The sequence below is a fragment of the Streptomyces sp. B21-105 genome (assembly GCF_036898465.1).
In the GTDB taxonomy this organism is placed as follows: domain Bacteria; phylum Actinomycetota; class Actinomycetes; order Streptomycetales; family Streptomycetaceae; genus Streptomyces.
Window position 1 is genome coordinate 860,765 of the sequence record NZ_JARUMJ010000001.1, and the last position, 922,746, is coordinate 1,783,510.

The window sequence follows — 922,746 nt, forward strand, 5'->3', positions numbered from 1 at the left end:
CCGACGTGGAGAAGGCGGGCCTCCGGCTGGACGGCGTCGCCGCGTTGGTCAACGGCAGCGAACCGGTGCGGCCCGGCACCGCCGACCGCTTCCACGCCGCGTTCGCCGCCCAGGGGCTCGCCGCCGACGTGCACTGTCCGTCGTACGGGCTCGCCGAGGCCACCGTCTTCGTCAGCGCGTCCGCCCCCGGCGAGCCGCTGCGCCGGTTCGCCCTCGACCGGGACGCCCTCGCCGCCGGAAAGGCCCTGCCCGCCCGGCCGGACGACGCCGACGCCGTGCTGCTGACCGGCTGCGGCGCTCCGGTGGACCAGCAGGTGCGCATCGTCGATCCCGTCTCCCGCACCGCCCTGTCCGAAGGGGAGGTCGGGGAGATCTGGGTGCAGGGCCCCAACGTGGGGCGCGGCTACTGGGGCAAGGAGCCGCAGAGCCGGCGGGTGTTCGGCGCCGAGCTCGCCGGCGTCCCGGGCGGCTGGCTGCGCACCGGCGACCTGGGGACGCTTCTGGAAGGCCAGTTGACAGTCACCGGACGGCTGAAGGACCTCATCGTCGTGGACGGCCGCAACCACTACCCGCAGGACGTGGAGGGCACCGCCCAGGACGCGCATCCGGCCGTGCGGCGCGACCGGCTCGCCGCCTTCGGCGTCCCCAGCGCCCGGCGCGGCGAGGGCGAGCGGGTGGTGCTCGTCGCCGAGCACGCGCGGACCTCACGCCTCGACGACATCGACGTGCCGGCTCTGGCGCGGGCCGTGCGTGCGGCCGTCTCCGCCCGGCACGGGCTGCGGCTCGCCGACGTCGTCCTCGTCGCCCCGGGCGCCGTGCCCCGCACCTCCAGCGGCAAGGTGTCGCGGGCGCTGACCCGCACCCGCTATCTCGAGGGCGCATACACGGCGCGGAGCGCGGGATGAGGGCCGCCGACGAGGAGGCGCTGCGCCGCCTGATCACGGACCGGGTGACAGCATGGCAGGACGGGCTCACGAACGCCGTGCCTGCGGACGGGCATGCGGATGCGCCGACGGACCTGCCCATGGACGTACCCATGGACCTGCCGCTGGCCGACCTCGGGATGTCCTCGCGGGACGCGGTCGTGCTGGCCGGGGAGCTGTCCCGGCTGACGGGCCGTGAGCTGCCCGCGACGCTGCTCTGGGAGGCGCCCACCGTGGAGGCGCTCGTGGCGCACCTGTGCGCCACGGCGTCGCAGCACACCACAGCGCACCTCACCGCAGCACGGCACACCGCCGCGGAGCATGCTTCCGTGGCGCTCGCGGCCCCTGTCCCGGCGGGGCTCGGCGAGCCCGTCGCGGTCATCGGGGTGGGGTGCCGGCTGCCGGGCGGGGTGCGCGGGCCGGCCGGCTACTGGCGGCTGCTGTGCGAGGGCGTCGACGCGATCGGGCGGGTCCCCGCGGACCGCTGGCGCGACTTCGCCGCGTTCCCGCCGGACGACGCTCCGACGCACGGCGGCTACCTGGACGACGTGGCCGGATTCGACGCCGACTTCTTCCGCGTCACCCCGCGCGAGGCCGCGGTGATGGACCCGCAGCAGCGGATCCTGCTGGAGGTGGTCCGCGAGACGCTCGACCACGCCGCGGTGCCGGCCGCCGCCCTCGCCGGCACGGCCACCGGTGTCTTCGTCGGCGTCAGCGCCGCCGAGTACGGACAGCTCACCGGAGCCGAAGCGGCGGACGTCGATCCCTGGGCGCCGGCCGGCGCGGCGCTCAGTGTGACGGCGGGACGGCTGGCCTACGCGCTGGACACACGCGGGCCGAGCATGGCCGTCGACACGGCATGCTCGTCCTCCCTGGTCGCCCTGCACCACGCGTGCGTCAGCCTGCGCACCGGCGAGAGCGACACGGCGATCGCCGCCGGGGTCAACCTGCTGCTGTCGCCCGTCGTCGGCGTCGCGTTCGGACAGGCGGGCGCCCTCGCGCCGGACGGGCGCTGCAAGCCGTTCTCGGCGGCGGCCGACGGCATCGGCCGCGGCGAAGGCTGCGCGGCCGTGCTCCTGAAGCGGCTCTCCGACGCCGAGCGGGACGGCGACCGCGTCCTCGCCGTCGTGCGGGCCACCGCCGTCAACTCCGACGGCCGCTCCAACGGGCTGCTGGCCCCCAATCCCGCAGCACAGCAAGCCCTGTTGGCGACCGCGTACGGGAAGGCGGGGCTGGTCGCGGCGCACGTCGACTACGTCGAGGCGCACGGCACGGGCACTCCGCTCGGCGACCCGATCGAGGCGGGCGCGCTGGACGCTGTGCTGGGGGCGGGCCGCGACCCCGAACAGCCGCTGCTGCTCGGCTCGGTCAAGGGCAATCTCGGCCATCTGGAGGCCGCGGCGGGCCTCGCCGGGCTGGTGAAGACGGTCCTCGCCCTCCACCACGACCTCATCCCGCCCTCCCTGCACTGCGCGCATGGAAGCGCCGTGGGCGAGGCGCGGCTGCGGGTGGTGACCGAGCCCGAGCCCTGGCCCCGCTACGGCGGCACGGCCACCGCCGGCGTCTCGGGATTCGGCTTCAGCGGCGCCAACGCCCATGCGGTGCTGGAGGAATGGCGGCCCGACGTCCTCCCGCGGCCGGTCGAGGAGCCGGCCGCCCGGCTGCATCTGCTGTCCGACGTCGACGCCGAGCGGGTCAGGGACACCGCGGGCCGGCTGGCCGCGTGGCTCCGCGCACCCGAGGGGAGGGCGGCCCGCCCGGCGGACGTGGCGCGCACGCTCGCCGGACGCACCGGCCGCGGACCCGTGCGCGCCGCTGTCGTCGCCCACGACGGGGACGAACTGGCCGACGCCATGGACGCGTTGGCGCAAGGCCGCCCGCATCCGCGCGCGGTGACCGGTGACCGTGATCTCGTGGGACGCGGCCCGGTGTGGGTGTTCTCCGGATACGGCAGCCAGTGGCCCGGCATGGGACGCCGGCTGCTGGCCGAGGAACCGGTGTTCGCCGCCGCCGTGGAGAAACTCGACGCGCAACTCGCCGGCGAATGCGGGTTCTCCCTGCACGACCGGCTGACCTGCGAAGACCCCCTGGACTGCCTGGAAATCGCCCAGCCCGTGCTGTTCGGGGTGCAGGTGGCGCTCGCCGAGGCGTGGCGCGCGTACGGGGTGGAACCGGCGGCCGTGATCGGCCACTCGATGGGCGAGGTGGCCGCCGCCGTCTGCGCGGGCGCGCTGGAAGTGCCGGAGGCCGCCAGGGTGATCGCCGTACGGGCCCGGCTGCTGAGCGGGCTGCGGGGCGGCGCGATGGCCGTGGTCGAGGTGGACGACGGCGAACTCACCGCTCTGCGACGGGACTTCCCCGGCGTCCAGGTCGCCGTCCACTCCTCGCCCCGGCAGAAGGTCGTCACCGGGGACGAGTCGGCGGTCGCCGGGCTGGTACGCCGGCTGGAGGCGGAGGGACGCGCCGCGCGGGCCATGCGAGTGGCCGGCGCCGGGCACTCGCCCCAGGTCGAGCCGCTGCTGCCGGAGCTGACGGGCGCCCTGGCCGAGGTCCGGGGGCGGCGTCCGCAGGTGCCGGTCTACTCCACCGTCCTCGACGACCCGCGCGGCGACTGCGCGTTCGACGCCGCCCACTGGTCCGCCAACCTGCGCCGACCGGTGCGTCTGGACCGGGCCCTCGCGGCTGCGGCGGCCGACGGCCACACCGCGTTCGTCGAGATCTCACCGCATCCGGTCCTGACGGTGCCCATCGCCGACACCGTGCCCGGCGCCCTCGCCGTGGGCTCCCTGCGCCGCGACGCGGACGGCGGTGCCGCGTTCCTCACGCAGGTGGGCGCCCTGTACGCCGCGGGACTGCCGCTGCCGGCGTCGGCCGGCCGCGTCGTGGACGTGCCCGCGCCGCGCTGGCGGCACACCCGGCACTGGTGGACGGACGGCCGTCCGCGCAGCCCGGGACAGGCTGGGAGCGGCCTGGCGGGGCACGCCCCTTTCGTCGCGTGGGCCGGCCCACAGGCACGGGCTGCCGCTTCCGAGGCCGGGGAGGCGGACCCGGTCGGGCACGCGGACCGGGTCGGGCGGGCAGCAGCCGTCACGGAGTCCGACGGGGCCGCCTCCGTCGCCGCCCGTCTCGGCCGTCACATCGCGGACGTCACAGGTCATCCGCCGGCCCGGATCACGCCCGCCACCGCGCTGGCCGACCTCGGGTTGGACTCGCTGATGGCCGTCCGCATCCGCACCGCCGTGGAGCGCGAGTTCGGGATCGCGCTGCCGCTGCGCGACCTGCTCGGCGCGGCCACGGTCGCCGAAGCGGCCGAACGCGTCCGACAGGCCCTGCCCACCTCGGAGGACGGCCCTTCACAGGACGGCCTCTCGGAGGACAGGCCCTCGCAGGACGGCCTCTCAAAGGACGGTCCCTCGCCGCAGCACCTCCTGCGCCTCCTGCGCCCCGGCGGCGCGCGTCCGCCGCTGTTCCTCTTCCACGCGGCCGGGGGCGCCTCCGACGTCTACCGCACCCTCGCCGAACGGCTGGGGGACGTCCGCCCCGTGCTGGGTGTGGAACGGCTGGAGGAGGCCGGCACCGTGCCGGAGAAGGCGCGCCGCTATGCCGAAGCAATCACCGTCGCCCGTCCCGACGGCCCCCTGCTGCTGGGCGGCTGGTCCTTCGGCGGCTTCCTCGCCCAGGAGACGGCGCGGCTGCTCACGGACGCCGGACGGGCCGTGGAACTGGTCGTGCTCATCGACTCGGTGCGCCCGCTGCTCCCCCCGCCGGGTCCTGCCCGGGCCGACCGCGTCCGCGCGCACTTCGCGGGGTTCGCCCAGCACGTCGCGGACGTCTACGGGGTCCGTCTGCGGCTGCCCTACGACGAGCTCGCGGCGACGGACGACGACCGTGAGCGCATCGACCTCGTCCTGCGGTCCCTTCGCGCCGCCGCCGACGTACCGGCCGCCGCGCTGGAGCACCAGCGGGCCTCCTATCTGGACCTGCGGATCGGCGAGGCCCACCGCCCCGGCCGGTACGACGGTCGCGTGGTCCTGTACCGGGCCGGCGAACCGGCTCCGCACACCGTGCGCGACCCGGCCTACGAACGCGACGACGAAGCCCTCGGCTGGGACGCCGTGTGCCCGGATCTGACAGTGGTGCCGGTCCCGGGGCACCACCTGTCGCTGCTCGACCCCCCGCACGTCGACGAGATCGCCGCCCACCTGCGGCAGCTGCTCGACGCGTCGGGCGGAACCGCCGAACCGCACTGAGGAGCCGCCATGCCGCACCGCACCTCCGCACTGTCCCGACGCGCCGTCACCAAGGCCGCCGCCGCCACGGGGCTGGCCGCCCTGTTCGGCGCCCACACCACGACGACGGCCCACGCCACGACCACGTCCCACGCCACTGCGACTGCTCGAGCCACGGCGACTGGCCGGGCCGCCGCGACGGCCCGGGCCGCGGTCCGGCTGGGACCGCGCACCGTCGACATCTCCGTCTCCTCTCCGGCTCTGGGCCGCCGTGCGCCGCTGCGGCTGATCCTGCCCACCGGCTTCGACTCCCGGCCCGAGCGGACCTACCCCGTGCTGTATCTGCTGCACGGGGCCCACGACGACTACACGTCCTGGACCCGGGAGACGGACATCGAGGCCTTCACCGAGGGCCGCGACCTGATCGTCGCCATGCCCGACGCGGGCCCCACCGGCATCCCGTCCGCGTGGCGGGGCGGCCCCGACTACGAGACCTTCCAGGTGCGGGAGGTCCCGGCACTGCTCGCCCGCGACTACCGCGCCTCCGGCGTGCGGGCCGTCGCCGGCGTCTCCACCGGCGGCTACGGGGCGATGGCGCACGCCGCACGGCACCCGGGCGCGTTCGCCGCCGCGGCCTCCTACAGCGGCATCCTCGACACCACGGCCCCCGGGGTGCCGCCGCTCGTGGACGCCATCGTGGCCCGGGAGAACCTGCTCCCCCCGTCGCTGTGGGGCAACCCGATCCTCAACGCCCCGACCTGGCGCGACTTCAATCCGCGGGCCCGTGCGGCCGGACTGCGGGGCACTCCCCTGTACGTGTCGAGCGGCAGCGGGGTGGTCGGCGGCGCCGGCGACTGGCTGCCCGAGGCGCTGGAGAGCACGCTGTGGCCCTCCGCGCACGGCTTCACCGGCGCGCTCACGCTCCTCGGCATCGCCGTCACCACCCACTTCTACGCGGGAGGAGGACACAGCTGGACCTACTGGCGGCGCGAGTTCACCGCCTCCTGGCCGATGCTCGCCGGTGCGCTGGGGGCGAGGTGATGTCGGTGCAGCCGGGGTACGGAACGGAGCGCAGGGGTCGTTCGTCCTACCCAGGACGTCCCCCTCGCCCCACGGCCACCGGTGCCTGGGCGAGCCGTCTCCGGGTGAAAGGAGTGTCCGCCGTGGCCGTCCCCGCTCCGCGCGGCGAACCCGTCGATGCCCGAACCGCTCCGGTGCCACCGGACCTGGCCGAGCTGCTGCGCTCCGACCTCGAAGGCGTGGCCGACGAAGTGGAGGAAGAGGTCCGCAGACAGGTCCCCGAATACGGGGGGCCGGCCGCCGCAGTCCAGGGCCGCCACATCAGGTCCGGCGTGGTCCAGGCGCTCACCCTGTTCGTCGACCACATCGCCGACCCCCGCGGCCAGGACGCCGCCATCGCCGCGACGTACTACGAACTCGGCCGCGGTGAAGCCCTCGAAGGGCGCAGCCTGGACGCGCTGCAGTCCGCGTTGCGCGTGGGCGGGCTGCACGCCTGGCGGCGGCTGAGCCGCACGGCTGAGGAGGTCGGGCTGGACTCGACGGCTGTGGCGGCCCTCGGCGAACTGGCGTTCCGGACCGTGCACGAGGTCGCGGAGGCGGCCGCCGCCGGATACGCCGAGGCCCGGTCCCGCAGCGCCGACGAGTTGGAGCGGCGTCGCGGGCGCCTGCTCGACCTGCTGCTGGGCGACGGGCCGGTGTCCCCCGAGGCGGTACAGGAGCTGGCGCACGCCGCACGCTGGCGGGTGCCCGCGCAGGTCGCGGTCGTCGTGCTCGCCGCCGGCGCCGACCAGTACGCGCAGGACCCGCCGCCGGCGACGCCCGGGGCGCTGGCCGACATGGAGTCACGGCCGCCGCGGGTGCTGGTCCCGGACCCGGAGGGCGCCGGCCGGTTCGGCGGCCGGTCCTTCGTCCTCGGTCTGCGGGGACGTCCGGCGGCGATCGGTCCGACGGTCCCGGTCGCCGAGGCCGCGCACTCGCTGCACTGGGCGACGCGCGCGCTGGGCCTGATGGGCCGCGGGATCCTGCCCCGGCAGGGCGTGGTGCGCTGTACCGATCACCTGTCGACGCTGCTCCTGCACAGTGACGAGCCGCTGCTCGGCCACCTGGCGGCGCGCGCCCTCGCGCCCCTCGACGCCGTCTCCGAGGGGCAGCGGGCCAGACTGGCCGAAACGCTGCTGGCCTGGCTGCTGAGCGGCAGCAACGTGCCCGACGTGGCCGCCCGGCTGCACATCCACCCGCAGACGGTCCGCTACCGGCTGCGTCAACTGGAGAAGCTGTTCGGCGACGCCCTGCACGATCCCGGCGCCCGACTGGACCTGATCCTCGCCCTGCGCTCCACGGCTGAGCGCGACGGAGACTAACTTCGCCACAATAAAACGCGGGTTTTCTGAATTCCCGTCCATAACACCCGTCCAGGATACGCGAATACCTTCGGGACTGTCCTTTTCCATTGGCGCCCAACGCGCCGCACCCTCAAAGGATCCCCATGCGTATTCGCTTGTGCCTCGCCGCGCTCTCCCTCGCCGGCGGGGTCGGACTGACCGCTGCCCCGGCCTCCGCGGCCTCCGCCGCCGCCTGTTCGGACATCGACGTCGTAGCAGCTCGCGGTACCTTCGAACCGGGCACGCTCGGACTGATCGTCGGCGACCCGGTGTATTCCGCCCTGCAGAAGAAACTGACAGGAAAGAAACTGTCCAGCTACCGGGTGAACTATCCCGCCGACCTTTCTCTTACATCGGCCGCACAGGGAAACGCCGATCTGGTGAACCACGTCAAGGCGCAGGCCGCGGCCTGTCCCGCTCAGCGCTTCGTACTGGTCGGCTATTCGCAGGGGGCGAACGTCGTGGACAACTCCCTGGGCATCAGCAGCGCCGGCGCGGTGGTGGGCAGTCCCATCGTGGCGACCCTTCCCGCGGCCGTCGAACCGAAGGTCGCCGCGGTCCTGCTGTTCGGCAACCCGATCCGGGCGCTGGGCAAGAGCGTCACCGGGGTCTACCAGAGCCGCACCGTCGACTTCTGCGCCGACGGCGACCCCATCTGTGAGAACGGCGGGGACGACGTGCTGGCGCACCTCGGCTACACCTCCGACGCCGGCGCGGCGGCCACATTCGCCGCGAGCAGGATCTGAGCGTCGGAACACGCGCACGCGACGGGCCCGGGAGGTTCTCCTCCCGGGCCCGTCGCGTGCGCGGTGGGTGCTAGGGGTGGATGTGCGTGCGGGGGGGGTGCTCGGGGTGTGCGGGGCACGGTGGCCGACGCCATGGTCTGACCGGCGTCGGCCACCTGCACCGCACCGCCCGCTATCGCGGAGCGCGGGCGAACGCGGCAAGGCCGGCGGACACCGGCTCGGGCCGGCCGTCGTTCTGCACCGGCGCCGCGGTCAGCACGTCGAGATGCTGGTAGCCGGACGCCACCAAGGGATGCAGGTCGGCCGGGATGCGGCCGGCGAGCAGTCCGTCGCCCGCGAGCACTGTGAGCGTCGGATTGGCCGTCAGCCCGCCGGGATGGACGACGAGCCTCTTCACCTGAGGCGACGTGCCCAACTGGATGTCGGTGATGAGCTTGGTGGGGAAGTACTGCTCGGTGAAGTCCAGCGGCTGCTCCGCCAGACTGCGGGCCAGTTCCCGGATGTCGGTGACCTCCTTGCCCGCCCCGGTGAACGGCGTGCCGTCGGCCGACCGGTACCCGGGGTCGTCGGCGTCACCGACGCGGTCGTAGTTCCGCCAGGTGTACAGCGGCCCGTGAGATTGCCCGGGGATGGCCTTGTACTCGACGCCGAACAGCTGCGTCGGCTGCGCACTGCCGTTGGCGGCGGGGAACTCCTTGTCCACGACCGGCCCGCCGTCGAAGAAGCCCACACTGCTCTGCAGGAACGCCAGCGGCACGGACTGATCGTCCATCAGCGCCCCGAGCACGGCGGCGTTGGTGAGCCGGAAGTCCTTCACCGCGGGTGAGCCGGTGAGGAACGCCGCGGCGTCCTTCGAGAACAGGAACCGGTTGGTGGCCTCGATGTTGAGGCCAGAGGGCAGGTAGGCGGGCAGGTCCGCCTCGGCGTCCGGGTCGTGCACGGCCCCCAGGCCGGCGATGGCGAGCAGGGTCATGGTCTCCGGGTTGAGCAGGACCGGCGCGGACAGCGAGCGCGGGAGCACTCCGGTGTCGAGGCCCGCCTGCACCGCCGCGTAGCCGAGTCCGACGTCCGGCAGGCCGGTGTCGTCGGGGATGCTGCCGCTCAGATCGTCCAGGGAGGTGGAGACCGTGGTGTCCAGGGCGAAGTAGCCGGCGCACTGGTTCTGGCCGGCGTCCGCCGTGGTGGCGGGGTCGCCGTCGAAGTCGGCGGCGGCGAAGTACCCGGTGATCACGCCGCCCAGCGAGTGCCCGCCGCACAGCAGCTTGCTCCTGCGCACGCTGCGGTCGGGCAATTCGGCGACGAGCAGGTCGTACTGGTCCCGCACGGTCTGTTCGATGCCGAGCTTCGCCATCCACCCGAGCCGGGCGTTGCCCGCGAACCCGTCGAAGGTCCGGCCGCCGACCTGCCGACCGCGGTAGTAGTAGTCGACGGCCGCGTGCTGGTCGCCGGAGGCGATGCCGGTGCGGTCCTCCAGACAGTTGGAGCGCCGGTCCAGCGCCCAGAACTCGATGTGCCGGCCCTGCGCGGCGGCCTTGGCGACGGTGCCGCGGGCGACGCTGTCGAAGGCTCCGGCGCCCTCCAGGATGCCCGGCTGGGCCACGAGGATCCGGTCGGCGTCGGCCGACGCGCCCGGCCCGTCCGCAGACCGGTAGCGCAGATACGACAGCCAGTCGCACGCCGCCGGACGGCTGCCGAACGACGACGGCAACGGCGCCTTCACCCGCACCATCGACTCGGTCACACCGTCGGCCGGGTGCGTCGACGCCACGGGCGTCTCGGTGCGCGTACCGGCCCCCTGGGCATTCGGGACGGCTCCGGTGAGGGCCCCCGCGGTCAGCAGCGCCGCCAGCGCGGCGCCTCGCCATGTCCTGCCTCTGCGGGGACTCGTACGCGTCTTCACGGGCTTCAGCGACGTCATGGACGTCGCGGGCTTCAAGGACGTCATGGGCTTCAGGGACGTCTTGGACTCCATGGACTTCATGGGCGGACCGTAGGGCGGCGGGGCGCGCCTTGTCGGGGAGTGCTCACAACAACGCAGCGCCCGACGTCGTCCTTGTCACCGGCCCGCAGTCACCGGCCCGCAGTCACCCGCCCGCAGTCGCCGTTCGGCCGCCAGGACGGCAGCCGCACCCCCGCCGTGGCCGGTGACGCCGACCGGTGATTGGCTGGTTCCGTTCCGGCATCCAGTCCATCCGCAGGAAGGCCCCGCCATGAGCAGCCCGCACGCACTCGAGTACAAGGTCGTCACCTTCCGGGAGTCGCTGATCGGCGACGCCCTGGACAGCGACAAGCTGGAGAAGGTCCTCAACAAGCACGCCGAGGACGGCTGGGCCCTGAAGGCGATCACCTCCGCCGACGTCAAGGGCCGCATCGGTCCCGGCGCGGTCGAGGGCCTGCTGCTCACCCTGGAGCGTCCGCGCCGCTGACGACCGCGGCCCGGCCCGTCGTGCTGCACGGCGGGTCGGGCCGGTCTCTCACGACGGCCGAGAACCGGCCGCGACCCGGCCCGTACCGGTCTGCACGGCCTACGCGCCGCGACGGATCCGGGCCGCCTTGCGGGCCTCGGCGATCTGGCGTGCCTCGGTGGCCTTGCGGGATTCGCCGCCGGCCCGGCCGGGGCGGGCGCCCATGCCGCGGAAGGGAGCCCCGCCGCGCTTCGGACGCTCGGTGGCCGATCCGCTGCCGGGGAGCGGGACACCGGAGGGAGTCCGGGCGCCGGTGATGCGGCTCAGCTCGGCCTCGCCGGAACGGACCTGCGTGATCTGCGGCCGGATGCCCGCGTCGGACAGCAGGCGGGCCATGTCCCGGCGCTGGTTGGGCAGCACCAGAGTGACGACGCTGCCCGACTCTCCGGCGCGGGCGGTACGGCCGCCGCGGTGCAGGTAGTCCTTGTGGTCGGCGGGCGGGTCGACGTTGACGACGAGGTCGAGGTCGTCGATGTGGATGCCGCGGGCCGCGACGTTGGTGGCCACCAGCACCGTCACATGGCCGGTCTTGAACTGGGCCAGGGTGCGGGTGCGCTGGGGCTGCGACTTGCCGCCGTGCAGTGCCGCGGCCTGCACGCCGCTGCCCAGCAGGTGCTTGGTGAACTGGTCCACCGCGTGCTTGGTGTCCAGGAACATCAGCACGCGTCCGTCGCGCGCGGCGATCTCGGTGGCGGCGGCGTACTTGTCGGTGCCGTGCACCTGCAGCACGTGGTGCTCCATCGTGGTGACCGTGCCCGCCGAGGGGTCGACCGAGTGCACCACCGGATCATGGAGGTACCGGCGGACCAGCAGGTCGATGTTGCGGTCCAGGGTGGCCGAGAACAGCATGCGCTGGCCGTCGGGTCGTACCAGGTCCAGGAGTTCGGTGACCTGGGGCATGAAGCCCATGTCGGCCATTTGGTCGGCCTCGTCGAGGACCGTGATCTTCACCCGGTCCAGACGGCAGTCCTTGCGCTCGACGAGGTCCGCGAGGCGGCCCGGCGTCGCGACGACGACCTCGGCCCCGCCGCGCAGTGCACCCGCCTGCCGGCCGATCGACATGCCGCCGACCACCGTGGCGAGGCGCAGCTTCAGCAACCTGGCGTACGGGGTGAGCGCGTCGGTGACCTGCTGGGCCAGTTCGCGCGTGGGGACGAGGACCAGGGCCAGCGGCTTGCGCGGCTCGGCACGCTGTCCCGCCGTCCGCACCAGGAGCGCCAGACCGAAGGCGAGGGTCTTGCCCGATCCCGTCCGCCCGCGGCCCAGGACGTCGCGCCCCGCGAGGGAGTTCGGCAAGGTGGCGGCCTGGATCGGGAACGGCTCGTGCACACCGAGCTCGGTGAGCGTGCTCAGCAGCTCGGCGGGCAGGTCCAGTTCGCCGAAGTTCGCGACCGCCGGGAGCGCGGGGGTGAGGGTGTCCGGCGGCGCGAACTCCCCCTGCGGTGCGGCGGGGCGACGTCCGCCGCCGGCCGGGGCGACGCCGGCGCGGGCCCGGCCCTGCGGTCGGAAACGGTCGTTCGTGCGAGCTGAACGGCTCACGGAGAACCTTCCTCGAGGGGCACGCATCGAGGAATTCCCGACAGGCATGAGCCGGATGAATTGCAAGTACGAGCCGAATACAAGAATGACAGCGTTCCAACGGAACGCAGAAAGCAGGAAGCTGGGGCCCCACCGAACGGTGGGACCCCAGCTATCGCGCGCGCTTCGGCATCAGGCGGGAGTGATGTTCTCCGCCTGCGGGCCCTTCTGGCCCTGCGTGACGTCGAAGTTCACCTTCTGGCCCTCCTGGAGCTCGCGGAAGCCCTGGGTGGCGATGTTCGAGTAGTGGGCGAAGACGTCGGGGCCGCCGCCGTCCTGCTCGATGAAGCCGAAGCCCTTTTCCGAGTTGAACCACTTGACGGTGCCAGTAGCCATGTCACATCTCCTTCGGGGCAGTGCCCAGAGGCTCACACCGTGTGAACCTCTTGTGTTGCCACAAATGAACCCCGTCCGGATAAGCACCGGAGATACAAAAAACGCCCCACGGCTACGGCCGTAGAGGCACTTGAAGATTCGGGAACCACAACTGCAACTAGGTCCAGACTACCACGGCATGCACAAGCGCACTACCTTTCACCGCGCAGGCCACACCGGCCGCGCGGCGCCGCGTGTGCCGCGTCGGCCGCCGTGGCGCCCATTCCGCCCGGTGGTTTTCCGCGCCGGCTCAGTGCCCCAGGAAGCTCAGACGGACCCGGCGCTCCGCGTTGTCGCGGTTCGTGTCCACCAGGCACACGGACTGCCAGGTTCCGAGTTCCAGCCTCCCTTCCACGACCGGCAGGGTGGCGTGGGGCGGAACCAGGGCCGGCAACACGTGGTCTCGGCCGTGGCCGGGGCTTCCGTGCCGGTGCTGCCAGCGGTCGTCGGCCGGCAGGAGCGTGTGCAGGGCGGTCAGCAGGTCGTCGTCGCTGCCGGCGCCCGTTTCCATGATCGCGACGCCTGCCGTGGCGTGCGGCACGAAGACGTTCAGGAGGCCGTCGCGGCCGTCGGCCGCCTCCCGCAGGAACGCCTCGCAGTCACCGGTGAGGTCGACGACCCTCTCCCGGGAGCCGGAGGACACATGGAGGACTCGGGTGGTGAACGCGTCTGACATGCCGTCCATCCTGACGCATGGGGCGCGGGCGCACGCACTCGGCGCAGGCCACCGGCGCTCCGGGAAGATCCCCGCCTGGCGCACCGTTGGTAGAAGCGTGAACAATGTGCGTGAGGTCGAGGTGGTCGTCATCGGGGCGGGTCAGGCCGGTCTGGCCGGGGCCTATCACCTGCGGCGCAGCGGTTTCGAGCCGGAGCGCGACTTCGTGGTGCTCGACCACGCCCCCGCGCCGGGCGGCGCCTGGCAGTTCCGGTGGCGGTCGCTGACCTACGGCAAGGTGCACGGAATGCACGCGCTGCCCGGCATGGAGCTGACGGGCCCGGACCCGTCCCGGCCGTCCTCCGAGGTGGTCGCCGAGCACTTCGGCGCCTACGAGCGCGCCTTCGACCTGCGCGTACGGCGGCCCGTCGACGTGAAGGCCGTGCGGGAGGGCGTCGGCGGGCGACTGCTGGTCGAGACCTCCGACGACACCTGGTCGACGCGGGCGCTGATCAACGCGACCGGCACCTGGGACCGTCCGTTCTGGCCGCGGTATCCGGGGCAGGAGACCTTCCGCGGACGGCAGCTGCACACCGCGCGGTACGCGGGCCCCGAGGCGTTCGCCGGGCAGCGGGTGGTCGTGGTGGGCGGCGGCGCGTCCGGTACGCAGCACCTGCTGGAGCTCGCGCCGTACGCCGCCGCCACGACATGGGTGACGCGGCGGCCCCCGGTCTTCCGCGAGGGGCCCTTCGACGAGGACGCGGGCCGTGCCGCCGTCGCGCGCGTGGAGGAGCGGGTACGGCAGGGACTGCCGCCCGAGAGCGTGGTCTCGGTGACCGGGCTGCCCCTCAACGACGCGATCCGGCAGGGGCTGGCCGACGGGGTACTGGACCGGCTGCCCATGTTCGACCGGATCACCCCGGACGGCGTGGCGTGGGACGACGGCCGGCAGGTCGCCACGGACGTGATCCTGTGGGCGACCGGATTCCGGGCCGCCGTCGACCATCTTGCCCCTTGCGGCTGCGGGAGCCGGGCGGCGGGATCCGCGTCGAGGGCACGCGGGCGGTCGCCGATCCACGCGTCCACCTGGTGGGCTACGGACCGTCGGCCAGCACCATCGGCGCCAACCGGGCCGGGCGTGCCGCCGTACGGGACATCCGGCGGCTGCCGACGCGGGATCCGGTCGCCGCCTGATCTCCCGCAGGCCCTCCAGGCCGCGATTCCGGTCGGCGGCTCACCCGGCCGCCGCCGATGTGCTCGTCGGGGTCTGCGGAGCGCTTGTCGGGGTCTGCAGACCGCCCGTCGGGCTCTGCGGAGGGCTTTGCAGAGGGGCCGTCGGAGGGGTCTGACGGCTGCCGTTGAACTCGGCGACGTTGCGCTGGTGCTCCGCGAAGCTCGACGTGAAGCGCGTGTCGCCGGGCCCGACCGTGACGAAGTACAGCCAGTCGCCCGGGGTCGGGGCGATGGCGGCGCGCATCGCCTCCTCGCCGGGGTTGTCGATCGGCGTCGGCGGCAGACCCATGCGCTGGTAGGAGTTGTAGGGGCTCTCGATGCGGGTGTCGCTCTCGGTCGTCTTCAGGGTGGAGCGGTTCAGGGCGTAGTTGATGGTCGAGTCCATCTGCAACGGCATCCCGCGCTCGAGGCGGTTGTACACGACGCGGGCCACCTTGCCCATGTCCGTCTTGGTGGCGGCCTCGGCCTGCACGAGGCTGGCGACGGTGACCGCCTGATAGACGTTCAGGGCGTTGCGCTGGGCGCCGGCCGTGACGGGCGCTCCGGTGAACTTCCTGTTCGCGGTGTCGACCATGTACGTGAGCAGCGTCTGCGGCGTCGACTTCTTGTCAAGCGGGTACGTCGCCGGGAAGAGATAGCCCTCCGGGTTGCCCGCGGCCTCGTTCGGCAGCTTCAGACCGGCCTGCGGAAGCGCCCTTCTGGTGGTGCCGGGGGCCAGGGCGAGGGCCTTGTCCACAGCCTCGTAGACCTGACTCGCCCGCCAGCCTTCGGGGACCACCAGGGTCGGCGGCGCCTTGGCCGCCTTCTCCTTCGGCGCCTGGACGCTCAGCAGCGGCACCGCCACGGCGGTGCCGGCCACGACGGCTCCGGTCGCGATGAGAACGAGACGGCCCCGGCGCGTCAGTCGAATCGTGCTCCGTGGCGGAGTGTTCATCTGCATGCGGGCACGGTAACCCCGATAGCGTCACAAACCCGGCATAACCGGGCATATTTTCATCTTGTCGGCTCCAGTCGGGCATCTCGTCGCACCAGGGCCGCGTACCGGCCGTCCTGCTCCAACAGCTCCTCGTGCGTGCCCCGTTCGGCCACCTGGCCCGAGTCGAGGACGACGATCTGGTCGGCGCCTCGAATGGTGGACAGGCGGTGGGCGATGGTGAGCGTGGTGCGGTTGGCCGAGAGAGCGTCGATGGCCTCTTGAACCGCCTGCTCCGTGCGGGTGTCCAGAGCACTGGTGGCCTCGTCGAGGATCAGCACCGGCGGGTCGCGCAGGACGGTGCGGGCGATCGCCAGCCGCTGCTTCTCTCCGCCGGAGAACCGGTGACCGCGTTCGCCGACGACCGTGTCGTACCCGTCGGGCAGTGCCGCGATGTGGTCGTGGATCTGTGCCGCGCGCGCCGCCGCGTACAGCTCCTCGTCGGTGGCGTCCGGCTTGGCGAAGCGCAGGTTGTCGCCGACCGTGGCATGGAAGAGGTACGTCTCCTGCGAGACGACGCCGACCGCGCGGGCGAGCGTGTCGAAGTCGAGGTCGCGCACGTCGACGCCGTCGAGGGTGACCCGGCCTCCACTCACGTCGTACAGACGCGGCACCAGGTAGCCGAGCGTGGACTTGCCGGCGCCGGTCGGACCGACGACGGCGAGACTGCCGCCGGCCGGGACGGTGACGTCGATGCCGTCGAGGACGGGCTCGCCCTTGTCGTCGTACCGGAAGGTGACGCCCTCGAAGCGGATCTCGCCCTTGATGTGGTCGAGGCGGACCGGCTCCTCGTGCTCGGTGATGTCTATGGGCAGGTCGAGGTACTCGAAGATGCGCTGGAAGAGCGCCAGGGAGGTCTGGATCTGCACGCCGGTCGACAGCAGGCTGACGGCGGGCCGGAACAGGCCCTGCTGGAGCGAGACGAAGGCGACGATGGTGCCCAGCGAGACGTCGGGGCCGCCGACCTGGAGCGTCATGCCCGCCGTCCAGTAGATGACGGCCGGCATGGCGGACATGACGATCCCGATCACGGCCATGCGCCAGCGGCCGGCCATGTTCGACCGCACCTCGAGGTCGACGAGCTGCTCCGACTCCGCCGCGAAGGACCGGGTGAGCGAGTCGGCGCGGCCCATGGTGCGGCCCAGCAGGATGCCGCTGACCGACAGCGACTCGGTGACCGTGGCTGCCATGGCGGCCATCTGCTTCTGACGCTGGGTGGTGATCTTCTTGCGTTCGTTGCCGACCCGGCGGCTGATCCACACGAAGACGGGCAGCAGGACCAGCGAGACGGCCGTCAGCCGCCAGTCGAGCGCGACCATCGCGATGATCGTGGCGACCACACTGGTGAAGTTGGAGACCAGGGACGTGGCCGTGGAGGTGACGGTGGCCTGCATGCCGCCGATGTCGTTGGCGATGCGGGACTGTACCTCGCCGGTACGCGTACGCGTGAAGAAGGCGAGGGACATGCGCTGCAGACGCCCGTAGACGGCGGTGCGCAGGTCGTGCATGACGCGCTGGCCGACCGTCGTGGAGATCAGCGTCTGCAGGACGCCGAAGACCCCGCCGAGGAGCGCGCTGAAGATCATGCCGAGGGCGAGCAGGCTCAGCAGGCCGGTGCGCCCCTCGGGGATGGCGACGTCCAGCGTCTCCTTCAGCAGGAACGGGGTGGCCACGGCGACCAGCGACGAGGCGGCGACCAGGAGGCCGACCACCGCGAGGCGGGCGCGATAGGGCTTGAAGAGTCTGAGGATGCGGCGCACCTGCCGGGGCTGGTCGGGCGCGGCGCCGGGCGAGGGGGTCCAGTCGATGTGGTCGCGGGGCATGGCTCCTACGGAGGGTGAGACGGTGAGGGCAGACGGAGCGTAGCTCATTGTTACCTATACTCACAATGAACGGCATCCTGATATTGTTCCCTCATGACCACCCCCGATTCCGACGGCCTGCTCGCCGAGCAGCTGCTGCGGCTCACGCGTCGGGTGCACCGCATCCAGAAGCGCCATCTGCAGCAGAGCGGGCTCGGCGTCACCCCGGCCCAGGCCCGGCTGCTGCGCACGCTGGCCCACTGCCCCGCACCGCCGCGCATGGCCGACCTCGCCGCGCGGCTGGAGGTGGTGCCGCGGGCCGTCACGACACTGGTCGACGGACTGGAGGCGAGCGGCAAGGTGCGGCGGGCGCCCGATCCCACCAACCGCCGGGTCGTGCGCATCGAGCTCACCGAGGACGGCCGTGCGGCGCTGCGGGAGTTGCAGGGTGCGAAGAGGTCCGCCGCGGAGGAGATCCTGGATCCGCTGACGGACCTCGAGCGCCAGGTCCTGAGCGGGCTGCTGGACGCCCTGGTGGGCGCGGACGACACGGCGGAACCTGGACACAAGGCGCCCCACCCGGGACGGACCCCGGGTCAGACCTGCTGAACGAGCGCGAACGGGTCGCAGCCGCTCCCCCGGCAGTACCAGGGAAAAAGCGGCCGCGACCCAGGTCGGACCCGCCGTGCATCAGCTGTTCTCGGAGGCGGCTTCCTTGCCGAGCCGCGGGGGAACGACCACGACCGGGGCGCCGCCGGCCGGCTCCGGGCTCCCGGAATCCGCCGGGCCCACCGGACCTGACGGCGCACCGGACGGACCCGCGGCGCTCTCCGACGCCGGGGCGCCGGACGGACCCGCGGCGCTCTCCGGCTGCCCCGACTCCTCTCCGGTTTCCGCGACGGCCTCGCCGTCGAGGACCTTCTTCGCCCGCTCCACGTCCAGCGCGCCCTCCCAGCGGGAGACGGCGAAGACCGCCACGCAGTTGCCGAGGAGGTTGGTGACCACGCGCATCGAGTCCATGATGCGGTCGACGCCCAGCAACAGGGCCACGGCGCCGGCGGGGATGGCTCCCAGCGAGGAGGCGGTCGCGGACAGGGCGAGGAAGGCCGACCCGGGGATGCCGGCCATACCCTTGCTGGTGAGCATCAGGACCAGAACCACGGTGATCTGCTGGCTCAGGCTGAGGTCCACGCCGACGGCCTGGGCGATGAACAGGGTACCGATGGACAGGTAGAGCGACGCGCCGTCGAGGTTGAAGGAGTACCCCGTCGGCAGCACCAGGCCCACGGCGTCCTCGCGGGCGCCCGCCCTGCGCAGTTTCTGCATCACGCGCGGCATGACGGACTCGGTGGAGGCCGTACCGAGCGCGAGCAGCAGTTCCTCGCGGATGTAGCGCAGGAACTTCCACAGGCTCAGCCCCGTGACCAGGCGCAGGGCGACCGCCAGCAGCGTGACGAACAGGGCCGCGGCCGCGTAGCACAGGATGATCAGCTTGCCGTAGGTCTCGATCACTCCGAGGCCGTAGTTGCCGATCAGGACGGCCATCGCACCGAACACGGCGATCGGCGCCAGCCGCATGACGAAGCCGACGATCGCGAAGATGATCTCCTGGGCCTGCTCGACGGCCGGCAGCACCTTCGGCACCTTGGTGTGGCCGAGGTGCAGGAGCGCGGCGCCCACCAGACAGGCCAGGATGAGCACTTGGAGCAGGGAGTTCTCCGCGAAGGCGCCGACGAAGCTGGTGGGCAGCGAGTGCACGATGAACTCGGTGGTCGAGGGCAGCGAGCCGCCGCCCGTCTTGGCGTCCACCGCCGAGGTGTCGAGCGTGGCCGGGTCGACGTTCATTCCCGCACCGGGCCGGACGATGCCCGCGGCCAGCAGCCCGATCAGCAGGGCGAGCGTGCTCGCGACCTCGAACCAGATCAGGGCCTTGAGGCCGATACGGCCGAACGCCTTCAGGTCACCGGCCTTGGCGATGCCGACGACGACCACGCAGAACACCAGGGGCGAGATGATCGTCTTGATCAGCCGTGTGAAGCCGTCGCCGAGCGGCTGCAGGTCCGTGGCCACGTCGGGCCAGAGTTTCCCGACGGCGACGCCGAGCACGAGTGCGCAGGCGACCTGCGCGAAGAGTGAGGTACGCAGTATGCGTGCGACGCGTCGCGACAGGGACGGGACGGACGGCGGCACGGGCACTCCTAGGGGCGACGGGGCACACAGAAGCAGGGACGGGGACTTCTGCGATACGGAAAGCAGATTCCGTAGCGATCACTTTGGAGGCCATGCCGACCGCGCACAAGACCCCCGTGTTGCCAATCTGTAAATCCCGTCACCCGCGACGCCACACACGCTCCACCGTCCGGCGGCCCCGGCGATTCCCCGTCGACGCCCTCGGCCCCGCCGTCGGCCCCGCCGTCGGCCGGGGATCGTGGCAGCTCTCGGAGCCGTACGGCCGCTCCGCCACCGCAAGAGCTACCCCTGCAACGCGGCCCTGTCCCCCATGACCACCACGGGATGCCGATCCGGGTCGAGCGTGCGCAGCAGGTACTCCATCGCGGCCCTGGACAGGCTGACGCAGGCCGACGTCCCGCTTCCGTGGTCCATGTGCAGCCAGATGCCGCCACCCTTCTCCTCACCCTCGGGCCGCGTCGGATCGTCGGGCGGGGCGCCCTTGACGCGGTTGTAGTCGATGGCGATGACGTAGTCGAAGTCGTGCCAGTGCGAACGCGCCCACCAACGCGGCGCAGCGAAGGCAGGGGACCGCGTGTACGGGAGCCTGCTGCCGGGGTCGGCCAGCACCCCGCCCGCGTCGGTGAGGGTGAACACGCCGACCGGGCTGCGGTTGTCGCCGGCCCGGTGTCCGAGGGTCCACCCCTTCTTGCCGTTGTGCCCCGGCCAGCCTCGGACGCGCACCCAGTTCGGGCCACGCCGGGCGTAGAGGACGACCTTGGAGTCGGCGGAGTCCCTGCCGTCGCCGTAGACCACCACGACCTGACGCGTATGCGCGGGCATCCGCCGCCGCAGCCGGTTCCCGACGCCCGGGATCCTGGGCGCGGCGGTCGCCTTCGGCGGGTCGTCACCGCCGGCGCCGCTCCCCACGCCACTCCCTTCACGCCCGATGCCGCCTGCCATGTCGCCATCGGCCGCGGCACCACCGGTCGTGCCGCCGCAGGCGGCCAGTGCCGCGAGCAGGAGAGCGCAGACCGCCAAGGCGGTTCCCGTTCGCCGCACTTCACCATGTCGCATCGGGCCATGCTCGCATCACTTTCCGGACTTTCGGGGAAGCTTACGGACATCATGACCTCGTCGAACGGTTACCGGATCCTGCCGGCGCCACAGAAAACCGGTTGATTCTGAACACCCTGCGCCGTCAACCTTGCACGGTTTGTTGCCGCTTCCCGCGAACCCGCCCGATGCCCCCTTGCCCCCCTCCCCCCTCCCCGCCCTCCCCCATCCCCCCTCTGACTCGAGCCACTGGGACGTCATGCAGATCCAAGACCTTCCGTATCCCGACCCAGGTGTGCCGGATGTGCGCTCGGGCCCCCGCTTCCTGTGGTGGCTCGGCCAAAACCAGCTGGGCGGTCAGCTCAAGGCCCTGGCCTGGGGCCTGCTGCACTTCGTCGCCGTCTCCGCTCAGCCGTTCTGCGTCGGGTTCGCGATCGAGGCCGTCGTCGACCGCTCCGGAACCCGACTGGCTCTCACCGGCGGGGTGATGGCGCTGTGCGGGGCCGCCACCGCGGTCGGCGACACCTTCCTGCACCGCGCCGCCGTCACCAACTGGATCACCGCCGCCGCACGGGTCCAGCAGTTGCTCTCCCACAAGGCCTCGCACCTCGGCTCCGCGCTGACCCGGCGCGTCGCGGCGGGCGAGGTCGTGGCGGTCTCCACGGGCGACGTCGAGAAGATCGGCTGGTTCGTGGAGGCCGTGTCCCGTTTCACCGCCGCCGCGATCACGGTGCTGCTGGTCTGCGTCGGTCTGGTCGTCTACCAGCCCGCACTCGGCATCGTGGTCGCCGTGGGCCTGCCCGCTCTGGCCCTGGCGGTCCTGCCCCTGCTGCCCAGAGCGACGCAACGGGCCGACTTCCAGCGCGAGAAGGCCGGACGGGCCACCGAACTCGCCTCGGACACCGTGGCCGGCCTGCGGGTGCTGCGTGGCATCGGCGGCGAGGAGCTGTTCCTCGACCGCTATCGCAGCGCCTCCCAGGAGGTCCGGCACGCGGCTGTGCGCAGCGCCCGGATGTGGTCGCTGATCAGCGCCATCCAGGTGCTGATGCCGGGCCTGCTGTTGATCGCGGTCGTCTGCTACGGCGTCCACCTGGCCCGCGAGGGCCGCATCTCGGTCGGCGAACTCGTCACGGTCTACAGCTCCGTGATGGTCCTCACCTACCCGCTCAGGCACTTCGAAGAGATCGCGATGGCCTACTCCTTCTCCCGCCCGTCTGCGACCCGGGCCGCGCGCGTGCTGTCCCTGGAGCGGGCCACGGACGTCGGCGGATCGCGCCCGGCCGACGCCCCTACGGGCGACCTGTACGACCCGGTCACCGGTCTGCTCGCCCCGGCCTCACAGCTGACCGCCGTGGTGTGCGGCGACCCGGACGCGGCCGGACGTCTGGCGGAACGGCTCGGCGGACACCCCCCGCAGGACGGGCCGTCGGTCCTGCTCGGCGGCGTTCCACTGGACGAACTGCCGCTCGACTCCGCGCGATCGGCCGTCCTCGTGCAGGACAAGGACCCTGTGCTGCTGTCCGGTTCGCTGCGTGACCTGCTCGACGTGCCCGCCTCCGGCGCGGTCGACGCCCGGGCCGCGCTGGCCGCCGCCCAGTGCGGCGACGTCCTCGACGCGCTCGTCCAGGGCTCGTTCGACGCCGACGAACCGATGGACGCCCGCATCACCGAACGGGGCCGGTCCCTGTCCGGCGGGCAGCGCCAACGCCTCGCGCTGGCCCGCTCGTTGTACACGGACCCCGAGGTCCTCGTCCTGGACGAACCGACCTCCGCCGTCGACTCGCACACCGAGGCCCGGATCGCCGAAAGCATGCGCGACCTGCGGGAAGGGCGCACGACTGTCGTGTTCACCTCCTCTCCGCTGCTGCTGGACCGCGCCGACCGGGTCGTGCTCGTGCACGAGGGCGAGGCCGTCGCGATCGGCGCGCACCGCGAACTGCTGCACTCCGAGCCCCGGTACCGGGCCGTGGTGACCAGGGAGACCGACGAGGAGGCCGCCGGGGGAACGGTGCCCGCGCCGGCGGCAGGCGAGGTTCCGAAGTCCGGGAAAGCTCCCCTGAACGACGTGTTGAAGGACCTGGAAGCCGACGAGCTCGCATGCGACGAGCTCGAAGAGATCGAGGAGACGGCATGATCGGCGTGGCGCCGCCCGCCTACGACCCGGCGGCACCGACGACGGCGAACACCCTGCCCGTCGGAGCCCCCGCGACCGTACGCGCCTACGTGGCCGAACTCCTGCGCCGACACCGGCGTGCCTTCCTGCTCCTCCTGCTCGTCAACACGGTCGCCACGGTCGCCTCCATGGTGGGCCCCTGGCTGGTCGGCGACACGGTGGAACGGCTGTCGGAGGGGGCACCGGAACTGCACCTCGGGCTCACCGCGACGCTGTTCGTGCTCGCCCTGGCCGTCCAGGCCGCCTTCGTACGGCAGGTCCGGCTGCGCGGCGCGATGCTCGGCGAACAGATGCTGGCCGACCTGCGCGAGGACTTCCTCGTCCGGTCGGTCCGGCTGCCGCCCGGCGTGTTGGAGCGGGCCGGGACGGGCGACCTGCTGTCCCGCATCACCACGGACGTCGACCGGCTGGCCAACGCGATGCGGGAGGCTGTGCCCCAGCTCACGATCGGCGTGATGTGGGCCCTGCTGCTGCTCGGCGGACTCGTGATCACCTCGCCGCCGCTGGCGCCCGCGGTGCTCGTCGCGGTGCCGCTGCTGGTGGTCGGATGCCGCTGGTACTACAAGCGGGCGCCGGCCGGGTACCGCTCCGAGGCCGCTGGCTACGCGGCTGTGGCCGCCGCCCTCGCCGAGACCGTGGACGCGGGCCGCACCGTCGAGGCCCACCGTCTCGGCGAGCGCCGCATCGCGCTTTCGGAGCAGCGCATCCGGCAGTGGACGGCGTGGGAGCGCTACACCCTGTGGCTGCGGTCCGTGCTCTTCCCGGTGATCAACATGGTGCACGTCACCGTGCTCGGCTCGGTCCTCATGCTCGGCGGGGCGTTCGTGCTGCAGGGCTGGATCGACGTCGGTCAGCTCACGACCGGCGCGCTGCTGGCGCAGATGCTCGTCGACCCGGTGAACCTCATCCTGCGCTGGTACGACGAGCTTCAGGTGGCCCAGGTGTCGCTGGCGCGTCTCGTCGGCGTGCGCGACATCGAGCCTGAGGGCGGGGACACCACGGTGGCGCCGGACGGGCGCGACGTGCTCGCGGACCAGGTCCACTTCGGCTACCGGGAGGGCGTCGACGTGCTGCGCAAGGTGTCCCTCGAGGTCTCCCCCGGCACCCGGCTGGCCCTGGTGGGCCCGTCCGGCGCGGGCAAGTCCACCCTGGGCCGGCTGCTCGCCGGGATCTACGCGCCGCGCGACGGCCGGATCACCCTGGGCGGCGCCGAACTGTCGCAGATGACCGCCGAACGCGTCCGCTCGCATGTGGCGCTCGTCAACCAGGAGCACCACGTCTTCGTCGGCGCCCTGCGTGACAACCTCCGGCTCGCCCGCACCGACGCCGAGGACGCCGAACTGTGGGCGGCCCTCGACGCCGTCGACGCGGACGGCTGGGCGCGAGCCCTGGACGACGGTCTCGACACCGAGGTCGGCTCCGGCGGGGTGCTGCTCACACCGGCACAGGCCCAGCAGATCGCACTGGCGCGACTGGTCCTGGCCGACCCGCACACACTGGTCCTGGACGAGGCGACCTCGCTGCTCGACCCTCGCGCGGCACGCCACCTCGAGCGGTCCCTGGCCCGCGTGCTGGAGGGCCGCACCGTGGTCGCCATCGCCCACCGTCTGCACACCGCGCACGACGCCGACGTCATCGCCGTCGTCGAGAACGGCCGGATCAGCGAGCTCGGCAGCCACACGGAGCTGGTCGCGGCGGACGGGGCGTACGCGGCCCTGTGGCGTTCGTGGCACGGGTGAGGAGGCACCCACCACACCCGGGAGTCCGCCGCCGCGGTACGTGAACCGGCAGGCGCCCGTCGTACCCCGGAGACGGGTGCCACCGGCGCCGGTTCCGCCCTCACCGAGCGAGCGGGGCTCCGCGCGAGCACGCGCTGGTCGTGGCCCCGACGCCGCCGCCGGGTCGCCGAGGCGGCGGTGCCGCGGCGAGCGCTCTGGCGTTGCGGGGAACCGATCAGGGGTGGAACGCTGGATATCGGCACCCGTGCGGGCGACCGTCGGGATCCATCCGGAAAGACACGACGAGACCGGCCGGTGCCCCGTGCGGCGGCAGCTCGTCGCCGACCGCGGTGAGAACGGGCCAGTCACCCCCTGGAGGTAGCCGTGACCAGCGCCGACGGATGGGGAGACGATGTGTACCAGCCCGACTCCGCCGACATCCAGGACGACGCGGGGCTGCTCGACGCGGAAGACACCCTGGAGGACGACGGTGTCGACGACCCGCTCGACCGCGGCTGGTCCCCTCCGGACCGCCCCTGGGCCGTGGAGCGCGCCGGGGTGACCGCCGCGGAGCGCCGCCGGGGGGAAACCCTGGACCAGCGGCTCGCGGAGGAGCGCCCCGACCTCGGCGTGCCGGACGGAGACGGTTTGGGCGACTGCGACGGCACCGACGGGGAACTCCTCGACAACGAGGTCGGAGCCGCACGCTCCGGCCGGCTCGTGGCACCGGACGAAGGAGCACACGAGGACGAGGAGAGCGCGCTGGTCGCCACGGACGTGGGCATCGACGGGGCGGCCGCTTCGGCGGAGGAGGCCGCCATGCACATCGTCGACGAGGACGCCCTGTCCGGTTGACCCCCGCCTGCCGGCCCACCCGTCGGCCCTCCCGTCACCGGCCGTTCCCGGCCGGTCGCCGCCACCTCCACCGCCATCGCGACCGCACGAGGAGCATTCATGCAGCAGGACCAGCAGCCCGACTACCACCCGGTCGTCTTCCGCGACCGCACCGCCGGGTACGCCTTCCTGACCCGGTCCACGGCGACCAGCGAACAGACGATCGAATGGGACGACGGCGAGACCTACCCGGTGGTGGACGTGGAGATCTCCTCGGAGAGCCACCCCTTCTACACCGGCAAGTCGCGCACCGTGGACACCGAGGGGCGTGTCGCCCGATTCGAGCGCCGCTACGGCGACGGCGGAGCGATGACCTGAGCGGACACGGCCGCCGCCGGGAGCATGACAGGCGCCGCGGCCGGCCGTCCCGGTCGCGCTCCGGGTCAGATGTAGTTGAGGGCGGCTGCCCCGCCCACTCCCCCGAGCACCATGAACACGGGCATCAGCACCTTCAGCTCGATCCAGCTGCCCGCCCGGAACCGCATCGCCTTGGGCGGGCCGATCGGATACCAGCGCTTGCGCCCGATCGGGATGGGCCACAGCACCGGACAGCCCGAGACGGTCAAGGCGTCCCCGATGTCGTGGACCAGGGCGCCGAGCACGATGGGCAGCCCCAGCCACAGGTACTCCTGGCCGGGCTGGGTGAACAGCCAGTCCGAGCCGTTTCCTGGCTTGTCCAGAACACCGGCCAGGATCCACGCGCTGGTCGCGGCGAGCAGCCACACCAGGACGTCGCTGCTGGAGCCCCGGGCGGCCCGCCACAGCAGGCCCTCGATCGCCAGCACCATGTGCACGAAGAGGAGCCCCAGCACCGCCCAGCGGCCACCGGCGATCGCCAGCGCCGAGGCGCCCGCGCCGATCATGACCGCCCACAGCCAGGTGTGCGTGAGAGTGCGGTGCCCGCCGGAGCGGCGCGGGTCGCCCTGCTTCCTCGTGGACTTGTAGACGGCGTAGGAGAGCTTGTCGACGATCTCGCACAGCCAGCGCGAGACGGGGCCGAAGGATCGGGAGATGGTGGCGGCCTTGTGGTCGAGATCCGGCGCGAGCGCGGCGCCGGCACAGATCAGCGCACCGGCGAGCAGGACCGGCCAGGGCATGGTGTGTCCTGCGGCGGCCGCGGCCGCACCGACGCCGAGCCAGGCGGCGGCGCCCGACAGTGAGTGTGCTGGTCCCATCATGGCCCTTGCCCGCCCTATCCCTCATGTACCGCTGTCCAGTTGACCGGGTGCGATGACGCTCCGTCGGCGACACAGCGTAGCTGCCGTGATCTTCGGGTCGGCATCCGATTCCCCTCTGCGGACCGGGGGCAGGCAAGATGGGGTCGTGACCCTCATCGATCAGCTGCCGCCGACCGCAGATCCCGACGCCCTGTACGAAGCCTTCGAGTCCTGGGCGCAGGAGCGCGGTCTGACGCTCTACCCCCATCAGGAGGAGGCGCTGATCGAGGTGGTCTCCGGGGCGAACGTGATCGTTTCGACGCCCACCGGCTCCGGCAAGAGCATGATCGCCGCTGCCGCGCACTTCGCGGCCCTCGCCCGCGACGAGGTCACCTTCTACACGGCTCCGATCAAGGCGCTGGTGTCGGAGAAGTTCTTCGAGCTGTGCAAGATCTTCGGCACCGAGAACGTCGGCATGCTGACCGGCGACGCGTCCGTGAACTCCGACGCGCCGGTCATCTGCTGCACCGCCGAGGTGCTCGCCTCGATCGCGCTGCGCGACGGCAAGCAGGCCGACGTCGGCCAGGTCGTCATGGACGAGTTCCACTTCTACGCCGAGGGCGACCGCGGCTGGGCCTGGCAGATCCCCGTCCTGGAGCTGCCGCAGGCGCAGTTCGTGCTCATGTCGGCGACCCTGGGCGACGTGTCCTTCTTCGAGAAGGACCTGACCCGGCGCACCGGCCGCCCCACGGCGGTGGTCCGCTCGGCGACCCGGCCCGTGCCGCTGTCCTACGAGTACCGGTACACCCCGATGACGGAGACCCTCACCGATCTGCTGGACACCCGGCAGGCGCCCGTCTACATCGTGCACTTCACCCAGGCGCAGGCGGTGGAACGGGCGCAGGCGCTGATGAGCATCAACATGTGCTCGCGTGAGGAGAAGGAACGGATCGCCGACCTGATCGGCAACTTCCGCTTCAGCACCAAGTTCGGCCAGAACCTCTCGCGTTACGTGCGGCACGGCATCGGCGTCCACCACGCCGGCATGCTGCCGAAGTACCGGCGGCTGGTGGAGAAGCTCGCCCAGGCCGGTCTGCTGAAGGTCATCTGCGGCACGGACACGCTCGGCGTCGGCGTCAACGTGCCCATCCGGACAGTGCTGTTCACCGCACTCACCAAATACGACGGCAACCGGGTGCGCACACTGCGGGCCCGTGAGTTCCACCAGATCGCGGGCCGGGCCGGCCGGGCCGGTTTCGACACGGCGGGCCTGGTGGTCGCGCAGGCGCCCGAGCACGTCATCGAGAACGAGAAGGCCCTCAGCAAGGCGGGCGACGACCCGAAGAAGCGTCGCAAGGTGGTGCGCAAGAAGGCGCCGGAAGGATTCGTGGGCTGGACGGAGAGCACCTTCGACAAGCTCATCGAGTCCGATCCGGAGCCGCTGACGTCCCGTTTCCGGGTCACCCACACGATGCTGCTGTCCGTGATCGCCCGCCCCGGAGACGCCTTCGCGGCGATGCGGCACCTGCTGGAGGACAACCACGAGCCGCGCAAGCAGCAACTGCGGCACATCCGGCGCGCCATCGCGATCTACCGGTCGTTGCTGGACGGCGGCGTCGTGGAGAAGCTCGACGAGCCGGACGCCTCCGGCCGTGTCGTCCGCCTCACCGTGGATCTGCAGCAGGACTTCGCGCTGAACCAGCCGCTGTCCACGTTCGCGCTGGCCGCGTTCGAACTGCTGGACCCCGAGTCGCCCTCCTACGCCCTCGACATGGTCTCCGTCGTGGAGTCCACGCTGGACGACCCGCGCCAGATCCTGGCCGCCCAGCAGAACAAGGCGCGCGGCGAGGCGGTGGCCGCGATGAAGGCGGACGGCGTCGAGTACGAGGAGCGCATGGAACGTCTCCAGGACGTGTCGTACCCGAAGCCGCTGGAGGAGCTGCTCTTCCACGCGTACGACACCTACCGCAAGAGCCACCCGTGGGTGGGCGACCATCCGCTGTCGCCGAAGTCCGTCATCCGCGACATGTACGAGCGTGCGATGTCGTTCACCGAGCTGGTCTCCCACTACGAGCTGGCCCGCACCGAGGGCATCGTGCTGCGGTACCTGGCCGGCGCCTACAAGGCGCTCGACCACACCGTCCCGGACGATCTGAAGTCCGAGGACCTGCAGGACCTGATCGCGTGGCTGGGCGAGATGGTGCGCCAGGTGGACTCGAGCCTGCTGGACGAGTGGGAGCAGCTCGCCAACCCGGAGGAGATGACCGCCGAGGAGGCCCAGGAGAAGGCCGACGAGGTCAAGCCGGTCACGGCGAACGCGCGTGCCTTCCGTGTCCTGGTCCGCAACGCGATGTTCCGCCGTGTCGAGCTCGCCGCACTCGATCACGTCGCCGAACTCGGCGAGCTGGACGCGGACGCCGGTTGGGACGCCGACGCCTGGGGCGAGGCGATGGACAAGTACTGGGACGAGTACGACGACCTCGGCACCGGCCCCGACGCGCGGGGCCCGAAGCTGCTCGTCATCCAGGAGGAGCCGCAGAACGCGCTGTGGCGCGTCCGTCAGATCTTCGACGACCCGAACGACGACCACGACTGGGGCATCAGCGCGGAGGTCGACCTCACGGCGTCCGACGCCGAGGGCCGCGCGGTCGTCCGCGTCACGTCCGTCGGCCAGTTGTGAGCACAGCGGCGACCACGGCCGCGGCAACAACCGGACCAGGTACAGCACAGGGCACAGCAGAGGGCACAGGAGAAGCGCACCGATGACGAATCCGGCCGAGAGACTCGTCGACCTGCTCGACCTGGAGCAGATCGAGGTCAACATCTTCCGGGGCCGCAGCCCGCACGAGTCCCTGCAGCGGGTCTTCGGCGGCCAGGTGGCCGGCCAGGTGCTGGTCGCGGCCGGCCGGACCACCGAGGGCGACCGGCCCGTGCACTCGCTGCACGCGTACTTCCTGCGCCCGGGCCGACCGGGCGTCCCCATCGTGTACCAGGTGGAACGGGTGCGTGACGGCCGGTCGTTCACGACCCGCCGGGTCACCGCCGTGCAGCAAGGGCGGACGATCTTCAATCTCACCGCCTCCTTTCATCAGCCTGAGGAAGGTCCTTTCGAGCACCAGCTGCCGCCGGCCCGTGAGGTGCCGGACCCGGAGACCCTGCCGACCGTCACGGACGAGATCCGGGCGCATCTGGGGTCACTGCCGGAGCAGTTGGAGCGGATGGCGCGCCGTCAGCCCTTCGACATCCGGTACGCGGACCGGCTGCGCTGGACCGCCGAGGACGTGAAGGATGCCGAGCCGCGCAGCGCGGTGTGGATGCGTGCCGTCGGGCCGCTCGGCGACGACCCGCTCGTCCACACCTGCGCGCTCACCTACGCCAGCGACATGACGCTTCTGGACGCGGTCCGCCTCCCGGTGGAGCCGCTGTGGGGGCCGCGGAACTTCGACATGGCGTCGCTGGACCACGCGATGTGGTTCCATCGGCCGTTCCGCGCGGACGAGTGGTTCCTGTACGACCAGGAGTCGCCGATCGCCACGGGCGGGCGCGGCCTGGCCCGGGGCCGCATCTACGACCTGGATGGGCGGCTGTTGGTGTCCGTCGTCCAGGAGGGTCTCTTCCGCGCGCTGTAGGCCGTGCGTCAGCCGCTGCGTCGGCGCAGCCAGCCGAACAGGGCGCGGGTCGACGGGTTCGGCTCGTCCGACTCGTCCAGCACCTGCGGCGCGTCCAGCTCGTCCTGGAGTTCGCATCGCGGTGAGGGGCGCTGCCGGGCGGGTTTCGGGAAGGGGCGCGGCGCGGGCTGCCCGGCCCGTGCCTCGGCCAGGGTGTTCGCCAGGTCGGAGCTCAGCCAGTCGATCTCGTCGTGGTCCTGCGCGGTAATGATCCTCTCGATGAGCTGAGCGGCGGGGGAACCTGGGGCCCCGTACGCCGGCGGCCCCGGCCGGAACCTGTTCAGGTGGGAGCGCTCGTAGGGGTCGCCGACGATCTCCGCGACGAGCGACGGGTCGAGGAAGGCCGCCAGCACGCCGGCACGCTGCCAGGGGTCGTCCGTCTGCCGCAGCAGGAAGCCCATGTGGCGTCCCCGCCAGTTACGCGACCTCAGGTCGACCCCTGCGGCCAGCTGGCTGCGCAACACCTCGGGCGTCCGCCCCGTGAGCAGGAACGCATTCGTCCGGTCGGCCGCGAACTGGCGAAGTTCTTCGGCGAGATACAGCCATACGACTGCCCTGTACCGGTTGAGGTAGAACTTGACGGGCACCACCATTCCCACCCGTGCAAGACGGGTGAAGCGGGTGGGCGGCACCTCCAGGATCGCGGCGCCCTCGCCGGTGCCCACGGCGTGCACCCGTCGGCGCATCGTCTCGGGAAATCCCGGTTCCGCGCGCAGGCGGTCGATCTCCGCGTGGGCCACCCGACGGCCTCCTCCCCCTTCGTCGGGTGTCGTCCTGATGCGACCGAGATGCACGCCGAGATCGAACTCGCTGCGTTTCAGGCTCAGTTCGCGCGCCGCCCGACCGGGCGCGAAGGATGCGGGGTGCAGGCGTGTGGCGGTGTTCTTGGACATGGTCGATCTCCCCGTGGAGCGAGCCAGTGGAGTGAAGCAGGACCGCATCGTCCGCGGTGGCCTCGGAAAAAACCGTACCCGCGGTCGCCGATTTCGTGGCGGCCTGTGGATAACTCCGAAAGGGAGGGTGAAAGCGCAGGTCAGCCGACTGAGTCGAGCAGCCGGGCGGTGTGCATCCGCCCCGCGTACTCGACCAGCCGGATCAGCACCTCCTTCCCCGAGTTTCGGTCGCGGGCGTCGCACAGCACGACCGGGGTGCCGGCGTCGAGGTCGAGGGCGCGCGACACGTCCCGGGCGCCGTACGTCCGCGTGCCCGTGAAGCAGTTGACGGCCACCACGAACGGAATGTTCCGGTGCTCGAAGTAGTCGACCGCGGGAAAGCAGTCCTCGAGCCGTCGAGTGTCGGCCAGAACCACCGCACCCAGCGCTCCCTGGGACAGCTCGTCCCACAGGAACCAGAAGCGGTCCTGCCCCGGAGTACCGAACAGGTAGAGGGAGAGACCGGAACGGATGGTGATGCGGCCGAAGTCCATGGCGACGGTGGTCGTGACCTTCTGGTCCACGCCGTCGGTGTCGTCCACCGACTGCCCGGCCTGACTGAGCAGTTCCTCGGTGCGCAGCGGTTTGATCTCGCTGACCGCGCCCACCATGGTGGTCTTGCCCACGCCGAACCCGCCGGCGACCAGAATCTTCAACGCCATGGGGGCCGACTCGCCGTCGGCGGCGTCTGAGTGCTCGGAGACCATGGATCACTTCTCTCGGGATCGGGTCGGGATGGGGACCGGGGTCGGGTTCGAGGGCCGGCTCGGGGGCGGGTTCGGGGGGCGGGTTCGGGGCGTCGGAAACGGTCGGCGCGGCACGGGGAGGCGCGGCACGAACGAGGCGTCGTGGGTTCCGTGCGTCTCCGAGTCGGTCGGAAAGGTCCGTCTACAGGGCTCGCAGCCCCGCGATCACCTCACGCAGGATCCGTTCGTCGGGCAACTGCGCGGGCGGGACCGGACGGCTGACGGTGACGCAGCCCAGTTCCAGCAGATCGCCGAGGAGCACCCGGACCACACCCACCGGCAGGTCCGCGCCCGCCGCGAGTTCCGCGACGGACTGTGTCTCCTCGCGGCAGAGACCGAGGAGGGTGCGGTGCTCCGGTCCGATCGCCATGCCGTCCGTACCGGGCGCGCCCGGATCCAGGGTGACCAGGGCGATCAGGTCGAAGCGCACTCCCGTGGGGCCGGGTTTCGTGCGTCCGCCCGTCATGGCGTACGGGCGGACGAGTGGGCCGGCCTCGGTGTCGAACCATTGGCTGCCCGGTTCGTGCGGGGCGCCGATCATGTCCTCGGTCATCTGCGCGGCTCTCGCCTCATCCGGCGGCGGGCGGCCGCGCGGCGAGGCGCGGGGGCGTGTAGAGATGCTCGCCGACGCGCTTGACCAACCGTGCCATCTCGTACGCCACCAAGCCGATGTCGGCGGTCACGGCGGTGAGCACGGCCAGGCAGGAGCCTTGGCCCGCGGCGGCCACGAAGAGGAAGCCGTCGTCCATCTCCACCATGGTCTGGCGTACCCCGCCGGCGCCGAAGTGGCGGCCCGCGCCCTTGGCGAGGCTGTGGAAGCCGGAGGCGACGGCGGCGAGGTGTTCGGCGTCCTCGCGTCTGAGGTCGCTGGAGGCGCCGACTGCGAGGCCGTCGTTGGACAGCACCACCGCGTGCCGTACCTCGCTCACACGCATCACCAAGTCGTCCAGCAGCCAGTCGAGTTCGCCGGACCGCTGGGCCGACCTCATGCTCGGTTCCTGGATCATGCGTGGTCTCCTTCACTGCTGTCGCTGCCCGGTGCGCAATCCGGGGCCGCGCCGCGCCCGGGTCGCCTTCCGCCGCCCCGTGCCCAGCCCTCCCGGTACGCGGCCATGCGGTCCCGTACAACCTCGGGTGTGCGTCCTTCGTCACCGCGCGGGGCGGGCGTCGGGGCCGGTTCCTCCGGGCGCGCACGGCGCAGTTGCGGGGCGAGACTGGCCTGCCGGACCCGTCGTGGTAGGTCGTCCGTGTCGTCGGCGTATCCGACGTGTTCGGCGTGCCCGATTCTCTCGGCGTGCCCGACGATTTCGGCGTCTTCGCCGTCGTCTTGGGGACGGTGCAGGCGCAAAGCGGTCACTCCGGGAGGCGGTGGGCCGACCTCGGCCGGTTCGGAGGTGCCCTGCACGGGGGACGCGAGCGCGGGGCGTTCGACGGGCGCGGCAACGGACTCGCGGCGTCGGCCGGAGGGGCTCGGGTCAACGGCGTGCCGGTGGTCGAGCGGTCGCTCGGCCATGTCGTGCGGTCCGAAGGCGTGCACATCGGCAGTACGGCCGTCGGACGCTTGCCCTTCGGACGCCTGCCGGTCGCCTGCGGGCACGCGCGCGTAGGCGCGTTCCGTCGGCTGCCCTGCCGCCACCTCTCGGGCGCCCTCCGGCGTGCCGCGGTGCAGCAGAGCCGTCGGCAGCAGGACGACCGCCGTGGTGCCGCCGTAGGGCGAGGTCCTCAGATGCACCTTGACGCCGTGCCGGGCGGCGAGCCTGCTGACCACGAACAGGCCGAGCCGGTCGCTGTCGAACAGGTCGAGGGCCTCGGACTGCGTGATGCGCCGGTTGGCCTCGTCGAGGGTTTCCCTGCCCATGCCCAGACCCCGGTCCTCGACCTCCACGGCGTAGCCGTTGCCGACGGGCTCGCCGGTGACGCGCACGCGCGTGTGCGGGGGCGAGAACTGCGCCGCGTTCTCGACGAGTTCGGCGAGCAGGTGGGTGAGGTCGGCCACGGCGGTGCCGATGACGGCGGCCTCCGGGAGTTGCCGTACCTCCACGCGCGCATAGTCCTCGACCTCGGAGACGGCGGCACGGATGACGTTGGTGAGCGAGACCGGCATGCGCCAGGCCCGGCCGGGCGCCGCGCCGGAGAGGATGATCAGGCTTTCCGCGTGGCGTCGCATGCGGGTGGTGAGGTGGTCGAGCCGGAAGAGGTCGCTGAGCTCGTTCGGGTCGTCGGAGCGTCGTTCCATGCTGTCCAGGAGGCTCAACTGGCGGTGGACGAGGACCTGGCTGCGGCGAGCCAGGTTGACGAAGACCCCGGAGATGCCGCTGGCGAGTTCGGCGCGCTCCACGGCGGCGCGCAGAGCGGCCCGGTGCACGGTGTTCAGGGCCTCGGCGACCTGACCGGTCTCGTCCTCGGAAGGAGGACCGGGCGGAGCCTCCGCGTGGACGTCGATCTCCTCCCCGGCACGCAGTTTCCCCATCGCCTCCGGGAGTTTGCGCCGGGCGATCTCCAGGGCACTGTTACGGAGGCTGACCAGCTCGACGACGAGCCCGCGACCGATGCGCACGGAGATGACGAGCGAGGCCACGACGGCGGCGAGGCCCAGCAGCACCGCTGCTCCGGGTGCGGTGAGCAGACCACGGGTGAGCGGGTCCGCGCGGCCGGCGACGTCGCCCTCGATGCTCCGCATCCCGTTCTGCACGCGCGCGTGTGCCGGGTCCCAGGTACTCGCGGGAGCGGCCGCGAGCGCCTTCGCTCCCGGCCGTCCGGCGAGCACCCTGTCCTCGAAGGCCCGCAGGGCCGCGTAGGCGCTGCCGGCGGCGAGACGGCGCCAGGCGGTCTGCTCGGGTCCGCGCAGGTCCGCGGTGGCCGACCCGGTGAGGGCGCGCCGTGTGTCGACGGCGCGGGTGAACAGCCGCAGCCGCGTTGTGTCGAGTCGCCCGTGCAGCCGCGCACCGGCGAGCACGGCGTCCTCCTGGGCCAGTGCCTCTCCCGCGCGGGAGAACTCGAGCAGCACACGCGCGTCGGAGCCGAGTTCGGCGTCCTGGATGCCCGATAGGGCGCCGCCGACCGCGAACGCCGAGGAGATGGCGCCGGTGTACCGGCTGTACGCCACCTCCCAGCCGGCGCTGCCGTCGAGCACGGCGGTCCGCAGCGAGGACAGCGCTTCGGCGCCGGAGACGAACGTCTCGAGACGCCGGGCCACGCCCGTGGGCAGGTCCTGGCCGTCGGCGACGGTGCTGTCGTCGCCGAGCCGCAGGCCGGACACCGCCCGGTCGGTGCGTTCGGCGAGCGCCCTCAGGTCGGCTTCCTGCCCGGGTGCGGGACGGGTCGCGTACCGTACGGCAGCCGTCCGTTCGGTCTGGAGGGCGGCCACGGCGGCCGCGACGGGGGCTCGGACCTGGGAGTCCACCCGCTGCAACTGGCGCAGCCGGGCGACGTCCTGTGCGGTGCCGACCGTGGCGTAGGCCCACAGGGCGAGCAGGGAGACGACCGGCACCATCAACAGGCAGACGATCTTGGCTCGTACGGTGCGCGGCCGAAGGCGCCAGCGTTCCGCGCGCGGGACCGGCGCGTCCACGGACGGGTCCGTCGACGGGTCCGTCCGTTCGTCCGGCCCTTCGTCGGCCGGGGGTCCGGCGTGGGCGCGCCGCCCGCGCGCGGGGGGCGGCGCCTCGGCGCCGGCCGTCGGGGTCCTGCGGGGTGTGCGCATGGCCTCCTCGCTCGGATGGGGGACTGGGGGCGGGTGTTCCGGCCGGTCAGACGGACCGTGCCTGTTGTCGTTCCGGACCGCCCTGGGCGCTCTCCACCGCCTGCTGTGCCGAGGCGGAGGCCGTGCGCTCCCCCGTGGTGGGCGACAGCGCGACGAAGGCCGAGGTCAGGAAGAGGTAGGACCCGAGGCCGACGGCGAGGGGGAAGATGAACTGCATCGCCGTGGCCCCGGGCAGCGGCTCGCCCGAGGGCATGACGTGCACCCGCACCGCGAACATCCCCGTGTAGTGCATGCTGCTCACCGCCACGCCCATGACGAGGGAGGCGAGGGTGACGGCGATCGGCGACTTGATGTTGAGCGCCGCCCAGAGGGCCGCGGTGGCCGCGACGACGGCGATCAGGACGGAGAGTCCCACCCGTACCGCGTTGTAGGTGATGTCACCGTGCAGCCGGACCGCCGCCATGCCCAGGTAGTGCATGCTCGCCACGCCGAGACCGGTGGTGAGCCCGCCGATCAGCAACGCGCGCGTGCGGTCGCCGCTGTAGCCGACGGCGAAGACGCCGGCGCAGACCACGACCACGGCCACGAGCAGGCTGAGCACCGTCAGGGGAACGTCGTAGCGGATGTCGGTGCCGGTGACGCCGAATCCGAGCATGGCCACGAAGTGCATGGTCCAGATGCCGGTGCCGATCGCCGACGCCGCGGTGATCAGCCAGTTGCGGCGTGAGCGCCCAAAGGCGCCGAGCGCGCGCATGGTGCAGCGCAGCCCGAGGGCGGCGCCGATGCAGGCCATCGCGTACGACAGCACGGGGGTCAGCCAGCCGAAGGCGGCGTGGTCCAGGTGTCCCATGGCCACGGGACGCTAGCCGGGGCACGGGAGCACAAAGGCGGCGCATTTCGAAAGCTGTTGGAATATGACCCAGAGATGCGCCGGAACGATCGGGTCACGCTCGAACATGTGCGCCGAGGCATCCTCCGGGCCGGTGAGGGATCATGCGGAGGATGAGCGACCTTCACACACACGTTCAGGAGTTCTTCGGCGCCCGTGCTGCCGGCTGGGACGACCGTTTCCCCGACGACGGTCCCGCCTACGCGGCCGCGATCGGCGCCCTCGGGCTGCGCGAGGGGGACCGCGTGCTGGACGCCGGCTGCGGCACCGGGCGGGCCCTGACGCCGCTGCGTGCCGCCGTGGGGCCTTCGGGAGTGGTCGCCGGGGTGGATCTGACCCCGGCCATGCTGAAGGCCGCCGTACGGGCAGGACGCGACCGCGACGGGCGGCTGGTGCTCGCCGACGTCACCGCGCTCCCTCTGCGCTCCGGGGCCCTGGACGCCGTATTCGGTGCGGGTCTCGTCGCCCATCTGCCCCGGCCGGAGGAGAACCTGCGCGAGTTGGCGCGTGTGGTGCGCCCCGGCGGCACACTGGCGCTGTTCCACCCCATCGGCCGGGCGGCGCTCGCGGCCCGCCAGGGCCGGCAGATCACGCCGGAGGATCTGCGGGCGGAACCCCGCCTTCGTCCGCTGCTGGCGGGCGCCGGATGGCGCATGACGTCGTACGTCGACGAGGACGCGCGGTTCCTGGCAGTGGCCGTGCGCGGGGACTGAGGGGGTCAGGCGCCGCCGGCGACCGCCCGCACGAACGCGTCGGGGTTGTCGAACATGACGTTGTGGCCGGCGCCCGGCACCGTGACCACGCGCACCCCGGCGGCCTCCAGCGCGTCCGCTCCGTCGAGCGGGCCGGTGAGCTCACCCTGCAGGTAGACGCGCTCCACCGAGTGGAGCCCGGTCAGGATGTCGCGCATGACCGGATCGGATCCGCGCCGCAGACCGACGGCGCTGCGGTGCAACGCGCGCGGGTCGGCGAGCCGCATCGTCGCGGCCCACACGGGCCCGACCTCGTCGAGCACGCGCGCGTACCCGCCGACGACGAACTCGTCCTCCGCGTACGAGGCGATGCCGCTGCTGCCCGCCGCGGGCGGCGGGAAGGCGTCGAGGTTGGCCTCCGTCAGCACCAGCCGGGCGACCAGATCAGGCCGGCGGTGGGCCAGGACGACGGCCACGGAGCCGCCCATGCTGTGCCCGACCAGTTCGGCGCCGGTCACCTCTGCCGCGTCCAGCGCGGCCGCCAGCGCGTCGGCGTGCTCCTCGAGCGTGTAGCCGAAGTCCGCGGGACGGTCGCTGATGCCGTGGCCCGGCAGGTCGACGAACATGCTCCGACGACCGGCCAGCTCAGGCCGCGCCGCCACGTGCGCGTGGTAGACGGTCGAGGCCGCGCCCAGTCCGTGCACGTACACCCGCATGGGTCCGCCGCCCCGGGTCTCCGTCCAGCGCACTCGGCTGCCCCTGCCGTCGAACTCGGTCTGCTGCATCGCTCCCCCTCGTATCACCGTCGTCGTCCGTCCGGATCCGTCTGGCCGTCTGGCCGTCTGGATCGATCGCCATAAGGATCGCGACGATAATACCTCGGCAACGATGTACAACGTCATCATGGTATCCGTTTCGCGTGGTACCCAGCCGGCGAGGTACAGCGGTTCTGGGGCAGAATGCGGGCATGTTGGAGCTCGCCGTCCTCGGCTTCCTGTTCGACGCCCCGCTGCACGGCTACGAGCTGCGCAAGCGCATCACCGCACTCACCGGGCACGTACGCCCGGTGGCCGAGAGCACCCTGTACCCGGCGATCAAGCGGCTGGAGAAGGCGGGCCTCCTGGTGCGCACCAAGGAGCCCGGCGCCGTAGCCGCTCCCCGGCACGTCCTGAGTCTCACCTCCGACGGCCGGGACGAACTGCGCAGGCGGCTCGCCGAACCCGACCGGCGCGACATCACCGACGAGAACCGATGGTTCACGCTGCTCGCCTTCCTGCGGCACCTGGACGACTCCGCCGCCCAGGCCGCGGTGCTGCGCCGCCGACTGGCCTTCCTCGAGGAGCCGGCGAGCTTCTTCTACGACGGCGCCCGGCCGCTGCGGGCCGAGGAACTGACGGACCCGTTCCGGCGCGGTGTCCTGACCATCGCCCGGGCCACCTCGCGGGCCGAACTCACCTGGCTGCGCGACACGCTCGACTCGCTCGACCCGCAAGACCCGCAGGATCACTGAGCCGCTACCGCAGCCTCGTCCGCCGACCCGGTTCCCCCAAGCCCGTTCCCTCCCGCCTCCGAGCGGGCAACTCCAGGGTGAGCAGCGGGAGATGTACGGCCCGTCGACGCATTGCGGCACTGGGAAGGCGGTCTGCATGTTGAGTGCGATACACAAGGCCTACGGAAGACTCCTCGACGCGAGACGCGCGCGCTCCGGCCCGGGTGGCGCGGGAAGTCCGGGCGGGACGGCGCGCACGGGCGGAAAGCGCACGCACAACCTGTTCGAGGCGGCAGCCGCGTATGTCTCGGCCTGCGCGGAGGACGATCAGGACAGAATCGACGAGACGGTGGACTGGGTGTCGCCGGAGGCGTTGTCCTTCGGCGTCAACGAACTGGCCTGTCGCGCCGTCATCGCCCTCGCACGGGAACGCGGCGAATCGCCGCGGACCGTGGCTCGCGAACTCCTCGGACTGCCGACAGCGTGACGCATCCGACGGGTCACACGTGGTCGATTCGCCCCGTCCGGCCGGAAACCTGCAGCTCCGGGTATGTCGGCCAGTCGTGACAAGCGCCTTCTCGCCGCACTAGGGTGCGCGCGGTTGGACGAACCGATGGGGAGGCTGAGATGGCCGGGACGGACGAGGACACCGTCGCCGCCGCGGACGACGCGCTCTATGTGCTCACGGCGGTGCTGTTGACGCCGGCGAAGTTCCCGAGCGCGCTGGGCGACGACTATCCGGAGGCCTGCGCGGCGCTCGGCATGCCGCCGCTCGCCGACGGGTATGGCCTGGTGCTGGGCCAGGACGGCGGAGGGGCACGGTGGACCGTCGTCATCGACGACGTGTCCTTGGTGGCCGTCGCCATCGCGTCGTGGGACTGCGGCATGGAGTACGACCTGTCGCCCGACGAGCGGACGGTCGTCGCCGCACTGCCCGGCTGGCCGCTGGCGGTCGCCGTCGCGGCTCCGGGCGTGCCCGCGCCGCACGACCCGGCCCCGGACGTCGCGGACGGTTCCGCGCTTACGCCTCCGGACACCAGTACCTGGGGTCCGGCGCAGCGTCGGCTCGGCGCCGACGAGATCGCGCTCCAGTGGGCCCTGTGGCGGGAGCAGATCGACGACGCGGAGTTCACGGCGTCGCGGGAGCGCGCCGAGGCGGCCGCAGGGGCCGCCGGCGGTGCCGGCCACGACGGCGAGTCCGCTGCGGCCGACGCGCCCGGGTCGCGCGGGTCCGTCGCCGCGGCGGAGCACTCGGGACGGCAGACCGAGAAGACGGACTCGGTCGACGACGCCGGGTCCGACGCGGCCGGCAAGGCATCGCCGGGCGGCCACAGCGGGATCCGACGAGTGCTGGCCGAGGTGCGCGCCTACGTCGACAGCCCGCCTCCGCTGGGTCGGGTGCGGTCCTCCTTCGCTCCCGGTGACGCACGAACTCTGCGCGCCGACGGCCCCGGCTGGTCGCTCGTCGCCAGAACCGACGACATCGCGTTCGTGCTGCTCGACGAGGAGCCGGGCGAGGTGCTGCCGGTCGGCCGCGGCCCCGAGCTGCCCGGACTTCTGGAAGCGCTCGACAAGATGGCCGTACGACCCCTCTGAGGCCGGTCGGGCCTTCCCGAGCGGACGACGGGGACCGCCCCCGCGGTCCCCGTCGCTCAGCGGCCGATTTCCTTGCGCGTGACCCGGCGCAGCCTGCGCCGTTGTGACGGATCCAGCGTGAGGTAGGCCGCCGCGGGAACCCCCACCACGATCAGCAGGGCGGCCCACCAGGGCAGCCAGATCAGCAGGAGGAGCCCTACCGCCACGCCCCCTGCGGCGATCTTCGCGTTCTTCGACATCTGTGCGTCGCCTCCTTCGCGGCCGTTGCCGCTCTCTGCCATGAAAACGGGTCCGCGCCGCCCGCGGTTCCGGAAGCGACCCTGAGACGTCCCTGAACTACGCCCCCGAGACGCCCCCGAGACGGCCGAGTACCCGCAGCCGGACATGCAGCCGGACATGCAGCCGAACCGACCCCGACCGGCCCGCCAAGAACACCGTGTGCTCTCCCCTCCCCAGTGCTGTACCCTCGGCGACTCCGCCCTGGTAGTCAAACTTGAGGAGCAAGCTCATCACCGTGCACAGGGTTCCCACGGAAGTATCAACCGAGACCTCCGAACTGGTCCGCTGCTGCGCCCTGTTCGTGCCCGGCGCCCCGGCTCGCACGGGCAGCGTCGCCTTCTGGCGAACCGACGGTGCCGTCCCTCCCGTCACACGGCCGCGGAGCGCGCAGTATCCGCCCTCGAGTCTGTCCGTCGTCCGGCCGACCGACGCGGGCGTGGCTCTCACCCGCGTGCCCGTGCTGCAGATGCCAGTGCTGGACGCTCTTGCCGTGCTCGTCCACGCACGCACCGACCCGGACGCCCACCGCGCCACCGCGTTCTGGGGTGCGGCCGCCCTGCTGTCCCTGCGCTTCACGGCGCGCGGCCTGTTGCTGCCCGGCCTGTCCGCACAGGACCACGACGCCTGGCGGGCCGGACCGCTGGGCCCGGACGACGTCGAGGAGGTGCGTCGACTGGCCGCATCCATGCCGCCCGAGGCACACGCCGTGCCGGTGGACGACACCTCACCGCTGCGACTCCCCGCCCCCGAGCGGCTGCTGCGCGCCTTTCTGGACGCCGTCGCGGACGCTCTGCCCCGCACGTCCGCCGCGGAACTCGTGACCGGCGGGCCCGCCTACGCGGCGCGAGAGCCGCGAACGGCGCCGGAGCTCCGCGGATGGGCGGCCGACGTCGCCGCGGGCCACGACGCCGGCGTACGGATCTCGCTGCGGATCGAGGTGTCGGGCATCGGGGTACCGGAGCTCGCCGGTCACGAATCGCCGGGGGGCGTACCGGCCGTCGACGAGAGCGACGCCGCCGAATTCCGGACATTCGTCCACGGATCCGGTGCGTCCGCGTCCGCCTTGCCCGGCCCCGGCGGAGCGGGACCCGGCTTCCGGGCCGTGCCGCAGGTGCACAGTGTCAGCGATCCCGGGCTCGTCGCCGACGCCGCCGAGGTCTGGGGCGGCCCGAAGGTGACGCGCGAGGCGTTCGGGCCCCGCGCGCGGACGGACGCCCTGCTCGCCCTGCGCCGGGCCGCGCGAGCCTGGCCCGCGCTCGATCCGCTGCTGTCGGCGACGGTCCCCGAGGCCGTCGACCTCGTCGACGAGGAGATCATCGAGCTCCTGGGGGACGGTTCTCGGGCGCTGGCGAACACAGGCGTCGAGGTGCACTGGCCCAGAGAGCTCGCCCGCACCCTGACCGCCCGCGCGGTCGTAGGCCCTCCGGAGCCGGTCCCGCGCTCGGGAGAGGCGGACTCGGGAGGCAACGATTCTGGAAGCAGTGGCCCGGGAGGCACGGGCTCCGGAGGCCGGGGGTCGGACACGCCGTCGTTCCTGTCGGCGGACGCTCTCCTGACGTTCACCTGGCGGTTCGGGCTCGGCGACCGGCAGCTCACGCGTGAGGAGCTCGACCGTCTGGCCGAGGCGAAGCGGCCGCTGGTGCGGCTGCGTGATCGGTGGGTCCTGATCGATCCCGGGGAACTGCGTCGGGCCGGTGCCCGGCAAGACCGCAAGCTGACGCCCGTGGACGCCCTGAGCGCCGCTCTGACGGGCTCCGCAGAGGTGGACGGCCTCCAGGTCGACGTGGAGCCCACGGGATGGCTGGCGGCCCTGCGGGAGCGGCTGACGCGTCCCGAGGGGCGGGAGCCGGTGGCACAGCCCGCCGCACTCCACGCCACCCTGCGCGACTACCAGCGGCGCGGGCTGGACTGGCTGGCCCGGAACACAGCCCTCGGCCTGGGCTGCTGCCTGGCGGACGACATGGGGCTGGGCAAGACCGTCACACTGATCGCCCTGCACCTGCACCGCCAGACGGACGCCTCGGCCGCAGGCCCCACCCTCGTGGTCTGTCCGACGTCCTTGATGGGCAACTGGCAGCGGGAGATCGAGAGGTTCGCCCCGGGCACGCCGGTGCGCCGCTTCCACGGCCCGCGTCGTGACCTCGCGGCGACGGCCGACGGGGAATTCGTGCTCACGACCTACGGCACCCTGAGGCTGGACGCGAAACGACTCGGCACGGTGCCATGGGGTCTGGTCGTCGCGGACGAGGCACAGCACGTGAAGAACCCGTACTCGGCCACCGCGCGGGCGCTGCGAACCATCGGCGCACGCGCGCGGGTGGCCCTCACGGGCACTCCGGTGGAGAACAATCTGTCGGAGCTGTGGGCGATCCTGGACTGGACGACGCCAGGCCTTCTGGGCCGCCTCGGCCACTTCCGCGCGCGCTATGCGCGAGCGGTCGAAGGCGGCGGGGAGCCGGCGGCGGCAGAGCGGCTCGCCCGGCTGGTCGGACCGTTCCTGCTGCGCCGGCGCAAGGCGGACCCGGGGATCGCGCCGGAGCTGCCGCCCAAGACCGAGACCGACCGGCCCGTCTCCCTCACCGATGAGCAGGCGGGCCTGTACGAGGCCGTGGTGCGCGAGACCCTTGCGGCGATCGCCGACGCCGACGACATGGCGCGGCGCGGCCTGATCATGAAGTTGCTGACCGCTCTCAAGCAGATCTGCAACCATCCCGCGCAGTACCTCAAGGAGGACCGGCCGAAGACCGTCGGACGCTCCGGGAAGCTGGAGCTCCTGGACGAACTCCTCGACGTTCTCCTCGCCGAGGGAGCGAGCGTGCTGGTCTTCACGCAGTACGTGCGCCTGGCGCGGCTGCTGGAACAGCACCTTGCCGCACGGGGCGTCCCCACCCTGTTCCTGCACGGCGGCACGCCGGTCGCCGAGCGCGAGGCCATGGTCCGGCGCTTCCAGGACGGGCAGGCCCCCGTGTTCCTGCTGTCCCTGCGGGCCGCGGGCACCGGGCTCAACCTCACGCGCGCGGAGCACGTCGTGCATTACGACCGCTGGTGGAATCCGGCCGTCGAGGCACAGGCCACCGACCGCGCGTACCGCATCGGCCAGACCCGGCCCGTTCAGGTGCACCGGCTGATCGCCGAAGGGACCATCGAGGATCGCATCGCCGACATGCTGCGACGTAAACGGGCTGTCGCGGACGCCGTCCTCGAGGCCGGAGAGGGGGCGCTCACCGAACTGACGGACGCCGAGCTGGCCGATCTGGTGGAACTGCGAGGGAGCACGCGTTGAACGGGCACGACAGCGCCGGGCGGCGAGGCGAGGGACGCGTCGAGGGAATCGAGGAACGCACGTTCACGGCGCTGCCTCCCTCGCACGGGACGGGATTCGCGCAGACCTGGTGGGGCAGGGCGTGGCTCACGGCGCTGGAGGACGGCGCCATGGACGGGGAGCAGGTGAAGGCGGGCCGGCGACTGGCGCGCGCGGGCTCCGTGGGCGCGGTGACCGTGCGGCCGGGCCGCGTCACGGCCGTCGTCCGCGGCCGTGACCGCACGCCGCACCGGGCCGACGTGCTGCTCGACACGCTGTCGGACGCACAGTGGGACCGCTTCCTGGATCTGACGGTCGAACGCGCCGCCCACATGGCTGCGCTGCTCGACCGGGAGATGCCGCCCCATCTCGTCGAGGATGCCGACTCGGCGGGTGTCCATCTGCTGCCGGGGCTCGGCGACCTGGAGGCCGAGTGCGACTGCGGCGCCTGGGACCACTGCGGTCACACGGCGGCCGTCTGCTACCAGGTGGCGAGGCTGCTCGACCAGGATCCGTTCGTCCTGCTCCTGCTTCGAGGCCGCGCCGAACGGGTCCTGCTGGACAACCTCCAGGCACGCAGCGCCGCCGCTCCGGCGGCATCGGCGGCGGTGGACCGGGCCGAAGGGGTGGACGCGGCGGAGGCGTACGCCGCCGGGGACATCCTGCCCGCCTTGCCCGCCGCCCCCGTGCTCCCGCCGGAGCCGGGCGTGCCGCCCGCGTTGGACACGGACACGCCGCCCCCGCCCGGAGTGGAGCCCGCTGCCCTGGAGTTCCTGGCCGCCCAGGCGGCCGCCGGGGCGTACCGGTTGCTCGCGCAGGCGCTGCGCGGGCAGCCGGGACGGGGCGCGGAGACGGAGCCGTCGTCGATCGGCCAGGACGCCGTGCGGCTGGCGGCCGGTGTCGGCGACGGCCGTCCGGACGCGCAGCAGCTCGCTGCCGTGACCGTGCGGCTGGCCTCCGGCTCCGGGCGCAGCCGTGAGCAGCTGGCCTCGGCCGTACGGGCCTGGCGGCACGGCGGACCGGCTGCCCTGGCGGTGTTCGAGGAGGAACGGGCCGTCGAGGGCGATGACCTCGCCCGCGCGCGGGCCGCACTGGCTGCCGCCTGGGAGGACGACGAGCGGCCGGTGCTGCGGGCGCGGGCCAACCGGTGGACGGTCGTCGGTGAGGCCTGCCAACTGAGGCTGGGACCGGACGGTCGCTGGTGGCCGTACCGCAAGGAGAGCGGTCGCTGGATGCCGGCCGGGGACTCCGCCCACGATCCGGCGACGGCCCTGGCAACGGCGCGCGCCGACGGCGAGTGAGCGCCGGCCCCGACAGAGACGCCTTCCGCTGTCGTACGACAGGCGCGCGGCGGCGAGGCCTCACACGCGTGGGCCGCGGGGCCGGTGACGTCGGCTACCGCACAAGGTCCTCCAACGAGGGCAGCAGCGACTCCAGTTCGCTGGGCAGCCCGGTCGGCAGCGTGCTGGGCAGATCCGTCGGCAATGTGCTCGGCAGTGCCGTGGGCAGCTCGGTCGGCAGAGCACTGGGGAAGCCGCTGGGGAAGCCGCTCGGCAGGTCCGAGGGAAGGCTGGGGGACGGCTTGGGGGAGCTCGTGGCGCTGCCCCCGGTCGTCGGCCCGTCGTCCGGCGAGTCGCCGCTTCCCGAGGCCATCAGCACGACGGCGACGACGGCCGCGGCCAGAACCAGCAGTGCGAACACCACGAAGAGCGGGTGCCTGCGTCGCCGGCCGGGGCCGCCGGGATCACCGGTTGCGAAGGGGGCGGTGGGCGGTCCGAAGCCGCCGGGAGGCGGCAGGTCACCCGGCGGTCCGGGCGGTTGCGGTGGTACGGGGGGCGTGGCCATACCGTCCAGCGTGACCGTGCGCCCGTGCGAGGGGCGCCCTCCGCACGCGACTTGATACCGATTCATGTCATGGAGCGCATGATTCCGGCGTATCGCGCGCGGAGGTCGACCAGGCGAGGAAAGTCCGGCGGCACGCGCGTGTGTGGCTGCTCGACGCACACACGCGCGTACGCGGTTCAGCCCCGGGCGCCCAGCAAGTGGTCCATGGCGAGCTGGTCGAGCTGCTCGAAGGCCATGCCGCGGGCGGCGGCCGCCTCGGGGTCGAAGTCCTCGAAGGCGGTGCGGTCGGCGAGCAGGCTCTCCAGGCCGTCGGCGGCGGTGGCCTGGGCCAGCTCGTCGAGGCGCGAGGCACGCAGGGCCTCCTGGACCTCCGGGTCGCCACGGAAGGCGGCCGCGCGCTCCTTGAGGATCAGGTAGTTGCGCATGCAGCCCGCCGCCGACGCCCACACGCCGTCGAGGTCCTCGGTGCGCGGCGGCTTGAAGTCGAAGTGCTTCGGGCCCGCGTAACCGGCGCTCTCCAGCAGGTCGACCAGCCAGAACGCGGAACGCAGGTCGCCGGCGCCGAATCGCAGGTCCTGGTCGTACTTGATGCCGGACTGGCCGTTGAGGTCGATGTGGAAGAGCTTGCCCGCCCACAGCGCCTGCGCGATGCCGTGCGGAAAGTTCAGCCCGGCCATCTGCTCGTGGCCGACCTCCGGGTTGACGCCGTACAACTCCGGACGCTCCAGGCGCTCGATGAACGCCAGGGCGTGGCCGACGGTGGGCAGCAGGATGTCGCCGCGCGGCTCGTTCGGCTTGGGCTCGATGGCGAACTTCAGGTCGTAACCCTGCGCGGTCACGTACTCGCCGAGGAGGTCGAAGGCCTCCTTCATGCGGTCGAGCGCCACACGGACGTCCTTGGCGGCCCCGGACTCCGCACCCTCACGGCCGCCCCAGGCGACGTAGATCTTCGCGCCGAGCTCGGCGGCCAGGTCGATGTTGCGGATCGTCTTGCGCAGGGCGTACCGGCGCACGTCGCGGTCGTTCGCGGTGAACGCGCCGTCCTTGAAGACGGGGTGCGTGAAGAGGTTGGTGGTGGCCATCGGCACGGTCATGCCGGTGGTGTCCAGGGCCTGACGGAAGCGCTTGATGTGCTCCTCGCGCTCACTGTCGGAAGATCCGAACGGGATGAGGTCGTCGTCGTGGAACGTCACGCCGTAGGCGCCCAGGTCGGCCAGGCGCGTCACCGTCTCGACCGGGTCGAGGGCACGCCGCGTGGCGTCGCCGAAGGGGTCCCTTCCCTGCCAGCCGACGGTCCACAGGCCGAAGGTGAACCTGTCGTCGGGGGTGGGCTGGTAGCTCATGCCGGGCTCCTTGCTTGAAGTCTGTCGTGCGGGGGTGGTGGCGAACTATTTCGTCATGGCCGTTTACAAATTAGTATGCGGACGCATCTCTGGGAAGACAGATCCCGCGGAGCCGCGGAAAAACTTGAGGGAGAACCCGATGTCAGCAGCCGAGGGTCCGCTCGTCGTCGGCGTGGACACGTCCACCCAGTCCACGAAGGTCCTGGTCGTCGACGCCGCCACCGGAGCCGTTGTCTCAAGCGGCCAGGCGCCGCACACCGTGTCCTCGGGGGCGGGCCGCGAAAGCGACCCGCGCCAGTGGTGGGACGCCCTGCGCGAGGCGCTGCACCAGTGCGGCGACGCGGCGCGCGAGGCCGCTGCCGTGTCGATCGGCGGCCAGCAGCACGGACTCGTCACGCTGGACGAGCTCGGGGAGCCGGTGCGCCCGGCGCTGCTGTGGAACGACGTCCGTTCGGCTCCGCAGGCCCGCCGCCTGACCGAGGAGCTGGGCGGCGCGAAGTTCTGGGCGGAGCGCACCGGATCCGTGCCGGCGGCCTCCTTCACGGTGACGAAGTGGGCGTGGCTGGCGGAGAACGAGCCGGAGGCGCTGCGTGCGACCCGGTCCGTACGTCTCCCCCACGACTACCTCACCGAGCGCCTGACGGGCGAGGGGACCACCGACCGCGGCGACGCCTCGGGCACCGGCTGGTGGGCTTCGGGGACCGAGGCGTACGACGAGGAGATCCTCGCCCATGTGGGACTCGACCCGGCCCTGCTGCCCCGCGTGGTACGGCCCGGGGAGGTCGCGGGCACCGTGCGCGACAGCCACGACCTGCCGTTCGCCAAGGGAACGCTGGTCGCCGCGGGCACCGGGGACAACGCGGCGGCGGCGCTCGGCCTCGGGCTGCGGCCCGGCACGCCCGTGCTGAGCCTCGGCACCTCGGGCACGGTGTACGCGGTGGCCAAGCGCCGCCCCACCGACCCCACGGGCACCGTGGCGGGCTTCGCCGACGCCCACGGCGACTGGCTGCCCCTGGCCTGCACCCTGAACTGCACCCTCGCCGTAGACCGCGTCGCCGCTCTGTTGGGCCTGGACCGCGAGGCGGTGGAGCCCACCGCGCACCTCACGCTCCTGCCCTACCTGGACGGGGAGCGCACCCCGAACCTGCCGAACGCCTCGGGCGTGCTGCACGGCCTGCGTCACGACACGACCGCCGGCGAGCTGCTCCAGGCCGCCTACGACGGCGCCGTGCACTCCCTGCTCGGCGCGCTCGACCTCGTCCTCGACGAGGACGCGGACCGCTCGGCGCCCCTGCTGCTGATCGGCGGGGGCGCCCGGGGCACGGCCTGGCAGCAGACCGTGCGCCGGCTGTCGGGGCGGCCGGTCCAGGTTCCCGAGGCGAAGGAACTCGTCGCGCTGGGGGCCGCGGCGCAGGCGGCGGGCCTGCTGACCGGCGAGGACCCGGCCGCCGTCGCCCGTCGCTGGAACACCGCCCGGGGTCCGGTCCTCGACGCCGTCGAGCGGGACGAGGCGGCGCTGACGAGAATCGCCGGGGTACTCTCCGACGCGTCCCCGCTGCTGGAGCGGAGCGCACCCGCCCACTGACCGTCGAGGAACCGACCCGGGTCCGACAACCCGGCGACCCGGCGTCCGCAATTCGACCAGCCAGCCCATCGACGAATCGACGACGAATCGACGGAGGCATGACCGCACCGCTGCACGAGGCCCGGCCGGCAGGCCCGGGGCGCGCGACTCCCGACACCCAGCAGGGCATGCGTCGCCGCAACCTGGCCCGGGTGATGCACGCCGTCCGTGCCGAGGGTTCGCTCTCGCGGGCCGCGGTCGCCTCACGGATCGGTCTGACCAGGGCGGCGGTGTCGACCCTCGTCGACGAACTCATACGCACCGGACTCCTCGAGGAACTCGGTCCCGAACGCCCCGGCCGGGTGGGCCGACCCGGTTCGGCGCTCGCGGTCAGCGGGCGCGGTCCCGCGGGCATAGGCGCCGAGATCGGCGTCGACCACCTGGCGGTCTGCGCCGTCGACCTGCGCGGCGAGGTACGGGCGCGGGCCGTGCGACACGGCACGAACCGCGGCCGCTCCCCCGAGCCGGTCGTCGAGGAGCTGACCGACCTGCTGCACCAGGTCGTCACGGCCGCGGAACGCGAGGGGTTGTGGCCTGCCGGGCTTTCCGTCGCCGTCCCGGGCCTCGTGGCCCGGGACGCCCGTACGATCGTGCGCGCGCCGAACCTCGACTGGCAGGACGTCGACCTCGGCGCGCTGCTGCCCGGGGCGTACCCGTTGACCGTGGACAACGAGGCCAATTTCGGCGGCCTGGCCGAGCTCTGGCTCGGCACGGACACACCGAGGGACTTCCTGCACGTGTCGGCCGAGATCGGCATCGGCGCCGCACTCGTCGTGGACGGCGCCCTTCTGCGCGGCACCCGCGGTTTCGCGGGTGAGCTCGGCCATGTACCGGTGCACCCCGACGGGCCGGCATGCGTGTGCGGCGGGCGCGGATGTCTGGAGCAGTACGCCGGCGAGGAGGCGGTGCTGCGCGCTGCCGGGTTGGAACCGGGCGAGGACCGCGTAGGTCTCCTCGCCGGGCGGGCCGCGGACGGCGATCCTGACGTGCGGCGTGCTCTGCGGGAGGCCGGGACGTCGCTGGGAATCGCCCTGACCGGGGCCATCAACCTGCTGGACCCCGATGGCGTCGTGCTCGGCGGCGCCCTGGCCGGCCTCGCGCCCTGGCTTCTCCCGTCGCTCGAGTCCGAGCTCTCCCGGCGCACCGCGGGCCCTGCCCGCCCGGTGTCCGTCTCGCGGCTGGGCCCCGAAGGACCGCTGCTGGGGGCCGCGCACTCGGTGGTGCGGGCGGTGCTGGACGATCCGGCGGCGGTGGCGGAGCGGGCCTGAACGCTGAACGGACCGGGCCCTCACCGACTCCGGCCGACCTGTCTGCCGGTCACGTTCCCCGCCCGAAAGGCCTTGTGAACACCGGATACGCCGGGCACGCCGCACCTGCCGGACCGACCGTGCCTGCCGTGCCTGCCGTGCCTGCCGTCCTGCCCCCTCCTGCCGCTCCGGCCGCTCCCGCTGGGCATGCGGAACTCCTCGTTCGCGTGAGGGAGTTGTCCACAACCACCGGCGCGTCCACTGATTCCGTGCGCTGCCCGCACGGCTGCACGGCATCGGACACCATGGGTTCCGGGCGACGGGTCCGGATCGGACTGGACGGATCGCCTTCGGTGAGGGCCGTCCGGACGGTTGTCGGCCCGCGCACCGGGAGTGACGATGTCTCCAGCCGTATCGCCTTCCAGGAGGAAGAGTTGACCGATCCCTGGGTGGCCCTCGAACCGGGGGCCGACCCTGCCGAGCGGGTACGGATTCTGCGCCGGGCCCATGAGACGTTCACCGAGGCGGGCACCGTGCCGCTGCCGGTGCGGGCCGTCGTGGCCGATTCGTGGCGGCGTTCGGCGCGGGCCGGCGTCGGCCCCGACGGCACCGCGGACGTGGAACTGACCGACGGCGACCTCGGAACGTACCGGTCGGAACATCCGCTGGCGCGGGTGATGCCGCTGTTCCGCGAGCTGATGGGCACGTTCGCCGCGGACGGTGAGCATCTCCTGGCGGTGTGCGACGCGCACGGCAGGCTGCTGTGGGTCGAGGGTCACGCGGTGACACGGCGGCACGCGGGGCGGATGAACTTCGTGCCCGGGGCGCGGTGGTCGGAGAACGCGGTCGGGACGAACGCGCCGGGCACGGCGGTCGCCCTGGACCGGCCGGTGCAGGTGTTCGCGGCCGAGCACTTCAAACGACGGGTGCAGCCGTGGACGTGCGCGGCCGCCCCGGTGCACGACCCTCGAACGGGTCGGGTGCTGGGTGCCGTGGACATCACGGGCGGCAACAGGCTGGCGCATCCGCACAGCCTGGGTTTCGTCCAGGCCGTCGCCCGGGCCGCGGAGGCTCATCTGGCCCTGCTCGCCCCGGAGCGGCCCGGCACCGACACCGGGCGACTGAGCGTGCTGGGCCGGGACGAGGCGCGACTGGTCACCGGCGACCGGGAGTTGCGGCTGAGCCGACGGCACAGCGAGATCCTGCTGCTGCTCGCCCGGCACCCCGAAGGCCTGACCGGCGACGGGCTGCTGTGCGCGCTCTACGAGGACGAGTCGGTGACCCCGGTGACCCTGCGGGCCGAACTCGCCCGGCTGCGCGCCGTGCTCGGCCCCGGTCTGCTGGCCTCGCGCCCCTACCGGCTCACGGTCGCCTGTGAGTCGGACCTGGCCGTCGTCGAGAGACGGCTGGCGGCCGGCGCGGTGACGGCGGCGGTGACGGCGTACGCCGGACCGCCGCTGCCGGGGTCGCAGGCCCCGGCGGTGGTCCGGCTCAGACGCCGCCTCACCGAGGGTCTGCGCGCCGCTCTGATCACCTGCGGCGACCCCGATCTGCAGGCGGACTGGGCACACGCGCCGTGGGGCGAGGAGGACGTCGACGTGTGGCGGGCCCTTACGACGGCCCGTCCGACTGCGGCGACACGGGCGCGCCTCGCATCGCTGGACACGGAGCTGACGGCCCCACCGGGATGGCCGCGCCTCTAGGCCGTGTCCGCAGGCGTCCACCGACGGGCACGCGGGCCGTCGCCCCTCTGCGGTGCGGTGTGGGCTCGGCCTGCACGCCGCTGCCGCACGCAACGTGGTTGCAACGTCCGTGTCCCTAGCTTCGCGCGGAGAGCTGTCCAACGACGGGCAGCGCTGCTGAAGGAGGCAGAGCAGGATGACTCGTTACGCGGCGCCCGGCACCGAAGGCGCGATCGTCTCCTACGAGACGCGTTACGACCACTTCATCGGCGGCGAGTACGTCCCCCCGGCTCTCGGGCGGTACTTCGACAACCCGTCGCCGGTGAACGGGGAGAGCTTCACGGAGGTGGCACGCGGCACGGCGGAGGACGTGGAACGGGCGCTGGACGCGGCGCACGCCGCCGCGCCGGGCTGGGGGCGCACCTCGGCAACCGAGCGCTCCGACATCCTGCTGAAGATCGCCGACAGGATGGAGGCCTACCTGGAGCCCCTCGCCGTCGCGGAGAGCTGGGAGAACGGCAAGCCGGTCCGGGAGACACTCGCGGCGGACATCCCCCTGGCCATCGATCACTTCCGCTACTTCGCCGGTGCGATCCGCGCTCAGGAGGGCTCGCTCAGCGAGGTGGACGACGACACCGTGGCGTATCACTTCCACGAGCCGCTCGGCGTCGTCGCGCAGATCATCCCGTGGAACTTCCCCATCCTGATGGCCACATGGAAGCTCGCGCCCGCCCTCGCCGCGGGCAACGCGGTGGTCATCAAACCCGCCGAGCAGACCCCGGTGTCGCTGCACTACTGGATGAGTCTGGTCGCGGACCTGCTGCCGCCCGGCGTGGTCAACATCGTCAACGGGTTCGGACCGGAGGCGGGCAAACCGCTCGCGTCCAGCCCTCGGGTGGCGAAGGTCGCCTTCACGGGCGAGACGTCCACGGGCCGGCTGATCATGCAGTACGCGGCGGAGCACCTCAAGCCGGTCACCCTGGAACTCGGCGGCAAGTCGCCGAACATCTTCTTCGACGACGTCTGGGAGAAGGACGACGACCTCCGGGACAAGGCCCTCGAGGGGTTCACCATGTTCGCGCTGAACCAGGGCGAAGTCTGCACCTGCCCGTCGCGCGGCCTCATACAGCGCGGCAATTACGGCGACTTCCTCCAGGCGGCGGTCGCCCGCACCGAGCTCATCAAGCCCGGCCACCCGCTCGACACGGAAACGATGATCGGCGCGCAGGCCTCCGGTGATCAGCTGGCGAAGATCCTCTCCTATATCGACATCGGCCGGAACGAGGGCGCCAGAATCCTCACCGGCGGCGAACGCACAGAGTACGACGGGGAGTTGAAGGGCGGTTACTACGTCCAGCCGACGATCTTCGAGGGCGACAACCGGATGCGGATCTTCCAGGAGGAGATCTTCGGCCCGGTCCTCTCGGTTGCCTCGTTCGACGACTTCGACGACGCCATCAAGATCGCCAACGACACGTCGTACGGCCTCGGCGCCGGGGTGTGGACACGGGACATCAACACGGCGTACCGCGCGGGCCGGGCGATCCAGGCGGGGCGCGTGTGGACCAACTGCTACCACGCGTACCCCGCGCACGCCGCCTTCGGCGGCTACAAGCAGTCCGGGATCGGCCGGGAGACCCACAAGATGATGCTGGAGCACTACCAGCAGACGAAGAACCTCCTCGTGTCGTACTCGCCGAAGAAACTGGGCTTCTTCTAGACGTCAAAAAAGGGCGCCTGACCAGGCACTTCACCTGTCAGGCGCCCTTCCCAGCGTGCATCTAAGTCACGGGGTGAAGTGCAGAGTAACTCCCGATATGTCCCACTGCTGTCCCATCTCTGACCAGCTGTTCCGGGGCATTTCCGGGCCAAGGCCCGGCTCACGCGTCCTCTGCGCTGCCGTCCTGCCCCTCCCACCTTCGCATCGACTCCTCGATCAGGCTGTTGGCATGGTTCCGCGCCTCGGCCAGAAACTTGGCGTAGTAGCGGAAGAGAACCTGGATGCTTTGTCCGGCGCGGCGCGCACACTCTGCCGGGTCGACACCGGAGGCAAGCCAGAATGAGATTCCTGCGTGGCGCAGGTCGTAGGGGCGTTTCGCAAGCTCAAGGGCGTGTTCATCGAGAGTCAGTGCGGCCTCACGCGCACGTCCCCATGTGATGCCGTACGCGGAAGGATCGACGTAGTTTCCCGCTGCATTGCGGAACAGACGTCCATCGGGCGCGACACCGAAACTCTCTATGTGCTCGCGCAGCATGCGCACCAGCACAGGCGGGATGGGCACGGGCCTCGTCGCCTTGGCCGCCCGTCGCTTCAGTGAGTGGACCTCGTGAACGGCACCGTCATTCGTCCACTCCTTCCCCGCCATGACCACCCCGCCCTTCAGGTTGAGGAGCCCCCATCCGCTCGCTGGCAGTCGGCACTGAGACTTCTGCAAGTGAATAACCTCAGCAGGACGCATCGCGGCGTAGTACATACACCCGAAAAAGGCGTACAGGTGTGGGCCTCGACCGGGCAGCGCCCTGACCGCAGCAAGCAGGCGGCCCACCTGCGCCGGATTGGGCACGCAGTCCGGATCGACTTCGTCGGCAACTTCCGGCGCAGACCACCGCAAGCCGCTCAGCGGGTTCTGGGTGAAGTACCCACGTTCCACTGCGACTCCGAACACCTCGTTGACGGCAGCTTTCTTGCGCTTCACGGTCTTCGCTGCAGCGGCTGCCCCATCAACCTTGCGGCACAGAGCATCGAGTCCCCGGCGCAGAACATCGGGCTCCGCCAACTCGCCCACGGGCAGCGAATGGCGCTGCAGCCAATCCAGTGCTGCCTGCCACTCCTCGGGTGGATCCTCCCTCCAGGCTTTTTTGTTGAAAGCCCATGAATACAGTGCCCTCCGCAGTTCACGAGGTGCCCGGGACATGTGTTCTGGCTCGACGAAGGCTGGAGTGATGGTCGCGAGAGCATCGGCAAGCGTTCGACGTGTATTTCCCGGCGTACGGTCCCAACGCTGCTCAATGTACTCCTGCGCCAGGACATACCAGGTGGTGCGCTGCTTCAGTGCCCGGAGCTCGGAGGCCGGCAGGCCCGTCCTTGTGTCGAACGGCTCGCCGTCGCGCGCGGCAGTCACGAGTTTGGAACGTCGGCTCTCCGCAAGCCCCTTCGTGAGAAAGGACTCGGATTTCTCCCGCCCATTGACCGTCCATCGAACCTCAAACCCCTTGCGACGGTCGGGCCGCTCACGTGTGTCCCAAAATCGAACTCTGTAACTCATCGCCATTCAGGCGTATCCCTCTCACACGCTTCCCACCACGCGTCTAGATCGACGCGGCGGCAGCGGAGTTCACCATTCGGAAGTTTGATCATTCGGGGCGCTTGACCACGAGCGCGCAAGCGGTAGAACGCTGACGGGCTCATTCGGATTTCCGCCAGGACCTCGGCGAGTTTGAGCGCAGGAGGGCGAGCCATTTTTCCCCTGAAGATTTGAACGAGTCGCCAGACGCTGGGCGGTACAACAGAGCTAACTCAGTTGAGCGTTGGCATGGAAGTTCACCGCATCCGCACAGCTCCACCGCCAAGCGCAGCCGCCGCGAACTCCTCAATGGTCGCGACGATCGCCGGTTTGGCTAACCGGCGATCGTGGTCTATGTTGCGTGCCGCATCGCCAGAGTCCGGTTGCTCCCGCGCTGGCTTCAGCTAGGAAGCCAACCGGTATGAGCGCAGCGCAGGGGTCGCGCCGTCCGTGACGATTACCAGCAGACCCTCATCAGTGAGTCTGTCAAGATTTCGCGCTACGACACGCTCAGGAGCCCTAATGGCCGGGGCCACGTGCCAAGTTGCAGATCCGGGGTGCACTGCTCGGTCGCGGCGATGGCTGCGTTGCAGTAGATCCTCGCCGAACCGTCCGGCCGCAAAGGCGCAAACGCCCAGCCCAGTAGACACGGTGCCGTGGTCACCGGCCGTGGCCGGACCAAGCGCTCAGTGCGCCTAGCGCGAAGAGAACAGGGGAAGGGAAGCGAGCGGAGCAAATAGCGAAATCCGACAGACCAACCTCCTAGCAAGGGACGACGCCAGAAGGAGCCCGGTGTGGGCGGTACTTCTGACCTGGTGTTTTCCGGGACGTTGTACGTTGACATGCTCCCGGCGGAGGTTTCCAGTCCTTTGGAGTTCTTTCTTGTCTGCGGTCGGCGAATGCATGCCGACAGCTGCGTGGAGCCCTTCTGTCACGGGGGGTTGAGGCGCAAGACATGCCGCCGCCTTCGTCATGAAGTCGCTGCCCGTGTCTCGTCGACAAGAGGACCTTCACCGTGCTGCCGAAAACGTCGCGCCACCCTGGAAGACAGGCTGCCGACTGACTGACCGGGGCCGGTGGGTGAGTCCCGCCCATCTTGACCGGTAGCGACCGACTGTCTCGGCGTGTGCTGAACGGCTGGGTAGGGTCGCGGTATCCGAGCTGGAGAGGTAGATGCATGGCCCACGAGATTGTGATCGCGCAGACGACCAGCGACAACGAGGATCAGGCGAAGGCGCTGGCCCGAGGCGCGGTCGAGAGCAAGCTGGCAGCGGGCGTTCACATCGATGCGCCAATCACCGCCTTCTATTGGTGGAAGGGGGAGGTCGAGACGGCGCAAGAGTGGCGGATCTCGTACATGACGACGACGGACCGTCTACCGGCACTGGAGGCGTGGCTGCACGAGAAGCACCCATACGACGTCCCCCAGTGGATCACACTGCCCGTGACCGGCGGTTCGGAGGCGTACCTGTCCTGGGTTGTCGCGGAGACGGCATAGGTCTGCGGAGCGACGGACCGGCCGTACGACCGCGTTCGCGTCCTGGGCTTGTCCGCGTGCCGCGCAGGGACTCAGGATGCGAACTGCTTCAGATGGCGGCTGAGTTCCTGCTCGCTGTCGGGGAGCGACGCTGCGATTGTCGATGCGCGCTCCTTGCCCATCGTGTTGGGCTTGGCCTGTGCCGCGGCGGCGAACTGTCGTGACACGTAGACCCCTTGGTCGACGTCGCCTCCACGCAGCAGGGCCGAAGCGAGATCACCGAGGACCACGACGCCTCCGTCCGGGAGTTCGTCTCCGAGTCGGTCGACTGCGGTGTCTGCTGTAGCGGTGAGTTCGGGACGCCTCAACTGCCCGTATACAGAGAGGGCCAGCGAGTCCATGCGGTACGGGGTCACGAACCGGACCCACGCCTGCTCGTTGGTGTGATCCGCGAAGTCGTAGGCGAAGCGCGCTCGCTCCAACGCCCGGAGCGCCCCCATCTCGTCGCCGGCCGCCGCAGCCTCCTCCGCGTGCCTGCCGAGGACCCAGGCGGCAGCAGTAGCGTTGCCGTGGCCTCGCACATCGCTGGCCGCTTGGGAAAGGAACTCCAACTTCGCCTTCGGCGTCGAGGCGCCGTAGCTGCTGTAGGTCAGGGCCAGGGCTCGGAGCGGAGGGTGCCCGGCGGTCGTCGCGCACTGCGACGTGACCTTGTAGTAGGCGTCGGCTTTGTCGTGCTCACCTAGGTCCCAGGCAACCCAACCGGCCAGGGCAGCGGTTTCTCCGGCGGCGATGGTGAGAGCCCGCTCGTGTTCGCCGGCACGGGGCAGAGCCGCAGTGATCGCGTCAAGATGCGACTCGACCGTGCTTTGTAGCCGCCGGGCGCTGAGATTGAGTTCCTGGACGTGTAGTTCAGCGGCCCGGTCGATGAGCGCGACAGCGGAGGGCGAATCGATCTTGGACCCCTTGCTGAGGGCGAAGGCGAGGCGCCCCCAGGGCTCGGCAGCCGCGCTCACGCCGACAGCGGCGCCACCCAGCAGCGTGCGACGCTTCACGGCGTCCTGGTCCTCCCCTGCATTGGCATGCCCCTTTCTCTTCCGAGCGCGGGCAGCCTTGGCCTCCCGCTGTAGCTCCTCGAAGGGGACACCGCAGGCCGCCGCGATGTGGCCGATTGTGTGATTGGTAGGGATGTTTTCGAAGTTCTCATAGCGGCTGATCTCTCGGCGGGTCATGGTGTCCCGGCCGGAGACAGCGTTGATCGCGTCTGCCTGCTCCTCCTGCGTCCTGCCTGCGTCCTGCCGAAGCCGGAGAAGCAGGTCGGCGAAGGGATCTGGCATGAGTGTGACCTCTGTCGGTGGGCGGAATCCAATCATGGCCCTAATTCCCCCTCCAGCTTTCCCCCTTGACAGATTTTTCCCCCTCTGGATTCCCCTGGTCGACGGCGTCGCCACGCGGTGCGATAGCCCCTATGACCAGGCTCCAAGAGGAGACCCCGCCCGGCGGGGGCATCCGTAGCTTTGCCGCCACAGCATGCGTGTCATGCGCGAGGTCGGTTCACGAAGACCGGCACAGCACATCGGCAAGGGCAGGCATACCGGCGGCATCCCATGGCTGTCAGGCGGCCTTTCTCCCTGATCTCGCGAGAGTTGGGGAGATGCGGCAGACAGCCGGGGCGTTCCTGCGGCGGTGCCGTGTTTCGCAGCCGGTGGTGGGGGTCGTCGTACTGGCCGTCTCGGAGCTGGTCACCAACGCCGTGGTTCACGGAGAGGGAGAAGTCGTGCTCCGGATCACGGTGGCCGTCGACGTGGTGCGCGTCTCGGTCACCGATCACCATCCGGCCCCAGCTGTACTCAAGGAAGCCGGACCCGACGGTGAATCCGGTCGAGGGATCCGGCTTGTCGATGCGATCTCAGACGCCTGGGAGAGCAGCGGCAAAGAGACGTGGTGTGAGTTCCGGTACGCGAGGGCTGCGGGTTGAGCCAGACCTCCAACTGGTTCCCGGCCATGCGGTTGTCGATTCGGGCAGCTCAGTCACCTCCCCTACAAGGGACGCTCCGAGGGGCGTTCGCTTGCCTTCGCCCAGTAGTTCGGTTCGAGCATCTCGCCAGGCCATGCGGGCTGACGGACCGGGCCCTGAGGCCCCATCTGTTCGAAGTACGGTGCCAGGTCGATCACGGGCGTCCCGTCGACGGCGTCGAGATCGGTGACCAGCAGGTCCCTGCCTTCGACCTTGAGCAACCGCGGGTAGCTGACCGCCAGTTGGTTGGGGCGCCGGTGGTTGCGGTGGACGAACGTACCGGTCGCCGGCCAGTTCTGGTTTCCCCTTGGACTGCGTGCGTGGAGCTGGACGTCTTCGGGTCGGGCCAGATGGAAGCGCCAGGTCACGGTCAGGTGGGAGAACTCCTCGATTCCTTGCAGCGTTTCGAGGGGATAGGCATCGTCGAGCCGGATGATCGATTCGACCCCGCCTTGGTAGTCGTCCTGTACGCGGGTGTGGCCGCCGACGACCATTGCGATCGACTTGACCTCGTAGGTCGGCATCAGCGCTCGTTCCTCTCCCTGGGCGTAGCGTGCGCGGCGGCCTCCGGTCGGCGCCGCGAAACCGTTCTGTGGTCAGCCTATGGCGCGCAACATGCCTCGCGCGCGACGGTCCAGTTCGGCGACGTGGAGACCACCGCGCTGCCGGACGGGCGAGATGTCGCTCTGCATGCGGACGATGACGTCGCGGGCTCGCCCGGACTGGATACCGGCCATGGCGTCGAGTGCTTCGTTCCAGGTCGCGCATGCCTCGTCGAGGCGTCCCTGCTGGACTTGGACTGCGCCGAGGTAGCCGAGGGTCACGCTGTGGGTACGGGCGAACTGCTGGCGTCGGCGCGTGGCCACGCTGCGCTTGAAGTGGATCTCCGCGTCGCGAGGCTGGCCCATGTCGCGCAGAGCGCAGGCCGTCTCGTGGGCGAGGGAGGCTTCCTGGAAAAAGCCGACGCGGGCCGGTGCCTCGGTGGCGTCGGCGCGGGCGAGGTCCCGCTCCGCGCGGCTAATGGCCGCGAGGGTGCCGGCCCGGTCGCCATCGGACGCGAGGGCGCGTGCATGGACGATCGCCAGCAGCGCCTTTTCACGATGGCTGGCCTGGCCGTAGCGGTCGCGGGACATCGAGGCGTCGGCCAGGGCCAGCGCCCGGCGTGGATGCCCGAGGTCCACGGCCTGGTGGGCGAGGGCGCGCAGGACATGACCACCGAGCGGTCCGTCTCCCGCTTCCGCCGCGATGCGGGCGGCAATGGTGAGGTAGCGCTGAGCAGTGCGGTGTTCACTGGCGTCGAAGGCCATCCAACCGGCGAGGTAAGTCATCTCCGCCACGGCGGAGTACGTGTCGCGGCGAAGCTGATCTGTACGGAATCGGCCGCCAAGCAGCGGTACCGCACCGTCGAGCAGGTGGCTGGCGAGGGCCTTGCGGCCGGATGCGCCGCCTCGCTGCTGGTCGCGCGCGGAGTAGTAGACCGTGAGGTCGCGGACGTCGTCGACGTCGGCCTGAGTCACCGGGCGCGAGGAGGCCGGTCGGCGGTTCGTCGCTGCAGCGGGGGCGGCTGCCCACCACGAGGTTGTGGGCAGGGCAAGGCCGACCGCGGAGTAGGCGGCGGTGGCCAGCAGCTTGCGTCGGTGCATGTCGAGATCGTCGCTTCCCAGCTCGGCCAGTGCGGTCAGAGGGTCGACGCTCCAGTCGGATCCGGTGTCGGTCGTGCCTGTCGGCGCTTCTTCCAGCCCGAGGTCGGCCAGGGAGAGGCGGCGGCCGAGTCTGCGGGACAGCGTCTCGCGCAGGATATGCGGCGCTCTGCCACTCGGCTTCGTGCCGAGCACCCACATGGAGATGTGCGAGCGGGAGATCGCCTCCAGCTCGCGCACTCCGCACTCCGCGGCCACGCGGGCAACAGCGGCGGCTGCTTGCGGCTGGGACCAGCCTGCTTCGCGCAGGAGTGCGGCGAGGGCGACGTTTCGTTCACGGGCCATGGACTGCCCCTCAGTTCCGAAATGATCTTTGGCGCCTTTGGCGGCCTTCCCGTCCGCGCAGGCATACCCCTCGGACGGGATTCACGGTTCGCTCAACGTAGCTGCCAGGTCACTCACTTCGCACGCCAGCCGTCGGCTCCGACCGACGATCTCGGCTCACTTTGGCTTGATCCGAACAGGAGTTGCGTCATGCGCCTTTCGCTGGACCCTCACCGAGACGGCAGCCAGCCCGTGGGAGAGCGCGGGCGGCGAGCGCCCGTCACTGAGGCGCCGGCGCCGACGCGCGATCACGTGGTGGCCACGTTGGAGACGGTGACGCTGGTGCTGGGCGAGGATTCGCCACTGCCCGACAGCGCTGCCGATGTGGAGGACCTCGTTCGCCTTCTGCGCGGCCACGTTGCCCAGTTGGGCGCACAGACCGCTCCCGGGATTCCCGCCCTGCTGCGCGCGCAGCGGCTCTGCTCCGACAGCGTCCCCGAGGGCTACATGCCGAGCCGGGTGTACCTGGTCAGGCTCGCCGAGGCCACCCAGGAGCTGATGGCACACGTGGAACGCGGCGGTCCCGGGCCGATCAGCGTGCAGGGCGGGCGGCGTTGGCGGAAGCCCACGGTCAACGTGCTGCGCGGGGCCGTCTTCGCCCTCGCCCTGGCCTGCCTGGTCTTCGCCGCTTCGGTGCCGCGGACATGACGGTGACCGGCGCCGTCGTCATCGCTTTGATCCTCGGGCCGACGGCCTGGCTGGTGCTTCGCGGCGAGCGGGCGGCCGGCCCTGCACGAGCCGTCGAGGACCTGCCGCCGCCCGGCAACGGTCCCCCTCACCCCGGTGACCACCGACCTGCCTTCTACCCACCGTTCCCGGCCGCTGCGGCGGCCCCGAAACCACCCCGGACCCGCGGGGCTCACGGAGATCCACACGATGAAACGGCTTCCGCGCATCGAGCAGTACGGCCTGATCGGCGACATGCAGACCAGCGCCCACGTCTGCGATGACGGTTCGATCGACTGGCTGTGCCTGCCCCGCTTCGACTCGTCGGCCCCGTTCGCGGCCCTGCTCGGTTCGGAGAAGCACGGGGCATGGCGCGTAGCCCCCGCCGCCGCCTGCCAGGAGGGCGCCGCGGTGAGCGCCGAGCGGCGCTATGTCGGCGAGTCCCTCGTGTTGGAGACGGTGTGGACGACCTCCTCCGGCAGCGTGACGGTCACCGACTTCATGCCGCCGCGCAACGGAGCGCCGCAGGTGATCCGGATCGTGGAAGGCACGGCCGGTCAGGTCTCCATGGTGTCCGCGCTGCGCGCCCGCCCGGGGTACGGCCGCATCAGTCCGTGGGTCCATGAGGTGGGCGGACGCATGGTGGCCGAGGGCGGCGAGGACGCGCTGTGGCTGGACACGGCCACCGAGCAGCGGGAGAAGGACGGGGCGATCGTGGGTTCCTTCACGGTCGCCGTCGGCGACAGCGTGGCCTTCGTGCTGAGCTGGAGTCCGTCCCACGGCTGCGCGCCCGAGATCCCTGAGCCCGAGGCGGCGCTGGAGGCGACCCTGGCGTTCTGGGAAGACTGGGCGAGCCAGTGCACCTACACCGGGCCCTACCGCGACGCTGTCCTCCGCTCGCTCATCACCTTGAAGGCGATGACGTACGCGCCCAGCGGGGGTATCGTCGCCGCGCCGACCACGTCGCTGCCCGAGGAACTCGGCGGCGAACGGAACTGGGACTACCGCTACACCTGGCTGCGCGACGCCTCCACCACCCTGGCCGCACTGCTCGGGTCCGGCTTCCGCCAGGAGGCCGACTCCTTCCGCCGGTGGCTCCTGCGGGCGGCGGCCGGCGATCCGGAGAACCTGCAGATCATGTACGGCATCACCGGCCAGCGGGACCTGTCGGAGCGGGAGTTGGGATGGCTGCCCGGATACGAGAACTCGTCACCGGTCCGGATCGGCAACGGCGCGGCCGACCAGGTGCAGCTCGACGTCTACGGCTACGTGATCGAGACCCTCTACCTCGCGCACGCGAGCGGCGTCGCACCGTGCGGGGACACCGCGGTCCTCCACCAGCGGCTCGTTGAACACCTGGCCGAGCGGTGGCAGATGCCCGACGAGGGGATCTGGGAAGTCCGCGGAGAGCGGCGGCACTTCGTCCACTCCAAGATCATGACCTGGGTGGCCGTCGACCGCACCATCCGCCTGGTCGAGGCCGGCGCCATGGAAGCCGACCTGTTCGCGCTGATCGAGCTGCGCGAGGCCATCCACCACGACGTGTGCACCCGCGGGTTCGACGCCGAGCGCAACACGTTCACCCAGTCCTACGGATCGCAGGAGGTTGATGCCGCCCTGCTGCTGATCCCCCGGGTGGGCTTCCTACCGCCGGACGACCCGCGCGTGGTCGGAACGGTGGAAGCGGTGCGCCGGGATCTGTCCACCCCCGAGGGCTTCGTGCACCGGTACCGGACCGCCGGGAAGCGCACCGGGATCGACGGCCTGACCGGTAACGAGGGGACCTTCCTCCTCTGCTCGTTCATGATGGTCGACGCGCTCGCCCTGACCGGCCGCCTGGACGAAGCCCACGCCCTGTTCAGCCGACTGCTGGCCCTGCGCACCGACCTCGGCCTGCTCGCCGAGGAGTACGACCCCACCACCGGGCGGCAGCTGGGCAACTTCCCGCAGGCGTACAGCCACATCGGGGTCATCGGATCCGCGCTCCTGCTGCAGCAGTTCGGCGCGGGTGCGCCTGCGGCGGAGGCGGACGTCCTCGTGGCGGCGAGTGCCTGATGAACACGCTCGCCATCACCACACTCGTCCTGCTCACCCTCGCGGCCGTCGTCGCCGTGGCAGCGGTCTGGGTCACCCGTCGCCGCTGGCTCGCGGCACGGCAGCAGGCACTTCTCCTGGCCCGCGAGCAGCAGGCCACCGAGCAGGCTCTGGACCGGCTGGTCCACGAGGTGCTGCCGCAGATCCACAAGGTCGGCGGCCGGGCTGCTCCGCCTGTTCTGTCGCCGGAGCTGACCGGCACCGCGGTCGGCGAGCGGCTGGAGCTCGCGGTCAAGGCCACCGCCGGCCTCGCCCAGGCCATCGTCCGTGACATCCAGTACGCCGCGCACCAGGAGATCGAACAGGTCAAAACGCGCGGAGCGGAGGAGCTGCGCCGTGCGCACACCGACGCGCAAGCGCAGATCGCCCGCGTGCAGGCGAACGCCGTGCGGTCGACCGAGGCCGCGGTGCGCAGCGTGTCTTCGGCGCTGGTGGGAATGGCCGCCCGGACCAGCCGCAGGGTCAGCGAGGGGGTCCGGGCGCACCAGGACGACGCCGCCTTCGAGACGCTGACCGGGATCGACCGCACCGTCCAGCAGACGCTGCTGGTCGCGCAGGGCTGGACGGTCCTGGCCGGCGGCAAGCTGACCCGGCACTGGACCACCACGACCCTGACCGATGTGGTGCGGGCCGCGATGGGCTACGTCGAGGACTACCAGCGCGTGGCACCGCAGGAGCTGCCCCTCGCGGTGAAGACCCGTGTCGTCGGGCCCGTAGTGCACACCCTCGCCCTCCTGCTGGACAACGCGCTGCGGTTCTCCCCGCCGCAGTCCCGCGTCCACGTCTCCTTCGAGCAGGGCCACCACGGGGTCACCGTCATCGTGGACGACAGCGGCCTGCAGATGACGCCGGAGCAGCTCGACGAGGCACGGGACGTCCTCACCGGCCAGCGCACCGACGACATCACGCAGCTCGGCGCCCTGCCCAAAACCGGTTTCCGGGTCGCCGCCGCTCTCGCTCGCGCCTACGGCTTCCGGGTCGACGTCCAGGCCCCCAACGCGCTGCTGGGCACCCGCGCGCTCCTCACCCTGCCCCAGGACCTCCTCACCACCGTGGCCGAGGCCGCACCCGCACCCGCGCTGTCGGCGGACAGCGTCCCGCAAGGCGCGCTCGCCCCCGTCCCGGAGAGCCGCCTGGCACTGGCCCCGCCCGCGCGAGGACCGCAGCCCGTCGCCGTACCGGCACACCCGCCGGCAGAGGAGCGCCTCGATGCGCCGGCCGCTGCCGGGACGACGGCCAGCGGGCTGACGCGGCGCAACCGGCGCGGCACCCCGGCACCTGCTCCAGCCCGCCGCCCGGCCAATGCGGAGCCGGGACGCGCGAGCGTGATCGCCTCCTGGGCCCGCGGCACCCAGGCGGCACGCGCCGAACTTGACGCCGCCCCCTCCCTGACCCCTGACGAGCAAGGACACGAGGCATGAGCGAGAAGAACATCGGCTGGTTCCTGGAGCGCCTGGAGGAGACCGACGGCGTGGAGTACGCCGTGCTCGTCGCGGCCGACGGCATGAGCCCGGACTACACGCCCCGCCTCCCGCAGGAGCAGGCGGAGAAGATCGCCGCCATCACCTCGACGCTGTGGGCGGCGTCACGGGCCTACGACCACGAGACCGGCGGCGGGGGCGTGCGCCAGTTCGTCATGGAGTCGGTCGACCACATCTCCCTGCTCGTCCCGGCCGGGGAGAACACGATGCTCGCCGTCCGCACCAGCAGCCCCAACGTCGACGTCGGCGTGATCAGCGAGGCCGCCCTGCGGCTGGCGGGAAGCGTCGGCGATCATCTGGGCGTCAAGACCCGGGTGACCAGCGGCGTGGAAGCACCGCCGGCATGAGCAGGCCGCGGCAGGATCCCGACCTGGTCAGGCCCTACGTCCGCACGGGCGGACGTACCCGCCCCAGCACGGACGTGCGTCTGGAGAGCGTGGTCTTCGCCGCGACCGGCACACACCCCGGACTTAATGCCGACGGACGCCGCCTGCTGGCTCTGTTCGCCGGCTCCCGCGGCGGCGGTCTGGCCGTCGCCGAGATCGCCTCCGAACTCGCTCTGCCGCCCTCGACCACCCGCATCCTCGTCGCCGACCTCATCGGACTCGGGCTGATGACCCTCGCCCAGGCCCACGACGCCGAACGCCCTCCCGCCTCACTGATCGAAAGGGTCCTTCATGGCCTCCGCGCTCACGCCTGACCGGTTCGTCGCGCCGACGGTGACGGCGACCGCGAAGATCGTGGTCGCCGGAGCCTTCGGCGTGGGCAAGACCACGTTCGTCGGCAGCGTCTCCGAAGTGCCGCCCGTGCACATGGAAGAGACCATCACCCGGGCCAGCGCTCTGGTCGACGACCTGGCCCGCACGCCGGAGAAGTCCACCACCACCGTCGGCGTCGACTTCGGGCGCAAGCACCTCGGCGACGACCTGGTGCTGTACCTGTTCGGCACCCCGGGCCAGGCCCGGTTCCGGTTCCTGTGGGAGGAGCTGATCGTCGGCGCCCTCGGCGCCCTGGTCCTGGTCGACCCCCGCGACCTCGATGCCTCCCACGAGATCCTCACCCTCCTCGAAGAGGCCGAAGTGGCGTACGCGGTCGCGGTCAACCAGTTCGACGGCGCACCCCTCTACCCGCTCGCCGAGATCCACGAGGCGCTCGTCCTGGAGGGAAACACCCCGCTGAGCGTGTGCGACGCCCGCGAGCGGGCGTCGTGCATGCAGGCCCTGATCCAGCTCACCGAATACCTCGCACGTCTGGAGCCCCGACCGTGAGCACCGCGCCCCTTCGCATCTCCCTGTACGAGCCGGACTTCGCCCAAGACCCGCACGCCTTCTACCGGCGTATGCGCGAGCAGTTCGGTCCCCTGGTCCCGGTGGACCTGGCGCCCGGCGTGCCCGCCACGCTGGTCGTCGGCTATGAGGCGGCCCGCCGTATCCTCGGCGACCCGCAGCGCTTCCCTGCCGACCCGCGCCGGTGGCAGACCACCGTCCCGGACGCCTGCCCCATCCGGCCGATGATGGAGTACCGGCCCAACGCGCTGCGCTCCGCCGGCGCCGAGCACGCCCGCTACCGGGCCGCGAACACCGCCGCGTTGCAGGCCGTCGACCAGCACGCGCTGCGCGATCACGTCGAGGAGGTCGCTGCCCAGACCATCAGCGTCTTCGCTGCCGAGGGGAAGGCCGACCTGCTGGCCCAGTACGCCTGGCCGCTCGCCTTCAACACGCTCAGCCACCTGCTCGGCTGCCCCGACGAGGTCGGGCGACGGATCGCGGACGGCATGTCCAAGATCTTCGACGGGGTCAACGCCTCCATCGGCAACCAGATCCTCGCCCAAGCCGTCACCGACCTCGTCTCCCGGCGCCGGGCGCATCCCGGCGACGACGTGACCAGCAGGCTCCTCGTCCACGTCGCGCGGCTGAACGACATGGAGATGGGCCAGCAGCTCATCACCCTCTACGGCGCGGGCATCGAACCGCTGACCAACCTGATCACCAACACCCTCCTGGAGATGCTCACCAACCCGGATTTCTCCGGGGACCTGCACGCCGGCGACGCCTCCGTCCGCGAAGCCCTGGACACGGTGCTGTACCGCGACCCCCCGCTCGCGAACTTCTCCATGAGCTACCCGCCCCGGCCTGCCGACGTCGGCGGCTACCTGCTCCCGGCCGACGAGCCGGTGGTCATCAGCTACGCCGCCTGCAACAACGACCCCGATCTCGGCGGGCGCACGCCGCTGGGCAACCGCGCCCACCTCGCCTGGGGCGCTGGCCCGCACAGCTGCCCGGCCAGCTCTCACGCCTACCTCATCGCCGAGGCCGCCATCCTCCACATCCTCGACGCCCTGCCCGAAATGGACCTCGCCACCCGCCGCGAGGACCTCACCTGGCGCCCCGGCCCCTTCCACCGGTCCCTGGTGACCCTCCCGGTCACCTTCCCCACCAGCTGAAAGAGACCCCGACGTGCCCGAACAGCAGATACTCGTCCTCGACCCCACCGGCAGCGACCCGGACGCCGAACACCAGGCCCTGCGCGAGCGCGGCCCCGCCACCCTCGTGGACATCCTCGGCGTGCGCGCCTGGTCCGTCTCCGACCCGGCTCTCCTGAAGGAACTGCTCACCAGTAAGGACGTCTCCAAGGACGGCCGCGCCCACTGGCCGGCCTTCGCCGAGACCGTCCCCACCTGGCCGCTGGCCCTGTGGGTCGCGGTGGAGAACATGTTCACCGCCTACGGCGCCAACCACAGCCGCCTGCGCCGCATGGTCGCCCCCGCCCTCTCCGCCCGCCGCACCGCCGCCCTCCAGACGGGCATCGAGACCCTGGTCACCGGGCTGCTCGACGACCTCGACGCCCTCCCGGCCGGGGAAAGTTCCGACCTGCGCGAGCACCTCGCCTACCCGCTGCCGATCGCCGTCATCGGACAGCTCATGGGCGTCCCCGCCGACCAGCGCGCCGAGTTCCGCACCGTGGTCGACAACGTCTTCGCCACCCACCTCACCGCCGAGGAACAGGCGGCCAACACCGCCGCCCTCTACGGCCTGCTGGACGCCCTCATCGCCACCAAGCGGACCAGGCCCGACGAGGACACGACCTCGCTGCTGATCGCCACCCGCGACGAGGAAGGCGACGGTTCCGCCCTCAGCGACGCCGAACTGCGCGACACGCTCCTGCTGATGATCAGCGCCGGGTACGAGACCACTGTCAACGTCATCGACCAGGCCCTCACCACCCTGCTGTCCGACCCGGAGCAGCTCGCCCACGTCCGGGACGGACGGTGCACCTGGCAGGACATCGTCGAGGAGACCCTGCGGCACGAGCCCGCGGTCAAGCACCTGCCCCTGCGCTACGCCCTCACCGACATCCCGCTCCCCGACGGGCAGACCATCCGGTCCGGCGACGCCGTCCTCGCCTCCTACGCCGCCGCCAACCGACACCCCGGCCTGCACCAGGACGCCGACCAGTTCGACGCCACCCGGATCAGCAAGGAGCACCTCGCCTTCGGGCACGGCGTCCACTTCTGCCTCGGTGCCCCGCTGGCCCGCCTCGAAGTCGCCACGGCACTGCGCCTGTTCTTCGAGCGCTTCCCCGACGCCCAGCTCGCCACCAAGCGCGAAGACCTGCAGCGCCTACCGAGCCTCATCAGCAACGGACACACCAGCGTCCCCGTCCTGCTGCGCCCCACGACGACCGACTGACCGGCCCTCAACGAGGAATCCTTGCCATGACCGCCCTCGCCCCAACACAGCCCCTCACCCCGTCCGAACAGCGCATCGCCCAGCACGTGATCAAGGGCCTGGACGCTCGCGAGATCGCAGCCGCCACCCAGCTCAAGCCGAACACCGTGCACTCCACGCTGCGCACCGTGCGATGGAAGCTGGCCTGTCCCGAACGCTGCTCCCTCGCCGTCGTCGCCCACCGTCTTCTCGACTCCGGCCAGGTCACCGCCCCGACACCGCCACGCCCCGCTCCGGATCTCAGCCCCGAGCAGATCAGCCTGCTCAAGGCCGCCGCCGAACACACCCTGCCCCGCGACATCGCCCTCGCCGCCGGCCTCGCCCCGGCCGACCTACGCGACGCACTCGACCAACTCCACGCCGCCACAGGAGCACAGGACACCACCGAACTGGTGGTCCTGGCGCACAGCTGGCAGCTGCTACCGGCCGAGCAAGCCGCCCACGCGACGCGAAGCGGGGCAACCCAGTGACCCGCCCCACGACCCCCACGGCCAGCGAGGACCGGTCCGTCCCCGTCTCGTTCACGCAGACGCCGCCGGCCGCCATCTACGAGATGCGCATGCTGAGCACCGCGGCCGAGCGCGAGGAAGCCGCCGCCCTCGTCCAGGACCGCCAGCGCTGGCTCACCCTGCACAGCCTGCCCGTACCCGCCCGGGCCGACATCCCCGCGCAGTTCCGCGAGGCGCAGACCATGCCCGCCGGACTGTTCGAGGACGGGAGGCTGCTGGCCTGCATGATCCCCGAGCACGACCCCGACCTCGGATGGGCTCAGGGGCCGTGCCTCTTCCTCCACAGCGTCCACACCCTGCCCGGCCAGTCCGACGACATCACCCGCCTGATCACCCTGTGGGCGTCCGACTTCGCCGCCCGACTCGACCTCCCTGTCGTACGGGCCGAGACCCTGGCCCGCCACGCCCTCGAAGCCGAACCCCTCGCTGCCCTCCTGCGTCGGCTCACCGACACCGGCTGGGACGTGTGCGGATCCGGCTCCGGACGCGACGGTGATCGAGTTGCCCGCCTCGAACTCCCCGCCGAGCCCCGTCCCGGGCTCAGCGCGCTGATCAGCTGCCAGGTCCACGCGCCTCAGCAGGCCCCGGATGCTCGGAGCAACGCGTGACAACCGACGAACCGCAGCGGCCCGACCTCGCCCGCGAGCTGATCGCCCGCGCCACGGAATCGGCCGCACACCGGGCCAAGCGCGTGCGCGACCAGCTCGACGCCGTCCAACTCGGACAAGGCCGGCACACCGACCACGCCAACACCAAGGTGCTGCGCCGCATCCTGGCCGACCACGACTGGCCCGGCCACCGCCTCGTCGGCCCCGACGCGGCCCGCGCCGCCTGGAGTATCGCCCTGCACAGCGACGACGAACCCGACTTCCAGCGCGCCGCCGCCACCCTGCTGGGACGTGCGGTCCAGGCCGGCGACGCACTGGTCCAACACTGGGCGCACCTGCACGACCGCACCCTCATCACCAGCGGGCGAGACCAGGAGTACGGCACCCAGCTCCTGCTGCGCGCCGACGGCATCGAACTGTGCCCGCTGCGCGCGCCGGAGTCAGTCGACGCACGCAGGGCCACCGTCGGTCTGCCGCCGATCGCCGTCGCGCTGAAGACAGTGCGCCGCCGGTACACCCCCTACGGCTCTGCCGATGAGGCCCCGACCGTCGTCCTCGCGGGGGCCGCGTGAAGAAGCGGAACCCCAAGTTCTCGACCAGTCGGTCTCACGGCCGCAACTCCGCTCTTCGAAAGGATCGTTGACGCATGAAGCTCACCACCGCCGTTCTCGCTGCCGGTGTTGCAGTCTCCCTCACCACCGCCATGGTCGGAGCGGCCCGGCTCCGGCAGGACGCACGACACCAGGCCGAGCGAAACGAGGCGCTGCTCGCGGGCAACCAGATCGACTGGCTGGCGCAGATGTCCACCAATCCCGATCTCGCCAAGCTCTGGAAGCCGGAGGACATGGAGGCCGAGGAGTACATGCAGCTCATGTCGGCCAACCGGCTCATCTGCGCGCTCAGTCTGCGCGACCGCCTCGGCTTCGTCCCGAAGGGGCACCTGCCCTTCTTCGCGGCCTGGATCATGAAGAGCGACGTCAGCCGACGGTACTGGAAGCGGTTCGGTGACCTCCGCGCCCAGGAGGCCGAGGGAGACGAGCGCGCCGAGCGGTTCACGAACGCTCTGGACCGGGCCGCTCAAGCCCGTTCGCACGAACACACCGCAGCCGCCTGAAGAAGAGGCTGCCTCGCCCTCAACTCGTGAAGGAACTCCGTGGACTTCAGTGCTGTTCCACTACCGCCCGGCGACTTCACCATCGGGAAGACGTTCAACTTCGAGGCTGGCCACCGGCTTCCCGGGCTGCCGGACGAGCACAAGTGCTCGCGCCAGCACGGGCACAGCTACGAGGTCGAGGTCATCCTCACCGCACCCTCGCTGGAGGAGCCCGGCTTCGTCGCCGACTTCGGGGCGCTCGCTCCGTTCAAAGAGTTCCTGAACACCGAACTCGACCATTACAACCTGCACGAGATTCTTCCCTTCGAGCCGACCTCGGAGCGCCTGGCCCAGTTCCTGGCCGGGTGGTTCCTCCAGAACCTTCAGCCCGCCATCCCCGGCCGCCTGGTCGCCGTCCTGGTCCGCGAGACCCAGAGCAGCTGGGCCCGCTTCGATGTGGAGGGACGGTGACCGCATTCGAGCCGATCACCGACGAACCGACGGCTGACGAAGGCGAATCCCGCCTGATCGTCGCGGAGTGCTTCGGCGTCGAGGTACCGACCTTCCAGGGCGAGGGACCGAGCTGCGGACACCCGGCGCTGTTCATCCGCCTGTCCCGGTGCAACCTCACCTGCGCGAAATGCGACACGAAGTACACCTGGGACTGGTCCCAGTTCGATCCGCGCAAGGAGTCGGCGAAGCAGTCGGTGGCGGACCTGGTGGCCTGGGCCGCGTCCTCGCCGGTCGAGCTCGTCGTGATCACCGGCGGCGAGCCGTTGATCCAGCAGGCGCGACTGGTGCCTCTCGTCCGGGGACTGACAGCAGCCGACAAGCGGATCGAGTTCGAGACGAACGGCACCATCGCGCCCGCTCCCGAGCTGGTGGCCGACGGGGTCCGGTTCAACGTCTCGCCCAAGCTCGCCAGCTTCGGCGTGAAGGAGACCAAGAGCATCGTGCCCGCCGCGCTGGAGTCGTTCGTGTCGTCCGGGCGGGCGGCGTTCAAGTTCGTCGCTTCCACGGTGGCCGACCTCGACCGGATCGCCGAGCTGACCGACACCTACCGGCTCGCGCCGGTGTGGGTGATGCCGGAGGGCACCATCCCCGAGGTGATCACCGCGACCACCCGGGTCCTCGCGGACGCGGTCGCGGCCCGGCACTGGCACTTCACCACCCGCCTTCACGTGTTGGCCTTCGCGGACGCCCGAGGCCGCTGACCGCAGGGGCCACCACGCCCCATCCGTTCCCCCAGTCCCCGGAAACGAGAGACGCCCATGACGACCTCTATCGCCAGCCCTGCGGCGGCGCCGACCGCCGCCGTCCCCGGGCCCGCTGCGGTCATCGACACCGGCCGGGTCGCCGGCCTGATCCACCAACTCTTGGCCGAGCTGGGCGAGGACCCCGCCCGCGAGGGGCTGACCGGCACCCCGGACCGCGTCGCGGCCTGGTGGAAAGCCTTCCTGTCCCCGGACGGCGCCGCAACGGCCACCTGCTTCACCGAGTCCCAGCTGGGTGGTCAGCTGGTCATCGTGGGCGGCATGAGCGTGTGGTCGCTCTGCGAGCACCACATGCTGCCCATGAACTTGCAGGTCACGGCCGGATACGTGCCGGATGGCGAGGTGGTGGGCCTGTCGAAGTTCGGGCGGATCGCCCAGCACTTTGCCGGCCGACTGCAGGTCCAGGAACGCTTCACCCGCCAGGTCGCCGAATACCTCAACGGCGTGATCGGACACGAGGACGTCGCCGTCGCCGTGCGCGGCGTGCACCTGTGCATGAGCATGCGGGGCGTACGGATGGAGGAGGCCCGCACCACCACAGTGCACTCGGGCGGGCGCTTCGGCACCGACCCCGTCCTTTCCCAGCAGTTCCTCACCCTCACCACCGGCCTGTGGGGGGCGCCGTGATCACCACTGCGGGAATCGACTTCTCCGTCATCGCTCCGCCTGCCTACCTGGAGCACTTCGTCGCCCAGGAGCCGGCCCGCGTCCACCACGTGGCCGCCCAGCACGTGCTGTCCGACGAGATCTACCGGGCCTTCTTCGCTCGCGAGGCCGAGCGAGGCGCCGAGATCATCGTCGACAACGGGCTCTTCGACCTCGGCTACGCCCTGCCGGCGGAGCGCCTCGTCGAAGCCGCGCTGGCGGTGTCCGCGAGGGAGATCATCCTGCCGGACGTCATGCGGGACGGGGCCGCGACCTTGAAGGCTAGCGAGAAGGCCGCGCGCGAGATCCGGGAGCTGTCCGGCGATGCATTCCGGCTGTGCGCGGTGCTGCACGCCGCGGACGATGACGAGTGGCTGCGCACCTACGACGCCTTCGTGACCAGCGACTGGGCCGGGGCCATCGCTCTGCCGGCCTCGCGTCGACCGGATCCCGACGAGCAGCTGTGCCGGACCCGCTGGGTGGCGACGGCCTACCTGCAGGACCACGGCCTGCTCGACGATCTGCTCGTCTACCGGCTGCTCGGTCTGGGCCGGACCGGGCACCTGGAGCTGATCGAGCAGCGCGAGCACGAGTGGATCTCCTCCGTGGACAGCGCGGCCCCGGTCATCCTCGGCGCGATGGGCGTCGCCCTGCTGCCCGAAGGGCCCTACGAGAAGCCCTCCACGCCCCGCATCGAGAAGCTCGGCCCGATCCCCGAAGACCGGTTCGACCTCATCCGGGAGAACATCTGCGTCGTCCGCGCGGCGGCCGGCAGCACCGTGACGATCGCCGAGGAGCACCGATGACCCCCTTACTGGCCGACCCCGCCCCCGGACTCCTGCGCGCCGCCCCGATCGAACCAGCCGGGCACACCATGACCCACGCGAGGCTGCTGCGCTACCTGGAGATCAAGGTTCACCACCTCATCCAGGACCATGACTGGGACAGCATCCGCGTCATCGGCGGCTACGACCGCACGGCGGTGGTCTCCCGGTACGAGAAGACCGGGAAGCTGTTCAACATCGAACGGCCCACCGCAGAGGTCCACGGCCGTGACCTCGTCGTCAAGGCGTTCCCCGGAGCCGACTACGTCCAGCACTACGCCCTGATCATCGCCACGTACCTGGCCATGACCGGCCGCCCCGTCGGCACCGTCACCTATCAGCCGCCCGAGCAGGAGGAGTGCCGAACGGCGCTCGACGCGCTTGGCCTGGAACTGGACGGCGACCTGGTGATCGTCGGCTGGGGCCTTCAGTACCTCGCTCCCGAGAACGGAGTGTGGACCCGCGGGCCCGGCTACGCGTGGCAGCGCACCGAGGTCGCCGGCCGTCGCGTGGTCTACCTCGGGTTCCTCCACAGCATCTGGGGAGACGTGGCCGGACGGGTCGTCGCGCGCCTTGCCGAACTCGGCGCAGGCGATGTCGTCTACGTCGGCAAGGTCGGCTCGCTGACCCCTGGTGTCGAACCGAACGCCTGGCTGGCGACCGGCAACACCAGCCTGATACGCGGGGCGATGGTGAGCTGGGACGACTTCTTCGGCGACTACGCCGCCGCCCACGAAGGGGTGCGCAGCGGCCTGCACGTCTCCTCCCCGTCGATCCTGCTGGAGAACCGCGACTGGCTTCTCCAGCACACCGCCTCGTACGCCTTCGTCGACCCGGAGATCGGCCCCATGGGGGCGGCGGCGCGCCAGGCGGGGATCAGATTCGGTTACCTCCACGTCATTTCCAACAACCTCGCCACCCACTATCCCGCCGACCTGTCCAATGAGCGGCACGGCGACGTCCTGCGCCAGCGGGCCGTCCTGGTGGACCGCATCCGCACCATCATCACCGGCCGCCTGACCTCCAGCCCGACCCACACCCTGGGAGAGTCCCGATGACGGCGAACGCGCCGACCACCCCCGCAGCCGGGAAGCTGATCACCTTCGTCGGCGGTGACGGGGCCGGCAAGTCGACCCTCGCCGCCCGCCTCTACCAGGCCCTGAACGACGCCGGCCACACGGCAGTCCTCATCGGCAAGCACAGCAGCGACGTCCCCCAGGACCCGGAGCTGTCCGCCTACCTCGACCGCCTCAACGAGCTGGTCTACCGGCGCGACGCCCGCGTCGCTCAGGCATGCGGCGACCACTACTGGCTGCTGGCCCTGGCCTCCTGGTACACCCTGCAGGACCGGCTCGTCATCCAGCTGGCCCTCGCCGCGGGCACCCACGTGATCCTCGACAACGCGCACCACAAGATTCTCGCCCGGTACGCGGTCAACCCTGAAATCTCCTCCCGCCTGTGCGAGCAGGTCTTCGCGCATCTGACGAAGCCGGACCTGGTGTTCCTCCTGAACATCGGTGCCCGCGAGGCTCTCGTCCGCAAGGGCTCGTTCACTTCCCTGGAGGCCGGCCACGCCGGCGGCGGTGACGAGGACTTCATCCGCTACCAGGACACCGTGCTGGACCAGATGCGCGAACAGGCGCAGCGCGGCGCCTGGCTGACGCTGGACGTCGCCCAGTTGGACCGCGACCAGGTCTTCAAGGCCGCCGCCGCCGCTCTGGCCGACCGTCTGCACCTGACCGTCTGACCCAGCCCTCTCTCCCCGATCGACAAGGAACGCACCATGGACCAGGACCTGCCCGCCAGTGGGACATACGTCTGCCACGGCATCACCTGGGCAAGCGGAGACCCCCGTCTTCTACTCGCCCCCGTGCCCGGCGGACCGCTTGTCTACGCCCCGGTCACGGGCAGGCGCCTGGGTTACCAGGTGAGCGGTACCGGCCGGTGGTGCACCGGCCGGTACCGGTTCGCCGACCGCGTCCGCGTCGAGGCGGTCGCCTGCCCTGACCGGGCCCCGGCCGAGGCCGGCGGCCAGTGCGCGGCCTGCGCCGGGCGGGACGACTTCCGCTTCGCCCACCGGTTCCACTCCGGCGGGCACGTTCCCGACGCCCTGGCGGCGTACATGGCCCAGCCGCACTGGCTGTACCTGGCGACGTTCGCCGACGGCACCACCAAGATCGGCACCGCGGCCGATCCCCGTAAGCGCTCCCGCCTCGACGAGCAGGGCGCGCTGATCGCCACCTACCTCGCCCAGAGTGCTGACGGCCGCGCCGTGCGGTTCCTGGAGGATGCCCTCACCCGCCGCCTCGGCCTGACGCAGACCGTGCGAGCCGCGGCCAAGCTGACGGCCCTGGCCGAGCTGCGCGACCTCGCCCCGGCCGGCGCCGCCCACCAGCAGCACCTCGACCGCGCCACCGAGGCCCTGAGCGGCCTGAACGTCCCGGCCACGCCGGAGCCGTGGACGCCACCCGGCGAGGGCGACCTACTACGGACGCCGGAGGCCAGGTGCGCCTTGTACCCGCACGATCCACGGGCGGGTGAGCACGGGCTGACGGTGCTCTCCTGCCTCGGCTCCCAGGTCCTCGCCACCCTCGACGGCGACGGTGAACAACTGCCCTACCTACTCGACCTCGGCGCCCTCAAGGGCCGCCGCATCGTCCTCGGCGCCCAGTTCTCCTCACCGCCCGCCGTCGTACAGTCCGTGCTCTTTTGACCTGTCCGAACGCCCGGCCTGCACTGCCGGGCCGCCCTGAGAAGCGAGGCCACAGCAACATGGCACCCCAGGACGCCATCCTCGGCTGGGACGCGGACACCAACGCCGAGGCGTACAACACCTTCACCCGCGACCACCCCATGTACGACGCGACCAGCCGCGACCTCGCCCGCCGAGGCCATCTGGCCGACGCCAGCCTGGTGGTCGACCTGTGCGGCGGCGCCGGCGCGACCGCCCGCGCGATCCTCGACCTGATCCCGGACCACGCCAGGGTCGTCTCCATCGACAACGCCGCCGCGATGCAGCGTGTCGGCCGCCGCACCCTGACCGACGCCCGCCTGACCTGGATCACCGCCCCGGCCGAACGGCTCGCCGACCACCTCCACGCCAGCAGCGCCGATGCCGTGGTGTGCAACTCCGCGATCTGGAAGACCGATACCGCCGCGGTGTTCGCGGCCGTCGCCCACCTCCTGCGCCCAGGCGGACACTTCGTCTTCAACATCGGTGGCGGCTTCGCCGGCGTCCGGCACCCCGATGAACTGTCCGCCCGCACCGGGCCTTCCCTGAACGCCCTCATCCGTCAAGTCGCCGCTGAGTGCCACGGATACACCCCGCCGCCGAAGGACGCGGACGGGCCGCCGAAGCTGCCGCTGGAGACGGTTACCGAGCAGCTGTCAGCAGCCGGACTGACGGTCGTCGGCACCGAGGTCACCGCCCAGCACAGCACCATGGCCGAGAAGAAGGCGTGGCTGTCCATCCCCGTCTTCGCGATGCCCGAGGGCGACTTCACCCACGCCCAGCGGATGCAGATCCTCGACACCGCCTACGCCATGACCACCCCCGATGCCCCGGCCGTGACGAGCTGGCTCGTCGTCGTCGCCCAACGGCCACAGGCCGCCGCATGACTCCGTCCGCCCCGGCTCCCGGCGGCGGGGCCCGCCTCTGTGACCACGCAAGCGTCGGGGTACTGATCTCCTCCCCGAGCGGCCTGCTGGTGTTCGAGCGGGCGACCCCTCCAGCCGGAATCGCCCCGGTCGCCGGTCACGTCGACGAGCACGGCGGCCCCGAGCAGGCCGCCCGCGACGAAGTCACCGAAGAGGTCGGCCTCAACGTCACCCACCTGCACCTGCTGCTGGACCAGTGGCGGCCCAACCACTGCCACCGCACGCCCAGCGGTCCGGTCGGCCACCACTGGTGGATCTTCCAGGCCGAGGTCTCCGGGGCGCTGTGCCCCTCGCCCCGGGAGATCCGCGCCCCTCGGTGGATCCACCCCGACCAGCTGCAGCAGCACGCGCTGCGCACCGCCGCGTACGCCAACGGATACCTGGACCGTGAGGAGTTCAAGCGCGAACCCGGCCTGGAGCCGGTGTGGTGCCGCTTCCTGCACGACCTTGAGCTCGTCACCCTGCCCTCGGCCGACCTCGACCGGATCGAGGCCGTCCTGTGAACGGCGGCCAGGGGCCTACCTCAGCGGGAGCCGACCGCCCGGCCGGCTGCCAGACGGCGAGCGTGCGCACGGATCCGCTCGCGGTCCTCGGGGAAGACGCTGTCCCAGCTCGTGTCCAGACGGAACCATGCCGCCGGCTGGTTCTCCTCCCCGGCGAGCGGTACGTCGCGTCCGACGACCGCGGCGTAGGACAGGCCCAGCGTCGGAGACCAGTCGGCCCGGTAGGAACGCACCGCCACGGCTGCGGGCTCGGGCAGCAGCACGCTGCGCAGGCCGGTCTCCTCCAGCAGCTCTCGTGCCGCCGCCGCACGCGGTGCCTCGCCCGGCTCCACCTTGCCACCGGGCGGCACCCATCCGCGCACGCGGTGCTTGACCAGCAGGACGTGCTCGAAAGCAGGGTCGGTGACCCACACCTCGGCCGCCAACGGCTCCATCAGATGCCGACGGGCTTCCTCCAGCCAGGCCCGTGCACCGTCGAACTCCCATGCGGCGAGGCGGGCATCCGCAACAGCCTCGTCCAAGATCACCTGACCGACTTCACCATGATTCACCCGTCCCACCCTAGGCCGACGAACTGGCCGGACGTCGCAGCGACGAGCAGGCAGCCATCCGGGGGTGTGCGGCCGACCCGGTGGCCCCTTCGGGCTGCAGGGCGATCACCCGTGGCGCCCGCTTCACACGAAGGAGTCCAGCGTGCACGATGAGCAGCCCTTGGACCGGGGAGCCTGGGTCGTCCTCGGCGGCGTCCACCTCCTCAACCGCACCGCGCCACGGCGCCCAGACGAGCCGATCGTCCTCGTACGGGTGCCACCGCAGGAGGTGTGCAGGCCGACCACCACCGTGGTCGTCCGCTGGAACGCGCTGGGGCCCTGCCCGGCCAAAGCGCTGCACCCCGGCGGGACCCGGCTCGGGGCGGCCAGGATCGACGGCGGCGAACTGTTCCCCGACGCCATCGCCGGCCCCGCCCTGCGCACCCTGGTCGGCACCGAGGCCGCCCCCAGCCTGGTGCCGCTGTGCTACCTGGCCGAACACCCTGGCGGCGGCTACCACGCGTACGCGCAGATCCGCTTCCACCCCGAGGACGCCTGCTTCGTCCGCACCACCCGAGAACCAGTCGGCCATGGCCCGGTCGAGGAGCTGCGCTGGCTCGGGCCCGTGCTGACGGCGCACGCCGAGTCGGGCACGGCGCTCAACAACCACCTGCGGTACTTCCGCAAGCACTTCTCCGGCACCGAGCTGGAGTTCAAGTACACCCTCGACCCGGCACCGGACATCTGGGCCGCGTCCATGGAACTGCTCAAGGCACTGCGCGACGGCAAGCTGGAAGGCTGCCGTCCGGAGTACCGGGAAGAGTTCCAGATCCACCACACCGAGAACCATCTGTTCGACGTCACCGGCCCCGAGCCCGAGATCGGCTACGCCTCCTTCATTCCCACCGTCACCGCCGGGCACGTGCTCAAGCGGAAGTGGTTCGCCGAGGACGCCTTCGCCCGCCGCGAGGAACTCACCTACGGCCTCGACATCGCCCCCGACCGCTTCGGGACGTTCCTGCGCGAGGACCTGGGCCTCCAGGTCCGGGCCATGCCGCCCTTCCAGCGCGTCCGTTACGACATCCAGTGCGAGTCGCTGCGTACCGGACACGTCTACGGCATCTTCTTCGACCGCTGCGCCCTCCTCGCGGCGCCCGACGTGGTGCTCTCCCAGTGCGAGCTGGAGTACCTCCGCTCGCGCAGCATCCTCGACCACGACGACGACGAGGTCCTCGTCGAGATGAAGCGGATCGACAGCTGGCTCTGCGAGTACCTCGCCAGTCACGGCTGGGCGGCCGAGCACACCTTCTACTCCAAGCGCAGCTTCCTTCGCGACGCCGTCGCCTTCTGCCCGGACCTCGCCGTGCCATGACCGGCCAGGCGGTCTCCGGCAATCCCCCGCAGGAGGTACCGCAACCCACATGAGTGATCGAACACAGCATCACAGCCCACCCTGCCCGGCCACAGAAGGAGAGGGCCCGGTATTCGAAATCAGGTTCTAGATTTCGCCCGCCTCCACCCGTTACGGCGACAGCAGACCCGCCGTTACCCGATCACCTGTCCGCATCTCACCCCGAGGAGCCCTCATGCATCCCGTACGCCGCACTGTGCTCGTTCGTCCTGCGTTCGAAAACACCGCTACCTCCTCGGGCGCCAGCCTTCTCGCCTCCGACCGCGCCGCCCTGCTCTCCGACGGATCACGACCGGATACGAGGTACCTGGCATGACGGACTCCACTCGCCTTCCCTCCCCGCTCCACGCCTGGGTGGGGAGCGTGCTGGGCCCCCTGGACGATGTGCGGGACGCCTCGCATGCCCGCGACAACTCACAGGTATGGAGGGTGACCGGACCCGCTGGCGACCACTACGTGAAAGTGGCGCCCAAGCCGATCCTCTACACGCGCGAGACCCGTGCCTACCGGCAGGCCGTTTCTCACCTCGGTCACGGCAATGCCCCGGTGCTGCGAGACAGTTCCGCGGAGCTGCTCGCCCTGATCCTGACCGCCGTGGACGGCGAGCCGTTGAAGGAAGAGGAGTCACCCGCGCGCCGCCGCTCGGCCCACCGGCAGGCCGGCCAGCTCCTGCGCCGCTTCCACGACGCGATGACCGGCACCCTCGACCAGCCGGAAGCCGGCGCAGTCGTCGAGAACACGGTGGCCGGCCTGGACAAGCACCTCGCCGAGGCCGGCGACCACCTGGCCGCTACGGAAGCCGACCTGCTGCGGCGCCTGGTGAGCGCGCTGCCCGGCTGCGGACCGCTACCGGCCGGGTGGCGGCACGGGGACTTCTGGGAGCGCAATCTGCTCTGGAACGGCCAACGCTGCGCATTGATCGACTTCGAGCGCAGCGAACCGGGTCCCTGTGTCGCCGACTTCGTCAAACTCGCCACCTCGCTGTGGCCTGATCGTCCTGAGCTGCGGACCGCCCTGTTCGAGGGGTACGGCCGGCCTCTGTCCGAGGCAGAGGAATACGCGCTGACAGCGTTCGCAGCAGCTGACGCCGCCAGCGCTCTCGCCTACGGTCCCCGGCACGGCGACCCGCTCGTGACCGCGCGCGGCCAGCGCACCGTCGAACGCCTGATGCAGGAGGGCCGTCTGTGAGCGACGCGCCTCACCTGCTGATCGCTGACGTGGCCCAGGTCCTGCTCCGTGCGAGCGGCGCCGCCCTGCGCGTATGTCGCAGACCGGACACGGCCATCGCACCAGGACAACTCACCGTCGTGGGTGGCCATCTGGAAACTGGCGAAACCCACGTACCCGGCGACGGCCCAGATCGGACACCGCCGTGTTCGTCGCCCAGTCGTGGGCGGGCGAGCCGCACAACGCCGAGCCGGACAAGTACGAAGGGCTGTTCTGGGTGTCGATGGAAAAACCCTCGCCGGACTGCCACTCCTACACCACCGCCATCTTCCACATGCTCACCCACGGCCCGTCATACCGGGCTCTCAACTGGCCGACGCAGGGAGGCACCGAGTGAAGCGATTCTTCGGCAAGGTCCGCATGGCGGAGCCCCAGGTCTCCGAGGCAGAACGCGAGCTCTTCGGCGGGCCGTTGCGCTACGACATGGGCTGGTCCCAACACGAGCACGCGGGCCTGGACTTGACCATGCGATCGGCGCTGCGACAGATGCCCAGACTCGTCGGCGCTGCCCTGCGGATGGCCTGGAGCGCGGATCGCCGCGCGCTCGTGGCGGTGGCGATCAGCGAACTCGGCCAGGGCATCGCCGCCGCGGTCGGCCTGCTTGCCATCAACGCGGTCATGCACGCGCTGTTAGGGGGCGGAGACGCTGTCGAGAGGCTGCACGCCTTGCTGCCGGGCCTGCTCGCCGCCGCAGGCGCCGCCGTCGTGAACTCCGCCCTGGCCGGCTGGTCGACCTCGCGGGCCGGCCGCCTTGAGCCGAAGGTCGAGCGGATCGCCACCACGCAATACCTGGCCGCGGCCACCACCGTTGAACTCGAAGCCATCGACGACCCGGAGTTCCGGCGTCTGATCGACATCGCCCAGTACGGGCCCGCCTCCGCGCGCCGCATGATCGGCGCCTGTGTCTCCGCGCTGAACAGCAGCATCTCGCTGATCGCTACGGCCGGTGTGCTCACCGTCCTGCATCCAGCGCTGCTGCCCATGCTGCTGGTCATCGCCGCGCCCCGCGGTTGGGGCGCCATGCGGGTGGCGCAGGAGCGCTACGTGTCGATGATGAGCTGGATCGAGCATCTGCGGGCCAGCCGCCTCATCGGCAACCTCCTCACCGAACGCACCGCCTCACAAGAAGTGCGCATCCACGCCGTCGGTCCCTTCCTCCTCGACCGGTACCGGCGCATGGCCGCCAGCGCAGAGGCGGAGCAGGAACGTCTGGCCTCCAGCAAGGCCGTCACCGAATGGGTCGCCTCCGCGCTGTCCGGGCTGGCGATGGCCGCCACCTACGGAACGATGATCTGGCTGGTCATGGCCGGTCACATGAGCCTCGCCGTCGCCGGCACCGCAGTGATCGCGGTGCGGACCGGGTCGGCGAGCCTGGGCGCACTGGTGATGAACATCAACCAGCTGCACGAAGAGTCGCTCTACGTGCGGGACCACGGACAGTTCCTGGTCGAAGCTGCCCAACGCGCCATCCCCCAGACCGGCAACCCCGTCCCTGACCAGGTCAAGCAGGTCTCCCTGGAACACGTCACCTACCGGTATCCCGACCGCGACGCACCGGCCTTGGACGACGTCACGCTCACCTTCCCCATGGGGTCGGTCACCGCCGTCGTGGGCGAGAACGGCTCCGGCAAAAGCACCCTGATGAAGATCCTGTCCGGTCTGCTGCTGCCTCACGACGGCACGGTGAAGTGGGGCGAGGCCGACATCTCCCAGCTGGAACGGGCTCAGGTCTTCCACCGCGTCTCCCTGCTCACCCAGGACTTCCAGCGCTGGCCCGTCACGGCCGCGATGAACATCCGCATCGGCCGCCCCGACCACGACGCCTCGGCCCACGACCTGCAGCAGTCCGTCGACTACGCCGGAGCCGGGCCCGTCACCGCCAAACTCCCCAACGGGCTGGACAGCATGCTCGGCCGCATGTTCCGCGGAGCCATCGAACTCTCCGGCGGGGAATGGCAGAAAGTGGGTCTGGCCCGCACCCACTGGCGTAGCTCAACATCGCAACTGGACAGCGTCCTCATCGTCGACGAGCCCACCTCCGCCCTCGACCCCGAAGCCGAGATCGCTGCCTTCGACCGCATCCGGCGCCTCGCCGCCCCGCACCGGGCCGTCGTCCTGGTCACCCACCGCATGTCCGGCGTCCGCCACGCCGACCACATCTACGTCCTCAACCAAGGGCGCCTCGTCGAGCACGGCATCCACGACAACCTCATGGCCGCAGGCGGGCGGTACGCCGCCATGTTCGCCACCCAGGCCGCCCAGTACGCCCCGACCCCGAACGTCCCGAAGCCTGCTTCGCCCAGCGTCTTAGACCAGGCATGACCCGCTCGACCGAAAGGCAGAGCATGTCCTCCTCTCTCCCTCCGTCAGCACGAGTTGCATCGCAGTCCGCCTTGTCGGCAGCGCAGCACGCCGCAACCCGGCACGCGGTGTGGCTCGGGGCCGCCGCGATCATCACCGACCAGGTCGGCCGCGTCCTGCTGGTCCACCCGACCTACCGCGAGGACGACCGGTGGCTGCTGCCCGGCGGAGTCGTCGAACCCGGCGAACACCCGCACGCCGCCTGCCAGCGCGAAATCACCGAGGAACTGGGCCTGGCGGACCTGACCCTGTCGGGCGTGCTTGCCGTCCACTCCCTCTCACAGCACCACCCAGACATCAGGCCCGCCGCGCCCTGCCCCGGAGAGATCCGATACGTCTTCGACGGCGGAACCCTCACCCTCGACCAAGCGAAGGTGATCCGCCTGCCTCGCGAGGAGCTGTCCGAGTACGCCTTCCTCGAAACCCGGGACGCGGTGCAGCAGCTGCGTCCCGTGGACGGGCAGATCATGCTCGCCGCCTACCGTGCCCGACTCGGGAACACCGCCACCGCTCACCTCGCCGACGGCCGGCACATCCTCGACGTCCCGGCGCTGGATCGCCATGACGTCCACGTCCGCTACCGGCCCATGTGGGACAGTCCCCTCAACCGTGGCCCTGTGCCCGAGCGGCTCCCCGTGCAGCAAGCCTGGGCGTGGTGCTTCGTTCCCGACGGCCGGGTCGCCCTCGTTGCCGACCCCGCCCCCCGGGGCGCCCTGCCCATGCTGCCAGGCGGCACCGTGGAGAAGGCCGATACGACGCCCGAGGCAGCCCTCCACCGCGAAGCCGCCGAGGAAGCCCAGCTCACCCTGACCGACCCGGTGCGACTGGGCTGGGTGCTCGACGAGACTGGCGAGGTCTACGGCGGGGTGGGGCCCAATGCCAGGCTCCGACTGGCCGCCCGTGTCACCGGCATCGGGCCGGCAGCCGACGACCCCGCCACCGGCCGCCCCTTCGCACGCCTGCTCGCCACCCCCGCCCAGGCAGCCGCCCTGCTCGGATGGGGCCCGCCGGGGGCGCGGCAAGCCCGCCTCGCCACTGAAACGGCCAGGGAGCGCTGGGGCCTGCCCACCGCTGGCCCCACCGCCATCGAGGAAGTCCCGGCGGAGGGGATGCAGCTGAGCTGAAGCAAACGCCCCCGCCTTGACTCATTCCGCATCGCGCCCCTCTGAGGTACCCCCATGCCGCTGTCGCACCACCACATCCGCACCACCGTCGAGACCTACCTCGCTCGCCACCCTCACGAGCGACCACAGCTCGCCGGTCTCCTGGAAGCCCTCCACCGGCCCACCGACATCGCCAGCCGCTCCACCTTCTCCGGACACGTCACCTGCGGCGCCATCGTCGTCGACCCCCTCGGCCGCGTCCTGCACGTGCTGCACCTGGCGAGCGGGAAGGTACTCGCTCCAGGCGGACACGCCGAATCCGACGACCAGTCCCTGGCAGAGGCGACCCTGCGGGAGCTGCACGAGGAGACCGGGATCCCACCCCAGGCCGTGGCACCGTGGCCCGGCTACGAGGCCATGCCGTTCGATATCGACATCCACAACATCGACGCCCACCCAGGCAAAGGCGAACCCAGCCACCAGCACTTCGACTTCCGCTTCCTCTTCCGCCTACGCACCGCCACAGAGGTGCCCGTGGTGCTGCAGGAAGAAGAAGTCGGCGGCATCGAGTGGCGGTCCCTAGACAAGGTGGCCTCCCCCTCCCTGCGCGACAAGCTGCTCAAGCTCACGCCCGCCGTCGAACCGGAGACGGCCAACGCCTCCGCCCTGATCTACAACGACCGCGGTGAATACCTGCTCCACCTGCGCGACTACTTCCCCGGCCAGATCTGGGAGCCGGGCATGTGGTCGCTCCTCGGCGGCGGCCGAGAACCCCAGGACACCACCCTGGAACACACCGTGCGACGCGAACTCGACGAAGAAGCCGGACTGCACATCCCCGACCTGACCCCGTTCGGCACCGAGGAAGCGGTCGACGCCGCCGGCGCGACCCTGCCCATCGCCATCTACGCCGGCACCTGGAACGGCGACCCCCGCGAACTCCGCCTGACGGAAGGAGTGATGCTTGCCTGGTTCACTCCCGATGACCTCCACCGGCTGCGCATCACACCATCCACCAGCGACCTCGTGCGACGCCACGCCGCCACCTCCCCAGCCATCGCGTCCACTCTCACCTCGCACGTCGCCCACTCATCGGTAGCCGAGCGTCGACCGGCCTCTCCCAGCGGCACCGTCCCCAACGTGATCGGCGTCCACCTCTATCTGGAGCGCCCCGACGGAACAGTGCTGCTCGGGCTTCGCCACCCCGATTCCGCGTTCGCACCCTCCACCTGGCACACCCTGGCAGGCCACTGCGAGCAGGAAAGCGCCATCACGTGCCTGATCAGGGAGGCACGCGAAGAGGCCGGCCTACTGATCGAGCCGCAGGACGTCGAACTCGTCCACGTTGTCCACCTCGTCGACCGGGTCGGGGACCAGCCTCGCCTGGGGCTCTTCTTCCGCGCTCGGGCCTGGAGGGGCGAGCCGCAACCATGCGAGCCGGCCAAGTGCACCGAGTGGAGATTCTGGGACCCGACCGCACTCCCGGCAGCCCTCGTCCCTTACACCCGGGGCGTCATCGAAGCCATCCGCGCCGGTCACCTCTACTCGGAGACAGGATGGGCATGAGCCACCGCCGCAAGCTCGTCGAGGCCCTCCGTCGCTGCATCCTCGCCTTGCGCCCGTGGGAACTGGCCGTCTAAGCCGGCACCCCGCCTGATCTCTATCCGTGTACCCACCCCTGGCCTCGCCGTAAGGATGCGCCGTTGTTCACCACGCAAGATGAATGGAATCGCGGCTACGCCGAAGGCCGCCGTTACCGGCCCCTGGACGACGACGAGCGATCGTTGCTCGCCCAGCACGTGTCTGCTCCCGACGGCGGCCGAGCACTCGACGTGGGATGCGGGCTGGGTTGTTTCAGCAAACACCGTGTCCCACGCAGGCCGTGTCGCTTTGCACGAGGGCGGAGTGACCTCGCCGTGTCACGTTGACGCGATCCATCATGTCTCTTTCCTAGCAATGGTGAGTGCCTGAGATCACACCTGCGGAGCCATGTACGAGAGCAGGAGCGGCGAGGGGGGATGTAGGGGGACGGACTATGGAGAGGTCCTTCCATGAGTTGTACGGACGCGGTGGTTGGACCGGTTTCGCTGGCCGGGGAGCATCTGAAGAGTCCACGTGCAGCCTAGTCACTAGCATCGGCGTCGCGCTCGGCGACGAGATGCGCAGGCCAGCCAGCTGGGTGCCGCAGCGTTCGATGCGGTAGCGGGGATCGCGAGCGAACAGGCCGCATCGAAGCTGGCCGAGCCGAGCAGCCAGGTGACAGGTGGGATGTCGGACGTATGCCAAGTGAGGACGAGGCCCAGCCATGTCTCTCCCCACGCGCCCACGACAGCCGGAATCACGGCTCTCAATTGACGTTGCTCGCCCCGTTGACCACATGATGCACATGCCTTAGCGTACTGAAAGCGCTTTCGAACCTCGTCCGATATCTCGAACATCTGGTTAGGGGTGCAGAAGAGTCTCGATGTGCACATTCTCCGCTCACCGCTCCGCCATTGGCTGGCCGGCTCGAATCAAGGGCCTCGGGAAAGCGAAACGGTCGAGATCGACGAGTTACTTCACATGATCGACTCCGCGTCCGCAGGGAAAGTGATGGGGCGTCGCCAGCCTGCCCGCATAGCCGCCTTTCCTACTGTAATCGAGAAAATATCCTGCAGTTCACGCAACGGTTTCTCTCGTGCTCGCCAAATTTATGGATCCGTAGCCATGGATGGCTACGCGGGCGAATGTGTTCGCGAAGAGAGGGGACTCGATGAAATTACGACGTGCCGTTGTCACGGGCGGCGCCGGATTCTTAGGTTCACATCTCTGCGAACGGCTCATTCAAGAAGGCGTGGAGGTGGTGTGCCTGGACGACTTGAGTTCCGGGAGCTTAGAAAATCTGAAGTTATGCGAGGTATCCGGCAGGCTGCACGTCCAGCAGGCGGATATATCAAACGGATGCGCCGTCAAGGGCCCAGTGGACGCCGTGCTCCACTTCGCGTCTCCCGCTTCCCCAGTCGACTACCTGAGGATGCCGGTGCACACCATGCGCACGGGGTCGATGGGCACATTCCATGCGTTGAACCTAGCCAAAATGTCGGGCGCCCGGTTCCTGCTCGCCTCGACCAGTGAGACGTACGGTAACCCGCAGGTTCACCCTCAGACCGAGGCTTACTGGGGAAATGTCAACCCCGTGGGCCCGCGCGCTGTTTATGACGAAGCGAAACGCTTCGCAGAGGCTCTGACCGTCACCTACCGTCGAACGTACGGGGTCAATGCAGCGATCGTCCGCATTTTTAACACCTTCGGTCCGCGAATGCGGAAAGAAGACGGGCGGGCCATTCCCACCTTCATCGGTCAGGCGCTCTCCGGACAGAACATCACCATCGCTGGGGACGGTTCGCAGACCAGATCCTTTTGCTATGTCGACGACTTGCTGGACGGTGTCGTTCGCATGCTTCATTCTGACCACCCAGGTCCGGTGAACCTGGGGAACCCAGAAGAGGTATCGGTCCGGCAGATCGCCGAGCGCATCAGGAAACTGACTGGGTCACGGTCGCTCTTTGAGTTCGCGCCCCGTCCGGAGGATGACCCGGAGCTTCGGTGCCCGGACATCACCATGGCCAGAAAGCTTCTTGGATGGACGCCCCAGGTCTCTCTGGACGAGGGGCTGAAGCTGACAATCGACTGGTTTCAGGAGCAGCTTCTCACCGCTTGAGCGCCAGCCATCCGATCGCGCACTGCGAGCTGAACCTCGGGGAGACGGAATATGGCAACGTATGTTCTCGGGACGGGACTTTCGCACGATGGATCATCCTGCTTGTTAAAAGACGGTGTGATCGTCACTGCCATAGAAAAGGAGCGCCTCACCAGGCGCAAGCACGACGGCTTCAACGACGATCTGACCCTACAGTATTGCCTGGACGCAGCGGGCATCTCATGGTCCTCGATCGACCTACTGGTCGAGAACAACACAATCAACTCGTACGATCACGCCGATGAGGTTCGCCGCGGGAAACGGATAATTCCTGACAGCGTTCCTCGCGTTAATATCTCGCATCATCTGGCGCATGCCTACAGCGCCGCCGGGACGAGCCCCTTTCCGCGCATGGCCATCGCGGTGCTGGACGGCCGAGGAAGCTCGCTCAACAACTGCATCGACGTCCCGGAAGGTGTTCTGCCCGCCGACGTCGCCGGGATCGACGGCGACGAGCGCAGCGGCTACTGGGAGAAGGAAAGCCTGTACCTGTTCGACGGCAAGACCGTGACTCCGGTGTTCAAGGACTTCTCCCCGTTGCGGAGAACCGTCACCGATGTGCACCACCCCCTGTTCCCCCGCTCCCTGGCGCACGGCATCGGGGCGGTGTACGGCGCGGTCAGCCGTTACGTCTTCGGCAACAACTTTACCGACGGCAAGCTGATGGGCCTGGCACCGTACGGAACGCCTGGCCGCTTCGACTTCCCCGTCTTCGACCTGCGCGACGGCCGGGTCTTCCTGCGCTACGACTGGCAGACCCGGTTCCCCGCCGAACTGGCCGGGGACGGAACGAATCTCGCGGAGAATTTCCAGTACTACGCCGACCTGGCTCACCATATGCAGAGCGAGGCAGAGCGGGCGATCCTGTACTTGTTCCGCGAGTACCACCGTAAGTCCGGTGAGCCCGTGGCAGGTTATGCCGGCGGTGTGGCACTCAACGCGGTGTGCAACGGAAAGATCCCCTCCCAAACCCCCTTCGAGGACCTGTACATACAGCCCGCCGCCGGTGACAACGGCGTGGCCCTCGGATGCGCCTACTACGGCTGGCTGGAGACGCTGGGACGTCCCCTCGTACAGCACCAGGGCTCAAGTGCCTTCGCCCGTCCCTACAGTGAGGACGAGATCCGGACCGCTCTGGGCGAATTCAGCGAGCGCTGCAGCTTCGAAGGGCCTTTCCCCGTAGAAGAACGGGGCCGGATCGCCGCGACGCTGATCGCTGACGGCAAGGTGGTGGGCTGGTTCCAAGGACCCTCCGAATTCGGTCCCGGGCCCTGGGGCATCGCAGCATCCTCGCGGATCCGAGGCGGGAGCACCTGCGTGACCACATCAACGCCAACATCAAGTTCCGAGAGGACTTCCGTCCGTTCGCGCCGGCGGTGCTGGCCGCCGACGCCGACGAGTACTTCGAGGGCGTCACGCACAGCCCCTACATGATCTCCGTCGCGACGGTCCCGGAGGCGCTGCGCAAAGTGATACCGGCCGTCGTGCACCGAGACGGTTCGGCCCGGCTGCAGACCGTGTCGCAGACGGACAACAAACCCTTCTGGCTGCTGCTGAACCACCTCAAGTCGCTCACGGGCGTGCCGATCGCGCTGAACACGTCGCTGAACCGCCGCGGTATGCCGATCGTGGAAACACCGGCCCAGGCGCTGTCACTGCTGTGTGAGACAGCACTCGACGCCCTGGTACTGGACGGCTTCGTCGTCCGTCGTGTCCAGCCCGAGCGCCAGGTCCAGCCGCCGGCCGCTCAGTGACGTCACCGGGAGCCCGAATCCGGGAGGAAAAGTGACTTCCTTCGAAGTTCATTTCACCGGCTGCGCCACTCGATCCGGTGGGATCACCTGGGCACAGCAGGACATTTACGGGTTCGTCTACGGAGGACACGGCCAGGCAGGCCAGGACAGTCCTGATCTGCGGGGTGTGGTCGATCCGGAATGCGAACCGTCGACCGATGACTGTAGGTCGGCGATCCGGATTCTGGTCAGTCGTCACGAGGCCCTGCGGACCACGTTCACAGCGGGCGACGGAGATTTCCTCGCACAGCACGTCTCGGACGAGGGAACGATTCCGGTACTCGTCGATGATGTGGACGGTGTGGGAGCCGGCCAGGAAGAGCGGGCGGTCTCCAGGCTGACCGATCTGCTCACCAACCGACAGATAGACGTCACCGCCGAGTTACCGCTCCGAATAGGGCTCGTGACGGCCTCGCGTACGGTCCGCCGGATCGTCGTGGTGATATCCCGGATGGTGGTCGACGGGTGGGGCTTCGAGAACCTGCTGCAGGATCTCGTACGAGAAGTGGTCATGGTTCGTAGAGCCGGTGGTGCTCCGCCCCGAGCGTTCCAGCAACTCGACCAGTGGGAGTGGGAGCGCTCCGAACACGGCGCGATGCGTGCGAAGGCCGCCCTCGCCTACCGCAGCGAGCTGCTTGAGAAGAGCGCGGCGAGTCCTGACCCACGGTCGGTGCCAGGTGCTCCTATGGGGCGCATGCGACGTGGTGGGCTGTCACTCGGGGCGGAGTTCACCGCGTCCTTGAGACAAGCGTCGAGTTCCCTGTCGATGAGTACGTCCGCGCTGCTGCTGACTTCCTGCGCACTGGCCGCGTCGGACACCCTGGGAGCGGCCGACCTCCTGCTCCATCTGCATTGCGCAAACAGATTCGATCCGCCCCGGATCCGCTCCGTGACCCGGCTGAAGAGCATGTCCTTGATGCCGTACCGGCGGGAATCACAGGTCCTTTCGGCGGAGGCGAAGCGGGTCTGGAGGGCGGCCCTGGTGGCGTACCAGCACGCTCAGGTCCCCCAGGCGAGGCGGCGGAGATCATCCGGCGGGCGAAGAACCGCTTCCTAGTGGAATTCAATGACCGTCGCACACTGGCCGACGAGGTCGAAGGGGACCCCCTGGGCGGTGCCGATCTGACCGAGTACTCCACTTCGGAGGTCGATGTCGTCGACAGCGTCCGTCAGGCAGGCGGCCCGCACATGGGTTTCTCGATCGATCCGCGGGGCGGCCGCCTGGGACTGTCGGTGAAGTTGGAGTCGAATGTTCTCCGCGACGAGGAGATCGTCTCCACCCTCACCCGTATCAGAGAGAGCCTTCAGAAAGGGCCTATCGATGGTGAGCCATGAGACGACCGGTTCGGATCCCAGCGGTCCGCGGATGTCCATCGTCATTCCGACTCACTCCGGTCGCGGCACCTACGTGGCCGAGTTACTCCAGGAGTTGCGTAAACCGGCACATGAGGAAACCGTGGAAGTCCTCGTCGTGGACAGCTCGGACGGGGCGGAGGCCACGGAACTCGAACAGAGATGTGCCGCAGTGGGCGGCTGCAGGTATCTGCGCGGACCGCTGGACGCGGCGACGAAGCGCAACATCGGCGCACAAGCCGCCCGCGGAGAGCTCCTGCTGTTCGTCGACTCGGACTGCGTCATCACCGACGAGTCGATCCAAGCGCACATCGACTTCATGTCCCAGGCACCGGAAGGCGTCGGAGCAGCCATCGGACCCACCCGGATGATCGACAGGAACGACGTTCATCCATGGCCCATCGTGCGACATTCCCGCATGTACAACCAGTGCTACGACTGGCCGGACCGGTTCAACCGGGTCCTGTGGGGCACTACGTCGAACCTGGTGGTACGGGCCGCCGCCTTCCGCGAGGTCGGCGGCTTTCGGGCCATGTTCCCCGCCCCCGTCGGCGGCGAGGACGTCGACTTCGGAGTCCGTCTCACGGAGGCCGGGTACGAGATCGCCACCAACCCGATGGCCGAAGTGAGCCACCGGCGCGCGCACATAGGCGGTCTGCGCCCGATCGCGCGGAGCCTGTTCCACTACGGTGCCGCCGACGCCGCCCTGGTCGATCTCCACAACCAGCGCACCCAGCTGCACGTACCCACCCATGTGGCCGGGGCGATGTTGGCCGGCGCTGTCCTCGCCGCCGGCGGACGCCGCACGAAGGCCGTCGTCGGCCTTGCAGCCCTCGCCTCGATCGCGGTCGGCACCACGCGTGCCCGGAAGTCGATGTACGAAGTCTCCGGGAACGAGAGCACGACCAGCAGGTCCTGGGTCGAGATACCCAGACAACTCGCGGCCCGCGGGCTGGACGGTGTCTTCACCCTCGGCGTGATCGTCGGGGCGGCACGCCGCAACAGGCCGGGGCTGGCCCTGAAACGGTTCGTGTACGTGGACCGGGCGGGATTCGAACTGAGGAGTGAGGCGTGATCACACTCGGTATCACGGGAAGCTTCTCCGACCTGAGCGGAAAGTTCCTGCCTGCACTGCCCGACTGGTTCTACCACGACTCCGCCGCCGGTCTGGTGGTCGACGGCACGGCGGTGGCGGCCGTAGAGGAGGAGCGGCTCAACCGGATCAAACACACCAACAAGTTTCCGCACGAGGCGGTTCGAGCCTGTCTTGAGATCGCCGGCATACGCCCCGGCGACATCGACAACGTGGCGTTCTTCTTCGGTGAGGAGTACTCGGACCTGGAACTGGGCTACCAGTACCTCGAAAACCCCGATGAACTGGTCAGGTCCGCACGTGACCTGGTCGAAGAGCGACTCCACGAATGTCTGCCCACCGGCTTCTCGGCCGACCGGATAACCTTCGTGCCGCACCATCTATCCCACGCCTTCGGGACGTTCGCTGATTCCGGGTTCGACAGCGGCCTGGCCCTGGTCATGGACGGCAATGGCGAGGCAGAGAGCATCTCGGTCTACCGGGGCGCCAGCGGCAAGCTGGATCTGCTGAAGACCTACGACATCTCCCGCTCCCTCGGCCACTTCTACCTGTCGGCCCTTCCACTCATCGGTTTCAAACGCTTCGACGAGTACAAGGCCATGGGCTTGGCACCCTACGGTGACCCGGAGGTGTATCGCGAGGAGTTCGCGCGGTGCACCGCCGTCCTGCCCGGCGGCGAGTTCGAGATGGACGGAGCCGCTCTCGTGGAGCGCTTCCTGCGGAAGGGGTACCGGCCGCGGCGTCGAGGAGAGGTGCCCCGGGCCGAGGACGCCCACCTGGCCGCCGCACTCCAAGAGGTGCTGGAGCGGGTCGTCCTGCACATCGCTCGCCACTGGCGCGACGAGACAGGAGAACGCAGGCTCTGCCTCGCCGGCGGCGTGGCCCACAACTCCTCCGCGAACGGCCGGTTGCTCTCCTCCGGGCTCTTCGACGACCTGTTCGTCCACCCGGCCTCGCACGACGCTGGCTCGGCCCTGGGCGCCGCCCAGTCCCTCCAGTCGGAGGCCGGCGTCTTCCACAGCAAACGGCTCCGGCATGTCTTTCTCGGGCCCAATCTGGGCGCGCGACTGGACGTGTCCGCCGCGGTCCACAGGTGGGCCCCGTTCGTCGAGTGGGAAGCGGTGGACCCGGGTGACGAACACGACCTCGCCGCGCGTCTGATCGACGAGGGCGCGATCGTCGGCTGGGCGCGCGGCCGCTCGGAGTTCGGCCCCCGGGCGCTGGGGCACCGCAGCATACTCGCCGACCCCCGGCACGCCGGGAACCGCGACCGGGTCAACGCGGTGGTCAAGAAGCGCGAGGAGTTCCGCCCGTTCGCGCCGGCGGTGCTGGCCGAGCACCTGGAGACCGTGTTCGAGGCCGTGCCGACCCGGGCGCCGCTCGACTTTATGTCGTACGTCGTGCAGGTGAAGGACGAATGGCGCGAGCGGTTGCCGGCCGTGGTGCACGTCGATGGCAGCGCACGGGTGCAGACGGTCGACAAGGACAGCAATCCGGCGTTCTGGCAACTCATTCAGAGCTTCTACAAGCGGTCCGGCGTGCCAGTCGTCCTCAACACCTCGTTCAACAATTTCGCGGAGCCGATCGTGCAGACCACGGACGACGCGCTGCGCTGTCTGGTCACGACAGCACTCGACTGCCTGGTCCTGCCGGGGTTCGTGATCCGCCGCCGTTCCGACCTCGTGGAAGCGATCCTGACCAGCGTGCCGTCCCTGCATCCTGCCGCGGAGCTGAGGAAGATCGTGCGGCCGGGGAAGCCGGGATCGTCACGTACCGTCGCCACCTTCCATTACGCCGGTGCGCGCGAGATCGACGTCTCGCCAGCGCTGTGGGACCTGCTCGCCACAGGGACGACGTCCCCCGCTGACCTGGGTCTTTCGTCAGCGGGGGACGACGGCGCCCGCGTGGCCGACGAGCTCATGCGGCTGTGGGAACTCCGCATCGTCGACCTGGCACCCCGTGGCCGCACACCGGCATGACGCGCGGGACGGCACGACAGCGCGACCGGCGAGCGGCTCCAAGGCACGGCCGAGCACTTCAGTGAGGGACTCGATGCATCTGTTCCAGGCACTCCGCGCCCGAGCACGGGAACGCCCCCGGGCGGTGGCACATGTCGTAGCGGGAGGGCAGACGCTCACGTTCGACGCATGGCATCGCCGAGCCTGCGCCCAGGCCGAGCGCCTCTCCGCCCGAGGAGTGGGGCCCGGGACACCGGTCGGCCTCCGCTTCACCGCGGAAGAGGTGATCGACGCGGCGTCGGCCATGGTCGCCGTGCAGTTGCTGGCAGCCGTACCAGTGTTCCTGCCGCAGGTGTCGGACCCCGCGACCGTGGCGCGCGGCCGGTCCCGGACGGGGGTCGATCTTGTGTTGCCGAACGACTGGCCCGTCGGCGAGATCGGTGGTGAGCCATGCTCGGGGCACTGCCGTCTGGAGCGCTGGGCGGAACGGTCGGACATCGGGGCCGAGATCGCGGCGGTGGTGCAGACATCGGGCGCCACCGGGAATCCCAGGGGCGTGGCCATCACCCACCAGGACGCCGCCTATCAGACGCGCGGGGGATGGACGCAGGACGTGCTGTTGGCCGCTTCAGCCGTGCACACCGTCGACGGCGCGATGCACCTGGTGGCGCCGCTGCTCGACGGGCGCAAGGTGATCACGCTGCCCCGGTTCTCGGCGGGCGCCTTCTGGCAGACCCTGCGGAAGCAGAAGCCCACCTACCTCAAGCTGGTGCCCGCCATGATCCGGCTGCTCGACGCGGAGGAGACGGACCTGCCGCCACAGCGCACGGACGTCCGGAAGGTCCGGATCGGCTCCGCCGCGGTGAGCGAGGACGACCGGGATGCCTTGGCCCGGTTGTTCCCCCGCGCGGAGATCTGGATGGACTATTCGAGCACGGAGTCCGGCAAGGCGGCCGTCCAGATCCGGCTCGACCGGACAGATCACCGCCGGTCTCCGTGGCGCGGCGAACTCGGAGTGCCCGACTCCGACACCCTGGTCAGGGTGGTCGACGCGAGCGGCGTGACCGTCCCGCCGGGAACAGCGGGAGAGATCCAGCTCCGGCACGCCGTCCTGCCCCGACGGCGGTACTTCCCGGACCATCGGGCCGAAGCCGACTCCACCGACGGTCCTTGGGTGTCCACGGGCGACATCGGCGTGCTCGACGATACCGGCCGGCTTTGGTACAGCGGTCGGCTTGCCGAGACGGCCAACTGTGGTGGGGAGAACGTCTCACTTGTCGAAGTGGAACAGGCTTTCCTGGAATGCGAGTTCATTGCTGCTGCGGCTGCTGCGGCCCTCCCGCACCCGTTGATGGGGCAAACGGTGGGCCTGCTGCTGGTGCCCGTCGGCGACCGGTCCGTGACGGACGCCGAACTGCACGCTTTCGCACGTCGGCGCCTCCGCCCCGTCCAACGACCTACCCGGATGCTGTGCGTATCCGAGGTGCCGGTCGCCGAACACGGCAAGATCGCCCGTGGCAAGGTCCGCGACATCCTGCTCGACGCTGGGGCACCCGCCGCCGTCCCGGAGAGTGCCGATCGGATTCTGGCACTCGTCCGGGAGTTGGGCTTCACCGAAGCCGAGGCCGACGACGACCTGTTCGCGCTGGGCTTGACCTCGCTCGACTTCGTGCGGTTCGCCATGGCGATCGAGACAGCGTTCGGCGTCATGGTCGACCTGGGCGAGCTGATGAGCCTCGCCACCATCGCCGACCTACAGCGCCACCTTCTGCCGGACGACGGGGGGCACTGACATGGCTGCCTCCGGCTTCCCGGTCGCCGCGCCCATCGGTCTGGTGCGCAGCGCTGCGGAGGATCCCGCACTGAGCGCTTGGCTGGGCCGGGTCGACCAACTCGTGGACGCGGCCTGCCGCCGCTGGGACCTCGACAAGGTCGCAGCCTTGCCCGCCCAGTACAGCGTCGTGCTGGAAGTCAGGCAGCCGGACGGCGCACCCGCGGTGCTCAAGGTGATCCCGCCCGACGACTTCGCGGCACTCGAGGTCCCCGCCCTGCGTGCCTACGACGGAGAGTCCTCGCCCCGGTTGCTAGCCTACGACGAGACTCTGGACGCCGCGCTGCTCGAAAGGGTCGGGCCGGCACGCCCGTTGTCACATCTGCCCGATGATGAGGCCACCAGGGTCCTCGCCACGGTGATGCGACGACTGTGGACGGTGCCGGCCTCGCGGCTGCAACCGCCCAACCGCCTGTCCGACTGGGCGACACAACGACCGGCGATCATGCGTTCACGCGCCGGAGGACGTCCGGGCCTGGTGCCGCCAGACCTTTTGGACCAGGCCACCGAAATTCTGCGGTGTTGGGACAGCTCGGTCGACGACGTGATCCTGCACGGCGATCTGCACCACGCCAACGTGCTCTCCTCCGACCGGTGCGGCTGGGTCGCCATCGACCCCTGCGGTCGAATCGGACACCGCGAGGCGGACGTTGCGGCGATGCTCAGGAACCCCTGGGGTGCCGAACTCGACGTGGAACGGCTGCGTGCCAGGAACGAGCGTCGCCTCGACATCCTGCGGGCGATGCTGGACCTGGACCTGGACCGGTGTCGGCAGTGGGCCTTCGCCAACTCTCTCGACCTGGCCATCTGGAGTGCCGTCTCCGGTCGGCCCGACGACTTCGACCATCTCTTCGCGGTCGCGCTCAGCCTCAGGGAATGACAGCCGAAGAATCCGAGCCGACCCACGGTTCCAGCGACGGACCGCGGTACCGCGCCGGTACGACAAGGAGAAATGAATGGCCGTCCAAGGGCAGTCCCTTGCACTCTTCGACCACGCTCCCACGCTTCGGCACGATCCCGATGACGTGCTGTTCCGATGGCCGATCCTGGAGCCGGAGGACGAGAAGGCCGTCCTCGACGTGCTCCGGCTGCACAACTTCGAGGGATCCGGAAACGTAGCGGCGTTCGAGGCGGAGTTCGCCGACTTCTGCGGTGTCGGATACGCGATCGCCCAGGTCAACGGTACGTCGGCGGTGCTGGCCGCGCTGTACGCCGCCGGTGTCCGCCCGGGCGACGAGGTGATCGTCCCCAGCGCGACGTACTGGGCCACCGCGCTGCCGGTCTACTCGCTCGGGGCGACGATCGTCTTCGCCGACGTGCAGCCGACAACCATGAACCTCGACCCGGAAGACGTCGAACGCCGGATCACGGACCGCACCCGGGCGATCGTCGTGGTGCACATGTTGGGTTATCCGGCAGACATGGCCAGATTCCGGGAGATCGGAGACCGGCACGGGGTGAGGATCATCGAGGATGCCTCGCATGCGCACGGTTCGCTGTATCGCAAACAACGCGCCGGCGCGCTGGCCGACATCGCGGCGTTCTCCTTCTCCGGGAAGCCGATCGCGGTGGGGGAAGGCGGGATCGTCGTCACCGAGGACCGGCAGATGCACGATCGTGTCATCGCCTGGGGACAGAACTTCCGATTCCACGAGAACTACGTCGAGGACGCGGAGCTGCTTCGCTTCAAGGGCCTTCCGCTCGGAGGAGTCACCTCCCGCATGCACCCGGTCAGCGCCGCCCTCGCCCGTCAGCAGTTGCGTCGCCTCGACAGTCGTATGGAAGAGGTGGACGCCGCCATGACCTACTTCTGGGACTGTCTCGACGGCGTTCCCGGAATCGTCCCGCACCGGCCGCCCGCTGGGGACGACCGCACCATGGGTGCCTGGTACCAGCCGCACGGGATATACGACTCGAACGCCCTGTCCGGCCTCTCCGCCCACGGCTTCATGAAGGCGGTGCGAGCCGAGGGGTTCCCCTCCTACACCCGCAACATCATCCGGGAACCGCTTCACCTGCATCCTGTGCTCAACGAGGTGGATGTCTACGGCGTCGGCCGTCCGACCAGGATCCAGAACAGCCCCCGTGACGTGCGCCAGCCCCTGGGCAGCCTGCCGGTGACCGAGGGACTGCGCGCCTTCAGCGTGCCGCCGTTCAAGAGGTTTGACGCCCCCCGCATCCGCCGCTATGCCGACCTGTTCGCGAAGGTCGCCGAACATCACCGTGAGTTGCTCTCCACCGACCCCGGTGACGACGCGGTGGTGGTGGACGAACGGGGCAACGGGTAGTGCGAGCGGAGCACGTCTGGATGGCGGTCGAGGAACTGCGTCGGCTGAGCGCCGACGTACTGGGCGAGATCGGTGTGCGCGAGGAAGTGGCCGAGGCGGTCGCCCAGCATCTCGTCGAGGCGGAGGCCACCGGTCACGCCACGCACGGCGTGCTGCAACTGCCCTCCCTGGTACGGGACATCCGGGCAGGCGTCCTGGACCCGAATGCCGATCCCGTCATCGAGACGCGTGGTGCACAGATGCTGGTGGACGCCAGGAGGGCCGTTTCCCACTGGGCGCTCCCGGGGATCGTGGACTGTGCGGTGGAGGCGGCCCGGCGGGACGGCGCGTGCACAGCGTATATCCGGAACATCGGCAGCACCGGTCGGCTGGGCGCCTACGTTGCCAGAGCGGCGAGGCGCGGAATGGCCGCGCTGTTCGTGACGGGCTCCCTGGGACAGCCCCATGAGGCACTCGTCGCGGCGTTCGGCGGGCGGGAACGCCTGCTGGGCTCCAACCCCATCGCCTTCGCCGCACCCACCTCCGGCGCCCCGCTCGTCGTCGACCTCTCCACGGCGGCCACCACCATGGGGGAACTCCGGCGCAGTCGGCTGCTGGGCGTCCCCCTGGAGTCGCCCGCGGTCATCGACAGCTCCGGCGAACTCTCGAGGGAGCCAGCCGCTTTCTACGCAGGCGGCGCGATCGTTCCCGCAGCCGGGCACAAGGGCTACGCCCTCGCGCTGATGGCCGCCGCTCTCGGGGCGCTCTCCGGAGGCCATACCGCAGACGGCCGCCTCGCCGGATCGTTCCTGCTCGTCATCCGCCCGGCTTCGGAGACCTACGCGACGGAACTGAGAGTGGCCCTGGACAGGGTCAGAAGTACGGACGGCGTGCGTGTCCCCGGTGACCGCCCTGGCCGTACCGGACATCAGGAGGAGCAGTTCAAGGTGGCTGTCCCGGTCGTAGTACTGCAGGAGATCAATCGGATCCGGGAAGGGAGGAACCGGTGACGAACGACAGGGCGGTGGTGCTCGTCGGATGCGGTTACGCCGCGGACTTCTATGTCGCCTGCCTCACCAGTTACCCGCACCTCAAGCTGGTCGGTGCCTACGACATCGACCAGGAACGGGCGACGACGTTCTGCGGCTTCCATGGGATAACCCGCTTCGGCAGCCTGACGGAGGCACTCGATCAGGACGCGATCGTCGCGAACCTGACGACGATCGAGAGCCACCACGAGGTCACCAAGGCGGCGCTGCTCAGGGGGCGGCACGTCTTCAGCGAGAAGCCGCTGGCGCTAGCGCAGGCCGAGACGGACGAGCTCCGGCACCTCGCCGAAACCCGCGGGCTTCTGCTGGCGTCGGCGCCGAGCACCTCGCTCGGCCCCTGCTATGGCGCCGTACGGGAGGCATTGCACGGTGGCCTCATCGGCCGACCCCTCGTCGTGCATGCCAATCTTGAGGACGGTGCCGTTCACAGGATGGACTACCGGAACTGGATCAGTCCCTCCGGTCAGCCCTGGCCGGCCCGCCACGAGTTCGCCGCTGGCCCCATTCTGGAGCACGCTGGCTACCAACTCACCTGGCTGGTCCGACTGTTCGGCGGGGTGAAGCAGATGACGGGGATGACGACGACCGTGGAGCCCGCGCCCCGGCCGAAGGAGGCGACCGACTGGAGATTCGGCCCGAACCTGGCCCTGTGGAGTCTCACCCATGACAGCGGCGTCGTGACGCGGCTGAGTGCCGGAGGAGTGGCCCCCCGTGACTACTCCATGCGGATCTTTGGCGAGGAGGGCGTACTTGAGGTGGAGGACGTGATGCGTCTGAACTCACCCGTCGCGTATCGGCGTTCGGCCTCGGTGACGGAACACAGCCGGATCGGCTATCTCGGACCCACTGAGCGCCTGCGCTACGACACGCCCCCACCTCCCTACGACGACACCCACTACATCGACTTCGCGGCCGGCCTGGCAGAGATGGCGGACTGCCTGGACGGTCCCGGTGCACCCCGGCTCGGCCTTCCGCTGTCGGCACACGTCCTTGAGCTGACGCTGGAACTCATCACATCAGGGGCCCGGACCGTACGCCCCACGACACGATACGGCGAACCGCGAGAGACGAGGACGCCCCGATGACCGCCCTGTCGTCGCCTCCCTCGCCGGACGAGGTGAGCCACTTCCAGTCAATGCTTGCCGAATTCCGGCGACTCAGCGTCGAGCCTCGCGGGGAGGCCGACCGCTTCCAGTTCCTCTGCGACCAGATGTTCACGGTATTCAGCGCATCCGGCATTTGGGAAGCCGACCGCGAGCACGATCGGCTCCTCCCCGGGGACGACAACCTCGACACCGGCAATCCGGCCTTCCATCCGCCGGACGTGTTCATGAACACGATGGTGAAACTGGCCAGCGATCCTGAGAACCTTCGCGGCTACTACGGGGGCTTCGCCCGCGACGATCTCCGGAGCGCGGTGCAAGAGTTCCTGCGGCGCACCGGGCTGCTGAGCGCCGACCAGACGGTGGACGTCGTGGCGGGCGCCGGCACAGTCCACCTCTATGACCTGCTGTGTCGGCACCTTGTGCGCCGCCCCAACGACGTCGTTCTCAGCGCGCATCCCTTCTACGGCTTCTTCCTCCCGCACGCCGAGCGCTCCGGAGGACAGACTCGGCTCGTGCGGCCCGACGACGGCTACCGGTGCTCAGGCAGTCTGGTCGCGTCCTCCATCTCGGCCGTCAACGACGAACTGCACCAGGGCTGGGCCACGACGGTCGGGCACAGGTTCCGGGCGTTCCTTACCGATGCCGCCCCTCACCTGGGTCTCTGCGTCCCGCCCCTATGGGTCGAGGAGGTCGGCAGAGCGCTCGATCGCGTTCGTACCTGGCCGGACTTCCCGGAGCAGTGCGACGGGGAGGTCTTGGATCTCCTCGGTCCGCTCCTGGCCGAAGTCGGGCTCCCCTGGCCTGCGCTCGCCCGCGTCGGCAAGCTGCCGACCGTGCCGCGCGTGGTGGCATGGATGCACATCAACCCGAGCCAAGGCGGCGACGTCTACGGCCAGGAACACGTCAGCGCCTTGGCCGAGGTGCTGCGTTACGCCCAAGTACCGCCGATTGAGGACCTGGCCTATCACTCGGTGCGGATCCAACTAGGGGAGCTGGGCTCCTTCTTCCGCACCGGAGTGCCGACGTATCAGCTCCTGGGGCTCTCGAAGCCGTTCGGACTCGCCAACTGCCGGGTCGGCCTGCTGGTCACCGACACCGACGACGGCTACCAACTCGGCCGTCTGGTCGAGACCTCCGCCGGATGGATGCCGACGTTCCATCAGATCGCCCTTCGGGATCTGCTGGCGGACAAGGAAGTCGAACGGTATTTGCGTGAGAACTCGTCCGCGTCGCAGGACAGCTATGCCGCCAAATGCACCGTTGCCCTGGCTGTACTGCGCGGCCGACGCCACGACCCCACACTTTCCGAGGATGGGTTCGCCCACGTGAGCCGCATCGCGGACGAGACCGCCGAGGAGCTGTTCGGACCATTCGGCTCATACCCGCACGCCGCCGGGGTGCCCATCCGTAGCCTGGTCGACGACTTCCTGGCAGATGGACTCAGTGCCTGGCTGTCGGTGCCCCGGCCACCGGAGGCCGGCTTCTTCGTCATGGCGGACTGCACCTCTCTCATCACGTCGGAACTCGGCAGGGCACTGGATCTGCGCAGCGCATTCGATGTCTTCGCTCTGTTCACCCACTTCGCAGGGGTCCGCACCATTCCGGAGGAGGCCATGACGGTGGCGTCCCTGTCGACGGACACGAAACTGCTGCGCCTGAGCTTCTCCGTGCCGTCCCGGACCTGGGTGCACGCCTGTTTCCTGATCTTTCTGCTCCTGCGCCGACTGACTGAGCAAACCTCACACATCGATCGATGACCGACCCCGGTCAGCACAACTCACCACGGAGGGCGTCATGACCGACCTGCAAGGCGAAACAGCGGTTGTCGCCAGCGACGTCGTCAAGACCTTCTTCACCCTCGACCGACAGCAAGGGTTCCTCGGTGGCCTGCGCACACTGGTGATGCCCAGGCGCCGGGCCAAGACCGCGGTGGACCGGATGTCCTTGACCGTCCGCTACGGCGAGCTCGTGGCACTGCTGGGTCCGAACGGTGCGGGCAAGTCCACCACCATCAAACTGCTGACCGGAATCCTGGCGCCGACGGCTGGTTCCGTGCAGGTAGGCGGTATCGATCCGCACCGTCACAGGGAACAGAACGCCAGAGGCATCGGAGCGGTCTTCGGGCAACGTACCCAGCTGTGGTGGGACTTGCCTGCCCGTGAGTCACTGGCGATCCTCCGGGACATCTTCGAGGTCGACGAGTCGGACTATCGAAAGCGCCTCACCGAATACGACGACCTTCTACAGTTGTCCGAGTTCTGGGACACGCGAGTGCGTCATCTGTCCCTGGGACAACGTGTCCGGTGCGACCTGGCCGCAGCGCTGCTGCACGACCCGATGATCGTGTTCCTGGACGAGCCCACCATCGGGATGGACGTCGTCGTGAAGGAGCAGGTCCGCGAGTTCCTGCGGCACCAGGTCGAACGCCGGGGCCGCGCGGTTCTGCTGACCACCCACGACATGACGGAGGTGGACCGGCTCGCCGAGCGAGTGGTCCTCATCAATCAAGGCCGGCTCGCCTTCGACGGCTCCTTGGAGGAGCTGCGCCATCGATACGGCGAGACATGGCAGGTGCACATCACCTTCGCCGAGCCGCAAGACCGTCCGACCGTGGAGGGACTCACGCTCGTTCGCTGGGACGGCGCGCGAGCGGTGTACGGGCCCGGACCTGTCGGCGGCGCAGGCCCCGAGGACAATCCACAAAACGCGCTGAAGCGCGTCATTGAGCAGTACGCGATAACGGATGTCGCCATTACCAAGAGCGATCTTGAGGACGTCATGCGGGCGGCGTATCTGCGCGCACCATCGTCCGGCGGGAATGCTGACGAGAACAGGACGGAAGTGGTGGCCGGATGACACGTGCGAGTCACGGGGACCTTTCACGGCAACGCGCCTCGACCGTCCAGTGGAAGGTCGCACGAGTCACGGCCCTGGGGGAAGTTTTCCAGTCCGGTCGGCTGGTGGGTACGGCGGTCAGGCTGACCATACAGGTCCTGCTGACGACCAGCCTGTGGCGAGCGCTCTACGCAGAGACGGAGTCGAGCGCCGGACTTGACCGCGACCAGGCCGTCACCTTTGCGGTGCTGGCGGCTCTGTCCCTGCAAATACGGGGCATGGACCGGTCCGCTGCGCGCGACACGCTCATTCAGCACATGTACGACGGCACCGTGCTTTATTGGTATCTGCGGCCGCTGCCGGCACGGCACTACTACTGCATCCGAGCAGTCGGAGATCAATTGTACGGCGCACTCTGGACACTGATCGGATATACCGCCTGCTTGGTATCAGGAATCGTCGCCCCCCCGGTTTCCGGATCAGTAGCAGCACTTTTTGCCGTCAGTCTGCTGTTCGGGCAGATCACCGTCTACTACCTGTTCCTCCTGGCTGACCTGATCTGCTTTTGGACCATGCTGAATAATTCCGCAGTCCTCATTCTTCGCTTCATCCAGAACCTACTTTCGGGCGTTTTCGCCCCCTTGTGGTTCTTCCCGGGGTGGTTCATCGATGTCAGCTCATTTCTTCCGTTTCAGGGAACTCTCAATACGCCTCTTTCGATATATGTGGGCCGCATCCCCGTGGGCACCGCCCTGCGTGAGATCGCCACCCAGTTGGTGTGGTGTCTTCTGCTTGCTGGAATTTCACGGAAAATATGGAGCCAAGCTTCCAAGCGCGTAACGGTGCAGGGAGGATGATGTGACAAGGACCGTCGGCGCCATCCGGACACTACGCATCATTCTCCGTCTCACTGCCCTCAATCTGAGGGCCAGGATGGACTATCGAACTGAATTTCTGCTCAGTGTCACGGTGGGCGCCATGTGGCAGATCGCCGTCCTGGTCTTCGCCACGGTCCTCCTCGTGAGGTTTCCCGGAATGGGAGGCTGGTCAAGCGGAGCAGTTCTGCTGATCGCGGGTACACGCCTGCTGAGTCATGGACTCTACGTCCTGATTTTCGGTAGGGTGGCCGGGTTGACGTCACTTGTGCAGAGCGGCCAGATTGACGTCTTTCTGCTGCGGCCGATACCGGTCTACCGGCAGGTGCAGCTCGCATTCTTCAATGTCAATGCGATCGGTGACTTACTGGTGGCCTCTGCGCTTTTCGCCTGGGCGGTGGAACGTGTCGACGTGGATTGGAGCCTGCTCAGCAGCAGTTATCTGATCGGCGCAGTGATCGGCGGAATGTTTATGGAGGCCGCGATAGTGACGACTATTTCCTGTGCGGCGTTGCACGCTCCAGCCACCGCCTATTGGTCACAGTGGGTAGAAGAGATCATCGGAACATTCGGAAACTATCCGCTGCATATCCTTCCGCACCTTGTCCGTGACGCGTTGACATTCGGTCTCCCCGTCGCCTTTATCGCCTACTTCCCGATTGCCGTCGTCTCAGGTAACCGGGATTCCGTAGGCGCGCCAGCTCTGCTGGTGATTTCGGCCCCTCTGATCGGCCTGCTCGCATACGCGGCGTCTCGCCGACTCTGGTTGGCGAGTCTCCACCACTACAAAGGATTCGGAAACTGACGCGACGAGTTGTTCGAAGGTAGGCATGGTGGACTACGCGCAGACCCGCACCAGGTGGGCCAGCATGCCCTCCGGATCGTGTAGAGGCACAGCGCCGTCAGAGACGACCCGACGCGTACCGGGATCCACGGGATTGGTCGTCGCCCAGTCATGCGAGCCGATGTTGATCTCGACCTCAAGTCCGGAAGGAGTGACGAAGCGACGCTCGGTGACCACTCCCCAGCGCTGGATTCGCACCAGGTCACCCAGCTCCAGCTGGTCGGCCCAGGAGTCGTCGGCGTACTGGGCGATGTCCCGGGTGAGCATGACAAGGTCGACGTCAGAGTCGGGCCGGGCGGCGCTGCGCGCGAACGAGCCAACCAGAAGCAGGCCGACGACGTCGGTGTGCCCGGCGGCCCAGCGGGTGACACGGTCGATGATGCCCTGCACTTCCGCTACACGGTCGGATGACAGTCCTGCCGACGGGCGGACGGACGGTTCTTCGCGATGGACCATGCCAACTCCTCTTAGATATGGGGGTGTTGGACACACACCTTAACGGCTTGTCCTCGCCTGGCGGCGCCGACGCCGTGCACCTGTACTGGAGCGATTTTGACGGACTGACAGCCAGCGAAGAATTTCGATGTCGCATGGAAGGACGGTACCGTGGTGAGCGCGGCAACCTGTTTCGTAATAATCAGCAATACGGTGGATGACGCGTTCGAGGATCTGGTTCTCGGCCTGCGAGCGTTCTGCCCGGAAGCCGACATCGCATGGTACAACTCAGGAACTCGGCGTGATACCCCCTTCGGACTTCGCCGCGTTTCGTGCGATCGACCACTGAAATACATGAAGATAACTCCCTGCTTTTTCGACATCTTCGAATGGTCGATCAGCCAGAACTACGACCAGGTCATCAATCTTGAAACAGACATGGTTTTCATCCGGCCCGGCTTTCTGGAGTTCATCGCACAGCAAATGAAGGAGGTCGATTATGTTGCTCCAGGATTGCGGCGTAATATCCCGCCCGTATCCCTATGGCCTGCGTACCGAACTCTGTCCAGTGAACGCGCGGAGCTTTCCGCGATCCTTGGAACCGACCATCTGAATCGCTGCTTCAGCCCCTCGCAAATCTTCGGACGCGGGTACGTTTCAGCGTTACTCTCAAGCGGCAATTATGCGCGGATAAGGTCTTTCGTGGAACGAAATCAACAACCTGGACGGTCGTGGACGCTGCAAGAACTAATCCTTCCGTCGCTTGCCGACAGTGTAGGCGCCACTTCCCGCCCCTATCCTCTTCGCATGGCCACGTTTAACCGCTATCGACCGTTTCAGGCGCCGATCGATCTCGAGATTGCGCAAACCGTCTCTGATGCCTTTTTCCTTCACCCGGTCCGCCGCGCGGGTGACGACCCGGTGCGGCGCCACGCGAGGAATCTTGCGCATCGCGCTTTAACGGAATCAGGTCAACCTGCGGAGACGAATTAACGATAGGAGTAAAGGGAATGGCGTCTGCTAGCAATAGTGAAGCATCCAACAGAGTCGGCGACGGAACGTTGACGCAGTCCAGTGCAATTCAAGCGGCGCAACTTGGAGAGTCACTCAGGGGCGCTGATCTTAGCGGTATGGATCTCAGCGGAGCGAGCTTCGCTGAATCCATGCTACGCGGAGCGAGTATGGTCGAGGCGGCGCTCATCGGTACGAATCTGCGCAGCGCCAATCTATCCGGAGCCTTCCTTGCTGCCACCGATCTGCGCAATGCAGATCTGAGCATGTCTTTTCTGGGCGGCGCCTTTCTGGGTTGGACACTGCTCCGGGAGGCAGACCTGAGTGGCGCATACCTGCGCGGAGCGGACCTGCGCGAGGCGAATCTGAGCGGAGCCTTCCTCAATGGTGCCGATATGGCGGGCGTATTTCTCGGTGACGCCACCTTAGAGAACGCCGATCTGCGGCGCGCGAACCTGGACGGTGCCGACCTGCGAGAGGCGGACCTGAGCGGCGCCGTCCTTCAAGGGGCCAGCATGCGGGGCACGATGCTGGCAGAGGCGAGGTGGACCTCGGAAACCCGATGGCCGGACGGCGAAGATGATGCGATACGGAGGATGTCTCGGGAAGAGTCTCCCGGCAAGTTCGTCATCAATACGGACGCCTCCTCGCGTGACACCATACGGATTCAGCATCCGCCGTCCTAACGACCTTGTGCCTGGAGGGCTCCCGGCTCCTTCTCCACGCCAGCCTCGCTCGTCCTGCAGGTGCGGACCGAGGCCGAGCTCGCCGACGGGCCCAGTGCTGGAGATTGGCACTGGCTCCTACACTCAACTCGCCTGCGAGTACCTCGGCTCCGCCAACCTCACCTCAATCGCGGCCGCCCGCCCAGGCCGGGAAGCCTTGGGCCCGTGTGCGTACGGCGGTGGGCTCGGCGGGCGACATCTGCCGCACCCGTGTCCGGTCTGCCGCTTCCCTGCCCTTCACTTCAGCGTCAGCTGCACGACCCGTACGGCGCCGTACCCGGTCGTGCTGCAGGAAGTCGGCGGACGTTGCTGACGGCTGTGGCTTGTTCCCGTAGACGCTCGATCTCCAGGTGCTGGGCGGCAATCTGAGAGAGGGCACGTCGCTTGAATTCCTTGAGCGCCTCCAACTCGGCATCCCGTTGATCCAGGCGGGACTTGAGAGCGGTGTTGGCCTCCTTGAGCCTCTCGATCTGCGAAGCCCGGGGATCAGGGATCGTCCCGGCATCCCGTAGGGCGGTCAGGCGTCGTTCGAACTCCTGGGCCAAGTGCTGATACGGCCCTGGCCGGGCGGAGCCGTCGCGGTTCTTCTTGGCGTAGAAGGCGGTGCGGGGTACCCCGGCCTCGCTCGCCAGCGTCCGCAGGTCGCACTTGCCGCCGGGTGGCAGGTCGCCACGCAGCAGACGATCCATCGCCGCTCGGATCGCCTCCTCGTTGCGGGTTCGGGTGTCCTCACTGATGCGTCCCATGTCATGCTGCCGTTCCGGTCGCGGCGTCGATCTCGGCCAACACCCGCAGGTCGCGGTCGAGTTCCTTCTGCAGGCGGGCTTTCTCGTCCTTCTGCCCGCGTCCGATCTTGCCGATGAACACCTTCTTGTTCTCCGCGCTGGAGGCCCATACCGGCCGGTGTGAGCTGTGGTGGGTGGCCTGCGGGCAGCGGGCCGAGTCGCACATGCCGACCAGCGGCTTGTCCGCTTTCGGTGTGCCGGCCAGGAGCAGGCACAGCGCTCTGGAGGGGTCTGCGAACCAGCAGTAGTTCGCGATTCCCAGGTGCAGGGTCTTCGCCCGGCGGGCCAGGAGTTGGATCACCTCCTCGTCCCCGGGACGGGTACCGGGTGACGAAGCCTGCATCGCGAGGATCTCCTCATCGACGGATTTGAAGTGGTCAACCAGATCGCGGGCACCAGGCCCGGCAGGACGGATCCCGTTCTGGTAGTCGCGAAACGCCGCCAGGGTAAGGTTCTTGTTGCGGGCCTGCTCCTCCGCGCTGACCTCCGCCATGAACTTGGCCTGGGAGCCGCCAGGGCTGGCGGCGTAGCCCTCGGTCGTGACGATCGAGACGTGCTTGAGGTGGATCTTGGCGGCCAGCAGGCCGCCGGGCCGGTGTGCGAGTGCCACGGCCAGGGTGCGGCGGGTGATGCGCATATTGATCTTATCCTCAGGAATCTGCTCCAGGCCCAGGCGCTGCCCCTCGGGGCCGTTGACCCACCGGCGCAGCTTGGCGCAGCGGTTGGCCATCGCGGTGCGGCCGAAGACATGCTTGGTGGGCCGGCGGGGGTCAACCAGTTGCACGGCGAGGGCAACTGCGTCATAGGCGGGGGCCACGGTGACCCACTCTTCCCACACTCCGCCCAGTTTCTCCTGGCCCTTGATCAGCTTGGTCCGCAGGCGGTAGCGCAGGCGTCCGGCGCCGAGGTCCTGCGGGGGCACGCACGCGTCGAGCGGCATCGCCGCCAGCTCGCTGTTGCGTATGCCGGTGAGCAGGGCGACGACGACCTGGCAGGCGGTGCGGACCCGCTCCACCATGTGGCCCGCTTCTTCGGCCGTGGCGAAGCCCTCGGTCCACGGGACTGTTCCAGTGCCGTCGGCGCGGTCCACCTGGGCGGCGTTCCACGCCCATCTCGGCCGCAGTCCCACCGCTGCCAGGGTCTGTTCCAGCAGGGGCCGCAGCGGGGGCAGGTACTGGTAGGCGAAGGACGTTATCCCCGCTTCCCGGGCGATGGAAAGCACGTTCACCGCGAGCAGGGGGTCTTCGGCGGACCAGCCCTCGTCGGTCCGCGCGGCGTACTCCTTGGCGCCGACCGGCTCCAGGGGGACGCCCTGGTCGAGGTGGGTGCGTATGGCCGCTTCCAGGCGCTCCAGTTGGGTGCCTTCGCTCTTCCATGGCGCCCCGTCGTCGTACTGCCGCACGGTATGGATCAGTTTGAGCATGTGGGGACCGAGTGTCTGCACGATGTACAGGGCGGCGGCCAGCCAGGGCCGCAGTGCTTCGTCACGCAGCGGCTGGGCGATGTTCTCTCCGGCCCGCTTGCAGCCCGCGACCTCGTAGGGGCTTCGGCCGGCCCATGGGACGAACCCTTCGGCGAAGCGGTCCGTGGTGAACAGGTCGCTGTAGAAGGCAGGTTCCTGCACGACCTGGGCCGCGGCCATGCGTGTGCTCTGTCCGGACGGGCGCAACGGCCCTCGGTGCCTGCCCCGGGTATGCCTACGGGACTCGTAGAAACCCCCGCAGTGCTGCTGTGTCACGTCCTCCAGGGAAGTGACGCCGCGCTCGGTGAGCCAGTGGAACCACCGCATGAGCTCGGCAAGGCGGTTCCTGCATGTATCGAAGTGGAGCGGGATGCGGAACGCGCTGGGCAGGTGCCGCACCGCCTCGTGCCCGGGGGCCATGCGCGCGAACATGTACTCCTGGGCAAGGGTCCGCCACTTCGGGCTGTGGATACTGGTGAAGTCCAGTCGGGCCTGGGCTGGCTGCAGGTGGGCGGGCAAGTCCTCCAGATCGGCGAAGTCCCAGATCAACTGGCCGACCAGCGGCCGGATCCCGCCCGGACGAACCGCCAGACCCACGGCCTGGCAGATGTCGACGTCCGCCAGCGGACTGGCGTGATGGCGCCCCTGGGCCAGGGCGGTGGTTGTGATGCGGCTCATCATCGCGTCGTCTCTTCCGGTCGCAGGGGCAACTCATCGTCGGTATCAGTCACTTGAGCTGCGGCCTCCAGTAGCGTCGCGGAGGGGAAGTGGACGTCGGGGGCGAGAATCTCGGCTACCCGCTGGTCGTACGGGCCGAAATTCCGCATGAACTCCACGGCAGTCCTCTGGTCCCACTGGCGGGCGAAGAACGCTCGCAGGCGCATCAGGTTCGGCAGGTGCCGGGGAGTGAACAGCGCCAGCGGGCAGAGCAGGCAGACCCAAGGACGGGCGGGACACGGCTTGCCCTTGGGCCCGTGCAGTCCCGACAGGTGGTCGCCGCAGGCGGCGCTGAAGACATCCCGTTCCCCGTGGACCAGCTCGGCGAGCGCCGTGTCGTCCAGTCCGAGAGCGGCGACCTGCTCGGGGTAATCCCGCACCAGGGTTGCGGCGTCCTCGGTGGCAAGCACCATCGGCGGCTCGGCCTTGCGCAGCATGTCGTTCTGCGCCTCGACGATGATCTCCTCGACCAGGGCCTGCTGTTCGGGTGTGCCGGCGCCGAGGTAGTGGTCGGCTTCGACCTGCGGGCTGCGGTTGGGATCCAGCGTCGCGCGTCGGCTGCCCGCCCATGCGCGGCGGTCCCGCATCGAGTCATAGGTCGTCCGGATCCGGTGCAGGTGCAGTTGCAGCGGGCCGCCGCCGTCGGCCAGGAGCCCTTGCGAAAGGATCCATTTCTGGCTCGTCTCGTTGCTGGTCGCCGTGGTCACCCAGTGGTGCACGCCGCGGGGTACGTAGCGCACCCACAAGGCGTCGCGCATGTGCGCCGGAGCGAACTTCCGGGTCAGAGAGGAGTGGTCCAGCCACTGCTCGAGCAGCCGGCTGGCCCGCTTCGTCAGAGTCCGGCTCTCCTCCGCCGTGCGGCCCTTGATGTAGGAGAGCAGGACGGTCGACTCGCCGGCCCAGTCCACATCACCCAGCCCGAGGTCGTCCAAGCCGTCGGGCACGATGCCGGTATAGATGCCCAACAACAGCCGGTAGGCCAGCACAGTGGAGGCGTCAGGGAACAGCAGCGCCGAGACGGCGACCTTGCGGTACGGGAACCGCCTCTCCGGCAGGCCGGAGAAGTGGCCCGGCGACCAGTCGGCGTACGGCGTCGCCTCCACCGGTCCAAACTGCGCATAGGCCCAGTACACGTTGGCCTCGCTCCATCCGCCCTTGAGCGGATCCTGTCCGTCTTCAGCGGCTCTCCTTGCTCTGCGGAAGGCGGAGTACGAATCCGTGACGACCATCTCGCATGCCTTGGCGAGCCGGGCCCACTCGCTCTCGGTGTACGGAGCGAGCGTGTTCTCGGACTGGCGCTGGACCTGGAAATGGCGGCCGTCCACCATTTCCCGAACATCCGCTTTCAGTAGTCCTTTGAGATCGTCGGCGCGGGCGAGCATCCGTCGGCTGAGAGACTCCAGTGCGGCACGGTGGGCACCTCGCAGCCAGTGTTGGGCCAGGTGAGCACGCGTCAACTCGGCTGCGCCGCCGGTAAAGCCCTGGTCGGCCAGATCGTTGGTCAGTGCGCGGATCGCCGCGGTGTAGTCGTTGAGTGTGCGCTTCGCGTCGATGTCGCCGTGCGGGTGTACGAGATCGGCGAGCCCCAGCAGCATGTCCTGAGCGAGGGCAGGGTTCCGCGTGGCGTAGGTCTTGCCGCCCGCCGTGACGTTCACCATCATTGACACGCTCGTCCCGTCGCTGAAGACGGCGGCGACGCCCAGTGGGTCCTCGAGTACGGTGGCAGGCATCAGATGTCCTCGCTGTCGTCGTCTTCGTCGTCGAACTCCGCTTCGGCCTCGCGGACGGCCGACGCTGGCAAGAGCCCGGTGGTCTCGCCGACCCGCCGGTGCAGTTCGGCGAAGATTCGGGTCGTATCCAGGCGATTGAGATAGACTTCCGTGGTCAGGACACTGGAGTGTCCGAGAAGGTCGCGCAGGACCAGCAGCGGCTCGGTGGTCTTGAGATACAACGCCAGTCCGGCGTCGTCATCACCGTCCTTGACCAGGCGTGCGGCCCGCTCGTAGTAGCCGCGTACCAGCTTGGCCATGGTCTGCATGGCGAAGGTGTGGCGCCCGCGGTGGGGTGTGACATGAGGGAATCGCGGTTCGTAGCGTTCACGGATCCGGTCCGATGCGCGCTCGAACACGGTGTTCCAGTCGGTGAACGGGCGCCCCGGGCCGCACACGGAGAGCAGCATCGACCCACCGCCGGGCGCGACAAGCCGACGGCGTTCAGGCGGGCCCAGCGTTTCCCAGGTGGTCCAGGTGCCGTTGACCCTGCCGCCCAGGGCCGTCGCCTCGGTCACAACGAGCGGTTCGCCCCAGCGCCGCGGCGGCATCCAGGTCGACCCCTGAACTGCTGCGGCCCGCTCGAACTCCAGGTAGTTGTGCAGCTCAGCCAGCGCGTCGTAGTTGATCCATGCGTTTCGGAACTTGCTGCCCTTGGTGATGCCCTCTGGCAGCGGGATAAGCACTGGCACCTCGCTGCGGCGGCTGGGCAACTTCGGTACCTCGCAGGCCAGAAGGTAGGAGAATTCTTGCTTGCGCGGCCCAGAGGCGAAGACGAACCGGCCAACCGCCGCGTTGCGGGCCATCTCGCGGCCGCGGTAGCCGCGTTCCACCGATCCATCGGGCTGCAGCCGGGCCAGGCCCTTGTGGAACAGGTCGGCGAACTCGTCTTCCAGATACTTGATGGTCACGTGGGGCTTCGGCTGGCGGCGCCGCGCGGAGTTCCGGCGGACCTCCCGCCGCTGCCCGGAGAAGACGGCCGTGGCCTGCCGGTAGGTGAACGGCAGGGACGTGGTGTAGCCGTTCTCGATCGCCCAGGCGTAGAAGATGCTGAGCATGGTCATGTGCTGGTTCCAGGTGGTGACCCTGAACCTCTGCCTGCCGCTGATGGGGCCTTGCGAGCGGTAGACCGCGTAGGCGCTCAGCAGGGCCTTGAGCCGCTCACGACTGTCGAAGAGGCCGACCCCGTGTTCTTCTCCGAACTCCGACCACTGGCGTACGGCGCCGACATACGATGTCCAGGAGTTCGCTGCGGGGCATCCGTTGGTCGGAAGCTCGCAGGCCCACCGGTTCACGATCGCTGAGGTACGCAAGCCGTGCTCGTCTTCAAACCGAAGGTCGTCATCGAAGACGAGCACCATCCCCTCAGGAATGACCGGCTTGAACTCCAAGCCCCAACTTTCCCAGCCCTCTGATGAGTAGAACGCCTGTTCCATGCCGGGGATGCTAGCCAAAGAGACACCCTCTGGGCTCCCTCACAGCTGCTGGCCAGCGGGAGGCTCGGTCATCAAAGAGACACTGCACTTAAGTCGAAACAAGACCGGAGAACTCGCCCTGCACCTGGCCTCCATGGGCTACGCCGTCGATGCCGTGGACTGGGCCAACGGCGCCTTCCCCAGTACCGACGCGCACCTCGACGATCCCTCCTACGGATCCGTCCGCTGGCAGCACCTGGACATCGAGCGTGCCAACCTCTCGAAACTGCAGGCGGACGGCTACGACCTGATCGTCCTGCGGATGGTGTACGCGTTCCTGCGCGACCGCACGCGCCTGACCCGCACTCTGGGCCGGCGGCTGCGCAAGAATGCTGCCCTCGTCGTCATCACACCGCTCGTCGCGACCACCCCAGCCAAACGACGGGCCATCGCCCTCGACGAGGACGAGGTCGCCCACCTGATGAGCATGTGGGACCAGGCACAACGCTTCGACGCGAACGGCATGGCCGTCCTGGTCCTGCGCGGGCTGAAGAAGCCCGCCGTGCAGATCACGAACACACCGTCCCTGCAGCCGACTTCGGTGGCCGAGGTGCACGCCGTGGTCACCGACGCCCAGGGCCGCGTCCTTCTGGGCCGCTCGCAACAGGGATGGGAACTGCCCGGCGCGTTGGCCCAGCCAGGAGAAGGATTTGAGCACACGGCGGTGCGCGCACTGGCCGAGCAGACCGGCGTGACGGCCGAACCGGCCGACGCGCACGTCCTCGGAGTGCACTTCGATGCCCCGGAGGGCCTGGCGCGGACGAGCGTCGTGGTCCGCATCTCGGCTCACAGCGAGCAGGTCCAGCCGCTGAAGCCGGAGGAGTTCGGGCACGTGGACTGGCGACCGCTGCACACCCTGCGCCGTCTGGACCGCCTGTCCGCCACCTCCGCACGGGCTCTGGACCTCATCTGGCCGGGGGTCCTGCCGTACGTGCCCTCCGCGCACATGTATCCGATCGACAACACCTGCCCGCCCGTGCCCGGCGAATCGCCAGAGGCGGTCGAGCGGCGCGAGCGCATGGCTGACCGGGTCATCGCCGGTGGCTGGGCCCCCTCCCTGCCGGTCCAGCAGGCGTTGCGTGCGGTGCCGCGCCACCGCTACACCCCCGAGAGCCCGCTGCGGACCGCCTACCACAGCGACTTGGCCGTGGTCACCGAGCACAACGACCTCGCCCAGGCGACCAGTTCCGTGTCCGCGGCCTGGCTCCAGGCCGACATGGCCGAGCACCTGCGTCTGGCTGAGGGGATGACAGTTTTTGAGGGCGGCTCGGGCGGCTACAACGCCGAGCTGATTGCGCACATTGTCGGCCCGGCCGGGCGCGTAATCACCGTCGACCTCGCCCCGTATGTCGTGCGCCGCACGCGGCGGCTGACCGCCGAGGCCGGCAGCGGTCGCGTCACCGCAGTGCTCGGCTCTGCCAGCGACGGCGCAGCCGAGCACATGCCCCGCGGCGGCTTCGACGCCTCGGTGATCACCTACAACTGCTGGGACATCGCCCCCGCTTGGCGCGACCAGCTCGCCGACGGCCGCTATCTCGTGCTCCCGCTGGAAGTCCACGGCTACACCCGCGCCATCGCCTTCCAAAAGCACGGCCCGGTGCTACGTGCCACGGACTTCCAATTCTGCGGGTTCGTCCGCGACCGCGGGCCCGCCGCCCGCACGGTCCCCACCGTCGACCTCGCCGAGGGCGAACCGCAACTGCAGTTTCCCGACGGCGTACCCGCCGAGACCACCGGTCTGGACGATGCCCTGGCGGGCCCGCGCAACGAAGTGGCCACGGGCGTGAGCGTGGCCGGCAACGAGTCGTTCGAAACTCTGCAGCTCTTCCTCGCCACCACGCTGCCCGGCTTCTGCCGCCTCGCCCGCAACCGTGAAAGGGACAGCGGCATCACCGCACTGCCCAAGGGCTCGGACGCAGCCGCGATCACAGCCGACGGCTCCCTCGCCTACCTGACCCACATCCTCGTCCAGGACGGCCCCACACCCGATCAGCGCCGCTCGGAGTTCCTGGCCCACGGCTTCGGTCCATCCGGGCCCGCTCTTGCCGAACAGCTCGCGGCCGCCGTACGCCGCTGGGACATCCGAGAACGAGCGCACGGATACCCCGAGTTGGAAGTGCATCCTGCCGGAACCCCGGACGCCGAGCTGCCCGCAGGCCACGTGCTGGGCAAGACCCACAGCCGGCTCGTGTGGACGTGGCGCTCCGACGCCGCCGACACCCCGGCCCTGAACCGGAGAAGGTGAGCGCCCATGAGTGATCCGGTACCCGACCCGGTCGAGCCGCAGCACCGGCTGGGCCTGTACGAGCGTTACTACGCCCAGGTGGAATCCGGCCGCAAGACCATCGAAGTCCGGGTGCGCACGCCCCGGATAACAGGCGTCGCGGTCGGCGACGTGCTTGTGTTCCACGGCGAAGAGTCGGGGCGCGAACTCGACGTGAGGGCCTCCCGGATCACGCCGTACGCCTCGTTCGCCGAGCTGCTCGCCGCCGAGGACGTCGCCCGCATCGACCCTGACAGCACTCGCGCGGAGCAGCTCGTCAACCTGCGCCGTATCTACCCGCCGGAGAGGGAGGCGCTGGGGCCGCTCGCGATCGAGTTCGACCACCGGCCGGCACTCGCGGGGCAGCCCATGTCCCTGTCTGCCGAGGCGTACGTCCAGACCGTTCCGCACCACACGGTGTACGGCTGCTTCTACGTACGCGACGACCACGATCGGCCCGTCCAGTTGCGTTCGGTGTACGGCGGTCGACCCTGGCAGTTTCCCGGCGGGAACACGGATGCCGGCGAGGATCCCCTGGAGACCGCGCGCCGCGAGACGGCCGAGGAAACCGGGCTCCACCTCGGCCAGGGCCAGCTCCGTCTGCTGCTGACGCACTACCTCCACCCCGGGCCCCGCTGGCCCATGGGCAAGATCGGCTTCATCTTCGACGGCGGCACCCTCACCGCTGAACAGCTGCGGCAGATTCGCCTCGATCCGGCCGAGCACGACCCCTGGGCGATCCACGGCCTCGACGAGTGGCGACGCCTGATGGGCAAGGAGGCGTTCGCCCGCCTGGAGGCCGTCGAACGGGCTCGCGCCGGTAGCGGCCCGCAGTACCTCGTCACCGGTCCCGCCTGACCCCACCCCTCCCCTTTGGAGTTTCCATGTCCGTCGAGGCGTCCCCCAACCCCGAGACCTGGACTGCCTACGGCCAGTTTCAGCTCGACCGGTCCTACATGCCGCCCCTACCCGAACAGCTGCGCTGGGGCTTCTGGGACGGTGTCGGCCCCGGAGACGACGTGCTCGGCCCACTGGCCGGAAAGCGAGTCCTGGACATCGGATCCGGAGCCGGCCACTACGCCGTCCACCTCGCCCAGGCCCACGGCGCAGTCGTCGATGCGGTCGAACTCTCGCCCACCCAACATCAACGCGCCACCGGACACTTCGGCGACGTACCCGGCGTCCGTTTCCTGAACGCGGACGTGATCGAGCACCTTCAGCAGGCGCAGCCGTACGACGCGGCGTACGGCATCTGCACGCTCGCCGGAATCGACCCGCACATCGCACTGCCCGCTCTGCGCGACGGATTGCTCCCCGGCGCCCCACTCGTCTTCTCCACGCTGCACACCAACTGGCACGGCCACGGTCCCTCCGCCACCGTGGCCCCGCGCGAGGAGACGGTCGGCCTCAAGGGAATGGAGCCGCTACCGCTGCAGACCTGGGTACTGACCGCACAGGTGTGGGAAGACCTCCTGACGGACTACGGATTCACGGTGGAGGCCATCACTCAGCTCCGTGCGCCCGAGCCGGACAACCCCGTGATCTGCCAGCTCATCCAAGCCCGGCGCAGAACCCTCCTCCCCACGCAGATCACCAGCCGCCCCCGCACGCATCGCCCGCCCGCCCCGCACGCGGCGATCGGCGTGGGCGCCATTGTCCTCAGCGACCGCGGTCTGCTCCTGGGCCGCCACCAACGCGGCACCCTTGAGCTAACTGGAGTACGGGCGGGTTCCCTGAGGGGCTGATCGACGCGTCGTTCCATTTCAGCTGGCAGGAGGCTCGATGGGCTCCTGCATCAGCCTCTCAGGATGTTGGGCCGTTCTCCTGAATTTCAGGACTCTCTGCTGTAATTTCAACGTCCATGGCAGATCCCGGGACTCGCGTGCTCTCCCTCGTACCGCCTCCCAGCGAACCATCGCCCGCAGAGGCGGGGTTGCTGGGAGGCGAGCCGGGGCTGAGCGACGTGCTGTTGCTGCAGCGCCGGTACGCAGGCGGGGCGAACGAGGAAGACGAGCAGTTGTTCTTCATGGACGCTCTGGTCGAGTACCAGTGGGCGCGAGATGTGGCGGGCCTGGCGTCCTCCACCCTGGACGGGCTGACGAAGCCAGTGATCGAGGTGTGCGACCACTACGGTGTCGTGCCATGGCGGCTGACGCCCCGGCACGTCGACGGGTACTTCGCCGGAGTCGGCAAACGCCAGGCACCGACCGTGCGATCGAAGCTGAACCGGATCGACCACTTCTTCGCATTCCTGGAGCAACGCTACGCGCACGAGATCTTCCAGCGTTTCGGGGCAGCGGTCGAGTCGCCGATCGATCCATTCAACCGACACGCACACCGCGGTGACTTCGGCCTTCGGGTGCCACCGTCGGCCCGGGCGGTCAACGAGTTCTTCGCCGGTTGGCGGCGGGAGCTGGCGCACGCCCGCAAGGAGGCGGTGGCGTGTAGGGACTATGTGATGGCGAAGTTGATCTACATCTCCGGGGTGCGGGCTTCGGAGCTGTGTCAGATGCGCATGAAGGACCTGCACTGGGAGTCCGGCGACTTCGGGAGGTTTCTCGTTCAGGGCAAGGGCGCCCGAGGGTCGGGGCCGCGACAGCGAGAGGCGTTTCTGTTCGCCGAGGGACGTGAGTTGCTGTGGTGGTACGTGGAGGAAGTCCGCGGGTTGTTCTCAGACGACCCGGAGCACCCTGAGTCGCCGGTCTGGCCCTCGGAGCGCTTGGCGCGGGATCTTGGCGGCATGCCGAACCCTGTCGGCCCGGCGGTGACAACGTCGACGCTACGGAAAGCCCTGGCGAGAGCCTCGGAGGCCCACCTGGCAGGTCCGGTCGAGCGGATCTTTCCTCATCTGCTTCGGCATGCTTGTGCCACACACCGTTACGAGGCGGGGATGTCCCTGTGGGAGGTGCAGAAGTTGCTCGGCCATGACTGGACGACGACCACGGTTCGGTACATTTTGTCCGCTCAGGGCGATCCAGAGATGGCCAGCCGACGTTCGTCGGCTCGGGCCGCACAGCGACTACGCGTGGACACGGGGGGTCTGTCGTGAAGTGGAACCTGCGGTGGGCGGCGGCCAGCCGAGGCATCTGGCGGCCCAGTGACCTGATGCCCGTGTTCAAAGAAGTCGGCTTCACTCCGTCGATGTCGAAGGTCTCCGCGCTCTGGTCGGGCACACCGGTAACGGTGCGGTTGGACGACCTGGACCTGATCTGTGCTGCTCTTCAGTGCACGGTCGCGGACCTGCTCGTCGCCGAACCTGTAGCCGGGAAGACGCCGCTGGCCCAGGACGAGGGGCTCGCGACGGCTGCGGGCGAGTCGCCCAGGCCGGTTCCGCGCCGGTCCACCGGGGCGGGGCGGCCCCGGTCGCTCCCACCGAACTGAGGTGGCCCCAAGACGAAAGCGCCCCAAACGTCTGCCCTCGCTGGGGCAGTGCGCCGGCTGCCTCGGCTGGGGGCTGCGGGTCCAGTCACCGTTCTGCTCCCCCTGCCACCAGTGGCGCTCCAAACGGAACCGCCCGGAGGGCGAGTGCAGACGGTGCAAGCGGCTGTGGCGCATCAATGATGAAGGTTTCTGCCGGGCGTGTGTCGTGGCTGTCACCGAGTACGACGCGGCCTGGTACTTCGACCCCGCACAGGCCGCAGAGCAGCCGGCATGGACCCAGCTCGCGTTCTGTCTGCCCGCTTCCGTCCGTCGACCTGCCCTGCCCACCGGTATCTACCGCCTGCAGACTGACGGCCGCTACCACGCACCTGGCTGGGCACGCGCTCAGCGCCCCGCCCTCGTCGTGGACGACGAGCGGATCTGTCCGCCGGCAGTGCGGGGACAGGTGGCCCTGTTCCCTGCGCCGTACCGGCTGCTGGAGCGCCATGCCGTCGCGATTCGCAGCCGATTCCAAGACGATCTGATCCAACTCAAACCGCTGGTCGGTCAGGTGCAGTCCGAGCACTGCCTCGGGCGTGCCTGGCGCGTCAGTGCCATGAACATGTTGGCCCTTGCGCTGGCGGCGCGCGACGCGGCCGGCCAGGACGTGGTCGACGCCGCGATCCTTGACGCCCTGCCTCACCGGCCCGTCGGAGTCACCCGGGTCCTGAACAAGGCTGGCTGGCTCGCCCCTGACCTGGACCGCGAGGTCGTCCTGCTGCCGCACGCCCAACGGGCCCGCCCCCAATCTCAACCACGAAGTTGTGATCACTGCCTTTCGTGGGGCCGAAACCAAGTGTGCGACGCCTGTAGAGGCTGGCGTCGTGTCTACGCTGACCAGCGAGGATGCTGTGGTCGGTGTGGCGCCGGGCCGCTTCCTCTTCGGAACGGTCGATGCCGCGACTGCACTCGACAGCGCCTTCGACTGGGTCCTGACACCGACGCCTCTACCTGGCGACAACTACGATTCGCCGGACCGTCCTTGGCGAACGGCAGCGCGGCCCGTCGCGAGCTCCGCGCGAATCGCCCAGAGCTCAGTCCGCCAGCCGTACTTGTAGGTCAGGCGACGATCTTCGAGATCGAGCGGGACTGGCGCCCGCTGGCCGGAGCCCTGCTGCCGGCCCCGCTACCGCCGGTGAAGGCCCTGCTGGCGGACTTCGCCCAATACACCTCCGAGAACCACTGGCACCAGAAAGTCCACGAGCCGATGGCTCGGGTCCTACGAGTGGCCGCCACCTGGTTGGGCGCCGACACCGTCTTCCGCGAGGATGAGCTCCGGGCAATGCACCGCGTGTTCGGTGGCACGGGGCGCATTCGCGGGCTTCTCGCCTTCCTGGACCAACGCGAACAGCTCGTCACCTCGCCGCCGCGGCGCAACCGCCACGAGGCTTTCGTCCAGCGCACCATCGCCGCCTTCCCTCCACGAATCAGCGACGAACTCGGCACGTGGGTCGGGGTCTTGCGTGGCACCAGCAGGCCCCACCACCGCGTCACCGACTACGCCACTATGCGCCGCTACCTCATCTACCTGGCCGCGCCACTCGCTGACTGGACCACCCGCTACACCACCTTGCGCCAGGTGACGGAGGCTGACGTCACAGCCGCTGTCACCGCGGTCAAAGGCCCACGCGCCCACGAGCGCGCTGTGGCGATCCGGTCGCTCTTTCGAGCCCTGAAACACACCAAGCTCGTCTTCGCCGACCCCACCCGCGGCGTTCGCATAACCCGTCAGGAACTGTTGCCCACAACTCTGGCCCCTGACCGGCTGGCCGGGCTCTTGGAGACCAGCTCCAACCCGGCTACCCGTCTGGTTCTCGCCTTGGTCGCCCTCCACGCAACCAGCGGCACCGACCTGCGCAACCTCGTCCTCTCCGACGTGCTGCTCACCCGCCGGCAACTTCTGATCCGCCGCCCCCACGGCCGTCACGTCGTCCACCTCGACAACACCACAGCTGACCTACTGCACGCTTGGCTCCGCTACCGCCATCAGCGCTGGCCACGCACCGTCAACGCGCACCTTCTGGTCACTCAACAGACCGCCAACGCGACCGATCCTGTCTCCGCGGACTACGTCTACAGGCGCTTCGATCCCGCCGGTCTGACTCTGCGCGCAGTTCGCGCCGACAGAATCCTTGATGAGGCCCGCGAGACCGAAGATCCCGTCCATCTCGTCCGTGTCTTCGGAATCTCCATCACCACCGCCATGAAGTACATCCACGCTGCCCACCCCCACCGCGCCGGCCCTGTTCCTCACTGAGCCCCAGTGGGGCCAGATCAAACCGCCCTGCGGGACCACCACAACGCCCGGCTGGATAGCACGGTCGGTCTCCCCCGCCCACACCCCCGAAATCAAACAAATATCCCAGTCGGGCGTGGGCATGACATAGGGTCAGACGCGTGTGCGGGCCTGCACTAGCGGCCCGCACTAGCCGTGCACGAACTAGAGAAAAGGATCCATGTGAAATCCACCCGACACCCCGCGCCGCGGGCAAGACGCCGATTAACCCGGCCGCTCGGCGCCCTGCTCGCCTTCGGCGCATCCCTGATGCTGGTGTTCACCACCGCCACCGCCGCCCAGGCGCACTACGTGTACCAGTCCGACGAGGTCTGGTCCAACAGCGACTCCTCCAAGTGCGAGTACACCTACTCGGAGGTCTCCCACGGCAGCGGAGGCGGCTACGCCAGGGCCTACGGGCTGGCCTCCTCCGGCATTCCCTTCTCCCAGGCGTGCATCCTGGTCTGGAACCGGCCCCCGGGCAACCTTAAGGCCGCTTTTCAGTACTTCTACTGGGACGGCACCCAGTGGGGCGTGTGCCGGCAGCTCATGGGCACCCAGAACCCCGATGGCACCTGGAGCGGCTACGCCAACACCACCGAGACCTCCAGGATGGAACTCAACTACGACTTCGGGGTCGTGTCGCCCTGCGGTTGGGGCTACTACGCGACCAAGGCCGGGAGCAACGTCTACTACGGCGGCACCTGGTACGGGGGCAACGTCCCCATCTGGTCCGGACAGCACATCATCGAGAACTAACCTGCAAGAAGCTGGAGACACCGCACATGAAGAAGACCCGTGTATCCCTCGCTGTGACAGCGGCGGCCGGCGTGCTGCTGCTGGGCACCCTGGCAGTGAACGCCTCCGCCGACGAGTCGCCCCGCTCCGCCGACAGCGGGCAGAGCGAGAAGGCCGCGGTGCCGCCGGCTCCGCCGACCCCGGAGTGGGTCAACCCTGACGGCACGGTGGACGAGTCCAAGATGCCCGAAGAGATGCCGCTGATGGGGCCGGACGGCAAGGTCGTCAAGGACGAAAACGGCAACCCCCTCATGGTCGAGACGCGCGTCAAGTTAGCGGAGCCCGGAGCGCCCCAGGCGCCCCTGGCTGGCCCCCGGGCCGGGGAGAAGCGGTCCACGAGCACGGACGCAGAAGGCCGCAAGACGGAGACCATCGAGGTCGAGCCGTCCGTTCCGCCCGCGCAGTGACCTGAGGGACATTCCGGAGAAGAAGGGCCGCATGAGCAGGCTGCTGGAAGCGGTGTGTGCGCTGACCGTGGGCGTCCTCGTTGCGCTCCTTGTATGGGGCGCTGACCCGGACGCCGTGCGGGTGGCGTGGAGGGAGGGCGAGCTGAGCGGTGTCACGGTCGTGTTCGTAGCGGCGTGTGCGCTGTGGCTGGTGCTATGGCGCAGGCGTACCGGGCGCGGCCGACTGGCATGGCCGCTTGCGGTGCTGCTGTGCGGTGCGGCTATTGCGCTGGTCATGGCGGCCATGGCCGGTTGACCGGCGCAGACAGGTGGGGCTCCCCGTTCTTGTGGGCGGGGAGCCCCACTGGCGTTTCGGGGTGGAGCGGCTGTTAAGGATCTTGACAGGAGGGGCAAGATATCTCTGAGTCACGGCTGCTGTGTCAGCGACCTGGTCCGATTCCGGGACATCACGCCTGCGATTACAAGCCCGCCGGATCGGCCCCTGACGCGAGGCCAGAAGCTCCCCAACACGGCACTGGCGGCCGTCCGCGATCTGACGTCCCGATCGCCGGTCGATTCAGACACATCGCAGCAACGGCCGAAAACCCGCCGTACTCATAGCTGTCGGTGAACCACTCACGCGTCGGTTCCTGCGACTCACCGGCCAGAAATCAACGAACCCGCCTGCTTCGCCGGGCGGATCCGTTGAGGCAGGCGAATCCCTGGAGGAGACGGTCATGCGTGAGCTGGCCGAGGAGGCCGGCCTGTCCGCGCGTCCCGAGGACGTCGCCCTCCTGGGCACCCTCGTCGATCGCGTCGGAGACGTCGTACGCGTCACCGTGGGCGCCCTCGTCACCGCCTGGCAGGGTGAACCCGATACCCAGCCGGACGAGAGCATCGGCGACTGGGCCTGGTGGCCGCTCGACGAACTGCCCGACGGACTGTTCGAGTGCAGCGCCCAGATCCTCGCCGCCTGGCGCCCCGACCTGCCCATCGACCATCCCCCGGCGCACTTCACCCCCTACGTCCGCCATACGACACCCTCGTCCGACTCGGGACGCGCAGGTACATGAACCCGCCCCCGCGTACGAGCCTGTGGCGGCACCGCGACTTCCGCCTCTACTGGACGGGCCAGGCCAGCGACGTGCTCGGCTCCTCGCTCAGCTCTGTGGCCATCCCACTGGTCGCAGTCATCACGCTGCACGCCACGACGTGGCAAGCCGCCATCCTCGCAGCCGTACAGAAGACGCCGCCCCTGCTGTTCTCACTGCCGGCCGGAGCCTGGTGCGACCGCGTCCGCAAGCGCCCCCTGATGGTCGCCACCAGCCTGGTCTGCGCAGTGGTGATGGGATCCATTCCCCTGGCAGCCGCCTGCGACAGGCTGACGCTCGCCCAGCTGTGGGGGGCAGCCTTCGTGGTCGGCTCCTGCCATGTGGTGGGCATGTCGGCGAGCCTGTCCTACATCCCCCAGCTCCTGCCGACGGACCGGCTTCTGGAAGCCAACGCCAAACTGGCCAGCGCCAACACTCTGGCCGACATCGGCGGCCCGGCCCTCGCAGGAGCACTGACCGGAGTGATCGGCGCCGCCCGCTCGGTCGTCGCGGACTCCGCCTCCTACCTCGTCACCGCCTGGTGCACCCTGCGCATCCGCACCCCCGAGGCCGCCCCGCACCCGCGCGCAGAAACCCCGTCACTGCGCCGGGAGATCCGGGCCGGCCTCGCCTACACCTGGCGCCACCCCGTGATCGGCCCGCTCGTGACCACGAACGCGATCACCTCCACCGTCCTGGCCGGAACCAACGCGATCTGGATTGTGTTCCTGGTCCGCCAACTCCACTGGTCACCGCAGGTGTTCGCCCTCGTCATGAGCATCGGGGCGAGCGGAGGGTTCCTCGCCTCGCTGACCACACCCCGCCTCACGGATCGCTACGGAGCGGGCCCCGTCATGATCAGCGCGCTGACCTTGGCCCCGGTCAGCCAACTGCCGCTCCTGCTGGCCCACCCGGGGGCCGCCGGACAGCTCGCCATCGGTTGCGGACTCTTCGCGCAGCTCTTCGGCGCGGTCACCCACGGACTGACCCAGCGCACCGTGCGCCAACGCGCTTGCTCACCCGACATGCAAGGCCGCATGCAAGCAACCGGCCAATGGACCGCGTTCGGGCTCCGCCCCTTCGCCGCCCTCCTCGCCGGCTACGCCGGCACCGCCCTGGGCCTGCGCACCACCCTGGCCATCGGCGCATGCCTGCTCCTCCTGCCACCAATACGCCTCGCCCTCACACCAATTCGCGCCCTGCGCCTCGCCCCTACCGCCTGACCAAGCCCACCCGGACCCGGGCCGCACACCACAAGGAGATACCCATGGAACGCGCACACCTGGCCACCGCGGATGACGCCGCCGAGATAGCCCGCCTGCGCTCCGACCTCATCCTGTCCGAGCCTCTCGACGATCACTGGCTAGCCCCCTTGCGCCACGATGCTGGCCGAGCGGCTGGCGCCCGGCGGCGATGCCCGCGCCTACGTCATCGACGCCCCGACCAGCGGACTCGCATCCTGCTCGCTCGGCCTCATCCACCCTGTACTGCCCGCCCCGAACTACGCCAAGGGCCGCGCGGCACACATACACGCCGTCGCCACCGAACCGGCCTTCGACGCCGCGGATGCGGCAAAGCCACCCTCGCCGCCCTCCTCGACCGATTGGAACGAGACGGCGTCACCCTCTGCGAGCTCTACGCCAGTGAAGGCTCCGCACCGCTGTACGCCGGCCTCGGCTTCGCGAGCAACCCCGCACTGATGCGCATGACCCACTTCCCAGCACCGTCCTCACCCGGGACATCCTGACCCGCTCCCCATCCGAGAGCACCTCCGGGCGCGCGACAGCATCGTGCCACCGCTATCCACCGTCCGACACACCCACTCCAGGGAGCAGCAGTTGAGCATCGTCCTGATGTCCGACCCCCGCGTCGCGGCCATCCCCGTCCAGGACTGCGGCGAAGACCTCGTCGATATCCGTGTATCCGGCGCATTCCTCGTCGATGAGCGCAAGCACGACCCGAACGGCCACTACGCGCACCTGCGCCAGGGGGCTCTCGACCGCCTCCAGCACGCCCAGCAGCTCTTGCCGTCAGGGCTCCGGCTGCTGATCGTCGAGGGCTACCGGCCCCCCACGCTCCAGCGCGCCTACTTCCAGGAGTACGCGACCGAGCTGCGTCACGCGAACCCGGGCTGGAGCGACAGTCTCATCCACGAGGCCGCGAGCCGCTACGTCTCTCCGCCGCAGATCGCGCCGCACAGTGCCGGAGCGGCTGTCGACCTCACCCTCGCCGATCAGGACGGCCAGGAAGTGGACATGGGCACGAGGATGAACGCCTCCCCGGAGGAGAGCGGCGGCGACTGCTACACCCACGCGGAACCGATCAACCCAAGGGCTCGCGCTCACCGCGAGACGCTCTGCCGCGCCATGTCGGAAGCCGGTTTCGTGAACTATCCGACGGAATGGTGGCACTTCAGCTACGGAGACCGGTACTGGGCGCTCCACTCCAGTCAGCAGACAGCCCTCTACGGCCCACGCGACCCCGCCTGAGCCGCAGGCGCCACGGTTGCCGGACAGTAACGATCCGGGAAGGAAGCCCGAGATGACGGGTGCCGTATTCACCGCCCCAGCCCAGCGCATCGACCACGAGCGCATGGTGCGCGCCCACGCCGCGGCGGCCCGCGCACTGAACGTCACGGCCTCCGGCTCCTTCGTGTGGGGCTGGCAGGGACGCACACTCAGCAGACGGGCCGACCGGTACTGGCTCCGCCTGCTCTGCTCGCCCCTGGAGAAGGAGGGCGGGCATCTGTTGGAGGGGACCGCGACCGCGCAGGCGGCACTGCCCCGCGGCGTCCCCCGCCCAGCCCTGCACCACGTGCTGGACTGGACAGCCGGCGAGCACGCCTACCGGGCGGAACTCACCGAGTACGTTCCCACCCGGCCCCTGGAGGCCGGCGGCCCCGTGCTGACACGCGAGGTGGATCTTCCGGACGCGTGGTGGCACGACCTCAAGAAGGCGCTCGCTCACACATCGACGACGCCCACCTCACGGATCGCCGTCCGGCAGGGATGGGTCGACAAGAGCTTCAGGCGGTTCCTCGGGATCCCGCCGGTCCAGATCACCGCCACGCAGACCGGGCATGGCGACCTGCACTGGGCGAACATCACCGGGCCACCGCTGGTGCTCCTCGACTGGGAGGGCTGGGGGCGCATGCCGGTCGGCTTCGACGCCGGCCTCCTGCACGCCTACAGCCTCACCTGCCCTGCCACCGCGCGCCGGATCCGCCAGGAGTTCCACAGCACGCTGAACTCGCCCGAGGGCCGGGTCGGCGAACTCGTCGCCGTGGGCCAACTCCTGCAAGTCGTGCATCGCGGCGGTCACCCGGAACTGGCTACTCCGCTCAGGCTCCATGCCAAATCACTCACCGGCGTGCCCGTTCCCCGGGAGTGAGCCGCCCAGAGTGCCGACTTCTTCCTCGGTTCGAACCGCCTACCGACGCTGAAGGCGCAGTCACCTACAACGGTGACGCAGAGGTCATCCGCTCCATGGTGCGATGACACCCTCGACCGTCCCTCCGAGCAGGGGCGCCAGGTGCTCGGCCATCACGAGCAAGGTCCGGTCCGAATAGGCCGGTCCTACGAGCTGCACCCCGATCGGGAGGCCGTCGGCGCCGTGCGCAATAGGCATGACCAGGCTGGGCAGACCGACGTGGCTGGTGAGGTTGGCCCAGCCGGTCTGCTCGAAGAAGCTCCGTTCGACGCCGTCGACCGTGAGAGAACGGCTCCCGGCCGGGATTGCCGCAGTAGGAGCGGCGGGCGTAATGAGGACGTCGTACTGGCCGTCAGCGAAGAACCGGTGCCACGTCTGCTGGAGCCGGAGGCGCTCCTCGTTGGCGCGGAGCCAGGTGCGGTGTGTCTGCGTGCGGTGGCGGAGGATGGCGGCCCGTGGGCTCGCGTCGTCGGTGTGCAGGTCACGGGCGGCGGCGAGTTCGGCCGCTCCGGCGTCATCGTCGGTGGTGGCCGTCGTAGTGGCGTGGAGGAGCTGTTCGAAGAGGCGGAGGGACTCGGCGAAGCCCACCGGCCCCGCGGTCCGGTGGACACTGACGCCGGAGGAGGCGAGTGTCCCTTCGAGGGCGGCGAGAGCGTCGGCCGTGTTGCGGTCGACGGGGCCGCTTGCGTCGTCGGCCCACACCGCTACACGGAGTTGGCCGAGCGGGCGCTGCGCCGTGGACAGCGTGACGCTCCAGGGGGTGTTCTCGTCGGGTGACGGTGTCGTCAGCGCGGCGAGGAGCAGATCGAGGTCGCGGGGGTGGCGGGCGAGGGGGCCGGGGGTGACCATGTCGCTGCTGGTGATCCATCCCGGCGGTCGGGGGATGTGGCCGCGGGCTGGGACGAGTCCGTGGGTGGGGCGCAGGCCGTAGACGCCGCAGTAGTGAGCGGGGAGCCGCAGGGAGCCGGCGAGGTCGCTTCCAAGGTCGGCGGGGGTCAGGTATGCGGCGACTGCTGCGGCGGGGCCGCCGGAGGAGCCGCCGGTCGTGCGCTTGGGGTCGTGCGGATTGAGCGTGGGGCCGAACAGGGCGTTGTCGGTGTGAAGGTCCTGGCAGTACGCCGGGGTGTTGGTCTTGCCCATGATGACGGCACCCTGGTAGCGGAGCCGGGCGACCGCGTCAGCGTCGCGTGCGGGAACGTGGTCGGCGAGGTCTTCGGCGCCGCTGGTAGTACGCAGGCCGACCGTCTCGAAGCTGTCCTTGATCGTGAGGGGAAGCCCGTCGAGGATGCCGGTGCTCTCGTTGCGGGCGCGGCGTTCGTCGGCCGCGTGCGCGGCGGCTCGGGACACGCTGTCGTCGCGGGTGACGACAGCGTTGATCTGGCTGGCGTCTATCTGGGCAAGGTGGATGTCGAGCAGTTCGCGGCTGGAGATCTTGCCGCGGTCCAGGGCCTGGAGCTGGACGTGGGCGGGCTGATGGGTGAGGTCGTTCGTCATGCGGAGACTCGCTCAAGGTGGGGGGCTCGTGCGGGCTGGCGGGGCAGGTGGCGCGCGACGTCGAGGAGAGCGTCGATGTCGTCCATGGGCCTGGTGGTCTGGCGTTCAGAGTCGGCGAACTCGGTGAGCTGGTCAGGCTCTGGGCGGGCGCCTGCGGCCCGGGCGGCGATTCCGGCGAGGATCTGGTCCGCCGTGACGGCAGCGGAAAGCTCCTGTCCGTGAAGCCCCCGGGCTCGGTGACGGGCTTCGCTGGCCTCGCGGACGGAGGCGTCGAGGTACCGGCGGATCACGAAGCGGCCGTCCCGGATCTCGACGGCTCGGCGGTAGAGCCGGATCGAGATGCGCCGGAAGCGGCGTCTCTGGGCCGGGTCGACCCTGTCGATCGGCAGCTCGATCTCCGGGGCCTCGCTGTAGAAGGCCAGCCACAGGGGGCGCAGGCCGTAGTAGCTGCGGTACTGCTTGATCCGGTACCGGACGCTCTGGGCCTGGTCGCTGATCGTGGGCACAAGCCAGCCGATCAGCGTGAGCATGGCGCCGACATCGCCGCAGGTCCAGGCGAAGCCCTCCCATTCCGCGAGGGAGGTATCGAAGGCACCGGCGATCACGTTGCCGATGCGGACGGCGCTGTATCCGAGGGTGACGGTCGCGCCGAGGGCGACGATGCGCAGGCCGACGCGGACGGACCCGCGAGTGCTGCGGCGGGCCAGGCGCCAGCAGGCGCGGGCGAGGAAGACTTCGCCGATGGTGTAGGCCGTGACGTACAGGGTGAGGTACGCGGCGTACCAGTCGTCGTGCGCGTAGTAGAGCGTGAAGTCGATCGGGTGCGGCGCGCTGGGCGTCAGCAGGGCGAACAGCACCAGTAGCCCGGCGATCACCGCGAAGCCTGCCCAGAGCCAGCGGCGACTGCGCCGGCGGGCTGCCTCAGGCGGGGATCCCCAGTAGGTGAGGACCACCTGCTGGCAGGCCAGGAGCGCGACCACGCAGCCCTGCGCGAGGGGCACGGAGATGTTGACCGTGCCAAGCACACGGTCGAGGTAGTTCCACATCGGCGTGATGGAGAACAGGAACGAGAGCCCTGACAGCAGGAAGACGGCGGCCAGCGCGGCCGAGGCGGGGTCACGGCGCCGGGTGGGCACGTCCCGCAGGAGGCAGAGGAAGCCGAGAGTCGCGACGACGAGGCTGATCGGGTGGAGCAGGTCCTTCACGGCCGGGCCTCCCGTCGGCGCAGCAGCGTGTGTGTGACCCGGTCCTGCACTTCATCCCCGGAGGACTCGTCGCTGCGCAGCCACCGGTCAATGATCTGACGCTGAAGCAGCGAGGCGAGCTGTTCGGTGTCCCGCTCCTCGTCCTCGTCGTACTTGGTGCGGCCCAGCATCATCTGCACGGTGGCTGAGCCGACGCTGGTGAAGACCGTTGAGGAGAGCGCGGACGCCGGGCGGTTCTCGTGATGGCCGAGCAGCAGATGGCTGAACTCGTGGGCGATGATGTGGTCTTGGTGCAGGACGCTGGTCCGTGGGTCGTAGAACACATGGACGGCACTCTCCGTGACGGCGCAGGCCCCGCACACCGAGGGCGCCTGCTCTCGGGGCACTAGGACCACCGTTCTTCCCGTGCGGCGAGAGACCTCGTCGCTGAGATCGCGGATATTGGTGACGTGCGGGAGCTGCAGCTCGGCCAAGAGGTCGGGCCGGCGCAGCCTACGTGCGGACCACATTGCTTTTCCTTGATCACTTACTGAACTATGGCCGTTCTACACGCCAGTTGAGGGTGGCAGCCCCTCGGATTTTCGTACGCTCTCGACGATTCCCAGGACGGCATCCTTTCCGTCCGCCGAGACGTCGGATAGGCGAAGAAGAACGTTCTTGATCTTTGCGTCGCGAAGCAGTGCGAGCAACTCAAGCTCCTGCACTGTCTTTTCGGCGACGGCGTCATCGAACCAGTAAGCGGGATCCACACCGAAAAACCCTGCGAGCGCTTCGAGATGACGCTTCGTCGGGTTATCGCGCTGCCCGGTCCGCAAAAGCCACAGGTACTGCGCCGACAGCTTGCCCAGCCCACGCTTCTCCATGAGTTCGGCCACTTCAGCGTTGCTGAAGGGGCCGCGGTCGGGCGGGTGCACCGTGTCGAACAGGCGGTTAAGGCGATCCATGAGCCCCTTGGGGTTCACCTGACCTTCGGTCGACTCTTTCATGATCCTTTCCTGGGTGGACTTCGTCATCACTTCAGCCACCCTACCTCGCCATAAACATGAGTTGACGGCGTGATCCCGCGTATGGAAAGTTCTTCCTCACCAGCACGTTTCCGCGTGGCACGTACCGCCCGTTTCAGGTCGGCCTGTCCGTTTCTACCGGCAGGAGTACGCGGGGCGACGTGGCGCAAGCCACATTCGTCCAGCGACATACGTCGCGTCTGGCAGGCCGTATTTGATCTTCGATCGGAAAGCGCGGAGGCGACCGTGGAAACACCTCATCCACATCGCATTTCTGCTGCGGGGAATGCCAGACTCCTGCTCCAATTCGGACACAATGGCACGCTCTCGGCGTACGGGGCAACCGCCGCAACGGTGTGCTTCAACGCAAGGAAGCACCCCGGCAGGCCCTGTGCGGACAGCTGCGGCACCCGATCATTCGGTGACTCTCTGCAACCAGTACAGAGTTTAAGGACCAAGTCTGGATCTTGACGCGGGTCCGTGCGTATGTTCGTCGTCCCCGGGCAGCCCGCCTGCGGCGACGAACGTGAGGAGACCGCGAGCACGGACCGGACCGCGAAGGTCCGCAAACAGCGACGGCGCCCGGGAGCGGTAACTCACGGACGCCGAACGCTAAGCGGCATACCCGCCCCGGCAAGGGCGGCGATTGCCCACCATCACCACGCTGAGTCCTTCCGACGGGCGCACCAGCGTGGCAACACTGCAAATGGGAGTATCGCATGCCTCCTGCCCTGCGCAAAAGGCCCTTCCGCCTGGCCTGCGCGGCAGCCACCTCCACCTCGGCGCCTCAGCGCCCCGAGCCGGACCGCACCATCCTGGCCCCGGCGAGCCGCCTGACCCGCCCGCTCCTCGGGAGCGGCCGATGAGCAGCGAAGCCCGCGAGTGGGTGTGGGAGCACAGCTCCAGCCGAGGGGCCGCGCGCCTGGTCCTGTTGTCGATCGCCGACCGGGTGGCCGACGAGCAGTGCATCTCCTGGGCCTCGCTGTCCAGCCTGGCCAAGCGCACCCGCGCCTCGGTCTCCACGGTGCGCGAAGCCGTCGAGCGCCTGCTCCTGGCCGGCGAGCTGGAACAGCTCGACGACCTCGTCGGCCCGCAGCGCAGCACGGTCTACCGCATGCCTCTCGCCGCCGAAGCCGTCGCCCAGACCCAGTGCCAGCAGGAGGGCAGCGACATGGCGGTGGCAGAGGAGCCCGCCGGCCCCGCGAAGCTCCGGCTCTCGGCTCTGCGGCGGTACGGAATCCGCCCGCGTGAGGTGCCGGAATCCCCCGCGAGGGTCCGGAAACCGGCAGTACCGGAAACCGGCAGGTCGAGGCGGAATCCGGCACAGCGACGTACCGGCCACCGGCACGGCGATGTACCGGCTACCGGCACACAGAACCGTAGTGAACCTGATTTGAACCGGAGGTACAGCAGTAGTGGTGCTGCCGTCCTCTCGGCTGCCGAGTGGCAGGTCGACCCCGCCACCCACACCTGGGCCCGCCAGCAGGGACACCTCGACCGCCTCGGCGAGCAGGGTCTGCGAGCCGCCGACGCGAAGTGGCGTGCCCACCGGGCGGGCCACACCCCGAGGGCGGCGGAAGCCTGGGCTGCCGACTGGCGCTCCTGGGTCGCCCGGGAGCACGCCCCCAGCCGACCGAACCTCTACGCCGTGCCCGGCAAGAACACCGCCGCACCGGGGGGCATGACGCGGACGCAGGCCCACACCGCCGCCCTGCTGGCCGCCCTGGACGAGCCGACCGGAACGGAGGGCTGACCGTGGACCGCCGCGAAATCGCCGCTCTGCTGGCCTACATCGGCCGACTCGACCCCCGCACCATCCGCACCGACCAAGGCGAGGCGCGGGACCAGCTCGCCCAGTGGCACGAACTGCTCGGCGACGTGCCGATGGCCACCCCGCACGGCTGGGACGTCCGCGTTGCAGCCCGCCAGCACATCCGCACCTCGCCGTACCAGATCCTGCCCGCGGACCTGGCCCGTCCCTGGGAGAGCTACCGTCGCGACCGCCTGGCGAGGCACTCCGACCCGACACCGTCCGTCGACCCGGACGACCAGGCCGCCTGGACCGCCGAGCTGGCCGGCACCCGCCGCGCCGTCGCCGCCGGTACCGCCCAGCCCGCGCAGGCCCGAGCGATCACCAGCGGTCGCGACGGAGTCGACCCGAAGCTGGAGGCGCGGTTGCGGGAGATCGGCTCCTGCATACCTCCCGCCACCCGAGCGGCCCTCGCGCCCTACCGTCCCGCCCGCGCAGCCCGAGAGGCCGCTGTCGCGCAGGGGCAGCCCGACGCCCTGAGCGTGCGGTGCGAGTGGTGCCTGGCCCAGCCCGGCGAGCCGTGCCGTCGGCGGAGGATCGGTCCCGACAGCGGAGCTCGTGGAACCGCCCCGCGCGCGACCCCGCACCCCGGCCGCCTCGACCTCGCCGCCGCCCTGCAGGCCCAGCGCCCCGAGCAGGCCCAGCAGGCCGCCCTGACCTGACCGGCGTACCCGGCGCGTGCACCCCGTCCGCTGCACCGCCACCCGACGCCACCGTCCCGCACCGGCTGCGGCGCACGCGCCGCAGCCGGCACCCGACGCCGCACCCGCCGAGCACGCGCCCGTCGGTCGGCGCGGCAGCACATCGGAGACCCGCCTTGCGCCACATCACCACCCACGACGCCCCGGCCACGGGCCTGCGCGGCATCGGAGACACCAGCTGGCACACCCGCGGAGCGTGCCACGGCATGGACGTCGAGGACGCCGAAACCGTCTTTTTCCCCGGGCCTCGGGACCACGAGGAGATCGCGGAGGCGAAGGAGCTGTGCGGCTGGTGCCCCGTACGCCGCGAGTGCCTGGACTTCGCCCTGGAGAACGTCCTCAAGGAAGGCATCTGGGGCGGCCTGACCGAAGCCGAGCGGCGCCCGCTGCACGACAACCTGCACCAGCGCCTGGACTACCGGCGCGTGACCGCCTTCTTCCAGGGACGCGATGTGCACCTGACCGAGGCCGAGCGGCAGGTCGCCATCGACCACGCCTACGTCCGGGGCTGGCGGCCCGACCGGCTCGCCGCCGCCCTGCAGATCAGCCCCAAGCACGCCCGTGACCTGCTCCGGCAGGCCGCCAACAAGGTCTTCGACCGCGACCGCAACTACGGCGTGCCCCGCCCCAAGAAGAAGCGGAAGAAGGCCCCCAAGCCCCAGGGCACCCCCGCGCCCGCAGCTCCCGTCACTCAGCAGCCGACAGGCCGCCCGGCAGCGTCGAACCCGGCGCCCGCCCCTCTCGGAAAGGCAGCATGACCCACCCCGTCCTCGCCTTCGGTGCCACTTCGGACCTACCTCTCCTCCTGGCCGCCGTCGTGCCCGCCGCCCTCGCGCTCGTGCTGACCGCCTGGACCATCCGGCGCTGGGGATCTCGCTCGCAGAAGCGTCTCGGCGGCCCCGCGGTCAAGGTCGCCGCCGTCGCCGCCCTGGGCTGCACCGCGTACAGCGCCGACACCTCGTGGCGGTTCGCGGCCGACTACCTCGACATGGCCGGCACCGCCGAGCGAGCCGGCATGTTCGCCGCCGCCGAACTCGCCCTGTTCGCCACCGCGCTGATGGCCCGGCAGAACCTCGCCGTCCAGGGCGCCCCTGGACTGCCGGGCACGCTGGTCTGGGTGATCACCACGGTGCAGGTGATCCCCGCCTACGCCGAGAGCGGCCCCATCGGCGGTACCGTCCGGGCCTTCGTCGGACCTGTCATGGCGGCGATGCTGTGGCACCTGGCCATGGGCATCGAACTGCGGCTGCGCACCCCCGGCGCCGCCTCGAACGGACTGATCGCCGTCCTGGGCCGGGAGGCACGCGAGCGGCTGCTGTCCCGCCTGGGCATCGCCGCGCGAGACCGCGACGCCGCGCAGATCACCCGAGACCGGGCTACCGCCCGTGCGGTCACCCTCGCCGCCCGCCTCGCCGAGCGCACACCCGAGCAGCAGCGAAACCGTCGCGGCCGGCGGCTGACCCGACGCCTGTCGAAGGCGGTCGGCAGGGCCTCGGTCGGCACCGACCCCCTCCAGCGGGCACAGCTGCTCGACCAGCTCGCCGCCCGGCGACACGCGCTCGCGCTCGCCACGGTCCCGCTCCCTTCTCCCTGGTCCCCTGCGCACAGCAGCGCATCGGCGGCCACGGTCCCCGCACAGCCGACATCGAATATGCCGGTCCCCGTCCCCGGTTCCGACGAGCCGGTCCCGGACCGGGGACCGAGGACTCCTCGGGGACCGATCCCCGAGGAGGCAGACCCGGAAGCCAAGGTCGGCGCGGGGACCGAGGGCGACGAAACGGGAGCGACCGCGGGGACCAATTCCCCTGAAGACGGCGCGGTCCCGGGGACCGGTCCCGCCGATCCAGAAGCCGCAGCGCGGGACACAGCGGCCACGAGGACCGACCGCAACGCGCGAGAAGTAGCAGCTCAGGACCCAGATTTTCATTGGGGACCGAGCCTCGCGAAGTCGGGGACCGAGAGCACCGAGGACCGAGGACCGACCGCCACCGAGACCGGGACCGGGACCGGGACCGGGACCACCCAGAACCGAGGACACAAGGTCCCACTCCGTCGGAAGCCGGCCAGGAAGTCCCGGACGAAGAACAAGGACAAGCGTGCCCGGTCCCGCTCTCCGCAGACGGAGCGCCCGGCACGCGAGCTGGGCGAGTCCGAACGCCGGCTTGTCCACGAGGTACGCCCCCACGTTCCCGCCCTGCTCGAGCGGGACGGCAACGGAGCGATCACCCGGGTGCAGCTGCGCGAAATCATCCGCCGCCAGGGCCTGACAGGTGTCGGGAACGACCGACTCGGCCTCGTCCTCCAGGAGCTGCGGAACGAGGACATCACGACGACGAGGAGCACCGCCCGATGAAGACCTGCCACCAGTTCGACACCGTCCGCGCTGAGTACGAGCGAGAGATCGGATTCATGCTCGCTCACTCCGAGCGGCACGCGGGCAGGCCGGCAGCGAAGTCCAGCGCGAAGCAAGCTGCCTCCGCGAAACAGCGGATGGCCCGCGCGCTCAACAGCCACGTCGGGCGCTGCCCCGAGTGCGGCTGAACCGGCAAAACCCCAGCTCAAAGCACGTATCCGCAAACGTGGCCCGGCTCCGTGCCGGGCCACCGTCCCGCTTAGGAGGTACGCCGTGATTCCGCGTCCCCCTCGTTCTTCCGAGCCCACCGTCACCGAGGCCGATGCCTGGGCGGACGTCCTGGTCCGCCAGCAACTCCTACACGCCGTCGTCCTCACGCCGACCGGGCAGTGGCTCGTCCAGGACCGCCCCGACGGACCGGTCGGCGTCCTTGCCGGCCCGGCCGATGTCCTCGCGCTGGCCGCAACCATCCAGCAGCGCACCCGCTCCACGAGGCCCGAATCCCGATGACGAACGCACGCAAGAACGGCACCGCCCCGGAACCTGATCCCGACTCCAACTCGGTCTCGGGGCGAGCAGGTTGGGGCGGAAGCGTAGCTTCCGCCAACCCCGCCCCCAAGTGGGACGGGGAGGACCTGCACCGGGGGGCGCAGGTCCAGGAGGCTTCGACCGAGGGCGGATCGAAGCCGGGACAGGAGAAGAGGCCGACCGAGAGCCGCAGCCACCGCGAGCGCGCTGTGCGCGCTCGTCAGCGTCCGCGTCAGCCTCGCGCCACGAAGCGCCTGCACCAGCCCAACACTCGTTTCAACGAAGAAGAGTTCGCGCTGATCAAGTCCGCCGCCGCCCGATGCAACCTGTCCGTCGCCGGGTTCCTCGCCCGCGCCGCGCTCGCCGCAGCCCGCGACCTCGACCGAACCAGCGCCGAGATAGCCGACGAACGCGAAGTGATCACAGCCCTGTTCGACAGCCGGCGTCGGCTCGGCTGGGCCGGCAGCAACCTCAACCAGGCCGTCAAGGCACTCAACTCCGGCGCGGACGCTCCCCAGCTCGATGCGGCCGTCGCCGCCGTACGGCGGGCCGCCGACACCGCGCATGCAGCCGCCACACGCCTGATCGAACGCCACGGCGCATGATCCCCAGCGTCAACAACCTCGGATCACGGACCTTCGGCCTCCTCAAGTACCTCTACGACACGGGCAAGTACGAGGACCACACCGACCCCCACCTCGTGGCCTCCTTCGACGGCATGGCCCCCGACCCCGGCCGCGACCCGAACGCCACCCTCGAAGACCTGCAGCAGCTCCTGGACCAGCCCGTGATGGCCCTGCCGAAGCATGCCCGCCCGGCCAAGCACGTCTGGCACACCTCCGTGCGCGCGACGGCGGACGACCGGATCCTGTCCGACGAGGAATGGGGTGAGATCGCCCGGCGGATCGTGGCCGCCACCGGCATCGACCCCGGCGACGGGCAGCCCGGCTGCCGCTGGGCCGCCGTACGCCACGCCGACGACCACATCCACATCGTCGCCACCCTGGTGTGCGAGGACGGCAGCCGCCCCGACGACTTCCGCTCCGGCAAACGCGCCCAGGCCGAGTGCCGCCTCATCGAGAAGGAACTCGGCCTCCACCAGGTCGCCTCCGGCGACGGCACCGCCGCCCAGCGGCCCACCAGCGCCGAACGCCACAAGGCCGAACGCCAGGGTCGCGAGCGCACCGCCCGCGAGGAGCTGCGCGAGACGGTACGGCGCGCGGTGTCCGGTGCGAGGAGTGACGAGGAGTTCTTCGACCGGCTCGCCGCCGCCGGTCTCCTGATCCGTAAGCGCGCCGCGCCCTCCGGAGACCTCCTCGGATACAAGGTCGCTCTGCCCGACGACCTGAACAAGGACGGCGAGCCGGTGTTCTACCCCGGCGCGCGCCTGGCCCCCGACCTGTCGCTGCCCCGGATCCGGGAGCGCTGGTCCGGCGGCACCGGGGCCGAGCCGACTCCACGGAAGGAGGACATGGTCCGTACGGGGCCCGGTGCACCGGCCTCCGCCCGCCGCGGGACGGCATCGGCCGCGTGGCAGGCCGTGCTCATCGTCGAGCACGGCGACGACGCGGTCGCCGCCGCCCACATCGCCGCCGCCGGCGAGGTCTTGGACGCGCTCGCGAAGACCTCCGCCGCACACACCCGCCGCGAACTGCGAGACGCCGCAACAGCGTTCGAGCGGGCCTCCCGCTCCCACGTGCGCGCCGTACGCGGGCACGACCGCGCGATGCGGCAGGCCGCCCGCGACCTCGTCCACGGCGGGCCCGCCCTCGGCCGTGGTGAGGACGGTGCCACCACCGCGATGGCGATCGACATGCTGTTCTTCCTCATCACCGCCGCCGCCCACTGGCACGCGAGAAAGGGCCATGCCCAGCAGGCCGAAGCCGCCGCCCAGGCGGCCGGGCATCTGCGCACCGCCTACCGGGCCGCCGCCGCTCAGCCGCTCGGCGTGCTCTACCAGCGGGGCCGACGTCTGAGCCGGCCGGTGCTCCAGCGGCGGACCGTGCTGCTGCGCGAAGCGCTGCCGGGGCTCGCGGAGCGGATCCTCGCCGAGCCCGGCTGGTACGCCCTGGCCGCGACCATCGCGGAAGCCGAAGCCGCCGGCCACGATCCCGCCGCTCTTCTGTCCGCTGCGGTCGGGCGTCGTGAACTCGGCACCGCGGAGTCGGTGAGCGACGTGCTGGTGTGGCGGATGCGGCGGACGGCCGATCTGCCCGCCGACGCCTCGCCCCTGTCCGAGAGCGGCGCCGCTGGGGTCCAGTCCGCAACGCGCAGGACGGCCACCCAGACTTCCGCGCCCGGCCGCCGCCGCAGCGGGGAGGAGACATCGGGCAAAGCCCGGTGAGCCCTGCCAGCCGGGGTGCAGCCTCAGCGCACGACCAGGAGCAGGCGTACCGCCACCGCCCCGCTCGCGACCCAGCATGGCCATACGCCACAGCGGACCCCGGCGGCGTTCAGGCCCGCGTTGTGGGTCACGGGCGCTGCGCACACTCAGGAGGAACGCAAGGGCGCAGGTGCGGCGACTCGAGCCAGTTGGCGACGCGAAGTTGGGCGGTCGAAGCCGACGTGGCGTGTTCGGGCACGCCGAGGGGACAGCACTCATCCGCTCGGAGACACGCGCCGTGCCCACTCGTCATCCGCGCCCCCAGGAGGCGGAAAACGCCTGATGACCTGCTCGAAGGCGACTGTGGACTTTGTGAATTGAAACCGCCAGGGGCGTACGGCACGATCATGAAGCGAGCAGGACGAGGCACAGGAGGACGCCAGGGTGTTTCAGCGAATACGCCGCCGGGCCAAGGAGCCCAGCGAGGAACAGCGACGGTTCTTCGAGCTGTCGGCGCGGCTGCAGAACGAGGTCCCGCCCGGGATCGGGGTGCCGCCGGCCGAGCCGGAACACATCGAGCCGACCGCGGTGGTGGACGACTTCCTTCCGCCGGAGTTGCGGGTACCCAGCCACGACCAGGTCGACGGCACCATGATGCCGTGGAAGCAGCCGCTCGTCCTCGACGGCGAGATGGTCGCCTGCGCCGAGTGCGGCGCGTACCGGGACTGGCTCATCCTCTCCACCCGCGACCAGATCTGGCTGCGGTGCCGGGTCGGCCACCAGCAGCAGGAAACCCGCCTCGACACCGCCTGGTTCAACCGGAACCGCGGACCGGCGGACGCGACGCACGCCACGTTCGAGGAATGCCTGCGCCACCTCGGGCACTGACCTCCACTCCTACGACCCCACCGGGCCCCCGGGCCCGCACTGACCACCCATCGTCCAGCACCAAGGGGTCAGTTCCGTCATGCGCGTTCGCGTCGCCACCACCGTCCTCGGCATCACCGCCGCCCTCCTCACCGTGTCCGCCTGCTCCACCGACACCACCGGCGCCAAGCACGCCACCGCCCGTACCGGGTCGCCGGCCGACACAACCCAGGCTGCTCCGCTGACGTCGGCCGCGCTGGAGACGCGCCTGCTCGACCAGCGCGACCTCGGCAGCGGCTACCTGCGCAATCCGGAGCGCCCCGCCCACCACGACGACGTCACCGTCATCGGCTGCCCAGCCCTGAGCGAACTGGGCGGCGACGCGGCCACCGGCGCCACGCTCACCTTCCCCCGCAAAGCGAAGACGGCCTTCACCTACGGCGGCAGCTCCTCGGAGTTCTCGGAGGAGCTGTACAGCGACGGCGCGACCAAGCTGTCCGACGGCATCGGCCGGATCTTCGACGCCATGACCGGATGCCCTACCTACCAGGTCGTCGCGGGCGGCACCCCGATCGACATCGCTTCGCAGAAGCTGCCCGCGCCCCACGGCCTCGGTGACGAGCAGTGGAGCCAGCTCCTGACGTTCTCCGCCGGAGGACGGAGCACCGTGGTCAAGCAGACCGCGATCCGCGACGGCAGCCTGCTGCTGATCGTCTCCGGCTCCCCGGCCCTCGTCGACCACCACCTCGACAAGGCCCTCACCAAGGCCACGGCAGCCAGCTGACAGGCCCCGACACCACTGCTGCCCCCGACCAGGACGGTCGCGGGCAGCAGTGCTGTGCTTGTTCCGCTTTGACGGACACCAGTGCGATGGTCAGGCTGCGGTTCCGTACATCCACCGGCGAACCACGGTGTAACCGTCAGGAAGCTCGTTCCCCGTCAACTCCCTATACCTCGCCTTGGCCTCTTCGCTGGCGTGCTGCCCGGGAGGGAGCCTTCGGAGGAAGGGGTCGCGGTCAGGGGCAGGCGAGGACTGGCGAGGCTGCTCCGTAGCTTCATCGTCGGAGGCCGGTTCGTAATCCGCGATGTCCTCGACCTCATGCCTTGTGGAGCCCTGCCTTGCGAGGTAAGCGACCACGGCCAGACTTACGCTCAGAGTCACGCCGCCCATGACGCGGATCTTCGGCTTGTGCTTCGCGTACCAGCTCTTCGACTTCTCGTCAGAGGGCGCGGGCTCGCCATCTGCGGGAGTGCGTTCACCAGGCGTGGAGTCGTCCATGTGCACACATCTATCGGACCCAGCCGCTACCTGTCAGGCAATCAACCGACATCACCCGATCCGCTTCAATACACCGAGCAGACCCCCGCTTCACCGCACTTCCCCGCCTTGGGGCCGGAGACGATCACCGGTGCCGGGCAGGCCCGACACCCTGTACTCGTCGCCCCGGTCGCCGTCCTCCGACTCGATGGCTCGCCCGAGCCCCGGAGGGAAATACCAGAAGCCCGGCCCCTGTTCGGGGACCGGGTTTCTTCCGTCTGGTTAGGTGCGCCGTCGATGGCTAGGCCGACGCCCGCAGCAGTCGCTCCCGGGTGGCCTCGGGCAGCACCCGGCGCAGGACCGGTGCGGTCGAGCTGAGGGAAGTGGCGAAAGCTGCCACGAGGTCGTGCGGGGCGCTGGCTCCGAAGGAGGCCGCCCACAGGCAGGGGGCGCCGAGCGCGGGCTCGGCCCATGCCTGCCATCCGACTGGTCCTGGCTCGTCGGCCTCGGTCGTCAGGGCGCGCGGGTCGGCGTCCTGGATGAGGGGCGGTACCTCGCCGAGGCTGATGTGCGAGGTGAACGTCGGGTCTGTCGCTGCCGCGTCGGGCTGGTCGATGTCGCGGAGCCAGCCGTGTGCGGCTACGGCGTCGAGGACCAGTTCGGGTCCGGCGAACGGCACGGCGGGCTGGTCTCGGGCGTCGAGCGCGACGAGGAAGTCGGCCACAGCCTCGCCTGGGACGTCGGTGGTGAAGTAGCACGACCACGACGCGAGCGGGCTGCTGGTGTCCGCGCGGGCGGAGATCTGCCAGGCGATCGGCAGGTCTCCCAGGTGGAACGGCTCGTCCGCCAGGCTCCACTGCGCCCATCGGAGGGTGTCGGAGCTGATGTGCAGAACGGTGCTGCGCAGGACCTGGCGGTCCTGGGGTTCCTCGTCCGGCTCATGACGTCCGCGGACAATCGTCAGGCTCGTCCAGCCCAGACCGGAGAGCGTGTCGGCAACGCCGTCGTAAAGGCACCCGTCGTCACCGGCCAGATGCCGGGGGCCGACCCAGAACGCGGGCTGGCCGCCGGGCGGAATGGACGGGTCGGGCGGGAAGTCGGGGTACAGGGGCGCCTCCAAGGGGTCGGTGCGGGTCTAGTTGCCGCCGGCACGGCGGCGGGGGCGGCGCGGGGGTGCCTGGACGGGGCCCTGCCAGGTCAGGGCGATGGCGACCTCGGGCGGCAGATGTCCGAGCTGTGCGTCCTCGTCCCGCCCCTCGGCGAGGTAGACGACGGTCCGGCCGGTCTCATCCACGGACTGCACGACCTGCGCCAGGCGGTGCGCCATCGGAAAGAAGGGGTTCATGGCCTGTCGGACCGGAGTATCCCGGTCGCAGGCGGACAGCAGGTCGATGAGATCACCGACGGTCATCTCCGGGGTCGTCACGAACAGCCTCCTGGGGTGAGCGGAAACAGTGAGCGGCGAAAAGGGCGGGGCCCGACATCTGACCGGCCGCCCGGGCGAGAATTACTCGTGGGCGCGCTGTCGTACACGACGTGAGGTCTCCAGCACACGCGCCACGGCGGCGGCGACGATGTCGGCCGGCGTCTCGATGTCGAACGACAGGTGGTAACCACGCACCTTGGCCGTGCCGGACACAGCGATCTTCCATCCCTCACCGTCCGTACCGGGACGGCCGAGCGGGAACCAGCCGAGGTAGAACCGGCCGTCCTTCGAGCTGACGTGCACGTCCGCACGGTCGTCCACAATCAGGTGGAAGTCCTCTGCGGAGAACTGGTCCATCACCAGCGTGGGCTGGCCGGGTCCGAGCTGCCACTCACGCAGCCGCAGGGCTTCAACGGTGGTAGCGAAACCGGAGCCCACGGGCGCTACGGTCACGGGCAATCACCTCTCTGACCTGGGGTTTTTTGCAAGGTCGTCTAGGTTGACATGCCCTCACGCACGTTGGCCAGTCATTCCGCGATCTTTCCTGTCTGCCCCCGGCGAACTGCTGTCCTTGGACAGCGAATCCAGTCGTCCGCCCCGCGCTGACCTGCGGCGACTAACTTGATTGACAAGGGCGTCGGTGAGGCCGTCCCCGCTCACCACCGCTATGACCTGCGACGACTACGTTGGATGGCAAGGAACTCCACGGACCTGGTTCGATGTCGGCGGACAACTGCTTCCCCTGTGGCTATGTTCACCGGTCGGCACGATCGAGGTTGAGGGGATAGCCGACCGCCGCGGGTGCCAGCGCCGACTGCGGCTGGCCCGCCCCGACGCTGGCGGGCATCCTCCATGCATGTCCACTTCACCCATGGAGCGCCCCGTCGTTTACGTCGACGAGTCCGCCAACTCGGGCCAGAACCTCCTCGACCCGCACCAACCTGTCTTCACGGTGGCCGGGGTTCACCTCCCTGACTACCTCGCCGCCTCCATCGTCGACGAGGTCCGTGGGCAGCTCCCGCGCAATCTGCGCGAGCCGAAGTACACGTCGTTGGCGGGTTCCAGCGGCGGACGGAAGGCGCTGATGAACGCCTTCGCGCGCCTGCCCGAGGGGAGCGTGCGGACGTACCTGGTCCACAAGCGATTCATGGTGATGACCAAGATGGTCGACGTCATCGTGGAACCCATGGCGCACCGGGACGGCTACAACCTGTACGAGGGGAAGGAAACCCTCGCCCTGGCGAACATGCTGCACCTGGCCGGCCCGGTCATGGGGGATGCGGACGCCTACGACCGGATGCTCCAGGCGTTCGTGAACTGGGTCCGGCAGAAGGCCACGACCGACGAGCTGTACGCGGCCATAGCCGCCCTCAAGACCTCCGTGCAAAGCCAGCAGTTCGCCGAGTACGTGGAGGTCCTGGAATACGGCCGGCCCGTCGCTGACGAGACCGCAGCGGAGATCGCATCCCAGGGGCATCGGGACGAGCTGGATCCGGCTATCCCAAGCTTGTACTGCCTCGCCACCACGTTCGGTCAGACCCTGGGCAAGTTCCGCCTGGTGCACGACGCATCGAAAGTAGTCGACCGCAACACCACCCGCCTGCACACCGTGCACTTCCTCCCCGATCCCGCGCGGCCGGGCGAGTTCATGAACCCCTTCATGGGCGGCATCGAGTTCGCGGACAGCAAGGACCACCCGCAGCTCCAGGTGGCGGACTGGGCTGCGGGCGCGACGCGCCAGTGGGCGCAGTGGATGGCAGGTGGCGGCGGGGACCAGTTCTCCCGCGGCCTGGAGCCGGTTGTCCGACCCTGGCTCATCGACGGCATATGGCCGGCTCCCGTGGAGGGCTCAGAGACATGATGGCGACGAGGGGTGCCTGCAGGATCTGAACAGGCTCCCCTGAAGTCGGAGTCGCCCTTGGACCACACCACCAGGAGGAACCAGTGTCATACCCGCAACTGCTCACCCCCGAGGAGAAGCTCGCCGACGCGAAGGAGCTGTTGAGCCTCCCGCGTATCGTCGCGATCTGCGGCTCCACCCGCTTCATGACCGAGATGAACGAGGCCGATCTGCGGGAGACCAAAGCCGGAAAGATTGTCGTCAAACCGGGCTGTGACATGAAGTCGCCGCACGAACTTTGGTCCGATCCTGTCGAGGCCGAGGCGCTGAAGGTTCGACTCGACGATCTGCACCGGGCGAAGATCCGGCTCGCTGATGAGGTGCTCGTAGTCGGCGACTACATCGGAGACAGCACCCGAGCCGAAATCGCCTACGCCCGGTCGCTGGGCAAGCCCGTGCGGTTCACGCACCCCGAAGTCAACTTTGACGCCTGACCGCCCGCTGCCACCTCGACCACCAGGGCCGGCAGCCCGCCGCCTGACCGTCTCGCGGTGACTTCGGCCGCCACCCACCCCACACCCTCCGCAGGCATCCCCTGGCACTGTGGCAGCGGCGGTGGGGGCCGGACCGTCACAGGGCTCCGAAAATCAAAGTGATCACTTCCTGGTCTCCCCTACCCTGCCGGACACCGACAGCCCCTCCTGACAAGGACGGTCCGATGACGAGCAACCCCGCTGTGCGCCCGGAGATCATCGACTTCTACAGCCGGTCCGACGAAGCCGCACGGCTGCAGACCACCGCCACAGGCACCCTGGAGTTCGCGCGCACCCGCGAGTTACTGCGCCGCCACCTCCCACCGGCACCGGCCCGCGTGCTCGATGTCGGCGGTGGTCCCGGAACGCACGCCCGATGGTTGGCCGACAACGGCTACACGGTGCACGTCGTGGACCCCGTCCCCAAGCACGTCACCCAGGCAGCCGCCATCGACGGCGTGACGGCCGAGCTGGGCGACGCCCGCTGCCTCACCGCCGCGGACAGGACGTACGACGTCGTTCTGCTTCTCGGCCCGCTCTACCACCTCCACGACAAGACCGACCGGATCTCCGCGCTGACGGAGGCGGCCCGCGTGGCCCGGCCTCGCGGACTCATCGCCGCGGCGGCGATCTCCCGCTATTCGCCCCTCCTCGACTACATCGCGACCACCGGTATCACCGAGTCCGCGATCCAGGACGGGGTCCGTGACACCCTGGCCCAGGGCCGCTACGCCGGACAGCGCGGCTTCACCGTCGCCTACTTCCAGACCTCCACCGAGCTGCGCGCGGAGGTCACGGAGGCCGGACTTACCGACCCCAGCCTCTACGGAATCGAAGGACCCGGCTGGGTGGCGGTCAAGGCCATCGAGAAGTACACCAGCGCCAACCTCATGGGCACGGACATGTACGAAGCGGCCCTCGCCGCGGCCCGCATCGCGGAACCGCACGCGGCCCTCACCGATGCCTCTGCCCACATTCTCGCCATCACCGGGCCCTGACCGATCTAGGGTGTCGCCTCATGACGCTGCTGATCGTAGGTGGGTCCGGGTTCCTGGGCACCGAGCTGGTCCGGCAAGCTGTATTGGCGGGGCGCCCGACAGCCGCGACCTATACGACCAGGCCCGGCAGTGCTCCGGGGATTACCTGGCGCAGTCTCGACCTGCGGGATCCCGGGAGCGTGGAAGCGGTCGTGGCCGAGGTGAACCCTCGCGTCATCGTCAATGCGTCGAGCGGCGGGGCCGACTGGGCAGTCACAGCCGAGGGACCCGTCCGCCTCGCGATCGCCGCGGCGAAGGCCGGAAGCAGAATGATCCAGGTCTCCACCGACGCCGTCTTCTCCGGCAAGAGCCACGTTCCCTACGACGAACACTGCAGGCCCGACCCCATCACCCCGTACGGAGCGGCGAAGGCCGCCGCGGAAACGGTGCTGCTGCTTCATCCGGACGCCGTCGTGGCCCGCACCTCGCTGATCATCGGCGACGGCCAGTCCGAGCACGAACGCACCGTCCACGCACTGGCCACCGGCACCCGCGATGGCGTCCTCTTCACAGACGACTTCCGATGCCCGGTCCACGCGAGCGATCTGGCCGCAGCGCTCCTCGAACTCGCGTCGGGCGACACGACCGGCGTCCACCACCTCGGCGGGAACCAGGCTCTCAGCCGGCACGAGCTGGGCGTGCTCATCGCCCGACGCGACGGACTCGACGCATCGCGACTGCCCGCCGGCCTACGGGCCGACAGCCCCCTGCCCGGGCCCCTCGACATCCGCCTGGACAGCCGCTCGACACAGCGCAAGTTGCGCACCACGCTGCGCGGCGCGCACCAGTTCCTCGCCCTGGGACGGCCTCACCAACACCGTTGCCAATCAAGTTAGTCGCCGCAGGTCAGCGCGCAGGGCTTCGGCGAAGTCCGCTGACGTCTGTTTCGTGATCATGTGAGCCCGGGGAGCTGAAGGGGTCGGCTCGGGTTTCGATCGTCGTGGCGGAGGCCAGCGGCGATGTTGGTGACTCCGTCCCCCTACCGCCTACGCCGAAGCCCTGGGTACATGACGGCTGCGTGCAGGGCGGCCCGACCGAGCTTGCGCTCATTCCCTACAACTGGAAGCTCTACCGCGATCACGAACGACTCTCGGCTCCTCGGTCGACGCTGGCCCTGTCGGGAGCTGCGTGGCATTCGCTGCGCAAGTCGCGGATCTAGTGTCCTGCGCCGCAAGTTCGTCGAAGAAGTCCAGCGCGGTTCGGCGGAGAAGTCCCCTGCTGAGAGATGTGTTCGCTGTGGTGCCCGCCACGGGGCGCTCCGGAGTTCTTCGCCGGATCTCTGGCGCGGCATGCTAGAAGTCGTACAGCGCGAAGTCAGTAATCGGGCGGTACCCAATCCGCTGATAGAGGCCGTTGCTGGTGGGGTTGGCCAGGTCCGCAAACAGCAGGACCTCCGCCGCGCCTGCGGCTAGAGCGGCCCGGCTCACCTCGACTGTCGCGGCGCTGGCGTAACCGCGACCGCGCAGGTGTGCCGGGGTATAGACGGGGGCCACCCGGATCTGGCCCGCGACCATGGGCGTCCTGCCCGCCATGGAGACGGGGGTGCCGTCCGGGGTTTCCCAGAGCGTGACGCGTTCGTGGGCGATGCGCGTGTCCGCCCACGAGCTGTTGTCCGCAGAGGGGGCTCCTCCGATGTCGGTGACGAACTCGCGGTGCCAAAGCATGAGTTGCTCGCGGTCCTGCTCGCCCGCGACTCGCCCCCGGCCCTCAGGGAACGGTTCTGGTGGCGTGAGCGTGCCCAAGCGGTACAGGCGCTCCCGCTCGTGCAGCGTCGGTATCGCGCCCGTGCGCCGCTGCCAAGCCTCTGCGAAGAAGCTGGCGGTGTCGTGGTCCGCGTTGACGCCGGGGAGGGGATGGCCGAGGCCGGCTAGTTGAGCGGCGAGGCTGTCGGCCTCTTCGGGGGTGAGGGGGGTGAGGGTCAGGCGGCGGGGCGGGGTACGGAAGAAGGTCGCACGGACCTCGCCCGCCCGTTCCAGCAGGCCGAAGATGGGGGCGTCCGCGCCGTACGCGTCCGCCCCGCGCGTACGCAGTGCCTCGGTCACCGTCAGCGGGACGGTGTGCAGGGCGGGACGCGACTGCAGGAAGTCTCCGGCGCGAGCGAGAAAGTCGTCGAGGTCTTCGGTGAGGTGCCAGTCATCCGGACTCATGTCTCATGATCCCGCGTGCCGTCGGCGTGCGCCCGTGGTTTTCCGCTGGGAGGGGCGCGAACACGTCCGCCGTCGAGGGGGCTTCGGCGCCGACACCTCGCTGGACTTCTTCAACGCACTTGTGGGGCGGGACATTAGCTTGATCTTTGATCACGGGCATCGGACCAGGACAAGGGAAGGCTTTGGCCATGCCTGGCCACGTCGTCCAGCGCGTTCCTAGCCATGCCGAGGAACGCGTTGCGCACCGCTATGAATTCCATACCGGCCTCGTGCACGGTGTCACCCCCGTCGGCAGGGCCTGGTAACTCGCGTGCAAGTGTCCAGAGGTTTCGCTTCAAGGCGTCCGACCCCTCAATCTCCCCTTCGAGACATCACTGCACGTCAGCGGGTGCTTTATTAGTGGACGGATACAAGCGGATTCCTCAGTCCCTTTCACCCAAGACACCACGCACCGCGCGGAGTTCCTCGCCACTCGCTTTGCGAGAGAGGCGCCTCGACCCCCGTGCCGCTGGCGCCCGCTGGTGCTCCTCAGTCATGCTGCGGGAGCTGAGCCCCATGATCGGACGGAGTCACGCGTGATCGTCTTTGAAGTCTCCGGTGAGCTAGTCGACGGGTTGAGCCGCCAGGCCGCCGAGGCCGGCATCACCGATGCGGCAATCGTCTCTTTGATCGGGGCCGCCGACTCCTTCACCGTCTCGACCATGCCCGAAGGCGACGCCCTCAAGGACAACATCACGAAGTACGACCTGCCCGGCGAAATGACCGGCACCGGCGAGATCCGCAACGGCTTTGTCCACCTCCACGTCGTCATGGGCGTCGAAGGCGACCGCGCCATCGCCGGACACCTCCACGAAGCCGTCGTCGGCACCCACTTCGCCCGCGCCTACGCCATCCCCATCGCCTAATGCCTGTACCGCCCACCAGCGGCCGGCTGCAATGGATTGACGTCCCCCCGCCGCTGCGCGCTCGCCTCGAAACCGCCCTCGGCGCACCCGTCACCGACGCGGTCACCCCGGGCGGCGGCTTCGGCCACCAGCTCGCCGCCACCCTCCGCCTGGACAGCGGCCGACGGGTCTTCGTCAAGGCCGCCCCCGACGACGACCCGCTCACTGCCGCCAACCTCCACGAGGCGGCCGTCCTCGACACTCTGCCGCGTGGCGCTCCGGCCCCGGACCTGCTGGGCATCCACCGCGCCGCCGACTGGACCGCCGTCGTCATCGCCCACCTCGACGGACCCCACCCGGACCTCTCTGCGGCCTCCGGCGACGCCGAACAGACTTGGGACCTGCTGGCCAAGCTCACCTCCAGCCCCGCCCCCGCGCCGTACACCGCGGCGGTGAGCGCCGTGCCCTCCACGGCGGCGGCCCTGCACGGCTGGGACGAGCTTGCCGCCGATCCGCCGGACGACCTCGCCCCCGCCGCCCGCGTCCACCTGCCGCAGCTCGCCGAACTGGAAGCGACTTGGCCCGCCCTGGCCTGCGGCACCCGCATCGTCCACGGCGACCTGCGGGCCGACAACATGGTCCGCGACCACGACCAAGGTGTGACCTTCGTGGACTGGGCGCACGCCACCACCGGCCCGGCCTGCATCGACGCCGCTTCCCTCGCGCCGCAGCTCGTCCTCGCCGGACACGCGCCCGCAGACATCGCCCGTCTGCTCCGTGACCACCCCGCCACCGCCAGCAGTCCCGACACCACCACGGCGTTCCTCGCTGCGCTCACCGGCCACTGGCACCGCAACGCCCGCAGGCCCTCGCCCCCCGGCGCCCCCGGACTGCGCGCCTACCAACGCCGCGCGGCAGCCGCCCGCCTCGCCCTCCTCGGCTACCGCCTGCGTTGACACCTCACTCGTCACCGAGTTGCCCCCGTTGGACCTAATGGGGCTGACCGGTCGTGACGTGCGATGGCGCTCACCCCTCCTGCTTTGAGTGAGCGCCGTTCTCTAGTCCCTTTCACCCGAGTCACCAGTGCGCGTCGGCCGCCTCAATCGCAGAGCCGCGACAAGTGGTTCCCAGAGACCGTGGACCAGGTGGGGAACAACGCGGTGTGTCCGTTCCTGGCGCGGGTCAAGACGACGTACAGCAGCTCGGAGCCGGTCGGGTACGGCTCCCCTTCGGAGCCCTGGAACTCGTTGCTTCCGAGGAACAAGATCGTGGTGTCGGCTTCCCGGCCCTTGGTCTGATGGAGATTCATGACCTGGATCCGGGCCTGCCAGGCTGTCCCTGCCCCGACCAGCGCTTCGTCGCGTGCGCGGAGAAGCTCCTGCCCGGCCGCAGCAGCGTCGACGCTGCTGCGGCCGCTGGAGTGACGGAGGGCGACGCGCGTGCGGCGGGCCCACTGAATCCAGGTCTCCTGGCCGCGGGGCGGCCCCGACCGCGTTATGGGCGTTTGACCGCCTCCGCGAGCCTCGCGACGTCGGGCCGGACCTGCGGCCTGTCTACTCCAGCAACTCTGATTGGATCCGGTCCCAGCTCGGCCGCGGGCTGTCGACCGGATGCACGATGGTGAGGAGGCGGCCTTCGAGGAACGCGTCGAGCCGGTCAGCCGTTGGAGAGTCCAGCCGGCGGCGCTGGGCCCTGTGGTCCAGGGGCAGGCGCTCTCCCAGGACGCCGAGCAGCACCTCTTGGCGTGCCGGGCCGACAGCATCGCCGCGGATCCACCGGCCGCGGACCTCGACGCCGGAGAACGTGCCGAGTGTGTCCTCACGGCCGAAGGACCGGTTCATGGCTGCTTCGACCAGCGGTTCGGCCCGCCTGATCGCCCCCTCGGGGTAGGCGCCGGCTCCATCGGCCGGACCCTCACCGCTGGACTCGGGTATGTCATCAGGCCAGTTCAGGAGGGGTTCCTCCGGTTCCAGGTTCGGGCGTCGGCGGGGATCGGGCCGGGGAACACGGAATCGCCAGGGAGTTGCGCCGCCCGGGGTGTCGATCCACCCAGTGCTGAGCCCGGCCGTGGCCGGGGAGTCGTCGGGGAGGAAGATGTCGACGTAGACGCCGCCCGTGCCGAGCCAGACCCAGCTCATGAAGTAGGCGTGATCGTCGTGGTCGACGGACCACTGCGCGAGCTTCTCCAAGCGGGTCTTCTGCGGCTGGGTGCCTTTGCCGGCAGGGAACATCTGCTGGTGGTCGCGGCGGCGGCCCCGCGCCTCTCCGGCGAGCGGACCGGCGGCAAGGTTGTACAGCAGGTCCGGCCGCACACCCTTCTTCGCGTAGGTGCCGACTAGTTTCCCGGGCAGGACGTCGAAGCTGCTGAGCCCGTTGGCCCCCGGCTCCCAGTCGAAAAGGGCCTCGCTGACAGCGGTCATCACCCCAAGGCCGGTGCACTCGCTGACGAAGCGCCGGATGTGGAGGGAGCTGGAGTCGAGGGCGGGGCAGTCGACCCCGAGCGGGCCAGTACCCGGGCTGCCGGCGATATAGCTGAGCAGGAGGCTGATCTCGTGGTCGCGCACACGCTGATCGACCGTCTTGCGCAGGTCGCAGGCAAGGGCGTTGATGTTGACCACAGCAGCCAACGACACCGGCAGAGAGCCCTGCCCGATCTCGACGGCCTGGACAGCGTCAGCGCCAGCCATGCCCTTCTCAACCGTGAAACGCCACACCCGGGCACGCACCGTACTCATGGGGGAAGCCTATGGCCGCCATCCGCCGGTGCGGACCTCTGGTTCCGTAGGACCCTGCAACGCGCTGGTCTACGCGGCATCCCCGATCGACACCGGGTGCCGGACAGCCTTCTTCACGTCCATCTCGACCGAGACCCGGTCCTTGCCCCCCGCCTTTGCGTACGCCGTCACCTTCATCTGGAACTCCGCGGAGGCGTCGAACCAGGGCTTCCACGACTCCGCGCTGTAGGGCAGGTCCTTGACCGCGTCGTTCGCCTCGACGGCAGCGCGCTCCAGGTCGATCAGGTCATCGAACGAAATAGCGGTCACGTCGAAGGATCCTACGTCCGGCCACGGCAAGGCCGGTCCCTCCCGTCCGTGGTCGGCGAGCCGAACCAATCGGGTTGCGCGGTCCCCTTTCCCTGCCCGATCCTTCTAGGTTCGCCACATTCACATCTGAAGGGCCGCACCGGTGACCTCGACGACCAACGACCCCCTCGCCGCGCTCCAGGCCGTGGACCCGCGCGTCCTGCATTTCACGCCGTTCGGCCTCGGCGGACCCATGCGGCCCCAGGACGCCGCGGACTATCAGAAGCGCCTGATCAGCAACCTGGTCCTCGCCGACGACGTGGCACAGACGACCCGCCAGAAGTTCGAGCAGCTGTGCGCCGGCTACGCCCACGGCCTGTTGTGCTACGACCTGTTCACGCTGGTCTCGGACGCCGCCAAACTGACGCTGGAGCAGGCGCTGCGGGACCGGTTCGCCGCCCACTACAACGGCACCATCACCGCCCGGAACCAGGCAGGCAGCGAGCGCCAGATCGCCTACACCAGCTATGCAGACTTCCACGATCAGTACAAGAGGCTCCGCAAGCCCGAGATACGGATGGGCAGTTCGAACACCTGGACCCCGTTCAACGGAATGCTCGACGGACTGCTGAAGTGGGCGCGGCGAGAGGGCCTGCTGCGTGGCCAGCGAAACCGCGGGATCGAGAGGGCGAAGAAGAACCTGCGGAACGTCACCGCCCACGGCATGTTCCACCTCCTCACTCCCGTCGACGTATACAGGGATCTGTCCGACCTCGCGGAGATCATCAACCATTTGTGGGGCCACGCGACACCGGGAGGCCGGCTCTACCCGGCACCGATCCCGCGCGACGTGGTCGCCATCCGGTGGAACACCACCACCGGCTCCGTGAGGGCCGGGCACGCAGCCCAGCTCGCCGACCAGCAGGAGCAAGAGGAGGAGGACGGATTCACCTTCGTACTCGTGCGCGCGGTCTTCTGGCCCGGGGAGCGAGAGGATCCCAATCTGATGGAGTACGACGCCCGGAACGCCACCACGCACTTTCCGGCGGAGTACCTGTGGGGCCCCGGCAGCCGCACGCAGGCCATCGCCTGGCTTGAGCAGGAAGCGCCCGAGCCGGACAGCTGCGACAGCCTGGACCAGGTCTTCGTGATCCGCGTCCACGACGACCGCATCCACCTTCCGATGTACCCAGGCGTCGCCGCGGCGCTCCTGCCCGCGGAGCAGCAGGGATCCTGGTACGCGGTCCGCGCCGACGGCCCGGCCGAGGTGTTCGCACACGCGCGCGCCGCGTCGACTGCCGCAAACGGGCATGACCAGACCGGAGAGTGCGAGCGGTGCCCTGTGGAAACCATCGCCAGCGGAGACCTCGTCACGGTCCTCCGAGCCGCGCGGGATGCCGGCGCCGACATTAGTCCGCTGACGACGCCCGACGTGCGCACCCCGTTCGCCGACCTGATGGCTCCCCGGTCGGTCGCCGCCTCGCCCTGACGTGAGAAGTCCCGCCCGGGTCTATCGCCGTCGGGGACGGGGGCGGGATGCCGTCGCTACCGCCATGGCCTCGGCCTGGTGGACGATGACGTTGACCGCGCCGTACGACCGCTCCACGTGCCCGTCCAGGAAGACGACGGAGGCTTCCAGCAGGATGCGGCGGAAGCGTTCCCGCACGGGTGGGGGAGAAGACGAGGCTAACCATGCCGCTCGCGTCCTCCAGTGCGCCGAAGGCGACACTGTTCGCGGTGGGCGGGCGCTGGAGGTATTTGGCAAATCCGCCGAGTTTGCCTCACAGCCGAATACGGCCGCCAGGCCGTGCCCACGCCATGGTGGATCCAAGGTCACCCGGTCCACGACGAGCAGCCCGGAGCCGACGTACTCAAGCAGCTCGCTGACTTCGCTGGTGAAGGAGCCCGTCTCGGGATCGAGGAGGACCTGGGCGGTCTAATACAGCTCCTCCGACTCTTGCTCCATAGCCCGGAACGCATTCCGGCCGCGGTCGAGGTGGACCCGGTAGAACGTCATCGACCCCACGGTGGCGTCCTCGACCGTGCACGCGGGGCACCCTACGGTGACGCAGTTGCCCGTGGCCGCCGGCCCCTGGCCTCCGTCGTGCATACGCCGACGATGGAGGACGGACACACTCCACCGCTCCAGCGTGTCGGCCTGCGGGGTATCCCAGAGCTCGTCGTCGTAGGAGATGCGCAGGTACAGGTCGGAGGGATCCCCTGGAAGCTGAGGCCGCTTACTCACCCGGCAAGGTCCTGCACGATGGCTTCAAGGACAGCACCCGAACCCTCGATGGGCGTGGGCATCACGGCACCGATCACCGTTCTGTGCACGGCACCGCCCGACAGCAGCGACGGCTCGGGGTTCTTGGTCACGATCCGCAGGAGCCCGTGTCCGGGAGCCCCCTCGATCCGGTAGCCGGGTTGGAGGCGAGAGAGCCATCCGTGGTCCACTGCCACCGCGGCGCCGCGCAGCGCGCCGATACGCAGGCCGCGGGTCACCCAGGCCGACCAGGCGACCTCCCTCCAGTCCGCGCCGTCGGCCTGGTCAGGAATGACGTCTGAGAGGTCGGGGTGCTGCTCAGCCACCCAGCGCGAGGGCTGCGCTTTGCGGAGGACCCACTGCCCGTCCCTGTCGACCTCGGCAGGGTCGAGCCCTGGCGTGAGGCGCATGTCGAGAGCGACGTGGCCGTCGGTGATCCGGTCGCCGTGCACCCAGACCTTGTCCTTATTGACGACCCAGTCGCAGAGTCGCTCCATTGACGCTGTCACTCGTTGTGCTCCCAGGAGAGATCGTTGCCCTTCCACAGTAGGGCGGGGAGCACGGAAAGCCTCTCTCAGACGACCTTTCCGCCTGCGGCCGACGCGAAAGCCACGCTCCGGGCGAACAGCCCCGCGTGACCATCGCACGCGTAGAAGCGGCGGCCGTCATCGGAACCGGCGCAGGGCTCGAACCACAACACGGCGGTATGCCTTCGTGAGTGGTGGTCACAGTCGTGGGGGTCGGTTATCAGATCCGCCAATCCCATGAGCGCGTGAGTCAAGCGTGGAGGCTAGCCGCCGACCGTCACGTGCTGCGTTGCGGGTCGGGCGCGAGTGTGATGGTCATCCAGGGCGCCGCCGCCTCGCGGTAGCTGTGTCCGACCGGGACCAGTTCGGCGCTGCGGGTGAGGCTGAAGATCGTCACCATGATCATGTCCGAGCCGTCCGCGACAGAGGTGAGCTGGGTGCGGCAGCGCTGGCAGGATCCTCGGTGGAGAGTCGGCCAAGTGGAGAAGTAGGCCGGTTCTCCTGCCGGGCCCGTCCACTTCAGGGCGTCCCTGTGGAATCCGACCCAGGCCATCGCGGGAGAACCGGACAGGCGCGTGCAGTGCTCGCACGAGCACAATTCCCTGTCAAGTCCTTGTGTTCACGTCTTGTGCCTCCTCGGCATGTTGGCCTGCGGTGTTGGCTGCGGAGGGGACGAGACGGTCACCCAACGGTCCAGATGAGCAGTTCCTGTCAGGTCGACTATGCCTTGTTCACCGGCGTGATGTAGGCCGCTTCGATGAAGTTGATGAGCCTGTTCGCGGGCCCGTCGCCGAGCATGTTCCCGATGCGGAGGACCATGTGGCGGGCGGCTCTCAATTCATCGCTGATGGCCCGGTGTTCCACTCACCCAGATTCTTCGTAGCCGCCCGGAATTCTCAACGTCCTGGGATGTGGTCTCATGCTTTCGTCTCGGCAGGCGTCGACGGCCAGAATTCGTCTAGGAAATAGCCCAGCGCCTTTATGGAGTCGCTCCGGTTGAGAATCCCCTGGCCTGTCTTGGACTGCCGCAGGGGCGTTCGCAGCGTTGTCCGTCGTCCTGGCCGACCATGTCCTGCTGCGGGCCCCAGACCGGGAGTTGGCGCCCTACTCGCGGGCGAGATCGGGATGCTGGCCGGGGCCATGAGGAAGCAGGTGACGTTGCCGACCAGTGGAAGGGCGGTCAACCAGCCGCGTTGTGCTCGGTCTCCGGCACCGGGGGCAGCCAGTGCACGGCGTTGTCGCGGAAGGAGGCGTGGATGGGCACGAGGTCTGGGCCGCTGGTGTCGTCGAGGGCGGTGACGTTGATGCCGATCTCCGGGATGTCGCTGTCGATCGCCGCGACGCGGCTGCCACAGGTCGGGCAGAAGCCGCGCTTCGCCTCGCCTTCGAAGGTCTCGTACCAGGTCGGCTCGCTCTCGCCGGTCCAGGTGACCGTCTCGAATCCCACCCACCACATCACTGGTGTGCCGCCGAGCTTCTGGCAATGTCCACAGGCGCAGGTGTGGGCAAAGACTGCTGGCCCCCGGGTGGTGAAGCGGATGCGGCCGCACAAGCAGCCGCCGGAACGCTCCGCGGCTTCTGCGGCTCCCTGGGCGTCGGCGGTGGGAGTGGCGTTCATCAGGTCATCTCCGATGCGCTATGGGCAAGTTGGGCGCATTAGTGTGCCATCCCTTCCATGATCGCCAGGAAGCTGTTGGCTGCTCTGGCGGGTCCCCGGCAGCGTGCGCCGATTGCGGAGGCGTCACGGGCCGGGCGACCAAGCTCCGGCTCAGGAGCGGCCGGGCACGGACGGTTCACCCAGCCTCGCGCCAGGTGTCGGCATTCAGGGTGCCGCGGCCGTTCCGCGGGGGCGGCCAGGCCATCTCGGCGTCGGGGTGCCGGGCGTGCAGGGCCTGGGTGTACGAGGTCAGCGTTTCAGGGCGATCCGGGTCGGCGTTCGCTGCTCAGATGCGTCTCGTCGGGCGCGTCGACGAGACGGCGTCGATTCCTGTGGTGACGCGGCGGTAGGCGGCGCGGGCGTAGTGGAGGCGGGCCAGTGCCGTGCCCAAGAGGACGGCGGTGAACAGGCAGGTGAGCCAGAACGTGTCACGCTCTCCGGCCCAGGTGACGGTGCCGGCGGGTGGGATGGCGAATCCGTTGAGGAAGAACCAGCACAGGACGGCCGTGCCCGGGGCCGCGGTGAAGCGGGCGCGCAGTCCCAGCAGGGCTGCGAGCAGGGACAGAGCGGCCAGGGCGAGTGAGGGCCGGTTCTGACCCACGAGCGCGTTGAGGAGTGCCACCAGCAGCACTGCACCGCCCGATGCCGCAGCCCACACCAGCGGCGTGGCCACGGGCCTGGGAACGGGCTTGGCCCCGGTGCTGATTGACACCCACTCAGTCATCTTTACGTTTCCTTCCGGTGCTCCCCGTCCCAGCAGAGGTACACACCAGCCGTCTTGGAGCTTCGGTGCCGGCAACCGGACACGGTCCGTCTCCCCAGTCGGCTCGGGACGGAGCTGGCGAAGGCCGGGTTCCGGGCGCTCGCTAGGGTGTCATTAAAGATTGGCCAAAGAAACACCCGAATCAGACAGGGGGACAGCCGTGGGCGCTGCGCGCATGAGCAGTACGCCGTTGCCAGGGATCGGTGTCCGTTACGACCTCACCACGCGGGAGCAGCGTCCGCTGTCGGTGGTCGCGCACCGGGACGGGTCGCGGACGTTGAGCGCGTACCGCAAGGACGATCCGGACGCGTGCGCGTTGTCGGTGCGGCTGGCCGCCGGGGAGGCGGAGGCGCTCATCGACGCGCTGATGCCCGCGCATCACAGCCCGAGTCTGCTGTCGACGACCGAGCTCGGGCTGGTGGCCGAGCGGGTCGAGCTGTCCGCCACGTCGCACTGGAACGGGCGGGTGCTGGGCGAGACCCGGATGCGCACGGAGACCGGCGTGTCGATCGTGGCCGTGCTGCGCCGGGCAGAGGCGATCCCCTCGCCGGGGCCGGACTTCCGACTGGCCGGCGGCGACACCCTGATCGTGATCGGGACCCGCGAGGGCGTGGAGGCTGCCGCCGCGATACTCGGGCGGGAGTGACCACCCGTGCACTCGTCTGCCATCTTCTTGATCGAGTTCGGGGCGATCATCCTCGGTCTGGGGCTGCTGGGCCGGTTCGCCGGGCGCTTCCAGTTCTCGCCCATCCCCTTGTATCTGCTGGCCGGGCTGGCCTTCGGCCAGGGCGGGCTGCTGCCGCTGGGCGCCAGCGAGGAGTTCGTGGCGATCGGCGCCGAGATCGGCGTGATCCTGCTGCTGCTCATGCTGGGCCTGGAGTACACCGCCAGCGACCTGGTCTCGAACCTCAAGACCCAGTACCCGGCCGGTCTCGTCGACGCGGCGCTCAACGCCCTGCCCGGGGCTGCCATGGCGTTCCTGCTGGGCTGGGGGCCGGTGGCAGCGGTCGTGCTGGCCGGCGTCACGTGGATCTCCTCGTCCGGCGTCATCGCCAAGGTCCTCGGTGACCTGGGGCGGCTCGGCAACCGGGAGACCCCGGTGATCCTGAGCATCCTGGTGCTGGAAGACCTCTCCATGGCGGTCTACCTTCCGATCATCACCGCTCTGCTGGCCGGGACGAGTCTGGCGGCGGGCAGCATCACGCTGGGCATCGCCCTCGGGGCTGCCGGACTGGTGTTGCTGCTGGCGGTGCGGTACGGGCGGCACATCTCGCGCTTTGTCTCCAGCGACGACCCGGAGAAGCTGCTGCTGGTGGTGCTGGGGCTGACTCTGCTGGTCGCCGGCATCGCGCAGGAGCTGCAGGTCTCCGCCGCCGTGGGCGCCTTCCTGGTCGGCATCGCCCTGTCCGGTGAGGTCGCCGAGGGCGCGCACAACCTGCTCGCTCCGTTGCGGGATCTGTTCGCCGCGGTGTTCTTCGTCTTCTTCGGTCTGCACACCGATCCCTCCAGCATTCCGCCGGTGCTGCTGCCCGCGCTCGTGCTGGCCATCGTCACCGCCGGCACGAAGATCGCCACCGGGTACTGGGCGGCCAAGCGTGCCGGTGTCTCGGTCAAGGGCCGGTGGCGGGCGGGCGGCACGTTGGTCGCGCGGGGTGAGTTCTCCATCGTGATCGCCGGGCTCGCGGTGACCGCCGGGATCGAGCCTTCGCTGGGTCCGCTGGCCACGGCGTATGTGCTGATTCTGGTCATCCTCGGCCCGCTCGCCGCCCGCTACACCGAGCCCGTGGCCCTGCGCCTGACCGCCCGGCTGGGCAAGACCCAGCCGGCGGGCGGCACACCGGCAGGGGGCGAGGCTCCGCTCGCGGAGCCGAAGGAAACGATGGACGACCAGGACACGGTCGGCCGGTCATGAGTGAGGACGGCTGGGCGGCGCTGACGGACCGGGACACGGTCCTGGTACTCGCCGCTCTGGCCGTCTATGCCGGCGGCGTCGTCGGGTTCGCTCGGAACCTGCCCACAGTGCTGCGGCGCAGCGCAGAGTGGCGCCGGGATACGGAACTCCACGCCGTCTCCAGCGCCCTCACCCTGACGATGCTGATCGTGTTGTGGCCGGTGAGCATCGTCTACCTGGCGTGGCGCATAGCGGCCAGACGGCGCAGCCGGACCGACTGATGAGGGCCGTCGCAGGGCCGAGAGGTGGTCGCCGCGTCGCCGATAGTGGGACGGAACACCGCGTCCGCAGCGGACGGCCCGCCTCATTCCTGCGTGAGGAAGTGTTCCATCAGCCGGGCTGCCGTGATCGCGCCCACCGTCCGTGTTGCGTGGCCGTCGCTCTCGATGACCGCTACCAGTGGCGTGTGCGTACGGATCATCAGCGCGGCGATCTGTGCGACACCCGTATCCGGCCCGACGACGGTCGGAAGGGTGCGGCGGCGGGGCAGCCACTGCGCGACGGTGAGTCCCTCCAGCTTCTCCGCCAGCCGCTCCAGTTCGGAGTCGTGCAGGGCAAGGGCCTGCGCGGAATCCTCCAGCGCGTAGTCCGGGACGACGATGCGCAGCAGCTGTGATCCCGGCACGATCGCGTACGGCCGCTGATCGGCGTCGAGGACCAGCAAGGCCGGGAGCCGCCGCTCGACGAACAAGCGGGCCGCCATCACCGCGTCGTCGTCGGCGGAGACCGCCGGATACGGCTCGGCCAGGTCACGTGCTCGCATGCGCGGTCCCCTCTTCTCAGCCGACCCGAAGGAGCAGAGCCGCGAACACGGCGGTGTGGGCTACACCTGCCGCATGCCCGGGACTTGCCAGGGTCGGCGCGTAGTCAAGATCTCGTGAACTGCCGACCAGACTTCCCGGCGCACCACTACCGACTGTACCGACGTCGCCTCCCCCAGTCATCGGATGCGGCGTGGGGGAAAGAGCCGACGGGGATTCGGATTCCCCTCGGCGGACCGGTCTGTGGATCACAGGGGGTCTGGTCGGCCAGTCGAGCAGGCGGGCGCGATGACCGCGGTCTGCAGGGTGTACCGGTCCCCTGGCGACAGCCCGAGGGTGGGCTCAATCCCCGGATGTCTGCCCCCGGCGCGGCACCCGGGGCGACATCGCGGCTGCGGCCTCCGCCTTGGCGTCGCTCACTGCGGCGGCGGCCTGCTTCTCGGCCTCATCAGCAGCCCTCGCTGCGTCGAGCGATACCGCCGAGCCAGCATCGAGCTCCGGAACCCGGCTTTCGTGCGATGTGTCGTCAGCGTCGGCGGTGGCTGTTTGCTCAGGTTGCGCAGTTGTGGGAGGGCCCGCCGTTGGCTGATCACCGAACGCACGGGTGACGGTCCGAACTGCCTCGGTCAGCTCCCCCGGGATCACCCAGAACGTGTTGTTGTCGCTGCTTGCCAAGTGCGGGAGCGTCTCGAGGTACTTGTAGGCCAGGATCTTCGGGTCGGCATTGTTGCGATGGACGGCCTGGAAGACGCGCTCCACCGCCTTCGCCTCGCCGTCCGCCCGCAAGATCATGGCTTGCTGCGTGCCCTGTGCCTCCAGGATGTCCTTCTGCTTCGTGCCTTCCGCGGTGAGGATCTTGGCTTGCCGCTCCCCTTCGGCGTGCAGGATGGCCGCGCGTTTGTCGCGCTCGGCCCGCATCTGCTTCTCCATCGCTTCCTTGATGGTGTGTGGTGGATCGATGGCCTTGATCTCCACGCGGTTGACCCGGATGCCCCATTTGCCGGTGGCGTCGTCGAGGACGGCGCGGAGCCGGGAGTTGATCTCCTCGCGCGAGGTGAGCGTCTCCTCGAGGTCCATGCTGCCGATGACGTTGCGCAGCGTGGTCACGGTGAGCTGATCGATGGCCTGCAGGTAGTCGGCGACCTCGTAGGCCGCCGCCCGTGGATCCGTGATCTGGTAGTAGAGGACGGTGTCGATGTTCACCACGAGGTTGTCCTCGGTGATCACTGGCCTGGGGTCGGAGGAATAGACCTGCTCGCGCACGTCGAGTTTGGTGTTGACGCGGTCCGCCACCGGCAGCACCAGGTTCAGGCCGGGTTGCAGCGTCCGGCGATACCGGCCGAACCGCTCGATGTTGTAGCGGCGCGCCTGCGGGACGATCCGCACCGTGGAGGCCACGAGGAAGACGACGATGATGGCCGCCACAAGAATGGGGATGACGACGGGATCCACAGTGCCTCCGTTGCTGTGTGTTCAGCCGTTCACGGAAGGAGTTCGCGGGGGTAGACGATGGCCGTGGCGCCTTCGATCTCCATGACATCCACCGACGCTCCCACCGGTATCACCAAATTCTCGTCGAGGGCGCGGGCGGACCACTCCTCGCCGGAGAGTTTGATCAGGCCGTGGGTGGCGGTGACCTCCTGCATGACCTCGGCCCGCTTGCCGATCAGCGCATCACTGCCCTCGCGGGTGAGGGGTCGCTGTGCCATGTGCCGCAGCGCGACAGGACGGACGAGGACGAGACCCGCTGCCGCTGCTACCCCGAAGGCAACGAGCTGGCCGACAACGCCGATGCCCACACCAGCGACCACTGCGGCCACCAGCGCGGCGCCCGCCAGCAACCCGAAGACCAGTGTCAGGGTGAAGAACTCCGCGGCACCCAGCACCCCGGCGGCGAGCAGCCATACGAACCACGGCATCAGATCGCCCTCCTTACAGAGGTCCTCTCCCACGAGCCACCTTCGGCTCGTCCTCCCGCGCGACCGACGGATAGGGTCCATGTCACCCTCACACGCGGCCTTGCGGCATCGCTATCGGGGCCAGCACCCATTTCCGCCGGTAGCCGACACCCACTGCCAGCCGGCGCCTGGGCGCCGACGAGTCCCTCCAGCTTCTGCGCGCGCCATCCGCCGCGTTCGCTGACCAAACCCTCACCACTCAAGCGTGGGCGTGTGCGGACTCGGCCTGCTCGGCGTCAGCAGGTGCCTCGTCCGGTGCCGCCGCGGTGGGCCGACGGGTGATGCGTCGGGCCAGCGGCTCGGTGTAGCGGGCGGTGAGCGGGCCGACGATGACGAGGATCAGGACGTAGGCGGTGGCCAGGGGGCCGATGCGGGGCTCGACGCCGACGGCGAGTCCGGCGATGACGATGGAGAACTCGCCGCGAGCGACCAGGGTGCCGCCGGCTCGCCAGCGGCCCGCGCCCTGGATTCCGGCGCGGCGTGCGGCGTACCAGCCGGTGGCGATCTTCGTGAGGGCGGTGACGATGGCGAGGAGGAGGGCGGGTACGAGGACGGGCGGGATGTCGGCGGGGTCGGTGGACAGGCCGAAGAAGACGAAGAAGACGGCGGCGAACAGGTCCCGCAGCGGTGTGAGGAGGTTGCTGGCGCCTTCGGCGACCTCGCCGGACAGGGCGATGCCGACGAGGAAGGCGCCGACGGCCGCGGAGACCTGGAGTTCCTGCGCGATGCCGGCGACGAGGAGGGTCAGGCCGAGCACGACCAGCAGGAGCATTTCCGCGCTGTCGGAGGAGACCGCGCGGCTGATCAGCCGTCCGTGGCGCAGTGCGACGTAGAGGACAGCGCCCACGGTGCCCAGGGAGATCAGCAGGGTGACGGTGCCGCCGGCCAGGCTGACTCCTGCGAGCAGGGCGGTGAGGATCGGCAGGTAGAGGGCCATCGCGAGGTCCTCGATGACGAGGACGCCGAGCACGACGGGGGTTTCGCGGTTGCCGAGCCGGCGCAGGTCACCGAGAACCTTGGCGATGACGCCGGAGGAGGAGATCCAGGTGACACCGGCCAGCGCCACGGCGGCCACCGGACCCCATCCCAGGAGCAGTGCCGCGACGGCGCCGGGTATGGCGTTGAGGACGAAGTCGACTACGCCGGAGGGGTATTGGGTCTTGAGGTTGGTGACGAGTTCGGAAGCGCTGTATTCAAGGCCGAGCAGGAGCAGCAGGAGGATGACGCCGATCTCGGCGCCCGTGGCGGTGAACTCCTCGCTGGCCTGCAGCGGAAGGATGCCGCCGTGTCCGAAGGCGAGCCCGGCCAGGAGATAGAGGGGTATGGGTGAGAAGCCCACGCGTCCGGCGAGGCGTCCCAGCAGGCCCAGGGCGAGGATGATGGCCCCGAGTTCGATGAGCATGGCGGTGGTGTTGTGCACGGGCGTCGGTCCTCCGGTTCGGTGACGGCGTCTGTGCCTTCGTGGCGACAAGCAGCGAGCGGCGCTGCCTGTGAGGTGGGCGATGCGGCCGGGCGTACGGGGGCAGGCGTCAGTCAGCGTCTGGCCAAGCCTCGCCGGGCGTCAGTGCCGCCGCTGGTCTTGGGCCGCCTACCCGTAGGACCGACTGGCATCTGTCCGTCAGTGGGGATGTGGATTCGGGCAGAGGAAGCCTGATGGTGCGTCGGACCAAGAGGTCAGACGCTTGCGCGGCCCGGTTTCGGCACGCTGTCACGGGCGGTGTTGTCGATGCGCGCGGCCCTGACGGCAGGGACGGGCCAGCGCCAGGAGGGCCCGGTAGCGGGCAGAACAATGGCGTGGACAACACGACACATGTCACGTCCCCCCATCGCAGCGATCCAGCTCCGCCGGAAAAGCAATCCCCCAAAGAAATGAGCAATGACTCGCTCAATGGAGCGTCATGACTCGGTAAAGAACTTTAGCGTACGACTAATTGCGCATAAGTGATATCCCATTACATGTCGCCAGTAAACGGGAGGTCGAGTTGCGGCAATTGACCGAACGGACGTCCGTTCAGTGCTGCGCGCCCCAAGGCGTTACTCGGTGCCGGCCGGTGTGGCGGTCTCCGGCTCGGGGGCGCCGTGTTCGCCGAGCCAGCGGGCGAGTTTGCCGCGTCGGCCGATGGCCCGCAGCCGGCGTTCCGTGGCCTCCCTGGTGCCGGGGGTGGTGATGAGCAGGAGTTCGTCGCCGGCACGCAGCACGGTGTCGCGGTCGGGGACGAGGGTGGTGCCGTCGCGGATGATCAGGGTGACGACGGTTGGGTGCGGCAGCCGCAGTTCGAATACGGCGACGCCGTGCAGCCGGGAGCCCGGTGGGATGGTGACGGTGAGCAGGTCGGCGTCCAGGACGTCGAGGGGGGCGGTCTCGACCTGGACATCGCGCAGCGCTCCGGCGCGGGTCAGACCCAGGCGCCGGGCGACGGCGGGCAAGGTGGGGCCCTGGACGAGGGTGAACAGGACCACGAGGACGAACACGATGTTGAGTACGTCGCGGGCTCCGGTCACCCCGGCGACGATGGGGAAGGTGGCGAGCACGATGGGGACCGCGCCGCGCAGGCCGGCCCAGGAGATGAACGCCTGCTCGCGCCAGGGGATGCGGAACGGCAGCAGGCAGACCAGAACGGAGACGGGGCGGGCGGCCAGCAGCAGGACCAGGCCGACGACGAGGGCCGGGAGGATCGCGGAGGGCAGTTCGCTGGGGTCGACGAGCAGGCCGAGCATGACGAAGAGGCCGATCTGCGCCAGCCAGCCCGCACCCTCGGCGAATGAACGGGTGGCGGCGCGGTGGGGCAGCTTGGCGTTGCCCAGCACCAGGCCGGACAGATAGGCGGCGATGATGCCGCTGGCGTTCACCGCTCCCGCGGCGGCGAAGGCGACAATGCCGAAACCGACCGTGGCCAGCGGGTACAGGCCGGTGGCGGGCAGCGCGATGTGCCGCAGCGCCGCGGCGCCCAGGCGGCCGATCAGCACACCGAGCATGCCGCCGACCGCGAGCTGATAGAGCAGGTTGCCCAGGAGGGGAGCGGGGCCGGGCAGGTCGGTGGTGGCGGTGGAGAAGACCAGGACCAGGATGATGGTCGGGGCGTCGTTGAAGCCGGACTCGGCCTCCAGCAGCCCGGTCACCTTCTGCGGCAGCGGCAGCGCGCGCAGGACGGCGAAGACGGCGGCGGCGTCGGTGGAGGAGACGATCGCCCCCAGCAGCAGCGCCAGGTGCCAGTCCATGCCCAGCAGCCAGTGCGCGCCGGCGGCGGTCACCACGACGGAGACGGCCACGCCTGCCGTGGCGAGCACCCCGGCCGGGGCCAGGAGACGCCGGACGTCGCTCCACTGGGTGGTCAGGCCGCCTTCGACGAGGATGACGGCCAGGGCGGCGGTGCCCAGCGCCTGTGCCAGCTGGGCGTCGTCGAACTCCAGGCCGAGCCCGTCCTCGCCGGCGATGACGCCGACCGCGAGGAACAGCAGCAGGCTGGGCAGGCCGATGCGGTGGGCGGCGCGGGCGGCGGCGATGCTGGCCAGCAGTACGGCGCCGCCGATCAGCAGCGTCAAGTACAGCTCGGACAAAGTCATCGACGGGTCCTCGTGCCATCCGCAACCGCCTGCCGATCGCCGAGGTCAGGACCGGGGCGGAGGGATGCGGTGTCTGCGCGCGTCCCGCTCGGGGTCCAACAGTTCCCGGCCATACCGGCCAGGACCAGGCCGGCGGCGATGAGCAGCCCGTGCGCCAGGGCGATGCCGGTTCCCAGCACGGCCATGGCGGCAGCGAGGAGCAGCCAGGCCCGGGCGGGCCGGTACTCACGCGGCCGGCAGGGGCGGCCGGCCCCGAGAGCGCGGGCGAACCGGGGATCCTCGTGGTCGAGGAGGGCCTCGATCTCACTGAGCCGCCTGTCATCGGGTCCGGGCATGATGCCCACCTCCGGGCACGGGACTGCGGGCAGGCGTCGCGGTGGGTGGTGCGGGCCATCTGCTCTCCTTGCGAGGTCGGGGCATCACGATCACACCAGGACGAAGGAGTGCAGCCGCACATACGCGGCCGACGCGGCGACGGTGAGGGCGGTGACGACCAGTCCGTGGCGAGTGACGTGCCAGAACGAGATCCGGCGGCCGAAGCGGTCGGCGACACCGAGGACGACGATGCCGGTCGGCACAGGCGCCGATCCCTGTGGCGCTGCCGCCCGGAATCGCGCCGAGCGCGAGCGCCCACCGCGGCACGGGCTCTGGTCCTCCCTTCGGGGTGAGCCGATCACCGCCGATCGGGCAGACGGCGGCACCGAAGGGCACGGTGTGGACGGTCGCCGCCGACCATTCCGTAACGCTCACGGCCGCCCCTCCCCCACGCCAGGCCGGCCTGTTCCGGCCGTGCTGACGCCCGCCATGCGACGGACCCACCCAGCCGCCGTGCGACGCAACCGCAGCACCAGCAGAACCGGGCCGGGAACCGCCTCGGTGTGACCTGCTGGCTGTGGCGCTGCGTACATCGGTGCCGGGCTCCTCTCGTGATCCGACAGACCTGCGGCTTTCCCGCCCACCAAGAGGAGCCGCACCCCGCCTCTCTGCCCGTGGAAGCGGCGACGACAGGTCAACACACCATGGGGCCGTCGAAAGCTGGGTTCGCGTCTGCCGAAGCCGCAAGCGGTCGCCTCCGCACGACGGCCACTGGGCCGACAGGGAGGATTGACTCCACCCTCACTCGCCACCGGCGGCGACGGCCATCGGGTCCGGCACCCAATTGCGGGCGTGCCAGACCTGCAGAGGTGACACGGAATGGGTGCCAGACCCGATGGACACTCGCCCGGCCCGGCGCACAATCTGGAGCAGAGCGCCTCGGGGGGAGCAAGCAGCCTTCAGTAACCGGCCGACCCACCGTCCACTGCCGGGGAGGCGATAGTGGAAGCAAGGACCAGCTCGAGGAGGCAGTATCCGGTGCCCTTGTTCTGGAGGATCTTCCTGCTCAACGCCGTGGTACTGGTCGCCGCCACCGCGCTGCTGCTGGGCCCGGTCACCGTGTCGACCCCCGTCCTGCTCACCGAGGCCGCGATCCTCACCGTCGGACTGGCCGCGATGCTGATCGCCAACGCGCTCCTGCTGCGCATCGGCCTGGCCCCGCTGCAACGCCTCGCCCGCGCCATGACCACCACCGACCTGCTACGCCCCGGCGCCCGCCCGGCCGTCGGCGGTCACGGCGAGGTCGCCGAACTGATCACCACGTTCAACACCATGCTCGACCGGCTGGAAGCCGAACGCGCCACCAGCGCCGCCCGCGCCCTGACCGCGCAGGAGGCCGAACGCCACCGCATCGCCCAGGAACTCCACGACGAGATCGGCCAGACCCTCACGGCCGTCCTGCTCGACCTCAAGCGCGTCGCCGGCCAGGCACCCGACCCGGTACGCGAGCAACTGCACCAGGTCCAGGAGACCACCCGCGCCAGCCTCGACGAGATCCGCCGCATCGCCCGCCGCCTGCGCCCCGGCGTACTCGAAGAACTCGGCCTGACCAGCGCGCTGAAATCCCTCGCCGCCGAGTTCACCCGCCCCTCCCTGTCCGTACGCCACCACATCGCCCCCGACCTGCCGCCTCTGGGCGAGAACGCCGAGCTCGTCCTCTACCGCGTCGCCCAGGAAAGCCTGACCAACACCGCCCGCCACGCCGACGCCACACGCGTCGGCCTCACCCTGGAGCGGACACCGGACGCCGTGGAACTGCGCGTACGCGACAACGGCCGAGGCATCGACGGCGCCGCCGAAGGCGCCGGCATCCGCGGCATGCGCGAACGCGCCCTGCTCATCGGCGCCGACCTCACCCTCGGCCCCGCACCCGAGAGCGGCACCGAAGTACGCCTGACCATCCCCACCCCCCACCGGAGTCAGTGACCATGACCGAGGCGACGCCCACCCGCATCCTGCTCGCCGACGACCACCACCTGGTCCGCCGCGGAGTCCGCCTCATCCTCGACAGCGAACCCGACCTCACCGTGGTGGCCGAAGCAGGCGACGGAGCCGAAGCCATCCAGGCCGCCCGCACCCACCAGCCGGACCTGGCCATCCTCGACATCGCCATGCCCCGCCTGACCGGCCTGCAGGCCGCCCGCGAACTCTCCCGCACCCAGCCCGAGCTGCGCATCCTCATCCTGACGATGTACGACAACGAGCAGTACTTCTTCGAAGCCCTGGCCGCCGGAGCCTCCGGCTACGTCCTCAAGTCCGTCGCCGACCGCGACCTCGTCGAAGCCTGCCGCGCCACCATGCGCGGCGAACCCTTCCTCTACCCCGGCGCCGTCAACGCCCTCATCCGCAACTACCTCGACCGCGTCCACGAAGGCCAGTCCCCGCCCGCCAGGGCCATCACCGACCGCGAGGAGGAGATCCTCAAACTCGTCGCCGAAGGCCACACCTCACAGGAGATCGCCGACATCCTCGTCATCAGCGTCAAGACCGTCGAACGCCACCGAGCGAACCTGCTGCAGAAACTCGGCCTCAAAGACCGCCTCGAACTCACCCGCTATGCCATCCGCGTCGGCCTGATCGAGCCCTGACTCCACACCCGACGCCCCCGGCACAGGACATGAGACAGACACGCCCCGTCCCGGGCCGGAAGGCTCACCTCGTACCGGCGCGAGCAGTACCCCGTGCCAGTTCCGCGGGCACTTCACCCCGCCCTCTCCCGTTCCACGCGGACCTCACGGTCGACTGAAGTGGCCTTCTACAGACACCATTCGCCCATGCTGATCGCAATCGCCGCCCTGGGCATCACGGTCTTCTGCCTCACCCTCTGGTCCTCGGTCACCGTTGCCCGGATACATGGCATACCCGCCTGGCGCAGATACCTCCCCCTGACCCTGTTCCTCATCGCAGGCGGCGCGAGCCTCCTGCGGGCCTTCGGCATACCCGAGATAGCGAACACCGTCGCCTTCCCCTTCAACCTGGCGGCCATCCTGCTCTCACTGCGCGAGATCCGCGCCCAACGGGCCAAAAGCCGAGTGAGTCTCCCCGCCAGCTGAGCCCTTCCACGTATCCGAGTCGCAAAGGCATACGGGGCGGCCCGCGGAACACGGCCGCTCAACGCTCCTGCGCCAAGCCGCCGAGAACGGCGAACAACGTCCACGGACCAGGAACCCGGGACGTATTCGACAACCGCGCTGTGGCTGATGGAGACCACGGATGCAGCATGAACAGCCGCATGCACCGAGTCCACGCCTCGGCGCGGCAGAAGCGTCTCGGGCAGCATGCCGAGCCCTGCAACGCGCGACGGTTACCAACGACTTCATTTCCTTGGGCGAGCGGCAGTGCGCCAGAGGACGGTGAGGCCGCCAACACAGCCGGCAGCCCAGACCACACCGCCGCCTTCCAGGCAGGACCCATGCCATCAACAAGTCGTCATCTCTGCCGAGTTATGGCAATGAGCTGAAGAGGCGCGCATGCAAAGCTCTGCAGCATGGGGTGGAGTTTCAAGCTGCACGGGGGAATCGCAGCCGGGCTGAGTGCCGTGCTGCTGATCCTCGCCGCGCTCACGTGGCTGCCGGGGACCCTGCCGCTGGTGGACTCGGCATGGCTGACGGTGGCGGTCGTGCTGCTTCTGTTCCCGATCTTTGCGGCTTCCCTGCTGCGCGTACTCCTGACGCGAGCGGACCGCCACTCGGTATGGCTCGCCTTCCGGTGCCTGCCCGGCGCGGTGCAGGGTGCTCTGGGCGGCCTGGTCGTCTCGGGCGTCGTGGTGCTCCTGATCAGCATGGCCGGTGTGGGAAACCTGCAGTCAGCGGAGATCAGGGACGGCCGGTACTTCGTTCTCGACACGACTCCCTACGAACGCGGGAGGATCGAGGTGTCGCAGAGCCAGTACGTGACCGTCCTCGAAAGCGATCAGCGCAGCATGCTTGCCATCCCCAGCTTCCTCTTCGCTGCCGCCGCCTATCTCGCCCTGGCAGCGGGAGAGTTGCGGCGGTCGGATGCGGGGCCCGGGACGTGACAGCCGGTGCGGGAACAATCCGGACCGGTCGCGGGCGATCCAGGGCAGAGACCACCGTATGACCGGATCCGGACCTGCCAAGACGACACAACCCCAGCCGGACGACCCGCTTTCCCACGCACGCGGGATGTCGCTGCCAGGCGACCGGAACACTGACCAGGAGGTCACGGACGACATGGTCCTCTTCCCGCAGCCGACGCGAGGGGTCCCCCAGCCGGGACACATGATCGTGTGCGGTGACGACGCACTCGCCGAGCGGCTGACCGCCGAGCTCACGACGGTGTACCGGGAGCGCGTCACGCTCGTCGTCCCGACCGGGCACCGGACCAGCCCCACCGGGCCGGCACGTGCCGCGACAATGTTAGGCCGGGTACAGGCCGTCGTGAACCGTACGGCCGGCTCTGCGACCGACAGGGCTTCGGACGCTCCCCATGTGCTCGAGGTGCCCGAACTCACCGAGGCCGTCCTGGCCGAGGCGGGCGTATACGAGGCCGCCGCGCTGGCGCTGGTCCATGACGACGAGACCAACATCCGCGCCGCGCTGGCCGCCCGCCGCCTCAACCCCCGACTGCGCCTGGTCATCCGGCTCTACAACCGCAAGCTCGGCCAGCACCTGGAGGAACTCCTCGACCAGGCCGCCGCCCTCGCCGTCCCCGGCCTGGCCCCGGAGGCCCTGGACTCCTCCACCATCGTCCTGTCGGACGCGGACACCGCCGCCCCCGCCCTCGCGGCCACTGCCGTCGCCGGCACCAGCAAGGTCATCCAGGCCGACTGGCTGCTGCTGCGCGCCGTCGAGCGCACTCCGCCCGGCCACGGCGAGACGGCCGGTCCGGGCCTGTGCACGCTCGCGCTGCTGTCCTCGACCATCAACGACCCCGCAGGCGCGGAGGGGTCGGACGCCAGCGGCCGAGATGGGACCTCCACCCCGGCTGCGTCCTGCACCCCCAGGACCGCGTAGTCCTCGCCGCCACCCGACAGGGCCTGGCCGAACTCCTCGGCCGACAGCCTCAGCTCCGAGCGCGGTCGTCCGACGGGTAGGGCAGCATCGACGAGAGGCAGAGGCCGCCGACCGCTGCCGTCCCTGCCTGAGTAACACTCGCAAGCGGGGCCGTCCGCAAGCTCCGGGCGGCGCCTCGAGCTCGGCAACCGGTCCGTCGACATGTTCGCCCGCGTCCAGTCGAGCCAGGCTAAGGACTACGTCCGCGAGTTCAATGCCGCCCTTGCCCCATGGCGGCGCGAGCGGTCTGTCCGCGAGTTCATCCACCGAACCCGCAAGGAGCTCGGCGTCGCGGCGTGACGGCCTGCTCTCTCCATTAATCGCCGGACGGGCGGAGCGGGATGACGTTGTCGGGGGCAGGTTGGTCCTGGGGATCGGGTTGCCGGAGGATGAGGACGGCTGCCGCGAGGGCCATCTGCTCCGCTCGATGCCGGGACTTGGCCTCGGCGGCCCGGGAGTCCTTGAGAACTTCCTTCAGGCGGACAACCTCTTTGCGAAGCCGCCTCTCAACTTCCGGCGTCTGGTGCGTTTCCGTACGCACCCGCGCGTAGAACTCCTCCTTGAGGTCGGCGTGGCGCTTTTGCAGCGCCATGCGGTGAACACCGGCCTCGGCGGCGAGCGCGACCACCGTGAGGCTGCCGTTGGAGCGGGTGGGCTGGCCGGCCAAGAGGCGGTCCATGGCTGTGCGGATGCGGGAGCGTTCGTCCTCGTGCTGCTGGTTCATGCGATGGCCTCCTCGGCGGACTGAGCGGCGGAGTCGTGGGCGTCGGCAAGAGCGCGGAAGCGGTCGGCTGTTCGGCGAAACCGGTCGCCCAGAGGCTGAGGCACGAGGGCTGCCTTCGCGTCGAGACGTTCAGCGTGCTCTCGTGCCGCCTGCGCGTGACTGTCGGTGCGGATCGCGTTGCCGCAGCCGAGCTGGCAGGCGAACTGATTGGGCGCCGTCGCCCCGGGATCCGGATCGCACAGGGCCGTGTCGCGCTTGAAGGCGCAGATAAGGAACGAGTCCGGGTTGTCGAACAGCGCGAGGCCGTCGCGCGCGAGGAACTTGGCGGCGGCCTTCGGGGTGGTCAAGGCGCCTTCGAAGCTGGGGAGCGAGGTTGCTCCGATGAGAGCCCGTCGAGCGGCGGGACCGGAGATCTTCTCGCCGGCCGCAGCAGCGTCGCGCAGCCGTGCTGCGGTCTGCGCCGCGGCGAGAGCGGTCTCGACGTCGAGCTCCCCGTGGAACCCCCGGCGAGCGCGATTGCCGTAGCCGGTGGAGGTGCGGGCGTCCAGGGCTGTGCGCATGTGTCCGTACTGGATGGCAAGAGCGACAAGACCGCCTGGGCGGCGGGCGATGTGCCAAGCCAAAGTTCTGCGCAGGCGACTCAGTCCAAGGTTGCCGTGCGGGTCCTCCGGAACCATCTGGGCGTCCAGGCCCTGGGCGGTGGCCTCCTGGTTGATCCACGACACGAGGTTCTCGACACGGCGGTCCAGGGTGCCCCGCTTCAGCGCACCGTGGTGGTTGCGCTGGGAGACGACATCGTGGTGGGCGGAGCTGAACAACAGCTCGCCCTTGGGGACGATGCGCTCAAGAACCCGGATGGCGTTCACGACGGGGCTGATCGCGACCCAGGGGACGGCGCGCTCCTCACCAGCGGAGATGTGGTGGCCGTCAGAGTCGCGGACGTTCTTGTAGTGATGGGCTCGGATCAGATGCCGTGGCATGGAGCCGTCGGGGTTCGGTTGCGGATCCGGGCAGCAGCCGGACCGAAGCGACCGCGCCTCCTGGGGGCGCATCCCGCTCAAGTACAAGATCACGATGGCGGCGGCGGTGGCCAGGTGACGTACCAGAATCGGCGTCTCCTCGTAGTCCATGAACTCGCGCCAGGGCCGCCCCTCGATCCGGCCCGTCACCGGCACCTGCATCGGGCTGGGGCCGGGCTGCCGGGCGGCGAGCGCACGGAGCCCGCGCCGAGTAGCGAAGTCGTGGACCTGGTTCCAGCTGGCTCCCGTGACCGCCGCAACGTAGTGATGGGCCAGGGTGATGCCGTGCTTTCGGCTCACGGTGGCGGGCAGGAGAGCCCCGGAATCGACCAGCGGCTGCAGGTAGTTCTTGACGGCCGCCAGACCCCCTCGGGTGCTCGGGGTGGCCGTCACCCGGGCGTGCATGCGGCGGCGCTCGGCCCAGGCGGCCAGGATGTCGTCGGAGAAGTCCTCGACCATGCGGATCGACCAGGTCAGCAAGGGACCGATCACAGCCGGATCCAGCGGCTCGGTCTTGTTCTCCCCGCCCGCCTCTCCCGTCTCGGCCGGCAGGTAGTCGTCGATGCCCTCGCTCTCCCAGGGTGGCTGCGTAGCGCCGCAGGGGCTGGCCGACAGCTGGTCGAAGGCCCACAGGTCCGAGAGCCAGTTAAGAACCGTCTGGGCATGAACGCGCGTGCAGCCGCTGCTGGCGATCTTGGCGGCGTACGCCTTCCAGTGCTCCACGGTGCAGTCACTGGCCTGGGACACGCCTTGCCGGTCGAGCCAGCGCGCGAACTTCATCCACTGCAGGACGTTGTCGCGCATGTTGAGAACGCCGTCGCGTGACCGGTTCTGAAAGCCCCGTTCCTGTACGTAGGTGGGTCGCAGTTCGCCGTTGATCAGGACCCAGATGAGGCGCCGGAACTCGCTCCGTAGGGTGGCGGGGCACCTCCTCAAATTGATTTTGTGGATGCTGTCCCCGGGGTTATCGATCAGCGGTCCCATCGACCAGACGTCGTCGCTGTACCGGGAGTTGGGGTGGGTGTTACCGGCGCTGATCCACCGGTCCAGGACCACCAGGCTCTCCGGCCCCGGCAGGGGAAGGATGTAGGGATCGGCCTCGAGGGTCAGAGCTGTCGTCACGGGGCGAGGTCTCCCTTGAGCAGATGGTCGACGATCATTTGGTCGCGGTCGGTGATCCGGGCCAGAGCGGCGTCCCAGGTGCTCTCGTTGACCTTTGTCCGCAGGTCATCGAGTCGCTGGAGGTGTTCGTCCCATCGCTTGCGCCAGAGTTTCTCTGGCCAGCCGGAGCGGAGCGATACCAACTGGCGGCGCAGGAGCGCGAGGCGCGGGTGGTGGCCGGTGTGGACCCGGGAGTTCTCGCAGGACAGGCAGAGCAGGAAGTCGGCGCCGCAGCCCCCGCTCGGGTCCGGCCAGGGGCTGGTCTCCTCGTCCGCGCAGTCCACGGTCGCGGTCTCCTGGTGGGCCGCGTCGGCCGCGTCCGTGAGCCGCCCCTTGAAGGTGTAGTCGCGGGCTTGCTCGAGGGCCTCCTCGGCGCCAGCCGCGATCACGCTCACGGCGGCCTCCTGGACGTTCTCGTCGGGCAGGACGTAGATACTCTCGTGGGTGCCACGTTTGTGCTGCAGAGGCTTGCCCGTGGTGGTGACGGTGGTCCTGCGGGCGCGTTGGAAGGGCGAGCCGATCTTGTGAGAGCTCGCCCATACTCGTGCATCGGCCTTGGACACCCCGAAGCACAGCGGGCCGACGTTCCGGGGCCGGTCCAGATTGGAGTCCACGTCAGTACGACGCCGGTTGCGGGCGACCATCAGCAGGTCGTGTCCCGGTGACAGCGCGGCGGCCAAGGCTCGCCCGGGCTCCGTGGCTTCCAGGGCCTGGGTGATGAGCCGGCCCGGCGAGTCCGCACCGGAGTCGGTGTAGTTCTCCGTGTCGAACCAGCGCCCCTCGCCCGAGCGGCGCTTCTCCACCAGGACCTCGTAGGTGACCGTGGCGGTCTCTCCCGCGGACGGGGTCGTGACGGGCACGTGCAGACGGTCGAAGACCGACAGATTCCAGCCGTAGAGGTCCGTCATCATCACGGCCAGGGCCGTCAGTTCCGCCCGGCTCAGGAACAGTCGGCCCGTCGTCTTCCCGCGGTTCTTTCCGCGCAGCAGCCCTTCAGCTCGGGTGTAAACCTTCCCGCTTTTGTCCGGGTATCCGGGCAGTTCGCCCGTGGCGGCGATGTGCTCGAGGGTCGCCCCGATCCTCCAGTCACGGCTGTCCGGGTCCAGTGCACCCGCCCGGTAGTGGGCGAGCCACGTGGTGTTCTCCCGGATCCGCAGCAGCGCGGCCCGGAACTGCCGTTCGGCGGCCAGCAGCACCTGGTCGCGCTCCGACGGCCGGTAGGACTGCTTGGACGGCTTGCCCTTCTTCGGAACGGGGCGGGCCAGTTCCTCCGCAGCCAGGCCCTGCGCCAGCCGCGGCTCGCGTTTCAACAGCGTACGTATCTTGCCCAGGGCCTCGCGCCCGCCGGGAGTGTCCTTGTGGTTGTTGCGCCAGAGCCGAAGCGTGGCGGAGGTGAGGTCGCCCAGGTTCTCGGCCGGCTGGCCCTGGTCCTTGAGGAACCGGGCGAAGACCTCGATGGATCGCCAATATGACTCACCGCTCGCGTGGCTGTTCCACGCCATGGACTGCGCGGCGAACGCTCGCGCAAGGGAGCAGCGCATCGGCTGCGGCACGGCGATCGCGGCGAAATCGAAGACGCGCTCGAAGCCTTCCTTATTCACCACGGTGGCCTGCAGTCCGTCGGCGGCTATCCGCTCGGTTGCCTGGAAGTCCGGCGGCGGCGGGACGGCTTTGCGTCCCCGCCCGCTCACGATGCCGCCGCGATGGGCAGGGCGTCGACCAGCAGCTCAATGTCCTGGATCCCGGAGGTTTCCCGGGCCAGCTGGGCGAACAGGCCGTTCAGATCCTTCGTCCGGTCCGTCTCACCGTGCTCGTCCTCGGTGTCGAAGGCGAGGATCGACTCCAGCTGCATGTGCATGACCGGGTTGAGGTAATGCTCCTTCGTCGTTTCGACGTCCCGGTGCCCCAACAAGGTCTTCACCAGCCACCACGGGTCGCCGTAGAGCTGAGCGAAGTCACGTCGGTCCGCCACGGTCAGCCCGTACTTCTTGTCCATGAGCTCGTTCAGCACGATCAGCATGTAGAGCGCCATGGAGTGGCGCGCGGCATGCGGGCTCGCGTACGGGGCCTTCCCCCGTACCGCAGCCGACCTCAGAGGGCGCGGGATCTCTCGCTCCTCCGGCGTCAACAGAGCTTCCTCGCACCGCTGATTGGCCTGCCAGAACACCGTGTTCCATCGGTCTGGCAACATCGGCATGCCCTGCTCGGTCAACCACAGCCACGCCGGCTCCGGACCGAGTGGCCCCTCCACGAACAGCCACTGCCGCTCGCGCCAGTCCAGCAGGCTCAACTCCCGCCGGCCTGCCACCCCGGCCCGGTCCACCCAGTGCACGACCGGAGCCCGGCCGTGCGTCACGTTCGTGACCAGCCGCATCAGCGACAGCTTCTCGTAACGGCCCTCCTGCTGGGCACGCTGGATAGCCCACGTCCGCTCGGACTCGCTGTAGGCACCGAGCTGGCGCACCGACTCGACCGAGGTGTAGTACGTGCGGTCACGCTTCGACCGCGACAGCGTGCTGGCCACCTGGCCATGGCAGTAACGTCCAGACCGCAGGCGCCGGGTCGGCACCTCGAACGTCAGCATCGCCCCGGCTTCCTGCCGCCGCAGGCCCGAGCTGAGCGCCAGCCCCACGAACGAGGTGTTCCGCAGTTCGGTTCGTCCGTCCCAGCCGGGCAACGGTGACCCGTCGCGGCCAAGTCCTCGCAGCCCCAGGTCCTGCCACAGACCCCAGGTCCGCGGCGTCAGCCACGACACCCGAGAGCTACGCGCGCTTGCCTCCCGGTCCGCGCGACGCCCCACGTCCAACGGGAGAGGACTCACCTTGGCCCATTTGTAGAGCTGGGTCAGCGCAGCTGCCTCCCGGTTCCACTTCGCCCCGCCGACTCGCTGCGGATTCAACGGCGAATCGACGCGGAATTCCTTGTACGCCCGCAAGTCCGTGTCGGTCGCCGCCCGCCAGTGAACGCCCCGCCGCCAAAGCCACGACAACAGCAGACGAATATCCGTCGCATAATTCCGACGCGATTCTCTCTCCAGGTCGCGAAAATCGGGCCAGAGAGCGAACTGCAACAATTCTGCGTCCACGACGAAATCAGGCCGTACAAAGACCGGATCGCCCGGCCGAAGCCCCACCGCGTCCAAGGCGGTTGGCAGGTCGCGGACCCCCAGCACCCCCTCCTCCGGCAGCGGCCCCCACCGCTCCGGATCCGGCACGAACACCAGCCACCACTCGTCCATCTGCCACCCCTGTGAGCCCCTTGAACTTACTCAATCATCAGGGAAGCACAAGTGCGGGTCGTCCGGAATACCGGACGCCTCGTACGCGTGATCGCCACACTGGCAACGCCCAGTCCACAGGTCTGGGACGACGATTCGTTCGGCCACAGGGACGGCTCCTTTGGTCCGGGAAAGCTGATACCGGCGGCAGTGTGCCGCACCCAGGCGATATCGCGCTGGCGTTCGACACCGGCCGACCCCCACGGGGTGGCGAGTCCACTCTTGAAGGCGAATATCCGTACGGGCCTTCACGGTTCGGCGTCGCTCTGCGCAAGGGTCACGCGTGTGCGGCGGGTGGCGCCCCGCCTCCGTTCGCATCGGACACGCGCCCATGACAAAGCCCCCGGAATCAGTGGGTGAATTCCAGGGGCTTTGCGGAGGGCCGTGGGTGGGTCAGCTCGCGGAGGAGCCGTCGTCGGTGGAGTTGTCCGTGCGTCGGCGACGGGCCGCGAAGAGAGCGCCTCCGCCAGCGACGATCAGGACTCCGGCGCCGCCGATCAGCCACGGTGTGGCATCGGCGCCGGTGTGCGCGAGCGAGCCGGAGGGAGCGGCCGAGGCGGTCTCGTTGGAGGTCGGAGTACCCGAGGCAGACGGCGCCGGAGTGTCCTCGTCCTTGCCGGGCTTGTCCGGGGAGGGCTTGTCGCTTGGCTTCTCGGTGGGCTTGTCTGTCGGCTTCTCCGCGGGCGGCGGGGTGGTGGCGGTCTTGGCGTTGGTGACGGTCACGGTCACGGGATCGCCCGGCTTGGCCTTGAACGCCTTCGAGGGCTTGTAGATGTTGTAGCCGGCAGGTGCCTTGACCTGCTTGACCCAGAAGTCCGTGCCGGTACGGGAGTTGATGGGCAGCTTGCCGCTGGCCGTTCCGTCGGCGCCGGTGGTCAGCGTCAGTATGGTTTTGTCGCCGCTGCCGATGTTGACCGTGGATTCGGGCAGCAGCTTGCCGGTCTTGTCGTCCTTGCCCTTCAGCAGGACCGAGGCGGCCTTGAACGGGTCGACGACCGTGAGCCGGGTGGCGTTGCCCGGGGTGACGATGACGTCCTGGTCATCGGCGGTGTCGTGAAGGCTGCTGCCGCTGGAGATTTCTTTGAGGCGGTAGACGCCCGGCGCGAGGTCGGAGAAGGTCAGTTTCCCCTGTGCGTCGGTCTTGCCGCGTCCGGCTTCTTGGCCGGCGGAGTCGAGCAGGAGGAAGGTGGCGCCGGGGAGCGCGTCCCCGGCCGGGTCCTTGGTGGTGATCTCGACGCTTCCCGCTTCCGGGGCTGGTGTCTTGGCGGAGGCCGAGGGGGTCGGTTCGGAGGGTTGGGCGCTCGCGGCCGGCGCCCAGGTGAGGGTGCCGGTCACCGCGACGGCGACGGCGACGGATCGAACGAAGCGTGCGTGCACGAAGGGAGGACTCCTTGGATCAGAGGGTGGGGAAGGTCAGCGGGTTCGGCCGGCAACCGGGGCGGGAGGTGGCGGGGCGATAGGTGTGCTGCCGTGAGGCTGCTTCGGTGCCGTGGTGGCGATGTAGAGGGCGCTGCGGGTGTGGACGGGAACGTCCTGGACGGTGCGGTGCAGTGGCTCGGTGGAGATCAGCGAGGCAGTGAAGGCCGCGACGAGCGTGGTGGGCGTGCCGAACGAGAAGCGCGCCGTCCAGTGCGGCTCGCTGGGGTGCCCACCCCAGGCCCGCCAGGCCGGCCCGCTGGAGCCGCTGATGGCGTAGCGGTGGCGTAGGCCGCCGAGTCCCTCCGGGGTGAGGAACGTCTGTGTGCCGTCGGTCTTGACGTCGTGGCTCCACCCTCGGGTGAGCAGCGGCACGTACACCTCGTGCGGTGCCGTCTCGTCCCGGAACAGCCGATCGTGGTCGCTGTGCCGGTCTTCGAGGTAGAGGTCGAGCAGTTCGGTGTGGACGTCGTGCAGCAGCTCGACAGGGGTGGCGGCGTCGAAGGTGATCCGCCAGGCCGGTGGGGTGAACGGGGCCCGGTGCGCACTGACGGTCCACGTGCCCTTGCCGCGCTGGTCGGGCTGGGGGTCGTAGGTCGTCTGCAGTCGCAGGCACGGGCTGAACGCGGCGGCCGTGCCGTCGTCGGTCTGGGCGAACGGCCAGCCCTCGTCGTAGGGGAAGGCCCATGCGGTACGCGGGTCGACGGCGCCGGGCCCGGCGAGGTGGCGGGGAAGGACCTGCACGGTCTGGGCGGGGTCGAGGTTTTCAAAGGGGTGGCTCATCACGGGCAGGGCTCCTGCTGGAAGAGTGCGGGACGCCGGGCTGGCGGTGGGGGCGCGGCTCAGCGGGCGCGGGTGCCGCTGCGGGTGACCGGCATGGCGGGAGCCGTGTGCGCGGTCCGGGCTGCGGCGCGGCTCGGCGCGGACGCGGTCCAGGCGCCGGGGAACCAGACGGTGGTGTACTGCTCGATGGCGTCGCGCAGTCCGGTGGTGACGGCTCCCTCCCACGGGGGCCGGCCGGGGCGGTGGTACGTGTCGAAGGTGCCGTGCTGCTTGGTGTTCGGCCGGGTGTTGGTCGCTTCGTCGCGGCGGTGGAAGGTGCCGTGGTCGAGGAAGCCGAGGGCGACGGCGTCGATCTCGCCGCGGTCCGGGTGGACGACCGCCAGGCGTAGGCCGCCGTAGGTGTCCGCGTGGATGGTGCGGGTGAAGTCGATGCGCAGCCGCAGCGGTGCGCCGGGGACGGGAGCGGCGAAGTAGGTGTTGCCCACGACCGTGCTGTCGAAGGGGAGGCACAACTCGGCGAAGAACTCGGGGGCCTGCAGGGACAAAGAGGGGTCTCCGGTAGGGGTCGGGCTGGTCCTATCGGCGTGGACCGGGCAGGGCCGGTCGGCTGGTGGTGCTCCAGCGCGGGACGCTGGCCGCGGGGAGCGCGGCCGGGCGGCGGGACGCGGCGGCCCGCGCCACGTCGAGCGGGGTGGGGGCCGGCGGTCCGGGCGGAAGGATCGGGGTGAGCTGGGCCATGCCCTTGATGTAGCTGAAGGTCTCCTCGCGCCACCGGGGCAGCGGAGCCCGATCGGCGACGCACTGGGTGACGGCGGTGAGCAGGGCTACGGGAGTGTCGGTACTGGCCGTGGCGTACCAGACGGACCGGTCGATGGACTTGCCCGCCCACATCTGCCACCGGGCGTCGCGTGTAGTCAGCTCGGTTTCCGGATCGAGGTCGCCGGTGGTGAACTCCAGGCCGGCGAGCCCGTCGGGGGACTGGACCGCGAAGACGCCCCAGCGTGGGTGGTCGATCTCCCAGCTCTGTTTCAGCAGGGGCACGACAGCCAGAAAGGGATCGTGTTCGTCGCCCCCTGCGGCCGGCCTGGCGAGGTAGGCGTCCGGGCCACGCTCGTACGCCTCGGCGAGCGCGGTGGTGAAGGCGCGGACGAACTCGGTGGGGACGCGGTCATTGAAACAGACACCCCACACTGGCGGGCCGAACGAGTCCTTGTAGGCGTTGATGCGCCACAGCCCGTCGTCGTCTCCCTCGGGCAGATAGCCGAGTCGGACGCGGTGGTCGGGCGCGGTGACATATACGTTGCCGAGGTCGTCGTGACGCAGGTCGAAGCCGAGCGCGAGCAGCGGCTCCAGAGCCGGGTCTCCGGTGTAAGTGCTGGCGGCGAGGTAGCGGGGGGAGACGTAGACGTCGCCGTCGATCTCTTCTGTGTCGGGCACGAAAGTCCTGATGGTTGGGGCCTGGGGGTGAGCGGCGCGGTGCGCGGTCAGGAACCGGTGCTGCCCGCGAGGGTGGGCAGCAACTGCCGTTCCAGGTGGGCGGGTTGGCCGGTGTAGTGGAGGGTGCGCAGGCCCAGCTGGGCGGCGGCCCGGCAGTTGTCCTCGCGGTCGTCGACGAACAGCACGCGTGCTGGCTCGGCGACGCCGGTGGCGGCCAGGGCGTGTTCGTACACGGCAGGGTCGGGCTTGCACAGGCCCAGGCGGGCGGAGTACAAGGCGTCGTCCATCAGCTCGCGCCGCCAGACGGTGGCGTCCAGGACGTCGCTGAGGTGGGCCGGGGCGTTGGAGAGCAGCACCATCGGCAGCTCCGCGGCCCGGGCGCGGTACAGGACATCGAGGACGCGCGGGTCGGTGCGGGTCCACATGGCGGTGTCGGCTGCCCGCAGGGTGCGCAGCCACCGTGGGCCGGGATGGTGTCCGAGGACCTTGGCCCAGTAGGCCAGATCGCTCAGTTCCCCTGCGTCGTACGCGTTGCGGGGAGCCCAGAAGGCGTCCTGGAACGAGCGGAGATGCCGGTCGGGCCACTCGGCGAGGTCGGCGAGACGGGTCCACATGGCGGTGCTGGGCTGGAGACCGAGGACTCCGTTGTAGTCGAGGATCAGGGCGTCCACGCCGGTCGGAGAGGCGGAGGTGCGGGTCAAGGGGTCGTTTTCTCCAGGGCTTTGGGGGCGAGCACGGCAACGCTTGCGGCGAGGAGGGCGGGCAGCAGCAGCGCGTGCGGCAGTGCGGTGACGGTGGTGAGAGCGCCGATGAGGGCGGGGCCGGCGAGCAGGCCGACGTAGCCGGTGACCGCGACGGTGGCGACCGCGCGGGGTCCGCCGGTGCCGGCGGCGGTGATCAGGCTGGGGATCGTGACGGACAGGCCCAGGCCGAAGGCCGTCCAGCCGGAGAGGGCAGAGGCGGTGGTGGAGCCGGCCAGTCCGGTGGCGAGGCCGAGCGCGGCCAAAGCGGCGCCGGTGCGCACGACGGTGGCCGCGCCGAAGCGGGCGGTGAGCCGGTCTCCGGCGAGACGGCCTGCGGCCATGGCTGCGCTGTAGCAGCCATACGCCGCGGCGCTGGTCGCGGCCGTCGCGCCGAGGTCGTGCAGGTGGACGGAGGCCCAGTCGGCAGCGGCTCCTTCGCCCAGCAGCGTGGCGGCAGCAAGCGCGCCCAGCAGCCACAATCGGCGACGGGACAACCTCCTCTGCTCGTATGAGCCCGGTGCAGCGCCGCGGTGGACGGGCTCGAGTGCGGGGCTGGCGACGGTGCGGGTGAGTCGCGTGGTCGCGCCTGCCGCAGCAGCGGCGCAAACTGCCACCGCGGCGAACAGAACGGTGTGTGAGGAGTGGGCGGTGGTGGCGGCGAGTGCGGCGCCGAGGAGGGCGCCGAGGCTGTAACTGGCGTGCAGCCGGCCCATGATGGGGCGGCCGTGGGCGTCCTGGCAGCGGACCGCTGCGGCATTGGCTGCGACATCGAGGACGCCGTGCGCGATGCCGAAGGCGAACGCCGCTGCCAGGAGGCTGTCCAGACTGGAGCAGAGCCCGAGGACGGCAAGACAGGCGGCGGGGGCTATGGCACCTCCGGTCAGCAGCGCGGGCAGACGGGCCAGGCGGGCGAGACGTCCGCCTGCCTGGAGTCCGGCGACCATGCCGAGGGCGGCGGCCAGCAGGACCAGGGCAAGCCCGGCGGTAGTCACCTCGGCGGCGTTCTGAACGGCTGGCATACGCGCGCCGAAGACGGCCATCACCACACCCAGTCCGGCGAAGTACCCGGTCAGCAGGCGGCGGCTGCGCACCAGCTCGGGTACTGCGGTCTGCCTCACGCGGCGCCCTGGCCGGTAGTCAGGGCCGTGGGCGGGACGGGGGCGACCTGGATGTCGAGGTTGCGGTACGCCTCCTGGGCGCGGGCTTCGGCGACGGCAGCGGTCGGCCCGGTGGTGATCAGGAAGCCGATGCGGGCGGTGTACAGATCGCCGCCGTCCTGTGGCAGTACAAGCGGGTCGCCGGCCTGTCGCTGAAAGCGCACGCGCTCCACTCCCCCGACGTGTGCCTTCAGGCGGCGGGCGGTGAGGGTGCCGGAGTAGGCGGGGTAGACGAAGCGGATCGCCGCCCCCTGGCGGCGGGTGGGCGTCAGGTCGGGGGTATGTCCGCAGGCGATGTCGGCGGCGGCCCGGGCGAGGTCGACGCCGGTGGCCAGGTGGACGAGGTGGCCGATCATGTCGCCGCCCAGGCGTGCATTGACCTCGATCAGCCGGGGCCGGCCGCCGACCAGGCGCATCTCGACGTGCTGCACGCCGTCGGTGATTCCCAGGGCCTTGATGGCAGCAGCGGCGGTCGGCGCCACCGTTGCGAGGAGCGGATCAGCAGCGTCGACAGTGTGGCCGGTCTCGTCGAAGTAGGGTGCGGGGCCCAGGCGCTTGCGGGTCACGGCGACGGCGGTGGTGGTGCCGCGGTGGGTGACGCATTCGACGGAGACCTCCGGTCCGTCGAGGTACTCCTCGACCAGGACGCCGCTGTCCTCGCGGCTGCGGTGTGCGCCGGCTGAGGCGAACTCGAATGCTGCGGGCAGTTCTTCGGGCCGGTCGATGCGGATCACGCCGATGCTGCCGGCCGCTGCGGCGGGCTTGAGGACGGCGGGGAAACCGAGAGTCCTCGCCGCCAGTTCAGCCTCCTGCAAGCTCCGGGCCTTCATCGAGGCGGCCGACGGCACTCCGTGGCGGGCGAACAACGTGCGGGCGGCGGCCTTGTTGCGGCAGGCCCGCATCACCTCGACGGAGTTCGCGGCCAGACCGAGGGCGCGGGCGAGGCGGGCGGTGGGGACGAGGTTCCATTCGTCCCAGGTGACGACGCCGGCAAGGGCGTGTCGTTCCGCCAGAGCCCGGCCGGCGGAGAGCAGCGCGGTGGTGTCGTTCAGGTCGGCGACGGCGTGGTCGACGATGTGCGGCTTCTCCCACGACGGCTCGGCGCCGGTCAGCAGGACGATGTCGTACGCGGAGGCCACCTGCTCAAGGCAGTAGCCGCGATCCGCCTCATCGCCCGCAGAGACGACGAGTACGAGGGGGCGAGCGGACAAGAAGGGGTTCTCCGAGTCAGTAGGCGGCAGGACGAGGGAAGAGAAAAGGTGTGTCTCAGGCGGCCCGGCGGCGGCGCAGCTCGAAAACGCCGGCCCAGCGAGGGTGGTCGTCGATCAGGCGGCGGGCGTAGAGGGCGGTGAAGTTGTTGTTCAGCCCGGCGACCCCGTACGGGAGTTGGCGGCGCAGGTCTTCGAAGAGGTCCTTGAGGCTGACCCGTGTGGCACCGGCGGCGAGGCGGCGGGCGGCCATGCGTTCCAGAGCGCGGTAGACGTTCGGATTGTGCGCGTCGAAGGCGTGGAACTGTTCGGTGATGGTGCGACCGCTCTCGCGGTTCGTCCCGAGGATCGTGGTGGGCATGAGGTTCTCCAAGGCTGGGGAAAGCGCGGCAGGGTCAGGTGCGCAGGGCGGGATCGGTGCGCAGGCGGGCGAACGCGTACAACAGGCCGAGGGCCTGCAGACCGGCGCAGACGGTGATGACGTGGCCCAGCGCGTCGGGCGGGGTGAGCGCGGTGAGTACGCCGGCGACGGGGAAGGGCAGCAGGAGGACGAGGATGGTCGCCGACAGGGTGCTGCCGAACTTCTCCGGGGGGATCAGGCGGGAGCGCAGAGTGCGCAGGACCACCGTCATGCCGCCGTCGGCCGCCATGAGGACCGCGACCAGGACCAGGTAGGACAGGTAGTCGGGGGCCTGGGCGGCGGCGAGGCAGGCGAGCGAGGCGAGGGCGGCGCAGGCGGCGCCGACCGGCCACAGGCCCCGCCGGTCGAGCGCGAAGCGGCAGAGCGTGACGCTGAGGAGCGTCGCTGCGGCGGCTGCGGACCAGACCAGGCCGACGGCCGTGGTGGACTGCCCGAAATGCTTGACAACGATTACCGGACCGGCCGCTTGGAGGAGCCCGGTGGCCAGGTTGGACAGGGTCAGCCCGGTCACGAGCCAGCCGAGCGCCGGAAGAGAGCGGATGGTGCGCCACCCGGTGAGTAGTCCGGCGCCGGACTGTCCCTTCGGCGCGCGGGCCGGGGCAACGGGTGAGGGGGGTGTGCGCAGGGCGAGCATCGCGGCGAGAAGTGAGAGCACCGTGATCACCGCGAGCATCGTCGGCGGCCCGGCGAGCAGGAGCAGTCCGGCGAGGGCGGGGCCGGCCAGGGTCGCGGTCTGGTCGATGCCGAGCAGGGCCGCCTGGACGCGGTGGGCCCGCTTTCCTGCCCGTCGGCCGGCGGCGGCGCCCGCGGTCTCGGCCGCGATGTAACTGAACTCGGTGAGCACGCCGGTCGTAGCCGCCAGCACCAACACCGTTGCGGTCGCCACGGTGCCGGACGGGTGGCAGTGGAGCAAGACCGCGCCGGCGGCGAGGGCCAGCGCGCGCCCCAGGGAGGCAAGATGGAAGACGACTGCCGCCCCGCGCCGGTCGACGATGGATCCGGCCCACCCGAACGCCGCCAGCCGCGGGATCCACTCCAGGGCGAACGCGGCGCCCGTCAGCGCGGAGGAGCGCGTGGTGGCCAGGACCAGCAGCGGGATGCCGTAGGTGGACATCGCGAACGCGAGAGCGTCCGCCGTGCGCGGCAGGTAGATGCTGCGCATCAGCCCGGCGGTGTGGCGTGCATTCCGGGGTGCAGCCGCTGTGCTCACGCGGCCGGCTCGGGCTCGGACACCTGGGTGATCTGGGGGTTGCCGGCCAGCCACTGGATCAGGAGGGTGCGGGGACGGACAAGGTCCGCTTCGGCCTCGTCGCTGGGCAGCCGCGCGGCGGCGGCCCGCTGCGGCAGGCCGTCGGCGCGCTCGGTCGCGAGCGAGGGCGCCAGGAGGTCGAGGACGTGGCGGACACGACTGCTGAACTCGCAAACCGGTGCCGGGTAGGCATGGCGTCGAGCCCAGCGCGCAGCCGCGTCGTACAGGTCGGCCAACTCCGAACCCAACTCGGTGAGTTCCAGGCCGGCGCCGGGCGCGGTCCGGACGAGACCGTGGGCGCGGGCCGCTTCGGCAGCGCGGCGCAGTTGGTGCGAGGAGAGGTCGGGGAGGGTACCGGCCAGCCGTCGCGGCGGTATCGCCCCGTTGTCGTCGATCTCGGTGACCAGGCGGATCAAGGAACGCGAAGCCAGCAGCTCGACCGCGTTGCGTACTTCGGCAGAGGTGAAAAAGGTAGTCATCGGCGCGGACCTCCCGCCGGGATGGCTGCCTTCGGCCGGGCGGCCGTGGCATGGGAGAAGAGATCGCGGTTGTGCCACGCCGGAGAGGACTCACCCGTCCGGGCCTGCGGGAGGGTTACGGGGGCCGGCCGGGACTGGCTGCTGACCCACGGCCTCGGCGCGAGCTTCGCCTGCGGATGCCCCCAGACCGGGTGCTGGGCCGCCTGGTTGAGGGGCTGTCCGGCACACCATGCGGACAGGGCGCCGAGAACGGGGCTCAGACCGTCGCCCGCCGCGGACAGCCGGTAGGGCAGGCCGAGGCCCTCGGTGTCGACCAGGCCGTCGGCGACGAGCTGTCGCAGCGGCGGGTACACGTTGGTCCAGTCGCTGCTGGGCATCACGATCCGGGCCAGGGCCCGCCCGCTGACCTCCTCGCGGGACTTCAGCACCCACAGGATGGCGGCGGCGTGCCGCCGGGTGAGCAGGGTGAGGCTGTCCTCGATCTGCTCGATCGCGGGCAGCGGGCGGTCCGCCTTCTCCAGATGCTCCTCGGCCCAGGTGACGATCACCGGCAGGACCGGCAGCAGGGCGACCCCACGCTCGGTGTGGCCGTAGGTCACATGCCGTGCGGTGTGTTCGGTGCGCTCGACGAGCCCGGCGTCGCACAGCGACTTGAGCTTGGGATGGAGCTGGCCGTTCTGCAACCAGGACACCTTGGCCGCCAGCTCGCTATAACGCTGTGGCGGGCCGGAGAGTGCCAGCAGGATCCTCACGTTCCAGCGCGGGGTGATCATAGCGAGGGCCTCGGTGACCCGGGCGATGTCGGCATCGGTGTCGGGAGGCAGCGCGGTGATGGCCAAGGGGAGGAACTCCTGGGTGAGTAAAGGGGAATTGCCAGCGGATCAGCGGCTGTGTGCGGTGCTCTGGGCCGGAAGTGGTGGAGCCGGAACGGGTGGCGAGGGAGTCGGCGGGGTCGGGGCTGGGGCCGGGACGCGGGCCAGGCTCTGCAGAACGGCGGCGACCGACTTGGCCTGGACGTCGCGGACTGCGACGGCTTCGGCGAGCTGGCGGGAGCCATCGAGGAGATGGGAGACCTCGTGTCGGCCGATCTGCCGCTCGGGGTGGATGAGCCGGGCGAGGTGGTCGCGGTGGAAGTCGATGCTCCGCTCGGCGAGGGCGAGGTCGTGGTGCATGCCGAGCAGGGCGGAGAGCATGCCGGGCGGCTGGTCCTGGGCGTGGGCTTCGAGGTCGGCGAGCGGCGCGCCGTAGAGGTCCTCGATCCGTCCGGCTATCTCGGTGGACGTGAGGTGAGACAAGCGGGGGCTTTCACGGTCGGCGGGCCCGGGCCGCCCTGGCACGCTGAAGTGCCGGGGCGGCGGACGGGGGTAGGGCTGCGGTGACCCTGAGTTGTGCCGTGCGGATGGGACGGGCCCGCTGGTCGGGTGGAGGCATGGTGCGCAGCAGCTCGCCGAGGGCGGCGCGGTAGCCGTTGCGGGCGTCCAGCGCCGCCTCCAGCCACTGCGCGTCGAAGCGGAGCTTGTCGGCCGACAGCTCGCCCATGTCGCGGTCCGGATCCATGTCCGCGCACACGCGGTCGCGGACGCGGGCGACCTGCTCCTCGGTCAGAGCCAGAAAGGAACGCAGTTCCAGGGCACGGGCGAGGGCGGGAGAGGCATCGTGGCCCACTGCCGCCTCGTACAGCTTCGAAACGGGGCTCCCGAAGACTTTCTCCAGGTCGCCGTCCATCGTGCTGGACTTGACCCTCCTCAACGGACGGGCCTTCCTGTCCGCCCCGCCGACGCCGGCGCGGGTGTACCCGCGGGTCGGTGGGGAGCGCTGGTCTGCACCGCGGGCCCGGTTCGGGGGCGAAGGCGGGCGAGCCGTTCGGCGGCGAGGTCCTTCTTGCCCGGAGCGTCCGGGTCGAGGAGCCACCGCACGACCAGGGCCCGGCCGTCGCGTGCGGTGACAGCCGCGTTCACGCTGTGGGCAAGGCCCATCGTCGGGTCGTCGACCTCGCTGGGCTGGGTTTCCAGCGCGGCGAGGAGGTCGTCCTCCGCGCGCTCGAGCAGGGACTGGGCCTCGACGAGAAGGCCGTGCCACTTGACGACGTCGGTGGCGTCAGGGTTCACGGTCGGCGCGGCGGCGACCGCGGCCTTCAACTGGTCCATGTCCATGGCGAAGCGCGCTTCGATCCGTTCGGTGAGCACGCCCACGACATCCTCAGCCTCATCGGATATGCCGTCGGACAAAAGAGAAACTCCTTTTCTAGAAAGACCGGTGCCTGGGGGGAATGCGAGGGGGCGGCCGTACCCGGCGGCTCAGCCGCTTACGGGCACCTGCTGAATACCTGTCAGTCCAGGCACATACGGGTATCGCGGTAGACGTAGGTTCCGGACACCCAGCCCTTGACGCCGGTCGACCTGTCCGTGATGTAGAGCCAGTTGCCGCTCTTCTTGTGCACGGTGAACTTGTGGCTCTTGTAAAGCACGCCGAGCGCGGTGGACTTCGTGGTGGCCTTGGACCGGATGGTCACAGCCGACGCGTGGACCTTGTACGGCAGCGGCGGCAGGGACGAACAGCTGCTCGCGGGGGCCGCAGATACCGCGGCGGGTGCCGCACTGGCGGTGGTGGCGCAGAGCACCGGCAGGGCGAGCGTGCCGAGCATCGCCGCGGATATGGCAATTCGTGTGGAGCGCATGCGGAAGAAACCTCCGTGAAGGCATAGGGATTGCGTGGAATGGCGCCGCGGGAGTTGTCCCGGCGGCTGTATAAGAGTCCGGAGAATCGCCGGTTTGGCTAACCGGCGATCGTCGGCTATGTTGCGCCGCCAGCGTCGGCTTTGGCGCTCAGCGCGAGCGGCCGGGCGGGCGTGGAGCAGGGGCCTTCGGCAGGACGGCCGGGCGGCTGGCTGCGGCTGCCGGGCGGACCGGCGGCAGGGGGCCGGCCTCGCCGGTAAGCCGGTCGTCGCACCACTGCAGGGCTTCGCCCACGGTGTCGAAGCCGCCCTCGCGCAGGGTGTGCGTCCACGCGTCGGTGTCGACCTCCTCGACCACGACGCGGAACGGGCTGGGGGCTCGCTCGTCCAGGGCGCGCAGTGCCACGACGGTGACCATGTCGTCCGGGTCGTCGCGGGTGTAGGAGTAGCCCATGGCGTAGTGGTCGCCGTCGCCCGCAAGGCGTCGCTCCAGCGCACGAGTCGCCTCGTCTGCCGGCGGTGGCCCCAGCTCGGGGTCGAGGCCGATGGCGTCCTGCGGGCAGCCGCGGTGGACGAGCCAGGACTGCGCCATCGCGGGCAGCGGCACGCCGGCCTGCTCGAAGGTGAACGTCCGCTTCTCTCGGTCCCGTTGCAGATGCACGGCGAGCAGCTGCGGCATACCAGAGTGTCCCCAGGTGGCGGTGCGGTCGAAGAGGACGTAGTAGCTGTGCGCGCCGTTGGGAGTGTGGTGTGCGGCGAGGGGGACGAGCATGTCCTCGTGGACGGCGACCTGGCGGTAGAAGTCGAGGTACACCTCCTCGTCGGCATCGAAGTCGTCCAGCTCGAAGTCGACTTGGGGGATGGGCTTCCGGGCCGGCGCCGGTTCGGTAGGGGGCAACAAGGGCCTTTCGGTGGAGTTCAGCGCCGCTGCACCGGGGTGGACGGCGATGTGCCGGGGCGAGCCGGGAGCGTGGGTGTCCGTGTCGTGGGGGTCCGCCGGGCGGCGAACAGCGCGGCGCGTCCGGCGTCGGTGAGTGCGACCGGCTGGCCGGCGTGCACGGGGTGGTCGGTATCCCTCACGACCAGGCCGGCGTCCTCCAGTCGCTGCAGCTTGGCGTGTGGGATGCGGGTGCCGGAGGCGGCGGTGACGGATATCCGGCCGGTCAGCAGGTGTTCGTAGAGCTTGGCGCCACTGGCGATGGCGAGCAGCGCGGCCTGGTCGTCCGTCGAGAGCTGCTGCGCGCCGGGCGCCGGGGCCGCTGCGGCGGCCTCGATGGGCTCCAGGGCGGCGAGTACCTTCTCGGCGGCGGCGTTCCGCGCTTCGGCGGCCTTCTCCAGCTGGTCCACGGTGCGGTCGAGGCGCGTGAACAGGGCGTCGTTGACGTCGAACTCGCCGCTGGAAAGGCAGTGGAGGAGGCGGAGGTAGAAGGTGACGCCGGTCTGGGTCTTGGCTAGCTCGCGGTGCTGGTCGACCAGGTGGGAGTGTGGCTCGTCGAGGATGCCGCGGTCGCGGTAGGCCCACAGGGTGTCGATGTCGTGGCCTGTGGCGGCTTCGAGGCGGTGGTCGAGCGGGGAGACCGCACGCCGGGCTGGTGTCGGCGCGGGTTCAGGGGGCATAGGCGAGGTTCCGTGCGTTCAGCGGGTGTGGTGGTGTGCGGGGTTGTGTGCGGGACGGGGCAGACCCGGCATTGCGGTGGGCGGTGGACCGGGCCGGGGCGCGGGAGTGTGGGTGGTCAGCTGCGGGGAGCAGGAGCGTGCCGCGTGGGTGCGGGCGCTCAGCGGGCGGCGGGTCATCCCCAGGCGGCGGCCGACCTCGTCGTAGACGTCGTTGCCCGCGCGCGGCCGGATAGCGACGACGTGGATCTCCTTCGGGTGCGCGGACTCCGCGGGCGCCGGGCGGACGCCGTAGACGACGCGCCAGTCCTTGCGCGAGTCCACGAACAACTTGCGGTAGCCCTCCAGGTCACCGTCGAGGCGCAGTCCGAAGCGCTGTGCGTTCACGACTTCCTGCAGGTAGGCGAGGGTGAGGTCGCGGATATCGCTGGGGGCTTGGAGGAGATCGGTCAGCGCGCGGGGGTCGAAGCTCAGTCCGAAGGCGGGCTGTCCCTGTCCCGCGGTCATGACGTCGGCTCTGCAGGCCCGTCGGCTTCCGCCGTGGACGCCGTCTCCGTGCGCGCGGACGGCGGCGGGCCGGGCAGAAGGCGGTGCGCGGGCCGGTCGGGAGAGGTCATGCAGGCCGACAGCGGACCGCCCGGTGCGCGGACGGCCGCAAGGGCGTGGGTGAGGAAGTCCCGGTGCCACACGAACAGGCCGCTCAATCCGGCTTCGGGGTCCTTGTGTTGCTGGTAGGCGAGCCACAGGGCGTGGAGCCAGGCCACGACGTCGTCGTGCTCCTGCCACTGCAGGCACCAGGGCGCTGCGGTGGTGACCTCCGACCCGTACACCGGGAGGAAGAAGTCGTCGATCCAGTCCGACAAGGCGTCGAGTTCGTCTTCGCGTTCCTCCCCGTCGAGTTCCAGGATCGGGCGGGGCTCCGGCGGAGCGGCGGCAGGCGGCCCGCCGAGCCCCGGCATGCCGAACGCGGCGAACGGCGATCCGCTCGGCTCCGGGGCGGACGCGAGGTGGTCGAGTTGCTGCGCCTGTTGCGCCGACTGCTCCATGAGCCGTCGGACGCTCGCCTCGATTCCTTCCAGCTGTGGATCGGGAATGCGTACCGGCTCCAACTCCCCATCGTCAGGGGGTTTTATGGGTTCGGGCATGAAGAAGTTGGGCCTCCTACGAGACGCGGAATGTAAGGAAGACGGAAGCGGCAATGCTCGGACCGCCGACGGGTGACAAGTCCACTTTCGCCGGATTGCCGACTAGGGCGCCGGTCGCCTTGACGGGAAGCGCGCTCGCGGCTCAGGCGGTGAGAACCACGTCGTCTTGCGTGCGGGTCTCGCGGATCGTCTCGGTGAGCCGGTCAGCCGCGATCGCCGCGTAGTGCTCGGTCTTCTCCACGCCGATGAAGTCCCTGCCTTCCAGCAGAGCGGCCACCCCCGTGGAGCCGGAGCCGGCACAGAAGTCGAGCACCGTACCGCCCTCAGGACTGATCTTGACCAGCTCGCGCATCACCTCGACGGGCTTCTGCGTGATGTGCTGACGCTTCGCCCCCGAGGGCTGCGAGGCCGAGTACAGACCGGGCAGATAGACGGGGTTCCGGGAGCCGTCGATCGCCCCCTTGCTGGCCCAGACGATGAATTCACAGTTCTGGGTGAACCGGCCCTTCTGGGGCCTGGCCTGCGGCTTGTGCCAGGCCAGTACCCCGCGCCACAGCCACCCTGCCGCCTGGATCGCATCCGTCGTGATCGGGAGTTGACGCCAGTCGGTGAACAGCAGAGCGGTCCCGCCGGTCTTGGTGAGGCGGTGGGCTTCGGTCATGATCTGCGTCAGCCAGAACCCGTAGCTGCGCTGGTCCATGTTCTCGCCGGTGAAGTCCGGCAGGGTGTGCTGGGCGTCGGCGGAAGTGTACTTCTGCTTCGCGGAGCGGGTGGTGCGCTCCTTCGCGGTCCTACCGCCCGAGTTGTACGGCGGATCGGTAATGACGGAGTCGACGCAGCCGTCCGGAAGGCCGGCGAGAACATTGAGGGCGTCGCCCTGGTGCAGGGAAAAAGGCAAAGAGGAACCCCTATTCGGTGCGGAGTCGCGGAGAGAACTCACCGCCTCGCACAGAAATCCTCGCGGGCCGGAAGTGGGCATGCAGAAGCCCAGGGCCACAGACCGAGGAAGGCGAGGGGGGAGTCCAAAAACTGTAGAGGCGAAAACGCCGACGACCAAAAAGCTGGCGTGAGGTGCCGGATTCCGATACCTCACGCCAGCTTTTTGGTCAACCGCCGATCTGGGCCTACTGTTTTTGAACCGCCCGGCGCACACCGCCGCTGACTACTCCCCTGCCCCACCTCACGGAGGTACCCCTTTGCCCCGGCACACCTAGCTCACCGCCCGGCCACGCGGAGCGAGCGGCAACTCGCCACACCGGCCCGCCTTGATCGCCCACCCCGGCCGCCGCGCCCTTCCCATCACGCCTCGCGCACGCGGCACGGCCGGACACTGCACCCCGAAGGACACGCTCATGACGTCTCGCCACCCACCCACGCCCGAAAGCCCTGACCGGCGAGCGATCCGCTCCGGTTGAAGGCGCTCGCCGCCGGCATCGGCGTCGTCTTCCTCTCCCCGATCCTGATCGCCGGCACCGGCATGATGCTGGCCTCCTCCGCCGACGCCGTGCAGAGCAGCAGCTCCTTCAGCAGCTGCCTCACCGACATCGACACCGACGAGGTCGCCGAGCAGGTCACCAAGATTCTCGACGGCGCGTCCGGCAAGAACGTCCACGTCGAGGGCCTGGACCTGCCCGCCGAACAAGTCCCCAACGCGGCGACGATCGTGGCCGCCGGCCTCTCGCTCGACGTCCCCAGGAAGGGACAGATCATCGCGCTCGCCACCGCGATGCAGGAGAGCCGGCTGCGCAACCTCAACTACGGCGACCGGGACTCGCTCGGCCTGTTCCAGCAGCGTCCCTCCCAGGGCTGGGGCAGTGCCCAGCAGATCCGCGATCCGGTCTACGCCTCCGAGCAGTTCTACAAGCACTTGCTCAAGGTGAGCGGCTGGCAGCAGATGACCGTCCCCCAGGCCGCCCAAGCCGTGCAGAGATCCGCCTACCCCGACGCGTATGCGCAGTGGGAGAGCCTGGCCACCGCGCTGCAGGATGCCATCGCCAAGACCTTCCCGGGCGGCGGCACCGACGCGGACAACGAGGACGCAGACCAGGGCGAGCAAGCATCGACCGGCACGAGCGGCTGTGCTCCGGGCCAGGACGGTTCCGGCTTCGGCCGTATCCCCGAGGGAAGCGTCCCGAAGGGCTACGCGATCCCTAAGGACGCCGATCCGAAGGCGCGCAAGGCCATCGAGTGGGCGATGCACCAGCTCGGCACGCTCTACCAGTGGGGCGGCACCTGCACCAACGCGCATGGTCCTGACCCGATGGGCCGTTGCGACTGCTCCAGCCTGATGCAGCAGGCGTACGCACATGCAGGCGTCACTCTCACCCGCACCACGTATACGCAGGTCAACGAGGGCAAGGCGGTCTCGCCAGCCCAACTCAAGCCCGGCGATCTGATCTTCAGCCGCGGCACCGCCGCCCGCCCTGAGCACGTCGGCATGTACATGGGCGAGGGCCTCGTGATCGAGGCGCCGCGCACCACCAAGCCGGTCCGGATCACTCCGATCAAGGACTGGACGATTCTCGCCGCCCGCCGCGTTCTCTGACGCCGGCCGGGGCGCGAGGGCCCCGGCGCACCATCTCTGACCGAGATTCCCCCAACAGTACGGAGCATCTTCTTGATAACCCGCCCCCGCGCCCCGCGTGCCCTCGCGGCAGCCTCTCTGGGCCTGGCCGTCGCCGCCGGCGGCCTCGCCACCGCCACCGCAGCACAGGCGTACGACACCGGCACCACCACCATCAGCTGCAGTGCGGTCAAGGTGCGCAAGGCACCGTCGAAGACGTCCACGGTCTTGGGCATCGGCTACAGGCACGACAAGGTCGTCTACGACCAGTGGGTCTACAAGAAGGCCGAGAAGACCTGGTACACGCGCGGCACCGTCACCCGGAAGTCGGACGGCAAGAAAATCGGCCGCGGTTACATGATCTACAACTGCGCGAACCCGTACAAGACCAACCCCGCTCCGAAGCCGCCGATCCCGAAGTAGGGGTCTTCCACTGCCGGTTCGGCCCCTGAGCCGGCGCCTTCGCCGGGAGCACCGGCTCGGTCCGCAGCCTCGGCGCGGCACCTGCTGCGTCCTCGTGCGAGCGATGCCGTCTCTTCGCGGACGCCGCCCGGCCAGCCCGTGCATCCACGGTGTCTGCCCTCCCTTTCTACGAGGCGCTGCCTCGTTCCTCCCTTTCCTTCTGTGATTCCCGCGCGCCAAATTTCGGCGCGCCCAAGGAGCTTCCTTGCCCCTACTCGAAACCGTGCAGTACCTGGCCTACGATCCCGGCATCACGCCGTCGGGCGGTGGCCTGCCCGGCCTGAGCGTGCTGAAGAACGTCGTCAACTCGATCAACCTGTTCGGCATCATCGCCGTCGTCGGCGCCCTCGCTGTGTCGCTCGGCGTGTGGGCTTGGGGACACCACACGGGCGGTCACCAGGCCGAGGCCAACGGGAAGAAGGGCGCGGTCGTGGCCGCGGGCGCCGCCCTGGGCCTGGGCGCCGCGAACGGCATCGTCGCGTTCTTCTCGACCCTCGGGTCGCAGGTGCACTGATGAAGAAACGACTCCCCTCCCTGTCGTCGTATGGCAGTGGCTGGTCGGCCAACCGGCGCATCGCGATCGTCGCCTCCGCCGTCGCAGTCCTGCTCGCCGTCGCCGGGATCGTCGCCCTGCTGACCGGCGGCGGCAACGGCCACCAGGCCCCGGGCACCGCCGCGCCTACCCCGAGTGGCAGCCCGTCCTCCTCCGAGGCCGCCCCCAAGCCTTCCTCCGGATCCGGGTCGGTGTCCCAGCCTCCGCAGATCGCCGAACCGGTCGCCTACGCCAAGGCGGCGGCCCAGATGCTGTGGTCCTACGACACCCGCGACACCAGCCGCGACCAACAACTCGCCGGCATGCGCGCCTGGATGACCACGGAGACCACGTACACCGACTGGGCCTCGGTCTCTGGCCAAGTGCCCGATCCGGTGCTGTGGTCGCGGATGGCCGACCAGGACCAGCACGCCACCGCCAGCGTCACCGAGGGCCACTACCCCTCCGCGTTCAAGCAGGCGCTGGCCGACGACCCGTCCGCGATCACCGAGGCGTACATCTACGTCGTCACCGTCAACGGCACGCAGCAGATCGCCTGGAAAAAGGGCGGCGGCGGAGCCGAGGAACGGGCCGTGACCCTCGCCGTCCAGTGCCGCCCGAATCACGACTGCACCCTGGCCGCCATCGCCCCGAGCGTCACGCAGTGACCCGCGCCTGAGACAAGAAAGGAGGAGTAACTCCTCGTGGGTTTCTGTGATTTCCCCCTGGCAGACAAGCTGTGCGCCGTCGGCGACGCAGTCGATTTCGCCTCGGACCCCGGCAAGGCCATCGGTGACTGGATGGCGAAGTCCGCCGGTGAACTGGCCGCCGCCGCAGCCGATCTGGCCGCCGAGGCCGTCAACACCACCACGAAGGTCGACCTCAACGCGTCGTGGTTCGTCGACAACTACGAGATGCTGCTGCCTCTGGGCCTGGTCCTGCTGGTCGCCACATTCTGCGCACAACTGGTCCGGGCCGCCATCCGACGCGACGGACAAGCCCTGGCACAAGCGTTCACCGGCACCATGAGCGGCGTCCTGTTCGCCTTCTGCGCCATCGCCTTCACCACGGTCGCCGTCGAAGTGGTCGATGCCGTCAGCGACGGCCTGTTCAAGACCGCCCACCTGAACATCGAGTCGGCCGTGCGACGCATCGTGAAGGTCAACCAGATCGCGAGCCTGTCCGGGATGGGCTGGCTCGTTGCGGTTGTCGCCGGCCTTGGTGCCGCCGTCGGTGCCTTCCTCTACTGGTGCGTGATGATGGTCCGCAAGGTCGGCATCCTCGTCATGGTCACGCTGGCTGTCTTCGCGTCCGCCGGCGGCGGGTGGGAGGTCGCGCGGCGCTGGCGCAAGGGCTGGATCGAGGCCACCGCCACCCTCGTCGTCTCCAAGCTCCTGATGACCGTGATCTTCGTCCTCGGTATCGCCGCCATGGGCAAAACCGAGGCCAAGGACGGCATCGCCGCTCTGGCCGACGTCATGTCCGGCATCGTGATCATGATCCTGGTGCTGCTGTGCCCCTACGCCGTCTTCAAGTTCGTGCACTGGGCGGCCGACGGGACCGACGGCGAGTCCATCCACCGTGCCGGTGGCGCCGGAGCGCAGATCGCCAAGGCGCATGCCGAGAACGCCGCCCGCAAGGCCGCCGCGGCTGCGGCCACCGCCGGAACCGGTGGCGCTGCAGCCGGAGCAGGCGCCGCACCGCAGGGGCCCGACGCCGCTGGCGGTGGCGGTTTCCCCGGCGACGTCGCCGCCAACCCGACCGGCGGCGGAGGAGGCAAGGAAGGTTCGCAGGACGGCGGTACGGGCATCTCGCCCGGTGGCGACGCGGTCAAGTCCGGTCTGGAGAAAGCCGTCCAGCCCGCGCCGACGAGCGTGTCCGACGACACCAGCGGCCAAGTGGGCGGCAGCCCAGGGCCGGGCGGGCCCGGAGCGAACGCCGCCTCCGGCCAGGGCAGCGGATGGCAGTCCGCGCCGCCGACCACCACCGCACCGCCGCAGGGCGCACCTCCGCCCTCCGGCTCACAGAACGCCACGTCCAGTGGGTCGGCCTCACCCTCTCCGCCGCCGACCGGCCTCTGATCCCTTGCCCGTCCACCGGGGGCGGGACTTGCGCTGCACCTCCCGCCCCCGGGTTCCCCCGCGTCTCCAGGACCCGCCCCTTTGACTGATCTCTCCGTCGCCCCGGTCACGGTGAAGTTCCCGCACCGGTCCCGCCGCGGCATCCTCCTCGGCCTCTCCCTGCCCCAACTCATCCTCGTCTCCTGCACACTGGCGCTCCTGCTGATGACGGTGGTCTCCACCGGACTGCTCGGCGCCGTCGCCCTGGCCCCGCTGTGGGCGGCATCCGGTGCGCTCGTCACAATCCGCCGGCACGGCCGCTCCCTCATCGACTGGGCACCGATCGTCGCCCGCTACGCACACCGCCGCCGCACCGGCCAGACCCTCTGGCTCGCCCGGCCCGTCACCCGGCCCCGGCAGGACGGCATCCTCCACCTGCCCGGCACCACCGCCTCCCTCAAGGTGGTCACCCCCGGCGACTCCGTCAACGGCGCCGCGGCCGTGCACGACCCGCAACAGCAGACCCTGACCGCCATCGCCCGCGTCACCAGCCGCGCCTTCGCCCTCCTCGACCCCGCCACCCAGAACCACAACGTGAGCAGTTGGGGACGCGCGCTCGCGGGTATCGCCCGCACCGGGCACGTCGCCACTGTGCAGGTGCTGGAACGCACCGTCCCCGACTCGGGCGACACCCTCACCCGCCACTGGACCCACAACGGGCAGCCCCAGACTCCCGTCGCCGGACAGATCTACTCCGAGCTGGTCTCCTCGGCCGGCCCTGCCGCCGCCCCGCACGAGACCTACCTCGCCATCTCCCTCGACCTCAAGGCCGCCCGGCGCCTGATCAACCAGGCCGGCGGAGGGCTGCCCGGCGCGTTCACCGTCATGGAGCAGACCAGCGCATCCATCGCCCAGGCCGCGCGCAACGCCGGACTCCAGGTCACCGGATGGCTGACCGCGAGGGAGATCGCCGCCGTCATCCGCACCGCCTACGACCCAAAGGCGCTCGCCGCCCTCCAGCAGTGGTCCGAGACCGGCCGCGCCGAGGCCGACCCCGCAGCCGCCGGGCCCGTCGTCCAGTTCGAGGAGTACGACCGGCTCGCCACCGACAGCGCACGGCACGCAACGTACTGGGTGGAGAACTGGCCGAGGACGGAGATGGGGGCCGGGTTCCTGCACGGGATCATGTTCACGGCCGGCGTGCGGCGCAGCCTCTCCCTTATATACGTGCCGCAGGGACTCGAGTCCGCGCTGCGAGACGTCCAGCGGAAGAAGGCGGCGATCATCGCCGACGCCAACGAGAGGGCCCGCCGGGGGCAGGTCGACAGCGAGGAAGACTCCGTCGAGTACGCCGACGTCAAGCAGCGTGAGCGCCAGCTCATCGCCGGACATGCCGACGTGGCCCTGACCGGCCTGGTCACCGTCACCGCCGAGACCGACGCCCTCCTGGACGCCGCCTGCGCACAGATCGAGACCCACGCCGTCACCTCCGGGGTCGATCTGCGACGGCTCAACTACCAGCAGCCGGACGCCTTCGCCCTCACCGCGCTCCCACTCGCCCGGACCGCCCTGTGAGCCGGGCCCGTCCCCGCCGGTCAGCGCCGTGGCGCCCGCCGCTCTTCGAACATCCGTCACCGCCCCTGCCTGCCGGCAGGAAGGACCACCACCTTTGACCTCGCCCACGCGTCCGGACGACGCGCACCCCTACCTCCGCGCCGCAAGCGCCGGCTTCCGCCACCACACCCGGGCCCTGGCACCGTCGGACGCGAACCCGCCCCGGCCAGCGGACCGCGTGCACGTTGACGTGCTGCACGCCCACCTCACCGCCCTGCACCAGCTCATGGACCGGCTCGCCGAAAACACCCGGCCTGCGCACCCCGCCGCCGGCCGCCACCTCGCCACCGCGCACACCCGCCTCTGGCAGGCCACCAGCGAGGTCCACTCCGCCTTCCACCTGCTGCCCAACAGCGCAGCAGCAGAAGCCGAGTCGAGCGCATGCCATCCGGAGCGGCTTCCTGAGGGACCGCCCGTGCTCACGATCTGCCAGCGCCACCTCGCCGCCGGGCATGTCATCCGCCGCAAGACCACCCCCACCGACCTCCGCCCGCACACCACAGCCTGCGTGCGATGAGCACTACCCGCAGAAACGAGGGCCACCGATGAACCACCGGCCCGCCCGCCGCGCCCGCCGCGCCTCCGCCAGCCCGCTCTTCACCCCCCACGGCACCGATCGCGCCAGCCGCAAGGCCGCCCGTCGCCAGCTCGCCGAGGCCACCGCCAAGGCCCGCGCGCAAGCCAGTGCCCACCAGAGTGAGAGCACGTCCGCCGCCCACGAGATGCCCACCGCGCTCTACCCGGCGAACGGACGTCCCGGACCCGCCTCCGCGCGTCACAACCGGCTGAAGCTGCCCGCCCACCGCATGACCACCGCGGTCGCGGCCGGTGCCTATCCCTTCTTGGCCGAAGGGGGACTCGGCGCCGAGGGCATCTACATCGGGCGCGATGTCCACGCCGAGGCCAGCTTCGTCTTCGATCCGTTCGCTCTGTACGGCAAGGTCGAGGGATTCACCAACCCGAACCTCTTGCTCGCCGGGGTCATCGGCCAGGGCAAGAGCGCGCTCGCCAAGTCCTTCGCGCTGCGTTCGGTGGCCTTCGGATACCGCGTCTACGTCCCGTGCGACCCGAAGGGCGAATGGACGCCGGTGGCACAAGCCCTCGGTGGCCGGTCCGTCGCTCTCGGCCCCGGACTGCCCGGACGACTGAACCCCTTGGACGCGGCCCCGCGCCCGCACAGCGTCTCCGAGGACGACTGGGTCGGCGAGATCCGCAAACGGCGCCTGCTCCTGCTCGGCTCCCTGGCCCGGACGGTCCTGGGCCGGGACCTGATGCCCATGGAGCACACCGCCCTGGACGTCGCCCTGGACGCCGTCGTCACCCGCGCCGTCCACACTGGCCGCACCCCGCTGCTCGGCGATGTCGCCGCCACCCTCAACAACCCCAGTGCGCTCGACGAGGCCGCCGGGATGATGTCGGGCCAACTCGGCGACGCCGCCCGCGACCTGGCCCACGCCATGCGCCGCCTCGTCCACGGTGACCTGGCCGGCATGTTCGACGCCCCCTCCACCGTCGCCTTCGACCCGAACGCACCGATGCTCACCATCGACCTCTCCCGGCTCGGCGGATCCGGCGACGACACCGCCCTCGTCCTGGCGATGACCTGCGCGAGTGCCTGGATGGAGTCCGCCCTCTCCGACCCGTCCGGCGGCCGGCGCTGGATCGTGTACGACGAGGCGTGGCGGTTGATGCGGCACGTCGGCCTGCTGCAGCGCATGCAGGCCCAGTGGAAGCTCAGCCGCGGCCTCGGCATCGCCAACCTCATGGTGATCCACCGGCTGTCTGACCTGCTCACCGCCGGCGACGCCGGATCACAAGGCCGGGCCTTGGCCGAGGGCCTCCTCGCCGACTGCAGCACCCGCATCATCTACCGCCAGGAGACCGACCAACTCCACGCCGCGGCCTCGCTGCTCGGCCTGACCTCCGTCGAAATGGACGCCATCGCCCACCTCAACCGAGGGCGTGGCCTGTGGAAAGTCGCCGGACGATCTTTCATCGTGCAGCACCTCCTGCACGCGTACGAGCTGGCACTCTTCGACACCGACGCCCGAATGCATAAAAAAGCCGTAAAAGACTCATGAAACCTGATATCCGGCGTGAGCTGATCCCGCGCGCCACCACGCTCCACCTCATCGACGCGCTCAACGCCGTGAGGGGCAAACTCTCCGGCGCGTTCGAGCAGTGGGAGCTGCTGGACGACACCGGTCGCGTCCCGGCCTCGCCGTCCTACACCGCGCTTCTCCAGCACGTCACCGGCGCACAGACGCTCGCCCGTGATGTCGTCCAGCTGACCGCGGACTTCGCCCGGACCACCTCCAGTACGAACCGTGCCGGCAGCGCCGTCCTCGCCCATCTGGCGTCGGCGGTCACCCTGTCGAGCCAGGCCGTACCGCACTTCGCCGAGACCGCACAGACCGCGCTCTCACCGCCCCGGCCGCACAGCGAGAACGACAGCTACGTCCGTGACAACCGCATGGTCGTCGAACACGCGACGGCGCGTGCCTGTCTGCGGCGCGCGGCACAGGCGCTCGGTGACGCAGTCCAGGAACTCACCGACCACCTCGACTTCCACCGCTTCTTCCTCACGCCCTCCCACCGCCAGAGCCCGGTACCGCCGCCCAAACCGCGCGGTCGCCACCGCTGACCCGGACCGGCCCCACCCTTTCAAGGAGCCCTCTGAACCGCCCCGCCCACCTCAGCGACGCCGACTGGGCCGACTACCAGCAGTGCCAGGCCGAGCACGACGACCTCATCGCACAAGTCGCCGAACGCGAAGCCCAAATGGAACACGACCTGATCGCCGCCTACGACGACTACGAACTCGATTTCGCTCCCGTGCCGAAGCCCGAAGCCGACCCCGCACGCCGGACACCCCCGTCCCACCACGCGTCGGCCTCCCGCAGGAGGAACCGTGGCCGCTGACCAGGAGAACACTCCAGAGGCCCGCCGCGCGGCTGCGCTCGCACCGCTTCCCGACCACCGCAACGTGGACACCCCGTGGTGGCAGGAGCTGTGGCGCCGCCACGCGCACATCACCACGCCACTGCGAGAGCGCGGGCTGGAGTGCGACATCGAGTTCGGCCTCAGCGCCTACATCGTGCGCGTATCCCTCCCCGACGGCAGTTGCCTGATCATCGGTCCGCCGCAGGAGCCCCCCTCCGACCGCCCGCCGGGAAGTCCGGAGGGCTGGATCGCGACCCGCGAGCACCCCGACGACCCGTCGCTGTCCGAGGTCCTCTACGACTCGGCACCCTCCGACGACCCCGGTGCACCCCAGCGGCCCGAAGCCCGGCACGGCGGCAGCGCCCAGCCCCTGATCGAGGCGATCGACCATCGCCTCGATCAGCTCGGACTGCTGCCAACTCCCTCCTCGCCCACCGCCCGTACGCCCGTGTCCGCAGCCGAGCCGGCGCCCCGCGCCCCCGAGCCCGCGGACGTCTCCGGCAACGCGGACCGCACCTTCGTCTACGGCGACGCACTCCTCGCTCTCACCGACCGGCTCAACGCCACCGAGTCACCTGCGGACGCCGCCGCCCTGCTGCACCAGATCCTGGACCCCACCAGCGGCCTGCTGGAACGGCTCGGCGAGTTCTTCGAAGCAGCCGCGGAAAAGGCCAAGGAATCCGAGCAGGACGACGGATTCGACCTCCACTACGACCTTCAGGACGCGGCGGCCACCCTGCGCAGTCTCGGCGAGGACCTGCACACCGCTGTCGACCGCATGCGTGCCCTGGCCCCCGCGCGCCGGACCACCCGGGCCGGTCTCCCGCCGGGTCCGAGCCCGGGGCCACCGACGGCGACCACCGCCGTGCCCGGCCGCACCCGGTGAACCAGGCACACCCGACGCTCGCCGCGCCCTCGCCCGGCTCAAAGACCAGGAATGTGCCGCCTTCCCGAAATGGCGAGGTCCACCAGCCGCAGGCCCCACGTCGTGGACTTCCGCCCGGCAGGCAGGTGGCCCGGACGGCGGTCGGCGTCGCCTCCGGGGAGGTACACGGTGCGCTATCTCGGCACTCCCTCGGGGCCTGAGATTCGGGCTGCGATGAGCGCCGGACGCATCGGCTGTATGACCACCCCGGCGCAAGGCAGTCGGATCCCCGAGGGTGCGCTGTATGCCTGTGACAACTCCAAGTTCGGCAGCGACGGCAAGGGCCGCTACTGGCCCGGAGCCCAAGCATGGTTCGCCTGGCTGCACCGGACCGTTGAACGGTACGGGCCGGATCGCTGCCTGTGGGCGCTCGCCCCGGACCAGCCGTTCGACGCCGTCGGCACCCTCACCGAGTCCCTGCCGTGGCTGGCCCGCATCCGCGAACTCGGCGTGCCCGCGGCCTACGCGGCCCAGGACGGCTGCGATACACCCGGGCTGCTGCCCTGGGACGACTTCGACGTCCTGTTCCTGGCCGGATCGACCGAGTGGAAACTCGGCCCCGTCGCCGAACGGCTGGCCCGCGAGGCGAAGGCCCGCGGCAAAGGCGTGCACATGGGCCGCGTCAACTCCCGGATCAGGCTGGGGATAGCCGAGTGGTTCGGCTGCGACAGCGCCGACGGCACCTACCTCGCGTTCGGGCCCGACAAGAACCTGCCCAAACTCCTGACCTGGCTCGACGAACTCGATGGCCGCCCCTCCCTCATCGGCGGCACACACCCCTTCGCCGCCCCCGACGCTCCGTCGACGACTCCGCCTCCGCGAGCAGACCTCCGACGACGTGTACCGCCAGGTCACGAGGCTGCCCTGAGATCGAAGAAATACCCGCCCACGGCGACAAGCGATGTAGCCCCCGCCCTCCCGACACCACGAGGTCCCCGTGCCAGAACCCGCTGAACAGTCGACGCCGCACCGGTCGCAGCAGCAGAACCTCGAACTGCGCAGTACCTCCGAGCCCCTCGAACTGCTCGACCACACCGGCCACGTCCCGGACGATGGCGGGTCACCGGCCGGAGCCTCATCGTCGGACATCAACTCCACTCGCACGAGCCTGGCGTTGCTCGACACTGACGGACCTGCAGACAAGCCCACGCCCGCCATTAGCCTCGGCGATCACGACCAGATCGGTGTCATCGCCCTCACCAGCAACGACGCCCCCGCTGCAGCCCACACCCTCCTTACCGACCACGGCTTCTGGCGCCCACGTGGCGTCTTCGGCTCCATCCTGATCCACGACAGGTACGACCACGACGTTCCGGCCCGCCTCACGCGGTTCCTCGCCGATGCCGACCGACAAGGCATCAGCGTGGAATACCACCTGCCCCGCATCTTCGCGGACGCCGGTTCTCCCGCTGCGGGCAAGCGCGTCGAAGACCTGTGGCGCGACAACCAGCAACGGGAGTACCGCCGTTCACAGCGTGAGGCCGTCCGCATCTCCACCTCCGGCAGCGATCTGGAGTCCCTCGCCCACGGCCTGTGTCACCGTCTGCCCGGCGAATGGGCTTCCTGCATCACCGACTTCGCCGATCCGGACAGCCAGCTCGACTTCTTCGACGACCTGTGGGACAACGCGTCTTTGGCCAGTGCCTGGATGCAATTCCGCGTTCCCCGCGCCGCGATCCTCACCGGCCCCAACCGCCTCGAGCTCGTCGTGATCGACCGCCCGCTGCACCGCGGGCAGGTTCTCGTCGGCGCGCTATCCCTGCACGGCATCACCCACGACTACTTCGGCGACGACAACGCCCCGCACGCGATCGCAGTCCCCGCCGAGGCAGTCCGCGCCGCGCACACGGTCTCCCGGCGGCTCCTGCCCCGCTACCGCCAGGCCGCCCGGCGCCTCAGGAAACCATGACCGCGTCCCGCACCGATCTGTCCGCCTCCGAGGGCCCACCGACCCGCCCGCCCACAGCAGCGCCCGGCATACAGCCGACGGCGAGCACGCCGTCCTCAGCACGGCGGTAGACGCCCCCACCCCTCCTGGAGTTCCCGCTGTCCGATCCTGACCAGCGGATGCTGCTGCACGACGTGGCCGACCGGCTCAACGCCGTGGCCGACCACCTCCCGCTCCCCGACCAGATCCAACCGGACCCGGCCCTGAGCGAGATCCTGGACGACGAAGTCCGCCACCTGGCCAGCCTGCTGACCTACCTCGTCGGCGAGAGCGCCTTCCGCCACCGGGCCGCCGCCCGCTACCCGACCCGCGTCACGGCCACCCATCGCCGCACCACGCTCGCGCTCGCCCAAGCGGCCGAGCCCACCAGTGCCGCGCTCGCCGCCCTCGGCTCGGCCGTGCACCACCTCGGCCTCCTCGCCGAACTCACCCACCAAGCACCTGGTCCTACCCGCACCCGGGCGATCGCCTCCACGTACCCGGGTCTCGTGGACCGGCTCGGTGAGAGCCGCACCTGCCTCGCCCGCGCCGCGAAGCAACTACGTGCCGCCGCCGATACACGGGCGGCACCGGCCGTGACCGCGCCGTCCCCGCCGACGGCATCCGCCACCGCATCCCGTACCCGCTAACCCGCTATTTCCCGGAGCCTCCTGATTCCCCTGCACACCTCCGCACGCCGCACCGCCCTCCTGCTCACCGCCGCATCCGTCGCGCTGACCGCGTCCGCCTGCGCCACTTCCGGCAGCCCGGACGCCGACACCACAGCCAGGGCCACCCGCAGCAGCGCCTCCCCCACCCCGACCGCCGAGCCGGCACTGACGAAGAAGGAGGCCCTCGCCCAGATCTCCCACTACTCCAAGATCAACAACGAGGCCAACACCGACCGCGACCGGCGCCTGCTCGACACGGTCGAGGACGGCCCGCTGTACGCGATGTCCATCTCGGAGTACACCGAGACCGAAGGGCTTCCCGCAGCGGACCGCAAGCCGTACAAGCCGTGGTCCTACGACTCGGCAAACGCGGAGCTGTACATCCCGCGCCTGGAAGCGGGGCAGGACCGCTGGTTCGCCGCCGCGCTCTCGGATCAGAAGGGCAAGGCACCCTCGCGTCTGGCGGTGTTCGCCGAACGCCCCCAGCACAAGGGCTGGGAGATGGTCTCCGTCGTCGACCTGGACAGCCAGAAGCTGCCGGACATCGCCCTTGACCGGGACGGGTACGCGACGGCCGTTCCCGCCGCCGGCAACAAGCGGCTGGCAGCGGACGCCGACCTGCTGCGCGCAGCCGTGCTCGACAACTTCGCCACCGGAGGCACGGACACCGGGACGAAGGTCTTCGCGACGACCAAGGCAAGCAAGCGGCAGATCGAGGTTCACGACAAGACCGGCACCCGCTACGGGAACCAGGGCACCACCGTCTTCGCCGGCGCCGCCAACCGCTACACGGACGCCTACGCCCTCAGGACCACCGACGGCGGCGCGTTGATCCTCTTCTCCCACACGCACATCCAGACCGACGCCGTCGCGCACTCCGGCCTGCAGATCAACCCCGGCAAGGACGACCGGGCCTGGCTCCACGACGTGCCCCGCACCTCCATCACGTACACGTTCGTGTGCAACGACGCCGCCATCGTCCCCGCGAAGGCCGCACCGTCCCGACTGATCGGTTATACCTGCGCCCACACCGACGCCTCCGGCCCCCCGGTCGCCTCCTGATCGGACCGCGTGTAAACGCCCCGCCCCTGACGGGCCGCACGCCCCTGATGGCCGCCCCCGTCCCCGCTTCCTTGCTCGATCCGGAGAACTCCCTGTCCACACGTTCCTTCATCGCCCGCCCCACCACCGGCACGGGATACAGCGGCATCCACGTCCAGCTCGACGGCGTACCCAGCCACCACCTGCCGCTGCTCCTGGCCGCCTACCAGTACAAGTTCGGACGCGACGTGGAAGCCATGTCCCGTCACCTCATCGACGACGTCGCCGTCGGCTGGGACGAGCTGGGCACCGATCTCCTCGACGGCGCCCCGCCCTCGCTCGTGGCCGCGCTGACCGGCGGCGAGCAGTGGCCCAGCCGCACCCTCGACCACCTGATCACCCCGGACGGCTCCCCGCCGCGGCGCATGTCGGTCACCGACGAGACCGCAGACGAGCAGGACATGCAGTGGGGGTACATCCTGCACAAGGAGGGCATCGAGGTGATCAGCCTCCTCCACGAGGACATCGGCCCGGTCGTGGACTGGGCCTTCGACCCGCGCACCCCCTTCAACGACCACCCGGCGGCCTGGTCCTCCCTCGACCCCGCACCGGTTATCCGGGCATCGCGCAGCACGCCGTCCCCGGGCGCTCCCGCTGCATCCCCGGCGAAGGCCCACGCCCCGCGTCCCGCCACGCGCCGCTAGTTCACTCTCGCTTCCCGGAGCCTCCCCTGCCCTCGCACGCCCTGCCCCTGATCACCGTCGTCATCGCCAGCCGCCTGCGCGAAGACCGGCTCGACTACCTGACCGCCATGCACGCCAGCCTCACCCGGCAGTCCGTGCCGTGGGAGGCCGTGATCGCGCTCGACGGTGCCTCGCCGGACCGCCTGCCCGACCCGCTCGCGCAGGACTCCCGCGTCCGCACGTTTGCTCTGCCTCGCCCGGTCGGCGCGGCCTGCGCCCGGAACCTGGCCCTCGCCCATGTCCGCACCCGGTACACCAACTGGGCAGATGACGATGATGAGTTCACCGACGACGCCATGTCCGTACGGCTGAACATCCTGGAATCGACGGGGGTCGGCTGGTGTGCGGGATGGAGCGAGGACCTGCACCCCGACGGCTCGACCACCCTGTGGCGCTGCCCCGCCCCGCCCGGCCGGCACGAGGCCGGCGACGTGTGGACGTACTGGAAGTCACCGGCGGACACCATCCCCATCGGGCCGACCACTATCCTCGCTCGCACCTACCTGGTGCGCGCCGCTCCGATGGGCGGGCTCGTCCAGGGCGAGGACTACTGCGCCGCCCTCGGCGTCACCAGCCTCGCCCCCGGGATCCTGCTTCCCCTGCCGGTCTACCGGTACCGCAAACACCCTGGCCAGATGACCCGCCAGGACGCCCATGACGTCCTGGAGCCGGAGGCTCGGCGGCATGCGTGGAACTACGGACGCAGCCTGCGAGCCGCCCTCCGCGCCCGGGAGACTCTAGGATCCGCGAATTCGTGAGCATTTCCGCGTGATCATGAGCACTGTCCGAGCAAATCCAGGTGATCATGAGCATTGGCAACGTTCAGTAGTTGCCACTTGCCTCAAGCCCGGATGTCAGCGCGGGCGCGGCCGACCTCCTCCTGGATGCGGTCGCGCAACCAGGGCGGCATGTCCACCGGGGCACCCTCTGCGTCAGTGAGATAGATGCAGAGTTGCCCACGCATCTCGTCCTGGCGCGGATGACCGAAAGCTTCGACGACCCGACGACCCACCTCATTGAGATCTTGGTGTGGAGCATCCACGTCCGACTGGTCATAGAACATGTGCAGGCCGGGAACACCGGGCAGGGGTCGAGTCACCTTCGGCCCCGCGTCCCCGACAATCCGGCTCTCGGCGTCCCAGTACCGGATGAAGCGCAGGTTGTACGCGCTAACGACGGCCACCATCGCCAGGTCGCTCATAGCCAATCTCCTGCCTCGCAAGGGAGTTTGGACTCTAGCCGCCGCGCCGACCTGCTGGGCCGAGAACGACGTGGTCCACCAGCGTCAAGGCCGACCCTGGTTACCGGAACCAACGTTCACCGCGGCCATTAGTACCTCACTCGCTGTTACCTATCCGAGCTAGGAGAACCACCGATTGCTCAATCTCCACCTACAGCGCCACTGCTCACTGCGTGCGGATTTCGATGTTTCCGCAAGAGCCCGTGCTCACGAAGTCGCGCTCCCTACAGAGACAAGCGCTGCGGCGGGGGTGATCTGATGTCTTCCTCCGTCACTCCGGCCACATTCGACTATCTGGCCAGGCGTCTGGAGGAACTGGCCTCCTCATTCCCCACCAGCCCCGACGCCGTCGACCTGGTCACGCTCACCGACGACATCGGCGTGCTGGCCCACCATCTGCAGCACACCATCGAACACGCCCAGGAACGGTTCACCACACCGCAGACGGTCTGCCTGCCCGAACGCGTCGCCCTGGTCCAGCTCGCCCGGGCCGCCGCCGGTATTACGCGAGGTCTGGACACACTCGCCGAAGCCCTGACCTACGCCACGACCGGCTTCCAGCGCGAGTCCGTGGAGGATCTCGCCCACTCGCCTCTGCGCAACGACCCCGAAGTCCTGCGGATCATGACGGCCGAGAAGTACGTGGCGGCCCGCGCACGCCTGCACCACACCGCCGCGGCCCTGCGCGCGACCTTCACCCCGGCACCGTCTGGGCCGTCCACACCGCGCACGACCGGCCCACGGACCCAGCCAGCTGCCGCCGCCCAGTCACGGCAGCCGAACCGCCACTGAACGACGCCAGCAGGCCCCGGGATGCCCCCGAACCCTCTTGCCGAGATCCGGCTCGCCTACAGCCGCGCCGCCGCCCTGGCAGCCATCGCCCACGGCGAGCAGTACCAGTGGGCCAACACCGCCTTGGACCAGGCCGGATTCACCGAACGGGACGACGGAAGCGACAGCACGCCCGGCCCTCCCCCGGCGGAGCCGCCCCCCTTGAGACCAGCCCGGCGTACCACGACCCATCCGCCGTCCCCCCGCCGCTGCCCAGCAGAAAGAAGGAATCCTTCTCTGTCCGACCACTTCCGCTTCCGTGCCCATCCCGAACACGGTTTCGTCGCCACCGCCGCACCGAGCTTCACCCCTCACCTTGCCGAGTGGTTCCTCGTCCGCGAGCAGTTCGAGCCCGTCCCCTTTTCGCCGGGCCTGTACCGGCTCACCGAGCCGGAACGCGATGGGCTGCGCCGTACCCGCCAGGCCGTCCATGACCTGCGCAGCCTCGGCTACAGCGTGCAGGCCGACATTCGCCCCGACCCGTCCCTCTCCGCCGGCCCACCACGCCCGGACCGGCCGAACGGGCTCCAGGAACGCCGTAGCCGTCTCGCCCAAGCCGCAGCCGGCCGAACGACGCAGCGCGCCACACCGCCCACCACTTCCCCGCCCTCAGCCCGACCGATCCCACCGAAGCCCACCTACGCACCGACCGTCCACCTGACGGCCTCGGGCAGTGGACGGTCCCGATGACGCCCGCGAGCAATCCGCCCCCAGACGACTCCGTCCCGGTGACACCGGAACTCACGGACAGTGCACGCAACTTCCGGCTGCGGATGGCGGTCATCGACCGCGAGAGCGAGGCCGCGCTCGACATGACATGCGACCGCTACGGTCGCACCGTCCACGCAGGCGCCGCGGCAGCCGCACGAGCCCACCGCAACAGGGCGGCGGTGGAGGCGTACACCACACACCTCGCCCCGCACGCCGACACTCTGCTCGACGCCGCCCGCCGTGCGCTCGACGAACTGCCACCCGCCCGGCACGTTGCCGGATGGCGGGCCGTGCTGGACGGCCTGGCCGCCTCCGCCGCCGAGATCCACCGGGCCCTCGACCGGCCGGACACCCCCGGCTCCCCGGCCGAACGCGCACAGCACTCCGCCCTGTGGCCGCACCTCGCGGCCTGGGCGGATCACAGCTTCATCGCCAGCGACCTCGCCGACCAGAACAAGCACCACCACAGGGCCCCGCTGACCGACGAGGAACAGCAGACGTGGTCGGAGAGGGCCCAGGCCGCGCAGAAGCGAGGCGAGCTGGAGCTGACCGAGTCGTGGTACGCCGCCGACGGGCAGCCGATCACCCTCGCCCACCTCATCGAGAACGATGACTCGACGCTGGTCGCGCTGCGAGGCGACCCGGACGCACCGGGCTGGCAGGTGATCGGGCACTACGCCCACGAATACGAGGCAGGGAAGGTACTACCTGCCCCGGTCCCGCCCGGTGTGCTGCGCGCGGACGTCTCCCGGTTCAACCGCCCGGCGCCCGTCCCGGAGGTGTCGCTGCAGGAACTCATCCGCGACGTCGTCGAAGGCCAGACCGCAGGAGACGCCTCCGAAGCTCTCCTCGGCACCGTCCAGCGCGGCTACACCCCGGGCCCGATGGTCCGTCTCCAGGAACTCCTGGAAACAAGCAGCCAGTTCGCCAGCGCGCTGGAGACCGTGCAGGGCCGCCAGATCGCCGCCCGCCTCTCGGCGCTGGGCCGGCAGATCGAGTTCCTCACCCGCGAAGTCGAGGAGGCGGCCGAGGACCTCGGCGCGACCGTCGCCGTCCTGCCGCCGCACCGCACCCCCGTGCTGCGCGTCCGCCCGCGTCCGGCCGTGGACACCGCACCACCCACGCCGCCGCCCCGCGCCAGCACGCCCGCCCGCCACCGCTAAGCACCGAGAAAGCACCCGTTGTCCCTGACCGCATCCCCGGCCCCGGCCCCGCGCATCTCCTACGGCGCGGTGCTGGGCAGCCCGTACGTCGCCCGCCTTCTCGGCGGCAGCCTCACCGGCCGACTTCCCAACGGCATGGCGCCCGTCGCCATCCTTCTGTTGGCCACCGCGAGTGGCAGCAGCATCGCCTTCGGCGGGCTGCTCAGCGCCCTGTACGGGCTGTCCTCCGCGCTGTCCCAGCCGGTCAAGGGACGCCTCATGGACCGCCACGGCCAGAGCGCGGTGCACCTTCCGGCAGCCCTGCTCAACTCGGCCCTCCTGGTGGCTCTGCCCCTGGCCGGACCGTACGGCGGACCGGGCCTCGCCACGGCCATCGTCGTCGTCGGCGGCCTGACCACGCCTCCCCTGGAGGCCGGACTCCGGGCGCTGTGGCCGAGCGTGCTGCCAGACCCCCGGCTGCGGCACGCCGCGCTCGCGCTCGACACCGGAACGCAGGGCCTGCTGTACATCGTCGGCCCCTGCTCTCCGCCGCGCTCGCCTCCGCGTACAACCCCGCCGTCGCGCTCGCCGTCACCGCAGCCCTCGGCCTGGCCGGCACCGCTGCGGTCGCCCTCGCTCCGCCGTCGCGACGCTGGCGACCCGAACCGTTCGTGGGGCAGGACGCGGCCCCCGCTCGGCAGTTGGCCACCCCTGCCGTGTTGCTGCTGTTCGTTTCCCTCACCGGCATCGGGTTCGCGATCGGAGCCATGAACGTGTGGTCCATCTCCATGGCCGAGCACCACCACCAGGACATGCTCTCGGGCATCATCCCCGCCGCGTTCTCCACCGGCGCCTTCCTCGGCGGCCTCATCTACGGAAGCCGCACCTGGACCGGCACCACCACCAGACGACTGATCATCGCCACAGCCGCGTTCCTGGCCGGGTGGCTCCCGATCCTTGCTCTTCCGGCCCCGTATGCGGCCACCGCCGCGGTCACCGTGCCCGGTGCGTTCCTGACCATCGTGGTCGCCTGCGCCTACGTCACCACCGACGCCTTCACCCCGGCAGGCCGCACCAGCGAGGCGTACGCGTGGCTGATCCTCGCGATCGGCGCCGGGCAGTCCGCCGGCACCGCCCTCGCCGGACGCCTCGCCGAGCAGCCTCTCGCCGGCGCTGCGCTCCCCGCCGCCGGCGCGGCCTTCGCTCTCAGCGTCCTTCTCGCCGCTCGCCGACGTCTCGGCCCCACCGGCCACATGCAGAGCGGCCGGCACCGCCGCCCGCTCCGAGGCCAGCACAAGACGCCCTTCTCCGGGCGCAACACCCCCACTTTCCAACCCTTTTGAGGAGATCCATTTATGGCCGTCCGTACCCATTGGACAGTGGAGCACGCGTGCTCCCACCAGGTGGTTCATGACCTGTCCGGCCGTCCTGCCGACAAGCGGGCAGGGTTCGCCCGCTGGCTCTCAGCCAAGGACTGCGCCGACTGCTGGAAGGCAACGCGCGACGCCGACACCGAGTCCAAGGAGTGGCTCGCGGCCAAGCGCGCCGCTGAGCAGGAGGCTGCCGTCGCGTGGGCGAAGCAGTTCGACATGCCGCAGTTGGAAGGCCCGGCCAAGGCCCTGGACTGGGGCGAGCGCTCCCGCCACCAGCTGATGACGGCCGCGCACACCGCGCTTGTCATGGAGGGGAGTTGGGACGAGGCTGACTGGGCGGAGCTGGAGGAGAAGGCCCGCGCCATCACCGCCGCCGGATGGTGGATCGACCAGCGCGACGCCGAGGGCACTGACCTGCTCGAACTTCTCGACGCTGCAGGCGAGAACGACCGCGGTACGGAGAACCCGTTCCACTGACGGCGGGGGAACATAGCCGGGAAACGCCGGTTAGCCAAACCGGCGTTCCTCCGGACCATTGTTCCTCCCACCCCGCCACCGATTGCGTGGAAGGAACCCATGTCCCAGCCCCCGCCCACGTCGGCCTTCGCGCCTACGCCCGACCCGCTCACCCCCGCCCGGGACATCACGCACCAGCACTTCCAGGCCGGTGACACCGTCGTCGTCCTGAAGGGGGTGGCCGGCGGGGAACTGTGGGGCGACGCGATGCGCATCGTTGCCCCGTCCTGGCACACCCCGACCGACGAGAACGGGTGGCGGCTGCGTGATGCGACCGGCGGCGCCCAGTCCTACGTCACCGGCCACCCCCGCTACCTCGTACACCTCTCGCGCCGCTGCCCGGACTGCCTGATCTACCTGCGGGCCATGGAAGACGCCCTCCTGCCGCGGTACGCCGACCGCAACGAGCTGATCGACTGCGGCTGGTACACCACCACCGCCCTCAACCAGTTGGTGCACATCGCCGACGTTCGGGGCGGCCGGTGATTCCCCGCCTGCACGAGCGGACCCACACGCCGCACGGCCCGCTCGCCGAGGCGCTGGGGCGGCCGGTCTCGCCTCACGAGGGCCTAACGGAATACACGATCGTCGCCCACTGTCCGGGCCTGGATTACTTCACCCTGGACGACGAGCAGAGGATCTGGACGTCCGTCCAGTGGGCCGAGCACCTCGAAGACCCGTATCTGGAGCATCCGTTCGCCGCCAGCCCGGACGACGACCGGCGGGCGATCCTCCACCTTGACATCCGGCTTCACCCGGACGACCGGGAGCTGACCGGCCCCGAGTGGGCTGAAATCGCTCACCGGCTCGCGCGGGCCGCCGACATCGAGATTCCCGGCAAGGAGCGCGGCTGCCGGTGGATTGCCGTTCAGGCGCAGCCCGGACGCCTCGATTTGATCGCCAATCTGATCAGCCTCGACGGCGCGTGGCACGCACCGCCCGCCGACATCCTGCGGCGCCTTGCGGACGAGGCGCGCCGCATCGAGCAGGACCTCCGCCTGATTCCCGTGCGCTCCGTCCCCACAGCGCGGCCCGCCCTCCGGCCGGCGCCCACGGCATCGGCCCAGCTCGCGAGCGTCCTCACGCAGCTCGCCGACGAGCAAGTCGGTCCGCTGGCCACGGTCCGCGGACTCATCGAGCACACCGCGCACCGAGTCGCACGCCAGCCCGGCGCCGCCGGCACCGACACGGCGCACCGCCTGGAGCTGATCGCCCGCCGCCTCCACGCCATCCAGCAGGACCTGGACACCACCGCGGCCCACCTGGTCCAGCACCGGGTCGCCGCCGCACCACCCGCCGCCCGGTACACCGCCCACCGATCGCCGTAGGAGAAACGTCTCCTTGCCCCGTACCGACCGCTTCCTGGACATTCGCCGTGACCCGCACTCCGCCGAACTCCTCGCCCGCGGCGGCGACTCCGAGGCGCACAGCGTCCTGCAGCGCGCGGGTTTCATCGCCGTTGCCCGCGTCCACGAGACCTACCACCGCGCCCCCACCGGCCTCGCCGAGGACGGCGAGTCCGATCTCGCCATCGACGCCGTCGCCCGCCTCCGGGCCGCCGGGTACCACGTCGACTGCGACGAGGACTTCGACACTGACTACCGGCCGGCCAGTTACCTCCCGCTGGGCTCCTCCGTAGCCCACATCGCCGAGCGCATACGCGAAGCCACCACCACGGAAGAGGCGGCCGACGCCCTGACCGAGCTGACCGCAGCCCACGACGGCATCCTCGCCGCGCTGGAGGAAGTACTCATCGCCACCGCCGCTTTCCACGACGGGCTCGGCCAGGCGGCCGACCCCTACATCGCACGGCGGTTGCGCTACCTCGTCGACGAGCACCTGCACGTCATCCGCACCGACGTCGCCCACACCCGCAACGCCCTCGCCGACCGGCACGCCCCGCACCCGGGCCGCAGCACCTGCAGCGGGGAGGTCTCCGCCCCCGAACGCGAACGCTCCGCCGTGTGCGCCTGCCCGCCCCCGCCGCGCACGCTCCCGGTCCCGCCGCCCCCCGTGGCCGCCGGACTGCGCCGCTGACCCTACTTCGCCCAAGGACACCATGCACGACTACGACACCTCCGAGCGCCTCGCCTCGTACGCCGACGTCCTCGCCGGCGAACTCCCCGACACCTGGACCAGCACTCATTTCCCGCCGGAGGCCAAGGACGACCTCGCCGAACTGGCCGACCGCATCTGGGACTTGGACCTGGTCGCCGCGTCCCTCGCCGAGCACCCGCTGCGGCAGGCAGCCGTCCTGAGCCGCCCCGACGGTGCCCAGCTCGTCCTTCTGGAAAGGCACGACGAACGCGACGGATTCCTCATCGCCGCCGTCGCCCCCCGCGCCCTGCCCGACGAGGCGTACCGCGGCGTCCCCGAGCCCAACGGCATCGCCCTGGCGGACGACCCGTTCCTGAGTGCGGAGCAGATAGCCGGCGGCTTGCTCGCCCGCTACGACAGCGCGCTCGCCCAGGTCCGGCACAACGCCCTGGGCGGCATCCAGCCCTCCCAGCCGGACCGGGTCGTCCTGACCTGGCAGCCGGACGGCAGCGTCGCCACTGCCCCCGCCGACGACCGTGCCGGCGCGATCCTCGTCGCCCACGGCTTCGTCCAGGACCCGCAGAGCGGCATCTACCGCCTCAACAACGACGACACCAGAGCGCAGGCGCGCGCCCTGCGCGAGATCGGCCCGCAACTCGACGCACTCGGCATCGGCACCGCCCTCCAGCACCCCGCAGGCCGGACCGCGCCCACCTCCGCCCCAGCCTCCATGCCGCCCTCCCCGGCCGGCAGTCGTGCGCCGGCCACCAGGGCTCGATGAAGCAGAGGGAGCCCGAGTTCTGGGTGCTGGAGTACATCACCATCACCAAGGACCCCCGCACCGGCCTGGTCGTCGCCATCGGCGGCACCGAGAAGGCGGCTTACATTCTCCAGCGAACCGGCGGCTTCCTCTCCGCTCCCGGACCGAGCGGGGACTACCACCGGCTTCCCCACGGCCTGCCCGTCGAGCACCAGCGCCTGAAGGCGACCGCTGCCTCGCACGCCCTGCTTGCCGCCGGTCACAGCGTCCACCTCGACCCCGCCCTGAACGCGCTGGCCACACCGGACAGCGAACACAACGCGGCCCTGCGCTTCCTCACCCAGCTCGCCGAGCGGGCCTCTGCCGCCAAGACCAGCAGTGCGGTGGCCGAGGTGCTGACCGAGATCGCCGCCCCGGTCAACGGGCTGCTGCCCCTTACCAGGGAAGTGGTCGTCCGGGCCTGGATCGCCGCCAGTGCCCTCCAGGGGGCTGCCCCCGGCGAGGAACCCGAACCCCTCGCTCGGCTTAGGGACACCGCGAACTCCATGAGCCAGGCCGCGTGCGTGATCCTCCACGCCCGCAACCACGCCGCATGCGCTCCGCAACCGGCGGCCCTCACACCGCCGCCGAGCTCTGCCCACCCCCCGGCCTCCCGCCACCGTTGATCCCAGAGGGAAACACATGGCCAACCTGGCCGACGAGTACGGCACGGACGTCGAGATCTACATCAAGGCCCTGACGACCACCCTCCACGCCGACACCCCCACCGGCGCCCCCGCCCAGCTCCATGACCTGCTGGAGCAGCTCGGCCTCGAACGCCACGAATACCCCACGGGCGCGCCGCTGTACATCTGGCACACGGTGCCCGAACACCTCGGTGCCGACGAGCAGAAACGCCTGGCGACCCGCGCCATCCCCGCCCTGCTCCTGGCCGGGTACGACGTCAACTGCACGCCCGACGTCTTCGAGGAAGCCACCTACCGGCAGGCCGTGCACGACATACGTACCCGCGCGGCCCGCCCTGCCGCACAGCACCCGGCACCGGCCGGCTCCCCCTCGCGCCCCGCACAGGCCCGGCGCGCCCCGTAAAACCCCTGGGCGGCCCCGGCACCTCGCCGGGGCCACCCACCGCACCGCTCGATCCCGGAGAAACCCGTAGCAGCCCGCACACCCCCACCCATCAGCAACCGGCTCCAACCCCGACTCGCGACAGCCTTGTTCCGCCGCTACCTGCGCGCCTGCATCCCGACCGGCCCCGACCGCACCACCCCGCTGGCCGGCGCCCGTCCGGAGGCCGTCCTCGCCGAGACCCAGCGCGTCGGCCACCGGCACCACCACTGACCGCACCCCCGCCCCGGAGGAGCATGTCCCACCCCGCCCCCTACCCAGTGAGACTGGCCGACGAGATCACCCGCCAGCTCGGCCAGCTCGCCGACCACCTCTCTCAACTTCCCCCTCCCCAGGCCGCGCAGGTCATCGCCCGCGTCCTCGACCCCGACACCGGAGTCCTCGGCGGCATCACCCACCTCGTCGCCACCGGCAGCGTGTTCGCCAAGGACCAGGCCGAACGAGGCACCATCCCCGCAGAGGTGTGGCTCGCCCTGGGCCGCGCCTCGAACGAACTGCACGACATCACCCTCGACCTGGACGAACACAAGGACACCCTGCAGCACGTCGGCACCCAGCCCGCCACCACCGCGGCGAAGCTCCCGGCCCCCGCACCGCTCGTCGTCCGGCGCCGCCGGTGAAGAAGAAGCAGTGGCAGGGCTGGGGACCCGACGAGCAGGCCGAACAGCACTACCTCATCCAGCCCCGCGCCCTGGCTGGCGGCGGCGACGTCCGGCACGTCTCTGAGTTCCTGCGCGCCTCCGGCTGGCGGGACAGGTCCAAGACGGGCGGCCCCCTGCACATGGAGAGCCCGGATCGCACCGTCCGCATCGCCTACGACCCCTACGTCCTCCCCGGCGGGTGGACCATCCACGGCAGAGCCGAGGGAGCGAACGGCGAGTGGTCCGCCCACCTGGGCCAGCAAACGCCGGTGGAGATCGTCGCCGGCCTGACCGATGCCCTCACCCGCCCCCGCTCCGCCCATGCCCCTAACGTCTGGGCCCCTCTGCAGGAGCAGAGATGGCACACGCGGTTCGAGGGCCAGGACTACATGGCGACGAGCCCCGACTGCACCGCGTGGGTGCAGTACCGGCAGAGCCCCGACGGGGCGGCGATGTGGTGGACCGGAGCGCAGGACAAGCAGGGCAACGGCTGGACGGCCAACTTCACGCCGAACACCCCGATGCACCTGGTGCAAGCCTTCTCCACCGAACTCGCCAGCCCAGACCCCGTGATGCGCCCACTCGGACGCGTGCCGATGAGCACGCAGATCCGTACCTGGTCGGTGTCCGTGAAGCCCTCCCAGCTCAGTGCGTGGCAGCAGGCCCGCATCACTGCCGCCCATGCCGCCACCTGGACCCGCAACAGCGCCCGCAGCACCAGGCCGCGCACCAGCGCCCGCCCCTACACCCCGGCCGGCGGCACACGCACCCGCCGCTGATCGCAATAGCCCGCCCCGAGGAGCCCGATGCCCGCACTCACCCCGGACACCATCCGTACCCTGACCGAAACGCTCGCGGACCTCACCGACTACCTGCGCGAGAACCCCGACCCCGCAGAAGCCCTCGCCCTCGTCGAGCCCCTCCTCGACGAGTACACGGGCCTACCCGTCCAGTTCGCCGACACGCTGCGCGCCCTCGCCCGCGCCGTTCAGGAGAGCCCTGACGCGCCGCGCACGGCGCAGGGCGACCTGCTGATCACCGAGCTGCGCACGGCCGCGTGGGAACTGGCCGACCAGCACACCCTCCACTACGTGCTGGACGACCTCCGTGACCTGTACGGCAGTTCGCCGACGAGCGAGCAGGGGTGCTGCTGGTGCCGCTGAGCGAACGGCAGCTCGCCGCCTTCGCCGACAAGCACGCCGTGCAGATCCCGTACGACACCAGCCCCCGCCACCTCGCCGGCCCCGGAGACGCCCGCCACGTCACCCACGGCCTGGCCGCCGCCGGATGGAACGCCGTCTCCGACCCCCTGAGCGCCGAGATCATCCTGGCAAGCCCTGACCTTCGCCACCGGCTCCAGTTCGACCTGCAGTCCCGCACCTCGGCGTGGTGGCGGCTACGGGCGGAGCCCGTCGGCACCGAGCCCGGCTGGTACGCCGAGTTCGGCGAACTCGTGCCCGCCGAGGTCCTCGCCGCCTTCACCGACGCCCTCACCGCCCCGCCGCCACAGCAGCCGGACCCGTGGCAGCAGGTGACCTCGGCAGGATGGCACCACGAGCCAGACGGCGCGCGCTCGCCGGACTCCATGTGCCACATCGAACTGCGGCCGTTGAGCGAATTCCACGACCGGTCGTCCTGGCACATCGAGACCCGCGAGCCCGGCCACGGGGAGTTTTCCGGCCCGCGCATCTGGCACGCCTACCTCGACGAGCACACCCCCGCTCACCTGGTCAGCGCGTTCCTCACCGCGCTGACCGACCGCAGCCCGCTCCAGCGCGGCATGTTCGAACGCACCGGCCACTACAGCGCCGTACAGGAGCCCAGCCCGCTGCGCCCGCAGAAGGTGGTCGACGCCCACGCCACGCGCATCAAGCATCTGCGCGCCCAGGCACGCTCAGCCCGCCGCCAACAGACGAAACCCGCGACGATCCCGGCGCGCGCCAGTACCACGCAGCCAGCCGCTCGCCGCTGACCTGACAGGACACCTCCCCATCTCCCGAGACCACCACGCACACCGCGACTTCCTGCGCCACCTCGACCACTACGTGCGGGACAGCCAGAAGATCCTGGACGCCTGGGACGCCTACTCCGACGAGCACACCAGCCTCGACGGCTGGCCCTACGACGACCACGCCTACGGCATGCGCAAGAGCCAGCGCGATGCCGACACTGCCGAGGCGTTCGAGCCGCTCCGCTACGGCGCCCGGCACCTGCTGGCGACCGCCGAGACACAGCTGACCCAACTGCCGGAGAACACGGTGCAGAGCCGCTGGGTATACCAGCTGGGCGTCCTGCACACGGCCCTCGACCGTCTCGACGAACTGCACGAGCAATGGCTGCTCACCCGCGAGGCCCTGCCCGCCACCGCCAAGCCCGGCACCGCCGAATTCGACGACGCCCTCGCCGAACATCACGCCGAATCCTGGAGCTACCTCGACGACTGGGCCACCCACGGCAAAGCCCTCCGGGAGATCAACACCGCAGCCCGCAAGGCCCCTTCATCCCTGGTTCCCATGCCTGCCCTCGCACCCGTGCGACGAACCGCGGCACGGAAGTGACTAGGGCCCCGACTCCCGAGACCGTCGAGGTCGACTTCATCACGCCGCGCCGCCTCGCCGGCGGCGGTGACCCCACCTGGATCACCGTTCCCCTCCACCCTGCCTGCGGATGGAGCCACGGCAACGACCCCCTGGTGCCACGCGTCCTGCTCTCCACCCCCGACCAGAAGGCCCTCCTGCGCCTGGAGCCCGACCCCGACGACCAGTAGTGATCCTGCACCACGTCGCCGAGCCGGACCGGCCCGCCTGGTACGCCAGCTTCGGCGCCCGCACGGCCGTCAAACTGATCGCCGCCTTCACCGACGCCCTCACCGACCCGGCCCCAGCCGCTGACGCGCCTTGCGACCCGTACGGAGCGCTCCGGCAGGCCAGCTGGTCACCGTACGGTGACAACGGCCTTGCTTCCCCAACAAAACGGCGTACGTCGAGCGGCTGGGAACACCGGCTGATCCGGAAGCCTGGTTCGTCACGGTCACCCTCGGCATGCACCAGACGGTCTGGCAGGCCCGCTTCGGTGCGCACACTCCGTCACACCTTGTCGCCGCGCTCGGCGATCCGAAGCCCGTGCACCGCACCGACAGCGGGCGCAGTCTGCCGACCCTCGATCCGAACGTCGTCATCCGCCGGACGACCGACGTGCTCGCCGTGTACGTCGCCGGCGCGCTGGAAGACCGCGTTCACTCCCTCCCGCCCGACACACCACCACGCCGACGGCCTCGATCCCTTCACGGCCAGTGCCGCCCAGGCACGGCCGCAGCCGACCCTCCCTCCCCGCCCGGAAGCACATAGCCCTTGCCCCCTTCCTCCTCCAGCAGCAACACCGACGGATACGACCTCGTCCTGCGCCTCCTCCTCGGGGTGCTCGCCGTCGTCGTCCCCCTGTCCCACCTGGCCTGGCTGTCCGGCAACATCACCGCCTACCTCACCGGCACTAGCTGGGCCCCCTACCAGCCGACCAACGCCCTGCTCCACCCCGAGCAGGTCTGGTCCGACGCAGGAGAAACGTCCCTGCTGATCGGTGCCCGCATCGTCCCCGTTCTCCTGCTGCTCGCTCTCGGGGCAGGGGCTGGCGTCCTGTGGGCCCGGCACAACAACCGAAGCGGCAGCCGGAAGAAGATCACCGACATGGCCAAGGCCCGGGACATCGAGCCGCTGATGGCCAAGGCGATCACCGACAAAGCCCGCTCCCTGCGCCCCAGCCTGAAGGACAGCAAGCACATCGACGCGAAGGACACCGGCATCCTTCTCGGCAACCTGCAGGGCAGCCGCCACGAGGTACGGATGGGGTTCGAGGACGTCGCCGTCGCGATCATGGCGCCCCGGTCCGGCAAGACCACCTCGCTCGCCATCCCGTCCATGCTCGGCGCACCCGGCCCGGTCCTGCTGACGTCGAACAAGGCCGCCGGCGACGCCTTCACCACCGCCTACGAGGCAAGGGCCCGGGTGGGGGCGGTGTGGACCATGGATCCACAGCAGATCGCGCATGCCGCCCGCGAGATGTGGTGGAACCCTCTCGCCAGCGCGACCACCTTGGACGGGGCGAACCGTCTGGCCGGACACTTCCTCGCGGCCTCGGTGGACGCCTCCCAGCAGGGCGACTTCTGGTCGAAAGCCGGCAGCAACATCTTGTCCCAGCTGCTCTTGGCCGCGGCGCTCGACGAGCGGCCCATCACCGACATCATGCAGTGGCTCGCCTTCCCCGCCGACCGCACTCCGCTGGACATCCTGCGCGACCACGACTTCGCCGCCGTCGCCGCTCAGCTCAAGGGCACCGTCGAAGGCCCCCCGGAAACGAGGGACGGTATCTACGAGACAGCCCGGCAGTACGCCTCCGCGCTCCTGAACGCGGAAATCGCCGCGTGGGTGACGCCACAGAGGGACGTTCCGGAATTCCGGCCGGAGCAGTTCGTCACGTCCACCGACACGCTGTTCCTACTCAGCAAGGACGGTGGCGGCGGAGCCTCGGCGCTGATCGCCGCGTGCGCGGACTCGGTGATGCGGGCCGCGACCGCGCAGGCCGAACGTGCAGGCGGGCGCCTGGATCCGCCCATGCTGGCGATCCTCGACGAGGCCGCCAACGTGTGCAAGATCAGCGACTTGCCGGACCTGTACTCCCACCTCGGCAGCCGCGGGATCATCCCGATCACGATCCTCCAGTCCTACCGCCAAGGCCAGAAGGTCTGGGGAGACGCGGGCATGGACGCCATGTGGTCCGCCTCGACTGTCAAGGTGATCGGCAGCGGTATTGACGACCCGGACTTCGCAGACAAGCTCAGCCGCCTGATCGGCGACCACGACGTGGAGACCACGTCCACCTCGCACTCGGAGTCCGGCAAGAGCACGTCAGTGTCGATGCGGCAGGAACGGATCCTGCCCGCCGACGCGATCCGCGCCCTGCCCAAGGGCACCGCGCTCTGCTTCGCCACCGGCATGCGCGCCGCCATGCTCGACCTCCGGCCGTGGTATCGGGAGCCCGGCGCGGAGGAACTGTCCGCGGCGTCCGCCCGCGCATCGCAAGCGATCACCGCCCGCGCCGTCGCGAAGCACGCGCCGACACAGTCCGACTTCGGGCTGGCCACGTGATACTCGACCTCTTCGCGGGGCCGGGCGGCTGGAGCAGGGCGCTGCACGTCTTCGGCGTGCGCGACATCGGGCTGGAATGGGACGAGTGGGCGTGCAAGACCCGGGCCGCGGCTGGGCAGTTGACCATCCGCACCGACGTGGCAAGGTATCCGACCTGGCCCTTCATCGGCCGCACACGCGGAATGATCGCTTCCCCTCCGTGCCAGGCGTGGAGCATGGCCGGCAAACGCCTCGGCCTGCTCGACCAGCCGCTGGTGTACGCGGCGGTCGCGGACCTGGCCGCCGGACGCGACTCCCGCGAACGCCTCCTCGCCGCATGCCGTGACGAGCGCTCCCTGCTCGCAGCCGAGCCGATGCGCTATCTGTACGCCCTGAACACGGTCGGCGAGCCCGACTGGGTCGCCATGGAGGAAGTGCCTCACGTCCTGCCCTTGTGGAAGCAGTACGCGGCCGTCCTGCGCGAGTGGGGGTTCTCCGTCTGGTACGGGATCCTCAACGCGGCCGACTTCGGCGTCCCGCAGACCAGGAAGCGGGCGATACTCCTGGCCTCCCGCGTCCGTACGGTGCAGCCTCCTACCCCCACGCACTCCCAACTGGCCGAACCGGAGTCGCTGTTCGGTCCCGGCCGCGCCCGCTGGGTCAGCATGGCCGAGGCTCTGGGATGGGGCGCGACCGACCGGCCCGTCCCCACCGTCTGCGCGGGCGGTGGACCCGGCGGCGGACCCGAACCGTTCCCGTCGGGCTCCCGCAAGACACTGTCCGACGCCCGCGAGCGCGGCACCTGGATGCCCCGGCCGGACGGAGTGGTCCTGCAGTCCCGCCGCGAAGGCGCCGGATGGGCGGCCCGGCACGGCACACGCGAGAACCGAGCCGCCGACGCTCCGGCGCCGACGTTCACCGCCGAGGCGCACCGCTGGTCCTGGTCCCTGCGCAGCAACAACCAGGCAAACGCCACTGTCCGTCCACTGTCCGAGCCGGCTGGCACGCTGTTCTTCGGGCACCGCGCGAACGAGTGCACTTGGATCGCCGAGCCCGCCTCACCGCCGGCCGAAGAAGCCGATGCGCCCACCGTTCCCGAGCCGATCCGGATCACCGCCCGCGAGGCCGGCCTCCTGCAGACCTTCCCCGCCGACTACCCCTGGGCTGGCAACAAGGGCCAGCAGTTCTCCCAGATCGGCAACGCCGTTCCCCCGCTGCTCGCCGGCCACCTCCTCGCCCCGCACCTCGGCGTCACCCTCGACCCCGACGACTTCACCCTCGCCGCCTGATGCCTCACGCCCCCGAACCCGACGAAGACGACCTCGACGCCATCGCACCGCCCCAGCCTGTGTTCCACGTCGAGCAGGCCCTGCTCGGGGCCCTCCTCCTCGACCCGTACCGCCTGTACGACGTGAGCGGCATCGCCGCCGACTCGTTCTCCACCGCCGCGCACGCTGCCCTGTACGCCGCGATCAGCACCCTGCCACTGCCCGACCCTGCCGAGCACGCAAAGAACACCAAGTGGCTCGACCGCGTGCTCGCCACGGGACGCGAGCAGGCTCGCGGGCTGACCGCCTCGTACCTGCACACCCTCGTTCAGGTCTGTCCCTGGTCCCGCCACGCGCCTGCCTACGCGCGGATGGTCGAGGCCGAACATGCCCGCCGCCGTCTGCAGACGGCCGCCGAACGCCTCGTCCAGACCGCCCGCGACGTCTCCCTCCCGCACCCCGTCCAGGCGGTGCTCGCCGAGGCCGACGCGCTCGCCGCGGTCGTGGACGACATCGCAGCCCGCTTCCCGCCCCGCGCAGGCGTACTGCCCCGCACCGCGGCACCATCGCCGCCCGTCGCGCCCGACTACACGGAGGCGGTCGAGGAGGAGCAGATGCTGCTCGCGACCGCCACCGCCAACCCCGCCGACATCGAGTCCGTCCGGTGGCTACTACCCGACGACCTCACCCTGCCCTTGCACGCCGGCCTGTGGCAGTGCCTGACCGCCCTGGCGCGCCGCCGCGAGCCCGTCGACCCCGTCACCGTCCTGTGGGAGGCCCAACAGCGCGGCCTGCTCGACGACGGAAGCGAACCGGGCGACGTGCTCCACCTGCTGGCCGAACCGGCCGGTTCCGTGGAGCACTGGAGCGAGCGCGCACTGCAGCGCTCCCTCCTGGCCACCGCCGATCGCACCGGTCGGCGCATCGAGGCGTACGCCGGCGACACGGCGAACACCCCGTTCCAGCTCGTCGTCGGCGCCCGCCGCTCCCTCGCCGACATCGGCGCCGTCCGCACCCGCTGGCAGCACGCCACCGGAACGGTCCCGACGCCGCAACCGCGACCGGCGCCCACAACCCGTGCCGGCCCGCCAACAACGACGGCCGCGTACACCGGCCGCGCCACGCGAGCAACCCGATAGCACCCCGCACACGCCGGTGGCCGGACCCGAAGGCCCGGCCACCGGTAGAAGAGACGACACCCCAACGTGACTCCCACCATCGACGCCCACGTTCGCCTCGACACCCACCCCACCCATCCAAGCGCCGTGACTGCCGTCCTGACCGGCACCCAGGCCCACGTTGCCCACCTGAGTCTGGAGGCAGCCGACTGGATCGTCGTCGCCGACAACCTCCTGGTCCTGGTCCGCATCGACCACGAGGAGCCCTACTGGGCCAAGGACGCAGCCAAGCACCTGTCCGCCGACGGCATCACCGTGGAGATCACCCCTCGGCTCCAGGAGGCCATGGACGAGGAATGGACCTGGGCGAACTATCCGATGCCTTGGTGCACCCGCAGCGAAATCCGCGAGGTCTCCAATCAGGCGCAGAAGATCCACGACGACATCCGCCACGGCCAGCTCCTCATCCACGCCCACGCCCACGACGGCCACACCACCGTCGCGGTCGGCACCTACCTCCACCGCAACGGCAAGTCCGTCTATCTCCACGGCGAGGACCACCTGCGCCAGGTCACCGACACCTTCGGCTCACCCGCTGGGGCCCTGCTCGCCTTCGAGAAGGTCCACGGCGCCGAGATGCGTCCCGGCCCGGCACCCCTGACCGACACCGAACGCGCCGCTGCCGAGGCCCGCGCCCCGCTCTCCCTCACCGCAGTCAAGGCCGAACCGGCCCGTCCGGAGCCGGAGATCGTCCCGGCCTACCTGGCCGATGCCGGTGACCACGACGCGCTCCTCGACGCGTTCATCGACTCCCACAGCGAATGGGAGAAGTGGCGGACTTGGTCGGACGAGACGACCCACGCCATCCACGAGTCCCAGACCCTGCGCATCGAGCGCGTCCACGAAACGCCCGCTCACGAAACAGCGTGGACCGTGGCCGCCTACGAGACACCCGTATCCGACCGCATGTGGGTCCTCACCGCGACCGGCGCCACCCCCGCCCCGATGTTGGAGGAGCTGCTGAATCACCTCGCCGAAGGCGACGGCTGGGACGCGGCCATCAGCGCCCCGGTGGACGAGAAGATGGTCACCGTGGCCACGCAGCCCCTCTCCGACGCCGGATGGAAGCACACCGTGGACGGGCGATGGATCCGCTGGAAGTCCCCCACCGGGGACGCGGGCGTCCAGTTCGACGCCTTCACCGCCCAGCACCCGAGCCACAACCTGGCCACCTGGACCGTCTGGGCCGGTCCCGGCCCTGGCCGGCCCACCTGGGCCGTCACCGCGTCCCCACACACCCCGAGTTCGCTGCTGGCCGATCTCTCCGAGGCCCTCGCCCACAAAACCGGCACTCGCCACCCACAGACCGGAACCCCCGAACGCAGAACGAGCCTCGTCACCAGCCCGCCGGTCACCCCCGCGGTCGCGGCCACCCCCGCTGCCAGCCGTACACGCTGATCGTCAGCACGCAAGAGCGGGGCAACATAACGCGGGATCGCCGATTAGCCCAACCGGCGATCCCGCACATCATTGGTAGTCCACCGCCACGCCCTACTCGCACATCGAAAGGGGCCACCCACACCCCACGGTCGTCGAAAGGGGCCACCCCACGGCCACAGAGCAGCCATAGGCTGGCAGACGATCACGCCGCCGCGTAGCTGGCCCGGAACAAATCCTGCGCCCGCTCCACGTCTCGCGGCGTACGCAGCTGCACCTCCAGATCACCCGTCCCGTGGTGACCGAGGCCGGACACGTCACGGGTGAAACCCGGAACGAGGTCGACGTCCTGCGGGTCGACCTTCAGGTAGACCAGCAGCTTGCTGCGCTGCGGCGGGCAGAGGCAGGCGAAGTTCCGCAGCCGCTGATAGGCCCGGTAGGTCTTACGCTCGACGCGGTTCACACCGTCCCCGAGCCCGAGCAGTACCTCGTCGACAGCGTTCGCCAGCTCCACCATCGACGCGCCCCCGGCGCCGGCCGCCGCCCTGGCAACCGCCTGGCGGCGCGGCCGGCGTGCTACCTGCATGCCGCCGCTCACGGACGCCACGGTCTCAAGGCCAAGCAGGTCGCTGCCGAAGAGTCGGTAGCGGACCAGATCGATCGACCTCCGGTGCTCGCGCACGGCATGCACGTCGTAGCGCGTGAAGTCGCCGGCGATACAGATCAGGCGCGGTCCGCTCCACAGGACCTGGGCCGCGGCCGTCACCCCGAGCCGGTCGCGGACCAGCTGCTCGAACTCGGCGCGATGGTCCATCAGCCACGCCAGGTAGAACAAGCCCTGGTTGATGACGCCGGCGTCGACACCGCGCTTGTACTCGACGATGACCGGCGATCCGTTCTCGTCCAGCCCGAGCGAATCGATGCGGCCCCCGTGAACCGGCCCCGTGCCGTACTCGCTCGCCAGGAACCGGACACCCAGCAACGTCTCCATGTGCGCCTCGACGAGACCTTGCACATCTGCCTCGGCCTCAGCAAGACGCGGCGTGACCTCGGTCATGCCGCTATTCGTCGTGTCCGTGCGGAACAGCTTCAGGCCCGACACCTTCCCCTCCTCGACTCGGAGATCACCAACGCCGATGAGGTGCGGAATTGTTTCCGCGAGAGGCTGCGGAGGCGTAAAGATAATACGAGCTCCTGCATGCGGCCCGGCCGGAGAGCGGTCGCCTCCCTCGGTCACCGGGAATTTACGGTTCCCCCATGCGTCCCCCGCGCCCCAGGGGACAGCATTAGGAAGCTCTGGGGCATGGCGCCACGAGGGCTGGCCGCGGCAACGCTATGGGGCCATTCCGTCGCCGTACCATCCTTGGCGGAACGGGTGCGGAGCGAGCGCAGGCCGGACCTGGAGAGCAGGTCCGGCCGGCCGATGGCGCTGTTCTTCTGCGCAAAGTCGCAGGGCCACACGTGCACCCAGGGGCCCCCGGCTGGAGCCGGCCAGGAAGGAGGCCGCGCGGCTCATTGCTGAGCTTCACAACTTTGGACGACGGTCCCGCGGCAGCTGCCCGGACTGACCGTCATCAGCCCTCTGGCCAGCCGTCCAACGAGAGGATCAAGCCCCCGTCCAAGTACCGCTTGACCGCGGCCAGGGTGGTGCGTGTAAAGGGTCGCGGAAGGTCGTCCGGAGGCACCCAGGCGATGGTGTCGTGCTTGTGCGGCTCCGCATTGCGAGGAGTACCGCTCCACTGGTCGGTGTGGAAGACCAGGGCCATGAACATCCCTGGGGCCTCCGCTCCCCAGCAGCCATGGACGACGTGGACGAGGCGCAGGTCCGTCTCGGCGACGACGACGCCCGTCTCCTCCTTCAGTTCTCGTACCGCAGTCGCGGTGATCGGTTCCCGGGGTTCGCCCTTCCCGCTGGGGACGTCCCATTCGTCAGGCGCGAAATCCAAGTGGCTGCTCCGCCGCAGGATGAGGAGTCTGCCGTTGTCAGGATCCGTGACGAGAACAGCAGCGATGAGTCGCGTCGTCATCGCTTCACTCTTCCACTGGGCCGCCGGCTGATCGGACTCAGTCAATCGCCTTCCTCCAAACGATCTCAAAGCGTGGGAGCGATACACCCAGGGCTGATGCGTTCTCAGTCAGTGAGCTCTTTCCAACCTCCCGTGCCAGCTGGGCAGTTGGCCTGACAGACAGATGAAGCCCCTGGTAGATGGGTTTTCGACCAAGAGAACCTTCTCCACCAGAGGCTTCGCATGCTTGTCTACCCTTCCGGCATCGACGTGTCCAGCTCTGCCCTGCGCTTCCTCGCCGCGCGCCTGAGGGAACACCGCCGCGCTCTCGGAACCCGATGGCGACGCCTGAACGCAGGCCGACAGGCCCTGCTCACCCTCGCCCACCTGCGCAATGGCCAGCCCTACGCCCAGCTCGCGGCCGGATTCGGGATCGGCACCACCACTGCCTACCGATACATCACCGAGGCCGTCAACCTCCTGGCCGCCCTCGCCCCCACCCTCACCGAAGCCGTACAAGCGGCATCGACGAAGGCGTACGTGATCCTGGACGGGACACTCCTACCCATCGACCGAATCGCCGCCGATCGCCCGTTCTACTCGGGCAAACACAAGAAGCACGGCATGAACGTGCAGGTCATAGCCGATCCAAAGGGGCGTCTGCTGTGGGCTTCATCAGCCTTGGCCGGCGCCGTCCACGACGTCCGGGCCGCACGCGAGCACGGCATCATCAAGGCACTCGCCGAGGCCGACATCACCTGCTGGGCAGACAAGGGCTACCGGGGTGCAGGCGGCACGGTCCGTCTCCCTTACCGCGGCCGATGGCACAGCCTCTCCACTGGCCAGCAGGCCGTCAACCGGTCCCACGCAAAGATCCGTGCGCTGGTCGAGCAGGCCATCGCCACCCTCAAGTTCTGGCGCCTCCTCCGCAAACTCCGCTGCTCGACGACCCGCATCACGAGCCTCGTCCAAGCCGTCCTCGTCCTCCAGCTCGCTGCCACGTGCTGAGATCAACCCGCAGCATTTACCAGGTCCGTCAATTCGGCCTCGGTCGTCCCAGCCCGCAGACGAACGTCGAAGGTGTAACCCTCATCGCAGAACACCAGGTCAAGTTCTATGGGTGCCAGCCTGCGGAAGACGATCGCCAACCAGATCGCGTCTTCCTCCCAGGCGTCCATGTACAGGCAGGTCCCGTCTTCGTGCAGATACGCCTCACCCGGACCGTTCCCCGTCTCGAATTGCCATACGAGGCTGCGCGCTTCACTGCGGTGCACCGAGTCGACCTCGACCTCAGACCACCGGTCACGGATCGCGTCTGTCAGCGCATCCCGATCGATGCGCCATCCGCCCGCATCACCCTCGACCACCGCCAAGAACGTCATAGCCAGGGTCTACCAGATGCCCGTGACGCAGCGCCGAACGGCTGTCGCCTGAGGTTGGAATGGGCTCAGTGAGATGAGCTGACCGCCTGCGTATACGTCACCGTGGTCGGTTCACCCGGTTCAGCAACGAGAGACGCGACCCCTGATGATCAAGGTTCTCGAAGCCTTTGATCACGAAAAGGGGTCGCGTTCGCGTGCCATCCTCCCTGATCGGTGTCCTGAAGCGGCACTGCGCGGACACGATTCCACCTGCCCGGAACCGTCACAGCTCACCTGCCTGGCGGACGTGCTGGGCCGGATCCCCGATCCCCGCCGGGTCCGGGGTCGCCGCTGCCGCCTAGGCTCCCTGCTTGCGCTGTGCCTGGTCACCGTCCTCGGCGGAGCCACGTCCCTGGCGGCTATCGCCCGCTTCGCCGCCGATACCGACTACGACCTGCGCGAACAACTCGGACTGACCTCCAGCACGCCAAATGCCTCCACCCTGGGACGACTCCTGGCCCGCTTGGACGGCGACGCCCTGGACGACGCCGTGGGGGCCTGGCTCGCCCGGTACGCCGCCGACCCGGTCAACGAACCCGGCGACACTCTGGTCGGTCTTGCCGTCGACGACAAGACCGTGCGCGGCTCCCGCACCGACGGCACAGCCGTCCACCTGCTCGCCGCCGCGCTCCACACCGGCCAGACCGTGATCGCCCAGCGCCAGATCGCCGCGAAGAGCAACGAATACCCGCCTTCGCCCCACCGCTGGACCGGATCGCCCTGCACGGAGTCGTCGTCACCGCCAGCGGCCACTACCTCCTAGTGGTCAAGGGCAATCAGAAGAAGCTGCGCAAGCACCTGCGGCACCTGCCCTGGCGCCAGATCCCGCTGCAGGCACGCACCACCGGGGCCGGAGTCTGCACCGTCCGACCCGGCCTGGTCTTCCCACACGCCGTCCAGGCCATGGAGATCAAGCGCCGCCGCACCCACCGCAAGACCGGCAAGGCCGAGACGAAGACCGTCTACACGGTCACCCGCCTCCCGCCCGAACAGGCCAGCCCGACGCAACTCGCCGAACTCATCCAGAATCACTGGTGGGTTGACCTCGATTCTTCACTGGCGGTGTGACGCCGGTCGGCTCGGCGACTTGCCCGTAATATCCCCTGCCGTTCGAGGATGGGCCGTCGCGTGACGCTGCGGGGCGTCGGGTTCCACGGGCCCGAGGGTGCTGCGGGTTCCCTCCTCTCCGGTGTCGTTGGGGCGGGGCCGGTCGTCAGGTGTCGGCCGGGAGGCCGGTTGCGTGTCGCCAGGCGGTGGCGAACGCGGGTGCCCAGGGCCAGGTGCGGTCGAGGTGCAGGGTGCGCCGGCGGGCGTGGGTGGTGAGGCGGGCGGGCAGGTGATAGAGCTTCGTCCGGATTGTCTCCGGTTCGGCGGCGGCGAGTTCGGGTTCGTCGTGCAGGAGGAGGAGTCGGGTCCAGGCGTCGAGGTCGGCGGCGAGGGTGGCGGCCAGCATCCAGGCGGCGTTGAGCTGGAAGGACTTGGAGGGCAGTAGCCCGAGCCCGACTCTCTTGATCGCTTTGATGCGGTCCTCGACCTCGGCGTGATCACGGTAGAGAGCGTCGACGAACCACACCTGTCCGGAGCCTGGGACCCCGGAAAGCCCCTGGTGGGTGGGGATGTTCGTGGCGACGATCTGGTAGCGCCAGCCGGTGCGCTGCTCGAACGCGGTCAGCTTCTTCAGGTCGCGGCGCGAGGGTTTGACCCGGCGCACGATCAGCCGTGTCCCCTCGGGCCAGCCGGTCAGGTCGCGGACCCCGGTCAGCTCGGCGACCTGGTAGGTGACCTTCTCCCCGTCCGGGCCCTTGATCTCGTGGACCTCGCCGTCCTGGCGCAGCGCGTCACTCCACACGTCCGCGGGCAGCAGTGCGATCGCTCTCTCGTCGGCGGTGTTGATGGCCCAGCCGGTGATCCAGCGCACCCGGCGGCGGCTGGTGGTCAGCGCCTGCAGATGCTCAAGGAGGCCATGACTGAAGGCCGCGCCGTCGATCCGGATCAGCAGCTTCGACCACAGCGGCAGCGGGAGCTGGTGCAGGGCTGCCGCGAGGACGCTCTTGTGGTCGGCGATGTCGTTGGCCGCGGCGTTGCCCGGCCGCAGCAGCATCGTCACGCATTCGCGGGTGTTGGCCAGCCAGGCTCCCAGCGGGTGATGCCCGTAGCTGCCCTTGAACGTGCCGGCCGCGCCGTCCTTCTTGCTGGTGCAGGTCACGAGGGTGGCGTCGAGATCGAGGACGTACCAGTTGGTGAGCTTGCGCCCGCATACCGAGATCCAGGGAAACCCGCCGGGGCGCAGGGCGAGCAGCGTCCACACCCCACGCCGTATCACGGCACGGACGCGCTCCACCCGGGCTGCGACCGGGCCGTCGATGGCTTCCAGCGTGCGCCACAGGGTGCTGTCCGAGACCGGACAGGGGAACAACGGCCGCCAGTGATGCTGCAGTTGCTCGGCCTGCAGGATGTTCCTCGCGCCGAGGACGATCGCGCAAGCCAGCTGGACAAGGGCCATCCCGCGATCCCGCCACCCCGGCCCGACGCCCTGCGGCAGCGCGGCGGTCAGGGCCCGGGTCAGCCCGACGCGGTCCGCTATCCGGCGCAGCAGCACCACGCCCGCGTGCCCGACCAGGTTCTTGCCGTCGGCCCGCACGACGAGCCGGTGATTCCATTCGGTAGCCTGCACCTGTCGGGTGCCCCCACTCTGCGACGTTCTTGATCTAGGAAATCCAGATCATCGCAGGTCAGGGGCACCCTTCTGCTGTCAGGTCGTCACATCGCTGGCGGACGGCCCTCGTAGCTGAATACACGAGGTTGAGGCCCTGCACCACGTCACGTGACGTTCGGCGAGGACGCCTCACGAGTACGCACCGGCACCGCACCCCGCGCCATGGCCACCCTGCGCAACCTCGCCATAGGACTCATGCGCCAAGCAGGCTGGACCAACATCGCCGCCGCAGCCGATCACTACAGGTCACGACCTCAGCACGCGATCGTCATGCTCCGACTCACAGCCTGAGAACGCGTCACCCCTGGTGAGGCTGGAGGCAAGATCCTCATTTAATGACAGTTCACGGGCCCTTTCAGCGCTTCATTTACCACGACCGCTATGGACTTGCTGGTGGCCGGATCCTGTTGCGCCCAGTCTACGAGCGCCTGTTTGACCGGCTGGTGACGATTGGCCAATATTCTGAGGATTATCTGAACAGTTCCCGCATCTTGCTCATGATCCGCCAAGATCAAGATCTTGCGGAGCTCTTCACACGAGAGGGATGCGTAGTCGTCGCTGCTCATAAATAATCACTCCTTGATAGCCCTCTGCGCTAATTTCTGTCACCGGAGATAGCGCCTCTCAAGCTGCTTCATGTTCGCAAGTCCGTCAGCATCGTATAGGTTGCACCTGGCTGCATAAGCGATGCAGAAGGCAAGTTGATCGCGAACTTCTTGCGATCCACATTCCAGTCCAAAACCGTAACTCACGGCATCAATGAAGATTGACACATCGTGCTCATGGTGCACCGCCCCGATATCGGACAGGGGAACGCGCCCATATCTCGCACCGGGTACGATCAGTTCTCTCGCCGTCAACACGCAGTCCTCACCCTGGCTCTGCGCAATGTGCACCCCGGGTGGTGCAGACCGATATGCCACCAGAGTGACGATGGCGAGCGGCTTGTCACTAGACACGACTTGCTCCAGCCTTGAAGCCTGTAGATCACAACTGCAGGACTTAATCCGCCATGGGAGGATGCTCTAGAGCAGGAAAATAGCTTCCCCGAACGCAGCGCGGGAAGTTTCGCTTGCGCGCTTCTCGTATTCTTCCGCCTTATTCGCCCAGCCCTCGCTCCCAGTTCCGGCGAGGTAGTGCGCATAAGAGGCTGCCGCCTCTGCGGATTTGGTTGCCTCTATGTATGGAGGGGGATTCCCCTTCGCTTCGCAAACGATTCGCGTAGCTTCTTCGGCTGCGTCGGCTGCAGCGGCCGCCTCCTCGGCAATGCGGGCCCAGGGTCCGCCGCCGGGTAGCTCACCAGCACGTACCCGAGCATTGACGGCATCGGTTGCCGCAGCAGCTTCCGCTGCAGCCTGAGCAGCCCGCCGGGCCGCTTGAGCGACTGGGCCGCCAGGAGGTCTCTCGATTACTGCCGCCGCTCGCGCTCGTTGCGCCGCGCTTCGAGCGCGCGTGGTCATGGCGCTCACATTTTTGGGGTTGACCATATTGATCACCTGGTCAGGGATTTTACGGAATGGGGGTGGCTGCCGACCTCTCTCTTCCAGGCTACCCGGATAACCTTTAGGGCGCCTTTTTAGCAGTTTCATGAAGATTTCAACCATTGGTAGAAGTGGCGCCCCTGTGGCTCAGCGGAGTCTGCAGGTGGTACCGGATCCGGCCCCAGACCAGCTCAGCTGTGTTGGTTGAGGGCCCGCGTCAGGTCCCGGTTGGCCGCCCGTGCGGCGTCGAGGTCGGCCCGTGCTTCCTCCAGTGCAGAGGTCAGCTCGGCGTTCTGCTGCTCCAGCCTCGTAACCTTTCGCTGGGGCTCGTCGACGTCAGCCGGGGCTCCTATCCCTGACTCCTGCCATGCCTGAGCACCCAGCGCTTGCGACAGCCGTCTCTCCAGCTGCTGAATGCGGGCGGCCAGACGGGTGTTGCGGGCCTGGGCATTCGCGAGATGGGCTTGCAGCGAGGCCCGGCTCACCGGCGAACCCACGGCCGGATTCTGGGTTGCCGGTTCGAGTTCGGCGGCGTGGACCAGGGCGAGCAGGTCGCGGTGGCGGTAAAGGAACGTGCGGTCCACGCCGGCTTCCAGGGCGATGGCCGAGACGCTGATCGGGGTGCCGTTTTGGCGGCGTTCTTGATCGCGACGGCCACTCGCTCGCGCCGACGCTCGGAGTTGGCCTGGCGGCCGGGTTGATGCTTTCTCAGGCTTCAAGATCGAGTACTGGCTTTGAAAGCGTGATGTCGTCATGGTGGGGCGAGCACGAGTCCAGTTCCGGTGAGGCAGCCGTCGAGGACGTCGTGGCGGTACTGGAGCTGGCGTAGGCCCCGCCGGACGGCGGTGATCAGGTCCTCAGGGTCGGCGAACGCACGGTTGGCCGTGGTGGTGCGCCGCAGTACCGACCAGATGCCCTCGACCGGGTTGAGGTCCGGCGCGTAGGGCGGGAGTTGATAGACGGTGAGCCAGTCGCGTTCGGCGATGTAGCGGCGCATCCCGGCCGTCAGATGGGTGTTCAAGATGCCCCTATGTTGCGTCAAGCGGCAGCAGCGCGGTGCCAAGGGCTGGCGTCCGCTGGATCTGACCGTAGATCTCGCGAGCAACGTAGCGTTTGAGGCAGCGGATGGTCTCGCGTTTCGACATGCCCTGCTTGGTGCGTCGTTCGAGGTAGAGACGTGTGCGGGCGTCACGGCGAAGGCGAGTAATGACGATGCGGTAGAGGGCAGCGTTGGCCTGCCGGTTTCCTCCGCGGTTCAGCCTCCGCCGCTGCGTCTTTCCGGAAGACTGCTCGACCGGGCTGACGCCGCATAGAGCGGCGAATGATGCTTCGCTGGTCAGCCGTTCCGGATTGTCGCCGGCGGCGATCAACAGGGCAGCAGCGCTGTCGGGCCCAACCCCGATGATGTCCAGAAGCTCCGGGCGGCACCGACGAACGGCCTTGGTGATCCGGCTGGTGAGTTCCTTCACCTCAGAGGTCAGCTGCTGGATGCGCCGGGCCAGCAGACGGAGCGTGAAGACGGCGGCGTCGCCAGTGTCGGGGAGATCGGCGCACGTGGCGATCAGGGTTGTGTTGCTGAGGTCGGACAGTGCCTCGCGCAGCACGGGATCGACCCCGAGGAGTACGGCCTTGAGTTGGTTCTTCGCCTGCGTGCGGGCCTTGACGGCCGACTCCTTCGCCAGCCGCAGTACGCGCATGTCGGCGGCCGGGCCCTCGCCGGTCTTGGGCGTGACGTCAGCGCGCCCGGACAAAACCGCGCGGGCCGCGGCCTCAGCATCGACGGCATCGGTCTTGCCGTGCTTGCGGCGCAGGGCGCGGGCGGGCTGGTTGACCTCGACGACGCATATACTTTCCCGGCTCAGGAAGCGTGCCAGAGCCGCTCCGAAGGAACCGGTGCACTCCACGCCGGCTCGGCGCAGGACGCCGAAAGAGCTTGCCCAGGACAGGAGTTGGCGATAGCTGGCAGCGGTGACCGGGAACTCCTGGTGGGCCAGGAGCACCCCGAGCACGGTGACCACGGCGGCGACATGTACGTCCTTGTGGGTGTCAACCCCCAGGATCACGTCCTCCACCAGCGGTTCTTCAGACTGTGCGGGCAAAGTCGGCTGGGGCAGGCTGGTGATGGTCACGCGGCTCCTCGATCGACGCGGGCTGATGGCCGACGTCGGGCCGGTGAGCGGTCAGAACTGTGACGGTGCCTTGTGCGGCAAGGCCCCTATCGGGACACGCTCGCCGGTCCGATGGCAGCAACCGCCGCCCGGGACCGCGGGCCGACAGATCCTGAACAAGGCAACCTGGGCCAGTTGTCCCACGGGTCAGACCCTGGCCCCGGACGGCGCCCCATGAGTCTCACAGTTGTCCCACACCAGCACGATCGGGCCGCCGAGCTGCTGGTGCGCGGTCTGGATCAGGTCTCGGTAGTCCTTCCAGGAGAAGCTCTTGCGTCCGTCGGGCCGGGCGTCCGGGCACGGCCGGTAGATCAGCCGCGAGCGTTCGCCGGCTTTGTAGCAGGCCAGGGCTGCGACGGATAAGCGACGGCGTGAGCGGCCCCGCACACACACGATGGGAGTGCGGCCGCGGCGGGACCAGGTACGGGCGGTCGGCGGCGTCATCGAGAAGCCGGCCTCGTCCTCGAAGACCAGTTAGGCATCGAGCGCCGCCACGGTCCTTCCACGCTCGGCCAGGTCTCCTTCACCCAGCCGGCCACCGCCGCCTCGTCGCGCTCCACCGCCCGGCGAGCCGGCATCTGGCAGCTCCAGCCGTGCCGTTTGAGCAGCGCGGCAACACCCTGGACGGTGTAGCTTTTGTGGAACCGGCGCCCGATGAGGGTCTTGATCCGTGACAGGGTCCAGGTCTGATCCGGCCAGCCGTGCGCCACCGGTCCCTTGGCCAGCTCCTGCTCCAGCACGGCGAACAGCTCGTCACTGAGCAGCGGCAACGACGCCGGCCCTCTGGAGGTCAGGGCTCTCGGCCCGCCCTGGGACCATGCCTTGCGCCAGCGCTGCACCGACCGGATCTCACCCGCAGATCGTGCGCGATGACCGCATTCTCGTCGCCCTGGGCGAACCGCTTGGCCGCTTCCATCCTCAACTTCTCGCGGAAGGCCCGCCGCTCGTCGGTCAGCCCGCCCCCTTGCGCATCCCTCATGCAGTCGGCATACCGCAGGGATCACGAGCCGTCAGCCCTTGCCGACACCACGCTTTGAAGCTCAGTAGTTGGAGGGCGTGGTCGGTTCGTGACCGGTAGCGGTCGGTCGCGGCGGCGATGTTCGTCCAGCCAGCCTGCCGGATGAGGCCGATGGCGAGGTTGCGGAGCGTTACCATCGCGCGGGGTGCGCTGCCGGTGCGGACGCGGGAAGTGTCCTCGGCGAAGGTCACGTCTCTCACGTGGTGCAGGGCCTCGACCTGCCAGTGCCTGCGGATCAGTTCGGCGATCCGTTCCGGGGTGGCCTGCTCGGGAGTGAGGCTGGTGACCGCGTAGATCGTCTTGATGGTGGTCTCGTCCGTCGTGCGGCTGGTGCGGCGGCGCTTGACCTCGATGGCCTGCACGGCGTGCGGGAAGAGGAGGCCAAGCTGGACGGTGCAGACCTTGAGCCGGCGTATCTCGCGTCGGCCATGGCCCTGTTCGCGGGTGCGGTGCTGCAGTGGGACCTCGCGCCAGGGCAGATGCCGCAGCTGTCGGCAGAGCTTCTTCTGGTTGCCCTTGACGGCCAGGATGTAGTGCCCGCCCTGGGCGATGATGTGCTGGGCATGGCCGGTCTGGGTGTGCATCGCGTCGGCGGTGATGACACGTCCACGCAGGTCGAGCCGTTCCAACAGTGAGGCGAGGCAGGGATTTCATTGCTCTTCGCGGCGATCTGCCGCTGGGAGACCACGGCCTGGCCCTCGTGCAGGACGGCGGCGAGGAGGTGGACGGCCGTCTTCTCGCCGGTGCGGCTGCCGCGTACGGCTGTGGCCGTCGACGGCCACACCCACCAGCTCCACGGTGCGTTCGTCGGCCGGGTCACTCGCGTGCCGGGCCAGCCAGGCGCCCACGGCATCATCGAGGGCGTCGCCGTCCAGACGTGACAGCAGGCGGCCCAGCGTGGTGGCGCGTGGCGGACGCCGCAGCCCGATCCTCGCCCGCGCCTCGGGAGAGGTATCGATGGCATAGCGGGCGATGCCGGCCAGCGTGGTGGCGCCGCCGAGCACCGCGAGCAGGCACAGGGCGAGCAGTGACCCCAGCCAGTAGCGGCGCCCCCGCACCCGTCGTGAATCGGGAAGCCGGTCCAACCCCTCCGACAGCGCGGCGAGTTCGGACAGCTCGGCAGACAGGTGCAACAGGTCGGCGTCCTCGCGATGGCGCTGGAGAACGTCGATCAGGGAGGATGGCACGCGAACGCGACCCCTGTTCGTGATCAAAGGCTTCGAGAACCTTGATCATCAGGGGTCGCGTTCGTCGCATTCAAGTACGGACAAGCAGGCCATCAGAGCATGTCCACGCACGAGTTACTCATCTCGCCGGTTGAGAACGCACGCGCCCTGGCGATACACCCAGCTCATAAGCTCGGTCAGTCTGCCGCAGAAGCCGAACGATGGGCCTCAATATTTCGCGGCGCGAACGCCCGCTGGTCGCTCTTCATGACCAGCCCTCGCCCAGGTCATGGGCCCTTGACTCGAATGCTGCCCCTTTCGCCGGGATACCCAGCCTTCCCACGCATAGACCGCCCCGGCCGAGCGCAAGAAACACCTCACCGGACAGGACCCTGCGCCCCTTCCTCACCATCCAGTCGCTACCGAACCTTCGGAGCGATCTGCCCCGGGATGAGGCACGGCCCCGTCGCAACACCACCGGACGCCGAGGACCTCCACCTCAGCAGGAGATCAGGGAAACGTCTTTGAGCCATGACTTTCGCGCCAGCCGCTCTAATCTGCGCCCATCCGCCGCCATGGCGGCCACACGAACTGGGAACGGTCACCCGAGAGCGGCACGCCAGCCATCGCAGGCTGCCCCTCACCGCATCCACAAATAGCGCACCAGTTCGGATTCTGAGTGATTGTCAGTGCCGTGTCCTAGCTTGAAATCACAACGCGAGACCGGGAATTGGGGGAAGACCTGGTGATCTTTGAAGAGCCGTCCGCAATCTACGAAAGCATCACGTCGCGGATGCGAGCCCTAGCGGTGGTCTATCCGGTGCTGGCCTTGGATGCCAGCAAGGCCAAGAAGGAGCGCGGGTGGGACCCGTACCGCATGGCTGAACTGGCCTTGGCCGCGATTGACTTCGTAACGCTGCGCACCGACATGCGGACAGCTGTGCGGCAGGAGACGGTCGTGGAACACGTGGCCGAGTTCGCCGCACTGCAGCAGCCAGGCCGGCCTGGGAGGAGTACCGGGCAGTCGCCCGCTGGGTGACCGAGCGGCTGATCAACACTGAAGAACGCGACCGCGCTTTCCGTCACGACGTCGGGTACGTGACAGACAACAAGTTCGAGACGCGCGAGGCATCTTTCCAGATCCTCAAGGAAGTCCCTGATCACGTGGGGCAGGCAGCTCTCATCGCCACGGACGCGGCGATCACCGTGCTGGTGCATGCGATCGACGTCGATATTGCCTCGGAACAGATCGCCGCCGAAGCCAAGCTGGAAGCTCTGCTCAAGCGTTCACGGATCAGCGAGGCGTGGCAGGCCGCGCACAACGCACGGATCCAGAGCGTCCGGTACGCCAAGGACATCCATGGGCGCATCGAAGCCATGAAGCGCAATGTGCGGGCTGTGGACTGGGACACGGAAGTCAGGGACACGGTCGATGAGGCTTTGGAGCACGTGCGCAGCCGGTCCGCGGCCGAGACGAAGCACAAGGAGCGGGTCAACCAACTACTGGAAGCCACCGCCGATGAACGCAAGCGCAGACAGCTACAAGACCTGGAGGCGCTCATCCACGAGTGCTGGCAACGTCACGCGGTACTGATTGACATGCTGATGACGGTCGGTCCGGAGTTCCGGCGCCAACAGGACCGTCAGGTGTTCGTGGCTCCGGCGATTCCAGGGCCCCGGCGTTTGCCCGGGTCGTCCGGTTTGATCATGTGATGCCGTAGAGGCTGAGGACGAGGGTGCGTTCGGTGTGGGCTCGGCGGCCGGCGGCGGTGTTGACGTACCCGGCAAGCTTGAGCGCACCGCGGATCAGGTCGCGGACGGCGGCGAGGACTGAGGGCGTGTTGTGGGTCCTGACCTGGGACTTGTCCTCGTTGAAGGTCACATCCCGACACCAGTGGACGGTGTTCTCCACGGTCCAGTGCCCGCGAGCCCATGAAGCGATCTCGGCGGCACTCGCTTCCTCGGCGGGCAGGTCGGTGATGGCGTAGACGGTCTCGCTGGACCACTTCTTCGCTCCGTAGAGACGGCGTCTGCGCTGGATGCGCAGGACCTGGGCCGCGTGGGGAAAGAGCAGGCCGTTGACGGTGACGACCTGGACGAGACGCTGTTCGTGGCGGCCGTGGCCGCGGGCGTCGTCACGGTGGATGACGGGGATCTCCTTCCAGGGCAGGGCGTGGAGCTGACGGGCTTGGCCGCGCTGGTTGTTCTTGATGGTCAGCAGGTAGTGGGCGCCGCGTTCGTGCAGGTAGGTGGCGTGGTCGCGTTGGGCGTGGAGGGCGTCGGCGGTGACGACGGCCCCCTTGAGATCGGCGTCGTCGAGCTGGTCGAGCAGGGGTTGGAACTCGGGGATTTCGTTGGTCTTCGCGCCGATCTCGCGGGAGGCGAGGGTGATGCCGTCGCCGTGCCGGACGGCGGAGAGCACGAAGACGCGGCTGCCGTCCGGGCGCTTCGCACTGCGCAGGCACTTGCCGTCCACCGCGATGGCCCGGCGCCGGGAGCGCACCGGTTCGGCGCGGGCGGCCGCCCGGTGGGCGCGGCGCTGTTCGCGTTCGATGCCGCCGTCGGGCATGAGCGGCTCGGGAGAGTGGGACACCGTGGACAGCAGGGGCCGCAGGTGGTCGTAGCCGGCCGCGCTGACCTCACCGGGATCGAGCCGCCCCAGAACGGTGCGCAAGGTCTTCTCGCTCGGGATCCGGTAGCGGCCGCGCAACGGATGGTAGGGCAGACCGAAAGCGGCCAGTTCCTCAGGCGTCGCACGTCGGCACCACTCCGCCGCCGCGGTGATGGAGTCATGGCCCGCCGGGGTCATCGCACAGACCACCAGGGCCAGCAGCGAGGAGACCCGGTAGCGCACCCCGCACGCCCCGCGAGGATCGGTGACCGACTCGAACTCGGCAACCAGGCCGCGGACTTGGTCTCGCGCGGCATCCGAGCCGAGGGCCTCCAGGCGGGGCGCCGGAGAGACGGGAACGACGGCAGGGGATGATGGAGGAACGAACACGGCACCTTCGTGGATCTTGCAGCGTAGAGAACTCCATGATCCACAGGTGCCGTGTTCATCTGCTTCCGGGGCCCGCCAGCATGATCAACCGGCCCAGGCCGGGGCGATCCGGGCAAACGCCGGGGCCCTGCCGGCGATTCACACCCGCGTACATCTACATGAGCAGCTCCTTCAGCCGGTGCTGGAACTCTCACTTAACGCGTGCTTGGGCCCCTTGGAGGCGTTCACTCGTGCCGTCATGGGGCCCGTGCGTCCTCGTGTGATGTACCTGCCCGACTTCCTGGAAGGGCTCACCAGGGTCGCCGAGGAGGCCGGCGGGGAGCTGGTGCCGGTTCAGAACGAGTACGACTGGTCGGAGATCGACGCCCGTCCCGCTTTCAGCGAAGAGCAACACTACGCGGTGGACGCGCTGCTGGCTGCCATCACGGACCAGGGCGTGCGGCTCTCGACCCTGCTGGCGGCCACACGCCAACCAGGCCCGGGCACAGGACCGGAATCAGGCACCGACGAGTTGCTCACGCTTCGCACCCAGCAGCTCTTCCGGCTCATTCCGGTGCGCCAACTCGTCGATGGTGAAACTGCCGTGGTGGCCGTCGACGACGGCACAGTCCTGGATGACGTCCTCTTTGGCGGCAGCGACTTCCTCCTGGTCCGCACCGGGGGCATCGGTCCCTCGCAGGAGTCACAGACGAACGCGCCACTGCCCACTTTCCCAGCACCGCGCCGCCCGCAAGGCCCTGACGCCCACCAGCTTGATCAGGAGAGTGCATGAACCGTCACGAGGATGCTGCCGAGGCTGCCCGGATGGTCGCCTTCGCCATGGCCCGCCGCAAAGCGCCCGCTCGCTCTGGCGACTACGCCCGACTCGTCCAACGCTTCGACACTGAGCCGGACTTCGCGCAGGTAGTGCGCAAGGTCGCCCAGGGATTCGACCTGACGGTGCTGGAAGTTCATCCCATGACCGGGTTGGTCCTGGGCACCACGCCCGAGACCGACTTCGGGGTGTCCGTCTCCGACCTCGTCCCGCAGACCGCCGATCGCCCCCTGTACCTGCTGGCCCAGCTGACCATCGCCGCCATGGTCTTCCCCCGTCCCGAAGACCTCGACGATGACGAGCATGTCGGCCGGATCTCAGTCAAGCAGGTCGATGAAGAGGTCCGGGTCCTGGCGTCGCAGGGCTTGATCAAGTTCCGTGAGTGTCCGGGTTGTTGGTGATGCCCAGGATGGCGAGTGCTCGTTCTGGTTCGTGGCGGAGGGCTCGGGTGGTCTTGGCGATGTTGTCGGCTCCGAGGATCTTCAGGGTGCCGATGGCGAGGTTGCGGATGGTGGCCATGGCGCGGGGTGCGGTTCCGGCGTGAATAGTCGAGGCGTCCTCAGCGAACGTGACATCTCGGATGTAGTGGGAGGAATTTTCGATTCCCCAGTGCTCGCGAATGGCGGCGGCGAGGTCGGCGGGGCGGGTTTGATGGGCGGCGAGGCTGGTGACCGCGTAGACGTTCTCGCGGGTTTCGGGCCGGCCGGTGGGCTTGCGGCGGCGGTGGACCCGGATGGCGAGGTGGGCGTGGGGGAAAGCGATGCCGCCGAGGTTGTCGGCGATGGCGCAGGTCTTGATCGAGCGGGACTCGCGGCGGCCGTGGGCGGTGGCGGAGGCGGTGTGCTGGACCTTGATCGATGTCCAGGGCAGGGCGGCGAGCTGGGCGTAGGCGGTGGGCTGGTTGGTCTTGATGACGGCGATGTAGTGGGCCTTCTTCGTCTCGACCAGCCAGGTGATGTTGGCCTTCACCGAATGGAGGGCATCGAAGGTGACGACGGTGTCGGCGAGGTCGAGTGGTGCCAGCAGGGGCTTGAAGTGGCGCACTTCGTTGGTCTTCGCACCGACTTCGACCTGGGCGATCGTGGCGACGCGGTCGTGGGTGACCGCCGAGAGCAGGTGACGGCGCGGCGTGTCCAGGCGGGCTGAGCCCTTGAGGGCCTTGCCGTCCACGGCGATGACCTGCCGCGCTCGGGCCTCGGGCACGTCCGCGGACGCGGTGATGCGGTGCCGGTCGGCCAGGTAGGCGCCAACGGCCTGGTCCAGGGCGTCGCCGTCAAGTGCCTGAAGGACGCGTCCGAGAGTGACCGGTTTGGGGCTGCGCCGCCAGCCGAGCAGGTGACGGCGTACCCCGAGGGACGCCAGCAGCGAGTTCGTGGCCCGCTCGCCGAACTCGGCGAGTTCGTCGATGCTCTTCGCGCCGCAGACGGCCGCGCAGGCGCACACCAGCAAGATCGCCGTCAGCGAGTACCACCGGCCCCGGCGTGAGCGCGGATCCGGAACCGATTCGAGGTAGGGACGCAGGTCAGCGATCCGGTCCGCATCCAGCGGCCCCAGCTTCTCCAGCACGGCAGGGATAGGGGAAGATGCAACAGCAGGCACGGGACGTCCTCGTGATCATCTGGCTTCGACACCACAATGATCACGAACCCCCGTGCCTGCTCTGGTATCCGCCCCTACCGGCCTGATCGCCAACCCTCCACGCAATCACGGAACTTGACGGAGCCCTGCTGGCGTCGACCATCGAACGCCGCCTTGCACAGAGTGACGCAGATGTTGATCCACCCTCCGATCAGCCGGGGCTGGAAGGACTGTGGCGGGCCTACCTGCGCCGGAACGCCACGGGAAAGACGCAGACCGACAGGGCCCCACGAGCCTCGACGAGAGCACTGGTGAAAAAGGCGTTCGCGCATTTGGAGAGCCACGGCTTCGTACGCAAGGTCAGCGACGAAGACGCCGGCACATATGTCACCAACGTCAAGTACCGACTGCAGATCCGCGACCAGGCCGCGCGGGACATGCTGGAGGAACTCGCAGCACTGGGAGTCGCAGCGCTCCCCACGGACGGCACACCCAACCACGACCAGCCATCACCGGACGACCCCCCGTCGCCGACCGAGAACACGCCGGTAACCGACCTGTTCAGCTGACCGCCCTACTGCAAGGACCTCTTTCATGTATGAGCTCAATCGCATCCTGCTGCGAAACTTCGGGCCGCGAGATGCCCGCTACGAAGACGTACCCCTGGACTTCTCCGGCGCCGGCGCCGAAGTGGAGACCGCCTCGCTGATCCCCGACGCCGGACATGTCGCCCAGCGCCCGGCACCCGCCAGCCTGGTGATGCTGCAGAACGGCGGCGGCAAAGGCGTCTTACTGACCGGCATCACCTGCACCACCATCCCCTACCGTCACAGCGATCTGGAGTCACTACGCAACTTCACCGTTTCGATGGCCCAGCCGTCGCACGTGGTACTCGAATGGGCCGACGCCCGCACCGGACGCCTGCTGGTCACCGCACAGGTCCTGGCCCCCGAACACGACGGCAAACTGCACCGCTGCTTCTACAGCTTCCACCCTTCTGCAGCCCTGGACGCCGACCGGCTTCCCTTCCACCGTCAAGGGCACTGGACTCCGTACGAGGACTACTGCACCGAACTGCGCGACTGGGAAAAACGAGTGGAAGCGCTCGAACTGCACATCGTCGAAGGCCAGGAGAAGTGGGAGAAACACCAGCGCGGCCTCGGCCTGCAGCCCGAACTCTTTGACGTGCAGCGCAGGATGAACGCCAAGGAGAGCGACGCCGCCGCAGCCTTCACCACCAACACCGCCGACGCCTTCGTCGAATGGCTGCTGCGCAAGGCCACAGACGATGACCGGTACACCGAACTGGGCACGGCCTTCCACGGTTATGCCGCTGCACATGACGAACGCGCCCTCTGGGAAAGGGAGCGGCAGTTCGCGGTGGAGATGCAGCACGCATGCGAGGACGTCGCCGGCCTCCACGACACGCTCAACCGGCATGCCGGTGCAGCCAAGAACGCCGAAAAGGACCTCGTTCACCTCACCTCCGCGATCCGGGCACGTCACACCGCCCTCACCGCCACCGAGGCCGAGAGAAACACCACCCTCAAGGACACGCATCGCGCGCTGGAAGCCGCGAAGCGCACCAGCGAACTCGCCCACTCCCGCGTCCAGCACGTACAGGCGTGTTCCCACACCCTCGAACTGGACGAGATCACCGCCCAAGAGCAGGAAACCCAGAAGAACAGGCAACAGGCGCAAGATGAGAGGACGGCGTGGGCGAGCGTCCCGATCGCGCTGCGTCACACACAGGCACTGGACAACAACAACCGTGCCCAGCGGGCCCTCGTCCAGGCCGAACTAACCGCCGCCCCCTTCGTCCAAGCCCTAGACGCCGCAGCGGCAGCTCTACGCGCGGGCTATACCCGGGCCGAGAAAGAGGCCCGCGACACGATCCGCACGCACAAAGACACCACAGCCGAGACGCAGAAACAGATCGAACAATGGCGTACCCGAAGCAACAAGCTACTCACCGCGGCAGGCGCTGCCCAGGAGGAAACCCGCACCCTACAGAAGCAGACCGACGCCTTCGCATTACGCCTTAACGCCGCCCGGGAACATGATCTCCTTGCCCCGCAAGAAAGCGCCGCCGATGCCGCCGCCCGCACCCAGGATCACGCACACCACAGCAAGCAGCTGCTGCGTGAAGCCGACCAGGCCCGCAAGAGCGTCCGAACCGAACGGGACCGCGCCCACACCGCACTGGCGGAGCAACAAGCACTGGCCTGGTCCGCGCGTGCGGCCGCAACGGCAGCGGACGAGGAGAGCAGCCAACTGCGAGCTCAGGCTGTAGCCATCCGCAGCAACCCGCTGTGTGCCGAGCTATTGGAAGCCAACAGCGACGAGCTTGGCGCCGGCGACGCATTGCGCTGGCTGGGTGACCATGCCGGCGCCCTGCACCAGCTCGCCGAGCGTCGCACCGGCGGCCTCGAGACCGCACTGACACGCAAGCACATCGACCTGCAGAACGATCAGGACCTCCTCTCCCTCCTCGACACCAGCGAGGGCCTGCTGCCTGCCGCCGAAGAGGTACGCGACCTGTGCGGCCAACTGTCGGACCACGGGATCCACGCGGTGCCCGGCTGGCAGTGGATGCGCGACAACGTCCCGACCACGGAGCGCCAGCAGGTCATCAGTACACACCCCGACCTGGTCGGCGGGATCATCGTGGGCGGTCTCGACGGCTTGGACACAGCCCAGAGCATTGTGGTGCACCTTCGCCCCCTGCCCTCCGCGGCCGTCACCGTCGGCACCGGAGAACGGATGCTGAGCACCCATGCAGCGTCCGACGGCGGACGATTCGTGGTCGAACCTACCCCCGCCCTCCACGACGAAGAAGCCGCCGCACACGAGCGCGCTGCGGTCGACGCCCGCATCACCGAGGTCACCCGCGAGTTGAACTTGCTCGGACAGCGCATCACCGCTGTACGAGACCTTCTGCGCCAGATCGCGAACTGGCGTGATGCCTGCGGTATGCGGACTGTGTCCGACCTGCTTGGCCAGCTGGAACTGCTGGAGACCTCTGCTGAAGAGGCCGAGACCGCACTGGCCGCAGCCCGCACCGCAGCAGGTGAGCAGGAGACTGCGCTGGAGGTCGCGGAGGACGAATGCGAACGCCGTACCGAAGGTCTTAAGGCAGCGCAGAGGATCGCCGAGGATCTGGCTCGCCTGGCGGAGGAGGAGACCGCTGCCGACCTAGCACGGGCCCGGATCAAGGCCCTTGCCGGCGAGAGGGTCGCCCGCACCAACGAACTCGAGTTACTGGCGGGCCAGATCGACCAGGCGGGTGAGGAGATCCTGTATCTCGCGCGCGCCATCGAATCAGCTGAGCAGGCCGCAGACCGATACGCCCGGGCGCGCGAAGAGATCACCAGCACGTCCCAAGCGCAACAGGCACACGACGCCTCCAACGCAACCCTGTTGCCCCTCCCCTCTCTCCAACATCGCTATCTGCAAGCGCAGGACGAGCTGAGGGGCGTTGAGGTCGGCGAGGACCAGCAAGTGCGCGCCACGACCGCGCAGAAGGCTCTGCTCGCGAGCCAGGAAGAATGGAACAAAGTCCCCGAACAGGTACGAGGTCTGGCCATGGCCCACAGTCGCGATGGACGGGCCGGTGACCCCGTTCAACGCGACGCCATTCTGCGCGCCCTCACCGCCAAGATCGACTCCTGCGACGTGGCCCTTCAGCGACTGCGGGATCAGTCGAGCCGTCTTGCGGAACGCTCCAAGCACCTCACCTCGGCAGTCTCGCTGAACGACGAAGACGCCGCAGCCTGGACGCCGACCACCGTTACTGAGGCCCGCGAGCTGGAGGCCCGGGCCACGGGCGAACTCGACACGGCTCAGGACAAGGAACGTCTTGCCGCCGCAGCCTTCAACACCGCCCGCCGCGATCAGGCCAGTTCCACCAAGGAGCTTGCGGCATTCGACCGTATCCTCCCGGTGCTGGAAACCGCTGTCCATGGCCTAACCGTTCCTCCGGACCGGGAGCCCTACGACGGCACTGCGGAAGCAGCCGCATTCGCCGCTCGACAGGTGACAGCCGCACACACCACGTGCCGGGACGCAGCCCGCCAGGCAGAGCGAAGCCTGGAAGGAAGCGTCAGCCGGCTCAAAGAAGTACCCGCCGATGTCCGATTCGAAGGACTCGACATCCCGCTGCGTACGCAGATCTCCGCCCTGGACAGCCGCCACATCCCAGCAATGGCTGCCACCTGGACCGATGCACTGACCTCTCGCATCGCAGCCCTGAACTCAGATCTCGAAGGTATGGCCAAGGCCCGCGAGGCCCTCGCCTCACAACTCAGCGGCCACGTCACCGACCTTTTGCAGCGCCTCGACCAGGCCAGTCGCTTCTCCGCCTTCCCTGAGGGGGACGCTCCCTGGTCCGGACAGAAATTCCTCAACATCCGCTACAAGAAACCGGATCTCACTGCCCTAGCCGCCCAGATGCACGAATCCGTCGATGCACTGGCCGGCAATCAACGCACTCGCAAGCTCAAGGGCATCGATGTCGTCATGCGCTGCCTCGTAGCAGCCGTCCCCCGCGGATTCACCGCCGAGGTCATGAAGCCCAACGCCTCCCAACGCCTGGACCGCGTCCCCGTCGAGGAAATGAGCCGCGTCTTCTCCGGTGGCCAGGAACTGACCGGGGCCATCCTCCTGTACTGCGCACTCGCCGCACTCCGTACTTCACCCGGACCTCGCAGCCGCACCCGCAACGGCGGACTGCTCCTGCTCGACAACCCCATCGGCCGGGCCAACGCCGGGTACCTCGTCGACATCCAGATGGAGATGGCCGCCGCCCTCGGAATCCAGCTGATCTACACCACCGGACTGAGTGACGAGGACGTCATCTCGCGGTTCCCCATGCGCATCCAGCTCCGCAACGACGCCGAGGCCCGAAGCGGCCTCTCCCTCATCCGGCTCGACGAACGGGTACGCAACGCTCTCATCCCCGCCCCCCGTATCACTCCAGACCAAGACGTCCCCGAACCCGTCGGTGTCCTCACCTCTGCCCGGCTGTACAGGAAGCAGGGCGACGCTAAATGACCTCCCCCACGGGACAACTCCAAGTGCCGCTCTCCCCCGCAGCAGCACAACTCAGCGCCGCGCTCCAGGCCCGCACCGACCGCGTCACGGTCGGCCGAGCCACCCTCATCGAGGCATTCCGCGACGCTCTACCGGGCGCCGCCAGCGGCGAGAACGCACGCAGCACGCTCGCCACACTCCTGTACGAAATCGCCGAACACGGCATCATCGCCCTGCCCACCTCCCCCACCAAATGGGACGCCGGCCGCCCGGCCCTTCCGGAACAGGTCCGGATCCCCACCGCGCCGCCAGCGAAATCCTCTACCCCACGCCAGCATGTGTCATGGCGGCCAGAGCTCAACTGGGCCTACGGCACTCGGTTGACCGCGTCCCAAACCGAAGACCTCCTCGCCTGCAACCGCTGGTTCCGGGATACCCACAATCAACCAGCCCGCCGCGCTCCCCTCCCCCTACGCGAGCGCTCACACGAGATCTTCCGCTACGAAAAGCGCCTCGACACCCTGATCACCGGAGCACTCTTCGCCCCCGGCAGACTGACCCTCGAACAGCTCTCCACCTACCGCGAACCGCCACCGCTGGCCCACCGCAGGCTCGGCGACGGCGACACCATGCTCGTAGTGGAAAACAGCGACACCTACGCCACCTTGCACAACCTGCTCAAGGCCGCCCCCGGCCCCATCGGATACATCGCCTTCGGCTCCGGAAGAGCCTTCGAAGCATCCGTAGAAAACATCGCTGAGCTCCCTGGCATCCACCGCATCGTCTATTACGGCGACCTCGACGCCGAAGGCATCGCCATCCCAGCCAGAGCCTCAATCAACGGCGTCCAGCACGGACTGCCACCTATCGAACCGGCGACGGGGCTGTACCGCCTGTTGCTGGGCCGCGAACCCAACGCCGGCGACATCATCGCCAGCGACCGGGCCCACAGCCTGACGGCATGGCTCCCCGAGGAACTCCGGGAGGCAGCGCACGTCCTGCTGACCAAAGGGCAACGCATCGCGCAGGAAGCAACCAACCGGAACGAACTCAGTCTCGATCCAGACTGGCGATGGTGAGCCTCCCCTTCGGCAATTGTTCGCCGTGACTCTCGCTGGCGGGGCTTAGCATGGGCCTGCCTCCTTGCGCAGGGGCCGTCCTACGGACTGGGGAGGCAGTTGCTAGGTGGTGTGCGCGGTAGCTTCGTCGTCGCCCTGACCAGGTAAAAGTTCAGCGAGCGACCATGGGAGGACGGTGAGGTCGGCGACGGACTGGGGAAGCCGCGGATAGCGGTTCAGCTGGCGCATCTTCTGCATCAGGGCGAAGCCGTCCTCCGCCGCGACGAATCCCGCTTTCACGGCAAGCTGCATCACGTCGAGCGTCTCCGCCGTCATGATGCCCTGCCCAATTGCATACTCAAGAGCGGATTTATCGTCCGATATCCACCATGCACCGGAGAACTGGGGCCAGCGTTGGATGATGTGGCAGGTCTCGGCCTCGCCGAGGTGCTGCAGGTACCGGTCGGCTTGGCCGCCGAACACAGCTGTGCGAAGGTGCCCGACGTTCTCAACGTCATCCGGAGCCGTTACTCGGATTGCTTCGCCGAGCCAGCCCTGTTCTCTCAGGTCGTGAAGAGCGGGCAGCTGTTCGGCCGATTTGCGGGCCTCCCGCGACACAGCCGCGGTCCACTTGCCGCGGCCTGCCAGGACCGCGCGAAGCAGATCGAGGCGTTCAACGGCGGCGAAGTTGCACAGCACGGTGTTGTCCGGGAACAGGAAGTCGCTCATGCTGTACCGCCGTTGTCCTGTCCGGACGCTAACTGGTCTCTGAGCTCGTCGACATCAACGCCGAGTAGCGACGCGTACGGACGCAAGGTCGCCTTGCCGGCCTCGTAGGCAGCGCGCGTGTCGCGTACAAGAAGTCCGGGGAGCCTTTTCTCCTGCGAGGCCGCGACTTGCCGGTCGAGTACTTCCACGCGGTCAGCGACGACTGCGGCCTCGCGCACGGTCATGCGCTTGTAGTAGTCGCAGGCGCCGGCGTCGATCACACGAAGCGTGAGCAGTCTGTAGGCCAGGGTCGCAGGGCTGACCATGAAGTCGCAGCAGAGCGCGGCAAAGCTTTCCCGGGTCAATTTCACTGCACCGACTGCTTCGCGCAGCGTTTGCTCGGGCAAGAGGAAGACGGAAGCGAAGGCGTTGGCTCGCTGCTCGCTCGGGTCGATCTTCTGGGCCCGTTCGAAGATATCGCGATCGAGGTGGACGTCCTGGTCGTCGTCGGCGAGAAGGTGCCCGAGTTCGTGCGCGAGAGTGAAGCGCTGACGTGCCGGGTTAGATGTCGTGGTCAGGAGGATGAGCTTGGCACCTTGACCCGTGGCAGCGAGGCCGTCAAAGCCGTCGCCCAGCGGCTCGACAGCCACATCGGCCCCGAAGACCGCCTCGATCAGTTCCGGCAAGCCGCCCTGGAGCACCAATCGTCCCTGGAGCTCCACCGCCCTCCGAGCTGATTTCGCCAGTGCCTCTCCCTGGGCAGCGTAGGTACTGCCAGCAGGCGCTGCCGGGGAGACGGGCCGCCAGGGCTGCGTATAGCCGAGCTTGTCCAGGTCGGCGCGTCGGGCAACGTAGTCCCGGGCGGCTGCCAGTGCCTCGGCCGCCTTTCCAGTGGTCGTTCTCGCTGCCACGGCCAGTGGGGGCTCGGCTCCGGTGAGCAGCCAGTCCATGGAGACGTGGAATTCATCGGCAATGACCGCGAGATCAACAGTTGAGAAGGGGCTCGTGCCGCTGAGGCACTCACGGAACTGCTCGGCGTCGAGGTCGGCCTGGTCGGCGAAATCGTGGAGGCTCAAGCCCGACTGGTCGATCAGGCTTCTCACGCGATCGGAGATGCTGGACACCCGTGGACAGTAGTCCGCCATCTGCCCAGTTCTCAAGGCGCATGGCAGACGATCCCCAGGTGTCGAACCTGTACTGCTCTCCAGCCAGAGACACCAGCTTCAACTGGAGGATCGCATCACCATTGACCCGAGATCGAGCGGAGTCCGGTCCCAGGAGCCCGTGGCTGCCAACGCCTCCCGGGACAGTCTGTTAGGGCACTCCTGCACCCGGCTGACCAGCGCTGTCAGCGAGTTCGCGCGACTCGAAGCAGGCCGCGCCCAAGGTCGTAGATACTGGTGCTTTCGTGATCCTCCAGCGCCTCGTGGCGGCGCGAAGCGCATAGGGGATCTCAGTCCGGCAATGACGGCATCAGTGAAGGAGTCCGCCCAGGTGGCGACCGCTACGGAGCATCCGCAGGGATCAGCGAGCAGTACCGCGAGCGCGACTGCCCTTCCACCGGTCCCGGAGCCCGGGCAGGTCGTCAAGGTCCGGGGCTCGACCTGGGCCGTGTCTGATGTCCGTAAGCAGGGGCTTCCACGTAGCCCCGCAGATGAGGGCGTGCCGGGCCTTGCCCATGTGGTCAGCCTGCAGTCGCTGGACGAGGACCGGCTCGGGCAGGAGCTGACGGTGGTCTGGGAGCTGGAGGTCGGGCACACCGTCGCGCCGGACCAGGGGCTGCCGGAGACCGTGCGGGCGGAAGCGTTCGACGATCCGAACACGCTCGCCGCGTTCGTGGACGCAGTCCGCTGGGGTGCGGTCACCTCGGCGGACGCGAACTCCTATCAGGCACCCTTCCGCAGCGGCGCGAATGTGGAGGCGTACCAGCTGGTGCCGCTGAGCCGGGCCCTGCAGTCGTCGCGTACGAACCTGCTGCTCGCGGACGATGTCGGCCTGGGCAAGACCATCGAGGCCGGGCTCGTCGTGCAGGAACTGCTGCTGCGGCACCGTGCGCGGTCCGTGGTGATCGTCTGCCCGCCGAGTCTGTCGTTGAAGTGGCAGGACGAGATGCGGGAGAAGTTCGGCCTCGACTTCGTGATCGTCAACAGTGAGCTGATGGCGAAGGTGCGGCGGAGCCACGGGCTGAACGCCAACCCGTTCCGGCTCTTCCCACGCGTGATCGTGAGCATGGCGTGGCTGCCGTCACTGCGGGCGCAACGCCTGCTGCGCGACGTTCTGGCCGATGTACGCAGCGCGGGCACGGCCAAGCGCTACGCGTTCGACGTGCTGGTGGTCGACGAGGCGCACCATGTGGCGCCGGCCAGCCCGACGACGGCGCCAGGGCAGCGCGGCTACGCGGTGGACAGCAAGCGGACCACCGCAACGATGAAGCTTGCGGAGGCGTGCGAGCACCGGCTGTTCTTGAGCGCGACGCCGCACAACGGCTACTCGGAGTCGTTCACCGCCCTGTTGGAAATGATCGACAGCCGCCGGTTCACACGCGGTGCGGACATTGATGAGCGTGCCCTCAAGGAGGTGATGGTGCGGTGGCTGAAAACCGACCTCCCAGGCAAAGGGTTCAAAACCCGGGAGCTGAAGACTCTCCCCTTCGCCCCGTCGGAGGAGGAGCAGCAGCAGTTCGCGCGACTAGAACGGTTGCTGGCGGAAAGCGCCCGGGCGAACGGTAAGAGATCGGGCGGCGACATCGTCGCGATGCTGTTGAAGAAGCGCTTCCTGTCCAGCCCGTGGTCGTTCGCCCGCACCCTTGAGCTTTATGAGGGCGCGGATGGCGGTGACCGCCAGCTGCGGGTGGACGACGAAGACGAGTACTACACGGAGGTGCTGGGCAGCGGTCAGTCGGACGAGGAGGAGGGTGCTGCCGAGCACCCCGAGTTCACTGCGCTGCGTCACTCCAAGGGCTCGGACCCTCTGGTCGCGGCCACCCGTAGCGAGATCGCCTCACTCATCGAGTGGGGGCGCAGGTACGAACACAAGCCGGACTCGCGGCTGGAAGAACTGCTGACCTTCCTCAACGCCGTCTGCCGGCCGGACGGCACCCACTGGACCAACGAACGCGTCGTGGTGTTCACGGAGTACGCGGCCACCCTTGAATGGATCGACCGCGTCCTGCGGCAGCGCGGCTACAAGGACGTGCTGGAGGTCATCCAGGGTTCGACCCCGACCGAGGAGCGGGAGAAGATCCGCGCCCGTTTCACCGAGAGCCCGGACAAGCACCCGGTCCGCGTTTTGCTCGCCACCGACTCCGCCGGCGAGGGCATCGACCTGCAGACCCACTGCCATCGCCTGGTCAACTTCGACATTCCCTTCAATCCGTCCCGTCTGGAGCAGCGCATCGGCCGGATCGACCGGTACGGACAGACGGAGGTCCCGAAGATCTTCCACTTCGTACCAGTCTCCGGCTCCACGACATACGACGCGGACATGAAGTTCATGGGGATCATCGCGACCAAGGTCGGGCGGGCCACCGAGGACCTCGGCAAGGTCAACCAGGTCATCGACGCCGAAGTGCAGGAGCACTTCGCTCCCACTCGTACGGCGCGCAAGTCCCGGCTGACGGCCCCGGACGACGGCAACGAGGTGATCACCCGCGTGCTGGCCGGCGGGATGGAGCTGAACCGCCAGCTCACCCGGCTGTCGGAGACGTACAACGAGCACAAGGCCGCCATGCATCTCACGCCCGCCAACGCCCGCCGGGTAGTGGACACCGCCCTTACCCTCACCTCCCAGCCCCCGCTCGTCGAGATTGGCGACGACCGCACCGAGGCACAGGTCTTCGAGATTCCGAACCTCGGCCGCTCCTGGCAGCCGGCCTTGCGTGGCCTGGACACCCGCCTGGAGCCGGGTGTCCCGCGCCCTATCACCTTTGACGACCAGGCGGCCCAGAAGCGCACCGACCTCGTCCATATCCACCTCGGGCACGCCCTCATGCAGCGCGCCACCCGCACCTTGCGCTCCGCGCTGTTCAGCACGGACTCCCCCGTACACCGGGTCACCGCCGTCATCGCCCCCGGCCTCCCCGAATCCTGTGTCGCCGCCGTCTCCCGGCTCGTCCTGGTCGGACGCGGCGGGCTGCGCCTGCACGAGGAGGTGTTCCTCACTGGCGTCCGGCTGCGTGGTCAGGCCCTTGCCGAGTCCAAGGTCGAGCAGGTCCTCGACGAGACCCTCGACTCCGCTGATCTGTTCCTCGCCGATGAGAAGGTGCGTGCTCATCTCGCCGAGCAATGGAACGACAACGGTTCCCGGCTGCGTACACGCCTGCTGACCGCAATGGACCGCAAGAGCGCCAGCCGTCAGGAGAAGGTCACCGAGGCGCTCACCCAGCGCCGGGACTCCGATATCAAGCGCGCCCACGAGATCTTCGGCGCCTTCCGGCTCAACCTGCGCGAGTCCCGTGACCGCCTGGAGCAGGCCATCCGTGCCGAGGAAGAGCTGCTGTTCACCGACGACCAGCAGAAGCAGCGCCGCCGGGACCTGCACCACATGAACGAGCGCCTGGACAGCCTGGACGACGAGGAAGCGCGCGAGATCGCCTCGATCCAGGAGCGCTACAGCGACATCAGACCCTACGTATCCGCCGCCGCGGTCGTGTTCGCCCTCACTCCCGAAGACGCGAAGAACGGAATGGTCAAGGCATGAGCCGCCGCTACCCCCCGACCGCCGCCGACCTGCACCGCGCCTGGCTCGAACTCGTCGACACCGACGGCCCCTTCCTCGCCATCCCCGCCCTGGAACGCGTCTACCGCGAAGGCATTCCCCAGCCCGACTCCCGGGCGCTCGACGCCATCAAGGACGCCAAGCCCGCCTTCGAGAAGGCATGGGAGAACTGGGACGAGCACCCGGGCGACGAAGCCGCCCTCGACCTGTACCGCGAGGCCCGCGACACCTGGGTCGACCTTGTCCTGCGCCAGGGCCTGCGCTGGGGTGCCTCCTACACCGTTCCCGCCCCGGCCGCCGTCGAGGTCCGCTCACCCGACTACACCGTCACCGTGTGCGCCGACGGCGCCCTCGTCCACGGCGACACCACCGGGGCTCTCGTCCTGATCACCGACCCCACGGACTCCCTTCGCGACCCGCTCACCGACGGCTGGTCGGCCAGCCCCATCGACCGCATGGAAGAGCTGCTGCGCGCCTCCGGCGTCCCCATCGGCGTCGTCACCGACGGCCGCTGGTGGGCGATCGTCAGCGCCCGCCCGCAGACCATGGTCGCCTCCGGCATCGTCGACGCCCAGACCTGGATCGAAGAGCCCCAGACCCGCAACGCCTTCATCGAACTCCTCCAGCGCCGCCGCCTGGTCGGCGGCAAACAGCAGGACCGGCTTACGGAACTCTTCGGCGAGTCCGTCACCGCCGCCGAGAAGATCACCGAAGCCCTCGGCACCCAGGTCCGCCGCGCCGTCGAACTCATCGTCCAGGCTCTGTCCGAAGGCGCCCTGGACACACAGCGACGCGGCGAGGACGACCCGCTGCCGACGGCAAGGGGCGAGGTCTACGAGGCCGCCGTCACCGTCATGATGCGCGTCGTCTTCCTCCTCTTCGCCGAAGAACGCGGATTGCTGCCCCAGAGCCGCCTCTTCGCCATGGGATACGGCATCAGCGACGAACTCGACCTCCTCGACGCCCGCGAGAAGGAGGAAGGCGAACAGGCCCTCGACGCCACGTTTCTGACCTGGCACCGGCTCCTGGCCACCTCCCAGGCCCTGTACCGGGGCGCGAGCTTCGAGGACCTGCGCCTGCCCGAGTACGGCGGCTCCCTCTTCGACCCGGCCCGCTTCCCCTTCCTCACCGCCTGCGACTCCCAGGACACCCTGGCCATCACGGTCAGCGACCGCGTCATGCTCGAAGTCCTGCGCGCCGTCCAGATCGCCCAGCTGCCCGGCGGAGCACGACGGATCTCCTTCCGCGACATCGACGTCGAACAGATCGGCTACATCTACGAGGGCCTGCTCGGTTACTCCTGCGAACCCGCCGAAGAGATCATCGTCGGCCTCACTGGCAGCGCGGGATCCGAACCCGAGATCCCCCTCGCCACCCTGGAAGAACTCAGCCAGGCCAAGCGCACCGAGACCGCGCTGGCCGACGCGATCCTCGTCTGGATCAAGCAGCATCAGCCGGCTGCGAAGCCGTCCAGCAAGGCCGCCCTCACCAAGGCGCTGAAGGCGGGCGAGACGCTTGATGACGCCGAGATCGCCCTGCGCGACGTCACCGACGACCCGGACCTGCGCGACCGGCTGCGCCCGTTCATTGGCATCATCCGCCGCGACCTGCGCAGTCGCCCACTGGTGGTCGAGCCCGGCGGCGTTCTGCTGGTGGAGACCCCCTCGCGCGCCTCAGCTGGCGCGCACTACACGCCCCGCTCACTGGCCGAGGAAGTCGTCCGGTACGCACTGGAACCTCTGGTCTACTCTCCCGGACCGCACCAGACCGCGGACCAGAACACGTGGCGGCTGATCGAAGCCGACCAGATCCTCGATCTCCGCATCGCTGACATCGCCTGTGGCTCGGGGGCCTTCCTCGTGGCTGCTGCGCGATACCTCGCCGACCGGCTCGTCGAGGCGTGGCAGCGCGATGACGTGGCATATGGGCGAACGCCCCACGACCTGCACGTCCACGCCATAAGGACCGTCGTCGCGACCTGCCTGCACGGCGCCGACATCAACGGCATGGCCGTGGAGATGTGCAAGCTGTCGCTTTGGCTGGTCTCCCTGGACCCGAAACTCCCGTTCTCCTTCGTCGACGACAAGGTCCTGCACGGCAACGCGCTGCTCGGCCTGACCGGCGCCGACCAACTGCGCCGCCTCCACATCGACCCCGCCGCGGCCGGTAACCAGCTCAGCGTTTTCGCCCTGGACGTGGACGACATCCTGGACCAAGCAGCCCGCCTCCGCCGCCAGCTCGCCACCGAGGTCGACGACAACGACCCGCAACGCTCGGCTGCCACGAAGCGACGGCAGTGGCGCCGGTACCAGGAGCTAACCGAGCAACTCGCCGACGTCGCGGACGGGGTGATCGCGGCCGGGCTGCAGTGGGGCGGCAAGCCTGGAAAGCAGCTCAAGGCGGCGTACGAGAACCTGCGCATCGCCGTGGAGAGCGCGTACCCCGCTGGCGGCGACGAGACGGACCGTGAACGGACGATGCTCAACGGCATCCAGGAGACCGGGCTTACTCCGACGGTGACGACGGACTACGCGCGATGGAAGCCGCTGCACTGGATTCTGGCGGTGCCGGATGTGATGGAACGAGGTGGGTTCGACGCGGTGATCGGGAACCCACCATTCCTGGGCGGGACCAAGATTTCCGGAGCCTTGGGCGGAAACGTTCGGGATTGGTTCAGCCACGTACTTGCAGTTGGTCAAGGTGGTGGCCGCGCAGATATCGTGGCGTATTTTTTCCTTCGCGCCACGGAACTCTTGACACCGAAGGGCAATCTCGGCCTCATTGCAACCAATACTATTGCTCAGGGTGACACCCGAGAGACGGGTCTCGACTTCATCGTTAGCAACGGGTTCACTATTACCCGGGCGACGCAGAGTCGTCCTTGGCCTGCCGTAAGCGCCAACTTGGAATATGCAGCAGTATGGGGAAGCCTGGGCGAGGTTTCACCAGAAGTGCCGCGAATGGCGGATGACGTCCCGGTCAGGCGGATCTCGACCCTCCTGGAGGCAAGCGGTCGAATCGAGGGACATCCAGTCAAACTGATCGAGAATCGAGGCGTAACATTTGAAGGATGTAAACCTTATGGTAGCGGTTTCGTAATCACGCAGGAGGAGGCTGCAGACTGGATCAAGGCGGACCCAAAGAACGCCGAGGTCTTGTTCCCCTACCTTAACGGCGAAGACTTGAATTCTCGCCCAGATTCGTCACCTTCTCGTTGGATCATCGATTTCAACGACCGAGCGGAATCTTCTGCTCGGGAGTACACACTACCGTTTGCTCGAATCCTGGAAGAAGTTAAAGGGGAGCGGGCACGGAAATCTAAGGCAGTCAGAGACGCGCCATGGTGGTTGTTTTTTAGGGCACGTCCGGCCATGAGGGCGGCAATTTCAGAGTTGAGTGAGATGCTCGTCCTGACAAGACACTCCGTGACCGTGATGCCTTGCAGGGTCAAAAAGGGTCCCATCCCTAGCGAGGCTACCGTCATCTTTGCCACAGATTCCTTCTCTGATCAGGCAGTGCTGTCTTCAAGTCTGCATCAGTTGTGGGCAATCACGTACGGGTCGACCATGCGGGCCGATATTCGCTACACCCCGTCAGACGTATTCGAAACGTTCCCGCGCCCCGCGCATAGCGATAGACTTTCCGAAGTCGGGAGCATACTCAATGCGGAGCGGCGAAGTATTATGGTCCGCCGCGGCCTGGGGCTGACTAAGCTTTACCATTTGGTGAACGACTCAAACATAAATGACTCTCTGGACGCTGACGTCGCTCGCCTCCGCGAGATCCACGTCGAGCTCGACCGAGCCGTCATGGTCGCCTACGGCTGGGACGACGTCCCCTTGGAACACGACTTCCACACCTACCGCCAGGTGCAACGCTGGACAGTGAGCCCTGCCGCCCGGGTAGAGATCCTCGACCGCCTCCTCGCAGAGAACCATCGCCGTGCTGCATCGCAAGGCGTTGTCAGCCCCACCGGCAACAATGAAGCCATCGCGGAAGAGGAGGGCGACGAGTGACCACCCCCCAGCGGAAGAGCGACCAGCCGGCAGCCGCCGCCCAGGCCCCGCCCTACCGTCTAGCCCGCGACCCGGACGACCGTTCCTGGACGGTGCGCGAGAACCTGGTCGACATCCTGGAGCGTGAGCTCCTTGGCCCGGCCAATGGCCCCGATGAGATCCTCGAAGGCGTCCCCGACTCGGCGTACCTGATCGGTCGGATTGCGCCCGTGCGGCTAACCGCCGGCCGCGACGACCCCGGCGAGGCGGGCTCGGACGAGGCCGCGAGCGACGTAGGCGATGCAGTGGACGCCGCCGAGAGCCGGGGCGTGCCACTGACCGCCGTCGACGACAGCAGTGCCAGCTCGGATGAGGACGAGGTCGAGGACCAGCCGCAGAAGCGCGGGCTGATGATCCCGGCGTCGATGGGGCTGCGGTGCCAGATCCCCGACGATCTGGACGAGTTCACGGTGACCGCCTCGTGGGGAACGTACGAGCCGGTGAAGGAGAAGCGCGGGGAGGGTGCGGACGGGTCCGAGGGCGATGCGCCCCCTCCTGCCTTCCGTCGTTTCCAGCGCACCCCGCACGCCATCGCCAAGACGATCAAGATCGCCGATCTAAAGCCGTCCCGTACTTCCGAGATCCCGCTCAAGGACAAGGTCGTACTGCGCGTGGATCGTTACGACGATGCCGAGCGAGGTTGTCGGCTGATCGAGGTGGCGCTCTGCAACGACCGAGAGACCCCCCGCAAGATCCCCGTCGAGGCGTGGCTGTACCAGACCAAGCTATCGGTGTCGGCCAGTGGCGCTGAGGTGTTCTTGCCGGTCAATGACGTACTCCTCGACACCCGCCAGGAGCCGGACGACGAACTGCGGCGGCTGCGGCTTCAGTACCGCAACCGTCTGGAGTTCGCCCATGGCCGGACCTGCTCGGTGGACTGGAAGGTAGCCGAGGGAGCGCGCAGGGCCAGCGAGGTCTGGACGACGTGGCTGCCGGTGAGTGAGACGCCTCAGACGGCCGCCGAGGAGATCGGCGCGGCCCTGCTGGACATGCGCAAGCTCCAGGAGGCGTCGACCGACGAACTGCGTACGGGTCTTGAGCCGATCGTCGCGGGTTACACGGCCTGGCTGGATGGCGAGGAGCAGCGGGCCGAGGTGCTTCCGGAGCATCTGCGGTCCGAGGGTTTGGACGCGGTCACCGAGGCGCGTCGGGTGCAGCGCCAGCTTGAGGAGGGTCTGAAGCATCTCCTCAGGGATGAGGAGGCGCTGCGCTGCTTCCGGTTCATGAACCGGGTGATGGCCGATCAGCGTGTGCAGTCCCAAGTCGCGGAGCGGCGAGCGAGTCGCCCGGAGGAGAGCATCGACGAGGCTCGCGAGGCGATCCTCGCGGAGAAGGGAGCCCTGGCGCATTCGTGGCGTACCTTCCAGCTCGCCTTCGTGCTCATGCAGTTGCCATTGCTGTCCGACCCGGCGGCCGAGAAGCGGTCGGGGGATCTGGCCAAGGCGCAGCTGCTGTTCTTCCCGACCGGTGGTGGCAAGACGGAGGCGTATCTGGGTCTGGCCGCGTACACGTTCGCGATCCGGCGCCGCCAAGGCGTCGTGGATGCCTTTGAGGGGCCATTGGACGGACGGTCCGGGGTGGCCGTTCTCATGCGGTACACGTTGCGTCTGCTCACCGCCCAGCAGTTCCAGCGCGCCACCGCCCTGGTGTGCGCAGCGGAGATGGCGCGGCGCGATGATGTGGCGACCTGGGGAGACGAGCCGTTCCGGATCGGGCTGTGGGTCGGTACCGATGTGAGCCCGAAGCGGTATGACGAGGCTGCCGAGCAGTTGCAGAAGGCCCACGGGGGCCGCGGGTATCGGCTGACGGTGCTGCAGATCCAGCGCTGCCCGTGGTGCGGGACGCGGGTCGAGGCGCGGGATGTGCGCACGGAGCCCGCGCTGCGTCGGGTGTACGTGTACTGCGGTGACGAGCTGGCCGAGTGCCCGTTCTCTGACGGCGGTGAGGTCCCCGACGGGCTGCCGGTCCTCACGGTCGACGAGGAGATCTACCGGCTCGCGCCGGCGTTCGTCATCGCCACAGTGGACAAGTTCGCCCGTCTGGCGCGGGAGGGCGAGGCGGCCTCGCTCTTCGGGCATGTCTCGCGACGTTGCGAGCGGCACGGCTTCGTGCACCCCGACTATCAGCAGTGCGATATCAAGAACGGCAGCAAGCACCCCAAGAAGGACGGCCATCCGGCCGCTCCCGTGCACCCGGCCACCCGGCTCCGGCCCCCGGATCTGGTCATCCAGGACGAGCTTCACCTGATCACGGGAGCCCTTGGCACCACGGTGGGCCTGTTTGAGGTGGCCATCGACGTGATGTCCGACTGGCGTACGAAGGACGGGCGCCCGGTTCGTCCGCTCCTTGTCGCCTCCACCGCCACCGCACGCAACGCGTCCGACCAGGTACATGCGTTGTACGGGCGGGACGTCACTATCTTCCCGCCGCAGGTCCTGGATGCCGGGAACACCTTCTTTTCCAAGGAGATCCCGGTCTCCGAGGACAAGCCGGGTCGCCGGTACGTCGGGATCAGTACGACCGGGGTGCGCTTGACCACGGCGGAGATCCGGGTTGCCGAGGTTCTCATGGCCGGCGGGCAACTGCTTCTTGACCGCTCCGGCAGCGTGGCCGATCCGTACATGAGCCTGGTCGGCTACTTCAGCGCTACCCGTGAATTGGCCGGCATGGCACGGTATATGAGCGACGACATCCAGACCGCGCTCGCCAAGGGCCGCCCCTGGTCGAAGCTTCCCCGCCGCACGGGTACCAATTACGGGTCGCTGCACGTCGCCGAGCTGACGTCACGTGTGGCCAGCGCCGACATCACCGCGACCCTCGACCAGATGGCGGTGTCATTCGATCCAGGTTTCGACTCCACCGCGGGCAAGCGGAACCGGCGCGCGTTGCGGGAGGCGAAGAACCCTGAGCCCACGCGCGAGGTGAACCCGTACGACGTGGTACTGGCCACCTCCATGCTGCAGGTGGGGGTCGACGTGACCCGGCTCGGTCTGATGCTCGTTGTAGGCCAGCCGAAAAACACCGCCGAGTACATCCAGGCGTCTTCCCGCGTCGGCCGGGCAGCAGACCGGCCGGGCCTGGTCCTCGCGCTGGGGAACTGGGCGCGCCCCAGGGACCTCGCCCACTTCGAGCAGTTCCGCCACTACCACGAGACGTTCTACGCGCAGGTCGAGGCACTGTCCGTGACTCCCTTCTCGGTGACCTCGCTGGAACGCGGTCTGGACGGTGTGCTGGTCAGCGCGGCCAGGGTTTTGCAGGCCCCAAAGGCCGGCCCCGGCCAAGGGCTGTCCCCGGAGGACGGCGCGGCCCGTATCGAGGCCGAGCAGCACTTCGCCGGTGAGCTCATCGACGCCCTAGTGCGCCGGATTGCGCGGGCCGGCGACGAGGACGCGTCCAACCGCGCCCGCCTGCGCTTGGAAAACCGCCTTGATCAGTGGGGCAAGCGTCGCAAGCACCTCGTAGAGCTGCGTAAGTCACTGGTGTACGAGAGGGTTCTGGACGACAGCCGGCACGATGCCCTGATGATGAGCGCGGAGAACGCGAAGGCGGGCCTTGACACACGGGACGCGCCGCCGTTCATCGTGGCGAACTCGATGCGTGAGGTTCAGCCAGAGATCAACTTGTTGGTGAGCCCAATCAAGGAACGACTGGTGTACCGAGCACCTGACTATGCCCCGAAGTGGCAGATGCCGGAGGACAATTCATGAGTGACGAGACGCGGTTCGTCTACGACGTCACTCACGCCGTCGACCCACTGGGCGATCTGGAGCAGGAGGCGGAGAAGGCCACCAAGCACAACCGCGCCAAGGTCGGCTCAGCCCGCCCCTCCTCCCTGCTTTACACCTACGGTCCCGGCGCGATCATGGACCTGCCACAGTTCACGATCATGCCCACTGGCTTGGACGAGTGGGACCGCATCTGGCAGCGGCGTGACTCCGCGCCTCCTCAGATCCACGCTCCACGGCTGCGTGACGTGGTCCGGATGATGCTGCGCTCCCCCGACGTGCAGCTGCGGCCGTATCCCTGGCAGCCGAAGAAGCACAGCCGGTCCGCCGAGGGCAACGACCTCGGCGTCCCGTCCCGGGTCTTCCCGCAGTGGCTACGGTGCACTGGCTGCGACATGCTCGGGTTGCTCGCCCAGTTCGACTACCGCCATACGCATCCCTTCCGCACCGACCTGGCTGTCTTCGAGCATGCCAAGTGCACGGGGCGCGCGGGTGGCCGCACCCGCAAGCCGATGCGGCGCACCGCCATCCCGGCCCGTTATCTGCTGGCCTGCGTCGACGGGCACCTGGACGAGTTCCCGTACGACCTGTGGGTGCATCGCGGGCAGCCATGCAGCAAGGCAGAACTGCCCGCCCTGAAGATGGTCGACCGGACGGCCGGGAAGGGTGCCTCGGCCGTCATCCAGTGCGCATCCTGCGACTTGCGGCGCCCGATGAACGAGGCACAGGGCGAGGCCGGCAAGGCGAAACTGCCGAAGTGTCGCGGACGTCACCCGCACCTGGACGCCTTCGAGCCCAGGGGGTGCGGCAACGACACCCGGCTGATGCTCGTCGGGGCCTCCAACCTGTGGTTCCCGGCCACCCAGTCGATCATCGTCATGCCGGAGTCCCAGGAAGAAAAAGCCAGTGACCTGGCCGACCGGGTCCGCACCGCGCTCGGCGACAAGCTCGCCAAGTACCGCGCCAGCCTCGACCTGATCAGGGACCTGCTGGGGATGGACGGCGGCGTAGACGTAACCGGCCTGTCTGACCACGACCTGGAACAAATCCTTCAGGCCGCCTCCGCACCCACCGACACTCCGGAGGAGCAGGAAGAGAAGCTCCGCGACTGGGATCCGGTCGACCTTCTCGTACCTGAATGGCGTTACTTGCTGCGCGACATCGTCGGCACCCGCGTCGAGGACCCCAAGAGCGGCCTCACCCTCGCCACCCGCGAGCGAGGCGAGACCCTGCAGCCGGAGATCACCCGCGTCCTCGCGGTCGAACGTCTCCGCAAGGTGAATGCCTTGGTCGGCTTCACCCGCATTGATGACATGGACCGCGTCGGCGACCTCCCGCGCCGCCTGGCCCCACTGACCCGTACACCACGACCGGCCTGGACCGTAGCAACCGAGGACCGGGGCGAAGGCATCTTCCTCCAGCTCGACGAGAACGCAGTCGCCGCATGGGAAAAACGCGTCCTTGACACCGACATGTGGAAGTTCCACCGCGAGGCACACGTCAGAAACTTCCGACGCCGCTTCTCCGACACCGCCGACCAGGTCGACCCCGATACCCGCCTGAAGCCCCCGCGCTACTGGCTCATCCACACATTCGCCCACATCTTGATCCGCGAACTCGCCCTCACCTGCGGCTACTCGGCGGCAAGTCTCAGCGAACGCCTCTACGCCTGGCCCGCCGCGGAGGGCCGAGACCCGTCGGCCGGCCTTCTGATCTGCACAACGGCGTCCGACAGCGACGGCACCCTCGGCGGCCTCGTCCAACTCAGCGAGCCTTCCCGCCTCCAAAGGGTCGTCGACAGCGCGCTACGCAAGGCCGCCCGATGCTCCTCCGACCCCATCTGCTCGAAGCGCACCCCGCAGGACCCTGAGGACTTCCTCCACGGTGCCGCCTGCCATTGCTGTGTCATGGCCTCGGAGACCTCCTGCGAACGCGCCAACCGTTTCCTCGACCGCCGCTTCCTCCTCGACCTGCCCGGCAGCAACCTCGGGTTCTTCCAGATCCATGAGTGAGGCGGACGCGCCACGACGCCTTGGCCAACTCCTCACCGGGACCGAGGCCAAAGGCATCGCGGACCGGCTCGCCGACGGTGACACCCTCACCGCAGCGCTCAAGGTCGTCGCGGTCGGCCAGCGGGCAGAGGTCCGACGCCTTCTGGAGGCGGTTGCCAGCGGCACCGGGCCAAGGCGCCAACAGGTCCTGGCCCTGCGCGCAATCGAGGGGGCACGGGCTCTGCCGACTACTTTGTCACCGCTCTGGACCATGCCCGGACACCTCGTCCAGAGCGGGCCGCTCACCACCTCGGTGACCCGCCTCGTGGACAGCGCACGCCACGCAATCACGTGCTCGACCTTCAACTTCCAACGGAGTTCAGCGCTTTGGAAGTCGTTACGAGAAGCCGCACAGCGTGACGACATCGCCGTCCGCGTCTATATGGACGCCCGGGCCGCGGACGGCGTCGGACAGCAACGGTCCCCGACGACTGCAGAAGTCGCTGCGCACCTAGCGCCGGCCGAGGTCTGGCGAACCAAGCAGTTCGACGGCACATACGTCCGCAACCACGCCAAGTTCCTCGCCATCGATCACCACCTTCTCCTGGTGACCAGCGCGAACTTCTCCTGGAGCGCGGAGAACAACAACGTCGAGTTCGGCGTCCTCATCGACAACCCGAACCTTGCCGAAGCCGTCGAGCGCGAGCTGCGCGAGGCGGAGGGCGCCCTGTACGAACGGATTTCCTGACGTCTCGCAGAGCGGCCTTCCGGAGCCTCTCTGTGAGAACCAGGCGTCGCCTACCCACCCGAGCTGCATCGCCAACAAACAACGGTGCCCTCGCCGGACACTGCACGCCGTCGTAGCCCGGCGTGCGCAGACGCCCTGCCGGAGTTTTCCGGCGGGCTTCGTCGTCCCACAGGGGGTAGCAGTGCGCCCGGCCGGCAGATGAGCTGGCCGGGCGCTTCGCTTCTACCATGAACGGCGGGGGCCGCCGCGCCGTCTCACTCAGAGGCGAGACACGCAGCCGGTACCCCGCGTTCACCAAGCAGTGTTCTGAGCGACGAGACCGGATCCGGTGCGGCGGTGATGGCGGTGACCTCCCTATCACTGATCCGGATGGTCGGGAGCCAGTCGTGCACGGGCGGCAGCAGATCCGCCAGTGCGTCCCTGAAGGCGCGTTGCCGATGGCGCCCGCCCTCGCCAGGGAATAACGGCGGCTTTGACTTGCCGAAGCCGCCGCCGGGTTCACGCCCAGTCAGAGCCTGCGAGCGGGCCAACCATCGAGAAGCATCGAAGCCGAGCTTCACGCCTGCCGGGTAGTGCTCCAGCGTCAGAGCGCGGGCTGCGGTGAAGTGCTGCTTCTCGTCAACCTCCAGGATCTGCTGCTGCCCGTTCTCGTAGGTCAGCAGGACGTCCAGGCTCCGCCGTTCGCGAGAAGGGGCCTGCTCCGGCAGGACCAGCCCAGTGAGTGCGCCGTAGATGGCCGCGACCGTCTCCCACATGCCGACGCACTCGGTCCGCCCTGGCCGCCGCAACCAGGTCGGACAGCTCTCTGGTTCAATCTCCGCCTTGACCACGTCAGGCAGTAGGCGGGTTATGCCGTCCTGTAGCTCCTTCACGCCGACACCCTCTCACCCTGATTAACCATCCGAGTATCGGCGACGCCTCTGACACCAACTCACTCTCGTTGGTCCTGCCTCCGGCCTTCCAGCACGGCCGGGCAGCGCCGCCCACATACGTCCACCAGCTTCCGCGCGCGTGGTCGATTGTCGATCGCGGGTCCAGCCCAGCCAGCGGGCTGGTGAGTTCTGCACGTCATCGAGCAGGGCAGCATCGTCATCTCCACTATGGAAGGGCAGGCGATTTTCGGGATGTTGTCCGTGCTCGCCAGACCCCAGCGCGAGCTGATCGTGGCGAACACCAACGACGGGCTCGCCTCCGCGAGGGCCCGCGGCCGGTGCGGGAGCCCGAGCCCAAGCTCACTCCCCACCAGGCCAAGCTCGCCCAGCAGCTCTACGACGCCCGGGAGGAGACCGTCCAGGGGAGTTCGCAGGGCGATTGCAAAGTCCGTTGATCGTGTGTTGGCGCAGGTCAGTTGAGTCCGAGGAGTGCCAGTGGCCGCTCGTAGGGGCGGAGGGCTGTCGTGCGGAGTCCGGCGGCGATGTTGGTGTGGCCGGCGTTGCGGAGCTGGTTGATGGCGAAACTGCGCAGGGTGGCCATGTTCTCCGGGCCGTGCCCGGTGCGGATCTTCGAGGCGTCCTCGCGAAAGGCGGTGTCCCGGACGAAGTGGAGCCTGTTCTCGATCACCCAGTGCGCCCTCAGGATCTTCGCGATGCGTTCCGGGGATGCCTGGCGGCTGGTCAGGTCGGTGATGACGTAGACGGTCTCGCGGCTCTGCTTACCGGTCTTGGCGTCGGTGCGGTGGCGTACGACCTTGGCGACCTGGGCGGCGTGGGGGAAGTCGACGCCGAGGTCGGTGACGGTCAGGGCCTGCACGACCCGGGTTTCCTTGCGGCCGTGGCCGGTGGTTCGGTCGTAGAACTTCGCCGTCGCCTCGCCCCAGGGCAGCGTTCGCAACTGCTCGTAGAGGTTCTTCTGGTTCCGCTTCACCGTGAAGACGTAGTGCGCTTTCTTCGCCTCGACGAGGAAGCGGGCGTGGTCGCGCTGGGTGTGGAGAGCATCGCCGGTCACGGTGACTCCTTGCAGGTCATAGGGGTCCAGGAGAGCGGCGAAGCACGTGATCTCGTTCGTCTTCTCCGGGACTCGGAGCTGGGTGACGGTCATTCCGGTGCCGGTCATCGCGGCCAGCAGGTGGGCGGCCTGGGTGGCGCCGAGGCGCGAGCCGCGGGCGCTCTTGCCGTCCACGGCGAGGGTGTCCGCGCCGGCCGGGTCGTGGCCGAGGAGGTCGGCCAGACCGCCGGGGCAGGTGTCCTTGATGACCCGGCGGATCGTCGCGCCACTGGGTGGGACCCGGACGGCCAGAGCGGTCGCGGTGCGGGCGCCGAGCCGGGCCAGAACGTCCTGCGGGGCGTCGGTGGCCCACTCATCGATCGCCGCGAAGCTACTCGCCCCGGTCACCACAGCGGAGCAGACGATCAGCAGTACTGCCACGAAGGGGTGACGCTTCCCGCGCCGGCACCGCGGATCGGCCAGCGTGGCCAGCCGCTCGGCCAGCGGACCCGTCGCACAGTGCTGACGGGTGGGCGACTTGACCAGACAGACGGTGGCAGACTGACGGCACATCGAAGCTCCGTTGGGCGCAGGCGACTTGGCAAGGTCACCTCCGCAACGGAGCTTCGTTGCGTCCGGTCGCGCACCCTCCCGGCATCGTCACACCGCCGTGACCTGCACACTCACGAGATCACCGCGACTTTGCAATCGCCCTGGGGGAGTTCGGGGCCTGTTTTTCTGGTCGCCCCTGTTAGTTGGTGCTGGCGTTGTGCAGGTGTTCACCGAAGAATCCCACGACGATCAGGCCGCTTTGATCCGTGTCATCGAGGTAGTGCAAGCGGGGCGCAGGTGGCGCTCCGTCGCCGATGCGAATGTGTTCCAGCATTGCCGCGTATCCCGACGGGTCAATACCCTCGGGGACCGGGAGTCTCCTGTCAGCCTTGCCGCGAGGGCTGCTGCTGGCGAACTTCCCCTCGTTCAGAATCACCTTGACTGGCGAGAGCAACGGCGATGGGCGGCTGCCGCAGTACGCCCTCAGATTGGCGAAGTCAGGGGCCGCCCCGCGGCCGCGCGCCCTGGTCAGATTCTTATCTTCGGCGTACGCCTGGATCATCGCGAGGGCGTCTGCAAGGCGATCCCTCCAGAGCGACGCCTTTTGATGGTGCTCCAGCCGCTCGGCCTCGTCAGGGTCAGCGGTGATCACGAGCAGCGTGCAGTAGCGCTTCGCTTGTTCGAGGACGCCGCAAAGGGTGGGTGCATCCAACCTCAGCTGGAGGGCCTCCGCGTCTCCCACCACAATGCCGTCCGCCTGCCGGGGTCGCAGGCGTGCGATGGCAGTGTCACGGGCGCGTAGGGCTGCGTCTCGCTCCTCCTCTGCAGCTCTGAGCAGCTCAGTGAGGCCGTCCCGCTCCTTCTCCGCCGCCCTGAGCTGAGCTTCCAACTCAGCGACCTCGGGTTCTTTCGGCAGGTACTGCACTTCCTGCACCAAGTCAGGGATCATCGATTCGAGTTTCGCTTTGAGGTCATCATGCTGGTCGATCACTTTGGCGTAGGACCTTGCCCTAATCTCGGCCTCGCGGCGCGCGTCCCTTTCTATTTCAGCAAGGTGCTGGTACTTCGCGGTCTCCTTCCTGCATTCCTCCACGAGTGCCTTGGACAAATTCTTAACGTTCTCGTCGAGCAACACCAGCTCAGCATGGGCCTTGATGTTGCAGCGCTGCTCCGCTGCAGGGCCAAACGGGCTCCGCGCTATCGGGTTCATGCATCCCCCTCAATGTCCGTGTGGGGTCGATCGTATGGGCGGAGCGTGACGGCCCTGACCAGTACCAGCGAGTTACTTGTCCCCTGGTGCCTGAGTCACTGAACTCTTTGGAGTGTTGTCGGCTGATGCGTGAGCTTGAGTCCAGTGCCGGCAAGGCACCCGCCGCTCAGGTCTGGGCGGAGCTGAATATGACGCACACCCCAGCGGAGGGTGCGTTCGGGATGGTCGTCGTCGGTGAAGGCGGTGTTGGCCAGCAGACCGCGCCGTAACAGCGGCCAAACACCTCCACCGGTTTCAGATCCGGTACGCAAGAGGGTAATTGGGCGATAGCGAACCAGTCGAGCTTGTTCGCGTACTCGCGCATCCCGGCGGACCAGTGGGTGTTGAGCTCGTCCCAGATTAGGACGATAGGGGCTTTGAGCTGGATGTGGGGCGCAGGACCAAGTCGCGACAGTCGGTCCAAGCGAGGCTGTTGCGTACTGCACCCCGGTGCTTGCAGTGCTTGCGGTGCTTGCGCGGCCGGTAGACCAACCGGGAGGAGTCGCCCGCCCGGTAGTAGCACATAGCGGCGATCGACCAGCCCGCCAGGACCGGCCGCGCACCCGCACCACGGGCGTGCGACGCGCCGGAACGGATCAGCGTGTGAGCCCGGCCAGCGGAAAGCGAATCGCCCGGTCGGCTGACTACATGTAGTGGGCGTAGCGGGTGGCGACAGCCTGGTCGGGCGGGCAGAAGCGCAGGACGGATTTGACCTGGTTGGCCGTGCGCAGGGTGACGGGCAGGCGGCCGTCGAGGCGGGTCTGGTTCCAGTTCATCTTGGTCAGGGCGAGGACTTCGGCTGCCAGTTCGCGGGGGTTGCGGGTGGGGGTCACGGGCCTGATGCCGATCGGGCGCGGAATGTACATGCCGGGGTAGGTTCGGTAGAACTCGATGCTGCCGGTGGCGTACAGCGCGAGTTCGCGTTCGCCGAGGGTGACGAGGGTGCCGCGCAGGGGCGGTGCGTCTCCGGGACGGAAGGCTGCGGCTCCTTCGCTGCTGGTGATCCAGCTCATCTCCAGCGTGTCGATGAACCGTTCGTCCGCGGCGTCTTGGAAGCCGCCTGCCTCGTCGTCGGTGAAGGCCGAGGTCTTGTGCAGCACGATGCGCGCGGGTGCGGTGTGGTGCTCGCGCCGGTAGGCGCCCAGGGCGTGGACCAGGAGGGCGTGCGCGTCGGCGCGGACCAGGTGGGGCTGGCGGTCGGTGCGGCTGATCCTCGCCGGCCCTCCGCGCACGATCACGCCGTCCCCGCGTTCGTTGAATACCTGCGCGACGGAGGTGCTCAGAGAGCTCCCGTCGTCGCTGCGGTAGAAGGCGACACCGACGTAGCAGGTCGTGAGGTCAGCGGGACTGCGCAGGAGGCGCCACGGGACTCCACCGGCCTTGTAGTAAAGGGCGACGTGCAGGTTCCAGGCCCGGCTGGCCTCGTCCTGGCGACTGTGGCCCTCGGGAGGCCGGGTGGCTTCCTCCCAGGTGCTGCGTCGGATGATCTGGATGGGCTGGCGCAGGTGCAGCAGCCGGGCTTTGAGCAGGTCGTGGAAGTTGGCGAACGGAGCCGGGGGCGGCTCGTCGAGCGTGTCCCGGGCTGGAAGCTTGTCGGCCTCCTTCGGGCCGCGGGCTGATCGGCTGGCGGTGTCGATGAGCTGCTCGGGTCTGGCGACCAGGAGGACGTCGACACGGTTCTCGTCAGCCAGGGTCCTGATCTCTTCCGCGTAAATGCTCACGGCCTTGGTCAGGGCTGCCGGCTGGCCGGCGGTCTCGATGGCGCGCAGGTCGCGGCTGCTGATCGCCCGCGTGTTGCGGTCGCTGAAGACAAGGGTGGTGTGCAGACCGCGGTCGGTGTCGCAGCCGGGGAATTCCGGGAAGAGATGCGGGTACTTCTCGTCCTTGGCCGCTATGGGTTCCCGGCAGCGCTCTAGCCATTGGCGCAGCCCGTCGAGTTGGTCCGCAGGACCGACAAGGCCGACGCGGATCGCCCTGGGCGCGTCGGCCACGCCGAGATCAGCGGGACCGTAGTTCGTGATCCCGAACCGTGGATCGATGTGCCGGGCCGCTCCCCCGAATTCCAGTTCTGGTTCGTCAAGGATCACCGAGCTGATCACCGGCCTCGCCTCGCACCGCTCGCCCGTCCCTGACGGGGCGTCCGCAGTCCTGCAGACCTGGCTTTGCTTCCAGGGCTTCTTCGCCGAGGAGCACCCTCGTCGCTCTCGCCGTCCTGGAGCAGGCTGAGGAGATCCTGGGTGTCCGCATCCGCGGCAGCCAGTACAGCGTCCAGACTTTCCTGCCCTCCGGCGGACGGGTCCTGGTCGTCCTCGGGTGTGGCCCCGGACGGCGCCGGCCCCCACAACAGGTCGTCGATACCGCGCTCGACCGTCATGGTGGCCAGCTCGCCGAACTGGACGGGCCGTGCTTCCGTGAACAAGTCGGCCTCCTGGCGCAGGTAGTTGGCCCACATGCGGGTCCAGCCTCGGACCGCCGGATGCCGGTCGAGACGTTTGATCCCCGCCAGGAGCCGGTCGGCGAAAGGGTATTCGGTGTACCCGTCGGTGGTGAAGCAGTAGTCCGGTTCCAGCTGGCAGTACCAGACACCGTCCAGGCGCCGGAATCTCATGCGCAGTGCAGCGTGGTGGTAGTAGCCGACGCGCTGTGGGTCGGACTTCGAGGTGTGCGGACCGAACACGGTCCGGCCGCGTGATCCGGGTCCCTTGCCCGCCTTGCGAGGCCCCAGGTGCGAGGTCGCGCGAAAGTGCATGTGCTTGCGGTCCTTGTGCCACCGCAGTTCCGGATAGGAGCCCTGAACGGTCCGGGAGAGCAGGTCAGCGAAGCGGTGCTGGGTGTCGAGGTCGTCGCTGTCCGCCCACTCTCTGGTCTCGTGCCGCTCGGGATCTCCGTCGCAGAGCACCCGCAAAGGCGAGTCCCGCAGGTCGTGGAACGACAGGACCAGGTTGTCCCGCAGGATCCAGCCGGACTCACGCCGGCCCTGCGTCTCCAGTGCGCCACCGGCCGCGCGGTAGTCAGTGAAGGTCGTCGGGGCCAGATGCACGGTCGGCGGCATCTCGATGACGGGCAGCAGGTTCGTGGTCAGCACTTCGGTGATCGACGCGGGCCGCAGGTACAGGCCCGTCGTCCGCGGCATCGCCAAGCGCAGCAGTGCCTGGGCGGCGTCCCGGTCGAAGCGCTGGGTGTGCTTGTCGATGTCCACGCGGCGGGCAGCACGGCTGACCGCGTCCGGGAACGCCGCCTTGACCTCCACCCACCACGCCTCATGACTCTCGGGGTGGGAAAAGACCAGGATGACCGGCGAGTTACCGGACAGCCAGTGATCAAGATCGCGCTGGTCGCAGAGATAGTGGAAGCCGTCGTCCGTCTCGCCAGAGAAACGCCGGTCCTGCGCCTTGCTCTGGACCAGCAGGGTCAGGTTCAGCACGGCGCGGCTGTCGGGGTCGACCAGATCGATGTGTCCGTCGATGCCGTGATCGACGCGCCGGGGATGGAAGAGGTGGCCCATCTCCAGGCAGCGTCGCTCGATCAGGGCGATGCCCTTCTCACCGATGAACGTCTGGCGCGTCACCGTCTTGCGATCAGCCATCGCCTCATCCTCCTTGCTGGACACGACCCGTCGGCAAGTAGCCGGCCGAGGTGCTCATTCAGGGTATGCGGCACCACTGACAGTCAGGCCCGACCGCATCCAGCGCTCCGCTGACGATCAGGCGTGGCGATGCCTGTGCCAAGACGACTTTCGAGATCGTCACCAACGACGAAAGCGAATGAGCGGCACCGGGCTGCACCAACTCGGCGTATCGGCTACTCGAACTTTGGGATGCGATTTCGCAGGTCAGCGACATGGTGAAATTCATACACTGAACCCGATTCGACCATCCGCCCACGGGCCTGCCGCCGGAGGCACTCGAACCTCTCTCCACGGCTTACTGCACCCGACTCAGACTCGAAGAGCCCCCTGGCGCGCGTCGACGCTGGCCAACTCAGCGAGGCGGTGTCGCCCGGGCTGTGCACGGGGAACGCGCTGGTGGTGACGCTGCTGGTGCAGCTCGGGGTGGTGGCGGTGACGAGGCTGCTGAATCTGCGGCTGCCCCGGTTGGCCAGCTGAGACGCGGATGCTCGGCCGGAACCTGAGCGGGGCAGGTCGCGCTCGGTACGGCAGCAGGGCCCGGGCCACGTGTCGCGGTCCGGACCCTGCCCCGTGCGGTGCCGCCCTGCGGTGGCGGTGCGTCAGCTCTGTGCGGTGTTGTCGCCGGTCTGCCCGGCACCCTCGGCTGTGCCGGCCTTTTCGCGCATCTTGCGCACCAGCTCCGCCTTCTGGTCGGCGGCACCCTGGCGGTCGAGGTTGCGGTGCGGACCGTTGTTCTGCCGTTCGGCGCGGGACAGCTTCTTGCGCTGGCCGCCGCCCATGCCCACGGGGTTGTTGATGTTCTTGCTCACGGGTTCTCCCGGAATGTTGTGAAGTGATCTACGGATTCATCGGTGGGGAACGGCACAGCGACGTCGAAGGACGTCAGCAGGGGCCCATCACGCACTCACTCGTAAATCGGCGTCTGGAAGAACATGAGCAAGACGTTACCTGGTCCCGTCGGCTCCGCATACCAAGTTTTTCGCCGTCCCGGCGTCGGCCGGGCCTTCGGTGAGCCAGGGGCAGCCGTTTCCTGAAAGAGCCAGCGGGGGCTCTGCAGCGCCATTCCTGTCACGCCCTTGCCAGCCTGAAGCGGAGCGAAGAACGTGGCCCGGCTCGCGTTACGGGCTCACGAATACGGCTGCTTGGCCTGTGCTTCCGCAGGCCCATCGGTGACTTGCTCAATGAGCCGTCGCCGATCCTTCGGCCCGGAGGCGTAGGCATCCATGCCTACGGCGGCCAAGGGAAAAGGGGATCGGTCTCGAGATCGCCGTGCAGGCGCAGCAGTACATGGTCGTCACCGACCTGGCAGTCGGTGTACGGAAGGGTGTGCAGCAGGCGGGCGAAATCGTCGCAAGCCGCCCGGACGTCCACCCTGTCGAGGCCGAGCCAGAGGTGCAGCGTGCCGTCCTGAACCGTCAGCTCGACGTCGATGCGGGCATCGGTCGCCTCGACGGCTTCGCCGCCCCACTTCAGGGTCTCGTCCAGCGCGCCGAGGTGGATGGGGAGCGGGCGGAAGACCTCCTGACGCATGTCGTCGCGGACCGTGACGCCGGTGGCCGGGACCCGAGTGCTGTCCGTCGCGGTGGTGACGATCAGCCCGGAAGGCGAACGGTCCGGAGAGTTCTCGACCCTGCTCAACCCTGGATGCGGCCCGGGGCCGGTCGAGATACACGGGCTCACGGCTGAGCGACTGCGGGGCGCTCCGACCTTCGCCCACTTCCTCCCTGATCTTTGGCGGCTGGGAGCTGCCCGAGGTCGTCATGAGGCGATCGCATCCGGGCGACCAGCAACCCAGGGCATCCCTTGTTGGGGTTGGCCCGGGGATCCGTCCGGCCTGCATCGTCCCTCATTCGCCACCCACCACCGTATCCCCGTCGAACCGCAGCAACGTGATCCGCGACTCGCCGACCCACTCCCGAAGGGTGTCCAGTGCAGCGGGCTCAAGTTTCGTGGTGAAGAGGATGGCCAGATGCTCTCTGGCCCGTGAGCATGCCACGTAGAAGAGGTTGCGTGCCCTGATAAACGCCTCCAGTTCCTTGTCCATCAGTTCGTCGCGCCGGGAGAAGTTAGCCAGCATCTCGGGGATCTGGAAGCGGGAGTGTCCCTTGCTGACCACGGCGAGAACCCGGTTGAACTCCAGTCCCTTGACTCCGTGTTGTGTGGCGAAGGGCGTGCCGCCGCCGAGGTGCTCGCTCAACGCCAGCAACTCCGCGTACGGCACCTGGCGCAGTTGTTGGTACTCCTTCGACCGCGCCGCCGCCCGGGCTTCGGCCTTATCGTCACTCACAGCCTGCGGGTCGGTGCCGGATAGTGACACGGCCTTCCGGTGACGCTCGCGCACCTTCCCCAGGCCGTCGAAGAGCTGCTGCTCAAGACAGAGGTCGAGGACGTCGCCGACCGTGCCCGTCTTGCGGGCCTCCCCCAGTTTCGTCAGGAACGCCATCCATTCCTGCTTGTCGGCCGACGAGTTGATGGGTGGGCGGCCACGGGGGTCGAGTGCGTCGAACATCGCGCCGTAGCGCTTGTTCCGGTGGTGGAGCAGGGCCGGTTCCAGCGTGTCCATGAAGAAGGCCATGGCGTGGTCCTCCTTCCTCACGTAGGAATCGTTACGCCGAAAGGCCCCGTGGAGCTTCTGATATCCCAGTTCGCCGGCGATCGTCTCGTGCGTGAGCATGAGGATCTTCGTGCTGGGCTCCTCCGCCCGCCCCTGGGCATCGTGACCGGATGCCCCGGTGCTCCATAACCGGTCGCGGACGTCGTCCAGTACCCATTTCCGAGCCGCGTGGGCCGCGTCCCAGCCGAGCTGACCCTTCCGGTGGTGGGTGAGCCTCGTCCCGGCCCATTCGTTGGTGTGATAGACGGCGACGGTGCCCTCGCCAACTCCTGACGCCATGGTCTGCGTCAATTCGGGACGCATCGTGTTCAGGAGGTTCACGACGGCGCGCTGCGAGCGCCGATTGCGCCGTCTGAAGACCGGTGTCGGGCGGGCGTCCTCAAGTGCCCCGCACGCGTTGTCGTAGATCTGCTGCCAATGGTCCCCGAAGAAGCCGCAGAGGGGGCCGCGCGCAGTGGCCTCATCGCCCGGCGTGCCCAGCATGGCCTCCGCCAGACCGGCGGGGGTGTCCTGGTACTCGTCCACGAAGACGATCGGGAACCGGTCGGCAGCCAGAGCCCGGAACTTGGGAAGGGCGAAAAACGCCCTCGCGAGGACGGGCAGATCGTTGTGACCCAACTGCACCCGACGGCTGTCGTGGTCCACCTTCTGGAAGCCGGTGCTGTACTCGACGGTGTAGCCGTCCAGTGAGGTGTGGCCCTCCATCTTCGACAGCATGAGGTCCAGCTCGACGATGTGGCGCAACAGGTGCTTGCCGAAAGGGGAGAGCAGCTGCCACAGGAAACCATGGATGGTTTCGGCGAACACGTACGGGCTGCGGTCGGTACGGCTGATGATCTCGTCGCGGGCGACATTGGTGTAGGTGACGCAGGCGATGCGCTGGTGGGGCCGCGGGAGGTAGCGGGGGCGGTCAGCCAGGATGCTCTGGAGCGCCTCGATCAGTGAGCTGGTCTTGCCCGCACCGGCACCGGCCTCCACCTTGAAGTGACGGCCCGCTTGGAGAGCCGTCAGGATCGCGTGCGTGACATCTTCCGCCTCCGTCGTCACTGGACGTCCGCCTTCGTCGCCGTCCCGTCCTGTGCCATGAGCCACTCGAGGCCGCGCCTGATGTACTTCGGGACCTGCCAGTCGTGGTCTCCGAGGACATGGTCGAGGGCGAAGTCGACCTTGCTGTGCCTGGTCTCTACGCTGCTACGGGCCTGTTGTTCCAGTTCCTCGGCGGGAGCGGCACCCGTGGAAATACCGAACAGGGCCCGGTTGGCCAGCGCGAAGGCGTCCTCGAAAGTGCGGCCGCACGGACCGCCGGGCTCCTCCGGCACCTGGTAGGCGAGGCACATGCTGCCGCCGGCGATCGGCGGGTCCGTCTCGGCCCGCTGCAGCAGCTCGGCCACCGTGATGTCGGACATCTCGGGGGACCACGCCCTGATGGACTGGTTGGACGTGCGTCCGGATTCGGACACCAGACATTTGCGAATCTTGGGCTCACTGTCGTCGACGGGATCAAGATCCGTGATGATCAGGGCTGGGATCCCGAGGACCTTCAGCAGCGGATAGAACCTGTGGGCATGCGCCCCGCCGACCTCCATCAAGGTCACGTACTGGTGCTGGGGCGTCTCTTCGGGCCTCCTCGCCGCCAGCTTCTCCTCCGCAGCCGGGACGAAGATACGCTCGCTGGCGCCCTCGACGAGGATGGCCTTGTCCGCGAAGTAGAGGTCGGCCCGGGTGAGGGTCAGGTACTTGCGGAGGAACCTCTCGTCGCCGGTCACCTGGGACAGGTCCTTGATGACGGTGCGAGCCGGCCCCGGCTCGCTTCCGCTCTCCACGGTGTCCTCCTCCTTCCGGAAGTACCGGATGTCGGAGAAGTGTCCCCGGTTGGCCACGTGTGCCGAGTGGGTGGTCACCACGAACTGAGCGTTCCACCGGGGGCTGCTGTCGATTGCGGTGCTGCTCTCCTCGACCGCTCCCTTTTGCCCGGGCATCGTCGCTCTCATCTGCGCGTCGATCCGAGGGAACAGATTGACGGAGTACGTGAGTCGCTGGATGAACGCCTCCTGCATCTGCGGATGCAGATGGGCCTCCGGTTCCTCCAGGAAGACGAGATGGATCCCCGACTCCGGAGAGGTCGCCGTGTGATCGCGGTAGCAGGTGAAGAGCCTGAGCAGAATCATCACCAAGTTCCGCGTACCGAGGCCGTTGTACGACTCCGGGAACCGCACACCGGCCACTCCCGGATAGTGAATGCGCGCGAAGTTCCTGAGCAGCCTCTTGGAGTCCAGCCGGGCGGCCGTGACGAACTCCTGGTTGGCCAGACCTGGATAGCCGAATGCCTTCAACGTCGGCGCCACCCGTTCGCGGACCTTCTGGAGGCTGCAGTCGAGACTGCCGGAGGTGTCCACGAGTGTCCTGTCGATGTTCGCGGCGAGCTCCTCCAGCCACGTCGCGTTCTGACTCTTCTCCGCCGCGGTCAGCAGTTGCTCGAAGACCGCTCCGATTGGTGCGGCATGCCCGTCGCTCTCGTCGTCCAGCCCTCGCTGCGCCTCGACGAAGTCCACCCTCACCAGGGTGCGCACATCCGCGAGGTCGACCGGTCGGACGTTCGCCTCATCGGTCGGGTCGACCGCCATCACCGACATCTCGAAGTGCTTCGGGATACCTCTGCCCAGCTGCTCAAGCGTGGCCGTGGCATCCGGCCCCGCCGGCACGCCGCCGAAGAACTCCTTCAGGGCACCGTCCCCCAACGCGAAGGCGAACCTGATCACCACCTCGGAGCAGTCGGGGTCAAGGTCCACCACGAAGGGGGCCAGGGGTCCGTACTGGCCGCAGTCCTTGTCGTAGGAGATGTGGAGGGTGAGGGTGATTGCCGGAACCGTGTCGCGCGCCTGCTCCGCCTCACCCGAGGCGAAGAGGCGATGGGCGGCGAGGAACTCCTCGTAGCAGTCGGCGGAGAAGTCCTCGATGCGCAGCGCGGCCTTCTTCCTCGCCACGAAGAATTCGAACAGTTTTGCCAGCGAGGTCTTTCCCGTGTTGTTGCGGCCGACGCACAGTGTCACCTTGTCCGTGAAGGAAAGCTCGGTTCTGCGGAGCAGCCGGAAGTTGCGGATGACCGCCTTGGTGAGCCGGGGCGGCACCGGGACTACGGTCCCGTGTGGTTCGGCGGAGCCGTCTCGCGGGCCTGGGATGGCACGCGGATCACTGGGCTGGGTCATCGCGGCTCCTTGCTGCGCTCGTACACACCCTGGGACGCCCGGCGGGAACACACAGCAGGGGAAGCCACAAGCCCCATGAGATGCCGTCACCCCCTCAGGATCTGGAGCCGCATCTTGTCACCATAATTCTCTAAATGCACAGCGGTCGCATTTGATTCAGTTTCGGTCGCCTATCGATCTGAATTCACTCCCGAATGTTCGACATACGGCACCCGTGCGGCCACCACCTCATATGCCGACGGACCGGGTGAGGGATGGCCATGTACGAGGCGCACAGCCTGACCGGTGCTCAGCGAAGGCGTTGCGCCAGGAGCGGTGAATGGGTCCGCATCAGGTCCGATGCCAGCCCATGTCCAGTCCCGTCGAGTCCTTGAGGACCTGGTTCAGCGCTTCGACCTGTCCGACGTCGTCGAAGAGGCTGCGGGGAAGGTGGTCGTGAGCGAGAGGGCCGACGCCGTGCAGGATGTCGTCGTACGCCGACGCCACGGCGGCACCTATCAGTAGGTCCGTCGCCTCATCGAGGCCCACGTGCTCCGCCGGCCACCGGTACTCACCCTGACTCACCTGGAACACCGGGAACAGCCACTGCATGTCCCGGTCGGGCTTGATGAGCCGGGTCGCTCTCTCGCCCAGGAAATTGACGCCGTAGTGCGAGATTGAACAGACGTCTCTTTCCCGCAGGGCAAGCAGACGTGAAGCGCACATGAGGGACACGGCAGGCGTACGCGCGGACAGGTGCATGGGGGTCGTGGCGGCTTCCCGGAGGGTCGAGAGGTCGGACAGACGGGAAGCCACGCTTCCCATCCGGAGCCCACTGCGCTTGGCCAGCATGTGCTGGAAGTGGACCGTCGCCTCGTGGCTCGGATACTGGAACTCCAGGTCCGTCTCCCAGCTCGTCATCGCCTTGGCTGCCGTCACGAACCGGTAGGGAGGGTAGAGCTCTTTCCAGTCGACGGACGGGTCGTCGGAGTTCAAGCCCGGCACCACAGGGTTCAGTGCGAAGTCGATGAGGGCCAGGACGGTACTTCCGCCGAGGGTGCGCCCTGCGAGAGCACGTGCCAGGCGACACGGCATCCCATACTCGCCGTTCAGCACCTCGAGCAAGAACTCGCGCAGCGCCGGGTCAGATTTCCGTATGAAGGCGCCCTCGAACTGGAAGAGTTCGTCGAGCACCGCCGCGCACTCGAAGAGGACGCGAGTGGTGAGCGGGCCCTCGGAGGTGTGCACGAGCTTCAGAGGCCCGTCGATGCCGACGCGTACGTCATCGGGACACTCGACCATCTCCGTGCCCGCACCCTGGCGCCACATGTCTTCGAGGGAGTGCTCCATTGCCGCCCGCATGTCCCAGGTGGCGGTGTCGAACTCCGTCAGACCCTCCGGGTCCAAGAGGAGATAGTAGGCGAAGTAGAGGTTGAGCCAATCCAATTCGCTGTATTTCAGTTCCCCTTGGGCGTGCTTGGGGTAGCGCTCGAAGGAGAAAAAGGGGAGTCCGCTGCTCCGGTCCTCGTGGAGATGCTCAACGTCTTGCCGGGGCAGGTGAGAGATCGTATACGCGGCCAACTGGTCCCTCGTGCGCCGCAGCAGGCTCAGAAGAATGCCGACAGTGGATCCGTGATATCGCGCCCAGTGGCTGCTCTCGTGGACGTAGGTCTTGTGCCAGGAGCCGACCGCCGTCACAAGATCGCTGGTGCGCGTGCGGGTCTGATCCTGGAAGAGGATCTGGCTGCGCAGATTCAACTCGGCGCCGCTCGAGTTCCGTAGACGTGGAGAGTGGACGGTCACCGGTTCACCCCTTCCGAGCCGTCCGCACCCTGGTCGTCGTCTTCCGGTCGAGGAGGCGCCTCCTCCACGGGCCCCCGGTCACGCGCCCGCTCGACCAGTGCCTTCAAGGCGTCATACAGGGTGTTCGTGGCCAGTCCGGCGGCGACGGAGATGGAGATCTCCGCCCAGTGGGCGTGGCGTAAGGAGTCGCGCCTGTTCTGCTGCAGGGGCGTGAGGGCGAGGGAGCACTTTCCGGCGAGGTGCTGATCCGCCTCTATTTCCCGTGCCAGCACCTTCAAGTTGGCGGCTTCGCCCCGGTATTCAAAGATCGGCATGGCGGGAGCCTACAACTGGCCTCCGGTTCCCGGATCGGGACTCGGACACCGCTGTCTTCGCTGGAGGACCGCGGTAGCGCAACGTCGGGTGAGTTCGCCCCCGGGTGGTCGTTTGAGGCCGGCGGCGACGTGGGGGGCCGGCGCCGGTATAGGCGCGGTCGGCGAGGACAGGGACGCCTTGTCGCTCACAGATCCGGATGATGTGGTGGCCCACGCCGACGCTCACTTTCCAGCAACATGCGGCTGTCGTGGGTCGCTTCGGTGACTGATGGCCGGCGCGGTCCGACGCGCCCGTCGCCATCAGGGCGGCACGCGGACACAGGCGCCTGGCGTGGCCGGAGCCATGCGGCGAGCCAGAGTTCCCGGGGGATCACTTCCGTCTCCGCTGATGCCGGGGCGGACTGCGGACCGGGGTGATAGAGAGATGCCGGTACGACGATCCTCACGGTCTGTGTATGACGGCCCTGAACCCGGAAAGCGGCGACGATGTTCTTCAATGGCCCCGCGCACGTGCGCACCGATGCCACGCTCTTCCCGGCCAGTACCGGAGTCCCCGTCGAGCAGGATCTGCCAGTCCTGCCGCAAGACTTGGCGCGCGCGTTGTTCATCACGGGCAGAGCCCCGTACGACCAAACCAAGCACGGGAGGTCATCGGCGTACGAGTGGTGCCACAGGGTGGCGGTACTGCCCGCCTATCTCAGCTGGAGCGATGATCCGATCCGTCGCATCACACGTACCGACCTCGCCCGCGAACTCGACCCCTCCGAGAAGGGCATGCTGTCCTACACCCTGGGGCAGGCCATGTGCCAGATCTTCGCCGAGAGGCAGCTATCCGTCCGGTTCTTCATGCACGTCGCCCGCTACGCCTCCGCCTACAACCTCACCTTCGCCCCCGGCCCGAGCCGGGCGGACTTCTTCGGAGAGCGGACCGTCGGCGGTTATGTCGTCGCGGAAGCCAAGGGCCGTTCAGGCCCGCTGACGAAGAAGCTGCGCGAAGCCATGGAGGAACAGAAGAGGACAGTCAAGACCATCAAGGGCGTAGTGCCGAAGATCGCATACGCGAGCGCGGTGCACTTCTCCTCCCCTCATAGCCCCATGCGTCTGACGGCGATCGACCCGGACACAGCCGACCCTCGCGCCGTAGACCTTCCCGTCGACCCGGACCTACATGTGCTGGCCTACTACACGCCGTTCCTGGACGCCTTCGCCCATCAGGAACCACTCATTCTGGGCGACTACGTCGTGGCTGGCTTCGCGGCGCTCGGCGTGACGCTCGGGGTCTTGGCGCCGGTGCTGCAGCGTGTGGAGCGGGCGGCTCGACGCAACGAAATCTCGGGCCTTCGCGACGACATCCTGGGCCTGCTCGCCCGCCACCGGCCTCGCGAGAAGCGCACGCTCTACATCGACGGCACTCTTTTCGCGGCAGACTGGACGGTTCCTGAGGACCGGCGCCGCCCGGGCCGTCGGGACAGCGAGGTGCTCCCCGACTTCCTGCACGAGGCATTCCGTAGCATGAACGAGGAGGACGACTGGCGAGTGGCGTCTGTGGAGGAGGGGGACCTCGACTGGCGGGATCTGTCCCCTGCCAGGGGCTACATGCCGGGAATCCTCCCCCAGGGTGATCTCCTCGAGGGCTGAGGCATGGACGGCCGCCGGGCACCCTACGGCCGCTGCAGATTCACCGCCGCGGTGTGGACGCCGCCGAGGGCCTGTCAGGCGCTGTCCCGATCCACGCGCTGTGTAGATCGGCTTGTCCCCGTCGGTCCGGCGACACGAGTTTCGCCGGACAGCCCAACGTGGTGACTCCACCAGGTCGATGCGAATGTCGACGATGGTGGTGTGGCCTGTCCGGGGCGACGATAGAGCCTCCCCGGTTGCACCGAGGGCGCCGAGAGTGGTGCGGATTTCCCAGAGGATCCCCGACCGACGTCACCGCTCACCAGCGAGGTCGAGATCGCCCTTGCTCGTCTCGGCCGCACAAGGTGCGGGGCTTGCGCCGGGGCGTCGTTCATGCTTCGGCAGCAACGGCTCGATCACCGCCCACAGCTCGTCACTGACTCCCACGGCTTCCGCCGTGCCACGGTCACCCCCAAGCAGCACGGAATCACATACCTCTAAAAGAGCCCGCCGCAGCAGGCCGCTCTCCAGCGCACGCAATCGACCTGCGGCTCACTCACTTCGGCGCCTCCGGCAGCGCCGGCACCGTCGAGATGGACTGGATGGTGGACTCCCACTCCCCGGTCCGCGTGTTCTTGAACCGAAGATGCAGCACCTCGAACTCGTCCGGCACCCAGTCGAACTCGCCGACCTCATCCTGGTCGAAGACCTGGTGTTCCGCGAACAGCTTGGCCAGCTCGATGTCCGTGGACGCCTGCATGATGAACTTGCCGACCTTAACGACGTGCATCACCGGACGCCCCTGCGCCTCCGCCTCCCGGACGCTCTCCCAGAACGGCTCGTATCTCCTGGCCGACTTGGTCATCCCAACCCACTCGTCGCGCCTGATCTCGCTCACTTCGGCCCCTCCAGCCTGCTCGTCGTCACCGGCGTCCGGCTCTGCACATACTTCACCTTCGGCGCCTTCGCGACCGCCAGGCGGTTGGCCTCCTGCACGGACTCCGCTTCCGCCTCGACGCGCAGCGCCGCGTGACCGTGCAGAGCCACCGTATATCTCGCCATTACCTCAACCCCTCCGCCTCAGGACCATGACCACGCTGTAGAGAACGCACAGCCCCAGACTCATCCTGAACGCCGTTTCGGGGGCCATCCCCGCGGGCGCGAGGAGCAGCCGAGCCTGGCAGTCCGGCGGGCCTTCTGCGCGGGAGCATCCCCGCACCCGCGGGAATGCTCCCATCTCGGCCTGCATGCCAGGCAGGCGCAGCCATCTGCTCCCCACACCCGATGTACAGCAGCCTCGTCCTCGAAGGCGAAGAGCATCGTTCCCTGTACGTCGCCCTTACCCAGGCACGACGCCACACTGCCGTTCGACTCACCCACACTCGCGCGGAACCCGCACGGATCACTGCCCGCGCCCAAGGACGGCGATTGCGATCCCCTCGCCCCCAGGCGACCGCCACGCCGCCAATCCGGGCTCGCCACAACCGCGAGCTGGCCTTCGCTCTCCCATGAGCGCCTGAAGTGCAGCACTTCTCCGCGAGTTACGCCCGCCCAACCCATCAAGACCAAGATCCGGACCATACACGGGCCAAGACCCCCGTCAGAGTGAGTACGATCTTCATTCCCCCTGGTCACAACGCCATGAATGCTGTACCACCAGCAGACGAAGAACATTCTTTGTTCTTACAGCCCTCAGAAGCTTGGCTTCTTCTAGACCTTCAAGTGGGTGGTCTGAAGGCACTGTTGCTCTCCAGACCACCCAGCACGACAAGCACGCTCAGCAACAAGTTCAACACCTTGCGCCACCACACGACCCTTAGGTGACATCATCCCGGCCCAGCCGTGGACCAGTAGTCGAATCTCAAAGATCCAGTCGCCCCCGCCTCCGCCGCCCGAGTGCGACCTTCGACTCCGTGGCACAGCTGGGAACTGATCACCGGGCTACGGAGTCCGTCATAGTGGGAACGGCCGGGATGCCAGTGAAGTGGTGGGGAAGTTGTGACGAACAGCAGCGGCAGCAATCCGTCGGCAGCGGATCCGGGCACGTCTGCGCCGGGTCAGCCGCGCTGGGCCTGGTGGGTTGTAGGCATCGTCGTGCCCGTCGTTGGCATCGCAGCCACGGTGTTCGTCAACAACCGACACAGCTCTGCTGACGACTCGAAGCCACCCAACGTCGCGGGGGCACCGTCTGCCACACATGATCAAGCCAAGCCAGCCGCATCAGCAGATCCGGCCAGCCCGGAGAACACGGCTTCCCGCGCCATGTTCGGTCCACACGACATTCAGTTCCGGACCAGCGCCTACGGGGTTGATATCGACTTCGACACGCGCAAGCCGCTTGTTGCGAATGACCTCAAGGGCGCTGACTTGTCGGCCGTCACTGACGGAAGCGGAACGGCTGGTTCTACCAACTTTCATGGTGGCCCCCGGCTCGCGGCGCTCATTGCGCCGATTTCGGGAAGTGATGCTGATCCAACCGAGGCGCAGTGCGCGAAGGCGTTGCGGAGCAACGGCGACCCCATGCTGCAGGACCCGCCTCAGGATGCGCAGTTCTGTGTTCAGACCACCGAGGGGCGTATTGCGTTCGTGCGTGTCGTGTCGGCCGCACCGGGTGGGCACACCATGAGGCTCACAGCGACGGTTTGGGACCTCACCACCTAGTGCTGGATTCCTCAAACGGTGTACACATATCGTCGTCGTAGGACGCGGGTTGGTGGTGTGGGTCGTTCCCATACCCAGGGCCAGGCTCGGGTGTTGAGCTGCGATGTTGCCAGGCGGGTGGCGTGCTCGATCTCGGGTGGCCCGGCGAAGGATTGCCCGGCGAGGGCGGCTTTACGGAAGATGCGCCATCAGCTCTCGTGAAGGTTGAGCCAGCAGGCGCCGACGGGGATGAAGACGTGCCGGATTCGGGGGTAGTCCTCTAGCCAGGTGCGGGTGAACACGCTGTTGTGCGAGGACAGGTTACCCGTGATCACACAGACGTTCCCGATGGGATTGGCTGTCCCGTTTTTCTTGCTACGTCCATGGCAACCTGCCAGCTGACCTCACGTTCTGCCCTGTGCGCCGGTGGATGACGTGGAACTGTCCGGCCGGTGGGCAGTGGGGCGAAGGGTCATGGCCGCGGGCCACCGCACCGGGTGGACGGAAGGCGGCCAGGTCATACGGGAGGGGGTGGGCCAGCGCGTACGCCGACGCAACGTCAGCCCAGATGTTCCCGAACTGCCCCACCCGCCGGGGACGTTTCTGCGACCATCGGCCTGTCCCTAGAACGAGCGACACATAGCGAGGCAGAGCATGACCAGCGTTTACACGGAACTCACGAAGGAAGCCGGACGCCGTGGTGGCCCCGCCGCTCTACGCGCCTTCTACCGGTTGCAGGGCGTAGCACAGGGCGTCGCCCGCGGCCGGCTGGAGGGCTTTGCGGAGGGCGTCGCTCTCGGCCGATGGAAGGGCCGAACGGAGGGCGTCATCATCGGCGCCGCCGCCACCGGCTTCGGCGTCATCGGAGCCGTGGTCCACGAGAAGAGGCGCGTCCGCCGCGCCAGTGCCGAGACCGCGCCGACGACCATGCCGGAGGAGGACACCACCGGTGTGCCGGCGCCGGAGCAGAGGACCGACGCGTGAACGACTACGCCCCGGTGGCCTGATCCTTCCGGGGCTCACGATGGTGGAGCTCACCGCCCGCCTGATGTTCATCCCTCTCGGGTACGGCCTGAACGTGGCCGCATGTGGCCGGCCTGGGCGTTGAGGGCCGAGCGGGTGTGGGGAGTACACACTCCGCACGGGATTGCGTCTTCCGGCACCAACCGCTATCTAAGGGCGCGCAGAGAATTAACATGCTGGTTTGATCTTCCTTGGCTGCTGATTGCCGTACCTGTCGAGGCGGGCAGCGACGTCTGCGGGTGTGCGGAATCTGGCTGTTGACGGCGGGACCGCGGGGCCAGACTCGGCGAGGAGGGGCTGCACTTCCTGGATAGCGCGGGTGAGGGTGCTTCCGGTGACGCCGAAGAGCTGGGCGAGCAGGCCGTGGGTACCGATTTTGCGCAGGTAGAGCACGGTGGCCAGGATCCGATCGGCTTCGGAGAGCTTGTCCTTGGCGCCCGCGCCGCGTGCCGGCGGCGTTCGCCGCCCCGTCGCTCGTGGCGGAATCGCTCGCGCTGTTCGGCCAGTGCAGGGATCGAGTTGCGGTAGCCCAGTTGAGCGCGGCCCGCAGTGTTTCGGAGGGGGCGACCATCGCCTCCACCGGCATGCTCAGAAGGACCTCTGGCGCCGCCAGTTCCTGGTCGGTCAACCTTGCGGGACCTTCCGTCGGCACGTCTCCATCGGGCCACGATGAGGCCAATGCCCGAATGGCAAGATCGGCGTACCGCAATCCCACCTCGACGTATTCGGAGATCCCGAACCCCAGCTCGGGCACCAGTACCGAATCCGTCGCCTGAGCCACCGTCTTCCACCGCGTGACGTCGGCCAGTCGCCTCTCCACCTGGCCGGGAGCCAGCCGCAGTACCTCATCACCGAGCCGTGTGAGCACGACCTGACGGGGATCGGACGGAACGAAATCCTCCAGTCCAGCCAGCCAGGGCGCTTCCCGGCGGCATGCGTCCTGTAGCCGGCCCAAGAAACTATGCGCACGGCCGGACTCCAACCGCTGGAACCCTACCCGGGCAGCCGGACGCCGTGGCGGTGCCGCTGCACCACGTGCGGTTGGGAAACCAGCCCCACCTACTCCAACGACAACAGCGGGTCGAAGGGCTGCCGGTTCTGTGCCCTCAACTCGGCAACCGACGAGCGTGCGTCTGCCGAAATGCGAGCGGCCGGGTTCGAGCCGCTGGAGCCGTACCCCGGCCGTACCACGGACCGTTGGCGCAGCCGCTGTTCCTGCGGAAACGAGGTCATGGCGCGCCTGTCATCCGTCCGGCCGGAACCACCGGCTGCAAGAAGTGCCCCCGATCCGGTGGCCGAACCGATCCCGCGGCAGCCGCCGCGGAGGCACGCGCCGCCGGGTTCGAGCCGTTGGAGCCCTATCCGGGGAAGACCACCGACCGGTGGCGCTGCCGCTGCAGGTGCAGCACGGCCATCCCCCTCACCCTGACCAGCATCAGAGGAGGCCGTACCGCGTACGGAACGTGCTCCCGAGACACGGCACGATAACCGTCAGTCACGATGCACGCCGCCGCTGACACGGAGTAGTCGAGCAAGCCGGGGTCCCGTCGCACGAACCTTCTTTAGGAGATCGCTGCCGCCTGACGGCATCCTGTGTATCGCCCCCCCTTTAAAGATGCGTTCGGCGGACCACGAGCGCCTCGGCGTCCAACGATGTGGCCGACTTCCTGTCGACTGTGATCCACCACCAGCTGACAAGGACAGGCCGCACAGTCTTGAATGGCGTCGTGGCCACACCGATACCCATGCCCCCGCGCCCGCCCGCCACCCCGGAGACGATCGCGGGTAGCGCTGCGCTGGACGAAGTCCTGGCGTGTCTACGCGCACGGCGGCCGGTGTTCCACTCCGAGGCCGATCTCCAGCACAGTTTCGCCCTCGCGGTAGGCGAGGTCGCACCGGAGGTCAGGTGCCGTCTCGAAGTCCCGGTACGCGGGAACGATGCCTCGGAGTACCTGGACCTACTGTGCCTTGGACCCGCGGGCCGTACGGCAATAGAGTTCAAGTATGTGACCCGACAGTGGTCGGGTACAGCAGGGATCCCTCCCGAGGAGTACGACTTGCGCGGACACAACGCGCCGGACGTCGCGCGTAGGGAATTCCTGCGGGATGTAGGAAGGCTGGAACGCTTTTGCGACCGCGAGGACCAGAACGGGCTGGCCCTGCTCATCACAAACGAGGCGGCCCTGTGGCGCCCCAGGCAACGCAGGATGCCCACCAGGGACGAGGAGTTCCGCCTCCACCACGGCCGCGAACTGAGCGGCACCTTGCTGTGGGCCGACGGTTCCTTCCCGGACAACACCCGAGTGCTGCGGGGTGCCTACATGCTCGCCTGGCGTCCATACACCCAGCTGGAGGGCCCAAGTAGCGAGTTCCGCTGCCTCGCAGTGTTCATCACTCCGAACCCAGCGAGGCCCCAGCCGTCAGACGACGCGTAACCAGTAGCCTGCCTCGCATGTCGTTGACCATGGGAACCTGCCATGGGGGAAGCATTAGACCGCCCATTTCAGGGTCCGTCAGAGTTGGATCTCAAACCTGTTCACGACGGTGAACCTCATGCTCAGGCCGTGGGCGCGGAGATCGCGATTATCCGCACCGACGAGGCGTACGACCGGGTCCAGGCCAACGACGTCCGCTACCGCTTCGTGATCGACACGGCCACCGTCTGGCCGGCCACCAGAAGTCACGGATAGGTACAGCGGGCCTTGGCTAGCGGCGGAAACAGTCAGTTGGTTCTTTGCCTCCCGTGCCTCGGTTCGTGTGCGCGGCCACTGAGAAGCGCCGTTCGTGGGGTCCATCCCTGCGCGTAGATGGATGGACCCCCGCCTCTCGTCAAGGACGGCTAGTGCCCGAAGCTGCTCCGCGTGAGTGGGAGGTGAAACCGGGGATCGGAACAGGACGGCCAATGCACCAAGCCCCGCCGAACCAGCCACGCGTGCGGGCCAGTTCCGGGGCCCACCGTGGATCTCCGCCCGCCGGTCGGCCAGCACCCGCGGCGCGCCACCCTGCTGCGCCCACAGGGCCTCCAGGCGGGCCACCTCTCCCGCCCTCCCGGCCCAAGGGCCGAGGAGCCGGCTCGAAGCAGGCAGGACTCAACGGTGCTGGCCTATCGGCGGTTGTCGCCAATGAGTTCGAGGTAGCGGGCATAGTAGACGTCAGATTTTTCCCGATTCCGGATCAGGGTGCCCTCCTCCACCCGGTAGGTGCGGTCCGGATCACCTTTGAAGGAGAGCCAGTTGAAGGAGGTGGTCACCCAGGCATCGTCGAAGAGGAGGATCTTGGCATGGTTGCTCTTGAGGCGCGCCACGTGCAGCTTCTCGGGGTATCGCGCAGCGAGGTTGTTCAGCCTTCTGATGGCATTCGGGTCGGTCCTATTCTCGCTGTCGTCATAGCCGTAAGCGATGTCCACCTTCACGCCACGCTGCAGCCGGCGTTCCAGTTTGCCGACGAACGCCGTGGTGACGATCGCGCCGGTGATCCACGGCGAGATGATCAGGATGCGTTTCCGGGCGCTGGTGAGGGCTTCGTCGAGGAGCTCCGGGTGCTCGAAGACACCGATTGCGCGGATCTCCTCTGCCTGCGACTCTAGGGCCTTCGGCTTTGCGGGGAGGGGTAGGGGTGCCGGGGAGTTGAGCTGGACGGCGGCCTGCTCTGCGCGCTTTTGGGTGACCTCCTGCAGGGGGATCCGGGCCTCTTCGATGTCGGGTTCCAGCAGGGGGCGCTCAGGCTCGCGCTCTACGTTGATGCCGAGGCCCTTGGCGCCGCCGAGGCCGATCAGTTCGATCTCGTGGCGGTCGCTCAGTTCGCCATCGATGACGACACCGAGCTCGATGTCCACGCGTTCAGCGTCCGCGTAGACGAGGAGCTTGACCGGCAGGACGTGACGGGTCCGGGTCTGCACGATGCTTTTTACCTGCAGGACTTCGCGGGTGGTGGTGCCGTTCTCCTGAAGGAGGGTAGTGATCTCCTCGGCGGTCACCTCGCCGTCCTCGACTGGACCGGACCGCGCGGCAGGCAGCATGATCATTCCGGCTTCGGTGGCCACGTCCCGGGAGATGGTGCTGCGGCGGCTGTAGGGGGAGGCCCGCCATAGCATCTGATCGAAGACGAGGGACTGGCTGACCCGGACCGGAACGATGGCAGCCGCCTTCGTCGCGGTGAAGCGGCCCTTCTCGGTCAGGCGTAGCCGCGGAACGGGCGCTGTGCCGGGCACGGGAGCGGTCCAGCGCAAGTCGTCTGAGCCGAAGAGGACCGCTACGGTCTGGTTGACCATGGCGACGTCCAGGCCGAGGAACCCGGCGATGGATTCCGGTGCCCTCTCCCCTTGGTCGACCAGCCGCAGGACGTACTCCTCCAGCAGGGGGATGTCCTTGCTGTCCTGGGCGAGGACCTCGGCGGTGATGCGGGCGACGGGCAGGGCCGCGTCGACGATGCCGACGAGGTCGAAGCCGGTGCGGGCATTTCCGAAGCGGACGGCCAGCAGGCTGTCCTCACTGAACGTTGGCATCGCGGATCTCACAGTCTTCCGGGTGGCTGCTCATGTAGTCGAGGACGTTGCGCAGGGCGCCGGGTTTGCTGCGGCAGAAGCCGGCGTCCCCGACGATGATCAGCCCGAACCGGGCGCGGGAGAGGGCGACGTTGATGCGCCGCCAGTAGGGCTGCCCCAGGAACCCGAACCGGCCGTCGGAGTTGCTGCGGGTGACGCAGAAGACCGCGAGGTCGCACTCGCGGCCCTGCACGGCATCGACGGAGAGCACCTCGGGCGTGAAGTGCCTCAGCTTCTTCTTGGCCAGCTGCTTCTTGAGCGTCTCGACCTGACGGCCGTAGGGCGCGATGACCAGAACCTCCAGGGGCTTGCCGCCGGGCGGCTGGACCGCCCCCTTCCCGATCGCGTAGTCGATGACCTCCAGACGCTTCTCCGCGATCTGGGCCTCAAGCCGGTTGGAGACGCTGGTCTCGGTGCCGGACCGCTCCGTCTCACGCCGCCCCGGATGAAAGCTGGTGTCCATCCAGAGCACAGGCCGGTTGATGCCCCCGTACCCCGGCAGCTCGTGCGGATTGGGAGAGAGCAGCTCGTTGTCGTAGAAGCAGCTGCTGATCATGTTGCCGATGGCGGGCGTCATCCGGTACTGCTCGCGCAGCAGGTGCTTAACCGGCGGCTGTGCATTGTCCACCAGGTGCTGGAACAGCGTCGTCTGCACGATCTCCGGGGTCAGCTGGTGATCTTCCATGGCCTTGCCGTTGCGCAGCAGGTCCTCGTCGATCGGCGGAAGCTGCCTGGTGTCCCCCACCAGCACCCACCGCTTCGCGCGCGCCAGCGGGACCAGTGCCTCGGTCGCGGTCGCTTTCGACGCCTCGTCGAAGATGCACAGGTCGAAGTCCAGGGCACGTGCCGCCGGATGCCCCAGGAAGCCCAGGGCTGTGCCGCCCACCACGTTCCGGGTCCGCAGGAAACTGGCGATCAGGTGCGGGTCGCTGCCGATCCGCTTGAGCCATTCGCCCTGCAAGCGCAGCAGCCGCATGAGGTCCTGTCCGGGACCAGCTGCCGGAAACAGGGCCTCGACGGCGTCCCGGCACTCCCGCGCGGTCATGGCCTCGCGCAGGGTGAGGTCACCGTCCAGGGCACTCTGGATCTCGGCGACCAGGGCCGTTCGCTGTTCGAGGAGCGTCTCCCGGCGGGCGCCGACGGTGACCGCTTCCTCTCCCAGTTCCCGCGCGGAGGTGGTGCGGTCGGGCAAAGGCTGAGCGGTCAGTTCCACGAGCCGGCCCTCGACGTGCGCGAGGTCGGTGGCGACGGCGGCCGCCTCCTCCAGCAAGAGGGCCGCCTTCAGGTGCCGTGTCTCCAGCTTCTGTCGGATCGCGACCGCTTCTAGATGCCTCTCCGCCCGGGCCCGAACACTCTGCGTCCACCTCTTGACCTGCCGGTCCAACAGCAGCGATTGCGCGGCGGGATCGATGCGCGGATCGTCCGGGCGCCCCAGACGCACCAGACCGTCGATACCCGCCTCCTCCAGACGGCGCAGCGCGTTGTCGATGGCGATGTGGGTCTGGCTGACGATGAGAATTCGTGCGTCCGGCTTGCGGCTGAGGGTCTGCTCGACGATCTCCGCGATCACCGTGGTCTTACCGGTGCCAGGCGGGCCCTCGACCAGCACTAGGTCCTGCGTCCCCAGCGCGCTCACGACGACATCCCGTTTGCTCTGGTCGAGGTCGGCGCGGACCCAGGAGGTGACCTCGACCGGAGGCAGGACCGGCATCTCCTGCGGATTCTCGATGATCTTGCCCAAATGGGGGTTACTGCTCTGCTCGGCGGCGACCGTGGATAGCGCGTCGCGCTGCCGGTTGATGGCGCTCTGGCTGGGGCCGAGGAAGGGCAGCAAGTAACCGCAGCGCGGCAGCGCCGTCTTGGCACGAGTCATCCGGAGCTGGACGGTGTCCTCGGTCCGACTGGTGACGACCCCCCGGTCGATGGGCCGACTGTAGGGGTACTCCACGACCGACCACTCGTCGCCGATCTCCATCACCGTTTCGGTGGCGCCCAGGCTGAAGGACCGCGTGTACGAGGTGCCCTCCGTTCTGTCGTAGGCGACGGGCTGCCGCCCGTTCGCCGCGATCTCCTCGCGGGCTTCCAGGACGTGCCGCCAGCCATCGAAGAGGTCCCCGAGATTCTGCCGCCGGTCTTCGCGGCCCTTCTCCTCGCGGGCCTCGACATGCGTGTTGAGGGCCGCCAGCAGCACGTTCAGGCCGCGGTTGGCCGGGTCCTCGCCCGGATCGTAGAAGCTCCAGCTCAGAATCGGATCAAGCTTGAGTGCAGAATCCCGGCGCTTCGCCAACCATTCCTCCGGCCGCTCTTCTGCGGACACGATGACGCACCGGTCGGAGTTATTGTCGTCGCCGACCATGCGCAGGAACAGCTTCCGACCGAAGACCCGCACCGTCCCGGTGTCGACCTCCTTCGTGGCCGGGTTCCAGCCGTAGTCGACATGCACCGTGCCCGATATATCGGACATCACCTCTGACTTGGCGCGCGCCATGACCTGGTCGAGGCTCAGTTCCTCCCCCTCCGGCACGGTGACGAGTTTCTCTGCGGCGCTCTTGGTCATCTTCAGCCACACCGAGTTGCGCTGCCGCGCGTCACGGTTGCCGCAACGTCGCTCCGCCTCCAGCAGTTGGTGCTCCAGCACGATGGCGTTGGCTGGCCTCTTCTGCGGTTCGAGGTCGATGCAGGACTTCAGAATCGCGCGGACATCGGTGTCCATCTCTAGCTCGTCCAGCGCGGACAGCAGTCCGGGGTAGTCGCGGGCCTTGCTGTTGGACAGGACCTGGATGGCCAGGACGGCGTACGCGTAGACGTCCCTGACCCAGCCGACGCTGCTCTTCTCCAACGGCTTGTACAGGCTGGAACCGTAGTCAGCGACCGTGTGGTCCGTCGCGGGCGCCGCCGCCGTCTCCACGACCTTGGCGATCCCGAAGTCGGCGAGCTTGACCGTGCCATCACTGGTCAAGAGGACGTTTCCGGGCTTGATGTCCCTGTGCTCCACCCGCTGCTCGTGAGCGTAGGCGAGAGCAGATGCCAACGGCCGCCCGATCCGAGCGAAGTAGGCCGGCCAGTCCAGCGGACGGCCCCCGCTCATCTCGTCCTTCAGACTCCTGTCGACCCACTCCAGGACGATGAAGTACTGCTCGAGTCCTTCGTCCCAGCCCGAATCCAGCATCCGCACGATGTTCGGATGGGTCAGCGCCCGCAACGAGGCGGTCTCACGGTCGAGGAAGATCCGCGTGCTCTCCTCGTCGTCGCGCCGCTTGAGCAGCTTCACCGCCGCGTACGCGCCCTCCGGGCTCAAGACATCCACTGCCTTGCGCACCTCGGACATACCGCCCTGGCGCTTCTCCGCCTGCGGCAGCAGATGAAACCGGCCGTTGATCATGCCAGTCACACGCGGCTCCTCATCCATCAACTATTTTTCGCCTTCGCGTCCTTGAGCATCCTTTCAGGAGATCATCACCCCCGGTTTGACTTCGTCCATCCCGGAGCACGCGCGAGCCGCGCCCACTGGTTCCTCCCGAACGAGCGAAATCCCAGAAAGGACCACGTCGCACGACATGCGACGACCGAGCTCAGAAGCAGACTGATGTGCGGCTGCGGGGTACTCACCAACCGCTCGCCTACCTGGCAGACTTACGCTTCGACATCGCCCTCTTCGACTGCTGTGGATTGGGTGCGGCCGACGCGTAACTGCCTTCAGGTAGCCTGCCGGAGAGGGCGCCAGAGGCCGACGCCCTTCCAAAGCTCATCCATGTCATGGGGGCTCGGCGGGCAGGTCTCCGGTTAGTACTCCAGCTGTAGATCGTGATCTTCATGTCTGGGATGCGGCTTGTCGCCGGTAGTGACTGGTGCGTGATCGTGCCTGGTGACGGCGGCGCCAGTCGGACCAGGCGAGCCGGTGGGCCGTGTCGCGGACGGGCCGGACGGCGAGCGCGATGAACAGGCGGCAGATCTCGTTGCAGGACAGCGGGATCAGGTCCTCCGGCGTGGGTCGGTGTGCGTGTTCGTCGGCGCGGACGACGGCGAGGAAGGCGTGGGCCAGCATCGCGAGGGTGACCCAGCGGGCCCACGAGGGGTAGCGGCGGACCTGGTGCTCGTCCAGCCCTGCCAGTCCCTTTTCGGTTTGGAAGGTCTCCTCCACCCGCCATCTGGAACCTGCGACCTTGACCAGGGTGGCCAGGGAGGCCGGCGTGGTGGAGTGACAGCGGTAATAGGCGAGTTCACCGGTGCTGCGGTTGCGGCGGATCAGCAGCTGGTGGCGGCCCGGGGCTGCCTCGGCGAGGTCGATGACGGCCCAGTCATACAACCGCTGCCCCTTCGCGCCGCGCCCGGCCGAGAGCTTCTGCCAGGCCCGCTTCGGCACCTTCCTCGCCAGGGCATCAGCGCGGAACCTGCCTGCTCCGGTGGGCACTTCGGCCGAGCAGGCCACCGCGAGGACATAGCCGATGCCGCGTTCCTCCAGAGCCGCACGGAGTCTTGGGTTGCCGCCGTAGACCTCGTCCCCGGTGACCCAGCCCACGTGGTGTCCGGCGTTAAGGAACCGTTCGATCATCATGCGGGCCAGTTCCGGCTTGGTCGCGAAGACGGTGTCCTCGCCGAGCCCCGCCGTCCGGCAGCGGTCCGGGTCGCACGTCCAGGAGCGCGGGATGTACAGCTCCCGGTCCACCGCCGCGTGCCCACGCATCCCGGCGTAGACGAGGTAGACCGCGACCTGGGAGTTCTCGATCCGCCCGGCCGTTCCGGTGTACTGGCGCTGGACCCCGACCGTGCGGGTGCCCTTCTTCACATCGCCGGTCTCGTCGACCACCAGCACCGCGGCCTCGTCATAGAGGTGCTCGACGACGTATTCGCGCACGTCATCACGGACGGCGTCGGCATCCCAGGAGGCCCGGCACAGCAGATGCTGCATGCCGTGCGGGCTGGCCTCCCCGGCCCACTCCGCGATCGTCCAGCAGTTCTTCCTCGGCAGGTCCGACAACAGGCCCAGCACCAACCGCCCGGCCCGCAGCCGTGGTTCGACCCGTGTGAACCGGCCCGCGATCCGGCCCATGGCCACCTCGAACGCCTCCCGCCAACGGACGGGATCTATGCTGTGACCTGCGGCCACCGTCTCATCGTTACTCCACACAAGTCACGATGATCAACGGTGGCCGCACCCGTCTCCGCACCGGCCTCCACCAGCAAGATCACGATCTACAGCTGGAGTATTAGGCAGCCTCAGCGCGTTAACAAGCATCTTGGACGGTGTCGCGTACAGAGCGGCCAAGTCAGGTCAGCAGGGCAAGCCCAGCTCATGGGTGATGAGGTCAACGACGTGCCGCCATTGCCGATACGCGGCCGCCTTCATCCCCCCAGCGCACGGTTGAACGCCCCCCAAGTGGCATCCGCGTGCCGCGACAGCACCTCCACCTGAGCCGGGGCCGGGTCCAGCTCGAACTGAAACGCCCGCAGAACTTCTTGCTGCGCCACACACCCCCGCTCCGGCTCGGTGCCAGTCACGGCGGACGGTAGGGACCCGCCCGGACCGATGCACCATCCCGGAAGCGGACAGATCCGGGGCACCAGCCCCGGTCCTCCAAGCGCTCCATTAGCCGGGCCACCATCTCCGCCGCCCGGCTCCACAGAACACCTTCGCGCGATGGGAGGTGTTCCGTCGATCACCGTCCGGGCCATTCCCGGACCAAGCTGGCGGCTTCCACCGACAGCATTATCGTTTCCGCAGATCAAAGCAGGCGCCGTGCGTGTACCACCAGCAGACGAAGAACCTTCTGGTGTCGTATTCGCCGAAGAAGCTGGGCTTCTTCTAAAGGCACGAAGAAAGGCGCCTGACCTGGACTTTTGCCCGTCAGGCGCCTTCCTCTCGGCCCGCCAAGAGTAGAGACCGACTTACGTTACAACTCCCAGATCCCCCCACCGCTGTCCCGCTCCTGACCAGTACTTCCGGACCAGTCACGGACCAAACCCCGACCCACCCTTCAGACTCCGCGCCCCGGCCGACGCGGTCCCACTCCTGCATGGACTGATCGATGAGGCGGTTGGCCTGCTCTCTGACGCCGTCCAAGATGAGTCGCCATGCACCCGCCGCTCCTGCGAGAGGTGATCGAAGCCCCCTCCGATGCACATCCCGGCGGCGTCATGATGGGCCCGTGCGGTGATGGAGCCCGCGCCGACCGGGGACAAGTCCGTCTTCCTCTGGCGGGCGACCCCGGCGAACACCCCTTTCAACAGTGCGGTGCAGACGCCGATGTCCCTCCAGGCCCAAAAGCGGCCGTAGACCGTGGACCACAGTCCGAATTCGCCCGGCATGTCCCGCCACTGACTACTGCTACGAAACCGCCAGATCACCCCCACAAACTGCTCCCACAACCGTCCGGGGTACGGACTGGACTCGCCGATCGACAGAGACGGCTCGATCAACTTCCACTGGCTGTCAGTGAGTTGCCTGCTTCACGCGAACCCTTGACGCTGAACCGTTTCATTGCTTCTCTCGAAAGGCTGCCTCTGGGAGCGCTCCCACTCCACGCCGAAAGGGACCCCTGTGCAGACCACCCCCCACGCCATCCCCCATGTCACCTCCATACGCCACCACGCCCGTACCCTCACTGCGCTCGTCACGGCCGTTCTCGTCGCCTGCCTGCTGTCCTGGACGGGGAGCTCCCCCGCCCAGGCCTCGCCGGGTGACGGCTCGGTCTCCGACCCCAACATCGTCTACGTCGGGCGCTGGGACACCGGCGCCGGCACCGCGGCGGTGCCCTCCTGGACCGGCGCCTACCTGCAGACGGCCTTCACCGGCACCACGGTGAAGGTCAAGGCGAGAGACGCGGTCAACCTGTACGCCAGCATCGACGGCGGCCCCGACGTCTTCCACGCGGGCGTACGCGGCACGGTGAACCTCGCTCCCCGACCGTTGTCCGCAGGCACCCACACCCTGCGCATTTCGTACCGCTCCGGCGACACCGTCTTCCAGGGCCTGGTGCTGGACCCCGGTGCGCGCACGGTCGAGCCGAACACCCCGTCCCGGCTCGTCGAGTTCGTCGGCGACTCCATCACCGCCGGCGCACTCACGGACCGACTCGCGCTGGACTCGTACGCCTGGAAGACGGGCGAGCAACTGGGAGCGCGCCACACCCAGATCGCCCGCTCCGGCTACTGCCTCGTCGCCCAGTCCGGGTGCACGGGCCTGAGCACGCAGTTCTTCAGGACGGCGAGCACGGGCGGCCAGAACTGGGACTTCTCCCGCTACCGCGCGGACGCCGTCGTCATCAACCTGGGTACCAACGACATCGGTCACGGAGTGACCGGCGCTGCCTTCCAGTCGGCGTACACGAGGTTCCTCGCCGACCTGCGCGCCGTCTACCCGAACGCGCAGCTCTTCGCCGTGCAGACGCTCAAGAAGCGCTACGTCAACGAGACCAGGGCGGCCGTCACCGCCCGCACCAACGCCGGTGACAGCGGGGTGTACTACGTCGACACCGCGGGCTGGCTGACCGACGGCACTGACTACGAGGACGGCAACGGGCATCCCAACGAGGCGGGCCACACCAAGTTCGCGAACCGCCTCGCTCCCGTCATCGCCGCCCGACTCGGCAACCCCGCGTCCACCCTGGCGGCCGCTCCCGGCCAACCCGGCGACCCGAACATCAAGTTCGTGGGACGCTGGGACACCAAGACCTCCGCCACCGCCTACACCCCGTACTGGGCGGGCGCCTACTACAGGGTCGGCTTCACCGGCCGGACCGTCCAGCTCAAGCAGCGCGGGACGATCGACTTCTGGGCGAGGATCGACAACGGCCCGGTGAAGTTCTACGACAACGTCAAGGGAACCGTGAACCTGACCCCCTCCCCGCTGTCCGCCGGCAACCACACCCTCCAGGTCAACTACCAGGTGATCGCCGGTTCCTACCGGGGTGACGCCGTCTTTCAGGGCCTGGTCCTCGGCAGCGGCGCCACGACGTTCGCACCGCCGGCGCCCGGCAAGCTGATCGAGTTCGTCGGCGACTCGATCACGGTGGGGACGACGTCGTCGCAGAACGCCCGCACCGCGTACGGCTGGCTGATCGGGGAACGACTCGGCACCGAGCACACCCAGATCGCCCAGGGCGGCGCCTGTCTGGTCGCCGCGGTGGACGGATGCGTCGGCCTGGAGCGGCAGTTCACCAAGCTCAACCCGAACGCGGCCACTCCCGACTGGGACTTCTCCCGCTACCAGGCGAACGCGGTCGTCATCAACCTCGGCACCAACGACGTGGGCCACGGAGTCAGCTCCGCGCAGTTCCAGACGGCGTACACCAGCCTGCTGCGCAAGGTCCGCGCCGCCTACCCACAGGCGTGGATCTTCGCGTTGGAGACCTTCCGCGGCCGCTACGTGCCGCAGACCCAGGCGGCGATCAAGGCCGCCGTCGACGGCGGCGACTCACGGGTCTCCTTCGTCGACACCACCGGCTGGCTGGGTTCGGGCGACCTGACGGACTCGGTCCACCCCAACGACCAGGGGCACCGCGTCATCGCGGACCGGCTGGCACCGGTCATCGCGGCGCGGATCGGCATGTGAAGGAGGGCCGGGGCCGCCGGACTGCGACGCGCAGGCGGGCGCCTCCGCTGCCCTGCGCGGGCGCCGGCCCCGGCCCCGGCTCGAGCCGCAGCCCTTTGAAGAGTCGACTCTTCAGGCGGGAACCCCCGCCCGGCGGGAAATGCTCAGGCAACCGTGACCTTGATCGTGTGCCGGCCGGTCGCTCCGTCCGGCAACGGCTCGTGCACCTGTCCTGTCTGCACCTGGCCGGTGTTGTCGGTGGCGCGTACCTGCAGCCGATGCTCGCCGGGCGTCGCCTGCCACGGCCAGCTCCACTGCCGCCAGGTGTCCACCGACGGCACCGCCGCGAGCTGTGCCTGCTGCCACGGGCCGTCATCCACGCGGACCTCCACCGCGGCCACCCCACGATGTTGCGCCCACGCCACCCCGGCCACCATCACCAGACCCGGTTTCAGACGCTTGCCCGCGGCCGGTGTGTCGATCCGCGACTGTGTCTTCACCGGAGCCAGCGCCGCGTAATCCCGCCGTACCCAATAGGCGCTGAAGTCCGAGAAACGGCTCAGCTCCAGCTCCGTCAACCACTTCGTCGCCGATACGTACCCGTACAGCCCGGGCACCACCATCCGGACCGGAAATCCGTGCTCGACCGGCAGTGGCTCCCCGTTCATCCCGACCGCCAGCAACGCGTCCCGCCCGTCACGCAACGCCGCCGTCGGTGTTCCGGCCGTGTAGCCGTCCACGGAACGGCTCACCACCTGATCCGCCCTGTCATCCGGCTCGACTTCATCCAGCAGATCCTTGATCGGTACCCCCAACCACCGCGCGTTGCCGACCAACTCGCCACCGACCTCATTGGACACACACGCCAGCGTGACGTAGCGCTCCACCATCGGCCGTGCCAGCAATTGCTCGTATGTCAGCGTCAGCGGCCGTTTCACCCGGCCATGAATCCTCAGCCGCCAGTCCTTGGGTTCCATCTGTGGCACCGTCAAAGCGGTGTCGATCCGGTAGAAGTCCGCGGTCCTGGTCACGAACGGCTCCACCTCGGGCACGCCGACGGAGACCTTGGCGGGCAATGGCGCTGCCGGGCTCGACGGCGGCGGAAGAACCACCGCGGCCCGGGCCGCGGCCACACGCTGTGCCCAGAGTCGGCGTCCGCCCGGTACGGCCACCGCGGCCGCGCCGATCGCCCCGACCGCCAGCGCGAGAAACCGTCGTCGACCCGGTGGCTGTCCCGCGCCGTCCAGCACCGAGTTGCCGGCTTCCGACGACGGTGAACCGGCTCCCTGCACGGGGGTGTGGGTTCCCTGTGCCGCCACGTAAGTATCCGGGCCGGTGTCGTCCCCGCGGTCCTGCGCCGATACCGCGGCACGGCGCGGCAGGGTGCGGCGCAACAGCACCAAGAGGCCGGCAGCGGCCAGTGCACCGGCCACTGTCGGCAGCGGGTACGCCCACGTGGCGCTGGGCCGGGTGGCTGACGCGAGTACGCCGATCATCCCGAACACAGCGACGCCTGCCAGCCCGTACCAGAGCCGGCGCATGGCCAGTACACCGATGAACGCGGCGAACACCGCCAACACCAGCACGATTCCTGCCTGCAGCGCCAGCTTGTCGTACGTGTAGAACACCGCTACGGCGAACTCCTTGACCGGGGTCGGCGCGGCGTCCACGGCGACGCCACCCACCGCCACGAGGGGTGCTGAGGACCCGCCCGTCGCGGCTGCCACCAGCTCACCGAGGCCCAGGGCGAGTGCGGTGGCCGCGACGCCGGCAAGCTCGCCGTACCACTGCTTGGGCGGTCTTCCCGGTGCCGGCCGATCTGTCCTCTGAGTCTCCATGTCGATACCGGACATCTGATCGGCGCTTATCGGCTCACCCGGCGCAGCCGGGCGAAGCCGACACCCAGCACGACCAGGCCGACGATGGCCACGATCGGCCCGACGACCGCCCACAGCGTCACGCCGCTCATCGCCGAGCCCTTCATGACGTCGAGTCCCTGCAACGTCCAGCCCACGCCGATAAAGGTCAGCAGTGCGCCCAGGCCGAGGACGAACCAGTTCTTCTTCATGGGGTACCTCCAGGTGTGGAGCCGAAGTTCTCGACAACGAGCGTGACGGTTCTGAGGCGCGGCGGCGACAACGCTTGGTTGGACCCCGTTGTCAACCGATCGACGTACGCACGGCCCCACCGGTGCGTGGACGCTCCTCGGCACCGAGTCGGGCACTGTGGATCTGGCCGCCCGTAAACTGGCGGCCAGTCTCCGTGGGCGAAAGTGGGCAGGGCGTGGCAGTGCGCAGCACCGTCGACTTCGGACACCGCTACCGCGTCGGATGGCATGTCCTCGTCGGCGCCGTCGCGATACCTCTTGCCGTCGCCATAGCGGCCGACGTATCCGTAGCGCTCGGACAACGCCTGTTGGCCCTCGGTACGCTCGCTGTCATCGTCGCCTGCTACGCCTTGGTCGCTCCGCGGGCCATGGAAAACCGCGACGAGCGTTGGGGTGCGGCCTATTTCGCCGTCCTGGCGGTCGCGTTCCCGCTCCTGCTCGCCATCGCCCCGATCGCTGGCGCACTGCTGTTCGCGCTCTGCCCACAGCTGTTCGTGATGGTCGCGAGGTGGCGGGTACGCCTACCGTTGTTGTTGGTCCTCTACGCCGAGCTCGCCTGGGCCATGGTGGCGCGGGCCGGAGTCAGCCGCTACACGCTGGCGATGGTCGGCGTGACCGTTCTGGTACCCATGACCGTGACGATCCTCGTGGGCGCCTATCTGACCGGCATCCGCGAGCAGAACCGCAAGCGGGCCGCGCTGATCGAGGAACTGACCCGGACGCGGGCCGCATTGGAACGCGCGGGCCACGAGGCAGGCGTCCATGCCGAACGTGAACGCCTGACTGCCGAGATCCACGACACCCTGGCACAGGGCTTCACCAGCATCCTCATGCTCGCTCAGGTCGCACGGACGACCCTGCCCCGTGATCCGACGGCCGCCGACGGCCAGCTCGACATCCTGGAGAAGACCGCCCGCGAGAACCTCGCGGAGGCACGCTCGCTGATCGCCGCTTCGGCCCCGGTCGACCTGACCGGCCGCGGTCTCGCGGATGCGCTGGACCGGCTCGCCGCCCGGCATACTCGCGACACGGGTACGCGCGTCGAGGTCTCGATCGTCGGCGAGCGGTCCGGCACATCCACCGGCACCGACATCGCCCTGCTGCGCACCGCGCAGGAGGCCCTGGCCAACGTCGGCAAGCACGCCGCCGCCACGACGGTGCGGATCGAGCTACGCCACGATTCCGGCCTCGTGGCGCTGGCCGTGACCGATGACGGCCAGGGCTTCGACCCGGCCACCGTCCGGGGTGGATACGGCCTGCTGGGCATGCGCACCCGCGCCTCCAGCTTCGGCGGAACCTGCACGGTGCGATCGGCTCCCGGCCAGGGCACCACGGTGCGGGTCGAGCTGCCGCCGGCCCCGGCCGAGCAGGCGGCGCGTAGCCTGCAGCCTGTACGTGATTTCAGCTCCACACCCGACCACTGAGCGGGCGGAACCGACCCGATGACCGTCCACGTCCTGATTGTCGATGACCACCCCGTCGTACGCTTCGGCCTCCGCGGCATGCTCGAGGCCTACGACGACCTGCGGGTCGTCGGCGAGGCCGGCTCCGGCGACGAGGCGATCGTCCTTGCCGCCACGACGCGCCCGGACGTCGTCCTGATGGACCTGCGGATGCCGGGTACCGATGGCGCCACCGCAACGGCGCGCATCCGTCAGGAGCACTCCGGCATTCGCGTGCTCGTGCTCACCACCTACGAAGGTGACGCCGACATCCTGCCGGCGATCGAGGCCGGCGCCACCGGTTACCTGCTCAAGGACACCCCGATCGGTACCCTGACCGACGCGATCCGGGCGGCGGCCCGCGGTGAAACCGTCCTCGCCCCGCCGGTGGCAGCCCGGCTGGTGACTCACCTTCAGGCGCCGGCCGGGGAGCAACTGACCCCACGCGAGGTACAGGTACTCGGCCTCGTCGCGCGGGGTCTGTCCAACAGCGAGATCGGTCGGCAGCTGTACATCGGCGAAGCCACGGTGAAGACGCACCTGCTGCGAACCTTCGTCAAACTGGGTGTCAACGACCGCACCGCAGCCGTCACCGTCGCTCTCTCGCGCGGCGTCCTCACCTCACCACACCGGTGATCTTCGCGTGCGGGACTGTATACGAACGGCGCTCCTCACCGGGCAGCCCACCGACATCAGCGCCGCCACCACCATCATCCGCAGACTCCTGCGCTGACCGGCCGCGGCCTGACGCTCGACCACGTGTGCGCTGTCGAGGCCAGGCCGGATACGGACGGACCGAAGTGCCCTCCATCTGCGGGCTCGGTGGCAGGTCCACGAAGCCATGGACCGTCCACTCCTCCCGTACCCGATACACGCAGCTCAAGCAGCGATGGTCACCGCTGGTACGGGACGGGCCGGCGAACCTTTCCAGCCAGAGCGGCAGCAACTACTCAAACCGGATCCACGCGGCGGCCGCCATTCGGCGTCGGCCGTGGCTCGGCGGTGTGTCGTGCCGATGCAGCACAAAGCCCCACCCTCATTTGGGCGGACAAAAAATCGTAGGCCGACCGGCCTCCATCATCTCGGCGACCCGGGCCGTCGTCTCCCGCAGCCACATGTGCGCCGCGTCGTGCATGTGGACCGGATGCCACCAAAGGGCCTGCTGGATCGGCACGGCGTCATAGGGCGGTTCCATGATGCGGACGTGGGCGAGTCCGTCCAGCTCGTCGGCAAGACGCCTCTGAAGGAGAGCTACCCGGCGGGTGCCCGCGACCAGGAGCGGCATCAGCTGGAAACTGTCGACGGAAACCGCCACGCGCGGCTCGATGCCGAGCATGGCGATCTGGCGGGCGGCGGGGGCGTCGTAGGCCCGTTGGTACGTCACCCACGGCAGTCGGGCCAGGTCGTCCAGGGTGAGCTGCTCGCCGACCTCCGGGTTGTCGTCCGCGACGAGGAAGACCCAGCTGTCCTGGTAGAGCTCGACCACGGGGAACCCGCGAATGATGCCGTGGGGCAGCAGTAGCCCGTCCACCGTGCTGAGCAGCGACCCGGTGTCGTCGATGATTTCGTTCGGTACCTGTTTGAACCTGAGCCGGATGCCCGGCGCCTCGGCTTGGATGGTGCGGGCGAGTTCGGTGCCGAAGACGGCGACCGCGTAGTCCGAGGCGATCAGCGTGAACTCGTGTTCCTCACGGGAGGGGTCGAATTCGGCCTGACTGGCGAAGACGCGCTCCAGCAGGTCGCACGCGGTGGTGGTCCGGTCGAGGAGGGCCCGCCCGAGGGCGGTCAGTTCGTACCCTCCGCCCACCCGCGCGAGCAGGTCGTCGTCGAAGTGGCGGCGCAGCCGGGCCAGGGCCGCGCTCATCGCGGGTTGACTGAGCCCGATGCGCTGGCCGGCCCTGGTGACGTTGCGCTCCTGCAGGAGGGCGCGCAGGGCAACGACGAGGTTGAGGTCCAGGCTGGCCAAGTTCACGGAGCATCCCAATTCCGGAGCCGGCACCATCGGTATTCACCGGCTGGATTCTCATATACAGGAAATCGATTTCCCTGATTGCAATCTACTGGGCCAGATTAGTGGCACCGCAATCGGGAGGAAATCTCCGTGACATCCGCAGCCATGCCGGCACCCTTCACCCCTTTCTCCGGACCGTTCGCCATCGGCACCCTTTCGGCGACGGGCGGGACCAGGTTCCCTAGCCTCGTGACGCCGGAGGGCCGAGCGCTCGACCTGCGCACGGCACTGAACGAATCCGCGTTGACCACGCTCACGCTCCTGGAGCGCTGGGACGAGGAGCTGCCGCGGCTGCACACCCTCGCCGGGGACCCGACGCGCGACTGGCAGCCGCTGGCGGAGATGACGGTGCACGCGCCCGTCGAGCCCCGGCAGATCTTCCAGTCCGGCGCCAACTACCGGCAGCACGTGATCGACCTGGCGGTCGCACACCGCGCCCCGGACGCCCCGGGCACCGTCGAGGAGGCCCGCGCCGAGGTCGCGGCGGTCATGGACAAGCGGGCCGCCGAGGACCTGCCGTACGTCTTCATCGGCCTGCCGACCGCGATCAGCGGCCCCTACGACGACGTGGTGCTGCCCGCTTGGGCCGAGAAGCCCGACTGGGAGCTGGAGGTGGCCGCGGTGATCTCCCGCCCCGCATACCGGGTCACCGTGGAGGAGGCGCTGGAGCACGTCGCGGGCTACACCATCGCCAACGACCTGACCGACCGCGCGAGCGTCTTCCGCCGGGACATGCCGCCGATCGGCACCGACTGGCTGCGCAGCAAAAACGCCCCCGGCTTCACCCCGCTCGGTCCGTGGATCGTCCCGGCCGCCTCCCTCGCCGACCCGTCCGACCTGCAGGTCACCCTGAAACTCAACGGCGAGACCATGCAGGACGAGTCCACCAAGGACATGGTCTTCGGCGTCGCACGGTTGGTCTCGTACATCTCCCAGACCGCCCGACTCCTCCCCGGCGACCTGGTTCTGACCGGCAGCCCGGCCGGCAACGGCATCCACTGGGGCCGGCTGCTGCGCGACGGCGACGTGATGGACGGCTCGGTCACCGGGCTCGGCGCCCAGCGCACCCGCTGTGTCGCGGAGAAGGCCCGATGAGCGCCGATCGTATCGACCGTACGGATCCCGAGGCGGCGATCGCCGAGGCCGCGAGGGCGTACTCGAACTGGGGCCGCTGGGGCGAGGACGACGTGCTCGGCACGCTCAACTTCCTCGACGAGGCCAAGCGCCGCGAGGGCGCGGCCCTGATCCGCGACGGCGTCAGCTTCTCCTTGTCACAGGCCTTCGACATGGACGGCCCGCAGAAGGGCTGGCGGCGGCGTACCAACCCGGTGCACACGATGCTCGCCACCGGCACCGACGCTGCTCTGGGCGGCCAGGGCTTTCCGCACGGTTTCGGGGGCGCCGACGACGTGATCGCCATGCCCTTGCAGTGCTCCACCCAATGGGACGGGCTCGGGCACATCTTCGATCACGGCACGGCGTGGAACGGCCGCCCGGCGGAGAAGGTCGTCACCTCCGAAGGCGACCTGGTCACCGGCATCGAGCACATGGCTCCGCACGTCGCCGGGCGGGGTGTACTCCTCGACGTGGGCCTGGTCATCGGCCAGGGCGGCGAACTGCCTGACGGCTTTGCCATCACCGAGGAGCACCTGACCGCAACCGCCGAGGCGCACGGCGTGACCGTCGGTCGTGGTGACCTGGTCCTCGTGCGCACCGGGCGGCTGGCCCGCGCCCGTCACGAAGGCTGGGGCGACTACGCGGGCGGACCGGCGCCGGGGCTGAGCTTCAGTACGGCCGACTGGCTGCACCGGAGCGAGATCGCCGGGATCGCCACCGACACCTGGGGCTTCGAGGTGCGGCCCAACGAGTTCGACCACGCCTTCCAGCCGCTGCACCAGGTCGCCATCCCTCACATCGGTCTGCTCATCGGTGAGATGTGGGACCTCGACGCCCTCGCCGCACACTGCGCCGGCGACGGCCGGTACTCGTTCTGGCTCACCGCAGCGCCGCTGCCCATCACCGGGTCCGTCGGCTCACCGGTGAATCCCATCGCCGTCAAGTAACGCCCTGGACGGCCGGGCGGGCCGCGCCCGGACGGTTACGCCACCCTCGACCGCCCGGCCAGAACACCCCCCTCGCCGTTCGACGTCGCGCGGCACCATCTCAGGGAGAACCCATGAACGACCCCTGTTCCCGCACCGTCCTGGTCATAGGCGGCGGCGCGTCCGGCAACGCTGTGACCGTGCTGCTGCAGCGGGCGGGCATCGCTGTGGAACTGACCGAAGCCAAGCCCGACTGGAACGTGCTCGGCTCCGGCATCACCCTCCAGGGCAACGCGCTGCGCGTGCTGCGTGAAGTCGGCGTATGGGACGAGGTCCGGGAGAGCGGTTACGCCGTCGACGCCGTCGGCATGGCCGCGCCCGACGGGACCGTGTTCCATGTCCAGCAGGACTTCCGCACCGGTGGGGAAGACCTGCCCTCGATCTTCGGCATGCAGCGGGCCCGGCTGCAGGAGATTCTGTGTGAGGCCGTTCGCAAGAGCGGCGCGGCGGTACACCTCGGCACCACCGCCGAGGAACTGGTCCAGGACGCGTCCGGCGTCACCGCCCGGTTCAGCGACGGCACCGAGGGCCGCTACGACCTTGTCATCGCCGCCGACGGCGTCGGCTCCCGCACACGCGCGATGGTCGGAATCAGCGACAAGCCCGAACCGACCGGCATGGCCATCTGGCGCGTCCCCGTGCCCCGCCCCGAGAGCGTGGAGCGCATGACCCTGGCCTACGGCGGACCGTGCTACATCGCCGGCTACTGCCCCACCAGCAAGAACACCATCTACGCCTACCTCGTCGAGGCCAACCGCGACCGCGCCTCCATCGACCCGGCCTCGTACGCGGACGAGATGCGGCGACTGGCCGCGCCCTACGGGGGTGCGTGGCCGGAGATCGCCGCGAGCATCACCGACCCCGCCAAGGTCAACTACACCTGGTTCGACCGACTGCTCGTCGAGGGCTCCTGGCACCGCGGCCGGGTCGTCCTGATCGGTGACGCGGCCCATGTCTGTCCGCCCACGCTCGCCCAGGGCGCGGCCATGTCGCTGGAGGACGCCTCCGTACTGACCGAGATGCTCACCGCGGAACAGGACTGGAGTTCCCTGGACTCCCTCCTGACCGGCTTCTACGAACGCCGGATCGGCCGCGTCCGCATGGTGGTCGAGGCATCCGTGCAACTCGGTCAGTGGCAGATGGACGGCGCCCGTGACGTCGACGCACCCGGCCTGATGGCCCGCACGATGTCCGTCCTGAAGGAGACCCCGTGAGCCCCGAAAGCCCCGTGAGCCCCGAGAGCCCCGAGAACAGCGCACCCACGATCGACGTCCACGCGCACGTCCTGCTCCCTCAGGTCGAGGACGCCGTCGCCGGACACCCCGGGCTGGCCGCGGCCCGCGATCTCGACGCCCGCCGTAACGGCCCCGAGGCCATCGCCGTCAGCGGCCCGATGTTCCGCGACCGGTTCCCGAAACTGACTGACGTCAAGGCCCGGCTCGCCGCGATGGACGCCTCCGGGGTCGATGTCCAGCTGGTCTCGCCGTCACCGTCGCACTACCACTACTGGGCCGGCGAGGACTTGGCCCGTACGGTGTGGGAACTGGCCAACGAGGGCACCGCCGCGCACGTCGCCCAGGTCCCGCAGCGGCTGCACGGCCTCGGCCTCGTCCCGCTCCAGCACCCGGGGCTCGCCGTCGAAGCCCTTGAGCACGCCCTCGGTCTGGGCCTGCGCGGTGTCGAGATCTCGAGCCACGCGCCGGGACGCGAACTGTCGGACCCCGCGTACGAACCGTTCTGGACACGGGCCGAGGAAACCGGCGCGATCCTCTTCCTGCACCCCTTCGGCTGCACGCTCGACGAGCGCCTCAACCGGTGGTACCTGTCCAACACCGTCGGCCAGCCGACCGAGAACGCCGTCGCCCTGTCCCACCTGATCTTCTCCGGAGTCCTGGACCGGCACCCGGGGCTGCGCATCGTCGCCGCCCACGGCGGCGGCTATCTGCCCACCCACATCGGCCGCTCCGACCACGCCTGGCTCGCCCGCACCGACACCCGCGGCTGCGCGCACCCACCCAGCAGCTACCTCAAGCAGCTGTACTTCGACTCCCTTGTCCATGACCCGGACGTCCTGCGCGAACTGATCCGGGTGGCCGGCCCCGACCGGGTGCTGCTCGGCTCCGACTTCCCCTTCGACATGGGCACCGACGACCCGCTCGGCGCGCTGCGCGACGTCACGGACCTGTCCGCCCCCCACTTCCACGCCGTACGCGGCGGCAACGCGGCAGCGCTGCTCCGCCTTGTCGGAACCGTCTGAACCTCACAGAGGAGAACCCCCACCATGAGCACACGTCTGCTCACCCACCTGCGGCACGTCGACCTGGCCGTGCCGGACTACGACAAGCAGCTCGACTTCTACGCCGGCGTCTGGGGCCTGACCAAGGTCGCCGAGGACTCCGGCATCTCCTTCCTGGCCGCCGAGGGCTCCCCCGAGCAGTACATCGTCCGGCTGCGCAAGGCCGAGGAGAAGCGCCTCGACCTCATCTCCTACGGCGCGGCGAACCCCGCCGACGTGGACACGCTCGCCGAGCAACTCCTCGCAGGTGGAGTGCAGTTGATCGCCCAGCCGGGCAAGGTCGACACCCCCGGCGGCGGTTACGGCTTCCGCTTCTTCGACCTCGACGGCCGCACCATCGAGGTCTCGGCCGACGTCGAGGCGCGCCGGCACCGTCGTATCGAGGAGAAGGAGTCCATCCCCGTCCGTCTCTCGCACGTCGTCCTGAACTCCCCCGACATCAACGCCACCCGCGCCTGGTACGAGCAGCACCTCGACTTCCGGCTGTCCGACACGATGACCTTGCCGCACATGGGCGACGTCATGCACTTCATGCGGATCAGCAACCAGCACCACTCCATGGCCATTGCCAGCGGTCCGTACGCCTCCCTGCAGCACCTCTCCTTCGAGATGCGCGGCATCGACGAGTACATGCGCGGCTCCGGCCGCGTGATGCGCTCCGGCGCCCGCAAGATCTGGGGCCCCGGGCGGCACATGGCGGGCGACAACACCTTCACGTACTTCCTCGACCCGCACGGCAACACCGTGGAATACACCACCGAGCTCGAAAAGCTGGACGAGGACACCTGGCACCCCCACATCTACGACCTGACGAAGCCCGAGAACGCCGACCAGTGGGGCACGTCCAATCCGATGAACGAGATGGTCGCCAAGGAGATGCTCAACGACGTCGACCGCGGCGTCTTCGTCGCTCCGCCGGTCTGACCCCCTGACTCCGGGGGCTCGGCGTACTCCCCCGCCTGCCATGCCGCCGGGCCCCCGGCCTGTGTCAACCCACCCCGCTCCCTAGGAATGCCATGCGTTTCGCCACGTACGAACAGCACGGCCGCAGCCGTCTCGCCACCGTCGAGGACGACGGCGTCCTCTACCCCTGCCCCGGCCGAGCCTCGCTTCTCGATCTGATCCAGGCCGGTCCCGAGGCACTGCGCGAGGCGGGCAACACAAGCCTGGACGTGCCGCGCGGGCCGCACGTCGCCGAGGTGCGACTGCTGCCACCGCTCCAACCGCCGTCCGTACGCGACTTCGTCACGTTCGAGGAGCACGTCGAGGGGGTACGGCGAAGCATCGACGGAGTCCCGGGCGCCCCGGATGCCTGGTACGACGCGCCCACCTTCTACTTCACCAACCCCTACGCGGTCATCGGCGCTCACGACGACGTCCCCGTGCCGCCCGGCAGCCAGGTGCTGGACTTCGAGCTCGAAGTCGCCGCGGTCATCGGCCTCGAGGGTCGCGACCTCACCCCCGAGCAGGCCCGCGACCACGTCATCGGCTACACGATCTTCAACGACTGGTCCGCCCGTGACCTCCAGTCCCGCGAGATGCAGGTCAGCCTCGGCCCCTGCAAGGGCAAGGACACCGCCACCACCCTCGGCCCCTACCTCGTCACCGCGGACGAGCTGGAGCCCTACCGCGACAGCGACGGATTCCTGCGGCTGTCGCTGACGGCCGAGATCAATGGCGAGGTCGTCGGCAAGGACCTGCTGTCCAATATGAGCTGGACCTTCGAGGAGATGACCGCATACGCCTCCAGGGGCACTTACGTACGCCCCGGCGACGTACTCGGCTCCGGCACCTGCGGCAACGGCGGCTGCCTCGCCGAACTCTGGGGGGTTCGCGGCCGCCAGGACCCGCCGCCGCTCAAGCCCGGCGACACCGTCACCCTCACCGTCGAGGGCATCGGCACCGTCTCCAACACCGTGGTACCGGGTGCCGAGCCGGTGGCCGTCCCTCGCGCCCGTACGCGCCCGCGAACGCGTCCGTGAACCACGTGGCGGAGAGCAGGCCGGCCGACGAGGTCGTCGTCAGCGGGGCCGGGCGGGCAGGGCACGGTCGAGGCTCCGGCCCGGGCCGGAGCGACCGTGACCGCCGGCGACGTCCATCAAGCCGGCCGCGACGTCGTACTGTTCGAGCGCTACCCGCAGGCCGGACCCGCCGGTAACATCCTCAACCTGTGGCCGCCCCCCATCAAGGCACTCGGGCTGCTCGGAGTGAACATCGAGGACCTGGGTGCGCCCTGTACGCCCGAGTTCCGCAACGCCCGCGGCCGCCGCCGGTCCGCGCGGCCCTTCCGAAGCAGGTTGTCCGCGACTACGACGGCGGCTTCGTCGGCCTGCTGCGCCCCGAGTTGCACGAACGGCTGCTCGACGCACTGCCCAAGGGAGTCCCGCAGGTCAACCACAGTGGAGCGCGTCGCAGTGGCTCCAGGAGGCCGGGGGCCTTGGTGAGACTACTCCGTCAGCGTGTCCATCGCACGGTCGAGCAGTACGGCCAGGGGAACGGCGCCCTCGCAGGCCACCCAGCCCGTCGCGGCCGCATCCAGACAGGCGAGCGCGGCCCCGGAAAGCGAGTTCGGCCCGACCTCCTCCGGCTGGTCGGCGCTGACGCCCAGCCGCCGGGCGATCTCCGGCTCCAGCATCGCCTGCCAGCTCAGCTGCTTCTCGAAGTGCCGGGCGCGCAGTGACGGAGTCTCCTGGAGCATGCGCAGGTAGGCGAGTGTCTGCTCGGGCGCCTGCTCGTTCGCCTGCGTGAGGACGTCGAACGCCCTGCGCAGCGCCTCCCAGGGACGCTCGGCGGCGGGGCGGGCGGCGAACGCCTCCGCGATCTGAAGGCCGGTCTCCTCCAAACCCTGCAGGACCATGTCTTCTTTGGTACCGAAGTACCGGAACAGACTGGCCCGCGACAGCCCGACCTCACCGGCGATCTGGTCGACGGTCGTCCCGTCGAATCCCTGCTCGATGAAGAGCCGGAGCGCGACCTCGACGACTTCCTTCCGGACCGTCGCACGCATACGCTCCCGCAGGCCGGGCGGTTTGGTCGCGGACTGGGCGGAGGTGCGGGCGGAGTCGGTCATGAGTAGAGAATACAACAGCGGCTCAATCTGATACCGAGCATCAAAAGCATGGGATCCCGGCGACTGCACTCCAGTTTGCGCAGGAGACGTCAGCTTCAGGGTGGCCATGGCCTGTTCGCCGACGGCGCGGATGCGCGCGTGAGCACATCGACGGCCTGCTGACCGCCGGAGAGGTCGCGGTGTTTGCCGCGGAAGGGCACTCGCACGGTGCCGCCGGCGCCCTGGTAGCCCTGGACAGCTGACGCTCACCATGCGATCAGCCGGCACGGTCATCTAGGGGGTGTGCTTGCCCGCAGAACGACGTTCGTGGCGACCGGTACGATCCGCGGGGCGTCATCGTCGGAGAGCGCGAGCTCCATCGCACGGATCCCGACCTGTTGCAGAGGAACGGTCACGGACGTCAGCTCCGGGACGACGTCCACCGCCGGGCCGATGTCGTCGAAGCCGGCGACGGCGATGTCCCGGCCAGGGACAAGCCCGGCGTCGCGGAATGCGGTCATCACACCGATCGCCATGACGTCGCTGACCGCGAAGACGAGTTCCGTGCCGTCCAGTCCCCGCCGGACGAGCTCCCGGGCCGCCGCACACCCCCCTCGGCGACTGAACTCGGCTTCGACCACCAGCCGCTCGTCGACGTCGATGCCGAACTCGCGCAGGCCCTCCACGAAACCGCTGCACCGGTCACGGGACGTCCTGAGGCCGGGCCCCGCCCGGACCACCGCGAGCCGCCGGTAGCCGAGCCCTACCAGCGCGCGGGCAAGCTGCCGCGCTCCACCGTAGTTGTCGATGCTGACGGTGTGGAACGGCAGGTCGTGCTGGCTGATCAGGACCACGCTGCCGCCGGCTTCCCGGTAGGCGTGGAGTTCCTCGACGAGTGCGTCGCGGGCATCGGCGCCGTCGACGCGGCTGCCGGTCATGATGATGACGCGGGGACGCATGCCGCGCAGCGTCCCGACGATCTGGAGTTCCCGCTCCGGGGAGCGGTCCGCGACCGCCATGGTCACGATGAGTCCGGCGGCCTCGGCCGCCTGCGTCACACCTGCCGCGATGGAGGAGAAGTACGGGTCGTCGACACCGCTGACGACCAGCGCGGCGATGTTCGTCGACCCCCGCGCGATCGCCTGGGCGGACAGGTGCGGCGCGTAGTCCAGTTCCGCGGCCGCGGCGAGCACACGGTCGACGTTCTCCTGCCGGACGTTGCGGACGCTGCCGTTGAGCACCCGCGACGCCGTCGCCTGTGAGACGCCGGCTGTCCGCGCCACATCATGCAGGGTCACCTGACGTCCCTCGGATACGGCCTCCCCGCGACGCCGTACAGGCGCTGCCGCTCCATCTTCCATGCCGCACATTGTGCACCGAGCCGCCCAGCGCCCGGAAGTCGCGGGATCACTACCGACGGTCACTCCGTAGGCCGGTGCGCTTAGCGCCGCACATGCCTTGCGGAATCCAACCCGACGCGACCACCTTCCAGCCGGGCGACCGTATCCCGAGTCGGTCACCGGCACTTCCGTCCACACCACCGCGGGCCTGGCCGGGGATATCCTCGGGTAGCGTCGACGGCGGCTCGTTTTCGTGGTGTGGGAGGGACGGCGCGATGCCCCATTCAGCCAGGCCGACCGTCACCCTGCGTGACGTGGCGGCGGCCGCCGGTGTGTCGGTTTCGACCGCGTCGCGAGTGCTGGGCGGCAGTTCCCGCACGGTCGCGGAGGAATACAGGCAGCGAGTCGTCTCCGCCGCGGCGACGCTGCGCTACACCGCGGACGCCGCGGCCCGGGCGATGCGGCGCGCGAACGACTCGATCGCGGTCGTCGGCGACGATCTCACGACCCCGTCGATGGGAATGGTCGCTGCGGCGATGGAACGACGGGCGCGCGACGCAGGTGCGTTCGTGACCGTCTCGTCGACCCACGGCACCGCCGAGCGGCAGCTCGAAACCGTCCGGTTGCAGCGTGCCCTGCGGCCGCGTGCGCTCATTCTGACCTCGAGCCGCCTCGACACGGACGCCCTCGGCGGGCGCCTGCTCGACGAGTTGCTCGGCTACGAACGCGAGGGCGGCCGGGTGGTGATCGTCGGTGACACCGACATGCCGTTCGACTCCATCAGCTTCGACAATCACGGCCCTGCGAAGGAATTGGCCACCTACGTCGCCGGGTCGGGGCACCGGCACGTGACGATCCTCGCCGGCGCGCGCGGGAAGGGAAACGTCTCGGCCCGTACCGCGGGCTTCATCGCGGGTCTCCGCGACGGCGGCGTCGAGGAGCGGCACATCCGGGTCTCGCACTGCGCGGTGAGCCGCCAGGGAGGGTTCGACTCGGCGCGGCGGTTGGTCGCCGAGGGGCTGGAGCCGCCCCACGCGGTCCTCGCAGCCAACGACACCATCGCCATCGGCGCGATGTCCGCCTTCCGTACTGCCGGGGTGGCGGTGCCGGATGAGGTCTCGGTGACCGGTTTCGACGACATCGAGCTCGCGACCGACGTGACACCGCGACTGACGACCGTGTCGTTGCCGCTGGCGCAGGCAGGTGCCGAGGCGGTCCGCCTCGCACTCGCGGATCGTGCGGAACCAGAGCATCTGATGATGCGCGGGCAGGTCGTGGTGCGCGACAGCACGGCGATCCGCATCGTCTGAACCGCCCTGAGCCGATCACTCCCACCGACGCGCACAGCGCCTTCGGGCGCCGGAACCTAGCGCGTCAAAGCCGCATTTTTTGCCCGCTGACCGACGCTTGACGCCTTCGATCACGGACGGGCACACTGCACGGAATACGATTTCCCACTGAGAAGAGACGCCTCCACCGGGCGGGCTCCGCCTCTGCGCTCCACGCGACAGGCCCCGCACCGAGTCTCAGTGCAAGCCGCACCCACACCCGCACTCCCTCCCAGGAGGATCTTCCGTGCACCACGTCATTGGGCTGCCTGACAGGCGCATCAGACGGTTGGCGGCCCTGACCGCCCTGCTCATGGGACTGGCCCTGCTGACCGGCCGAGCACTGTCGCCCGCGTACGCCGCCACCAACACGGCGATCACCGTCGACGGCGCCAGCGCAGGACGCACCTTCGACGGCGTCGGCGCGATCAGCGGCGGCGGCGGCAACACCCGCCTGCTGGTCGACTATCCGGCCACCCAGCGCAACCAGATCCTGGACTACCTGTTCAAGCCCGGTTACGGCGCCGCCCTGCAGATCCTCAAGGTCGAGATCGGCGGCGACGTCAATTCCACCGACGGCTCCGAGATCAGCTTCGAGCACACGAAGGGCGACATCGACTGCAACGCCGGCTACGAGTGGTGGGCGATGGAGCAGGCCAAGGCCCGCAACCCCGGCATCAAGCTCTTCGCCCTGGCCTGGGGCGCGCCCGGCTGGATCGGAAACGGCAACTTCTACACGCAGGACGGCATCGACTACATGATCGACTGGCTGGGCTGCGCCAAGCAGCACGGCCTGTCCATCGACTACATCGGCGGCCGGAACGAGAAGACGTACAGCGCCTGGTTCTACCAGACCCTGAAGTCCGCCATGGCGGCGAACGGCTACGCCTCGACCAAGCTGGTCGGCGGCGACGAGACCGTCTGGAACATCGCCACCGGCATGAAGAACAGCACCGCCCTTCACAACGCCGTGGACGTCGCCGGCGCGCACTATCCCTGCACGTACCAGTCCGCGATGACCACCTGTTCCTCCTCCGCCGACGCCCAGTCGCTGGGCAAGCCGATCTGGGCCAGCGAGAACGGCTCGGAGAACGCCGAGACAGGGGCGGCCCCGGTCGCCCGCGCCATCAACCGCGGTTACCTCGACGCCAAGATGAGCGCGTACATCAACTGGCCCATGGTGGCCTCCGACTACCAGAACCTCTTCTTCCACGACCAGGGCCTGATCACCGCGAACCAGCCCTGGTCCGGCGCCTACAGCGTGTCCCGCACCGCTTGGTCCATCGCCCAGACCACGCAGTTCACCTCGCCCGGCTGGAAGTACCTCGACACCGCCTCCGGATACCTCGGCGGCGACCGTGCCAACGGCAGTTACGTCAGCTACGCCGCGCCCGACAAGAGCGCCTGGAGCACCGTCTTCGAGACCATGGACGCCACCGCGTCCCAGCCGGTCACCCTCGACATCGCCGGCGGCCTGCCCGGCGGGGCCCTGCACGTGTGGTCCACCGACCTGTCGCAGCCCGGCGGCGCCACCCCGCGCATGCTGCGGGACAGCGACCTGACCGCCTCCGGCGGCACGTACACCCTGACCCTGGACCCCGGCCGCGTCTACACCGTGACCACCACCACCGGTCAGGGCGCCGGAACGACCACCACGCCCACCCGCAACCGGCTCTCGATGCCGTACTCGGACTCCTTCACCGGATACAGCACCGGGCAGGAGGCGAAGTACCTCGCCTCGATGAACGGCGCCTTCCAGGCCGCCCCCTGCACCGGGGGCCGCAGCGGCCAGTGCCTGCGCCAGACCGCACCGATGAAGCCGATCATCTGGTGGGCGCCGGCCTCGAACGACATCCAGCCCTACACCCTCATGGGCGACGTGGGCTGGAGCAACTACACGGTCGGCTCCGACGTACTGCTGGAGAAGAGCGGCAGCGCCGCGGAGATTCTCGGCCGCGTGGGCACTCAGTCGAAGTTCAGCACCGGGCTGAACGCCTACCACCTGCGCCTGTCCGACACCGGATCCTGGGCGTTGCTGAAGACCGGCACCACCGGCACCAACTCGTGGAACTGGACCACCCTGGCCAGTGGTTCGGTCACCGCGCCCGGCACGGGCACCTGGCACAAGCTTGCCCTGACCTTCCAGACAAGCACGATCACCGCCAAGATCGACGGGGCCACCGTCGGCGCGGTCACCGACACGAGCTACGGCGCGGGCCTGGTCGGCCTGGGCACGGCCGGCTACTACCCCGTCCAGTACTCCAACCTGTCCATCACCCACGAAACCGTCCCGGACCTCTCCGGCACCTACAAGATCATCAGCGCCGGCAGCAGCAAGGCGCTCACCGCCTCCAACGGTGGAACCAGCGACGGCACGCCCATCGTCCAGAAGACCGACCAGAACAGCGGAAGCCAGCAGTGGAAGCTGGCCTACACCAGCGCCGGCTACCTCACGGTCACAGGTGTCACCAGCGGCAAGGCCCTGGACATCAACGCGGCCTCCACCTGGCCTGGCGCCGGGTTGCAGCTGGGGACGTCCGACGGGAGCGTCAGTCAGCAATGGCTGATCGCCCCGGCCGGCGGCGGCACCTACACCATCGAGTCCCGTTCCAACGGGTACAAGGCGGACGTGTACAAGGCACAGACCACCGACGGCACACCGATCGACCAGTGGTTCACCAACGGGAGCACCAATCAGCGATGGAAGCTGGTCAAGGTCTCGTGATCTGCTGAGCACCCGACCGATCCCATGGGCGGGGCAGGTCCCCGTCGCCGGCCTCCCCGCCCATGCGCCAGAACCTTGAGATCGGCCAGCGCTCCCGCGCCCGGCCGGACGACGGATACCCGAGCGGGCAGTGCGCGGCGCCGTCCGAAGCAGACTGGCTGCCGCGCGGCCGGCTGTCGAGTGGTGCCGTCGGCTTCCGGCAGGGCCCTCCATAACGCTGCCGCGTTCATCTGCTCGAAACCTTGACGCACACGATGTCCGCTGGGCACACTGCGCGGAATACGTTTTCCCAGCACGTCCGCCAGGACAAGCACGAGGCTTCCAGACGGTCGGCTTCACATCCGGGAGGGCACCTTTGACACCGGTAGCAAGGCACCTGGAGCCGCCGCCGATCCCTGCCCCCGACGGGGCATGTCCGGCCGGACCGGTTCCCATGTCGTCGGGCATCCGTCGGTGCGTCCACCGCACGGTCCCGAACTGTCCGCGCCCTGGGGCGTTAGGCGACGTCTCGACTGAAGGCGCCATGACAGGAGCCAGTACCTCACCACCGAAGACGACAAGAAGAGGACCATGACCGTCAACCGAAGACTTGTGTCACAAGCAACAGCCGCCGCACTGTGCGCGCTGGCAGTCGTGCTCGCGTCGATCGTGCTCATACCCGCGCAGCGGGCCTTCGCCGCGGGCACCACGTACTTCGTGAGCGCGAACGGCAGCGACAGCAACGCCGGAACCAGCAGCAGCGCGCCCTGGCGCTCGCTGAGCAAGGTGAACGCGACGACGTTCCAGCCCGGCGACACCATTCGCTTCGAGACCGGTGACAGCTGGACCGGACAGCTGTGGCCGAAGGGGTCCGGCGCCGACGGCGCCCCGATCGCCATCGACAGCTACGGAACGGGTGCCAAGCCGAAGATCGCCGGCCAGGGCACCGTCGGCGACGCGGTGCGGCTGAACAACCAGCAGTACTGGGAGATCCGCAACCTCGACGTGTCGAACGCGGTACCCACCGGGACGACAGACGGTTCGAAGCTCGGCGACTTCCGCGGCATCGGCGTGCACGGTGACAACGGCCAGACCCTGCACCACTTCGTGATCGACTCGGTGGACGTGCACGACGTCACCGGCGAGGTCAAGTGGGTCGGCGGCAGTACCGCCGACAACAAGCCGGGTATTTCCTTCGTGCAGGGTTGGGACCGCTCGAAGGACACCGGCGGCATCGCCTTCCTCACCGGCGTCCAGGACATCACCGCGCCCGGCGCCCCCACGGTGCTCGACGGCATCACCGTGGAGAACTCCACCATCAAGAACACCTCGTTCAGCGGGATCGTCACGAAGCAGTACGCCGGTGACGCGCCCGGTGCCGTCTTCACCGGCTGGGGCAAGCGCGCCACGGCCACCGACCCCGCCTACACCCCGTACACCGACGTCACGTTCCGCGGCAACTACATCACTCAGGCGAACACCCCCTACGGCTGCAACGGGATCTACCTCACCGGCGTCCGGGGCGGACTCGTCGAGGGCAACGTGATCGACCGGGTCGGCGTCTCCGGCGTCGAGACCAACATGGCCGACAACGTCACCGTCCAGCACAACGAGATCATGGGCACCCACCTCTCCTCGGGCGGTGCCGACCAGAACGCCCTGGACCCCGACATCGGCACCACCAACCAGGTGTTCCAGTACAACTACCTCCATGACAACGGCGACGGCATCCTGCTGTGCGCGTGCAACTCCGCGGTCAAGTTCGGCAGCGTGGTGCTCCGGTACAACGTCATCACCGGCAGCACACGGTGGAACATCCACATGTCGCAGCAGAGCGGCACGGTGGCGAGCATCTACAACAACACCATCGCCAACACCAATTCGCAGAACATGGTGACCGGCGGTGTCTCCGGCAAGGCGACGTTCACCAACAACCTGTTCGTCTCCGGGCAGTCCGCGCCCACGTTCGTACAAAAGTCGACCATCATCTACAACAACAACGGCTACTCGGACAACCTGACGACCGTGCCCACGTCCGACGCGAACGCCGTGGTCGGCGCTCCGCAGTTCGTGAACGCCGCCGTCACGGGGCCGTACGGCGACGTGAACGGCCCGAGACTCGACACGGCGGCGAACTTCGCGCTCCAGTCGGGATCGGTGTTCGTCGACGCCGGAGCCACCGTCACCGGCAACGGCGGCCTCGACTACGCCGGGGCGACCGTGCCGATCGGGAACGGTCCGGAGATCGGCGCCTTCGAACGCGGCGCGCCCGACATCGCGTTCACGGACACGTTCGACGGCCTGGCGACGGGCGCTCTCGCCAACGGGACCAACGGATGGCGGGTCATCTCGACCAACAACGACGTCTCCGTGGTGGGGACGCCGTCCGCCACCGACAAGAGCGTCCGGCTGACGCGCACCATCGAAGGCGGCGGGACCGACGGAACCAACCTCGCCCGCCTCTTCAGCACCCCGCTGCAGGGCGTGGTGACCATCGACACGCAGGTCATGCGCAACGACACCCAAGCCGGGTGGTTCGGGCTGCCCTACGTGTACAACGCCAGCGGCGCCCCGGCCGTCAGCGTCGCCTTCGCCCGCGGCCAGATCCACGCGTACAAGGGGACCACGGACACGGTGATCGGTACGTACACCAACGGCAAGTGGTACCGGGTCACGCTCACCGTGGACACCGTGAACCAGCGCTTCGACCTGGACATCGACGGCCACCGCATGGTGACCGATGCCGCGTTCCGCACCTCGATGCCGGGGATCGCGAAGGTCGCGTGGTACTCGAACGGGGGCGAGCGCGGGGCGGTGCACGTGGACGACGTCCGGATCTCGCGCGGCACCGGATTCGGCCAGTGAAAGCCAGGGCCAGTCTGGTGGCGTGAGTATTTCGGTAAGTGCGCCGATCCAGTAAGCGCTTCCTCCTCGGCCATGATGTTCGACTCAGGCTGACGTCATGAAAACAAAGAATCGGATCTGCCTGGCCGATATCGGCCAGGCAGATCCGATTGCCGACTGATCAACGTGAGGAAATCTTCTGCAGCGTTTCGCTCACCACCGGCACATAGAAAGTGCTGACACCCGCCTCGTTGGGATGTGTTCCCGATCCCTCTGTGCCAGGGAATCCGTTGGCCAGGCCGTCGAATGTGTATTTCGCACGCTGGGTGTCATCACGCGTGTCGAACGTGGTCTCTCCGAAGACGTCGGCAACGGCGATGTCCCACTTGTGGCAGGCTTCCAGGGTCGCCTCGCGCAGCGCCACCTGAGTGTCCCAGTCCCGCGAACCGAGCTTGTGGGCGGCCACGTACACGGTGCGGGCGGTCGGCCATTTCCGCTCCATGGCCTGCAGCGTCTTCTCCAACTCTTCGACGTAGCCACCGAGCGTGTACGCACGGTCCCGGAAAATGGACTGCGCGTCGTTGGTGCCTCCGTCGAAGATGACGAAGTCCGGCGCGTCGTCGGCCGCTTGCTCGACCTGCGTGAGTATCTGCCCTCCGGACGCATGCGGGTCGGCGCCTATGGTCGCGCCGTTCCGGGCGAACTTGGTGAGGGCCATGCCCTCGCGTTCTGCGACCACGTCCACGAAACTGTGCGGATACACATGCCCGTACACAATACTGTCGCCGAAGGCATAGACGCTCTTGCCTGCCAACCCATTGTCCACATCGTCCTCCTTGCGGCTTCGCCATTCGGGTCTGATTTTAGACTGAACATTGACCAGTTGGGCGACCGGCACGTAAATTAAGAGGGACAGAAAGCGCTTACTATATGGAACTGGAGTGTTGACACACACATGAGCACCACCAACACCGGATTGCCCGGGGGCGTCGCCGTCTCGCATCTGTCGGTGTACGACTGGCCTGCCGCCGACGGGGCGTGCGGCGGCACGCCTCACATGCACCTGGCGTGTTCAGAGGCGTACGTCGTCACCGGCGGACGCGGGGCCGTGCAGACGCTGACCGCTTCCGGGTACGAGGTCACTCCGCTCGAGGCCGGCACGGTCGCCTGGTTCACGCCGGGCACCATCCACCGGCTGGTCAACGAGGGTGATCTGCGGATCACCGTTCTGATGCAGAACAGTGGGCTGCCGGAGGCGGGGGACGCGGTCCTCACGCTGCCCCCGGAGTACCTGAACGATCCGCAGACGTATGCCCGTGCCACCGCCATCCCGGCCGACGCGCCCGAGGAGGAGCAGGAGCGCGCCGCCCGGGCCCGGCGGGACCTCGCCCTGGAGGGATACCGGGCACTCCGGGAGGCCGAGGGGCCGCATGCCCTGGCCGCGTTCCACCGTGCCGCCGCCGCGCTGGTACGGCCCCGCATCGCCGAGTGGCGCGAGCGGTGGCGACGAGGTGCCGAGGCCTCCGCCGTGGCCACTGCGGCGCAGCTCGACTGGCTGGAGCGGGGGGAGTCCCCCCACCTCGCAGATGCCGCCGTGAGCTCCGAACAGCCCGCTGCCCGAGGGAAGTTCGGCATGTGCGGCCGGCTTGACGTCTACGCGAACTGAGGGCGATGCGCACCTGAGGAAGCGCAGCGTGCGCGGCCGGTTCGGCCCGCACCCGAGGCCGGGCCGGATGGGCGGTGCAGGTACGGGGGACGGAGACGGTCCGCCTGCTCCGCGCCCACCCGGGCAGCGGCGCCGGTCACCGCCTGGGGCTGAGACGCCCTGCCGCGGGCGGCTCGGCCGTCGACTCCCGCCAGACGATCCGGAACAGGGAGCCCTCGGCCGTCTCGGGCGCGCTGTCCCTCAGACCCGCGATCAGCTTGGCCATGGCCGTACTGCCCAGTTGTTCGAGCTCCACGTCCACGGTGGTCAGGGACGGGGTCATGAACTGCCCGACCCCGGCGTTGTCCCAACCGGTCACGCTGAGGTCGCCGGGCACGTCCCAGCCGCGCTCCCGGGCGCCCCGGACGACGCCGGCGGCGACGAGGTCATTGGCCGCGATCACCGCGGTCGGCCGCGCATGACTCGGGAGCGTCCGTATCGCTTCGATGCCGGACTCTCCCGACCAGTCTCCGTCGAAGACCCCGACGGACTCGACCCCGAGGCGTTCGACGGTGTCCAGATAGCTCTGCTTGCGCGCCCTGGCGGAGGCGAACTGCGTGTCGCCCGCCACATGGAAGAACCGGGAGTGACCGAGCGCCGCCAAGTGCTCGATCATCCGCACCAGGGGCGTGGCGTCGGCCAGTTGCCCGATGCCGCGCATCTCGTCGTCGAAGTCGGCCGAGATCACCACGGCCGTCCTCTGGTGCAGTTTGCTCTCCACGGCCGGAAGCACGGGGGCGAGGGAGAGGAGACCCTCGTACTGTCCCGAATCGGCGAGCTCCAGCAGGCGGTCGCTCCTCGCGCGTACGCCGCCCCCGGCGCTCACGACATCCACGAAAAACCCCGCGGCCTGCGCCGTCGCGCTGGCGCCCGCCAGCATGCGTGAGGGGTTGAAGGCCATGGCGGGCATGAGGATCGCCAGCCGTCCGGTCTTCCGCGTGCGCATCGACCGCGCCACCAGGTTGGGACGGTAGTCCAGATCCCCTATGGCCTTCTCCACGCGTTCCAGGGTCGCGGGTTTCAGCCCGCCGTTGAACCGCAGATACCGCGACACCGTCTGGGGTGACACACCCGCGAGCCGCGCCACATCGGTGATCGTAGGCCGTCGTCGCGCCGCGTCAGCGCCGTCCATCCGCTTCCCCCACCCTTCCGCCAACGTTCGGTGAAGTCAGAGACTACACACTCTTGACGTAAAAAGTGATCGTTCACTATGGTCCTCGCAACCCACAAAAGTGAACGATCACTTTTCGGGGACGCGTGGCCCGGGACGGGCCCGCACCACCGTGTGCCGATGCCGCCGCTCAAGGGAGCAGTGCCGTGAGCTCCATCAACGAACTACGCCGGCTGCGCGGGTCCCAACGGGGCGCGCGACAGCAGAACAAGGCGGCGTTCCTCTTCCTACTGCCATGGTTCGTCGGGCTCTTCGGGATCACTCTCGGCCCGATGCTGGCCTCGCTCTACCTCAGCTTCACCAAGTACAACCTGTTGCAGCCGCCGCAGTTCAACGGAGTCGAGAACTGGACGCGCATGCTCGATGACGAGCGTCTGCACAAGTCGCTCGAAGTGACGTTCAGCTACGTCCTCGTCTCCGTCCCGTTGCAGCTGGCGATGGCCCTCGGGCTCGCCCTCCTGCTGGACAAGGGGGTACGGGGCCTGGCCTTCTACCGCTCCGTCTTCTATCTGCCGTCACTGATCGGCGGCAGCGTGGCGATCGCCGTGCTGTGGCGCGCGATGTTCGGGACCAACGGCCTCGTCAACGAGGCCCTGGCCCTCGTCGGTGTCCAGGGGCAGGGCTGGATCTCGGAGCCGGGAACGGCGCTGTCGACCCTCGTCGTCCTGAACGTCTGGACCTTCGGCTCCCCCATGGTGATCTTCCTCGCCGGGCTGCGGCAGATTCCGACCTCCCTCTACGAGGCGGCCTCCGTCGACGGCGCGAAGCGCTGGCGCCAGTTCCGCAGCATCACCATTCCGCTGCTGACACCCATCATCTTCTTCAACCTGGTGCTGCAGATCATCCACGCCTTCCAGACCTTCACCCAGGCCTTCGTGGTCTCCGGCGGTACCGGAGGGCCCGCCGACTCCACCCTCTTCTTCTCGCTGTACCTGTACCAGCGCGGGTTCGGCCACTTCGACATGGGTTACGCGTCCGCGCTCGCGTGGGTCCTGCTCCTCATCGTCGCGGCCTTCACCGCCGTCAACTTCTGGGCCTCAAAGTACTGGGTGTTCTACGATGACTGACCGCACCGAAGCCGTACCCCCCTCGCTGCCCGCCCCCCGCCCTCACGCGATACGCCGGGTCAGGCGCGCCGTGCGCGCCCCTCTCAAGCACTGCCTGTTGGCCCTCTGCGCCCTCACGATGCTGTACCCCGTCCTGTGGATGGTGGTCAGCTCGCTGCGTCCCAACAGTGAGATCTTCCGCAGCGCGGGACTCGCCCTGACGCACCCGCGCTTCGAGAACTACAGCAACGGCTGGAACGCCTTCTCCCAACCGTTCAGTCATTACATGATCAACTCGGCGATCGTCGTCACCGGCGCGATCCTCGGGAACCTCCTCGCCTGCTCCCTGGCCGCGTACGCGTTCGCCAGACTGGAATTCCGGGCGAAGCGCGTGTTGTTCGCCATCATGCTCGTCACCATCATGCTGCCGATCCACGTGATCATCGTGCCCCAGTACGTCCTCTACTCGGAGCTCGGCTGGGTCAACACGTTCCTGCCCCTGATCGTGCCGAAGTTCCTGGCGACCGATGCCTTCTTCATCTTCCTCATGGTGCAGTTCATCCGCGGCATCCCGCGCGAGATCGACGAGGCGGCGCGGATCGACGGCGCCGGGCACGCGCGGATCTTCTTCCACGTCATCCTGCCGCTGATGGTCCCGGCGCTGGCGACCACCGCGATCTTCACCTTCATCTGGACCTGGAACGACTTCTACACCCAGCTCATTTACCTGACCGACCCGGACATGTACACCACTCCTCTCGCGCTGCGCACCTTCGTGGACCAGCAGAGCGCGACGGACTGGGGCTCGGTGTTCGCCATGAGTGTCGTGTCGCTCGTTCCCGTCTTCCTCGTCTTCCTCGCAGGGCAGCGGTTCCTGCTGCGAGGCATCGCGACCACCGGTGGCAAGTAACCGCGGGGGCTACTGCCGGACAGGCGGAGGCGACCGAGCCATGACCGCTCGGGAGCACCGCAGTCATCAAATCCGACCCACCCATCAGGCACAGGAGAAGCACATGAACCCCAGCCCCTTCAGACGCGTCGCGATCGGAGCGGTCGCCTCACTCTCGCTCGTACTGACCGCCTGCTCCGGCGGCAGCACCGGATCCGCTCCCGAGCTCGGCGACAAGCCGGTCACCATCCGCGCCACCTGGTGGGGTGCGGACGCCCGCGCCCAGCTCACCGACGAGGTCATCAAGGCGTTCGAGAAGAAGTACCCCAACATCACGGTCAAGGGCCAGTACAAGGACTGGAACGGCTACTGGGACGCGCTCGCCACGACGACCGCTGCCAAGGACTCCCCCGACGTCGTCCAGATGGACGAGCTGTATCTCGCCTCGTACGCCGACCGCGGAGCGCTGTACGACCTCGGCAAGGCCAAGAAGATCCTCAGCACCTCGCAGTTCGACGACCAGGCCCTGGCCACCGGACAGATCGACGGAACGCAGTACGCCCTTCCCGTCGGCGTCGGCGTCATGTCCATCCTCGTGAACACCGACATGTTCACGAAGTACGGCGTGAAGGTTCCCGACGACAAGACCTGGACGTGGGACGACTACGCCAAGACCGCCAAGGAGCTGACGGACAAGAGCGGCGGCAAGATCCATGGCGCGGCCGGCGCGCCCGGCTTCTCCGCAGGCGATGTCAAGTACTGGGCCCGTCAGCACGGTGAGAACCTCTTCGACAAGGACGGCAAGGTCTCGCTGAAGCCCGAGACGCTCGCCGGCATGTGGAAGTACGGTCTGGACCTGCTCTCCTCCGGGGCCAGCGTCAATACGTCGACGATGGTCGAGGACCTGACCGCCGGTGTGACCGCCGGCAGCTTCGCCACCGGCAAGGCGGCCATGATGGGGGCTTACAACACCCAGATCACCGCGATCCAGCAGGCCGCGGGCGCCCATGTGCAACTGCTGCAGATGCCTCGTGTCGGCGACACCAAGGCGAACTTCTTCAAGCCCTCCATGTACTGGGCGGTCTCGAGCCAGAGCGCGCACCCGGCCGAGGCGGCCGCGTTCGTCAACTTCCTGCTCAACGACCCCAAGGCCGCCGACATCCTCAAGACGGAGCGCGGAATCCCCGCCAACAAGGAGATGCTGAAGCACCTCCAGCCGACTCTGGCCGGGACCGACAAGGCGGCGGCCGACTACATGAACGCCGTGACCCCGGGTGAGTCGCCGGTCGTCACCCCCAACGGCGGAAGCGGCATCGAACCGGAGCTGCAGCGCTACAGCCAGGAGGTCTACTTCAAGAAGACCTCGCCCGAAGCCGCCGCGAAGGCCTTCATCAAGGAGCTTCAGGGCGAGATCGACGCGGCCAAGTGACCTCCCTCCGGGGGCCGTCGCCGCTGCCCACGGCCCCCGGTAGCCCCACGAGAAGTGGGTCAGGAACCAAGAGAGAGAAACCACTCATGCCCAGCCCCCGGCCGCCGTACCGCGTGGCCATCATCGGCACCGGCGGTATCGCCCACGCTCATGCCGAAGCCCTCACCGAACTCTCCGAACGTGCCCGGCTGGTCGCCGTCGCCGACCTCGACCCGAGCCGTGCCGCCGCGTTCGCCGAGCGATTCTCCGTGCCGCACGTCTTCGACGACCCGCAGGCTCTGCTGGAGAGCGAAGACCTCGATCTCGTACACATCTGTACACCTCCGCAGACCCACGTACCGCTGGCGTCCATGGTGATGCGGGCCGGCGTCACCGCCTTGGTGGAGAAGCCGACGGCACTGAGCCTGCGCGAGATGGACCAACTGGCCACGGTGCAGGAGCAGACCGGCTCCAAGGTGCTGACCGTCTTCCAGCACCGCTACGGCGCGGCGGCGGAACGCCTGCGCAGGCTGGCCACGGCCGGCGCACTGGGCCGGCCACTGGTCGCCACCTGCGAGACCCTCTGGTACCGGCCCGACGCGTACTTCGAGGTGCCGTGGCGGGGACGCTGGGACGTCGAGGGCGGCGGCCCCACGATGGGACACGGCATCCACCAGTTCGACCTCATGCTGTCGGTCCTCGGCCCCTGGTCCCAGATCACCGCACTCGCCGAACGCCAGGCCCGGCCCACCGACACCGAGGACGTCTCGATCGCCGCCGTCCGGTTCGACAACGGAGCCCTCGCCACAGTGGTCAACTCCCTGTTGTCCCCCCGGGAGACCTCGCGCCTGCGCTTCGACTTCGAATACGCCACCGTCGAACTCGAACACCTCTACGGCTACCGCGAGGAACACTGGCGCTTCACCCCGGCCCCCGGCCACGACGAACTCTCGGACCTCTGGGCCGTCGGTGACGAGCCGGACATCACGAGCGGCCACAGACTCCAGATCGAGGCCGTGTTCGACGCCTGGGAGACCGGACAGGAACCCGGCGTCTGTCTGCAAGACGCGCGCCGCACGCTGGAGTTCGCGGCGGCGACGTACGCCTCCGCCTTCCGCGGTGTCCCCGTCGCCGCGGGCGAACTGACCGACGACGACCCCTTCGCGCTCAGCATGGACGGCGGCGCCGTGCCGTGGGAACCGGTCAAGGAGGCCCTCGTATGAACGCCCTTGAGATCCGCCACGACCTGGGTGCCTCGGTCACGGTCCGCGACGGCGGCACCGAGCTGTTCCGCTACGTGTACCAGCCGGACACCGTCCAACTGGAATCGCCCAAGCCCTACATCCACCCCCTGCGCACCCGGGCCGGCAAGGTGGTCAGCCTGTTCCGTCCCCACGACCACGTGTGGCACAAGGGCATCGCGTGGTCCCTGCCCCACGTCGGCGAGGAGAACTTCTGGGGCGGTCCCACGTACATCCACGGACGCTTCTACGTCCAGCTGGAGAACAACGGAACCCAGGCCCACCGCCAGGTCGTCGACCTGGACAGAGCCGACGGAACGGCGACGTTCGCCCACGACCTGGACTGGACCACCCAGTCCGGCGCGCTGTTCTTCACCGAGCGCAGGACGCTGCGAGCGAGCCTGGTCTCCCCGCACGCCTGGGTGTTGACGTTCGAGACGCAGATGACCAACGTCTCGGGAACGGACGTCGCCATGGGGTCCCCGACCACCAAGGGACGGGAGAACGCCGGCTACGGCGGCCTGTTCTGGCGGGGCCCGCGGTCGTTCACCGGCGGACAGTTCGTGACCGAGGAAGGCCTGGGCGGCGACGAGGTCCGCGGGCGGCGCATGGAGTGGATGGGCTTCGCGGGCCGCCACGACGAGACGGACGCGCAGTCGCTGGTGCTCATGGTCGACGACGCGGCGAACCCGAGTCACCCGCCGCAGTGGTTCGCCCGGACCGAGGAGTTCGCCTGCCTCAACCCGGCACCGTTCTTCAGCGAGGAGCTGACCGTCGAGGACGGCGCGACCGTGCGGTTCCGCTATGGCGTCGGGATCGCCGATGCCGACGCGAACGCGGCTCCCGCACTCGCCGACGCGGTACGCCGGGTGCTCACCCGGTCGGATACGCCGTCCGCGCGTGCCGCGGAATCCTCTGCAGGGCGCTTCGCGACGGAGTGATCCGACCCTGCTCGCTGTGCAAGCCCCCGGCGTGCACTCCCCGCTCACCAGGGAGTGCACGCCTTCCTCGCCACCCCGGCCGCTGCGATCGCCGTAGACGCAACTCGTGACGGGCATCGCAACGGCCGGCGCCTGCTCGACGAACCGTGAGACGGCGGGCGTCCTGGCGCTGCTCAGTCCTTGCTCGCCTCGAACCGGACGAGGTGGCCGTGGCTGAGTCCGCGTACCTCTTGATGGCTGTCGGCCAATCCCTGCCTGTAGCCGCTGCAAGCGAGCGAAGCAGGAGGACGGTCCCGCGCGCAGCGCCGGCCTGTGGTGGGCGAGCAGCGAGGAACTCGGTCCTGAGCGCGGAGCTTCGCGGTTCACTGCTGGTTCCCCGGGGCGCGCACCGGCCGTAGCTCCTCCAGACCTCGCGCGTCCGCCTCCGCGCCTGAGCACGCAGTTCGCAACGCGGCCCAGGTCGCCGGGTCGGGCCCGAGCGGGTGGCACTCATGAGCCAACTGAAAGGCCGGTTTCCCGGGCGGACTCGCCCCCGCCCGGGCCGAGTGGTCGCCGGGACCACGGCTGCGGCCTTGATGGCCACGGCAGGCACGTTCGTCGTGCAGCATTTCTCCGGCGATGACGCCTCCGGTGGTACGCCTTCGCCGTCATTCGCGGCCACATCGCTTCCTGCGGCCTGGGCAGGTACATGGGTCGGCGCCGGGCCGGGCAATCCCACCCCTGACGGTCCTAGTCAGCGCCGGACCGACCGGTTCACCGTCACGTTGACTCTCCACCCGGCACAACAGGGTGAGCTGGCGGGCAAGCAGGTCAGCAGCGTGACCGAAGTGAACACCGGCCTTGAGCTGGGATGCACCGAGACCCTGCAATTGCGGGAGGTACGCAAGGCCTCGATGGTCCTCAAGGGCTGACACCAGCCAACCCACCGACCCGTCGGCCGAACCGGCCTGCCCCGACGGCAACGTCTACGTCGTCACGATGACCGCCCGAGACACCCTGAGCCTGAGCGACGAGGGTGACCAGTCCGCCGGGGCGCCGTCCACCCTCACCCGGCGGTGACGGATGCGCCCGCCGACCATGGGACGCCAAGCCCTTCTCATCCATGGCCGGCCTCGCTGAGCCCGTGGTGCTCCGTCGCCTCCGCCCTCCGGACGGACTCCCGGCCGCGACGTGCGAAAGCAGTACGTGGCGGCGCGAGAGCGCGAGGCAGGGGTACCGTACCGAGCCCGCTGGGCACTGTCCGGGCACCTTCACTTCACCGGTGCGCGGAGGTCCCGCCGGGGTGGGCCGATCCCGGCGGAGCTCCACCCGACGATCTCCCAGCCGTTAAAGTGGTGCCGATCCTGTCCACAGCGTCGGAGCCGACCTTGCCGAACCTGGTCCACCTCGAGGAAATCTTCTCCGACGAGGGTGACGGCGCCTCCGGCCCCGTGCGGTCGCCCGGCTGGCAGAGCACCGTCTCGCCACAGGGCCTCGCGGTGACCTTGATCGCCGACTACACGTTCCCCGTCCGGTCCTGGTTGCCGTCGGCGGCGATCGTGGCGCTGCTCGGCGAGTTCCATGTGACCCCGGGCGCCGCCCGTACGACGATCAGCAGGCTGATGCGCCGTGGGGTGCTGGAGGGCAGCCGGCAAGGGCGGTACAGCTCCTACCGGCTGACGTCTCAGGCCGCCGTCGATCTGTGGAGCGGCGCCAGCTCGATCGCCACCTTCACCACTCAGCCCGACTCGTGGGACGGACGGTGGACACTGATCGCCTTCTCCGTTCCGGAGCAGGAGAGCACGCGGCGGCGGGCGTTGCGCACCGCGCTGCGTTGGCGCGGGTTCGCGCCGCTGTACGACGCGCTCTGGGTGTCGCCGCACCCCCTCACCCCCAAGGGGCGGATCGACGTGGCCGACCTGGCGCGAGGAGCGGTGACCGTGTTCCGCGCGCGGCAGGAGGAACTGGACACGGCGGTCGACCGCAACCCGGTCGAGGCGTGGGACCTCACCGGCATCGCCGAGCACTACCACGCGTTCATCAGTCGTTGGAGCGGCTTGCTTCCGCACATCGGCGCCGACGGCGTCACCGGTGCCGATGCGGTGCGCGCCCGGACCGAGGTCATGCACGCCTACCGGCACTTCCCCATCCTGGACCCGTTGCTCCCCATCGGGCTGCTGCCATCCGACTGGCCCCGGTCACGGGCACGGGAAGTCTGCGTCGCGGTGTACGACGGGCTGCTCCAGCCCGCCCAGGACCATGTCCGCGCCGTGGTGACCCGCTTCGCGGAGGGACCGCACCTCGACATCCGGGCCCATACGATCGCCGGCATGAGTGCGGGTATCGGTCACGGCTGACGAGGGACCGTCGCCAGTGTGACGGGGCGATGTACAGAGACGCGATACCGCGCCGCCCGCCCCTAGATCTGTCGAATGCGCGTCGAGGACAACAGAGTTGGGCGCCAATGATCGGCAGACCGGCACCCGATCGGGGCTCTGACGGTTGCAACCGATGTGGGAACGCTCCCAGAGGCGCGTCACAGGTGGTCACCGGCTCGCCATCGCCGTGTCTCTGCCCGCAAGGCAACGCCACATCGATCACCGCCACGGTCGCTGCCACAGGCAGGACCGGAACGTCCTCCACCGTTCCTGATACGCCCACCTGACCACCCCCACGGCTACGACCCCACCACCTCGGTCAGTGCGACCGCCCCGGCGATGCCTCTTCCCGGCACCTGACCGAGCAGCGCTCCGCACCCCCCACACCAGGAGTCTTCATGACCATGCAGCGGCGTACTTTCCTGACCCTGAGCGCAGCCGGAGGCGCGGGCGTAGGCCTGTCCCTGCTCGGCACAGCGCAAGCAGGTGCCGTCGCAAGGGCCAGAGCTCCGGCCCAGCGGTTCGCGGTCGGCGTGCGGCCGTATGCCCGGAGCCGCGGCAGCCGCCGGTGGACCACGTACGTCTACTACCGTTCCTAGAGACTGAGCGGGAGTGACCACCGGCAAGCACCCCAGAACAGCGCAGGCATACACCCTTCACTTCGAGATGATCAAGGAAGGCGGCCTTGACGCCACCAACGGTGGCTAAACGCAACGGTGTTGCACGACGAGGGACGCCATCCTGCCTCTGCCGGGGTGCGCCCACATGCTGCTGAACCCCTATCACGTATCACGCAGAAACCGGGCTACTGGTCGGAGGAAGGCTTGCGGACGCCGGCTGGTTGAGAGATAGAGCCGTAGGACCGAGACGTGTTTTCCGCCAGGTGACTACGCTCCGCGCCGCCCCGCCCCGCCCCAAGAACACCATCAGCGTGCCGCGTGCACCACTGCCAGTGCTCCATTACCCGTGCCAGGTTCCACTCGTTCGACGAACACCCCTTCCCTGATGCTCGAACTCGCTCGAGCATCAGGGAAGTCGGCTGTCCGGCTCAGCGGCTGTTCGGCAGCGCAACGGTGGGGCGGGGTGGCACGGGCATGTTGCCGCCGATGAAGAAGCTGGGGTGCGGGGGCTGGTTGTAGGCGGTGTTCTGCCAGGCCAGCGCCGTGCGGTACTGGGTGTCGTGGAGGAGGGTCGTGATTCGCGTATTGGTCTGGAACGGCGTGGAGTAGATCCGCAGGGCCGTGTTGTTGGACGTCGGCCAGATGACCTCCTCGCGCCAGTCGCCGAGGATGTCGCCGGACAAGGACGGCGTCGACTTGGTGCCGTTGTTGGAGTGGACCCCGGAGCCGGTGAGCAGGCGGGTGTCGCCGGACGTGCCGTACTTGTCGATGTGGGTGCCGTCGAGAAGTTCGCGCGTGGTGTCGCCGTCCCACCACGCCAGGAAGTTGCTGGACCCGGGTTTACGGCTGGCGACCACCGCGCCCTTGGGGTTGCGGACGCCGCTCACGAGAGACGACCATGACTCGGCGCCCGCGCTGCCGGACCAGATGTCACCGGACACGCCCCGGCCGTTGTCACCGCTGGCGGGGGTGGACCAGAGGATCTGGCCGGTCCTCGCGTCCGCCATCCAGGAGGACGGCTTGGAGCTGTCCTCGTCGACCTTGAACTCCTCCAGACCCGGCCGGGACGGGTCGAGGTCGCCCACGTGCATCGCGTCCCCGTGCCCGTTCCGCGTCGTCCACAGGCCGTTGCCGTTGTCGTCGACGGCCATCGCGCCGTAGACGATTTCGTCCTTGCCGTCGCCGTCGACGTCCGCGACCGACAACTGGTGGTTGCCCTGGCCGGCGTAGCCGCTGTTGGCGTTGGAGTCGAAGGTCCACCGGCGGGTGAACTGCCCGTTCCGCCAGTCCCAGGCCGCGATCACCGCGCGGGTGTAGTAGCCGCGAGCCATGACCACCGAGGGGCGGGAACCGTCCAGGTAGGCCGTGCCCGCCAGGAACCGGTCCACGCGGTTGCCGTAGGAGTCCCCCCAGGACGACACCGTGCCTCGGGCCGGGACGTAGTCGACGGACTGCATCGCCTTGCCCGTCTGCCCGTTGAACATCGTCAGGTACTCGGGGCCGGACAGCACATAGCCCGAGGAGTTGCGGTGATCGGCCGAGGAACCCCCTATGACCGAGCCGGTTCCGTCCTTCGTGCCGTCGGCGGTCTTCATGGCGACCTCGGCCTTGCCGTCGCCGTCGTAGTCGTACACCTGGAACTGTGTGTAGTGCGCGCCGGAGCGGATGTTGCGGCCGAGATCGATACGCCACAGGCGAGTGCCGTCGAGCTTGATGCCGTCGACGATCGTGTTGCCGGTGTAGCCGGACTGGGAGTTGTCCTTGGCGTTCGTCGGCTGCCACTTCAGAACGATGTCCAGGGCGCCGTCGCCGTCGAGGTCGCCGACGGAGGCGTCGTTGGCCTCGTAGGTGTACGGCGAGTTGCCGGGTGAAGTGCCCCCGGGCGGCGGGGAGATCGGCACGTCCTTGTACCCGGCGCGGAACTGGAGCGCGTGTTCGGACGGCGCCTGCTCGACGCCGTTCACCACCGCGCGCACCGTGTAGTCGGCGGAGTCCGGGGCGGCAGCGTCCAAGTAGTTCGTCGAGGTGGTCAGGGGCGAGGAGTTGAGCCTGGTGCCGCCACGGTAGACGTTGAAGGCCACGTCGTTCGGGTCAGTGACCAGCCACCGCCACGACACCAGGTTCCCGCTGCCGGAGTGGACGCTGGTCAGTCCCCGGTCCAGGCGTTCCACCTGTCGCGCGGTCGCGGCGTGCGCGGTCTGCGGCAGGCCGGTGAGCGCGGAGAGGGCCAGTGCGGTCGCGGCCGTCAGGCCGCGGAACAGCCGATTGCTCGACCGGCGTTGGAATCGCCTTGGGGGCGATGCGGTGCGCGGATGCCGGTGCGGGTCGGTCACGATGACCTCCGATGTGTGGGGGGTTATGTGAAGATCGCGGAGACGGCGGTCTGACACAGCGTGGGAACGCTCCCATTCGCTGCGAGGGTAGGAATCCGCTGATAGCCCGTCAAGCATTCTGTTGGCTTTTTCTGTTCGAGCATGTTCGAGTGCGAGCCGAAGAGATGCCCGTACGCAGCCTCGTCCCCGTCGCCGCATTCCTTCTGAAAGGGCACTTGAACTGGGATGACTCCCACCGCTTCAGACAGCCCGCAGCCGAGGCGCGGCGAGCACCCGCCCACAGGATCGCACCGCATCTTCCATTGGATCGGTGAGCAATGGTTGACAGCTTCGTGCCCGATCGAGAAGCTGCGTGATGCACCTCCGGTTCATTGTGATGCGATTGCGCGCTTTCGTCGCCACTCCTCTGTGATCGCTCACAGCTCCGACCTCGAGGAGCGTCCATGGCATGCCAAGGCCGCCCTCTCCGACACGTGCCACTCGCAGCAGTCCTGCCTCAGTTGTCGCCACACCCAGGGAGGCGGCATCGGATGGATCGCACGCGCTACACCAACTCCTTTAGCCTGAGCGCCAGTCGCCCCCATCACCCGCCTCGCTCCGGGAAGTCTCCTTCTCACTGATCAGCTCTTCGCCGACCGCGACGTCTCACCCACGGCCGACGGAAGGAAAGGACCCACCATGTCCCCGCAACCCCCCACACCAGGAGCCGGGCGCATCAGCCGGCGAACCCTGCTCAGGGCCACCACCGCGACCGCCGGGGCGCTCGCCACGGCCGCTGCGTTCGCCGAACTCGAGACGCCTGCCGAGGCCGCCGCAAGCTTCGTCAAGGGCGTCGACATCAGCTGGGCACCTCAGATGGAGGCTCGCGGCTACTCCTGGAAGAACGCGAGCGGGCAGACCCAGGACCTGCTGACGATCCTCAAGGGCTACGGCATCACCGCCGTACGCCTGCGTACCTTCGTCAACCCGTCCAACGACCCGGCCAACGGGCACTGCGGCATCAACGAGGTCGCCGCCTTCGCCAAGCGGGTCAACGCCGCCGGCATGTCGATCATGCTCGACTACATGTTCGGCGACACCTGGAACTCCGTCGGCGTGCAGAACCCGCCCGCGGCCTGGCGGAACATGAGCTACAACCAGATGCGCACCGCGATGGGCACGTACGTGAACCAGACCATGACGGTCATGAGGAGCAGCGGCGTGCTCCCCACCTGGGTCCAGATCGGCAACGAGATCAACAGCGGGATCTGCCGCCCCGTCGGCAGCGTCTCCAACGGGGCGCAGATGACCGGACTCCTCAACGCCGCATACGACCAGGTCAAAGCGGTGTCGCCGAACTCGACGGTGTGCATCCACCTGGCCCAGCCGCAGAAGTACGACGTGATGACGACGTTCTTCAGCCGCTTCGCGGCGAGCGGCGGCAAGTGGGACATGTCGGTGTTCTCGTCCTACGGCAGTGCCGACCTCGCCCCCGGGATCGTGGCGAACATGAAGAGGATCTCCGACGCTTACGGCAAGCCGTTCCTGCAGAGCGAGTTCGGTGGCCGGGTGGACCGGGTCTCCGCCACCCAGGCCTCGCTGGTCGCCTACACGAAGGCCCTCAAGTCCAGTGGCGGGCAGGGGATCTTCTACTGGGAGCCGGAGTGCATGTCGCCGTTCACCGGTTACAACATGGGCGCCTGGGACTCCTCCAGCAAACGGCCCACAGCGATCATGAACGGCTTCACCCAGGCCTGAGGGACGGGCCATGGACCGCAAGCCGGGCAGTTCTCCGGTCAAGGACCGGGATTGGTGGTTGTAATGAGCATGACATCACGTTTCGAAAGTCACGGGGTCAGGCTGGGAGTGGTGGGTCTGCTGACTCTTGCGACGCTGGTCGGCACCGGTGCGGCGCATGCGGATGCCGCCACGCGGGCGCTGCCGGCCGGTTGTTCCGGCACTGTGCCGATCAAGTGTCACTACGCGGTCTCACCCGGCAACTACGACGTGACGGTTTCCATCGGTGGTGCCACTGCCGCCGAGACCGACATGTGGGTGGAGGCGCGGCGCCTGATGCTTGCGGCGACGAAGACGGCGGCCGGTGCCACCGCCACGTACTCGTTCACGGTCAACGTGCGGCAGCCGGAGGGGCAGCCGACCGGCCAGGGCGGCACCGGAAACCCCGGTCTGGACATCCGGTTCGCGGGGTCCAGCCCGCAGGTGTCGGCCGTCTCCGTGAAACCTGCGGCCCAGCCGCTGGTCGCCTACCTGGCCGGTGACTCGACCGTGTGCGACCAGCCCGTGGCCCCGTACACGGGATGGGGCCAGATGATCCCGCCGGCGGTGGGGCCCGGAGCCTCGGTCGCCAACTACGCGGACTCGGGGGAGAGTTCGGGCAGCTTCCTGAGGAGCTCGGCGCTCTTCCCGGCGCTGTTGTCGAAAGTCAAGGCAAACGACGCGGTGTTCATCCAGTTCGGGCACAACGACAAGCAGACCAGCGCGTCGGCCTTCCGGAGCAACCTCACCACCATGATCACGCAGGTCCGCGCGAAGGGCGGTGTCCCGGTCCTGGTGACGCCGCCGGTCCGCCGGCTGTTCGACGGCAACCGGCTCACGTCAACGGCCCTGCACGTCAACGGCGTCGGCGTGAACCTGCCCGCCGAGATGCGCTCGGTCGGGACGGCCCAGAGGGTTCCGGTGATCGATCTGACCGCCAAGAGCAAGGCGCTCGTCGAGTCCCTCGGCCCGTCCGCCTCCGCGCAGCTCTTCCTGCGCTCCTCCGTCGACGGTGTCACGGACAACACCCACTTCTCGCAGTACGGGGCGAGCCAGATGGGCGGGCTGGTGCTCCAGAGCATCCGCGAGCAGCGCCTGCCCCTGGCCGCCTACCTGCGCTGACCGAACGCCCGGCGCCAGTCCCAAGGAGGGACCCGTTGAGGAACTTACGGATTCTCATCACGACCGCGCTCGTGATCGCCTTGTCGAGCGTCGGTGTCAGCGCCGCATCCGCGGCGGACCCCGTCGCCACGAACTGCGCCAGCGCCTCCCATGCCCAGGCGGCCCCGGCCCCGGCCGCACGGACGGTCGCCGCACCGGTCACCGTGTGGCTGGCCGGCGACTCCACCATGGCCAATCCGAGTTCCGGCCGTTGTCCGGTCGGCTGGGGCAGCCAGTTCGACGCCCTGTTCAGCAGTGACGTGACCGTCAAGAACCAAGCCGTGGGCGGCCGGAGCATCCAGACCTGGCTGTACGAGGGGAACGTGAGCAGCACCAAGGGATCGGACGGTGAGTGCCGCCTCACGTCCACCTCGTACTCGTCCCGCTGGCAGGCGATGCTGAACGCCAGCACCGGAATGAAGGCCGGTGACTACCTGTTCATCCAGTTCGGCATCAACGACTCCTCCTCGAGCTGCCCCCGGCACGTCGGCCGGGCCCGGTACCAACAGCTGATGACCATGATGGCGCAGGCCGCCCTGGCCCGGGGCGCGCACCCGGTGCTGCTCACCCCGGTGGCCGCCATCACCTGCTCCGGCGGCACAGCGACCAAGAACCGCGGCTTCGTGGCCGAGACCTTCGCCGCCGGATCCGCCACCAGGGCCCCCGTCGTCGACCTGCAGACGCTCAGTGTCTCGCTCTACAACAGCCTGCGCTTCTGCCCTAACAACGGCGACTACGGAGGCAACGGTCCCCTGGGCACCTTCTTCTGCAACGACCACACGCACTTCGACACCTACGGCGCCCAGCGGATCGCAGGGCTCGTCGCCGGTGACGTGCGCCGCCAGAACCTCCCGCTCGCCGCGTATCTCAGGTAGCACGCGGCGGTGGGCGCGAACCGGGGCCGGTCGGCTCGCGGGTGGCCTTCAATGAAGCCGGACCCAAGACCGCGGTCGCAGTCGTCCCTGTCTGACGGTGGCGTGCGGAAGCGGCTTGACTCCGACCAGGCGTCGGCGTGCGACGAAGGCGGGGCCGGGCCGGGCCGGGGCCGGGGCGAGGGTACGACCGGCGAGGCAATCCCCCCATCAGCCTGCGGAAGTCCCAGGAGCTCGCGGTGATCGGCCCCGGCATCCGCCACGTCTGGAGCATCCGGCCGGGCCGGCTGGGCGTCAAGTTCATGCCCCGGGAGGGCCGGTACGTTGCCGGAGCCGTCGGCTGGTCGGCCGCCCGCCACGTGCCCTCGGTCTTCGGCGCGGCAGGCTCCGGGGAGGCGAGGCCCCACCACGCCGAGCCGATACCGACCTGCTGTCCGCCGCTGGGCGTCGGCCGGCAGGCCGTCCCTGGCGATCCGGTAAGCCAGTTCGGATGCCTGGCGCAGTTCGTCTCAGTCGCCGATGAACAGCGTCTGCACCACCGACCGGTCGAGGGTCATCGCCGGAGCGCTCATGTCAGCGATCCCACCGACCGGGGTCTTCCTGATCGGCTCGCGCCGCTTCATCGCCAACCTGGCCGCCCGCGCCACGAGGTTCTGAAGAGACACGCGCATGGTCCCGCCCTTCGAAAAGCAGCTTTCGCCTGCGCTGAGTACGTCAGGCAGGCACGAGCCCTACTGCCGCACGGGAAGACATCTGACTCGGGAGATGACGCTGTGAGAACCGCGAAGTTCGACACCCCTGCCCTCCTGCTCTCGGTGGTCATGTCGAGTTCCGTCGCCATGACCCCCGGCTCGGCGTCCGCGAGCACCGCGGCGGCCGGAAACACCTACTACGTCGCCCCGAACGGAAACGACGGAGCAGCAGGTACGCAGGCCGCTCCGTGGGCATCGATCGCCCGTGCACAGGCCGTCGCCAAGTCAGGCGACACGGTCTACTTCCGGGGCGGCACCTACGCCTACACCCGCGCGAACAGCGCCTGTTCGAGCCAGACCGCCAAGGTCGATGCGATCACCCTCAACAAGAGCGGCAGCTCGGGCAACCCGATCCGGTACTGGGCCCAGCCGGGCGAGAAACCGGTCTTCGACTTCTCGCGGATGACGGACAACTGCCGCATCAAGGGCTTCGACGTCACCGGCAGCTGGATCCACCTCAAAGGGCTGGAAGTCAGGGGCGTTCCCCAGAACAACAACCGCAACGCCGAGTCCTGGGGGATCTGGGTCTCCGGCAGCAACGACGTCTTCGAGCAGATCAACACGCACCACCACATGGGTACCGGCCTGTTCATCAGCGGCGGGGGCGGCAACCTCGTCCTCAACTCGGACGCGCACGACAACTACGACCTGCGCAGCAACGACGGTCCCGGCGAGAACGCCGACGGGTTCGGTTCGCACTACACGCCGGCCGGCCGCGCCGCGAACGTGTTCCGGGGTTGCCGCGCGTGGTGGAACGCCGATGACGGGTTCGACCTCATCTCCACCTACTCGCCCGTGATCATCGAGAACTCGTGGGCCTGGCGCAACGGGTACGTGCCGGGGACGACGACGCCCTCCGGCAACGGAGCCGGCTTCAAGTCCGGCGGTTACGGGGGCGACTACGAGGCCAACGCGCCGAAGCACACCGTCCGCTACTCGGTGGCGTTCCTCAACAAGGCGGCCGGCTTCTACGCCAACCACCACCCGGTGGCCAACGACTTCTTCAACAACACCGGCTACGGGAACCACCCCAACTTCAACATGCTGGGAATCGACTCGCGCGGCGCCGCCGTCGGCCGGGGCACCCTGCGCAACAACATCGCCTACACCGGAACGGCGACGTCGAACATGAGCGGCACCAGCGCCGCGTACAACACCTGGAACCTCGGCGTCCCCCTGTCGGACTCCCAGTTCCACAGTGTGTCGACGTCCGGCTGGGACGCGCCCCGCCAGACCGACGGGAACCTGCCCGTGCTGCCCCACCTCCGTCTCGCGGCGAACAGTGCCCTGATCGACAAGGGCACCGACGTGGGACTGCCCTTCAGCGGAAGTGCGCCGGATCTCGGCGCCTTTGAGAATGACGGAAGGTGACCTCTTGAGGCAAGGATCGCGTGTCATCTCCAAGTACTGGAAGTTGGCCGCCGCCACCCTGTTGTCCGTGGCGTTGGCGGCGCCGCTCTCGGCGAGCACCGCCGCGGCGGAGACACCTGCAACGCAGAGACAGGCAACGGAGCTCCAGGACCAGGGGGCGGCTGCTGGACGGGTGGTGGATCGCGGCCTCGAGTACCTGGTGTCCGACTACCAGACGCGCACTCCGACGAAGTACACGGCTGACTCCTGGAAGCCCTTCGCCAAGGCGTTGACCGCCGCGGCCGAGGTCGCCGACGACACTTCGGCCACCACGTCGGACGTCGCCGACGCGAAGACGGCACTGATGACCGCCGCCGCCGACCTGAAGGCCGCCGACGAGGGCACGTTCCAGACCATCACGAACAACACCTTCTGGAACGACACCAGCGGCAACCCCATCTATTCGCAGGGCGGTGGCGTCTTCAAGTTCGGTGACACCTACTACTGGTACGGCGTGCACTACACCGGCGCCGAGCTCTACCGGGCCAATCCGACGAGGAAGTACGACGGGAACGTCAGCTTCGCCTCGATCCCCGTGTACTCGTCCAAGGACCTGGTGAACTGGAAGTTCGAGAACCGGGTCGCGACGCGCTCGACCAGGATCCAGAACGGCGCCACCCTCGGTCAGGCAGGGTGGGTCGGGCGCCTCGGGGTCTCGTACAACGAGAACACCGGCAAGTACGTGCTCGCCACCCAGGCCTACGTCGGAGGCGGGCACGGTGTCCTGTTCCTCCAGGGCGACTCACCCACCGACACCTTCGACTACGGCTACTTCCAGACCCAGATCACCAACTCGCCCACGACCGGCACCGGAGACCAGACCGTCTTCACCGACGACGACGGCAAGGACTACCTGATCTTCTCCAACCGCGAAGGACGGTCGCGCGGCTTCGTGGCCAAGTTCCGGGAGTCCGACTCGCTGCGGATCGAGCCAGCCGTGCAGATCCGCAGCGGCGCCGGGCGCGAGGGCAACGCCATGTTCAAGGTCGACGGCAAGTACTACCACGCGGCGTCGGACCTGCACGGCTGGAACACCTCTGTCAACTACGTCAATGAGTCGACCAGCAGCAACGTCCAGGGCTCCTACAGCAGCGAGTACGTCCTTGCCGGCACCGAGATGGACTACAGCCACGTGACCCAGACCGGGTTCTTCGTGACGGTCAAGGGCACCAAGCAGAACACGGTGCTCTACGCCGGCGACCGCTGGGCCGACTTCGCCTGGAACGGCATCGGGTACAACCAGTGGACGCCGATCACCAAGACCGGCGCACGGCCGCAGTTCCACTCGGTGAGTCAGTGGCAGTTCAACGCCACGACCGGGGAGTGGCGCGTCGGGCCGGCGAACAACTACATCCTCAACCCCGACATCCAGGCCGACCGCGTCATCGTCTCCAGCGTACGGGGATGGCGGAACCTCGGTGGTTCGGTGACCAACGTCAACGGTGGTGTGAACGGGTCTCGCTTCGCCCTCCAGGTGAGCAACAGCGGCGGCGTCGAGCAGCGGGTCGAGTCGGTGCCCGCAGGCACCTACACCCTGTCCCTGCACGCTCGGGGCAGCGCCGGACAGGTCGTGATCAACGGCGCCAACGGCAGCCAACGCACCCTCAGCGTCCCGTCGTCGAGCGGCTGGGCCAAGCGCGAGCTCACCGGCATCGAGCTGCCCGGCGGGGCCGCCACCGTCACCGTGCGGGCGTCGGGTTCGGGCGGCGTCACCGTCGACCAGCTCTCCCTCGTCAAGACCTCGGCCGGCACACCAGCACCTCCGGGGCGTTACGAGGCAGAGACCGCTCCGGCACAGTGCCAGGGCACGATCGACTCGAACCAAGCGGGCTATTCCGGTAGCGGGTTCTGCAACGGCAATGCCGCCGCGGGGGCCTTCGCGGAGTTCACCGTGAACTCCGCGACCGCCCGTACGGCGACGCTGGGGATCCGGTTCGCCAATGGCGCCACCACCGGTGCGAGGCCGGCGAACCTCGTCGTCAACGGAGCCACGGCAGGGGCGCATTCGTTCGAGTCCACCGGTGCGTGGACGACGTGGACGACCAAGACCGTGACGGTCCCGCTGAACGCCGGCAGCAACACCGTCCGGCTGGATCCGACCACGACAGCAGGACTGCCCAACGTCGACTGCCTCGATGTCGGCTGACTGACGTCCCGCGCTCTGCCGGACTTCGCGACCGGCAGAGCGTAGGCAACAGCCCATGCCGCCCGTACGCGACATCGTCAGGAGAAGGACATGAGCAGAACGCGTCTCCCCCGCGCCATCGCGGTCACGACGACGTTGGTCACCATGGTGTCCGCGAATCTACTCATGGTGCCCGAGCCGGCCCACGCGACCTTCGGAACCGCGGACACCAAGCCGATCGAGAGCAATATCGCCGCCAAGCCCTGGGCCTCGGCGACGGCTGCCACCGGCTCGTCCAACGCCCGTCTGGCCATCGACGGCGACCCGGCGACGTCCTGGCGCCCGGATCGTGCCGGCGCACGGCAGTGGCTCACCGTCGACCTCGGTGGAACCTACGACAACCTGCGTAAGGTCAAGGTGCTCTTCCCGGACCGCGGCGTGGCCCACCAGTACGTCGTCGAGGCTTCACCCGACGGTCGCCGGTGGAAGGCCATCGCCGACAGATCCCACGACCGAGCCGCGTCGCGAGGGGAAGTACACCTGTTCACCCGGCCGGGAACGCGCTTCGTCCGGCTGACGTTCACCGGTGGGCCAGGCCGGGCCCGGGCAGGTGTCAGCGAGCTCCAGGTCTTCAACTACCTGCGCGACGACCTCACCCTCGGCGCCGATCTGTCCTGGATGGACGACGTCCATGACCAGCAGTACTGGGTCGATCCCCTGGCCGACAACCGTGGCGCCGGGCCACACCTGCTCGACGTGGCCAAGGACCGTGGCATCGAGTACAGCCGGCTGCGGATATTCAACGAGCCGCGCAGCGAGAGCACCGGCCAACCGACGCCCGTACCGCGCCAGGGCCCGGAGCGCTCACTGGCCTCAGCCAAGCGGATCAAGCAGCGGGGCATGGGCCTGGGGATCGACTTCCACTACGCGGACTCATGGGCGGACCCGAGCAAGCAACCAAAACCACGCGCCTGGGCCGAGCTGGAGTTCGCGGACCTGTCCCAGACGGTGTACGACTTCACCGCCGACTATCTGAAGCGGTTGATCCGGCAGGGCACCACGCCGGAGAAGGTGGCCGTCGGCAACGAGATCATCAATGGCTTCATGTACGGCAGCGAGGCGGCCCACATCGGCACGACGAATCCGCCGTATTTCGTCGACCAGGCCGACATCTACCAGTCACAGCCCGGCGGTGGCCTGCTGTGGAAGTACTGGCGGTCGACCGACCCGGTGGAGCAGCAGCTCTACGACCAGTCGTGGGACCGGTTCACCACCCTGGCCGCGGCCGGGATCAGAGCCGTCCGTGACGCGTCACCGACATCCAAGGTCGAGATACACGTGATCGTCGACAAGGACAAGCTCGCCAAAACCATGGAGTTCTGGCACCAGTTCCTCACCCGGGTGAAGACAAAGGGCCAGAACCCCGATGTGCTGGCCATCTCGTACTACCCGGAATGGCACGGTACGCCCGAGGCGCTGGATCTCAACCTGAACACCATGGCCGCCGCCTGCCCCGGCTACGAGATCGACATCGCCGAAACCGCCTACCCCGCTTCGGGCGGCGACGGCTCGCCGTTGCCCAACTCGCCGTACCCGCGAACCGTTCAGGGTCAGGCGGACGCGATCCGGAGGGTGTTCCAGGCCGCCAACGACGTGGTCGACAACCGAGGTTCAGGGGCACTGGTGTGGGAGCCGGCCGGTTACCAGCCGATGTTCCGGGCCGTGCCCGGACTGGCGAACACGTGGGAGCCGCACGCGTCCATCGACGTCTTCAACGCCAGCCGCGCCAAGCACATCCTCCAGGACACCGTCCACACCGCCACCGTGGTGGGAGCCGTCCCGAAGCTGCCCTCCTCCGTCCGCATGCTCACCACCGCCAACAACAAGATCACCAATGTCCCCGTCCGCTGGCAGCCTTTGCCACCCGGCGCGACTGACAGGCCCGGTGAGGTGACAGTCACCGGGACGACCGGCACAGGACCGGTCACGGCGGTCATCGATGTCATGCCCGGACACGGCGAACACGACGTGACCACCTCATAGCCGGCCTGGGAGAAACACGAGCTGTCGTGCCGTGCGTCCCGCCGACCTGTCGGCTTCTGCCGCCGGCGGGGCGCCCCCGGCAACGGGACCGGCCGAACACCCAACCCCCCACCCATCCCCGCACCCAAGGAGTCACCATGACCCTGCGACGACGGACCTTCCTCGCCATGAGCGCGGCCGGAGCGACGGGCGTGGGCCTGTCCCTGCTCGGAGCAGGACAGGCACCGGCCGCCGCCGGGCCGCTGGACACCGCGCCGACCACGCCGTTCGCGGTCGGCGTGCGCCGGTACAACTGGACCCGCGGCGGCCGCCCGTGCACCACCTACGTCTACTATCCGGCCACCGGCGCCGCCGGCGGCAGCCCGGTGACGGACGCCCCGGTCGCGAACGGCGTCTTCCCCGTCTACAACTTCACCCACGGCTTCCAGAGCAGCCCGCAGAACTCCCTGTTCATCATCCGGGCCCTGGCCTCGGCGGGCTTCATCGTCCCCGCCCCGCACTTCAACCACAACTTCGAGGACGTCAGGAACGGCAACACCTCCAAGGACGTTTCGCAGATCCTCACCAACACCCTCGCGCTCAACGCGAGCGGACCGCTGGCCGGGCACATCGACACCGGCATCGGCGTCGGCGTCTCGGGCCACTCCCTGGGCGGCATGGTCACCCACGGTCTGCTGACCTCCTGGCCCGACAGCCGGATCGTCTCCGCCAACCCGCAGTCCTGTGAGGACATGGGCAACCCCGCCGCCTCGGTCTCCGCCAAGGTCCTGTTCGTCCACGGCGACCGGGACTCGACCACGCGGTACTCCTCGGCCCGGCAGGCATACTCGGAGATGACCTGGCCCAAGGCGTTCCTCACCTTCGTCGGCGGCAGCCACACCAGCTTCTGGAGCGACCAGCGCTTCCCGAGGACCGTCGTCGACTGGGCCCGCTGGACCATGTACGGCGACACCGCCGCACGGGACCGCCTCCCCGCTGACGCGTCCGGGTCCAACACCAGGTGGGAAGCCCAGTTGGGCGACTCCCCCGGTGGCCCGGGCCTCTACACCCTGCTGGCCCAGCACAGCGGCAAGGCCGCCGAGATCAACGGGGCCTCCACCGCCGCCGGCGCACAACTCGTCCAGCGGACCACCAGCAGTCGCCCCAACCAGCAGTTCGAGTTCGTCGACGCCGGTGACGGGCACGTCCGCGTCAAGGCACTGCACAGTGGCCTGTTCCTCCAGCCCACGGGCAGCGCGACCGGCGCGGATGTCGTCCAGCAGGCCGACACCGGCGCCACCGGCCAGCAGTGGCGCGTGGTCGATCACGGTGGTGGCGTGATCAGCCTCGTGAACCGGGAGTCCGGCCTGGCCATGGATGTCTGGGGGTACTCCACCGCCGACGGCGCCCGCATCGCCCAGTACACCTACAGCGGCAACCCCAACCAGCGCTTCACCCGCCGCCGCGTCTGACCGGAACGGGTCGGGGCACCGCTCGGACGACAGGGCGGGCGGTGCCCCTCAGCGCTGCGGGCAACCGGACGAGGGCCCGCTCCCGAGGCGACCTGCGTCGACCTGGCGCGTGGTGGCGGCAGGCCACCGGCCGAAGCACGGGTGATCGTACCCGGCGAGGACGGTGGCGCCGTCGGCCGTGACCCCACGACCCGTCTCGTGACCGCGGCCGTCCCGTCGCGCCATCTCGTCACGGCGTCGTGCCGACGCCGTCGCCGAGGACGTCCGCTCGCCGGCCGCGCAGGGAGCTGACCCCAGGATGGCCACACCGATCCGCCTGCTGTGCTCGCGCGGCAATGAGTGTGTTGGCCAGGAGCATGGCGATGGTCATCGGGCCCACGCCGCCGGGGACGGGAGTGACGAAGGCCGCGGTGCCGACGACGGCGTCGGTGTCCACGTCCCCGCGCAGACCCGCCTTGGAGCGGTGGATACCGACGTCGATCACGGTGGCGCCGGGCTTGACAGCGTCGATGCCGATGAGACCCGGGACGCCGGCCGCCACCACCAGGACGTCGGCGCGACGGCACACGGCGGCCAGGTCGCGGGTGCGGGAGTGGCAGATCGTGACGGTCGCGTTCCTCTCCAGGAGCAGCTGGCCCATCGGCTTCCCGACCAAGGTGCTGCGGCCGACGACGACGGCTTCGGCCCCCTCGAGAGGAATCCGGTGGGCGTCGAGCAGGGCCATCACCCCAGAGGGAGTGCAGGGCCGCAGGCCGGGGCTGCCCTGGGCGAGCAGTCCGGCGTTCACGGTGGTCAGGCCGTCGACGTCCTTGTGCGCCGGGATGCGCGCGAGCAGGGCGGCGGCGTCCAGGTGGGCCGGTGTGGGCAGCTGCAGGAGGATCCCTGAGACCGCAGGGTCGGCCGCCAGTTCGTCGATGAGCGCAGCAGCGTCATCCTGAGTTGTCTCGGCTGGAAGATGCCGGTGCAGGTCGGTCATGCCGGCCGCGGTGCAGGCGCGGCGCTTGTTCCGGACGTACACCTCGCTCGCCGGGTCGTCGCCTATGAGGACGGTGGCCAGGCCGGGCGCGTTCCCCCCGGCGTCCACGAGTGCGGCGACGCCGGAGGCGACGTCGGAACGGACCTGCCGGGCAACGGTGGTGCCGTCGATGAGCTGCGCGGTCACGAGAATCCCTTGGAAGACGATTCAGAAGACGATGGTGGAGTTGCCGTGGATGGCGAGCCGGTCCTCCAGGTGCGCGCGCACGGCGCGCGAGAGAACGGCGCGCTCGACATCGGCGCCGAGGCGTACGAGGTCGGCGGTGGTGTGCCGGTGGTCGACCCGGACGACGTCCTGGTCGATGATCGGGCCCTCGTCCAGATCGGCGGTGACGTAGTGGGCGGTCGCACCGACCAGCTTCACGCCGCGGTCCTTGGCCTTCTGGTACGGGCCGGCCCCGATGAAGGCGGGCAGGAAGCTGTGGTGGATGTTGATCAGCGGACAGCCGACCGCTTCGAGGAAGGAGGGCGTGATGATCTGCATGTACCGCGCCAGCACGACGAGGTCGACGTTGCCGCGCAGCAGGTCGAGGATGCGGCTCTCGGCCTCGGCGCGGTTGTCCCGGGTGGCGGGGACGTGGATGTAGGGCACCCCGAAGGGCCGGACCTCGTCGGCGAGGTCGGGGTGGTTGGACACCACCATGACCACATTCATGTCCAGTTGGCCGCGACGGTGACGCCAGAGCAGGTCGAGCACGCAGTGGTCGGTCTTGGACACCATGATGGCCACCCGTTTGGGCCGGGCGGCCTCGGTGAGGCGGTGAGTCATGCCCCAGCGCTGAGCGACGCCGGTTTCGAATGCACGGTCCAATTCGTCCCGGGCCGCGGACAGGCCGGGCAGGTGGAACCCGGTGCGCTGGAAGAAGGTGCCGCCGACCGCGGTCGTCGAGAACTGGTCCAGGCTCGTGATGTTCGCACCGGCCTCGGCGAGGAACGTGCTCACTGCCGAGACCACGCCCGGCCGGTCGGGGCACTGGATCAGCAGACGCCCGTGGTCGGCTCGGTCCTCGGGGATACCACCCTCACGCGAAGTGCTCCCCGTGGACGTGGTGGGCGCGGACGCGGTGGGTGCAGACGTAGTGGGTGCGGACATGGCGACTCCGGTTTGCTGGGCGGGGTGGGTACGCGTCGGCGCGGTGCTGGTCGCGGCGCCGGTCATGTCAGGTCCGAGAGAAGACGCCGGCGCCACGCCTCGGTCGGCGCGAGATCGTTGAAGGTGAAGACGTGGAACCCGGCGACGGCATCGTCGGCCTCTCCGAGGTGGGGCGCGAGCCCCGAGAGCAAGGCGTCCGGCCGATAGCCGCCGGGGAGGAAGAAGCGCCGGAGCAGGGTCTGCTGCTTGTTCAGGAACTTCGCCGACGCCCCGAGGCCCAGTCCGCCTGCGACGCGCAACAGCTTCTGCCGGTGGACGGCACCGGGGAGGCCGACGTGGACCGGCAGCTTGATGTCGTAGGCGCGGACCCGGTGGATCCACGCCAGGATGGCTCGGGGATCGAAGACGATCTGGGTCGTGATGTGCGTGGCGAGCGGCGCCTTGTCCGCCAGCGCCTGCATCAGCACCTGCTCCGATACGTCCGGATGGCCCTCGGGATGACCGCCGATCCCGATGTCGGTGAAGCCGTGGTCGAGTTCGTGCACCGCCCGTAGCAGCGCCAGAGCGTCGGCGAACGCTGTCGTCGTGGCGGTACGGTCGCCTCCGACCACGAACACGCCGGTGATACCGGCGTCGCGGCACCTGCCGACGAGACCGGCCAGGTGCTGGTGGTCCCTCACTTGCTGGGCCGACAGGTGCGGTGACACGGCATAACCGTGGCCCGCGAGCGCGACCGCCAGGTCGATGGTCGCGTCCTGTCCCTTTGCCGGTGAGGCGGTCACGGTGAGCGGGACGTCGGTCGGGACATTGTCGCGGACGGCCTGCTCGGTCTTGGCGAACGGGATGACCTCGTAGCCGAGACCCCGCACGGCCCGGACCAGGTCAGCGCGCACGATCACGTCGTGCCGGGAGTGGAGTCGGTTCACGGTCGGCCTCTCGGATGGGCGGGTGGAGGAGTCCGGCACGTCAGTGCTGAGCCGGCGGCCGGGTCCGTACTGTGGCCCGGATGGTGGTCTGCACGTGGTGGGGTTCGCTGAGCGGCCGGCCGGCTCCGCCGTCGGGCTCGCCCCACAGGACCTCGACGCGGTCGCCGTCGGTCAAGGACTCGTCAAGGATGGCGATGGTCACCACGCGCCCGACGTTGACGGTGTATCCACCCCACGTGGACAGGCCCACGAGGCGATCGCCCTGCAGCACGCTGTCCAGGTAGATCGTGGCGGGGTTCAGGTTGGGCAGGCTGAGCAGCTTGGGTCGGGGACCGTCTCCGAAGAAGCCGGCCCGGACCACCTCCATGACGTCGTCGGTGTCCCACTCCAGCCAGCGCTTGAGGCGCTTGGGTCCCTGGGCGGCGGCCTGCTCGAGCGCGGTGCGACCGATGAAGTCGTGGTCGAGCTTGACGATGGAGCCGTAGCCCAGCTCCCAGGGGTAGAAGTAGTAGTCCTGGATGTCGTCCGAGACGTAACTGCCCTCAATGGTGATCATGCCCTCCAGCCCGAAACCGGGCAGGTGCTGCCGGTAGGCGGCCGTCTCCGGGGAGCTGTAGACGGCGGACGGGACGGCGGGGATCCACCCGGACTCGACGGTCGAGGACAGGTAGGAGACGGCCCCGCCCTGGCGCAGGCCGCTCTGCGCGCCGGCGTGCAACAGGGTCTCCAGGACGCTGGGGCCGTGCTCCACCGGGCCGAAGAGCTCCAGGCCGGTGTACTCCTCGCCCGGCACGCCCGCCATCGTGTGGTTCAGGGCGCGAACCGGGGTCCCCGCGATCTCGAAGGAGCCCATGCGGAAGAACGGGATGCGGTCGATCGGGGCGCCTACGGCGCGTTCGAGGATCTCCTGAGTGCGAGGGCCGTTGAGCTGGTACCGGTAGTGCTGTCGGCGGCCCAGCGGGTTGTGGACCGACGCCGGATCCACGCTGAACTCGACGTCGTAGTCGCCCTGTTGAGCTTGGAACTGCACCCAGTTGGCCGCCTGGGGGACACCGACCAGGCTCAGGTGGTCCTCCTCGAGGCCGAACAGGATGCAGTCGCCGATGTAGCGGCCGTCCGGCCCGACGGCGACGAACTGCTTGGCGCGGTCGCGGCCGAGGGTCGCCGGGCTGTTGACGCCGGTGTCGCCGATCAGGCGCTTCACGTCGGGCCCGGTGATGTGCACCTCGGTCATGTGGTGGGACTGGTCGAACAGGACGCAGGCGTTCTTCCAGGCCCACTGCTCGTTGTGCCAGGTCGTGTACTCCTGGGCGTAGGTGAACGGGTAGTGCGTGGCGGGATTGGTCCGCAGCATCGCCAGCGGGCCCCCGCTGCGGTCGATGCGCTGCTGCAGGGTCTCGAGGTGCGGTTGGTCGGTCACAGGGTGCCTCCTGGGTGGGTGGTGGTCGGCGAGGCGCCGGGGTCGCTGCGACGAGATGCCGGGCAGTGCGTCGCCCTGGAGCGCGCGGAGGGGGCGCCGCCCGGGCCTGGCATGCTCGGGGCGACTCCGTGTCACGGGTCACCGGCCGCGGAGGCCCTCGTTCACGCAGCGGTTGCGCGGACGGCCGGGGCCGATGACGGAGCTGCCGGCGATGTCGCCGGCAGAGAAGAAGCGGCCGCCGTGGTGGGCACCGGTTCCCGGCCTGAGACCCTCAAGTACGAGGTCCTGCAGCCGCCCCCGCTCGCGGGAGTAGGCGACCAGCCGGGCGAAGTGGAGGAACGTCTCGTCGGCGGCCAGTCCTGCAACACCTCGCCGCTGACCTGTAGGACGATCCGTACGGCGTCGCGGTCGGCCAAGGGCGCCGGCACGACGAATTGCCCGAACGGCTCGGCGCGGCATGTAATGGTTTCAGGCACCGGTCCGTCGCCGAACTGAGCGGCGAACAGCGACGTACACGCTGTTCCCGGCGACGAAGCCGCGCGACAGCGTCAGCCCCATCGGCGACCTGCTCCGCACCCCTGGGGAACTGGGCTGGTCCCGTGGCGTCGACCTGCACGGCCGCGGCTTCCTCCGCCGCGACGCGCTTCTCACCCAGGCGGCTGACAGCGGTCCGCGCCGGTTCGCCGGGGCGGGCGGGAACACCGAGGAGCCGCATCCCGTGCTCGGCACAGGCGGCCGTCGGGGCGGCCCGGACGGTTGACGTCGTAGCTGTCGCCCCAAGTCCGGTACGGGATTCCCTCCGCGGGTGGACCGAAGGTTGCCAGGCGGTCCAGGTCCCAGCGGCCGTCCCGGCGGGCCGGCTGCGCGGCCGTTGTGACCCGCTCGCGTCAGCGGCGACCTGCGCGGGAGGCACAGGGGTCCCTTCGGATACCACCATCGTCGTCTTCTCCTGGGGAGGGCTGCCGTCCGACTCTCGGCCGGGCGGCAGGAGGTGGGGTGGGGCCGCCGACGACGCGCGGGGCTTTCGGTGCCTGCTCGTCCCGCCGACGTCGTTGATAGTGACAACAGCCGCACCGATGCGGAATGGTCGAACTGGTATGCCACCAATCCACAGGACGTATGGCGAGCCACCGATGTGCACCTATTGAGCCGCCTACCGGACCCCAGCCAGCGGACCAGCTCCAAGCCTCGGTCCACGTGCGCGTGAGGCGCCGACCCGGCTGCGGCGGCGCTTCGGTGAGGACCTGCGCCCGCGTCGACCGCGCCTACGAGCTCACGTCGTGCGCCGCCGCTCTGCTGGTCCGGCTGTGGACGCGGTCAACGTCAAGGCTCTGATCCGGCCCGACGACGCGAGCACCCTGCCGCGGGAGGCCGTCCGCGACTGTCCCGGCGAGCCCTCGGTCCAGGTCCACTGAGTCCGCGTGGTGGCGGAGTCCGACGACAGCGTGGACAACGAGTTGCCGACCGCCGACCTGGCCCCTCGTCACCACCTACAGGGGGCACGCCCCGCTCCCCTACGCGGGATACACCCGATTCAGCCGCTTGATGACGATGGCGGCGCGGCGCCTCCAGGATCGTGAACACCGGGTGGAGTTGAACCGGCCACGCCGGGTTTCCGGCCCCGGGCAGGTGGGAGTGCCGGAGTTGTTCACGGCGGTCTGATGCTGCGTCAGCACGACGCGGCCCTCCAGCTCGGCGGCCCGCCGATCGGCGCTGCGTGAAGTCGACGGCGCCGCCCGAGGTTCACACGTCGCGCCACCGGGCCATGGCCGCGCCGGCCACCGACGCGAGCGTGTCACCCCCGGTTCCTCGTGTTCGACGTGGGCCGCTCTGCCCGGCTCGCCGTACCGCTGGTGCACGCGAGGCGGCCGCATCCGCGTGGCACGCCCGCCGGTGCCCTGCCTGTCGAAGTGTGGCGCCGAGCCGTCGGAAATTAGGTGGTCACCGCCCGTCGGCGCGTTTCCAGACTCTCCGCCACCGTGAAAAGTGCTGCTACGCCGCCGAGCGCACGCGCAGTCCTCGCTGGAGGCCGTCTTCCGGAGCGCCGAGCACACTCGGCCATACCTCAGGGCCCCGCGGCGGCGAACCCACGCACACCACCGGCTGCGGCAACGCACTCGCCGTCCGGATGCGTCCGATACCGGAATCGGCTGGGCGGCGATTCGCTAGGCGACGCGTTCCGCCGCACGCCCCAGCGCATCACGGAACCATCGGTGGCCGGGATCGTCGCTCATGGTCGGGTGCCATCGCAGCGACAGGTTGAGAGGTCCGATGTCCACCGGGCTCGGCAGGATCCGCACGGGCGCCACGGGTGCCAGGCGTCGCGCGAGTCTCTCCTGAAGGAAGGCGACGCGGTTGCTGCCGGCGAGCAGGAACGGGACCGACAGGAAGCTGTCGGTCACCACCTCCACATGCGGCTCAATGCCATTCGACCGCAGGTGGCGCAGCGCCGGGAAGCTGACCGGGTCGGAGTGGGTGAACTGGCTCACCCACGGCAGGAGGGCGAGTTCGGCCAGGGTCGGCTCGCTGCTGATCACGGTGTTGCTGTCGGCCACGACGCACACCCAGCGGTCGCGCAGCAGGAGCCGGCCGGGATAGCCCTGCACCAGCTCGTGCGGCAGGACCACCCCGTCGGTGTGCCGGATCAGAGCGTCGGCGTCGAAGTGGGAGCTGGTGGTGAGGGGGCGAAGGTCGAGTCCGGCGCCGGGGGCCTCCTCGGCCAGAATCCGGTTGAGTTCCTCGAACAGGATGGCGACGGTGTAGTCGGAGAGCGCGAGGGAGAACTGCCGGTTGGTCGTCGCGGGGTCGAAGTCGTCGCCGAACACGCGCTCCAGCGCTTCGGTGGCCGACTCGATCCGTGACAGCAGGCTGGCGGCCAGCGGGGTGAGCTCGTAGTCCCGGCCGACCCGGATCAGCAGCTGGTCGCCGAACCGGCGACGAAGGCGGGCCAGCACCGCGCTGGTGGCGGGCTGGCTCAGGCCGAGGGACTCGCCGGCCCGGGTGACGTTGCGCTCGACCAGCAGGGCACGCAGCACGGGCAGGGTCGCCACGTCCTGGTTGCGCAGTATCCGCCCTGACTGCTCCGGGGTGCGTCCACCTGCCGTCGGGCTTGGAGTCGAGTTGTACGTCACCGCGGTGTCCTCCCCCGGCTTCTGTTTCAGGCGCGGTCCGGCGAGCCCACCAGCACAGCAGTGCGGCTCCGAGGCCTTCGCCGAACGACCCGCACCGGCCGGTCGATGCTGAGCATCCGTTCCGTCGATGGGTCGCATACAAGGCTGAGCATATCCCAGGCCTCGTGGCCCGGTTCACAATCAGATCATCCTCCGGCCGGCCCGTCCTCCGGGCTCCTTGTCGTCCGCCGGAACGGCCGGACAGACCCATGGCGAAAGGTGATCCATGACTTTCCGCCGTCCAGGTGTCGTGCGTCCCGCACGACCCAGCGTCACCGAAACGGAAACGTGACCCATGACTGAGACCGCCCCTGTCACGCGTGCTCCGGAACACCCGGTCGACCCGGCGACCGGACTGCGCGCGGGAACCTTCGCGCTCGGAACCTTCGCCGACGAGACGCGTGCCTTCCCGGCCCTCGTGACCGCCGACGGCATGGTCACCGACCTGTCCGACCGGTTCCACGACCTGCACGAGGTCTTCGCCGACTGGACGACGAACCTCCAGTTCCTCGAAGAGGTGTGGACCGACTCCTCCCGACCGACGCGGCCGTTGACGGAGCTGCGTGCGCTGCCGCCGCTCAGCCATCCCAACCTCCTGGGCGCCGGCGCCAACTACAAGACGCATTCGGCGCAGATGCTGACGAAGAACGCCTTCAACCAGCACAACCGCCGAGTGGGCGAGACCGACGCAGAGTTCTTCCAGCGCAATCTCGCGTTCATGGAGCGCCGGTCGCGAGAGGGCATTCCCTTCGCCTGGGTCGGGATGCACTCCTCGCTCGTGGGCGCGACCGACGACGTCGTGCTGCCGGCCCTGGGCGACGAGCCCGACTGGGAGCTCGAACTCGGGGTCGTCGTCGGCGGGACCGGTCGGTTCCTCACCCCGGACGAGGCAACAGGGCTGATCGCCGGCTACACGATCGTCAACGACCTAGGCACAGTCGACCAGTTCCGCCGCACCGACATCCCTTGGGGCTTCGACTGGATGGGCAAGCACCAGCCTGCGTTCAAGCCGGCGGGGCCGTTCGTCGTGCCCGCACAGTTCTTCACGCTCGACGACACCATCCGTACCACGTTGAAGGTCAACGGCCAGGTCATGCAGGACTGGCCGACCGGCGACATGATCTTCGACCCGGCGCAGTTCGTGGCGTACGCCTCCGAGCACGTCCGGCTGACGCCCGGGGACATCATCTTCATGGGCTCTCCGCCCGGGAATGGCAAGCACCACGGTCGCTTCCTGCACGACGGAGACGTCATCGAAAGTGAGATCACCTACCTCGGACGGCAGCGCAACCGCTGCGTCGCCGAGGTCCTGCAGGGCCGCAAGCCCCACTTCGGCCGCTTCCCGACCGACTGAGCCCGGCCGACCGACTCGGCCGGCCCCACCCAGGCGTTTTCAGATCCACCGGAGAGCGAGGCGCACCATGTCGTACACCGCCGAGACGCATGTCGAACCGGACTGGTACCAGGAGGACCGAGGGGCCGTTCCCTCGGTAGTGGGATCCGCTCACCGGAGCGGTACGCCGAGTACACCCGTCTGCGCCGCGAGTGCCCGGTCGCCTTCAGCGACACCCCCGAAACGCACGCGCCCCGGGCCCGTGTCCCTGGACAGGTTGATCGGCTGGGACAACGGCTGGAATCAGCGCTCCGAGCCGGCTCGGACGGATGAGGTGGTGGCGCCGTGAGCGTGCCCACCGTCGATGTGCACGCCCATGCGGGCGTACCGGCCGTCGACGCGCTGATCGAGGGGCAGCCGGGTCTGGTACGGCAGCGGGAGATCGACGCGGCCACCCTCGGCCGGGCGTCCCTGGCGGTGAACCTGAAGCAGATCGCCGAGCTCGGGCCGAAGCTGGTCGACCTCGAGCTGCGGCTGGCCGCGATGGACGCCGCGCGTGTGCAGGTGCAGGCGGTCAGCGCAGTACCGCTGCCCCATGCGTGGGCCGACCGGGAGCTGGCCTCCCGCATCGTCGCGGTGGCCAACGAGGGCATCGCCGCGTTGTGCGCGAAGGAACCGACTCGGCTCCTTCCGATCGGAGCCGTAGCGCTGCAGCACCCCGACCTGGCGGTCGGGCAGCTCGTGACAGCGGTCCGCGACCTCGGTATGCGGGGGGTGCAGATCTCGACCTCCGCCGGGCCGGGCCGGGAACTCGACGACCCGTCGCTGGCCGACTTCTGGGCCGCCGCCGAGGCGCTGGGCGCCGCCGTCCTCATCCACCCCTGGGGCTGCACCCTCGGCGAGCGGCTGAACGCCTACTACCTGTTCAACAGCGTGGGAAACCCCACCGAAACCGCTCTCGCGCTGTCCCGGATCGTGTTCTCCGGACTGCTCGAGCGGCACCCGCGGCTGAAGATCTGGTCCGCGCACGGCGGTGGCTACCTGGCCGGTTACATGGTCCGCGCCGACCACGCCTGGGCGGCCCGCTCCGACGCGCACACCACCGCCGAGCCGCCGTCCGCGCTGCTGCGCCGCACCTTCGTCGACTCGCTGGTCTACACCACCGAGCAGCTGCGGCACCTGGTCGGCTCGATGGGCGCGAGTCAGGTGACCCTAGGCAGCGACTACCCCTTCGACATGGGCGTGGTCGACCCGGTCGACCGACTGGAGGCGGCCGGCTTCGACCAGGCCACGACCGACGCCATCCGCGGTGGCAACGCCGCCCGCCTCCTGGGTCCGATCCCGACGGTGAGAACCGCGCATTCGTGACGAAGCCCCGATGACCTTGCTGCCGATCCTTGATCGGAACTCCACGGAGGAAGACCTGTGACCACGTTCGACCGCTCCGATCCCGAAGGGGCCATCGCGGCCGCAGCCAAGCGCGTCACCAATTGGGGCCGCTGGGGCGCCGATGACGTCCTCGGCACGCTGAACTTCCTCGACGAGGCCAAACGGGCACAGGGCGCGCGGCTGGCCCGCCGCGGCGTGAGCTTCTCGCTGGCCCAGCGCTTCGACGCGGAAGGTCCGCAGAAGGGGTGGCGGCGGCGCACCAACCCGGTGCACACCATGCTGTCTTCGGGCCTGGACGCAGAATTCGGCCCGGCGGAGTTTCCGCACGGGCTCGGCGGCGCTGACGACGTGGTGTTCATGCCGCTGCAGGCATCCACCCAGTGGGACGGCCTCGGCCACATCTTCGACCACGGCACGGCCTACAACGGACGCCGTGCCTCACAGGTGGTGACCAGCGAGGGAGACAGGCTGACCGGCATCGAGACCGTGGCCGACAGGATCGCCGGCCGGGGCGTGCTGCTCGACGTCGGCAGGGCGATCGGAGCCGAGGGCGAGCTGCCGGACGGCTTCGCCATCACCGCCGAACATCTCGAGGCAACCATCGCCGCGCAAGGTGAGACCGCCCGGGTCGGCTGCGGCGACCTGCTGCTGGTGCGCACCGGCCAGCTCACCCGGGCCCGGCGTGGCATCGCCGCGGGCGACGGCTGGGGCGACTACGCGGGCGGTCCCGCCCCCGGTCTGTCGTTCGCCACGGCCGACTGGCTGCACTCCTCCGAGATCGCCGGAATCGCCACCGACACCTGGGGCTTCGAGGTTCGCCCCAACGAGTTCGATACCGCCTTCCAGCCGCTGCATCAGGTGGCCATCCCGCACATCGGCCTGTTCATCGGGGAGTTGTGGGACCTCGACACCCTGGCCGCCGACTGCGCCGCCGACGGCGTCTACGAGTTCCTTCTCGTGGCCGCCCCCCTGCCCGTGACCGGCGCCGTCGGCGCACCGGTCAACCCCCTCGCCGTCAAATGACGGGTAAGGAGCCCACCGTGCCCGTGGTGCACGACGTCATCGTCGACCGACGTCCGTCGAACACGCTCACTCCGCCGCCCCTCCACCTCGCCGGTCCGGGTCGATGAAGTTCGCGACCTGGGAGTCGCAGGGCAGAACGTTTTCGGGTGTCGTCTCCGAGGCGGGGCTGCACGCCCTCCCGGAGGGGACGACGGTGCTCGACCTCGTACGTACGGGGCTGCCGGCCGCGCTGGAAACCGGCGGCACGGCGCTGGAGACGCGGGCCGTGCCGGTGGACGGCGTCCGGCTGCTGCCACCGCTCGCCCCGCCCACCGTGCGGGACTTCGTGGCGTTCGAGGAGCACGTGGAGGGGGTGGTGCGGAGCATGACCGACGGCGGTGTGATGTCTGAGTGGTACGAGGCTCCCACCTTCTACTTCACCAACCCCTACGCGCTCGTCGGTGCCCATGACGACGTCGCCGTCCCGCCCGGCTCACAGCTGCTCGACTTCGAGCTCGAGGTCGCCGCAGTCGTCGGCAGGGGCGGCGCGTCGCTGAGTCCGGAGCAGGCCCGTGATGCCGTCTTCGGCTACACGGTGCTCAACGACTGGTCCGCGCGCGACCTGCAGCGCCGGGAGATGAAGGTCGGCCTGGGCCCGGCCAAGGGCAAGGACTTCGCCGGCACTCTGGGCCCGTGGCTGGTCACCGCCGACGAACTGGAGCCGTACCGGGACGACGAGGGCTTCCTGTCCCTCGAGATGCGGGTCTCCGTCAACGGCACCGAGATCGGACATGACCTGCTGTCCAACATGGGCTGGCCGTTCGAGGAGCTGGTCTCCTACGCATCCCGCGGCAGCGAGGTCCGCGCCGGAGACGTCCTGGGCTCGGGCACCTGCGGGAACGGCGGTTGCCTGGCCGAGCTGTGGGGCCTCCGTGGCCGCCCGGACCCGCCGCCGCTGCGGCCCGGCGACGTCGTGGAGATGACCGTCGAGGGCATCGGTACCATCCGCAACCGGGTCGTCCCCGGCCTCCAGCTGCCCCCGGTCCGCGCCGCCCGGCCACGGCCGCGGGCAAGGAAGCGGCTGTCGTGAGCGGGCGGTGACGTGAGCGTGGTGCTTCGCCGGGGGTCGAAGTCCGGTGAGCGCGAAGGCGCGCGTCGATGAGCGCGCCGCCGGGCGCCGTCCGTCAGGGGCGACGCCCGGTCCGGTGGTCGTGCGTCGTCATGCTCGCCGGCTCCCGTGGTCGTCGGTCCGCATGTGCCGGGCACGGGGCCTAGTAGGGGCTGGAGAGAGCCTCCATCGCCCGCCCCCGCACCTTGTTCTGGGCGGCGATCGGCTCTCCCCGCTGCTGCATGCGGTCCAGTTCGACGCTGGTCTGCACGACCAGGCGAGCCCGCTCGAAGCGCCGCGTCATGAAGCGTTTGAACACGTCCTCGTGCGGGCCCTCGGCCGCGCATTCCTGACCGAGGACCACGCCGTCCTCGATCGCCATCCCCCCTCCGGCACCGAGGTGGGCGGTGGTGGCGTGCGCGGCGTCGCCGATCAGCAGGACCCGGCCCCGGTACCAAGGCTCGGACACGAGCAGCCAGTCGTAGTCGTTGACGATGATCTTCGTGTCGTCCGTGAGCCTCTCCTCCAGCGCGCGCATCAGCGGTGCGGTGAAAGAGCGGAGGTTCTCCCGGACGATCTGCCGGGCCTGTGCCGCATCGATGCGCGGGCGCTCCGGGAACTCGCGGCCGGTTGCGAGGTAGAGGCCGCCGTCCCGCTGCCGCCGGGTCACGCAGAGGTACTCCGACTCGTAGTGCCCGATCGGGCCGACGTCCGGCACCCCGTCGGCGACCCATCGGAACATCGTGAGGCCGGAGTAGGTCGGGGTCACCTGGTCCCCCAGGATGAGCGAACGCGTCTTCGACCGGATGCCGTCCGCGCCGATGACCAGGTCGTACGACCGCTCCGAGCCGTCGGTGAGGGTGGCGGTGACGGAGTCTTCCGTCTGCCGCAGCGCGGCGAGACCCACGCGGTTCCGGACGCTCGCGCCGGCCTGTTCCGCGGCTCGCCGGAGGATGTTCGCCAGGGTCGGCCGGTAGATGAGGATGCCGTGCGGCAGAGCGGACGTCGGTGCGGGAGGCATGGGCGGCGTGGACACCGGTCTCCCCGCCGCATCGAAGTAGGCGAAGATGTCCTGCGGGGACACCGCCAGCCCCTCGTCCAGGCACTGATCCAGGACTCCCATCTCGGCGAGACCGTCGACGGCCCGGTTGAGCAGTGAGATGGCGGCCCCGGCCGGACCGTCTGCCAGGTCGACGACGTCGCACGAGATTCCGGTACGGGACAGGGTGGTCGCGGCGGTCAGGCCGGCGATGCCCCCGCCGACAATGAGCGCGTTCTGGATGCTGGTCATGGCAGGACTCCCGAGTGCTTCAGGGCAGGTTGAGGAGATCGGTGCAGGGCGATGAGAGACGTCCGGGCCGAATGCCAACGAGCGTCGGCGAACACCGGGAGGCCCGGCGGCTCCGCTGCGGATGCCCTGAACTCCCGTGGTGCAGCACCATCTTGTGGGTGGCCTGGGCCACGTCCAATACGTGGTTTCATATCGCAGCCATGGACCGGATGAATACCCGGCCGCACGCCGTGTCCGCCCTTCGGGGCAGACGGGCCGGCGAGGTCGTCGGGCTCATCCAGTCGGCCACCGGCCATGCCCTGGCCGGGCTGCGGCCCCGGTTCGGTGGCGAGCTGCTGGTGGGCATGCTCCACCGGACGGCCTCAGCTGCCGCGAACTTTCGGCGCGCCCTCCCCCATGACGAACGTCGTCGGACCATACGCTCCGCGGATAGTGCGCATACCGGTTCCGCTATTCCACAACGACGTCGCACCGCTCACGCTGTTACCACCGAATGTGGAGATCCCCTCTGTACGGCTGGTCTGCCTGGAGGGTTCCATGCTGAAAGGTGAGCGATGGCCAGCGTCGTCCAAGTGCTGTGCACTCCCCATGACCCGCTGCTCCCCGGCGTTGCCGCCGGCGGATCGGCGGCTCCCGAGCCGCTGCGGCGATCAATAGCCCATTTCGCAGAACTACGGGCACGGCTCGCCGCCGCGCGGCCCGACGTGCTGGTGGTGGTTTCCGGGGACCACTTCAACCAGTGGTTCTACGACAACATGCCGACCTTCCTGATCGGCAAGGCGGTCCGTGCGCGTGGCCCGTTCCCGCACGAGCAGGAGCTGTTCGGCATCGGGTCCTACGACACCGCCCTGGAAGGGGACATCGCGCGGCACCTGCTGCGCGGTGGCTTCGAGCGCGGGATCGACTTCTCCTACAGCGATGACTTCCTGCTCGACCACGGATTCACCGTCCCGTTGAGCTTCCTCAGGCCCGAGCAGGACCTACCGGTCGTTCCGATCTTCACCAACGTGATGGCTCCGCCGGTGGCCACCGGGCGTCGTTTCTACGACCTCGGCGCCGCCATCGTCGAGATGGTGGAGGCGCACCCCGCCGACCTGCGGGTGGCGATCATCGCCAGCGGGCACCTGTCCAACGCGATCGGAAACCCGGCCATGGCACGGTTCCAGACCGAGCCGGAGACAGCGTGGGACAAACGGGTATGGGAGCAGATCACCGCCGGTGACACCGAGTCGCTGATCAAGGAGACCACCTACGAGTCGCTCGCAGCGATCGGCAGCGGCACCCCTGGATTCCTCGACTTCCTCTTCGCGCTCGGCGCTGTGGGCGGAGTCACCCCGGACTACGCCGAGAAGGTCGCCAGCACCTTCGCCCCGCCGACCGGTTTCCTGGCCTGGGGCGACCATGCGTCCGCCCCCGCATCGGAGGTGGTGGCCCCATGAGCCGGTACGCCACCAACCGGGTGCTGTGGGAGGTCGCCGCCGACGGCGACCTGGCGCAGCAGCTGAAGGAAGTCCCGGAGGCCGCCCTCGCCGACCGCGACCTGACCGACCAGGAGCGCGAGGCGTTGGCCAGGACCGACATCCGCGAGTTGTTCCAGCTCGGTGTCCACCCCTTCCTGCTCTACAACTTCGCCCTCCGGCTGAACGGCGGCTTCTCCATGGAATGGATGGCGTCCTACCTGGAGCAGCTGAAGGGCCTGGAAGTCGGCGACGTGACGACCTGACCGCGTGACCAGGGCGGCGTATCGACGGCGAGACCCCTCGGCCGCCGACGTCACTCAGCGAAATGACAGCTTCCCGGCGAAACAACTCCGGGTCAGAAATGCCGTACCACCATCACCGCCGGAGGAATTCCATGGAGCACTTGATCGACCGGCAGCGCGCCCGCTACCAGGCTTTGCTGGAACGGGCCGACCGCCCCTTCGACGTGGAGAGGCCGGCGGTGTTCAGCCCGGCGGCCGCCGCCCAGGACGAGGCGAACGTCAAGGGTCTGCTCTTCCGGTGGACGCCCGTTTTCATCCCCTACGAGTACACCAACTGGGGCGAGGAGAGCCTGGCCCATGTGCAGTCGTGCTACATCGGCGACTGGTCGGCCATCGGCAAGCTCCGCGTCCACGGGACCGAGGCCCTGACCGCGCTCACCCGCATCGGCATGAACAACCTGTCACGCTTCGAGCCCGGCCAGATCAAGCATCACGTCCAGCTGGACGAACGCGGCCACATCGCCTCCGAGGGCCTGCTGTACCGGGTGGCCGAGGAGGAGTTCGTCTACAGCGGCGGCGGCGTCGACTGGACCGCCTGGCAGATCGACCAGGGCAGCTGGGACGCCAAGAGCGAGGTGATCAGCCCCGACATGTTCATCTTCGAGATCCAGGGGCCGACGTCGCTGTTCGCACTCGAGGCCGCGACCGGCGAGAGCCTGCGCGACATCGGCTTCAACCGGAGCCGCATGACCAGTATCAGCGGCATCCCCGTGCGGATTCTGCGCTCGGGGATCTCCGGGGAGCTGGGGTACGAACTGCACGGGTCCGCCGACGACGCCAACGCGATCTGGACGGCGGTCGTCGAGGCCGGGACCGAGCACGGCATCCGCCAACTGGGGATGCGCTCCCAACTCGTGGCCCACATCGAGGCGGGCATCGCGACCGTCGGCATCGACTACCTGCCTTCGTCGATCATCACGCCGGGGGCGCCCAAGCTCTTTCCCCGCGGGATGCCGGACGGCAGTTTCGTCCCGACCGACGTGACGGAGTACTTCCGCCGCCCCGGTGAGCTCGGCTGGGGCCGTCGCGGAGCCCTCACCTCCCACGACTTCATCGGACGCGACGCGCTGGCCGCGGAGGCGGCCGAAGGCGGCCCGGCGCGCCACCTGGCAGGCCTGCACTGGAACAACGAGGACGTGATCGCCCTGTACTCCTCCCAGTTCGGCGACGGCCCGTTGCCCGATCCCATGGAGATGCCGCGCAAGATCGGCGCCAGCCTCGACCAGGTGCTGGTCGACGGACACCCGGTAGGCGTCTCGACCTCCCGCACGTACAGCACGCACCTGCGCCGCACCATTTCCCTCTGCGTCATCGATCGCGACCTGTCGGCACCGGGCACCGAGGTGACGGTGCTGTGGGGGAACCCCGGCACCGCTCAGCGCGAGCTCCGCGCCACCGTCACCTCCCTGCCCATGAAGGAGGACCGCCGTCGCACCGACGTCAGCACGCTGTGACCCTGTCGTGACGCGCGCGTACCTCCTGCGCCGTCGGTCATCGACGACATCCGCGCCCTCCTTTCATCCGTCGCACAAGAAAGGTGAACTTCGTGAAGGCAGCCGTGATACCCGCGGTCAACGGCAGGTGGGAACTGCGCGAGGTGCCCACTCCACAGCCGGGGCCCGGCGAGGTGCTGATGCGGGTGCGCGCCTCCGGCGTATGCGTCAACGACGTCCTGGCCACCACCGGGGCGATCCGGTTCCCCTCGGTCGAGCCGGCGATCACCGGACACGAGCCGGCGGGCGAGGTCGTCGCGGTCGGGCCGGGGGTCACCACGCGCCGCGTCGGTGACCGGGTGGGAACCCACTGGGTCCGGGCCTCCTGCGGACGGTGCGACTACTGCCGTCTGGGCCTGCCGGTGACCGGGCAGGCCGCCTTCGCGTGCGCGGCACCCACCACGACCGGTTTCAGCGTGCAGGGCGGACATGCCGAGTACATGGTCGTGGGCGCCGACGAGACCGTACTCCTGCCCGACGGGCTCCCCTTCGAGTTGGCCGCGCCCATGCTGTGCGCGGGCTACACGGGATGGTCCGCCCTGCGCGCCGGGGAGCCTCAGCCGCACGAGCGGGTCGCCGTGCTCGGCATCGGCGCGGTGGGCCATCTGGCGGTGCAGTTCGCGCACGCCTGCGGCCTCGAGACGATCGCGATGACAAGCTCGCCGGACAAACATGACGTGGTACGGCGGCTGGGCGCGGACGAGGTCGTGGCGAACGGCGCCGATTTGCGCGCAGCGGGCGGCGCCGACGTCATCTTGGCGACCGGCACGTCCTATCCGGCCGCGGCGGAGGCGCTGACGGGCCTGCGGCCGGGCGGGCGACTGGTCCTGTCGGGCATCGACCCCACCGCCCCCTTCACCGTCCCGCCCTCCGGCAGGGGCCTTCCGTTCATCGGCACTCGCATGCAGGTGATCGGTTCCACCCACAACGGGCCGCAGTACCTCCGGGAGGCCCTCGACCTCGCCGCCGCGGGAAAGGTCACCCCCATGGTCGAGACGTTCCCGAAGGAGGAGGTGGCCACGGTGGTCGACAAGGTCGCCAAGGGCGCCGTCCGCTTCCGTGCGGTGGTCACCTACTAGGAGGTCGAGCCACGAGCGTGCCTGGTCGGCCGACCCGTCTCGAAGCGGCTTGAGCGAACGATGCCAGAAGCCCGCGGCGGCATCGACGGCGGAGGGACACGACGACCGTCGCAGCGTGCGGCTACGACACCACGGACGCCGCGCCCCTGACCATCGCCGAACACAGAGGCCGCGGCACGCCGACTCCGGAGATGACAGCGACTCCCACCGCGGCTACGACGCGGAGTAGGAGCGCCGTTACCCTGTGCTGTACCTCCACCACGGTGGGGGGCTGAGCGCTTCGAGCGCGGGGCGCGGGCCGCCGCCGGACTGTCGATGGGCGGGTTCGGGGCCGTCTCGTACGCTGCTCGGCACCCCGACCCCTTCGGTGCCGCCGACTCGTTCTCCGGAAACGTCGACCGCCAGAACGTCCGGATGCGCACCATCATCGAGCAGCTACACCCCTCCCTCTGGGGGGCCGTGGGCGACGCAGGAAGTCCGCCGGCGCGGGGACAACCCCTGGGATCTGGCGGCCAATCTGCGCACGGACGTGTCTCTGTACACGGGCAACGGCCGCCCCGGCGCGACGACGAGGCCATCCGGCACCGGTGGCTCGACTACGGACCCGGCAGCCACACATGGCACAACGCGCAGCATCGCGTCACGCCCCGGTCGTTCATCTTCTCGTCGATCAGGCCGCCGGGCACGCGGTATCGCGTCACCGTCCGCGACCACGAGGGCGCTTCAGCACGGTCGGCCACCGCCGACGCCCAGGGGCGCTTGACGATTCCGCTCACACTGGGCCCCGGCAACCGCACCAGCAGTACTCACCGCGGACCGAGACGTCGAACACAGGCCCCGGCCCTGACTACGTGGCGTTCCACACCGGGGGTAACAGCTCCCGCTTCAACCGGGCCGAGGTGACGATCCTCCCGCGTTGAGATCTGCTCGCCCAGCCCCCTCCGGAACAGTGGCCCGGGGCGACACCCAGGAAGATCGGCCAAGCCCTTCACGCACATCCCGGCCCCGGGCGAGGCCCCGCCGCTTGAGCGACTCGGACGGACCTCACTATCGTCTTGCCCAGAGGTGAGACACCTCTCTCCGATGAGGCATCCCGGGAGGCTCCCCCTGACGGTCAAGAACGAGGAACAGGGTGCTGGGCGCGGCATGCGCCGCGACGCGGTCCGCAACCGGCGCAAGCTCCTGGATGCCGTGGGGGAAGCCCTCAGGACCGAGCCTGGTGCGATGACCATGGGGGCCGTCGCGGAGCGGGCCGACCTGTCGCTGGCCACGGCCTACCGGTACTTCCCGTCGGTCGAGGAGCTCCTCAAGGCCTACCTGCTCGGCGTGATCGTCCAGCTGCGCAACTACAGCCACGACTGCCCCAAGACCGGCCCTGCCCTGTTCGAGGACGTGGTGCGGGAATGGGCTCGTCTGGTCCGCAGCTACGGCCCCGCCATGGTCCAGATCCGATCGCGCACGGGCTTCCTCACCCGCCTGCGCGGCAACGACGAGGTGATCACCCCGGTCCGGGACGCCTGGGAGCGCCCCATTCGCAGCGTGATGCGGCACCTGGACGTGCCGGACGAGCATTTCGATCACGCGTTGTTCCTGTACAACGCCATGTTCGATCCACGCGAGATCCTGGACCTGATCAGCACCGGCCTCCCGGAGGAGGAAGCGATCAGCCGTCTGACGACGGCCTACTACGGGGCTCTCCAGGGCTGGGCCGGCGCCTGAGGCACACGACCGGCAGCCGGTGAGGAGCGGCTCCCCCGCGGTTGCCGTAGCTCAACACCGGTAACCAACCACCCACGGCGTCTGCGGTGAGCTTCAGGCATGCCCACCGCACCCCAGCTCGCCCACCGCGCACCTGCTCGGGCATGTGCCACCACCTGCCTCCGGCCGTCCAGCCGCCCCCACCCTTGAACCACCCCTCGCAATGTGAGAACGTTCTCGCACTTTATATCTCGTGACTCCCTGGAGACCGGATGAGCGCCCTCCCCTCCCGAACCGCCAGCTCTCTCCCGGAACGCATCAGAGCAGCGTCGCGGCGGCCCAAAACGCTGGGCGGCGCGGTGCCGGGCGCCGTCTCCCTGGCCATGGGTGAGCCGGACAACAACACCCCGCAGCCAGTGGTGGAAGCCGCCGTCCGGGCGTTGCGCGCCGGTCGCACTCGTTACTCGCAGATCACGGGGTCTCCGGATCTCCGCCAGGAAATCGCCTCCCACCTGGCGCGTTCCCAGGGCGCCGGGGTCGACCCTGCGAATGTCGTCGTCACTCACGGAGGCAGCGCCGGCCTCGCCGCCACCGTCCTCGCTCTGCTGAACCCGGGCGATCGAGTGCTGCTCCCCGAACCGACCTACTCCCTGTACGCGGACCACGCGGCCATGGCAGGGGCCGAGGTCGAGTGGATCTCCACGCACCCTGACGGCTCGATCGACCTGCGCAAACTCGCGGCGGCGGCACCCGGTGCCCGCATGCTCGTCCTATGCAATCCCGTGAATCCCACTGGAATGGTGTTCTCCAAAGCCGATATCGAAGGAGTCGGTGCCATTCTCCGCGCTCACCCCGACCTCTACCTCCTGTCGGACGAGGCATACAGCGACATCGTCTTCGACGGGATCGCGTTCACCTCGGCATCCGAACTGATCTCCGTGCAGGACCGCGTGGTGCTCTCCGGCACGTTCTCCAAGTCGTACTCGATGACCGGCTGGCGCATCGGTTTCATCTGCGCCACCCCCGCTGTCGCCGAAAAGATCAACCTCGTCCACCGGACGATCAACGGGCCTCTGAACACCTTCGTCCAGGACGCGGCCATCGAGGCGCTACGCATTCCCGACAAGGATCTGCACGCACTCTCGGCGCGCTTCCAGCACCGCCGAGATCTGGTCATGCGGCACCTCGACGGTCTCGACGCGGTGAGCGTCGTCCGGCCTCTCGGGGCGTTCTACGCATTCCCCCGTATCGACAGCGCCCTGTCCTCCGTCGAACTCGTGCAACGGTTCGCCGACGGAGGCGTGCTCGTACGCGCCGGGTCCGAATTCGGCCCGTCGGGCGAGGGACACGTACGCCTGTCCTTCGCCACGGACGAAGCGGCACTCGAAGAGGGTCTGCGCCGCTTTACGCACGTCATCAAAGCGCTTTAGCACTGCCCTCCTCGATTTCGATCACATATCGGCCTGACCGACAACGCCCATACATGACTCCCGGAGATCTCGAGTGCGTCACAGAGGTCCCGAAGTCCGTGCTGCCCAGTAACTCTTTCAGTGACGAGCCAAGCTCTTTACCAAAAGTCGACGAGGAAGCGTTGACAGGCGGCGCACCCGGCCCCATAGTCGACGCAACTGAGATTCGCTTCGCACTTCAGAGTGAGCCGCTCGGTTCGAACGCAAGCACTCCGAGCCTCGGACCCTGCTTCGCGGGGCCAGCGCATCACGTAGGCCAGACGGGCCAACAAGGGCTGGCGCACACCTCAAGTGAAACCCCAATCGCAAGCCGTTCGGCAGTGTTCGTAGGGATGAGTCCCCGATGACGGGAAGCTCACCAACGACTCCGTGCGCGACACGCCGCTCGCAGATCAACCGGCAAGCTCCGCAAGGCGGACGGCCGACGGAAGGAGTTCCCATGGCTTCACGGTGGGTGAAGGGGGCTGGGGTCATGTTGACCGTTGCCTCGCTCGTCACGCTCAGCGCCTGCAGCGGGTCCGGCGACTCGGGCGGTTCGAGCTCCGGCGGCAAACCGGTGACGGTGGAGTTCTGGGGGGCGGCGGTCGGCCTCGACAAGTCCGTGGCGCTGTGGAACAAGTCCCACCCCGACATCAAAGTCAAGTACAGCCAGATCCCGGCGGGCAGCATCGGCGGCTACGCCAAGATGCAGAACGCGGTGAAGGCCGGCAACGCACCCTGTCTCGGTCAGGTGGGCTACGACACCCTCTCGAACTTCATCGCCACCGGCGCGCTGGAGGACATCTCCCAGTACGCCGACTCCGCCAAGGACAAGTTCGTGCCGTGGGCCTGGCAGATGTCCAGCGTCGGCGACAGGGTGTTCGGCATCCCCGTCGACACCGGGCCCATGGCGATGTACTACCGCTCCGACCTGTTCAAGAAGTACAAGATCTCGCCGCCGAAGACCTGGGACGATTTCGCCGCGGCCGCGCAGAAGGTACACAGCGCCAACCCCTCGGCCTATCTGACGACCACGCCGCAGGACGCCTATGACCTGGGGGCACTGACCTGGCAGGCCGGGGGCAAGTGGTTCGGTACCGCGAACGACCGGTGGCAGGTGACCATCGACAACCCGCAGACGAGCAAGGTCGCGCAGTACTGGCAGGGCCTGCTGGACAAGAAGCTGGTCACCAGTGACCCGATGCTGGACACGGCCTGGTTCAAGAAGGTGCAGGACGGGCAGCTGCTGTCGCTCGTCAGCGCCGTGTGGGCGGCTCCGCTCATCTCCAAGAACCTGCCCGAGCTGTCCGGCAAGTGGGCCGTGGCGCCCATGCCCCAGTGGTCCGCCGGGCAAGAGGCGGCCGGTAACCGCGGAGGCTCGGCGACCGTGGTGCTCAAGGGCTGCGAGCACCCGAAGGAAGCCACGGAGTTCGCGACCTGGATGAGCACCGACAACGACAGCGTCACCAGTCTGATCAAGAACACGGGTATCTACCCGGCCGCGACGAGCGGACAGCAGCTGCCTGCCGTGGACCAGCCGTCGGCGTACTTCGGCGGACAGAACATCTACGACGTGTTCAGGACAGCGGCCGCGAACACGAGCACGGGCTGGGTGTGGGGCCCGACCATGAGCCAGGTTCAGTCCGACATGAAGGACGGGCTCAAGAAGGCCGGAGCCGGGCAGGGCACCATCCCGAAGGCCGTGACCTCCGTCCAGGACAGCACCGTCGCGGCCATGAAGAGCCAGGGGCTGAGCGTCGGGAAGTGACGCGCGCGGTCAGCGACGGCGGGCGCCCGGCGGCCTCCCTGACCTGCCGGACGCCGGAGCCGCGGCTTCACGCCCTTGCCCTCGACATGCGCGTGTCCGTCCTCCCTCGTGCCACCACCGCCCGCGCCCCCGCAGGGCGACGACCAGCCCGACCAGCACCAACGACCAGTCGGTCCCTCACTTCACGGGACCACTTCACGAGCAAGGAGCAGGCATGGCGACAAGAACGCCTGGCGACGCTCTCGCCCACCCCATCGCCGGCTCGGCAGCGAAGCGAAGCCCCGGCCGTGGCCACACTCGTTCCGCGGTGCTCTTCCTGGCACCGTTCGGGCTGCTGTTCACGGCGATGTTGCTCGCACCGATCGGCTACGCGGTGTACCAGAGCTTCTTCAGGACGCGCCGCAGCGGCCTCGGACTGGGACCGTCGACGACTGTCTTCGCCGGGTTCGACAACTACGTGACGGCTCTGCACGACAGCCGGTTCATGTCGTCGTTCCTGCGGGTGTTCACGCTCGGCATCGTGCAGGTGCCGGTGATGCTGGGCCTGGCGCTCCTGTTGGCGCTGCTGCTGGACTCGCGTGGCGCCGTGTTCAAGAAGGCCTTCCGGCAGATCTACTTCCTGCCCTACGCGCTGCCGGGCGTGATCGCCGCGATCATGTGGTCGTTCCTGTACGCGCCGAGCGTCAGCCCGTTCACCGCTGCCCTGCGGCACGTCGGGCTCGATGTGAACTTCCTGTCCGGCGACCTCGTGCTCGCCTCGATCGGCAACATGATGACGTGGGCCTGGACCGGCTTCAACATGCTGATCATCTACTCGGCCTTGCAGGCGATCCCCGGCGAACTCACCGAAGCCGCCGTGATGGACGGCTGTTCCGGGTGGCGGGTCGCCTGGCACGTGAAGATTCCCGCGGTACGGCCGGCGCTGATCCTCACCACGGTGTTCTCCATCATCGGTACCGCCCAGCTGTTCAACGAGCCTGCGGTGCTGAGTCAGGTCGCCCCGACCGTCTCCCCCACCTACACGCCGATCCTGGCCACCCAGCAGTCGGCGGACATCAACAACTACAACTACGCGGCCACCCAGTCGGTCATCCTCGCCCTGCTGACCTTCGTGCTGTCGTTCGGCTTCCTCAAGTTCACCCAGCGGAAGGGCACCTTCGCATGACGACCGTCACTCCCTCCGCAACACGTGCCGCCGCCGGGCCTCCCGGCCGACTGCGTACGTCATCGCTGGCCGGCCGGGCGGGCGTGTTCGCGGTCATGGCGCTCTTCGCCCTGTACACGCTCATCCCAGTCTGGTGGCTGCTGGTCACCGCGACCAAGAACAGCGGCTACCTGTTCACCACGAACGGGCTGTGGTTCTCCCACTTCGACCTGTGGACCAACATCCGTGACGTCTTCCAGGAACAGGACGGCATCTTCGCCCGGTGGCTCCTGAACAGCGCCCTCTACAGCGTCGGCGGCGCGGCGGTGAGCACGACGCTGTCCGCCATGGCCGGGTACGCGCTGGCCAAGTACCCCTTCCGCGGTCGGGACCTGACCTTCAACGTCATCCTCGGTGCCGTCCTGATCCCGGACGTCATGTTCGCGCTGCCCCTGTACCTGATGTTCAGCCAGGTCCACCTCGTCAACACCTACTGGGCCGTCTTCCTGCCCAGCGTCGTCAGCCCGTTCGGGGTCTACCTGTCGCGCATCTACGCCGGAGCGTCGGTACCGGACGAACTGATCGAAGCCGCGCGACTCGACGGTGCCGGCGAGGCCCGGATCTTCTGGCGGGTCGCCATGCCGATCATGTCTCCCGCGCTGGTCACCATCTTCCTGTTCCAGTTCGTCAGCATCTGGAACAACTACCTGCTGCCCCTGCTCATGCTCAACAGCGACGAACTCCAGCCGGTCACCGTCGGGTTGGCCAACTGGCGGGAGGGGGTGAACCAAGGCATCCCCTACAACATCACCATCACCGGCGCGTTCCTCTCGGTGATCCCTCTGATCGTCGCGTTTCTCGTCCTGCAGCGGTTCTGGCGCTCCGGACTGGCCGCCGGGAGCGTGAAGTAGGTCTGACCGCCCGCCATTCGGCCGGCCACGCGTCTGAGCGGACCTCCCCCACCGTCTCCCGCCTACGCCCGCTACACCCGATTCCCCGCACCCCTGGAGACCTGACCCTGATGGCCCTGCATCCCAGCATCTCCGCCCGGCTCAGCCTGATCGAGGACCTCCCGTCCTGGCGCGAGGCAGTCGCCGATCCGGCTGTACAACCGCGCCTGCAGGAATACCGGACCTGGAAGGCGGCAGCGGCACTGCCCTCCGTCGAAACCAGCGACGAGAGCATTCCCGGCCCGCACGGCCCGATAGCCGTCCGCGTCTACCGGCCGCCGTCAGCACCGCGGGGGCCTCGCCCCGGCCTGGTCTGGGTGCACGGCGGCGGATGGGTCTTCGGCGATCTCGACATGCACGAGGCCGACTGGACCGCCCGCGAGGTGTGTGCCAGGGCCGACGCCGTGGTCGTCAGCGTGGACTACCGGCTCGCTGTCGACGGCGTGACGTATCCGGTGCCGCACGACGACGTGGTGACGGGCGTCCGATGGGTGCGCGAGAACGCCGCGGAGCTCGGCATCGAACCGGCGCGGATCACCGTCGGTGGCGCGAGCGCGGGGGCGAACCTCGCCGCAGGAGCCGTACTTCGCCTGCGGGACGACGACAACTGGCTGCCGACCACCCTGGTACTGGCCTATGCGACCATGCACGCCGTCTCCCCGCCCCTCGCGCAGCCGCTGGCCGAGGCGTTCGCGCCGTTGCCGCGCATGGTCCGGATCCTGCCGGAGGACGTGGCCGGGATGACGGCCAACTACCTGGGCGGCACGCCGGATCCGCACGGCTACGCCTTCCCCGCGGGTGCCGTCCTGGACGGACTCTGCCCCACCCTGGTGCTCGACGCCGAGTACGACGATCTGCGCGCGAGCAGCGAGGCGTTCGCGGCCGCACTCGTGAAGTCGGGCGCACCCGTACGGCATGTCACGGTGCCCGGCGTACTGCACGGCTTCCTCAACCTGCCCTCTTCGGTTGAACCCGTGGACCACGCGCTCGCCGTCCTGGCCGAGACGGTGACAACGGCTGATGCGGGAGAACCCGCACCGGACCCGGGAGAACGCGGATGACGGAGCGCCTGTACTCAGTGCAGCTCTATACGCTGCGCAACGCCATCGAGACCGATCTCCGGGGGACGCTCGCGCGTGTTGCCGCGATGGGATTCGAGAACGTGGAGCTGTGGAGGTTCGAGCAGTACCGCGACGCGTACCGGCGTGCGCTGGCCGAGACACCGCTGCGCCCGCTCAGCGCACACGCGAGCCTCGTCGATGGAAACGCTTCCGCGGCTGTCCGCATGGCGGCAGAGTTCGGAATCGGCACGCTCATCGAACCGCACATCATCGCTCGGCTCTGGACCACGCGGGCGGACATCGAAGCGGCGGCCGCGAGTCTGAACGGCGTCGCGAGGCTTGCCCGGGACGCAGGCGTCACCATCGGGTACCACAACCACGACCACGAGGTCCGTCAGGACTTCGACGGCAGGACCGGCCTCGAAGTCTTCGCGGAGGCGCTGGACGAGGACGTCGTCCTGGAACTCGACACCTTCTGGGCCGAGGTCGGTGGCGCTTCCGCCGTGGAGTTGATCTCCCGGCTCGGGGCGCGTGTCAGGTTCCTGCACCTCAAGGACGGCCCGTACACCGCGACGCTCCTGGAGCAGCAGCCGGTCGGCCAGGGTGCGATGCCGGTGGCGGACATCCTGAAGGCCGCACCGGACGCGGTCCGCGTCGTGGAGCTGGACGACTACGCGGGCGACCCGTTCGCAGCGGTGCGGCAGAGCCTGCGTCACCTGGTGGAGGTCGACCGGTGAACTCCAAGCGAGTGGGTGTCGGTGTCATCGGCGCCGGCGTCATCAGCAGCCACTACCTCGAGAACCTGACGCGGTTCCCTGATCTGAACGTGGTCGCGATAGCGGACCTCGACCAGGAGCACGCCCGTGCCCGTGCGCGGCAGTTCGGGTTGCGGCACCTGCTCGTCCACGAGCTCCTGGCCCACGAAGACATCGAGGTCGTGCTGAACCTCACCGTCCCCGCCGCCCACTTCGACGTGTCGGCCCGGATCCTCGCGAGCGGCAAGCACGTCTGGAGCGAGAAGCCTCTCGCCACCAGCCGCCGCGACGCACGACTGCTGCTGGACAAGGCCGGCCGAAGAGGACTTCGCATGGCCTGCGCGCCCGACACGTTCCTCGGTGGTGCCCTGCAGACGGCACAACGAGCGGTCCTCGCGGGCCGCATCGGCGAACCGAAGAGCGCGCTCGCGATCATGCAGTCCCCGGGACCGGAAGGCACCCACCCGAATCCCGCCTTCTACTACGACCAGGGCGCCGGCCCACTGCTGGACATGGGGCCTTACCACATCACCGCGCTCGTGCAGACCTTGGGTGCCGTCCGCCGTGTGAGCTCGGTTTCCTCCACCGCACGAGCCGTCAGGCGCGTCCTCGTCGGGGCGGGCGCCGGGACCGAGTTCGACGTGCGCGTACCGAGTCAGCACATGGCTCTGCTGGAGTTCGCCTCCGGCGCTCGCGCGACCCTCGTCACGAGCTTCGACTCGGGCATCCGCCGTGACCTCCTCGAACTGCACGGCACGGAAGCCTCGCTCGAGATTCCCGACCCCAACCGCTTCGCCGGAACAGGCAGGTTCGTCCCTCTCCACTCGGAACCGGAAGACGTACCCGCTGTCGGCTCCACGTGGGGCCGGGGAGTGGGGGTGCTGGAGCTCGCTCGCTCGATACGCGACGACGTACCGGAACGCGCCTCCGGCGCTCTCGCCTGCCACGTTCTCGACGTGCTCCTCGCCATCGCGGAGGCGGCACGGGCCGGGACACCGCTGACCCTCGAATCCACCGTGGCATCGCCGGCTCCCCTGGCCGAGAACTGGGACCCCACGGCCGCGACCCTCTAGAACGATCGAGCAAGGAAGTTCCAATGATCCGCATCCCGTTCAACGACGCGTGGCGCGTCGGCCCCCTCGTGTCCGTTCACGAGGCGATCGTGGTCGCCGGCGCCGGTGAGGAAGAAGTCACCCTGCCGCACGACGCCATGCTGGGGGGAGGGCGGTCCGCGGAGAACTCCGGTGGACCGCAGACGGGCTACTTCCGCGACGGAAAGTGGACCTACGAGAAGCAGTTCGACGTTCCGGAGGAATGGGCGACGAAGCGAGTCACCTTCGAGTTCGAAGGTGTCTACCGCGACGCGATGGTCTACGTCAACGGTGCTCTCGCCGGTCAGTGGGCGGGCGGATACTCCCGCTTCCACGTCAGCGCGGACCCCTTCCTGCAGTACAGCCGGGCCAACACCGTCCGGGTGGACGCACAGGCACACCAGGACTCCCGCTGGTACTCGGGGGGCGGCCTCCACCGTCCCGTCAGCGTCCTCGTCGGCGACCTCGTCCACGTCACACCGACCGGCCTGCGAGTGACCACGCCGGACATCGACGCCGATCTCGCCACCGTCGTGGCGGAGACCGAGATCGTCAACGAGGACGTCTGCACTCGCGTCGTCGAAGTGCTCCTCCAGATCCTGGACGCCGGGGGCGAGGTCGTGGCGTCCGACCGGGCCCAGGTCACGCTCCTGGCGGGCGAAGGGATCACCACCCATCAGCGGGCGTACGTCCAGCGGCCGTCGCTGTGGAGCGTCGACTCGCCCCACCTCTACCACGCGTCCGTGCGCCTTTTCGACGACAGCTTCGTCGACAGCGGCCCGCTCGACGAGGCTTCCACACACTTCGGTATCCGCACCGTCACCGCCGACCCGATCCGCGGCCTGCGGATCAACGGCGAGACCGTCAAGCTCCGCGGCGGTGCGATCCACCACGACAACGGCATTCTCGGCGCCGCCGACTTCGCCGATGCCGCCGAGCGGCGGGTGCGAATGCTGAAGGCCGCGGGCTTCAACGCCGTACGGTCCGCGCACAACCCGATGAGCATTGCCCTGCTCGACGCGTGCGACCGTCTCGGCATGCTCGTCATGGACGAGCTGTTCGATGTGTGGACGGTCGCGAAGTCCGGTGACGACTACTCGCGCAGATTCCCGCAGTGGTGGGAACGCGACGTCGACTCGCTCGTGGCGAAGGACTTCAACCACCCCAGCGTCATCATGTACTCGATCGGCAACGAGATCATCGAAGCCGGAACCCCGCACGGCACGCGCCTGGGCCGCCGCATCGCCGACCGGGTACGCGCGCAGGACCCAACCCGCCTGGTCACCCACGCGCTCCAGGGCATGTACATCGCCCGCGACAAGATCCCCGCGCTGAAGGCGGAACTGGAGCAGGACGCGGCGCCTATCCGGGGGCTGAACGACTACCTCGGCCAGGTGACGCATCTGATCGACGCCCTCATGGCCTCGCCGGTCGTCGGTGAGCGACTCGCCGAACCCGCCTCCGTACTGGACGTCGTGGGGCTCAACTACGGCGAGAGCCGGTACGTGCTGGACAAGGAGGCCCATCCCAACCGCGTGGTCGTGGGCTCGGAGACCTTCCCGACGAAGATCGACCGGCTGTGGCAGCTCGTCACCGAGAACCCCCACGTCATCGGCGACTTCACCTGGACCGCATGGGACTTCCTCGGCGAGGTGGGAACCGGCCGGCACGTCTATCCCGAGGACCAGCAGGTACACCGCGCCCCCTACCCGTGGCTCACCGCTGAGTGCGGGGACATCGACATCATCGGGCAGCGTCACCCGATCTCGTACTACCGCGAGATTGTCTACGGCCTCACACAGACGCCGTACCTCGCCGTGCGACGCCCCCGCGAGGACGGCTACGTCATCAAGCCCAGGGCCTGGACCTGGACCGATGTCTCCCCCAGCTGGACCTTCGACGTTCCTGACGGCTCGCTGCTCCATGTCGAGGCGTACGCGGCGGCCGAGGAGGTCGAGTTCCGGCTCAACGGCACCACTGTCGCGACCGTGCCCGTCGGTACCGAGCGGAACTTCGTCGCCGAGGCCGACGTGCCCTATGCGCCCGGTCTCCTGGAGGTCGTGGCGTACCGCGACGGAACGGAGGTGGGACGCTCGGCGCTGCGCACCGCCGGCGAACCCACGCACCTGAGCCTGGAGACGGACCGCACCGAACTCGGCGCCGATCCTCAGCGGTTGGTCCACATCGACATCACCCTGATCGACGACAGCGGTGTGCTCAACCCGAACCGGGACACAAAGATCACGATCCAGGTCGACGGTCCCGGGGTCCTCCAAGGATTCGGTACGGGAGCCCCGGCCACCGAGGAGAGCTTCCTCGACGATTCCGCCACGTCGTTCAAGGGACGTGCCCTGGCGATCGTCCGGGCCACCGGGGAGACGGGACGGATCACCGTCACAGCCCGGGCGCACGGACTCCCGGACGCCTCCCTCGAGATCGACGTCGTCCAGGCACCCATTCAGCACGTGACACGGGAAGGACAGAAATGACCTACGCGCCGACATCGGCCGGCTCGCCCAACATCGAGGTCGGCCCGAAGTGGCAGCGCCCTGACGGTGAGTTGCTCGCACAGTTCCAACGGCACTCGGTCGCGAACATCGGAGACGCACTCGGGCGCCTCGGCATGCCCGATGGCGGCATCACACCCCTCTGGGACGGCTGCCGTGCCGTGGGCAGCGCCCTGACGGTCCTTACGGTCGCCGGAGACGATCTGGCCGTGATCGACGCCGTCGCGCACATCGAACCCGGCGACTTCCTCGTCATCAACGGATTCGGTTACCCGGGCCGGGCGGTGATGGGCGACATCCTCAGCCAGTACTTCTCCTCGCGGGGTGCCGTGGGAGCGATCGTCGACGGAGCGGTCAGGGACCGCGACGAGATCCGGCAGCAGCACTTCCCCGTGTGGTCGCGTTCGGTCACGCCGGCAGGGCCGTGGAAACACGGCCCGGGAGCCGTCGGGACGCCCGTCGCCATCGGCGGTGTCGTCATCAACCCCGGTGACGTGCTCGTGGCCGACGCGGACGGCGTCGTCGCAGTGCCCCTGAAGAAGGCGCACGACATCGCCGCCGAGCTGGCGCGGATCGCGGAATCCGAACAGGGCATGCGCACGCAGGCCAAGCAGGCGCCCACGAAATGAGCCGCATACATGAGGAGGACGCGCATGCGCAGGGACCAGCGGTTGAACAACGCCAAGCTGATCCAGGCCGCCGCAGAGCTTTTCGAGCGTTGCGAGCAGCCGATCAGCCTCGCCGAAATCGCTCGGCAGGCGGATGTGTCGGTCGCGACGGCTTACCGGCACTTCGAGTCCGCGGACGACGCCCTCGGTGCCTACCGACGGGACATCGTGAGCAAGTTCCGCGATCACAGTCTCGAGCAGCCGAGCAACGGCCTGGCCCTGCTAGAAAGCGTCTGCGGCTTCTGGGTGGACCTCGTCCTCGCCGAAGGCGCGGCGCTGGTGCACCGCCGGTCACCGGAAGGGTTCCTCGCACGGTACAAGGCCGATGAGCCGTACCTGGAAGGCCAGGCGGAGGCCCTCGCCCGTCCCATCCGCGAACTCGTGGCGATTCTCGGGGTCGGCGAGCTCGTCGGCGTCGAGGACGAGGCCGCCTTCCTGTGGAACGTCCTCTTCGACCCCCGGGAGATCTTCGACCTCCGTGGCACGCTCGCGCTGTCGCCCGCGCAGATCACGCACCGACTGATGTCGGCGTTCCGCGGTGCGCTGCTCGGCTGGGCGACCGCACGGCTGACCGAACCAGCCGACCGCGAGAAAGCCGTCTCTCCGCACGCGCAGACGGGCGGGACCCTTAGCAGCCCCAGATTGTTGTGAGGAAGAGGACGATGACTGCACCCATCACCGAGGCCGGGCAGCCGGGCGGCCGACGCTTCCGTCTAGATGACCGCTACCGCCGCGAGGAAGGCGTCGTGCACCTCTCCGGGATCCAGGCTCTCGTCCGCGTTCTGCTGGACCGCTCCCGGCGTGACAACACCAACGGACTGCGTACCGCGACATTCATCTCGGGATACGAGGGATCACCACTGGCCGGCTACGACATCGAGTTGGGCCGACGCGGGGCGTTGTTGCACGAGCACGACATCGTCCACAAACCGGGGCTGAACGAGGAGCTCGCCGCGACCGCCGTCATGGGCAGCCAGCTGGCCGGCCAGGTCGGCGCTTCACGGTGCGACGGCGTCGTGGGCATCTGGTACGGCAAGTCCCCCGGCCTCGATCGCGCCTCCGACGCTCTCCGCCACGCGAACCTGGTGGGAACCGGCGCTTCCGGCGGTGCCGTCGCGCTGGTCGGCGACGACCCGGGAGCCAAGTCGTCCAGCGTGCCGTGTGCCAGCGAGGCGACGCTCGCGGACCTGGCGATCCCAACGCTGTACCCGGCCGATGCCCAGGACGTCCTCGACTTCGGGCTCCACGCGCAGTTCCTCTCCCGGTTCAGCGGCCTGTGGGCGGGCCTGAAGATCACCACCGCCGTGGCGGACTCAGCGTCCACAGCCGTCGTGGCACGCGATCGGATCACGGGCACCGAGGGCGACGGGAGCCCCAGCCCGCACAAGCCGAGCTCCATGCTCCTGGGCGCGAACCTCATGTCCCTCGAACGCAGCCTGCACGACATCCGCCTCCCTCGTGCCGTGGCGTACGCCCGCCTCAACCGCCTCAACCGCCTGGTCCAGCGCGGGCCGTCGGACACGATCGGCATCCTGACATCCGGCAAGACCTACCTCGACGTCCGCGAGGGCCTCCGCATCATCGGCCTCACCGACACAGACCTCGCACGGTACGGCATCAGGATCCTCAAGCTCGGCATGATCTTCCCCCTCGAACGCGAGGCCGTCATCGAGTTCGCGGACGGTCTCGACCAACTGGTCGTCGTCGAGGAGAAACGGCCGTTCCTCGAAACCGCCGTCAAGGAGATCCTGTACGGCCGTCCCAACGCCCCGGTCGTCCACGGCAAACAGGACCAGGACGGGCGATCGCTGTTCAGTCGCTCAGGAGAGCTCGACGTGGACAGCATCGCCGCCGGACTGTCCAGGGTGCTGGCTCCGCTCGGCATCGAAGCCGCCCGCGCATGGCGTCAGCGGCCCAAAGCGCGTACGACGTTGGCGCTGCCGCTTCTGGCCCGCAGCCCGTACTACTGCTCGGGGTGTCCGCACAACACCTCGACCACCGCCGGCGGGGACTCACTGGTCGGCGCTGGGATCGGCTGCCACTCCATGGTCGTGTTCATGGATCCCGAACAAGTCGGCCCGGTCGTCGGCATGACCCAGATGGGCGGGGAAGGTGCTCAGTGGATCGGGTTGGAACCGTTCGTCGACGCCGACCACTTCGTGCAGAACATCGGTGACGGCACCTTCATGCATTCAGGCAGTCTGGCCGTCCGGGCAGCGGTCGCCGCGGGGGTGAACGTCACGTTCAAGCTGCTCTACAACGGAACGGTCGCCATGACCGGCGGCCAGGACGCCGTCGGTGCCCTGCCGGTCGACCGGCTCGCCGCCATGCTGCTGCACGAAGGCGTCGCCAAAGTGATCATCACGACAGAGGACAGGGCCCGCATCCCACGGGCCCGGCTTCCGAAGTCGGTGAAGGTTCTGGACCGGGCCGAGATCGAGGGAGCGCTGGCGGAGCTTAAGGCCACTGCCGGTGTCACGGTCCTCATCCATGACCAGGAATGCGCCGCCGAGAAACGGCGCGCCCGTCGGCGCGGCAAGGCCGAGGCGCCGACGACGCGAGTGTGGATCAACGAGCGCATCTGCGAGGGCTGCGGTGACTGCGGCCGCAAGTCGAACTGTCTGTCGGTTCACCCGGTCTCGACCGAGTTCGGCCGCAAGACCAGGATCGACCAGTCCTCGTGCAACCTGGACTATTCGTGTCTCGACGGCGACTGCCCGGCGTTCATGACCATCACGCCCGCCGGCAAGCCGAAGCACGCCGACCTTCCCGCCCTGGGCCCCACCGACATCGCCGAGCCGGCCCGCACGGCCGGAGCCGGATCCTTCGGTATGCGGATCACCGGGATCGGCGGAACCGGCATCGTCACCATCTCGCAGGTGCTGGCGACCGCGGCCGTCATCGACGGCCGCCACGCCCGCAGCCTCGACCAGACTGGACTGGCCCAGAAGGGCGGCGCGGTCGTCTCCGACATCAAGATCACTGAGGATGCCGTCGAACAGGGCGCCAAGATCGCCGAGGGACAATGCGACCTCTACCTCGCGTGCGATCCGCTCGTCGCGACCGACCCGAAGTACCTCTGCGTCGCCTCCGCGGATCGCTCCGTCGCCGTCATGACCACGACCGAGATACCCACCGGGCAGATGGTGGTCGACACGACCGTCGGCTTCCCGGCTCCCGATGCCGTACGTCATGCCGTCCACGACGCGATGAGCCGGCTCATCGCTCTGGACTCCGGCTCGCTGGCCACGCAGCTCTTCGACGACGAGCAGTACGCCAACATGCTCCTGGTGGGTGCCGCTTACCAGACCGGGCTGCTGCCGATGGCGGCTTCGGCGATCGAAGAGGCCATCACCCTGAACGCAGTCGCCGTCGAACGCAATGTGCAGGCCTTCCGGCGAGGCCGCCAGGCGGTCGCCGACCCCGAGGCGCTGAGTGCCACGCTTGCCGACCCGACGCTCCCGGACATGGAACCGCGGCTGCCCGCCGGGACCACCGAGCTCGTGGCGTTGGTCACCGATGATGAGGAATCGGAGCTGCATCGCCTTCTCACCGTGCGTGTGTCCGACCTCATCGACTACCAGGACAGGCGCTACGCCCGCGCCTACGTCGACTTCGTCCAGACGGTGGTGGCCACGGAGCGCGCTGCGGCCGACGGCTCGACCGAGCTGACCGAGGCTGTCGCCCGCTGTCTCCACAAGCTCATGGCGTACAAGGACGAGTACGAGGTCGCACGACTCGCCATCGACCCAGCCGTGGACGACCGCATCACCGCGGCATTCGGAAGCGCGAGCCGACGCTCCTACCGCCTGCATCCGCCCGTCCTGCGAGCCCTGGGCATGGAAAGGAAGGTCGCTCTAGGAAGCTGGTTCCGCCCGGTCCTCAAAATGCTGCATGGGCTGCGGCGCGTTCGAGGAACCCGCCTCGATGTGTTCGGGCTCCAGCACATGCGACGCATCGAGCGTGGTCTCATCACCGAGTACCGGGAGTCGATCAAGACCGCGATCGCGCTCCTGAACGAGGAGAACCTTGCCGATGTTCGCCGGCTCGCGGAACTGCCCGATGCGGTCCGTGGATACGAAGGCGTCAAACTCGCGGCCATTGAGCGCTACCAGGCCGAGCAGGCGCGCATGGTCGGCGAGTTGCGGGAGAGCGCGGACCCCGTCCCGACGGAAGCCGGGCAGGGCCGTTGAACTCGATGTGAGGCAGGCCGTCTCGCGGGAGCCATAGGCTCAGGGAGTACGGCCTCGTCCGGACCGGAGGCTCACTCACAGGTCCGTTGCCCCGCCCCGGACGCGCGCATGGTGAAACTGACACCATGCCGGTTCGGTACGGGACCCGGTCGGCATGATTGGCCACCCCAACGAGACGCCCAGATGTTCGGTTCCGTGATCGCGGCCCTCCGGCTACTTCATTCCCGTGGTGGCGATTCCCTTGACGAGGTAGCGCTGGCCGACCAAGAGGAAAGACGAAGACCGGGATCAGCACCGAGACCGGCAAGGTGTCCTGCAAGGGAACCTGATGACGGACATCGCGAACCGCGTTCCCAGGGCTCGGTGGCCGAAGCCGACCTCGCCGCCGGCCACCCGATGTCCCTGCTCATGGGCCGAACTGTCCCGGGTCGCTACAGTGCTCGACGCGTTGAGCCGTCCCCTGTTCCGCCCGCTCACGCGCCAGGAGCCCGCGCCGCTCCTCCCGGTGCTCGCACTGTGCGACCGGAGCGGGGACGGGCGCGGCGACCAACAACGGCCTTGGGGGTGTCGGGGCGTAGCGGTCGCCTGCCCGGCGGCTCCGGTGCCAACGATCTCACCACCTCGGCTGGCGCCTCAGGCCTGCTCACCACGTCTGGACCAGCGGTTTCCGCTCCGCCCACAGGAGACACCCCCATTCTTCGCCACCGCGTCTGCTGCGATCGCAGTAGGCGCAAGTGTCTGCGAACGGCCAATGACGAGAGGCCGGAGAACTGCGAGCGTGAGGGTGAGCCGTGATCACCGGCTCCGTCGCATGGCATTTTCTGGAAAGGCACGTCGATGTCCCCTCTCGCCCGCTGGTGTCACAGGCACCGGCTCGCCGTCGTCCTGGTCTGGGTGGGCCTGTTGCTCGCCCTGGGGGCCGGGGTCGGCGCCGCCGGCAGCGCCTTCGGCAACAGCCCGACCTCGCAGGACACCGACTCGGCCAAGGCCACGGCCCTGCTGCAGCAGGCCTCCGACAGCGCCGCGGGCAAGAGCGGCCGAGTGGTCTGGCAGGTGGACGGCGGCGAGGTCACCGAGCCCGCTGCCGAGAAGGCGATGACCGGCACGCTCAACGGCATCGCCGACGCACCGGGCGTCGCCGCGGTGACCAGCCCCTACACCCCTGTCGGCAAAGGGCAGATCAGCAAGGACGGCAGGACCGCCTACGCGACGGTCGCGTTCGACCAGGACGTCTCGGACGCCCAGATCGACCATGTGAAGGCACTCGCCACCGAACCGGAGACGGGGAGCCTGCACATCGCCCTCAACGGGCAGGCGTTCACCGTCAACCCGGAGCCGAACGCGGTCGCCGACGCCATGGGCATCGTCCTCGCCTTCATCGTGCTGCTGTTCGTCTTCCGCGCGGTCTGGGTGGCGGCACTGCCCATCATCACGGCCGTCATCGGAGTCGGCACCTCCGCGGTCACGGTGATGCTGCTCAGCCACCTCATCACGCTCTCCGACACCACGCTGACCCTCGGCTCGCTGATCGGCCTGGGCGTGGGCATCGACTACGCGCTGTTCATCGTCAACCGCCACCGCGCCAACCTGAAGGCCGGCATGAGCGTCGCCGAGTCGGTCGCCAAGTCCCTCAACACCTCCGGCCGGGCCGTGGTCTTCGCCGGGCTCACCGTCGTCGTCGCGCTGCTCGGCATGCTCACCCTGAACGTCGGCATCATCAACGGCATGGCGATCGGCGCCGCCGTCACCGTGGTGCTGACCGTCCTGGCCGCCATCACCCTGCTGCCGGCGATGCTCGGCCTGATCGGTCCGCGCGTCCTCAGCCGCAAGGAACGCAGTGAGACGGCCGGCGGGACCCAGCCGCGTTCCTCGGGCCGCACCGGGGTGTGGGGCCGGTGGGCCGAGCGGGTGCAGGCCAGGCCCAAGACCCTGGGTCTCGTCGCCCTGGCCGTGTTGACGGCGCTCGCGTTCCCGACGCTCTCCCTGCGCCTCGGCGCGTCCGACGACGGCAACCTGCCCACGTCCTCGACGAACCGTCAGGCGTACGACATGATCGCCGACGGCTTCGGCCCCGGCTTCAACGGCCCGCTCGTCCTGGCCGTCCAGGCACCCACCGCCGCCGACAAGGCGGCCGAGGCGAAGCTGGTCACCGCTCTCGGAAAGGTCGACGGTGTCGCCAGTGCCGACGCCGCGCCCATGAAGGACGGGCAGACCGTCGGAGTGGTCTCCGTCGTCCCGACGACCTCCCCGCAGTCCGAAGCCACCTCCGACCTGATCCACCACCTGCGTGACGACGTGATCCCCGAGGCCGAGCAGGGCACGTCGATGAAGGTATACGTGGGCGGTGTCACCGCGAGCAACGACGACTTCGCGTCGGTCCTGACGGGCAAGCTGCCCGTCTTCGTGCTGGTGATCGCCGCGCTCGGCTTCCTCCTGCTGACCGTCGCCTTCCGCAGCCTGCTCATCCCGGCGGTCGGCGCCGTGCTCAACATCCTCAGCATCGGGGTGGCGTTCGGCGCGATCGTGGTCGTCTTCCAGTACGGCTTCGGCGCCGGACTGCTCGGACTCGGCGCCGGCGGACCGATCGAGTCGTTCGTGCCGATCCTGGTCGTCGGCATCATGTTCGGCCTGTCCATGGACTACCAGGTCTTCCTCGTCAGCCGGATGCTCGAGGAGTGGGCCCACACCGGTGACAGCCACCGCGCGGTCCGGGTCGGGCAGGCCGAGACCGGCAAGGTCATCGCCGTGGCCGCCACCATCATGGTCTGCGTCTTCGGCTCCTTCGTGTTCGGCGGCATGCGGGTGATCTCCGAGTTCGGGGTCAGCCTCGCGGTGGCGGTCGCCGCGGACGCCCTGCTGATCCGCATGATGGTCGTCCCCGCCCTCATGCACCTGTGCGGGAAGGCCAACTGGTGGCTGCCCCGCAGTCTCGACAAGGCACTGCCCAACGTGTCCGTGGAAGGCCCTGCCGACCAGCCGGCGCAGCCGCACGCGGTGCCGGAACGGACGACCGCCGGCCTGGCCAACTGACGGTCGGCACGACGGACCGACGTCCCGCGCGCGGGTCGGCGGAGAACGGGGTGACCCCGGGTTCCGCCGGCCTGCGCTCCTTAGAGTGAGGGAATGGAACTGCCCATGGTGTGGCGACAGTGGCTGGCTCGTCATGACCGGATCAGAGACGCGCTGCCCGCCGTTCCGCTGATCGTGATCGCCGTGGCGGCGACCGCCGTCGGCCCGTCCCACTGGCACGAGCCGCGGTGGGACGAGGTGGTGTGGACGGCGCTGTCGTGCGTGCCGCTGGCCTTCCGGAGTCGCCGGCCCCTGGGCGTCGCCCTCTTCACCCTGGCCGGCGACCTCACACTGATGGCCGTCGCCTCGCACATCTCGCCGACACCGGGGGCGAGTCTCGTGGCCCTGTACACTCTCGCCCTCCTCGGCAACCGGCGCACCGCGTGGATCGTCGGCTCCTTGGCGGCCGTGGCGATCACCGGTGTCTACGCCGCGACCCACGCGCAGTCCGTGGTGGGGGGTCCCGGCCTGCTGCGGTTCGACCTCGCGATCGCGGCCACCGCGCTCGGCCGCACCGTCCTCAACCGCCGCCAGAACCTCGCGGCGGCCAGGGAACGCGTGGAACACGCCGAACGCACGCGGGAGGAAGAAGCCCGGCGCCGGGTCACGGAGGAACGCGTGCGCATCGCGCGCGACCTGCACGACGTGGTCACCCACCACATCACCCTGGTCAACGCCCAGGCTGGGGTGGCCCACCACCTCATGCGCGCCAACCCGGAACAGGCCTACGCGGCACTGGCCCACATCAAGGACAACAGCCGCGCCGCGCTCGACGAACTGCGCGCCACCGTCGGTCTGCTGCGTCAGCCCGACGACGCGCCCGGCTCGCGTGCCCCCATCGCGACCCTGGCCGATCTCGATGCCCTGGTCAGCGGGTTCCGGGCGAGCGGGATGCCCGTGTCGGTGGCCCGCGCCGGCGATCCGTCGCCAGTGGCACCCGCGACCGAGCTGACCGCCTACCGGATCATCCAGGAAGCGCTCACCAACACGCACAAGCACGCCTCCGCGACCCGGGCCTCGGTGGTGCTGGACTACGGGGTGCACTCGCTCCGGATCACCGTCACCGACGACGGGCGGCCGGGCGCGCCCAAGGGCGCGGGAACCGGCCACGGGCTGATCGGGATGCGCGAACGGGCCACCGCCATCGGCGGTACCGTGGCCGCTGGGCCGCGGCCCGAGGGGGGCTTCCAGGTCGTCGCCGACCTGCCGCTCTCGCTCGCCCCCGCCACTGTCTGACCCCACGTGAGAAAAGATCACCCATGGCCATCCGCGTCCTGCTCGCCGACGACCAGGCTCTGCTCCGGGGCACGTTCCGGCTCCTCATCGACGCACAGCCGGACATGGAGGTCGTCGGGGAGGCCTCCAACGGGCGGGAGGCGGTGCGGCTGGCCCGGTCCGAGCGTGCCGATGTCGTGGTCATGGACATCCGGATGCCCGAGCTGGACGGCATCGAGGCCACCCGGCTGATCGCCCAGGACGAGGACCTGGCCGGAGTCAAGGTCCTCGTCCTGACCACCTTCGAGGAGGACGACCTCGTCGTAGAGGCCCTCCGAGCCGGCGCGAGCGGCTTCCTGGGCAAGGGGGTCGAACCGGCGCAGCTTCTCGACGCCGTCCGGCTCGTGGCCGCCGGCGAGGCGTTGCTCTCCCCCGCAGCCACCAGGGGCCTCATCGCCCGCGTCCTGGCCCACCCTGCCCCCGGCGACCTCGTCGACCCCCGCAGGCTGGCCACTCTGACTCCCCGGGAACAGGAAGTGCTGACCCTGGTGGGCTCCGGCCTGGCCAACGACGAGATCGCCGAACGCCTTTTCGTCACCCCGGTCACCGTCAAGACCCACGCCAACCGGGCCATGGCCAAGCTCGGCGCCCGCGACCGGGCTCAGCTGGTCGTCATCGCGTACGAGACCGGCTTGGTGCGCGCGGGAGAACGACGGGGCTGAGATGCGGGCCGGGCATGGCCGACGGCCTGCCCGCGCCGCGCGCACGCGGGCCGGTCCGCCGCCAACCACCCGCCGGCCTCACTTCTGCTGCGCGGCGGCGAGCGCCGCCTCGGCCTTCTTGCGATAGACGGCGAGTTTCTCGGCAGGGGCGACGATCTGGTGGCTACGGGACCTGACGGACACGTCGTGGTCACCCGCGGCCCTGCGCAGGGCGCCCACGGTGGCCTGTTCGCGGGGAACGTGGGCGAACGGGTCGAAGGAGTACCAGCGCATCGCGTTCTCGTGCGTCATCTTGTTGATCTCGTCGTCCGGCACGGAGTTCGCGGTCAGTACCTCGTGGAGTTGTTCGGTGGCATTGGGCCACATCGAGTCGCTGTGCGGGTAGTCGGCCTCTCAGCAGATGTTGTCGATACCGATGTCATGACGGAGCTTCACCCCGATCGGGTCGCTGATGAAGCAGGTCAGGAAGTGCTCGCGGAAGATCTCCGAGGGCTGCTTCCCGCCGAAGTCCTGAAGCGTCCGGGTGGCGTGCATCTCGTAGGTGCGGTCCAGGCGGTCCAGGAAGTAGGGGATCCAGCCCGTGCCACCCCTCCGACAGCCCGATCTTGATGGTCGGGCACTCCATTCGGTATGCGTCAGAAGATGTCAATTCGGCATTGAAAACTATCAGTTGGGCAGAGAAGGGGAGGGGTGTTCGTATGGTCCGATGAGGGGCGGGGGTTCCGGGCGACGAAGCAGAACCGCGTGGTGCGAAGAGTCCGCTGTCCTGGGTCGGCGCGAGATGCGGAGCAGCATGGACATGTTCGAGGTATCGCCGGAGCGACTGCATCTCATGGTGAAGCAGCGCCTGCTCACGTTCTTCGCACACGGTGACCCCTCCGGCGTGCTTGCCCCCGACACGGTCGCCTTGGCTGCGCGGCTCGTTCGGATGACAAGCCTGTCGGTCGAGGGGCCGCCCGTCGAAGTGGCCGCGACGGCGGCCTGGGTGCACTGGATCCGGTGGCAGTTGCTGGGAGCGGACGAGCACAGCACCGACTTCCAGCTGGCGCTGGAGTTGTTCGGCCGGCTGGCCTCGGTCGACGTCGAGTGGCTGCCGTACGAGCTACGCCCGCTCTACGCACCGTCCGAAGCCGACGACAGCAGTCCCCACTTGCTGTCCGCGCGGGCCGGGGTCCTGCTGACGCACAGTCTGGCCTCCGGTGACGAGGGAGCGCTGGACGAGGCCATCGGGCTTCTTCGTGAGGCGGGGGCGGCCGGACCGGACTGGTCTGCCCTGGTGGAGGCGAACCTGGGGGCGGCACTGCAGATACGCCACAGCCGGAGACGGGATCCGGCGGATCTGGCGGCGGCGATCGACCTCCTCGCCCATGCCGTCGAACTCTCCCCGCACGACGCGATCCACCTGTCGAACCTCTCCACGGCCCTCGCGGCACGAGCCAGGTCCTCCGGGTCCGCCGCGGACCTCGACGAGGCGGTCCGGCTGGTCGGCCGTGCCCTCGAGGTGACGCCGCCCAGCCATCCCGACCGGGTCGACTATCTCTCCAACCTCGCCACGACGCTCGTCGATCGCTTCGAACGTGGCGGGATGCTCGAGGACCTCGACCGCGCTGTCGAAGCAGCGCGGCACGCCGTGGCCGGCGCCGACTTCAGTCACCCGAACCGGCATCTGCACATGTCGGCCCATTCCAAGGCCCTGAGGGCGCGGTTCGAGCGGTTGGGGAACGCGGACGACATCGACGAGACGATCGCCGCACAGCGCGCGAACCTCGCCGCCACCGCGGCGCACCACCCGCATCTGGCCTCGGCGAAGTCCGCACTCGGCATCGCCCTGGCGAAAAGGTTCGACCAGCTGGAGGTCATGGACGACGTCGACGAAGCGATCGGACTCTTCGAGTCCGCGGGCGACTTCTCCGCGTTGGGCGCTGCCCTGGCGCAGCGGTCCCGTCGAAGCGGTGACGTGGCGGACCTCGACCGGGCCATCGCCACGCTCAACCAGGCCATCGACGGCTACCGGGGGAAGGGCGCACCGAGCGATGTGCACGCGGACCTGGGCAACCTCGGAAGCGCCCACATAGGACGCTTCATGCGTATCGGCGATTCCCGCGACGCCGACGACGCCGTCGACCAGCTGCGAAAGGCCGTCGGCGCGGCCCCCGATCCCCTCCAGCGCGCTCCCTATCTGTCGAACCTCTGCCACGCCCTGCAAGTCCGCCACGACCACAGCGGCCGTCTCGCCGATCTCGACGAAGCGGTTCGGGCGGGGACTCTGGCCGTGGCTGCCATGCCTGAGGACCACCCCTACCGGATCGGTTACCTGAGCAATCTCGCCCTGGTGCTTCGCACGCGGTTCCTTCGCACTTTCGACGAGGAGGACATCAGCAAGGCGATCGCCTACGACCAGGAGGCCGTCGCGGCCGTCCCCGCATCGGCCCCGGAACGCCCGCGCCTGCTGTCCAACCTCGGCGGGGCGCTGGCGACGCGCTTCAACAGGGACGGCACGCAGGCCGATCTCGAAGCCGCCCTGGACGCCCTGCGTGAAGCCGTGCACACCACTCCGCCGGGACACCCCTTTGAGAGTGTCCACCTGTACAACCTGGGCGCCGCTCTCGCCACTCGGCACGAGCAGCGCGGGAGGGGCGAGCAGCGCAAGAAGGGCGAGCGGGACGAGCGGACGGCGGATCTCGACGAGGCCGTACGGCTGCTGCGACGGTCGACCCGAGTCGCTCCGGCCGACCACCCGGAACGCGCCAAGTACCTGGTCGGCCTCGGCGGCGCGCTGGGGAGACGGTACGCGGCCACGCACCGACCCGAGGACGCGGCCGAGGCGGAGGACGTGCTGAGCCGGGCAGCCCGAACGGTTTCCGCGGCCGTCTCCTGCCGCATCGACGCCGCCTCCATGTGGTGTGCCCTGGCCGCCGAACGCGAGGACTGGCCGGCCGCGGTGCAGTCCGCCGAGACCGCGGTCGGTCTGCTCCCCCTGCTCGCGTGGCGTGGAGCGGAGCAGGCGGACAGCCAGCACCAGCTGCGACGCTTCGCCGGCGAAGCACGCTTCGCCGCGGCTTGCGCCCTGCAGTCCGACAGCCCGGCTCGCGCGGTGGAACTGGCCGAGCAGGGACGCGGCGTGATGTGGTCCCGCCTCCTGGACACCCGGACCGACCTCAGTGCGCTGCGCGAGACCGCGCCCGACCTCGCCGCCCGGCTCGACCATCTGCGCATGCTTCTCGACGCGCCCGTCCAGCCTTCGTCCCCGCCGTCTCCCGGACAGCCTCAGGGAGATGCGGCACCACCGGACCGTTCCGCGCTGGCCCGGGAATGGGACGACCTCGTCGAACAGGTCCGGCAGATCGACGGGTTCACGGATTTCCTCAAGCCGCACGGTATCGACCGGCTGCTCTCCCTCGGAGACGAAGGCCCCGTCGTCCTGGTCAACATCTCCTCGCTGCGCTGCGACGCACTGATCATCACCGAGGGGCAGTTGCGCGTCAGGCCGCTGCCGAAAGTCACGGAGAAGGAGCTGAGCGAGCAGGCCAACAGCTATCTCGGCGCACTGCTCGACGTCGAACTCGCCGCCGATGCCATGCTCCAGGCCCGTGAAACCTTCGACAGCAGCGACCGCGACTGGGCCGCCACCACCGCCTACACCACTGCCCGGGACGAGCTGCACCACGCCCGGACGGAACGCGAGACGGTACTCGCCTCCGTGCTGGAGTGGTTGTGGGACCGCATCGCCGAACCCGTCCTCACGGACCTCGGGTTCGTGAACAGGCCCGAGGGCGACGACTGGCCGCGCCTGTGGTGGTGCCCTACGGGAGCCTTGACATTCCTGCCCCTCCACGCGGCCGGTCACCATACCGACCCCCACGACGACCCCGGCGACGGCCCCGACGACGGCCCCCGGAGGACGGTCGTCGACCGGGTGGTGTCCTCCTACACGCCGACCCTGCGAGCCCTGCTGGAAGCCAGGCGCAGAGCCCCGGAGGCATCCGACCGCGCCGCGGACGGGCGAATGCTCCTGGTCGCGATGTCACAGACTTCCGGGCGGGAACCGCTCCAGGCGGTACGGCAGGACATCGACGTGCTCACGTCTGCGCTGCCCGACCGGCTGACCCTGCTCGAGAACGCGGACGCGACATGGGACGCGGTGAAGTCCGGGCTGCTCGAGCACTGTTGGACACAGTTCAGCTGTCACGGCGATCAGAACATCCTGGATCCGCTGGCAGGAGGCCTGACCCTGTTCGACAAGACCCTCACGGTCGGTGACCTCAGCGCACTCAGCCATCGCGGTGAGTTCATCTTCCTGTCGGCCTGCAAGAGTGCGGTGGGCAGCCCCAGAATGCCGGACGAGGCCCTGACGATGGCCGCGGTGCTGCACTACACCGGCTACCGGCATGTCATCGCCGCGTTGTGGTCGATCGCCGACGACACGGCGGCGGACGTCGCCCGGCTCGTCTACCGGGAACTGGTCTCCGAGGGGGTCCTGCATCCCGAGAAGGCGGCCCACGCGCTGCACACCGCGCTGCTGCGACTCCGTGAGGACCGCGGTCTCCCCGCGAGTTCCTGGCTCCCCTTCACCCATACAGGTCCGTGACGCCCCGCGCCGCGGACACCCGCATCGGTCCTTGAACCGACAGCCCGACAGGAGGAACGCCTTGACCGTCGCGCATCACGAACCCGCCCCCTACGCCGAGGCCACGGATCCCGCCTACGCCGAGCGGGCCGCGGAGACCTTCACCCTGCGCGAGGCCGGTCCCGGCCTGCTCGTGCTGAGCGGTCCGTGTCCGCGGTGCGCCGCGCCGCTGGAGGTGCCCCTGCCGCACATGGTCTTCCGGGGGCTGGACGGCATCCTCGCCCTGTTCCGGCCCTCCCAGCGACGTCCGGCGTCGGACACCCGTGACGAGCCTGTGGCGTGCGCGTGCGACGAGCATCACCCGGACCGGCCGGAGGGACGCAAGGGGTGCGGCGCCTACTGGGTGCTGCGGATCTCCGGCTGTGACGCCTGATGCCGACCGTCGGGCCCGGCGACGGCGCCGTACCCGCGGACCTGCGCGCCGCACAGGAGCGCCGGCGTCTGCTGGAGGCGGAACTGCCCCGGCTGCGCGAGGCCGCCACCGCCTGGCGCAACGCACTGGGTGCGCTGCTGGCGGGGCTCATCGGGTTCAGCCTGGTCCGCGGTCGGAGCGACGTGGGCCAGCTCGCCCGCTTCTGGGCCGTGACCGTCGGCGTACTGCTCCTGCTCGCGCTGCTCGCGGGTCTCGCTGGGGCACTTCTGCTGGTGCGGGCGGCTCACGGCCGGCCCACCGTCGTACCCGTGAGCCAGGTGGAGAACCGCGCGGTCGCCGATCACCTGGAGGCCCGCTCCGCCACCGCCGCGCTCAGACGCGGCATCGCCCTCACCCTCCTCTGCGTCGGACTGCTCGTCACCGCGGTCGCCACGACCTGGTACGGGCCGCCACGCAAGGGTCCCGCGATCCGTGTCGACTCGCCTTCCGCTTCCGTCTGCGGCTCGGTGGTGCGTCTCGACGCGGGCACGGTGGTCCTCGACACGACGATGGGCGAGGTGAAGGTCGTACTCGACGACGCGACAGCCCTGAGCCCGGTCGACGCGTGTCCGCCCTGATGTCACCGGGGCAGACCGGGCCGCGGCAGACCGGGCCGCAGCCGTAGCGTCCTGATCTCGGCTCACGCCGAGGGAGGTGTCCGCCGACCTGTCGTCCCGCGGAGAACCCTTCGCCCCCGAGGGACCCGCCCCGTGGTGGCCGGGCCGGACGGCCCGGAGGCGACCGGATACAGTGCGCGAGACGGCAGCCTGGTCCGAGAGGGGAAGCGTGCCCGACACCCGACCCGCCGACAGCGCGGCGCGAGCGCCGCGGCAGAGCCGACTGCACCGCTTGATGCGCTACATCCCCCTGATCGCCCCCGTCCTGCTGTGGGCCGTGCCGTGCTGGGTGCTCCTTTACAACGGGCAGCACTGGCCGCTGCCCGTCACACTGGCCGGCACCGCTCTGTTCGTCCTCGGTCTCGCCGCCATGCCGCTCGCCATGGCGCGCGGCCACGGCCGGCGTCAGCAGGACCGGGCGGCGATCGTCGGTGACACCCTGCTGGGCACGAGCTGGGTTCTGTTCACCTGGTCCGTTCTGCTCGGCGTCCTGCTGCGGCTCGCCCTGACCGTGGCCGGCGTCGGCGAGAGTCAGGACCGGGCCCGCATCGTCACCTGGGCCGTCCTCGGCGTGAGCGCCGTGCTGCTCGGCTGGGGCTACGCGGAGGCCCGCCGCGTGCCGCGCGTGCGCCGGCTCGACGTGCGACTCCCGCGACTGGGCGCCGGGTTGGACGGCACCCGCGTCGTCCTCATCACCGACACCCACTACGGCCCGCTCGATCGCGCCCGCTGGTCGGCACGGGTATGCGAGACGGTGAACACCCTGGAGGCCGACCTGGTCTGCCACACCGGCGACATCGCGGACGGCACGGCCGAACGCCGCCGCGCCCAGGCCGTCCCGCTCGGTACCGTGCGGGCCACCCGGGCCCGGGTGTACGTCACGGGCAACCACGAGTACTACAGCGAGGCCCAGGGCTGGGTCGACCTGATGGACGAGCTGGGCTGGGAACCGCTGCGCAACCGCCACCTGCTGCTCGAACGCGGCGGTGACACCCTCGTGGTGGCCGGCGTGGACGACGTCACCGCCGAGTCCTCCGGCCTGGCGGGTCACCGCGCCCACCTCGCCGGAGCGCTGAACGGCGCCGACCCCGACCTTCCCGTCCTGCTCCTGGCACACCAGCCCAAGTTCATCGACCGAGCAGCGGCCGCCGGCGTCGACCTCCAACTCTCCGGCCACACCCACGGCGGCCAGATCTGGCCCTTCCACCACCTGGTCCGCATCGACCAGCCCGTCGTCGCGGGCCTGAGCCGGCACGGCGCCCGCACCCTCCTCTACACCAGCCGCGGCACCGGCTTCTGGGGCCCGCCGTTCCGCGTCTTCGCCCCCAGCGAGATCACCCTCCTCGTGCTCCGCTCCCCGCACCCGCCCACCTCGACGCAGCACTCGGCGGGGCTATGACGCCGGCCGGCGGCCCCAGCTGAGCTTGTTCTTCAACTCCTGAGCCGGACTGCGCGAAACGGATCGTCGGTCAGCGGGTCGACCGGCCGGTCACGGTGGACGAGAAGGTCCAGGCCGTCGCCGACCTGACCCGGGACGACGAGGTCGCAGCCCACTGGATGCCCGTCATAACCCGTTGACGGGCGCGCCGCTCAGTCCCGACGATCAGGCGCATGCCTGCCGCCCTGGCGCCTCTGCGCCACCGCCCGTTCCGTCACCTCTTCATCGGTACGACGGCCAACCTGCTCGGCAACGGAGTGGCGCCGATCGCCCTCGCCTTCGCCGTGCTCGACGCCACCGGCTCGGTCGGCTCACTCGGGTTGGTGGTCGGCGCCCACTCCCTCACCGGCATCCTCTTCCTGCTGTACGGCGGGTTGCTGGCGGACCGACTGCCGCGCGGCCCGCTGCTCGTCGCCAGCAGCGTGGTCAGCGCCGCCAGCCAGGCGGTGGTCGCCGCCCTGGTCCTCACCCATAGTGCCGCCATTCCCTTGCTCATGGTGCTCGCCGCGGTCAACGGGGCGTCCAGTTCCTGCTACCAGCCCGCCGCCCAGGCCCTGCTGCCCCAGACCGTGCCGGCCGAGTCCCGCCGCGCAGCCCTCGCGCTCTCCCGGATCTCGGGCAGCAGCGCGACGATCGTGGGTGCCTCGCTGGGCGGCGTACTGGTCGCCGCGGTCGGCCCCGGCTGGGGACTCGCCGTCGACGCGCTCACCTTCGCGCTCGCCGCCGCGTTCTTCGCGCTGGTCCGCGTCCAGGTCGCGCCGCCCGAGCCCAGCCGCGGCGTGGTGCATGAACTGCGTGTCGGCTGGCAGGAGTTCACCTCCCGCACCTGGGTGTGGGTGATCGTGGTGGCCTTCTGCTTCCTCAACGCCGGCCTCACCGCCTCGTTCACCGTCCTGGGGCCGGCCGTCGCCGACACCACCACGATCGGCCGTACCGGCTGGGGCCTGGCCGTCGCAGCGTCCTCCCTCGGCGCGGTCGCCGGCGGCATCCTGTCGCTGTACTGGCGACCCCGGCGTGCGATCCTGACCGGCTGCGCGCTGATGGGCCTGACGGCGACGACTCCGCTGCTGCTCGCGCTCGCCCCGCACACCTGGCTGCTGGCCATCGCCAACTTCGTGGCGGGCGTGGGCGCCGAGCAGGCCGGCGTCGCCTGGTACACGACTCTCAACGAACAGATCCCCGAGGACCGCCTTGCTCGCGTCTACGCCTACGACGACCTCGGCTCCTATCTCGCGCTCCCGCTCGCCCAGTTCGCCGCCGGACCCGCCGTACTCCTCCTCGGCCTCCACACCACCCTCTACGCGGCCGGCGCGCTCATTCTCCTCGCCACCCTCGCCATGCTCGCCACCCCCTCCGTCCGCGCGCTGGCCCTGAGGACCCCAGAGCCGCTGCCCGCCTCCGAAGATCCGGTGACGGGCTGAGCACAACCCTGACCGTGAACAACCACAGGTGGATGGTGTTTCGGGCCGAACCGCCACTGCCGACAGGCGAAGTCGGCTCGTTGTCCGCCCCTTCCTGTCCAGCGTCTCCAATACGGAACCGTGCTTCAACGCGCCAGGAAGGAGAACACCTGCTGACGCGCGGCGAACGGTGACGTCGACAAAGTGGAGCCAGGATGATCGATCCCGGCCCCACTCCGTGGTGCGGTCGGGTCACTGGAACTGTGCGAAGAACCTCCAGATCTCTGCCTTGGTCCAGGTGGTGACGCCGCTCTCGCCGGAGGAGCCGTCGACCGGACCGGGTATGTGGCCTCCGTCGAACGCGGCCCACTGGACCGGGTAGCCGGCACGGCAGCCCGAGTAGGCGGTGGTGATGTGCGTCCGGCTGCCCGGCGCGGGCTCGCGCGGGCTCTGGGGGGTGCAGCCGTTGTTGCGGACGAACCTGTCGCGCAGGGACCGTCCCTGCGCGATGTTGAGGACGGAGTCGCTGACGCCGTGGATTCCGAAGTAGGCGATGGGCTGGGTGCCACCGCCGCACCCGCTGATCTCGGCGCCGGAGAAGACCGCTACGGCCCTGAAGACGTTCGCCCGGCTGCACGCGAGTGAGTAGCTCATACCGCCGCCCCAGCTGAAGCCCGTGGCGAAACGCTGTGCCGGGTTGACACAGAGGCCGCCCTCGATCCGCCGGATCATGTCGTCGACGAAGGCGACGTCCTCACCGCCCGCATTGGCCCAGCCGTTGCCGAGGCCCTGGGGTGCGACGAGGATCGCGGTGTTGTTCGCCTGTTCCTGCTGGCCGTAGTAGGACCAGGCGTTCCCGCTCGTGCCGCCCGAGGCGACGTCGCCGGCGGTTCCACCCCGCCAGTGGAACGCGAAGATCAACCGGTAGCGGTGGTTGTTGTCGTAGTTGGCGGGAACCCTGAGGATGAAGCTGCGGGTCTTGCCGCCGCTCTGGATCGTGTGCGTACCGCTCGCCAGGGTCGGGGCGCTGCCGCAGGCACCGCCACCGCCGGACGACAGCTTGATCATCTGCCATTGCTGATTGGCGCCGCCCCAGTCGGTGTACTGGACGACGTTGCCTCCGTCGGCGGTGGAGGCGCCCTGCACCTCCACCGCCTTGCTGCTCGTGCGGTTGATCAGCCGGACGTGGCCGGCGTCGGAGTCGGCCAGCCGGAACTGCTGGTTGCCCCCGTTGTGGTCGGCCCACTGCTGGATCGCGGCGCCGTCGGCGCCGGAGGCTCCGGCCACGTCGAGAACCTTGCCCGAGTGCCGGGCCTTGAGCCGGTAGAAGCCGCCGCCGGAGTCCACGAACTGCCACTGCTGGTCGGCTCCGTCGTTGCGCGTCCACTGGCTGACCCGCGCGCCGTCGGAGGTGGGCGCGCCGGGGACGTCCAGCGCCTTGCCGCTGTTGCGATTGACCAGGACGTACCAGGCATTGGTGTCCACCGTCGCCGCGTCGGCGGGCGCCGGATTCGCCACGGCGAGCATGCCGATCGCGAGGGCGGCCGTCAGCACGGCGGCGACCCGGGACCACCAGCGATGTCGTTGTGGAGGGGCGGGGGAAACCGCACCGTAGGTCCTCATCGATGCACCCTTTCGTTTCGGTGGGCAGGTCCCGTCAGGTGCGGGTCCAGCGCTGGTTGCCGCCGCTCGAGCAGGAGGAGAGCTGGATCAGGGTGCCGTTGGCGGTGCCGCCTGCGACGGTGTCGACGCAGAGGCCGGACTGGACGCCGACGATGGTCCCGTCGGAGTCGATGCGCCATTTCTGGTTGTCGCCGCCCCAGCAGCTGTAGATCTGGACTTTGGTGCCGTTGCCGGTGCCGCCGGCGTCCAGGCACTTGTTGCCGTAGACCCTGAGCTCGCCGGCGGCGGTGTACGCCCACTGCTGGTTGGTGCCGCTGTGGCAGTCCCACAGCTGGAGCTGGGTGCCGTCGGCGGTACTGGCGCCGGGCACGTCCAGACAGCGGCCCGAACCGACGCCCTTGATCGCTCCGGAACCCGAAGGGGGCGTGGAGGTACCGCCGTTGAGTGCGTTGAGGACGGCGGTGTAGGCGGGCTTCTTGCTGCCGTTGCCGTTGAACAGCAGCGGCGTGTCCTGCGATCGCCAGGAGTCGGTGTCGCGCACGCCCCAGACGGTGATGCCGAGGCAGCGTGAGACGGCCAGGCAGTCGTTGGTCACGTTGGCGTAGGTCGTGGCCGACGCGCCCTGGATGTCCAGTTCGGTGATGGCGACGTCGACGCCCAGGGCGGCGAAGTTCTGCAGGGTGGTGCGGAAGTTGCTGTTGTAGGGGCTGCCGCTGTTGAAGTGCGACTGGAAACCGACGCAGTCGATCGGGACGCCACGCTGCTTGAAGTCCCGGACCATGGAGTACATGGCCTGGGTCTTGGCCCAGGTCCAGTTCTCGACGTTGTAGTCGTTGTAGCAGAGCTTGGCGGCCGGGTCGGCGGCGCGCGCGGTGCGGAAGGCGACCTCGATCCAGTCGTTGCCGGTGCGCTGCAGGTTGGAGTCGCGTCGGGCTCCCGAACTGCCGTCGGCGAAGGCCTCGTTCACGACGTCCCACTGGGCGATCTTGCCCTTGTAGTGGGCCATGACGCCGTTGATGTGGCCGATCATCGCCTGGCGCAGCGTGCTGCCGCTGAGGCTCTGCATCCAGCCGGGTTGCTGGGAGTACCAGGCCAGGGTGTGACCGCGCACCTTCTTGCCGTTCTGCACCGCCCAGTTGTAGACGCGGTCACCGGCGGTGAAGTTGAACTGGCCGCGCTGCGGTTCGGTGGCGTCGATCTTCATCTCGTTCTCGGCCGTCACCGAGTTGAACTCACGGCCCGCGATCGTCGTGTACGCGGAGTCGCCCAGCCTGCCCGAGGCGATGGCGGTACCGAAGTAGCGGCCGCTCTGCGCCGCGGCGGCGCCCAGCGTGTTCTCGGCGGCGTGTGCGGCCGGCGGCGCGACCAGTGTGCCGACCAGTGCGGCGACCACACCGAGGACGCCGACGACCAGCGCCGACATCAGGCCGCGGATCTTCCGGCGGACAGGGGGTCCGGGAAGGGCGTACGAGCCCATGACTGTTCCTCCAGGGTAGAAATCCAGGAAGGGCTGAAGCGCAGGGGGATGCGTCGCCCGCTCTCCTCTGCGGACGGGCGGGGGCCGGAGCCCGGCCGGCACCAGATCACCGGACACCACGGTCATGGGTCCGGGGACGATCTCACCCGGCACGGACGGCACCCGGCCGGTCGTCGGGCGACGTACGGCGGGCGGAACGTGACGGGGTGGCGCAGGCTTCGGCGCGCGGATCTGTCGTGGAATGGATCTGCCGTGCAGCTGTGCGTGGATCTGCCGTGCAGCACAACGATGGTTCGACATCTCGAACTGTGACCGGCCCTCAGGCACGGATGATTGAGCGATTGACGATGCCTCGTCAATACTCTCCGCAGAAAAAGTTTCCGTTCCTGGTCCGAAACTTGCGGAATCCCGACGAGCCGGACAGGCGAGCCACTTCGCCGGCTCCGGAGCGTTCTCGTCGACTGACAACTTGTCGGGCCCCGAAACTGAGGCGCTGTTTGTGGACAGATCGGCGAAAGGTCTTGACCCGAGAGCCGTGCATTCCTAGCTTGTGGCGTCAAAGCTTCCGGGAATTCTTCGAAACATTTCGAGACGCCCCCTCCTTCCCCTCCCCTCCCCTCCCCCCTCCCCTCCCTTCCCGGCACGTCCGCTCAGCGGTTCACCGGGGTCGTCCCGTTTCCCACCGTTTCCCACCCCGCAAAGGAGGCCCTCCTCATGGCGCTTCACCGCCCGTCCCCGGTCCGTCTGAGACGATTACTCGCCGTTCTCGCGCCTTTGCTGTTCCTGGCCACCTTCCTCGGCGCCCAGCCCGCCGGCGCGGCGACCGTCGACCCCGACGCCTCGTACGTGCTGGTCAACCGCAACAGCGGCAAGGCCCTGGACGTCTACAACCTGGCCACCGAAGACGGCGCCCGCATCACCCAGTGGACCAGGAACGATCAGAAGCAGCAGCAGTGGCGGTTCGTCGATTCCGGCGGTGGCTACTACCGCATCGAGTCCCGTCACTCGGGCAAGGTCCTGGACGTCCACAACTGGTCCACCGCGAACGGGGGCTCGATCGTCCAGTGGGCCGACCTCAACGCCGCCAACCAGCAGTGGCGGCTGGCCGACAGCTCGGACGGCTACGTGAGGTTCATCTCGCGCCACAGCAACAAGGCCCTCGAAGTACAGGGCGCCTCCACCGCCGACAACGCGAACGTCGTCCAGTACGACGACTGGGGCGGCGCCAACCAGCAGTGGCAGCTCGTCAAGGTCGGCGCCGGCGGCCCCGGCCCCGGCCCCGGCACGTGCGATCTTCCGTCGTCCTACCGCTGGACGTCGACGGGCGCGCTGGCGCAGCCCAAGCCGGGGTGGGTCTCGCTCAAGGACTTCACCGTCGTTCCCTACAACGGCAAGCAACTCGTCTACGCGACGACGCACGACACGGGGTCGAAATGGGGCTCGATGAACTTCGGCCTGTTCACCAACTGGTCGGAGATGGGGTCGGCCGGCCAGAACGCGATGTCGAACTCCACGGTCGCACCCACGCTCTTCTACTTCGCGCCGAAGAACATCTGGGTGCTCACCTACCAGTGGGGCGGGACCGCCTTCTCCTACCGAACGTCGAGCGACCCCACCAACCCGAACGGCTGGTCGTCCCAGCAGGTGCTCTTCTCCGGAAGCATCTCCGACTCCGGAACGGGACCCATCGACCAGACGCTCATCGGTGACGGGACGAACATGTACCTGTTCTTCGCCGGTGACAACGGCAAGATCTACCGGGCCAGTATGCCGATCGGGAACTTCCCGGGCAGCTTCGGCTCGACCTCGACAGTGATCATGAGCGATACGAAGAACAACCTGTTCGAAGCCCCGCAGGTCTACAAGTTGCAGGGCCAGAACCGCTACCTCATGATCGTCGAGGCGATCGGCTCGCGGGGCCGCTACTTCCGCTCGTTCACGGCGACCGGCCTGAACGGCTCATGGACCCCCCAGGCCGCGACCGAGAGCAATCCCTTCGCCGGCAAGGCCAACAGCGGCGCCACGTGGACCGACGACATCAGCCACGGCGAGCTGATCCGCACCGGCCCCGATCAGACCATGACCGTCGATCCCTGCCGTCTGCAGTTGCTCTACCAGGGGCGCAGCCCCAACTCCGGTGGTGACTACGGTCTCTGGCCCTACCGTCCGGGTCTGCTGACACTGCAGCGCTGACGGCGTGACACGAGTCCGGCCCCGGCAGGGGACCGGCCTGGCGGGCTCGGCGCAAGGCCGAGCCCGCCACAGTCCCGCGGCACTTCTGACGCTGTCGCAGGCCCCGGGGTTCTCAGATACCGACGTGGTGGTGGGCCGCCCACGCCGCCGGGGCGCCCCCGTAGTGCTCACGGGCCCGTCGCGCCGTACGGGCCAGCGCGAGGGCCGGTTCGCCGCAGACGTCGTCCAGGGCTTCGTAGAACCCTCGGGCCGTCGCCTCGGCCGCGGCGTCCGGGACCCTCCACAGCGTGCCGATCACGCCGGAGAAGCCGACGAGCAAAAACGCGGAGGTGAGGTGGATCGCCTCGTCGGCGAGGTGGCGAGGCGAATGCGCGCTCTCGCACGCCGACAGGTACGCGAGACGGCCCCAACCGCCTCGTTTCACGGCGATCTCCGCGAACGTCAGGTCGAGGTCGGGCAGCAGGAACCGGCTGTTGCCCGGGTCGTCGTGGTCCGCCACGGCGTGCAGAGCCAGAGGCAGGTGGGTGCAGGTGGTCAGCGCGTCGAGGAGGACGGCCCGCTCGCACGCGGCGAGGTCCAGTGGTTCGAGGCCGAAACGGTCCGCCGCCACCCGGACCTCGCGGCGCGCGGCGGGCAACTCCGGCAGGCCCGGCCGGTGTGCGTCCGCGTACACGACGGCCGCCCTCGCGCGGTCCGGCGCCGCACCGCGGGCCCGCGCGTGGTGCAGGGTGGTCACCGTCGGCGTGTACGAGGACACCGTGCGGTCCACCAGCGACTCCGGGAGGCCCGTGCCGCCCGCCACCGGCTCCGCTGCGTCCTGGGCGGCGGTCGCGGCGTGCAGCGGCAGCCGGCACAGCGCCCCGGGCACCCACCAGACCCTGGTGTCCGGATCCGTCACCCGCAGCTCTGCGAGGACCGGGGCGGCCACCTCCCGCCACAGGATCCGTTCACGCCGCTGATCGACGAGATCCTGCTCATTGATCTGGACGCGACCAGGAAACAGCGCCACACCGTCACCCCGGATCTACCGCCGTCTGATCGACGAGCACTCCTCGTCCGAGGCGTTGACCACTGGAACCCGCACCGATGAGAGGGCGCAAGCGTCCTGCGAGCAAACGCGCGGTCCGGCCAGGGACTGAGAGTCCGGTGTTTATACCTTGCTCGCGACCACCATGTAGTTCTCGGCCTCAAGATCGAACGTGCTCAGTTCCGTTTGGAGTCCGACCCGGTGCAGCTCGACTTCGAGTTCCTCGTACCGGTAGGGCCAGCAGGACAGCAGTTCCGAGCGGACAAGAACCAACCCGGTCGCATCAACTTGCGCGATCGCAATCTCGATGTGGTGCTCCTCCTCCCAATGCGGCGCAATCTCCCATCGGTAGACCACGACAGCATCGCGACCGTTCCGGCGGACGAGTCGGTCACTGATCTCCAGCCGGGAACCTCTGGCCCTCACGAGTTCCCACGTGCGGGATGTGAGTACCAAGCGCCCGCCGGGGCGCAGAAGCCGTGACATCGACTCCAGGGCAGCACCCCTGCCTGTCGCGCCCGCGGCATGGTGAAGCGAGTTGCCAACGCAGAACACCATGTCGAACGTGTTGTCCTGGAAATGGTCGGGCAACTCTTCCCAGTTCGCCCGTACGGGCCGGACGGATGCCCCGAACTCCTCAGACAATTCTGCAGTCCGACGAACCATCGCCTCGTTGGCGTCAGTTGCGACAACCTGCATGCCACGACCGGCGAGGCCAACCGCCAACTGTCCGGTTCCGCACGAACAGTCGAGGACGTGAGCGTTCGACGGCAGGAGATTGAGGACGTCGTCGAACGACGCAGCGAACTCGGCTGGAGGCAACTTTGCATCCGAGATGAGCCATTCGTACACCTCGGCAAGCACGTCATAGCCTGTCACAACCACTACCTCCGTCACGCGGCAGACTCACGGTAGGACGTCAGTCCATCAGCGGAGCAAGCCGGGCACCAATGGATTTCGCAAGGATGGGTGTGTCAACTTAACCTCGATCGTTCATGAGTCCCCGTGAGTTTGCCGGCGGGGACTCTGTGTTCGTGGGGTGCGGTCTTTTCGGGGGCTGGGGCAGGCTGAGGGTCCGGCTGTCGGGTCGGGTGGGCGCCGGGTTCCACTTCACCGGTGTGATGGAGCGGGTTGTTGGGACGGTCGAAGCGGCTGGTCAGCCCGGAGCTTCTTGGGTTCCCAGCGGCGGGTCTTGCCGGTCAGGGCGAGCATCGGCATCCAGGCGAGGAGGTCGAGCATGAGGGAGACGATCTCCAGCCAGATCCGGTTCTGGGCTGTGTCGTGCAGTGGCAGGTTGCGCAGACCGGTGTCGCGGGCGTTTCGGATACGGTCCTCGCAGCGGGCCCGCCGTCGGTGACGCAGTTCGAGGTCGGCGAGCTGGCCGCCTTTGGTGTTGGTCGCGAAGCAGGTCAGCCGCAGTCCGTCGAGGTCGGTGAAGCGCAACTGGGCACCAGGGTGCGGGCGTTCCTTGCGGACGATCAGCCGCATACCCTTGGGCCAGGTGCTCAGGTCGGGCATGTTGAAGTTTCCCCGTGATCTCGGGCACGTTGTTGTTGCGCCGCGAGGGCTTGGTCTTGCCAGTAGCGCAGGCGTGTTTCGTGGGGCGTGAGGTAACCCCAGTGGATGTGCTTGCGCAGGCGGCGTCTGTTGTAGAAGGTCTCGACGAAGTCGAAGATGTCGGCGCGGGCGGTGGCGCGGTCGGGCCAGAAGCGGGTGCCGATCTCCTCTTTGAGTACGGCCCAGAGGCTCTTTGCGGCGGCGTTGTCGAAGCAGCTCCCGGTCCGGCCCATGCTCTGCCGGTATCCCAACTTGTTGATTCTGTCGCGGAGTTGTCCGGAGGTGTATACCGATCCGCGGTCGCTGTGGATCACGCAGCCGGGTTCCAGGCGGCCCGGTGCGGCAGCCATGTCGAGGGCGTCGACGACGAGTTCAGCGCGATGGTGGTCGGCCATCGAGTACCCGATGACCTCGCGCGTGGCCAGGTCCAGCCACGAGGCGAGGTAGAGCCGGCCCTCGGCCGTGGGGATGTAGGTGACGTCCCCGACGATCGCCAGTCTTCCCCGCAGCGGTCCGCTTTGGCTCCCATCCGGAATTCTCCGACAAACACCCTCGGTCACCCCCACGACCGTTCGGGGGTCGGAGGCCGGCACGATTCTGCGCCCCGGCACCGCACGCGGCGGTCCGGCCGGGTCGGCTGCGCCTTCCGGTCGGGTCGGGGGGCGTTAATTCGCGTGCGCCCGCCCGCCGCACCGACTAGCGTGCTTGTTCGACGCCTTCCGATGCGCTGTGCCCCGGTTACTTCATATCTGACGCGCAACACCACCCCGGTGCCACTACTGATCTCGGAAGGCGTCTCTCCTTCTTTCCGGAACGTCTCCCAAGGGACCTTCTGCATGCCCCATTTCAACCGTCAGCGGGCCAAGTCCGAAGCCAGGAGAGAGATCCAGGCGGAAATACCGGGCCTGACCGCAGGCGGAGCGACGTCGTCGCTCTCCACCCACGGCCGGTGGCCGCTCCCGCCGTCCGCCACCACACGCACCCTGCGGCACCCGCCCGCCCTCCGGCCTCACACCCGCATCACCAACCACCGGGGCGGCTCCGGTTACGCCCGCACCCCGAAGGCGGAACTCTTCCTGCTGGCCATGGCCGACATGGTCGGCCACCACAGCTTCTACGAGGACGCCGTCGCTCGCGACCAGCGCTACGAGCAGCTGGTGCGCACACTCGCCGTCAGCGACCCCGAGTGGACCCTCGGCCTGCTGGGCTGGCTGCGCACCGAGGCCCACATGCGCACCGCCTCCCTCGTGGGCGCGGCCGAGTTCGTGCGGGCCAGGCTGGACGCGGGAGCCGTCGGCTTCTCACGGCAGGCCGTCGCCGTCGTACTCCAACGAGCCGACGAGCCGGGCGAGTTGCTCGCGTACTGGATCTCCCGGCACGGGCGGAGACTCCCGCAGCCGCTCAAGCGCGGGATCGCCGACGCCGTACGCCGTCTCTACACCGGGCGCGCGCTCCTCAAGTACGACACCGCCTCGCACGCCTACCGCTTCAGTGACGTCATCGAACTCACCCACCCCTTTCCCGACCCCCGGCGTCCCTGGCAGGGCGACCTGTTCAGGTATGCGATCGACCGCCGCCATCACCCCGACCGTGCCCTGCCCCCGCCCGGCGAGACGCTGCTCGCCGCACACCGCGAGCTGATGGCCGTACCGGTCGAGGAGCGGTACGCCCTGGTGACCGCGCGGGGCGGCGCCGAGCGGCTGAAGTCGGCCGGGATGACCTGGGAGTCGGTCGCGGGCTGGCTGCAGCGGCCGCTCGACGCGGCGGTGTGGGAGGCCCTGGTTCCCTCGATGGGGGCCATGGCCCTCGTACGCAACCTGCGCAATCTCGACCTGGCCGGCGTGAGCGACGAGGTCTCCGCCGAGGTGTCCGCACGGATCTCCAGCCCGGACGAGGTGCGCCGCTCACGCCAGTTCCCGTTCCGCTACCTGGCCGCCCACCGCAACGCGCCCTCGCGCCGTTGGGAGGCGGCTCTGGAGGCGGCCCTCGGGCACTCCCTCGCCAACGTCCCCGAACTGTCCGGCCGCACACTGGTCCTGGTGGACCGGTCGGGCTCGATGTTCGACCGGCCCAGCGAGCACACCCACCTCAACCGGGCCGATACGGCGGCGATCTTCGGCACGGCGATCGCACTGCGCGCCGAGCGGGCGGACCTGGTGGAGTTCGGGACCGACAGCCGTCGCGTCGAACTCACCCCGGGTGAGCCCGTGCTGCGCGTCCTGGACCGCTTCCACAACCTCGGCGGCACCAACACGGCCGCTGCGCTCAAACAGCACTACGACCGGCACGACCGGGTGATCCTGGTGACCGACGAACAGACCGGGGTGACTTGGTGGTCCAACCCGTTGCAGCGGATCCCTTTCCATATCCCCGTCTACACCTGGAACCTGGCCGGCTACGCCCCGGCCCACGCCCCGGCCGGCCCGCACCACCACACCTTCGGCGGCCTGAGCGACGCCGCGTTCCGCCTGATCCCCCTCATCGAAGCCGGCCGGGACGCCACGTGGCCGTGGACAACGGGAACGACGGGGACGACGGGAACGCTCTGACTTCGTGGTCCCCGTCTTCGCCGTCCTCCACGTCGCCGACCTGCGCCTTCTGCCGCACTGTCTGCCGCGTCCTCGCAACGGCGCCCCGTCTCAGGCGTCCCGTCGCCGTATCCGCCAAGCCCCGGCCGCGACCGCCGTCGCCGTCCACAGGGCGGTCACCCCGAGTCCCTGCCACGGACCCGGCGCACCGTCCGTCGCCGAGTGCAACACCGCTTGGCCGGCCCGGTCGGGCAGGAAGTCGGCGACGGTGCCGGACAGGTCGCCGATGACGAAGGACACGATCAGCAGGGAGGGCAGGAGAAGGGCGAGCGCCGCTGTTCCGCTGCGCAGGACGGCCGTCAGGCCCGCGGCGAACAGAGCCATGAGGGTGAGGTAGACGGCGCAGCCGAGCACACCGCGCAGGCATGCCGCCCGGCTCAGCTCGTTCGCCTTGTCTCCCAACATCGCGCTGCCCACGGCGAGGGTGACGAGGCCGGTGACCAGGCCCACGGCGAGGACCGGCAGGGCGATCGCGGTCAGCTTGGCGGCGAACCAGCGGCCGCGGTGCGGCACTGCGGCCAGTGACATCCGCAGTGCCCCGTCGCGGAACTCGTCGGCCACGGCCGTGGTCCCGAAGGCGATGGCGGCGATCTGTCCGAAGGTCACGCCGAAGAACACGGAGCGGAGCGGGTCGGCGTCGTCGCCGTCGGTGTCGAGTCCGGCGAGGGCCGAGAAGACCACCGTGGCGGCCACGGTCGCGCACAACGCGCCGATCAGCGACCGCAGCGTACGGATCTTGATCCACTCGGCGTGGAGAGCGGGTGTGAACGCCATGGTCATGCCTCCCGGGCCGGGGCCGCGAACTCGGTGTGCGCGGCGGTCAGATCGAGGTAGGCCTCCTCCAGCGTGCCGTCCTCCGCGGTCAGTTCGAGCAGAGCCACCCCCGCGCCGGAGAGCAGGGGGCCGATGTCGTCCACACGGGCGTGGTGCACGGTCCAGTGCCCGTCCGCGTGTCGCAGGGCATCGTGACCGTGCCGGGCGAGGACGTCGCGCAGGGCGTCGGGCGTCGTCGTGCGCAGGCGTACCCGTGGCTGCACGCGCGCGTCGATGAAGTCCCGCAGGGGGGTGTCCGCCAGCAGTCGGCCGTTGCCGAGGACGACGAGATGGTCGGCGAAGGACGCCGTCTCGTTCATGAGGTGGCTGGAGACCAACACGGTGCGGCCCTCCCCGGCCAAGCGGCGCAGCAAGTCCCGTATCCAGACGATGCCTTCGGGGTCGAGGCCGTTGGACGGCTCGTCGAGCAGCACCACTTCGGGGTCGCCGAGGAGGGCTGCGGCGATCCCGAGTCGCTGGCGCATCCCCAGCGAGTACATCCTCACGCGGCGTCGCGCGGCCGCAGCGAGCCCGGTCTCGTCCAGCACCGCCTCGACACGGCGGGCGGGGATGCGGTTGCTCGCCGCGAGGACACGCAGATGGTCCCGTCCGGTGCGAGCGCCGTGCGCCGCCCCGGCATCGAGAAGCGCTCCGACGTGACGCAGGGGTTCCACCAGGGCCGTGTACGCCCGGCCGCCGATCGTGGCCGTGCCGGAGGTGGGCCGGTCGAGGCCGAGGACAAGGCGCAGCGTGGTGGACTTGCCTGCGCCGTTGGGTCCGAGGAAGCCCGTGACGCGGCCTGCCCGGACGCTGAAGGTGAGGTGGTCCACGGCCCGCCGGACGCCGTACTCCTTGGTGAGTCGGTGGACGTCGATACTGGTCATGGCACGACTCTCGCCGGGCCAAGGGCGTCGGGCCTCCCCTCTCCGGGGAGAGGATCTCCCCCAGGCGGGGGAGGCCGTCGTCTCTGCCGACTGCCACGATGTCCCCATGGGCCGCTACCTGCGCCCGCTGCTGCGGGGGACGACATACACGCGACTTCTGCACCTGTGGGTGCCGATGTTCCTCGTCAGCTTCTGGATGTTCATCGATCCGTCACGGCCGTGGGCGCCGGCGGTGTTCCTCGTCCCGCTCGGGCTGATCCCGGCGGTGCGCACGGGTGAGGGAGCGCAGGCCCGCCTGCTGCTTGTGCCCGCCGACGCGCAGCCGGGTTTCTCGGTGGCGCCGTCGGCGACCTGGCGCGACCGGCTGCGTACGGTGGTGTGGCTGGAAGCGCGGATGGCGCTGGGCGCCGCGGCGATGTTCGCATGCGTCTGGTTGCCCACTCTCGTCTATGACCTGGTGATGCGTGCGGGCGGCCGCTCGTCGGCCGAGGTGCCCCTGCTCTCCGGCACGGCGACCGGCTGGTGGCTCGCCCTGCTCGTCCCCCTGCCTCTGATCGCCCTGTACGGCGTCGTGGTGGGCTTGGGCGAGCTGGCCACGGTGGTGGCACGCGGACTGCTGGGGCCGTCGGCCGCCGAGCGGCTGGCCGCTTTGGAGGAACGCACCGAGCAACTGCTGGAGCGCAACCGCATCGCCCGCGAGCTGCATGACTCCATCGGTCACGCGTTGACGGTGGCGGTGGTGCAGGCGGGCGCGGCCCGGACCGCGGGCGATCCCTCGTTCACCGACCACGCCTTGGCGGCCATCGAGGAGACCGGCCGGTCGGCTCTGACGGATCTGGAGCGGGTGTTGGGCGTGCTGCGGGAGCCCCGGCGTCCGGCGAGCGGCAGGCCCACCCTGAGCGAGGCCCACCGGCTGCTGGACTCGGCGAGGGCGTCCGGGGCGCAGATCGACGCGAAGGTGACCGGCCCCGTGGAGGCGGTGCCGGGGCTGGTGTCCCGTGAGGGCTACCGCATCCTCCAGGAGGCCCTGACCAATGTGCTGCGGCACGCGGGAGCCGTCCCGGTCGCCGTCCGCGTCGACGTCGGCGGTGGACTCCTCAGGCTGGAGGTCCGCAATCCCCTGACGGCGATCACACCCGGCGGCCCGGGGTCAGGCAGCGGACTGCGCGGCATGCGCGAGCGGGCGGCGCTGCTGGGCGGACGCGCCTCTACCGGACCTGCCGCGGGCGAGTGGCGGATCCGGGCGGAACTGCCGCTGAGTTGACTTACGCTGGCCGGATGCCGGTCACTGTTCTCCTCGTCGACGACGAACCCCTGGTGCGCATGGGCCTGCGCGCCGTGCTGGAGGCACAGGCCGACATCGAGGTCGTCGGCGAGGCGGCGGACGGGGCGGCGGTCATCCCGCTGGTGCGGCGGCTTCGTCCCGACGTGGTCGCCATGGATGTGCGGATGCCGCTGATGGACGGGATCGAGGCCACGCGGGCGGTGCTGCGGACGGTGGACAGTCCTCCGAAGATCGTCGTGGTGACGACGTTCGAGAACGACGAGTACGTCTATGAGGCGCTGAGGGCCGGTGCCGACGGCTTCCTGCTGAAGCGGGCCCGGCCCGCGGAGATCGTGCACGCGGTGCGGCTCGTCGCCTCGGGCGAGTCGCTGCTGTTCCCCGCGTCGGTGCGGCGGCTGGCCGCCGCGTACGGCGGCGGGAGCGGCAACCGGGCCGCCCGGGACGCCTTGGAGCGGGCCCGGCTGACCGAACGGGAGGCGGATGTGCTGCGGCTGATGACCCGGGGGTTGTCGAACGCGGAGATCGCGGCACGGCTCGTCGTCGGCACGGAGACGGTCAAGTCGCATGTCAGCGCTCTGCTGGCGAAGCTGGGGGCGCGGGACCGGACGCAGGCCGTGATCACGGCGTACGAGTCGGGGTTCGTGGAGCCGGGCTGAGCGTCAGGCGTCAGGGGAGGAGCTGGGCCGAGGGGCCGGGGTGGGTACGGGCTTCCGGCGGAATCAGCGGGCCGTGTCCTTGCGCGCACACGACCACCGCTCGCAGGGGTTCGCCGCAGTCCGCGTCCGCATGCTGAACCTCCAGGGGCGGGCCCTGGGGGTCCGCCGTGTACTGATCGCCCCACTGCTTGAGGGCGATCATCGCGGGCCACAGGTCCCAGCCCTTGCGGGTGAGCCGGTACTCGTGCCGGGTACGACTTCCCGGCTCGCGGTAGGCGAGGGTCTCCAGGATGCCGGCGGCCACCAACTTGCGCAGCCGGTCTGCCAGTACGGCCTCGGACAGCCCGACATGACGCCGGAAGTCGTCGAAACGCCGGACGCCGTTCATGGCGTCCCGAAGCAGCAGCAGCGACCACTTCTCGCCGACGAGGTCCAGCGTCCGGTGCACCGTGCAGTTCTTCGTGCTCGTCTCCAGCCACCTCATGCGCCCATCCTAGGCTGGCTTCGCCGTTGACAGCCAGACCCCGGTGCGGCTAGCTTCGCTGAGAGAAGTCAGCTGGCCCGGGGAGTGGGAATGCGCAGGTCACGTACGTTCGCGTGGGAAGACCCCACCATCTCCGCCGCAGCCGTGGGTGATCACAGCGGTCTCGACTTCCTCCGCGAGATCCTGGCCGGGCGTCTGCCCGCCCCGCCGGTCGCCGCCACCCTGGGCTTCGACCTGGAGGAGGCCGAGTACGGCCGGGTGGTCTTCGCGCTCGTACCGGGCGAGGAGCACTACAACCCGATCGGCAGCGTCCACGGCGGCGTGTACGCCACGCTCCTCGACTCGGCGGCCGGCTGTGCGGTGCAGTCCGTACTGCCCCGCGGCACCGGATACACCTCGATCGACCTGACGTTGAAGTTCCTGCGCCCGACCACCGTCGACACCGGCAAGGTCCGTGCCATCGGCACCGTGCTCAACAGCGGCCGCCGCACGGCCCTGGCCCAGGCCGAACTGCGCGACTCGGCGGACCGGTTGCTGGCCCACGCCACCAGCAGTTGCATGCTTTTCCCCGTCCCGCCCCGCTGACCCCCCGCACGCGTACGGCAGCAAGCGAGCCACTCCCCCGCAGTCGTCGTCGGCACAGGCCGCGCGGTTGAGGGGGAGAAGCTCTGCGGTGCGGTGGCGCCGGGTGGGTGCGCGGGGTGTTCTCGTCCTGGCCGCGGGCCGGAGCCGTGCCGCGCCATGCCCTCAGGCTCAGGCGACCAGCACCGCGCCTCGGCGGAGCGCGCGCCGTGTAACCGTCTCGCCACGACGGGACCCCCTTCTTCCGAAGCCGCGGCCGACTGGTCGGCCGGCCGCTCGAGGGCCCGCTTCCGCCACCTGACGAAAGTTCCGTATGCCGTTCGGAAACGAGCGACCTCACGGCCAGCAGGGAGCCCTGCGGACACGTCAAGCCGTTCGGTGAACCACACAGCGATCCGGCCATTCGAGTCCATGGAAAGTGGCGCATACGTACTATCCGGGCATTCAGCCTGCAGCATCATGGGATGGATCAGTTCCGAATGTTTCGACGGTTCAAACGATTCATGCGAGAAGGATTGACGTAGAACCCCGGCTCTCTATCATCCTGAATGCTCGCCAAGTCGATTCATGTTCAACATCCCGAACACTCGACTGTTGCTCCACGCACTCCAGAGCGGGACTCCCGGAATCTCCAGCCGCCCCACCCTCGGCCGGACCGGAGAGGGAGTGCGCCATCGATGAACATGTCATGCACGCGTCACGCAAGGAGGCGTTACCAGGTCCACCGATCGCACCACCCAACCCCCCACCCACCCCGCGAGGAGAACCATGAATCCGCTGAAACGGATCGGCTGTCGCCGAGCCTCGATCCTGGGCCTGCTGGCCGCGACCGTCCTGGCGACACCCGGTGCCGCTACCGGCGCGACCGGCGCGACCGGCCGCGCTGCCGGCGCGACGGACGCCGTCCGGGCCTCCGCCCTGGGAGCCCAGGCGGCGCAGTCCGGACGGTACTTCGGAACCGCCGTTGCCGCGGGCCGGCTCGGCGACGGTGCGTACACCCGCATCCTGGACCGGGAGTTCACGTCGGTCACACCCGAGAACGAGATGAAGTGGGACACGACCGAGCCGTCCCGCGGCTCGTTCAACTTCGGCCCCGCCGACCGGATCGTCAACCGGGCGACGTCCCACGGTCAGCGCATGCGCGGTCACACCCTGGTGTGGCACTCCCAACTGCCCGGCTGGGTCCGTTCCATCAGGGACGCGAACACCCTGCGCAGCGTGATGAACAACCACATCAACACGGTGGCCGGCCACTACAAGGGCCGGATCCACACCTGGGACGTGGTCAACGAGGCCTTCGCCGACGGCGGCAGCGGCCAGCTCCGCAGCTCGGTGTTCCGGGACGTGCTCGGCACCGGCTTCCTGGAGCAGGCGTTCCGCACGGCCCGCACAGCCGATCCGGCGGCCAAGCTCTGCTACAACGACTACAGCATCGACGACTGGAACGCCGCCAAGACCCAGGGCGTCTACCGCATGGTGCGCGACTTCAAGGCACGCGGCGTGCCCATCGACTGCGTCGGCCTTCAGGCCCACTTCGGCGCCGGCGGGCCGCCCGGCAGCTTCCGGACGACGCTGTCGAGCTTCGCCGCTCTCGGCGTGGACGTCCAGATCACCGAACTGGACATCGCGCAGGCGTCACCGAACGCCTACGCGAACACGATCAGGGCCTGCCTGAACGTCTCGCGCTGCACCGGCATCACCGTCTGGGGCATACGCGACAGCGACTCCTGGCGCAGCGGCGAGAACCCGCTGCTGTTCGACCGCAACGGCAACAAGAAGCCGGCGTACAACGCGGTGCTCACGACGCTGGGCGGCACACCCGCCGCGACGCGCGCCACCCCGCGCAGCACCCCCGGCGCCGCCGCCCTGCCCAGCCGTTACTCGTGGAGCTCGAGCGGCCAGCTGATCGCGCCGAAGCCGGACGCGACCCACAACATCGCGGGGATCAAGGACCCGACGGTCGTCTACCACAACGGCAAGTACCACGTGTTCGCCAGCACCGCGCGGTCCTCCGGCTACAACCTGGTCTACCTCAACTTCTCCGACTGGTCGCAGGCCGGCTCCGCCACCCACCACTACCTGGACCGCACCGCCATCGGCGCCGGGTACCGGGCCGCGCCGCAGGTGTTCTACAACGCGCCGCAACGCCTTTGGTACCTCGTCTACCAGACGGGCAACGCCTCGTACTCCACCAATCCCGACATCAGCAATCCCAACGGGTGGAGCGCCCCCCGCAACTTCTACCCGTCGATGCCGGACATCATCCGGCAGAACATCGGCAACGGTTACTGGGTCGACATGTGGGTGATCTGCGACAGCGCCAACTGCTATCTGTTCTCGTCCGACGACAACGGGCACCTCTACCGGTCGCAGACGACCGTCGGCCAGTTCCCCAACGGTTTCACCAACACCGTCATCGCGCTGCGGGACTCCAAGAACGCGCTGTTCGAAGCGAGCAACGTGTACAAGGTCCAGGGCGGCAACCAGTACCTGCTTCTCGTCGAGGCGATCGGGTCCGACGGGCGGCGCTGGTTCCGTTCCTGGACGTCCACGAGTCTCGCCGGCTCCTGGACGCAGCTCGCCGCTTCCGAGAGCAGTCCCTTCGCCCGGGCCAACAACGTCAGCTTCCCCTCGGGCGCCTGGACCCGTGACATCAGCCACGGCGAGATGATCCGCGCGGGCAACGACCAGACGCTCACCATCCCCGCGTGCCGGCTCCAGTACCTCTACCAGGGCCTGAACCCCAACGCGGGCGGTGAGTACAACCTCCTCCCGTGGCGGCTCGGCCTCCTGACCCAGACCAACTCAACCTGCTGACCCAGGCGGTGAGTCGGGGGAAGCTTCCGGCGGGAACCCACACACGCCACTCACCGGCGCCCCCCGGCTCGCCGCCCTGCCGACTCACCGCCCTGCCGACCCACCGCCGCCCTGCCGACCCACCGCCGCCCTGCCGACCCACCGCCGCCCTCCCGACCCACCGCCGCCCTCCCGACTCACCGTCGTCCCGACTCACCGCCGTCCTCCCGACTCACCGTCGTCCCGACTCACCGCCGCCCTCCCGACTCACCGCCGTCCCGACTCACCGCCGTCCCCCGACTCACCCCCGACGGAAACCCGAGGTACAGCGCTCTCCTCGCTGCCGCTGGCTCTCGCCACCGCGCCGTCCGCCCACGCGGCGGACCCGACGACCATGACCAGCGGGTTCTACGCGGACCCCGACTCCAGCGCCAAGCGGTGGGTCGCCGCCAACCCCGGCGACGGGCGGGCGCCCGCGGTCAACGCCTCCATCGCCAACGCTCCGACGGCCCGCTGGTTCGGCTCCTGGAGCGGCACCATCGGCACCGCCACCGGCACGTACGTCGGCGCCGCGGACGCCCGGGACAAGCTGCCCGTCCTCGTCGCCTACAACATCTACCACCGCGACTACTGCGGCGGGCACTCCGCGGGCGCTGCCTCCTCGCCGTCCGCCTACCGGACCTGGATCTCCCAGTTCGCCGGCGGGATCGCAGGCCGCCCGGCCGTCGTCGTCCTCGAACCGGACTCACTCGGCGACTACGGCTGCATGAGCCAGGCCCAGATCGACGAACGCCGGGCCATGCTCAGCGGCGCGCTCGCCGAGTTCAACCGGCAGGCCCCCAACACCTGGGTCTATCTCGACTCCGGCAACCCGGGTTGGGCCGACGCGGCGACCATGGCCCCGCGTCTTCACGAAGCCGGCCTCCGCCAGACCCACGGCTTCTCACTCAACGTCTCCAACTACCTGACGACGGCGGAGAACACCGCGTACGGCAACGCCGTCACAGGGAACTCGATTCCCGGTACGGCTACACCAAGCCGTTCGTGGTGGACACCAGCCGCAACGGCAACGGCAACGGCTCCAACGGCTCCAACGGCTCCAACGGCCAGTGGTGCACCCCCTCGGGCCGCCGCATCGGCACCCCCACCCGGCTGGGCGGAGGCGCCGAGATGCTCCTGTGGATCAAGACCCCGGGTGAGTCCGACGGCAACTGCGGCGTCGGCAGCGGCTCCTCGGCCGGACAGTTCCTTCCCGAGGTCGCCTACAAGATGATCTACGGCTACTGAACGGTCCTGCCGGTGGACCCTCAGTGAACCCGCCGTATGACTCAGCGTGCCCGGCGGGCAGTTGACGGACGCGAGCCGCTGGTCCACGACGGACGGCGGAAGCGGACGTTCCTTGACCCCCGTCGCGTGAGGCCGGAAGGGTGACTGCTTGTCCGGCCTCACCGCGGTCAGGGAGCTCCGCTCACCGTCCCGCCGCGCGCCGGGTGGACCGGCGGGGCACCAGCACCGGTTGCACGAGCCGACGCCGGTTCACAGGGCTGCGGGAGTTGATGACGGAGATCAGCAGGTCGACCGCTTCGGTGCCCACACGGTCCGGACGCAGACCGAGGGTGGTGACGGGCGGTGTGGTGCTCGCGTATTCCGGATCCTCACTGACGCACGCCACCAGCAGATCCCGCGGCACCCGAAGACCGTGCCGGCGTGCGGCGGCGAGGATGTTGTGACCGGAGTCGGAGTACACGCCGATGACGGCGTCCGGTCGCGGATCGCGGTCGAGCAGCCGGCCGACGGCACTCTGTTCGGCCGTGAAATAGTCGGGCAGCACGGCGTACTCCTCCACGAGGGCGGGCAGGCGCTGTTCCTCGCACCAGCGCCGGTAGGCGTGCGCGACCAGTTGCGGGTACGCGTCGTCGTGCAGGGGCAGGGAGAGTCCGATCCGCCGGGCCCCGGACTGCGCCAGGTGGTCGAGCAGGAGGCGCAGGCCCGACTCGTGGTCGGAGTCCACCCACGCGTCGCACGGATGCGGCTGCGGCGGGCGGCCTTCGCTGATCATCGGTATGCCGCGCTCCCGCAGGACGGCAAGCACCGGGTCGTCGGCGCGCGGTTCGACGTGGATGACGCCGTCCATCGGCGTGTTGAGCCACATCCACGGTGACATCGTGCTCGGCATGGTCAGGAGCAGATAGCCGCGCGCGTGCGCCGCCGCCATGGCGCTCAGTGTCAGAGCGGCGTAGTACGGGATCTCGGTGTACGAAACAGGCAGGTCACCGTACGTGGTCATGGTCATGCCGAGCACGCCGGTGCTGCCGCGGGCCAGGGCACGGGCCGTGCTGGCCGGGGCGTAACCGAGTTCGCGTGCCGTGGCCAGCACGCGCTGCCTGGTCGCCTCGGAGAGCCGCCCGGTGCCGTTGAGCGCGTTCGACACCGTGGCGGTGGACACACCGGCCCGTGCGGCCACGACGTCGAGTGTCGGACGCCGCCAGACCCGTGAGCTCTCCATGGGCACCCCAACTGCCTTGTGACCGCGCGTGGTGAAGCACTCGTCACTCGCCCCGCCGGGCGACGGCGGCCGCTCGGCCGCCGGGCTGTGGGGTGTTCAGACGCCGGATGTCTTCGACGGCATCCTAGGGGCGCCTGCACGAGGGGTGGAAGCGCCTCGGGCAGGGCTCAGGCCAGGCCGAACCGCTCGGCGTGCACCTGCCGCCGGGGAACCCCCAGGTCGCGCAGGGCGCTGAGCACGGCCGCGGTCATCGCGGGCGGGCCGCAGACGTACACGTCGCGTTCGCCGACGTCGGGAACCATGGCCCGCAGGCTCTCCGGCGCGAACGGCGTGCTGCCCTCCCCCGTGCGGCCGGTGAGCAGGTGCAGCTGCCCACCGCGGTCCGCGACCAGGGCCCGCACCTCGTCGACGAGTACGGCGTCGTCCTCGCTGCGTACCCGGTAGAGCACGACGACGTCGCCCGGCTGCTCCTCCTCGAGCAGGGCTCGGACCGGCGTGATCCCCACCCCTCCGGCGATCAGCAGTGCGCCGGGGCGTCCGCGGTGCAACGACGTGAACGCGCCGTAGGGGCCCTCGACGAACGCGCGGGTGCCGACCGGGAGATGCCGCAGTCCGGCGCTGGCCGTTCCGGCCGCCTTGGCCGTCAGGCGCAACGTGCGGCCGTCGGGCGCCGCCGACAGCGAGAACGGGTTCGCCAGCCACCAGTGGTGGTGGTCGGGGAACCGCCAGACGCAGAACTGCCCGGCCCGGGCCGGCAGCTTGTCGAGGTGCCGGCCGGTGACATGCACGGACACCACGTCGTCCGACTCCACCACCACTTCCGCGACCCGGAACCGGTGGTACGAGTTGCGCCACAGGGGCATGCCGATCCGGCCCGCGACCAGGGCGCCGAACGCGAACAACCACAGGGCCCACCAGTACATCTTCGCCGGCAGGGACGAGCTGAAGGTCGTGGTCTCCTGCAGCTGGTGGACGAACGCGAGCCCCAACGCCAGGTACAGCAGCAGGTGCAGGCCGTGCCAGGTCTCGTACCGCAGCCGCCGCCTCACATACCGGGCGGACACCGCGGCGACCACGACGAGGATCGCCGCGGCGCACATTCCCAGCAGCGAGGCCGGCACCCCGGCCAGTGAGAAGAACGTCCTCGTCATCGACGTGTCGCTGAGCCTCGCATAGCCCAGTACCACCAGCACGGCGTGGGTGAGGACGGTCCACAGCAGGGTGAAGCCGACCCACCGGTGCCACACCGTCAGCCGGTCCATGCCGATACGGCGGTCGAGCCACGGCAGCCGTGCCACCAGCAACAGCTGGAAGAGCATCAGCACGGCGGCGTGCAGCCCGAAGAACTTGGCGACGGTGAGCACGCCGTTCTTGCCGGTCCCGGAGGTGAGGAACAAGGCCTCGACGATCACCGAGTTGATGATGACGAACGTCCACAGCGCCCATCGCGCCGCAACGACCGGAGGTACGGTGCCTTGCCGCACCCGTGAAATCGTCGCCTCCACCGCTTCCCCTCTTGTTCGTGTGCCGTACCGGTGCCGATCGCGGCACCACCACGGTCGATGCTCTACCGGCCGGGCCCCGGCGTTCCCACCGCGGCCCCGGCCGTACCGGGTGAGAACGCGGTTCCTCCCGGGAGCCGGGCGCGACCAGCGACGCCGGGCGTCCGATCACTCCTCGTCCGGTGACCGTCCAGGCCACCGACGCTGGGTACGCTGGGTGATTAAGCCCTTAACCACAAGCCGACGCAGAGTCGTCGGAACGACATCCGTGACCTGCCCCGTGCCATCTCAGGGGATGAGTCGGCCTGGAGTTTGGTCGTCGAAGCGCTTCGACGGCGGTGGTCTTCATCTGGTGACGCCAATCGACCAGTAGGGGACGGCGCATCTCTGGGGTGGGCGCCCTTGATATGCGCGAAACGCGTCCGTTAGCTTACGGTCGAGTGAAGCGCTTCGACAGCCGCTTCCCCGACCGGCCCACGCCTGCGTCACTCACCGACGAGAACCCGACGACATACCGACGACGAGATACCGACGAGAGGACCTCTCAGGTGCCCCCTCCACGCCGGCCCGACGGGCCCGTCGCCAACCCCGTGATCCCCGGCTTCCACCCCGACCCCAGCGTCTGCCGCGTCGGCGACGACTACTACCTCGCCTGCTCCAGCTTCGAGTACTTCCCCGGGGTGCCCCTATTCCACAGCCGTGACCTGGTGAACTGGACGCAGATCGGCAACGTCCTGGACCGGCCGGAGCAACTGCGCCTGCCCGCCTCCATGCCGTCCTCCGGCGGGATCTACGCCCCTACCCTGCGCTATCACGACGGCCGCTTCTGGCTGATCGTCACCAACTGCAGCGAGGGCGGCGGCAATCTGATCGTCACGGCCACCGACCCCGCCGGACCGTGGTCGGACCCCGTCCGGGCGCCGGGTGTCCCCGGCATCGATCCCGACCTGGTCTGGGACGAGGACGGCACCTGCTGGTGCACGGTCGCCGGGGTCTCGCAGGTCCGTATCGACCCGTCGACCGGGCAGACGTACGGGACACCCCACCGGCTCTGGTCCGGCGGTCCCGGCGCCAAGGCCCCGGAGGCGCCGCACCTGTACCGGATCGGGGACTACTGGTACCTGCTCATCGCCGAAGGCGGCACCGAGCGCTGCCACGGTGTCTCGATCGCCCGCGGCCGGACGCCCGCCGGGCCGTTCGAGCCGTGCCCGGCCAACCCGGTCCTCACTCACCGGGGCACCGACCGTCCCGTCCAGAACACCGGTCACGCCGACCTGGTCCAGGGTCCGGACGGCTCCTGGTGGATGGTGCTGCTCGGCGTCCGGCCTGGCGGCGGCACACCGGGCTGGCACGTGCTCGGCCGGGAGACCTTCCTGGCCCCCGTGACCTGGGTGGACGACTGGCCGGTCGTCGGCGAGGTCACGCTGGCCCTGCCCGAGTTGCCGTGGCCGCTCTCCCCCTGCCCCGTCGAGGAACAACGGGACGACTTCGAGCTCGCCGAGCTGCGCCCGTCCTGGGTCTCCCTGCGCGACCGGCCCGCCGAGCACTGCACCACCGAGGAGCGCCCCGGCTGGCTGACGCTCCGCGCGCGCGGCGACTCCCTCGACGAGCCCGACGCGGTGTTCGTCGGCCGGCGCCAGCAGCACCCGTACTGCAGGGCGCGCACACTGGTCGACGCCGCGGAGGGAAGCGGTGGCCTCGCCGTCCGGCTCGACGAACGGCACCACTACACGATCGAGGCGTCCGGCACGGGGGTGCGGGTGGTCGCTCGCGTCGGATCCCTGCGCACGGTCGTGGCCGAGGAGTCAGTGCCGGCCGGGCCGGTGGTCCTCGCCGTCACCGTCACCGAACCGCCGTCTCCGCACGGACCGTGCACGGGACCCGACGTCGTCTCCCTCGGCGTCGAGCATCCTGACGGCACGGTCACCGACCTCGCGACCCTCGACGGCCGCTATCTGTCGACCGAGGTCGCCGGCGGGTTCACCGGCCGGGTCATCGGCATGTACGCCGCGACAGGCGCCGTCCACTTCGACTGGTTCGACTACGAGCCCGCCGACGGCTGACCGGGGCGGCCCGCAAGGCTCTCGGCGCGCGGTGACCGGACCTCCGCCGCGGAGATCCGCCGGTGGACGCGGACGGCCTCGGCCGTCCGTCTTCGCCGGATGCCCACCCGGCGAAGACGGAGGCGCCCTCAGCCGGCCGACGGCGGCAGACAGCCGCGTTCGTCGGTGGACTCTCCGGCGTACTCCGACGTCAGCCGGTACACGCCCGCCCGGGGCACGGTCACCCGGGTCCACGCGCCGTCCGCGCTGACGCACGCTCCCTCGACCCGCAACCACGGCGAATACGCGATCCGCACGAGGCTCGTCCCGGCGCTCGGCATGCTCAGCGTCAGATCCGCCTCTCCCGCGCGCAGCAGCTCGGCCGGTGCGGAGACCAGCGGCAGAGTGTCGCGGACGCGGTAGATCTTCCAGTAGCGGTCCTGCCAGACGGGCTCCAGCCAGCGCTGTCCCTCCTTGATCAGAGCCGTCTCACGCTCCGCGGACCGATCGGGCTTGCCGTCGTGGAGGACGACGAAACCCACCGCCCATTGACGCAGCCAGGCGTAGTACTCCGGCCCGTCGAAGTCGCCCTCGTAGAAGAGGCGTCCCCGTTCGACGTCCAGCTGCTGGTTCCAGCCCCGCATCAGCTCGAAGTGCGGGCCGAGGAGGGTGGCCCCGCGGTGGTCGTCGTCCGTCGGCAGCTCGACCCGGCCGCGGTCCGCGCCCAGCCGGTCCAGCGCGGCGATCACGCCGTCGGTGTGCGTGGCCCAGCCCGGAACGGGGTCCGGGCGGCGCAGATGCATCAGGGACGTCACACAGAGATAGGCGACGGACAGAGCGGTCACCAGAGCCATCGCCCGCATACGGGTTCGCCGCCCGTCGTGACGGACGGCCCCGGCACGGCGGTGCAGCGCGGCCGCGAGCAGCACCGCGGGCGCGAACAGCAGGGCGAGCCGCTCCACGTTGTTCCCGACCGGTGAGGGGACCATCCAGGTCAGGACGACCCCGACGGCGTACACGGCGCTGCCTGCCCGCACCACCCGCCACTCCCGCGGCGACGCCCACACCACGGCGGCGGACAGCAGCACGGGCAGGATCATCCGGCCCGCGGCCATGGGCTGCTCGCCCTCGAAGGGGAAGAGCACGGTCGTCACGCCGACGACGGCGACGGGCGGCAGAGTCAGCGCGAGACACTTGGCGTGCTGCCGGTCGATGAGATATCCGGCACCCGCGACCAGCAGGAAGAGCCCGGCCACCGGGCTGCCCAAGGTCGCGAACAGCGCCCCGAAGGCGGCGGCGGCGAGCCGGGCGGGCCGGGGCGCGCGATCGGCCACGGCGAGCAGGCCCGCGAGAGCGAAGGCCAGACCGAGGGCGAACGTGGTGCGGCCGAGCACGACGTTGTACCAGAGGCCCAGCGCACCGACCAGCGCGGGCCACATCGACACACGCGGAAGGGTGCGCTCCAGCAGCGTGGCCAGCACCCAGGTGGCACTGATCCCGGACAGCACGGAGACGGAACGGACCCCGCACAGAGCCATCAAGTGCGGTGATATGACGCTGTAGTTGACCGTGTGGACACCGCCGAACCAGAAGAGTCCGTACGGCGTGGCCGGATGCCTGCCCACGAACCCCGCCCACGCGTACTGCGCGGCGAGGTCACCGCCGTCCGTGGCGAGAACGGCGTCCCACCCCCAGTACAGGGGGAGGAAGGCGGCGATGGCGAGGAGCGGGACGCGGTATCTCGCCGATCCGGGCCAGCGGCGTTCCCGGCGCAGTACCGGTAGCGGTGATCGCGATGGTCGCAGTGCGGCGGGGACCGACGGGGTGGAGATCCGTGGAGGCATGGTGGCTTTCCCGGGGCGGTACGGACGCGGTACAGGCCCGCCGGGGAGTTCGTGGCCCCGAGGGCTCCTGGAACTCGCGGACCTGCGCGGGCGTCACGGCCGGGCATCTCCCGTCCGTCGCGCCCACGCGCCTGTCGCGCACGCCGTCGGCGCCGCGTGCGGCACCACCCGAACCTCACCCGGCGGCCGGTTCTTCAGCCCGCGGTGGTCGCGCCGCAGGCCCCCGTCGGCGAGTCTCCCGTCCGCTGCGGCAGCGTGAGTCCGGGACCACGCCGTGCGGGGTGCGCAACTCGCTGACCGCGCCAGCGCCAGGAGGCCGACATCATGCACTGAACTGCTCCGGAATCGGTGGAGGGCCCGGACTCGGGCCTCCTGCCCGGGCAGGCCACGGACGACAGCCGATTTCGCGCCTCCGGCCATGATGTTGTGGACCACATCCCGGGCCGGTAACCCCCACCGGCTTGAGGAGAGGCTATTTCCACCGATCAACCACATGCAAGGCGCGTGCCGCGCGGAGGAAGAACCCGCTGGTCCCGCCCTGTTTTCACTGGCCGGTGGCGCGAAGGACATCGAGGGCGGGGCTACCCGTCCCGGTGCCGCTCCTCCCCGTGCCCCGCCTCCTCGTGCCCCTCGTCTCCGTGCCCCTCCCCCCTGCACCCTTCCTCCCCGGGCCCCTCGGTGCCGGGCCCGCCGGTGTCGGCCGGGCCGCCGCGGAGCACGCGGCGCACCGGGTCCGGCGACACCGTCTCCGGCTCGAACTCCGCCAGCCACCAGGTGGCGCCCGCGTCGGCGTAGGGTGCCGGGTCGGTCCCGGCGGCAGGGCGACGGCGATGTCGTAGGGGCTCGTCCTCGGCTCGCGCGGGCCGGCGAGGGTGGCGACGGTATCGGCGAGCTGGTCCGGGTGTTCGAGGTTCACCGGGAAGAAGCCGTCGTGCCGGGCCGCGCGGCGCAGACTCCGGCTCCGGCCTCGGAGCCGGAGTCGGCTCCGGCCTCGGTTCCGACGTGTCACTGTGCGTCCACGAGCTCGAGCCGGGCCTCCCGCCCCGCGAGATCTACCTGTTGTGGCAGGCCCACCGCACGCACTCCCCTCTCGCGGCACGGGCCATCCAGATCGCCGTGGACGTCACGGGCGAGATCGCCGGGAGCTCCTGAGCGGACGCCGTCTCCTGCCCCCGGCTCAACCGGTCGCACCGGACCGGCGGCGGTACCGGCCGTCGCCCCCGCGGCCTGCCGGATCACAGGGGCGGCGGGGGCGGCAGAGGCAGCGGGGCGGCAGGAGGCGGCGGGCACCGGTGGCTCAGGTCGATTCGCGGACGACGAGGCGGCAGGGCACGGTGTGCAGGCCGGGTTCCGGTGCGGAGCCGATGGCGTCCAGCAGCCGCAGGGCGGCCTGGCGGCCGATCTCGGCGAGGTCCGTGTCGATCGTGGTGAGCGGCGGGCGGCAGGCCAGGGCCATGACGTCCCAGTTGTCGTAGCCCACGATCGCGACCTTGCCGGGAACGTCCAGCCCGTTCTCGCGCAGCGCGTCGGCGACTCCCCTGGCGATCTGGTCGTTGCCGCAGAAGAAGGCGTCCGTGTCGGGCGCAGTGCGCAGGACCGCCTCGGCGGCGCGGCGGCCCCACGCCTCGCTCCACTCGCCGAAGTGCACCCGGCCGGTGGCGAGTTCCAGTGAGGAGCGCTCGAGCAGCTCGACGGTGTGGTGGGCGCGGTCGCGGGCGGCGGCGTGGTGGGCCGGGCCGGTGACGTGCGCGATCCGGGTGCGGCCGGTCGCCAGCAGATGCTCGACGGCCAGCTGTGCCCCGCTCCGGTCGTCGGAGACCACGGAGATGTCGTCCGGGTCCGTGGACGGAGAGAGCGCGTAGACCGTCGGGATCGGGTCGATGCCCTTCAGGGGCGGCCGGGGATCGGTGCGCCGCCCGGTCACGATGATGCCGTCCACCCGCCGGTCGACGAGGTTGCCCAGATGATGCTGTTCGCGGATGGCGTCGCCCCGGGTGTCGCACAACAGGACGGAGATCTTGCCGGCGCCGAGCGCGTCCTCGGCGCCGAGCAGCACGGGAGTGCTGAAGCGGCCGATGCCGTCGGTCGTCATCAGTCCGACGGTCCAGCTGCGGCCGGTGTGCAGGCTCTGGGCATGCTGGTTGGGGCGGAAGTCGAGCGTCTCCACGGCCGCGAGGACCCGCTCCCGGGTCTCGGGCCGCATCCTGCCGCTGCCGTTCAGTGCTTTCGAGGCTGTCCCGACACTGACGCCGGCCAGCTTGGCGACATCGGCGAGCTTGGCCCGCCCGCTCGGTGGAGAACCTGGAACGGCGGTCACGCGCAATCCTTTTCCTAGATGTCCTCGGTGACGTACATCCTGACACCGTTCACAGCCGCTGAACAGTCCTGCCCCCTGCACCGAAGATACTTGCGCGTACCCCTTGACTCACGCTCCCCGCCTTTCTACCTTTCCGGACAGAAAAACGTTTGCTCAAACGGGTTCGAGAGATCGGCACCGCCTGTCCGCTCGACAGCCCGAGGCGCCGCGCCCCCGCACGCGTCGGACCCTCGAACCCGCTTCCCCTCAACGCTCCGGAGAGCCATGCCCCGCCCACGTTCCGCCGCGCCTTCCCCCCAGCCGTCGGCCCCGTCCGCACAGGGAGACACCCTGCTCGGACCGGTCCGCCACAGCGCGGACGCCACGGCCGCGCTCGCCCCCGCCACCGTCGCGGTGCACGGCGGTTTCTGGGACGCCCGCCGCGAGGTGAACGCGCGCACCTCCATCCCCCAGGGCCCCGGCCTGCTGGAGTCGGCGGGAAATCTGCGCAACCTGCGACTCGCGGCCGGCACGGACGAGGGGGAGTTCCAGGGCGCTTACCCGTTCGTGGACTCGGACGTCTACAAGTGGCTTGAGGCGGCTGCCTGGCAGCTCGCCCGGACCCCGGACGGCGAGGTCGCCGGCGAGGTCGCCCGCATCGTCTCCCTCGTCGCCGACGCCCAGCAGGAAGACGGCTATCTCAACACCTGGTTCCAGCTGCTCAAGGGCGGCGAGCGCTACCGGGACCTGCGGTGGGGCCACGAGCTGTACTGCGCCGGACATCTGATCCAGGCGGCGGTGGCTCACCACCGGGCCACCCAAAGCAGTGAACTCCTCGACGTCGCCGTGAAGTTCGCCGACCACATCGACTCGGTCTTCGGTCTGCCCGGCAGCGGCAAGCCCATCGACGGCGTCGACGGGCACCCCGAGGTCGAGACCGCCCTCGTCGAGCTCTACCGGGAGACCGGCGAGCGCCGCTACCTGGATCTCGCCGGCTACTTCGTCGACCGCTTCGGCCACGGCCTGCTGGGCGGCGAGGTGTACTGCCAGGACCGCGTCCCGCTGCGCGAGGCGACGAACGTCGAGGGGCACGCCGTACGGCAGTTGTACCTGCTGGCCGCCGCGACCGACCTGGCCGTCGAGACCGGGGACGCCGGACTGCGCACCGCCGCCGAGCGGTTGTGGGAGGCGATGACCACCACCAAGACCCACATCACGGGCGGGCTCGGCGCCCACCACGACGAGGAGGACTTCGGCGACCCGTACGAACTGCCCAACGAGCGCGCCTACTGCGAGACCTGCGCCGCCATCGCCTCCGTCCAGTGGAGCTGGCGGATGGCCCTGCTCACCGGTGAGGCCCGCTACTCCGACCTCGTCGAGCGCACGCTCTACAACGGCTTCCTGGCCGGCGTCTCCCTCGACGGCGAGCGCTGGCTGTACGTCAACCCGCTCCAGGTCCGCGACGGCCACACCGACGCCGGCGGCGACCAGTCGGCCCGCCGCACCCGCTGGTTCAAGTGCGCGTGCTGCCCGCCCAACGTGATGCGGCTGCTGGCCGCACTGGAGCACTACCTCGCCTCCAGCGACAGCGGCGGCCTGCAGATCCACCAGTACGTCACCGGGCGCTACACCGGGCAACTCGACGGGACCGGGGTCGTCGTGAGCGCCGAGACCGACTACCCCTGGCACGGGACGATCGGCCTGACCGTCGAGGAGAGCCCCGAGGACCGGCCCTGGACCCTCTCCCTGCGCATCCCGCAGTGGTGCGTCGACTACCGGGTGAGCGTCGAAGACGTCGTCCACGACACCACGGACGCGCCCGTCACCGACGGCTGGCTGCGCCTGGAGCGCACCTGGGCGCCCGGCGACCGCGTCGTCCTCGAGCTCGGCATCGAGCCGCGCCTCACCGCCGCGGACCCGCGGGTGGACGCCGTACGCGGCTGTGTCGCCATCGAGCGCGGGCCGCTCGTCTACTGCCTGGAAGGCGTCGACCACCCCGGGGGCGGTCTGGACGACATGGTGCTCGACACCACCCGTCCACTGGCCGTGAAGCACCGTCCCGACCTGCTCGGCGGCGTCGTCACCGTCCTGGCCGCAGGGCGCCGCCGGCACATCGCCGACGCGGGCTGGTGGCCGTACCGGACCGCGGACGCCGGTGCCGATGCCGGATCCGGTGCCGGTGCCGGTGCCGGTGCTGAGCCGGCCGACGAGCCCCTCGAGCTCACGGCGATCCCCTACTACGCATGGGCCAACCGCCAGGACGGCGGCATGCGCATCTGGCTGCCCACCTCCTGACCCCGCCGCACCCGGCGTCCCACGCGGCCTTCGGCCTTCCCTCCTTCGGCCTTCCCTCCTTCGGCCTTCCCTCCTCCAGCCTTCCGTCTTCCCGCCCCTGCCTCCCTCTGCTCCTCCCCCCGCTCGCCACGAGCCGCACCCAGACAACGAGGTCACCGTGAGAAACACCCGCCGCACCCTGGTCGCCGCGATCGCCGCCCTCGGCACCCTCACCTCCGTCGCCGCCTGCGGCGGAGGCGATTCCGGCTCCTCCGCCTCCGGATCCGGCGGCGCCGGCGGGACGTACACGTTCTGGGACCCCTACCCGCAGTTCGACGCCTCCTCGGACTGGGGCAAGCTCGTCACCAAGTGCGGCACGGACGCCGGCGTCAAGATCAAGCGCACCGCCATGGACACCACGGACCTGGGCAACAAGGCGCTGCTCGCCGCCCAGCAGGGCAACGCGCCCGACGTGATGCTGGTGGACAACCCGGTCGTCTCCACGCTGGTGGAGGCGGGCATCGTCAACAAGACGAGCGATCTGGGCCTGGACACGAAGTCGATCCAGCAGAACATCCTCGGCGCCGGCACCATCGAGGGCGCCTCCTACGGCGTCCCGATCGGCGCGAACACGCTCGCCCTCTACTACAACAAGAAGGTGCTCTCCGCCGCCGGCGTCGACCCCGCCGCCATCAAGGACTGGAACTCGCTGACGGCGGCCCTGAAGAAGGTCGAGTCGGCCGGGAAGAAGGGCATCACGTTCTCCGCGATCGGCACGGAGGAGGGCAGTTTCCAGTTCCTGCCGTGGTTCTGGGGCGCCGGCGCCGACCTCACCGAGCTCGACTCGGCGAAGGGCGCCGCCGCGCTGTCGCTGTGGAAGGGCTGGGTCGACGACGGGCTCGCCCCCAAGGACGTCCTGCAGAACACCCAGACCACCAGCTGGCAGGAGTTCGCCACCGGCGACTACGCGTTCGGCGAGAACGGCACCTGGCAGCTCGGCAACGCGGCGAAGGCAGGCTTCGATTACGGCGTCATCAACATTCCGGCGCAGAACGGGGGTTCGGCACCGGTGCCGACCGGCGGCGAGTTCGTCACCGTGCCCGTGCAGAAGGACACCGCGCGCTACGACGTCAGCAAGAAGATCGTCACCTGTCTGACCAGCGACGCCAACCTGCTGTCCACGGACACCACCCTGGCGTACGTGGCGCCCACCGCGGCGGTGCAGGCCGAGCAGGTCAAGGCGAACCCCGCGCTCAAGCCGTGGGTCGACGCCGTGGCCGCGGCACGCGGGCGCACCAGCGGCGGCCTGGGCACCAAGTACCCGACCATCTCCCAGCCCCTGTGGACCGCCGTCCAGGCCGCCCTGTCCGGCGGCCAGAGCCCGCAGGCCGCCCTCGACGCCGCCCAGCAGGCCGCCGACAAAGCGGGCGACTGACGCCCGCCCTGCTCACGGCACGTCGGCAGCGGCCCGGGAAGTCCACAACGTTCCTGCCACCCGCATTCCCGCCACCGGCGTTCCTGCCACCCGCATTCCTGCCACCGGCGTTCCTGCCACCGGCGTTCCTGCCACCCGCATTCCTGCCACCACCCGCATCCAGGAGTTCGCATGACCACCGCCCGCGTCGACCGCCGCCCGCAGCGGTCCCCGGTCAGGGCCGGGGCGACCGGCGCCGGACAACGGACGGACGCCCCGGCACTGCGGCGCCGGCAGCGCCGCAGGAGCCGGTTGACGGCCCTGGCGTTCCTCGCGCCCCTGGTCGTCTACCTCGCCGCGTTCTACCTCTATCCGCTCTACCGCAACCTCGACCTGAGTCTGCGCGACTACACCGTCCGGTCGTTCGTGGCGGGCGACGCGCCCTTCTCCGGGCTGGACAACTTCCGGACGGTCCTGGACGATCCCACGTTCGGCCCGGCGCTGCGCCACACCATGATCTTCACGTTCGTGTCGATCGCCTTCCAGTACGCGGCCGGGCTCGCCCTCGCCGTCTTCTTCAACCGCCACTTCCGCCTCGCCGGCACCCTCAGAGCGCTGTTCCTGATCCCGTGGCTGCTGCCGCTGATCGTGTCGGCGTCGACCTGGTCGTGGATGTTCAACAGCGAGTCCGGGGTGCTGAACCACGCACTCCACCTGGTGGGCGTCGGACCGGTCGACTGGCTCACCTCGCCCGACTGGGCGCTGACCTCGGTCATCGTCGCCAACATCTGGATCGGCATCCCGTTCAACCTCGTCATCCTCTACAGCGGACTGCAGAACATCCCCGGCGAGCTGTACGAGGCGGCGGCGCTGGACGGGGCGGGCGCCTGGCAGCAGTTCCGGCGCATCACCTTCCCGCTGCTGCGCCCGGTGTCGGCGATCACCCTGCTCCTCGGACTCGTCTACACACTCAAGGTGTTCGACCTGATCTGGATCATGACCAAGGGCGGCCCCGGCGACGCCTCGTCCACCCTGGCCACCTGGTCCTACCAGCTCGGATTCGGCACGCTGCTGCCCAAGTTCGGGCCCGGGGCCGCCGTCGGCAACATCCTCATCCTCATCGCCCTCGCCTTCGGGCTGCTGTACATCCGCGTCCAGAGGAGGCAGCACGCATGACCGCCGCCCACCGCCCCGCCAGGCGCTCGCGTCTGTACACCGCCATCGGCGTCCTGCTCACCGCCGTCATGCTGTTCCCGGTGTACTGGATGCTCAACGTGTCCCTCACCCCGCAGCAGGACATGCGCAAGAGCCCGCCCGACCTGCTGCCCCTGCACCCCACCTTCGAGGGCTACCGGGCCGTCCTCGACGACCAGCTGCCCTACCTCGGCACCAGCCTGCTCATCGGCCTCGGCACGGTCGCTCTCACCCTCCTGCTCGCGGCCCCGGCCGGCTACGCGCTGGCCAAGCTCCGGCCGCTCGGCGGCGGCGCCCTCGGCCTGTTCCTGCTGATAGCCCAGATGATCCCCGGCATCGTCATGGCCATGGGCTTCTACGGCATCTACCTCGACCTGGGCCTGCTCAACTCCTGGTGGGGACTGATCATCGCCGACTCCACCATCGCCGTGCCGTTCGGCGTCATGATCTTCACCGCGTTCGTGTCGGGCATCCCCGGCGAACTGATCGCCGCCTCCCGCATCGACGGCGCCGGCACCTTCCGCACGTTCTGGTCGATCGTCCTGCCCGTCAGCCGCAACGCGCTCGTGACCGTCTCCCTCTTCAGCTTCCTGTGGGCCTGGTCCGACTTCGTCTTCGCCAACACCCTGGACAGCGGCGGCGACTGGCGCCCCATCACGCTCGGCATCTACCACTACATCGGCAACAACAACCAGGAATGGAACGCGATCATGGCGACGGCCGTCGTCGCGTCCCTTCCCGCGGCCGTGCTGCTCGTCCTCGCCCAGCGCTATGTGGCCGCAGGCGTCACCGCAGGCGCGGTCAAGGACTGACCCCCACCCCCCCACACGCCACTCCCCTCCCCCTGACAACAACTGGGACACGGCCCCTCGTCCTTGCCGTACGGCGGACGAGGGGCCCACGTCTTCGCGCTTCACCCTTCGCCCTTTCCGCCCGGCCGGGATGCGACCGGAAGCGCCCGTCCCAGACGCGCGAGCGGAGACACCGCCATCAGCACAGGGGAAAGCATCATCCCCGTGGCCGCCACCAGGAGCCCGGTACGCAGTCCCCACTCCTGCGCCAGACAACCGCCGAGCAGCGAGCCGAGAGGGGCAGGCCCCAGGCCGACGAACGTGATCGTCGCGGCCGCACGGCCCTTGCATCCCGTCCGGAGTGACGGCCTGCCGGACCGCCATGACCGTGACGTTCACCAGCTGGCCGCCCACACCGAACACGAAGTTGACGGCGAGCAGCGCGGAAACGGTCACGGCGGAGGAGCCGTGCAGCGCGGGCACGCACAGGAACAGCCCGTCGGCCAGCACCGCCGCGGACACGAGGACCGCGCCGTGACCGAACCGGCGCGGCAGACGGGCGGCCAGCACCGAGCCGAGGAGCGCGCCCGGCCCCGTCGCCGCGAGCGTCAGCCCCACGGCGGTGCCCGACAGGTGCAGTTCGCGCGGCAGGAACAGCAGATAGACGGTCGTCACGGCCGCCAAGGAGAACTGGAAGGCGGCCGAGGCGAGGCACACGGTTCGCAGACGGGCGTCACCGAAGACGAAGCGGAGGCCCTCGTGGATACGGTGCCAGACCCGAGGGGGACGCCCCGAACTCGCGGGGAGCGACTCGGCCCGACGGATGCGCCTGACCGACAGGACCGAGCACGCGAAGAACAGCGCGCCGCAGGCGGCGGCGATCGGCGCAGACAGCAGTGACACCAGCGCACCGCCGAGGGCGGGTCCGCCGATCTGCGCGGCGGACCGGCTGCCCTCGAGCGCGCTGTTGCTCCACACCAGTTGATCGCGTTCCACGAGCCGTACGAGAGACGCCTGGTAGGCCACGTCGAAGAGCACGGACAGGGCTCCGACGGCGAAGGCGACCAGGTACAGGGCCGGCAGGCCGAGCAGGCCGAGCAGCCCGAAGAGGGCGGCTGCGCCCAGTGCCAGGACCCGGCCGGCGTCCGTCAGCACCAGCACCGTGCGGGTCCGCCACCTGTCGACCCATGCCCCGGCGACGAGCGACAGCAACAGGAACGGCGTCTGCCCCACCGCGCGCAGGACGCCCAACTGGCCGGCACCGGCGTCGAGCGTCAGGACGGCGAAGAGCGGCAGGACCACCAGGCTTGTGTGCTCGCCGAGTTGGGACGCCGTCTGGCCCACCCAGAGTCTGCGGAAGTCGCCGTCCCGCCACAGACCCGGCGGAACCCGTCGACGAAGATCGGACGCGGCGGAGCGGGCCGAGGAAGCAGACGATGCGGAAGAAGCAGACGGCACGAGGATCCCCTGGGCTGCCGACAACGAAGCCCGTCACCCGGCGCACACCAGGCGCGCCGACGGTTCGGACGGGAGAGGGCTCGCTGTGCCGCGCCGGTGGGGGCAGCACGCGATGACGGGCCGGTCACGGCCTACGGCGTCAACGCGCGCTCGGACGACCGATCACGGCCCGGCTCCTCGCTCCTCGTTCGCAGGTCACTCGCTGCACCCGGAGACTAGCCGGGACGGCTCCCGCGCGAAAGGCGATTTCACGGGCGCCGGCGTCGGCGGTTCCTCGGTGCGGGACGCTGTCAGTGGTGGGTGACAGCATCTTGAGCATGACGGACGACACGACGGCATTCGACTGGCGGCCCTTCCTGCAGAAGTGGAGCGGGGAGTGGGCGGATTCCCTGCCGGACGACGAGACGCAGGGCGAGGACGACGAGACCGCGCGCCGGGCGCGGTGGCTGGGGTTCCCGCCCGCGTCGCAGGAGCGGATCACGGCCATGGAGGAGCGCCTCGGCCGCCGCATGCCCCCGTCGTACCGGCGGTTCCTCGAGGTCAGTGACGGATGGCGGCACGCGGGCGGGTTCGTGTGGCTGCTGGCGGGGACCGAGAACGCGCGGTGGCACAACGACGCGTCGGGCCTCGCGGAGATGTTCGAGGAGGACCTGGAGGACGACGCGAGCCCCGAGGAGCGGCAGGAGGCGGACATCTGGCGGCGCGGGCTGCAGCTCGACGTGGAGTCCGACATCACGCACGTCCTCCTGGATCCCGACGACGTGGACGAGGACGGCGAGTGGGCCGTGTTCACGTGGGCGAGCTGGCGGGGCGAAGCACCCGAGCGGCACGGGAGCTTCCTCGAGTTCATGCGGGAGATGCACCGGGAGTTCCACAGTCTGCGGGCGCGTCGCAGTGACGCGGAGCCGGTGTTCGCCAACGACACGACGCGAGAGCTGGACGCCCGGATGGAGAAGGCCCGGCTGGAGGCGCTGAGCGGCGACTGGGAACAGGCCGGGAAGACGCTGGACGAGGCGAAGGAGTACGGCAGGCCCAGGGCCGCCGGCCTGGGTGACCAGATCCGCCGCCTGCGCGGACAGACGCACATGGTGTACTTCGAAGGCCTGGTGACGGACCCTCGGTACGCTCCAGAGTTGTTGCCGCCGCTGGTCGCCGAACACGCGGCGAACTCGTACCGGGACGACTCCCAGCTGACGTTCCACCTGCGGGGCGCCGACGACGGCGTCGTGTCGCAGGCTTTCGAGACCCTTGATCAGGTGCGGAAGGGCACGTACCGGTACACCGCGGCCGGACCCTTCGGGGAAGCGGTCGAGCGGGCGCGGGAACAGGCGCGGTGCGGGGACGCCGACGGGGCATGGCGGACGCTGATGGACGCTCTGCCCCGGTGGGAGCCGCTGGGGCCGGACCATCTGGCGCCGGTCGGGTGGGTGGCCGACCCGCTGCTCGGGCCGCTGCTGACTGCGGAGCGGGGCCGCGAGCTGCTGTCCGTTCCACGAGGCGGGCGGCGGGACGGGCGGCGGGGTGCGGTGCCCCCGCCGGAGGCCGGGTGAGGACTCGAAGTGGTCGTCGGCGGGCCGTGGTCAGCCGGTCGGGGGTGGGGCCTGGTGGCCGGGTGGGCGGGAGTGGATCTGCATGCCCGGGCGGCGTCGGTGGACGGTGAGGTAGGAAAGCCCCTCGCCGTGCGCCGTGATGCTGCGGGTGGATCCCCTCGGCAGCCAGACGAGCTTGCCCTCGGCGAGGGGCTCCGGCCCGTCGGGCGTGCCGAGGATGCCGTCGCCGGCGACGACGAGGAGAAGGACGTCCAGTTCCGGCTCCATGTGGGCGGGGACGCATCGGCCGGCCGGAACACGCACGAGGTTGGCGTCGAGCTGGCGTCCGGACTCGGCGAGCTTCCACAGGGCGCCGGAGGTGGCCGGGGGACGTCCGGACAGCTCCAGGACGTCGCACAGGATCCCCGCGACGGGCGCCGGCGTCGGGTCGTCCGGTGAGGGAGTCCGGAGAGGGGCGCTGTCCGCTCCGGGGGTGTCGGGGGCGTCACTCATGGACGCGCCCCCGTCCGGTGCCGTCCTGCCGAGGTGTCACGGCGTCCCCGTTCCTACTGTCCTCTGTCCTGTGCACGGCACCAGTATGGCAACGGGTCCGCCCCCTGTGCCGTCGTCCCCGCTGCCGTGGGGTCGGCGCGGGCCGGGGCCGTTCGGGCCCCGGCGCCGCGTCGGCTCGGCCGGTCACTCCTCGTCGCGCAGCCGGGCCGCCAGGGAGGTCAGCGCCTCGGCCTCGTCGGTGTGGCCCGAGGCGGTCAGACGGGCGGTCGCCGCGTCGAGCCGGGTGAGGGCGGGGGCGGGGCGTTCCAGGTAGAGACCCTCGACGACGCCCGCGAGGCGGATGCTCTCGGCCCACTCGCCGATGCGGTCGTCGTCCGCTCCCGGGTCGCCGAGCAGGGCGAGGGTCTTCTCCAGGGCCGCCAGAGCGGTCTCGTACTCGCCGGCGTAGGCGTTGACCCTGCCGTGTTCGTAGGCCAGGGCGGTGTCCAGGGAGCGGCCGTGAGGTTCGTGTCCGGCGGCGCGGGCCTCGTCGGCGAGCCGGCCGGCGTCGGCGAGGAAGCCGAGGGCTTCGGCGAGGCCGTCGGGGCCCTGCCGCTCGGCCTGGACCCGGGCGATCTCGCGCAGGCAGCTGCTGAGCCGGTCGTAGCTCGGGGCCTTGGCGTGGGCGGCGAGTGCCTGGTCGGCCACCTCGCGGGCGCGGGCGAAGTCGCCGGACTCGCCGAGGAGGAGCGCCGTCTCCGCGGCGATCATCACGTGGCTGGCGGGGTCGTCGTCCCAGCCGGCCGATTCGGCGGCGAGGGCGACGAACTCCACCGTGGCGGCCTTGAGGTCCTCGCCCGTGTGCAGCGCGCGGGCGCGGGTCAGGCGCAGCTGGGCGACGAGCCGGTCGTCCAGCTCTCCGGCGGCGACCTCCGGTTCCGCCAGCAGGGAGTCGAGCAGGGCGATGCAGTCCTCGACGCGGCCGAGGTCCAGGCTGAGCTGGGCGGCGTTGCTGTACGTGCAGAACGCCTCCGTCCGGCTGCCGTCGCGGAGCTCCAGTTCCGCGGAGCGCGTCAGGTGCCGCAGGGCTTCTTCGGGCCGGCCCAGGTGCATGCAGGCCTGTGCCAGATCGCCGTACAGACGGGCGGTGTCGACGGCGCGGGCCGGCCAGTCGGCGGCCAGGCGCAGCCCTTCGGTCAGGTCGGTGTGCGCGGCCTGCGTGTCCCGCAGGGCGAGCTGGAGCCGGCCGCGCAGACCGAGCGCGCGGGGCAGGTGCCAGGCGGGGCCGTGTGTCTTCAGCCGGTCGAGGAGGGCGTCGAGCTCGGCGACGGCGGTGGGCAGGTCGCCGGAGATGGCGTGGGTGCTGGCCCGCAGCAGCAGCGCCCCGGAGATCTGGCCGGGGAGTTCGTGCCGGGTGGCGAACGCGTGCAGCAGGTCCACCTCGGCGAGGACCGGCGCGATGTGCGCCTCGTCGCCGGTCGTCTGCAGGCGCAGGCCGAGCGCTGTCGCCCGCAGCCGCAGCATGCGGGCTTCCAGGAACGGGGCGAGGCCGGGTGTCTCCTCGTGCAGACGGACCACGGCCGCGTGGGCGTCGGTCAGCGCGGCGGCCTTCTCCTCGGCCGACCCGGAGTCCTGCCCGGTGGTCTCCGCGGGGAGCTGGGCGCAGGCGCGTTCGAGGGCCGCGTGTCCGGGGAGCCCGGCGTCCTCGTACAGGGCGGCGGCGTCCTCGTGGAGGGACGCGGCTTCGTTCTCCTCCTTCTCGTCCGCGCGGTTCGCCTCGTCGGACAGCAGGTCCGCGCGCAGTCGCGCGAGCGGTCCCACGGCCGGGTCGTCGGGGTGGCGGTAGTCGGACGCTGCGGCGAGGGTGCGCAGCCGCGCCCAGCAGGCCTGTGCGTCCGGGTGCCCCTGCTCGTCCAGGTCCCTGGCCCGGACGATGAGTTCGGGGAGGGATTCCGGCACGGCGCCGGCGGCAGGGGCGGCGGGCGCGGCGACGGGCGCTGCCGGGGCGACGTCGTCGAGGTGGCGGACGCGCAGGGTCAGTTCCAGTGCGGTGAGGAGCGGCGCTCGGTCGAGGCGGGCGCTGCGGCGGTCGGTGTGGGTTGTGGTGCCGTTGCGGGCGTCGAAGCGTGCGGCGAGGTCGTCGGCGCGGGCGTGCACCTCGGCGTGCAGGCCGGCGACCGTCCAGGTGCGGCCCGCGTATCCGGCGGCGGGCAGTTCGCCGTGGCCGAGCTGTTCGACGCGCTGGAGCAGGACCTCCACGCCGGTGAGGAAGCCGAGCAGGTCCAGCGGCGAGTCGACCTCGTCGAACAGGCTCCGGTTCTCGGAGAGCAGTTCCAGGCCGCGTGCCTCGTTGCCGGTCAGGGCGCAGAACTCCAGGTGCCGGCCGACCTCCTGGGCCATCGAGGGGTTGCGGCGGCAGCCACGGTAGCCGGAGAGGTGCAGTTCGCGGGCCCGGTCGGTGCGGCCGGTGCGCAGCAGGGGCAGCAGCGCGTACGAGACGGAGCGGGCCGGTTCCTCCTGGCAGGATTCCTTGCCGTCCAGGACGGGCTCCCAGGTGCGCAGCGCCCGCTCGTCGTCGCCCGCCGCGAGGTGGTGGAGAGCGCGCTCGCAGATCTCGCAGGCCTCGCAGTCGCTGAGCCGGGTGCGGGCGCGGCCCGCCCACAGCTCGTAGGCGAGGGTGGTGTCCTCGCCGACGTGGGCGGCCAGTTGGTACGCCTGGCCGTAGTAGGGCTGGAGGCCCAGGCCGGCCTTCTCGTACCGGTCGCGCATCTCGGTCAGCCACTGGCGCAGGCTCGCCAGGGGCACCTCGGGCAGCGCGCGCAGGGCGCCCGCGACCCACTTGAAGCGCCAGAACAGCAGGTGACGCAGGCGCTCGTCGAAGACGTCGGGATGCTCGTCGAGGAGGTTCAGCAGGCGGGCGAAGACGACGGGCGACTTACGGGGTTCGGAGCCGTAGGTGTACGCCTCCTGGAGTTCGAGGAGGGCGTGGACGAGGGTGCCGGGGTCGTCGAACTGCTCGGCGGCGTCGACGAGTTCCTCGGCGGTGACGGTGCGGGTACGCCCGTAGGGTCGCTGGTCGTTCTCCTGGAGCGCCTGGTGCAGCTCGTCGGTGTTCTGGGGTGCGGGTGCGGTCGGCATCGTCAGCTGTCCTTGCGGAGGGCGTGGGCGAGCAGGTCGAGGAAGGAGCGGTTGATGAGGCTCGATTCGGCGGGCCTCAGCGGGCGCCGGGACAGCATCGCGGCCTGCCCGTAGAGAGCTTCGGCGCTGGTCCGGGCCAGCTCGGGCTCGTCGATCGTGACGGCGGTGCGGACCAGCGGGTTGAGCTGGTTGAGGATCAGCTGGGCCCGTGGCGCCTCCTGGCGCAGGGCGCCGAGGATGTCGCCCCACAGGCCGCCTTCCTGCTCGCGGGCGAGCTGGGAGCGGGTGCGCTCGTGGCGTGCCTCCCGGCTGTCGACGAGGAGCGCGGGGGCGGAGGCGGGCTGGAAGGTGCGCAGCGCGACGTCGCAGTCGAAGACGGCGAGGGCGTCGCGGGCCCGCGCGAGGTAGGCGGCTGCGGCGAGTTCCGTCTCCCGGTCGACGGGGTCGAGGTGGGCGGTGAGGGTCGCCGGGTCGAGGTCGGCGACGGTGGCCTCGGGCCTGATCTCGGGCAGCCGGTGGACCAGTTCGCGGTCGTAGGTGTAGCCGCCGTTGACGACGCCCAGTCCGGCCGCCGAGGCGATCGCCGCGACCTGGCGGAACTCCTCCACGCTCGAGGTGACGAGCACGGTGCGGTGGGTGCGGGCGAACTCGTCGAGGGTGCAGTGGCCGTCGGTGGTCTCGAACGGCAGCCAGGGCAGCAGCATCCGCAGGATCTCGTCGTCGTGCACCGCGAGGGACTTCACGGCCAGGTGGTGGGCCTGGAGGAAGCGGTGCAGCAGGTCGGGGTCGCTGGCGGCGGCCCGGGCGATCCATGCGCGCAGCCGCTCGGCGAGGGCGTCGCGGACGGCGGCGAGGGTGTCGTCCTCGTACAGGGACTCGCGGGACGCCGTCGGGCGCAGGCTCTCGGCGTCGACGACGCAGCGGACGAAGAAGGCCCACTCGGGCAGGATCTCCTCGGCCTGCTCGGACAGCAGCATCCCCTTGACGTGCACGCGGTGCCCATGGCGGCGTCCGGCCGGCACGGCCTCGGGCAGCACGCAGGCGATGCCCTTCAGGCCCACGGCCGGCAGGTCGAGCTCGATGGTGTCGAGCGGCGTGAAGCCGAAGACGTCCGCCCCGTATGCGGCCAGCGCCCGGGAGCGGGCGCCCGGCGTGGGGTGGGTGCGGGTCCAGGGGGCGGGTTCGGGGTTGACGGGGGCGCCCAGTCCGGTGCCGTCGTCGAAGGTCACGGGGTGGCGCAGCAGGGAGCCGAAGTGCCGGGCCAGCGCGTGCACCTGTGCCGGGCGGGTCCACTCGCCCGCGTCGGCGCGCGGCGTCAGGGTGACGGTGGTGCCGGGCCGGGGGTGGGCGGAGGGCGGCAGGGTGCGGACGGTGTAACTGCCGTCGCCGCGTCCGCGCCACTCCACGGCGAGGGCGTCGGGGGTGCGGGCCGAGCGGCTCAGGACGTGGATCTCGTCGGCGACCAGGAAGCAGGAGAGCAGACCGATGCCGAACTGGCCGATGAAGTCGGCGCGTTGTTCGGCGATGCCGTCGGCGCGCTTGCTGCTGCGGCCGATCGTGGCGAGGAAGGTGTGCACGTCGGCTTCGGTGAGACCGACGCCGTCGTCCTCGACGCGTACGACGGAGCCGTCGGCGTACAGACGGATGCCGAAGGCGCCGTGGGACTCGATGGCGTGCCGTGCGGTGAGGGCGTCGACCGCGTTCTGCAGGAGTTCGCGCAGGTAGACGCGGGGGCTGGAGTAGAGATGGTGGGAGAGGAGGTCCACCAGGCCGCGGAGGTCGACCTGGAAGGTGCGGTCGGCGGCGGCTTGGTGGGCGGAGGTGTCGCGCAGGGGCATGAGGCATCCGGGGTGAAGGGAACGGCAGGGGTGGGCGGTGGTCCGCAGGACCGGCCGGAGACGGTGTGGCCGGCGGCTCAGAAGACCTTGCGGAAGCGCGCGTACGCCTTGTCGGGGTCCGACATGAAGGTCCACGGCCACTGGGTGATCACACCGTCCAGCTCGCGGAAGACGTTCGAGGCCGTGCTGCTGCCCGCCAGCGAAAGGGCCATGGCGAAGATGTTGTAGTCGCCCTGCCAGCCCAGGCGGCGCTCGTACGCGTGGTGCAGGATGCTGCGCTCCGCGGCTTCTCTCAACTCGGTCCGGATCCGGGGCTGCTGCAGGCAGTCGCGGTCGTCGGACTCCACCCAGTCCTCGATATGCGCCATGGCGATGACACAGCCGAGCCCGTGCCCGTCGGGCGCGCCGGCGAAGGCCTTCCGGGCGAACTCCAGGGCCTGGCCCGGCTCTCCGCCCCAGCGGGGCTGGAGGTGCGACACCCACTCCAGGTGGAGGTCCAGGTTCAGCGGATCACGGCGCAGACCCGCCGCGAGCCGGGCATCCTGGACGCTGTCGTCGACGGACATGCCGCGTCCCGAGGTGAGCAGATGGCGCCACGGTGTGACCCAGTCGGGCCGCAGTTCGGCGGCCTCGAGCAGGTGCTCCTCGGCGATGCGCAGCCGCTCGTAGAAGGTCTGCCACTGTTCGCGGCCGACGTCCACGGCACGGGCGGACGTGCGCGCCTCCCAGCCCCAGGCGACATGGCGCGCACCCGATATCAGCAGTGCGGTCGCCCGGAGCTCCTTGTCGTCCTTGTCCTCCTCGGCGGCCCGGACGATCCACTCCTCCAGACCGTCCACATCGGTCAGTTGCCCCAGGACCGCCTGCTCGCGGCCGAGGTCGAAGGGGGCCAGCGCCGTCTTGACCGCCGACCAGTCGCCCGCGTCGGCCGCCTCGACCAGCGCGAGCACGCGTGTGTCCCCCAGCGCGCGCAGCGCGTACGTCCCGTGCTTCTGCTTGCGCGGGGGAAGGGCATGCGGATCAGCCGTCGGTCTCTCCGCGCCCCTTCCGAACAGCTTGCCGAACATGCCGCGTCCTCCCCTGGTCCCCGCGTGGTCGTCCGGGGCAGCATAAACGGCCCCACCGACACCGTTTCCACAGGGTTTTTTCACCGGTGCGGCACATCCGGTTCCGGTTCCGCCTACCTGCGGGCCGTGCGCCACCTCGTGCAGGGCGAGCCGGACGCCGCCTGGCCGCAACGGCCCGTGGTGGAGTCGGGGTTGCGCACGGTGCGCGACAAGGGGCTCGGCTACGACGTGCTGATCCGCGACCACCAGCTGCCCCAGGCGATCCGGCTCACCGAGCGCGTCCCCGACCTGCCGCTGGTCCTCGACCACGCGGGCAAGCCGCCGATCGCGGCCGGCGACCTGGGCGACTGGGAACGGCAGATCCGGGTGCTGGCCCGCCGCCCGCAGGTCCGGTGCAAGGTGTCGGGCCTGGTCACCGAGGCCGACCCCGAGAAGTGGAACATCGCGGACATCCGTCCGGTGCGGGACGTGCTGCTCTCCGCCTTCGGCCCGCGGCGGCTCATGTTCGGCTCCGACTGGCCGGTCTGCGGCATCGCCGGCGGCTGGAACGTGGGCGGCCACCGTCGAGGAGCTGCTGCACGACTGCTCCGCGGCGGAGATCCGGGCGATCCTCACCGACACCGCGACCGAGTTCTACCGGCTGCCGTCCCGATGACCACGCCGCCGGGGCCACGCCGCCCGGTCATCACGCCGCCGGGGGTGACCACGCCGCCGGGGGCGGACCGGCGGGACACCCCCGCCGGTGCGCGCCCTTACGGCCGGGCGGGTTCCTGCTCGGCGGCCGCCGCGTCCGCGGTCGCCGCACCTCCCCCGGCCGCGCGCAGCGTCAGGGTGGCCGCGGCTCCCGCCGCGAGGCCCCACACGAGGGCCGCCGGGACTCCGGCGCCGATGCCCGCGGACAGGTACATCAGGTCCCATTTCAGGGCGGACCCGTCCAGCGCCACCCGCAGCAACTGACTCGCCAGGAGTCCGAGGACGGTCACGCACACCGTGCCCACCGCCATCGCCGGGACCGTCACCCGCGTGAGCATCGCGGGCAGCCGGCGCAGCGCCGTCCACACCAGCGCGAGCAGCAGGACGTCGGTGGCCCGGTACAGGAGCCAGTCCCCGAACGGCCCTCCCGCCGGAGCGGACCAGGCGCCGAGAAGCAGCCACTGGCGGAGCAGGTCACCGGGTTCGGCGAGCAGCCCGCTGCCCGAGAAGGACGTCTGCAGTTCGGCGGCGACCGACTGGTACGAGAGGACCACCAGGGAGAAGGCGATCAACGCCGTCCCGACGGTGGCGGCCAGCCGCGCCGCACGTGCCGGTACCGCCTCGCGCGGCTGCGGATCCGTGCTCCTGGCGATCACCCGGGCGGCGATCACCGTGGCCAGCGACGCGAGCAGGCCGGTCACCACCAGCATCTGCCGCCCGGAGGAGATCACGGCCGCCAGCTGCGGGAGGAAGCGGTAACTCCCGCGTCCCCGCGAGGCGATCAGCCACGGCGCGGAGACGGTCACCGCCAGGGTTCCGGCCACCACGCCCCAGCCCCACAGAGCGAGCAGCGCGGCCGGCAGCCGGCCGTCGACCGGCGGCAGCCTGCGGACCAGGAGCGTCGCCCCCAGCACGAAGAAGACGAGGACCGCGGCGAACCGGATCTGCATTCCCGTCTCGTACAGCGACAGATAGCGGGTGGCGTCGCCGCCGTCCCGGTCACCGATCTCGCCGAGCACGCCGACGCCGAACCGGACGGAATCCGGCGGGTCGTACGACCAGGGGGTGAGCCACTGCTGGAGTTCGGCGACGACCCGGCCGCCGAGCGCGTCGGTGGCGCCCTGCAGGCGCAGCGCCTCGGTGCTCGCCCCGGCCCACCACAGGAGCACGGTGAGCAGCACCCCTCCGATCAGTGCCGGTATCGCCGCACGCCGGTGCGTCATGTGTGTCCCCCGTACCTGTCGAGCTCGTCGAGCGCCGTGAGTCGAGTCCTCCCGGTCGGCTGAGACTACGCGGCACTGATCACACATGGATCACGGTCGGGCAGTGACCGGTTGACAGGACGCGCCGGGGTGAGGTGACGGCGACGGTTCCCGGGGCGGCGTGCTGTGAGGTCGCGCACGGTAGGTGCGTCCCGCCCCTGGTGTGGCACTTGAGGTGCCATGGACCGCACTCACGGAACGACACGGGCGACACGGGCGACACGGGCGACACGGGCGAGGCGGGCGAGGCGGGCGAGGCGGGGGGTGTGGCCGGCCGGACCGACGCGACCGGCGTGGCGGGCGTGGCCGGCCCGACTCGGGCGGGCGGTGCGGCTGCGCGGCGGGAGCGTCGTGCAGACCGCACGCCGGGCGTGGGCCGAGCCGGGCCGTGAACGGGATCTCGTGGCGCAGGCCGGCAAGGCCGCCCTGGCCGCCTGGGTGGCCTGGGCGGTGGCGGGCTGGTGGCTCGCGGCGCCGATGGCGTTCGTGGCGCCGTGGGTGGCGGTGGTGCTGGTGGAGGCGACGGTGTACCGGTCGGTGGCGCACGGTCTGCAGCAGCTCGCGGCGATCGCGGCGGGCACCGTGGTGGCCACGGCGGTGGCGTTGCTGCTGGACGGCACGATGCTCACGATGGCCCTGGTCCTGCCGACGGTGCTGCTCCTCGGGCAGTGGCACCGTCTGGGCAGTCAGGGCGTGTACGCGGCCACCGGCGCGCTCTTCGTGCTGACCGGCGGTCAGGTGACGGTCGCGTCGTCGGCGGCCCGGGTCGCGGAGGCGGCGTTCGGCGCGGCGGTCGGCGTCGCGGTCAACGCACTGGTCCGTCCGCCGCTCTATCTGCGCGACACCCGCTCCGCGTTGGAGGACGCGGTCCGTGAGGCGCGGGAGATCCTCGACGCGGTGGCCGACGGACTGGCCGGCGGCGAGTGGGACGACCGGGCGGCCGCGGAGTGGCATGCGCGCGCCCTGCGTCTGGACCGCCTGGTCGAGCAGGCGCGGTCGGCGATCGGCCGCAGCAAGGAGAGCATGCGGGGCAATCCGCGCGGCCGGCGTCTGTACGCCGCGTCGCAGCCCGACAAGACGTACGCCGACGCGCTGGTCGTGCTCGACTACATCGCCGTGCACACCGCCGGCGTGACCCGGACGGTGTGGGAGGCCGTGGACCACGGCAGCAAGGCCGCTCGGCCGGCCGCGGAGATCGCCCGTCCGTACGCGGAGTTCCTGCACCGCACCGCCCACGCCGTCCACCTCTACGGCAACGCGCGCTTCACGCCGGCCGGTCATGACGACGCCGCCGCCGACGAGCTCCGCGTGGCGGTCGAGGAGCTGCACCACACGCTCGACGCGTTCCGCCGACGGCTGCCGGGCGCCGTGCGGGACGACCCCGACGCGCTGTTGACGTACGGGGCGCTGCTGGCCCAGGCCCACCGGCTGGCCGATCAGCTCGTCCAGGACGGACCGTGAGGAGGTGCGGTGGCCGCTGCGCCGGGTCGAAGGCCGGGTCAGGGGATCTCCTGCTCCGCCCAGATGATCTTTCCGTCGGCCGTGTAGCGGGTGCCCCAGCGGTGGGCGAGCTGGGCCACCAGAAAGAGGCCGCGCCCGCCCTCGTCCATGATCCGGGCGTGCTTGAGCCGTGGGGCCGTACTGCTGGCGTCGGTGACCTCGCAGGTCAGGTGGGCGTCGCGGAGAAGCCGCAGCCGGATGGGCCCGGTCGCGTAGCGCACGGCGTTGGTGACCAGCTCGCTCACGATGAGCTCGGACGTCATGGCCAGGTCCGTCAGGCCCCAGGCCGCCACCTGGCGGGTTGCCCTGGTGCGGACCTCGGAGACCGCGGCGGGGTCGGCGGGCACCTCCCAGGAGACGACGTGCTCGGGTTCCAGGGCGTGGGTGCGCGCCAGCAGCAGGGCGACGTCGTCGGGCTGCGGCGTCGGCACCAGTCGGCGGACCGCCGACGTGCAGAGCGCGTCCAGGTCGGCGTCGGGCCGGGCCAGCACCTCGCCGAGCCGGGACATGCCCCGTTCCATGTCGTGCTCGGCTCCCTGGACGAGGCCGTCGGTGTAGAGGCCGAGCAGGCTGTTCTCGGCGAGGGTGATCTCGGCGGCCTCGAACGCCATCCCACCGAGTCCCAGCGGAGGCCCGGCCGGCGGCTCCGGGAAGGACACGTGGCCCTCGGGCGTGACGACGACGGGCGGCGGATGCCCGGCCCGGGCCATCGCGCACCGCCGGGTGACCGGGTCGTAGACGGCGTACAGACAGGTCGCGCCGAGGAAGGCGGCGGAGCCCTGCTGGGCCGCGGGGTCGTCGGTGCGCTCCGTGCTCAGCCGGAGCACGAGGTCGTCGAGGTGGGCCAGCAACTCGTCCGGCGGCATCTCCATGTCGGCGAGGGTCTGCACGGCGGTGCGCAGCCGGCCCATGGCCGCCGCGGCCGCGATGCCGTGCCCCACCACGTCGCCGACGGCCAGCCCCACCCGCGCCCCGGACAGCGGGATCACGTCGAACCAGTCGCCGCCCACCCCCTCCGTGGGGTCCGCGGGCCGGTAGCAGGAGGCCACTTCCAGCGCCGTTCCGCCCGCCAGGGCGTCAGGCAGGAGACTGCGCTGCAGGGTGACGGCCGCCGTGTGCTCCCGCGTGTAGCGGCGGGCGTTGTCGACGCACAGCGCCGCCCGGGCCACCAGCTCCCGGGCCAGCAGGACGTCGTCGGGGCCGAACGAGACGGGGTTCTGCGAGCGGACGAACGTGGCGAGACCGAGTGCGGTGTCGCGCGCCCGCATCGGCACGGAGATCAGGGAGTGCAGCCCGAATCTGCGGATCGTCGCCGTCCTCTCGGGCTGCTCGGCGGCCCACAGTGCGTCGGTCGGGTCCAGGACGGGCACCAGGATCGGCTCACCGTCGATCAGCAGCCTCGCGTCGTGCGGCGGGGGCAGGAAGTCCACCCGTTCGCCCCTTCGGGCCACGGCCTCCGGGCAGCCCTCGCGCACCGAGCTCAGGCCGGCCCGGCGCATCACCGGCCGGGCCGGGGCGGGCCCGGCGTCGGTGAGCCAGGCGCCGTGTCCCTCGGTGCTGAGGACCGGCTCCAGCAGGTCGACGATGACGAAGTCCGCGAACCGCGGGACGGCGAAGTCGGCGAGCTCCTGGGCGGTGCGCATGACGTCGAGGGTCGTGCCGACGCGCGCCCAGGCCTCGTTGACCAGTGACAGCAGCCGGCGGGCGGACCACCGCTCGGTGACGTCCTGCACCATGTAGCAGACCCCGGTGACCGAGTCGTCGGCGCCGACCAGCGGGAAGAAGGACGTGGAGTAGGCGCGCCGCCGGTGCGGATCCGCCCAGCTCCACCCGAGGTACTCGTAATCGTTGACCGGGGTTCCGGTCTTCAGGACCTTGCGCATGTGGCCCTCGATGGCGTCCGCCTGGAGGCCGGGCAGCAGCTCGCTCAGCCGCCGCCCGAGGCGCTGTTCGCGGGGCACGCCGCCGAGGCGTTCCAGCGTGTCGTTCAGCCACACGTAACGCAGTTCCAGGTCCAGCACCGCCATCCCGATCGGGGAGCGGATGAGGAACCCGTCGAGGACGGACTGCCCCACCGTCCACTGCCGGCTCTGCTCGCGTGCCGAGAGCAGAAAGCACTCGTCCACGCCGATCCGGAAGGACGCGGAGACCCGCAGGGCGACGTCGACGGCGCGGCCGTCGTGGTGCCGTGCCATGAGCTGGCCGCTCCATCCCCTTCCGGCGCGGCACCGGGCCGCGACCGCCGCCACCCGCGCCGGGTCCCGCGGCATCGCCACCAGACGGCCGGCGAAACGGCCGACGACCTCGGACGCCGGATGGCCGAGCAATGCCTGCGCGCCGCGCGTCCAGGCGAGTACGACGCCGTCCGCGGTCACGATCGCCGCCGCGTCGGTGGACGCGTCGAGGAGATCGCGTGGTCCCGCGGGCGTCGGGGCCTCGGAGACTTCTCGCGATGGGTCCATGGGTGCCGTCCTCTACAGGACCATGGTGCTGCCTGTCCGCCCGATGCGCACGGCGCCGCCGCCCGGGGCCCCCGCTACCGGGCGCGGCGGATGAGGCGCAGCATGGAGGGGCGGGAGGAGGTTCCGCGATGACAGCCCAACCCATCCGGTCCGACGAGGCCGCGTACGGCCGGGAGGCCCCGCCGCCGACCGGTCTGCTGGACGTGCTGAGCGTCTCCGCGATGGTCGTCGACGCCGAGGGACGCATCGTGTTCTGGACGCCGCAGGCGGAGGAATTGTTCGGCTACACCGCCGGGGAGGCCCTCGGCAAGTACGCGGCGCGGCTGTTCATCCACCCCGAGCACCTGCAGTCCGTGGTGAGACTGTTCACGGAGGTCCTGGAGACCGGCCGGAGCTGGGCCGGCGCCTTCCCCATCCGGCGCAAGGACGGCAGCAGCCGGCTCATGGAGTTCCGCAACATGCGGCTCCAGGACGACGTCGGAGAGGTCTACGCGCTGGGCATCGCCGCGGACCACGAGCTGCTGCAGCGCGTCGAGACCGACCTGGCCCTGTGCGAGCGGCTGATCAGCCAGTCCCCGATCGGGCTGGCGCTGCTCGACCCGGATCTGCGCTATCTCCTGGTGAACCCGGCGCTCGAGCGCATCGACGGCGTCCCCGCCGAGGACCATGTGGGCCGGCGGCTGCGGGAGACCCTGCCGCTGCCCGACGTCGACACCATCGAGTCCGCGCTGCGCCAGGTGCTGACCACCGGCACACCGCTGCTCGACCAGTACCACGTGGGCCGGCCGCGGACCGACCCCGACCACGAGCACGCCTGGTCGCTGTCGTTCTACCGGCTGGAGGACCCGGGCGGGCGGGTGCTGGGCGCGGCCGCCTCGGTCGTCGACGTCACCGAACGGCACCGGGTGGCGGCGGAGGCGGACCGGGCCCGCCGCCGCCTCGCGCTCATCGCCGAGGCCTCCACCCGGGTCGGCACCACCTTGGAGGTGGAGCAGACCGCCCGTGAGCTGGCCGAGGTGGCGGTGCCCCAGCTCGCCGACGTGGTCGCGGTGGACGTCCTGGACTCCGCGCTGGCCTGCCGCCGCGCCCGCCGGCCGGACGACGGGCCCGAGCTGTTCCGCGCCCTCGCGCTCAAGGCGGCCCATCCCACCGTGGCGCTGCGTGCCGCCGACCCGCCGGGCGACGTCGCCGCCCACCAGGGCGACCAGCTGGTCACCCTGTGCGTGCACACCGGCCGGCCGGTCCTGGTGAGCCACGTCGGCGACCAGGACCTGCCGCGCATCGCCCGGGACGCCGAGGCCGGCTCGCTGCTGGCCCGCGCAGGGGTGCACTCGTATCTCGCCGTGCCGCTGATCGCCCACGGCGAGGTGCTCGGCGCCCTCGACCTCAAGCGCACCCGCAACCCGCTCCCGTTCGACGAGGACGACGTCCTCCTCGCCGGAGAGCTGGCCGGCCGGGCGGCCGTGGCCATCGACAACGCCCGCTGGTTCGAGAGCGTGCGCAACACGTCGCTCACCCTGCAGCGGAGTCTGCTGCCGGAGCACCCGCCCCGCCACCTGGGCCTCGACCTCGCCTCCCGCTACCAGCCGGCCCAGGCCACCAGCGAGGTCGGCGGCGACTGGTACGACGTCATCCCGCTGGCCGACGACAAGACGGCGCTGGTCGTCGGGGACGTCATGGGCAACGGCATCGACGCCGCCGCCACCATGGGCCGACTGCGCACCGCGACCTGCGCCTACGCGGACCTCGACCTCGAACCCGGCGCCGTGCTCCAGCACCTGGACAAGATCACCTGCGATCTGGAGCACTACATCGTGACCTGCCTGTACGCCGTGTACGACCCCCGCACCGGGGAGTGCCGGATGGCCAACGCGGGGCACATGCCGCCCGCGCTGGCCGGGCCCGGCAGTCCGGCGACGCTGCTCGAACTGCCGTCCGGGGCCCCGCTCGGCGTCGGGGGCGTCCCCTTCGAGACCACCACGACCACGCTGGCCTCCGGCGACCTCCTGGTCCTCTACACGGACGGCCTCGTCGAGACCCGGCAGCATCCCATCGACGACCGTCTCGACGTCCTCCTCGGCTTCCTCGACGAGCCGCACCGGCCCCTCGAGGAGATCTGCGACCTCCTGCTGTACGGCCTGCGCCATCCCGACGACCACGACGACGTGGCGTTGCTGGTGGCGCGGGCCCTGTAGAGCTCCCGGCCACCGGCCCCGGGCGACGGCCCCTCACCTGATCGACGCAGTACGGGGGCTTTCGAAGCGCAATGTCATCATATGTGCGTATACGGTGAGTCCGGATCACGACCAGCGTCCTTCCAGGTCGACGCCCGCGGCCCCCAAGGTCCGCCCGCACTGCCCGGCCTCCGGGACAGGCGCGTCCAGGATGGAGAAAGGGGCCGGCATGCCGGTGAACGTCACCTACCCGGGTGTCTACATCGACGAGGTCAAGAGCGCCGTCAGGACCATCACCGGGGTGGCGACCTCGGTGGCCGCCTTCGTCGGATACGCACCCCGCGGGCCGGCCGACCAACCCGTGCACATCACCGGCTGGGCCGACTACGAGGCGGCCTTCGGCGGACTGCAGCCGAACTGCCCGATGAGCTACGCGGTCTACCAGTTCTACCTGAACGGCGGCAGCGAGGCCGAGATCGTCAGGGTGGTCAACCCCAAGGAGCCGACGGTCACCCTGCAGCTCGGGACGGTGTCATCCGCAAGGGAGCCCGCCCGGCCGTCACCTGCCTCCTCGACCCCCGCCGCGGCCGGGGTCAGCGAGGGCGGCGAGGCGGCCCCCTCCGCCGACGACGCCACCGCCGACGACAAGAAGAAGGGGCGCGGCGGGAACGACGCCGGCGGCGCGAACGCCAAGGGAACCGCCGCGGGACGTTCGAGCGGCGCCCCGGCTGCCGCTCCCGTCCTCGCCGCCGCGTCGCCGGGGTGGTGGGGGCTGAATCTCCGTGCGCGCGTCGACTACGACACCTCAGAGCCCAAGAACACGCCTGATCCGGCGCGGAAACTGTTCAACCTGACGGTCCATGACCTGGTGTCCGGACTCGACGAGCGGTACGTCAACGTCAGTGTCGAGCCGGGCAGTCCACGCAGCCTGGAGAACCTCCTGGCGACCTCGCGGCTGGTGCGCGTCGCACCCGGCACCACGGCGCACACGATGCCCAAGCCCAGCCCGGACCCGGACCCGGACGGCAAGGACACCAACCCCTTCACGGCAGCCGACCGGGACGACACCCCGTGCGCCTACGCCCCGGCGCAGCCCGCCGCCGGCTCGGATACGGACACGGAATTTCCGCCGGTGGACGCGTACGTCGGGAGCGCGGCGGACAAGTCGGGCCTCCACCAACTGCTGAAGACCGACATCTTCAACATCCTGTGCCTGCCGGACCTCGGTTCGCTGGACACCGCGACGAAGGAGCTGCGGGACAAGGCACAACGACTGTGCGTCGAGCGCCGGGCCGTCCTCCTGGTCGACCCGCCGCCGAGCTGGAACACCGACCCGGCCTCCGTCATCGACAATCTGAAGGACGTCCAGGGCGACGAGTCCGACAAGAACGCCGCCGTGTACTACCCCCGCGTCCTCGCGCCCGACCCGCTGCTGCAAGGCACGGTAAGGGCCTTCCCGCCCTGTGGCGTCATGGCCGGCGTGCTGGCCCGGACCGACGTCCAGCGCGGGGTGTGGAAGGCGCCGGCCGGCACCGACGCCTCGCTGACCGGGGTCAGCGACCTCGAAGCGCCGCTCACCGATCTGGAGATCGGCCGTCTGAACCCGCTCGGCGTCAACTGTCTGCGCCGGCTGCCGGCCGCCGGTCCGGTGGCCTGGGGGGCGCGCACCCTGCGCGGGGCCGACCGGCTCGCCGACGAATGGAAGTACCTGCCGGTGCGCCGGCTGGCGCTGTTCATCGAGGAGAGCCTGTTCCGGGGCACCCAGTGGGTGGTGTTCGAGCCGAACGACGAACCGCTGTGGGCGTCCGTCCGGCTGAACGTCGGCGCGTTCATGAACTCCTTGTTCCGCGCGGGCGCCTTCCAGGGCCGGACCCCTCAGGAGGCCTACCTGGTCAAGTGCGACAAGGACACCAACCCGCAGAACGACATCGACCGCGGCATCGTCAACATCCACGTGGGCTTCGCCCCGCTCAAACCCGCGGAGTTCGTGATCGTGCACATCCAGCAACTCGCCGGTCAGATCCAGGTCTAGGAGGACGACGGATGCCGGAAGTCACGCGCCGGGACCCCTTCAAGAACTTCCGCTTCCGGGTGAAGTTCAGCGGGGAGACCGCCTACATCGCGGGAATCAGCAAGGTCAGTGGACTCAAGCGGACGACCGAGGTCATCCGCCACCGCGACGGAGGCGACCCGGGCACCAGCCGCAAACTGCCCGGGCGCACCGAGTACGAGGCCATCACCCTCGAACGCGGGTGCACGGTGGACACCGCCTTCGAGGAATGGGCGAACCGTGTCTGGAGCCTGAAGAACTCGGCGGGCGGTCTGGAGACCTCGCAGAAGGACTTCCGGCGGGACCTCGTCATCGACGTCTTCGACGAGGGCGGCCAGCAGGTCCTGTCCTACTCCGTCCACGAGGCCTGGGTCTCCGAGTACCAGGGGCTGCCCGAACTCGACGCCGGTTCCAACGCCGTCGCCTTCGAGCACATCAAGGTGGAGCACCACGGCTGGGTTCGGGAGCACACCAACCCGCCGCAGGAATCGCAGTTCAGCGACACCGCCGGGTGACCGCGTGACGCACCGACTGACGGAGGCGAACCTGCTCGAGGTGTGGGAGGGCGGGCTGGGCGGCACGGCGGCGGCCCGCTCCCTGCTGCTCGCCTCGCTGGCCGCCCCGGCCGGTGAGGACGTCGCGGACCTGCCTCTGAGCACCCTCAACAGCCTGCTGCTGGAGCTGCGGCGCGGCGCGTTCGGCGACGCGTTGCCCTGCACGACGGACTGCCCCGCGTGCGGCGACAGTCTCGACGTCTCCGTGGCGGCGGCGGAGCTGCGGCCGCCGCCGGGGAGCACGGAGGGCGGCGTCGACGGCCTCCTCCCGGTGACGGCGACCCTGACGACGGGCGGAGTGACGGTCACCTTCCGAGCCCTCACCGGCGGGGACGTCCGCGCCGTCGACCCCGCCGCGCCCCGGGCCCGCCGCACGCTGCTGCGCCGGTGCGTCGTGGACGTCAGTCCGCCGCCCGCGGACGACGTGCCCGACGAGATCCTCGAGCACGTCGCCGGACGGCTCGCGGAGCTCGACCCGGGCGCCGACACCGTGGTCGCGCTGACCTGCCCGCAGTGCGCCCACCGGTGGGAGGCGGCACTGGACGTCGCCGATCAGGTGTGGGCCGAAGTATGCGGCTACGCCCACCGGTTGATGCACGAAGTGCACTCCCTGGCGCGGGCCTACGGCTGGTCGGAGGCCGACGTGCTGGCGATCAGTCCGCAGCGGAGGCAGTTCTATCTGGAGGCGAGTGCCGGGTGAACGACTTCGTGGACCGGGTCCTGGGCGCACCGGGACCGCGGCTCAGGCCGCTGACGCCGAACGTGTTCGACCCGGGGGCGCCGCGACTGCCCCACGCCCACGGGAGCCGGGAAGACGCGCAGCGGGTGACGCAGGGGCGCGGGCAAAGGGCGGCCGTGTCCGTCGTACGCCCTCCGCTGCCGCTCGACCCGTCGTCCGGTACGTCGGTCCTGGCATCCGGTACGTCGGTCCTGTTGGGTGCGCCCGAGTTGACGGGTGCGGCCGAGCTGCCCGGTGACGGCGAGTCGACCCGTGCGGCCGAGCGGTCCGGTGAGCATGAGTCGACCGGTGCGTCTCAACGGCTCCGCGACCATGAGTGGTCCGGTGCGACTGAGCGGTCCGTTGTGTCAGCCGCGTCCGGTGAGGCGGTGCTGTCCGTGCCGGCGCTCGCTGAGGCGTCCCCCACGTCTTCGACGGCCGGTGGTCCGCCGTCGGCCGGCGACCGTCTCGTCCCCCACGTCCAGGGTCCCGTACCGGAACTCCCGCCCCATCACGAGCGGTTGGCTTCGCCTCACCTCGACGCGGATCGGCGGCGCACCCCGCCGACCACCCACCCCGGCCCGGACGGACGTCCGGCGGGCGCACCGACGCGGAACGAGCGTCCGCCGGACGCCCCCGCAGCGGCGGTCTGCGCAGACTCCGGCGTGACGCCCCGGGGGGCGGCCGGGCAGCCGACGGCCGGCCCCGCCCGCCCCCCGGAACCGGCGGCGCCACGTGCCACGGCCCGCCTCGTGGTGTCCGACGACGTCTCGTCGGCAGCGGCTCCATCGGAGCGGGCCGAATCCCAGGACGTCAGCCCGCACCGCTCCGACGCACCGGCCGAGCTCCGGCCCGCAGCCCCGTCCGCGCCGACGGCCGCGCCGACACCCGCCGTCGACGGGGGCTCCGCCGGGGACACGAGGGACGCCGCTGAGGACGCGCCGCCGCACACGCCGCCCGCCGTGTCCTCAGCGCCCGTCGTCGCTTCGTCCCCGACGGAGGAGGCGAACACCCCGCACGAGGGCCGGACTTCGTCCCTCCCCCCTGAACTCACCGCGCGGCACCGGCCCGACCCGCTCCCCCGCTCCGAAGACGCCGTCCGGCCCCGCCCCGCCGCACCACGGACGCCCCGGACGGCGAACCCCCCGCACCCCGGGCCGCCCTTGCCGCCGGCGACCGAGCGCGCCGCCCCACAACACAGGCCGAGCCCGCCCACCGCCACCGCCGTCGACGCCGCCCCGAACACGCCGACCCCCGGTGCGGCCACCCAGGACGTCCCCTCACGGCGTCGCCCGGCCGCACGCCCGAAGCCCGCGGCCCCGTCGACCCCGCAGGCCCCGGAAGCACCGTCCACGGCGTCGGAGCCGCCCCGCCACGGCCAGAAACCGACCTCCCACTCCCGCAGCCCGGGCTCGCCGCCCCGCGCCTCCGAAGACGCGTCGCCGCACCACGCGGTGACGCGCCTCGTCGACAACGGTGACTCCGCCGTACCCCCCGCCCACCCGTACCCCGTTCATCCGCCGGCCCCCCTGACGTCCACCGCGCCGCCCAGCGCCGACAGGCCCTCGGCCGAAATCCCCGTGCGGAGGACGACTGCGCCCGAGGCCACGGCTGTCGCATCCGCCCCCGGACCGTCGGCGACCGTCCCGCCCACGCCCTTCGCCGACCGGCCCTCGGCCTCCCCGCCTCCGTCCCTGATGCCGTCCCGTTCTTCCGCACCGTCCTCCGCGCCCGCGCCCCCTCCCCCGTCACCGCCGTCGCCGTCGCCGTCGACCACGCGCTTCGCCTCCTACCCCGCCGTCCGCACCGCTCCCGGGCGCGTGAAGCCCGTCGATCACTCGAAGCCCATGACGTCCTCGAAGCCCTCGAAGCGCTCGGAGCCCTCGACCTCTTCCAAGCCCGCGGACGAGGTCGTCGTGCGGGTCGCCATCGACCGCCTGGTGGTCCGCTCCGCCGGGGCGCGGCCCGTCGACGACGCGCCCGCCGCGCGGCGACGGTCGCGGACGAGCCTCGAGGAGTACCTCGGGAGGCGGACATGAGCGACGCGCTGGCCGTCGCCGCGGTGACGGAGACGCTGCGGGCCACCCTGCAGGCGGCGGCCCGTCGTGCGGCGCCCGACGCCATGGTGACGACGCGTCACCCCGGCGCGCCGGACCTCGCCGTCGCCGACGAGGACGACGGCGGCGACGACGGGGCCGGCGGGCGGACGCCGACCCTCAACGTGTTCCTCTACCGCACCAGCGTCGACACCGCCTGGCGCAACACCGACCCGCCGGGAACCCGCCCCGGTGAGACCCGCCACCCGGCGCTTCCCCTCGTCCTGCACTACCTGTTCACCGCGTACGCGCCCCGGGGCGCCGACTCCACCCTGCCCGAGCGGCTTCTCGGCGCGGCCATGTCCGCGCTGCACGACCAGCCCGTACTGCGCGCCGAGGCCCTCCGGGCGGCCGCCGACTTCAGTGATCTGCACCGGCAGCCCGAGGCGGTGCGGCTGACCCCGGCGGTGATGCCGGCCGACGAGATGTGGCGGCTGTGGACGGCACTCGGCCACGGCTACCGGCTGTCCGTGGCGTACGAGGCGCGGGTCGTGCTCCTCGACAGTTCGGCGCCGGGCCGGACTCCCCTGCCGGTGCTGTCCCGCGGGAGCGCGGGGCTGGGCCCGCAGGCCGCGCCGACGCCCTCTGACCCGTGGCCGGTGCTGCGCTCGGTGCTGCCGGCCGTCGCGCCGCCCGGCGCCGAGGTCGTGCTGAGCGGAAGCGGCCTCGGGCCGGGCGAGGCGACGGTCCGGCTGACCCATCCCCTGCTCGGCGGGCCGGTGGTGCTGCCTGCCCGGTCCGACGGGAGCGCTGCCGTCCACGTCACCCTGGACGGGGAACTCGCCGCGGGCCGCTGGTCCGCGGTGGTCGTGCTCTCGTCCCCCGAGGGCGGCGACCGGACCACAGCGCCCCTCGCCCTGCACATCGCGCCGCGCCTCACCGGCGCCCTGCCGCTGACCGTCACGCGGGCCGCGAAGGGGGCGACGGTCCTGTCCGTGGAGTGCGCTCCCGCCGTTCAGCCCGGTCAGCGGGCGGAACTCCTCGTGGCGGATCTGCCGGTGCCCGCCGAGCCGTTCACCCGGGCCACCCGCAAGCTGCGGTTCCGGCTGGCCGGCGGTCTGCCCGGACGGTATCCGCTGCGGCTGCGCGTCGACGGCGTGGACAGTCCGCTCGCCGACGCGCGGGCCGAGCGGTTCGACGCCGACGCGGCGGTGGTGATCACATGACGACGACCCGCGTCGACGTGCGCATCCGGCGGCTGGTGCTGGACTTGCCCCACGAGGGGGACGCTTCCCGCGAACGGGACTCCCCCCACGAATCGGGCTCGCCCCACAAGGGGAGCCCGCCCCACGAGGTGTCACGAGCCGCGCTGTGCGCCGCGGTCGAGGCGGAGCTCTCCGTGCTGCTCGGCGGCTCCCCCGGCGGCGGTCGCGACCGCCGCGACGGCCGCGACACACCCCGGCCGCCGAAGGCCGCCGACGCCCACCTCACCCTCGTCGCCCGCGCCGTCGCCCTGGCCGTCCACCGGGCCATGACCACCGGGGAGCCGGCGGGGCCGCAGGGGCCGGCGGGGCCGGACCTGCCGAGGCCGGAGGTGGGCGTCTCATGACCGGGCCGGCGCCGCGGCGCGGCGGTTTCGTGTTCCTCGACCCCGAACAGGGGCGGGTGCTGCGGGTCGTGCCGTTCCAGTACAACCCCGACGGCGTCACCCGCACACTCCAGCCGCGGGGCATCGGGGCCGACGCCGGCGACCGGCTGGAGGCGCTGCGACTGCAGGGACCTCCCCGGGAGACGTTCCGCATCGACGCGGAGTTCGACGCCACGGACCGGCCGGCCCCGGCCGGCGGCCCGGCGCCGCCCGCCGCGTCCGGGCTGTACGGCATGCTGTCCGCGCTGGAGACGGCGGTCGCGCCGACCGGTGCGCAGTTGACCCGGCAGAACGACCTCGCCGGGCAGGGCATCCTCGAGATCGCTCCCGCCCAGGCGCCGCTGCCCGTGCTGGTCCTCGGGGCGCACCGGGTGCTGCCCGTGCGGATGCTGGACCTCGACGTGACCGAGGAGGCGTACGACGGGGAGCTGAACCCGATCAGGGCGCGGGTCACGCTGACGGTGCGTGTCCTCACCGTCGACGACGTCGGGTTCGGCCACCGGGCCGGCGGACTGTACCTGCAGTACCAGCAGGGCAGGGAGCGGTTCGCGGCGCTCGTCGGATACGGCCCGGGGGCGGTCGGCTATGCGGGCGGCTGAGCGGCGGCGAAGAGCCGGAACGACAGCAGGGGGCACCGGGCGGCAGCCGGAGGAGGCCAGGGATGTTCGAGCCGGGCAGCAGGTACCACGCGATCCCCACGACGACCCGCACGCTCGCGGACGGGAGGACCGTCCGGCATCTGCGGCGGCGCTTCCTGCCCCGGCCCGAGGAGCTGACGGTCGTCGGCGAGCATGTGGTGGCGGCCGGCGACCGGCTCGACCTCGTCGCGTACCGGCAGTTCGGCGACCCCGAGCAGTCCTGGCGGATCGCCGACGCCAACCGCGCTGTGCGGCCGGACGAGTTGACGGCCACACCCGGGCGGCGGCTGCGGATCACCCTGCCGGCCGAGGCGTCCACGGCGGTCGGGTCCACTACGGCCGGGTCCACCATGTCCGGCGGCGACGCGGTGCCGCGGTGACGCACGGACTGCACCTCCTGCTGCTCGTCGGGGACACCGTGCCCGCCCCGGCCCCGGCGGCGCTGGTGGACGCGCTGCACGGGGTGCGGATCACCTCCGCGAGCGGCCGCACCAACGGCTTTCAGCTGACCTTCGCCGTCAGCCCCCGGTCACCGCTGGCCGGGGCGGTCCTGCCGGGCGGAGCGCTGCATCCGAAGCGGCGGGTGGTGGTGGCCGTGGTGCTGGCCGGCCGCTGCCATGTGCTGATGGACGGCGTCGTCACCCATCAGGAGATGCACGTGGGACGGGCGCCCGGCTCGGCATTCCTCTTCGTCACGGGCGAGGACCTGACAGTGCTCATGGACCTCGAGCACGTCCGGCGCGCGTACCCGGGCCTGCCGCCGCAGCTGCGGGCGGCCGCGGTCTGCGTCCGATACGCGCAGTACGGCATCACCCCGCGGGCCGTCGCGCCGGTCCTCACCGACCAGCCGAACCCGATCCTCGACATTGCGGTGCAGTCGGCGACCGACCTGGCGTATCTGCGGGCGACGGCCGCGGACGTCGGGCACGTCTTCCACCTGGAACCCGGGCCCGCGCCGGGCGTCAGCACGGCGTACTGGGGGCCGCAGCACCGCGACGGCGCCCTGCAGCCGGCCCTCACCTGCGGGTACGGCGCCGCCGACAACGTCGAGGAACTGACCTTCTCCTTCGACGGGCTGGCCACCTCCGGTTACGGCGTCGAGCGGCTCGATCCGCCCTCGACGACCGCGTCCGAGGTCACCGCTCCGGAGCCGGGCGTGCTGCGCAAGAGCCTGGCGGCCCACCCCGCGCAGGCGCTGCGCACCGGTGCGCTCACCGGGCAGACCGGCCGCTCCATGACCCGGGCCCTGCTGGCCGGGCTCGGACGCGAGGTCGCCGCCGACGCCGTCACCGCACGCGGGACGGTCGACGTGCTGCGGTACGGCCATGTCCTGGACGCCCACGGGCTGGTGGGCGTGCGCGGGGCGGGGCGGGCGTACGACGGGCGCTACTTCGTGGCCGCCGTGACCCACGACCTCTCCCGGGACACCTACCGGCAGCACTTCACGCTGGTCCGCGACGGACTCGGCGCCGACACCCAGGCGGTGACCCCTTGACGACGGCACAGGTGAACCAGTGGCACGGGATGTACGAGGGAGTCGTGGTCTCGGCCGTCGACCCGACCGGCGTGGGCAGGCTCCTCGTGCGCGTCCCCGAGGTGCTGGGCGACGACCTCCCCGTGTGGGCCGCGCCGCTCACCCCGCTGGCCGGGTCGGACTGCGGCATGTACGTGGTGCCGCCGCCGGACTCCGGTGTGTGGGTGCGGTTCCTGGACGGGGACCCCGAGCGGGCGGTGTGGGTCGGGTTCCGGCGCGGCGGCTCGGGGGACGTGCCGTCGGCCGCCAAGTCCGCCCCGCCGGGCGTCCCGCAGATCGTGCTGGCCACGCCGACCGGCAACGCGCTCGTCATCAGCGACCTGCCCGGGCCCGCAGGCGGGATCAAGCTGCAGCTGCACGGCGAGAACGGGCCGTTCATCAAGATCAACGAGACGTCGATCGAGATCTCCTGCGGTCCCGGACTCGCCACCCTGCAACTCGTCGGCCCCCAGGTCAACGTCAACAACGGCGCGCTGACGGTGCTGTGAGGAGACCTGAACCATGCCCGGACTGCTGCTCCACTACGGCGCCCTGATGATGTGCGCCCATCCGCCCGGCCTCGTGACCGTCCCCGCGCCGGTCCAGCAGCGTGTCCTGGTGGGGGCGTTGCCGGTCCTCACCGCCGCGGACTTCTTCCTGGTGGCCGGGTGCAGTTTCCCCGCCGCCACCCTGGGGGCGCCGCCGTGCACCAGTGTGACGTGGCTGCAGACGTCGGCCCGGGTCCTGGTGAACGGCCTGCCGGCGCTGTTGCAGCCGACGCCGGCCGGCGTCGCCCCGGCGATCGGCGTGGGCACCCCGCCGCCGAACCCGCCGATGGTGCTGACCATGCAGTTCCGGGTGCGGGGGATGTGAGCGCGATGGACGTCGACTTCCCCTACCGGCCGGACGCGTGCGGCCGCACGGCGCGGACCGGGCACGCCGACCACGTCCGGGACATGGTCGAGCTGGTGCTCTTCACGAGCCCCGGGGAACGGGTGAACCGGCCCGACTTCGGCTGCAGCCTCCTCGACCTGGTCTTCACGGGGAACAGCCCCGAACTCGCCGCGACCGTGCAGATGACCGCCCAGGCGGCGCTGCAGCGCTGGCTGGGCGACCTCCTCCAGGTGGACTCCGTCACGGTGACCTCCGAGGAGGCCACCCTGCGGGTCGCCGTGGCCTACACGCTGACGGCGACCGGCGAACGGCACGCCGTCACGGTCACCGGCGGGGGGAACCCGTCGTGACCGTGCTGAACCGCCCCCCGGGAGGGCCGGCCGGCATCCACGAGGTGCGGACCCATCCCGACCGGCGCACGCTGACCGTCACGTTCTTCGGGGTGCTCCCGCCGGGCGTGGAGGACCGTACCCGGTTCGTCGTCGAGGGCGGCCGGCGGGTCGTCGGCATCCGCGTCCTGCGGGTCGCCCGGGTGACCGGCCGGGAGGACGACGACGCGGGGAGCCGGCTGCGGCTGACCCTGGACCGGCCGGGCGACGACTCCACGTACCGGCTGCGGGTGCTGGGGCGGGGCTTCCACGGCGGCCACGACCGCGCGGACTTCACCTTCCACCCCGCCCTGCGCCATGCGCCGAGCGGTACCAGGGGCCCTGCGCCGAGCCGTGCACCGGGGCGTGCGCCGCTGGCCGGCGCCCCGGGCGGGCCGTCCCTCCCGTCGGCTCCCGCGATCGACTACCTCGCCAAGGACTACGCCAGTTTCCGCCGCCTGCTCCTGGAGCGGCTCTCGCTCACCCTGCCGCGCTGGACCGACCGGCACGTCCCCGACCTCTGGGTCACCCTGGTGGAGCTCCTGGCCCACGTCGGGGACCGGCTCAGCTACCAGCAGGACGCCGTGGCCACCGAGGCCTACCTGGACACCGCACGGCTGCGCACCTCCGTGCGGCGGCACGCCCGGCTGGTGGGGTATCCGATGCACGACGGCTGCGCAGCCCGCACCGTGGTCTGCGTGGAGACCGCCGCGGAGGTGAGCGTGGACACCGCCGGGCTGGCGTTCACGGCGCTGCCGGACGAGGTGGGCGCCAGGCCGCCGGGCGGCCCGGCCGGTCCGGTGATCTCACCCGAAGCGCTCGTCTCGGCCTCGTATCCCGCCTACCAGCCCCTGGAGCAGCGCAGCGTGCGGCTGACTCCCGCCCACAACGGGGTGCCGCTGTGGGCCTGGGGCGAAGAGGTGTTCCGGCTGCCCGTCGGCGCCACCCGGGCCGCTCTCCTCGACGGCGACGGAACGCATCGCACGCTGGATCTCGAGGTCGGCGACCTGCTGGTCCTCGAGGAGACGCACGGGCCGGGCGGCGGCCCGCCGGACCCCGCGCACCGGCAGGCCGTCCGGCTCACCCGTGCCGTCCGGGACGTCGACGCGCGGTCGAACACGACCGTCGTGAAGATCGCCTGGGCCGACGAGGACGCCCTGGCCTTCCCGCTGGACGTGCGCAATCCGGTCGGGCCCGACGGGCGGCAGAGCGCCGGCGTCCTGGCCCGCGGCAACGCCCTCCTGGTCGAACACGGCCTGTCGATCACCTGGTGGCCCGAGGAGCCGGGCGGGCGGACCGGCGAGCTCGTGCAGACGCCCGGCGCGAAGCCGGGCGCGGCGGACGGCAGCGGGCCCGGACGGCGGCGGCCGGTGACCCTGAGCCGGGGGCCCGTCACCTGGTCACCGCCCCATCCGCGGCCCGCCGACGTGGCCGCCGCGCAGGCCGAACTGCTGCTGGGCCTCGCCGCCGAGGCCCGCGACGGCCTGCGCGATCTGCACCACGGGGCGGCCGGACCACGGCCGGAGAGCCGGGAACTGCTGGCGGCCCTCTTCGGTCCCTCCTTCACCGACGACATCACCGGACTCGCCGACGACGCCGAACGGCACGGCGCCGTGGCCCGGTTCCTCACCGTCTTCGACGCGTTCTTCGAACCCAGACTGCGCCGGCTCGAGGCGCTCGCCCGCCGCGCACGGGCCGGCTACGTGCTGGACCCGGAAGACGCGGGCTGGGAGATCGCGCAGGCGTGGGGCGCCCGCACCGCCGAACGCCTGAACCCCGCCCGCCCGGCCCTGCACGGACCCGCGAGCGCCGCGCTGCGCCCCGACCCCCGCGAGGCGCTGCCCGCCCTGACACTCGCGGAGGATCTGCGCGAGGGACCGTACTGGACCCCGCGCCGCGACCTCCTCGACAGCGGCCCCCGCGACCGGCACCTGGTGGCCGAGGCCGACGACGAGGGCACGCTCGCCCTGCGCTTCGGCGACGGCCGGTGCGGCCGCGCCCCGCAGCCCGGGTCCGTGCTGTACGCGGACTACCGGGTGGGCAACGGACGGGCGGGCAACGCGGGCAGCGAGGCCGTCAACCGGATCGCCCACCGGAGCATGCGCCTGGACGGCCTGATCACCCGGGTGCGCAACCCCGTACCGGCGACCGGCGGCGTCGATCCGGAGCCGACGGCCGAGGTACGGCTGGCCGCCCCGCGCGCCCCGTTCCGCACGCTGCTGCGCGCCGTCACCGCCGAGGACTACGCCGTTCTCGCCGCCGCCCGTCCCGGGGTGCAGCGCGCGGCCGCCTCCCTGCGCTGGAACGGCAGCTGGTACGAGGCCGACGTGGCGCTCGACCCGGCCGGCCCGGCCGTGCCGTCGTCGGCGCTGCTGGAGGAGGTGCGGGACGCGCTGCGCCGCTACCGGCGGATCGGCCACGACGTCGTCGTCCGGCCGGCGCTGACGGTGCCGCTGGACGTGGCGCTGAACGTCCTCGTCGACCCGCACCATGTCACCGCCGACGTGCGGGAGGCGCTGATGCGGCGCTTCCTGCCGGGCCGCCGCCCCGGCGGCGAACCGGCGTTCTTCGACCCCGCCGCGCTCTCCTTCGGCACCCCCGTGCGGGCGAGCGCCCTGGTGGCGCAGTGTCTGGAGGTGCCCGGTGTCCGGCACGCCGAGGTCACCAGGCTGGCGAGGATCCACGGACTTCGCGGCGAAGCCCCGGGGCAGGCCGTGCCGCCCTCCGGGGAGCTGCGGATGGGTCCGCTGGAAGTGCCGCGGCTCGACGGCGACGTCACCCGGCCGGAGAACGGCTGGCTCACCCTGCGTCTGCGAGGAGGACGATGACCGACCGCGCCGCGAACCGGTCCGGCCCCGCGCCGGTGTGGAACCGTCCCGGGCTGCCCGAGCTGTCCTACCGGGTGGGCGTCCACCGGCAGTTCCTCGACGCGATGCTGGCGCGGCTGCCCGACGCGGGTGGCCGCGCGGCCCTCGGCGGACTGACCACCCGGGAGCCGGACGACCCGTCGATCGCCCTGCTGGACGCCTGGGCGGTGGTCTGCGACGTGCTGACCTTCTATCAGGAGCGCATCGCCAACGAGGGGTTCCTGAGCACCGCGACGGAGCACGAGTCCCTGGTCCGGCTCGGGCGGCTGGTCGGGCACCGGCCGCGCCCGGCGCTCGCGGCCTCCGCCCACCTCGCCTTCACCCTGGACCCGGGCGCGTCCTCGGTCGTGCCGGCCGGGACCCAGGTCAAGAGCGAGCCCGAACCCGGCACACTGCCCGTGGTGTTCGAGACCGCCGAGGACCTCACGGCCCGGGCGGAATGGAACCGGCTGCCGGTGCGCGCCACCCGCCAGGACGCCCTCACGGCCGACGTCGCGACCCGGGTGCGGTCCCTGGACTTCGAGGGCGTCCAGGCCGCGCTGCGCCCGGGAGACCGGCTGCTGTTCGTCTACCCCGACACCCGGCTGAACCTCACCCGCGTGGTGGAGAGCGCCGTCCCCGATCCCGCGCGCGGGCGGACCACGGTGGAACTGCGGGTGCCGGACGCGCCGCGGCAGCTGGACGGCGCGGTGGACGCGTTGCGGGAGGACCTGGAACAGGCCGCGCGCCGGGCCCCCTCCGAGGGTCCGTTCGAGGAGCTGCTGACCCTGCTGCGGGAGGTCCGCGAGCGCGCCGGCGAGCTCCGCGACCCGGACACGTTCGCGGCCCGCCTCGACCGCAGGCTGCAGCGGTTGCGCGACCGGCTGTCCGGGCTCCGCGACGACCTGGACGTCGACGCGCTGACCGAGCGGGCCGCCGTGCGGCTGGCGACCGTCCGGGACGCGGTACGGCGACTGACCGAACCGCCCGAGCGGCCGGCGCCGACGGCCGGGCAGGCGCTGCTGCGCGACCTCGCCGATCCCGCGGGCCGCGTGCTGCACGCCCTCGATCCGCTGCTGGAGGCGCTCGGCCGGGACGAGGCGCCGCGCCGGACGCCGGCCTCGGTCGCCGAGACGCTGGGCGCGGGATCGGACGCGCTGCCCCGCCTGCTGGCGGCGAACCGGTACGGTCTCACCGCCTCCCTCTACACGGCGCTGTCCGTCGTCGCTCCCCCGGTCGTCGCGCCGGGCGTGTACCGCTTCCGGGTCACCGCGGCGCCGCTGGGCGCGTCGATCCCGGACGACGCCCGCGTGCGGCGGCTGCTGCGCGGAACGCTGCCGCCCCGGTCGGAGGGCGGCGACCCGCTCCCGGGCGACGTGCTGCTCCTCGACGCGGTGCACGAGGAGATCCAGCCGGGCAGCTGGATCGCCGTGCGGACGGCCGGCCGGCCGCGCACCCGTGTCGTCCGGGTCACCGAGGTCGCCCAGTTGTCCGTCGCGGGCGACGTGGACGCCGTGCGGGTGACCCGGCTGGTCCTCGCCGAGCCGTGGACGAAGGACTGCGAGGACGTCGCAGTGCGGCGCGCCACCACCGTGTGGGCCGCGGGCGAGCCGCTCACGCTCACGGCCTCGCCCGACACGACCGACGTGGCGGGCGCGGCCGTCGAGCTGGACGGCACGTTCGAAGGACTCACGCCGGGGCGGGTCCTCGTCGTCGCCGGGGAGCGGACCGATGTCGTGCCCGGGACGGGCGCGGACCGGGCGCCGGGTGTGCCGGGCGCCGAGCTCGCGGTCCTGGCGGGCGTGCGCCACGCCTTCGACGGCACCGGGTTCGACGACCGGGTGCGCACCACGCTGCTGTTCACGGCCCCGCTCGCACACCGCTACCGGCGGGACACCCTGACCGTGCACGGCAACGTCGTCCGGGCGACCGCGGGCGAGACCGTCGACGAGGTCCTCGGCAGCGGTGACGCCGGGCGGGCCGGTCAGGTGCTGCCGCTGCGGAGGGGTCCGCTCGTCTGGCTGCCGTCGGCGAGCGCCGACGGCGGTGAGGAGTCGCTCGTCGTCCGCGTCGACGGCGTGGCGTGGCGGCGGACCGCGGACCTGGGCGAGGAGGGGCCGACCGCCCAGGCGTTCCGGCTGCGCACGGGCGTCGACGACCGGGCCGCGGTGGAGTTCGGCGACGGCCGGCACGGCGCCCGCCCGCCCACCGGCACGGAGAACATCACCGCCCGCTACCGCGTGGGCGGCGGCACAGGAGCGGGCAATGTCGCGGCGGGGCGCGTCAACCAGCTGGTGAGCAGGCCGTTCGGGGTCAGCGGGGTCACCAATCCGCTGCCCGCGACGGCCGGGGCGGAAGCCGACGGCCCGGCGCGGACGCGCCGGACGATCCCGCTGCGGCTGGCGGCCTTCGACCGGCTGGTGTCGGTGCACGACTACCAGTCGTTCGCCCGCGCCTTCGCGGGCGTGGGCCAGGCCGTTGCGCGCCGCTGCCGGGCGGACGGCCGGCCGGTCCTGCACGTCACCGTGGTCGCCGCCGACGACGCGCCGCTGGACGCCTGCGCGCCGTTGCCGGCCGCGCTGTGCGCGGCGCTGCGCCGGTACGGCGACCCGGCGCTGCCGGTGCGGGTCGAGCCCTGTGAACGGGTGCGGCTGGTGGTGGTGCTGGGGGTCCGCACGGCGGACGGGCACCTTCCCGGGAAGGTCGAACAGCGGGTGCGTGAGGCGCTGGCCGCCCGGCTGGGCTTCGCCGGGGCGTACCTGGGCCATCCCGTGTACCAGAGCGCGGTCGTCGCCGCCGCACAGGCGGTGCCGGGCGTGGACTTCGTGGTCCTGGACGCCTTCGGCGGCGTCGCGGAGGGCGCCGGGGCGGCCGACGTGGCACGGTTCGCCGAGACCCTCACCGTCGCCGACCTGGTTCCGGCCTTGCCGGCGGGCCTGCGCCCGATGCGCGGTCCCGCCCCGTCCGGCGGCGGCGCGGGGGGCGGCTTCAGGGACGGCTCCGGGGGCGGCTCCGGGGGCGGGCCGCCGGAGCCGGGAGCCGTCGTCGACGCCGCGCACGCGCCCACCGTCCTGCTGCCCCGCGCGGCCGCCACGGATCCCGCCGGAGCCGGACCGGCGGCCGGGCCGACGGCGGGGCGTCCCGGCCCGCCGGCCGGGCCGCGTCTCGTGCTGCGCCCCGCCCAACTGGTCCTGCTGGACCCGGCGGTGCCCGGAACCCTGATCCTGCGGAGGATTCCATGACCCCGGACGAGCTGTACGCGCTGCTTCCCGCCGTGCACCGCAGACGCGACGCGGAACAGGGCGGCCCGCTGCGGGCGCTGCTGACGGTCGTCGCCGAACAGGCCGTGGTCCTCGAGGAGGACATCGAGCGGCTCTACGACAACTGGTTCATCGAGACCTGCGACGACTGGGTGACGCCCTACATCGGCGATCTCGTCGGCTACGAGCTGCTGCCCCAGATCGCCGCCGCTCTGTCCGACGACGCGACGCGGGCAGCCGGACTGCCGGCCGCCGCCGTGCCGCGCCGGGACGTCGCCGACACCGTCGTCAACCGGCGGCGCAAGGGCACGCTGGCGCTGCTGGAGGATCTCGCGTCGGCGGTGGCGGGGTGGCCGGCCCGGGTGGTGGAGTACCGGCGGCTGCTCTGCGTCACGCAGCCCGTGCGCCGCTACACCGCGGACGGGGCGGACGCGCGGCGCAGACGGGCGCGCGGCGCGCTGGTGAACGTGCGGGACGCCGGGGCGCTGGCCCGGCTGGGCGGCCCGTTCGACGCGCTGGCCCGCACGGTGGAAATGCCGCGCGCCGGTTCGGCCCGCCGGGTCGGCCGGTACGGCGTCCACTCCGTCGGCCTGCATCTGTGGCGGCTGCGCGCGTACGCGGTGACCCGTGCCCCCGCCCACTGCCTGGACCGCGAGCGGGCCTGCTACACCTTCAACGTGCTCGCCGTGGACACCCCGCTGGTCACGGCGCCGGTGCCGGAGCCGTCGAGCTTCCACATCGCGGACGAGTCGAACGTCCCGGAGCCCATCGGCCGCCGGGCCCTCGCCGACCGGCTGTACGACTACTACGGGCCGCGCAGGAGCCTGTGCGTGTGGACCGGCCCGGACCCGGTCGCCGACGTGGTGCGCCTGGACCGGATCGTCGTCGCGGACCTGTCCGACTGGCGCCTGCGGGTCGGCGCCGGCGAGGTCGCCGTCGACCCGGTTCTCGGCCGTCTCATGCTGCCGCCGGGCACGGCTCCCGCGCACGGCGTCCGGGTGACGTACCATCACGCGTTCTCCGGCGATCTCGGCGGCGGCGAGTACCCCCGGCCCGAACCGTCGGCGGGCGGCCCGGCGGAGCGCTACCGGGTGGGGCCCGGCGAAGACCACCGCAGCATCGCCGACGCGATCGGCCGCTGGCGCGCGGAGAAGCGGTCGCACGAGCACAAGGCGGAGGCGGTCGTGGAGATCACCGCCAACGAGGTGTACGAGGACCTGAGCGACATCCGGCTCGACCCGGGAGACCGGCTCACCGTCCGCGCCGCGGACGGGGTCCGTCCCGTGGTGCGGCTGTCCGGCCGGCGCGACGAGGAACGCCGGCGGGCCCTGACCGTCACCGGTTCGGCGCACCCGAACGGCTCCCGGGCCACGGCGCGGCTCGTCCTCGACGGGCTGCTGGTGACCGGCGGCGGGGTGCGGGTGCGGGGCGGCGTGGGCGAACTCGTCGTGCGGCACTGCACGTTCGTGCCGGGCTGGGAACTCGAGACCCGGGGCACGCCGTTGGCGCCCGGGGCGCCGAGTCTGGACATCGCCGAGAGCCCGGTCCGCACCGAGATCCGGCACAGCGTCCTCGGCGCCGTCACGGTGGCGGCACGCGACGGGCGCGCACCCAACCGGCTGGAGGTGTACGACAGCGTGATCGACGCGACCGACAGCGAGGCGACGGCGCTCGCCGACCCGGACGGCGACGAGGCCGACGTCGTCCTCACGGCCCGCCGCACCACCGTCATCGGCGCGCTGCGCGCCGACGCCGTGGACCTGTTGGAGAACTGCCTGCTGGCGGGCGAGGTGCTCGTCGGCCGCCGGGACCAGGGCTCCGTGCGCTTCTGCTGGCTGCCGACGGGCAGCCGGACGCCGCCCCGCTTCCACTGCGAGCCCGACCACTCCGGCGCCCCGGCGCGCGAACTGCGCTTCGCCGGCATGCGGTACGGCGCGCCCGACTACGTCCGGCTGGCCGACGACTGCGCCCAGGTGATCCGCCGCGGGGGCGAGAACGGTTCGGAACCCGGCGCGCTGCACCATCTGTTCCAGCCGCAGCGGGAGGACAATCTCCGCACCCGGCTGGCCGAGTACACACCGGCCGGATGCGACCCGGGGCTCTTCTTCGTCACCTGAACGGCCGCCCCGTCACCCTCCGCTCCGCACCCCGCACCCCCGCATCCTCCGCCCTCCACCCTCCGCCCTCCGCCCTCCGCAAGGCAGGAAACCCATCCATGCACGGCGACTTCTCCCGCGTCACCTTCGATCCCGCTCGGCGGTTCTCCGCCGTGCTGTCCCAGCAGGGCCGGGTCCAGCTCGATGCCGAGATCAACGAGCAGTCGGCGATCCTGCTGCACTACGTGCGCACGCTGGCCGCCGACCTCATGGGCCCCGCCGCGTACCCGCCCGCCGACGACGGCCTGGGCGGCTTCGGTGTCGACGGCTACGACGGCGACACCTTCACCGTGGCGCCCGGCCGTATGTACGTCGACGGCGTCCTGTGCGAGTGCGACGGAACCGACTACTGGGACCAGCCCGACGGATGGCTCGACCCGGGCCGCGAGAGCGACCGGCTGCCGTCCGAGCCGTTCCTGGTGTACCTCCGGGTGTGGGAGCGCCTGGTCACGGCATGGGAGGCGCCCTGGATCCGGGAAGTGGCCCTCGGCGTGGACGGCCCGGACACCACCGCGCGCAGCCGTGTCGTGTGGCAGGTGTGCGTGCTGCCGCTCGGGTCCGGCTCGCCGGTGCCCGACATGCGCAGCGCCTCGCGTTACCTCCGGGACCGGGTGCGGGGCGTCTTCGAGCCGCGCGGGCTGCTCGCCGCGGCGACCGGGCGCCCGGAGGACGAGGACTCGGGTGACGTGCCGGAGCCGTCCCCCGGGTACCGGGGGCCCGAGAACCAGCTGTACCGGGTGGAGGTGCACCGGGGCGGCACCGCGGGGACGGCGACGTACAAGTGGTCCCGGGAGAACGGCTCCGTGGTCCTGCCGGTCCGGTCCGTCGCCGGTGCGTCGGTCGAGCTGGAGACCCTGGGCCGGGACGACGAACTGGGCGTGGACACCGGCGACGTGGTGGAGCTCCTCGACGACGCCGCGGTGTGCCGCGGCGCGTCCGACCGGTACGACGAGACGGGCTGCGGGCGCCTGTACACCGTCAAGAACGTCGACCACGCCGGATTCCGGGTCGAGCTGGACCGCGATCCCGACCACGACCACGACCACGACCACGACCACGACCACGAGAGCGTCGGCCGGCCGCGGCGCCACCCGTATCTGCGCCGCTGGGACCACCGCACGCCCGGCCGGGAGGACGGCTCCCCGGACGCGACGAGAAGCCTGCCCGTGCGGGAAGGACGCTGGCTGCCCCTGGAGGACGGCGTCCAGGTGCGCTTCCACTCCGGCGAGGGGGAGCCGCGCCGCTACCGCCGGGGCGACTACTGGCTGATCCCGGCGCGGGTGCTGACCGGGGACGTCGAGTGGCCCCGCAGCCGGCAGGGGGAGCCGCTGCGGCGGCGCCCGCACGGCGTCCCGTACCACTACGCCCCGCTCGCGTACGTCGATCCCCGCGGCGACGACTTCCGGCTGGTGGATCTGCGGATGCCGTTGCCGCACCGGCGCCAGGACCTGTTCTAGAAGCGTCCGGTGATGGCGAAGATGGCCACCATCCACGCGACGAAGAGCAGGATCACGACGGCGATCACGACGGCGGGGGTGGTCCGGGCCGAGACCTCGGCGCCGGTCGTCAGGTTGCGCAGCCGCTTGACCCGGAGTGTGCCGTTCCTGACCCGGCCGGTGGCGCGCACCCGGTCCCCGTCGCCGACGGCGCCCTCGAACAGGTCTCCGCGCATCTGCACGGGGACCAGCCCGACCGGGCGGCCCTCGCGATCGCGCATCTCCAGGCGGAAGTCGCACACGACCGTGGTGCCGACGTCGCCGTCGCTGCCGCTCACCTCGGTGCGCATCCGCACCTGCCGGGCGACGCCGTAGACGGTGCCGCTGCCCTCGAGCACCCCGACCGGCACGTTGCCTGCGTCGTACCGCGGTCGCGGATCCCGGGCCGGGGGATGCTCCTCCCGGCGCAAGACCTGCGTCGTGCGCTGCGGCGCCGCTTCGGTACGGAGGTGGATGCGGCGGTGCCAGGGCCACCGCTGCCGCGTCTCCTCGTCCTCGCCGTAGGCCGGGAGCCAGGCGCCGCAGCGGCGGCAGCGCTGTGCGTCGGGCGGCGCCTCGGCGCCGCACCGCTCGCACATCCAGGCGCCGTCCACGGGTTAGTCGACCCGGTAGTTGACGAGGTACACCGAACCCTCGACCGGCGACGAGGCGACCTTGGCGATCGGGCCCTCGCCGAGTTCCGTCTCCTCGATGCGGATCGAGCCCAGCAGGTCGTCGCCGGAGAGGTCGTGGTCCCACAGGGAGAGGTTCTGGACGCCCTGGACCGGCACGGTCACTCCCAGCGGCTGGGTCTGACCGGAGCCCACCGACCCCGCCGAGCCGTTGCCCGGCCAGATGGCCTGGGAGAGGTCGCCCTGGGTGCTCGTGGTGAGGTACAGGTCGTCGGGGTCGTCACGTGAGGCGTCGATCGCCGCGAGGGCGGCGGGGACCGACTGGACCAAGCCCTCCAGGGTGCCGCCGGCCAGCGGAATCTTGCCGGCGAGCGCGGCCACCGCCTCGTTGGAGGTGGAGTCGGTGCCGGTCGCCGCGTGCACGCAGTAGACGTCGAGAATGGTGGCGGTCGCTGACATGGCGGTCCTCCTGTCGTCATCGGTACTGCCGTCTTCGTGGGGTGGTGCTGTGTGTGCGGGGTCGCCGGGTCGCCGGTCGCAGGGTTCCCGTCCGGCGCAGACGCCGGGCCCGGAAGACGTGATCGACGCCGAGGATGCCGATGACGTCACCGGGTTCCATGTCGGCTGCGTCGGTCCAGGTCATGGGGGCCTCCCCGCGGGGAAAGGCGGGCCTTGGGACGTCGCGGAACGGCATTCGCCACCACCATCATGACGCCGATCCGCAGGCCTCGCCACACGGATCTCCTTCGTTGCACATTCGACTTCCTCGTGCGTCAACGCCCTTTTCCCACACGGTGATTGCCCACACCATCCACCACCGCATGCCGGACACCGAGACGTGCGACGAGAATGGCAGGGGGAGACGGCTAGAGGAAAAGGACGAGAGGGAGAGAAGGCGAGAGAGATGTCCGCATTCACCATCGACGTGTCGAACCCGTTCGCCGCGGGATGCACCGGCCCACTGGGCGGCCCCGGCGAAGGAGGCCACCGATCCGAGAACTGGTACATCCAGTACGGCATGGACCTCGGCGCGGGCCGTGGCACCACCGTCCGCGCCTCTTTCGACGCCCACATCACCAAGTACAGCCCGCACGACCCGTCGGCGGACACCGCCAAGGTCTACGGCGCCCAGTTGTTCATGCGGGCCCCCAACGACGAGATGGGCGGCTTCTACACGCACGTGACCAACGTGCCGCCCGGACTGGCCGTCGGCTCGCAGGTGGCCCGCGGGGACGTGCTCGGCGAGGTGTACGAGGTCGCCGGCACCTCGTCACATCTGCATCTGGCGCTGGTCGAGATCATCGGCGGCGCACCCGGCGGCCAGTACCAGGGCGTGGACCTCTACGGGATGTTCCTGGACACGGCGAACTCGGAGACGGTAGTCCCGGTCACCTTCCACCAGGACGGCTCGGCTCCGTCGGTGTGACGTCGGCCATGACCAGCCCCGCGACGTGGGCCGTGACCGTGTCCAGGATGTCGGACCAGGCCGCCTCGTCGCCGAGCACGAGGTAGTTGAGGGTCAGCCCGTCGGTCATGGCGGCGAGATAGCGGGCCAGGACGGGGACCGGCACGCCGAGCCGCAGCCCCATGCTGCGGCACAGCTCCCCGAGCAGCTCGGCGTACGCCTCGCCGTACAGCTCGTACTGACGGCGGGCCAGATGCTCGAACCCGGGCTGGCGCAGGGCGTACTGGGTGAGTTCGTAGGTCAGCATGTGCGCGTCCGGGTGGGCGCGGACGTGGTCCCAGTACGCCGCGAACCCGGCGCGGACCGTCTCCTCGAGCGTGGCCCGGGGCCGGATCGCCTCCCGTACGACGCTCACCGAGTGGGCGGTGAGCGTCGTGATGACGGACTCGACGAGGGCCTGCTTGGAGTCGAAGCAGTAGTGGAAGACGCTCAGGGAGACACCCGCCTCGGCGGCGATGGACCGGGTCGTCGTCCTGGGGACGCCGTCCCGGGCCATCGCTCTGATCGCCGCCTCCGTCAGCTGTCGACGTCGCTCCGCCGACGGCATGCGCGCCATCCGTCTCCCCGAGTGTCGATGCCGCGGCTGGTGCCGTGACCGCTCTAGGCGCTGTGGACGCCCACTTCGTACAGGGAGTATCCCCAGTCCGTGCCGCGGCCCAGACAGTGCACCCGCACGTAGCGGGCCGGGGCGCCGGCGAACTTCGCCGTGTCCAGGCCCCCGTCGCCGGACGTGGTCGACCAGGCGGTGGTCCAGTTCACGCCGTCGGTGGACAGTTCGACGCGGTACGAACCGGCGTACGCGCGCTCCCAGTCGAGGGTGACGCGGGAGACGCGGTTGGTGGCGCCGAGGTCGACCTGCCAGTACTGGTCGTCGCTCCAGTCGCTGGCCCAGCGGGTGCCCTCGTCGCCGTCGACGGCCTGGCCGGGCTGGTAGCTGGTGAACGGGTTGGACTCGGACGAACTGGCGGTGGCTGCACGGCCCTTGGCGAGGTCGACCGAGGCCTGGTGCTGCTCGGTCGAGCCCCAGGTGCCGAGGTAGGACTCGGCGCCGCGGAAGAGGTCGTCCACCACGTCCTGGCCGCCGACGCGCCGGATGTCCTCGATCCAGTCGGGGATCAGACCGACGTGCGCGGCGCCGTCGGTGTTGAGGTCGAAGGTGCGCGTGCCGGTCGTCTGACGGTCGATGAGGGAGCCGCCGTCGACGCTCTTGAACGGGTAGGTGACCTTGTTCGCGGCGGCGGCGCCGCGGGGGGCGGGGTGGTCGCCGATGCCGTTGAAGTCGGTTCCGAAGCCGTATCCGACGTGGTACTGGTCGCGCAGCGCGTTCGTGCGCTTCGCCTCCGCGGCGAACCCTTCCGAGCCGTGCATGTACTGGGCGACGAACCCGCCGAGGGAGTAGACGCGTTCGGTCCAGTTGAGGTCCATCCAGCTGTGCGAGGACAGCACGCCGGGGTAGTTCGCGGCCTCGAAGATGTCGAGCGCCTGGCCGGTCGCCTTGACGCTCATGTGGTCGACCTCGAGCATCATCTTGCGTTTCATCATGCCGCGCACGGCGTACTCGCCGAGTGCGGTGAGCCCCCGGGTGTTGCACTGCGCGTCGGCGTCGTACGACGGGACGTCGGTGCCCGCCGGGAGGTCCGCCTCCGCCTTCGAGGCGGCGGTGCCGATGGGGTTGTCGTGTTGCGGTCCGGTGCACTTCTCGGTCTGCCAGAAGGTGCCGGTCGACAGGAACTGCCCCACGTTGATGGCCGTTCCGAGGCCGCCCTCGTCGAAGCGGACGCCGCACAGCGCGTTGTCGAACTTGTGGCACAGGAACATGCTGCGCACACCCAGCCCGTACAGCTCGTCGAGTCCCTTGTCGACGTCGGACTTGCTGCACTGCGCGATGTCGAGGATCTGCTTGCAGCCGAACGGCTCGGAGGTCTCGACGCCGAGGACGACCGCCAGCTTGCCCTGCTTGACGACCTCACGCGCCTGAGCGCTGTCCAGGACGATCCGGAACCAGCCCTTGCCGGGTCCCCCGTACATCTTGTCGATGTGGGCCTGGAGGTCGTACGTCAGCTTCGCCTGGAGGCGGATCGACGTCATCTCGTCACAACTGCGGTCCTTGAACGGGTAGATGCTGCAGATCATGCCGTTCGTGACCAGGTCGTTGACGAGCACCCGCTGTCCGCCGCGCCAGGCCCGCTCGACCCAGGCGTAGTAGTTCGCCTGGTGGGTCATGGAGTCGTAGGCGGGCCAGTCCTTGAAGGTGGGCCAGCCGGCCGGGTCGTGCTTGCCGTCGCCGCCGTGAGTGATGTAGTCGAAGATCGCGAGGGTGCCGTCGGGGTAGTGCTCGGGACAGTCCTTCAGCGCGTCGGCGACGCCCGCCGCGGAGAACACCTTGCCGCAGATCAGCCGTCCGCCGAAGGCCTCATTGGAGAACAGGTGGTTGTGCGCGTCGACGAACCCGCGGACCTGGCCGGTCGCGTTCGTGCCGGTGAACGGCTCGCCCGTGACGCCGATCTGGGAGTCGGGGGCCGGCCGGGCCGTCGGCGTCCACCAGTCCGCGCCGGCCGCCGAACTCGGTGCCGGCCCGAGGACCGCGGCGAGCACGAGAAGGAGGAGCGAGACGACGGTGGCGTCTCTGCGTCGGCGGTACAGGCGTCCGGTCATGGTCACAGCCCACGTCCCTCGGTCGGGGGGATCGCGCGGTCGACGTGGGCTCTTCGGCTTCCCGTGAGCTTGTCATGACCGGCGCAAGATAGTGGGACGAGGATCGCGACAGACTCCGTTGCGAGTCAATAGTCCGGGACGCTTGACCTGATGAGCCGGCACGGCCGGACCGGGGTAAACCCTCCGCATCCACCCGCCAGTTGCGTCGGAGTCGCCGAGCGCGCACGCCCGCGCCCCGGTGCGCCTACACGTTCAGGTGATGATCCACGGCAACCCGCTCCCCGCCCCCCGCACGCCCCCTATCCAGGGCTCATGGACATTTCCGATCCTTCTGTAGACCCCGGCCGCCTCTCCCGACGGCGGTTCACCGCCACCGCGGCCGCCACCGCCACAGCCGCCACGGCCGCCACCGCCGGCGGCGCCGCGCTGACGGCGACCGCCGCCCCGGCCAGGGCGCTCTCCCGGCAGCCCGCCGGACCGTCCAGGTCCGCTGCCGACTGGGCGACCTGCCTGACCGTCGCCCGCGCCCTGCTGGTGGTCGACGAACACGACCGGCCGCTCGTGCCGGGTTACGCGAAGATCCTCGAGGGCGGGCTGCCGCGGGCCCGGACGGGCACCGGGAAGAAGGTGCTGGTGATCGGCGCCGGACCGGCCGGGCTGGTCGCCGCCTGGCTGCTCAAGCGGGCCGGTCACCACGTCACACTCGTGGAGGCCAACGGCAACCGGGTCGGAGGCCGCGTCAAGACCTTCCGCACCGGCGGCCACGAGGACGCGCCGCAGGCCTTCGCCGACGCCCGCCAGTACGCGGAAGCGGGCGCCATGCGCATCCCCGGCAGCCACCCGCTGGTGATGAGCCTGCTCGACCGGCTCGACGTCGCCAAGCGCCGGTTCCACCTCGTGGACGTCGACGCCCACGGCAAGCCCGTCAACAACGCCTGGTTGCACGTCAACGGCATCCGGGTGCGCCGCTCCGCGTACGCGGGGTCCCCGCGCCGGGTCAACCGGTCCTTCGGCGTGCCCCGCAAGTACTGGGACGTCCCGTCCGCGACCATCCTGCGCGAGGCCCTCGACCCGGTCCGCGACGAGTTCAGCACCCGCGGCGCCGACGGACGGCGCGTGGACAAGCCGCTGCCCGAGCGCGTGCGGGGATGGGCGCGGGTGGTGCAGAGGTTCGGCGACTGGTCGATGTACCGGTTCCTGACCGAGGAGGCGGGCCTGGACGAACGGACCGTCGACCTGGTCGGCACGCTGGAGAACCTGACCTCCCGGCTGCCTCTGTCCTTCATCCACAGTTTCATCAGCGCCTCCCTGATCAGCCCGGACACCGAGTTCTGGGAGCTGGTCGGCGGCACGGCCACGCTGCCGGACGCACTGCTGAAGGAGGTCTCCGACGTGCTCCGCCTCGACCGGCGGGTGACGCACATCGAGTACTGGGCGCCGGACCGGCACGAGGCCGACGACACCTCGCACGTCCGCGCCGACGGGCCGCACGTCTGGATCGACACGGTCTCCGAGGGGCGCGACGGCAAGGCGGTGCGCCAGGAGTTCACCGCGGACCTCGCGATCGTCACGGTGCCGTTCTCGGGGCTGAGGCAGGTGCAGGTCGGCCCGTTGATGTCGTACAAGAAGCGGCGGGCCGTGGCGGAGCTGCACTACGACAGCGCGACCAAGGTGCTGCTCGAGTTCAGCCGCCGCTGGTGGGAGTTCACCGAGGCGGACTGGAAGCGCGAACTCGACGCCGTGCGGCCCGGCCTGTACGAGGAGTACCGGGCCGGGAAGGCGCCGGGCGACGGAAGCCTGCTCGGCGCCCATCCCTCCGTGCCGCGCGGGCACATCACACCTGGGCAGCGCGTCCATCACGCGGCCAACCGGTGGGCCGCACGCGACCAGCCCGAGGCCGCGCACATCGTCGGCGGCGGCTCGGTCTCCGACAACTCCAACCGCTTCATGATCAACCCGTCGCACCCGGTCCCGGGCAGCCCGGGCGGCGTCGTCCTCGCCTCCTACAGCTGGGCCGACGACGCCTCCCGCTGGGACTCCCTCGACGACGACGCGCGCTACCCGCACGCACTGCGCGGGCTGCAACAGGTCTACGGCCGGCGTGTCGAGGTCTTCTACACGGGCGTGGGCCGCACCCAGAGCTGGCTGCGCGATCCGTACGCCTACGGGGAGGCCTCCGTGCTGCTGCCGGGCCAGCACACCGAGCTGCTGAGCGCCATCCGCTCCCCCGAGGGCCCGCTGCGCTTCGCGGGCGACCACACCTCCGTGAAGCCGTCATGGATCGAGGGCGCGCTCGAATCGGGGGTGCGGGCCGCGCTGGAGGTGCACCTGGCGTGAACGCGTGGGGCGGGGCCCGGCCGCTCGGAGCGGGCCGGACCCCGCCCCACGTTTTGAACACGTTCAAAATATGGGTAGGGTCTTCTTCGAGAGAGAAGAGGGCCTACCCATGAAGATCGTGCTGCCAGGCGGGACCGGACAGGTGGGAACGGTCCTGCGCCGCGCGCTCACCGCGGCCGGACACCAGGTCGTGGTGCTGAGCAGACAGCCGGCGGCGGACCGGGGCGAGGTCGGGTGGGACGGGCGCACGCTCGGGCCCTGGACCGAGGAGATCGACGGCAGCGACGTCGTGGTCAACCTGGCCGGCCGCAGCGTCAGCTGCCGCTACACCCCCGCCAACCTCAAGGCGATGATGGACTCCCGGGTGGAGTCGGCGCGGATCGTGGGCGAGGCGATCGCCGCCTCGGCGCGGCCCCCGCGGGTCTGGCTGCAGATGAGCACCGCCACCGTCTACGCCCACCGCTTCGACGCGGCCAACGACGAGGCCACCGGCCTGATCGGCGGATCCGAACCGGATGTCCCGGACTACTGGGCCTTCAGCGTCGACATCGCGACCGCCTGGGAGCGGGAGCAGGAGCAGGCCGACACGCCGCACACCCGCAAGGTGGCCCTGCGGTCCGCGATGGTGATGAGCCCCGACCGGGGCGGGGTGTTCGACGTCCTGCTGCGGCTGGCCCGGCTCGGCCTCGGCGGCCCGGTCGCGGGCGGCGCGCAGTACGTGTCGTGGATCCACGACCGTGACTTCGTCCGCGCGGTGGACTTCCTCGTCGCACGGGACGACCTCGCCGGGCCGGTGAACCTGGCCGCGCCCGCCCCGCTCCCCCAGCGCGCGTTCATGCGCGCCCTGCGCGGCGCGTGGGGCGTCCCGGTGGGTCTGCCGGCGACGCGGTGGATGGCCGAAGTCGGCGCGTTCGCCCTGCGCTCCGACACCGAACTGCTGCTCAAGAGCCGCCGCGTGGTCCCCGGCCGACTGCTCGAGGCGGGCTTCGTCTTCGACCACCCACGGTGGCCGCAGGCCGCCGCCGACCTCGCACACCGCGTCCGAAGCCGCTGACGCCCGATGCCCACCCCTGCCCCGCACAACAACCGCACCACCGAACCGCGCACGCCGGGCCACGGCCGACAGGCGGTGGCCCGGCGGGCCGTGCAAGACGGACGGCAGGCCCAGGCCGGAGGCCGCGGACAGCGGCCCTCGGACCCGCGGACCCGGGACCCGGGGGCCGGGGCCGGGGGCCGGGACCCGGGGGCCGGGGGCCGGGGGCCGAATGGGAGCCGAGGCCGGCCGGCCTCGGGACGGGGGCACGGACGGCGGGCGCTCCACAGGCCACAGGCCCGGGGGCCACGGACGGCCGGCCTCGGGACGGGGGGGCGCGGACGGCGGGCGCCCCCGCAGGCCGGGATGGCCGCAGGCGGAACGGGAGCTGCGGGCGGCAGGCGGCCGGCCTCGGGACGGGGGCGCAGGGCGATGACCGGCAGGCCCATGCCCTGGCAGTCGATGCGGATCCCGTCGTCACACAGGGTCGACCTGCGGCGGGCTGCCGGGGCGGGCGGGGCGCGGCTGGGTGCGCGGCTGCCGGGCTCTGTGCGTCAGCTCGTTGTGCGCACCGCGTCGAGGATCAGGTCCGCGACCGCCTGCGGACGGGACACGGCCACCGCGTGCGAGGCGCCCTCGAGCTCGACGACCGTGGCCCCGGCCCGCTTGGCGCCGAACCGCTCGACCTCGGGGTTGATCGCCTCGTCCGCGGCGGCGACCAGCGCCCAGGACGGCTTGGTCCGCCAGGCGGCCGCCGAGGCGGTCTCCTCGAACGCGGCGGCGGCCAGCGGGCGCTGAGCCGCGGCGAGGATCCTGGTGACGTCGGCGGGCACGTCCGCGGCGAACACCGACGGGAAGGCGTCCTCGGCGATGGTGACCTCGACGGCCGGGTCGCCGCCCGGCACCGGGTACGTCCACTCCTTGAGGCTGCCCACCAGCGGCGAGAGCGGGAATCGGCCCTGCAGCTCGCCGAGGCTCTCGCCCTCGTCCGGGACGTACGCCGCGACGTAGACGAGGCCGACGACGTTCTCCGCCGTGCCGGCCACGGTGATGAGGGCGCCGCCGTACGAGTGGCCGACGAGGATCACGGGACCGTCGATCTGGGCGGCGACGGAGGCGACATACGCGGCGTCGGAGGCGAGACCGCGCAGCGGGTTCGGCGGGGCGATCACGGGGACGTCCCGGCCCTGGAGCTCGGATATGACGCCGGACCAGCTGGCCGCGTCGGCGAACGCGCCGTGGATCAGGACGACGGTGGGGGTGGTGGGGGTGGTGGTCATGGCTGTGCTCCTCCTGGGGGTCAGACGTGCAGGGCGTCGCGCAGGGTGCCGACGGCGAGGCTGATCGCGGCCTCGGCGGCGTACGTCGGGCGCAGGGCGTTCAGCATCACGAAGTCGTGGATGACGCCCTGGAAGCGGACGGCGGTGACCGGGACGCCGGCCGCGCGCAGCTTGTTCGCGTACGCCTCGCCCTCGTCGCGCAGCACATCGGCCTCACCGGTGATCACCAGGGCCGGGGGGAGGTCCGTCAGCTGCTCAAGCGTCGCCCGCAGCGGTGAGGCGGTGATCTGCGCGCGCTCGGCCTCGTCGGTCGTGTACTGGTCCCAGAACCACCGCATCGCGTCGCGGCGCAGGAAGTAGCCCTCCGCGAACTGGTGGTAGGAACCGGTGTCGAAGGCCGCGTCGGTCACCGGGTAGAACAGCACCTGCTGCACCAGCGGGACACCGCCGCGCTCCTTGGCCATCAGCGTCAGCGCGGCCGCCATGTTCCCGCCCACCGAGTCACCCGCGACCGCGACGCACGTCCCGTCCAGGTTCTTCGACGCGCCCTGCTCCACGACCCATCGGGCCACCGCGAAGTTCTGCTCGATCGCCACCGGGTAACGCGCCTCGGGCGCGAGGTCGTACTCCGGGAACACGACCGCGGCCCCGACCCCCACCGCCAGCTCGCGCACCAGCCGGTCATGCGTGTGCGCGTTGCCGAACACCCAGCCCGCGCCATGGATGTACAGCACCACCGGCAGCATTCCGGCGACGCCCGCGGGCCGCACGATCCGTGCCCGCACTCTCCCCGTCGGACCGCCCGCGACCGTCACCCACTCCTCGTCGACGGCGGGCTTGGCGATCTCGTCCGACTGCACCTCGTCGACCGCCTTGCGGCCCTCCGCCGGACCGAGGTCGAAGAGGTACGGCGGGTCGGCGGTCGCCTCGGCGAACGCCGCGGCCTGGGGTTCGAGCACCGGCGTGACCGGCGCGACGAGGTCGGACATGGAGACTCCCTAGCTGTTCTCGTGGTGCGTTGTCTCGAGTCCTCACGCTAGAACGCGCTGACGTCCGGGATTTGGCGGTCCGTGCACCGCCGCTGTTCCCCCAGTGCACCACCTCCGGGGCGGGCCGGGCCGGGGCCGCCCCGGCAGGAACGGCCCCGCCCCCTGTCGAGGACAGGGGGCGGGGCCGCCGTTGGGAAGCAGACCTGCACGGGCTTGGGCCCGATCCAGTTCCGCGGGCCCGGCATGCACGGACGGCCGCTCTCCTTCGGCAGGGCCGCCCAGTACCGCTTGCCGAGGTCGGTCTTGGGGTCCATGGCCTTGTAGAAGTCGTGCTTCATCTGGAGGTCGGCGGCCTCCAGCAGCACGCGGCCGGCGTCGGTGGAGGCGAAAACTCGCTGTCCATGATCCGGTCGGGCTCGTCCGGGTTGAGGCTGCTCGCCGAGTACCGGTCGGCCGACGAGAAGCCCGATCTCGGCTTCCGGCCCACGCGGTGTGCCGCGGTCTACCTCGGCGAGGTCCTGCTGGACGTGGCCGGCGGACGGTGGGGCTGGCAGCCGCGTGGCGCCACCGGCTCCTCGGCGGGCCGGCCGGTCGTGCACCCTGACCCGGCGCTCGGTCTCGCCCCCGTCTCCCCGCTCGCCCTCGTCGCGCGGGCCGTCCGCACCCGCACCGGGTGCGTCTTCACCGAGGAGGCGGCCAGGCTCGCGGAGGCGGTGGCCGGCCGGCGACGGCGGGAGCCGGACTGGGCTCCCGCCGTGGTGCCACACCCCGGGCAGGCCGCCCGGACGGCCGGTGCGGACCATCCGGAACTGCTGCGCTGGCTCGCCGTGCGGTCCCGGGAGTTCGCCCGCTGGGCAAACGACGCCGGGCCCGCCGGCGACGACGGGCGGCACTGGGACTTCTCCCCCGCCTCCCTCGACGTGCTCGAGACGGTGCTGCGCGAGAGGTTCGACGGCGGTGCCCGCCGCCTCGGGGCGAAGAGCAGCGCCTTCGTGCAGGGCGCGGTCTGGTACCTCGGCGAGGTCGTCCGCCGCGCCGGGGACGGCGTGGTGTGGCAGTACCAGCCCCGCACCCGCTTCGACGAGCCCCTGGAGGCGGCGATGTTCCACGCCCCAAACGAGATCTGCCTGGACACGCCGAGAGCGGGGCGGCCGGGGCTGCGGGAGGGCGGGTCGGCCCACCCGATGGCGGTGCTGAACGTCTTCTTCTGGCAGACGGACGAACTGGAAACCCCATCGAGCCCCGGCTCGCCGACATCCTCGACGACTTCGCGTGAGTGCCCGTCAGCACGGACCTCGCCAGAGACGCAGGCAGGGACGTAGGCAGGAACGTAGGCACGGACGCAGGCGCGGAGTCGGCACGGATGCCGGCGACGTCGGCTCGGACGTCGTCAGCACAGACGGCCGGCGTAGTGGGCGCCCTGGATCTTGGAAGCCGGCCCCAGCCAGGTCGTGCCGGGGCCGACGCAGCGCTCGTAGTCCGGCGCCAGGGCGACCTCGACCTTGATGACGACCCGGGAGCCGTCGGACGTGCAGTGGTTGTAGAAGGCGTCGGAACCGGTCTCGTAGAAGCCGCACGGGTTCGCGGCCGCGGGGCCCGCGGTGGCGGCGGTCACCGCGCCCAGCGAGGCGACCACGAGAGCGACGGAACCGATGGTGCTGAGCACCGAACGACGAAAGCGCACGACAGAACTCCTTGACGGATCGGGAGAGCGGGACGGAAGGGGGTCCCCCCGGCCGGCTGGTCGGCAATTGCCTGCCTCAGGATCGGGGCCCGCCTGCCCCCAGCGGGCGCCTGTCGCGCCGCGTTCACCCCGAAAATCGTTTCGGCGGTCCGCCGTTGGAGTGGATCTTCCTCGGAGGAGGACTCGACGGAGGGGATCCGGGGCAAGGCGGGCCGGTTTCACCCGGCTGACCGCCCCGGGTGGTGGACCCGCGCACGCTGACTGACGGTGGATCACGTCAGGCCGGGTCAGGTGAGCTGACGAGGTGTCGGCTGCCCGGCCGTGACGGAAGGACCATCAGATGCGCTCTGCTCGAATGATCCTGGCGACCGCGGCGGCCTCGGCCGCCCTGGCGATCGGCGCTCCCGGCGCCTTCGCCGCCGAAGGGGACTGGGACCACGACAGCTCCTCCTACAGCAAGGAGGACGGCTCCTCCGCCAAGGAGCACGGCAAGGAGGACCACGGGAAGGAAGGCCACGGGAAGGAAGAGCACGGCAAGGGGGAGCACGACGGACCGCACGGCGGGATGCACACCGGCGGCGGCGCCCTGACCGCGGTGACCCAGGACGGCGACCGCGGCGCGGCGAAGGACCCCCGGTTCGACCCGGAGACCTACAAGGAGAAGGACAAGAGCTGGGAGGCCGCCGACACGAACAAGGAGGAGCACGGCTCGGGCTCCTGGGAGGGCGGCAAGGACGAGTCCGGCGGCTGGAGCGGTAAGCACGGCAAGCCCAGCGGCGGCATGCACACCGGCGGCGGCGCCCTCGCCGGCCCCTCGGTGACCGCGGCCGGACTCGGCGTCCTTGCCGTCGCCGGGACCGGCGTCTACGCCCTGCGCCGCAGGAAGACGGCAGGGGGTGTGGCCTGACGATGCCTGACGCGATAGCAGCCGCGGCCGCCACGCTCGCTCTGCGTGGCGGTCCGGCCGGCTGTCGGTCACGGCCGGCGGCACCCGGCGCCGACGACGTCGGCGCCGCAACCCCCGTTCGCCGTCGCCCTCGTTCGCTGCCGCCGCCGGTCCCCCCTGTCGGCGGCCCCGCTGCGCCCGTACACTGACAAATCACAGATGTGCGGGCGCAGTTCAGCGGGGGGAGCCGCCATGTCGGGGGACCAGTACGACAGATTCGACCACGCCTTCAGCGTGCCGCCCATGCCGTCGGCGCCGCCGCCGGCCCCCGCCGACGGGGTGCGGGCCGTCGCGGTCGCGGTGCTGAACCTCAGCGGACTGGGGCTGGGGTACGCGCTGACCCGGCGCTGGTTGCCGGCGGCGCTGTGCTGGGCGGCCACCGCCGCCCTGCTGCTCGTGGCGCTGCCGGCCGACCCGGACGGCGTCCCCGGCCTCGCCCTCGTCCTGTACGGCGTGTTCCTCGTCGCCGTGGCGGCGCACGGGGCGCGGGTGGGCCTGCGCACACCGCTGACGGGACCGCGCAATGCGCCTCTCGCGCTCGGGCTCGGACTGCTCCTCCTCGTGGCCCCGGCCGGCGGCGCGGTGCTGTACGACGGGGCGCGGGACGAAGCGATCCAGCAGATGCTCCTCGACCGGCTCGACGAGGCGAACCGCCTGGTGGAGGCGGCCGGCGAACGGCCCTTCGACTCGGCGCAGCCCGACTACCGCAAGGCTCTTGCCGCCTACGCCGCCCTGCAGGCCGATCATCCCGGCTCCCGGGCCGCCGAGCGGGTGCCCGCGCAGATGAAGACCTTCTACCGGACGGTCGGCATCTCCTACGGCCAGGGCGACCATTGTGCGGCCGCCGCGCCGCTGAAGTTCCTGCGCACGGTGCCGAAGAGCCTGCCCGGGACGGATCTCGGAGATCTGAAGACCTGGCCCGACGACCGGCTGGCCACCTCGCTGTACGAGTGCGCGTCCGCGTCGCTCACGGCGGGCGAGGCGGGCTGGACGGGGCAGTTCGGGGAACTGCTGACGACGTTCCCCGCCTCGGCGCAGGCCGCGAAGGTGGAGCCGGCCGTAGCCGCGGCCGTCACGAAGACGCAGAAGGACCTGGCCGGAGCCGAACCCTGCGCGGCGGTCGAGCGGCTGTCCACGCTGAGCTCGCAGATCGACGGGCTGCCCGCCGAGCGGACGGCCTTCGCCGGCGCCCTCGACAAGGACGCCGCCCGGGCCACGGCGAGCGCCGACACGGGCGCGTACACCTGCGGTGTGGACCAGTACCGGGACGGCGACTTCAAGTCGGCGCAGGCGACGATGACCGACTACGCCGCCGGCCACAAGAGCGCCGGGAACACGGCCCTGGCGAAGAAGATCGCGATAGCGGCCGAGATCGCCCAGACCGTGCCGGCCGCGGGAAAGAAGCTGCCGACGACGCGTTCCGGCGGCAGCATCTCGGTGACGGTGCAGAACGACAGCCCCGACGAGATCACGGTTCTCTACACGGGTCCGGTCACCGGCAGTTTCGTCCTCAAGGGATGCGGCAACTGCAAGGCGTACCCCCTCAGCAGCACCCTCAGCCCGGGTTTCAAGCCCTGCAGCAGTAGCAGCAAGAAGTATCCGGAGCGGACCATCAGCCTGCCGGTCGGCACCACGTTCTTCCTGCACAAACCGAAACGCGGCCTCGACACCCCCGCTTCGGACACGGCCAAGCTCGAATCCGGTTACATCTACACCGAATGCGCCTACACGACACAGGGTCTGGGGTCGCTCTCCTGAACTCCGGGTTAACAGGCGGGGAATTCCATTGGCTGAATTTCCGTCAGTTTCTGAATTCATTACCGGAGGGTCACATGTGACGGGTGATATGGTGCGCCGGAATTCCTTGGCGCAGCCCCCCACGAAAGCCCTGAGAAACTCCCATGAGCGACATAGTGCAGGAATCCCCCACAACCTCCTTCACGCCGGGCGGCCGGCGCCGGCACCGCAAGGCCCGACAGAGCGGCGTCGGCATGCGCCGGGCGCTGGTGCTCGCACTGGCCGTGCCCGTCACCTCCGCCGCCCTGGCCGGCCCGTCGGCGTTCGCCGTCGACAAGGGCGTCGGCACGACGGCCAAGGACACCTCGGGTCCCGACGCGGACGACCAGCAGATGGCCGCCAATCTCGAGACCCGGGTACTGGACCAGCGGCTGGGCTCGGACGTCAGCGGCGTGGTGATCGACGCCGATTCGGGCGACGCCCTCTGGGACCACAACAGTGCGACGGCGCTGATGCCGGCGTCCAACGTCAAGCTCGCCACGTCGACCGCCGCGCTCACCGTGCTCGGCCCCGACCACCGCTTCACCACCAAGGTCGTCTACGGCGGCGGCACCCTCACCCTCGTCGGAGGCGGCGACCGCACGCTCACGACCGCGGACCTCGACGAGCTGGCGAGCAGCGCGGTGGCCGGCCTCAAGGCGGCCGGCCTCAAGGCGGTGAAGGTCGCCGTGGACGACAGCCTCTTCCCCGAGCCCACTCTGGCCAACGGCTGGAACACCGGCTACTACCCCGACTCCGTCGCCCCGGTGCGCGCTCTCGTCGTCGACGGGCACGGTGTGCAGGACACCTCCCTGGACGCCGGGCAGGTCTTCGCGCAGCGGCTGGCCGCCGCCGGGGTCACCGTCGACGGCACGGTCACCCGTGCCACGGCGAAGCGGACGGACTTCCCGGTGGCCCGGCACCGGTCGGCGCCGCTGTCGGACATCGTCCACACGATGCTCAAGACCAGCGACAACAACATCGCCGAGACCCTGCTGCGGATGACCGCCCTGGGCGCGGGCCGTCCTGCCACCTTCGAGGGCGGCACGCAGATCGTGCGAGAGGTGCTGAGCCGGCGGTACGGGGTGTCGCTCGACCACTTCGAGATGTACGACGGAAGCGGCCTGTCCCGGGCGGACCGCATCCCGGCGGCCACTCTCGCGGACATCCTCGAGCTGCTGACGAAGCCCCGCAACGCCCGTGTCCTCGGCTCCATCCTGGAGGGGCTGCCCGTCTCCGGCGAGGCCGGCAGCACCCTCGGGCCGGAGTGGGGCCGCTTCGACGACGCCAACTCCAAGTGCGCGGTGGGCAAGGTGCACGCGACGACCGGCACGCTGACCGGGGCCGTCGCGCTCAGCGGTCTCACGCAGGGCAAGGACGGCAACTGGAAGGTGTTCTCCTTCGTCGAGAACAACTCCACCGCCAACCCGAACGACATCAAGGACGCGATGGACGGCCTCGCCGCGACCGTGAACGGCTGCTGGGCCTGACCGGCGTCCGGGGAACATGAGAGGGCCGGCCGCCGAAAGGCGCCGGCCCTCTCGCATCGGCCCACCCCGCGACCCACTGTTTTCGCCCTGCCCCGTTGCGCCCACGGCCCCGCACCCTCCTTCGGGTGCGGGGCCGTGGGCATGCGTGGGCGTGGGCGGCTCCTGGCCGCGGGTCGGTCGCGGATCGGTCGCGGATCGGTCGCGGTCGCTAGCCGCGGGCGCGTTGGCGTACGTGGGCCAGGAGGAGGTTGGGGTCCTGCTGGGTGAAGTACGCCGCGCTGGTGACGTAGGCGGTCGTGCCGCGCACGGTCACGGACGTGGGGTTCGACAGTCCGTTCTGGCGGTCGAGGACCACCTGGTGGGTGCCGTCCGGGCGGACCAGGGCGACCTCACTGCCGCCGGTCAGCGCGACGAGGGCCGTCTCGCCGCGCCGGTCGAGGAACCCGAAGTCGTCGAGCGCGTAGAGGCCCGTCGCCCGGGTCTGGATCGCGCAGGCCGAGCCGTCCTCGCCGACCGGGATGCGCAGCAGCGTTCCGGCGTTGGTGTTGGACACCCACACGGCGTCGCGGTGCAGGCGCAGACCGTTGGCTCCGACCTTGGCCGCGGGCCGCGCGTTGCGCGGCTCGAGTGCGGCTCCCTGGGCCCATGCGGTGGGCTTGCCGCCCGCGCGCGGGACGCGCCAGACGGTGCCCAGCACCGAGTCGGCGACGTAGAACACGCCTCGGCGCTCGTCGAGGGCCAGACCGTTGGGGAAGCCCTTCTCCGGCAGCCGGGCGATCTGGCGGGGTCTGCCGCCGCCTGCGGGGATGCGCCAGATGCCGGTCGCGTGGGTGCCGGTGGCGTAGGTGACGTAGAGGGTGCCGTTCTGCGCGCGGGCGATGCCGAGGACGACGGCCCTGCCGACGACGGGCGTGGGCGCGTCCGGCACGGCGGGCAGCGTCGCGAGGAGCCGCTTGCTGCCCTCGCGGCTGACGTTGACGACCTGGCGGGCGGTCGAGAACGTCAGGTCGGCGGAGCCGTCGGGTTCGAGCGCGATGTTCTCCGGTGACTCGCCCGCGGCGATGTCGAAGTGGGCGACGACGCGCGGAGCGGACACGGTCGGCTCGTCTCCCGCGGCGGGAGCCGTGGCGAGCAGCCCGAGAGCGAGGGCGGCGGCGGTGATACCCGCCGATCGGGGAAGTCGGGGCATGGGACCTCTCTTCGGGGGAAGCCTGGACCGCCGCTGTGCGGCGGCCAGACGACCATGTCCGCGCCCCGGCGGCGACCACCGCCGTCGTGGCCGGGACATCGCCCGCGTGGCCCACGGCATCGACCCGCCTGCCGCTCACCCGGGTGACCCGGCGATGCAGCAGACTGTGGGGGCGACAGCCCGTCCGCGAGGACGCCCGGGCGTACACCCGCCGGGACAGGAACCCCACCCAGAAGGAAGCACGACGTGATCATCTTCGGCACCAAGGGATACCTCTACCAGCTGGCGATACTGACTCTGGTGTGCGGCCACTGCGGCAACCCCGCCGCGCACACCCTCAGGAAGCGGGTCACGAAGTTCACGCTCTTCTTCGTGCCGCTCTTCCCGATCTCATCGAAGTACGCGACCCAGTGCACCTTCTGCGGCGCGGAACAGAAGGTGACCAAGGAGCAGGCCGAGCAGCTGCAGGCGCAGGCCGCGGGTCACGTCGGCGGTCAGGCGTACGGGCAGCCGCAGCAGCAGCCGTACCAGCGCTGACGTCCGCCGGGGCTCACGGGGTGAGTCCGAGCCGGTCGCAGGCGGCGCGCAGTCGCGGTGTGCAGATCTGGGCGGCCGTGTAGACGCCGCCCTCGACGAGGACCGGCTCGACGTCCTCGGCCGTCACGGCGGCCGGGGTGAGCAGGACCGACGGGATGCCCTTCTTGGTGGGGCTGTCGACGGTCGTGGCGGCGCTGTCGCGGGGATCGTCGCCCCGTCCCACGGCGACGGCCATGGCGGCGACCGCGGAGGCCTCCTCCTCGAACGACTTGTACACCGTCATGTACTGCTCGCCCTCGACGATCCGCCGCACGGCGTCGAGGTCGGCGTCCTGGCCGGTGACGGGCGGGAGGTCGGTGACGCCGGCGCTCTTGAGCGAGGAGATCACGCCAGAGGCGATGGCGTCGTTGGCCGCCAGCACGCCGTCGATCCGGTCCGGGCCGAGGGCCGCGATGGCGGCGGACATGTTGGCGTGGGCGTTCTGCGCGCTCCAGTCCAGCGTGTTGTAGGACCTGGCGATCGTCACCTCGCCGGCCAGCACGGACCGCGCGCCCTCGCGGTACAGGGCCGCGTTGGTGCTGGTGGGGTCGCCGTTGACCATGACGACTTCGGCGTCCTCGGCCCGTTCGCCCAGGGCGTCGAGGAGCGCCTCGCCCTGGAGCCGGCCGACCTCGTGTCCGTCGAAGCCGACGTAACCGGTGACGGGGCCCTCGGCGAGGCGGTCGTAGGCGACGACGGGGACCCCCGCACGGCGCGCCTCCTGGATGGAGGAGCGCAGCGCCCGGGTGTCGGCGGCGTCGAGGATGAGGACCTTGGCGCCCTTGGTGACCATGGAGACCATCTGCTGTCGCTGTCTGGTCACGTCGTTCTCGGCGTTGGCGTATTCCACCGTGCACGCCGGGCACAGCTTCTTCACGCCTTCCTCGATCAGCGGCCGGTCCGAGTGCTCCCAGCGCGGGACGGCCCGGCTGGGGAGCAGCAGGCCGACGGTGAAGCCCTCCCCGGAGTCGCTCTGCCCGCCGCCGCCGCAGCCGGCCAGGGGCAGGAGGAGAAGGGCCGCGCCGATCACCGCGGCGGCGTATCTGCGTCGGTTGCTCACGGCGTTGCCTCCGGTACGACGATCTCGCTCCACACCTGTTTGCCGCCGGCCACCGGGACCGAGCCGAACGTGTCGGACATGGCCTCGACCAGCAGCAGACCGCGGCCGCCGGTGGACTCCCAGTCGACGATCACCGGTTTGGCGGGGGCGCGCGGCGAGGAGTCGCTCACGCAGACGCGCACCCGGTCGCCGCGCAGGATCAGGTCGAGACGGACCGGCCCCTGGGTGTGGACGAGGGCGTTGGTGACGAGTTCGGAGACGACCAGCAGCACGGCGTCGGCGGCCTGCTGGACCTGCCAGCGGCGCAGGGTGCGCGCGGTGAAGCGGCGGGCGTGCATCACGGCGTCGGGCAGCCGCCAGACCATCCAGCCGGCCCGGATGGGGCGGGTCTTCATGCCGTCGTAGCGCAGGAGCAGCAGTGCCACGTCGTCCTCGCGGCGGCCGACGTCGCCGAGCAGCAGGTCGGCCGTGCGGCCGAGGTCCGCGGGGTCGGCCGCGCCGAGCGCCGCGCGGGTGCGCCGCATACCCTCGTCGAGCGGGAGGTCGGCGGCCTCGACCAGGCCGTCGGTGACCAGGGCGAGGACCGTGCCGGGGGTCAGTTCGACGGCGGTCATGGGGAAGTCGGCCTCGGCGAGGATGCCCAGTGGGGGGCCGCCCGCGACCTCCACCTCCTCGGTCTCGCCGTCGGGCCGGCGCAGCAGGGGCGCCAGGTGGCCGGCGCGGACGAAGAGGGTGTTGCCCTCCTCCATGTCCAGTTCGGCGTAGCAGCAGGTGGCGAACAGGTCGGTCTCCATGCCGACGAGGAGCCGGTTGGCGTGGGAGACGACGACGTCGGGCGGGTGGCCCTCCATGGCGTAGGCGCGGACGGCGGTCCGCATCTGGCCCATGATCGTCGCGGCTCCGGCACTGTGTCCCTGCACGTCTCCGATGACCAGCGCCACCCGGTCCTGGGAGAGGGCGATGACGTCGTACCAGTCGCCGCCCACCTGGAGGCCGCGGCGGGCCGGCAGGTAGCGGGCGACGGCGGTTCCGCCGGGGAGTTCGGGCAGCCGCCGGGGCAGCAGGCTGCGCTGGAGCATCGTGGCGAGTTCCTGCTCGGCGTCGTGCGCGTGGGCCCGTTTGAGGGCCTGGCCGACGAGGGCGGCGGTCGCGGTGAGCAGGGACCGCTCCTCGGGGACGAACTCGTGCGGCCGGTCCCAGCCGACCAGGCACACGCCGGCGACGCTGCCCTTGGCGGGCAGCGGCAGGACGGCCAGCCCGCCGGGGCCGATGCCGGACAGTCCGGGTTCGAGGTCGGTGTCGGTGGGCCACAGGTCCATCCGGCCGTCGCGCAGCGCGTCCCGCAGGGTGGGCAGGGCACGCAGCGGGGCGTCGGGCCATTCGGTGCGCCACTCCGAGCGCCAGGCCTCGGGCCAGGCCGTGGGCTGGGGCGGGTCGAGGACGGTGACCATGAGCCGGTCGTCCTGCAGGGTGGCGAGCGCGACGCGGTCGGCGGCCAGCGGCTCGCGCAGGGCGGCGATCACCACGCGGGCGACGTCGCGGACCGTCGCGGCGTCGTCGAGGGCGGCGGTCAGCCACTGGATGCGGGAGACGTCATCGGCTCCGCGGCGCAGCACCGGGGTCGCCGTCACCACGCCGAGGACGCCGTCCGGCCGGCCGTCGGCGGCCGGGGCGATCCGGCAGCTCAGGCTCAGCCAGCGCATCTCGCCGGTCGGCCCGCGGACCCGGAACTCCAGGTCGCGTCTGCCGGAGTCCAGGTCCGCGGGCTCCAGGACCGTCATGAGGGCGTGCATGTCCTCGGGCAGGGCGTGGGCGAGCAGGGTGTCGACCTTGCCGTCGAAGTCGCCGGGGGTGATGCCGACCAGGTCGAGCAGGGTGTCGTCGGCCTCGATCAGGCCGGTGTCGGGGAAGAGGACGAAGGAGCCGACGCGCAGGCTGTGCAGCGCGGGCGTCAGCAGGGACGCCGCCTGCGGGGGGTCGGCCGTTTCGAGGAGGGCGGCGACGGCGTCGGCGTACCGCTCCAGGAAGCGGCGCTGTTCGTTCTCGAAGCCGTCGGACGAGGAGCCGAGGACGAGGAGGCAGCCCAGCCGTCGGCCTTCCGCGTCCAGCGGAAGCGCCCCGAGCGGTCCGGGAGGGGTGTCGGCGGGCAGCCAGAGTGGGCGGTCGGTGCGGAAGGCGAGGACCGCGGGCGAGTCACCGGACAGCGGTAGGCGCTCCGGCGGCCGCTGTCCGGAAGAGGTTCCTCCGCACGTGTCCACCAGCCGGAGTTCTTCTTCGGCGGCGCCGGGCGCGTAGACCGCCGCCCATGTCGCTCCGGCGAAGGTCAGGGCCCGGTCGAGGCATGTCCGCAACGTACCTCCTGTCCTGCCGCAGGTGCCGACAGGTTGAGATCGGGGCACCCACCCACCAGAATCGCATATAAGGATCAGCCGAACATATCCACCTTATTGTCGTCTATGGCAGGTATCGCATATGAAGGCCTGCATTCGGGACACGGCGAGGGCCCTGGCCGCGCTCTGCACGGCGGTGGTCGTGGCCGCCTGCGGGGCGGACGCCGGGGACGAACCCGGCGGCGGCGGACGCGGACCGCGCATCGGCCTGCTGCTGCCGGACGCCAACACGCCCCGCTGGGAATCGCAGGACAGGCCGCTGCTGGAGAAGCGGATCGCCCAGCTGTGCGACGACTGCGTGGTCGAACACGCCAACGCCAAGGGCGATGTGGCGCTCCAGCAGGAGCAGATGGAATCGATGATCACCAAGGGCGTGGACGCCGTCGTGCTGGTGGCTGTGGACGCCCGCTCGCTGCGGCCCGCGGTCGTCAAGGCCCACGAGGCCGGCGTCCCGGTCATCGCCTACGACCGGCTGGCCGAGGGCCCCATCTCGGGCTACGTCTCCTTCGACGGCGTGGAGGTCGGCAGGCTCCAGGGCAGGGCCCTGCTGCGGGCGATGGGCGACAAGGTGCCCGGCGCCCAGATCGTCATGATGAACGGCGACCCGAGCGACCCCAACGCCAGGGCGTTCCAGCGGGGGGCGCTGTCCGTGCTCGCCGGGAAGGTGAAGATCGGCAAGGCGTACGACACCCCGCAGTGGCGGCCGGAGACCGCGCACATGAACATGACCGGGGCGCTCGCGGCGCTCGGTCCCGACTCCATCGACGGGGTCTACGCGGCCAACGACGGTCTCGCCGGCGGCAGCATCACGGCCCTCAAGGCGAACAAGGTCACCCCGCTGCCGCCGGTCACCGGGCAGGACGCCGAACTTCCCGCGCTGCGCCGCATCGTCGGCGGCGACCAGTACATGACGGTCTTCAAGCCGTTCGGGCCCGAGGCGGCGGCCGGCGGCGCCATGGCCGTGGCCGCGGCGCGCGGGGAGAGCCTCGAACCCGTCGCCACCGGCGAGGTGCCGACACGCGACGGGGAGGCGGTCGCGTCCGTGCTGCTCACACCGGTGTCCGTGACGGTCGACAACATCGCGGACACGGTCGTCAAGGACGGCCTGCACACCGTCCAGCAGATCTGCACGCCTCAACTCCGGGCCGCCTGCGACAGGGCCGGACTCACCTGACGCCGCGTCCCCCGCTCCCGGGAAGAAGGTGGTTTGCGTGCCGGATCCCCCCTTGCTGGCGCTGCGCGGGGTGTGCAAGCGCTTCGGCGTCGTCAAGGTCCTCGACGACATCGAGCTGGAGATCCACTCCGGCCAGGTCGTCGCCCTGCTCGGAGACAACGGGGCCGGCAAGTCCACCCTCGTCAAGGTGATCTCCGGGGTGGCCCCCGCGGAGAAGGGCGTCATCGAATGGCGGGGCACGCCGGTGCACATCCGGCGTCCGCACGACGCCCGCGACCTCGGTATCGCCACCGTCTACCAGGACCTGGCACTGTGCGGGAACCTCGACGTCGTCGGGAACCTGTTCCTCGGCCGGGAGATCCGCCGGTTCGGGTTCCTCGACGAGGTGGAGATGGAACGCCGCACCCGGCAACTGCTGGAACGCCTGACCCAGGGCCTGCCCGATCTGCGCGGCCCCGTCGTCTCGCTCTCCGGCGGCCAGCGGCAGACGGTGGCCATCGCCCGCTCGCTCCTGGGCGACCCGCGGGTCCTGCTCCTGGACGAGCCGACCGCGTCCCTCGGGTTCGAGCAGAGCAGCGAGGTGCTCGACCTGGTGGACCGGCTGCGCGACCGCGGGCTGGGCGTGCTGCTCATCAGTCACAACATGGGCGACGTCAAGGCACTCGCCGACCGCGCCGTCGTACTGCGCCTGGGGCGCAACAACGGCTTCTTCGACGTGAACACCGCGTCGCAGGAACAGATCGTCTCGTCCATCACCGGCGCCACGGAGAACGTGCCGCGCCGGCCGGCCGGCCGGGAGGCGGGGTGGTGAAGAACATGCGGGCGGTCGCCCGTGCCATGGAGGGCGGGGTGGCGGTGTTCCGGCGCAAGCTGAGCGCCGGCGAACTGGGTTCGCTGCCCGTCGTCCTCGTCCTGGCCGTCGTCTGGATCACCTTCCAGTCCCTCAACGAGAACTTCCTCTCGCCCCGCAACCTGTCCAACCTCAGTGTGGACATCGTGGGCACGGGGCTGATCGCCGTCGGCATCGTCTTCGTGCTGCTGCTCGGCGAACTCGACCTGTCGGTCGGCTCGATCAGCGGACTGGCCGCGGCCGTCTTCGCCGTGCTGAACGTGAACCACGGCGTGCCGGAATGGCTCGCGCTGATCGTGGCGGTGCTGGCGGGCACGGTCGCGGGGACCGTGCAGGGCTACTCCATCGCCCGGACCCGGGTGCCGGCGTTCGTGGTCACGCTGGCCGGCCTGCTCACCTGGAACGGCCTCATGCTCGCCATCCTCGGCGACAGCGGCACCGTCAACCTGGACGAGAACGGCCTGATCGCCAAACTGACCAGCTACTACTTCACCCAGGACGCCGTCGCCTACGGCCTCGCGGCACTCGCCGCGGGCGTGTACTTCGTCGTCTGCGACCGGGACCGGCGCCGCCGCCGGGCCGTCGGCATGCCGCACCGCTCGCTGCGCGGCATCGTGGTGCGCACCGCCGGGCTCGCAGCGGTCGCCTTCACCGTCGCCTACCTGCTGAACCGGTTCCAGGGGCTGCCACTGGCCCTGCTGGTCTTCCTCGTGGTGGTGGCCGGCCTCGACGTCATGCTCCGCCGCACGCACTACGGACGGCAGGTGTACGCGCTCGGCGGGAGCGTCGAGGCGTCCCGCCGGGCCAGTCTCAGCGTGACCTGGGTGCAGACGGCGGTGCTCGCGGTCTCGGGCACCATGGCCGCGGTCGGCGGCCTGTTCCTGGCCTCGCGCATCACCTCGGTGAGCCAGAGCTCGGGGTCGGGCGTCCTGCTGGTGAACGCCATCGCGGCGGCCGTCATCGGCGGCACCAGCCTGTTCGGCGGACGCGGCACCACCTGGTCGGCGGTGCTGGGCATGCTGGTGATCCAGTCGATCGCGTCCGGCATGGCGATCACGGACACTCCCCCGGCCGTCCAGTTCATCATCACCGGCAGCGTGCTGTTCGCCGCGGTGGTCATCGACGCCCTGTCGCGCCGCTCGCAGGAGTCCCACGGCCGCGCGTGACACGGGGTGCCCGTGCGGCACGCCACGACCTCCGTGGGCAAAGTCATGCCGTAACAGGTGGCGAACGGAACGTGTACGGCACTACGTTGGTGAAAGTTGCACCACTTCTGAACGCTGTGCTGCCGACCACCCGTAGTGAGGGTTACCGGCGCATCCCGCGCGCGGCGTTCCACCGGCGATGAGGACAGCGTGCAGAACCATTCACCCGCAGCGGAGGGACGGAGATCCCTCACCCGTAACTGGCCCGTGGGCAGACGACTGCGCGCCGTTCTGCTCATCCCGGTACTCGTGGCCCTCGTGTTCGGGGGCATCCGGGTGAAACGCTCGGTGGACACCTGGCAGGACGCCGACGACGCGGTCCGCGTGGCCGAACTCGTCCAAGCCGCCAACAGGTACGCGAGCGACGCGATCAACGAGCGCGACGTGTCGGTCATCCCGCTCGTCGCGGAGAAGAAGGAGTCCGCCGCCGTTGTCCGGGCCCGGCAGATCACCGACGCGGACGCGAAGGCGTTCAACGCGGCGGTCGCCCGGATGCCGCAGACCAGCGGCCTGTTGCGGCGCGTGCAACTGGTGCGCGAGGGCGAGAAGCTGCTCCCCGCCGTACGGACCAACGCGTTCACCTCACGGATGTCCGGGGTGCAGACGGAGGAGAGCTACCACACCGTCCAGCACCCCCTGATGGAGATCTCCAACGAACTCGGATTCGGCAGCGACAACCAGGCGAGCTTCGGCCGGACGCTCTATGCGGTGTCCCTGACGCAGGCCGCCGAGTCCCTCATCCGGTCGATCGGCACACATCTGCTGGTGGACGACCGCGACGCGCTCGCCCCCGGCGAGCTGGAGACCCAGCTCGCCTCCTTCCGCTCGTACGCCTACCTCGAACAGGTGGGGCTGCAGGAGTTCGCGGGCGCCGCCACCACCGAGGACATGGCACGGCTGCAGAAGGCGCTGGCCGACGCCCAGGCCCGGGGCAGGCAGCAGGCCGCCGCGACCGCCGCCGAGGCCCAGGCGGCCGGGCGGAAGTACGTCGCGCCGCCCTCGATGGAGGCGATGATCGCCGCGATCTCCACCGGGAAGTCCGCCGAGGACCTCGCCGAGCAGGGCATCACCCCGGAGTCCTTCTTCGCCGCGTCCACCCTGGGCTTCGACGCCTACCGCAGCGTGCAGGTGTATCTCACCGACGCGGCGCTCGCCAGCGCCCAGGACATCGCCGACCAGGCGCGCGGGGACGCCATGACCAACGCCGCGCTGGTGCTCGCGGCGGTGCTCGTCGCCTTCCTCCTCGCCACCTGGGTGGCCCGCACGATGGTCACCGGCATGCGCCGGCTGAGCGCGTCCGCCATCGAGATCTCCGGGCAGCGGCTGCCCGCCCTGATCGACCAGCTGTCGCAGTCCGATCCCGGCAGGGTGGACACCAGGGTCACTCCCATCGCGATCGACACCACCGACGAGATCGGCGAGGTCGCCCGGGCCTTCGACCACGTGCACCGCGAGGCCGTCCGGCTCGCGGCCGAGCAGGCGCTGCTGCGCGGCAACATCAACGCGATCTTCACCAACCTCTCGCGCCGCAGCCAGTCCCTGATCGAGCGTCAACTCGCCATGATCACCAGCCTGGAGGACAACGAGACTGACCCGGACCAGCTGGAGAACCTGTTCAAGCTGGACCACCTCGCCACGCGGGTGCGCCGCAACGGAGAGAACCTGCTGGTGCTGGGCGGGGAGCGGCCCGCCCAGCAGTGGGACCGTCCGCTGCCGCTGGTCGACGTCATCCGCGCGGCCTCCTCCGAGGTGGAGCAGTACGAGCGCATCCGGTTCGCCGATCTCCCGGAGGCCCAGGTCCAGGGCCAGGCCGTGACCGACCTCGTGCACCTGCTCGCCGAACTGCTGGAGAACGCCACCGCGTTCTCCTCCCCGCACTCGCTGGTCCAGGTGACCGGCTCCCGGCTTCCCGACGGCCGGATCATGCTGGAGATCCACGACCAGGGCATCGGCCTCGAGGCGGACGACTTCGCGGTGATCAACCACAAACTGGCCAACCCGCCGACCGTCGACGTCGACATCGCGCAGCACATGGGCCTGTTCGTGGTCGGCCGGCTCGCCGAACGCCACGGCATCCGCGTCCAGTTGCGCCCGGCCGCCGAGAAGTCCGGCACCACGTGCCTCGTCATGCTGCCCGACACGGTCGCCCAGCGCCCGCGGGACGCGACACCCGACTCCGACACCCTGGCGTTGGCCATGATCAGGAACGTCCCGACGGCTCGGGGCGCGGGCAGCGCGGGCCCCTTCGGGGGACCGGACTTCGGCGACGCCTTCACCGACTACGAGGCCTGGCAGGACGATCCCGGCAGGGCCGGCCCGGTGCAGGAGGTCCAGGAGCCGCCCGCCGCCGTCCGTGCACGGCGGCTCCCCCGCCGCTCCCCCGGCGGCAACCGGCGGGGCCGCGGCGACCAGCACTGAGGTCGCCGTCCTGCGGCCCGCCGGCCGATACGGCGGCGGGCCGCAGGACGGCGGGCACGGCGGAGGCGGGCACGACGTCGGGCGGGACAGCCGGGCCGGGCAACGGGGAGACACGCCGGACACGCCCTTGGATGGCCCATCCCGCCGGTTGACGCGGCACCGGGTCATAGCGTGCGCAATATGAAGAAATGCCATATCGCGTACCTGGCGTGCACAGCGACCCTTCTCGGGACGGGCCTCGGCGCCGCGTCCCCCGCCGCCGAGCCCCCGGCGCACGAGGTGCATGTGGTGCACCCGGGACAATCCATCCAGCAGGCGGTGGACGCCGCGGCGCCGGGCGACACCGTCCTCGTCGCCCTCGGCACCTACCGCGAGAGCGTCACCGTGAAGACGCCCGGGCTGACCCTGCGCGGCATGGGCCGCGGCACGGTTCTCCGACCGGCCGCCGCCTCCGCCGACTCCGGCACGTCCGGCACGTCCGGCACGTCCGGCACGTCCACGGCGGGCACGGGGAGCACGGCCACCGGCGCCGCCGCCGAGGCCGAAGCCGCGACGAAGCCCGCCGCCGATCCCGCAGCCCAGCCCGGCGCCAAGCCCGCGACGCAGCCCGCGGCCCAGCCCGCCGCCGATCCCGCAGCCCAGCCCGCGGCCCAGCCCGGCGCGCAGCCCGCCGCCGATCCCGCAGCCCAGCCCGCCGCCAAACCCGCGGCCCAGCCCGGCGCGCAGCCGGCGGCCAAACCCGCGGCCGAGCCCGCGACCGCGGCTGCGGCCGTCGAGGGCTGCGCCGAGAGCGGCAACGGCGTCTGCGTGCTCGGCACGAAGGAACAGCACGTCGGGAACGTCACCGTGGCGAACCTGACCGTCACGGGCTTCACCCGGTCCGGCGTCTACGCCATGGCCGCCGACAACCTGACGGTGCGCAACGTCACCGCCGAGAAGAACGGGGTGTGGGGCATCGCCCAGGAGGGCTCCCTGCACGGCGTGTTCCGGGGCAACACCGCCCGGGACAACGGCGACGCGGGCCTCTTCCTCGCCAACTCGGTCAAGGAGGAGATGGGCGCCGTCGACACCGGGGGAACGCTCGTCGAGCGCAACCGGCTCGAGGGCAACCGGATCGGCGTCACCGTGCGCCGGCTGCGCAACCTCACCGTGGCGGCCAACCGCCTCACCGGCAACTGCGCGGCGGTGTTCGTCGTCGGCGACGAGAACAAGCCGCGGGCCGGCCTTGTGACGGTGACGCAGAACCGCATCGAGCGCAACAACAAGTCCTGCCCGAAGACCGCCCGGCTGGACGCCCTGCAGGGCTCGGGCATCGTCCTCACCGGCGCCGAGGACAGTCTGATCACCCACAACGTCATCAGGGACAACGTCGGCGCGTCCCCGCTGTCCGGCGGCATCGTCCTGTTCAAGAGCTTCGTCGGCACCCCCAGCGAGCGGAACCGGATCAGCGACAACACGCTCGCGGGCAACGCCCCGGCGGACCTGGTCAACGCGGACACCACCGGTAAGGGCAACACCTTCGAGAGCAACGCCTGCACGGCGTCGAAGCCCGACGGACTGTGCCGCCCGGCCGACACCACCCGCCGCTGACCCGGTAGCGCCGTACACGCTCCCCACCGCCCCTGGCCCCCCACACCCCTGGCACCCGAGAACGAAGGAAGGCGGCACATGACGACCGTTCAGTCCCGCAAGCTGTCGGACCCGCCCGAGCAGGACCCGCCCCCCGCCCCGCCGCCCTCCATGCGGCTGCGGGAGCTCGCGTTCGGGGCCGCGTGCGCCGCCGCGCTGCGCGCGGCCGCCCGGCTGGGCGTCGCCGACGCCCTCGGCGACAGCCCGCTGCCCGTGGCGGACCTCGCGGCCGCGGTGAAGGCCGAGCCCCGGCAGCTGCGGCGGCTGTTGCGGGCCCTGTCCTGCTACGGCGTCTTCGCCGAGCGGCCGGACGGGACGTTCGCGCACACCGAAGTCTCCCGGCTGCTGCGCGAGGACGACCCGAACAGCCTGCGCGCCATCACCCTGTGGTGCACCGAGCCCTGGACCTGGGACGCCTGGCCGCTGCTGGACGACGCGGTGCGCACCGGGCGCAACGTCGTGGAGGACCTGTACGGGAAGGAGTTCTTCGCCTACCTCAACGAGGACGCCCCGGAGTCGGCCGACGTCTTCAACCGCGCGATGACCACGTCCAGCGTGCAGTCGGCGCGGGACGTCGCTGAGTTCCTGGACCTGTCGGGGTGTTCGTCGGTCGCCGACCTCGGCGGGGGCCAGGGGCACGTGGTGGCGAGCCTGCTCGCCAAGTACCCGGCGATGCGGGGCGCCCTGCTCGACCTGCCCCGGGTGGTGGAGAACGCGGTGCCGAGGCTGCGCGCCGGCGGCGACCTCGCGGGCCGGGCCCGGATCGTGCCCGGCGACGTGCGCGAGGCGGTCCCGGTCGAGGCCGACGTCTACGTCATCAAGAACATCCTCGAGTGGGACGACGAGAGCACCGCCCGCACGCTGCGCAACGTCCGCGAGGCGGGCGGCCCGGGCACCCGGGTCGTGGTCATCGAGAACCTCGTCGACGACACGCCGTCGATGCGGTTCAGCACCGCGATGGACCTGATGCTGCTGCTCAACGTCGGCGGGGCGAAGCACACCACCGAGAGCATGGTCGCCCGGCTGACCGACGCCGGACTGGTCGTCGACGACATCAGCCCGGTCAACCCGTATCTGCACGCGTTCGACTGCCACTTCCCGGGCTGATCCGGTCGCCCCCGCGCACCACCCCCGCACGACCGTCACCCCGTACCCCGCCCCCCGCAGACCACCGGTCGCCGGGCCCGCAGCATCGCGGGCCCGGCGACCGGTGCTGTCCGGCTCTGTCCGTCTCTGTCCGGCGCGGCTCAGCCTGCCGGCTCGCGCTCCCAGAGGTAGAAGCGCTGCGCCATGGCGTCCTTGGGGGACCGCCAGGTCTCGGGGTCGTACGCGCTGACGTACGAGGACAACCGCTCGCTGACGTCGCGGAACTCGGGGTGCCCGGTGATCTTGGCGATGGCGGGCCCGGGGTCGCGCTCGGACTCGATCAGATGCATGTAGACGTCGCCGAACTGGAAGAGGCTGCGCCGGACGACGCCGACGAGCCGGGGAAGCTCTCCACGGTCGGACTCCTCGAACACCTTGGCGATGTCGGGCGCCGACCCCGGGGCCATCCGGGCGACGATCAGTGCTTGGTGCGTGGGGGGCATGGGGGGCTTGGAGGGCATGGGGGGCTGTTCTCCGTCCGGATCAGTCGGTCAGACCGGGAGTGGCGCCGCGTTCGGCGGCCGCCTTCTCGATGCGGTCCCGGATCAGGGCCATCTGGACCTTGGAGTTCCGGTTGATGTTGTCGGTCATCCACTCGTCGTCGACCGGCGCCTGCGGCTTCATCGCGAAGTCCTGCGTCCAGATCATCCGCGTGCCCGCCGGCACCTCCTCGTACCGCCAGTGGATGTCCATGTGATCGAAGGGCCCCGTCTCGACCCGGCGGGCCTTGACCGTGCGGGTGTCGCGGTCCGGCTCCCGCTCCGAGACCCAGCTCCACACGGTGCCGTTCTCGTCCGGGTGCATGGTCAGCCGGAAGGTGGTCTTGCGGCCCTCGCGGGAGAGGATCTCGACGGAGGCGTACTCGCTGAACAGCCGAGGCCAGTTCTCGAGGTCGTTGGTGATCTCCCAGACCAGTTCCAGGGGCGCCGCGATGGTGATCTCGTTCTGCGTGTGTCCGGACATCTCACGCTCCTGTCATGAGTGCGCTGTTGACGAGGTCGAGGAACTGCCGGGGCGTCTTGGAGCGTTCGGCGTCGGGGGGCATCGGCGTGCCGTACCGGTTCTCCAGCTCGCCCACGATGCCCAGCAGCCCGAGCGAGTCCACGCCCAGGGTCGCGAAGGCGGCGTCCTGCTGCCGGAGCTCGTCCGGCGCGACGGTGACGCCGGCGGACTTCTTCATGAGTTCGGCCAGCTCTTCCACGGTGATGCGGTCGGTCATGGGGTTCCTCTCCTCTGCTGCTTCCCTGCTGCGCGACGCCCCGCTACGAGGCGTCCGCGACGCCGTGCCGCAGCACCAGCGCCGAGTTGGAGCCCATGAGCCCCCGGCTCAGGACCAGGGCCGTGCGCACCTCGGCGGTGCGGGCGCGGCCGGTCACGAGGTCGAGGTCATGGCAGATGTCGAAGACGTTGGGGGTGGGCGGGATCAGGCCGTGCTCCATGGCGAGCACCGCCGCCGCGGTGTCCATCAGCGGCGCCGCGCAGTAGCCGCGGCCGATGCCGGTCTTGGGCGCGGTGACGGGCACCCGGGCGCCGTGCGGGCCGAGCGCGTCCATGATGGCCAGGGCTTCGGCGCGGTCCGCCGCCGGGACGCCGAGCGCGTCGGCGAAGACGACGTCGATCTCCTCCGGGACACAGTCCGCTTCCTCCAGCGCACCCCGGATCGCCTCGGCGAGGCCCTGCCGGGACTCCTCCCAGCGGGAGGCGCCGGTGAAGGTGGCCGCGTGTCCGGCGAGGAAGGCCCGCACCCGCGCGCCGCGCGCCCGGGCGGTCTCCGCCGCCTCCACCACGACCATGGCGCCGCCCTCGGCCGGCACGAACCCGCAGGCCGCCGACGTGAACGGGCGGTAGGCGCGGGTCGGGTCGTCGACGGTGCTGAGCTCCTCGTAGCCGAGCTGGCAGACCATCGAGTACGGCGCGATCGGCGCCTCGGTCGCCCCGGCCACGATCACGTCGGTGCCGCGCCGCACGGCCCGCGCCGCGTGGGCGAGGGCGTCGAGTCCGCCGGCCTCGTCGGCGGCGACGACCGAGCAGGGGCCCTTGAATCCGCGGCGGATGGAGATCTGGCCGGTGCTGGCGGCGTAGAACCAGGCGATGGACTGGTACGGGCCGACGTGACGGCTGCCCTTGCTCCACAGCTGCTGGAGCTCGCGCTGGCCGAACTCGCCGCCGCCGGAGCCGGCCGCGGTGACCACGCCGACGGAGTACGGCGCGGCGTCGGTCTCGGGCCGGCCGAGGCCGGCGTCGTTCAGTGCGAGGTCGGCGGCGGCCATCGCGAAGTGCGTGAACCGGTCGGTCTGTACGAGGAAGCGCTCCTCGATCGCCGCCGACGGGTCGAAGTCGCGGACCTGGCCGGCCACCCGCAGCGGGAGTTTCTCGCAGCCCTCGCGGGTGATCCGCTCCAGGACGCTGATGCCTTCCTTCGAGGACTTCCAGAAGGTCTCGGTGCTGGCTCCGTTGGGCGCGACCACGCCGATTCCCGTGACGGCCGCGCGCCGGGGCAGGGGTTCACTCATCGTGTCTTCTCCCTCGGCCGGTTCATGACCACCGCGGACTGGAATCCGCCGAACCCGCTGCCCACCGAGAGCACGCTGGAGAGCTTGCGCTCCCGGGCCACGCGCGGGACGTAGTCCAGGTCGCACTCGGGGTCGGGCGTCTCGTAGTTCGCGGTCGGCGGTACCACCTGGTGCGCCAACGCCAGGACGCAGGCGACGAGTTCTATCGCTCCGATGGCGCCCAGCGAGTGGCCCACCATCGACTTGATGGAGCTCATGGGGGTGTCGTAGGCGTGCCGGCCCAGGACCCGCTTCACCGCGGCGGTCTCATGGCGGTCGTTCTGCTTGGTGCCCGAGCCGTGCGCGTTGACGTAGTCGACCGCGGTGGCGTCGGTCCGCGCGTGGGCGAGGGCGTCCTCGATGGCCCGGGCCATCTCCAGGCCCTCGCTGGTCAGGCCGGTCATGTGGTAGGCGTTGCCGAAGGTGGCGTACCCGCCGAGCTCGCAGTAGACGTGCGCGCCGCGGGCCCGTGCGTGCTCCAGTTCCTCGAGGACGAGCACCGCGCCGCCCTCCCCCATGACGAACCCGTCGCGGTCGGCGTCGAAGGGACGCGAGGCGTGGGCCGGGTCGTCGTTGTGGCAGGAGGTGGCCTTGATCGCGTCGAAGCAGGCCATGGTGATCGGGGAGATCGGCGAGTCCGACGCGCCGGCTATGCAGATGTCGGCCCGGCCCTCCTCCACCGTGTGGAAGGCGTACCCGACCGCGTCGAGGCCGGAGGTACAGCCGGTGGAGACGGTCTGCACCGGCCCCCGTGCGCCGAACCGTTCGGCCACCGTCGAGGCGAGGGTGCTGGGCGTGAACGCGCGGTGCAGCTGCGGGGCGGCCCGGCGGTGGTCGACGTCCCAGCGCTGTCCGTGATGGCTGACCAGCACGTAGTCGTTCTCCAGCCGGGTGGTCCCGCCGACCGCGGTGCCCAGGGAGACGCCGACCCGCCAGGGGTTCTCCGCCGCGAGGTCGAGACCGGCGTCGCGGACCGCCTCGTCTCCGGCGACCATGGCGAACTGGATGTAGCGGTCGCAGCGTTCGACGTCCCCGGCGTCCAGTCCGTGCGCCGCCGGGTCGAAGTCGCACTCGGCGGCGATCCGCGAGCGCAGACCGGCCGGGTCGAAGAACGTGATGCCCCGCGTCGCCGTGCGGCCCTCGACGAGGAGGTTCCAGAACGCGGGGACGCCTATGCCGCCCGGGGCGACGATGCCTATGCCGGTGACCGCCACCCGTCTCGTCATGACCGGACCTGACGTCGGCCGGCGGCCTCGGCGCCGATCACCACGGCCTCGGCGTCGGTCCCCTCGGTGTCGACGTGGCCGAGCGGCGGGCTCGGCGCCAGCGGGCCGAGGTGGAAGACCATCCGGGCCTCCACCTTGCCGACGTTGCGGAAGCGGTGGCGCATGCCGAGCGGGATCAGCAGCCCCTGCTCGGGCTGCAGCGCCTGGGCCTCGCCGTCGAGATCGACCTCCAGCTGCCCGCACAGGACGTACACGAACTCCTCGGAGTACGGGTGGTAGTGCTCGCCGATGCGGTCGCCGGGCTTGATGATGGCCACGCCCATGAAACCGCTGGTCGAGCCGACGGTGGCCGGGGTGAGCATGGCGCGCAGATCGCCGCCGCGCCGGGTGTTGGGCTCGACCTCGCTGAGATCCACGACTCTGGGACGGGAAGTGATCACGACGTTCCTCCGATGGTGTACTGCACCGAGGTGGGCGGGGCGGGTCACCGCCCCGGCCCACGTGATGACGGATCAGGCGTCGGGCGACCGGCGGTCGGTGACGAGGTCCATGCGCGCGCGCTCGAGGAACCGTGCGAGCTGGGCTGCGTCCTTCGCGCCGGCCGGGGCCGCGCCGGCGGCGCCTTCGGCAAGGGTCGTCAGCTCGGCGGCCTGCGCGGGGTCGGACAGGCCGAGGGCCTGGCCGGGGTCGGCGCCGTCGAGTCCGCCGCGCACGTCGATCAGCCGTACGACGACGTCGTCGCGCTGGAAGATCGTGCTGCGCAGCACCGGGTTGCGCGGGTCGTCGGCCGCCGCCTCGTCCTGCCGGGCGAGCAGTTCGGCCAGCTTCATGCCGCGGTCCGGCCGGGCCGGGTAGTACAGGGCGTACCGCTCGGCCTGCGGGTCCTGCCGGTCCGCCGTCACATGGTGGACGGCGGGCAGCGCGGCCCGCGTGAAGAAGACCCGGGCGGACTCGGGGTCGTTGAGGTCCCGGTCCTGCTCCAGATAGGGGTTGATGGCCTCCTCGACGGCCCGCACCTCGGGCTGCCGGGAGACGTGGCGCAGCGCGGACAGCAGGTCGCCGCGCACCTCGATGGCCCGCACCACGCGGTTGCCGTGCATGAACAGCGAGGTGCGGCACAGCCGGGTGGTGTCGTCGACCTGCGGCTCGGGCGAGGCGTAGTCGGCGAGGATCTTGGCAACGATGTCCTCGCTGCCCGGCTTGACGGTGAAGGTGAGCGCGTGCCGGATCACGCCGTCGCCGATGCGGGGCGAGGTCTGCAGCCGCCGGCCGTTCGCCTTCGCGTCCGCCGCGGGTCCGCCGGTCTCGCGGACCACGTGGAAGCGCAGCGACCGGGTGTCGCGGACGCAGCTGTGCAGCGGCTCCACCATCGCCACGTGTTCCTCGCTGTTCACCCAGGCGAGGAACGGCGGCGCGCTCTCCCACTCGCTGGTGATGAGCCACTGGGAGGGGTTCTCGATGGACTGGCACAGCTGGTCGCTCACGTGCCCGGGGACGGACGCGACCTGGTTGCAGAGCTGCTCGTAGGCCTCGAGGAACTGCTGCTGGGCACCGTCGTAGACGTCGACCAGCAGGACGACCCGGAGCCGGGAGCCGTCGAACACGGACTGGGAGACACGTTGCGACGCCTGTCGCGCCCGCGAGCCTGCAACACGTTCGGACGTGGTGGTCATCCTGCGCACATCTCCTTCGCGGAGGGGGAAGGGAACGTCGGCCGCGTGATGCGACGTCAGCGTTCCTCGATCGTGTGCCCGTCCCCGTGAGCGCGCGACCGGGGATGAACTACGTGGGTGACTGCGCGGGCCGACGTCACAGGAGATGCGCGAAGACCACCAGGTTGTCCGTGTAGTCCTTGGCCCGGCGGTCGTACTCCCCCGCACAGGTGATGAGCCGCACCTCGGCGTCGGGCGTGTCGCCGTACACGCGTTCGTCGGGGAAGTCGTCCTTCTCGAAGGTCTCCACGCTGTCCACGCGGAAGGACGGCTTGCTGCCGTCGGCCCGCCGGACCTGGAAGACGTCGCCCTCGCTGAGCGCGCTGAGCCCGGCGAAGACGGCGGGGGACGTCTTGGTGTCGACGTGCCCGGCGATGATCGCGGTGCCCGCCTCGCCGGGAGAGGCGCCCTTGGCGTGCCAGCCGACCAGGTTGACGTCGTCCGCGGGAGGCGGGTCCAGCCGGCCGCTGCGGCCGATGGCGAGGTCCGTGAAGGGCGCGTCGACCGAGATCTTCGGGATGAGCAGGCGTACCGGTCTCGACCGGCGCAGGTGTTTGCCCGACGGTTCCTCGTCCCGGGCGCGCGACGAGGACGGGGCCTGCGGGGCGGCGGCACGGGTGGCCGGACCGGAGGCGGCGGGCGGGGCGTGCGGGGGGTGTCCGGCACCGGACGACGGGTCGTTGCCACCGCACAGGCTGATCGCGAGGAAGACGGCGGCGGTGGCGCAGAGCATCATCACGCCGGTGCGTGAGCCTTGCTCGGAGGAGGACGCGGGCGCGGAGGGGGAAACGGGGGGAGGGGAGGACGGGGAAGAGGGGGAAGGGGGGGAAGGGGGGACTGCCATTCGGTGGAACACCTCACTCGGGCGGCGCAGCGGAGCGGACGGGCACGGGGAGAGCGGGACGGGCCGCCGCACGGGTGCACCGGCGGGCGGGTGCACGGGTGACGGGTGCACAGGCGGGTGCGCGGGCGGCGGCCGCGGCCTCGCTATCACGTCCGGCGTGGTCAGTCCGTGCCGGCGGCGGTCCGACGGTGCGGGGCGAGGGCGGCCGAGGCGGTGGCGACGGCCGAGGCGGTGGCGGCCGAGGCGGTGGCGGCCGAGGCCGCGGCGGCGGCCGAGGCCGCGGCGGCGGCCGGGGTCATCCGGGCAGTGCGCATCTGATGGCCTTTCCGTCACGGCCGGGCAACCGACACCTCGTCAGCTGGTCCGACCCGACCGGGACGTGATCCACCGTCAGCCGACGACCGCCGCGGCACCACTCGGGACGTTCACTCGGGTGAAGGCCACCGGCTCAGCCCAGCCCGAGACCGGTGCGCAGGACGTGGCGCAGCGTGGACTCGGCGTCCGGGTCCGGGCCCGGCGACCGCCAGGCGACGAACCCGTCGGGCCGGACGAGCACGGCGCCCCCGCCGGGCGTGCCGTGGCGCTCCGCCCAGTCGACGTCGCCCTCCGGGGTCAGGTCGGCATCGGGGCCGTCGCCCACCCGGTACGACCTCAGCGGCAGCGACAGCTCCTGAGCGAGGCGGCCCGCGGCCTCGTGCCAGCCGCTCGGCCGGGCCGCGTCGCTGAGCAGGACCAGGGTCCGCTCGTAGAGGTCCAGGGTGGAGATCCGTTCGTCCCCGCGCCGCACCCACAGGTGGGGGGCCCGGCTGCCGGGCGCGCCGCTCAGGTCGAGGCTCTCCGGGACGACCGGGACCGTGTCGTCGGCGCCGACGACGGCGCCCTGCGGGTAGCGGTAGCCGAGGGCGACGTTGAGGATGCCGCGCTGCGGGCCGCCGCCGGTGCCGGGCGGCGGGGCGAACCCGGGGTGGCTGTGCTCGGCCGACCGGGCGGCGGCCCGGGCGCTGGTGGCCTCGGCGACGGGACGGCGTTCGGCGTCGTAGGTGTCGAGCAGTTCCTCCCCCGCCCAGCCGTCGAGCACGGCGGCCAGCTTCCAGGCGAGGTTGTGCGCGTCCTGGATGCCGGTGTTGGAGCCGAACGCCCCGGTCGGCGACATCTCGTGTGCCGAGTCGCCGGCCAGGAACACCCGGCCCGACCGGTAGCCGCGGGCGACGCGCTGGGCGGCGTGCCAGGGCGCCTTGCCGGTGATCTCCACGTCGAGGTCGGCGACCCCGACCGCGCGGCGGATGTGCTCGACGCACCGCTCGTCGGTGAACTCCTCGAGCGTCTCCCCCTGTTCGGGGTGCCAGGGGGCGTGGAAGACCCAGTTCTCGCGGTTGTCCACCGGTAGCAGTGCGCCGTCGGCGTCGGGGCTGGTCAGGTAGCAGACGATGAATCGGCGGTCGCCCACGACGTCGGCCAGACCGCGGGAGCGGAAGGTGAGGCTGACGTTGTGGAACAGGTCGCCGGGACCGCTCTGCCCGATGCCGAGCTGCTCCCGGACGGGGCTGCGGGGGCCGTCGGCGGCGACGAGGTAGTCCGCGCGGACGGCGAGGTGCTCACCGGTCTCACGGCTCTTGGCCACCGCGCTGACCCCGTGGGCGTCGGCCTCGAACGACATGAGTTCGGTGGAGAACCGCACGTCGCCGCCGAGCCGTCGGGCGTGGTCGAGGAGCACCGGCTCCAGGTCGTTCTGGCTGCACAGGCACCAGGAGCTGGGGCTGAAGCGGGCCAGGCCGCCGCCCGGGTCGATGTCCCGGAACAGCCACTCGCCGGCGTCGCCGACGAGGGTGGGCGCCTGGAGGATGCCGTGGTTGTCGGCCAGCGTGGCCGCCGCGTCCTGGATCCCCCGTTCCACGCCCGCCACCCGGAACAGCTCCATCGTGCGGACGTTGTTGCCGCGGCCGCGCGGATGGATGGAGGTGCCGGCGTGGCGTTCCACCAGCAGGTGCGGCACCCCCAGCCTTCCGAGGAACAGCGAGGTCGCGAGGCCCACCAGGGAGCCGCCGACGATGAGGACCGGGACCCTGAGGGTGGGGGTACCGGCCTGTCGGGCTCGTTCGTTCATCACTCTCGCCTCCAGCACGTCGTGTCCGCCGACCCGGCCGGATACGGCGGAGACCACATGCATGCCCCGTGGAGCTGACGGCGCTTCAGGCTTCACCCGGCTGCGTCGCGGCGCGGGAGGGGCCGCCGCGGTCGTCGCGGCGGGCCCGGGAGGCGGCGGACGGCCGTGCGCTCAGCGGCCCGCGCGGCCGATGCCGTCGACGTCGTCCATGCCGTTCACGCCGTCCATGCCGTTCACGCCGTCGACGCGGCCGGCGGGGTCGACACGGTCATGGCGTTCGCGACGGTCACGGTGTTCGCGACGGTCGCCGTCGAGACGGTCGAGGTAGAAGCGGACGGTCGTCCCGTCGTCGGCGGTGTGCAGGCGTACCAGGTCGGCCACGTAGTGCACGAGCATCAGGCCGCGGCCGCCGATCTGACCGTGCGCGGGAGGCCTGCGGCCGGCCAGCGGGTCGATCATCCGGCCCGCGTCGCGGACCTCGCACACGACCTGGCCCCCGTCCCTCCAGACGGCGAGCGTTCCGTGCCCCCCGCCGTGCACCACGCTGTTGGTCGTCAGCTCCGCCACCGCCAGCTCGGCGTCGGTCAGCCGCTGCCCCGTCAGACCCAGCCGCGCGGCGCGGTCGACCGCGAAGGCGCGCGCCGCGGCCAGGTCCTCCGGACCGAAGGCGAACTCCGCGGCGTCCGGCGCGGGCGGCAGCGGCCGGTTGTACCGGGCGACGACGGAGCGCCAGTCGTAGGCGTCGCTCGCCGACTCCGTGTCACCGGCCAGCACGGTCGGGTGGGTGTTCCGCGCGTCGGCCAGCACCTCTTCGTCCAGGCCGGTCTCGTCGTACGGGCACAGGATGGTCGCCGCGCGCCCCGCGAAGGCCGCGTTGATCAGTGCCTCGTGCTGTGCGCACGCGGGGTACTCCAGGGCACTGCGCCCCGGCCAGATCGGCTCACCGATGATCCGGACCCGGCCGTGCCGATGGGCGTCGGCGAATCCGCGGAGCACCTTGGGGATGATCCGGCCCGGGTTGCGGCCCGCCTCGGCCATGTCCAGCAGGAGGACGGCCCGCGCGTCCGCGCCGAGAGCCGCCCTGATCAGTTCCAGGTTGGGACCGGGCACGGCCACCGCCACCGGCTCGCCGACGTCCAGGCCCTCCCGCACGAAGGACACCGTCCGGTCCACGTACTCCCGCGCGGAGCGGTAGAACAGCGCGGGATGCCGGAACGTCTCGTGGATCGCGACCGTGCTCATCGCGGCGCCACCTCGATCCGGGGCAGGTCCGGCCAGAACAGGCTGAGCACCCTCGACACCTGCGGCGGCGGATATTCGACGACCACCCGTCCCGAGGGCAGGCCCAGGGCCGTGACGGCGAGCGCCGCGACGCCGGCGACGTCGACGAACCCGACCTCCGACAGCTCCACGTAGGACACCTCGGCGTGTCGCCGGGCCAGGCCCGCCAGGGCCTCTTCCCACGGCGAGCGGGTGACCGAGCTGACCTCGCCCCGGGCCCGTATGCCCGGCCGGCCGGACAGTGGGATCACCTCCAGCACAGCGGTCCCGCCGTGCGGGAGCCCGAATCCACCGGCTCTCTGCGGGGCGTTCACCACCCTCGGCCTCCTTCGCTGCGCACCGGTGGTCCCGGCGGCCGTGCGGCCACCCGGCCGCCGCTTGCGCGCGACGGCCCCGAAGCAGTCCCTACCCGTCTTCCGCAGCCTAACGCCGCCTCTTCGGGTGCACGGGCGGAACCGGACGTAACGTGGCATGCACGGTGCAACGGAGGATCGGACGACGGTCGAACCCTGGGGGCGCGATGTGCTGGAGTGCGACGGCCGATCTGGTGGCGGGGGCCGGGCTGCTCGCCCTCGGAGGGGCCGGCGTGGCCCGGGTACGCGACCGCCGGGACCTTCCGCTGGCCGCGCTGCCGCTGCTCCTCGGCGCGCACCAGATCGTGGAGGCCTTCGTCTGGGACGCGGGCGGGGGCAGCGGGCCCGCCACCGTCGTCTGGACCGTGATCGCGCTGCCGCTGCTGGCGGTGTGGGTGCCCGCGGGGGTGTGGTGCGCGGCCCCGCCGTCCGCCCGGCGCGGCGCCTCGTTCACGCTGGCCGTCGGCGTCGCGACCGCCGTGCCGCTCGCGTACGGCATCGCCGCCGGTCCGGTGACCGCCGAGATCCGCGGGCACCGGGTCGGCTACGTCGTCGGCCTGCCGTACCCGCCCGTCCTGGTCGCGGGGTACCTGGTGGCCACGGTCGGTTCGCTGCTGCTGTCGGGCGACCGCCGGCTGCGGGCCCTGGGGGCGGTGGTCGCCGTGGGGGCGGCGGTCTGCTTCGCGCTGTGGCGGCTGGAGTTCGTGTCGACGTGGTGCGCCTTCGCCGCGGTGTGCTCGGTGATGCTGCTCGGCTGGACCCGGGCACCGCGTCGTGAGGTGAGTCACATCTTCCGTCGACCGCAACTTTAGTTGAAAGTTCTGACATCTAGGGTCACGCAAGCTTCCGCGGAGCCTTCCGCCCCCCGCCCGGCGACTGGAGCCCTCCTCCATGACCGACAGGTCTTCCACGGTGCCCGCCCCGCCCTCCACGGCCACCGGCGCCACCACTGACGCTGCCGCTGCCGCCACCGCCGAGTACGCCCGGATCTACGCGGAGCAGCAGCCGCGGCTCGTCGCCTACGCCCGCTCGCTCACCAGGAACGCCTGGACCGCCGAGGACCTCGTCGCCGAGGCCCACTTCCGCGTGTGGCGCCGCCTGGCCGCGGGCCACGAGATCGACAACGTGCCGGCCTATCTGCGGACGACGGTGCGGCATCTCGCGATCGCGTCCGGGAGCGCGGCGCGCGAGACTCCGAGCGACCCGCAGGCGCAGGCTCAGGACCGCGCCGAGACGGGCACGCACGGGGAGGATCCGGCCGAGCGGGTGGCCGGCGTCGATCTGGTGGTCCGGGTGCTGGGCCAGTTGCCGGAGCGCTGGGTGAAGGCGCTGTGGCTGGCGGAGGCGGAGGGGCAGCCGCTGGCGGCGATCGGACCGCAGCTCGGCACCAAGGACGGTGCGACGGCCGTCCTCCTGCACCGGGCGCGCGAGGGCATGCGCCAGGCCTTCCTGCGGGCGCAGACCGGCGCTCCGGACGACCCCGCGTGCCAGGTCCACTGGGCCAGGATGCCGGCGTACGTCCGTGGCGCCGCGACCGCGCGCCAGAGCGAGCGGCTGCTCGGGCACGTGGACACGTGCGACGCGTGCCGGGCGTCGCTCGCCGCGCTGATGCGCGCCAACGGCCGGCTACCCGCGTTCGTCGGCCCGGCCCTGGTCGTCCTCGCCCTGGGCGGTGGCGCCAAGTTCCTGCCGGTCTTCACCGCGGCACCGGCCGGCGCGACCGGCCTGGTCGGCGGCCACGGTGCGGGCGTGCTGCACGGGATGCGCCATTCCGTGTCGGCCGGCGCCGGCACACCCGCGGCGACGGCGGGCGCGCTCGTGGTGGGCGCGGCCGTGGCGTGTCTCGTCCTCGGCTGGCCGGACTCCGCGCCGGCGCCGCACCCGCCGGCGGCCAGGGCGCCGGTGGCCGGGGCGCCGGTGGCCGGGGCGCCGGTGGCCGAAGCTCCGCTCGACCGGGGTCCGGTGGCCGGGACAGCGGTGTCACCGTCGCCGTCACCGACCGCGGCGCGGGCCGAGGACGCCGGCCCTTCGGCGCAGGAGACCGACGAGGTCGAGGGAGCGGCCCCGCGCGCACCGGAGACCGTCGGCGCGCCGCGGGGCGGCACCGGCCCGGCCGACCGGGCGGCGCGACAGCCCGCGCCCGCCGCGGAACCCGCGGCGCGACCCACACCCGCTCCGGCGGACGAGACCCCGGCGAAGCCCCCGCAGAAGACGCCGCGCGACGACGTCCCCGGTGGCACGCCCGGCACGCCGGAACCCACCCCGCCGGCCGACCATCCCGATCCCGAGCCCCCGCAGACGACGGACCCCGCACCCGAAGACCCGCACGCCGGCGGTGAGGTCGGGCACAACGGTGACGGCGGGCACGACGGTGCCGGGGGCGGGCACGGGAAGGGCGGGCACGGGAAAGGCGGGCACGGGAAAGGCGGGCACGGGAAAGGCTCGAAGGGCCGCGACCAGGGCTCCGAGGCCGGCCGACCCGGCTGCCCGGCCGACCCCCCGCCCACCGGACGCGGAAACTCGCCGGACCTGCGTCCGCAGCCGCACCCGCGTTCACAGGCCGGGGCGGCCCCGGATCGCGAAGCCGGCCACCACGACGCCCCACGCGCAGCGCGCCCGCGCTGAACGGTGGTCCCGGGTCCCGGGACCCGGGACGCCGGCCGGCGGGCCGGGGTCAGACGAGGGCCGCTGCCGTCAGCGCGGCGGCCTCGCCACCAGGGGGTTGTCCGTGGGCCCCGCCGGCTCGCGCTTGGTCGACCGCGCTCCTTCCACCTCATGCGCTCCTTCCACCGCGTACATCCGCTTCACCGCGTACATCCGCTTCACCCCGTGCATTCCGTACGTTCCCCGGGTCGTGATCTCTGTTCCGCCGCCCCGTACGGGGCGGCGGCAGGCCGGGTTCGGGCCGCTCAGCGCCGCCCGACAGCCGTGCCCGCAGCTCGACTTGACGTTCACGAGCGGTGAGTGCGGAAACCTGCCGTTCACCGCCTGAGGGACCGGGGGAAACACGCGGTTCCTAGCATCCGGTCGAGCACGCCGGGACACCGTCCCGCTCCTCCACCGCCTCCGCAGTCCGGGGGATCCCCGCCCCGGCTCTCGAAGGGCTGATCATGACGACCACCGAGTCATCCCCCACCGCCCCGCCGACGTCCCCCACCAGTCAGGCGACGAAGGAGACCCTGGAGGACTACACCCTCCGCTTCGCGCCCCGCAGTTACCGCCGCTGGACCCCCATGGTCGTCGCGACAACCGCCCTCGGCGGTATCGCCTACATGGCCGACTTCTCCATCGGCGCCGGCATCGGACTCGCCCACGGCACCGGCAACGCGCTCGTGGCGATCGCCGTCGCCGCGGTCGTCATCTTCGTCACCGGCTTCCCGCTCGCCTACTACGGCGCCCGCTACAACATCGACCTGGACCTGATCACCCGCGGCTCCGGCTTCGGCTACTACGGCTCGGTGCTGACCAGCGTCATCTTCGCGAGCTTCACCTTCATCTTCTTCGCCCTCGAGGGCTCGATCATGGCGCAGGGCCTGAAACTGGGGCTCGGACTCCCCCTGTGGCTGGGCTACCTGGTCTCCACGCTGATGGTGATACCGCTGGTGATCTACGGCATGAAGGCGCTCAGCAAGCTACAGGTGTGGACGACACCGGTCTGGCTGCTGCTGATGGTCGGCCCGCTGGTCTACCTGGTCGCCACCGACCCGGGCACGGTCGACCGCTTCCTCGCCTACGCCGGCACCGACGGCGAGGGCGGGGTCGACACCGCGTCCGTGCTGCTGGGCGCGGGCGTGTGCCTGTCGCTCATCGCGCAGATCGGCGAGCAGATCGACTACCTGCGTTTCATGCCGCCCAAGACCGAGGCGAACAAGCGCAGTTGGTGGACCGCCGTCATCATGGCCGGCCCCGGCTGGGTGATCCTCGGCGCGCTCAAGCAGGCCATCGGCGTGTTCCTCGCCGTGTACATCATCGCCGAGGTCGGCGCGGACGCCGCGCCCGAGCCGATCCAGCAGTTCAAGGGGGCGTTCGACGCGATGATGCCGTCCTGGCTCGTGATCCCGCTGGCCGTGGCACTCGTCGTGATCAGCCAGATCAAGATCAACGTGACCAACGCGTACTCCGGCTCGCTGGCCTGGACCAACTCCTTCACCCGCGTCACCCGGCACTACCCCGGCCGCATGGTCTTCGTCCTGGTCAACCTCGGCTTCGCGCTGGCCCTGATGGAGGCCGACATGTTCAGCTTCCTCAACGACATCCTCGGCTTCTACTCGAACTGCGCCATCGCCTGGGTGGTCACCGTCGCCACCGACATCGGCGTCAACAAGTACCTGCTGAAACTGTCGCCGCTGCAGCCGGAGTTCCGCCGCGGCATGCTGCACGCCGTGAACCCGGTGGGCGTCGTCGCCTTCGTCGCCGCGTCCGGTCTCTCCATCGCGATGTACTTCCACGCCCTCGGCGACACGCTCCAGCCGTACTCGCCCGTCGCCGCGGCCGTCATCGCGTTCGTCCTCACCCCCTTCATGGCCGCCGTCACCAAGGGCCGGTACTACCTCCGCCGCACGGAGGACGGCATCGACGAGGCCCTGCTCGACGCCGACGGCAACCCGGCGGCGACGACGTACGACTGCCACGTCTGCCACCAGTCCTACGAGCGCCCCGACGTGGCCGCCTGCCCGACCCACGACGCGGTCGTCTGCTCCCTGTGCCTGAGCACGGACAAGACGGGCGACCACGTGCTGCCCGAGCAGGCTCCGGTGGTCTGAGCCGTCACCGGGCAGTGACGAGGGGCCGCCCGGGTCCCTCGCGTGCCGTGCGGCCGGCGTCGGGGTCTTCGTCAGCTGACTCGGGACCACCGGACGCGCCCGGTGATCCCGGCGCCACCGGTGGTCCCGGGGTCCCGGCGCCCCCGGTGGTCCCGGTGGTCCCGGTGGTCCCGGTGGTCCCGGCGCCCCCGGCGCCCCCGGCGCCCCCGGTGGTCCCGGTGCCTCACGGCCGTAGGCCGCCGACGATGTCGGCCGTCGCCGTGAGGCCGCCGGCGATGGTGGGAGCCATGCTCGTGCCGGCCAGGAGGAACCCGAGCAGCAGACAGACCAGGGCGTGCGAGACCTTCAGTCCGCCGTTGCGGATGAAGATCACCGCCAGGACCAGCAGCAACAGCACCAGGGAAATCGAAACGGCCACCGTCAACCTCCTCCACGTCCGTTTTCGCAGCGTTCGGCCGCAAGTGTGGCGTAGCGGAGGTTTCGTCCGGGTGGCTGACCCGTCCGCCGAAGGAGTGGTGTCACGGAAAAGCCCGCCCCCTGGAACACCTCTGGGGGCGGGCCTCACCGGGTGGCGGCCGGGGTCAGGGGGCCCGCAGGTCGACGAGGTCGGCCACGGCGGCCCGGTGGGCGCCCGCGGTGCCGTAGGCGATCGAGTCGGCCTTGGCCCGCTTGAGGGCCAGGTGGACGGGGTGCTCCCAGGTCATGCCGATGCCGGCGTGCAGTTGCAGTGCCTCCTCGGCGGCGCGCACGGCGACTCCCGACGCGTAGGCCTGTGCGACGGCCGTCGCGAGATCGGCGTCCTCCCCGTTCGTCAGCGCGTCGGCCGCGGCGCGGGCGGCGGCCCGGAGGTTGACGACCTCCAGCCACAGCTGCGCCAGCCGGTGCTTGAGGGCCTGGAAGCCGCCGACGGACCGGTTGAACTGCTTGCGCTCCTTCAGGTAGCGCACAGTCTCGGTCAACGCCCATTCCGCCAGCCCGAGTTGCTCGGAGGCGAGCAGGGCGGCCCCGGCGCGCAGGGCGCGTCGCACGGCGGGTGCGGCGTCGCCGAGCCGAGCGCCGGCCGGCGCCCCGTCGAGGGTGACGGTCGCGAGGGGCCGGGTGAGGTCGAACGACACCTGCGGGGTGACCGTCACGGCCGAGGCGTCGACCGCGTACAGCCCGCCGTCGTCCGCGGGCACCAGCAGCAGGTCTGCGGCGACGGCGTCGGCGATGCCGGTCAGCTCGCCGGACAGCAGCCCGTTCTCGAGTCGTACGGCCGGGAAGGCGGCGCCGGGGGCGGTGTGCAGCCCCACGGCGAGCGCGCCGACCGTGGTCGCCGACGCCAGTCGCGCGAGCAGGTCGTCGGCGCCGCACCCCAGCAGCGCCTCGGTGGCCACGACCGCGCTCGTCAGGTAGGGCACGGGCGCGACCGCCCGCCCCAGTTCCTCGAGGACGACGGCCGCCTCCCGGTGGGTGGCGCCCTGTCCGTCCAGCTCCTCGGGGATCAGCAGGCCGGCGAGGCCCATGTCGCCGGTGAGCGTCTTCCACAGGGAGACGTCGTGCGGCGCGTCCGACTCGGTCCGTGCGATGACGGCGGCCGGGTCGAGGCGGTCGGTCAGCAGGTCCCGGACCGCCGACCGCAGCGCCTCTTCCTCTTCGGAGTAGAGAAGATCGGTCATCGGGCGAGGTCCTTCCAGGCGACGTCCTTGTCGGTGCGCGGCTCGGACGGCAGGCCCAGGACGCGCTCGGCGACGATGTTCAGCAGGACCTCGCTGGTCCCGCCCTCGATGCTGTTGCCCTTGGAGCGCAGGTAGCGGTACCCGGCGTCGCGGCCGGTGAAGTCCACGAGCTCCGGGCGGCGCATCGTCCAGTCGTCGTACAACAGGCCTTCCTCGCCGCGCAGTTCCACCTCCAGGCCGCTGATCTCCTGGTTGAGGCGGGCGAAGGCGAGCTTCATGCCGGCGCCCTCGGGGCCGGGCTGGCCCGACGCGAGCTGCTGGCGCAGACGTTCGCCGGTGAGGCGGGCCACCTCGGCCTCCACCCACAGCTTCAGCAGCCGCTGGTGCAGGTCGTGGGTGCGCAGTTCGGGCCGTTCGCGCCAGGTCCTGGCGACCGGGCCGATCATGCCGCCCTCGCGGGGCAGCCGCATGCCGCCGATGGCGACGCGTTCGTTGTTGAGCGTGGTCTGCGCGACCCGCCAGCCGTCGCCGATCTCGCCGAGCCGACGCGAGTCGGGGATGCGGACGTCGGTGAGGAAGACCTCGTTGAACTCGGCCTCGCCGGTGATCTGGCGCAGCGGCCGCACCTCGACGCCCGGGTCGGTCATGTCGCAGAGGAAGTAGGTGATGCCCGCATGCTTGGGCGCGTCCGGGTCGGTGCGGGCGATGAGGATGGCCCAGCGGGCGACGTGGGCGCTGGACGTCCACACCTTCTGCCCGTCGACGACCCAGTCCCCGTCGCCCCCACGGACGGCACGCGTGCCGAGCGCGGCCAGGTCGGAGCCGGCGCCGGGCTCGCTGAACAGCTGGCACCAGACCTCCTCACCCGTCCACAGCGGCCGCAGGAACCGCTGCTTCTGCTCGTCGGTGCCGTACTTGAGGATCGTCGGCGCGGCCATGCCGAGGCCGATGCCGATGCGGCGGGGGTCGTTGTCGGGGGCTCCCGCGGCCTCCAGCGCGGCGTCGACGACGGCCTGGAGGGATCGGGGCGCGCCGAGGCCGCCGAGGCCCTCCGGGTAGTGCACCCAGGCGAGTCCCGCGTCGAAGCGGGCTTCCAGGAAGTCCGCCCGGTCGGTCGTGGCGGGCGGGTGCTCGGCCAGCAACCGCGCCGTGCGGCGCTGGAGTTCGGCTGCGTCGGTCATGCGGCGGCTCCGTTCTGCGGTACGACGGCGACCCGGCCGGTGGTGACGCCGTCGGCGACCCGCTGCACGGCGGCCGCGGCCCCGTCGAGCGGCGTGCGCTCGCTGATCAGCGGCTTGATCGCACCGCGGGCGGCCAGGTCGGTGAGCTGCTCGTGGCAGTGCTGGACCAGCTTGGGGTTCTTCGTGTTGTACAGGCCCCAGTGCAGGCCGAGGATCGCGTAGTTCTTCACCAGCGCGTGATTCAGCGCGGGGGTCGGGATGGTCCCGCTCGCGAAGCCGACGACCACGATCCGGCCCTCGAACGCGACGGTCTTGGCGGACTGCGCGTAGGCCTCGCCGCCGACGGGGTCGTAGATCACGTCGGCGCCCCGGCCGCCGGTGGCCTCCTTCACGGCGGCGACGACGTCCTCGGCGTGCCGGTCGATCACCGTGTCGCAGCCCAGCTCCCGGGCGACGGCCGCCTTCCCGGCGCCGCCCACGACGCCGATGACCCTGGCGCCCGCGGCCTTCCCGAGCTGTACGGCCGCGCTGCCGACGCCTCCGGCGGCGGCGTGCACGAGCAGGGTCTCGCCGGCTTCGAGGCGCGCTCTGCGGTGCAGTCCGAACCAGCCGGTCTGGTAGCCGATGTGCAGGGCGGCGGCCTCGGCGTCGTCCAGCGACTCGGGGGCGGGCAGCAGGACGGCGGCGTCCGCGACGGCGTACTCGGCGAAGCCGCCGTGCGGCAGGGCCGGGTTGGCGATGACACGGCGGCCGTCCTCGGTCTCGCCGCAGATCTCCACGCCCGGGGTGAACGGCAGCGGCGGCCGGACCTGGTAGTGGCCCCGGCACATCAGCACGTCCGGGAAGTTGATGTTCGCGGCGCGCACCCTGAGCAGGACCTGGCCCTCGCCGGGCGTGGGCCGCTCCACGTCCGCGAGCCGCATCACCTCGCTCGGCTCGCCGTTCTCGTGCACCTGCCATGCCTGCATGCGGAGCCTCCACGGGACTGCGTCGTCGGACCCTGGTCGTCCTCGTAACCCTGGCCTCGTGCATACTAAGCGGTCGCTTGCCCTCTGGGGAACCGTTGCGCGCGTCACCTCTGCGACGGCCGCGCCCGCACGTGCATCCGCTCGCCCTGCGGCCCGAAGAGACTGAGGAACTCGGCGGGCCCCTCTCCGGTCGATCCGAACCAGTGCGGCACGCGCGTGTCGAACTCGGCGGCCTCCCCCGCCGTCATCACCACGTCGTGCTCGGCGAGCACCACCCGCAGCCGCCCGGACATCACGTACAGCCACTCGTAGCCCTCGTGGGTGCGCGGCTCCGGCTCCTCATCGCGCTGCGGCACCAGCACCTTGAAGGCCTGCGGTCCGCCGGGCTGCCGGGACAGCGGCCAGAAGGTGCGCCCGTGCCGCACCAGGGGCTTGGCGCGCACCCGGGGATCGCTGACCGGGGGCGCCCCGACCAGCTCGTCCAGCGGCACCTGGTGGGCCTGCGCGATCGGCAGCAGCAGCTCCAGGCTGGGCTTGCGCAACCCGGACTCCAGCCGCGACAGGGTGCTGACGGAGATGCCGGTCGCCCCGGACAGCGTCGCGAGCGTCACCTCGCGCTCCTTGCGGATCCGGCGCAGCCGGGGACCGACCTCCGCGAGAACGTCATCGGTAGTCATGCCCCCAGCTTGCGGAATCGGCAAAGGCGTTTGTCAATCCCGTGCCCGGGCGGCGACGGTGGCTGCGGAGGTGGTCACCCCGAGATGTACGAAGTGATCGTCGTCGGCGGCGGCGCCGCGGGGCTGCCGCCGGCGCTCGTCCTGTGACGGGCCGGCGCAGCACACTGGTGAGCGACGCGGGCGAGGGGAGCAGGTCGTGACCGCGGCCGGCCGCGGCTGTCGGGCCGCCGCCGCGACCAACGGGGAACTGCTCCTGGCGAACCTCGGCGCAGCGCCCCAGGGTCGCGGGGAACTGCGCGACCGGCCACAACGCGCCCGCAGACGAAAAGCAGTCCCTTCGTCGGCGTGTCAACCCGCGGAGCGCGTTGCACCATGGCTGCATGTTGCTGACCCGGCTCGCCGACGTGTCCCGGGAGGTCGCCGCCGTCCCGGCGCGCTCCCGCAAGATCGCCCTGCTCGCCGAACTCTTCCGGGAGGCGGATGCCGAGGACGCCCCCCTCGTCATCCCCTACCTGGCCGGGCGGCTCCCCCAGGGCCGCCTGGGCGTCGGGTGGAAGGTGCTGAGCCGTCCGGTCGCCCCGGCCGACGAGCCGACGCTCTCCGTGCGGGAGGCGGATGCCCTGCTCACCGAGCTCGGCACGGTCTCGGGCCCCGGATCGCAGGCCGAACGGGCGCGGCTGGTGGGCGAGTTGATGGGTGCGGCCACCGCGGACGAACAGCGCTTCCTGCTCGGCCTCATCACCGGCGAGGTCCGGCAGGGCGCGCTGGACGCCGTCGCCGTGGAGGGACTGGCGCAGGCGACCGGCGCGCCCGCGGCGGACGTGCGGCGGGCGGTGATGCTGGCCGGGTCGCTGCAGTCGGTGGCGCGGGCGCTGCTCACGGAGGGACCCGCGGCGCTTCAGTCGTTCCGGCTCACCGTGGGCCGCCCGGTGCAGCCGATGCTCGCGCACACCGCGGCCTCCGTCACCGAGGCGGTCGGCAGGCTCGGCGCGTGCGCGGTGGAGGAGAAGCTGGACGGCATCCGCGTCCAGGTGCACCGCGACGGCGACGACGTGCGCCTGTACACCCGCACCCTGGACGACATCACCGACCGCCTGCCCGAGGTGACCCGGGCGGCGCGAGGGCTGGCCGGGTCGCGTTTCGTCCTGGACGGCGAGGTCCTCGCCCTCGACGGGGCGGGTCGCCCGCGTTCCTTCCAGGAGACCGCCGGCCGGGTCGGCTCCCGGGTGGACGTGGCGACGGCCGCGGCGGCGGTGCCGGTCTCCCCCGTCTTCTTCGACGTGTTGTCCGTGGACGGACGGGACCTGCTCGACCTGCCGTTCGCCGAGCGGCACGCGGAGCTGGCCCGGCTGGCGCCCGAGCCGATGCGGGTGCGCCGCACCCTCGTGTCGGGCCCCGAGGACGCCGACGCGGCGGAGGAGTTCTCCAGGCAGACGCTGCTGCGCGGCCACGAGGGCGTCGTCGTCAAGGCGCTGGACGCCCCCTACAGCGCGGGCCGGCGCGGCGCGTCCTGGCTGAAGGTCAAGCCCGTGCACACCCTCGACCTGGTGGTCCTGGCCGCCGAATGGGGCCACGGGCGGCGCACCGGCAAGCTCTCCAACCTGCACCTCGGCGCCCGCGCGCGGGACGGCGGGTTCGTGATGCTCGGCAAGACCTTCAAGGGCATGACCGACGCGATGCTGACCTGGCAGACGGAGCGCCTGCGGGGGCTGGCCGTCGAGGAGAACGGGTACGTGGTGACCGTCCGCCCCGAACTCGTCGTCGAGATCGCCTACGACGGACTGCAGCGCTCCACCCGCTACCCGGCCGGCGTCACCCTGCGCTTCGCCCGCGTGCTGCGCTACCGCGAGGACAAACGGCCCGAGGAGGCGGACACGGTGGAGACCCTGCTCGCCGCCCACCCGCAGGTGCGCCCGTGACCGCGCGCACAAGTGCCGGCCTGCTGTTGTTCCGGCACGCCGAAAAGGGCCTGGAGGTGTTGCTGGGCCATATGGGCGGCCCCTACTTCGCGAAGAAGGACGCCGGCGCGTGGACCGTCCCCAAGGGCGAGTACGCGTCCGACGAGCCCGCCTGGGAGGCGGCCCGACGCGAGTTCCGCGAGGAGCTGGGGCTGGAGCCGCCCGACGGTGAGCCGATCGCGCTCGGCGAGGTGCGGCAGACCGGCGGCAAGACCGTCACGGTGTGGGCCGTCGAGGCGGATCTCGACCCGGCCGCCGTCGAGCCGGGCACGTTCACCATGGAGTGGCCGCCCCGCTCGGGCCGCACCCGGGAGTTCCCGGAACTCGACAGGGTCGCCTGGTACGGCCTGGACCGCGCGCGTGAGGTGATCGTCACGGCGCAGGCCGCGTTTCTGGACCGGTTGGCGGAGCACTCGTCACCGAGCGCCTGAGCGGACGCGTACGCGTTGCGGTGTCCGGTACGGCGCGCGAAGGTCAAAGCACAGCCAGCCCCCAGGAGGTCGGTCATGCCCATCGCGACGGTGAACCCGGCGAACGGCGAGACGCTCGAGACGTACGAGGCCATGGACGCGGAGGAGCTGGAACGCCGGCTCCAGCTCGCCGAGGCCACCTTCCGCACGTACCGGACGACGACGTTCCCCGAACGCGCACGGCTGCTGAACCGGGCCGCCGACCTGCTCGACGAGGACCGGCCGGAGATCGCCCGGACCATGACCGTCGAGATGGGCAAACCGGTCAGGCAGGCGCGGGCCGAGGCCGCGAAGTGCGCCAAGGCGATGCGCTGGTACGCCGAGCACGCGCGGGAACTGCTCGCCGACGAGGAGCCGTCCGCCGCCGACGTGAAGGACTCCGGCGGCTCGCGCGCCGTGGTCCGGTACCGGCCGCTGGGTCCGGTGCTCGCGGTGATGCCGTGGAACTTCCCGCTGTGGCAGGTCGTGCGGTTCGCCGCGCCCGCGCTGATGGCGGGCAACGTGGGCCTGCTCAAGCACGCCTCGAACGTCCCGCGGACCGCCCTGTACCTGGAGGAGCTGTTCCACCGGGCCGGTTTCCCCGAGGGCTGCTTCCAGACGCTGCTGGTCGGTTCGGGCGCGGTGGACGAGATCCTGCGCGACGAACGCGTCAAGGCGGCGACCCTGACGGGCAGCGAGCCGGCCGGCCGGGCCGTCGCCGCCACCGCCGGCGAGATGATCAAGAAGACGGTGCTGGAGCTGGGCGGCAGCGACCCGTACGTGGTGATGCCGTCCGCGGACGTCGACCGGGCGGCCGAGGTCGCGGTGACCGCGCGGGTGCAGAACAACGGGCAGTCGTGCATCGCCGCCAAGCGGTTCATCGTTCACACGGACGTGTACGACGCGTTCGTCGAGCGGTTCGTCGCGGGCATGGCGGCGCTGAAGGTCGGGGATCCGCTGGAGGAGGAGACGGACATCGGCCCGCTGGCGAGCGAACAGGGGCGGTCCGACCTGGAGGAACTGGTGGACGACGCGCGGCGCTCGGGGGCCGAGGTGCTGTGCGGCGGCGAGCGGCCCGACGGGCCCGGCTGGTACTACCCGCCGACCGTCCTGGCCGGTGTCACGCGGGAGATGCGCATCCACCGCGAGGAGGCGTTCGGGCCGGTGGCGACCGTGTACCGGGCGGCCGACCTGGACGCGGCGGTGCTCATCGCCAACGACTCGCCGTTCGGGCTGAGTTCCAACGTGTGGACGCGTGACGAGGCCGAGGTCGACCGGTTCGTCCGGGATCTGGAGGCCGGCGGGGTGTTCGTCAACGGGATGACCGCGTCCCATCCGGGGTTCCCGTTCGGCGGGGTGAAGCGGTCCGGATACGGCCGTGAGCTGTCCGGGCACGGAATCCGGGAGTTCTGCAACATCACCACGGTTTGGCACGGTGCGTGACCGCCGCGCGGCTACGATCCCCGATGTGAACCGCGAAGTGACCCTGCCCCTGATCGTCGACGACCGCGGGACCTTGCAGGTGACCGCGGCGGACGTGAGCAAGCTGCTCCGCACGCTGGGGGGCCGGTGGCTGCATCTCGTCGAGGCCGGGGCGGAGGGTCTCGACGAGGACACCGTCGCCGCGTTGACGATCGAGCTCGCCAAGCTCGCCGACCGCATCGACGTGGCCTGCATCGCCCACAGCAGCGGGGGGACTTCGTAGGGGACCGGTCCGCTGCCGGGTGCGGGTGCGTCGTGGCTTGTCGCGCAGTTCCCCGCGCCCCTTGGGTCCGTCCACTGCACCCGCCTTCAGGCGCGGGGAACTGCGCGAACAGCCCCCACGCGCCCGCGGCCGGCGCACTACCGGATGGACATCCCGGAGAGCGTCCTGGCGATCACCAGGCGCTGGATCTCGCTCGTGCCTTCGAAAATGGTGTAGATCGCCGCGTCGCGGTGCATGCGCTCCACCGGGTACTCGCGGGTGTAGCCGTTGCCGCCGAGGATCTGGATGGCCTGCGCGGTGACCTTCTTCGCCGTCTCGCTGGCGTACAGCTTCGACATCGAGCCCTCGGCGGCGGTGAACGGCTTGCCGTTGACCGCCATCCAGGAGGCGCGCCAGACCAGCAGCCGCGCGGCGTCGATCTGGGTGCGCATGTCCGCGAGCTGGAAGGCGACGCCCTGGTTGTCGATGATCGGGCGGCCGAACTGCTCACGCGTCTTGGCGTAGTCGAGGGCGACCTCGTAGGCGGCGCGGGCCGTGCCGACGGCCATCGCGCCGACGGCGGGGCGCGATGCCTCGAACGTGGCCATCGCCGCGTTCTTCACCCTCTCGCCGCCCGTCTTCGCCCGCTCGCGGGCCCGCGCCAGCCGCTCGTCCAGCTTCTCCTTGCCGCCGAGCAGGCAGGCGCCGGGGACCCGCACGTTGTCGAGGACGACCTCGGCGGTGTGCGAGGCGCGGATGCCGTGCTTCTTGAACTTCTGGCCCTGGGCGAGCCCCGGGGTGCCCGGCGGGACGATGAAGGAGGCGTGCCCCTTGGAGCCGAGCTCGGGGTCCACGGCCGCGACGACCACGTGGACGTTGGCGATGCCGCCGTTGGTCGCCCAGGTCTTGGTCCCGTTGAGCACCCACTCGTCCTTGGCCTCGTCGTACACGGCCCGGGTGCGCAGGGAGGCCACGTCGGAGCCGGCGTCGGGCTCGGAGGAGCAGAAGGCGGCCACCTTGACGTCGTTCGCGTCGCCGTACATCTGCGGGATCCAGGTGCCGATCTGCTCCTCGGTCCCGTTGGCGAGGACGCCCACGGCGGCCAGCCCGGTGCCCACGATGGACAGGGCGATGCCCGCGTCGCCCCAGAACAGCTCCTCCATGGCCATCGGGATGCCGAGGCCGGTGGGGTCGAAGTACTGCTGCGCGTAGAAGTCGAGGGAGTAGATGCCGACCTTCGCGGCCTCCTGGATGACCGGCCAGGGAGTCTCCTCACGCTCGTCCCATTCGGCTGCCGCGGGGCGGATGACGTCGGCGGCGAAGCCGTGCAGCCAGTCCCGGACCTCCTTCTGTTCGTCGTTGAGCTCCATGGTGAACTCGGCCATGTCCCCTCCAGCGGCGGTGCGTGTTACTAGCGGTAACAGGGAGTCTGTTACCGGTCGGTAGAAAAAGTCAACTCCTGATGACGGCACAGGAGCCCTTCCACCCGTTCGATGTCAGGCTGCTGTCAGGTGTTAGTTTGCGCAGGCGTCAGCGAAACAGCACGGGTGGGGAGAGCACATGGACACCACGCAGCGGACCGAGCAGCAAAGGTCCGCCGACCGCCGACGGCGCGAGTTGCTGGAGGCCGCCGACCGGGTGGTGCTGCGCGAAGGCCCCCAGGCTTCCATGAACGCCATCGCGGCGGAGGCCGGCATCACCAAACCCATCCTCTACCGCCACTTCGGCGACAAGGGCGGACTCTACGCCGCTCTCGCCACCCGGCACACGGACGCCCTGCTCGACTCGCTGCGCGCCGCGCTCGACGCGCCCGCCGAACGGCGGGAACGGGTCGAGGCGACCCTCGACACCTACCTCGCCGCGATCGAGGCCCGGCCGCAGGTGTACCGGTTCCTGATGCACCCTGCCGACACCGGTACCGGCCCCGACCAGGGCTTCGACGTCGGCAAGCACAGCGCGCCCCTGCTGCGCCGGATGGGCGAGGAGCTGGCCCAGGTGATCGAGGAGCGGCTGGATCTCGGTCCCGGCAGCCAGCAGCTCGCCCGGGTGTGGGGACACGGGATCGTCGGGATGATGCACGCGGCGGGCGACTGGTGGCTGGGCGAGCGGCCGTGCTCGCGGGCCGAACTGGTGCGGAGCCTGGCCGACCTGCTGTGGGGTCGCCTCGCTGCGGCCGGCGACAAGGTGGGCGGCCCCGGCTTCTGACGCCGGGCCGGCGGCGGGCACGGGTGCGGGCCGCAGGACCCGCCACCCTCACCCCGCACGGCGACCGGAAACCGGAAACCGCAGACCGGTACGGCCCGGCCCGAACAGGCCCGCCCCCTGACGAACCCGCCCCGGGCCCGCCACGGACGGAAGGACTAGGGCGCGTTGTGCCAGGAGGCGCGGCGCACCTGGCGGGTCAGCCGTCTGGCGCGCCAGCCCGAGACCCGGTCCGCGTACACCGTGCCCTCCAGGTGGTCGCACTCGTGCTGCAGGCATCTGGCGAAGAATCCCGTGCCGTGGACCCGCAGCCGCTCCCCCGTCATCGTGCGGCCCTCGACCACGGCGTGGTCGTGGCGCTCCGTCCCCGCCTCCAGCCCCGGCAGGGACAGACAGCCCTCGGGGCCGCGCAGGACCAGTCCGTCGGCCTCGACCAGACGCGGGTTCACCACATGGCCCACATGACGGACGTCCTCGTCGTCGGGGCAGTCGTAGACGAACACCCGCAGCGCCTCCCCGACCTGGTTGGCCGCCAGGCCGACGCCCTGGGCCGCGTACATCGTCGCGAACATGTCCTCGACGAGACGGGCGAGTTGGGGGCCGAAGTCGGTGACGTCCTCGCAACGGGTGTGCAGGGCGGGGTCGCCGAGCAGGGTGAGGGGCCGGACGCGCCCGCGGGCGCCCGGGATGGAGCCGTGTCGCATGGCGGCAAGGGTACGGTCCTTTCTGACACGCGCATGCCGCGCGCGACGTGAAGCGGTGCCGGGATTCGGGAGTGCGAATGGATCTCGATAGGCTGACCGCCTACCACGTTGCCGTACGGCAGAGGCGCGGCGCGTACGCAAGGAGGATCGAGAACTGATGGCAGGCAACTCGGACCCGCTCACGCCGCGGGCCAAGATCGCCGTGACCGCGGGCAAGGCGGTCGCGGCGGCGTCGCGCGCCGCGGGGCGCGGCAGCGGTTCGGTGATCGGCGGCCGGGTGGCGCTCAAACTCGACCCCGACCTCCTCGCCAGGCTCGCCCAGAACCTGGACGTGGTCCTCGTCTCGGCGACCAACGGCAAGACCACCACCACCCGGCTGATCGCCGAGGCGCTGCGCGCCGCCGGCCCGGTCGTGTCCAACGCGCTCGGCGCCAACATGCCGGCCGGCATCACCTCGGCCCTCGCGGGCGGCTCCGATGCCCGCTACGGCGTCATCGAGGTCGACGAGAAGTACCTCGCGGGCGTCGCCCGGGACACCGCCCCCAAGTGCATCGCGCTCCTCAACCTCTCCCGCGACCAGCTGGACCGCGCCGCCGAGACCCGGATGCTCGCGGAGAACTGGCGTGAGGGGCTCGCCGGCTCCAAGGCCGTCGTGGTCGCCAACGCCGACGACCCGCTGGTGGTCTGGGCGGCCTCCTCCTCGCCCAACGTCGTCTGGGTCGCCGCCGGCCAGATGTGGAAGGACGACGCCTGGTCGTGCCCGTCCTGCGGCGGCGTCATGCAGCGGCCCGGCGACGACTGGTTCTGCGGCGAGTGCGGCTTCCGCCGTCCGACGCCGAGCTGGGCGCTCTCCGGCGACCACGTCATCGACCCGCACGGGTCGGCCTGGCCGATCCACCTCCAGCTGCCCGGCCGCGCCAACAAGGCCAACGCCGCCTCGTCCGCCGCCGTGGCCGCCGTCTTCGGCGTGCCGCCGCAGGTGGCGCTCGAGCGGATGTACGCGGTGCAGGCCGTCGCCGGGCGCTATGACGTCGTCCAGTTCCAGGGGCGCGACCTCCGGCTGCTGCTGGCGAAGAACCCGGCCGGCTGGCTCGAGACGTTCAGCCTGATCGACCCGCCGCCGACCCCGGTCATCCTCTCGGTGAACGCGCGCGGCGCCGACGGCACCGACACCTCCTGGCTGTGGGACGTCGACTACACGCGGCTGACCGGCCACCCGATCTTCGTCGTCGGCGACCGGAAGCTGGACCTCGCGGTGCGCCTCGAGGTCGCGAACCAGCACTTCCAGGTCTGCGAGAACCTCGACCAGGCCGTGCAGCAGGCGCCGCCCGGCCGCATCGAGGTCATCGCGAACTACACCGCGTTCCAGGACCTGCGCCGCCGCGTCGGCAACTGACTTCGAAGGACGTTTCCATGAGCGACAACCAACTGCGGCTGGTGTGGATCTACCCGGACCTGCTGAGCACCTACGGCGACCAGGGCAACGCCCTCGTCGTCGAGCGCCGCGCGCGCCAGCGCGGTCTCGACGTGGCCCGGCTCGACGTGCGCAGCGACCAGCCGATCCCGACCTCCGGCGACATCTACCTCATCGGCGGCGGCGAGGACCGGCCGCAGCGGCTCGCGGCGGAGCGGCTGCGCCGGGACGCGCACCTGTACCAGGCGGTGAACAACGGCGCGATCGTGTTCGCGGTCTGCGCCGGCTACCAGATCCTCGGCCACGAGTTCGTCAACGACCTCGGCCAGCGCGAGCCGGGCCTCGGCCTGCTGGACGTGACGACGACGCGCGGCGAGGGCGAGCGGTGCGTCGGCGACGTCCTCGGCGACATCGACCCGCGGCTCGGCCTGCCCCAGCTGACCGGGTTCGAGAACCACCAGGGCGTCACCCACCTCGGTCCGACCGCCCGTCCGCTGGCCCGCGTCCAGCTCGGGAAGGGCAACGGCACCGGCGACGGCACGGAGGGCGCGTACAACGACACCGTGTTCGGCACGTACATGCACGGCCCGGTGCTGGCGCGCAACCCGCTGATCGCCGACCTGCTGCTGAAGCTGGCGCTCGACGTGAACGCGCTGCCGCCGATCGACGACCGCTGGTACGAGGCGCTGCGCAGCGAGCGCATCGCCGCCGCTCAGCAGCCCGCGTGAGCCGACCGCCCGCGTGACCTGTACGTTCACCTGATCTTCGGGGCGCCGTCAGCAGCCCGTCTGACGGCGCGTCCGCACAGGTGAGCAGGTGCGTCCAGCAGGCGGACGCATGCTTCGGCCCCGCCCCCTCCTGCCGCTAGGGTGGCGGGGATTCGAGCCGGACAGTGTGGTCCGGACCAGGCCCACGTGGAGAAGGTTGTTTCGGGCTATGCGCATTGGTGTCCTCACGTCCGGCGGCGACTGCCCCGGCCTGAACGCCGTCATCCGGTCCGTCGTGCACCGCGCCGTCGTGGACCACGGCGACGAGGTCATCGGCTTCCGGGACGGCTGGAAGGGCCTCCTGGAGTGCGACTACCTCAAGCTCGACCTCGACGCGGTGGGCGGCATCCTCGCCCGCGGCGGCACCATCCTCGGTTCCTCGCGGGTCCAGCCCTCGCATCTGCGGGACGGCGTGGAGCGGGCCAAGGGCCATGTCCAGGACCTCGGTCTCGACGCGATCATCCCGATCGGCGGTGAGGGCACCCTCAAGGCGGCCCGGCTGATGTCCGACAGCGGGCTGCCCGTCGTCGGCGTGCCGAAGACCATCGACAACGACATCGCCGTCACCGACGTCACCTTCGGCTTCGACACCGCCGTCGGCGTCGCGACCGACGCGCTGGACCGGCTGAAGACCACCGCCGAGTCGCACCAGCGGGTGCTGGTGGTCGAGGTCATGGGGCGGCACACCGGCTGGATAGCGCTGCACTCCGGCATGGCGGCCGGCGCGCACGCCATCGTCGTGCCGGAACGGCCCTTCGACATCGACGAGCTGGCCCGCCGGGTCGGCGAGCGGTTCGAGGCGGGCAAGCGGTTCGCGATCGTGGTCGCCGCGGAGGGCGCCAAGCCCGCCCCCGGCGGCATGGCCTTCGACGAGGGCGCCAAGGACGTCTACGGGCACGAGCGGTTCGCCGGCATCGCCCGGCAGCTCTCCATCGAGCTGGAGTCCCGGCTCGGCAAGGAGGCCCGGCCGGTCATCCTGGGGCATGTGCAGCGCGGCGGCACGCCGACCGCCTACGACAGGGTGCTGGCCACGCGGTTCGGCTGGCACGCGGTGGAGGCCGTGCACCGCGGCGAGTTCGGCCACATGACGGCCCTGCGCGGCACGGACATCGTGATGGTGCCGCTGGCGGAGGCCGTGGAAACGCTGAAGACGGTCCCCGAGGAGCGCTACGCCGAGGCGGAGACCGTCCTGTAGCCGAGACGGAGACCCTCCTGCGGAAGGGCCACGACTCCTGCCGCCCCCGGTGACGATGATCGCCGGGGGCGGTTCTACTCTTGGGGCGGCAGGAAACGTACAACCCCCCACGAATCAGGAGCCGGCGCAATGGACCACGGCGGGCACGGCATGACGATGGATCTGCCGCCGTTCACGCTGGGACGTGGCCTTCAGTGGTCGGCGGACCCGTTCTTCCTCGTCGCCTGTCTTGTGGGGCTCGGACTGTACGGGTGGGGCGTGCTGCGGCTGCGGCGGCGCGGGGACGCCTGGCCGGTCGGGCGGACGGTGTCGTTCGTCGTCGGCGTGCTGACCGTGATGCTGGTGATGTGCACCGGGCTGAACGACTACGGCATGGTCATGTTCAGCGTGCACATGGTGCAGCACATGGTGATCAGCATGCTGTCGCCGATCCTGCTGCTGCTCGGAGCTCCCATGACGCTCGCGCTGCGTGCGCTGCCGGCCGCCGGCCGGGGCCGCAAGGGGCCGCGTGAGCTGCTGCTGATGCTCCTGCACAGCCGCTACATGCGGATCGTCACCCATCCCGCGTTCACCATCCCGCTGTTCATCGCGAGCCTCTACGCCCTCTACTTCACCCCGCTGTTCGACTTCCTGATGGGCTCGAAGACGGGGCACGTCGCGATGATGGTGCACTTCCTCGCCGTCGGCGTGGTGTTCTTCTGGCCGATCATCGGCGTGGATCCGGGTCCGCACCGGCCGGGCCATCTGATGCGGATGCTGGAGCTGTTCGCGGGCATGCCGTTCCACGCGTTCTTCGGCATCGCGCTGATGATGGCGTCGGAGCCGATGGTGAAGACGTTCGAGAACCCGCCGGCCTCCCTCGGCATCGACGCGCTCGCCGACCAGAACGCGGCCGGCGGCATCGCCTGGGCGTTCAGCGAGATCCCGTCCGTGCTGGTGCTGATCGCGCTGCTGTTCCAGTGGTACGGCTCCGAGCAGCGCCAGGCGAGGCGCACGGACCGGGCCGCCGACCGGGACGGGGACCAGGAGCTGGAGGCCTACAACGCCTATCTTGCGTCACTCGACGCACGCGGGCGCTGATCCCGGGGCACCATGGAGGGGGACCCGCCCGGCGGAGGGCGGCCCTGAGGAGGGTGTCGCGATGGCCGGTACCACAGACAGTTCCACGAAGACCATGGGGGTGCTCACCGTCGGCGGTCTCGTCGCGGTGACCGCCTACACGGTGGCGCTCGGCAGCAACGGCTGGCTGTGGTTCGGCTGGGTGGTGCTCGGGCTGATCACGCTCGCCCTGGTCGTGATGCGGACCACCTGATCAACGGGGGCCGAGGCGGTCATCCCGGGCCGAGCTGATCATCGGGGGCCGAGGCGGTCATCCGGGGCCGAGGCGGGCCGCGGAGTGCACGCCCGGCTGGTATTTCGGCAGCCGGGCGGTGATCTTCATACCCGCGCCGAGGGCCGTCTCGATGACCAGGCCGTGGTCGTCGCCGTAGACCTGACGCAGCCGGTCGTCCACGTTGGACAGGCCGATGCCGCCGGAGGGGCCGACCTCGCCGGCCAGGATGCGGCGCAGCGCCACCGGGTCCATGCCGGCGCCGTCGTCCTCGATCACGACGAGGGCCTCGGCGCCGGCGTCCTGCGCGGTGATCTGGATGTGGCAGGTGCCTGCCTTGCCCTCCAGGCCGTGCTTGACGGCGTTCTCCACCAGCGGCTGGAGGCAGAGGAAGGGCAGTGCCACCGGGAGCACCTCGGGGGCGATCTGCAGGGTCACGGCGAGGCGGTCGCCGAAGCGTGCCCGTACCAGCGCCAGGTAGTGGTCGATGGCGTGCAGCTCGTCGGCGAGGGTGGTGAAGTCGCCGTGTCTGCGGAACGAGTAGCGGGTGAAGTCGGCGAACTCCAGCAGCAGTTCGCGGGCGCGCTCGGGGTCGGTGCGCACGAACGAGGCGATCACTGCGAGGGAGTTGAAGATGAAGTGCGGGGAGATCTGGGCGCGCAGCGCCTTGATCTCCGCCTCGATCAGCCGGGTGCGCGACTGGTCGAGGTCGGCCAGCTCCAGTTGGACGCTGACCCAGCGGGCCACCTCGCCGGCCGCCCGGACCAGCACGGCGGACTCGCGGGGCGCGCAGGCGACGAGCGCGCCGTGCACCCGGTCGTCGACGGTGAGCGGGGCGACCACGGCCCAGCGGACGGGGCAGTCGGCGTGCTCGCAGGCCAGGCGGAAGGCCTCGCCGCGGCCGCTGTCCAGCGGACCGGCCAGCCGCTCCATGATCTCGGCGCGGTGATGGGATCCCACCCCGTCCCAGACCAGCACCTGCTCCTCGTCGGTCAGGCACAGGGCGTCCGTGCCGAGCAGGGTACGCAGTCTTCGGGCCGACCTGCGGGCGGTCTCCTCGGTGAGTCCGGCCCGCAGCGGGGGCGCGGCGAGGGACGCGGTGTGCAGGGTCTGGAAGGTGGCGTGCTCGACGGGGGTGCCGAGGCCGCCGAGACGTTCCGGGCGCCCGGTCCGCCGCCCGAGCCAGAATCCGGCGGCGAGGAACGGCAGGATCGCGATGCAGACGCCCGCGAGGAAGCCGCTCACGGCTTCGCCTCCGCCGCCGCCTGCGCGGTGCGCAGTTCCTCCGGCAGGTGGAAGCGGGCCAGGATCGCGGAGGTGCCGGAGGGGACGCGGTTCGGGGTGGCCAGGGACACCAGGATCATGGTGAGGAAGCCGAGCGGCACGGACCACAGGGCGGGCCAGGCGAGCAGGGCGTGCGCCGGGCCCGCGCCGGGCAGGCCGGCCATGGTCGCGGCGACGGCGACGAACGCCGACCCGCCGCCGACCAGCATCCCGGCGGCCGCGCCGGGCGGCGTCAGCCGGCGCCACCAGATGCCGAGCACCAGCAGCGGGCAGAACGAGGACGCCGACACCGCGAAGGCCAGCCCCACGGCGTCGGCCACCGGCAGTCCGCCCACCAGCAGGCTGGCGGCCAGCGGCACGGCCATGGCGAGTCCGGTGCCGAGCCGGAAGTGCCGGACGCCGCGGGTCGGCAGGACGTCCTGGGCGAGCACCCCGGCCACGGCCATCGTCAGTCCGGACGCGGTGGACAGGAACGCGGCGAAGGCGCCGCCGGCGACCAGCGCGCCGAGCAGTTCGCCGCCGAGGCCGCCGATCATCCGGTCGGGCAGCAGCAGGACGGCCGCGTCCGCGTCGCCGCTGAGGGCGAGCTCGGGTGTGTAGAGGCGGCCGAGGGCGCCGTAGACGGGCGGCAGGAGGTAGAACGCGCCGATCAGGGCGAGGACGGCGACCGTGGTGCGGCGGGCGGCGACGCCGTGCGGGCTGGTGTAGAAGCGCACGACGACGTGCGGCAGGCCCATGGTGCCGAGGAACGTCGCGAGGATCAGCCCGTAGGTGGCGTACAGGGGCCGTTCCTCGCGGCTCGCGGCGAGCGAGGTGGACATGCCGCCGCCGGGTCCGCGCTCGGCGGCGGGGACCGCGGCGCCCTCGGTGAAGGTGAGGCGGGCTCCGCGCTCGATGCGGTGGGTGCCGGCGGGCAGCCGGAGCACCGCGTCCTCGTGCGGGCGGCCGTCGACGGTGCCGTCCACGGTCACGGTCAGCGGGCGGTCCAGTTTCAGGTGCAGGGTGTCGCCGACCCGGACGACCCGCTGGTCGCGGAAGGCCGCCGGCTCCTCGAAGACGTCGCGGGGTGCGCCGTCGCTCTGCCAGGCGAGGACCAGGAAGAGGACGGGGACGAGGAGGGCGGTGAGCTTGAGCCAGTACTGGAAGGCCTGCACGAAGGTGATGCTGCGCATGCCGCCCGCGGCGACGGTGGCCGTGACGACCAACGCGACGATCAGCCCGCCGAGGGAGTCGGGGGCGCCGGTGAGGACCGTCAACGTCAGTCCGGCGCCCTGGAGTTGGGGCAGCAGGTAGAGCCAGCCCACGCCCACGACGAAGGCGCCCGCGAGCCGTCTCACGGCCTGCGAGGCGAGCCGCGCCTCGGCGAAGTCGGGGAGGGTGTAGGCGCCGGAGCGGCGCAGCGGGGCGGCGACGAAGAGCAGCAGGACCAGGTAGCCGGCGGTGTAGCCGACCGGGTACCAGAGCATGTCCGGGCCCTGGACGAGGACGAGGCCCGCGATGCCGAGGAAGGAGGCGGCGGAGAGGTACTCGCCGCTGATGGCGGCCGCGTTGAGGCGGGGGCCGACGGTTCGGGAGGCCACGTAGAAGTCGGAGGTGGTGCGGGAGATGCGCAGGCCGAAGGCGCCGACGAGCACGGTCGCGACGACCACGAGGGCGACGGCGGGGACGGCGAAGGTCGAGTTCATGCTCGCACCGTCCTCACCGGTCCTCGACCAGCCGGACGAAGTCCCGTTCGTTGCGCTCGGCGCGGCGCACGTACCACCGGGCGAGCAGGACGAGCGGGGCGTACAGGCAGAAGCCGAGGACCGCCCATTCGAGCCGGTGGGCGCCGGGCATCGACGCGAAGAGCAGCGGCAGCGGGCCGACGAGGAGCACGAGGACGGCGAACACCGTGAGCGCGGCGCGCAGCTGGGATCGCATCAGGGAGCGGACGTAGGTGTCGCCCAGGGTCGTCTGCTCGTCGATCTCGGTGCGCGGGCGGTAGTAGCCGGAGGTGTGCGGGTAGCGTCCGCGTGAGCGGAGCCGGGCGTGGGCAAGGGTGCGGCGGCCGGGGCGGGTGACGACGACACGTCGTTCGACGGGGTCCTGATGGGGCACGGTCAGGTCCGCCTCATCAGCAGGTCCCGCAGTTCGCGCGCGTGCCGACGGCTGACCTGGAGTTCCTCGCCGCCGACGAGGACGCTCACGGTGCCCGCGTCGAGCCGGAGTTCGCCGATGTGGCGCAGCGCGACGAGATGGCGGCGGTGGATGCGGACGAAGCCACGGGCGCTCCAGCGGTCCTCCAGGGTGGACAGCGGGATGCGGACGAGGTGGCTGCCGCGGTCGGTGTGCAGCCGGGCGTAGTCGCCCTGCGCCTCGACGTGCGTGATGTCGTCGACGGCGACGAAGCGGGTCACGCCGCCGAGTTCGACGGGTATGTGGTCGGGGTCGGGTTCGTGGACCGGGATGCGGGGCGCGGTCCCGCGCTGTTCGGCGGCCCGGCGGACGGCCTCCGCGAGGCGTTCCTTGCGGACCGGTTTGAGGACGTAGTCGACGGCCTTGAGGTCGAAGGCCTGGACGGCGAAGTCCTCGTGCGCGGTGACGAAGACGACCAGCGGGGGCCGGGCGAAGCCGGTGAGCAGGCGGGCCAGGTCGAGGCCGTCGAGGCCGGGCATCTGGATGTCGAGGAAGACGACGTCGACGGCTTCGGGGCCGTCGGGTCCGGACTCCAGGGCGCGGTTGATGCGGCGCAGCGCCTCGGTCGCGTCGCCCGCGCCCTCCACGCTGCCGATGCGGGGGTCGGCGGAGAGCAGGTAGAGCAGCTCCTCCAGCGAGGGGCGTTCGTCGTCGACGGCGAGGGCGCGCAGCATGAAGGTGGAGTGTAGGGGCTGTCGTTTGAATCAGGTCGCAGGGCATCGGCGGAACCTGTCGACGCCGGTGAGCGGGAGCTGGTGCGTGCAGTCGCAAGGCGGAGGAGGGCGTCGACGCGATGGGGGTCCCCCCGCTCGAGCGCAGCCGAGAGTGGGGGAGTCGGCAACCGACGACAACGCCGCAGATGTGCGTGCCGGCCCCCGCGTCTGCGTGGTGATCGAAACGACAGCCCCTAAGGGCGATCGGCGCGGCGGGACACGTACGGGGCCTGGACGTTCCCGCTGGATACAGTGCGGGCATGAACGACGGCGGCGTCCTTTTCGACGATCTCGACCGGAAGATCATCACCGCGTTGATGGCGAACGCCAGGACGAGCTTCGCCGAGATCGGCACGGCCGTCGGGCTGTCCTCGACGGCCGTCAAGCGCCGGGTGGACCGGCTGCGGGACACCGGGGTGATCACGGGGTTCACGGCCACCGTGCAGCCGGCGGCGCTGGGCTGGAGCACGGAGGCGTACGTCGAGGTGTACTGCGAGGGCGCCGCCCCGCCGAGGCGGCTGGCGGAGGTGGTGCGCAACCATCCGGAGATCACCGCGGCGATGACGGTGACGGGCGGCGCGGACGCGCTGCTGCATGTGCGGGCGCGGGACGTGGAGCACTTCGAGGAGGTGCTGGAGCGGATCCGGGTCGAGCCGTTCATCCGGAAGACGATCAGCGTGATGGTGCTGTCGCATCTGCTGCCGGAGAGCCCGGAGGCGGGCGCGACGCAGCCCGCTCCCGAATAAACCTGCGAATAGTCCTGCTACGACGCAGCGAATCTGCGTCGACCGGGCCAATCACGCAGTGTTCGTGCGTGAACACGCAATATTCGTTGCTTGTCGGGCCTCCCCGTCGGTTCCTACCGTGGTGTCAACCCTCAGTCGACTCCACAGCAAGGTCGACACCGCAGGAAAACGGAGGAACCCCTCTGTGTCCGAAAGCCGTGTGCGGCGCCCCCGGCGCTTCCTCGTCTGCGAACCCAGACACTTCGCGGTGCAGTACGCGATCAATCCCTGGATGCATCCCGACACCCCCGTCGACGTCGATCTCGCCCAGGAGCAGTGGCAGAGGCTGATCAGCGTCTACCGCGGCCACGGTCACACCGTGGACACCGTGGAGCCGGCCCCCGGCCTCCCGGACATGGTCTTCGCCGCGAACTCGGCGGTGGTCGTCGCGGGCCGTGTCTTCGGGTCCCTGTTCCACGCGCCCGAGCGGCGCCCTGAGTCCGTCCACTACGACACCTGGTTCAAGGCGGCGGGCTACGACGTCCACCGGCCGGAGTCCGTCTGCGAGGGCGAGGGCGACCTGGTGTGGACGGGCCGGTACGTGCTGGCCGGCACCGGGTTCCGCACGACCCGTGAGGCGCACCGGGAGGTGCAGGAGTTCTTCGGCCACCCGGTGATCAGCCTGACCCTGGTGGACCCGCACTTCTACCACCTGGACACGGCGCTGTTCGTCCTCGACGACGACAACGTCTCGTACTACCCGGAGGCGTTCTCGCAGGGCAGCCGCGAGGTGCTCGCCCGGCTGTATCCGGACGCGGTGCTCGCCACCCGCGACGACGCCATGGCGTTCGGCCTGAACTCGGTGTCCGACGGCCGCCACGTGTTCATCGCGCCCCGGGCCGAGGCCCTCGCCGCCCGGCTCGGCGAGCGCGGCTACGTCCCCGTCCCCGTCGACCTATCGGAGTTCCAGAAGGCCGGCGGCGGCATCAAGTGCTGCACTCAGGAGATCCGTTCATGACCGCACCCGTCGTCCCGACGCGCTCCTCCGCCGATCTGATCCGCGCCGAGGAGCCGGTCCTCGCGCACAACTACCACCCGCTGCCCGTGGTCGTCGCGAGTGCCGAGGGCGCGTGGGTGCGCGACGTCGAGGGCCGCCGCTACCTCGACATGCTGGCCGGCTACTCGGCCCTCAACTTCGGCCACCGGCACCCGGCCCTGGTCGAGGCGGCCCACCGTCAGCTGGACCGTCTCACGCTGACCTCCCGCGCCTTCCACAACGACCGCCTGGCCGAGTTCGCCGAGCGGCTCGCGGCGTTGACCGGTCTGGACATGGTCCTGCCGATGAACACGGGCGCGGAGGCGGTGGAGAGCGGGGTGAAGGTGGCCCGCAAGTGGGCGTACGAGGTGAAGGGCGTCCCCGCCGACCGGGCGACGATCGTGGTCGCCGCCGACAACTTCCACGGCCGCACCACGACGATCGTGAGCTTCTCGACGGACGAGACGGCCCGGGCGGGCTTCGGCCCGTTCACGCCGGGTTTCCGGGTCGTCCCGTACAACGACCTGGCCGCGCTGGAGGCGGCGGTCGACGAGACGACGGCGGCGGTGCTGATCGAGCCGATCCAGGGCGAGGCCGGCGTCGTGATCCCCGACGACGGCTATCTGGCCGGGGTGCGGGAGCTGACCCGCCGGACGAACTGCCTGTTCGTCGCGGACGAGATCCAGTCCGGGCTCGGGCGGACCGGGCGGACGCTGGCCGTGGAGCACGAGGGGGTGGCGCCCGACGTGCTGCTCCTCGGCAAGGCGCTGGGCGGCGGCATCGTGCCGGTGTCGGCGGTGGTGGCCCGCCGGGAGGTGCTGTCGGTGCTGCGGCCCGGCGAGCACGGGTCGACGTTCGGCGGCAACCCGCTGGCGGCCGCGGTCGGTACGGCGGTGGTGGAGCTGCTGGAGACGGGTGAGTTCCAGCGCCGGGCGGCCGAGCTGGGCGTCGTGCTGCGCGAGGGCCTGACCGCGCTGGTCGGCAGGGGTGTCGTCGGCTTCCGCTCGCGCGGGCTGTGGGCGGGCGTCGACGTCGACCCGGCCCTCGGCACGGGCCGTGAGGTGAGCGAGCGCCTCATGCGCGAGGGCGTCCTGGTCAAGGACACGCACGGCTCGACGATCCGGCTGGCGCCGCCGCTGACCATCACCGGCGACGAACTGGCCGCGGCGTTGGGCGCGTTGGAGCGGGCGCTGACCCAGGGCGCCTGACGGGTCCGCCGTCGCCCCGGGGCGGGCGCGGGCGCGTCCCGCGTCGCCCCGGGTGGCTCGAGCGCACGTGCGCAGGCAGGGTGAAGATTGGGTCGGAAGGTGGTAGACCACTCTCAGCGACAGAGAGGCCGGCCGTGGGCACTGAGGACGAGGACGACGTAGCCCGCCGGCGGTTCGACGTGGCGGACACCGCGCCCCTGCTGCTCGACGAGCGGGGCGTGGTGGCGAGCTGGACCAGGGACGCCGAGCGGCTGCTGGGGTACCCGGCCGCCGAGGCCGTGGGCAGGAACCTGGCCGCACTGCTCACCCACGCGGACGCCGGACGGGTGGGGGACGTCCTCGCGCGGTGCCGCGAGGACGGCGGCTGGGCGGGGCTGCTGTCGGCCCGCCGCAGGGACGGACGGCCGGTGCCCGTCATGGCGCGCGTGACCTCCGCCCACGAGCCGGGCGGACCCGCGCGCTGGCTGGCGCTGCTCAACGAGATGTCCGACGCCCCGGGCTGGAACATGAGCCGCTCGGTGCTGGAGCAGATGGTCGGCGACTCCCCGATCGGCATAGCGATCGTCAACACCGATCTGCGTTTCGTGTGGTCGAACGCGGCCCTGGCGAGGTTCGGCGGCGGCCCGCCCGAGCACCGGCTGGGGCTGCGGCTCGCGGATGTGCAGCCGGGCCTGGACTCGGCGTCGATCGAGGCGCAGATGCGCCGGGTGCTGGAGTCCGGGGAGCCGGTCATCGGCTACGAGCTGGTGGGCAGGGTGCAGGCGGCTCCGCACCGGGAGACGGCGCACATGCTGTCGTTCACCCGGCTGGAGGACGAGCGGGGCGGCCCCATGGGCGTCTACTACACGGTCGTGGACATGACCGAGCGGCACCGCGCCCGGCAACGGCTCGCCCTGCTCGACCGGGCCGGCCGCCGCATCGGCCGCAGCCTCGACATCACCCGGACGGCGCAGGAGCTGGCGGATGTGGCGGTGCCGGACTTCGCCGACGTCGTCACCGTGGACCTGCTCGAACCGGTGCTGCGGGGCGCGGAGCCCGCGCCCGCCCGGGCGACGGGCGGCCCCGACGACTCCGTGTCGTTGCGCAGGGCGGGGCGGCGGCGGGCCGGCGACCCCGACACGCCCGCGGACGCCGACGGGTCCGGCGGCCCGGCCGGGGTCACCGCGGTCGTCTACCCGGCGGGTTCGCCGCCGGCACGCTGCCTGACCGAAGGGCAGCCCTGGCGAGCGGCCCGACTCGACCCGAACAGCCTGCGAGAAGCCCGCGGCCCGGGCGACCCGCAAGACCTGAGCAACCCCCAGGCCCCTGGCGAGCCCTGGGACCCCGACGACCCTCGGGGGACCGGCAGTCCCCGGAACCCGGTCGCCCCGGGCGACCCGGGCGGCCCGGGCGCCCCGCAGGATTTGAGCAACCCGCAGGACCCGGGCGGCCCCCGGGCACCGGGCGGCCCCCGGGAGCCGGGCGGCCCTGGCGGTCCCCAGCACACCGGCGGTCCCCGGGCGCACGGCGATCTCCGGGACACCGGCGACCCACAGGAGCCGGACGGTCCGCGGGAGCCGGACGGTCCGCGGGAGCCGGACGGTCCGCGGGAGCCGGGCGGGGTGGGTGCAGGTGCCGGGGGGTGGGGCGCCGTGCTGCCTGTCGGGGCCGGGCCGGCCAGTGTCCTGATCGTGCCGGTGCGGGCGCGGGGCACCGTGCTGGGCGTCACGACGTTCCTGCGGCACGACCCGCGCGAGCCCTTCGACGAGGACGATCTGGCGCTCGCCGAGGACCTCGTCTCGCGGGCGGCCGTCTGCGTGGACAACGCCCGGCGCTACACCCGCGAACGGGGCGCGGCCCTGGTCCTCCAGCGCAACCTGCTGCCCCGCCGGCTGCCCGCGCAGGACGCCGTCGAGGTGGCCGCCGACTACCGGCCGGCCGACGAGCTGACCGGCCTCGGCGGGGACTGGTACGACCTGATCCCGCTGTCGGGGGCCCGGGTGGCGCTCGTCGTCGGCGAGGTGCCCGGGCACGGCATCGACGCCGCGGCCGCCATGGGGCGGGTGCGGACCGCGGTACGCACCCTGGCCGCGCTGGACCTGCCGCCCGCGGAGATCCTCGCGCACCTCGACGACCTGGTCACCCGTATGGACGAGGAGGAGGACGAGGAGGCGGACGACAACGACGGGGCGCGCGTCGCGGCGGACGCCCGGCCCCGGTCCGACGGCAGGCGGGTGGCGGGCTCGGCGTGCGTGTACGTCGTGTACGACCCGGTCGACGGGAGTTGCGTGATGGCCGCCGCCGGGCACCCCGCGCCGGCCGTCGTGCTGCCCGACGGGACCGTCGACTTCGTAGATCTGCCCCGGGGGCCCGCGCTCGGTGTGGGCGGCCCGCCGTTCGAGTCGGCCGAGCTGGTCCTGCCGGAGGGCAGCACGCTCGCGCTGCACACGGACGGTCTGCTGGCCGACGGCGAGCGGGGGGCGCCGGACACCAGCCGGGAGCGGCTGCGGCAGGCCCTGGAGCAGCCGGCCGCCGCCCTCGACCTGCGCTGCCGGACGGTGATCGACACCCTCGTCCCGGCCCGTCCGTACGACGACGTGGCCCTGCTGATGGCCCGCACCCGCCGGCTGCCGGCCGGCCAGGTGGCCGACTGGGAGCTGCCCGCGGACCCGGCAGCCGTCGCCGAGGCCCGCAAGACCGCGAGCCGCCGACTGGCGGAGTGGGGGCTCACGGAGCTGTCGTTCACCACCGAGCTCGTCGTCAGCGAGCTGGTCACGAACGCGATCCGGTACGCCACGGGGCCGATCAGGCTCCGGCTGATCCGCGAGCGCACCCTGTTCTGCGCGGTCTTCGACGGCGGCGCCACCGCACCCCATCTGCGCCATCCGAGGGCCACCGACGAGGGCGGCCGGGGGCTGCTGCTGGTCTCCCAGGTCACCCAGCGGTGGGGCACCCGCTTCCTCCCCGAGGGGAAGGTCATCTGGGCGGAGCAGTCACTCACCGACGCCGGCGCGTGAGCGATGGGGAACATTCATCGCATCACGTGAGAAACTGGCGCAATACCGGCAGATAGGGCGCGAGCCATGAACGACACGGCGATCGACTACGCGGCGGTCTTCCAGGCCCTGCCGGGCATGGTGGCGCTGCTCACGCCCGGGTTGGTGTACGCGGACGCCAACGAGGAGTTCCTGCGGGTGGCCGGCCGCAAGCGCGAGCAGATGGTCGGCCGGCACCTCTTCGACGTCTTCCCCGACAACCCCGAGGAGCCCGGCGCGAACGGCATGCGCAACCTGGAGGCGTCGCTGCGCCGGGTGCTGGCCACCGGCGAGCGGGACACCATGGCTCTGCAGCGCTACGACGTGGAGTCGGCCGACCGGCCCGGCGAGTGGGAGGAGCGCTACTGGAGCCCGGTCAACGCCCCGGTGTACGGGCCGGACGGGTCGGTGGTGCTGCTGGTGCACCGCGTCGAGGAGGTCACCGAGCTGATTCGGGCGCGCGGCGGGCGCGGGACGGCCGCGGACGACGGGCGGGTCGGCAGCCGGGGCCGGGTGCTGGAGGCCGAGCTGTACACCCGCGCCCGTGAGCTGCAGGAGCTCAACGAACGGCTGCGGCTTGCCCACGCACGCGAGCGCGAGGTGGCCCTCGCCCTCCAGGAGGCGATGCTGCCGCCGCGCATGCAGGTCGGGCACCACCGGGCCGCGGTGCGCTACCGGCCGGCGGTCGGCGCGCTCAACGTGTGCGGGGACTGGTACGACCTGGTCGACCTGGTCGGCGGCAACCGCATCGGGGTCTCGGTCGGCGACGTCGTCGGACACGGTCTGGAGGCCGCCGGGGTGATGGGCCAGCTGCGCAGCGCCCTGAGCGCGGCCTCCCGGGTGGCCCAGGGGCCGGGCGAGGCACTGAACGTCCTCGGACGGTACGCGCACGTCGTGGACGGGGCCGAGTCGGCCACCGCGGTCACCACGTTCATCGACTTCGACCATCACACGATCACCTACAGCAGCGCCGGGCATCCGCCGCCGGTGCTCGTGCACGCCGACGGGCGGGTGGAGTTCCTCGACCGGGCGACGGACCCCCCGCTGGACGCCCGGCCCGACCCGGCCCCGCGACCCGAGGCGCGCACCACGTACGACGACGGCGCCACCCTGGCCCTGTACACGGACGGTCTCATCGAGCGACGGCGGGAGGACATCGACACGGGACTGAACCGTCTCGCGGACGCGCTGGCCCGGCACCGGAAAGCCGACCCCGAGAGCCTCGCCGACGCGGTGCTGTGGGAGCTCCTGCCGCCCGGCGGCGCCACCGACGACACGGCCTTGGTCGTCGTACGGCTGTGACGGGGGCGAGAGGGCAGGGGGAACGGGAGCTGCGCCGGCCCGGTTCCGGCCGTTGCCGCCTACCCCTACACTGACACCCCACACCATGCCGGTTGACCTGCTGGAACACGGCCCCGAGCCGACCCGCCGGACACGAGGAGCGACACCCTTTGTTCTACTACCTCCTGAAGTATGTGGTGTTGGGGCCGCTGCTGAGACTGCTCTTCCGCCCTCGAATAGAGGGTCTGGAGCATGTGCCGGACTCGGGAGCGGCGATCATCGCTGGAAACCACCTGTCGTTCTCCGACCACTTCCTGATGCCCGCGATCCTCAAGCGGCGCATCACGTTCCTCGCGAAGGCCGAGTACTTCACGGGGCCGGGCCTCAAGGGCCGGCTGACCGCGGCCTTCTTCCGCAGCGCGGGCCAGATCCCGGTGGACCGTTCCGGCAAGGAGGCCGGCCAGGCCGCGATCCGCGAGGGCCTGGGCGTGCTGAGCAAGGACGAGCTGCTGGGCATCTACCCGGAGGGCACCCGCTCGCACGACGGACGGCTCTACAAGGGCAAGGTCGGCGTCGCCGTGATGGCCCTGCGGGCGCAGGTGCCGGTGATCCCCTGCGCGATGATCGGCACCTTCGAGGCGCAGCCGCCGGGCAAGGTCGTCCCGACCCTGCACCCGGTCGTGATCCGCTTCGGCAAGCCCCTCGACTTCTCCCGCTACCTCGGCATGGAGCACGAGAAGGCGGTGCTGCGCGCGATCACCGACGAGATCATGTACGCCATCCTCTCGCTGTCCGAGCAGGAGTACGTCGACCAGTACGCGGCCGTCGCCAAGGCGGAGGAGGTCGCCGCGAAGGCGGAGACGGAGAAGTCGGGGAAGGGGCGCAAGTTCCCCCGGCTGCCCTCGAGATGACGGTACGTCAGTATCGTTGAGGGCGACGAGGGGCGGCCGGATCGATCCGGCCGCCCCTCGTCGCCCTACGGGCGGTGCCCTACCGCTCGAGTCCTACGGCTTGGGCGTGGCGTGCGGTGCGCAGGTCACGTCCGACCGGTCCAGCTTGCCGGTGAGGAGGTAGGCGTCGACCCGGCTGTTGATGCAGGTGTTCACCAGGCTGGTGACACCGTGGGAGCCCGCGCCCTTCTCGGTGATCAGGCGGGAGCCCTGGAAACGCTTGTGCAGTTCCACGGCGCCCGCGTACGGGGTGGCCGCGTCGTTCGTGGACTGGACGATCAGCACCTGCGGCAGCCCCTTGTGCGTGGTGACGTGCACCGGAGTCTGCTGCTTGACCGGCCAGGTGGCGCAGGGCAGGTTCATCCAGGCGTTGGCCCACGTCATGAACGGGTGGCTCTTGTGCAGCGCCGTGTTGTCCCGGTCCCACTTCTTCCAGCTGGTGGGCCACTTGGCGTCGGTGCACTCGACGGCCGTGTAGACGGCGTTGCCGTTCTCCGAGGAGATGTTGCCGGCGGTGTCCGTCAGGTCGGGCGAGGCCGCGTCGACCAGGGCCTTGGTGTCCCCGGCGAAGTAGGCGCTGAAGACGGTGGCGACCGGCACCCACGAGGAGTCGTAGTACGGGGCGCTCTGGAAGAAGGAGATCAGCTCGGCCGGGCCTACGACGCCGCCGATGGGGTTCTTCTTCGCGGTGGCGCGCAGCTGGAGCCACTTCGCCTGGACGGCGGCGCGGGTCGTGCCCAGGTGGAAGGTCGCGTCGTTGGCGGCGACCCAGTCCTGCCAGTCCTTCCAGCGGCCCTCGAAGGCGACGTCCTGGTCGAGGTTGGCCTGGTACCAGACCTTCTCGCGGGAGGGGTTGACCACGCTGTCGACGACCATGCGACGCAGGTGGCCCGGGAACATGGTGCCGTACACGGCGCCGAGGTAGGTGCCGTACGAGACGCCGAGGAAGTTGAGCCCCCGCTCGCCGAGGGCGGCGCGGATGACGTCCAGGTCGCGCACGGTGTTCGGCGTGGTCATCTGCTGGAGCATCGCCTTGCCGGTGCGCTCGGCGCAGCCCTGCGCGTACTCACGGGCGAGCCCCCGCTGGGCGTACTTGTCGGCCGTGGTGTCCGGGACCGGGTCGGCCTTGGGCGCCTTGACGAACTCCTGCGGGTCCATGCAGGAGATGGGCGCGGAGTGGCCCACGCCGCGCGGGTCGAAGCCGACGAAGTCGTAGGCCTTGGCCACGTTGGCCCAGACGGGCGCCTTGGTGGTGACGCGACGCGGGAAGCGCAGGCCGGAGCCGCCGGGACCGCCGGGGTTGTAGACGAGCGCCCCCTGACGCTCCTGAGCCGTGCCCGTGTTGCCGATGCGGTCGACGGCGAGCTTGATCTGCCTGCCGTTCGGCTTGGCGTAGTCGACCGGAACGGTGACCCAGCCGCACTTGATCGGCTTCTCCAGGCCCCAGTCGGCCGGGCAGTCCTGCCAGTCGATGCCGGCCTTCGCGGCGCGCTCGGCGGCGATCGCCGCGCCCCGCGCCTCACGGTCTTGTCCCGGACGACTGCTGGTCGCGCTCGCGGTGGGCGCGGTGACCGCGCCGGCGAGCAGAGTCGCGGTGACGAGTATGCCCGCCGAGCCCAGCGCGGCGACGCGCTTGTTCGGTCGTATGTCCTTCAAGTGGGAACTCCCCCTACCTGGTTATGGCGGCAGGGTGGATCCTCGCTGCTGTGAGGCGTCTGAGAAAAGGTGTCGTTGACCTTCTTTGCCAATCCGATAACCGGAGAGGAAGGTACCGTTCACCGGATGTCCAGGTCGGCGAGGGCCTCGTCCAGTGCGCGGCGCAGCCGCAGCGCGTCGGGCGCGAGGGCCGTGACGAGCGCGGCGGGACCGGCCAACGGCATCACGCGGGCGTGTTCGCCGACCGCCCGGGCCGCCGTCGGCCGCTGAGCGAACTCCGGCAGTACGACGATGAGTTGTCCGACGGCCCGGTGACCGGCGAGAACGGCGGGGCCGTCCCAGCCGCCGGGCGCGCCCGGTCCGCAGGCCAGTTCCTGATCGAGGACGGCCCGGCCGGCGACCTTGACGACCAGTCTGCTGGTCAGCCTGCCCGGCTCCTCCCCCACCCGCCCCAGCACCTGCTCCTCGCGCAGCACCAGGCGGGCGTCGGCGCCGAGGTCGACGCGCGTGGAGACGGACAGGTCGCTGCCGCCCGCCGAGATCAACTGCTCGGGCAGCCAGTGCAGTTCGCCGCCGTCGGCGACGGTGAGCCGGACGTCGTACCGGGCTTCGTCCTTCGTCTGGCCGGGCAGGGCGATGGTGGCGGCGGCCGAGCCGACCCGCAGCCGGGCTCCGCCGCCGACGTCCGCCTCCACAGCGAACCGGTCACCGCCGAGGGGCCCGCTCATCGCCCCGACGAGCAGGACGCGCGCCTCGTCGCCGACGGCCCGGGTGCGCCGCAGGGCGAGCGGTCCGTCGCTCTCCAGCACGGGCAGGCAGGTGCCCCCGCGCCCGTCGGCGCTCGCCCTGATCCGTGCGGTGGCGCACACCCGGCTCATGTCACGCCGTCCAGGCGGCGAGCTGCGAACGCACCCAGGCTGCGACGTCCGCGACGCCGCTCCCGGCGCGCAGGGACTGGAAAACGACGGGCAGTTCGGCCCGTTGCGCCTTCGCGTCGGCGGCCATGCGGGCGAGGTCGGAGCCGACGTACGGCGCGAGGTCGGTCTTGTTGACGACGAGCAGATCGGCGGTGGTGACGCCCGGGCCGCCCTTGCGCGGGATGTCGTCCCCGCCCGCCACGTCGATGACGAAGATCTGGGCGTCCACCAGCCCCTTGGAGAAGGTGGCGGTGAGGTTGTCCCCGCCCGATTCGACCAGGATGAGGTCCAGCGGCCCCACGGCGTCCTCCAGGTCCTCCACGGCTTCGAGGTTGGCGGAGATGTCGTCCCGGATCGCGGTGTGCGGGCAGGCGCCCGTCTCGACGGCCGTGATCCGCTCGGGCGGCAGCACGGCCTCCCGCAGCAGGAACTCGGCGTCCTCCCGGGTGTAGATGTCGTTGGTGACGACGGCCAGGGACAGTTCGTCGCGCAAGGCCCGGCACAGCGCCGCGACGGTGGCGGTCTTGCCGGACCCGACGGGCCCGCCGAGCCCGACGCGCAGCGCCCGCCGCGACCCGTCGGGCCGCTGGGCGTCGGCACCGACGGCGGCGGGACCCTCATGGATGTGATCAAGATGCACAACAGCTCCCTTCGGCCGAGCCGGGCATCACAGCCCGGCCGGCGTTTGATGACAAGGCCCGTTCAGGGCCGAAGCGGGGGGTACGGGGGCGGCAGCTCCCGGGACGGGAAGGGGCGGCGGGGGCGAGAAACCTAGGAGGCGAACAGCCGCACGGGCCAGCCCGCATGCGCCTCCGCGCCGATCTCCAGCAGCGGCGCGGACGCGGAGGGCAGCGCGTCGACGCCCTCCGCCTGCACCGCCGTCCCGCAGGACACGGCCCGGTCGACCACCTGGTCCAGCTCCGGCGCCAGCCGGGCCAGTACGGCGGTCGCCTGGAAGGGGTCGAGGCTCAGCAACCGCACCACGGCGGTGGCCGGTCCGCTCACACTCTCGTAGACCGCGCAGTACGCCGCGTCCGCCGCCCCCAGACCGGCCGCCCGCGCCGTCAGCCCCAGCACCACCGGCTGGTGCGCACCCTTGGGGAACTCCCTTGCCAGCGCGTCCAGTTCGGCGTTCGGCCAGGCTGCCCGGGCGGCCCGCATCAGCTGCCGGCCGAGTCTGCGCGCGACCAACCGCAGCGCCGGGGAGGGGGTGCGGGCGTCCGCCGCGGCGTCCAGCCGCGCGGGGTCCGCCCCCGCAGCGGCCGCTGCGGCCAGCGCCGCCGCCACGAGTCCGGCCGTGTGCAGCCTGCCGCGGCAGAACGCCTCGAGGCTCGCCGCGCCGGTGATCCGTCCCGCCTTGACGGCCTCCTCCGCCCCGCCGGAGTGCGCGTGCCCTCCGGCGGGGAAGCGGCCGTCGGCGAGGACGAGCAGTGCCGCTCGGGTCACGGTGACGTCCTCCGTCCTCGGTCCACAGTCCTCAGCCCTCAGTCCTCAGTCCTCAGTCCTCAGAAGAGGAAGTAGCGCTGGGCCATGGGAAGTTCGGCGGCCGGAGTCGCCTCGACGAGCTCCCCGTCGATGTGCACGGCGAAGCTGTCCGGGTCGACCCGGACGCGTGGCCGGGCGTCGTTCTCCCGCATGTCCGCCTTGGTCACCCCGCGCGTGGAGTCGATGGCGACGAACCTCTTGCCCAGTTGCAGACGTTCGGGCAGGCCGTCCTCGATCGCCAGCGGCGCCACGAAGTTGAAGGAGTTCGAGGCGGGCGCCCGGCCGATCGCCCCGTACATCGGACGCGGCAGGATCGGCTGCGGCGTCGGGATCGAAGCGTTGGCGTCGCCCATCTGGGCGTACGCGATCTGTCCGCCCTTGATGACGAGGTGCGGCTTGACGCCGAAGAACGCCGGCTCCCACAGCACCAGGTCGGCGAGCTTGCCGCTCTCCACGGATCCGATCTCGCGGGCCAGCCCCTGCGCGAGGGCCGGGTTGATCGTGTACTTGGCGATGTACCGGCGGACGCGGTGGTTGTCCGCCCGCCCGTCCCCGGGGAGCGCGCCGCGCCGCCGCTTCATCACGTGCGCGGTCTGCCAGGTCCGCAGGATCACCTCGCCGACCCGGCCCATGGCCTGCGCGTCGGAGGAGATGATCGAGATCGCCCCGAGGTCGTGCAGGACGTCCTCGGCGCCGATCGTCGAGGGCCGGATCCGCGACTCGGCGAACGCCAGGTCCTCCGGGACAGCCGGGTTGAGGTGGTGACACACCATCAGCATGTCGAGGTGCTCCTCGGCCGTGTTCACCGTGTACGGCCGCGTCGGGTTGGTCGAGCTCGGCAGCACGTGCGGCTCGGAGACGACGGTCATGATGTCCGGCGCGTGCCCGCCGCCCGCGCCCTCGGTGTGGTACGCGTGGATGCCGCGGCCGGCGATCGCGGCCAGTGTGTCGCCCACGAACCCGGCCTCGTTGAGCGTGTCGGTGTGGATGGCGACCTGGATACCGGTGCGGTCGGCGACGGTCAGCGAGGCGTCGATGACGGCCGGGGTCGAGCCCCAGTCCTCGTGCAGCTTCAGCCCCAGCGCCCCGCCGCGGATCTGCGAGAGCATCGCCTCCTGCGAGACGGTGTTGCCCTTGCCGAGGAAGCCGATGTTCAGCGGGTACTGCTCCATCGCCTCCAGCATGCGCGCGAGGTGCCACGGGCCGGGCGTCACGGTGGTCGCCTTGGAGCCCTCGGCCGGTCCGGTGCCGCCGCCGACCAGCGTGGTGACGCCCGACGCGAGGGCCTCGTCGGCGATCTGCGGGCAGATGAAGTGGACGTGCGCGTCGACCGCGCCGGCCGTCAGGATCCGTCCGTTGCCGGCGATCACCTCGGTCTCCGGGCCGATGACGAGGTCCGGGTGGACGCCGTCCATCGTGTCGGGGTTGCCGGCCTTGCCGATGCCGGTGATCCGCCCGTCGCGGATGCCGACGTCGGCCTTCACCACGCCCCAGTGGTCCACGACGACCGCGCCCGTGACGACGGTGTCGGGCGTGCCCTCCGCGCGGGTGGCCCGCGACTGCCCCATGGACTCACGAATCACCTTGCCGCCGCCGAACACCGCCTCGTCTCCGGCGAGTCCGGGTCCGCCGCAGCGGTCCTCCTCGATCTCGATCAGCAGGTCCGTGTCGGCGAGCCGGATGCGGTCGCCGGTGGTCGGGCCGAACAGGTCGGCGTACGCGGCACGCGAGATCTCAGGCATCGAGGGCACCTCCGGTCTCCCCGCGCAGTCCGGGCACGATCCGGGCGCCGGCGAGGGGGACGAGTTCGACCTCGACGGGGATCCCGGGCTCGAAGCGCACGGCGGTGCCGGCGGCGACGTTCAGCCGCCTGCCGCGCGCTGCAGCGCGGTCGAACTCCAGGCCCGGGTTGGCCTCGGCGAAGTGGTAGTGGGAGCCGACCTGGACGGGCCGGTCGGCGGCGTTGAGCACGGTGAGCCGGGTGACCGCGCGGCCCTCGTTGTACACGACCGGCCCCTCGGCGAAGAGGATCTCTCCGGGAATCATGGCGGTCTCCCCCGTCAGACGATCGGGTCGTGGACGGTGACGAGCTTGGTGCCGTCGGGGAAGGTGGCCTCGACCTGCACGTCGTGGATCATCTCGGGGATGCCCTCCATGACGTCGTCGCGGGCGAGCAGCTTGCGGCCGGAGGCCATCAGCTCGGCGACCGTACGGCCGTCCCGCGCGCCCTCGAGGATGTGCGAGGTGATGAGGGCGACCGCTTCGGGGTGGTTGAGCTTGAGCCCGCGGGCCCGGCGCTTCTCGGCGACGTCGGCCGCCACGTGGATCAGCAGCCTCTCCTGCTCGTGCGGGGTCAGTTGCACGTCCCACCTCACATCCTCGCTCCGGACCGTGCGGGGCCCGGGTTGCCGCGGCCACGGGGGAACGCCCCTGGTGGCATGGACCGGCAGGCTAGTTGGACCGCATTTCGAGCACGTTAACCAAGCTGTGATCATTCAGGCCGGCGGCAGCGGGGGCGACACGCTCAACAACGCGCGCAGCCCGTCATCGAGCACCTCGACGGGACCGGGCCGAACGGCGACTGCCGGGCGAGTAAACCCCTGACGGCGGCGATCGGTGTGCGGGCCACGTGGTCCGGGGGACGCCGGACCGCATCATCCCGGCGTCCGATCGCCGTCGTGCTGCTCGTGCCCGCCTACGCCGCCCTGGCCCTGTGAACCTTCGCCCGGCCCGCGACCCGTCAGCACGGGGACGCCTTCGCGTACACCGCCACGCCGACGAGGCGGCGACCGTGCCGCGCTCGCGGACCGGACCGTATACGGCGCGGTCGTCGTCACCGCCGACGGACCCGAACTGCTGACGACCCTGTCGCGCGCGCTACGACGGGTTGGGCCCCCGGTGCTCAGCGGTGATCCCGTACCGCTGCTGCTCGCGGGGCGCGGCGGCGACCTCACGCACCGCGGAGACGGAGCGGACCACCTGTTCCTCGGCCGGACGGTCCAGTTCGTCCAGTCGTTCCAGGTCGGCGGCGGAGACGAGGGCGACGAGGGGTTTGCCGTGCCGGGTCACGACGACGCGCTCACCGCCGTACACCACGCGGTTGATCAGGTCGGCGAGTTCAGCCCTGGCTTGCGTCACCGGAATCTCGTAGGCCATGCCCCAAGCTTACGGACCGTCCAGAGATTCCGTGAGAGTCCACCGAGTCCGCAAAACCGCAGTTCAGAGGCTCTGAGGTCACAGCCGACCGACGGGCTCCCAGGCGGGCGGCAGCGCAAAGGGCCGGTCGGCCCCCTGGAGCCGCACACTCGCCGAGGGGCAGTTGGGTGCAGTGTCCCACTGGATGAACGGCGAGGGGCCGGCGAGCGCTCGCCGGCCCCTCGCCGTTCGCCACGACTGCCGCCCTTCCGGCCCCGAGACGAAAGCCGTGCCCACTTCTCTCTCGATGTCGTAACGTACGTCCTGTACATTTTCCTCGGACGTGCCAGACGTAGAAGGCCAGACGTAGAAGGAGGGGGCACCCGTGCATCGACCGTCCGCCCGCCATGTCCTGCCCGAGTTCACCGAACGGACGAGCTCGGGACATCGCACGATGGATCCGTACGCGAAGCTGCTGGAGGAGCGCATCGTCTTCCTGGGCGCCCCGGTCGACGACATCTCGGCGAACGACGTGATGGCCCAGTTCATGTACCTCGAGCACAAGGAGCCGGACCGGGACATCGCGCTGTACATCAACTCCCCCGGCGGTTCGTTCAGTGCGATGACGGCCCTGTACGACACGATCCGGTTCGTCACCTGTGATGTGTCGACGACCTGCCTGGGGCAGGCGGGCTCGTCGGCCGCGGTCCTGCTGGCCGCGGGAACGCCGGGCAAGCGGTTCGCCCTGCCGGGGGCGCGGATGACGATCCGCCAGCCGTCGCTGCCCGAGCCCGTCGAGGGTCAGGCCAGCGACCTGGCCATCCAGGCCGAGGAGCTGGCACGCACCCGCGCGAGCCTCGAGGAGATGCTGGTCCGGCACACCGGGCGGACGCCGGAGCAGGTGACCGCGGACATCGAGCGGGACAAGTTCCTCACCGCCCAGGAGGCCTTGGAGTACGGCCTGGTGGACGGGATCATCCCGAGCCGCGAGACTTCCGCCGGCGCGCTGGACGGGAGGTGAGCCGCGATGGTGCCCGAGCTGCCGCCGCTGCCCGCGCTGACCCGCGCGGAGGCCGAGCTGATCGACGGATACCTCGACGTGGTCGACATGCTCGGCCGCATCAACCCCGCCCACCACGGTGACACCTACCGCGGACTGCGCGCCGCCCAGGCGCTGGTGAGCAAGGCGACCGCGCTGCGCGACGCGCTGACGCGGATGCACCAGCGCGGTGAGAGCGAGTTGCACGCGCCGACGCTCGCGCGGGCGCTGCGCGTCCTCGACGGGGAGCGCCGCACGGCGCGCGTCACGCTGCCCCCGCTCTCCGACGGCTGACCCGGGGCAGCGTCGGTCCCAACAGTTCGACTCCGGTCCGGTCCGGACGGTTCGACGTTGGCTCGGCTCCGGTCCGGACGGCTCGACGTTGGCTCGGCTCCGGTCCGGACGGCTCGACGTTGGCTCGGCTCCGGTCCGGACGGCTCGGCTCGGACGTGACGATCGGGCCGGAGCCGAAACGACCCAGAAGGCGTACCCCCGTTCGGCAGAGCGTCCACTGCTCCCGCAGACGCCCCCAGGTTGCACGAAAGGGCGTTCCTCGAGCGGAAAAGGAGGCGTCACCGCTGGTGGGAGGCCCTGAGATACCCCGGCACCTGATCGTCCGTCAGAGTGTTCACCCGAACGGGTGAGTGGTGAGTAACCCCACAAATCCTCGGTTCCGTTGGGATTTTCGGACATCCGTGAGCCAAGATCCCTGACTGACGACAAGCCCCCGCCACAAGCGGCGGGGCGATCCGGGTGGACGCCGAGTCCTGCCGCCTCCCGGATGACCGGTCGACAGGAGTGCATCGGCAGGAGTGGAGGACCCAAGCACGACGGGTCGCCGGAACGGTCACGCCATGACCGGGCCGAGCAGCCCTTGGGGTGAAGCCGCTGACGCGGCCGGGCAACTTCGCCAGCCCGAATCCGACAGGTCATCCTTCACAGGCGGCTGACGAAGGGTTGCGCATGACTGCGCTCAATCGTGTCCCGTCGCTCATGGCCCGGGCCGGTACGGCCTCGGCGTTCGCCATCGCCGCCGTGGGCGGCACGGTCGTGGTACCGGGGCTCGCCTCCGACGCCGCGGCCGCCACACCGGCGACGAAGGCGCTGCAGATCGCCGCCTCCAAGAAGGGCGCGCCGTACAAGTACGGGGCGACCGGACCGAAGAGGTTCGACTGTTCGGGGCTCACGCAGTACTCGTTCAAGAAGGCGGGCAAGAGCCTGCCGCGGACGGCGGCCCAGCAGTACAACAAGACGAAGCACATTTCGGCGTCCAGCCGCAAGGCGGGCGACCTGGTGTTCTTCCACTCGGGGCGGAACGTGTACCACGTCGGGATCTACGCCGGTCAGGGCAAGATCTGGCACTCGCCGAAGACCGGCGACGTGGTGAAGCTCCAGAAGATCTGGACCAAGAGCGTCTGGTACGGCCGGGTCCGCTGAGGCCCGTGCGCTGATCCTCCGGGCCCGCAGGGGCCCGCTGAGCCTCCCGGGGCGTGCACGGCGTCCTGACGCGCCTTCACCGCCCCGGGAGCTCACCACCCTCCGCCGGAGCCGCCAGAACACCGGCGGCCGCGGCCGGCTCGACCGCCGGGACGGTCCACGGGAGCTCTACGATGACCGTCTTGCCGCCCTCCCGGGTGGGCCGCACTCTGAGCCTGCCGCCGGCCTCCGCGGTCAGCCAGCGAACGATCACCATGCCTCGGCCGTTGTCCTGCTGGACGGCGGCCGGCAGTCGTTGCGGAAAGCGCGGGTGGCTGTCGGTGACGCCGATGCGCAGCTGTTCGTCGCGGTCGAGAACGAGGTCCACCGTGAAGGTGGGCGACTGACCGAAGGTGTGCTGTACGGCGTTGGTGGCGAGTTCCGAGACGATCAGACGGACGGTGTCGGCCGCCTCGGCGTCCGCCGGCAGACCCCACTCGCCGAGGATGCCGGCCACGAAGGCGCGGGCCGTGGAGACCGAGGCGGGATCGCTCGGCAGAGTGAGGGTTGCTTCCAGGTGATCTGCCATGGCGACGTCGTCCCTTTCCCACGGGACCGGAGCCCGACACGGGTGTGGATGGTTCGAGTACGGTCCCGGACTGGTGCTTCTTCGCCAGACTGCCATCACCACGCCGGTCACGGTGGCGATCCACCAAGATGTGCATATATCTGTCGCCCGATGCGGTGAACTCTGCGACGGCAGAGCGTATTTGGCCGACCTTCAGGAGTGAGGAGAAGCCCGTGCGGCACGGACCGGCGGTGCGCCGCCGCAAGCTGGGCGCCGAACTGCGCACTTTACGCGCCCAGGCGGGCCTCACCAGTGGGGAGGCGGCCCGGCTCGTGGGGTGGCACCAGTCCAAGGTGAGCCGTATCGAGACCGGTACCAGTGGATCGAAACCGGCCGATGTGCGGTTACTCCTCGACGCCTATGGAGTGACCGATCCGCAACTGCGGGAGCTGATGCTGGCATTGGCGGACCCCGAGGTCGGCGGTGGCCGCGACCACTGGTGGCACGCCTACCGCGGGGTGCTGCCGCCCGCCTATCGGGACTTCATCAGCCTGGAATCCCAGGCCGGCGCGATGCGCACCCTGGAGACGACCGTGGTGCCGGGCCTGCTGCAGACGCCCGAGTACGCCCGCGCGGTGACCGGCGCCGCGGTCGAGGGTCTCGACGAGGAGCAGCTGGACACCCTGGTGGAAGTGCGGCTGGCCCGCCAGGACGTGCTGCGCGCGCAGCCGCCGCTGGAGCTGAGCGCGGTGCTGGACGAGTCGGTGCTGCGCCGCGAGGTGGGCGGCCCCGAGGTGATGGTCCGCCAGCTGCTGCGGCTGGTGGAGGCCTCCCGAATGCCGCAAGTGAGCCTTCAGGTGCTGCCGTTCACCGCGGGTGCACATATCGGGGTAACCGGCCCTTTCGTTATCTTTTCATTTTCGCGCACTTCTGATCTGGATGTGGTTGTTCTCGACCACTTGACGAGTAGCCTCTACCTCGAACGGAAAGAAGACCTCCAGGCCTATGCGCAGGCCTTCAACGCCCTTCGGGCGCACGCCCTTTCGCCCGGGGAATCATCGGATTACATCGCCGCGATGGCCTGCGGCGCGTAAGGAGGCACCATGTCCGCAGTACCGCGGAACGTACCTTCCCGTACCGATACCGATACCGATACCGATACCGTTCCTGCTCCCGACTGTCTCCCGCAGCTGCGGTGGCTGCGCAGCAGCTACAGCACGGGAGCCAACAACTGCGTCGAGACCGCCCGTCCGGACCGCGGCCCCTGGGCCGGGCTGCTCGCCGTACGCGACTCCAAGGAACCGGCCGGTCCCGCCCTGCTCTTCTCCCCCGAGAGCTGGACGGGATTCACCGCCGCGCTCCGCCGACCACACCGCACCTGACGGCACACCACGTCACAGGCGACCCACAGCCGTGTCTCGCCGACTCGCGACCGTGTCTCGCCGTTTCATGACGTGTATCGCCGTTTCACATCCGGTTCTCGCCGTTTCAGGGCCGGTTCTCGCCGATCACCCGCACGGCGCGTGCCAGCTCGGCGTCGGAGAGGTCCGCGCGGGCGGTGAGCCTCAGGCGCGAGATGCCGTCGGGCACGGAAGGAGGACGGAAGCAGCCCACGGCCAGACCTGCCGTCCGGCAGTCCGCCGCCCAGCGCACGGCCTCCTCCGGGGAGGGCGCACGCACCGAGACGACCGCGGCGTCGGGACGCACCGCTTCCAGACCCGCGGCCGTCAGTCGGGCGTGCAGTTCGCCCGCCACCGCCCGCGCGCGTGCGGCGCGCCCCGGTTCCCGGCGCAGCAGCCGCAGGGCCGCCAGCGCGGCGCCCGCCGCCGCCGGGGCCAGGCCCGTGTCGAAGATGAACGTGCGGGCCGCGTTCACCAGGTGCTCGATCACCCGCGCGGGGCCCAGCACGGCGCCCCCCTGGCTGCCGAGCGACTTGGACAACGTGAGCGTCACGACGACGTCGGCGGCGCCCGCGAGACCGGCCGCGTGCGCGGTGCCCCGGCCGCCGTCCCCGAGCACGCCCAGTCCGTGGGCGTCGTCGACGACGAGACCGGCGCCGTGCTCCCGGCAGGCGGCGGCGAGGCCGGCCAACGGGGCCGCGTCGCCGTCGACCGAGAAGACCGCGTCGCTGACGGCCACGGCCGGGCCGTCGTGGGCGTCGAGCGCCTTGCGCACGGCCTCCGGGTCGGCGTGGCCGACGACCTGGACGGCGCCGCGGGCCAGCCGGCACCCGTCGATGAGCGAGGCGTGGTTGGCCGCGTCGGAGACGATCAGCGAGCCGTGCGGGGCCAGCGCGGTGACGGCGGCGAGGTTGGCCGCGTAACCGGAGGAGAAGACCAGGGCCGCCTCGAAGCCGCAGAAGTCCGCCAGCTCCCGCTCCAGGTCGCCGTGCAGCTCGGTGGTGCCGGTGACGAGGCGGGAGCCGGTGGCGCCGCCGCCCCAGGTGCGGGCGGCGGCCGCGGCGCCCTCGACGACCTCGGGATGACGGGACAGACCCAGGTAGTCGTTGCTCGCGAGGTCCAGCAGCGGCGAGTCGGCCGGCCGCGGCCGCAGCGTCCGTACGAGTCCGGCCCGGCGGCGCAGCTCCGCCTGCTCGTCGATCCAGCCGAACGCCATGGGTCCTCCGGTGCTTTTGTAGGTAGCGGACAGACACTAGCGGCAGGGCCGCCCGCCCACGGTGTGGCAATACCCACACGTCGAACCGGGTGTGTTGTGTGATCCCTACCTTGGCCCGGAGCGGGTGCGTAGGACAGGATCGGCTCTCATGGACCTGCTGAACACGCTGGTGGACAAGGGGCTTCGGCGCGAGCTGCCGACCCGCGAGGAGGCTCTGGCCGTCCTCGCCACTTCCGACGACGACGTGCTGGACGTGGTGGCCGCGGCCGGGAAGGTGCGCCGGCACTGGTTCGGCCGACGGGTGAAGCTCAACTACCTCGTCAACCTCAAGTCGGGCCTGTGCCCCGAGGACTGTTCCTACTGCTCCCAGCGGCTGGGCTCGACGGCCGGGATCCTGAAGTACACCTGGCTCAAGCCCGACGAGGCCTCGCAGGCCGCCGCGGCGGGGCTGGCCGGCGGCGCGAAGCGGGTCTGCCTGGTGGCGTCCGGGCGCGGGCCGACGGACCGGGACGTCGACCGGGTGTCCGACACCATCAAGGCGATCAAGGAACAGAACGAGGGCGTCGAGGTGTGCGCCTGTCTGGGCCTGCTCTCCGACGGCCAGGCCGAGCGGCTGCGCGAGGCGGGCGCCGACGCCTACAACCACAACCTCAACACGTCGGAGTCGACGTATGGCGAGATCACGACCACGCACACCTACGCCGACCGGGTGGACACCGTCGCCAAGGCGCACGCGGCGGGCCTGTCGGCCTGCTCGGGTCTGATCGCCGGCATGGGCGAGACGGACGAGGACCTGGTGGACGTCGTCTACTCGCTGCGCGAGCTGGACCCGGACTCGGTGCCGGTCAACTTCCTCATCCCGGTCGAGGGCACCCCGCTGGCCAAGGAGTGGAACCTCACCCCGCAGCGCTGTCTGCGGATCCTGGCGATGGTGCGGTTCGTCTGCCCGGACGTCGAGGTCCGCATCGCGGGCGGGCGCGAGGTGCATCTGCGCACGATGCAGCCGCTCGCGCTGCACCTGGCCAACTCGATCTTCCTCGGCGACTACCTCACGACCGAGGGCCAGGCGGGCAAGGCCGACCTGGAGATGATCGCGGACGGCGGGTTCGAGGTGGAGGGCGCCGAGCAGGTCACGCTGCCCGAGCACCGAGCGACGGCGGGCGGCGGCTGCGGGTCCCACGAGGGCGACGGCTGCGGGTCGCAGCAGGCCGCGGGCTGCGGCGGACACGAGGGCTCCGGATGCGGCTCGCACGAGGTCGGCGGCGTCTGCGGCTCCGTCCCCGCGGCGACCGCGGCCCCCGCTGCCGCCGCGTCGGCGGGCGAGGCCCGCACCGACCTGGTCGCCGTGCGCCGCCGCGGCGCCGGCACCGATCTCGCCCCCAATGCCTGAGCCGTCCCCGCTCGCCGTGCCGGAGCCGTCCCCGCTCGCCGTGTCTGAGCTGCTGGAGCTCGACCGGCGGCATGTGTGGCATCCCTACGGTCCGATGCCCGGCCGGGCCGAACCGCTCGTCGTGGAGTCGGCGAGCGGGGTCCGGCTGCGGATGGCGGACGGCTCGGGCGAGCTGGTCGACGGCATGTCGTCCTGGTGGTCGGCGATCCACGGCTACAACCACCCGGTGCTCAACGACGCCGTGCGCGAGCAGCTGGAACGGATGAGCCACGTCATGTTCGGCGGGCTCACCCACGAGCCCGCCGTCCGGCTGGCGAAGCTTCTCGTCGACATCTCGCCCGACGGTCTCGAGCATGTCTTCCTCGCCGACTCGGGCTCGGTGTCGGTCGAGGTCGCGGTGAAGATGTGCCTGCAGTACTGGCGTTCGCTGGGCCGTCCGGCGAAGAGCCGCCTGCTGACCTGGCGCGGCGGCTACCACGGCGACACCTGGCAGCCCATGTCGGTGTGCGACCCCGACGGCGGGATGCACGACCTGTGGACCGGCGTGCTGCCCCGGCAGGTCTTCGTGGACGCGCCCCCGGCGGAGTACGACGAGGCGTACGCCGATCAGCTGCGCACGACGGTCGAACAGCATGCCGACGAACTGGCCGCGGTCATCGTGGAGCCGGTGGTCCAGGGCGCGGGCGGGATGCGGTTCCACTCCCCCGGGTATCTGCGGGTGCTGCGCGAGGTGTGCGACGCGCACGACGTGCTGCTGGTGTTCGACGAGATCGCGACCGGTTTCGGCCGTACGGGCGCGCTGTTCGCGGCGGAGCACGCCGCGGTCACACCGGATGTGATGTGCGTCGGCAAGGCTTTGACCGGCGGCTATCTGACGATGGCGGCGACGCTGTGCACCTCCCGGGTGGCCGACGGGATCTCACGGGGCGACGTGCCGGTGCTGGCCCACGGGCCGACGTTCATGGGCAACCCCCTCGCGGCGGCCGTCGCCTGCGCCTCGATCGAGCTGCTGCTCGGCCAGGACTGGCTCGCGGAGGTCAAGCGGATCGAGTCGGGCCTGCGGGACGGCCTCGCTCCGGCGTCGCGGCTCCCCGGCGTGCGGGACGTGCGGGTTCTGGGCGCCATCGGGGTCGTCCAGCTCGACCACGAGGTGGACATGCGGGCCGCCACCGCGGCGGCCGTGCGCGAGGGGGTCTGGCTGCGGCCGTTCCGCGATCTCCTCTACACGATGCCGCCGTACGTCACCGGTGACGTGGACGTGGCACGGATCACGCGCGCGGTGTGCGCGGCGGCGCGGGAGGGGTGAGCATGCCGATCCTGGTGATCACGGGGACGGGCACGGAGGTCGGCAAGACGGTCACGACGGCGGCGGTCGCCGCGGCGGCGCGGGCGGCGGGCCGGTCGGTGGCCGTGCTGAAGGCGGCGCAGACCGGTGTTGCGCCGGGCGAGCCGGGGGACGCCGAGGAGGTCGCGCGGCTGGCGGGCGCGCTCACCGCGGTCGAGGTCGCCCGCTTCCCCGAGCCGTTGGCTCCCGCGACGGCGGCGCGGCGGGCGGGTCTCGCGCCGGTGCGTCCGGGCGATGTGGCGGAGGCGGCGCAGAAACTGGCCGCGTCGCACGACCTGGTGCTCGTCGAGGGGGCGGGCGGCCTGCTCGTCAGGTTCGACGAGGCGGGCGGCACGCTGGCCGACGCCGCTCGGCTGCTGCGGGCGCCGGTGCTGGTGGTGTCCTCGGCGGGGCTGGGCACGCTGAACACGACGGAGCTGACGGCCCGTGAACTGCGTGCGCGTGGCCTGGAGTTGCCGGGCGTGGTCATCGGCGACTGGCCCGACTCGCCCGACCTGGCGATGCGCTGCAACGTCACCGACCTGCCGGACGTCGCCGGGGCCCCGCTGCTGGGGGCGCTGCCGACGGGTGTGGGGTCGCTGGCGCCCACCGACTTCCGCGCGGCGGCCCCGGGTTGGCTGGCGCCACGGCTCGACGGGACGTGGGACGCCGACGCGTTCCGGGCCCGCGCCGCGCACTGAGTCGGGTTCGCACGGTATCGCCGACATTCCGCGACACGGCGCTCGCGGGTCCGGCAAGGGGCCCGCGGCCCCACGTGCGGGCCGCGGGCTCAGCCGCGTCCGCGAGACACCGGCCGGCCGCCCCGCGGCTCGGCGTTCGCAGTTCTCGCAGAGGGACCACGGGCCTTGCGGGTGTGGGCCGCAGGCCGAGCCGCGTCCGCGAGACACCGCCGGCTGTCCCACGGCACGGGGGCTCGCCGGGGGCGGCGAGGGGACGCGCGAGTGTTTTCGGGCCGGGGCGAGCGTGCGCTCGGCCTCGGGAGCGGGCGGGCCGGGCGTCGCGCGGCGGTGGGACTTCATGGACCCGACGGGCGGGCGTCGTCCGGGACGCCTCGGCCCTCCGGTGGCCCGGACGTCGTCCCCTGCGCGTCGGCGATCAGCCGGACGAGTTCGATGCGGGAGCGGATGCCCAGCCGGTTGAAGACGCCGCGCAGGTGATGGTCGATCGTGCGATGGCTGAGGGCGAGACGGGCGGCGATCTCCCGGTTCGTCGCGCCCTCGGCGGCCATCCGGGCGATCAGGAACTGCTGGGCGGTGAGCAGGACGGCCGGGCTGTCGGCCCCCGGGCCGGGGTCGCGGGGGCGCCGAGGGCCCGGAGTTCGGCGCGGGCCGCTTCGGCGCAGTGCGGGGCGCCGAAGGACTCGAACGCCTCCCGGGCGCTGTGCAGCCGGTCGCGGGCCTCGGCCCGGTGGCGGAGCCTGCGCAGGGCGCCGCCGAACAGCAGCTCCGTGCGGGCGTGTTCGAAGGGGCGGGCGCCCTCGGCGTGCAGTTCGAGGGCGGTGCGGTAGTGCCCGAGGGCGTCGGCTCCCGGGGTGAGCAGGGCGCGGCAGCGGGCGCTGAGGGCCAGTTCGTCGGCGCTGTGGACGGCGCGGGCCCAGCGGTCGTAGTCGGCGTGCGCGGCCCGGGCGACGCGTGTGTCGCCGGTGCGTACGGCGGCCTCGACGTAGTGCGGGGTGGCCGAGTGGCGGACCGCGCGGTGGCCGTGTCCGGGTCCGAAGGCGGCGAGGGCGCGCAGCCGGGCGGCGGCGGGGCCGTAGCGTCCGGTGCCGAGGTCGAGGAGGGCGAGCGCCCACTGGGCGAGCGCGGCGGGCAGGCCCAGGCCGTGGGCGAGGGCGTGGGACCGGGCCGCGGCGGCGCGCCTGCGGCACAGGTCGCCGTCGCCGGTGAGCGCGGCGAACATGGCGAGGGCGGCCTGGAGATGACAGGCGCCGTTGTCCTGCCCGGTGGCCTGCGCCTGCCGTAGCGCGTCCAGCGCGGCGGCCTCGGCGGCGCGCGGCCGGCCGGTCCAGAAGTCGGCGTGGGCGCGGAACTCGAGCGCCTGCGAGACGAGGGCGGTGAGACCGCGCGTGCGGGCGGCGGCCGCCGCCCGGACGGTGGCGGTAGCGGCCCGAGGGTGGTCGCCGAGCATCAGGGCGGCGACGCCGGCGTGCAGCAGGTCGGTGGGGTCGCCGCCGGGGCCGCATCTGCCCGCGGTCGCCTCCAGCAGGTCACGGGCGTCCTCGTAGCGCCCGTCGACGGCGGCGGCGATGCCGCCCAGCACCCCCGGTGGGGCGACGCCCAGTTGCCTTGCCGCCGCCACCGCCTCCCGGCAACGCCGCAGGTCGCCGGTGTAGACGGCGGCTTCGGTGGCGCGGGCCAGCAGGGGCGCCGGGTCGGCGCGGGCCGAGGCTCCCGCCAGCAGCGCGTCGAAGGCCTCGGCGGCGTGGCCGGTGCGCAGGGCGAGGACGCCGGTGAGGGCGGCGTCGGCGTCGGTGCGGGCGGCCAGTGCGCGGGAGCGGTCGGCGTCGCCGGCGTTCCAGGCGTCGGCCGCCGCGTGGGCGAGCAGGCGGGAACGCTCCCGGGGGGCCGGGCAGAGGGCGGCGGCGCGTTCCGCGAGGACGGCGGCCAGAGCGGGGTCGGCTGCGGCGCGGGCCCGGTCGGCGGCCGTGGCCAGCTCCGCGGCGAGCCGTCCGGAGGGGCCCAGCGCGGCGGCCCCCCGGTGCCAGGAGCGCCGGGGCGCTTCGGTGGCGTCGTGCAGGACGCGGGCCAGCAGCCGGTGGACGTCGCGCCGGTCGGCCGGGGCGGCGGTCTCGTAGGCGGCGATCCGGGTCCAGGCGTCGCGGAAGCCGACGCCGCCGGCCGTGGCGCAGGCCAGTCCTGCCGTCTCGGCGGCCTCCAGCGGACGGGTGTCGAGCCGGGCGGCGGCGACGGCGCGCAGGAAGGCGTGGGTGGCCACCGGGTACTGGTCGGCGGCGGCGAGCAGGAGCAGCAGCCGGGTGTCGTCGGGCAGGGCGCGGATCTCCCGGCGGTGTGTGCGCAGGACGTCCGGGGCCAGCTCCGCCGGGTCGGTGGGCAGCGGGTCGAGGCCGGCCGCCTGGCGTTCGGTGAGCCGGGCGGCGAGTTCGACGGCGGCGCGCGGGTCGCCGTACACGAGGCGCAGCGCGCGCACCCGGACGCCTTCGGGCAGCGCGGCGACCGGGCGCGGACCCGCGTCCGGGGGGCTCGGTGGCGAAGTGCGGTCCAGGGGTGGGGGGTTCACCGGAGTCACCACACACATGACGTTACTGGCGGGTTACTTGAACCGTAAAGACCGGCGATATCACCGATGCGGCGCGCGTAGACCCGACCGGAGACTCCTGGCTACCCCACCCGTTTCAGGAGGCATCATGCAGCGCCGCAAGCGTCGCATCGCCGCGGTCCTCTCGGCCGCGGCCACTTCGCTCCTTCTGTCACTGTCCGTCTCCCCCACCGCCCACGCGGCGACCCACGACCCGATCGTCTTCGTGCACGGCATCAGCAGCTCGTCGAGCAGCTGGGACGACTGGGTCGGCTACTTCAAGGCCGACGGCTACACGGCCGCCGAGCTCGACGCGTGGACGTACAGCTGGTCCCAGTCGAACGCCACCACGGCCGCACAGCTGGCCACGGAGATCAAGAACGTACGTGCGAGGACCGGCGCGAGCAAGGTCGACGTCGTCGTGCACTCCATGGGCGCGCTCAGTGCCCGTTACTACCTGAAGAACCTGGGCGGCACTGCCTACGTGGACGACTTCGTCTCCGTGGCCGGCACCAACCACGGCACGTCGGTCGCCTCGCTGTGCAGCTGGCTGTACAGGTCCTGCGCCGAGATGGTCCCGGGCAGTTCGTTCGTGACCGCGCTCAACTCCGGCGACGAGACGCCCGGCAGCGTGAACTACGCGACCTACTGGTCGAACTGCGACGCGGCCGTGGACCCGGACTCCTCGGCACTGCTGAGCGGGGCGACCAACGTGGGGGTCGGCTGTATCTCGCACGACGACATGAACAACGACCACGGTGTCTACGCACAGGTGCGCGCCTTCGTCGAGTGAGCGGCGCGGGCGGCACAGCGGGGGTGCGGCGGGGGGTGCGGCGGGCCGGTACGGGGAAGGATCCGGGTAGGCCCGTCCTGCCTGGGAGGTCGCCATGCCGATTCGGTCCACGGGTTCCGGCAAGGTGTCCGGTGACCCCGTCCACCACCCGCTGTTCGCCCGCTGGTATCCCGCCGTCAGCTCGGCCGCGGAGGCCCGGGGCGGTATGGCGGCCGTGCGTGAGCGGCTGCTGGCCGGGCTGTCCGGCCGGGTCGTCGAGATCGGCGCGGGCAACGGGCTGAACTTCGCTCATTACCCGCGCACCGTCGCGGAGGTCGTAGCGATCGAGCCGGAGCGCCGCATGCGGACCCTGGCGCTGGAGGAGGCGCTGCGCGCCGACACGCCCGTGGACGTGGTTCCGGGTGCGGCGGAGGCGTTGCCGGTCAAGAGCGAGGCGTTCGACGCTGCGGTGGTGTCGTTGGTGCTGTGCAGCGTGCGGGACGTGCCGCGGGCCCTGGCCGAGCTGCGGCGGGTGCTGCGGCCCGGCGGCGAGGTGCGGTTCCTCGAGCACGGGCCGGGCGGCGGTCGGGCCATGCGGTTCACACAGCAGGCGCTGGACCGCACGGTGTGGCCGCACCTGGCCGGCGGCTGCCGCCTCACCCGGGACGCGGTCGGCGCGCTGCGGGAAGCCGGCTTCGAGCTGGGCCCCTACCGGCGGGTTCGGCTGCCGGAGAAGGGGCCGCCGCTGCCGTTCTCCTACTGCGTGACGGGAACCGCCTGGCGGCCCACGACGCCCGATTGACGTCCCACCCGCTCGCCGGCCTGCCGGGTCGCGCACCGGATCGTCCGCTCGCTCACCCGGCGGGTCGTCACCGGCTGGCTCACCCGCTCCACTCCCGCAGCTCCCGTGCGATGTCGGCCACGGACGCCTCGCCGTTCTTCACCAGCCGGGCCAGGTCACGGACCTGCTCGGGCGAGGTGACGACCTTCAGGCCGCTGGCCACCAGATAGGCGTAGGCGACCGCGCACGCGAAGAGCGCGTTGGAGCGTTCCAGGGCCGGGACGTGGATGAGGAGTTGGAGCAGTGCGGCGGCGCGGGCCGGCGGGTCGTCGTAGACGGGGACGTCGAATATCTCCGCCTGATGGCGTGCCACGGCCGCGACCAGCGCGCCCCAGTCGGTGACCTGCGGGTCTCCCGGGGTCTTCTGTTCGGCGAGCATGAGGAGCCAGGCGAGGTCGATGCGGAGGTCGCTCAAGGGATCAGCGGCGACCTTCGCGCGTGCCGCCCTCGCGCTCGGCGCCGAACTCCTCGGCGAAGAGCGCCTCGTACTGCTTCATGAAGTCGCCTGCGGCCTCGACGAACGTGTGGCCGATCTCCCCGGCGTCCTGTCTGACCAGCTCTTCTATGTAGCGGTTGACGCTCATGCCGCGGGCGGTGGCTCGCTCGCGGGCGACCTGGGCCGTGCCCTCGTCGACGCGCACGTTCAGCTGGGTCTTCGCCATACCTAGAAGCTAGCGCCGATCTGCTAGCAACGGCAAGGGCGGGCCGGAATCGAAAAGTGATACCGGCTGTGCGGCGTATCACACTACGCTCGGCCGGACGGTCGACGACGACCCACGGCCCACGACGGCCCACCGACACGGCCGATCGCGGATCGCCGACCGACGACCGACGACCGACGACGAGCACGATCACCGAGCGAGGAGGCAGCCTTGTCCACACCTGCTGCGCAGCACGATCCCGGTCCGGCCCCGGCCGACGGGGTCGCGGCGCGGGCCCGAGGTCTGACCAAGGCGTACGGCTCGGGCGAGACGGCGGTGATCGCCCTCGACTCGGTGGACGTGGAGATCGCACGCGGCCGCTTCACCGCCGTCATGGGCCCGTCGGGCTCCGGGAAGTCCACGCTGATGCACTGTCTGGCCGGCCTCGACTCCGTATCGGCCGGACAGGTGTGGCTCGGCGGCACCGAGATCACCGGGCTGAAGGAGCGGGAGCTGACCCGGCTCAGGAGGGACCGGATCGGGTTCATGTTCCAGTCGTTCAACCTCATCCCGACGTTGAACGCGGCCGAGAACATCACCCTGCCCATGGACATCGCCGGCCACAAGCCCGACCAGGAGTGGCTGGACCAGGTGATCGACACGCTCGGCCTGCGGGACCGGCTCAAGCACCGGCCCGCCCAGCTCTCCGGCGGCCAGCAGCAGCGGGTGGCCTGCGCCCGGGCGCTCGCCTCCCGTCCCGAGCTGATCTTCGCGGACGAGCCCACCGGCAATCTCGACTCCCGGGCCGGGCTCGAGGTCCTCGCGTTCCTGCGGCAGGCCGTCGACGACCTCGGCCAGACGGTCGTCATGGTCACCCACGATCCGGGTGCCGCCGCCCACTCCGACCTGGTGCTCTTCCTCGCGGACGGCCGGTTGGTGGACCGGATGGAGCAGCCCTCGGCGGACGCCGTGCTGGAACGTATGAAGCGCTTCGACGTGGGCCGCGCACCCCGGGCCGGCGGCCTCCTCGACGGCGCTGCCGACGACTCGCCCACAGCCAGGACCGTAGGCCCGCTCGACGGCGCCCCCGAGGAGGACTGACCCGGTGCTGAAGGCGACCCTCAGAAGTTTCCTGGCGCACAAGGGACGGCTGCTGCTGTCCGCGCTCGCCGTCGTCCTGTCGGTGGCGTTCGTGGCCGGCAGCCTGATCTTCTCCGACACGGTGACGCGCACCTTCGACCGGCTCTTCGCGTCCACGTCGGCCGACGTGACGGTGGAACCCGCCGACGAGCTGAGCTCCTCCGTGCCGACCGGCGCGGTCCAGACCGTCCCCGCCGCCCTCGCCGGGCGACTGGCCCGCGTCGAGGGAGTCGCGTCCACCCACGCGGACGTGAGCGTGCAGAACATCACCGTCGTCGACGGCGACAACGAGTCGGTCGGACCGACCACCGGCGCGCCCACCGTCGCCACCGACTGGTACGTCACCGACCGCAGCCCGGTGAAGCTGACCTCCGGCCACGCCCCTCGCGGCGCCGGCGAGGTCATGCTCGACGCCGACACCGCCGACAAGAAGCACGTGCGGATCGGCGACACCCTGACGGTGATGGCCCAGCCCGGCTCGTTCAAGGTGACGGTCGTCGGCATCGCCACCTTCACCACCACCAACCCCGGCGCGGCCCTGGTCTACCTCGACCCGCGCACCGCCGCCGCCCAGCTCCTCGGGTCGGCGGACAAGGCGACCGCCATCTCCGTCGACGCGGCCCCGGGAGTGGACGACGCGGTGCTCGAGCGGCGCGTCTCGGCCGCCCTCGGCGCCGGGCGGTACGACGTGCAGACCGCCGAGGAGCGTGCGAAGTCGTCGGCCGAGGCGCTGGGCGGGTTCCTCGACGTCATCAAGTACGTGATGCTCGGATTCGCCGGGATCGCCGTCCTGGTCGGCGTGTTCCTCATCGTCAACACGTTCTCCATGCTGATCGCCCAGCGCACCCGTGAGCTGGGCCTGCTGCGCGCCCTGGGCGCCGACCGCCGCCAGGTACGGCGCTCGGTGCTCACCGAGGCGGTGCTGCTCGGGCTCGTCGGCTCCACGCTCGGGCTGGCCGCCGGCATCGGCCTCGCGGCCGGGCTGATCAAGCTCATGGGCGCGTTCGGCATGAACCTCAAGGCCACCGAGATGGTCGTCGGCTGGGCGACTCCCGTGTCGGCGTACGTCGTCGGCGTCGGCGTCACCTTCGTCGCCGCGTATCTCCCGGCCCGCCGTGCGGCCGGCGTGTCCCCGATGGCGGCCCTCGCGGACGCGGACATCGCGGGGGTGGGCCGCCCGCTGAAGACGCGCGCCGTGGTCGGCGCGGTCGTCGGCGCGCTGGGCGCGGCCGCGCTCGCCGGCTGCGCGGCCTCGTCGGCGACGGCGTCCGCGGCGTCCCTGCTGGGCCTGGGCGTCGTCCTCACGCTGATCGCCACCGTCATCGCGGGCCCGCTCCTGGTCCGTCCGGTGATCCGGGTCCTCGGCGGCGCCTTCCCGGCGCTGTTCGGCTCCGTCGGCCGGATGAGCCAGCGCAACGCGCTGCGCAACCCGCGCCGTACGGGCGCCACCGCCGCCGCGCTGATGGTGGGTCTCGCGCTGGTGGGCGGGATGTCGGTGGCGAGCGCCTCGATGTCCAAGTCGTTCGACCAGCAGATCGACAAAACGCTCGGCGCCGATTTCGTCGTCCAGAACGCCAACTTCACGCCGTTCTCGCAGGAGGTCACGGACGCGGTGCGCGGCACCGAGGGCGTCGGCCTCGTGGTGCGGCAGCGGTTCGCGCCGCTCGCCGTGCGGCTGCCCGACGGCAAGCGCGTCGAGACGACCGCCAGCGGTTACGACGACCAGGTCGACGACGTCGCGCACATCCCGTACGCCGAGGGGAACACCGCGGCCGCGCTGGCCGACGGCGCGCTCGGCATGGACGTCGACTTCGCGAAGGAACACGGCGTGCGGATCGGCAGCGTGCTGCCGGTGGAGTTCCCCGGTGGCCGGACGACGTCGCTGAAGGTCGGCGCGCTCACCGACCAGGACGGGGGTGACGGCTTCGGCATGCAGGGCGGGCTGTTCCTCGGCATCGCCGCCGTCGAGAAGTACGTACCCGGCGGGCAGGACTCCGCGCTGTACGTGAACGCCGGCTCCGGCACGACCGGTGAGCAGTTGCGTCCACGTCTGGAGCGGACACTGGACGCGTATCCGCAGGTCCAGGCGCGCGACCAGGCCGACTACAAGAAACTGGTGCACGACCAGATCGCGGTGCTGCTGTACCTGGTCTACGCGCTGCTCGGGCTGGCGATCGTCATCGCGGTGCTCGGCGTCGTCAACACGCTGGCGCTGTCGGTGGTGGAGCGGACCCGGGAGATCGGACTGCTGCGCGCCATCGGGCTGGGCCGGCGGCAGCTGCGCCGGATGATCCGGCTGGAGTCGGTGGTGATCGCGGTGTTCGGCGCGGTGCTGGGGCTGGCGCTCGGACTGGTCTGGGGCGTGTGCATCCAGCAGGTGCTGGAGCTGCAGGGGATGAAGGCCTTCGCCGTTCCGTGGGGCACGATCGTCGCGGTGGTCGTCGGTTCGGCGGTCGTCGGAGTCGTCGCGGCGATGCTGCCGGCCCTGCGGGCGTCCCGGATGAACGTGCTGGCGGCGATCGCGCACGAGTGACGCCGGCGGCCGCCCCGGGCGGCGTCCGGTTCCTGCCGCCCCGGGCCGCGTCCGGCTCCTGGACTTCCGGGTCGCGTCCGGATTCTGGAATTCCGGGTCCGGACGCGTGGCCCGTGATGGGATCACCGCATGTCTGATCTTCGTACGTCTGATCTTCACATTCGGGCTGCGACGCCCGAGGACCTGGACACCGTGCTTGCCTTCTGGAAGACCGCCGCCGAGGGCACGAGCATCAGCGACGACCGCGGCGGGGTGGAGCGACTGGTCGCCCGCGATCCCGAGGCGCTGATCCTCGCCGAGCAGTGCGACGGGCGGGACGGCGCGCAGGGCGTCGAGCTCGTCGGCACGGTGATCGCCGGGTTCGACGGGTGGCGGTGTCATCTGTACCGGCTGGCGGTGCATCCGGAGCGGCGACGGCAGGGCATCGGCACGGCGCTGCTCGCGGCCGCGGAGGAGCGGTTCGTGCGGCTGGGCGGGCGGCGCGGGGACGCGATGGTGCTCACCCGCAACGAGACGGCGCATCATGCCTGGCGCGCCGCGGGGTACGCGCCGGAGGAGAAGTGGCGGCGCTGGGTCAAGCCGCTCACCGACTGACCCGGCGGCCCACCCGGATCACTTTGCCGATCCTTTACCCTTGGAGGGCCGTGCGGATCTCCCGCACGGCCCCGTCGACCTCATGAAAGGTGTGAGCGTCCGCCCATGGGCGAGCCTCCCCGTACCCGTACCGGTTCCCGTACGCTTTGCCGCGCCCGTTGTCGCGCGTTCCGTCCCGCCCTGCCGGATCCTGGGACGGAGGAGACCCGATGACCGAAGTGCTGCTGCTCCTGGTGGCGATCCTGCTGTCGTTCGCGTGCGGCGCCTTCGTCGCCGCCGAGTTCTCGTTGACCACGGTCGAGCGCAGCGAGCTGGAGCGGGCGGTGGAGCGCGGCGAACGCGGCGCGGCCGGTGCGCTCAAGGCGGTGCGCAACCTCACCTTCCAGCTCTCCGGCGCCCAGCTCGGCATCACCGTCACCAACCTGGTGGTCGGCATGCTGTCCGAGCCGTCGATCGCCAAGCTGATCGCCGGGCCGCTGGAATCGCTCGGACTGTCCGACTCCACGTCGAGCTCCGTCGCTCTGGTGCTGGGCACGGCGCTGTCCACGGTGTTCCTGATGGTCGTGGGCGAGCTGGTGCCGAAGAACTGGGCGATCTCCTCCCCGCTCGCGGTGGCCAAGCGCGTGGGCAACGCGCAGCGCTGGTTCAGCGCCGCCTTCCGCCCCTTCATCAGCCACCTCAACAACACCGCGAACCACATCGTGCGCCGCTTCGGCGTGGAGCCCACCGAGGAGCTCGTCGCCGCGCGCGGCCCCCAGGAGCTCGCGGCCCTGGCCCGGCACTCCGCACGGGAGGGCGCCCTGGAGGCGGACACCGCGGAGCTGTTCGTACGAACGCTGAACCTGGCCGACCTCATGGCGGAGAACGTGATGACACCGCGCGTGCAGGTCATCGCCCTGGACGCGACGGCGACCTGCGAGGACGTGGCGAACGCGACCCAGGCGACGGGCCTGTCCCGCTTCCCCGTGTACCGCGGGAACCTCGACTCGGTGGTGGGGACCGCGCACATCAAGGACGCGCTGGCGGTGCCCGCCGGACGACGCGCGCGGGTGCCCGTCGCCGAGATCATGCGGGACCCTCTCCTCGTCCCCGAGTCGCTCACCGTGGACCGGTTGCTGGACCGGCTGTCCGGCAAGCGGACGATGGCCGTCGTCATCGACGAGTACGGCGGGACCGCGGGCGTGGCCACGCTGGAGGACATCGTGGAGGAGGTCGTCGGCGAGGTCCGTGACGAACACGACCCGCACGAGACGCCCGAACTGGCGCCCGCGGGCACCGACGACGACGGCCGCGCCCTGTACTCGGCCGACGGCGCCGCCCGCACCGACCAGCTCGCGCGCGTCGGCCTGCACGCGCCCGAGGGTCCGTACGAGACGCTGGCCGGGCTGGTCGCGACGGAGCTGGGCCGGATACCGGCCGTCGGCGACACCGTCGAGGTCGCCGGCTGGGGGATGGACGTGGTGGACGCATCCGGCCGCCGGGCCGCGCGCGTGCTGCTGCACGCCCCGCTCGTCGACACCCGTGAGGAAGGGGCCGAGCAGTGACCGCCGTCCAGTTGCTCATCGGGCTGGCGACCCTCGTCGTCAACGCGTTCTTCGTCGGCGCCGAGTTCGCGCTGATCTCGGTACGCCGCTCCCAGATCGAGCCGTACGCCGAACAGGGCGACCGGCGCGGGCGCAGCGTGCTGTGGGGTCTGCAGCACGTGTCGGCGCTGATGGCCGCGGCGCAGCTCGGCATCACCCTGTGCACGCTGGTCCTCGGCGTGGTCGCCGAACCCGCCATCGCGCACCTGCTGGAGCCGGTGTTCCACGCGCTGGGCGTGCCCGAGGGCGCCGGACACGCGGTGTCCTTCGTGATCGCGCTGACGGCCGCCACCTATCTGCACATGCTGCTCGGCGAGATGGTGCCGAAGAACATCGCGCTCGCGGAGCCGGTGCGCAGCGCCCTGCTGCTGGGACCGCCGCTGGTCGCACTCGCCAGGGCGCTGCGGCCGGTGATCTTCGCGATCAACGCCTTCGCCAACGGGCTGCTGAAGCTGCTCCGGGTCGAGACGAAGGACGAGGTCAGCGCGACGTTCTCGGACGCGGAGCTGGCGCAGATCGTCCGGGACGCCGGCGAGGCCGGCCTCATCGACGACCGCGCCCAGGAACGTCTGCACGACGCCCTGGAGCTGGGCCGCCGCCCGGTGCGGGACGTCGTCCTGCCGCTGGAACGCGTCGTCTACGCGCGCGTGGGGGTCACTCCGGAAGGGCTGGAACAGCTGGCGGCGGAGTCCGGGTTCTCCCGCTTCCCCGTGGTGGACGAGGGGCGCCGGATCGTCGGCTACCTGCACGTGAAGGACGCGCTGGACGCCTCGCCGCGGGACCTGGCGTTCGCGCTGCGGGACATGCGACCCATCGCGCGGGTACGGGAGGCGACGCCGCTGGACGACGTCCTCACCGCGATGCGGGGCAGCCGGACGCATCTGGCGGCCGTGCTCGGCTCCGACGGCAGGCTGGCCGGCCTGGTCACCATGGAGGACGTGCTCCAGGAGCTCTTCGGGCGGCGGACGTAGGCCGTCCGGCCCGTCCGTGGGGTGATCACGCCCATGGACGGGCCCGACGGCCTGGACAACGGCCTGAACGAGCCGGACGGCCCGGACGGCCGAGGGCCCGGCCAGGCCCGACCGACCAGCGGGTATGAGACTCGGGCTACTATCGGTGTCGCCATGCAGACGAACACCATTCCCCCGTACTCCAGCCTGGTCGCCGTCGGCGACTCGTTCACCGAAGGCATGTCGGACCGGCTGCCCGACGGCTCCTACCGAGGCTGGGCCGACCTCCTCGCCGCGCGGATGGCGGCCCGCACCCCCGGTTTCCGGTACGCCAACCTCGCGGTGCGCGGCAAGCTGATCGGGCAGATCGTCGAGGAGCAGGTGCCGGTGGCCGCCGCGATGGGCGCCGACGTGATCACCCTGGTCGGCGGCCTCAACGACACCTTGCGCCCCAAGTGCGACATGGGCCGGGTCAAAGGCCTGCTGACCGAGGCGGTGGAGCGGCTCGCACCGTCGTGCAAGCAGCTGGTGCTGATGCGCAGCCCGGGCCGGCAGGGGCCGGTCCTGGAGCGGTTCCGGCCGCGCATGGAGGAGCTCTTCGTGTGCGTCGAGGAACTGGCCGAGCGGCACGGTGCGCTCGTCGCCGACCTGTACGGCGCCCCCTCGCTCGGCGACCCGCGCCTGTGGGACGTCGACCGGCTGCACCTGACGGCGGAGGGCCACCGCCGGGTCGCCGAGGCGGTCTGGCAGACCCTCGGACACGAGGCCGAGGACGCCGACTGGCGCCTGCCGATGCCGCCCACCCTGCCGCCGGGCTGGGCCGCCCGGCGCGTCGCGGACGCACGGTTCGCCCGGCAGTACCTGCTGCCGTGGATAGGCCGCCGGCTGACGGGCCGGTCCTCCGGCGACGGCCTGCCGCCCAAACGCCCCGATCTCCTGCCGTACGAGGGCCAGGCGTAGGACCTGACCCGGACGGACGACGCCGTTCCGCACGCGGGGGTGATGCCGGTCTCGTAGGTTCCGCCGAACGAGACCGCTGCGCCGACCTGCACGAAGCGCCAGTAGAATCCCTCCACGTGACTTCCGCTGCCGCCGCCAAGCCCCGCATCCCCAACGTCCTCGCCGGACGCTACGCCTCCGCCGAGCTCGCCACGCTCTGGTCCCCCGAGCACAAGGTGAAGCTGGAGCGTCAGCTCTGGCTCGCCGTGCTCAAGGCCCAGAAGGACCTCGGGATCGAGGTGCCGGACACGGCGATCGCCGATTACGAGCGTGTCCTCGACACCGTCGACCTGGCCTCGATCGCCGAGCGTGAGAAGGTCACGCGGCACGACGTGAAGGCCCGCATCGAGGAGTTCAACGACCTCGCCGGGCACGAGCAGGTCCACAAGGGCATGACGTCCCGCGACCTGACGGAGAACGTCGAGCAGCTGCAGATCCGCCTGTCGCTGGAGCTGGTCCGCGACCGCACGGTGGCCGTCCTCGCCCGGCTGGGCAAGCTGGCCGCCGAGTACGGCGAGCTGGTCGTGGCCGGCCGCTCGCACAACGTGGCCGCCCAGGCCACCACGCTCGGCAAGCGGTTCGCGACCGCCGCCGACGAGCTGCTCGTGGCGTACGGCCGGGTCGAGGAGCTGCTGGAGCGCTACCCGCTGCGCGGCATCAAGGGCCCGGTCGGCACCGCGCAGGACATGCTGGACCTGCTGGGCGGCGACGCCGCGAAGCTGGCCGAGCTGGAGGACCGGATCGCCGGCCACCTGGGCTTCTCGCAGGCCTTCACCTCCGTCGGCCAGGTCTACCCGCGTTCGCTGGACTACGAGGTCGTGACCGCGCTGGTGCAGCTCGCGGCGGCCCCCTCCTCGCTGGCGAAGACGATCCGGCTGATGGCCGGGCACGAACTGGTGACCGAGGGCTTCAAGCCGGGCCAGGTCGGCTCCTCCGCCATGCCGCACAAGATGAACACCCGCTCCTGCGAGCGCGTCAACGGCCTGATGGTCATCCTGCGCGGGTACGCGTCGATGACCGGCGAGCTGGCGGGCGACCAGTGGAACGAGGGCGACGTGTCGTGCTCGGTGGTGCGCCGGGTCGCGCTGCCGGACGCGTTCTTCGCGCTGGACGGCCTGCTGGAGACGTTCCTGACGGTGCTCGACGAGTTCGGCGCCTTCCCGGCGGTCGTCGCCCGCGAGCTCGACCGCTACCTGCCGTTCCTCGCCACCACGAAGGTGCTGATGGGCGCGGTGCGCGGGGGCGTCGGCCGTGAGGTGGCGCACGAGGCGATCAAGGAGAACGCGGTGGCCTCGGCGCTGGCGATGCGCGAACAGGGCACCGAGCGCAACGAACTGCTGGACAAGCTGGCCGCCGACGAGCGCCTGCCGCTCGACCGCGCCCAACTGGACGCGCTCATGGCCGACAAGCTGTCCTTCACGGGCGCAGCGGCGGCCCAGGTGGCCACGGTCGTGGGCCGCGTCGAGGAGATCGTGAAGCAGCGGCCGGAGGCGGCAGGTTACACGCCCGGAGCGATCCTCTGACGCGCTTCACCCAGGCGGAGCTGGAGGCCGCCCGCGACCGTCTCGTACCGGACGTCGTCGCGGACGGTCTCCGCGTGCTCTTCTGCGGCATCAACCCGGGCCTGATGACGGCGGCCACCGGCCACCACTTCGCCCGCCCCGGCAACCGCTTCTGGCCGGTGCTGCACCTGTCCGGCTTCACCCCGCGGCTGCTGAAACCGGCGGAGCAGGAGGAACTGCTCGCCCACGGGCTGGGCATCACCAACGTGGTGGCACGGGCCACCGCCCGGGCCGACGAGCTCACGGCGCAGGAGTACCGGGACGGCGGGCGGCTGCTCACGGACAAGGTGACACGGCGCAGACCCCGGTGGTTGGCGGTGGTGGGCGTGACCGCGTACCGGGCGGCGTTCGACGACCGCAAGGCCGTGGTGGGCCCGCAGGAGCGGCGCATCGGCGACACCCGCGTGTGGGTGCTGCCCAATCCCAGCGGCCTGAACGCGCATTGGACCACCGCGACGATGGCGCAGGAGTTCGCACGGCTGCGGCTGGCGGCGGAAGAGTGACGGCAGAGGGCTGACGACGAAGGACGGACAGCGGATTACTGGCGGCAGAGAGCTGACGGCGGAGGACCGGCGGCCGTCAGGGCGGGTCGGTCTGCGTGACGACGAGGAGGAGCTGTATCTCGTCGTCGGGGTCGAGATCGGCCACGCCCAGGGCCGCCCACCGGCCCTCTTCCTCGATCCGCCACAGATAGACCTCGCCCACGCGCAGGCTCAGCCCGGCCCAGGGCTCGGGTATCTCCTCAGCCCCGGTCCGCAGCCGGACCGTCTGCAGGCCGACGTGGTACGGCGTGCCCCAGCGCCGCGTGAGGCTCTCGGCGACGATCTCCCTCTCCGCACGGAAACGCTCGGCTTCGGCGAGACGCACCGCGGCGTCCGCCGCCACGAGGCCGTGACTGGTCGCCAAGGCCGCCGTGCGCCCTCCGGGCCCGAGATACCCGTCGATGTCCATCAATCCAGTAAAGCGGCCACCACTGACAATTGGCGGGCCGTCAGCCGCCACCCGCGACGGCGACCGTCGCCGACGAAGCGCGGGACCGGAGGCGGGACGCGGGACTCGGGGCGGGACTCGGGGCGGGCCGCAGGGCCGGACGCGGGCGGTGGGCACGGCGTACGAGCCGGGGTTCGTGGAGCCGGGCCGGGGGCGCCGGGGCCGTCGGTGCCGGCTCGGCACTCGCCGGGGTGGGCAAGCGCCGAGTACGATCCGCCCCACACGCGCACGAGCTGGAGGGACGGACGTTGGGGCGGCTGACCGGCGGGGACCCCTCGCTGCTGCGAAGGATCAATTCCGCGGTGGTGCTGCACGCGCTGCGTGCCGCGGACTGCGCGACGCTCACGGAGATCACCCGGGTCACCGGGCTGTCCCGGCCGACGGTGGAGGGGGTCGTCGAGGATCTGATCGCGGCGGGGCTCGTCGTCGAGAAGGCGGCGGACGAGAGCGTCGCCCGGCGGCAGGGGCGGCCCGCGCGGCGGTTCCGGTTCCGGGCGGAGGCGGGGCACCTGCTGGGCCTGGAGATCGGGTCCCATCGAGTGGCCGCGATGCTGTCCGACCTGGACGGCCGCCTCCTGGGCACCCAGGCCAGGGACGTCGACGAGGCGGCCCCGGCGGACGAACGGCTGGAACGGCTGCGCAACGCCGTCGCCGAACTGCTGCGACGGGCCGGCGTGCCGCGCAGTTCGCTGCGGGCGGTCGGGGTCGGCACGCCCGGGATCGTGGAGGCGGACGGCACGGTGCGGCTGGGCACCGCGCTGCCCGAGTGGACGGGGCTGCGGCTCGGCGAGCGGCTGAGCCGTTCGTTCAAGTGCCCGGTGCTGGTGGAGAACGACGCCAACGCGGCGGCCGTCGCCGAGCACTGGAAGGGGTCGGCCACCGAGTCCGACGACGTCGTCTTCGTGCTGGCCGGGTTGAGCCCGGGGGCCGGCGCGCTGATCGGGGGGCGGCTGCACCGCGGGTACGGCGGTGCGGCCGGGGAGATCGGCGCGCTGCATCTGCTGGGTCGTGAGGCGACGCCGGAGACCCTGCTGTCCACGACGGACGAGCCGCTGCACCCGCTGGACGAGCAGGCGGTCGCGAAGGTGTTCACGCAGGCGCGGGGAGGCGACCCGCGGGCCCGTGCGGCGGTGGACCGATTCATCCAGCGGCTGGTGCACGACGTGGCCGCGCTGGTGCTCGCGCTCGACCCGGAGCTGGTCGTGGTCGGCGGCTGGGCGGCCGGCCTGGACGGCGTACTGGAGCCGCTGCGCGCCGAGTTGGCGCGCTACTGTCTGCGGCCGCCGAAGGTGGCCCTGTCGATGCTCGGGGAGGCGGCGGTGGCGACGGGGGCGCTGCGGCTCGCCCTCGATCACGTGGAGGAGCAGTTGTTCGCGGTGGAGGGGACGGTCACGGCGCGGCGGTGAGCCTCAGCTCGGAGCGCCGTCCGTCACGGGTGGGACGCCCGGCGCCCCGGAGGAGTTCCGGGTCGCCGGGCGCAGCGGCTGCGCGGCAGCCGGGTGGTGTCGCCGGCAGCTGGGCGGCTTTCACGGACGGTCCCGTCGGACGACCCGCCGCAGGCTGTTCAGGGAGCCTGCCGCAGGTGGCCCTCGGGGGACGCGGCGCTCAGGAGGCCTGCTGCTCCGGACCGTGGTGTATCTCCACGCCGCCGGACGCGCCGAACGTCAGCCGGCAGGTGTCCGCGCGGTACGTGGCCACGGAGAGCGCGGCGGTACGGCCCTCGGCGAAGTAGCGGGTCGTGACCACGAGGACGGGCGCGCCGGGGAGCCGGTCGAGTTCCCTCGCGTCGTCCGCGCGCGCCGAGCCCAGTTCCACGGCGCTGTCCTGGCCCTGCAGTTCGAGGCGGTGCAGCTCGCGCAGCACCGCACGCGCGCGGGCGACCTCGGAGGGGGCGTCGATCGCGCTGAGGTCGGACGCCGACGCCTGCGGGACGTACAGCAGCTCGGCGGCGACGGGCTGAGCGTGCGAGACCCGTGAGCGGCGCACGATGTGCACGCTCTGTTCGCGCGGGGTCTCCAGGGCGGCGGCGACGGCTGCGGGCGGCGCCGCGAGCGTGCAGCCGACGGCCTGCCAGGCGTCCTCCCCCACTCCCGGCCAGACCTGCTGCCCGGTGCCGACGGCGACGCCCATCCGGGGCGGCGCGACGGTGGTTCCGACGCCTCGGCGGCGCTGCAGCCGGCCCTCCAGCTCGAGCTGCTCCAAGGCCTGACGGAGTGTCGCGCGGGCGACGCCGAAGCGGGCGGCCAGCTCACGTTCGTTGGGCAGGATCTCGCCCACGGCGAACTCGGAGTCGAGCGCTTCGCTGAGCACGGTCTTGAGATGCCAGTATTTCGGTTCCGGCACCGGTTCCAGTTGCGTGGTCCCCACCCTGTCCTCCGCAATCGCCGTGGTCCGGCGGCGTTTTCGCGCCCTTGTTTATTAAAGGTTGTTGTACTTCTCTCGCGACCATAGGGCGGCCCCCACCCTTGGTCAATACCAATTCTCCAACCCTGTGGCGGCCACGGGGAAAGCGCTCACTACACGTCCGGAATGGCAGGATTCACTCAAGGAGCTACCCGTCGGCAACAAGGGCTGCTGGACCGGCTGGACGAGTGGGGACTGCCGGTGCCGGTGATCGCGGTCGATGCCGGCTATGGCCGCAGCGTCTCCTTCCGGCTTGCGCTGGAGGAACGCGGCTGGACCTACGTCATGGCCGTCGATCCCAAAGAGTTCGCACGGCCGGCCACTGCCGAGCCGTATCAACCCGCCTACGCTACGGCCCGAAGAAGCCCACGAGCCGACCGGCTGCTGGATGACCAACCTGCCCGACACCACCCCCATGCCGACCTGGTGCGATGGGCGAAGACGCGCTGGCGGATCGAGCACGACTACCGCGAACCCGAGCACGGCCTGGGTCTGGACCACTTCGAGGGCCGCACCTGGCGCGGCTGGCACCACGTCACCCTCGTCACCGCCGCTCAGGCCTTCCTCGCCCTGTGGCGGCTCGACCCAAAGCCCAGATGCCGGCCTGACCCTCTACCAGGTCCTCGACATGCTTCAGGACCTGCTGCGGTGCTGGACCGGCACCCGCACCACCTGCGGCCGCACCCCTGCCGACCAGGAGAAGCAGAACCTGACGAAGCACCACTAGGACGCACGCGGCCCAGGGCGCGACCCGCGACCGGCGCGGCGGGCCCGGACCGTCGCCATGACGGCCCCGGGCCCCGCCGTTGACCGTCGACGTGGACGCCCACCCAACGAAGGGGCGCTCGGCCGGGTCACGCAGCTCGCCGCTCCACCTGGCCGTCGGGTCAGCCGATCGACTGCCTCGCGCGAGGCACCGGGATGCCGAAGTGTCCGGAAGACGAGGCCGTTGTCGTCGCGCCTTCGTGTTGCGGGCAGTGGGGTCAGGGCTGGGTGAGCAGAAGCTTGATCGATCCGTCGGCGGTTTCCTTGCGCCAGGGGTACTCGCAGACCATCTTGTCGGCGGGCGGGGCGTCGTAGATGACCGTGCGTCTGGGGTATTCGCGGCACTTGCCCTGATCGGCGTACTTGGGGCAGGTCCCGTCGGGCTTGCGGAACTGGTGGGATGCCCAGGCGAGGGTGCCGGCGAGTTTCTCGCCGGGCAGGGTCGGCAGGTACTGGTCACTGAAGAACGAGCCGATCATTCCGCCTGCCAGTGCGAGGGCGAGGAGTGCGCCGACGGCGGTGAAGCTGCGTCGTCCGTCAGCACCGGCAGAGGTACGTTCCTTGATGTGCGGGGCGAGTTTGCGCACGGCGAGGACGCAGGCCAGGACGGCGAGCGCGGTGAGCGTCACCTGGATCTGGATCAGGGTGCGGGGGAAGAGCTGGACCTGCTGGTCGGCTTCCATGTGCCCGGCGAGCCAGAACCGGATCAGCCAGGCGCTGCCGAAGCAGGCCAGCGGCGCGATGACCACGACCTGGCGCAGTCCGATGGCGACGGCGACTCCGAGACCGATGAGCGCCAGCACGGCGTACATGTGCAGTCCGGCGAATTCGCCGAAGCCCGGGTACTCCCCGGGCTCGTCCCAGGCCCGGCTGGTGAGCGGGGTCGTGCCGATGTAGGCGGGCTCGGTCAGGGTGTATCCGGAACACCACTGGTCACGGGTGCTGGTGGCGCTGAGCAGCACCCGCAGATAGGCGCCGGCCACCAGCAGGAAGCCGGTGAGGGTGCTGGCGAGGAAGAGCAGAGCACGCGCGGGCCGGTTGCGCCAGGGGAAGCACAGCAGGACGGCGACGAACGCGCCGGGCAGAGACCACAGGTGCCAGCCGGAGTAGATGAGGAAGAGCAGCCCGAACAGCAGGCCGAGGAATCCGCCCCGCGCCACCAGGCCGCGGATGGAGAAGTGGGGGGTGGCCCGCAGCCACATCAGCAGCTTGGCGATCAGCGGTACGAGGACGACCAGCACGAACGGGCTGTACGGCTTGTGCGGCAGGGTCTGCTGCAGGGCGGGCAGCAGGCCTACGGCGAGGGCGGGCAGCGGGGACAGACACGATCGCCAGGCCAGGTAGGCTGCCGGTCCGGTCAGCGCGACGAACGCGATGAACAGCCACTTCAGCCCGAAGGCGGGCTGCCCGCCGAGGATGCCGGCCTTCGCCACGTACCCGAGGATGTAGGGCACGGCCGGCGGGTAGAAGGAGTCCATCGAGCCGGTGTGCAGCACTTGTTCGGCCCAGCCGAGGATGCGGTTGTTGTCGCCGTAGGGGCCGTTGATCGGCCACGGGGTACCGCGGAGGGCGAAGACCTGGCCGGCGCCGAGGAACCCGGTGCTCAGCCCGGCGACCGCGGCCGCGCCCAGCCGCACGGCCGTCGCCCGGACGCGCTCGCTGCCCCGCACGGTCGCCCATCCGACGACGGCGACGACGACCAGCACGAGCAGCGCGAGGCGGAACTGGAGGTTCGACAACCCGCTGATCTGACCGACCCGTGTGATCGGGTCGTTGTCGACCGTGAGCCCCCAGTAGGTGAACCCGAGGGCGGTCACCAGAGCGAGGACCACCTCACCCGTGGCGGGCCACCAGGGCTGCAGCAGGAGCCTGATCCTGTTGCGGGTCGCGCGGGGGCCGGCGAGCCGGGATCTCGCGGGCAGAGCCGGGTCGGCCGCCCTGTCGGGCGCGGCTGTGTTCACTTTTGTCTCCAGAAGGCGTCGCACCGCGGTGCGTTGCGGTGCGACGTGGACGCATGCAAGGTGAGGAGCTGGCGCCCCTGGCGGGCGCCGGCACATGGGATTGTGGGTCAGAACTGGTAGGGGAAGCTGACTGGCTGAGAGGGATTCATCCGCTGCGCTGCTTCGGCATCCCCGAGACACGCTGCGCCAGCCGCGTCAGCTGCGTCAGCCGGGACGGTTTCGGCGGTGGTGCGGGTACCGGCTGGATGCGCAGGACGAGCCGTCCCTTCTCGGGGCCGATACTGGCGGTGCGCCCCCGTCCGCCGTCTGACTCAGGGGCGGCCACGTGCCGTTCGGCGTGCTGGGACACCTCGCTCCCCAGGGCTTTCCCCAGCTCACCCTGAGCGGACAGGCCGTGCGCGGTACAGCGCAAAGAGATTTCCCAGACGCCGGCTTCCAGGGGATGTCCGCCGGCGGCGGAGGCGAGGTCGATGTCCGCACGGAATCCGGCAAGGCCGTAGTCGTACGTCTCCTTGCCCCGGCTCACCGTTAGATGCGGCGACGGCTGGGCCCGTGCCCTGACGGCGTACTCGCGTTTCGTCGCCGGATTGCGCAGCACGACGTCGGTAGTGAGGTCATCGGTGTCGACCTGGTCGAGGTAGGCGTACCCGGCCAGCTCGACGACGCTTCCGCGCCAGGTGACCCGGTCCACCCGGCGCCGGGGGCTGACACTCAGCGCCACGTCAGTGATGTCGCACAGATCCGCGTACGCGGCTGAGGACTCAGGAGGGAAGGGTGCCGCCGCGTACAGCCGTCCATCACGGACCCGTGCCTTGCCCGGGCGGCCGGCCAGATCCCACTCCACGACCCGGGCGAGCTCGTGAAGGAGCCCTTCGCTCAGACAGTGCGCCCGCAGTCGCTCCGCGACGTCCAGTTCGCTCCGCACACTTGGCGTGACCCACCGCCTGGCGTACGGCGCGGCCAGCGCGGCCAGTTCCTTGCGGCCCTCCTCGTCGGCGGCAAGGAAGCGGCCATCGAAGCGGCGCAGCAGCTCGGCCTTGACGTGCCGGGCGACCAGACGGTCCCGCAGGACGCCCGGCTCGGTGAGACTCTTCACCAGGTCGACCATCTCGGCGGCCTGGGTCACCATGGTCGGGTAGTCCAGACCACCGTGCGTGATGTTGCCCTTGTCGCCGCGCCCGACGAGGTAATAGCAGTCGTAGTCGGCGAGGACCGATATGACCCTGCTGTGCAGATAGGCGCGGGCGACGAAGTGCTGGTCCTCACTGATTCGCATGTGCTCGGGGAAACGGATCCGGTGCTCCTCGAGCATGCTTCGCCGAAAGAGCTTGAACGGCATCAGCGTGTAGTAGACCGTCGCCGGGTCCGCGCGGTCCACGTTCCTCGCGAACACCTGACGGACTTTCGCCTGGATCGGCCTGCCGACACCCACGAGCTTGCCCAAGACGGTGTCAGCGTCGTTCTTCTCGGCCAGGCAGAGCAGCCGCTCCAGGGTCTCTGGGCCTAAGCAGTCGTCGCCGTCGAGGAAGAACACATAACGCCCGCTTGCGTGGTCGAGCCCTGCGTTGCGGGGGCGGCTGGGGCCGCCGGAGGCCTCCTGGTGGATGACCGTCACGGGCCAGGACTGTTCCTTTGCCCAGGCGTCGAGGAACTCGCCGCTGCCGTCCGTGCTGCCGTCGTTGACGGCGATGACTTCCAGGACGTCCACACCGATGCTCTGCCCGGCCACCGACGCCAGCGTCTGCCGCAGGTAGGGCAAGGCGTTGTACACCGGTATGACGACAGAGACGGCAGGCGCGTGCATGTTCGCCATTGAGCAAGCCCCCGTAAGAATTCGTAAAACTTACGGTCAGGATAAGGGGACGGTGAGGTGCTTGTGGCCGAACGGTGGTCAACCGCTTACCCGTTGACGGCAAAGGTGGGGCGAGTCGGCCGATTCGCCCCACCTTTACCGGTGACTGCGGGACTTACCCGAAGTAGAGCCGTCCCTGGACGTCACCCTCGCCGCCGAGGAAGTTGGACCAGCAGGAACTGGCCGCGTACCCGCTGCCGAAGTAGGTGCCCACGTTCCTGCGGACGCTGATGTTGCCGTCCATGGTGTGCACCGGCATGTCGGCTCTGTGCGTTGCCCTGTCCAGCGTAGGTGAGCAGGGCGTTGTTGGCGTCCAGGCTCCAGAAGTCGCTGGTGCCGTCACCCTGGACGGTGGGTCTCTGGACGACGAGTTGACGCCAAATCACTTGGACAGCGACGTCTCCAGTCGGAACCTACACGCTCACTACACGTCCGGAATGGCAGGATTCACTCAAGGGGCTACCCGCCGGTAGTAATTGCTGACAAGCTGTCTACGGCGTCCGTCGGCCCGCTTTCCGAACGAGGAGCTCCCATGCCCGCCACCGTCTCCTTCACGGTCCCCTCCCCCGAGGGCCCGCTGCCCGTCACGGTCTCCTACGCGCGCGTGGGCCGGGGCGAACCGCTCCTCCTGCTGCACGGCATCGGGCATCACCGGCAGGCCTGGGACCCGGTCGTGGACATCCTGGCCGCCGAGCGCGACGTGATCGCCGTGGACCTGCCCGGCTTCGGCGTCTCCCCAGCCCTGCCGGACGGGCTCGCCTACGACCTGCCCACCACCACCGCCGTGTTCGGCGCCTTCTGCGAGGCGCTGGAGCTGGACCGCCCTCACGTGGCGGGGAACTCGCTCGGTGGCCTGCTCGCCCTGGAACTCGGCCGCGAGAAGCTCGTACGGTCCGTCACGGCGCTCTCCCCGGCCGGGTTCTGGTCGGAGGCGGAACGGCGCTACGCCTTCGGCGTGCTGGTCACGATGCGGCAGATCTCCCGCCGGCTGCCGCTCCCCCTCGTCGAGCGCCTGGCCCGCACGGCGGCCGGCCGCACGGCCCTCACCAGCACCATCTACGCCCGCCCGGGCCGCCGCTCACCCGAGGCCGTGGTCGCCGAGACGCTGGCCCTGGCCCAGGCCACCGGGTTCGACCAGACGCTGCGCGCCGGCACCGCGATCCGGTTCACCGACGACCTGCCCGGCATCCCGGTCACCGTCGGCTGGGGCGCCCGCGACTGGCTGCTGGTGCGCCGGCAGGGCGTCCGTGCCAAGCAGGTCATCCCGGCCGCCCGCCTCGTGCGGCTGCCCGGCTGCGGCCACTGCCCGATGAACGACGACCCGGCCCTCGTCGCGCGCGTCATCCTCGACGGCAGCCGCTGAACGCCCGCGGACGCGCGACAGCGCGCCCGCGCCCACCGCGACGCCGGCCCCGACCAGGGCGCTCCCCACGGCCTGGCCGGGCCCGTAGGAGCCGGTTCCCACGAGCGGGGCGGTGCAGGCCGCCGCCACCGGGATGAGACCGGAGAAGAGCGTGGCGCGCTCCGCGCCGATCCGCTGCATGCCCATGTACCAGCACACGAAGCCGACCACGGTGACGACCGCCGACTGCCACAGCAGCGCGGCGGCCTCCGCGCCGTCCGGCCGCCGCAGCCACCCGCCGCCGTCGGTCAGCAGTCCGACCGCCGCCGACTCCACCGTCGCGAGCCCGCACACCGTGGCGGACAACAGCCGTGGCCCCAGCGGCCGCAGAACGGGCACGGCGAGCACCGCGAAGCCGACCTCCCCGGCCAGCGCGCACACCGACCAGCCGAGGCCCGCTCCGTCCGTCCGCCCCCAGCCCTGCACCGTGAACGCGCCGACGGCGACCAGCGTCGCCCCGTACAGCACCGTGCGCCGCGGCCGCCGTCCCTCCGTCAACGGCACGACGACGGCCACCACGACCGGCGCGCAGCCCACGAGGACGCCGGGGACGGCGGGTTCCGCGGAACGTTCGGCGGCCAGCACGGCGAGGTTGAAGCCGACCATCCCGACGGCCGCGAGCAGCGCGAGCCGCACCCACGGGCCCGGGCCGAGCGCACGCAGCCGGGCTGCCGCGCCCGGCCCGGCGATGGGCACGAGCAGCACACCGGCGAGGCCGTAGCGCAGGGCCTGGCCGCCCGCGTACGGGTAGGCGCCGAGGACGCTGTTGGCGGTGAAGGATCCTCCGACGAGGACGCAGGCGAGCGCCGCGAGCAGCGACCCGCGCAGAGCGGTGGCGTTCATGACACCGACGCTAGGAGCGGCGGCGGCACGGTTTAAGGTCCACTTCCATGACGTCATCGGGGACCAATCCCGAAAGCCCCGCGCCGTCTGCGGCCTGGGAGGTGCTGCTGCCGGCCGCTGCCGCGCCGGCACGCGCGCGTGGCCGCGCCCTCCAGGCCGCGCTGCGGGACGCGGTGCGCTCCGGCCTGCTCGCACAGGGCGCCCGCCTGCCGTCGAGCCGGGACCTGGCCGCCGACCTCGGGGTCTCGCGCGGGCTCGTCACGGAGGCGTACGAGCAGCTGACGGCCGAGGGGTATCTGCGCAGCGGACGCGGCGCGGGCACCTGGGTGGGCGGCGCCGTCCGGGCCGCCCGGTCACGCGCGCGTGACCTCGCTCCGCGCGCGCCGGGCACCCGGACCGACTTCGTGCCGGGGACGCCGGACCTGTCGCTGTTCCCGCGCGCCGCGTGGGGCGCCGCGCACCGGGGCGTCCTCGCCGACCTGCCGCACCACGAGCTGGACTATCCCGACCCGCGCGGGCTGCCCCGGCTGCGTCTCGCGCTCGCCGAACTCCTCGCCCGCCGCCGGGGCGTGGTCGCCGACCCGGAGCGTCTCGTGGTCGTCTCCGGCGTGGCGCAGGCGAGCGCGCTGCTCGGCCTCGCCCTGCACGCGCGCGGGACGGACGCCGTCGGCGTGGAGGACCCCGGGAGTCCCCAGCACAGCGCCCTGTACGCGGGGGCCGGCGTCACGGCCGTCCCGCTGCCGCTGGACGGGGAGGGCCTGGCCATGGACCCGCTCCGGTCGTCGGGTGTACGGGCCGTGGTGACGACGCCGGCCCACCAGTTCCCCACCGGGATCGCGTACTCCGCGCCGCGCCGCGCCGCGTTGCTGGACTGGGCGAGGTCGGTGGACGGCTTCGTCCTCGAGGACGACTACGACGGCGACTTCCGCTACGACCGCGCGCCCGTGGGCGCCCTCCAGGGCCTGGACCCGGAGCGCGTCGCCTACACCGGGTCGGTCAGCAAGTCCCTCGCGCCGGGACTGCGCCTCGGCTGGCTGCTCGTGCCCGAGGCGCTGACCGAGGCGGTCGTGGAGCGCAAGCGGACGACGGACCTGGGCCATCCCGCCCTCGACCAGGCGCTGTTCGCCCGGTTCGTGGAGCGCGGTGACTACGACCGCCAACTGCGTCGCTGCCAGCGCGCCTACCGCGAACGGCGGGACGCCGTCGTGAGCGCGCTCGGCGAGCACTTCCCCGGGACGCGGGTGTCGGGCGTCGCGGCGGGACTGCACGCCATCGCCGAGCTCCCGCCGCGGTACGGACCGCAGGAGCGGTTCCTCGCCCGGACGGCCGCCGCGGGCGTCGAGGTGCGCGCCCTGAACCGGTACGCACACGCGCGCGTGCCGCACGACGACGGGCCCGTACGCCTCGTGCTGGGCTACGCCCATCTGTCCGCCGCTCGCATCCACGACGGCGTACGCCGGATGGCGGAGGCCGTCGCGAACGGGTGACCGATGGCCGGGCGGGCGGGTCCCGGTGCGACGGCTCCGTGCCGTGCACGAAGGTGCTGTGGCGGGCCGGGACCGGCCGGGCAGCGGCCCGTCGTCCCGTAGCCTCGAACCTGTGCCGCGCACCGGCGTCATCCCCCGGTGCGCGGTTCTGGCGTCGCGTCAGACCTGGGTGATCAGGTGTCAGGCGTCAGGGGCGCGACGTCCGGTGTCCGGGGGTGGTGCGGTGCGTTCTGTACGGCGCGCGCCGTGCGCCCTGCGCCGCGTGATGGTGGAAGGATCAACAAAACGGGCATTAGCAGCCTTTACCCGTCAGTCACACACCGTTCGTGATCACGCAACACGGTTCCTCCACAGTGGCCGCATGACTCCAGACCTGTCTGATGTGACGCGCGCGAGGCGCGGACGCCCGGTGCACCACTGGCGGCGGGACGTGGTGGAACTCGCCGCGCTCTTCACGGCCGTCGCGGTGGCCGACGGCGTGGCGAACCTGGTGGGCCACGGTCCGGACGGCCCGGTGCTGCTGACGGTCTCTGCGGCCGTGCTCGTCGCCACCGCCGGATTCCACACCTGGTGGGCACGCCGCCACGGTCACGCACCGCCGGCCTGCGATACCGGCGCCCGGCCGCGCTCCGAGGAGCCGCAGGCCGGGCCGCCGCCCGCCCTCCCCTCACCGGTCGACGAGCAGAGCGCCCTGTGGCGGATGCGGACGACGGTGCGGGACGCCCCGGGGTCGCTGGCCGCACTCTGCGCGGCGCTCGCCGAACGCCGGGTGGACATCCTGAGCCTGCAGACGCACCCGCTGGGCGACGACACCGTGGACGAGTTCCTGCTGCGGGCCCCCGGCGGGCTCGCGGCGGGCGAGATCAGCCGGGCCGTGGCACTGGGCGGCGGCCGCGCCACCTGGATCGAGCGGGCCGACGCCCACGATCTGGTGGACGCGCCGGCCCGGGTCCTCGGGCTGGCCACCCGCACCGCCCTCGACTCCGCGGAACTCCCGCTCGCGCTGAGGCAGTTGCTCGGCCGCTGCACGATCCGCTCGCTGCCCGCGGCGTCCGGCCGCGGCGGCCCGGGGACGGCAGGCGACCCAGGGACGGCAGGCGTGCCGAGGACGGCGGGCGTGCCGGTGGAGGGCGTGCTGGAGGACACCGTGATGCGCCTGCCCACGCCGGTCGGCGGTGTGATCACGGTGGAGCGCCCGTACCTGCCGTTCACCCCGACAGAGTTCGCCCGCGCGCGTGCGCTGGTGGAGCTGGACGCCCGGCTCGGCCCCCGGGTCCCGCGCGGCCAGGACGTCCTGACGCTCGCCGAGGGCGAGGACATCACCGTGCGCCGGGCGGACACCGGGGACGTCGCTGCGGCGAAGGAGATGCACGAGCGGTGCTCGGCGCGCACGCTCCGAATGCGCTACCACGGGCCGGTCGGCGACGCGGACCGCTACCTCGACCACCTGCTCAGCCCGCGCTTCGGCCGCACGCTCGCCGCGCAGACGAGGTCGGGCCGCATCGTCGGCCTCGGCCACCTGCTGTGGGACGGCGACGAGACGGAGGTCGCGCTGCTCGTCGAGGACGGCTGGCAGCGGCGCGGTGTCGGCGCCGAACTGCTCGGCCGGCTGGTGGCGATGGCCGGGGAGGCGGGCTGCGGGAGCGTGTACGCCGTGACACAGGCCGCCAACACCGGCATGGTCGCCGCGATGCGCGGCCTCGGGCTGCCCCTCGACTACCAGATCGAGGAGGGAACCCTGGTCGTCACCGCCCGGCTGGAGAAGGCCGCAGCGGCGGCACGGGGGGCGTCCGAGCACCGGGCGGAGGAAAGCGTCCGACACGACTGAGCGTCCGTCCAAGAACGAGGGACGACGGACGAACGGACGACGGGCGTGCGGGTGGCCCGGCGGTGCAGTGCCGCCGGGCCACCCGCATCCGGCGTCACACCGCGGCCGCTCCGTGCCCGGCCCGGGGAACCGTTTCCCCCGCCCGCTCGTCCCGGCCCTCCGCTCCCCCTTCGTGGACCGCACCGGCGCCGTCGAGCGCCCGGTCCAGATCCCCCCACAGGTCCTCGACGTCCTCAAGGCCGACCGACAGCCGCAGCAGCCGGTCGCTCACACCCGCGCCCCGGCGTTCCGCGGCGTCCACGATGCGGTGGCTGATGGACGCCGGGTGCTGGATGAGCGTGTCCACGCTGCCCAGGCTCACCGCAGGGGTGATCAGACGGACGCCTGCGATCACCCCGTGCGGATCGCCGTCGACCTCGAAGGCGACCATCGCGCCGCCGATCCGCGGATAGTGCACGCGGGCGATCCGCGGATCCGCGGCCAGCCGGCGGGCCAGCTCGGCGGCGGTCGCGGAGGCGGCCCGCACCCGCACCGGCAGCGTCGACAGGCCGCGCAGCAGCAGATAGCCGGCCAGCGGATGCAGCACGCCACCGGTGGCGAAACGTATCTGCCGCAGCTGCCCCGCGAACTCCTCGTCACAGGCGACGACGCCGCCGAGCACGTCCCCGTGGCCGCCGAGGTACTTGGTGGCGCTGTGCAGGACCAGTCGCGCGCCCTGCTCGACCGGCCGCTGGAGCACCGGCGTGGCGAAGGTGTTGTCGACGAGCAGCGGGACCGAGCCGCAGGCGTGCGCGACCGCCCGCAGATCGACCTCGGCGAGGGTCGGGTTGGCGGGCGACTCGACCATGACCAGCCCGGTGTCGGGGCGCAGCGCGTCCGCGATCCCCGCCGGGTCGGTCCAGGTGACCTCCGAGCCGAGCAGCCCCGCCGTCAGCAGATGGTCGCTGCACCCGTAGAGGGGACGCACGGCGACGACGTGCCGCAGTCCGGTGGCGGCGCGCGCCAGCAGTACCGCCGTCAGCGCCGCCATGCCGCTGGCGAAGGCGACCGCGCTCGCGGCGCCTTCGAGGCGGGCCAACGCCGTCTCGAAGCGTGCCACCGTCGGGTTGCCCAGCCGCCCGTAGACGGGCGGGCCGTCCGGCTCCGCGCCGGTCGCGGCGAACGCGTCGATGCGGGCGGCCTCGGCGCGGCTGTCGTAGGAGGGGTAGGTGGTGGACAGGTCGATCGGCGGGGCGTGCAGGCCCTGCCCGGCCAGGTCGTCCCGTCCGGCGTGCACGGCCTCGGTGGCCAGTGCCCGTGCCTGCGCCCGTGCCCGTGCCTGTGTGCCGGGCGCTCCGTACGTGCGTACGCCGTCGTATGCGTGCGTGCTCGCAGCGGTTGAGTCCATGGACGGCAGAGTGAACATCCGACGGGTGATCGGATGCGGACTCCGTGCTACGTTCGGCCGATGGCTGAATCCGTCGTACTGGACCCGGTCGATCTCCAGCTGTTGCGGCTGCTGCAGAACGACGCCCGGACCACCTACCGCGACCTCGCGGCACAGGTCGGCGTCGCACCGTCGACGTGCCTGGACCGGGTGACGAGGCTGCGCCGCTCGGGCGTGATCCTCGGGCATCAGCTGCGGCTCGATCCGGCCAAGTTGGGACGGGGCCTGCAGGCGCTGCTGTCGGTGCAGGTCCGCCCGCACCGGCGGGAGCTGGTCGGGCCGTTCGTGGAACGGATCCGGGCGATGCCGGAGGCGCTGACCGTCTTCCACCTCACCGGGCCCGACGACTACCTCGTCCATGTGGCCGTCGCGGACATGGCGGATCTGCAGCGCCTCGTGCTCGACGAGTTCACCTCACGGCGCGAGGTGGCCCGGGTCGAGACGCGGCTGATCTTTCAGCAGTGGGAGTGCGGACCGCTGCTGCCGCCGACGGGTTCGGGACAGACGCCGTGACGCGCGCCGCCCCGTCGTACGAGGATGGAGCGCATGTCACACACCACCGACCCGCTTCCCCGCGAGGTCGCCGACGCGTACGTCGACGACCTCATCGCCCTCGACCCGGTGACCGGCACCTTCCTCGGCGTACCGGCGAGTTCGAGCCGTCTGCCCGACTATTCGCCCGCGGGCCAGGAGGCGCTCGCGCAGCTCGCGCGGGACACCCTGGCGAAGCTCGACGAGGCGCAGCGCAGGCCCGGCGCGGACAGTGACATCGAGCGCCGGTGCGCACGCCTGCTGCGTGAGCGGCTGACCGCACAACTCGCCGTGCACGACGCCGACGAGGGGCTCCGCACCGTCGGCAACATGTCCACGCCCGCGCATCATGTGCGCGAGGTGTTCACCATCACGCCCAGCCGCACCGACGAGGACTGGACGGCGATCGCCGAGCGGCTGCACGCCGTGCCGTCGGCGCTGGCGGGCTACCGCGAGTCGCTGACGCTGGGGCTGGAACGCAAGCTCCACGCGGCCCCGCGGCCGACCGCCACCTTCGTCGAGCAGCTCACGCAGTGGTCGGACGCGGACGGCGAGGGCCGCGGCTGGTTCGAGGAGTTCGTGTCCGCCGGCGCCGGGTCGCGGCCGGACGCCCTGCGCGCCGAGCTGGACGAGTCGGCCCGCGTGGCCACCGCAGCGGTCGTGCAGCTGCGCGACTGGGTCCGCGACGTGTACGCGCCCACGATCGAGGGCGCGCCGGACACCGTCGGCCGGGAGCGCTACGCCCGCTGGTCGCGCTACTACAACGGCACCGACCTCGACCTCGACGAGGCCTACGCGTACGGCTGGTCGGAGTACCACCGGCTGCTCGGCGAGATGAAGAAGGAGGCGGAGAAGATCCTGCCGGGCGCGCGGACGCCCTGGGTGGCGCTGGCCCACCTCGACGAGTACGGCCGGCACATCGAGGGAGTGGACCAGGTCCGCGACTGGCTGCAGGGCCTGATGGACCGGGCGATCGAAGCCCTCGACGGCACCCACTTCGAACTCGCCGAGCGGGTGCGGAAGGTGGAGTCACGGATCGCCCCGGCGGGGAGCGCGGCCGCCCCCTACTACACGCCTCCCTCGGAGGACTTCTCACGGCCGGGCCGCACCTGGCTGCCCACCATGGGGCAGACCCGCTTCCCGGCCTACGACCTCGTCTCCACCTGGTACCACGAGGGTGTTCCCGGCCATCACCTGCAGCTGGCGCAGTGGGCGCACGTCGCCGGGGACCTCTCCCGCTACCAGGCGTCCGTCGGGGGCGTCAGCGCCAACGCCGAGGGCTGGGCGCTGTACGCGGAGCGGCTCATGGACGAGCTGGGCTTCCTCACGGACGCGGAGGAACGGCTCGGCTACCTCGACGCGCAGATGATGCGCGCGGTGCGGGTCGTCATCGACATCGGCATGCATCTGGAGCTGACGATCCCTGCCGACTCGCCCTTCCATCCGGGCGAGCGCTGGACACCGGAGCTGGCGCAGGAATTCTTCGGCGCGCACAGCAGCCGCCCGGCGGACTTCGTCGAGAGCGAGCTCACCCGCTATCTGACGATCCCCGGCCAGGCCATCGGCTACAAGCTGGGCGAGCGGGCCTGGCTGCTCGGACGGGAGAGGGCCCGCGAGCGGCGGGGCGACGCCTTCGACCTCAAGTCGTGGCACATGGCGGCCCTATCGCAGGGCTCGCTGGGCCTCGACGACCTGTTGGACGAACTGTCGCAACTCTGACCCTCGGGTCGCGCCCCACGCCCCTCCCGAACACGGCCGCCGCCCCCAGCACCAGCCCCAGCCTGCGCCGGGGCGGGCGGTCTGGACGGGACGTTTCCGGGGCGACGTGCCCTCGCGGAGGGCACGTCGCCCCGGAAACGCGTTTCAGCAGCCGCAGTTCGGCGCGTCGACGGGCGCGGTGAGCGGGTCGGCGGTGCGCTGTTCGCCGCCCTCCCAGGTCTCGTACGCGAAGCCCTCCCGCACCCAGTACTCGAATCCGCCGAGCATCTCCTTGACGCGGTAGCCGAGTTCGGCGAGCGCGAGGGCGGCCCGGGCGGCCCCGTTGCAGCCGGGGCCCCAGCAGTACGTCACCACCGGCACGTCCCGGTCGAGGAGCCGCTCGGCCTGCTCGGCGATGAGCGCGGTGGGCAGGTGGACGGCGCCCGGGACATGCCCCTGGTCCCAGGAGGCCGTGGAGCGGGAGTCCAGGAGGACGAAGCCGGGGTCGCCGGCGGCGAGGGCGGCGGCCACGTCGGACACGTCGGCGTGGAAGGCGAGGCTCGCCCGGAAGTGGGCGGCGGCCTCGGCCGGGGCGGCGGGGGCGACGCGCAGTACCGGGTCGAGCGGGGTCGTGGCAGTCATCGCATGGGCCTTTCCACAGGGGACGACGGGGTCGCTACAACCGAAAACCTACGGCGGCGATCACCGCCCTTGAAGGGGAGTTCCATGGCGTGAGCCTTGCTTCGCCGGGGTTTTCCCTGCACTCTTCCGCCTATGACCGCGTATCCCCCGGACGCGACCGACTGGCGCATCCTCGAGGTCCTCCAGCGGGAGGGCCGGGCCAGTTTCGCCGACCTGGCACGTGCGGTGGCCATGTCGGCGAGCGCCGTCACCGAGCGGGTGCGGCGACTGGAGGAGGCGGGCGTCATCCAGGGCTACACGGCCGTCGTGGACCCGGAGCGGCTGGGCCTGGGCATCCTGGCGTTCGTGCGGCTGCGCTACCCGAACGGCAACTACAAGCCGTTCCACGATCTGGTGGCCGTCACGCCCGAGATCCTCGAGGCGCACCATGTGACGGGCGACGACTGTTTCGTGATCAAGGTCGCCGCCCGTTCGATGCGTCATCTGGAGGAGGTGTCGGGGAAGATCGGCGCGCTCGGGTCGGTCACGACCAGCGTCGTCTACTCCTCCCCGCTCCCCCGGCGTCCGCTCGGCAGATAACCCCGCTGCCGCACCGCCGATCCCGACCGGCCCTTCACCACCTCCACCTGGGCGTGGACACGCCGTCGCAGGTCGGCGACGTGACTGACGATGCCGACGCTGCGGTCGCGTTCGCGCAGTGAGTCGAGGACGTCGAGGACCTCGTCGAGCGTCTGGTCGTCGAGGCTGCCGAACCCCTCGTCGATGAAAAGGGTGTCGAGGCGGACCCCGCCCGCCTCGTCGGTGACGACGTCGGCGAGGCCGAGTGCCAGGGCGAGCGAGGCGAAGAAGGTCTCGCCGCCGGACAGTGTGGACGTGTCGCGTTCGCGCCCGGTCCAGGCGTCGACCACATGCAGCCCGAGCCCGCTGCGACCGCGGCCCGCCCGGTCGTCGGAGTGCACCAAGGTGTAGCGCCCGGACGACATCCGCTGCAGCCGCACGGTCGCGGCGGCCGCCACCTGTTCGAGGCGGGCCGCCAGCACGTACGACTCCAGCCGCATCTTGCGTTCGTTGTCGGCCGAGGTGCCCGCGGTGAGACCGGCCAGGCGGGCCACCCGGTCGTACTCCTCACGCACCGGTGCGAGCCGGCGCACGCCGCCGGCCGCGCGCGCGGAGAGCTGGTCGAGCTCGGCGCAGCGGCGGGCCGCCGCGTCCTGGGCGGAGGCGGCGGCGCGCAGGCGTTCGGCCGCGGCGGCCGCCGCGGCCTGCGCGGCCGCGAGGTCGGCGGGCGGCTGTCCGGCCGCGGCCACGGTGTCGGGCTCGGCGAGCACGGCCCGGACGGCGGCCTCCTCCAGCTGCCGGTCGTCCAGCCGGCGTTGCAGGTCCCGGTGGGCGGCGGCGTCGAGGAGGGCGCTGGCTGCGGCCCGCGGGGTGTCGAAGCCGGCCCGGAACGCGGCCTCGTCGAGGCGGCCGTCGGCCTGCTTGAGGCGGGCGGCGCTCTCCTCGGCGGTGCGCGCGGCCTCGGCCGCCTCGGTGAGCCCGGCCGCCTGCCGCTCCAGTTGGGCGGCCCGTGCGGCGACGCTCTCCGCCACGCCCCGGGCCTGCGTCAGCTCCGCCTCGAGGGCGGCGCGCTCCTGCTCGAGACGGTCCCGTCGGCCCACTCGGGACGCGGCCCGCACGGCGGCCTCGCGCTGGGCCGCCGTACGGCGTTCGTGCTCCTGCTCGGCCTGCCGCAGTTCCTCATGCGCGGAGTGCAGCGCCGAGGCCTCCCGGCGGGCCAGGGCGTAGGCCTGCTCCACCTCCTGTGCCTCGGCGAGGAGGCGGTCCGTGGGGGCGTCGCCGGCCTCGGCGGTCGCGGCGGCGAGGGCCTCGCGCAGGACGCCGACACGGCGTTCGTCCCCGGCCTGGGCCTCCTCGGCGTCCTGGCACGCGGCGAGGGCCTGCTCCTCGGCCTCTCGGTCGACGTGGCCGGCGGCCTTGCGGGCGGGAGCGGGGTGCTCGGTGGCGCCGCAGACGGCGCACGGTGTGCCCTCGGCGAGGGTGGCGGCCAGTTCGGCGGCGATGCCGTCGAGGCGCTGCTCCTTGAGGGCGAGCCAGTGCGCGCGGGCGGTCTGCGCGTGCTCCCCGGAGGCGAGGGAGCCGCGCCGGGCGTCCTCCAGGTCACGGGTCAGCTCGTCGCGCCGCCGGGCCGCTTCGAGGCGGCGGCGGGCGGGCTCACGCCGGCCGTCGAACTGCTCGGCGCGGGTGGCGGCCTCCTGGGCGGTCTCGACGGCGGTCCGCAGTCCGTCGCGGACGGCGTCCCACCCGGCGAGCCAGGTCCCGGTCTCCGCCAGGACCTCGTCGTCGTCCCGTTCCCGTCGGTCGAGTTCGGACCGCTCGGCGACGAGGTCGGTCAGCCGCCGCTCGGCCCGGCGGGCGGACTCCAGCCCGCCCAGCTCCTCGGCGGCCCGGCGGGCGGCGGCGGCCAGTCCCGCGGCGCCGGCGTCGGCGAACCCTTCGGGGAGCAGGGCACGCGTGCGTGCGGCACGTGCGGACGCCTCGCGGTGCTCGGCGTCGGCGGACTCCCGCAGCTCCAGGGCCGGCGCGACCGCTTCCGCCTTGCGCGCCCGTTCCATCCGCGCCTGCGCCTCCCGGTGCGCTCCGGCCCGTTCCTCGAGGACGTCGGCGCGTTCCCGCGCGTCCGTGAACCGCTGCTGCAGCCGGGCCCGTTCGCGCACGTCCGCCAGGGCGCGTTCGGCGGCGGCCTGGGCGGACTCGGCGGCGAGCCGGCCGCAGTGGGCGACGGTCAGCCGCTCGCGTGCGGTGCTGCGGGCGACGGCGGCGGCGGCCAGCACCGCCTCGGCGAGACCCGGTTCGCCCGGCGCGGCCTCGGGCAGCTCCATGGCGTCACCCGCCACCTGCTGCATCCGGTGGGCGTCGGCGAGCAGCGCGGTGTCGCCCTCACGCACGCGTGCCTCGGTGATGCGGCGACGCTCGGCGAGCCGTTTCTCGACCTCGGCGAAGCGCCGGGTGTCGAAGAGGCGGCCCAGCAGCCGGCCGCGCGCCTCGGCGTCGGCGCGCAGGAACCGTGCGAAGTCGCCCTGGGGCAGCAGCACGACCTGGCAGAACTGTTCGCGGCTCATGCCGAGGAGCTGGGTGATCTCCTCGCCGATCTCCTGGTGGGAGCGGCTGAGGTCCTTCCAGGCGCCGGCGGCCCTGTCGTGTTCGCGCAGCCAGCTCTGCGCCTTCTCCACCGTGGTGCCGGCTCCGCGCTTCTTGGGCCGCTCCCAGGGCGGCTGCCGGGTGATCTCCAGCCGGCGTCCGGCGACGGTGAGTTCGAGGGTGACCTCGGTGCGGGCGCCGGGGGCGGCGTGGTCGCTGCGCAGGGTCAGACCCTGGCCGCTGTGGCGGGCGCCCGGCACGGAGCCGTACAGCGCGTAGCAGACGGCGTCCAGGATCGAGGTCTTGCCGGCGCCGGTCGGCCCGTGCAGCAGGAAGAGGCCGGCTGCGGACAGTTCGTCGAAGTCGACGCTGTGGGTGCCGCCGAAGGGGCCGAAAGCGGTCAGGACGAGCCGGTGCAGCCTCATCGGGCGACCTCCCGTGCCGTGTCGTCCGCGCGCACCGCGTCGAAGGCGTCCCGCAGCACGCCCTGTTCGCGGGCGTCGGGTCCCGCGCCGCGCACATGCGCCACGAAGTCCTCGGCGATCTCCTGGTCGCTGCGGTCGGCCAGCCGCCGCGCGTACGACACGTCCGGGTCGTCGGGGGCGCGTTCGGGGGCGAAGACGAGGCTCAGGGTGTGCGGGAAGCGGGCGGTGAGCCGGGCCATGGGGTCGGCGGGACGGACGGCGTCGGTGAGCGTCGCCTCGACCCAGGCGTCCTCGTGGCGGGCGAGCGCGGGATCGGCGAGCAGGTCCTCCAGGGGGCCGCGGAGGCGGGCCAGCGGGCGCGGTACCGGGCAGTCGATCCGTTCGGCGGCGATCTCGCCGTCGGGGCCGAGGTCGACGAGCCACATGGACTTGCGGTGTTCGGCCTCGGAGAAGGAGTACGGCAGCGGGGACCCCGAGTAGCGCACGCGCTCGGTGAGGGTCTGGCTGCCGTGCAGATGGCCGAGCGCGGTGTAGTCGACACCGTCGAAGACGCCCGCGGGCACCGACGCGACCCCGCCGACGGTGATGTCGCGCTCGCTGTCGCTGGGCTCGCCGCCGGTGACGAAGGCGTGGGCGAGGACGACGGAGCGGGTACCCCGCGCGCGTGCGGCGAGGTCGGCGCGGACCCGCCCCATGGCGGCTGCGAGCACGGCCTCGTGGCTCGCCTTCTCCACCCCGAACTCCTCCTTCACCAGGGCGGGTTCGAGGTAGGGCAGGCCGTAGAAGGCGACGTCGCCGTGCGCGTCCTGGAGGACGACCGGGGTGGCGGCCGCCGTCGGATCCGTGCGCAGGTGGATGCCGGCGCGGCCGATGAGTCCGGCGCCGACGCCGAGCCGGCGGGCCGAGTCGTGGTTGCCGGAGATCATCACCGTGGGCACGCCCGCCTCGGCGAGCCGGTGCAGGGCGTCGTCGAACAGCTCGACCGCGGCGAGCGGGGGCACCGCACGGTCGTACACGTCCCCCGACACGACCACGGCGTCGACCGCGCGCTCGCGCACGGTGGCGACCAGGTGACCGATGAACTCGGCCTGGGCGCCGAGCATGTTCACCCGGTGGAACGCCCGGCCGAGATGCCAGTCGGAAGTGTGCAGGAGCCTCATGATCCCCGAGACTAACGGCCGGGTCCGACAGCACGGGCGGTTACTCCCGTATCGCACCGTCATGACAAATGACAAAAGGCCGCGTTATGGACATTGCGCCCGTGTGGACGTCCAACGCGTCACGCGTCCCCGTACGCCTCCCCGCCCAGCTCGAACCCGGCGGTGCCCGCCGTCGCGTCCGCCAGCCAGGCGCGGAAGGCGTCCACGTCGGCCTCCGGAAGGCCGATCTCGAGGGTGACGGCCTCGCCGTAGGCGACCTCGCGCACGTCGCGCCCGGTCGAGTGGAGGTCGTTGTGGACCTTCCCGGCCCGTTGGTGGTCGACGGTCACCGTGGCCAGGCGGAACCGGCGACGGGTGCGCACGGGGAGGGCGTCCAGCGCCTCGCCGACCGCGCCGCCGTACGCCCGGATGAGACCGCCCGCGCCGAGCTTGACGCCGCCGTAGTAGCGGGTGACGACGGCGACGACGTACCGCATCTCGCGCCGCAGCAGCATCTGCAGCATCGGCACGCCTGCGGTGCCGCCGGGCTCGCCGTCGTCGCTCGCCTTCTGCACGCCGGCGTCGGCGCCGATGACGTACGCCCAGCAGTTGTGGGTGGCGTCGGCGTGCTCCTTGCGCACGGACGCGATGAAGTCCTGGGCCTCCTGCTCGGTGGCCGCGGGGGCGAGGGCGCACAGGAAACGGGAGCGGTTGACCTCGGTCTCGTGCACACCCGCGCGGGCGACGGTGCGGTACTCCTCCTGCATCGGGCCAGCCTATGCGGTGGAACCCGAGCCGCCGTCGGCGCGGGCGCGTACGACGAGGAGCCCGGCGGCCGGCAAGGCGGCCGCGACCCCGTCCCGGCTACGGCGAGCGGTCGCCTCTCGGCACGGTCGCCGACGTCAGCAGGGCCGCGCCGGGGTTCAGGGCCCGCCAGTCGGTTCCGTGCCAGGTCAGGACGGCCAGCGCCGAGGTCGGGAACTTGAGCCGGACCGCTTCCAGGGCGGCGCGCTCCCCGCCCCCGGCCAGGTCGAGCACCAGTTCCTCCAGGCCGGGGTTGTGCCCGACCAGCAGCAGCGTCCCGACGTCGGCGGGCGTCTCGCGGACGACGTCCAGCAGCTCGGGCACGTCGGCCCCGTAGAGCCGGGGGTCGAGGCGGACCGGCGCGGGGGCCTCCCACTGGGCGGACACCAGCTCCCAGGTCCCGCGGGCACGCACGGCGGTGGAGGACAGCGCGAGGTCGGGGACGCAGCCCGCCTCGGCGATCGCGCGGCCCGCCGCCGGGGCGTCCCGCCGGCCGCGCGGGGCGAGCGGCCGCTCATGATCGGGGACCCCGGTCGGCCAGGCCGACTTGGCGTGCCGCAGCACAACCAGTCGACGCGGCGCGACGCCGCCCGGGCCGCTCATGCCGGGGCTCCCACGTCGCGGGTGAGTTCCAGGCCGAGGAGCCGGTCCGCGTAGGCGTACGTCTCGAAGCGGGCGCCGTCCGCCAGCTCCGGCCCGGCGTCCTCGGTCCAGCGCAGCACCCGCAGCACCTCGGGCACGTTCAGATCGTTCTCCCACGCGGCGCGCAGCCGCGCGCGTACCTCGTCGGGGACCGGCCGCGAGGGCCGTCGCGCCCAGCCGGCGACGGCTCGCCGCCAGCGCGCGAGGGTGTCACGGGCCGCGTCCAGTGCGGCCGTGTCGAGCCGGAGCGGCTCGGTGCGCTCCACCGCGAGCAGGGCGAGACGCAGCACGGCGGGTTCGAGATCCCGTGCGGGGGCGAGATCAGGCGCGGGGGCGAGATCAGATACCGGGGCGCCCGCGGCCGGTTCGCCGCGGGCGTCGGCCGTCGCCCGCCAGTCGGGCACGGCCCGCCAGTGGGGCACGGCTCCCTCCGCCGGAGCGACGGCGACCCGTACGCCGTCCGTGGCCGGGCCGTCCGCCCCGACCACGTGCAGTACCTGTGCCACAGCCGTTGCCGCGGTGGCGTCGCGGCCGTCTTCGAAGGGGTGCATGCCCAGCGCGGCGGCGCCGGCGCGCAGCTCCGCCCGGCCGCTCGTCCCGCCGCTCAGCAGCGCCCACGCGGGCGTGCCGCCCATTTCCAGGGCGCGCACGAGCAGATCCGCGACGAGCAGGACACGGAGCGACGTCGCGTCGTAACCGCGGGCATACGCCTCGACCCGGGTCGGGCCCCGCCGGACGGAGGCGGCGACGACGGGTTCGCCGGTTCGGGCGTCGATGATGCTCAGCACACGGCGAGCCTAGGCGGGCGGAGCGCGGTACGCAGGCAGGAGCCGGAATCAAGGTGCGCCGTACGGTGTTGCAGCGGGGGCGAGGCTGTGGACGATCCTGACCCGGAGGAGGCCGCCGGTGTACGGCGACGAGGCAACGATCCGCGAGATCCTCAACGGACTCGGTGACACGTGGGCCGTGGTGGGCCTGTCGACGAACCGCAGCCGGGCGGCCTACGGCGTCGCCGAGGTGCTGCAGCGCTTCGGCAAGCGAGTGGTGCCCGTCCTTCCGAAGGCGGAGACGGTGCACGGGGAGCCGGGGTACGCGTCCCTCGCGGACATCCCCTTCCCGGTGGACGTCGTCGACGTCTTCGTCAACAGCGAGCTCGCCGGCGCCGTCGCCGACGAGGCGGTGGCCAAGGGCGCGCGGGCGGTGTGGTTCCAGCTCGGCGTCGTCGACGAGGCGGCCTACGAGCGCACGCGGGAGGCCGGTCTGGAGATGGTGATGGACCGCTGCCCGGCGATCGAGATCCCCCGGCTGGGGGCCCGCCCGTAATGGGCGGGTGACCACTGACTCCTCTTTCCCCCAGCACACTTCGGTCGTCGTCGTGGGCGCGGGACCCGCGGGTCTGACCGTCGGGAACATCCTGCGCGCCGCGTCGGTCGGCTGTGTCTTCCTGGAGACGGAGAGCCGTGCGGCCGTCGAGCGACGGCCGCGCGCCGGAGTGGTGGCGACGCGGTGCGTCGCGGTGCGTCGCGGTGTCGTTCCGGCGGGGCCGGGCAGTGCACGCCACGGTGATGTCTCGTGCAGGTGTTCCCGGCGACAGTGGGTGTTCGGGCTTCTAAGGTGATCGTCATGCAGCTTCGGTACAGCTATCGGTTGTACCCCGACACCGTCCAGCAGGCCGCGTTGGCGAGGGCGTTCGGGTGTGCGCGTGTCGTGTTCAACGACTCGGTGCGTGCCCGCGAGGATGCCCGCGAGGCCGGGCAGCCGTTCCCGACGGCCGGTGAGCTGTCGAGGAAGCTGATCACCGAGGCGAAGAGGACAGCGCAGCGGTCCTGGCTGGGTGAGGTGTCGGCGGTGGTGCTCCAGCAGTCCCTGCGGGACGCCGACGCCGCGTACAGGAACTTCTTCGCCTCGCTCAAGGGCTCCCGCAAGGGGCCGAGGCTGGGAGCGCCCCGGTTCAAGTCGCGCAAGGACAGCCGCCAGTCGATCCGGTTCACCGCCAACGCCCGCTGGCACATCACGGGCAGCACCGGCCAGGGGCGTCTGAACCTGCCGAAGATCGGGGCGGTGAAGGTGAAATGGTCCCGCCCGCTGCCCGCCACCCCGTCATCGGTCACCGTCGTCAAGGACGCGGCGGGCAGATTCTTCGCCTCCTTCGTTATCGACACCGACCCGGCCGCCGACGAGGCGCGGATGCCGCAGACCGACCGCACCGTCGGCATCGACCTCGGCCTCACCCACTTTGCGGTCCTGTCCGACGGCACGAAGATCGACTCCCCGCGCTTCCTGCGGCGTGCGGAGAAGAAGCTGAAGAAGGCACAGCGGGAGCTGTCCCGCAAGCAGAAGGGATCGAAGAACCGGTCCAGGGCCCGCCTGAAGGTCGCCCGCGCTCACGCCGAGGTCGCCGACGCGCGCCGCGAGTTCCACCACCAGCTCTCCACCAGGCTGATCTGCGAGAACCAAGGGATCGCCGTGGAGGACCTGTCGGTGGCGGGACTGGGGCGTACCAGGCTGGCCAAGTCCGTGCACGACGCCGGATGGTCCTCGTTCATCGGCATGCTGGAGTACAAGGCGCAACGGTACGGCCGCACCCTGGTGAAGATCGGCCGGTTCGAACCGACCTCCCAGACCTGCCACGCCTGCGGCGTCAAGGACGGGCCCAAACCCCTGAACGTGCGGGAATGGACCTGCAACGCCTGCGGCACGGTCCACGACCGGGACCACAACGCCGCGATCAACATCGAGACGGCCGCCGGACTGGCGGTGACGGCCTGCGGAGCGCCGGTAAGACCGGGAGCGATCCCGGCACAGCGCGAAGAAACAGGAAGCCACGGATTCCCTACCGGAAACCGGTCCGCGTAGCGGCCACGGCAACCGGTAGAGAAGGCCAGAATCCTCGTCCATTCAGGGCGAGGAGCATGTCAATGAGCCGCCGGTCAGTCGTGCGGCGGCTCGTCGCCGAGCCGGTGGTCCGCCACGTTCAGCGCCTCGTCCACCAGGCGGCGCAGATGCCCGTCGGAGAGCGAGTAGACCACGCGGCGGCCCACCTTGCGGGTGCTGACGAGTCCGGCGAGCCGCAGCCGCGCCAGGTGCTGGCTGACCGCCGGCCGGGCCGCGCCGCAGGCCTCGGTCAGCGTGGTCACGTCGGCTTCGCCCGAGGTCAGGGCGTGCAGCAGGGCGAGACGGGTGCGGTCGCCGAGCAGCGCGAGCAGCTCGGCGGCGAGGGCGAACTGCTCCTCGCCGGGGCTGCGCGGATGCGCATGATGTGCAGATGACAGGTGCATGCGTGCGCTCATACGCACATAATGACGGGGTGGGCGGGCACCCGTCCACCTCGGCGCACCGGAAGGGGATCGACGTGAGCGAGCGGCACGACCGAGGACACCGGCCCGACGACGAGCACCGGCCCGACGACGAGCAGCACCCCGCGCACGGTCCGGGGCACGCACACCACCATTCCACCCCCCATGCCCACGATCACGCCCGTGCCCGCGGCCAGGCGCACCACCGGGCCCACGATCACGCCCATGGCCACCCGCACCACCATGCCGACCACGCCGGCTCGCCTTCGCCCCCCTCTACCGCCGCCGCGTCCGTCGCCTCCCGCGCCCGCACGCTCCGCCACCGCCTCGCGCATCTGTTCACCCCCCACTCCCACGAGACCGCCGACAAACTGGACCCGGCCCTGGAGAGTTCGGCCCGGGGCATGCGCGCGCTCTGGGTCTCCCTCGCGGTGCTCGGCGTGACGGCCGCGGCGCAGGCGGTCGTGGTCGCGCTCTCCGGTTCGGTGGCCCTGCTCGGCGACACGGTGCACAACGCGGCGGACGCGCTGACGGCCGTCCCCCTCGGCATCGCCTTCGTCCTGGGCCGGCGGTCGGCCACCCGCCGCTTCACCTACGGCTACGGGCGCGCGGAGGATCTGGCGGGCATCGCGATCGTCCTGACCATCGCCGCCTCCGCGGCCTTCGCGGGCTGGACGGCGGTGGAGCGACTGCTGGACCCGCGGCCCGTCGACCACCTGGGCGCCGTCACCCTGGCCGCGATGGCGGGTTTCGCGGGCAACGAGTGGGTCGCGCGGTACCGCATCCGGGTCGGCCGTTCGATCGGCTCGGCCGCGCTGGTCGCGGACGGACTGCACGCCCGCACGGACGGGTTCACCTCGCTCGCGGTGTTGCTGGGTGCGGGCGGCTCGGCGCTCGGGTGGCGTCTGGCGGACCCGGTCGTGGGGCTGGCGATCACGGCGGCGATCGCGCTGGTGCTGCGGGACGCCGCCCGGGAGGTGTTCCGGCGGGTGATGGACGCCGTCGACCCGGCGCTGGTCGACCGGGCCGAGAGCGCGCTGCGGGACGTCGAAGGGGTGCGCGGGGTGGGCGAGTTGCGGCTGCGCTGGATCGGGCACCGGCTGCGCGCGGAGGTGGCGGTCGTCGTGGACGGCGACTTGACGGTACGTCAGGCGCACGGGGTCGCCGTGGCGGCCGAACACGCCCTGCTGCACGCGGTGCCGCGCCTGACGGCCGCACTGGTGCACGCCGACCCGGCGGCCGCGCCCGGCGAGGAGGACCCGCACCGGACCCTCGCCCACCACACGGCCGCCCCTGGCACGCCTTAGACCTCAGCCCACCGCAGCTGTAGGCCTCAGCCCACCGACGCCCCGCAACCCACGCGCCACGCGCCACCCGGCGACCCGAGCGCGCCTTGGGCCTCAGCCCACGGGCAGTCCGAGTCCCTCGAGCACCACCGCGCCCGGCAGTTCGGCGAACGCCTTGCCCGGCACCAGGAGTTTCCCGCGCCGGCGCCCGCTGCCCACCAGCACATAGGGCAGGTCGACGACCGCGGCGTCCACCAACACCGGCCAGGAGGAAGGGAGTCCGATCGGCGTGATCCCGCCGTACTCCATACCCGTCTCGCCCACCGCCAGGTCCATCGGGGCGAACGAGGCCTTGCGCGCCCCGAGTCGGCGGCGCACGGCACCGTTGACGTCGACCCGCGTCGTGGACAGGACGACGCACGCGGCAAGGGTCGTCTCACCGCCCCGCTTGGCGGCCACCACGACGCAGTTCGCGGACTGCTCCAGCAGCTCGCGGCCGTAGTGCTCGACGAAGGCCACGGTGTCGGCCCACTGCGGATCGGTGTCGACGTGCACGATGTGGTCGGCGGGCACGCCGCCGCTCCAGTGGCGTACGGCGTCGGCGACCGGTCCGGGCAGCTCGTCCAGGCGGTCGGAGGCCGGGGCGGCGGTGTCGAAGTGTCCGATGGGTGCGCGCATTTACCGCACGCTAACAGCCCGCCTCCGGCCTCTCGCCCGGCATCTCAGTGCGCGGGCGGCGGCACCGAAACGGTCAGCACCATCTCCGTCGGCGCCTCACCGCGGTTGGCGTAGGAGTGCGCGGCGTTGGCCTCGAACGTGACGCTCGCCCCCGCCTCGACGCGGTACTCGGCGCCGTCGACGGTCAGCGTCAGCTCGCCGGCGGTGACATGGGCGATCTCGACCGTGCCGGGCGGGTGCGGGTCCGAAGCGCTGCTCTCGCCGGGCATGAGCCGCCAGTCCCACATCTCCAGCGGGCCCGGCGCCTCCGCGCCGGCGAGGAGGCGGCTGTAGCTGCCGGCGTCGGTGTGCCACAGCCGTACCGCCTGGTCGGCGGGGACGATGCGGACCTTCGGGCCCCGTTCGTAGTCCAGCAGGGTGGTGACGCTGATCCCGAGGGCGTCGCCGATCTTGACGACCGTGCCGATGCTGGGGTTGGTGCGGGCCTGCTCGATCTGGATCAGCATGCCGCGGCTGACGCCGGCGCGGGCCGCGAGCGCGTCGAGGGTGAAGCCGCGCTCGGTGCGCCATCGCTTGACGTTGCGCGCCAGGGACTGGGTCAGCAGGTCGAGGTCCGACACGTTCCATCCAGAGGGCGAGGCAATATTTTGAATGACAGAGTTCATCACACTGCACTACGGTGTGGTGTACCCGATCGTCCACCGAACTGTACTGCGAGGAATCCGTGACAGCACTCTTCGCCCTCGCCACCAGCCTGCTGTGGGGGCTGGCCGACTTCGGCGGCGGACTGCTGACCCGGCGCACCCCGGCGCTGACGGTGGTCGTCGTCTCGCAGGCGATCTCGGCGGCGGTCCTCGGCGCGATCGTGATCGCGACCGGCGGCTGGAGCGAGGCCGGTCCCGCACTGTGGTTCGCGGTCGCCGCAGGTGCGGTGGGCCCGGTGGCGCTGCTCTGCTTCTACAAGGCGCTCGCACTCGGCCCCATGGGGGTGGTCTCCCCGCTCGGCACGGTGGGCGTGGCCGTGCCGGTCGGCGTGGGCCTCTACCTCGGCGAGCGGCCCGGCCTGACGCAGATCGCGGGGATCGCGGTCGCCGTGCTCGGGATCGTCCTCGCGGGCGGACCACAGTTGCGGGGCGCGCCCGTGCAACGGCGGGCCATCCTGCTCACGCTCGTAGCGGCCTTCGGCTTCGGCACGGTCTTCGCCCTGATCGCGGAGGCGTCGACCACGGTGACGGGCCTGTTCCTCGCCCTCTTCGTCCAGCGCGCGGTCAGCGTGGCGGTCGGCGGTCTCGCGCTGCACGTCTCCGTGCGGCGGGGCGCCGCCGTCCTCCCGGACGGCGGTTTCCCGTGGCGCTCGCTGCCGGCCCTGGCCTTCGTCGGCCTCGCCGACGTCGCGGCGAACGGCACCTATGTCGTCGCCGCCCAGCACGGGCCGGTCACGGTGGCCGCCGTGCTCGCCTCCCTGTACCCCGTCGTCACGGCCCTCGCCGCGCGCGGTCTGCTGCGCGAACGGCTCCGCGGGCTCCAGGCGGCCGGCGCGGGGCTGGCCCTGGTGGGCACACTGCTGCTGGCGACCGGCTGAGCCACCCACCGGCCGCGGCCCGAATCCCGTCAGCGCGGCCCGATTCCCGTCAGCGTGCCCCGAACGCCGTTGCCGTGCCCGAATCCGGTTGCCGTACCCCGCATCCCGTTTCAGCCCTCGGGCTCCAGCTGGGCGAGGCGTTCCACCGTCTCCTCGTCGAGCTCCGACAGCGCGACCAGCTGGTCCGGGGTGACACCGTCCGGTATCGGCACCGGGGGCGGGGTGCGCAACGGCGGCTGCCAGCCGTCGTCGGGCGTCCAGCGCCGTACGACCCGGGCGGGCGCGCCCGCGACCACGGCGTGGTCGGGAACCTGACCGCGCACCACCGCCCCGGCAGCCACCACGACGTTGCGGCCGATCCGCGCCCCCGGCAGGATCACCGCGCCCGTGCCGATCCAGCACCCGGGGCCGATCTCCACGGGCTCCATCCGCGGCCACTGCTTGCCGATCGGCTCGTGCGGGTCGTCGTAGGAGTGGTTCGTGGACGTCACGTACACGTACGGGCCGAAGTAGCAGTCGCTGCCGATGGTGACGGTGGTGTCGGCGATGACATGACTGCCCCGGCCGAGGACCACGCCGTCGCCGAGGCGCAGGATCGGATCGGGTCCGAGATCGAGGTCCGGCATCAGACCGGCGGTCAGGGTGACCTGCTCGCCGACGATGCAGTGCGCCCCCAGATGGATCCAGGGCTCCCCGAACACCGTGCCGAGCGGGAAGGCGAGCCGGGTGCCCGGGCCCATCGAGCCGAAGCGGAAGTGTCCGGGGCGTTCGGCGGTGACGGAACCCGTGCGCTGCACCCAGGCCCAGCCCGCGTGGACGGCGCGCTGCACGAGGCGGCGCCGCCATGATGAGAACGTGTTCTTGCGCTTGGGCACCCGCTCACCGTACTCAGGGGGCGCCGGGGCCACGGGCCCGCTGCCCTGTGATCTTCACCCCACCGGGTGGCGTACGGTGCGCGGAGAAGACGGACGCGAGGAGACGGTGATGACGCACAGGGCGCTGATCGTGGGCATCGGCGGCAGGGAACCCCAGGTCGACGCGGAGGCGTTCGTGGCGCCGACGGCCTCCGTGATCGGGGACGTGACGCTGGAGGCGGGCGCGAGCGTCTGGTACGGGGCGGTGGTGCGCGGGGACGTGGAAGGGATCACTGTGCGCCGGGACGCGAACGTCCAGGACAACGTGACGCTGCACGCCGACCCCGGGTTTCCGGTGACCATCGGCGAGCGGGTCTCCGTCGGCCACAACGCCGTCGTGCACGGCGCGACCGTCGAGGACGACTGCCTCGTCGGGATGGGCGCGACGGTGCTCAACGGGGCCGTGATCGGGGCGGGTTCGCTGGTCGCCGCGCAGGCGCTGGTACCGCAGGGCATGCAGGTCCCGCCGGGGTCGCTGGTGGCGGGCGTGCCGGCCAAGGTCAAGCGGGAGTTGACGCAGGAGGAGCGTCAAGGGGTCACGCTGAACGGCACGTTGTACGCGGATCTGGCCAAGGCGCACGACGCGATCCACGAGGAGTAGGCGACGGGCCCCGCGCACCGTGCGGGGGGTGTGGCGTCACTCCCCGGCGGTCACCGGCTCCGGCTCGGACGCGGACTCGGGCTGCGCCGTCTGCATCTTCTTGGCCTTGCGCTTGATCACCAGCATCGAGGTCAGGCCGATCAGCACCGCGAGCACCAGCCCCAGCCAGGAGAACCGCTTCAGCCAGGACTCCGCGACGACGCCCACGTAGTAGATGACCGCGGTGGTGCCACCCGCCCACGCGATGCCGCCGAGGACGTTGGCGACGAGGAACTTCCAGTACGGCATGTGCAGGACGCCCGCGAGCGGGCCGGCGAAGATGCGCAGCAGGGCGACGAACCGGCCGAAGAAGACCGCCCACATGCCCCACTTCTCGAACGACCGCTCGGCGGTGGCGATGTGCCCCTCGCTGAAGTGCCGGGGGAACTTCCCGCCGAGCCAGGCCAGCAGCGGACGTCCGCCCTTGCGGCCGATGGCGTAGCCGATGGAGTCGCCGATGACGGCGCCGGCGGTGGCGCACGCGCCGAGCACGACGGGGTTGATGCCGCCGTGCTGGGAGGACAGCAGCGCGGCCGAGACCAGAATGATCTCGCCGGGCAGCGGGATGCCGAGGCTCTCGAGACCGATGACCAGGCCCACCATCGCGTAGACGGCGACCGCGGGCACCGAGTCGAGCCATTCCTGCACGTGCACCGCGGGTTCCTCCCGTTCGACGTCCCTGACTTGCGGGTTCCCGCGAAGCCTACCGGGTCGGCCGGGCCCGGAGCCGTCCGGTGGTACAGCACACCACGGCGTGGATCCGGGGATCCGGGGTGCGCGAGACGGCGGGCCGGGCCGCGGGACTGTCGGCCCGCCGCTCAGCGGCCCAGAGCCCTCGCCACACCGGCGACGACGTGACCCGGCACCCGCTCCCCACCGAGGCGGACGGGAAGGGCCCCGGCAGGCGTGGCGGGGGCAGGCCGACCCCTCGGGCCGTTCGAGGCGTCCGAAGGGTCCGAGGCATCCGCGCTGTCCGACGTGACCGAGGTACCCGACGTGCCCGAGGCGCCGGGGTCGCCCGTCGCGTCGCAGCAGTCCGCCTGGACGATCCTCATGTGGAACTGCGGTGCGGACGGGGTCGGTTCGGCGGGCTCCGGGACGGTGCCGGGGGCGCCGGGCGCGGCGTCGCGCGGGGCGGGTGCGCCCGGCGGCACCGCGGTCTTCGGGTCGGGCGGTTCCTCCGAGCCGCGGGCCTGCGGGCCGGGCCGCCCCGTCGAGGGGGCGGCCGTGTCGAACAGCCACCGCTGTCCGGCGGAACCGTCCCGTGGGGCGACGGCGAGGGTCCTGCCCGAGCCGTCGGCGTCGCGGGCGACCACGAGTTCGTCGTTCCGGCGCAGCAGGAGCTCACCGCGGACGGTCAGGTCGAAGAACGCCTCGCCGGAGTGCACCAGGCAGCCGGCCAGGGCGGTCGTGCGCCGTTGCGGATCGGCGGCCAGGCAGAGCGTCGGGTCGGCGGAGCTGCGCAGCAGACCGTCCTCACCGTACGACCACTGCTGGGTCGCGGCCGGTGAGCATGGAGTGAGGACGATCGCCGCTCCGGTGGTCGCCCGGCCGCCCTGGACGTCGAGGCAGAGGTCCGTGTCCGGGCTGCGCAGCCTGCCGCGCGCGATCTCGGTGGACCGGGAGGCGGACGCGGCCGACGGGAAAGCGGAGGACGAGCGGTCGCCCGAACCGTCCGCGCCGCCCGAACCGCCCTGTGCGACGGCGCCCGGGGCGCTGACGCCGCTGGCCGGCGCGCCCCAGGTGGCCCCGGGTGCGGGGATGCCGGTGTCGTCCGTCCAGCCCCTGGTCACGAAGACGGTCGCGACCAGCGCGAGGGCGGTGAGTCCGGCGCCCACGAGTACGGTCCGGGGTCGCCTGCCGGGCAGGGCGAGCAGGCCGGCCGACGTGGTGCGGTGGCGGCCGGTTCCGGCGAGCGGACGCACGGGAGCGGGCCGGACAGCGGCGCCGGCGGCGGCCGTACGGGCGGGACGCGACTCGAGGTAGCGCAGTGCGCCCCAGCCGAGCACGGTCTCGGCGAGCAGCACGTCCAGTCCGCCGTCGAAGTGGCTGAACTGTTCGGCGGCGTGCCGGCAGAAACGGCAGTGCACGAGATGGTCCCGGACATCGGGCAACAGGGTTCCGCGGCGGCGCAGGGGGACGTCGAGGAGACGGTTGTAGAAACGGCATTCGCTGGACGGTGCGAGTTCCCGGTGGGCGCGTACGCAACCCGCCCGGAATTGCTCCCGTGCCTGTTCCAGGACGGCCGCCGCGGTCACGGCGTCCATGCCCGACAGACCAGCTGGTACGGTTATCGTTTCCGATTCTACCTCTGTGTGCCACAACAGGCATTGGGAGGCTGCCGGAAGCAACTGGAAAGCGCGTTCGGCGAGTTGCCGCCTTTCCGCGGTCACCGGTCGCGCGGCGCGCAGTCCACGACCGCCGACGGTTTTCCGTAGTTCCGGCAGGACGGCGGAAACGCCTTCGGCGCCGGCCCATTCACGCACCGTCTCACGGACGGCGACCAGGAGCTGGGGACGCAGTGCGCCTGTGGTGCGCCCGTCCGCGAGGCGGCCGAGCACTTCATGGAAGGCGGCGGCGGCCACCAGTCGTGCGGTGTCCTCGGTGCCGGCCAGGCAGACGGTCGCGTAGTCGTGAGCGGCCCGCCAGTGCCGGGCGAAGAGCAGGGCGATCGCACGGTGCCGTCCGTCGCCGCCGGCCAGTCGGGCGACGAGCTGGGGGTCGGAATCCCCCGGGATCCAGCCGGGTCGGGGCGGGTGGGGCGGACGTGGGGGGTTGGGGGATTGCACGGAACCAATTCCTTCCAAGCCGACGAACGGCACGGAAGAGGACGTCGTCGGAAAGCAGGTGCCTGACTGGTGCGTACCTTTGGTCCGACCGGGCGCGTTGACCTGATCCGACCCATCCGTAAGGGGAGGCTCACCTTCGCACACGTGCCTCACGGGAAACAAGGAGTTCGAGTGACCCAAGTTCAAAGCGCGGGAATTTCAGATAAGTTACCGGCGGTATCCGCACCCGCTTTCGAAAATTCACCGGACGGCCGGACTCAACTTGTGCACGTGGAAAGCGGGATGGTGCACGAAATCTCCAACTTCGGGACCGTCGCTGCGACCCTGTCCACCCACCCGGGGAGCCGGACCATCGGGAAGCCGGACCATCGGGAAGCCGGAGCGTCCTGGTCCACAGGACCCGCCGGTCCACAGGAATCTCCGAGGCGGCTCCCGGCCTACTCCCATCGCCGTCGGCCAGCATGATCGGCATGAACGCCCCCCGCCCCGCACCCAGCGTCCGCAAAGCCGTCGTCCCGGCCGCCGGTCTCGGCACCCGGTTCCTCCCCGCCACCAAGGCGACCCCGAAGGAGATGCTGCCGGTCGTCGACAAGCCGGCCATCCAGTACGTCGTCGAGGAGGCGGCCGCCGCCGGTCTGGACGACGTGCTGATGGTCACGGGCCGGCACAAGCGGGCCATCGAGGACCACTTCGACCACGCCTTCGAGCTGGAACAGGCGCTCGCCGCGAAGGGCGACACCGTGCGACTGGACGCGGTCCGCGACCCGGCCCGGCTCGCCGACATCCACCACATCCGGCAGGGCGACCCGCTGGGCCTCGGCCATGCGGTGCTCTGCGCCCGCCACCACGTGGGCGACCAGCCGTTCGCCGTCCTGCTGGGCGACGACCTCATCGATCCGCGCGAGACCCTGCTCAGCAGGATGCTCGAGGTCCGCGAGCGGTACGCCGGCAGCGTGGTCGCCCTCATGGAGGTCCCCCCGGAGCAGGTCCACCTCTACGGCTGCGCGGCGGTGGAGCCCTCGGGCGAGGAGGGGGTCGTCCGCGTCACCGGCCTGGTGGAGAAACCCGCACGCGAGGACGCGCCGAGCCGGTACGCGGTGATCGGGCGGTACGTCCTCGACCCGGCCGTGTTCGACGTCCTGGAGCGCACCGGGCCGGGCCGCGGCGGTGAGATCCAGCTGACCGACGCCCTCCAGGAACTCGCGGCAGGCGGCACGGTGCACGGTGTGGTCTTCTCCGGCCGCCGCTACGACACCGGCGACAAGGCCGACTATCTGCGCACGGTCGTCCGTCTCGCCTGCGACCGGCCCGATCTGGGACCGGATTTCACGACCTGGCTCAAGGAGTTCGTCGCGAGCCTGGAGGACACCGAGGCCGAGACCGACACGGACACCGACACCGCACGGGAGCGAAAGGGGGAGCACCAGCGGGCGCAGGAACCGCAGCATCAGCGGGCGCACGAGCATCAGCAGGTGCCAGAGCACGGCCACGGCCAGGAGCCGGCACAGCGCCCGGCGGCATGACCGGGTCGCACCCGGCGCCGCACGCACAGAACGCGGCGGCCGACGGCCTCCGCCGCAGGCATCCGAAGCCGGCTCAGCCGTTGGGGCGCAGGGTCCAGATGACGGTCATCTCGCCGGTGACGGCCCCGTCGGCACGGCGGATCTCGATGGCGACCGGGAACTCGGGGCGCTCCCCCGCGTCGAGCTGCGCGACCACCTCGGCGGCCGGACGGCCCAGGGTGGCGGTGGCGGTGACCGGGCCCATGGCGAGCTTGCGGTAGGCGATCTCGGCGCCCACGGCGAGCGGCACGGCACGGGAGAGCTGGTCGCCGAACGCGGCGAGCACGATCGCGCCGCTGGCGGACTCGCCGAGCGTGAACATCGCCCCGGCGTGCGGGCCGCCCACATGGTTGTGGAACTCGCTCTGGTCCGGCAGGGCGACCACGGCCTTCTCCGGGCCGGCCTCGAGGAACTCGAGGCGGAGGGTCCGGGCCATGGGCACGGTGGCGGCGAGCATCTCGCCGATGGACATCTGGTCTGCGCTCATACACCGAGGTTACCTACGAGTAGCTTCGGCTGGCCAGACCGGTGTGACGAGCCACGCACGCCCGGCCTCCCGGTGGCCCGGACGACATCCGGGCGCCTCCGGGGCGCGAGCTCCCGTCACCGCAATCCGGGAGTTCACGGACACCGCCTGCGTGATTCAGCCAACGGAAGCCGGATTCGGTACCTCCCTGACAAGGGGCGGTGACCGAATCGTGTCCTGGACGGCACTAGGGTTTCTGGCCATGTGGCCAGGACAGCAGCCGCCCGGGGGAGAGCCGAACCCGCAGGCGCAGAACAATCCGTACCAGCAGCCGGGATACCAGCAGCCGGGATACCAGCAGCCGAATCCGTATCAGCAACCCGGTTACCAGCAGCAGCCCAACCCCTATGCCCAGCAGCCCCAGTGGGGCGCCCAGCCGCCGACGGTCGTGTCCCCGCCGCCCGGCGGCAACGGCGGGCCCGGGGGCGGAGGCAAGCGGACCAAGCTGGTCGCGATCGTCGCCGCCTCCGCCGTCGTCGTGGCCGCCGGAGTCACCGGCTTCCTCGTGCTGGGCGGCGGTGACGACGAGAAGACCGACGTGACCAAGAGCAGCCCGAGCCCCACGACCTCCACGTCCGCCTCGGATTCCGCCTCCGCCGGCACGGACGACAACCCGCGCAGCAACGAGACCGAGAAGCCGACCGTCGCAGGCTGGAAGGTCGTCGTGAACCCCAAGTGGGGCCTCGCCTACGACGTGCCGGCCGACTGGGAGGTCCAGTCACCCGGTCTGAGCCAGGGCTTCGAGTGGGAGGACAAGAAGAAGTCCGACGGCTACGACCGGATCCTGCAAGGGGGCACGGCGGAGTTCAAGTCGAAGTGGTGCTCCACGGACTCCGACAAGGACGGCAAGACCGAGGACACCGCGCTGGCCGTGGTCGGCTCCAAGGGCGCCGAGGGCGCCAAGACCACCGACGAGATCGCGATCAACACGCCCGCCTGGTGGGTGTTCGGCGGCTACACCGAGCCGGACAAGAAGAGTCTCACCTTCGACAACAAGGCCACCGCGTTCACCACCGCCTCGGGCATCAAGGGCAGCTACGCCTGGGCCCGGTCGACGAACACGCCCCAGAAGGGCAAGTGCGACAGTGACGGCAAAGCGATCACGTTCGGCTTCAAGAACTCCAAGGGCGACTTCGTGTCCTGGAACCTGTACGGAGCCAAGGGCGTGAAGGACGAGCTCCCGACCGCCACGATCATGCAGATCCTCAGCACCGTACGCCTGCACGGAACACCGACGCACAACTAGCCAGGACCTGGCCGGCCGACGGGAGGACGCGCGGTGGCCGGCGGAGCGGCGCGAGTGCCGTCGGTCAGCCGATGCCGAACGCGCCCTCGGGCGGCTCGGGCGACGGGACGGCGTCCTCGTCCCGCACCGGCTGCGCGTCCCCGATGAAGCGGCGCAGGCCGGGGCCGTGCTCGACGCGGGCCGGGAAGGCGTCGGAGGCCGTGCGGCGGGCCAGGGCCCTCACGTCGAGCGGACGGTGCGCGGCGGCGAGCACCGCGTTGCCGAACCGGCGGCCGCGCAGCACGGCCGGCTCGGCGATGAGCACCAGCTCCTCGAACACCGCCGCCAGGCTGGCGAGTTGGGAGCGCAGAAAGCCGAACGGCGCCGAGTCCGCGAGGTTCGCGAGGTAGACGCCGTCATCGCGCAGTACGCGTCCGGCCTGCCGGGCGTAGGTCAGGGTCGTCAGCGCGGCGGGGACGCGCGAGCCGCCGAAGACGTCGGCGACGAGGACGTCGGCGCAGTCGTCCGGCGCCGCCTCCAGCCAGGCCCGCGCATCGGCGGCGTGCAGGGCGATGCCTGCCCCGGCCGGCAGGGGCAGGCACTCGGCGACCAGGGCCAGCAGGCCGTGGTCGAACTCGACGACGTCCTGCCGGGAGCCGGGCCGGGTCGCGGCGAGGTACCGGGGCAGGGTGAGCGCGCCGCCGCCGAGATGCAGCGCGTCCAGCCGCCGCCCCGGCTCGGCGACGGTGTCCAGGACGTGGCCGAGGCGGCGCGCGTACTCGAACTCCAGATGGGTCGGCTCGTCGAGGTCGACGTACGACTGCGGAGCGCCGTCGACCGTCAACAGCCAGGCCCGGTCCCGGTCGACGTCCGGCATCAGCTTGGCGACGCCGTGGTCGACGGCTCGGGTCACGGGTACGGGCTCGTCGTTCGCCCGGTGGTTCACCTGCTCGTTCACGGCCCCATTGTGCCGGGGCGACCACGGCGCGCCTCCGCGGTCCCCCTCCGCGCCCGCCCGACCACGGCACACGTCCACGGTCTCCCGACTCGCCGCCCGACCACGCGCACGTCTACGCTCCCCCATCGCGCCCGGCGGGCCGCGGCGCGCGTCCACGCCACACGTCCGCGGCCCACCCGGGCCGGGCGGGCCGCGGCGCGCGTCCACGCGTCCACGGGTCCGCCCGGCGCGTGGGCCGTGCTCACAGGACGGCTGTCACCGTGCCCGCCGCGACCGTCCGCCCGCCCTCGCGGACGGCGAAGCCGAGCCCCGGCTCCAACGGGACCTCCCGGCCCAGTTCGACGGTCATGGCGACCCGCTCACCGGGCCGCGCCACGGCGGTCTCCCCCAGGTCCACGTCGCCGACGACGTCCGCCGTGCGGATGTAGAACTGCGGCCGGTAGCCGGTCGAGAGGGGCGTGGCACGGCCGCCCTCCCGCGTCGACAGCACGTACACCTCGGCGGAGAACCGGCGGCGGGGCGTCACACTGCCGGGGGCGGCCACCACGTGCCCCCGGCGCACCGCGTCGCGCGGCACACCGCGCAGCAGCAGCGCGACGCTGTCGCCGGCCTGCGCCTCGTCCATGGGCTTGCCGAACGTCTCCAGACCCGTCACCACGGTGTCGACGGCCGCGCCGAGCACCTCGACCCGGTCGCCGACCCGCACGGTGCCCCGTTCCACCGCCCCGGTGACGACGGTCCCGCGGCCGGTGATCGTGAGCACGTTCTCCACGGGCAGCAGGAACGGCGCGTCGAGATACCGCTCGGGCAGCGGCACGTAGGTGTCCACCGCGTCGAGCAGCGCGTCGACCGACGCCGTCCACCGCGGGTCGCCCGCCAGCGCCTTCAGCCCCGACACCCGGACGACGGGCGCGGCGTCGCCGCCGTAGCCGTGCTCGGTGAGCAGGTCGCGGACCTCCAGTTCGACGAGGTCGATGAGCTCCGCGTCCCCTGCGTCGGCCTTGTTGAGCGCGACCACGATGTGGTCGACGCCCACCTGCCGGGCGAGCAGGACGTGTTCGGCGGTCTGCGGCATGATCCCGTCGAGCGCGGAGACGACGAGGATCGCCCCGTCGAGCTGCGCGGCTCCGGTGACCATGTTCTTGACGTAGTCGGCGTGACCCGGCATGTCGACGTGCGCGTAGTGCCGGGTGTCGGTCTCGTACTCGACGTGCGCGATGTTGATGGTGATGCCGCGCGCGGCCTCCTCCGGGGCGCGGTCGATGCGGTCGAACGGCACGAAGGCGCCGGTCCCGCGGTCGGCGAGGACCTTGGTGATGGCCGCGGTCAGGGTGGTCTTGCCGTGGTCGACGTGACCCATGGTGCCGATGTTGAGGTGCGGCTTGGTCCGCACGTAGGCGGTCTTGGGCATGGCTGTACCTCGAAGCGTGTCCGTAGGAGTTCCAGAGGAACGCGGACCCCGGGTTACTTCCCGACCCTCCCCCTGCGGGGTCCGCCGGACGATCCGGAGAGGGTCAGCTTCGGGCGCCGTCGACAGCGGCCGGGAAAGGCGGGACGGCAGCCTTCGGGGCATCCGCGACGGCGGACGCTGCGAGGAGGAAGGCGTACCGGAACATGTCGTCGATCATCGCGGACGGCTCGTTCGGTGTCGAAGGGTTTTCGGCGGGCCCCGGTGGGACCACCCTCGATCGCCGCCCGTCAGCCGGCCTTCAGCGGCCGCCCTCAGCGCTCAGGCAGCGCTCGGTCAGCCTTCAGCCGGCAGGGACGTCGCCGATGTTCTTCAGCGCCTCGCGCACGCTCAGCGGCGCGAACCTGCCCCGCTCGCGGGCCAGGAAGGCGCGGACGGCCTCCGGGCCGGTCTTGGCGTACTCCCGCAGGCTCCAGCCGATGGCCTTGCGGACGAAGAAGTCGGGGTGCCCGGACTGGCGCAGACAGTACGCGAACAGACGGTCCGCGTCCGTGCGGTCCTTGTAGGTCAGCTGGTGGAGCAGGGCGGTCCGGGCGACCCACAGGTCCTCGTCGGCGATCCAGGCGTCCATGTCGGCGGTGAGCCGGTGATCGGCCGCGACGAGGGCGCCGACCACATGGGCGGCGAGCAGGTCCACCGTGTCCCACCAGGACGTCGTGGCGACGAGCCGGCGGGCCGTCGGCAGAAAGGCGGAGGACAGGCGTCCCGCGTGCCGGCGCAGGTAGTCGACGGCGAAGTAGTGGTACTCGCGCTGCGGCAGCGCCCAGCAGCGCAGGGCGATCGCCGCGCAGTCGTCCTCGCCGGGGCGCGGGGTGCCCGCCAGGACCGTGCGGGACAGGGCCCGCCGGTCGGGTGTGGGCAGGCCCAGGAACGGGGCGACGTCCTTCATGTACGCGCGCATCGCCGCCGCCCGGGCGGGGTCCGCCGCGGCGCCGTAGACGGTCGTCAGCCGCTCCAGCACAGTGTCGGCGAGATCACTGTCCGGCACGCCGGGAGCGCCCGCGCTTGTGACGGTCATGAAACGCACCATACGGCGATCACCCATCTCCTTCGGCTACTGTCGCTGGATGCTCGATGCCACCACCCGCTCTGGCGGCACCGCCACGGCCCCTCCCCGGGCCATCGCCCCGGAGCTCGCCGTCCCCGCCGCCCCCGCCGTCCCGCCCATCGTCACGGGTGTCGTCACGCCCGCCGTCCCACCCGTCGTCGCCCGCGTCACGGCTCAGGTGCCCGTGTCCGGCCGTTTCGCCGCGCGCTGCACGGCAGTGCTGCTCTCGCCCTGGTCCCGCCTCGCTCTGCTGGTCGCGCTGCTCGTCGCGGCCGCCACGAGCGTGCTGCTCTTCGAGCCGCAGAGACTGCTCGCGGACGGCTGGCCGCCGCAGTTGGGCGGTCCCTCGGCGGCCGTGGTCTTCGCGGTGGCGTACGGGCTGTGCACGGTGGCGTTCGTGCCGAAACCGCTGCTGAACCTGGCCGCGGGCGCGCTGTTCGGCTCGCAGTGGGGCCTCGCGGCGGCGCTGGCGGGCACGGTGCTGGGGGCCGGCACGGCCTTCGGACTGGGCCGCCTGCTGGGTCAGGAAGCCCTGCGGACGCTGCTGCGCGGACGGCTGCTCACAGCGGCGGACGGGCAGCTCAGCCGGCACGGCCTGCGCTCGATGCTGGCGGCCCGACTGTTTCCCGGAGTGCCGTTCGCGGCCGCCAACTACTGCGCCGCCATCTCGCGGATGAGCTGGCCGTCCTTCCTGATCGCGACCGCGCTCGGCTCGGTCCCGAACACCGCCGCGTACGTCGTGGCCGGGGCCCGCGCCTCCTCCCCCACCTCACCGGCCTTCCTGATCGCCCTGGGCTGCATCGCCCTGCCGGCGCTCGGCGGCGCGGCGGTCGCCTGGCGCAAGCGGCACCACCTGCGCCGCGCCTGACCGGTTGACCGGGTGACCGCCTGCGCGACCGCGACGCCGCCGGGAGATCCCGGCTACCCCCTCACCAGGGATGCTCCTCGAGGTACTTGGCGATCTCCGGCCGCTCCCAGGCGCCGTCGGCGACGACGACGCGATAGCGGCGCGTGAGCGTATCGCCGGGGGCGAGCTCCAGTTCCTCGAAGAACGCCCAGGACGGGGCGATGCCCGCGAAGGGCTCGTTACGGACGAACCAGTGGGCGGGGTGCGCGCCGCGGGCGCCGTCGTGATCGTTCTCGGGGGCGTGCGCGAAGACGACGGTGGCGTGGCCGTCGGTGCCGTCGTGTTCGCCGGACAGGGCGAGCCAGGGGCTCTGCGAGGCCATCAGCCCCGGCCCTTCCCCGTGCGGGCCGATGATCCGGCCGTCCCGGAAGGCACGCGGGCCGCGCCAGAACAGGCCCGTGTAGCCGGCCATCTCCCGCCCCGCGGTGGTCGGGCTGCCGAAGCGCAGCGGCTCCTCCCGGCGGTTGACGACGGCGCTCGTCCAGGTCAGTGCCCAGGAGCCGGAGGCGCGGTCGACGTCGTGCACCTCGATCCGGCGCGACTCCTGCGCCCACAGCTCGCCGCTGTGCGGCCGCCAGTCCAGGCGCTCGGCGATCACGACCCGGCCGTCCCCGACGGCGACCTCGTCGAAGCCCGTGTGCGTCATCGAGCCGACCCGCTCGGGCAGCTCGAGATAGCCGTCGCCGTGGACATAGGAGTTGCCGCCCCACAGGTTGGCCCCGGAGAGATGGGAGGCGGTCAGCGACAGTCCCTTGTGCCAGCGGTGGTCGTTCGGGCGGTAGTCGGTGACGACGTCGCCGGCCAGGGTCCGCATCGGGTGGATGTACGGCTTCGGCGCTTCCCACGCGGCCTCCGGCCGGTAGACGTAGGCGAGCAGTTCCACGCCGGTGGCCGCGTCCGTCACCGTGACGCGGTCGCCGTGCGCGTGCACGAGCCGCAGCTCCCCGGTCATGCGGGCACCTCCGCCTGCGCCGGGTCCGGGGCGGCGCCCGTACCCGTACCCGTGTCCGTACCCGTACCGGGTGCCCAGCCCGGGGCGCCGCCGTGCAGCGCCGTGTAATAGGGGTCGCCGGGCCCGATCTCGCCTCTGCGCACGGTCGTGTCGGTGAACGCCGACTTGTACAGCGCCGTGACCAGTTCGAGGCTGGTGCGCCCGTCGGCTCCGCTGCTGCGCGGCCGGCGGCCCGCCCGCATGCTCGCGACCAGCTCCCGCAGCTGCGCGAGGTGCGAACTGGGGACGTCCGCCCCGAAGTCCTGCCAGACCGCGGCCTCGTCGTCCGGCACGCCGGGGGCGGGGGTGACGCGCCAGTCGGCGTTGGAGTGACCGTAGAGGTGGGTGAGCTCGACGGTTGCACGCTCGCAGTCGACGCGGATGCGGCTGACCTCGTCGGGGCTCAGGACGCTGTTGACGACCGTGGCCAGGGCGCCGCTCTCGAAGCGGACCAGCGCCGTGGAGACGTCCTCCGTCTCCACGGCGTGCACGAGCCGGCCGGCCATCGCGCGCACCTCGCTCCACGGGCCGAGGAGGTCGAGCAGGAGGTCCATCTGGTGGATGCCGTGGCCCATGGCCGGGCCGCCGCCCTCGGTCTGCCAGCGCCCCCGCCAGGGCACGGCGTAGTACGCGGTGTCGCGGTACCAGGTGGTCTGGCAGTGCGCGACGAGCGGCCGTCCGAGGGCCTGCTCGGCGAGCAGCCGCCGCACGTGCCGCGTCCCCGAGCCGAAGCGGTGCTGGAAGACGATCGACGAGTACGGGCCGCCGTGCGTGCCTTCCTCCGCCTCCACCGCCGCGTAGTCGGCAAGGGTCGGCACGGGCGGCTTCTCGCACCACACCCAGGCGCCCGCCCGTAGCGCGGCCACGCTCTGCTCGCGGTGCAAGGTCGGCGGGGTGCAGATGGTCACGAGGTCGGGGCGCTGCTCCGCCAGCATCCGCTCCAGATCGGTGTAGGCGTGCGGGACGCCGCCGTCGTCGCAGAAGGCCTGGACCGCGCTGGCATCGATGTCAACGGCCGCCACGACCTCGGTCTCGCCCTCGGCGGCAAGCTGCTGGAGGGCGGACAGATGGGAACCGCGGCCGATGGCGCCGGCGCCGACGACGGCGGCCCGGATACGGCGGCCGTCGAGCGGGATCCGTGGCGGAGTGGAGGGGGACATGGACGTGATCAGCACTCCTGTGACGTGCGGCCGTTCAGCCGGGCGGGCCAGCGACGAGCGGGAAGCGGGCAGTACACGTGCACAGCAAGCGCTTTCCCGTCCGCAGCAACGTATGCGGCGGCCGGGCGGCCGGTCAACCATGCGAACCCCGTCCCGGCGGCGGTCCGAGGCGGGACGGGCCGGCATGGACGGCAGGAGCGGCGCCCCCGGACCACAGTCGCCCACGTCACCCGTATCACCCGGATCGCTCGCATCACCCGCATCACCCCCTTCGCCCGCAACGCTCGCATCACCCGCAACGCCCCTTCGCCCGCGAAACCCCTGTGAACGAGGCGGCACACGGGACCGCTACGCTTCCTTTGCACAGTCTTGAACCAACGGTCACGGCGGCCCGCCGCCGCCGCCTCTCTCCGATCGGCACTTGGACTCCGTAACCTCATGTCTTGGTTTGAATCCCTCGTCCTCGGACTCGTCCAGGGGCTGACCGAGTTCCTCCCCGTCTCCTCCAGCGCGCACCTGCGGCTGACCGCGGCGTTCTCCGGCTGGAAGGACCCCGGCGCCGCCTTCACCGCGATCACGCAGATCGGCACGGAAGCCGCGGTACTCATCTACTTCCGCAAGGACATCGGCCGGATCATCGCGGCGTGGAGCCGGTCGCTGTTCGACAAGACGATGCGCAGGGACCACGACGCCCAGATGGGCTGGCTGGTGATCGTCGGCTCGATCCCGATCGGCGTCCTGGGCGTGACCTTGAAGGACCAGATCGAGGGTCCGTTCCGCGACCTGCGGATCACCGCCACCATGCTCGTCGTCGTCGGCATCGTGATCGGCGTCGCCGACCGTCTCGCGGCCCGGGACGAGACGGGCGGCAAACACCGCGCGCCCAAGCAGCGCAAGACCCTGGAGGATCTGGGCGTCAAGGACGGCCTGATCTTCGGCCTCTGCCAGGCCTGCGCGCTGATCCCCGGCGTCTCGCGTTCCGGCGCCACCATCAGCGGCGGCCTGTTCATGGGCTACAAGCGCGAGGCCGCGGCGCGCTACTCGTTCCTGCTGGCCATCCCGGCCGTGCTGGCCTCCGGGGTCTTCGAGACGAAGGACGCGCTGGAGGGCGGCCATGTGGCGTGGGGGCCGACGCTGTTCGCTACCGTGATCGCCTTCGCGACGGGCTACGCGGTCATCGCCTGGTTCATGAAGTTCATCTCGACCAAGAGCTTCATGCCGTTCGTGTACTACCGCGTGATCCTCGGTGTGGTGGTGATTGTGCTGGTCAGCATGGGTGCGCTGAGCCCGCACGCGGGCGAATCCGGCGGCTGAACCAGGGCCGCGCAGGTAGCGCTGTCTAGCATTTCCTAGCGCCTGATTGCAGCACCACGCCATGATCATCTCCCACTTGTCTCCCACCTGGGAGGCGGGATACGCCCTCTTAGGGCGTGTGCGTCCGCAAAGCTGAGATGAAACGGAATGGCCCGCACGGCAAGCCGTGCGGGCCATTCCGTACAGAGGGTAAAGCGGGTCAGCTGAGGTTCATGTCCGGCCCAGGCCGCGACCCTCGCCACGAGGAAACGCAGCCGCTCATCCACCGTGTCCCAGGCATCGCCGGTGAGGGCGTCCAGCGCTGCGGCGGCTGCGAGGATGAGCCGGCCGAGGCGCGCTTCCACGTCCTCCCACGTGTGCGTCACCTTGACTGCCTCACCGTGCGGACCCGTGCCCAGTGCCCCGTATACGGCGATGGCTGTCAATGTCCGAAGTCGTCTGCACGGGTGACCAGCGCGTTCGTAGTCGAGTGCACGGGAAGTTCGGACGAGCGCGACCGTCGCCGACCTCAGCCGACGCGCGTGCAGAGGACTTCGGACATCAGTGCAGACGACTACGGAATCCGACAGTTCGTCAAGCAGGCCGGGCTGATCGAGTGGCGCGGTGGCGGATCAGAGGTGTGGGAGCACTGAATCGGTCCGCCAAGCCGAGACAGGCATGCCACTGTGCGAGTGACAGCCTGACGAAACACCTCTTGCGCCCCTGGCGTCCCACATGGTCTTGAGCTGCAGTTTTTACGCTAGACGCCGATCGTTTTATGCAGGTGAGAGCCGCCGCAGCCTGTTTCGATTTTCGAAAAATCCGGGTACCCTGGAAGCATGCCGAACGAGGAAGAAGCCCTACAGAACCGCGTCCGGTCACTCATGGATGGCGCGGGAATGAACCAGTCCCAGCTGGCCGAAGCCATCGGCATCTCGAAGCCGAAGATGTCCCTGTCTCTCGGCGGGGATCGTCACTTCTCTACCTATGAGCTGGCAGCTATCGCGGAGCAGTTCCATACCACCGTGGACTATCTCCTCAGCGGGAAACAGCCGCCGACACCTGCGCTGGCCGCCCGCGACGACTCGCACGAGTCACCGGCGTGGGAGGTAGCAGTCAAGCGCGCCGAGACCCTCGACGAGACCGAGGCCGCGCTGAACGATCTCGGCATCGCTCAAGTCATCTCACCGCTCACCAACTGGGAGCGCCCCACGCTCAGCGGGCTAGCGATCGCCGACGGTCCGGCGCTGGCTGAGGCTGCACGTGCCCTTCTCGCCGATGACTTCCGTGCCGACATGCCCGGCGCGATTGAAGCCGCCTTTGGTATCCACGTCACTGCTAAGACGTTCGGCCCCGGCTTCGACGGCCTCTCTTGGCGGAGCGGGGACTGCCGCATCATCGTGATCAACACTGATGCCGCCTGGAGCCGCCAACGCTTCACTCTGGCTCACGAACTGGAACATCATCTGGCGGGCGACGTTGACACGGAGGGTCTCCTCGTCGACAGGGACGTGATGTCGACGCGCCACCGCATCCCGGAAATGCGCGCCAATGCATTCGCTGCCGCGTTGCTGATGCCGGAGCAGGAGATCCGGGAGCGGGCCAAAGATGCAGTGACGCCGACGCTGTTCGCGTCCCTAGTCGGCGAGTTCCTCGTCTCCTCGGACGCACTGGCTTGGCGACTTAAGAACCTAGGCCTCGTCGATGACGCTGAGCGGGGCAGGCTCGCCCGCATGTCCGCAGCCGAGGCTGCGCGAGAGGGCGGCTGGGAAGACCGCTACTTCGAGCTGGTCAAACACCAGAGCAGGCAGCGGCTGCCAGAGGCACTCGTGGAGCGTTCTCTGCGGGCATTCGTGGCTGGCGACATCAGCGCGCAGTGGCCAGCGCGCGTCCTTGGCTGCGATGCGGACTTGCTCCATGAGGCGTTGGACGGAGCGGCGAGCGAGGTGGCCGAGGACAAGGAACCGGTGTTCACTCCGTGACGATCTTGGTGACCGACGCCTGCTCTGTGATCAACTTTGCCGCGTCAGGCGATATGGACGTGCTCAAATCCGGCCTTTCAGTGCGCACGCCGCGTTGCACGCAGGCCGTGGATGCCGAGCTACGCAAATGGGTCCACAACTTTCCGGGACTGCGGCCTTTGCTCGATGAAGGCTGGCTCGGTGAGCCAATCGAGCTCACCCGGGTGGAGGACCGGACAGACGTCGGTCGCATCCGTACCGCGCTCGGCGGTACTCGCAACGAGCCGACCCTCCATCTGGGAGAGGCCGAGTCCATCCACGCGATGCTCACGCGAGTCGAGCTCGCCGGGGCGGTACTGCTGACCGACGACCGGGACGCGAGCCGTATGGCTGGCCGCCGCAGCCTCACATTTTGGGACACCACCCGATTGCTCGCAGACATCCACTTCAGCGGGGATCTGGAGTGGGACGAGGCGCAGCAGATCCTTCAGCGGATGGACCAAGCAGACCGCGGGGTCCGCATACCCGCGAGCTACCAGGAATTCATACAGGGCTGATCGACGGTCCTACAGGTCTCAATGCTACGGCAGGGAGGGAGGCGGTGCGGGGGAGGTTGAAGGGCCCGTTTCCTGTCTCCCGGTACGCGCCTCCCCTGCCTCCCTCGCCTCCCCCAACCGGCATACCTGCAGGTCACTACGGGGAGGCATCAGGGGGAGGCCAGGGGGAGAATTCCCTCAGATAGGAGAGCGTCGGCCTGGGAGCGCAGGAAGTCCGCCCACGTGCTGAAGGCCCGCTCGGCGCCGGGTCGACGTCGGCCTCCTTCAAGATTTCCCAGACCGCAGATGCTGCCACCTTCACCCCCGAGTACGAGCAGCTCACCGTGCAGGCGCCGATAGCCCCACCTTGGATTTTCCCTGGCCAGGCGCAGCACCAGCGCCCGGAGCGCACGGTGCGGGGCCGGCCTCCGCGCTTCGGCCGGGACTGGGAAGCGTGTCGGCGGGCGATGACGTTGCGGTGCCAGCGCAGTACCGTGTCCGGCCGCACCAGCAGCCGCATCCGGCGCAGCACTTCCCGTGGCAGGCCATGGAGGAGCGACGCCAAAAACGCCCGGTCGCTCGCGTGGAACCGGACCTGCTGCCCGTTCAGCTGCCGTTCCAGAAGGCCGATCTGGTGGCGCAGTGCGAGGATCTCGGCATCTTTCTCCCGGTCGCTCATCGGCAGCAGTCGCAGCATCGCGAACGCGTTCGTCACACCCAGGTACGCCAGTCTCAGCAGCACCATCGATCATCATGCCGCGCCAAGCGGCGCCGCGCGATACCGGCGACTCGGTCTGCCTCGGCCAACGCCCAAACCCGATCCCACCTGCGTGGACGAGGTATTCGGCAAGGGCACCGCTCGCAGTGCCGTACAGGCGCAGGTTCATACGTTCTCCACAGTGGATCGCGCGGTCTGGTCGGCCGGGCCCGGGGTCCCGGCACGGAGGCCGGGGCGAGGAAGGCGCTGAAGGCCCAGGGTCGTGAGGAGAACGAGCGGAACCGGCTGGCCAAGGAAGCGCGCCGAGGTGACTCATCGGTACACGAACGAGACTCGACGCGGACACCGATAAGACGCCGACTGATGCCGGTGCACCTCTTGGGTTCTGCGCACGTCCTCACCGTGTCTCACGCACGCCCCGACAGTGCAGCACTGGCGTCGCACGCAGAGCCTTCGGAGGACTCACCTGTGCAGAGATGTCGGGTGGCGTCTCCCAGGAGACACGACCGGGGCACCACAGGGACGCCGTTCGTACTTCGCTGCGGCTCTTCTGGAAGGCCCGGTTGGCGCTTCCGCCACCTGCTGGGCTTGGAGATTCCGGCCGCATTGCGGCGTTGATCGCGGGCCAAACGCCTCCACCCGCCGCTTCAGCGGCGTGGCCGTCAGCGCGCTACTGGTAGACGGTGGTGATCGGCGTGGAGACGCTGGCTCCGCTGCTGGGGGCGGCGTAGGAGATGGTCCACACGGCGGATGTCTTGTTCGGGTAGCCGTACAGGTAGCCGCCGTTGTCGCAGCCGTAGTTCAGGCGCTGTCCCGCCAGCGTCGCGGTGCCGCCCCCGGCGAACGAGCAGTGAGCGCCGTTGGCCAGGACGAGGATGATCGGTTCGATGTCGGGTCCGCCCGGCATGTGGTTGTTGTTGCCGGGAAAGCCCTCAGCGACCGACAGCTCGACCATGCGGTCGGGGGCTCCGTCCATGCACAGCGCGCTGGTGTCCGAGGGATCGGAGTCCGGGGAGAAACACGGGTCAAGGATCCGATCGCCGGCGGTACAGCGCCAGGCGTCGGTGCGCATCGTGGATTCGGCGGTCCCGAAGCAGGAGCCGCTGGCCCGGTCGGTGATGGTGATGCCGGTTGCCGGGGTACCGCCCGGTGACCAGGGACCGCAGACCCCCTCGGCCGGCACCCAACTGCCCTCGCCCGACACGACCTCAGAGCTTTCCGGGGTGCGCGGCTCCCCGCTGGCTCGCACGCTCGCCGCTCAGCACGGCATCGCCCTGGCGGCCCTCACCGGTAGCGGCCCCGGCGGGCGCGTGGTGCGCGCGGATGTGGATGCTGCGGTCAGCGCGCTCGACGGTCGGCCCGATGCCACCAGATCGTCCACCGAACTTGCCCCGCCCACGCCCGTGACGGGGACGGCCAGCAACGCGGTCGACGACAGCGACGATGTAGTACCGCTGAGCACGATTCGCCGCCTCACCGCCCAGCGCCTGACGCAGAGCACGCAGCAGGCACCACACTTCTACCTGACCACCGTCATCGACGCCGACGCCCTGCTGGCCCTTCGCGCCCAGATCAACGAGCGCCTCGACGATGACGGCCCCCGGATCAGCCTCAACGACCTGCTCATCAAGGCGTGCGCAGCAGCCCTCCGTAACCACCCGCAGGTCAACTCCTCCTGGGACACGACCCGGATTCTGCGTCACGGGCGCGTCCACATCGGAATCGCCGTCGCCACCGACGACGGGCTGATGGTCCCGGTTCTGCACGACGCCGACCGCAAGACCCTGACCTCGATCGCCCGCGAAGCACACGACCTTGCGGGCAAGGCACGTGCCCGGCACCTATCGCCTGCGGAGCTCAGCGGCGGCACGTTCACCATCAGCAACCTCGGCAGTTTCGGCATCGACCACTTCACCGCCGTCATCAACCCGCCCCGGGCAGCAATCCTCGCCGTCGGCGCCGCACGGCCGCAGCCCGTCGTCCGCGACGGCGAGCTCGGTGTGGGCACCATCATGGCTGTGACCCTGTCCGTCGACCATCGCGTCCTGGACGGAGCCACCGCAGCAGCCTATTTGGCCGATCTCAGAGGACGTTCGCGTCACTTATGTGACGCTTCATGGGGGTTCGCTCCTGCCGGAATTCGCGTCGTACAGGCGAAACAGGTAGTTTGCGGCCGCAGTCGCGTCGGTGCTGATCTCGCATTTCGCGATGGTTAAAGCCGATAGCTCCTGTCCGGTTCGAATACCTTCTGAAAGACGGCTTTTGCCTCGCTCGATCGAGCGATATGCCCGGGTGTGGTCCTCGTGCATGAGTATCCCCATGACCTCCTCGCAGCAGCGCCAGCCGTACCTGAGCGATCTGTCCGATGCCCGCTGGGCATTGATCGAGCCGACGTTGACGGCCTGGCGGGCCGAGCGGCAGAAGACCTCGCTCAACCTCGGGGGAAAGGTCACTGACCTGCGGGAAGTCATGAACGCGATCCTCTTCCTCAACCGGACCGGCGTCCCCTGGCGCTACCTGCCCCATGACTTCCCGCCGCACACCACCGTGTTCGGTTACTTCAGCGCCTGGACCGCCGACGGCACCATCGAGAAACTCGGCCTCCACCTGCACCGGATGGTCCGTGAGCAGGCAGGACGCACCGCCGAACCCACTGCCTGTGTCATTGACGCCCAGAGCGTCAAGACCGCGACCAGCGTTCCCACCGACACCCAAGGCACCGACGCCGGCAAGAAGATCGTCGGACGCAAACGCAGCATCGTCGTCGACACTCTCGGCCTGTTACTGCTGGTCATGGTGACCGCCGCCAGCGTCTCGGACAACGCGGCCGGTATCCAGCTCCTCACCCGCGTCGCCGCCGACCACCCCACCATCAGCAAGGCATGGGTCGACACCGGCTACAAGAAGAAGGCCATCGAACACGGCGCCTCGCTCGGTATCGATGTCGACGTCGTTCCACGGAACGAGCAGGTCAAAGGCTTTTCCGTGATCCCGCGGCGCTGGGTCGTGGAGCGGAGTTTCGGGTGGATCATGATGCACCGTCGCCTCGCCCGCGACTACGAGACCAAACCGGCGCACTCCGAGAGCATGATTCGCCTCGCGATGATCTCCAATCTCGCAAAACGAGCGACGGGTGAAACGGTCATAACCTGGCACAAACCATGAACTATCGCTTCTTCAAGCAGGACGTCCTCTCAAGAAGCTCCTTGAACGCCCCTTCGACATCGTGCTGTAGCAGCCACACCCTCCGTACGAACGACCAGATGGCCACTACCGCTTGCAGGGAATCGGGACGCAGCAGGCCCAGTGCGCGGCTACCGCCAGGAGAATGGATTCGCCAAGTACCCAAAAGCCACCGCACGAGGCACAAGGGGCCCCAGCGGCACGCCGATCTCGTTCAGGCTGTGCGGGGCGGCGCGCCGTCGCGACCACGCCGAAGCCAGCCTCCATCAGGTCAACGGTGGCGCCCGACGCACTCGCCCGCCCTCGGTGCGGCGTTCACGGTTCTCGTCCTGTCCGCAGGGCTGCGACGGCAGCCGCGCCGCGTCCGTTGATGCTGGACCGAGCGCGATCCGAACTGCCAGCCCTCAGCCGAGACGACACCGGAAGCCGTCGGTCCGTGACGCACTCCACACCATCAGAGGCACCTTCAAATAGGTATCAGACATTCGTATTTGTTAGCGTCCGGTCTGTGCGACTGACAAAGTTCACCGATCTGGCGCTGCGTTCCGTCATGCGTCTGGCGGTCTGTGCCGACCACCAGGTGCTCACCACCCGCGAGGTGGCCGAAGCGGTGGCTGTGCCATATACGCACGCAGCGAAAGCGATCACGCGCCTGCAGCACCTCGGCGTGGTCGAGGCCCGGCGTGGCCGCGGCGGCGGACTCGCCCTGACCGCCCTCGGCCGGCGCGCATCGGTGGGCTGGCTGGTGCGAGAGCTCGAAGGAGAGGGCGAGGTCGTTTCCTGCGACGACCCGCCGTGCCCCCTGCGTGGAGCCTGCCGTCTGCGGCGTGCACTGCGCGACGCCCAGGAGGCGTTCTACGCCACGCTCGACCCGCTGACCGTGGCCGATCTCATCACCTCACCCACCGGGCCGGCACTTCTCGCCCTCACCGGCCGCCCACCGCAGTAGCCCAAGTCACTGACGCCCGCCCCGGACACACCCCAGGGGCGTGGTCACCTGCAGATCTAAATACTCATTTCATTTACCAATTAGGAGTCGCAGTGCTGTCCGAGCAGTCCGCCCCCGTCGTCAGGACCACCCTTCCGGTGGTCGCAGCCGCCATCGGGGACATCACCGAACTGTTCTACCGGAAGCTGTTCGACGCCCATCCCGAGCTTCTGCGGGACCTGTTCAACCGTGGCAACCAAGCCAACGGCGAGCAGCAGAAGGCGCTGGCCGGCTCCATCGCAGCCTTCGCGGGCCTGCTGCTGGAGAAGCCGGACGCCCGGCCCGACGCGATGCTCGCGCGGATCGCGCACAAGCACGCGTCGCTCGGCATCACCTCCGCCCAGTACAAGATCGTCCACCGCCATCTCTTCGCGGCGATAGCCGAGGTACTCGGCGACGCGGTCAGCGACGAGGTCGCCGCAGCGTGGGACGAGGTCTACTGGCTCATGGCCAACGCGCTGATCGCCGTAGAGGCGCGCCTCTACCAGGAAGCGGACGTCGCGGAGGGGGAGGTCTGGCAGGGCATGGAGATCACTGCACGGCACCAGGAGGCGCCCGATGTCGTCTCGTTCCTCCTGAGGCCCGCCGACGGCCCTCCGGCCTCCTTCCGGCCTGGCCAGTACGTCAGCGTTCAGGTCGAACTCGCCGATGGCGCCCGGCAGATCCGCCAGTACAGTCTCTCCTCGGCTCCCGGCCGGCAGGACTGGCGTATCAGCGTCAAGCGCGTCCACGACGTGGTGCGGCCCGACGGTGAGGTCTCGACGTGGCTCCATGACCACGCCCGGCCCGGCGACGTGCTCAACGTGTCGGCGCCGTTCGGCGACCTAGTCCTGTCTGAGGGCGACGGTCCGCTGCTGCTGGCATCCGCGGGGATCGGCAATACTCCCATGCTGGCCATGCTCGACCACCTGGCCTCCACCGGCTCCGACCGTCCCGTCATCGCGGTCCACGCCGACCGCTCCCCCGCCGAGCACGCGCACCGCGCGGAGCAGCTCAGCCTCGTGCGAGCACTGCCGAACGCCCGGTATCACCTGTGGTACGAGGTGCCCGGCGATCACGCACCACAGGCAGCACCTGGCCAAGCCGACGTGAGCAGCCTGGAACTCCCGGCAGACCTGACCGCCTACCTGTGCGGGCCGCTGCCGTTCATGCGGGCGGTGCGCGGCGGCCTGCTGCGGCACGGCGTGCCCGCCGAGAGGATCCACTACGAGGTCTTCGGCCCGGACCTGTGGCTGGGTCAGTAGAGGCCGATCCGGGATCGTAACGCCAGATCGTCCCCCGACCTGGCGTTACACGGGTCTTCGCCGCTGGCAGGGACGGGCTCATCATGCCGCACAACGGGTTTGGCCTTCCCGCAAGTTGTCAAGGCGGGGGGCACCTGCGCCACCGTCGGCGCATCCGGCTCACGCCAGACCAGAACCCAGGATCTCCGAGCGCAGCTGCGATACGCCTCACCCGCACGCGAATCCATCCCCATCAGTGCCGAGGAGCCCCGCATGCCGCCTCATTCCCCTCGTGCCATCGCCGCCGACCTGCGCGACGCCCTGCATACTGCCGACCCCCGGCTTCTGGAGTCACTGCTCCACCCCCAGGTGCTGTGGGTTAGCGCCGGCCCCGGCGAACCTCAGCGCCAGGGCCGGGCTGGCGTCCTTCGCTGGCACCAGGACCGTCATGACCAAGGCGTGCGCGTGCACGCGGAGGAGATCTTCACCTTCCCCGCCGCCGTCGTCTTGGCCCTGCGCGTCGCCGATCCTGGCATTGCCGTCACCGCGGACGAACCGCCTGCTTTGTACTACCGGGTCTTTCATCTCTTCCACGACCAGGTCATCCGCATCCGCGACTACACCGAACGCGCCCCCGCCCTCGCCGCCGCTCACGGGTCAGCGGCCCCCAGCCTTTGACACAGGTCACCGGCCCGCTCGCAAGGGAGCTGATCAAGGGCCGCCACCAGGCAGGAGGGCAAGCCTTTCGTGGGCGGGTTCGGAGGGGTCACGACGCCTGGTCTGCGAGCGTCCATGCCCCAGCGTGTCTTTGCCGACAGCAAGGACACGCTGGGCCCACCGAGTGCCCGACTTGCCGTAGCCAGAAGGGCGATGCCGCCAGCGTCGCCACGAGCCCTGGCGAGCGGCCCCCAAAAGGCCCGCCGCCAAAGCCATTCAGTATGAATCGTGCCGGTTCAGTGGCGCCGCTCGCCGTGGTAGCGCTCGGCGAGGCGGGCGAGTGCGACGGCAGCGAGGAGGAGGCCGAAGTCGCGCAGCGCGATGTCGTAGTAGTCGGGGATGGTCAGGAGGTTGACGATGATGCCGGCCAGCCAGCCGGCCACCAGCCAGGCTCCGAAACGGGGCGCGAGGGCCACGGCGATGCCGGCGACGATTTCGATCACGCCCACGGCGTACATGGCCGCCTGGGCGCTGCCGGGAACGACGTCGTTGATCCACGGCGCGAGGTAGGCGGGCCAGTCCACCAGCAGGTTGGCGAACTTGTCCAGCCCGAACAGGATCGGGGCCACCGTGAACGCGGTGCGCAGGATCGCGAACGCCTGATAGCCGGGATCGGCGAGCAGCGCACGCCGCGGGGCGGCGGCAGGCGGGGTGCTTGCGGTTGCGGAGGACACGACGACCACTCCTTCTATCGACAACTCTCACTATTTATAGAAACTCCGATCCCTTCTTTAGTCAATGGCTGCGGGTTTTACACTGGTGTTCGTGGACGACCCGAAGGAAGTACGCGACACCGACGTCTCCGCCGTCGCCGTACTGGACGAGCCGACCCGCAGGAGGTTCTACGACCATGTGGTGCGCCAGCCTGATCCCGTCAGCCGCGACGAGGCTGCCGCGGCGCTGGGGCTGGCGCGGCAGACCGCGGCGTTCCATCTCGACCGTCTCGCCGATGAGTTGCTGCTCGACGTGGTCTACGAGCGGCGCAGCGGTCGGACGGGGCCGGGGGCGGGCAGACCCGCCAAGCTGTACCGGCGCTCGATGAGACAGATCGCGGTCAGCCTGCCGGACCGGCGCTACGAGCTCGCCGCGACGCGGACGCCGAAGGCGGCTCTTGGCCCAGGCCGTGGAGGAATCCGCGGCAACCGGCGCGCCGGTGCGGGAGGTGCTGCACCGCAAGGCCGAAGAGTTCGGCGCGCAGTTGGGCGAGCCGGACGGCACAGACCTCTTCGGTCTGCTGGAGCGGTACGGGTTCGAGCCGCGACATGAGGCAGACGCCATTGTGCTGGGCAACTGCCCCTTTCACGCCCTGGCGCGTGAGCACACGCAGACGGTGTGCGGCATGAACCTACACCTGATGCACGGTGTCCTGCACGGGCTGGACGAAGGCAGGTACACGGCCTGTCTGTCGCCCAGCCCGGGCCGGTGCTGTGTCCGGTTGGAGCCTGTCGTCTGATCATCACGGACGACAGGACCGGACCTCCCCGACCTCAGCGGCGCGCGCTGGCCCTGACCGCAGGGATGCGACCAGTCCCGCCGTGCTGGTGCAGGACGATGGCCAGCGGTGTTGCGGTGAACATCGAGGAGTACGTGCCCACCGCGAGGCCGATGAGGAGGGCGAGGGCGAAGTCGGTCAGGGTGTCGCCGCCGAGGACGGCCAGGGCGGTGAGGATGAATGCGGCGCCCATGCCGGTGTTGACGGTGCGGGGCAGGGTCTGCAGAAGCGCCTGGTTGGCGATGCGGACGAAGGGCATCTTGCGGTCGTGGCGGCCGAGTTCCCTGATGCGGTCGAAGACGACGACGGAGTCGTTGACGGAGTAGCCGATCACGGTAAGCAGCGCGGCCAGGAAGACGCCGTCGACGGGCTTGCCGAGCCAGGCGAAGAGGCCGATGAGGATCACGACGTCGTGGGCGAGGGCGGCGACCGCCGAGGTGCCCAGGAGCCAGCGGAAGCGTGCCGCGAGATAGATCAGCTGGGCGGCGAGGGCGACAGCGAGGGCGATGAGGGCGCCTTGGCGTAGTTCCTTGCCGAGGCTGGGGCCGATGGCTTCGTCGCGGATCTTGTCGGCTTGGCGGGTCAGGTCCGTGATGGTGTTGGTGATCGCCGCTGCCTGGGTGTTGCTCAAGTGGTGGGTACGGACGGTGAGTTGGTTCTCGCCGGAGGTCTGGACGACGGCCCGGGGGAATCCCGCGTCGGCGAGCGCGGTGCGGGCCCGGTCGGCGTCGACGGGGGCGGCCGTGGTGTATTCGATGAGGCGGCCACCGGTGAATTCGACGCCGAAGTCGAGGCCGCGCACGGCGATGCCGGAGGCGGCCAGGACGAGGGCGGCGGCGGAGGCGGCCAGCCACCGGCGCGGGTGGCGCATCAGGTTCGGGTGGGTACGGGCGAGGCGATCGCGGACGGTGCCGGTGTGGGCGATGCCGGTGAGGTGGGGACGGCGGCGCAGGCGGGGGCGGGCGACGGCGTAGTCGGCGAGGGCTCGGGTGATGACGAGGGCGCTGAGCATGGAGGCGAGGACGCCGATGCCCAGCGTGACGCCGAATCCGCGCACAGGTCCGGAGGCGAGGAAGAACAGCAGGCCGGCGGCGATGAGGGTGGTGATGTTGGAGTCGGCGATCGCGCTGAAGGCCCTGCGGAATCCGGCAGTCAGGGAGGACCGCGGGGTGGGGCGGTGGCGAGCGGCGTACTCCTCGCGGGCGCGTTCGAAGACGAGCACGTTGGCGTCGACCGCCATGCCGATGGCCAGCACGAAGCCGGCGAGGCCGGGCAGGGTGAGGGTGGCGCCGAGGGCGGCGAGGGCGGCGTAGGAGATGAGGCCGTAGCAGGCCAGGGCGACGGTGGCCAGGGCGCCCATGAGCCGGTAGACGGCGATGATGAACAGCGAGGTCAGGGCGGTGCCGATGACGGCGGCCCAGGCGCTGGCCCTGATGGCTTCCGCGCCCAGGGTGGGGCCGACGGTGCGCTGCTCGATGGTCTCGACCGGAACCGGCAGGGCGCCGCCGTTGATGAGCAGGGCCAGCTCTTTCGCTTCGCTGTCGTTGAAGGTGCCGGTGATCTGGGTGGAGCCGCCGCTGATGCCGGACCGGCAGGCGACGGACGGGTCGACCTGCGGCGAAGAGATGATCTTGTCGTCCAGGACGATGGCGACCCGGCGGGCCGGGTCCCCGGCCGCACGGCAGGCGGCCTCGCCGGTCAGGCGGGCCCACCCCTGTTCGCCCGATCCCCTGAAGTCGACGGTGACATGCCATCCGGCACCGCCCTGCTGGTCGAAGCGGGCCGCTGCTCTCTCGACGTCCTTGCCGGTCAGTGAGGGCGCCTGAAGGCGCAGAAGTTGGCCGGACTCGTCGGCCATGACCTGCTCGCGGGGCCGCTTGGGCAGCGGAGTGGGCAGGTCGTCGGCCTCGGCTGCCGTGCCGAGTACCTGGTGGAAGGTGAGCTGGGCGGTGCGGCCGAGCACGTCGGCCGCCTTGCGGGGATCTTGCAGGCCGGGCAGTTCGACGACGATCCGGTCGCTGCCGGAGCGGGCGATGCCGGGTTCGGCGACACCGAGCGCGTCGATGCGGCCGCGCAGCACCTCCACGGTGCGGTCCGTCGCCTCACCGTCGGCGTCGGCAGCGGCAGCGGCGGTGGGGCGGGTCTCCAGCACGATCTGGGTGCCGCCCCGCAGATCGAGTCCGAGGTGGACGGGCACGGTGAGCGCGACGTACAGGGGCAGGGCAACGGCAGCGAGGGCGATCAGCCCTCTGATGTGCGGGGATCGGTTCACAGCGGGCCTCCGGCAGGCACACCGCGGCCAGGAGTGTGGCTGCGGCCAAGAAGGGAGAAGGGGTGACGGTTCAGATGCCGGAGAGCGAGGGGGGTGCCCTCACGCCGTGCCGAAGTGACGATTGCTCCGATGCAGGCTGGACTGCTGCCGAAACCGGGGGCTGCGCGGGCCGGAGCGGGCCGGTCGCTGTGTCAGGTGACGCGCCCGGGACAGAGACGGGCGGCACGTGGCGTTCGCCAGTGGCATCCCGATGGCTCCGGACCGCTGCGGTGGAGACAGCGGGGTCCGCACTGGTCGCGTACGGCTCACCGTGCGCCGACTCCTCGGCCGCTAGCAGCGCGCCGACCGGTGCGCCATCGTGCGTACCGCCCAGGGCGGGCGGGCTGAGCAGCGTGAGGAGGAGGGCGAGCAGGGCGGCCCACGCCAGCCGGGGGCCTCGAGTGCGCGAGACAGTGTGCGTGTAGTGGGCCACCACCGCCCCCTTTCCCTGTTGGTGGCCTTCCGCCCCGGGCAGACCGGCAGTCAGCGGGCTCAGGCTTGGATGAGGCCCGCGCGGATCGCGTAGCGGGTGAGTTCCAGCCGGTCACGCAGGCCGAGCTTGTGCAGCAGGTTCTCCCGATGCCGGTGGACGGTCTTGATGCTGATGAAGAGCATCTCGGCGATCTCCTTGGACGAGTGCCCCTCGGCCACGAGCTTGAGGACCTCCTCCTCTCGCGGGGTCAGCACCTGATCGGGCGGCTCCTCACCGTGGCGGACCCGGTCGAGGTAGTTGCGGATGAGCGCGGTGACCGCACCCGGGTAGAGGAAGGGCTCGTCGCGCATGGCGGCGCGGCATGCCGCCACCAGGTCGCGGTCGGCCACGGACTTGAGCACATATCCGCTGGCGCCGGCCTTGAGCGCCTGGAAGAAGTACTGCTCGTTGTCGTGCATCGTCAGCATCAGCACCCGCACGCCGGGCTTGAGGGCGAGAAGTTCCCGGGTGGCCTGCAGGCCGGTCATCCGGGGCATGGCGATGTCCATCACCGCCAGGTCGACCTCATGGGTGCGGGCCAGCTCGATGGCCTGCGCGCCGTCCCCGGCCTCGGCGACGACCTCCAGGTCCGGCTCCCGGTCGAGGATGAGCCGCACCCCGCGCCGTACCAACGCATGATCGTCGGCGAGGAGGATACGGATCACGGATGTGTGCGGCGTGGTCATGGCTGCTTCCTGAGGGGCACGGTGAGCCGGACCGTCGTGCCGGCCTGCGGCTGGGAGGTGACATCCAGAGTGGCCCCGATCAGCAGGGCCCGCTCGCGCATTCCGCGCATTCCCGCTCCTTCTCGGGCCACCCCGGTGCCGCGGCCGTCGTCGGCGACGGCCAGCACCACCGCCTCGCCGGTGTGGCGCAGGCTCACCTCGACCTGGCCGGCCTCGGCATGACGGGCCGCGTTGGTCAGGGCCTCCTGGGCGACGCGGTACAGCACCAGCTCCGTCTGATGGTCCAGCGCGGGCAGGCCGGTCTCGAAACGACGCACCACCCGCAGCCCTACGTGGGTGGCGAACTCGCTGGTCAGCGAGGTCAACGCGCTGACCAGACCGAGGTCCTCCAGTACGCCCGGCCGTAGCCGACGCACCAGACGCCGTACCTCGTCCAGGCTCCCCCGGGTGATCTCCTGTACTTGCCGCAGGTCACCGCGCAGGGGCTCGTCCGCGTCGTCGGCGGCCCGCTCCAGCGACAGCAGGATCGCGGTCATGCTCTGGCCCACCTCGTCGTGCAGTTCCTGGGCGATGCGGCGCCGCTCGGCTTCCTGCGCGAACAGGGCGCGGGCACTGCTGGACGCCCGTTCGTGTTCGAGGCGCTCGAGCATGGCGTTGAAGGTGCGGATCAGTTCGGCGGTCTCACCGCGTCCTCCTTCCGGCAGCCGTTGCCCGGGGCGCAGCAGATCGACGGTGGTCATCAGCCGGGTGAGCCGGTCGAGCGGGGCCAGGCCGATCCGCAGAAGAGCGGCGTTGGCGACCAGCATGACGACCAGGCCGCCCACGAGGATGACCGCCTCGGTCAGGACCACTGGCACGGAGACGGTCACGGGTGCCCACAGCAGCAGCGCGGTGGCGCTTCCCAGTACCACCGCGTTGAGCGCGAAGATCCGCCAGAACAGGGACACCGAGATGACGCCTTTCTCCGTGTGACACAGCCATGTCTCTACTGTCGGTCACCGCGCACCCCGAGCGTGAGCTGCGTCCACTGGTCCTGACCGGCCTGCTGTCCAGGCTGCCCGCTGCCGGCTCCGTCGTCGATGGGCTCCAATCCCCATTTCCATGCGCCTGGCCTCCCCACCCCGCAATGGGCCCTGCGCCATGCCACAGATGGGTATCGCGCCCGATGGGCTTTGTGCGGCATCGCGGCCACGGTAGAGGCATGAACCAGCCCCCGTGACTCTCCCCCCGCTCCTGGCCCCAACGGCTACCCCGCCCGGCGCACCCCACCTCACGTGGAAGGAAGGAATCGCCATGTCACTCGATACGCCCCAAACCGAAACCCGCCCTGAACGGCTGACGGCGCACGAGGCCCTCCAGCGCCTCGAACACGAACGGGCCTCCCGCCTCACCCAGCTGCGGGCCATCGACGAGGCCCGGGCTGACGCGGAGGAACAGGTGATGTCCACGCAGAAAGACACCATCCAGCGCGTCCTCGCCGAGGTCGAGGCCGCCTTCGCCCGCGTCCAGGACGGCAGCTACGGCATCTGCCAGGGCTGCGCCAGGACGATCCCGGTCGAACGCCTGGAAATCCTGCCCTACACCCCGTTCTGCGTCCCTTGCCAGCGCAACGCCGTCTGACAACCGCCCGTCCGACCTTCCTCTCCCGCCCTGCCCAGGGGGTGACTTGGTGAACGACCAGATCATCGACGACCGCGACACCAACCTGTCGATCGAGGACTTCGCCGCACTGCGCGAGAACCTGCACGAGCAGCGCCTGTTCCGCCAGGAGCAGCTGCACCAGCTCTCCACCGCCGCCACTTCCCGCGCCGACGCGTTCCGCGACCGGCAGGCCGCCTCCCAGATCGAGGTCCGCGTCAAACTCGCCGCCTCCGCCCGCATGGTTCTGGCCGACGTCGAAGCGGCCCTCACGCGGATGGACCAGGGCCGCTACGGCACCTGCCACCTGTGCCGCAGCCCCATCGCCCGCGAGCGACTGCTGATCGTGCCACAGGCCCGCTACTGCGCCCGCTGCCAACAGGTCAAGGAGGCCGACCGGTGACCACCGTCCCCAGCCCCCGTCCCATGGCCGCCCGCCACCGCTCGTGGCCCTGGTGCCGGCAGTGCACGGGCATCGCCCTCGATCTCGGCAGCGCCCGCACCCGCGCCTGGACGTCCGGACGGCGCATGATCCTCGACGTGCCCACGGTGACCTTCCCGGGCACCGGTGCCATGTATCCCATCCAGCGCGGGGCGATCGTCGACACCCCGGGAACGGCCCGGATGCTCGACCGGCTGCTCGGCCACCGCCTGCCCCGCTTCGGCCGCCCGCTGCTCATCCTGACCACGCCCGTCCTGGGCGGAGTCACTTACCGTGCCGAAGCCCGCACCGCAGTGGACGTCCTGCGCCCGCGCACCGTGCTGACCGTCCCCACCGCCCGTGCGGTGGCGATGGCCGCGGACGCCGACCTCACCCGTCCCCTGCTCGTCGTCGATATCGGCGCCCACCTCACCGAGGTCACGCTCCTCACCGACGGTGCGGTGACCGACGCCCGCCACACCGCCCTGGGCACCAGCGACCTGGACAGCCTCACCCCGCCCGCGCAGATCACCGGCGCGGTCGTCGCCATGCTGACCGCCATGCTGGACCAGGACCGCACCTCCCAGACGCTCGACGCTCTCCAGCGGGGCGCACTCCTCGCCGGCGGGGCGCGCTGCGACCCGACATCACCTACGGCCTCACCGGCCAGCTGCACGCCCCCTTCCAGCCCGTCCCCTCTCCCCACACCGCCGCAGTCCGCGGCGCAGCCAAACTCCTCCAAGCCGCCCACGCCCACCCCTCCACCACCACGCAGCCTCACTGACCCACCACCTCGGCAAGCGCCCAGCGATGCTGCCACGCTCATGCGGAAGGAGAGACACCGTGGCCCGCGCAACACCCCCGGCACACCCTCCCGAAGAACTCCCGCACATCCTGCTGTGGCGATGGCGGCGCAACCCCCTGCGCCGTCGCACCGACCTCGCACAGGCGTGGATCGCCGTCGGACTCTTCCTGGCCGTGCTGGCCGCCACCCCCGCCGCCATGTTCCTCATCGGTGACACCGCCTACCGCCACCACAAGGAGACCGCCCGGCACCAGGCCGCCACCCGGCACCACACCCCCGCCGTACTGGTCCACGATGCACCCCGCCATCCAGAGCCGGGATCGTACGAGGCGAAGAAGACCCTGTACCCGGCCACCGTCCGCTTCACCGACCCACACGGCCACATCCGCACCGCGAAGACAGACGTCGCACCCGCCCTGACCGCCGGCAGCACCGTCCACGTATGGGTGAAGGCCGAAGGAAAGATCACCGACCCGCCCCTGACCACGGAACAGGTCCGCAACCGCACTATGGTCTATGCCGTTCTCGCCGCCCTGGCCGTCCCGCTCCTCGGCGCTGCCGCCTACGGCCACGCCAACCGCAGGCTGGAGCGACACAACCTTGCCCAGTGGGACGCAGCCTGGGCCGATGTCGCCCCCCGGTGGACCACGTCTCGCTGACCCGCTGGTCCGCCACCAAGGTCTCCCGTCAGCAAGTACGAATCCCCATCGGCAGTCTGCTCAGTGAGGGCTTGTTGGACGAACTGTTCCTCACAACAACCGGACGGTCGCTCAGCACCTCGCTCTTCCAGCCCGCCACCCAGATCCCCGCCCGCCACGGGTCTCGGCGCTCAGGAAGCGCACGTCCTCACGGTGTCTCGTGCGCGCCCCGGCAGTGCCGCACTGGCGTCGCACACAGAGCTTTCGGAGGACTCACCTGTGCAGGGATGTCGGGTGGCGTCTCCCAGGAGACACGACCGGGGCACCACAGGGGCGCCGTTCGTACTTCGCTGTGCCTCTTCGAAAGGCGTGCAGGTTCGCAGAATCCTGGACGCCACCTGACGTGAACCCACACGCCGAGCTTGCATTCTGGCCGCTTCGACGGCGGGTTCGGCGCGGATTTGCAGGCTTGAGCCACCGGGGCAGGGTTTGATCAAGCTGCCCATTGCCGTACGCCGACCGCACGCTTCGTGCTTTGCCCAAGGCACAGCAACACTGTTCCGTCCGTCAACAGAATGACTCAGCGGCGGTCAGGGGCTATCGGCGGTTCCGCGGACCACCGCGACGGGGCAGTGTGCATGATGCAGCATTGCCTGGCTCACCGATCCGAGCAGCAGTCCGGCGAAACCGCCGCGTCCGCGCGCACCGACCACCAGCAGTTGGGCCGTCCGGCTCGCCTCGATCAGCGCTTCCCGCGTCCCGGCGTGAACGACCGCGCGCTTCACCTTCACGCCCGGGTACGTCTCCTGGTGGCCGGCAAGCGCCTCGGACAGTAAACGTTCCTCCCCCGCAGCGAGCGCTCCCGGCTCGTTCGCGTACGGCACCGCCTCGTCCTGCGGCGCCGTCATCGGCGCGTTCCATGTGGTCCAGGCGTGCAAAGCAACGATGTCGACCCCGCGTAGCGCCACCTCGGTGAAAGCGAAATCAACCGCTTCGGCACCGGCCGAGGAGCCGTCGACGCCCACCACGATCGGCCCCGCGCCCTCACCTTGCTCGCGAACGACCAGGACGGGGCACCGGCCATGAGCTGCCAGATGCACAGCCGTCGATCCCACCATCAGCCCGACGAAGCCTCCCATACCGCGCGACCCGACAACCACGAGCTCCGCGGCACGTGATTGCGCTTCCAGGACCGTCAGCGGTTCACCGGTCACTACAGCGCGGGCGACGTCGACCTCAGGTGCCACCGTCCTGGCGCGCTCCTGCGCTTCGGCCATCAGGCGTTCCACCATGTTGCGCAAGCCGCTCTCAGGCGGGCCCGGGAAAGACCGGCCCAGCGGTACGTGCATGGCGGGCCAGATGAACGCATGCACCAGCCGCAACCCTGCGCCGCGCCACCGTGCCTCCCGTGCCGCCGCCTCCACCGCGGCCAAACCCGAGGCAGAACCGTCTACGCCCACCACGACCAGACCGCTCATCATGCCTCCCGTATCCGTACCTTTTAGGGTGACTCCGGCGCCTGCCTGCTGCCAGCGGATCAAGAGACCATCGCCTGGGCCCAGGCATCCCGCCGCGCACCCAGGCGGGGGATGCCGCCTATCAACCAGGTGGCGGTTCAAACACGAAGCCATCGAAAGGTCCGGACGGCACGTTGTGATCGAGGGTGACCGGCCTCGAAGGGGGTTGGACGGATCGAGCGGTGGGTTTCGGCGGCCAGCGGCTGGCGTAGGAATGCAGTCCCGCAACGCTGCGCCCGTACTGCGGCAGCGGCCGCTCGCAGGAACAATGAGGGCATGGCTCCGTCGACGAGCTCGGGACTGCCGCCCTCCTGGCACGCTCTGGCTGCCCGTGAAGTGGCCGCCGGACTCGATGTGGATCCTTCCTTTGGGCTCCCGTCGTCTGAGGCGGCCCGGCGGCTTGCGGAGTATGGGCCGAACCGGCTCGCCGAGGCGCCGCGAGAGCCCGCATGGCGGGCGTTCCTACGGCAGTTCCAGGACCTGCTGATCGTCATCCTCCTGATCGCCGCAGCGGTCAGCCTGGTGGTGTCACGGGAGTGGGAGACACCGGTGGCGATCGTCGTCGTGGTGTTACTCAACGCGACGATCGGGTACGTACAGGAGTCCCGCGCCGAGGCGGCGCTGGATGCCCTGCGGCAGATGACCGTGACCACCGCCACCGTCCGTCGTGACGGCCGACTGGTGCGATTGGACGCCGAGGAACTGGTGCCCGGGGACGTAGTCGTCCTGGCGGCCGGAGACCGGGTGCCCGCGGACGGCCGCCTGTTTGCGTCGAGCTCGCTGGAAGTGCAGGAATCCGTCCTGACGGGTGAGGCCCTGGCCGTGGCGAAGTCGGCCGACGCCGCCGTCGGGGCCGAGGTGCTACTGGCAGACCGGGTGACCGCGGTGTACATGAACACGGCGGTCACCCGCGGTCGCGGGGAGGTGCTGGTCACCGACACGGGTATGGCCGGCGAGACCGGCCGCATCGCCGACTTGCTCCACAAGGCCCAGCCGGGGCCGACACCGCTGCAGCGGCAGATCGACGCCCTGAGCCGCACCCTGGCCTGGGTCTCCGGGGTGGTCATCGTCGCTGTGTTCGTCCTGGGGCTGGTGCGCGGGCAGGATTTCGGTGACCTGTTCGTCAGCGCTGTGTCCTTGGCGGTCGCTGCCATTCCTGAAGGGCTGCCGGCCGTCGTGGCGTTCACGCTGGCCATGGGAACGGGCCGGATGGCCAAGCGAGGGGCGATCGTCAAACGGCTGGCATCGGTGGAGACCCTGGGCAGTACCTCGCAGATCTGCACCGACAAGACCGGCACGCTGACCTTGAACCAGATGACGGCGCGGGAGTTGCTGCTGGCCGGGCGCCGGTTCACGGTCTCGGGAGAGGGCTACTCCGTGGACGGCCGCATCCGCACCACCGACGGCTCGCCGGTGCCGGCCACCATGGACGACGCGCTGACCGCGATGGCCCTGTGCTCCGATGCCGTGATCCGGGACGGGCAGGTGGTGGGAGATCCGACCGAGGGTGCGCTGGTGGTGCTGGCTGAGAAGGCCGGCATCGATGTGGCTCGGCTGCGCCAGGAACGGCCCCGGCGACTGGAGATCCCCTTTGACTCCGCTTACAAGTTCATGGCGACCTTCCACGACTGGACCGACGACACCGGGCGCGAGGTGATCCGGTGCTTCGTCAAGGGTGCCCCCGATGTGCTGGCCGACCGTGCGGACCGCTACCTCGGCGGCGAGACGGTCCTGCCGTTCGAGCAGCAAGAGCGGCAGCGCTACGAGCAGGCCAACAGCGCTCTGGCCGGGCAGGGCATGCGGGTGCTGGCCCTGGGGGCGGAAGACTTCCCGGCCGAGGGCTTCCAGGCCCCCGCCGACCCGAAGAAGCTGCTGGACCGGGTGGTGCTGCTGGCTCTGGTCGGCATCGTCGACCCACCCCGCCCGGAGGCGCGCACGGCGATCGCCGAGTGCCGCGATGCCGGGGTCCGGGTCCGGATGATCACCGGCGACCACGCAATAACCGCCGGGGCCATCGCCGGTGAACTCGGGATCCCGGGGCAGGCCATCACCGGCGCCGAACTGGACCGGATCGACGACGACGCCCTGCCCGGCCGGCTCGACGAGGTGGGGGTGGTCGCCCGGGTATCGCCGGAGCACAAGATCCGGATCGTACGGGCGCTGCAGGCCCGCGGAGACGTGGTCGCCATGACCGGCGACGGAGTCAACGACGCACCCGCGCTGCGCCGGGCCGACATCGGGGTGGCGATGGGCGTCACCGGGACGGAGGTGACCAAGGAAGCCTCGACGATGGTCCTGACCGACGACAACTTCGCGACCATCGTGGCCGCCGTCCGCGAGGGCCGGGGCATCTACGACAACATCGTGAAGTTCGTCCGCTTCCAGGTCTCGACGGCACTGGGCTTCGTGACCACGTTCCTGGTCAGCTCACTGACCGGCCTGGCAGGGGGCGCACCGTTCACGGCACTGCAAATCCTGTTCGTCAACCTGGTGATGGACGGCCCGCCGGCGATGTCCCTCGGAGTCGACCCCGTCAGCCCCGACGCGATGAGCCGGCCTCCACGCCCGGCCGGCGAGCCCATCCTCGGCAGAAGGCGGCTTGCCCGGATCCTGTTGGCCAGCGCGGTGATGGCGGCAGGTACTCTCGCGGTGCTGACCTGGGGTCCAGGCCCGGAGGCGGAACCAGGGCAGGCCACCGTCGCGGGCACCATGGCCTTCGTCACCTTTGTCTTCTTCCAGGTCTACAACCTGCTCAACGTCCGGCATGACACACAGAGCGTGTTCAGCAGGCGGACGCTGGAGAACCCGTCCATGTTCGTCGCTGGTGCCGCTGTGATCGTGCTGCTGGTTCTCATTGTCGAGATGGACGCCCTGCACGGCTTCTTCACCACGATCGACCTGACCTCAAGCCAGTGGCTCGTGTGCGCAGCCGTCGGCTCGACCATCCTGTGGGCCGGCGAGCTGATCAAGACGGTGCTGCGGTCTCGTACCCGCCGCCGCACGCGCGCACGGACCAGGCAGCCGCGACCCAGCAGAGCACAGTGAGCTCGGGTCCTATGAAGCGCTCAACCATGGGCCCACGGCGGGCACCGATGTGACATCGAATGCGGCGCCGCGTATCGCTCTTCAGTGCTGGTCATACACGAGGAGGCCGTCGTCACGCAGCCGTGCACCAGGCGTCGGCCGGTGTTCGGTCAGCCGCCCGTCATGGGACAGGTGCAACACCGGGGTCCCGCGCGCGAGTACGGCGAAATCGGCGATGATCCGCCGGTGGCAGCGCCACCACACCGCCTCCGCGCACATGACCGTGGTGCGTACACCCGCGGCCTGCGTGAGTAGCTCATCCATTGCCGCCACGAACTGCGGGTCTCGCGTGTACCCGGCGTATCCGCGGAAGGAGGCGTTCTGCCAGAACGTGTCGGGTGAGTCCGGTGCGGTCCTGCGGAAGCCCCCGAGCCGGGGTTCCCATCGGTAGGCGATCCCCTGACGCGGCATCCACTGCTCCAGCGCGCCTCGGTTCGTGTCCGGGTTGTGGCGGCTTCCCGGAGCGGTGCGGACGTCTACCACCGCCAGCACCTCGGCGCCGTCGAGGAGGGCGCCCATCCGTTCTCTGGTGGCGGTGCTGTGCCCGAAGGTGAGCAGCTGTCCGCGGCTCTGGTCTGTGCGGCTCACACGTCAGCCGGCTTTGGCGACGGTGAGGAGCACCGCTGCGTCGTCGATCGCCTGGAGGGCGTGGCGGGCTGAGGGGATGACGATCAGGTCGCCGCTGCGCCCCTCCCAGGTGGTCTCGCCGCTGGTGAGCTGCACCCGTCCCCGCAGCACGAGCAGGGTTGCCTCTCCGGGGTTCTCGTGCTCGGCCAGCGACGTTCCGGCGGTCAGGGCGAGGACGGTCTGGCGCAGGGTGTGCTCATGGCCGCCGTAGACGGTGGTGGCGCTGCGCCCGCTGGAGGTGGAGGCGGCCCGTTCCAGTTGCTCGCGGGCCTGTGCGTCTAGGGAGATCTTCTGCATGTGCGGTCTCCAGGTACGTGTGTCGGCATCCATCCGATGGTGTGCCGTTCGAACAGTCCCGCATGGCTGTTGTGTCGCGACCGGCTGGACGCGCCGACCCGCACTGACTCCTACCCACTCGCCGGATCGGCGGGGTATCCCTGTCGGCTGCGGTTGTATGGCGGATAACACCTATCTCGCCCAGTGTGGACGTATATGAGAGTAGAAGGGGCGAATTTCATGAGTGGACGGGACTCGGCCTTGAACGTCGTGGTGGGTGTCGACGGGTCGCCTTCGTCGCATGCCGCGCTGCGGTGGGCGGTCCAGTATGCCGAGTTGATCGGCGGTGATGTGGTGGCAGTGGCTGCCTGGGAGCTGCCCTGGGCGTACGGATGGTCCGCGCCCGCAGTGGACCCCACGTTCGACAGAACCATCGCCGAGCAGGGCCTCGTCAACCAAGTGCACCAGGTTCTCGGCGAGTCCGGCGCTGCCCAAGTGCGAAAGCGTCTGGTCAAGGGGAATCCCGTCGAGGTGCTGCTCAGTGAGGCGGAAGGGGCCAAGGCTCTCGTGGTGGGCAGCCGGGGCATGGGCGGATTCCGTCGAACACTGCTGGGCTCCGTGAGTCAGCAGTGTGCAATGCACGCCACGTGTCCGGTCGTCATCGTTCGTGAGACTGTCGAGGTGACGGACGCCGGTGCCCAGGCCGAGTGAGGCGGGGCCCCTGCGGATGAGGGCCCCCCTTGGCGGCCCCAGCCCGTGGTGCACAGACGAGGCGGACGACTTTCGTGGGTTGTCGATGCTTCGGGGAGCCAGCGGTGCGGTTCTCGGCGCGGTGTCATGTGGTGAGCAGGGCGCGCAGGGCGTAGGGCAGGATGCCGCCGTGCAGGTAGTAGTCGGCTTCCGTCGGGGTGTCCAGGCGTACGCGTGCGGTGAAGCGTGTGGTGCCGCCAGTTCCTTCCGCCTCGACGGTGACCTCGTGGGGCAGCTCGGCCAGGCCGTGGATGGTGTACTGCTCCTCACCGGTCAGGCCCAGAGAGCGGGCGCTGTCGCCGGGGGCGAATTGCAGCGGCAGGACGCCCATCCCGATGAGGTTGGAGCGGTGGATTCGCTCGAATGATTCGGCCAGGACGGCCCTGACGCCGAGCAGCGCGGTTCCCTTGGCGGCCCAGTCCCGCGAGGATCCGGAGCCGTATTCCTTGCCGGCGATGACGAGCAGGGGGACTCCCTCGGCGGCGTACCGCATCGCCGCCTGGTAGATGGTGGTCTGCTCGCCGTCGGGCAGGTGCCGGGTGTAGCCGCCCTCGGTTCCGGGGGCCAGGAGGTTGTGCAGCCGGATGTTGGCGAAGGTGCCGCGGATCATCACCTCGTGGTTGCCGCGCCGGGAGCCGTAGGAGTTGAAGTCCTCGGGTGCGATGCCGTGGGTTTGCAGGTATTCGCCGGCTGGTGAGTCCCGTTTGATGGCGCCGGCCGGGGAGATGTGGTCGGTGGTGACCGAGTCGCCGAGCAGGGCCAGCACCCGGGCGCCGGCGATGTCGTCCGGTGGCCGCGGACTGCGGGGCATGTTCTCGAAGTAGGGCGGCTTGCGCACGTACGTCGAGGCGGGATCCCAGGTGAACAGGTCGCCCTCGGGAGTGGGCAGGGCCCGCCACTGTTCGTCACCGGTGAACAGGTCTGCGTAGCCGTCGGTGAACATGCTCGGCCGCAGGCTGGTGGAGATCACCTGCTGGATTTCGTCCTGGGTGGGCCAGATGTCGCGCAGGTGGACGGGTCGGCCGTCGTCGCCGGTGCCCAGCGGGTCGCGGGTGAGGTCGACCGCCATGGAGCCGGCCAGGGCGTAGGCGACGACCAGCGGTGGTGAGGCCAGGTAGTTCAGTTGTGTCTCGGGGTGGATGCGGCCTTCGAAGTTGCGGTTGCCGGAGAGCACCGAGGCCACGGTGAGGTCTGCCTCGGCGACCGCCTGCGACACCGCGGGAATCAGCGGGCCGGAGTTGCCGATGCAGGTGGTGCAGCCGTAGCCGACCAGGTCGAAGCCGAGTGTGTCCAAGTAAGGGATCAGGCCCGCGCGGGGCCTTGACCCGGAATCTTGGACACGGGCTATGCGGCTTGGGCCAGGGTAGTTGATGTTGTGTCGAGTGCTGTCTCGTAGGCGATGGGACTGCGTTGTCCGAGGCGGGAATGACGGCGTCGGGTGTTGTAGCGGTTGAGCCAGCGGAACGCGTCGAGACGGGCCTCGCGTTCGTTGGACCAGTGCTTTCGGCCCTGAAGCGTCTCGCGTTTGAACGTCGCGTTGAAGGACTCGGCGAGCGCGTTGTCCGCCGAGCTGCCGATCGCGCTCATGGACTGGCGGACGCCGGCCTGGCGGCAGGCGTCGGCGAAGGCCCGGCTGGTGTACTGGGCGAGTTCAACCAGTCGTTGCAACACAGGGCTGTTGCAGCGAGCGTAGCTGCTCTTCGAAGACCTCGGCCGGTGTCCGCCAACCGAGTACCTTGCGGGGCCGGTTGTTGATCGCCATGGCGACGGCTTCGAGGTCCGTGGACGACCAACGGGAGAGATCAGTGCCCTTCGGGAAGTACTGACGCAGCAGCCCGTTCGTGTTCTCGTTTGTCGGTCGTTGCCAGGGCGAGTGCGGATCGGCGAAGAACACCTTTGTCCCGGTATCGAGAGCGAACTGGGCATGACCGGAGAGTTCCTTCCCGCGGTCCCAGGTGAGGGTCTTGCGTAACTGCTCGGGCAGCGGTGCCATCGACGTGGTGAGCGCCGCGTTCATCGCGATCGCGCCATAGCCCCCGAGCGAGGGGCCGTTCTTCACGGGCGGCCTCTCGCCCCAGCCCTCAAGCCGGGGCAGGTGCACCAGGAGCGTGGAGCGGCTGCTGCGCTCGACAAGCGTGCCGATCGCGGAGCGGCCCGTCCCGATGATCAAATCGCCTTCCCAGTGTCCGGGGACCGCGCGGTCCCCGGCCTCGGCGGGGCGTTCACTGAGGATGACGTCCGCGGTGACATGCCCCTGCGGCTTGTTCTGCGACCGTGCACGGGGAACCCGCAGCGCCCGGCCGGTGCGCAGACACATGACCAGTTCCCGCTTGAGCGCGCCACGGCCCTCGATGAACAGCGCCTGGTAGATCGCTTCGTGGCTGATGCGCATGGACTCATCATCGGGGAAGTCGACACGGAGCCGGTGCGAGATCTGCTCCGGGCTCCATGCCGTCGCCCAACGCCTGTCCTGCCGATGCGGCTTGTTCAGCCCCTTCCACCCAGGCGTCTCAGGCCCGGTGACGATCATGCCGTCGGGGCGACGGACGCTGCCGGCGAGCCGCTCCTGCACGTACTCTCGCAACCTGTCGTCGCCTGCGAGCTTCGCGGTCTTCGGGCGCTTCGCAGCCTGCTGCGCTTTCCACTGCGCCACCAGAGCCCGGTAGACCGGTTTGCCGCCCCGGGTCGCCGCGTTGCGGCGCAGCTCGCGTGAGATCGTGCCCGCGTCGCGGCCGATCCTGCGAGCGATCTCCCGCACGCCGAACTCCTGGGCGCGCAGCAGCGCGATCTCCTCACGCTCGGCGAACGACAGATAGCGGCCGGTGGGCTCGTCCAGGCTGATCGGCGGCATCCCGCCAGCGTGACGGAACCACCGGGTTGCGACCGGCCATGAAACGCCAACAGCCACCGCGGCCTCTGCCGTCGTCACTCCCGACGCGATCCGCCGCCAGAAGTGGCGCTGCACCGCACGAGACGGCTCCGGCCGACCCGGTGAACGCATCGGCGGTCGCATCGCCCGATCCGCCGCCCACTGCCGTCGCGCTCCCGCAGGCGCCTTTGGCACCTTCTGCTTCCGGTCTCGTCCCATCGCATACCTCCGTGATCAAGGTGTTGCGACGACCAGTTGAATCCGCCCTGGGCTCCGTGGTCGGTGTGCATGACCGCCCCGGAGAGGCTGCCGCGGGTCCGTTCGGCGGCGGACAGGGCGTCGGTGACGAGGTCGGTGCGCATGTGGTCCGCGATCGCCCAGCCGGCCAGGCGGCGTGAGGCGAGGTCGATGACGGTGGCCAAATACAGGAACTTCCCGCCGTCCAGCGGGAGATAGGTGATGTCACCGACGTACTTCGTGTTCGGCTCGCTTGCCGTGAAGTCGCGGCCGATGAGGTCCGGGGCCTTCGCCGCGGCCGGGTCCGCAACAGTGCTGCGGTGTCTGCGGCGCAAGCGCATGCCCGATAGACCGGCACCCCGCATCACCCGCGCGATCCGCTTGTGGTTGACGCGCTCGCCCGCCTCGCGGAGCTCGGCCGTGATTCTGGGGACGCCGTAGGTGCCGTCCGACTCGCGGTGCACGGCCCGTATCCGGGCGGCGAGGCGGGCGTCGGCCGCCTGCCGGGCGGCCCGGTCCGCGGCCGTCGCCCGCCAGTAGTAGAAGCTGGAGCGGGCGATGCCCAGGATGATGCACAGCCGCTTCACGCCGTAACGGCGCTGATGGTCAGCGACGAACTGGAAGCGGTTCACCAGCGCGTCTCCCCGGCGAAATACTTCGCCGCCTTCCGCAGGATCTCGCGCTCTTCCTCCAGCTCACGGACCTTCTTCCGCAGAGCGGCGTTCTCCGCCTCCAACAGCGTCGGCGGCTCGGTCGGCACCTCCGCCCGGCGCCCCCGGGGCCGGCTCGCACCGGCTGCCCGGACCCAGTTGCGCAGGGTCTCGGGGTTGATCCCCAGATCGGCGGCGACCTGCCTGATCGTCGCCTCGGGCCGCGACTGGTACAGCGCGACCGCGTCCGCCTTGAACTGCGACGGATAGTTCTTCATGACCACGAGATGTCCGTTCTCAGATCCTCAGGATCAAGTGTCTCGTGTGTCCAGGATCAAGGGTCAAGGCCCTGGGGCGACTACCGGAAGCGGTACGGCGACATCCGGCGTCTCGACCGGATCCTGGAGGCGGAAGGCGACAGCGCCAACCGCTACCGGGCGTCCAAGCAGGCCGACGTGCTGATGCTGGCATACCTCTTCCCACCGTCCGAACTCCAGGGTCTCTTCGATCGCCTGGGCCACCGACTCGACGAGGACATCTGGCGGCGCACCGTCGACTACTACCTGGCCCGCACCAGCCACGGGTCCACCCTCAGCAGCGTGGTCCACGCCTGGGTCCTCGCCCGGGCCCGCCGCTCCGAGGCGTGGAGGTTCTGCCAGGAGGCACTGCGGAGCGACATCGCCGATGTGCAGGGCGGCACCACCGGAGAGGGCATCCACCTCGGCGCCATGGCGGGCACCCTCGACTTCGTCCAGCGCGGACTGCCCGGGCTCGAGACCCGCCAGCGAGCACTCTGGCTCGACCCCGTACCACTGCCAGAGCTGTCCTCGTACGAATTCGCCCTCCGCTACCAGGGCCATTGGGGCGTGCGGCTGCGTTTTGAGCGGGAAAGGCTCGACATTACGGTGCCCCCCTCCAACCGCTCCCCCATCGATATCCGCCTGCCAGACCGCTCGGTGTGCGTCCAGCCCGGGGAGACGTGCCAACTGCTGCTCCCGCACTGAAGCTCGTGAGCCGTGACCCCAGCGACCTTGCGATGTCGTGGGATGTCGGCCCGGCCGGTGCAGGCAGCACGGCAAGCCCAAGACAGAGCCAGCACGGTGTCCGGAGGCATCTGTGGACGCATAACACCCCCGAGCGGAGGAATGCCGCAATTCCACTGGAGGCGACGTCATGATGGTGGCCAGGCACTCGCGTAACCGCAGGAGGTCCCCGTGACGACGACGGGCAGTACCGGAACGGCCGTGTCCGACGCCCGGCGCCATCCGTGATGGTTCGGCCATCTGCGTGCGAGCGGCAAGTCGCTGCTAACCGCCGCTTCGCCCCAGACGCCCACCTGGAGCTTGGAAGTATGCGCACAGCCCAAACGGAGAGCCGAGAAGATCTAGGCAGCCGTACCCCTGAACCGCCGCAGCCCGATATGGCACGCCGGCCGAAGTGATGAGTGCGGGCACGCAGGTAGTGACACCTGACGGAGGTGGCCGGGAGCAGGCTGGCCGGCCGGTGCAGAGCATGGCGGCAGCGGAGGTCTTCACGGCGCTGGTCACCTCACCACGAGGGCTCTCTTCGACGGATGCGGCAGCGCGGCACGAGCGGTACGGGGCCAACGAACTGCCGCGCCCGCGGCGACAGGGCTTGTGGCGTCAGTTCGCGGCGCAGTTCACCGATCTCTTCGCGGTTGTCTTGCTCGTCGCCGCCGTGATCACCCTTTTGGCCTATGAACTGCAACAGCCCCGGGACGCCGGCACGCTGCAGCTGGCAGTGGCGATCCTCGGTGTGGTGGTGCTGAACGCTGCGATCGGGTTCGCACAGGAGTACTCCGCCGAGCGCACGGCCGAGTCGCTCCAGGCGATGGTGCCGCATACCTGCAGGGTGCTGCGTCAGGGTGAACGGCGGGAGCTGCCCGTGCGGGATCTGGTGCCGGGCGATGTGGTGGTGCTTGAGGCGGGGGACGCTGTGCCGGCCGACTGCCGCCTGATCGAGGCTCACGACATCTCGGTGGACAATGCTGCTCTGACTGGGGAGAGCGACGCGGTAGGCCGTACCGACGACGCCGTGGCATCGGGCCCACTGCTGCAGGCGCGCAACTGCGTGTTCATGGGGACCGACGTGGTGACCGGCTCCGGGAAGGCCGTGGTGTTCGCCACCGGCGCGGTGACCGAGTTCGGGCGCATCTTCCGGCTCACCGCTGCCGCGCCGCGGCACAAGACCCCTCTTCAGCACCAGGTCGCCACCATGGCCCGGCGGGTGGCGGGGGCCGCGTTGGCGATCGGGGCCGTTCTGTTCGCCGTCCGTCTTCCTGCTGGGGACCCGCTCGTCGAGACCTTCGTGTTCGCGCTCGGGGTGATGGTCGCGCTGGTGCCGGAGGGCCTTCCCGCGACGCTGTCCGTCTCCCTGGCGATCGGCGTACGGCGCATGGCACGCCGGCATGCGCTGATCAAGAAGCTGCTGGCGGTGGAGACGCTCGGGTCCACCACCGTCGTGTGCACGGACAAGACGGGCACGCTGACGCAGGCGGAGATGACCGTCGTACAGATGTGGGCCGACGGCGCCTCGCACTCCGTCTCCGGGGTGGGATACGAGCCGACGGGCCAGGTGGCGGACCCGGGACCGGTACGCGAAATGCTGCGGGTGGCGGCCCTGTGCTGCAACGCCAGGCTGGTACCGCCCCCGGCTGATGCGGCAAGGTCCCCCCGGCCTGATCGCGCGGGATGGCGGGTGCTCGGTGACACCACCGAGGGAGCGCTGCTGGTGGTCGCGGCCAAGGCCGGCCTGGACGTCACCGCGCAGGAGGCCGCCACACCGCGGGTGACCGAGTTCCCCTTCGATTCCACCCGCAAGCTGATGAGCACCGTCCACCACGGTGCGGACGGCGAATGGCACGCCTACGTCAAGGGCGCTCCCCAGGAACTGCTCACCCGCTGCACCACCATCCACTGGCAGGACAGACCACAGGCCCTGACAGCCCGGTTGCGGGCTGCCGTCACCACCGCGCACGACGACCTGGCCTCCCAGGGGCTGCGTGTCCTGGCGGTCGCCTCCCGTACCCTTCCCGGCCCGCGTCCCGTGCGGGAGGAAGCCGAGGCGGGGCTGACGCTGCTGGGACTGGTTGGCATGCTCGACCCTCCGCGGCCGGAGGTCAGCGAGTCGGTCCGCGCGGTACGGCGCGCCGGCATCCGCATCGTGATGGTCACCGGAGACCACCCGCTGACCGCGGAGGCCGTCGCCCGCCGTGTGGGGATCGTGCGGCAGAGCGCCCCCACCGTCGTCACGGGCAGCGAACTCGACACGCTGGACGACGGCGCGCTCGATGCCCTGCTCGGTCAGCCGGCGGAGCTGCTGCTGTGCAGGGTGAGCCCGGAGCACAAGATGCGGGTGGTCGCCGCCCTGCAGCGCCGGGGTGAGGTGGTGGCTGTGACAGGTGATGGCGCGAATGACGCCCCCGCGCTGAAACACGCGGACATCGGTGTCGCGATGGGTGCGTCGGGCACAGATGTGGCGCGCGAGGCCGCGTCGATGGTGCTGTTGGACGACTCGTTCGCCTCCATCGCCGCGGCGGTGAAGCTGGGCAGGTCGGTCTACCAGAACATCCGCAAGTTCCTCGTCTACGTTTTCGCCAGCAATATCGGCGAGCTCGTTCCGGTCCTGGCCGCGACGTTCACGGGGTTCCCGCTGGTTCCGATCAGCGCGGTGCAGATCCTTGCGATCGATCTCGGATCCGACGTCCTGCCCGCACTGGCACTGGGCGCGGAACCGCCCGAGCCCGATGTCATGGACCGCCCGCCCCGTTCCCGACGTGAGCCCTTGTTCTCGGCGGCCGTGGTGCGACGGATTCTCTTTCTGGGCGGCATCCAGGCGCTCGGTGTGTGCGTGGTGTTCTTCTGGCACATTGGCGCCTCAGGGATTCCGTACGCCGACTTCACCGAAGACGATCCCGTGTACCGGGAGGCGGTCACGATGGTGCAGGCGGGCATCGTGCTCAGTCAGTTCTTCGTCGCTCTGGCCGTGCGTACGGACCGGCAGAGTGTCTTCCGGGTCGGAGTGCTGTCCAATCCGAGACTGCTCGCCGCAGGCTTCGTCGGGGTGGCCCTGATGGCAGCGATCAGTTACGTGCCCGTGCTGCAGGAGGTGTTCAACACCGCGCCGCTGGCCGCCGCCGACTGGGCGGTTCTGGCCGGATTCGGAGCAGTGCTGCTGGGCGCGGAGGAAGCCCGCAAGGGGTGGCTGCGCCGACGCTCTCGCTCACTGGGCAGGAAGGGAGGACAGCGATGAGGGTGATCATCGTGGGCTGTGGGCGGGTGGGCGCGTCGCTTGCCGACCGGCTCACCGCCGAGGGCCATGAGGTGCACGTCATCGACCGCAGTCCCCTGGCCCGCAGGCGGCTGTCCGCCGGCTTCAGCGGCCAGTTCCACGAGGGCAACGGGTTCAGCCGCTCTCTGCTGGAGTCTGCGGGGATCGAGCATGCGGACGCGTTCGTCGCCGTCACCTCCGGTGACAGCAGCAACGTCGTCAGCGCCCGGACGGCGAAGGAGGTCTACCGGGTGCCGATCGTCCTCGCCCGCATCTTCGACCCCCGCCGCGCCGACATCTACCGCGATCTCGGCATCCCCACCATCGCCGGCGTGAGCTGGGCCGTACATCAGATCCACCAGAGGCTCCTGCACCGTCACCTCTCGCCCGAGATCAGCTTCGGCAATGGCGAGACCCTGCTGATCCGCTCCGAACTGCCCGCCTACTTCGCCGGGCGGCGGCTGGCCGAACTGGATGTGGACGGCGAGATCCGCGTCGTGGAGGCCACGCGCGCGGGCCGCTCGTTCGTTCCCGCGCACAGCACGCTGGCGGTCGGTGGCGACTTGGTCACGTTCACTGTTGCCGCCACCGCTCTCGGCCGCCTGCGGGGCTTTCTGGACAAGGAGCTCGGGACATGAAGGTACTGGTGGCCGGCGCGGGCCGCCTCGGCGCCCAGATCGCCCAGGTCCTCGCAGCAGCCCATAACGACGTCACCCTCGTCGACCTGAACGAGGACCGCATCGCCGAACTCGAAGGTCACCTCCCCGTACGGCTTGTCGCGGGAGACGCCTGCGAGGCGCGCCTCCTCGAGCACGCGGGGGCACACACCACCGACCTCGTCATCGCAGCCACCGGAGACGACGAGGACAACCTCGTCATCAGCCTGCTCGCAAAACGCCGATTCGCCGTCGCCCGCGTAGCAGCCCGCGTCAACGACGAGGAGAACACCTGGCTGTTCGATCACCGCTGGGGCGTCGACGTAGCCGTTCCGGCTACAGGCCCCCTGATCTCCCTCATCGAAGAAGCAACCGGAGCCACCGACACCGTGGCGCTCCTCCGGCTGAGCAAGGCAGGCGTGAATGTGATCGAAACCGCCATCACTTCGCAGTCCCACGTCGCCGGCCGCCCCCTCGCCGACGTCCAGCTCCCCGCGGGCACCATCATCGCCACCGTCATCCGGGCCGGTCAGCCCACTGTCCCCACGGACCAGACACAACTGATGCCCGGCGACGAAATCCTCCTGGTCTCCCACACAGCTACCGAGGAGGAAATCCACGCCGCGTTCCAGTAAGCAGGTCTCCCAGCCCTTCACCGAATGCTTCGATCAAGATCGAGGTGACAGCATCCACCGGTTGTTCTACGACACCGTCAACGGCGGGGACTTCCGCTCCCGCGAGTCGAACGCGAGCAGCACCACCCGGGTGACCCACAGGGCGCCGGAGTAAGGGAGGAACGGTTCACCCATCGTCCGCAGATAGCGGGCGTAGTCGTCAAAGGCAGCACGGCCGGAGAAGACCTTGAGGTCGCCGTACATGTGGACCAGGAGAAACAGCACCATGACCAAGCCGGAGATCGCCATGGCCGCCTTCAGCGTCACGGTCGAGCGCGAATCCGGCACTCGGTCGCGAGCCGTCGTCAGGGGATGGGTCGTCGTCACCCGCAGATGGTTTCAGGCGACGCTGCTCACAGGGCTCGGACACACGAGCCATCTGGGCGATCCACGCCGCGCGGTGGATGCACGCCGGCGCCGTGGTGCCTAATGCAGGTCAGGGCAGCTTGGCTACCGTCAGCAGGACGGCGGAGTCCTCGAGCGCCTCGAGGCTGTGCCGGGAGTCAGGGACGATGAGCAGGTCTCCCGTGCGGCCCTCCCATGACAGCTCACCTGCCGACAGTCGCACGCGCCCGTGCAGGACCTGCACCGTCGCCTCGCCCGGATTCTCGTGCTCGGCGAGACTGGCGCCTTCGGTCATGCCGATGACCGTCTGACGCAGGACCTTCTCGTGGCCGCCATAGACGGTGTCCGCGGTGTGACCACCACCCGCGGCGGCTGCCAGCTCCAGCTGTTGCCGGGCCAGCGCTTCCAGGGAGGTTCTCTGCATCCCACCAGTCTCCCGCTTCGATGAGCCAGGGCAACTCGGGGCGGCCCGGGAGGGCCACGTGACAACGGGCCCCACCGGTGTGGTCCCGCGTCTCCCCGGGGGCGGGGGGCTCCCGCGCAGGCCGGTCCGGACCTGCTCGGCGGCGCTGTGGGCCGCAGCCCACAGCGGACTACCGCGCCTCACCGGCGACCTGCTCGTCACCGCCGGCAGTCTCACGCGCCGACCGTGTGGCCGGACGTTACAGGGACTGCCGGTAGCCGAAGAATTCGTGGTCCTGGTTGTATCCGCCAAAGCCGCTGCCGATGTCGGAGAAGTCGGCGACGAACTCGATCTCCTTGATCCATTTGACCTGTTTGAAGCCGAGTTCGAGCTCGTTGCGCAGCCGTAGCGGCGCGCCGTGGCCGAATGACAGCGGCTCGTCGTTCATGTCGTAGGCGAGCATGGCGAGCTTGCTGCGCATGTGTTCGATGGGGTGGGCGTCGTAGTAGGTGCCGCCGTCGGAGCCTTCTCCCAGGGAGTAGAACACCACCCACTTGGCGTGCGGGTCGGGCGTGACCAGGTCGAGGATCGTGGCCATGGACACGCCGCCCCATTTGGCGACACCGGACCAGCCCTGGATGCAGAAGTGCTGGGTGATCTGCTCGTGCGTGGGCTGTTTCCTCAGGTCGTCGAGGGACAGCTCGGCCGGGTGGGCGACCAGGCCGCCGATGCGCAGCCGGTAGTCGGCGAAACCGCCTTCCTGCAGGGCCTTGTACTCGGCAGAGTCGGGATAGCGGCCGTTGTGCCAGAAGTAGGGGGAGATGTCTTTCTCGGTGTACTCGCCGGGGGAGACGTCGACGTGTTCGAACAGGCGCTGAGCGGGGCCGATAAGGGCGTATCCGAGGCGCTGCACGACCCGGGGATGGCGCAGGGTCAGCGGTGTGGCCGCGACCCAGGCGGCGACGACCACCGCCATCCAGCCGAGGAAGATCCACAAGCCGAGCCAGCTGCTGTCGTTGCGGCCGCTGTCGATGTGGTTGAGGTTGACCAGGAGCCCAGTCGTGAAGACCAGGCTCACGTGGACCACGATGAACAGCACGAACCAGGTGAAGACCAGGAAGTGCACAGACCGGGCCGTCTGGATGCTCAGCACCCGGCTGAGCCGCTTGAAGCGGGTCGACAGCGCCGGTGACATGCCCAGCCCGGTGATCAACGCCAGGGGTGCCGCGACGAAGACCGTGACGAAGTAGGCGAGCAGTTGGAGCCCGTTGTACGCCACCCAGCCGTTCTCCCGCGGCCAGTTGAGCGACAAGTACTGGATGGCCACGGAAGCGGCGTTGGGGAAGACGCTCCAGCTGGTGGGGACCAGGCGTTTCCACTGCGGGGTGGCGAACAGCAGCACGTAGAAGACGAGGCCGTTGAGCAGCCACAGCGTGTTCACCCCCAGGTGCCACCATCGGGCTAGACCGATCGAGTGCCGGATCCCGGGGAGGCCGACCCCGCGGGGCAGGCCGATCGAGTCCTGCTTCGCGGTCCACAGCGGGTCAGCGGAGACGGGCTTTTGCATCCGGAACCATTCCCGTCCCGGGGTGCTGTGCCGGGTCCAGTACAGGCGCGGATGATCGGCCAGGATCTGCAGGCCCGACCGCAGGGTGAACAACATGAAGAACAGGTTGAAAAAGTGCGACCACCGTGCCCATGACGGAACGCCCAGGTAGGCGCCGTCCCGATCCGCGCGCGGATCGGTGCCGGGATACTCGGCGATGAACCGCTGCACCGACGGCATGCCCCGCAGTCCCTTCGCCGCGGCGACGCACCCCAGCAACCCCACGAAGCCGATCGGCAGCAGCCACAGCAGGTTGAACCACCTGCTGCCCAGGCGCACCCGCGGAGCGACCCCGCCGGCCGCCGGAATAGAGCCCGCCCAGGTCGCCACGTCGACGACGGCGTCACCTCGTGTCAGGTTCGCGCGGAAACCTCCAGGGGTCTGGGAGGAGGCACCCGACGCGTGCGGCAGCGCACCGTCACCCGTCACGTGCTCGTCATCGGGCATGCCATCGACCTCCCGTCCGCTGCAAAGACTGCCCAACCTCACGCCGTTGGACCGGCCGGGAGGCTGCAGTGACCGAGCCGACCGCAAGGGTTGGCGGACCGATCAATCTGACCACCTCCGGCAGATGCCCCGCATGCGCAACGCACAGCATGGCGGCTCGACCACGACACACGGGTGCCGCCGTTTCGCGGTGGTGGCGGTGCCAGCCGCAGTCACCAGGCGTAGACCCGGGTGATGATGTTGCTGCGCACCGCTTCCTCGGGCCCCGGGTGGGCCACCACCACCGTGTCGCCGCTCGGATCGCAGCCCTCGACCCAGACGAACCCCTCAGCCGTTTGGGTGGTGGTGTGGGCGTGCCGAACTTTGAGTACCTGCTCGCAGAGCCGCAGTTCTCCAGCGCTGGGAGCCGTCCAGATCACGCAGTGCACTCCGATCCCGCCGGTCATGTGCTCGGCATGCGGGCTCAGGGAGCGCAGATACAGCTGGGAGCCCTCGCCACTGATCAGCAAGGCGGCGGTGCCGGTCCGGTGGGAGACCTCCAACCCCAGGAGTTCACGGTAGAAGCGCACCGACTCTTCAAGGTCGAACACGTTCAACACGAGGGACGCCAGGCGGTACGCCGAGGCGGCCGCAGTGCCGCTGTCAGCGTCCTGACCCAGCGGCTGGTCGCCGGACGGTGCTGGGGTAGGCGTGGATCCCAAAAGGGGCCTCCTTGTGTGCGCTGCGCTGCGGCGACCCGTCGAGGCGTGCGACCACCGCGAGACCGGTCTGCAGTGCATGCCAGCCGGTCCATCTGCCGGATTCCGGACCACCACGCCCGATTCCGGCAGGAGAGACTGTGCGGCAGAGACCTGCAGGCTGTCACGAGTCTCGCATGGCAGACACGCTAAGGGGTGCCGGTCGCGGCCCGGGGAGTCGCGGCGGTTCGTCGAACGCCGGCTGGCGGGCCCGTGCTGCCCGCCGTGGAGGCCGCCGTGCTGCCCGCCGTGGAGGCCGCCGTGCTGCCCGCCGTGGAGGCCGCCGTGGAGGCCGCCGTGGAGGCCGCCGTGGAGGCCGCCGGCTGGGTGATGCCCCGGCCCCGCCCCGTATTCGGCCATCCGCGCGGGCCGTCCTGCGAGCCGCCGACGCGGGCCCGGCAGTGAACCTATTTGGCTGCTACCACGCCAGCCAGCACAACGTCTTCACCGGCCGGTTCCCCCGGTGATGCTGCGCGTGGTACTCGGCGCGGCCGCCGAGGCGGCCGGGCTGTAGTTCCTGCGTGAGAACGGGCCGTGCCGTGGGTGGTCAGCTCAGGCCGGGGAAAGGGTCGGCCAGGGAGCGCAGCACATGGTCGGGCGCGGCTGCCCGCAGTTTGCCGGCGTGGTAGTGGCCACTGGCGACTCCGATCGCGAGGCGGGTGACCTCGGTGCGGTCCGGGGAGTCGGAGCTGTAGGCGCCGAAGACGAAGTAGCGGCCCAGCTTGCCCGGCTCCATCTTGGTGCAGGCAGCGCCTTCCATCGCCCCGGACACCACGCCGAGGATCACCCCAGCCGCTATCAGCCGCCCGCAAGGTCTCTTCGACGCCGTCGAGTACCCGGTAGCCAGGCGAGGCCCAGATGCCCTCGGACAGGTGCCACAGGTACTGGCCATACAGCCGCGCCATCTCGTCGGGGCCCGGGTCGCGGCCCAGCACCGCCTTGAAGGTCGCGGTGCCGACCTGCGGGTCGGTCTCCCCGGCGGAACTGTGCTCGCCGATGTCAGCCGACACCCCCTGGAGCCGATCGAAGGCCCACGCCCAACTGCGGGCCCCCGACCCTCCGGTGTGCACCAGGGTCTCGTCGATGTCGAACAGCACCGTGATCGGTCGTGCCATGCCGCTGGTCCTCCTCGCCCGTTCCTCACGGGTGCCGCCACGGTCAGATGGACCTCTTCTCGTCGTGCCCGCCGAACTGCTTACGCATCGCGGACAGCGTCTTGTCGGCGAACTCATCGAGTTGGCGTGAGGCGAACCGGGAGTACAGGGCCGCGGTCAACACCGGAGCCGGGACGCCCTCGTCGATCGCCGCGATGGTGGTCCACCGGCCCTCCCCGGAGTCCGAGACGCGCCCGGCGAAGTCCTCCAGGTCCGGCGACCGGCGCAGTGCGGCCGCGGTGAGATCCAGCAGCCAGGACCGGACGACGCTGCCCCGCCGCCATACCTCGGCGATCCGGGGGACGTCGAGGTCGTAGCGGTAGTACTCGGGATGCTCCAGTGGCGCGGTCTCCGCGTCGCCGTCCTGCGTGCGGGTGCCGATATCGGCGTCCGACTCCCACTCGCCGCAGGGCTGGTGGTGTACGGGCTGGGCGGCGGCGCGGGCCTGGTCATCGACTCCTACCCGGTGCTGTTCACCTCCCGCCTGGTCCTGGGCGTGGGTGCGCCGGCGGTGTTCACCTGCTCCACCACCGCACATCCCGCCCCTGACCAGCACCAAGCTCACAAGAGGAGCAGCATGTCCGAACGACGCATGAGGGCCGTCCTGGCGACCGCGGGGGCGCCACTGACCCTGGGCCGGGGCAGCGATGTACGTCCTGCCCGGCCCCGGCTTCCCCGTCCTGGTCATCGGCCTCTCCGCGCTCACCGCAGGACTCGTCATGATCGCTGCCACCCGCCGCAGCTGACCTGACCCCGGACACCACAGGAGCTCTCGCACCCATGACCTGGCAGTGGGCCGACCTCGCCTTCTTCTCCCTCACTCTGCTGCCGACAGGGCTGGCCATGGTCACCGGCCACATGCCGGAGCGCCTGCGTCCCCGGCTCGCCGCGGTGCAGCTGCGCAGCTGGGCCGTCCTGGCTCGTACGCCGCCGCTCCCCTCAACGCGATCCCGCGCCTGGCCAGCGCCTCACCGGCGATCATCATGGCCGCTACCGCCATCGCGGGCCTCGTGGCTGCGACCGGATGCCTCGTCGTGGTCGGCGGTACTGTCAGTCGTACCGCGGGCTGGCTGACCGCACTCGACCGGGCCGGAGATCCGGATCCGGCGGCTGCGGCATACGCGGCACCGGTTGGCGGTCAGCGGGGAAGGGACCTTGAGACTGTTCACGTAGTAGTCCGCGCGTACGTGGCCAGGGCCATCGGTCGAGTGCCGGATCTCGAAGGCGCCCTCCCAGGCGTGCCCGCAGCGCAGACAGACGAACGAATAGGCTTCATGTATCGGCTCGGTCCTCAACATCAGTACGCCCCTTGTCCTGGAACCGTCCCGCCCACGTGACTCCAGACTCGCCACACCCATCTTAACATTGCACTCTGCAATGATCGTGGGTCGGAAAGCCCCGCACCAGACCGCAAGGGCGTCGGACGAAGAGTGGAACGGACACGATGACGCAGCAGGAACCCCATCGGCTCGAGCCCGCTCCCGAGCCCTCCTCCCAGGCGGGCCTCGACCAGGAGGCCGAGGAGGTCACGCTCTCCGTCATGGCGGCATCCAGGCTGTTCGTGGCAATTTCCGCCCGCGCTCTCGCGTCCACTGACGACTCCCTGACCCTGCCTCAGCTGCGAGCTCTGGTCGTGCTGAATACCTGCGGGCCCGTAAAGCTCGCCGTCATGGCCGCGACCCTGGGAGTCAACCCCTCGACAGCGCTGCGCATGGTCGAGCGCTTGGAGTCCGCCGGCCACATGGACCGCAAGACCAATCCCGACAACCGGCGCGAGGTCGTCCTCCGCCTCACACCGGTCGGGCGGAACCTGGTGGAGCGCGTTCTCGCCCATCGGCGCACCGAGATTCGCACACTCGTGCAAAGGCTGCCCGCCGACGCGCGTGCTGGGCTCATTCCCGCTCTGAGGGCCCTGACCGAGGCGGCCGACGAAATGGCCGTGGACCCTTTCGACGAAGTCCGCCGCATCGGTGGCCTCATCGACGACCCCCTCAACCCGGCACCGCCGGTCGCCCCCCAGGGAGGCCGCCGCCGTCCGAAGGGCGGAACGGTCTGACCCGGCCGGCCGCATCGAGGTGCAAGACGAGGGCTTTCGTAGGCCGTCCCGCCGTGCACCCCTCTCTGACCCCGCCCCGCGGTCCGGTGTCGGAGGGCCTCGCTGCACGGAGAAGTCAGCCATTCTTGCATTCTGCAATATTCGAGAGGAGCATGGGAGGTAGGCAAACGGGCCTATACCTGCGGCCCTCGACTCCCGCGGGAGGCAAGCGTGAACTGCTACGACTGCCCCGACATCATTGCGACACCTGCGGTGGCGGTGTGCGTCCGCTGCGGCGCGGGAGTCTGCCGTGAACACGCGCATGAGAGCCATGTTCTGACACAGGACGTCGTCGGAACCGGCCGCGCGACGCACGACACACCCCTGCGGCACATCACGTGCCTGACGTGTCGCAAAACAGAGGTGAGCTGAACCGGTTGCGCTCGGCCGCCCTCGAACCGGTGGGCCGCCCGCCTCAGCCGGTCCAGTAGTTTCACCAGCACGCGAGGGCGGCGACGCCGATCATCCCCGTCCACAGCAGGAGCAGCCCCCAGGGAAACTCCATCGTGTCCCGACGCAGCGCGTCGGGCACCGGCACGGCACAAGCGCGGACGAGGTGAACAGCGGTGAGCTGAAGTCGAGAATCGTGGCCCTCCACACCCGGCAGCACCACAGACACACGGAGTTGATGCATCCCGCGACTGGAACGGCAGCCAGCTACAGAACGACGCTCCGGACAGAGCTCCGCAACCGAGCCCCGTCCAGATCCACCTGGGATACCGGACTCCGGCGAGCAGTCCGCCCGCATAGGTGAGCCCGACAGCGAAGCGGAGGGGCGATCGTGCCACGGCAGGCCCGCACGGGATGCCCGCAGCCCTTGAGCGAACTCCCGGCCGATTCGAAGGAGGTTCGGCATGACCATCGAGTGGCACTACGGCGTCGAACGGGACCTGGACATTCTCTCTGTCACCGGCTACCTGGGCCCGGACGCCGTTCACCGCTTCGCCGGTGCCATCGGCTGGGTCCTGGCACGCGGCACCGGACCGGTGATCCTGGACCTCGCCGACCTACGCGCCTGGTCCACGGAGGGCCAGCGTGCCGTCACCGAGGCTGCATGCCGCCTGGCGGCCCACGGCCGAAGCCTGGAACTGTCCGCCATCCCAATCGGCGGCCCGTTCCCTGAGGGGGAAGGCCCAGACATTCCGGTCCACCCGGACCTGTCTGCTGCGCTCGCCGCACATACGACGCGTCATCCGGCGACGACAGGCAGGAGAGGTGCGGTGACGGCTGGCCCATCCGGCCACTGAGACGCCGGGGTGGGCCGACGCGGGAGACGGCCCGCCCCGGCTCCGATCGAGTGCGTCCGAGCACGGCGCCCCCACAGGGACAGGCTCGGCATCCGTCCGTTTGGCGGAGACCGCGGATTTCGACGCCGCCTTGCCAGCGATGGGAGGTTCGACGTCGGCAGCAGAGGCGCGTATGCGACCGATGGTTCGAACTACCGGCAGGTGCCGATCGGCGTCGTCGTGCCCCGGTCGGTGGAGGCCGGGGCGCAGGCGGTGCGGGTGTGTGCCCGTTTCGGCGCCCCTGTGCTGTCGCGGGGTGGTGGCACCAGCCTGGCGGGCCAGTCGACGAATACGGCCGTGGTGGTCGACTGGAGCAAGTACTGCCACGGTCTGGTCTCCGTCGATCCTGACGCGCGTACTTGTGTGGTCGAGCCCGGGATCGCTGGATGTCCTGAACCAGCGTCTGTCCGACCATCGGCTCCAGTTCGGGCCGAAGCCCTCGACGCACAGCCACTGCGCCCTGGGCGGCATGATCGGAAACAACTCGTGCGGCTCGTCCGCGCAGGCGTACGGCAAGACCGTCGATAATGTGCGCCGCCTGGAGGTGCTCACCTACGACGGTACACGGATGTGGGTCGGCCCGACGTCTGAGGCCGAGCGCACGCGGATCGCCGCGGAGGGCGCCCGCCGCGCTGAGCTGTACGACGGTCTGGAGCGCCTCGTCACCGAGTATCTGGCCGACATCCGGCGCGGCTACCCGAAGATCCCGCGCCGGGTCTCCGGCTACAACCTCGACTCGCTGCTGCCCGAGAACGGCTTCGACGTGGCCAAAGCCCTCGTCGGCAGCGAAGGCACGCTGGTGACCGTGCTGCACGCCGAACTCGACCTGGTACCGGTGCCGCGGCGATGACATGGCTCCCGCCTCGCGTGGCCCGTCACGGCTAATCAGCGCGTCGTGCACGGGGCAGAGGCTGAGCCGAAGGTGTGACGCCGTTGGAACTGCCGTTGTTCGGACGGTGATCGCACGTTGTGCTGGATGGTCCTGTTCGGCGGTGGCGATCGCGGCCGTCGGCGTAGGCGGAAAGTGTTCAGAGCGGCGCGGCCGCCCGGTAGAGGTGAGTATGAGCGGTTGGGAGAGACCGGTCTGGGCCCCCATTGGGGGGCACGACGGCCGCCGGATACTGCATGACCACCTGGCTGAGGCGATTGATGCCATCTGCTGGCAGGCGCGGCTGGTTCAGTTGGCGCGAGCCCTCGAGCCGGCGGGCGAGAGGCGCGAGGGAACGTGGGAACGTGGGAAGCTGCACGTGAGCGCACGACAGTGACGTAGATGGTCCGTACGCGGGCGATCCGCATCTTTGCGCGGCAATCGCGGACCGGCTCACTTCGACAGCGACACCAGCGCCGCAGCCACAGGCTCGCCAGCATCCGGGACCCGAGCCGCTGCCCAGCAAAGAGCCTGCCCACTGACCTCGCAACCCCACGATCCAGCCCGCCATCTGCCCCAAACGGATCCCTTTCAGCAAGCAGCAGGGCAGCGGCGTGACCTCCCCAGGTGCTACATCGCTGCCCTGCTAGCCGTCGCCAACTACCCAAGGATGCCCGCCTTATAATGCCGTCGTGGTGCTGGGCGGCAGGCACCGATTCACAGACCTTCCGCCCGGGCATATTGACGGCCCTCAGGTGGAACCGGTCTTTGCATGACCGAGAGCGCGAGCCCCTATATCTCGACACCGAGGATTACCGTGCTGGGAGTGCAGCCCGGTAATCCTCCTTTTCGCATTGTGGAGATCGACGGGGAGGTGGTCGGTGAGGCAACCTCAATGACGGACGTGCTCTTCGCCGCCGCTGCCGCAGGCATCACGGTCCACGACCTCGATGACCCAAGCGTGGTCCGGTGGGTGGGCGGCGGGAAGTTCACCTGGAGGCTGCACTGAGCACCGCCTGCACGGGAGGCACTTTCGGTCAGGCAGCCGCCGCCGAACGATGCGCATAGCTCCGACACCGTGAGTGCTTCCAGGGGCGAGGCAGGCACCGACCAATTGCGACACCGCCGAACGTCGCACCGCCGCTTCAGCGGTCGCAGCCGCACCCCGGACAGGTCAGGCTGGAGGTGGTGGAGGTGGTTGCTGTGGCACGCGATGCCCCGCTCATGGTCGTGGACGCCGAGGGGATGGTGATCCGGTGGAGCCACGAAGCGGAGGAATTGCTGGGGCGGGCGGCGGATGAGGTGATCGGGCGGTCGGCAACCCACCTGGTCAACCGGACCGCGGCGAGTTCTCGGCACGGGAAGGGCGCTGGTGTGGCACTCCAGCACCGGGACGGCCACGCCGTTGACGCCGACCTGCGCGTGCGGCCCCTGACGCGAGGTGACGGGTCTGTGGTCTGGGCCGTTTTCCAAGCGACGGCGAAGGAGGCTACCGGACCGGACGTGGGGTCGGCGGCGCTGGAGGCACTGTTCGCCCACGCACCGGTAGGGATGCACGTCCTGGACAAGAAGCTGCGGATCGTATCGGCCAACAAGGCGGCGCACGTCATGTGCGGCGTGCCCGACGAACGAATCGTGGAGCGCCGCCTTACTGATGTTTACGCTCTGTCCACCCCTGACGAGGTGGAGGCCATGCTGCGTGGGGTGCTGGAGAGCGGTGTCCCCTCGCCTGGGCTTGTGGTGAGTATGCAACCCAAGGACGCCCCGGGAAGAGGCTGCACGGTTTTGGTCTCGGCTTTCCGTTTGCAGGACTCGCGGGGGGCGATCCTTGGGGTTGCCGCGGCTGTGGCTGATGTCACCGAATACGAAAAGACGCGCGCCCGGCTCCGGATCCTCGCTGGAGTGCGGGAGGGGGTGGGCCGAAGCCTCGATGTGGTGGCCAACTGTCAGGAATTGGTGGAGGCCGTGGTGCCTGGCTTCGCGGATGTCGCGGTGGTGGAAGTGGTGGATGCTGTACTGCGCGGTGAGGAACCCCCGCTCGGCCCCCTGGGGCGGGATGTGCCGCTGCGCCGTGCCGCCTTCCGCCATCGCGGCCAAGAGCAGCAGATTCAGGCGCATCCGGTGGGTGACGTGCGCAGCCTGCCGTTCTCGACCCCCTACGCCCGTGCCCTGGCCGATCTCAAACCCCGCCTCGTCCGCCTGGATTCCGACACGCCCTGGCTGGCAGCCGACCCCGCGCGCGCCGAGGCCATCCGCGCATCCGGCGTCCGCACGCTCCTCGCCGCACCTTTGACTCTGCGCGGCACCGTGCTGGGGCTGGTAAGCCTCTACCGCACCGAACAGGCCGGCACTTTCGACGAGAGGGAAGTGGCTCTCACCCTCGAACTGGCCGCCCACACAGCGCTGTGTATCGACAACGCCCGCCATTACACCCACGAGCACACCATCGCCACAACCCTGCAACGTCGGCTGCTGCCTCCGTGCCCTTCGTCGCAGAGCACCATGGAATCCGCCCACTTGCTCGTGTCCGGCGACGAGGGCGGCGGGGGTTGGTTCGACACCTTCGCCCTGTCCAGCGCCCGCACCGCCCTGGTGGTCGGTGAAGTCACCGGACAGGGCATTCAAGCCGCCACCACCATGGGACAGCTGCGAACAGTCATCCATTCCCTGGCATCACTGGACCTGGACGCCGACGAGCTCCTCGCACGCCTCAGCGACACCGCCATTCTCCTGGCTCAAGAGCGGGCCGCACTCCCGCCCGGGGACCCCATGCACCGAAAGGTGCTCACTGCGAGCTGCGTGTATGCCGTTTACGACCCCCTCACCCGCACGTGCACGTTTGCCCGGGCCGGTCACCCCGCGCCCGTCATCGCCCACCCCGACGGCACCACCGAGATACCCGACTCTCCCCCCGGGCCCCTGCTGGGCAGCTCCGAGGGCCCGCCCTTCGACACGGCCACCGTCACTCTCACCGACGGCAGCATCCTGGCCCTCTACACCACCTCCCTCCTGCCCGCCTCCCCGGCACGTCCCACAGGGGACCCGTCCACCCTGCGCCAGGTGCTGAGCGACCCCGACCGCCCGCTGCAGGACCTGTGCGATGACGCCCTGTACCGCCTGTACCGGGACACCCGCCCTGGCGACGCAGTTCTCCTCCTCGGCCGCACCCACACCTTCCCCTCCGAACACGTGGCAACCTGGCACCTGATTGACGCCCCCACGGCCGCCGGCACAGCGCGCGCCCACACTCGACGCCAGCTCACAGAGTGGGACGTGGAGGAGGAAACCGCCTACGCCACCGAACTGATCGTCAGCGAACTGGTCACCAACGCCCTCCTCCACGGCACACCACCCCTGCACCTGCGCATCATCAAGGACCACGCCCTCACCTGCGAGGTCCAGGACTCCGGTGCCAACGCACCGCGCCTGCGCCATGCACGGACAGTCGACGAAGGCGGACGCGGACTCTTCATCGTCGCCCGACTTTCCCAAAACTGGGGCACCCGCTATACACCGGACGGCAAGACCGTCTGGACCGAGCAAGCCCTCCCGCCCCAGCCCCCATAACCGTGCGGATGCAGACAGGATCAGCCCGAGAACGCAGGTGAGTGATCACACCAACGGGGTGCGGTGTTCGCCGTTTGCGGGGCCGGAAGAGCTGAAGGAGGCTGGTGGTGTGTTCCGCAGGCTTTTGCCATCTCGTCCATCCGACGCGCCACCGACGTCACGCGCCGAGAGCTCGGTCGAGCCTTTTCCCACAAGCGCAGTCAGGGCTCCGCTGGCCTATGTGGTCGCGCTGACGCTCCCGATCGTTGCGCTGGAACTGGCCATCGATGACCGTACAGTGCGGCTCACCCCCCTCCTGATCCTGCTGCCGGCCTTCCCGGCCGCGATCGGCACGGTGCGACAGACCGTCTACGCGGTCGGCTGGGTGCTGATCGTCATCACCGGAGTACTGATCTACCGGCCCCTCCCTTCCTGGTACAACTACGCGATCGTCATGGTGCTGGCCGCAACGCTTGGCGTGCTGGCCGTCCTGACCTGCCACTTGCGGATCCGGCGCGAGCAAGATCTCCACCGCGTCCGGTCCACGGCTGTCGCCCTGCAACGGCAGATGCTGCGCCCGCTGCCCGTCCTGACCGACCGGGTGATCGTCGACGGCGTGTACCTGCCCGTGGAGCAGGACCGCCTGGTAGGAGGAGACATCTACGAGGCCGTGGCCTCGCCATACGGCACGCGTCTGCTCTTCGGCGATGTCCAGGGCAAGGGGCTGCCGGCGATCGGAGCCGCCTTCGCCGCGCTCGGAGCATTCCGCGAGGCCGCCTTGCGCGAGCCGACACTCACCGCGCTCGTGGACGACCTGGAGATGGCCGTCGTCCGACACAACGCCTTCGCGCAGCAGACCGGCGAACCTGAACGGTTCGTCACCGCTCTCATCCTGGGAATCGACGCCTCAACGGACACGCAGGCGGTCAACTGCGGCCATCCTCCGCCCTACTTGCTGAACTTGGGAGCGGTCACCCCCGTACGGCTCGGCGACCCCGGCGTGCCGCTCGGTCTTGCTGACCTCGCTCCGAAACCCCGGACCGTCGAGTGGTTCCCGTTTCCTGCCGAGGCCACTCTTCTTGCCTGCAGCGACGGCGTCACCGAGGCACGCGGCAACTCCGGTGCCTTCTATCCCCTCGAAGAGCGGCTGCGGGCCTGGGCAGACGTTTCTCCCTGGGAAGTCGCCGACAATCTGGCCAAAGACTTGAGCCAACACACCGCTGGTGAACAGCGGGACGACATCACGGCCCTCGTGGTCCGCAGAGCCTCCTGAACAGGCACTTGGCCAGCAAGGGCACGCTCGCTCCTTCTGCTCCTCGCATTCAGCGGGTACCTACGAGCCAAGGAGCGTGTGACCGGGGACGGCACAAGGTGCAGAGGCCGGACACGGGGGCTGCAGACGTCCTGCTGGTCATTGACCTGGAGAGTGATGGTGCGGCCTACGACAACTCCCTGGGATCCCCCTACCAGTGAGGGCCCCCTTGCGGGATCCGTGCAGACCACCGTCTCGCCCGCGATCCCGGTTCCAGGCTCCGAAACCAACCTCCTCAGTGCCCCTTCGGCGTCTGACACCCCCATCCCGTCGGTGCCGTTCCGCACAGCATGAGAGATCTTCGAATCAGGCGAAGTGAGAGGCCAAGGCTCGCCTTGTCAGGCCCCAGGATCCGAACGCTGATCGGCCCCCGTTGGCGCTCCTGTACATCGAGGGAGAGGCTGGAAAGGCGTAGCCCGGACGAACCGGCCTGGAGGTGCCATGTACAGCAAGATCACCATCGCCGGCCATCCCATTCACCCGATGCTCGTCGGTTTCCCCATCGCCTGCTACACCGGCACGCTGGTGGGTTTCGCCGTCTATGCGGCCAATGGGCAGCAGTTCTGGCTCAACCTGGCCATCGCCCTCAACATCGCTGGGGTCGGCACGGCACTGCTGGCAGCCCTGCCCGGCATCGCTGATCTGGCGTTCGGCATTCCCCGCCGGTCGGCGGCCAAGACCGTCGGCATTGCCCACGGCGGCCTCAATGTCGCGGCGCTGGGCCTGTTCGGCGCGAGCCTTGCCATCTACGCCACCCATTGGGATAGCCCGGCCAATGGCGTCACTGCTGGACTGGCCCTGTCCGCGGCCGGGCTCGCCTGCACGCTCGGGGCTGGCTTCCTGGGCTGGACGCTGGTCCAGGACTACCACGTCGGTATCCGGCTCACCCCCCTCCAGGAAAGCGATGAACAGGCGGTGCAGAACGCAGAACTGATCCACCTACATCGCGGCTCCCACGTGGCGTGAGCGGCGTAGCCCGACCACTGAGCGGCGGGAGCTGTCGACCGGCCGTTCCACCGATACTTCCGCACCCCTGGCCGGCCTCCTCCTCGACCAGGAGGCAGCGGATTACCGAAAAGGGCGCCTTCAGGTGACACCTACACCGTCCAGTTCGGGTTCTCCATTGCCGGCACCGGACATGCCCGGGAGCCGGCAGCCGGACCTGCCAGACCTGTCGGACGTCCCGGCCGGCCGACCGGCACGCGCGGACGGATACACGGAACTGCGGAACTACGCGGTGATCGGGGACGGCCGCTGCGTCGCGCTCATCGCCCGGGACGGCTCGGTGGACTGGCTGGCCTGGCCCGACCTTGACTCGCCGACCCTGTTCGCCGCCGTGCTCGACCACGTCCAGGGAGGACGGTTCCTCCTGCAGCCGGAAGGGCCCTACACGACCTCCCGCCGCTACCTGCCTGGCACCAACGTGCTGGAAACGACGTTCACCACCGCAGGCGGCACGGTACGGGTGACCGACGCACTGACCCTTCCCGACACCAGCTCCCTGGCGCCCGCCCGGGAACTGGTCCGGCGGATCGAGGGCCTGGCGGGCAGCGTCCCCATGCGCTGGAGTGTCCAGCCACGCTTCGGCTACGGCGCGCACGCCCCCCGGCTGACACGTCGCGCCGGAGTTCCCGTCGTCACCTTCAGCCCTGAGGCGGTCGGGATCTGTGCCTGGAACGCGGGAGAGCCGCAGCCGACCTCCGACGCCGTCGCATCGCGCTTCCGTGCCGACGTGGGCACCCGGGCCATGCTCGCGCTGCCGTACGCGCACCGGGAACCGCTGGTGCTCCCCACGCGCGCCGACTGCGAGGCCCGGCTGGACCACACCGTCGCCACTTGGAGGGAGTGGAGTGACGGTCGCACCTACACGGGGCCCTGGGGCGAGGCGGTGCTGCGCAGTGCCCTCGCGCTCAAGCTGCTGGTCTTCGCCCCCTCCGGTGCGGTCGCCGCCGCGGCGACTTGCTCATTGCCCGAGGAGCTCGGTGGGGAACGCAACTGGGACTACCGCTTCAGCTGGATCCGCGACTCCGCCTTCACCCTGAATGCCTTCCTCAAGCTGGGGTGCGCGCCGGAAGCGACCGGCTACTTCTGGTGGCTCATGCACGCCTCCCAGCTCACCCATCCCCGCCTGCACGTCCTGTATCGACTCGACGGCGGCGCCCGCGCACCCGAGAAGACCCTTCCCCTGTCGGGTTACCGCGGCTCGACGCCCGTACGCATCGGCAATGCCGCCGCCGACCAGCTCCAACTGGACACCTACGGGGAACTGGTGCAGACCGCGTGGCTATATGCCACAGGGGGTCATCGGCTCGACGCCGACATCGCCCGCCGACTGGCCCAGACCGCCGACTTCGTCTGCACAACCTGGCAGCAGCCCGACACGGGCATCTGGGAGGTCCGCAGCGCTCCCGAGCACTTCACCCAGTCCAAGATGATGTGCTGGGTCACCCTCGACCGCGCCCTCGACCTCGCACAGCGGCGACTGATCCCCGACCGGCACGCACCTCGCTGGCGGCGCGAGCGGCAGGCCATCACCGAGTTCGTGGACGACCGCTGCTTCAGCCCGCGGCTGAACAGTTACGTGCGCTCCGCCGGCAGCGACGAGCTGGACGCGGGCCTCCTGCTCGGGCTGCTCCACGGCTATCGGTCGCCCGACGACCCGCGCATGCGCGGTACCGTCGCCGCCGTCCAGCGGGAGTTGCAGGACGGACCGTATGTCAACCGATACGTCGGCGCCGACGGAGTTGCCGGCAGCGAGGGCGCCTTCCTCGCCTGCTCCTTCTGGCTCGTCGAAGCCCTCGCTCGGACCGGCCGCGCCGACGAAGCCGCCCTCCTCATGGACCAACTCGTGCGCCTCGCCAATGACGTCGGCCTCTACAGCGAGGAGATCGACCCCGTCACCGGCGACTTCCTCGGCAATCTGCCCCAGGGCCTGTCCCACCTCGCCCTGATCAGCGCAGCCTGCGCGATCGGTCAGGCCACACGATGAGCGTCTGGGCCGCACTGGCGGGCGGGCTTGTCGGCACCCTGGTACTGACCACCGGCCTGCGCGCGGCCAATGCCTTCAGCCTCACCCGCATTGATCTGCCGTTCCTCCTCGGGACCGCCTTCACCAGCAACCGGACCCGCGCCAAGGCCCTCGGCTACGGCGCACACTTCATCAATGGCCTGATCTTCGCCCTGCTCTATTACGCGGTCTTCGTCGCCATCGGCTACAGCAGCTGGTGGCTCGGATGCGTCTTCGGCCTCGTCCACGGCCTGTTCGCCACCACCGCGCTCGTCAACATCCTGCTGCCGCTCGTCCACCCGCGCATGGGCCAACCCGAAACCAGCGCCCCCCATGTCGCACTGCTCGAACCACCCGGATTCCTCATGCTCAACTACGGGCCCGGCACACCCGCCATCACGCTCACCGCACACCTCGCCTACGGCACCATCGTCGGCGGGTTCCTTGCATGGTCAGGCTGAGAATCCGTGACCGCGCACCTGGGGAGCCTGCTGGACGCTTCCAGCGGGCACGACACGGTCCGGGTAGCGTGGAAACCGGACCGGGAAACCTCCCGAGAAGCCCTCGCATCGCGGTCGAAGGTGGAAGGGGGCCTCATGGCCTACCCACATGAAGCGGCGTCCTCCGGCCCGCAGCCGGCGCATCTTGCACCTGATTCGGAGCCGACGGGTAGCGGACCGGACGCGCGCGGACCCCGGCTGGCCTCGGTCGTGGTGTTCGTCCACGACCACGACGCATCGGCGGACTTCTACGGGGAGCTGCTGAACATGAAGGTCACCGTACGCACCGCGACCGCCGCACTACTCGTGAGCCGCAACGGCTTCCAGGTGTACCTGCGCGCCGTGGGCGCGCACGCCATCCACCCGACGGGCCACGTCGGCGCGCACTACGTGATCTGGACGGCGGACGGCCCCGACGACTTCCAGCGGTGCGAGCGCGTACTCAGAGCCCGCTCCGACCGTGTGGACACGAGGGAAGCTGAGGGCTTCACGCTCATCGAGGGCCGGGATCCCAGCGGCCTGCCGGTCCTGGTGGCCTATCCGGGACCGGACGAAGTGGCGCGGCTCGAGATCATCTCTCGCTACTACGTGTGATGCCGGAAGCAGCGGAGATTCGGAGCCATTGTCAAGAGTTGTGGATCGAGTCGTTCGCATCGGTGGTGCTGTCGCTGGGGTTGAGGAGGTAGGAGCCCCTCGCGACGCCTTGCAGGATGCTGTCGGCGGTTGCCTCAGCGGTCAGGGTGGTGGAATCCAGGACGTGGGCCTCATAGATACCCAGGTTGCGGAACTGGCCGTGCAGTGAGCGAATCGGCTCGGGGTCGGTCAGAGCGTCGTCGGCCCGGCTCGTTGCCCGTTCCAGTGTGGTGTGTTGGTCCGGCCGAAGGATGACGTAGCTCAGCGGCAGGGCCCGCTCCCGTGCCGTCACGCGGAAGAGGTCGATGAACCAGGGCCCGACGATGCCGTCGCAGATCACGTGGTATCCGCCGTCGGCGTAGCCGAACGCTGCTGAGACCAGTACCTGCAGGACTACTTGGTTCTGCTCGTGTGCTTCGGGCAGGTAAGGCGCGATCCAGCCCTGCTTGATATAGCGCCAAAAATCGTCGCTGTGCAGGTGGACGCTGGGAGTCAGGTGATCTGCCAGCAGTTGCGCCACGGTGCTCTTGCCTGCTCCGGGCGGCCCGGTCAGGACAATTACCTGACCGTGGTCAGGGGACGTCCGAGACAGGGGCGGCGGGTTCATGCCGCCACCGTGCCACGTTCGACCAGCACACCGCTTTCGAATTTGGCTCCCGCACGGACAAGGGGCACCAGGTGGGCGCCGGTGATCGCGCGCCAGCGGGCCTGGGCGGACTCTACGAGCTTGAACACCATCGCGAGTGCGGCGGCGGGGCTGCCGGCCCCGCGGGTGACCTTGGTGCGGAGCTTGACCGTGGAGAATGTCGACTCGATGGGGTTCGTGGTCCGCAGGTGGATCCAGTGCTCGGCAGGGAAGTCGTAGAACGTCAGCAGTTCCTCCCGGTCGTCGGTGATCTTCGCGACGGCCTTGGGCCATTTGGTGCCGTAGGTGCGGGCGAACGCATCGATCGCTTTCTCGGCGTGGGCGCGGTCCTCGGCGTTGTAGATCTCCTGCATCGCCTTCGTCGCGCCCGGCTGTGCGGATTTCGGCAGGCAGTTCGTGACATTGCGGGCCTTGTGAACCCAGCACCGCTGATGGCGGGCGGCCGGAAAGACCTCGGCCAGCGCCTTCCACAGGCCCATCGCGCCATCACCGACCACCAGCTCAGGGTCGCGCATGCCACGCCTGCGGCAGTCGCGCAGCAGGTCCGCCCACGACTCGGTCGACTCACGCAGGCCCTCCGCCAGCGCGATCAGTTCCTTGGTGCCGTCCAGGCGGACGCCGAGCAGGACCAGCACACACGAGTGCGTCTGCCCGAGCCTCACCTTGGGGTGCACGCCGTCGGCCCACACGTAGACGAAGTCGCGGTCTGACAGGTCCCTGGCCTGGAAGGCGGCATGGTCATCGCCCCACTGCCGCGTCAGCCGCGGGTCACCGTGGCTGGCGAGAGCCCGGCGGCCGATCCGAGGAACTGCTCCAGCGCGGGCACGAAGTCCCCGGACGACAGTCCGTGCAGGTAGAGCAGGGGTAGGACCTCGGAGATCTTCGGCGACTTGCGGCACCACGGCGGCAGGATCTTGGAGGAGAACCGCTTGCGTTCGCCGGTGGCCTCGTCCACGCGGCGGTCGTTCACCCGCGGTGCCCGCACCTCGACCGGGCCGGCGGCGGTGACGACGGTCCTGGGCCGGTGATGACCGTTGCGGACCACCAGCCGTCGGCCTGCCTCATCGGTCTCGGCAGCCAACTCGGCTATGTACTGGTTGACTTCTGCCTCCAGTGCCGCGGCGAGCATCCGCCGGGCGCCCTCACGGACGATCTCGTCGATCAGGGAACCGGACTGGGTGGAGCCATCCTCGGTGACTACGCTGAGCACGGACGTACCTTCCCGACCCGCGCGCCAACGCGGGCCTACTCGGTGACCATCACAGGATCATTCGGGAAGGTACGCCCTCCGCGTTCCACCCGGGACTGATCCACAGGTATCGAGCATTGCTCGGAGATTCGGCAGGAGGCTCTTCATGGCACACAAGCGAACGGTGCACGTCCGCCGCGTCTACGACACACCGGCGCAGACCGACGGCGCCAGAGTGCTGGTCGACCGCCTCTGGCCCCGGGGCATGACCAAGGAGAAGGCCCACCTCGACGAGTGGTGCAAGCAGGTCGCACCCTCCGTGGAGCTGCGCAAGTGGTACCTCCGCAACCCCGATCGTTTCGCGGAGTTCAGCCACCGCTACCAGGCAGAGCTCCAAGATCCCGAACGTGCAGATGCGCTGGCGCACCTGCGTGACCTCGCCGAAGATGCCACCCTGACACTCCTCACCGCCACCAGACATCCCGAGACCAGCAAAGCCGAAGTGCTTGCCGCGCTCATCCGGAGCTGACAGCACAGGAAACTGGTCTGCGGCCACTGTGGCGGTGGTGATGACGAGGGCGCCCGTCTGGAGGGCGAGGTGGTCGGCGGGGAGGGCACCGCGGGCGGTGACGACGACTCGATCCTGAGCTGCTCTTCGGTGTCGTAGGTGCCGCGCCAGGAGGTGGTGCGGGTGCTGGACTCGATCTCGCAGACGCCTCGCATCTGCGTACACAGATGTACCGCCTCCAAGTGCACGGCGACGCCATGTGGTTGCGGGATCCGCTCGAGGGCGTCGGCGAGTTGCTGGCCGACGCGGTCCTCGATCGGTTCAAGCGGCTGCGGGGACGGGTCCTCGTCGGAGTGCACTGCTGATAGGTCCGTGTTCTTCCAGGCGTTCAGCCTTCTCAATGTGCGCCACCACACTCGAGGTGACCCACCCGCAAGGCGCTCTCCGACCGGCTGGGCCAGCCGTCGATCATGGTGGACCGACTCCTCGGCCGCCTTGCGGACCGGACGGCCAAGCCGATGCGTAGGGACTGAAAGGTTGAGACCCCGGCACCGGTCTGGACTCGTGGCCTGGCCTGGTGGGTCCCCGGACCTGGCCGGGCTTCGGTTCCCCGTCGGGGCCGGGTGGGCGAAGCCTGGCGAAGATGTCCGCGCCGGATTCACCACCGCCTCGGCGACCAGGTGAACTTGTCGCCGCCGACCCAGCGGACCACATCCGGATCGTCCAGATCATGCACGGCGATGCCGGCCGCCAAGGCGGCGAGCAGCACGTCGGTGATGGTCTTCGCCTCGCCGACCACTTCGCCGTCGATTTCCACGACCCGGAAGGGCGGGGTGCCGGGCTGTACACCGAGCACTATGATCCGTGGGCTGCCGATGTACGGGACTGCGCTTTCGGCCACGATGAGCCTTCCTCTCAGATCTGTATCCGACAGCGCCCCGGCTGGTGAAGCACTCGGGCTCCGTCCGCTGGGCAGGCCATCGGGTCCGGGGCGGCGTCGGCGGGCGGGGTCAGTGCGGGGGTTCGGCTTTCGCCGGTGCATCGGGGCGTGGACGGATCTGCATGCCTGGGCGGCGTCGATGGACCGTGAGGTATTGGACGCCGCCGTCGCCCGCGGTGATGCTGCGCGTGGAGCCGCGCGGAAGCCAGAGCAGCATGCCCTCGGCCACGTGCTGCGGTTCGTCGGCCGTGCCGATGCCGACGGTTCCGTCTCCGCCGACGACGACGAGCAGGACATCCAGGTCCGGTTCGGTGTGTGTCTTGATGCGCTCACCGGGTGGCAAGTGGATGAAGTTGGCGTCGAGCTGGCGGCCGGGCTCGGCCAGTTTCCACAGTGCTCCCGTGGTTGCGGGCACCTGGCCGGTCAGCACCCGGGTGTCGCACAGGATCTGCGGAACAGCTTCCTGCGGGCCATCGGCGGCGTACGGGTCAGTCATCCGAGCCCGCCTGCCGGCCGATGCGGACCTGCCATTGCTCGGGGCCCGACTCGACGTACTCCCAGGTGAAGGTGCCGGGGTGGGCGGACTGGAACTCGCGGTGCAGCGGCTTGGGGTCGTGGTTGTTGACCAAGGTGAAGGTCTCACCCGGTGCCAGGCGGGCGAAGCGCGTGAAGATCCGCGGGTGCCGCTGGCCGTGCGGGATCTCGCGTACGTCGATGACGGCGGGGCTCTCGAGCCGGCCGCCGCTGAGCAGCGTGTCCAGATCCGCGACCAGAGCGGGCAGGTCGGCGCCAGGAAGGCGGACGAGGGCCGGCAGCAGCACGCTGCGCTCCACCGCGAGATGGGCACGCAGTACAGCCTCGGTGGTCCGCGCGATCACGGCAGCGGAGGCTGCGCTGTCGGCCGAGGACAGCTTGTCGATGTGCTGGCGCACCACGCTTGCGGTGGTGCGCAGCGCGCGGACCAGCAGCCGGGTCTCGGCCGCGCCCGCCGCGGCGGCGTACAGGGTCTGATCGCACGCGCTGAGGTAACGGAGCAGTTCGCCGGTGCAGAAGTCGCTCACGGCGGTGCGGACCGACTCCCCGGCGTCCGCGACGGGGTCGATCTCGGTCAGCGTGGCCAGCCGGCCCTGAAGCCGCTGGTTGGTCTGCTGCAGAACGCTCTGTGCCCGGACCACCGGGTCGGTCTCGGTCGACTCGATGTAGATCTCGGAAGGCGACGTCATCGTGGTGCCCCTTTTCTTTTCACCCCCGTAGCTCGATTATTACATGTAGTATTCGTAAGAACCTGGGTACCTCCGGGATGCGAGGGAAGCGGGATCATGACGTATGTGATCGCACAGCCGTGTGTGGACGTGAAGGACAAGGCGTGCATCGAGGAGTGCCCCGTCGACTGCATCTACGAAGGACAGCGCTCGCTCTACATCCACCCCGACGAATGCGTCGACTGCGGGGCCTGCGAGCCGGTCTGCCCGGTCGAGGCGATCTTCTACGAGGACGACGTGCCAGGTGAGTGGCGGGACTACTACAGGGCCAACGTGGAGTTCTTCGACGTGCTCGGCTCACCCGGGGGCGCGTCCAAGCTGGGCCTGATCGAGCGTGACCATCCGCTGATCGCCGCGCTCCCGCAGCGGGGAGAGGCGGCGAGCTGACATGCCCCCCGTGCCGAGGAGCCCTCGCCGCCGCGAGGTGCTGGAGGAACTGCGTGTCGCCCCGGCGCCTCTGGGCGTGACGGAGGTCGCCGAACGGATCGGCGTCCACCCCAACACGGTGCGCTTCCATCTGGACGCACTGGTGGCTGAGGGCCTGATCGAGCGGCAGCTCGAAGAGCCTGCCGGCCCCGGCCGGCCTCGCACCGTCTACGCGCCGCAGCCGGGAATGGACCGCGGAGGCACCCGGAGCTACCGCCTGCTGGCCCAGATCCTGCTCAGCCACCTGGCGTCGACCGGACCCGACAACGCACACCAGGCCGCCATAGAGGCCGGCCGGGCGTGGGGCCGCTTCCTGATCGACCCTGTACCGCCCTACCACCGTCCCACGGCCGAGGAGTCGGCGGTCCGGCTCACGGCCCTGCTGGACGATCTCGGCTTCTCACCCACGCCAGAAGGGGGCGGCGACGGCGGGGCGCCGGAGCGGATCCGGCTGCGGCACTGCCCCTTCCTCGAACTTGCCCAGGAGCACGGGCAGCTGGTCTGCTCCGTGCATCTGGGGCTGATGCAGGGGGCGTTGGCCGAGCTGCGGGCACCGATGGCGGCATCCCACCTGGAACCGTTCGCCGAACCGGACTCCTGCCTCGCCCATCTGGCACCCGCGCCCCCCGCCAGCTCCGCCACCGACTGAAGCGAGGAAGAACACCATGCACATCGCCGAGATCAGCACGCGTACCCGCCGCCGGGCGCCCCTCCCGAACGGTCCGATCGCGCAACCGCTCACGAGCCCCGACGTCTCCGATCAACTGGCCGTCGTCCACCTGGAACTGCCCGCGGGCGGCTCCCTGCCCGAACACGACCACGGCGCGCCTCACGGATCGTGCTGATCCCCCTGTCCGGCTCGGTCGAGCTCTGTCACGACGGAGCGAGACGGACGCTGTCCGCCGGTTCTGCCGCGCACGTCGCTACCGGGGAGCGCGTCAGCCTCGTCAATCCGGGCACGGAACCGGCATCCCTCATGGTGGTGGCTTCCCCGCCGGAATTCGCAGGCCGGCTGGCGTCCTGGCCCGTGGCCTGACCGCGTATGCGCGCCGCGTTGATCCGTAGGAGAAGGGCAGTAGATCGATGAACCACACGTCAGCCGCCGTAACCGGTGCGGCGGCCTTCGTATGGCTCGGGATGGTGCTGGCCATCTCGTTCCTGGAGACGCCGTTGAAGTTCCGCGCCCCCGGAGTGACCGTCCCCATAGGGCTGGGTATCGGCCGACTCGTCTTCCGAGCGCTGAACCTCGCCGAGGCGGCACTTGCCGGCGTGGTGGTCGTCGCGGCCGTCGTGGGAAACGCACCCGCTGCGGTCACCCTGCTGGCCGTCGTCGTGGCCGGCCTGCTCCTCGGGCAGCTGACCGTGATCCGCCCGCGGCTCAACCGGCGGTCCGACCTGGTACTGGCCGGCGAGGACCTTCCGCGTTCGCGCGGCCACCTGCACTACGTGATCGCCGAGATCGCCAAGGTCGTGCTTCTGATCGGCCTCGGCATCAGCGTTTTGGCCGTGTGACCCGCCATCAACGCCGATGCACGGCTCAGGCGGCGCCCTCTCGGTAAACTGCGTCGCATTGTCCTGAACTGATCCGGTATTGACAGAGTGGTCCCTGCAGTAGTTCGCCCGGTAAGTGACCTCACGATCCGAGGAGAGCCGCATGAGTGCGACACCCGACGCCGAAGAAGCAGCGGCAGCCGCCCCGTTGCGTGCCGGGCCCAGCAGCGTGGGAAGCATCGTGGTCAGTTGGGCGACCACGACCGACCACAAGAGAATCGGAACGCTGTACATCACGACATCGTTCGCGTTCTTCCTCATCGGCGGTGTCATGGCGCTCCTGATGCGCGCCGAGCTGGCCCGGCCGGGTCTGCAGATCATGTCGAACGAGCAGTTCAACCAGGCGTTCACGATGCACGGCACGATCATGCTGCTGATGTTCGCGACGCCCTTGTTCGCCGGTTTCGCCAACTGGATCATGCCGCTGCAGATCGGCGCGCCCGACGTGGCCTTCCCGCGGCTGAACATGCTGGCCTACTGGCTGTACCTGCTCGGCTCGCTGATCGCGGTCGGTGGCTTCCTCACGCCGCAGGGCGCGGCCGACTTCGGCTGGTTCGCCTACGCGCCACTGAACAGCGTGGTGCGCTCACCAGGCATCGGCGCCGACATGTGGATCATGGGTCTGGCCCTTTCCGGGTTCGGCACGATCCTCGGCTCGGTCAACTTCATCACCACCATCATCTGCATGCGCGCCCCGGGCATGACCATGTTCCGTATGCCGATCTTCACCTGGAACGTGCTGCTCACCGGCGTGCTGGTACTGGTGGCCTTTCCCGTGCTGGCGGCCGCGCTCCTGGTCCTGGAGGCGGACCGAAAATTCGGCGCTCAGGTATTCGACGCGGCCAACGGCGGGGCGTTGCTGTGGCAGCACCTGTTCTGGTTCTTCGGCCATCCAGAGGTGTACATCATCGCGCTGCCGTTCTTCGGCATCGTCTCCGAAGTCCTTCCCGTGTTCGCCCGCAAGCCGATGTTCGGCTACGTGGGCCTGATCGGCGCGACGATCGCGATCGCCGGCCTGTCGATCACGGTCTGGGCGCACCACATGTTCGCCACCGGCGGTGTGCTGCTGCCGTTCTTCGCTTTCATGTCGTACTTGATCGCGGTGCCGACCGGGGTGAAGTTCTTCAACTGGACCGGCACGCTGTGGAAGGGCAGTCTCAGTTTCGAGACGCCCATGCTGTGGGCGCTAGGCTTCCTGGTCACCTTCCTCTTCGGCGGGCTGACGGGCGTCATCCTGGCCTCCCCGCCACTGGACTTCCACGTCACCGACTCGTACTTCGTGGTGGCCCACTTCCATTACGTGGTCTTCGGCACCGTGGTGTTCGCGATGTTCTCCGGGTTCTACTTCTGGTGGCCGAAGTTCACCGGGAAAATGCTCGACGAGCGCCTCGGGAAGATCCACTTCTGGACGCTGTTCGTCGGCTTCCACACGACGTTCCTGGTCCAGCACTGGTTGGGCGCGGAAGGCATGCCACGCCGCTACGCCGACTACCTCGCCGCCGACGGCTTCACCGCGCTCAATTCGGTCTCCACGATCGGAGCCTTCCTGCTGGGCTTGTCCACGCTTCCCTTCCTCTACAACGTCTGGAAGACCGCCATGTACGGGCGTGCGGTCAAGGTCGATGACCCTTGGGGCTACGGCCGTTCGCTGGAGTGGGCCACGTCTTGCCCGCCGCCGCGGCACAACTTCCTCACCCTGCCGAAGATCCGCAGCGAGTCTCCGGCCTTCGACCTCCACCACCCGGACGTCACAGCCCTGGACCAGGCGGAGAACCTGGGCCGGTACGCCGACGCCCGCCGTGGCTCAGCCCCCGCACGCACGAACGGCCTGGACGACGGTGCCAAGGACTGAGGCGGAGGCGGCGCACAGATGGACAACCAACACGGCGCCGGCATCGCCCCGCCACGGCGTGGCGGTGAACCAGTCAGACCCCGATGCGGCGTCCCGGCAGCGAAACTTGCATGGAGGGGCCTTCGGCGGGACCGTGGAAAGGTGTTCCGCTGGCGAGTGTGGCCTCAGCTCATGGCCGAGTTTGCCAAGATGCGCGGAGGGCTGAGGGCAACGCAAAGGCATGGTGCGCAGCCGCCCGACATCGCGATGATGTCGGTGGTGGCGTTGACCGTTCCCCTTGTCCTGCTGGAGCTGGCGATCAGCGACAGCACGGTGAGACTGCGTCTGCTCATCGGCGACGTTCGGGGCAAGGGCTTGCCCGCGGTGGCAGCTGCCTTCGCGGCGCTCGGCGCGTTTCGGGAGACCGCCCGGAGTGAGCGTACGCGCACGGCTGTCGCCGGCGCCCTGGAGGCGGCGGTGGAGCGGCACAACGCCTTCGCGGCGCAGTCCGGGGAGCCCGAGCGCCTCGTTACCGCGCTGCTCCTCGGCGTAGACAATTCCGCTGAGACACAGGCCCTGAATTGCGGGCACTTTCCGTTGTATCTCATGACGCGGGCTTCCTCACCATCGCATTCACGGCCGAACCAGGCGTGCCGCTCGGTCCGGCCGAACTCTCCGAGGAACCAAGGACCGTCGAATGGTTCGCTTTCCCGCACGGCGCGACACTCCCGCTCTGCAGCGGCGGCGTCACCGAGACACGTGACGCCGCCGGCGAGTTCCATCCCATCGAAGAGAAGACTGCGGGGCCGGGCGGATGTGTCCCCATGGAAGGTGGCCCACAAACTGACTGCTGACCTGCGCCGATATACCGATGGCGAGCAGCGGGACGACATCACCGCGCTGGTGGTCCTCAAGGTCAACTGAACCGGAAGGCATTCCATGACGCAGTCCACCACTCGTGCACCCATCGTGGTGGGAACCGATGGCTCAGGAGCTTCGGAACTCGCCATGCGTTTCGCCCTGCAGGAGGCACAACTGCGCAGCACCAGCGTGCGTGCCGTATGTGCATACGATTTCACCGTCACCAGGGCAACCATGTCCGGATGGCTGACCGTGCCGGATTCCTACGATCTGGACACACAGATACGTGACGCCACCTACGAGTCCATTGCCCGCACGGTGGAAGAGGCCAGGCAGGAGTTGGGCGGTCCTCCCGTCGAGGTGGAGATCAAGGTGGACCCGGGTCGTCCCGCGCAGGTCCTGCTGGACGCGAGCGCAGACGCCTGCCTCCTGGTCGTGGGCAGCAGAGGCTCTGGAGCGTGGGGACGCCTCACCCTGGGTTCCACCAGCACCGAGGTCGTGCATCACGCACACCTCCCCGTCGTCGTCGTGCCGTCCAGGACGCAAGCAGAACCAACCTGACGCGTGCCCCCTGCCGCGTGCCACGGATAGACCCACAGGCATGTGGCCTGATCCGCAATCGTATGAGGAGGAAGCATCGTGGATGTGCTTACCCGCCTGTCGAAGAGTGGGGTGTCCATCTGGCTCGACGACCTGAGCCGGCAAAGACTGACCGACGGCAGCCTGGCGCAGCTGGTCAGGGAGCGGCATGTCGTGGGCGTGACGACGAACCCGACGATCTTCGCGAAGGCCATCACGGGCAGCGGCGCCTACTCCCCCCAGATCAAGGACCTGGCGCTGCGCTCCGTCGAGGTGGGCGAGGCACTGCGGGCATTGACCACGTTCGACGTGCGCTGGGCCTGCGATGTGCTGCATCCGGCCTACGAGGCAAGCGACACCGTGGACGGGCGGGTCTCGATCGAGGTCGACCCCAGGAACGCGCATGACACCGCCCGCACGGTCGCCGAAGCGCGGGCGCTGTGGTGGCTGGTGGACCGCCCTAATCTGTTCGTGAAGATCCCGGCAGCCAAGCAGGGCCTGGAAGCGATCAGCGCGTGTCTGGCCGAGGGCATCAGCATCAACGTCACGCTGCTGTTCTCGCTGGAGCGCTACGACGCGGTCGCGGAGGCGTTCTTGACCGGCATGGAACGCGCCCGCGACGGAGGGCACGACCTGTCCAAGATCGCGTCCGTGGCGTCGTTCTTCGTCTCCCGGGTGGATACCGAGATCGACCGGCGGCTCGACCGCCTGGGCGGCGACCGGGCCGCCGCCCTGCGCGGGCGGGCCGCGGTCGCCAATGCCCGGATCGCCTACGAGCACTACGAGCGCACCCTCGCCACGGACCGGTGGAAGCGCCTGGAGCGGGCCGGTGCCAGACCGCAGCGCCTGCTGTGGGCTTCCACGGGCGTGAAGGACCCGGCCTACGCCGACACCCGGTACGTGATGGACCTGGTCGCCCTCGACGTCGTCAGCACCATGCCTGAGGCGACACTCAACGCTGTTGCCGACCACGGCGTGCTCCCGGCCGGCAGCATCGGCGATACCTACGGCGAGGCACACAACATCCTCGACGAACTGGCCGGACTTGGCATCGAGTACGCCGACGTCGTCCAGATGCTGGAGGACGAGGGCGTGCAGAAGTTCGACGCCAGCTGGGACGAGCTGGCCGGGAAGCTCGCTGAGGGCCTGACCACGCCGGCAGCATCCGGACGCGAAGCGACCGACAAGAGCAGGGAGGACGCGTGATGGCCCAGGCCACGTTCGTGATCGCCGGGGCGAGCCTGGCCGGCGCCAAGGGCGCCGAAGCACTGCGCGGGCACGGCTTCGAGGGCCGGATCGTACTCATCGGGGATGAGCCGGAGCCGCCGTACGAACGCCCGCCGCTGTCCAAGGGGTATCTGCAGGGCAAGCAGGACCGCGAGACGATCTTCGTCCACCCTCCTCAGTGGTACACCGACCATGACATCGAGCTACGGCTGGACACCACCGTCACCGCGCTCGACCGCCACCGGCGCACGGTCACCGTCTCCGGTGGCGAGACGATCGGCTACGACAAGCTGCTGCTGGCCACCGGTGCCTCCCCGCGTCGCCTCCCGGTACCTGGCGCGGACTTCGACGACGTGCTCTACCTGCGCCGCGTCGGCGACTGCGAACGCATCCGATCGACGTTCCGGACCGCCTCCCGCATGGTCTTCGTCGGCGGGGGCTGGATCGGCCTCGAGGTGGCCTCCGCCGCCCGGACCGCCGGCGTCGAGGTCACTATCCTGGAAGCGGGCGAACTGCCGCTGCTGCGCGTCCTGGGCCCGCAGATCGCGCCCGTGTTCGCCGACCTCCACCGGGAACACGGCGTCGACCTGCGAGTCAGCGCGCAGGTCACCGAGATCGCCGACACCGGCCAGAAGGCCGCCGGGGTGCTGCTGGCCGACGGGACCCGCATCGACGCCGACGCGGTCGTGGTCGGCATCGGCGCCGTCCCCAACACCCAACTGGCCACCGACTCCGTTCTGCAGGTCGACAACGGCGTCGTGGTCGACGCCTCCCTGCGCAGCTCCGACCCGCACATCTACGCGGTCGGTGACGTGGCCAACGCCTTTCACCGCGGGCTGGACAAACACATACGCGTGGAGCACTGGGCCAACGCCCTGCACCAGCCCGAGACGGCCGCCCGCTCCATGCTGGGTGAGCGGTCGATCTACGACCGGGTGCCGTATTTCTTCACCGACCAGTACGACCTGGGCATGGAGTACGCGGGCTATGCAGAGCCCGGCCAGTACGACGACGTCGTCGTACGTGGCGACCTGTCCCGACGCGAGTTCATCGCATTCTGGCTGGCCGACGGACGTGTACTGGCCGGCATGAACGTCAATATCTGGGACGTCAACGACACGATCCAGCACCTGATCCGCTCCGGCAACCAGATCGACCGGGACAAACTCGCAGATCCGGACCTACCACTGGACCAGCTCATCCCCAACTGACGCAGCACTTGGGCCAATTGCACCACCCACTGCATCACTCCGGTGGAGGTGTTGGTTTCGAGGATGGACGCTGTCGGGCTGGCTCGTCCACTGAAGTACGGGGGGTCAGGTGGTCAGGCCAGTGAGGGAGAGGAACTCGGCTCGTGTGCGGGCGTCGTGGCGAAGGGTGCCGAGGAGCGTCGAGGTGAGAGTGCTCGAGCCGGTGGCCTGGACGCCGCGGAGGGTCATGCAGGTATGTTCGGCCTCGATGACGACCCCGACGCCCTTGGGCTCCAGGTGGGCCTGCAGCCAGTCGGCGACCTGTTTCGTCAGGCGTTCCTGGACCTGGGGACGGCATGCGAAGTACTCGACGACGCGGGCCAGTTTGGACAGGCCGAGGATGCGGTGTCCGGGCAGGTAGCCCACGTGTGCGGTGCCGACAAAGGGCAGAAGGTGGTGTTCGCAAACCGAGCGGACAGGGATGCTGCGTGCCAGCACGAGTTCGTCGTAGCCCTCGTCGTTGGGGAAGGTCGTCAGGTCGAAGGGGCGGGGGCTGAACAGTTCGGCGTAGGCGCGGGCCATACGACCCGGGGTGCCCTGCAGGCTCTCGGTATCGGTGTCGAGGCCGAGCGCTTGCAGGAACCGGGCGGCGGCGCGTTCGGCCTCGCTCAGGTCGATACGGCCGGTGTCGTGCACGACGCGCAGCGGGGAGATGGAGGGTATCGACGTCTCAACTTCGGGGACGCGGGCGGATCCGGTGGGTGTGTCAGGGGTGATGGGTGCAGCAAGGTCCATGACGTACTCCTCGGGTGAGGGAAAGGCATTGCAGGCGGCGGTAGGCGTCAGGAAGGAGTTGGTGTCTCAGGTGAGTAGCGGGACGGCTCGAGGCGGACGCAGCAGTGTCCCTGGCTGGGCGCGAGGCGCGCTTGGAAGCCGCCTTCGTCGAGCCCTTGGAGCACGCCGTGGAGCAGGTGGAGGTTCATGCCGCACACCGTCTGGGTGTGTTCGCGGGCGAGCACGTGGAAGGGGCAGTTGCCCAGAACGACGGCATCACCGTCATGGCGGGGCTCGAATCCGTATCGCTCCAGCAGGTCGAACACGCCCGTGCGGCTCTGGCCGGCCAACTGCGTGCCCAGTTCGCGGGCTTTGCGGTGCAGCACGCTGCGCACCGGCTCGCCGGTGGCCTCGGATTCCTCCAGGGCCTGCGCGAGGAGCCGTCCGGCCAGTTCGTAGTGCCGCTCCGGCAGACTGACGGTGACCTGTTTGGTGGAGCGCTTGTAGAGCTTGGCCGGCCTGCCCGCTCCCGGCCCCGTGCGTCCACTGCGCCGTTCGTAGACGACGTCGAGCAGTGATTCCGCAGCCAAGCGGTCCAGATGAAAGGCCGCAGTCTGCCGGGCCAGGCCAAGGGCTTCGGCTGCCTCGTCGCGGCTGACCGGGCTAGGCCGGCGCACGACGTGTTCGTAGAGCCTCCTGCGCGTCGGCTCGTCCAGAGCAGCGACGGCGGAGACGTCGGGATGGGGTGCTTCCTTCGGGTGGTCCACGAACACCAGTGTAAAACCCACAGCCATTGATTAAAGAAGGGTTCTACGCTTCTATAGACAGTGAGAGTTGTCGATAGAGGGAGCCGACATGTCGTCCGCAACCGCAAACCCCACGTCCGCCGCCCGTCGGCGGGCTGTGCTGACCGATCCCAGCTACCAGGCTTTCGTCATCCTGCGTACCGCGTTCACTGTGGCGCCGATCCTGTTCGGGCTGGACAAGTTCGCCAACCTGCTCGTTGACTGGCCCACCTACCTCGCTCCCTGGATCAACGACATCGTTCCGGGCAGCGCCCAAGGCGCCATGTACGCCGTCGGTGTCATCGAGATCGTGGCCGGCATCGCCGTGGCCGTCGCACCACGGTTCGGGGGCTGGCTGGTGGCCGGATGGCTGGCCGGCATCATCGTCAACCTGCTGACCATCCCGGACTACTACGACATCGCGCTGCGCGATTTCGGGCTGCTGCTCGCCGCGGTCGCCCTTGCCCGACTCGCCCAGCATTACCACGGCAAGCGGCGAGCGAGCTGAAGCCCGTACAGGATCCCTAGCGGCGAGGTCGGCCGTGGTGGGCCGGGAGCCCGGCGAGATCGGTGCTGCGGCGCAGCACGTCGCGGAGCATGGCCGGGGTCAGGGTGCGGGTAGACATGTTGCGCTGGCTGGGGTGGTAGCCGCCGACCAGGTGCAGTGGCCGTCCGCCGCCCGGATCGGCGAGCAGCGCCTCGCAGCCGTGCCCGAAGACCGGGCGCGGGCGGGGCAGTCGCCATCCCGCTTCCGCGAGCACCGGCAGCAGGGCCTGCCAGGCGAACGCGCCGAGCGCGACGACCGCCCGCAGGGTGGGCCGCAGCAGTTCCAGTTCTCGGGCGAGCCAGGGCCGGCAGGTGTCCCGCTCACCGGTGGTGGGCCGGTTGTCGGGCGGGGCACAGTGCACCGGCACCGTGATCCGCACCCCGTACAGTTCCAGCCCGTCGTCCCGGTGGGTCGCGGTGGGCCGGGAGGCCAGCCCGAGGTCGTACAAGGCGGCGTACAGCGCATCGCCGGACGGGTCGCCGGTGAAGATGCGCCCGGTGCGGTTGCCGCCGTGCGCGGCGGGAGCCAGACCGACGATCGTCAGCGGTGCGTCCGACGGTCCGAAACCGGGCACCGGACGGGCCCAGTACTCCCAGTCCCGAAACGCCCTGCGCTTGACCCGCGCAGCCTCCTCCCGCCAAGCCACCAGGCGCGGACAGGCCCGGCAGGTGGCCACCGCCGCGTCCACCTCGCTCGGTGAACTCATCCGGGGGGCCGTCCGCGCGGGAAATGCGGGTGACTCGGCCGGGGGACGTCTGCTGGGCACACCGGGCTCCTCGTCGATACGTCGTACTGCACGCCGCCGCTCTGCACCGGGGGGCGGCTGTGGGGGCCGACCGGACACAGCTCTGACGGGTTCGGATGAGCTGTCGCCGATAAAATGGGAGAGTCGGAATCATCTGCCTCGCAGGGGATGCACATGTCGGCCCGCTTGAGAGCTGGGGCGGCCGACCGATCTGGAAAGGCACCCTTATGGCCAAACAGATCACCTATCGCCGAGTCTACGAGGAGCCCTCGCCGAAGGACGGCAAACGCGTGCTGGTCGACCGTGTCTGGCCGCGGGGCATGCGCAAGGAGGAGGCGCGTCTGGACGAGTGGCTCCGCGATGTCGCCCCGTCGACCGATCTACGCAAGTGGTACGGCCATGAACCTGGCCGCTTCGCCGAGTTCCGCCGCCGCTACCTGGCGGAACTGCGTGACGCCGGTCACCGCGAGGCAGTCGAGCATCTGCGTGATCTGGCTGGGCACGACAGGCTCTTGCTGCTGACCGCCACCAAGGACGTGGACCACAGCCAGGCCGCCGTCCTCGCCGAGTGGCTGACCAAGAGCAGCTGACCAACGCGCGAGACACTAGTGGTGTCGGCCCCCGGCGGACCGCGATCGGGCATGCCCGATCGACCGTCCTCGCTTCGCCGTCCCCGGGACTTCGAGCGTCCGGAGCCTTGACCTCCTCCCCTTCGTGAACGAAAGGGATTCCTTCCCTCTCGGGTCGGGCTTTCTGCTTCACAGTCCGCAGCCACCTGGGGTTACCAGCAAGGGACGGCGTACCGCCCATGGTCTTACGCAAGCTCCACAGACCTGACTTCCCGCCAGCCCGGCGGTAGACCCGGACGGCTTGTTTATCGCCGACCGGGCACTACCGACCTTATCGCCCGATCAGCATCACTCCTGACGCTCGGTGACGAATGGTCTTTCGCCCAGGGGCGAAACCCCGCTCCCTGTCCTGCTCCGCAGGAGTCCGTTTCCTCCCCCGCCTGAACGCGGGGGTATCCACGGAGGAATCCCGATGAAAAGGGGATGATCATGCGAACGAACATCATCCGGCACGAGACCATGATGGTGAGCTACGACGTGGTCAACGGCTGGACGGTTGTCGAAGTCGACGGTGACGTGGACGCCCATACCGCCCCCATGATCCGCGAAGCAGTCATCAAACTTGTCGACGAGGGGCACCGCCACTTCGTCCTGGACCTGGGCTTCGTCACCTTCATGGACTCGATGGGGCTGGGCGTGATTGTGGCGATCACCAAACGCATCCGAGAACACGAAGGTTCGCTGCGTATCGCATCCGTCTCTGGCCGGATACTCAAGATCTTCGACCTCAGCGGCATGCGCGAGAGCTACGAGATCTACCCGTCGACACCGGATGCGACGCAATCCGTTCCCGCGCCCGGCAGCCTCGCGCACTGGCCGCATCGCTCCTCCCACTGAGGAACGCTGCTGGGCCGCCGACTCGGAGGTCCAGACGGCGACCAGCAGACGGGGCATGCAGCCGGTGGCGTCCCGTTCCTGCCTGTCCGACGGCAGGGGGACGCCGCGCGTGTCACTCGCCCCCTTTTGGGCTGTCCAAGGGGGTGCGCAGGGCGAGCAGGGCGACATCGTCGTCGAACACCTGCCGGCTTCGGCTGATCAGGGCGTCGCACAGTTCCTCCAGTGGGGCCGTGGTCAGGCGTGCGGCCTGCTCGGCGAGGTCGTCAAGTCCGGTGTCGATGTCCTGGTCGCGGCGCTCGACCAGCCCGTCGGTGAAGAGCAGCAGGGTGCTGCCGGGCAGAAGGGGGTGTTCGTGGCTGTACCGGGAGACGGACGCATCGATGCCCACCGGGATGCCGTGGCGGGCGGGTGCGAGGTAGCGCGTGCTGCCGTCCGCGCCGACCAGCAGCGGCGGCAGATGCCCCGCGTTGCTCCAGCTGAACGTGTACTCCCCGCCCCCTCCACGGCCACGCTCGATGCGGCCGAGTAGCAGGGTGGCCGTGGGCGGATCGTCGAACATCGTCAGGGCGTGGTCCAGTCTCGACATGACCTGGCCGGGCGGCTCGCCCCGGTCGAGGGCGAGTGCCCGCAGCATGTTGCGGATCTGGCCCATCAGCGGGGCGGCCTCGACATTGTGGCCGGTCACGTCGCCCACCACCACGCAGGTGGCGCCGTCGGGCAAGGCCATGGCGTCGTACCAGTCCCCGCCCAGCCTGGGCAGGACCGAGGCCGGTTCGTAGCGGGCGGTGACCTCGAGCGGCGCAAGGTCGGGAAGGGCGGGCAGCATGCGGCGCTGGAAGTGCTCGGCGGCGTGTTTGAGGTGCTCGTAAAGGCGGGCGTTCTCGAGACTGACGCCCGCCGCACTGGCCAGCGCGGTCAGCAGCCCCTCGTCATCGTCATCGAAGGGTGTGCCGTCCTTCTTGTCGGCGAGGTAGAGGTCGCCGTAAACGGTGCCACGCACCATGAGCGGAACACCTATCAGGGTCCCCATAGGCGGATGCCCGGACGGAAATCCGACGAAACGCGGGTGCGCGGCCACATCCGCCACCCGCAGCGGCTCCCGGTCGTCCACCAAGGTGTGCAGCAGCCCATGGCCCTGCGGCAGGCCCATGTCAGCACACAGGTGCGGGTCGTCGATGCCCACCGTGATCAGGTCGATGACCTTGCCGCTCTCCGAGAGCACGCCCAGTGCCCCGTAGCGCGCGGCCACCAGGTCGGTGGCGGCCTCCACGATGCGATGCAGCACCGTGCGGGTGTCCATGTCGGAACTGACCGCCCCGATCGCGTCCAGCAAGTGGCGCAGCCGCTGCCGGTCCAGGTCACGCTGCGGCGGCCGGGCGGCCACGCCCTCCCGGGTCCGGCCCCGCTCCCGCCTGTGCCACGGATTGCGCGCCATGGTGCTTCCTCCCGGCGCCATCAGGCGCCGTCATCACGTCGCCGTGCCTTGTCACACTACGCGCTCACCTGACGGGAAGCAGGCCACAGCGGCACGCCGGACCTGCGCCCGCCCCACGAGACCGCTGCGTCCGGCATTCCCTGCCGTGGCGACCGCAAAGAGGCGACGGTCAGGGCACGATGACGACGGGGCAGTGCGCGTGGCGGGCCATCCACGCCGGCACCGACCCGATCAGGTGGTGCAGCCGTTGCTCCGGCGCGCCGAGGACCAGCGCGTCGGCCTGGTGCTCGTCGGCAAGCCGGGCCAGCTCTCGGGCCGCGTCCCCGATGCAGGAGGCGACGTGGACGTTCAGGCCTGCCGGCGTGGCCGCGGGCAGCGTGTCGGTGAGTTCAGCGCGCAGCCAGGCGAGCACATCGGCCTCCCGCTCGGCTTCGGGGGCGACGATCCCCGGGTCGTACGAGACGGGAACGGGAGTGATGTATGCGACGAGCAGAGGCCGCCCGGTCCGGCGGGCCAGTCCCGTCGCCCAGGCGAGCGCGCGGCGGCTGGCCGTGGATCCGTCGTAACCCGCCACCACTGGATGCGCCGGAGTAGCGGGTGCTCGGGGGGCCTGCTCACCTTCATCGCACACGGCTGCGTTCATCCACTCGACGGCGACACATCCGGCATCATACCGATCACACCGGACAACCGGGCCATATTCTGGCTGGCCACCGACCAGTGGCGCTACGAGGCGTTCCCCGCCCACATGCTGGCCAGCCCCCTGGGAGAGTGGCGGCGGGCGGGCCGCATCCTGCCGGACTGCCGACGTTGCAGCAGTGCGCGCCATGTGCGAGGAAGATCCGGTGCTGGGGCAAGCGGTCACCCGCAGCGTGGTCACCGTGGTCGGGAACCGGCGCAATCCGCCCGGACGCGCCTGCTGGACCTCTACGGGCGGGCCGGCAGCGGGCCCCGGCCCTGACCGTCAACGCTACTCAATGTGCTGCCGCAGACGCGTTGTGAGCTCATGCAGCGCTCGCGCACGGATCGGCCGATAATGGAAGCGATCGACTTCGGCGAGACGAGAGCGCACGTCGCGCGTCTTGAGGCTGCATATGAACGATCAATCCATGCAGATGAATGGTCCCCCGCCGGTCGTCGGGCTGGTTGGTGAGAGCCTGGTACCCGTCACGGACGAGGTGGAGTGGGCGGCTGTGTCCCCGCGGCAGATCACCCCCGAGGAGTGGCAGCGGTTCGAGGGCTACGTCAAGGAGGTCTTCGAGGCGCTCGGCCTGGCCGTCGGATCAGCGGCCACCGCCGATACCCCCCGCCGTTTCCTGCGTGCCCTCTTCGACGCCACCAGCGGGTACGAAGGAGACGAAAAGCTGGTTACCGCCTTCGAGACCGAATGCCACGGCGGTTCGGACTGCCGGATCAGCCAGATCGTCGAAGGACCGATCCCGTTCTTCGCCCTCTGTGAGCACCACGCTTTGCCGTTCTTCGGCAAGGCGTACGTCGGATACATCGCGCACGAGCACATCCTCGGCCTGTCCAAACTGACCAGGCTGGTACGGCTGTTCGCCCGCCGCTTCTCCGTGCAGGAGCGCATCGGCCGCCAACTCGCCGAATCACTGCAGCAGATCCTGCTCCCACACGGCGTCGCGGTCCACCTGGAAGCGGTGCATCTGTGCACGCAGATGCGCGGAGTACGGGAGATCGAGTCCAGCACCCGCACCACCCACTGGCGGGGCACCTACGACGAGGATCCACAACTGCGCGGCGAATTCTTCTCGCTGTGCGGGCAGCAGGGCCTGGCCGGACATGGCTGAGCACAGCACCGCACACCCCGCCGCCGGAAAACGGACAGGCTCGCTGGAGCCCCTTGAGTTGCTGTACGAGGAAGCCGGACAGCCCAGCTTCGGTCTGCCTGCAACGCTCTCTGCGGCGTACGGCGGCGATCTGGGCTTCACGACGCCGTGCGTGTACGCGAACTTCGTCACTTCACTTGACGGAGTAGTTGCCCTCGGCCCCGAATACCCCTCCTCCGGCTCGGCGATCAGCGGGCGTGAACCCGCGGACCGCTTTGTCATGGGACTGCTGCGCGCATGCGCCGACGCGGTACTCATCGGGGCCGGCACACTCCGAGCCACGCCCCGCCACCTGTGGACCCCCGACCATGTCTGTCCGCAAGCCGCACCCGACTTCGACGAGCTACGGCGCAGCCTGAAACGCGCCACCCGACCGCAACTGGTTGTGGTCACAGCGAGCGGCGATGTGCCCACGGAACACCCAGCGCTGCAGTCGGGCGCTCTCGTGGCCACCACCGCGGACGGCGCCCGCCGGCTCGAGGGGCACCTGCCGCCAACCTGCGCGACACTCACCGCGGACGAAGGACCCGCCCTCCGTATGGCCGACGTCCTCGCGGCTCTCCACGCCCAGGGACACACCGCGGTGCTCACCGAGGGTGGGCCACAGCTCATCGGTCACCTCATCGGCGAGGGCCTGCTGGATGAGCTGTTCCTCACGACATCCCCAGTGCTCGCCGGCCGGGACGGCACATCCCGCCCCGGGGTGGTCGCCGGGCTCGAACTGCTGCCGAACCAGCCGGCGTGGACGGACCTGATCAGCGCCCGCCGCGCGGAATCCCAGGGTCTTCTCGATGACCTGTGCGGGCGAGCCGACCGTCAGTGGTGTCTGTGAGGTGAACTCCTCCAGTGAGGGGCCGTGTCCGTAGACCGGCGCGTTGTCGAAGTAGGGGCGGAACTCGTGTACCGCGTCCTGGCTGTTGTGGCGCATGAAGAGCTGCCCGCCCAGCCCGACGATGGCCTGGGAGGGTTTGCCGTGGCCGTAGTGCGCGAAACGCTGCCGGTAGCGCTGCACCATGCGGCGGGTGTGGGAGGCGGGCCAGAAGATGTGGTTGGCGAAGAAGCCGTCCCCGTAGTGCGCCGCGAGTTCCGCGATCTCGGGTGTGCGGATGGCGCCGTGCCAGACGAACGGCGGGATGCCATCCAGAGGCCAGGGCGCGAGGGTGAAGCCCTGCAGTGGCGTCCGCAGCTTGCCCTCCCAGTCCACCACCTGCTCCCGCCACAGCCGGCGCAGCAGGCCGTAGTGCTCGACGGTCAGTGGCACGGCCTCGCGGATGTCCTGCCCGAACCAGGGATACACCGGCCCGGTGTTGCCCCGCCCCAGCATCACGTCGGTGCGCCCGCCGGACAGATGCTGCAGCATGCTGAAATCCTCAGCGATCTTGACCGGGTCGTTCGTGGTGATCAACGTCGTCGAGGTCGACAGGATGATCCGCTCGGTCCGGGCCGCGATGTAGCCGAGCAGTGTCGTGGGCGAGGACGGTACGAACGGCGGATTGTGGTGCTCGCCGGTCGCGAAGACGTCCAGGCCGACCTCCTCGGCCTTCCTGGCGATGGCCACCATGGCCTGGACACGTTCTGCTTCACTGGGCGTACGGTCCGTGGTGGGGTCCGGTGTGACGTCCCCGACGGTGAAGATCCCGAACTGCATACCGGTCATGAGCGTTGCCTCTCCGCGAGCCTCTCGGCCCGGCTGCTCGACCACGAGTCCGAGCGCCACTTTGGGCCCAGCCGTGTCGCAGCGGCCCGTTCGCTGCCGCAGCGCTCGCGCGGCCGGCGGGTCGCGGCTTTCCGACCGCCGCTGCTCGAGCGTCTCGTCGGCCGGCCACCGGCACGTTCGGCCGCCCACTCTTCAGGGCTGCCGATGTCGACCGGTTCCCGGTGTGGCGCGGCAGGTTGCGAGTACCGCATGCGCGCGATGTGAACCACTGGGGAGTCCCGACTGCGGTGCGCGCCTCCCAGGCCGGTGGCGGGCCTTGTGACACGGCGCCGGCCGAGACCCTGACGTATGCGTGGGGCGCTCTCGGTGGGGCTGGTTCAGCCTGCGAATTGGCGGGCGGGCAGCCCGGCGACGTCGACTCGTGCCCGGAACAGTGAGCCGGCCAGCGGATCCTCTGTGGGTTCGAGATTCTCCCGGGACGTGGTGATGAACAGCTCCTCCAGGCGCGGCCCGCCGAACGTGCAGGCGGTGACCTTCTTGGCCGGTAGCTCGATCACCTCGTCGAGCACCCCTGCGGGAGAGTAGCGCCGCACCGCCCCACCGTTGTTGAGGGCCACCCAGACGCCGCCTTGTGCGTCGACGGTTAGCCCGTCCGGGCGGCCGGCCTCGGCCGGAACGGTCACGAAGGTGCGCTGCCCGGTCAGGCCCGACTCGCGGTCGTAGTCGAACACGGCGATCCGCTGGGTGGGTGTGTCGTTGTAGTAGGCGTGGGTGCCGTCGGGGCTCCACTCCAGCCCGTTGGAGATGGTCACCCCGGTGAGGGCCACCGTGACGGAGCCGTCGGGTGCCAGCCGGTACAGCGTGCCGGCGCCGGTGCGTTTGTCGTAGGCCATCGAGCCGCAGTAGAAGCTGCCGTCGGGATCGCAGCCGCCCTCATTCATCCGTACCCCACGGCTTTCGTCCCACAGTGCGGGCAGGTGTGTCAGGGTGCCGTCGGCGTCCTCCAGGGCGAAGCCCCGCTCGACTCCGATCACCGCGCCTCCCTGGCTGCGGGGCCGCATGGCTGCGGCGACCTTGCCCACATGACGGCGGGTGACGGTGCTGTCGTCGGCCAGGGACAGCACGTCTCCTGCCAGCATGTCGACCCAGCGCAGGCCGCCCCAGGCCGACGACCATACGGGCCCCTCGGCGTGGTAGGCGATCGGATCGGTCACCTGCTCCACACGCATCGACGCCTCCCGGTGAAGCGTCTGTTTTAGGCGGATAGTTCTTCTTGTTGCTTAGGTGTCATAGTGCCTGAACCGGGAGATCGCCGTATGGCCCGTTCGCGCACGGCCGCTGTGTTGCGGACGTGGCTCGCCGAGACCTGGCCGCTGGTGCAGGCGACGGCGGCTGCCACGGTGGCGTGGGTGATCGCCGTCCGCATCGGTGGCCACGACGCCCCGTTCTTCGCTCCGATCGCCGCGGTGGTCGCGCTCAACTTCGGGCGTGGTGAGCGGGGACGGAACGCGGTGCGGCTGGTGTTCGGGGTGTGTATCGGCATCGTGATCGGCGAAGTCACGGTCGTGGTCCTCGGGGGCGGTTGGGGCGGGCTGGCGCTGGCGACATTCGTGGCGTTGGTCATTGCCCAGGCCCTGGGGGCCAACCGTCTGATGCGCGTCCAGGCCGCTGCCGGGGCGGCCCTGACCATTGCTGCGGCCGGCGGATCGGCCGGCGGCGGGGCTGGTGTGTACCGGTTGGTCGACGCGCTGGTCGGTGCGGGGGTGGCGCTGGTGTTCACGCAGATTCTGTTTCCTCCCGAGCCGCTGGCTCTGGTGCGCCGGGCGGAGAGGGCGGCGCTGACGACCATGGCGGAGGGCCTGGGGCTGGCGGCCGAGGCGATCGAGCGGGGAGCGTACGACGAGGACCTGCATGCGGGGCTGATCGGGTGCATGTCCGGCGTGCGGGAACACCTCGCCGAGGTGGGGAGGGCCGGCCCGGCCGGTGCCCGGGTCGCCGGCCACTCGTTGATCTGGTGGTATCGGCGCCCCGCCGCCGCGTGGACGCGTCAGGAGGCTGCCCAGGTTCAGTTGCTCGGAGCCAGCTGTCTGATGCTGATGCGTACCGCCGTCAGCGCGGGGCTGCCTGGGCAGGGCAGGCTTGCGCAGGCGGTGCGGGAGCTGGCCGGGGCGGTCACCGACCTGTCGACAGACCTGGGCAGCCACCGGATCCGCCAACGCGCGGTGGACCGTGCCTTCACCGTCGCCCGCCGGATCGGCGAGGCCCCGGCGCCGCGTATGGAGCGGGAAGCAGCAGCTGCCGGCGTGCGGTTCCTCTGCCTCGACATCATGGTCTTCGCCGGCGCCGCTCCGAGGGAAGCCTCCGACGTGCTTCAGCAGGGCGCCGGCAAGCCGCGGGCGATCGCGCCGCCAGAAGACTTCCACCTCCCTGGCCTGCCGCGCGGGGCGCTGTTCCGTCGTCTGCGGCGCGGGCTGCCTGGCCGACGGCGGCGCTGACTCTGACAACCGGCGTGCCGGCCGCGCGTCAGGGCGGGCCCGCGCTTCCTGCGGCGTATTCCTCCAGCGGGACCATCCCCGCGTTCCAGGCTGCCAGTACGGGCGTCATGACGCGCCAGGCCGCTTCGGCCTCGTCACCGCGGACGGACAGCGTGCTGCCGCCCGACAGGACGTCCAGCAGCACGCGACCGTAGGCCGGCAGGTCGGCGGCGGGAGGCGGCGCGGTCAGCGTCACCGGCGAAGGGCTCGGCGGATTCAGGGACACCCCGCCGGTCAGGTGCAGGGCGATGTCCTCGGGGCCGTCGAGGCCGATCCGCAGCGTGTTGGCCGGAGCGCTGTTGTACGACGGGTGCTCGGCCGGCCGGAAGCGGACCGTGACCTGCTTGCGCCGGCGGTGCAGCGCTTTGCCGGCCCGGAGCAGGAAACGGGTGCCCGACCGCCGTTCACTGTCGAGGTCCAGCACGATCTCGGCGAAGGTCTCGGTGCCGCGGACCGCTTCGACACCGTCTTCATCCTGGTATGCCGGGACGGCACGGCCGGGCTTGCCCTCCGCACCGGGGAGGCGGCCGGCGGTGTAGCGCGGGACGCCGCCTCGTCGAGGCGCAGAGGGCGCACGGAGCGCAGGACGTCGACCTTGCGGTCCCGCAGGGCTTGTTCGTCGAGGCGCGTCGGCAGCTCCATCGCGATCAGGGACAGGATCTGGAGCATGTGGTTCTGCATCACGTCCCGCAGGGTGCCGGAGCGGTCGAAGTAGCCCGCCCGGCCCTCCAGGCCCAGGTCCTCCTCCCACAGGATGTCGATCTGCTCGATGTGCCGACTGTTCCATACCGGCTCCAGGACCCGGTTGGCCAGGCGCAGCGCGATCAGGTTATGGACGGTGGGCAGCCCGAGGACGTGGTCTACCCGGAACACCGCCTGTTCCCCGGCTGCGCGCGTCACTTGGGTGAGGAGCCGGTTGAGTGCCATGGCGCTGTCGAGGTCCTCGCCGAAGGGCTTCTCCAGTGCGATCCGGCTTCCGTCGGGGAGCCCGGTACTTCCGAGCGTGGTCACCACCGTCGCGTGCAGTCCGGGGGGCAGGGCCAGGTAGGCCGCCCATGGCGGCCGGATGCCGGACAGCAGGCTGCCGAGGCTCGCGGGGTCCGTCATCTCTGTGGGGCGGTAGCGAAGCAAGCGGATAAGGTCCGCGCGGGCCGCGGCCGGCACATCCGGGGCGTGGCGCTCCAGCCTGTCGGCGGCGGCGCGCTGGAAGGCATCGTCGTCGAGGTCTTCCCGGGCGGCTGCGACGACGTGGAAGTCGGGTGGAAGCCGGCCCGCGGCACGGAGTGCGGCAAGGGCGGGCAGCAGGAATCGGCCGGCGAGGTCACCGGTCGCGCCGAGCAGCACCAACGTCTTGATCAATTGCTGACCCCCAGTACGACGGCATCGGCACCGGCAACACCGGGCGGCATAGAGATGCCAGTGATTGCAAAATCACTATAAGTGGCGGCTTGATGTGATTTGTGAAGAATTCCAAGTATGCCTGATCTTGAGTCGGCAGGTTCGGATCCGAAGCGGTCTCCTCCCGTAGTGACGCTTGCCGCGCTGTATGGCACGGGGGGCGTCGTCATCGGGCCCGAGGTGGCGCGGCGGCTCGGCGTGGCCTTCCTCGATCGCGCCATCCCGGCGTCGGTCGCGGCGCAGAGCGGCGTGCCCGAGGAGGTCGTCGCCGCCGCTGCCGACGAGCGTCCGCTGAGCCGCTGGCAGCGCCTGCTGGCACGGCTGGCCAGGGCGCCCAGTTTGACCGCAGGACCGGCCCAGGAACGCTGGTTTCTCGAAGAGGGCGAGATGCGCGCGGAAATCCGGCGCTTCATGGCCGACGCCGTCCGGTCCGGGGGTGTGGTGCTGGGCCGCGGCGGCGCGATCGTGCTGCGCGAGGTGCCTCAGGCGCTGCACGTGTACCTGGGCGGGCCCCTGCAGGCCCGTATCGCGCGGGCCGCAGAGGCCGAAGGCGTCGACCGTGCCACTGCTGAACGGCGTGTTGAGGCCAACGACTGGGCTCGTAGGGAGTACGTCAGGAGGGCATACGGCGCCGACGGTGATGATCCGGCCCTGTATCACCTCATGATCGATGCCACCGCCTTCAGCGTGGACGCATGCGTGGAGCTGATCGTCGCGGCGGCCACCTTTCACATGGCTCTGGCGCGCAGTACGGGGGCGACGGCATGACGTGCAGTGCGGACGCAACGACGTGAGGAGTGCCTATGCTCAGGCCCCGCGATACGCCCACCCGTGAGTGCACCTCGCTCAACGGCCTGTGGCGGTTCGCCGTCGACACCGATGGTGTCGGCCGGACTGACGGCTGGTGGCACCACTCCCTGCCCGGCAGGCGGGAGGCTCCTGTGCCGGCCAGCTACAACGACCTGTTCCCGGACCAGGCGGTCCACGACCATGTGGGCGATGTCTGGTACCAGCGGGTGATACGGATTCCCGGGCGGTGGGAGGGCCAGCGGATCGTCCTGCGTTTCGACTCCGCGACCCACCGGGCCGTGGTCTGGGTCGACGACACCGAGGTCGCGGCACACGAGGGCGGATACACGCCGTTCGAGGCCGACCTCACAGACGTGGTCGAACCGGGCGCCGAGCACCGGGTGACGGTCGTGGTGGACAACACCCTGTCGTGGCAGTCGATCCCGCCGGGCTACGTCGAGCAGACGCCCGACGGTCCACGCCAGCGCTACTTCCACGACTTCTTCAACTACGCCGGCCTGCACCGCAACGTCTGGCTCTACACCACACCCCGCACCTACATCAGCGACATCACCGTCTTCACCAGGCTGGACGGACCGACCGGAATCGTCGACTACCAGATCCAGGCGGCCGGCCACGAGGGGCATGACGTCCGCGTCGTCCTCCGGGACGCCGACGGCGTCGAGGTCGCGCGGGCCACCGGCGCCACCGGCGGGCTCAGCGTCGAAGACGTTCACCTGTGGCGGCCGGGCGAGGGCTACCTCTACCAGCTGCATGCCGAACTGCGGGGCACCGGAGAGGAACCGGCCGACGCGTACGTGCTGCCGGTGGGAGTGCGGACCGTGGCGGTCGAGGGACATCAGTTCCTCATCAACGGGGAGCCGTTCTACTTCACCGGATTCGGCAAGCACGAGGACAGCCCCGTACGCGGCAAGGGCCACGACGACGCCTTCATGGTCCATGACTTCGCGCTACTGGAGTGGCTCGGCGCGAACTCCTTCCGCACCTCGCACTACCCCTATGCAGAAGAGGTGCTCGAGTACGCGGACCGGCACGGCATCGTGGTCATCGGTGAAACCCCCGCCGTGGGGCTCAACGCCGAACTCGGCGCCACGCTCGCCGAGGCGGTCTTCAGCACGTTCTCCGAGTTCACCATCAACAGCGCCACACAAGAGACCCACCGCCAGGCGCTCGCCGAGATGATCGCCCGGGACAAGAACCATCCCAGTGTGGTGATCTGGAGCATCGCCAACGAGCCGGAGTCGACCACGACCGCCTCCCGCTCCTACTTCGAGCCCCTGGTCGCCGAAGCCCGGCGGCTGGACCCCACCCGCCCGCTGGCCTTCGTCAACTTCATGAGCGCCACCCCGGACAACGACGTCATCTCTGGCCTGTTCGACGTCCTCCTGCTCAACCGCTACTACGGCTGGTACAAGGACCTGGCGAATCTCGCGGCGGCCGAGCGGAATCTCGAAGAGGAGCTCCGCGCCTGGACACGCAAGCACGACAAGCCGATCATCATGACCGAATACGGCGCGGATACGGTAGCGGGCCTGCGCACCATCACGCCCACTCCGTGGACCGAGGACTACCAGGCCGACGTACTCGCGATGTACCACCGCGTCTTCGACCGCGTCGAGGCAGTCGTCGGCGAGCAGATCTGGAACTTCGCCGACTTCGCCACCGCCCCCGGCCTGCTCCGTGTCGACGGCAACAAAAAGGGTGTGTTCACCCGCGACCGCAGACCCAAAACCAGTGCATGGCAGCTGCGCGAACGCTGGCGAGCACGCCGATGACCGGCCCGCCGGGTGAGCGGACCCCCCAGCTGCGCCCCATCCAGTACATCGGCTACGGGGCCGGGGACTTCGCGAACAACCTGGCGTTCTCGATGGCGTCGATGTTCCTGCTCCTCTACTACACCGACGTCGTGGGGATCTCCGCCACCACGGCGGGAACACTGTTTCTGGTCGTGCGGGCCTGGGACGGGATCGGTGACGTGATCGCCGGCCGCATCGTCGACCGCACCTCCACCCGGTGGGGCAAGTACCGCCCCTACCTACTGTTCGCCTCGCTGCCGCTGCTGCTGCTCCTCGTCGCGCTCTTCTCCGTGCCGGGCGGACTCAGCGAGGGCGGCGCGCTCGTGTATGCCTACGTCTCCTACGCACTGTTCTCCTTCGCCTACGGCCTGGTCAACATCCCCTACGGTTCCCTGTCCACTGCCATGACGCAGGATCCCGACGAACGCTCCAGACTCTCCAGCGCCCGGGTTCTCGCCACGAACCTGGTCATCCTGCTGCTGGCGGTGGTCGTCTCACGGCAGATCGCGAACTCCGACGACCTCCAGCAGTCTCTGACGGTCATCACCCTGGGGCTGGTGGTGATCGGGATGGCGCTGTACGTGTTCACCTTCTCCACCGCCAAGGAGCAGGTGCAGCGCGACGTCGAGAAGGTCAGCCTGCGCCAGGCGTGGGACACCGTGAAGCAGAACAAGCCGCTGCTGCGGCTGGGCCTGTCCAGCGTGCTGTTCCTGTGCGGCATGTTCGCCCTGGAGACCACGGCCATCTACTACGCCCGGTACGTACTCGACGATGCCGGCCTCTACGTCGTCCTTGTCGCCGTGCAGGTCGTCGGCATGCTCCTGGCTACCCTGGTCATCCCCACCACGGTGACCAAGATCGGAAAGCGGACCTCCTACATCGTGGGCGGAACCATCACCGTGCTGGGCGGCATCATCACCGCCGTCGCGCCAGGATCGGTCCCCGCGATCGCCATGGTCGGATTCGGCATCATGGGCATCGGGATCGGCGCCATCAACACCCTGATCTGGGCGCTGGTTGCCGACACCGTCGAGTACGGGGAATGGAAGACCGGCGTGCGCGCCGAAGGCGCGACCTACTCGGTCCTCTCCCTCAGCCGCAAGTTCGGGCAGGCCGTCGGGGCTGCCGCCGCGGCCTACATCATCGGCCTCGGAGGCTACGAGTCCGGCGCAGCCACCCAGAGTGGCGGCGCTCTCACCGCGATCAGAATCGCGGCCGGGGCGGTACCGGCGCTGGTCATCCTCCCCGCGATCGCCGTCATGGTGACCTACCCCCTGACCGAGAAGAAGTTCCGCCAAATCGTCGCTGACATCGCTCAGCGCCACGCAGAACCCGGCCCAGACGAATCACGAGCCCACCGAGTATGAGCAGTGCTCAAGCAAGGAAGGGCCCGCCCGAGGTGTCCGGCATTCGGGTGATGATGCCCCCGTGGACGGGCACACCCGTTCGCGAAGGCCCTGTCGGCTCGGCCCAAGCAGTCGCTGTCGAGCGATCGCGTCACATGCCCTGGCACGTCAACACATATGGGGCGCCACGGCATTGCCTTTTCGAGTCCGCCTCACGAGAGTGCAAGGTCTGGCGCCCGCAGGTGAGTTGGCTGCACGGTGAGGGTTGGTTGGTGCGGCGAGGCCGGGCGTCGCGGTGATCAGTGACTGGAGGGGCCATGTGGCAGTCGCTCCACGCTCCTACCAAAGCCATACAGATCCGCACAATTGTTACGATGGGTTCATGTCTGATGGCACTGAGCGCATCCCCGGAATCGATCTCAACGCGGGGCCGAGTGGGGAGGGGTGTGTGGAGTGCCTGGCGGGCGACGGCCCTGGATGGTGGTTCCACTTGCGGCGCTGCGCCGCCTGCGGACACATCGGATGCTGCGATTCCTCACCCTCCCAACACGCAACCGCGCACGCACGTGAAGCCGGGCACCCCATCTTGACCAGCTTCGAACCCGGAGAGAACTGGTTCTGGAATGTCGAGACCGGGACGTTCCTTGAGGGGCCGAAGCTGATGCCGCCCACCTCGCACCCGGAAGCGCAGCCGGTGCCTGGCCCCAAGGACAAGCTCCCCATGGACCGGCGGCAACTGCACTGAGAAGCTCCACAGGCGAACAGAAGGTCGGACGGGTCGGTACGCGAGTTTGGGCCGGCTGACGGCTGGACGCACGCCGACTCGGGATCAGGTGGGCGGCGCTCCCAGGTGCCGGTCTGTTACTCCTCCAGGGCAGGCCAGCCCGGCCATGTCCCAGTCGGCGCGCCCGGCTCCGGCCCGGTAGGCGCTGTCGTAGAAGGCGAGCACGGCGGCGCGGGGGTCCGCTTCGGCGCGGGCATCGTCGTAACGGAGGACGGCCAGATGACTGCCGTTGCGCGCCACCCATCGGGCGGATCCTGGTGCGAGCGGCTCTTCCGCCAGCCCTGGGGGTTCGGGTGAGGTGTAGGAGTAGAAGGCGGGTTCGGGGAACATTTCGTCCCCGAACCAGAAGCCGAAGCTGATCACTTCACGGGAGTACGCCTCGCGAGTGACCGGGTCCGCCTCGGCCGGCTGTTCGGCGTGACGGCCGGAGAACCTGCTGTAGGCGATGTCGAAGGTGTGCCAGAAGTGATGCACAGGGCTGGCTTTCCCCGAGAATCCAGCCGCGAACTCCTCCAGCACCAGCGCCACCTGGCTGAGGACTCGCCAATAACGGTTGGCCTGCACGGGATCGTAGGCAGCGTGTTCGGTGTCCTCGGCGAACGGCCTGGATGCGTCCGGCAGGTCGAAGGGGCTGGGGAGAGGGACGTCCACCCGGACACCCAGCCCGGCCAGAGCGTCCAGGGTCGCGCGGTGGAAGGACGCCACCGACCGCCCGTAGAGCGGAAAGGACACCTCGGTGCCGTCCAGCGAAGCGACCACCAGACGATGGCCGACAAAGTCGAAGTCGATGGTGAACGGATCACCCTCGGCCTGCCCCATCGGCCGCGTGGTGATGCCACGCCCGGTGAGATGGAAGGGCACATTCCACCAGTGGTTGCGCCGAACGCTGGCGGCGAGCCGAATCTTGCCGACGACCTGCGCGAACCGGTGCAGCGCCTCCTTGCAGTCCCGCCATTCGGCGAGCGGAATCGGCGGGAAGAGCTCCATGAGCGTCCTTCCTCGAAGGCTCCGGCTGAGCGCGGATACCGGCGGACCCCTCCATGATGGCCGACCCCTTCGCGCACTGCACGCCGCCAGGTGCCACCCCTTACGGTGCGCTCAAGGGCGACTGGCCCAGTTGTCGCGCAAGCCGGACAACCGGCACGCACCCTCGTGGTCACGGGTGCCCTCCTTGGACCGTGGCACCGGAGTAAGCGCCCTGCCGGACGTGCTCCGATTGCAGTTCATACTCGGCGCGATCACCGCCCTCATCTTGGCTAGCCCGCTGTCCGACCGGCCCGCCGACGTGTACATCAGGGCGGGAGTGGTAGCGGAATCGGGCTGTGGGCGCTCAGCAAGCTGGTGATGAAGGTGCGCGGGGAGGCGTGAGCGCGCCATCGTTCTGGTGGAGGCGGAACATCCGAAGTGCCCAGGCCACCCACGAGACGTGCCAGCCCGCGAAGTGCCGGGTCCGGTTCGATCACGGTCTCGCTGGCATCGCGCGGCCTCTACCGGCGTCCGGCTCCTCTCTCCGCTTGGGAACGCGCCACAGCAAGGCCGGTGGTCGGCCGCGCAGCGCGCGGCCACCGGTGATGTCAGTACGTGCCCGCCAGCGTCAGTCGGCGTGCCGGCCAGGGAGCCGGGCGATGTTCCACAGCCCAGCACTATGAGCATCCGTCTGGTGTCCGGCATCCGGGTGGCAGCGGCCGTCCTCCCGCCACAGCCGTCGGGCCTCGGGATAGGGATGCATTTGCGCTCTTCGGCGTCCTGCCTGACGCGGCACTTCGCTCCGGGCCAGCACTGCCCATGGGTAGTGCCGACAGACCCGACGGCGCCATACGCTCCGTCAGACCGGAAGGGCAGCAGCATGAAGATCAACATCGTAGGCCCCGGCAACATGGGCCGCGCCATCGCCACCCGAGCCCTTGCTGGCGGCCATGGAGTGTGCCTGGTCCATCCCGACGGCGACCCTGCCCGAGCAGTGGCCGAGGAGCTCAAGCAGCGGTTCCCCGACGGCGAGAGTGACTGGGCCTCTTCGCCCGAGGCAGCTGATGTCACCGTGCTCGCACTGTGGTACGAGGGGGCATTGGAGGTCGCGAGATCCTCCGGGGCTGCACTGGCCGGACAGGTGCTGGTCGATATCTGCAACCCCATCGACGTCTCAACCATGGACGGGCGTGTGACACCCCCGGACAGCTCGGCTGCCGAGGAGATCCAGCAGATCGTCGGCACGGACGTGAAGGTCGTCAAAGCGTTCAACACCACCTTCGCCGGCCCGCTGACGACAGGCGAGGGCCACGACTTTCCGCTCGACGTCCTGATCGCCGGAGACGACTCCGCCGCCAAGGACAAGGTCGCGGAACTTGTCCGCTCCGGCGCGATGCGCCCGTTCGACGTAGGCCCCCTGCGCAGAGCTCGGGAGCTGGAGGCGATGGGATTCCTGCACATCGCCATCCAGCAGCCCCTCGAGCTGAACTGGCACAGCTCGATCAAGCTCCTTCCCTGACCGATGTCAGATACGTGAACCGGCGTGTCGGAGCCTTCTGTGTGGCAGGTCATCCCGCCCGCGCCCTGACAGCCGGCATGGGCGGATTCGCGAATCGACAGCCCTGGCAGGTGGGGGCACACGCCTGAACTTGCCAGAGTCCGCCCACAGCATGAAGCCGCGAGGCGAAACGAACGCCTGGCAGCTCACACTCGCCGGTGGCGCGGGCTCACGGTCGCTGACCATTCGTGCGTGTTCATGGGCGGCCTGTGCTGTCCTGTTCCACCTCTGATTCTTGCGGGCCGTCGGATGACCTCGCCGCACCCCCATCGCACTGTCGGCCGGTGCGTTCCTGTGGCGGGTGAGCGCGGTGGCGAGTGGCCCGGTCCAGCGTGAGCCGCAACAATGGCCGCCCAGTGGGGGCACGGCTCGAGAACGCATCGTGGCTCACCTGGCGGTTCGGTGGGGAAGACGCTCGTTTCTGCGGCGGCGGAGGATGACCGCCATGTCCACCGCCGAGATCACAGCGAGTACGGCACACGCTCCCGCCAACACGGTCAGTTGCGAGGAGGTCGGGCTGCTGCCCGGCCGGGAGCGCGTTGCCCACACGGCGAACAGTACTGATGCGGCGATGAAGAGCGGTGTGTAGCAGATGGACAACAGCAGCCGCAAACTCAGGGCACTTCGCGCTGTGACCGGTTCGGTACCCGTTCGTTCGAAGCGGCGGCCGGTGAAGCCCGAGCCTGATCCAGGCAGAGGGGTGTGCGGGTCTGACCGCTTGGCTCCGCTTCGCGGCCGGCTTCCCTCTCCTTGTGGCATGGCGGCCCCCACTGGGTGCTGAGATAGCCGACGACCAAGCCCAGCCGCCTATGGCAACGCCCACGCGGCTGCGAATATCGACGCCTGCTCCTTCCGGGTTCCACCCACGCCCCTCGATATGCCCCATGCGCACCGGCTCTTTCGGATGTCAAGCCGGTGCCAGGCTGGCCGGTTCGAGCTGGCACTAGGGTGCAGCCGACCCGTGTGGACAGACCTCTGTCCGTCTCTCTGCTGCGGCAGCGAGGCGTCGGCCCTGCCGGCGTGGGCAGCATGCGCGGGTAAGCGCCACCAGCACCTCTCGATCGCGGAGTGTCGAGTGGCGGCGCAGGTGTCCGAGATGCCCTGCCGAGCCAGTCCAGGTGCGGCCCTTGTGGGGCGGACATAGCCTGGATTGCGGGGTGCGTGCTTCGGGGGATTTCCATCGCAGTCGCGGGCCGCGTCGGGAAGCCCGTGTCGCCGGGAAACGAGGCATGGCATGAAGGCTGCGCGTTACTACGGCAAAGAGGACCTCCGGATCGATGACGTCCCGGAGCCCCAGGTGCGGCCCGGAGCCGTGAAGATCGCACCGGCCTGGACCGGGATCTGCGGTTCCGACCTGCATGTCTACTTCGAGGGGCCGATGAACCCCATGCCGACGGCCGGCAACCCCCACCCGCTGTCCGCTGAGGAGCCCCCGCTGGTGTTCGGGCATGAGTTCTCCGGGGTGGTCGAGGACGTGGGCGAGGGTGTCGAGGGCCTCGCGCCCGGCGACTCCGTCGTCGTGGAGCCGCTGATCGTCTGCGGTGAGTGCTTTGCCTGCAGGGACGGCCGGTACAACCTCTGCGAGAAGCTGGGCTTCATCGGGCTCTCCGGCCGCGGCGGTGGGCTGTCCGAGCGCATCGTCGTGGAGGAGCGGTTCGTGCACCCCGTCGGTGACATGCCGCTGGACCAGGCGGCCCTCATCGAACCGCTGGCGGTGGCTGCCCACGGGGTCCGGCTCTCCGGCGCGGGAGACGGCGACGTGGCCCTCGTCGGGGGCGCCGGTCCGATCGGGCTGTTCACCTGCGCCGTCCTCAAGGCACTGGGCGCGACGGTGATCGTCAGCGAGATGAGCCAGAAGCGCAAGGAGAAGGCGAAGGACTCCGGTGTGGCCGACCACGTCCTCGACCCTGCTCAAGACGATGTCGTCGCCAGGACGATGGAGATCACCGGGGGCAGGGGCGCCGACGTCGGCTTCGAGTGCGCGGGAGTCCAGCCGGTCTTCGACGCACTGCTCCATGCCCTCAGGACGGGCGGCATTCTCCAGGTCATCGCCCTCTTCTCGAAGCAGCCCACCCTTGACACCGGGCCGCTGCTGTTCAAGGAGGTCAAGATCCAGGGCAGCATGGGGTACGCACACGACCACCCGAACGCGATCCGCCTGGTCCGCGAGGGCAAAATCGACCTCACCCCCTTCATCACCCGCAGGATCTCCGTCGAGGACATCGTGCCCGAGGGACTGCAAAGGCTCATGGAGCACAAGGACGAGGAGGTCAAGATTCTCGTGCACCTGTAGTCAGCGAGCAGGGCTCAAGCATCTTGAACGCCTTCCGTACCAGTAACGAAGAGGATCGGCACTGGTTCGGGATGGGGAGGCTGCGATGACTCAGCACGGGACCGGGGCCGCGCGCTACCTGCCTATCGCCGAGCACGGTCTGATTGGCGACCTGCGCAGTGCGGCCCTGGTGGGAACGGACGGCACGATTGACTGGTACTGCTGTCCCTCCTTCGACGCCCCGAGCGTCTTCGCCTCGATCCTGGACGCGGACAAGGGCGGCTGCTTCGAGCTTGCGGCAAGCGTGCCGGCGCGCACCAAGCAGTTCTACTTCCCCGACACCAATGTGCTGATCACCCGGTTCTTCACCGAGGACGGGGTCGGCGAGGTGCAGGACTTCATGCCGGTCGACGGCGACGCGGTGGAGATCGAGCGCCACCGGCTGATCCGGCGGGTGCTGTGCGTGCGCGGCTCCATCCCCTTCCGCACCCGCGTGGCGCCGCGCTTCGACTACGGTGCCGAGCCGCACACCGTGCACATGGCCGGCGACATCGCGGTGTTCGAGTCCGCCAAGCTGTCGCTGGGGCTGACCTCGACCGTACCGCTGGAGATCGACGGCCTGGACGCGCGCGCCCGCTTCAAGCTGACCGAGGGCGAGTCGGTGGTACTCGCGCTGGACCAGGTGGGCGGCAAGGTGACACCGCGCGGGTGCGCGCGGACGGAGGCCGAGGAGCAGTTCACCACCACGGTCGCCTACTGGCGCAAGTGGCTGTCGGCGTCCAAGTACCGTGGCCGCTGGCGGGAGAGGGTGCACCGCTCGGCCCTCACCCTGAAGCTGCTCACGTACGAACCGACCGGCGCGATCGTGGCCGCCCCTACGACGAGCCTGCCCGAGCAGCTCGGCGGCGAGCGCAACTGGGACTACCGGTACGTGTGGGTACGCGACGCCGCCTTCTGCGTCTACGCGCTGCTGCGGCTGGGCTTCACCGGCGAGGCCGAGGCGTTCATGAACTTCGTGTCCCGGCACATCACCCCAGGCGGCGGCAAGCCGTCGGGCCCGCTGCAGATCATGTACCGCATCGACGGCAGCACCGACCTGCCCGAGAGTGAACTCGCCCACCTCGAGGGGCATCGGGGCTCCGCGCCGGTGCGGATCGGCAACGGCGCGGCCGAGCAGCTCCAACTCGACATCTACGGCGCGCTGATCGACTCCGTCTACCTCTACGACAAGTGGGCCGAGCCGATCCCCAGCGACCAGTGGGACGATCTGTGTGCGCTGGTGGACTGGGTGTGCGAGCACTGGGACCAGCCCGACGAGGGCATCTGGGAGACCCGCCGCGGCCGCAAGAACTTCCTGTACTCGCGGCTGATGTGCTGGGTGGCGATCGAGCGGGCGATCCGCATGGCCAACCGGCGCGGCCTGCCCGCCGACCTGTCTCGCTGGCAGAAGTCCCGCGACACGATCTACCGGCGGATCATGAAGCGCGGCTGGTCCGAGACCCGCCAGGCGTTCACGCAGACCGAGAACGGCGACGTCCTCGACGCCGCCGTCCTGATGATGCCGTTGACGAAGCTCATCGCCCCGACCGACCCCAAGTGGCTGTCCACCCTTGACGCGCTCACCCACGACTTGGTGTCCGACTCGCTGGTCTACCGATACGACCCTCAGGTGAGCCCCGACGGACTGCGCGGCGACGAGGGCACGTTCTCCATCTGCTCGTTCTGGTACGTCGAGGCGCTGACCCGGGCCGGGCGGCTCGACGAGGCGGCCCTGGCCTTCGAAAAGATGCTCACCTACGCCAACCATCTGGGCCTGTATGCCGAGGAGATCAGCCACACCGGCGAGCAACAGGGCAACTTCCCGCAGGCGTTCACTCATTTCGCCCTGATCAGCGCCGCGTTCAACCTGGACCGTGCGCTTGGCTGAGGAACCAGCATCCAGGCTATGCCCGCCTGGCACCTGACGCCGAGATGGCCTGACGCCCCCAGAGAACGGGCGTGCTGGTGCGGCTCTGACAACAAGTGCAGACGCTGCTGGGGAAACTCAAACGGCACGCGCCGCCCGGAGTCTGTGCCCGGCCCCGCCGGCCTCGATCACTGGCACTCGCACGAGATCACCGAGTGACTCACCGGCGTGGAAGATGACCAGACGGTCGCGGACGCCGATGTGTACCGCGCCCGCATGGCCGTGCACGCCCTCGGCGCCGGCAACCTGCTCAGTGCCGGTTGCGTCCCGGCTCAAGGTTCAATCGGGCAACGCTTGCCCACTCCTCAACTCCCGTGTGGAGTTCAACCATGGCAGCCTCCGTTCGCCTATACGAAGGGCCTGTGTCCTGGTGACTCCAGATAGCCTCGGCATAGTCGCTCACGCTATCCACCGCTCGTCTTGCGAGCTTCATGAGTTCCTCTGCCCGTTCGGCTTCTTCCCGATCGACAGATAGCCGCAGGGCCGACTCCCGGAACCAAAGGGCCTTGAAGCTCTCCGTCAACGACTCCTTTGCTCCGGTGAGATCGGCAGTTGCGCCCCCTGCGCCTCCCAACTGTTCTTCGGCGAGGCATGGCAATTGCTCATATGTCCAGAGCGTCTCTTGTCGCTATCCCTCCATTTGAGCTCGGACACCTGCCAGTGCAGCGTCTACCTGCGCTGCCGCCGACTTGCGCGAGGCGTGCCCCCCAATGGCAGACGTGATCACAACCCCGCCGACCCCGATACCGGCAACCCATATGGCCGCCACTCCTTCGTCCATGCTGCGTGAGCATGCCGGTCCGGGTTCCCGAGGGCTCCCACACCCAGCTGCAGAAGGCCGCGCGCTCACCGACGATGTGCGACGCTGCGAAGCGCGCCTACTTCGTCTCGTTCGGGTGGCTCGTGTGCACCTGCTCCAGGAAGACCGTGCGCTCGTGGACGTAGAACCAGATGCGCGCGGTGCCCTTCGCAGTCGGTTTGTGCTGCCACCGCTCATGGGTCGCGCCGCCACGCTCGATGACGCCGAGCTCACCCTTGAGCCGATAGTTCGTCGGCGTCGTGGACGGTGGCGTCCGCGTGAGGAAGTCCCAGGTCTCCGTCATGGGGTTGCGGATCGTCGCGACGAGGTCGCGCCAACCCTTCTGCGCGTCGGCTGTGGCGAAGCGGATCTCGTACTCGATCTTCTTCGGAGGGCGAGGAACCAGCTCGCCCTTCCTGGCGGCCGCCACGGCTACGGACGCTCCACGGTCTCATCGTCGTCGAACCACTCCAGACCGGCGCTGCCGCTGCTGAGCCCGGCCGCGACGGCCGTGGCCGTCTCCTTCCAGGAGGTCAGCTCTGCGATCGCGAGGTGCGGCTGGTCGGTGGCGAACGACGCGCGCGCCGCATCGACGAGGTCCTGCGCGCAGGACTCCCGGTCGGCCGGCGACAGCGCGAGCATCCAAGGGAAGGCCTTGGACATCCGCTCGGCGAGCGAGCCGCGGTCGTCGAGGGTGACGGTGATGAGCTGCGCGGCAAAGTTCAGCAAGCGGGCACGACCCTCGGCCTCGCGCTGCGACATCAGGACCAGAGCCTCGCCGTCGCGCCGGGTCACCGTCACGGGGTGGTCCTCGGCCTCGGCGAAGACCTCGGCGGAGTGCTTGCTCAGGTCCGAGGAGCGCCGAGTCGCCGCGGGGAGGTCTGCTGCTATGGTCATGGATCCATAGTATTCGGAACGTATTCGGAAGTCTAGTGGAGGCCGCAGAGTGCGTGCGCCAGACTCGACCTCCGGATGCGGTCCGATGTCAGATCTCAGCCTTCCTTGATCCTTGAGTCAGACCCGAACTCACAGCCGGTCGATCGTCGAGATGGGGCGCGCACTTACAGAGCTGCTTACCTTGCGCCTGCCGAAAAACTCATCCGTCCTGGTGGGGGCTGGTGTACGGGTGGTGTCGAGCGGGGGGGGCGTACCCCCACAGGACCTGTTGGGTGCCAAGAGTCCCGCACATGCGTTGAGCTGGGCGTTCGTCAGACTGTCGTGATCTTCGTCAGGCTGTGTCGCGGTACTCGTGGATGAGTCCGCTGAGGACGTCGTGGCGCTGGATGTGTTGGGCGGGGAAGGGGATGACGTCCGGATCGTCGGCTGGTGCGCGAAGGTGCAGGGCCCGGTGCGGCCTTCCGGAGTTGTAGTGCTCGGCGTATTCGGCGAGGACACGCCGTGCGTGTTGCTCGTTGTAGATCAGCATCCGGTCGTGCACTCGGCCCGCACGCTGCCGATGAACCTCTCCACGTGGGCGTTCATCCGCGGTGTCTGTGGCGCGCTCTTCAGGATCTCGATGCCGTCGGCGGTGAAGACGGCATCGAACGCCTGGGTGTAGCGGCTGTCGCGGTCGTGTAGCAGGTAGCGGAAGCCGGCGGCGCGGTGTGCGAGGTTGGCGAGGAGGTTCCTCGAGAGCTGGGTGGCCCAGGCTGCGGGCGGGTGGGCGGTGACGCCGAGGATGTGCACGGTGCGGGTGCCGACCTCCATGACCACGAAGGCGTACAGCCTGGTCAGCGCGGCGGTGTCCATGTGGAAGAAGTCGGCGGCGAGCAAGCCGGAGGCCTGGGCGCGTACGAACTCGCGCCAGGTCGGGGCGCTGCGGCTTCGTCTGGGTGCGGGGCCGAGGCCGGCGCTGCGCAGGATGCGTCGGATGGTGGAGGCGCCGACGCGGTGGTCCAGGCGCCGCAGCTCGCCCTGGATACGGGTTGAGCCCCAGGTCGGGTTCTCGCGGGCCAGGCGCAGGATCAGGGCGGTGAGTTCCTCGGAGATCGGCGGGCGGCCGGTCCGTGCGGGTTTCTGCTTCCACTTCCAGCGCAGTAGTCGCCGGTGCCAGGTGAGCAGGGTGCCGGGTGTGAACAGGCGGTGTCGGCGCAGCCGGGAGGGTAGGTGCCGGGCGAGGGCGGCGAGCACTGCGCGGTCCGGCCAGGTGAGGTGTGGCCGGACGCCGAGCTGGCGGCGCAGCACCGGGTTCTCGTGGCGCAGCGCGAGCAGCTCGGCGGCTTGGTCTGCTGCGAGCGGGAGAGCAGCAGGAGCAGTCCGAGGAGTCGGAGGAAGACCAGGTAGAGCATGCGCAGTGCCATGGGGTCCGAGCTTGTCGTGATCGCCCGGAGTCGCAAAGTGCCTGGTCAGATGCTGTACGTCACTTCTGGAACCCTACAGGCGTGCGATGCGCCTCAAGCGAGGCTTCCAGCCGCATCCCCGTGGGCGCCGAACGCTGCTTCGGCCTCCGCGACGGTGTCACAGACCTGCAGGACCTGATCGGCGCCCGTCATATCCAGGATCCGCAGCAACGGCTGCGGCACACACGCCAGCACCAGCGCGACATCGCTCAGCTCGGCCCGATGGGAAGCCCTGAGCAGCACATTCAGCCCGGCCGAATCGCAGAAGGACACGTCCGACAGATCCAGCACGACGAAAGCGGTGCCTCCGGCGAGCACCTCGTCGATCTGCTCCCACAGGCCAGGGCCGGTCATGTAGTCCATCTCGCCGTTGACCCTGGCCACCACACCACGGCCCACGGCCCTCGCCTCGACCGAGGGACTACCTGCCACGATGGCCTCCCGACTGTCCCGTCAGGAGTCACCTGCCGGATTGCCGAGCCTACCGACTCAAGTACCCGGCATCATGCTGATGCGGCGGCAACGGCACCGCAGCGCGACACCGACACCGGGCAGAGAAAGGGCTTCGACCACCGTGGATGGCCAGCGTCAGCAGTGGACCTTCCTGACCAACCACACACGCGTGCTGCACTTCACCGCACGGAACCCGACCACACGGGTTGCAGGAGGTTGCGACCGCTTGCCGGGTCACCGAGCGCACGGCCCAGCGCATCGTGGCCGACCTCGAACAGGCCGGCTATCTCAACCGAGAACGCGTCGGCCAGCGCACCCGGTACACCGTCAACCTCGACCCACCGTTGCGGCACCCAGCGGAGACCGGCCTGTACGTCCGTGACCTCCTGAAACTCCTCAGCAGCCGGACCCCCGAGGAAACGGACGCCGACCCCCGCACCGTGACCGCACTCACCGCCTGACCAGCCCCAGGACTGGTTGTGCCGCCAACCCCGCTCTCCCTGGGCCCGGTTGTTGGGGGTCGGCCCCTCGTTCGGCCGAGCAGCGCGCACCGTACATTGCTCGTTGTGCAGGTGTGGAGGACGAGCGGAGAGCTCCGGACGATCGTGGCCGGGCGACGTGTGTCGTCGGCCCGCCGCATGCGGCGGAGCAACGGCGTCGTGCGCTGAGGAACCGCATGGAGGCCGCCCTGGCCCGGCGCCTGGGGATGCCCAAGCCGTCAGCGTCGGCCGACCCGGCGATGATCGAGGAGACCAGGCAGTGCGACGGCTGGTGCCGACTCGTAGGCTGCCGATATGAGCGAGATCAAGACCCCGACGCCCCGCGACGCCTTCGAGCTGCTACTGGCCGGTAACCAGCGCTTCGTGGCCGGCACCCCAGAGCACCCGAACCAGGACGCCACTCGCCGCGCCGAGACCGCGCCGGCCCAGCAGCCCTTCGCCGTGCTGTTCGGGTGCTCCGACTCCCGGCTGGCCGCCGAGATCATCTTCGACCGCGGCCTGGGCGACCTGTTCGTGGTGCGCACCGCCGGCCACGTCATCGGCCCGGAGGTGCTGGGCAGCATCGAGTTCGGCGTGGAGATGCTGGGCTGCCCGCTGGTCGTGATCCTCGGGCACGACTCGTGCGGCGCGGTCGGCGCGGCGTGCGCCGCGCTGGAGGACGGCGTGACGCCGGCCGGGTACATCCGAGACGTCGTCGAGCGGGTGACCCCCAGCGTGCTGGCCGCCCGGGCCGCCGGACGGGTTGAGCCGGAGGAGATCCTCGCCGAGCACATCAGGCACACCGCCGACCTGCTGCTGGACCGCTCCCGGGTCCTCGCCGACAAGGTCGCCGCCGGCCAGACCGCCGTGGTGGGCCTGCGCTACCGCCTGGCCGACGGCAGTGCCCACCTCGTCGCCGCTCGCGGCCTCGACGCGGCCGTGCCCGCGGCGTCCTGACCGCCGCGGCGCGGCCCATCAGCGTGATCTGCCGCGGTCGGCCGTCAGGTGACAGCAGGCACAGCACGGGTCAGGGGTCCCAGGTCTCCGTACAGGGCGGCGTGGAGTGCAGCCGCGAGTTCGCGGGCGCGGGGACCGCGCTTCTTCCTGCCCACGACCTCATCATCGGCCACACCGGCCTCAAGGTCAGCACTGCTCAGCGTCACGTTCGAAAGATCCTGTTCTCGCCCTACTCACAACAGAAGACTCGATTGTCCTCATGTCTCACGAGAGTCTGACAGGGAGGGGTTCACCATCTGCCTGCGCTTGGCCGACCCCATCCTCGAAGAGCTGAAAGTCGATCCGGTCAGCTACTGGGGCCCCTAATCCGTTGTGAAGGTTGTTCCAGAGGGCCGCAGTTGGGCCTCTGGGCTGTCTGGCGTGACGGACGCCTGTAAGGCCCCTGGCTGACGAGGCCTCCCGATAGAGCGGCGCCGTCACGGTGGTGGGTTTCACGTGGCATGCGGGCGCCGGGCAGATGCCTGGGAATCTCCCTGGCCTCAGGCCCCGGACGGTGACGACCTGCACGAGGCGCTGCTCGTGACGGCCGTGGCCCCGGGCGTCGTCGTGGTGGATCACGGGGATCTCCTTCCAGGGCAGGGCGTGGAGCTGACGGGCCTGGCCGCGCTGGTTGTTCTGGATGGTCAGCAGGTAGTGAGCGCCGCGTTCGCGCAGGTAGGTGGCGTGGTCTCGTTGGACGTGGAGGGCATCGGCGGTAACGACCACCCCCGCGAGATCCGTGTCGTCGATCTGGTCGAGCAGGGGTGCGAACTCGGGGATCTCGTTGGTCTTCGCGCCGATCTCGCGGGAGGCGAGAGTGACACCGTCGCCGTGACGGACGGCGGACAGCACGAAGACCCGGTTGCCGTCCGGGCGCCTCGCGCCACGCAGGCACTTGCCGTCCACCGCGATCGTCCGCCGCCGCAGCCGTACCGGCTCGGCACGGGCGGCCGCCCGGTGGGCCCGGCGCTGTTCGCGCTCGGTGCCCCCGCCGGGCATCACCGGCTCCGGCCGGTGGGGCTGTGCGGACAGCAGGGGCCGAAGGCACAGGTGATTTCGGATCCGGTCACCGACCGGGAAGTCCAGCTCGGGGCGCGGACTGTCCGGCGTCGTCAACCGCGTCGTCCCGAACGACGACCTGGGTCTGGAAGCGACTGGCCTCGCGCGCAAGCTGGCGAACGGCCCCACACGCGCTCACACCGTACTCAAGTGCAAACCAGGTGGCTGCGCTTCGTGGGCGGCGAGGGAGAGCACTGGAAAGTGCCATCTCCCACTGCTCTCGCATTCGATCTTGAAGAGTGGTGGAAAACAGCAGGTCAAGTCCGCTCGGTCAAAGTCGTCATAAGTTCGTCTATGAAGTTCATCTCGCACAAGAGCTTCATGCCGTTCGTCTGGTACCGCATCGCCCTCGGTGTGGTGGTGATTGTGCTGGTCAGCATGGGTGTGCTGAGCCCGCACGCGGGCGAATCCGGCGGCTGAAACCGGGCCGCACAGGTAGCGCTGTCTAGCATTTCCTAGCGCCTGATTGCAGCATCACGCCATGATCATCTCCCACTTGTCTCCCAGTCATCTCCCACCGGGGAGGCGGGATACGCCCTCTTAGTTAGGGCGTGTGCGTGCGCAACGTAGGGGATGACGCGGAAGGGCGCGCACGGACGTGCGGGCCCTTCCGCACAGAGGGTAGAGCGGGTCAGCTGAGTTTCATGTCCGGCCAAGGCCGGACTCTCGCCACGCGGAAACGCAGCCGCTCATCCACCGTGTCCCAGGCATCACCCGGTGAGGTCGTCCAGCGCCGCGGCCGTGAGGATGAGCCAGCCGAGGCGCGCTTCCATGTCCTCCCACGTGTGCGTCACCTCGACTGCCTCACCGTGTGGACCCGTGCCCCGTACACCGTTATGGCGGCTCTGTTCCGTAGTCGGTGGTGACGGTTGGTGACGGGCGTCGTTGATGTTGTATGCGAGATGTCAACTCCCTCGTGGCAACGGTGTTCTCAGGGCTCTCAGCGCTGGTCATCGAGGATGTGGCGGACGACGGCGAGATGATCCGGGTCTTGGCCCGAACCCGGGATGTTCCCTTTCCCTGCTCGATGTGCGGGGTCCCGACGGGGAAGGTGCACGGATACCACGTCCGGACCGTTGCGGATGTGCCGGTCGATGGCCGCCGGGTCGTGGTCAACGTCCGGGTACGACGTCTGGTCTGCCCGGTCCTGGGCTGTCGGCGGCAGACCTTCCGCGAGCAAGTCCCTGGGCTGATCGAGCGCCTTCAGCGCCGCACCACGCGTCTGACCAGCCAGGTCTCGGGGGTGGTCAAAGAGTTATGCGGCCGGGCGGCTGCCCGGCTCACCCGGTTACTGGCCGTGCCCGTATCGTTCGCCACCGCCCTGCGGGTGCTGCGGGCAATACCCCCGCCGACGCTGCGGATCCCGAGGGTGATCGGGGTCGATGACTTCGCCCTGCGCCGCCGGCACCGCTACGCCACGCTCATCATCGATGCCGAGACCGGGGAACGCGTCGACGTCCTGCCCGACCGGGAAGCCGCCACATTGGAGGCTTGGCTGCACGGGCAGAAAGGGATCGAAGTCGTGTGCCGGGACGGCTCGGCCACCTACGCCGAGGCGATCCGCCGGGCCTTGCCCGACGCGGTGCAGGTCAGCGACCGCTGGCATCTGTGGCGGAACCTGTGCGACAAAGTTCTGGCCGAGGTCCGCGCCCACGCCCCCTGCTGGGCCACCGTCAACCCGCCCCGGCCCGGCGGCGTCCGCGAGCAGACCACCCGCGAGCGCTGGCATAAAGTCCACGCCCTCCTTGACTCCGGCGTGGGCCTGCTCGACTGCTCCCGCAGACTGAACCTCGCCCTGAATACCGTCAAGCGCTACGCCCGCATCCCTGAACCGCCCGCGGATCGCATCGCCCCCCGCTACCGGCCCACCCTTGTCGACCCCTACCGCGACCACCTGCGCCGACGCCGTGCCGAGGAACCCGCCGTCCCGGTCACCCATCTCCTCGAAGAGATCCGGAAGTTGGGCTATACCGGCAGTGCCAACCTGCTGGTCCGCTACCTCAATCAGGGCCGCGCTGAAGGCGACCGCCCCGTGACAACCCCCCGCCGCGTCGCCCGGCTCCTGCTCACCCACCCCGAGCACCTGTGGACCAAGGACACCGACCTGCTCGGCCTCCTCACCGCGGCGTGCCCGGAGATGACCGAACTCGCCCGACTCACCGGCGAGTTCGCCGCGTTCCTTACCCCGGCCCATGGCAACAACGACAAGCTCTCCCGGTGGATCGCGACAGTCCGCACCGCTGGCCTGCCCCACCTGCTCAGCTTCTGTAACGGCCTCGAACTCGACCGCGCCGCCGTGAACGCCGGCCTCACCCTGCCCCACCACAACGGCCGGACCGAGGGCGTCAATACCCGAACCAAGAAGATCATGCGGCAGATGCACGGCCGAGCAGGATTCGACCTCCTCCGTCACCGCATCCTCCTGCAATGAGGAGAACGCACCGTCACCACCGACTACGGAACAGAGCCCGATTGCTGACACGTCCTCAGGCCGATAAACAGGGGCAGCCACGCGCCGTGGACCATTACTGGGCATTCCGGGTCAGCGGGTGCGGGCCACCAGTGGCGGTGCTGGTGGAGAAGGCGTCAACACTGAAGGGGCGGCAGCGCCAGGCCACCCAGGCTTCCGGGGCTCGTCCAGCGAGCGGTGCAGCAGGCGCCCAGCGTTGTGGACCAGGTACGCGACGACGCCAGCAGCGTCACATTGCTGTGTTCAGGGGACCGCGTCCGGCACCTGAACAGCGGTGGCGGTGAGTGCCGCCGTAGCGCCCGCCCCAGAATGACATCGACCGTTTCGCCGATGTCACCGGCGATCACCAGTGGATCCACCTCGACCCGAACAAGGCCGCGAAGGGCCCGTACGGAACGACGGTCGCCCACGGCTATCTGGTCCCGTCCCTCGTCCCCATGCTCCTGTCGGAAGCCGCGCGGACCGAGGGGCTGACCGCCGCCATCAACTACGGCAGCAACAAGGTCCGTTGCCCGGCCCTCACACCCGTGAACTCCCAGGTGAGGGGCATGGTGGAGCTGACGGAACTGCGGCGCGGACCGCAGGGAGCCCAGGCCGTCCTCCGCGTCACCGTCGAGCGGCGGGGCGGCGACAAGCCTGTGTGCGTCGCCGAAGTCGTTGCAGTGCTCTTCGAGTGAACCCACAGAGGAGAAAGCTGACATGAGAACCCCTCCCTCATAGCGGAGGGAGGCATCACCCCGTCGGCGACCTCCTCCCCACGGAGACCAGCCGCGGCATCTTCCCCTTCGGCGGCGTCACCACCCCACCGTTCGACCCGGTCTGCCTCCGGCCAACCAAGGCAGCGCCCTCCTCGACAAGCGGCGGCTGGGCGAACTGGCCGTCCAGCGAGTCGGCCAACTCCCCGCAGGCGAACTGCCACCCCCTATCGTCCCGATACCAAACTTGGATGTCCGCGGCACGCCGTGACTCACCCTTTACCTCGATCCGGCAGCGAGGTTCGGGCGCTGAGCGACTCGGCGGTTCGCTCGCAATGTCCCCTGCAGTCGGGGGTGGGCCGTCGCGTGACGCTGCGGCTGCGCCGGGCTCCACGGGCCCGGGGTGGTGCGGGTCTCCCCCGTTCTGGTCTTCGTCGGGACAGGACCGACGGTCGGGTGACGGCGGGAAGTTCAGAGAGTCGCCGCCCGCAGGTGGTGAACGCGTTGGCCCAGGGCCAGGTGGCCTCGATGCGGAGCAGGCGGCGGGCGTGCTTCGCGATGCGGGCCCGCAGGCGGCAGAGGCGAAAGCGCCTGGTGCCGGGCTCGGCATCGACCAGATCGGCGTGGTCGCGCACCGCCAGGAGCCTCACCCAGGCGTCGCGGTCGGCGGTCAGGTTGGCGGAGAGCATCCAGCCGCAGTTCCCATCCCAGGACTCGGGTGGGAGGTCAATCAGGCCCATCACCTTGTTCGTGGGGCACCCGGTCCTCAGTTCGCTTCGCTGTAGTCGTCACCGCGGATGATGCCCCAAGGCAAGCCCCCACCTTGGGCCAACCGGCCCTTGGCTCGCATCTTACTTACCTGTAAGTTAGAAGCATGGTTACCACCGTGGCCGAAGTGGCCGCATCAGACATCAAGGCCCTTGAGGCGTTCTGCGATCGATGGGAGAGGGCTTGGAACGAGCACGATGGCGATGCCGCGGCGGCGTTGTGCGCCGAAGACCTGGTGTACGACGAGCCGGCGCTCGGTGAGACGGCACACGGCCCCGACAGCCTCCGCGCCTTCGTGACGCAGATGGCACAGGCCTTTCCCGACTACTCGTTCACGCGTATGGGGTTGTACGGGGAGGTGACGCGGCGGGCCGTGCTGGTGGCGTGGCGCTTCTCGGGGACCCTCGCCGGCACGGGGCAGCGCGTGGAGTTCCACGGTGACGACCGTCTGGAGCTGGGAGAGGACGGGCTGATCCACGCCTACCGGTGCCTGTACGACCACCGCTTCGTGCTGAGTCAGATCGGCCGCGCGAAGGCCGAGAAGTGACCGAGCCCGGCCGCACCCGTAAGCCGGCGTCGGTGCGGCGGGCTGAGATCATGGAGGCGGCCGACGCTGAGTTCGCCCGGAAAGGACTGTCGGGGGCGGGCATCGAGGCGATCGCCGCACGGGTCGGCATCTCCCATCCCCGCATCGTGCAGATGTTCGGCTCGAAGCGTGATCTGTTCCTTCAGGTCGTACACGCGGCCTACGACGGGATCGAGGCCACCTTCGAGAGCGCCGAACCGACGCTGAGCGCGCTCGGTGACGCCTACCGGCATCTCCTGCAGAGCCGACCCACTGTCGGCCTCGTCCTGTTGCAGGCTTATGCCGCGTCAGGCGACGCGGTGGTCCAGGAGTCGGTACGGCGGCGCCAGCTCGACCTCCAGCAGACCATCACCCGTCTGACGGGCGCCGACCCGATGCAGGTGCGCTCCTTCTTGGCCACCGGTCTCGTCCTGACGGTCTCCACCGTGCTGGACCTGCCTGAACGGCGCACCGACACGGAGTGGGGCGCCTGGATCATCGGCCGCACGGACCCACCCACCGACGAGCCATGAGGCGCAAGCGGCGACAGAACTGATGCGCCCTGAGGGGCACCCGCAGCGCCGCGACACCGCGCGATCGACGAGCCGTCACCCTAGGTCGCCGCAGCTGTCGCCGCATCTCCACCCGCCGGCTCGTCCTGGCGGTGGCTCTTTCGGCGCTGCTCGGCAGCGGAGCGTTCGTGGGCACGATGCCCCGACGGGGCGCCCACCTTCCCGAAAAGGATGCACCATGACAGAACACCTTGAAATCCCATCGGCTTCAGGCACCTTCGACGCGATCGCAGCAGGACCCGCCGACGGGCGCCCCGTCCTGCTCCTGCACGGCTTTCCCCGGACCGCCGTCCTCTGGGAAGAACAAGTGGCCGCGCTGGGTGACCAGGGCTTCCGCGCGGTCGCGCCCGACACCCGCGGCTATTCGCCAGGTGTGCGCCCGATGCGTGCCGACGCGTACGGGGTGAGCGAACTGGTCGGGGACGTTCTGGCGGTGGCCGACGCACTCGCCTGGAACCGCTTCGACCTCGTCGGACACGACTGGGGCGGCGCCATCGCCTGGTGGACCGCGGCCCGGCACGCCGAGCGACTGCGCACGCTCACCACCGTGTCGACGCCGCATCCCAACGCGCTGGGCGAGGCACATCGCACCGACGACGACCAACGCCGTCGCTCCCAGTACCAGCAGGACTGGCGCAGCCCCGACACAGAGGCCCGCTTCCTCGCGGACGACGCCGCGCTCCTGCGTTCCCTCTACCAGGGCAAGGTTGCCGACCATCACGTCGACTCATACGTACAGCGTCTGTCCGAACCCGGTGCGCTGAGCGCGGCCCTCAACTACTACCGCGCCGACCGGCCTGACGCCGCGGTCGGGAAGATCCAGGTACCCACGCTCTACGTCTGGGGCACCGAGGACGTCGCGCTCGGGTCCACCGCAGCTCATGCCACAGAAAAATGGGTGAGCGGCCCCTACTCGTTCCACGCACTGCAAGGCATCAGTCACTGGGTCCCCGATGAGGCTCCCGAGGTCCTCACCAGCCTGATCATCGACCACCTGAACGAGCATGCACCGGCGCTCTGACGCAGTAGTCAGTACCAGTGCTTGCCCAGCGAGCGGGGAGTGCCCGGCATGGGCCTGCCGCCAGGGGCGGGACCGACGTCGGGGCCCTGGCCGTCGAGCATGCAGGAAACGGAATCTTGCGATATGACCTCACTCACCCTCGTCCAGCTCACTGAACGGCTCCGCAAGGACCTCGGTCGCCCCGAGCGTGACCTGCTGGCGCCGGGCAGCGCCTGGAACCTGTCCCAGACACTGCAGCACTGTGCCCAGACCGTCCGCTACTCCGTCTCCGGTTATCCCAAGCTCAAGCCCGCCCTGTTCCGGGCGACGGCAGGCGCTCTGGCCAAGTGGGTCTTCCTGCGCCGCGGAGCGATGAAGCACCCGCTCGGCGCGGAGATCGACGGAGCGCCGCCGCTGGACCCGGGCCTGCCGGTGAGCGAGGCCGCGGCCGGCTTCACGGACGCGGTGGCCCTGTTCACCGGCCACACCGGAGAACACGCCCCCCACCCCGCCTACGGACGCTGCACACACGACGAGTTCGCGCGGCTGCATACCATGCACCTCGCCGAACACCTCCCGGGACTGGCCCATGCCTGACACTGCTCCCGCCGGTGCTCGTTCATCGTGACGCAGGACGTGCGCGACGCCGTTCTGCGGCCGGGCGAATTCACCCTCCGCACGAAGCTGACAGTTCCCATCGAACGGGCCATGGCTCGCCCTGCCGTGATCATGGCCCCGACGGCAGTCGCACGAAGCTGACGCCGTGGGCGACTCGGCGTGACACGCGGCGGCGGACTGAACGGCACATCGAAGCTCCGGTCGGGCAGAACGACCTGACAGGTCACTCTGCCCACCGGAGCTTCGTCGCGTACGTCGTGTGCCACCTGGCATCGTCACGCCGCCGAGACCCGCCCACCTACGGGATCGTGGCGGTGGTCATACGGCCACCCGAGAACTGTGGCATCGCCCGCCCTACCCCTGTAGCGCCTGTGCCGCGTGCGGACCGGGCGGCTGTCGAGGGGCGGGGTTCTCAGCCGAGTGTCCAGTTGACGCTGTCGGTATAGGTGGAGCCGTTGATGGTCGCGGTGACCGTCACGGTGTTCTGGCCGGGCCTCAAGGTGATGCTGGGCCATCTGAAGATGTGGTCGCTGCTGCTCCGGGTTCCCAGGGAGGTGCCGTTGAGGGTGGCGGTGACCTGGCCCGCGTTGGAGTAGACCTTGAGTTCGGTGGTGGGCTCGGTGCGCTGGGTCCACCGACGGCTGGTGATGTAGAGGGTGGGAGTGGTAGCCCAGTTGGACTTGTACCAATAGAAGGCGTCCTTGCGGATCTGCCGGTCGCGGGTGACCAGGCCCTTGTCGTTGATGCCGGGCTGGCCCCCCTCGCTGCGGCCGTCGGAGGGGAAGTCGAACATGGCCCAGACGAACGTGCCCCAGATGAAGGGACGGGCGGCGAGCTGCTTCCAGGCCGCTTCGTGGAACAGCGACTGGTACTCCTCGGGGTGCCAGGATCCGCCCGGAGCCGGCTTGGGCGGGTTGAGGGCGTGCTGGGTGGTGCTGGCGCCGACGCCGTACTCCGACATGGCGATCCTGCGGGACGGGGAGGTGGCGTGCAGGTTGTCGGCCCACGCGCCGAGGTCGCCGTCCTTGGAGCCGTAGTACCAGCCGTAGTACTTGTTGAAGCCCGTGGTCTGGGTGTGCAGTCCCGCCTGCGCGTTGTCGGGGTCCTCGCCGCGGACCGCGTAGGTGGAGAGCCTGTCCGGGTCCTCGGCCTCGACGATGTCGGCCAGTGACGCGAGCAGCGTGTTCGTGGCGGTGCCGTTGTAGTCGATCTGCTCGTTGCCGATGCCCCAGAAGGCGATCGAGGGGTGGTTGTAGTTCTGCCGGATCAGTTCCCGCAGCTGGTTCTGGGTGCTGGTGGTGAAGGCGGCCGAGTCGGTGACGAGGTCGACCAGGGGAATCTCCGCCCACACGATCATTCCGCGTTCGTCAGCGAGGTTGTAGTCCTTCTGGTCGTGCTGGTAGTGCGCCATCCGGACGGCGTTGGCGCCGATCTCGCTGATGAGGTCGAAGTCCTGGGTGTGATCGGCGTCGGATATCGCCCAGCCCTGGCCGGCCCGGTCCTGGTGCAGGTTGACGCCATGCAGGTGGAGGTGGCTGCCGTTGAGGCGGAACCCGGTGTTGGCGTCGACGGCGATGGAGCGAAGACCCAGGCGTTCGGTCACCACATCCGTGATCTGGTCCCCGCCCCCGGTGACGTCATGGATCTCGACGCCGGCGTTGTGGAGGTAGGGATCCGCCAGGCCGTTCCACAGGTGCGGGCTGCTGATGTGGAGAGTCTGCTGGACCTCCGTGCCGGTGGCCGCGAGGACGGTCTGCGCGGTGCTGCTCGTCTCCGCGACGACGGTCCCGCTCTTGTCCGCGATGACGCTGCGCACGACCACCGATCTGGTGGTGGTGCTGTCGTTCCACAGCTTCGTCGTGACGGTCACCGTGGCCGAGGCCGCGCTCACGTTGGTCTGCCGGAGGTAGACGCCGGGGCCCGCGTAGTCCGTCATCCGGACGTGGAGGTCGTCGACGGCCCACAGGCTCACGTTGCGGTAGATGCCGCCCTGGAAGGTGTAGTCCGCGCTCAACGGGGCGATGCCGGTGTCGCGGGCGTTGGTCACCTTCACCGCGATGACGTTGTCCCCGCCCGGGACGAGCGCGGCCGTGGCGTCGAAACGGAAGCGGGAGTACCCGCCCTTGTGCTGCCCGAGGTACGTGCCGTTGACCCAGACGTCGGCGATCTGGTTGACCCCGGCGAACTGCAGGTACAGCCTCTTTCCGGCGAGTTCGGCCGGCACGGTGTAGCGGCGGCGGTACCAGCCCACTCCGCGGTAGTAGTCGTTGCCGCCGTCGGCACCGCCGACGGCGTTCCACGTGTGGGGGGTGACGACGGACGTCCATCCGGAGTCGTCGAAACCGGGCGCTTGCGCACCAGTGGCGTCCGCTCTGATGAATCGCCACCCGTTGTTGAGGTGGATCCACACCCGCGGATCCGGCGCCGTGTACGTCACAGCGGCGGACGCGGCACCGGCATGCGGGATCCCGGCCAGCGTGGCCAGTACTCCCGCTGCCGTCCCGCCGAGTACCTGTCGGCGACTGGGCAAACCTGTCATGTCAGAACTCACTTTCCGTGGAGTCGAGAAGGAAATCGACCTGGCGCGGCATTACGCCGACGACCGTGGCGGGCCGGGCAGCACCCGGATCGGGCTGACGGCCTGCTTCAGACAACCGGGAGGAGTGCCCCGGCCCGCCTCGCGTCCAGTCGGCGCTTCTCCCGGGCAGCGGCGCCGTAGTGGCACGAGGTGTGATTCTCGGAGATGCGGGGCCGCGCCGGCCGGCGCGGCCGTTGGTCATGTGGAAGCCGGGCGAGGTCGCACCTGGAGAGAGGGCCCCGGCACGTCGGCACAGTCGAGCGGAATGCCTCCCGATGACCCCATGGCCGAACCTCGCCAAGCCCGAGGAAGGACCGACACACGGAGCAACCCCCTATACCTGGGCTCACCACTCGGCTTCCGCCATCGGCTCTCGGACGACTGCGACGCGCTCATGGAGTCGGGAACCCGGTAGAGACAACGCTCGTGGCCGACCCTGCGCGCAGGGCACAGCCCGCAAGGCTGGGTGGGGTTGATCACGACCAGGCCACCGGGCTTGAGGCCGGCGACGGCCGGGCCGACCTCGGTGACCGTGCCCACGCCCTCGCGGCCGAGGATCAGGCCCTTCTGTCCGATGGCGTACTTGCCCTTCCGTTTGGTCATCAGACGGTGTGCGAACCCATGGATGCATCCTTGAAGACCGCACCGCTGTTTCGGCCCGTCGCTGACGAAGTGTGTGCCGGGAAACGGTCCTGACGAGGGCGGTGGGCTTCGCCGGGTCGCCTGGCCGGCCGCCATCGCCCCTCGACAGCGGCCCGGGGCTCGCCGAGCTCGGCACAGGCTCGCGCGTAGGCCTCGGCCCGGCCGATCTCGGAGAGGGGGATGCGGCAGGCGCCCGGCTCGAGCGGCATGCTCTCGTCGAGGGCAGTCCGCGGTCCGGGACCATCGTTCGGGGAACCGCCAGCCACCCCCGCCGCCGGGCCGTGCAGCGCCCGGTCGGCCCGCCGGCCCACGGTGGGCAGCAGCGTCGCCGACGGGCTCTGTTGCTCAGGCGCCCGGTGTGATGCGCAGCCTGATGGTGCGGGCTTCGGGGCGCAGCACGAACTCCGGCCACACGTCCGGCCCGCAGGACCGGGAGCCGAGTCCGTGCTGGACGGCGTCGATGATCAGGTGACTCGCGGTCGACTCCGGGAGCTCGAAGGGATGTGCGGCGCTGGCGATCTGCTGGGGGGTGTGGCGCCCGAGGGTGAAGCCGGGGCGCCGACCGCGGGCGTCGGGGAGTGCCACGAGCCGCAGTACCTCGGTGCCGCCGCTGGTCAGCGTGAGGCGCCGCAGCTGGGAGCGGTGGCCGGTCTCCTGGGGGCGCGCGTAGGCGACCGCGAGGTCCCCGATCGGGTAGGAGAAGCGGCCGGTGCGGGCCGCGCGGAGACTGTCGGGGTAGGACTCCAGCGGGCCCAGGCCGAACCAGTCCGCGCCGTCGACGGGTGCCGTCCCGTCGGGCAGTTCGAAGCGCACCCCGATCCGCGGCCACACCGACCGCCAGCCGCGCGACGGCTCGATCTCCACGCGCAGTTCGAGTTCGCCGTCCTCGATCGACCAGAGGGACTCCACGGTCACCGAGAGGGCGGAGCCCGCGGCGGAGACCCGGTCCACGGTGCGCAGGGCGTCCGCGGCCTGCTCGACGTCGAGGCGCCGCGTGGTCAGCCGGTCCAGGCCGTCGCGGCGCCAGGTGTCGGCGCTCGACACCCCGAGGACGCTGTTGTCGCTTCCCTCCAGCCGGTCGGCCCGGCTCTCGTCGTTGTCGGTGGGCGCGCGGAACAGTTCCAGGCGAGGGCCGGCCACGGGGCGCCCGGCGAGGCGGGTGAGGGAGCCGCCGGTGAACTCGGCGATGCCGAGCGTGAGCGTTCCCTCGCCGGGCCGCCAGTCGCGCCGGGGCCGGGCGACGGGCACCGGCCGCCGTACCGAGCGGTCGAGTTGGGCGGTGGCGATCTCATGCCCCTGCGGCGCCCAGGCGGTCGCCGTCGCCAGCACCGCCTCGACCGTCAGCCAGGTCTCGCCGTCCGGGGCCACCGCGACCGGCGGCAACGGCACCCGCCCCGACTCGCCCGCCGCGAGGACCGGGGCATCCCACTCCCCCAAGTCCACGAGGTTCCCGTCGTGCTCGACGCGCCAGCGAAAGCGCAGGTCGGACGTGTCGGCCGAGTGCCGCAGGTTGGTGATCACGAGCTTGTCGCCGTCGAAGGCGAAGCGGATCGGCGTCACGACCGCCTTGAACTCGTACAGGCTCGGCGTCGGCACGTCGTCGCTGAGCAGCATCCCGTCCATCACGAAGTTGCCGTCGTGCACGACCTCCCCGAAGTCGCCGCCGTAGGCGTGGTACGGCGTCCCGTCCGGGGCCGTGGCCAGGATGCCGTGGTCGCGCCACTCCCAGACGAAACCGCCGTGCACCCGCGGGAACCGGTGGACCAGTTCCTCGTACTGGTCGAGGGCACCCGGCCCGTTGCCCATCGAGTGGGCGTACTCGCACAGCAGGAACGGCTTGGTGCGCTGCCGGGCGCCCTGCGCGGGGGTGCAGCCGAGCAGCGGCGCGACGGAACCGTCCGTGCCGATCTGCTCGATCTCCGGGACCGTCGGATACATGCGGGAGTAGACGTCGGTGTACTCGCCGGTGTAATCGCCTTCGTAGTGCACGGGACGCTCGGGGTCGCGGGCGTGGACCCAGGCCGACATCGCGGCGAGGTTGGCGCCGGTTCCGGCCTCGTTGCCGAGTGACCAGATCACGATGGCGGGGTGGTTCTTGTCCCGCTCGACGGTGCGCTGGACACGGTCCAGATAGGCGGCGCGCCAGGCCGGGTCGTCGCTCGGGTTGTCGGCCCAGTCGACGTTCTCGAAGCCGTGGGTCTCCAGATCGCTTTCGAGGACGACCCAGAAGCCGAGTTCGTCGGCGAGGTCGAGCAGCCGGGGATGCGGGGGGTAGTGACTGGTGCGGATGGCGTTGACGTTGAACCGCTTCATGCGGGCCAGGTCCGCGCGGGCGTGCTCCTCGTCGAAGACCCGGCCGCGCTCGGGGTGGGCCTCGTGCCGGTTCATCCCGTGGAAGACGACACGGCGGCCGTTGACCAGGAGCCGGTCGCCGTGGATCTCGACCGTGCGGAAGCCGACCCGCAGGGCGATGCTCTCCGCGGCCGAGGACACGGTGGCGTCGTACAGGCGGGGCCGCTCGGCCGACCACGGCTGGACGCCCGCGATGTCGAGGGGCGCCACGTCGGCCGGGGTGGCCCAGACCCGCTCGACGCCGAGTTCGGGGATGCGCAGGGTGACGGGGAACGCGGCGGCGTCGGCGGTGACCTCCGGGTCGATACGGCCGTTTCCGTGGTCGTAGCCGGTGCGCAGCCAGACGTCCTCGACGCCCCCGGCCGGGCGGGCGAGCAGGGTGACGTCCCGGAAGATGCCCGGCAGCCACCACTGGTCCTGGTCTTCCAGGTAGCTGGCGGCCGACCACTGGTGCACCCGTACGGCGACGACGTTGCCGCCCGGTCGCACCGCGGACGTCACGTCGAACTCGTGGGCCAGCCTGCTGCCACTGGCGCTGCCGATCTCGACGCCGTTCACCCACACCCGGAACAGCGACTCCACCCCGTCGAACCGCAGCAGGACCCGCTCGGCGTCCGACCAGTCCTCGGGGACGTCGAAACGGCGGCGGTAGTCGCCGGTGGAGTTCTCGTCGGGGACGTGCGGCGGGTCGATCGGGAAGGGGTACTGGACGTTCGTGTAGATCGGCCGGCCGTAGGCGCCGTCGCCCTCCAGCACCCAGTGCGCCGGCACCGGGATGCTGTCCCAGCCCCGGTCGTCGAAGTCCTCGGAGGCGAAGTCCTCGGCGACGGCCGCCGTGGGCGACAGACGGAACTGCCAGGAGCCGTTGAGCGACTGGGAGGGAGCGTCGGAATGCAGCCAGGAGCGGGCCGGGCGCAGGGCGCCCCGCCACGGTGCGGTGTCCGACACATACGTGGGGAGCTGGGAAGGCAAGGGGCTCACAACCTTGTTGGGGCGTTCGGTGCTCACAGGTGCTGCTCCGGGGAAGTGCGGGGAACGAGTGGGGGGTTCAGGTTCAGCCCTTGTTGGCGCCCAGCGTGAGGCCGCTGACGAACTGCCGCTGGAGCACGAAGTACACGATCAGGGTCGGGATCGCGGTGAGCAGGGCTCCGGCTGCGACCAGGTTGGGGTCGGTGAAGTACTGGCCGGAGAGGTTGTTCAGCGCCGAGGTGATCGGCATGTTCTCGCCGGTGGAGATCAGCACGATCGCCCAGAAGAAATCGTTGTAGATCCAGATGGACAGCAACGTCGCCAGGGCGGCCATGGCGGGCTTGCACAGGGGCAGCACGATCTGCCAGTACAGGCGCCAGACGGAGGCGCCGTCGACCAGGGCGGCCTCGGTCAGCTCGTGCGGCAGGGAGCGCATGTAGTTGGCCAGCACGAAGGCGCAGAAGCCGGACTGGAACGCCACGTGGATCAGTACCAGGCCCAGCGCGGAGTCGTAGAGCTTGCCGCTCATGGTGATGCCGGGCAGGTCGATGAGCAGATACAGGCGGTACAGCGGGGTGATGATGACCTGCTGGGGCAGCAGGTTGCCGGCCGTGAACACCAGCAGCAGGAACAGATTGACCCGGAAGTCGAAGCGGCTGACGTAGAAGGCGACCATCGACGACAGGAACAGCGTCAGCAGCACCGCGGGGATCGCCACCAGCAATGTGTTGCCGAAGTAGTGCAGCATGTCTGACTGCTGGAAGGCGTTGGTGAAGTTGTCGAGGCTCAGTTCGTCGGGCCAGGAGACGTAGCCCTTGGTGCTGGTCTCGGCGTACGGGCGCATCGCCGCGTACATCGCCCACAGCAGGGGTGCGAGCCAGGCCAGCGCGGCACCGGCGAGGAAGACGTGCAGCAGGATCCGGGCAGGGCGGACGGGGGTGCGCTGCTTGGCCAGCGCGCCAGAGTTCAAAGGGGTGGCGCGAAGCGCCTCGTTCAGGGTGGTGGTGGGCGACGGGTGGGAGCTCATGCGCGCCGCTCCTTCCGGAAGGTCGCGATCAGATACGGGATGATCACGGCAAGCGAGATCACCAGCAGGACCACGGCGATCGCGGAGCCGTATCCGATGCGGCTGGACTCACCGATGATGTTGTTGGTGACCAGGATCGACAGCAACTCGGTGCCCTCGGCGCCCTTGTTGAAGACGAAGACGAGGTCGAAGGCGCGCAGCGCCTCGATGATCGTCACGACCAGGACGACGGTGTTGGTGGGGCGCAGGGTGGGGAAGATGACGTTCTTGAACGTCTGCCACTCGTTGGCGCCGTCCAGCGAGGACGCCTCCCGAAGCGCCGGGTCGACACCCTTCAGGCCGGCCAGGTAGAGAATCATCATGTAGCCGGTGTGGCGCCAGGAGGCGGCGATGAGGACGGACCACAGGTTGAGGTCCGGGTCGCCGATCCAGTCGATGTAGTGGCCGGGCTCGTTGGCGCCGATGATGCTGTTGATCAGGCCGGTGTCGGGGTTGTAGACGAGCTGCCATACGAACCCGATGACCGCCATCGACAGCACGACGGGCAGGAAGAACGCGGTCTGGTACACCTTGCTGAACCGGATCTTCTTGTCGAGCTGCACGGCCAGGAACAGGCCGAGCGGCGTCGGGATCAGGATGAGCACGACGAACCAGACGATGTTGTGCTCGACGGCGGGCCAGAACTGCGGGTTGCTGGTGAACAGCTCACGGAAGTTGTCCAGGCCGACCCATGTGATGGAGTCGAAGCCGATGCCGTCCCAGGTGGTGAAGGCCAGCGCGATCGAGGCGAGAGCTGTGAGCCAGACGAGCATGACGTGCAGGATCGTCGGCACCCCGGCCATCAGGCCGAGGGTGAGGCGGTCCCGTCGGGTGAGCAGCCGTCGGTGGCCCAAGGGGGCGCGCAGCCGCTTGGTCTGATTCTTGGTCACATTCTTCGGGTTGCCCGGGGGCGGCACTGCGGCCGCCCCCGAGGTGCTGGTGGTTCCGGTCCCGGTACCGGTGTTCGTGGTGGCGGTCATGCGGACGCGAAGATCGTCTTCTTCTGGCGCTCGATCGACGCCAGCAGGCTGTCGACGCCCTTGGGGTCGCGGACGAACTTCTGCAGGGCGGGCTGCATCACCGTGGAGGTGAAGTCCGGGCGGCTGTCGCGGTCCATGAACTGGGTGAGGTGCTTGGCGCCGGCGATCGTCTCGTACGCCTTCTTCTGGAGCGGGGTGTACGAGGAGGTGTCGGCCTTGTTGGAAGCCGCGACCAGGCTCGGGTCGGACTTCAGGTAGATCTGCTCTGCCTCCGGGGTGCCCAGGAACTCCAGGAGCTTCAGCGCGCCGTCCTTGTTCTTCGGAGCCTTGGAGAGCATGAAGCCGTCGGTGGGCGCCTCGACGGTGTCCTGTCCGTGCGCGGAGTCGATCTCCGGGAAGGGGAAGAAGTCAAGGTCGTCCAGGTCGGCCTTGTTCGTGAACTGCTGCGCCACGAAGCTGCCGAACAGGTACATGCCCGCCTTCTTCGAGATCAGCGTCTGGGCCGCGTCCTGCCAGGTGCGGCCGACCGCGCCCTCCTGGTGGTAGGGGAGGATCTCGGCCCAGTGGTCGAAGGCGGTGCGGACCTTGGCATCCGTCCAGGACGCCTTGCCGGCCATCAGCTCGACGTGGAAGTCGTAGCCGTTGGTACGGAAGTTGATCTGGTCGAAGGTGCCGAGCGCGGGCCAGGCGTCCTTGTCGCCGAAGGCGAACGGAACCAGGCCGTCCTTCTTCATCTGCTTGCACAGGGCGACGAGCTGGTCCCAGGTGGTGGGGACCTCGTAGCCGTACTTCTCGAAGACGCTCTTGCGGTAGAAGACGCCCCAGAGGGACGTGGAGATGGGCACGAAGTAGTACTTGCCGTCCGCGCCCTTGCTGAGCGCCTTCATCGCCTCGGGGAAGTTTCCGCCGATCTTCTGCCACACGTCGTCGATCGGGGAGGCGAGGCCCTTGGCGGCGAAGAACTGCATGCGGTAGCCGGCGAACCAGTTGAACACGTCGTCCGGGGTGCCCTGGAGGTAGGTGTTGATCTGCTCCTGGAACGTGTTGTGGTCCTTGGTGTTCACGTCGACCGTGATCCCGGACTGCTTCGTGAACGCCGCGTAGATCTCGGCGAACGCCTTCTTCGGCACCGCGTCCGACGCGTTCGACCCGAGGCTGACGGTCTTGGGGTCGGATGCCGTGCCGCTGCCGCTGCCGCTGCCGCCGCAGGCGCTGAGCAGCGGTATGCCGGCGCCGAGGACGGCTGCGCCACCGATACCGCGCAGGACGGTGCGTCGGCTGGCAGAAGGCATGGGCCGACCGAGGGAGGAAGAGTGCATTTCGGCTCCTGACAGGGCGGCCGTGCTCAGGCGGCACGTCGGCCCGCGGGGTGTGACGGGGAAGCGGTCGTCTACGCGACCAAGACTCAACACGATCGAACAAATTCGACCGGCGGTTGGGAGGAAGAGTGAACGCTCCGAGGAGTCGCTGTCAAGCCCCTTCGACCTGACCTCAGAGCTGACCGTACCTGTCGGCAGGACGGCCGGCCTACCGCCGGAGGGGAGCGACACCCCCGTTCCGCGAGCCGGCGCGAGAGCCAACTTGTATCCCTTGACCAGCAGATATGTCCACCACGGGGGCTCTCCGCACGGCGACTGCGACTCCCTTCGCCGACCGGCCGCCCTCCGACGAACCCGCATCCGCCCCTCGGAATCGATACCGCCGGAACCCTTGACGTACCGCTGTCGGCTACGTAGACATGACCACGCGGTCAGACCGCGTGGTCATACAGTTGACCGCCTTCGATGCAGACGTACGGCCGTCGGGAGACTTCATGGCAGCAGTGGTGGGACGGAGCGAGGGCTCCGCTGTGCCGCGCAGCGCGGACGTGGCCCGCCTGGCCGGGGTGTCACGCAAGACGGTGTCCCGGGTCCTCAACAACGAGCCGTACGTCTCCGAGGACGCCCGCACCAAGGTCCTCGCGGCCGCCGAGGAACTCGGCTACCGGCTGAACCAGGCGGCCAGGACACTGGTCTCCGGGCGTACCGGCTCCATCGGTGTGGTCGCCCTGGGCACCGCCGGCTACGGGACCGCTTCACTGCTCGTGCACATCGAGCGGGCCGTGCGCGACGCGGGCTACGCGCTCCGCGTGGTCAACACGCCCGACGGCGACCCGACGGGCATCGCGGGTGCCGTGGCGTCGCTGCTCGAACAAGGGGTGGACGGCGTCATCGTCTCCGAACCCATCGTGGAAGGAGACATCAGCGTCCGCGTCGGCGTCCCCGTCCTCTTCCTGGGAGCACCGCCCGCCTTCACCGCCACCCGCACCGTGACCATGGGTGTGGGCGCACAGGAACTGGCGCGGGCGGCCACCGAGCATCTGCTGGACCTGGGACACACGACCGTTCATCATCTCGCCGGTCCGCGGCGCTGGTACGCCACCAAGGACCGCATCGAAGGATGGCGTGCGGCGCTCGCGGCACGGGGCGCGCACGAGCCGCCACTGCTCAACGGTGACTGGTCGGCTGCCTCCGGCCATGCCGTGGGCCGGGCGCTGGCGTCGGACAGGTCCGTGACCGCTGTCTTCGCGGCGGGCGACGAGATGGCCATCGGGCTCATCCACGCCCTGCGGGAAGCCGGGCGCCGCGTACCCGAGGACATCAGCGTCGTCGGCTTCGACGGCAACCCGGTCTTCGCCTACGTCTCTCCTCCCCTGACCACCGTGCGCCAGCCCTTCGAGGCCGCGGCCAGAGAGGGCATCCGCCTTCTCGTGCACGCGATCGAGAAGCCCGACACCGACCTGCCGCAGGCGAGCGACCCACCGGTCGAACTCGTCGTCCGCGGCTCGACCGCGCCTCCGCCGTCGCACCCCGACAAGACGGACCGGCCCACCACCTGAGAGCACCCCGGCTTCGGAGAACACACCGCGCCCCGGGCACAGCTCCGCCACTCGCACCAGCCGTCTCACTCGCGAGGCGGATCGGTCCGACTCCTATGCCGCACGACACCGCGGTTCCTCGTACGCGGTGGACGTGCACTCCGGGCTCGCCGCTTCCCACCCGGTTTCGTCCCGGGCGGCACGCACCGGACCCTCCTGTCCCTCCCCTGCCCTGAGAGCCGCACATGTCCCCTGCACTGTTGAGCGCCAGACCCGGCGCCGCTCAGCATTCCCGCCCCACCACCCTGCTGTTGCTCATCCTGGCGCTGATCGTCGCCGCGGCGACGATTGTGCTGCCTGCCTCGGGGCGGGCTCAGGCCCTCTCCCGTCCCTCGCAGACCATGTACACCCCGCCCGCGGGTGCGCCCTCGCCCGGTTCGCTGTACCCGCGGGTGCTGCGTCTGCAGCACAACGGATCGGCCAACGGCACCCTGCTCGCCACGTTCGAGCAGTACACCAACGGTACGCCCGTCTTCCCGATCTACCGCTCCACCGACAACGGCGACTCCTGGAGCAAGCTCTCCGACGTAGCCGACACCGAGAACGGCTGGGGCATGCGCTGGCAGCCCGAGCTCTTCGAACTGCCCACGGCCATAGGCGACTTCCCGGCCGGGACCATCCTGGCCGCAGGTGACTCGGTGCCCTCCGACCGGTCGGCCACCAAGATCGACATGTACGCCAGCACCGACCGCGGTCAGACCTGGGACTTCGTCAGCAACATCGCCACAGGCGGCTCGGCGTTCGACACGAACGGCCAGACTCCCGTGTGGGAGCCGTTCTTCCTCGTCTCCGACGGCAAGCTGATCGTCTACTACTCCGACCAGCGCGACCCCGACCACGGCCAGAAGATCGTCCACCAGGTCTCCACCGACGTCCGCAACTGGGGCCCCGTCGTCGACGACGTGGCAATGCCCACCGCCGGCGACCGGCCGGGCATGCCCACCGTCGCGAAGCTGCCGAACGGCAAGTACGTCATGTCTTACGAGTACGGCGGCGCTCCCGAGGGCAACTTCTCCGTCTACTACAAGATCTCCTCCGACCCGGAGGCGTTCGGCTCGGTCACCGGCATCCCGCTGCGGACGACGGGCGGCGTGGTGCCGCAGAGCGCTCCCTACATGACCTGGCTGCCCACCGGCGGCCCCAACGGCACACTCGTCGTCAGCGCCAACAGCGCCGAGGACCTGTTCATCAACACGCAGAACGGCGCCGCGAACACCTGGACGCGCATCAGCGCCAATGTGATCGGCGGCTACAGCCGCGGCATGACGGCCCTCGCCGACGGGCACAGCCTGCTGATCCTCAGCGCCGGACGGGGAGGCAGCGGCCTCTCCAACCCGGTCACCTACAGCACGATCGACCTGGGCGGCGGCGTCTCCGACGGTGCCACCTACACCATGACCAACGCGAACAGCGCCCTGAACCTCACGATCGTCGGCGGCTCCACCACCAACGGCACCACCGCCACCCAGCAGAACCCCACCACCTCCACCAACCAGCAGTGGCGCTTCGAGCAGCAGTCCTCGGGCTACTTCAAGATCTTCAACGTCGCCAGTGGCAAGGTCCTCGGCGTCCAGAGCCAGTCCACCGCCAACGGCGCCACAGTCCTGCAGTGGGATGACAACGGCACGCCCGACCACGAATGGGCCATCGCGCCCCACCCGGCCGGCGGGTACAGCATCACCAACCGCAGCAGTGGCAAGCTCCTCGAAATACCCAGCGCCTCCACCACCGTCGGCACCGCCGCCGTCCAGTGGAGCGGCACCAGCTGCGGCTGCCAGCGCTGGAACCTCACCCAGACCGCCCTGCCGCCCCTGGGCACCGGCCAGTACGTCCTGGTGAACAAGAACAGCGGCAAGTACCTCGACATCCCGAACGGCTCCACCACCGCCGGCACCGCCGCCAACCAGTGGCAGAACACGAACTGCACCTGCCAGCTCTTCACCTTCCAGTCCGCCGGCAGCGGCGCCTGGAACATCAAGAACACCAAGAGCAACCTCAACCTCGACATCCAAGGCTCCTCCAGCGCCGCGGGCGCTGCCATCGTCCAGAACACCGCCTCCAGCGCCGACTCCCAGAAGTGGACCCTCACCGACGGGGGCGGCGGCTACTACAAACTCCGGAACGTGAACAGCACCCTCGTCGCCGGCGTCACCCAGTCCTCCACCGCCGACGGGGCAGCCGTCATCCAGTGGGGCAGCGCCAGCCTCGACGACCAGCTCTGGAAGATCGTCCGGATCAACTGACCGTCCCACCGTGCCATGACCAGGCGCGGGGACCGCCGGCGAAGCGGTTCCCGCGCCTGACGTCCGCCTCGGCCGACCAGCCGAGGCGCAGCCGACCGCTCCTCTCTACAGTGACCGATGTGAACCTCCTGCCTGCGACGGACGACCCGACCACGACGCGGACCCGCCGACAGGGCTGCCTGCGTGCGACGGGCGTCATCACACTGGTCCTGCTGGCCGCCGCGGACGTGCTCATCGCCGTCACCAACGGCAAGACCCTCTGGCCTGTGCTCCTGCTGCTGTCGCTCGGCCTCGCGGCCGTCCTGTGGCCCTCCGCCCGGCAACCCGCGTGGCTCACTCCCCAACTGCGGGCCGCCCTACCAGCAGGCGCTTCCCTGGCCTTGACCGCCGTGGCCACGACGACCGAGCGAATTCGTATGTTCGGCCCTGGGGAAGTGGCGGTCCTGCTCTGCCTGCTGCTGCTCGCCGTCCGTACCTGCCCACCACGATGGGCAGGCCCCTGTGCCCTGCTCGTCGGCGGGGCGGCCATCGCTGCACCGCTGCGCTTCTACGCAACCGGCACCCAGGACGACGCCCTGATCCTGGGGCTCACACTGGTAGTAGCGCTGATGACCGGCATCACCATCGGCCTCGGCGGCTACCTGCGCTCCCTGGACCACAGGCGCGGCGTCGCGGTCGCCGAGACCCGTCGCTCCGAACGCCTCGCCATGGCAGCCGACCTGCACGACTTCGTCGCCCACCACGTCACCGGCATCCTCATCCAGACACAGATGGCCCGCATGATGGTCAGCAGCGAACCAGATCGCCTGGACCCGGTCCTGGCGGGAATCGAGCACGCCGCGACCGAGGCGCTCGACTCCATGCGGTTGACCGTCGGAATCCTGCGCGAAGGCCCGGAGCAAACGGCCCGGCTGGAGCCGGGCGAGAACCACCTGGTGGGCGACCTGGCAGCCCTCACGGAACTCGTCGACCGATTCGGCGGCCCGACCGGCCCGAAGGCCGAACTGCACCGCTCCGCCTCCATGCCCCCGAATCTGCCCCACGAGGTACAGGCCGCCGCCTACCGCGTCGTCCAGGAAGCCCTCACGAACGTACGGCGCCACGCCGCCGACGCCACCGAAGTCACCGTCGCCCTCGCTCACGCCGACGACACCCTGCACGTGACGGTGCGCGACAACGGCCGCGCAGGCGCCCCGCTGCCCTACGCCGCCCGCGGCGGAGGCTTCGGCATCGTCGGCCTCACCGAACGCGTCACCGCACTCGGCGGCACACTGCACACCGGCCCACGCGAGGACCACGGCTGGGAGGTCATAGCACTCCTCCCCACCATGCGACGAGCGGGCCCTGGCAGGGCCGGGCATCGCTAAGGGCGCCGCCAACTCCCGCAGTCCACCCGCCCCCCGGCACCGGACTGAGGTCTGCCCGCCGGGGCGAGCAGGTGCTGCGTCCAGTTGCTGGAGCCGGTGAACGGGCGCAGGCACTTCCTACCGGGTCCCTTGTCCAGCCGTCGCCCAGTCCTCCAACAGGCGCACTGTGCGTCCGACATGTTCCTCGTGCAGGTAGTGCCCGGTGTCAGGCCAGTGTTCGACGCGGGAGCCGGGGACATGCAGGGTGCCGCGTTCCCAGGTGGCCGCTTGCGCCGAGGTCCATACGGTGAGCGCGGGCTGGCTGCGCCGGCGCAGATACGCCTCGCTGTGCGGGCGGACGCCGACCGCGCCGGAGTCGGTGTACATGCCCGCGTACGCCTGGGCGATGACGTGATCCGGGGTGCCGAGCATGGTGCGGACATGTGCCGTACGCAGTCCGGCCGGAGCGCCTGCCGGGAAGGCGCCGGCGATGAACTCGGCCGCGGCACGCGCCCCGCGTTCCCGGTACTCCGCGAGCCGGGCGGGAATCCCCTCCACTTCCGCCCCGTGCGCGCCGTGAGCCGGATCAAGGGCGATGACCGAGCGGACGAGCTCCTGATGCCGGACCGCGAGCAGGTTGACGACCTGGCCGCCCATGGAGTGGCCCACGGCGATCGCCGGCCCGGTGCCAAGGTGCCGGAGCAGCGCGGCGAGGTCGTCGGCCATCTCCGTCGGCGTGTTGCCCTCGTCGGGGACGTCCGACCGGCCGTGCCCGCGCAGGTCGGGGACGATCACGCGGAACCGGTCGGCCAGCGCCTCGGCGTGCGCGGACCACTCCCGGCCGTCCCCGCCCCAGCCGTGCACCAGAAGCAGCGGCACCGCCTCGTCGGACCCGAGATCGGTGCGGAAGAGGTGGACGCGTCTCAGGTCGTCGATCGTCATGCGGGGCCGTCCGGAAAGGTCCGGTACGTGGCGTGGGCGAAGTCCGCGTGGACACCGGCGCCGTCGAGGTCCTGCACCCACAGGCCCCACATGGCGCCGGTGAAGCCGAGAACGCGCAACTGGCCGTCGTGGAACTCGTCGGCGTGCTCGTCGGACAGGACGGTGGCGTCGAGCTCGATCGGCAGCGTCTGGACTCCCCCGCCGGTGTCGTACGAGAAGCGCAGGGCCGGAACGTCGAGTTCCGCGTGCAGGACGACCGGGCGTCCGGGCTTCAGCGGTACGGTCGGCTCATGTGCGACGAGACGGCCGGCTTCGCAGCTCAGTGCCCGCAGGACCGGGGAGCCGTCGTCCTCGGCGGTGACGTACAGGTAGTGCCAGTTGCGGGTGTTGTAGTAGGCCGTCAGACCGGCCAGATGGTCGGGGGTGCGGGGCGAGAAGGTCAGGCTGGTCTCGAAGGAGCAGCGCGGGGCGGTCACCCGCCGGGCCACCAGACTGGGCGTGCGGCGGCCCACCGGCGACTGACCGCCCCGGATGCGCAGCCGCCCCGGTGCCGGCTCGATCCAGTCGTCGCCGGCCGGGCGGCGCAGGGTGGACCAGTCGGGGCCGAGAACCGGAGCGTCGAAGCAGTCGTGCGCCGGTGGTTCGGCGACGGGCGCCGGTGGCAGCGCGGGTGCCGGCACCGCTACGGCGGGTACGGCGCCGGGGATGCGGGGCCAGCCGTCGTCGGTCCAGGTCACCGGTTGCAATGCGGTCTCCCGGCCGAGCACGCACCGGCCCCGCTCCGTGTGAGGGCGGGCGGCGATGTGAGCGGCGTACCACTGGCCCGTCGCCGTCTCGACGAGGGAGCAGTGCCCGGCCTTCTGCAACTCCAGGGACGGGTCGTGCCGGGACGTGAGCAGGGGGCCGGCCGGATCGGCCTCGTACGGGCCGAGCAGGTCGCGGGAGCGGGCCACGGCCGCGCCGTGTTCGTATCCGGTGCCGCCCTCCGCGTGCACCAGGTAGTACCAGCCGTCGCGCCGGTAGAGATGCGGGCCCTCGGCGACACCGACGGAGGTTCCGGTGGTGAGGGTGCGGGGTTCGCCGAGCAGGGCCCGGGTCTTGCGGTCGTACTCCTGGATCTCGATCCCGGCGAATCCCTCGCGGTCCGGACGCCAGTCGAACCGCATGTTCAGCAGCCAGCTGCGGCCGTCACCGTCCTCGTCATGGAACAAGGAGACGTCGAAGCCGCGGCCGTGCAGCGGAACCGGGTCGGACCACGGTCCTTCGATCGAGGGGGCCGTGGTGACGTAGTTGGGAAGGTCCTTCCATCCCTCGGCGTAGGTGTCGACGACGGTGAAGACGAGGTGGAACAGGCCGTCCGCGTACGACAGTCCGGGCGCCCAGATGCCGCCGGAGTCGGGGACGCCGGTGAGGTCGAGCAGGCGCGTGCTGTCCAGAACCCCGCCCAGGGACCGCCAGTCGACCAGGTCCCTGGAGTGGTGGATCCGGACGCCCGGGTACCACTCGAAGGTGGAGGTGGCGATGTAGAAGTCGTCGCCGACGCGGAGGATCACGGGGTCGGGTTCGAAGCCGCGCAGGACGGGGTTGTGGATCACGAAAGCTCCGCTCAGAGGGTGAACAGCAGGGTGCCGAAGCCCACGTGGTCACATTGGAACGCCGCGCCCTCCGGGCTGATGTTCCCGATGGCCGCGTACGTCCAGGGGGCGGGCAGGCTGCGGCGTTTGACGTAGTGGTTGAAGGCCATCTCGTAGATCGGGCGCAGATTCCCGCGCTCGACGGTGGAGATGGAGTTGAACGTGAGCCGGCAGGAGCCCCAGACGGTGTACGGCACGTCGTTGCCGGTGTTGTACTTCGCCGTGTACTCGAAGCCGGCCAGCAGCCGGTTGGCGGAGGCGGAGTACAGGTCCTGGCCCTGGACCCAGGCGATCTCGCAGGCCTCGGCCATGCTGCCCAGGATGAGCTGGGTGTGGGCCTGGTCGCGTCCGCTGTCCACGCACTGGCCGGAGTCCCTGATCACCCGGCTGATCTTGCAGCAGTCGTGCAGGTGGAAGGCGTCGACGGCGGCGTTGTAGAGGGAGGTGTCGTTGCAGAACACCCCGAACGCCATCATCGCCTTGATGCAGTTGGTGCCCCAGCCCGCGTCGCCGAACGTCCTCACCAGGGGCACGAAGACGTTCCTGAAGAGGTTCTCGGTCTGGGTGATCTCGGCCGCGGACCAGCTGCCCGAGGGGGCGGTGTACCGCATCAGCTCGGCTGCCGCCGCGAGTTTGAAGCCGTAGATGGAGGCCGCGAGCTGGGCGTCCTTGCCGGTGATCGAGGTGAGGGTGGAGGACCATGCCTTGATGATCTGCAGTGCCTTGGTGGCGTGGGCGGTGGTGCCCGTCAGGTTCCACATCAGGGCGTTCTGGTAGGCCGCGTTGCAGTCGTTCCAGAACTCCCAGTTGCCGATCTCGGTGGTGCCCCGGTCGATGGTCGTGCGCGGGCCCAGCATGGCGTAGGTCGACTGCGAGTACGCGTTCGCCCTGAACACGTTCCAGCCGCTGAGCCAGGGCTCGGTGGCGGCCGCGATCCGCGTCTTCATCCGCTGGATGTCGGAGAGTTTGTGCAGCACCCCGGGGTGGATGAAGGAGGTCAGGGCGTCCGCGGTCGGGGCCGCGGCGATCCCGGTGGCGGCCGCCGTGGTGCCGACGGCGGTGATCTGCAGGAAACGGCGGCGGCTCGGGGACGCGGGCGTGGCGGGCTGTGACTCGGACATGCGTCTTCCTCTTTCACTCGACGTTGAGTGTCAGGGGGTGGCAGATGAGGGGGAACCGGGCGTCGGCCCGGCTCCCCCGGTGCGGTCAGCCGGCCGCGCGCCGGCCCCGGTACAGCACGAGCGTGCTGCGCGGGCCGACCTTGGGACGCTGTCCGGCGCCGATGACGCGGCCGGTGGCAAGGTCGCGGGCCGGACCGAAGTCCTGACGGGCGGGCAGGGTGTACGTCCGTTCGGTGCTGGTGTTCATGGCGATCAGGTAGTCGCCGTACTCGCACAGATAGAACGGGGCGCGTCCGACGAGCATGGTCTCCACGCCCTCGAAGTCGACGCCCATGGCCGGGTCCGGGACGTCGGCCGGGACCGGAGCGAGCGGGTACACGTCACCCTTGAGTGCCTGGTGGAGGGTGTCGCCGGGGGGCGGGAAGCCGCCGGGCGGGATGTGTCCGGCCCCGGGATCGTTGATCGCGTAGTCCCACAGGATCCAGTCGTGGACCGTGTACGTGTCGTCGGTGGCGCCCGCCGAACGCTGGCGGATCGTCGCGGAGCGCTGGTCGGTGGGTGTGAGGTGGTGGATGCGGGCGTAGTCGTTGACGCCCTGCCGGGCGCGCCAGTACAGGGAGGCGAAGAGGAGTTCCTCGCCGTTCTTCACGGCCAGGACGCCGTTCTCCTCGTCGGTGAAGACGAAGTCGGGCCGGTCCCAGGCGGTGGGGATGCGCCCCGGGCGGGCCGGGAGGGCCTGGAAGGCGTCCCAGTCGCGGGAGACCAGGCGCAGCGCGGCGAGGCCGACGCGGGTCCAGGTGTGGTGGACGAGCAGATCGAGCTGCCGGTAGAACTGCCCGTCGTCGACCATCTCCTGGGTCCAGCCGACGATGTCCGGGTCCTTGAACACCACCGCCGACATCAGCGGGTGCGAGTCCCAGGCCGTGCGGGAGGCGTAGGCGACCTCACCGGGGTAGACCTCGTTGCGCCAGCCGACGACGGTCTCGATGCGGGAGACGCGGGCGCCCGTCTCGTCGACGTCGACCACCCGGAACCGCCCCCGGGCCTTGATGATCTTCACCATCTGCTCGCGCAGCTCCGGCGCCTCCTGGGCCCGGTATCCGCGCGTGACCGACTCGTACATCATGACCAGCCAGTCGTGGACCTCGCCGTAGCTGCCCACGTACCCCAGTTCGCGGGTCAGGCCGGCCCGGCTGACCTGGTGGTAGCTCTCACCCAGCGGCTTGGTGGGGTTGCCGTCCTTGTCCTCCTTGCCGAGGTAGGGCTTCATGCCGAGCGACTGGTACAGGTAGTCGCGGGCCTTGTCCTCCGGCAGTGCGAGGTCAGGGGCGAGCAGGCCGAGGCCGCGGTTGGCCTGGTAGAGGCCGATGGCGCAGATCTGCGACTGGTTGGTGTAGTGCGGGAAGTGCTGACGCCAGTAGTCCCGGCTCGACTTCAGCATGTCGGTGTAGGCGGCGCGCCGCACCGGCTGCTCGTGGGTTCCGGTGGCCTCGGGCGCGACAACGGCCAGGTCGTCGAACCAGGCGGTGCCCGGTCCGCTCAGCCGCAGATGGAACTCCACCTGGGTGGCGCCGGAAGGGGTTTCCAGGTCTATGGAGACCTGCTCCCACCCATGGGTTCCGGTGGCGGCGTACTGCCGGTGGTCGCCGCCGACGAGTTTGCCGCTCGCGTCGAAGAACAGCGGGTCGATGTGGGCGCCCGTGCCGGTGACGCCGTCGGTCCTGACCCAGGCGCCGTAGGTGTACTTCCCCTTGCCGACCTGGAGCTTCGCCGTGTTGTACGCCGTGACGAAGCCGTTCGCCGCGGTGGCGGCCAGCCTCAGCGACGCGGAACCGGACCGGTTGACGGACGCGTCCCGAGCCCAGGAGGCGTCGGCGGTCTTCCCCCAGCCCGGCACCTCCCAGCCCGACGGGGTGCCGGTGCCCTGCTCGAAGCCGGGGTTGCGCAGCTCGGTGGGCCCCACCATGTCCACGGAGTCGAACCAGGCCGTGCCGGGGCCGGACAGTCGCAGGTGCATCTCCACCTGGGTGGCGCCGTCGGGTGTGTCCAGGTCTATGGAGACGTATTCCCAGCCATGGGTGCCGGTGGTGGCGAACTGGCGGTGGTCGCTGCCGACCAGCTTGCCGCCCGCGTCGAAGAACAGCGGGTCGATGTGGGCGCCCGTGCCCGTGACGCCGTCGGTCCTGATCCAGGCGCCGTAGGTGTACTTCCCCTTGCCCACGCGGGTCTTGGGCGAGTTGTACACGGTGATGAATCCGTTCGCCGCGCTCGCCGTCACCTTGAGCGAGGCGGAGCCCGACCGGTTGACGGTGGTGTCCCGGGACCAGGAGGCGTCGGCGGTCTTCCCCCAGCCAGGTACCTCCCATCCCATGGGAGTGTCGCCGCCCTCTTCGAAACCGGGGTTGGAGATCTCGTACGGCGAACCGGTCACCTTCTCGTCCAGGCGGTCGCCCAGGTGCTCCCAGAGCAGCGCCAGCACCAGCCCGACCCGGCCGAAGCCCTGCCACTGCTGGTCGGAGCCGGTCATCACGGTCGCGTCGTTCTTCCACGCCATGTACCGGCCGTCGAGCGCGCGCAGGACGCGGTCCAGCGCCGCCGGGTCGTGGTACGCGGGGCTGCCGGACCAGAGGTAGCCCTCGGCGAGCGACTGGAAGGCGAAGGCGTCCATGCCGGCGGGGTTGGCCCCGGTCAGGTAGTGCTTCTGGTCCTTGGCGACCCGTTGACGCACCGCCTCCAGGATCTCGGGGCCCTCGACGGTACGAGCCTTCGGCAGCGGCGCGGGGCCCTGCACCTCACCCTTGGGCGGGACGAAGTACGGCTCGGTGTGGGTGTAGAGGCGGTAGATGCCCCGCGACGGCGTGGTCATCTTGTAGTACAGCTGGTCGACGTTCTGGCCGTAGGACCAGATGCGGCCCATCGAGCGGATCTCCAGCTTCACCTTCTTCCTGCCCCGGGTGAGCCGCTCCGGAAGCGGCAGGGTGTGGAAGAAGAACCGGCCCGGGGTGCGCGGCGCGGTGTCCAGGATGTCGAGGCTGTCGACGGCTCCCTCGTCCTGGTAGCCGACCTGCTTGCCGTCGCAGAACAGCTGCAGCCGCCACATGTTCGTGCCGGAGCCCGCCTGCTGCGAGGTGGTGTCGTAGTCGTCGCCCCACAGGCGAACGGTGACGTAGGTGGTGTCGGTCGGGCTGACGACTACGTCGAACTCGAGCGTGCCGCCCCAGTACGTGGCCGGCTCGGTGGGGTTGAGGACACGGGCCTTCTGGCCGAGGCCTCCGGTGACCGTGTCGGAGAGCGTGGCAGTGAGACCGTGCGCCGACTCGGAGCTCCCGTTGCCGAAGACGACGATGTCCAGGGGCTTGCAGACGGCCGGCTCGAAGGCGGCGTCCGCGGCCGGGGCCGCGGCGGCGGACGGGGAGTTCAGCAGGCCGAGGCCGGCCGCGGCGACGCCGGTGGTGCCGGCGTACTTGAGGACATCACGTCTTCTGGGTGCGTTGGGCACGGCTGATCCTTTACTTGAGGCTGCCCATGAGGATTCCGCTGCGCCAGTACTTCTGGAGCGCGAACATGAAGACCGCGAGCGGAACGATGGACAACAGGGACCCGGTGAGGACGAGGGTGTTCATGTCGCGGGCGGTCTGCGCCTGCTGGAGCCAGGAGTACAGCCCGAGGCTCACAGGGAACGTGCGCTCACCGGTGAGCATGAACAGGGGCAGGAAGAAGTTGTTCCAGATGTTGATGAATTCGAGCATGAAGATGGTGATGCCGCCGGTCCGCATCAGCCGCAGCGCGACCGACCAGAAGATCCGCAGCTCCCCGGCGCCGTCGAGACGGGCCGCTTCCATCAGTTCGGTGGGGACGGAGCTGTCCGCGTACACCTTGCCCAGGTAGACCCCGAACGGATTGATGAAGTACGGGATGAGTACCGACCAGATGGTGTTGGTCAGGCCGATCTGGGCGAAGACGAGGTACAGCGGGAAGGCCAGCAGGGTGCTCGGCAGCAGCGAGGCACCGACGATGACCGCGAAGAACGCGCCCCGGCCCCGGAAGTCGAACTTCGACAGCCCGTACCCGGCGGCGAGCGAGACCAGGGTGGAACCGGCCGCGCCGAGTGTGGAGTAGAGGATCGAGTTGCCGATCCAGCGGTTGAACACCCCGTCGTGGTAGGTCCAGATCTCCTGGACGTTGTCCGCCAGGTGGTTGGAGGAGAACCACAGTCCGAAGGTGGAGTACAGGTCCGTCTGGTTCTTGGTCGCGGAGACGATCAGGAACCACGTCGGGGCGAGTGAGTAGATCAGGAAGAGGACCAGCAGGCCGGTGGTGAGCGCCACCGCGCGGCGGGTGGGGCGCACGCCGCCCCCGGATACGGCAGCGCTCATGACATCTTCCTGTTCGTGGCCCGGTAGAAGACGAAGGCGAGGATGCCGGTGACCACGGCCAGGACCAGCGACTCGGCGGCGGCGTACTGGTAGTCACCGGTCTTGAACGCCTTGTCGTAGATCTCCATCATCGGAGTGAAGTCGGTGTTGATCGACTCCGGCGCGATCTGCCGCAGCAGCAGTGGTTCGGCGAACAGCTGCAGCCTCCCGATGAGGGAGAACATGCCGGTCAGCACCAGGATGCCGGTGATGTTGGGAATCTTGACCGACCAGGCGATCCGCCACTCCCTGGCCCCGTCCAGTCGGGCCGCCTCGTACAGCTCGCGGGGCAGCGCCTGTAGCGAGGCGGAGATCAGGATCATGTTGAAGCCGATCCCCTGCCAGGTCAGCAGATTGCCCAGGGAGAGGTAGGTGTTGAGGCCGCCGAAGAAGGTGATGTCCGTGCCGGCGCCGTGCGCGAGGTCGAGCAGCGGAGAGCCCGTCGGGCTGTAGAGGAACAGCCAGATCACGGTGGACACCACGGCGGGCACCACGTACGGGATGAGCAGCGCCGCGCGGAAGAACCGCACCGCACGGGCGGCCACCCCGTCCAGGAGCAGGGCGAGCAGCAGCGACAGGCCCAGCATCACCGTGATCTGAGCCGCTCCGAACAGCAGCGTGCGCAGCATGCTCGACCAGAAGGCGCCGTCGCCGAGGATGGAGGCGAAGTTGGAGAAGCCGGTGAAGACGACCCGGGTCGGGCCGAAGCCCAGCCCGCTGCTCTTCTTCTCCCTCAGGCTCTGGCTGAAGGCATAGCCGATCGGCACGACGTACGTGGCCAGGAAGCCGAGCAGGAAGGGCAGTGCGAACAGCAGTCCCTTGTGGGCTCCCCGGCTCCCGGCCCGGCGGGGGGAGGGCCGCCGGGCCGGGGAGTCGGTGGCGACCTTGGGGGGTCGCGTCAGGGTGGACACGGGTGTCTCCAGAGGTGGGTCCTACAGAGGCGGGGCCTACAGGGGAGGTCAGCTGCCGGCGACGGCCTTGATGCCCTTGCGGTTGAGGTCGTCCACGGTCCACTTCTGCAGCGAGGTCAGCATGTCCTTGACCGTCAGCTGCTTCTTCATGACCTTGCCCCACTGCTTCTGCATCTCGGAGTACATCGCCGCGTAGTTCGGCCCGTACTGCCACTGCTCGCCGACCCGCGAGGCCGCCGTGGTAATCACCTGCGCGCTGTCCGACTTCCCGTTGAACATCCCGGTCGGGATGATCTTGTCGACGTACGGCGAGACGTCCTTGACGGCGGGGAACAGGCCCGACTTGGAGTCCGGGTCGGTGAGCGCCGTCAGTGACTCCTTGCTGCTGCTCAGCCAGGCGGCGAACTCGGCGGCGCGGTCGGGGTACCTACAGCCCTTGAGGACGCCGGTGGTGTCGAAGTTACTGGAGGTCTGCGGCTTGGCGGTGTCGAAGGCCGGCGAGTCGGCGAGCTGCCACTTGCCCTTGGACTTGGGGAAGTTCGTGTCGTAGATCGGCAGCTGCCAGGTCGAGCTGGTCATCGCGATGGTCTTGCCGAGGTCCCAGGTCTTGAAGACACCCGGGTCGGCGTACGACGCGTTGGAGGCGAGGTCGTTGTCGACGAGCTGCTGGACGATGTCACCGGCCTTGAGCGCCTCGGGAGAGGCGAAGTCGATGACCCAGTGGTCGCCGTCCACCTTGTACCACTGCGCGCCGGCCTCCCAGGACAGGTCGACGAGCGAGCTCGGGTCCTCGCCCGCCATGTTGTAGATCTTGACGTCCTTGTCCTTCTCCTGGACCTTCTTGCCCGCGGCGATCAGGTCGTCCCAGGTCTTCGGGGCCTCGATCCCGTACTTCTGGAACAGGTCCGCGCGGTAGGCGGTGAACAGCGGCGCCGACCCCATCGGAATGCCGAAGGTGGTGCCTCCGGGGCTGACCGCGTTCCACGCGGCGACCGTGTACGCGTCCTTGTGCTTGGCCGCGACCTCGCTGATGTCGGTCAGCAGTCCGTCGGCGGCGAAGCTCGCCAGGTTCATCCCGTCCATCTTGGACAGACAGGGCGCGGTGCCCGCGTTCACCGCGGCCCGCAGCTTCTGGTAAGCGGTGTCACCCGCAGCGTTGACGAACTTGATCTGCGTCTCGGGGTGCTTCTTGTTCCACACCTCGGCCTGCGCCTCGATGCCGTCCGTCCAGCTCCAGAACTCCAGCGTGACGTTGCCCTTCGTGGCCGCCGAGGCGTCGGTGCCGGAGTCGTCAGAGCAGGCGGTCAGCAGCAGCGAGAGAGAAGCGGCGGCGGCCACCGAGACAAGGACCCTGGGGCGCATACCGGACTTGGACATCGGTCCTCCACGAAAGGAATGGGACGGCGCCTGCACGTGGGGGAACGGCGCGGTCAGGGCGACGCGAGGGGAGAGAAACGGGTACTGCGCGGCGAGGCAGTAATCGTTTGTTGTCGTGGACGGTACGACCGAGGGAGCCAGATCCACAAGAGGTGGCGCCGGATTGTTTCGCTCGACTTTCCAGAACGTTACCTGTCGATGCGCCTGACCATGGACGTTCGCGCCATCGCGGGGCAGGTGGGTGGACTCTCTGTGACGTACCTGTGTCGCAGAGCTGGTCATTGACCGGGTTCTCTGGGGCTTCTAGCGTGGAATACGTTTACTGTGACGCTCAGGCTTGTCGCCGGCCGATCCCGGCGCCCCTCCCCAGGAGCAGCATGCATACGTCAGTGCCGCCGTTCGCCCTCTTCGCCATGAATCCGGTACATCTGCCCGAACTCTTCCCGCCTCCGCTGCTGACCCGCCTCCAGCAACTGGCGCGGGTCGACCTCACGCTCGTCGCCCAGGACTTCTCCGATCCCGCCGTGGCCGAGGCCCTGGGCCGCGCCGAGGTACTGGTCACCGGCTGGGGCTGCCCGCACCTCGGCGCGGAGGTACTGGCGGCGGCGCCGCGACTGCGCGCCGTCATGCACGCCGGCGGCAGCGTCCGCCACCTCGTGGGTGAGCCGTTCTGGGAGCGCGGTCTCACCCTCTCCAGCGCGGTGCGGGCCAACGCCCTGCCCGTGGCCGAGTACACGCTCGCCGCGATCCTGCTGGCCGGCAAGGACGCCTTCGGGCTGCGCGAACGCTTCCGGGCCGAGCACGTCTACCCCGCTGCGACGGAGTACGTGACGGTCGGCAACCTCGGCCGCCGGGTCGGTCTGATCGGCGCCTCCCGGGTGGGCCGCCGGGTCCTGGAACTGCTGCGGCCCTTCGAGCTGTCGGTGAGCCTCCACGACCCCTACGTCGACGCCGCCCAGGCCGCGGAACTGGGCGCGGTCCCGCTGGGCCTCGACGAGTTGCTGCGCACCAGTGACATCGTCAGCGTGCACGCCCCCGACACCCCGCAGACCCATCACATGCTCAACCGCGAGCGGCTGGCGCTCATCCCCGACGGCGGCGTCCTCATCAACACCTCACGGGGCGCCCTCGTCGACCACACCGCGCTCACCGAGGAACTGGTGAACGGCCGGCTCAGCGCGATCCTGGACGTCACCGACCCCGAGCCGCTGCCCGCGGACTCCCCGCTCTACCGCCTTCCGAACGTGTTCCTCACGCCGCACATCGCCGGCTCCCTCGGCAACGAACTGGCCCGCCTCGGCGGCACGGTGGTGACGGAACTGGAACGCCTGACGACGGGGCTGCCGCCTGCCCACCCGGTCCACCGGGCCGAACTGGCGATCAGCGCCTGAGGACTTCGACGCCCACCCGCCGGCCGAGGACGCCGCCCGCCCGCCCGGGCTCCCGCAACGCCGATCCCGTCGCACCCCACCCCACCCCAGCCCGTCCCTCTTCCCTCGGAGACACCCTTGAACACCATTCAGGCCGGACCGGTCCACCCCTCCCCACGTGCCGTCTCACCCCTGCGTCCCGCCTCCGCGGCCCGCATCGAGGGCGGCTTCTGGGCCGAACGTCGCCGGGTCAACGCCCGGATCTCCCTCGCCGAGGGCCCGGGGCGGCTGGAGCAGGCCGGCAACCTGGCCAACTTCCGTGCCGCCGCGGCCCCGCGCACCGACGGCGCGGACACCCCGTCCGGCACCGGCTTCTCCGGCGACTTCCAGTTCCAGGACTCCGACGTCTACAAGTGGCTGGAAGCCGCCTGCTGGCAGCTCGCGGACACTCCCGACGAGACACTCGCCACCGAGGTCGAAGCCATCGTCGAGCTGATCGCCGCCGCCCAGCGCGAGGACGGCTACCTCCAGACGTACTACCAGCTCGGCGGCGGCATTCCCTGGACCGAGCCGGGCTGGGGACACGAGCTGTACTGCGCGGGACATCTGATCCAGGCCGCCGTGGCGCACCACCGGGCCACCGGTTCCGACCGGCTGCTCGCCGTGGCCCGCCGGCTCGCGGACCACATCGACTCCGTCTTCGGCCCTGGCAAGCAGGTGGACACCGTCTGTGGCCATCCCGAGGTGGAGACCGCCCTCGTCGAACTCCACCGGACGACCGACGAGAAGCGGTACCTGGACCTCGCCCGCTACTTCCTGGAACGCCGCGGTCACGGCACCCTCTCCTCCGGCGCCGACCGGGGCCACGACCGCGACCCGGGGCCCGAGTACTGGCAGGACCACACGCCGGTCCGCGCGGCGGACGAGGTCACCGGCCACGCCGTACGCCAGCTCTACCTCCTCGCCGGAGCCGCCGACCTGGCCGCGGAGACCGGCGACACGGAACTCCGCACGGCGCTGGAGCGGCTGTGGCGGGACATGGTCACGACCAAGACCTACCTCACCGGCGCCGTCGGCTCCCGGCACGACTGGGAGGCCTTCGGCGACGCCCACGAACTGCCGGCCGACCGCGCCTACGCCGAGACCTGCGCCGCCATCGCCTCCGTCCACTTCTCCTGGCGCATGGCCCTGCTCACCGGCGAGGCCCGCTACTCCGACCTCGTCGAGCGCACCCTGTTCAACGGCTTCCTGGCCGGCGCCGGTCTCGACGGCCGCACCTGGCTGTACGTCAACCCGCTTCATCGGCGGGCCCGTTCACACGAACGCCCCGGCGACCAGACCGCCCACCGCACCCCCTGGTTCCGCTGCGCGTGCTGCCCGCCCAACGTCATGCGCCTGCTCGCCGGGCTCCCGCACTACCTGGCCACAGCCGACGACAGCGGTCTGCAACTGCACCAGTACGCCACGGGCGTCTACGGCGGCGACGGCCTCACCGTACGGGTGACGACGGAGTATCCGTGGGAGGGCACGGTGACCGTCACCGTGGACGAGGCTCCCACCGCCCTGCCGCGCACGCTCTCCCTACGCCTGCCGGCGTGGTGCGCCGACCACACCCTGACCGTGAACGGCACCACCGTCGAAGACGGGGCCGACTCCGGCTGGCTGCGCATCACCCGCGCGTTCACCCCCGGCGACACCGTCCGCCTCGACCTCGCGATGCCGGCCCGGCTCACCGTCCCTTCCTCACGCGTCGACGCCGTCCGGGGCTGCGCCGCCGTCGAACGCGGTCCGCTGGTCTACTGCCTGGAGCGGACCGACCAACCGGGGCGCCTGGACCCGGACACGATCGCTGTGCCGCCGGACACGCCACTGACCGTGCGCAGCCGCCCCGAACTGCTCGGCGGGGTGCGAACGGTGAGCGTCGCGGGGAACCGGCTCCGCGCCGACGATACGTCCGGCGACTGGCCCTACCTGCCGTACACGTCGGCGACTTCCGGCGAACCCCACGAGAGCGTCGAGCTGACGGCGGTGCCGTACTACGCCTGGGCCAACCGCGAGCCGGGCGCCATGCGGGTCTGGCTGCCGCTGGCCGCCCGCGGGTAGACGTCGGCGCGGTCAACATGCCCGCAGTAATCGTTTACCAAGATTCGGGAACCGGTCGCACCCTTCTGTGTCCGCGAGGATGCTCAGTGCAGTAACGTCAAGGTGTGACAGCGAACGGAAACGGTTCTCCCCCAACGCCCGCCTCCCAGGCTTCTAGGCGTCGGCGCAAGAACCAGGCAGGTGAAGAGCGCCCCAGCACGATTCGCGATGTCGCCGAACGGGCGGGGGTGTCGGTAGCAACCGTTTCCAGGGCCCTGGCCGGCAACTATCCCGTGTCGGCCGCCACCCGGGAGCGCATCATGGCTGCCGTGGAGTCGCTGCACTACGTGGTGAACGTCCACGCCAAAGCCCTCTCCGGTCGGGTGGCCGGTCCCGTCGCACTGGTCCTGCGGGACATCACCGGGCCGTCGCTGGCCCATGTCGCCGCCGGGGTCGAGCAGGAGGCGGCCCTGCGGGGCCGGCTGAGCCTGGTCTGCGCCACTCACGGAGACACTGCCCGCGAGGACGACCTGGTGCAGTTGATGCGCGAGCAGCACGCGGCCGCGGTGGTCCTCGTCGGCGGGGCAGTGCAGGACGAGGTCTACTTCCAGCGCATGACCGAGTACGCGCGCGCCCTGGACGCCGCCGGGTCACGTCTGGTCCTGGTCGGCCGCCCGCCCCTGCCCGGGCATCACCCAGTCACCGTCGTGGACTACGACAACCGCGGAGGCGCCTTCCAGGCCGCAGACCATCTGTTCGTCCAAGGCCACCGGCGCGTCCTCTTCCTGGGCGGCGACCCACAACTCAGTACGGGGGCGCAACGGAGGGAGGGCTACCTCCACGCCCTGCGCGCGCACGGCGTGGAGTACGCGGAAGAACTGGACGTCCCCGGTCCGTACACCCGCGTCTCCGGCTACCAGCGCACGAGGGACGCGCTGAAGGCGGGGGTCGATTTCACGGGCGTCCTCGCGGGGACGGACATGGTGGCCCTCGGTGCGTTGGCCGCGCTCCGCGACGCCGGCCTGAACGTCCCCCGGGACATCTCCCTGGTGGGCTTCGACGACGTCCCCTTCGCCTCGGACCTGACCCCGTCGCTCACGTCGGTCCGGGTGCCGTACGAGGATCTCGGCAGAACAGCGGTCCGGCTCGCCCTGGAGCACAGCGAACGCATCAGCGGCGACGACCATGTCGTCCTCAGTACGCAACTGGTGATCCGTCAGTCCGTACGCCGCCCCCGTCCGTAAGGCCGTTGAGACTCCTCGTCCGTTCGGTCGGGAACCCTGGACGGCGGGAACAACTCCGCAGATCCCGCCCTGGGTCACTCCGCCCCCGCCAGGGCAATATCACCCAGTCCCGCAGTCCTCTTGGCAACCTCCCACTTCGTTCATACCGACTTCCACTCCAGAAAGAGGCCCGCAGCGGTGTACTCCCGCAGCCCGGACCACCACCCATCCACAATAGCGAGGGCAACGACCAACGCAGCACTTCGTGCGCAAGTCGCAGCCGGGGCGAGTGCAAACCCTCCGTCAACGCATTGGGTGCCCGTGTCTCCAGCCTGCCGGTGGCCCTTCGTCCTCTCACCCGGCGGAGGAGTTGGACAGCACGCGACGCAGACGCCCGGCGCACCCTGTCGTGAGCGCGCCGGGCGTCTATCCCCCGTTTGACCGTAGACGAGAAACTACTTGACGTCAGGCGACCGTCACGTCCACGGGATCCGATTCGGTCGATCCCCTCGCGTTGGTAAGGACGACCTTCAGGCTGTGCTTGCCCTTCGGAACCCCGGACAGAGCTACCTGAGGCGACTGTGCGTTCGGCGAATCGGCGGCCAGCTGGCCCTCACCGACGACTGCCCCGTCGAGGTAGAAGGTGTACGAGGTGGCGTTGGTGCCCCACCACAGGTTCGCGGTGGCGGTGAAGGTGCCGTCCTTGTCCCAGTTGTCGTGGCTGACCACGGGCTTGCCCGGGGCGGCATCCGTGACCGTGACAGTCGTGGTGTTCGTGGACGTGGTGCCCTTCGAGTTGATCAGTTCGGCCCGGTACGCGTAGGTGCCGTTGGGCCTGTCCTTGAATTCGGTCACGACTGACTGCGAGGTGCCGCTGACTGTCGTGGGCACCCGCGCGGCGACGAGCTTGTCGTTCTCGTAAAGACGGAAGAAGCTGCCTGGCGTGCCGTGCCAAAGGTTCATCTTCACGCTGTAGTTGCCGTCATGGAGGCCGTGGGTCCACCCGCTGGTGTTCGACAGGGTGCCGGCGCCAGCAGCCGAGGAAGCGGAGACGAAGTTCCGCAGAGCGTCGCGCGTGGCGTAGTACGCGGGCTTGGGGTTGTACTCCTCGTCGAACATGAGGGGCTTCGCGCCCGGCAGCCACGTGTAGGCGTGCTTGTCGGTGAAGCCCCAGAAGCTGATGTCCCGGATTCCGGCCGCCAGCGCCTCGGCCATGACGTCCCCGTAGATCTGCGTCTGCTGATCCACGTCGTAGGTGTGCACGTCGAGTTCGGTGATCGCGACTTCGAGTCCGAGCTTCTGGTAGGACTTCGTCATCTCTGTGATGACTCCGGGCTCGGGACCCGCCTGTGTCTCGTGCATCTCGAAGCCCACCCCGTCGATGGGCACACCGTCGGCGACCATGCCGGCCACTAGGTCGTAGAGCTCCTGGCGCTTCGCCGGGTAGAACTCCACCAACGCCTCGTTGATGAACAGCTTCGCCTCGGGGTCAGCGGCGTGCGCGATCCGGAACGCTTCCGCGATGTAGTCCTCGCCGAGCACCTCGTAGAAGTGGTTCGGCGCGAGGCCGGTGCCGCCGAAGGTGGAGAACGGCTCGGTCATCACGTCCCACCGGTCCATCTTTCCGGCGTAGCGGTCCATGATCGTGTTGAAGTGAGTCTTCATGACCGCGCGCAACTCGTCCGGGTCGGTGACGTCGGTCACGTATTCCGGGTTGCAGCACTGGGAGATGAGCCCGTGTCCCTTGACTACCATGTCGTTGTCTTCAACGAAGTCGACGAGCCGGTCGAGGCCCCCGAACTCGAAGTCGCCCTCCGTGGGCTGGACGAATTTCCACTTCAGCTCGTTCTCGGGAGACAAGCTGTTGAACTGTTCCGCCAGCACCTCGCCGAACTTCGGTTCGTCGAGATAGGTGGGGTTGGTCGCCCCGAGCCGATGAGGATTCCCTCCTTCGCTGCCAGTTCGCGGAGGGTCGCGTCTGAATCAGCTGAGGCGCCGGTGGTGGGGAGGGCCACGGTCAAGAGCCCTATGGTGACAGTTGCGAGCGCCGCGCCGATGCGGTGCATTCTCATTGAATGGTGTCTCGCTTTCCTGTTGAAGGATGGTCCGAGGGCACGCTGCGGTATCCGGACGACGTGGACCGTACGCTGTCTCCCGGCGGCCCACGAACGCGGCTCGGCCCGAGACCGCCTCTGCGGGTGTGCAGAATGCGGAAATTGAGGGTGGTCGCTCAGCGGCCGGCGAGGGCCGGGACGACCTTCGTGGCACACAATTCCGCGAACCAGTGCGCGCTCAGTTTCGGAATGCGCTCGTGGGTGTCGTAGTCGACCCGGATGATGCCGAACCGCGGGCCGTATCCCATGACCCATTCGAAGTTGTCGAGCAGCGACCACACGAGGTACCCGACAACGCGGGCGCCCCTCTCGCGAGCACGATGAGCCGCCGTGACGTGATCGATGAGGAACTGTGTTCGGTCGCGGTCGACGACCACGCGCCGGCCACCCGAGTCGTCGACCACGTCCTCGAAGGCCGCGCCGTTCTCCATCACCATGATCGGCAGTTCGGGGAACTCCTTGGAAAGGGCGACCAGATGATCCTCGAGGCCTCGTGGTTCGATCCCCCAGTCCATCACCGTTCGCGCCAGCTCGTCGCGGCGGACGAACTCGATGCGCTCCGAGCCCGGGAAGGGCGTGCCGCCGGAGCTTTCGGCGCTGGGGTCGAAGTCCTGATTCAGACGTACGTGCATGACCTCGTAGTAGTTGACGCCGAGCAGGTCGATGGGCTGGTGGCAGATCTCCAAGTCGCCCGGCAGAACGAAGCTCCAGTCGGTGAAAGCCCGGGTGTCTTGCAGCAGATCGGCCGGATAGTTCCCGCGGAGCATGGGCCCTGTGAACACGCGGTTGGCCACAGCGTCGAACCGACGCGCGGCTTCGGCGTCCTCGGGGGTCTCGGCTTCGATGCGGAAGATGTTGAGCACCACGGAAATCTGTGCTTCGGCATTGGTCACGGTGCGCCGCAGTGCTGCCACCGCGAGTCCGTGGGAAAGGTTGAGGTGGTGCGCAGCCTTGAGCGCATCTGCATGGCTCTTACCGCCAGGCGCGAACACGCCATTGCCGTACCCGGCGAAGGAGTTGTTCCACGGCTCGTTGTGGGTTGACCAGACGGCGACCCGGTCCCCGAGGGCCGCCCCCACGATCTCCGCGTACTTCTCGAAGGCGAATGCGGTTTCCCGCCCTCGCCAGCCGCCGTAGCGATCCTCCAATGCCTGCGGGAGGTCCCAGTGGTTGAGCGTCACGATCGGCTTGATGCCGCGTGCGAGCAGTCCGTCGACGAGGCGCGAGTAGAACTCCAGACCCTCCGGATTCGCTTCGCCCTCGCCCGTGGGCATCACGCGCGGCCAGGAGATGGAGAACCGGTAGGCGTCGAGGTGGAGCGAGGCCATCAGGTCGAGATCGACCTCGACGCGGTGATAGTGGTCCGCGGCGACGTCCCCGGTCGCCCCCTCAGCAGTCTTCCCCGGGGCGTGGCTGAACGTGTCCCAGATGGACGAGCCTCGACCGCCCTCCCTCGCGCCACCCTCGATCTGGTACGCGGCGGTCGCGGCGCCGAGGATGAAGTCGGGCGGGAACGCCAAGTGCCCGCGGTCGATGGAGTCGCGATACATGGATCAGCCTCTCTGGTGACGTGGCGCCAAAACCTATCACCTGAACTGTTATCGGCACAGGGTTGCGTCAAGGCGAACTGCGACTTCACATTCGCGATGACTTCCGCTGCCGAACATCCACGTTGACCTGAGGGGAAGACGGCGATCGACTCACGATGGGCGTGCTTCTGCAGGGATCGACCAATCGGCGCACTTCGGACCAAGCCGTTTCGCCGTCACGGCAGTTGCGGGTGCGTACGGCAACGACGGCAGCCGACGAGGCGCTTGCCAACGCTGACCAGCGCAGGGCTGCCTGAACGCCACAGGTCCTGACCGACCATGGCCGGTGTCGGTGCGGTCCCTGGGCTGGTGCCGTCAGGCAGAGCGCCCCAGGTCGGGCGTAAGGTGGCCGTCGGGTTGCGGCTGGACGGCTCCGGCAGCCGGCGCTTGGAGGGTCTCGGTGGTGCGTCGCGGGTGACGAGCGCGGATGTCGCGCGGGAGTCAGGCGTGTCGCGGTCAACGGTGAGCTTCGTACTCAACTACGTGCCGAAACAGACCATCCCGGAAGCGACGCGACAGAAGGTTCTGGCGGCTGCCGAGCGGTTGGGTTACACCCCGAACGGGCCCACGCAGGCACTGTCGCGAGGACGCGGCAGCACTGTGCTGCTGCGCCTGCCGGACTTTCCGCCCAGCTCGATCGTCGCCGAGCTCGATCGGGGATTGGCCTCGCAAGGATTGATGCTGGTGACCCATACGGCCAGCCCGGGCCGCCAGCCGGCTCTATCGCTGGCCGCCCCGGTCGCGGTACCGGGACTGACCCCCTTCGACGCAAGGCAAGTCGTCGCATTTCAGGCACGCGGCGCCCGGGTGGTACTGCCAGGACCCGACGACCCGCCGCCTCCCCGTGACGACGCGGGCCGCGTCGTCGGCGCGGCCCAGGCGACCCACTTGGCCTGGCGCGGCACCGTCCGCATCGGCTACGTCCACCCCGCCGATCCCCGGCTCGGACCGATGTCCGACCGGCGCCACGCGGGCGCCGACGAAACAGCGCGCCGGCTCGGCCTGCCTATGGTGCCCTCGCGTCGCATGCCCGACGACGGGGACTTCACGCCGATACTGCGCAGTTGGCCGGCACAAGCGCCCGTCACCGCGATCGCCGCGTTCAACGACGACGTCGCCCTGGCGATCTTGAACGCCGCGTGGGTTCTGGGCGTGGAAGTTCCCTCCGAGCCGGCCGTGATCGGCGCGGACGACATCGCGGCCGCCCGGTACGCCTGCCCACCGCTGACTACGATCCGCGGCTCCAACAAGCCCTTTGGGGCCATGCTGGCCGGGTGGGTTCTGCAGCGGCTCGACGCCGGCGGAGTCGCGCCCCCCAGCTCGGACGAACCTCCGGTGTGGACACCGGACATCGTGGCCCGAGCGTCCGCCTGACCGGTTCTCCAATGTCGGAGTCTGCAGCCAAGGAGCCCTCACGGGTGCGGCCACCGTGGCCGTCATACCCGGCGCCACAGAGCCGAAGGTCAAGGCAGTTGTGCTCTTCGGCAACCCCATCCGCGGGTTCCCGACCTACCGTCAGGTGACCGGCACCTACCAGGCACGCACGCTCGACGACTGCGCGACCGGCGACCCGATCTGTGGCGGCGGGACGGACTCCGCCGCCCACGGCGCCTACTCCCAACCGCAACACAACGACTCCGCCGCGGAGTTCATTGCGGCACGCATGTGACGCAACATCCACAGTCCGACAACGGATGCGAGTCATGAGCACCGCTGAGACCGCCGCCTGACGGCCGCTTGCGCCTCCGGCTTCGCGCGCGAGCGGAGCCGGAGGTCTTCATCAACCCGGCGGACCGTGAACGACGCTCAGTCGGAGTCGTCGTCGCGGCGGTTGGAGTCGTCCGAAGCCGCCTGCTGCACCCAGTGCGCCCGAGCAGCAGCCACGAGCCGCCAGAAGGCGTCGATGGCCTCGACGACATCCAGGTCGTCCCGGTATCGCCGCTGGATCTGGAGCCCGTCCTGCAGGGCGGTCCCCAGCGTGGCGATCATCTCCGGGCTGATCCCCATCGGGGCACCTTCGGGCGCCTCAGGGCCGGGGTCGAGCGTGAGTGTCTGGGCTGCCTGGTAGTGCTCGACGAAGTACGGGTGCGCCGGATGATCGCGATCAATCGCCTCGGCCGAGAGGATGATGTACAGGGACGTCAGTCCCTCGTGCTCCGCGGAGTGACGCGCGACCTCGCGGGACCGCGTAGCGACATCGGTGGCGTGCTGCTCCGACAGGTAGTCGGCAACGGACGAATCGCGCAAGTTGAGCACTTCGACCAGGAGTTCTTCCTTGTCGGCGAAGTGGTGGAGAAGCCCTGTCTGTGTCAGGCGCATCCGCCTGGCGAGCTCACGCATCGACGAGTGTGCGTATCCGGATTCAGCAAAGAGCTCGGCTGCAGCGGCGACGATCTCCCGGCGGCGCTGGAGCCCCTTGCGATAGGGCCCCCGAGGCCCGGTGCTTTCCGCCATGCCTTCAACATACAGCGACGCGGCGGCCCGTTTGACCTGGGTGTGGGCGTGACGATGAAAACTCCACGAAAACTTGTCAGGTGAACTGTGTTACGTGATACTGACGGCCACCGCCACTCCGAGACGACATCTCAGCCGGGGACGCAGCGGCATACACGACGTTCGGGTGACGGGGTTCGCGCACGTCTCAGGAGCGTGGTGCGGCCGGGGGGGGGCGGCTCCTTGCCGCCGCAACATCGCGGCACACCGCCTGGAAATAAGGAGTACAGATGCGATCCATTCGAAGGTCCCTCGCTGTGCTTGCAGCGGTCGCATTGACCGCCGTCACCGCCGGGTGCGGATCCAGCGACGAGGGCGATGCCGGCGGCAAGATCACCCTCAACGTCTCGACGTTCAGCGAGTGGGGTTACAGCGGCCTGCTGAAGGAGTACCAGAAGCTCCACCCCGACATCACGATCAAGCACAACCGCTTCGCCACGAGTGATGAGGCCAAGGAGCAGTTCCAGACCGCGCTCGGCGCGGGCTCGGGTCTCGCCGATGTCATCGGTGTCGACAACAGCTGGATGCCGCAGATCCTCAAGTACCCGGACAACTTCGTGGATCTCTCCTCACCGAAGGTCGAGGGCCGCTGGCTGGACTGGACAACGAAGATCGCCACCACGGACGACGGCAAGCTGCTCGGATACGCGACGGACCTGGGACCGCAGACGATCGCCTACCGCGCCGACCTGTTCAAGGAGGCCGGTCTGCCGAACGACCGCGAGGAGGTCGCCAAGCTCTTCGGTGGCGACAACGCGACATGGGACGACTTCTTCGCCGTCGGCGAGAAGTTCAAGGCCGCCAAGACAGGTCCGGCGTTCTACGATGCGTCGGCCTCGGTGGCGACCGGCTGGACCGACCAGTACGAGGTGCTCTGGGAGGACCCCAAGAACGGCGAGATCATCGCCGGCGAGAACAAGGACCTCCGGAACATCTACGACACCGTGATGTCGCATGAGGGCCTGTCCGCAGACCTCGCGCGGTTCAGTGAGGACTGGGTCAGCGCATTCCAGAAGGACAAGTTCGCGGTGATGCTCGCGCCTTCGTGGATGCTCGGCGTCATCAAGGGCAATTCGGCCGGGGTCAAGGGCTGGGATATCGCCGACGTCTTCCCCAACGGCGGTGTCAACAGCGGCGGTTCGTACCTCAGCGTGCCGAAGCAGTCCAAGCACCCCGAGGAGGCGCAGGCGCTGGCGGAGTGGCTCACCGCCCCGGAGCAGCAGATGAAGGCGTTCAAGGCGTCGGGCAACTTCCCCAGCCAGGTCGAGGCCCAGAAGAGCCCTGAGATGCAGAAGGTGACCGAACCCTTCTTCAACGATGCGCCCGTAGGAAAGGTCCTCGCCGAGCGCGCGTCGAACATCAGCGTGGTCCCGTACAAGGGTGACAACTACTTCGCGATCACAGCGGCATTCAACGACGCGGTCAACCGTGTCTCGGTCGACAAGACCCACTCCGCCAAGGAGTCATGGGACATGTTCGTCGAGGGACTGGACTCGCTGAAGTGATCGGTTCGTCCGCGCGCTCGGGGGCGCCCTCCGCGGACGGCGCCCCCGATTCACCATCGGAGGAAGAGCGCATGGTCCGTCCGGCAGGGAGCGCGTCACCCCGTGGTGATGCCTCACCTCCACACACGCCCTCGCCCTGGCATCAGCGTCTGGGCCGCTGGGACATGAAGGCGTCGCCGTACGCCTATATCTCCCCGTTCTTCATCCTGTTCGGGATCGTCGGCCTGTTCCCGCTGCTGTACACCGCCTACGTCTCGCTGCACGACTGGGACCTCATCGGTGGGCAGAGCGAATTCGTCGGGCTCGACAACTTCACCTTTATCCTCGACCAGCCGGTCTTCTGGGATGCGATGGGCAACACCGTCAGCATCTTCCTGCTCTCGACGGTCCCCCAGATTCTGATCGCCCTCGTACTTGCCAGCCTCCTGCACGCGAACATTCGTGCGCGCACCTTCTGGCGGATGGGGGTACTGCTGCCGTACGTGATCGCTCCGGTCGCCGTGACGCTGATCTTCTCGCGCATGTTCGCGGACCAGTCCGGTCTGGTGAACGCGCTTCTCGAGCAGCTGGGCATGGATCCGATCGGATGGCACCGGGACAGCCTTCCGGCGCACATCGTCATCGCAAACATGGTCAACTTCCGGTGGACCGGCTTCAACACCCTCGTGCTGCTTGCGGCGATGCAGGCGATCTCCCGTGACCTGTACGAGGCGGCGATCCTCGACGGCGCGGGGCGGATTCGACAGTTCTTCTCCGTCACGGTGCCGTCCGTGCGTCCGACGCTCATCTTCGTCGTGATCACGTCCACGATCGGCGGGCTGCAGATCTTTGACGAGCCGCGTCTGTACGACACGCAAGGGCTCGGCGGCAGTTCAGGGCAGTGGAAGACGATCACTCTGTACCTGTACGAACTCGGCTGGAACCAGCAGCGACTGGGCCGTGCAGCGGCCGTCGCGTGGCTGCTCTTCCTGCTGATCATCGCATTCGCTCTGGTCAGCAACTGGCTGTCGCGCCGCATCGCTTCCGGAGACGACGCCACGGCCGGCTCCCGGCAGACGCGCCGTGCCGCCCGACGCAGCGCACCGAGCGCAGCAGCTCGTACGCCCGACTCCTCCGCACCGTCCGGTGCCACGCCCGGGAGCAGCACGTGACCCCTCCTTCCATCCCGTACATCGAGCAGACGTCCGGTCGTGGAGCCGCCCGTGCGGCGCGCCGTCGGCGTGGACGGAACGACGGCGCTGTGCGCCGACCGGGAAAGACGACCTACGTCATCCTCACTCTGGTCGCGCTCATTTCGATCTTCCCGCTCTACTACGCGCTCCTGCTCGCGTCCTCGACGTCGGCAGAGGTCGCGCAGAACCCGATCCCCTCGCCGATCCCGGGCGGGCAGCTGGCCGACAATCTCACGCGGGTCTTCGAGTCGGACATCGACCTGCCGCGCGCGGTCTGGAACTCGGTCTTCGTCTCGGTGACAACGGCCCTCGCCGTCGTGTTGGTGTCCACGTTGGCCGGCTTCGCCTTCTCGAAGCTCCGGTTCAAGGGACGTGCCGGCCTCCTCACATTCGTGGTGGGCACCATGGCGGTACCCACTCAGCTCGGGGTCGTGCCGTTGTTCATCGTCATGCGCGAGATGGGCCTGACGGGAAGCCTCTGGGCGGTCATCATCCCCGGTATCGCCTCCGCCTTCGGCGTGTTCTGGATGACGCAGTACCTCCAGTCGGCGCTGCCCTATGAGCTCATCGAGGCAGCCCGCATCGACGGGGCATCAACGTTCCGGATCTTCCGCTCCATCGTGCTGCCGGCCGCCAGGCCCGCGGCCGCCATGCTGGGCCTGTTCACCTTCATCGGGGCGTGGACCCAGTACTTCTGGCCGTCGATCGTGCTCGGCACGACCAATCCGACACTCCCCGTCGCGCTGCAACTGCTGCAGGCCGGGTTCTTCAAGGACATCCCCCTCATCATGACCGGCGTTCTCGTGTCCGTGGTGCCGCTTCTCGTGCTGTTCGCCGTACTCGGCAGGCAGTTGGTCGCAGGCGTCATGCAGGGAGCCGTCAAGGGGTGACCCGCCCGCACCGCACTGCCGGACCGGGACATGTGCCGGTGCACTGACACGGTGCACGGCCCCGACCGCCCCGAGGGGGCCTGCACCCAGGCCCCGGGAACGAAATCGAGAGGAACTCCCACCACTCATGCCTGCGACGACTGCATCGGGCAGTACCACCTTCCGCGATCTCAACGGCAACGGGCGCATGGAGCCCTACGAGAACCCGCGGCTCAGCGCCGAGGAACGCACGGAAGATCTGTTGACCCGGCTCTCGCTCGAAGAGAAAGTCGGTCTGCTCTTCCACACAGTCATCGAGATGGGCCCGGGAGGCACCGTCCTCGAAGAGCCCGGTGCGATCAGCAAGTCACCCACCAGCGAGGTGATCCTGGGCAGGGGGATCAGCCACTTCAACACGCACCGAATCGAAGACCCTCGGGCAGCCGCACGGTGGCACAACGCGATCCAGCGGCTCGCAGAGAAGACCCCGCACGGCATCCCGGTCACGATTTCCAGCGACCCTCGACACGGATTCCTGGAGAACATCGGGGCTTCCTTCACTGCAGGTCCGTTCTCGCAGTGGCCCGACGCCCTCGGCCTTGCGGCACTGCGCGACCCGGACACCGTGCGCGAGTTCGCGCGCCGGGTGCGCGAGGAGTACCGCGCCGTCGGCATCCGCATGGCACTGCATCCTCAGGTCGACCTCGCCAGCGAACCCCGCTGGGCACGCCAACTCCAGACGTTCGGCGCCGACACCGATCTCGTGGTCGCCTACACGCGCGCGTACCTCGAAGGTTTCCAGGGCGCGGCGCTCGACTCAACGAGCATCGCCTGCGTCACCAAGCACTTCCCCGGCGGCGGCGCGCAGCTGGACGGCGAGGATGCGCACTTCCCGTACGGTCGCGAGCAGGTCTACCCGGGTGGTGCGTTCGAGGAGCACCTCCGTCCGTTCGTCACCGCCGTCGAGCACGGCACCGCCGCGGTCATGCCCTACTACGGCATGCCGGTCGGTCTTGAGATCGACGGCGAACCGATCGAGGAGGTCGGGTTCGGGTACAACAAGCAGATCCTCACCGGGCTGCTGCGCGAGCGGCTGGGCTTCGACGGGCTGATCGTCACGGACTGGGAGCTGGTGAACGACAACCACGTCGGGGACCAGGTCCTGCCCGCACGCGCGTGGGGGGTTGAAGAGCTCGACGCCCGCGAGCGCATGGTCAAGATCCTCAATGCCGGCGCGGACCAGTTCGGCGGTGAACAGTGCACGGATCTCCTGCTTGAGCTCGTACGGGATGGCGTCGTCCCGGAGAGCAGGATCGACGAGTCGGCGCGCCGCGTCCTGCTGATCAAGTTCCGGCTCGGTCTGTTCGACAACCCTTTCATCGACGAAGATGCCGCCGTGGCCGTTGTGGGCAACGCCGAGACCCGGCGGGTCGCCCTGGAGACACAGTCCCGTTCCGTCACCGTCCTGAAGAACTCCGTGGTCGAAGGAAGGCCAGTGCTTCCGCTCGCCGTGGGCGCGCGCTTGTACGCGGAGGGGATCGATCCGGAGGTCCTCGGCCGGGAGTTCACCCCCGTGACGACGCCGCAGGAGGCAGAACTGGCCATCGTGCGCATCGACGCACCGTTCGAGCCGCGGGACGACCTGTTCCTGGAGTCGTATTTCCACCAGGGGTCTCTTGACCTGCCCCCCGGCCTCGTACACCGACTGCGTAGGATCGCCCACTACGCCCCGCTGATCGTGGATGTCGCCTTGGACCGCCCGGCCATCCTCACGCCGCTCGTCGACGCGCTCGCCGGACTGACCGTCACCTTCGGTGTCTCGGATGACGCTCTGCTCACCGCCCTCACCGGCCGCATCGCTCCGGAGGGCAAACTTCCCGTCGAGCTTCCGCGGTCGATGCAGGCCGTACGAGAGTCCGCGCCGGACGCGCTGGCGGACACCGCCGACCCGCTGTTCCCCCTGGGATCGGGGCTGGAGATCTGATGTCCCGTTCGTGGAACCCGCACTCGCACAGAAGGATCACGTCATGACCGACGCACGTTCCCGCGCCATCGAGTTGCTCGGTCGCATGACCCTGCACGAAAAGGTCGCGCAGCTGACGTCGCTGATCCCGACAATGCTCTTCGACGCCAAAGGCATCCGCCCGGACGTCGCCGCGGCCAAGCTGGCGAATGGCATCGGCTACATCGAACCGCACATGGGGGGCTTTCCGGCGAACGCGGCCGAACTCGCCCGGCTCAACAACGCGGTACAGCGCCACCTGGTCGAGAACACCCGCCTGGGCATTCCCGCGATCATGCACATCGAGGCGCTGAACGGTGTGAACGCCCCCACCTTCACATCCTTCCCCACCGCGATCGCCCTCGCGGCCACCTGGGACACCACCGGGGTGGGCGAGATGGCCGCACTGACCCGTCGGCAGATGCGATCCGTGGGCCTGCACCACGCCCTGTCGCCGCTGCTCGACATCGCCCGCGACGCGCGATGGGGCCGAGTTCACGAGACGTACGGCGAGGATCCATACCTGGTCAGCGCGCTGGGAGTGTCCTTCGTACGCAATCTTCAAGGCGAGTCGCTGCTGGACGGGGTCATCGCCACCGGCAAGCACTTCCTCGGCTACGCAATGAGTGAGGCCGGTCTCAACATGGCGACCGTGCCGATGGGAGCGCGCGAGCTGCGGGAGGTGTACGCGCGCCCCTTCGCCGCCGCCATCCAGCTCGCGGGACTGGGCTCGATCATGAACTCGCTCGCCGACTGGGACGGAGTGCCCGCTGCCGCCGACCCTCGGGTGTTCCGCAAGATGTTGCGCGACCAACTCGGGTTCAACGGCACCGTCGTGTCGGACTGGCTGTCGATCGAGAACCTCGTGACCCATCATCGCGCCGCGCGCGATGCACGCGAAGCGGGCGTGCTCGGCATGCGGGCCGGCATCGACGTGGAAATGCCCGAGCCGTTCGGCTACGGCGACAACCTCGTCGAGGCCGTCCGCGACGGCGAGATTCCCGAAACGACCGTCGACGAGTCGGTCCTCCGCGTACTGACGCACAAGTTCCAACTGGGCCTGTTCGAGAACCCCTACGTGGAAACCGACCCGGTGGAGATCATGTCCGTGGCGCAGGAGGGCCGCGACCTCTCCCTGCGTCTTGCGCGCGAGTCCGTCACGCTCCTCAAGAACGACGACGGGGTGCTCCCACTCAGCGGCGCCCCGCGCATCGCGGTCGTCGGACCTCATGCCGAGGCTGTGGGCACGGCCTTCGCCCCGTACACCTTCCCCTCCTTCATCGAGCTGACCCGAGCACTGCTGAACGGCAAGACGAGTTCCATGGTCGGTGTCGAAAACCTCGACTCCTTCGGCCCCGACGACGCCTACGTGCACGAGGAGATCGGCGACCTGCTCGCCATGAGCGAGGACGAGTTCGCGAGGTCGCGCTACGAAGCGGTCTCCCTGGCGGACGCCCTCCAAGCCGCGCTACCCGACTCCGAAATCCTCGTCGCAACTGGATGCGGAGTCACCGACGGGGCCGAGGGGATCGGCGCGGCAGTCGACGTCGCGCGTGATGCGGATGTCGTGGTCCTGGCACTGGGCGGCGTGGCGCGATGGTTCTTCGGTGAACGGACGGAGGGTGAGGGTGCGGACACCGCCGATGTGACGCTGCCGGATGTACAGCGTCGGCTCGTGCACGAGATCGCCGCGCTCGGCAAGACGACCGTCGGCGTGATCTTCTCGGGCCGCCCTCTCGCCCTTGGTGACGTCGAGCCCGAGCTCGACGCCATCCTGCTCGGGTACTACGGCTCGCAGTTCGGCACACCTGCCGTCGCGGAGATCCTCAGCGGCACGGCCGAGCCGCAGGGCCGCCTGCCGTACACGATCCCCCGCTCCAGCGGTCAGGTCCCCCTCCATGCGGGCCAGCGGTTCGGCAGCGGATACCGCCGTCGGGAAGGCGATCCGCACGGCGGATACGTGGACGAGTCCGCGGCACCGCTCTACCCGTTCGGGCACGGCCTGACGTATACCGAATTCGTCTACTCCGACCTCCAGCTGAGCAGCACGTCGATCGCACCCGACCGCACCGTCGAGGTCACCGCGACCGTCACGAACACGGGCGACCGCCCAGGCGTAGAACTCATGCAGCTCTACGTCGAGGACGATGCGCCCGGCGTGTCGAGGCCGGCGCTCCAGCTCGCGGGGTTCCATCGCCTCGAACTGCAGCCAGGGGATCAGGCGACGGTGAGATTCGCTCTGGAACTCCCGCTGCTGGCCTACCTGTCCCTGGACGACAGATGGGTCGTGGATCCGGGCCCGATGTGGATCTCGGTCGGCTCGTCGTCGAGTGACCTTCGCCTGCGCGGTCGCCTGGACGTCGTCGGTGACACCGTGGACGTCACGCGACGGAGGGTGTACCTGACCCACTCTGCACGGACCGCTCCTACGACGGGAACGTGACACGCGAGACCGCCGCCCCGCCAGCAGCCCGTGGGGAGCGGACCTGACACCGCTCCCCACGGGCCTTCGCCTGGCCAACTATCCGGCATCGCGCCGCACCCCTGGGACGGCGATGGCTGAGAGCGCCGGCAGCGACCTGGCGCCGTCCGCCGCCCTCGCCCGAAGACACCGCTCAACCGGAAGACATCGATGGGAGCCCCTTGCAACACCACGGCATAGACCAGGCCACGGGCCAGCTGATCGTCGGCGGTACGCCGTACCTGATCCGCGGCATCGAGGTCCACAACTCCACCTCGTCCCACGCCGACTACCTGGAACCCGTGTGGAAGCGGTGTGCGGACGCAGCGGTCAACACCGTTCTTGCACCGGTCAGTTGGGAGCTTGTGGAACCGACGGAGGGAGAGTTCGACTTTCACTTGGTCGACGCCATGCTCTCCGGTGCGCGCGACCACGAGCTCAAGCTGGTGCTTCTCTGGTTCGGCAGCTGGAAGAACGCTTCGTCGAGCTACGTGCCGGCCTGGGTCAAGCTCGATCCGGTCCGTTTTCCGCTGCAGGTCGACGAGGCCGGCGATCCGCTGGACAACCTCAGCCCGTTCTCCACGAACAACCGCGACGCCGACGCGGCCGCTTTCGCGGCCTTCATGGAGCACCTCGCACGCGTCGACGGCCGCGAGAAGACCGTGATCATGGTGCAGGTCGAGAACGAGGTCGGGCTGCTCGGGGCACCGCGCTCCTACGGAGCGGACGCGGCAGCCGCATGGGCGGCTCCCGTTCCGGCAGCCCTTGCGGAAGCACTGCGCAACGGAGCCTCCCCGTACGTCCAGGCCCCGGACGAGCCGTCCACCCCGACGTGGGACCTCCTGACGGGCGACTCCGACCGGAAGGCCGAGTTGTTCATGGCCTGGCACTACGCCTGCTACATCGAGCACGTCGCCGCCGCAGGCCTGGCCCGCTACGACATCCCGCTGTTCGCCAACGCCTGGCTGGACTCGAGCGTGCCGAACGGATCGGAGTCCGCGAACATCGCCGTCGCCGGCGGCAGCGCGCCGGGGGTGTTCCCCAGTGGGGGGCCACTACCGCATGTCAGCGCTGCCTGGAAGCTGGCCGCTCCCTCGCTCGCGTTCCTCGCCCCAGACGTGTACTTCGGCGACTTCGACATCCCGTTCAAGCGCTACGCGGACACGAACACCACCTTGTTCGTGCCCGAGATGCGCGCCGACTGCCACGGGGTCTCGCACAGCTTCCTCGCCATCGGACAGTACGGTGCCATCGGGGTCTCGCCGTTCGGCTTCGACTCCCTCGACGATGACCGCACGGTGGAGCTGCGCCGTATCTATGCGCAGCTCGCGGCGCTGGAGAACGACATCCTTGCCGCACAGCCGCGAGGGCGCGTGCGCGGCTTCCGGGTCCCGGCCTCCAAGGAGGAGACGTTCGCCCTCGGCAAGTACGAGTTCGTGATCAGGGCCTATCCGGAACACGGCAACGGCGAGCGGTTCGGCTATGGGCTCCTGCTGCAGTTCGACGACGACGTGTTCATCGCCGTCGGCGACAACTTCACGGTCTGCCCGCGCTCGCCGGACGGCCGGCCGGTGGCCATCTTGCAGGCGGACGAACTCGTGGCAGGCACGGGCCGGCTCCGTCCGCGAAGGCGCCTCAATGGTGACGAGACGTTGTCCGGCACCGGCATCAGGATCGCGGAGCACCCGGCCCCGATGCACGGTTTCATGGCGACCAGCGGGATCCCGTCAGGGGTGGTGAGGTTCTCGCTGTACTTCCCCGGGGCGCCGAGGGGCACCGCCGCCCCGGACTACTGATGGGTGCCGCCGTCAATACGGATCTCCGTGCCGGAGATGAAGGCGCCGTCGTCGGAGATGAGCGTGGCCACGACTGCTGCCACCACCTCCGGCGACCCGTAGCGCTCCCGGACTGCGGGAGTGAGCTTCGCGAAGAGGCTCCAGTCGGTGTCCTCCGGCACCAGTGACGCGAAGTTCTCGGTCATGGCGCTGACGATGCCGCCAGGGCAGATGTTTACCGCGCGCAAGCCCTGCTTGGCGTACTCCTGGGCGATGCTGTGCGTGAAGGACAGGATCCCGCCCTTGCTGGCGGAGTACGCGGCCAGGAACGGATGGGCGAACTGGGCTGACGTGGAGCTGAAGTTGACCACGACGCCGTTACCCGTCTCCAGCAGCGCGGGCAACGCGGCCCGGGTGACCAGGAACGTGCCCGTGAGGTTCACGGCAAGGACGCGGTTCCACAGCTCGAGCGAGCACTGGTGTGTATGCGCTCCGCGCAGCATGCCGGCGATGTTCACGAGCGCGTCGAGCCCGCCGAGGGTGGCAATCGTTTCACCCACGACGTCGACGACCGCGTCCGCGTCCGCCACGTCCAGCGCCGCGGTGACGAGCCGCTCGCCGGTGCCGGCCTTCGCGGCCAGGCCGGCGGTCCCGCTGAGCCCCTCTTCCTCGATGTCCGTCGCGACGACCGCCGCTCCTTCCTCGAGCAGCCTCAACGTCGTCGAGCGTCCGATGCCCGAAGCGGCTCCGGTGACGAACACGCGTCTGCTGCTGAGTCGTTCCATGAGGTTCCTCCAGGTCTCGACGGTGCGCTTGCCCTGGCCGCGAATCGCCGCCCGCTCATTCCGGGATCGGTACCTGGCGGTACGGCGCGATACGGACCGGCCCCATGAGGCCGTATTGCTGCCGGGGCTTCTCGGCCTGACCCGGGAAGCCTTCCGTGACCCGAAGGCGATTGCGCAGCGGTGTCGCCACCCGGACCGTGATGCTGTTGTCTCCTTGCTTCACGTAGCCACTGAGATCGATCCGCCGGCCGACCTGGTCGGACGGTGGCAGCGTCGTGCCGTTGACCGTCACCTCGAAGGTGTCGGTGACCTGTCCGAGGTCGAGGTAGGCCCCGTCCAACCGCACGAGCCGTACCGTGGTGCGATAGGTGCCGACCCCGGAGACGTCCTCAAGGCCGGGGATGGCGGACCAGGGTGCAAGGCGGTTCAGGTGATGCTCGTGCTCGCTGACTTCGAGCTTGCCGTCCGGGCCTCGGTGCCAGTCCTCGACGGAGAGCTCCCACACGTTCAGCTCCTGGGCTGCCCCGGTGGGAGGAACGGTCACCCTCCGTTCGGAGCCGTCGTCAAGCTTCACGGTGTACGAACCAGCCGTTGAGCCCCGCAGGAGCAGACCGCCACCGGGCGCCGTCACGACCTCTCCGCCCGTGGTGGCGACCACATGACGGGCACTGCCCGGTACGAGAACGATGATGGTGGATTCGCCGGGTGCGAGCCGCACCGGGACTGTGATCCGCCCGCGTTCTGTTCGGTACTGGGCGACTGAGGTGACCGTGCCCGTCCAGGCATCCAGTTCGTAGGGGGTGCCTCGGCCCTCCAGGGCGACCTCCTCGGACACGGCTCTTTCCGAGGAGTTGTGCAGGTGATACAGCGCGCCTCGCGACAGTGTGCGACGCAGGGCGAGCACGGCGGGAGCGACGCGCGTGTCCGCTGCGGGACGGATGCCGAGCACCTCGAAGACGGCGGGCAACCCGCTCGGTTCGGCGACGTGGCGTACCGAGGCCTGCTTGAGCAACAGGTCCATCAACTCGGCCAGTGCCGCATCCTGCTGTGCCGCCCGGTGGGCGCCAGGCGTGCGGGTCGGCGGCGCACCGACGATCACTACGGGCAGGCCGCTGCGGGCGTGCGACAGCAGCAGTCGGGCGGTGGCTATGGGCAACGTGGGCTGGCGGTCGAGGATCAGCGCACGATAGGCGGGTCCTTCCGGGGCAAGGCGCCGGTCACGTACGCGGGTTCCGTCGAGTTGTGCCGGGCCGGCGAAGTCGTAAGTGAAGCCGTCCAGCCCGGCCGGGATGCGCATGCCGGTCCCGTAGGCGTGGCGGTAGACGACCAAGTCCACCGAAGGCCTGCCCTGGCGCAGGGCGAACTGCGTGCGCGCAGTCCAGTCGACGATCTTGCCGGTGTCGTTCCACGTGGGCTGGCGCGGCCCCCATGCCTCGGAGAAACCGTTGCCGCCCTGGAGGGTGAACGGTGAGAAGCCGGGCCAGGTGGTTCCCAGGCCCGCCTCGGTGGCGAAGCCGTGATAGACGACCTGGTTGACACCGTGGGCGAAGGCGGCGTTGAAGTGCTTGAGCATCTGCGGCCAGGTCTGCGCGTACGCCTCGCCGTAGATCGCGCAGCCTTCGAGCGAGAAGACGCGCTGCCCGGACAGGTGCACCGCACCGGACGAGAGCCATCGGTATGGCTCGTCGGTGTAGTCGGGCGCCGCGCCGAGCGACTCGGTCTCGTTGATGTCGAGGGCCGCGCCGATCGTGGGAACGTCGGTGGTGGTGCCGTAGGGCTGGGCCCGCAGTCTCAGGCCCATGGCGTGCGCCCAGGACTTCAGTGGCTCGACGTGCTCACTGATGTACAGGTCCGTGAGCGTGTGATAGTAGTCGTCGCGGACGCGGGCGCCACTGTCGTCGGTGAACGCGAAGTCCGGGGTGTCGTCGGGTGTCACGCTCGTGTACTGCCGGTGGATCCGGTCGATGAACAGCACCGGCAGGTTGTCGATCAAGGAGTAGCCGCGCAGCTTCTTGAAGCGCGCCGGAAGTTCCCGGGACCAGTGCTGGGCGGAGTCCAACTCCAGGGAATCTTCGAAGAGATCCCCTCCGTTGTCCTGCAGCAGACTGCGCAGGCGGGGCGTCAGGACGCGCTCGTCCCAGTAGCTGGTTACTGCCCGGGTACCGGCGGCACTGAAGTGGTCGACGACATACGCCGCCTCTGTCGTGGCGGCCTGGCCGACGACGGCGGCCTGGCCGGTGCCGCGCTGCCAGAACGCGAACAGCAGCCACTGCCCATCCGCTGGGGCGGTCCAGGCGAGGGTGCCGTCGCTCACCCGTCCTGTGAGGTCGATCCGGGAAGCCCGCTCGAGCAGTACGGGCTTCGCGTCGGTTGGGCCCGCGCAGCGAAACGCCTGGACCGCTATCAGGGTTTGCTCGGTGACGCCCGCGTGCGGCTGCGGGGCCGCCGGCACGGGCCCGTCGTATGCTTCGCCGCCCGCAAGGACCGCACGCCCGTAGGCGATCTCCTGGGCTGCTTCCGGGCTGTCCGGCGACAGCCCGGGGGCCACCAGCGGCCAGGCCGGGCCCACGGTGAGATCGATGCGCACCCCGTGCCTGTGACCGGCGGCGACCGCCTGCTCCAGGCGCTCGGTGAGCACAGCGCTGCCCCAGCCGTACTGCTGAGCGTCGGCGGTGACGATGCACTGGATCTCGACTGCGCCGAAACCTCGGCCTGCGATCGCCTCGATCTCCGCGTCGATGGTTTCCGCCGCGATCTCTCCGCACGGCCACCAGTAGCGGATCTTCGGCCGGGCATTCGCAGGCGGGTGAGCGAACCGCCGGACGAAGGCGCTGTCCAGCCCGGTCGACGAAGAGGCGGCAGCGCTCTTGGCCCCGGCCCACAAGGTCCCCGTGGGTGCCAGCGTCACCGCGGCCGCGGTCGCACAGAACTGTCTGCGGGAGAAACGGGACACAGCGGCTCCAGATGAAGTGATCCCCGGCAGTCGGGAGTTGGTGTGCCGGGCACCCTTTCATCGCCTGGGCCGTTCGGTGTCGGTCGATCCCGGTGACCGGGAGCGCCTCACGTGGTCCCTCAACCCTCAAGAAGAGGCAGCAGTCCCGCCGTCAGCAAAGTTGCGCCATCCGGCGGGGCGTTCAATCACCCTCGCCGCCGTCGAGCACCTGGTGCAACCAGGCGCGTTCGGCCTGGCTGATGCTGCGGACCATGAGCAGCATGCCGCGGCGGTAGGGATCGGCGGTCTCCTCCGCGGACAGCGGACGATCACCCTCGTAGAAGAAGCTCGCGGAAGTCTCCAGGAACTCCAGCCGGCGCCGCAGCACGGCGTGCTCGCCGGAAGAGCTCCGGTTTGCCGATCGCAAGCTGAAGTGCGACGACTCCGCCCATAGAGTTGCCGACAACGTCGGCCTGCTGCAGTCCGAGCCCGTCGAGCAGCGCTCGCACGGCCCGCGGCGCGGCCAGCATGGGGTGCCTGTCGGTCGGATCGCTGATACCGAAGCCAGGGAACTCCAGGACGAGACAGCGGAATTGCCGCGCAAGCGTCGGCAGGTTGTGCCGGAAGTTGCGCCAGCCGGTGACAACCGGGCCCCGACCCGTGCAGCAGGAGCGGGTCAGAGCGATCCAGAGAAGCGCTTCCTCCCGGGCGTGAACGCCCGGGGTTCCGCGCTAGATCAAGCTGAACTCCCCGGTCGCCGGCAGGGGGACCGGCGACCGGGGTCTGTACAGGGACCAGGAATCTACGCGCAGAGGCGCCGCTCAGGCCGTGCCTACGCGTGCCGTGCGCAGTGCGCTTTCGCCGAACAGGTCCAGAGTGATCCGCTGCGCCATGTCGTACACCAGCGGCGCGATGCGCTCCAGTGGCGACGCGTGCCCGGCGACCAGGGAAATAGCGCCGACCGGACCCTCAGGTCCCCGGATCGCCACGCCGACGCACGCGATCCCCTCGACGCACTCCCCCCGTTCGACGGCGAGCCCTCGGTCACGCCGGATACGGCCGAGTTCACGGTGAAGTGCGGGAAGGCCGTCGACGCTCGCGCCCGTCGCGGCCGGCACCCCGTCGGCGTACAACTCGTCGATCTCTTCCGGCGGCAGCCAGGCGAGCATCGCCTTGCCGAGCGCCGTGCAGTGCGCGGGTGCCCGGCCTCCGACACGGGAGGCGACAGCGGCAGCCCGGCGGCCGCCGACCTTGTCCAGGTACTCGACATACGTCTCGTCGAGGGTGCCCAGATGTACGACGAGGTCAGTCATGACGGCGAGCTCGTGCAGCCACGGCGCGGCGGCCGCGCGCAGATCCGAGTGCCCGCTCTCCCGCGCCCCCCAGGTCCGCACTCGCCGCCCGAGGTGGTAGCCAGAGCGGGTGTGCTCGACCCACTGCAGCCGCACGAGCTGGTCGAGGATGCGGTGCGCGGTCGACCTCGGAAGTCCGGTGCGGCGGGAGACCTCCTCCAACAGCAGCCGGGTCTTCGGTCCCTCGAAGCAGTCCATGATCAACGTCATTCGCTCGACCATCGAGGGCGGTCGCACCGCGACCTCCGGTCGTGACGACAGCGCCAGCGTCATTGTCAGCACCCTTCGGCCACTGGAATTGATTTCAATTCTAGTGACGCCACGGTTACTGCCAAGAGATGTGCATGCCTTTTATCAAGTAATTTTGAGCCCGCTTTCCTCCGCTACAGAATGGAGGAATCGGGCGAAATGGCCCCAACTTGAAGGACAGCTCGGACAGATGACTGTATGCAGCCAAGTAAGGTGTGCGCCCCTCGGGGAGTACCTTGGCAGGGCACTCAGCCCGCGGCGCTCTTCGCCGCGTGCTCCATCGCCAGGTAGCTGAACACCATGGCGGGACCAATCGTGGCTCCTGCCCCGGCGTACTCGTTGCCCATCACCGCGGCCGATGCGTTGCCCGTGGCGTACAGACCAGGGATCACGCTGCCGTCCGGCCGCAGCACGCGGCCCTGAGCGTCCGTCAGTACGCCGCCCTTGGTGCCCAGATCCCCCGCCTCCGATCCGGATCGCGTAGAAGGGTCCGCCGTCAATCGTGTCGAGATTGGGGTTCGGCAGTGAGTGGTCGCCGTAATAGTTGTCGTACGGACTGTCGCCGCGCCCGCAGTCCTCGTCCCTGCCCTTGGCCGCGAAGCCGTTGAAGCGAGCGACCGTGGCCTCCAGGGCGTCCGGCGGGACCGCGATCTTCTCGGCGAGTTCGCGCAGCGTGTCCGCATTCGCCACCAGGCCGCTGCGTAGAACGAGCAGCCACGGCGCGGCGGCCGCGCGCGAGACGACCCGCCAGGCCGCCACGCCCAGCATCCGCCGGGCCTTCCACTCGCGCCGGATCATCATGAGGTTACGCGCTTCGTAGCCCGTGAACCACAGACCGAGCGGCATGGGGACGTCCAGCGCTAGCAACTTCCGCTCCTCGTCCCCCAGTTTGCGGACGTCGATCGGACGCGGCTGGATGGTCCTGCCCGCCGCCCTGCCGCCGGGCAGCTCAGGGTGATAGTCGGAGTAACCGGGACACCAGGAGAACTCCATGTGCCGACTGACGCGATGCAGCATCTCGAGCACCTCGAGCCCGCAGTCGACGTAGGCGTCGATCCGATCGGCCGCGACGCGGTCGCCGACGACAGCCCGCAGATAGTGCCGCACGTCCTCGACATCGTCCGTCTGCCCCTCCTTGCGCGGGGTGGGATTGTTGGGGATCCAGATCCCTCCGCCGGACATCGCGGTCGAGCCGCCGATCCCGGCCGCCTTCTCGACCACGAGCGACGTGAGCCCGAAGGTGTTGGGCCGTGATGGCCCCGACCATTCCGCCGGCCCCGCTGCCGCCGATCAGTACGTCGACCTCGTGGTTCCAAATGGTCCCGTCAGTGCTGGGCACCGCTGCCGACTCTCTGCCACCCGCATGGATGTGCAATGCTTGATAGATGTCCCGTATCTCGGCATACGGGCTGCCGTTCATGGAGTGGTGGGGGAAGGGGAGTCCGCGTGGACCGGGTGCCCGAGGAGCTCGCGCTGGAGAGGGCGACGCTCAGACTCATCAACACGGTCGCCTTCATGTCCGGTACGCGGGCGCACAGCCGCGGGTTGCGAGCGGTGACCGGAACCGAACTGTCGCCCTCCGACCTGCGCTTCATCGAGCTCCTCGGCAGCCGTGGCGCGGTGCCGACCAGCACGGTGGCACGCGAGCTCGGCATCGATCTCGGCCAGACGAGCCGACAGGCGGCCCAGCTCGAGGCTGCCGGACACCTCGTACGCAGCACGGATCCTGCGGATCGCCGCCGGACCCTGTTGGAACTGTCGGAGCCGGCCGCGGCGACGCTCGACCGGTGGCTGCTCGCATGGAGCCGCGACTACCTGGTGGCGGAACCCCGGTGGTCCGCTGACGGCATCGCGGCGCTCGCCGAATGGTTCACGCTCGTGTATGACCGGCTGGTGACGGCGCTGCCCGACAGCCCCCGGTCCGCGGCCGCTGACCGCTGGACGGAGCTTGCGGGTGACGACTACGACGCCGGAACCCGCGCCTTCTTCCGCCCAGTCATCGGAATCGTCACCTGGGTCGGCCAGTCCAGCGGGTTCAACGATCTGCTGGAACTCATCGACGCGCCCGTACGGCAGACCGGGCTGTTCGCCCTCCAAGTGATCCAACGCAGCGGCCCTCTCCCCGTCGCAGAGGTCGCGGCCCGGCTCGCGATCGACCCTTCGCAGGCGAGCAAGCGCCTGCGCCAGCTCACCCAACTGCGGCTGGTGGACCGCGCGGTGGACGGGTTCGACCGCCGCAGCACACTGGTCCGCATCTCGCGCAAGGGGGCGGCGCTGCTCACGCGCGTGCTCGAAGTCCAGCTGACGGTATTCCAGAAGCTGATCGACGACCTCAGCTCCGAGGACCGACAGCGCTGGACGCCCTTGGTCGAGTCGTATGTCACCACGCTGCTCGACGCTCGGGGCTCGACCGGCCCGTCCGGAGGAGATCTGTTCAGCCGGAACTGACCGCATTCGCGGTCACCGCCTTGATGAGCGTCTTCAGCGATACGTCCGGATCCATGAGATCGGAAGCCGCGATCTCCGTTCCGGAGGCCAGCGCCTTCTTCAAGGCCATGAAGTCGGCGGTCGCGTTGACGGCCTCGACAGCCGCCAGTCGCCCGTCCCGGTAGTAGCCGACGAGGCATCTGTCGCGATCGCCGAATTGGCGTGTGACAGCAGTGTCGTCGCTCGCACGCAGTCCGACGATCCGGATGCGCAGGCTGCCCTGATCCGACCAGAACCACGGCACGCACGTGTACGGACGACGCTCGCCGAGGATCGTGGCGGCCGCGGCATCGGGCCGGGCCCTGCGCGGCGAGTTCCACCACGCGCACGCCCGCCAGCGGTCCGCTTCCGGTCGCCATCAGAACCCCTCGGGAGCGGTGCCGACGACGCCCTGCTCCACCAGGCCGGCGTACGCCTCCTCGGTCAGCCCCAGTTCACCGATCAGCACCTCGCGATTGTGTTCGCCCAGGGTCGACGGGCGCCGAGTGAGCCAGGCGGGCCGGCCTCGGTGGCGGAACGGGAGAGTCGGCAACGGAACCGTGCCGGCATAAGGCAGTTCGGCCGTTTCGTACGCGCCTCGTCCTGCGAGGTGAGGGTGCTCGTGCACCCACCGACTGTCGATGGACACGGCGGCGGGGACACCGGCCGCGAGGAGCAGACCGACGACTCATCGGCCTCACGCTCCGCGACCCAGGCGCCGATTCGGGCCTCCACCTCGTCCGCAGCCTGCCGGCCGTCACGGTCGGCTAGGGTTGGATCGGTGCGCCAGTACGTCGCCCGGCTTCCATGCCCGTCTCGACGGCCGCACCTGGCGGGTCGACGGCGCGATGTCGCACGATACGCGCGTGGCGCCGGGCGAGCGCCTGGCGCACCGAAGGGTCGTCCAGGACATACGAGCCATCAGGCGCCTTGGTCTCGGCGGCCCACGCCCGCACACTCGCGAGGATCTACTCGAAGGGCGCCGTGGCCACCACGGCGACGCGTTCGGTGTTGAGCTGACCGGTGATCATGGCCCAGCCGTTGTTCTCCCCACCGATGCAGTTCTCCACCGGCACCCGGACGTTGCGGAGCACTTTCTCCTTAGGGGAACAGGTCTTACTGTGTGGGACACATAACCGCTTCGCTGTTCGCAGGACACCTGCCAACAGCGCAGATGCGGGAGAACTAACGGCTTCATGACAAGCAAATTCCTGATGAGCGGCCGCCTGGAACTCACCGCAGCGGGCGCCCCGGTGACGCCGCTTCATGTCGTTCCGCTCGACGGCATGGACTGGGACGACCCCTTGCTCCCGCCTCGCGTAGCTCCTGCTCCGCTGCTCGTGGGCGTTGCCACCGCGCCGCTCCCACCCGAAGCGGTGCCGGTCGTCGAGCAGCTCACGGTCACCCTCGGCGGCGGACTCGCCCCGTACTGCGCGGGGACTGCTTCGGATGTCGACGCCGTCCGTGCCACGGTCGCCGGCGCTCCGTAGGCTGCGCTGACGCTGGACGAAACGCTCCGAGCGACGCCCAAGGCGACGGTCGCCGAAGGACTGCTCATCGAGTCCCTCTCATACTCGATACTGCTCGGCGCCAGGGAGTTCGCGGCTTGGCGATCGCGCTCCAAGCCGCGCCCCACGGCGGCCTGTGCGGATCCGGTGCTCCTCGACCGGGACGACGGCACGCTACGGATCACTCTCAACAAGCCCAAACGGCATAACGCGTTCGGCCACGCCGTGCGCGACGGGCTGCTCGAAGGGCTGGAGTTAGCGCTCCTCGATCGAAGCGTGGAACACGTTGTGGTGAGTGGCGCAGGCCCGTCGTTCTGCAGCGGTGGCGACCTGGACGAATTCGGCACGGCGCCGGACATGGCGACCGCTCACCTCCTCAGGCTGCACCGCTCCGCCGCGCGTCATGTCGCCGCTCTCGGCGACCGAATCCGCTTCGAGGTGCACGGTGCCCGCGTCGGCGCGGGCGTCGAAGTACCGTCCTTCGCACCCCGCGTGACGGCGGCAGACGACGCGTACTTTCGGTTGCCCGAGCTGGAGATGGGCCTGATCCCGGGAGCCGGGGGCACGGTTGGCGTCACACGCAGGATCGGGCGGTGGCGGACGGCGTATCTCGCGTTGACCGGGCACGCCATCGATGCGACGCCGGCGCTGGACTGGGGACTGGGGGACGCACGTGCCGAGAGAGGGGATCCGCACCGGCGGAGCATGGAGGAACTCCCGTGCCGACACGGTCTTCCGCGACGTCGAGGTCGACGGCCGAAGGGTTGACGTCCACGTACGCGGTGCGACCGTCGTGGCGGTCGGTTATATCACCCCCGTCGCAGGGGCAGAGGTGGTCGAGGGTCATGGCGACGCTCTGCTGCCCGGGCTGCACGACCACCATCTGCATCTCCTCGCGATGGCGGCCGCCGCGTCCTCCGTCGACTGCGGTGTCCACGCGGGCGACCCTGACGGGCTGGCCGCCGCGCTGCGCTCGGCCCCCGGCACCTGGGTGCGCGCCGTCGGCTACCACGAGCGCACAGCGGGCCACCTCGACCGGCAGGGTGCTCGACGCATGGGTGCCCGACCGGCCGTGCGTGTCCAGCACCGCAGCGGGGCCCTGTGGATTCTCAACTCCCCTGCGCTGGCTCTCGTCCACCACATCCTGGACCACTCACCCGAAGTGGAACGCGATGCCGTCGGCCGCCCCACGGGCCGACTGTGACGCTACGAAGGCCCTGTTCTCGTATAGCTACGGCGAGGGGGCAAGTAGCTCAGTGTGATTTCAGGGCCTCTGCACGGAAGATTTCAAGTCCAGTGAGACGGTCGTACACCGGAGGGCCGGCGGCTTCTTGCATCCGCTTGGCTGCACTCCGCGCGTGCTTGATCCGGTCCTTCGCTTCAGCCTTGCGACCACCGCGCGCGGCAGAGACAGCAGCGCGCAGTTGCAATGTCCCCCAGGCCCGAACAGCCAGCGGGTCACCGCGGTCGTACTCTCGCTGCACGCTGCGAATCGCCTTGTCGGACAGGGCAACAGAGTCGTCCCAGTCTGCCGTTGCCCACATGTCCCACACGCGCATCCAGTCGGCGACGGCAGGCATCACCGGGTCGCCCGACAGCCGCGCAGACCAAGCAGCTCGTTCGCATGCCATGGCCACCAGCTCCGGGTGTCCAAGCGCGTGCGCGGCAGTGTGGGCGAACTTGCAGCACACCGCGTAGATGGCATACGCCTCTTCCTGCTCATGGCCCGTGGCGACTTCGGCCAGGGCGCGCGCCTCACGGAACAGGTCGGGGAGCACCTGCACGATCGCCACGTTCGCGGCAGCGTCGCGGAGGCGATGCAGGCGGGTGGTTTCCTGCCACAGCTGACCGGCTGTACGGGGCGTTCCGTCGAAGACGGGAGCGAGGTCGTAGCGGCGCAGCTCGCGCATGATCGCGGCGGCAGACACCTGCCACTGGTTCTCGGCCGGTGCGGTGTTGTTGTACGGACGCCCGATCAGGTCGTTCGGGTGTACATGCAGTTCCGAGGCGAGCAGGTTGAGCAGGCCGACGCGGTCGAGTTCGATGTGGCCGCGTTCCATCTTGGACACCCAACCCTGTGTTTTGCCCAGGGCGGCAGCGAGGTCGGCTTGCGTCATGCCAAGGCGGAGCCGTGCGCGACGTGCGCGACGGCCGATCTCTTCGGCTTCTTCCAGCATCAGCGCGCCCCCCTGGGGGTGAGGCGCCAGCGTTCGAGAGGGCGGCGAGGCATCGTGCTCCATCCATCAGGGCTTGTCCCCTTGACGGTACCGAGGTCGCTGGGCCGAGTGTGGAGTGCCCAGGGCAGGAGGTGACTACTTGTGGTGCCTGGGTCAGTCCAGCCCCGACGAACCGGCGGCTGGCTGCCATGGCTCCAGCCCAGCCTGCCGGGCTGCACTCAACAGTTCCCTACGTTGTCTGCGGGACAGGGCGAGCCCTTCGTATGGTTCTTCCACCCAGGGGCGTCGGGCGTGGCTTTCAAAGTTCTGCCGCTTGGGGCAACCAGCGATTGGCCACCCGACGCCCCACGACGACTCGGCTGCCAATTAGGAATTGCGAATGATCGCTCCGTAGGGAATCGACAGCGAGGTCGTCCGTCGGGAGGCACCGAGCACACCCACCGCACGGAGGCACCATGGCCGCGATCTGGGCCGGCATCGACGCAGGCAAAACCCACCACCACTGCGTCGCGATCAACGAGAGCGGCCACCGGCTGCTGTCCCGGCGCGTCGCCAATGACGAGCCCGAACTCCTAGAACTCCTCACCGACGTCCTAGCCCTTGGCGACGAGGTGACCTGGGGCATCGACCTGGCCGACGGCGGAGCCGCCCTGGCCATCACAGTCCTCTTCAACCACGACCAGCAGGTCCACTACATCTCCGGCCGCGCCATCCACCGCGCCTCCGAGAGCTACCGCGGCGAAGGCAAGACCGACGCCAAGGACGCCGCCGTCATCGCCGACCAGGTCCGCATCCGCCGCGACCTGAACCCCTTACGCACCGGCGACGAGACCGTCACCGACCTCAAGATCCTCACAGGTCGCCGTATAGACCTGGTCGCCGACCGCACCCGCATCGTCAACCGGCTCCGGGCCCAGCTGCCCGGCATCTTCCCCGGCCTGGAACGGGTCCTGGACCTCACCAACAAGGGCCCGCTGACCCTGCTGACCGGCTACCAGACCCCCGCGGCCATCCGCAGACTTGGCGCCAAGCGCCTGGAGACCTGGCTGCGGAACCGCAAGGTCCTCCGAGCCGACCAGCTCGCCGAGGCCGCGGTCGAAGCCGCCGAACGCCAGCACACCAGCCTGCCCGGCGAGAAGCTGACCGCCCAGATGGTGCACACCCTGGCGAAGGAGGTGATGGCCCTCAACGAGCAGGTCGCCGAGCTCGGAAAGCTCATCGAGGCCCGATTTCGCGATCACCGACACTTCGAGGTGATCACCAGCATGCCCGGCCTCGGCATCATCCTCGGTGCCGAGTTCCTGGCCGCCACCGGCGGTGACATGGCCGTCTTCGGAACCCCCGACCGCCTCGCCGCCTTCGGCGGCGTCGCCCCGGTCCCGCGCGACTCCGGCAAGATCAGCGGCAACCTGCGGCGCCCGCAACGCTACAACCGCCGGCTCCAGCGCGTGCTCTACACCTCCGCGCTGATCAGCATTCGGCGGTCCGAGGCATCCCGGCGGTTCTACGACCGCAAACGCGCCGAGGGCAAGCGCCATACCCAGGCCGTCCTTGCCCTCGCACGCCGCCGCGTCAACGTCCTCTGGGCCCTCCTCCGCGACGGACGGCGCTACGAGCCCGCTCCGCCGACAAGGGCTGCCGCATAGGAAGGGACGCGACACGCTGCGCGCGGCCAATTGGCCTGACCGACCCCGTCAGACCAGGCAAAACTCGTTACCTTCCGGGTCTGCCATCACCACGTGATCCGGCCTGCCCTGCAACTCGTCCTCGCGGACCACGGTCGCGCCCGCAGTGGTCAACCGCTGCACCGCCTCGACCACGCGCGGCCAGCGCACCTCCCACGGGGTTTCACGGCCGCCACCAACTTGCACGTCGATATGCAGCCGGTTCTTCGCCACCTTCGGCTCCGGCACCTTCAGGAAGGACAAGGTGGGGCCCACGCCATCCGGATCTGACAGGTACGCCCCGTCATCCCACTCGTCCTCCGGAACCTCATGATGCGAGAACCACTCCTCCCAGCTCCCGAACCCTGCGGGCGCGGGCTTCTCCGCGTAGCCCAACGCCAGCGCCCAGAACGCGGCCAGTTTCCCCGGGTACGCACAGTCGATCGTCAAGCTCCACTTGGTCGCCATGAGCCCTCCCCAGTCGGATGAACGGACTGTACCCCGCACCTCCGACACCAGGGCCCCGGCGTTTGCCCGGGTCGTCCGGTTTGATCATGTGATGCCGTAGAGGCTGAGGACGAGGGTGCGTTCGGTGTGGGCTCGGCGGCCGGCGGCGGTGTTGACGTACCCGGCAAGCTTGAGCGCACCGCGGATCAGGTCGCGGACGGCGGCGAGGACTGAGGGCGTGTTGTGGGTCCTGACCTGGGACTTGTCCTCGTTGAAGGTCACATCCCGACACCAGTGGACGGTGTTCTCCACGGTCCAGTGCCCGCGAGCCCATGAAGCGATCTCGGCGGCACTCGCTTCCTCGGCGGGCAGGTCGGTGATGGCGTAGACGGTCTCGCTGGACCACTTCTTCGCTCCGTAGAGACGGCGTCTGCGCTGGATGCGCAGGACCTGGGCCGCGTGGGGAAAGAGCAGGCCGTTGACGGTGACGACCTGGACGAGACGCTGTTCGTGGCGGCCGTGGCCGCGGGCGTCGTCACGGTGGATGACGGGGATCTCCTTCCAGGGCAGGGCGTGGAGCTGACGGGCTTGGCCGCGCTGGTTGTTCTTGATGGTCAGCAGGTAGTGGGCGCCGCGTTCGTGCAGGTAGGTGGCGTGGTCGCGTTGGGCGTGGAGGGCGTCGGCGGTGACGACGGCCCCCTTGAGATCGGCGTCGTCGAGCTGGTCGAGCAGGGGTTGGAACTCGGGGATTTCGTTGGTCATCGCGCCGATCTCGCGGGAGGCGAGGGTGATGCCGTCGCCGTGCCGGACGGCGGAGAGCACGAAGACCCGGCTGCCGTCCGGGCGCTTCGCACTGCGCAGGCACTTGCCGTCCACCGCGATGGCCCGGCGCCGGGAGCGCACCGGTTCGGCGCGGGCGGCCGCCCGGTGGGCGCGGCGCTGTTCGCGTTCGATGCCGCCGTCGGGCATGAGCGGCTCGGGAGAGTGGGACACCGTGGACAGCAGGGGCCGCAGGTGGTCGTAGCCGGCCGCGCTGACCTCACCGGGATCGAGCCGCCCCAGAACGGTGCGCAAGGTCTTCTCGCTCGGGATCCGGTAGCGGCCGCGCAACGGATGGTAGGGCAGACCGAAAGCGGCCAGTTCCTCAGGCGTCGCACGTCGGCACCACTCCGCCGCCGCGGTGATGGAGTCATGGCCCGCCGGGGTCATCGCACAGACCACCAGGGCCAGCAGCGAGGAGACCCGGTAGCGCACCCCGCACGCCCCGCGAGGATCGGTGACCGACTCGAACTCGGCAACCAGGCCGCGGACTTGGTCTCGCGCGGCATCCGAGCCGAGGGCCTCCAGGCGGGGCGCCGGAGAGACGGGAACGACGGCAGGGGATGATGGAGGAACGAACACGGCACCTTCGTGGATCTTGCAGCGTAGAGAACTCCATGATCCACAGGTGCCGTGTTCATCTGCTTCCGAGGCCCGCCAGCATGATCAACCGGCCCAGGCCGGGGCGATCCGGGCAAACGCCGGGGCCCTGCCTCCGACACCTCCTGCCCGCTACCTCAGGCGTGCGCCACGGCTTGACGAACGGCATTAGGAATCGCCGACCGCAGCCCCCGTTTTTTGGGGCCCCGGCCACGTGCTGAGATCCAGGGCTTGCCGTCGGCCCTCACTCGTGTCGTGGTTCTGAGCGCGCCAATCCGGCATGACTCGGTTCGGTGGCAAAAAGACTAAGTTCAATTTCGAAACAATGAAATCCGGAGCTCACCCGAGACACCAGCCGGACTATAGATTTGCCCACCAAGAGCCACGGAAAGCGAAACGACCTGCCAACGGAGTCGGCAGGTCGTCACGAAGGATCGAGCTTCTTTAAGGCCAGTCAGCTACTTTCTCGTTATCCATATAGCAACCGACGACACCTGGTCATTCCACGGCAAATTGGGTATGCCTTGATCGAAATTGAAGCGCTGGGCATTGTTGGAGCTGCTCGCCCTGAACCGTGTTTCGTACTCTCCGAGCGGCACCTGCCCGCCATTGTCTCGATAAAATTGCTGATGAATCGTGACTGTTTCATTCGGGTGATTGGCGCGCGACATCACACTCCCGAGAATGCGAAAGGAGGACATGGTGTCGCTCTGGTCGCGGTACAGTTCATGGAGGTCAATTGTCGATACCGTCGGCCCGTCATCGAAATTCACTGACCATCTGCTACTCGAGCCACTACCTCCCGCACACTGGTAATTCGTGTCGCAATACCCCACAGCAGTGAAGGTGGAATTGGCGAACGCAGCGGAAGGATTTGCGACCACAACGCCCGACGCGGCGAGAATAGTCGCAAGGCTCGTAAGAACGCGACGCTTTGGCGAACTTGATTGAGTCTTTGGCGTCACTCCAGAGGTTCGCATGAGATCTCCAAGAGTGCGAATTTTCAGATTCACTACACGTCCTCTCTGCAGGCGAGGTGTTTTAAAAGGCGCTTTCAGGAAGAAGCATACCGGCCCAAGCACTGGTTGGCCCCCGTTACGTCCGGGGCTTCCGTTCGCGCTCATCTTCGCGCTGTCTCGGCGTGGGCACCTCGACCGAAAGGCCAGAAACCTGCAGACCTTGACCCGCAGTCTGGCCGAATGGCTGAGGCGATTGGCGATCTGAAGTGCTAGCAGTTCGCTCCCGCCGTGGTTGCGTCCATGGAGATGGTGTACGGGTTCGACCTGATCCGGGGGTTTGCTCCGGCGTCGGGATGAGGCCCGCATAGATGAACGGCCACCGGCTGATCTTCGAGGTGTCGAAGCCTCGAAGGAGATCAGCACGATGACCGCATCCGACAGTCTGCCCCTGCACGCCCTCGCCGAAGACAACCTCGCCGCGGCGAGTCCCGATCTGCTGCGCGCGATGGTCAAGACGTTCGCTGACGCGCTCATGTCCGCGGAGGCGGATGCCCTCTGCAATGCTGAATACGGGCAGGTCAGCGAAGAGAGAGTCAACCACCGGAACGGATATCGCCCGCGCGAGTGGGACACGAGGGCCGGCACCGTCGAACTCGCCATCCCCAAGCTCAGGAGCGGGAGTTACTTCCCGCACTGGCTGCTGGAGCGACGTCGCCGGGCCGAGCAGGCCCTCATCTCGGTGGTCGCCACCGCCTACCTGCTGGGCGTGTCCACCCGCCGTGTCGAGAAGCTCGCCGAGTCCCTCGGCGTCACCCAGCTGTCGAAGTCCCAGGTCAGCGCGATGGCGAAGCACCTGGACGAGCAGGTCGCCGCTTCCGCAACCGGCCCCTGGATCAGGGCCCTTACGCGTTCGTCTGGGTGGACGCGCTGACCCAGAAGGTCCGCGAGGGCGGCCGGATCATCAACGTCCACGCCTTGATCGCGGTCGGCGTCAACGCCGACGGGCACCGCGAGATCCTCGGCATCGATGTCGCCACCGCCGAGGACGGCGCCGGCTGGCTGGCCTTCCTGCGCTCGCTGATCGCCCGCGGCCTGTCCGGCGTCCAGCTGGTCATCTCCGACGCGCACGCCGGCCTGATCGACGCCATCGGCGCGGTCCTGCCCGGCGCGAGCTGGCAGCGATGCCGCACTCATTACGCCCGCAACCTGCTCAGCCAGGTCCCGAAATCGGCCCAGCCCTGGGTGGCCACGCTGCTGCGGACCGTCTTCGAACAACCCGACACCGACGCCGTGAAGGCCCAGATGCAGCACGTCCTGGACGCGCTGGAGGCCAAGTTTCCCAAGGCCGCAGCCCACTTGGACACCGCCCAGCACGACCTGCTGGCCTTCACCGCCTTCCCACGCGAGATCTGGCGGCAGATCTGGTCGAACAACCCGCAGGAACGGCTGAACAAGGAGATCCGCCGCCGCACCGACGTGGTCGGCATCTTCCCCGACCGCACCGCCGTCATCCGGCTCGTCGGCGCCGTGCTGGCCGAACAGAACGACGAGTGGACCGAGGCCCGCCGCTACATGGGACTCGACCTGCTGGCCAAAGCCTGCCTCCACCCGATCGAGTCAGAAACCCACGAGACCGACCTGCCCACCGAACTCACCGCATAGCCTCAAAAGGAGATCACCGAGTGGCCGTCAATACACCACTCCAGCGGACGTGACCCCCGCCGTGGTCGCCAGTCAGGGGCATTGCGTGAACGAGATCTGTCTGGGCGCGGCGATGTAGGTCTGGCGTCCGGCTGTCCTGGCGGAAGACGCTGATGGCGAGGTTGCGCAGGGAGGCCATGGCGCGGGGCAGCTTGCCGATTTCTCACACACACCGAGGGACCCTGCTATCCAGGCAGGGCCCCTCGAAGCAGCTCAGTCACCCAATTCGATACCCAAACTGTCCGCGAGTTCGCGGAGGTCTTCAACCGAGATCTGGGGGGCTTTCGCCGCTTGCCGAGATGCCCAACGCTCCAAAATTTCGTCCATGGCGGCTCTGACCTGCACTTTCTCCAAGTGTCTTGACTCAAGTATCTGACGGAAGGCTTGTGTCCCTTGCGCTTGCCGGTGGGGATGAACAGGTCGGGCTGGATCTGCCCGACGGACTCGCCGCCGGCCCGGCGCCGGAGCACGGTGTGCAGCATGTCGTCGGTCATCGCCGGGGGCCGGCCGCCGTGCTTGCCCTTGCGGGCCGCGGTGTCCAGGCCCTCCAACGTGGACTCGCGGATGTTCTCTCGCTCGGTCTCCGCCATCGCCGCGAAGTACGCGAACAGCAGCTTGCCCGGGCCAGTGGGGTCGTAGATGCCGGGCAGGGGTCCGGCGAGCATCTCCAGGACCAGGCCGTGGGCGGTGAGGTGGTCGGTGAGCGCGGTGAGTTCGGCGGCGTCGCGGCCGAGGCGCTTCATCTCGTACACGGTGAAGATGACCCGGCAGTGCGGGGCGTGCGCCTTGACCTCCCGCGCGGTTCGCAGCGCCTTCTCGAACCGGGGCCGGACCCGCACCCGGGTGCTGATCTTCTCGCTGAAGATCTTGCCCCTCGGGATGCCGTGCTTGCTGAGCGCGTCGAGCTGGGAGTTGAGCGTCGAGCATCGCGCGTTAGCCGATGTGGATGTCCGCACTCGGCAGGTCCGGGTCGATCGGCGCCGGTGGCGGGGTGCCGGGCCGCCACGGCCGACCCCGGCCCACGGTCGGCCGGGGTCGGCACCCGCAGCGCCTTCTTCAGCCGGGGCACCTTCGTGAAGCGGCGGGTGTGGTAGGCGGAGGCGACCGCGCCGCCGCGCGAGCGGCACGGGGAACCGGGCTGGGCGACGCACTTCGGACAGGCGTGCTGTTCGGCGTCGTCGGCGTCCGACCGGTCGGTTGAGGAAGGAAGCCGAGGGTCCGTCACGGGCCCGGATCTTCGCACAATGCAAGTCTCAGAAGGAGGCCCGTCCTGCTTCTTAGTGAGAACGGGTTCTGCGAACGAACCCGGGATCGGCGGGGGTCCGGCGGCCCGCGATTGATCTTGCTCGCGCAAAGGACTGTTCATGAGAGAGCTCTGGATGAGACGGGCAGGCCGGAGATGCCGGCGCCTTCGGAGCGGCCTTGCCATCCACTCCGCCCCGCAATAACATTACGACAGTAAGCCATACGATCGAAATTCAATGTGTAAGGAGTCCGTCATGGCGACACAACGGCCGGTAGCACTCGTGACGGGGGCGTCATCGGGGATCGGTAACGCAACCGCTCGGGCCTTCGTCACAGCCGGGTTCGAGGTGATCGGAACCGGACGGAACACCTCGGGGCTCACCCCGCCCGCCGGTGTGGCCTTCCTCGACCTCGACGTGACCAGCGACGAATCCGTCACCGCCGCGGTCCGGGAAGTGATCGAACGGTTCGGACGGATCGACGTCCTGGTCAACAACGCCGGTCTGGGCTCGGCCGGCGCCGCCGAGGAGAGCTCCGTCGCCCAGGCCCAGCGCCTCTTCAACCTCAACTTCTTCGGTCATGTCCGCATGGCGAAGGCCGTTCTGCCGCACATGCGCACCCAGGGCCGTGGACGTATCGTCAACGTCTCGTCCGTCCTCGGCGTCATCCCGCAGCCCTACATGGCCCTCTACGCCGCCGCGAAGCACGCCGTCGAGGGCTACTCCGAGTCCCTGGATCACGAGGTCCGCGAGCACGGCGTCCGCGTCCTGCTCGTCGAGCCCGGCTACACCCGGACCGCCTTCGATGCCAATGCCGCGCAGCCCGACACCCCGCTGCCGCTGTACGCGGAGCGGCGGCGTGTCTTCGACGAAGTGGTCGCCGCGGCGATGAAGACCGGCGACGACCCCGCCGTCGTCGCCAAGGAGATCGTCACGGCAGCCACCGCCTCGAAGCCGAAGCTGCGCTACACCGCCGGACCGCTCGCCTCACGCATCACCACCGCGCGACGCCTCGTCCCCGCCGGGATGTTCGACAAGCAGATCCGCAGGTTCAACCGGATGCCCGGCTGAAACGTCGCACCCGGCCCATCGACCCGCAGCGCGCGCGAGAGGCGCGTTCAGCTCTGACCTGACAAGGAGCATCACCATGGGAATGAGCACGGAAGCGCAGCAGTTCGCGCAGTTCCTCGACAGCGTGCGTGCGAAGGCGTCGACGCCGGGACTCGATCTGGCCGTCGTCCGCGACATCGTCGACACACATGCTTCGGCATCGACCGAGCCGGAAGGCGTCACCTACGCCGACGTGGACGCGGACGGCGTCCCCGCCCTGTGGGTCATCCCCGAGGGCGCCGACCCCGACAAGGCGCTGCTTCACTTCCATTTCGGCGGATCGGTCGCCGCCTCGATCGCATCGGACCGCAAGGCCGCCGGCCACATCGCCAAGGCGGCCGGAATCCGCTCACTCGTCGTGGGCTTCCGCCTGGCGCCCGAGCATCCCCACCCGGCGCAGATCGACGACGCCGAGACCGCCTACCGGTGGCTGCTCGCTCAGGGCTACGCGCCGCGGAACATCGGCAGCACCGGCCACTCCATCGGAGGCACCCTCGCGATCGCGCTGCCGCTGCGCCTGCTCGCCAAGGGCGAGGCAGTCCCCGGCGCGGTCGTCAGCATCTCGCCCTGGACCGACCTCACCATCAGTAACCCGAAGGTGGACGAGAACGAGGAACTCGACAGGATGCTCAGCCGGGGCATCCTCGAGCTGTTCCGAGCGGCTTGGCTGCAGGACCCCGGCGTGGACTTCACCGACCCCGCCATCAGCATCGTGAACGCCGACCTGACCGGCCTGCCGCCCACGGCCCTCCACTACGGCGAGCACGAAACGCTTGCCGGCGATGGCGCCGATTTCGGCCGCCGACTGACCGACTTCAAGATCGTCTCTGAGGTCCGCCCGCTGCCGGAGGGCCAGCACTCGTTCATCCTGGGCGCGGGACGCGTGCCCGAGGTGGACCGGGCGATCGAGCAGATGGGCCAGTGGCTTCGACGGCACCTCGGCCGCTGAGGTGGAAGCTGCCCGGACATGCGCATCGTCCGCCGAGAAGACAACCGAGAAGATCACGCGAAGGGACGGCTGACATGAAGGCGTTCGTCGTCGAGAAGTACGGCAAGGGCGGCCTGCGCGCCGCTGATGTTCCCGAGCCCACCGTCGGGGCCGGCGACGTCCTGGTCCAGGTGAGCGCTGCCAGCATCAACCCGCTGGACAAGATGGTCCGCAACGGGGAGTTCAAACGACTCCTGAAGTACGAGCTTCCGTTCGTGCTCGGCCATGACGTCGCCGGGATCGTGACGCAGGTCGGGCCGACCGTGCGCGGCTTGACGGTCGGCGACGAGGTCTACGCACGTCCCCGCGACCTGCGGGTCGGAGGCTTTGCCGAGTTCATTGCGGTCGACCAGGACGACGTCGCGCCCAAGCCGGCGTCACTCACGCTCCGCGAGGCGGCCGCGGTGCCGCTGGTGGCCCTGGCCGCCTGGCAGATCCTCGTGGAGCGCGCCCACGTGGTGCCGGGCCAGAAAGTGCTCGTCCACGCCGGTGCCGGTGGCCTCGGATCGACGGCCATCCAGCTCGCCAAGCACTTCGGTGCCACGGTGGCCACGACCACGAACTCCCGCGCCGAGGAGATGGTCAGGAGCCTCGGCGCCGACACCGTCGTCGACTACACGAAGGAGGACTTCTCGCAGGTGCTGTCCGGCTACGACCTGGTGCTGGACTCCCTTGGCGGGGCGAACCTCGAGAAGTCGCTGACTGTGCTGAAGCCGGGCGGCCTGGCCATCGGTGTCGCCGGCCCGCCGGACTCCGGGTTCGCCAGGCAACTCGGCGCGCCCTCGTTCATGGGCGTGGCCATGAACGCGCTCAGCCGCAAGGTGCGCAAGCAGGCCAAGGCCCTGGGTGTGCGCTATGAGTTCTTCTTCATGCAGGCCAGCGGCGCCCAGCTCCGTGAACTCGGCGCCCTGTACGACAGCGGACGGCTCCGCCCGGTCATCGACCGGACGTTCCCCTTCGACCGGACGCTCGAGGCGATGGCGTACGTCGAGCAGGGGCGTACCACGGCCGGAAAGGTCGTGATCTCGATGACGCCCGGCGACGACTGAACCAGGCCGGCCGCGCAGAAGGCGTGGCGGTGCTCCAAGACGCCGCCCGCACACCATTAGAGTGCGTTCGTAATCCAATATGATGGCGAGGCCGGCGGAAAGCGGGCGACCCTTCCGGCGCACGAAGGAGCGAGCGCGTGACTCGTTACGGGAAAGAGCACAAGCAGGCGACCAGGCAGCGGATCATCGAGACCGCCGGCCGCCGGTTCAAGCAGGACGGTATCGATGGCTCGGGCATCTCGACGCTGATGGCGGACGCCGGACTGACCAACGGTGCCTTCTACGCCCACTTCGCGTCCAAGGACGACCTCGTGGCCGCCTCGGTCGCGGACCAGCTGCGCACGCAGTACGCCAACGTCATCGACCAGGCGGCCCCCGGCATCGCAGGACTCGAGCAGATCGTGCGGTGGTATCTGTCGCCCCAGCACCGCGACAGCCCCGACGACGGCTGCCCCTCCGCCGCACTCCTCGATGAGATCGGGCGCTGCCCGCAGGAGACCAAGCAGGCGTACACCGACGGGGTGCTCGCCGTCATCGACGGCATCGCCGCCCGCCTGGCGCCCGCCGATCCGCGCTCGGCGCACACGAAGACCCTCAGCGTCTACGCCATGATGGTCGGGACACTGCAGCTCTCCCGCGCCCTGTCTGACCCGCGACTCTCCGACGAACTCCTCGAAGAGGGCATCCGCAACGCCCTCACGCTGCTCAGCGCACAGGAGTCCCGCTGACACGCCGCAGCAGCCTCGCCGAGCCGGCCCGGCGAAGCCGACATCCGAGGCAGCGGGCGCGCGCCCGAGACCGAACGGGCGGGAGAGACTTCGCCGGCTCATCGACACCGCCTGATCGATGAGCGGCCGTCCCCGCTCCGAGCGGTTCCCGGCGTCGGCCCGGCTCTCCCCACCGCCCGGCCGTGACCACGGGATTCTGGGTCGAAGCCGCAGCCGACGGCTTCGACCCGGAATCGCTGGCGCTACCGCTGCGCGGCGCTCTCCCCGGCGGGCGCCGACTGCGGTTCGTCCGCTCGCTGGCCCGGGACGACTACAGCCGACTGGAGATCTAGCCGGTTGCTCATGTCCAGCTCGAACCGGCCGTAGGGGTTGACGTGAGTCCAGAACAGCGGGGACAACGCGCGCCGATCGGCATCGCCGAGGCGCTCGACCCCCTTCGGCTCGGCCAGGACCTCTGCAGCAGCAGGGTGTTGACGTGGACAAGGGCAGCCTGCAGCAGGTGCAGGGCGAGCATCGAGATCTCCTGGCTCTCGCGGTCGGCGCCGGTCAGGTCCCCGTCCTTGCCGTAGAACAGGTCGTGGTTGGCGGAGTTCCAGTTCTCCACCACTTGCAGGCCCTCGTGGATCTCCCGCCGTAGTTCGGGGCTGGCCAGGTAGTCGCAGACGAACGCTGTCCGCACAGCGCGGCCGAGCTCCTCGATCGCCCGGTAGGTCGGGTGCTTCGGGCCGCCGCAGGTGAAGCGTCGTAGCACCTGCTCGGCCTCGGCCGTGCCCAGGCGGAGCGCGGTGGTGTATTTGACGATCTGGTCGTACTGCTGGCGGATCAGCTCCCAGTCGATCGTCTTGCTGGACAGCACCGGGGCCAGGTGCGGCCACGTCTCGTCCTCGCCGGCAACCGGCCGGTACAGCCGGGCCGAGCCCACGTTCTTCAACCGGGGCAGCAGGTTGAAGCCGAGCATGTGCGCGAAGGCGAATCCGACGAATGGACGGGCCGGGCGCTTGACGATGCGGTCCTGAGTGGTGTGGTCGACCGCCACGAGCCCGTGCTTGGGGCGGTAGCCGTCCCAGCACTTGAAAGTGGACGTAGCCGGTGACGGGCAGTCCGTCGTCGATCAGCCGGTGCACGACGCGCAGACCTGCTCGGATGTAGTCGATACGCTTACGTGCATCGCGGGATCCCGTCAGCGGGTGCGGGTGCGTCTTCCGCCAGTGAGACGACTTCCGCCTGGCGGTGCAGGGGCGGCAGGGCGAGCGACTGCGTCAGGCGGGGGCTGCGCAGGATGTGTGCAGGAGGAGTCAGTGGACCCACCGAAGACTGACCTGTTGGGCCTGGGGGCCCCGTGCTCGCCACACAACCGTACGGCCGTAGGCACATCGATGTGCCTACGGCCGTACGGCGATTCCCTCCGTCTAGTCGGTCTTGATGGCCATGAGCATGTTCAGTCGGGACGCGTTGCGGGCCGGCCACATGGCGGCCAGGAGTCCGACGAGCGCTGCCAGCAGCAGGAAGAGCGCGAACCGGCCCCACGGCAGCACCAGCGCGTACCCGGGGATGTCCGCCTTTACGATCTCGCAGACGGCCCAGCCCAGGAAGGAACCGACTCCGATGCCGATGACCGCGCCGAAGAGGGAGATGACCACGGCCTCCAGCTGGATCATCCGCGTCACGCCTCGCCGGTCGAGTCCGACGGCTCGCAGCATGCCGACCTCGCGCTGTCGTTCGAAGACTGACATCGCGAGGGTGTTCACCACTCCCAGCACCGCGATGGCCAGGGAGATCGCGAGCAGTGCGTACAAGACGTTGAGCGCAGCATCGTATGTGCCGCTGAACTCGTTGCGGATGGCCTGCTGGTCGTCGATCTTGATCCCCGGGCGCCCGGGGAGGGCGTCAGCGAGCGCCTTCCTGTCCGTGCTGCCGTCCGTCTTGACGTAGATCTTGGAGAGGGACGCCGCGAGGGTCGATTCGATCACGTCCGCGGAGACGACGACAGGGAAGACGACCTCGTTGGACTCGAAGATAGCCCCGACGGTCACCCTGCGCTTCTTGCCGGAGTCCCCGTACACCGCTGGCAGGGTGTCCCCCACCTTCCAACCGTGGGATCGCGCTTCGTCCTCGGCAACGGCGATCTGCCCCTTGGCGAGCGTGCCCTGTGAGCCGGAGACCACCGGAAGGTCGAGTGCCTTGTCGAACTCCGCCGGGGCGATGGCTGTTACATCCTCCTGGATGCCGTCGATCTGCATCCACGACTGCTGCTCTGGCGACACGGCCCTGACGCCGGGGAGCTTGCGCACGGCGGCGACCGCCGAGGTGTCCAGGTCCACAGCAGTGGTCGTGATCATATAGTCGGCCTTGACGATGTCCGTGGTCATCCTGTCCATGGACTGACCGACAGTGACGCCGAGCACGGTCAGAGCACTGACCAGTGTGAGGCCGATGGCCAGTGCGGAGGCGGTGGCGCCGGTACGGCGCGGGTTGCGTACGGCGTTCTGGCCCGCGAGCGTGCCGGAGACACCGAAGCCCCGCCGCAGCAGCGGCCGTACGAGCGCGATCACCGGCCGGGACAGCAACGGGATCAGCACGAGGACACCGATCACCGCGAGGAAGGCACCGAACCCGACGATCATCGCGCCGCGCGAGCCGCCGGTCCCGGCGCCCGCGACGACGACCGCCGCGCCGAGCAGCGTGAGGATGCCGCCGAACACGTTCCGCAGGATCAGGGACCTGATGGTGGAGGGCAGGTGTGCGCTGCTGATCGCCGCGACCGGCGGGATCTTCGCTGCGCGACGGGCCGGCAGCCAGGCGGCCACCATGGTGACCAGCACACCGACGAATGCTGAGACCAGGACAGTCGTCGACGTGACGATCAGCGGCCCGTCCGGGAGCTTCCCTCCGCCGAAATCGACCACTGACTGTGCTATGGCGGCCATGACGGCACCGAGCCCGAGCCCAGCGACCGCACCGGCCGCGCCGACCACCATCGCCTCGATCAGCACGGAACGGGTGACCTGCCTGCGGGAGGCGCCGACCGCACGCAGCAGAGCGAGTTCCCGGGTGCGCTGGGCAGCCAGCATGGTGAAGGTATTGGCGATCAAGAAGACGCTGACGAAGAGCGCGACACCGGCGAAGGCAAGCAGTATCCCACTGAGCAGCGAGGCGTCTCCCTCCGCCAATTTTGCCTCGGCGTCGGCGAGTTGTTGACCGGTCTCGGCCTTCGCGGAGTCCGGAAGTACCTTGCCGATGGCGGCGGCGAGCTTGGTGCTCGAAACGCCGGGGGCGGCGGTGACGGTGACGTTCTCGAAGAAGCCCGGCTGGAGGTAGAGCCGCTGTGCGGACGGTGTGTCGAACAGCACCAGGCTGCCGCCTCCTGCCACCAGCTGGTCCTCGGTGGTGAAGATGCCGGAGAGCTTGTACTTCTTGGCCGGACCCGTCAGAGCGACAGGCACGGTGTCGCCGACATGGTAGCCACCCTTGTCGGCGCTGTCCTTGTCGAGCGCGATCTGCATGGCCTCTGTGGGACCGCCACCCTCGGTGAACGCGTAGAGCGGGTCCTTGCCGTTCTTGCCCGGCGCGTAGTTGGCGCCCGAGTTGAACGCGCCGCCGATGAGTCCGCCGTCTCTGTCGGAGACGTAGGCGAGTCCGTCGACCCGCCCGGCGGCTTCGGCGACCCCGTCCACACGGGCGACCTCTTCGAGCGTCTTCCGACTGATGCCGGGGGAATCGGAGTAGTGGTTGGGGTCCGGGTCGACCTGGACGTCCACGTGGGCGAAACTCTTGGCTTTCTGGCTGCTGGAGGAGTTCGTGTAGGTGTCGGTGAAGATCAGAGTGCCGGAGACGAACGCGACGCCGAGCATGACGGCGAGCACGGTCATCAGCAGTCTGGCCTTGTGCGCGAGGACGTTGCGCAGCGCTGTGCGGAACATGGTGGTGTGATCCCGGTGAAGTGAGGGGAGCTGAGGACGGAGGGGGTGCGTACCGGTTGGTCGGCTCTGCTGCGGGCCGCTCAGCTCGTACGGAACGGGGTCTCGAACGACTTCATGAGGTCGAGGACCCCGTCCGCGGTGGGCTCGTACATCTCGTCGACGATCCGGCCGTCGGCGAGGAAAACGACCCGGTCCGCGTAGGAAGCGGCGACCGGATCATGGGTGACCATGACGACGGTCTGGCCCAGCTCCCGTACCGAGTCACGCAGGAAGCCGAGGACCTCGCCGCCCGAGCGTGAGTCCAGGTTGCCGGTCGGCTCATCCCCAAAGACGATGTCCGGCTTGGAGGCGAGCGCACGGGCGACGGCGACGCGCTGCTGCTGGCCGCCGGAGAGCTGGGCGGGGCGGTGGCTGAGCCGGCCCGACAGACCGACCATCCGAATGACGCTGTCCAGCCACTCCTTGTCCGGTGTCCGGCCCGCGATGTCCATCGGGAGCGTGATGTTCTCCAACGCGGTCAGGGTGGGCAGCAGGTTGAACGCCTGGAAGATGAAGCCGACCTTGTCCCGGCGGAGTTTGGTGAGTTGCCTGTCCGTCAGTGACCCGAGCTCGACATCACCGACGCGGACCGAGCCGGAGGAGAAGCTGTCCAGCCCCGCGACACAGTGCATCAGCGTGGACTTCCCGGACCCCGAAGGCCCCATGATCGCGGTGAACTGGGACTGCCCGAAGCCGACACTGACCTGATCGAGGGCCACCACATTGGTGTCGCCCTGTCCGTAGACCTTGGAGAGCTCAGTGGCGCGGGCGGCGATGGCAGGGGCGGCGGCGCGGGGGCCGGTGGACGGGCTAGTGATCATGGGTAGCACTCCGATCGGGATAGAGACAGCGAGGGGCACGTGCCACGGGCCGTGCAAACGGCCACAAGAGGCCCATGGACGCGAGAGTCCGGGTCCATCCCGCTGGGAACCTCTCTATCGTCCGGTTCCCACAGATCCTGCGGATCAGCTGAATTGCCGACCACCTGAGGCTGATGCGAGAAAGGGTTTCGTCAGCCTCAGGTATGTCGTCGCATCAGCTCCTGGGATGACGCCCAGCGAAACAGCCTGAGAAACTGGCACGCGGTAGGGATGGTGTCCCTGGATTGGCACGGCGTGCATGCCTGCACCCCGGGACGTTAGGGCGCAGGTCAGGTGCCAAACTCACCTCGAGCTCACTGATGCAAGGCAGATCCCCGCACAGGAGACGCGCCAGAGGCTGCGACCTACGCGCGCGGGGTATCAGCCTTTCGGCCGAGGACGCTTGCGACCGCTTCGTTTCCTGGCCGTTCGGCCGAGGTGGGGCGGTTGGGCGGGCAAGCGGGCTCCCTGCCATGTCTACCGCACACCCAACTGCCCTCGTCGTCAGCCTGTGCATTCCCACGGCCCACACCGCAGTGGTCGCCTCTTCGGCCCGGACTCGGTGGATTGGCCGTCATCGCCCTTGATGATGGCAGACCGACCCTTGACTCTATAGGGGATCACCGCGCCTTCTGCTTCGCGCTGGCCGAGCACCTCTATCAGGACCTGTTCGGACCCGGCCAGGCGGAGATCCTGGTCCGGTTGCGTGCCGAGCACGCCGTCTGCTGGCCGCACGGGGTACCGGGGCGGCGGCGAAGCAGGGCTCCTGTGGGCCGAGGGGCGTGGGCTTGTGGTAGCACAGTCCGGTGCCGTGCAGACAGATGACCAGCAGGCGCGGCTGGCGTCGGCCGGTGCGCGTCTCCACCACGGGTTGCAGATGGTTTCCTCGGCGAGGACGGCGGCAGTTCGACCGGGCGCTTGCCGGGGCTACGGAGCCTACTGCGATCCGGGCCGATGTTGCTTGACGGGATGGTGCTGCGCGCGGACGTCCACCGTCTGGGTGGGACGGGGCCATGGCCGGTGCTGCCGAGTCGGCTGCTGAACGGCAAGCAGACCTCCTTCATGGCCAGGCCTCTCAATCTGTTGCCGCGGCCGAGCGCGGGCTCATGGCGATCATCCAGGACACGCGTGGCCGCTTCGTCTCCGAGGGCGAGTAGTACACCGGGTGGGACATCGAGACGTACAGGGTGCTGGGCGCCCACGGTGTAGCGCTTAGCTGGGGATGCGGGACACCGTGGGCACCGGATGAGGGGAAGCCTTTCAGGGTGTAGGGGCGGACTCCGGCGGAGCGCCCAGTGGCTGTCCGCCCGGCCCGCCGGAGAAGGTCAGCCACGGCAGAGAGGGTTGCTGGGCCACGCCTGGCTCGCGGTAGTCGCACACCCCCTCGGGGAAGGCCTTCCGCAGTCGGCCCCATTGGGCGTTGGAGAAGTCGACGGTGTAGTCGTCCCGGTTGAGTTCCTTGAGTTGGCACTTGAGGATGTTGTTGGCCGTCGGGCCCCCGGCCGCAGTCCGGGGCACACCGAAGTAAGGGTAGGTGGCGCGGCAGACGGACATATCGGAGATCTTGCGGTTGCCGATCCAGCACGCGTCGACAGCGTCGGCCGGCTTGTCGCGCACCACCTTGGTCTCGATCGGGTCGTTGGACGTGTCGGCTTCGATGCGGGTCAGCCATCTGTCCATGAGCAGGAACGCCTTCTCGCGGGCATCGCCGTCGGTTTGCACCGGAGGCACACCCGTCCAGATGATCTGATTGTCATGGCCACCGTTGGCCTGGTCGAAGCGGGCACGCATGGCGTAACTGTGGAAGTCGCTGTGGATCTCCCAGTTGCCGGGAGAGCGCAGATCGATGACGGGGACCTTGGCCGCCTCGCGGGGGTAGGTCACCCGACCGGAGCGGTATGCGACTTCCAGCGCCGCAGGGTCGGCTTCACTACGCTCCGGCTGCCACTTCCAGTCGATGTCGAGCCCGCCGACGCTCTCGTTGAGGTCGACGAACTGCTCAGCGGTGATCGTGCCGGACTCGACGGCCTTCAGGCCGTACTGGACACCGGTGTTGTCGTACGGCCGGTTGGCGAAACCGCGTTGGATGCGTTGTTCGACCGGCCCCCATGAACTCGCGGGCCTTCGGCCCCAGACGGCCACGGCGTAGTCCTGAAGAGTGCACCGCTCACCGGCAGGATTTGCCTCGGCGTCGTACACCCACGAGCGATTGGGCTCCAGAGTGGTGTGGCCGGCCAGGAATCCGCCGAGGCAGCCGGCCCCGTTGTCCGGGTCCAACCAGGTCTTGGAGTACTGCCCGTTGCCTGTCGGGTTGTCCCAGAGTGTCCGGCACACCGTCTCGAACGCGTGGCCGGTCACCGCGGTTCTGTGGGTGGTCAACGCCCACAATGGAGACCTGTCGAAGTGGTGGTCGAGTACGTGACAGTCCTCGGCCTCCTGCAGCGTGGACCAGACGTCGGGGAAACTGCAGGAGGGCAGGATGCCGTCCAACAGACCGGGGTAGTTGGAGGTGATCCAGTGCTGCTGCATGGAACCGCCGGAGCAGCCTTGCCCGATGGTGTAGCGGATCGGGCCGTAGTTCTCGACGAAGTGCTCCTTGAGCATCACCAGCGCTTCGGTGGAGACCACGTCGTTGCAGTTCTGCCCCAGCATGTTCAGGTTGGACACCGCGACGGCGAACCCGCGGGACAGAGCCGTGTCGTTGAGAACGTTCTCCATGGGTGCGTCCTGTGAATGCCGCGGCGTGCAGTCGCCGCCGAACGGCACAAGGAGTTTTCCGTTGAAGCCGCCTTGCGGTGCCCACGGTTGCCACGGCTTGGCCGGGTCGTACAACACCGCGATGTCGTAGATGCCACGGTCCATCACGCCGCGTTCCCGGCGTACGACGTACGCGACCCGCTTGCCCTGGTCCGTCGTTGTGTATGCGAGGTCTGCGGGCGGTCTTTTCGGATCATATGCGGTGAACTGGCCGGTCAGCCAGGACTTGTAGAAGAGCTTGTACTTCGCTGGAGTATTGCACGCGACATCCTGCGGCTTCCCGAGGCCGTTCTCCTCGGTCGCGCACACCCACGGCTGTACCTGTGGCCCGGCGAACAGCGGTCCGCCGATGGGATGGCCGGTGATGGTAAGGCTTGCCGCGCCCCCCTGTGTCCGGGCCGTCATCCTGTTCTCGCCGACCTGGAGGCCGGTGACCAGGCCCAGGAAGCGGCCGTCCGGCCGGACGGCGAAAGCGGATGTCACATCCCGGCCGTCCACGTCCACGCGCACATTCTCTGGTGTTCCCCCGGAAGGCAGGGCCACCTCGACGAGGGCGTCGCCCCCGGACACCAGATCCGCGCGATTCGACAGCACCCTGATCTGAGGCGATTCCCCTGAGGCGGAGTACGCGATTCCAGTCAGCATGAGATCGAAAGCCATGACGAAAACAACCAGCCATCTGGTTCTGGCCCGTGGCGTGAGCCTGCCTGGGGGCCGTTCTGCACTGTGAGCCATCGGCTTCTCCGGCTTCGGTTGAGTAGCGACGCCGCAAGCGGCTCCACGGGTGCGGGCCACATCAGGCGGCGGAGATCCGTACCGATCCCCTCGGACGCGGTTACGGCAGCGGAGTGGCCGTAACCCCGAACGCATCCGTATGGCTGGCTGGTTGCGGGAACGTCAGTGAGTGGTGTAGCTCAGGCCGATCTGGTCGCGCACGGTGTCGAGCGTGCGCATCACCGCCACGGTCTCGTCCAGAGGCATGATCTCGCTCTCCAACTCCCCTGCGCGTAGCCGCTCCTGGACGTGCCGGATCTGGCGGTGCAGGCCGCCGCCCGCCGTGTCGTCGCCGTCGCCCTCGCGGGCGGCGGGCAGACTCAGGCGTTCGGTGGTGCCCCGCGTCTGCACGGTCAGTTCGTCCGGGCAGTGCATCAGGAACGGCAGTTCGATGTGACCTTCGGTGCCGGTGATACGGGCTGTGCAACCGAGGTTCGCCCGCATGGAACTCTGGGCCAGCGCGACCGCCCCACTGTCGTACCCGGAGAGGACAGCGACATGCTCGTCGACGCCGGTCGAGCCGAGTGTGCCGTACGCCGTGACCCGGTCGGGCGTACCCAGCACCATGCTGGCCAGCGATAGGGGATACACACCCAGGTCGAGCAGGGAACCGCCACCCAGCGCGCGATCGAACAGACGGTGTTCGGGGTCCGCCGGGAATTGGAAGCCGAAGTCGGCCTCCAGGGACTGGACTTCACCGATGACGTCCTCGGCGAGCAGTTCTCTGACTTTGACATAGGCCGGCAGGAACCGGCTCCACATCGCCTCCATCAGGAACAGGCCCCGTTCCCTGGACACAGCCACCATTTCAGCGGCCTGCTCCGCGTCCAGCGAGAACGCCTTCTCGCACAACACTGGACGCCCCGCGTTCAGGAACAGCAACGTGTGCTCGTGATGGTGGGAGTGGGGCGATGCGACGTAGACAATGTCGACAGTGTCATCGGCGGCCAGATCTTCGTACGAAGCGTGCCGGTGTCGCGCGGCGATGCCGTGCTTCTCGCCGAACGCGTCGGCCCCTTTCCGACTGCGGGAGCCGACGGCGACCAAGTGGGCGTCAGGCAACCGGCCCAACGCGTCCGCAAAACTGTTTGCTATGACACCAGTGCCGGCGATGCCCCAGCGGAACGACATGAGAACTCCTTGTTGCTGTGATGGTGATCATGGGATGGCGCTGTGGGCACCGGAACCACGAGGTGGGTGCGGCCTACGGCGGCGACGAACCGCCACCTGGCGTCGTTGGCTCTGATCCAAGGCCGACCGGGCGGTTGTCCTGCGGTACGGGGATGGTGGAGCCAGGCCAGGTGCGTTCGCCACAGTCCATGACGTTCATCGAGACGCCTGCTCCGCAGCCGCATGCAAATTAGGTCGCCCGCCTGACGCGCGCAGTGACCTGGACCGTGCGTGGCGCGATCTGGTCGTTCAGCGCCGCCGATATTCGTATGCGACGCTCGCCCTGGGCCAGTTGCGTGCATGTGGTATCGAAGACCTCAAGGCCTGTCGGCGCCGCTTCGAGGGCGGACTCGGCCACGCCACCCAGCGGGCGAACGGCTCATGCCGAGGTAGCCGTACCGTGTCCCAGGCGGCGGCTCATGTTGGCATCCGGTTGATCCGGGCCACGTCGCCATACCAATGTGCCGATGGTTTGACGACCCGCTCCTGAGTGCTGCGGTCGACCGCCACGAGCCCGTACTTGGGGCCGTAGCCGTCCCACCACTCGAAGTTGTCCAGCAGTGACCAGTGGACGTAGCCGGTGATGGGCAGTCCGTCGCCGATCAGCCGGTGCACGACGCGCAGACCTGCTCGAATGTAGTCGATACGCTCGCTGTCGACGTCGGTCGCGACACCGTGCTCGGTGAGGACGATCTCCTTGCCGGGGAAGAGGCCCGCCACTCGCCGGGTCGTGGCCTCGACCGCCTCAGGAGCCCACAGATATCCCATCTGGGTGCGGCGGCCCTCGCCGACGGGTGCTCCTTCCGCAGACACGGCTGCCGCTTGGCGGCGCAGGTACGGCAGGGCGAGCGACTGCGTAAGGCGACGGCTGCGCAGAAGCGCCGCGCTGAGGGGTTTGGTGATGCGGGGGGCGTTGACGTCGAGGCGGGTGTAGGTCTGGACGCCGATGAAGTCGTCGTCGGCGGTCTCGGCGAAGAACCTGTCTTCGTGGAGTTCCCGAGCCCATTCCATCGCTGGGACTCCGCCGGGATTGGCGTGCCAGTCCTGCAGCGCATGGGCCATGCCGACCTTGACGCCGGGTGCGAGTTCACGGATGACCTCTCGGGCATTGCGGTGTGCGGCGATCACTCCTGAGGCTGCGGCGTCGAACGCGTCGAGGTTCCGGACGAAGGGCGGAGTCGGGAAGGTGCCCAGATACCCCCGCGTGATCATGTTGCCGGGCTCGTTGATCGTGCAGATGTAGGGAGCACGGTTCTGTAGATGTTCCATCACGTGCCTGGTGTAGCGCGTGAACCAGGCCGGGAGTTCGGCATTGGTCCAGGCTCCGGCGTGGGTGACCCAGGCCGGCAACGTGAAGTGCTGCAGCGTGATCATCGGTGTGACGCCGTGGGTCAGGCAGGTCTCGACCATGTCGGCGTAGTGTTGGAGCGCCTCGCGGTCGAATTCTCCCTGGCGGGGCTCGACTCGTGCCCACTCCACGGAGAAGCGGTAGGTGTTCAGTCCGAGTTCCGCGAGCAGCGCGATGTCGTCCTTGTAACGGTTGAAGTGGTCGCACGCCATGCCGGAGGGCCCTGCCATGGGCGCCTTGGGCGCTGGGTCGGTCTCCCATTCCCACCAGTCGCTGTTCGCGTTGTTGCCTTCGACCTGATGTGCGGCTGTCGCGGCCCCCCAAAGGAAGCGCTCGGGGAAGATCAACGGTTCGGGCACGATCAGCAGCTCCTGAGGTTCTGAGTTCGTAGGGATCAGGCGCGCGGTCGTCGAGCAGAACGAATCTGCATGTCTGCGGACGACCTCGAACCCCGCACGGGCTGCGTGGGTTCTGCTCCGCCGGAACACGGAGCAGAACCGATCGTGCCCCTTCAGGGGTAAGCCGTGGATTGGCACCGGCCCCTCTCAGGGCCCTTAGGGGGTGGTTGTCGGAGCGGCATGACGAGTCCCCGTGGCCACGGGGACGCCCTACCGACTATTCATTCACTAACGCGCGTTAGTGAGTGCGGGTACAGTACATCAGGCGTGGTACACCCACAAGAGCGGAAGGGGCGATGGATGGCGGGCGAGGCCGCTGCTCGGCCGGAGGGCCGGGTCACCAGTTCCGACGTCGCCCGGGAGGCCGGAGTCTCCAGGGCCACTGTCAGCTTCGTGCTCAACGGCACCAAGGGGCAGACGATCTCCGAGTCGACGCGGCAGCGCGTCCTCGAAGCGGCGGCCCGGCTGCGCTATGCCCCCTCGGCGGAGGCCCGGACGCTCAGCCGCGGCCGGAGTGACGTCGTGCTCCTCTATCAGCCCCCTCAGTTGCCGCTGACCGACCTGGGCACACTGGTCGAGTTTCTCTCGGCGGAGTTCGCGGCCGTCGGGCTCACTGCGGTGATCCATCCGTGGTCCCGCAGGCCCGATGGTGATGTGTGGACCGTCATCACGCCCGTGGCCGTCCTCGCATGGGACCTGCCCGATAATGACGTCGCCGCGATGCGGCGCAATGGCGTACGCGCCGTGGTCTCTCTCACCGCCGAGTCCGACCCCGTCGCGCAGTGGATCTGGGGAGCCCGGGAAAACAGCATCGCCCGGCTGCAGGTCGAGCGACTGCTCAGGGCGGGGCACCGTCGGCTCGGCTACGCCCGCCCGCACGACGAACGCCTGGCCGAGGCGAGCGAGATGCGCCTGAAAGCACTGCAGGGAGCCTGCGCCGAGCACGGTGTGCCGGGCCCGGTGGCTCTGGCTGTTCCCTGCGACGAGGTGGGAGCCGGAGCCGCTGTCGAGGCATGGCGTGGGATGACCCCCGCCGTCACCGGCGTGTGCGCCCACGACGATGTGGCAGCCTTGGCCGTCCTCGCGGGTCTACGCGAGCAAGGACTAGCCGCGCCGTCGGACCTGGCCGTGATCGGCGCGGTCGATTCGCCGGCCGCACGCCTCGCAGCCCCGCCGTTGACGATGGTGGCAGTAGATATGCGGGACACCGCACGACATCTCGTCGAGGCGATCATCAGTCTCCTCGACGGACGGCCCGTCCCTATCGGTCCTGAGGTCACCCGGGTGATCGAGCGTCGCTCAGTCTGATCTCGGATCACGCCCCGCCGCGCCGCAGCAGGCTGGATGCTGTCTCCTCCGACCGCGGTGAGGGCGTAGGATGGCGCTTGCGCGCGCTACTAACGCGCTTTAGTTATTGTGGATGATGAGATCGAGACGGCAATGCCTCGTCGGCGCGAGGACCCGGGCGCGACTGGTTACTGCGGATCCGGCGACACGATGCGACGGTCAGGCGAGGCGCAGTCGTTGAGCCGGTCACCTCGCTGATCGCCACAAACGCCCTCACGGAAATCGTCTCCCTAAAGGCGGCCTAGAGGCGTCCCGGCCCAGGGTGTGTAGCACTGCCCGGCACAGCCTGTCCTCGGCGAACCGAAAGTGGTAGTCGGGGTTGACGGAATAGTCGACGGCGATGGCCCGTACCATCGCCGAGCACAGCAGGGGCCGGTCCAGCAAGGACCGGGTCAGGGCCACCAGCCGATCGCCGACGGTGGCGCCCGGATCGTTCCCAGGGGATTGCCAGCAGTCCTCAACAAAGCCGTCGATATGCGTCTTCCACAGCGCTGCGAACAAGTGCACCTTGGAGGGGAAGTAACGATAGAGCGTGCCGAGTGCCAGGTCGGCGGCCTTGGCGACCTCCTGCATCTGCACTCGTTCGTAGGCCACATCGGCGCCCAGCTCGGCAGCGACTTCCAGAATGCGTTCGCGCCGTGCCACCTCCGTCGATGACGGTCAGCTCGTACGGGCGGGCGTTGGCCTGATCGGCACTGAGGGCGGTGGTGGTGGAGCGACGGGGATTTTCCTTTGCCCGGGTGAGGTTACTCCTTCGGTAAGATACCCAAGGGGGTATCTTACCGAAGGAGTGTGGGTTGTGGAACTGGCGATGGCGGCTGAGGAACTGAAGACGGTGGTCAACCGGCTGCGCCGGGCGCAGGGTCAGATCGCCGGTGTGATCAAGATGATCGAGGAGGGGCGGGACTGCGAGGACGTCGTCACCCAGCTCGCCGCGGCGTCCAGGGCTTTGGACAAGGCCGGTTTCGCGATCATCGCCACGGGGCTGCAGCACTGCCTGACCGATGCGGACATGGCTGCTTCCGGTGACCGGGAGCAGATGCGTACTCGGCTGGAGAAGCTGTTCCTTTCTCTGGCCTGAGCTGTGGTGCCGCGACGCCGGATCACCCGCCCGGTTCGGAGCTGTTGGCCACATGGCCTGGATACGAAAGGGGAGGGATCCGGAGCCAGGTCCCTCCCCTTTGTGGTGTGGTTCAGCGGTTGCGTAGTGCGGCCAGTGTGTTGTCGAGGTCGGCGGCGCGGGGGCGGTTGTGGGGGAGCTTGGCGAGCATGGCGGCCATGCCGCAGGTGTTGGTCAGGGCGGAGTAGACCAGACCGCCCGCGATGCCGGCGGAGATGAGCTGGAAGGCGGGGTGGACGACGAGCCCGAGCAGCAGGCCGAGCAGCACGGTCACTCCTGCGGTGAGCCTCACCTGTCGCTCCATTCCCCAGGTGGCGCGGGAGGCGCCCTGGGGGCGGTGGAGCTCGTGGCCGTCGGCCGCCCAGGCACCGGTGCCTCCTGACAGGGTGGCGGTGGTGACGCCGTTCTCTGCGAGGATCTTGCAGGCGTTCTCGGAGCGGGCGCCCGAGGCGCAGACGACCAGGACGTCGCCGCGGTCGGTGGCGTGACGGATGTCGGGCAGCGCGCGCCGGATCTGGTCGAGGGGGATGTTGAGCGCGCCGGGGAGATGACCGCCGGCGTATTCGCCCGGGGTGCGCACGTCGATGATGGTCAGTTCGTGCAGGCGGGTGCGCGCCTCGTCGGTGGCGAGGGCCGTGGGTGTGGTCATGGCAGATGTCATCCTTGTGTGTCGGAGTGTGCTGAGCTTGATCTGGCGGGAGCCGGACTGAGGGCGGTCCTGAGATGCGCGGTGGGGCTGGAGAAGCTCTCCTGGTCCTGGTCTGAGCCGGTCGCGGCCCTCGTGTTCAGACGATCACGTCAACGAGCATGAAGGCCGCCACTGCCAGCAGTACGCCGGCGAAAACTCTCTGAAGAGTGGTGCCGGAGATCTTCGTCGCGAGGCGTTTGCCGTCCCAGGCTCCGAGGATCGCGGCTCCGGTGAAGGGGCCGATGACCTCCCAGTGGAGCCCGCCACCGGTGCCGGTGCGAGCGGCGAGCGCGGCGAGGGAGTTCACCGTGATGACGAGCAGGCTGGTGCCCACCGCCCGCCGCATGGCCAGTCCCAGGACGCCCACCAGGGCGGGCACGGCGAGGAATCCCCCGCCGACCCCCAGAAAGCCCGTCACGGCGCCGAGTCCGGCACCGGCGCCAGCCGCCCTGCCGGGACGGATCCGGTCCGGCGGCCCGGACGCGGACGGACGCAACATACGCAGAGCCGCCAGCGCGGCGATGACCGCGAACGCCGCCGTCAGCACCGCTTCGGGCAGGCGCCCTGCAACAGCTCCGGCGAGAAAGGCGGGGACGATGCCCGCCGCAGCGAACAACGCCCCTGTCTTCCATGCCACGTTCCCGCCGCGGGCGTGGGCGTACAGGGCGGTGGCGGAGGTGGCGGTGACGATGATCAGGCTGGCGGTGGTGGCGGCGGCCGGGGTGAAGCCGAGCAGATAGATCAGTGCCGGTACGGCAAGGACGCTGCCACCGCCGCCGAGGGCCCCGAGCGCGAGACCGATGACGGCCCCGGCGATGAGGGCGAGAACGAGTACGGTCACGCTATCCGGCCGCTGTTCCCGCGTTCGTCGACGACCGGGTGCCCGGCGGCGGCCCACGCGTTCATACCGCCCTCGACGTCCACCACCTGCGCTCCGCGGTCGGTGAGGAGCTTCGCGGCCTGCTGGGAGCGGTGTCCACTGCGGCAGATCACCACCAGCGGACGGCCCTGCGCCTCGGCGGGCAGGATGGCGCCGGCGACCAGGTTCGTCAGCGGTACGTGGATGGCGCCCGGGGCGTGGCCCGAGTTCCATTCGGGCTTCTCGCGGACGTCCAGCAGGACGGCGTCAGGCCGGTCGCCGCTGGTACGGCTGTGTGCCTCGTCGACCGTGACACGGGGCCCGTTTCGGCGAAAGAGGAACATCACACGCTTCCTTCCTTGCGGGAGATCGGCCGAACTCAGGCGGAGGCCAGGGGCAGCCCGGCATCCGCCGCGGCGTCGAAGGCGTCGTCGACGGCGACCACCTTGCGGCCGGCGGCATCGAGGAGGGAGGCGGCGATCGCCGCGCGCATCCCGCCGGCGCAGTGCACCCACACCGTCCCGTCCGGCACCTCGCCGATACGGCCGTGCAGCTCGTGGATCGGGATGTGGACCGAGCCGTCGATGTAGCCGCCTACGCGCTCCGAGTCCCGGCGCACATCCAGGACGACCACCTCGTCGCCGCGCTCGCGCACCTGGGCAAGGTCGGCGAAGCGGGCACGCGGGAAAGAAGCGAGCCTCTCGCCCTCATGGACCCAGCCGGCCGGGTCGCCGGTGGCGGCGGCGGCCGGGCGGTCGATGCCTACCCGCGCGAGTTCCCGCTGCGCGGCGCTGATCTGCTCCGGGGTGTCGGCGAGCAGGGTGACGGGCTTGCCCCAGGGGATCAGCCAGGCCAGGTAGGTGGCGAGCTTGCCCTCGCCCTCGAAGTTGAACGAGCCGGCCACGTGCCCCTCGGCGAAGGCCATGCGGCTGCGCAGGTCCACCACCCACTCACCGGCGGCCAGCCGGGAGGAGATTTCGCCTGCATCCGCACGCCTCGGCGGGGTGAGGTCGACGGGGGCGGGGCCGGCGGCGTTGGCCGGGCCCATGTGCGCGTAGTAGGCGGGCACGTCCTCCAGCCCGGCGAGCATCCGCTGAACGAAGGTGTCCACGTCCAGGGTGAGCGCGTCGTTGCTGGTGCGTTCCTTGCCGATCGTGGTCGCGTCCCCCTCGGCCTGGGCGGAGGAGCAGAAGCTGCCGAACCCGTGGGTGGGCAGCACCGGCACCTCGTCGTCCAGCTCGGCGGTCAGGCGGTGGGCGGAGGCGTGCTGGGCCCGGGCCAGCTGCTCCGTCAGCCGAGGCTCCACCAGGTCAGGGCGGCCCACCGTACCGATCAGCAGCGATCCGCCGGTGAACGCCGCCACGCCGCGCCCGTCCTGCTCCAGGACGTAGGAGGTGTGGTGCGGGGTGTGCCCGGGCGTGGCGATCGCACGCAGGACCAGACCCGCGTCCACGTCCACGGTGTCGCCATCGGCGACCGGGGTGCGGGCGAAGGACACGTGCGCCGCGGCCGGCACCAGATAGGAGGCGCCGGTGACGCGGGCCAACTCCAGGCCACCGGTGACGTAGTCGTTGTGCACGTGGGTCTCCGCCACGTACGCGATGCGCACCCCGCGCCTGGCGGCGGCGGCGATCACCTGGTCGATGTCGCGCGGCGGATCGATAACCACCGCGGCAGCGGCCCCGCCGGCCAGGTAGCTGCGGTTGCCCAGACCCTCGAACTCAAGAGTGTCGACGAAGAACACGACTGCGGCTCCTCCACAAGAACGGTGTACCCCGGGGGGTATTCGGCACCTACCCTAACAGGGGTACCCCGGGGGGTATTCCTGTGGTCCTGGACGTCCCCCATATCTCCGGGTGCGGCATTGCGTCCGCTGCGCCGGGTACCCGGCGGGGTATCAAGGAACCGGGTTTTCCGCCTCACCGAAGGAGCAGCGCACCGTGTCCTACGACCGCACCGTCCGACTGGCCGTCACCGACTTCGACGCCGCCACCGCCGCCGTCCGCCAGGCCTTGGCCGACCAGGGGTTCGGCATCCTCACCGAGATCGACGTCCAGGCCACGCTGAAGGCCAAGCTCGGCCACGACATGGAGAACTACCTAATCCTGGGCGCCTGCAACCCGCCGCTCGCCCACCACGCCCTGGAGGCCTACCGCTCCATCGGCCTGCTCCTGCCCTGCAACGTCGTCGTCCGCCGCGACGGCGACCACACGCTCGTCCAGGCCCTCGACCCGGACACCATGGTCACCTCACCGGCCTGGACGCCCTCAAGCCCGTCGCCGACGAAGCCACCGCCCGACTCGACGCCGCGCTCAGCGCCCTGGCCGCCACCTGCCCTCTCCCCGGTTCGGCATCTGGCCGACCCCGGCACGCGGTGCGCGGATCGTGCCCACGCCTGGCAGCAGGAGAGTGGTGAGCCGGGCCCGTTTCAGTACGGAGGCCGCGGTCTCGATCCACTCCCAGTCGGTGTGCGAGCCGGGCCCGTAGTTGACCGAACTGCCCGCCAGACCGTCGCCGTGTGCGATCTCGATCGCGTCCACGCCGGCCTCGTCGAGCGCTGTCACGATGCGGGCGACATCGACAGGGCTGATGCGGTGGCGAACGGCGTGCATGCCGTCCCGGAGGGTGACGTCCTGGACGTAGATCTGCGTGGTCATCGGCTGTCCGCCTTCGCTGCGGCGATCCGCTCGGCGACTTGGAGTCCCGCCGCGGTCATGATGTCGAGGTTGCCTGCGTAGGCGGGCAGATAGTGTGCGGCGCCCTCGACCTCCAGGAACACCGACACCTGATGGGTGGGGCGCCGGGTGCCGGCTTCGAGCAGGGTGTCCAGTGGCTGGTCGCCGGGGATCTCGGTGATCTGCGTCTGCTGTTTGAGCCGATACCCCGGGACGTAGGCCGCCACGTCGGCCACCATCTTCTCGATGCTCTGCCGGATATCGGACCAGGCGGCCGGGTCGGGGGCGTCGACCAGGACGAAGACCGTGTCACGCATGATCAGCGGCGGCTCGGCGGGGTTCAGGACGATGATCGCCTTGCCGCGCTGTGCGCCGCCGACCTTCTCGATCGCTCCGGCGGTCGTCGTGGTCTCGGATCGCACGAAGGCGCGGCCTGCTCGCGACTTTGGGTGAGCGAGCCGTGGCGGAGGCACGGCTGATGTTCCCGCATCAGCCTCCAAGCGCACGAGTCCGGCTGGACGCCCTCGGACCGAGCCTGGCGGACGAACTGGCACGGATGCACAGAAGGGCTCCGTTCCGCGGCAGCACGGCTCTCAGATCGTCGTTCTCCACGGACCTCAGACGATCCTGCTTTCCTACCGCAGGAGGTGAGCAGAGCCCGATGCGAGCATTTCCTACTCGCCATTCCTGTTCACCGGGATCACTTCCAGGGTGCGCGAACCGTGCACCCCCTCGACCCGGTCCAGCCCGACGTCGCTGGTCGCTGAAGAACCGGAGATCCACGTCAACGGACTTACCGGTTCGAGGCGTTCGAGGCCCTGCGGCACCGCGGAGACGACCTGGTCCGGGACCCGTACGACGCAGATGCGCTGGTCGGGCATGAGCGTGATGCGGCGGCGGCCCTGGCCGGGGGAGCCGTCGAGGACGACGGTGCCGGACTCGGCGACGGCCACCGCGCACGCCGTCACCACACTGTCGATCCGGTCCAGCTCGTGCGGGGTGCTCGGCCCGGTCCGGGACCTGCTCGGCGTCGGCGTCCGCGAGCCAGGACTGCTCCAGCCCCGACGGCACCAGGACCGTCTGGAACCCCGCGCCGCCGGCATCCCGGCGAGCGTCGCGGGCAGGTCCGCTGCGGTGCAGTGGTGCACGATCGCCCGGTAGTCGGCGAGGTTCTCGGCCAGGAGGTCCGCCGTCTCCTCGACGCCGCGGTCCCCGTGCTCCCGCAGATACGTCCGCTCGATCGGAGCGTCCTCGCCCGAGACATCGGACAGCGCGCGCCGCACCCGGCCCAGGATCCGCTCCCTGCTGCTCACTTCGAGCCCCCCTTCTCCGAGCGGCCGCCGTCGGTCCGCGGCCACCAGTCGCGGAACGGCTCCACGGGTAGGGCCGGAAGATCCCGGGTACCGCTCCAGGCCTGCCCGGCCCCGGAAGCGAACGCGGATGCAGCCGCCGGGTGCGCGAGGTCGGCCGCTGTCCGGTGCGCAGGACACCGGGGCGGGCGAACGCCCAGCGGGCCGCCCGCATCGCCGCCCGCTCGGCCGCGTGCCCCTTGGCGGGCTTGAGCACCACCTTGTTGCCCTCGCGGACCACCAGCCCGCCCTGAACGACCCGTTCCCGCAGATGCACCAGCACCTCGGGGATGTCGATGGCGACCGGGCAGACCTTGTAGCAGGCCCCGCACAGCGAGGAGGCGTACGGCAGCGGGGCGTCGATCTCGCTTTCCGTGCCGCGCAGTTGGGGGCTGAGGATCGCACCGATCGGGCCCGGTTAGACCGAGCCGCAGGCGTGGCCGGAAGCGTGGCCGCAGGCCCACTCGTAGACCGGGCAGACGTTGAGACAGGCCGAGCAGCAGATGCAGTGCAGGGCCTGGCGGCCGACCTCGTCGGCGACGGAATCGGAGCGAAGCGGCCGACTTCGAAGAATCGGCACGCTCAACAGGAACCGGGTCCAACGCCCGCGCGGATCACCCCCTGCAGGAGACAGGCATACTCGAATCCCGAACGTTGATAGTTTTCTGATGTGGACCACTTCCAGATCGGCGTGCGGTCAACTCCTGGCGCCGCCCACACGCCGATGGGCTCCTCAGTACCGTCGTGCACCCGCGCCGCTCACCGGGGCTGCCGCCCGGTCGGCGTCGCGCGGCTGCCGTGCCGCCCGATCCCATCCCGCCGGCCCGGACGCCTGCGTCAGCCTGCTCGTCAGTCGCTCCCCCTCGATGTCCATGTCCGGCAGCGCTCGGTGCAGGAACCGGGGCAGCCACCATGCCTTACGGCCCAGGACCGCCATCACGGCGGGGACAAGCGTCATCCGGACAACGAACGCGTCCAGGAGCACGCCGACGCCGAGCGCAAAGCCCATGCCTTTGATGACCTGCATGTCGGCGAAGACGAACGACCCGAACACCGCGATCATGATCAGCGCGGCAGCGATCACGACCTTCGCGCCGTGCCCGAATCCGCGGACCATCGCCTCGACCGGCGGCAGCCCATGGGCGTACTCCTCCCGCATCCGGGAGACGAGAAAGACCTCGTAGTCCATAGCGAGGCCGAAGAGGATGCCCACCAGCAGCATCGGCAGGAAACTCAGGACCGGGCCGGTGGTCTTGATGCCGAGCAGGTCGGAGAGCCAGCCCCACTGGAACACCGCCACCAGCGCGCCCAGCGAAGCACCGAGGGACAGCAGGAACCCCAGGGCCGCCTTGAGCGGGACGGCGAGGGCGCGGAACACCACGACGAGGAGGAGGAGCGCCAGGCCCATCACCAGCAGGCAGTACACGGGCAGGGCGGAGGAGAGCTTGTTCGCCACGTCGATGTTGACGGCGGTGGTGCCGGTGACATTGATCTCGGTGCCGCTGTTCTTCTCCACGGCGCCTCGGGCGTTCCGTATCTCTGCCAGGACCCGCTTGGTCGTCTCGGTCTCCGGGCCACCGGTGGATGTGACGCTGAGCAGTGCCGCATGACCGGACTCGGCACGGACCGCGGGGGTCACGGAGGCCACCCCAGGCAGGTCCCGCACCACACCGGCCATGCGCTCGGCGGCCGGGACGACCTCCGTCCTTTCACCCTGTACCAGCACGACCAGCGTGCCGCTGTAGCCGGGGCCGAATCCGTCGTCCACGAGCTTCTGTGCCCTGCCCGCGGAGGTGTCGGGATCCTGCGTGCCGCCGAGCCCCAGTCGGAGATCCGCCGCAGGGACAGCGAGGACGCCCAGGCCCACCAGAGAGACGAGCAAGACGCTCCACCGGCGGCGGGCCACCATGGCCGCCCAACGCTGCCCTGCGGGCTGACGTGCCGAGACGGGGGCGCGCTCGACGGAACGACGCAGGACGGGGACCGTGCTGGTGGCGATGTTCCGTCCCATCAGGCCGAGTACGGCCGGCAGCAGTGTGACGGCGATCGACACGGAGACGACGACCGTCGCCGCAGCACCCAGTCCCATGACGGTAAGGAACGGGATGTTCACCACGGAGAGCGCGGCCAGTGCGATGACGACGGTCGCGCCGGCGAAGACGACCGCTCCACCGGCCGTCCCGGTCGCCAGGCCGGCCGACTCCTCTGGTTCCATGCCCGCCCTGACCTGGGTCTGGTGCCTGGAGACGATGAACAGGGCGTAGTCGATGCCCACGGCCAGGCCCAGCATCACGGCGAGGATCACCGAGGTGCTGTCCATCGTGACGACGCTGGTCAGACTCAGCAGGCCGAGCACACCCACGGCAACCCCGACGAGCGCGGTCGCGACGGGAATGACCGCGGCACGCAGGGAGCGGAAGACGAAGACCAGAATGCCCAGGGCGATGAGCACGCCCACGGCTTCCCCGGGGCCCATCACCTTGACCTCGACCTTGGAGAAGGCGTCTCCGCCGATCTCCCCGGTCAGCCCCTCGCGACGTGCCTCGGCCACGAGTCGCTCGACGCCGTTGGTGGTCGCCTCGGAAAGGGTGCCGGTCTTGTCGGTGGTGAAGGTCAGTGCGGCGATGCCCGTCCGGCCGTCGGCCGAGACCGTCCCCGACGACGCGGAGGGTGCGGTGACCGACCTGACGCCCAGAACATCCGCCGCCTCATCGACCGTTCGCCGTACGATGCGGGCCACGTCGCCGGTCGTGAGGGTCTCACCGCGTGGGGCCCGAAAGACGATCCTTCCGGTGAGGTGGGACTGGTCGCTGGGGAACTCTGCCTGCACGACGTCGAGCGTGCGCTGGGCCTCGGTACCCGGGATGGTCGTCGAGGTGGTGAACGGCTTCATCAGGCCGAGGGCCGCCAGGACCGCGACGAGCAGCAGTACGGACCAAGCGCCGATGACGGACCATTTCCGCCGGTAGGCGAAACGGCCCAGGCGGTACAGCAGGGTGGACACGCGAAGACTCCCGATGGCCGGGGAATGGGAAATGAGCAGTGCCCCGACCGGTGGAGGACGCCAGTCGCCGAGGCCTGCCTTATCCACCGTAGGAACGCCTCCGGGCCACACTCCGCGAAACGGCCCTTCGGGACCGCTGTTCACACACAACTCCCATGGAACGCGCCACGCGGGTCGGAGACGATCAATTGAGCACCGAAGGCGGGCAGGGTCCCGCGGCACTGAGGAAAGGGTTGACGCGCATGCCCGACGAGAACGCCGCAGCCGTGGCGGAGTCCGAGCCACCGCTCGGGCGATTGCTCGTCGTCGACGACGAGCCGGCGATCCTGGACACCGTCGGCCGTTTCCTGCGGTTCATCGGCTACGAGGTCCGGACGGCCGCCACGGTGAAGGAAGCCCTTGCCGAGGCCCGCGACCACCTTCCCGAGCTCATCCTGCTGGACATCATGCTCCCGGACGGCGACGGCATCGAGGTCATGCGGCGGTTGCGCGCCGACGGCCTCCCGCACGCGGTTGTCTTCCTCACCGCACGTGACACACGTAAGGACCTGGTCAAGGCACTCGCAGCGGGTGGTGACGACTACGTCACCAAACCGTTCGGTCTCGACGAGGTGGCCGCCCGGATCGGTGCTGTGCTGCGCCGCACCCGCAGACCCGAGCACGAGAGCTCCGTCCTGCGGGTCGCCGACCTCGAACTCGACCCGGCCACCCACTCCGTACGCCGCGGCGGCACTGCGATCGGTCTCTCCCCGACCGAGTTCCGGCTGCTGCGCTACCTGATGCTGCACAGCGGTCGGATCGTGCCCCGGGCCCAACTCCTCGAACACGTCTGGTCGTACGACTTCAACGGCGACGACACCGTGGTCGCCACGTATATCAGCTACCTGCGCCGCAAACTCGACGCGCTCGGTCCACCCTTGATCCACACCCAGCGGGGCATCGGCTACGCCATCCGGGAGCCGGGATGCTGAAGCGGTTGCGCCGGTCGCCGCTTCGCGCGCGCCTGAGCATGGTCGTCACGGTGCTGTGCGCCGGCGCCATGGCAGCCACGGCACTCAGCTGGATTCTCAGCGGCGATCCGGCCGTGATCGTGCTCGTGGAACTGGCAGGGCTGACCGGTGTGGCCCTGGTGAGCACTACTGTCGTACGGCGGGAACTGCGCCCGCTGGAGCGGGCTGCGGACACGGCCGACACCATCGCCGCCGGCGACTTCGCCCAGCGGTTGACCGTAGCCGCCTCAGCACCCACCACGGAGGTCGGACGCCTCGCGGACGCCTTGAACGGGATGCTCGACCAGATCCAGGCCGCGCTCACCGCCCGCGAGCAGTCCGAGGAGCGGATGCGTCAGTTCGTGGCGGACGCCTCGCACGAACTGCGCACGCCGCTCCAATCCCTGCGCGGCTACGCCGAGTTGTACCAGAGCGGGGCGCTGCCGGACCGGGCCGCGGTGAACGAGGCGGTGGAGCGGATGCTCTCCGAGATCCATCGCATGACACGGCTGGTCGAGTCGCTCCTCGGGCTTGCCCGGTTCGACGAGCAGGACGAGGCAAGTCTTGAGCCGGTTGACCTGAGCGGGCTCGTACGCGACTGCTGCCGCGACGCCAGGGCAGTGGAGCCGTCACGGCCGACCGGGGCGTACATCGAGCCCGACGTGACAGTCAGCGGGGACGAGGCCCAGTTGCGGAGCCTGCTCAGCAATCTGCTCGGCAACGTCCGTATGCACACGGCACCGGATGTTCCCTGTCGGGTCACTCTGAGCACGTCGGGCGACGAGGTGATGCTACGGGTGGAGGACTTCGGCCCGGGTATCCCCCATGAGTCGCTCACCCACGTCTTCGACCGGTTCTATCGCGCCGACAAGGGCCGCAGCCGTGTCGACGGAGGCAGCGGGCTGGGACTGGCTATCGTGGCGGCGATCACGGACCTGCACCACGGCAGGATCCGTCTGGACAGCGTCCCCGGCCGTGGCACGCGGGTGGACGTCCTTCTGCCCGCGTCCCGCACCGGGTCGGTATCGGTCGATCGGGACACACTGCCGCGCTCGTCGGCAGATCGCGCTGAATGCTGACTTCGGCGGCCTGTCCCGGGGGCCCGCTCGTGACGAGCGGGCAGACCCGTCTGTCGGACACGGCCGTCCAAGGCCGCGAACTTCTTCTCCAGGTCAGCGAGGAAGCTGTCGCCACCGGGCAGCATCCCGGCGATGGCCCGGACCGTAGTGCCTGTGGAGCCCCTGAGCCGCCCTCGATGAAGGCGGCGGCCTCCGGGACGTATGCGGTCATCAGTTCCTTGAAGGCACGGGCCGCCTCTTCGCGGTCCAGCAGGTCGTCCATGCTCATGTCCACCGACAGGGGCGTTCGTTCGGCGGGGTCGGCGTCGAACGGAACCGTCCAGGTGTGGCGGCCCGAGCCCACCTCGACGCCGTCGCTGTCGCCGGGCAGGACAACCTCGGCGGCGGTGTTCGACGAGACGAGGGCCGTGACCGTCAGTTCGTGGTTGCCCTTCATCGTGGCAGAGTCCCGCGCCATGGACACGAACTACTGCTGAGCCACCGGCAATTCGCCCACGAGCTGTACCAGGTCGAGCACCGGGTGCTCAGGTTACTCGACGGGTTGCGTTGGTGACCCCGCGCTGGGCCGGATCCGAGAGGGCGGCAACCGCACTGTCGGCCTGGCCTTTCGTCGTACGCGGAAAGACCGCCCGAGATGTCGTCACTGGCGCCAGTCAGGATGCCATTCACCTCGTACCGCGAGGTGAATTCCGTCGACCGGCCCTGCTCGGCCGCCTCCACAGTGCCCCAGGTGTGTCGCCCCCTGAAGCGGGCTTCCAAGACTGCCCCGTTCGCCGCGGGCGCACGGGCGTCTGTCACGCGCGGCAGTGCCGATCTGGACACAGAAGATGTGAACTCCCCCAACTACCTTGCCATGAGCCGGACGTACATGAGCGTCACTCAAGGGTCCTCGCGGATCCATGAACTCTCCGAGGTACCAAGAGCTCCAGTTCGGCATTGGTGCCCGCGAGCCGACCGAGACTGCGCTGATATCGGCGCCAAGGAATGGCAGTTGTGGGGGTGTACCGGATAGCGCGAGAGCACCGGCTGCCGCGCGAGGCGGCGGGGCCTGTGCCACATGGCCCGACCACCGCGCGGCTCCTGGACGGCCCCTGACACGCCCGGCAGGTCGGTCTCGGCCAGGAACCATCAATCCCGGGCCGGCACGCATCAGCCGTCCCGCCTGAAGACATTTCCGCAGGCCGTGATCACGAAAGGCGACCGCCACCAGCAGCGAAGAATCCGCTGGCCAGCCCCCCGCCCCTGGCAGACGACCACCGCCACTCAGTGCCCCGTCAGCGGCTCATCGGCCCTACTGCTCGCCGCGCCACCCCCAGCCGCAAGGCGAATCAGTACACGACCTCGCACCACCCTGACCAGCGGCAATACGCTCCACAACCGAAAACGGTGCGGATTCGACCCGGATTCGCCCCGAGGGCCCCAGACTCCAAAACGAACAGTAGTTGACCTGCAGTGATGCTGATTCTTGCCGCTGTACCGAGCATCCACCGACAGAGGAGTCTCACAATTGAAACTAAGTGGACATTTTTGGGCGATTAGCGCCACGTAGCGAGTAGTCGCACCCGCCGGCGCCACCTCCGGCTCCCCCGAGCGCGAACCGAACAGCAGCACCACCCGGCGCTCCACTCTGGCGACTAGGGGGCTGACAGAACAGGGCTCTGACCAGCCCCTTTACGGAAGTCCTTCCGCCTGACAGAAGACGTCTTGCCGAGCCGATGCAAGCCTCACAACCCTGTTTCCAACCACGGCACGCGGGGCGACGGAGCCCCGCCGACAGAGACGGGAACTGCCATGCCGCACATCACCGCTTTTGCTGGAAACCAGTGGTTCTTGGCGGGAGCGATCAACGAGACGCTCTCGCAGTGATCACTTCCAGGGCCTGCCGCAGGGCGCCCCACCGGTGATCGAGTTCAGCCCGAGCTGGTCGACAAGAAGACACCTCGTACATGTACTTGTGAACCTGTCCGGCGCCTGGATGTCCACTACAGACCGATGCCGGACCACCTTCATCGCCCGGAATGACCGCATCTGCCGCATGTCGGTGGGACGGGAACGACAATACGCGAACCCGAATTCGACCCGGATTCGACCCCAAGTGTTTGTTTATCAATTAAACATAGCCTCTGACCTGCGGAAATACGGGGCGGCAGACGAGTCAGGCTATACGCCGGGTACTGGCCGGGGCGTCCAGCGCCACCAGCAGCCGGGCTCGGGCCCGGCCGACCAGAGCGGTCAGCGCGTCCGGTTGAGGGACGGTCTTTTGTTCGCCCCGCAGGGCGGCGGTGCCGCGGGCAGGGTAGATCAAGGTCCTGGGCCAGGGGTCTTCCAGGTGGGCGGCGATATTCCCGACGAAGACCGAAGGGATCAGCAGGAGACCGTCGCCGGCGAGGCGGACAGTTCCGCCCTGTCACACCGGTGCGGGTGGCGGGAAGTGCGTGGCGCGGAACTCGGCGAGGGTCTGCTCCACACCGGCGATGGTCAGACGCCAGAAATCCCAGCCGTCGATCTTGTTGCTGCCGGTCGCGGCCCTGGCGGCGGTGGTCGGGGTGCGCCAGGGGCGGCCCAGGACGTTGATCTGGCCCTCGTGGTTCAGGACCGCCTGGTGGACCTTCTTCTCGTGCCGGCCCGTGAAGGTGATGCCGGCCTTCAGGTCGTCCGGGTCCAGATGTTCCAGCAGGTCTTGCAGGTCGACTCGGGAGCGTTCCGGGTCGACGGTGGGTGTGGGCGTCGTTGCGGCCGGCGTGGGCGCGGCAGCGGGCCGGTCGCAGGCGCGCTGCAGGGCCAGGGCCATGGCGGCTGCTGAGCTGTATGGCGCCTTGGGCCCCACCTTGTCGTCGATCAGCTGCTGGATGGCGGGATCGTCCCCGTAGCGGGCGAGTACGGTGACCGCCCGCATGAGGCGGCTGCGGAGCGGGACGAGGTGGGAGTCGTTGAGCGCGAGGATCCGTATGGTTTCGTCGGCGCGGCACAGGCCGCGTTTCGCTTCGGCCTGCGAGTAGGGGGTGCTGCTGCGCCGGGCGTAGCCGGCGCTGTCGAAGCCGAGCAGGTCGGGGTCGCTGTGGTGGGCTGGGAGCAGCGGCTGTTCGCGGTCCAGGTCATCGGCTGATGCGCGGGCGCGGGTACCGCCTATGACCGGGAACTGGCTGCCCTTGGCGCGGCCTTCCCGGACACCGTTGTAGCGGGCTCCGCCGCTGTTGCAGTGTCTGCAGGCGATGCCGTAGTTCGACACGTCGCAGGCCAGCCACCAGTGACCCGGGTGGCCGGGCACGTCGCGTACTGGGCACCGAAGATCTCGGCTCCCGCACCGAACCCGTGCTGCTCCGGGAACACGGCCACGGGAGGAAAATCCGGGGGCGCTCCTGGCTGAGGTCTCCCAGCCGTCAGGCGCGCAGCAGGGTGACGGTGCGCCCGGAGGGCGTGGTCTGCTGCGAGAAGGCGGTGCGCTCGTGGACCGTGGCTGCTTGCGGGCGGGTGTCGAAGACGACGAGGGTGCCCGTGGACAGCTCCATGCGGTCCAGGTAGTCGTCCAACTGTGCCAGCCCCTCGGCGAGGGGGTCGGTGCGGCCCTGGCGCCACACCTTCAGCTCCAGCGCCTCGCGCTGCACCGCCCGCGAACCGTCGGCAGCGGTGTACGGCTGGCGAATCAGCAGGTCCACGCGCCGCCGGCCGATCCCGTACTCCCGGTCGATGAAACCCGCCCCGTTCACGATCCGGTGCAGGTAGGCCATCATCACCAGCTGTGCCGCGGCCTCCGGGTAGGTCGAGGCGGTGGCCAGGATCTCGCCGTTCTCCCGCCAGAACTCGGCGAAGGAGCACAGCAGCTTGTCCATGTCGATCCGGTCGTCCGGCAGCCGGAAGCTGCTCGGGGCGGCGACGACCTGGCCCTCCGTGTTGTTTCCCAGGACCCGGACAATGACCTCCTGGTAGATCGGATTGGCCACCCGCACCGGCGCGTCCGGAGCGACCAGCCCCAGGTCGCGCACGTACGCCAGATCGTCGTCGTACGTGTCCGTCGGCAGGAGCAGCTCGCCCGCGATCACCGGCTGGATCACCCGCCGCACCCGGTCCTCGCCCAACCTGGCGGCCAGCGAGTCCAGATGCGTCGCACGCGCCAGGATCAGCCGCTCCTTCGCCTCCTCCATGTGCTCGGCCGTGATCGGCGTGTCCGACGGCACCCCCATCTCCTCGACGACCTCCCGGGCCAGCGCGTTGACCAGCCACGGCTGTCCCTGGGTAAAGCCGAAGGCACGCTCCAGCGCATCCACCGTGAAATCCTGGCCCGTCTGCGTGGTGTGCTGCCCGTACAGCTCGGCGACCTCGGCCGCGGTGAAGTCGCCCAACCGCAGCGACGCCACCTTGATGTTGAACGGACTCGACGTACCAAGGCGCCCCGGATCCCCGCCCGAGGCCGCCTTGTAGTCACGCACATCCCGCAGCCCGCACAGCACCACCGCATGCGGGAAGCCGCCACGGCTGACAGTGAAGCCATCGCGCAACTGGCGCAGCACACTGCGCAGGCCTTCCCCCCGCAGCGCGTCGATCTCGTCGAAGAACAGCACCAGCGGACGCGGACAGCTCCGCACCCACTCAGTCAGCCCCCGCGTGAGCCGGGACCCGGGCACCGCGTCGGGCCAGGAGGCGGGGGGCGCGAGCTCATCAGGAAGCCCAGCGGACTCCGCGGACCGCCGAATCGCCTCCAGCACCAGCAACTCGGCCTGGCCGTAGTCCTCCCCGGCCACCTCCGCGCTCTCGCACGAGAAGTGCAGCGCCGCGTACCGGCCCGAGGCCGTCAGTTCCCGGGCCATCGCCGCCAGCACCGTCGTCTTCCCGGTCTGCCGCGGCGCGTGCACCACGAAGTACTGGCCCTGCTCGATGTACCCGCGGGCCCTGGGCAGCCGCTCCTGGGCCGGCACCATGTAGTGACGCGTGGGGACGCACGGCCCGGCCGTATTGAAGTAGCGCATACCTCGCACGCTAGCCGACGGCACCGACAACCTGAGGCGACCGTGCACCCGACCACCGGCTACACCGCCCCGTACGGGCACGAGTGCCAGAGCAGCGGTGCCCCGGTACGGGATCACCCGGCGGGCAGACGCAGAAACGCGGCCGGCGCCCGCTGGGGTGCGGTGACCGCTGGAGCGCCTCCGGCGACCGCCAGGGCATGCAGGTCACTGCCGCACAGATCTTCGCTTGCCGATCAGCTCATCCGGGGCACGTTGTCGTCCTCATCGTCCCAGTCGGTCTCATGCATCCTGCCCTTGCCGAAAATCTCATCCGGGCTGTTGAGCGACCGGGGCACGCACTGCGGCCAGGGCCTTGTCGGACAGTTTGGCCGCGGGTCAGGGGCCAGTTCCCCGCAACCGCGTACGCCGGAAAGCGGCTGTACCTGCTTCGTCACGGCGGCAAGGAGTGGCTGGACGAAGATCGACACAGTCGCATCGCCGTGGAGAAGCGCATGGGCCGCGAGGTCGCCGGCGTGGATGGTCTCTACTCGCACGTTGCCCTGGCCATGGAGCAGGAGATTGCAGGTTCGCTGCAAACCGGAGACTGCAGGTTCGCTGCACACCAGGTGGCTGCGTTTCGTGGCCAGCGAAGGAGAGCACTGGAAGGTGCCGTCTCCCACTGCTCTCACATTCGATCTTGAAAGTGGTGGAAAACCGCAGGTCAAGTCGGGTGGAGCAAAGTCGTCATAAACTTGTGTATGAAGTTCATCAGCACCAAGTCGTTCATGCCGTTCGTCTACTACCGGGTCGTCCTCGGCCTCGTCATCATCGCCCTGGTCGCGACGGGCGCGCTGAGCCCGCACGCGGCGGAGTCGGCGGGCTGACGCGGCCGCCCGGCCGGGCAGGAGAGACTCGGGACACCGGGCTGGAGTCAGGTGAACTCGCCGCAGTGGCGGCCCGGTTGATCGATCAACCGTGACCAAGCCCATATCGGTACGCGTAGCCGTCCGGTAGCGCAGTGTCAGTGCTTGCGCCTAGGCTTGGCGCATGTCCCCCACTTCTGTCTTCCCTGGTTCCGTGCGGTCCGCTGCCGAGTTGAACGAGCAGATCCGGGCCCTGTGGATGCGCGCGGGCGGGTCGCTGTCGACCCAGGAGCGGGCGGAGTACGAGCTGTTGGTCGTGGAGTGGGCCGCGGCGATCCGCGGCGAGGTGGTCAAGGCGGCCTGAGCCCCCGGCCGCCCTCGAGTCATCCTGTCCGAGCGGAGAGAGCCGAATCCGTGAGACTGACCAGCGACGCGGGGTACAGCGAAGTGCTCCTCTCCGCATCCGCATCCGCAGAGGAGCTGACGCGGCTGGCGACCGCGTGACGCGCGGTGGCGCAGGGCGGCGGAATCCGCCCGCCCCTTCGCGCGGGGGCCCGGGAGGCGACGCGGACTCAGATGCCGTCGCCGTTGAACGTCCACACGGCATGGCTGCCGGGGCCGACGATCAGGGTCGAGTGACCGATCCGCTCGATGTGCCGTTCCTGCACGGTCCGGTTGAGTGACATGTCGACCCGCTGCAGACCGGCTCGGTCACGCGGGACGGCGTCGAGGCGGATCGTCGTGCCGCCCCGCTCCGCGACGACCCCGCCGTCCGTCACGGTCCGCACGGCGAACCCCCCGGCCCGCAGCAGCGGCACGGTGTCGGCGAGGTCGCCCTCGGTGACCGCAAGGTGCACGGAGGTCACGTCACGCATCAGGTGGGTGCGGTAGTCGTCGGAGAGGTAGCGCTCCCTGCCGACGTCACCGGGAAAGCCGGCCGGCTCGGTGTTGCCGCGAGGATCGGCGAAGTACTCCGGCCGGTACTCCATCCCCCAGGCTGCGAAGGCGTCGTACGCGGTGGTGGTGAGGACGGCGTCGAACCACGGCACGGGCACTCCGTCTCCGAAGTCCCGGGTCTGGAGGAATCCGACGGGGTCGGGCACCCCCTCGCTCTTCAGTCGCTCGGTGACCGTCGCCAGGTCACCCGCCCGTTCGGTCGACAGGCCGAGTCCGGCTGAGCCGAGGGTGCCGTCCTGGCCGGCGATGTCACCGACTCCGAACAGCTCCAGGTAGGTCTCGCGACCCGTCAGATAACGGCCGGTCCAGGTCTGCCCGTCGGCACCGGTCGTGGTGCGGACCTGGAAGTTGGCGAAGTCCCGCAGATAGCCGGAGTGTTCGATGGCGTCGGCGGTCTCCCGGTCGAGGACCCCGTAGGAGTGGTTGTAGAACAACAACTGCCGGTCGTACGAGGGTCTGCTTCCCTCGGCCTGTGCCGTCGCCGCGCCACCCCCGATCGCACCGGCGAGGGCCACAGCGAGCACGACGAGCATCCGTAAGCTCCGAGGCATCAGCATGCGAGCGATCGTAGGACGGCAAGGACACGGCTGCGGTTTCTTTTCCGAACGAACCGCGAAACGCCTGACACATGACGTCCCCCACAAGGCGCCGCCCGCCATCACTCCGCGATGGTGTGTGCCCGGTCAACCTCCGGGCTCACCCGTACCGTTGCCGTACGACCTCAGCTCCATGGGTGCCCCCTTCTTCGGGGTGACGTGCTCCCCCGGCCCCGACCGGAGGATGGAAGCCGACGGGGAGGACATCCGCCGCCCGCACCGCGCCTTCGACTGGAGCCCCATGTTTCCCGTGAGTTCCCTGCTGCGCACCCACAAGACACTTGCCGTGGCCGTGGTCGCCGCCATGGCGGCCTCCGCTGCCGCGGTCCCCGGCGTCACAACGGCGTCCCACGATCCGCAAGAGCGGCCTGCGCCGACAAGCACCGGCGCGAGCGTCACCGGGACCGCCGCGTTCCGTCTGCCGTACTTAACGGACGCCGACATCCGCTCGCTGACCTTCGACGCGCACGCCGCCCCCTTCAGCAAACCGATCCCCGGTGTCCCCGGCGGACTGCCGACCGACGCATACGGCACGGTGAAGGTCTCCCACTACTCCGCGGAACGGGACATCACCTACACCGCCGAAGGCACGGTCGACTGTCTGGCCACCGCGCCGGGCAGCGCCACCCTGACCGCGGTCATCACCAAGGTGAGCCCCGGAGGTCCGGACTGGGTGAAGAAGCGGCTGGGGTTCAGCGTCCACGACGGCGGCGCGGACAAGCCCGCGGACGCCTCGCGGGACCGGGTGGGATTCTCCTGGGACAGCGGGGTGAACTGGACGATCACCGCCGGCGAGCACCTGGATTCGGTGAACTCGTGCATGGCGCCCGCCGCCTTCGCCCCCGTCACGAAGGGCGGATACCGAGTCAGGCACGCCGACATGCCACTCTGGCCGACGAACTGACCCCACCCGCAGCGGTACACCATCCAAAGGAAGCTGGGCTTGATCCACGTCAGGCCTCGCTCACAAGCGTTTCTGCCATTTGCGCCAAAACAGGTGATGCGTCACTCCGCTCGGGCTGGGCACGACTTCCCTGTGGAACCGGTCCAGCAGTTGTTCGGGCGAGTCCCAGAGACGGAGCCCAGACCCGAGCTTCACCGGTGCGACGGCCACATGCATGGTGTCGACGAGGCCGGCGTCGAGGAACTCCCGAATCGTGGTCACGCCGCCGCCGAGCCGGACGTCCTTGCCCTGCGCGGCCTCCCGTGCCTCAGCGAGAACGGTGACGGGGTCGCCGTCCACGAAATGGAACGTGGTGTCGGAGAGCGTGAACGACGGACGCCTGTGGTGGGTCAGGACGAACACCGGCGTGTGGAAGGGCGGCTCGTCACCCCACCAGCCGCGCCACTCATGGTCCTGCCATGGGCCGCGCTGGGGTCCGAACTTGTTGCGGCCCATGATCTCGGCGCCGATGTTGTGGCTGAAGTCCCGGGCGAAGTAGTCGTCGAGGCCCCGGCTCCCCCCGGGCTCGGTGCGGTTGGGCCAGCTCGCCGTGGCGCCGGCCCAGGCGAAGAGCCTTCCCGGATCGATGTTGTGGCCGAAGGGCCGCTCCAGGCTCTGGTCCTCGCCGGCGGCGACGCCGTCGCTCGAGATGGTGAAGTTCTGCACTCGCAGCAGCTGATCCATGTGCTTCCTCATCAGGTCCTGTCTCCTCCTCGTATGGCGATGCGCCCTACGTCAGGACGTCGAACGAGCCGCGGCCGAATCGACAGCGGCGCCTGAGTTCTTCCACAGCGTTTCCCCCGCGACCGCTCACCTGCGCGGGGCGGCGCATCAGACGGTGAAGGGCGGGGGCGACCATCTGGGCACTGCAGGCCGGTACAGCCGTGGAGGCCGTCTCACGTGACTGGTCCGAACGGTGTCAGGCGGAAGCCACCACCTCGCCGGCCATGACCTGGGGAGGGTGCGGGAGCATCGACGCCAGGTTGTCCCGGACGAAGTCCGCTGCCCTCGAGATCGATTCGTCGGCACCGGCCTGGTCCTGGAAGACGCTGGTAGAGACCATCACTCCGTCTCCGGCATCGATCCAGTAGTAGGCCACGAAGCCGGAGACCTGGCGCATGAGCGGCACGAACCCCTCGTTCACGAGACGTGCGGCCTCGGCCGCATCGGTCACTCCTTCGTACCGCCGGACTGCTGCGAACATCACCAAGCTCCTCACGGCGTTCTGGGCCCGCCCTCTGCTGAGGCGTGGTACCCCAGCGGCGGCTGCCCGGCTCACTGGGTGCCCGGCAACCACCTGAAGGATCGCCCCGGGTGATCCGAACGGCGGTCGCCGGACCGGACACGCGGCCCTGCGCACGTCTGTCGTAAGAGGACGTCGAGGTGGAGCGGGGGCGGCCTCAGGCCGGTGGCTCCCGCAGCACGAACCGTCAGCCCAGGCCGCCTCGGCACCGGTCACCTGGCACCAGCCGTTCGCGGAAGGCCAGGAGTACTCGCCCATCCGCTGCTCATGCACGCGACACCCGCCCTCTGGACGAGTAGCGGGGCACCGGTCACGAAGAGGCCCGTCAGGACGGAGCGCGCCCGCGGACCTATCGCCGCAGATGGGTCAGCGCATCCTCCGGCGCTGGGTACGGCCGCTCGTCCGGCAGCAGCGCGGCCGCCGCGTCCAGGTCACCGGCCCGCACATGGCCGTGGATCTCCCGGGCCAGCGGCGTCACATCCCGGATGCCGACGATCCACTCGTCCGCGTACCGCGCGGTCGCCTCACCCGCGAGGCCCAACTGCAGGGACCGGTGCGGCAAGGGCTGCAGTCGCAGATCGCGCTCCGGATCCCACTGGACCCGCGCCGGCGACCGCTTCAACCGCCGCTTCCAGTCCGCCTGGTCGGCGTACAGCTCGGGCACGTAGTGCGAAAGGCACGCATGACGCAACGCCCACTCGAAGCCGTCCCGTTCGATCTCCACGGCCAGGACGGTCTCCTGCCCCTCCTTCAGACCCCACCCGCAGCGGTACATCATCCACAGGAAGCTGGGCTTGATCCACGTCATGCGCTCGCGGCTCCAGGCCGCCGGGAAGCGGCCGTCGCGCGCCGCCGCGACGCCGATGCCCGGGCGGTAGGCCTGGTAGACGGTGACGGTCGCCTCGGTATGGAGGGCGCGGATACGGAACTTCGGTTCCTGCTGGGCGGGCCGGTCATCGGAGTGGTTCCGGTCGTGCACGTTCTTCGGTCTGTTCTCTTCGTTCACGGGAGCAGACTGACCGCCCGCTCGTCCGCCGGGCCACCGAAATACGCCATGCCCGCACCGATCCCGGCACAGACCTTGGCTGAGCAGCCTGCATGCCCAACACTCGGGCCCATGACGCAGCGTGTGGAGCTCGCCGCCGTGATGGACCGGCTGGCCGTCGACGGATTGCTCACCGACTACGCGGTGGCGGTCGACGACGGGGACTGGACGGCCTACCGCGACCTGTTCACCCCGGACGGTCGGGCGGACTACCGCTCGGCCGGGGGCATCGAGGGGGATGCCGGGAGCGTCGCCTCCTGGCTCTCGGAGAATCTGCGGGTGTTCGCGATGCGGCAGCACCTCATCGTCAACCGCCGGGTGCGCTTCGGGATCCTGGAGCAGGACGCGGGCGACACGGCCCGGGTGCAGGCCGACTACGTCAACCCGATGCGGTTCGCCGCCCAGGAGAACGGGTCGCCGCCCGGGGAGCCGGACTTCGTGTGCGGGGGCCGGTACTCCTTCGGTCTGCTGCGCACGCACGACGGCTGGCGGGTGCGGGAGGTGGCCGTACAGGAGAAGTGGCGCCGCACGTCCGGTTGAGCCGCGTCGAGACGAGACGAGGCGTCCCGACGGCCTGGGGCGGATGCGCTGTGTCGGGTTCGGCCCGGTCCGGGACACGCCCTGTCCGAGATCGTTCGCGGAGCGCACACTGAAGCTCAGTGCGGGTAGGGAGGTGTCGTATGAAAGCGTTCGGACACTGGCTCACCTCCCCCTGGCGGCGTACGGCCGTGGCGGTCCTCGCGGGCGCGCTGCCCGTGCCGGCGTTCCCGGCGCCGGCCCTGTGGTGGTGGGCGTGTCTCGCGCTCGTCCCCTGGATCCTTCTCATCCGCTCCGCGCCGACGTTCAGGCGGGCCTCGTTCGACGGCTGGAGCGGCGGGTTCGGCTTCATGCTGGCCATGCACCACTGGCTGCTGCCGGACCTGCATGTGTTCACGCTCGTCATCGCCGCGCTGCTGGGCGCCCTGTGGGCGCCGTGGGGCTGGCTGGTGCGCCGGTTCCTGGCGGACGACACCGTCCCCACCCGGGGTCGGGTGCTGGGCGCGCTCCTCGTCCTGCCCTCCGGCTGGCTGGCCGTCGAACTCGTCCGCTCCTGGCAGGGGCTCGGCGGCCCGTGGGGCATGCTGGGGGCCAGCCAGTGGCAGGTGGAGCCGGCGTTGCGGCTGGCCTCGGTCGGCGGGGTATGGCTGCTCAGCTTCCTGGTGGTGGCGGTCAACGTGGCGGCGGCCGTGCTGATCGCGCTGCCCGCGTCCCGGGCGCCGGCCGTCGCCGGGCTCGTGGCCGCCGCCGCCACCGCCTCGGCCGCGTGGGTGTGGGCGCCGCGTCCCGACGGCGCGGGACAGACCCGGATCGCCGTCGTGCAACCGGGGGCGATCGACAAGTCCGACCTGCGGTTCGACCGCGAGGAGCAGTTGACCCGCCGGCTGGTCGGGCAGCACGTCGACCTGATCGTCTGGGGCGAGAGCAGTGTCGGCTACGACCTCGCCGAGCGACCGGATCTGGCCGAGCGGCTCGCGACGCTGTCCCGGGCGACCGGCGCCGACATCCTCGTCAACGTGGACGCCCGCCGCTCCGACCGGCCCGGCATCTACAAGAGCTCGATCCTCGTCGGCCCGGACGGCCCGACCGGCGACCGGTACGACAAGATGCGGCTGGTGCCGTTCGGCGAGTACATACCCGCCCGTTCCCTGCTGGGCTGGGCCACGTCCGTCGGCAGGGCGGCCGGCGAGGACCGGCGGCGCGGCGCCGGACAGGTCGTGATGCACGCCGGGCCCGGGCTGCGCATAGGGCCGATGGTGTGCTTCGAGACGGCGTTCCCCGACATGAGCCGCCGCCTCGCCGAAGACGGCGCGGACGTCGTCGTCGCCCAGTCGTCGACCTCGACGTTCCAGCACAGCTGGGCGCCCGCGCAGCACGCCTCACTGGGGGCGCTGCGCGCCGCCGAGACGGGGCGCCCGTTCGTCCACTCGACCCTCACCGGCGTGTCGGCCGTGTACGACGCGAGCGGTCGGCGCATCGGCTCCTGGCTGGGCACGGAGGCGAGCACGACGGCCGTCTACGAGGTCCCGCTCGCCGGCGGAGTCACCCCGTACGTGCGGTACGGGGACTGGCCGGTGCATCTGGCCCTGCTGGTGCTCGCGGCCATGGCGCTCTCGGAGGGCGCGCGGACGGTCAGGCTGCGGCGGACCGCTGCCGCACCGCTTCGACCACCCGCTCGCACAGTTCGTGAGTCGCCAGCGCGTCCCGGGCGCTGAGCTCCCTGCCCGCGCGCACGGCGTCGAGGAACGCGAGCACCGCCTGTTCGATGCCGCGCTGGCGGGCCACCGGGACCCAGTCGCCGCGTCGGCGCACGGTCGGCTGCCCTTTGTGGTCGACGACCTCGGCGAGATTGACGACCTGCCGCTTGGTGTCCTGCCCGGACACCTCCAGGATCTCCTCGTTCGAACCGCTGAGCCGGTTCATCACGCCCAGCGCGGTGAAGCCCTCGCCGGCCAGTTGGAGGACCACGTGGTGCAGCAGTCCGTCCTCGACGCGCGCCCGCACGGTGACGTCGTCGACCGGGCCGGGCACCAGGAAGCGCAGCGTGTCGACGACGTGGATGAAGTCGTCGAGGACCATGACGCGCGGCTCCTCGGGCAGCCCGATCCGGTTCTTCTGCATGAGGATCAGCTCACGCGGATGGTCGGCGCACTGTGCGTAGCCGGGCGCGAAGCGCCGGTTGAAGCCGACGGCGAGAGATGTGCCGCGCTCCTCCGCGAGCTCCACGAGCCGTTCGGATTCGGCGAGTTCGTAGGCGAGGGGCTTGTCGACGTACGTCGGGACGCCCGCCTCCAGCAGCCGGGCGACGATCTCGGGGTGGGCAGCGGTCGGCGCGTGCACGAAGGCCGCGTCCAGGCCGGCGGCGAGGAGCCCGTCGAGGTCGCGGTGACGCTGCTCCCGGGGCACGCGGAGGGTGTCGGCGACCCGGTCGAGGGTGGTCCGGGTGCGGGTCTGCAGGTGGAGCTCGGTCCCGGGCCGCGCGCCCAGCACCGGCAGGTACGCCTTCTGCGCGATGTCTCCGAGTCCGATGCAGCCGACCTTCACGGGAGCTCCCTCACTGCTTGCCTGCCTGCCCGGCAGCATACGGCCCGGCCCCCGCCGCGGGCGCCGATCCGCCCGGCCGCCGATCCACCGGAGCCCCGGTCCGCCGGTCGCCCGGACCGCCGGTCCATCGGTCACCCGGCCCACCGGTCCCCCGGTCCCGCTGACGGCACCCGCACGGCGAGCCGGGGCGGAGCCGGGCAGGCCTCGAAAGCCGCTCACGGCCTCCTTCCCGGCCGGGGAAAACCCGTGGTGACGGCGGCCGCCGTCCGCGACCATACGAAGATGACGACGCAGCGCACCGAACCCGCCCAGAACGCCGACGAACGCCCCATGCTGGAAAGCTATCTCGACTACCACCGGCAGACGCTGGCGTGGAAGTGCGAGGGCCTGAGCGACGCGCAGCTGCGCACCGCCTCGATACCGCCGTCGCAGCTTTCCCTCATGGGCCTGGTGCGGCACATGGCGGAGGTGGAGCGCGGCTGGTTCCGCAAGGTCCTGGTGGGCGACGATCCCGGGCCGATCTACTACAGCGAGGCCGACCCCGACGGCGAGTTCCACCTCACCGAACAGGACACCTGGGCCGAGGCGTACGCCGTCTGGCAGGCCGAGATCGAGGTGGCGCGGCAGAACGCGGCCGGCTTCGCCCTCGACGAACTCTCCCAGGGCAAGAGCAGGTCCACCGACGAGCCGTTCAGCCTGCGATGGATCTACACGCACATGATCGAGGAGTACGCCCGGCACAACGGCCACGCCGACCTGCTCCGCGAGTGCATCGACGGCGCCACGGGGGAATGACGTCAGCGCGGGCGGACCGGCTCCCTCGCAAGGGGCACGAGATCACCCGTGCGGGGCAACCTGCGCCCGTCCGCTGTCGCCCGGGCGGCCGGAACCACCAGAGTTGCGCGGGTGCACCGATCGACGACGACTACCGCGACGCTTCTGGCCGCCATGGCCTTCTCGGCGCTGTCCGGATGCGTGACCGTCCAGCATCCGGCCGCGCCCGGTCCGGCCGTGACCCCGTCCCAGCCGCCCCTGCCCCGGCCGGACGGCCGGGCCGGGACACAGGTCGTGCAGGCGCCGGCCCGTGAGGCGCTGGAGAGGGCCGGCTCGCCCCGCGAGCCGGAGCCGTCCACCCCTGCGGGGGCCGAGCGGCCGCGAACGGCGGCGGGTCGGGGCGGACCGCCGCCCGAGTCCCACCCCCGTCCGCAATCGCGGCCGGCCCGGCCGGAGCGTCGGCGGCACGCACAACCGCGCGTGGAGATCCCGGAGGTGGCGGCCGAGGTGCGCGGGAACGCCGATGTCTGCGCACTCGGCGAGAAGTACGGCGGCTGGCGGGGGGACAGCCCGGAGACGGTGATCTGCGAGCAGACCTACGGGCGGTGACTCAGGAAGGTCGGCTACCGGCGGTGGCTCAGGAAGCACGACCTCGGCCGGTTTTGCAGCAAGGACGGCTACGGGCGGTGGCGTCCTTCACTCCCCGTCCGTCGCTCCCGGCTCTCCCTCATCCGTTGCCCGCCGGTCCCAGTCGCCCGGCCCCTCCCCCAGCCGCAGCTCCATCCTGCTGATCGCCGCCCGCACACCGTTGCCGTAGCTGTCGTCCACCAGGGCCACGGCCGCTCCGCGCGCCCTGCGGACATGGGTGCGGGCGGCTTCGGCGCGGCCGAGCTTGACGTAGTCCTCCGCGAGATTGAGATGCAGCGACGGGTACAGCGCGCGGGCCTGGGCCGAGCCCGCGTGCTCCTCCGCCGCCGTGAGCGCCCGCAGATCCCACGCCAGTTCGTCCAAGGGGTCGTCGTGGGTGTCGGCCAGGTAGTGGGCGAGGGTGCAGCGGTGCAGCGGATCGCCGCCCTCGCCGAGCTCCGTCCACAGGTCGAGCAGCCGACTGCGGGCCTCTTCGCGGTCTCCCCCGTGGTGCAGCATCACGACCTGCCCGATCCGCGTGAGCAGGGCGTCCGGCGCCGTCTGCCCCTGTCGCTCCGCCACCTCGGCCTCCTTGCGTCGTTGCGACGACGCTAGCCGCAGGGTGCGGCAAACCGGGTCAGGCCGCACCGGGCCGATCCGTGGAGGCACCGGCCCGGCGGCCGCAGGTCGAGCAGCCGGCCGGGTGCGGTAAGGCCGGTCAGGCGGTCGGCCGGTCAGGCGGTCGGCCGGTCAGGCCGAGCGGGTCGAAGACGGCCGGAGCGAAGCGGGCGGTCAGGCCAGGTTCGGGATCGTCCAGTCGATCGGCTCGTGGCCCTGGCGCGCCACCGCCTCGTTGATCTGGGTGAACGGGCTGGAGCCGAAGAACTTCTTCGCCGAGAGAGGCGAGGGGTGCGCGCCCTTGACGACGATGTGCCGCGTCTCGTCGATGAGCGGGAGCTTCTTCTGCGCGTAGTTGCCCCACAGGACGAAGACGGCCGGGTCGGGCCGGTCGGCCACGGCGCGGATCACCGCGTCGGTGAACTTCTCCCAGCCCTTGCCCTTGTGCGAGTTCGCCTCACCGGAGCGGACCGTGAGGACCGCGTTGAGCAGCAGGACCCCCTGCCGCGCCCACGGCATCAGATAGCCGTTGTCCGGGACCGGCGTGCCGAGCTCCTGCTGCATCTCCTTGTAGATGTTCCGCAGGGACGGCGGGGTCTTCACCCCGGGACGCACCGAGAAGCACAGGCCATGGCCCTGGCCCTCGCCGTGGTAGGGGTCCTGGCCGAGGACGAGCACCTTCACGCTGTCGTACGGCGTCGCCTCGAGCGCGGCGAACACCTCCTCGCGCGGCGGGTAGACGGGGCCGTTCGCCCGCTCCTCCTCGACGAACTCCGTCAGCTCCTTGAAGTAGGGCTGCTGCAGTTCGTCGCCCAGAACCCCGCGCCAGGACTCGGGCAGCATGGCGATGTCGGTCACGTCAACGTCCTTCGTTGTGCGGTCACTTCCTCAGAGCACAGAACCTACAGGCGACCACTGACAACAGGAGGGGGAACGGTCCCGGCTGCGGGGCCTACCAGCTGGTCTTCCGCGACAGCTCCCACACCATCATGATCGTCGACGGGTCGAGGGCCCGCTCGCCGCCCGAGACGTCCTCGGACGAGGCGATGTACTGCTTGCCCTGCCACAGCGGCAGCAGCCGGGCGTCCCTGACGAGGATCTGCTGGGCCGCCTCGAAGTCCTTCGTCACGTTGGCGCGGTCGCTCACCTCGCGGGAACGCGGCAGCAGCACCTGGGTGATCTCCCTCGCCGGGTAGGGCGTGCCGAGCGCGTTCTGCTCGCCGACGAAGGGGGCGATGAAGTTGTCGGCGTCGGGGAAGTCCGGGGCCCAGCCGCGCCCGAACACCGGGTACTCGCCGTTCTGGTAGCCGAGCACATAGCTGTTCCAGGGGCGGTTCTTCAGGGTGACCGAGAACAGGCCGGAGGCCTCCAGCTGGCTCTTGAGCTCCTTGAACTCCAGAGCGGTGTCGGAGCCGTAGCGGTCGGAGGTGTACCACAGGGTGAGCGGGACGGTCTCGTTGATCCCCGCGTCCTTGAGGATCTGGCGCGCCTTCTTGGCGTCGGGGTCGCCGAAGGAGTCGAAGAAGGGGGTGGTGTGCCCGGTCAGACCGGCCGGGACCATGGAGTACAGCGGCTCGACGGTGCCCTTGTAGACCTTGTGGGCGATCGCGGCCCGGTCGACGACCTGGGCGATCGCCCGGCGCACGGCCAGCTTGTTCGACCACGGGTCCTTGGGGTTGAACACCAGGTAGTTGATGTTGCTGCCGGCGGCCTCGATGAGCTCCAGGCCCTCGTTGTCGCCGCCCTTGTGCCCGAGGTCGATGATGTCGTCGGCGGCGAGACCCTGGTAGGTGATGTCGATCTCCTTGGCGCGCAGGGCCTTGACCATGCTGCCGGAGTCCTGGAAGTAGCGGATGGTGACCGCGTTGTTCTTCCGCTCGGCGAAGCCCTTGTAGTTGTCGTTGCGCACCAGCACGGCCTGCTTGCCCTCTTCGTAGGACTGCAGCCGGTAGGGCCCGGAGCCGACGATGCCGTCGTCCTTGCGCAGGGACTTCGCGGGATAGGCCTCGGGGTCGACGATCGCCAGGCCGGGGGTGGCGAGGACGAAGGGGAAGGTGGCGTCGGCCTTGTTGAGCCGGAAGATCACCTCGCGCTCGCCGTTGGCCTGGACGCTCTCCAGGGTGCTGAGCAGTCCGGCGGGGCCGGTCTTCGCGTTGATCGTCCTGACCCGGTCGACCGAGTACTTGACGGCTTTCGCGTCGAGCTTGTCGCCGTCGGAGAAGGTGAGACCCTCGCGCAGTACGCACTTGTAGGTGCGGTTCGTGCTGTCCGTGAAGACGCACTCGGCGGCGTCCGCCTGGGGCGTGGTCGCGCCCGTGGGATAGCTCAGCAGCGTCTGGTAGATGTTGCGGAACAGCTCCCAGGAGCCGTCCCAGGCCGCGGCGGGGTCCAGCGTGCTGGGCGCGCTGGTGGTGCCCACGACGATCGGTCCGGCATCGTCGGAGCCCTCATCTCCCAGGAGGCTGCACCCGGCCACCAGGGATATGGACACGATTGCCGCCATTTGCTGCACGGATCGGTTCCGGTTGAACACGCGCACGCTCCTCGATCTGCCATGCCAAGGGTTGGCAGACCATACCGCAGCGCCGGGCGGGCTGAACCCGCGGCGGTGAAGCGTTCTTGATCACTGTGGGTATGACGACGTTGTCATTCCCGTGTGCGGCGGCTGTGCCTGGGCACGGACACCGTGTCACGGGCGCCGTTTCCGTAACGGAGGAAACGGCGCCCGTGGCGGTGCCGGTCCAGGCTGACGCCGGCCGGCGGGCGGCCTGGTCAGCCCACGCCGGCGTTGAGGAAGATGCCCCCGTCGACGACGAGCGTCTGGCCGGTGATCCAGTCCGACTGCTCGGAGGTGAGGAACGCGGCGGTGCCGCCGATGTCGGAGGGCACGCCGAGCCGGGCGAGCGGGTAGGCGGCGGCTGCCTCCTCCTCGCGGCCCTCGTACAGGGCTTGGGCGAACTTGGTCTTCACCACGGCCGGGGCGATCGCGTTGACCCGCACCCGGGGCGCGTACTCGTGCGCCAACTGCTGGGTCAGGTTGATCATGGCGGCCTTGCTGATGCCGTAGGCGCCGATGAAGGGTGAGGCCGAGAGCCCGGCGACGGAGGCGATGTTGACGATCGCGCCGCCGTTGTCCTTCTGCCAGGCGTGCCAGGTCCGCTGGGCGAAGCCGAGCGCGGAGACGACGTTGGTCTCGAAGACCTTGCGGGCCACGTTCAGGTCGAGGTCGGCGATCGGCCCGAACACCGGGTTCGTGCCGGCGTTGTTGACCAGGAAGTCGATCCGGCCGAAGGCGGCCATGGTGCGTTCGACGGCGGCCGCCTGGTGCTCCTCGTCGTGCGCCTTGCCGGCGACGGCGATGACCCGGTCGGCGCCGAGCTTCTCGACGGCCTCATTGAGGGCGTCCTCGCCCCTGCCGGTGATGCAGACCCGGTCGCCGCGGGCGACGAGCGCCTCGGCGACGCCGTAGCCGATGCCGCGGCTGGCGCCGGTGACGAGGGCGACCTTGCCGGAGAGTGCGGGCAGTTCAGTCATGTCGGTGATCCCCAGGTGTCCCTAGTGGGCGTTAGTCGAGCGGTCCGCCGGCGACGTACAGCACCTGGCCGGAGACGAAGCCCGCGGCCTCGTTCGTGAAGAAGGCGATCGCGTTGGCGATGTCGTCGGGCTCGCCGACGCGCGCGACCGGGATCTGGGTGGCGGCCGCCGCCTTGAACTCCTCGAAGCCCATGCCGACGCGGGCGGCCGTCGCGGCGGTCATGTCGGTGGCGATGAAGCCGGGGGCGACCGCGTTGGCGGTGATGCCGAACTTGCCGAGCTCGATGGCGAGGGTCTTGGTGAAGCCCTGCAGACCGGCCTTGGCGGCGGAGTAGTTGGCCTGGCCGCGGTTGCCGAGCGCCGAGGACGACGACAGGTTGACGACACGGCCGAAGCCCGCGTCGACCATGTGCTTCTGGACGGCCTTCGTCATCAGGAACGAGCCGCGCAGGTGCACGTTCAGGACGGTGTCCCAGTCGGCGGCGCTCATCTTGAACAGCAGGTTGTCGCGGAGCACGCCCGCGTTGTTGACGAGGATCGTGGGCGCGCCGAGCTCGTCGACGATCCGTGCGATCGCGGCCTCGACCTGGGCCTCGTCGGAGACGTCGGCACCGATCGCGACGGCCTTGCCGCCCGCCGCGGTGATCTTCTCGACGGTGTCCTTGCAGGCGGCCTCGTCCAGATCGACGACGGCGACCGCGCGGCCCTCGGCGGCCAGCCGTACGGCGGTGGCGGCTCCGATGCCGCGCGCCGCGCCCGTGACCACAGCGACCCGCTGCTCAGTGGTGGACATTGCTGGTTCTCCTCGCCCTTGAGAAAGCCTGATGACTGATCCGCCCGGATGCCGAGTGCCGGGCGCCGGGCGCCCTACTGGTGAGCGACCGCTTAGTACCTTCGGCAGACGTGACGCTAGAAGCCCTGGCACCCGGTGTCAACGCCACACGACGCCGGTGTGATCCATTACCTCACCAGCAGCTCCAGGAGCCGCTCCGTCTCGGCGTCCGGATCGGTGGTGAGTCCGGTGTGCACGGGGCCCGGCTGGACGATCGTCGAGCGCGGCGCGATCAGCCAGCGAAAGCGCCGGCCGGCGTCGTCGCCCGCCGCCTGCCCGGCGAACGCGCCGCCCGCGCAGACGCCCTCGACGGCCCGCAGGGCGGCCCGTACCCCGGTCACGTCCGCGTCGGGGTCCAGCGCCAGCAGCCTGGCCTCGTCCAGATGGGTGCGGGAGCCCACGTAGTCGTGGCCGCGGCAGTACACCAGCACGCCCGCGTTGATGCACTCGCCCCGTTCGACGCGCGGCACCACCCGCAGCAGCGCGTACTCGAAGACGTCGCGGTCGCCGCCCTGGCCGGGCCGGATGATGTGGCGGTCGGTCACTTGATCCCCTCGATGCGTTCGTGGACGTCGGCGGCGCGTGCGAGAAGCGGCGCCGCATAGGCGCGCCGGAGCGCGTCCGGGGTGTCGAAGCCGGGCTCGTCCGCCAGCCAGACCTCCGGGATCTGCGCGGTGACCTCGGCGAGAAGGTCCGCGGTGACCAGCGGCGCGAGCTGCGCCGCCGCGGCCCGTATGTCCGGCCCGAAGGGGGCCAGGACGTGGTCGCAGGCGTCGTAGGGGCGGGCCGCGGAGGTCTCGGCGGTGGGCCAGTTGTGCTGCCAGATCATGGTGGCGCCGTGGTCGACGAGCCACAGGTCGCCGCGGTGCATCAGCAGGTTGGGGTTGCGCCACGACCGGTCGACGTTGTTCACGAGCGCGTCGAACCAGACGATCCGGCCGGCCTCCTCGGCGCTCACCGCGAAGGCGAGGGGGTCGAAGCCGAGAGCTCCGGAGAGGAAGTCCATGCCGAGGTTGGTCCCGCCGCTGGACTTCAGCAACTCCTGTACCTGCTGGTCGGGTTCGCCGAGCCCGAGCAGCACGTCCAGCTCGACGGTCACCAGACGCGGGGCCCGCAGGCCCAGGCGGCGGGCCAGCTCGCCGCAGACGACCTCGGCGACGAGCGTCTTGCGGCCCTGGCCGGCGCCGGTGAACTTCATGACGTACAGACCGAGGTCGTCGGCCTCGACGAGTCCCGGCAGAGAACCGCCCTCCCGCAGGGGCGTGATGTAGCGGGTCGCGGTGACTTCCTTGAGCATCGCCCCAGGCTACTGGGCCAGGCACGTTGTGCGGCCGACAGCTGGACGACAGCTCGGGCTTACGCCGTACTCACCTCGAACGGGTCAAGATCTCGACACTGTCCGGACTTGGCGGGAACCTGAACACGGGGCGTCCGCCACTCGTACCTCCCGGCAGATCCACGCACCCCCCTGGAAGGGACCCCCCAGCATGACCAGCGCATCGATCAAGTCCGCGTCGGGGCCTGCCCGCCGTGCCGTCGTGGCAGCCGCGGGAGCCGCGGGGCTCTCCGTCGCGCTGACCGCGTGCGGAGGCTCCGACGACGACTCGTCGAGCACGTCGTCGTCCGGCACGTCGGGTTCCACCGGTTCCACCGGTTCCACCGGCAGCAGCGAGGCCGCGAGCACCGGCGGCACGGGCGGCGGGGACAACGCCGGGGCCGGCGCCGCACTCGCGAAGACCGCTGACATACCCGAGGGCGGCGGGAAGGTCTTCGGGTCGGAGAAGGTGGTCGTCACCCAGCCGACGGCGGGCACGTACAAGGCGTTCTCGGCCGTGTGCACCCACGCGGGCTGCGCGGTGAAGTCCATCTCGGACGGCGTCATCAACTGCCCCTGCCACAACAGCAACTTCTCGATCACGGACGGCAGCGTGAAGAGCGGTCCCGCGCAGAAGCCGCTGCCCGAGGTGAAGATCAGCGTCAGCGGCGACTCGATCAGCCTGGCCTGAGTTCCGGCTTCGCCGCCGGAGTCCGCCGGAGGCAGGCCAGCACCTCGGCCGTGGTCGCGACCGTGGCGACCAGGGCGAGCGTGTGGCGGATCATCGCGGGGGTGTAGTCGGCAGGCACCCCCGCGATGGCGTCCGACGGCACGACGGCCGTGTAGCCGCGGTTGACGGCGTCGAACACCGTGTTCGGGATCGCGACGTTGGCGGAGACCCCGGTGACGACCAGGGTGCGGCAGCCCAGGTTGCGCAGCAGCGCGTCGACGTCGGTGCCCTGGACGGGTGAGAGCCCGTGCAGCCGCCGTACGACGAGGTCCTGTTCGGCGACCTCGATCTCCGGCGCGAGACGGGTCGCGTCGGTGCCGGGGAGCTGCTGGACCGGGAGGCGTTCGGCCGCGCGGAACAGCCGCGCGTTGCGGTTGGCGCCCCGCCCGTCGGGGCGACGCTCGGCGACGGCGTGCAGGACCTGCACGCCGCTCGCCCGCGCCGCCGCCACCAGCCGGGCGATGTTGTCGAGGACACCCGACTCCCGTGCGGCACGGGCGAGTTGAGGCAGGGCGGCGGCCGGCCCGACGACGCCCTGCTGGCACTCCACCGTGATGAGGACGGTGCTCGCGGGGTCGAGGAGGTCGCTGAGCTGTTCGTGCGACGGCATGGGCTCCCCCTGGCGTCGGTGTGGGGCGGGCGACAGTAACCGCCATTGCGTGGAGAAGGAAGAAGTCCCATCCTTTCCTGACGGAGACTCAGAAAAGGCAGCACAGCTACGCACAGGACTCCGCACAAGAGCAGAATGAGAACGAGGGGGCCGGATGACCGTCACACAGCGTCGGGGCCGAAAGATCATGATGTCGCCGGGCGAGCTGGACGCGTTCCTCACCGTCCAGCGCACCTGTCGGGTCGCGACCGTGTCCGTCGACGGCGCGCCCCATGTCAGCGCCCTGTGGTTCCTCTGGGACGGCGCCGCGCTGTGGCTGTACTCGGTCGTGCGCAGCAAGCGCTGGGCGGACCTGCGCCGCGATCCCCGGGTGGCGATCGTGATCGACACGGGTGAGGAGTACGACGCACTGCGCGGCGTCGAGCTGTCCGGCGCCGTGGAGTTCGTGGGCGAGATCCCGCGTACCGGGGAGCTGTGCGCCGAACTCGACGCCGTGGAGACGCTGTTCGCACGCAAGAACTTCGGTCTGGACGCAATGCCGCACGACGGCCGGCACGCGTGGGTGCGGCTGAAGCCGGAGAAGATCGTCTCCTGGGACTTCCGCAAACTGGGCGGCGCGTAGGCCGCGTCCGCCGCCCGCGACGGTACACCGCGTGGGGCGCCACCCGCCGCGTAGGGAGCACCCGCAAGTCTTCGCAGCCGCCACTCTTCGCAGCCGCCCGCCGAGTCGGAAACGGCCCGGCGCGGCCCTGCTTTCAGCCGACGGCATCCCCCGCGGACTTGAGCGCCCGGACCGCCGCTCTGATGGACGGGCGGCGATCGGCGTCCGCCCGCCACACCACGTACACATGGCGGCGCACCCGCTGCCGCAACGGGACCGTCACGACGCCCTCGGGTACGGGTCGGCGGCCGAGCACGGGGGCGATGCACACTCCGAGTCCGGCGGCCACCAGGCCGAGTTGGGTGTGCGTCTCGGCGGCCCGGTGGCCGACGATCGGCTCGACGCCCCGCGAGCGCAGGGTGAACATCAGCCACTCGTGGCAGAACTCGCCCTCGCCCCAGGTGATCCACTCGTCCTCGGCGAACTCTCCGAGGTCCACCTCGTCCCGGCCGGCGAGCGGGTGGTCGGCCGGCATCGCGACGTCCGCGGGGTCGTCCAGGATGGGCGCCTTCACCAGTCCGTCCGGTACCGGCATCGGCTTGTTGTACCAGTCCAGGACGACGGCGAGGTCGAGGTCGCCGCGCACCACGCCGGCGACGCCCCGCTCCGGCTCCAGCTCGCTCGAGCGCACCCGCAGGGCGGGGTGCGCCTTGCGCAGCTCGGCGAGCGCGACGGGGAAGAGTCCACGGGCAGCGGTCGGAAAGGCGGACAGCCGCAACTCACCGGCCACCTGGCCGCGTTGGGCCTCCAGGTCGGACTGGGCGAGCTCCACCTGGGACAGGATCCGGGACGCGTGGTCGGCGAGCAGCCGTCCCGCGTCCGTCAGCCGCACGCCCCGTCCGTGCTTGGCGAGGAGCTGCTGGCCGACCTCCCGCTCGAGCTTGGCCAACTGCTGGGAGACGGCCGAGGTGGTGATGTGCAGGCCCGTCGCGGCTGCGCTGACCGAGCCGTGCCGGGCGAGGGCGTCGAGGGTCCGCAGACGTTCCAGGTTCAACATGTAAGCAATGCTACGAGGTATTGCTGGAAAAATCTCGATTGCGCTACGTGATGGTGTCGGCGATCGTGAAGGCCATGACCACCGCGCCCACCGCATCGACCCCGCCACCGCTCCCCGCGCGGACCACTCCGCCACCGGCCCCCACGGCGACTTCCCCTGCCCCCGCCCGCCGCCCCCTCGACTGGCGTCTGCGCTTCGGCGCGCTGTCGTTGATCTGGGGCTTCAGCTTCCTGCTGATCAAGGTGGGCACCGGGGGCTACGCCCCGTTCCAGGTCACCCTCGGCAGGCTGGCGTTCGGCACGGCTGTGCTGGCGGTCGCGATGGCGGTGAAGCGGGAGCGGCTCCCCCGCGGGGCCCGCACCTGGGCGCATCTGACGGTGGCCGCGCTCCTCCTCAACGCCGTGCCCTTCTCCCTCTTCGCGTTCGCGGAGCTGACCATCCCCTCCACCCTGGCCGGCATCTGCAACGCCACGTCGCCGCTGTGGGGCATGGCGCTCTCTCTGGTGGCCCTGTCGGAGGACCGGCCGACCCGGCTGCGCGTCGCGGGCCTCGGCCTCGGATTCCTGGGCGTCCTGACGGTGCTCGGCGCCTGGCAGGGCTTCGACGGCCTCGACGCCCGCGGCACGACCCTCGCGCTGCTGGCCTCGCTGAGCTACCCGGTCGGCTGGATCTACCTCCGCCGCACCCTGGCGCACACCGGTTCCTCCGCCCTGTCGATGACCGGCGCCCAGCTGTTCCTTGCCACCGTTCAACTGGCCGTCGTCACCCCGCTGTTCACCGAGGTGCCGACCCGCTTCCCGCTCGTCCCGCTGCTCGCCACGGCGGCCCTGGGAACGCTCGGCACCGGCCTGGCCCTCCTCATCCAGTACGGCCTGGTCGTGGAGGTGGGCCCGACGACGGCGCAGATGGTCACCTACTTCGTCCCGGTCATCGCCACGGCGGCGGGGGTCGCGCTGCTGGGCGAGACCCTCAGCTGGTCGACGCCGGTGGGCGCGGCGATCGTCCTGGCGGGCGCCGCCCTGACCCAGGCACGGCGGTCCGGGTCGTAGTCCTGGCCGTAGCCGCAGCCTTGGCCGGACGGGCGGGGCGTGCCGGGTAGACGGTCAGCGGTCAGGCGCTCGGGGCGCTTCTCCCCTTGGTCGCTAGACGTAGTTCCGCGTCGGGGAGGGGCCTACCGCCCCGGCGACGAGATCGGCCAGGGGCTCGATCTCCCGCGCGTCCAGCGTCGACACCGTGATACGGATCCCCGGCGCGGACCCGATCCGGAATCGCGCCCCCGGTGCGACCGCCCACCCCGCGTGCAGCAGCCGGGCGACCGCCCCCGTCTCGTCCGAGACGGGGATCCACACGTTCATCCCGCTGCGCCCGCGCGCCTCGACGCCGCGCGCGCCAAGCGCGGCGAGCAGCGCGTCGCGTCGGCTGCCGTACGCCCGGGCCACCGCGCGCGCGTCCACCACGCCGTCGGCCCACAGTCGCAGTACCGCCCGCTGAGTGATCCGGCTGACCCAGCCGGGTCCGAGCCGCTGCCGGCCGCGCACCCGGTCCAGGGTGATGTCGTCCCCGGTGAGGACGGCGAACCGCAGGTCCGGTCCGTAGGCCTTGGCGGCCGAGCGGACGAAGGCCCAGTGCCGGGTGACGCCCGCCAGCGGGTGCAGGGGGAGGTCGACGATCCGGTGACCGTGGTCGTCCTCGACCAACAGGGTCTCCGGATGGTCCCGCAGCACGGCGCGCAGGGCACGCGCGCGTGCGGCGCCGATCGCCGCTCCGGTCGGGTTCTGCGCCCGGTCGGTGACGATGAGGGCGCGCGCCCCGGACTCGAGGGCGCGGCGTACGTCGCCGGGCAGCGGACCGTCGTCGTCGAGGCCGACCGGGACCGGGCGCAGCCCGAGCGCCGGTACCAGGTCGAGGAGGGAGCCCCAGCCGGGATCCTCGACGGCCACGGTGTCGCCCGGCCTGAGGTGTGCGGCCAGGACGCGTTCGATCACGTCCAGCGAGCCGGAGGCGACCTCCACCGGACCGGCGGGCACGCCGTCGGCGTCGAGGTCGGCGCGGGCCAGCCGGGCCAGCTCGGGCTCGACCGGCGCATGCCCGTACAGGACGGGCTCCCGGTCGCCCTGCGCGGCGGCCCAGGCGAACGCCGGCGCCAGCGGGGGCAGCAGAGCCGTGTCGGGATTGCCGGACGCCGCGTCCCGTACCCCCTCCGGCACGTCCACCCGGATGAACCCGCGCCCGGTGGTGGCGGGCTTCGACCGCACGCGGCTGCCGCGACGACCGTCGGTCTCGATCACCCCGCGTTCGCGCAGGGTGCGGTAGGCGGCCGCGACGGTGTTCGGGTTCACCTCCAGTGTGGACGCCAACTCCCGCATCGGGGGCAGCAGTTGCCCCGGCCGCAGTTCACCGGCGCTGACCGCCGCCTCGACGCTCGCGGAAATGTCGGCTGCGCGCCGGCCTTTGATCGGATACTCTCCTAGCACAAACCTCATTATGCACTAGTGCAATAGAGAACGCCATGCAGGGGACCCCGGAGACGACGACACGGGCCGCCGCCTACACCCCGACCGACCGCACGGTGCCCACCCGGTCCGCACACAAGGCCTCCTACGACAGGGACGTGGTGCACGCGATACTCGACGAGGGCTACGTCTGTCACCTCGGCTTCGTCCGCGACGGCGCACCCGTCGTGCTGCCGACGCTGTACGGCCGGGTCGGCGAGACGCTCTATGTGCACGGCTCGACGGGTTCGCGCCCTTTGCGGATGACGGGACAGGCGGACCCGGGGCTGCCGGTGTGCCTGACGGTGACGCACGTCGACGGGCTGGTCCTGGCGCGCTCCGCCTTCCACCACTCGATCAACTACCGCTCGGTCGTGGTGCACGGCGTCGCCCACGACGTGACGGACCCGGCGGAGAAGCTGGCCGCGCTCGACGCCCTCGTCGACCACGTCGCGCCGGGCCGGGCCGCCGACTCCCGCCCCGCCAACCGTAAGGAGCTGGCGGCCACCGCGGTGATCCGGCTGGACCTGAACGAGGTCTCGGCCAAGACCCGCACCGGCGGGGTGAACGACGAAGAGGAGGATCTCGCCCTCTCCCACTGGGCCGGCGTGCTCCCGCTGCGCAAGGGCTACGACGCACCCGTCCCGGAAGCCGACCTGGCACCCGGCACCGAGTTCCCCGACTACCTCGCGACCCTGTGATGCTCGTCCACCCCTGGGACGCGCCCCGCGACGACGCCGAGTGGCAGGACTGGCTGGCCGCCCACGACTTCGGGCAGCTCGCCGTCAACGGCCCGCCGGGCGAGCCCCCCTTCGTGCAGCCCCTGCACTTCGCCTACGACCCGGCCGAGGGCGACGCCGTCACCCACCTCGCCCGGCCCAACCCGCTGTGGTCCGCCCTGGAGGCGAACCCGACGGTGACCCTGAGCGTGGTGGACGACTACGTGTTCGTCCCCGGCCCGTGGCAGGCCCCGCCGGGCGCCCCCACCGAGCACGGCACTCCGACGAGCTTCTATGCGGCCGTCCAACTCCGGTGCACGGCGCACATCGTGGACGATCCCGCCACCAAGGCGGACCTGCTCGCCCGTCAGATGGCGCACTTCCAGCCCGAGGGCGGCTCCGCCCGCCCCACCGTGGGCGAGGCCCCGTTCGGCCGTCTGCTCCCGGGCATCCGCGGCATACGGCTCCACGTCACCGACGTCCGGGCGAAGTTCAAGTACGCGTCGCACCGCCCGCCCGAGACCCAGGACCGCATCGTCGCCTCGCTGACCACCCGCGACACCCCCGGCGACGCGGCGGCCCGCGCACACCTGCTGCGCCGCCGGGGGTGAGACGGCCCCTCGCCGACCGGCCCCGCTGCCTCACGCCCGCGCCGGACCACCCCGCACTTCCACAAGGGCGAGCCCGGTGACCGACGCCAGCATCAGCAGGGTGCCGGCGAGCGTGGTGACCGTGAGGGGTTCGCCGAGGAGGACGACGGCCAGCACCGCCGCGCTCACCGGTTCGAGCAGCATGATCACGGAGACCGTGGCGGAGCGTACGACGGCAGCGCCCGCGAAGTAGAGGGCGTAGGCGAGCGCGGTGGGCACCGCAGCGATGTACGCCAGCAGAACCAGCACCCGGAGCGGGTCGGTGCTGTGCGGCAACAACCCCTCGGCCAGGGCGAACGGCAACAGGCACAGAGCGGTTACGGCGAACGCCCCCACGGCGTCGGCGGAGGCGTCCGAGCCGCCGTCGCGCCCCCACCGGCGGGTGAGCAGGGTCATCGCGCTGTACCCGGCCGCGGACACCAGCGCGAGCAGGACGCCACGCGGGTCCACGGACGAGCCGCCGCCGCCCGCGAACAGCACTCCCAGCCCCGCAAGCGCCCCCGTAACGGCGAGCGCTGCGCCGCGGCCGAGCCGCTCCCCCAGCGTCAGGCGTGCGCCGAGCGCGATGAGCACGGGCCCCGCGCCGAGAGTGACGACGGTGGCCACGGCCAGTCCGGTGGCGGAGACGGCCGCGAAGTACGCCGTCTGGAAGACCGCGAGACCGAACCCCGTGACCGCCGTCCGCAGGGCCTTGCGGCGCACCGGCTCGGGCGTCGCCGCCTGCCCGCCGAGGGCCGAGGCAGCCGGGGCCGCCGAGACGGACCGGGCGCGCCGCCGCAGCAGCGGGCGGGCTGCCAGCAGCAGGGCCAGCCCGGCGGCGCAGCGCCAGAACGACAGGGCGACGGGGCCCAGGTCGCTGATCCGGTAGACCAGGGACGCAGCGGCGCCGGCCGTGCCCCAGGCCGCGCCCGCGACGATCAGATAGAGCAGAGCCCTCGCGAGGGGCAGGGACGCGAGGGGCAGGGAGGCGACGGCTGAGCCGCCGGACGAAGACGCACCGGTTGAAGGCGCATCGGAGGACACAGGGGAAGACACACTTGAGGACGACACGCGTTCTCTCCGCACAGAAGCTCGGGAAGGGGCCGCCGCAGGGCAGCGGACCTCGGACTTCGTCTGCGGGCAGCACCGTTCGGCCCGGCAGCGTGTGCCGGGCGTGATTCCGGGAGGGCCCGCCTCAGGCGGCCGGAGGCGGAAGAACGCGTGCGTCGAGAGGCATGATCGTCACCCTAGGTCGCCGTCCCCCGGGCTGACAACTCCCTTTCCGGGCCACCGGCGGCCACCGGGTCCGCGGGGCCCTTGGCCGACTCGGAACCCTTGGCCGGCGCGGACGACTGCGCGATGAACGCGCCGAGCAGCACCACCGCGCCGCCGACGATCTGCGGCGCCGAAAGGTGCTCGCCGAGCAGCACCCACGCCAGCACGGTGGCGATGACCGCCTCGAGGCAGGCCACGACCCCGGCGATCTGCGGGGAGAGCCGACGCACCGAGACCACGCCGGTGACGTACGCGGCGACGGTCGCGATGAGCACGATCCAGCCGAGCAGCAGCCAGGCCGGGACTTCGACGCCGTTCATGCCCGCGGCGTGACCGAGCACGGACCAGTCCATGCCCCACGGCCCGGTGACGACGGTGAGCACGACGGCGCCGACGAGGAGCCCGTAAGCGATGACCCCCAGCGGGTCGGGAGCGTCGTCACCCGAGTCACCGCCCTGGTCGGACAGAACGAAGTAGCCGACCTGGCAGCAGGCTGCGGCGAGGGCGAGCAGCAGTCCGAGGGCGTCGAAACCCAGCCCCGACCAGATCTCGACGACGCAGGCCAGCCCGCCCACCGCGAGGACCACGCCGAGCGCCGCGGCGCGCGACACGGGCCGCCGCTGCACGAACCGCACCCAGCCCAGCACGAGGGCGGGCGCGAGGTACTCGACGAGCAGCGCGACGCCGACGGGAATGCGCGAAATCGCGGCGAAGTAGAACGCCTGCACCCCGGCCACGCCGAGCAGTCCGAACCCGGCGAGCAGCGCGGGCCGGCTGCGCAGCAGCGCACGGTGGCGCACGGCCAGGGGCAGCATGACCAGGGCCGCGCCGGTCACCCGCAGCCACACCACGTGCAGCGGGTCGAGGCCCGCCTCGATCAACGGCTTGGCTGCCACCCCGGATCCACCGAAGGCGAAGGCCGACGCGACCGCCAGACCGAGCCCGACGCCCTTTCCGCGGTTGCCCTGACTGCTCACAGAGGTACGCACCGGCCCATGATGACAGGCGATGACATGACCGTCATCCCCGATGACACCTGTCTCACCGTCGGACTGCCCGTAGTCGCCCTTCACCACATTTCCCGACGACTCGTCAGTATTGAATGTTGGCGGCGCTGGAGCTACGTTCCGCGCACCGCAGCCCGAGTTGCCAGCCCGAGTTGCCCGACACGAAGAGGTGGTCGCATGGCCGAAGTCAGCGCGGAGGCACGCATCCAGGCACCGGCCGAGAAGGTGTGGGCCCAGCTCACCGACTGGCCGGCGTACGGGGAGTGGAACGCGACCCACACCAACTTCCCCGAGGGCGGACCGGCGGCCCTCGAACTGGGCGCGACCTTCCAGGAGAACATGAAGCTCATGGGCTTTCCGGCCGAGGTCGAGTGGACCGTGGCGGAGCTGGAGCCGGCCCGGGTGCTCGCCATCCGCGGCAAGGGCCCGATGGCCGTGTCGGTGGCCACCCGCTACACCCTCACCCCGGACGGGGACGCCACGACGGTCCGTATCGACGGGGAGTTCACGGGTGCCGCCGTGTCGCTGATGGCGGGCAAACTCAAGGACTCGGGGACCGCCGCCCTCAACGAGTCGCTGCGCAAACTGGGCGGCCTGGTCACCTGACCTACGCGGGAAGGCGCCCGACAGGAGGAAGGAACCGCACAGGGAGCCGCACAGCGCGCGAAGGCGCCCCGCGGTCGGTTCCGCGGGACGCCTTGCCACGCCGGGGACATACAGGACGTACCGGGGGCCGCTCAGTCCTCGTCTGCGAGGATCAGGTACAGCTTCTTACGGGCGTCGTTGATGACCGCGAGCGCCTTCTCGCGCTGCTCCTTGCTGCCGGTCTTCCAGACCTGACCGAAGGCCTCCATCAGCCCGAAGCCGGCCTGGCGGATCTCGCCGAGGGCTTCCCAGTCGACCCCGCGCGTGGCCTCCTCCCAGGGGGCCTCGGGGCCCTCCTCGGCCGCCGTGCGGCCTTCCTCGGTGAGGGAGAACAGCTTCTTGCCGCCGTCGCTCCGGCTGCTGATCAGACCCTCGTCCTCCAGCAGCTGGAGAGTCGGGTACACCGAGCCCGGGCTGGGCTTCCACGCCCCGCCGCTGCGTTCGGCGATCTCCTGGATCATCTCGTAGCCGTGCATGGGCCGGTCCTTGAGCAGCGCCAGGATGGAGGCCCGGACATCCCCCCGCCGCGCCCGGCCCCTGGGCCCGCCGCGCCCTCGTCCACCCCAGGGGCCGCCGAAGCCCGGGCCGAAGCCGGGACCGCCGGGGCCACCCGGACCGAAGGGCCCGAAGGCCGCACGCTCTCCACCGAAGCCGCCAAAGCCGCCGCGACCACGCCGGGGGCCCTGGCCATGTCCACGCTCGAATCCGTGGGTACGCATCGCAAACCACTCCTTCATTCCATCGTTGACCTGTCGCGATGCTTCAACGATATATCGGCAAAGCTCGCCCGGCAAGGATCCGAGGAGCTGGATGACCTGCGACAGCGAAGATGGCCCGTTCGCCACCGAAGTTGGACCGATGGCCGTTTGTGTCATCGAAGTTGGGTCACTGGATGGTTTGTGACAGTGAAGTTGAGCCGGTGGTGACTCGCGTTGTGCGGTCGCGGAGCTCCGCTCGCCAGCGGATCGCCCTCTGCCGACAGGCGCCCGAGCACCACTTGCGCCCTGTAACCGGCTTGCGATGGGCCATGGAGGTTCCGCAGGCTGCGCATTGCTGTTGGTCGGATCGAGCGAGAACTTCCTGGTCAAAGCACTGATAAGAGCACCAGGGGTTGGGCCTGAGGGGCCGGTAGCACCGCTCGCAGCCCTGACAGGCCGTCGTGCCGAAGGGGCCAGAGGTCTCCGGTCCAGCCGGATCGAGCTCGACTTCGGCTCCCTGGGACGGGATCGCGGCTGCGACCGGGTTCTGCTGGCCGCGCCGTTCCTTGGTTCTGCAGTCGAACGAGCACCACTCGCGGGGCCGGCCGTCGGCTCTGGGAAGGAGTGGTTCCTGGCAGTGACGGCAGGTCGCGGTCGGAAGCGGGCTGCGGGTCCAGTGGGAGATCCTGATACTGCAGCGTTTCGAGCATGCTTTTCGCCTGGTGGCGATGTTCATCGGTCCTTCGCAGACCGGGCAGAGGCCGGTGAGTTCGTCCTCGCCGGCGGGCCCGGCGTCGGCCTTGGAGTTCGGTGGCCGCGGCAGTGGTTCACCGCGCTGGCGGAACTGGAAAGCGACCCGGCGGCAGTGCGATGAGCACATGTGGCGGCGTTGTCCGAGCCTCTTCATCATCTGCCCGCAGACGCGGCAGGGGACCTCCTTCCAGTCAGCCGCTGGGATGCGTCGGCGGTATCGCTTCTGCCGGCAGGCCTTCGAGCAGGTTCGCGGTTTGACGCCGAAGCTCGCCATCGGCCGCATCGGGGCGCCGCACTCCTCGCACTCGATGGTCTCCAGGACCTGGCGCAGTTCGACCGGATCGCGCCCAGCAGCTGCGGCGATGCGGTCCCACCTCGGGGTGCCGCGGTGCATGGGCGGCTCGGCGAGGTATTTCCGCAGGTAGGCGGGTGGAAGACAGTTCGCATGGGCGAGCCGGGTGATGAACGAGCGGGCTCCTTCACCGCTCTGCGGGCGGACCTGGAACGGCAGTTGGGCGACGGGGCTTTCCCCGGCAGGCGGGATCACCGGTCTGTGTCCGGGCGCTTGCGGCGGGAGGCGATGTCCAGGTCGACGGCCAGCAGGCCCGCCTTGTTGATCTTCTCGGTGCGGCCGAGGATGGCATCGATGGCGGCTCCGCGGATCTGGTGGGAGAGGGTGCCGATCATGCCGCCGGTGCGGGTGTGGATGAAGCGGTCCAGGCGGGTCAGGGTGCCGCGCTTGTGCTCGTGCAGCACGAGGTTGGCCTCCATCTGCGCGACCAGTGCTTTCCACTCACTGTTGTAGGGGAAGGGGTGGGTGGCCATCGGGGTGAAGCGGGCGGCGATCTGGTCTCCTCGGGTGCCGGACAGAAGGCTGCCGGACTCGACGTCGATGCCCGCGTAGGCAAAGGTCGCCGGGATGCGTTCGGAGAAGTACTTCAACGTGTCTGAGGCTTCAGCTCCGTGACGGGTCGTCAACGAAATGTTGTGGATCTCGTCGACCAGAATCACGCCGGTCCGGGCTTTGGTGCAGACCCCGACGACGGCTTCGGTGAGGTCGGTGATGTTCGAACTCCGCAGGACTGGCAGGCCCAGGAAGCGGGCGAACTCGGCGGCGATCATGCGGGGTGTCGCGGCCGGCGGGACGGTGATGTAGATGACCGGGATGCGGTCGTCCTGTCCGGGGTGCCGGCGCCGGTCCTGCAGCTCGTGGGCCAGGCCGAGCTGGGTGAGAGCGATCGTCTTGCCGGTGTTGGCGGGCCCGGAGACGATCAGGCCGCGGCGAGCGCTGATCGCCCCGCGGTTGAGGATGGTCAGACGGCGCCCGCAGGTGACGGTGGCGCGGACCGTGGAGGTGGCGACCACCTGGAGGCGGGCATGGTGGTTGAGCCGGTCGTCGTCGTAGGCGTCCTGGCTCTCCGCCTCCAGCGCGTCGTACTCGGCCTTCGTCAGCGCGGCCATGCGCTCGCTGAGGGATGCACCGACGAACTCGCGCCAGCCGGGCAGGGTGGTCAGCTGCCGTCCGAAGTCCTCGTCAGGGTCGTCGGCCGGCAGCGTGGTCACGAGCGTCCCCAGGGGTCTTCGAGTGGGTTGAACAGTCCGAGCGGGATCACCTCGGCGAGATCGTCGTCCTCGGTGGGTGGTTCGGCCTCAGGTTGCTGCGGGGGTTCGGGCGTCGGGGAGGGGACGGTGGCCGGGGCGGTCTTCGTCCGGGCGGCGACCCGCCGCTCGGCCTTGACCGTCTTGCCCGACCCGACCTTCCTGGCCTTCTTCTTCGCGGCCGGCCGGTCGGGGCCGGCGTGGGCGCGGGTCAGCAGGTCGGCGACGGCCTGGGCGAGCTCTTCCTCGGTGGCTCCGGGCAGTTGGTGGCTGACGTGATCCCAGGCCAGGTCTCCGAAGGGGACCGGCGCCCGGTTCAGGTATTTCCAGGTTGCTTGGACCCACTCGCTGTCGCCTCGGTGGTTGCGTACCCAGACGTAGGAGACGTCGTAGGGGTCGCGGTGGACCTCCCAGAGCCCCCGCTTCGCGGTGACACCGGAGTCACGCAGGCGCATCGGACCGAGGTCGGGGCTGTCGTAGGTGCGGTTGTTGATGCGGATGCCGTAGGAGTTGACGGTCCGCCAGGCCGCGGGCAGGAGTTCGACGTAGTCCTGCCCGCTGAGCGCGACCGGGACGTAGCCGCATGCCTCGACCAGGGCCGCGTACTTCTGGTTCGGGGTGAACAGCCGCCCCGGGTGGTCGGGGTCGCGCAGGCCCTCGTGCGGGCGGTTCTGCCAGTGCGCGACGATCCACTCGTCCAGCAGGTCCTGCAGTTCGGGCAGCGACCACAGGTTCTCCTGCTCGGGGTGCCGGCCGCGCTGGTCGGTGTTGCGGCCGGTGTGGCCCGGCAGGAACTGGGCGAACATCGTGGCCACCGAGCCCAGCATTTTTTCGATGTGCCCCTTCTGGAAGGGCGAGCCCTTGTGGGTAGGCTGGAAGTCGATCTCCAGGAACCGGCAAGAGGCCCGGAAGTTGCGGGAGATGAATGCCTTGCCGTGGTCGCAGACGATCATCTCTGGGACGATCACCGGCTTGGCCGCCGCGTGCTCCAGGCGCTCGTCCAGCGTCAGCAGCCTGCGGTGCGGCAGAACCGACCGGGACATCCTCAGCGCCTCGACCCAGCCCGGCCGCATCAGCTCGGGAGTGACCGTGCGGGCCAGCAGCACACTCGCGTCCACCGACTTCGTCGTCGGCCTCAGCACCGCCGCCGACAGCGTCCTGGACGCGACATCGATCATGCCGGTGAGCTCGACCTTCCCGACAACCCCATTGTCGAGGCGGACCATCACGTCCAGCGGGGTGGAGTCGATCTGCATGACCTCGCCCGGGGCCGACACCGTCAGCTCGCCGAACGGAGCCGCCGCCCCGTGGGCCTTCGAGCGGCGTGTGACGGCCGAGCCGGTCGCGTGGGTGCCTTTCGTCAGCTTCGCCAGCAGCCGGTAGAGGGTCCGACGGGTCGGCAACTCGGACAGATCACCGCCCGATTCCCGCAGGATCTCCCCGGTCCGCCAGATCAGGTAGGACCCGTTGCGGGTCGACGTGTCGACGCCTTCCTTGATCGCCTTCCGCATCGCCTCGACGACCGGCTCGGGCACCGAGCCGAACTCCGCCCGCTTGCGGACCGGACGGTGGTCGGCCAGCCCGACCAGGCCCTGTGTCTGGTAGCGGCGCCGCCGGTTGCCGATCGTCTTGGCCGCGACATCGTGCCCGGCAACAGCCAGTTCAGCCGCTTTGGCCCGCTCCCGGGAGGTCATCGAGGACCCCGGTCCGTAACCCGGCCGTGGTTCCGTGCCGGGGTCCGTGTCCGGCGCTATCCCGTGGATTACCTCCAGGATGTGTCCCTCCCACCACAGGGCCTGTTTCACCGCCTCGGGCGGGAACGCCTCCAGCAGCCCGACCTTGGGCAGCGGCATCCGCTCGGCCTGGAACAGGACCTCGAAGTCCGCCGCCTCGAACAAATCGAGGAGGGCGACCACCCGGTGAGGAGCCTCTGCGTCCTCCACCACCGCTGCCTGCGGCGTGACCTCGAGAACCCCTCTGACCTGGCCTTCGAACCGGATTCTGTGGCCGACCGACAAGGCCGGTGGCCGCTTCAACCCGCTCATCCGCGTACCTCCGTCCAGACCAGGCTGCCGGTCTGCATCAAGCCGCCCACCAGGTCCGTGCCCAAGGCGCCGGACCACAGCAGGTGGAACAACACCGGAAGGACCCGCAGCCGGTCCCCGACCAGACCGGCGCCCTCCCACAAGCCCTTCGGCTCACGGAAGACCTCCACCAGCTCGTCGACCACCGCCTCGGGCCGGCCGCAACGCGTCCGCCGATAGCGGGCCAGCCAGCGGACGTTCGCCATGAACACCGGATCCGGCCGACCCGCCCAGACGAACTCCCAGCCCACCGTCTGGCAAGCACGCTCGGTCACGGCGAAGGACTCCCGCGTCCTCTCGTCCATGTCGTCCTCGGCGCGTACGTCGACGACACGGGCCCGCCCGTCCGCGAGCCGAACGAAGTAGTCGGGAGCATGCCGATGCTTCTCTTCGCCTTCGCGCCAGTGCAGCCAGAACGGTTGCGAGGCGACGGCGGTGACCTGCGGATCTCTGTCCAACAGGACGAGCCGGTCCCGCTCGAGCCACGACTCGTAGCCGACGTGCTCCTGCGTGGTCACCGAGTAGTACCAGCCCGCGAAACCCCGGCCGTACTTGTGCCAAGTGAACTCACGCACCGGCTCCACCGCCTCGAACCGCACATCCCAGCTCGTCTGCAGCAACTCACGCCTCCGGACCCCATCCACACAGAAGTCCAGCTCAAAGCCCCCGAGCGCAGCCTGATCAAGCCCATAGACAGGTGCCCCCACCGAATCTCCCACCTGCCGGATGCCCGACCAGCCCAACTCCGTTGTCACAAACTAGCGTTGGCCCAACTTCGGTGACAAGAGATCCATCTCCACTGTCACAGGTCAATGACGTGTGCCGGTGATCGGTGATCGATTGCCGGGGAAGGCCGACCAAAGCTGCTTCGTGTCAGCGAAGGTCGACCACTTGGCTGTCTGTGCCAGATACGGCTGATCGTTACGTGTTGTTGCCCCGCGGATCGCTGACCCGCCTCAGTGAAGGCTGGCGCTGACTTTGTCGCTGAGAGCCTGCTCTGGTCCACTTCGTGTGGCCGCGTACACAGGGTGACTGTCGATCTTCGCTCGCCCAATGGTGGTTCTAGTGGTCGTAGGCCCTCAGTGCGCGCATGACTGGCTGGCCGCGCATGAAACTGGCTCCCCTCATCAGGCCCCTTGGAATCGATCTTCTAGGCTGACGCGGTGGCTGATGAGCAGAAGTGGGTGCAGCCGTCGGGAGTGTGGGCCACGGCGGTGGGGGTGGCCAGGGTGCGAGCGCTGGAGACCGAGCGGGAGAACGCGCTGTTCCGCGACCCACTGGCACAGGCCTTCGCCACCGCCGGCGGCCTGTGGCCCTCCTCGCCGCCGCTGCCCGATGACGGGGCCGCACGACGCCGCCGGCTGGCCGTGTCGTTCTCCATCGTCATCAGGACGAAGTTCCTCGACGACCTGTTGCAGCAGGCCTCCGCGTCCGGGGTCCGGCAGGTCGTGCTGCTCGGCGCCGGCTTGGACAGCCGGGCCTTCCGGATGGACTGGCCCGAGGGCACCCGGCTGTTCGAGGTCGACACCGCCGCGCCACTGGACTTCAAGGCTTCGGTGCTGCGCCAGGAGCGGGCCGTCGCGCGCTGCGAGCGGATCACCGTCGCGGTGGATCTGCGTGAGGACTGGCCAGGCGCGCTGGCCGCCGCAGGGCACGACCCTTCGGTGCCGACCGTGTGGATCGCCGAAGGACTGCTGATCTATCTGCCTGACGACGCGGTGGAACTACTGCTGGCCCGGATCAGCGCGCAGTCGGCGGCAGGCAGTCGGATGGGGCTGACACTGGGCTCACGTGGCGTGATCGAGCGCTTCGGCGCGGACGCCGTGCCGGGATCGGCGGCGTCCATGTGGGTCTCGGAGATGCCCGACGACCCGGTGGGCTGGCTGGCCGGGCACGGCTGGGAGGCCGACAGCCACACCCTGCGCGAGCGCGCTGCCGCCTACGGCCGCCCGATCAGCACCCCTCCGCAGCGCGAGGAACGGCCCGGCGGACTGATCTCGGCGGTCCGCCGGTAGAGCGCCTCCAGGCGGTCAAACTTCAGTGGCAATCGGTCAAGGTTCACTGTCACAGGACAGTTGATGTCTGACCTGTGCCGGTAAACGTTGATCGATTGCCAGCGAAGGGCGACCAACTGACTTCTGCGCCAGTGAGGGCTGGCTGCTTGTGGGTTAGTGCCGGTCTGCTCGCTCAACTGATTGGGCAACGGGCTTCCTTGGTCGTGCCGATTTCGTAACCGCGCCACTACCAAGGGGCCCGTTCTCTCATGCCCGCGACCAGACCCGAACCTCCGTCCAGGTGATCACCCGCTGCCGCTCGAACAAGATTCGGTTTGCCACAACGCACTCAGAACATTGCGCATGCCGAGATCCCCCTTGCCGCCATCTCCCGCACCCGCGACAGTCGGCCCGAGCCGTCCGCAGCTTCCTCAACAGATCATCCGCGTTCGCGACGGTTGCGATGCCGGGACGGGTCAGAAGCCGTGCGCGGACCGCCATGCGTCGAGGGCCGGAACGGTCCGTGGGCCGACGGCGACCGCCGCGACACCGGGCTTGAGCCGGGCCATGCACGACATGGAGACGCCGCTTTGGTCCACGACGTGGAGCTGAGCGGTGACGGTAAAGAGGCATCCCACCAGATCGATGTCAGTGCCGATTACCACCAGGTGCAGGTCAGGGTATCTGATGTTCCGTCAGAGTGTCCTGCGTCACAGGTAATTGACGATATGTCATAACGGCGACTTAACTTTCCGCTACCTTTACAAGATCTATACAAGGGGGCCTCCGTGGGAGCGGAGCGGGGCGCTGCTGTGCCTGCGCCGAAGCGGCGAAGAACGCGGGGAACGGCGCTGGGGGGTGTGGCGGCTTCGCTTGTGCTGTCATTGCTGCCCGTGCTTCCGGCAGCGGTTGCTGAGGCGGTTCCGGCATCCGGGGACGCGGGCGCGGTGGAATACGCGTCTGGCACGGCGAAGGCGCAGGCATCGGGTGAGCCGGTGGAGGTGCCGGGGAGCGCACCGAGTACACCACGACGATGGCGAACCCGGACGGTACGTTCACGTTGACGCAGTCGACGGTGCCGCAGCGCGCCAAGGGGCCCGACGGGGGCTGGCGTTCGGTGGACGCGACGCTTGAGCGCCGTGCGGACGGCAGCGTCGGGCCGAAGGCGGCGGTGGTGGATCTGCGGTTCGCCGGCGGCGGCAACGGCGACGGCCTGATCCGTCTGGGCGGGAGAAAGGGTTCGCTCACCTTCGACTGGCCGACACCTCTGTCCGCACCGACTCTGTCGGGGGACACCGCCACCTATGCCGAGGTCTTCGACGGTGTGGATCTGCGGCTGACGGCGACTTCTGAGGGTTTCCGCGAGGTTTTGGTCGTCAAGAGTGCTGAGGCGGCAGCGAACCCCGCGCTGGCGCAGATCAAGCTGGATGTGCACGCCGACAATCTGCGTGTGCTGCCAGGTGCCGGTGGTGGTATCAGCGCCCTGGACTCGAATGGCAACGCCGTCTTCAAGGGCCCCGCCGGCCTGATGTGGGACTCCGCAGGCTCAGCGCCGGCCGCCCCGCGGACGACGACCGGCACGACCACTCAACTGGCGTTCTCCGCGCCGGTCGCGGAAGTCGCGACCGGCGACGAGCCGGTTGCGGACGAGGCGGATGCCCCGTCCAAGGGTGACGCCAGCGAGGCCCTGCCGGTCCAGGTAGGCAACGGCACGGTCGCGGTCACCCCTGACCTGGGGCTGTTGCGCGGTCAGGACACGGTCTACCCGGTCTACATCGACCCGCCCATGGGCCTGGGCTACTCGGAGCGCACAGTGCTGTCCTCCGACGGTGACCGGTTCTGGCAGTTCTCCGGGGATCACGGTGTCGGCTACTGCGCCAGCGCGGACGGCTACTACTGCGGCAACGGCTACACCAACCGCATGTACTACGAGTTCGCCCCGACGAAGCTGGCGGGCAAGAGAATCCTGGACGCCACCTTCCGCGCCAATGAGACGTGGTCGTTCAACTGCGATGCGCACTGGGTGGACCTTGTGCGCACCGACAACATCTCCGAGGCGACGAGCTGGCCGGGTCCGGCGCAGCGGGACTGGATGGGCGACCGCTATGTCGCCAACGGGCGCGGTGATCTGTGCAGCCCCTCCCAGCCGGATTCATGGGTGGAGTTCAACGACAATCCGGCCGAGCCGGACGAGAACCTCACCCCCGCGGTGCAGTCCTTCGCCGATGGCAGGATCGCCCGCCTCACCCTGATGCTGCGGGCGAAGGACGAGAGCGACCCGCGGGCATGGAAGCGGTTCAACCAGAACGCCGAACTGCAGATCCAGTACGTACCCAAGCCCGGCGTCCCCACACAGGCCGGTGTGATCCCCGGCGATGGCACGCTGGCCTACTGCGAGGCGGAGTCCAAGCCCACGATCGTCACCCGCGCCGACCCGATCGTTCAGGCCGCGGTCCAGACCCAGGTGCAGCCCGCATCCGGCGAATACCAGGGCGCACTGCGCGCCTACCTGACGGTCGAGAAGAAGCGCTCCGACGGGACATGGGCCGCCTCCTGGTCGGTGACCTCACCGTCGACCGGCTACCACGTGGACAACACGCTGGAGAAGGTGCGGATCTCCCCCCGCGAGGACGGGAACCTGTACCGCATGCGGGCACTGACCCAGTCCCACTGGACCTATGCCGGCGTGACCTCAAGCATGTCGTCGGCGTACTCGTCGTGGTGCTACTTCAAGATGGACACCACCGCTCCGAAGCCACCCCAGATCACCCTGGAGCCCGGCAACCCGTACACCTGCACCGCTACGGCCACTTGCGACGGCACCGGAGGACCGGGTGTGCCGGGCAAGTTCAAGCTGGCGGCGAATGCCAATGACAAGGACATCCAGGGATACCGCTGGTACCTTCAGGACCCCTATACCGTCAAGGAGACCGACCCGGCCCAGACCGTCCCCACCACGGTCGTCGAAGTTACCCCGACAAGAGGGGGCAACCTCACCCTCGTGGTCGAAGCACGCGACGTACGCCAGCGATGGGGTGCCAAGGCCGAGTACGCGGTCAAGGTGGCCCTGCCTCAAGGGCCCACCGGCGAGTGGAGGTTCTCGGAAGGCTCCGGAACCACCGCGGCCAACGCCATCACCGACGGTGGCCACCAGCCCGTCACGCTCTATCCGCAAGCCGCCTCGGCCGCAACGTTCGCCGCTGATGAGGCACGTCGCGGCGACAGGGACTACTCCCTGCGGCTGAACGACAACGTCACCGACCCCGCCAAGCGCACCGGCTACGCGAGCGCGCCGATGCCGGTGGACACAGCTCACTCCTTCACCGTCTCCACCTGGGTGATGCTCACCGACGCCTCCTCCACCAGAGCCGTGCTGGCCGCGCCGGGCAACTACGGTGTCGCCTTCACCGTGTACTACTCGGCCGGCGACAAGAAGTGGGTGCTCAATCGGACGAACCACGATGGCTCCACCGGAGTGGTCACGATCCGGTCCGTGGCCGACTACGTCGGCCCACCGGTGAACGTGTGGACGCATCTGGCCGGCGTCTTCAACGCCGGCTGCACGCAGGCCCCCTGTGCGGGCGGTCGGCCGGTCGAGGCGGACGACACGTTGCAGTTGTTCATCAACGGGCGCTCCCAGGGGGCACCGGTGAACTTGCTGAGTGCCTCGTCCACGTATCAACCATGGTCTGCCGCGGGTGACATGCAGATCGGCCGGGCCCTGGTGAGCGGCACCTACACGCAGTACTTCATGGGCCGTATCGATGAGACGAAGGTGTGGCAGCGCGCGCTGAACGAGGAAGCTCTGCGCTGGGAGAGTGCCCTCAAGACAGTCGATGCTCCCGACACGGAATTGGTCGGCCAGTGGAGGGCTGCTGAAGCCGCCGCCCAGCCCGACGGTTCGACGGTGATCAGCGACAAGGCGCCGGCGCCGTACGCGGCCAGTGACCTCAAGGCGCCCAGCGACAGCAACGCCACCGTGGAGCTGCTGGAGGGTGAGAACGTGGTGACGTTGGACGGCACATCCGGATATCTGAGAACGACCGGGCCGGTAATTGATGAGTCCGCCTCGTTCACGGTCACGGCCTACGTCAAGCTGAACCGCGCCAAGCTTGTGGACAAGCCGATTGGTTACCGTGCGCAGGTTGTCGGCCAGGCCACGCCGGCGGGCAGCCAGTCCTCATGGGCCCTGTGGGCGGAGAAGGTGGCGCCGGACGCGTTCGTGTGGCGGTTCGGCCGCACAGCGGTCGACGGCACCGGCAAGGTCATCGCCTCCGCGATGGTGGAGAGCCAAGAGCTGGCACCAGACGAGGCGGTCCAGCTCACCGGGGTCTTCGACGCAGCCGAGGCAACAGGTTCTGGCGGGTTCGGAAAGTTGCATCTCTTCCAGAACCTCGAACCTCAGGAGCCCGACACCGCTGTCCCCGGCTTCTCCGCCTACAGCCAGGGCAGCGGCGAACTGGCGGTGGGCCGCGGCGCGGCCGACGGTACCACCGGCCACTACCTGCCGGGCACGATCAGCGAGGTGAGGATCTGGGCGGGCTCGATGACCTCGAACGAGATCGCGACGCGGGTCCTCACCCCTCCTCCCACTGCGTAACGCCGCCTTCCTGTGGGCGCCAGCCTCGCATGCTGCCGCCCGCATCGCCGACGTGCCACGTTCTGCTGGACCGATCTATGACGACGCGCCACCCCTGCCTACGGCACGCCGCTCGGCGCTGCTGCTGGTGAGTGGCGCCCGACGAGCGGAAAAGGATGAATCGATACAGACTGCTGCTGCCCCGTGGCAGCAGCGCTTCAAGAAGACGGGCTTGGACGCGGCGGATTGCCGTCGTGGCCGGCTTCGTGCTGATGCCGGGACTCCTGACGCCCATCGCTGCGGCAGGAGCAGCGGACGCCCCGCTGGGGCAGCCTGAGCCGCCCGCCTATCAGGCGAACAAGGTCTCCCCGCTGACCATGCGGGTGAACAAGAAGACCGCGGCCGAGATGAAGAAGGCGGCGGCCCAGACCAGCGCGGCCATCTCGCGCGCCAGCGCCGACCAGGCGGAGAAGCCGGTGTGGCCCACAGCGGGCAAGACCACCGTGGCCCTGCCCGCCTCCGGCACGGCCAAGGCCACGGCCGGTACTCTCCCCATCACCCTCGCCCCCTCGGTCGGAACTTCGAAGAGCAGGAAAGCCGATCCGGTGTCGGGCTCGGTCACAGTCGAGGTACTGGACCGTGCTCAAACCAAGAAGCTGGGCGTGAAGGGTCTGGTCGTGAAGGTGACCGGCCCCGCAACCGGCGGGGCGGCCACCCTCGGCATCGACTACGGCCGCTTCGCCTCCGCCTACGGAGGCGACTGGGCGGGCCGTCTTAAGGCCTCGCGCCTACCGGACTGTGCCCTGAGTACTCCGCAGGCAGCCAAGTGCCGCGCATCCGCCCGGCTCGAGTACGCCAACCACCGCGCTGATCATCAGCTCACGGCACAACTCACCTTCCAGCCCATACCTGCGGCCCGTCAGAGCCGCGCCACGACAGCCTCCAGCTCTGGCCCGACGATGCTGGTGGCCCTGGCCGCGGGCGAAGCCTCCGCACGCGGTGACTACAAGGCGACCCCCTTGTCCGCGTCCTCGTCGTGGGAGGCCGGCGGCTCGTCGGGCTCCTTCACCTGGTCGTACCCGATCAAGACGCCGCCCGCGGCGGCAGGCCTGAGCCCCAGCTTGGCAATCTCCTACGACTCGTCCAGCGTTGACGGGCGCACCGCCTCCACCAACAACCAGGGCACGACGATCGGCGAGGGCTTCGACCTCACATCGTCCTTCATCGAGCGCAAATACGGTACTTGCGACGACGACGGCCAGACCGAGAAGCACGACCTGTGCTGGAAGTACGACAACGCCTCCCTGGTGCTCAACGGCAAGGCCAGTGAGCTCGTCAAGGACGACACCACCGGTCGGTGGCGGCTGAAGAACGACGACGCCTCCACCGTCACACACTCCGTCGGCGCCGACAACGGCGACGACGGCGACACGCTCGACAAGGGCGAGTACTGGACCGTCACCACCGGCAACGGCACCAAGTACGTCTTCGGCCTGAACAAACTGGACGGCGCCGGCACCACCGACCGCACCAACTCGGTATGGACCGTCCCCGTGTTCGGCGACGACGCCGGCGAGCCCGGCTTCATGGCCGGTGACACCTTCGCAGAACGGGCGAAGAAGCAGGCATGGCGCTGGAACCTCGACTACGTCGAGGACACTCACGGCAACGCCATGTCGTACTGGTACCAGGCCGAGTCCAACAATTACGACCAGCTCGGCGACGACACCACCGGCACGCCCTACATCCGCGGCGGCTATCTGAAGGAAGTCCGCTACGGGCAGCGCAGGGGCGCTCTGTTCACGACCACCGCGACCGCTCCCGCCGCATCCGACAAGGTCGTCTTCGGCTACGAAGAGCGGTGCATCCGCGAGCTGGGATCCGCCTGCAGCGAGCTGACCGAGACCAGCAAGAATGAATGGCCGGACGTTCCGTTCGACGCGATCTGCAAGGACGGCGACAATTGCACGGGCAATGTCGGCCCGTCCTTCTTCACCCGCAAGCGGCTGACCACCATCACCACCCACGCCTGGAACGCCGCCGCAGCCACTCCCGCGTTTGAGGCGGTCGATGAGTGGAAGTTGAAGCAGACCTATCTGGACCCCGGTGACACCGGTGACTCGGCGGACCAGTCGCTGTGGCTGCAGGACATCCGCCACACCGGCCGACACGGCACACCGATCACGCTTGACCCGGTCGTCCTCACGCACGAGTTTCTGGCCAATCGGGTCGACGGGCCGGCCGACGACATCCTGCCGTTCTACAAGCCCCGCCTGAAGACCATCACTTCCGAAAGCGGCGCGCAGACCATCGTCAGCTACCTGCCGGAAGACTGCGTCGCGGGCCGGACGATGCCGGCGGTCGACAAGAACACCCGCCGCTGCTACCCCGTCCACTGGGCTCCCAACGGCGGGAAGACCCCGATCCTCGACTGGTTCCACAAGTACCCGGTCCAGGCAGTGTCCGCCACTGCGCCCAAGGGCGGCCTGGAAGCGGTCGAGCACACCTACTCCTATGGCTCCAACGGTGGCGCCTGGCACTACAGCGACGACCCGTTCACCAAGGAGAAGGAACGCACCTGGTCTTCCTGGCGCGGATACGACCAGGTCACCCACATCACGGGTAAGGCCGGCAGCACCCAGTCCAAGATCGTCACCTACTACCTGCGCGGCATGAACGGCGACCGCGTCCTGGGCGCCGACGGCCAACTCGACCCGACCGCCCGCAAGAGCGTATCCGTCACCGGATTCAAGGCAGCCGCACTCACCGATCAGGACCAGTTCGCCGGCTTCACCCGCGAGAGCGTCGTCTACAACAGCGCCACCGCGATCAACAGCACCGTGAACACGCCGTGGTCCAAGCGCACCGCCACCCAGCACAAGTCCTACGCCGACACAGAGGCGTACTACCTGCGGACCGGCGCCACCACCACCCACACCTACATCACCTCAGGTGCCACGCCCTCTTGGCGCAGCCGGACGGTGAACACCAGGTTCGACGACACCTACGGCATGCCCGTCACGGTCTCCGACCGCGGTGACGACAGCCGACTGGGTGATGAGACCTGCACGCGTACCTGGTACGCGCGCAACACCGCGACCGGCATCAACAGTCTGGTCTCGCGGACACGTGTGGTGGCGAACGCCAACACCGACCCGGTCGCCGACCCCTGCACGATCACGGACGCAGAACTGGATCTTCCTGCGGATGCCGGCAGGCCCGGGCAGATCATTTCCGACACCGCGATCAGCTACGACGCCGCAGCCGAGTGGAGTGCTACGCAGCAGCCGACGGCGGGCGAAGTCCGCTGGACGGGCCGTGCCCAGGGCTACACCAGCGACGACCGGCCCCAGTGGCAGAAGACCGCCGCCTTCACCTACGACACGCTCGGACGGGCCTTGAGTGTCGCGGACACCAACGGCCTCGTCACCACGACGACGAGCTACGATCCCCCGGCGTCGGGTCCGCTGAAGTCGACGGTGGTCAACAACGCCCTGCAGCACGGGACCACGACACTCGTCGACTTCGCGACCGGCTCGCCGACCAAGGTCACGGACCCGAACGGCAAGATCAGCGAGACGGAATACGACGCCCTGGGCCGCGTCACCAAGGTGTGGCTGCCCAACCAGCTGAGAATCCTCAACCGGTCCCCGAACTACGTCTACACCTACAGCATCACCAGCTCGGCCATGCCCTGGGTGTCCACGGCCCAACTCAAGGGCGACAGCTCCGGCTACAACACCTCCTACACGCTCTACGACTCGATGCTGCGGCCGCGGCAGACGCAGACCCCGTCCCCGGGGGGAGGGTCGATCATCGGGCAGACCCTGTATGACTCGCGCGGCCTTGCGGTCTCGTCCCAGTCGGACATCTGGGCAAACGGCCTGCAGCCGTCGGGCACCCCGGTGGAGATCGATGGCGGACAGCCGCCGATCCAGACCGACACCGTCTACGACGGTGCCGGACGCGCGGTGCAGGCGATCACCAAGACCCGCAACGTCATCCGCTGGACCATCGACACCGCCTACTTCGGCGACACCGTCACCACGACCGCACCCGATGGCGGCCAGGCCACCGCCGTGGTCACCAACGCCCTCGGTCAGGTCACCGAAAGCCGCGAGTACGGCGGACCGCAGCCCACCGGCAGTGACTACACCACCACCACTTACACCTTTACGCCCGCAGGACAGCAGGAGACGATCACCGGGCCGGACAAGACCGCGTGGTCCTACCGCTACGACCTGTTCGGCCGCCTGACGTCCTCGACCGACCCCGACAAGGGCACCTCGACCACCGGCTACAACGGACTCGACCAGCCAGTCAGCACCACCGACGCCGGCCGCAACAAGACCCTGCTCACCGCCTACGACTCCCTCGGCCGCAAGACAGGCCTATGGGACGGCAGCAAGGACCAGGACCACCAGCTCGCCGCCTGGCAGTACGACACCCTCCTCAAGGGCGAGCAGGACACGGCCATCCGCTACGACGGCGGATCCGGCACGACCGGCAAGGCCTACACGCAGAAGGTCAACAAGCGCGACAGCCTCTATCAGGTCACCGACAGCAGCCTCATCCTGCCTGACACCGACTCGCTCGTGGCAGCAGGCGTACCCAAGACCCTGACCACGACAGCCCTCTACTCCGTCGACGGCAGCATCAAGCAAGTGGGCAGCCCCGCAGTCGCAGGACTCCCCACCGAAGTCGTCTCCTACAAGTACAACTACGCCGGCGTCGGCCTCCAGACGGGAGCCACCGGCACCAGCGGATACCAACTCGGCGCCACCTACGACCCCCTCGGCGCCCCCACCCAGCTCATCATCGGCACCGACAGCACCGACTCCGCCAAGAAGGCCTACCTCAACTACGTCTACGAGGACGGCACCCGCCGCCTGACGCAGTCCTACGTCAACACCGACGCCCACAGCTACCCGCTGCAGGACCTGCACTTCAACCAGGACGACGCCGGCAACGTCACCTCCATCTTCGACACCACCACCCTCGGCGGCACAGCCAAGGCCGACAACCAGTGCTTCGCCTACGACGGCCACCGCCGCATGACCGAAGCCTGGACACCGAAAACCGCCGACTGCGCGGCGACCGGCCGCACGATGACCAACATCGACGGCGCGGCCCCCTACTGGACGTCCTACACCTACACCCAGGGCGGCCAGCGTAAGACGGAAACCCAGCACACCTCCGCAGGCGACTCCACGGCCACCTACACCTACGACGACCCGGCAGACACCAAGCCCCACACACTCGACAAAACGACCGGCGCCCGAGCAGGCACCTACACCTACGACAAAGCCGGCAACACCACCTCACGCCCCGGCCCGACATCCCAGCAGACGCTGGCCTGGAACGCCGAAGGCGCGCTCACCAAGCTCACCGAGAGCAGCAAGGAGACCAACTACCTCTACGGCGCCGACGGCGAGCTCCTCATCCGCAGGGCCAAGGGCGACGGCGACACCGTCCTCTACCTCGGAGCCACGGAAATCCGCCTGTCCGTCAGCGGTACGACCAAGACCCTCACCGGCACCCGCTACTACACCGCCGTCGGCCAGAGCATCGCTGTCCGCACAGCAACCGCAGGCGTCACCGGCACCAAGCTCACCTTCCTGGCCGCCGATCACCACGGCACCTCCAACATCGCCATGGCGGCCGGCACCTACGCGCTCACCAAGCGCTACACCACCCCCTTCGGCACCGACCGAGGCACACCCTCCTACGGCCCCTGGCCTGACGACAAGGGCTTCCTCGGCAAGCCCCGGGACACCACCACCGGCCTGACCCACATCGGCGCCCGCGAATACGACCCGAGCGTCGGCCAGTTCATCAGCGTCGACCCGATCCTCAGCCTCGACCAGCACCAGTCCCTCAACGGCTACGCCTACGCCAACAACAACCCTGTCACCTACAGCGACCCCAGCGGCCTCAGGCTCTTCGAGGGCGACAACGACGGCTGGACCGACGCCGCCCCGGTTGGAGCTCCAACACAAATCGAAAAGAACAAGCAGCAGGTTGGAGAGAACCGCGACAAGAATCCCAGTTACTACGGCACTGCGCAGACAAATAGCTCAGGCCACACCAGTGACGATGAGGGCCTGAGCACTGGGCCACGAGAATCCAATGAGGGTTGCGGCTCCTGGGGCTTCCTTTCTGGGGTCTGCTCCACTGTCGGAGAGACCTTCTATGGACTGGTCAGCAATGTCCCGCATGCAGCGGAACAAGTCGGTTGGACCTTCGACAGTGACTGCTGGGGAAGTGGCGGGCCTGGTGCCCCTGGTTGTGATTACGGCGCTCAGTACGACAATTGGGTCGCGAGTCACGGGTATGACATCAACAGTGATGCCTACCAGGCTCCCAGTGCCCTGGCCGCGATATTTTCCCATAGACCGAGCTACTCAAGGAAGAATCGCTCGTTCGCTGGAGCAATGGTCGGCCCGACCACGAGTAAGACTCACTGGGCGCTCGTAGAGATACGAAACGCGGATGGCGAGCTGGTCGCTCAGTACACCCTTCGCAGCGGTTCTCAGACGCCTCAGGAGCGGGCACTGGGTTTCCCGCTCAATTCATCGGCGAGTCATACGGAGGCGCGGGTTACGCGGATGGCGGGAGCTACACCGAGTGTGCCTGTCCAAGGGGACCCGTATGCGAACCTCACACCAGCCAACCCTGGCGACACCGTAAGGATCACGGGGCTCGAACCTCCCTGCAACACCTGTCAGGGGTTCATGAGGAGTGCTGCCCAGCAAACAGGGGCCACGTTCGTGTACATTCACGATGGAGATACCTATACGTTTAAACCGTAGGGAGGTAAGTCTAGTGAGTCGACCTCAGTGGATCGTCAAGTTCGTAGGAATCCATGAAATGGGGCCCGAGTCGGCATTTTTGGTGGGGCTGGCAGAGAATGAGTTCGGCGATGGAAGCAACATCACTCTCCAGAGCGGGCTAGAGGAACCAGACAGTCAGCAACGCAAGCACGGATTGGACACCTATTGCATTCTCAATGAGACTGGCGAGATGCAATACGGTGGACTCGAAGCCGTTAGGTTGATGGAGAATTGCCTTGTGCTTAAATTTTCCTTCGACGCGGCCCAAACGCTTTCCCTCCCAGGCCGAGAATTGATTCTCGGAATCGCTCCGGAGGTCGACGTGGACGCGCTGCGAAGTGGATTGCGTCGAGCGTTGACGTGGGGGGATCCAGAAAGAGTTCCACAGGTGCTGGAGTTGTGAAAACCGCACAGAAGTAGAAACCGTAACCGTCGGCGTTTCCTTGTCGGCGGTTACGGTGGTTAACTAAGGACTCATGAACCCTATCAATTCGCGGCGGATGCCATATGCGAAGGCTAACCGGTTAGTTGCCAAAATAGGGCACAAATCCCTCCTCCTCTACGATTGGCTCGGCCCACGCGGCATGCGAGAAGACGGGGCGTTTCGTCACCTTGCCGTCAGTGTCGTCAACCAATAACATGCGGACGTGCGGTGTGAGGTGGATGAGATACCGCAATCCTTCGACTTCCACAGCGCCACAATCGCCCGCCTCGGCATCCAATGGAAATTCATCGACGAGCTCTACTTGCCACTGGGCCTTCTTTGCTAGGCGCACCCAGTCCTTCAGCGCTTGCTCTTGACTCGTGAAATCACCTACTCGCGCAATGATCCCAACTGGATCGATGCGATTGTCAATCATCATCGATACCCTCCTACTCTCTATCCGATCATGCGGCTAAGGTTGGCACGAGCCCCACGCCTCAACTTCATCATGGCATGTCATCCCCTTCGGCACCGACCGAGGCAGCCTTCCTACACGGCAGCTGTAGTTCCAGCGTCTGCGCTGGTCAGCGTGTTGCCGGGGCGGGTGAGGGCATGGGTACGGCCACCGTGATCATGAACGTTTGTGACGACGTATCAAGACGCGGTGGCCGTGGAAGCAACGATAGCCGAGCAGGCGTGGGGCGAGGCGTTCGGGAGGGCGATGCGGGCGGTCGCGGGCTGCTTCGCGCGACGTGAAGCCCGGGCGACGGCGGCGGAGTTCGTCGCGGGGCTGCTGCTGGAGGTGGACACGCGGAACTGCTGGACGCTCGCGCGGGTTCTGGGACATCCGGGCCCGCACCGGCTGCAGCACCTGCTCTCGCGCGCCCGGTTCGACCATGAGCGGGCCCGGCAGGAGATCGCCTGCCTCGTGATCGATGAACTCGCCGGGCAGAGCGTGGTGCTGGTGGCGGACGAGACGGGGGATGGGAAGTCGTCCACGGACTGTGTGGGCGCCAGCCAGCAGTACTCCGGTGCGATCGGCGGTGTGGGACTGTGCCAGGTGGCGGTGCATCTGGCGGCGGTCACCGCGACGACGAAGGTGATCATCGATCGGGCCCTGTATATCCCGGCGGACTGGGCCACGGACGAGGAACGCCGCGAGGTCGCCGGGGTGCCGGAGGAGACCGGGTTCGCGACGAAGCCGCAGCAGGCGTTGGCCATGGTCGCCGATGCGCTCGCGGCCGGGATCGAGGCCCGCTGGTTCGCGGGCGACGAGGTGTACTGCGGGCGCGAACTACGCCGGGGCGTACGGGCGCTGGGGCTCGGCTACACCGTTGGCATCGCCGCCACCTACCAGGTCACCGACGGGACCGGACGCCGGTGGGAGGCCCGCAGACTGATCAACAAGGTGCGGCCCGGGCAGCGGATGCGCCGGCAGACCGGACACGGCACCAAGGGCACCCGCGAGTACGACTGGGCCTGGCTCGACGTCCGCCCCGACGACGCTCCCGACGAGAACGGGAACCGGAACGAGAAGGAGGCCGGGACGAGTGTGCTGGTGGCGCGGCGGCACCGCTACACCGGCGAGGTGTCCTACTTCCGCTGCTGGGCACCCGGCGACGTCTCGCTCGGCACGCTGGTGGAAGTGATCTGTCGCAGGTGGCGGATCGAGGAGACCTTCCAACTCGCCAAGGGCTTCACCGGACTCGACCGGGGCCAGGTGACCTGCTGGAACTCCTGGATGCGCTGGTCACTGAGCGTTTTCAGAGCGGCCACCGGTCGGGTGACGAGGCGGCCTCCCGCAACGCACGAGGCCCCTGTGCCGTTGAGAGAGGTGTTCGACGTCTCAACTCATCAGCGCAGGAGCCTCGTTGGTTCCCTATCCTGCCGCACTCGACCTCCCGCACGCCCTGGTCGAGTGGGTAACCATGCTCATCGTCACCCGTGAGGGTGACCGTCGCTGCAAGCTCCCGCCTCACCAGCGTGCTCTCGTCGGCCTGGTCTACCTTCGCCGGCACGACACGCTCGAGCAGATCGCCGCCGGTTTCGGCATATCCGTCGGCACTGCCCACGCCTACGTCACCGCCGTCGTCGGCCATCTGTCCCACCGGGCGCCCGGGCTGCTGCGGGTTCTGCGGGAAACGGATCCCGATCACGTCCTGCTCGACGGAACACTCGCCGAGTGCGACCGGGTCGGTGACAGCCGGGCCGACTTCTCCCAGAAGCATCGCCGCCACGGCGTGAACGTGCAGGTCGTTGCCGACCCTGCGGGCAAGCTGCTGTGGATCTCGCCCGCGCTGCCCGGCCGCACCCACGACCTGACCGCGGCCCGCACCCACCGCATCATCCGGATCTGCGAACGCCAGGGCGTACCGGTCCTCGCCGACCGCGCCTACATCGGGGCCGGCTCATGGGTGACCACGCCGATCAGACGTCTTCCGCACCAGGACCTCACCGCGACCCAGCGGACGATCAACCGGGCCCTGTCAGCGGCACGAGCACCGGTCGAACGAAGCGTCGCGAGACTGAAGTCCTGGCGCGTCTTCCGCAAAGCCCGGTGCAGCCCCAACCGCATGACGGTCATCGCCGCCGCCGTCCTCACCCTGGAGCGTCAACGCTGAAAACGCTCCCTACGTTGTTCTGCGGGACGCGGTGAGCCCCTCGTATGGTTCACCCACCCAGGGGTGCCGGGTGTGGTTCAAAACGCTCTGCCGCTGGTGGCTTTCAGTGATTGGCCGCCCGGTGCCCCACGACGACTCGGCTGCCAATTAGGAATTGCGAATGATCGCTGAGTAGGGAATCGACAGCGAGGTCGTCCGTCGGGAGGCACCAGCACCACCCCTCACGGAGGCATCACATGGCCATGATCTGGGCCGGCATCGACGCAGGCAAGACCCATCACCACTGCGTCGCGATCGACGAGAGCGGCCACCGGTTGCTGTCCCGTCGCGTCGCCAACGACGAACCCGAACTCCTCGAGCTCATCGCAGATGTCCTGGACCTGAGCGACGAGGTGACCTGGGGCATCGACCTGGCCGACGGCGGCGCCGCCCTGGCCATCACGATCCTGTTCAACCACGGCCAGCCGGTGCACTACATCTCGGGCCGGGCCATCCACCGCGCCTCCGAGAGCTACCGAGGCGAAGGCAAGACCGATGCCAAGGACGCCGCGGTCATCGCCGACCAGGTCCGCATCCGACGGGACCTGCACCCCTTACGCACCGGCGACGAGACCGTCACCGACCTCAAGATCCTCACCGGCCGTCGCATGGATCTGGTCGCCGACCGCACCCGCACCGTCAACCGGCTCCGAGCCCACCTCACCGACATCTTCCCTGGTCTGGAGCGGGCCCTCGACCTGACCAACACCGGTCCGCTCGTGCTGCTGACCGGCTACCAGGCCCCGGCCGCCATTCGCCGGATCGGGGTCAAACGGCTGGAGACCTGGCTGCGCAATCGCAGGGTCCTGCGCGCTGACCGGCTCGCCGAGACAGCCGTCGAAGCGGCCGGGCGCCAGCACGCCAGCCTGCCAGGGGAGAAACTGACCGCCCAGCTCGTGCACACCCTGGCGGCAGAGGTGATGGCCCTCAACCAGCAGATCACCGAGATGGACAAGGCGATCGAGGCCCGGTTTCGCGAGCATCAGGACTTCGAAGTGATCACCAGCATGCCCGGCCTGGGCGTGATCCTCGGTGCCGAGTTCCTGGCCGCGACCGGCGGCGACATGAGCCTCTTCGGCACCGCAGACCGCCTCGCCGGCTTCGGCGGCGTTGCACCCGTTCCGCGCGACTCCGGCAAGATCAGCGGCAACCTCCGCCGCCCACGCCGCTACAACCGCCGGCTCCAACGCGTCTTCTACATCTCCGCGTTGTTCAGCATCCGTCACTGCGAGGACTCCCGCCGGTTTTACGAACGCAAGCGCGCCGAAGGAAAGCGCCACATCCAGGCAGTCCTGGCCCTGGCCCGCCGACGCGTTAACGTCCTCTGGGCCCTCCTACGCGACGGACGGCCCTACGAGGCCGTGCCTCCCACTGCCCTGGCCGCTTGACAATCGGCATTAGGAATCACTGTTCTCCCTGATCGCCGCCGCCGTCCTTGCCCTCACGGCCACCGCCGTCCACGACGCCGCCGAGGACGAGCCCGCGCTCGTCCCGCTGAGCTGCCCCGAGCTCATCCGGCTCCTGCGAGCCCTCGTGCCGCCGCCACCCGTCCGCGAGCACGTCCTGCACTGGACCGCCTGGCGGTGCCGTCACCAAGCCGTCGCGACCGCCTGCCACCAGCAACGACACCACCGTCACGACCAACCGTGATCAAGAACTACAGCTGCCGTGTCCTACGGCGGGCGACGGCGGGCCCGACGACAAGGGCTTCCTCGGCAAGCCCCGGGTTAGCCCTGATTCGCCCTTCGGGTGGTGGTGTGGGTCTGTCAAACGAACGGCTCTGTCCCATAGTCGGTGGTGACGCCGGGTAGTCGTCGGGGCAGGAGGATGCGGTGGCAGAGGAGGTCGAATCCGGCGCGTCCATGCATCTGTCTCATGATCCTTTTGGTGCGGTTGTTGACGCGCCTTCGGTGCGGCCGTTGCGGTAAGGCAAGGTAGAATGTCGCTTCCTTGCCCGGTGATCGTTTAGGATCCGGGGCTCGTGGCTCGTGATCATGTGGTGGGGGAAGGCTTCCCGGAGCTGATACGGATCGGCGCGTTGACGCGGGCGTTCACGCCGGAGCTGGTGGACTTCGCGATCGAGGAGGCCGGTGCGCGGGAACGCGCGGTGAAGTCGTTGCCCGCGCGGCTGGTGGTCTACTTCACCCTCGCCATGTGGCTGTTCACCTCGGTCGGTTACGGCGGGGTGCTGCGGGAGCTGGTGCAGCACTGGCCGCTCGAGCGGGGCGAGAAGTGGCGTCCGGCATCGACAGGGTCGCTGACCAAGGCCCGCTCCCGGCTGGGGGCGGGGACGCTTCGGGTGCTGTTCGACCGGGTGCGCGGAGCACAGGGCACGCCGGCCACGATCGGGGTGTTCTGGCGGAACCTGCGTCTGACCTCGCTGGACGGCACCACCTTCAACGTCCCCGACAGTGCGGCGAACTCCGCCGCGTACACCCGGCCTGTGACCGAGGCCCGGCAGGGATCCTATCCACAGGTGCGGCTGCTGGCCCTGGTCGAGTGCAGCACCCTGGCCGTGATCGCAGCGATCTTCGACTCCCTGGCGGTCGGCGAACGCACCCTGGCCACACGCCTGTTGCCGATGATCGAGCGGGGCACGCTGCTGCCGACCGACCGGGGCTTCCCCTCCTACGACCTGTTCACCGCAGCCGCGGGCCGGGGCGCTGATCTGTTGCGGCGCGCGAGCGCGTCGTTCGCCCTGCCCGTCATCGAGGTACTTCACGACGGCACCTGTCTCTCCCGCCTCAACGGGCCACGCGGACAGCGCATCACCGTCCGGGTGATCGACTACACCGTGCAGCCCCATCGAGTTCGAGGAGAAGCACTACGCCAACCAGGCGACGGCCGAACAGGTGAACCTGAACCCCCATCAACCCGCCCTGACCAGCTAGTCAGCACCTCCCGCACAGCGGGGGAGCCTCACTCTCCGATGACGTGCGCGAGCGGCTCGCCCTGGCCCTCGCCGATGCCTGCAACGACCCCTACGCCTCCACCACCCCCTTCGGCGAGGACGACAATGTCATGCGCATCCTCGTCCTCCCCGACGTCATGGCCGTCCTCCTCGTCACCAGCGCACTCGGCACCGTCCGCGTCGTCCAGATCGACCACTGATCTCGCCACTGCTGCCTGTCGGCAACACTGACGGCAACCGGACCCGTCAACGGCGTACGCCGGCGAACTTCCGCGGACTCACCGAACGGTACTGACCTGCGAGAACGCTGGTGAAAGGGATCCGTACAGCACACAGCGGCTGGCAGTTGCTCCACTGCCAACGCACCAGTCTCCGCCGGTCGGAATCCCGCTGCTGCCACATATGACAGCGCGGCCGGCCCAAGCACCCGAGCGACCGGAAGAGCCTCCCCGGCCAAGGCGCTATCCAAAATGGCCGCCACCGGCAGTCTCTCCAGTGCGTCACGGACGATCCGGGCGGCACTGTCACTCGGCGCGGTCACGATCGCTGATCCGCCCAGAACGACCACTCCGACCCAGCCGACCGGGCACAGACCGGACCGCGGGGAGACCACCACGTTCACACCGCCCGGCTGGGCGAACGACACCGGCACCTGGGCCAGGTGCTCCCAGAGCCCACGGGCTCGAACCACCAACGAACCAATCGACATGGTCCCGATCCTGCCAGCCGAAGCAAGCTGCTGACCTGGGAATTCACGAGAGGCGCCAGTAGCAGCTGAGGCGCGGCGAAAACTCTATCGACGTCGCACTCGGGCGACCGGAGCGACTGAGATCACATGAGATAGACAACTGCAGTCTGTCCTGTGACTGTGCGGACGGCTGGGGCGTCGCGAGCGCCGGAGGTGCGACGCGGCAGCCCCTTAGGCTGCGGACATGACATCCGCGAGCCGTTCGGACAGCACCCCACCCGCCACCACGCCCATCACCACACCGGCCGCCGCACCCACCGACTCACCCACCGCCGCACCCGGTGCCCCGGACGGCGCCTCGCCCGTCTCCTCCTCCGCTCCCGGAACCTCGGACGACTACCTGGCCGAGCTGTTCTCGCTGGACGGCCGGGTGGCGGTGGTGACCGGCGGCAGCTCGGGAATCGGGCGGGGCATAGCGGTGGCTCTGGCGCGTGCGGGGGCGCGCGTGGTGATCGTGGCGCGCAAGGAGGCGGAGCTGGCCGCGACGGTCGACGAACTGGCGGCGGACGGCTGCCGGGCGGCCTGGGTGAGCGGCGATCTCAGCACCCGCGACGGGGTGCGCACGGCGGCGGAGCAGGCGACGCGGGCGTTCGGCGAGCCCGACATCCTCGTCAACAGCGCCGGAATCAACCTGCGGCCGCCGATGGACGAGCTGGACGAGCACGTCTGGGACACCACGATGGCGGTGAACCTCGAGGCGCCCTACCTCCTGGGCCGGTGGTTCGGGCCCGGCATGGCGGAGCGGGGCTTCGGACGGATCATCCACATCACCTCGCAGCAGGCGCACCGCGCGTTCGTCCAGAGCGGCGCGTACGGGGTGTCGAAGGGAGCGCTGGAGTCACTGGCCCGGTCGCAGGCGGAGGCCTGGTCGCCGTACGGCGTCACCTGCAACACACTGGTGCCCGGCTTCGTCATGACCCCGCTCAACGCGCGGCTGTCGTCCGACCCGGACCGGGTGGCGGCCCTGGCCGCGCGCACGATGGTCGGACGCAACGGACTGGCCGAGGACTTCGCGGGAGCGGCGGTCTTCCTCGCGAGCCGCGCCTCCGGCTACGTCACCGGGCAGTCGATCTTCGTCGACGGCGGCTTCTCCGTCCACTGAGCGCGCGTCCCCGGTTGAGCGCGCGTCCCCCGTGCGCCGCCGGGGCCGGGCCCGGTCGCGCGCGGGGGACGTCACGCGTCAAGCCGCCAGTGGGGTGAAGGGGACGATCTCGTCCGCACCGGGCTGCACCACTCCGTAGGTGCTCTCGGGGACCTTGTTCCAGGCGCCGGGCAGATCACCCAGCGGTTCCGAGACGATCAGCCGGGTCTCGTCGGAGACCTCGCGCAGGAACGCCATGTCGGGGTGGAGCGACCGGAGCGTCTCCACCCGGGTGCTGTAGAAGAGCGACCTGGACTCTCCCTGGCTGGAGTACCGGAAGGCCCACAGCCGTTCGCCGTCGGTCAAGGCGACCGTCATCTGCAGCGGATACTCCACGCCGTGCGCGTGGCCGACCCGTTCGACCAGGCCCGCCATCCGGGCCACGGCGCCCGGCGGATCCTCCTCCAGGCCCAGGGTGAGCGCCAGGTAGAACATCAGCTCCGAGTCCGTCGACCCCTCGATGTCGAGGAAGAGCCGCGGGTCGACGGCGAGGGCCAGGTCCCGGCGGACCCGGTGGAACTCGGCGATCGCCCCGTTGTGCATCCACATCCAGCGTCCGTTCCGGAACGGGTGCGAGTTGGTCTGCTGCACCGCCGTACCCGTAGAGGCCCGGATGTGGGCGAAGAACAGCGGCGAGCGGACGTGGCCGGCGATCTCCCGCAGGTTGCGGTTGCTCCAGGCGGGGCCGATCTCCCGGACGACCGCCGGGTTCCCGTCGTCCGCCTCGAGCCCGTACCAGCCGACGCCGAAGCCGTCGCCGTTCGTCGTCTCCACGCCCATCTTGGAGTGCAGACTCTGATCGATGAGCGAGTGCGCCGGCCGGTAGAGGATCGTTTCCAGCAGCACGGGCGTGCCCGAGTAGGCGAGCCAACGGCACATCGTCTACCGCCTTCCTGGAAGTGCCGAGCGATGCTCCGTCGCCATCGCCATCGCCATCGCCATCGCCGTCGCCGTCACCTCAGCGACCTGTCCGGCTTCGCCACGCACAGAGCCCAGATGACGAACGCGGAGAACGCGATCATCACGACGGACCAGACCGGGTAGTACGGCAGGGACAGGAAGTTGGCGATGACGATCAGGGCGGCGATGGCCACGCCCAGAACGCGCGCCCACATCGCTCCCGTGAACAGTCCCAGACTGACGATCACCGCGACCGCGCCCAGTGCGAGGTGGGTCCAGCCCCAGCCGGTGAGGTCGAACGCGAACACGTAGTCGCGGGTCGATACGAAGATGTCGTCCTCCGCGATCCCCATGATGCCGCGGAAGATGTCGAGCAGTCCGGCGAGCATGAGCGACACGGCGGCGAAGACCATCAGGCCCTCTGCCCACTGCTGCTTGGCGGTGTGCCGCTCGGCCGACGGCGTGTGGGTGGAGTGAGTCATCCCGGTGCCTCGATTCGTGTTGGTTCGGCGGAGTACGCCGGCTCAGCGGCGGGTGCCGCTCAGAACGAGTTGCTTGGCCTTGTCGAACTCCTCGTCGGTGATGTCGCCCCGGGCGCGGATCTCCGAGAGGCGGGCGAGTTCGTCGACGCTGCTGGAGGGACGGTCCGCGCCCTTCGCGGTCTCGCGGATGTAGCTGTCGAAGGCCTGCTGCTGCTCCTGCGCCTGCTTGATCTCCCTGCGTCCCATGTTCTTGCCGCGGGCGACCACGTACACGAACACGCCCAGGAAGGGCAGGACGACGCAGAACACCAGCCAGCCGGCCTTGGCCCAGCCACTGAGGTCGTCGTCGCGGAAGATGTCCATCACGACCCGGAACAGCAGCACGAACCACATGATCCACAGGAAGAACACCATCATGGTCCAGAAGGCGCTCAGCAGCGGATAGTCGTACGCGAGGTAGGTGTCGCCACTCATCTGTCTCCTCCGTCCCGGGCTTGCGCCCGCCACCCGGCAGGCCGTTGCGTGCCGTTCTCAGACTGCGCGCCCGGGAGTGGATCGTCCTCACCCGGGGCGGGTGAGGAATGGCCGGGCGCCATGGCCGGCCCCCGGGCCGCGCCGATCGCTCAGGGACGGCCGGCCGGGGCCTGCGGAGCCGTCGCCGTGCGGGCCCCGCGCAGGGCCGCCCGCCAGGCGAAGGCGACGCCCGCCTCGACCAGTCCGAGCAGAACGAGCCACAGGCCGAGCAGCCTGGTCAGCGCGCGGGCCGACTCGGTGGGCAGCGCGAGCACCACGATCCCGGCGACGACGGCGAACACCGCCGCGCCGATGACGACGCCCCGGTGCGGCAGGTCCTTGGCGGCGAGGGCGGTGTAGAGGGTGAGGATGCCCGACACCAACCACAGGACGCCGACGATCAGCGAGAGCGCCGCGATGGTCTGCAGCGGGTGCCGCAGACACAGCACCCCGGCCACCACGTAGAGCATGGCCAGGAGGAGCCCGGTCACCCGTTCGCCGTGGTCGCCCCCGCCGAACGCGGTGACGAACCGGAACACGCCGGTCACCAGCAGGTACAGGCCGATGAGCACGGCGAGGACGTGCAGGGTCTCGTCCGGCCAGACCAGGATCAGGATCCCCGGCACGAACGCCGCGATCGCCGACCCGAGGATCCACGTCCAGGAACGCCCGAGCACGCCCAGAACGTCGGCGGGGTCGCCGCCCGCGGGCCCCCGGGCCGCCCGGTCGTCGTCGCCCGGACGGTCGCGGCCGTCGGACAGCGGGTCGGGACCCTCGCCCGGGCGGTCGCGGCCGGACTGCGGTACGGAACCGTGCGGCACGCTCATGACTTCCTCCTCGCGCCCGGCCGGGGCGACACGCCCCGGCACCTCACTCGGGCAGTTGGCGCATCTCCATGACCCGCAGCCCCAGCGACTGGCAGCGGGCCAGCAGCCCGTACAGGTGCGCTTCGTCGATCACCCGCCCGAACAGAACCGTCTGGCCGGACATGACGACATGCTCCAGCTCCGGAAACGCCCTGGTCAGCGTGTCCGACATCTGTCCTTCCACACGGATCTCGTAGCGCATGAACTCGCTCCCCGGCCTGGGACAGGCGGACCGCGCCCTGTACCGCGATGGTCCGCCCCGGTGAAGCCCCGGGCCTCACCCGGTGCAGGTGAGTCGGCGTCCCGCCCGCGTCATCGGGACCCCCGGAACGTCCACTCGCCCACTCGCCCACTCGCCGGCAGGTCCACTCGCCCCTGGTCCACTCGTCCACTCGCTCGTTCGCCAGTGCGTCAGTGCGTCAGTGCGTCAGTGCGTCAGTGCGTCAGTGCGTCAGGAACAACTTGAAGGCGATGATCACCAGGCCGAGCACGAGGTTCACGGAGGCGCCGACGGACACCAGACGCCAGGAGCCGCCGGCCCGACGTGCCGCGGCCGCCGACCAGCCCACCTGCCCGGCGACGGCGACCGACAGCGCGAGCCACAGCGTGCCCGACAGGTCCAGGCCGAGCACCGGACTGACCGCCACGGCGACGGCCGGCGGTATCGCGGCCTTGACGATCGGCCACTCGTCGCGGCAGACCTGCAGCACGACCCGGCGGTCCAGGCTCCGCTCCGCCAGCCGTGCCCCGAACAGCTGGGCGTGCACATGCCCGACCCAGAACACGAGCCCCGTCAGCAACAGCAGCAGCACAAGCTCCAAACGCGGGAACGATCCCCACGCGCCCGCACCGACGACGACCGAAGCAGCCAGCATGGATCCGTAGACGCCCCCGGTGTAGTCGGCGGTGGCCCGGCGCTCCGCGGCGCGTGCCCGGGCCGCCTCCCGGTGTCCGGTCGCGGTCATGCGGGCCTCCCTCGGCGATGGGACGACTCCGACGAGTTTCCAGGTCGCTCGGACCCGCAGGACGGTTTCAATGCGGGGCAGGTTTCGATACGGGGCAGGTTTCGATACGGGGCAGGGTCCCAGGTCCATCGAAGCGTGACGGTCCTGCCGGCGCTTCACCCGCCATGGGCGAGCCGTGGGCCAGACAGGCGAGCCAAGGGTCGAAAAAACGGCACCGTCCAGGCGCCGTCCCGGTGCCATCCAGACGCGCTCCAGGCGTCTCCCGCCACAGTCGGCGGGCGGCCTCGCCGCGGTCGGGGCCGGCCGGTCGCCCCGTCAGAGCAGGTCCAGCTCGCGGGCCCGGCGCACCGCCTCGTTGCGGCGGTTGACCGACAGCTTCCGGTAGGCGCTCTTGAGATGCGTCTTGACCGTGTTCACGGACACGTAGAGGTCGGCGGCGATCTCCTCCGTCGACATCGTCAGTGCCAGCCTGCGCAGCACGTCCCGTTCCCGTCCGCTCAGTTCCTCCACCACCGGCGGCGGCCGGTCGTCGGACGGCGCCGCGCACGGCGTGAGCCAGTCCCCTGCCGTCCCCCGCAGCGACGCCGGGGCGAGGAAGCGGCGGATCCACGGTCCGGCCTCGGCGAACGGCCTGCGCAGGCCGTCGCGGCGGGCCTCACGCAGGGCCTCGCCGACGAGTGCGTGCGCGGCGGGACCGTCCCCCGCCTCACTCGCCGCCTGCGCCCGTACCAGCAGGGCCCGGACGATCACCGCGGGCCCGGCGCGTCCCTGTTGGCGCACGCCGTCGAGGAGGTCGATCGCAGCGTCCGGCCGTCCGGCGGCCAGCTGGGCGCGCGCGGCGGCGACCTCGCACGCCGGCTGCGCGTCGGGGACCGTCAGGAGCACCTCGACGGCCGTCTCGGGACGGCCCTCGGCGAGATGCGCGGCGGACGCGACGAGCGCCGTCTGTCCCTCCGCCCAGGGCGAGGGCACCGCGGCCACCACGGCCGGCTCCGCCGCGGCGAGCGCAGCCCGGGTGTCACCACGGGCCAGGTGCAGCCGGGCGGCGGCGATGGCCCGGACCGCCTCCATCACCGGGTCGCACCACGCGGAGGGCACCTCGGCGGTCTCGGCGAGCAGCGTCCGGGCCCGGCCCAGGTCGTCGCGGTCGACGGCCACGGCGGCCAGGACCAGCCGCGCCATGCCGGAACCGGACGACCTGGGCAGGCCGTACCGCTCCGTTTCGGCCGCGGCGGCCCGCGCCCTGCGTTCCGCTCTGCCGGGCCAGCCGTCGAGGTAGTCGATGAGGGCCAGCCTCCCCAGCGCGTCCTCGCGTGCGAGTGCCGTCACGGCCCCGGCGGCGGAACCGGCCACGCTCGACAGGGCGGCGCCCGCCTCCTCGAACCGCCCGGCCCACAGCCGCGCGGAACCCAGGTGGGCCAGCAGCAGCGCGGTGAGCTCGGGATGCCTCTCCAGCAGCCGGGCGGGGATCTCGTGCCGGAGCGTGTCGGCCGCTGCGGCGGCCAGCTCCGCCCGGTCCGGCGCACCGGTCAGCCGGGCCGCCAGCGCCTCGAGCAACGCGCAGCTCAACCGCTCAGCCACCAGTGCGGACTGCTCGCCCGCCGGATCGTCCCCGGCGCGGGCGCGTTCCAGCGGACCGCGCCCTGCCTCGGTCAGCGTCTGCTCCGCGTGACGCAGATGCGCCTGGCCGCGGTCGAGCTCGTGCCGGGACAGCTCTCGTGCCGCCCGGACGAGGTGGGCGGCGGGGCTCGCCGCCTCCGGCCCCATTTGGGAGAACAGCTCGGCGAGCGCGTCGACGCGCAGACCGGTGAAGAGCCAGCCGATCGCGAGGTCGTCGACCAGCGCGCCCGCGGTGAACTCCCAGTCGCCCGCGGCGGCCCCGTGGCTCAGGGTCGCCGCGAGGGCTCCCGAGCCGCGCAGCCAGTGCGCGGCCCGCCGGTGCAGTTCGGGCTCGAGACCGGGCGAGCGCATCCGCAGATGGGCACGGAGGATCTCCGCGAACAGCGGATGGAGGCGGTACCAGTCCCGCTCGAGGTGCTCGACGAACGCGTTCTCGCGATGGAGCCCGGCCAGGATGGGCTCGGCGTCGGTGCGCCCGGTGAGCGCGTTCACCAGCCCGGGACGGAACCGGTCGAGGACGCTGACCCGCAGCAACAGGTCCTGTGTCTCGGAAGGCTGCCGCCGGAGCACTTCCGCCAGCAGGAAGTCGGCGACCGCCGTGCGGTCGGCCTGGAACTGCTTCAGGTACGACTCCGGATCCGGGCTCTCGCGCGCGGCGAGGGCGCACAGCCGCAGACCGGCGGCCCAGCCCCGGGTGCGGGTCACCAGACCCTGAGCCGCGTGCGCGGGCAGCCGCAGTCCGTGCAGGTCCAGCAGTTCGGCCGCCTCCTCGCCGGTGAAGGCCAGTTCCGCGCCGCGGATCTCCGTCAACTCGCCGGCCGCCCGGTAGCGGTGCAGCGGCAGCAGCGGCTCCGTGCGGGTGACGAGGATCAGGCGCAGGCCTGCGCCCGCGTGGTGCAGGACGAACTCCAGCTGCTCGGAGATCGCGGGGTCGACCACCCGGTCGTACTCGTCGAGCACGACGATCACCGGCCGGTCGCGGGAACTCAGCTCGGCGGCCAGCCGGGCCAGCAGCGCGGCGGGCACCCGGCGCGCGTCCGCGGGACAGCCGATCTCGGCGGGCAGGTCGGTGCCGACGACCCGCAGGGCCTCGAGCAGATACGCCCACAGCATGCCCGGACCCTGTCCCGCCGCGTCGGTGGTGAGCCAGGCGACGGGGTGCTCGCGTGCCGCGGCCCAGTCGGCGACCAGCAGCGTCTTCCCGGCGCCCGCCGCTCCGTTGACCATGGTCAGCGGCGTCTCCAGAGCCCCGTCGAGGTGTGCGACCAGCCGCTCGCGCCGCAGGAACGTCACCGGGCGGGCCGGGACGACGAACCGTGTGCGCAGGAACGGATCTCCCTGGGGATCTGCGTACGGTCCCGCCGCCACGTACGGGCCCGTCGGTTTCGCGTCGCTCTCCTCGAGCCCGGCCATGGCGCTCACCGCCCCGGTCGTCAGGTCATGCGTCACGCTTCTCCCAGCATCCCAGGGTTCCCCCACAGCCGCTTCGCGAGGCCCTCCGCGTGCCCGCGGGCCGGTGCGAACGCGGAGCGAACACCGGCGACGACCCTGCGGCTGACCTGCGAAGACAACGGACCGACAACGGACCGACAACGGACCGCCCGGGCGCCTGGCCCCGCACCGACCGCACCGGAGCCGGAGCCGGGCGCACCAGCCACACCGGAGGCGGGATTCCATGAGCGGAGTGGGACATGCACATGAGCACACGGGACCCACACCAGGGCCCGCTCGGCGAAGTCGGCTCCCGGACCCGGACCCGTCAGCCGCCGCGCCGAAACCGGTCCAGGACCCGCGGATTGGCCTTGGCCGACGGCGGCGCCCGCCCTCTAAGGTCACCGGCATGCGCATGCGAATCGTCGACGCCTTCACCGACCGCCCCTTCGCCGGCAATCCGGCCGGGGTCCTCCTCCTCGACGCCTTCCCCGAGGACCACCGGCTCCAGAACGTGGCCCTGGAGATCAACCACGCCGAGACGGCGTTCGCCCATCCCCTCCCCGAGGGCGGCCACGCGGACTGGGCCCTGCGCTGGTTCACACCCGTCACCGAAGTCGACATGTGCGGTCACGCCACCCTGGCCACTGCCCATGTCCTGTACACAACGGGCGTGCACACCGGCCCGGTGCGGTTCGCCACCCGCAGCGGCGTCCTCGTGGCCACGCCCGCCGAGGACGGCTCGATCACCCTGGACTTCCCGACCGCCCCGCTGACCACGGTCGACATCCCGGCCGGCGTGGCCGGGGCCCTGGGCGCCGAACCGCTCGCCTGCCTCGACACCGGCCCGCACATCGGCGACCTGCTGATCGAACTGGCCGACGAGAAGAGCGTGCGCGCCCTGCGGCCGGACCACAGGGCTCTCGCCGCATATTCCAGGCGCGGCGTCATCGCCACCGCCCTCGCCGAGGACCCCGGCCGGGGCTACGACTTCGTCTCCCGCTGCTTCTTCCCGAACGTCGGCATCGACGAGGACCCGGTGACGGGCAGTGCCCACACCGCTCTCGCCCCGTACTGGTCCGGTCGTCTCGGCCGCACCGCGCTGACCGGCCTCCAGGCCTCCCCGCGCTCCGGCCGCGTGCGCACCGAACTGAGGGGCGACCGCACCCTGTTGAACGGCCGCGCGGTCACCGTCATCGAGGGCGAGCTGCTCGCCTGACCGCATCCTCGCCGGAGCCCTGGGCCGAGGGCCGAGGGTCGGGCCAAGGGTCGAGGGCCGACCGAAGGCACACCTGTGGCGGCTCACGCCGTGGGCAGCCACCCCACCTTCCCCGCCAGCAGCGCGTATCCCACGAACGCTCCGATGTCGAGCAGCGAGTGCGCCACGACCAGGGGACCCACCCGGCCCCAGCGCCGGTAGAGGTAGACGAACACCACGCCCATCACCATGTTGCCGATGAAGCCGCCGATGCCCTGGTAGAGGTGGTACGAGCCGCGCAGCACCGAGCTGGCCACCAGCGCGGTGCCCGGCGTCCACCCCAACTGGCCGAGCCTGCGCAGCAGATACCCGACGACGATGACCTCTTCGAGGATCGCGTTCTGCAGCGCGGACATCACCAGCACCGGGTACTTCCACCACACGTCGGGCAGCGCCTCCGGCACCACCGTCAGGTTGAAGCCGAGTCCGCGGGCCGCCAGGTAGAAGGCGATGCCGGTGCTGCCGATCACGGCCGCGACGGCCGCCCCACGCCCGAGGTCCGGCCAGGGCCGGGTGCGGTCGAAGCCCAGCGTGCGCAGTCCCTGGCCCTCGCGCAGCAGGAAGTGCGCGACGAGGGCCACCGGGACCAGCGCCGTGGCGATCCCGAACAGCTGCCAGGCGAGATCGAGCCACGGGCGGCCGGGCGCGGCGGAGGCGTTGAGGGTCGCCGCCTGATCCTTCAGACCCCCCGGCTTGGTGGCCGAGCCGACAAAACTGATCAGGGCGGACACACCGCTCGCACCGAGCGACACCCCCAGAACGAGCAGCGTCTCGTCACGGAAAATCCGTCGCGAGAGCGGTTCCTGCGGAAATGAATCAGCCAACGAACCCTGCCTCCACCTGCACACCTGCCTCCGGATGCGTGACCCCCGCATCCCCCGTGGAGGTCACAGCTTGCCCGATCCGTACGAGGCAGGCGGCAGCGACCCCCGTCCCCGCGCTCCCCGCCGCACGACGGCCGTCACGACCGCCCTGGGCCGAGCAGCGTCACGCCCTCGCCGTCACCCACTACAGCACCCGCCCGACCGCACGCTCGATACCGCCGACGCACTCACCCCACTTCACGCACTCACGCAGTCCGCCGACAGCGTTCTCAACCGCTCGGCGCGAGCTCAGGCAGCCCCACGGGCCAGGTATGCACAGGCTCGTCCGTGTGCATCAGCTCCGCGTACCGCCGTGTGGTCGCCGCCAGCGCGGTGTCGCGCGGCAACCCGGCCTCCACCGCCCGGTGGAAGGTCGCCACCTGCCAGGACGCCCCGTTGGTCCGTCGCCGGCACCGTTCCTCGATGACCCCCAGGTACAGATCGCGGTCGGCGGGCTCCACCCCCAGGCGTCCAGCCCCGCCTCGGCCAGCGGCAGCAGCTCGTCCCGTACGAGGCTCACCGCGTCCACCTCGACCAGGCCCCCCAGCCGCCCGCGCCGCGGCCACTGCAGCCGGGCCTCGATCCCGTGCCGGCACGCCGCGTCGAAGTTCGCCTCGGCCGTCTCGAACGGCAGCCGGGACCACACCGGCCGGGACTCCTCCGCCAGGGCCCGGACGACGCCGTAGTAGAAGGCCGCGTTGGCGATCACGTCGGTCACGGTCGGCCCGGCGGGCAGGACGCGATTCTCCACCCGCAGGTGCGGGACGCCGTCGGCGATGCCGTAGACGGGCCGGTTCCAGCGGTAGATCGTGCCGTTGTGCAGGACGAGTTCGGCGAGCGAGGGCACCCCGCCCGCCTCGAGAACCTCGAGTGGATCCTCGTCGTCGCAGATGGGCAGCAGTGGCGGGAAGAAGCGCACGTTCTCCTCGAACAGCTCCTGCGCCGAGCTGATCCACTTCTCCCCGAACCACGTCCGCGGCCGTACCCCCTGCGCCTGGAGTTCCGGCGGCCGGGTGTCGGTGGCCTGCTGGAAGAGCGGGGGCCGCGACTCCCGCCACAGCTCGTGGCCGAACAGGAAGGGCGAGTTGGCGCCGACGGCGATCTGCGCGGCGGCGACGGACTGCGCGGCGTTCCACACGGCAGGGAAACGGCCGGGCGTCACCTGCAGATGGAGCTGCACGGAGGTGCAGGCCGCCTCCGGCACGATGGACTTGGACGTGCACGACAGCCGCTCCACCCCCTCGATCTCCAGGGCGAAGTCCTCGCCGCGTGCGGCCACGATCTGGTCGTTGAGGAGGGTGTAACGATCGACCTCCGACAGGTTCGAGGAGACCAGGTCGTCACGGTCGAGAGTCGGCAGAATACCGATCATCACGATTCCTGCGTCGACCTCGCCGGCCTTTCGGTGGGCATATGCCAGTGACGTACGAATTTCCTCCGCGAGTCGATCGAATACCCGGCCGCCCAATCGGTGTGGAGCTATGTTGACTTCCAGGTTGAACATGGCGAGTTCTGTTTGGAAATCCCGGCTCGCGATCCGCTCGAGCACCTCGCCATTCAACATTTTCGGCAGACCGTCGGCACCCGCGAGATTCAGTTCGATCTCAAGACCCATGAAGTTCTTGGGCCGATCGAAGCGCTTCTGGGCCAGGAGTCGCTCGAGCCCCGTCAGACACTTCCGGAGCTTGTCCCGGTAGTCCTGACGATCGGACAGGTCGAACGCGCCTGCCACGACCTTCTCCCCCATCGACGCGTCCTTTCCTCGCATGGCGGGCCGACGGCGCGGCCGCCGGTGATCCAGGGTCAGGTGCAATGATGCCCAGCCCTGCCGATCGATAACGTCCCCGCCCGGAACAGCGACCCGCCAGGCCGACCCGAAGTCACCGGAAGTGACGGGAAGTGACCGGTGGCACATTCACCGGGCATGCCGCCTGGACCCCCCTATCGGTGAAATCCGGAACTCGTGAAAATCGCCGACGAGAATGGGCCGTCCGTCCATCACGCCACAACCCGAGGTCATCGGGGTCCGACCGGCTCGGAATCGGGATTTTTCACACGTATCGCCGACCGATTGAACCCTTGCCGAGTGTCCCGGAATCGACTAGACGAAACACAGTCTGAACACGTGTCCTATAAACTCCGCGAACAAGGCAGAGAAGGTTGGCGCCCACGGTCGAAGGAGCCTGTCGTCGAGGAGACGGCAGGCCGCTCGCGCACCCCCGCACTCTTCCCCCAGACCCGGCCCCTGCCTCTTTGACCTCGAGAGCTAGCTGACAGCGCCGTCCGCCCACGCCCTCGCGCCACCGTGCCTGTCGAATGGAGAGGCGACCCACCATGCCTTTGCATGTCCCCCCGGCTCCCGCCCCCGCCCTGCGCTCCGTCCTCACGGCCCTCGGGTCCCCCACCGCCGTCCACGAGGCCCGTACACCGTCCCTGCGCACCGCCCAGCAGGATGCCGTCCCCGACCTCCCCCTGCCTCTGCACGTCCTGGACGCGATCACCCCCGAAGGCGCGGCCGCGACCCGGCTGGCCGGCTGGCGCTTCCTGATCCGCTGCGGCGACCGGGCCGTCGCCGCAGCGGAGACCCGGCTCACGCCGGACGGCTGGGCGTTCTCGCACTTCTTCGAAGGCCCCTACATCGCCTCCACGGAGCGGGCCCTGCGCCAGGCCGAGTCGGTCGCCCAGCCCTGCCAGGCGCGGCTGCTCTCGGTACCGGGGCTCTACATGCTCACGCTGTGGCTGCACGGCGACAGCGCTTCGGACGGCACCACAGGTCATCCCGATCCGGCCGACCTGCTGGTTCCGCTGGCCCCGGCGCCGCCCGGGATCGCCGCCCACCGCCCGCACCGGGTCGCCGAACTGCTCCCCGTGCTCACCCTCCGGGTCACGCCCGCGCCACCCCCACTGCTCGGCTCCCCCGCCTGACCCCCTTCCGGCCACCGCACCGGCCCCGCACCGGGCCCCGTACCCGCACACCCCCGTACCCCGTCCCCGCGGCCCCGACGACGGGGTACGGGGAGTGCGCGCCTCTGGCCGGACTAGCCCCATCCGGCCACCGGGAACCACCCGAAGGGACGGTGTGACGGGGATGAACCGCCCGCGCGGGTGACGCGTCCTGAACCTGTGAGAAGCGGTGCCGCGAAATCCCTGCGGAACGACCTCCGTGGGGCAACACTGGTTCCGACCGACTTATCACAACGGGGGGCGGCCATGAACGACGTTTCACGCCGCGGGACAGACACCACATCCATCTCACACCTCACGCAAGAGCGGAAGTTCCCATCCATGTGCCAGCACCAGCCACCGTGCCCGACAGCGACCTCAGCCGACCGGGAGTCCGCCCGCCTCGTGGCGCATCACCCGGAACAGGGCTGGAGCCTGCTGTGCAACGGCGTCCTGCTCTTCGAGGACACCGGTGAGCTTTTGCCGGACGGCCAGGTCATCGCCCCTCACCGGGTCGTGACCGCCGCCTAGCCACCTGCCCAGGGGCAACAGCACACCCACGGGCAGGCGCAGTACCCACGGACGGCGCGGGACCGCCGTCCGCAGACTCGAGGGGCCGGCCGCAGCGACCACTGCGAACCGGCCCCGACGCGTCCCTGGACCCGGTCACTCCGGGTAGCCCGCCGGTTTCCGTCCGAGACGGTGCCGTGGCGTCTCCCCTGAACGTCTCCCGTGACGGCGCTTTTTCCGGAAGACTCCTGGAAGTTTCGGCGTGGAGTCCGGGGCGGGTGGCGGCGGAGGTGGGAAGTGACGACGGACGATGCGACGCCCGCGTCCCGGGTCGAGGTCAGGGTGACGATCACCGAGATCGCCCGGCAGGCCGGCGTCTCGGTGCCGACCGTGTCCCGAGTGGTCAACGGCCGCTCCGACGTGTCGCCGCGGACGCGGGCCCGGGTCGAGGACCTGCTTCAGCTGCACGGCTACCGCAGGCGCCCCGCCTCGGCGCCGACCCGCGCATCGCTGCTCGACCTGGTCTTCAACGACCTCGACAGCCCCTGGGCGGTGGAGATCATCCGCGGAGTGGAGGAGGCCGCCCACGCGGCCGGGGTCGGCACGGTGGTGTCAGCGATCCACGGCCGCTCGGGCGACGCCCGCGAGTGGATGCGCAACCTGCGCTCCCGCGCCTCCGACGGCGTCGTCCTGGTCACCTCGGCCCTGGAGCCCACCCTGCACGACCAGTTGCGCATTCTGGGCGTTCCGCTGGTCGTCGTCGACCCGACCGGTTCCCCCGCCGCCGACACGGCGACGATCGGCGCGGCCAACTGGTCCGGCGGTCTCGCGGCGACCGAGCACCTGCTGTCGCTGGGCCACCGCAGGATCGGCCTGATCGCGGGCCCGGCGAGGCTGCTGTGCTCGCGCGCCCGCTTCGACGGCTACCGGGCCGCCCTGGAGGCGGCCGGCCTCGCCGTCGACGAAACCCTCGTCGTCCCCGGTGACTTCCACCCCGAGTCCGGCTTCACCGCCTGCACCGCCCTCCTCGACCTGCCCGAGCCGCCGACCGCGGTGTTCGCCGCCAGCGACCAGATGGCGCTCGGCGCGATCGAGGCGCTGCGCCGACGCGGCCTGCGGACCCCGGAGGACATGAGCGTGGTCGGCTTCGACGACCTGCCGGAAGTCCGCTGGTCGGCGCCGCCCCTGACCACCGTCCGCCAGCCCCTGGCCGAGATGGGCAAACTCGCCGTCCGCACGGTGTTGAGCCTGGCCCGCGGCGAGCGCCCCGACTCGCCGCGGGTGGAGCTCGGCACGGAGCTGGTGGTGCGGGCCAGCACCGCGCCGCCCCGTGCCGCCGGGCCCGCCCTTCGGGCAGACGACGACACACGCCCTAGCTGAGCGCCTCCCGGATCGCCCGGTACGCCGGCTTCGGCGCGAGCTGCTCGTCCCAGGGCAGTGCCGCGCCCTGGCCGGGGAAGAACGCCGGAATCCACGAGTACTTGTCCGTGTAGTCCCATAAAGCAGCTAAGACACGCCGCACTTGGCTAGCATCAACCCATGCCGTTCGCACCCGAATACCTCCACCTCGTCTTCCCCGGCAACACCTTCCAAGCCTGGCTCTACGGCCGCAACAGCGACGACACCACCAAAACCGGCGACTCCGTCGAAGACCAACTCACCACCGGCCGCACCCTCTGCCACCGCCACACCTGGCCCATCACCCGCGAGTTCAAAGACGCCGGCATCTCCGCCAGCCGCCACGGCCGCAAGACCCGCGACGAATTCGAAGACCTCCTCACCACCATCACCAACACCGTGCCCCAACCCAACGTGCGCCGCATCGTCGTCGCCTACGAAGCCAGCAGGTACTACCGCGACCTGGAGGCATACGTGCGCCTACGAGCCGCCTGCCTCACCTCCAACACCCTCCTCTGCTACAACGGCCAGGTCTACGACCTCTCACGCCGCGACGACCGCAAAGCCACCGCCCAGCACGCCATCGACGCCGAAGACGAAGCCGAAGGCATCCGCGACCGCAACCTCCGCACAGCCACCCTCCAAGCCGAAGAAGGCCAGCCACACGGGAAACTGCCCTACGGCTACCTACGCGAATACGCCGTCGTCGGCGGCCGCAAACGCTGCATCCGCCAATACGAACACCCCACCCAAGGACCCGTCGTCGTCAAGGCGTTGGAGCACATCGACGCCGGCCGTTCGATGCTGTCCCTGGTCCGCTGGCTGAACTCCACCCAGGAGGCCGCCCGCCCGGACGGGAAGGCGTGGAGCGGCATCACGACGCGCCGTATGCTCCTCAACCGCCGCTACCTCGGCGAGCGTCTACACCTCGGCGAATACCGCAAAGGAACATGGGCGCCGCTGAAGGGTTTGGAGACGGCCGAGGGCCGGGCCATGTTCAACCGGGTCACAGCCAAGCTGACCGACCCCGGCCGGCGCACGCAGCGGGGGACGGAAGTCGCACATCTGCTGTCGTTCATCGCCCTGTGCGGGGTGTGCGGCGACCACGCCCTGCTGACCACGTATCCGCGCGCCGACGGCAACGGCATCGTCCTCGGCTGCAAGGACGCCCGCAACGTCGGCATCCGCGAGGACGTCGCGGACGCCTTCGTGGAGGAGGCCGTCATCGCGTGGTTCAGCCGCAAGGACGTCGCCCGCGCCGCGCTCGTGCCTGACTCCGACGACCTGAAGCAGAAGACCGACGCTGCGCAACGGCTGATCAACGGCTACGAGGAACAGTTGCGCGAGGCACGCCAGTTGGCGAAGACGTTCGACTTGGAGACGGGCCGGCCCAAGCTGTCGGCCGCGGCGCTGGCGGATATGGAGCAGGCGATTGGTCCGCAGTTGGAGGTGCAGCGGGCCAAGCTGACGGAGTTCGCGGGGGTGTCGCCGCTGCTGCTGCGTCTGCTGACGGCCGACGATCCGGAGGTGGTGTGGAACGGCCGGCCAGCGACGGCTGATCGGGGGGAGGTGCCGGGTCTGTCGTTGGAGCAGAAGCGGGAGGTGATCCGGCGGGTGGTGACGGTGCGGTTGAACCGGGCGAGCCGGATGGGGGTTCGCGAGTTGGAGCCGGGGCGGATCACGTTGTCGTTCGTGGGGACGGCGGGGTTCAGGGACCGACCACTCCGTGCTCCCGAGCGCGCTGCTGGCGGGGTTCCTGCTTCGGGAACGGAATGAGTTTCCCGGTGCCGCAGGCGGTGGGGGCGAACTTGTTGCCGCGGATCATCAGGACGGTGGCTTCCATCGTTTCGGAGATGAGAGCGGCGCGGCCTTCTTCGAACTCGGCTTCCATTTTGGTGCGTTCGACGGCGAGGCGTGCAGTGAGGGCGGCTTGTTCGGCGCTGATGTCCTGACGGAGGCGGCTCTGCTCGTTCAGCAGGGCCGCCTCCAGGGCGATGTAGGTGGCGTACTCGTCTTGGGACCGGCGTTCAGCGTCGGCGAGTGCGCGGCGTTCGTTGCTGGTGTCGATGATCCACCGGCGGATGACGGCGAGGGTGGTGACGGTGAGGGCGGTGACGGTAAGACAGGTTCCGCCGAGTGCTGGGGCGAAGTCGTCGCGGACGATGCCGTAGAGCGTGAGTGCTAGTCCTCCGAGCAGAACCGTTCCCGCTGCCGTGGCTCGCGTGCCGCCCGTGAGATTCATGCACACCCCCGCATCACATGTGAGCTGCTGTCCCTCCGGGGTTGGCGGTGTCGTCGGTGGGCTCGTCTTCAAGACGCTTGAGCCGCTCGATGGTTGCGTAGAAGAGCTGACGGCTCACTTCGTCCTGGATTCCGAGCCTTGCGGCCGCTTCTTCCGGAGTAAGCCGAGAGCCTACCTGCGACCGATCCGTTTCGGACAGTGACTGAAGAGATTCGGGTGACAGAACGCCGCCCTCCACAAGGAGGGTCCCCAGGTCGACGCCGATGACTTGGCTGATGGCGTCGTAGAACCGGGCGTCCGGTACGGCCATTCCTTGCCACATCCGGGTGACGCTGCTCTCGGCCATTCCGGTGTCTCGCGCGAATCTCGCCTTCGCGCCGTGGCCGGTGTAGCCGGCTCGTTCGGCGGCTGGCACAACGATGTCGCGGAATCGCTGCGCACGCGTGGGGGTGGCATCGGTCATGTCCCGTGACTCTACCTCCCTAGATAGGGAGATAGCTAGAAGTTCCCTGGGGCGCAAGGGTCGCATTTGGGTCACTGACCTGCATCAATCCAGCTTGCCGCACGCCTAGAACGCGTGTTCGGGCGAACAAACCTCCCGTCATATGCCCAACCACCCTTGCGCGCAAGCAAGGAACATGGCAGAGTCTCCCTCGTGAGCAAGGAATCGCCTTCCATCAGCGACAACCCCTGCCAACCCCCCCGAGAAGGAGGTGACTACGTGTTCCGCCTCGACGTCTCCAAGCTCCTCGAAGCCGCCGCCCGCAAGGGCGACACCCGCAACGCCGAGATCTCCCGACGTACCGGTATCGCCGAATCGTCCGTGTCTCGCATCATCCGCGGCGAAGCCCAGCCTGACCTGAACTCGGCCATGCGCTTCGCCGAGCAGTACGACATCGACCTCCGCGGCGTCATCAAGCGCGTCCCCATCGAGGCCGCCGCATGACCCGCGAACAGCGCCACGCGATCCTCGGCCCGCGAATCGTCGCCCACATCCACAAGACCGTCGACGCCGCACCCGACCCCAGCCCCGAACTGGTCACGGAACTCCGCCGAATCATGACCAACCCCGCCGGCAACATCCCGGCACCCCGGCCGGCGGTCGCCGCCGAGCCTGCGGCTGAAGCCGCCTGAGCCCCTTCAAACGCCGAAGGGCCGCCGGATGCGACCCGGACGACCCCACGACTCGGCCAATCCACCAATCCCAAAAAAGGAGTGGACCACCTTGAGCACATTCTTCCAGACCCCGAGGACGGCGCCGGCCGTTGTCTCCCTGCATAAGCGGCCTCTGCCGTTGACCGAGTTCGTGGACCGTGACGGTGACGTGTGGGTCGCGACGGGCCACAACCCGGGCGGTGAGCTGCTGCTCTCGTGCCCGCAGCCGTCGAACCCGGAGGACGCCGGGGAGGGCGAGTCGTTCGCGTGGACGCTCGGGTTGGTGCAGGCGCAGTTCGGTCCGTTGATCGCACGGTCGGCGGTGGCGGCATGAGTGAGCAGCCGATCACGAACGTTGCGGACGCGGTCCGTGAGCTGGGTGCGCTGCCGATGCCGGTGGGTCCGGAGCCGCAGGCCGCCGAGGTGTTCGTACCGCGGACCGAGCGATCGTACTGGGTGGACATTGCTGCCGCGTTGAACGCCGCGCACTCGGCCGGGATGCCGGTCGGTATCGACCTCGACGGCACTCTCACGGACCACAACGCGTGGTCTGTGGTGTGGGACCGGGCCGCTGAGCGGTGGACGGTCGCTGGCTACGAGGACGAGGCCGACGCCGTGGAGCCGGATGGGATCACGAAGGTGATCGCGCCGGTGCAGGCGTTGCAGCCGGCCGACGACCCGTGCCATCCGTGTGGTTGTCCGAAGCGTTTCGACCGGCATGCGTGGGGTTGCCCGGCGTTGGCGGATGAGGATCCGTTCGGTCTGCACCACACGTATCGGGTGCCGCGTGATCTGCCTGAGCTGGGTGGTCAACGGTGAGCGTCCTGGTGTTCCTGTTCGCCGATCTGACCCCGGTCGCCGCCGTGTTCGGAGCCGTCGGCGCGTATGCGGCGGGCTGCTCGCTGCTGTACCTGACCTGCGACGCGGACCTCGCGGACTTTGATCCGCGGCCCGCAGTGCGGCGTGTGGTGGAGGCCGGCCGTCTGGACGCGGTGTTGGTCCGGGTGGCGAACGCCCGGTTCGACGTCCGCGAGGCGGTTGCTGAGGCCCGCCTGTACGCCGCTCTTTCGCTGCGTGAGCTGGCCGTGTCGGCTGCCGCGCTCCTCGCCCTCCTCACGATCAACCCGGGAGCCACCCGATGAACCACTCGAGCAAGCCGGATCTGTCATTCAACGTCGGCGTCAACGAGTTGCACGGTGTGCTGCGCGTCGACCAGATCCGCACGGACACGTTCGTGCAGTTGGTGCAGCACTGGGCGGAGCCGAAGGACCGCGACGCGATCATCGACGCCCTCGACGAGTTGGCCGCCGTCGTCTGCGGTGTGGCTCGTGAGGGCGAGTTGGACGCGGCGGTGGAGCAGGTTGAGGACGCGGCGGGGATGGACACGGCGCAGGTCACGGTCGGCATGCACGACGTGCGGCGGCTCCTCGCCGAGCTGACGGAGGTGGAGCAGCGCACGTCCCGGTTCGCGGCGAAGGGTGCGGCCGAGATCAAGCACCCGGCGATGCTCAAGACCCGCCGCCACCTGAAGGCGAACCCGCTGCCCGAGCAGACCGACAGGCGGTCGGCATGAGGGCCGCCGAGCAGGCGGAATACATCGTGCAGTGCATCCGCGACTCCGGATCCATGTACGAGGCAGATGCCCGCGCATTCCTCGCCGAACACGACGCGTGCACGCGCGACGACGTCCTCGCCGAGGTCACGGCGTGGCTGGTGAAGAAGGCCCGCGAGTACCGCGCCGCCAGCCGCAAGCAGGAACGGGCGCAGGGCGATACGTGCGCCGTCCTCGCGTCGAAGATCGCGCGTGGTGCGGTCCGCCCCAACAACCTGCGGATGCTGCCCGACCCTGGCTTCTTCGAGGCTGGCCACAGCTACACCAGCGGCACGACGAAGTTCCACTGCGAAGCCATCACCCCCAGCCCCGGAACCGGTGAACCCCGCGCCCTCGGCTGGAGATACGCCCCCGTCTACGACGTCCACCACTGGCACGCCTTCGCGTTGGACCCGGACGACTGGACGCACGGCGGCTGGACCGACACCAGCGAGGTGACGTCGTGAACGCCACCGTCTCCAGCCGCGAGGAACGCCTCGCCGCACTCCTCACCCTCATCCAAACCCAGCCCGGCCGGTGGACTGCCGGCCGCCTCCACCGCCGCCGCCGCGCATCCGGTGGGGCGGTACAGCGGGGGACGGCACGCCGAGACCTCCTCGAACTCCAACGCCGCGGCCACCTCATCGGCCGCGGCCCAGCGGACGGCCGCTACTACGTGCTCCGCGAGGAGACGGCCCGGTGAAGCACCGCCTGTACCCCGCCCTGTACGTGATCGCGGTGTTCGCCCTCGCCGCCGGTGCCACCACGTTGGCGAGCCTCCTCCCCATCCCCAACCCGCTCGGCGCGACAGCCGCATGCATCGCCGCCGGCTGTTTCGCGACCGTCGCCGCCCTCGCCTGGCTGCCCACCCCCTGCACCTGCCACCGAAAGGACAGCCAGTGACCATCACCGTGCAGGCCGGGACCGTGGTCCCGGCCGCCGGCCCCGGCATCACCGAACCCGGCATCTACCAAATGACCAACGAGGCCTACCACGCCGACCGCGGCAGCCTCTCCTCCAGCGGCGCCCGCATGCTGCTCCCCCCGTCGTGCCCCGCCCTCTTCCGGCACGCACAGGACACCCCGCAGCAGCCGAAGAAAACGTTCGAACTCGGCACCGCCGCACACAAGCTCGTCCTCGGTGAAGGCCCCGACCTCGTCCAAGTCGACGCCGACAAATGGACCACCGCCGCAGTCAAAGCCGAAGTCGCCGCGATCCACGACGAAGGCGGCGTCCCGCTCAAGCCGGCCGAGTACCAGCAGGTCCACGACATGGCCGACGCCCTGCGCCGCCACCCCGTCGCCTCAGTCCTCTTCGACCCCGCCCGCGGCCGACCCGAGCAGTCCCTGTTCTGGCGCGACCGCCCCACCGGCATCATGCGCCGCGCCCGCTTCGACTGGCTCCCCGACGCCCGGTCCGGCCGGCTCATCATCCCCGACTACAAGACCTGCCGCAGCGCCGAACCGAACGCCCTGGCCCGCGCGGTGGAGGAGTTCGGATACCACCAGCAAGACGACTGGTACCGGGCCGCCGCACGGGCCCTCGACCTCGCCGACGACTCCGCCGCATTCGTCTTCGTCTGCCAGGAGAAGACCGCCCCCTACGTGGTGACGGTCGTCGAGATGGACGCCGAGGCCCGCCGTATCGGCGCCGCCCGTAACCGGCGCGCCCTCGAAGTCTTCGCCGAGTGCACCGAGTCGGGCGTCTGGCCCGGCTACAGCGACGAGATCGCCTACCTCTCCCTGCCCCACTGGGCTGCCATCCGTGACACCGAGGAGTACCTGTGAGCTACCCCGTCGAGCGCCAAGCGCCCGCTGCAGCACCCGCCCGCATCGGCCAAGGCACCGCGGTCGAGCAGTCCCGCGCCGTCGCTGAAGTGCAGGCCGCGATCGTCGTCGCACAGCAAGTCCCCCGCGACATCAACTCGGCGATCTCCGAGATGCGTCAGTCCTGCCAGCAGATGTTCCTCGCCGAGCGGGCGTTCTTCCGCTATTCCCGCGGCTCCGGAAACATCACCGGCGCGAGCGTCCACCTCGCCCGGGAACTGGCCCGCTGCTGGGGCAACATCCAGTACGGGCTGGTGGAGATGCGCCGCGACGACGAGTACGCGCAGTCCGAGATGCAGGCCTTCGCGTGGGACGTCGAGAAGAACTCCCGTAACTCCTCCACCTTCATCGTCCCCCACAAGAGGGACCAGAAGGGCGGCCCGAAGCAGCTCACCGACATGCGGGACATCTACGAGAACAACGCGAACAACGGTGCCCGCCGTGTCCGTGAGGCGATCTTCGCGATCCTCCCGCCTTGGTTCGTCGAGGAGGCCAAGCAGATCTGCACCAGGACTCTGGCCGACGGCGGCGGGAAGCCGCTCCCGCAGCGCATCGCCGACGCCATCCGCGCGTTCGAGGGGATCGGCGTGGTGCAGGACCGCATCGAGACGAAGCTGGGCCGGCCGTCGGGAAAGTGGACCGAGCACGACGTGGCGCAGCTGCTGGTGGCATTCCAGTCGATTCAGCGCGGTGAGGTCACGGCGGATGAGGAGTTCCCGCTGCCGCGGGTGACGGTCGACGAGATCAAGCAGCAGGCCACACCGCCCGCGGCCACGCCGACGGGTGAGCAGGACTGGCCCGCGGTGGCGCAGCCCGGCAGTAAGTAGCCAGCACACGAGGTGGCCGCCCGCGCGGGTATCGCGGGCGGCCGGCACCCAGCACACCACACCGATCGGAGAACCACCATGAGTTGGCATCTCGGCCGCTTGGCCGGCTTCGACACCGAATCGACGGGCGTCGACGTCGAGGAGGACCGCATCGTCACCGCCTGCATCGTCGAGGTCGGCGGGAAACTCCCGGCCACCCCCGCGAACTGGCTCCTCAACCCCGGCATCGACATCCCGGAGCAGGCCGCCGCAATCCATGGCATCACCACAGAACGCGCCCGGGCGGAAGGCCAGAACCCGGCGGAGGGCATCGCCCAGATCATCGCCGCCCTCACACAAGTCGTCCTCGCCGGGACACCGGTCGTCATCATGAACGCCCCCTACGACCTGACCCTCCTCGACCGGGAGGCCCGCCGCTACGGCATCAAAACCCTGTCGGACACCGTCGGCTCGGACCTGCGCGTCGTCGACCCGAAGGTCATCGACAAGGCGCTCGACATGTACCGCAAGGGCAAGCGCACCCTCACCGACCTGTGCGCCCACTACCAGGTCAAGCTGGACGGCGCGCACACGGCAGACGCTGATGCTGTCGCCGCCTGCCGGGTCGCCTGGCGGCTGGGACAGAAGTACCCGAAGCTCGCCAGCCTGTCCCTCGAGGAACTCCACGCCCAGCAGATCGACTGGCATGCCGTGTGGGCCGCGGACTTCCAGCAGCACTTGCGCAGCAAGGGCAAGTCGGACGTCATCGACGGCTCGTGGCCGCTGCGCCCGGTCGGGGGTGCGGCATGAGGGCCCCGTTCGTCTCCCGCCGCCGCTACGACGAGGACCTGGCCGCGGCCCGCGCCGAGGCAGGACGGCTCCGCGAGCAGCGCGACACCGCGCGCCGCGACGAGGAAACCGCCCGCTTCAACCGGGAACGGATCCTCCACCAACTCGCCGACGCCAACGAGAAGTACACCGACGTCGCCATCGTCAACGAGATCCTCACCTCCGAACTCACCGCGCTGAAGGAGCAGCTCGCCGCTGGCACGCCGGACGAGTGGCAGGCGAAGGCTGCCGCGGAGACGGAGCGCGCCGACCGCCTCCAAGCCGAACTCGACGACGCCCGCCTGCTGGCCTCCCGACTGACCGCAGTGGCCGAGTCGCGGCAATCCCTCGACGACGCCGAGCGTCCCGTAGACGCTGCCCCTGCCGCCCGCAGGGAAGGCCCGTCTGCCCGGCTACGCCGTGAACGGGACCGGGTCCGCAAGCTCGAGCAACGCCTGAGCGACATGCAGCTGTCGCATGTCGCGGACACGCGCGAGTTGCACGACCTCCGGCAGGGGGTGCAGAAGTGACCGCCGTACACGCTGCGCCCGCGGCCCTCGCCTCCATGCTCCTCGCGCTCGGGGTCGGCATGACGATGATCGGCCGGTCCTGGCCGCACCGAGCGAAGCACCGCGGACCGCGCGCACCGCGCCAGGTCGAGGAGTACGTGCCGGCCGCCGCCCTCATCCCCGCATTCGCCGGGACCGACTGGCCGACACCCGCGTTCGCGCACTGCATCCAATGCCGGACCACAGTCCCCGTCGTCGTCCACACCGGCGCCCACCGCTGCACCCACGGACACGTCACCACCCACACCACCACGGGGAGCACCCTGTGAAGTTCACCCTGCCCCCGCGCGTCCCGAACGGGTACACGCTCCTCGACATCTGCTGCAAGCAGGGCCTCGCGTCCTACGGCTACTACCTCGCCGGGTTCGACATCGTCGGAGTCGACCGGGAACCGCAGCCCCGCTACCCGTTCCCGTTCATCCAAAAGGATCTCCGCGACCTCGACCCCGACTGGATCGCAGGGAACTTCAACGGCGCGGCCGGCTCCCCGCCGTGCTGGGACCACTCGGACCTGAAGCACCGCACCGGCCTCTCGTATGAGGACTTCATCCCCGAGACCCGCGCTCTCTTCGAGGCGTCCGGCCTTCCGTATGTGATCGAGAACGTCGAGGGTGCGCCGCTGAAGGACCCGCTCACCCTGTGCGGAACGATGTTCGACGGGCTCCGCGTCAGCAGGCACCGCCTCTTCGAATCCAACCTGCCTCTGTACGCGCCCCGCCCGTGCCCGAAAAAGCACCCCCTCCACTACACCCTCGACAAACGCAAAGACCACTACGGCCAGCTCGACGAGTGGACCGCGTTCGTGTCCGTCAACGGCGGCGGCAACTGCACGAAGGCTGCGGCCGAGGACGCGATGGGTGTCCCGTCCGGGTGGGCGACGAAGGACGGCCTCAACCAGGGTGTGCCGCCCGCGTACACGCGGTGGATCGGCGAGCAGCTGGCCGACCACCTGGCCGCCGCCGAGGGGGTGGCGGCATGAGTACCGTCCCCATGTTCGAGGTTGAGGCGCCGGCCGCCATCACGCCGGCCCGGCCCGCGCCCCTCGACCTGCCCACCGTGTACGGCCTCGACCTGTCGTTGACCTCCACCGGCATCAGCGACGGCACCACGGCCCAAGCCCTCATCCCCGGCGACCGCACCGGACACGACCGCCTGGAGTTCCACCGCCGCAGTATCCGCGAACGCGTCCCGGACACCACGTCGCTGGTCGTCATCGAGGGCGTCGCCATGTCCGTCGGTTACCGGCCCGGCGTCGAGGAGATGACGTACCTCCGCGGCCTCATCCGCCACGACCTGTGGCGGCGCCGTATCCCCTTCGCGATCTGCCCGCCGCAGCACCGCATCATCTACGCCTGCGGCGTCGCCAACCCCGCCAAAGACCTGCCCGCGAACAAGCGGAAGACCGCGGCGAAAGGCATGGTCCGCGACGCCGTCATCAACCGGTACGGCGTTCCGTGCGACGGGCGCGGCCGCTACGACCAAGCCGACGCGACGGTCCTTGCCGCGATGGGCTTGCACTGGCTGGGCTACCCGCTCGCTGTCCTCCCCGACACGCACCGCCGCGCCCTGTCCGGCGTGACGTGGCCCGAGAACCTCCCGGCGGTGGCCCGATGATCCGCACCAGCTACAGCGCGCCCGACACTGCGGAACGCGCCGAACAGTGGCGGCAGGACGCTGCATGCGCCCGCCCCGAATACAAGGACCAGCGCGACATCTGGTTCGCACCCACCAACCGGCAATCCGACATCGTGCTCGCCAAGTCCATCTGCAAAACGCTCTGCCCGGTCCGCGCCGAGTGCCTCGCCGCCGCCGTCCTTGGTCTCGTCCTCGCGGGCTGCACCGACGACCGCCCGCAAGGGCCGGCCGGGCAGGTCGTCGCGAAGGACACCGACCGTGACTGCCACACGACGACGACCGGCACCGGGAAGAAGCGCCGCACGCATCAGTCGTGTGACACCGAGTACGAGCTGACGACCCGCGACAAGCAGGGCCGCGAGCACGAGTTCAAGGTGTCGTCGTCCGTCTACGACAACTGCCGTCGCGGCTCCGCCTACCCGGGCTGCATCGACCGCTGACCACCCTCCCGGCGGCCGTTCCCTCACGGCCGCCCACCGGGCGCGGGAGGCCCTTCCCCCAACGCCTCCCGCACCCCACCACCCGACCTGAAGGAGGACCCGATGCCCGCCCAACAACCCCAACTCGACGGCACCCTCCCCGAACCGTCCCTCGACTACCGCAGCTGGGTCGACACCATCCGACCCGCGTTCATCCGAGCCGCCCGCACCGGCCAGTGGTTCACCAGCTACGAAATCGCCAAAACCAACGACCTCCCCGAGCCGGCCAACCCGAAAGCCGACTGGGGCAACTTCGTCCAATCCCTCGTCCGCCACGGCGTGATCGAGCACTGCGGCTGGGACGAGACCAGCCGGCCGGGCGGCGAGCACTCCGGCGTCAAGGTCTGGCGCGGCACCCGCGCAGCACAAACCGGGAGAGTCGCATGACCGGCATCCCCACCCGCGGCAACGCCCGTATCCGCCTCCGCGAACAAGCAGGCCGCCTCTACATCGAAGGCTGCACCATCGCCTCCACCGCCCGCCAGATCAGCCGCTCCTACGGCTGCACCCGAACCCTCCTCCTCGAAGCCGGCGTCCGGTTGCGCAGGCCCGGCGGCCACCGCATGACCAGCTTCCGCAGCCAGTAGCCGCACACGACGAAGGCCCCGCCGAAGCAGGGCCCGCGGAGAACGAGAGGAGGAGGAGGAGGAGGAGATGTCAGGACGAGTCGAGAGCTCGACGCTTGGCGATGGCGAGCGCCTCGTCAATGATGCGCGCCTTGTGCGCGGCATCCGGGCCAGCCGTCTCCTGCAACTCCTCCAGGTAGCTGCGCAGCTCCCACAGCGTGGCGAAGTCCTCGTAGCTGACGATCGCGCCGGCCTTCTTCTTGCGGTTGATGAGAACCGTCGGCTCGCCAGCGAAGCGGGCGCGCGCGATGACCTCACCGAGCACATTGCGCGCTTCGGCGATCTGGTTCTCGTGCACGGTCGGACGGTCGCTCATTGGCACAGCGTAACTGCTGACGGCCATGACGGTCACGGTAGCTCCCTTAGCTGTTTCATTCGTAGCGTTCTTAGCTATGATAGCTACAGCGGGGAGGGGTTGAACAGACCGCCCTAAGCGCCCTGGTTCCACGCGCCCAAAACCCCTCAGGTACGACCGAAAGAAGCGCAGATGCCCTGGGTCAAGCTCGACGACCGATTCCCCTCGCACCGCAAGGTCGCACTGCTCACCGACCGCGCCTTCCGGCTGTACGTCTCCGCGCTCTGCTGGTCGTCGGAGAACCTCACCGAAGGCCGCATCACCCAGCGCGAACTCCCCTTGGTGGCCGCCCGTCTCCGCGGAGCCAAGACCGCGGCCGGCGAACTGGAGACCGCCCAACTCTGGGACGCCGTAGACGACGGTTGGGTCATCCACGACTTCCTCGAGTACAACCCCGACCGCGCCCGCGTGCAGTCCGACCGCGAAGCCAACGCGGCCCGGCAGCAGGCCTGGCGGGACCGGAAGCGGGCCGAGCGTGAGGCGAAGAAGGCCGCCGAGAAGGCGGCGCGTAACGCCCCCCGTAACGGCGTTACGGATGAGGCCGAAAAGCACGACGACGACACGACGACGACAGCAACACGACACGACGACGACACGACGACGACAGCAACATGGTTCGAAGAAGACGAAAAACCGCAGGTAGAAGCGATTCGTAACGGCGTTAGTAACGCTGCCCCGTCCCCTTCCCCTACCCCGTCCCATTCGGTACTTCCTTCGGAAGTACCTCCTCCCCCTTCCCCCTCCACTCAGCCTGCGGGCCGGAACGAGGTCGAGGTCTCGGGAAGAGGAGAAGTCCAACCCCTCATGGCCGCCATGGCAGCCCGCGGCATGAACGTCTCCTGGACCTTCCACTCCACCGAGTGGATCGACCTCCGCGACGCCGTCCGCCGCGTCGGAGTCCCCACCCTCGTCGAACACGCCGCCCGCGTCTGGCAGGCCGCGAAGACGACCCCGTACTCCGCCCGCTACTTCCTCCCCGGCTGGACCGGCCTCCAGGAAGCCCCCGCCTACACCGGCCCCCGCGCCATCGCAGGCCCCCCCAGCAAGACGCAGGAGTACCTCGAAGACATGGCCGCCATCGCCGAAGAACTCCGCCAGCAGAAGAAGGGCACCGCCTGATGGACGCCGAAGAAGTCCCCCAGCTCATCGCCCAGATCGCCCTCGCCGACAGCCGCGTCCGTCGCGAAGACAAGATGGAACGCCGCGCGCAGATCGTCATGTGGGCCGGGATCCTCGCCGACACCCCCTACGACTTCGCCCTCCAAGCCGTCCACGAGCACTACTCCCAAAGCCAGTGGCCCATCGCCCCCGGCGACATCGCCAGCCGCTGGCAGAACGTCGTCCGCGACCGCGTCAACCGCGACAACGGCACCTTCGAACCCAACGACCACCCGGGCCTCGACCCCGACGACGTCATCGGCTACCTCGCCGCGCTCCGCGGCCAGCGTCAAGCCGTCGCCCAAGGCGTCCGCCCGCCGAACACCGTCAAGGCCATCACCGCCGGCGCCGCAGCCGACGAAGTCACCGCACGGCTGAGGACCCTCGGCACCTACGTGCCCCGCCAAGTCGACGACGCCCTCGACGCCTACCGCCCTCTCAAGGAAGCACGCCGAGCCGCCCTCATCGCCGGCCAGCCCGACGCCTTCTCCGTCGAATGCGACTGGTGCCAAGCCCCCGTCGGCGAACCCTGCCGCTCACGCCGCGTCGACCCCAAGGGCGGAGCCACCAGCAACCGCCGCCGCTCCACCCCACACCCCTCCCGCGTCGACGACGCCACCACCGCCGCGCGCGAGCAGCAGGAGCAGGAGGCCAGCCGGTGAACGACCAGCCCGTCCACCGCGACGACATCACCGCCATGCACAAACAGGGCGACCTCAAGTCCTACATGCGCAGCCTCATCCACCCCACCAAAAACCCCGCCACCCCCAGCAAACGGAAACGCAAGCCCAGCTGGGGCGCCATCCCCATCCCCACCGACCACAAACCCGGCACCTGGCCATCCGGCACCCAACCACCCGGCCCCGCCCTCGAACGCCACCTCCCACCCGAAGCCTGGGCCGACGCCATCCGCCGCTACCGCACCGAACCACCCACCACCGACGAGGAGACCAAGTGACCACCACCCAGCCCCTCGAAGCCCCCTGCGACCGCTGCCGCCAGACCCGCCCCCTCTTCACCCGCAAGCCCGACCACGACTGCATCGACACCCTCGGCCGCGTCGACCTCATCGAAGCCGCCCGCCTCATCGCCGAAATCGAAAACCAGGGCGACATCTGGTGCACCCGCCGCATCGAAGGCCTCCCACCCCGCCAGCTCTGCATCCGCTGCTTCGAAGTCGACGCCGCCGACGAAGCCGCCCACATCGAGGTGCACCAGCTGTGAAGATCCGCGCCGACATCGCCGCCCTCATCCGCGCCGGCCACACCAACGCGTCCATCGCCCACCGCCTGGGCTGCGACCCCTCCACCGTCGCCGAAGCCCGCCGCGCCCTCCGCTACCCACCCGCCGGCGCCCTCGAACGCCTCTACGCCGAAGCCGTCCCCACCGGCCGCGTCCACGCCTACAGGCCCGAACGCATGCCCACCAGCCCAGACCAAGCCGCCGCCAACCGGGCCCGCCTCCTCGCCGCACTCCGCACCCCCGCCTGACCCGCCCATGCCGCCACCCCACCAACCCGCAACAACCACCCCGAAAGGACCAACCGTGACCCGCTGGTACGTCGGACAGCACACAAAGCGCGGCGGAATCCACCCGCCCCGCACCTCCATCAACCGCATCGGCGAACACTCCTCCGCCATGCGCCGCCAGGAACAGCGCATCGACGACAAGCGGATCCTCGCCGACTACGTCCAGCTGAAGCCCGGCGTCCTCGTCGTCTGGGACCGCCAGCCCCACCGCGTCATCGAGCTCGCCGAACGCCCCCTCGACCTGTGGGGCGAGAAGCACGAAATGCGATACGCCACCGCCCTCGAGCAGTGGGAGCGCGGCGGGAAGCGCGGAGACCGGCCCGAAAAGGCCACCTGGGGCGGCCGCCCCTACGTGTTCATCCTCCAGCCCGACGGCAAGCCCCACGAAAAGCCGCTCCACCTCATCGGCCCGGCGAACCACTCGTGGGACGTCCTGCCCGAGCACTACGCGATCTGCTCCGCCTGCGGGGAACTCCCACCCTGCCGCCACGAGATCGCCGAACGGGAAGCCGACCGGCAGGCCGCCCGCGCCGACGTCGTCATGGACATCCCGCCCGGCCACTGCCTCGGCTGCGGCGAGTACGTCACCCCGCGCCAGCAGGCCGCCCGCTTCCCCGGCCCGAACCTGTGGCGGCCCGACCTTCCCGAGCACTCCGCGGTCTTCCACGCCCGGCAGGAGTGCTCCGGCGAAGTCGACCGCTACCGCCGTCAGTGGGAAGCCCGCGGCAACAGCAACCAGCAGCCCAGCCTTTTCGCCGACGACGGCCCCACCCCCGCCCGCTGATCATCACCGCGCAAGGAGCACCACATGACCAACCACACGACCGCCGTACCCGAACCCACCGTCCAACCCACCCGCTACCAGATCTCCCTCCTCCCCGGCGAGGACATCAACCAGCACCTGTACATGATCGAAGTCGAGTACCGCGGCGCGGGCCGGTGGGCGGTCGTCCATCACGGGCACTGCCTCGGCACCGACGGCGTCTGGGACTTCGGCGTCAAGGAGTACGACCGCGGCGACGACTGGCTCGACGCGCACCGCTTCGACCTCGACACGGCGCTCGCGCTGGCGAAGGAGCACGCGTCGGCCGTGACCGTGAACGGGATCACCGCGGCTGAGGCGTACCGGCGTACCGCCGTTTCTGCCGTGTCTGGTGCGGCCGACAGCAGGCAGACATGACCGCGTACCCGCTCGGCTTCGAGATCTCCTGCGACGGGCCCGACGAAAACACCGACTGCCACGAAAGCGCCGCGATCCCCATCCGCTTCGGATCGATGACGGCTCGACAGGTGCGTGCCGACGGCCGGGATGACGGCTGGATCCGACGGCGCCGCGCCGGCCGCCTGGCTGACCTCTGCCCCGACTGCGCCGCCGTCCCGACTCCCTGACCCGTACCCGGCGGCTCGCAGTCGAGTTGCGAGCCGCCGGCCCCCCGATCCCACCACAGGAGGACCCGATGCCCAACACCCCCGACCCGCAGGCCGCCGAGGAGCGCCGCGAGCGGTACGCCACGGCGATCAGCAAGTGGCACCGCGACCCGGAGCGGCCGCTGTACGCGCAGGGCGCCGACGCCGTCATCGCCGTCGCGGACGCCGAGCAGGCCGAACTCCGGGAGCGCCTGGCCGACTACGAGAACCGGATCACCTGGGAGACCACGTGCGGATCGTGCGCCCGGATCCTGGACTCCAGCATCCGTGAGACCGAGCAGACCGAGGCGCACCGGCTGGCCCTGTCCGAGGCGCTCGGGCTCGGCACCGGCGCACCGTGGGACGCGATCCGCGAGCAGGCCGCCGTCGTCCCGTCTGCCGCCGAGACCACCAACCGGGCCACGTCCGATGCGGTACGTGAGCAGTTGTTGGCCGCGCTCGACTTCGCCTACTGCCAGGGCCTCGGCTACGACACCCCGGAGGCGCTGCTGGCCGCCTACGACGCGACGCAGCCTGTCCCGCCGCCCGCCGACCGGGCCACGCTGCGGGACCGGATCGCCGACACCGTGATGCCGTTCCTGCTGAACTTCTCCGACGAGGAATCCGCAAGGATCAACGCCGCCGAGGTCGCCACCGCGCTGCTGGCCGACGTGCCCGCTCCAGCGCCCGTGTGTATCTGCGGGCACTCGAAGCAGCAGCACTTCGAGGACGCCTGCATCACCGAGATCACCGGCTGCAACTGCGGCGACTACCTGGAGCCTCAGGACGCGGCCGAGGTGATCGACCGGTGGAGGCAGGCGGCCCTTCAGGCCCGCGCCGCCGACCGGGCCGCGCTGCTGGACGAGGTGGCCACCGCGCTGATCGGCCGTCACTGCTCGCCCGAGAGCGTCGCCATCGTTCGCCGCCTCGTCAACGAACGCCTGTGTACCGCCTGCCAGGCCTACGGGCAGACCGTGGAAGACAAGCCCGACGGCGGCATCGTCCGGCGCTGCAAGGACTGCAGCGGCGAGGGCCTGCGCCGCGTGGCCGCCGAGGAACAGCCCACCGAGACGCAGGACTCGCTGCCCGCCTGGCTGTACCAGCGGTTCATGCCAGACGGCGAGGGCTGGGAGAACCTCGACGCCGACGACCGCTCGTACTGGGAGCACCACGCCCGTGCCGTGCGCCGGGCCGTAGCGCGCGACGGATTCAAGGCCGAGCAGCCCGCCGCCGTCGAGCAGCCCGACACCCAGACACGGGAGGCGCGGGTCGGCCGGTGCAGCGCCGTGATGCTGCGCGTGCACCACGCCCCGCACGGCTGGGAACCGCAGCCCGGCATGGAACCCGTCCACTGCCCCGGCTACCCGCAGCCCGGCAAGGAGAGCTGAGACGTGGCCCGCGCCTGGAAGACGCCCTGCGCCAACCGCTGGTACACCGCCCACTTCGGAATCCTCGTCGACCCATGGCGGCTCGACGAATGTTCGGAGTGCGAGTTCTGCGGCAGCTGCGTCGCCCACATCTGCTACCGCGACGACGCCTCCACGCTGCTGCACCTGGACTGGTTCAAGGACTTCGCCAACCCCGGCGAACCCGAATGCGGATCTGCCGGCGGCCCGAAGCACCTGCCCGAGTACGCGCCCCGCCCGTGCAACCTCCCGGCCGGGCACGACGGCAAGCATCGGGCGCGGATGGGCTGGTCCTGGCCCGTGATCCCGAAGCCCGCCCACTGATCGTCCTGTCCGTGTGTCTCCCGGCCGGGATCGCCGCGTGCGCGGTCACGGCCGGGGTGAGGCGGCGGGAACGACGGCGCAGACGCCACGCAGAGGCCCCCGACCCGACGGATCCCCGCACTCAGCCCCCGAAGCGCTCCTGACTAAAAATGCGAACCCAGGAAGGACCCATTTCGATGGACACCCGAACCCCCACTCCGACCCAACTCCCGCCGAACGCCATACGGCACGGCCAATGCGGAGCCTGGTGGACCGGAGCCGAACGCAGCCACTGCGGCGGATGCCACCTCACCTACAGCTCCCTGACCTCGTTCGAGCGGCACCGCAAGGGTGGACGCTGCAACGATCCTGCCTCCGTGGGCCTGGTCGCCCGCCAGAAGCCCTACGGGGAGCTCTGGGGACTCCCGGGCCCTGACGGCGGCTACGCGGGCCTCCACGCCCCGCAGGAGGGCGCGTGAAAGCCCCGTACCGGGTCCTCGTCACCGGATCGAGGGACTGGCCCAAGCCCGCCGACGTCTTCGCCGCCCTCAACGAAGCCCAACGGCAAGCTGAAGGCCGCCTCCTCGTCGTCGTCCACGGCGTCTGCCCCACCGGAGCCGACGCCCACGCCCGCCAATGGGCACGCGCCCGCCAAGGCCAGGGCGAGGCCGTCATCGAAGACCCGCACCGCGCGAACTGGCGGCCCGGCGGAGTCCTCGACCGCTCCGCCGGATTCCGTCGCAACGCCGAGATGGTCCGGCTCGGCGCGGACGTCTGCCTCGCGTTTACCGGCCCCTGCACCAAGCCGAACTGCCGTCAGCCGAAGCCCCACCCATCGCACGGCACATCGCACTGCGCCGACCTCGCCGAGGCCGCCGGGATCCCCGTCCGCCGCTTCACCGCCTGACCCCTGCCCCTCGGCCGCCCCCACCCGGGCGGCCCGAAAGGAAACCCGCCATGACCGAAACCCCCGCCCCCGCCGTCGGCCAGATCTGGCAGGACAACGACCCCCGCGCCGAAGGCCGTCAACTCCTGATCGAGGGAATCGGCGACACCCACGCCACTGCCCGACAGGTCGCCCTCACCCCCGACGGACAGCCCGTCCCCCTCCCCGGCGTCCGGCAATCCCGCATCCGACTCGACCGCTTCCGCCCCACCAGCACCGGCTACCGCTACGTCAGCCCCGCCTGACCCCTGCCCCTCGGCCGCCCCCACCCGGGGCGGCCCCGCCTGAGCCGCACGCCCGACACGAAAGGCACCACCGTGACACCCGCCGACCAACTACGAGCAGCCGCCGAGCGTCTCCGCGACCTGCGCGAGGCACTCCCCACCGAACACTGGGGCGACCGCCCCTGGCAGGCCGAAGAGTGCAGCCGCACCGACGACGCGCCGCCCTCTCCCTGCCCATGCATCGTCTCTCAGGGCGAATACCGCGACTTCGACCAGCCGCAGGACCCGCCGATCCAGTACATCGCGGATGCCGAGACCCCCGAGTTCGCGGCCTACATCGCGACCATGCACCCCGGCGTCGGCAAGGCGCTCGCCGCGTGGCTGGAGTCCGCCGCCCGCGACGCCCGCGAGATCGGCCCCGACCCCCACGCCCTCACCATCGCCCGCGCGGTCCTCGGCACCCCGGACCGGCAGCCGTGACCATCCTCCTCACCGCCGCCGCCGCACTCGCCGCCGGCTACTGCATCGGCCACCACACCGGCCGCACCCTCCGACGTGCCGCCACCCACATCGAGGCGATCATCCGCACCACCATCCCCGACCCGAAACCGATGCCCGACTGGGAACAGGCCGCCGACAAGGCCCGCATCGACACCGTGATCGCCGACATCGAAACCCACTGGAACGAGGACGCCGCATGAGCATCTACGCCAGCATCGAAGGCATCGGCGACCACGGCGACCCCGAACACCTCGGACAGCCGTGGACCTACCAGGGCAGCCATATACCGCCCCGCGAAGACGGCCCCCGCGCAGGTGTCATCGGCCTCGCCGTGATCCCCTCCCACATCACCGCCGACGGCCGCGACGACCAGCCCTGCGACGGTCCGCCCTGGCCCTGGCTCCGGCTGCACCTCGACGTGGTCGGCGACGACCCGTGCACGCTCCTCGACCCGGCGCAGGCCCGGTTCCTCGCTGCCCAACTCGCCACCTGGGCTGACCGAGCGGAGCAGCCGTGACCGACCAGACCCCATCCCAGAAGCCCGACCTGCGTGACCAGCTCATCAACGCCCTCGGCCAGACCGACACGATCCCGCCCATCGCGCACCGCCGCGCCCAAGCTGACAACGTCCTCGCCGTCCTGTACCGCGAGTGGCCGTGGCTGCGCGCCGCCGCTGAGGACGCCTCACCGGTTCCCGGATCGGAGCGGGAGCAGCGGATCCGGCTCGACGACCTCACCAGCGACGCACTCGACGCCCTGTACGAGCAGCTCGAAACCGCCGAGGAAAACGAGTCTCAGCGGCAACTCGCCACCGCACGGGAGGCCCTCGCCTCCGCTACGACACGGGCTGCCCTCGCCGAGCACGAGCTGGCCGCCCTCCGCCAGGTCGCGCGCGGCTACTGCCCGGCCTGCGGACGCGGCGACGCCGGCCCGACCGTCAACGACTGGGAGCAGCAGAAACAACGCGCCGACGCCGCCGAGGCCGTCGCCGAGCAAGACGTCACCCGCGTCATCGCCCTCTACGAGCAGTGGGTCAAGGCCGGCCCGCCACCCCTCGGCACGCCGACGTCCCGCTGGTGGGACGCCCGCCTCGCCGAGCTCCACAACACGATCCGACCCCCCACCAACCAGCCCGAACACCACACCGGAACAACCCCCGCCAACCAGACCGCACCATACGACCAAACCAACAGGCCGAACCAACACCGCACCTGACACGACGAAGGGGCGCGCCCACACCTCCCCAGGCCAGGCACGCCCCCCGGTGGATCAAACGTACGCCCCCGCAACGGGAGACACGATGACCACCAAAACCCGCATACGCGGGATGATCGCCGCACTCCTCCTCACCCTCACCGCACTCACGGCCAGCACCACCCCAGCACCCGCAGAACCCGACCCCCCACCGGCCACCATCAGCCCGGCCGGCGTCGACCTCCACGACGGCATGGCCTACAAAGACGGCAACACGTACCACCTCGTCGGCAGCATGTACGGGTGCGGATACCAGTGGTACGTGCCCAGCCCCTGGTGCGGATTCGGCGTCAGCACCGCCACATCGCTGGACGGCCCGTGGTCCACGCCGACGCTCCTCTTCCCCGCCAACGAGATCGACCCCTACAGCGGGAAAACGTTCGCGTCGCTCTGCGCCACCGTCAACGGGCACGGCTGCTTCAACCCACGCATGGCGCAGCGCCCGGACGGGGTGTGGGTGCTGTGGTTCAACCAGCCCGACTCCCGCGTCAGCACAACCACCCACGCCTACTGGATCATGGGATGCAACGGGCCCGCCGGACCCTGCGGCAACTCAGCCGGCACACCCAACGGATCCACGCACAAGCCGACGCTCCACCAATGCAACGGCGAGAACGGCGACTTCGCCCTCGTCCCCGACCCCGCAGGCGGAGCAGCCATCATCTGCAGCTACGGCGGAACCCTCGCCGCCGAACGCCTCGACAAGTGGTGGGCCAACGGCACCGGACAAGGAGCGACCGCGCTTGCCGGCCTCGCCGACGTGGAGGGCGTCGGCGCGTGGCGCGACACGGCGACCGGCACGTGGGTGATGACCTACTCCGAGAAGTGCGGCTACTGCACCGGCACCCCGACCGGCTACGCCACCGCGCCGACCCTCACCGGCCCGTGGACCGCGCCCGGCAACCTCGGCTGGTCCGCCCCACCCGGCGGCCGACGAGACTTCAGCCTCGGCTGCGGCGGCCAAGCCCGAACCGTCAGCATCGTCGACGGCGTGCCGTACCAGGGCATTGATCTGTGGATCGGCCAGCGCAACGAAACATCCGCCGGCCTGCTCCTGGCGCCGCTCACCTACACGCCCACCACCGGTGCGGCCGGGGACGGCAAGGTGTGGCGGCCGCCGCTCTCCCTGACCTGCTGACGGGGTGGCCGTATCCTGGAGTCGCTGTCCCCGTTCCAGCTGGCGCGAGGGCAGTACGGGCACGGCAACCCGGTGATGCACACAGCGCAGCGCCCCCGTCAACACGACGGGGGCGCAGCTGCGTGGTGGGGCTACTCCTCGGGTCGGCGCTCCTCAGCAAGCCGCTCCCGCCACTTCTCTGGCACCTCCCGGAACCGCACTGCCGGACTGTCGGCCCGGTCGGTCAGCCCGTCCTGCATCCAGTCCGTGGCGATGGAGCGCAGCTCGGAGTCCTGGTAGTAGTTCCGGTCGTACTCGTCGCGGGGCCCGGCTTCCCGATCGGCGAACGTCACCTCCGCGATCACGAAGAAGCGGCGGACGGGTTCACCGTCGATCCGCAACCGGTCGATCTTCATTCGGTGTCCTCCGACGGGTTCTCGTCGGCCATGCGGCGCAGCTCGTTCGCAGCGGCGTTCACGTCATGCATGTGGTCGTCCGTCAGATCACGCAGCGTCTCCGACTCGTCGAGCCTGTCAGCCGCCTCGCGCAGGACGGCCGCACGGAAGGCGTCGATCTTCTGACTGGCGCGCTCCGAGATCGCGGGCGAGTGTTCCTTGCCCTGCATCGCAAAGGCGTACAGGTCCTTACGGGCGTCCATCGGTTCTCCCTGCTGGTGGCTGACGAACTGGTCGCGCTTCTTGCCTTGCTGCTTCGGGTTCGCCTGGAACCAGGCGGCCACCTCGTCAGCGCGGTACTGGGTTTTCGTGGAGCCCTCGACCGGAACTGGCTGGGGGAAGGAGGAGCTGCGCCGGTACGTGTGCAGCGCTGACCGACTGACCCCGTGCTCCAGCTCGATCTGCTTCAAGGTGATCAAGCGGCTCCCCTCGCTCTCAGGGTTCTCGGGCACGGCTACATCCTTCCCGATGTTCTGGACAATGTCCAGAACCTCTGTCACTGTGGAACGGCACCAACAGAACAGCCCGGACACGAGGTGCGAACTCGTGTCCGGGCAGACCATCCCCCTGCCGTGAACAGGAGAGACAGCCGTGCAAGAGCGTAACGGCCAACCCCAAGACCAGCCCACCCCCACACACGAGCGCGCCGGGCAAGACCTCCCGCAACGCCTCCCCGTTCCCGCACCGCGCCCCCACGTTGATGCGCCCCTGCCGCGCCGAACCCCGGGCGGCTCCCTGTGACCCGCCCCCGCCCCGGCCTCTACCGGGTCCTCGTCGCGCTCGCCATCCTCGCCACCTGCATCGCCCTCGCATTCGAACTCCGCGGAGGCCACTGATGGGCATCCGATCCTTCGCCCGCAGCCTCCGCCCCGGCAACGACCAACAACTCGCCGACAACCTCAGCCAACAACGCCGCCGCACCCACCGCCAAAGCGCCACCCGCGCCGACCGCGCCGGCCAGAACTGGGACGCCAAGGACCGCGACGCCGAGCGCAACCGCAGCGGACGCTACTCCCGCTAACCCACAGACCGGCCGCCCCCGCGACATTCCCCCCGCAGGGGCGGCCCCTCCCACCGAAGGACTCCCATGTCTTCCGCCCGTCACTTCCTCGCCCGCGGCTCCCTCTCCGACACCGAACTGAAGAACGACATCCAAGCCGACATCACCTCCACCCGAAACGCCCAACGCGACCTGGCACAAGCCGGACAGCACGGCGTCGCCGCCCGCATGAGCGAGGCCGTCGACGAGCACCTCGACGAACTCAACGACGCCAACCGCGGCACCTGGAAGCCCAGGCACGCCTGATGGCTGCCATCGAAATCGTGTCCTTCGGCTACCTGCACGCCGACGCCCCAGAGGCGGACGTGGTGCTGGACCTGCGACGGGCGTTCCGGGACCCGCACGTCGACCCGGCGATGCGGCAGCTCACCGGCCGCGACCCGCTCGTGCAACGCACCGTCCTGCGCACCCCCGGTGTACGTCGGCTGCTGAAGGCCACCGTCCGGCAGGTCGCCGCTTACGCCCAGGGCCCGTCGATGGACCGGATCGTCATCGGCTCCGGCTGCGCAGGCGGACGCCACAGGTCAGTTGTCGTCGCCGACCAACTCGCCCGCCGTCTCCGCCGTCGAGGCCACACCGTCACCGTCACCCACCGCGACCTGCACCAACCCGTCGTCCACCGCTGACCGGCTGCCCGCGTCGCCCGGCCCACCGCCGGGCGGCAAGGAGAACCGGAGCAGCACCCACCCCGCCCCGAGAGGAGACCCGCATGCAACGCCCCTTCCACAGCCCACTCGCCAGATGGGGCTTCACCGTCCTCGCCGTCCTCGCCCTCACCACCGGGCAGACCGTGCCGTTTCTCGTCACTGCCGCCATCGCCACCTACGCCTGGCGCACCCGCCGCCGCTGACCACGGAGCCGTCACCGTGAAGAAGCTGACCGGAGGACAGATCGCTGTTCTCATCACCGCCACCCTCCCGATGATCGCCGTCGGTGTCGGCGGTGCCATCGGGACCTACGCCAACGCCGCCTCCGTCCTCCACCGTAAAGAAACCGCACTCGGCGTCGTCGCCGCCGGCGAAGGGGCCACCCTCGTCGCCGCGCTCGTCATGATCGGCGTCACCATGCTCGGCCAGGCCGCGCCGCTCGCCATCCGCGCCGCGCTCTGGCTGCTCCCCGCCGCCGCATCCGTCATGGGCCTCGCTATCGCTCCCACCCCCACCGAGATGGTGGTGTTCGCCCTCACCCCCCTCGCGATGACCGCCGCCGCGGAAGGCATCAGCTTCCTCGCCCGACGGATCGTCGTGCACCGCACCGGCGTCGACGTCGAGGCGCAGCGCCGCAACGCCTACCTGCTACGGCGGATCGCCTACCACCGGGCCCGCGCGGAGCGCCACCCGTGGCGGTGGGTGCGGAAGGTGTCGGCGATCATGGCGTGGCGGCTCATGGGGCAGCTCGGCGATAGCGACGCCACCCTCGGTAGCGCCCTGACCGACGTGCAGAACACCCGGATCGTCGACGGCGCCAATACGGCGCTCGCCGCCATGCTCAGCAGCGCTACGGAGCTGTCGGCCGCCACGCCACGTCCGGCCGTGGCGCCCGGAGCCGCCACCTCGAAGCACGCCCGCGCCACCGCCACGCCCTCGCCCACCACGGCCCCCGCATGCGATGCCACGCCTGTGCTCGACGCCACGTCCGACGCGGCAGTCCCGTGCTACGCGCCTGGCACCCCGCAGTACGTCGTGCGGGAGTTGTGGCTGAGGAAGAACCACCGGCCCACGGAGGGCGCGGTCGTCGAGGCTCTCGGAGACGCCGGGCTGCCGAACTCCCGCGCGCAGGCCGGGAAGATCCGCCGCCAGGTCGAAGCCGAGAACCCCCGCCTGCCCGGCCCCCGAGCCGCCTGACCCTGACCGCGACTCCAGTCGTACTCGAACTTGCTTCACCCGCCCCTCTGAACAGCGCAAACCCCCTACCCGCACCCGATGCGACTGCAGTCAGAGTCACAGTCACAGTGAGGAGAGCCCGCCCGTGGCCCGCACCGAAACCCCCACCGAGCAGGCCCCCACCACGCCCGCACTCGACCCCGAACCGGCCACACAAGAACAAGCCCGGCCCTCCCCGGTCCTGGCCTGGCCGGCGGAATGGCCTATCCCCGAACTCCCGGCGGAGACGGAGAAGCGGCGCCGTACCCGCGGCCTGCCCATGGCCCCGCTCCTCGCCGCCACCGGGAACGGGACGACGCTCGCGGCGACGGCCGCGTATTCGGCTGGCGGTCCGGTGGCGGCTGCCGCCACCGGTGTCGTCGCAGCGGCGGGTGCTACGGCGGCGGTGTTGCGTCGTCGGGCGGCGGTGCGTCGTAGCGTGGCGTCCCGTGCGGGGAGCGCCACGTCGGGCGGCCGCCGGGGTGGCGGTAGCGGGTGGCGTAGCGGTGCGGGTAGCGGGTCTGCGGGCGGCGCTACGAGGGCCGGTAGCGGCCTGCGGCGTAGCGGCAGTGGCGGCCGTAGCGGGGCTGGTAGCGGCCTGCGTAACGGCACGGCACGTAGCGGTAGCGGTCTCTCCGCGGGCGGCTCGCGTGGCGGAACCGGTAGCGGCAAGCACAGCCCCCGTAGTGGGCTCCTGCGCAAGAACCGCGACCGCCACAGCCTCGACAACGCCAAGCCCTCGGCGCGCCGGCGGAAGGAGGATGCGGCCGCTACGGAGAAGGCGGCGAAGAAGGCGCTGAAGCGCGCCGCGAAAGACCTCGCCGCAAAGAGCAGCAGCAGCGGCAGCGGCAAGGGCCACGCCCTCAAAGCCGCCGCCGGCCGTGCCACCCGCGCCGCATGGAAGACAGTCAGCCCCACAGCGGCCCGTGCCGCGAAGGCTGCCGGCCGTCACCTCAAGCGGGCCGGCCGCCCGCTGTGGGACGGCGTCCGCGCCGGACTCGTCGGACTCGCCGCCGCGCTGTGGCAACGGAACTGGCGAGTGTTCCGGCCTGCCGTGCGCGCCATGTGGCGGCGCATCAAAAGCAAGCGGGCCGCAGCACAAGCCGCAGCCGATCCGACCCCGACCAGCCCGGCCGTCGCCGACACCGTGCGACGCCCCGCCGACACCAGCCCGACCAACACCTTCGGAGGAACCCGCATGTCCGGTGGAGGACACCACTTCGTCGCCCCCGCAATGGAACTCGCCCGCGCCGCCGCCCACTACCAGCCCCAAGGAATGCTGCAAGTCGGCGCGGACTTCGCAGGCCTGGAAGAGGCGCTGCGTCTCCACGCCGAGGCCATGAAGATCACCGTGGAGAACGCGGACGCCACCCAGCCCCTCGCCCCGCAGATCATCGAACTGATGCGGCAAATCCACGGCCTGCAACTGAAGGCAGCCGAACTCGCCGCCGAGTTGCAGCCCGCGTTCCGCCAGCTCCACGACGTCGACATCTCCCGCCTGGAAAACCCCCGCAAGGGCGTCGCAGGCGAGCGCATGTGGGACGTCTCCACCAACCTCTGATCAGGAGCACGCTCGTGAAACTCGACTGGGACGCCAAACACGGCCCCGTCACCGGCCCCATCAACACCGGTATGGCCGCCCTTGCCGTCGGCTACGCCGGGCACGTCACCGGCATGCCGTGGGAATGGGCCGCCCTCACCGCGGCGGCTGGCGCTGCGGGGAGCCACATCGCCGGGCGCCGGCACCAGGTCACCCGGTCCACGCTCGCGTTGCGGGCGGCCGGGTGGCTGGGTGCGGGCGGCTGGTGTTCGTGGGCCATCGCCTGCGGGCCGTGGACGCAGACGGGTATCGGGTCGCTGTTGGTCGGCGTCCTCGGGCTGGGGGCGGCGATGGCGGGGGCGCACCACGTCGAGCGGAAAGCGGAGGAGCAGCGCGTCGAGCAGGAAGCCGCCGCCCGTCGCGCCTCCTTGGACGGGAAACGGCGGAAGATCGCCGACGAGTGGGAGGACCGCATCCTCCGCGTCTGCGGAAGCACCGTCGTGCAGATCGTCGGCGTCGAAGTGTGGGAGTCCGGCGGCGGGTTCAGCCTCGACGGGGAGTGCGGGCCGGGCGGCACCCGCTGGAAGGACGTCGCCGTCTACAAGGACGCCCTCGCCGCGGACGCGAAACTCCCCGAAGGCTGTGGGGTTGAGGTTGGACCGGGCAGCCACCGCGGTGCCGTCCTCGTTCACGTGTCGACCGAAAACCATCTCATCGAGGAGGTCCACTACCCGGTCGACTACTCGCCGCTCACCGTCAACGAGCGCGCCCCGATCGGGGTGCGCCGTGACGGTGCGGTCGAGGGCCCGGTGAACCGTCAGGCGTCGATGCTCCTCGTCGGACAGCGCGGGTCGGGCAAGACGAACCTGATGAACGTGATGATCGCCAACCAGTGCCGGATGGTCGACTCTCTCACCTGGGTCATCGACCTCAACGGCGGCGGCCTCGCCCTGAAATGGATGCGCGCCTGGCACACCGCGGGACGTCCCGGCCGTCCGCCGATCGACTGGGTTGCCGACACCCCGGAGAAGGCACAGACAATGGCGCAGGCGTTGGTGCGGGTCGCGAAGGCCCGCAAGATCGGATATCAGGACCGGGAGATCGCCGCGAACGACGACAAGCTGCCCGTCGACTCTGAAGTCCCCGAGATCCGCGTGTTCAACGACGAAGGCGCGGAGATCTTCTCCACCCGCTCCCGCCGCAACGAGATCCTGCGGTCCATCGCCGACGACCTGGTACAGACCCTGGAGATCGCCCGCGCAGCGGCCGTCAACGAGACGACGTCGGGGCTGCGCGCCACCCAGGACGTGATCTCCGACCCGCAGATCCTCAAACAGTCCACCTTCAAAGCCGGGATGAAGGTCGCCGACGATTCGGAGCTGAACTACTTCTTCGGCTACAACCACAACGCGTCCGCCGAGGACGCCCCCTATCCGGGGTGCGCACTGGTCCGGGACGGCGACGGCCAGGTCCACGCGCTGAAAGTGTTTCGGCTACAGCCCGCGCAGATCCTCGACATCGTCAAGGCGACCGCCAACCGGCGCCCCGAGATCGATGACCTGTCCCGGCGTGCGGCGGGGGAGGCGTATGAGCAGCGGTGGGAGGGCACGGACCACCTGTTCGGCACCGGGCCCGCCCCCGCGCCGATCGTGCAGACGCCGCCCGAGACAGCGGCGCCACGTCGCGGCAGCGGGGTGACAGACGGCTGGGGTGCTGCTCCTGCGGGCGGGGATGCGCAGGCTGTCATCGATCAGGCGGAGGCTGCACGCCGTCGGCTGCATGAGGCGATGGGTGAGACGGGCCGCCACGACGGCGACCTCGACGCCCAGTTCATGGACATCCTCGCCGGGGGCGGCGTCACCTGGCAGCCACCAGCCAACGGGACCAGCGCCGAGACCGAGGCGTCCGACGGGGACCCGCGGCGGGATCTGGTGTACGAGATCGTCGCCAAGTCCGGTCCCGCCGGCATCGGACCGGAGGCAATCCGTGACGCGATCGCCCGTCTGCATCCGGGGGTGGAGGTGCCGCACGCGGCGACGATCGGCCGCTGGCTCGGCGCCGACCCTCGTGTCCACAAGCCGAAGTTCGGCCGCTACGCCGTCCGCGCCGACGAGAGCTGAGGAGATCGTCATGCTGCCCGAGCCCTACCAGCGCTACGCCCAGCCCGGCCCGATGTCCCGGCCGGCGGTCGTCGAGTTGTACGGCGACGCGGATCCGGTCGTGCACGTCCCGGATCCTTACGATCCGAACCGGTCGGTGGCCGTGCGCCGCTCCAGCCTGCAGCCGGTTGCCGTACCGCAGCCGCGGGACCTGTCGCCGCAGCCGCTGTTCGACCCGCTCGCGCAGCGCCTCGTGGCGGGTGGGGTCGGGTCGGGTGTCGCGTTGTGGGGTGGCGGCCAGTTTTTGGCCGGGGCCGGGCAGCTGGTGTCCAGCCTGTCGGGTGTGGGTGCGCTGCTGTTCTTCCTCGCGCTGGCCGGCGGGCGCGTACTGCTGGCCCGGCCGGCGGGCGGGAAGCATGTTGAGGTGCACAACCACGTGCGTGGATTCGGCCGGTCGACGACGAACCTGTGAGTTGTCCTGCCAGACTGAGTGTGCCCCGGCCATCACCCCCCCCAGATGGTCGGGGTTCCGTTTTTCCTACGCGGTGTCGGCGGGTGGCGCTACGATCCGGCCACCATCTGCACGTCCTTGGGGGGACCATGCGCCGTACCACTGCCATCGCCTGCCTGCTGCTCGCCGCCACCGTGGCCGGCTGCTCGAGCGGCACCGACAAGCCCACCCCGACACCCACACCCACGGCGGCCGCGACCTCTTCCGCTCCCGTCGAGACGCCGGCTGCTGATCTGATTGCCGCGTGTACGGATGCGATTGCCGCAGGGAAGGACACGGGTGACGGTGCGCCGGAGTGCACTGGCTTGCCGGTGGACGACTACATGAAGGCGTTGGAGGCGGCGAACAAGCGGGGCAGGGATGCGTTGGAGTCGGCGATCGCGTCGGCCGGGGCGCAGTAGCCACGGCGTGAAGCGGCCCCGCACCGGAGCGTTCCGGGCGGGGCCGTCGTGTCCTCTCCCTTTGTTCTGGCACGGGGAGGGCACGTCCTCCGGATGGGAGGCCGACACCCGAGGGCGCCACCGGACACGGTACGCAGAACGGGAGGCGTGCCGCCCACGGTTCGCGGGGTTCGGGCGGGGCCTCCGTCATGCGGTGGACTACTGGCCGGAGCTGTCCGGCCAGGGTTCGTTGTCGTCTGGTGGGCAGGTGCACAGGTCAGACCATTCGGCTGCTCCGCATTCGCAGCGTGGGCAGTCGCAGGAGCCGATGCCGTCACCGTATCCGTGGTGCAGGTCGGGCAGGCTACACACGTCGCATCGCTCGCTCATGTGGGCTCCTCGCCCGGACGCACCGGGCCCGCGCTCGGCGGGTGGGCGGCCAGCCACTCGTCGACGTACTGGTCGGCCCTGCCTTCCTTGTCGGCCTCGCTCATCGGCCAGCCGTGCAGGGCGCACAGGGCCTTCCAAAGGCCGATGGTCTCGCCGGTCCACTGGAGGCGCATCCAGAACGCTGCGTCGCCCCTTTCGTCCTGCATGGCGTGACGCTGCTCATCCAGTCGGATGATCTCGCGGCAGATGGCGTCCACGGCAGCTGGATCGGCGCTCATCCGGTCGTCTCCTCGCTGCCCGCCGGGCGCGGCTGGAACGCGGCGAGCAGGTTGGCGGCGACGGCGGTGAGCCCTGGCTGAGCCGCCTTCACCATGGCCGCCGCACCCTCGAACAGCTGCCGCTCCAGCGGCGACAGGGGGCGCGGTTCGGTGTACGGCGGTGTTTCGTCGTCGTGGCGGGCGAGCTGGTGCAGGGCGCGGTCCGGGCTGGGGTACGGGCGGTGGGTCATGCGGTGTCCTTCCGTGGCAGGTCGGTGCGCGCACCCTGGCCGGGTCGCTCGAAGCTGAGGATCGTGGCCGGCTTCCAGACGGGTGAGCGGCCGAAGACGTTGTCGGGCTCGGGGAGCTCGCCGCGCTTCCTGGAACGGTAGGTGCGGATGGTCTGCGCGGTGACGCCCCAGTGTTCGGCGATGTCGGCGACGGTCCAGTAGTCGGCGTTCGGGTCGGCCATGGGTTCCCCTGTCGATGTGGCGTAGACAAAGTCTATCGCCGACCCCCCAAGGGACTTCGCTCCATTCATATTGACAAGGTTAGTCGCGCGGCCCTAACCTTGTCTATGTCAGCAAGACGAAGTCGAGGGGGACCCGATGAACGCCGCCACCCGCAACGCCCGCCAGATCATCCGCCAGCGCACCCGCACCCAGCGCGCCGCCGCCAAGATCCGCCGCCAGGGCGTCGCCACCCTCGCCACCCACTGCATCGCCGCCGGCCTCGGCGTGAAGGAAGCCCGCACGGTCGCCGGATCCCTCCGCAAGAGCGCCCCCAAGGCAGGCGTCACCGGCCAGGCCGGCATCAGCTACGCCAAGAACGCCAAGGCCCGTACCTGCACCCGCTACACCCCGGCCGAGGTCGCCGCGATCGCCGTCATCTACCGCCCCCGCAAGCCCGCCTACAAGACCTGCGCCGCCCGCCTCGCCCTCGCCGCCTGAAGGACCCCACGTGAAGCAAGAGCCCAACGCCATCTGCAAGAACTGCCGAGAGAAAGTCGCCCGGTCTCGCGGCCTGTGCAACAACTGCTACCGCGCTTTCGTGAAGAAGGCCAAGGCCGACGGCACCTTCGTGCCATTGATCCGCCACTCCCGTCAGGCACCATTCGAGAAGGTCATGAGCCGAATCGATCAACAGCCCGGCGGCTGCTGGCTGTACACCGGGGCGCTGATGGCAGACGGCTACGCCCGAGTCAAGGACGCCAGTACCGACCACGCCCTGCTCGTCCATCGGGTCACCTATGAGGCGCTGGTGGGTCGGGTGCCCGTCGGCTTGGTCCTGGACCACCTGTGCCGCGTCCGGCACTGCGTCAACCCCCAGCACCTGGAGCCGGTCACAGATGCCGAGAACATTCGCCGGGGCGTGCACGCCCGACTCGGAGACCGGACCCATTGCACCGAGGGTCACGAGTACACACCGGAGAACACGATCTTTCAGAAGCGCAGGACGAAGTCGGGTGTGACGCTGACTCCGGTCTGCCGGACATGCAAGAACGCCTACTACAGGGCCAAGCATGCGCAGCGGGAGAAGAAGCCTGAGGCACCTCGGACCCACTGTCCCAACGGGCACGAGTACACGCCGGAGAACACGAAGTGGTACCAGCCCAAGGGGGCCCCTCGGATGCGGCGCCACTGCAAAACGTGTCTGAGGGAGACGAATCGGCGCAACAAAGCCGCCAAGCGAAAGGGCCGCCAGTGACTGGCCCCATCGACCCCGCCCTGTACGCCGGCCTCCACACCTACAAGGGCACCCGCCACCTCCTCGCCTCCAGCTACCAGGAGGCGGCCTGAGACCAACTTCACGGCGCAGCAGACGACCCACACCAACACCACCCGCAAGGAGCCGACCATGACCACCATCACCCGCACCAAGTGCTGGAACTGCGCCCAGCTCGCCACCAACGTCATGACCCGAAAAGGCTCCGAGTCTCTCCTGGCCTGCGACAACTGCACGCGCATCGACCGCGCAGAGGCGGAGCGCCGGGGCTGGACCATCACCCCCATCAACGGCGCGCGGCCCGTGAATCGCAAGCCCATCAACACGCCCGGCGGATTCCGCCTCACCTGGCGGTCGTTCGGCTACCACCTCGACCCCGTCCAGCATCAGCGCACCATCGGCAAGCACGTGTACGTTTTCCGCTCCCTCCCGGACCGGATCGACGTGTGGCGCTCCGAGATGCTCGACGGGGACGGCGGCTACCGGTGGACGCTTGTCCACAGCTTCCGCTGACCCGCAGCCTGCCCAGCTGTCGCCCGCGTTCAAATGCTGGCTGACGCCCTCGCCGCCTAAGGAGCCCGTCATGTCGACGCCCACCCCCGAAGAGGCCCCCGCCATCCTCAACCACTGGAACGGCCGCCGTCACGGCTGGGCCAGCTTCCAGACCGGCAGCCGCCGCACCGCGGAACGCCTCGCCCAGAAGCCCGCCGAATCCGACCCGTGCTCGTACTGCTACTCGACCGACGGCCACCACCCCCAATGCCCGTATTTCTGAACCTACCTGGACGCCCCCGCCGCAACCCCGCCTGACCGCCCGACACGACCATCCCGCCCGCCGTAACCTGAAACCGCCGCCACCGCAAGGAGAACCCGCATGGGACGCGAAATCCGCCGAGTGCCCCTCGACTTCGAATGGCCCCTCAACGAGGTCTGGAAAGGCTTCCTCTCGCCCGACACTCTCGACGGGGAGAAGTGCCCCGACTGCAAGTCTGGCTACTCGCCGCAAGCTCAGAACCTGTACGACCTCTGGTTCGGGAAGATTCCCTTCGACCCGTCCAGCACCGGCTCCACGCCATGGCGGCACGACAGCCCACCCGTCCGCGCCTTCGCCGAGCGCAACCTCAGCAACGCCCCCGACTACTACGGCACCGGCGAGGCCGCATTGCTGCGCGAGGCGCAGCGGTTGGCGGACCTGTTCAACGAGGGATGGTCCCGCCATCTCGCACAGGACGACGTCGACGCGCTGATCGCGGCTGATCGACTGTACGACTTCACCCACACGTGGACGCGCGAGAACGGCTGGCAGCCGAAAGAACCTTCCGTCACGCCGACCGCCGAGCAGGTCAACGAGTGGTCCATCAGCGGCCTCGGTCATGACGCGATCAACGCCAGCGTCGTGGTCCGCGCCCGCTGCGAGCGCGAGGGCGTCGAGTCGATCTGCCAGACCTGCGACGGCCACGCCACCATCGAGGCTTACCCCGGGCAGCGCGCCGACGCCGAAGCGTGGGAGCCGACCGACCCGCCCGAGGGCGACGGCTGGCAGCTGTGGGAGACCGTGTCCGAGGGCTCGCCGGTCAGTCCCGTGTTCGCCACCGCCGACGGCCTCGCGGCATGGATGTCTGACCCGGAGCGCGGTGACCGGTGGGTGCCGCAAGAGGTCGCGGCGAAGTTCATCGCCGATGGTTGGGCACCGGCCTTCGTGTCCAGCGCGCGTACCCACGGTCTCGTGTCCGGCGTCGAGTACGTCGGCACCCGCGACGACGCCTGACCTGCCGCACGCCGAAGGGCCCGCCCCCACCACCACGGGGCCGGGCCCACACCCACACCGGAAGATCACCACCCCACCCACAGGCCACAATCACCCCCATGACCGCCTACCCGGCACGATGCCCCGCCCACAACCTGAACGGACGCCTCTGCTCCCAACCAGCCGGACAAGGCACCAACCACCCCGGATACGGAACCTGCATCTGGCACCGAGGCGCACAACGACACGTCGAGGAGGCATGGGCCATGGCACACGAAATCGCCACCGAACGGAACATCACCCCACACGAAGCACTACTCGGGCTGGTACGCACCGCGACTGCCCGCGCCGCCTACGTCGACAGCATCATCAGCGAACGGCTACGCCGGCACATCGCCGACGGTGGCGATCCCCTTACCCCGCCCGATGATCTCGGCCCATGGCTGCGGCAGTCCCGGGAGGAACGCAAGGTCGCGGCGACGACGGCGAAGCAGGCTGTGGATGCGGGCGTCATGCAGGCCCTTGAGCGTCGCCTGGACTTGGAGGGCGAGCTGGTGGCGACTGTCCTCGGCGGGGTCCTCGACGCCCTCAATCTGGATCACGAGCAGCGTGTGACCGCTTTGGGTACCGCGCAGCAGCTGCTCCTCGAAGCGAGCAGCCCGGCTGCGGCCTGACGGGCCCGGAATGATCATCCGGTGTGCGGTCTTACCGTGCGCCGCATGAGCACACCCACTTCGCACCCGCCGTTCTCCGGTGAGTGAGCCGTACCGCGCCGCGGTCATCCCGGCACGGGACCGCCATGACCTCCTCACGGACTGCCTGCACTCCGTCGTGGACCAGGTCGACCGGGTCATCGTCATCGACAACGGCTCCCACCCGCCCATCGACCCCGAACCGTGGCACGGCAAGATCGGCGTGGTGCGGGTACCGATGGACCCGCCCAACATTTCGACACTGTGGAACGTCGGCATCGCCCTCGCCGACTCGCAGGCCCACTGCGCCGGCACCGACCAGTGGGACATCGCCGTCCTCAACTCCGACGTGGTCGTACCGCCCGGCTGGATCGACACCCTGTCGACGGCAATGCGCTCCACCACTGCAGTCCTCGCCTATCCCGACCAGCACGGCGGCCGGCAGCAGATTCTCCACACCCGGGCCGAGCCCATCGACCTCCGCCAACGCATCACCGGCTACGCCTACATGCTCCGCGGCGAAGCAGGGCTCCGGCTCGATGAGGATCTCGCATGGTGGTTCGGTGACGACAGCCTCGATTGGACCGCCCGCGAGGAAGGGGGAGCCCTCCTCGTGCCCGGGATCCCCGTCGAGCACCGCTGCCCCAACGTGTCGACGACCGAACGCCCCGAACTCGCCGCCCAGGCAGGCCGCGACCGGGAAACGTTCCGCACGAAGTGGGGACGGACCCCATGGTGAGAGAGAGCAGGAGCAGCATGCGCATCGCAGTCACCGGAGGCTCCGGCTTCCTCGGCCAGGCCACCATCCGAGCTGCTCAGCAGGCCGGGCATGAGGCGTGGTCGTTCGACCGCGCCCACGGCAACGACATCCTCGGCGACCTCACCGCGCTGAAGGGCGCGGACACCGTCGTCCACCTCGCCGGGATGCTCGGCACGTCCGAGTTGTTCGACGCGCCGGAGTCCGCCGTTCACGCGAACGTGATCGGTGCCCTGCGGATCCTGCAGTGGTGCCGGGAGCATGACGCCGCGTATGTGGGCATCACGATGCCGCCCGTGTTCCCGTCGGTGTACACGGCGACGAAGGTGTGCGCCGACCGGCTGGCGACCGCCTGGCATGAGGCCTACGGGCTGCCTGTCTCCCACGTCCGCGCGTTCAACGCCTACGGCCCTGGCCAGAAATGGGGGCCAGGACATCCGCAAAAGATCCTGCCGACGTTTGCGCGCGCCGCGTGGGAAGGGCGGCCGCTCCCCGTGTGGGGCGACGGCGAGCAGACCATGGACCTTGTCCACACCGACGACGTGGCCCGCATGCTCATCGAAGCCACCGGCCATGGGGACGACGTGACGTTCGACGCCGGCACCGGGCAGGCCGTCACCGTGAACGAGCTCGCCGAGTTCGTGCTCGAGCAGACCGGGTCGAAGGCCGGCGTGGAGCATTTGCCGATGCGGGCGGGGGAACGCCCGACGCGGATCGTCGCGGAGGGGGAGGGCTGGGATCGCCTTTCGTGGAAGCCGGGACACGATTGGGGGCGTGTGGCGGCGACGGTGGAGTGGTATCGGTCTCCGGCATGAGCGATGTGGCGATTGTCAGCGCGGTGTACGACTCCTACGACGACCTGAAGCCTGTGCTTCCGCAGGTGGAGGCCGGGGTGGACTGGGTGTTTGTGACGGACGATCCGGTGCTGGGTGCGAAGTCGTCGCATCTGGGCTGGCGGGTGGTGTTCGAGCCGCGTGAGGGGGTGCATCCGAATCGTGCGGCGAAGCATCCGAAGTATGAGCCGTGGCGGTACACCGACGCGCCCGTCAGCGTGTGGGTGGATGCGTCGTTTCGGATCGTGTCCGATCGGTTCGCGGTCGAGGCGACGGCCGGGTTGACGGACGTGGAGCCGATCGCGCAGTTCGTGCATCCGTGGCGGGACTGCCTGTATGCGGAGGCGAAGGAGTCGGCGGGGCTGGCGAAGTACGCGGGCGAGCCTGTGCTGGAGCAGGCCGACCACTACAGCGAGATGGGGCACCCCGAGAACTGGGGGCTGTGGGCAACTGGCGTCATCGCGCGCCACCACACCGACGCCGTCCGCGAGCTGGGCGCGCGCTGGCTGCACGAGACCTACCAATGGTCGTTCCAGGACCAGATCTCGCAGCCGTACGCGCTGCGGGTGATGGGGCTGCGCCCGAGCGCGTTGCCTGGGAATCATCTGGCCACGCCGTGGCTGGCTTATGAAGGGAGCGCGAGGCACGGATGAATCAGATACCGAGCGTGGGCAGGATCGTCCACTACGTCAGCTACGGCACCCCGGGCGGCGAGTACACGTCGAAGTGCCGGGCCGCAATCGTCGCGGACGTCTACAGCCTCGACAACCCGCACCCCGACCCCGAGGTGCACGCGGAGGCCGAGGGCGCCGAGTGGGTGGCCCTCGTAGTCCTCAACCCAAGTGGCATGTTCTTCAACGACGCGTGCCACGACGAGCTGCGCAAGCAGGGCGGCACGTGGCACTGGCCGGAGCGTGTGTGATGACGAGCATCGAAATCGGCGGCGGCACCCTCGTCCAACCCGGCTGGATCAACCTCGACTCCCGCAACGGCGTGGGCGAGTGGGCGCGCATGGCGCAGGACACCCCCTGGCCGACCGGCGACAACAGCGTGGACGCCCTCCGCGCCTCGCATGTGATGGAGCACATCCCGGCTGGGCAGGAACGCATCGACGTCATGAACGAAGCCCACCGCGTACTCCGGCCGGGCGGCGTGTTCGAGGTGATCGTGCCCATCCTCAACAACCCGCTCACCTGGCATGCCATCGCCGACCCGACGCACGTGTCGTTCTGGGTGCTGGAGTCGTTCCACTACTTCGACGGCCACTTCGCGGCGAACGCCGACTACGGGATCCGGCTGTGGAACACGCTGGAACTGGAGGTCCGGGGCGGCTTCGAATGCCACTGGAAGGGGACGCCGCGATGACCGCGATCGACTACGACCTTGAGTTCCTGGAGGACGGGCGCACCATCGAGGTGATCTCGATTGGCATGGTGTGTGACGACGGCCGCGAGTACTACGCCGTCAACTCCGAGGCGCCCTGGGAGAAGATCCGCGAGAACGACTGGCTGATCCGCAACGTGCTGCCGTCACTGCCAATCACGGGGCGCACGTCGCTGGACGGCTACCTTGCGATCCCAGCGAACAGCTACCCCAAGAGCTCCATGAGCCTGGTCGGCGCGGACCTCACGGACGCCCGGGTGAAACCGCACTGGGTCATCGCCAACGAGGTCCGCGACTTCCTGCAGGCCACACCCGACGTGGAGCTGTGGGCGAACTATGGTGCCTACGACCACGTGGCCCTCGCCCAACTGTGGGGCCCCATGGTCAGACTCCCCGAGGGCGTTCCCATGTTCACTCACGACATCCAGCAGGAGCGCACCCGGCTCGGCATACACGAAGACGACCTGCCCAAGCAGGAGGGCGGCGAGCACAACGCGCTCGCCGACGCCCGCCACAACCAGACCGTCCGGCGCTGGCTGTCCACGCAGGCGTGGCGAGGGGCTTCGTGACGAGACCGGGCGTCACCGTCGTTACACCGTTCCACGCCCAGCGGCGCACCAACGGCATGCTCGAACGCGCCGCCGCGTCCGTCCGCGCCCAGACCATCCCCGTCGAGCACATCTGCGCCGAGGACATCCACCACCTCGGCGCAGCCATCACCCGAACCCACGGCCTCGCGCTGGTGGAGACGGAGTGGACAGCGTTCCTCGACTCCGACGACGAGATGGACCCCGACCACATCGAACAGCTCCTCGCCTGCGCGAAGGACACCCAGGCCGACTACGTGTACCCGTGGTTCCGCGTCGTCGGCGGCAGCGACCCGTTCCCCATGTTCTACGGGAAGCCCTTCGAACCGGCCGCCCCCAACTCGACGACGATCACGATTCTCGTGCGCACCGAACTCGCCCAACAGGTCGGCTTCCACCCCGACCCCAACGTGCAGGTCGGCGGCGAGGACTACCAGTTCACCCTCAGCTGCATCGCCGCCGGAGCACACATCGTCCACCTGCCCCGCCGCTCTTGGACGTGGCATCACCACGGCGGCGGAAACACCAGCGGCCGACCCGACCGAGGAGACGCCCGACCCGGAAGCCGCCGCCCCCGCCACCGGTGACAATCCGGTCATGACCACCGAGGACCGGGCCCAGGTAGCGCAACGCGCCGCCGCCCTCCTCGCTGCCCAGATGAAACCGCGCTGGCAGCCCCAGCCCCACCAAATCCCACCCGCCGGGAACTGGACGGGCTGGCTCCTGATGGCCGGCCGCGGTGCCGGCAAGTCGAAGGCGTGCGCGGAGTACGTCCGCCAGCACGTCGCCGGCCCTCCCTGCCTGCCCGGGGCCGTGCCGCACTGGATCGCGATTGTTGCCCCCACCTTGGGTGACGGCGTCACGTCCATGTACGAAGGCCCTGGGGGTATCCGCAACGCCGACCCCGGCGCGCGTCTCGTCCAGGCCCCCGGCGGAACCGTCATTCGCTGGCCCAACGGATCGCAGGCGAAACTGTTCGGATCGCACACCCCGGAGGACGTGGAACGGCTCCGTGCTGGTGGCAACTCCTGCGTCCGCGAAGGCACGCTCGTGCGCACAGAGGACGGCCCACGCCCCATCGAAGACATTCGGCCGGGAGACCGAGTCTGGACGCGCAACGGACTACGGCGCGTGCTGCGTGTCTGGGACAACGGCGTGAAGCCGGTACGGAGGTATGAGCACCAGGCCGGGCATGTCTGGCTCACTCCGGACCATGAGGTATGGACCACAAACGGGTGGAAACAAGTCTCGCTCGTCCAAACGAACGATACAGTTTTCACATGGGAAAGCACGGAGCGTCCGTCCAGTACGCAGGGGTCAACTGGCATCCAAGGAAGGACGGTTACTACCAGAACACGCACCGAGGATTGCTGCACCGGTACGTGTGGGCCGAAGCCCACGGAACCATCCCGAAGGGGATGCACGTGCACCACAAGAACCACACCAAGTCGGACAACCGGCTGGAGAACCTCGTGCTCCTCCGTGTCGGAGAGCACTGGGCCGAGCACGACCATGAGCGCGGCGGCTCGAACTGGCACAGCAAAGGCGGCGAGGGGTCGTGGCGCACCGCCGAGTACCGGGAGTACACCTGCCAGGAGTGCGGAGAGCCCTTCGAGTCACGGACCAGGGCCGTCGTGCCGAAGTGGTGCTCAGACCGATGCCGCAGCGTCGTCACCAGCGCTCGCGCACGAGAGGAACGGGTGTGCTGCGTGTGCGGCTCACGGTTCTCCTGCGTCAAGTACCAACCGACCCGCACCTGTTCGCGCCGGTGTACTGCGACCTACGCCTACACCCGACGTGGCCAGGGTGTATGACCTGACAGTTGAGCACGATCACGAGTTCTTCGCGGGCGACCTCCTCGTCGCGAACTGCCTCGCAGTCCTCGAAGAGTTCGCCACCTGGCGGTACATGGAGCAGACCTACGACCAGCTCCGCTTCGGTCTCCGCTCCGGTCCGCGCCCGCACTGGATTGCGGCGACCACACCGAAGCCGCGCCCGCTGCTGAAACGGATGCTGTCCGGCGAGATAGCCGGGGTCGTCCACACGCACGCCACGATGTACGACAACCCGCACCTCGAGCAGACCGTGAAGGATGCTCTGGAGGACACCTACGCGGGCACGGACATCGGCGCGCAGGAACTCCACGGCCGTCTGATCGACGAGGTCGCCGAAGCGCTGTGGACGCGCGCCACAATCGAGGCGACCCGGGTACGCGCCGACGAGGTCCCCGACCTCACCCGGATCTCGGTCGGCGTGGACCCGTCCGGTGGTGCCGGCGAGCAGGGCATCGTCGTCGTCGGGAAGTCCGGGCTCGTCCTCCCCGGCGACGGCGGCCGGCCGCAACACCACGGGTACGTCCTGGACGACCGGTCGTGCAAGCTGTCGCCGGATCAGTGGGGGCGGCGGGCGGTACAGGCGGCCATCGACTGGGAAGCCGATGAGATCGTGGCCGAGACGAACTACGGCGGGGCGATGTGTGTGGCCACGCTCCGCACAGCGGCCGAGGCGCTGGGGGTGGACATCCCGATTCGCACGGTGACCGCGACGCGAGGTAAGACGGTGCGGGCGCAACCGGTAGCCGCGCTGGCATCTCAGGGCCGCTGGCACATGGCCGGGGTGTTCCCCGAGCTGGAGGACCAGTTGGCGACCTGGTACTCGGAGTTGGGCTGGTCACCGGACCGGTTGGACGCGATGGTGTGGCCGGCCTGGCAGATGAAGTTGGTGGGTACGGCGGCGCGCGGGCAGGGCAGTCTGGGTGGGGATCTGGCCAGAAAGCAGATCGTCAGCGGGCGGCTACGGTGACGGGCATGCGCGGAGTCGTCATCAGCTACGTCCATCCCGGGTGGGTGCAGCACACGTTTATGCAGTCGCTGCTTCTCGCCATAAGTCACGATCGTCAATCCGAGTCGCCGATGGTAGTCGGGGTGATGCCGGTGAGGTATCGGCCCGTGGGGATCGCTCACGTCCGTAATCAGGCCGTGGACGAGTTCCTTGCAGGCGACGGTGAGTGGTTGTGGCTGGTGGACACGGATATGGGGTTTCGCGCGGACGCGCTGCACGCGCTGCTGGCTTCTGCGGATCCCGTAGCACGCCCGGTGGTTGGCGCACTGTGCTACGGCGTCATGGAGGAGGAGCCGGACGGCTTGGGCGGCATGGTGACGCGGGTGTTCCCGACGCTGTACGGGTGGGCTGAGGACGCGAAAGTGTTCACGGAGTGGGATGGGCCGGTTCCGTCCGGGCTGGTGCGTGTGGCGGGGACGGGTGCGGCGTGTCTGTTGGTGCACCGGTCGGTGCTGGAACG

At 69.9% G+C, this 922,746-nt stretch carries 825 protein-coding genes, 54 pseudogenes and 1 riboswitch (2 of these 880 only partly in view); of the genes and pseudogenes, 516 read left to right on the plus strand and 363 right to left on the minus strand.

What is annotated here, in order from left to right:
* From QA802_RS03555 to QA802_RS03575, 5 genes are all read left to right on the plus strand, one after another.
* On the plus strand, nt 1–905 hold the 3' portion of the coding sequence (locus QA802_RS03555) for a fatty acyl-AMP ligase (RefSeq protein ID WP_334518061.1). The gene continues 868 nt to the left of window position 1, outside the view; the window shows 905 of its 1,773 coding nt (coding positions 869–1,773); its start codon lies beyond the left edge, outside the window; the stop codon is at nt 903–905.
* Nucleotides 902–5,173, plus strand: coding sequence for an acyltransferase domain-containing protein (locus QA802_RS03560; protein WP_334518063.1), 4,272 nt, complete (start codon nt 902–904; stop codon nt 5,171–5,173). Before QA802_RS03555 ends, QA802_RS03560 begins: the two co-directional genes overlap by 4 nt.
* A 9-nt stretch (nt 5,174–5,182) precedes the next feature.
* Nucleotides 5,183–6,193 carry an alpha/beta hydrolase gene (locus QA802_RS03565; RefSeq protein ID WP_334518065.1) on the plus strand — a complete coding sequence of 337 codons (1,011 nt, stop codon included), beginning with the start codon at nt 5,183–5,185 and terminating at the stop codon, nt 6,191–6,193.
* Nucleotides 6,194–6,315: 122 nt separating this feature from the next.
* On the plus strand, nt 6,316–7,533 hold the full coding sequence (locus tag QA802_RS03570; RefSeq protein ID WP_319166969.1) for a PucR family transcriptional regulator: 1,218 nt from the start codon (nt 6,316–6,318) through the stop codon (nt 7,531–7,533).
* Nucleotides 7,534–7,658: 125 nt separating this feature from the next.
* Nucleotides 7,659–8,300, plus strand: a complete 642-nt coding sequence (locus QA802_RS03575; RefSeq protein WP_334518070.1) for a cutinase family protein — start codon at nt 7,659–7,661, stop codon at nt 8,298–8,300.
* A gap of 172 nt (nt 8,301–8,472) precedes the next feature.
* Here QA802_RS03575 and QA802_RS03580 read toward each other — a convergent pair whose 3' ends face one another.
* The gene (locus QA802_RS03580; protein WP_443042258.1) at nt 8,473–10,218 is read right to left on the minus strand and encodes a hypothetical protein; all 1,746 of its coding nucleotides are present in this window, start codon (nt 10,216–10,218) and stop codon (nt 8,473–8,475) included.
* A 292-nt stretch (nt 10,219–10,510) separates the two neighbouring features.
* Between QA802_RS03580 and QA802_RS03585 the strand changes: the two genes are divergently transcribed.
* Nucleotides 10,511–10,726, plus strand: a complete 216-nt coding sequence (locus QA802_RS03585) for a DUF4177 domain-containing protein (RefSeq protein ID WP_334518072.1) — start codon at nt 10,511–10,513, stop codon at nt 10,724–10,726.
* A 99-nt stretch (nt 10,727–10,825) separates the two neighbouring features.
* On the opposite strand, the gene QA802_RS03590 is transcribed toward QA802_RS03585, so the two are convergent.
* From QA802_RS03590 to QA802_RS03600, 3 genes are all read right to left on the minus strand, one after another.
* Nucleotides 10,826–12,304 carry a DEAD/DEAH box helicase gene (locus QA802_RS03590; RefSeq protein ID WP_334518073.1) on the minus strand — a complete coding sequence of 493 codons (1,479 nt, stop codon included), beginning with the start codon at nt 12,302–12,304 and terminating at the stop codon, nt 10,826–10,828.
* Nucleotides 12,305–12,475: 171 nt separating this feature from the next.
* Nucleotides 12,476–12,679 carry a cold-shock protein gene (locus QA802_RS03595; protein ID WP_020125862.1) on the minus strand — a complete coding sequence of 68 codons (204 nt, stop codon included), beginning with the start codon at nt 12,677–12,679 and terminating at the stop codon, nt 12,476–12,478.
* Nucleotides 12,680–12,968: 289 nt separating this feature from the next.
* The gene (locus QA802_RS03600) at nt 12,969–13,394 is read right to left on the minus strand and encodes a secondary thiamine-phosphate synthase enzyme YjbQ (protein WP_334518075.1); all 426 of its coding nucleotides are present in this window, start codon (nt 13,392–13,394) and stop codon (nt 12,969–12,971) included.
* A 97-nt stretch (nt 13,395–13,491) separates the two neighbouring features.
* Between QA802_RS03600 and QA802_RS03605 the strand changes: the two are divergent.
* A pseudogene (locus QA802_RS03605) lies at nt 13,492–14,567 on the plus strand (NAD(P)-binding domain-containing protein).
* 40 nt (nt 14,568–14,607) lie between these two features.
* Here QA802_RS03605 and mltG read toward each other — a convergent pair.
* The gene (gene mltG, locus QA802_RS03610) at nt 14,608–15,546 is read right to left on the minus strand and encodes an endolytic transglycosylase MltG (protein ID WP_334518077.1); all 939 of its coding nucleotides are present in this window, start codon (nt 15,544–15,546) and stop codon (nt 14,608–14,610) included.
* A 53-nt stretch (nt 15,547–15,599) separates the two neighbouring features.
* Entirely contained in the window at nt 15,600–17,402 is a 1,803-nt protein-coding gene (locus QA802_RS03615) for an ABC transporter ATP-binding protein (RefSeq protein ID WP_334518079.1), read from the minus strand.
* 93 nt (nt 17,403–17,495) lie between these two features.
* Between QA802_RS03615 and QA802_RS03620 the strand changes: the two genes are divergently transcribed.
* A complete protein-coding gene (locus QA802_RS03620; protein WP_334518081.1) occupies nt 17,496–17,990 on the plus strand; it encodes a MarR family winged helix-turn-helix transcriptional regulator in 495 nt (164 codons plus the stop codon).
* 81 nt (nt 17,991–18,071) lie between these two features.
* Here the strand turns inward: QA802_RS03620 and QA802_RS03625 are convergent, their stop codons facing one another.
* Both QA802_RS03625 and QA802_RS03630 read right to left on the minus strand, forming a co-directional pair.
* Nucleotides 18,072–19,571 (minus strand): cation:dicarboxylate symporter family transporter, encoded by a 1,500-nt coding sequence (locus QA802_RS03625; RefSeq protein ID WP_334518083.1) that lies wholly within the window; start codon nt 19,569–19,571, stop codon nt 18,072–18,074.
* A 282-nt stretch (nt 19,572–19,853) separates the two neighbouring features.
* Nucleotides 19,854–20,627 (minus strand): L,D-transpeptidase family protein, encoded by a 774-nt coding sequence (locus tag QA802_RS03630; RefSeq protein ID WP_334518085.1) that lies wholly within the window; start codon nt 20,625–20,627, stop codon nt 19,854–19,856.
* 238 nt (nt 20,628–20,865) lie between these two features.
* On the opposite strand from QA802_RS03630, the gene QA802_RS03635 reads away from it, so the two are divergent.
* From QA802_RS03635 to QA802_RS03650, 4 genes are all read left to right on the plus strand, one after another.
* Nucleotides 20,866–22,740: an ABC transporter transmembrane domain-containing protein gene (locus QA802_RS03635; RefSeq protein ID WP_334518087.1), complete on the plus strand. Its 1,875-nt coding sequence runs from the start codon at nt 20,866–20,868 to the stop codon at nt 22,738–22,740.
* Nucleotides 22,737–24,518 (plus strand): ABC transporter ATP-binding protein, encoded by a 1,782-nt coding sequence (locus QA802_RS03640; protein ID WP_334518089.1) that lies wholly within the window; start codon nt 22,737–22,739, stop codon nt 24,516–24,518. Before QA802_RS03635 ends, QA802_RS03640 begins: the two co-directional genes overlap by 4 nt.
* Before the next feature lie 363 nt (nt 24,519–24,881).
* The gene (locus QA802_RS03645) at nt 24,882–25,352 is read left to right on the plus strand and encodes a DUF5709 domain-containing protein (RefSeq protein ID WP_334518091.1); all 471 of its coding nucleotides are present in this window, start codon (nt 24,882–24,884) and stop codon (nt 25,350–25,352) included.
* Between the two features lie 99 nt (nt 25,353–25,451).
* Nucleotides 25,452–25,709, plus strand: coding sequence for a type B 50S ribosomal protein L31 (locus tag QA802_RS03650; RefSeq protein ID WP_334518093.1), 258 nt, complete (start codon nt 25,452–25,454; stop codon nt 25,707–25,709).
* A gap of 65 nt (nt 25,710–25,774) precedes the next feature.
* Here QA802_RS03650 and QA802_RS03655 read toward each other — a convergent pair whose 3' ends face one another.
* On the minus strand, nt 25,775–26,569 hold the full coding sequence (locus QA802_RS03655; RefSeq protein WP_334518095.1) for a metal-dependent hydrolase: 795 nt from the start codon (nt 26,567–26,569) through the stop codon (nt 25,775–25,777).
* Between the two features lie 145 nt (nt 26,570–26,714).
* On the opposite strand from QA802_RS03655, the gene QA802_RS03660 reads away from it, so the two are divergent.
* Together QA802_RS03660 and QA802_RS03665 are read left to right on the plus strand one after the other, a co-directional pair.
* Entirely contained in the window at nt 26,715–29,228 is a 2,514-nt protein-coding gene (locus tag QA802_RS03660) for a DEAD/DEAH box helicase (protein WP_334518097.1), read from the plus strand.
* Nucleotides 29,229–29,310: 82 nt separating this feature from the next.
* A complete protein-coding gene (locus tag QA802_RS03665; RefSeq protein WP_334518099.1) occupies nt 29,311–30,177 on the plus strand; it encodes an acyl-CoA thioesterase in 867 nt (288 codons plus the stop codon).
* Nucleotides 30,178–30,185: 8 nt separating this feature from the next.
* Here the strand turns inward: QA802_RS03665 and QA802_RS03670 are convergent, their stop codons facing one another.
* From QA802_RS03670 to QA802_RS03695, 6 genes are all read right to left on the minus strand, one after another.
* A complete protein-coding gene (locus tag QA802_RS03670; protein ID WP_334518101.1) occupies nt 30,186–31,109 on the minus strand; it encodes a DUF6397 family protein in 924 nt (307 codons plus the stop codon).
* 140 nt (nt 31,110–31,249) lie between these two features.
* Entirely contained in the window at nt 31,250–31,855 is a 606-nt protein-coding gene (locus QA802_RS03675) for a GTP-binding protein (protein WP_334518103.1), read from the minus strand.
* A 181-nt stretch (nt 31,856–32,036) separates the two neighbouring features.
* Entirely contained in the window at nt 32,037–32,447 is a 411-nt protein-coding gene (locus tag QA802_RS03680) for a DUF742 domain-containing protein (protein ID WP_334518105.1), read from the minus strand.
* A 16-nt stretch (nt 32,448–32,463) separates the two neighbouring features.
* Nucleotides 32,464–32,901: a roadblock/LC7 domain-containing protein gene (locus QA802_RS03685; protein WP_334518107.1), complete on the minus strand. Its 438-nt coding sequence runs from the start codon at nt 32,899–32,901 to the stop codon at nt 32,464–32,466.
* The gene (locus QA802_RS03690; RefSeq protein WP_334518109.1) at nt 32,898–35,597 is read right to left on the minus strand and encodes a sensor histidine kinase; all 2,700 of its coding nucleotides are present in this window, start codon (nt 35,595–35,597) and stop codon (nt 32,898–32,900) included. Before QA802_RS03690 ends, QA802_RS03685 begins: the two co-directional genes overlap by 4 nt.
* 46 nt (nt 35,598–35,643) lie before the next feature.
* Nucleotides 35,644–36,447 (minus strand): MHYT domain-containing protein, encoded by an 804-nt coding sequence (locus QA802_RS03695; protein ID WP_334518111.1) that lies wholly within the window; start codon nt 36,445–36,447, stop codon nt 35,644–35,646.
* 152 nt (nt 36,448–36,599) lie between these two features.
* Between QA802_RS03695 and QA802_RS03700 the strand changes: the two genes are divergently transcribed.
* A complete protein-coding gene (locus QA802_RS03700; protein WP_334518113.1) occupies nt 36,600–37,199 on the plus strand; it encodes a class I SAM-dependent methyltransferase in 600 nt (199 codons plus the stop codon).
* A 5-nt stretch (nt 37,200–37,204) separates the two neighbouring features.
* Here the strand turns inward: QA802_RS03700 and QA802_RS03705 are convergent, their stop codons facing one another.
* On the minus strand, nt 37,205–37,963 hold the full coding sequence (locus QA802_RS03705) for an alpha/beta fold hydrolase (protein ID WP_334518115.1): 759 nt from the start codon (nt 37,961–37,963) through the stop codon (nt 37,205–37,207).
* 182 nt (nt 37,964–38,145) lie between these two features.
* Here QA802_RS03705 and QA802_RS03710 point away from each other — a divergent pair, with 182 nt between their 5' ends.
* From QA802_RS03710 to QA802_RS03720, 3 genes are all read left to right on the plus strand, one after another.
* Nucleotides 38,146–38,688 carry a PadR family transcriptional regulator gene (locus tag QA802_RS03710; RefSeq protein WP_334518117.1) on the plus strand — a complete coding sequence of 181 codons (543 nt, stop codon included), beginning with the start codon at nt 38,146–38,148 and terminating at the stop codon, nt 38,686–38,688.
* A gap of 136 nt (nt 38,689–38,824) precedes the next feature.
* Nucleotides 38,825–39,154: a hypothetical protein gene (locus QA802_RS03715; protein ID WP_319167008.1), complete on the plus strand. Its 330-nt coding sequence runs from the start codon at nt 38,825–38,827 to the stop codon at nt 39,152–39,154.
* A 140-nt stretch (nt 39,155–39,294) separates the two neighbouring features.
* Complete coding sequence (locus QA802_RS03720) at nt 39,295–40,263, plus strand: hypothetical protein (protein WP_334518121.1); 969 nt, start codon at nt 39,295–39,297, stop codon at nt 40,261–40,263.
* Between the two features lie 56 nt (nt 40,264–40,319).
* Here QA802_RS03720 and QA802_RS03725 read toward each other — a convergent pair whose 3' ends face one another.
* Nucleotides 40,320–40,502: a tail-anchor membrane protein gene (locus QA802_RS03725; protein ID WP_334518123.1), complete on the minus strand. Its 183-nt coding sequence runs from the start codon at nt 40,500–40,502 to the stop codon at nt 40,320–40,322.
* Nucleotides 40,503–40,777: 275 nt separating this feature from the next.
* Between QA802_RS03725 and QA802_RS03730 the strand changes: the two genes are divergently transcribed.
* Nucleotides 40,778–43,825, plus strand: coding sequence for an SCO1167/SCO6262 family helicase (locus QA802_RS03730; RefSeq protein ID WP_443042259.1), 3,048 nt, complete (start codon nt 40,778–40,780; stop codon nt 43,823–43,825).
* On the plus strand, nt 43,822–45,144 hold the full coding sequence (locus QA802_RS03735) for an SWIM zinc finger family protein (RefSeq protein WP_334518127.1): 1,323 nt from the start codon (nt 43,822–43,824) through the stop codon (nt 45,142–45,144). The genes QA802_RS03730 and QA802_RS03735 overlap by 4 nt, the downstream gene beginning before the upstream one ends.
* 94 nt (nt 45,145–45,238) lie before the next feature.
* Here QA802_RS03735 and QA802_RS03740 read toward each other — a convergent pair whose 3' ends face one another.
* Complete coding sequence (locus QA802_RS03740; protein ID WP_334518129.1) at nt 45,239–45,688, minus strand: hypothetical protein; 450 nt, start codon at nt 45,686–45,688, stop codon at nt 45,239–45,241.
* 176 nt (nt 45,689–45,864) lie between these two features.
* A complete protein-coding gene (gene xylA, locus QA802_RS03745) occupies nt 45,865–47,031 on the minus strand; it encodes a xylose isomerase (protein WP_334518131.1) in 1,167 nt (388 codons plus the stop codon).
* A 139-nt stretch (nt 47,032–47,170) separates the two neighbouring features.
* Here xylA and xylB point away from each other — a divergent pair, with 139 nt between their 5' ends.
* The 4 genes from xylB (at nt 47,171) to exaC (ending at nt 53,304) form a co-directional block, all read left to right on the plus strand.
* A complete protein-coding gene (xylB, locus tag QA802_RS03750; protein ID WP_334518133.1) occupies nt 47,171–48,616 on the plus strand; it encodes a xylulokinase in 1,446 nt (481 codons plus the stop codon).
* A 98-nt stretch (nt 48,617–48,714) separates the two neighbouring features.
* Complete coding sequence (locus QA802_RS03755) at nt 48,715–49,923, plus strand: ROK family protein (RefSeq protein WP_334518135.1); 1,209 nt, start codon at nt 48,715–48,717, stop codon at nt 49,921–49,923.
* Nucleotides 49,924–50,336: 413 nt separating this feature from the next.
* On the plus strand, nt 50,337–51,605 hold the full coding sequence (locus tag QA802_RS03760) for a GAF domain-containing protein (protein ID WP_334518137.1): 1,269 nt from the start codon (nt 50,337–50,339) through the stop codon (nt 51,603–51,605).
* A gap of 175 nt (nt 51,606–51,780) precedes the next feature.
* A complete protein-coding gene (exaC, locus tag QA802_RS03765) occupies nt 51,781–53,304 on the plus strand; it encodes an acetaldehyde dehydrogenase ExaC (RefSeq protein ID WP_334518139.1) in 1,524 nt (507 codons plus the stop codon).
* A 160-nt stretch (nt 53,305–53,464) separates the two neighbouring features.
* Here the strand turns inward: exaC and QA802_RS03770 are convergent, their stop codons facing one another.
* Entirely contained in the window at nt 53,465–54,856 is a 1,392-nt protein-coding gene (locus tag QA802_RS03770; protein ID WP_334518141.1) for a tyrosine-type recombinase/integrase, read from the minus strand.
* Nucleotides 54,847–55,044 (minus strand): helix-turn-helix transcriptional regulator, encoded by a 198-nt coding sequence (locus QA802_RS03775; protein WP_093896588.1) that lies wholly within the window; start codon nt 55,042–55,044, stop codon nt 54,847–54,849. Before QA802_RS03775 ends, QA802_RS03770 begins: the two co-directional genes overlap by 10 nt.
* Before the next feature lie 1,001 nt (nt 55,045–56,045).
* Here QA802_RS03775 and cutA point away from each other — a divergent pair.
* Nucleotides 56,046–56,366 (plus strand): divalent-cation tolerance protein CutA, encoded by a 321-nt coding sequence (gene cutA, locus QA802_RS03780; RefSeq protein ID WP_329009081.1) that lies wholly within the window; start codon nt 56,046–56,048, stop codon nt 56,364–56,366.
* A gap of 71 nt (nt 56,367–56,437) precedes the next feature.
* Here cutA and QA802_RS03785 read toward each other — a convergent pair whose 3' ends face one another.
* Complete coding sequence (locus QA802_RS03785; RefSeq protein WP_329407154.1) at nt 56,438–57,679, minus strand: helix-turn-helix transcriptional regulator; 1,242 nt, start codon at nt 57,677–57,679, stop codon at nt 56,438–56,440.
* A 254-nt stretch (nt 57,680–57,933) separates the two neighbouring features.
* Between QA802_RS03785 and QA802_RS03790 the strand changes: the two genes are divergently transcribed.
* The gene (locus QA802_RS03790; protein WP_329019488.1) at nt 57,934–58,320 is read left to right on the plus strand and encodes an ATP-binding protein; all 387 of its coding nucleotides are present in this window, start codon (nt 57,934–57,936) and stop codon (nt 58,318–58,320) included.
* 62 nt (nt 58,321–58,382) lie between these two features.
* Here QA802_RS03790 and QA802_RS03795 read toward each other — a convergent pair whose 3' ends face one another.
* Complete coding sequence (locus tag QA802_RS03795) at nt 58,383–58,883, minus strand: SAM-dependent methyltransferase (protein ID WP_329009085.1); 501 nt, start codon at nt 58,881–58,883, stop codon at nt 58,383–58,385.
* 72 nt (nt 58,884–58,955) lie between these two features.
* Entirely contained in the window at nt 58,956–60,344 is a 1,389-nt protein-coding gene (locus tag QA802_RS03800) for an NsdA family TPR-like regulatory protein (RefSeq protein WP_329407156.1), read from the minus strand.
* A gap of 294 nt (nt 60,345–60,638) precedes the next feature.
* Here QA802_RS03800 and QA802_RS03805 point away from each other — a divergent pair, with 294 nt between their 5' ends.
* The 21 genes from QA802_RS03805 (at nt 60,639) to QA802_RS03905 (ending at nt 77,465) form a co-directional block, all read left to right on the plus strand.
* A complete protein-coding gene (locus QA802_RS03805; RefSeq protein ID WP_329407157.1) occupies nt 60,639–61,031 on the plus strand; it encodes a DUF6415 family natural product biosynthesis protein in 393 nt (130 codons plus the stop codon).
* Between the two features lie 228 nt (nt 61,032–61,259).
* The gene (locus QA802_RS03810; RefSeq protein WP_329407159.1) at nt 61,260–63,104 is read left to right on the plus strand and encodes a glycoside hydrolase family 15 protein; all 1,845 of its coding nucleotides are present in this window, start codon (nt 61,260–61,262) and stop codon (nt 63,102–63,104) included.
* Nucleotides 63,104–64,564, plus strand: coding sequence for a sensor histidine kinase (locus QA802_RS03815; RefSeq protein WP_329407161.1), 1,461 nt, complete (start codon nt 63,104–63,106; stop codon nt 64,562–64,564). Before QA802_RS03810 ends, QA802_RS03815 begins: the two co-directional genes overlap by 1 nt.
* Nucleotides 64,561–64,971 (plus strand): roadblock/LC7 domain-containing protein, encoded by a 411-nt coding sequence (locus tag QA802_RS03820; protein ID WP_319648311.1) that lies wholly within the window; start codon nt 64,561–64,563, stop codon nt 64,969–64,971. Before QA802_RS03815 ends, QA802_RS03820 begins: the two co-directional genes overlap by 4 nt.
* Nucleotides 64,968–65,324, plus strand: a complete 357-nt coding sequence (locus QA802_RS03825) for a DUF742 domain-containing protein (RefSeq protein ID WP_329407165.1) — start codon at nt 64,968–64,970, stop codon at nt 65,322–65,324. Before QA802_RS03820 ends, QA802_RS03825 begins: the two co-directional genes overlap by 4 nt.
* Nucleotides 65,302–65,892, plus strand: a complete 591-nt coding sequence (locus tag QA802_RS03830) for a GTP-binding protein (protein ID WP_329407167.1) — start codon at nt 65,302–65,304, stop codon at nt 65,890–65,892. Before QA802_RS03825 ends, QA802_RS03830 begins: the two co-directional genes overlap by 23 nt.
* Nucleotides 65,889–67,067: a cytochrome P450 gene (locus QA802_RS03835; RefSeq protein WP_329407169.1), complete on the plus strand. Its 1,179-nt coding sequence runs from the start codon at nt 65,889–65,891 to the stop codon at nt 67,065–67,067. The genes QA802_RS03830 and QA802_RS03835 overlap by 4 nt, the downstream gene beginning before the upstream one ends.
* A 13-nt stretch (nt 67,068–67,080) precedes the next feature.
* Complete coding sequence (locus tag QA802_RS03840; protein ID WP_329407171.1) at nt 67,081–68,313, plus strand: cytochrome P450 family protein; 1,233 nt, start codon at nt 67,081–67,083, stop codon at nt 68,311–68,313.
* A 26-nt stretch (nt 68,314–68,339) separates the two neighbouring features.
* Nucleotides 68,340–68,822, plus strand: coding sequence for a LuxR C-terminal-related transcriptional regulator (locus QA802_RS03845; RefSeq protein ID WP_329407173.1), 483 nt, complete (start codon nt 68,340–68,342; stop codon nt 68,820–68,822).
* 74 nt (nt 68,823–68,896) lie between these two features.
* Nucleotides 68,897–69,469, plus strand: coding sequence for a hypothetical protein (locus tag QA802_RS03850; RefSeq protein ID WP_443042260.1), 573 nt, complete (start codon nt 68,897–68,899; stop codon nt 69,467–69,469).
* On the plus strand, nt 69,466–70,041 hold the full coding sequence (locus tag QA802_RS03855; protein ID WP_329407175.1) for a DUF6624 domain-containing protein: 576 nt from the start codon (nt 69,466–69,468) through the stop codon (nt 70,039–70,041). Before QA802_RS03850 ends, QA802_RS03855 begins: the two co-directional genes overlap by 4 nt.
* A gap of 74 nt (nt 70,042–70,115) precedes the next feature.
* Nucleotides 70,116–70,583 (plus strand): DUF6082 family protein, encoded by a 468-nt coding sequence (locus QA802_RS03860; RefSeq protein ID WP_329407176.1) that lies wholly within the window; start codon nt 70,116–70,118, stop codon nt 70,581–70,583.
* Nucleotides 70,584–70,622: 39 nt separating this feature from the next.
* The gene (locus QA802_RS03865) at nt 70,623–71,033 is read left to right on the plus strand and encodes a 6-pyruvoyl trahydropterin synthase family protein (RefSeq protein ID WP_329407178.1); all 411 of its coding nucleotides are present in this window, start codon (nt 70,623–70,625) and stop codon (nt 71,031–71,033) included.
* On the plus strand, nt 71,030–71,776 hold the full coding sequence (locus QA802_RS03870) for a 7-carboxy-7-deazaguanine synthase QueE (protein ID WP_329407180.1): 747 nt from the start codon (nt 71,030–71,032) through the stop codon (nt 71,774–71,776). Before QA802_RS03865 ends, QA802_RS03870 begins: the two co-directional genes overlap by 4 nt.
* A 57-nt stretch (nt 71,777–71,833) precedes the next feature.
* Nucleotides 71,834–72,463, plus strand: a complete 630-nt coding sequence (gene folE / locus QA802_RS03875; RefSeq protein WP_329407182.1) for a GTP cyclohydrolase I — start codon at nt 71,834–71,836, stop codon at nt 72,461–72,463.
* Nucleotides 72,460–73,287, plus strand: a complete 828-nt coding sequence (locus QA802_RS03880) for a hypothetical protein (protein ID WP_329407184.1) — start codon at nt 72,460–72,462, stop codon at nt 73,285–73,287. Before folE (QA802_RS03875) ends, QA802_RS03880 begins: the two co-directional genes overlap by 4 nt.
* Entirely contained in the window at nt 73,284–74,363 is a 1,080-nt protein-coding gene (locus tag QA802_RS03885) for a hypothetical protein (RefSeq protein WP_329407186.1), read from the plus strand. The genes QA802_RS03880 and QA802_RS03885 overlap by 4 nt, the downstream gene beginning before the upstream one ends.
* On the plus strand, nt 74,360–75,052 hold the full coding sequence (locus QA802_RS03890) for a dTMP kinase (protein ID WP_329407188.1): 693 nt from the start codon (nt 74,360–74,362) through the stop codon (nt 75,050–75,052). The genes QA802_RS03885 and QA802_RS03890 overlap by 4 nt, the downstream gene beginning before the upstream one ends.
* 36 nt (nt 75,053–75,088) lie before the next feature.
* The gene (locus QA802_RS03895; protein WP_329407190.1) at nt 75,089–76,018 is read left to right on the plus strand and encodes a DUF2797 domain-containing protein; all 930 of its coding nucleotides are present in this window, start codon (nt 75,089–75,091) and stop codon (nt 76,016–76,018) included.
* A 59-nt stretch (nt 76,019–76,077) separates the two neighbouring features.
* Nucleotides 76,078–76,923, plus strand: coding sequence for a class I SAM-dependent methyltransferase (locus QA802_RS03900; RefSeq protein WP_334518147.1), 846 nt, complete (start codon nt 76,078–76,080; stop codon nt 76,921–76,923).
* Complete coding sequence (locus tag QA802_RS03905; protein WP_319648328.1) at nt 76,920–77,465, plus strand: NUDIX hydrolase; 546 nt, start codon at nt 76,920–76,922, stop codon at nt 77,463–77,465. The genes QA802_RS03900 and QA802_RS03905 overlap by 4 nt, the downstream gene beginning before the upstream one ends.
* Nucleotides 77,466–77,485: 20 nt before the next feature.
* Here QA802_RS03905 and QA802_RS03910 read toward each other — a convergent pair whose 3' ends face one another.
* Nucleotides 77,486–78,016, minus strand: coding sequence for an NUDIX domain-containing protein (locus QA802_RS03910; protein ID WP_329407193.1), 531 nt, complete (start codon nt 78,014–78,016; stop codon nt 77,486–77,488).
* A gap of 142 nt (nt 78,017–78,158) precedes the next feature.
* Here QA802_RS03910 and QA802_RS03915 point away from each other — a divergent pair, with 142 nt between their 5' ends.
* The 22 genes and pseudogenes from QA802_RS03915 to QA802_RS04020 all read left to right on the plus strand — a co-directional run bounded on the left by QA802_RS03915 (nt 78,159) and on the right by QA802_RS04020 (nt 104,801).
* Nucleotides 78,159–79,367 carry a hypothetical protein gene (locus QA802_RS03915; RefSeq protein WP_319648330.1) on the plus strand — a complete coding sequence of 403 codons (1,209 nt, stop codon included), beginning with the start codon at nt 78,159–78,161 and terminating at the stop codon, nt 79,365–79,367.
* Nucleotides 79,368–79,718: 351 nt separating this feature from the next.
* Nucleotides 79,719–80,594 (plus strand): aminoglycoside phosphotransferase family protein, encoded by an 876-nt coding sequence (locus QA802_RS03920; RefSeq protein ID WP_329407195.1) that lies wholly within the window; start codon nt 79,719–79,721, stop codon nt 80,592–80,594.
* A gap of 184 nt (nt 80,595–80,778) precedes the next feature.
* Entirely contained in the window at nt 80,779–80,970 is a 192-nt protein-coding gene (locus QA802_RS03925; RefSeq protein ID WP_319648332.1) for an NUDIX hydrolase, read from the plus strand.
* A complete protein-coding gene (locus QA802_RS03930; RefSeq protein WP_334518150.1) occupies nt 80,967–82,955 on the plus strand; it encodes an ABC transporter ATP-binding protein in 1,989 nt (662 codons plus the stop codon). The genes QA802_RS03925 and QA802_RS03930 overlap by 4 nt, the downstream gene beginning before the upstream one ends.
* 71 nt (nt 82,956–83,026) lie before the next feature.
* Entirely contained in the window at nt 83,027–84,118 is a 1,092-nt protein-coding gene (locus QA802_RS03935; RefSeq protein WP_329407200.1) for an NUDIX hydrolase, read from the plus strand.
* Between the two features lie 54 nt (nt 84,119–84,172).
* The gene (locus tag QA802_RS03940; RefSeq protein WP_334518153.1) at nt 84,173–85,663 is read left to right on the plus strand and encodes an NUDIX hydrolase; all 1,491 of its coding nucleotides are present in this window, start codon (nt 84,173–84,175) and stop codon (nt 85,661–85,663) included.
* Nucleotides 85,664–86,849: 1,186 nt separating this feature from the next.
* Entirely contained in the window at nt 86,850–87,797 is a 948-nt protein-coding gene (locus tag QA802_RS03945; protein WP_334534313.1) for a UDP-glucuronic acid decarboxylase family protein, read from the plus strand.
* Nucleotides 87,798–87,848: 51 nt separating this feature from the next.
* Nucleotides 87,849–88,859, plus strand: a pseudogene (locus tag QA802_RS03950) (carbamoyltransferase N-terminal domain-containing protein); the annotation flags it as partial.
* 290 nt (nt 88,860–89,149) lie between these two features.
* The gene (locus QA802_RS03955; RefSeq protein WP_334534315.1) at nt 89,150–89,590 is read left to right on the plus strand and encodes a carbamoyltransferase C-terminal domain-containing protein; all 441 of its coding nucleotides are present in this window, start codon (nt 89,150–89,152) and stop codon (nt 89,588–89,590) included.
* A 31-nt stretch (nt 89,591–89,621) separates the two neighbouring features.
* Nucleotides 89,622–90,686, plus strand: a complete 1,065-nt coding sequence (locus tag QA802_RS03960; RefSeq protein ID WP_334518154.1) for a condensation domain-containing protein — start codon at nt 89,622–89,624, stop codon at nt 90,684–90,686.
* A complete protein-coding gene (locus tag QA802_RS03965) occupies nt 90,686–90,964 on the plus strand; it encodes a hypothetical protein (protein ID WP_334518155.1) in 279 nt (92 codons plus the stop codon). Before QA802_RS03960 ends, QA802_RS03965 begins: the two co-directional genes overlap by 1 nt.
* A gap of 31 nt (nt 90,965–90,995) precedes the next feature.
* Entirely contained in the window at nt 90,996–92,057 is a 1,062-nt protein-coding gene (locus QA802_RS03970; RefSeq protein ID WP_334518156.1) for a glycosyltransferase family 2 protein, read from the plus strand.
* The gene (locus QA802_RS03975; protein WP_334518157.1) at nt 92,054–94,054 is read left to right on the plus strand and encodes a carbamoyltransferase family protein; all 2,001 of its coding nucleotides are present in this window, start codon (nt 92,054–92,056) and stop codon (nt 94,052–94,054) included. The genes QA802_RS03970 and QA802_RS03975 overlap by 4 nt, the downstream gene beginning before the upstream one ends.
* A gap of 73 nt (nt 94,055–94,127) precedes the next feature.
* On the plus strand, nt 94,128–95,825 hold the full coding sequence (locus QA802_RS03980) for an AMP-binding protein (RefSeq protein WP_334518158.1): 1,698 nt from the start codon (nt 94,128–94,130) through the stop codon (nt 95,823–95,825).
* A 1-nt stretch (nt 95,826) separates the two neighbouring features.
* Nucleotides 95,827–96,744 (plus strand): aminoglycoside phosphotransferase family protein, encoded by a 918-nt coding sequence (locus QA802_RS03985; RefSeq protein WP_334518159.1) that lies wholly within the window; start codon nt 95,827–95,829, stop codon nt 96,742–96,744.
* A 76-nt stretch (nt 96,745–96,820) separates the two neighbouring features.
* On the plus strand, nt 96,821–98,152 hold the full coding sequence (locus tag QA802_RS03990; RefSeq protein ID WP_334518161.1) for a DegT/DnrJ/EryC1/StrS family aminotransferase: 1,332 nt from the start codon (nt 96,821–96,823) through the stop codon (nt 98,150–98,152).
* Nucleotides 98,153–98,172: 20 nt separating this feature from the next.
* Nucleotides 98,173–99,141, plus strand: coding sequence for an Ldh family oxidoreductase (locus QA802_RS03995; protein WP_334518163.1), 969 nt, complete (start codon nt 98,173–98,175; stop codon nt 99,139–99,141).
* Nucleotides 99,138–100,265, plus strand: a complete 1,128-nt coding sequence (locus QA802_RS04000; RefSeq protein ID WP_334518165.1) for a Gfo/Idh/MocA family protein — start codon at nt 99,138–99,140, stop codon at nt 100,263–100,265. Before QA802_RS03995 ends, QA802_RS04000 begins: the two co-directional genes overlap by 4 nt.
* Nucleotides 100,262–102,043, plus strand: coding sequence for an aminotransferase class I/II-fold pyridoxal phosphate-dependent enzyme (locus QA802_RS04005; protein ID WP_334518167.1), 1,782 nt, complete (start codon nt 100,262–100,264; stop codon nt 102,041–102,043). Before QA802_RS04000 ends, QA802_RS04005 begins: the two co-directional genes overlap by 4 nt.
* A gap of 37 nt (nt 102,044–102,080) precedes the next feature.
* Nucleotides 102,081–103,142, plus strand: a complete 1,062-nt coding sequence (locus tag QA802_RS04010; RefSeq protein WP_334518169.1) for an ABC transporter ATP-binding protein — start codon at nt 102,081–102,083, stop codon at nt 103,140–103,142.
* Nucleotides 103,139–103,978 carry an ABC transporter permease gene (locus tag QA802_RS04015; protein ID WP_443042070.1) on the plus strand — a complete coding sequence of 280 codons (840 nt, stop codon included), beginning with the start codon at nt 103,139–103,141 and terminating at the stop codon, nt 103,976–103,978. The genes QA802_RS04010 and QA802_RS04015 overlap by 4 nt, the downstream gene beginning before the upstream one ends.
* Before the next feature lies 1 nt (nt 103,979).
* Nucleotides 103,980–104,801, plus strand: a complete 822-nt coding sequence (locus QA802_RS04020) for an ABC transporter permease (RefSeq protein ID WP_334518173.1) — start codon at nt 103,980–103,982, stop codon at nt 104,799–104,801.
* 33 nt (nt 104,802–104,834) lie between these two features.
* Here the strand turns inward: QA802_RS04020 and QA802_RS04025 are convergent, their stop codons facing one another.
* Nucleotides 104,835–105,230: a nucleotidyltransferase domain-containing protein gene (locus QA802_RS04025; RefSeq protein WP_334518175.1), complete on the minus strand. Its 396-nt coding sequence runs from the start codon at nt 105,228–105,230 to the stop codon at nt 104,835–104,837.
* Between the two features lie 219 nt (nt 105,231–105,449).
* On the opposite strand from QA802_RS04025, the gene QA802_RS04030 reads away from it, so the two are divergent.
* The gene (locus QA802_RS04030; protein WP_334518177.1) at nt 105,450–106,268 is read left to right on the plus strand and encodes a hypothetical protein; all 819 of its coding nucleotides are present in this window, start codon (nt 105,450–105,452) and stop codon (nt 106,266–106,268) included.
* A 17-nt stretch (nt 106,269–106,285) separates the two neighbouring features.
* Complete coding sequence (locus QA802_RS04035) at nt 106,286–106,972, plus strand: pentapeptide repeat-containing protein (RefSeq protein WP_334518179.1); 687 nt, start codon at nt 106,286–106,288, stop codon at nt 106,970–106,972.
* 287 nt (nt 106,973–107,259) lie between these two features.
* On the opposite strand, the gene QA802_RS04040 is transcribed toward QA802_RS04035, so the two are convergent.
* Genes QA802_RS04040 through QA802_RS04055 form a run of 4 tightly spaced genes read right to left on the minus strand, consistent with a single transcriptional unit; the run spans nt 107,260 to nt 113,180 of the window.
* Nucleotides 107,260–107,757 (minus strand): hypothetical protein, encoded by a 498-nt coding sequence (locus QA802_RS04040; protein WP_334518181.1) that lies wholly within the window; start codon nt 107,755–107,757, stop codon nt 107,260–107,262.
* A 1-nt stretch (nt 107,758) separates the two neighbouring features.
* Nucleotides 107,759–109,936, minus strand: a complete 2,178-nt coding sequence (locus QA802_RS04045) for a site-specific integrase (RefSeq protein ID WP_334518183.1) — start codon at nt 109,934–109,936, stop codon at nt 107,759–107,761.
* Complete coding sequence (locus QA802_RS04050) at nt 109,936–111,705, minus strand: hypothetical protein (protein WP_334518185.1); 1,770 nt, start codon at nt 111,703–111,705, stop codon at nt 109,936–109,938. The genes QA802_RS04045 and QA802_RS04050 overlap by 1 nt, the downstream gene beginning before the upstream one ends.
* Complete coding sequence (locus tag QA802_RS04055) at nt 111,705–113,180, minus strand: site-specific integrase (RefSeq protein ID WP_334518187.1); 1,476 nt, start codon at nt 113,178–113,180, stop codon at nt 111,705–111,707. The genes QA802_RS04050 and QA802_RS04055 overlap by 1 nt, the downstream gene beginning before the upstream one ends.
* Before the next feature lie 133 nt (nt 113,181–113,313).
* On the opposite strand from QA802_RS04055, the gene fxlM reads away from it, so the two are divergent.
* The 13 genes from fxlM to QA802_RS04120 all read left to right on the plus strand — a co-directional run bounded on the left by fxlM (nt 113,314) and on the right by QA802_RS04120 (nt 126,842).
* Nucleotides 113,314–115,464, plus strand: a complete 2,151-nt coding sequence (fxlM, locus tag QA802_RS04060; RefSeq protein WP_334518189.1) for a methyltransferase, FxLD system — start codon at nt 113,314–113,316, stop codon at nt 115,462–115,464.
* A gap of 6 nt (nt 115,465–115,470) precedes the next feature.
* Nucleotides 115,471–116,340, plus strand: coding sequence for an NUDIX domain-containing protein (locus QA802_RS04065; RefSeq protein ID WP_334518191.1), 870 nt, complete (start codon nt 115,471–115,473; stop codon nt 116,338–116,340).
* A gap of 26 nt (nt 116,341–116,366) precedes the next feature.
* Nucleotides 116,367–117,227: a class I SAM-dependent methyltransferase gene (locus QA802_RS04070; RefSeq protein ID WP_334518193.1), complete on the plus strand. Its 861-nt coding sequence runs from the start codon at nt 116,367–116,369 to the stop codon at nt 117,225–117,227.
* A gap of 116 nt (nt 117,228–117,343) precedes the next feature.
* Nucleotides 117,344–118,531 carry a tyrosine-type recombinase/integrase gene (locus QA802_RS04075; RefSeq protein WP_334518195.1) on the plus strand — a complete coding sequence of 396 codons (1,188 nt, stop codon included), beginning with the start codon at nt 117,344–117,346 and terminating at the stop codon, nt 118,529–118,531.
* Entirely contained in the window at nt 118,528–118,863 is a 336-nt protein-coding gene (locus QA802_RS04080; protein ID WP_334518197.1) for a helix-turn-helix domain-containing protein, read from the plus strand. Before QA802_RS04075 ends, QA802_RS04080 begins: the two co-directional genes overlap by 4 nt.
* Before the next feature lie 205 nt (nt 118,864–119,068).
* Nucleotides 119,069–121,159, plus strand: a complete 2,091-nt coding sequence (locus QA802_RS04085; protein WP_334518199.1) for a site-specific integrase — start codon at nt 119,069–119,071, stop codon at nt 121,157–121,159.
* A 288-nt stretch (nt 121,160–121,447) separates the two neighbouring features.
* The gene (locus QA802_RS04090) at nt 121,448–121,936 is read left to right on the plus strand and encodes a hypothetical protein (protein WP_319666234.1); all 489 of its coding nucleotides are present in this window, start codon (nt 121,448–121,450) and stop codon (nt 121,934–121,936) included.
* Nucleotides 121,937–121,962: 26 nt separating this feature from the next.
* A complete protein-coding gene (locus QA802_RS04095; RefSeq protein WP_331733233.1) occupies nt 121,963–122,382 on the plus strand; it encodes a hypothetical protein in 420 nt (139 codons plus the stop codon).
* Between the two features lie 31 nt (nt 122,383–122,413).
* On the plus strand, nt 122,414–122,677 hold the full coding sequence (locus QA802_RS04100; protein WP_331733230.1) for a hypothetical protein: 264 nt from the start codon (nt 122,414–122,416) through the stop codon (nt 122,675–122,677).
* 334 nt (nt 122,678–123,011) lie between these two features.
* Nucleotides 123,012–123,434, plus strand: coding sequence for an NUDIX hydrolase (locus tag QA802_RS04105; protein ID WP_443042261.1), 423 nt, complete (start codon nt 123,012–123,014; stop codon nt 123,432–123,434).
* The gene (locus QA802_RS04110) at nt 123,431–124,675 is read left to right on the plus strand and encodes an MFS transporter (protein WP_334518203.1); all 1,245 of its coding nucleotides are present in this window, start codon (nt 123,431–123,433) and stop codon (nt 124,673–124,675) included. The genes QA802_RS04105 and QA802_RS04110 overlap by 4 nt, the downstream gene beginning before the upstream one ends.
* Nucleotides 124,676–125,305: 630 nt before the next feature.
* Entirely contained in the window at nt 125,306–125,941 is a 636-nt protein-coding gene (locus QA802_RS04115; protein WP_329416926.1) for a M15 family metallopeptidase, read from the plus strand.
* A gap of 52 nt (nt 125,942–125,993) precedes the next feature.
* Nucleotides 125,994–126,842 (plus strand): hypothetical protein, encoded by an 849-nt coding sequence (locus QA802_RS04120; protein WP_334518204.1) that lies wholly within the window; start codon nt 125,994–125,996, stop codon nt 126,840–126,842.
* A gap of 84 nt (nt 126,843–126,926) precedes the next feature.
* Here QA802_RS04120 and QA802_RS04125 read toward each other — a convergent pair whose 3' ends face one another.
* The 4 genes from QA802_RS04125 to QA802_RS04140 are packed head-to-tail and all read right to left on the minus strand — an operon-like array spanning nt 126,927 to nt 130,593.
* A complete protein-coding gene (locus QA802_RS04125; RefSeq protein ID WP_334518205.1) occupies nt 126,927–128,375 on the minus strand; it encodes an amidase family protein in 1,449 nt (482 codons plus the stop codon).
* Nucleotides 128,372–129,580: an MAB_1171c family putative transporter gene (locus QA802_RS04130; RefSeq protein WP_334518207.1), complete on the minus strand. Its 1,209-nt coding sequence runs from the start codon at nt 129,578–129,580 to the stop codon at nt 128,372–128,374. The genes QA802_RS04125 and QA802_RS04130 overlap by 4 nt, the downstream gene beginning before the upstream one ends.
* A complete protein-coding gene (locus tag QA802_RS04135) occupies nt 129,577–130,089 on the minus strand; it encodes a hypothetical protein (protein WP_319648343.1) in 513 nt (170 codons plus the stop codon). Before QA802_RS04135 ends, QA802_RS04130 begins: the two co-directional genes overlap by 4 nt.
* Before the next feature lie 36 nt (nt 130,090–130,125).
* Entirely contained in the window at nt 130,126–130,593 is a 468-nt protein-coding gene (locus QA802_RS04140; protein ID WP_329407223.1) for an XRE family transcriptional regulator, read from the minus strand.
* An 853-nt stretch (nt 130,594–131,446) separates the two neighbouring features.
* Between QA802_RS04140 and QA802_RS04145 the strand changes: the two genes are divergently transcribed.
* The 10 genes from QA802_RS04145 (at nt 131,447) to QA802_RS04190 (ending at nt 139,950) form a co-directional block, all read left to right on the plus strand.
* Nucleotides 131,447–132,337 carry a helix-turn-helix domain-containing protein gene (locus QA802_RS04145; RefSeq protein WP_329407224.1) on the plus strand — a complete coding sequence of 297 codons (891 nt, stop codon included), beginning with the start codon at nt 131,447–131,449 and terminating at the stop codon, nt 132,335–132,337.
* A gap of 2 nt (nt 132,338–132,339) precedes the next feature.
* Nucleotides 132,340–133,056 carry a zinc finger domain-containing protein gene (locus QA802_RS04150; protein WP_329407225.1) on the plus strand — a complete coding sequence of 239 codons (717 nt, stop codon included), beginning with the start codon at nt 132,340–132,342 and terminating at the stop codon, nt 133,054–133,056.
* Between the two features lie 155 nt (nt 133,057–133,211).
* Nucleotides 133,212–133,853, plus strand: a complete 642-nt coding sequence (locus QA802_RS04155; RefSeq protein WP_329407227.1) for a WhiB family transcriptional regulator — start codon at nt 133,212–133,214, stop codon at nt 133,851–133,853.
* On the plus strand, nt 133,850–135,448 hold the full coding sequence (locus tag QA802_RS04160) for a hypothetical protein (protein ID WP_334518210.1): 1,599 nt from the start codon (nt 133,850–133,852) through the stop codon (nt 135,446–135,448). Before QA802_RS04155 ends, QA802_RS04160 begins: the two co-directional genes overlap by 4 nt.
* Nucleotides 135,445–135,636 (plus strand): hypothetical protein, encoded by a 192-nt coding sequence (locus tag QA802_RS04165; protein ID WP_057608355.1) that lies wholly within the window; start codon nt 135,445–135,447, stop codon nt 135,634–135,636. The genes QA802_RS04160 and QA802_RS04165 overlap by 4 nt, the downstream gene beginning before the upstream one ends.
* 85 nt (nt 135,637–135,721) lie before the next feature.
* Nucleotides 135,722–135,958: a hypothetical protein gene (locus tag QA802_RS04170; protein WP_266405268.1), complete on the plus strand. Its 237-nt coding sequence runs from the start codon at nt 135,722–135,724 to the stop codon at nt 135,956–135,958.
* Entirely contained in the window at nt 135,955–136,581 is a 627-nt protein-coding gene (locus QA802_RS04175) for a plasmid mobilization protein (RefSeq protein ID WP_334518213.1), read from the plus strand. Before QA802_RS04170 ends, QA802_RS04175 begins: the two co-directional genes overlap by 4 nt.
* Nucleotides 136,578–138,320, plus strand: a complete 1,743-nt coding sequence (locus QA802_RS04180) for a relaxase/mobilization nuclease domain-containing protein (RefSeq protein ID WP_329407231.1) — start codon at nt 136,578–136,580, stop codon at nt 138,318–138,320. The genes QA802_RS04175 and QA802_RS04180 overlap by 4 nt, the downstream gene beginning before the upstream one ends.
* A gap of 423 nt (nt 138,321–138,743) precedes the next feature.
* Complete coding sequence (locus tag QA802_RS04185; protein ID WP_329407233.1) at nt 138,744–139,187, plus strand: hypothetical protein; 444 nt, start codon at nt 138,744–138,746, stop codon at nt 139,185–139,187.
* A 79-nt stretch (nt 139,188–139,266) separates the two neighbouring features.
* The gene (locus tag QA802_RS04190; RefSeq protein WP_329407234.1) at nt 139,267–139,950 is read left to right on the plus strand and encodes a hypothetical protein; all 684 of its coding nucleotides are present in this window, start codon (nt 139,267–139,269) and stop codon (nt 139,948–139,950) included.
* Between the two features lie 90 nt (nt 139,951–140,040).
* Here the strand turns inward: QA802_RS04190 and QA802_RS04195 are convergent, their stop codons facing one another.
* The 4 genes from QA802_RS04195 to QA802_RS04210 form a co-directional block, all read right to left on the minus strand.
* The gene (locus QA802_RS04195) at nt 140,041–140,445 is read right to left on the minus strand and encodes a hypothetical protein (RefSeq protein ID WP_061334554.1); all 405 of its coding nucleotides are present in this window, start codon (nt 140,443–140,445) and stop codon (nt 140,041–140,043) included.
* A 280-nt stretch (nt 140,446–140,725) separates the two neighbouring features.
* Complete coding sequence (locus QA802_RS04200) at nt 140,726–141,544, minus strand: SPDY domain-containing protein (protein ID WP_334518217.1); 819 nt, start codon at nt 141,542–141,544, stop codon at nt 140,726–140,728.
* 15 nt (nt 141,545–141,559) lie between these two features.
* The gene (locus QA802_RS04205) at nt 141,560–141,850 is read right to left on the minus strand and encodes a hypothetical protein (RefSeq protein ID WP_061334550.1); all 291 of its coding nucleotides are present in this window, start codon (nt 141,848–141,850) and stop codon (nt 141,560–141,562) included.
* A gap of 81 nt (nt 141,851–141,931) precedes the next feature.
* Entirely contained in the window at nt 141,932–142,303 is a 372-nt protein-coding gene (locus QA802_RS04210; RefSeq protein ID WP_057608361.1) for an SPDY domain-containing protein, read from the minus strand.
* 403 nt (nt 142,304–142,706) lie between these two features.
* Between QA802_RS04210 and QA802_RS04215 the strand changes: the two genes are divergently transcribed.
* The 4 genes from QA802_RS04215 to QA802_RS04230 all read left to right on the plus strand — a co-directional run bounded on the left by QA802_RS04215 (nt 142,707) and on the right by QA802_RS04230 (nt 146,096).
* The gene (locus QA802_RS04215; protein WP_329407240.1) at nt 142,707–143,711 is read left to right on the plus strand and encodes a DUF3800 domain-containing protein; all 1,005 of its coding nucleotides are present in this window, start codon (nt 142,707–142,709) and stop codon (nt 143,709–143,711) included.
* A gap of 83 nt (nt 143,712–143,794) precedes the next feature.
* Entirely contained in the window at nt 143,795–144,184 is a 390-nt protein-coding gene (locus QA802_RS04220; RefSeq protein ID WP_329407241.1) for a hypothetical protein, read from the plus strand.
* Nucleotides 144,185–144,408: 224 nt separating this feature from the next.
* Entirely contained in the window at nt 144,409–145,221 is an 813-nt protein-coding gene (locus QA802_RS04225; RefSeq protein ID WP_329407242.1) for a class I SAM-dependent methyltransferase, read from the plus strand.
* A gap of 20 nt (nt 145,222–145,241) precedes the next feature.
* Nucleotides 145,242–146,096: an SDR family oxidoreductase gene (locus QA802_RS04230; protein WP_329407244.1), complete on the plus strand. Its 855-nt coding sequence runs from the start codon at nt 145,242–145,244 to the stop codon at nt 146,094–146,096.
* A 456-nt stretch (nt 146,097–146,552) separates the two neighbouring features.
* Here QA802_RS04230 and QA802_RS04240 read toward each other — a convergent pair whose 3' ends face one another.
* Nucleotides 146,553–147,407, minus strand: coding sequence for a GNAT family N-acetyltransferase (locus QA802_RS04240; RefSeq protein WP_334518221.1), 855 nt, complete (start codon nt 147,405–147,407; stop codon nt 146,553–146,555).
* A 575-nt stretch (nt 147,408–147,982) separates the two neighbouring features.
* Here QA802_RS04240 and QA802_RS04245 point away from each other — a divergent pair.
* Nucleotides 147,983–148,312: a PCC domain-containing protein gene (locus QA802_RS04245; RefSeq protein ID WP_329407245.1), complete on the plus strand. Its 330-nt coding sequence runs from the start codon at nt 147,983–147,985 to the stop codon at nt 148,310–148,312.
* Nucleotides 148,312–149,247 carry a phosphotransferase family protein gene (locus QA802_RS04250; RefSeq protein ID WP_329407247.1) on the plus strand — a complete coding sequence of 312 codons (936 nt, stop codon included), beginning with the start codon at nt 148,312–148,314 and terminating at the stop codon, nt 149,245–149,247. Before QA802_RS04245 ends, QA802_RS04250 begins: the two co-directional genes overlap by 1 nt.
* A 143-nt stretch (nt 149,248–149,390) precedes the next feature.
* Here the strand turns inward: QA802_RS04250 and QA802_RS04255 are convergent, their stop codons facing one another.
* The 3 genes from QA802_RS04255 to QA802_RS04265 all read right to left on the minus strand — a co-directional run bounded on the left by QA802_RS04255 (nt 149,391) and on the right by QA802_RS04265 (nt 151,335).
* Nucleotides 149,391–149,600 carry a hypothetical protein gene (locus QA802_RS04255; protein WP_061334539.1) on the minus strand — a complete coding sequence of 70 codons (210 nt, stop codon included), beginning with the start codon at nt 149,598–149,600 and terminating at the stop codon, nt 149,391–149,393.
* A 244-nt stretch (nt 149,601–149,844) separates the two neighbouring features.
* Nucleotides 149,845–151,026, minus strand: coding sequence for a hypothetical protein (locus QA802_RS04260; RefSeq protein ID WP_329407249.1), 1,182 nt, complete (start codon nt 151,024–151,026; stop codon nt 149,845–149,847).
* 69 nt (nt 151,027–151,095) lie between these two features.
* Nucleotides 151,096–151,335: a hypothetical protein gene (locus QA802_RS04265; protein WP_329407251.1), complete on the minus strand. Its 240-nt coding sequence runs from the start codon at nt 151,333–151,335 to the stop codon at nt 151,096–151,098.
* Nucleotides 151,336–151,477: 142 nt separating this feature from the next.
* Here QA802_RS04265 and QA802_RS04270 point away from each other — a divergent pair, with 142 nt between their 5' ends.
* A complete protein-coding gene (locus tag QA802_RS04270; protein WP_329407252.1) occupies nt 151,478–152,803 on the plus strand; it encodes a hypothetical protein in 1,326 nt (441 codons plus the stop codon).
* Nucleotides 152,804–152,824: 21 nt separating this feature from the next.
* Here the strand turns inward: QA802_RS04270 and QA802_RS04275 are convergent, their stop codons facing one another.
* From QA802_RS04275 to QA802_RS04300, 6 genes are all read right to left on the minus strand, one after another.
* Nucleotides 152,825–152,980, minus strand: a complete 156-nt coding sequence (locus tag QA802_RS04275) for a hypothetical protein (protein WP_329407254.1) — start codon at nt 152,978–152,980, stop codon at nt 152,825–152,827.
* Between the two features lie 270 nt (nt 152,981–153,250).
* Entirely contained in the window at nt 153,251–153,559 is a 309-nt protein-coding gene (locus tag QA802_RS04280; protein ID WP_329407256.1) for a hypothetical protein, read from the minus strand.
* A complete protein-coding gene (locus QA802_RS04285; protein ID WP_329407257.1) occupies nt 153,556–154,074 on the minus strand; it encodes a hypothetical protein in 519 nt (172 codons plus the stop codon). The genes QA802_RS04280 and QA802_RS04285 overlap by 4 nt, the downstream gene beginning before the upstream one ends.
* Nucleotides 154,075–154,381: 307 nt before the next feature.
* Entirely contained in the window at nt 154,382–154,702 is a 321-nt protein-coding gene (locus QA802_RS04290) for a GFA family protein (protein WP_334518223.1), read from the minus strand.
* Nucleotides 154,703–155,284: 582 nt separating this feature from the next.
* Complete coding sequence (locus QA802_RS04295; protein WP_319071817.1) at nt 155,285–155,722, minus strand: GFA family protein; 438 nt, start codon at nt 155,720–155,722, stop codon at nt 155,285–155,287.
* Between the two features lie 325 nt (nt 155,723–156,047).
* Nucleotides 156,048–156,485, minus strand: a complete 438-nt coding sequence (locus QA802_RS04300; RefSeq protein ID WP_334518228.1) for a hypothetical protein — start codon at nt 156,483–156,485, stop codon at nt 156,048–156,050.
* Between the two features lie 214 nt (nt 156,486–156,699).
* Between QA802_RS04300 and QA802_RS04305 the strand changes: the two genes are divergently transcribed.
* The 3 genes from QA802_RS04305 to QA802_RS04315 are packed head-to-tail and all read left to right on the plus strand — an operon-like array spanning nt 156,700 to nt 158,696.
* A complete protein-coding gene (locus QA802_RS04305) occupies nt 156,700–157,170 on the plus strand; it encodes a cation:proton antiporter regulatory subunit (RefSeq protein ID WP_334518230.1) in 471 nt (156 codons plus the stop codon).
* Nucleotides 157,171–157,176: 6 nt separating this feature from the next.
* Nucleotides 157,177–158,436 (plus strand): cation:proton antiporter, encoded by a 1,260-nt coding sequence (locus QA802_RS04310; RefSeq protein WP_334518232.1) that lies wholly within the window; start codon nt 157,177–157,179, stop codon nt 158,434–158,436.
* A complete protein-coding gene (locus QA802_RS04315) occupies nt 158,433–158,696 on the plus strand; it encodes a hypothetical protein (protein WP_334518234.1) in 264 nt (87 codons plus the stop codon). The genes QA802_RS04310 and QA802_RS04315 overlap by 4 nt, the downstream gene beginning before the upstream one ends.
* An 83-nt stretch (nt 158,697–158,779) precedes the next feature.
* Here QA802_RS04315 and QA802_RS04320 read toward each other — a convergent pair whose 3' ends face one another.
* The 7 genes from QA802_RS04320 to QA802_RS04350 all read right to left on the minus strand — a co-directional run bounded on the left by QA802_RS04320 (nt 158,780) and on the right by QA802_RS04350 (nt 165,336).
* A complete protein-coding gene (locus tag QA802_RS04320; protein ID WP_334518236.1) occupies nt 158,780–159,238 on the minus strand; it encodes a CBS domain-containing protein in 459 nt (152 codons plus the stop codon).
* 340 nt (nt 159,239–159,578) lie between these two features.
* The gene (locus QA802_RS04325) at nt 159,579–160,688 is read right to left on the minus strand and encodes an SPFH domain-containing protein (RefSeq protein WP_334518238.1); all 1,110 of its coding nucleotides are present in this window, start codon (nt 160,686–160,688) and stop codon (nt 159,579–159,581) included.
* A 29-nt stretch (nt 160,689–160,717) separates the two neighbouring features.
* On the minus strand, nt 160,718–161,155 hold the full coding sequence (locus QA802_RS04330; protein ID WP_334518241.1) for an NfeD family protein: 438 nt from the start codon (nt 161,153–161,155) through the stop codon (nt 160,718–160,720).
* A 238-nt stretch (nt 161,156–161,393) separates the two neighbouring features.
* Nucleotides 161,394–162,614, minus strand: a complete 1,221-nt coding sequence (locus QA802_RS04335) for a cation:proton antiporter (protein ID WP_334518243.1) — start codon at nt 162,612–162,614, stop codon at nt 161,394–161,396.
* 614 nt (nt 162,615–163,228) lie between these two features.
* Complete coding sequence (locus QA802_RS04340) at nt 163,229–164,758, minus strand: potassium/proton antiporter (RefSeq protein WP_334518245.1); 1,530 nt, start codon at nt 164,756–164,758, stop codon at nt 163,229–163,231.
* Nucleotides 164,755–165,093, minus strand: coding sequence for a DUF3040 domain-containing protein (locus tag QA802_RS04345; protein ID WP_334518247.1), 339 nt, complete (start codon nt 165,091–165,093; stop codon nt 164,755–164,757). Before QA802_RS04345 ends, QA802_RS04340 begins: the two co-directional genes overlap by 4 nt.
* A gap of 90 nt (nt 165,094–165,183) precedes the next feature.
* Nucleotides 165,184–165,336 (minus strand): hypothetical protein, encoded by a 153-nt coding sequence (locus tag QA802_RS04350; RefSeq protein ID WP_319262773.1) that lies wholly within the window; start codon nt 165,334–165,336, stop codon nt 165,184–165,186.
* Nucleotides 165,337–166,111: 775 nt separating this feature from the next.
* Between QA802_RS04350 and QA802_RS04355 the strand changes: the two genes are divergently transcribed.
* From QA802_RS04355 to QA802_RS04375, 5 genes and pseudogenes are all read left to right on the plus strand, one after another.
* The gene (locus QA802_RS04355; protein WP_334518250.1) at nt 166,112–167,059 is read left to right on the plus strand and encodes a sensor histidine kinase; all 948 of its coding nucleotides are present in this window, start codon (nt 166,112–166,114) and stop codon (nt 167,057–167,059) included.
* A gap of 2 nt (nt 167,060–167,061) precedes the next feature.
* Nucleotides 167,062–167,721 carry a response regulator gene (locus tag QA802_RS04360; protein WP_334518252.1) on the plus strand — a complete coding sequence of 220 codons (660 nt, stop codon included), beginning with the start codon at nt 167,062–167,064 and terminating at the stop codon, nt 167,719–167,721.
* A 186-nt stretch (nt 167,722–167,907) separates the two neighbouring features.
* Entirely contained in the window at nt 167,908–168,186 is a 279-nt protein-coding gene (locus tag QA802_RS04365) for a hypothetical protein (protein WP_334518254.1), read from the plus strand.
* Nucleotides 168,187–168,671: 485 nt separating this feature from the next.
* Nucleotides 168,672–169,151, plus strand: coding sequence for a hypothetical protein (locus tag QA802_RS04370; protein ID WP_334518256.1), 480 nt, complete (start codon nt 168,672–168,674; stop codon nt 169,149–169,151).
* Between the two features lie 223 nt (nt 169,152–169,374).
* Nucleotides 169,375–170,067: pseudogene (locus tag QA802_RS04375) on the plus strand (NAD-binding protein); the annotation flags it as partial.
* A 397-nt stretch (nt 170,068–170,464) separates the two neighbouring features.
* Here the strand turns inward: QA802_RS04375 and QA802_RS04380 are convergent.
* The 24 genes from QA802_RS04380 to QA802_RS04495 form a co-directional block, all read right to left on the minus strand.
* Complete coding sequence (locus QA802_RS04380; RefSeq protein WP_048579546.1) at nt 170,465–170,872, minus strand: hypothetical protein; 408 nt, start codon at nt 170,870–170,872, stop codon at nt 170,465–170,467.
* Entirely contained in the window at nt 170,869–173,013 is a 2,145-nt protein-coding gene (locus QA802_RS04385) for an integrase (protein ID WP_334518262.1), read from the minus strand. The genes QA802_RS04380 and QA802_RS04385 overlap by 4 nt, the downstream gene beginning before the upstream one ends.
* Nucleotides 173,010–174,743: a hypothetical protein gene (locus QA802_RS04390; RefSeq protein WP_334518264.1), complete on the minus strand. Its 1,734-nt coding sequence runs from the start codon at nt 174,741–174,743 to the stop codon at nt 173,010–173,012. The genes QA802_RS04385 and QA802_RS04390 overlap by 4 nt, the downstream gene beginning before the upstream one ends.
* Nucleotides 174,740–176,290 carry a site-specific integrase gene (locus QA802_RS04395; protein ID WP_334518266.1) on the minus strand — a complete coding sequence of 517 codons (1,551 nt, stop codon included), beginning with the start codon at nt 176,288–176,290 and terminating at the stop codon, nt 174,740–174,742. Before QA802_RS04395 ends, QA802_RS04390 begins: the two co-directional genes overlap by 4 nt.
* A gap of 432 nt (nt 176,291–176,722) precedes the next feature.
* A complete protein-coding gene (locus QA802_RS04400) occupies nt 176,723–177,706 on the minus strand; it encodes a SpaA isopeptide-forming pilin-related protein (protein ID WP_329407259.1) in 984 nt (327 codons plus the stop codon).
* 36 nt (nt 177,707–177,742) lie between these two features.
* Nucleotides 177,743–178,528, minus strand: coding sequence for an SPDY domain-containing protein (locus QA802_RS04405; protein WP_329407261.1), 786 nt, complete (start codon nt 178,526–178,528; stop codon nt 177,743–177,745).
* A gap of 59 nt (nt 178,529–178,587) precedes the next feature.
* Entirely contained in the window at nt 178,588–179,073 is a 486-nt protein-coding gene (locus tag QA802_RS04410; protein WP_329407263.1) for a hypothetical protein, read from the minus strand.
* Between the two features lie 31 nt (nt 179,074–179,104).
* Entirely contained in the window at nt 179,105–179,965 is an 861-nt protein-coding gene (locus QA802_RS04415) for an SPDY domain-containing protein (RefSeq protein WP_329407265.1), read from the minus strand.
* Between the two features lie 47 nt (nt 179,966–180,012).
* Nucleotides 180,013–180,666: an HAD family hydrolase gene (locus QA802_RS04420; RefSeq protein WP_334518270.1), complete on the minus strand. Its 654-nt coding sequence runs from the start codon at nt 180,664–180,666 to the stop codon at nt 180,013–180,015.
* Nucleotides 180,663–181,826, minus strand: coding sequence for an MFS transporter (locus QA802_RS04425; protein WP_334518272.1), 1,164 nt, complete (start codon nt 181,824–181,826; stop codon nt 180,663–180,665). The genes QA802_RS04420 and QA802_RS04425 overlap by 4 nt, the downstream gene beginning before the upstream one ends.
* On the minus strand, nt 181,823–183,076 hold the full coding sequence (locus tag QA802_RS04430; RefSeq protein WP_329407270.1) for an ATP-grasp domain-containing protein: 1,254 nt from the start codon (nt 183,074–183,076) through the stop codon (nt 181,823–181,825). Before QA802_RS04430 ends, QA802_RS04425 begins: the two co-directional genes overlap by 4 nt.
* A gap of 55 nt (nt 183,077–183,131) precedes the next feature.
* Complete coding sequence (locus tag QA802_RS04435; RefSeq protein WP_329407272.1) at nt 183,132–183,434, minus strand: hypothetical protein; 303 nt, start codon at nt 183,432–183,434, stop codon at nt 183,132–183,134.
* Between the two features lie 34 nt (nt 183,435–183,468).
* Entirely contained in the window at nt 183,469–184,704 is a 1,236-nt protein-coding gene (locus tag QA802_RS04440; RefSeq protein ID WP_329407274.1) for an MFS transporter, read from the minus strand.
* Nucleotides 184,701–185,222, minus strand: a complete 522-nt coding sequence (locus tag QA802_RS04445) for a regulator (protein ID WP_329407275.1) — start codon at nt 185,220–185,222, stop codon at nt 184,701–184,703. The genes QA802_RS04440 and QA802_RS04445 overlap by 4 nt, the downstream gene beginning before the upstream one ends.
* Nucleotides 185,219–186,061: a winged helix-turn-helix transcriptional regulator gene (locus QA802_RS04450; RefSeq protein ID WP_319648380.1), complete on the minus strand. Its 843-nt coding sequence runs from the start codon at nt 186,059–186,061 to the stop codon at nt 185,219–185,221. The genes QA802_RS04445 and QA802_RS04450 overlap by 4 nt, the downstream gene beginning before the upstream one ends.
* 42 nt (nt 186,062–186,103) lie before the next feature.
* Nucleotides 186,104–186,517 (minus strand): hypothetical protein, encoded by a 414-nt coding sequence (locus tag QA802_RS04455; protein WP_329407277.1) that lies wholly within the window; start codon nt 186,515–186,517, stop codon nt 186,104–186,106.
* Nucleotides 186,518–186,527: 10 nt separating this feature from the next.
* On the minus strand, nt 186,528–186,971 hold the full coding sequence (locus QA802_RS04460; RefSeq protein WP_329407279.1) for a hypothetical protein: 444 nt from the start codon (nt 186,969–186,971) through the stop codon (nt 186,528–186,530).
* A complete protein-coding gene (locus tag QA802_RS04465; RefSeq protein ID WP_061334511.1) occupies nt 186,968–187,450 on the minus strand; it encodes a hypothetical protein in 483 nt (160 codons plus the stop codon). The genes QA802_RS04460 and QA802_RS04465 overlap by 4 nt, the downstream gene beginning before the upstream one ends.
* A 101-nt stretch (nt 187,451–187,551) precedes the next feature.
* A complete protein-coding gene (locus tag QA802_RS04470) occupies nt 187,552–187,866 on the minus strand; it encodes an SH3 domain-containing protein (protein ID WP_319648464.1) in 315 nt (104 codons plus the stop codon).
* Nucleotides 187,867–188,047: 181 nt separating this feature from the next.
* Nucleotides 188,048–188,797 carry a hypothetical protein gene (locus QA802_RS04475; RefSeq protein WP_334518276.1) on the minus strand — a complete coding sequence of 250 codons (750 nt, stop codon included), beginning with the start codon at nt 188,795–188,797 and terminating at the stop codon, nt 188,048–188,050.
* Nucleotides 188,798–188,814: 17 nt separating this feature from the next.
* Entirely contained in the window at nt 188,815–189,513 is a 699-nt protein-coding gene (locus tag QA802_RS04480) for a hypothetical protein (RefSeq protein ID WP_329407283.1), read from the minus strand.
* An 18-nt stretch (nt 189,514–189,531) separates the two neighbouring features.
* Entirely contained in the window at nt 189,532–190,017 is a 486-nt protein-coding gene (locus QA802_RS04485; protein WP_329407284.1) for a hypothetical protein, read from the minus strand.
* The gene (locus QA802_RS04490; protein WP_334534322.1) at nt 190,014–190,556 is read right to left on the minus strand and encodes a DUF4913 domain-containing protein; all 543 of its coding nucleotides are present in this window, start codon (nt 190,554–190,556) and stop codon (nt 190,014–190,016) included. The genes QA802_RS04485 and QA802_RS04490 overlap by 4 nt, the downstream gene beginning before the upstream one ends.
* A gap of 241 nt (nt 190,557–190,797) precedes the next feature.
* Nucleotides 190,798–191,553: a DNA-methyltransferase gene (locus QA802_RS04495; protein ID WP_329407286.1), complete on the minus strand. Its 756-nt coding sequence runs from the start codon at nt 191,551–191,553 to the stop codon at nt 190,798–190,800.
* Between the two features lie 513 nt (nt 191,554–192,066).
* Here QA802_RS04495 and QA802_RS04500 point away from each other — a divergent pair.
* The 17 genes from QA802_RS04500 to QA802_RS04580 all read left to right on the plus strand — a co-directional run bounded on the left by QA802_RS04500 (nt 192,067) and on the right by QA802_RS04580 (nt 206,894).
* Nucleotides 192,067–193,200: a C40 family peptidase gene (locus tag QA802_RS04500; RefSeq protein ID WP_329407290.1), complete on the plus strand. Its 1,134-nt coding sequence runs from the start codon at nt 192,067–192,069 to the stop codon at nt 193,198–193,200.
* Nucleotides 193,201–193,272: 72 nt separating this feature from the next.
* Complete coding sequence (locus QA802_RS04505) at nt 193,273–193,641, plus strand: hypothetical protein (protein ID WP_329407291.1); 369 nt, start codon at nt 193,273–193,275, stop codon at nt 193,639–193,641.
* 244 nt (nt 193,642–193,885) lie between these two features.
* Nucleotides 193,886–194,194 carry a DUF6112 family protein gene (locus QA802_RS04510; protein WP_061334899.1) on the plus strand — a complete coding sequence of 103 codons (309 nt, stop codon included), beginning with the start codon at nt 193,886–193,888 and terminating at the stop codon, nt 194,192–194,194.
* Nucleotides 194,194–194,880, plus strand: a complete 687-nt coding sequence (locus QA802_RS04515; protein ID WP_329407295.1) for a hypothetical protein — start codon at nt 194,194–194,196, stop codon at nt 194,878–194,880. The genes QA802_RS04510 and QA802_RS04515 overlap by 1 nt, the downstream gene beginning before the upstream one ends.
* A 36-nt stretch (nt 194,881–194,916) precedes the next feature.
* A complete protein-coding gene (locus QA802_RS04520; RefSeq protein WP_329407297.1) occupies nt 194,917–196,293 on the plus strand; it encodes an SCO6881 family protein in 1,377 nt (458 codons plus the stop codon).
* 81 nt (nt 196,294–196,374) lie between these two features.
* Nucleotides 196,375–197,847 carry an SCO6880 family protein gene (locus QA802_RS04525; RefSeq protein ID WP_269648192.1) on the plus strand — a complete coding sequence of 491 codons (1,473 nt, stop codon included), beginning with the start codon at nt 196,375–196,377 and terminating at the stop codon, nt 197,845–197,847.
* A gap of 94 nt (nt 197,848–197,941) precedes the next feature.
* Nucleotides 197,942–198,403, plus strand: a complete 462-nt coding sequence (locus tag QA802_RS04530) for a DUF6238 family protein (protein ID WP_329407301.1) — start codon at nt 197,942–197,944, stop codon at nt 198,401–198,403.
* Between the two features lie 28 nt (nt 198,404–198,431).
* Nucleotides 198,432–199,967, plus strand: coding sequence for a VirB4 family type IV secretion system protein (locus tag QA802_RS04535; RefSeq protein WP_119581275.1), 1,536 nt, complete (start codon nt 198,432–198,434; stop codon nt 199,965–199,967).
* Nucleotides 199,964–200,530 (plus strand): hypothetical protein, encoded by a 567-nt coding sequence (locus QA802_RS04540; RefSeq protein ID WP_329407304.1) that lies wholly within the window; start codon nt 199,964–199,966, stop codon nt 200,528–200,530. Before QA802_RS04535 ends, QA802_RS04540 begins: the two co-directional genes overlap by 4 nt.
* A 137-nt stretch (nt 200,531–200,667) precedes the next feature.
* Complete coding sequence (locus QA802_RS04545) at nt 200,668–200,808, plus strand: hypothetical protein (protein WP_329407306.1); 141 nt, start codon at nt 200,668–200,670, stop codon at nt 200,806–200,808.
* Complete coding sequence (locus tag QA802_RS04550) at nt 200,798–201,715, plus strand: hypothetical protein (RefSeq protein ID WP_334518283.1); 918 nt, start codon at nt 200,798–200,800, stop codon at nt 201,713–201,715. Before QA802_RS04545 ends, QA802_RS04550 begins: the two co-directional genes overlap by 11 nt.
* A gap of 213 nt (nt 201,716–201,928) precedes the next feature.
* Entirely contained in the window at nt 201,929–202,708 is a 780-nt protein-coding gene (locus QA802_RS04555) for a hypothetical protein (protein ID WP_334518285.1), read from the plus strand.
* Nucleotides 202,692–203,663, plus strand: a complete 972-nt coding sequence (locus QA802_RS04560) for a hypothetical protein (RefSeq protein ID WP_334518287.1) — start codon at nt 202,692–202,694, stop codon at nt 203,661–203,663. The genes QA802_RS04555 and QA802_RS04560 overlap by 17 nt, the downstream gene beginning before the upstream one ends.
* Before the next feature lie 158 nt (nt 203,664–203,821).
* The gene (locus QA802_RS04565) at nt 203,822–204,331 is read left to right on the plus strand and encodes a hypothetical protein (RefSeq protein WP_269648197.1); all 510 of its coding nucleotides are present in this window, start codon (nt 203,822–203,824) and stop codon (nt 204,329–204,331) included.
* A 186-nt stretch (nt 204,332–204,517) separates the two neighbouring features.
* A complete protein-coding gene (locus tag QA802_RS04570) occupies nt 204,518–205,414 on the plus strand; it encodes a DUF8094 domain-containing protein (RefSeq protein ID WP_503461615.1) in 897 nt (298 codons plus the stop codon).
* 47 nt (nt 205,415–205,461) lie between these two features.
* Complete coding sequence (locus tag QA802_RS04575) at nt 205,462–206,097, plus strand: hypothetical protein (protein WP_329407313.1); 636 nt, start codon at nt 205,462–205,464, stop codon at nt 206,095–206,097.
* A gap of 47 nt (nt 206,098–206,144) precedes the next feature.
* Nucleotides 206,145–206,894, plus strand: coding sequence for a glycosyltransferase (locus tag QA802_RS04580; protein WP_319320065.1), 750 nt, complete (start codon nt 206,145–206,147; stop codon nt 206,892–206,894).
* An 83-nt stretch (nt 206,895–206,977) separates the two neighbouring features.
* On the opposite strand, the gene QA802_RS04585 is transcribed toward QA802_RS04580, so the two are convergent.
* Entirely contained in the window at nt 206,978–207,337 is a 360-nt protein-coding gene (locus tag QA802_RS04585) for a hypothetical protein (protein ID WP_319320060.1), read from the minus strand.
* Between the two features lie 297 nt (nt 207,338–207,634).
* Between QA802_RS04585 and QA802_RS04590 the strand changes: the two genes are divergently transcribed.
* The 21 genes and pseudogenes from QA802_RS04590 to QA802_RS04690 form a co-directional block, all read left to right on the plus strand.
* Nucleotides 207,635–208,168: a hypothetical protein gene (locus tag QA802_RS04590; RefSeq protein ID WP_329407316.1), complete on the plus strand. Its 534-nt coding sequence runs from the start codon at nt 207,635–207,637 to the stop codon at nt 208,166–208,168.
* A gap of 276 nt (nt 208,169–208,444) precedes the next feature.
* Nucleotides 208,445–208,897 carry a hypothetical protein gene (locus tag QA802_RS04595; RefSeq protein WP_319648467.1) on the plus strand — a complete coding sequence of 151 codons (453 nt, stop codon included), beginning with the start codon at nt 208,445–208,447 and terminating at the stop codon, nt 208,895–208,897.
* The gene (locus tag QA802_RS04600; protein ID WP_334518291.1) at nt 208,894–210,081 is read left to right on the plus strand and encodes a hypothetical protein; all 1,188 of its coding nucleotides are present in this window, start codon (nt 208,894–208,896) and stop codon (nt 210,079–210,081) included. The genes QA802_RS04595 and QA802_RS04600 overlap by 4 nt, the downstream gene beginning before the upstream one ends.
* Before the next feature lie 18 nt (nt 210,082–210,099).
* Nucleotides 210,100–210,831, plus strand: a complete 732-nt coding sequence (locus QA802_RS04605) for an MFS transporter (RefSeq protein ID WP_329407319.1) — start codon at nt 210,100–210,102, stop codon at nt 210,829–210,831.
* Nucleotides 210,828–211,403 carry a hypothetical protein gene (locus tag QA802_RS04610; RefSeq protein WP_329407321.1) on the plus strand — a complete coding sequence of 192 codons (576 nt, stop codon included), beginning with the start codon at nt 210,828–210,830 and terminating at the stop codon, nt 211,401–211,403. The genes QA802_RS04605 and QA802_RS04610 overlap by 4 nt, the downstream gene beginning before the upstream one ends.
* Before the next feature lie 12 nt (nt 211,404–211,415).
* Nucleotides 211,416–211,910, plus strand: coding sequence for a hypothetical protein (locus QA802_RS04615; protein ID WP_334518293.1), 495 nt, complete (start codon nt 211,416–211,418; stop codon nt 211,908–211,910).
* A 99-nt stretch (nt 211,911–212,009) separates the two neighbouring features.
* Entirely contained in the window at nt 212,010–212,435 is a 426-nt protein-coding gene (locus QA802_RS04620) for a hypothetical protein (RefSeq protein WP_329407325.1), read from the plus strand.
* Nucleotides 212,432–213,277 (plus strand): relaxase/mobilization nuclease, encoded by an 846-nt coding sequence (locus QA802_RS04625; RefSeq protein WP_329407326.1) that lies wholly within the window; start codon nt 212,432–212,434, stop codon nt 213,275–213,277. The genes QA802_RS04620 and QA802_RS04625 overlap by 4 nt, the downstream gene beginning before the upstream one ends.
* Before the next feature lie 13 nt (nt 213,278–213,290).
* On the plus strand, nt 213,291–213,986 hold the full coding sequence (locus tag QA802_RS04630; protein WP_329407328.1) for a hypothetical protein: 696 nt from the start codon (nt 213,291–213,293) through the stop codon (nt 213,984–213,986).
* Between the two features lie 22 nt (nt 213,987–214,008).
* Nucleotides 214,009–214,767 (plus strand): hypothetical protein, encoded by a 759-nt coding sequence (locus QA802_RS04635; RefSeq protein WP_334518296.1) that lies wholly within the window; start codon nt 214,009–214,011, stop codon nt 214,765–214,767.
* Entirely contained in the window at nt 214,764–215,411 is a 648-nt protein-coding gene (locus QA802_RS04640; RefSeq protein ID WP_329407331.1) for a hypothetical protein, read from the plus strand. The genes QA802_RS04635 and QA802_RS04640 overlap by 4 nt, the downstream gene beginning before the upstream one ends.
* 16 nt (nt 215,412–215,427) lie before the next feature.
* A complete protein-coding gene (locus QA802_RS04645; RefSeq protein ID WP_319322155.1) occupies nt 215,428–215,835 on the plus strand; it encodes a hypothetical protein in 408 nt (135 codons plus the stop codon).
* 126 nt (nt 215,836–215,961) lie between these two features.
* Nucleotides 215,962–216,087 carry a hypothetical protein gene (locus QA802_RS04650; protein WP_329407334.1) on the plus strand — a complete coding sequence of 42 codons (126 nt, stop codon included), beginning with the start codon at nt 215,962–215,964 and terminating at the stop codon, nt 216,085–216,087.
* Between the two features lie 23 nt (nt 216,088–216,110).
* A complete protein-coding gene (locus QA802_RS04655; protein WP_329407336.1) occupies nt 216,111–216,494 on the plus strand; it encodes a hypothetical protein in 384 nt (127 codons plus the stop codon).
* The gene (locus QA802_RS04660) at nt 216,491–217,294 is read left to right on the plus strand and encodes an SPDY domain-containing protein (protein ID WP_329407337.1); all 804 of its coding nucleotides are present in this window, start codon (nt 216,491–216,493) and stop codon (nt 217,292–217,294) included. The genes QA802_RS04655 and QA802_RS04660 overlap by 4 nt, the downstream gene beginning before the upstream one ends.
* Before the next feature lie 27 nt (nt 217,295–217,321).
* Nucleotides 217,322–217,678: a hypothetical protein gene (locus QA802_RS04665; protein WP_102913825.1), complete on the plus strand. Its 357-nt coding sequence runs from the start codon at nt 217,322–217,324 to the stop codon at nt 217,676–217,678.
* A complete protein-coding gene (locus QA802_RS04670; RefSeq protein WP_334518302.1) occupies nt 217,669–218,487 on the plus strand; it encodes an SPDY domain-containing protein in 819 nt (272 codons plus the stop codon). The genes QA802_RS04665 and QA802_RS04670 overlap by 10 nt, the downstream gene beginning before the upstream one ends.
* Nucleotides 218,488–218,560: 73 nt before the next feature.
* Entirely contained in the window at nt 218,561–219,073 is a 513-nt protein-coding gene (locus QA802_RS04675; RefSeq protein WP_329407341.1) for a hypothetical protein, read from the plus strand.
* Nucleotides 219,070–219,282 (plus strand): hypothetical protein, encoded by a 213-nt coding sequence (locus QA802_RS04680; protein WP_334518304.1) that lies wholly within the window; start codon nt 219,070–219,072, stop codon nt 219,280–219,282. The genes QA802_RS04675 and QA802_RS04680 overlap by 4 nt, the downstream gene beginning before the upstream one ends.
* Nucleotides 219,282–219,356 (plus strand): annotated as a pseudogene (locus QA802_RS04685) (hypothetical protein); the annotation flags it as partial. The gene QA802_RS04680 and the pseudogene QA802_RS04685, both read left to right, overlap by 1 nt.
* Before the next feature lie 149 nt (nt 219,357–219,505).
* Nucleotides 219,506–219,562 (plus strand): annotated as a pseudogene (locus QA802_RS04690) (hypothetical protein); the annotation flags it as partial.
* 39 nt (nt 219,563–219,601) lie between these two features.
* On the opposite strand, the gene QA802_RS04695 reads toward QA802_RS04690, so the two are convergent.
* Entirely contained in the window at nt 219,602–219,754 is a 153-nt protein-coding gene (locus tag QA802_RS04695) for a hypothetical protein (protein WP_329417640.1), read from the minus strand.
* A 111-nt stretch (nt 219,755–219,865) separates the two neighbouring features.
* On the opposite strand from QA802_RS04695, the gene QA802_RS04700 reads away from it, so the two are divergent.
* From QA802_RS04700 to QA802_RS04715, 4 genes are all read left to right on the plus strand, one after another.
* Nucleotides 219,866–221,656: a type IV secretory system conjugative DNA transfer family protein gene (locus tag QA802_RS04700; protein WP_329407343.1), complete on the plus strand. Its 1,791-nt coding sequence runs from the start codon at nt 219,866–219,868 to the stop codon at nt 221,654–221,656.
* Nucleotides 221,653–222,924 (plus strand): DNA cytosine methyltransferase, encoded by a 1,272-nt coding sequence (locus QA802_RS04705; RefSeq protein WP_329407344.1) that lies wholly within the window; start codon nt 221,653–221,655, stop codon nt 222,922–222,924. Before QA802_RS04700 ends, QA802_RS04705 begins: the two co-directional genes overlap by 4 nt.
* Nucleotides 222,924–224,042 carry a DnaB-like helicase N-terminal domain-containing protein gene (locus QA802_RS04710; RefSeq protein WP_329407346.1) on the plus strand — a complete coding sequence of 373 codons (1,119 nt, stop codon included), beginning with the start codon at nt 222,924–222,926 and terminating at the stop codon, nt 224,040–224,042. The genes QA802_RS04705 and QA802_RS04710 overlap by 1 nt, the downstream gene beginning before the upstream one ends.
* Before the next feature lie 66 nt (nt 224,043–224,108).
* Nucleotides 224,109–225,479 carry an SPDY domain-containing protein gene (locus QA802_RS04715; protein WP_329407348.1) on the plus strand — a complete coding sequence of 457 codons (1,371 nt, stop codon included), beginning with the start codon at nt 224,109–224,111 and terminating at the stop codon, nt 225,477–225,479.
* 184 nt (nt 225,480–225,663) lie between these two features.
* On the opposite strand, the gene QA802_RS04720 is transcribed toward QA802_RS04715, so the two are convergent.
* Together QA802_RS04720 and QA802_RS04725 are read right to left on the minus strand one after the other, a co-directional pair.
* Nucleotides 225,664–226,560: a DUF5655 domain-containing protein gene (locus QA802_RS04720; protein WP_329407350.1), complete on the minus strand. Its 897-nt coding sequence runs from the start codon at nt 226,558–226,560 to the stop codon at nt 225,664–225,666.
* Between the two features lie 472 nt (nt 226,561–227,032).
* Entirely contained in the window at nt 227,033–227,485 is a 453-nt protein-coding gene (locus QA802_RS04725) for an NUDIX domain-containing protein (protein WP_329407352.1), read from the minus strand.
* A gap of 222 nt (nt 227,486–227,707) precedes the next feature.
* Here QA802_RS04725 and QA802_RS04730 point away from each other — a divergent pair, with 222 nt between their 5' ends.
* Nucleotides 227,708–228,472 (plus strand): IS5 family transposase, encoded by a 765-nt coding sequence (locus QA802_RS04730; protein ID WP_329407354.1) that lies wholly within the window; start codon nt 227,708–227,710, stop codon nt 228,470–228,472.
* Nucleotides 228,473–228,474: 2 nt separating this feature from the next.
* On the opposite strand, the gene QA802_RS04735 is transcribed toward QA802_RS04730, so the two are convergent.
* A complete protein-coding gene (locus tag QA802_RS04735; RefSeq protein WP_329407356.1) occupies nt 228,475–228,846 on the minus strand; it encodes a hypothetical protein in 372 nt (123 codons plus the stop codon).
* A gap of 286 nt (nt 228,847–229,132) precedes the next feature.
* Between QA802_RS04735 and QA802_RS04740 the strand changes: the two genes are divergently transcribed.
* Both QA802_RS04740 and QA802_RS04745 read left to right on the plus strand, forming a co-directional pair.
* Nucleotides 229,133–229,648 carry a transposase family protein gene (locus QA802_RS04740; RefSeq protein WP_334518308.1) on the plus strand — a complete coding sequence of 172 codons (516 nt, stop codon included), beginning with the start codon at nt 229,133–229,135 and terminating at the stop codon, nt 229,646–229,648.
* The gene (locus QA802_RS04745) at nt 229,648–229,953 is read left to right on the plus strand and encodes a hypothetical protein (RefSeq protein ID WP_334518310.1); all 306 of its coding nucleotides are present in this window, start codon (nt 229,648–229,650) and stop codon (nt 229,951–229,953) included. Before QA802_RS04740 ends, QA802_RS04745 begins: the two co-directional genes overlap by 1 nt.
* Nucleotides 229,954–230,098: 145 nt before the next feature.
* Here QA802_RS04745 and QA802_RS04750 read toward each other — a convergent pair whose 3' ends face one another.
* Nucleotides 230,099–231,559 (minus strand): IS1380 family transposase, encoded by a 1,461-nt coding sequence (locus QA802_RS04750; RefSeq protein WP_334518312.1) that lies wholly within the window; start codon nt 231,557–231,559, stop codon nt 230,099–230,101.
* A gap of 150 nt (nt 231,560–231,709) precedes the next feature.
* Here QA802_RS04750 and QA802_RS04755 point away from each other — a divergent pair, with 150 nt between their 5' ends.
* Nucleotides 231,710–231,892 carry a hypothetical protein gene (locus QA802_RS04755; protein WP_334518314.1) on the plus strand — a complete coding sequence of 61 codons (183 nt, stop codon included), beginning with the start codon at nt 231,710–231,712 and terminating at the stop codon, nt 231,890–231,892.
* Nucleotides 231,893–231,933: 41 nt separating this feature from the next.
* Here the strand turns inward: QA802_RS04755 and QA802_RS04760 are convergent, their stop codons facing one another.
* The 7 genes and pseudogenes from QA802_RS04760 to QA802_RS04795 all read right to left on the minus strand — a co-directional run bounded on the left by QA802_RS04760 (nt 231,934) and on the right by QA802_RS04795 (nt 237,455).
* Nucleotides 231,934–232,167, minus strand: coding sequence for a hypothetical protein (locus QA802_RS04760; RefSeq protein WP_329407361.1), 234 nt, complete (start codon nt 232,165–232,167; stop codon nt 231,934–231,936).
* A gap of 1,106 nt (nt 232,168–233,273) precedes the next feature.
* Complete coding sequence (locus QA802_RS04765; protein WP_329407363.1) at nt 233,274–233,666, minus strand: hypothetical protein; 393 nt, start codon at nt 233,664–233,666, stop codon at nt 233,274–233,276.
* Nucleotides 233,667–233,833: 167 nt separating this feature from the next.
* Nucleotides 233,834–234,103: pseudogene (locus QA802_RS04770) on the minus strand (transposase); the annotation flags it as partial.
* Between the two features lie 7 nt (nt 234,104–234,110).
* The gene (locus QA802_RS04775; protein WP_443042262.1) at nt 234,111–235,205 is read right to left on the minus strand and encodes an IS110 family RNA-guided transposase; all 1,095 of its coding nucleotides are present in this window, start codon (nt 235,203–235,205) and stop codon (nt 234,111–234,113) included.
* Nucleotides 235,206–235,424: 219 nt separating this feature from the next.
* Nucleotides 235,425–236,229 (minus strand): annotated as a pseudogene (locus tag QA802_RS04785) (IS630 family transposase); the annotation flags it as partial.
* On the minus strand, nt 236,226–236,897 hold the full coding sequence (locus QA802_RS04790; RefSeq protein WP_334518319.1) for an ISAs1 family transposase: 672 nt from the start codon (nt 236,895–236,897) through the stop codon (nt 236,226–236,228). The gene QA802_RS04790 and the pseudogene QA802_RS04785, both read right to left, overlap by 4 nt.
* Before the next feature lie 21 nt (nt 236,898–236,918).
* A complete protein-coding gene (locus tag QA802_RS04795; protein WP_329407368.1) occupies nt 236,919–237,455 on the minus strand; it encodes a transposase family protein in 537 nt (178 codons plus the stop codon).
* Nucleotides 237,456–238,179: 724 nt separating this feature from the next.
* Here QA802_RS04795 and QA802_RS04800 point away from each other — a divergent pair.
* Both QA802_RS04800 and QA802_RS04805 read left to right on the plus strand, forming a co-directional pair.
* The gene (locus tag QA802_RS04800) at nt 238,180–238,473 is read left to right on the plus strand and encodes a hypothetical protein (RefSeq protein WP_334518321.1); all 294 of its coding nucleotides are present in this window, start codon (nt 238,180–238,182) and stop codon (nt 238,471–238,473) included.
* Nucleotides 238,470–239,147: a hypothetical protein gene (locus tag QA802_RS04805; protein ID WP_334518323.1), complete on the plus strand. Its 678-nt coding sequence runs from the start codon at nt 238,470–238,472 to the stop codon at nt 239,145–239,147. Before QA802_RS04800 ends, QA802_RS04805 begins: the two co-directional genes overlap by 4 nt.
* Here the strand turns inward: QA802_RS04805 and QA802_RS04810 are convergent.
* Nucleotides 239,140–240,435, minus strand: coding sequence for an ISAs1-like element IS1629 family transposase (locus QA802_RS04810; RefSeq protein WP_006378747.1), 1,296 nt, complete (start codon nt 240,433–240,435; stop codon nt 239,140–239,142). The two genes, QA802_RS04805 and QA802_RS04810, sit on opposite strands and share 8 nt — an antisense overlap.
* 262 nt (nt 240,436–240,697) lie before the next feature.
* On the opposite strand from QA802_RS04810, the gene QA802_RS04815 reads away from it, so the two are divergent.
* Nucleotides 240,698–241,207 carry a hypothetical protein gene (locus QA802_RS04815; RefSeq protein ID WP_334518331.1) on the plus strand — a complete coding sequence of 170 codons (510 nt, stop codon included), beginning with the start codon at nt 240,698–240,700 and terminating at the stop codon, nt 241,205–241,207.
* The gene (locus QA802_RS04820) at nt 241,204–241,650 is read left to right on the plus strand and encodes a hypothetical protein (RefSeq protein ID WP_334518333.1); all 447 of its coding nucleotides are present in this window, start codon (nt 241,204–241,206) and stop codon (nt 241,648–241,650) included. The genes QA802_RS04815 and QA802_RS04820 overlap by 4 nt, the downstream gene beginning before the upstream one ends.
* Here QA802_RS04820 and QA802_RS04825 read toward each other — a convergent pair.
* On the minus strand, nt 241,619–242,815 hold the full coding sequence (locus QA802_RS04825) for an ISAs1 family transposase (protein WP_334518335.1): 1,197 nt from the start codon (nt 242,813–242,815) through the stop codon (nt 241,619–241,621). The two genes, QA802_RS04820 and QA802_RS04825, sit on opposite strands and share 32 nt — an antisense overlap.
* A 323-nt stretch (nt 242,816–243,138) precedes the next feature.
* On the opposite strand from QA802_RS04825, the gene QA802_RS04830 reads away from it, so the two are divergent.
* From QA802_RS04830 to QA802_RS04840, 3 genes are read left to right on the plus strand one after another with little or no spacing between them, the layout of a single operon-like run.
* On the plus strand, nt 243,139–243,396 hold the full coding sequence (locus QA802_RS04830; protein WP_334518337.1) for a hypothetical protein: 258 nt from the start codon (nt 243,139–243,141) through the stop codon (nt 243,394–243,396).
* 25 nt (nt 243,397–243,421) lie between these two features.
* Nucleotides 243,422–247,879 (plus strand): hypothetical protein, encoded by a 4,458-nt coding sequence (locus QA802_RS04835; RefSeq protein WP_329407372.1) that lies wholly within the window; start codon nt 243,422–243,424, stop codon nt 247,877–247,879.
* The gene (locus tag QA802_RS04840; protein WP_329407374.1) at nt 247,876–248,937 is read left to right on the plus strand and encodes a Wadjet anti-phage system protein JetD domain-containing protein; all 1,062 of its coding nucleotides are present in this window, start codon (nt 247,876–247,878) and stop codon (nt 248,935–248,937) included. The genes QA802_RS04835 and QA802_RS04840 overlap by 4 nt, the downstream gene beginning before the upstream one ends.
* 102 nt (nt 248,938–249,039) lie before the next feature.
* Here the strand turns inward: QA802_RS04840 and QA802_RS04845 are convergent, their stop codons facing one another.
* Nucleotides 249,040–249,645: a hypothetical protein gene (locus tag QA802_RS04845; RefSeq protein WP_329407376.1), complete on the minus strand. Its 606-nt coding sequence runs from the start codon at nt 249,643–249,645 to the stop codon at nt 249,040–249,042.
* Nucleotides 249,642–250,748 carry a helix-turn-helix domain-containing protein gene (locus tag QA802_RS04850; protein WP_329407378.1) on the minus strand — a complete coding sequence of 369 codons (1,107 nt, stop codon included), beginning with the start codon at nt 250,746–250,748 and terminating at the stop codon, nt 249,642–249,644. The genes QA802_RS04845 and QA802_RS04850 overlap by 4 nt, the downstream gene beginning before the upstream one ends.
* A gap of 340 nt (nt 250,749–251,088) precedes the next feature.
* On the opposite strand from QA802_RS04850, the gene drmD reads away from it, so the two are divergent.
* The 5 genes from drmD to drmC are packed head-to-tail and all read left to right on the plus strand — an operon-like array spanning nt 251,089 to nt 264,859.
* Nucleotides 251,089–254,322, plus strand: a complete 3,234-nt coding sequence (gene drmD, locus QA802_RS04855; protein WP_329407379.1) for a DISARM system SNF2-like helicase DrmD — start codon at nt 251,089–251,091, stop codon at nt 254,320–254,322.
* Nucleotides 254,319–258,356 carry an Eco57I restriction-modification methylase domain-containing protein gene (locus tag QA802_RS04860; RefSeq protein ID WP_329407381.1) on the plus strand — a complete coding sequence of 1,346 codons (4,038 nt, stop codon included), beginning with the start codon at nt 254,319–254,321 and terminating at the stop codon, nt 258,354–258,356. The genes drmD and QA802_RS04860 overlap by 4 nt, the downstream gene beginning before the upstream one ends.
* Nucleotides 258,353–262,102: a DISARM system helicase DrmA gene (drmA, locus tag QA802_RS04865; RefSeq protein ID WP_329407383.1), complete on the plus strand. Its 3,750-nt coding sequence runs from the start codon at nt 258,353–258,355 to the stop codon at nt 262,100–262,102. Before QA802_RS04860 ends, drmA begins: the two co-directional genes overlap by 4 nt.
* Nucleotides 262,099–264,132: a DrmB family protein gene (gene drmB, locus QA802_RS04870; RefSeq protein ID WP_334518342.1), complete on the plus strand. Its 2,034-nt coding sequence runs from the start codon at nt 262,099–262,101 to the stop codon at nt 264,130–264,132. Before drmA ends, drmB begins: the two co-directional genes overlap by 4 nt.
* Complete coding sequence (gene drmC / locus QA802_RS04875; RefSeq protein ID WP_329407388.1) at nt 264,125–264,859, plus strand: DISARM system phospholipase D-like protein DrmC; 735 nt, start codon at nt 264,125–264,127, stop codon at nt 264,857–264,859. Before drmB ends, drmC begins: the two co-directional genes overlap by 8 nt.
* 254 nt (nt 264,860–265,113) lie before the next feature.
* Here the strand turns inward: drmC and QA802_RS04880 are convergent, their stop codons facing one another.
* Entirely contained in the window at nt 265,114–265,731 is a 618-nt protein-coding gene (locus QA802_RS04880; protein ID WP_329407390.1) for a hypothetical protein, read from the minus strand.
* Nucleotides 265,732–265,959: 228 nt separating this feature from the next.
* Here QA802_RS04880 and QA802_RS04885 point away from each other — a divergent pair.
* Nucleotides 265,960–266,010, plus strand: a pseudogene (locus QA802_RS04885) (hypothetical protein); the annotation flags it as partial.
* A gap of 193 nt (nt 266,011–266,203) precedes the next feature.
* Here the strand turns inward: QA802_RS04885 and QA802_RS04890 are convergent.
* The 11 genes and pseudogenes from QA802_RS04890 to QA802_RS41440 form a co-directional block, all read right to left on the minus strand.
* The gene (locus QA802_RS04890; protein WP_334518345.1) at nt 266,204–267,355 is read right to left on the minus strand and encodes an ISAs1 family transposase; all 1,152 of its coding nucleotides are present in this window, start codon (nt 267,353–267,355) and stop codon (nt 266,204–266,206) included.
* 178 nt (nt 267,356–267,533) lie between these two features.
* Nucleotides 267,534–268,544, minus strand: coding sequence for a hypothetical protein (locus QA802_RS04895; protein WP_334518347.1), 1,011 nt, complete (start codon nt 268,542–268,544; stop codon nt 267,534–267,536).
* 683 nt (nt 268,545–269,227) lie between these two features.
* Nucleotides 269,228–270,682, minus strand: a complete 1,455-nt coding sequence (locus QA802_RS04905) for an argonaute/piwi family protein (protein ID WP_329407393.1) — start codon at nt 270,680–270,682, stop codon at nt 269,228–269,230.
* Nucleotides 270,679–272,169: a DUF4365 domain-containing protein gene (locus QA802_RS04910; protein ID WP_334518349.1), complete on the minus strand. Its 1,491-nt coding sequence runs from the start codon at nt 272,167–272,169 to the stop codon at nt 270,679–270,681. Before QA802_RS04910 ends, QA802_RS04905 begins: the two co-directional genes overlap by 4 nt.
* Before the next feature lie 641 nt (nt 272,170–272,810).
* Entirely contained in the window at nt 272,811–273,020 is a 210-nt protein-coding gene (locus tag QA802_RS04915) for a DUF6243 family protein (RefSeq protein WP_093896585.1), read from the minus strand.
* A gap of 418 nt (nt 273,021–273,438) precedes the next feature.
* Nucleotides 273,439–273,849, minus strand: coding sequence for a hypothetical protein (locus QA802_RS04920; RefSeq protein WP_329417642.1), 411 nt, complete (start codon nt 273,847–273,849; stop codon nt 273,439–273,441).
* A 208-nt stretch (nt 273,850–274,057) separates the two neighbouring features.
* Nucleotides 274,058–275,872, minus strand: coding sequence for a UvrD-helicase domain-containing protein (locus tag QA802_RS04925; protein ID WP_334518353.1), 1,815 nt, complete (start codon nt 275,870–275,872; stop codon nt 274,058–274,060).
* Nucleotides 275,869–278,031 (minus strand): ATP-dependent nuclease, encoded by a 2,163-nt coding sequence (locus tag QA802_RS04930; RefSeq protein ID WP_329407399.1) that lies wholly within the window; start codon nt 278,029–278,031, stop codon nt 275,869–275,871. The genes QA802_RS04925 and QA802_RS04930 overlap by 4 nt, the downstream gene beginning before the upstream one ends.
* Nucleotides 278,032–278,361: 330 nt before the next feature.
* Nucleotides 278,362–279,813 (minus strand): hypothetical protein, encoded by a 1,452-nt coding sequence (locus QA802_RS04935; protein WP_329407401.1) that lies wholly within the window; start codon nt 279,811–279,813, stop codon nt 278,362–278,364.
* Nucleotides 279,810–280,127, minus strand: coding sequence for a hypothetical protein (locus QA802_RS04940; RefSeq protein WP_030944093.1), 318 nt, complete (start codon nt 280,125–280,127; stop codon nt 279,810–279,812). The genes QA802_RS04935 and QA802_RS04940 overlap by 4 nt, the downstream gene beginning before the upstream one ends.
* 87 nt (nt 280,128–280,214) lie before the next feature.
* Nucleotides 280,215–280,335: pseudogene (locus QA802_RS41440) on the minus strand (IS5/IS1182 family transposase); the annotation flags it as partial.
* Nucleotides 280,336–280,637: 302 nt separating this feature from the next.
* Between QA802_RS41440 and QA802_RS04950 the strand changes: the two are divergent.
* Nucleotides 280,638–281,765: a hypothetical protein gene (locus QA802_RS04950; RefSeq protein WP_334518358.1), complete on the plus strand. Its 1,128-nt coding sequence runs from the start codon at nt 280,638–280,640 to the stop codon at nt 281,763–281,765.
* A 535-nt stretch (nt 281,766–282,300) separates the two neighbouring features.
* Here the strand turns inward: QA802_RS04950 and QA802_RS04960 are convergent.
* Nucleotides 282,301–282,642, minus strand: a complete 342-nt coding sequence (locus QA802_RS04960; protein WP_052845190.1) for a hypothetical protein — start codon at nt 282,640–282,642, stop codon at nt 282,301–282,303.
* A complete protein-coding gene (locus QA802_RS04965) occupies nt 282,639–282,806 on the minus strand; it encodes a hypothetical protein (RefSeq protein ID WP_176740195.1) in 168 nt (55 codons plus the stop codon). The genes QA802_RS04960 and QA802_RS04965 overlap by 4 nt, the downstream gene beginning before the upstream one ends.
* 936 nt (nt 282,807–283,742) lie before the next feature.
* Between QA802_RS04965 and QA802_RS04970 the strand changes: the two genes are divergently transcribed.
* Nucleotides 283,743–284,405 carry a hypothetical protein gene (locus QA802_RS04970; protein ID WP_329407406.1) on the plus strand — a complete coding sequence of 221 codons (663 nt, stop codon included), beginning with the start codon at nt 283,743–283,745 and terminating at the stop codon, nt 284,403–284,405.
* A 633-nt stretch (nt 284,406–285,038) separates the two neighbouring features.
* Entirely contained in the window at nt 285,039–285,368 is a 330-nt protein-coding gene (locus QA802_RS04975) for a hypothetical protein (protein ID WP_329407410.1), read from the plus strand.
* Between the two features lie 207 nt (nt 285,369–285,575).
* Here the strand turns inward: QA802_RS04975 and QA802_RS04980 are convergent.
* Nucleotides 285,576–285,913, minus strand: a pseudogene (locus QA802_RS04980) (helix-turn-helix domain-containing protein); the annotation flags it as partial.
* A 1,551-nt stretch (nt 285,914–287,464) separates the two neighbouring features.
* Between QA802_RS04980 and QA802_RS04985 the strand changes: the two are divergent.
* Both QA802_RS04985 and QA802_RS04990 read left to right on the plus strand, forming a co-directional pair.
* Nucleotides 287,465–287,842 (plus strand): hypothetical protein, encoded by a 378-nt coding sequence (locus QA802_RS04985; protein ID WP_334518365.1) that lies wholly within the window; start codon nt 287,465–287,467, stop codon nt 287,840–287,842.
* A gap of 129 nt (nt 287,843–287,971) precedes the next feature.
* A pseudogene (locus QA802_RS04990) lies at nt 287,972–288,097 on the plus strand (hypothetical protein); the annotation flags it as partial.
* 413 nt (nt 288,098–288,510) lie between these two features.
* Here the strand turns inward: QA802_RS04990 and QA802_RS04995 are convergent.
* From QA802_RS04995 to QA802_RS05010, 4 genes and pseudogenes are all read right to left on the minus strand, one after another.
* On the minus strand, nt 288,511–289,923 hold the full coding sequence (locus QA802_RS04995; RefSeq protein WP_334518367.1) for a phospholipase D-like domain-containing protein: 1,413 nt from the start codon (nt 289,921–289,923) through the stop codon (nt 288,511–288,513).
* The gene (locus QA802_RS05000) at nt 289,895–293,332 is read right to left on the minus strand and encodes an AAA domain-containing protein (protein ID WP_329416930.1); all 3,438 of its coding nucleotides are present in this window, start codon (nt 293,330–293,332) and stop codon (nt 289,895–289,897) included. Before QA802_RS05000 ends, QA802_RS04995 begins: the two co-directional genes overlap by 29 nt.
* Before the next feature lie 429 nt (nt 293,333–293,761).
* Entirely contained in the window at nt 293,762–295,000 is a 1,239-nt protein-coding gene (locus tag QA802_RS05005) for an IS701 family transposase (protein ID WP_334534327.1), read from the minus strand.
* A 1,070-nt stretch (nt 295,001–296,070) separates the two neighbouring features.
* Nucleotides 296,071–296,394 (minus strand): annotated as a pseudogene (locus QA802_RS05010) (transposase); the annotation flags it as partial.
* Between the two features lie 94 nt (nt 296,395–296,488).
* Between QA802_RS05010 and QA802_RS05015 the strand changes: the two are divergent.
* Complete coding sequence (locus tag QA802_RS05015) at nt 296,489–298,501, plus strand: GDSL-type esterase/lipase family protein (protein ID WP_334518369.1); 2,013 nt, start codon at nt 296,489–296,491, stop codon at nt 298,499–298,501.
* A gap of 143 nt (nt 298,502–298,644) precedes the next feature.
* Here the strand turns inward: QA802_RS05015 and QA802_RS05020 are convergent, their stop codons facing one another.
* On the minus strand, nt 298,645–300,333 hold the full coding sequence (locus QA802_RS05020) for a molybdopterin-dependent oxidoreductase (RefSeq protein WP_334518371.1): 1,689 nt from the start codon (nt 300,331–300,333) through the stop codon (nt 298,645–298,647).
* An 11-nt stretch (nt 300,334–300,344) separates the two neighbouring features.
* The gene (locus QA802_RS05025) at nt 300,345–300,548 is read right to left on the minus strand and encodes a hypothetical protein (protein ID WP_334518373.1); all 204 of its coding nucleotides are present in this window, start codon (nt 300,546–300,548) and stop codon (nt 300,345–300,347) included.
* A 221-nt stretch (nt 300,549–300,769) separates the two neighbouring features.
* On the opposite strand from QA802_RS05025, the gene QA802_RS05030 reads away from it, so the two are divergent.
* Entirely contained in the window at nt 300,770–302,011 is a 1,242-nt protein-coding gene (locus QA802_RS05030; RefSeq protein ID WP_334518375.1) for a sensor histidine kinase, read from the plus strand.
* Nucleotides 302,012–302,029: 18 nt separating this feature from the next.
* Nucleotides 302,030–302,665, plus strand: coding sequence for a response regulator (locus QA802_RS05035; protein WP_334518377.1), 636 nt, complete (start codon nt 302,030–302,032; stop codon nt 302,663–302,665).
* A 400-nt stretch (nt 302,666–303,065) separates the two neighbouring features.
* On the opposite strand, the gene QA802_RS05040 is transcribed toward QA802_RS05035, so the two are convergent.
* Nucleotides 303,066–304,001, minus strand: coding sequence for a LysR family transcriptional regulator (locus tag QA802_RS05040; protein ID WP_334518379.1), 936 nt, complete (start codon nt 303,999–304,001; stop codon nt 303,066–303,068).
* 144 nt (nt 304,002–304,145) lie between these two features.
* On the opposite strand from QA802_RS05040, the gene QA802_RS05045 reads away from it, so the two are divergent.
* The 6 genes from QA802_RS05045 to QA802_RS05070 all read left to right on the plus strand — a co-directional run bounded on the left by QA802_RS05045 (nt 304,146) and on the right by QA802_RS05070 (nt 310,420).
* Complete coding sequence (locus QA802_RS05045; RefSeq protein ID WP_334534330.1) at nt 304,146–305,135, plus strand: fumarylacetoacetate hydrolase family protein; 990 nt, start codon at nt 304,146–304,148, stop codon at nt 305,133–305,135.
* The gene (locus tag QA802_RS05050) at nt 305,132–306,103 is read left to right on the plus strand and encodes a cyclase family protein (RefSeq protein ID WP_334518381.1); all 972 of its coding nucleotides are present in this window, start codon (nt 305,132–305,134) and stop codon (nt 306,101–306,103) included. The genes QA802_RS05045 and QA802_RS05050 overlap by 4 nt, the downstream gene beginning before the upstream one ends.
* 113 nt (nt 306,104–306,216) lie before the next feature.
* On the plus strand, nt 306,217–307,356 hold the full coding sequence (locus tag QA802_RS05055; RefSeq protein ID WP_334518382.1) for an FAD-dependent oxidoreductase: 1,140 nt from the start codon (nt 306,217–306,219) through the stop codon (nt 307,354–307,356).
* Nucleotides 307,353–308,399 carry an amidohydrolase family protein gene (locus QA802_RS05060; protein WP_334518383.1) on the plus strand — a complete coding sequence of 349 codons (1,047 nt, stop codon included), beginning with the start codon at nt 307,353–307,355 and terminating at the stop codon, nt 308,397–308,399. Before QA802_RS05055 ends, QA802_RS05060 begins: the two co-directional genes overlap by 4 nt.
* 24 nt (nt 308,400–308,423) lie before the next feature.
* Nucleotides 308,424–309,362, plus strand: a complete 939-nt coding sequence (locus QA802_RS05065; protein WP_334518384.1) for a VOC family protein — start codon at nt 308,424–308,426, stop codon at nt 309,360–309,362.
* Nucleotides 309,363–309,454: 92 nt separating this feature from the next.
* Nucleotides 309,455–310,420, plus strand: a complete 966-nt coding sequence (locus QA802_RS05070) for a fumarylacetoacetate hydrolase family protein (protein WP_334518385.1) — start codon at nt 309,455–309,457, stop codon at nt 310,418–310,420.
* 464 nt (nt 310,421–310,884) lie between these two features.
* Here the strand turns inward: QA802_RS05070 and QA802_RS05075 are convergent, their stop codons facing one another.
* The 3 genes and pseudogenes from QA802_RS05075 to QA802_RS05085 all read right to left on the minus strand — a co-directional run bounded on the left by QA802_RS05075 (nt 310,885) and on the right by QA802_RS05085 (nt 312,785).
* Entirely contained in the window at nt 310,885–311,508 is a 624-nt protein-coding gene (locus tag QA802_RS05075; RefSeq protein ID WP_334518388.1) for a TetR/AcrR family transcriptional regulator, read from the minus strand.
* Nucleotides 311,505–311,747 (minus strand): annotated as a pseudogene (locus tag QA802_RS05080) (hypothetical protein); the annotation flags it as partial. The pseudogene QA802_RS05080 and the gene QA802_RS05075, both read right to left, overlap by 4 nt.
* A gap of 30 nt (nt 311,748–311,777) precedes the next feature.
* On the minus strand, nt 311,778–312,785 hold the full coding sequence (locus tag QA802_RS05085; RefSeq protein WP_334518389.1) for a LacI family DNA-binding transcriptional regulator: 1,008 nt from the start codon (nt 312,783–312,785) through the stop codon (nt 311,778–311,780).
* A 356-nt stretch (nt 312,786–313,141) separates the two neighbouring features.
* On the opposite strand from QA802_RS05085, the gene QA802_RS05090 reads away from it, so the two are divergent.
* The 3 genes from QA802_RS05090 (at nt 313,142) to QA802_RS05100 (ending at nt 319,724) form a co-directional block, all read left to right on the plus strand.
* Entirely contained in the window at nt 313,142–314,137 is a 996-nt protein-coding gene (locus tag QA802_RS05090) for a LacI family DNA-binding transcriptional regulator (RefSeq protein WP_334518391.1), read from the plus strand.
* Between the two features lie 265 nt (nt 314,138–314,402).
* Nucleotides 314,403–316,880 (plus strand): RICIN domain-containing protein, encoded by a 2,478-nt coding sequence (locus tag QA802_RS05095; protein WP_334518393.1) that lies wholly within the window; start codon nt 314,403–314,405, stop codon nt 316,878–316,880.
* A 570-nt stretch (nt 316,881–317,450) separates the two neighbouring features.
* Nucleotides 317,451–319,724 carry a right-handed parallel beta-helix repeat-containing protein gene (locus tag QA802_RS05100; RefSeq protein WP_334518395.1) on the plus strand — a complete coding sequence of 758 codons (2,274 nt, stop codon included), beginning with the start codon at nt 317,451–317,453 and terminating at the stop codon, nt 319,722–319,724.
* Nucleotides 319,725–319,884: 160 nt separating this feature from the next.
* On the opposite strand, the gene QA802_RS05105 is transcribed toward QA802_RS05100, so the two are convergent.
* Nucleotides 319,885–320,601 carry an SGNH/GDSL hydrolase family protein gene (locus tag QA802_RS05105; RefSeq protein ID WP_334518397.1) on the minus strand — a complete coding sequence of 239 codons (717 nt, stop codon included), beginning with the start codon at nt 320,599–320,601 and terminating at the stop codon, nt 319,885–319,887.
* 57 nt (nt 320,602–320,658) lie between these two features.
* Here QA802_RS05105 and QA802_RS05110 point away from each other — a divergent pair, with 57 nt between their 5' ends.
* Complete coding sequence (locus tag QA802_RS05110) at nt 320,659–321,369, plus strand: cupin domain-containing protein (RefSeq protein ID WP_334518399.1); 711 nt, start codon at nt 320,659–320,661, stop codon at nt 321,367–321,369.
* 136 nt (nt 321,370–321,505) lie between these two features.
* Here the strand turns inward: QA802_RS05110 and QA802_RS05115 are convergent, their stop codons facing one another.
* Nucleotides 321,506–322,495, minus strand: coding sequence for a LacI family DNA-binding transcriptional regulator (locus QA802_RS05115; protein WP_334518401.1), 990 nt, complete (start codon nt 322,493–322,495; stop codon nt 321,506–321,508).
* 230 nt (nt 322,496–322,725) lie between these two features.
* Between QA802_RS05115 and QA802_RS05120 the strand changes: the two genes are divergently transcribed.
* From QA802_RS05120 to QA802_RS05150, 7 genes are all read left to right on the plus strand, one after another.
* The gene (locus QA802_RS05120; RefSeq protein ID WP_334518403.1) at nt 322,726–323,646 is read left to right on the plus strand and encodes a carbohydrate ABC transporter permease; all 921 of its coding nucleotides are present in this window, start codon (nt 322,726–322,728) and stop codon (nt 323,644–323,646) included.
* Nucleotides 323,639–324,535: a carbohydrate ABC transporter permease gene (locus QA802_RS05125; protein ID WP_334518405.1), complete on the plus strand. Its 897-nt coding sequence runs from the start codon at nt 323,639–323,641 to the stop codon at nt 324,533–324,535. Before QA802_RS05120 ends, QA802_RS05125 begins: the two co-directional genes overlap by 8 nt.
* A gap of 103 nt (nt 324,536–324,638) precedes the next feature.
* On the plus strand, nt 324,639–325,943 hold the full coding sequence (locus tag QA802_RS05130) for an ABC transporter substrate-binding protein (protein ID WP_334518407.1): 1,305 nt from the start codon (nt 324,639–324,641) through the stop codon (nt 325,941–325,943).
* Between the two features lie 86 nt (nt 325,944–326,029).
* Entirely contained in the window at nt 326,030–327,145 is a 1,116-nt protein-coding gene (locus tag QA802_RS05135) for a Gfo/Idh/MocA family protein (RefSeq protein WP_334518409.1), read from the plus strand.
* Nucleotides 327,142–328,104 (plus strand): DUF6807 domain-containing protein, encoded by a 963-nt coding sequence (locus tag QA802_RS05140; protein WP_334518411.1) that lies wholly within the window; start codon nt 327,142–327,144, stop codon nt 328,102–328,104. The genes QA802_RS05135 and QA802_RS05140 overlap by 4 nt, the downstream gene beginning before the upstream one ends.
* A 491-nt stretch (nt 328,105–328,595) precedes the next feature.
* Nucleotides 328,596–329,015, plus strand: a complete 420-nt coding sequence (locus QA802_RS05145; protein ID WP_334518413.1) for a hypothetical protein — start codon at nt 328,596–328,598, stop codon at nt 329,013–329,015.
* Between the two features lie 456 nt (nt 329,016–329,471).
* Nucleotides 329,472–330,440, plus strand: a complete 969-nt coding sequence (locus QA802_RS05150; protein ID WP_334518415.1) for a PaaX family transcriptional regulator — start codon at nt 329,472–329,474, stop codon at nt 330,438–330,440.
* Between the two features lie 1,069 nt (nt 330,441–331,509).
* Here the strand turns inward: QA802_RS05150 and QA802_RS05155 are convergent.
* Nucleotides 331,510–333,414: a rhamnogalacturonan lyase gene (locus tag QA802_RS05155; protein ID WP_443042071.1), complete on the minus strand. Its 1,905-nt coding sequence runs from the start codon at nt 333,412–333,414 to the stop codon at nt 331,510–331,512.
* A gap of 678 nt (nt 333,415–334,092) precedes the next feature.
* Here QA802_RS05155 and QA802_RS05160 point away from each other — a divergent pair.
* From QA802_RS05160 to QA802_RS05170, 3 genes are all read left to right on the plus strand, one after another.
* The gene (locus tag QA802_RS05160) at nt 334,093–335,151 is read left to right on the plus strand and encodes a glycosyl hydrolase 53 family protein (protein WP_334518416.1); all 1,059 of its coding nucleotides are present in this window, start codon (nt 334,093–334,095) and stop codon (nt 335,149–335,151) included.
* Between the two features lie 111 nt (nt 335,152–335,262).
* On the plus strand, nt 335,263–336,291 hold the full coding sequence (locus QA802_RS05165) for a rhamnogalacturonan acetylesterase (protein WP_334518418.1): 1,029 nt from the start codon (nt 335,263–335,265) through the stop codon (nt 336,289–336,291).
* Between the two features lie 35 nt (nt 336,292–336,326).
* Complete coding sequence (locus QA802_RS05170; RefSeq protein ID WP_334518420.1) at nt 336,327–337,205, plus strand: SGNH/GDSL hydrolase family protein; 879 nt, start codon at nt 336,327–336,329, stop codon at nt 337,203–337,205.
* Between the two features lie 506 nt (nt 337,206–337,711).
* On the opposite strand, the gene QA802_RS05175 is transcribed toward QA802_RS05170, so the two are convergent.
* Entirely contained in the window at nt 337,712–337,873 is a 162-nt protein-coding gene (locus QA802_RS05175; RefSeq protein ID WP_334518422.1) for a hypothetical protein, read from the minus strand.
* A 102-nt stretch (nt 337,874–337,975) separates the two neighbouring features.
* Here QA802_RS05175 and QA802_RS05180 point away from each other — a divergent pair, with 102 nt between their 5' ends.
* From QA802_RS05180 to QA802_RS05200, 4 genes are all read left to right on the plus strand, one after another.
* Entirely contained in the window at nt 337,976–339,325 is a 1,350-nt protein-coding gene (locus tag QA802_RS05180) for a right-handed parallel beta-helix repeat-containing protein (RefSeq protein ID WP_334518424.1), read from the plus strand.
* A complete protein-coding gene (locus QA802_RS41445; RefSeq protein ID WP_443042072.1) occupies nt 339,312–341,510 on the plus strand; it encodes a family 43 glycosylhydrolase in 2,199 nt (732 codons plus the stop codon). The genes QA802_RS05180 and QA802_RS41445 overlap by 14 nt, the downstream gene beginning before the upstream one ends.
* A 90-nt stretch (nt 341,511–341,600) precedes the next feature.
* Nucleotides 341,601–343,532, plus strand: coding sequence for a glycosyl hydrolase 53 family protein (locus QA802_RS05195; protein WP_334518426.1), 1,932 nt, complete (start codon nt 341,601–341,603; stop codon nt 343,530–343,532).
* Nucleotides 343,533–343,669: 137 nt separating this feature from the next.
* A complete protein-coding gene (locus QA802_RS05200) occupies nt 343,670–344,983 on the plus strand; it encodes an RICIN domain-containing protein (RefSeq protein ID WP_334518428.1) in 1,314 nt (437 codons plus the stop codon).
* A 229-nt stretch (nt 344,984–345,212) separates the two neighbouring features.
* Here the strand turns inward: QA802_RS05200 and folD are convergent, their stop codons facing one another.
* The 5 genes from folD to QA802_RS05225 form a co-directional block, all read right to left on the minus strand.
* On the minus strand, nt 345,213–346,145 hold the full coding sequence (gene folD / locus QA802_RS05205; protein ID WP_334518430.1) for a bifunctional methylenetetrahydrofolate dehydrogenase/methenyltetrahydrofolate cyclohydrolase FolD: 933 nt from the start codon (nt 346,143–346,145) through the stop codon (nt 345,213–345,215).
* A 21-nt stretch (nt 346,146–346,166) separates the two neighbouring features.
* Nucleotides 346,167–347,111 (minus strand): formyltetrahydrofolate deformylase, encoded by a 945-nt coding sequence (gene purU / locus QA802_RS05210; RefSeq protein WP_334518432.1) that lies wholly within the window; start codon nt 347,109–347,111, stop codon nt 346,167–346,169.
* 62 nt (nt 347,112–347,173) lie between these two features.
* Nucleotides 347,174–348,037, minus strand: coding sequence for a methylenetetrahydrofolate reductase (locus QA802_RS05215; RefSeq protein ID WP_334518434.1), 864 nt, complete (start codon nt 348,035–348,037; stop codon nt 347,174–347,176).
* Between the two features lie 40 nt (nt 348,038–348,077).
* On the minus strand, nt 348,078–349,457 hold the full coding sequence (locus QA802_RS05220; RefSeq protein ID WP_334518436.1) for an aminomethyl transferase family protein: 1,380 nt from the start codon (nt 349,455–349,457) through the stop codon (nt 348,078–348,080).
* A gap of 2,165 nt (nt 349,458–351,622) precedes the next feature.
* Nucleotides 351,623–352,588, minus strand: a complete 966-nt coding sequence (locus QA802_RS05225) for a LysR family transcriptional regulator (protein ID WP_218638903.1) — start codon at nt 352,586–352,588, stop codon at nt 351,623–351,625.
* 334 nt (nt 352,589–352,922) lie between these two features.
* Here QA802_RS05225 and QA802_RS05230 point away from each other — a divergent pair, with 334 nt between their 5' ends.
* The 4 genes from QA802_RS05230 to QA802_RS05245 all read left to right on the plus strand — a co-directional run bounded on the left by QA802_RS05230 (nt 352,923) and on the right by QA802_RS05245 (nt 357,441).
* Nucleotides 352,923–353,981, plus strand: a complete 1,059-nt coding sequence (locus QA802_RS05230; protein ID WP_334518441.1) for a fumarylacetoacetate hydrolase family protein — start codon at nt 352,923–352,925, stop codon at nt 353,979–353,981.
* A 324-nt stretch (nt 353,982–354,305) separates the two neighbouring features.
* The gene (locus tag QA802_RS05235) at nt 354,306–355,328 is read left to right on the plus strand and encodes an amidohydrolase family protein (protein WP_334518443.1); all 1,023 of its coding nucleotides are present in this window, start codon (nt 354,306–354,308) and stop codon (nt 355,326–355,328) included.
* A 57-nt stretch (nt 355,329–355,385) separates the two neighbouring features.
* Nucleotides 355,386–356,372 (plus strand): cyclase family protein, encoded by a 987-nt coding sequence (locus QA802_RS05240; RefSeq protein WP_334518446.1) that lies wholly within the window; start codon nt 355,386–355,388, stop codon nt 356,370–356,372.
* Between the two features lie 103 nt (nt 356,373–356,475).
* A complete protein-coding gene (locus tag QA802_RS05245; RefSeq protein ID WP_334518448.1) occupies nt 356,476–357,441 on the plus strand; it encodes a fumarylacetoacetate hydrolase family protein in 966 nt (321 codons plus the stop codon).
* Nucleotides 357,442–357,622: 181 nt separating this feature from the next.
* On the opposite strand, the gene QA802_RS05250 is transcribed toward QA802_RS05245, so the two are convergent.
* Complete coding sequence (locus QA802_RS05250; RefSeq protein WP_334518450.1) at nt 357,623–358,750, minus strand: FAD-dependent monooxygenase; 1,128 nt, start codon at nt 358,748–358,750, stop codon at nt 357,623–357,625.
* Between the two features lie 554 nt (nt 358,751–359,304).
* On the opposite strand from QA802_RS05250, the gene QA802_RS05255 reads away from it, so the two are divergent.
* The 20 genes and pseudogenes from QA802_RS05255 (at nt 359,305) to QA802_RS05350 (ending at nt 385,373) form a co-directional block, all read left to right on the plus strand.
* Entirely contained in the window at nt 359,305–360,189 is an 885-nt protein-coding gene (locus QA802_RS05255; protein ID WP_334518452.1) for a DODA-type extradiol aromatic ring-opening family dioxygenase, read from the plus strand.
* Nucleotides 360,186–360,473, plus strand: coding sequence for a hypothetical protein (locus QA802_RS05260; RefSeq protein ID WP_037681893.1), 288 nt, complete (start codon nt 360,186–360,188; stop codon nt 360,471–360,473). The genes QA802_RS05255 and QA802_RS05260 overlap by 4 nt, the downstream gene beginning before the upstream one ends.
* A gap of 131 nt (nt 360,474–360,604) precedes the next feature.
* Nucleotides 360,605–361,966, plus strand: a complete 1,362-nt coding sequence (locus QA802_RS05265) for a glycine cleavage T C-terminal barrel domain-containing protein (RefSeq protein ID WP_334518456.1) — start codon at nt 360,605–360,607, stop codon at nt 361,964–361,966.
* Between the two features lie 92 nt (nt 361,967–362,058).
* Complete coding sequence (locus QA802_RS05270) at nt 362,059–363,084, plus strand: alcohol dehydrogenase catalytic domain-containing protein (protein WP_334518458.1); 1,026 nt, start codon at nt 362,059–362,061, stop codon at nt 363,082–363,084.
* Between the two features lie 300 nt (nt 363,085–363,384).
* A pseudogene (locus QA802_RS05275) lies at nt 363,385–363,987 on the plus strand (alpha/beta hydrolase-fold protein); the annotation flags it as partial.
* Nucleotides 363,988–364,230: 243 nt separating this feature from the next.
* Complete coding sequence (locus QA802_RS05280) at nt 364,231–364,803, plus strand: TetR/AcrR family transcriptional regulator (protein ID WP_334518460.1); 573 nt, start codon at nt 364,231–364,233, stop codon at nt 364,801–364,803.
* Nucleotides 364,804–365,054: 251 nt separating this feature from the next.
* Nucleotides 365,055–366,212, plus strand: a complete 1,158-nt coding sequence (locus QA802_RS05285; RefSeq protein WP_334518462.1) for a pyridoxal phosphate-dependent aminotransferase — start codon at nt 365,055–365,057, stop codon at nt 366,210–366,212.
* A 511-nt stretch (nt 366,213–366,723) separates the two neighbouring features.
* The gene (locus tag QA802_RS05290; RefSeq protein WP_334518463.1) at nt 366,724–367,998 is read left to right on the plus strand and encodes an ABC transporter substrate-binding protein; all 1,275 of its coding nucleotides are present in this window, start codon (nt 366,724–366,726) and stop codon (nt 367,996–367,998) included.
* A 214-nt stretch (nt 367,999–368,212) separates the two neighbouring features.
* Nucleotides 368,213–369,163 (plus strand): carbohydrate ABC transporter permease, encoded by a 951-nt coding sequence (locus QA802_RS05295; RefSeq protein ID WP_334518466.1) that lies wholly within the window; start codon nt 368,213–368,215, stop codon nt 369,161–369,163.
* The gene (locus QA802_RS05300) at nt 369,160–370,053 is read left to right on the plus strand and encodes a carbohydrate ABC transporter permease (RefSeq protein ID WP_334492328.1); all 894 of its coding nucleotides are present in this window, start codon (nt 369,160–369,162) and stop codon (nt 370,051–370,053) included. The genes QA802_RS05295 and QA802_RS05300 overlap by 4 nt, the downstream gene beginning before the upstream one ends.
* Nucleotides 370,054–370,163: 110 nt before the next feature.
* Nucleotides 370,164–371,153 (plus strand): alpha/beta hydrolase, encoded by a 990-nt coding sequence (locus QA802_RS05305; protein WP_334518468.1) that lies wholly within the window; start codon nt 370,164–370,166, stop codon nt 371,151–371,153.
* The gene (locus tag QA802_RS05310) at nt 371,150–371,890 is read left to right on the plus strand and encodes a sugar phosphate isomerase/epimerase family protein (RefSeq protein WP_334518470.1); all 741 of its coding nucleotides are present in this window, start codon (nt 371,150–371,152) and stop codon (nt 371,888–371,890) included. Before QA802_RS05305 ends, QA802_RS05310 begins: the two co-directional genes overlap by 4 nt.
* Nucleotides 371,887–372,981, plus strand: coding sequence for a Gfo/Idh/MocA family protein (locus tag QA802_RS05315; protein WP_334518472.1), 1,095 nt, complete (start codon nt 371,887–371,889; stop codon nt 372,979–372,981). Before QA802_RS05310 ends, QA802_RS05315 begins: the two co-directional genes overlap by 4 nt.
* A gap of 23 nt (nt 372,982–373,004) precedes the next feature.
* Complete coding sequence (locus QA802_RS05320; RefSeq protein WP_334518473.1) at nt 373,005–375,488, plus strand: glycoside hydrolase family 2 TIM barrel-domain containing protein; 2,484 nt, start codon at nt 373,005–373,007, stop codon at nt 375,486–375,488.
* Nucleotides 375,485–376,135 (plus strand): RraA family protein, encoded by a 651-nt coding sequence (locus tag QA802_RS05325; RefSeq protein ID WP_334518474.1) that lies wholly within the window; start codon nt 375,485–375,487, stop codon nt 376,133–376,135. The genes QA802_RS05320 and QA802_RS05325 overlap by 4 nt, the downstream gene beginning before the upstream one ends.
* A gap of 24 nt (nt 376,136–376,159) precedes the next feature.
* Nucleotides 376,160–376,825: a TetR/AcrR family transcriptional regulator gene (locus QA802_RS05330; RefSeq protein ID WP_334518476.1), complete on the plus strand. Its 666-nt coding sequence runs from the start codon at nt 376,160–376,162 to the stop codon at nt 376,823–376,825.
* Nucleotides 376,826–376,836: 11 nt separating this feature from the next.
* The gene (locus QA802_RS05335) at nt 376,837–380,367 is read left to right on the plus strand and encodes an indolepyruvate ferredoxin oxidoreductase family protein (RefSeq protein ID WP_334518478.1); all 3,531 of its coding nucleotides are present in this window, start codon (nt 376,837–376,839) and stop codon (nt 380,365–380,367) included.
* Nucleotides 380,368–381,204: 837 nt separating this feature from the next.
* Complete coding sequence (locus QA802_RS05340) at nt 381,205–383,397, plus strand: MMPL family transporter (RefSeq protein ID WP_334518480.1); 2,193 nt, start codon at nt 381,205–381,207, stop codon at nt 383,395–383,397.
* A 93-nt stretch (nt 383,398–383,490) separates the two neighbouring features.
* Complete coding sequence (locus QA802_RS05345; RefSeq protein WP_334518481.1) at nt 383,491–384,672, plus strand: sensor histidine kinase; 1,182 nt, start codon at nt 383,491–383,493, stop codon at nt 384,670–384,672.
* Between the two features lie 23 nt (nt 384,673–384,695).
* The gene (locus tag QA802_RS05350; protein WP_266520800.1) at nt 384,696–385,373 is read left to right on the plus strand and encodes a response regulator; all 678 of its coding nucleotides are present in this window, start codon (nt 384,696–384,698) and stop codon (nt 385,371–385,373) included.
* 78 nt (nt 385,374–385,451) lie between these two features.
* Here QA802_RS05350 and QA802_RS05355 read toward each other — a convergent pair whose 3' ends face one another.
* The gene (locus QA802_RS05355) at nt 385,452–385,739 is read right to left on the minus strand and encodes a hypothetical protein (protein WP_334518483.1); all 288 of its coding nucleotides are present in this window, start codon (nt 385,737–385,739) and stop codon (nt 385,452–385,454) included.
* Between the two features lie 27 nt (nt 385,740–385,766).
* A complete protein-coding gene (locus QA802_RS05360; RefSeq protein ID WP_334518485.1) occupies nt 385,767–385,907 on the minus strand; it encodes a hypothetical protein in 141 nt (46 codons plus the stop codon).
* A 259-nt stretch (nt 385,908–386,166) separates the two neighbouring features.
* On the opposite strand from QA802_RS05360, the gene QA802_RS05365 reads away from it, so the two are divergent.
* From QA802_RS05365 to QA802_RS05390, 6 genes and pseudogenes are all read left to right on the plus strand, one after another.
* The gene (locus QA802_RS05365; RefSeq protein WP_334518487.1) at nt 386,167–389,961 is read left to right on the plus strand and encodes a CHAT domain-containing protein; all 3,795 of its coding nucleotides are present in this window, start codon (nt 386,167–386,169) and stop codon (nt 389,959–389,961) included.
* A 61-nt stretch (nt 389,962–390,022) separates the two neighbouring features.
* Nucleotides 390,023–390,373, plus strand: coding sequence for a hypothetical protein (locus QA802_RS05370; RefSeq protein WP_334518489.1), 351 nt, complete (start codon nt 390,023–390,025; stop codon nt 390,371–390,373).
* Nucleotides 390,373–390,990 (plus strand): hypothetical protein, encoded by a 618-nt coding sequence (locus QA802_RS05375; RefSeq protein WP_334518491.1) that lies wholly within the window; start codon nt 390,373–390,375, stop codon nt 390,988–390,990. The genes QA802_RS05370 and QA802_RS05375 overlap by 1 nt, the downstream gene beginning before the upstream one ends.
* 208 nt (nt 390,991–391,198) lie before the next feature.
* Entirely contained in the window at nt 391,199–392,428 is a 1,230-nt protein-coding gene (locus QA802_RS05380; protein WP_334518493.1) for a metallophosphoesterase, read from the plus strand.
* 56 nt (nt 392,429–392,484) lie between these two features.
* Nucleotides 392,485–392,607 (plus strand): annotated as a pseudogene (locus QA802_RS05385) (DUF6192 family protein); the annotation flags it as partial.
* A 33-nt stretch (nt 392,608–392,640) separates the two neighbouring features.
* Nucleotides 392,641–393,888 carry an MFS transporter gene (locus QA802_RS05390; protein ID WP_334518494.1) on the plus strand — a complete coding sequence of 416 codons (1,248 nt, stop codon included), beginning with the start codon at nt 392,641–392,643 and terminating at the stop codon, nt 393,886–393,888.
* Nucleotides 393,889–394,119: 231 nt separating this feature from the next.
* Here the strand turns inward: QA802_RS05390 and QA802_RS05395 are convergent, their stop codons facing one another.
* Both QA802_RS05395 and QA802_RS05400 read right to left on the minus strand, forming a co-directional pair.
* Complete coding sequence (locus tag QA802_RS05395) at nt 394,120–395,421, minus strand: RICIN domain-containing protein (RefSeq protein ID WP_334534336.1); 1,302 nt, start codon at nt 395,419–395,421, stop codon at nt 394,120–394,122.
* Between the two features lie 103 nt (nt 395,422–395,524).
* Nucleotides 395,525–396,967, minus strand: a complete 1,443-nt coding sequence (locus tag QA802_RS05400; protein ID WP_334518495.1) for an endo-1,4-beta-xylanase — start codon at nt 396,965–396,967, stop codon at nt 395,525–395,527.
* A gap of 714 nt (nt 396,968–397,681) precedes the next feature.
* On the opposite strand from QA802_RS05400, the gene QA802_RS05405 reads away from it, so the two are divergent.
* On the plus strand, nt 397,682–399,160 hold the full coding sequence (locus QA802_RS05405) for a non-reducing end alpha-L-arabinofuranosidase family hydrolase (RefSeq protein ID WP_334518497.1): 1,479 nt from the start codon (nt 397,682–397,684) through the stop codon (nt 399,158–399,160).
* A 112-nt stretch (nt 399,161–399,272) separates the two neighbouring features.
* On the opposite strand, the gene QA802_RS05410 is transcribed toward QA802_RS05405, so the two are convergent.
* The 4 genes and pseudogenes from QA802_RS05410 to QA802_RS41450 all read right to left on the minus strand — a co-directional run bounded on the left by QA802_RS05410 (nt 399,273) and on the right by QA802_RS41450 (nt 402,355).
* Nucleotides 399,273–400,169 carry a CHAT domain-containing protein gene (locus QA802_RS05410; RefSeq protein WP_334518499.1) on the minus strand — a complete coding sequence of 299 codons (897 nt, stop codon included), beginning with the start codon at nt 400,167–400,169 and terminating at the stop codon, nt 399,273–399,275.
* 141 nt (nt 400,170–400,310) lie between these two features.
* Nucleotides 400,311–401,066 (minus strand): class I SAM-dependent methyltransferase, encoded by a 756-nt coding sequence (locus QA802_RS05415; protein WP_334534339.1) that lies wholly within the window; start codon nt 401,064–401,066, stop codon nt 400,311–400,313.
* A 282-nt stretch (nt 401,067–401,348) separates the two neighbouring features.
* Nucleotides 401,349–401,699, minus strand: a pseudogene (locus QA802_RS05420) (transposase); the annotation flags it as partial.
* A complete protein-coding gene (locus QA802_RS41450) occupies nt 401,693–402,355 on the minus strand; it encodes a DDE-type integrase/transposase/recombinase (protein ID WP_443042073.1) in 663 nt (220 codons plus the stop codon). The pseudogene QA802_RS05420 and the gene QA802_RS41450, both read right to left, overlap by 7 nt.
* Nucleotides 402,356–402,580: 225 nt before the next feature.
* Between QA802_RS41450 and QA802_RS05430 the strand changes: the two genes are divergently transcribed.
* Nucleotides 402,581–404,293: a TROVE domain-containing protein gene (locus QA802_RS05430; protein WP_334518501.1), complete on the plus strand. Its 1,713-nt coding sequence runs from the start codon at nt 402,581–402,583 to the stop codon at nt 404,291–404,293.
* A gap of 90 nt (nt 404,294–404,383) precedes the next feature.
* Here the strand turns inward: QA802_RS05430 and QA802_RS05435 are convergent, their stop codons facing one another.
* Entirely contained in the window at nt 404,384–405,106 is a 723-nt protein-coding gene (locus QA802_RS05435) for an ABC-2 transporter permease family protein (RefSeq protein ID WP_334518503.1), read from the minus strand.
* 2 nt (nt 405,107–405,108) lie between these two features.
* Nucleotides 405,109–406,029: an ATP-binding cassette domain-containing protein gene (locus QA802_RS05440; RefSeq protein WP_334518505.1), complete on the minus strand. Its 921-nt coding sequence runs from the start codon at nt 406,027–406,029 to the stop codon at nt 405,109–405,111.
* Between the two features lie 106 nt (nt 406,030–406,135).
* Between QA802_RS05440 and QA802_RS05445 the strand changes: the two genes are divergently transcribed.
* Both QA802_RS05445 and QA802_RS05450 read left to right on the plus strand, forming a co-directional pair.
* A complete protein-coding gene (locus QA802_RS05445) occupies nt 406,136–407,293 on the plus strand; it encodes a sensor histidine kinase (RefSeq protein WP_334518507.1) in 1,158 nt (385 codons plus the stop codon).
* A 14-nt stretch (nt 407,294–407,307) separates the two neighbouring features.
* Nucleotides 407,308–407,970: a response regulator gene (locus QA802_RS05450; protein WP_334518508.1), complete on the plus strand. Its 663-nt coding sequence runs from the start codon at nt 407,308–407,310 to the stop codon at nt 407,968–407,970.
* Nucleotides 407,971–407,980: 10 nt separating this feature from the next.
* Here QA802_RS05450 and QA802_RS05455 read toward each other — a convergent pair whose 3' ends face one another.
* Nucleotides 407,981–408,454, minus strand: coding sequence for a winged helix-turn-helix transcriptional regulator (locus tag QA802_RS05455; protein ID WP_334518509.1), 474 nt, complete (start codon nt 408,452–408,454; stop codon nt 407,981–407,983).
* Between the two features lie 90 nt (nt 408,455–408,544).
* Here QA802_RS05455 and QA802_RS05460 point away from each other — a divergent pair, with 90 nt between their 5' ends.
* The 3 genes and pseudogenes from QA802_RS05460 (at nt 408,545) to QA802_RS05470 (ending at nt 413,119) form a co-directional block, all read left to right on the plus strand.
* Entirely contained in the window at nt 408,545–409,039 is a 495-nt protein-coding gene (locus QA802_RS05460; protein ID WP_334518510.1) for a PaaI family thioesterase, read from the plus strand.
* 765 nt (nt 409,040–409,804) lie between these two features.
* Nucleotides 409,805–411,853 carry a glycoside hydrolase gene (locus QA802_RS05465; protein ID WP_334518511.1) on the plus strand — a complete coding sequence of 683 codons (2,049 nt, stop codon included), beginning with the start codon at nt 409,805–409,807 and terminating at the stop codon, nt 411,851–411,853.
* Nucleotides 411,854–412,172: 319 nt separating this feature from the next.
* A pseudogene (locus QA802_RS05470) lies at nt 412,173–413,119 on the plus strand (glycoside hydrolase family 6 protein).
* A gap of 181 nt (nt 413,120–413,300) precedes the next feature.
* Here the strand turns inward: QA802_RS05470 and QA802_RS05475 are convergent.
* The gene (locus tag QA802_RS05475) at nt 413,301–414,296 is read right to left on the minus strand and encodes a LacI family DNA-binding transcriptional regulator (protein ID WP_334518513.1); all 996 of its coding nucleotides are present in this window, start codon (nt 414,294–414,296) and stop codon (nt 413,301–413,303) included.
* A gap of 209 nt (nt 414,297–414,505) precedes the next feature.
* The gene (locus QA802_RS05480) at nt 414,506–415,822 is read right to left on the minus strand and encodes a ferredoxin reductase family protein (protein ID WP_334518515.1); all 1,317 of its coding nucleotides are present in this window, start codon (nt 415,820–415,822) and stop codon (nt 414,506–414,508) included.
* A gap of 566 nt (nt 415,823–416,388) precedes the next feature.
* Here QA802_RS05480 and QA802_RS05485 point away from each other — a divergent pair.
* A complete protein-coding gene (locus tag QA802_RS05485) occupies nt 416,389–417,903 on the plus strand; it encodes a glycoside hydrolase family 43 protein (protein ID WP_334518517.1) in 1,515 nt (504 codons plus the stop codon).
* 128 nt (nt 417,904–418,031) lie between these two features.
* Here the strand turns inward: QA802_RS05485 and QA802_RS05490 are convergent, their stop codons facing one another.
* Nucleotides 418,032–419,726 carry a DUF8823 domain-containing protein gene (locus tag QA802_RS05490; RefSeq protein WP_334518519.1) on the minus strand — a complete coding sequence of 565 codons (1,695 nt, stop codon included), beginning with the start codon at nt 419,724–419,726 and terminating at the stop codon, nt 418,032–418,034.
* 1,002 nt (nt 419,727–420,728) lie between these two features.
* Between QA802_RS05490 and QA802_RS05495 the strand changes: the two genes are divergently transcribed.
* Nucleotides 420,729–420,878 carry a hypothetical protein gene (locus tag QA802_RS05495; RefSeq protein WP_334518521.1) on the plus strand — a complete coding sequence of 50 codons (150 nt, stop codon included), beginning with the start codon at nt 420,729–420,731 and terminating at the stop codon, nt 420,876–420,878.
* A 145-nt stretch (nt 420,879–421,023) separates the two neighbouring features.
* Here the strand turns inward: QA802_RS05495 and QA802_RS05500 are convergent, their stop codons facing one another.
* On the minus strand, nt 421,024–422,043 hold the full coding sequence (locus tag QA802_RS05500; RefSeq protein ID WP_334518523.1) for a LacI family DNA-binding transcriptional regulator: 1,020 nt from the start codon (nt 422,041–422,043) through the stop codon (nt 421,024–421,026).
* Between the two features lie 264 nt (nt 422,044–422,307).
* Here QA802_RS05500 and QA802_RS05505 point away from each other — a divergent pair, with 264 nt between their 5' ends.
* The 4 genes from QA802_RS05505 (at nt 422,308) to QA802_RS05520 (ending at nt 427,716) form a co-directional block, all read left to right on the plus strand.
* A complete protein-coding gene (locus QA802_RS05505; protein ID WP_334518525.1) occupies nt 422,308–424,317 on the plus strand; it encodes a glycoside hydrolase family 127 protein in 2,010 nt (669 codons plus the stop codon).
* Between the two features lie 157 nt (nt 424,318–424,474).
* Complete coding sequence (locus QA802_RS05510; RefSeq protein ID WP_334518527.1) at nt 424,475–425,731, plus strand: sugar ABC transporter substrate-binding protein; 1,257 nt, start codon at nt 424,475–424,477, stop codon at nt 425,729–425,731.
* Between the two features lie 171 nt (nt 425,732–425,902).
* Nucleotides 425,903–426,886 (plus strand): carbohydrate ABC transporter permease, encoded by a 984-nt coding sequence (locus QA802_RS05515; RefSeq protein ID WP_334518529.1) that lies wholly within the window; start codon nt 425,903–425,905, stop codon nt 426,884–426,886.
* On the plus strand, nt 426,883–427,716 hold the full coding sequence (locus QA802_RS05520; protein ID WP_334518531.1) for a carbohydrate ABC transporter permease: 834 nt from the start codon (nt 426,883–426,885) through the stop codon (nt 427,714–427,716). The genes QA802_RS05515 and QA802_RS05520 overlap by 4 nt, the downstream gene beginning before the upstream one ends.
* Before the next feature lie 101 nt (nt 427,717–427,817).
* On the opposite strand, the pseudogene QA802_RS05525 reads toward QA802_RS05520, so the two are convergent.
* Nucleotides 427,818–429,153, minus strand: a pseudogene (locus QA802_RS05525) (MFS transporter).
* A gap of 317 nt (nt 429,154–429,470) precedes the next feature.
* On the opposite strand from QA802_RS05525, the pseudogene QA802_RS05530 reads away from it, so the two are divergent.
* A pseudogene (locus tag QA802_RS05530) lies at nt 429,471–430,688 on the plus strand (SMI1/KNR4 family protein); the annotation flags it as partial.
* A gap of 45 nt (nt 430,689–430,733) precedes the next feature.
* On the opposite strand, the gene QA802_RS05535 reads toward QA802_RS05530, so the two are convergent.
* From QA802_RS05535 to QA802_RS05550, 4 genes are all read right to left on the minus strand, one after another.
* Nucleotides 430,734–431,195: a cupin domain-containing protein gene (locus tag QA802_RS05535; protein WP_334518532.1), complete on the minus strand. Its 462-nt coding sequence runs from the start codon at nt 431,193–431,195 to the stop codon at nt 430,734–430,736.
* Nucleotides 431,196–431,378: 183 nt separating this feature from the next.
* Entirely contained in the window at nt 431,379–434,312 is a 2,934-nt protein-coding gene (locus QA802_RS05540) for a hypothetical protein (RefSeq protein ID WP_334518534.1), read from the minus strand.
* A 2-nt stretch (nt 434,313–434,314) separates the two neighbouring features.
* A complete protein-coding gene (locus QA802_RS05545; RefSeq protein ID WP_334518536.1) occupies nt 434,315–436,150 on the minus strand; it encodes an HSP90 family protein in 1,836 nt (611 codons plus the stop codon).
* 77 nt (nt 436,151–436,227) lie between these two features.
* Complete coding sequence (locus tag QA802_RS05550) at nt 436,228–437,217, minus strand: hypothetical protein (RefSeq protein WP_334518538.1); 990 nt, start codon at nt 437,215–437,217, stop codon at nt 436,228–436,230.
* A 96-nt stretch (nt 437,218–437,313) separates the two neighbouring features.
* Between QA802_RS05550 and QA802_RS05555 the strand changes: the two are divergent.
* Nucleotides 437,314–437,872, plus strand: a pseudogene (locus QA802_RS05555) (amidohydrolase family protein); the annotation flags it as partial.
* A gap of 97 nt (nt 437,873–437,969) precedes the next feature.
* Here QA802_RS05555 and QA802_RS05560 read toward each other — a convergent pair.
* Entirely contained in the window at nt 437,970–439,133 is a 1,164-nt protein-coding gene (locus tag QA802_RS05560) for a hypothetical protein (RefSeq protein ID WP_334518540.1), read from the minus strand.
* Nucleotides 439,134–439,523: 390 nt separating this feature from the next.
* On the opposite strand from QA802_RS05560, the gene QA802_RS05565 reads away from it, so the two are divergent.
* Entirely contained in the window at nt 439,524–440,633 is a 1,110-nt protein-coding gene (locus QA802_RS05565; protein WP_334518542.1) for an FUSC family protein, read from the plus strand.
* A gap of 38 nt (nt 440,634–440,671) precedes the next feature.
* On the opposite strand, the gene QA802_RS05570 is transcribed toward QA802_RS05565, so the two are convergent.
* Nucleotides 440,672–443,134, minus strand: a complete 2,463-nt coding sequence (locus QA802_RS05570; RefSeq protein ID WP_334518543.1) for a SpoIIE family protein phosphatase — start codon at nt 443,132–443,134, stop codon at nt 440,672–440,674.
* Between the two features lie 128 nt (nt 443,135–443,262).
* Between QA802_RS05570 and QA802_RS05575 the strand changes: the two genes are divergently transcribed.
* The 4 genes from QA802_RS05575 to QA802_RS05590 all read left to right on the plus strand — a co-directional run bounded on the left by QA802_RS05575 (nt 443,263) and on the right by QA802_RS05590 (nt 448,612).
* Nucleotides 443,263–445,329, plus strand: coding sequence for a SpoIIE family protein phosphatase (locus tag QA802_RS05575; RefSeq protein WP_334518545.1), 2,067 nt, complete (start codon nt 443,263–443,265; stop codon nt 445,327–445,329).
* 208 nt (nt 445,330–445,537) lie between these two features.
* A complete protein-coding gene (locus QA802_RS05580; protein WP_334518547.1) occupies nt 445,538–447,340 on the plus strand; it encodes a phage tail sheath family protein in 1,803 nt (600 codons plus the stop codon).
* An 11-nt stretch (nt 447,341–447,351) separates the two neighbouring features.
* Entirely contained in the window at nt 447,352–447,873 is a 522-nt protein-coding gene (locus QA802_RS05585) for a phage tail protein (protein WP_319167130.1), read from the plus strand.
* A 4-nt stretch (nt 447,874–447,877) separates the two neighbouring features.
* The gene (locus QA802_RS05590; protein ID WP_334518551.1) at nt 447,878–448,612 is read left to right on the plus strand and encodes a hypothetical protein; all 735 of its coding nucleotides are present in this window, start codon (nt 447,878–447,880) and stop codon (nt 448,610–448,612) included.
* Nucleotides 448,613–450,143: 1,531 nt separating this feature from the next.
* Here QA802_RS05590 and QA802_RS05595 read toward each other — a convergent pair.
* Nucleotides 450,144–450,407 (minus strand): hypothetical protein, encoded by a 264-nt coding sequence (locus tag QA802_RS05595; protein ID WP_334518553.1) that lies wholly within the window; start codon nt 450,405–450,407, stop codon nt 450,144–450,146.
* A gap of 258 nt (nt 450,408–450,665) precedes the next feature.
* Here QA802_RS05595 and QA802_RS05600 point away from each other — a divergent pair, with 258 nt between their 5' ends.
* From QA802_RS05600 to QA802_RS05655, 12 genes are all read left to right on the plus strand, one after another.
* Nucleotides 450,666–451,892 (plus strand): Pvc16 family protein, encoded by a 1,227-nt coding sequence (locus QA802_RS05600; protein WP_334518555.1) that lies wholly within the window; start codon nt 450,666–450,668, stop codon nt 451,890–451,892.
* The gene (locus tag QA802_RS05605) at nt 451,889–452,275 is read left to right on the plus strand and encodes a hypothetical protein (RefSeq protein ID WP_334518557.1); all 387 of its coding nucleotides are present in this window, start codon (nt 451,889–451,891) and stop codon (nt 452,273–452,275) included. The genes QA802_RS05600 and QA802_RS05605 overlap by 4 nt, the downstream gene beginning before the upstream one ends.
* Nucleotides 452,272–452,913 (plus strand): hypothetical protein, encoded by a 642-nt coding sequence (locus QA802_RS05610; RefSeq protein ID WP_334518559.1) that lies wholly within the window; start codon nt 452,272–452,274, stop codon nt 452,911–452,913. Before QA802_RS05605 ends, QA802_RS05610 begins: the two co-directional genes overlap by 4 nt.
* A 62-nt stretch (nt 452,914–452,975) precedes the next feature.
* The gene (locus QA802_RS05615) at nt 452,976–453,332 is read left to right on the plus strand and encodes a LysM peptidoglycan-binding domain-containing protein (RefSeq protein ID WP_334518561.1); all 357 of its coding nucleotides are present in this window, start codon (nt 452,976–452,978) and stop codon (nt 453,330–453,332) included.
* Nucleotides 453,329–454,447 (plus strand): hypothetical protein, encoded by a 1,119-nt coding sequence (locus QA802_RS05620; RefSeq protein ID WP_334518563.1) that lies wholly within the window; start codon nt 453,329–453,331, stop codon nt 454,445–454,447. The genes QA802_RS05615 and QA802_RS05620 overlap by 4 nt, the downstream gene beginning before the upstream one ends.
* Complete coding sequence (locus tag QA802_RS05625) at nt 454,444–454,974, plus strand: phage baseplate assembly protein V (RefSeq protein WP_334518565.1); 531 nt, start codon at nt 454,444–454,446, stop codon at nt 454,972–454,974. The genes QA802_RS05620 and QA802_RS05625 overlap by 4 nt, the downstream gene beginning before the upstream one ends.
* Before the next feature lie 13 nt (nt 454,975–454,987).
* The gene (locus QA802_RS05630) at nt 454,988–455,338 is read left to right on the plus strand and encodes a hypothetical protein (RefSeq protein WP_334518567.1); all 351 of its coding nucleotides are present in this window, start codon (nt 454,988–454,990) and stop codon (nt 455,336–455,338) included.
* A 5-nt stretch (nt 455,339–455,343) separates the two neighbouring features.
* Nucleotides 455,344–455,709, plus strand: coding sequence for a GPW/gp25 family protein (locus QA802_RS05635; RefSeq protein WP_319167303.1), 366 nt, complete (start codon nt 455,344–455,346; stop codon nt 455,707–455,709).
* Nucleotides 455,706–458,555: a putative baseplate assembly protein gene (locus tag QA802_RS05640; protein ID WP_334518569.1), complete on the plus strand. Its 2,850-nt coding sequence runs from the start codon at nt 455,706–455,708 to the stop codon at nt 458,553–458,555. Before QA802_RS05635 ends, QA802_RS05640 begins: the two co-directional genes overlap by 4 nt.
* Complete coding sequence (locus QA802_RS05645) at nt 458,552–461,815, plus strand: putative baseplate assembly protein (RefSeq protein WP_334518571.1); 3,264 nt, start codon at nt 458,552–458,554, stop codon at nt 461,813–461,815. Before QA802_RS05640 ends, QA802_RS05645 begins: the two co-directional genes overlap by 4 nt.
* Nucleotides 461,812–463,950, plus strand: a complete 2,139-nt coding sequence (locus tag QA802_RS05650; protein ID WP_334518573.1) for a hypothetical protein — start codon at nt 461,812–461,814, stop codon at nt 463,948–463,950. The genes QA802_RS05645 and QA802_RS05650 overlap by 4 nt, the downstream gene beginning before the upstream one ends.
* Before the next feature lie 98 nt (nt 463,951–464,048).
* Entirely contained in the window at nt 464,049–465,446 is a 1,398-nt protein-coding gene (locus QA802_RS05655; RefSeq protein ID WP_334518575.1) for a DUF6519 domain-containing protein, read from the plus strand.
* Here QA802_RS05655 and QA802_RS05660 read toward each other — a convergent pair.
* The 3 genes from QA802_RS05660 to QA802_RS05670 are packed head-to-tail and all read right to left on the minus strand — an operon-like array spanning nt 465,443 to nt 466,739.
* Nucleotides 465,443–466,078, minus strand: a complete 636-nt coding sequence (locus QA802_RS05660; RefSeq protein WP_334518577.1) for a hypothetical protein — start codon at nt 466,076–466,078, stop codon at nt 465,443–465,445. The two genes, QA802_RS05655 and QA802_RS05660, sit on opposite strands and share 4 nt — an antisense overlap.
* Nucleotides 466,079–466,081: 3 nt before the next feature.
* Nucleotides 466,082–466,555, minus strand: a complete 474-nt coding sequence (locus QA802_RS05665; RefSeq protein WP_334518579.1) for a hypothetical protein — start codon at nt 466,553–466,555, stop codon at nt 466,082–466,084.
* Nucleotides 466,556–466,571: 16 nt separating this feature from the next.
* Complete coding sequence (locus QA802_RS05670) at nt 466,572–466,739, minus strand: hypothetical protein (protein ID WP_334518581.1); 168 nt, start codon at nt 466,737–466,739, stop codon at nt 466,572–466,574.
* 261 nt (nt 466,740–467,000) lie between these two features.
* On the opposite strand from QA802_RS05670, the gene QA802_RS05675 reads away from it, so the two are divergent.
* A complete protein-coding gene (locus QA802_RS05675; RefSeq protein ID WP_334518583.1) occupies nt 467,001–467,522 on the plus strand; it encodes a peptidoglycan DD-metalloendopeptidase family protein in 522 nt (173 codons plus the stop codon).
* Here the strand turns inward: QA802_RS05675 and QA802_RS05680 are convergent.
* Together QA802_RS05680 and QA802_RS05685 are read right to left on the minus strand one after the other, a co-directional pair.
* Nucleotides 467,485–468,117 (minus strand): TetR/AcrR family transcriptional regulator, encoded by a 633-nt coding sequence (locus QA802_RS05680; protein WP_319167161.1) that lies wholly within the window; start codon nt 468,115–468,117, stop codon nt 467,485–467,487. The genes QA802_RS05675 and QA802_RS05680 overlap by 38 nt on opposite strands.
* 44 nt (nt 468,118–468,161) lie before the next feature.
* Nucleotides 468,162–470,216 carry a discoidin domain-containing protein gene (locus QA802_RS05685; protein ID WP_334518586.1) on the minus strand — a complete coding sequence of 685 codons (2,055 nt, stop codon included), beginning with the start codon at nt 470,214–470,216 and terminating at the stop codon, nt 468,162–468,164.
* A gap of 312 nt (nt 470,217–470,528) precedes the next feature.
* Between QA802_RS05685 and lgoX the strand changes: the two genes are divergently transcribed.
* Nucleotides 470,529–472,553, plus strand: coding sequence for an L-glutamate oxidase LgoX (gene lgoX, locus QA802_RS05690; RefSeq protein WP_334518588.1), 2,025 nt, complete (start codon nt 470,529–470,531; stop codon nt 472,551–472,553).
* Between the two features lie 109 nt (nt 472,554–472,662).
* Nucleotides 472,663–473,607 (plus strand): TIGR01777 family oxidoreductase, encoded by a 945-nt coding sequence (locus tag QA802_RS05695; RefSeq protein ID WP_334518590.1) that lies wholly within the window; start codon nt 472,663–472,665, stop codon nt 473,605–473,607.
* 533 nt (nt 473,608–474,140) lie between these two features.
* Here the strand turns inward: QA802_RS05695 and QA802_RS05700 are convergent.
* From QA802_RS05700 to QA802_RS05710, 3 genes are read right to left on the minus strand one after another with little or no spacing between them, the layout of a single operon-like run.
* A complete protein-coding gene (locus tag QA802_RS05700; protein ID WP_334518592.1) occupies nt 474,141–474,866 on the minus strand; it encodes an alpha/beta fold hydrolase in 726 nt (241 codons plus the stop codon).
* A 20-nt stretch (nt 474,867–474,886) separates the two neighbouring features.
* Nucleotides 474,887–475,855 carry an alpha/beta hydrolase gene (locus QA802_RS05705; protein WP_334518594.1) on the minus strand — a complete coding sequence of 323 codons (969 nt, stop codon included), beginning with the start codon at nt 475,853–475,855 and terminating at the stop codon, nt 474,887–474,889.
* 47 nt (nt 475,856–475,902) lie between these two features.
* Nucleotides 475,903–476,220, minus strand: a complete 318-nt coding sequence (locus tag QA802_RS05710) for a hypothetical protein (RefSeq protein ID WP_334518595.1) — start codon at nt 476,218–476,220, stop codon at nt 475,903–475,905.
* Between the two features lie 36 nt (nt 476,221–476,256).
* Here QA802_RS05710 and QA802_RS05715 point away from each other — a divergent pair, with 36 nt between their 5' ends.
* Complete coding sequence (locus QA802_RS05715; protein WP_334518597.1) at nt 476,257–477,177, plus strand: hypothetical protein; 921 nt, start codon at nt 476,257–476,259, stop codon at nt 477,175–477,177.
* Between the two features lie 68 nt (nt 477,178–477,245).
* On the opposite strand, the gene QA802_RS05720 is transcribed toward QA802_RS05715, so the two are convergent.
* A complete protein-coding gene (locus tag QA802_RS05720) occupies nt 477,246–477,539 on the minus strand; it encodes a DUF6355 family natural product biosynthesis protein (RefSeq protein WP_334518599.1) in 294 nt (97 codons plus the stop codon).
* A 340-nt stretch (nt 477,540–477,879) separates the two neighbouring features.
* On the opposite strand from QA802_RS05720, the gene QA802_RS05725 reads away from it, so the two are divergent.
* From QA802_RS05725 to dacB, 3 genes are all read left to right on the plus strand, one after another.
* Nucleotides 477,880–478,446, plus strand: a complete 567-nt coding sequence (locus QA802_RS05725) for a hypothetical protein (RefSeq protein ID WP_334518601.1) — start codon at nt 477,880–477,882, stop codon at nt 478,444–478,446.
* A 231-nt stretch (nt 478,447–478,677) separates the two neighbouring features.
* Nucleotides 478,678–480,243 carry a hypothetical protein gene (locus tag QA802_RS05730; RefSeq protein WP_334518603.1) on the plus strand — a complete coding sequence of 522 codons (1,566 nt, stop codon included), beginning with the start codon at nt 478,678–478,680 and terminating at the stop codon, nt 480,241–480,243.
* A 143-nt stretch (nt 480,244–480,386) separates the two neighbouring features.
* Complete coding sequence (dacB, locus tag QA802_RS05735; protein WP_334518605.1) at nt 480,387–481,751, plus strand: D-alanyl-D-alanine carboxypeptidase/D-alanyl-D-alanine endopeptidase; 1,365 nt, start codon at nt 480,387–480,389, stop codon at nt 481,749–481,751.
* A 208-nt stretch (nt 481,752–481,959) separates the two neighbouring features.
* Here the strand turns inward: dacB and QA802_RS05740 are convergent, their stop codons facing one another.
* Complete coding sequence (locus QA802_RS05740; protein ID WP_334518607.1) at nt 481,960–482,940, minus strand: SMP-30/gluconolactonase/LRE family protein; 981 nt, start codon at nt 482,938–482,940, stop codon at nt 481,960–481,962.
* Nucleotides 482,941–483,186: 246 nt separating this feature from the next.
* Between QA802_RS05740 and QA802_RS05745 the strand changes: the two genes are divergently transcribed.
* Nucleotides 483,187–483,477 (plus strand): zinc-ribbon domain-containing protein, encoded by a 291-nt coding sequence (locus QA802_RS05745; protein ID WP_334518609.1) that lies wholly within the window; start codon nt 483,187–483,189, stop codon nt 483,475–483,477.
* Nucleotides 483,478–483,490: 13 nt separating this feature from the next.
* Here QA802_RS05745 and QA802_RS05750 read toward each other — a convergent pair whose 3' ends face one another.
* Both QA802_RS05750 and QA802_RS05755 read right to left on the minus strand, forming a co-directional pair.
* Entirely contained in the window at nt 483,491–484,576 is a 1,086-nt protein-coding gene (locus tag QA802_RS05750) for a sugar ABC transporter substrate-binding protein (RefSeq protein ID WP_334518611.1), read from the minus strand.
* Nucleotides 484,573–486,927: a SpoIIE family protein phosphatase gene (locus QA802_RS05755; RefSeq protein ID WP_334518613.1), complete on the minus strand. Its 2,355-nt coding sequence runs from the start codon at nt 486,925–486,927 to the stop codon at nt 484,573–484,575. Before QA802_RS05755 ends, QA802_RS05750 begins: the two co-directional genes overlap by 4 nt.
* Before the next feature lie 121 nt (nt 486,928–487,048).
* Here QA802_RS05755 and QA802_RS05760 point away from each other — a divergent pair, with 121 nt between their 5' ends.
* The 6 genes from QA802_RS05760 to QA802_RS05785 all read left to right on the plus strand — a co-directional run bounded on the left by QA802_RS05760 (nt 487,049) and on the right by QA802_RS05785 (nt 495,349).
* On the plus strand, nt 487,049–488,140 hold the full coding sequence (locus tag QA802_RS05760; RefSeq protein WP_334518615.1) for a sugar ABC transporter substrate-binding protein: 1,092 nt from the start codon (nt 487,049–487,051) through the stop codon (nt 488,138–488,140).
* A gap of 28 nt (nt 488,141–488,168) precedes the next feature.
* Nucleotides 488,169–488,951: an ATP-binding cassette domain-containing protein gene (locus QA802_RS05765; RefSeq protein WP_443042074.1), complete on the plus strand. Its 783-nt coding sequence runs from the start codon at nt 488,169–488,171 to the stop codon at nt 488,949–488,951.
* A gap of 5 nt (nt 488,952–488,956) precedes the next feature.
* Nucleotides 488,957–490,156, plus strand: a complete 1,200-nt coding sequence (locus QA802_RS05770; protein WP_334534343.1) for a sugar ABC transporter permease — start codon at nt 488,957–488,959, stop codon at nt 490,154–490,156.
* Between the two features lie 189 nt (nt 490,157–490,345).
* On the plus strand, nt 490,346–492,613 hold the full coding sequence (locus QA802_RS05775) for a sensor histidine kinase (protein WP_334518619.1): 2,268 nt from the start codon (nt 490,346–490,348) through the stop codon (nt 492,611–492,613).
* 180 nt (nt 492,614–492,793) lie between these two features.
* Complete coding sequence (locus tag QA802_RS05780; RefSeq protein WP_334518621.1) at nt 492,794–494,203, plus strand: right-handed parallel beta-helix repeat-containing protein; 1,410 nt, start codon at nt 492,794–492,796, stop codon at nt 494,201–494,203.
* Nucleotides 494,204–494,281: 78 nt separating this feature from the next.
* Nucleotides 494,282–495,349: a methyltransferase gene (locus QA802_RS05785; protein ID WP_334518623.1), complete on the plus strand. Its 1,068-nt coding sequence runs from the start codon at nt 494,282–494,284 to the stop codon at nt 495,347–495,349.
* Between the two features lie 140 nt (nt 495,350–495,489).
* On the opposite strand, the gene QA802_RS05790 is transcribed toward QA802_RS05785, so the two are convergent.
* From QA802_RS05790 to QA802_RS05845, 12 genes and pseudogenes are all read right to left on the minus strand, one after another.
* Nucleotides 495,490–495,849: a TcmI family type II polyketide cyclase gene (locus QA802_RS05790; protein ID WP_334518625.1), complete on the minus strand. Its 360-nt coding sequence runs from the start codon at nt 495,847–495,849 to the stop codon at nt 495,490–495,492.
* A gap of 22 nt (nt 495,850–495,871) precedes the next feature.
* Nucleotides 495,872–496,351: an SRPBCC family protein gene (locus tag QA802_RS05795; RefSeq protein ID WP_319167214.1), complete on the minus strand. Its 480-nt coding sequence runs from the start codon at nt 496,349–496,351 to the stop codon at nt 495,872–495,874.
* 1 nt (nt 496,352) lies between these two features.
* Nucleotides 496,353–496,607 carry an acyl carrier protein gene (locus tag QA802_RS05800; RefSeq protein WP_334518629.1) on the minus strand — a complete coding sequence of 85 codons (255 nt, stop codon included), beginning with the start codon at nt 496,605–496,607 and terminating at the stop codon, nt 496,353–496,355.
* Between the two features lie 43 nt (nt 496,608–496,650).
* On the minus strand, nt 496,651–497,901 hold the full coding sequence (locus QA802_RS05805; RefSeq protein WP_334518631.1) for a ketosynthase chain-length factor: 1,251 nt from the start codon (nt 497,899–497,901) through the stop codon (nt 496,651–496,653).
* Nucleotides 497,898–499,166: a beta-ketoacyl-[acyl-carrier-protein] synthase family protein gene (locus QA802_RS05810; RefSeq protein ID WP_334518633.1), complete on the minus strand. Its 1,269-nt coding sequence runs from the start codon at nt 499,164–499,166 to the stop codon at nt 497,898–497,900. The genes QA802_RS05805 and QA802_RS05810 overlap by 4 nt, the downstream gene beginning before the upstream one ends.
* Nucleotides 499,163–499,606, minus strand: coding sequence for a cupin domain-containing protein (locus QA802_RS05815; RefSeq protein ID WP_334518634.1), 444 nt, complete (start codon nt 499,604–499,606; stop codon nt 499,163–499,165). Before QA802_RS05815 ends, QA802_RS05810 begins: the two co-directional genes overlap by 4 nt.
* A 72-nt stretch (nt 499,607–499,678) precedes the next feature.
* A complete protein-coding gene (locus tag QA802_RS05820) occupies nt 499,679–500,839 on the minus strand; it encodes a SchA/CurD-like domain-containing protein (protein ID WP_334518636.1) in 1,161 nt (386 codons plus the stop codon).
* Between the two features lie 136 nt (nt 500,840–500,975).
* A complete protein-coding gene (locus QA802_RS05825) occupies nt 500,976–501,722 on the minus strand; it encodes a class F sortase (RefSeq protein ID WP_503461609.1) in 747 nt (248 codons plus the stop codon).
* A 161-nt stretch (nt 501,723–501,883) separates the two neighbouring features.
* Nucleotides 501,884–502,036, minus strand: a complete 153-nt coding sequence (locus tag QA802_RS05830) for a hypothetical protein (protein ID WP_334518638.1) — start codon at nt 502,034–502,036, stop codon at nt 501,884–501,886.
* Between the two features lie 134 nt (nt 502,037–502,170).
* Nucleotides 502,171–503,826, minus strand: coding sequence for an FAD-dependent oxidoreductase (locus QA802_RS05835; RefSeq protein ID WP_334518640.1), 1,656 nt, complete (start codon nt 503,824–503,826; stop codon nt 502,171–502,173).
* 321 nt (nt 503,827–504,147) lie between these two features.
* Nucleotides 504,148–505,068 (minus strand): annotated as a pseudogene (locus QA802_RS05840) (anti-sigma factor RsbA family regulatory protein); the annotation flags it as partial.
* Nucleotides 505,065–505,421 carry an STAS domain-containing protein gene (locus QA802_RS05845; RefSeq protein ID WP_334518642.1) on the minus strand — a complete coding sequence of 119 codons (357 nt, stop codon included), beginning with the start codon at nt 505,419–505,421 and terminating at the stop codon, nt 505,065–505,067. The pseudogene QA802_RS05840 and the gene QA802_RS05845, both read right to left, overlap by 4 nt.
* 206 nt (nt 505,422–505,627) lie before the next feature.
* Here QA802_RS05845 and QA802_RS05850 point away from each other — a divergent pair, with 206 nt between their 5' ends.
* From QA802_RS05850 to QA802_RS05860, 3 genes are all read left to right on the plus strand, one after another.
* Complete coding sequence (locus tag QA802_RS05850; RefSeq protein WP_334518644.1) at nt 505,628–506,272, plus strand: DUF6629 family protein; 645 nt, start codon at nt 505,628–505,630, stop codon at nt 506,270–506,272.
* A gap of 79 nt (nt 506,273–506,351) precedes the next feature.
* Nucleotides 506,352–508,085, plus strand: a complete 1,734-nt coding sequence (locus QA802_RS05855) for a sigma-70 family RNA polymerase sigma factor (RefSeq protein ID WP_334518646.1) — start codon at nt 506,352–506,354, stop codon at nt 508,083–508,085.
* A gap of 485 nt (nt 508,086–508,570) precedes the next feature.
* Nucleotides 508,571–510,223 (plus strand): purine-cytosine permease family protein, encoded by a 1,653-nt coding sequence (locus tag QA802_RS05860; RefSeq protein WP_334518648.1) that lies wholly within the window; start codon nt 508,571–508,573, stop codon nt 510,221–510,223.
* A gap of 223 nt (nt 510,224–510,446) precedes the next feature.
* Here QA802_RS05860 and QA802_RS05865 read toward each other — a convergent pair whose 3' ends face one another.
* From QA802_RS05865 to QA802_RS05885, 5 genes are all read right to left on the minus strand, one after another.
* Entirely contained in the window at nt 510,447–510,641 is a 195-nt protein-coding gene (locus QA802_RS05865; protein ID WP_334518649.1) for a hypothetical protein, read from the minus strand.
* A 163-nt stretch (nt 510,642–510,804) separates the two neighbouring features.
* On the minus strand, nt 510,805–511,881 hold the full coding sequence (locus tag QA802_RS05870) for an acyl-CoA dehydrogenase family protein (RefSeq protein ID WP_334518650.1): 1,077 nt from the start codon (nt 511,879–511,881) through the stop codon (nt 510,805–510,807).
* Complete coding sequence (locus tag QA802_RS05875) at nt 511,878–513,062, minus strand: acyl-CoA dehydrogenase family protein (protein ID WP_334518651.1); 1,185 nt, start codon at nt 513,060–513,062, stop codon at nt 511,878–511,880. Before QA802_RS05875 ends, QA802_RS05870 begins: the two co-directional genes overlap by 4 nt.
* Nucleotides 513,059–514,030 carry an NADPH:quinone oxidoreductase family protein gene (locus tag QA802_RS05880; RefSeq protein ID WP_334518653.1) on the minus strand — a complete coding sequence of 324 codons (972 nt, stop codon included), beginning with the start codon at nt 514,028–514,030 and terminating at the stop codon, nt 513,059–513,061. The genes QA802_RS05875 and QA802_RS05880 overlap by 4 nt, the downstream gene beginning before the upstream one ends.
* A 104-nt stretch (nt 514,031–514,134) precedes the next feature.
* Entirely contained in the window at nt 514,135–514,707 is a 573-nt protein-coding gene (locus QA802_RS05885; RefSeq protein WP_334518655.1) for a helix-turn-helix domain-containing protein, read from the minus strand.
* Between the two features lie 380 nt (nt 514,708–515,087).
* Here QA802_RS05885 and QA802_RS05890 point away from each other — a divergent pair, with 380 nt between their 5' ends.
* The 4 genes from QA802_RS05890 (at nt 515,088) to QA802_RS05905 (ending at nt 518,819) form a co-directional block, all read left to right on the plus strand.
* Nucleotides 515,088–516,626, plus strand: a complete 1,539-nt coding sequence (locus QA802_RS05890; RefSeq protein WP_334518657.1) for an ATP-dependent DNA ligase — start codon at nt 515,088–515,090, stop codon at nt 516,624–516,626.
* Nucleotides 516,623–517,096 carry an NUDIX hydrolase gene (locus QA802_RS05895; protein ID WP_334518659.1) on the plus strand — a complete coding sequence of 158 codons (474 nt, stop codon included), beginning with the start codon at nt 516,623–516,625 and terminating at the stop codon, nt 517,094–517,096. The genes QA802_RS05890 and QA802_RS05895 overlap by 4 nt, the downstream gene beginning before the upstream one ends.
* Before the next feature lie 75 nt (nt 517,097–517,171).
* Nucleotides 517,172–518,557, plus strand: a complete 1,386-nt coding sequence (locus QA802_RS05900) for an NADP-dependent succinic semialdehyde dehydrogenase (RefSeq protein ID WP_334518661.1) — start codon at nt 517,172–517,174, stop codon at nt 518,555–518,557.
* A gap of 25 nt (nt 518,558–518,582) precedes the next feature.
* On the plus strand, nt 518,583–518,819 hold the full coding sequence (locus tag QA802_RS05905) for a DUF6213 family protein (RefSeq protein ID WP_319167239.1): 237 nt from the start codon (nt 518,583–518,585) through the stop codon (nt 518,817–518,819).
* A 137-nt stretch (nt 518,820–518,956) separates the two neighbouring features.
* On the opposite strand, the gene QA802_RS05910 is transcribed toward QA802_RS05905, so the two are convergent.
* Nucleotides 518,957–520,183 carry an acyl-CoA dehydrogenase family protein gene (locus tag QA802_RS05910; protein WP_334518665.1) on the minus strand — a complete coding sequence of 409 codons (1,227 nt, stop codon included), beginning with the start codon at nt 520,181–520,183 and terminating at the stop codon, nt 518,957–518,959.
* Between the two features lie 175 nt (nt 520,184–520,358).
* On the opposite strand from QA802_RS05910, the gene QA802_RS05915 reads away from it, so the two are divergent.
* Entirely contained in the window at nt 520,359–521,003 is a 645-nt protein-coding gene (locus QA802_RS05915; RefSeq protein WP_334518667.1) for a TetR/AcrR family transcriptional regulator, read from the plus strand.
* Between the two features lie 155 nt (nt 521,004–521,158).
* Here the strand turns inward: QA802_RS05915 and def are convergent, their stop codons facing one another.
* A complete protein-coding gene (gene def / locus QA802_RS05920; protein ID WP_334518669.1) occupies nt 521,159–521,704 on the minus strand; it encodes a peptide deformylase in 546 nt (181 codons plus the stop codon).
* Nucleotides 521,705–521,861: 157 nt separating this feature from the next.
* Here def and QA802_RS05925 point away from each other — a divergent pair, with 157 nt between their 5' ends.
* The 5 genes from QA802_RS05925 to QA802_RS05945 all read left to right on the plus strand — a co-directional run bounded on the left by QA802_RS05925 (nt 521,862) and on the right by QA802_RS05945 (nt 526,392).
* Nucleotides 521,862–523,100: a MurT ligase domain-containing protein gene (locus tag QA802_RS05925; RefSeq protein WP_306954423.1), complete on the plus strand. Its 1,239-nt coding sequence runs from the start codon at nt 521,862–521,864 to the stop codon at nt 523,098–523,100.
* Nucleotides 523,101–523,117: 17 nt separating this feature from the next.
* Nucleotides 523,118–523,846 carry a type 1 glutamine amidotransferase gene (locus tag QA802_RS05930; RefSeq protein WP_057580791.1) on the plus strand — a complete coding sequence of 243 codons (729 nt, stop codon included), beginning with the start codon at nt 523,118–523,120 and terminating at the stop codon, nt 523,844–523,846.
* A 208-nt stretch (nt 523,847–524,054) separates the two neighbouring features.
* Entirely contained in the window at nt 524,055–525,080 is a 1,026-nt protein-coding gene (locus QA802_RS05935; protein ID WP_334518673.1) for a 6-phosphofructokinase, read from the plus strand.
* A gap of 129 nt (nt 525,081–525,209) precedes the next feature.
* Nucleotides 525,210–526,160, plus strand: coding sequence for a cytochrome c oxidase assembly protein (locus QA802_RS05940; protein ID WP_319167245.1), 951 nt, complete (start codon nt 525,210–525,212; stop codon nt 526,158–526,160).
* Nucleotides 526,161–526,221: 61 nt separating this feature from the next.
* Nucleotides 526,222–526,392: a hypothetical protein gene (locus tag QA802_RS05945; RefSeq protein WP_107105273.1), complete on the plus strand. Its 171-nt coding sequence runs from the start codon at nt 526,222–526,224 to the stop codon at nt 526,390–526,392.
* A 57-nt stretch (nt 526,393–526,449) separates the two neighbouring features.
* On the opposite strand, the gene QA802_RS05950 is transcribed toward QA802_RS05945, so the two are convergent.
* The 4 genes from QA802_RS05950 to QA802_RS05965 are packed head-to-tail and all read right to left on the minus strand — an operon-like array spanning nt 526,450 to nt 530,543.
* Nucleotides 526,450–527,655, minus strand: a complete 1,206-nt coding sequence (locus tag QA802_RS05950; protein WP_319167246.1) for a sensor histidine kinase — start codon at nt 527,653–527,655, stop codon at nt 526,450–526,452.
* A complete protein-coding gene (locus QA802_RS05955) occupies nt 527,652–529,379 on the minus strand; it encodes a sodium/solute symporter (protein WP_334518677.1) in 1,728 nt (575 codons plus the stop codon). The genes QA802_RS05950 and QA802_RS05955 overlap by 4 nt, the downstream gene beginning before the upstream one ends.
* A 13-nt stretch (nt 529,380–529,392) precedes the next feature.
* Nucleotides 529,393–529,791 carry a hypothetical protein gene (locus tag QA802_RS05960; protein WP_334518679.1) on the minus strand — a complete coding sequence of 133 codons (399 nt, stop codon included), beginning with the start codon at nt 529,789–529,791 and terminating at the stop codon, nt 529,393–529,395.
* 2 nt (nt 529,792–529,793) lie between these two features.
* Complete coding sequence (locus QA802_RS05965) at nt 529,794–530,543, minus strand: LytR/AlgR family response regulator transcription factor (RefSeq protein ID WP_334518681.1); 750 nt, start codon at nt 530,541–530,543, stop codon at nt 529,794–529,796.
* Between the two features lie 299 nt (nt 530,544–530,842).
* Between QA802_RS05965 and QA802_RS05970 the strand changes: the two genes are divergently transcribed.
* The 6 genes from QA802_RS05970 (at nt 530,843) to QA802_RS05995 (ending at nt 538,757) form a co-directional block, all read left to right on the plus strand.
* Entirely contained in the window at nt 530,843–531,328 is a 486-nt protein-coding gene (locus QA802_RS05970) for an Lrp/AsnC family transcriptional regulator (RefSeq protein ID WP_319167250.1), read from the plus strand.
* 184 nt (nt 531,329–531,512) lie between these two features.
* Nucleotides 531,513–532,325 (plus strand): dimethylargininase, encoded by an 813-nt coding sequence (gene ddaH, locus QA802_RS05975; RefSeq protein WP_334518683.1) that lies wholly within the window; start codon nt 531,513–531,515, stop codon nt 532,323–532,325.
* A complete protein-coding gene (gene rocD / locus QA802_RS05980) occupies nt 532,322–533,551 on the plus strand; it encodes an ornithine--oxo-acid transaminase (protein ID WP_334518685.1) in 1,230 nt (409 codons plus the stop codon). The genes ddaH and rocD overlap by 4 nt, the downstream gene beginning before the upstream one ends.
* Nucleotides 533,552–533,685: 134 nt before the next feature.
* Nucleotides 533,686–536,547, plus strand: coding sequence for a SpoIIE family protein phosphatase (locus QA802_RS05985; RefSeq protein ID WP_334518687.1), 2,862 nt, complete (start codon nt 533,686–533,688; stop codon nt 536,545–536,547).
* 66 nt (nt 536,548–536,613) lie between these two features.
* Nucleotides 536,614–537,867, plus strand: coding sequence for a PP2C family protein-serine/threonine phosphatase (locus tag QA802_RS05990; RefSeq protein ID WP_334518689.1), 1,254 nt, complete (start codon nt 536,614–536,616; stop codon nt 537,865–537,867).
* Nucleotides 537,868–538,016: 149 nt separating this feature from the next.
* A complete protein-coding gene (locus tag QA802_RS05995; RefSeq protein WP_334518691.1) occupies nt 538,017–538,757 on the plus strand; it encodes a lysophospholipid acyltransferase family protein in 741 nt (246 codons plus the stop codon).
* Between the two features lie 93 nt (nt 538,758–538,850).
* On the opposite strand, the gene QA802_RS06000 is transcribed toward QA802_RS05995, so the two are convergent.
* The 8 genes from QA802_RS06000 to QA802_RS06035 form a co-directional block, all read right to left on the minus strand.
* A complete protein-coding gene (locus tag QA802_RS06000; protein ID WP_334518693.1) occupies nt 538,851–540,452 on the minus strand; it encodes an alpha/beta hydrolase in 1,602 nt (533 codons plus the stop codon).
* A gap of 119 nt (nt 540,453–540,571) precedes the next feature.
* Nucleotides 540,572–541,330: an urease accessory protein UreD gene (locus QA802_RS06005; protein ID WP_334518695.1), complete on the minus strand. Its 759-nt coding sequence runs from the start codon at nt 541,328–541,330 to the stop codon at nt 540,572–540,574.
* A 1-nt stretch (nt 541,331) separates the two neighbouring features.
* On the minus strand, nt 541,332–542,009 hold the full coding sequence (gene ureG / locus QA802_RS06010; protein ID WP_334518697.1) for an urease accessory protein UreG: 678 nt from the start codon (nt 542,007–542,009) through the stop codon (nt 541,332–541,334).
* Between the two features lie 131 nt (nt 542,010–542,140).
* Nucleotides 542,141–542,815: an urease accessory protein UreF gene (locus QA802_RS06015; protein WP_334518699.1), complete on the minus strand. Its 675-nt coding sequence runs from the start codon at nt 542,813–542,815 to the stop codon at nt 542,141–542,143.
* Nucleotides 542,816–542,874: 59 nt separating this feature from the next.
* Nucleotides 542,875–544,596, minus strand: a complete 1,722-nt coding sequence (locus QA802_RS06020) for an urease subunit alpha (RefSeq protein WP_319167262.1) — start codon at nt 544,594–544,596, stop codon at nt 542,875–542,877.
* Nucleotides 544,589–544,900 (minus strand): urease subunit beta, encoded by a 312-nt coding sequence (locus tag QA802_RS06025; RefSeq protein WP_334518701.1) that lies wholly within the window; start codon nt 544,898–544,900, stop codon nt 544,589–544,591. Before QA802_RS06025 ends, QA802_RS06020 begins: the two co-directional genes overlap by 8 nt.
* A 14-nt stretch (nt 544,901–544,914) precedes the next feature.
* On the minus strand, nt 544,915–545,217 hold the full coding sequence (locus QA802_RS06030; protein WP_319167266.1) for an urease subunit gamma: 303 nt from the start codon (nt 545,215–545,217) through the stop codon (nt 544,915–544,917).
* A 514-nt stretch (nt 545,218–545,731) separates the two neighbouring features.
* On the minus strand, nt 545,732–546,010 hold the full coding sequence (locus QA802_RS06035) for a type II toxin-antitoxin system Phd/YefM family antitoxin (protein ID WP_319167268.1): 279 nt from the start codon (nt 546,008–546,010) through the stop codon (nt 545,732–545,734).
* Between the two features lie 364 nt (nt 546,011–546,374).
* On the opposite strand from QA802_RS06035, the gene QA802_RS06040 reads away from it, so the two are divergent.
* The 3 genes from QA802_RS06040 to QA802_RS06050 all read left to right on the plus strand — a co-directional run bounded on the left by QA802_RS06040 (nt 546,375) and on the right by QA802_RS06050 (nt 548,465).
* Nucleotides 546,375–547,010 (plus strand): ATP-dependent Clp protease proteolytic subunit, encoded by a 636-nt coding sequence (locus QA802_RS06040; protein ID WP_334518703.1) that lies wholly within the window; start codon nt 546,375–546,377, stop codon nt 547,008–547,010.
* Nucleotides 547,011–547,016: 6 nt separating this feature from the next.
* Complete coding sequence (locus QA802_RS06045) at nt 547,017–547,322, plus strand: hypothetical protein (RefSeq protein WP_334518705.1); 306 nt, start codon at nt 547,017–547,019, stop codon at nt 547,320–547,322.
* A gap of 495 nt (nt 547,323–547,817) precedes the next feature.
* Nucleotides 547,818–547,988: riboswitch (cyclic di-AMP (ydaO/yuaA leader) on the plus strand.
* A 3-nt stretch (nt 547,989–547,991) separates the two neighbouring features.
* Nucleotides 547,992–548,465: a C40 family peptidase gene (locus tag QA802_RS06050; RefSeq protein ID WP_319167274.1), complete on the plus strand. Its 474-nt coding sequence runs from the start codon at nt 547,992–547,994 to the stop codon at nt 548,463–548,465.
* A 76-nt stretch (nt 548,466–548,541) separates the two neighbouring features.
* Here the strand turns inward: QA802_RS06050 and QA802_RS06055 are convergent, their stop codons facing one another.
* Nucleotides 548,542–549,033 (minus strand): ATP-binding protein, encoded by a 492-nt coding sequence (locus QA802_RS06055; RefSeq protein WP_334518707.1) that lies wholly within the window; start codon nt 549,031–549,033, stop codon nt 548,542–548,544.
* A gap of 212 nt (nt 549,034–549,245) precedes the next feature.
* On the opposite strand from QA802_RS06055, the gene QA802_RS06060 reads away from it, so the two are divergent.
* Both QA802_RS06060 and QA802_RS06065 read left to right on the plus strand, forming a co-directional pair.
* Nucleotides 549,246–550,106: a helix-turn-helix domain-containing protein gene (locus QA802_RS06060; protein ID WP_334518708.1), complete on the plus strand. Its 861-nt coding sequence runs from the start codon at nt 549,246–549,248 to the stop codon at nt 550,104–550,106.
* 9 nt (nt 550,107–550,115) lie between these two features.
* Entirely contained in the window at nt 550,116–550,394 is a 279-nt protein-coding gene (locus QA802_RS06065) for a DUF397 domain-containing protein (protein WP_334518710.1), read from the plus strand.
* Nucleotides 550,395–550,500: 106 nt separating this feature from the next.
* On the opposite strand, the gene QA802_RS06070 is transcribed toward QA802_RS06065, so the two are convergent.
* Nucleotides 550,501–551,628 (minus strand): 8-amino-7-oxononanoate synthase, encoded by a 1,128-nt coding sequence (locus QA802_RS06070; protein WP_319167283.1) that lies wholly within the window; start codon nt 551,626–551,628, stop codon nt 550,501–550,503.
* A gap of 148 nt (nt 551,629–551,776) precedes the next feature.
* On the opposite strand from QA802_RS06070, the gene bioB reads away from it, so the two are divergent.
* From bioB to bioD, 3 genes are read left to right on the plus strand one after another with little or no spacing between them, the layout of a single operon-like run.
* Nucleotides 551,777–553,018, plus strand: a complete 1,242-nt coding sequence (gene bioB, locus QA802_RS06075) for a biotin synthase BioB (RefSeq protein WP_334518712.1) — start codon at nt 551,777–551,779, stop codon at nt 553,016–553,018.
* Entirely contained in the window at nt 553,011–554,324 is a 1,314-nt protein-coding gene (locus tag QA802_RS06080) for an adenosylmethionine--8-amino-7-oxononanoate transaminase (protein WP_443042075.1), read from the plus strand. Before bioB ends, QA802_RS06080 begins: the two co-directional genes overlap by 8 nt.
* A 2-nt stretch (nt 554,325–554,326) precedes the next feature.
* Nucleotides 554,327–555,043 carry a dethiobiotin synthase gene (gene bioD, locus QA802_RS06085; RefSeq protein WP_334518714.1) on the plus strand — a complete coding sequence of 239 codons (717 nt, stop codon included), beginning with the start codon at nt 554,327–554,329 and terminating at the stop codon, nt 555,041–555,043.
* A 335-nt stretch (nt 555,044–555,378) separates the two neighbouring features.
* Here bioD and QA802_RS06090 read toward each other — a convergent pair.
* Nucleotides 555,379–557,618, minus strand: a pseudogene (locus tag QA802_RS06090) (LuxR C-terminal-related transcriptional regulator).
* A gap of 109 nt (nt 557,619–557,727) precedes the next feature.
* Between QA802_RS06090 and QA802_RS06095 the strand changes: the two are divergent.
* Both QA802_RS06095 and QA802_RS06100 read left to right on the plus strand, forming a co-directional pair.
* Nucleotides 557,728–558,411, plus strand: coding sequence for an esterase/lipase family protein (locus QA802_RS06095; protein WP_334518716.1), 684 nt, complete (start codon nt 557,728–557,730; stop codon nt 558,409–558,411).
* A gap of 94 nt (nt 558,412–558,505) precedes the next feature.
* Nucleotides 558,506–559,192, plus strand: a complete 687-nt coding sequence (locus QA802_RS06100) for a class I SAM-dependent methyltransferase (RefSeq protein WP_334518718.1) — start codon at nt 558,506–558,508, stop codon at nt 559,190–559,192.
* 79 nt (nt 559,193–559,271) lie between these two features.
* Here the strand turns inward: QA802_RS06100 and QA802_RS06105 are convergent, their stop codons facing one another.
* A complete protein-coding gene (locus QA802_RS06105) occupies nt 559,272–559,646 on the minus strand; it encodes a fic family toxin-antitoxin system, toxin component (RefSeq protein WP_107445164.1) in 375 nt (124 codons plus the stop codon).
* Between the two features lie 4 nt (nt 559,647–559,650).
* The gene (locus QA802_RS06110) at nt 559,651–559,893 is read right to left on the minus strand and encodes a toxin-antitoxin system HicB family antitoxin (protein ID WP_107445163.1); all 243 of its coding nucleotides are present in this window, start codon (nt 559,891–559,893) and stop codon (nt 559,651–559,653) included.
* A gap of 210 nt (nt 559,894–560,103) precedes the next feature.
* On the opposite strand from QA802_RS06110, the gene QA802_RS06115 reads away from it, so the two are divergent.
* From QA802_RS06115 to mug, 8 genes are all read left to right on the plus strand, one after another.
* On the plus strand, nt 560,104–560,973 hold the full coding sequence (locus QA802_RS06115; protein ID WP_334518721.1) for an ABC transporter ATP-binding protein: 870 nt from the start codon (nt 560,104–560,106) through the stop codon (nt 560,971–560,973).
* Between the two features lie 4 nt (nt 560,974–560,977).
* A complete protein-coding gene (locus tag QA802_RS06120) occupies nt 560,978–563,545 on the plus strand; it encodes an ABC transporter permease (RefSeq protein WP_334518723.1) in 2,568 nt (855 codons plus the stop codon).
* A 129-nt stretch (nt 563,546–563,674) separates the two neighbouring features.
* Nucleotides 563,675–564,139, plus strand: a complete 465-nt coding sequence (locus QA802_RS06125) for a GNAT family N-acetyltransferase (protein ID WP_334518725.1) — start codon at nt 563,675–563,677, stop codon at nt 564,137–564,139.
* Between the two features lie 209 nt (nt 564,140–564,348).
* Nucleotides 564,349–565,683: a hemolysin family protein gene (locus QA802_RS06130; RefSeq protein ID WP_334518727.1), complete on the plus strand. Its 1,335-nt coding sequence runs from the start codon at nt 564,349–564,351 to the stop codon at nt 565,681–565,683.
* Nucleotides 565,680–566,693, plus strand: a complete 1,014-nt coding sequence (locus QA802_RS06135; RefSeq protein WP_334518729.1) for a hemolysin family protein — start codon at nt 565,680–565,682, stop codon at nt 566,691–566,693. The genes QA802_RS06130 and QA802_RS06135 overlap by 4 nt, the downstream gene beginning before the upstream one ends.
* A gap of 153 nt (nt 566,694–566,846) precedes the next feature.
* A complete protein-coding gene (locus QA802_RS06140) occupies nt 566,847–567,632 on the plus strand; it encodes an SGNH/GDSL hydrolase family protein (RefSeq protein WP_334518731.1) in 786 nt (261 codons plus the stop codon).
* Nucleotides 567,633–567,748: 116 nt separating this feature from the next.
* On the plus strand, nt 567,749–569,194 hold the full coding sequence (gene purB / locus QA802_RS06145) for an adenylosuccinate lyase (RefSeq protein WP_334518733.1): 1,446 nt from the start codon (nt 567,749–567,751) through the stop codon (nt 569,192–569,194).
* Entirely contained in the window at nt 569,191–569,736 is a 546-nt protein-coding gene (gene mug / locus QA802_RS06150; protein WP_319170816.1) for a G/U mismatch-specific DNA glycosylase, read from the plus strand. The genes purB and mug overlap by 4 nt, the downstream gene beginning before the upstream one ends.
* Before the next feature lie 76 nt (nt 569,737–569,812).
* Here mug and QA802_RS06155 read toward each other — a convergent pair whose 3' ends face one another.
* Nucleotides 569,813–570,184, minus strand: coding sequence for a hypothetical protein (locus QA802_RS06155; protein ID WP_334518735.1), 372 nt, complete (start codon nt 570,182–570,184; stop codon nt 569,813–569,815).
* Nucleotides 570,185–570,471: 287 nt separating this feature from the next.
* Here QA802_RS06155 and QA802_RS06160 point away from each other — a divergent pair, with 287 nt between their 5' ends.
* The gene (locus tag QA802_RS06160) at nt 570,472–571,629 is read left to right on the plus strand and encodes an ROK family transcriptional regulator (RefSeq protein ID WP_319170776.1); all 1,158 of its coding nucleotides are present in this window, start codon (nt 570,472–570,474) and stop codon (nt 571,627–571,629) included.
* A 199-nt stretch (nt 571,630–571,828) separates the two neighbouring features.
* Here QA802_RS06160 and QA802_RS06165 read toward each other — a convergent pair whose 3' ends face one another.
* Nucleotides 571,829–572,590 carry a GntR family transcriptional regulator gene (locus QA802_RS06165; RefSeq protein ID WP_334518739.1) on the minus strand — a complete coding sequence of 254 codons (762 nt, stop codon included), beginning with the start codon at nt 572,588–572,590 and terminating at the stop codon, nt 571,829–571,831.
* A 201-nt stretch (nt 572,591–572,791) separates the two neighbouring features.
* Between QA802_RS06165 and QA802_RS06170 the strand changes: the two are divergent.
* Nucleotides 572,792–573,217 (plus strand): annotated as a pseudogene (locus QA802_RS06170) (transposase); the annotation flags it as partial.
* A 392-nt stretch (nt 573,218–573,609) separates the two neighbouring features.
* Here QA802_RS06170 and QA802_RS06180 read toward each other — a convergent pair.
* The 3 genes from QA802_RS06180 to QA802_RS06190 all read right to left on the minus strand — a co-directional run bounded on the left by QA802_RS06180 (nt 573,610) and on the right by QA802_RS06190 (nt 577,463).
* Nucleotides 573,610–575,352 carry a hypothetical protein gene (locus tag QA802_RS06180; RefSeq protein WP_334518741.1) on the minus strand — a complete coding sequence of 581 codons (1,743 nt, stop codon included), beginning with the start codon at nt 575,350–575,352 and terminating at the stop codon, nt 573,610–573,612.
* Nucleotides 575,353–575,497: 145 nt separating this feature from the next.
* Entirely contained in the window at nt 575,498–577,156 is a 1,659-nt protein-coding gene (locus tag QA802_RS06185; RefSeq protein ID WP_334518743.1) for a glycosyltransferase family 2 protein, read from the minus strand.
* 163 nt (nt 577,157–577,319) lie between these two features.
* Nucleotides 577,320–577,463, minus strand: a complete 144-nt coding sequence (locus tag QA802_RS06190; RefSeq protein ID WP_334518745.1) for a hypothetical protein — start codon at nt 577,461–577,463, stop codon at nt 577,320–577,322.
* A gap of 273 nt (nt 577,464–577,736) precedes the next feature.
* On the opposite strand from QA802_RS06190, the gene QA802_RS06195 reads away from it, so the two are divergent.
* Nucleotides 577,737–578,567 carry an alpha/beta fold hydrolase gene (locus tag QA802_RS06195; RefSeq protein ID WP_334518747.1) on the plus strand — a complete coding sequence of 277 codons (831 nt, stop codon included), beginning with the start codon at nt 577,737–577,739 and terminating at the stop codon, nt 578,565–578,567.
* 45 nt (nt 578,568–578,612) lie between these two features.
* On the opposite strand, the pseudogene QA802_RS06200 reads toward QA802_RS06195, so the two are convergent.
* Nucleotides 578,613–579,506 (minus strand): annotated as a pseudogene (locus tag QA802_RS06200) (DMT family transporter); the annotation flags it as partial.
* On the opposite strand from QA802_RS06200, the gene pdxR reads away from it, so the two are divergent.
* Complete coding sequence (gene pdxR / locus QA802_RS06205) at nt 579,497–580,936, plus strand: MocR-like pyridoxine biosynthesis transcription factor PdxR (RefSeq protein ID WP_334518749.1); 1,440 nt, start codon at nt 579,497–579,499, stop codon at nt 580,934–580,936. The pseudogene QA802_RS06200 and the gene pdxR sit on opposite strands and share 10 nt — an antisense overlap.
* Before the next feature lie 361 nt (nt 580,937–581,297).
* A complete protein-coding gene (locus QA802_RS06210) occupies nt 581,298–582,764 on the plus strand; it encodes a GNAT family N-acetyltransferase (protein WP_334518750.1) in 1,467 nt (488 codons plus the stop codon).
* 94 nt (nt 582,765–582,858) lie between these two features.
* Here QA802_RS06210 and QA802_RS06215 read toward each other — a convergent pair whose 3' ends face one another.
* The gene (locus tag QA802_RS06215; RefSeq protein WP_443042076.1) at nt 582,859–584,169 is read right to left on the minus strand and encodes a trans-sulfuration enzyme family protein; all 1,311 of its coding nucleotides are present in this window, start codon (nt 584,167–584,169) and stop codon (nt 582,859–582,861) included.
* A 42-nt stretch (nt 584,170–584,211) separates the two neighbouring features.
* Here QA802_RS06215 and QA802_RS06220 point away from each other — a divergent pair, with 42 nt between their 5' ends.
* Nucleotides 584,212–584,703, plus strand: coding sequence for an Lrp/AsnC family transcriptional regulator (locus QA802_RS06220; RefSeq protein ID WP_266719335.1), 492 nt, complete (start codon nt 584,212–584,214; stop codon nt 584,701–584,703).
* 33 nt (nt 584,704–584,736) lie between these two features.
* Nucleotides 584,737–586,440 (plus strand): DUF885 domain-containing protein, encoded by a 1,704-nt coding sequence (locus tag QA802_RS06225; protein ID WP_334518754.1) that lies wholly within the window; start codon nt 584,737–584,739, stop codon nt 586,438–586,440.
* Nucleotides 586,441–586,584: 144 nt separating this feature from the next.
* On the opposite strand, the gene QA802_RS06230 is transcribed toward QA802_RS06225, so the two are convergent.
* On the minus strand, nt 586,585–587,061 hold the full coding sequence (locus tag QA802_RS06230) for a rhodanese-like domain-containing protein (RefSeq protein ID WP_334518756.1): 477 nt from the start codon (nt 587,059–587,061) through the stop codon (nt 586,585–586,587).
* Nucleotides 587,062–587,193: 132 nt separating this feature from the next.
* Between QA802_RS06230 and QA802_RS06235 the strand changes: the two genes are divergently transcribed.
* On the plus strand, nt 587,194–587,640 hold the full coding sequence (locus QA802_RS06235; protein ID WP_334518758.1) for an Lrp/AsnC family transcriptional regulator: 447 nt from the start codon (nt 587,194–587,196) through the stop codon (nt 587,638–587,640).
* Here the strand turns inward: QA802_RS06235 and QA802_RS06240 are convergent.
* From QA802_RS06240 to QA802_RS06260, 5 genes are all read right to left on the minus strand, one after another.
* The gene (locus tag QA802_RS06240; protein WP_334518760.1) at nt 587,601–590,624 is read right to left on the minus strand and encodes an AAA family ATPase; all 3,024 of its coding nucleotides are present in this window, start codon (nt 590,622–590,624) and stop codon (nt 587,601–587,603) included. The genes QA802_RS06235 and QA802_RS06240 overlap by 40 nt on opposite strands.
* On the minus strand, nt 590,621–591,784 hold the full coding sequence (locus tag QA802_RS06245; protein ID WP_334518762.1) for an exonuclease SbcCD subunit D: 1,164 nt from the start codon (nt 591,782–591,784) through the stop codon (nt 590,621–590,623). Before QA802_RS06245 ends, QA802_RS06240 begins: the two co-directional genes overlap by 4 nt.
* A gap of 119 nt (nt 591,785–591,903) precedes the next feature.
* Nucleotides 591,904–592,530 (minus strand): YigZ family protein, encoded by a 627-nt coding sequence (locus QA802_RS06250; RefSeq protein WP_334518764.1) that lies wholly within the window; start codon nt 592,528–592,530, stop codon nt 591,904–591,906.
* Nucleotides 592,531–592,627: 97 nt separating this feature from the next.
* Nucleotides 592,628–593,170, minus strand: a complete 543-nt coding sequence (locus QA802_RS06255; RefSeq protein ID WP_334518766.1) for a SixA phosphatase family protein — start codon at nt 593,168–593,170, stop codon at nt 592,628–592,630.
* Entirely contained in the window at nt 593,167–593,997 is an 831-nt protein-coding gene (locus QA802_RS06260) for a hypothetical protein (RefSeq protein WP_334518768.1), read from the minus strand. The genes QA802_RS06255 and QA802_RS06260 overlap by 4 nt, the downstream gene beginning before the upstream one ends.
* A 118-nt stretch (nt 593,998–594,115) precedes the next feature.
* Here QA802_RS06260 and QA802_RS06265 point away from each other — a divergent pair, with 118 nt between their 5' ends.
* From QA802_RS06265 to QA802_RS06275, 3 genes and pseudogenes are all read left to right on the plus strand, one after another.
* The gene (locus tag QA802_RS06265; protein WP_334518770.1) at nt 594,116–594,532 is read left to right on the plus strand and encodes a CoA-binding protein; all 417 of its coding nucleotides are present in this window, start codon (nt 594,116–594,118) and stop codon (nt 594,530–594,532) included.
* A 7-nt stretch (nt 594,533–594,539) separates the two neighbouring features.
* Nucleotides 594,540–594,737: pseudogene (locus QA802_RS06270) on the plus strand (FAD-dependent monooxygenase); the annotation flags it as partial.
* Between the two features lie 95 nt (nt 594,738–594,832).
* Nucleotides 594,833–596,065 carry an RNA-guided endonuclease InsQ/TnpB family protein gene (locus QA802_RS06275; protein ID WP_334518772.1) on the plus strand — a complete coding sequence of 411 codons (1,233 nt, stop codon included), beginning with the start codon at nt 594,833–594,835 and terminating at the stop codon, nt 596,063–596,065.
* A gap of 74 nt (nt 596,066–596,139) precedes the next feature.
* Here QA802_RS06275 and QA802_RS06280 read toward each other — a convergent pair whose 3' ends face one another.
* A complete protein-coding gene (locus tag QA802_RS06280; RefSeq protein ID WP_334518774.1) occupies nt 596,140–596,499 on the minus strand; it encodes an ArsR/SmtB family transcription factor in 360 nt (119 codons plus the stop codon).
* 62 nt (nt 596,500–596,561) lie between these two features.
* On the opposite strand from QA802_RS06280, the gene QA802_RS06285 reads away from it, so the two are divergent.
* On the plus strand, nt 596,562–597,812 hold the full coding sequence (locus tag QA802_RS06285) for a cation diffusion facilitator family transporter (RefSeq protein ID WP_443042077.1): 1,251 nt from the start codon (nt 596,562–596,564) through the stop codon (nt 597,810–597,812).
* Between the two features lie 93 nt (nt 597,813–597,905).
* Here the strand turns inward: QA802_RS06285 and QA802_RS06290 are convergent, their stop codons facing one another.
* Both QA802_RS06290 and QA802_RS06295 read right to left on the minus strand, forming a co-directional pair.
* A complete protein-coding gene (locus tag QA802_RS06290) occupies nt 597,906–598,469 on the minus strand; it encodes a YbaK/EbsC family protein (protein ID WP_334518776.1) in 564 nt (187 codons plus the stop codon).
* Nucleotides 598,470–598,513: 44 nt separating this feature from the next.
* Entirely contained in the window at nt 598,514–599,089 is a 576-nt protein-coding gene (locus QA802_RS06295; RefSeq protein ID WP_319170798.1) for a helix-turn-helix domain-containing protein, read from the minus strand.
* A gap of 104 nt (nt 599,090–599,193) precedes the next feature.
* Between QA802_RS06295 and QA802_RS06300 the strand changes: the two genes are divergently transcribed.
* Nucleotides 599,194–600,051, plus strand: coding sequence for a DMT family transporter (locus tag QA802_RS06300; protein ID WP_334518778.1), 858 nt, complete (start codon nt 599,194–599,196; stop codon nt 600,049–600,051).
* A gap of 110 nt (nt 600,052–600,161) precedes the next feature.
* On the opposite strand, the gene QA802_RS06305 is transcribed toward QA802_RS06300, so the two are convergent.
* Nucleotides 600,162–600,926 (minus strand): acyltransferase, encoded by a 765-nt coding sequence (locus tag QA802_RS06305; RefSeq protein ID WP_334518780.1) that lies wholly within the window; start codon nt 600,924–600,926, stop codon nt 600,162–600,164.
* Between the two features lie 109 nt (nt 600,927–601,035).
* Between QA802_RS06305 and QA802_RS06310 the strand changes: the two genes are divergently transcribed.
* Nucleotides 601,036–601,566 carry a gamma carbonic anhydrase family protein gene (locus QA802_RS06310; protein ID WP_334518782.1) on the plus strand — a complete coding sequence of 177 codons (531 nt, stop codon included), beginning with the start codon at nt 601,036–601,038 and terminating at the stop codon, nt 601,564–601,566.
* 36 nt (nt 601,567–601,602) lie between these two features.
* On the opposite strand, the gene QA802_RS06315 is transcribed toward QA802_RS06310, so the two are convergent.
* Together QA802_RS06315 and QA802_RS06320 are read right to left on the minus strand one after the other, a co-directional pair.
* Nucleotides 601,603–602,259 carry a DedA family protein gene (locus QA802_RS06315; protein ID WP_334518784.1) on the minus strand — a complete coding sequence of 219 codons (657 nt, stop codon included), beginning with the start codon at nt 602,257–602,259 and terminating at the stop codon, nt 601,603–601,605.
* 164 nt (nt 602,260–602,423) lie between these two features.
* Entirely contained in the window at nt 602,424–604,394 is a 1,971-nt protein-coding gene (locus QA802_RS06320; protein ID WP_334518786.1) for an RICIN domain-containing protein, read from the minus strand.
* Nucleotides 604,395–604,864: 470 nt separating this feature from the next.
* Between QA802_RS06320 and galU the strand changes: the two genes are divergently transcribed.
* The gene (galU, locus tag QA802_RS06325) at nt 604,865–605,917 is read left to right on the plus strand and encodes a UTP--glucose-1-phosphate uridylyltransferase GalU (protein ID WP_334518788.1); all 1,053 of its coding nucleotides are present in this window, start codon (nt 604,865–604,867) and stop codon (nt 605,915–605,917) included.
* 73 nt (nt 605,918–605,990) lie between these two features.
* Here the strand turns inward: galU and QA802_RS06330 are convergent, their stop codons facing one another.
* Nucleotides 605,991–606,428, minus strand: a complete 438-nt coding sequence (locus tag QA802_RS06330) for a DUF4442 domain-containing protein (protein ID WP_334534354.1) — start codon at nt 606,426–606,428, stop codon at nt 605,991–605,993.
* A 256-nt stretch (nt 606,429–606,684) separates the two neighbouring features.
* On the opposite strand from QA802_RS06330, the gene QA802_RS06335 reads away from it, so the two are divergent.
* The gene (locus QA802_RS06335) at nt 606,685–607,728 is read left to right on the plus strand and encodes a DUF8017 domain-containing protein (RefSeq protein ID WP_334518790.1); all 1,044 of its coding nucleotides are present in this window, start codon (nt 606,685–606,687) and stop codon (nt 607,726–607,728) included.
* A 64-nt stretch (nt 607,729–607,792) separates the two neighbouring features.
* On the opposite strand, the gene QA802_RS06340 is transcribed toward QA802_RS06335, so the two are convergent.
* The 3 genes from QA802_RS06340 to QA802_RS06350 form a co-directional block, all read right to left on the minus strand.
* On the minus strand, nt 607,793–608,584 hold the full coding sequence (locus QA802_RS06340) for a spermidine synthase (protein WP_334534355.1): 792 nt from the start codon (nt 608,582–608,584) through the stop codon (nt 607,793–607,795).
* Between the two features lie 322 nt (nt 608,585–608,906).
* Nucleotides 608,907–610,076, minus strand: coding sequence for an elongation factor Tu (gene tuf, locus QA802_RS06345; RefSeq protein ID WP_334518792.1), 1,170 nt, complete (start codon nt 610,074–610,076; stop codon nt 608,907–608,909).
* 340 nt (nt 610,077–610,416) lie between these two features.
* Nucleotides 610,417–611,151 carry a DNA alkylation repair protein gene (locus QA802_RS06350; protein WP_334518794.1) on the minus strand — a complete coding sequence of 245 codons (735 nt, stop codon included), beginning with the start codon at nt 611,149–611,151 and terminating at the stop codon, nt 610,417–610,419.
* A gap of 49 nt (nt 611,152–611,200) precedes the next feature.
* On the opposite strand from QA802_RS06350, the gene QA802_RS06355 reads away from it, so the two are divergent.
* The gene (locus QA802_RS06355; protein WP_334518796.1) at nt 611,201–612,049 is read left to right on the plus strand and encodes a TVP38/TMEM64 family protein; all 849 of its coding nucleotides are present in this window, start codon (nt 611,201–611,203) and stop codon (nt 612,047–612,049) included.
* Between the two features lie 61 nt (nt 612,050–612,110).
* On the opposite strand, the gene QA802_RS06360 is transcribed toward QA802_RS06355, so the two are convergent.
* Both QA802_RS06360 and QA802_RS06365 read right to left on the minus strand, forming a co-directional pair.
* Entirely contained in the window at nt 612,111–613,040 is a 930-nt protein-coding gene (locus QA802_RS06360) for a DUF6807 domain-containing protein (protein ID WP_334518797.1), read from the minus strand.
* Nucleotides 613,037–614,239 (minus strand): Gfo/Idh/MocA family protein, encoded by a 1,203-nt coding sequence (locus tag QA802_RS06365; RefSeq protein ID WP_334518798.1) that lies wholly within the window; start codon nt 614,237–614,239, stop codon nt 613,037–613,039. The genes QA802_RS06360 and QA802_RS06365 overlap by 4 nt, the downstream gene beginning before the upstream one ends.
* A 438-nt stretch (nt 614,240–614,677) precedes the next feature.
* Between QA802_RS06365 and QA802_RS06370 the strand changes: the two genes are divergently transcribed.
* From QA802_RS06370 to QA802_RS06380, 3 genes are all read left to right on the plus strand, one after another.
* Complete coding sequence (locus QA802_RS06370; protein ID WP_334518800.1) at nt 614,678–615,553, plus strand: undecaprenyl-diphosphate phosphatase; 876 nt, start codon at nt 614,678–614,680, stop codon at nt 615,551–615,553.
* Nucleotides 615,554–616,371: 818 nt separating this feature from the next.
* A complete protein-coding gene (locus tag QA802_RS06375) occupies nt 616,372–617,514 on the plus strand; it encodes a helix-turn-helix domain-containing protein (protein ID WP_334518802.1) in 1,143 nt (380 codons plus the stop codon).
* Nucleotides 617,511–618,050 carry a PIN domain-containing protein gene (locus tag QA802_RS06380; RefSeq protein ID WP_319132147.1) on the plus strand — a complete coding sequence of 180 codons (540 nt, stop codon included), beginning with the start codon at nt 617,511–617,513 and terminating at the stop codon, nt 618,048–618,050. The genes QA802_RS06375 and QA802_RS06380 overlap by 4 nt, the downstream gene beginning before the upstream one ends.
* Before the next feature lie 179 nt (nt 618,051–618,229).
* Here QA802_RS06380 and QA802_RS06385 read toward each other — a convergent pair.
* Nucleotides 618,230–618,771 (minus strand): annotated as a pseudogene (locus QA802_RS06385) (integrase); the annotation flags it as partial.
* A gap of 646 nt (nt 618,772–619,417) precedes the next feature.
* Entirely contained in the window at nt 619,418–619,723 is a 306-nt protein-coding gene (locus QA802_RS06390) for a hypothetical protein (protein ID WP_334518806.1), read from the minus strand.
* Here QA802_RS06390 and QA802_RS06395 point away from each other — a divergent pair.
* The 5 genes from QA802_RS06395 to QA802_RS06415 all read left to right on the plus strand — a co-directional run bounded on the left by QA802_RS06395 (nt 619,722) and on the right by QA802_RS06415 (nt 624,819).
* Complete coding sequence (locus QA802_RS06395; protein WP_334518808.1) at nt 619,722–620,963, plus strand: dihydrolipoamide acetyltransferase family protein; 1,242 nt, start codon at nt 619,722–619,724, stop codon at nt 620,961–620,963. The genes QA802_RS06390 and QA802_RS06395 overlap by 2 nt on opposite strands.
* Before the next feature lie 103 nt (nt 620,964–621,066).
* Nucleotides 621,067–621,912, plus strand: a complete 846-nt coding sequence (locus QA802_RS06400) for an IS5 family transposase (RefSeq protein WP_053847073.1) — start codon at nt 621,067–621,069, stop codon at nt 621,910–621,912.
* A 526-nt stretch (nt 621,913–622,438) separates the two neighbouring features.
* The gene (gene nsrR / locus QA802_RS06405) at nt 622,439–622,879 is read left to right on the plus strand and encodes a nitric oxide-sensing transcriptional repressor NsrR (RefSeq protein ID WP_319132152.1); all 441 of its coding nucleotides are present in this window, start codon (nt 622,439–622,441) and stop codon (nt 622,877–622,879) included.
* A gap of 92 nt (nt 622,880–622,971) precedes the next feature.
* Nucleotides 622,972–624,162: a globin domain-containing protein gene (locus QA802_RS06410; RefSeq protein WP_334518810.1), complete on the plus strand. Its 1,191-nt coding sequence runs from the start codon at nt 622,972–622,974 to the stop codon at nt 624,160–624,162.
* A gap of 252 nt (nt 624,163–624,414) precedes the next feature.
* Nucleotides 624,415–624,819, plus strand: a complete 405-nt coding sequence (locus tag QA802_RS06415; protein ID WP_319132157.1) for a nuclear transport factor 2 family protein — start codon at nt 624,415–624,417, stop codon at nt 624,817–624,819.
* A gap of 275 nt (nt 624,820–625,094) precedes the next feature.
* Here QA802_RS06415 and QA802_RS06420 read toward each other — a convergent pair whose 3' ends face one another.
* A complete protein-coding gene (locus tag QA802_RS06420; RefSeq protein ID WP_334518812.1) occupies nt 625,095–625,532 on the minus strand; it encodes a DoxX family membrane protein in 438 nt (145 codons plus the stop codon).
* A 64-nt stretch (nt 625,533–625,596) separates the two neighbouring features.
* Between QA802_RS06420 and QA802_RS06425 the strand changes: the two are divergent.
* Nucleotides 625,597–626,311 (plus strand): annotated as a pseudogene (locus QA802_RS06425) (helix-turn-helix transcriptional regulator).
* A 34-nt stretch (nt 626,312–626,345) separates the two neighbouring features.
* On the opposite strand, the gene secD reads toward QA802_RS06425, so the two are convergent.
* The 3 genes from secD to QA802_RS06440 form a co-directional block, all read right to left on the minus strand.
* Complete coding sequence (gene secD / locus QA802_RS06430; protein WP_319132163.1) at nt 626,346–628,622, minus strand: protein translocase subunit SecD; 2,277 nt, start codon at nt 628,620–628,622, stop codon at nt 626,346–626,348.
* 531 nt (nt 628,623–629,153) lie between these two features.
* Nucleotides 629,154–629,819, minus strand: coding sequence for a response regulator transcription factor (locus QA802_RS06435; protein WP_319132165.1), 666 nt, complete (start codon nt 629,817–629,819; stop codon nt 629,154–629,156).
* On the minus strand, nt 629,816–630,766 hold the full coding sequence (locus tag QA802_RS06440) for a HAMP domain-containing sensor histidine kinase (protein WP_319132167.1): 951 nt from the start codon (nt 630,764–630,766) through the stop codon (nt 629,816–629,818). Before QA802_RS06440 ends, QA802_RS06435 begins: the two co-directional genes overlap by 4 nt.
* 346 nt (nt 630,767–631,112) lie before the next feature.
* Here QA802_RS06440 and QA802_RS06445 point away from each other — a divergent pair, with 346 nt between their 5' ends.
* From QA802_RS06445 to QA802_RS06460, 4 genes and pseudogenes are all read left to right on the plus strand, one after another.
* Nucleotides 631,113–631,439 (plus strand): TraR/DksA family transcriptional regulator, encoded by a 327-nt coding sequence (locus tag QA802_RS06445; protein ID WP_334518816.1) that lies wholly within the window; start codon nt 631,113–631,115, stop codon nt 631,437–631,439.
* A 46-nt stretch (nt 631,440–631,485) separates the two neighbouring features.
* Nucleotides 631,486–631,860 carry a TraR/DksA family transcriptional regulator gene (locus QA802_RS06450; protein WP_334518818.1) on the plus strand — a complete coding sequence of 125 codons (375 nt, stop codon included), beginning with the start codon at nt 631,486–631,488 and terminating at the stop codon, nt 631,858–631,860.
* A 23-nt stretch (nt 631,861–631,883) separates the two neighbouring features.
* Nucleotides 631,884–632,662 (plus strand): annotated as a pseudogene (locus QA802_RS06455) (hypothetical protein).
* Between the two features lie 59 nt (nt 632,663–632,721).
* Nucleotides 632,722–633,342, plus strand: a complete 621-nt coding sequence (locus QA802_RS06460; RefSeq protein WP_334518819.1) for an Rv1733c family protein — start codon at nt 632,722–632,724, stop codon at nt 633,340–633,342.
* A 569-nt stretch (nt 633,343–633,911) separates the two neighbouring features.
* Here QA802_RS06460 and QA802_RS06465 read toward each other — a convergent pair.
* The gene (locus tag QA802_RS06465; RefSeq protein WP_334534358.1) at nt 633,912–634,799 is read right to left on the minus strand and encodes a universal stress protein; all 888 of its coding nucleotides are present in this window, start codon (nt 634,797–634,799) and stop codon (nt 633,912–633,914) included.
* A gap of 315 nt (nt 634,800–635,114) precedes the next feature.
* Between QA802_RS06465 and QA802_RS06470 the strand changes: the two genes are divergently transcribed.
* The gene (locus QA802_RS06470) at nt 635,115–637,883 is read left to right on the plus strand and encodes a cation-translocating P-type ATPase (RefSeq protein WP_334518821.1); all 2,769 of its coding nucleotides are present in this window, start codon (nt 635,115–635,117) and stop codon (nt 637,881–637,883) included.
* Nucleotides 637,884–637,964: 81 nt separating this feature from the next.
* On the opposite strand, the gene QA802_RS06475 is transcribed toward QA802_RS06470, so the two are convergent.
* Both QA802_RS06475 and QA802_RS06480 read right to left on the minus strand, forming a co-directional pair.
* A complete protein-coding gene (locus QA802_RS06475) occupies nt 637,965–638,441 on the minus strand; it encodes a DUF488 domain-containing protein (RefSeq protein WP_334534361.1) in 477 nt (158 codons plus the stop codon).
* Nucleotides 638,442–638,513: 72 nt separating this feature from the next.
* Complete coding sequence (locus QA802_RS06480) at nt 638,514–638,846, minus strand: cupin domain-containing protein (RefSeq protein WP_334518823.1); 333 nt, start codon at nt 638,844–638,846, stop codon at nt 638,514–638,516.
* 219 nt (nt 638,847–639,065) lie between these two features.
* Here QA802_RS06480 and QA802_RS06485 point away from each other — a divergent pair, with 219 nt between their 5' ends.
* Nucleotides 639,066–639,536 carry a universal stress protein gene (locus tag QA802_RS06485; RefSeq protein ID WP_334518825.1) on the plus strand — a complete coding sequence of 157 codons (471 nt, stop codon included), beginning with the start codon at nt 639,066–639,068 and terminating at the stop codon, nt 639,534–639,536.
* Nucleotides 639,537–639,660: 124 nt separating this feature from the next.
* On the opposite strand, the pseudogene QA802_RS06490 reads toward QA802_RS06485, so the two are convergent.
* From QA802_RS06490 to QA802_RS41895, 5 genes and pseudogenes are all read right to left on the minus strand, one after another.
* A pseudogene (locus QA802_RS06490) lies at nt 639,661–640,890 on the minus strand (aconitate hydratase); the annotation flags it as partial.
* Between the two features lie 29 nt (nt 640,891–640,919).
* A pseudogene (locus tag QA802_RS06495) lies at nt 640,920–641,222 on the minus strand (transposase); the annotation flags it as partial.
* Nucleotides 641,223–641,226: 4 nt separating this feature from the next.
* Nucleotides 641,227–642,588 carry an IS30 family transposase gene (locus QA802_RS06500; protein WP_443042057.1) on the minus strand — a complete coding sequence of 454 codons (1,362 nt, stop codon included), beginning with the start codon at nt 642,586–642,588 and terminating at the stop codon, nt 641,227–641,229.
* Nucleotides 642,501–643,313, minus strand: a complete 813-nt coding sequence (locus QA802_RS06505) for an IS3 family transposase (protein WP_503461624.1) — start codon at nt 643,311–643,313, stop codon at nt 642,501–642,503. Before QA802_RS06505 ends, QA802_RS06500 begins: the two co-directional genes overlap by 88 nt.
* A complete protein-coding gene (locus QA802_RS41895; RefSeq protein WP_503461616.1) occupies nt 643,310–643,609 on the minus strand; it encodes a transposase in 300 nt (99 codons plus the stop codon). The genes QA802_RS06505 and QA802_RS41895 overlap by 4 nt, the downstream gene beginning before the upstream one ends.
* Nucleotides 643,610–643,618: 9 nt before the next feature.
* On the opposite strand from QA802_RS41895, the gene QA802_RS06510 reads away from it, so the two are divergent.
* The 4 genes from QA802_RS06510 to QA802_RS06525 all read left to right on the plus strand — a co-directional run bounded on the left by QA802_RS06510 (nt 643,619) and on the right by QA802_RS06525 (nt 648,912).
* Nucleotides 643,619–644,335 (plus strand): glycosyl hydrolase family 65 domain-containing protein, encoded by a 717-nt coding sequence (locus QA802_RS06510; RefSeq protein WP_503461610.1) that lies wholly within the window; start codon nt 643,619–643,621, stop codon nt 644,333–644,335.
* Between the two features lie 508 nt (nt 644,336–644,843).
* A complete protein-coding gene (locus QA802_RS06515) occupies nt 644,844–647,603 on the plus strand; it encodes a cation-translocating P-type ATPase (protein WP_334518827.1) in 2,760 nt (919 codons plus the stop codon).
* Nucleotides 647,600–648,259, plus strand: a complete 660-nt coding sequence (locus tag QA802_RS06520) for a potassium channel family protein (protein WP_334518829.1) — start codon at nt 647,600–647,602, stop codon at nt 648,257–648,259. The genes QA802_RS06515 and QA802_RS06520 overlap by 4 nt, the downstream gene beginning before the upstream one ends.
* Entirely contained in the window at nt 648,256–648,912 is a 657-nt protein-coding gene (locus QA802_RS06525) for a potassium channel family protein (RefSeq protein WP_334518831.1), read from the plus strand. Before QA802_RS06520 ends, QA802_RS06525 begins: the two co-directional genes overlap by 4 nt.
* Nucleotides 648,913–648,978: 66 nt before the next feature.
* Here QA802_RS06525 and QA802_RS06530 read toward each other — a convergent pair whose 3' ends face one another.
* The 4 genes from QA802_RS06530 to QA802_RS06545 form a co-directional block, all read right to left on the minus strand.
* Nucleotides 648,979–649,278, minus strand: coding sequence for a succinate dehydrogenase/fumarate reductase transmembrane subunit (locus tag QA802_RS06530; RefSeq protein WP_334518833.1), 300 nt, complete (start codon nt 649,276–649,278; stop codon nt 648,979–648,981).
* Nucleotides 649,279–649,387: 109 nt separating this feature from the next.
* Nucleotides 649,388–649,720 (minus strand): cupin domain-containing protein, encoded by a 333-nt coding sequence (locus QA802_RS06535; RefSeq protein WP_266686152.1) that lies wholly within the window; start codon nt 649,718–649,720, stop codon nt 649,388–649,390.
* A 238-nt stretch (nt 649,721–649,958) separates the two neighbouring features.
* Nucleotides 649,959–651,752, minus strand: a complete 1,794-nt coding sequence (locus QA802_RS06540; protein WP_334518836.1) for a molybdopterin-dependent oxidoreductase — start codon at nt 651,750–651,752, stop codon at nt 649,959–649,961.
* A 212-nt stretch (nt 651,753–651,964) separates the two neighbouring features.
* On the minus strand, nt 651,965–652,453 hold the full coding sequence (locus tag QA802_RS06545) for a VOC family protein (protein ID WP_334518837.1): 489 nt from the start codon (nt 652,451–652,453) through the stop codon (nt 651,965–651,967).
* Nucleotides 652,454–652,702: 249 nt separating this feature from the next.
* On the opposite strand from QA802_RS06545, the gene QA802_RS41455 reads away from it, so the two are divergent.
* Nucleotides 652,703–652,894: a hypothetical protein gene (locus QA802_RS41455; protein WP_443042078.1), complete on the plus strand. Its 192-nt coding sequence runs from the start codon at nt 652,703–652,705 to the stop codon at nt 652,892–652,894.
* Between the two features lie 142 nt (nt 652,895–653,036).
* On the opposite strand, the gene QA802_RS06555 is transcribed toward QA802_RS41455, so the two are convergent.
* Both QA802_RS06555 and QA802_RS06560 read right to left on the minus strand, forming a co-directional pair.
* Nucleotides 653,037–653,249 carry an HAD family hydrolase gene (locus QA802_RS06555; protein WP_334518838.1) on the minus strand — a complete coding sequence of 71 codons (213 nt, stop codon included), beginning with the start codon at nt 653,247–653,249 and terminating at the stop codon, nt 653,037–653,039.
* A 398-nt stretch (nt 653,250–653,647) separates the two neighbouring features.
* Entirely contained in the window at nt 653,648–654,202 is a 555-nt protein-coding gene (locus tag QA802_RS06560) for a hypothetical protein (protein ID WP_334518840.1), read from the minus strand.
* Nucleotides 654,203–655,087: 885 nt separating this feature from the next.
* Between QA802_RS06560 and QA802_RS06565 the strand changes: the two genes are divergently transcribed.
* Both QA802_RS06565 and QA802_RS06570 read left to right on the plus strand, forming a co-directional pair.
* A complete protein-coding gene (locus QA802_RS06565) occupies nt 655,088–655,699 on the plus strand; it encodes a MarR family winged helix-turn-helix transcriptional regulator (RefSeq protein ID WP_334518842.1) in 612 nt (203 codons plus the stop codon).
* 210 nt (nt 655,700–655,909) lie between these two features.
* Nucleotides 655,910–656,110, plus strand: coding sequence for a DUF2180 family protein (locus QA802_RS06570; RefSeq protein WP_334518844.1), 201 nt, complete (start codon nt 655,910–655,912; stop codon nt 656,108–656,110).
* Between the two features lie 61 nt (nt 656,111–656,171).
* Here the strand turns inward: QA802_RS06570 and QA802_RS06575 are convergent, their stop codons facing one another.
* The gene (locus QA802_RS06575; protein WP_334518846.1) at nt 656,172–656,372 is read right to left on the minus strand and encodes a hypothetical protein; all 201 of its coding nucleotides are present in this window, start codon (nt 656,370–656,372) and stop codon (nt 656,172–656,174) included.
* 220 nt (nt 656,373–656,592) lie between these two features.
* On the opposite strand from QA802_RS06575, the gene QA802_RS06580 reads away from it, so the two are divergent.
* The 9 genes and pseudogenes from QA802_RS06580 to QA802_RS06620 all read left to right on the plus strand — a co-directional run bounded on the left by QA802_RS06580 (nt 656,593) and on the right by QA802_RS06620 (nt 666,851).
* Entirely contained in the window at nt 656,593–656,985 is a 393-nt protein-coding gene (locus QA802_RS06580; RefSeq protein WP_334518848.1) for an STAS domain-containing protein, read from the plus strand.
* 90 nt (nt 656,986–657,075) lie between these two features.
* A pseudogene (locus tag QA802_RS06585) lies at nt 657,076–657,865 on the plus strand (FAD-binding oxidoreductase); the annotation flags it as partial.
* A gap of 799 nt (nt 657,866–658,664) precedes the next feature.
* The gene (locus QA802_RS06590) at nt 658,665–658,901 is read left to right on the plus strand and encodes a hypothetical protein (protein WP_266592380.1); all 237 of its coding nucleotides are present in this window, start codon (nt 658,665–658,667) and stop codon (nt 658,899–658,901) included.
* A gap of 194 nt (nt 658,902–659,095) precedes the next feature.
* On the plus strand, nt 659,096–661,459 hold the full coding sequence (locus QA802_RS06595; protein ID WP_334518854.1) for a SpoIIE family protein phosphatase: 2,364 nt from the start codon (nt 659,096–659,098) through the stop codon (nt 661,457–661,459).
* A gap of 37 nt (nt 661,460–661,496) precedes the next feature.
* On the plus strand, nt 661,497–662,711 hold the full coding sequence (locus QA802_RS06600; RefSeq protein WP_334518856.1) for a PP2C family protein-serine/threonine phosphatase: 1,215 nt from the start codon (nt 661,497–661,499) through the stop codon (nt 662,709–662,711).
* 480 nt (nt 662,712–663,191) lie between these two features.
* Nucleotides 663,192–663,716 (plus strand): DUF2231 domain-containing protein, encoded by a 525-nt coding sequence (locus QA802_RS06605; RefSeq protein ID WP_334518858.1) that lies wholly within the window; start codon nt 663,192–663,194, stop codon nt 663,714–663,716.
* 172 nt (nt 663,717–663,888) lie between these two features.
* Nucleotides 663,889–665,739 (plus strand): glycoside hydrolase family 15 protein, encoded by a 1,851-nt coding sequence (locus QA802_RS06610; RefSeq protein ID WP_334518860.1) that lies wholly within the window; start codon nt 663,889–663,891, stop codon nt 665,737–665,739.
* Nucleotides 665,736–666,218 (plus strand): hypothetical protein, encoded by a 483-nt coding sequence (locus tag QA802_RS06615; protein WP_334518862.1) that lies wholly within the window; start codon nt 665,736–665,738, stop codon nt 666,216–666,218. Before QA802_RS06610 ends, QA802_RS06615 begins: the two co-directional genes overlap by 4 nt.
* 135 nt (nt 666,219–666,353) lie before the next feature.
* The gene (locus QA802_RS06620; RefSeq protein WP_334518864.1) at nt 666,354–666,851 is read left to right on the plus strand and encodes a VOC family protein; all 498 of its coding nucleotides are present in this window, start codon (nt 666,354–666,356) and stop codon (nt 666,849–666,851) included.
* A gap of 31 nt (nt 666,852–666,882) precedes the next feature.
* Here the strand turns inward: QA802_RS06620 and QA802_RS06625 are convergent, their stop codons facing one another.
* On the minus strand, nt 666,883–667,497 hold the full coding sequence (locus QA802_RS06625; protein ID WP_334518866.1) for an AAA family ATPase: 615 nt from the start codon (nt 667,495–667,497) through the stop codon (nt 666,883–666,885).
* Nucleotides 667,494–668,746, minus strand: a pseudogene (locus tag QA802_RS06630) (IS256 family transposase). The gene QA802_RS06625 and the pseudogene QA802_RS06630 overlap by 4 nt, the downstream one beginning before the upstream one ends.
* Before the next feature lie 145 nt (nt 668,747–668,891).
* On the opposite strand from QA802_RS06630, the gene QA802_RS06635 reads away from it, so the two are divergent.
* Nucleotides 668,892–669,254 (plus strand): DUF488 domain-containing protein, encoded by a 363-nt coding sequence (locus tag QA802_RS06635; RefSeq protein ID WP_266592370.1) that lies wholly within the window; start codon nt 668,892–668,894, stop codon nt 669,252–669,254.
* A 167-nt stretch (nt 669,255–669,421) separates the two neighbouring features.
* Here the strand turns inward: QA802_RS06635 and QA802_RS41460 are convergent.
* From QA802_RS41460 to QA802_RS06655, 4 genes and pseudogenes are all read right to left on the minus strand, one after another.
* Nucleotides 669,422–669,898 (minus strand): annotated as a pseudogene (locus QA802_RS41460) (GTP cyclohydrolase I); the annotation flags it as partial.
* On the minus strand, nt 669,892–670,134 hold the full coding sequence (locus tag QA802_RS06645; RefSeq protein ID WP_334518871.1) for a hypothetical protein: 243 nt from the start codon (nt 670,132–670,134) through the stop codon (nt 669,892–669,894). The pseudogene QA802_RS41460 and the gene QA802_RS06645, both read right to left, overlap by 7 nt.
* A 109-nt stretch (nt 670,135–670,243) precedes the next feature.
* Entirely contained in the window at nt 670,244–670,669 is a 426-nt protein-coding gene (locus tag QA802_RS06650) for a hypothetical protein (RefSeq protein ID WP_334518873.1), read from the minus strand.
* Entirely contained in the window at nt 670,662–671,396 is a 735-nt protein-coding gene (locus QA802_RS06655; RefSeq protein ID WP_334518875.1) for a DUF2249 domain-containing protein, read from the minus strand. The genes QA802_RS06650 and QA802_RS06655 overlap by 8 nt, the downstream gene beginning before the upstream one ends.
* Before the next feature lie 96 nt (nt 671,397–671,492).
* Here QA802_RS06655 and fdxA point away from each other — a divergent pair, with 96 nt between their 5' ends.
* The 9 genes from fdxA to QA802_RS06700 all read left to right on the plus strand — a co-directional run bounded on the left by fdxA (nt 671,493) and on the right by QA802_RS06700 (nt 679,121).
* The gene (gene fdxA / locus QA802_RS06660) at nt 671,493–671,822 is read left to right on the plus strand and encodes a ferredoxin (protein WP_334518877.1); all 330 of its coding nucleotides are present in this window, start codon (nt 671,493–671,495) and stop codon (nt 671,820–671,822) included.
* A 1-nt stretch (nt 671,823) separates the two neighbouring features.
* Nucleotides 671,824–672,510: a helix-turn-helix transcriptional regulator gene (locus QA802_RS06665; RefSeq protein ID WP_443042079.1), complete on the plus strand. Its 687-nt coding sequence runs from the start codon at nt 671,824–671,826 to the stop codon at nt 672,508–672,510.
* A 16-nt stretch (nt 672,511–672,526) separates the two neighbouring features.
* Nucleotides 672,527–672,706: a cupin domain-containing protein gene (locus tag QA802_RS06670; protein ID WP_319132242.1), complete on the plus strand. Its 180-nt coding sequence runs from the start codon at nt 672,527–672,529 to the stop codon at nt 672,704–672,706.
* Nucleotides 672,707–672,944: 238 nt separating this feature from the next.
* The gene (locus tag QA802_RS06675; protein WP_334518882.1) at nt 672,945–673,373 is read left to right on the plus strand and encodes a hypothetical protein; all 429 of its coding nucleotides are present in this window, start codon (nt 672,945–672,947) and stop codon (nt 673,371–673,373) included.
* 142 nt (nt 673,374–673,515) lie between these two features.
* Nucleotides 673,516–675,264: an aa3-type cytochrome oxidase subunit I gene (ctaD, locus tag QA802_RS06680; protein WP_334518884.1), complete on the plus strand. Its 1,749-nt coding sequence runs from the start codon at nt 673,516–673,518 to the stop codon at nt 675,262–675,264.
* A 171-nt stretch (nt 675,265–675,435) separates the two neighbouring features.
* Nucleotides 675,436–676,167, plus strand: a complete 732-nt coding sequence (locus QA802_RS06685; protein ID WP_334518886.1) for a SpoIIE family protein phosphatase — start codon at nt 675,436–675,438, stop codon at nt 676,165–676,167.
* Between the two features lie 15 nt (nt 676,168–676,182).
* Complete coding sequence (locus tag QA802_RS06690) at nt 676,183–676,665, plus strand: universal stress protein (protein WP_334518888.1); 483 nt, start codon at nt 676,183–676,185, stop codon at nt 676,663–676,665.
* Between the two features lie 75 nt (nt 676,666–676,740).
* Nucleotides 676,741–677,889, plus strand: coding sequence for a transaldolase (gene tal, locus QA802_RS06695; RefSeq protein ID WP_334534364.1), 1,149 nt, complete (start codon nt 676,741–676,743; stop codon nt 677,887–677,889).
* Entirely contained in the window at nt 677,889–679,121 is a 1,233-nt protein-coding gene (locus QA802_RS06700) for an NAD(P)/FAD-dependent oxidoreductase (RefSeq protein ID WP_334518890.1), read from the plus strand. The genes tal and QA802_RS06700 overlap by 1 nt, the downstream gene beginning before the upstream one ends.
* Nucleotides 679,122–679,226: 105 nt before the next feature.
* Here the strand turns inward: QA802_RS06700 and folE (QA802_RS06705) are convergent, their stop codons facing one another.
* Both folE (QA802_RS06705) and QA802_RS06710 read right to left on the minus strand, forming a co-directional pair.
* Nucleotides 679,227–679,895 carry a GTP cyclohydrolase I FolE gene (gene folE, locus QA802_RS06705; protein ID WP_334518892.1) on the minus strand — a complete coding sequence of 223 codons (669 nt, stop codon included), beginning with the start codon at nt 679,893–679,895 and terminating at the stop codon, nt 679,227–679,229.
* A gap of 47 nt (nt 679,896–679,942) precedes the next feature.
* The gene (locus QA802_RS06710; RefSeq protein ID WP_443042263.1) at nt 679,943–680,647 is read right to left on the minus strand and encodes a helix-turn-helix transcriptional regulator; all 705 of its coding nucleotides are present in this window, start codon (nt 680,645–680,647) and stop codon (nt 679,943–679,945) included.
* Between the two features lie 82 nt (nt 680,648–680,729).
* On the opposite strand from QA802_RS06710, the gene QA802_RS06715 reads away from it, so the two are divergent.
* Nucleotides 680,730–681,167: a hypothetical protein gene (locus QA802_RS06715; protein ID WP_334518897.1), complete on the plus strand. Its 438-nt coding sequence runs from the start codon at nt 680,730–680,732 to the stop codon at nt 681,165–681,167.
* Between the two features lie 16 nt (nt 681,168–681,183).
* On the opposite strand, the gene QA802_RS06720 is transcribed toward QA802_RS06715, so the two are convergent.
* Nucleotides 681,184–681,912: a uracil-DNA glycosylase gene (locus QA802_RS06720; protein ID WP_334518899.1), complete on the minus strand. Its 729-nt coding sequence runs from the start codon at nt 681,910–681,912 to the stop codon at nt 681,184–681,186.
* Nucleotides 681,913–682,178: 266 nt separating this feature from the next.
* On the opposite strand from QA802_RS06720, the gene QA802_RS06725 reads away from it, so the two are divergent.
* Entirely contained in the window at nt 682,179–682,541 is a 363-nt protein-coding gene (locus QA802_RS06725) for a DUF488 domain-containing protein (protein WP_334518901.1), read from the plus strand.
* A gap of 468 nt (nt 682,542–683,009) precedes the next feature.
* Nucleotides 683,010–683,417: an STAS domain-containing protein gene (locus QA802_RS06730; protein WP_334518903.1), complete on the plus strand. Its 408-nt coding sequence runs from the start codon at nt 683,010–683,012 to the stop codon at nt 683,415–683,417.
* A gap of 112 nt (nt 683,418–683,529) precedes the next feature.
* On the opposite strand, the gene QA802_RS06735 is transcribed toward QA802_RS06730, so the two are convergent.
* Together QA802_RS06735 and QA802_RS06740 are read right to left on the minus strand one after the other, a co-directional pair.
* Complete coding sequence (locus QA802_RS06735; RefSeq protein ID WP_334518905.1) at nt 683,530–684,852, minus strand: PP2C family protein-serine/threonine phosphatase; 1,323 nt, start codon at nt 684,850–684,852, stop codon at nt 683,530–683,532.
* A 169-nt stretch (nt 684,853–685,021) separates the two neighbouring features.
* Nucleotides 685,022–685,495, minus strand: coding sequence for a universal stress protein (locus tag QA802_RS06740; protein WP_334518907.1), 474 nt, complete (start codon nt 685,493–685,495; stop codon nt 685,022–685,024).
* A gap of 466 nt (nt 685,496–685,961) precedes the next feature.
* Between QA802_RS06740 and folE (QA802_RS06745) the strand changes: the two genes are divergently transcribed.
* Entirely contained in the window at nt 685,962–686,660 is a 699-nt protein-coding gene (folE, locus tag QA802_RS06745) for a GTP cyclohydrolase I (RefSeq protein ID WP_319132275.1), read from the plus strand.
* Nucleotides 686,653–687,531, plus strand: coding sequence for a RibD family protein (locus QA802_RS41465; protein ID WP_443042264.1), 879 nt, complete (start codon nt 686,653–686,655; stop codon nt 687,529–687,531). Before folE (QA802_RS06745) ends, QA802_RS41465 begins: the two co-directional genes overlap by 8 nt.
* On the opposite strand, the pseudogene QA802_RS06750 reads toward QA802_RS41465, so the two are convergent.
* Nucleotides 687,445–688,347 (minus strand): annotated as a pseudogene (locus QA802_RS06750) (CE1758 family FMN-dependent luciferase-like monooxygenase); the annotation flags it as partial. The gene QA802_RS41465 and the pseudogene QA802_RS06750 overlap by 87 nt on opposite strands.
* A gap of 386 nt (nt 688,348–688,733) precedes the next feature.
* The gene (locus tag QA802_RS06755) at nt 688,734–689,585 is read right to left on the minus strand and encodes an SMP-30/gluconolactonase/LRE family protein (protein ID WP_334518910.1); all 852 of its coding nucleotides are present in this window, start codon (nt 689,583–689,585) and stop codon (nt 688,734–688,736) included.
* An 87-nt stretch (nt 689,586–689,672) separates the two neighbouring features.
* Between QA802_RS06755 and QA802_RS06760 the strand changes: the two genes are divergently transcribed.
* On the plus strand, nt 689,673–690,851 hold the full coding sequence (locus QA802_RS06760; RefSeq protein ID WP_334518912.1) for an FUSC family protein: 1,179 nt from the start codon (nt 689,673–689,675) through the stop codon (nt 690,849–690,851).
* A 28-nt stretch (nt 690,852–690,879) separates the two neighbouring features.
* On the opposite strand, the pseudogene QA802_RS06765 reads toward QA802_RS06760, so the two are convergent.
* Nucleotides 690,880–691,389: pseudogene (locus QA802_RS06765) on the minus strand (glucose-6-phosphate dehydrogenase); the annotation flags it as partial.
* A gap of 107 nt (nt 691,390–691,496) precedes the next feature.
* A pseudogene (locus QA802_RS06770) lies at nt 691,497–692,234 on the minus strand (glucose-6-phosphate dehydrogenase); the annotation flags it as partial.
* Between the two features lie 183 nt (nt 692,235–692,417).
* Between QA802_RS06770 and QA802_RS06775 the strand changes: the two are divergent.
* The 4 genes from QA802_RS06775 (at nt 692,418) to QA802_RS06790 (ending at nt 696,985) form a co-directional block, all read left to right on the plus strand.
* The gene (locus QA802_RS06775) at nt 692,418–693,056 is read left to right on the plus strand and encodes a cytidylate kinase-like family protein (RefSeq protein WP_334518913.1); all 639 of its coding nucleotides are present in this window, start codon (nt 692,418–692,420) and stop codon (nt 693,054–693,056) included.
* 35 nt (nt 693,057–693,091) lie between these two features.
* The gene (uidA, locus tag QA802_RS06780; RefSeq protein WP_334518915.1) at nt 693,092–694,873 is read left to right on the plus strand and encodes a beta-glucuronidase; all 1,782 of its coding nucleotides are present in this window, start codon (nt 693,092–693,094) and stop codon (nt 694,871–694,873) included.
* Nucleotides 694,837–696,261, plus strand: a complete 1,425-nt coding sequence (locus QA802_RS06785; protein ID WP_334518917.1) for a glycoside-pentoside-hexuronide (GPH):cation symporter — start codon at nt 694,837–694,839, stop codon at nt 696,259–696,261. Before uidA ends, QA802_RS06785 begins: the two co-directional genes overlap by 37 nt.
* Nucleotides 696,262–696,622: 361 nt before the next feature.
* Nucleotides 696,623–696,985 carry a UBP-type zinc finger domain-containing protein gene (locus QA802_RS06790; RefSeq protein ID WP_334518919.1) on the plus strand — a complete coding sequence of 121 codons (363 nt, stop codon included), beginning with the start codon at nt 696,623–696,625 and terminating at the stop codon, nt 696,983–696,985.
* A gap of 84 nt (nt 696,986–697,069) precedes the next feature.
* Here QA802_RS06790 and QA802_RS06795 read toward each other — a convergent pair whose 3' ends face one another.
* A complete protein-coding gene (locus tag QA802_RS06795; protein WP_334518921.1) occupies nt 697,070–698,011 on the minus strand; it encodes a DUF5996 family protein in 942 nt (313 codons plus the stop codon).
* Nucleotides 698,012–698,249: 238 nt separating this feature from the next.
* Here QA802_RS06795 and QA802_RS06800 point away from each other — a divergent pair.
* Together QA802_RS06800 and QA802_RS06805 are read left to right on the plus strand one after the other, a co-directional pair.
* Nucleotides 698,250–698,392 (plus strand): annotated as a pseudogene (locus QA802_RS06800) (amino acid permease); the annotation flags it as partial.
* Between the two features lie 478 nt (nt 698,393–698,870).
* Nucleotides 698,871–699,509: an NADPH-dependent F420 reductase gene (locus tag QA802_RS06805; protein WP_319132300.1), complete on the plus strand. Its 639-nt coding sequence runs from the start codon at nt 698,871–698,873 to the stop codon at nt 699,507–699,509.
* A 426-nt stretch (nt 699,510–699,935) separates the two neighbouring features.
* Here QA802_RS06805 and QA802_RS06810 read toward each other — a convergent pair whose 3' ends face one another.
* On the minus strand, nt 699,936–700,307 hold the full coding sequence (locus tag QA802_RS06810; protein WP_319132346.1) for a DUF6343 family protein: 372 nt from the start codon (nt 700,305–700,307) through the stop codon (nt 699,936–699,938).
* 475 nt (nt 700,308–700,782) lie between these two features.
* Here QA802_RS06810 and QA802_RS06815 point away from each other — a divergent pair, with 475 nt between their 5' ends.
* Together QA802_RS06815 and QA802_RS06820 are read left to right on the plus strand one after the other, a co-directional pair.
* On the plus strand, nt 700,783–701,841 hold the full coding sequence (locus tag QA802_RS06815; RefSeq protein WP_334518923.1) for a 2,3-butanediol dehydrogenase: 1,059 nt from the start codon (nt 700,783–700,785) through the stop codon (nt 701,839–701,841).
* Nucleotides 701,842–701,926: 85 nt separating this feature from the next.
* Entirely contained in the window at nt 701,927–703,747 is a 1,821-nt protein-coding gene (locus QA802_RS06820; RefSeq protein WP_334518924.1) for a glycoside hydrolase family 15 protein, read from the plus strand.
* Between the two features lie 917 nt (nt 703,748–704,664).
* Here QA802_RS06820 and QA802_RS06825 read toward each other — a convergent pair.
* The 5 genes from QA802_RS06825 to QA802_RS06845 form a co-directional block, all read right to left on the minus strand.
* Nucleotides 704,665–705,015, minus strand: a complete 351-nt coding sequence (locus QA802_RS06825) for a hypothetical protein (RefSeq protein WP_334518926.1) — start codon at nt 705,013–705,015, stop codon at nt 704,665–704,667.
* Between the two features lie 2 nt (nt 705,016–705,017).
* Entirely contained in the window at nt 705,018–705,482 is a 465-nt protein-coding gene (locus tag QA802_RS06830) for a prevent-host-death protein (protein ID WP_334518928.1), read from the minus strand.
* 331 nt (nt 705,483–705,813) lie between these two features.
* Entirely contained in the window at nt 705,814–706,011 is a 198-nt protein-coding gene (locus QA802_RS06835; RefSeq protein ID WP_334518929.1) for an integrase core domain-containing protein, read from the minus strand.
* Nucleotides 706,005–706,769 (minus strand): helix-turn-helix domain-containing protein, encoded by a 765-nt coding sequence (locus QA802_RS06840; RefSeq protein ID WP_334518930.1) that lies wholly within the window; start codon nt 706,767–706,769, stop codon nt 706,005–706,007. Before QA802_RS06840 ends, QA802_RS06835 begins: the two co-directional genes overlap by 7 nt.
* A 209-nt stretch (nt 706,770–706,978) precedes the next feature.
* Nucleotides 706,979–707,323 carry an STAS domain-containing protein gene (locus QA802_RS06845; RefSeq protein WP_334518932.1) on the minus strand — a complete coding sequence of 115 codons (345 nt, stop codon included), beginning with the start codon at nt 707,321–707,323 and terminating at the stop codon, nt 706,979–706,981.
* Nucleotides 707,324–707,583: 260 nt separating this feature from the next.
* Between QA802_RS06845 and QA802_RS06850 the strand changes: the two genes are divergently transcribed.
* Nucleotides 707,584–707,838, plus strand: coding sequence for a hypothetical protein (locus QA802_RS06850; RefSeq protein WP_334518934.1), 255 nt, complete (start codon nt 707,584–707,586; stop codon nt 707,836–707,838).
* A 333-nt stretch (nt 707,839–708,171) separates the two neighbouring features.
* Entirely contained in the window at nt 708,172–708,813 is a 642-nt protein-coding gene (locus QA802_RS06855; RefSeq protein ID WP_334518936.1) for a carbonic anhydrase, read from the plus strand.
* A 264-nt stretch (nt 708,814–709,077) separates the two neighbouring features.
* Here the strand turns inward: QA802_RS06855 and QA802_RS06860 are convergent, their stop codons facing one another.
* On the minus strand, nt 709,078–709,851 hold the full coding sequence (locus tag QA802_RS06860) for an ISAs1 family transposase (protein WP_334534371.1): 774 nt from the start codon (nt 709,849–709,851) through the stop codon (nt 709,078–709,080).
* A gap of 339 nt (nt 709,852–710,190) precedes the next feature.
* Between QA802_RS06860 and QA802_RS06865 the strand changes: the two are divergent.
* From QA802_RS06865 to QA802_RS06895, 7 genes and pseudogenes are all read left to right on the plus strand, one after another.
* Nucleotides 710,191–710,331, plus strand: a pseudogene (locus tag QA802_RS06865) (undecaprenyl-diphosphatase); the annotation flags it as partial.
* A gap of 475 nt (nt 710,332–710,806) precedes the next feature.
* Entirely contained in the window at nt 710,807–712,342 is a 1,536-nt protein-coding gene (locus QA802_RS06870; protein ID WP_225966627.1) for an ISL3 family transposase, read from the plus strand.
* 353 nt (nt 712,343–712,695) lie between these two features.
* The gene (locus QA802_RS06875; RefSeq protein WP_075693505.1) at nt 712,696–713,058 is read left to right on the plus strand and encodes a MaoC family dehydratase; all 363 of its coding nucleotides are present in this window, start codon (nt 712,696–712,698) and stop codon (nt 713,056–713,058) included.
* A 904-nt stretch (nt 713,059–713,962) separates the two neighbouring features.
* Nucleotides 713,963–714,391: an ester cyclase gene (locus QA802_RS06880; RefSeq protein ID WP_006378598.1), complete on the plus strand. Its 429-nt coding sequence runs from the start codon at nt 713,963–713,965 to the stop codon at nt 714,389–714,391.
* The gene (locus tag QA802_RS06885; RefSeq protein ID WP_231885174.1) at nt 714,388–714,942 is read left to right on the plus strand and encodes a TetR/AcrR family transcriptional regulator; all 555 of its coding nucleotides are present in this window, start codon (nt 714,388–714,390) and stop codon (nt 714,940–714,942) included. The genes QA802_RS06880 and QA802_RS06885 overlap by 4 nt, the downstream gene beginning before the upstream one ends.
* A 217-nt stretch (nt 714,943–715,159) precedes the next feature.
* A complete protein-coding gene (locus tag QA802_RS06890) occupies nt 715,160–716,002 on the plus strand; it encodes an alpha/beta fold hydrolase (protein ID WP_006379149.1) in 843 nt (280 codons plus the stop codon).
* A 123-nt stretch (nt 716,003–716,125) separates the two neighbouring features.
* Nucleotides 716,126–716,578, plus strand: coding sequence for a DUF1569 domain-containing protein (locus tag QA802_RS06895; RefSeq protein WP_006379044.1), 453 nt, complete (start codon nt 716,126–716,128; stop codon nt 716,576–716,578).
* Between the two features lie 433 nt (nt 716,579–717,011).
* Here the strand turns inward: QA802_RS06895 and QA802_RS06900 are convergent, their stop codons facing one another.
* The 6 genes from QA802_RS06900 to QA802_RS06920 all read right to left on the minus strand — a co-directional run bounded on the left by QA802_RS06900 (nt 717,012) and on the right by QA802_RS06920 (nt 726,478).
* Nucleotides 717,012–719,138 (minus strand): glycoside hydrolase family 2 protein, encoded by a 2,127-nt coding sequence (locus QA802_RS06900; protein WP_173402941.1) that lies wholly within the window; start codon nt 719,136–719,138, stop codon nt 717,012–717,014.
* A gap of 237 nt (nt 719,139–719,375) precedes the next feature.
* Nucleotides 719,376–719,915, minus strand: a complete 540-nt coding sequence (locus tag QA802_RS41470; protein WP_078507299.1) for an alcohol dehydrogenase catalytic domain-containing protein — start codon at nt 719,913–719,915, stop codon at nt 719,376–719,378.
* 249 nt (nt 719,916–720,164) lie between these two features.
* Complete coding sequence (locus QA802_RS06905; protein WP_216868753.1) at nt 720,165–723,143, minus strand: glycoside hydrolase family 2 TIM barrel-domain containing protein; 2,979 nt, start codon at nt 723,141–723,143, stop codon at nt 720,165–720,167.
* Nucleotides 723,144–723,225: 82 nt separating this feature from the next.
* On the minus strand, nt 723,226–724,167 hold the full coding sequence (locus QA802_RS06910) for a carbohydrate ABC transporter permease (protein WP_006379287.1): 942 nt from the start codon (nt 724,165–724,167) through the stop codon (nt 723,226–723,228).
* The gene (locus tag QA802_RS06915) at nt 724,164–725,186 is read right to left on the minus strand and encodes a carbohydrate ABC transporter permease (protein WP_006378583.1); all 1,023 of its coding nucleotides are present in this window, start codon (nt 725,184–725,186) and stop codon (nt 724,164–724,166) included. Before QA802_RS06915 ends, QA802_RS06910 begins: the two co-directional genes overlap by 4 nt.
* Entirely contained in the window at nt 725,183–726,478 is a 1,296-nt protein-coding gene (locus tag QA802_RS06920; RefSeq protein ID WP_006378736.1) for an ABC transporter substrate-binding protein, read from the minus strand. The genes QA802_RS06915 and QA802_RS06920 overlap by 4 nt, the downstream gene beginning before the upstream one ends.
* Before the next feature lie 521 nt (nt 726,479–726,999).
* Between QA802_RS06920 and QA802_RS06925 the strand changes: the two genes are divergently transcribed.
* The 3 genes from QA802_RS06925 (at nt 727,000) to QA802_RS06935 (ending at nt 731,713) form a co-directional block, all read left to right on the plus strand.
* The gene (locus tag QA802_RS06925; RefSeq protein WP_173402939.1) at nt 727,000–728,064 is read left to right on the plus strand and encodes a LacI family DNA-binding transcriptional regulator; all 1,065 of its coding nucleotides are present in this window, start codon (nt 727,000–727,002) and stop codon (nt 728,062–728,064) included.
* A 224-nt stretch (nt 728,065–728,288) separates the two neighbouring features.
* Complete coding sequence (locus QA802_RS06930; RefSeq protein ID WP_037727461.1) at nt 728,289–730,346, plus strand: RICIN domain-containing protein; 2,058 nt, start codon at nt 728,289–728,291, stop codon at nt 730,344–730,346.
* A 110-nt stretch (nt 730,347–730,456) separates the two neighbouring features.
* Nucleotides 730,457–731,713, plus strand: coding sequence for a sensor histidine kinase (locus QA802_RS06935; RefSeq protein WP_006378614.1), 1,257 nt, complete (start codon nt 730,457–730,459; stop codon nt 731,711–731,713).
* 117 nt (nt 731,714–731,830) lie between these two features.
* Here QA802_RS06935 and QA802_RS06940 read toward each other — a convergent pair whose 3' ends face one another.
* The 7 genes from QA802_RS06940 to QA802_RS06970 all read right to left on the minus strand — a co-directional run bounded on the left by QA802_RS06940 (nt 731,831) and on the right by QA802_RS06970 (nt 742,092).
* Nucleotides 731,831–732,634: an alpha/beta fold hydrolase gene (locus tag QA802_RS06940; protein WP_006379216.1), complete on the minus strand. Its 804-nt coding sequence runs from the start codon at nt 732,632–732,634 to the stop codon at nt 731,831–731,833.
* A complete protein-coding gene (locus QA802_RS06945) occupies nt 732,631–734,229 on the minus strand; it encodes a glycoside hydrolase family 43 protein (protein ID WP_006379147.1) in 1,599 nt (532 codons plus the stop codon). The genes QA802_RS06940 and QA802_RS06945 overlap by 4 nt, the downstream gene beginning before the upstream one ends.
* Before the next feature lie 11 nt (nt 734,230–734,240).
* On the minus strand, nt 734,241–735,389 hold the full coding sequence (locus tag QA802_RS06950) for an alginate lyase family protein (protein ID WP_006378835.1): 1,149 nt from the start codon (nt 735,387–735,389) through the stop codon (nt 734,241–734,243).
* A gap of 85 nt (nt 735,390–735,474) precedes the next feature.
* Nucleotides 735,475–738,888: a hypothetical protein gene (locus QA802_RS06955; protein WP_006379029.1), complete on the minus strand. Its 3,414-nt coding sequence runs from the start codon at nt 738,886–738,888 to the stop codon at nt 735,475–735,477.
* Between the two features lie 10 nt (nt 738,889–738,898).
* Complete coding sequence (locus tag QA802_RS06960) at nt 738,899–739,765, minus strand: carbohydrate ABC transporter permease (protein WP_173402938.1); 867 nt, start codon at nt 739,763–739,765, stop codon at nt 738,899–738,901.
* Nucleotides 739,762–740,715: a carbohydrate ABC transporter permease gene (locus tag QA802_RS06965; RefSeq protein WP_006379128.1), complete on the minus strand. Its 954-nt coding sequence runs from the start codon at nt 740,713–740,715 to the stop codon at nt 739,762–739,764. Before QA802_RS06965 ends, QA802_RS06960 begins: the two co-directional genes overlap by 4 nt.
* 48 nt (nt 740,716–740,763) lie before the next feature.
* Complete coding sequence (locus QA802_RS06970; protein ID WP_006378647.1) at nt 740,764–742,092, minus strand: ABC transporter substrate-binding protein; 1,329 nt, start codon at nt 742,090–742,092, stop codon at nt 740,764–740,766.
* 377 nt (nt 742,093–742,469) lie between these two features.
* Between QA802_RS06970 and QA802_RS06975 the strand changes: the two genes are divergently transcribed.
* From QA802_RS06975 to QA802_RS06985, 3 genes are all read left to right on the plus strand, one after another.
* Entirely contained in the window at nt 742,470–743,483 is a 1,014-nt protein-coding gene (locus tag QA802_RS06975) for a hydroxyacid dehydrogenase (protein WP_173402937.1), read from the plus strand.
* Nucleotides 743,484–743,600: 117 nt separating this feature from the next.
* On the plus strand, nt 743,601–745,565 hold the full coding sequence (locus QA802_RS06980; RefSeq protein ID WP_006378894.1) for a glycoside hydrolase family 127 protein: 1,965 nt from the start codon (nt 743,601–743,603) through the stop codon (nt 745,563–745,565).
* A 227-nt stretch (nt 745,566–745,792) separates the two neighbouring features.
* Complete coding sequence (locus tag QA802_RS06985; protein WP_231885171.1) at nt 745,793–746,788, plus strand: LacI family DNA-binding transcriptional regulator; 996 nt, start codon at nt 745,793–745,795, stop codon at nt 746,786–746,788.
* A 444-nt stretch (nt 746,789–747,232) separates the two neighbouring features.
* On the opposite strand, the gene QA802_RS06990 is transcribed toward QA802_RS06985, so the two are convergent.
* Together QA802_RS06990 and QA802_RS06995 are read right to left on the minus strand one after the other, a co-directional pair.
* Complete coding sequence (locus tag QA802_RS06990) at nt 747,233–748,627, minus strand: endo-1,4-beta-xylanase (protein ID WP_334518939.1); 1,395 nt, start codon at nt 748,625–748,627, stop codon at nt 747,233–747,235.
* Between the two features lie 370 nt (nt 748,628–748,997).
* Nucleotides 748,998–750,431, minus strand: a complete 1,434-nt coding sequence (locus tag QA802_RS06995) for a GH1 family beta-glucosidase (protein ID WP_010354074.1) — start codon at nt 750,429–750,431, stop codon at nt 748,998–749,000.
* A gap of 453 nt (nt 750,432–750,884) precedes the next feature.
* Here QA802_RS06995 and QA802_RS07000 point away from each other — a divergent pair, with 453 nt between their 5' ends.
* Together QA802_RS07000 and QA802_RS07005 are read left to right on the plus strand one after the other, a co-directional pair.
* Nucleotides 750,885–751,844: a LacI family DNA-binding transcriptional regulator gene (locus QA802_RS07000; RefSeq protein WP_075693511.1), complete on the plus strand. Its 960-nt coding sequence runs from the start codon at nt 750,885–750,887 to the stop codon at nt 751,842–751,844.
* Nucleotides 751,726–752,139: a cutinase family protein gene (locus tag QA802_RS07005; RefSeq protein ID WP_223786226.1), complete on the plus strand. Its 414-nt coding sequence runs from the start codon at nt 751,726–751,728 to the stop codon at nt 752,137–752,139. The genes QA802_RS07000 and QA802_RS07005 overlap by 119 nt, the downstream gene beginning before the upstream one ends.
* Nucleotides 752,140–752,276: 137 nt before the next feature.
* Here the strand turns inward: QA802_RS07005 and QA802_RS07010 are convergent, their stop codons facing one another.
* Nucleotides 752,277–752,924, minus strand: coding sequence for a TetR/AcrR family transcriptional regulator (locus QA802_RS07010; protein ID WP_006379142.1), 648 nt, complete (start codon nt 752,922–752,924; stop codon nt 752,277–752,279).
* Nucleotides 752,925–753,193: 269 nt separating this feature from the next.
* On the opposite strand from QA802_RS07010, the gene QA802_RS07015 reads away from it, so the two are divergent.
* The 6 genes from QA802_RS07015 to QA802_RS07040 all read left to right on the plus strand — a co-directional run bounded on the left by QA802_RS07015 (nt 753,194) and on the right by QA802_RS07040 (nt 762,768).
* Entirely contained in the window at nt 753,194–754,468 is a 1,275-nt protein-coding gene (locus QA802_RS07015) for an ABC transporter substrate-binding protein (RefSeq protein ID WP_006378806.1), read from the plus strand.
* Nucleotides 754,469–754,632: 164 nt separating this feature from the next.
* Nucleotides 754,633–755,619 (plus strand): carbohydrate ABC transporter permease, encoded by a 987-nt coding sequence (locus QA802_RS07020; protein WP_006378862.1) that lies wholly within the window; start codon nt 754,633–754,635, stop codon nt 755,617–755,619.
* Nucleotides 755,616–756,530 carry a carbohydrate ABC transporter permease gene (locus tag QA802_RS07025; RefSeq protein ID WP_029183909.1) on the plus strand — a complete coding sequence of 305 codons (915 nt, stop codon included), beginning with the start codon at nt 755,616–755,618 and terminating at the stop codon, nt 756,528–756,530. The genes QA802_RS07020 and QA802_RS07025 overlap by 4 nt, the downstream gene beginning before the upstream one ends.
* Nucleotides 756,531–756,657: 127 nt before the next feature.
* Complete coding sequence (locus QA802_RS07030; RefSeq protein WP_006378679.1) at nt 756,658–758,493, plus strand: glycoside hydrolase family 3 protein; 1,836 nt, start codon at nt 756,658–756,660, stop codon at nt 758,491–758,493.
* 43 nt (nt 758,494–758,536) lie between these two features.
* Nucleotides 758,537–760,954, plus strand: a complete 2,418-nt coding sequence (locus QA802_RS07035; protein ID WP_223786224.1) for a glycoside hydrolase family 3 N-terminal domain-containing protein — start codon at nt 758,537–758,539, stop codon at nt 760,952–760,954.
* A gap of 200 nt (nt 760,955–761,154) precedes the next feature.
* Complete coding sequence (locus tag QA802_RS07040) at nt 761,155–762,768, plus strand: GH35 family beta-galactosidase (protein ID WP_006379260.1); 1,614 nt, start codon at nt 761,155–761,157, stop codon at nt 762,766–762,768.
* On the opposite strand, the gene QA802_RS07045 is transcribed toward QA802_RS07040, so the two are convergent.
* The 7 genes and pseudogenes from QA802_RS07045 to QA802_RS07075 form a co-directional block, all read right to left on the minus strand.
* Complete coding sequence (locus QA802_RS07045; RefSeq protein WP_010354077.1) at nt 762,762–763,532, minus strand: SDR family NAD(P)-dependent oxidoreductase; 771 nt, start codon at nt 763,530–763,532, stop codon at nt 762,762–762,764. The genes QA802_RS07040 and QA802_RS07045 overlap by 7 nt on opposite strands.
* 55 nt (nt 763,533–763,587) lie before the next feature.
* Nucleotides 763,588–766,485 carry a glycosyl hydrolase gene (locus QA802_RS07050; RefSeq protein WP_006378968.1) on the minus strand — a complete coding sequence of 966 codons (2,898 nt, stop codon included), beginning with the start codon at nt 766,483–766,485 and terminating at the stop codon, nt 763,588–763,590.
* A 181-nt stretch (nt 766,486–766,666) separates the two neighbouring features.
* Nucleotides 766,667–766,891 (minus strand): hypothetical protein, encoded by a 225-nt coding sequence (locus tag QA802_RS07055; protein ID WP_075693497.1) that lies wholly within the window; start codon nt 766,889–766,891, stop codon nt 766,667–766,669.
* Nucleotides 766,794–767,150, minus strand: a complete 357-nt coding sequence (locus tag QA802_RS07060; protein WP_107307715.1) for an alpha/beta fold hydrolase — start codon at nt 767,148–767,150, stop codon at nt 766,794–766,796. The genes QA802_RS07055 and QA802_RS07060 overlap by 98 nt, the downstream gene beginning before the upstream one ends.
* Before the next feature lie 135 nt (nt 767,151–767,285).
* Nucleotides 767,286–768,089: an IclR family transcriptional regulator gene (locus QA802_RS07065; protein WP_010354078.1), complete on the minus strand. Its 804-nt coding sequence runs from the start codon at nt 768,087–768,089 to the stop codon at nt 767,286–767,288.
* Nucleotides 768,090–768,313: 224 nt separating this feature from the next.
* Nucleotides 768,314–768,748 (minus strand): FAD-binding protein, encoded by a 435-nt coding sequence (locus QA802_RS07070; RefSeq protein ID WP_306080762.1) that lies wholly within the window; start codon nt 768,746–768,748, stop codon nt 768,314–768,316.
* 196 nt (nt 768,749–768,944) lie between these two features.
* Nucleotides 768,945–769,247 (minus strand): annotated as a pseudogene (locus tag QA802_RS07075) (FAD-binding protein); the annotation flags it as partial.
* Between the two features lie 264 nt (nt 769,248–769,511).
* Between QA802_RS07075 and QA802_RS07080 the strand changes: the two are divergent.
* Nucleotides 769,512–770,513 (plus strand): MarR family winged helix-turn-helix transcriptional regulator, encoded by a 1,002-nt coding sequence (locus QA802_RS07080; protein WP_006378900.1) that lies wholly within the window; start codon nt 769,512–769,514, stop codon nt 770,511–770,513.
* On the opposite strand, the gene QA802_RS07085 is transcribed toward QA802_RS07080, so the two are convergent.
* Both QA802_RS07085 and QA802_RS07090 read right to left on the minus strand, forming a co-directional pair.
* Nucleotides 770,500–770,796, minus strand: coding sequence for an oxidoreductase C-terminal domain-containing protein (locus QA802_RS07085; RefSeq protein ID WP_006378921.1), 297 nt, complete (start codon nt 770,794–770,796; stop codon nt 770,500–770,502). The genes QA802_RS07080 and QA802_RS07085 overlap by 14 nt on opposite strands.
* 703 nt (nt 770,797–771,499) lie before the next feature.
* Nucleotides 771,500–771,625 (minus strand): hypothetical protein, encoded by a 126-nt coding sequence (locus tag QA802_RS07090; RefSeq protein WP_010354081.1) that lies wholly within the window; start codon nt 771,623–771,625, stop codon nt 771,500–771,502.
* A 102-nt stretch (nt 771,626–771,727) separates the two neighbouring features.
* Here QA802_RS07090 and QA802_RS07095 point away from each other — a divergent pair, with 102 nt between their 5' ends.
* The 3 genes from QA802_RS07095 to QA802_RS07105 all read left to right on the plus strand — a co-directional run bounded on the left by QA802_RS07095 (nt 771,728) and on the right by QA802_RS07105 (nt 773,243).
* Nucleotides 771,728–772,021, plus strand: a complete 294-nt coding sequence (locus tag QA802_RS07095; RefSeq protein ID WP_037727451.1) for a hypothetical protein — start codon at nt 771,728–771,730, stop codon at nt 772,019–772,021.
* Nucleotides 772,022–772,186: 165 nt separating this feature from the next.
* Nucleotides 772,187–772,807, plus strand: coding sequence for an enoyl-CoA hydratase/isomerase family protein (locus tag QA802_RS07100; protein WP_010354083.1), 621 nt, complete (start codon nt 772,187–772,189; stop codon nt 772,805–772,807).
* A gap of 25 nt (nt 772,808–772,832) precedes the next feature.
* Complete coding sequence (locus QA802_RS07105) at nt 772,833–773,243, plus strand: hydrolase (protein WP_223786221.1); 411 nt, start codon at nt 772,833–772,835, stop codon at nt 773,241–773,243.
* A 97-nt stretch (nt 773,244–773,340) separates the two neighbouring features.
* On the opposite strand, the pseudogene QA802_RS07110 reads toward QA802_RS07105, so the two are convergent.
* A pseudogene (locus QA802_RS07110) lies at nt 773,341–774,216 on the minus strand (helix-turn-helix domain-containing protein); the annotation flags it as partial.
* A 455-nt stretch (nt 774,217–774,671) separates the two neighbouring features.
* Between QA802_RS07110 and QA802_RS07115 the strand changes: the two are divergent.
* Nucleotides 774,672–775,862: an IS110 family RNA-guided transposase gene (locus QA802_RS07115; protein WP_006378715.1), complete on the plus strand. Its 1,191-nt coding sequence runs from the start codon at nt 774,672–774,674 to the stop codon at nt 775,860–775,862.
* Nucleotides 775,863–775,910: 48 nt separating this feature from the next.
* Here the strand turns inward: QA802_RS07115 and QA802_RS07120 are convergent, their stop codons facing one another.
* The 3 genes from QA802_RS07120 to QA802_RS07130 form a co-directional block, all read right to left on the minus strand.
* Nucleotides 775,911–776,348 (minus strand): VOC family protein, encoded by a 438-nt coding sequence (locus QA802_RS07120; protein ID WP_010361140.1) that lies wholly within the window; start codon nt 776,346–776,348, stop codon nt 775,911–775,913.
* An 84-nt stretch (nt 776,349–776,432) separates the two neighbouring features.
* Nucleotides 776,433–777,728 carry an ISAs1-like element IS1629 family transposase gene (locus QA802_RS07125; RefSeq protein ID WP_334518943.1) on the minus strand — a complete coding sequence of 432 codons (1,296 nt, stop codon included), beginning with the start codon at nt 777,726–777,728 and terminating at the stop codon, nt 776,433–776,435.
* Between the two features lie 476 nt (nt 777,729–778,204).
* Nucleotides 778,205–778,519: a hypothetical protein gene (locus QA802_RS07130; RefSeq protein ID WP_223786220.1), complete on the minus strand. Its 315-nt coding sequence runs from the start codon at nt 778,517–778,519 to the stop codon at nt 778,205–778,207.
* A 610-nt stretch (nt 778,520–779,129) separates the two neighbouring features.
* Between QA802_RS07130 and QA802_RS07135 the strand changes: the two are divergent.
* Nucleotides 779,130–780,367 (plus strand): annotated as a pseudogene (locus QA802_RS07135) (IS256 family transposase).
* Between the two features lie 224 nt (nt 780,368–780,591).
* On the opposite strand, the gene QA802_RS07140 reads toward QA802_RS07135, so the two are convergent.
* On the minus strand, nt 780,592–781,362 hold the full coding sequence (locus tag QA802_RS07140; protein ID WP_006379225.1) for a recombinase family protein: 771 nt from the start codon (nt 781,360–781,362) through the stop codon (nt 780,592–780,594).
* Between the two features lie 134 nt (nt 781,363–781,496).
* Nucleotides 781,497–781,835 (minus strand): annotated as a pseudogene (locus tag QA802_RS41475) (zinc finger domain-containing protein); the annotation flags it as partial.
* Nucleotides 781,836–781,905: 70 nt separating this feature from the next.
* Between QA802_RS41475 and QA802_RS07145 the strand changes: the two are divergent.
* From QA802_RS07145 to QA802_RS07165, 5 genes are all read left to right on the plus strand, one after another.
* On the plus strand, nt 781,906–782,721 hold the full coding sequence (locus QA802_RS07145; protein WP_010358267.1) for an oxidoreductase: 816 nt from the start codon (nt 781,906–781,908) through the stop codon (nt 782,719–782,721).
* A 76-nt stretch (nt 782,722–782,797) separates the two neighbouring features.
* A complete protein-coding gene (locus tag QA802_RS07150) occupies nt 782,798–783,709 on the plus strand; it encodes an alpha/beta hydrolase fold domain-containing protein (RefSeq protein WP_006378832.1) in 912 nt (303 codons plus the stop codon).
* A 74-nt stretch (nt 783,710–783,783) separates the two neighbouring features.
* On the plus strand, nt 783,784–784,797 hold the full coding sequence (locus QA802_RS07155; protein WP_006378619.1) for an NADP-dependent oxidoreductase: 1,014 nt from the start codon (nt 783,784–783,786) through the stop codon (nt 784,795–784,797).
* 137 nt (nt 784,798–784,934) lie between these two features.
* Entirely contained in the window at nt 784,935–785,525 is a 591-nt protein-coding gene (locus QA802_RS07160) for a TetR/AcrR family transcriptional regulator (protein WP_006378871.1), read from the plus strand.
* A 182-nt stretch (nt 785,526–785,707) separates the two neighbouring features.
* Nucleotides 785,708–785,857, plus strand: a complete 150-nt coding sequence (locus QA802_RS07165) for a hypothetical protein (RefSeq protein WP_162138053.1) — start codon at nt 785,708–785,710, stop codon at nt 785,855–785,857.
* Nucleotides 785,858–785,865: 8 nt separating this feature from the next.
* Here QA802_RS07165 and QA802_RS07170 read toward each other — a convergent pair whose 3' ends face one another.
* The 6 genes from QA802_RS07170 to QA802_RS07195 form a co-directional block, all read right to left on the minus strand.
* A complete protein-coding gene (locus QA802_RS07170) occupies nt 785,866–786,561 on the minus strand; it encodes a Tn3 family transposase (RefSeq protein WP_006378841.1) in 696 nt (231 codons plus the stop codon).
* 373 nt (nt 786,562–786,934) lie between these two features.
* Nucleotides 786,935–789,445 carry an ABC transporter permease gene (locus tag QA802_RS07175; protein ID WP_006378563.1) on the minus strand — a complete coding sequence of 837 codons (2,511 nt, stop codon included), beginning with the start codon at nt 789,443–789,445 and terminating at the stop codon, nt 786,935–786,937.
* Between the two features lie 80 nt (nt 789,446–789,525).
* Nucleotides 789,526–790,305, minus strand: coding sequence for an ABC transporter ATP-binding protein (locus QA802_RS07180; RefSeq protein ID WP_006378852.1), 780 nt, complete (start codon nt 790,303–790,305; stop codon nt 789,526–789,528).
* 1,299 nt (nt 790,306–791,604) lie between these two features.
* On the minus strand, nt 791,605–793,761 hold the full coding sequence (locus tag QA802_RS07185; protein ID WP_006378768.1) for a DUF6351 family protein: 2,157 nt from the start codon (nt 793,759–793,761) through the stop codon (nt 791,605–791,607).
* Nucleotides 793,762–793,998: 237 nt separating this feature from the next.
* Nucleotides 793,999–795,006 carry a Gfo/Idh/MocA family protein gene (locus QA802_RS07190; RefSeq protein WP_010358260.1) on the minus strand — a complete coding sequence of 336 codons (1,008 nt, stop codon included), beginning with the start codon at nt 795,004–795,006 and terminating at the stop codon, nt 793,999–794,001.
* A 456-nt stretch (nt 795,007–795,462) separates the two neighbouring features.
* Nucleotides 795,463–796,752 carry a glycoside hydrolase family 1 protein gene (locus QA802_RS07195; protein ID WP_010358259.1) on the minus strand — a complete coding sequence of 430 codons (1,290 nt, stop codon included), beginning with the start codon at nt 796,750–796,752 and terminating at the stop codon, nt 795,463–795,465.
* Between the two features lie 339 nt (nt 796,753–797,091).
* On the opposite strand from QA802_RS07195, the gene QA802_RS07200 reads away from it, so the two are divergent.
* Complete coding sequence (locus QA802_RS07200; RefSeq protein WP_006379104.1) at nt 797,092–798,099, plus strand: LacI family DNA-binding transcriptional regulator; 1,008 nt, start codon at nt 797,092–797,094, stop codon at nt 798,097–798,099.
* Between the two features lie 252 nt (nt 798,100–798,351).
* Here the strand turns inward: QA802_RS07200 and QA802_RS07205 are convergent, their stop codons facing one another.
* Nucleotides 798,352–798,783: a TetR/AcrR family transcriptional regulator gene (locus tag QA802_RS07205; protein ID WP_006379224.1), complete on the minus strand. Its 432-nt coding sequence runs from the start codon at nt 798,781–798,783 to the stop codon at nt 798,352–798,354.
* 154 nt (nt 798,784–798,937) lie between these two features.
* Here QA802_RS07205 and QA802_RS07210 point away from each other — a divergent pair, with 154 nt between their 5' ends.
* A complete protein-coding gene (locus tag QA802_RS07210; protein WP_010358257.1) occupies nt 798,938–799,219 on the plus strand; it encodes a metal-sensitive transcriptional regulator in 282 nt (93 codons plus the stop codon).
* Between the two features lie 112 nt (nt 799,220–799,331).
* Here the strand turns inward: QA802_RS07210 and QA802_RS07215 are convergent, their stop codons facing one another.
* The 4 genes from QA802_RS07215 to QA802_RS07230 form a co-directional block, all read right to left on the minus strand.
* Nucleotides 799,332–799,907 carry a rhodanese-like domain-containing protein gene (locus QA802_RS07215; RefSeq protein ID WP_010358256.1) on the minus strand — a complete coding sequence of 192 codons (576 nt, stop codon included), beginning with the start codon at nt 799,905–799,907 and terminating at the stop codon, nt 799,332–799,334.
* Between the two features lie 136 nt (nt 799,908–800,043).
* Entirely contained in the window at nt 800,044–800,787 is a 744-nt protein-coding gene (locus QA802_RS07220) for a sulfite exporter TauE/SafE family protein (RefSeq protein ID WP_006378575.1), read from the minus strand.
* Complete coding sequence (locus tag QA802_RS07225) at nt 800,784–801,149, minus strand: rhodanese-like domain-containing protein (RefSeq protein ID WP_010358255.1); 366 nt, start codon at nt 801,147–801,149, stop codon at nt 800,784–800,786. Before QA802_RS07225 ends, QA802_RS07220 begins: the two co-directional genes overlap by 4 nt.
* A 35-nt stretch (nt 801,150–801,184) precedes the next feature.
* Nucleotides 801,185–802,549 carry an MBL fold metallo-hydrolase gene (locus QA802_RS07230; RefSeq protein ID WP_006378722.1) on the minus strand — a complete coding sequence of 455 codons (1,365 nt, stop codon included), beginning with the start codon at nt 802,547–802,549 and terminating at the stop codon, nt 801,185–801,187.
* 196 nt (nt 802,550–802,745) lie between these two features.
* Here QA802_RS07230 and QA802_RS07235 point away from each other — a divergent pair.
* Nucleotides 802,746–803,134 (plus strand): annotated as a pseudogene (locus QA802_RS07235) (DUF302 domain-containing protein); the annotation flags it as partial.
* Nucleotides 803,135–803,186: 52 nt separating this feature from the next.
* Here the strand turns inward: QA802_RS07235 and QA802_RS07240 are convergent.
* The 5 genes and pseudogenes from QA802_RS07240 to QA802_RS07260 all read right to left on the minus strand — a co-directional run.
* Nucleotides 803,187–803,462, minus strand: a pseudogene (locus QA802_RS07240) (hydroxymethylglutaryl-CoA lyase-like TIM-barrel protein); the annotation flags it as partial.
* Nucleotides 803,459–803,911: pseudogene (locus QA802_RS07245) on the minus strand (acetaldehyde dehydrogenase (acetylating)); the annotation flags it as partial. The pseudogenes QA802_RS07245 and QA802_RS07240, both read right to left, overlap by 4 nt.
* Before the next feature lie 243 nt (nt 803,912–804,154).
* Nucleotides 804,155–804,793, minus strand: a pseudogene (locus QA802_RS07250) (LutC/YkgG family protein).
* Nucleotides 804,790–805,382, minus strand: a pseudogene (locus QA802_RS07255) (lactate utilization protein LutB domain-containing protein); the annotation flags it as partial. The pseudogenes QA802_RS07250 and QA802_RS07255, both read right to left, overlap by 4 nt.
* A gap of 180 nt (nt 805,383–805,562) precedes the next feature.
* Nucleotides 805,563–807,833: an MMPL family transporter gene (locus QA802_RS07260; RefSeq protein WP_006379207.1), complete on the minus strand. Its 2,271-nt coding sequence runs from the start codon at nt 807,831–807,833 to the stop codon at nt 805,563–805,565.
* A gap of 242 nt (nt 807,834–808,075) precedes the next feature.
* On the opposite strand from QA802_RS07260, the gene QA802_RS07265 reads away from it, so the two are divergent.
* The 3 genes from QA802_RS07265 (at nt 808,076) to QA802_RS07275 (ending at nt 810,377) form a co-directional block, all read left to right on the plus strand.
* A complete protein-coding gene (locus QA802_RS07265; protein WP_006378898.1) occupies nt 808,076–808,804 on the plus strand; it encodes a response regulator transcription factor in 729 nt (242 codons plus the stop codon).
* A complete protein-coding gene (locus QA802_RS07270) occupies nt 808,798–809,901 on the plus strand; it encodes a sensor histidine kinase (RefSeq protein ID WP_010358252.1) in 1,104 nt (367 codons plus the stop codon). The genes QA802_RS07265 and QA802_RS07270 overlap by 7 nt, the downstream gene beginning before the upstream one ends.
* A gap of 266 nt (nt 809,902–810,167) precedes the next feature.
* Nucleotides 810,168–810,377 carry a hypothetical protein gene (locus QA802_RS07275; protein ID WP_143673346.1) on the plus strand — a complete coding sequence of 70 codons (210 nt, stop codon included), beginning with the start codon at nt 810,168–810,170 and terminating at the stop codon, nt 810,375–810,377.
* A 1,682-nt stretch (nt 810,378–812,059) separates the two neighbouring features.
* Here the strand turns inward: QA802_RS07275 and QA802_RS41480 are convergent.
* The 4 genes and pseudogenes from QA802_RS41480 to QA802_RS07295 all read right to left on the minus strand — a co-directional run.
* Nucleotides 812,060–812,302 (minus strand): annotated as a pseudogene (locus QA802_RS41480) (ArsR family transcriptional regulator); the annotation flags it as partial.
* A 6-nt stretch (nt 812,303–812,308) separates the two neighbouring features.
* A complete protein-coding gene (locus QA802_RS07285; RefSeq protein ID WP_006378819.1) occupies nt 812,309–813,169 on the minus strand; it encodes a restriction system modified-DNA reader domain-containing protein in 861 nt (286 codons plus the stop codon).
* Nucleotides 813,170–813,281: 112 nt separating this feature from the next.
* Nucleotides 813,282–814,865 (minus strand): ATP-binding protein, encoded by a 1,584-nt coding sequence (locus QA802_RS07290; protein WP_237311092.1) that lies wholly within the window; start codon nt 814,863–814,865, stop codon nt 813,282–813,284.
* Between the two features lie 233 nt (nt 814,866–815,098).
* Nucleotides 815,099–815,524, minus strand: coding sequence for a hypothetical protein (locus tag QA802_RS07295; RefSeq protein ID WP_143673463.1), 426 nt, complete (start codon nt 815,522–815,524; stop codon nt 815,099–815,101).
* Between the two features lie 63 nt (nt 815,525–815,587).
* Here QA802_RS07295 and QA802_RS07300 point away from each other — a divergent pair.
* Both QA802_RS07300 and QA802_RS07305 read left to right on the plus strand, forming a co-directional pair.
* Nucleotides 815,588–815,728 (plus strand): annotated as a pseudogene (locus tag QA802_RS07300) (UDP pyrophosphate phosphatase); the annotation flags it as partial.
* 163 nt (nt 815,729–815,891) lie between these two features.
* Nucleotides 815,892–816,071: a hypothetical protein gene (locus tag QA802_RS07305; protein ID WP_319171382.1), complete on the plus strand. Its 180-nt coding sequence runs from the start codon at nt 815,892–815,894 to the stop codon at nt 816,069–816,071.
* 208 nt (nt 816,072–816,279) lie between these two features.
* Here the strand turns inward: QA802_RS07305 and QA802_RS07310 are convergent, their stop codons facing one another.
* Complete coding sequence (locus QA802_RS07310; protein WP_334534377.1) at nt 816,280–817,197, minus strand: DUF5829 family protein; 918 nt, start codon at nt 817,195–817,197, stop codon at nt 816,280–816,282.
* Between the two features lie 196 nt (nt 817,198–817,393).
* Here QA802_RS07310 and QA802_RS07315 point away from each other — a divergent pair, with 196 nt between their 5' ends.
* Nucleotides 817,394–818,164: a hypothetical protein gene (locus tag QA802_RS07315; protein WP_334518962.1), complete on the plus strand. Its 771-nt coding sequence runs from the start codon at nt 817,394–817,396 to the stop codon at nt 818,162–818,164.
* Between the two features lie 60 nt (nt 818,165–818,224).
* Here QA802_RS07315 and QA802_RS07320 read toward each other — a convergent pair whose 3' ends face one another.
* From QA802_RS07320 to QA802_RS07330, 3 genes are all read right to left on the minus strand, one after another.
* The gene (locus QA802_RS07320) at nt 818,225–818,887 is read right to left on the minus strand and encodes a dihydrofolate reductase family protein (protein ID WP_334534380.1); all 663 of its coding nucleotides are present in this window, start codon (nt 818,885–818,887) and stop codon (nt 818,225–818,227) included.
* Nucleotides 818,888–819,122: 235 nt separating this feature from the next.
* Nucleotides 819,123–819,407: a hypothetical protein gene (locus tag QA802_RS07325; protein ID WP_334518965.1), complete on the minus strand. Its 285-nt coding sequence runs from the start codon at nt 819,405–819,407 to the stop codon at nt 819,123–819,125.
* A gap of 388 nt (nt 819,408–819,795) precedes the next feature.
* On the minus strand, nt 819,796–820,425 hold the full coding sequence (locus tag QA802_RS07330) for a DUF4291 domain-containing protein (RefSeq protein WP_334534383.1): 630 nt from the start codon (nt 820,423–820,425) through the stop codon (nt 819,796–819,798).
* Nucleotides 820,426–820,563: 138 nt separating this feature from the next.
* Between QA802_RS07330 and QA802_RS07335 the strand changes: the two genes are divergently transcribed.
* Nucleotides 820,564–821,031: a nuclear transport factor 2 family protein gene (locus QA802_RS07335; protein ID WP_334518967.1), complete on the plus strand. Its 468-nt coding sequence runs from the start codon at nt 820,564–820,566 to the stop codon at nt 821,029–821,031.
* 140 nt (nt 821,032–821,171) lie between these two features.
* The gene (gene lnt / locus QA802_RS07340; RefSeq protein WP_334518969.1) at nt 821,172–822,743 is read left to right on the plus strand and encodes an apolipoprotein N-acyltransferase; all 1,572 of its coding nucleotides are present in this window, start codon (nt 821,172–821,174) and stop codon (nt 822,741–822,743) included.
* On the opposite strand, the gene QA802_RS07345 is transcribed toward lnt, so the two are convergent.
* A complete protein-coding gene (locus QA802_RS07345; RefSeq protein ID WP_334518972.1) occupies nt 822,661–823,572 on the minus strand; it encodes a Gfo/Idh/MocA family protein in 912 nt (303 codons plus the stop codon). The genes lnt and QA802_RS07345 overlap by 83 nt on opposite strands.
* A 282-nt stretch (nt 823,573–823,854) precedes the next feature.
* Between QA802_RS07345 and QA802_RS07350 the strand changes: the two genes are divergently transcribed.
* Nucleotides 823,855–824,367, plus strand: a complete 513-nt coding sequence (locus tag QA802_RS07350; RefSeq protein ID WP_334518975.1) for a DinB family protein — start codon at nt 823,855–823,857, stop codon at nt 824,365–824,367.
* A 111-nt stretch (nt 824,368–824,478) separates the two neighbouring features.
* On the plus strand, nt 824,479–824,955 hold the full coding sequence (locus QA802_RS07355) for a hypothetical protein (protein WP_334518978.1): 477 nt from the start codon (nt 824,479–824,481) through the stop codon (nt 824,953–824,955).
* A gap of 87 nt (nt 824,956–825,042) precedes the next feature.
* On the opposite strand, the gene QA802_RS07360 is transcribed toward QA802_RS07355, so the two are convergent.
* From QA802_RS07360 to QA802_RS07390, 7 genes are all read right to left on the minus strand, one after another.
* Entirely contained in the window at nt 825,043–825,555 is a 513-nt protein-coding gene (locus QA802_RS07360; protein ID WP_334518980.1) for a hypothetical protein, read from the minus strand.
* A 210-nt stretch (nt 825,556–825,765) separates the two neighbouring features.
* The gene (gene ung, locus QA802_RS07365) at nt 825,766–826,449 is read right to left on the minus strand and encodes a uracil-DNA glycosylase (RefSeq protein ID WP_334518982.1); all 684 of its coding nucleotides are present in this window, start codon (nt 826,447–826,449) and stop codon (nt 825,766–825,768) included.
* 94 nt (nt 826,450–826,543) lie between these two features.
* The gene (locus tag QA802_RS07370; protein ID WP_334518984.1) at nt 826,544–828,094 is read right to left on the minus strand and encodes an ABC transporter substrate-binding protein; all 1,551 of its coding nucleotides are present in this window, start codon (nt 828,092–828,094) and stop codon (nt 826,544–826,546) included.
* Between the two features lie 269 nt (nt 828,095–828,363).
* Entirely contained in the window at nt 828,364–829,125 is a 762-nt protein-coding gene (locus tag QA802_RS07375) for an SDR family oxidoreductase (protein WP_334518987.1), read from the minus strand.
* 31 nt (nt 829,126–829,156) lie between these two features.
* Complete coding sequence (gene fabG, locus QA802_RS07380) at nt 829,157–829,918, minus strand: 3-oxoacyl-ACP reductase FabG (RefSeq protein WP_319171396.1); 762 nt, start codon at nt 829,916–829,918, stop codon at nt 829,157–829,159.
* 167 nt (nt 829,919–830,085) lie between these two features.
* On the minus strand, nt 830,086–830,502 hold the full coding sequence (locus tag QA802_RS07385) for a DUF3037 domain-containing protein (protein WP_334518990.1): 417 nt from the start codon (nt 830,500–830,502) through the stop codon (nt 830,086–830,088).
* A complete protein-coding gene (locus tag QA802_RS07390; protein ID WP_334518993.1) occupies nt 830,499–831,254 on the minus strand; it encodes a HipA family kinase in 756 nt (251 codons plus the stop codon). Before QA802_RS07390 ends, QA802_RS07385 begins: the two co-directional genes overlap by 4 nt.
* Nucleotides 831,255–831,444: 190 nt before the next feature.
* Here QA802_RS07390 and QA802_RS07395 point away from each other — a divergent pair, with 190 nt between their 5' ends.
* Nucleotides 831,445–831,963 (plus strand): Rieske (2Fe-2S) protein, encoded by a 519-nt coding sequence (locus QA802_RS07395; protein WP_334518996.1) that lies wholly within the window; start codon nt 831,445–831,447, stop codon nt 831,961–831,963.
* On the opposite strand, the gene QA802_RS07400 is transcribed toward QA802_RS07395, so the two are convergent.
* Nucleotides 831,950–832,612, minus strand: a complete 663-nt coding sequence (locus QA802_RS07400; RefSeq protein ID WP_334518998.1) for a cysteine hydrolase family protein — start codon at nt 832,610–832,612, stop codon at nt 831,950–831,952. The two genes, QA802_RS07395 and QA802_RS07400, sit on opposite strands and share 14 nt — an antisense overlap.
* A 154-nt stretch (nt 832,613–832,766) precedes the next feature.
* On the opposite strand from QA802_RS07400, the gene QA802_RS07405 reads away from it, so the two are divergent.
* Nucleotides 832,767–833,234, plus strand: a complete 468-nt coding sequence (locus QA802_RS07405; RefSeq protein WP_319171401.1) for a pyridoxamine 5'-phosphate oxidase family protein — start codon at nt 832,767–832,769, stop codon at nt 833,232–833,234.
* 133 nt (nt 833,235–833,367) lie between these two features.
* Here the strand turns inward: QA802_RS07405 and QA802_RS07410 are convergent, their stop codons facing one another.
* A complete protein-coding gene (locus QA802_RS07410; RefSeq protein WP_334519006.1) occupies nt 833,368–834,270 on the minus strand; it encodes a LysR family transcriptional regulator in 903 nt (300 codons plus the stop codon).
* 74 nt (nt 834,271–834,344) lie between these two features.
* On the opposite strand from QA802_RS07410, the gene QA802_RS07415 reads away from it, so the two are divergent.
* A complete protein-coding gene (locus tag QA802_RS07415) occupies nt 834,345–835,319 on the plus strand; it encodes a DMT family transporter (protein WP_443042080.1) in 975 nt (324 codons plus the stop codon).
* Between the two features lie 93 nt (nt 835,320–835,412).
* Here QA802_RS07415 and QA802_RS07420 read toward each other — a convergent pair whose 3' ends face one another.
* Nucleotides 835,413–836,744, minus strand: a complete 1,332-nt coding sequence (locus tag QA802_RS07420; protein WP_334519012.1) for an aminotransferase class I/II-fold pyridoxal phosphate-dependent enzyme — start codon at nt 836,742–836,744, stop codon at nt 835,413–835,415.
* A gap of 35 nt (nt 836,745–836,779) precedes the next feature.
* On the opposite strand from QA802_RS07420, the gene QA802_RS07425 reads away from it, so the two are divergent.
* The gene (locus QA802_RS07425; protein WP_334519014.1) at nt 836,780–837,463 is read left to right on the plus strand and encodes a pyridoxamine 5'-phosphate oxidase family protein; all 684 of its coding nucleotides are present in this window, start codon (nt 836,780–836,782) and stop codon (nt 837,461–837,463) included.
* The gene (locus tag QA802_RS07430; RefSeq protein WP_334519017.1) at nt 837,463–838,092 is read left to right on the plus strand and encodes an FMN-binding negative transcriptional regulator; all 630 of its coding nucleotides are present in this window, start codon (nt 837,463–837,465) and stop codon (nt 838,090–838,092) included. The genes QA802_RS07425 and QA802_RS07430 overlap by 1 nt, the downstream gene beginning before the upstream one ends.
* 30 nt (nt 838,093–838,122) lie before the next feature.
* Here the strand turns inward: QA802_RS07430 and QA802_RS07435 are convergent, their stop codons facing one another.
* Nucleotides 838,123–839,094, minus strand: a complete 972-nt coding sequence (locus tag QA802_RS07435) for a DMT family transporter (RefSeq protein ID WP_334534386.1) — start codon at nt 839,092–839,094, stop codon at nt 838,123–838,125.
* A gap of 263 nt (nt 839,095–839,357) precedes the next feature.
* Nucleotides 839,358–840,374, minus strand: a complete 1,017-nt coding sequence (locus QA802_RS07440; RefSeq protein ID WP_334519019.1) for an EamA family transporter — start codon at nt 840,372–840,374, stop codon at nt 839,358–839,360.
* A gap of 195 nt (nt 840,375–840,569) precedes the next feature.
* On the opposite strand from QA802_RS07440, the gene QA802_RS07445 reads away from it, so the two are divergent.
* On the plus strand, nt 840,570–840,998 hold the full coding sequence (locus tag QA802_RS07445) for a type II toxin-antitoxin system Rv0910 family toxin (RefSeq protein WP_334519021.1): 429 nt from the start codon (nt 840,570–840,572) through the stop codon (nt 840,996–840,998).
* A 131-nt stretch (nt 840,999–841,129) separates the two neighbouring features.
* Here the strand turns inward: QA802_RS07445 and QA802_RS07450 are convergent, their stop codons facing one another.
* The 4 genes from QA802_RS07450 to QA802_RS07465 form a co-directional block, all read right to left on the minus strand.
* Nucleotides 841,130–841,756 (minus strand): PadR family transcriptional regulator, encoded by a 627-nt coding sequence (locus QA802_RS07450; RefSeq protein ID WP_319171410.1) that lies wholly within the window; start codon nt 841,754–841,756, stop codon nt 841,130–841,132.
* A 1,275-nt stretch (nt 841,757–843,031) separates the two neighbouring features.
* Nucleotides 843,032–844,051, minus strand: coding sequence for an ATP-binding protein (locus QA802_RS07455; RefSeq protein WP_006379212.1), 1,020 nt, complete (start codon nt 844,049–844,051; stop codon nt 843,032–843,034).
* The gene (locus QA802_RS07460) at nt 844,048–846,132 is read right to left on the minus strand and encodes a TnsB C-terminal domain-containing protein (protein WP_044472798.1); all 2,085 of its coding nucleotides are present in this window, start codon (nt 846,130–846,132) and stop codon (nt 844,048–844,050) included. Before QA802_RS07460 ends, QA802_RS07455 begins: the two co-directional genes overlap by 4 nt.
* A complete protein-coding gene (locus QA802_RS07465) occupies nt 846,129–846,791 on the minus strand; it encodes a TnsA-like heteromeric transposase endonuclease subunit (protein ID WP_006379097.1) in 663 nt (220 codons plus the stop codon). The genes QA802_RS07460 and QA802_RS07465 overlap by 4 nt, the downstream gene beginning before the upstream one ends.
* A 579-nt stretch (nt 846,792–847,370) precedes the next feature.
* On the opposite strand from QA802_RS07465, the gene QA802_RS07470 reads away from it, so the two are divergent.
* The gene (locus tag QA802_RS07470) at nt 847,371–848,186 is read left to right on the plus strand and encodes a class I SAM-dependent methyltransferase (protein ID WP_334534389.1); all 816 of its coding nucleotides are present in this window, start codon (nt 847,371–847,373) and stop codon (nt 848,184–848,186) included.
* Between the two features lie 455 nt (nt 848,187–848,641).
* Here the strand turns inward: QA802_RS07470 and QA802_RS07475 are convergent, their stop codons facing one another.
* Nucleotides 848,642–848,830, minus strand: a complete 189-nt coding sequence (locus tag QA802_RS07475) for a hypothetical protein (RefSeq protein ID WP_334519034.1) — start codon at nt 848,828–848,830, stop codon at nt 848,642–848,644.
* 368 nt (nt 848,831–849,198) lie between these two features.
* On the opposite strand from QA802_RS07475, the gene QA802_RS07480 reads away from it, so the two are divergent.
* The 3 genes from QA802_RS07480 (at nt 849,199) to QA802_RS07490 (ending at nt 859,980) form a co-directional block, all read left to right on the plus strand.
* Nucleotides 849,199–852,765: a laminin G domain-containing protein gene (locus QA802_RS07480; RefSeq protein ID WP_334519037.1), complete on the plus strand. Its 3,567-nt coding sequence runs from the start codon at nt 849,199–849,201 to the stop codon at nt 852,763–852,765.
* 155 nt (nt 852,766–852,920) lie between these two features.
* The gene (locus QA802_RS07485; RefSeq protein ID WP_334519040.1) at nt 852,921–859,556 is read left to right on the plus strand and encodes an RHS repeat-associated core domain-containing protein; all 6,636 of its coding nucleotides are present in this window, start codon (nt 852,921–852,923) and stop codon (nt 859,554–859,556) included.
* Nucleotides 859,557–859,569: 13 nt separating this feature from the next.
* Nucleotides 859,570–859,980, plus strand: coding sequence for an Imm10 family immunity protein (locus tag QA802_RS07490; RefSeq protein ID WP_334519043.1), 411 nt, complete (start codon nt 859,570–859,572; stop codon nt 859,978–859,980).
* 121 nt (nt 859,981–860,101) lie between these two features.
* Here QA802_RS07490 and QA802_RS07495 read toward each other — a convergent pair whose 3' ends face one another.
* Nucleotides 860,102–860,440 (minus strand): type II toxin-antitoxin system HigB family toxin, encoded by a 339-nt coding sequence (locus QA802_RS07495; RefSeq protein ID WP_319171415.1) that lies wholly within the window; start codon nt 860,438–860,440, stop codon nt 860,102–860,104.
* A gap of 204 nt (nt 860,441–860,644) precedes the next feature.
* Between QA802_RS07495 and QA802_RS07500 the strand changes: the two genes are divergently transcribed.
* From QA802_RS07500 to QA802_RS07525, 6 genes and pseudogenes are all read left to right on the plus strand, one after another.
* Nucleotides 860,645–861,949 (plus strand): IS701 family transposase, encoded by a 1,305-nt coding sequence (locus tag QA802_RS07500; RefSeq protein WP_334519046.1) that lies wholly within the window; start codon nt 860,645–860,647, stop codon nt 861,947–861,949.
* The gene (locus QA802_RS07505; RefSeq protein WP_334519049.1) at nt 861,873–862,622 is read left to right on the plus strand and encodes a transposase family protein; all 750 of its coding nucleotides are present in this window, start codon (nt 861,873–861,875) and stop codon (nt 862,620–862,622) included. The genes QA802_RS07500 and QA802_RS07505 overlap by 77 nt, the downstream gene beginning before the upstream one ends.
* A 236-nt stretch (nt 862,623–862,858) precedes the next feature.
* Nucleotides 862,859–864,049 carry an IS110 family RNA-guided transposase gene (locus tag QA802_RS07510; RefSeq protein ID WP_334519052.1) on the plus strand — a complete coding sequence of 397 codons (1,191 nt, stop codon included), beginning with the start codon at nt 862,859–862,861 and terminating at the stop codon, nt 864,047–864,049.
* A 16-nt stretch (nt 864,050–864,065) separates the two neighbouring features.
* A pseudogene (locus QA802_RS41485) lies at nt 864,066–864,311 on the plus strand (IS701 family transposase); the annotation flags it as partial.
* A gap of 331 nt (nt 864,312–864,642) precedes the next feature.
* Entirely contained in the window at nt 864,643–865,803 is a 1,161-nt protein-coding gene (locus tag QA802_RS07520; protein ID WP_319171417.1) for a transposase domain-containing protein, read from the plus strand.
* A 701-nt stretch (nt 865,804–866,504) separates the two neighbouring features.
* Nucleotides 866,505–867,422: an SDR family NAD(P)-dependent oxidoreductase gene (locus tag QA802_RS07525; protein ID WP_334519060.1), complete on the plus strand. Its 918-nt coding sequence runs from the start codon at nt 866,505–866,507 to the stop codon at nt 867,420–867,422.
* Between the two features lie 78 nt (nt 867,423–867,500).
* Here the strand turns inward: QA802_RS07525 and QA802_RS07530 are convergent, their stop codons facing one another.
* The 7 genes from QA802_RS07530 to QA802_RS07560 all read right to left on the minus strand — a co-directional run bounded on the left by QA802_RS07530 (nt 867,501) and on the right by QA802_RS07560 (nt 874,220).
* Nucleotides 867,501–868,340 (minus strand): class II glutamine amidotransferase, encoded by an 840-nt coding sequence (locus QA802_RS07530; RefSeq protein WP_334519063.1) that lies wholly within the window; start codon nt 868,338–868,340, stop codon nt 867,501–867,503.
* Nucleotides 868,341–868,414: 74 nt separating this feature from the next.
* Nucleotides 868,415–868,843 carry a DUF7144 family membrane protein gene (locus tag QA802_RS07535; protein ID WP_334519066.1) on the minus strand — a complete coding sequence of 143 codons (429 nt, stop codon included), beginning with the start codon at nt 868,841–868,843 and terminating at the stop codon, nt 868,415–868,417.
* A gap of 42 nt (nt 868,844–868,885) precedes the next feature.
* Nucleotides 868,886–869,317 carry an SHOCT domain-containing protein gene (locus tag QA802_RS07540; protein WP_334519069.1) on the minus strand — a complete coding sequence of 144 codons (432 nt, stop codon included), beginning with the start codon at nt 869,315–869,317 and terminating at the stop codon, nt 868,886–868,888.
* A gap of 149 nt (nt 869,318–869,466) precedes the next feature.
* Complete coding sequence (locus QA802_RS07545) at nt 869,467–870,183, minus strand: HdeD family acid-resistance protein (RefSeq protein ID WP_334519072.1); 717 nt, start codon at nt 870,181–870,183, stop codon at nt 869,467–869,469.
* Nucleotides 870,184–870,226: 43 nt separating this feature from the next.
* Complete coding sequence (locus QA802_RS07550; protein ID WP_057580603.1) at nt 870,227–870,424, minus strand: DUF8691 family protein; 198 nt, start codon at nt 870,422–870,424, stop codon at nt 870,227–870,229.
* A 241-nt stretch (nt 870,425–870,665) separates the two neighbouring features.
* Nucleotides 870,666–871,187 (minus strand): hypothetical protein, encoded by a 522-nt coding sequence (locus tag QA802_RS07555; protein WP_334519074.1) that lies wholly within the window; start codon nt 871,185–871,187, stop codon nt 870,666–870,668.
* 315 nt (nt 871,188–871,502) lie between these two features.
* Complete coding sequence (locus QA802_RS07560) at nt 871,503–874,220, minus strand: winged helix-turn-helix domain-containing protein (protein WP_334534392.1); 2,718 nt, start codon at nt 874,218–874,220, stop codon at nt 871,503–871,505.
* 427 nt (nt 874,221–874,647) lie between these two features.
* Here QA802_RS07560 and QA802_RS07565 point away from each other — a divergent pair, with 427 nt between their 5' ends.
* Nucleotides 874,648–875,457 (plus strand): PhzF family phenazine biosynthesis protein, encoded by an 810-nt coding sequence (locus QA802_RS07565; protein WP_334519077.1) that lies wholly within the window; start codon nt 874,648–874,650, stop codon nt 875,455–875,457.
* Between the two features lie 83 nt (nt 875,458–875,540).
* Here QA802_RS07565 and QA802_RS07570 read toward each other — a convergent pair whose 3' ends face one another.
* Nucleotides 875,541–876,371, minus strand: coding sequence for a CPBP family intramembrane glutamic endopeptidase (locus QA802_RS07570; RefSeq protein WP_334519080.1), 831 nt, complete (start codon nt 876,369–876,371; stop codon nt 875,541–875,543).
* Nucleotides 876,372–876,589: 218 nt separating this feature from the next.
* Nucleotides 876,590–878,106, minus strand: a pseudogene (locus QA802_RS07575) (glutamate-cysteine ligase family protein).
* Between the two features lie 587 nt (nt 878,107–878,693).
* On the opposite strand from QA802_RS07575, the gene QA802_RS07580 reads away from it, so the two are divergent.
* The 3 genes from QA802_RS07580 to QA802_RS07590 all read left to right on the plus strand — a co-directional run bounded on the left by QA802_RS07580 (nt 878,694) and on the right by QA802_RS07590 (nt 881,192).
* Entirely contained in the window at nt 878,694–879,284 is a 591-nt protein-coding gene (locus QA802_RS07580; RefSeq protein WP_334519083.1) for a hypothetical protein, read from the plus strand.
* 360 nt (nt 879,285–879,644) lie between these two features.
* Nucleotides 879,645–879,833 (plus strand): DUF5999 family protein, encoded by a 189-nt coding sequence (locus tag QA802_RS07585; protein WP_055632223.1) that lies wholly within the window; start codon nt 879,645–879,647, stop codon nt 879,831–879,833.
* Nucleotides 879,834–880,109: 276 nt separating this feature from the next.
* A complete protein-coding gene (locus QA802_RS07590) occupies nt 880,110–881,192 on the plus strand; it encodes a LacI family DNA-binding transcriptional regulator (protein ID WP_334519092.1) in 1,083 nt (360 codons plus the stop codon).
* Here QA802_RS07590 and QA802_RS07595 read toward each other — a convergent pair.
* Nucleotides 881,185–881,313 (minus strand): annotated as a pseudogene (locus tag QA802_RS07595) (endo-1,4-beta-xylanase); the annotation flags it as partial. The gene QA802_RS07590 and the pseudogene QA802_RS07595 overlap by 8 nt on opposite strands.
* A gap of 38 nt (nt 881,314–881,351) precedes the next feature.
* On the opposite strand from QA802_RS07595, the gene QA802_RS07600 reads away from it, so the two are divergent.
* Entirely contained in the window at nt 881,352–882,986 is a 1,635-nt protein-coding gene (locus tag QA802_RS07600; RefSeq protein ID WP_334519095.1) for a recombinase family protein, read from the plus strand.
* Here the strand turns inward: QA802_RS07600 and QA802_RS07605 are convergent.
* Together QA802_RS07605 and QA802_RS07610 are read right to left on the minus strand one after the other, a co-directional pair.
* Nucleotides 882,919–883,452 (minus strand): hypothetical protein, encoded by a 534-nt coding sequence (locus QA802_RS07605; protein ID WP_334519098.1) that lies wholly within the window; start codon nt 883,450–883,452, stop codon nt 882,919–882,921. The two genes, QA802_RS07600 and QA802_RS07605, sit on opposite strands and share 68 nt — an antisense overlap.
* Nucleotides 883,453–883,465: 13 nt before the next feature.
* The gene (locus QA802_RS07610; RefSeq protein ID WP_334519101.1) at nt 883,466–883,915 is read right to left on the minus strand and encodes a helix-turn-helix domain-containing protein; all 450 of its coding nucleotides are present in this window, start codon (nt 883,913–883,915) and stop codon (nt 883,466–883,468) included.
* A 258-nt stretch (nt 883,916–884,173) separates the two neighbouring features.
* Here QA802_RS07610 and QA802_RS07615 point away from each other — a divergent pair, with 258 nt between their 5' ends.
* The 19 genes from QA802_RS07615 (at nt 884,174) to QA802_RS07705 (ending at nt 892,928) form a co-directional block, all read left to right on the plus strand.
* Nucleotides 884,174–884,398 (plus strand): helix-turn-helix domain-containing protein, encoded by a 225-nt coding sequence (locus tag QA802_RS07615; RefSeq protein ID WP_334519103.1) that lies wholly within the window; start codon nt 884,174–884,176, stop codon nt 884,396–884,398.
* Nucleotides 884,395–884,586 (plus strand): hypothetical protein, encoded by a 192-nt coding sequence (locus tag QA802_RS07620; protein WP_334519106.1) that lies wholly within the window; start codon nt 884,395–884,397, stop codon nt 884,584–884,586. Before QA802_RS07615 ends, QA802_RS07620 begins: the two co-directional genes overlap by 4 nt.
* Before the next feature lie 91 nt (nt 884,587–884,677).
* Nucleotides 884,678–884,941 (plus strand): hypothetical protein, encoded by a 264-nt coding sequence (locus QA802_RS07625; protein WP_334519109.1) that lies wholly within the window; start codon nt 884,678–884,680, stop codon nt 884,939–884,941.
* Nucleotides 884,938–885,426, plus strand: a complete 489-nt coding sequence (locus QA802_RS07630) for a hypothetical protein (protein WP_334519112.1) — start codon at nt 884,938–884,940, stop codon at nt 885,424–885,426. Before QA802_RS07625 ends, QA802_RS07630 begins: the two co-directional genes overlap by 4 nt.
* The gene (locus QA802_RS07635; protein ID WP_334519114.1) at nt 885,423–885,749 is read left to right on the plus strand and encodes a hypothetical protein; all 327 of its coding nucleotides are present in this window, start codon (nt 885,423–885,425) and stop codon (nt 885,747–885,749) included. Before QA802_RS07630 ends, QA802_RS07635 begins: the two co-directional genes overlap by 4 nt.
* Complete coding sequence (locus QA802_RS07640; protein WP_334519115.1) at nt 885,746–886,180, plus strand: hypothetical protein; 435 nt, start codon at nt 885,746–885,748, stop codon at nt 886,178–886,180. The genes QA802_RS07635 and QA802_RS07640 overlap by 4 nt, the downstream gene beginning before the upstream one ends.
* Nucleotides 886,177–886,665 (plus strand): hypothetical protein, encoded by a 489-nt coding sequence (locus tag QA802_RS07645; protein ID WP_334519117.1) that lies wholly within the window; start codon nt 886,177–886,179, stop codon nt 886,663–886,665. The genes QA802_RS07640 and QA802_RS07645 overlap by 4 nt, the downstream gene beginning before the upstream one ends.
* On the plus strand, nt 886,662–886,901 hold the full coding sequence (locus tag QA802_RS07650; RefSeq protein WP_319171948.1) for a hypothetical protein: 240 nt from the start codon (nt 886,662–886,664) through the stop codon (nt 886,899–886,901). Before QA802_RS07645 ends, QA802_RS07650 begins: the two co-directional genes overlap by 4 nt.
* Entirely contained in the window at nt 886,898–887,101 is a 204-nt protein-coding gene (locus QA802_RS07655) for a hypothetical protein (RefSeq protein ID WP_334519124.1), read from the plus strand. Before QA802_RS07650 ends, QA802_RS07655 begins: the two co-directional genes overlap by 4 nt.
* On the plus strand, nt 887,098–887,985 hold the full coding sequence (locus tag QA802_RS07660) for a PD-(D/E)XK nuclease-like domain-containing protein (RefSeq protein ID WP_334519127.1): 888 nt from the start codon (nt 887,098–887,100) through the stop codon (nt 887,983–887,985). The genes QA802_RS07655 and QA802_RS07660 overlap by 4 nt, the downstream gene beginning before the upstream one ends.
* Nucleotides 887,982–888,851: a hypothetical protein gene (locus QA802_RS07665; RefSeq protein ID WP_334519130.1), complete on the plus strand. Its 870-nt coding sequence runs from the start codon at nt 887,982–887,984 to the stop codon at nt 888,849–888,851. The genes QA802_RS07660 and QA802_RS07665 overlap by 4 nt, the downstream gene beginning before the upstream one ends.
* Before the next feature lie 78 nt (nt 888,852–888,929).
* Entirely contained in the window at nt 888,930–889,640 is a 711-nt protein-coding gene (locus QA802_RS07670; protein ID WP_334519134.1) for a 3'-5' exonuclease, read from the plus strand.
* Nucleotides 889,637–890,188 carry a hypothetical protein gene (locus QA802_RS07675; RefSeq protein ID WP_319171941.1) on the plus strand — a complete coding sequence of 184 codons (552 nt, stop codon included), beginning with the start codon at nt 889,637–889,639 and terminating at the stop codon, nt 890,186–890,188. Before QA802_RS07670 ends, QA802_RS07675 begins: the two co-directional genes overlap by 4 nt.
* The gene (locus QA802_RS07680; RefSeq protein WP_334519138.1) at nt 890,185–890,496 is read left to right on the plus strand and encodes a hypothetical protein; all 312 of its coding nucleotides are present in this window, start codon (nt 890,185–890,187) and stop codon (nt 890,494–890,496) included. The genes QA802_RS07675 and QA802_RS07680 overlap by 4 nt, the downstream gene beginning before the upstream one ends.
* The gene (locus QA802_RS07685; protein WP_334519141.1) at nt 890,493–891,206 is read left to right on the plus strand and encodes a class I SAM-dependent methyltransferase; all 714 of its coding nucleotides are present in this window, start codon (nt 890,493–890,495) and stop codon (nt 891,204–891,206) included. Before QA802_RS07680 ends, QA802_RS07685 begins: the two co-directional genes overlap by 4 nt.
* Nucleotides 891,203–891,841, plus strand: coding sequence for a hypothetical protein (locus tag QA802_RS07690; protein ID WP_334519144.1), 639 nt, complete (start codon nt 891,203–891,205; stop codon nt 891,839–891,841). Before QA802_RS07685 ends, QA802_RS07690 begins: the two co-directional genes overlap by 4 nt.
* A complete protein-coding gene (locus tag QA802_RS07695; protein ID WP_334519147.1) occupies nt 891,838–892,302 on the plus strand; it encodes a WhiB family transcriptional regulator in 465 nt (154 codons plus the stop codon). The genes QA802_RS07690 and QA802_RS07695 overlap by 4 nt, the downstream gene beginning before the upstream one ends.
* A 102-nt stretch (nt 892,303–892,404) precedes the next feature.
* Nucleotides 892,405–892,728 carry a hypothetical protein gene (locus QA802_RS07700; RefSeq protein WP_334519150.1) on the plus strand — a complete coding sequence of 108 codons (324 nt, stop codon included), beginning with the start codon at nt 892,405–892,407 and terminating at the stop codon, nt 892,726–892,728.
* A complete protein-coding gene (locus tag QA802_RS07705; RefSeq protein WP_334519153.1) occupies nt 892,725–892,928 on the plus strand; it encodes a helix-turn-helix domain-containing protein in 204 nt (67 codons plus the stop codon). The genes QA802_RS07700 and QA802_RS07705 overlap by 4 nt, the downstream gene beginning before the upstream one ends.
* A 70-nt stretch (nt 892,929–892,998) precedes the next feature.
* Here QA802_RS07705 and QA802_RS07710 read toward each other — a convergent pair whose 3' ends face one another.
* Complete coding sequence (locus tag QA802_RS07710; RefSeq protein WP_334519156.1) at nt 892,999–893,319, minus strand: type II toxin-antitoxin system Phd/YefM family antitoxin; 321 nt, start codon at nt 893,317–893,319, stop codon at nt 892,999–893,001.
* A 135-nt stretch (nt 893,320–893,454) separates the two neighbouring features.
* Here QA802_RS07710 and QA802_RS07715 point away from each other — a divergent pair, with 135 nt between their 5' ends.
* The 18 genes from QA802_RS07715 to QA802_RS07800 all read left to right on the plus strand — a co-directional run bounded on the left by QA802_RS07715 (nt 893,455) and on the right by QA802_RS07800 (nt 903,188).
* Nucleotides 893,455–894,441 carry a hypothetical protein gene (locus QA802_RS07715; RefSeq protein WP_334519159.1) on the plus strand — a complete coding sequence of 329 codons (987 nt, stop codon included), beginning with the start codon at nt 893,455–893,457 and terminating at the stop codon, nt 894,439–894,441.
* A complete protein-coding gene (locus QA802_RS07720) occupies nt 894,441–895,142 on the plus strand; it encodes a zinc finger domain-containing protein (RefSeq protein ID WP_334519162.1) in 702 nt (233 codons plus the stop codon). Before QA802_RS07715 ends, QA802_RS07720 begins: the two co-directional genes overlap by 1 nt.
* Nucleotides 895,139–895,438 carry a hypothetical protein gene (locus QA802_RS07725; protein ID WP_334519165.1) on the plus strand — a complete coding sequence of 100 codons (300 nt, stop codon included), beginning with the start codon at nt 895,139–895,141 and terminating at the stop codon, nt 895,436–895,438. The genes QA802_RS07720 and QA802_RS07725 overlap by 4 nt, the downstream gene beginning before the upstream one ends.
* Nucleotides 895,435–895,704: a hypothetical protein gene (locus tag QA802_RS07730; protein ID WP_334519168.1), complete on the plus strand. Its 270-nt coding sequence runs from the start codon at nt 895,435–895,437 to the stop codon at nt 895,702–895,704. Before QA802_RS07725 ends, QA802_RS07730 begins: the two co-directional genes overlap by 4 nt.
* Nucleotides 895,701–895,970: a helix-turn-helix domain-containing protein gene (locus QA802_RS07735; protein WP_334519171.1), complete on the plus strand. Its 270-nt coding sequence runs from the start codon at nt 895,701–895,703 to the stop codon at nt 895,968–895,970. The genes QA802_RS07730 and QA802_RS07735 overlap by 4 nt, the downstream gene beginning before the upstream one ends.
* A 55-nt stretch (nt 895,971–896,025) precedes the next feature.
* Nucleotides 896,026–896,793 carry a hypothetical protein gene (locus QA802_RS07740; RefSeq protein WP_334519174.1) on the plus strand — a complete coding sequence of 256 codons (768 nt, stop codon included), beginning with the start codon at nt 896,026–896,028 and terminating at the stop codon, nt 896,791–896,793.
* A 24-nt stretch (nt 896,794–896,817) separates the two neighbouring features.
* Nucleotides 896,818–897,189: a hypothetical protein gene (locus QA802_RS07745; protein ID WP_334519176.1), complete on the plus strand. Its 372-nt coding sequence runs from the start codon at nt 896,818–896,820 to the stop codon at nt 897,187–897,189.
* Nucleotides 897,186–897,398 carry a hypothetical protein gene (locus tag QA802_RS07750; RefSeq protein ID WP_334519179.1) on the plus strand — a complete coding sequence of 71 codons (213 nt, stop codon included), beginning with the start codon at nt 897,186–897,188 and terminating at the stop codon, nt 897,396–897,398. The genes QA802_RS07745 and QA802_RS07750 overlap by 4 nt, the downstream gene beginning before the upstream one ends.
* Nucleotides 897,399–897,466: 68 nt before the next feature.
* Nucleotides 897,467–898,804 (plus strand): hypothetical protein, encoded by a 1,338-nt coding sequence (locus tag QA802_RS07755; RefSeq protein WP_334519182.1) that lies wholly within the window; start codon nt 897,467–897,469, stop codon nt 898,802–898,804.
* Nucleotides 898,805–898,807: 3 nt separating this feature from the next.
* On the plus strand, nt 898,808–899,146 hold the full coding sequence (locus QA802_RS07760; RefSeq protein WP_334519184.1) for a hypothetical protein: 339 nt from the start codon (nt 898,808–898,810) through the stop codon (nt 899,144–899,146).
* 176 nt (nt 899,147–899,322) lie between these two features.
* Nucleotides 899,323–899,604 (plus strand): FDXHR family putative zinc-binding protein, encoded by a 282-nt coding sequence (locus tag QA802_RS07765; protein WP_334519187.1) that lies wholly within the window; start codon nt 899,323–899,325, stop codon nt 899,602–899,604.
* Entirely contained in the window at nt 899,601–900,032 is a 432-nt protein-coding gene (locus tag QA802_RS07770; protein WP_334519190.1) for an SLOG family protein, read from the plus strand. Before QA802_RS07765 ends, QA802_RS07770 begins: the two co-directional genes overlap by 4 nt.
* A 50-nt stretch (nt 900,033–900,082) precedes the next feature.
* Nucleotides 900,083–900,316: a hypothetical protein gene (locus tag QA802_RS07775; protein ID WP_334519193.1), complete on the plus strand. Its 234-nt coding sequence runs from the start codon at nt 900,083–900,085 to the stop codon at nt 900,314–900,316.
* Between the two features lie 72 nt (nt 900,317–900,388).
* Complete coding sequence (locus tag QA802_RS07780) at nt 900,389–900,775, plus strand: hypothetical protein (protein ID WP_334519196.1); 387 nt, start codon at nt 900,389–900,391, stop codon at nt 900,773–900,775.
* The gene (locus tag QA802_RS07785; protein WP_334519199.1) at nt 900,772–900,996 is read left to right on the plus strand and encodes a hypothetical protein; all 225 of its coding nucleotides are present in this window, start codon (nt 900,772–900,774) and stop codon (nt 900,994–900,996) included. Before QA802_RS07780 ends, QA802_RS07785 begins: the two co-directional genes overlap by 4 nt.
* The gene (locus QA802_RS07790) at nt 900,993–901,313 is read left to right on the plus strand and encodes a hypothetical protein (RefSeq protein WP_334519201.1); all 321 of its coding nucleotides are present in this window, start codon (nt 900,993–900,995) and stop codon (nt 901,311–901,313) included. Before QA802_RS07785 ends, QA802_RS07790 begins: the two co-directional genes overlap by 4 nt.
* On the plus strand, nt 901,310–902,011 hold the full coding sequence (locus tag QA802_RS07795) for a hypothetical protein (protein ID WP_334519204.1): 702 nt from the start codon (nt 901,310–901,312) through the stop codon (nt 902,009–902,011). Before QA802_RS07790 ends, QA802_RS07795 begins: the two co-directional genes overlap by 4 nt.
* An 85-nt stretch (nt 902,012–902,096) precedes the next feature.
* The gene (locus QA802_RS07800) at nt 902,097–903,188 is read left to right on the plus strand and encodes a glycoside hydrolase family protein (RefSeq protein WP_334519207.1); all 1,092 of its coding nucleotides are present in this window, start codon (nt 902,097–902,099) and stop codon (nt 903,186–903,188) included.
* A 131-nt stretch (nt 903,189–903,319) separates the two neighbouring features.
* Here QA802_RS07800 and QA802_RS07805 read toward each other — a convergent pair whose 3' ends face one another.
* Together QA802_RS07805 and QA802_RS07810 are read right to left on the minus strand one after the other, a co-directional pair.
* Entirely contained in the window at nt 903,320–903,583 is a 264-nt protein-coding gene (locus tag QA802_RS07805; protein ID WP_334519211.1) for a hypothetical protein, read from the minus strand.
* Entirely contained in the window at nt 903,580–904,074 is a 495-nt protein-coding gene (locus QA802_RS07810) for a helix-turn-helix transcriptional regulator (protein WP_334519214.1), read from the minus strand. Before QA802_RS07810 ends, QA802_RS07805 begins: the two co-directional genes overlap by 4 nt.
* 383 nt (nt 904,075–904,457) lie before the next feature.
* Here QA802_RS07810 and QA802_RS07815 point away from each other — a divergent pair, with 383 nt between their 5' ends.
* The 9 genes from QA802_RS07815 (at nt 904,458) to QA802_RS07855 (ending at nt 911,095) form a co-directional block, all read left to right on the plus strand.
* Nucleotides 904,458–904,643, plus strand: a complete 186-nt coding sequence (locus tag QA802_RS07815; RefSeq protein ID WP_334519217.1) for a hypothetical protein — start codon at nt 904,458–904,460, stop codon at nt 904,641–904,643.
* Between the two features lie 66 nt (nt 904,644–904,709).
* Nucleotides 904,710–904,928, plus strand: coding sequence for a hypothetical protein (locus QA802_RS07820; RefSeq protein WP_334519220.1), 219 nt, complete (start codon nt 904,710–904,712; stop codon nt 904,926–904,928).
* Nucleotides 904,928–905,308, plus strand: a complete 381-nt coding sequence (locus QA802_RS07825; protein ID WP_334519223.1) for a RapZ C-terminal domain-containing protein — start codon at nt 904,928–904,930, stop codon at nt 905,306–905,308. Before QA802_RS07820 ends, QA802_RS07825 begins: the two co-directional genes overlap by 1 nt.
* Nucleotides 905,309–905,391: 83 nt before the next feature.
* Nucleotides 905,392–905,532, plus strand: coding sequence for a hypothetical protein (locus tag QA802_RS07830; protein WP_334519226.1), 141 nt, complete (start codon nt 905,392–905,394; stop codon nt 905,530–905,532).
* 16 nt (nt 905,533–905,548) lie between these two features.
* The gene (locus QA802_RS07835; protein WP_334519229.1) at nt 905,549–906,526 is read left to right on the plus strand and encodes a hypothetical protein; all 978 of its coding nucleotides are present in this window, start codon (nt 905,549–905,551) and stop codon (nt 906,524–906,526) included.
* A 124-nt stretch (nt 906,527–906,650) separates the two neighbouring features.
* On the plus strand, nt 906,651–908,105 hold the full coding sequence (locus QA802_RS07840) for a hypothetical protein (protein WP_319171902.1): 1,455 nt from the start codon (nt 906,651–906,653) through the stop codon (nt 908,103–908,105).
* A 14-nt stretch (nt 908,106–908,119) separates the two neighbouring features.
* Complete coding sequence (locus QA802_RS07845) at nt 908,120–910,204, plus strand: hypothetical protein (protein WP_334519232.1); 2,085 nt, start codon at nt 908,120–908,122, stop codon at nt 910,202–910,204.
* Nucleotides 910,205–910,214: 10 nt separating this feature from the next.
* Complete coding sequence (locus QA802_RS07850; protein ID WP_319171899.1) at nt 910,215–910,655, plus strand: hypothetical protein; 441 nt, start codon at nt 910,215–910,217, stop codon at nt 910,653–910,655.
* A 128-nt stretch (nt 910,656–910,783) separates the two neighbouring features.
* Nucleotides 910,784–911,095 (plus strand): hypothetical protein, encoded by a 312-nt coding sequence (locus QA802_RS07855; protein WP_319171898.1) that lies wholly within the window; start codon nt 910,784–910,786, stop codon nt 911,093–911,095.
* Nucleotides 911,096–911,460: 365 nt separating this feature from the next.
* Here the strand turns inward: QA802_RS07855 and QA802_RS07860 are convergent, their stop codons facing one another.
* Genes QA802_RS07860 through QA802_RS07870 form a run of 3 tightly spaced genes read right to left on the minus strand, consistent with a single transcriptional unit; the run spans nt 911,461 to nt 912,193 of the window.
* Nucleotides 911,461–911,742: a hypothetical protein gene (locus QA802_RS07860; protein WP_334519236.1), complete on the minus strand. Its 282-nt coding sequence runs from the start codon at nt 911,740–911,742 to the stop codon at nt 911,461–911,463.
* Nucleotides 911,739–911,972, minus strand: a complete 234-nt coding sequence (locus QA802_RS07865; protein WP_334519238.1) for a hypothetical protein — start codon at nt 911,970–911,972, stop codon at nt 911,739–911,741. Before QA802_RS07865 ends, QA802_RS07860 begins: the two co-directional genes overlap by 4 nt.
* Nucleotides 911,969–912,193 (minus strand): helix-turn-helix transcriptional regulator, encoded by a 225-nt coding sequence (locus QA802_RS07870; protein WP_334519240.1) that lies wholly within the window; start codon nt 912,191–912,193, stop codon nt 911,969–911,971. Before QA802_RS07870 ends, QA802_RS07865 begins: the two co-directional genes overlap by 4 nt.
* Before the next feature lie 136 nt (nt 912,194–912,329).
* On the opposite strand from QA802_RS07870, the gene QA802_RS07875 reads away from it, so the two are divergent.
* The 17 genes and pseudogenes from QA802_RS07875 to QA802_RS07950 form a co-directional block, all read left to right on the plus strand.
* A complete protein-coding gene (locus tag QA802_RS07875; RefSeq protein WP_334519243.1) occupies nt 912,330–912,671 on the plus strand; it encodes a hypothetical protein in 342 nt (113 codons plus the stop codon).
* Nucleotides 912,672–912,771: 100 nt separating this feature from the next.
* Entirely contained in the window at nt 912,772–913,428 is a 657-nt protein-coding gene (locus tag QA802_RS07880; RefSeq protein WP_334519246.1) for an HNH endonuclease signature motif containing protein, read from the plus strand.
* 150 nt (nt 913,429–913,578) lie between these two features.
* Nucleotides 913,579–913,959, plus strand: coding sequence for a hypothetical protein (locus QA802_RS07885; protein WP_334519249.1), 381 nt, complete (start codon nt 913,579–913,581; stop codon nt 913,957–913,959).
* Nucleotides 913,960–914,029: 70 nt separating this feature from the next.
* Nucleotides 914,030–914,221: a hypothetical protein gene (locus QA802_RS07890; protein ID WP_334519252.1), complete on the plus strand. Its 192-nt coding sequence runs from the start codon at nt 914,030–914,032 to the stop codon at nt 914,219–914,221.
* A gap of 99 nt (nt 914,222–914,320) precedes the next feature.
* The gene (locus tag QA802_RS07895; protein WP_334519255.1) at nt 914,321–915,214 is read left to right on the plus strand and encodes a hypothetical protein; all 894 of its coding nucleotides are present in this window, start codon (nt 914,321–914,323) and stop codon (nt 915,212–915,214) included.
* 245 nt (nt 915,215–915,459) lie between these two features.
* Nucleotides 915,460–915,867 (plus strand): hypothetical protein, encoded by a 408-nt coding sequence (locus tag QA802_RS07900; RefSeq protein ID WP_334519258.1) that lies wholly within the window; start codon nt 915,460–915,462, stop codon nt 915,865–915,867.
* A 79-nt stretch (nt 915,868–915,946) separates the two neighbouring features.
* On the plus strand, nt 915,947–916,624 hold the full coding sequence (locus QA802_RS07905; RefSeq protein WP_319171887.1) for a glycosyltransferase family 2 protein: 678 nt from the start codon (nt 915,947–915,949) through the stop codon (nt 916,622–916,624).
* 17 nt (nt 916,625–916,641) lie between these two features.
* Nucleotides 916,642–917,457: an NAD-dependent epimerase/dehydratase family protein gene (locus QA802_RS07910; RefSeq protein WP_334519261.1), complete on the plus strand. Its 816-nt coding sequence runs from the start codon at nt 916,642–916,644 to the stop codon at nt 917,455–917,457.
* On the plus strand, nt 917,454–918,128 hold the full coding sequence (locus QA802_RS07915) for a glycosyltransferase domain-containing protein (RefSeq protein WP_334519264.1): 675 nt from the start codon (nt 917,454–917,456) through the stop codon (nt 918,126–918,128). Before QA802_RS07910 ends, QA802_RS07915 begins: the two co-directional genes overlap by 4 nt.
* Nucleotides 918,125–918,397: a hypothetical protein gene (locus tag QA802_RS07920; RefSeq protein WP_334519266.1), complete on the plus strand. Its 273-nt coding sequence runs from the start codon at nt 918,125–918,127 to the stop codon at nt 918,395–918,397. The genes QA802_RS07915 and QA802_RS07920 overlap by 4 nt, the downstream gene beginning before the upstream one ends.
* Nucleotides 918,397–918,840, plus strand: a complete 444-nt coding sequence (locus tag QA802_RS07925) for a methyltransferase domain-containing protein (RefSeq protein WP_334519269.1) — start codon at nt 918,397–918,399, stop codon at nt 918,838–918,840. The genes QA802_RS07920 and QA802_RS07925 overlap by 1 nt, the downstream gene beginning before the upstream one ends.
* Complete coding sequence (locus QA802_RS07930; protein WP_334519273.1) at nt 918,837–919,427, plus strand: 3'-5' exoribonuclease domain-containing protein; 591 nt, start codon at nt 918,837–918,839, stop codon at nt 919,425–919,427. Before QA802_RS07925 ends, QA802_RS07930 begins: the two co-directional genes overlap by 4 nt.
* On the plus strand, nt 919,424–920,032 hold the full coding sequence (locus QA802_RS07935) for a glycosyltransferase family 2 protein (RefSeq protein WP_334519276.1): 609 nt from the start codon (nt 919,424–919,426) through the stop codon (nt 920,030–920,032). The genes QA802_RS07930 and QA802_RS07935 overlap by 4 nt, the downstream gene beginning before the upstream one ends.
* Before the next feature lie 280 nt (nt 920,033–920,312).
* Nucleotides 920,313–920,582: pseudogene (locus QA802_RS41490) on the plus strand (Hint domain-containing protein); the annotation flags it as partial.
* A gap of 143 nt (nt 920,583–920,725) precedes the next feature.
* The gene (locus QA802_RS07940) at nt 920,726–921,259 is read left to right on the plus strand and encodes an HNH endonuclease signature motif containing protein (RefSeq protein WP_334519279.1); all 534 of its coding nucleotides are present in this window, start codon (nt 920,726–920,728) and stop codon (nt 921,257–921,259) included.
* 70 nt (nt 921,260–921,329) lie between these two features.
* A pseudogene (locus QA802_RS07945) lies at nt 921,330–922,247 on the plus strand (phage terminase large subunit family protein); the annotation flags it as partial.
* 5 nt (nt 922,248–922,252) lie between these two features.
* A protein-coding gene (locus QA802_RS07950; protein ID WP_319171878.1) for a glycosyltransferase family 2 protein crosses the window boundary here: on the plus strand, nt 922,253–922,746 show its 5' portion. It continues 184 nt past the right edge of the window; the window shows 494 of its 678 coding nt (coding positions 1–494); the start codon lies at nt 922,253–922,255; its stop codon lies beyond the right edge, outside the window.

Excerpts from the sequence above, each read along its gene's own strand:
- QA802_RS07580 (WP_334519083.1), top strand. The coding sequence starts at position 878,694 with ATGCCTTTGCATGTCCCCCCGGCTCCCGCCCCCGCCCTGCGCTCCGTC.
- QA802_RS06615 (WP_334518862.1), top strand. The coding sequence starts at position 665,736 with ATGAGCGTCTGGGCCGCACTGGCGGGCGGGCTTGTCGGCACCCTGGTA.
- QA802_RS04725 (WP_329407352.1), bottom strand. The coding sequence starts at position 227,485 with ATGACGACGCGACTCATCGCTGCTGTTCTCGTCACGGATCCTGACAAC.
- QA802_RS07940 (WP_334519279.1), top strand. The coding sequence starts at position 920,726 with ATGGGAAAGCACGGAGCGTCCGTCCAGTACGCAGGGGTCAACTGGCAT.
- QA802_RS05885 (WP_334518655.1), bottom strand. The coding sequence starts at position 514,707 with ATGACTACCGATGACGTTCTCGCGGAGGTCGGTCCCCGGCTGCGCCGG.
- QA802_RS06970 (WP_006378647.1), bottom strand. The coding sequence starts at position 742,092 with ATGTCCAAGTCCGGTATGCGCCCCAGGGTCCTTGTCTCGGTGGCCGCC.
- QA802_RS07775 (WP_334519193.1), top strand. The coding sequence starts at position 900,083 with ATGACCGAAACCCCCGCCCCCGCCGTCGGCCAGATCTGGCAGGACAAC.
- QA802_RS04180 (WP_329407231.1), top strand. The coding sequence starts at position 136,578 with ATGATCCCCAGCGTCAACAACCTCGGATCACGGACCTTCGGCCTCCTC.
- QA802_RS06230 (WP_334518756.1), bottom strand. The coding sequence starts at position 587,061 with ATGACTGCCACGACCCCGCTCGACCCGGTACTGCGCGTCGCCCCCGCC.
- QA802_RS04065 (WP_334518191.1), top strand. The coding sequence starts at position 115,471 with ATGAGTGATCCGGTACCCGACCCGGTCGAGCCGCAGCACCGGCTGGGC.
- QA802_RS04555 (WP_334518285.1), top strand. The coding sequence starts at position 201,929 with ATGAGCGCCGGACGCATCGGCTGTATGACCACCCCGGCGCAAGGCAGT.
- dacB (WP_334518605.1), top strand. The coding sequence starts at position 480,387 with ATGAGCGACATAGTGCAGGAATCCCCCACAACCTCCTTCACGCCGGGC.
- QA802_RS05925 (WP_306954423.1), top strand. The coding sequence starts at position 521,862 with ATGGCAGGCAACTCGGACCCGCTCACGCCGCGGGCCAAGATCGCCGTG.
- QA802_RS06635 (WP_266592370.1), top strand. The coding sequence starts at position 668,892 with ATGGCACACAAGCGAACGGTGCACGTCCGCCGCGTCTACGACACACCG.
- QA802_RS06525 (WP_334518831.1), top strand. The coding sequence starts at position 648,256 with ATGAAGGTACTGGTGGCCGGCGCGGGCCGCCTCGGCGCCCAGATCGCC.
- QA802_RS05535 (WP_334518532.1), bottom strand. The coding sequence starts at position 431,195 with ATGAGTGACGCCCCCGACACCCCCGGAGCGGACAGCGCCCCTCTCCGG.
- QA802_RS04165 (WP_057608355.1), top strand. The coding sequence starts at position 135,445 with ATGAAGACCTGCCACCAGTTCGACACCGTCCGCGCTGAGTACGAGCGA.
- QA802_RS03940 (WP_334518153.1), top strand. The coding sequence starts at position 84,173 with ATGCCGCTGTCGCACCACCACATCCGCACCACCGTCGAGACCTACCTC.
- QA802_RS07275 (WP_143673346.1), top strand. The coding sequence starts at position 810,168 with ATGTCCACCGACAGGGGCGTTCGTTCGGCGGGGTCGGCGTCGAACGGA.
- QA802_RS07910 (WP_334519261.1), top strand. The coding sequence starts at position 916,642 with ATGCGCATCGCAGTCACCGGAGGCTCCGGCTTCCTCGGCCAGGCCACC.
- QA802_RS06925 (WP_173402939.1), top strand. The coding sequence starts at position 727,000 with ATGGCAGCAGTGGTGGGACGGAGCGAGGGCTCCGCTGTGCCGCGCAGC.
- QA802_RS04260 (WP_329407249.1), bottom strand. The coding sequence starts at position 151,026 with ATGAGTACGGTGCGTGCCCGGGTGTGGCGTTTCACGGTTGAGAAGGGC.
- QA802_RS03900 (WP_334518147.1), top strand. The coding sequence starts at position 76,078 with ATGGCACCCCAGGACGCCATCCTCGGCTGGGACGCGGACACCAACGCC.
- QA802_RS05125 (WP_334518405.1), top strand. The coding sequence starts at position 323,639 with ATGACTGACCGCACCGAAGCCGTACCCCCCTCGCTGCCCGCCCCCCGC.
- QA802_RS03775 (WP_093896588.1), bottom strand. The coding sequence starts at position 55,044 with ATGGCTCGCCCTCCTGCGCTCAAACTCGCCGAGGTCCTGGCGGAAATC.
- QA802_RS05330 (WP_334518476.1), top strand. The coding sequence starts at position 376,160 with ATGCGCAGGGACCAGCGGTTGAACAACGCCAAGCTGATCCAGGCCGCC.
- QA802_RS05285 (WP_334518462.1), top strand. The coding sequence starts at position 365,055 with ATGAGCGCCCTCCCCTCCCGAACCGCCAGCTCTCTCCCGGAACGCATC.
- QA802_RS06110 (WP_107445163.1), bottom strand. The coding sequence starts at position 559,893 with ATGGCGAAGACCCAGCTGAACGTGCGCGTCGACGAGGGCACGGCCCAG.
- QA802_RS04710 (WP_329407346.1), top strand. The coding sequence starts at position 222,924 with ATGCCTCACGCCCCCGAACCCGACGAAGACGACCTCGACGCCATCGCA.
- QA802_RS05400 (WP_334518495.1), bottom strand. The coding sequence starts at position 396,967 with ATGGGCTCGTACGCCCTTCCCGGACCCCCTGTCCGCCGGAAGATCCGC.
- QA802_RS05880 (WP_334518653.1), bottom strand. The coding sequence starts at position 514,030 with ATGCAGGCATGGCAGGTGCACGAGAACGGCGAGCCGAGCGAGGTGATG.
- QA802_RS06240 (WP_334518760.1), bottom strand. The coding sequence starts at position 590,624 with ATGAGGCTGCACCGGCTCGTCCTGACCGCTTTCGGCCCCTTCGGCGGC.
- QA802_RS06005 (WP_334518695.1), bottom strand. The coding sequence starts at position 541,330 with ATGAGCCGGGTGTGCGCCACCGCACGGATCAGGGCGAGCGCCGACGGG.
- QA802_RS05810 (WP_334518633.1), bottom strand. The coding sequence starts at position 499,166 with ATGACGAGACGGGTGGCGGTCACCGGCATAGGCATCGTCGCCCCGGGC.
- QA802_RS05200 (WP_334518428.1), top strand. The coding sequence starts at position 343,670 with ATGACCCTGCGACGACGGACCTTCCTCGCCATGAGCGCGGCCGGAGCG.
- QA802_RS05145 (WP_334518413.1), top strand. The coding sequence starts at position 328,596 with ATGAGCCAACTGAAAGGCCGGTTTCCCGGGCGGACTCGCCCCCGCCCG.
- QA802_RS03785 (WP_329407154.1), bottom strand. The coding sequence starts at position 57,679 with ATGCCAGATCCCTTCGCCGACCTGCTTCTCCGGCTTCGGCAGGACGCA.
- QA802_RS05605 (WP_334518557.1), top strand. The coding sequence starts at position 451,889 with ATGACGACGACCCGCGTCGACGTGCGCATCCGGCGGCTGGTGCTGGAC.
- QA802_RS04225 (WP_329407242.1), top strand. The coding sequence starts at position 144,409 with ATGACGAGCAACCCCGCTGTGCGCCCGGAGATCATCGACTTCTACAGC.
- QA802_RS04965 (WP_176740195.1), bottom strand. The coding sequence starts at position 282,806 with ATGGCGAGATATACGGTGGCTCTGCACGGTCACGCGGCGCTGCGCGTC.
- QA802_RS04445 (WP_329407275.1), bottom strand. The coding sequence starts at position 185,222 with ATGACTACCTTTTTCACCTCTGCCGAAGTACGCAACGCGGTCGAGCTG.
- lnt (WP_334518969.1), top strand. The coding sequence starts at position 821,172 with ATGAAAGCGTTCGGACACTGGCTCACCTCCCCCTGGCGGCGTACGGCC.
- QA802_RS05970 (WP_319167250.1), top strand. The coding sequence starts at position 530,843 with ATGAACGACGGCGGCGTCCTTTTCGACGATCTCGACCGGAAGATCATC.
- QA802_RS05615 (WP_334518561.1), top strand. The coding sequence starts at position 452,976 with ATGTTCGAGCCGGGCAGCAGGTACCACGCGATCCCCACGACGACCCGC.
- QA802_RS07425 (WP_334519014.1), top strand. The coding sequence starts at position 836,780 with ATGCAGGGGACCCCGGAGACGACGACACGGGCCGCCGCCTACACCCCG.
- QA802_RS07120 (WP_010361140.1), bottom strand. The coding sequence starts at position 776,348 with ATGGCGACCAAGTGGAGCTTGACGATCGACTGTGCGTACCCGGGGAAA.
- QA802_RS07850 (WP_319171899.1), top strand. The coding sequence starts at position 910,215 with ATGCTGCCCGAGCCCTACCAGCGCTACGCCCAGCCCGGCCCGATGTCC.
- QA802_RS05805 (WP_334518631.1), bottom strand. The coding sequence starts at position 497,901 with ATGAGTGAACCCCTGCCCCGGCGCGCGGCCGTCACGGGAATCGGCGTG.
- QA802_RS06355 (WP_334518796.1), top strand. The coding sequence starts at position 611,201 with ATGCTCGATGCCACCACCCGCTCTGGCGGCACCGCCACGGCCCCTCCC.
- QA802_RS03705 (WP_334518115.1), bottom strand. The coding sequence starts at position 37,963 with ATGCAGCAGACCGAGTTCGACGGCAGGGGCAGCCGAGTGCGCTGGACG.
- QA802_RS06045 (WP_334518705.1), top strand. The coding sequence starts at position 547,017 with ATGGTGCCCGAGCTGCCGCCGCTGCCCGCGCTGACCCGCGCGGAGGCC.
- QA802_RS05930 (WP_057580791.1), top strand. The coding sequence starts at position 523,118 with ATGAGCGACAACCAACTGCGGCTGGTGTGGATCTACCCGGACCTGCTG.
- lgoX (WP_334518588.1), top strand. The coding sequence starts at position 470,529 with ATGGACATTTCCGATCCTTCTGTAGACCCCGGCCGCCTCTCCCGACGG.
- drmC (WP_329407388.1), top strand. The coding sequence starts at position 264,125 with ATGAGTGAGGCGGACGCGCCACGACGCCTTGGCCAACTCCTCACCGGG.
- QA802_RS04640 (WP_329407331.1), top strand. The coding sequence starts at position 214,764 with ATGAAGCAGAGGGAGCCCGAGTTCTGGGTGCTGGAGTACATCACCATC.
- QA802_RS05570 (WP_334518543.1), bottom strand. The coding sequence starts at position 443,134 with ATGGACCCATCGCGAGAAGTCTCCGAGGCCCCGACGCCCGCGGGACCA.
- QA802_RS05675 (WP_334518583.1), top strand. The coding sequence starts at position 467,001 with ATGTCCGCATTCACCATCGACGTGTCGAACCCGTTCGCCGCGGGATGC.
- QA802_RS03980 (WP_334518158.1), top strand. The coding sequence starts at position 94,128 with ATGCATCTGTTCCAGGCACTCCGCGCCCGAGCACGGGAACGCCCCCGG.
- QA802_RS06815 (WP_334518923.1), top strand. The coding sequence starts at position 700,783 with ATGAAGGCTGCGCGTTACTACGGCAAAGAGGACCTCCGGATCGATGAC.
- QA802_RS04230 (WP_329407244.1), top strand. The coding sequence starts at position 145,242 with ATGACGCTGCTGATCGTAGGTGGGTCCGGGTTCCTGGGCACCGAGCTG.
- QA802_RS05140 (WP_334518411.1), top strand. The coding sequence starts at position 327,142 with ATGAACGCCCTTGAGATCCGCCACGACCTGGGTGCCTCGGTCACGGTC.
- QA802_RS07890 (WP_334519252.1), top strand. The coding sequence starts at position 914,030 with ATGTCGACGCCCACCCCCGAAGAGGCCCCCGCCATCCTCAACCACTGG.
- QA802_RS05855 (WP_334518646.1), top strand. The coding sequence starts at position 506,352 with ATGACCGACAGGTCTTCCACGGTGCCCGCCCCGCCCTCCACGGCCACC.
- QA802_RS07485 (WP_334519040.1), top strand. The coding sequence starts at position 852,921 with ATGAATCGATACAGACTGCTGCTGCCCCGTGGCAGCAGCGCTTCAAGA.
- QA802_RS03595 (WP_020125862.1), bottom strand. The coding sequence starts at position 12,679 with ATGGCTACTGGCACCGTCAAGTGGTTCAACTCGGAAAAGGGCTTCGGC.
- QA802_RS03990 (WP_334518161.1), top strand. The coding sequence starts at position 96,821 with ATGGCCGTCCAAGGGCAGTCCCTTGCACTCTTCGACCACGCTCCCACG.
- QA802_RS05860 (WP_334518648.1), top strand. The coding sequence starts at position 508,571 with ATGACGACCACCGAGTCATCCCCCACCGCCCCGCCGACGTCCCCCACC.
- QA802_RS03740 (WP_334518129.1), bottom strand. The coding sequence starts at position 45,688 with ATGGCCACGCCCCCCGTACCACCGCAACCGCCCGGACCGCCGGGTGAC.
- QA802_RS06820 (WP_334518924.1), top strand. The coding sequence starts at position 701,927 with ATGACTCAGCACGGGACCGGGGCCGCGCGCTACCTGCCTATCGCCGAG.
- QA802_RS07565 (WP_334519077.1), top strand. The coding sequence starts at position 874,648 with ATGCGCATGCGAATCGTCGACGCCTTCACCGACCGCCCCTTCGCCGGC.
- QA802_RS07335 (WP_334518967.1), top strand. The coding sequence starts at position 820,564 with ATGACGCAGCGTGTGGAGCTCGCCGCCGTGATGGACCGGCTGGCCGTC.
- QA802_RS04135 (WP_319648343.1), bottom strand. The coding sequence starts at position 130,089 with ATGTGGTCCGCACGTAGGCTGCGCCGGCCCGACCTCTTGGCCGAGCTG.
- QA802_RS03815 (WP_329407161.1), top strand. The coding sequence starts at position 63,104 with ATGAACACGCTCGCCATCACCACACTCGTCCTGCTCACCCTCGCGGCC.
- QA802_RS06190 (WP_334518745.1), bottom strand. The coding sequence starts at position 577,463 with ATGCCGGTGCACACCATGGACGGCAACATCAGCGTCCGCAGGAACGTG.
- QA802_RS06475 (WP_334534361.1), bottom strand. The coding sequence starts at position 638,441 with ATGGGCGCCCTCCTCGACGGCGCCGAGGTGCTGGCGGTGGTAGACGTC.
- QA802_RS06225 (WP_334518754.1), top strand. The coding sequence starts at position 584,737 with ATGTCACACACCACCGACCCGCTTCCCCGCGAGGTCGCCGACGCGTAC.
- QA802_RS06360 (WP_334518797.1), bottom strand. The coding sequence starts at position 613,040 with ATGACCGGGGAGCTGCGGCTCGTGCACGCGCACGGCGACCGCGTCACG.
- QA802_RS03845 (WP_329407173.1), top strand. The coding sequence starts at position 68,340 with ATGACCGCCCTCGCCCCAACACAGCCCCTCACCCCGTCCGAACAGCGC.
- exaC (WP_334518139.1), top strand. The coding sequence starts at position 51,781 with ATGACTCGTTACGCGGCGCCCGGCACCGAAGGCGCGATCGTCTCCTAC.
- QA802_RS06255 (WP_334518766.1), bottom strand. The coding sequence starts at position 593,170 with ATGAGCGGCCCGGGCGGCGTCGCGCCGCGTCGACTGGTTGTGCTGCGG.
- QA802_RS04470 (WP_319648464.1), bottom strand. The coding sequence starts at position 187,866 with ATGCTCGGCACGCTCGCCCTGCCGGTGCTCTGCGCCACCACCGCCAGT.
- QA802_RS05035 (WP_334518377.1), top strand. The coding sequence starts at position 302,030 with ATGACCGTCCACGTCCTGATTGTCGATGACCACCCCGTCGTACGCTTC.
- QA802_RS06195 (WP_334518747.1), top strand. The coding sequence starts at position 577,737 with ATGCCCGCCACCGTCTCCTTCACGGTCCCCTCCCCCGAGGGCCCGCTG.
- QA802_RS04535 (WP_119581275.1), top strand. The coding sequence starts at position 198,432 with ATGAACCACCGGCCCGCCCGCCGCGCCCGCCGCGCCTCCGCCAGCCCG.
- QA802_RS06050 (WP_319167274.1), top strand. The coding sequence starts at position 547,992 with ATGACTGCGCTCAATCGTGTCCCGTCGCTCATGGCCCGGGCCGGTACG.
- QA802_RS04125 (WP_334518205.1), bottom strand. The coding sequence starts at position 128,375 with ATGACGAACGACCTCACCCATCAGCCCGCCCACGTCCAGCTCCAGGCC.
- QA802_RS06725 (WP_334518901.1), top strand. The coding sequence starts at position 682,179 with ATGGCCAAACAGATCACCTATCGCCGAGTCTACGAGGAGCCCTCGCCG.
- QA802_RS04110 (WP_334518203.1), top strand. The coding sequence starts at position 123,431 with ATGAACCCGCCCCCGCGTACGAGCCTGTGGCGGCACCGCGACTTCCGC.
- QA802_RS06220 (WP_266719335.1), top strand. The coding sequence starts at position 584,212 with ATGGCTGAATCCGTCGTACTGGACCCGGTCGATCTCCAGCTGTTGCGG.
- bioB (WP_334518712.1), top strand. The coding sequence starts at position 551,777 with ATGGACCTGCTGAACACGCTGGTGGACAAGGGGCTTCGGCGCGAGCTG.
- QA802_RS05305 (WP_334518468.1), top strand. The coding sequence starts at position 370,164 with ATGGCCCTGCATCCCAGCATCTCCGCCCGGCTCAGCCTGATCGAGGAC.
- QA802_RS07190 (WP_010358260.1), bottom strand. The coding sequence starts at position 795,006 with ATGTCGTTCCGCTGGGGCATCGCCGGCACTGGTGTCATAGCAAACAGT.
- QA802_RS06590 (WP_266592380.1), top strand. The coding sequence starts at position 658,665 with ATGACCGAGAGCGCGAGCCCCTATATCTCGACACCGAGGATTACCGTG.
- QA802_RS04635 (WP_334518296.1), top strand. The coding sequence starts at position 214,009 with ATGCACGACTACGACACCTCCGAGCGCCTCGCCTCGTACGCCGACGTC.
- QA802_RS04095 (WP_331733233.1), top strand. The coding sequence starts at position 121,963 with ATGAAGAAGACCCGTGTATCCCTCGCTGTGACAGCGGCGGCCGGCGTG.
- QA802_RS04215 (WP_329407240.1), top strand. The coding sequence starts at position 142,707 with ATGTCCACTTCACCCATGGAGCGCCCCGTCGTTTACGTCGACGAGTCC.
- bioD (WP_334518714.1), top strand. The coding sequence starts at position 554,327 with ATGCCGATCCTGGTGATCACGGGGACGGGCACGGAGGTCGGCAAGACG.
- QA802_RS07815 (WP_334519217.1), top strand. The coding sequence starts at position 904,458 with ATGGGCATCCGATCCTTCGCCCGCAGCCTCCGCCCCGGCAACGACCAA.
- QA802_RS04035 (WP_334518179.1), top strand. The coding sequence starts at position 106,286 with ATGGCGTCTGCTAGCAATAGTGAAGCATCCAACAGAGTCGGCGACGGA.
- QA802_RS04655 (WP_329407336.1), top strand. The coding sequence starts at position 216,111 with ATGTCCCACCCCGCCCCCTACCCAGTGAGACTGGCCGACGAGATCACC.
- QA802_RS06065 (WP_334518710.1), top strand. The coding sequence starts at position 550,116 with ATGTCCGCAGTACCGCGGAACGTACCTTCCCGTACCGATACCGATACC.
- QA802_RS07020 (WP_006378862.1), top strand. The coding sequence starts at position 754,633 with ATGAAGGCGTCGCCGTACGCCTATATCTCCCCGTTCTTCATCCTGTTC.
- QA802_RS03675 (WP_334518103.1), bottom strand. The coding sequence starts at position 31,855 with ATGGTCTCCGAGCACTCAGACGCCGCCGACGGCGAGTCGGCCCCCATG.
- QA802_RS05875 (WP_334518651.1), bottom strand. The coding sequence starts at position 513,062 with ATGACCGACGCAGCCGAACTCCAGCGCCGCACGGCGCGGTTGCTGGCC.
- QA802_RS04160 (WP_334518210.1), top strand. The coding sequence starts at position 133,850 with ATGACCCACCCCGTCCTCGCCTTCGGTGCCACTTCGGACCTACCTCTC.
- QA802_RS07715 (WP_334519159.1), top strand. The coding sequence starts at position 893,455 with ATGCCCTGGGTCAAGCTCGACGACCGATTCCCCTCGCACCGCAAGGTC.
- QA802_RS05785 (WP_334518623.1), top strand. The coding sequence starts at position 494,282 with ATGACGACCGTTCAGTCCCGCAAGCTGTCGGACCCGCCCGAGCAGGAC.
- QA802_RS05575 (WP_334518545.1), top strand. The coding sequence starts at position 443,263 with ATGACAGCCCAACCCATCCGGTCCGACGAGGCCGCGTACGGCCGGGAG.
- QA802_RS06500 (WP_443042057.1), bottom strand. The coding sequence starts at position 642,588 with ATGCGACCGCCGATGCGTTCACCGGGTCGGCCGGAGCCGTCTCGTGCG.
- QA802_RS06080 (WP_443042075.1), top strand. The coding sequence starts at position 553,011 with ATGCCTGAGCCGTCCCCGCTCGCCGTGCCGGAGCCGTCCCCGCTCGCC.
- QA802_RS07855 (WP_319171898.1), top strand. The coding sequence starts at position 910,784 with ATGCGCCGTACCACTGCCATCGCCTGCCTGCTGCTCGCCGCCACCGTG.
- QA802_RS04840 (WP_329407374.1), top strand. The coding sequence starts at position 247,876 with ATGACCTCCCCCACGGGACAACTCCAAGTGCCGCTCTCCCCCGCAGCA.
- QA802_RS05635 (WP_319167303.1), top strand. The coding sequence starts at position 455,344 with ATGGACGTCGACTTCCCCTACCGGCCGGACGCGTGCGGCCGCACGGCG.
- QA802_RS06920 (WP_006378736.1), bottom strand. The coding sequence starts at position 726,478 with ATGCCTTCTGCCAGCCGACGCACCGTCCTGCGCGGTATCGGTGGCGCA.
- QA802_RS04815 (WP_334518331.1), top strand. The coding sequence starts at position 240,698 with ATGTACCTGCCCGACTTCCTGGAAGGGCTCACCAGGGTCGCCGAGGAG.
- QA802_RS07115 (WP_006378715.1), top strand. The coding sequence starts at position 774,672 with ATGGCCGCGATCTGGGCCGGCATCGACGCAGGCAAAACCCACCACCAC.
- QA802_RS04645 (WP_319322155.1), top strand. The coding sequence starts at position 215,428 with ATGGCCAACCTGGCCGACGAGTACGGCACGGACGTCGAGATCTACATC.
- QA802_RS07550 (WP_057580603.1), bottom strand. The coding sequence starts at position 870,424 with ATGCGCTACGAGATCCGTGTGGAAGGACAGATGTCGGACACGCTGACC.
- QA802_RS04305 (WP_334518230.1), top strand. The coding sequence starts at position 156,700 with ATGAGCAGTACGCCGTTGCCAGGGATCGGTGTCCGTTACGACCTCACC.
- QA802_RS06655 (WP_334518875.1), bottom strand. The coding sequence starts at position 671,396 with ATGACGTCGCCTTCCGAGATCTACATCGAGTCGACCGAGACCGACCCG.
- QA802_RS05900 (WP_334518661.1), top strand. The coding sequence starts at position 517,172 with ATGCCCATCGCGACGGTGAACCCGGCGAACGGCGAGACGCTCGAGACG.
- QA802_RS05780 (WP_334518621.1), top strand. The coding sequence starts at position 492,794 with ATGAAGAAATGCCATATCGCGTACCTGGCGTGCACAGCGACCCTTCTC.
- QA802_RS05795 (WP_319167214.1), bottom strand. The coding sequence starts at position 496,351 with ATGTCCGGACACACGCAGAACGAGATCACCATCGCGGCGCCCCTGGAA.
- QA802_RS06365 (WP_334518798.1), bottom strand. The coding sequence starts at position 614,239 with ATGTCCCCCTCCACTCCGCCACGGATCCCGCTCGACGGCCGCCGTATC.
- QA802_RS06330 (WP_334534354.1), bottom strand. The coding sequence starts at position 606,428 with ATGTCCATCGGCGAGATGCTCGCCGCCACCGTGCCCATGGCCCGGACC.
- QA802_RS05760 (WP_334518615.1), top strand. The coding sequence starts at position 487,049 with ATGAAGGCCTGCATTCGGGACACGGCGAGGGCCCTGGCCGCGCTCTGC.
- QA802_RS07750 (WP_334519179.1), top strand. The coding sequence starts at position 897,186 with ATGACCGCGTACCCGCTCGGCTTCGAGATCTCCTGCGACGGGCCCGAC.
- QA802_RS03825 (WP_329407165.1), top strand. The coding sequence starts at position 64,968 with ATGAGCAGGCCGCGGCAGGATCCCGACCTGGTCAGGCCCTACGTCCGC.
- QA802_RS05280 (WP_334518460.1), top strand. The coding sequence starts at position 364,231 with ATGCGCCGCGACGCGGTCCGCAACCGGCGCAAGCTCCTGGATGCCGTG.
- QA802_RS06210 (WP_334518750.1), top strand. The coding sequence starts at position 581,298 with ATGACTCCAGACCTGTCTGATGTGACGCGCGCGAGGCGCGGACGCCCG.
- QA802_RS05490 (WP_334518519.1), bottom strand. The coding sequence starts at position 419,726 with ATGCCTCCACGGATCTCCACCCCGTCGGTCCCCGCCGCACTGCGACCA.
- QA802_RS05990 (WP_334518689.1), top strand. The coding sequence starts at position 536,614 with ATGAACGACACGGCGATCGACTACGCGGCGGTCTTCCAGGCCCTGCCG.
- QA802_RS03615 (WP_334518079.1), bottom strand. The coding sequence starts at position 17,402 with ATGCCCCGCGACCACATCGACTGGACCCCCTCGCCCGGCGCCGCGCCC.
- QA802_RS05685 (WP_334518586.1), bottom strand. The coding sequence starts at position 470,216 with ATGACCGGACGCCTGTACCGCCGACGCAGAGACGCCACCGTCGTCTCG.
- QA802_RS07035 (WP_223786224.1), top strand. The coding sequence starts at position 758,537 with ATGACCGACGCACGTTCCCGCGCCATCGAGTTGCTCGGTCGCATGACC.
- QA802_RS05650 (WP_334518573.1), top strand. The coding sequence starts at position 461,812 with ATGACCCCGGACGAGCTGTACGCGCTGCTTCCCGCCGTGCACCGCAGA.
- QA802_RS06155 (WP_334518735.1), bottom strand. The coding sequence starts at position 570,184 with ATGGACATCGACGGGTATCTCGGGCCCGGAGGGCGCACGGCGGCCTTG.
- QA802_RS05830 (WP_334518638.1), bottom strand. The coding sequence starts at position 502,036 with ATGCGCACTGCCCGGATGACCCCGGCCGCCGCCGCGGCCTCGGCCGCC.
- QA802_RS41445 (WP_443042072.1), top strand. The coding sequence starts at position 339,312 with ATGACGGAAGGTGACCTCTTGAGGCAAGGATCGCGTGTCATCTCCAAG.
- QA802_RS03585 (WP_334518072.1), top strand. The coding sequence starts at position 10,511 with ATGAGCAGCCCGCACGCACTCGAGTACAAGGTCGTCACCTTCCGGGAG.
- QA802_RS05825 (WP_503461609.1), bottom strand. The coding sequence starts at position 501,722 with ATGGCAGTCCCCCCTTCCCCCCCTTCCCCCTCTTCCCCGTCCTCCCCT.
- QA802_RS04360 (WP_334518252.1), top strand. The coding sequence starts at position 167,062 with ATGACCGAGGCGACGCCCACCCGCATCCTGCTCGCCGACGACCACCAC.
- QA802_RS07200 (WP_006379104.1), top strand. The coding sequence starts at position 797,092 with ATGGCGGGCGAGGCCGCTGCTCGGCCGGAGGGCCGGGTCACCAGTTCC.
- QA802_RS07555 (WP_334519074.1), bottom strand. The coding sequence starts at position 871,187 with ATGACCGCGACCGGACACCGGGAGGCGGCCCGGGCACGCGCCGCGGAG.
- QA802_RS05655 (WP_334518575.1), top strand. The coding sequence starts at position 464,049 with ATGCACGGCGACTTCTCCCGCGTCACCTTCGATCCCGCTCGGCGGTTC.
- QA802_RS07225 (WP_010358255.1), bottom strand. The coding sequence starts at position 801,149 with ATGTTCCTCTTTCGCCGAAACGGGCCCCGTGTCACGGTCGACGAGGCA.
- QA802_RS06340 (WP_334534355.1), bottom strand. The coding sequence starts at position 608,584 with ATGCCGGACGTCGACCGGGACCGGGCCTGGCTGTTGACGGTCGACGGC.
- QA802_RS06735 (WP_334518905.1), bottom strand. The coding sequence starts at position 684,852 with ATGGCGCGCAATCCGTGGCACAGGCGGGAGCGGGGCCGGACCCGGGAG.
- QA802_RS05175 (WP_334518422.1), bottom strand. The coding sequence starts at position 337,873 with ATGCGCGTGTCTCTTCAGAACCTCGTGGCGCGGGCGGCCAGGTTGGCG.
- QA802_RS05505 (WP_334518525.1), top strand. The coding sequence starts at position 422,308 with ATGCCCCGCCCACGTTCCGCCGCGCCTTCCCCCCAGCCGTCGGCCCCG.
- QA802_RS06700 (WP_334518890.1), top strand. The coding sequence starts at position 677,889 with ATGGCCCAGGCCACGTTCGTGATCGCCGGGGCGAGCCTGGCCGGCGCC.
- QA802_RS05580 (WP_334518547.1), top strand. The coding sequence starts at position 445,538 with ATGCCGGTGAACGTCACCTACCCGGGTGTCTACATCGACGAGGTCAAG.
- QA802_RS05955 (WP_334518677.1), bottom strand. The coding sequence starts at position 529,379 with ATGAACTCGACCTTCGCCGTCCCCGCCGTCGCCCTCGTGGTCGTCGCG.
- QA802_RS03720 (WP_334518121.1), top strand. The coding sequence starts at position 39,295 with ATGGCCGGGACGGACGAGGACACCGTCGCCGCCGCGGACGACGCGCTC.
- QA802_RS03600 (WP_334518075.1), bottom strand. The coding sequence starts at position 13,394 with ATGTCAGACGCGTTCACCACCCGAGTCCTCCATGTGTCCTCCGGCTCC.
- QA802_RS05515 (WP_334518529.1), top strand. The coding sequence starts at position 425,903 with ATGACCACCGCCCGCGTCGACCGCCGCCCGCAGCGGTCCCCGGTCAGG.
- QA802_RS06755 (WP_334518910.1), bottom strand. The coding sequence starts at position 689,585 with ATGCGTGTGGAGCAGGTGACCGATCCGATCGCCTACCACGCCGAGGGG.
- QA802_RS05940 (WP_319167245.1), top strand. The coding sequence starts at position 525,210 with ATGGACCACGGCGGGCACGGCATGACGATGGATCTGCCGCCGTTCACG.
- QA802_RS07535 (WP_334519066.1), bottom strand. The coding sequence starts at position 868,843 with ATGACTCACTCCACCCACACGCCGTCGGCCGAGCGGCACACCGCCAAG.
- QA802_RS06480 (WP_334518823.1), bottom strand. The coding sequence starts at position 638,846 with ATGCAGAAGATCTCCCTAGACGCACAGGCCCGCGAGCAACTGGAACGG.
- QA802_RS05545 (WP_334518536.1), bottom strand. The coding sequence starts at position 436,150 with ATGCCCCTGCGCGACACCTCCGCCCACCAAGCCGCCGCCGACCGCACC.
- QA802_RS06625 (WP_334518866.1), bottom strand. The coding sequence starts at position 667,497 with ATGAACCCGCCGCCCCTGTCTCGGACGTCCCCTGACCACGGTCAGGTA.
- QA802_RS04255 (WP_061334539.1), bottom strand. The coding sequence starts at position 149,600 with ATGAATCTCCATCAGACCAAGGGCCGGGAAGCCGACACCACGATCTTG.
- QA802_RS06415 (WP_319132157.1), top strand. The coding sequence starts at position 624,415 with ATGCCGCCTCATTCCCCTCGTGCCATCGCCGCCGACCTGCGCGACGCC.
- QA802_RS05600 (WP_334518555.1), top strand. The coding sequence starts at position 450,666 with ATGAGCGACGCGCTGGCCGTCGCCGCGGTGACGGAGACGCTGCGGGCC.
- QA802_RS05450 (WP_334518508.1), top strand. The coding sequence starts at position 407,308 with ATGCCGGTCACTGTTCTCCTCGTCGACGACGAACCCCTGGTGCGCATG.
- QA802_RS07915 (WP_334519264.1), top strand. The coding sequence starts at position 917,454 with ATGAGCGATGTGGCGATTGTCAGCGCGGTGTACGACTCCTACGACGAC.
- QA802_RS05260 (WP_037681893.1), top strand. The coding sequence starts at position 360,186 with ATGAGCCGGTACGCCACCAACCGGGTGCTGTGGGAGGTCGCCGCCGAC.
- QA802_RS06540 (WP_334518836.1), bottom strand. The coding sequence starts at position 651,752 with ATGCCCGATGACGAGCACGTGACGGGTGACGGTGCGCTGCCGCACGCG.
- QA802_RS04490 (WP_334534322.1), bottom strand. The coding sequence starts at position 190,556 with ATGGAGCAGTCGGCGCAACAGGCGCAGCAACTCGACCACCTCGCGTCC.
- QA802_RS04610 (WP_329407321.1), top strand. The coding sequence starts at position 210,828 with ATGAACGTGTGGTCCATCTCCATGGCCGAGCACCACCACCAGGACATG.
- QA802_RS07450 (WP_319171410.1), bottom strand. The coding sequence starts at position 841,756 with ATGCGTACCCACGGATTCGAGCGTGGACATGGCCAGGGCCCCCGGCGT.
- QA802_RS05965 (WP_334518681.1), bottom strand. The coding sequence starts at position 530,543 with ATGCTGCGCGCCCTCGCCGTCGACGACGAACGCCCCTCGCTGGAGGAG.
- QA802_RS07825 (WP_334519223.1), top strand. The coding sequence starts at position 904,928 with ATGGCTGCCATCGAAATCGTGTCCTTCGGCTACCTGCACGCCGACGCC.
- QA802_RS04240 (WP_334518221.1), bottom strand. The coding sequence starts at position 147,407 with ATGAGTCCGGATGACTGGCACCTCACCGAAGACCTCGACGACTTTCTC.
- QA802_RS05350 (WP_266520800.1), top strand. The coding sequence starts at position 384,696 with ATGGCCATCCGCGTCCTGCTCGCCGACGACCAGGCTCTGCTCCGGGGC.
- QA802_RS05790 (WP_334518625.1), bottom strand. The coding sequence starts at position 495,849 with ATGCCCTCCAAGCCCCCCATGCCCCCCACGCACCAAGCACTGATCGTC.
- QA802_RS06095 (WP_334518716.1), top strand. The coding sequence starts at position 557,728 with ATGCAGCGCCGCAAGCGTCGCATCGCCGCGGTCCTCTCGGCCGCGGCC.
- QA802_RS06510 (WP_503461610.1), top strand. The coding sequence starts at position 643,619 with ATGTCCGTTCTCAGATCCTCAGGATCAAGTGTCTCGTGTGTCCAGGAT.
- QA802_RS06435 (WP_319132165.1), bottom strand. The coding sequence starts at position 629,819 with ATGACCACGCCGCACACATCCGTGATCCGTATCCTCCTCGCCGACGAT.
- QA802_RS03700 (WP_334518113.1), top strand. The coding sequence starts at position 36,600 with ATGAGCGACCTTCACACACACGTTCAGGAGTTCTTCGGCGCCCGTGCT.
- QA802_RS05465 (WP_334518511.1), top strand. The coding sequence starts at position 409,805 with ATGAATCCGCTGAAACGGATCGGCTGTCGCCGAGCCTCGATCCTGGGC.
- QA802_RS07305 (WP_319171382.1), top strand. The coding sequence starts at position 815,892 with ATGTCCCCCACTTCTGTCTTCCCTGGTTCCGTGCGGTCCGCTGCCGAG.
- QA802_RS04620 (WP_329407325.1), top strand. The coding sequence starts at position 212,010 with ATGTCCCAGCCCCCGCCCACGTCGGCCTTCGCGCCTACGCCCGACCCG.
- QA802_RS06070 (WP_319167283.1), bottom strand. The coding sequence starts at position 551,628 with ATGGCGTTCGGCTGGATCGACGAGCAGGCGGAGCTGCGCCGCCGGGCC.
- QA802_RS03885 (WP_329407186.1), top strand. The coding sequence starts at position 73,284 with ATGACCCCCTTACTGGCCGACCCCGCCCCCGGACTCCTGCGCGCCGCC.
- QA802_RS03860 (WP_329407176.1), top strand. The coding sequence starts at position 70,116 with ATGAAGCTCACCACCGCCGTTCTCGCTGCCGGTGTTGCAGTCTCCCTC.
- QA802_RS04480 (WP_329407283.1), bottom strand. The coding sequence starts at position 189,513 with ATGCCCCCTGAACCCGCGCCGACACCAGCCCGGCGTGCGGTCTCCCCG.
- QA802_RS04295 (WP_319071817.1), bottom strand. The coding sequence starts at position 155,722 with ATGAACGCCACTCCCACCGCCGACGCCCAGGGAGCCGCAGAAGCCGCG.
- QA802_RS05915 (WP_334518667.1), top strand. The coding sequence starts at position 520,359 with ATGGACACCACGCAGCGGACCGAGCAGCAAAGGTCCGCCGACCGCCGA.
- QA802_RS07900 (WP_334519258.1), top strand. The coding sequence starts at position 915,460 with ATGGCACACGAAATCGCCACCGAACGGAACATCACCCCACACGAAGCA.
- QA802_RS07605 (WP_334519098.1), bottom strand. The coding sequence starts at position 883,452 with ATGAATCTCACGGGCGGCACGCGAGCCACGGCAGCGGGAACGGTTCTG.
- QA802_RS05715 (WP_334518597.1), top strand. The coding sequence starts at position 476,257 with ATGATCCGGTCGGGCTCGTCCGGGTTGAGGCTGCTCGCCGAGTACCGG.
- QA802_RS05325 (WP_334518474.1), top strand. The coding sequence starts at position 375,485 with ATGACCTACGCGCCGACATCGGCCGGCTCGCCCAACATCGAGGTCGGC.
- QA802_RS05310 (WP_334518470.1), top strand. The coding sequence starts at position 371,150 with ATGACGGAGCGCCTGTACTCAGTGCAGCTCTATACGCTGCGCAACGCC.
- folE (WP_319132275.1), top strand. The coding sequence starts at position 685,962 with ATGCAGATGAATGGTCCCCCGCCGGTCGTCGGGCTGGTTGGTGAGAGC.
- QA802_RS07095 (WP_037727451.1), top strand. The coding sequence starts at position 771,728 with ATGACAAGCAAATTCCTGATGAGCGGCCGCCTGGAACTCACCGCAGCG.
- QA802_RS06130 (WP_334518727.1), top strand. The coding sequence starts at position 564,349 with ATGACCGAAGTGCTGCTGCTCCTGGTGGCGATCCTGCTGTCGTTCGCG.
- QA802_RS04320 (WP_334518236.1), bottom strand. The coding sequence starts at position 159,238 with ATGCGAGCACGTGACCTGGCCGAGCCGTATCCGGCGGTCTCCGCCGAC.
- QA802_RS07645 (WP_334519117.1), top strand. The coding sequence starts at position 886,177 with ATGAGGGCCGCCGAGCAGGCGGAATACATCGTGCAGTGCATCCGCGAC.
- QA802_RS04140 (WP_329407223.1), bottom strand. The coding sequence starts at position 130,593 with ATGACGAAGTCCACCCAGGAAAGGATCATGAAAGAGTCGACCGAAGGT.
- QA802_RS07585 (WP_055632223.1), top strand. The coding sequence starts at position 879,645 with ATGTGCCAGCACCAGCCACCGTGCCCGACAGCGACCTCAGCCGACCGG.
- QA802_RS06740 (WP_334518907.1), bottom strand. The coding sequence starts at position 685,495 with ATGAACGCAGCCGTGTGCGATGAAGGTGAGCAGGCCCCCCGAGCACCC.
- QA802_RS07925 (WP_334519269.1), top strand. The coding sequence starts at position 918,397 with ATGACGAGCATCGAAATCGGCGGCGGCACCCTCGTCCAACCCGGCTGG.
- QA802_RS05055 (WP_334518382.1), top strand. The coding sequence starts at position 306,217 with ATGAACGACCCCTGTTCCCGCACCGTCCTGGTCATAGGCGGCGGCGCG.
- QA802_RS03755 (WP_334518135.1), top strand. The coding sequence starts at position 48,715 with ATGACCGCACCGCTGCACGAGGCCCGGCCGGCAGGCCCGGGGCGCGCG.
- purU (WP_334518432.1), bottom strand. The coding sequence starts at position 347,111 with ATGTCCGCACCCACTACGTCTGCACCCACCGCGTCCGCGCCCACCACG.
- QA802_RS05390 (WP_334518494.1), top strand. The coding sequence starts at position 392,641 with ATGCCTGCCGCCCTGGCGCCTCTGCGCCACCGCCCGTTCCGTCACCTC.
- QA802_RS04010 (WP_334518169.1), top strand. The coding sequence starts at position 102,081 with ATGACCGACCTGCAAGGCGAAACAGCGGTTGTCGCCAGCGACGTCGTC.
- QA802_RS05335 (WP_334518478.1), top strand. The coding sequence starts at position 376,837 with ATGACTGCACCCATCACCGAGGCCGGGCAGCCGGGCGGCCGACGCTTC.
- QA802_RS07370 (WP_334518984.1), bottom strand. The coding sequence starts at position 828,094 with ATGGCGGCAATCGTGTCCATATCCCTGGTGGCCGGGTGCAGCCTCCTG.
- QA802_RS07375 (WP_334518987.1), bottom strand. The coding sequence starts at position 829,125 with ATGACTGAACTGCCCGCACTCTCCGGCAAGGTCGCCCTCGTCACCGGC.
- QA802_RS06685 (WP_334518886.1), top strand. The coding sequence starts at position 675,436 with ATGGCCGAGTTTGCCAAGATGCGCGGAGGGCTGAGGGCAACGCAAAGG.
- QA802_RS07350 (WP_334518975.1), top strand. The coding sequence starts at position 823,855 with ATGACGACGCAGCGCACCGAACCCGCCCAGAACGCCGACGAACGCCCC.
- fabG (WP_319171396.1), bottom strand. The coding sequence starts at position 829,918 with ATGTCCACCACTGAGCAGCGGGTCGCTGTGGTCACGGGCGCGGCGCGC.
- QA802_RS05375 (WP_334518491.1), top strand. The coding sequence starts at position 390,373 with ATGCCGACCGTCGGGCCCGGCGACGGCGCCGTACCCGCGGACCTGCGC.
- QA802_RS04040 (WP_334518181.1), bottom strand. The coding sequence starts at position 107,757 with ATGGGACGCATCAGTGAGGACACCCGAACCCGCAACGAGGAGGCGATC.
- QA802_RS05075 (WP_334518388.1), bottom strand. The coding sequence starts at position 311,508 with ATGACCGACTCCGCCCGCACCTCCGCCCAGTCCGCGACCAAACCGCCC.
- QA802_RS07930 (WP_334519273.1), top strand. The coding sequence starts at position 918,837 with ATGACCGCGATCGACTACGACCTTGAGTTCCTGGAGGACGGGCGCACC.
- QA802_RS07270 (WP_010358252.1), top strand. The coding sequence starts at position 808,798 with ATGCTGAAGCGGTTGCGCCGGTCGCCGCTTCGCGCGCGCCTGAGCATG.
- QA802_RS41895 (WP_503461616.1), bottom strand. The coding sequence starts at position 643,609 with ATGAAGAACTATCCGTCGCAGTTCAAGGCGGACGCGGTCGCGCTGTAC.
- QA802_RS05135 (WP_334518409.1), top strand. The coding sequence starts at position 326,030 with ATGCCCAGCCCCCGGCCGCCGTACCGCGTGGCCATCATCGGCACCGGC.
- QA802_RS07180 (WP_006378852.1), bottom strand. The coding sequence starts at position 790,305 with ATGATCACTAGCCCGTCCACCGGCCCCCGCGCCGCCGCCCCTGCCATC.
- tuf (WP_334518792.1), bottom strand. The coding sequence starts at position 610,076 with ATGCCCAAGACCGCCTACGTGCGGACCAAGCCGCACCTCAACATCGGC.
- QA802_RS05070 (WP_334518385.1), top strand. The coding sequence starts at position 309,455 with ATGCGTTTCGCCACGTACGAACAGCACGGCCGCAGCCGTCTCGCCACC.
- QA802_RS06100 (WP_334518718.1), top strand. The coding sequence starts at position 558,506 with ATGCCGATTCGGTCCACGGGTTCCGGCAAGGTGTCCGGTGACCCCGTC.
- QA802_RS04975 (WP_329407410.1), top strand. The coding sequence starts at position 285,039 with ATGACCAGCGTTTACACGGAACTCACGAAGGAAGCCGGACGCCGTGGT.
- QA802_RS06375 (WP_334518802.1), top strand. The coding sequence starts at position 616,372 with ATGCCGAACGAGGAAGAAGCCCTACAGAACCGCGTCCGGTCACTCATG.
- QA802_RS06035 (WP_319167268.1), bottom strand. The coding sequence starts at position 546,010 with ATGGCCTACGAGATTCCGGTGACGCAAGCCAGGGCTGAACTCGCCGAC.
- QA802_RS06555 (WP_334518838.1), bottom strand. The coding sequence starts at position 653,249 with ATGGAAGGCGCTGCCTGCACCAAGATGGAGCCGGGCAAGCTGGGCCGC.
- QA802_RS05740 (WP_334518607.1), bottom strand. The coding sequence starts at position 482,940 with ATGCCCCGACTTCCCCGATCGGCGGGTATCACCGCCGCCGCCCTCGCT.
- QA802_RS04045 (WP_334518183.1), bottom strand. The coding sequence starts at position 109,936 with ATGAGCCGCATCACAACCACCGCCCTGGCCCAGGGGCGCCATCACGCC.
- QA802_RS07630 (WP_334519112.1), top strand. The coding sequence starts at position 884,938 with ATGAGTGAGCAGCCGATCACGAACGTTGCGGACGCGGTCCGTGAGCTG.
- QA802_RS07495 (WP_319171415.1), bottom strand. The coding sequence starts at position 860,440 with ATGATGATTGACAATCGCATCGATCCAGTTGGGATCATTGCGCGAGTA.
- folE (WP_334518892.1), bottom strand. The coding sequence starts at position 679,895 with ATGGACCTTGCTGCACCCATCACCCCTGACACACCCACCGGATCCGCC.
- QA802_RS07540 (WP_334519069.1), bottom strand. The coding sequence starts at position 869,317 with ATGAGTGGCGACACCTACCTCGCGTACGACTATCCGCTGCTGAGCGCC.
- QA802_RS07150 (WP_006378832.1), top strand. The coding sequence starts at position 782,798 with ATGGGAATGAGCACGGAAGCGCAGCAGTTCGCGCAGTTCCTCGACAGC.
- QA802_RS05455 (WP_334518509.1), bottom strand. The coding sequence starts at position 408,454 with ATGAGGTGGCTGGAGACGAGCACGAAGAACTGCACGGTGCACCGGACG.
- QA802_RS07510 (WP_334519052.1), top strand. The coding sequence starts at position 862,859 with ATGGCCATGATCTGGGCCGGCATCGACGCAGGCAAGACCCATCACCAC.
- QA802_RS07570 (WP_334519080.1), bottom strand. The coding sequence starts at position 876,371 with ATGCGGGGGTCACGCATCCGGAGGCAGGTGTGCAGGTGGAGGCAGGGT.
- QA802_RS05195 (WP_334518426.1), top strand. The coding sequence starts at position 341,601 with ATGAGCAGAACGCGTCTCCCCCGCGCCATCGCGGTCACGACGACGTTG.
- QA802_RS07690 (WP_334519144.1), top strand. The coding sequence starts at position 891,203 with ATGAGTACCGTCCCCATGTTCGAGGTTGAGGCGCCGGCCGCCATCACG.
- QA802_RS05705 (WP_334518594.1), bottom strand. The coding sequence starts at position 475,855 with ATGTCCGACCTCGTCGCGCCGGTCACGCCGGTGCTCGAACCCCAGGCC.
- QA802_RS03580 (WP_443042258.1), bottom strand. The coding sequence starts at position 10,218 with ATGACGTCGCTGAAGCCCGTGAAGACGCGTACGAGTCCCCGCAGAGGC.
- QA802_RS06675 (WP_334518882.1), top strand. The coding sequence starts at position 672,945 with ATGAACCACACGTCAGCCGCCGTAACCGGTGCGGCGGCCTTCGTATGG.
- QA802_RS03680 (WP_334518105.1), bottom strand. The coding sequence starts at position 32,447 with ATGACCGAGGACATGATCGGCGCCCCGCACGAACCGGGCAGCCAATGG.
- QA802_RS06805 (WP_319132300.1), top strand. The coding sequence starts at position 698,871 with ATGAAGATCAACATCGTAGGCCCCGGCAACATGGGCCGCGCCATCGCC.
- QA802_RS07705 (WP_334519153.1), top strand. The coding sequence starts at position 892,725 with ATGACCGGCATCCCCACCCGCGGCAACGCCCGTATCCGCCTCCGCGAA.
- QA802_RS04285 (WP_329407257.1), bottom strand. The coding sequence starts at position 154,074 with ATGGAGCGACTCTGCGACTGGGTCGTCAATAAGGACAAGGTCTGGGTG.
- QA802_RS07560 (WP_334534392.1), bottom strand. The coding sequence starts at position 874,220 with ATGGCCGGGCTCGAGGAGAGCGACGCGAAACCGACGGGCCCGTACGTG.
- drmD (WP_329407379.1), top strand. The coding sequence starts at position 251,089 with ATGACGGCATCAGTGAAGGAGTCCGCCCAGGTGGCGACCGCTACGGAG.
- QA802_RS07525 (WP_334519060.1), top strand. The coding sequence starts at position 866,505 with ATGACATCCGCGAGCCGTTCGGACAGCACCCCACCCGCCACCACGCCC.
- QA802_RS05820 (WP_334518636.1), bottom strand. The coding sequence starts at position 500,839 with ATGACCACCACGTCCGAACGTGTTGCAGGCTCGCGGGCGCGACAGGCG.
- QA802_RS04330 (WP_334518241.1), bottom strand. The coding sequence starts at position 161,155 with ATGCCGTGGTTCGTATGGCTGCTCGCCGCCGGGGTGCTGGGTGCCGCG.
- QA802_RS04835 (WP_329407372.1), top strand. The coding sequence starts at position 243,422 with ATGTATGAGCTCAATCGCATCCTGCTGCGAAACTTCGGGCCGCGAGAT.
- QA802_RS06350 (WP_334518794.1), bottom strand. The coding sequence starts at position 611,151 with ATGACCGTCACAAGCGCGGGCGCTCCCGGCGTGCCGGACAGTGATCTC.
- QA802_RS04050 (WP_334518185.1), bottom strand. The coding sequence starts at position 111,705 with ATGCCTGCCACCGTACTCGAGGACCCACTGGGCGTCGCCGCCGTCTTC.
- QA802_RS05850 (WP_334518644.1), top strand. The coding sequence starts at position 505,628 with ATGTGCTGGAGTGCGACGGCCGATCTGGTGGCGGGGGCCGGGCTGCTC.
- QA802_RS07530 (WP_334519063.1), bottom strand. The coding sequence starts at position 868,340 with ATGTGCCGTTGGCTCGCCTACTCGGGCACGCCCGTGCTGCTGGAAACG.
- QA802_RS03650 (WP_334518093.1), top strand. The coding sequence starts at position 25,452 with ATGCAGCAGGACCAGCAGCCCGACTACCACCCGGTCGTCTTCCGCGAC.
- QA802_RS04515 (WP_329407295.1), top strand. The coding sequence starts at position 194,194 with ATGAAGAAACGACTCCCCTCCCTGTCGTCGTATGGCAGTGGCTGGTCG.
- QA802_RS03890 (WP_329407188.1), top strand. The coding sequence starts at position 74,360 with ATGACGGCGAACGCGCCGACCACCCCCGCAGCCGGGAAGCTGATCACC.
- QA802_RS04315 (WP_334518234.1), top strand. The coding sequence starts at position 158,433 with ATGAGTGAGGACGGCTGGGCGGCGCTGACGGACCGGGACACGGTCCTG.
- QA802_RS04435 (WP_329407272.1), bottom strand. The coding sequence starts at position 183,434 with ATGCCCACCACGATCCTCGGGACGAACCGCGAGAGCGGTCGCACCATC.
- QA802_RS07480 (WP_334519037.1), top strand. The coding sequence starts at position 849,199 with ATGGCGAACCCGGACGGTACGTTCACGTTGACGCAGTCGACGGTGCCG.
- QA802_RS07620 (WP_334519106.1), top strand. The coding sequence starts at position 884,395 with ATGACCCGCGAACAGCGCCACGCGATCCTCGGCCCGCGAATCGTCGCC.
- QA802_RS03985 (WP_334518159.1), top strand. The coding sequence starts at position 95,827 with ATGGCTGCCTCCGGCTTCCCGGTCGCCGCGCCCATCGGTCTGGTGCGC.
- QA802_RS04665 (WP_102913825.1), top strand. The coding sequence starts at position 217,322 with ATGCCCGCACTCACCCCGGACACCATCCGTACCCTGACCGAAACGCTC.
- QA802_RS03635 (WP_334518087.1), top strand. The coding sequence starts at position 20,866 with ATGCAGATCCAAGACCTTCCGTATCCCGACCCAGGTGTGCCGGATGTG.
- QA802_RS07885 (WP_334519249.1), top strand. The coding sequence starts at position 913,579 with ATGACCACCATCACCCGCACCAAGTGCTGGAACTGCGCCCAGCTCGCC.
- QA802_RS03620 (WP_334518081.1), top strand. The coding sequence starts at position 17,496 with ATGACCACCCCCGATTCCGACGGCCTGCTCGCCGAGCAGCTGCTGCGG.
- QA802_RS05870 (WP_334518650.1), bottom strand. The coding sequence starts at position 511,881 with ATGACCGATCTTCTCTACTCCGAAGAGGAAGAGGCGCTGCGGTCGGCG.
- QA802_RS07310 (WP_334534377.1), bottom strand. The coding sequence starts at position 817,197 with ATGCTCGTCGTGCTCGCTGTGGCCCTCGCCGGTGCGATCGGGGGTGGC.
- QA802_RS41470 (WP_078507299.1), bottom strand. The coding sequence starts at position 719,915 with ATGGCGGCCGGCCAGGCGACCCGGCGAAGCCCACCGCCCTCGTCAGGA.
- QA802_RS06515 (WP_334518827.1), top strand. The coding sequence starts at position 644,844 with ATGGCGGCAGCGGAGGTCTTCACGGCGCTGGTCACCTCACCACGAGGG.
- QA802_RS07010 (WP_006379142.1), bottom strand. The coding sequence starts at position 752,924 with ATGGCGGAAAGCACCGGGCCTCGGGGGCCCTATCGCAAGGGGCTCCAG.
- QA802_RS05290 (WP_334518463.1), top strand. The coding sequence starts at position 366,724 with ATGTTGACCGTTGCCTCGCTCGTCACGCTCAGCGCCTGCAGCGGGTCC.
- QA802_RS06395 (WP_334518808.1), top strand. The coding sequence starts at position 619,722 with ATGCACAGCGCGCTGGTGTCCGAGGGATCGGAGTCCGGGGAGAAACAC.
- QA802_RS05020 (WP_334518371.1), bottom strand. The coding sequence starts at position 300,333 with ATGTCCGGTATCGACATGGAGACTCAGAGGACAGATCGGCCGGCACCG.
- QA802_RS05585 (WP_319167130.1), top strand. The coding sequence starts at position 447,352 with ATGCCGGAAGTCACGCGCCGGGACCCCTTCAAGAACTTCCGCTTCCGG.
- QA802_RS07860 (WP_334519236.1), bottom strand. The coding sequence starts at position 911,742 with ATGAGCGCCGATCCAGCTGCCGTGGACGCCATCTGCCGCGAGATCATC.
- QA802_RS05560 (WP_334518540.1), bottom strand. The coding sequence starts at position 439,133 with ATGACGCACCGGCGTGCGGCGATACCGGCACTGATCGGAGGGGTGCTG.
- QA802_RS06445 (WP_334518816.1), top strand. The coding sequence starts at position 631,113 with ATGTCACTCGATACGCCCCAAACCGAAACCCGCCCTGAACGGCTGACG.
- QA802_RS03795 (WP_329009085.1), bottom strand. The coding sequence starts at position 58,883 with ATGCCGACCTACGAGGTCAAGTCGATCGCAATGGTCGTCGGCGGCCAC.
- QA802_RS06870 (WP_225966627.1), top strand. The coding sequence starts at position 710,807 with ATGCGAGATGTCAACTCCCTCGTGGCAACGGTGTTCTCAGGGCTCTCA.
- QA802_RS06335 (WP_334518790.1), top strand. The coding sequence starts at position 606,685 with ATGTGGCCAGGACAGCAGCCGCCCGGGGGAGAGCCGAACCCGCAGGCG.
- mltG (WP_334518077.1), bottom strand. The coding sequence starts at position 15,546 with ATGCAGATGAACACTCCGCCACGGAGCACGATTCGACTGACGCGCCGG.
- QA802_RS05460 (WP_334518510.1), top strand. The coding sequence starts at position 408,545 with ATGCGCAGGTCACGTACGTTCGCGTGGGAAGACCCCACCATCTCCGCC.
- QA802_RS04890 (WP_334518345.1), bottom strand. The coding sequence starts at position 267,355 with ATGTGCCGTCAGTCTGCCACCGTCTGTCTGGTCAAGTCGCCCACCCGT.
- QA802_RS05610 (WP_334518559.1), top strand. The coding sequence starts at position 452,272 with ATGACCGGGCCGGCGCCGCGGCGCGGCGGTTTCGTGTTCCTCGACCCC.
- QA802_RS05445 (WP_334518507.1), top strand. The coding sequence starts at position 406,136 with ATGGGCCGCTACCTGCGCCCGCTGCTGCGGGGGACGACATACACGCGA.
- QA802_RS03655 (WP_334518095.1), bottom strand. The coding sequence starts at position 26,569 with ATGATGGGACCAGCACACTCACTGTCGGGCGCCGCCGCCTGGCTCGGC.
- QA802_RS07065 (WP_010354078.1), bottom strand. The coding sequence starts at position 768,089 with ATGACGCTGGCGCTGTCGTCACGACCGGAGGTCGCGGTGCGACCGCCC.
- QA802_RS04405 (WP_329407261.1), bottom strand. The coding sequence starts at position 178,528 with ATGAGCCACCCCTTTGAAAACCTCGACCCCGCCCAGACCGTGCAGGTC.
- QA802_RS06715 (WP_334518897.1), top strand. The coding sequence starts at position 680,730 with ATGTCGTCCGCAACCGCAAACCCCACGTCCGCCGCCCGTCGGCGGGCT.
- QA802_RS06470 (WP_334518821.1), top strand. The coding sequence starts at position 635,115 with ATGGCTCCGTCGACGAGCTCGGGACTGCCGCCCTCCTGGCACGCTCTG.
- QA802_RS07640 (WP_334519115.1), top strand. The coding sequence starts at position 885,746 with ATGAACCACTCGAGCAAGCCGGATCTGTCATTCAACGTCGGCGTCAAC.
- QA802_RS06650 (WP_334518873.1), bottom strand. The coding sequence starts at position 670,669 with ATGACTGACCCGTACGCCGCCGATGGCCCGCAGGAAGCTGTTCCGCAG.
- QA802_RS06400 (WP_053847073.1), top strand. The coding sequence starts at position 621,067 with ATGACCTCCTCGCAGCAGCGCCAGCCGTACCTGAGCGATCTGTCCGAT.
- QA802_RS06760 (WP_334518912.1), top strand. The coding sequence starts at position 689,673 with ATGGCCCGTTCGCGCACGGCCGCTGTGTTGCGGACGTGGCTCGCCGAG.
- QA802_RS03670 (WP_334518101.1), bottom strand. The coding sequence starts at position 31,109 with ATGTCCAAGAACACCGCCACACGCCTGCACCCCGCATCCTTCGCGCCC.
- QA802_RS06950 (WP_006378835.1), bottom strand. The coding sequence starts at position 735,389 with ATGTCCGAGTCACAGCCCGCCACGCCCGCGTCCCCGAGCCGCCGCCGT.
- QA802_RS07700 (WP_334519150.1), top strand. The coding sequence starts at position 892,405 with ATGCCCGCCCAACAACCCCAACTCGACGGCACCCTCCCCGAACCGTCC.
- QA802_RS06665 (WP_443042079.1), top strand. The coding sequence starts at position 671,824 with ATGCCCCCCGTGCCGAGGAGCCCTCGCCGCCGCGAGGTGCTGGAGGAA.
- QA802_RS04055 (WP_334518187.1), bottom strand. The coding sequence starts at position 113,180 with ATGGAACAGGCGTTCTACTCATCAGAGGGCTGGGAAAGTTGGGGCTTG.
- QA802_RS07155 (WP_006378619.1), top strand. The coding sequence starts at position 783,784 with ATGAAGGCGTTCGTCGTCGAGAAGTACGGCAAGGGCGGCCTGCGCGCC.
- QA802_RS03695 (WP_334518111.1), bottom strand. The coding sequence starts at position 36,447 with ATGGGACACCTGGACCACGCCGCCTTCGGCTGGCTGACCCCCGTGCTG.
- QA802_RS04860 (WP_329407381.1), top strand. The coding sequence starts at position 254,319 with ATGAGCCGCCGCTACCCCCCGACCGCCGCCGACCTGCACCGCGCCTGG.
- QA802_RS04590 (WP_329407316.1), top strand. The coding sequence starts at position 207,635 with ATGTCTTCCTCCGTCACTCCGGCCACATTCGACTATCTGGCCAGGCGT.
- QA802_RS05160 (WP_334518416.1), top strand. The coding sequence starts at position 334,093 with ATGTCCCCGCAACCCCCCACACCAGGAGCCGGGCGCATCAGCCGGCGA.
- QA802_RS05340 (WP_334518480.1), top strand. The coding sequence starts at position 381,205 with ATGTCCCCTCTCGCCCGCTGGTGTCACAGGCACCGGCTCGCCGTCGTC.
- QA802_RS04345 (WP_334518247.1), bottom strand. The coding sequence starts at position 165,093 with ATGCCCGGACCCGATGACAGGCGGCTCAGTGAGATCGAGGCCCTCCTC.
- QA802_RS04015 (WP_443042070.1), top strand. The coding sequence starts at position 103,139 with ATGACACGTGCGAGTCACGGGGACCTTTCACGGCAACGCGCCTCGACC.
- QA802_RS07820 (WP_334519220.1), top strand. The coding sequence starts at position 904,710 with ATGTCTTCCGCCCGTCACTTCCTCGCCCGCGGCTCCCTCTCCGACACC.
- QA802_RS05345 (WP_334518481.1), top strand. The coding sequence starts at position 383,491 with ATGGAACTGCCCATGGTGTGGCGACAGTGGCTGGCTCGTCATGACCGG.
- QA802_RS07430 (WP_334519017.1), top strand. The coding sequence starts at position 837,463 with ATGCTCGTCCACCCCTGGGACGCGCCCCGCGACGACGCCGAGTGGCAG.
- QA802_RS03725 (WP_334518123.1), bottom strand. The coding sequence starts at position 40,502 with ATGTCGAAGAACGCGAAGATCGCCGCAGGGGGCGTGGCGGTAGGGCTC.
- QA802_RS07045 (WP_010354077.1), bottom strand. The coding sequence starts at position 763,532 with ATGGAACGACTCAGCAGCAGACGCGTGTTCGTCACCGGAGCCGCTTCG.
- QA802_RS06795 (WP_334518921.1), bottom strand. The coding sequence starts at position 698,011 with ATGGAGCTCTTCCCGCCGATTCCGCTCGCCGAATGGCGGGACTGCAAG.
- QA802_RS05890 (WP_334518657.1), top strand. The coding sequence starts at position 515,088 with ATGTTGCTGACCCGGCTCGCCGACGTGTCCCGGGAGGTCGCCGCCGTC.
- QA802_RS07320 (WP_334534380.1), bottom strand. The coding sequence starts at position 818,887 with ATGGATCAGCTGCTGCGAGTGCAGAACTTCACCATCTCGAGCGACGGC.
- QA802_RS06025 (WP_334518701.1), bottom strand. The coding sequence starts at position 544,900 with ATGATTCCCGGAGAGATCCTCTTCGCCGAGGGGCCGGTCGTGTACAAC.
- QA802_RS05000 (WP_329416930.1), bottom strand. The coding sequence starts at position 293,332 with ATGATCAACGGCCGGTTTCATCTGCTGCCGCAGGCGGAGAAGCGCCAG.
- QA802_RS06235 (WP_334518758.1), top strand. The coding sequence starts at position 587,194 with ATGACCGCGTATCCCCCGGACGCGACCGACTGGCGCATCCTCGAGGTC.
- QA802_RS06125 (WP_334518725.1), top strand. The coding sequence starts at position 563,675 with ATGTCTGATCTTCGTACGTCTGATCTTCACATTCGGGCTGCGACGCCC.
- QA802_RS07030 (WP_006378679.1), top strand. The coding sequence starts at position 756,658 with ATGCCTGCGACGACTGCATCGGGCAGTACCACCTTCCGCGATCTCAAC.
- fxlM (WP_334518189.1), top strand. The coding sequence starts at position 113,314 with ATGGGCTACGCCGTCGATGCCGTGGACTGGGCCAACGGCGCCTTCCCC.
- QA802_RS04070 (WP_334518193.1), top strand. The coding sequence starts at position 116,367 with ATGTCCGTCGAGGCGTCCCCCAACCCCGAGACCTGGACTGCCTACGGC.
- QA802_RS06620 (WP_334518864.1), top strand. The coding sequence starts at position 666,354 with ATGGCCTACCCACATGAAGCGGCGTCCTCCGGCCCGCAGCCGGCGCAT.
- QA802_RS06565 (WP_334518842.1), top strand. The coding sequence starts at position 655,088 with ATGACGCAGCAGGAACCCCATCGGCTCGAGCCCGCTCCCGAGCCCTCC.
- QA802_RS03770 (WP_334518141.1), bottom strand. The coding sequence starts at position 54,856 with ATGGCGATGAGTTACAGAGTTCGATTTTGGGACACACGTGAGCGGCCC.
- QA802_RS06860 (WP_334534371.1), bottom strand. The coding sequence starts at position 709,851 with ATGCCCGGCGGGGGCACCGAGCGCGAACAGCGCCGGGCCCACCGGGCG.
- QA802_RS04845 (WP_329407376.1), bottom strand. The coding sequence starts at position 249,645 with ATGAGCGACTTCCTGTTCCCGGACAACACCGTGCTGTGCAACTTCGCC.
- QA802_RS06520 (WP_334518829.1), top strand. The coding sequence starts at position 647,600 with ATGAGGGTGATCATCGTGGGCTGTGGGCGGGTGGGCGCGTCGCTTGCC.
- QA802_RS07675 (WP_319171941.1), top strand. The coding sequence starts at position 889,637 with ATGAGGGCCCCGTTCGTCTCCCGCCGCCGCTACGACGAGGACCTGGCC.
- QA802_RS07290 (WP_237311092.1), bottom strand. The coding sequence starts at position 814,865 with ATGCGCTACTTCAATACGGCCGGGCCGTGCGTCCCCACGCGTCACTAC.
- QA802_RS05680 (WP_319167161.1), bottom strand. The coding sequence starts at position 468,117 with ATGGCGCGCATGCCGTCGGCGGAGCGACGTCGACAGCTGACGGAGGCG.
- QA802_RS06910 (WP_006379287.1), bottom strand. The coding sequence starts at position 724,167 with ATGAGCTCCCACCCGTCGCCCACCACCACCCTGAACGAGGCGCTTCGC.
- QA802_RS07895 (WP_334519255.1), top strand. The coding sequence starts at position 914,321 with ATGGGACGCGAAATCCGCCGAGTGCCCCTCGACTTCGAATGGCCCCTC.
- QA802_RS03995 (WP_334518163.1), top strand. The coding sequence starts at position 98,173 with ATGGCGGTCGAGGAACTGCGTCGGCTGAGCGCCGACGTACTGGGCGAG.
- QA802_RS06835 (WP_334518929.1), bottom strand. The coding sequence starts at position 706,011 with ATGCTGATCTACAACGAGCAACACGCACGGCGTGTCCTCGCCGAATAC.
- QA802_RS04735 (WP_329407356.1), bottom strand. The coding sequence starts at position 228,846 with ATGACGTTCTTGGCGGTGGTCGAGGGTGATGCGGGCGGATGGCGCATC.
- QA802_RS04380 (WP_048579546.1), bottom strand. The coding sequence starts at position 170,872 with ATGAACCAGCAGCACGAGGACGAACGCTCCCGCATCCGCACAGCCATG.
- QA802_RS03560 (WP_334518063.1), top strand. The coding sequence starts at position 902 with ATGAGGGCCGCCGACGAGGAGGCGCTGCGCCGCCTGATCACGGACCGG.
- QA802_RS05645 (WP_334518571.1), top strand. The coding sequence starts at position 458,552 with ATGACCGACCGCGCCGCGAACCGGTCCGGCCCCGCGCCGGTGTGGAAC.
- xylB (WP_334518133.1), top strand. The coding sequence starts at position 47,171 with ATGTCAGCAGCCGAGGGTCCGCTCGTCGTCGGCGTGGACACGTCCACC.
- QA802_RS04100 (WP_331733230.1), top strand. The coding sequence starts at position 122,414 with ATGAGCAGGCTGCTGGAAGCGGTGTGTGCGCTGACCGTGGGCGTCCTC.
- QA802_RS07265 (WP_006378898.1), top strand. The coding sequence starts at position 808,076 with ATGCCCGACGAGAACGCCGCAGCCGTGGCGGAGTCCGAGCCACCGCTC.
- QA802_RS07545 (WP_334519072.1), bottom strand. The coding sequence starts at position 870,183 with ATGAGCGTGCCGCACGGTTCCGTACCGCAGTCCGGCCGCGACCGCCCG.
- QA802_RS05700 (WP_334518592.1), bottom strand. The coding sequence starts at position 474,866 with ATGACCACCACCCCCACCACCCCCACCGTCGTCCTGATCCACGGCGCG.
- QA802_RS06785 (WP_334518917.1), top strand. The coding sequence starts at position 694,837 with ATGGCAGCTGCGCGAACGCTGGCGAGCACGCCGATGACCGGCCCGCCG.
- QA802_RS07145 (WP_010358267.1), top strand. The coding sequence starts at position 781,906 with ATGGCGACACAACGGCCGGTAGCACTCGTGACGGGGGCGTCATCGGGG.
- QA802_RS04600 (WP_334518291.1), top strand. The coding sequence starts at position 208,894 with ATGACGCCCGCGAGCAATCCGCCCCCAGACGACTCCGTCCCGGTGACA.
- QA802_RS07015 (WP_006378806.1), top strand. The coding sequence starts at position 753,194 with ATGCGATCCATTCGAAGGTCCCTCGCTGTGCTTGCAGCGGTCGCATTG.
- QA802_RS06720 (WP_334518899.1), bottom strand. The coding sequence starts at position 681,912 with ATGAGTTCACCGAGCGAGGTGGACGCGGCGGTGGCCACCTGCCGGGCC.
- QA802_RS05045 (WP_334534330.1), top strand. The coding sequence starts at position 304,146 with ATGCCGGCACCCTTCACCCCTTTCTCCGGACCGTTCGCCATCGGCACC.
- QA802_RS04760 (WP_329407361.1), bottom strand. The coding sequence starts at position 232,167 with ATGAGCAGCGACGACTACGCATCCCTCTCGTGTGAAGAGCTCCGCAAG.
- QA802_RS07415 (WP_443042080.1), top strand. The coding sequence starts at position 834,345 with ATGACCACCGCGCCCACCGCATCGACCCCGCCACCGCTCCCCGCGCGG.
- QA802_RS03820 (WP_319648311.1), top strand. The coding sequence starts at position 64,561 with ATGAGCGAGAAGAACATCGGCTGGTTCCTGGAGCGCCTGGAGGAGACC.
- QA802_RS04145 (WP_329407224.1), top strand. The coding sequence starts at position 131,447 with ATGAGCAGCGAAGCCCGCGAGTGGGTGTGGGAGCACAGCTCCAGCCGA.
- QA802_RS05550 (WP_334518538.1), bottom strand. The coding sequence starts at position 437,217 with ATGTTCGGCAAGCTGTTCGGAAGGGGCGCGGAGAGACCGACGGCTGAT.
- QA802_RS04930 (WP_329407399.1), bottom strand. The coding sequence starts at position 278,031 with ATGACCCAGCCCAGTGATCCGCGTGCCATCCCAGGCCCGCGAGACGGC.
- QA802_RS06670 (WP_319132242.1), top strand. The coding sequence starts at position 672,527 with ATGCACATCGCCGAGATCAGCACGCGTACCCGCCGCCGGGCGCCCCTC.
- QA802_RS07875 (WP_334519243.1), top strand. The coding sequence starts at position 912,330 with ATGAACGCCGCCACCCGCAACGCCCGCCAGATCATCCGCCAGCGCACC.
- QA802_RS06140 (WP_334518731.1), top strand. The coding sequence starts at position 566,847 with ATGCAGACGAACACCATTCCCCCGTACTCCAGCCTGGTCGCCGTCGGC.
- QA802_RS05430 (WP_334518501.1), top strand. The coding sequence starts at position 402,581 with ATGCCCCATTTCAACCGTCAGCGGGCCAAGTCCGAAGCCAGGAGAGAG.
- QA802_RS05520 (WP_334518531.1), top strand. The coding sequence starts at position 426,883 with ATGACCGCCGCCCACCGCCCCGCCAGGCGCTCGCGTCTGTACACCGCC.
- QA802_RS05025 (WP_334518373.1), bottom strand. The coding sequence starts at position 300,548 with ATGAAGAAGAACTGGTTCGTCCTCGGCCTGGGCGCACTGCTGACCTTT.
- QA802_RS07600 (WP_334519095.1), top strand. The coding sequence starts at position 881,352 with ATGCCGTTCGCACCCGAATACCTCCACCTCGTCTTCCCCGGCAACACC.
- QA802_RS07695 (WP_334519147.1), top strand. The coding sequence starts at position 891,838 with ATGATCCGCACCAGCTACAGCGCGCCCGACACTGCGGAACGCGCCGAA.
- QA802_RS07390 (WP_334518993.1), bottom strand. The coding sequence starts at position 831,254 with ATGCTCAAGGAAGTCACCGCGACCCGCTACATCACGCCCCTGCGGGAG.
- ctaD (WP_334518884.1), top strand. The coding sequence starts at position 673,516 with ATGAGTGCGACACCCGACGCCGAAGAAGCAGCGGCAGCCGCCCCGTTG.
- QA802_RS07325 (WP_334518965.1), bottom strand. The coding sequence starts at position 819,407 with ATGTTCGCAGCAGTCCGGCGGTACGAAGGAGTGACCGATGCGGCCGAG.
- QA802_RS05250 (WP_334518450.1), bottom strand. The coding sequence starts at position 358,750 with ATGACCAGCATCCAGAACGCGCTCATTGTCGGCGGGGGCATCGCCGGC.
- QA802_RS04005 (WP_334518167.1), top strand. The coding sequence starts at position 100,262 with ATGACCGCCCTGTCGTCGCCTCCCTCGCCGGACGAGGTGAGCCACTTC.
- QA802_RS05665 (WP_334518579.1), bottom strand. The coding sequence starts at position 466,555 with ATGTCAGCGACCGCCACCATTCTCGACGTCTACTGCGTGCACGCGGCG.
- QA802_RS05295 (WP_334518466.1), top strand. The coding sequence starts at position 368,213 with ATGGCGACAAGAACGCCTGGCGACGCTCTCGCCCACCCCATCGCCGGC.
- QA802_RS03690 (WP_334518109.1), bottom strand. The coding sequence starts at position 35,597 with ATGCGCACACCCCGCAGGACCCCGACGGCCGGCGCCGAGGCGCCGCCC.
- QA802_RS04615 (WP_334518293.1), top strand. The coding sequence starts at position 211,416 with ATGGCCGTCCGTACCCATTGGACAGTGGAGCACGCGTGCTCCCACCAG.
- QA802_RS03945 (WP_334534313.1), top strand. The coding sequence starts at position 86,850 with ATGAAATTACGACGTGCCGTTGTCACGGGCGGCGCCGGATTCTTAGGT.
- QA802_RS04485 (WP_329407284.1), bottom strand. The coding sequence starts at position 190,017 with ATGACCGCGGGACAGGGACAGCCCGCCTTCGGACTGAGCTTCGACCCC.
- QA802_RS05300 (WP_334492328.1), top strand. The coding sequence starts at position 369,160 with ATGACGACCGTCACTCCCTCCGCAACACGTGCCGCCGCCGGGCCTCCC.
- QA802_RS05770 (WP_334534343.1), top strand. The coding sequence starts at position 488,957 with ATGCGGGCGGTCGCCCGTGCCATGGAGGGCGGGGTGGCGGTGTTCCGG.
- QA802_RS07790 (WP_334519201.1), top strand. The coding sequence starts at position 900,993 with ATGAGCATCTACGCCAGCATCGAAGGCATCGGCGACCACGGCGACCCC.
- QA802_RS04540 (WP_329407304.1), top strand. The coding sequence starts at position 199,964 with ATGAAACCTGATATCCGGCGTGAGCTGATCCCGCGCGCCACCACGCTC.
- QA802_RS07215 (WP_010358256.1), bottom strand. The coding sequence starts at position 799,907 with ATGACCACACCCACGGCCCTCGCCACCGACGAGGCGCGCACCCGCCTG.
- QA802_RS07745 (WP_334519176.1), top strand. The coding sequence starts at position 896,818 with ATGACCAACCACACGACCGCCGTACCCGAACCCACCGTCCAACCCACC.
- QA802_RS04115 (WP_329416926.1), top strand. The coding sequence starts at position 125,306 with ATGTCCGACCCCCGCGTCGCGGCCATCCCCGTCCAGGACTGCGGCGAA.
- QA802_RS07175 (WP_006378563.1), bottom strand. The coding sequence starts at position 789,445 with ATGTTCCGCACAGCGCTGCGCAACGTCCTCGCGCACAAGGCCAGACTG.
- QA802_RS05265 (WP_334518456.1), top strand. The coding sequence starts at position 360,605 with ATGGAGCACTTGATCGACCGGCAGCGCGCCCGCTACCAGGCTTTGCTG.
- QA802_RS04300 (WP_334518228.1), bottom strand. The coding sequence starts at position 156,485 with ATGACTGAGTGGGTGTCAATCAGCACCGGGGCCAAGCCCGTTCCCAGG.
- QA802_RS05100 (WP_334518395.1), top strand. The coding sequence starts at position 317,451 with ATGACCGTCAACCGAAGACTTGTGTCACAAGCAACAGCCGCCGCACTG.
- xylA (WP_334518131.1), bottom strand. The coding sequence starts at position 47,031 with ATGAGCTACCAGCCCACCCCCGACGACAGGTTCACCTTCGGCCTGTGG.
- QA802_RS06940 (WP_006379216.1), bottom strand. The coding sequence starts at position 732,634 with ATGACGATCGACGACCTGAGACGCGTCCACCTCTTCCGCACCGATCTC.
- QA802_RS05360 (WP_334518485.1), bottom strand. The coding sequence starts at position 385,907 with ATGCACGCCACCCGGACGCTTCAGGACTTCGGCGGGAAGCAGCCCTCG.
- QA802_RS06245 (WP_334518762.1), bottom strand. The coding sequence starts at position 591,784 with ATGAGGCTCCTGCACACTTCCGACTGGCATCTCGGCCGGGCGTTCCAC.
- QA802_RS06855 (WP_334518936.1), top strand. The coding sequence starts at position 708,172 with ATGAGCGAGATCAAGACCCCGACGCCCCGCGACGCCTTCGAGCTGCTA.
- QA802_RS05355 (WP_334518483.1), bottom strand. The coding sequence starts at position 385,739 with ATGTGGCCCAATGCCACCGAACAACTCCACGAGGTACTGACCGCGAAC.
- QA802_RS04090 (WP_319666234.1), top strand. The coding sequence starts at position 121,448 with ATGCTGGTGTTCACCACCGCCACCGCCGCCCAGGCGCACTACGTGTAC.
- QA802_RS06390 (WP_334518806.1), bottom strand. The coding sequence starts at position 619,723 with ATGGACGGAGCCCCCGACCGCATGGTCGAGCTGTCGGTCGCTGAGGGC.
- QA802_RS06370 (WP_334518800.1), top strand. The coding sequence starts at position 614,678 with ATGTCTTGGTTTGAATCCCTCGTCCTCGGACTCGTCCAGGGGCTGACC.
- QA802_RS04195 (WP_061334554.1), bottom strand. The coding sequence starts at position 140,445 with ATGGACGACTCCACGCCTGGTGAACGCACTCCCGCAGATGGCGAGCCC.
- QA802_RS03810 (WP_329407159.1), top strand. The coding sequence starts at position 61,260 with ATGAAACGGCTTCCGCGCATCGAGCAGTACGGCCTGATCGGCGACATG.
- QA802_RS06605 (WP_334518858.1), top strand. The coding sequence starts at position 663,192 with ATGTACAGCAAGATCACCATCGCCGGCCATCCCATTCACCCGATGCTC.
- QA802_RS06610 (WP_334518860.1), top strand. The coding sequence starts at position 663,889 with ATGCCCGGGAGCCGGCAGCCGGACCTGCCAGACCTGTCGGACGTCCCG.
- QA802_RS05910 (WP_334518665.1), bottom strand. The coding sequence starts at position 520,183 with ATGGCCGAGTTCACCATGGAGCTCAACGACGAACAGAAGGAGGTCCGG.
- QA802_RS07185 (WP_006378768.1), bottom strand. The coding sequence starts at position 793,761 with ATGGCTTTCGATCTCATGCTGACTGGAATCGCGTACTCCGCCTCAGGG.
- QA802_RS06810 (WP_319132346.1), bottom strand. The coding sequence starts at position 700,307 with ATGCCACAAGGAGAGGGAAGCCGGCCGCGAAGCGGAGCCAAGCGGTCA.
- QA802_RS07410 (WP_334519006.1), bottom strand. The coding sequence starts at position 834,270 with ATGTTGAACCTGGAACGTCTGCGGACCCTCGACGCCCTCGCCCGGCAC.
- QA802_RS05695 (WP_334518590.1), top strand. The coding sequence starts at position 472,663 with ATGAAGATCGTGCTGCCAGGCGGGACCGGACAGGTGGGAACGGTCCTG.
- QA802_RS06535 (WP_266686152.1), bottom strand. The coding sequence starts at position 649,720 with ATGCAGAGAACCTCCCTGGAAGCGCTGGCCCGGCAACAGCTGGAGCTG.
- QA802_RS06465 (WP_334534358.1), bottom strand. The coding sequence starts at position 634,799 with ATGAGCGGTCTGGTCGTGGTGGGCGTAGACGGTTCTGCCTCGGGTTTG.
- QA802_RS06900 (WP_173402941.1), bottom strand. The coding sequence starts at position 719,138 with ATGACAGGTTTGCCCAGTCGCCGACAGGTACTCGGCGGGACGGCAGCG.
- QA802_RS04565 (WP_269648197.1), top strand. The coding sequence starts at position 203,822 with ATGCTGCTGCACGACGTGGCCGACCGGCTCAACGCCGTGGCCGACCAC.
- QA802_RS05630 (WP_334518567.1), top strand. The coding sequence starts at position 454,988 with ATGCCCGGACTGCTGCTCCACTACGGCGCCCTGATGATGTGCGCCCAT.
- QA802_RS06975 (WP_173402937.1), top strand. The coding sequence starts at position 742,470 with ATGCATACGTCAGTGCCGCCGTTCGCCCTCTTCGCCATGAATCCGGTA.
- QA802_RS04910 (WP_334518349.1), bottom strand. The coding sequence starts at position 272,169 with ATGGCTGATCGCAAGACGGTGACGCGCCAGACGTTCATCGGTGAGAAG.
- QA802_RS06890 (WP_006379149.1), top strand. The coding sequence starts at position 715,160 with ATGACAGAACACCTTGAAATCCCATCGGCTTCAGGCACCTTCGACGCG.
- QA802_RS05005 (WP_334534327.1), bottom strand. The coding sequence starts at position 295,000 with ATGGGCCGGATCGCGGGCCGGTTCACACGGGTCGAACCACGGCTGCGG.
- QA802_RS06215 (WP_443042076.1), bottom strand. The coding sequence starts at position 584,169 with ATGTTCACTCTGCCGTCCATGGACTCAACCGCTGCGAGCACGCACGCA.
- QA802_RS06830 (WP_334518928.1), bottom strand. The coding sequence starts at position 705,482 with ATGACCATAGCAGCAGACCTCCCCGCGGCGACTCGGCGCTCCTCGGAC.
- QA802_RS07755 (WP_334519182.1), top strand. The coding sequence starts at position 897,467 with ATGCCCAACACCCCCGACCCGCAGGCCGCCGAGGAGCGCCGCGAGCGG.
- QA802_RS07445 (WP_334519021.1), top strand. The coding sequence starts at position 840,570 with ATGGCCGAAGTCAGCGCGGAGGCACGCATCCAGGCACCGGCCGAGAAG.
- galU (WP_334518788.1), top strand. The coding sequence starts at position 604,865 with ATGAACGCCCCCCGCCCCGCACCCAGCGTCCGCAAAGCCGTCGTCCCG.
- QA802_RS03630 (WP_334518085.1), bottom strand. The coding sequence starts at position 20,627 with ATGCGACATGGTGAAGTGCGGCGAACGGGAACCGCCTTGGCGGTCTGC.
- QA802_RS04340 (WP_334518245.1), bottom strand. The coding sequence starts at position 164,758 with ATGACTTTGTCCGAGCTGTACTTGACGCTGCTGATCGGCGGCGCCGTA.
- QA802_RS04075 (WP_334518195.1), top strand. The coding sequence starts at position 117,344 with ATGGCAGATCCCGGGACTCGCGTGCTCTCCCTCGTACCGCCTCCCAGC.
- QA802_RS07610 (WP_334519101.1), bottom strand. The coding sequence starts at position 883,915 with ATGACCGATGCCACCCCCACGCGTGCGCAGCGATTCCGCGACATCGTT.
- QA802_RS06895 (WP_006379044.1), top strand. The coding sequence starts at position 716,126 with ATGACCTCACTCACCCTCGTCCAGCTCACTGAACGGCTCCGCAAGGAC.
- QA802_RS04190 (WP_329407234.1), top strand. The coding sequence starts at position 139,267 with ATGCGCGTTCGCGTCGCCACCACCGTCCTCGGCATCACCGCCGCCCTC.
- def (WP_334518669.1), bottom strand. The coding sequence starts at position 521,704 with ATGCGACACGGCTCCATCCCGGGCGCCCGCGGGCGCGTCCGGCCCCTC.
- QA802_RS07800 (WP_334519207.1), top strand. The coding sequence starts at position 902,097 with ATGACCACCAAAACCCGCATACGCGGGATGATCGCCGCACTCCTCCTC.
- QA802_RS06995 (WP_010354074.1), bottom strand. The coding sequence starts at position 750,431 with ATGTATCGCGACTCCATCGACCGCGGGCACTTGGCGTTCCCGCCCGAC.
- QA802_RS06915 (WP_006378583.1), bottom strand. The coding sequence starts at position 725,186 with ATGACCGCCACCACGAACACCGGTACCGGGACCGGAACCACCAGCACC.
- QA802_RS04730 (WP_329407354.1), top strand. The coding sequence starts at position 227,708 with ATGCTTGTCTACCCTTCCGGCATCGACGTGTCCAGCTCTGCCCTGCGC.
- QA802_RS05065 (WP_334518384.1), top strand. The coding sequence starts at position 308,424 with ATGAGCACACGTCTGCTCACCCACCTGCGGCACGTCGACCTGGCCGTG.
- QA802_RS04895 (WP_334518347.1), bottom strand. The coding sequence starts at position 268,544 with ATGAACCCGATAGCGCGGAGCCCGTTTGGCCCTGCAGCGGAGCAGCGC.
- QA802_RS03895 (WP_329407190.1), top strand. The coding sequence starts at position 75,089 with ATGGACCAGGACCTGCCCGCCAGTGGGACATACGTCTGCCACGGCATC.
- rocD (WP_334518685.1), top strand. The coding sequence starts at position 532,322 with ATGACCGCACCCGTCGTCCCGACGCGCTCCTCCGCCGATCTGATCCGC.
- QA802_RS04575 (WP_329407313.1), top strand. The coding sequence starts at position 205,462 with ATGGCCGCCCCCGTCCCCGCTTCCTTGCTCGATCCGGAGAACTCCCTG.
- QA802_RS07070 (WP_306080762.1), bottom strand. The coding sequence starts at position 768,748 with ATGCGGACACGCTGCGCGAACTCGCCGAGAAGATCGCGGTCCCGCCGG.
- QA802_RS03970 (WP_334518156.1), top strand. The coding sequence starts at position 90,996 with ATGTCCATCGTCATTCCGACTCACTCCGGTCGCGGCACCTACGTGGCC.
- QA802_RS07765 (WP_334519187.1), top strand. The coding sequence starts at position 899,323 with ATGGACACCCGAACCCCCACTCCGACCCAACTCCCGCCGAACGCCATA.
- QA802_RS04585 (WP_319320060.1), bottom strand. The coding sequence starts at position 207,337 with ATGAGCGACCTGGCGATGGTGGCCGTCGTTAGCGCGTACAACCTGCGC.
- QA802_RS05730 (WP_334518603.1), top strand. The coding sequence starts at position 478,678 with ATGTCGGGGGACCAGTACGACAGATTCGACCACGCCTTCAGCGTGCCG.
- QA802_RS04820 (WP_334518333.1), top strand. The coding sequence starts at position 241,204 with ATGAACCGTCACGAGGATGCTGCCGAGGCTGCCCGGATGGTCGCCTTC.
- QA802_RS07870 (WP_334519240.1), bottom strand. The coding sequence starts at position 912,193 with ATGGCCGACCCGAACGCCGACTACTGGACCGTCGCCGACATCGCCGAA.
- QA802_RS05130 (WP_334518407.1), top strand. The coding sequence starts at position 324,639 with ATGAACCCCAGCCCCTTCAGACGCGTCGCGATCGGAGCGGTCGCCTCA.
- QA802_RS03830 (WP_329407167.1), top strand. The coding sequence starts at position 65,302 with ATGGCCTCCGCGCTCACGCCTGACCGGTTCGTCGCGCCGACGGTGACG.
- QA802_RS05725 (WP_334518601.1), top strand. The coding sequence starts at position 477,880 with ATGCGCTCTGCTCGAATGATCCTGGCGACCGCGGCGGCCTCGGCCGCC.
- QA802_RS06020 (WP_319167262.1), bottom strand. The coding sequence starts at position 544,596 with ATGCCTGAGATCTCGCGTGCCGCGTACGCCGACCTGTTCGGCCCGACC.
- QA802_RS05935 (WP_334518673.1), top strand. The coding sequence starts at position 524,055 with ATGCGCATTGGTGTCCTCACGTCCGGCGGCGACTGCCCCGGCCTGAAC.
- QA802_RS06960 (WP_173402938.1), bottom strand. The coding sequence starts at position 739,765 with ATGAGCGCTGCCGTATCCGGGGGCGGCGTGCGCCCCACCCGCCGCGCG.
- QA802_RS06310 (WP_334518782.1), top strand. The coding sequence starts at position 601,036 with ATGACGCACAGGGCGCTGATCGTGGGCATCGGCGGCAGGGAACCCCAG.
- QA802_RS05945 (WP_107105273.1), top strand. The coding sequence starts at position 526,222 with ATGGCCGGTACCACAGACAGTTCCACGAAGACCATGGGGGTGCTCACC.
- QA802_RS05320 (WP_334518473.1), top strand. The coding sequence starts at position 373,005 with ATGATCCGCATCCCGTTCAACGACGCGTGGCGCGTCGGCCCCCTCGTG.
- QA802_RS03800 (WP_329407156.1), bottom strand. The coding sequence starts at position 60,344 with ATGGCCCGTGAACGAAACGTCGCCCTCGCCGCACTCCTGCGCGAAGCA.
- QA802_RS06930 (WP_037727461.1), top strand. The coding sequence starts at position 728,289 with ATGTCCCCTGCACTGTTGAGCGCCAGACCCGGCGCCGCTCAGCATTCC.
- QA802_RS03640 (WP_334518089.1), top strand. The coding sequence starts at position 22,737 with ATGATCGGCGTGGCGCCGCCCGCCTACGACCCGGCGGCACCGACGACG.
- QA802_RS05405 (WP_334518497.1), top strand. The coding sequence starts at position 397,682 with ATGGCGCTTCACCGCCCGTCCCCGGTCCGTCTGAGACGATTACTCGCC.
- QA802_RS07830 (WP_334519226.1), top strand. The coding sequence starts at position 905,392 with ATGCAACGCCCCTTCCACAGCCCACTCGCCAGATGGGGCTTCACCGTC.
- QA802_RS06730 (WP_334518903.1), top strand. The coding sequence starts at position 683,010 with ATGCGAACGAACATCATCCGGCACGAGACCATGATGGTGAGCTACGAC.
- QA802_RS06290 (WP_334518776.1), bottom strand. The coding sequence starts at position 598,469 with ATGCGCGCACCCATCGGACACTTCGACACCGCCGCCCCGGCCTCCGAC.
- QA802_RS06250 (WP_334518764.1), bottom strand. The coding sequence starts at position 592,530 with ATGCAGGAGGAGTACCGCACCGTCGCCCGCGCGGGTGTGCACGAGACC.
- QA802_RS07395 (WP_334518996.1), top strand. The coding sequence starts at position 831,445 with ATGACCAGCGCATCGATCAAGTCCGCGTCGGGGCCTGCCCGCCGTGCC.
- QA802_RS05440 (WP_334518505.1), bottom strand. The coding sequence starts at position 406,029 with ATGACCAGTATCGACGTCCACCGACTCACCAAGGAGTACGGCGTCCGG.
- QA802_RS05110 (WP_334518399.1), top strand. The coding sequence starts at position 320,659 with ATGAGCACCACCAACACCGGATTGCCCGGGGGCGTCGCCGTCTCGCAT.
- QA802_RS04395 (WP_334518266.1), bottom strand. The coding sequence starts at position 176,290 with ATGGACGAGTGGTGGCTGGTGTTCGTGCCGGATCCGGAGCGGTGGGGG.
- QA802_RS05050 (WP_334518381.1), top strand. The coding sequence starts at position 305,132 with ATGAGCGCCGATCGTATCGACCGTACGGATCCCGAGGCGGCGATCGCC.
- folE (WP_329407182.1), top strand. The coding sequence starts at position 71,834 with ATGACGACCTCTATCGCCAGCCCTGCGGCGGCGCCGACCGCCGCCGTC.
- QA802_RS03715 (WP_319167008.1), top strand. The coding sequence starts at position 38,825 with ATGTTGAGTGCGATACACAAGGCCTACGGAAGACTCCTCGACGCGAGA.
- QA802_RS07720 (WP_334519162.1), top strand. The coding sequence starts at position 894,441 with ATGGACGCCGAAGAAGTCCCCCAGCTCATCGCCCAGATCGCCCTCGCC.
- QA802_RS04545 (WP_329407306.1), top strand. The coding sequence starts at position 200,668 with ATGGAACACGACCTGATCGCCGCCTACGACGACTACGAACTCGATTTC.
- QA802_RS07920 (WP_334519266.1), top strand. The coding sequence starts at position 918,125 with ATGAATCAGATACCGAGCGTGGGCAGGATCGTCCACTACGTCAGCTAC.
- QA802_RS07400 (WP_334518998.1), bottom strand. The coding sequence starts at position 832,612 with ATGCCGTCGCACGAACAGCTCAGCGACCTCCTCGACCCCGCGAGCACC.
- QA802_RS07405 (WP_319171401.1), top strand. The coding sequence starts at position 832,767 with ATGACCGTCACACAGCGTCGGGGCCGAAAGATCATGATGTCGCCGGGC.
- QA802_RS06575 (WP_334518846.1), bottom strand. The coding sequence starts at position 656,372 with ATGCATCAACTCCGTGTGTCTGTGGTGCTGCCGGGTGTGGAGGGCCAC.
- QA802_RS06790 (WP_334518919.1), top strand. The coding sequence starts at position 696,623 with ATGTCTGATGGCACTGAGCGCATCCCCGGAATCGATCTCAACGCGGGG.
- QA802_RS05255 (WP_334518452.1), top strand. The coding sequence starts at position 359,305 with ATGGCCAGCGTCGTCCAAGTGCTGTGCACTCCCCATGACCCGCTGCTC.
- QA802_RS03905 (WP_319648328.1), top strand. The coding sequence starts at position 76,920 with ATGACTCCGTCCGCCCCGGCTCCCGGCGGCGGGGCCCGCCTCTGTGAC.
- QA802_RS05835 (WP_334518640.1), bottom strand. The coding sequence starts at position 503,826 with ATGAACGAACGAGCCCGACAGGCCGGTACCCCCACCCTCAGGGTCCCG.
- QA802_RS03710 (WP_334518117.1), top strand. The coding sequence starts at position 38,146 with ATGTTGGAGCTCGCCGTCCTCGGCTTCCTGTTCGACGCCCCGCTGCAC.
- QA802_RS06280 (WP_334518774.1), bottom strand. The coding sequence starts at position 596,499 with ATGAGCGCACGCATGCACCTGTCATCTGCACATCATGCGCATCCGCGC.
- QA802_RS03575 (WP_334518070.1), top strand. The coding sequence starts at position 7,659 with ATGCGTATTCGCTTGTGCCTCGCCGCGCTCTCCCTCGCCGGCGGGGTC.
- QA802_RS05800 (WP_334518629.1), bottom strand. The coding sequence starts at position 496,607 with ATGACCGACCGCATCACCGTGGAAGAGCTGGCCGAACTCATGAAGAAG.
- QA802_RS07670 (WP_334519134.1), top strand. The coding sequence starts at position 888,930 with ATGAGTTGGCATCTCGGCCGCTTGGCCGGCTTCGACACCGAATCGACG.
- QA802_RS05230 (WP_334518441.1), top strand. The coding sequence starts at position 352,923 with ATGACTGAGACCGCCCCTGTCACGCGTGCTCCGGAACACCCGGTCGAC.
- QA802_RS41465 (WP_443042264.1), top strand. The coding sequence starts at position 686,653 with ATGGCTGAGCACAGCACCGCACACCCCGCCGCCGGAAAACGGACAGGC.
- QA802_RS06275 (WP_334518772.1), top strand. The coding sequence starts at position 594,833 with ATGCAGCTTCGGTACAGCTATCGGTTGTACCCCGACACCGTCCAGCAG.
- drmB (WP_334518342.1), top strand. The coding sequence starts at position 262,099 with ATGAGTGACGAGACGCGGTTCGTCTACGACGTCACTCACGCCGTCGAC.
- pdxR (WP_334518749.1), top strand. The coding sequence starts at position 579,497 with ATGACGTCATCGGGGACCAATCCCGAAAGCCCCGCGCCGTCTGCGGCC.
- QA802_RS05245 (WP_334518448.1), top strand. The coding sequence starts at position 356,476 with ATGAAGTTCGCGACCTGGGAGTCGCAGGGCAGAACGTTTTCGGGTGTC.
- QA802_RS07805 (WP_334519211.1), bottom strand. The coding sequence starts at position 903,583 with ATGAAGATCGACCGGTTGCGGATCGACGGTGAACCCGTCCGCCGCTTC.
- QA802_RS04120 (WP_334518204.1), top strand. The coding sequence starts at position 125,994 with ATGACGGGTGCCGTATTCACCGCCCCAGCCCAGCGCATCGACCACGAG.
- QA802_RS04940 (WP_030944093.1), bottom strand. The coding sequence starts at position 280,127 with ATGCCGATCTTTGAATACCGGGGCGAAGCCGCCAACTTGAAGGTGCTG.
- uidA (WP_334518915.1), top strand. The coding sequence starts at position 693,092 with ATGCTCAGGCCCCGCGATACGCCCACCCGTGAGTGCACCTCGCTCAAC.
- fdxA (WP_334518877.1), top strand. The coding sequence starts at position 671,493 with ATGACGTATGTGATCGCACAGCCGTGTGTGGACGTGAAGGACAAGGCG.
- QA802_RS06580 (WP_334518848.1), top strand. The coding sequence starts at position 656,593 with ATGACCATCGAGTGGCACTACGGCGTCGAACGGGACCTGGACATTCTC.
- QA802_RS06185 (WP_334518743.1), bottom strand. The coding sequence starts at position 577,156 with ATGCACGCGCCTGCCGTCTCTGTCGTCATACCGGTGTACAACGCCTTG.
- QA802_RS05365 (WP_334518487.1), top strand. The coding sequence starts at position 386,167 with ATGGACATGTTCGAGGTATCGCCGGAGCGACTGCATCTCATGGTGAAG.
- cutA (WP_329009081.1), top strand. The coding sequence starts at position 56,046 with ATGGCCCACGAGATTGTGATCGCGCAGACGACCAGCGACAACGAGGAT.
- QA802_RS07460 (WP_044472798.1), bottom strand. The coding sequence starts at position 846,132 with ATGAGCGGGTTGAAGCGGCCACCGGCCTTGTCGGTCGGCCACAGAATC.
- QA802_RS03685 (WP_334518107.1), bottom strand. The coding sequence starts at position 32,901 with ATGATCCAGGAACCGAGCATGAGGTCGGCCCAGCGGTCCGGCGAACTC.
- QA802_RS03920 (WP_329407195.1), top strand. The coding sequence starts at position 79,719 with ATGACGGACTCCACTCGCCTTCCCTCCCCGCTCCACGCCTGGGTGGGG.
- QA802_RS04365 (WP_334518254.1), top strand. The coding sequence starts at position 167,908 with ATGCTGATCGCAATCGCCGCCCTGGGCATCACGGTCTTCTGCCTCACC.
- QA802_RS05670 (WP_334518581.1), bottom strand. The coding sequence starts at position 466,739 with ATGACCTGGACCGACGCAGCCGACATGGAACCCGGTGACGTCATCGGC.
- QA802_RS03665 (WP_334518099.1), top strand. The coding sequence starts at position 29,311 with ATGACGAATCCGGCCGAGAGACTCGTCGACCTGCTCGACCTGGAGCAG.
- QA802_RS03565 (WP_334518065.1), top strand. The coding sequence starts at position 5,183 with ATGCCGCACCGCACCTCCGCACTGTCCCGACGCGCCGTCACCAAGGCC.
- QA802_RS06485 (WP_334518825.1), top strand. The coding sequence starts at position 639,066 with ATGAGTGGACGGGACTCGGCCTTGAACGTCGTGGTGGGTGTCGACGGG.
- QA802_RS05435 (WP_334518503.1), bottom strand. The coding sequence starts at position 405,106 with ATGGCGTTCACACCCGCTCTCCACGCCGAGTGGATCAAGATCCGTACG.
- QA802_RS05540 (WP_334518534.1), bottom strand. The coding sequence starts at position 434,312 with ATGCCGACCGCACCCGCACCCCAGAACACCGACGAGCTGCACCAGGCG.
- QA802_RS07315 (WP_334518962.1), top strand. The coding sequence starts at position 817,394 with ATGGGTGCCCCCTTCTTCGGGGTGACGTGCTCCCCCGGCCCCGACCGG.
- QA802_RS06690 (WP_334518888.1), top strand. The coding sequence starts at position 676,183 with ATGACGCAGTCCACCACTCGTGCACCCATCGTGGTGGGAACCGATGGC.
- QA802_RS07865 (WP_334519238.1), bottom strand. The coding sequence starts at position 911,972 with ATGACCCACCGCCCGTACCCCAGCCCGGACCGCGCCCTGCACCAGCTC.
- QA802_RS06055 (WP_334518707.1), bottom strand. The coding sequence starts at position 549,033 with ATGGCAGATCACCTGGAAGCAACCCTCACTCTGCCGAGCGATCCCGCC.
- QA802_RS04250 (WP_329407247.1), top strand. The coding sequence starts at position 148,312 with ATGCCTGTACCGCCCACCAGCGGCCGGCTGCAATGGATTGACGTCCCC.
- QA802_RS04175 (WP_334518213.1), top strand. The coding sequence starts at position 135,955 with ATGACGAACGCACGCAAGAACGGCACCGCCCCGGAACCTGATCCCGAC.